The sequence below is a fragment of the Bradyrhizobium sp. USDA 3256 genome (assembly GCF_054058275.1).
In genome coordinates, this window is sequence record NZ_JBSSAE010000002.1 from 4,845,571 (window position 1) to 5,756,076 (window position 910,506).

Annotated in this window: 842 protein-coding genes, 4 tRNA genes, 2 other RNA genes, 22 pseudogenes and 1 riboswitch (2 of these 871 cut by a window edge); of the genes and pseudogenes, 337 read left to right on the top strand and 533 right to left on the bottom strand. The window is 63.4% G+C overall.

Annotated elements, in window-relative coordinates; all coding sequences use genetic code 11:
* Positions 1–930: the 5' portion of a class I mannose-6-phosphate isomerase gene (locus tag ACVWY5_RS24805; RefSeq protein WP_028336975.1), read on the bottom strand. Its footprint begins 6 nt before the window's first position; 930 of the gene's 936 nt are visible here — the first part of the coding sequence; it begins with the start codon at positions 928–930; its stop codon lies beyond the left edge, outside the window.
* Positions 931–3,531: 2,601 nt separating this feature from the next.
* Positions 3,532–3,663: pseudogene (locus ACVWY5_RS24810) on the bottom strand (transglutaminase family protein); the annotation flags it as partial.
* Between the two features lie 259 nt (positions 3,664–3,922).
* Here ACVWY5_RS24810 and ACVWY5_RS24815 point away from each other — a divergent pair.
* Positions 3,923–5,365 carry a DUF1254 domain-containing protein gene (locus ACVWY5_RS24815; protein ID WP_028336976.1) on the top strand — a complete coding sequence of 481 codons (1,443 nt, stop codon included), beginning with the start codon at positions 3,923–3,925 and terminating at the stop codon, positions 5,363–5,365.
* A 1,672-nt stretch (positions 5,366–7,037) separates the two neighbouring features.
* Here the strand turns inward: ACVWY5_RS24815 and ACVWY5_RS24820 are convergent.
* The 4 genes from ACVWY5_RS24820 to ACVWY5_RS24835 form a co-directional block, all read right to left on the bottom strand.
* The gene (locus ACVWY5_RS24820; RefSeq protein ID WP_080667230.1) at positions 7,038–7,286 is read right to left on the bottom strand and encodes a hypothetical protein; all 249 of its coding nucleotides are present in this window, start codon (positions 7,284–7,286) and stop codon (positions 7,038–7,040) included.
* Positions 7,287–7,921: 635 nt separating this feature from the next.
* Positions 7,922–8,293, bottom strand: a complete 372-nt coding sequence (locus ACVWY5_RS24825) for a hypothetical protein (protein ID WP_038377845.1) — start codon at positions 8,291–8,293, stop codon at positions 7,922–7,924.
* A gap of 270 nt (positions 8,294–8,563) precedes the next feature.
* Positions 8,564–8,710: a hypothetical protein gene (locus tag ACVWY5_RS24830; RefSeq protein ID WP_321176856.1), complete on the bottom strand. Its 147-nt coding sequence runs from the start codon at positions 8,708–8,710 to the stop codon at positions 8,564–8,566.
* A gap of 68 nt (positions 8,711–8,778) precedes the next feature.
* A complete protein-coding gene (locus tag ACVWY5_RS24835; RefSeq protein WP_080667231.1) occupies positions 8,779–8,973 on the bottom strand; it encodes a hypothetical protein in 195 nt (64 codons plus the stop codon).
* A 186-nt stretch (positions 8,974–9,159) separates the two neighbouring features.
* Between ACVWY5_RS24835 and ACVWY5_RS24840 the strand changes: the two genes are divergently transcribed.
* The 6 genes from ACVWY5_RS24840 to ACVWY5_RS24865 all read left to right on the top strand — a co-directional run bounded on the left by ACVWY5_RS24840 (position 9,160) and on the right by ACVWY5_RS24865 (position 11,374).
* Positions 9,160–9,405: a DUF6894 family protein gene (locus ACVWY5_RS24840; protein WP_028336979.1), complete on the top strand. Its 246-nt coding sequence runs from the start codon at positions 9,160–9,162 to the stop codon at positions 9,403–9,405.
* Positions 9,406–9,660: 255 nt separating this feature from the next.
* Entirely contained in the window at positions 9,661–9,927 is a 267-nt protein-coding gene (locus ACVWY5_RS24845; RefSeq protein WP_028336980.1) for a hypothetical protein, read from the top strand.
* Positions 9,920–10,216 carry a hypothetical protein gene (locus tag ACVWY5_RS24850; protein ID WP_028336981.1) on the top strand — a complete coding sequence of 99 codons (297 nt, stop codon included), beginning with the start codon at positions 9,920–9,922 and terminating at the stop codon, positions 10,214–10,216. Before ACVWY5_RS24845 ends, ACVWY5_RS24850 begins: the two co-directional genes overlap by 8 nt.
* Before the next feature lie 56 nt (positions 10,217–10,272).
* Entirely contained in the window at positions 10,273–10,536 is a 264-nt protein-coding gene (locus ACVWY5_RS24855; protein WP_456671702.1) for a DUF1488 domain-containing protein, read from the top strand.
* 44 nt (positions 10,537–10,580) lie between these two features.
* Positions 10,581–10,781: a hypothetical protein gene (locus ACVWY5_RS24860; protein WP_028336982.1), complete on the top strand. Its 201-nt coding sequence runs from the start codon at positions 10,581–10,583 to the stop codon at positions 10,779–10,781.
* A 365-nt stretch (positions 10,782–11,146) separates the two neighbouring features.
* Complete coding sequence (locus ACVWY5_RS24865; protein WP_028336983.1) at positions 11,147–11,374, top strand: hypothetical protein; 228 nt, start codon at positions 11,147–11,149, stop codon at positions 11,372–11,374.
* Between the two features lie 56 nt (positions 11,375–11,430).
* Here the strand turns inward: ACVWY5_RS24865 and ACVWY5_RS24870 are convergent.
* Positions 11,431–11,666: pseudogene (locus ACVWY5_RS24870) on the bottom strand (DUF6894 family protein).
* A gap of 473 nt (positions 11,667–12,139) precedes the next feature.
* The gene (gene rpsU / locus ACVWY5_RS24875) at positions 12,140–12,430 is read right to left on the bottom strand and encodes a 30S ribosomal protein S21 (protein WP_028336985.1); all 291 of its coding nucleotides are present in this window, start codon (positions 12,428–12,430) and stop codon (positions 12,140–12,142) included.
* Positions 12,431–12,853: 423 nt separating this feature from the next.
* Here rpsU and ACVWY5_RS24880 point away from each other — a divergent pair, with 423 nt between their 5' ends.
* The 4 genes from ACVWY5_RS24880 to ACVWY5_RS24895 all read left to right on the top strand — a co-directional run bounded on the left by ACVWY5_RS24880 (position 12,854) and on the right by ACVWY5_RS24895 (position 13,994).
* On the top strand, positions 12,854–13,063 hold the full coding sequence (locus ACVWY5_RS24880; RefSeq protein WP_028336986.1) for a cold-shock protein: 210 nt from the start codon (positions 12,854–12,856) through the stop codon (positions 13,061–13,063).
* A gap of 95 nt (positions 13,064–13,158) precedes the next feature.
* Positions 13,159–13,419 carry a transcriptional regulator gene (locus ACVWY5_RS24885; RefSeq protein WP_321176857.1) on the top strand — a complete coding sequence of 87 codons (261 nt, stop codon included), beginning with the start codon at positions 13,159–13,161 and terminating at the stop codon, positions 13,417–13,419.
* Between the two features lie 225 nt (positions 13,420–13,644).
* Positions 13,645–13,824 carry a hypothetical protein gene (locus tag ACVWY5_RS24890; RefSeq protein WP_028337486.1) on the top strand — a complete coding sequence of 60 codons (180 nt, stop codon included), beginning with the start codon at positions 13,645–13,647 and terminating at the stop codon, positions 13,822–13,824.
* 44 nt (positions 13,825–13,868) lie between these two features.
* Positions 13,869–13,994: a hypothetical protein gene (locus ACVWY5_RS24895; RefSeq protein WP_321176858.1), complete on the top strand. Its 126-nt coding sequence runs from the start codon at positions 13,869–13,871 to the stop codon at positions 13,992–13,994.
* Positions 13,995–14,327: 333 nt separating this feature from the next.
* Here the strand turns inward: ACVWY5_RS24895 and ACVWY5_RS24900 are convergent.
* Together ACVWY5_RS24900 and ACVWY5_RS24905 are read right to left on the bottom strand one after the other, a co-directional pair.
* Positions 14,328–14,491, bottom strand: a pseudogene (locus tag ACVWY5_RS24900) (DUF3606 domain-containing protein).
* Between the two features lie 103 nt (positions 14,492–14,594).
* Positions 14,595–15,401 carry a transglutaminase-like domain-containing protein gene (locus ACVWY5_RS24905; RefSeq protein ID WP_028337485.1) on the bottom strand — a complete coding sequence of 269 codons (807 nt, stop codon included), beginning with the start codon at positions 15,399–15,401 and terminating at the stop codon, positions 14,595–14,597.
* A gap of 608 nt (positions 15,402–16,009) precedes the next feature.
* On the opposite strand from ACVWY5_RS24905, the gene ACVWY5_RS24910 reads away from it, so the two are divergent.
* The 3 genes and pseudogenes from ACVWY5_RS24910 to ACVWY5_RS24920 all read left to right on the top strand — a co-directional run.
* Positions 16,010–16,144 (top strand): hypothetical protein, encoded by a 135-nt coding sequence (locus ACVWY5_RS24910; protein ID WP_016841200.1) that lies wholly within the window; start codon positions 16,010–16,012, stop codon positions 16,142–16,144.
* A 23-nt stretch (positions 16,145–16,167) separates the two neighbouring features.
* The gene (locus ACVWY5_RS24915) at positions 16,168–16,326 is read left to right on the top strand and encodes a hypothetical protein (protein ID WP_321176859.1); all 159 of its coding nucleotides are present in this window, start codon (positions 16,168–16,170) and stop codon (positions 16,324–16,326) included.
* A 450-nt stretch (positions 16,327–16,776) separates the two neighbouring features.
* Positions 16,777–17,517 (top strand): annotated as a pseudogene (locus tag ACVWY5_RS24920) (cation:dicarboxylate symporter family transporter); the annotation flags it as partial.
* Here the strand turns inward: ACVWY5_RS24920 and ACVWY5_RS24925 are convergent.
* The 14 genes from ACVWY5_RS24925 to ACVWY5_RS24990 form a co-directional block, all read right to left on the bottom strand.
* Positions 17,496–17,819, bottom strand: coding sequence for an antibiotic biosynthesis monooxygenase (locus tag ACVWY5_RS24925; protein WP_028337483.1), 324 nt, complete (start codon positions 17,817–17,819; stop codon positions 17,496–17,498). The pseudogene ACVWY5_RS24920 and the gene ACVWY5_RS24925 sit on opposite strands and share 22 nt — an antisense overlap.
* 166 nt (positions 17,820–17,985) lie before the next feature.
* Positions 17,986–19,779 (bottom strand): adenylate/guanylate cyclase domain-containing protein, encoded by a 1,794-nt coding sequence (locus ACVWY5_RS24930; RefSeq protein ID WP_028337482.1) that lies wholly within the window; start codon positions 19,777–19,779, stop codon positions 17,986–17,988.
* Between the two features lie 254 nt (positions 19,780–20,033).
* The gene (locus ACVWY5_RS24935) at positions 20,034–20,768 is read right to left on the bottom strand and encodes an SDR family oxidoreductase (protein ID WP_028337481.1); all 735 of its coding nucleotides are present in this window, start codon (positions 20,766–20,768) and stop codon (positions 20,034–20,036) included.
* A gap of 738 nt (positions 20,769–21,506) precedes the next feature.
* The gene (locus ACVWY5_RS24940; RefSeq protein ID WP_038377969.1) at positions 21,507–21,860 is read right to left on the bottom strand and encodes an antibiotic biosynthesis monooxygenase family protein; all 354 of its coding nucleotides are present in this window, start codon (positions 21,858–21,860) and stop codon (positions 21,507–21,509) included.
* A 230-nt stretch (positions 21,861–22,090) separates the two neighbouring features.
* Positions 22,091–23,737: an MFS transporter gene (locus ACVWY5_RS24945; protein WP_321176877.1), complete on the bottom strand. Its 1,647-nt coding sequence runs from the start codon at positions 23,735–23,737 to the stop codon at positions 22,091–22,093.
* Between the two features lie 205 nt (positions 23,738–23,942).
* The gene (locus tag ACVWY5_RS24950) at positions 23,943–25,163 is read right to left on the bottom strand and encodes an ABC transporter substrate-binding protein (RefSeq protein WP_028337479.1); all 1,221 of its coding nucleotides are present in this window, start codon (positions 25,161–25,163) and stop codon (positions 23,943–23,945) included.
* An 89-nt stretch (positions 25,164–25,252) separates the two neighbouring features.
* Entirely contained in the window at positions 25,253–26,677 is a 1,425-nt protein-coding gene (locus ACVWY5_RS24955; RefSeq protein ID WP_321176860.1) for an alginate export family protein, read from the bottom strand.
* A gap of 126 nt (positions 26,678–26,803) precedes the next feature.
* A complete protein-coding gene (locus tag ACVWY5_RS24960) occupies positions 26,804–27,490 on the bottom strand; it encodes a DUF1275 family protein (protein WP_038377955.1) in 687 nt (228 codons plus the stop codon).
* Positions 27,491–27,516: 26 nt separating this feature from the next.
* The gene (locus ACVWY5_RS24965; protein WP_028337476.1) at positions 27,517–28,947 is read right to left on the bottom strand and encodes an alginate export family protein; all 1,431 of its coding nucleotides are present in this window, start codon (positions 28,945–28,947) and stop codon (positions 27,517–27,519) included.
* Between the two features lie 8 nt (positions 28,948–28,955).
* The gene (locus tag ACVWY5_RS24970; RefSeq protein WP_028337475.1) at positions 28,956–29,867 is read right to left on the bottom strand and encodes a hypothetical protein; all 912 of its coding nucleotides are present in this window, start codon (positions 29,865–29,867) and stop codon (positions 28,956–28,958) included.
* 34 nt (positions 29,868–29,901) lie between these two features.
* A complete protein-coding gene (locus tag ACVWY5_RS24975) occupies positions 29,902–30,327 on the bottom strand; it encodes a DoxX family protein (protein WP_028337474.1) in 426 nt (141 codons plus the stop codon).
* 1 nt (position 30,328) lies between these two features.
* Positions 30,329–32,212 (bottom strand): amidohydrolase, encoded by a 1,884-nt coding sequence (locus ACVWY5_RS24980; protein ID WP_028337473.1) that lies wholly within the window; start codon positions 32,210–32,212, stop codon positions 30,329–30,331.
* Complete coding sequence (locus tag ACVWY5_RS24985) at positions 32,209–32,493, bottom strand: XapX domain-containing protein (protein WP_028352152.1); 285 nt, start codon at positions 32,491–32,493, stop codon at positions 32,209–32,211. Before ACVWY5_RS24985 ends, ACVWY5_RS24980 begins: the two co-directional genes overlap by 4 nt.
* A 34-nt stretch (positions 32,494–32,527) precedes the next feature.
* A complete protein-coding gene (locus ACVWY5_RS24990) occupies positions 32,528–33,172 on the bottom strand; it encodes a hydrolase (RefSeq protein WP_028337472.1) in 645 nt (214 codons plus the stop codon).
* Positions 33,173–33,627: 455 nt separating this feature from the next.
* Here ACVWY5_RS24990 and ACVWY5_RS24995 point away from each other — a divergent pair, with 455 nt between their 5' ends.
* Entirely contained in the window at positions 33,628–34,047 is a 420-nt protein-coding gene (locus ACVWY5_RS24995) for a helix-turn-helix domain-containing protein (RefSeq protein ID WP_321176861.1), read from the top strand.
* A gap of 356 nt (positions 34,048–34,403) precedes the next feature.
* Positions 34,404–34,991, top strand: a complete 588-nt coding sequence (locus ACVWY5_RS25000; protein ID WP_028337469.1) for a TetR/AcrR family transcriptional regulator — start codon at positions 34,404–34,406, stop codon at positions 34,989–34,991.
* A 151-nt stretch (positions 34,992–35,142) separates the two neighbouring features.
* On the opposite strand, the gene ACVWY5_RS25005 is transcribed toward ACVWY5_RS25000, so the two are convergent.
* The 10 genes and pseudogenes from ACVWY5_RS25005 to ACVWY5_RS25050 form a co-directional block, all read right to left on the bottom strand.
* Entirely contained in the window at positions 35,143–35,637 is a 495-nt protein-coding gene (locus ACVWY5_RS25005) for a cupin domain-containing protein (protein WP_038377953.1), read from the bottom strand.
* 38 nt (positions 35,638–35,675) lie between these two features.
* The gene (locus tag ACVWY5_RS25010; protein WP_063616602.1) at positions 35,676–36,164 is read right to left on the bottom strand and encodes a VOC family protein; all 489 of its coding nucleotides are present in this window, start codon (positions 36,162–36,164) and stop codon (positions 35,676–35,678) included.
* A gap of 5 nt (positions 36,165–36,169) precedes the next feature.
* On the bottom strand, positions 36,170–37,012 hold the full coding sequence (locus ACVWY5_RS25015; protein WP_321176862.1) for an alpha/beta hydrolase: 843 nt from the start codon (positions 37,010–37,012) through the stop codon (positions 36,170–36,172).
* 315 nt (positions 37,013–37,327) lie between these two features.
* Entirely contained in the window at positions 37,328–37,960 is a 633-nt protein-coding gene (locus tag ACVWY5_RS25020) for a response regulator (protein ID WP_321176863.1), read from the bottom strand.
* Positions 37,961–38,008: 48 nt separating this feature from the next.
* Positions 38,009–38,383: a response regulator gene (locus tag ACVWY5_RS25025; RefSeq protein ID WP_321176864.1), complete on the bottom strand. Its 375-nt coding sequence runs from the start codon at positions 38,381–38,383 to the stop codon at positions 38,009–38,011.
* Positions 38,380–40,554 (bottom strand): PAS domain-containing sensor histidine kinase, encoded by a 2,175-nt coding sequence (locus ACVWY5_RS25030; RefSeq protein ID WP_063616598.1) that lies wholly within the window; start codon positions 40,552–40,554, stop codon positions 38,380–38,382. The genes ACVWY5_RS25025 and ACVWY5_RS25030 overlap by 4 nt, the downstream gene beginning before the upstream one ends.
* Before the next feature lie 515 nt (positions 40,555–41,069).
* A complete protein-coding gene (locus ACVWY5_RS25035) occupies positions 41,070–42,113 on the bottom strand; it encodes a LysR family transcriptional regulator (RefSeq protein WP_063616600.1) in 1,044 nt (347 codons plus the stop codon).
* Between the two features lie 134 nt (positions 42,114–42,247).
* On the bottom strand, positions 42,248–42,400 hold the full coding sequence (locus tag ACVWY5_RS25040) for a hypothetical protein (RefSeq protein ID WP_321176865.1): 153 nt from the start codon (positions 42,398–42,400) through the stop codon (positions 42,248–42,250).
* A gap of 329 nt (positions 42,401–42,729) precedes the next feature.
* A pseudogene (locus ACVWY5_RS25045) lies at positions 42,730–42,837 on the bottom strand (DUF1427 family protein); the annotation flags it as partial.
* An 88-nt stretch (positions 42,838–42,925) separates the two neighbouring features.
* Entirely contained in the window at positions 42,926–43,606 is a 681-nt protein-coding gene (locus ACVWY5_RS25050; RefSeq protein ID WP_028337464.1) for an isochorismatase family protein, read from the bottom strand.
* Positions 43,607–45,006: 1,400 nt separating this feature from the next.
* Between ACVWY5_RS25050 and ACVWY5_RS25055 the strand changes: the two genes are divergently transcribed.
* A complete protein-coding gene (locus ACVWY5_RS25055) occupies positions 45,007–45,864 on the top strand; it encodes a helix-turn-helix domain-containing protein (RefSeq protein WP_080667289.1) in 858 nt (285 codons plus the stop codon).
* Positions 45,865–46,544: 680 nt separating this feature from the next.
* Here the strand turns inward: ACVWY5_RS25055 and ACVWY5_RS25060 are convergent.
* Positions 46,545–52,070 (bottom strand): AAA family ATPase, encoded by a 5,526-nt coding sequence (locus ACVWY5_RS25060; protein WP_321176866.1) that lies wholly within the window; start codon positions 52,068–52,070, stop codon positions 46,545–46,547.
* Positions 52,071–52,852: 782 nt separating this feature from the next.
* On the opposite strand from ACVWY5_RS25060, the gene ACVWY5_RS25065 reads away from it, so the two are divergent.
* A tRNA-Arg gene (locus tag ACVWY5_RS25065) sits at positions 52,853–52,929 on the top strand.
* Between the two features lie 134 nt (positions 52,930–53,063).
* On the opposite strand, the gene ACVWY5_RS25070 is transcribed toward ACVWY5_RS25065, so the two are convergent.
* The 11 genes and pseudogenes from ACVWY5_RS25070 to ACVWY5_RS25120 form a co-directional block, all read right to left on the bottom strand.
* Positions 53,064–53,276, bottom strand: a complete 213-nt coding sequence (locus ACVWY5_RS25070) for a hypothetical protein (protein WP_321176867.1) — start codon at positions 53,274–53,276, stop codon at positions 53,064–53,066.
* Positions 53,245–53,649 (bottom strand): hypothetical protein, encoded by a 405-nt coding sequence (locus tag ACVWY5_RS25075; protein ID WP_028337460.1) that lies wholly within the window; start codon positions 53,647–53,649, stop codon positions 53,245–53,247. The genes ACVWY5_RS25070 and ACVWY5_RS25075 overlap by 32 nt, the downstream gene beginning before the upstream one ends.
* 138 nt (positions 53,650–53,787) lie before the next feature.
* Positions 53,788–54,024: a transposase domain-containing protein gene (locus tag ACVWY5_RS25080; protein ID WP_456671779.1), complete on the bottom strand. Its 237-nt coding sequence runs from the start codon at positions 54,022–54,024 to the stop codon at positions 53,788–53,790.
* Positions 54,022–55,345 (bottom strand): annotated as a pseudogene (gene tnpC, locus ACVWY5_RS25085) (IS66 family transposase); the annotation flags it as partial. The gene ACVWY5_RS25080 and the pseudogene tnpC, both read right to left, overlap by 3 nt.
* Before the next feature lie 21 nt (positions 55,346–55,366).
* Positions 55,367–55,723: an IS66 family insertion sequence element accessory protein TnpB gene (gene tnpB, locus ACVWY5_RS25090; protein ID WP_028337459.1), complete on the bottom strand. Its 357-nt coding sequence runs from the start codon at positions 55,721–55,723 to the stop codon at positions 55,367–55,369.
* Complete coding sequence (gene tnpA / locus ACVWY5_RS25095; protein WP_028337458.1) at positions 55,720–56,172, bottom strand: IS66-like element accessory protein TnpA; 453 nt, start codon at positions 56,170–56,172, stop codon at positions 55,720–55,722. Before tnpA ends, tnpB begins: the two co-directional genes overlap by 4 nt.
* A 778-nt stretch (positions 56,173–56,950) precedes the next feature.
* Positions 56,951–57,928, bottom strand: a complete 978-nt coding sequence (locus ACVWY5_RS25100; protein WP_051376349.1) for a branched-chain amino acid ABC transporter permease — start codon at positions 57,926–57,928, stop codon at positions 56,951–56,953.
* Positions 57,929–58,901: pseudogene (locus ACVWY5_RS25105) on the bottom strand (branched-chain amino acid ABC transporter permease).
* A gap of 59 nt (positions 58,902–58,960) precedes the next feature.
* A complete protein-coding gene (locus ACVWY5_RS25110; protein WP_028337455.1) occupies positions 58,961–59,677 on the bottom strand; it encodes an ABC transporter ATP-binding protein in 717 nt (238 codons plus the stop codon).
* Positions 59,670–60,422 carry an ABC transporter ATP-binding protein gene (locus ACVWY5_RS25115; protein WP_028337454.1) on the bottom strand — a complete coding sequence of 251 codons (753 nt, stop codon included), beginning with the start codon at positions 60,420–60,422 and terminating at the stop codon, positions 59,670–59,672. Before ACVWY5_RS25115 ends, ACVWY5_RS25110 begins: the two co-directional genes overlap by 8 nt.
* Positions 60,423–60,573: 151 nt before the next feature.
* Positions 60,574–61,221, bottom strand: coding sequence for a glutathione S-transferase (locus tag ACVWY5_RS25120; RefSeq protein ID WP_028337453.1), 648 nt, complete (start codon positions 61,219–61,221; stop codon positions 60,574–60,576).
* Positions 61,222–61,371: 150 nt separating this feature from the next.
* Between ACVWY5_RS25120 and ACVWY5_RS25125 the strand changes: the two genes are divergently transcribed.
* Positions 61,372–62,013 (top strand): FadR/GntR family transcriptional regulator, encoded by a 642-nt coding sequence (locus tag ACVWY5_RS25125; RefSeq protein ID WP_038381703.1) that lies wholly within the window; start codon positions 61,372–61,374, stop codon positions 62,011–62,013.
* A 225-nt stretch (positions 62,014–62,238) separates the two neighbouring features.
* Here the strand turns inward: ACVWY5_RS25125 and ACVWY5_RS25130 are convergent, their stop codons facing one another.
* From ACVWY5_RS25130 to ACVWY5_RS25155, 6 genes are all read right to left on the bottom strand, one after another.
* Positions 62,239–62,673 (bottom strand): cupin domain-containing protein, encoded by a 435-nt coding sequence (locus tag ACVWY5_RS25130; protein WP_028352154.1) that lies wholly within the window; start codon positions 62,671–62,673, stop codon positions 62,239–62,241.
* On the bottom strand, positions 62,670–64,328 hold the full coding sequence (locus ACVWY5_RS25135) for a carbon-nitrogen hydrolase family protein (protein ID WP_321176868.1): 1,659 nt from the start codon (positions 64,326–64,328) through the stop codon (positions 62,670–62,672). The genes ACVWY5_RS25130 and ACVWY5_RS25135 overlap by 4 nt, the downstream gene beginning before the upstream one ends.
* A gap of 10 nt (positions 64,329–64,338) precedes the next feature.
* The gene (locus ACVWY5_RS25140; RefSeq protein WP_028337449.1) at positions 64,339–65,532 is read right to left on the bottom strand and encodes an ABC transporter substrate-binding protein; all 1,194 of its coding nucleotides are present in this window, start codon (positions 65,530–65,532) and stop codon (positions 64,339–64,341) included.
* 20 nt (positions 65,533–65,552) lie between these two features.
* On the bottom strand, positions 65,553–66,065 hold the full coding sequence (locus ACVWY5_RS25145) for a cupin domain-containing protein (protein WP_321176869.1): 513 nt from the start codon (positions 66,063–66,065) through the stop codon (positions 65,553–65,555).
* Positions 66,066–66,416: 351 nt separating this feature from the next.
* Positions 66,417–66,947: a cupin domain-containing protein gene (locus ACVWY5_RS25150; RefSeq protein ID WP_321176870.1), complete on the bottom strand. Its 531-nt coding sequence runs from the start codon at positions 66,945–66,947 to the stop codon at positions 66,417–66,419.
* A gap of 296 nt (positions 66,948–67,243) precedes the next feature.
* Positions 67,244–68,170 (bottom strand): MFS transporter, encoded by a 927-nt coding sequence (locus tag ACVWY5_RS25155; protein ID WP_321176871.1) that lies wholly within the window; start codon positions 68,168–68,170, stop codon positions 67,244–67,246.
* 645 nt (positions 68,171–68,815) lie between these two features.
* On the opposite strand from ACVWY5_RS25155, the gene ACVWY5_RS25160 reads away from it, so the two are divergent.
* Positions 68,816–69,457, top strand: a complete 642-nt coding sequence (locus tag ACVWY5_RS25160; protein ID WP_080667285.1) for a ferric reductase-like transmembrane domain-containing protein — start codon at positions 68,816–68,818, stop codon at positions 69,455–69,457.
* A 788-nt stretch (positions 69,458–70,245) separates the two neighbouring features.
* On the opposite strand, the gene ACVWY5_RS25165 is transcribed toward ACVWY5_RS25160, so the two are convergent.
* On the bottom strand, positions 70,246–71,133 hold the full coding sequence (locus ACVWY5_RS25165; RefSeq protein WP_028337446.1) for a LysR family transcriptional regulator: 888 nt from the start codon (positions 71,131–71,133) through the stop codon (positions 70,246–70,248).
* A 106-nt stretch (positions 71,134–71,239) separates the two neighbouring features.
* Here ACVWY5_RS25165 and ACVWY5_RS25170 point away from each other — a divergent pair, with 106 nt between their 5' ends.
* Both ACVWY5_RS25170 and gfa read left to right on the top strand, forming a co-directional pair.
* Positions 71,240–72,349 (top strand): S-(hydroxymethyl)glutathione dehydrogenase/class III alcohol dehydrogenase, encoded by a 1,110-nt coding sequence (locus ACVWY5_RS25170; RefSeq protein WP_028352155.1) that lies wholly within the window; start codon positions 71,240–71,242, stop codon positions 72,347–72,349.
* 30 nt (positions 72,350–72,379) lie between these two features.
* Positions 72,380–72,952 (top strand): S-(hydroxymethyl)glutathione synthase, encoded by a 573-nt coding sequence (gfa, locus tag ACVWY5_RS25175; protein ID WP_028338083.1) that lies wholly within the window; start codon positions 72,380–72,382, stop codon positions 72,950–72,952.
* 353 nt (positions 72,953–73,305) lie between these two features.
* Here the strand turns inward: gfa and ACVWY5_RS25180 are convergent, their stop codons facing one another.
* The gene (locus tag ACVWY5_RS25180) at positions 73,306–74,826 is read right to left on the bottom strand and encodes an amidase (protein ID WP_321176872.1); all 1,521 of its coding nucleotides are present in this window, start codon (positions 74,824–74,826) and stop codon (positions 73,306–73,308) included.
* A gap of 143 nt (positions 74,827–74,969) precedes the next feature.
* On the opposite strand from ACVWY5_RS25180, the gene ACVWY5_RS25185 reads away from it, so the two are divergent.
* The gene (locus ACVWY5_RS25185; RefSeq protein ID WP_028338085.1) at positions 74,970–75,836 is read left to right on the top strand and encodes a LysR family transcriptional regulator; all 867 of its coding nucleotides are present in this window, start codon (positions 74,970–74,972) and stop codon (positions 75,834–75,836) included.
* 41 nt (positions 75,837–75,877) lie between these two features.
* Here ACVWY5_RS25185 and ACVWY5_RS25190 read toward each other — a convergent pair whose 3' ends face one another.
* Positions 75,878–76,843, bottom strand: a complete 966-nt coding sequence (locus ACVWY5_RS25190; protein ID WP_321176873.1) for a LysR family transcriptional regulator — start codon at positions 76,841–76,843, stop codon at positions 75,878–75,880.
* Between the two features lie 61 nt (positions 76,844–76,904).
* Here ACVWY5_RS25190 and ACVWY5_RS25195 point away from each other — a divergent pair, with 61 nt between their 5' ends.
* The 6 genes from ACVWY5_RS25195 to ACVWY5_RS25220 all read left to right on the top strand — a co-directional run bounded on the left by ACVWY5_RS25195 (position 76,905) and on the right by ACVWY5_RS25220 (position 83,197).
* A complete protein-coding gene (locus ACVWY5_RS25195) occupies positions 76,905–78,344 on the top strand; it encodes an MFS transporter (protein WP_321176874.1) in 1,440 nt (479 codons plus the stop codon).
* Complete coding sequence (locus ACVWY5_RS25200) at positions 78,344–79,330, top strand: glutathione S-transferase C-terminal domain-containing protein (RefSeq protein ID WP_051376429.1); 987 nt, start codon at positions 78,344–78,346, stop codon at positions 79,328–79,330. Before ACVWY5_RS25195 ends, ACVWY5_RS25200 begins: the two co-directional genes overlap by 1 nt.
* Positions 79,331–79,354: 24 nt before the next feature.
* Positions 79,355–80,062 carry a glutathione S-transferase family protein gene (locus ACVWY5_RS25205; protein WP_028338089.1) on the top strand — a complete coding sequence of 236 codons (708 nt, stop codon included), beginning with the start codon at positions 79,355–79,357 and terminating at the stop codon, positions 80,060–80,062.
* A gap of 646 nt (positions 80,063–80,708) precedes the next feature.
* On the top strand, positions 80,709–81,437 hold the full coding sequence (locus ACVWY5_RS25210) for a LuxR family transcriptional regulator (RefSeq protein WP_028338090.1): 729 nt from the start codon (positions 80,709–80,711) through the stop codon (positions 81,435–81,437).
* Between the two features lie 84 nt (positions 81,438–81,521).
* Positions 81,522–82,154 (top strand): acyl-homoserine-lactone synthase, encoded by a 633-nt coding sequence (locus ACVWY5_RS25215; RefSeq protein ID WP_028338091.1) that lies wholly within the window; start codon positions 81,522–81,524, stop codon positions 82,152–82,154.
* 83 nt (positions 82,155–82,237) lie between these two features.
* Positions 82,238–83,197: a LysR family transcriptional regulator gene (locus tag ACVWY5_RS25220; RefSeq protein ID WP_028338092.1), complete on the top strand. Its 960-nt coding sequence runs from the start codon at positions 82,238–82,240 to the stop codon at positions 83,195–83,197.
* Here the strand turns inward: ACVWY5_RS25220 and ACVWY5_RS25225 are convergent.
* The 20 genes and pseudogenes from ACVWY5_RS25225 to ACVWY5_RS25320 all read right to left on the bottom strand — a co-directional run bounded on the left by ACVWY5_RS25225 (position 83,164) and on the right by ACVWY5_RS25320 (position 102,450).
* A complete protein-coding gene (locus tag ACVWY5_RS25225; RefSeq protein ID WP_080667373.1) occupies positions 83,164–83,409 on the bottom strand; it encodes a DUF2274 domain-containing protein in 246 nt (81 codons plus the stop codon). The two genes, ACVWY5_RS25220 and ACVWY5_RS25225, sit on opposite strands and share 34 nt — an antisense overlap.
* Positions 83,410–83,413: 4 nt before the next feature.
* Entirely contained in the window at positions 83,414–84,625 is a 1,212-nt protein-coding gene (locus ACVWY5_RS25230; RefSeq protein WP_028338093.1) for a TrbI/VirB10 family protein, read from the bottom strand.
* Complete coding sequence (gene trbG, locus ACVWY5_RS25235) at positions 84,622–85,656, bottom strand: P-type conjugative transfer protein TrbG (RefSeq protein WP_028338094.1); 1,035 nt, start codon at positions 85,654–85,656, stop codon at positions 84,622–84,624. The genes ACVWY5_RS25230 and trbG overlap by 4 nt, the downstream gene beginning before the upstream one ends.
* Positions 85,653–86,336 carry a conjugal transfer protein TrbF gene (trbF, locus tag ACVWY5_RS25240; protein WP_028338095.1) on the bottom strand — a complete coding sequence of 228 codons (684 nt, stop codon included), beginning with the start codon at positions 86,334–86,336 and terminating at the stop codon, positions 85,653–85,655. The genes trbG and trbF overlap by 4 nt, the downstream gene beginning before the upstream one ends.
* A 101-nt stretch (positions 86,337–86,437) precedes the next feature.
* Positions 86,438–87,668: pseudogene (gene trbL, locus ACVWY5_RS25245) on the bottom strand (P-type conjugative transfer protein TrbL).
* Positions 87,665–88,036, bottom strand: a complete 372-nt coding sequence (gene trbK-alt / locus ACVWY5_RS25250; protein WP_028338097.1) for a putative entry exclusion protein TrbK-alt — start codon at positions 88,034–88,036, stop codon at positions 87,665–87,667. Before trbK-alt ends, trbL begins: the two are co-directional and overlap by 4 nt.
* Positions 88,036–88,764: a P-type conjugative transfer protein TrbJ gene (trbJ, locus tag ACVWY5_RS25255; protein ID WP_028338098.1), complete on the bottom strand. Its 729-nt coding sequence runs from the start codon at positions 88,762–88,764 to the stop codon at positions 88,036–88,038. The genes trbK-alt and trbJ overlap by 1 nt, the downstream gene beginning before the upstream one ends.
* Positions 88,761–91,202 (bottom strand): conjugal transfer protein TrbE, encoded by a 2,442-nt coding sequence (gene trbE / locus ACVWY5_RS25260; protein ID WP_456671703.1) that lies wholly within the window; start codon positions 91,200–91,202, stop codon positions 88,761–88,763. Before trbE ends, trbJ begins: the two co-directional genes overlap by 4 nt.
* A 10-nt stretch (positions 91,203–91,212) precedes the next feature.
* Entirely contained in the window at positions 91,213–91,476 is a 264-nt protein-coding gene (locus ACVWY5_RS25265; protein ID WP_456671704.1) for a VirB3 family type IV secretion system protein, read from the bottom strand.
* Positions 91,476–91,802: a TrbC/VirB2 family protein gene (locus ACVWY5_RS25270; protein ID WP_411780833.1), complete on the bottom strand. Its 327-nt coding sequence runs from the start codon at positions 91,800–91,802 to the stop codon at positions 91,476–91,478. Before ACVWY5_RS25270 ends, ACVWY5_RS25265 begins: the two co-directional genes overlap by 1 nt.
* Position 91,803: 1 nt before the next feature.
* The gene (gene trbB, locus ACVWY5_RS25275; RefSeq protein WP_456671705.1) at positions 91,804–92,718 is read right to left on the bottom strand and encodes a P-type conjugative transfer ATPase TrbB; all 915 of its coding nucleotides are present in this window, start codon (positions 92,716–92,718) and stop codon (positions 91,804–91,806) included.
* Between the two features lie 229 nt (positions 92,719–92,947).
* Positions 92,948–94,276 carry an MFS transporter gene (locus tag ACVWY5_RS25280; RefSeq protein ID WP_456671706.1) on the bottom strand — a complete coding sequence of 443 codons (1,329 nt, stop codon included), beginning with the start codon at positions 94,274–94,276 and terminating at the stop codon, positions 92,948–92,950.
* A 135-nt stretch (positions 94,277–94,411) separates the two neighbouring features.
* Positions 94,412–94,837: a ribbon-helix-helix domain-containing protein gene (locus tag ACVWY5_RS25285; protein ID WP_370986088.1), complete on the bottom strand. Its 426-nt coding sequence runs from the start codon at positions 94,835–94,837 to the stop codon at positions 94,412–94,414.
* A 6-nt stretch (positions 94,838–94,843) separates the two neighbouring features.
* The gene (locus ACVWY5_RS25290) at positions 94,844–96,832 is read right to left on the bottom strand and encodes a conjugal transfer protein TraG (RefSeq protein WP_456671707.1); all 1,989 of its coding nucleotides are present in this window, start codon (positions 96,830–96,832) and stop codon (positions 94,844–94,846) included.
* 35 nt (positions 96,833–96,867) lie between these two features.
* Entirely contained in the window at positions 96,868–98,631 is a 1,764-nt protein-coding gene (locus ACVWY5_RS25295; RefSeq protein WP_028332366.1) for a VirD2 family relaxase/mobilization nuclease, read from the bottom strand.
* A complete protein-coding gene (locus ACVWY5_RS25300; protein ID WP_321177515.1) occupies positions 98,628–98,861 on the bottom strand; it encodes a hypothetical protein in 234 nt (77 codons plus the stop codon). The genes ACVWY5_RS25295 and ACVWY5_RS25300 overlap by 4 nt, the downstream gene beginning before the upstream one ends.
* Positions 98,862–99,181: 320 nt before the next feature.
* Positions 99,182–100,246 (bottom strand): IS110 family RNA-guided transposase, encoded by a 1,065-nt coding sequence (locus ACVWY5_RS25305; RefSeq protein WP_051376018.1) that lies wholly within the window; start codon positions 100,244–100,246, stop codon positions 99,182–99,184.
* A 334-nt stretch (positions 100,247–100,580) separates the two neighbouring features.
* Positions 100,581–101,474: a lytic transglycosylase domain-containing protein gene (locus ACVWY5_RS25310; protein ID WP_080666970.1), complete on the bottom strand. Its 894-nt coding sequence runs from the start codon at positions 101,472–101,474 to the stop codon at positions 100,581–100,583.
* A gap of 2 nt (positions 101,475–101,476) precedes the next feature.
* Positions 101,477–101,989, bottom strand: coding sequence for a S26 family signal peptidase (locus ACVWY5_RS25315; RefSeq protein ID WP_028332367.1), 513 nt, complete (start codon positions 101,987–101,989; stop codon positions 101,477–101,479).
* Positions 101,986–102,450 carry a DUF2840 domain-containing protein gene (locus tag ACVWY5_RS25320; RefSeq protein WP_028332368.1) on the bottom strand — a complete coding sequence of 155 codons (465 nt, stop codon included), beginning with the start codon at positions 102,448–102,450 and terminating at the stop codon, positions 101,986–101,988. Before ACVWY5_RS25320 ends, ACVWY5_RS25315 begins: the two co-directional genes overlap by 4 nt.
* Positions 102,451–102,728: 278 nt before the next feature.
* On the opposite strand from ACVWY5_RS25320, the gene ACVWY5_RS25325 reads away from it, so the two are divergent.
* A complete protein-coding gene (locus ACVWY5_RS25325) occupies positions 102,729–103,778 on the top strand; it encodes an IS110 family RNA-guided transposase (protein WP_028332369.1) in 1,050 nt (349 codons plus the stop codon).
* A gap of 587 nt (positions 103,779–104,365) precedes the next feature.
* Here ACVWY5_RS25325 and ACVWY5_RS25330 read toward each other — a convergent pair.
* The 5 genes from ACVWY5_RS25330 to ACVWY5_RS25350 form a co-directional block, all read right to left on the bottom strand.
* Positions 104,366–105,247 carry a replication initiator protein A gene (locus ACVWY5_RS25330; RefSeq protein ID WP_028332370.1) on the bottom strand — a complete coding sequence of 294 codons (882 nt, stop codon included), beginning with the start codon at positions 105,245–105,247 and terminating at the stop codon, positions 104,366–104,368.
* 22 nt (positions 105,248–105,269) lie between these two features.
* Entirely contained in the window at positions 105,270–105,551 is a 282-nt protein-coding gene (locus ACVWY5_RS25335) for a helix-turn-helix domain-containing protein (RefSeq protein WP_028332371.1), read from the bottom strand.
* Between the two features lie 133 nt (positions 105,552–105,684).
* Positions 105,685–106,149: a DUF2285 domain-containing protein gene (locus ACVWY5_RS25340; RefSeq protein ID WP_321176623.1), complete on the bottom strand. Its 465-nt coding sequence runs from the start codon at positions 106,147–106,149 to the stop codon at positions 105,685–105,687.
* Positions 106,150–106,261: 112 nt separating this feature from the next.
* Entirely contained in the window at positions 106,262–106,456 is a 195-nt protein-coding gene (locus ACVWY5_RS25345; protein ID WP_028332373.1) for a transcriptional regulator domain-containing protein, read from the bottom strand.
* Between the two features lie 165 nt (positions 106,457–106,621).
* On the bottom strand, positions 106,622–106,894 hold the full coding sequence (locus ACVWY5_RS25350; RefSeq protein ID WP_028332374.1) for a hypothetical protein: 273 nt from the start codon (positions 106,892–106,894) through the stop codon (positions 106,622–106,624).
* A 218-nt stretch (positions 106,895–107,112) separates the two neighbouring features.
* Here ACVWY5_RS25350 and ACVWY5_RS25355 point away from each other — a divergent pair, with 218 nt between their 5' ends.
* The gene (locus tag ACVWY5_RS25355) at positions 107,113–107,340 is read left to right on the top strand and encodes a helix-turn-helix domain-containing protein (RefSeq protein WP_028332375.1); all 228 of its coding nucleotides are present in this window, start codon (positions 107,113–107,115) and stop codon (positions 107,338–107,340) included.
* Positions 107,341–107,399: 59 nt separating this feature from the next.
* Here the strand turns inward: ACVWY5_RS25355 and ACVWY5_RS25360 are convergent, their stop codons facing one another.
* Entirely contained in the window at positions 107,400–107,720 is a 321-nt protein-coding gene (locus ACVWY5_RS25360) for a DUF736 domain-containing protein (RefSeq protein WP_028332376.1), read from the bottom strand.
* 383 nt (positions 107,721–108,103) lie between these two features.
* Between ACVWY5_RS25360 and ACVWY5_RS25365 the strand changes: the two genes are divergently transcribed.
* On the top strand, positions 108,104–108,265 hold the full coding sequence (locus tag ACVWY5_RS25365; protein ID WP_456671708.1) for a hypothetical protein: 162 nt from the start codon (positions 108,104–108,106) through the stop codon (positions 108,263–108,265).
* A 13-nt stretch (positions 108,266–108,278) separates the two neighbouring features.
* Here ACVWY5_RS25365 and ACVWY5_RS25370 read toward each other — a convergent pair whose 3' ends face one another.
* The 8 genes and pseudogenes from ACVWY5_RS25370 to ACVWY5_RS25405 all read right to left on the bottom strand — a co-directional run bounded on the left by ACVWY5_RS25370 (position 108,279) and on the right by ACVWY5_RS25405 (position 117,751).
* The gene (locus tag ACVWY5_RS25370) at positions 108,279–108,761 is read right to left on the bottom strand and encodes a hypothetical protein (RefSeq protein WP_028332377.1); all 483 of its coding nucleotides are present in this window, start codon (positions 108,759–108,761) and stop codon (positions 108,279–108,281) included.
* Between the two features lie 135 nt (positions 108,762–108,896).
* Complete coding sequence (locus ACVWY5_RS25375) at positions 108,897–109,820, bottom strand: DUF2493 domain-containing protein (protein WP_028332378.1); 924 nt, start codon at positions 109,818–109,820, stop codon at positions 108,897–108,899.
* Between the two features lie 333 nt (positions 109,821–110,153).
* On the bottom strand, positions 110,154–111,215 hold the full coding sequence (locus tag ACVWY5_RS25380; protein ID WP_028332379.1) for a DUF7146 domain-containing protein: 1,062 nt from the start codon (positions 111,213–111,215) through the stop codon (positions 110,154–110,156).
* Positions 111,215–112,740: pseudogene (locus ACVWY5_RS25385) on the bottom strand (strawberry notch C-terminal domain-containing protein); the annotation flags it as partial. The gene ACVWY5_RS25380 and the pseudogene ACVWY5_RS25385, both read right to left, overlap by 1 nt.
* A 430-nt stretch (positions 112,741–113,170) precedes the next feature.
* A complete protein-coding gene (locus ACVWY5_RS25390) occupies positions 113,171–115,348 on the bottom strand; it encodes a ParB/RepB/Spo0J family partition protein (RefSeq protein ID WP_051376019.1) in 2,178 nt (725 codons plus the stop codon).
* 108 nt (positions 115,349–115,456) lie between these two features.
* On the bottom strand, positions 115,457–116,410 hold the full coding sequence (locus tag ACVWY5_RS25395; RefSeq protein ID WP_028332382.1) for a zincin-like metallopeptidase domain-containing protein: 954 nt from the start codon (positions 116,408–116,410) through the stop codon (positions 115,457–115,459).
* A gap of 503 nt (positions 116,411–116,913) precedes the next feature.
* The gene (locus tag ACVWY5_RS25400; protein WP_028332383.1) at positions 116,914–117,096 is read right to left on the bottom strand and encodes a hypothetical protein; all 183 of its coding nucleotides are present in this window, start codon (positions 117,094–117,096) and stop codon (positions 116,914–116,916) included.
* A gap of 133 nt (positions 117,097–117,229) precedes the next feature.
* Entirely contained in the window at positions 117,230–117,751 is a 522-nt protein-coding gene (locus ACVWY5_RS25405; protein ID WP_028332384.1) for a thermonuclease family protein, read from the bottom strand.
* Between the two features lie 343 nt (positions 117,752–118,094).
* Between ACVWY5_RS25405 and ACVWY5_RS25410 the strand changes: the two genes are divergently transcribed.
* The gene (locus ACVWY5_RS25410; protein ID WP_028332385.1) at positions 118,095–118,361 is read left to right on the top strand and encodes a hypothetical protein; all 267 of its coding nucleotides are present in this window, start codon (positions 118,095–118,097) and stop codon (positions 118,359–118,361) included.
* A 33-nt stretch (positions 118,362–118,394) separates the two neighbouring features.
* Here the strand turns inward: ACVWY5_RS25410 and ACVWY5_RS25415 are convergent.
* Positions 118,395–118,576 (bottom strand): annotated as a pseudogene (locus ACVWY5_RS25415) (DUF3606 domain-containing protein).
* Positions 118,577–118,684: 108 nt separating this feature from the next.
* Here ACVWY5_RS25415 and ligD (ACVWY5_RS25420) point away from each other — a divergent pair.
* On the top strand, positions 118,685–119,605 hold the full coding sequence (gene ligD / locus ACVWY5_RS25420) for a non-homologous end-joining DNA ligase (RefSeq protein ID WP_028332386.1): 921 nt from the start codon (positions 118,685–118,687) through the stop codon (positions 119,603–119,605).
* Positions 119,606–119,731: 126 nt separating this feature from the next.
* Here the strand turns inward: ligD (ACVWY5_RS25420) and ACVWY5_RS25425 are convergent, their stop codons facing one another.
* A complete protein-coding gene (locus ACVWY5_RS25425; RefSeq protein WP_038377232.1) occupies positions 119,732–120,010 on the bottom strand; it encodes a hypothetical protein in 279 nt (92 codons plus the stop codon).
* A 350-nt stretch (positions 120,011–120,360) separates the two neighbouring features.
* Entirely contained in the window at positions 120,361–120,978 is a 618-nt protein-coding gene (locus ACVWY5_RS25430; protein WP_028332388.1) for a hypothetical protein, read from the bottom strand.
* Between the two features lie 146 nt (positions 120,979–121,124).
* On the opposite strand from ACVWY5_RS25430, the gene ligD (ACVWY5_RS25435) reads away from it, so the two are divergent.
* Positions 121,125–122,069: a non-homologous end-joining DNA ligase gene (gene ligD / locus ACVWY5_RS25435; protein ID WP_028332389.1), complete on the top strand. Its 945-nt coding sequence runs from the start codon at positions 121,125–121,127 to the stop codon at positions 122,067–122,069.
* 88 nt (positions 122,070–122,157) lie between these two features.
* Here ligD (ACVWY5_RS25435) and ACVWY5_RS25440 read toward each other — a convergent pair whose 3' ends face one another.
* The 3 genes from ACVWY5_RS25440 to ku (ACVWY5_RS25450) form a co-directional block, all read right to left on the bottom strand.
* Positions 122,158–122,622, bottom strand: a complete 465-nt coding sequence (locus ACVWY5_RS25440; RefSeq protein ID WP_028332390.1) for a metallophosphoesterase family protein — start codon at positions 122,620–122,622, stop codon at positions 122,158–122,160.
* Positions 122,619–123,122 carry an NUDIX domain-containing protein gene (locus tag ACVWY5_RS25445; RefSeq protein WP_028332391.1) on the bottom strand — a complete coding sequence of 168 codons (504 nt, stop codon included), beginning with the start codon at positions 123,120–123,122 and terminating at the stop codon, positions 122,619–122,621. The genes ACVWY5_RS25440 and ACVWY5_RS25445 overlap by 4 nt, the downstream gene beginning before the upstream one ends.
* 65 nt (positions 123,123–123,187) lie before the next feature.
* Positions 123,188–124,117 (bottom strand): non-homologous end joining protein Ku, encoded by a 930-nt coding sequence (ku, locus tag ACVWY5_RS25450; protein ID WP_028332392.1) that lies wholly within the window; start codon positions 124,115–124,117, stop codon positions 123,188–123,190.
* 144 nt (positions 124,118–124,261) lie between these two features.
* Between ku (ACVWY5_RS25450) and ACVWY5_RS25455 the strand changes: the two genes are divergently transcribed.
* From ACVWY5_RS25455 to dinB, 4 genes and pseudogenes are all read left to right on the top strand, one after another.
* Positions 124,262–124,657 carry a hypothetical protein gene (locus tag ACVWY5_RS25455; protein ID WP_028332393.1) on the top strand — a complete coding sequence of 132 codons (396 nt, stop codon included), beginning with the start codon at positions 124,262–124,264 and terminating at the stop codon, positions 124,655–124,657.
* A gap of 43 nt (positions 124,658–124,700) precedes the next feature.
* Entirely contained in the window at positions 124,701–125,150 is a 450-nt protein-coding gene (locus tag ACVWY5_RS25460; protein ID WP_028332394.1) for a hypothetical protein, read from the top strand.
* A 3-nt stretch (positions 125,151–125,153) separates the two neighbouring features.
* A complete protein-coding gene (locus tag ACVWY5_RS25465; protein WP_028332395.1) occupies positions 125,154–125,879 on the top strand; it encodes an SOS response-associated peptidase family protein in 726 nt (241 codons plus the stop codon).
* A gap of 62 nt (positions 125,880–125,941) precedes the next feature.
* Positions 125,942–126,980 (top strand): annotated as a pseudogene (gene dinB / locus ACVWY5_RS25470) (DNA polymerase IV).
* Positions 126,981–127,045: 65 nt separating this feature from the next.
* Here the strand turns inward: dinB and ACVWY5_RS25475 are convergent.
* Positions 127,046–127,492, bottom strand: coding sequence for a hypothetical protein (locus tag ACVWY5_RS25475; RefSeq protein ID WP_028332396.1), 447 nt, complete (start codon positions 127,490–127,492; stop codon positions 127,046–127,048).
* Positions 127,493–128,137: 645 nt separating this feature from the next.
* On the opposite strand from ACVWY5_RS25475, the gene ACVWY5_RS25480 reads away from it, so the two are divergent.
* Entirely contained in the window at positions 128,138–128,440 is a 303-nt protein-coding gene (locus tag ACVWY5_RS25480; protein WP_038377234.1) for a hypothetical protein, read from the top strand.
* 44 nt (positions 128,441–128,484) lie between these two features.
* On the opposite strand, the gene ACVWY5_RS25485 is transcribed toward ACVWY5_RS25480, so the two are convergent.
* From ACVWY5_RS25485 to ACVWY5_RS25500, 4 genes are all read right to left on the bottom strand, one after another.
* Positions 128,485–128,703, bottom strand: coding sequence for a hypothetical protein (locus ACVWY5_RS25485; protein ID WP_028332398.1), 219 nt, complete (start codon positions 128,701–128,703; stop codon positions 128,485–128,487).
* A gap of 216 nt (positions 128,704–128,919) precedes the next feature.
* Positions 128,920–129,966 carry a protein NO VEIN domain-containing protein gene (locus tag ACVWY5_RS25490; protein WP_028332399.1) on the bottom strand — a complete coding sequence of 349 codons (1,047 nt, stop codon included), beginning with the start codon at positions 129,964–129,966 and terminating at the stop codon, positions 128,920–128,922.
* Between the two features lie 158 nt (positions 129,967–130,124).
* Positions 130,125–130,463, bottom strand: a complete 339-nt coding sequence (locus ACVWY5_RS25495) for a DUF3768 domain-containing protein (RefSeq protein ID WP_028332400.1) — start codon at positions 130,461–130,463, stop codon at positions 130,125–130,127.
* 485 nt (positions 130,464–130,948) lie between these two features.
* Positions 130,949–131,377, bottom strand: a complete 429-nt coding sequence (locus tag ACVWY5_RS25500) for a hypothetical protein (protein ID WP_028332401.1) — start codon at positions 131,375–131,377, stop codon at positions 130,949–130,951.
* Between the two features lie 210 nt (positions 131,378–131,587).
* Here ACVWY5_RS25500 and ACVWY5_RS25505 point away from each other — a divergent pair, with 210 nt between their 5' ends.
* The 11 genes from ACVWY5_RS25505 to ACVWY5_RS25555 all read left to right on the top strand — a co-directional run bounded on the left by ACVWY5_RS25505 (position 131,588) and on the right by ACVWY5_RS25555 (position 143,514).
* A complete protein-coding gene (locus ACVWY5_RS25505; RefSeq protein ID WP_028352038.1) occupies positions 131,588–132,232 on the top strand; it encodes a hypothetical protein in 645 nt (214 codons plus the stop codon).
* Between the two features lie 142 nt (positions 132,233–132,374).
* Positions 132,375–133,241, top strand: coding sequence for a hypothetical protein (locus tag ACVWY5_RS25510; RefSeq protein WP_321176622.1), 867 nt, complete (start codon positions 132,375–132,377; stop codon positions 133,239–133,241).
* Positions 133,242–133,461: 220 nt separating this feature from the next.
* Positions 133,462–133,662 (top strand): hypothetical protein, encoded by a 201-nt coding sequence (locus ACVWY5_RS25515; protein WP_038377235.1) that lies wholly within the window; start codon positions 133,462–133,464, stop codon positions 133,660–133,662.
* A gap of 6 nt (positions 133,663–133,668) precedes the next feature.
* Positions 133,669–134,253, top strand: a complete 585-nt coding sequence (locus ACVWY5_RS25520) for a Fic family protein (protein WP_028332404.1) — start codon at positions 133,669–133,671, stop codon at positions 134,251–134,253.
* A 34-nt stretch (positions 134,254–134,287) separates the two neighbouring features.
* Entirely contained in the window at positions 134,288–134,701 is a 414-nt protein-coding gene (locus ACVWY5_RS25525) for a DNA mismatch endonuclease Vsr (protein ID WP_321176621.1), read from the top strand.
* Complete coding sequence (locus tag ACVWY5_RS25530; RefSeq protein WP_028332406.1) at positions 134,698–136,194, top strand: DNA cytosine methyltransferase; 1,497 nt, start codon at positions 134,698–134,700, stop codon at positions 136,192–136,194. Before ACVWY5_RS25525 ends, ACVWY5_RS25530 begins: the two co-directional genes overlap by 4 nt.
* A complete protein-coding gene (locus ACVWY5_RS25535) occupies positions 136,166–137,692 on the top strand; it encodes an ATP-binding protein (RefSeq protein ID WP_321176620.1) in 1,527 nt (508 codons plus the stop codon). The genes ACVWY5_RS25530 and ACVWY5_RS25535 overlap by 29 nt, the downstream gene beginning before the upstream one ends.
* Positions 137,689–138,078 (top strand): hypothetical protein, encoded by a 390-nt coding sequence (locus tag ACVWY5_RS25540; RefSeq protein ID WP_456671709.1) that lies wholly within the window; start codon positions 137,689–137,691, stop codon positions 138,076–138,078. Before ACVWY5_RS25535 ends, ACVWY5_RS25540 begins: the two co-directional genes overlap by 4 nt.
* Positions 138,079–139,043: 965 nt before the next feature.
* Positions 139,044–140,468: a Z1 domain-containing protein gene (locus ACVWY5_RS25545; protein ID WP_456671710.1), complete on the top strand. Its 1,425-nt coding sequence runs from the start codon at positions 139,044–139,046 to the stop codon at positions 140,466–140,468.
* Positions 140,465–141,442 carry a PD-(D/E)XK motif protein gene (locus ACVWY5_RS25550; RefSeq protein ID WP_028332408.1) on the top strand — a complete coding sequence of 326 codons (978 nt, stop codon included), beginning with the start codon at positions 140,465–140,467 and terminating at the stop codon, positions 141,440–141,442. The genes ACVWY5_RS25545 and ACVWY5_RS25550 overlap by 4 nt, the downstream gene beginning before the upstream one ends.
* A complete protein-coding gene (locus ACVWY5_RS25555) occupies positions 141,439–143,514 on the top strand; it encodes an AIPR family protein (protein WP_028332409.1) in 2,076 nt (691 codons plus the stop codon). The genes ACVWY5_RS25550 and ACVWY5_RS25555 overlap by 4 nt, the downstream gene beginning before the upstream one ends.
* Here the strand turns inward: ACVWY5_RS25555 and ACVWY5_RS25560 are convergent.
* The 3 genes and pseudogenes from ACVWY5_RS25560 to ACVWY5_RS25570 form a co-directional block, all read right to left on the bottom strand.
* On the bottom strand, positions 143,511–144,689 hold the full coding sequence (locus ACVWY5_RS25560) for a restriction endonuclease (protein WP_028332410.1): 1,179 nt from the start codon (positions 144,687–144,689) through the stop codon (positions 143,511–143,513). The genes ACVWY5_RS25555 and ACVWY5_RS25560 overlap by 4 nt on opposite strands.
* A gap of 532 nt (positions 144,690–145,221) precedes the next feature.
* A complete protein-coding gene (locus ACVWY5_RS25565) occupies positions 145,222–145,446 on the bottom strand; it encodes a WGR domain-containing protein (RefSeq protein WP_028332411.1) in 225 nt (74 codons plus the stop codon).
* Positions 145,443–146,073, bottom strand: a pseudogene (locus ACVWY5_RS25570) (recombinase family protein). The gene ACVWY5_RS25565 and the pseudogene ACVWY5_RS25570 overlap by 4 nt, the downstream one beginning before the upstream one ends.
* 303 nt (positions 146,074–146,376) lie before the next feature.
* Here ACVWY5_RS25570 and ACVWY5_RS25575 point away from each other — a divergent pair.
* Positions 146,377–146,961: a GIY-YIG nuclease family protein gene (locus ACVWY5_RS25575; protein WP_028332412.1), complete on the top strand. Its 585-nt coding sequence runs from the start codon at positions 146,377–146,379 to the stop codon at positions 146,959–146,961.
* 101 nt (positions 146,962–147,062) lie between these two features.
* Here the strand turns inward: ACVWY5_RS25575 and ACVWY5_RS25580 are convergent, their stop codons facing one another.
* From ACVWY5_RS25580 to ACVWY5_RS25610, 7 genes are all read right to left on the bottom strand, one after another.
* Positions 147,063–147,899 (bottom strand): hypothetical protein, encoded by an 837-nt coding sequence (locus tag ACVWY5_RS25580; protein WP_028332413.1) that lies wholly within the window; start codon positions 147,897–147,899, stop codon positions 147,063–147,065.
* Positions 147,900–147,902: 3 nt separating this feature from the next.
* On the bottom strand, positions 147,903–148,532 hold the full coding sequence (locus ACVWY5_RS25585) for a hypothetical protein (protein ID WP_028332414.1): 630 nt from the start codon (positions 148,530–148,532) through the stop codon (positions 147,903–147,905).
* A gap of 134 nt (positions 148,533–148,666) precedes the next feature.
* The gene (locus ACVWY5_RS25590; protein ID WP_321176619.1) at positions 148,667–148,987 is read right to left on the bottom strand and encodes a hypothetical protein; all 321 of its coding nucleotides are present in this window, start codon (positions 148,985–148,987) and stop codon (positions 148,667–148,669) included.
* 38 nt (positions 148,988–149,025) lie between these two features.
* Complete coding sequence (locus ACVWY5_RS25595; protein ID WP_321176618.1) at positions 149,026–149,943, bottom strand: hypothetical protein; 918 nt, start codon at positions 149,941–149,943, stop codon at positions 149,026–149,028.
* A 225-nt stretch (positions 149,944–150,168) separates the two neighbouring features.
* Positions 150,169–150,594, bottom strand: a complete 426-nt coding sequence (locus tag ACVWY5_RS25600) for a hypothetical protein (protein WP_321176617.1) — start codon at positions 150,592–150,594, stop codon at positions 150,169–150,171.
* A 79-nt stretch (positions 150,595–150,673) separates the two neighbouring features.
* A complete protein-coding gene (locus ACVWY5_RS25605) occupies positions 150,674–151,135 on the bottom strand; it encodes a hypothetical protein (protein ID WP_321176616.1) in 462 nt (153 codons plus the stop codon).
* Between the two features lie 38 nt (positions 151,136–151,173).
* Positions 151,174–153,459: an AAA family ATPase gene (locus ACVWY5_RS25610; protein WP_028332418.1), complete on the bottom strand. Its 2,286-nt coding sequence runs from the start codon at positions 153,457–153,459 to the stop codon at positions 151,174–151,176.
* A 112-nt stretch (positions 153,460–153,571) separates the two neighbouring features.
* Between ACVWY5_RS25610 and ACVWY5_RS25615 the strand changes: the two genes are divergently transcribed.
* Entirely contained in the window at positions 153,572–154,099 is a 528-nt protein-coding gene (locus ACVWY5_RS25615) for a hypothetical protein (RefSeq protein ID WP_321176615.1), read from the top strand.
* Positions 154,065–154,628: a hypothetical protein gene (locus ACVWY5_RS25620; RefSeq protein ID WP_321176614.1), complete on the top strand. Its 564-nt coding sequence runs from the start codon at positions 154,065–154,067 to the stop codon at positions 154,626–154,628. The genes ACVWY5_RS25615 and ACVWY5_RS25620 overlap by 35 nt, the downstream gene beginning before the upstream one ends.
* Here the strand turns inward: ACVWY5_RS25620 and tenA are convergent.
* A complete protein-coding gene (tenA, locus tag ACVWY5_RS25625; protein WP_028332419.1) occupies positions 154,617–155,324 on the bottom strand; it encodes a thiaminase II in 708 nt (235 codons plus the stop codon). The genes ACVWY5_RS25620 and tenA overlap by 12 nt on opposite strands.
* Before the next feature lie 738 nt (positions 155,325–156,062).
* Between tenA and ACVWY5_RS25630 the strand changes: the two genes are divergently transcribed.
* On the top strand, positions 156,063–156,350 hold the full coding sequence (locus ACVWY5_RS25630) for a hypothetical protein (RefSeq protein ID WP_321176613.1): 288 nt from the start codon (positions 156,063–156,065) through the stop codon (positions 156,348–156,350).
* 60 nt (positions 156,351–156,410) lie between these two features.
* The gene (locus tag ACVWY5_RS25635) at positions 156,411–157,937 is read left to right on the top strand and encodes a site-specific integrase (protein WP_028332420.1); all 1,527 of its coding nucleotides are present in this window, start codon (positions 156,411–156,413) and stop codon (positions 157,935–157,937) included.
* Positions 157,938–158,203: 266 nt separating this feature from the next.
* Here the strand turns inward: ACVWY5_RS25635 and ACVWY5_RS25640 are convergent.
* The 6 genes from ACVWY5_RS25640 to ACVWY5_RS25665 all read right to left on the bottom strand — a co-directional run bounded on the left by ACVWY5_RS25640 (position 158,204) and on the right by ACVWY5_RS25665 (position 163,865).
* Positions 158,204–158,279 (bottom strand) — tRNA-Lys (locus ACVWY5_RS25640).
* Between the two features lie 164 nt (positions 158,280–158,443).
* Positions 158,444–159,034, bottom strand: a complete 591-nt coding sequence (locus tag ACVWY5_RS25645) for a Spy/CpxP family protein refolding chaperone (RefSeq protein ID WP_028332421.1) — start codon at positions 159,032–159,034, stop codon at positions 158,444–158,446.
* A 162-nt stretch (positions 159,035–159,196) separates the two neighbouring features.
* A complete protein-coding gene (locus tag ACVWY5_RS25650) occupies positions 159,197–160,522 on the bottom strand; it encodes a TRAP transporter large permease (protein WP_028332422.1) in 1,326 nt (441 codons plus the stop codon).
* Positions 160,519–161,094: a TRAP transporter small permease gene (locus ACVWY5_RS25655; protein WP_028332423.1), complete on the bottom strand. Its 576-nt coding sequence runs from the start codon at positions 161,092–161,094 to the stop codon at positions 160,519–160,521. The genes ACVWY5_RS25650 and ACVWY5_RS25655 overlap by 4 nt, the downstream gene beginning before the upstream one ends.
* A gap of 100 nt (positions 161,095–161,194) precedes the next feature.
* On the bottom strand, positions 161,195–162,199 hold the full coding sequence (locus tag ACVWY5_RS25660) for a TRAP transporter substrate-binding protein (RefSeq protein WP_028332424.1): 1,005 nt from the start codon (positions 162,197–162,199) through the stop codon (positions 161,195–161,197).
* A 1,312-nt stretch (positions 162,200–163,511) separates the two neighbouring features.
* On the bottom strand, positions 163,512–163,865 hold the full coding sequence (locus ACVWY5_RS25665; protein ID WP_028332425.1) for a DUF2200 domain-containing protein: 354 nt from the start codon (positions 163,863–163,865) through the stop codon (positions 163,512–163,514).
* Between the two features lie 313 nt (positions 163,866–164,178).
* Here ACVWY5_RS25665 and ACVWY5_RS25670 point away from each other — a divergent pair, with 313 nt between their 5' ends.
* Positions 164,179–165,132: an MBL fold metallo-hydrolase gene (locus ACVWY5_RS25670; protein WP_028332426.1), complete on the top strand. Its 954-nt coding sequence runs from the start codon at positions 164,179–164,181 to the stop codon at positions 165,130–165,132.
* A 756-nt stretch (positions 165,133–165,888) separates the two neighbouring features.
* Here ACVWY5_RS25670 and dapD read toward each other — a convergent pair.
* The 4 genes from dapD to ACVWY5_RS25690 all read right to left on the bottom strand — a co-directional run bounded on the left by dapD (position 165,889) and on the right by ACVWY5_RS25690 (position 173,091).
* Positions 165,889–166,860, bottom strand: coding sequence for a 2,3,4,5-tetrahydropyridine-2,6-dicarboxylate N-succinyltransferase (gene dapD, locus ACVWY5_RS25675; RefSeq protein ID WP_028332427.1), 972 nt, complete (start codon positions 166,858–166,860; stop codon positions 165,889–165,891).
* Positions 166,861–167,094: 234 nt separating this feature from the next.
* Positions 167,095–169,881 carry a formate dehydrogenase subunit alpha gene (fdhF, locus tag ACVWY5_RS25680; RefSeq protein ID WP_456671711.1) on the bottom strand — a complete coding sequence of 929 codons (2,787 nt, stop codon included), beginning with the start codon at positions 169,879–169,881 and terminating at the stop codon, positions 167,095–167,097.
* Positions 169,882–169,917: 36 nt separating this feature from the next.
* Entirely contained in the window at positions 169,918–171,630 is a 1,713-nt protein-coding gene (locus ACVWY5_RS25685) for an NAD(P)H-dependent oxidoreductase subunit E (protein ID WP_028332429.1), read from the bottom strand.
* Between the two features lie 207 nt (positions 171,631–171,837).
* Complete coding sequence (locus ACVWY5_RS25690; RefSeq protein ID WP_028332430.1) at positions 171,838–173,091, bottom strand: molybdopterin molybdotransferase MoeA; 1,254 nt, start codon at positions 173,089–173,091, stop codon at positions 171,838–171,840.
* A gap of 185 nt (positions 173,092–173,276) precedes the next feature.
* Here ACVWY5_RS25690 and ACVWY5_RS25695 point away from each other — a divergent pair, with 185 nt between their 5' ends.
* Complete coding sequence (locus tag ACVWY5_RS25695) at positions 173,277–174,161, top strand: formate dehydrogenase accessory sulfurtransferase FdhD (protein WP_028332431.1); 885 nt, start codon at positions 173,277–173,279, stop codon at positions 174,159–174,161.
* A complete protein-coding gene (gene mobA, locus ACVWY5_RS25700; protein WP_028332432.1) occupies positions 174,154–174,786 on the top strand; it encodes a molybdenum cofactor guanylyltransferase MobA in 633 nt (210 codons plus the stop codon). Before ACVWY5_RS25695 ends, mobA begins: the two co-directional genes overlap by 8 nt.
* 15 nt (positions 174,787–174,801) lie before the next feature.
* Here the strand turns inward: mobA and ACVWY5_RS25705 are convergent, their stop codons facing one another.
* The 6 genes from ACVWY5_RS25705 to ACVWY5_RS25730 all read right to left on the bottom strand — a co-directional run bounded on the left by ACVWY5_RS25705 (position 174,802) and on the right by ACVWY5_RS25730 (position 181,373).
* Entirely contained in the window at positions 174,802–175,440 is a 639-nt protein-coding gene (locus tag ACVWY5_RS25705) for an HD domain-containing protein (RefSeq protein WP_028332433.1), read from the bottom strand.
* A gap of 279 nt (positions 175,441–175,719) precedes the next feature.
* Positions 175,720–177,252, bottom strand: coding sequence for a hypothetical protein (locus ACVWY5_RS25710; protein WP_456671712.1), 1,533 nt, complete (start codon positions 177,250–177,252; stop codon positions 175,720–175,722).
* Between the two features lie 289 nt (positions 177,253–177,541).
* Complete coding sequence (locus ACVWY5_RS25715; RefSeq protein WP_051376022.1) at positions 177,542–178,531, bottom strand: LysR substrate-binding domain-containing protein; 990 nt, start codon at positions 178,529–178,531, stop codon at positions 177,542–177,544.
* Positions 178,532–178,821: 290 nt separating this feature from the next.
* Complete coding sequence (locus ACVWY5_RS25720; RefSeq protein WP_028332435.1) at positions 178,822–180,381, bottom strand: 2-isopropylmalate synthase; 1,560 nt, start codon at positions 180,379–180,381, stop codon at positions 178,822–178,824.
* A 124-nt stretch (positions 180,382–180,505) separates the two neighbouring features.
* Entirely contained in the window at positions 180,506–180,664 is a 159-nt protein-coding gene (locus tag ACVWY5_RS25725; protein ID WP_321176612.1) for a hypothetical protein, read from the bottom strand.
* Between the two features lie 139 nt (positions 180,665–180,803).
* On the bottom strand, positions 180,804–181,373 hold the full coding sequence (locus ACVWY5_RS25730) for an Ada metal-binding domain-containing protein (RefSeq protein WP_028332436.1): 570 nt from the start codon (positions 181,371–181,373) through the stop codon (positions 180,804–180,806).
* Positions 181,374–181,497: 124 nt separating this feature from the next.
* Here ACVWY5_RS25730 and ACVWY5_RS25735 point away from each other — a divergent pair, with 124 nt between their 5' ends.
* Positions 181,498–181,935 carry a nuclear transport factor 2 family protein gene (locus ACVWY5_RS25735; protein ID WP_028332437.1) on the top strand — a complete coding sequence of 146 codons (438 nt, stop codon included), beginning with the start codon at positions 181,498–181,500 and terminating at the stop codon, positions 181,933–181,935.
* Positions 181,936–182,246: 311 nt separating this feature from the next.
* Here ACVWY5_RS25735 and ACVWY5_RS25740 read toward each other — a convergent pair whose 3' ends face one another.
* The 9 genes from ACVWY5_RS25740 to ACVWY5_RS25780 form a co-directional block, all read right to left on the bottom strand.
* A complete protein-coding gene (locus ACVWY5_RS25740; RefSeq protein WP_028332438.1) occupies positions 182,247–183,191 on the bottom strand; it encodes a polyphosphate kinase 2 family protein in 945 nt (314 codons plus the stop codon).
* Entirely contained in the window at positions 183,157–184,167 is a 1,011-nt protein-coding gene (locus ACVWY5_RS25745; RefSeq protein ID WP_028332439.1) for a branched-chain amino acid ABC transporter permease, read from the bottom strand. Before ACVWY5_RS25745 ends, ACVWY5_RS25740 begins: the two co-directional genes overlap by 35 nt.
* On the bottom strand, positions 184,164–185,045 hold the full coding sequence (locus ACVWY5_RS25750; protein WP_018272975.1) for a branched-chain amino acid ABC transporter permease: 882 nt from the start codon (positions 185,043–185,045) through the stop codon (positions 184,164–184,166). The genes ACVWY5_RS25745 and ACVWY5_RS25750 overlap by 4 nt, the downstream gene beginning before the upstream one ends.
* A 220-nt stretch (positions 185,046–185,265) precedes the next feature.
* Positions 185,266–185,970, bottom strand: a complete 705-nt coding sequence (locus ACVWY5_RS25755; RefSeq protein ID WP_028332440.1) for a branched-chain amino acid ABC transporter ATP-binding protein — start codon at positions 185,968–185,970, stop codon at positions 185,266–185,268.
* Between the two features lie 4 nt (positions 185,971–185,974).
* The gene (locus ACVWY5_RS25760; RefSeq protein WP_028332441.1) at positions 185,975–186,754 is read right to left on the bottom strand and encodes an ABC transporter ATP-binding protein; all 780 of its coding nucleotides are present in this window, start codon (positions 186,752–186,754) and stop codon (positions 185,975–185,977) included.
* A 22-nt stretch (positions 186,755–186,776) separates the two neighbouring features.
* On the bottom strand, positions 186,777–188,087 hold the full coding sequence (locus ACVWY5_RS25765; RefSeq protein ID WP_028332442.1) for an ABC transporter substrate-binding protein: 1,311 nt from the start codon (positions 188,085–188,087) through the stop codon (positions 186,777–186,779).
* A gap of 176 nt (positions 188,088–188,263) precedes the next feature.
* Positions 188,264–189,028, bottom strand: coding sequence for a substrate-binding domain-containing protein (locus ACVWY5_RS25770; RefSeq protein WP_028332443.1), 765 nt, complete (start codon positions 189,026–189,028; stop codon positions 188,264–188,266).
* A gap of 15 nt (positions 189,029–189,043) precedes the next feature.
* Positions 189,044–189,745 (bottom strand): hypothetical protein, encoded by a 702-nt coding sequence (locus ACVWY5_RS25775; protein ID WP_028332444.1) that lies wholly within the window; start codon positions 189,743–189,745, stop codon positions 189,044–189,046.
* A 12-nt stretch (positions 189,746–189,757) separates the two neighbouring features.
* A complete protein-coding gene (locus ACVWY5_RS25780) occupies positions 189,758–190,783 on the bottom strand; it encodes an ABC transporter substrate-binding protein (RefSeq protein ID WP_028332445.1) in 1,026 nt (341 codons plus the stop codon).
* Positions 190,784–190,966: 183 nt separating this feature from the next.
* On the opposite strand from ACVWY5_RS25780, the gene ACVWY5_RS25785 reads away from it, so the two are divergent.
* On the top strand, positions 190,967–191,416 hold the full coding sequence (locus ACVWY5_RS25785) for a cupin domain-containing protein (protein ID WP_028332446.1): 450 nt from the start codon (positions 190,967–190,969) through the stop codon (positions 191,414–191,416).
* 217 nt (positions 191,417–191,633) lie between these two features.
* Positions 191,634–192,959, top strand: coding sequence for a 4Fe-4S binding protein (locus ACVWY5_RS25790; protein ID WP_028332447.1), 1,326 nt, complete (start codon positions 191,634–191,636; stop codon positions 192,957–192,959).
* Positions 192,960–193,029: 70 nt separating this feature from the next.
* Here the strand turns inward: ACVWY5_RS25790 and ACVWY5_RS25795 are convergent, their stop codons facing one another.
* Entirely contained in the window at positions 193,030–193,914 is an 885-nt protein-coding gene (locus ACVWY5_RS25795; RefSeq protein WP_028332448.1) for an SDR family oxidoreductase, read from the bottom strand.
* Positions 193,915–194,006: 92 nt separating this feature from the next.
* On the opposite strand from ACVWY5_RS25795, the gene ACVWY5_RS25800 reads away from it, so the two are divergent.
* Positions 194,007–194,849, top strand: a complete 843-nt coding sequence (locus ACVWY5_RS25800) for a helix-turn-helix transcriptional regulator (protein ID WP_028332449.1) — start codon at positions 194,007–194,009, stop codon at positions 194,847–194,849.
* On the opposite strand, the gene ACVWY5_RS25805 is transcribed toward ACVWY5_RS25800, so the two are convergent.
* Both ACVWY5_RS25805 and ACVWY5_RS25810 read right to left on the bottom strand, forming a co-directional pair.
* Positions 194,846–195,631, bottom strand: a complete 786-nt coding sequence (locus ACVWY5_RS25805; RefSeq protein ID WP_028332450.1) for an ABC transporter permease — start codon at positions 195,629–195,631, stop codon at positions 194,846–194,848. The genes ACVWY5_RS25800 and ACVWY5_RS25805 overlap by 4 nt on opposite strands.
* Entirely contained in the window at positions 195,631–196,446 is an 816-nt protein-coding gene (locus ACVWY5_RS25810; protein WP_028332451.1) for an ABC transporter ATP-binding protein, read from the bottom strand. The genes ACVWY5_RS25805 and ACVWY5_RS25810 overlap by 1 nt, the downstream gene beginning before the upstream one ends.
* Before the next feature lie 198 nt (positions 196,447–196,644).
* Here ACVWY5_RS25810 and ACVWY5_RS25815 point away from each other — a divergent pair, with 198 nt between their 5' ends.
* On the top strand, positions 196,645–197,568 hold the full coding sequence (locus tag ACVWY5_RS25815; RefSeq protein ID WP_028332452.1) for a ketopantoate reductase family protein: 924 nt from the start codon (positions 196,645–196,647) through the stop codon (positions 197,566–197,568).
* Here ACVWY5_RS25815 and ACVWY5_RS25820 read toward each other — a convergent pair.
* Complete coding sequence (locus ACVWY5_RS25820; protein WP_028332453.1) at positions 197,544–198,341, bottom strand: IclR family transcriptional regulator; 798 nt, start codon at positions 198,339–198,341, stop codon at positions 197,544–197,546. The genes ACVWY5_RS25815 and ACVWY5_RS25820 overlap by 25 nt on opposite strands.
* Positions 198,342–198,470: 129 nt before the next feature.
* On the opposite strand from ACVWY5_RS25820, the gene ACVWY5_RS25825 reads away from it, so the two are divergent.
* From ACVWY5_RS25825 to ACVWY5_RS25855, 7 genes are read left to right on the top strand one after another with little or no spacing between them, the layout of a single operon-like run.
* Entirely contained in the window at positions 198,471–199,706 is a 1,236-nt protein-coding gene (locus tag ACVWY5_RS25825) for an ABC transporter substrate-binding protein (protein ID WP_028332454.1), read from the top strand.
* Positions 199,707–199,762: 56 nt separating this feature from the next.
* The gene (locus ACVWY5_RS25830) at positions 199,763–201,112 is read left to right on the top strand and encodes an aromatic ring-hydroxylating dioxygenase subunit alpha (RefSeq protein ID WP_028332455.1); all 1,350 of its coding nucleotides are present in this window, start codon (positions 199,763–199,765) and stop codon (positions 201,110–201,112) included.
* On the top strand, positions 201,109–201,915 hold the full coding sequence (locus tag ACVWY5_RS25835) for an SDR family NAD(P)-dependent oxidoreductase (RefSeq protein ID WP_028332456.1): 807 nt from the start codon (positions 201,109–201,111) through the stop codon (positions 201,913–201,915). Before ACVWY5_RS25830 ends, ACVWY5_RS25835 begins: the two co-directional genes overlap by 4 nt.
* A gap of 31 nt (positions 201,916–201,946) precedes the next feature.
* Positions 201,947–202,540, top strand: coding sequence for a 3-phenylpropionate/cinnamic acid dioxygenase subunit beta (locus ACVWY5_RS25840; RefSeq protein ID WP_028332457.1), 594 nt, complete (start codon positions 201,947–201,949; stop codon positions 202,538–202,540).
* A gap of 43 nt (positions 202,541–202,583) precedes the next feature.
* Positions 202,584–202,778: an SH3 domain-containing protein gene (locus ACVWY5_RS25845; protein WP_028332458.1), complete on the top strand. Its 195-nt coding sequence runs from the start codon at positions 202,584–202,586 to the stop codon at positions 202,776–202,778.
* A gap of 23 nt (positions 202,779–202,801) precedes the next feature.
* Positions 202,802–203,197, top strand: a complete 396-nt coding sequence (locus ACVWY5_RS25850) for a hypothetical protein (RefSeq protein ID WP_028332459.1) — start codon at positions 202,802–202,804, stop codon at positions 203,195–203,197.
* A 10-nt stretch (positions 203,198–203,207) separates the two neighbouring features.
* Positions 203,208–204,407, top strand: coding sequence for an FAD-dependent monooxygenase (locus ACVWY5_RS25855; protein ID WP_028332460.1), 1,200 nt, complete (start codon positions 203,208–203,210; stop codon positions 204,405–204,407).
* Positions 204,408–204,431: 24 nt separating this feature from the next.
* Here ACVWY5_RS25855 and ACVWY5_RS25860 read toward each other — a convergent pair whose 3' ends face one another.
* The 4 genes from ACVWY5_RS25860 to ACVWY5_RS25875 form a co-directional block, all read right to left on the bottom strand.
* The gene (locus ACVWY5_RS25860) at positions 204,432–204,704 is read right to left on the bottom strand and encodes a DUF3551 domain-containing protein (protein WP_016844297.1); all 273 of its coding nucleotides are present in this window, start codon (positions 204,702–204,704) and stop codon (positions 204,432–204,434) included.
* 115 nt (positions 204,705–204,819) lie between these two features.
* Positions 204,820–205,092 carry a DUF3551 domain-containing protein gene (locus tag ACVWY5_RS25865; protein ID WP_028332461.1) on the bottom strand — a complete coding sequence of 91 codons (273 nt, stop codon included), beginning with the start codon at positions 205,090–205,092 and terminating at the stop codon, positions 204,820–204,822.
* A gap of 39 nt (positions 205,093–205,131) precedes the next feature.
* A complete protein-coding gene (locus ACVWY5_RS25870; protein ID WP_244482231.1) occupies positions 205,132–205,842 on the bottom strand; it encodes a hypothetical protein in 711 nt (236 codons plus the stop codon).
* A 112-nt stretch (positions 205,843–205,954) separates the two neighbouring features.
* Positions 205,955–206,791: a hypothetical protein gene (locus ACVWY5_RS25875; RefSeq protein WP_026193124.1), complete on the bottom strand. Its 837-nt coding sequence runs from the start codon at positions 206,789–206,791 to the stop codon at positions 205,955–205,957.
* A gap of 230 nt (positions 206,792–207,021) precedes the next feature.
* Here ACVWY5_RS25875 and ACVWY5_RS25880 point away from each other — a divergent pair, with 230 nt between their 5' ends.
* From ACVWY5_RS25880 to ACVWY5_RS25890, 3 genes are all read left to right on the top strand, one after another.
* Complete coding sequence (locus ACVWY5_RS25880) at positions 207,022–207,237, top strand: hypothetical protein (protein ID WP_016844293.1); 216 nt, start codon at positions 207,022–207,024, stop codon at positions 207,235–207,237.
* Positions 207,238–207,384: 147 nt separating this feature from the next.
* Positions 207,385–208,173: an ATP-binding cassette domain-containing protein gene (locus ACVWY5_RS25885; RefSeq protein ID WP_028332463.1), complete on the top strand. Its 789-nt coding sequence runs from the start codon at positions 207,385–207,387 to the stop codon at positions 208,171–208,173.
* Positions 208,170–209,729: an ABC transporter permease/substrate-binding protein gene (locus ACVWY5_RS25890; RefSeq protein ID WP_028332464.1), complete on the top strand. Its 1,560-nt coding sequence runs from the start codon at positions 208,170–208,172 to the stop codon at positions 209,727–209,729. Before ACVWY5_RS25885 ends, ACVWY5_RS25890 begins: the two co-directional genes overlap by 4 nt.
* Positions 209,730–209,747: 18 nt before the next feature.
* Here the strand turns inward: ACVWY5_RS25890 and ACVWY5_RS25895 are convergent, their stop codons facing one another.
* The 5 genes from ACVWY5_RS25895 to ACVWY5_RS25915 all read right to left on the bottom strand — a co-directional run bounded on the left by ACVWY5_RS25895 (position 209,748) and on the right by ACVWY5_RS25915 (position 215,753).
* Positions 209,748–210,710, bottom strand: a complete 963-nt coding sequence (locus ACVWY5_RS25895; protein WP_028332465.1) for an ABC transporter permease — start codon at positions 210,708–210,710, stop codon at positions 209,748–209,750.
* The gene (locus ACVWY5_RS25900; protein WP_028332466.1) at positions 210,700–211,686 is read right to left on the bottom strand and encodes an ABC transporter ATP-binding protein; all 987 of its coding nucleotides are present in this window, start codon (positions 211,684–211,686) and stop codon (positions 210,700–210,702) included. Before ACVWY5_RS25900 ends, ACVWY5_RS25895 begins: the two co-directional genes overlap by 11 nt.
* Entirely contained in the window at positions 211,683–212,861 is a 1,179-nt protein-coding gene (locus tag ACVWY5_RS25905; protein ID WP_028332467.1) for an NEW3 domain-containing protein, read from the bottom strand. Before ACVWY5_RS25905 ends, ACVWY5_RS25900 begins: the two co-directional genes overlap by 4 nt.
* A gap of 294 nt (positions 212,862–213,155) precedes the next feature.
* Complete coding sequence (locus tag ACVWY5_RS25910; protein WP_028332468.1) at positions 213,156–214,868, bottom strand: sulfatase-like hydrolase/transferase; 1,713 nt, start codon at positions 214,866–214,868, stop codon at positions 213,156–213,158.
* Between the two features lie 171 nt (positions 214,869–215,039).
* A complete protein-coding gene (locus ACVWY5_RS25915) occupies positions 215,040–215,753 on the bottom strand; it encodes a TetR/AcrR family transcriptional regulator (protein WP_028332469.1) in 714 nt (237 codons plus the stop codon).
* Positions 215,754–215,860: 107 nt separating this feature from the next.
* Between ACVWY5_RS25915 and ACVWY5_RS25920 the strand changes: the two genes are divergently transcribed.
* Positions 215,861–216,481, top strand: a complete 621-nt coding sequence (locus tag ACVWY5_RS25920; RefSeq protein ID WP_028332470.1) for a hypothetical protein — start codon at positions 215,861–215,863, stop codon at positions 216,479–216,481.
* A gap of 12 nt (positions 216,482–216,493) precedes the next feature.
* On the opposite strand, the gene ACVWY5_RS25925 is transcribed toward ACVWY5_RS25920, so the two are convergent.
* A complete protein-coding gene (locus ACVWY5_RS25925) occupies positions 216,494–216,727 on the bottom strand; it encodes a hypothetical protein (protein ID WP_028332471.1) in 234 nt (77 codons plus the stop codon).
* A 28-nt stretch (positions 216,728–216,755) separates the two neighbouring features.
* Positions 216,756–217,157 (bottom strand): lysozyme inhibitor LprI family protein, encoded by a 402-nt coding sequence (locus tag ACVWY5_RS25930; protein ID WP_321176611.1) that lies wholly within the window; start codon positions 217,155–217,157, stop codon positions 216,756–216,758.
* Positions 217,158–217,293: 136 nt separating this feature from the next.
* Between ACVWY5_RS25930 and ACVWY5_RS25935 the strand changes: the two genes are divergently transcribed.
* On the top strand, positions 217,294–218,313 hold the full coding sequence (locus ACVWY5_RS25935; RefSeq protein WP_028332473.1) for an adenylate/guanylate cyclase domain-containing protein: 1,020 nt from the start codon (positions 217,294–217,296) through the stop codon (positions 218,311–218,313).
* A gap of 193 nt (positions 218,314–218,506) precedes the next feature.
* On the top strand, positions 218,507–219,613 hold the full coding sequence (locus ACVWY5_RS25940) for a DUF2336 domain-containing protein (protein WP_028332474.1): 1,107 nt from the start codon (positions 218,507–218,509) through the stop codon (positions 219,611–219,613).
* 102 nt (positions 219,614–219,715) lie between these two features.
* Here ACVWY5_RS25940 and ilvC read toward each other — a convergent pair whose 3' ends face one another.
* From ilvC to miaA, 8 genes are all read right to left on the bottom strand, one after another.
* On the bottom strand, positions 219,716–220,735 hold the full coding sequence (ilvC, locus tag ACVWY5_RS25945; RefSeq protein ID WP_018272993.1) for a ketol-acid reductoisomerase: 1,020 nt from the start codon (positions 220,733–220,735) through the stop codon (positions 219,716–219,718).
* A 150-nt stretch (positions 220,736–220,885) separates the two neighbouring features.
* A complete protein-coding gene (locus ACVWY5_RS25950; protein ID WP_028332475.1) occupies positions 220,886–221,494 on the bottom strand; it encodes a LysE family translocator in 609 nt (202 codons plus the stop codon).
* A gap of 7 nt (positions 221,495–221,501) precedes the next feature.
* Positions 221,502–222,377 (bottom strand): EamA family transporter, encoded by an 876-nt coding sequence (locus ACVWY5_RS25955; protein ID WP_028332476.1) that lies wholly within the window; start codon positions 222,375–222,377, stop codon positions 221,502–221,504.
* A gap of 35 nt (positions 222,378–222,412) precedes the next feature.
* Positions 222,413–223,108, bottom strand: a complete 696-nt coding sequence (locus ACVWY5_RS25960; RefSeq protein WP_028332477.1) for a class I SAM-dependent methyltransferase — start codon at positions 223,106–223,108, stop codon at positions 222,413–222,415.
* 3 nt (positions 223,109–223,111) lie between these two features.
* On the bottom strand, positions 223,112–223,654 hold the full coding sequence (gene ilvN / locus ACVWY5_RS25965; protein ID WP_016841057.1) for an acetolactate synthase small subunit: 543 nt from the start codon (positions 223,652–223,654) through the stop codon (positions 223,112–223,114).
* 21 nt (positions 223,655–223,675) lie between these two features.
* On the bottom strand, positions 223,676–224,662 hold the full coding sequence (locus ACVWY5_RS25970; RefSeq protein WP_028332478.1) for a threonine dehydratase: 987 nt from the start codon (positions 224,660–224,662) through the stop codon (positions 223,676–223,678).
* 16 nt (positions 224,663–224,678) lie between these two features.
* Positions 224,679–226,454: an acetolactate synthase 3 large subunit gene (locus tag ACVWY5_RS25975; RefSeq protein ID WP_028332479.1), complete on the bottom strand. Its 1,776-nt coding sequence runs from the start codon at positions 226,452–226,454 to the stop codon at positions 224,679–224,681.
* Positions 226,455–226,889: 435 nt separating this feature from the next.
* Positions 226,890–227,819 carry a tRNA (adenosine(37)-N6)-dimethylallyltransferase MiaA gene (gene miaA / locus ACVWY5_RS25980; RefSeq protein ID WP_028332480.1) on the bottom strand — a complete coding sequence of 310 codons (930 nt, stop codon included), beginning with the start codon at positions 227,817–227,819 and terminating at the stop codon, positions 226,890–226,892.
* Between miaA and serB the strand changes: the two genes are divergently transcribed.
* Positions 227,818–228,720 carry a phosphoserine phosphatase SerB gene (gene serB, locus ACVWY5_RS25985; RefSeq protein WP_028332481.1) on the top strand — a complete coding sequence of 301 codons (903 nt, stop codon included), beginning with the start codon at positions 227,818–227,820 and terminating at the stop codon, positions 228,718–228,720. The two genes, miaA and serB, sit on opposite strands and share 2 nt — an antisense overlap.
* 121 nt (positions 228,721–228,841) lie before the next feature.
* Here serB and ACVWY5_RS25990 read toward each other — a convergent pair whose 3' ends face one another.
* The 12 genes from ACVWY5_RS25990 to ACVWY5_RS26045 form a co-directional block, all read right to left on the bottom strand.
* The gene (locus tag ACVWY5_RS25990; RefSeq protein WP_028332482.1) at positions 228,842–230,338 is read right to left on the bottom strand and encodes a Do family serine endopeptidase; all 1,497 of its coding nucleotides are present in this window, start codon (positions 230,336–230,338) and stop codon (positions 228,842–228,844) included.
* Between the two features lie 268 nt (positions 230,339–230,606).
* A complete protein-coding gene (locus ACVWY5_RS25995) occupies positions 230,607–230,807 on the bottom strand; it encodes a DUF2065 domain-containing protein (protein WP_028332483.1) in 201 nt (66 codons plus the stop codon).
* Positions 230,808–230,901: 94 nt separating this feature from the next.
* Complete coding sequence (hflC, locus tag ACVWY5_RS26000) at positions 230,902–231,801, bottom strand: protease modulator HflC (RefSeq protein WP_028332484.1); 900 nt, start codon at positions 231,799–231,801, stop codon at positions 230,902–230,904.
* A complete protein-coding gene (gene hflK, locus ACVWY5_RS26005) occupies positions 231,798–232,937 on the bottom strand; it encodes an FtsH protease activity modulator HflK (protein ID WP_028332485.1) in 1,140 nt (379 codons plus the stop codon). The genes hflC and hflK overlap by 4 nt, the downstream gene beginning before the upstream one ends.
* Positions 232,938–233,081: 144 nt before the next feature.
* On the bottom strand, positions 233,082–233,594 hold the full coding sequence (locus ACVWY5_RS26010) for a dihydrofolate reductase (protein WP_028332486.1): 513 nt from the start codon (positions 233,592–233,594) through the stop codon (positions 233,082–233,084).
* Complete coding sequence (locus ACVWY5_RS26015) at positions 233,594–234,079, bottom strand: GNAT family N-acetyltransferase (protein ID WP_028332487.1); 486 nt, start codon at positions 234,077–234,079, stop codon at positions 233,594–233,596. Before ACVWY5_RS26015 ends, ACVWY5_RS26010 begins: the two co-directional genes overlap by 1 nt.
* Before the next feature lie 20 nt (positions 234,080–234,099).
* Positions 234,100–234,894 carry a thymidylate synthase gene (locus ACVWY5_RS26020; RefSeq protein WP_028332488.1) on the bottom strand — a complete coding sequence of 265 codons (795 nt, stop codon included), beginning with the start codon at positions 234,892–234,894 and terminating at the stop codon, positions 234,100–234,102.
* Positions 234,895–235,068: 174 nt separating this feature from the next.
* Positions 235,069–236,049, bottom strand: coding sequence for a tripartite tricarboxylate transporter substrate binding protein BugD (locus tag ACVWY5_RS26025; RefSeq protein WP_028332489.1), 981 nt, complete (start codon positions 236,047–236,049; stop codon positions 235,069–235,071).
* 134 nt (positions 236,050–236,183) lie between these two features.
* On the bottom strand, positions 236,184–237,698 hold the full coding sequence (locus ACVWY5_RS26030) for a tripartite tricarboxylate transporter permease (protein ID WP_028332490.1): 1,515 nt from the start codon (positions 237,696–237,698) through the stop codon (positions 236,184–236,186).
* A gap of 7 nt (positions 237,699–237,705) precedes the next feature.
* Positions 237,706–238,206, bottom strand: a complete 501-nt coding sequence (locus tag ACVWY5_RS26035; RefSeq protein WP_028332491.1) for a tripartite tricarboxylate transporter TctB family protein — start codon at positions 238,204–238,206, stop codon at positions 237,706–237,708.
* Positions 238,207–238,299: 93 nt separating this feature from the next.
* Positions 238,300–238,833 carry a chromate transporter gene (locus ACVWY5_RS26040; protein ID WP_028332492.1) on the bottom strand — a complete coding sequence of 178 codons (534 nt, stop codon included), beginning with the start codon at positions 238,831–238,833 and terminating at the stop codon, positions 238,300–238,302.
* A complete protein-coding gene (locus ACVWY5_RS26045) occupies positions 238,830–239,441 on the bottom strand; it encodes a chromate transporter (protein WP_028332493.1) in 612 nt (203 codons plus the stop codon). The genes ACVWY5_RS26040 and ACVWY5_RS26045 overlap by 4 nt, the downstream gene beginning before the upstream one ends.
* A gap of 88 nt (positions 239,442–239,529) precedes the next feature.
* Here ACVWY5_RS26045 and ssrA point away from each other — a divergent pair.
* The 6 genes from ssrA (at position 239,530) to ACVWY5_RS26075 (ending at position 243,284) form a co-directional block, all read left to right on the top strand.
* Positions 239,530–239,885, top strand: a transfer-messenger RNA (tmRNA) gene (gene ssrA / locus ACVWY5_RS26050).
* Positions 239,886–240,033: 148 nt separating this feature from the next.
* Positions 240,034–240,555 carry a ClpXP protease specificity-enhancing factor SspB gene (locus tag ACVWY5_RS26055; protein ID WP_028332494.1) on the top strand — a complete coding sequence of 174 codons (522 nt, stop codon included), beginning with the start codon at positions 240,034–240,036 and terminating at the stop codon, positions 240,553–240,555.
* A gap of 166 nt (positions 240,556–240,721) precedes the next feature.
* Positions 240,722–242,140 carry a class II fumarate hydratase gene (gene fumC / locus ACVWY5_RS26060; protein WP_167350411.1) on the top strand — a complete coding sequence of 473 codons (1,419 nt, stop codon included), beginning with the start codon at positions 240,722–240,724 and terminating at the stop codon, positions 242,138–242,140.
* Positions 242,141–242,414: 274 nt separating this feature from the next.
* Positions 242,415–242,603: a DUF4169 family protein gene (locus ACVWY5_RS26065; RefSeq protein ID WP_016841076.1), complete on the top strand. Its 189-nt coding sequence runs from the start codon at positions 242,415–242,417 to the stop codon at positions 242,601–242,603.
* Complete coding sequence (locus tag ACVWY5_RS26070; protein WP_024580116.1) at positions 242,600–242,875, top strand: ribbon-helix-helix domain-containing protein; 276 nt, start codon at positions 242,600–242,602, stop codon at positions 242,873–242,875. The genes ACVWY5_RS26065 and ACVWY5_RS26070 overlap by 4 nt, the downstream gene beginning before the upstream one ends.
* 55 nt (positions 242,876–242,930) lie before the next feature.
* Positions 242,931–243,284 carry a VOC family protein gene (locus ACVWY5_RS26075; protein WP_028332496.1) on the top strand — a complete coding sequence of 118 codons (354 nt, stop codon included), beginning with the start codon at positions 242,931–242,933 and terminating at the stop codon, positions 243,282–243,284.
* A 64-nt stretch (positions 243,285–243,348) separates the two neighbouring features.
* On the opposite strand, the gene ACVWY5_RS26080 is transcribed toward ACVWY5_RS26075, so the two are convergent.
* Complete coding sequence (locus ACVWY5_RS26080) at positions 243,349–247,071, bottom strand: AsmA family protein (protein WP_028332497.1); 3,723 nt, start codon at positions 247,069–247,071, stop codon at positions 243,349–243,351.
* Between the two features lie 200 nt (positions 247,072–247,271).
* The gene (locus tag ACVWY5_RS26085; RefSeq protein WP_028332498.1) at positions 247,272–248,504 is read right to left on the bottom strand and encodes a cytochrome P450; all 1,233 of its coding nucleotides are present in this window, start codon (positions 248,502–248,504) and stop codon (positions 247,272–247,274) included.
* 157 nt (positions 248,505–248,661) lie between these two features.
* Here ACVWY5_RS26085 and ACVWY5_RS26090 point away from each other — a divergent pair, with 157 nt between their 5' ends.
* Positions 248,662–249,273: a TetR/AcrR family transcriptional regulator gene (locus tag ACVWY5_RS26090; RefSeq protein ID WP_028332499.1), complete on the top strand. Its 612-nt coding sequence runs from the start codon at positions 248,662–248,664 to the stop codon at positions 249,271–249,273.
* 4 nt (positions 249,274–249,277) lie between these two features.
* On the opposite strand, the gene ACVWY5_RS26095 is transcribed toward ACVWY5_RS26090, so the two are convergent.
* The 11 genes from ACVWY5_RS26095 to ACVWY5_RS26145 all read right to left on the bottom strand — a co-directional run bounded on the left by ACVWY5_RS26095 (position 249,278) and on the right by ACVWY5_RS26145 (position 264,139).
* Positions 249,278–250,570, bottom strand: coding sequence for an MFS transporter (locus ACVWY5_RS26095; RefSeq protein WP_038377241.1), 1,293 nt, complete (start codon positions 250,568–250,570; stop codon positions 249,278–249,280).
* Between the two features lie 170 nt (positions 250,571–250,740).
* Positions 250,741–251,379, bottom strand: coding sequence for a hypothetical protein (locus tag ACVWY5_RS26100; protein WP_028332501.1), 639 nt, complete (start codon positions 251,377–251,379; stop codon positions 250,741–250,743).
* Positions 251,339–251,980, bottom strand: coding sequence for a hypothetical protein (locus ACVWY5_RS26105; RefSeq protein WP_028332502.1), 642 nt, complete (start codon positions 251,978–251,980; stop codon positions 251,339–251,341). Before ACVWY5_RS26105 ends, ACVWY5_RS26100 begins: the two co-directional genes overlap by 41 nt.
* A gap of 40 nt (positions 251,981–252,020) precedes the next feature.
* On the bottom strand, positions 252,021–255,260 hold the full coding sequence (locus tag ACVWY5_RS26110) for an AAA family ATPase (RefSeq protein WP_051376023.1): 3,240 nt from the start codon (positions 255,258–255,260) through the stop codon (positions 252,021–252,023).
* Positions 255,261–255,484: 224 nt separating this feature from the next.
* On the bottom strand, positions 255,485–256,231 hold the full coding sequence (locus tag ACVWY5_RS26115; protein ID WP_051376024.1) for an ATP-binding cassette domain-containing protein: 747 nt from the start codon (positions 256,229–256,231) through the stop codon (positions 255,485–255,487).
* Entirely contained in the window at positions 256,212–258,011 is a 1,800-nt protein-coding gene (locus ACVWY5_RS26120) for a branched-chain amino acid ABC transporter ATP-binding protein/permease (RefSeq protein ID WP_028332505.1), read from the bottom strand. The genes ACVWY5_RS26115 and ACVWY5_RS26120 overlap by 20 nt, the downstream gene beginning before the upstream one ends.
* Positions 258,011–258,868 (bottom strand): branched-chain amino acid ABC transporter permease, encoded by an 858-nt coding sequence (locus ACVWY5_RS26125; protein ID WP_028332506.1) that lies wholly within the window; start codon positions 258,866–258,868, stop codon positions 258,011–258,013. The genes ACVWY5_RS26120 and ACVWY5_RS26125 overlap by 1 nt, the downstream gene beginning before the upstream one ends.
* Before the next feature lie 19 nt (positions 258,869–258,887).
* Positions 258,888–260,084, bottom strand: coding sequence for an ABC transporter substrate-binding protein (locus tag ACVWY5_RS26130; RefSeq protein ID WP_321176610.1), 1,197 nt, complete (start codon positions 260,082–260,084; stop codon positions 258,888–258,890).
* A gap of 161 nt (positions 260,085–260,245) precedes the next feature.
* Entirely contained in the window at positions 260,246–261,229 is a 984-nt protein-coding gene (locus ACVWY5_RS26135) for an NAD(P)-dependent oxidoreductase (protein ID WP_028332508.1), read from the bottom strand.
* Between the two features lie 12 nt (positions 261,230–261,241).
* Entirely contained in the window at positions 261,242–263,098 is a 1,857-nt protein-coding gene (locus tag ACVWY5_RS26140) for a TRAP transporter large permease subunit (protein WP_028332509.1), read from the bottom strand.
* Between the two features lie 9 nt (positions 263,099–263,107).
* Entirely contained in the window at positions 263,108–264,139 is a 1,032-nt protein-coding gene (locus tag ACVWY5_RS26145; protein ID WP_028332510.1) for a TRAP transporter substrate-binding protein, read from the bottom strand.
* A gap of 160 nt (positions 264,140–264,299) precedes the next feature.
* Between ACVWY5_RS26145 and ACVWY5_RS26150 the strand changes: the two genes are divergently transcribed.
* From ACVWY5_RS26150 to ACVWY5_RS26160, 3 genes are all read left to right on the top strand, one after another.
* A complete protein-coding gene (locus ACVWY5_RS26150; RefSeq protein ID WP_063616521.1) occupies positions 264,300–265,040 on the top strand; it encodes a FadR/GntR family transcriptional regulator in 741 nt (246 codons plus the stop codon).
* 595 nt (positions 265,041–265,635) lie between these two features.
* A complete protein-coding gene (locus tag ACVWY5_RS26155) occupies positions 265,636–266,367 on the top strand; it encodes a cytochrome c biogenesis CcdA family protein (RefSeq protein WP_152977690.1) in 732 nt (243 codons plus the stop codon).
* 91 nt (positions 266,368–266,458) lie between these two features.
* A complete protein-coding gene (locus ACVWY5_RS26160) occupies positions 266,459–268,147 on the top strand; it encodes a SulP family inorganic anion transporter (RefSeq protein ID WP_028332512.1) in 1,689 nt (562 codons plus the stop codon).
* 120 nt (positions 268,148–268,267) lie between these two features.
* Here the strand turns inward: ACVWY5_RS26160 and ACVWY5_RS26165 are convergent, their stop codons facing one another.
* The 3 genes from ACVWY5_RS26165 to ACVWY5_RS26175 all read right to left on the bottom strand — a co-directional run bounded on the left by ACVWY5_RS26165 (position 268,268) and on the right by ACVWY5_RS26175 (position 271,837).
* Positions 268,268–268,660 (bottom strand): hypothetical protein, encoded by a 393-nt coding sequence (locus tag ACVWY5_RS26165; RefSeq protein WP_028332513.1) that lies wholly within the window; start codon positions 268,658–268,660, stop codon positions 268,268–268,270.
* 236 nt (positions 268,661–268,896) lie between these two features.
* A complete protein-coding gene (locus tag ACVWY5_RS26170; protein ID WP_028332514.1) occupies positions 268,897–270,276 on the bottom strand; it encodes a Spy/CpxP family protein refolding chaperone in 1,380 nt (459 codons plus the stop codon).
* 136 nt (positions 270,277–270,412) lie between these two features.
* Positions 270,413–271,837: an FAD-binding oxidoreductase gene (locus tag ACVWY5_RS26175; protein WP_028332515.1), complete on the bottom strand. Its 1,425-nt coding sequence runs from the start codon at positions 271,835–271,837 to the stop codon at positions 270,413–270,415.
* Positions 271,838–271,997: 160 nt separating this feature from the next.
* Between ACVWY5_RS26175 and ACVWY5_RS26180 the strand changes: the two genes are divergently transcribed.
* Complete coding sequence (locus tag ACVWY5_RS26180; RefSeq protein ID WP_028332516.1) at positions 271,998–272,486, top strand: thioesterase family protein; 489 nt, start codon at positions 271,998–272,000, stop codon at positions 272,484–272,486.
* A gap of 41 nt (positions 272,487–272,527) precedes the next feature.
* On the opposite strand, the gene ACVWY5_RS26185 is transcribed toward ACVWY5_RS26180, so the two are convergent.
* Positions 272,528–272,701: a DUF1328 domain-containing protein gene (locus tag ACVWY5_RS26185; RefSeq protein WP_016846258.1), complete on the bottom strand. Its 174-nt coding sequence runs from the start codon at positions 272,699–272,701 to the stop codon at positions 272,528–272,530.
* A gap of 293 nt (positions 272,702–272,994) precedes the next feature.
* On the opposite strand from ACVWY5_RS26185, the gene ACVWY5_RS26190 reads away from it, so the two are divergent.
* The 5 genes from ACVWY5_RS26190 (at position 272,995) to ACVWY5_RS26210 (ending at position 278,580) form a co-directional block, all read left to right on the top strand.
* Complete coding sequence (locus ACVWY5_RS26190) at positions 272,995–275,559, top strand: UvrD-helicase domain-containing protein (RefSeq protein ID WP_028332517.1); 2,565 nt, start codon at positions 272,995–272,997, stop codon at positions 275,557–275,559.
* Positions 275,560–275,648: 89 nt separating this feature from the next.
* Positions 275,649–276,062 carry a hypothetical protein gene (locus tag ACVWY5_RS26195; RefSeq protein ID WP_028332518.1) on the top strand — a complete coding sequence of 138 codons (414 nt, stop codon included), beginning with the start codon at positions 275,649–275,651 and terminating at the stop codon, positions 276,060–276,062.
* A complete protein-coding gene (locus tag ACVWY5_RS26200; protein WP_028332519.1) occupies positions 276,059–276,751 on the top strand; it encodes an OmpA family protein in 693 nt (230 codons plus the stop codon). The genes ACVWY5_RS26195 and ACVWY5_RS26200 overlap by 4 nt, the downstream gene beginning before the upstream one ends.
* A gap of 147 nt (positions 276,752–276,898) precedes the next feature.
* Positions 276,899–277,822: an ABC transporter ATP-binding protein gene (locus ACVWY5_RS26205; RefSeq protein WP_028332520.1), complete on the top strand. Its 924-nt coding sequence runs from the start codon at positions 276,899–276,901 to the stop codon at positions 277,820–277,822.
* Positions 277,819–278,580, top strand: a complete 762-nt coding sequence (locus tag ACVWY5_RS26210) for an ABC transporter permease (RefSeq protein ID WP_028332521.1) — start codon at positions 277,819–277,821, stop codon at positions 278,578–278,580. Before ACVWY5_RS26205 ends, ACVWY5_RS26210 begins: the two co-directional genes overlap by 4 nt.
* Before the next feature lie 144 nt (positions 278,581–278,724).
* On the opposite strand, the gene ACVWY5_RS26215 is transcribed toward ACVWY5_RS26210, so the two are convergent.
* Complete coding sequence (locus ACVWY5_RS26215; protein WP_028332522.1) at positions 278,725–279,054, bottom strand: hypothetical protein; 330 nt, start codon at positions 279,052–279,054, stop codon at positions 278,725–278,727.
* A gap of 302 nt (positions 279,055–279,356) precedes the next feature.
* Here ACVWY5_RS26215 and ACVWY5_RS26220 point away from each other — a divergent pair, with 302 nt between their 5' ends.
* Both ACVWY5_RS26220 and ACVWY5_RS26225 read left to right on the top strand, forming a co-directional pair.
* Positions 279,357–280,151, top strand: a complete 795-nt coding sequence (locus ACVWY5_RS26220; RefSeq protein ID WP_028332523.1) for a L,D-transpeptidase — start codon at positions 279,357–279,359, stop codon at positions 280,149–280,151.
* A 318-nt stretch (positions 280,152–280,469) separates the two neighbouring features.
* Positions 280,470–281,318 (top strand): alpha/beta fold hydrolase, encoded by an 849-nt coding sequence (locus ACVWY5_RS26225; RefSeq protein ID WP_028332524.1) that lies wholly within the window; start codon positions 280,470–280,472, stop codon positions 281,316–281,318.
* Between the two features lie 98 nt (positions 281,319–281,416).
* Here ACVWY5_RS26225 and ACVWY5_RS26230 read toward each other — a convergent pair whose 3' ends face one another.
* Positions 281,417–281,974, bottom strand: a complete 558-nt coding sequence (locus ACVWY5_RS26230) for a DUF308 domain-containing protein (protein WP_028332525.1) — start codon at positions 281,972–281,974, stop codon at positions 281,417–281,419.
* A gap of 134 nt (positions 281,975–282,108) precedes the next feature.
* Between ACVWY5_RS26230 and ACVWY5_RS26235 the strand changes: the two genes are divergently transcribed.
* Positions 282,109–282,696, top strand: a complete 588-nt coding sequence (locus tag ACVWY5_RS26235) for a TetR/AcrR family transcriptional regulator (RefSeq protein ID WP_028332526.1) — start codon at positions 282,109–282,111, stop codon at positions 282,694–282,696.
* Positions 282,697–282,720: 24 nt separating this feature from the next.
* On the opposite strand, the gene ACVWY5_RS26240 is transcribed toward ACVWY5_RS26235, so the two are convergent.
* Complete coding sequence (locus ACVWY5_RS26240) at positions 282,721–284,985, bottom strand: spermidine synthase (RefSeq protein WP_028332527.1); 2,265 nt, start codon at positions 284,983–284,985, stop codon at positions 282,721–282,723.
* Between the two features lie 179 nt (positions 284,986–285,164).
* Between ACVWY5_RS26240 and ACVWY5_RS26245 the strand changes: the two genes are divergently transcribed.
* Positions 285,165–286,766, top strand: a complete 1,602-nt coding sequence (locus ACVWY5_RS26245) for a phytoene desaturase family protein (protein WP_028332528.1) — start codon at positions 285,165–285,167, stop codon at positions 286,764–286,766.
* A 621-nt stretch (positions 286,767–287,387) separates the two neighbouring features.
* Positions 287,388–287,561 (top strand): RNA-binding protein, encoded by a 174-nt coding sequence (locus tag ACVWY5_RS26250; RefSeq protein ID WP_321176609.1) that lies wholly within the window; start codon positions 287,388–287,390, stop codon positions 287,559–287,561.
* A 3-nt stretch (positions 287,562–287,564) separates the two neighbouring features.
* On the opposite strand, the gene ACVWY5_RS26255 is transcribed toward ACVWY5_RS26250, so the two are convergent.
* Positions 287,565–288,653: an XRE family transcriptional regulator gene (locus ACVWY5_RS26255; RefSeq protein WP_028332530.1), complete on the bottom strand. Its 1,089-nt coding sequence runs from the start codon at positions 288,651–288,653 to the stop codon at positions 287,565–287,567.
* Complete coding sequence (locus tag ACVWY5_RS26260) at positions 288,653–289,249, bottom strand: hypothetical protein (RefSeq protein WP_321176608.1); 597 nt, start codon at positions 289,247–289,249, stop codon at positions 288,653–288,655. The genes ACVWY5_RS26255 and ACVWY5_RS26260 overlap by 1 nt, the downstream gene beginning before the upstream one ends.
* 168 nt (positions 289,250–289,417) lie before the next feature.
* Between ACVWY5_RS26260 and ACVWY5_RS26265 the strand changes: the two genes are divergently transcribed.
* Positions 289,418–290,302: a transposase gene (locus tag ACVWY5_RS26265; RefSeq protein WP_028332531.1), complete on the top strand. Its 885-nt coding sequence runs from the start codon at positions 289,418–289,420 to the stop codon at positions 290,300–290,302.
* Between the two features lie 251 nt (positions 290,303–290,553).
* Here the strand turns inward: ACVWY5_RS26265 and ACVWY5_RS26270 are convergent, their stop codons facing one another.
* Entirely contained in the window at positions 290,554–290,778 is a 225-nt protein-coding gene (locus ACVWY5_RS26270) for a hypothetical protein (RefSeq protein ID WP_028352034.1), read from the bottom strand.
* A gap of 293 nt (positions 290,779–291,071) precedes the next feature.
* Positions 291,072–291,236, bottom strand: a complete 165-nt coding sequence (locus ACVWY5_RS26275) for a Flp family type IVb pilin (RefSeq protein ID WP_016841571.1) — start codon at positions 291,234–291,236, stop codon at positions 291,072–291,074.
* Between the two features lie 170 nt (positions 291,237–291,406).
* Between ACVWY5_RS26275 and ACVWY5_RS26280 the strand changes: the two genes are divergently transcribed.
* Together ACVWY5_RS26280 and ACVWY5_RS26285 are read left to right on the top strand one after the other, a co-directional pair.
* Positions 291,407–292,291 (top strand): 50S ribosomal protein L11 methyltransferase, encoded by an 885-nt coding sequence (locus ACVWY5_RS26280; protein ID WP_028332532.1) that lies wholly within the window; start codon positions 291,407–291,409, stop codon positions 292,289–292,291.
* A complete protein-coding gene (locus tag ACVWY5_RS26285; protein WP_028332533.1) occupies positions 292,288–292,794 on the top strand; it encodes a hypothetical protein in 507 nt (168 codons plus the stop codon). The genes ACVWY5_RS26280 and ACVWY5_RS26285 overlap by 4 nt, the downstream gene beginning before the upstream one ends.
* Before the next feature lie 18 nt (positions 292,795–292,812).
* On the opposite strand, the gene ACVWY5_RS26290 is transcribed toward ACVWY5_RS26285, so the two are convergent.
* Positions 292,813–292,998 (bottom strand): hypothetical protein, encoded by a 186-nt coding sequence (locus ACVWY5_RS26290; RefSeq protein WP_028332534.1) that lies wholly within the window; start codon positions 292,996–292,998, stop codon positions 292,813–292,815.
* Positions 292,999–293,188: 190 nt separating this feature from the next.
* Between ACVWY5_RS26290 and ACVWY5_RS26295 the strand changes: the two genes are divergently transcribed.
* Entirely contained in the window at positions 293,189–295,018 is a 1,830-nt protein-coding gene (locus ACVWY5_RS26295; protein ID WP_028332535.1) for an aminopeptidase P family protein, read from the top strand.
* A gap of 309 nt (positions 295,019–295,327) precedes the next feature.
* Positions 295,328–296,617, top strand: coding sequence for a multidrug effflux MFS transporter (locus ACVWY5_RS26300; RefSeq protein WP_028332536.1), 1,290 nt, complete (start codon positions 295,328–295,330; stop codon positions 296,615–296,617).
* A 150-nt stretch (positions 296,618–296,767) separates the two neighbouring features.
* On the opposite strand, the gene ligA is transcribed toward ACVWY5_RS26300, so the two are convergent.
* Complete coding sequence (gene ligA / locus ACVWY5_RS26305; protein ID WP_028332537.1) at positions 296,768–298,918, bottom strand: NAD-dependent DNA ligase LigA; 2,151 nt, start codon at positions 298,916–298,918, stop codon at positions 296,768–296,770.
* A gap of 124 nt (positions 298,919–299,042) precedes the next feature.
* On the opposite strand from ligA, the gene ACVWY5_RS26310 reads away from it, so the two are divergent.
* Positions 299,043–299,330, top strand: a complete 288-nt coding sequence (locus ACVWY5_RS26310) for a GIY-YIG nuclease family protein (RefSeq protein ID WP_028332538.1) — start codon at positions 299,043–299,045, stop codon at positions 299,328–299,330.
* A 96-nt stretch (positions 299,331–299,426) separates the two neighbouring features.
* Here ACVWY5_RS26310 and recN read toward each other — a convergent pair whose 3' ends face one another.
* From recN to rsmH, 19 genes and pseudogenes are all read right to left on the bottom strand, one after another.
* Complete coding sequence (recN, locus tag ACVWY5_RS26315; RefSeq protein ID WP_028332539.1) at positions 299,427–301,100, bottom strand: DNA repair protein RecN; 1,674 nt, start codon at positions 301,098–301,100, stop codon at positions 299,427–299,429.
* A 13-nt stretch (positions 301,101–301,113) separates the two neighbouring features.
* Positions 301,114–302,022 (bottom strand): outer membrane protein assembly factor BamD, encoded by a 909-nt coding sequence (locus tag ACVWY5_RS26320; RefSeq protein WP_028332540.1) that lies wholly within the window; start codon positions 302,020–302,022, stop codon positions 301,114–301,116.
* Between the two features lie 243 nt (positions 302,023–302,265).
* On the bottom strand, positions 302,266–303,228 hold the full coding sequence (gene lpxC / locus ACVWY5_RS26325) for a UDP-3-O-acyl-N-acetylglucosamine deacetylase (protein ID WP_028332541.1): 963 nt from the start codon (positions 303,226–303,228) through the stop codon (positions 302,266–302,268).
* Positions 303,229–303,578: 350 nt separating this feature from the next.
* Positions 303,579–305,369, bottom strand: coding sequence for a cell division protein FtsZ (gene ftsZ / locus ACVWY5_RS26330; protein ID WP_028332542.1), 1,791 nt, complete (start codon positions 305,367–305,369; stop codon positions 303,579–303,581).
* Positions 305,370–305,458: 89 nt separating this feature from the next.
* Positions 305,459–306,775, bottom strand: coding sequence for a cell division protein FtsA (gene ftsA / locus ACVWY5_RS26335; protein ID WP_028332543.1), 1,317 nt, complete (start codon positions 306,773–306,775; stop codon positions 305,459–305,461).
* Positions 306,772–307,779 (bottom strand): FtsQ-type POTRA domain-containing protein, encoded by a 1,008-nt coding sequence (locus ACVWY5_RS26340; RefSeq protein WP_028332544.1) that lies wholly within the window; start codon positions 307,777–307,779, stop codon positions 306,772–306,774. The genes ftsA and ACVWY5_RS26340 overlap by 4 nt, the downstream gene beginning before the upstream one ends.
* Positions 307,719–308,012: pseudogene (locus ACVWY5_RS26345) on the bottom strand (D-alanine--D-alanine ligase); the annotation flags it as partial. The pseudogene ACVWY5_RS26345 and the gene ACVWY5_RS26340, both read right to left, overlap by 61 nt.
* Positions 308,013–308,110: 98 nt before the next feature.
* The gene (locus ACVWY5_RS26350; protein WP_028332545.1) at positions 308,111–309,097 is read right to left on the bottom strand and encodes a D-alanine--D-alanine ligase; all 987 of its coding nucleotides are present in this window, start codon (positions 309,095–309,097) and stop codon (positions 308,111–308,113) included.
* Positions 309,098–309,239: 142 nt separating this feature from the next.
* Positions 309,240–310,161 (bottom strand): annotated as a pseudogene (gene murB / locus ACVWY5_RS26355) (UDP-N-acetylmuramate dehydrogenase).
* Between the two features lie 2 nt (positions 310,162–310,163).
* Positions 310,164–311,567, bottom strand: a complete 1,404-nt coding sequence (gene murC / locus ACVWY5_RS26360) for a UDP-N-acetylmuramate--L-alanine ligase (RefSeq protein WP_028332547.1) — start codon at positions 311,565–311,567, stop codon at positions 310,164–310,166.
* A gap of 120 nt (positions 311,568–311,687) precedes the next feature.
* The gene (gene murG, locus ACVWY5_RS26365) at positions 311,688–312,788 is read right to left on the bottom strand and encodes an undecaprenyldiphospho-muramoylpentapeptide beta-N-acetylglucosaminyltransferase (protein ID WP_028332548.1); all 1,101 of its coding nucleotides are present in this window, start codon (positions 312,786–312,788) and stop codon (positions 311,688–311,690) included.
* Between the two features lie 35 nt (positions 312,789–312,823).
* Positions 312,824–313,975: a putative lipid II flippase FtsW gene (gene ftsW / locus ACVWY5_RS26370; protein WP_016846580.1), complete on the bottom strand. Its 1,152-nt coding sequence runs from the start codon at positions 313,973–313,975 to the stop codon at positions 312,824–312,826.
* Between the two features lie 551 nt (positions 313,976–314,526).
* A complete protein-coding gene (gene murD, locus ACVWY5_RS26375) occupies positions 314,527–315,927 on the bottom strand; it encodes a UDP-N-acetylmuramoyl-L-alanine--D-glutamate ligase (RefSeq protein ID WP_028332549.1) in 1,401 nt (466 codons plus the stop codon).
* An 8-nt stretch (positions 315,928–315,935) separates the two neighbouring features.
* A complete protein-coding gene (gene mraY / locus ACVWY5_RS26380) occupies positions 315,936–317,042 on the bottom strand; it encodes a phospho-N-acetylmuramoyl-pentapeptide-transferase (protein WP_028332550.1) in 1,107 nt (368 codons plus the stop codon).
* A 10-nt stretch (positions 317,043–317,052) separates the two neighbouring features.
* Positions 317,053–318,486, bottom strand: coding sequence for a UDP-N-acetylmuramoylalanyl-D-glutamyl-2,6-diaminopimelate--D-alanyl-D-alanine ligase (locus tag ACVWY5_RS26385; protein WP_028332551.1), 1,434 nt, complete (start codon positions 318,484–318,486; stop codon positions 317,053–317,055).
* A complete protein-coding gene (locus ACVWY5_RS26390; protein ID WP_028332552.1) occupies positions 318,483–319,940 on the bottom strand; it encodes a UDP-N-acetylmuramoyl-L-alanyl-D-glutamate--2,6-diaminopimelate ligase in 1,458 nt (485 codons plus the stop codon). Before ACVWY5_RS26390 ends, ACVWY5_RS26385 begins: the two co-directional genes overlap by 4 nt.
* 49 nt (positions 319,941–319,989) lie before the next feature.
* A complete protein-coding gene (locus ACVWY5_RS26395) occupies positions 319,990–321,747 on the bottom strand; it encodes a peptidoglycan D,D-transpeptidase FtsI family protein (protein WP_028332553.1) in 1,758 nt (585 codons plus the stop codon).
* 11 nt (positions 321,748–321,758) lie between these two features.
* Positions 321,759–322,208 (bottom strand): cell division protein FtsL, encoded by a 450-nt coding sequence (ftsL, locus tag ACVWY5_RS26400; protein WP_038377244.1) that lies wholly within the window; start codon positions 322,206–322,208, stop codon positions 321,759–321,761.
* Positions 322,209–322,210: 2 nt separating this feature from the next.
* Positions 322,211–323,206, bottom strand: coding sequence for a 16S rRNA (cytosine(1402)-N(4))-methyltransferase RsmH (rsmH, locus tag ACVWY5_RS26405; protein ID WP_028332555.1), 996 nt, complete (start codon positions 323,204–323,206; stop codon positions 322,211–322,213).
* Between the two features lie 581 nt (positions 323,207–323,787).
* Here rsmH and ACVWY5_RS26410 point away from each other — a divergent pair.
* A complete protein-coding gene (locus ACVWY5_RS26410; RefSeq protein WP_028332556.1) occupies positions 323,788–324,654 on the top strand; it encodes an N-acetylmuramoyl-L-alanine amidase in 867 nt (288 codons plus the stop codon).
* Between the two features lie 121 nt (positions 324,655–324,775).
* Positions 324,776–325,003: a hypothetical protein gene (locus tag ACVWY5_RS26415; RefSeq protein ID WP_016840052.1), complete on the top strand. Its 228-nt coding sequence runs from the start codon at positions 324,776–324,778 to the stop codon at positions 325,001–325,003.
* A gap of 80 nt (positions 325,004–325,083) precedes the next feature.
* On the opposite strand, the gene ACVWY5_RS26420 is transcribed toward ACVWY5_RS26415, so the two are convergent.
* Complete coding sequence (locus tag ACVWY5_RS26420) at positions 325,084–326,319, bottom strand: RNA polymerase sigma factor (RefSeq protein WP_028332557.1); 1,236 nt, start codon at positions 326,317–326,319, stop codon at positions 325,084–325,086.
* A gap of 93 nt (positions 326,320–326,412) precedes the next feature.
* Positions 326,413–326,772 carry a YciI family protein gene (locus ACVWY5_RS26425; protein WP_028332558.1) on the bottom strand — a complete coding sequence of 120 codons (360 nt, stop codon included), beginning with the start codon at positions 326,770–326,772 and terminating at the stop codon, positions 326,413–326,415.
* Positions 326,773–327,007: 235 nt separating this feature from the next.
* On the opposite strand from ACVWY5_RS26425, the gene ACVWY5_RS26430 reads away from it, so the two are divergent.
* The gene (locus tag ACVWY5_RS26430; RefSeq protein WP_198400224.1) at positions 327,008–327,163 is read left to right on the top strand and encodes a hypothetical protein; all 156 of its coding nucleotides are present in this window, start codon (positions 327,008–327,010) and stop codon (positions 327,161–327,163) included.
* Between the two features lie 7 nt (positions 327,164–327,170).
* Positions 327,171–327,371, top strand: a complete 201-nt coding sequence (locus ACVWY5_RS26435; protein WP_028332559.1) for a hypothetical protein — start codon at positions 327,171–327,173, stop codon at positions 327,369–327,371.
* Between the two features lie 173 nt (positions 327,372–327,544).
* On the opposite strand, the gene ACVWY5_RS26440 is transcribed toward ACVWY5_RS26435, so the two are convergent.
* Positions 327,545–327,979 (bottom strand): PAS domain-containing protein, encoded by a 435-nt coding sequence (locus tag ACVWY5_RS26440; RefSeq protein WP_028332560.1) that lies wholly within the window; start codon positions 327,977–327,979, stop codon positions 327,545–327,547.
* Positions 327,980–328,084: 105 nt separating this feature from the next.
* Entirely contained in the window at positions 328,085–328,984 is a 900-nt protein-coding gene (locus ACVWY5_RS26445; RefSeq protein ID WP_028332561.1) for a LysR family transcriptional regulator, read from the bottom strand.
* A 146-nt stretch (positions 328,985–329,130) separates the two neighbouring features.
* Between ACVWY5_RS26445 and rnpB the strand changes: the two genes are divergently transcribed.
* An RNA gene (gene rnpB / locus ACVWY5_RS26450) (RNase P RNA component class A) lies at positions 329,131–329,546 on the top strand.
* Between the two features lie 109 nt (positions 329,547–329,655).
* On the opposite strand, the gene ACVWY5_RS26455 is transcribed toward rnpB, so the two are convergent.
* Together ACVWY5_RS26455 and ACVWY5_RS26460 are read right to left on the bottom strand one after the other, a co-directional pair.
* Positions 329,656–331,107, bottom strand: coding sequence for a GntP family permease (locus tag ACVWY5_RS26455; RefSeq protein WP_028332562.1), 1,452 nt, complete (start codon positions 331,105–331,107; stop codon positions 329,656–329,658).
* A gap of 4 nt (positions 331,108–331,111) precedes the next feature.
* Positions 331,112–332,131, bottom strand: coding sequence for a patatin-like phospholipase family protein (locus ACVWY5_RS26460; protein WP_028332563.1), 1,020 nt, complete (start codon positions 332,129–332,131; stop codon positions 331,112–331,114).
* 229 nt (positions 332,132–332,360) lie between these two features.
* Between ACVWY5_RS26460 and ACVWY5_RS26465 the strand changes: the two genes are divergently transcribed.
* Both ACVWY5_RS26465 and ACVWY5_RS26470 read left to right on the top strand, forming a co-directional pair.
* Positions 332,361–332,540 (top strand): hypothetical protein, encoded by a 180-nt coding sequence (locus tag ACVWY5_RS26465; RefSeq protein WP_028332564.1) that lies wholly within the window; start codon positions 332,361–332,363, stop codon positions 332,538–332,540.
* Positions 332,541–332,712: 172 nt separating this feature from the next.
* The gene (locus ACVWY5_RS26470) at positions 332,713–333,240 is read left to right on the top strand and encodes a hypothetical protein (protein ID WP_028332565.1); all 528 of its coding nucleotides are present in this window, start codon (positions 332,713–332,715) and stop codon (positions 333,238–333,240) included.
* A 344-nt stretch (positions 333,241–333,584) separates the two neighbouring features.
* Here the strand turns inward: ACVWY5_RS26470 and ACVWY5_RS26475 are convergent, their stop codons facing one another.
* Positions 333,585–334,313 (bottom strand): alpha/beta fold hydrolase, encoded by a 729-nt coding sequence (locus tag ACVWY5_RS26475; RefSeq protein WP_028332566.1) that lies wholly within the window; start codon positions 334,311–334,313, stop codon positions 333,585–333,587.
* Between the two features lie 189 nt (positions 334,314–334,502).
* Here ACVWY5_RS26475 and ACVWY5_RS26480 point away from each other — a divergent pair, with 189 nt between their 5' ends.
* Positions 334,503–335,246 (top strand): sulfite exporter TauE/SafE family protein, encoded by a 744-nt coding sequence (locus ACVWY5_RS26480; RefSeq protein WP_028332567.1) that lies wholly within the window; start codon positions 334,503–334,505, stop codon positions 335,244–335,246.
* Between the two features lie 64 nt (positions 335,247–335,310).
* Here ACVWY5_RS26480 and ACVWY5_RS26485 read toward each other — a convergent pair whose 3' ends face one another.
* The 3 genes from ACVWY5_RS26485 to ACVWY5_RS26495 all read right to left on the bottom strand — a co-directional run bounded on the left by ACVWY5_RS26485 (position 335,311) and on the right by ACVWY5_RS26495 (position 340,395).
* Positions 335,311–337,110, bottom strand: coding sequence for an ABC transporter ATP-binding protein (locus tag ACVWY5_RS26485; protein WP_028332568.1), 1,800 nt, complete (start codon positions 337,108–337,110; stop codon positions 335,311–335,313).
* Between the two features lie 361 nt (positions 337,111–337,471).
* On the bottom strand, positions 337,472–339,061 hold the full coding sequence (locus ACVWY5_RS26490) for a DHA2 family efflux MFS transporter permease subunit (RefSeq protein WP_028332569.1): 1,590 nt from the start codon (positions 339,059–339,061) through the stop codon (positions 337,472–337,474).
* Positions 339,062–339,108: 47 nt separating this feature from the next.
* A complete protein-coding gene (locus ACVWY5_RS26495; protein ID WP_028332570.1) occupies positions 339,109–340,395 on the bottom strand; it encodes an HlyD family secretion protein in 1,287 nt (428 codons plus the stop codon).
* A 188-nt stretch (positions 340,396–340,583) separates the two neighbouring features.
* On the opposite strand from ACVWY5_RS26495, the gene ACVWY5_RS26500 reads away from it, so the two are divergent.
* Positions 340,584–341,228: a TetR/AcrR family transcriptional regulator gene (locus tag ACVWY5_RS26500; protein WP_028332571.1), complete on the top strand. Its 645-nt coding sequence runs from the start codon at positions 340,584–340,586 to the stop codon at positions 341,226–341,228.
* Positions 341,229–341,460: 232 nt separating this feature from the next.
* Complete coding sequence (locus tag ACVWY5_RS26505) at positions 341,461–342,303, top strand: GNAT family N-acetyltransferase (RefSeq protein WP_028332572.1); 843 nt, start codon at positions 341,461–341,463, stop codon at positions 342,301–342,303.
* Between the two features lie 416 nt (positions 342,304–342,719).
* Here the strand turns inward: ACVWY5_RS26505 and ACVWY5_RS26510 are convergent, their stop codons facing one another.
* The 3 genes from ACVWY5_RS26510 to ACVWY5_RS26520 form a co-directional block, all read right to left on the bottom strand.
* Positions 342,720–345,392: a flavin-containing monooxygenase gene (locus ACVWY5_RS26510; protein WP_028332573.1), complete on the bottom strand. Its 2,673-nt coding sequence runs from the start codon at positions 345,390–345,392 to the stop codon at positions 342,720–342,722.
* Between the two features lie 385 nt (positions 345,393–345,777).
* Positions 345,778–346,482 carry an SDR family oxidoreductase gene (locus ACVWY5_RS26515; RefSeq protein ID WP_028332574.1) on the bottom strand — a complete coding sequence of 235 codons (705 nt, stop codon included), beginning with the start codon at positions 346,480–346,482 and terminating at the stop codon, positions 345,778–345,780.
* Between the two features lie 147 nt (positions 346,483–346,629).
* Positions 346,630–346,824 (bottom strand): hypothetical protein, encoded by a 195-nt coding sequence (locus tag ACVWY5_RS26520; RefSeq protein ID WP_038377246.1) that lies wholly within the window; start codon positions 346,822–346,824, stop codon positions 346,630–346,632.
* A gap of 248 nt (positions 346,825–347,072) precedes the next feature.
* Between ACVWY5_RS26520 and ACVWY5_RS26525 the strand changes: the two genes are divergently transcribed.
* On the top strand, positions 347,073–347,891 hold the full coding sequence (locus ACVWY5_RS26525; protein ID WP_028332575.1) for an extracellular solute-binding protein: 819 nt from the start codon (positions 347,073–347,075) through the stop codon (positions 347,889–347,891).
* Here the strand turns inward: ACVWY5_RS26525 and ACVWY5_RS26530 are convergent.
* From ACVWY5_RS26530 to ACVWY5_RS26545, 4 genes are all read right to left on the bottom strand, one after another.
* The gene (locus ACVWY5_RS26530) at positions 347,865–348,563 is read right to left on the bottom strand and encodes an ABC transporter permease (RefSeq protein WP_016845814.1); all 699 of its coding nucleotides are present in this window, start codon (positions 348,561–348,563) and stop codon (positions 347,865–347,867) included. The two genes, ACVWY5_RS26525 and ACVWY5_RS26530, sit on opposite strands and share 27 nt — an antisense overlap.
* Before the next feature lie 75 nt (positions 348,564–348,638).
* Positions 348,639–349,016, bottom strand: a complete 378-nt coding sequence (locus tag ACVWY5_RS26535) for a response regulator (RefSeq protein WP_016845813.1) — start codon at positions 349,014–349,016, stop codon at positions 348,639–348,641.
* 113 nt (positions 349,017–349,129) lie between these two features.
* The gene (locus ACVWY5_RS26540) at positions 349,130–350,365 is read right to left on the bottom strand and encodes an extensin-like domain-containing protein (protein WP_028332576.1); all 1,236 of its coding nucleotides are present in this window, start codon (positions 350,363–350,365) and stop codon (positions 349,130–349,132) included.
* A 125-nt stretch (positions 350,366–350,490) separates the two neighbouring features.
* Positions 350,491–354,111 (bottom strand): autotransporter domain-containing protein, encoded by a 3,621-nt coding sequence (locus ACVWY5_RS26545; protein ID WP_321176607.1) that lies wholly within the window; start codon positions 354,109–354,111, stop codon positions 350,491–350,493.
* Between the two features lie 737 nt (positions 354,112–354,848).
* On the opposite strand from ACVWY5_RS26545, the gene ACVWY5_RS26550 reads away from it, so the two are divergent.
* The 3 genes from ACVWY5_RS26550 to ACVWY5_RS26560 all read left to right on the top strand — a co-directional run bounded on the left by ACVWY5_RS26550 (position 354,849) and on the right by ACVWY5_RS26560 (position 357,672).
* On the top strand, positions 354,849–355,463 hold the full coding sequence (locus ACVWY5_RS26550; RefSeq protein WP_028332577.1) for a septation protein IspZ: 615 nt from the start codon (positions 354,849–354,851) through the stop codon (positions 355,461–355,463).
* A gap of 141 nt (positions 355,464–355,604) precedes the next feature.
* Positions 355,605–355,931 (top strand): hypothetical protein, encoded by a 327-nt coding sequence (locus ACVWY5_RS26555; protein WP_063616519.1) that lies wholly within the window; start codon positions 355,605–355,607, stop codon positions 355,929–355,931.
* A gap of 154 nt (positions 355,932–356,085) precedes the next feature.
* Positions 356,086–357,672 carry a FecR domain-containing protein gene (locus ACVWY5_RS26560; RefSeq protein ID WP_028332579.1) on the top strand — a complete coding sequence of 529 codons (1,587 nt, stop codon included), beginning with the start codon at positions 356,086–356,088 and terminating at the stop codon, positions 357,670–357,672.
* Between the two features lie 93 nt (positions 357,673–357,765).
* Here the strand turns inward: ACVWY5_RS26560 and ACVWY5_RS26565 are convergent, their stop codons facing one another.
* The 3 genes from ACVWY5_RS26565 to ACVWY5_RS26575 all read right to left on the bottom strand — a co-directional run bounded on the left by ACVWY5_RS26565 (position 357,766) and on the right by ACVWY5_RS26575 (position 359,488).
* Complete coding sequence (locus tag ACVWY5_RS26565; RefSeq protein WP_028332580.1) at positions 357,766–358,593, bottom strand: class I SAM-dependent methyltransferase; 828 nt, start codon at positions 358,591–358,593, stop codon at positions 357,766–357,768.
* A gap of 116 nt (positions 358,594–358,709) precedes the next feature.
* Complete coding sequence (locus tag ACVWY5_RS26570) at positions 358,710–359,099, bottom strand: hypothetical protein (protein ID WP_456671713.1); 390 nt, start codon at positions 359,097–359,099, stop codon at positions 358,710–358,712.
* An 83-nt stretch (positions 359,100–359,182) separates the two neighbouring features.
* Positions 359,183–359,488 carry a nickel-binding protein gene (locus ACVWY5_RS26575; protein ID WP_028332582.1) on the bottom strand — a complete coding sequence of 102 codons (306 nt, stop codon included), beginning with the start codon at positions 359,486–359,488 and terminating at the stop codon, positions 359,183–359,185.
* Between the two features lie 166 nt (positions 359,489–359,654).
* Between ACVWY5_RS26575 and ACVWY5_RS26580 the strand changes: the two genes are divergently transcribed.
* The gene (locus ACVWY5_RS26580; protein WP_028332583.1) at positions 359,655–361,460 is read left to right on the top strand and encodes a winged helix-turn-helix domain-containing protein; all 1,806 of its coding nucleotides are present in this window, start codon (positions 359,655–359,657) and stop codon (positions 361,458–361,460) included.
* On the opposite strand, the gene ACVWY5_RS26585 is transcribed toward ACVWY5_RS26580, so the two are convergent.
* A complete protein-coding gene (locus ACVWY5_RS26585) occupies positions 361,461–362,261 on the bottom strand; it encodes an NUDIX hydrolase (RefSeq protein ID WP_028332584.1) in 801 nt (266 codons plus the stop codon). It lies immediately after the preceding gene.
* A 118-nt stretch (positions 362,262–362,379) separates the two neighbouring features.
* The gene (gene asd, locus ACVWY5_RS26590) at positions 362,380–363,249 is read right to left on the bottom strand and encodes an archaetidylserine decarboxylase (RefSeq protein ID WP_028332585.1); all 870 of its coding nucleotides are present in this window, start codon (positions 363,247–363,249) and stop codon (positions 362,380–362,382) included.
* A gap of 34 nt (positions 363,250–363,283) precedes the next feature.
* On the opposite strand from asd, the gene ACVWY5_RS26595 reads away from it, so the two are divergent.
* Positions 363,284–364,948, top strand: a complete 1,665-nt coding sequence (locus tag ACVWY5_RS26595; RefSeq protein WP_028332586.1) for an aminotransferase class III-fold pyridoxal phosphate-dependent enzyme — start codon at positions 363,284–363,286, stop codon at positions 364,946–364,948.
* Positions 364,949–365,224: 276 nt separating this feature from the next.
* Here the strand turns inward: ACVWY5_RS26595 and ACVWY5_RS26600 are convergent, their stop codons facing one another.
* The 3 genes from ACVWY5_RS26600 to ACVWY5_RS26610 form a co-directional block, all read right to left on the bottom strand.
* Positions 365,225–365,842, bottom strand: coding sequence for a hypothetical protein (locus tag ACVWY5_RS26600; protein WP_028332587.1), 618 nt, complete (start codon positions 365,840–365,842; stop codon positions 365,225–365,227).
* 243 nt (positions 365,843–366,085) lie between these two features.
* Complete coding sequence (locus ACVWY5_RS26605) at positions 366,086–366,775, bottom strand: class I SAM-dependent methyltransferase (RefSeq protein WP_028332588.1); 690 nt, start codon at positions 366,773–366,775, stop codon at positions 366,086–366,088.
* A gap of 33 nt (positions 366,776–366,808) precedes the next feature.
* On the bottom strand, positions 366,809–367,864 hold the full coding sequence (locus ACVWY5_RS26610; RefSeq protein ID WP_028332589.1) for a glycosyltransferase family 4 protein: 1,056 nt from the start codon (positions 367,862–367,864) through the stop codon (positions 366,809–366,811).
* Positions 367,865–368,002: 138 nt separating this feature from the next.
* Between ACVWY5_RS26610 and ACVWY5_RS26615 the strand changes: the two genes are divergently transcribed.
* Together ACVWY5_RS26615 and ACVWY5_RS26620 are read left to right on the top strand one after the other, a co-directional pair.
* Positions 368,003–369,385: a TAXI family TRAP transporter solute-binding subunit gene (locus ACVWY5_RS26615; RefSeq protein WP_028332590.1), complete on the top strand. Its 1,383-nt coding sequence runs from the start codon at positions 368,003–368,005 to the stop codon at positions 369,383–369,385.
* 115 nt (positions 369,386–369,500) lie between these two features.
* Positions 369,501–370,283 (top strand): sulfite exporter TauE/SafE family protein, encoded by a 783-nt coding sequence (locus ACVWY5_RS26620; protein WP_028332591.1) that lies wholly within the window; start codon positions 369,501–369,503, stop codon positions 370,281–370,283.
* A gap of 23 nt (positions 370,284–370,306) precedes the next feature.
* Here ACVWY5_RS26620 and ACVWY5_RS26625 read toward each other — a convergent pair whose 3' ends face one another.
* Positions 370,307–371,530, bottom strand: coding sequence for an acyltransferase family protein (locus tag ACVWY5_RS26625; RefSeq protein WP_028332592.1), 1,224 nt, complete (start codon positions 371,528–371,530; stop codon positions 370,307–370,309).
* A 250-nt stretch (positions 371,531–371,780) separates the two neighbouring features.
* Between ACVWY5_RS26625 and ACVWY5_RS26630 the strand changes: the two genes are divergently transcribed.
* The 3 genes from ACVWY5_RS26630 to ACVWY5_RS26640 all read left to right on the top strand — a co-directional run bounded on the left by ACVWY5_RS26630 (position 371,781) and on the right by ACVWY5_RS26640 (position 375,652).
* Positions 371,781–372,470, top strand: coding sequence for a L,D-transpeptidase (locus tag ACVWY5_RS26630; protein ID WP_028332593.1), 690 nt, complete (start codon positions 371,781–371,783; stop codon positions 372,468–372,470).
* A 188-nt stretch (positions 372,471–372,658) separates the two neighbouring features.
* Positions 372,659–374,227, top strand: a complete 1,569-nt coding sequence (locus ACVWY5_RS26635) for a DUF4403 family protein (protein ID WP_028332594.1) — start codon at positions 372,659–372,661, stop codon at positions 374,225–374,227.
* 210 nt (positions 374,228–374,437) lie between these two features.
* Positions 374,438–375,652 carry an ABC transporter substrate-binding protein gene (locus ACVWY5_RS26640; protein WP_028332595.1) on the top strand — a complete coding sequence of 405 codons (1,215 nt, stop codon included), beginning with the start codon at positions 374,438–374,440 and terminating at the stop codon, positions 375,650–375,652.
* A gap of 130 nt (positions 375,653–375,782) precedes the next feature.
* Here the strand turns inward: ACVWY5_RS26640 and ACVWY5_RS26645 are convergent, their stop codons facing one another.
* From ACVWY5_RS26645 to ACVWY5_RS26655, 3 genes are all read right to left on the bottom strand, one after another.
* Positions 375,783–378,851: a glycoside hydrolase family 38 N-terminal domain-containing protein gene (locus tag ACVWY5_RS26645; protein ID WP_028332596.1), complete on the bottom strand. Its 3,069-nt coding sequence runs from the start codon at positions 378,849–378,851 to the stop codon at positions 375,783–375,785.
* Between the two features lie 180 nt (positions 378,852–379,031).
* Entirely contained in the window at positions 379,032–379,559 is a 528-nt protein-coding gene (locus ACVWY5_RS26650; RefSeq protein ID WP_028332597.1) for a PRC-barrel domain-containing protein, read from the bottom strand.
* A 335-nt stretch (positions 379,560–379,894) separates the two neighbouring features.
* On the bottom strand, positions 379,895–380,272 hold the full coding sequence (locus ACVWY5_RS26655) for a PRC-barrel domain-containing protein (protein ID WP_028332598.1): 378 nt from the start codon (positions 380,270–380,272) through the stop codon (positions 379,895–379,897).
* Between the two features lie 288 nt (positions 380,273–380,560).
* On the opposite strand from ACVWY5_RS26655, the gene ACVWY5_RS26660 reads away from it, so the two are divergent.
* Together ACVWY5_RS26660 and ACVWY5_RS26665 are read left to right on the top strand one after the other, a co-directional pair.
* A complete protein-coding gene (locus tag ACVWY5_RS26660) occupies positions 380,561–381,298 on the top strand; it encodes a response regulator (RefSeq protein ID WP_018273044.1) in 738 nt (245 codons plus the stop codon).
* Positions 381,299–381,300: 2 nt separating this feature from the next.
* Positions 381,301–382,656, top strand: a complete 1,356-nt coding sequence (locus ACVWY5_RS26665) for an ATP-binding protein (RefSeq protein WP_028332599.1) — start codon at positions 381,301–381,303, stop codon at positions 382,654–382,656.
* A gap of 29 nt (positions 382,657–382,685) precedes the next feature.
* On the opposite strand, the gene ACVWY5_RS26670 is transcribed toward ACVWY5_RS26665, so the two are convergent.
* On the bottom strand, positions 382,686–382,883 hold the full coding sequence (locus ACVWY5_RS26670; protein WP_028332600.1) for a hypothetical protein: 198 nt from the start codon (positions 382,881–382,883) through the stop codon (positions 382,686–382,688).
* 377 nt (positions 382,884–383,260) lie between these two features.
* Between ACVWY5_RS26670 and ACVWY5_RS26675 the strand changes: the two genes are divergently transcribed.
* The 7 genes from ACVWY5_RS26675 to ACVWY5_RS26705 all read left to right on the top strand — a co-directional run bounded on the left by ACVWY5_RS26675 (position 383,261) and on the right by ACVWY5_RS26705 (position 389,603).
* Positions 383,261–383,785, top strand: a complete 525-nt coding sequence (locus ACVWY5_RS26675; protein ID WP_028332601.1) for a lytic transglycosylase domain-containing protein — start codon at positions 383,261–383,263, stop codon at positions 383,783–383,785.
* Between the two features lie 108 nt (positions 383,786–383,893).
* Positions 383,894–384,035: riboswitch (TPP riboswitch) on the top strand.
* Positions 384,023–385,036 (top strand): FAD-dependent oxidoreductase, encoded by a 1,014-nt coding sequence (locus tag ACVWY5_RS26680; protein ID WP_028332602.1) that lies wholly within the window; start codon positions 384,023–384,025, stop codon positions 385,034–385,036. Its footprint overlaps the riboswitch before it by 13 nt.
* Positions 385,027–385,224, top strand: coding sequence for a sulfur carrier protein ThiS (thiS, locus tag ACVWY5_RS26685; protein WP_028332603.1), 198 nt, complete (start codon positions 385,027–385,029; stop codon positions 385,222–385,224). Before ACVWY5_RS26680 ends, thiS begins: the two co-directional genes overlap by 10 nt.
* 174 nt (positions 385,225–385,398) lie before the next feature.
* On the top strand, positions 385,399–386,181 hold the full coding sequence (locus tag ACVWY5_RS26690; protein WP_028332604.1) for a thiazole synthase: 783 nt from the start codon (positions 385,399–385,401) through the stop codon (positions 386,179–386,181).
* On the top strand, positions 386,168–386,776 hold the full coding sequence (locus ACVWY5_RS26695; RefSeq protein ID WP_028332605.1) for a thiamine phosphate synthase: 609 nt from the start codon (positions 386,168–386,170) through the stop codon (positions 386,774–386,776). The genes ACVWY5_RS26690 and ACVWY5_RS26695 overlap by 14 nt, the downstream gene beginning before the upstream one ends.
* A 128-nt stretch (positions 386,777–386,904) precedes the next feature.
* Positions 386,905–388,770: a phosphomethylpyrimidine synthase ThiC gene (gene thiC / locus ACVWY5_RS26700; protein ID WP_028332606.1), complete on the top strand. Its 1,866-nt coding sequence runs from the start codon at positions 386,905–386,907 to the stop codon at positions 388,768–388,770.
* A 437-nt stretch (positions 388,771–389,207) separates the two neighbouring features.
* The gene (locus ACVWY5_RS26705) at positions 389,208–389,603 is read left to right on the top strand and encodes a hypothetical protein (RefSeq protein WP_028332607.1); all 396 of its coding nucleotides are present in this window, start codon (positions 389,208–389,210) and stop codon (positions 389,601–389,603) included.
* 90 nt (positions 389,604–389,693) lie between these two features.
* Here the strand turns inward: ACVWY5_RS26705 and ACVWY5_RS26710 are convergent, their stop codons facing one another.
* A complete protein-coding gene (locus ACVWY5_RS26710) occupies positions 389,694–391,364 on the bottom strand; it encodes a flavin-containing monooxygenase (protein ID WP_028332608.1) in 1,671 nt (556 codons plus the stop codon).
* A gap of 227 nt (positions 391,365–391,591) precedes the next feature.
* Here ACVWY5_RS26710 and ACVWY5_RS26715 point away from each other — a divergent pair, with 227 nt between their 5' ends.
* Positions 391,592–391,987 (top strand): hypothetical protein, encoded by a 396-nt coding sequence (locus ACVWY5_RS26715; RefSeq protein ID WP_028332609.1) that lies wholly within the window; start codon positions 391,592–391,594, stop codon positions 391,985–391,987.
* A 321-nt stretch (positions 391,988–392,308) separates the two neighbouring features.
* On the top strand, positions 392,309–392,833 hold the full coding sequence (locus ACVWY5_RS26720) for a mismatch-specific DNA-glycosylase (protein ID WP_028332610.1): 525 nt from the start codon (positions 392,309–392,311) through the stop codon (positions 392,831–392,833).
* A gap of 9 nt (positions 392,834–392,842) precedes the next feature.
* On the opposite strand, the gene ACVWY5_RS26725 is transcribed toward ACVWY5_RS26720, so the two are convergent.
* Positions 392,843–393,277, bottom strand: coding sequence for a hypothetical protein (locus tag ACVWY5_RS26725; RefSeq protein WP_028332611.1), 435 nt, complete (start codon positions 393,275–393,277; stop codon positions 392,843–392,845).
* 206 nt (positions 393,278–393,483) lie between these two features.
* Here ACVWY5_RS26725 and ACVWY5_RS26730 point away from each other — a divergent pair, with 206 nt between their 5' ends.
* The 3 genes from ACVWY5_RS26730 to ACVWY5_RS26740 all read left to right on the top strand — a co-directional run bounded on the left by ACVWY5_RS26730 (position 393,484) and on the right by ACVWY5_RS26740 (position 394,858).
* A complete protein-coding gene (locus tag ACVWY5_RS26730; RefSeq protein WP_028332612.1) occupies positions 393,484–393,921 on the top strand; it encodes a YeeE/YedE family protein in 438 nt (145 codons plus the stop codon).
* Positions 393,922–393,988: 67 nt separating this feature from the next.
* Positions 393,989–394,468 carry a DUF6691 family protein gene (locus ACVWY5_RS26735; RefSeq protein ID WP_028332613.1) on the top strand — a complete coding sequence of 160 codons (480 nt, stop codon included), beginning with the start codon at positions 393,989–393,991 and terminating at the stop codon, positions 394,466–394,468.
* Positions 394,469–394,471: 3 nt separating this feature from the next.
* Positions 394,472–394,858 carry a RidA family protein gene (locus ACVWY5_RS26740; protein ID WP_028332614.1) on the top strand — a complete coding sequence of 129 codons (387 nt, stop codon included), beginning with the start codon at positions 394,472–394,474 and terminating at the stop codon, positions 394,856–394,858.
* A gap of 348 nt (positions 394,859–395,206) precedes the next feature.
* Here ACVWY5_RS26740 and ACVWY5_RS26745 read toward each other — a convergent pair whose 3' ends face one another.
* Positions 395,207–395,968, bottom strand: a complete 762-nt coding sequence (locus tag ACVWY5_RS26745) for an SOS response-associated peptidase (RefSeq protein ID WP_028332615.1) — start codon at positions 395,966–395,968, stop codon at positions 395,207–395,209.
* Positions 395,969–396,030: 62 nt separating this feature from the next.
* On the opposite strand from ACVWY5_RS26745, the gene ACVWY5_RS26750 reads away from it, so the two are divergent.
* From ACVWY5_RS26750 to ACVWY5_RS26770, 5 genes are all read left to right on the top strand, one after another.
* The gene (locus tag ACVWY5_RS26750; RefSeq protein WP_028332616.1) at positions 396,031–396,531 is read left to right on the top strand and encodes a hypothetical protein; all 501 of its coding nucleotides are present in this window, start codon (positions 396,031–396,033) and stop codon (positions 396,529–396,531) included.
* Between the two features lie 42 nt (positions 396,532–396,573).
* Positions 396,574–396,993, top strand: a complete 420-nt coding sequence (locus tag ACVWY5_RS26755) for an NUDIX hydrolase (protein WP_028332617.1) — start codon at positions 396,574–396,576, stop codon at positions 396,991–396,993.
* Between the two features lie 84 nt (positions 396,994–397,077).
* The gene (locus ACVWY5_RS26760) at positions 397,078–397,455 is read left to right on the top strand and encodes a TIGR02301 family protein (protein ID WP_028332618.1); all 378 of its coding nucleotides are present in this window, start codon (positions 397,078–397,080) and stop codon (positions 397,453–397,455) included.
* On the top strand, positions 397,445–398,101 hold the full coding sequence (locus ACVWY5_RS26765; protein ID WP_028332619.1) for an HAD family hydrolase: 657 nt from the start codon (positions 397,445–397,447) through the stop codon (positions 398,099–398,101). The genes ACVWY5_RS26760 and ACVWY5_RS26765 overlap by 11 nt, the downstream gene beginning before the upstream one ends.
* A 155-nt stretch (positions 398,102–398,256) precedes the next feature.
* Entirely contained in the window at positions 398,257–398,523 is a 267-nt protein-coding gene (locus ACVWY5_RS26770; protein WP_028332620.1) for a hypothetical protein, read from the top strand.
* Positions 398,524–398,532: 9 nt separating this feature from the next.
* Here ACVWY5_RS26770 and ACVWY5_RS26775 read toward each other — a convergent pair whose 3' ends face one another.
* The gene (locus tag ACVWY5_RS26775; protein ID WP_028332621.1) at positions 398,533–399,867 is read right to left on the bottom strand and encodes a dihydroorotase; all 1,335 of its coding nucleotides are present in this window, start codon (positions 399,865–399,867) and stop codon (positions 398,533–398,535) included.
* A gap of 23 nt (positions 399,868–399,890) precedes the next feature.
* Between ACVWY5_RS26775 and ygfZ the strand changes: the two genes are divergently transcribed.
* The 5 genes from ygfZ (at position 399,891) to ACVWY5_RS26800 (ending at position 405,546) form a co-directional block, all read left to right on the top strand.
* On the top strand, positions 399,891–400,877 hold the full coding sequence (gene ygfZ, locus ACVWY5_RS26780; RefSeq protein ID WP_283809405.1) for a CAF17-like 4Fe-4S cluster assembly/insertion protein YgfZ: 987 nt from the start codon (positions 399,891–399,893) through the stop codon (positions 400,875–400,877).
* Positions 400,874–401,500: a DNA-3-methyladenine glycosylase I gene (locus ACVWY5_RS26785; RefSeq protein ID WP_028332623.1), complete on the top strand. Its 627-nt coding sequence runs from the start codon at positions 400,874–400,876 to the stop codon at positions 401,498–401,500. Before ygfZ ends, ACVWY5_RS26785 begins: the two co-directional genes overlap by 4 nt.
* On the top strand, positions 401,497–402,108 hold the full coding sequence (locus ACVWY5_RS26790) for a YfbR-like 5'-deoxynucleotidase (RefSeq protein WP_028332624.1): 612 nt from the start codon (positions 401,497–401,499) through the stop codon (positions 402,106–402,108). The genes ACVWY5_RS26785 and ACVWY5_RS26790 overlap by 4 nt, the downstream gene beginning before the upstream one ends.
* Positions 402,109–402,223: 115 nt before the next feature.
* Positions 402,224–402,730: a tyrosine phosphatase family protein gene (locus ACVWY5_RS26795; RefSeq protein WP_028332625.1), complete on the top strand. Its 507-nt coding sequence runs from the start codon at positions 402,224–402,226 to the stop codon at positions 402,728–402,730.
* Positions 402,731–402,840: 110 nt separating this feature from the next.
* Positions 402,841–405,546 (top strand): DUF2339 domain-containing protein, encoded by a 2,706-nt coding sequence (locus tag ACVWY5_RS26800; RefSeq protein WP_028332626.1) that lies wholly within the window; start codon positions 402,841–402,843, stop codon positions 405,544–405,546.
* Positions 405,547–405,570: 24 nt separating this feature from the next.
* Here the strand turns inward: ACVWY5_RS26800 and ACVWY5_RS26805 are convergent, their stop codons facing one another.
* The 7 genes from ACVWY5_RS26805 to ACVWY5_RS26835 form a co-directional block, all read right to left on the bottom strand.
* Complete coding sequence (locus tag ACVWY5_RS26805) at positions 405,571–405,804, bottom strand: DUF6894 family protein (protein ID WP_016844381.1); 234 nt, start codon at positions 405,802–405,804, stop codon at positions 405,571–405,573.
* A 139-nt stretch (positions 405,805–405,943) separates the two neighbouring features.
* Positions 405,944–406,522: a hypothetical protein gene (locus ACVWY5_RS26810; protein ID WP_028332627.1), complete on the bottom strand. Its 579-nt coding sequence runs from the start codon at positions 406,520–406,522 to the stop codon at positions 405,944–405,946.
* A 186-nt stretch (positions 406,523–406,708) separates the two neighbouring features.
* Positions 406,709–407,695: an acrylyl-CoA reductase (NADPH) gene (gene acuI, locus ACVWY5_RS26815; RefSeq protein ID WP_026193152.1), complete on the bottom strand. Its 987-nt coding sequence runs from the start codon at positions 407,693–407,695 to the stop codon at positions 406,709–406,711.
* A gap of 46 nt (positions 407,696–407,741) precedes the next feature.
* Complete coding sequence (locus tag ACVWY5_RS26820) at positions 407,742–408,986, bottom strand: MFS transporter (RefSeq protein ID WP_028332628.1); 1,245 nt, start codon at positions 408,984–408,986, stop codon at positions 407,742–407,744.
* A 397-nt stretch (positions 408,987–409,383) separates the two neighbouring features.
* Positions 409,384–410,862, bottom strand: coding sequence for a cell wall hydrolase (locus ACVWY5_RS26825; RefSeq protein ID WP_028332629.1), 1,479 nt, complete (start codon positions 410,860–410,862; stop codon positions 409,384–409,386).
* A 410-nt stretch (positions 410,863–411,272) separates the two neighbouring features.
* Entirely contained in the window at positions 411,273–414,182 is a 2,910-nt protein-coding gene (gene ppdK / locus ACVWY5_RS26830) for a pyruvate, phosphate dikinase (protein ID WP_028332630.1), read from the bottom strand.
* 91 nt (positions 414,183–414,273) lie between these two features.
* The gene (locus ACVWY5_RS26835; RefSeq protein WP_016844375.1) at positions 414,274–414,429 is read right to left on the bottom strand and encodes a DUF3096 domain-containing protein; all 156 of its coding nucleotides are present in this window, start codon (positions 414,427–414,429) and stop codon (positions 414,274–414,276) included.
* Positions 414,430–414,662: 233 nt separating this feature from the next.
* On the opposite strand from ACVWY5_RS26835, the gene ACVWY5_RS26840 reads away from it, so the two are divergent.
* A complete protein-coding gene (locus ACVWY5_RS26840; RefSeq protein WP_028332631.1) occupies positions 414,663–415,022 on the top strand; it encodes a DUF1236 domain-containing protein in 360 nt (119 codons plus the stop codon).
* A gap of 135 nt (positions 415,023–415,157) precedes the next feature.
* On the opposite strand, the gene ACVWY5_RS26845 is transcribed toward ACVWY5_RS26840, so the two are convergent.
* The 8 genes from ACVWY5_RS26845 to ACVWY5_RS26880 form a co-directional block, all read right to left on the bottom strand.
* Positions 415,158–416,258 carry a hypothetical protein gene (locus tag ACVWY5_RS26845; RefSeq protein ID WP_028332632.1) on the bottom strand — a complete coding sequence of 367 codons (1,101 nt, stop codon included), beginning with the start codon at positions 416,256–416,258 and terminating at the stop codon, positions 415,158–415,160.
* 118 nt (positions 416,259–416,376) lie between these two features.
* Positions 416,377–416,970 (bottom strand): class I SAM-dependent methyltransferase, encoded by a 594-nt coding sequence (locus ACVWY5_RS26850; protein ID WP_028332633.1) that lies wholly within the window; start codon positions 416,968–416,970, stop codon positions 416,377–416,379.
* 3 nt (positions 416,971–416,973) lie between these two features.
* A complete protein-coding gene (gene glyS, locus ACVWY5_RS26855) occupies positions 416,974–419,070 on the bottom strand; it encodes a glycine--tRNA ligase subunit beta (protein WP_028332634.1) in 2,097 nt (698 codons plus the stop codon).
* Positions 419,070–420,005, bottom strand: a complete 936-nt coding sequence (locus ACVWY5_RS26860) for a glycine--tRNA ligase subunit alpha (RefSeq protein ID WP_028332635.1) — start codon at positions 420,003–420,005, stop codon at positions 419,070–419,072. Before ACVWY5_RS26860 ends, glyS begins: the two co-directional genes overlap by 1 nt.
* Before the next feature lie 202 nt (positions 420,006–420,207).
* Positions 420,208–420,399: a hypothetical protein gene (locus ACVWY5_RS26865; RefSeq protein ID WP_026193154.1), complete on the bottom strand. Its 192-nt coding sequence runs from the start codon at positions 420,397–420,399 to the stop codon at positions 420,208–420,210.
* Between the two features lie 116 nt (positions 420,400–420,515).
* Positions 420,516–421,427 (bottom strand): S49 family peptidase, encoded by a 912-nt coding sequence (locus ACVWY5_RS26870; RefSeq protein ID WP_028332636.1) that lies wholly within the window; start codon positions 421,425–421,427, stop codon positions 420,516–420,518.
* 296 nt (positions 421,428–421,723) lie between these two features.
* The gene (locus ACVWY5_RS26875) at positions 421,724–422,551 is read right to left on the bottom strand and encodes a methyltransferase (RefSeq protein WP_321176606.1); all 828 of its coding nucleotides are present in this window, start codon (positions 422,549–422,551) and stop codon (positions 421,724–421,726) included.
* Positions 422,544–422,771, bottom strand: a complete 228-nt coding sequence (locus tag ACVWY5_RS26880; protein ID WP_026193157.1) for a putative signal transducing protein — start codon at positions 422,769–422,771, stop codon at positions 422,544–422,546. Before ACVWY5_RS26880 ends, ACVWY5_RS26875 begins: the two co-directional genes overlap by 8 nt.
* 135 nt (positions 422,772–422,906) lie before the next feature.
* Here ACVWY5_RS26880 and ACVWY5_RS26885 point away from each other — a divergent pair, with 135 nt between their 5' ends.
* A complete protein-coding gene (locus ACVWY5_RS26885) occupies positions 422,907–423,917 on the top strand; it encodes a polyprenyl synthetase family protein (RefSeq protein ID WP_026193158.1) in 1,011 nt (336 codons plus the stop codon).
* Between the two features lie 521 nt (positions 423,918–424,438).
* Here the strand turns inward: ACVWY5_RS26885 and ACVWY5_RS26890 are convergent.
* A complete protein-coding gene (locus ACVWY5_RS26890; protein ID WP_028332638.1) occupies positions 424,439–425,278 on the bottom strand; it encodes an AraC family transcriptional regulator in 840 nt (279 codons plus the stop codon).
* A 239-nt stretch (positions 425,279–425,517) separates the two neighbouring features.
* Between ACVWY5_RS26890 and ACVWY5_RS26895 the strand changes: the two genes are divergently transcribed.
* Together ACVWY5_RS26895 and ACVWY5_RS26900 are read left to right on the top strand one after the other, a co-directional pair.
* A complete protein-coding gene (locus ACVWY5_RS26895) occupies positions 425,518–426,759 on the top strand; it encodes an ABC transporter substrate-binding protein (RefSeq protein ID WP_051376028.1) in 1,242 nt (413 codons plus the stop codon).
* A 223-nt stretch (positions 426,760–426,982) separates the two neighbouring features.
* Entirely contained in the window at positions 426,983–428,086 is a 1,104-nt protein-coding gene (locus ACVWY5_RS26900) for a mandelate racemase/muconate lactonizing enzyme family protein (protein ID WP_028332640.1), read from the top strand.
* 150 nt (positions 428,087–428,236) lie between these two features.
* Here ACVWY5_RS26900 and ACVWY5_RS26905 read toward each other — a convergent pair whose 3' ends face one another.
* Positions 428,237–428,608 (bottom strand): hypothetical protein, encoded by a 372-nt coding sequence (locus ACVWY5_RS26905; protein WP_028332641.1) that lies wholly within the window; start codon positions 428,606–428,608, stop codon positions 428,237–428,239.
* 194 nt (positions 428,609–428,802) lie between these two features.
* On the opposite strand from ACVWY5_RS26905, the gene ACVWY5_RS26910 reads away from it, so the two are divergent.
* On the top strand, positions 428,803–429,027 hold the full coding sequence (locus ACVWY5_RS26910; protein ID WP_028332642.1) for a hypothetical protein: 225 nt from the start codon (positions 428,803–428,805) through the stop codon (positions 429,025–429,027).
* A gap of 90 nt (positions 429,028–429,117) precedes the next feature.
* Here ACVWY5_RS26910 and ACVWY5_RS26915 read toward each other — a convergent pair whose 3' ends face one another.
* The 3 genes from ACVWY5_RS26915 to ACVWY5_RS26925 form a co-directional block, all read right to left on the bottom strand.
* Positions 429,118–429,255, bottom strand: a complete 138-nt coding sequence (locus tag ACVWY5_RS26915) for a hypothetical protein (RefSeq protein WP_016848367.1) — start codon at positions 429,253–429,255, stop codon at positions 429,118–429,120.
* A gap of 30 nt (positions 429,256–429,285) precedes the next feature.
* Positions 429,286–429,720 carry a cupin domain-containing protein gene (locus ACVWY5_RS26920; RefSeq protein ID WP_021080031.1) on the bottom strand — a complete coding sequence of 145 codons (435 nt, stop codon included), beginning with the start codon at positions 429,718–429,720 and terminating at the stop codon, positions 429,286–429,288.
* 322 nt (positions 429,721–430,042) lie between these two features.
* Positions 430,043–430,699 (bottom strand): glutathione S-transferase, encoded by a 657-nt coding sequence (locus ACVWY5_RS26925; protein ID WP_028332643.1) that lies wholly within the window; start codon positions 430,697–430,699, stop codon positions 430,043–430,045.
* A gap of 173 nt (positions 430,700–430,872) precedes the next feature.
* On the opposite strand from ACVWY5_RS26925, the gene ACVWY5_RS26930 reads away from it, so the two are divergent.
* A complete protein-coding gene (locus ACVWY5_RS26930) occupies positions 430,873–432,096 on the top strand; it encodes a polyhydroxyalkanoate depolymerase (protein WP_028332644.1) in 1,224 nt (407 codons plus the stop codon).
* Positions 432,097–432,334: 238 nt separating this feature from the next.
* Complete coding sequence (locus ACVWY5_RS26935) at positions 432,335–433,129, top strand: substrate-binding domain-containing protein (RefSeq protein WP_028332645.1); 795 nt, start codon at positions 432,335–432,337, stop codon at positions 433,127–433,129.
* A gap of 213 nt (positions 433,130–433,342) precedes the next feature.
* On the opposite strand, the gene ACVWY5_RS26940 is transcribed toward ACVWY5_RS26935, so the two are convergent.
* From ACVWY5_RS26940 to ACVWY5_RS26965, 6 genes are all read right to left on the bottom strand, one after another.
* Positions 433,343–435,079, bottom strand: coding sequence for a bifunctional protein-serine/threonine kinase/phosphatase (locus ACVWY5_RS26940; RefSeq protein ID WP_028332646.1), 1,737 nt, complete (start codon positions 435,077–435,079; stop codon positions 433,343–433,345).
* A 161-nt stretch (positions 435,080–435,240) separates the two neighbouring features.
* A complete protein-coding gene (locus ACVWY5_RS26945; protein ID WP_028332647.1) occupies positions 435,241–436,059 on the bottom strand; it encodes a formate/nitrite transporter family protein in 819 nt (272 codons plus the stop codon).
* 387 nt (positions 436,060–436,446) lie between these two features.
* Positions 436,447–437,193 carry a transporter substrate-binding domain-containing protein gene (locus ACVWY5_RS26950; protein ID WP_080666974.1) on the bottom strand — a complete coding sequence of 249 codons (747 nt, stop codon included), beginning with the start codon at positions 437,191–437,193 and terminating at the stop codon, positions 436,447–436,449.
* A gap of 157 nt (positions 437,194–437,350) precedes the next feature.
* Positions 437,351–437,755, bottom strand: a complete 405-nt coding sequence (locus ACVWY5_RS26955) for a DUF4399 domain-containing protein (RefSeq protein ID WP_428841194.1) — start codon at positions 437,753–437,755, stop codon at positions 437,351–437,353.
* A 58-nt stretch (positions 437,756–437,813) separates the two neighbouring features.
* The gene (locus ACVWY5_RS26960) at positions 437,814–439,358 is read right to left on the bottom strand and encodes an SUMF1/EgtB/PvdO family nonheme iron enzyme (RefSeq protein WP_028332650.1); all 1,545 of its coding nucleotides are present in this window, start codon (positions 439,356–439,358) and stop codon (positions 437,814–437,816) included.
* A 208-nt stretch (positions 439,359–439,566) separates the two neighbouring features.
* On the bottom strand, positions 439,567–440,745 hold the full coding sequence (locus ACVWY5_RS26965) for an MFS transporter (RefSeq protein WP_028332651.1): 1,179 nt from the start codon (positions 440,743–440,745) through the stop codon (positions 439,567–439,569).
* Positions 440,746–440,831: 86 nt separating this feature from the next.
* Here ACVWY5_RS26965 and ACVWY5_RS26970 point away from each other — a divergent pair, with 86 nt between their 5' ends.
* Complete coding sequence (locus tag ACVWY5_RS26970) at positions 440,832–441,632, top strand: AraC family transcriptional regulator (RefSeq protein ID WP_028332652.1); 801 nt, start codon at positions 440,832–440,834, stop codon at positions 441,630–441,632.
* Positions 441,633–441,790: 158 nt separating this feature from the next.
* Positions 441,791–443,143 carry a malonyl-CoA decarboxylase gene (locus ACVWY5_RS26975; RefSeq protein ID WP_028332653.1) on the top strand — a complete coding sequence of 451 codons (1,353 nt, stop codon included), beginning with the start codon at positions 441,791–441,793 and terminating at the stop codon, positions 443,141–443,143.
* A 267-nt stretch (positions 443,144–443,410) separates the two neighbouring features.
* Here ACVWY5_RS26975 and ACVWY5_RS26980 read toward each other — a convergent pair whose 3' ends face one another.
* The 9 genes from ACVWY5_RS26980 to ACVWY5_RS27020 all read right to left on the bottom strand — a co-directional run bounded on the left by ACVWY5_RS26980 (position 443,411) and on the right by ACVWY5_RS27020 (position 453,234).
* A complete protein-coding gene (locus ACVWY5_RS26980; RefSeq protein ID WP_028332654.1) occupies positions 443,411–445,774 on the bottom strand; it encodes a TonB-dependent siderophore receptor in 2,364 nt (787 codons plus the stop codon).
* Between the two features lie 300 nt (positions 445,775–446,074).
* On the bottom strand, positions 446,075–447,136 hold the full coding sequence (locus tag ACVWY5_RS26985) for a hypothetical protein (RefSeq protein WP_028332655.1): 1,062 nt from the start codon (positions 447,134–447,136) through the stop codon (positions 446,075–446,077).
* Positions 447,137–447,318: 182 nt separating this feature from the next.
* A complete protein-coding gene (locus ACVWY5_RS26990; RefSeq protein ID WP_028332656.1) occupies positions 447,319–448,488 on the bottom strand; it encodes a mandelate racemase/muconate lactonizing enzyme family protein in 1,170 nt (389 codons plus the stop codon).
* Between the two features lie 148 nt (positions 448,489–448,636).
* Complete coding sequence (locus ACVWY5_RS26995) at positions 448,637–448,897, bottom strand: DUF3297 family protein (RefSeq protein WP_028332657.1); 261 nt, start codon at positions 448,895–448,897, stop codon at positions 448,637–448,639.
* A complete protein-coding gene (locus ACVWY5_RS27000; RefSeq protein ID WP_028332658.1) occupies positions 448,894–449,370 on the bottom strand; it encodes a glutathione peroxidase in 477 nt (158 codons plus the stop codon). Before ACVWY5_RS27000 ends, ACVWY5_RS26995 begins: the two co-directional genes overlap by 4 nt.
* Position 449,371: 1 nt before the next feature.
* Entirely contained in the window at positions 449,372–450,763 is a 1,392-nt protein-coding gene (locus tag ACVWY5_RS27005) for an amidase family protein (protein ID WP_028332659.1), read from the bottom strand.
* Between the two features lie 71 nt (positions 450,764–450,834).
* Positions 450,835–451,404, bottom strand: coding sequence for a c-type cytochrome (locus ACVWY5_RS27010; protein WP_028332660.1), 570 nt, complete (start codon positions 451,402–451,404; stop codon positions 450,835–450,837).
* Between the two features lie 134 nt (positions 451,405–451,538).
* Positions 451,539–452,810: a PQQ-dependent sugar dehydrogenase gene (locus tag ACVWY5_RS27015; protein WP_028332661.1), complete on the bottom strand. Its 1,272-nt coding sequence runs from the start codon at positions 452,808–452,810 to the stop codon at positions 451,539–451,541.
* Positions 452,811–452,976: 166 nt separating this feature from the next.
* Positions 452,977–453,234 (bottom strand): DUF6894 family protein, encoded by a 258-nt coding sequence (locus ACVWY5_RS27020; protein WP_028332662.1) that lies wholly within the window; start codon positions 453,232–453,234, stop codon positions 452,977–452,979.
* A 328-nt stretch (positions 453,235–453,562) separates the two neighbouring features.
* Here ACVWY5_RS27020 and pqqA point away from each other — a divergent pair, with 328 nt between their 5' ends.
* The 6 genes from pqqA to pip all read left to right on the top strand — a co-directional run bounded on the left by pqqA (position 453,563) and on the right by pip (position 458,017).
* On the top strand, positions 453,563–453,643 hold the full coding sequence (gene pqqA, locus ACVWY5_RS27025) for a pyrroloquinoline quinone precursor peptide PqqA (protein WP_035635412.1): 81 nt from the start codon (positions 453,563–453,565) through the stop codon (positions 453,641–453,643).
* A 159-nt stretch (positions 453,644–453,802) separates the two neighbouring features.
* Positions 453,803–454,732 (top strand): pyrroloquinoline quinone biosynthesis protein PqqB, encoded by a 930-nt coding sequence (gene pqqB, locus ACVWY5_RS27030; RefSeq protein ID WP_028332663.1) that lies wholly within the window; start codon positions 453,803–453,805, stop codon positions 454,730–454,732.
* A gap of 20 nt (positions 454,733–454,752) precedes the next feature.
* Entirely contained in the window at positions 454,753–455,508 is a 756-nt protein-coding gene (gene pqqC / locus ACVWY5_RS27035) for a pyrroloquinoline-quinone synthase PqqC (RefSeq protein ID WP_028332664.1), read from the top strand.
* 10 nt (positions 455,509–455,518) lie between these two features.
* Positions 455,519–455,827: a pyrroloquinoline quinone biosynthesis peptide chaperone PqqD gene (gene pqqD / locus ACVWY5_RS27040; protein ID WP_028332665.1), complete on the top strand. Its 309-nt coding sequence runs from the start codon at positions 455,519–455,521 to the stop codon at positions 455,825–455,827.
* Positions 455,824–457,056 carry a pyrroloquinoline quinone biosynthesis protein PqqE gene (gene pqqE / locus ACVWY5_RS27045; protein ID WP_028332666.1) on the top strand — a complete coding sequence of 411 codons (1,233 nt, stop codon included), beginning with the start codon at positions 455,824–455,826 and terminating at the stop codon, positions 457,054–457,056. Before pqqD ends, pqqE begins: the two co-directional genes overlap by 4 nt.
* Complete coding sequence (pip, locus tag ACVWY5_RS27050) at positions 457,046–458,017, top strand: prolyl aminopeptidase (protein ID WP_028332667.1); 972 nt, start codon at positions 457,046–457,048, stop codon at positions 458,015–458,017. The genes pqqE and pip overlap by 11 nt, the downstream gene beginning before the upstream one ends.
* A gap of 65 nt (positions 458,018–458,082) precedes the next feature.
* Here pip and ACVWY5_RS27055 read toward each other — a convergent pair whose 3' ends face one another.
* Complete coding sequence (locus ACVWY5_RS27055) at positions 458,083–460,461, bottom strand: caspase family protein (protein ID WP_028332668.1); 2,379 nt, start codon at positions 460,459–460,461, stop codon at positions 458,083–458,085.
* A 189-nt stretch (positions 460,462–460,650) separates the two neighbouring features.
* On the opposite strand from ACVWY5_RS27055, the gene ACVWY5_RS27060 reads away from it, so the two are divergent.
* From ACVWY5_RS27060 to ACVWY5_RS27075, 4 genes are all read left to right on the top strand, one after another.
* On the top strand, positions 460,651–461,322 hold the full coding sequence (locus tag ACVWY5_RS27060; RefSeq protein WP_028332669.1) for a DUF4286 family protein: 672 nt from the start codon (positions 460,651–460,653) through the stop codon (positions 461,320–461,322).
* A gap of 289 nt (positions 461,323–461,611) precedes the next feature.
* Positions 461,612–463,411, top strand: a complete 1,800-nt coding sequence (locus ACVWY5_RS27065; protein WP_028332670.1) for an FAD-dependent oxidoreductase — start codon at positions 461,612–461,614, stop codon at positions 463,409–463,411.
* Entirely contained in the window at positions 463,381–465,228 is a 1,848-nt protein-coding gene (locus ACVWY5_RS27070) for a 2-oxoacid:acceptor oxidoreductase subunit alpha (RefSeq protein ID WP_028332671.1), read from the top strand. The genes ACVWY5_RS27065 and ACVWY5_RS27070 overlap by 31 nt, the downstream gene beginning before the upstream one ends.
* A gap of 130 nt (positions 465,229–465,358) precedes the next feature.
* The gene (locus ACVWY5_RS27075; RefSeq protein WP_028332672.1) at positions 465,359–466,414 is read left to right on the top strand and encodes a 2-oxoacid:ferredoxin oxidoreductase subunit beta; all 1,056 of its coding nucleotides are present in this window, start codon (positions 465,359–465,361) and stop codon (positions 466,412–466,414) included.
* A gap of 291 nt (positions 466,415–466,705) precedes the next feature.
* Here ACVWY5_RS27075 and ACVWY5_RS27080 read toward each other — a convergent pair whose 3' ends face one another.
* From ACVWY5_RS27080 to ACVWY5_RS27095, 4 genes are all read right to left on the bottom strand, one after another.
* A complete protein-coding gene (locus ACVWY5_RS27080) occupies positions 466,706–467,902 on the bottom strand; it encodes an ABC transporter substrate-binding protein (RefSeq protein WP_038377248.1) in 1,197 nt (398 codons plus the stop codon).
* Between the two features lie 252 nt (positions 467,903–468,154).
* Positions 468,155–469,699, bottom strand: a complete 1,545-nt coding sequence (locus ACVWY5_RS27085; RefSeq protein WP_028332674.1) for a SpoVR family protein — start codon at positions 469,697–469,699, stop codon at positions 468,155–468,157.
* 4 nt (positions 469,700–469,703) lie between these two features.
* Positions 469,704–470,972 carry a YeaH/YhbH family protein gene (locus tag ACVWY5_RS27090; RefSeq protein WP_028332675.1) on the bottom strand — a complete coding sequence of 423 codons (1,269 nt, stop codon included), beginning with the start codon at positions 470,970–470,972 and terminating at the stop codon, positions 469,704–469,706.
* A gap of 108 nt (positions 470,973–471,080) precedes the next feature.
* Positions 471,081–473,024, bottom strand: a complete 1,944-nt coding sequence (locus tag ACVWY5_RS27095) for a PrkA family serine protein kinase (protein ID WP_028332676.1) — start codon at positions 473,022–473,024, stop codon at positions 471,081–471,083.
* Between the two features lie 468 nt (positions 473,025–473,492).
* Between ACVWY5_RS27095 and ACVWY5_RS27100 the strand changes: the two genes are divergently transcribed.
* The 8 genes from ACVWY5_RS27100 to ACVWY5_RS27135 all read left to right on the top strand — a co-directional run bounded on the left by ACVWY5_RS27100 (position 473,493) and on the right by ACVWY5_RS27135 (position 482,294).
* Complete coding sequence (locus tag ACVWY5_RS27100; protein ID WP_321177520.1) at positions 473,493–474,140, top strand: hypothetical protein; 648 nt, start codon at positions 473,493–473,495, stop codon at positions 474,138–474,140.
* A gap of 54 nt (positions 474,141–474,194) precedes the next feature.
* Positions 474,195–474,641 (top strand): DsrE family protein, encoded by a 447-nt coding sequence (locus ACVWY5_RS27105; protein WP_028332678.1) that lies wholly within the window; start codon positions 474,195–474,197, stop codon positions 474,639–474,641.
* A gap of 217 nt (positions 474,642–474,858) precedes the next feature.
* Positions 474,859–477,705, top strand: a complete 2,847-nt coding sequence (locus tag ACVWY5_RS27110; RefSeq protein ID WP_028332679.1) for a bifunctional transaldolase/phosoglucose isomerase — start codon at positions 474,859–474,861, stop codon at positions 477,703–477,705.
* Between the two features lie 12 nt (positions 477,706–477,717).
* Entirely contained in the window at positions 477,718–478,701 is a 984-nt protein-coding gene (gene gnd / locus ACVWY5_RS27115) for a phosphogluconate dehydrogenase (NAD(+)-dependent, decarboxylating) (RefSeq protein ID WP_028332680.1), read from the top strand.
* Positions 478,702–478,729: 28 nt separating this feature from the next.
* Positions 478,730–480,223, top strand: a complete 1,494-nt coding sequence (zwf, locus tag ACVWY5_RS27120; RefSeq protein ID WP_028332681.1) for a glucose-6-phosphate dehydrogenase — start codon at positions 478,730–478,732, stop codon at positions 480,221–480,223.
* Position 480,224: 1 nt separating this feature from the next.
* The gene (gene pgl, locus ACVWY5_RS27125) at positions 480,225–480,977 is read left to right on the top strand and encodes a 6-phosphogluconolactonase (RefSeq protein WP_028332682.1); all 753 of its coding nucleotides are present in this window, start codon (positions 480,225–480,227) and stop codon (positions 480,975–480,977) included.
* Between the two features lie 28 nt (positions 480,978–481,005).
* A complete protein-coding gene (locus tag ACVWY5_RS27130) occupies positions 481,006–481,494 on the top strand; it encodes a gluconokinase (protein ID WP_051376029.1) in 489 nt (162 codons plus the stop codon).
* Complete coding sequence (locus tag ACVWY5_RS27135) at positions 481,491–482,294, top strand: Cof-type HAD-IIB family hydrolase (protein ID WP_028332684.1); 804 nt, start codon at positions 481,491–481,493, stop codon at positions 482,292–482,294. Before ACVWY5_RS27130 ends, ACVWY5_RS27135 begins: the two co-directional genes overlap by 4 nt.
* 159 nt (positions 482,295–482,453) lie before the next feature.
* Here ACVWY5_RS27135 and ACVWY5_RS27140 read toward each other — a convergent pair whose 3' ends face one another.
* Positions 482,454–483,410 carry a LysR family transcriptional regulator gene (locus ACVWY5_RS27140; RefSeq protein WP_063616531.1) on the bottom strand — a complete coding sequence of 319 codons (957 nt, stop codon included), beginning with the start codon at positions 483,408–483,410 and terminating at the stop codon, positions 482,454–482,456.
* Between the two features lie 115 nt (positions 483,411–483,525).
* Here ACVWY5_RS27140 and ACVWY5_RS27145 point away from each other — a divergent pair, with 115 nt between their 5' ends.
* The gene (locus ACVWY5_RS27145; RefSeq protein ID WP_051376031.1) at positions 483,526–484,464 is read left to right on the top strand and encodes an MBL fold metallo-hydrolase; all 939 of its coding nucleotides are present in this window, start codon (positions 483,526–483,528) and stop codon (positions 484,462–484,464) included.
* Between the two features lie 239 nt (positions 484,465–484,703).
* On the opposite strand, the gene ACVWY5_RS27150 is transcribed toward ACVWY5_RS27145, so the two are convergent.
* Together ACVWY5_RS27150 and malQ are read right to left on the bottom strand one after the other, a co-directional pair.
* On the bottom strand, positions 484,704–486,512 hold the full coding sequence (locus ACVWY5_RS27150) for a glycoside hydrolase family 15 protein (RefSeq protein WP_028332686.1): 1,809 nt from the start codon (positions 486,510–486,512) through the stop codon (positions 484,704–484,706).
* An 18-nt stretch (positions 486,513–486,530) separates the two neighbouring features.
* Positions 486,531–488,477: a 4-alpha-glucanotransferase gene (gene malQ / locus ACVWY5_RS27155; RefSeq protein ID WP_028332687.1), complete on the bottom strand. Its 1,947-nt coding sequence runs from the start codon at positions 488,475–488,477 to the stop codon at positions 486,531–486,533.
* A 203-nt stretch (positions 488,478–488,680) separates the two neighbouring features.
* On the opposite strand from malQ, the gene ACVWY5_RS27160 reads away from it, so the two are divergent.
* From ACVWY5_RS27160 to treY, 6 genes are read left to right on the top strand one after another with little or no spacing between them, the layout of a single operon-like run.
* A complete protein-coding gene (locus ACVWY5_RS27160; RefSeq protein ID WP_028332688.1) occupies positions 488,681–490,630 on the top strand; it encodes an alpha-1,4-glucan--maltose-1-phosphate maltosyltransferase in 1,950 nt (649 codons plus the stop codon).
* 10 nt (positions 490,631–490,640) lie between these two features.
* Complete coding sequence (gene treS, locus ACVWY5_RS27165; protein WP_028332689.1) at positions 490,641–493,946, top strand: maltose alpha-D-glucosyltransferase; 3,306 nt, start codon at positions 490,641–490,643, stop codon at positions 493,944–493,946.
* Positions 493,943–496,090, top strand: coding sequence for a 1,4-alpha-glucan branching protein GlgB (gene glgB, locus ACVWY5_RS27170; RefSeq protein WP_028332690.1), 2,148 nt, complete (start codon positions 493,943–493,945; stop codon positions 496,088–496,090). Before treS ends, glgB begins: the two co-directional genes overlap by 4 nt.
* Before the next feature lie 3 nt (positions 496,091–496,093).
* The gene (gene glgX / locus ACVWY5_RS27175) at positions 496,094–498,166 is read left to right on the top strand and encodes a glycogen debranching protein GlgX (RefSeq protein ID WP_028332691.1); all 2,073 of its coding nucleotides are present in this window, start codon (positions 496,094–496,096) and stop codon (positions 498,164–498,166) included.
* The gene (gene treZ / locus ACVWY5_RS27180; RefSeq protein WP_028332692.1) at positions 498,163–499,914 is read left to right on the top strand and encodes a malto-oligosyltrehalose trehalohydrolase; all 1,752 of its coding nucleotides are present in this window, start codon (positions 498,163–498,165) and stop codon (positions 499,912–499,914) included. Before glgX ends, treZ begins: the two co-directional genes overlap by 4 nt.
* Positions 499,915–499,918: 4 nt before the next feature.
* Positions 499,919–502,699: a malto-oligosyltrehalose synthase gene (gene treY / locus ACVWY5_RS27185; RefSeq protein ID WP_028332693.1), complete on the top strand. Its 2,781-nt coding sequence runs from the start codon at positions 499,919–499,921 to the stop codon at positions 502,697–502,699.
* A 9-nt stretch (positions 502,700–502,708) separates the two neighbouring features.
* On the opposite strand, the gene ACVWY5_RS27190 is transcribed toward treY, so the two are convergent.
* Positions 502,709–503,017 carry a polyhydroxyalkanoic acid system family protein gene (locus ACVWY5_RS27190; RefSeq protein WP_028332694.1) on the bottom strand — a complete coding sequence of 103 codons (309 nt, stop codon included), beginning with the start codon at positions 503,015–503,017 and terminating at the stop codon, positions 502,709–502,711.
* 168 nt (positions 503,018–503,185) lie between these two features.
* Between ACVWY5_RS27190 and ACVWY5_RS27195 the strand changes: the two genes are divergently transcribed.
* Positions 503,186–503,350, top strand: a complete 165-nt coding sequence (locus ACVWY5_RS27195) for a DUF3309 family protein (protein WP_021080901.1) — start codon at positions 503,186–503,188, stop codon at positions 503,348–503,350.
* Positions 503,351–503,525: 175 nt separating this feature from the next.
* On the opposite strand, the gene ligD (ACVWY5_RS27200) is transcribed toward ACVWY5_RS27195, so the two are convergent.
* Complete coding sequence (gene ligD, locus ACVWY5_RS27200) at positions 503,526–506,168, bottom strand: DNA ligase D (protein WP_051376032.1); 2,643 nt, start codon at positions 506,166–506,168, stop codon at positions 503,526–503,528.
* Positions 506,169–506,284: 116 nt separating this feature from the next.
* Between ligD (ACVWY5_RS27200) and ku (ACVWY5_RS27205) the strand changes: the two genes are divergently transcribed.
* Entirely contained in the window at positions 506,285–507,172 is an 888-nt protein-coding gene (gene ku, locus ACVWY5_RS27205) for a non-homologous end joining protein Ku (RefSeq protein WP_028332696.1), read from the top strand.
* A 109-nt stretch (positions 507,173–507,281) separates the two neighbouring features.
* Here the strand turns inward: ku (ACVWY5_RS27205) and ACVWY5_RS27210 are convergent, their stop codons facing one another.
* The 7 genes from ACVWY5_RS27210 to ACVWY5_RS27240 all read right to left on the bottom strand — a co-directional run bounded on the left by ACVWY5_RS27210 (position 507,282) and on the right by ACVWY5_RS27240 (position 515,708).
* Positions 507,282–507,521 carry a DUF6496 domain-containing protein gene (locus ACVWY5_RS27210; RefSeq protein ID WP_028332697.1) on the bottom strand — a complete coding sequence of 80 codons (240 nt, stop codon included), beginning with the start codon at positions 507,519–507,521 and terminating at the stop codon, positions 507,282–507,284.
* An 84-nt stretch (positions 507,522–507,605) separates the two neighbouring features.
* Positions 507,606–508,295 carry a response regulator gene (locus ACVWY5_RS27215; RefSeq protein ID WP_028332698.1) on the bottom strand — a complete coding sequence of 230 codons (690 nt, stop codon included), beginning with the start codon at positions 508,293–508,295 and terminating at the stop codon, positions 507,606–507,608.
* Positions 508,292–511,003 carry a sensor histidine kinase gene (locus ACVWY5_RS27220; RefSeq protein ID WP_028332699.1) on the bottom strand — a complete coding sequence of 904 codons (2,712 nt, stop codon included), beginning with the start codon at positions 511,001–511,003 and terminating at the stop codon, positions 508,292–508,294. The genes ACVWY5_RS27215 and ACVWY5_RS27220 overlap by 4 nt, the downstream gene beginning before the upstream one ends.
* 39 nt (positions 511,004–511,042) lie before the next feature.
* Positions 511,043–511,648: a K(+)-transporting ATPase subunit C gene (locus tag ACVWY5_RS27225; protein ID WP_028332700.1), complete on the bottom strand. Its 606-nt coding sequence runs from the start codon at positions 511,646–511,648 to the stop codon at positions 511,043–511,045.
* A gap of 12 nt (positions 511,649–511,660) precedes the next feature.
* Positions 511,661–513,772, bottom strand: coding sequence for a potassium-transporting ATPase subunit KdpB (gene kdpB / locus ACVWY5_RS27230; protein ID WP_028332701.1), 2,112 nt, complete (start codon positions 513,770–513,772; stop codon positions 511,661–511,663).
* 23 nt (positions 513,773–513,795) lie between these two features.
* Complete coding sequence (gene kdpA, locus ACVWY5_RS27235) at positions 513,796–515,499, bottom strand: potassium-transporting ATPase subunit KdpA (protein ID WP_028332702.1); 1,704 nt, start codon at positions 515,497–515,499, stop codon at positions 513,796–513,798.
* 119 nt (positions 515,500–515,618) lie between these two features.
* On the bottom strand, positions 515,619–515,708 hold the full coding sequence (locus ACVWY5_RS27240) for a K(+)-transporting ATPase subunit F (RefSeq protein ID WP_016846764.1): 90 nt from the start codon (positions 515,706–515,708) through the stop codon (positions 515,619–515,621).
* A 484-nt stretch (positions 515,709–516,192) separates the two neighbouring features.
* Here ACVWY5_RS27240 and ACVWY5_RS27245 point away from each other — a divergent pair, with 484 nt between their 5' ends.
* The 6 genes from ACVWY5_RS27245 to ACVWY5_RS27270 all read left to right on the top strand — a co-directional run bounded on the left by ACVWY5_RS27245 (position 516,193) and on the right by ACVWY5_RS27270 (position 520,594).
* Complete coding sequence (locus ACVWY5_RS27245) at positions 516,193–516,657, top strand: hypothetical protein (protein ID WP_028332703.1); 465 nt, start codon at positions 516,193–516,195, stop codon at positions 516,655–516,657.
* Positions 516,658–516,670: 13 nt separating this feature from the next.
* On the top strand, positions 516,671–516,946 hold the full coding sequence (locus ACVWY5_RS27250; RefSeq protein ID WP_028332704.1) for a hypothetical protein: 276 nt from the start codon (positions 516,671–516,673) through the stop codon (positions 516,944–516,946).
* Between the two features lie 174 nt (positions 516,947–517,120).
* Entirely contained in the window at positions 517,121–517,375 is a 255-nt protein-coding gene (locus tag ACVWY5_RS27255) for a hypothetical protein (RefSeq protein WP_028352033.1), read from the top strand.
* A gap of 7 nt (positions 517,376–517,382) precedes the next feature.
* Positions 517,383–518,312 carry a 4-hydroxy-tetrahydrodipicolinate synthase gene (gene dapA, locus ACVWY5_RS27260; RefSeq protein ID WP_028332705.1) on the top strand — a complete coding sequence of 310 codons (930 nt, stop codon included), beginning with the start codon at positions 517,383–517,385 and terminating at the stop codon, positions 518,310–518,312.
* Between the two features lie 99 nt (positions 518,313–518,411).
* On the top strand, positions 518,412–519,836 hold the full coding sequence (locus ACVWY5_RS27265) for an NfeD family protein (protein ID WP_038377250.1): 1,425 nt from the start codon (positions 518,412–518,414) through the stop codon (positions 519,834–519,836).
* A complete protein-coding gene (locus ACVWY5_RS27270; RefSeq protein ID WP_028332707.1) occupies positions 519,833–520,594 on the top strand; it encodes a slipin family protein in 762 nt (253 codons plus the stop codon). Before ACVWY5_RS27265 ends, ACVWY5_RS27270 begins: the two co-directional genes overlap by 4 nt.
* A 296-nt stretch (positions 520,595–520,890) precedes the next feature.
* Here the strand turns inward: ACVWY5_RS27270 and ACVWY5_RS27275 are convergent, their stop codons facing one another.
* Positions 520,891–521,055 carry a hypothetical protein gene (locus ACVWY5_RS27275; protein ID WP_157345484.1) on the bottom strand — a complete coding sequence of 55 codons (165 nt, stop codon included), beginning with the start codon at positions 521,053–521,055 and terminating at the stop codon, positions 520,891–520,893.
* 1 nt (position 521,056) lies between these two features.
* Positions 521,057–521,332 carry a hypothetical protein gene (locus ACVWY5_RS27280; RefSeq protein ID WP_028332708.1) on the bottom strand — a complete coding sequence of 92 codons (276 nt, stop codon included), beginning with the start codon at positions 521,330–521,332 and terminating at the stop codon, positions 521,057–521,059.
* Positions 521,333–521,593: 261 nt separating this feature from the next.
* Between ACVWY5_RS27280 and corA the strand changes: the two genes are divergently transcribed.
* The 3 genes from corA to lon all read left to right on the top strand — a co-directional run bounded on the left by corA (position 521,594) and on the right by lon (position 525,559).
* Positions 521,594–522,610, top strand: a complete 1,017-nt coding sequence (gene corA, locus ACVWY5_RS27285) for a magnesium/cobalt transporter CorA (RefSeq protein ID WP_028332709.1) — start codon at positions 521,594–521,596, stop codon at positions 522,608–522,610.
* A 151-nt stretch (positions 522,611–522,761) separates the two neighbouring features.
* On the top strand, positions 522,762–523,169 hold the full coding sequence (locus tag ACVWY5_RS27290; protein WP_028332710.1) for an Hsp20/alpha crystallin family protein: 408 nt from the start codon (positions 522,762–522,764) through the stop codon (positions 523,167–523,169).
* Between the two features lie 11 nt (positions 523,170–523,180).
* Positions 523,181–525,559, top strand: a complete 2,379-nt coding sequence (gene lon, locus ACVWY5_RS27295; RefSeq protein ID WP_028332711.1) for an endopeptidase La — start codon at positions 523,181–523,183, stop codon at positions 525,557–525,559.
* A gap of 81 nt (positions 525,560–525,640) precedes the next feature.
* On the opposite strand, the gene ACVWY5_RS27300 is transcribed toward lon, so the two are convergent.
* From ACVWY5_RS27300 to ACVWY5_RS27320, 5 genes are all read right to left on the bottom strand, one after another.
* Positions 525,641–525,889 carry a hypothetical protein gene (locus ACVWY5_RS27300; RefSeq protein WP_028332712.1) on the bottom strand — a complete coding sequence of 83 codons (249 nt, stop codon included), beginning with the start codon at positions 525,887–525,889 and terminating at the stop codon, positions 525,641–525,643.
* A 153-nt stretch (positions 525,890–526,042) separates the two neighbouring features.
* The gene (locus ACVWY5_RS27305) at positions 526,043–527,698 is read right to left on the bottom strand and encodes an OFA family MFS transporter (RefSeq protein WP_028332713.1); all 1,656 of its coding nucleotides are present in this window, start codon (positions 527,696–527,698) and stop codon (positions 526,043–526,045) included.
* 324 nt (positions 527,699–528,022) lie between these two features.
* Positions 528,023–528,292 (bottom strand): sulfurtransferase TusA family protein, encoded by a 270-nt coding sequence (locus tag ACVWY5_RS27310; protein WP_028332714.1) that lies wholly within the window; start codon positions 528,290–528,292, stop codon positions 528,023–528,025.
* A gap of 54 nt (positions 528,293–528,346) precedes the next feature.
* The gene (gene mobB / locus ACVWY5_RS27315; protein ID WP_141339621.1) at positions 528,347–528,892 is read right to left on the bottom strand and encodes a molybdopterin-guanine dinucleotide biosynthesis protein B; all 546 of its coding nucleotides are present in this window, start codon (positions 528,890–528,892) and stop codon (positions 528,347–528,349) included.
* Between the two features lie 159 nt (positions 528,893–529,051).
* A complete protein-coding gene (locus tag ACVWY5_RS27320; protein ID WP_028332716.1) occupies positions 529,052–529,390 on the bottom strand; it encodes a hypothetical protein in 339 nt (112 codons plus the stop codon).
* A gap of 437 nt (positions 529,391–529,827) precedes the next feature.
* Between ACVWY5_RS27320 and ACVWY5_RS27325 the strand changes: the two genes are divergently transcribed.
* Complete coding sequence (locus tag ACVWY5_RS27325; RefSeq protein WP_016847487.1) at positions 529,828–530,139, top strand: hypothetical protein; 312 nt, start codon at positions 529,828–529,830, stop codon at positions 530,137–530,139.
* A 185-nt stretch (positions 530,140–530,324) separates the two neighbouring features.
* A complete protein-coding gene (locus ACVWY5_RS27330) occupies positions 530,325–532,886 on the top strand; it encodes a fused MFS/spermidine synthase (protein ID WP_321176605.1) in 2,562 nt (853 codons plus the stop codon).
* A gap of 768 nt (positions 532,887–533,654) precedes the next feature.
* On the opposite strand, the gene ACVWY5_RS27335 is transcribed toward ACVWY5_RS27330, so the two are convergent.
* Together ACVWY5_RS27335 and ACVWY5_RS27340 are read right to left on the bottom strand one after the other, a co-directional pair.
* The gene (locus tag ACVWY5_RS27335; RefSeq protein ID WP_321176604.1) at positions 533,655–535,697 is read right to left on the bottom strand and encodes a molybdopterin biosynthesis protein; all 2,043 of its coding nucleotides are present in this window, start codon (positions 535,695–535,697) and stop codon (positions 533,655–533,657) included.
* Between the two features lie 9 nt (positions 535,698–535,706).
* On the bottom strand, positions 535,707–536,828 hold the full coding sequence (locus ACVWY5_RS27340) for a molybdopterin-binding protein (protein WP_028332718.1): 1,122 nt from the start codon (positions 536,826–536,828) through the stop codon (positions 535,707–535,709).
* 185 nt (positions 536,829–537,013) lie between these two features.
* Here ACVWY5_RS27340 and ACVWY5_RS27345 point away from each other — a divergent pair, with 185 nt between their 5' ends.
* Positions 537,014–538,225 carry an ABC transporter substrate-binding protein gene (locus ACVWY5_RS27345; protein ID WP_028332719.1) on the top strand — a complete coding sequence of 404 codons (1,212 nt, stop codon included), beginning with the start codon at positions 537,014–537,016 and terminating at the stop codon, positions 538,223–538,225.
* A gap of 83 nt (positions 538,226–538,308) precedes the next feature.
* On the opposite strand, the gene ACVWY5_RS27350 is transcribed toward ACVWY5_RS27345, so the two are convergent.
* A complete protein-coding gene (locus ACVWY5_RS27350; RefSeq protein WP_028332720.1) occupies positions 538,309–539,277 on the bottom strand; it encodes a TAXI family TRAP transporter solute-binding subunit in 969 nt (322 codons plus the stop codon).
* Between the two features lie 119 nt (positions 539,278–539,396).
* Here ACVWY5_RS27350 and ACVWY5_RS27355 point away from each other — a divergent pair, with 119 nt between their 5' ends.
* Both ACVWY5_RS27355 and ACVWY5_RS27360 read left to right on the top strand, forming a co-directional pair.
* Positions 539,397–540,365 carry a Bug family tripartite tricarboxylate transporter substrate binding protein gene (locus ACVWY5_RS27355; protein ID WP_038377251.1) on the top strand — a complete coding sequence of 323 codons (969 nt, stop codon included), beginning with the start codon at positions 539,397–539,399 and terminating at the stop codon, positions 540,363–540,365.
* A gap of 193 nt (positions 540,366–540,558) precedes the next feature.
* Positions 540,559–540,634 (top strand) — tRNA-Ile (locus ACVWY5_RS27360).
* Positions 540,635–541,028: 394 nt separating this feature from the next.
* Here ACVWY5_RS27360 and ACVWY5_RS27365 read toward each other — a convergent pair.
* Genes ACVWY5_RS27365 through ACVWY5_RS27385 form a run of 5 tightly spaced genes read right to left on the bottom strand, consistent with a single transcriptional unit; the run spans position 541,029 to position 546,235 of the window.
* The gene (locus ACVWY5_RS27365; protein WP_321176603.1) at positions 541,029–542,480 is read right to left on the bottom strand and encodes an MFS transporter; all 1,452 of its coding nucleotides are present in this window, start codon (positions 542,478–542,480) and stop codon (positions 541,029–541,031) included.
* A gap of 3 nt (positions 542,481–542,483) precedes the next feature.
* Positions 542,484–543,515, bottom strand: a complete 1,032-nt coding sequence (locus tag ACVWY5_RS27370) for a 2Fe-2S iron-sulfur cluster-binding protein (RefSeq protein ID WP_028332723.1) — start codon at positions 543,513–543,515, stop codon at positions 542,484–542,486.
* Positions 543,512–544,501, bottom strand: coding sequence for a PdxA family dehydrogenase (locus tag ACVWY5_RS27375; RefSeq protein WP_028332724.1), 990 nt, complete (start codon positions 544,499–544,501; stop codon positions 543,512–543,514). Before ACVWY5_RS27375 ends, ACVWY5_RS27370 begins: the two co-directional genes overlap by 4 nt.
* On the bottom strand, positions 544,498–544,968 hold the full coding sequence (locus ACVWY5_RS27380; protein WP_028332725.1) for an aromatic-ring-hydroxylating dioxygenase subunit beta: 471 nt from the start codon (positions 544,966–544,968) through the stop codon (positions 544,498–544,500). The genes ACVWY5_RS27375 and ACVWY5_RS27380 overlap by 4 nt, the downstream gene beginning before the upstream one ends.
* Positions 544,969–544,978: 10 nt before the next feature.
* Positions 544,979–546,235, bottom strand: coding sequence for an aromatic ring-hydroxylating dioxygenase subunit alpha (locus ACVWY5_RS27385; RefSeq protein WP_028332726.1), 1,257 nt, complete (start codon positions 546,233–546,235; stop codon positions 544,979–544,981).
* A gap of 111 nt (positions 546,236–546,346) precedes the next feature.
* Here ACVWY5_RS27385 and ACVWY5_RS27390 point away from each other — a divergent pair, with 111 nt between their 5' ends.
* The 7 genes and pseudogenes from ACVWY5_RS27390 (at position 546,347) to ACVWY5_RS27420 (ending at position 551,967) form a co-directional block, all read left to right on the top strand.
* On the top strand, positions 546,347–547,126 hold the full coding sequence (locus tag ACVWY5_RS27390; RefSeq protein WP_321176602.1) for an IclR family transcriptional regulator domain-containing protein: 780 nt from the start codon (positions 546,347–546,349) through the stop codon (positions 547,124–547,126).
* Positions 547,127–549,709: 2,583 nt separating this feature from the next.
* Positions 549,710–549,988: a hypothetical protein gene (locus ACVWY5_RS27395; protein WP_157348332.1), complete on the top strand. Its 279-nt coding sequence runs from the start codon at positions 549,710–549,712 to the stop codon at positions 549,986–549,988.
* On the top strand, positions 549,985–550,134 hold the full coding sequence (locus tag ACVWY5_RS27400) for a hypothetical protein (protein WP_321176601.1): 150 nt from the start codon (positions 549,985–549,987) through the stop codon (positions 550,132–550,134). The genes ACVWY5_RS27395 and ACVWY5_RS27400 overlap by 4 nt, the downstream gene beginning before the upstream one ends.
* Positions 550,135–550,440: 306 nt before the next feature.
* Positions 550,441–550,623: a hypothetical protein gene (locus tag ACVWY5_RS27405; protein WP_028332731.1), complete on the top strand. Its 183-nt coding sequence runs from the start codon at positions 550,441–550,443 to the stop codon at positions 550,621–550,623.
* Between the two features lie 285 nt (positions 550,624–550,908).
* Positions 550,909–551,154 carry a hypothetical protein gene (locus tag ACVWY5_RS27410; protein WP_321176600.1) on the top strand — a complete coding sequence of 82 codons (246 nt, stop codon included), beginning with the start codon at positions 550,909–550,911 and terminating at the stop codon, positions 551,152–551,154.
* Between the two features lie 46 nt (positions 551,155–551,200).
* Positions 551,201–551,353: pseudogene (locus tag ACVWY5_RS27415) on the top strand (NAD(P)(+) transhydrogenase (Re/Si-specific) subunit alpha); the annotation flags it as partial.
* A 23-nt stretch (positions 551,354–551,376) separates the two neighbouring features.
* Positions 551,377–551,967 (top strand): hemerythrin domain-containing protein, encoded by a 591-nt coding sequence (locus ACVWY5_RS27420; protein ID WP_063616517.1) that lies wholly within the window; start codon positions 551,377–551,379, stop codon positions 551,965–551,967.
* 111 nt (positions 551,968–552,078) lie between these two features.
* On the opposite strand, the gene ACVWY5_RS27425 is transcribed toward ACVWY5_RS27420, so the two are convergent.
* From ACVWY5_RS27425 to ACVWY5_RS27485, 13 genes are all read right to left on the bottom strand, one after another.
* A complete protein-coding gene (locus ACVWY5_RS27425) occupies positions 552,079–553,257 on the bottom strand; it encodes an NnrS family protein (RefSeq protein ID WP_028332733.1) in 1,179 nt (392 codons plus the stop codon).
* 726 nt (positions 553,258–553,983) lie between these two features.
* On the bottom strand, positions 553,984–554,139 hold the full coding sequence (locus tag ACVWY5_RS27430) for a hypothetical protein (protein ID WP_198400319.1): 156 nt from the start codon (positions 554,137–554,139) through the stop codon (positions 553,984–553,986).
* A 285-nt stretch (positions 554,140–554,424) separates the two neighbouring features.
* Complete coding sequence (gene ccoS / locus ACVWY5_RS27435) at positions 554,425–554,592, bottom strand: cbb3-type cytochrome oxidase assembly protein CcoS (RefSeq protein ID WP_028332735.1); 168 nt, start codon at positions 554,590–554,592, stop codon at positions 554,425–554,427.
* Entirely contained in the window at positions 554,592–556,778 is a 2,187-nt protein-coding gene (locus ACVWY5_RS27440) for a heavy metal translocating P-type ATPase (protein ID WP_028332736.1), read from the bottom strand. The genes ccoS and ACVWY5_RS27440 overlap by 1 nt, the downstream gene beginning before the upstream one ends.
* 11 nt (positions 556,779–556,789) lie before the next feature.
* Positions 556,790–557,290: a FixH family protein gene (locus ACVWY5_RS27445; RefSeq protein WP_028332737.1), complete on the bottom strand. Its 501-nt coding sequence runs from the start codon at positions 557,288–557,290 to the stop codon at positions 556,790–556,792.
* Between the two features lie 15 nt (positions 557,291–557,305).
* Positions 557,306–558,763: a cytochrome c oxidase accessory protein CcoG gene (ccoG, locus tag ACVWY5_RS27450; protein WP_028332738.1), complete on the bottom strand. Its 1,458-nt coding sequence runs from the start codon at positions 558,761–558,763 to the stop codon at positions 557,306–557,308.
* Between the two features lie 93 nt (positions 558,764–558,856).
* On the bottom strand, positions 558,857–559,729 hold the full coding sequence (gene ccoP, locus ACVWY5_RS27455; RefSeq protein WP_028332739.1) for a cytochrome-c oxidase, cbb3-type subunit III: 873 nt from the start codon (positions 559,727–559,729) through the stop codon (positions 558,857–558,859).
* Between the two features lie 6 nt (positions 559,730–559,735).
* The gene (locus tag ACVWY5_RS27460) at positions 559,736–559,900 is read right to left on the bottom strand and encodes a cbb3-type cytochrome c oxidase subunit 3 (RefSeq protein WP_028332740.1); all 165 of its coding nucleotides are present in this window, start codon (positions 559,898–559,900) and stop codon (positions 559,736–559,738) included.
* 10 nt (positions 559,901–559,910) lie between these two features.
* Positions 559,911–560,645, bottom strand: coding sequence for a cytochrome-c oxidase, cbb3-type subunit II (ccoO, locus tag ACVWY5_RS27465; RefSeq protein ID WP_028332741.1), 735 nt, complete (start codon positions 560,643–560,645; stop codon positions 559,911–559,913).
* Positions 560,646–560,653: 8 nt separating this feature from the next.
* Positions 560,654–562,276 (bottom strand): cytochrome-c oxidase, cbb3-type subunit I, encoded by a 1,623-nt coding sequence (gene ccoN / locus ACVWY5_RS27470; protein WP_028332742.1) that lies wholly within the window; start codon positions 562,274–562,276, stop codon positions 560,654–560,656.
* A 26-nt stretch (positions 562,277–562,302) separates the two neighbouring features.
* Positions 562,303–562,800, bottom strand: coding sequence for a hypothetical protein (locus ACVWY5_RS27475; protein ID WP_051383877.1), 498 nt, complete (start codon positions 562,798–562,800; stop codon positions 562,303–562,305).
* A gap of 111 nt (positions 562,801–562,911) precedes the next feature.
* Entirely contained in the window at positions 562,912–563,139 is a 228-nt protein-coding gene (locus ACVWY5_RS27480) for a hypothetical protein (protein ID WP_028332743.1), read from the bottom strand.
* A 431-nt stretch (positions 563,140–563,570) separates the two neighbouring features.
* Positions 563,571–564,320, bottom strand: coding sequence for a CBS domain-containing protein (locus ACVWY5_RS27485; RefSeq protein WP_028332744.1), 750 nt, complete (start codon positions 564,318–564,320; stop codon positions 563,571–563,573).
* A gap of 698 nt (positions 564,321–565,018) precedes the next feature.
* Between ACVWY5_RS27485 and ACVWY5_RS27490 the strand changes: the two genes are divergently transcribed.
* From ACVWY5_RS27490 to fixJ, 4 genes are all read left to right on the top strand, one after another.
* The gene (locus ACVWY5_RS27490; protein WP_028352031.1) at positions 565,019–565,375 is read left to right on the top strand and encodes a hypothetical protein; all 357 of its coding nucleotides are present in this window, start codon (positions 565,019–565,021) and stop codon (positions 565,373–565,375) included.
* A gap of 1 nt (position 565,376) precedes the next feature.
* Positions 565,377–565,604 (top strand): hypothetical protein, encoded by a 228-nt coding sequence (locus tag ACVWY5_RS27495; RefSeq protein WP_028332746.1) that lies wholly within the window; start codon positions 565,377–565,379, stop codon positions 565,602–565,604.
* Positions 565,605–565,697: 93 nt separating this feature from the next.
* Entirely contained in the window at positions 565,698–567,131 is a 1,434-nt protein-coding gene (locus ACVWY5_RS27500; RefSeq protein WP_028332747.1) for a PAS domain S-box protein, read from the top strand.
* Complete coding sequence (gene fixJ / locus ACVWY5_RS27505; RefSeq protein ID WP_028332748.1) at positions 567,128–567,736, top strand: response regulator FixJ; 609 nt, start codon at positions 567,128–567,130, stop codon at positions 567,734–567,736. The genes ACVWY5_RS27500 and fixJ overlap by 4 nt, the downstream gene beginning before the upstream one ends.
* Before the next feature lie 166 nt (positions 567,737–567,902).
* On the opposite strand, the gene ACVWY5_RS27510 is transcribed toward fixJ, so the two are convergent.
* Positions 567,903–568,181, bottom strand: a complete 279-nt coding sequence (locus tag ACVWY5_RS27510; protein ID WP_321176626.1) for a HAMP domain-containing protein — start codon at positions 568,179–568,181, stop codon at positions 567,903–567,905.
* A gap of 41 nt (positions 568,182–568,222) precedes the next feature.
* Entirely contained in the window at positions 568,223–568,678 is a 456-nt protein-coding gene (locus ACVWY5_RS27515; protein ID WP_028332749.1) for a cache domain-containing protein, read from the bottom strand.
* A gap of 683 nt (positions 568,679–569,361) precedes the next feature.
* On the opposite strand from ACVWY5_RS27515, the gene ACVWY5_RS27520 reads away from it, so the two are divergent.
* Both ACVWY5_RS27520 and ACVWY5_RS27525 read left to right on the top strand, forming a co-directional pair.
* Positions 569,362–569,619 carry a hypothetical protein gene (locus ACVWY5_RS27520; RefSeq protein WP_028332750.1) on the top strand — a complete coding sequence of 86 codons (258 nt, stop codon included), beginning with the start codon at positions 569,362–569,364 and terminating at the stop codon, positions 569,617–569,619.
* A gap of 255 nt (positions 569,620–569,874) precedes the next feature.
* Positions 569,875–570,069, top strand: coding sequence for a hypothetical protein (locus tag ACVWY5_RS27525; protein WP_456671780.1), 195 nt, complete (start codon positions 569,875–569,877; stop codon positions 570,067–570,069).
* A 149-nt stretch (positions 570,070–570,218) separates the two neighbouring features.
* On the opposite strand, the gene ACVWY5_RS27530 is transcribed toward ACVWY5_RS27525, so the two are convergent.
* The 3 genes from ACVWY5_RS27530 to ACVWY5_RS27540 are packed head-to-tail and all read right to left on the bottom strand — an operon-like array spanning position 570,219 to position 573,197.
* On the bottom strand, positions 570,219–571,328 hold the full coding sequence (locus ACVWY5_RS27530; protein ID WP_028332752.1) for an ABC-type transport auxiliary lipoprotein family protein: 1,110 nt from the start codon (positions 571,326–571,328) through the stop codon (positions 570,219–570,221).
* 16 nt (positions 571,329–571,344) lie between these two features.
* Positions 571,345–572,082 carry an ABC transporter ATP-binding protein gene (locus tag ACVWY5_RS27535; RefSeq protein WP_028332753.1) on the bottom strand — a complete coding sequence of 246 codons (738 nt, stop codon included), beginning with the start codon at positions 572,080–572,082 and terminating at the stop codon, positions 571,345–571,347.
* Between the two features lie 2 nt (positions 572,083–572,084).
* Entirely contained in the window at positions 572,085–573,197 is a 1,113-nt protein-coding gene (locus ACVWY5_RS27540; RefSeq protein ID WP_080666966.1) for an MlaE family ABC transporter permease, read from the bottom strand.
* Between the two features lie 181 nt (positions 573,198–573,378).
* On the opposite strand from ACVWY5_RS27540, the gene ACVWY5_RS27545 reads away from it, so the two are divergent.
* Positions 573,379–573,789 carry a hypothetical protein gene (locus ACVWY5_RS27545; RefSeq protein ID WP_028332755.1) on the top strand — a complete coding sequence of 137 codons (411 nt, stop codon included), beginning with the start codon at positions 573,379–573,381 and terminating at the stop codon, positions 573,787–573,789.
* On the opposite strand, the gene ACVWY5_RS27550 is transcribed toward ACVWY5_RS27545, so the two are convergent.
* The 3 genes from ACVWY5_RS27550 to ACVWY5_RS27560 form a co-directional block, all read right to left on the bottom strand.
* Complete coding sequence (locus ACVWY5_RS27550; RefSeq protein ID WP_051376034.1) at positions 573,759–576,530, bottom strand: bifunctional acetate--CoA ligase family protein/GNAT family N-acetyltransferase; 2,772 nt, start codon at positions 576,528–576,530, stop codon at positions 573,759–573,761. The two genes, ACVWY5_RS27545 and ACVWY5_RS27550, sit on opposite strands and share 31 nt — an antisense overlap.
* Positions 576,512–576,988 (bottom strand): CBS domain-containing protein, encoded by a 477-nt coding sequence (locus ACVWY5_RS27555; RefSeq protein ID WP_028332756.1) that lies wholly within the window; start codon positions 576,986–576,988, stop codon positions 576,512–576,514. The genes ACVWY5_RS27550 and ACVWY5_RS27555 overlap by 19 nt, the downstream gene beginning before the upstream one ends.
* A 71-nt stretch (positions 576,989–577,059) precedes the next feature.
* A complete protein-coding gene (locus ACVWY5_RS27560; protein WP_028332757.1) occupies positions 577,060–577,533 on the bottom strand; it encodes an Hsp20/alpha crystallin family protein in 474 nt (157 codons plus the stop codon).
* 148 nt (positions 577,534–577,681) lie between these two features.
* Here ACVWY5_RS27560 and ACVWY5_RS27565 point away from each other — a divergent pair, with 148 nt between their 5' ends.
* The 3 genes from ACVWY5_RS27565 (at position 577,682) to ACVWY5_RS27575 (ending at position 580,561) form a co-directional block, all read left to right on the top strand.
* A complete protein-coding gene (locus tag ACVWY5_RS27565; protein ID WP_028332758.1) occupies positions 577,682–578,668 on the top strand; it encodes a zinc-dependent alcohol dehydrogenase family protein in 987 nt (328 codons plus the stop codon).
* Positions 578,665–580,236 carry a bifunctional aminoglycoside phosphotransferase/ATP-binding protein gene (locus ACVWY5_RS27570; RefSeq protein WP_051376035.1) on the top strand — a complete coding sequence of 524 codons (1,572 nt, stop codon included), beginning with the start codon at positions 578,665–578,667 and terminating at the stop codon, positions 580,234–580,236. Before ACVWY5_RS27565 ends, ACVWY5_RS27570 begins: the two co-directional genes overlap by 4 nt.
* Positions 580,237–580,312: 76 nt before the next feature.
* On the top strand, positions 580,313–580,561 hold the full coding sequence (locus tag ACVWY5_RS27575; protein WP_028332759.1) for a hypothetical protein: 249 nt from the start codon (positions 580,313–580,315) through the stop codon (positions 580,559–580,561).
* Between the two features lie 158 nt (positions 580,562–580,719).
* On the opposite strand, the gene ACVWY5_RS27580 is transcribed toward ACVWY5_RS27575, so the two are convergent.
* The 6 genes from ACVWY5_RS27580 to phbB form a co-directional block, all read right to left on the bottom strand.
* Positions 580,720–583,263 carry a cation-translocating P-type ATPase gene (locus ACVWY5_RS27580; protein WP_321176599.1) on the bottom strand — a complete coding sequence of 848 codons (2,544 nt, stop codon included), beginning with the start codon at positions 583,261–583,263 and terminating at the stop codon, positions 580,720–580,722.
* Positions 583,260–583,427 (bottom strand): hypothetical protein, encoded by a 168-nt coding sequence (locus ACVWY5_RS27585; protein WP_283088607.1) that lies wholly within the window; start codon positions 583,425–583,427, stop codon positions 583,260–583,262. The genes ACVWY5_RS27580 and ACVWY5_RS27585 overlap by 4 nt, the downstream gene beginning before the upstream one ends.
* A 155-nt stretch (positions 583,428–583,582) precedes the next feature.
* A complete protein-coding gene (locus ACVWY5_RS27590; protein WP_028352029.1) occupies positions 583,583–585,397 on the bottom strand; it encodes an alpha/beta fold hydrolase in 1,815 nt (604 codons plus the stop codon).
* A gap of 84 nt (positions 585,398–585,481) precedes the next feature.
* On the bottom strand, positions 585,482–585,862 hold the full coding sequence (locus ACVWY5_RS27595; protein WP_051376036.1) for a hypothetical protein: 381 nt from the start codon (positions 585,860–585,862) through the stop codon (positions 585,482–585,484).
* The gene (locus ACVWY5_RS27600; protein ID WP_321176598.1) at positions 585,859–586,338 is read right to left on the bottom strand and encodes a CBS domain-containing protein; all 480 of its coding nucleotides are present in this window, start codon (positions 586,336–586,338) and stop codon (positions 585,859–585,861) included. The genes ACVWY5_RS27595 and ACVWY5_RS27600 overlap by 4 nt, the downstream gene beginning before the upstream one ends.
* A gap of 15 nt (positions 586,339–586,353) precedes the next feature.
* Positions 586,354–587,079, bottom strand: coding sequence for an acetoacetyl-CoA reductase (phbB, locus tag ACVWY5_RS27605; protein ID WP_028332764.1), 726 nt, complete (start codon positions 587,077–587,079; stop codon positions 586,354–586,356).
* Between the two features lie 163 nt (positions 587,080–587,242).
* On the opposite strand from phbB, the gene ACVWY5_RS27610 reads away from it, so the two are divergent.
* From ACVWY5_RS27610 to ACVWY5_RS27640, 7 genes are all read left to right on the top strand, one after another.
* Positions 587,243–588,079 carry a universal stress protein gene (locus ACVWY5_RS27610; protein ID WP_028332765.1) on the top strand — a complete coding sequence of 279 codons (837 nt, stop codon included), beginning with the start codon at positions 587,243–587,245 and terminating at the stop codon, positions 588,077–588,079.
* Positions 588,080–588,141: 62 nt separating this feature from the next.
* Complete coding sequence (locus ACVWY5_RS27615; RefSeq protein WP_283090689.1) at positions 588,142–588,450, top strand: c-type cytochrome; 309 nt, start codon at positions 588,142–588,144, stop codon at positions 588,448–588,450.
* 62 nt (positions 588,451–588,512) lie between these two features.
* Positions 588,513–589,235, top strand: coding sequence for a CBS domain-containing protein (locus ACVWY5_RS27620; protein WP_028332767.1), 723 nt, complete (start codon positions 588,513–588,515; stop codon positions 589,233–589,235).
* Positions 589,236–589,254: 19 nt separating this feature from the next.
* The gene (locus ACVWY5_RS27625; RefSeq protein ID WP_283088612.1) at positions 589,255–589,413 is read left to right on the top strand and encodes a hypothetical protein; all 159 of its coding nucleotides are present in this window, start codon (positions 589,255–589,257) and stop codon (positions 589,411–589,413) included.
* Positions 589,414–589,602: 189 nt separating this feature from the next.
* Positions 589,603–590,280 (top strand): helix-turn-helix domain-containing protein, encoded by a 678-nt coding sequence (locus ACVWY5_RS27630; protein ID WP_028332768.1) that lies wholly within the window; start codon positions 589,603–589,605, stop codon positions 590,278–590,280.
* Positions 590,281–590,335: 55 nt separating this feature from the next.
* A complete protein-coding gene (gene hemN, locus ACVWY5_RS27635) occupies positions 590,336–591,688 on the top strand; it encodes an oxygen-independent coproporphyrinogen III oxidase (RefSeq protein WP_028332769.1) in 1,353 nt (450 codons plus the stop codon).
* 158 nt (positions 591,689–591,846) lie between these two features.
* Positions 591,847–592,107 (top strand): hypothetical protein, encoded by a 261-nt coding sequence (locus ACVWY5_RS27640; protein WP_283088614.1) that lies wholly within the window; start codon positions 591,847–591,849, stop codon positions 592,105–592,107.
* 2,056 nt (positions 592,108–594,163) lie between these two features.
* Here the strand turns inward: ACVWY5_RS27640 and ACVWY5_RS27645 are convergent.
* Positions 594,164–595,306 (bottom strand): MBL fold metallo-hydrolase, encoded by a 1,143-nt coding sequence (locus ACVWY5_RS27645; RefSeq protein WP_028332770.1) that lies wholly within the window; start codon positions 595,304–595,306, stop codon positions 594,164–594,166.
* Positions 595,307–596,811: 1,505 nt separating this feature from the next.
* On the opposite strand from ACVWY5_RS27645, the gene ACVWY5_RS27650 reads away from it, so the two are divergent.
* From ACVWY5_RS27650 to ACVWY5_RS27660, 3 genes are all read left to right on the top strand, one after another.
* Positions 596,812–597,096: a hypothetical protein gene (locus ACVWY5_RS27650; RefSeq protein ID WP_080666967.1), complete on the top strand. Its 285-nt coding sequence runs from the start codon at positions 596,812–596,814 to the stop codon at positions 597,094–597,096.
* A 403-nt stretch (positions 597,097–597,499) separates the two neighbouring features.
* Positions 597,500–597,682 carry a hypothetical protein gene (locus ACVWY5_RS27655; protein ID WP_028332771.1) on the top strand — a complete coding sequence of 61 codons (183 nt, stop codon included), beginning with the start codon at positions 597,500–597,502 and terminating at the stop codon, positions 597,680–597,682.
* Between the two features lie 214 nt (positions 597,683–597,896).
* Positions 597,897–598,604 carry a LysR substrate-binding domain-containing protein gene (locus ACVWY5_RS27660; protein WP_051376037.1) on the top strand — a complete coding sequence of 236 codons (708 nt, stop codon included), beginning with the start codon at positions 597,897–597,899 and terminating at the stop codon, positions 598,602–598,604.
* Between the two features lie 288 nt (positions 598,605–598,892).
* Here ACVWY5_RS27660 and ACVWY5_RS27665 read toward each other — a convergent pair whose 3' ends face one another.
* From ACVWY5_RS27665 to ACVWY5_RS27675, 3 genes are all read right to left on the bottom strand, one after another.
* Positions 598,893–599,993 carry a tyrosine-type recombinase/integrase gene (locus tag ACVWY5_RS27665; RefSeq protein ID WP_051376038.1) on the bottom strand — a complete coding sequence of 367 codons (1,101 nt, stop codon included), beginning with the start codon at positions 599,991–599,993 and terminating at the stop codon, positions 598,893–598,895.
* Positions 599,990–600,175 carry a hypothetical protein gene (locus tag ACVWY5_RS27670; protein WP_028332773.1) on the bottom strand — a complete coding sequence of 62 codons (186 nt, stop codon included), beginning with the start codon at positions 600,173–600,175 and terminating at the stop codon, positions 599,990–599,992. Before ACVWY5_RS27670 ends, ACVWY5_RS27665 begins: the two co-directional genes overlap by 4 nt.
* 410 nt (positions 600,176–600,585) lie before the next feature.
* Positions 600,586–601,131 (bottom strand): hypothetical protein, encoded by a 546-nt coding sequence (locus tag ACVWY5_RS27675; RefSeq protein WP_028332774.1) that lies wholly within the window; start codon positions 601,129–601,131, stop codon positions 600,586–600,588.
* A 543-nt stretch (positions 601,132–601,674) separates the two neighbouring features.
* On the opposite strand from ACVWY5_RS27675, the gene ACVWY5_RS27680 reads away from it, so the two are divergent.
* The 3 genes from ACVWY5_RS27680 (at position 601,675) to ACVWY5_RS27690 (ending at position 603,498) form a co-directional block, all read left to right on the top strand.
* Positions 601,675–602,169 (top strand): hypothetical protein, encoded by a 495-nt coding sequence (locus ACVWY5_RS27680; RefSeq protein ID WP_028332775.1) that lies wholly within the window; start codon positions 601,675–601,677, stop codon positions 602,167–602,169.
* Between the two features lie 172 nt (positions 602,170–602,341).
* A complete protein-coding gene (locus ACVWY5_RS27685; RefSeq protein WP_456671714.1) occupies positions 602,342–602,962 on the top strand; it encodes a DUF4145 domain-containing protein in 621 nt (206 codons plus the stop codon).
* 365 nt (positions 602,963–603,327) lie between these two features.
* Complete coding sequence (locus ACVWY5_RS27690) at positions 603,328–603,498, top strand: hypothetical protein (protein ID WP_456671715.1); 171 nt, start codon at positions 603,328–603,330, stop codon at positions 603,496–603,498.
* Here ACVWY5_RS27690 and ACVWY5_RS27695 read toward each other — a convergent pair.
* From ACVWY5_RS27695 to ACVWY5_RS27795, 21 genes are all read right to left on the bottom strand, one after another.
* Positions 603,482–604,039 (bottom strand): hypothetical protein, encoded by a 558-nt coding sequence (locus tag ACVWY5_RS27695; RefSeq protein WP_028332777.1) that lies wholly within the window; start codon positions 604,037–604,039, stop codon positions 603,482–603,484. The two genes, ACVWY5_RS27690 and ACVWY5_RS27695, sit on opposite strands and share 17 nt — an antisense overlap.
* 2 nt (positions 604,040–604,041) lie before the next feature.
* Positions 604,042–604,500: a hypothetical protein gene (locus ACVWY5_RS27700; RefSeq protein ID WP_028332778.1), complete on the bottom strand. Its 459-nt coding sequence runs from the start codon at positions 604,498–604,500 to the stop codon at positions 604,042–604,044.
* A gap of 21 nt (positions 604,501–604,521) precedes the next feature.
* Entirely contained in the window at positions 604,522–605,136 is a 615-nt protein-coding gene (locus tag ACVWY5_RS27705; RefSeq protein ID WP_321176596.1) for an SPRY domain-containing protein, read from the bottom strand.
* A 53-nt stretch (positions 605,137–605,189) separates the two neighbouring features.
* A complete protein-coding gene (locus ACVWY5_RS27710) occupies positions 605,190–605,855 on the bottom strand; it encodes an ATP-dependent Clp protease proteolytic subunit (protein WP_080666978.1) in 666 nt (221 codons plus the stop codon).
* Positions 605,852–606,493 (bottom strand): hypothetical protein, encoded by a 642-nt coding sequence (locus tag ACVWY5_RS27715; RefSeq protein ID WP_321176595.1) that lies wholly within the window; start codon positions 606,491–606,493, stop codon positions 605,852–605,854. Before ACVWY5_RS27715 ends, ACVWY5_RS27710 begins: the two co-directional genes overlap by 4 nt.
* A 23-nt stretch (positions 606,494–606,516) precedes the next feature.
* Positions 606,517–608,211: a terminase TerL endonuclease subunit gene (locus ACVWY5_RS27720; protein ID WP_028332781.1), complete on the bottom strand. Its 1,695-nt coding sequence runs from the start codon at positions 608,209–608,211 to the stop codon at positions 606,517–606,519.
* Positions 608,204–608,629, bottom strand: coding sequence for a hypothetical protein (locus ACVWY5_RS27725; RefSeq protein ID WP_028332782.1), 426 nt, complete (start codon positions 608,627–608,629; stop codon positions 608,204–608,206). Before ACVWY5_RS27725 ends, ACVWY5_RS27720 begins: the two co-directional genes overlap by 8 nt.
* A 457-nt stretch (positions 608,630–609,086) precedes the next feature.
* On the bottom strand, positions 609,087–609,473 hold the full coding sequence (locus tag ACVWY5_RS27730; RefSeq protein WP_028332783.1) for a hypothetical protein: 387 nt from the start codon (positions 609,471–609,473) through the stop codon (positions 609,087–609,089).
* Complete coding sequence (locus ACVWY5_RS27735) at positions 609,473–609,886, bottom strand: hypothetical protein (protein ID WP_321176594.1); 414 nt, start codon at positions 609,884–609,886, stop codon at positions 609,473–609,475. Before ACVWY5_RS27735 ends, ACVWY5_RS27730 begins: the two co-directional genes overlap by 1 nt.
* The gene (locus ACVWY5_RS27740; RefSeq protein WP_051376040.1) at positions 609,879–610,475 is read right to left on the bottom strand and encodes a phage head-tail connector protein; all 597 of its coding nucleotides are present in this window, start codon (positions 610,473–610,475) and stop codon (positions 609,879–609,881) included. The genes ACVWY5_RS27735 and ACVWY5_RS27740 overlap by 8 nt, the downstream gene beginning before the upstream one ends.
* A 106-nt stretch (positions 610,476–610,581) precedes the next feature.
* The gene (locus ACVWY5_RS27745) at positions 610,582–611,007 is read right to left on the bottom strand and encodes a hypothetical protein (protein ID WP_028332785.1); all 426 of its coding nucleotides are present in this window, start codon (positions 611,005–611,007) and stop codon (positions 610,582–610,584) included.
* Between the two features lie 11 nt (positions 611,008–611,018).
* Positions 611,019–612,167 carry a phage major capsid protein gene (locus ACVWY5_RS27750; RefSeq protein WP_321176593.1) on the bottom strand — a complete coding sequence of 383 codons (1,149 nt, stop codon included), beginning with the start codon at positions 612,165–612,167 and terminating at the stop codon, positions 611,019–611,021.
* 31 nt (positions 612,168–612,198) lie between these two features.
* Entirely contained in the window at positions 612,199–612,705 is a 507-nt protein-coding gene (locus ACVWY5_RS27755) for an HK97 family phage prohead protease (protein WP_028332787.1), read from the bottom strand.
* Entirely contained in the window at positions 612,702–613,913 is a 1,212-nt protein-coding gene (locus tag ACVWY5_RS27760; protein WP_051376041.1) for a phage portal protein, read from the bottom strand. The genes ACVWY5_RS27755 and ACVWY5_RS27760 overlap by 4 nt, the downstream gene beginning before the upstream one ends.
* A gap of 268 nt (positions 613,914–614,181) precedes the next feature.
* A complete protein-coding gene (locus ACVWY5_RS27765) occupies positions 614,182–614,481 on the bottom strand; it encodes a hypothetical protein (RefSeq protein WP_321176592.1) in 300 nt (99 codons plus the stop codon).
* 14 nt (positions 614,482–614,495) lie between these two features.
* Positions 614,496–615,392, bottom strand: coding sequence for a hypothetical protein (locus tag ACVWY5_RS27770; RefSeq protein WP_028332788.1), 897 nt, complete (start codon positions 615,390–615,392; stop codon positions 614,496–614,498).
* Entirely contained in the window at positions 615,392–615,679 is a 288-nt protein-coding gene (locus tag ACVWY5_RS27775; protein WP_028332789.1) for a hypothetical protein, read from the bottom strand. The genes ACVWY5_RS27770 and ACVWY5_RS27775 overlap by 1 nt, the downstream gene beginning before the upstream one ends.
* Positions 615,676–615,903 carry a hypothetical protein gene (locus ACVWY5_RS27780; protein ID WP_028332790.1) on the bottom strand — a complete coding sequence of 76 codons (228 nt, stop codon included), beginning with the start codon at positions 615,901–615,903 and terminating at the stop codon, positions 615,676–615,678. Before ACVWY5_RS27780 ends, ACVWY5_RS27775 begins: the two co-directional genes overlap by 4 nt.
* Positions 615,900–616,811, bottom strand: coding sequence for a helix-turn-helix domain-containing protein (locus ACVWY5_RS27785; protein ID WP_028352026.1), 912 nt, complete (start codon positions 616,809–616,811; stop codon positions 615,900–615,902). Before ACVWY5_RS27785 ends, ACVWY5_RS27780 begins: the two co-directional genes overlap by 4 nt.
* Complete coding sequence (locus ACVWY5_RS27790) at positions 616,811–617,062, bottom strand: DUF6074 family protein (protein ID WP_028332792.1); 252 nt, start codon at positions 617,060–617,062, stop codon at positions 616,811–616,813. The genes ACVWY5_RS27785 and ACVWY5_RS27790 overlap by 1 nt, the downstream gene beginning before the upstream one ends.
* A gap of 1,240 nt (positions 617,063–618,302) precedes the next feature.
* Positions 618,303–618,494, bottom strand: a complete 192-nt coding sequence (locus ACVWY5_RS27795; RefSeq protein ID WP_456671716.1) for a hypothetical protein — start codon at positions 618,492–618,494, stop codon at positions 618,303–618,305.
* A 1,055-nt stretch (positions 618,495–619,549) separates the two neighbouring features.
* Here ACVWY5_RS27795 and ACVWY5_RS27800 point away from each other — a divergent pair.
* The 4 genes from ACVWY5_RS27800 to ACVWY5_RS27815 all read left to right on the top strand — a co-directional run bounded on the left by ACVWY5_RS27800 (position 619,550) and on the right by ACVWY5_RS27815 (position 624,948).
* The gene (locus ACVWY5_RS27800) at positions 619,550–622,711 is read left to right on the top strand and encodes a glycosyltransferase (protein ID WP_063616515.1); all 3,162 of its coding nucleotides are present in this window, start codon (positions 619,550–619,552) and stop codon (positions 622,709–622,711) included.
* A gap of 94 nt (positions 622,712–622,805) precedes the next feature.
* Positions 622,806–623,414, top strand: a complete 609-nt coding sequence (locus ACVWY5_RS27805; RefSeq protein WP_283088619.1) for a hypothetical protein — start codon at positions 622,806–622,808, stop codon at positions 623,412–623,414.
* A 505-nt stretch (positions 623,415–623,919) separates the two neighbouring features.
* Positions 623,920–624,621 (top strand): hypothetical protein, encoded by a 702-nt coding sequence (locus ACVWY5_RS27810; protein WP_321177522.1) that lies wholly within the window; start codon positions 623,920–623,922, stop codon positions 624,619–624,621.
* A 141-nt stretch (positions 624,622–624,762) separates the two neighbouring features.
* On the top strand, positions 624,763–624,948 hold the full coding sequence (locus ACVWY5_RS27815) for a hypothetical protein (RefSeq protein WP_456671717.1): 186 nt from the start codon (positions 624,763–624,765) through the stop codon (positions 624,946–624,948).
* Positions 624,949–625,005: 57 nt separating this feature from the next.
* On the opposite strand, the gene ACVWY5_RS27820 is transcribed toward ACVWY5_RS27815, so the two are convergent.
* Positions 625,006–625,299, bottom strand: coding sequence for a hypothetical protein (locus tag ACVWY5_RS27820; RefSeq protein WP_028332797.1), 294 nt, complete (start codon positions 625,297–625,299; stop codon positions 625,006–625,008).
* Between the two features lie 2,622 nt (positions 625,300–627,921).
* On the opposite strand from ACVWY5_RS27820, the gene ACVWY5_RS27825 reads away from it, so the two are divergent.
* Positions 627,922–628,146, top strand: a complete 225-nt coding sequence (locus ACVWY5_RS27825; protein ID WP_283088620.1) for a hypothetical protein — start codon at positions 627,922–627,924, stop codon at positions 628,144–628,146.
* A 250-nt stretch (positions 628,147–628,396) separates the two neighbouring features.
* On the opposite strand, the gene ACVWY5_RS27830 is transcribed toward ACVWY5_RS27825, so the two are convergent.
* A complete protein-coding gene (locus ACVWY5_RS27830) occupies positions 628,397–628,834 on the bottom strand; it encodes a hypothetical protein (RefSeq protein WP_283088621.1) in 438 nt (145 codons plus the stop codon).
* Positions 628,835–629,574: 740 nt separating this feature from the next.
* On the opposite strand from ACVWY5_RS27830, the gene ACVWY5_RS27835 reads away from it, so the two are divergent.
* The 3 genes from ACVWY5_RS27835 (at position 629,575) to ACVWY5_RS27845 (ending at position 635,810) form a co-directional block, all read left to right on the top strand.
* Entirely contained in the window at positions 629,575–631,845 is a 2,271-nt protein-coding gene (locus tag ACVWY5_RS27835) for a peptidase domain-containing ABC transporter (RefSeq protein WP_283088622.1), read from the top strand.
* 22 nt (positions 631,846–631,867) lie between these two features.
* The gene (locus ACVWY5_RS27840; protein ID WP_080667303.1) at positions 631,868–633,640 is read left to right on the top strand and encodes a tetratricopeptide repeat protein; all 1,773 of its coding nucleotides are present in this window, start codon (positions 631,868–631,870) and stop codon (positions 633,638–633,640) included.
* 610 nt (positions 633,641–634,250) lie between these two features.
* A complete protein-coding gene (locus ACVWY5_RS27845) occupies positions 634,251–635,810 on the top strand; it encodes an HlyD family type I secretion periplasmic adaptor subunit (protein WP_321176591.1) in 1,560 nt (519 codons plus the stop codon).
* Positions 635,811–636,480: 670 nt separating this feature from the next.
* On the opposite strand, the pseudogene ACVWY5_RS27850 reads toward ACVWY5_RS27845, so the two are convergent.
* A pseudogene (locus ACVWY5_RS27850) lies at positions 636,481–636,993 on the bottom strand (ParB/RepB/Spo0J family partition protein); the annotation flags it as partial.
* Between the two features lie 1,561 nt (positions 636,994–638,554).
* Here ACVWY5_RS27850 and ACVWY5_RS27855 point away from each other — a divergent pair.
* Complete coding sequence (locus ACVWY5_RS27855; RefSeq protein WP_028337522.1) at positions 638,555–639,793, top strand: site-specific integrase; 1,239 nt, start codon at positions 638,555–638,557, stop codon at positions 639,791–639,793.
* A 99-nt stretch (positions 639,794–639,892) separates the two neighbouring features.
* Here ACVWY5_RS27855 and ACVWY5_RS27860 read toward each other — a convergent pair whose 3' ends face one another.
* From ACVWY5_RS27860 to ACVWY5_RS27875, 4 genes are all read right to left on the bottom strand, one after another.
* The gene (locus ACVWY5_RS27860; protein WP_038381567.1) at positions 639,893–640,081 is read right to left on the bottom strand and encodes a hypothetical protein; all 189 of its coding nucleotides are present in this window, start codon (positions 640,079–640,081) and stop codon (positions 639,893–639,895) included.
* A 95-nt stretch (positions 640,082–640,176) separates the two neighbouring features.
* On the bottom strand, positions 640,177–641,685 hold the full coding sequence (locus ACVWY5_RS27865; protein WP_028337521.1) for a tripartite tricarboxylate transporter permease: 1,509 nt from the start codon (positions 641,683–641,685) through the stop codon (positions 640,177–640,179).
* A gap of 2 nt (positions 641,686–641,687) precedes the next feature.
* Positions 641,688–642,206 (bottom strand): tripartite tricarboxylate transporter TctB family protein, encoded by a 519-nt coding sequence (locus tag ACVWY5_RS27870; protein ID WP_028337520.1) that lies wholly within the window; start codon positions 642,204–642,206, stop codon positions 641,688–641,690.
* 6 nt (positions 642,207–642,212) lie between these two features.
* Complete coding sequence (locus ACVWY5_RS27875; RefSeq protein ID WP_321176589.1) at positions 642,213–643,166, bottom strand: tripartite tricarboxylate transporter substrate binding protein; 954 nt, start codon at positions 643,164–643,166, stop codon at positions 642,213–642,215.
* A gap of 417 nt (positions 643,167–643,583) precedes the next feature.
* On the opposite strand from ACVWY5_RS27875, the gene ACVWY5_RS27880 reads away from it, so the two are divergent.
* Positions 643,584–643,919 (top strand): MarR family winged helix-turn-helix transcriptional regulator, encoded by a 336-nt coding sequence (locus ACVWY5_RS27880; protein ID WP_456671718.1) that lies wholly within the window; start codon positions 643,584–643,586, stop codon positions 643,917–643,919.
* Positions 643,920–644,385: 466 nt separating this feature from the next.
* Here ACVWY5_RS27880 and ACVWY5_RS27885 read toward each other — a convergent pair whose 3' ends face one another.
* The 9 genes from ACVWY5_RS27885 to ACVWY5_RS27925 all read right to left on the bottom strand — a co-directional run bounded on the left by ACVWY5_RS27885 (position 644,386) and on the right by ACVWY5_RS27925 (position 653,793).
* Entirely contained in the window at positions 644,386–645,744 is a 1,359-nt protein-coding gene (locus ACVWY5_RS27885; protein ID WP_028337517.1) for an MFS transporter, read from the bottom strand.
* An 87-nt stretch (positions 645,745–645,831) separates the two neighbouring features.
* Positions 645,832–646,884 (bottom strand): M29 family metallopeptidase, encoded by a 1,053-nt coding sequence (locus ACVWY5_RS27890; protein ID WP_028337516.1) that lies wholly within the window; start codon positions 646,882–646,884, stop codon positions 645,832–645,834.
* A gap of 42 nt (positions 646,885–646,926) precedes the next feature.
* On the bottom strand, positions 646,927–647,751 hold the full coding sequence (locus ACVWY5_RS27895; RefSeq protein WP_028337515.1) for an alpha/beta fold hydrolase: 825 nt from the start codon (positions 647,749–647,751) through the stop codon (positions 646,927–646,929).
* The gene (locus ACVWY5_RS27900; protein WP_028337514.1) at positions 647,748–648,449 is read right to left on the bottom strand and encodes an isochorismatase family protein; all 702 of its coding nucleotides are present in this window, start codon (positions 648,447–648,449) and stop codon (positions 647,748–647,750) included. Before ACVWY5_RS27900 ends, ACVWY5_RS27895 begins: the two co-directional genes overlap by 4 nt.
* 24 nt (positions 648,450–648,473) lie before the next feature.
* Entirely contained in the window at positions 648,474–649,685 is a 1,212-nt protein-coding gene (locus ACVWY5_RS27905; RefSeq protein ID WP_080667298.1) for an FAD-dependent monooxygenase, read from the bottom strand.
* Between the two features lie 38 nt (positions 649,686–649,723).
* Entirely contained in the window at positions 649,724–650,212 is a 489-nt protein-coding gene (locus tag ACVWY5_RS27910; RefSeq protein WP_028337512.1) for a (2Fe-2S)-binding protein, read from the bottom strand.
* Complete coding sequence (locus ACVWY5_RS27915) at positions 650,209–651,078, bottom strand: FAD binding domain-containing protein (protein ID WP_028337511.1); 870 nt, start codon at positions 651,076–651,078, stop codon at positions 650,209–650,211. The genes ACVWY5_RS27910 and ACVWY5_RS27915 overlap by 4 nt, the downstream gene beginning before the upstream one ends.
* Position 651,079: 1 nt before the next feature.
* Entirely contained in the window at positions 651,080–651,529 is a 450-nt protein-coding gene (locus ACVWY5_RS27920; protein ID WP_028337510.1) for an SRPBCC domain-containing protein, read from the bottom strand.
* A gap of 2 nt (positions 651,530–651,531) precedes the next feature.
* Entirely contained in the window at positions 651,532–653,793 is a 2,262-nt protein-coding gene (locus ACVWY5_RS27925; protein ID WP_321176588.1) for a xanthine dehydrogenase family protein molybdopterin-binding subunit, read from the bottom strand.
* 393 nt (positions 653,794–654,186) lie between these two features.
* Between ACVWY5_RS27925 and ACVWY5_RS27930 the strand changes: the two genes are divergently transcribed.
* Together ACVWY5_RS27930 and ACVWY5_RS27935 are read left to right on the top strand one after the other, a co-directional pair.
* A complete protein-coding gene (locus ACVWY5_RS27930; RefSeq protein WP_028337508.1) occupies positions 654,187–654,651 on the top strand; it encodes a MarR family winged helix-turn-helix transcriptional regulator in 465 nt (154 codons plus the stop codon).
* Positions 654,652–655,184: 533 nt separating this feature from the next.
* A complete protein-coding gene (locus ACVWY5_RS27935) occupies positions 655,185–656,003 on the top strand; it encodes an AraC family transcriptional regulator (protein WP_028337507.1) in 819 nt (272 codons plus the stop codon).
* Between the two features lie 58 nt (positions 656,004–656,061).
* Here ACVWY5_RS27935 and ACVWY5_RS27940 read toward each other — a convergent pair whose 3' ends face one another.
* The 14 genes from ACVWY5_RS27940 to ACVWY5_RS28005 form a co-directional block, all read right to left on the bottom strand.
* The gene (locus ACVWY5_RS27940) at positions 656,062–657,294 is read right to left on the bottom strand and encodes an ABC transporter substrate-binding protein (RefSeq protein ID WP_028337506.1); all 1,233 of its coding nucleotides are present in this window, start codon (positions 657,292–657,294) and stop codon (positions 656,062–656,064) included.
* A gap of 44 nt (positions 657,295–657,338) precedes the next feature.
* Positions 657,339–659,216 (bottom strand): AMP-binding protein, encoded by a 1,878-nt coding sequence (locus ACVWY5_RS27945; RefSeq protein ID WP_028337505.1) that lies wholly within the window; start codon positions 659,214–659,216, stop codon positions 657,339–657,341.
* A 1-nt stretch (position 659,217) separates the two neighbouring features.
* Positions 659,218–659,997 (bottom strand): enoyl-CoA hydratase-related protein, encoded by a 780-nt coding sequence (locus tag ACVWY5_RS27950; RefSeq protein WP_028337504.1) that lies wholly within the window; start codon positions 659,995–659,997, stop codon positions 659,218–659,220.
* A 29-nt stretch (positions 659,998–660,026) separates the two neighbouring features.
* On the bottom strand, positions 660,027–661,157 hold the full coding sequence (locus ACVWY5_RS27955) for an LLM class flavin-dependent oxidoreductase (protein WP_028337503.1): 1,131 nt from the start codon (positions 661,155–661,157) through the stop codon (positions 660,027–660,029).
* A 220-nt stretch (positions 661,158–661,377) separates the two neighbouring features.
* Entirely contained in the window at positions 661,378–662,145 is a 768-nt protein-coding gene (locus tag ACVWY5_RS27960) for a creatininase family protein (protein ID WP_028337502.1), read from the bottom strand.
* 1 nt (position 662,146) lies between these two features.
* The gene (locus tag ACVWY5_RS27965; protein WP_028337501.1) at positions 662,147–662,914 is read right to left on the bottom strand and encodes an enoyl-CoA hydratase/isomerase family protein; all 768 of its coding nucleotides are present in this window, start codon (positions 662,912–662,914) and stop codon (positions 662,147–662,149) included.
* A gap of 19 nt (positions 662,915–662,933) precedes the next feature.
* Complete coding sequence (locus ACVWY5_RS27970) at positions 662,934–663,653, bottom strand: ABC transporter ATP-binding protein (RefSeq protein WP_028337500.1); 720 nt, start codon at positions 663,651–663,653, stop codon at positions 662,934–662,936.
* A complete protein-coding gene (locus tag ACVWY5_RS27975) occupies positions 663,646–664,371 on the bottom strand; it encodes an ABC transporter ATP-binding protein (RefSeq protein ID WP_028337499.1) in 726 nt (241 codons plus the stop codon). Before ACVWY5_RS27975 ends, ACVWY5_RS27970 begins: the two co-directional genes overlap by 8 nt.
* Entirely contained in the window at positions 664,368–665,399 is a 1,032-nt protein-coding gene (locus ACVWY5_RS27980) for a branched-chain amino acid ABC transporter permease (protein WP_321176587.1), read from the bottom strand. The genes ACVWY5_RS27975 and ACVWY5_RS27980 overlap by 4 nt, the downstream gene beginning before the upstream one ends.
* Positions 665,383–666,252 (bottom strand): branched-chain amino acid ABC transporter permease, encoded by an 870-nt coding sequence (locus ACVWY5_RS27985; RefSeq protein WP_028337497.1) that lies wholly within the window; start codon positions 666,250–666,252, stop codon positions 665,383–665,385. Before ACVWY5_RS27985 ends, ACVWY5_RS27980 begins: the two co-directional genes overlap by 17 nt.
* On the bottom strand, positions 666,252–666,806 hold the full coding sequence (locus ACVWY5_RS27990; RefSeq protein ID WP_321176586.1) for a flavin reductase family protein: 555 nt from the start codon (positions 666,804–666,806) through the stop codon (positions 666,252–666,254). The genes ACVWY5_RS27985 and ACVWY5_RS27990 overlap by 1 nt, the downstream gene beginning before the upstream one ends.
* Positions 666,807–666,867: 61 nt before the next feature.
* Positions 666,868–667,338, bottom strand: a complete 471-nt coding sequence (locus ACVWY5_RS27995) for a VOC family protein (RefSeq protein WP_080667296.1) — start codon at positions 667,336–667,338, stop codon at positions 666,868–666,870.
* A gap of 496 nt (positions 667,339–667,834) precedes the next feature.
* Positions 667,835–668,446, bottom strand: coding sequence for an Lrp/AsnC family transcriptional regulator (locus tag ACVWY5_RS28000; protein ID WP_051376360.1), 612 nt, complete (start codon positions 668,444–668,446; stop codon positions 667,835–667,837).
* 590 nt (positions 668,447–669,036) lie between these two features.
* On the bottom strand, positions 669,037–669,783 hold the full coding sequence (locus tag ACVWY5_RS28005; protein WP_456671719.1) for a FadR/GntR family transcriptional regulator: 747 nt from the start codon (positions 669,781–669,783) through the stop codon (positions 669,037–669,039).
* 163 nt (positions 669,784–669,946) lie between these two features.
* Between ACVWY5_RS28005 and ACVWY5_RS28010 the strand changes: the two genes are divergently transcribed.
* Together ACVWY5_RS28010 and ACVWY5_RS28015 are read left to right on the top strand one after the other, a co-directional pair.
* Entirely contained in the window at positions 669,947–671,152 is a 1,206-nt protein-coding gene (locus ACVWY5_RS28010) for an ABC transporter substrate-binding protein (RefSeq protein WP_028337494.1), read from the top strand.
* An 85-nt stretch (positions 671,153–671,237) separates the two neighbouring features.
* Positions 671,238–671,975, top strand: a complete 738-nt coding sequence (locus ACVWY5_RS28015) for an SDR family oxidoreductase (protein ID WP_028337493.1) — start codon at positions 671,238–671,240, stop codon at positions 671,973–671,975.
* A gap of 10 nt (positions 671,976–671,985) precedes the next feature.
* Here ACVWY5_RS28015 and ACVWY5_RS28020 read toward each other — a convergent pair whose 3' ends face one another.
* From ACVWY5_RS28020 to ACVWY5_RS28030, 3 genes are all read right to left on the bottom strand, one after another.
* The gene (locus ACVWY5_RS28020) at positions 671,986–673,632 is read right to left on the bottom strand and encodes an AMP-binding protein (RefSeq protein WP_063616525.1); all 1,647 of its coding nucleotides are present in this window, start codon (positions 673,630–673,632) and stop codon (positions 671,986–671,988) included.
* A 62-nt stretch (positions 673,633–673,694) separates the two neighbouring features.
* A complete protein-coding gene (locus tag ACVWY5_RS28025) occupies positions 673,695–674,888 on the bottom strand; it encodes an acyl-CoA dehydrogenase family protein (RefSeq protein WP_321176585.1) in 1,194 nt (397 codons plus the stop codon).
* A 2-nt stretch (positions 674,889–674,890) separates the two neighbouring features.
* On the bottom strand, positions 674,891–675,976 hold the full coding sequence (locus tag ACVWY5_RS28030) for a phosphotransferase family protein (protein ID WP_051376359.1): 1,086 nt from the start codon (positions 675,974–675,976) through the stop codon (positions 674,891–674,893).
* Positions 675,977–676,157: 181 nt separating this feature from the next.
* On the opposite strand from ACVWY5_RS28030, the gene ACVWY5_RS28035 reads away from it, so the two are divergent.
* Positions 676,158–677,360 carry an iron-containing alcohol dehydrogenase gene (locus tag ACVWY5_RS28035; protein ID WP_080667294.1) on the top strand — a complete coding sequence of 401 codons (1,203 nt, stop codon included), beginning with the start codon at positions 676,158–676,160 and terminating at the stop codon, positions 677,358–677,360.
* A 107-nt stretch (positions 677,361–677,467) separates the two neighbouring features.
* On the opposite strand, the gene ACVWY5_RS28040 is transcribed toward ACVWY5_RS28035, so the two are convergent.
* The 3 genes from ACVWY5_RS28040 to ACVWY5_RS28050 form a co-directional block, all read right to left on the bottom strand.
* Complete coding sequence (locus ACVWY5_RS28040; protein WP_028337490.1) at positions 677,468–678,289, bottom strand: alpha/beta fold hydrolase; 822 nt, start codon at positions 678,287–678,289, stop codon at positions 677,468–677,470.
* Positions 678,286–678,852, bottom strand: a complete 567-nt coding sequence (locus ACVWY5_RS28045) for a 2,4'-dihydroxyacetophenone dioxygenase family protein (protein ID WP_456671720.1) — start codon at positions 678,850–678,852, stop codon at positions 678,286–678,288. The genes ACVWY5_RS28040 and ACVWY5_RS28045 overlap by 4 nt, the downstream gene beginning before the upstream one ends.
* A 97-nt stretch (positions 678,853–678,949) precedes the next feature.
* The gene (locus ACVWY5_RS28050; protein ID WP_028337488.1) at positions 678,950–679,657 is read right to left on the bottom strand and encodes a glutathione binding-like protein; all 708 of its coding nucleotides are present in this window, start codon (positions 679,655–679,657) and stop codon (positions 678,950–678,952) included.
* Positions 679,658–679,759: 102 nt separating this feature from the next.
* Between ACVWY5_RS28050 and ACVWY5_RS28055 the strand changes: the two genes are divergently transcribed.
* Positions 679,760–680,626 (top strand): LysR family transcriptional regulator, encoded by an 867-nt coding sequence (locus ACVWY5_RS28055; RefSeq protein WP_038377970.1) that lies wholly within the window; start codon positions 679,760–679,762, stop codon positions 680,624–680,626.
* Between the two features lie 141 nt (positions 680,627–680,767).
* Here the strand turns inward: ACVWY5_RS28055 and ACVWY5_RS28060 are convergent.
* The 3 genes and pseudogenes from ACVWY5_RS28060 to ACVWY5_RS28070 all read right to left on the bottom strand — a co-directional run bounded on the left by ACVWY5_RS28060 (position 680,768) and on the right by ACVWY5_RS28070 (position 686,334).
* A pseudogene (locus tag ACVWY5_RS28060) lies at positions 680,768–682,727 on the bottom strand (methylmalonyl-CoA mutase).
* Positions 682,728–682,762: 35 nt separating this feature from the next.
* Positions 682,763–684,778 (bottom strand): acetyl-CoA carboxylase biotin carboxylase subunit, encoded by a 2,016-nt coding sequence (locus ACVWY5_RS28065; protein WP_456671721.1) that lies wholly within the window; start codon positions 684,776–684,778, stop codon positions 682,763–682,765.
* Positions 684,779–684,785: 7 nt separating this feature from the next.
* A pseudogene (locus ACVWY5_RS28070) lies at positions 684,786–686,334 on the bottom strand (acyl-CoA carboxylase subunit beta).
* 271 nt (positions 686,335–686,605) lie between these two features.
* On the opposite strand from ACVWY5_RS28070, the gene ACVWY5_RS28075 reads away from it, so the two are divergent.
* Positions 686,606–688,054: a helix-turn-helix domain-containing protein gene (locus ACVWY5_RS28075; RefSeq protein ID WP_028352244.1), complete on the top strand. Its 1,449-nt coding sequence runs from the start codon at positions 686,606–686,608 to the stop codon at positions 688,052–688,054.
* Between the two features lie 253 nt (positions 688,055–688,307).
* Here the strand turns inward: ACVWY5_RS28075 and ACVWY5_RS28080 are convergent, their stop codons facing one another.
* On the bottom strand, positions 688,308–689,105 hold the full coding sequence (locus tag ACVWY5_RS28080; RefSeq protein ID WP_028335624.1) for a helix-turn-helix transcriptional regulator: 798 nt from the start codon (positions 689,103–689,105) through the stop codon (positions 688,308–688,310).
* A 161-nt stretch (positions 689,106–689,266) separates the two neighbouring features.
* On the opposite strand from ACVWY5_RS28080, the gene ACVWY5_RS28085 reads away from it, so the two are divergent.
* Both ACVWY5_RS28085 and ACVWY5_RS28090 read left to right on the top strand, forming a co-directional pair.
* Positions 689,267–689,458 carry a hypothetical protein gene (locus ACVWY5_RS28085; protein ID WP_028335625.1) on the top strand — a complete coding sequence of 64 codons (192 nt, stop codon included), beginning with the start codon at positions 689,267–689,269 and terminating at the stop codon, positions 689,456–689,458.
* Between the two features lie 249 nt (positions 689,459–689,707).
* Positions 689,708–689,878: a hypothetical protein gene (locus tag ACVWY5_RS28090; protein WP_244481824.1), complete on the top strand. Its 171-nt coding sequence runs from the start codon at positions 689,708–689,710 to the stop codon at positions 689,876–689,878.
* A 116-nt stretch (positions 689,879–689,994) separates the two neighbouring features.
* Here ACVWY5_RS28090 and ACVWY5_RS28095 read toward each other — a convergent pair whose 3' ends face one another.
* The 15 genes from ACVWY5_RS28095 to ACVWY5_RS28165 form a co-directional block, all read right to left on the bottom strand.
* The gene (locus ACVWY5_RS28095; protein WP_160321714.1) at positions 689,995–690,180 is read right to left on the bottom strand and encodes a hypothetical protein; all 186 of its coding nucleotides are present in this window, start codon (positions 690,178–690,180) and stop codon (positions 689,995–689,997) included.
* Between the two features lie 334 nt (positions 690,181–690,514).
* Positions 690,515–691,498, bottom strand: a complete 984-nt coding sequence (dhaK, locus tag ACVWY5_RS28100) for a dihydroxyacetone kinase subunit DhaK (protein WP_028335627.1) — start codon at positions 691,496–691,498, stop codon at positions 690,515–690,517.
* A 37-nt stretch (positions 691,499–691,535) separates the two neighbouring features.
* A complete protein-coding gene (locus ACVWY5_RS28105) occupies positions 691,536–691,958 on the bottom strand; it encodes a hypothetical protein (protein WP_028335628.1) in 423 nt (140 codons plus the stop codon).
* Positions 691,951–693,570, bottom strand: a complete 1,620-nt coding sequence (gene ptsP, locus ACVWY5_RS28110; protein WP_028335629.1) for a phosphoenolpyruvate--protein phosphotransferase — start codon at positions 693,568–693,570, stop codon at positions 691,951–691,953. Before ptsP ends, ACVWY5_RS28105 begins: the two co-directional genes overlap by 8 nt.
* Position 693,571: 1 nt before the next feature.
* Complete coding sequence (locus tag ACVWY5_RS28115) at positions 693,572–693,874, bottom strand: HPr family phosphocarrier protein (RefSeq protein ID WP_244481825.1); 303 nt, start codon at positions 693,872–693,874, stop codon at positions 693,572–693,574.
* Positions 693,875–693,906: 32 nt separating this feature from the next.
* On the bottom strand, positions 693,907–694,299 hold the full coding sequence (gene dhaM / locus ACVWY5_RS28120; protein WP_028163196.1) for a dihydroxyacetone kinase phosphoryl donor subunit DhaM: 393 nt from the start codon (positions 694,297–694,299) through the stop codon (positions 693,907–693,909).
* Positions 694,296–694,919: a dihydroxyacetone kinase subunit DhaL gene (gene dhaL / locus ACVWY5_RS28125; protein ID WP_028335630.1), complete on the bottom strand. Its 624-nt coding sequence runs from the start codon at positions 694,917–694,919 to the stop codon at positions 694,296–694,298. The genes dhaM and dhaL overlap by 4 nt, the downstream gene beginning before the upstream one ends.
* Positions 694,920–694,940: 21 nt before the next feature.
* A complete protein-coding gene (locus ACVWY5_RS28130) occupies positions 694,941–695,966 on the bottom strand; it encodes an ABC transporter ATP-binding protein (RefSeq protein ID WP_028335631.1) in 1,026 nt (341 codons plus the stop codon).
* Positions 695,959–697,056 (bottom strand): ABC transporter ATP-binding protein, encoded by a 1,098-nt coding sequence (locus ACVWY5_RS28135; RefSeq protein WP_028335632.1) that lies wholly within the window; start codon positions 697,054–697,056, stop codon positions 695,959–695,961. Before ACVWY5_RS28135 ends, ACVWY5_RS28130 begins: the two co-directional genes overlap by 8 nt.
* Positions 697,057–697,060: 4 nt before the next feature.
* Positions 697,061–697,279, bottom strand: coding sequence for a hypothetical protein (locus ACVWY5_RS28140; protein ID WP_028335633.1), 219 nt, complete (start codon positions 697,277–697,279; stop codon positions 697,061–697,063).
* Positions 697,276–698,253, bottom strand: a complete 978-nt coding sequence (locus ACVWY5_RS28145; RefSeq protein WP_038377690.1) for a carbohydrate ABC transporter permease — start codon at positions 698,251–698,253, stop codon at positions 697,276–697,278. The genes ACVWY5_RS28140 and ACVWY5_RS28145 overlap by 4 nt, the downstream gene beginning before the upstream one ends.
* Entirely contained in the window at positions 698,250–699,224 is a 975-nt protein-coding gene (locus ACVWY5_RS28150) for a sugar ABC transporter permease (RefSeq protein WP_321176938.1), read from the bottom strand. The genes ACVWY5_RS28145 and ACVWY5_RS28150 overlap by 4 nt, the downstream gene beginning before the upstream one ends.
* A 71-nt stretch (positions 699,225–699,295) precedes the next feature.
* Positions 699,296–700,654, bottom strand: coding sequence for an ABC transporter substrate-binding protein (locus ACVWY5_RS28155; protein ID WP_028335636.1), 1,359 nt, complete (start codon positions 700,652–700,654; stop codon positions 699,296–699,298).
* 658 nt (positions 700,655–701,312) lie between these two features.
* The gene (locus tag ACVWY5_RS28160) at positions 701,313–702,530 is read right to left on the bottom strand and encodes an MFS transporter (RefSeq protein ID WP_028335637.1); all 1,218 of its coding nucleotides are present in this window, start codon (positions 702,528–702,530) and stop codon (positions 701,313–701,315) included.
* A gap of 108 nt (positions 702,531–702,638) precedes the next feature.
* Positions 702,639–703,130, bottom strand: coding sequence for a cupin domain-containing protein (locus ACVWY5_RS28165; RefSeq protein WP_028335638.1), 492 nt, complete (start codon positions 703,128–703,130; stop codon positions 702,639–702,641).
* Positions 703,131–703,641: 511 nt separating this feature from the next.
* Between ACVWY5_RS28165 and ACVWY5_RS28170 the strand changes: the two genes are divergently transcribed.
* Positions 703,642–704,349, top strand: a complete 708-nt coding sequence (locus ACVWY5_RS28170) for a peroxiredoxin-like family protein (protein ID WP_028335639.1) — start codon at positions 703,642–703,644, stop codon at positions 704,347–704,349.
* 33 nt (positions 704,350–704,382) lie between these two features.
* On the opposite strand, the gene ACVWY5_RS28175 is transcribed toward ACVWY5_RS28170, so the two are convergent.
* Complete coding sequence (locus ACVWY5_RS28175; RefSeq protein WP_028335640.1) at positions 704,383–705,282, bottom strand: LysR family transcriptional regulator; 900 nt, start codon at positions 705,280–705,282, stop codon at positions 704,383–704,385.
* A 167-nt stretch (positions 705,283–705,449) separates the two neighbouring features.
* Between ACVWY5_RS28175 and ACVWY5_RS28180 the strand changes: the two genes are divergently transcribed.
* Together ACVWY5_RS28180 and ACVWY5_RS28185 are read left to right on the top strand one after the other, a co-directional pair.
* Positions 705,450–706,274, top strand: coding sequence for a 3-hydroxybutyrate dehydrogenase (locus ACVWY5_RS28180; RefSeq protein ID WP_028335641.1), 825 nt, complete (start codon positions 705,450–705,452; stop codon positions 706,272–706,274).
* A gap of 66 nt (positions 706,275–706,340) precedes the next feature.
* Positions 706,341–707,495, top strand: a complete 1,155-nt coding sequence (locus ACVWY5_RS28185) for a patatin-like phospholipase family protein (RefSeq protein WP_038377691.1) — start codon at positions 706,341–706,343, stop codon at positions 707,493–707,495.
* Between the two features lie 300 nt (positions 707,496–707,795).
* On the opposite strand, the gene ACVWY5_RS28190 is transcribed toward ACVWY5_RS28185, so the two are convergent.
* Complete coding sequence (locus tag ACVWY5_RS28190; RefSeq protein WP_051376225.1) at positions 707,796–709,841, bottom strand: adenylate/guanylate cyclase domain-containing protein; 2,046 nt, start codon at positions 709,839–709,841, stop codon at positions 707,796–707,798.
* 391 nt (positions 709,842–710,232) lie between these two features.
* Here ACVWY5_RS28190 and ACVWY5_RS28195 point away from each other — a divergent pair, with 391 nt between their 5' ends.
* Genes ACVWY5_RS28195 through ACVWY5_RS28210 form a run of 4 tightly spaced genes read left to right on the top strand, consistent with a single transcriptional unit; the run spans position 710,233 to position 712,772 of the window.
* Positions 710,233–710,532 (top strand): BufA1 family periplasmic bufferin-type metallophore, encoded by a 300-nt coding sequence (locus ACVWY5_RS28195; protein ID WP_038377692.1) that lies wholly within the window; start codon positions 710,233–710,235, stop codon positions 710,530–710,532.
* A gap of 50 nt (positions 710,533–710,582) precedes the next feature.
* Positions 710,583–711,494: an MNIO family bufferin maturase gene (gene bufB / locus ACVWY5_RS28200; protein WP_028335645.1), complete on the top strand. Its 912-nt coding sequence runs from the start codon at positions 710,583–710,585 to the stop codon at positions 711,492–711,494.
* Positions 711,481–712,266, top strand: a complete 786-nt coding sequence (locus ACVWY5_RS28205; protein WP_028335646.1) for a DUF2063 domain-containing protein — start codon at positions 711,481–711,483, stop codon at positions 712,264–712,266. The genes bufB and ACVWY5_RS28205 overlap by 14 nt, the downstream gene beginning before the upstream one ends.
* Positions 712,263–712,772 (top strand): DoxX family protein, encoded by a 510-nt coding sequence (locus tag ACVWY5_RS28210; RefSeq protein WP_321176937.1) that lies wholly within the window; start codon positions 712,263–712,265, stop codon positions 712,770–712,772. The genes ACVWY5_RS28205 and ACVWY5_RS28210 overlap by 4 nt, the downstream gene beginning before the upstream one ends.
* Positions 712,773–713,080: 308 nt before the next feature.
* Here the strand turns inward: ACVWY5_RS28210 and ACVWY5_RS28215 are convergent, their stop codons facing one another.
* The 7 genes and pseudogenes from ACVWY5_RS28215 to ACVWY5_RS28245 all read right to left on the bottom strand — a co-directional run bounded on the left by ACVWY5_RS28215 (position 713,081) and on the right by ACVWY5_RS28245 (position 720,236).
* On the bottom strand, positions 713,081–714,118 hold the full coding sequence (locus ACVWY5_RS28215) for a tagatose 1,6-diphosphate aldolase (RefSeq protein WP_028335648.1): 1,038 nt from the start codon (positions 714,116–714,118) through the stop codon (positions 713,081–713,083).
* Positions 714,115–715,074, bottom strand: a complete 960-nt coding sequence (locus ACVWY5_RS28220; protein ID WP_028335649.1) for a sugar kinase — start codon at positions 715,072–715,074, stop codon at positions 714,115–714,117. Before ACVWY5_RS28220 ends, ACVWY5_RS28215 begins: the two co-directional genes overlap by 4 nt.
* Positions 715,071–716,139: pseudogene (locus tag ACVWY5_RS28225) on the bottom strand (ABC transporter ATP-binding protein). The gene ACVWY5_RS28220 and the pseudogene ACVWY5_RS28225 overlap by 4 nt, the downstream one beginning before the upstream one ends.
* Positions 716,140–716,144: 5 nt before the next feature.
* Positions 716,145–717,149 carry a zinc-dependent alcohol dehydrogenase family protein gene (locus ACVWY5_RS28230; protein WP_028335650.1) on the bottom strand — a complete coding sequence of 335 codons (1,005 nt, stop codon included), beginning with the start codon at positions 717,147–717,149 and terminating at the stop codon, positions 716,145–716,147.
* A 7-nt stretch (positions 717,150–717,156) separates the two neighbouring features.
* Positions 717,157–717,984, bottom strand: a complete 828-nt coding sequence (locus tag ACVWY5_RS28235; RefSeq protein WP_028335651.1) for a carbohydrate ABC transporter permease — start codon at positions 717,982–717,984, stop codon at positions 717,157–717,159.
* Between the two features lie 4 nt (positions 717,985–717,988).
* The gene (locus ACVWY5_RS28240) at positions 717,989–718,876 is read right to left on the bottom strand and encodes a carbohydrate ABC transporter permease (protein WP_028335652.1); all 888 of its coding nucleotides are present in this window, start codon (positions 718,874–718,876) and stop codon (positions 717,989–717,991) included.
* A gap of 58 nt (positions 718,877–718,934) precedes the next feature.
* On the bottom strand, positions 718,935–720,236 hold the full coding sequence (locus tag ACVWY5_RS28245; RefSeq protein ID WP_028335653.1) for an ABC transporter substrate-binding protein: 1,302 nt from the start codon (positions 720,234–720,236) through the stop codon (positions 718,935–718,937).
* Positions 720,237–720,418: 182 nt separating this feature from the next.
* Here ACVWY5_RS28245 and ACVWY5_RS28250 point away from each other — a divergent pair, with 182 nt between their 5' ends.
* From ACVWY5_RS28250 to ACVWY5_RS28265, 4 genes are read left to right on the top strand one after another with little or no spacing between them, the layout of a single operon-like run.
* Positions 720,419–721,453 carry a LacI family DNA-binding transcriptional regulator gene (locus tag ACVWY5_RS28250; RefSeq protein ID WP_028335654.1) on the top strand — a complete coding sequence of 345 codons (1,035 nt, stop codon included), beginning with the start codon at positions 720,419–720,421 and terminating at the stop codon, positions 721,451–721,453.
* Between the two features lie 15 nt (positions 721,454–721,468).
* Entirely contained in the window at positions 721,469–722,203 is a 735-nt protein-coding gene (locus ACVWY5_RS28255; protein WP_028335655.1) for an SDR family NAD(P)-dependent oxidoreductase, read from the top strand.
* Complete coding sequence (locus ACVWY5_RS28260; protein ID WP_028335656.1) at positions 722,200–722,460, top strand: SUMF1/EgtB/PvdO family nonheme iron enzyme; 261 nt, start codon at positions 722,200–722,202, stop codon at positions 722,458–722,460. The genes ACVWY5_RS28255 and ACVWY5_RS28260 overlap by 4 nt, the downstream gene beginning before the upstream one ends.
* 1 nt (position 722,461) lies before the next feature.
* A complete protein-coding gene (locus ACVWY5_RS28265; protein ID WP_028335657.1) occupies positions 722,462–724,252 on the top strand; it encodes a chloride channel protein in 1,791 nt (596 codons plus the stop codon).
* Positions 724,253–724,262: 10 nt separating this feature from the next.
* On the opposite strand, the gene ACVWY5_RS28270 is transcribed toward ACVWY5_RS28265, so the two are convergent.
* From ACVWY5_RS28270 to ACVWY5_RS28280, 3 genes are read right to left on the bottom strand one after another with little or no spacing between them, the layout of a single operon-like run.
* Positions 724,263–724,985 carry a GntR family transcriptional regulator gene (locus ACVWY5_RS28270; RefSeq protein WP_028335658.1) on the bottom strand — a complete coding sequence of 241 codons (723 nt, stop codon included), beginning with the start codon at positions 724,983–724,985 and terminating at the stop codon, positions 724,263–724,265.
* A gap of 28 nt (positions 724,986–725,013) precedes the next feature.
* On the bottom strand, positions 725,014–726,609 hold the full coding sequence (locus tag ACVWY5_RS28275) for a GMC family oxidoreductase (RefSeq protein WP_028335659.1): 1,596 nt from the start codon (positions 726,607–726,609) through the stop codon (positions 725,014–725,016).
* On the bottom strand, positions 726,609–727,736 hold the full coding sequence (locus ACVWY5_RS28280; RefSeq protein WP_028335660.1) for a mandelate racemase/muconate lactonizing enzyme family protein: 1,128 nt from the start codon (positions 727,734–727,736) through the stop codon (positions 726,609–726,611). Before ACVWY5_RS28280 ends, ACVWY5_RS28275 begins: the two co-directional genes overlap by 1 nt.
* A 122-nt stretch (positions 727,737–727,858) precedes the next feature.
* Here ACVWY5_RS28280 and ACVWY5_RS28285 point away from each other — a divergent pair, with 122 nt between their 5' ends.
* From ACVWY5_RS28285 to ACVWY5_RS28295, 3 genes are read left to right on the top strand one after another with little or no spacing between them, the layout of a single operon-like run.
* Entirely contained in the window at positions 727,859–728,614 is a 756-nt protein-coding gene (locus tag ACVWY5_RS28285) for an ABC transporter permease (protein ID WP_028335661.1), read from the top strand.
* Positions 728,611–729,420 (top strand): ABC transporter ATP-binding protein, encoded by an 810-nt coding sequence (locus ACVWY5_RS28290; protein WP_028335662.1) that lies wholly within the window; start codon positions 728,611–728,613, stop codon positions 729,418–729,420. Before ACVWY5_RS28285 ends, ACVWY5_RS28290 begins: the two co-directional genes overlap by 4 nt.
* Positions 729,421–729,441: 21 nt before the next feature.
* A complete protein-coding gene (locus ACVWY5_RS28295; protein WP_028335663.1) occupies positions 729,442–730,437 on the top strand; it encodes an ABC transporter substrate-binding protein in 996 nt (331 codons plus the stop codon).
* Between the two features lie 124 nt (positions 730,438–730,561).
* On the opposite strand, the gene ACVWY5_RS28300 is transcribed toward ACVWY5_RS28295, so the two are convergent.
* The 10 genes and pseudogenes from ACVWY5_RS28300 to ACVWY5_RS28345 all read right to left on the bottom strand — a co-directional run bounded on the left by ACVWY5_RS28300 (position 730,562) and on the right by ACVWY5_RS28345 (position 742,070).
* Complete coding sequence (locus ACVWY5_RS28300; protein ID WP_028335664.1) at positions 730,562–732,070, bottom strand: glycerol-3-phosphate dehydrogenase; 1,509 nt, start codon at positions 732,068–732,070, stop codon at positions 730,562–730,564.
* A complete protein-coding gene (locus tag ACVWY5_RS28305; RefSeq protein ID WP_028335665.1) occupies positions 732,067–732,795 on the bottom strand; it encodes a class II aldolase/adducin family protein in 729 nt (242 codons plus the stop codon). The genes ACVWY5_RS28300 and ACVWY5_RS28305 overlap by 4 nt, the downstream gene beginning before the upstream one ends.
* 17 nt (positions 732,796–732,812) lie before the next feature.
* The gene (locus ACVWY5_RS28310; RefSeq protein ID WP_028335666.1) at positions 732,813–733,853 is read right to left on the bottom strand and encodes a 2-hydroxyacid dehydrogenase; all 1,041 of its coding nucleotides are present in this window, start codon (positions 733,851–733,853) and stop codon (positions 732,813–732,815) included.
* Positions 733,846–735,426, bottom strand: a complete 1,581-nt coding sequence (locus tag ACVWY5_RS28315; RefSeq protein ID WP_028335667.1) for an FGGY-family carbohydrate kinase — start codon at positions 735,424–735,426, stop codon at positions 733,846–733,848. The genes ACVWY5_RS28310 and ACVWY5_RS28315 overlap by 8 nt, the downstream gene beginning before the upstream one ends.
* Positions 735,427–735,428: 2 nt before the next feature.
* On the bottom strand, positions 735,429–736,544 hold the full coding sequence (locus ACVWY5_RS28320; protein WP_431015034.1) for an ABC transporter ATP-binding protein: 1,116 nt from the start codon (positions 736,542–736,544) through the stop codon (positions 735,429–735,431).
* 12 nt (positions 736,545–736,556) lie between these two features.
* Positions 736,557–737,660 (bottom strand): ABC transporter ATP-binding protein, encoded by a 1,104-nt coding sequence (locus ACVWY5_RS28325; RefSeq protein ID WP_028335669.1) that lies wholly within the window; start codon positions 737,658–737,660, stop codon positions 736,557–736,559.
* Positions 737,661–737,664: 4 nt separating this feature from the next.
* Positions 737,665–738,524: pseudogene (locus ACVWY5_RS28330) on the bottom strand (carbohydrate ABC transporter permease).
* Between the two features lie 14 nt (positions 738,525–738,538).
* Entirely contained in the window at positions 738,539–739,468 is a 930-nt protein-coding gene (locus ACVWY5_RS28335) for a carbohydrate ABC transporter permease (RefSeq protein ID WP_321176940.1), read from the bottom strand.
* Positions 739,469–739,585: 117 nt separating this feature from the next.
* Positions 739,586–741,025 (bottom strand): extracellular solute-binding protein, encoded by a 1,440-nt coding sequence (locus ACVWY5_RS28340; protein ID WP_028335671.1) that lies wholly within the window; start codon positions 741,023–741,025, stop codon positions 739,586–739,588.
* A 28-nt stretch (positions 741,026–741,053) separates the two neighbouring features.
* Positions 741,054–742,070: a sugar-binding transcriptional regulator gene (locus ACVWY5_RS28345; protein ID WP_050383702.1), complete on the bottom strand. Its 1,017-nt coding sequence runs from the start codon at positions 742,068–742,070 to the stop codon at positions 741,054–741,056.
* A 133-nt stretch (positions 742,071–742,203) separates the two neighbouring features.
* Between ACVWY5_RS28345 and ACVWY5_RS28350 the strand changes: the two genes are divergently transcribed.
* From ACVWY5_RS28350 to ACVWY5_RS28360, 3 genes are read left to right on the top strand one after another with little or no spacing between them, the layout of a single operon-like run.
* The gene (locus tag ACVWY5_RS28350) at positions 742,204–743,484 is read left to right on the top strand and encodes a xylulokinase (protein WP_028335673.1); all 1,281 of its coding nucleotides are present in this window, start codon (positions 742,204–742,206) and stop codon (positions 743,482–743,484) included.
* On the top strand, positions 743,481–744,350 hold the full coding sequence (locus ACVWY5_RS28355) for a TIGR01459 family HAD-type hydrolase (RefSeq protein ID WP_028335674.1): 870 nt from the start codon (positions 743,481–743,483) through the stop codon (positions 744,348–744,350). Before ACVWY5_RS28350 ends, ACVWY5_RS28355 begins: the two co-directional genes overlap by 4 nt.
* A gap of 11 nt (positions 744,351–744,361) precedes the next feature.
* The gene (locus tag ACVWY5_RS28360; protein ID WP_028335675.1) at positions 744,362–745,390 is read left to right on the top strand and encodes a class II aldolase/adducin family protein; all 1,029 of its coding nucleotides are present in this window, start codon (positions 744,362–744,364) and stop codon (positions 745,388–745,390) included.
* Positions 745,391–745,418: 28 nt separating this feature from the next.
* Here ACVWY5_RS28360 and ilvA read toward each other — a convergent pair whose 3' ends face one another.
* From ilvA to ACVWY5_RS28385, 5 genes are all read right to left on the bottom strand, one after another.
* Entirely contained in the window at positions 745,419–746,960 is a 1,542-nt protein-coding gene (ilvA, locus tag ACVWY5_RS28365) for a threonine ammonia-lyase, biosynthetic (RefSeq protein WP_028335676.1), read from the bottom strand.
* A 371-nt stretch (positions 746,961–747,331) separates the two neighbouring features.
* Positions 747,332–748,522, bottom strand: a complete 1,191-nt coding sequence (locus ACVWY5_RS28370; protein WP_028335677.1) for a M24 family metallopeptidase — start codon at positions 748,520–748,522, stop codon at positions 747,332–747,334.
* Positions 748,523–748,539: 17 nt separating this feature from the next.
* Complete coding sequence (locus tag ACVWY5_RS28375) at positions 748,540–749,958, bottom strand: MFS transporter (protein ID WP_028335678.1); 1,419 nt, start codon at positions 749,956–749,958, stop codon at positions 748,540–748,542.
* A gap of 18 nt (positions 749,959–749,976) precedes the next feature.
* A complete protein-coding gene (locus ACVWY5_RS28380; protein WP_051376226.1) occupies positions 749,977–750,768 on the bottom strand; it encodes an alpha/beta fold hydrolase in 792 nt (263 codons plus the stop codon).
* A gap of 11 nt (positions 750,769–750,779) precedes the next feature.
* Complete coding sequence (locus ACVWY5_RS28385) at positions 750,780–752,399, bottom strand: FAD-dependent monooxygenase (RefSeq protein ID WP_051376227.1); 1,620 nt, start codon at positions 752,397–752,399, stop codon at positions 750,780–750,782.
* Positions 752,400–752,510: 111 nt separating this feature from the next.
* On the opposite strand from ACVWY5_RS28385, the gene ACVWY5_RS28390 reads away from it, so the two are divergent.
* From ACVWY5_RS28390 to ACVWY5_RS28420, 7 genes are all read left to right on the top strand, one after another.
* On the top strand, positions 752,511–753,407 hold the full coding sequence (locus ACVWY5_RS28390) for a LysR family transcriptional regulator (RefSeq protein WP_028335680.1): 897 nt from the start codon (positions 752,511–752,513) through the stop codon (positions 753,405–753,407).
* 245 nt (positions 753,408–753,652) lie between these two features.
* Entirely contained in the window at positions 753,653–755,026 is a 1,374-nt protein-coding gene (locus tag ACVWY5_RS28395) for an aromatic ring-hydroxylating oxygenase subunit alpha (RefSeq protein WP_028352242.1), read from the top strand.
* Positions 755,026–755,541, top strand: coding sequence for an aromatic-ring-hydroxylating dioxygenase subunit beta (locus ACVWY5_RS28400; protein WP_038377706.1), 516 nt, complete (start codon positions 755,026–755,028; stop codon positions 755,539–755,541). The genes ACVWY5_RS28395 and ACVWY5_RS28400 overlap by 1 nt, the downstream gene beginning before the upstream one ends.
* 8 nt (positions 755,542–755,549) lie before the next feature.
* The gene (locus ACVWY5_RS28405) at positions 755,550–755,876 is read left to right on the top strand and encodes a non-heme iron oxygenase ferredoxin subunit (RefSeq protein WP_028335682.1); all 327 of its coding nucleotides are present in this window, start codon (positions 755,550–755,552) and stop codon (positions 755,874–755,876) included.
* Positions 755,877–755,914: 38 nt separating this feature from the next.
* The gene (locus ACVWY5_RS28410; protein ID WP_028335683.1) at positions 755,915–757,228 is read left to right on the top strand and encodes an MFS transporter; all 1,314 of its coding nucleotides are present in this window, start codon (positions 755,915–755,917) and stop codon (positions 757,226–757,228) included.
* Positions 757,225–757,818 carry a MarR family transcriptional regulator gene (locus ACVWY5_RS28415; protein ID WP_028335684.1) on the top strand — a complete coding sequence of 198 codons (594 nt, stop codon included), beginning with the start codon at positions 757,225–757,227 and terminating at the stop codon, positions 757,816–757,818. Before ACVWY5_RS28410 ends, ACVWY5_RS28415 begins: the two co-directional genes overlap by 4 nt.
* 94 nt (positions 757,819–757,912) lie before the next feature.
* Positions 757,913–758,194 (top strand): hypothetical protein, encoded by a 282-nt coding sequence (locus ACVWY5_RS28420; RefSeq protein WP_016846917.1) that lies wholly within the window; start codon positions 757,913–757,915, stop codon positions 758,192–758,194.
* 128 nt (positions 758,195–758,322) lie between these two features.
* On the opposite strand, the gene ACVWY5_RS28425 is transcribed toward ACVWY5_RS28420, so the two are convergent.
* From ACVWY5_RS28425 to ACVWY5_RS28515, 19 genes and pseudogenes are all read right to left on the bottom strand, one after another.
* A complete protein-coding gene (locus tag ACVWY5_RS28425; RefSeq protein WP_028335685.1) occupies positions 758,323–760,425 on the bottom strand; it encodes an adenylate/guanylate cyclase domain-containing protein in 2,103 nt (700 codons plus the stop codon).
* A gap of 21 nt (positions 760,426–760,446) precedes the next feature.
* Entirely contained in the window at positions 760,447–761,472 is a 1,026-nt protein-coding gene (locus ACVWY5_RS28430) for a transporter (protein WP_028335686.1), read from the bottom strand.
* A gap of 49 nt (positions 761,473–761,521) precedes the next feature.
* Positions 761,522–762,934: a DUF1254 domain-containing protein gene (locus tag ACVWY5_RS28435; protein WP_028335687.1), complete on the bottom strand. Its 1,413-nt coding sequence runs from the start codon at positions 762,932–762,934 to the stop codon at positions 761,522–761,524.
* Between the two features lie 67 nt (positions 762,935–763,001).
* A pseudogene (locus ACVWY5_RS28440) lies at positions 763,002–764,022 on the bottom strand (DUF1214 domain-containing protein).
* Complete coding sequence (locus tag ACVWY5_RS28445) at positions 764,019–765,455, bottom strand: DUF1254 domain-containing protein (RefSeq protein WP_028335688.1); 1,437 nt, start codon at positions 765,453–765,455, stop codon at positions 764,019–764,021. The pseudogene ACVWY5_RS28440 and the gene ACVWY5_RS28445 overlap by 4 nt, the downstream one beginning before the upstream one ends.
* 15 nt (positions 765,456–765,470) lie before the next feature.
* Positions 765,471–766,412, bottom strand: a complete 942-nt coding sequence (locus ACVWY5_RS28450; protein ID WP_028335689.1) for an efflux RND transporter periplasmic adaptor subunit — start codon at positions 766,410–766,412, stop codon at positions 765,471–765,473.
* Positions 766,412–766,654: a DUF3302 domain-containing protein gene (locus ACVWY5_RS28455; RefSeq protein ID WP_028335690.1), complete on the bottom strand. Its 243-nt coding sequence runs from the start codon at positions 766,652–766,654 to the stop codon at positions 766,412–766,414. The genes ACVWY5_RS28450 and ACVWY5_RS28455 overlap by 1 nt, the downstream gene beginning before the upstream one ends.
* Positions 766,651–767,673: an HAD family hydrolase gene (locus tag ACVWY5_RS28460; RefSeq protein ID WP_050383717.1), complete on the bottom strand. Its 1,023-nt coding sequence runs from the start codon at positions 767,671–767,673 to the stop codon at positions 766,651–766,653. The genes ACVWY5_RS28455 and ACVWY5_RS28460 overlap by 4 nt, the downstream gene beginning before the upstream one ends.
* A gap of 40 nt (positions 767,674–767,713) precedes the next feature.
* Positions 767,714–769,378 (bottom strand): arylsulfatase, encoded by a 1,665-nt coding sequence (locus ACVWY5_RS28465; RefSeq protein WP_028335691.1) that lies wholly within the window; start codon positions 769,376–769,378, stop codon positions 767,714–767,716.
* 85 nt (positions 769,379–769,463) lie between these two features.
* Entirely contained in the window at positions 769,464–770,858 is a 1,395-nt protein-coding gene (locus ACVWY5_RS28470; protein ID WP_028335692.1) for a BatD family protein, read from the bottom strand.
* Complete coding sequence (locus ACVWY5_RS28475; RefSeq protein ID WP_028335693.1) at positions 770,855–772,375, bottom strand: VWA domain-containing protein; 1,521 nt, start codon at positions 772,373–772,375, stop codon at positions 770,855–770,857. Before ACVWY5_RS28475 ends, ACVWY5_RS28470 begins: the two co-directional genes overlap by 4 nt.
* A complete protein-coding gene (locus ACVWY5_RS28480; protein ID WP_028335694.1) occupies positions 772,368–773,366 on the bottom strand; it encodes a vWA domain-containing protein in 999 nt (332 codons plus the stop codon). The genes ACVWY5_RS28475 and ACVWY5_RS28480 overlap by 8 nt, the downstream gene beginning before the upstream one ends.
* A complete protein-coding gene (locus tag ACVWY5_RS28485) occupies positions 773,359–773,850 on the bottom strand; it encodes a DUF4381 domain-containing protein (RefSeq protein ID WP_038377697.1) in 492 nt (163 codons plus the stop codon). Before ACVWY5_RS28485 ends, ACVWY5_RS28480 begins: the two co-directional genes overlap by 8 nt.
* On the bottom strand, positions 773,843–774,829 hold the full coding sequence (locus ACVWY5_RS28490; RefSeq protein WP_028335696.1) for a DUF58 domain-containing protein: 987 nt from the start codon (positions 774,827–774,829) through the stop codon (positions 773,843–773,845). Before ACVWY5_RS28490 ends, ACVWY5_RS28485 begins: the two co-directional genes overlap by 8 nt.
* Positions 774,830–774,837: 8 nt before the next feature.
* Positions 774,838–775,872, bottom strand: a complete 1,035-nt coding sequence (locus ACVWY5_RS28495) for an AAA family ATPase (RefSeq protein WP_157347683.1) — start codon at positions 775,870–775,872, stop codon at positions 774,838–774,840.
* A gap of 4 nt (positions 775,873–775,876) precedes the next feature.
* Positions 775,877–778,351: a fused MFS/spermidine synthase gene (locus ACVWY5_RS28500; RefSeq protein WP_051376233.1), complete on the bottom strand. Its 2,475-nt coding sequence runs from the start codon at positions 778,349–778,351 to the stop codon at positions 775,877–775,879.
* A gap of 128 nt (positions 778,352–778,479) precedes the next feature.
* Positions 778,480–780,123 (bottom strand): arylsulfatase, encoded by a 1,644-nt coding sequence (locus ACVWY5_RS28505; protein ID WP_080667151.1) that lies wholly within the window; start codon positions 780,121–780,123, stop codon positions 778,480–778,482.
* Positions 780,120–781,145, bottom strand: coding sequence for a formylglycine-generating enzyme family protein (locus ACVWY5_RS28510; RefSeq protein ID WP_028335700.1), 1,026 nt, complete (start codon positions 781,143–781,145; stop codon positions 780,120–780,122). The genes ACVWY5_RS28505 and ACVWY5_RS28510 overlap by 4 nt, the downstream gene beginning before the upstream one ends.
* 22 nt (positions 781,146–781,167) lie before the next feature.
* Positions 781,168–781,701, bottom strand: coding sequence for a hypothetical protein (locus tag ACVWY5_RS28515; protein WP_028335701.1), 534 nt, complete (start codon positions 781,699–781,701; stop codon positions 781,168–781,170).
* A gap of 455 nt (positions 781,702–782,156) precedes the next feature.
* Here ACVWY5_RS28515 and ACVWY5_RS28520 point away from each other — a divergent pair, with 455 nt between their 5' ends.
* The gene (locus ACVWY5_RS28520; RefSeq protein ID WP_028335702.1) at positions 782,157–783,110 is read left to right on the top strand and encodes a helix-turn-helix domain-containing protein; all 954 of its coding nucleotides are present in this window, start codon (positions 782,157–782,159) and stop codon (positions 783,108–783,110) included.
* A 241-nt stretch (positions 783,111–783,351) separates the two neighbouring features.
* On the opposite strand, the gene ACVWY5_RS28525 is transcribed toward ACVWY5_RS28520, so the two are convergent.
* Positions 783,352–784,221, bottom strand: coding sequence for a DUF2066 domain-containing protein (locus ACVWY5_RS28525; RefSeq protein WP_028335703.1), 870 nt, complete (start codon positions 784,219–784,221; stop codon positions 783,352–783,354).
* 202 nt (positions 784,222–784,423) lie between these two features.
* Here ACVWY5_RS28525 and ACVWY5_RS28530 point away from each other — a divergent pair, with 202 nt between their 5' ends.
* On the top strand, positions 784,424–785,437 hold the full coding sequence (locus ACVWY5_RS28530; protein ID WP_028335704.1) for a zinc-dependent alcohol dehydrogenase family protein: 1,014 nt from the start codon (positions 784,424–784,426) through the stop codon (positions 785,435–785,437).
* An 18-nt stretch (positions 785,438–785,455) separates the two neighbouring features.
* On the opposite strand, the gene ACVWY5_RS28535 is transcribed toward ACVWY5_RS28530, so the two are convergent.
* Positions 785,456–786,229 carry an enoyl-CoA hydratase-related protein gene (locus ACVWY5_RS28535; RefSeq protein ID WP_028335705.1) on the bottom strand — a complete coding sequence of 258 codons (774 nt, stop codon included), beginning with the start codon at positions 786,227–786,229 and terminating at the stop codon, positions 785,456–785,458.
* A gap of 105 nt (positions 786,230–786,334) precedes the next feature.
* Between ACVWY5_RS28535 and ACVWY5_RS28540 the strand changes: the two genes are divergently transcribed.
* Both ACVWY5_RS28540 and ACVWY5_RS28545 read left to right on the top strand, forming a co-directional pair.
* Entirely contained in the window at positions 786,335–787,924 is a 1,590-nt protein-coding gene (locus tag ACVWY5_RS28540; protein WP_028335706.1) for a gamma-glutamyltransferase, read from the top strand.
* 422 nt (positions 787,925–788,346) lie between these two features.
* Entirely contained in the window at positions 788,347–788,718 is a 372-nt protein-coding gene (locus tag ACVWY5_RS28545; protein ID WP_038377698.1) for a PaaI family thioesterase, read from the top strand.
* A 75-nt stretch (positions 788,719–788,793) separates the two neighbouring features.
* Here ACVWY5_RS28545 and ACVWY5_RS28550 read toward each other — a convergent pair whose 3' ends face one another.
* The 7 genes from ACVWY5_RS28550 to ACVWY5_RS28580 form a co-directional block, all read right to left on the bottom strand.
* A complete protein-coding gene (locus ACVWY5_RS28550) occupies positions 788,794–789,489 on the bottom strand; it encodes a class I SAM-dependent methyltransferase (protein WP_028335708.1) in 696 nt (231 codons plus the stop codon).
* 7 nt (positions 789,490–789,496) lie between these two features.
* The gene (locus tag ACVWY5_RS28555) at positions 789,497–789,991 is read right to left on the bottom strand and encodes a hypothetical protein (protein ID WP_028335709.1); all 495 of its coding nucleotides are present in this window, start codon (positions 789,989–789,991) and stop codon (positions 789,497–789,499) included.
* A 48-nt stretch (positions 789,992–790,039) separates the two neighbouring features.
* A complete protein-coding gene (locus ACVWY5_RS28560) occupies positions 790,040–793,270 on the bottom strand; it encodes an AAA family ATPase (protein WP_028335710.1) in 3,231 nt (1,076 codons plus the stop codon).
* A gap of 80 nt (positions 793,271–793,350) precedes the next feature.
* The gene (locus tag ACVWY5_RS28565; RefSeq protein WP_028335711.1) at positions 793,351–794,643 is read right to left on the bottom strand and encodes an NAD(P)/FAD-dependent oxidoreductase; all 1,293 of its coding nucleotides are present in this window, start codon (positions 794,641–794,643) and stop codon (positions 793,351–793,353) included.
* A 14-nt stretch (positions 794,644–794,657) separates the two neighbouring features.
* Positions 794,658–795,389 carry an amino acid ABC transporter ATP-binding protein gene (locus tag ACVWY5_RS28570; RefSeq protein ID WP_028335712.1) on the bottom strand — a complete coding sequence of 244 codons (732 nt, stop codon included), beginning with the start codon at positions 795,387–795,389 and terminating at the stop codon, positions 794,658–794,660.
* A complete protein-coding gene (locus ACVWY5_RS28575) occupies positions 795,386–796,039 on the bottom strand; it encodes an amino acid ABC transporter permease (RefSeq protein WP_028335713.1) in 654 nt (217 codons plus the stop codon). The genes ACVWY5_RS28570 and ACVWY5_RS28575 overlap by 4 nt, the downstream gene beginning before the upstream one ends.
* Before the next feature lie 181 nt (positions 796,040–796,220).
* Entirely contained in the window at positions 796,221–796,988 is a 768-nt protein-coding gene (locus ACVWY5_RS28580; protein WP_028335714.1) for an ABC transporter substrate-binding protein, read from the bottom strand.
* 182 nt (positions 796,989–797,170) lie between these two features.
* Between ACVWY5_RS28580 and ACVWY5_RS28585 the strand changes: the two genes are divergently transcribed.
* Positions 797,171–797,818: a cupin domain-containing protein gene (locus ACVWY5_RS28585; protein ID WP_038377710.1), complete on the top strand. Its 648-nt coding sequence runs from the start codon at positions 797,171–797,173 to the stop codon at positions 797,816–797,818.
* 80 nt (positions 797,819–797,898) lie between these two features.
* Here the strand turns inward: ACVWY5_RS28585 and ACVWY5_RS28590 are convergent, their stop codons facing one another.
* Genes ACVWY5_RS28590 through ACVWY5_RS28600 form a run of 3 tightly spaced genes read right to left on the bottom strand, consistent with a single transcriptional unit; the run spans position 797,899 to position 801,710 of the window.
* Entirely contained in the window at positions 797,899–800,166 is a 2,268-nt protein-coding gene (locus ACVWY5_RS28590) for a xanthine dehydrogenase family protein molybdopterin-binding subunit (RefSeq protein ID WP_028335716.1), read from the bottom strand.
* A 3-nt stretch (positions 800,167–800,169) separates the two neighbouring features.
* Complete coding sequence (locus ACVWY5_RS28595; protein WP_028335717.1) at positions 800,170–801,216, bottom strand: FAD binding domain-containing protein; 1,047 nt, start codon at positions 801,214–801,216, stop codon at positions 800,170–800,172.
* Positions 801,213–801,710: a (2Fe-2S)-binding protein gene (locus tag ACVWY5_RS28600; RefSeq protein ID WP_028335718.1), complete on the bottom strand. Its 498-nt coding sequence runs from the start codon at positions 801,708–801,710 to the stop codon at positions 801,213–801,215. The genes ACVWY5_RS28595 and ACVWY5_RS28600 overlap by 4 nt, the downstream gene beginning before the upstream one ends.
* Before the next feature lie 152 nt (positions 801,711–801,862).
* Between ACVWY5_RS28600 and ACVWY5_RS28605 the strand changes: the two genes are divergently transcribed.
* Positions 801,863–802,507 carry a TetR/AcrR family transcriptional regulator gene (locus ACVWY5_RS28605; RefSeq protein WP_028335719.1) on the top strand — a complete coding sequence of 215 codons (645 nt, stop codon included), beginning with the start codon at positions 801,863–801,865 and terminating at the stop codon, positions 802,505–802,507.
* Between the two features lie 15 nt (positions 802,508–802,522).
* Here ACVWY5_RS28605 and ACVWY5_RS28610 read toward each other — a convergent pair whose 3' ends face one another.
* The 4 genes from ACVWY5_RS28610 to ACVWY5_RS28625 form a co-directional block, all read right to left on the bottom strand.
* Positions 802,523–803,122, bottom strand: a complete 600-nt coding sequence (locus tag ACVWY5_RS28610) for a hypothetical protein (RefSeq protein ID WP_051376231.1) — start codon at positions 803,120–803,122, stop codon at positions 802,523–802,525.
* Between the two features lie 52 nt (positions 803,123–803,174).
* On the bottom strand, positions 803,175–803,363 hold the full coding sequence (locus ACVWY5_RS28615; protein WP_028335720.1) for a hypothetical protein: 189 nt from the start codon (positions 803,361–803,363) through the stop codon (positions 803,175–803,177).
* A 35-nt stretch (positions 803,364–803,398) separates the two neighbouring features.
* Positions 803,399–803,842 (bottom strand): hypothetical protein, encoded by a 444-nt coding sequence (locus ACVWY5_RS28620; RefSeq protein ID WP_028335721.1) that lies wholly within the window; start codon positions 803,840–803,842, stop codon positions 803,399–803,401.
* A gap of 374 nt (positions 803,843–804,216) precedes the next feature.
* Positions 804,217–804,558, bottom strand: coding sequence for a hypothetical protein (locus ACVWY5_RS28625; RefSeq protein WP_028335722.1), 342 nt, complete (start codon positions 804,556–804,558; stop codon positions 804,217–804,219).
* A 143-nt stretch (positions 804,559–804,701) separates the two neighbouring features.
* Between ACVWY5_RS28625 and ACVWY5_RS28630 the strand changes: the two genes are divergently transcribed.
* Together ACVWY5_RS28630 and ACVWY5_RS28635 are read left to right on the top strand one after the other, a co-directional pair.
* On the top strand, positions 804,702–804,908 hold the full coding sequence (locus ACVWY5_RS28630; RefSeq protein ID WP_321176935.1) for a hypothetical protein: 207 nt from the start codon (positions 804,702–804,704) through the stop codon (positions 804,906–804,908).
* A 384-nt stretch (positions 804,909–805,292) separates the two neighbouring features.
* Entirely contained in the window at positions 805,293–808,427 is a 3,135-nt protein-coding gene (locus ACVWY5_RS28635) for a multidrug efflux RND transporter permease subunit (protein ID WP_028335723.1), read from the top strand.
* Positions 808,428–808,450: 23 nt separating this feature from the next.
* Here the strand turns inward: ACVWY5_RS28635 and ACVWY5_RS28640 are convergent, their stop codons facing one another.
* Positions 808,451–809,716 (bottom strand): D-amino acid dehydrogenase, encoded by a 1,266-nt coding sequence (locus ACVWY5_RS28640; protein ID WP_028335724.1) that lies wholly within the window; start codon positions 809,714–809,716, stop codon positions 808,451–808,453.
* Between the two features lie 106 nt (positions 809,717–809,822).
* A complete protein-coding gene (locus tag ACVWY5_RS28645) occupies positions 809,823–811,151 on the bottom strand; it encodes an aspartate aminotransferase family protein (protein ID WP_038377699.1) in 1,329 nt (442 codons plus the stop codon).
* Between the two features lie 160 nt (positions 811,152–811,311).
* On the opposite strand from ACVWY5_RS28645, the gene ACVWY5_RS28650 reads away from it, so the two are divergent.
* Both ACVWY5_RS28650 and ACVWY5_RS28655 read left to right on the top strand, forming a co-directional pair.
* Positions 811,312–811,860 carry a cupin domain-containing protein gene (locus ACVWY5_RS28650; protein WP_018273259.1) on the top strand — a complete coding sequence of 183 codons (549 nt, stop codon included), beginning with the start codon at positions 811,312–811,314 and terminating at the stop codon, positions 811,858–811,860.
* Positions 811,861–811,914: 54 nt separating this feature from the next.
* Positions 811,915–812,574, top strand: coding sequence for a hypothetical protein (locus ACVWY5_RS28655; RefSeq protein ID WP_028335726.1), 660 nt, complete (start codon positions 811,915–811,917; stop codon positions 812,572–812,574).
* Here ACVWY5_RS28655 and ACVWY5_RS28660 read toward each other — a convergent pair.
* Positions 812,552–813,304: a Crp/Fnr family transcriptional regulator gene (locus ACVWY5_RS28660; protein WP_028335727.1), complete on the bottom strand. Its 753-nt coding sequence runs from the start codon at positions 813,302–813,304 to the stop codon at positions 812,552–812,554. The genes ACVWY5_RS28655 and ACVWY5_RS28660 overlap by 23 nt on opposite strands.
* Positions 813,305–813,443: 139 nt before the next feature.
* On the opposite strand from ACVWY5_RS28660, the gene ACVWY5_RS28665 reads away from it, so the two are divergent.
* The gene (locus ACVWY5_RS28665) at positions 813,444–813,875 is read left to right on the top strand and encodes a hypothetical protein (protein ID WP_050383747.1); all 432 of its coding nucleotides are present in this window, start codon (positions 813,444–813,446) and stop codon (positions 813,873–813,875) included.
* 120 nt (positions 813,876–813,995) lie between these two features.
* On the top strand, positions 813,996–814,400 hold the full coding sequence (locus ACVWY5_RS28670; RefSeq protein WP_028335728.1) for a DUF4864 domain-containing protein: 405 nt from the start codon (positions 813,996–813,998) through the stop codon (positions 814,398–814,400).
* Between the two features lie 7 nt (positions 814,401–814,407).
* On the opposite strand, the gene ACVWY5_RS28675 is transcribed toward ACVWY5_RS28670, so the two are convergent.
* The 3 genes from ACVWY5_RS28675 to ACVWY5_RS28685 all read right to left on the bottom strand — a co-directional run bounded on the left by ACVWY5_RS28675 (position 814,408) and on the right by ACVWY5_RS28685 (position 816,219).
* Positions 814,408–815,643: an MFS transporter gene (locus ACVWY5_RS28675; RefSeq protein ID WP_051376236.1), complete on the bottom strand. Its 1,236-nt coding sequence runs from the start codon at positions 815,641–815,643 to the stop codon at positions 814,408–814,410.
* Positions 815,644–815,752: 109 nt separating this feature from the next.
* On the bottom strand, positions 815,753–815,953 hold the full coding sequence (locus ACVWY5_RS28680; protein WP_321176934.1) for a hypothetical protein: 201 nt from the start codon (positions 815,951–815,953) through the stop codon (positions 815,753–815,755).
* Between the two features lie 5 nt (positions 815,954–815,958).
* The gene (locus ACVWY5_RS28685) at positions 815,959–816,219 is read right to left on the bottom strand and encodes a hypothetical protein (RefSeq protein ID WP_456671722.1); all 261 of its coding nucleotides are present in this window, start codon (positions 816,217–816,219) and stop codon (positions 815,959–815,961) included.
* Between the two features lie 250 nt (positions 816,220–816,469).
* Between ACVWY5_RS28685 and ACVWY5_RS28690 the strand changes: the two genes are divergently transcribed.
* The 4 genes from ACVWY5_RS28690 to ACVWY5_RS28705 all read left to right on the top strand — a co-directional run bounded on the left by ACVWY5_RS28690 (position 816,470) and on the right by ACVWY5_RS28705 (position 820,084).
* Positions 816,470–816,676, top strand: a complete 207-nt coding sequence (locus tag ACVWY5_RS28690) for a hypothetical protein (RefSeq protein ID WP_038377701.1) — start codon at positions 816,470–816,472, stop codon at positions 816,674–816,676.
* Between the two features lie 101 nt (positions 816,677–816,777).
* Positions 816,778–817,074, top strand: coding sequence for a hypothetical protein (locus tag ACVWY5_RS28695; protein WP_028335731.1), 297 nt, complete (start codon positions 816,778–816,780; stop codon positions 817,072–817,074).
* Between the two features lie 303 nt (positions 817,075–817,377).
* Positions 817,378–819,510 (top strand): flagellar biosynthesis protein FlhA, encoded by a 2,133-nt coding sequence (flhA, locus tag ACVWY5_RS28700; RefSeq protein ID WP_028335732.1) that lies wholly within the window; start codon positions 817,378–817,380, stop codon positions 819,508–819,510.
* Between the two features lie 373 nt (positions 819,511–819,883).
* Positions 819,884–820,084 (top strand): hypothetical protein, encoded by a 201-nt coding sequence (locus ACVWY5_RS28705; RefSeq protein ID WP_016848568.1) that lies wholly within the window; start codon positions 819,884–819,886, stop codon positions 820,082–820,084.
* 282 nt (positions 820,085–820,366) lie between these two features.
* Here ACVWY5_RS28705 and ACVWY5_RS28710 read toward each other — a convergent pair whose 3' ends face one another.
* The 4 genes from ACVWY5_RS28710 to fliI all read right to left on the bottom strand — a co-directional run bounded on the left by ACVWY5_RS28710 (position 820,367) and on the right by fliI (position 823,949).
* The gene (locus ACVWY5_RS28710) at positions 820,367–821,335 is read right to left on the bottom strand and encodes an anti-sigma factor (protein ID WP_028335733.1); all 969 of its coding nucleotides are present in this window, start codon (positions 821,333–821,335) and stop codon (positions 820,367–820,369) included.
* Positions 821,336–821,338: 3 nt separating this feature from the next.
* Positions 821,339–821,884: a sigma-70 family RNA polymerase sigma factor gene (locus ACVWY5_RS28715; RefSeq protein ID WP_028335734.1), complete on the bottom strand. Its 546-nt coding sequence runs from the start codon at positions 821,882–821,884 to the stop codon at positions 821,339–821,341.
* A gap of 211 nt (positions 821,885–822,095) precedes the next feature.
* Positions 822,096–822,515, bottom strand: a complete 420-nt coding sequence (gene fliJ, locus ACVWY5_RS28720) for a flagellar export protein FliJ (protein WP_016848565.1) — start codon at positions 822,513–822,515, stop codon at positions 822,096–822,098.
* Positions 822,516–822,623: 108 nt separating this feature from the next.
* Entirely contained in the window at positions 822,624–823,949 is a 1,326-nt protein-coding gene (gene fliI / locus ACVWY5_RS28725; protein ID WP_028335735.1) for a flagellar protein export ATPase FliI, read from the bottom strand.
* 367 nt (positions 823,950–824,316) lie between these two features.
* On the opposite strand from fliI, the gene ctrA reads away from it, so the two are divergent.
* Together ctrA and ACVWY5_RS28735 are read left to right on the top strand one after the other, a co-directional pair.
* Positions 824,317–825,018, top strand: coding sequence for a response regulator transcription factor CtrA (ctrA, locus tag ACVWY5_RS28730; RefSeq protein WP_016848562.1), 702 nt, complete (start codon positions 824,317–824,319; stop codon positions 825,016–825,018).
* 167 nt (positions 825,019–825,185) lie between these two features.
* Positions 825,186–825,590 carry a DUF350 domain-containing protein gene (locus tag ACVWY5_RS28735; RefSeq protein ID WP_028335736.1) on the top strand — a complete coding sequence of 135 codons (405 nt, stop codon included), beginning with the start codon at positions 825,186–825,188 and terminating at the stop codon, positions 825,588–825,590.
* A gap of 160 nt (positions 825,591–825,750) precedes the next feature.
* On the opposite strand, the gene ACVWY5_RS28740 is transcribed toward ACVWY5_RS28735, so the two are convergent.
* Positions 825,751–826,044, bottom strand: coding sequence for a hypothetical protein (locus tag ACVWY5_RS28740; RefSeq protein WP_038377702.1), 294 nt, complete (start codon positions 826,042–826,044; stop codon positions 825,751–825,753).
* A 103-nt stretch (positions 826,045–826,147) separates the two neighbouring features.
* Here ACVWY5_RS28740 and ACVWY5_RS28745 point away from each other — a divergent pair, with 103 nt between their 5' ends.
* Positions 826,148–826,366 carry a hypothetical protein gene (locus tag ACVWY5_RS28745; RefSeq protein WP_028335737.1) on the top strand — a complete coding sequence of 73 codons (219 nt, stop codon included), beginning with the start codon at positions 826,148–826,150 and terminating at the stop codon, positions 826,364–826,366.
* Positions 826,367–826,399: 33 nt separating this feature from the next.
* Positions 826,400–827,557: a glutathionylspermidine synthase family protein gene (locus ACVWY5_RS28750; protein WP_028335738.1), complete on the top strand. Its 1,158-nt coding sequence runs from the start codon at positions 826,400–826,402 to the stop codon at positions 827,555–827,557.
* Positions 827,558–827,745: 188 nt separating this feature from the next.
* Here ACVWY5_RS28750 and ACVWY5_RS28755 read toward each other — a convergent pair whose 3' ends face one another.
* The 6 genes from ACVWY5_RS28755 to chpT all read right to left on the bottom strand — a co-directional run bounded on the left by ACVWY5_RS28755 (position 827,746) and on the right by chpT (position 834,389).
* Positions 827,746–828,618 carry a CheR family methyltransferase gene (locus ACVWY5_RS28755; protein ID WP_028335739.1) on the bottom strand — a complete coding sequence of 291 codons (873 nt, stop codon included), beginning with the start codon at positions 828,616–828,618 and terminating at the stop codon, positions 827,746–827,748.
* Complete coding sequence (locus ACVWY5_RS28760; RefSeq protein ID WP_028335740.1) at positions 828,615–829,781, bottom strand: protein-glutamate methylesterase/protein-glutamine glutaminase; 1,167 nt, start codon at positions 829,779–829,781, stop codon at positions 828,615–828,617. Before ACVWY5_RS28760 ends, ACVWY5_RS28755 begins: the two co-directional genes overlap by 4 nt.
* A gap of 130 nt (positions 829,782–829,911) precedes the next feature.
* Complete coding sequence (locus ACVWY5_RS28765; RefSeq protein WP_018273268.1) at positions 829,912–830,277, bottom strand: response regulator; 366 nt, start codon at positions 830,275–830,277, stop codon at positions 829,912–829,914.
* 63 nt (positions 830,278–830,340) lie between these two features.
* Entirely contained in the window at positions 830,341–830,811 is a 471-nt protein-coding gene (locus ACVWY5_RS28770) for a chemotaxis protein CheW (protein ID WP_038378930.1), read from the bottom strand.
* Positions 830,812–830,833: 22 nt separating this feature from the next.
* On the bottom strand, positions 830,834–833,539 hold the full coding sequence (locus tag ACVWY5_RS28775) for a hybrid sensor histidine kinase/response regulator (RefSeq protein WP_456671723.1): 2,706 nt from the start codon (positions 833,537–833,539) through the stop codon (positions 830,834–830,836).
* Positions 833,540–833,741: 202 nt separating this feature from the next.
* Positions 833,742–834,389 (bottom strand): histidine phosphotransferase ChpT, encoded by a 648-nt coding sequence (gene chpT / locus ACVWY5_RS28780; protein ID WP_028338173.1) that lies wholly within the window; start codon positions 834,387–834,389, stop codon positions 833,742–833,744.
* Positions 834,390–834,645: 256 nt separating this feature from the next.
* On the opposite strand from chpT, the gene cysQ reads away from it, so the two are divergent.
* The gene (gene cysQ, locus ACVWY5_RS28785; RefSeq protein WP_028338174.1) at positions 834,646–835,473 is read left to right on the top strand and encodes a 3'(2'),5'-bisphosphate nucleotidase CysQ; all 828 of its coding nucleotides are present in this window, start codon (positions 834,646–834,648) and stop codon (positions 835,471–835,473) included.
* On the opposite strand, the gene ACVWY5_RS28790 is transcribed toward cysQ, so the two are convergent.
* Entirely contained in the window at positions 835,474–835,938 is a 465-nt protein-coding gene (locus tag ACVWY5_RS28790; RefSeq protein WP_028338175.1) for a YHS domain-containing (seleno)protein, read from the bottom strand.
* Positions 835,939–836,091: 153 nt separating this feature from the next.
* Here ACVWY5_RS28790 and ACVWY5_RS28795 point away from each other — a divergent pair, with 153 nt between their 5' ends.
* From ACVWY5_RS28795 to ACVWY5_RS28805, 3 genes are all read left to right on the top strand, one after another.
* Entirely contained in the window at positions 836,092–836,697 is a 606-nt protein-coding gene (locus tag ACVWY5_RS28795; protein ID WP_016843676.1) for a DUF1134 domain-containing protein, read from the top strand.
* A gap of 236 nt (positions 836,698–836,933) precedes the next feature.
* A complete protein-coding gene (locus ACVWY5_RS28800) occupies positions 836,934–838,217 on the top strand; it encodes a coiled-coil domain-containing protein (RefSeq protein ID WP_028338176.1) in 1,284 nt (427 codons plus the stop codon).
* 113 nt (positions 838,218–838,330) lie between these two features.
* A tRNA-Val gene (locus ACVWY5_RS28805) sits at positions 838,331–838,405 on the top strand.
* Between the two features lie 90 nt (positions 838,406–838,495).
* On the opposite strand, the gene ACVWY5_RS28810 is transcribed toward ACVWY5_RS28805, so the two are convergent.
* A complete protein-coding gene (locus ACVWY5_RS28810; protein ID WP_028338177.1) occupies positions 838,496–838,801 on the bottom strand; it encodes a hypothetical protein in 306 nt (101 codons plus the stop codon).
* A gap of 178 nt (positions 838,802–838,979) precedes the next feature.
* Between ACVWY5_RS28810 and ACVWY5_RS28815 the strand changes: the two genes are divergently transcribed.
* Positions 838,980–839,351: a DUF4118 domain-containing protein gene (locus tag ACVWY5_RS28815; protein WP_028338178.1), complete on the top strand. Its 372-nt coding sequence runs from the start codon at positions 838,980–838,982 to the stop codon at positions 839,349–839,351.
* A gap of 69 nt (positions 839,352–839,420) precedes the next feature.
* On the opposite strand, the gene ACVWY5_RS28820 is transcribed toward ACVWY5_RS28815, so the two are convergent.
* Positions 839,421–839,561 carry a hypothetical protein gene (locus ACVWY5_RS28820; RefSeq protein WP_167350374.1) on the bottom strand — a complete coding sequence of 47 codons (141 nt, stop codon included), beginning with the start codon at positions 839,559–839,561 and terminating at the stop codon, positions 839,421–839,423.
* A gap of 171 nt (positions 839,562–839,732) precedes the next feature.
* Here ACVWY5_RS28820 and ACVWY5_RS28825 point away from each other — a divergent pair, with 171 nt between their 5' ends.
* The gene (locus tag ACVWY5_RS28825; protein ID WP_321177241.1) at positions 839,733–839,981 is read left to right on the top strand and encodes a hypothetical protein; all 249 of its coding nucleotides are present in this window, start codon (positions 839,733–839,735) and stop codon (positions 839,979–839,981) included.
* A 216-nt stretch (positions 839,982–840,197) separates the two neighbouring features.
* On the opposite strand, the gene ACVWY5_RS28830 is transcribed toward ACVWY5_RS28825, so the two are convergent.
* The 3 genes from ACVWY5_RS28830 to ACVWY5_RS28840 form a co-directional block, all read right to left on the bottom strand.
* A complete protein-coding gene (locus ACVWY5_RS28830) occupies positions 840,198–840,350 on the bottom strand; it encodes a hypothetical protein (protein ID WP_321177240.1) in 153 nt (50 codons plus the stop codon).
* 41 nt (positions 840,351–840,391) lie between these two features.
* The gene (locus tag ACVWY5_RS28835) at positions 840,392–840,940 is read right to left on the bottom strand and encodes a hypothetical protein (protein ID WP_051376435.1); all 549 of its coding nucleotides are present in this window, start codon (positions 840,938–840,940) and stop codon (positions 840,392–840,394) included.
* Positions 840,941–841,082: 142 nt separating this feature from the next.
* On the bottom strand, positions 841,083–842,630 hold the full coding sequence (locus ACVWY5_RS28840; RefSeq protein ID WP_028338180.1) for an acetolactate synthase large subunit: 1,548 nt from the start codon (positions 842,628–842,630) through the stop codon (positions 841,083–841,085).
* A 326-nt stretch (positions 842,631–842,956) separates the two neighbouring features.
* Between ACVWY5_RS28840 and ACVWY5_RS28845 the strand changes: the two genes are divergently transcribed.
* Positions 842,957–843,532 carry a L,D-transpeptidase gene (locus ACVWY5_RS28845; protein WP_038378145.1) on the top strand — a complete coding sequence of 192 codons (576 nt, stop codon included), beginning with the start codon at positions 842,957–842,959 and terminating at the stop codon, positions 843,530–843,532.
* A gap of 93 nt (positions 843,533–843,625) precedes the next feature.
* Positions 843,626–844,426: a DUF2927 domain-containing protein gene (locus ACVWY5_RS28850; protein WP_028338182.1), complete on the top strand. Its 801-nt coding sequence runs from the start codon at positions 843,626–843,628 to the stop codon at positions 844,424–844,426.
* A gap of 183 nt (positions 844,427–844,609) precedes the next feature.
* Here ACVWY5_RS28850 and ACVWY5_RS28855 read toward each other — a convergent pair.
* Positions 844,610–845,596: pseudogene (locus tag ACVWY5_RS28855) on the bottom strand (IS30 family transposase); the annotation flags it as partial.
* A gap of 705 nt (positions 845,597–846,301) precedes the next feature.
* On the opposite strand from ACVWY5_RS28855, the gene ACVWY5_RS28860 reads away from it, so the two are divergent.
* Positions 846,302–847,297 carry a LysR family transcriptional regulator gene (locus ACVWY5_RS28860; protein ID WP_028334981.1) on the top strand — a complete coding sequence of 332 codons (996 nt, stop codon included), beginning with the start codon at positions 846,302–846,304 and terminating at the stop codon, positions 847,295–847,297.
* 14 nt (positions 847,298–847,311) lie between these two features.
* On the opposite strand, the gene ACVWY5_RS28865 is transcribed toward ACVWY5_RS28860, so the two are convergent.
* Positions 847,312–847,524: a hypothetical protein gene (locus tag ACVWY5_RS28865; protein ID WP_028334980.1), complete on the bottom strand. Its 213-nt coding sequence runs from the start codon at positions 847,522–847,524 to the stop codon at positions 847,312–847,314.
* 450 nt (positions 847,525–847,974) lie between these two features.
* On the opposite strand from ACVWY5_RS28865, the gene ACVWY5_RS28870 reads away from it, so the two are divergent.
* The gene (locus ACVWY5_RS28870) at positions 847,975–849,123 is read left to right on the top strand and encodes an ABC transporter substrate-binding protein (protein ID WP_028334979.1); all 1,149 of its coding nucleotides are present in this window, start codon (positions 847,975–847,977) and stop codon (positions 849,121–849,123) included.
* A 108-nt stretch (positions 849,124–849,231) separates the two neighbouring features.
* On the opposite strand, the gene ACVWY5_RS28875 is transcribed toward ACVWY5_RS28870, so the two are convergent.
* On the bottom strand, positions 849,232–850,356 hold the full coding sequence (locus ACVWY5_RS28875; protein WP_028334978.1) for a M48 family metallopeptidase: 1,125 nt from the start codon (positions 850,354–850,356) through the stop codon (positions 849,232–849,234).
* A 4-nt stretch (positions 850,357–850,360) separates the two neighbouring features.
* Positions 850,361–851,512 carry a DUF898 family protein gene (locus ACVWY5_RS28880; RefSeq protein ID WP_028334977.1) on the bottom strand — a complete coding sequence of 384 codons (1,152 nt, stop codon included), beginning with the start codon at positions 851,510–851,512 and terminating at the stop codon, positions 850,361–850,363.
* A 266-nt stretch (positions 851,513–851,778) separates the two neighbouring features.
* Here ACVWY5_RS28880 and ACVWY5_RS28885 point away from each other — a divergent pair, with 266 nt between their 5' ends.
* The 4 genes from ACVWY5_RS28885 (at position 851,779) to ACVWY5_RS28900 (ending at position 857,306) form a co-directional block, all read left to right on the top strand.
* Complete coding sequence (locus ACVWY5_RS28885; protein WP_028334976.1) at positions 851,779–852,153, top strand: hypothetical protein; 375 nt, start codon at positions 851,779–851,781, stop codon at positions 852,151–852,153.
* Between the two features lie 242 nt (positions 852,154–852,395).
* Positions 852,396–853,667 carry a cytochrome P450 gene (locus tag ACVWY5_RS28890; protein ID WP_028334975.1) on the top strand — a complete coding sequence of 424 codons (1,272 nt, stop codon included), beginning with the start codon at positions 852,396–852,398 and terminating at the stop codon, positions 853,665–853,667.
* Positions 853,668–853,697: 30 nt separating this feature from the next.
* The gene (locus tag ACVWY5_RS28895; RefSeq protein ID WP_028334974.1) at positions 853,698–854,972 is read left to right on the top strand and encodes a cytochrome P450; all 1,275 of its coding nucleotides are present in this window, start codon (positions 853,698–853,700) and stop codon (positions 854,970–854,972) included.
* Positions 854,973–855,464: 492 nt separating this feature from the next.
* Positions 855,465–857,306: a methyltransferase domain-containing protein gene (locus tag ACVWY5_RS28900; protein WP_321176884.1), complete on the top strand. Its 1,842-nt coding sequence runs from the start codon at positions 855,465–855,467 to the stop codon at positions 857,304–857,306.
* 35 nt (positions 857,307–857,341) lie between these two features.
* Here ACVWY5_RS28900 and ACVWY5_RS28905 read toward each other — a convergent pair whose 3' ends face one another.
* The gene (locus ACVWY5_RS28905) at positions 857,342–857,851 is read right to left on the bottom strand and encodes a MarR family winged helix-turn-helix transcriptional regulator (RefSeq protein ID WP_028334972.1); all 510 of its coding nucleotides are present in this window, start codon (positions 857,849–857,851) and stop codon (positions 857,342–857,344) included.
* A gap of 106 nt (positions 857,852–857,957) precedes the next feature.
* Between ACVWY5_RS28905 and ACVWY5_RS28910 the strand changes: the two genes are divergently transcribed.
* Positions 857,958–858,857, top strand: a complete 900-nt coding sequence (locus ACVWY5_RS28910; RefSeq protein WP_028334971.1) for an alpha/beta fold hydrolase — start codon at positions 857,958–857,960, stop codon at positions 858,855–858,857.
* A 67-nt stretch (positions 858,858–858,924) separates the two neighbouring features.
* Entirely contained in the window at positions 858,925–859,728 is an 804-nt protein-coding gene (locus ACVWY5_RS28915) for an isocitrate lyase/PEP mutase family protein (RefSeq protein WP_028334970.1), read from the top strand.
* A gap of 83 nt (positions 859,729–859,811) precedes the next feature.
* Here ACVWY5_RS28915 and ACVWY5_RS28920 read toward each other — a convergent pair whose 3' ends face one another.
* Positions 859,812–860,765 carry an ABC transporter substrate-binding protein gene (locus ACVWY5_RS28920; RefSeq protein ID WP_038377596.1) on the bottom strand — a complete coding sequence of 318 codons (954 nt, stop codon included), beginning with the start codon at positions 860,763–860,765 and terminating at the stop codon, positions 859,812–859,814.
* A gap of 179 nt (positions 860,766–860,944) precedes the next feature.
* Entirely contained in the window at positions 860,945–862,663 is a 1,719-nt protein-coding gene (locus ACVWY5_RS28925; RefSeq protein WP_028334968.1) for an adenylate/guanylate cyclase domain-containing protein, read from the bottom strand.
* 314 nt (positions 862,664–862,977) lie between these two features.
* Here ACVWY5_RS28925 and ACVWY5_RS28930 point away from each other — a divergent pair, with 314 nt between their 5' ends.
* Together ACVWY5_RS28930 and ACVWY5_RS28935 are read left to right on the top strand one after the other, a co-directional pair.
* On the top strand, positions 862,978–863,538 hold the full coding sequence (locus ACVWY5_RS28930) for a thiamine pyrophosphate-binding protein (protein ID WP_092090087.1): 561 nt from the start codon (positions 862,978–862,980) through the stop codon (positions 863,536–863,538).
* Entirely contained in the window at positions 863,538–864,131 is a 594-nt protein-coding gene (locus ACVWY5_RS28935) for a thiamine pyrophosphate-dependent enzyme (protein WP_028334966.1), read from the top strand. The genes ACVWY5_RS28930 and ACVWY5_RS28935 overlap by 1 nt, the downstream gene beginning before the upstream one ends.
* A gap of 13 nt (positions 864,132–864,144) precedes the next feature.
* On the opposite strand, the gene ACVWY5_RS28940 is transcribed toward ACVWY5_RS28935, so the two are convergent.
* Positions 864,145–865,068: a LysR substrate-binding domain-containing protein gene (locus ACVWY5_RS28940; protein ID WP_028334965.1), complete on the bottom strand. Its 924-nt coding sequence runs from the start codon at positions 865,066–865,068 to the stop codon at positions 864,145–864,147.
* Between the two features lie 161 nt (positions 865,069–865,229).
* Between ACVWY5_RS28940 and ACVWY5_RS28945 the strand changes: the two genes are divergently transcribed.
* From ACVWY5_RS28945 to ACVWY5_RS28970, 6 genes are all read left to right on the top strand, one after another.
* Positions 865,230–866,399: an acyl-CoA dehydrogenase family protein gene (locus tag ACVWY5_RS28945; RefSeq protein ID WP_028334964.1), complete on the top strand. Its 1,170-nt coding sequence runs from the start codon at positions 865,230–865,232 to the stop codon at positions 866,397–866,399.
* Positions 866,400–866,410: 11 nt separating this feature from the next.
* The gene (locus ACVWY5_RS28950) at positions 866,411–867,511 is read left to right on the top strand and encodes a CaiB/BaiF CoA transferase family protein (RefSeq protein ID WP_028334963.1); all 1,101 of its coding nucleotides are present in this window, start codon (positions 866,411–866,413) and stop codon (positions 867,509–867,511) included.
* A gap of 27 nt (positions 867,512–867,538) precedes the next feature.
* Entirely contained in the window at positions 867,539–868,393 is an 855-nt protein-coding gene (locus ACVWY5_RS28955; protein WP_028334962.1) for an FAS1-like dehydratase domain-containing protein, read from the top strand.
* A 103-nt stretch (positions 868,394–868,496) separates the two neighbouring features.
* The gene (gene hisC, locus ACVWY5_RS28960; RefSeq protein WP_028334961.1) at positions 868,497–869,549 is read left to right on the top strand and encodes a histidinol-phosphate transaminase; all 1,053 of its coding nucleotides are present in this window, start codon (positions 868,497–868,499) and stop codon (positions 869,547–869,549) included.
* Positions 869,550–869,643: 94 nt separating this feature from the next.
* Positions 869,644–870,534: an MBL fold metallo-hydrolase gene (locus ACVWY5_RS28965; protein ID WP_028334960.1), complete on the top strand. Its 891-nt coding sequence runs from the start codon at positions 869,644–869,646 to the stop codon at positions 870,532–870,534.
* Between the two features lie 107 nt (positions 870,535–870,641).
* On the top strand, positions 870,642–870,830 hold the full coding sequence (locus ACVWY5_RS28970) for a Rossmann-fold NAD(P)-binding domain-containing protein (protein ID WP_028334959.1): 189 nt from the start codon (positions 870,642–870,644) through the stop codon (positions 870,828–870,830).
* A gap of 119 nt (positions 870,831–870,949) precedes the next feature.
* Here ACVWY5_RS28970 and ACVWY5_RS28975 read toward each other — a convergent pair whose 3' ends face one another.
* A complete protein-coding gene (locus ACVWY5_RS28975) occupies positions 870,950–871,549 on the bottom strand; it encodes a VOC family protein (RefSeq protein WP_028334958.1) in 600 nt (199 codons plus the stop codon).
* A gap of 114 nt (positions 871,550–871,663) precedes the next feature.
* On the opposite strand from ACVWY5_RS28975, the gene ACVWY5_RS28980 reads away from it, so the two are divergent.
* From ACVWY5_RS28980 to mdlC, 4 genes are all read left to right on the top strand, one after another.
* The gene (locus ACVWY5_RS28980; protein ID WP_028334957.1) at positions 871,664–872,170 is read left to right on the top strand and encodes a winged helix-turn-helix transcriptional regulator; all 507 of its coding nucleotides are present in this window, start codon (positions 871,664–871,666) and stop codon (positions 872,168–872,170) included.
* 98 nt (positions 872,171–872,268) lie between these two features.
* On the top strand, positions 872,269–872,652 hold the full coding sequence (locus ACVWY5_RS28985) for a tautomerase family protein (protein WP_038377580.1): 384 nt from the start codon (positions 872,269–872,271) through the stop codon (positions 872,650–872,652).
* A gap of 128 nt (positions 872,653–872,780) precedes the next feature.
* Complete coding sequence (gene blaBJP / locus ACVWY5_RS28990) at positions 872,781–873,668, top strand: BJP family subclass B3 metallo-beta-lactamase (protein ID WP_028334982.1); 888 nt, start codon at positions 872,781–872,783, stop codon at positions 873,666–873,668.
* Between the two features lie 141 nt (positions 873,669–873,809).
* Positions 873,810–875,438 (top strand): benzoylformate decarboxylase, encoded by a 1,629-nt coding sequence (gene mdlC / locus ACVWY5_RS28995; protein WP_028334956.1) that lies wholly within the window; start codon positions 873,810–873,812, stop codon positions 875,436–875,438.
* Positions 875,439–875,518: 80 nt separating this feature from the next.
* Here mdlC and ACVWY5_RS29000 read toward each other — a convergent pair whose 3' ends face one another.
* Positions 875,519–877,075 (bottom strand): 4-hydroxyphenylacetate 3-hydroxylase family protein, encoded by a 1,557-nt coding sequence (locus tag ACVWY5_RS29000; protein WP_038377579.1) that lies wholly within the window; start codon positions 877,073–877,075, stop codon positions 875,519–875,521.
* 91 nt (positions 877,076–877,166) lie between these two features.
* Between ACVWY5_RS29000 and ACVWY5_RS29005 the strand changes: the two genes are divergently transcribed.
* Positions 877,167–877,781, top strand: coding sequence for a TetR/AcrR family transcriptional regulator (locus ACVWY5_RS29005; protein ID WP_244978702.1), 615 nt, complete (start codon positions 877,167–877,169; stop codon positions 877,779–877,781).
* A gap of 114 nt (positions 877,782–877,895) precedes the next feature.
* Here ACVWY5_RS29005 and ACVWY5_RS29010 read toward each other — a convergent pair whose 3' ends face one another.
* Together ACVWY5_RS29010 and trhA are read right to left on the bottom strand one after the other, a co-directional pair.
* Entirely contained in the window at positions 877,896–878,690 is a 795-nt protein-coding gene (locus tag ACVWY5_RS29010; RefSeq protein WP_028334954.1) for an SDR family oxidoreductase, read from the bottom strand.
* A 148-nt stretch (positions 878,691–878,838) separates the two neighbouring features.
* Entirely contained in the window at positions 878,839–879,534 is a 696-nt protein-coding gene (trhA, locus tag ACVWY5_RS29015; RefSeq protein WP_028334953.1) for a PAQR family membrane homeostasis protein TrhA, read from the bottom strand.
* 194 nt (positions 879,535–879,728) lie between these two features.
* Between trhA and ACVWY5_RS29020 the strand changes: the two genes are divergently transcribed.
* On the top strand, positions 879,729–881,192 hold the full coding sequence (locus ACVWY5_RS29020) for a YcjX family GTP-binding protein (RefSeq protein ID WP_028334952.1): 1,464 nt from the start codon (positions 879,729–879,731) through the stop codon (positions 881,190–881,192).
* On the top strand, positions 881,189–882,220 hold the full coding sequence (locus tag ACVWY5_RS29025; protein ID WP_028334951.1) for a YcjF family protein: 1,032 nt from the start codon (positions 881,189–881,191) through the stop codon (positions 882,218–882,220). The genes ACVWY5_RS29020 and ACVWY5_RS29025 overlap by 4 nt, the downstream gene beginning before the upstream one ends.
* 115 nt (positions 882,221–882,335) lie before the next feature.
* On the opposite strand, the gene ACVWY5_RS29030 is transcribed toward ACVWY5_RS29025, so the two are convergent.
* Positions 882,336–883,877: a glycosyltransferase family 39 protein gene (locus tag ACVWY5_RS29030; protein WP_051376196.1), complete on the bottom strand. Its 1,542-nt coding sequence runs from the start codon at positions 883,875–883,877 to the stop codon at positions 882,336–882,338.
* Positions 883,878–884,097: 220 nt separating this feature from the next.
* Between ACVWY5_RS29030 and ACVWY5_RS29035 the strand changes: the two genes are divergently transcribed.
* From ACVWY5_RS29035 to ACVWY5_RS29055, 5 genes are all read left to right on the top strand, one after another.
* Positions 884,098–885,843, top strand: a complete 1,746-nt coding sequence (locus ACVWY5_RS29035; protein WP_456671724.1) for an adenylate/guanylate cyclase domain-containing protein — start codon at positions 884,098–884,100, stop codon at positions 885,841–885,843.
* Between the two features lie 162 nt (positions 885,844–886,005).
* Positions 886,006–886,233, top strand: a complete 228-nt coding sequence (locus ACVWY5_RS29040; RefSeq protein ID WP_028334948.1) for a hypothetical protein — start codon at positions 886,006–886,008, stop codon at positions 886,231–886,233.
* A gap of 208 nt (positions 886,234–886,441) precedes the next feature.
* Positions 886,442–887,641, top strand: a complete 1,200-nt coding sequence (gene sorA, locus ACVWY5_RS29045; RefSeq protein ID WP_028334947.1) for a SorA family sulfite dehydrogenase catalytic subunit — start codon at positions 886,442–886,444, stop codon at positions 887,639–887,641.
* Positions 887,642–887,652: 11 nt separating this feature from the next.
* Positions 887,653–887,964: a SorB family sulfite dehydrogenase c-type cytochrome subunit gene (gene sorB, locus ACVWY5_RS29050; protein ID WP_028334946.1), complete on the top strand. Its 312-nt coding sequence runs from the start codon at positions 887,653–887,655 to the stop codon at positions 887,962–887,964.
* A gap of 283 nt (positions 887,965–888,247) precedes the next feature.
* Entirely contained in the window at positions 888,248–888,448 is a 201-nt protein-coding gene (locus tag ACVWY5_RS29055) for a cold-shock protein (RefSeq protein ID WP_016842427.1), read from the top strand.
* A gap of 198 nt (positions 888,449–888,646) precedes the next feature.
* On the opposite strand, the gene ACVWY5_RS29060 is transcribed toward ACVWY5_RS29055, so the two are convergent.
* The 3 genes from ACVWY5_RS29060 to ACVWY5_RS29070 all read right to left on the bottom strand — a co-directional run bounded on the left by ACVWY5_RS29060 (position 888,647) and on the right by ACVWY5_RS29070 (position 892,142).
* Positions 888,647–890,737, bottom strand: a complete 2,091-nt coding sequence (locus ACVWY5_RS29060; RefSeq protein WP_028334945.1) for a tetratricopeptide repeat protein — start codon at positions 890,735–890,737, stop codon at positions 888,647–888,649.
* A gap of 208 nt (positions 890,738–890,945) precedes the next feature.
* Positions 890,946–891,569 carry a hypothetical protein gene (locus ACVWY5_RS29065; RefSeq protein ID WP_028334944.1) on the bottom strand — a complete coding sequence of 208 codons (624 nt, stop codon included), beginning with the start codon at positions 891,567–891,569 and terminating at the stop codon, positions 890,946–890,948.
* Positions 891,570–891,677: 108 nt separating this feature from the next.
* Positions 891,678–892,142: an Lrp/AsnC ligand binding domain-containing protein gene (locus ACVWY5_RS29070; protein ID WP_024583796.1), complete on the bottom strand. Its 465-nt coding sequence runs from the start codon at positions 892,140–892,142 to the stop codon at positions 891,678–891,680.
* A 114-nt stretch (positions 892,143–892,256) separates the two neighbouring features.
* On the opposite strand from ACVWY5_RS29070, the gene putA reads away from it, so the two are divergent.
* Both putA and ACVWY5_RS29080 read left to right on the top strand, forming a co-directional pair.
* Positions 892,257–895,265 carry a bifunctional proline dehydrogenase/L-glutamate gamma-semialdehyde dehydrogenase PutA gene (putA, locus tag ACVWY5_RS29075; RefSeq protein ID WP_028334943.1) on the top strand — a complete coding sequence of 1,003 codons (3,009 nt, stop codon included), beginning with the start codon at positions 892,257–892,259 and terminating at the stop codon, positions 895,263–895,265.
* Between the two features lie 303 nt (positions 895,266–895,568).
* Positions 895,569–896,774 (top strand): CaiB/BaiF CoA transferase family protein, encoded by a 1,206-nt coding sequence (locus ACVWY5_RS29080; RefSeq protein ID WP_028334942.1) that lies wholly within the window; start codon positions 895,569–895,571, stop codon positions 896,772–896,774.
* Between the two features lie 26 nt (positions 896,775–896,800).
* On the opposite strand, the gene ACVWY5_RS29085 is transcribed toward ACVWY5_RS29080, so the two are convergent.
* The 3 genes from ACVWY5_RS29085 to ACVWY5_RS29095 all read right to left on the bottom strand — a co-directional run bounded on the left by ACVWY5_RS29085 (position 896,801) and on the right by ACVWY5_RS29095 (position 899,776).
* A complete protein-coding gene (locus tag ACVWY5_RS29085) occupies positions 896,801–896,965 on the bottom strand; it encodes a hypothetical protein (protein WP_283089552.1) in 165 nt (54 codons plus the stop codon).
* 99 nt (positions 896,966–897,064) lie between these two features.
* On the bottom strand, positions 897,065–898,612 hold the full coding sequence (locus ACVWY5_RS29090) for a hypothetical protein (RefSeq protein ID WP_028334941.1): 1,548 nt from the start codon (positions 898,610–898,612) through the stop codon (positions 897,065–897,067).
* Between the two features lie 90 nt (positions 898,613–898,702).
* Positions 898,703–899,776 carry a hypothetical protein gene (locus ACVWY5_RS29095; RefSeq protein WP_028334940.1) on the bottom strand — a complete coding sequence of 358 codons (1,074 nt, stop codon included), beginning with the start codon at positions 899,774–899,776 and terminating at the stop codon, positions 898,703–898,705.
* 204 nt (positions 899,777–899,980) lie between these two features.
* On the opposite strand from ACVWY5_RS29095, the gene ACVWY5_RS29100 reads away from it, so the two are divergent.
* The 3 genes from ACVWY5_RS29100 to ACVWY5_RS29110 all read left to right on the top strand — a co-directional run bounded on the left by ACVWY5_RS29100 (position 899,981) and on the right by ACVWY5_RS29110 (position 902,003).
* Positions 899,981–900,355: a Crp/Fnr family transcriptional regulator gene (locus ACVWY5_RS29100; protein ID WP_018273297.1), complete on the top strand. Its 375-nt coding sequence runs from the start codon at positions 899,981–899,983 to the stop codon at positions 900,353–900,355.
* Entirely contained in the window at positions 900,352–901,161 is an 810-nt protein-coding gene (locus ACVWY5_RS29105) for an MBL fold metallo-hydrolase (RefSeq protein WP_028334939.1), read from the top strand. Before ACVWY5_RS29100 ends, ACVWY5_RS29105 begins: the two co-directional genes overlap by 4 nt.
* 227 nt (positions 901,162–901,388) lie before the next feature.
* Positions 901,389–902,003, top strand: coding sequence for a glutathione S-transferase family protein (locus tag ACVWY5_RS29110; protein ID WP_028334938.1), 615 nt, complete (start codon positions 901,389–901,391; stop codon positions 902,001–902,003).
* A gap of 208 nt (positions 902,004–902,211) precedes the next feature.
* Here the strand turns inward: ACVWY5_RS29110 and ACVWY5_RS29115 are convergent, their stop codons facing one another.
* From ACVWY5_RS29115 to ACVWY5_RS29125, 3 genes are read right to left on the bottom strand one after another with little or no spacing between them, the layout of a single operon-like run.
* Positions 902,212–902,706, bottom strand: coding sequence for a TPM domain-containing protein (locus ACVWY5_RS29115; protein WP_028334937.1), 495 nt, complete (start codon positions 902,704–902,706; stop codon positions 902,212–902,214).
* Positions 902,707–902,708: 2 nt separating this feature from the next.
* Entirely contained in the window at positions 902,709–903,605 is an 897-nt protein-coding gene (locus tag ACVWY5_RS29120; protein WP_028334936.1) for a TPM domain-containing protein, read from the bottom strand.
* A gap of 21 nt (positions 903,606–903,626) precedes the next feature.
* Positions 903,627–904,244: a LemA family protein gene (locus ACVWY5_RS29125; protein WP_028334935.1), complete on the bottom strand. Its 618-nt coding sequence runs from the start codon at positions 904,242–904,244 to the stop codon at positions 903,627–903,629.
* Positions 904,245–904,404: 160 nt separating this feature from the next.
* Between ACVWY5_RS29125 and ACVWY5_RS29130 the strand changes: the two genes are divergently transcribed.
* The 3 genes from ACVWY5_RS29130 to ACVWY5_RS29140 are packed head-to-tail and all read left to right on the top strand — an operon-like array spanning position 904,405 to position 907,623.
* Positions 904,405–905,259, top strand: coding sequence for an enoyl-CoA hydratase (locus tag ACVWY5_RS29130; protein ID WP_028334934.1), 855 nt, complete (start codon positions 904,405–904,407; stop codon positions 905,257–905,259).
* An 8-nt stretch (positions 905,260–905,267) separates the two neighbouring features.
* Complete coding sequence (locus tag ACVWY5_RS29135) at positions 905,268–906,413, top strand: acyl-CoA dehydrogenase (RefSeq protein WP_028334933.1); 1,146 nt, start codon at positions 905,268–905,270, stop codon at positions 906,411–906,413.
* A 13-nt stretch (positions 906,414–906,426) separates the two neighbouring features.
* Positions 906,427–907,623 (top strand): acyl-CoA dehydrogenase family protein, encoded by a 1,197-nt coding sequence (locus tag ACVWY5_RS29140; RefSeq protein WP_028334932.1) that lies wholly within the window; start codon positions 906,427–906,429, stop codon positions 907,621–907,623.
* Between the two features lie 192 nt (positions 907,624–907,815).
* Here ACVWY5_RS29140 and ACVWY5_RS29145 read toward each other — a convergent pair whose 3' ends face one another.
* Positions 907,816–910,140, bottom strand: coding sequence for a xanthine dehydrogenase family protein molybdopterin-binding subunit (locus ACVWY5_RS29145; protein ID WP_028334931.1), 2,325 nt, complete (start codon positions 910,138–910,140; stop codon positions 907,816–907,818).
* Positions 910,141–910,299: 159 nt separating this feature from the next.
* Positions 910,300–910,506, bottom strand: partial view of a trypsin-like peptidase domain-containing protein gene (locus tag ACVWY5_RS29150; RefSeq protein ID WP_028334930.1) — the end only. 882 nt of this gene lie beyond the right edge of the window; only the last 207 of its 1,089 coding nucleotides appear in the window; its start codon lies off the right edge, out of view; the stop codon is at positions 910,300–910,302.

Consider the following 910,506-nt stretch of genomic DNA (forward strand, 5'->3'; position numbering starts at 1 on the left):
GCGCGCCTCTGCAAGGGCTGTCCATTTCGGATCATCGAGCGCGGTTGATTGAGCGGGTTGGGTCGACGGCTCGCAGAGCCTCTGCAAAAGCGAAACGATTGGCCGGGCCGCCGGATACGCAATCAGGGCGGTCAAGCCATTGGCGCCAACCTCGATGCTGCTACGGTCACCGCCAACGAATATCGCCTGCCCGATTGACACCGTGGCCAATCCGATCGCCGCATGGCCGTCGAGAACAAGAACCCACGTCTCCGGTTCGGCAACCAGCGCCCAGCTTGAAGCCTCCTGTAGGTCAACACGCTCGAGCACGAAATGACGGCTGGCTACGAGAACCGTCCGTTCATCCGTTAGGCGGGTCGGATTGGCTGGGGATGGAAGCGGCCACGCGTTGGCAACGGCGACCGCATTGTCGATGTGCAATTCACGGTGTCTGTCATAGTCAAACAGGCGGAACGTGGTGTCGCTGCGCTGCTGAATTTCGGCCAGCACGATGCCGCCACCGAGCGCGTGGATTGTGCCGGCAGGGATGAAGATGACATCGCCTTTCGCAACTGGACGCCAATGAACCAGTTCAACGATCGAGCGGTTCGAGATCGACGCCCGCAATTCCTGCGGCGTTACCCGGCGGTTCAAACCAATGCCGATCTGCGCGCCCGATTTCGCCGAGATGATGTACCATGCTTCGCTCTTGCCGTTCGGCATCCCCATCGCGCGCGCGAAGGTGTCGTCCGGATGGACCTGGATGGACAATGGCCCGCTTGTGAACAACAGCTTGAGCAGCAGCGCAGGAACAGGAGCGTTCTTGTCGGCTCGCTCGAACCACAGCTCCCCCACGGCGTCACCCGTGCCGTCGATGTCGCTCCATGGCTGGAGATCGCTGACGCCCCAGGGCTTGTGCATGGCCCGCAAGGAAGCGTGTTCGATGGGCATGGTTGTCCTGACGCGTGACGCGGACGCCGGAGCGACGTGCCGCTGCTCGATCTCGTCGATTACGATTTGCTTGGCTAAGGCGTCGCGTCTCCGGACACGCCTTCTTGCAGGAAGCCGGTGACGCTATCGATTATATGGAGACTGGTGCATCCAATAGCAAGCTTTTCGCGATTCGCGGTCGCTATAGTAGAAACAGTGCTTACAGCCATTGCCTTGGCGATTTCTCTCGACATCGTGCAGGAAAGGGCGTCTGCTGCAGTTATCACCGTCCGCCCTTGTCTGCTATCGCTGACTGAGAGACCTGTACTCCCGCCACAGAGAGGGAGGTCAGTATGTCCACCATCCCAAAATTCAAACTTCATGCCGGCGCGGTCATTATCCAGGGGTGATGCCGGGGCGGCGGAGAACGCCCTGCGCGATACGCCATCGAGACGCCGCTGCTCGGTCGTGGTGGGCGAAGTCCACGTTCCGCAAGGAGTTGCGGAATGAGCCAGCTTGGCCTTGCCGGCTAGGATGTCAGAAGCCGGCGTTGAGCTCTCGGATCATCTCCGCGCGGAGGCTTTCTGGGTAACTGCGGCCATATCGGTCGGCCACTGAACGTCGCATTCAATAGCTTTCCATCGCACGCAAAAACGCCGCCCGCTTAAATAAAGCGCAGGCGGCGGCTTACCAGCCCCGGGAAGGTGAGAGTAAAATCCCGATAAAGGTTGGTCTCCGCGTGACGTGCTGAAGTTCATCACGTCGGACAAGAACGAGACCAAAATTCAAGATGGCGGCTGTAGTCCCGGCGAGGTCAGCCACTTGTTGAGCTCCCCGGCAACATCGATCTGCCGGGCTTTTCGCAGAAGCTCCGTGCGGCGAACGCCAGCGGGCATTCCCTTGGCCTGTAGGCGGAGATTGATCGCCTCTTGCGAGAGGCGGTATTCGAATGTCGAGGATTGTCCTAGGGACCGTTGAGCCGGCATGTATAACGCTCCGCTGCGGGGTTGAGCGGGAGCGCAACTTGCGTTCACACCACCGATAGATGCTATAGGCCGCTCGATGGCAGTGGGACAGTGCGCCTTTATCTGTCGAATAGCGAGCGCTTTGTTCGGGTCCTGGCAGGAACTATTGCGAATTTCCGGAAGCTAGTCGATGGTCTGTAATGCAGTACTGGCCCGGCAGTAACTCTCTTGCAATTCTCCGCCCTGGCGGCGACCTTTCTGTGATCCGCACTTGCGCCTTACGACGCTGGCGTCGAGAGGCAACGTGCCGAAGACAGAAGCCAAATTCAAATTGAAGCAGGAGCTGCAAACCGAGCGCTTCTATTGGCGCTGCTGATCTCTGAGCAATCGGCTGATCGCTCGTTCAACTTCGCTGACAGCCTCCGCTCGATTGAAGGCAATTCCGGTTCGGGGTGACCGACCGTCTCGCTCAACCATTTCCAGCCGGGCGGATTGATCGTTTGGACCACCGTATATTTAATGCCCTGATGTTCCATGCGCGATCACGACTATGGGGTTAAAGCAACCGTACGCGGCGACAAACCTCGGTTACTCAGCATCGCTTGAAGTCTTCTTCGAACGGTCGACGCGGACCGCTTTGAATTCCGCTGGCCCGTCAAGCAGGCGCTGCTTTCTGGCCGATTGGTCCTTAGAACTTGCAGAGTGGTCTGCCCTCCCATCCAAAACCGTGCCCGCCAGATGAAGAGCGCGCTTTCGTTGGCGGCCCACTCGGCGATCTTTAGCATCGTTCGTCATCTTACAGGGTCTCTTGATTGGCGCGCATGTTCGGAAGCGAAACTCAGCAACCGTGGCAAATATTCTTGAGCTTCGCGGCGGTTCGGGCTTCTTCCGCAAGAAATGGATCCTTGTAGCCTGACGATGAGTCGATGCCGGCTTCGGCGGGCTTCCTGGCTTTTGGAGGAAATGCCGCATCGTAACAGGAGAGACGCGCGCTGGTGCTTTCGATCGCACGGCAGTTCGGCTCCGCGGCAAAAGCTGATGGCGTGTATATGCCCAGTACCGATGCCAGCAAAAGCGCCGCGGTTCATGTGCCGCTTCGAACCATCCTCATGCTGAACACTCCATAGCTATTTGGTTTTACTCGCCCAGGTGGGACTCTCGCCGGTCCAGGCCGGAAGATCATCCCATTCGGCCCAACGCATCCGACGCTCCTCACCTCCGACCCTCACGAAAACAAAGGGCGCATCGTCCCGGCCAGTTTTCGAACCAACGAAGATTGCCGGAACCCCGTAGGCATCCCTGATGATTGCCGTGTTTGCCATTTTGGGCTCCCGTTTGGCCTGAACTGGCTCAACGCCCGGTTTGCAGTTCTGACGCATGGTGATTGAACGGACACCGCTATAAAATGGCCGTCACCGCAATCAGCAGTACGAGGAAGACCGGTACCAACAGAGGTGGTACGAGCCACTCACGAATGTCGAATTTGTCGGAATTTGACATCTGACCGCCTTCTCTTGGGTTGAGGCGGGAGCGCAACGCTCTCAGTCACCGATAACAGCCACGTAGCGCGCGGTGATGCGAACTGTGTAGCAGTCTACTAACCAATTAGCGAGATCAATCTCAGCCGCCTGGTACCCAATCGCCCAAGGCAAGCGCTTTACACAAGTTCATCAGTCCGCACCTTGAAGCTGACGAGCATGTTGGGTCCGAAAGTTTGGGCGATCGGAACATCCGCCGCATCGCGGCCTTGCGCGATCAGGACGCGGCCGATTCGCGGAGTGTCGTTGCGCCTAATCAGGCTACTCTAAACATCTAACTACGCCGCGTACTCATAAATTAACCGCGTGGATCGATGTCCGCTTGTCTCCACAATACCGGCGCGAAAGCGGACGTTGTCGGACTTCTGAGAAGGGCCAACAACGGACCTCCGGGCCGGCTTAGGATTGCTGATTTTGCATAGTCAGCCATCGCGGCATGTGCGAAACTTCTCTAACTACTCAATCTGAGCGTGCGCGTTTTGGCACAAGCCACTGGAAGGACTGCCGAAAATGTTTACTAAACGCGATCTTCTTCGTTCGGCCGCATCGGCTGTCATCATTGCATCAACGGCGAAGTCCGTCCCCCTGTACGCACAGACCAGCGACGACCGCCCAGGTTTCTTCAAAGCAAAAGACATTGCCGAGGAAGGGTTCATCTACGGCCTGCCAATCGTGATGAACTATGCCGTCATGTACGAGTACGCAGTAGATCGGAATTCGGGACAGTTCAAGGCGACGTTCAATCAGATCAAGAATGAACCTAATGTCTTCACCTATAAAGATACGGCAATCGTGACGCCAAACAGCGACACGCCTTATTCGTTCGCGTGGCTGGATCTGCGGGCGGAGCCGGTGGTGCTCTCGGTGCCGGCAATCGCCCCCAAGCGCTACTACTCGGTCATGCTCTGCGACGGTAATACCTACAATTTCGGCTATATCGGCACCCGTGCCACAGGGAGCGAGGCCGGCGACTACATGGTGGTCGGGCCCGACTGGAAGGGCGACACCCCGGCGGGTATCAAGCAGGTGTTTCGTTCGAGCACACAGTTTTCCCTTGCGGGCTATCGCACCCAGCTTTTCGGCCCGGATGATCTCGACAACGTCAAGAAGGTTCAGGCTGGCTACAAGGTGCAGCTGCTATCGGCCTACCTGAAGCGGCCGCCGCCGCCGGCCGCCCCGATCATCGACTTCCCGAAGATCGACAAGGAACTCGTGAAGACCAACTTCTTCGAGTTTCTTGACTTCGCGCTGCGGTTCGCGCCGGCGCAGGGTAATGAGAAGGAGATACGCGCCAAGCTCGCACGCATCGGCGTCGGGCCAGGGAAGACCTTCAACTTCAAGGACCTCCCTCTGGAGCAGAAACTGGAGATCGGCCTTGGCATGAAGGAAGGCCAGCGGAAGGTTGACGAGGCCGTCGCCAATGTCGGCAAAACAATCAATGGCTGGCGGGTTAGCGGCCTTCCAGGCGATAGCGCGCACTACAATGGCGACTGGATGAAGCGTGCCGTCGCCGCTCAGGCCGGCATCTATGGGAATGACCCGGCGGAAGCGACCTATCCGTTCACGCGCGTTGACAGCGATGGTCAGACGCTCGACGGCAGCAAGTACGGTTACACCCTGACATTCGCACCGGGCCAGCAGCCACCGGTGAACGCGTTTTGGTCGCTGACGATGTATGACGGCAAGTCCCAGCTCCTGATCGAAAATCCCATCAACCGCTATCTGATCAACTCGCCGATGCTGCCGAACATGAAAAAGAATGCGGACGGATCACTAACGCTCTACATCCAGAACAAGTCGCCCGGCGCTGACAAGGAAGCAAACTGGCTGCCGGCGCCTAACGACACAATCTATCTTGTTATGCGGCTCTACTGGCCGAAGACCGAAGCACCTTCGATTTTGCCGCCGGGCGAAGGGACATGGCAGCCGCCAGGCATAAAGCGGGTCGCGTAGAGCGACACAGAGGCCAACTAAAAGCACGAGCACCGCGCGGTGGAGAACCTAATTCCCGTGCGCCGGCTCATTGAAGGAATGCAATGTCGCCTTAGGGTCATGAACGACAAAAACTCAAGTCGAGCATAATGGGTCCGCTTTCAGGTGCATAGCGACCAGTTGAACCTGACAGCCGAGCCATGGTTCAAGCCACCAGACGGAGGGGCTGACCCCGGCAGTGGGTCAGTGCCTGGAATTGGTAGGCAGCCAGCCGGAACTATCTCCGCCGTAAGGGTAAGGAAATCTGGAACGGAATGCCTAGGCGCGACTTGGATTCATGAGATCGTCGCTCGCCGTCAACTACACGGCGCATGTCGCGGATAGCCAAAGGTCCTACAACGGGACCCCCCCTGTTCTCAAATACAAGCGCCCGCGCAGATAGCCAAACGTTCCGGTCTCCAGTTCCATTGAATGGAGCACCGTGCTCGCAGGCGGAAAGCCGGCGGGAGGGTAGGCGCGTTTCTCTGCCCAAAGGAGACTTCGCTATGCCCGACCGCATTGACATAGACCACAAGCACAGCCGAGCGATTCTTAAAGTCATTGGACAGCAACTGCGCGCGTCGCTGAAGCTTGAGCCGGAGCAACCGGAGAGTCTCAGAGCGCAAATCGAACGGCTTCGGGATTTGGAGGAACGCCCACCAAATCGTTCCCGTTGACGAGCGTGGTGAAAAGGCCGCTGAAGCCGGCCTTTTTCAGATTGTTCCGTCAAAATGAACAGAGCATCTCGGCCAGGAAAGTGACGCTCAAAAAAGGCGACCGTCGCCTATGGGGCGAGCGGCGATGCTCTTGCTGATCGTATGATTTCCGCTTGACGGTCAGACGCGCTGACATCCGCCGGCACCGTTCCTCGACCCGGGCGGCGGCGTTCACGGATTCGCGAATTTCATTTCGCCTAGCATCGAGAGACGGATGAGTGAATAAGTTCGCCAAGAAGATTGGGAAAGTTGATCCTTGGGAAGGGTCGATCCTTCGCTGAGAACCCGAAGCGGCTTCGAGCTGGGGCGGGAGCGCGATCGGTCTCACCGATAGATGCCACAGAACCGTGCGGCGATGGCGTAAGATACTTGTCGGATTCCGGAGTCGAGCCAAATTGGAAGGGATGCGTAGTCGCAGTTGCAGCGTTGTCGCCATCTAAGTCCTCCCGAAAGCCGAACGGCGATCACCTCCACGCTCGCAGTGCCGTTCCGTGTCGCCCAGCCGGGACATGGCGAGCTCAAGTTGGAATACCCGATCTCGGGCTTCCGCCATGCCCCGCTCGGTTTGTGCCCGAAGCTCCACGCTGCGGTCGATAGCGCGCTGAGCGCGGTCGAATAGCTCTAAGGACTGTTCACTGAGTGGTTCGGCCATGGCGCACTCCCCTTGCTATGTAGGCGGGAGCACGACGGTCTCTCAGTCACGGACGCCCACGGGGCAAGCCTTGACCGGTGATGAGCAGTAAACTACTCGATGTCGCTTCGCTAGGGAAGGTTTTGGCGAACCGGTGCTTCGGCCCCGACGGAAACCAGACGACAGACCAAGATCTTCCAGGCAGCGCCGGATGCAGCGGGCTCGCAGCCAGCCAGAAGATCCGTGTCATCATGATCCAGCCGTCGCATGCTGCGACGGCGAACGAGTAGCGTTGTTCCGAGATATTTCAGCAGCCGCGGCAGATAGTCTTCAGCTTGGCAGCTGTCCGAGCTTCTTCTGCTGCAAACGGGTCTTGGTATGGAGGCCGACCCGCGTCGTTTTCAACGATCGTGGGCTTTTCCAACTTCGGAGGATAGGCCGCGTCGTAGCAGGCCAGGCGTGCGACCGTGCCTCCGATGGCGCGACAGTCCGGCCCCTTGGCGATGGCGCTTTGCGCGCATGTAAACAAAACCAACACTGCAACAATACTTCGCATCGAATTTCCTTCACATGGTCGCTTGCCATATGGGTACGAAACCAAACTCTACTTCCAGGAAGGCCACTCCCATCCGACACTTTCCGAGAAGCCAACGGGCAAAACAGTCACTTGTCCTGTTGTAGGCTCCTGCATTGATCGTTGCGCCACCATCTCGCTGGAATCGAGAGTTAGCTGCCATGATCCGATCTTTCGGGCTCAGCCGCCGCCGTAGTTGTCCTGATCCTTTTCGGCTCAGGCAGAGCGCCTGCCAGTCTACATTGCTGAAGGAGCAGTGACGCAAAATAGATATCAAGGCATCGAATCGAATTCAGCAGGCACCCTACCTGCTCGAAAGAACACAGTGGGCTGGTCGTCATGGTCGCCCGTCTCGGTATCCGAGCTTGTCGAGAAGGCAACGACGCCTGCCCTGCTCATGGCGAGCCTTTCGGCAGTTCGACGCGCACCTTCCTCGCTCCGGCACGCAATTGGCGCATCGGCCTTTAACTGATCGCCTTTCGCAGGGTCAAAGCATTGAACGAGAAAGTGCGTCTGGCGCGACATCTTGACCGCTCTTCAGGACCGTCGTCCATTTTCTACCGAACAGCTATGTACTTTCTAACGCACAGTCTCGGTCCGGCTTGCCGGTGCGCTCGTCAACTCTTTGTCGCTGTGGTTGCGAGCTCGGTTTCGATCCCGGTGGCACAAGCCTTGGCGAACGAGTAGTCCATGCTCGTGGATGCCACATTCTTCACGATTTCGCTGACGACGTTCTCTCTGGAGTAAGCGCTTGCTGCCTTGAATTTGGCGAGAGCGCCGTCCGTGGCTGTAAACTGGGCGACGCAAAGCGGTACCAGAACAGACATCCGGCCGCTGGTCTCCGCCGTGGCGCGCATGATTCTGGCGCTTTCCCCCGTGACCCAACCACCCCAGATAAATCCAATCGCCATGGTTGCCACCGCGCCGAACGCGATTCCTTGAAGGAAGCGGGTCCGTGCCTCGCCTTGCAAGATTGCAGGAAGTTTCATGAAGGTCGCCTTTCTTGAGCGCGCGCAGAGACGCACCTGCGACGCTGACGCGCTGTGATAAACACAATGTTATGATTGCGCCTTCCGATGGCACGTGAGCTGCTGCTACGACGACAGGCGGCGACTTCGGAAGTCGCTACTTCATGGGCAGCTTCGAGGTGAGCATTTTGCTAACCTGTACACGGACGCTATATGGCTGGCTTGATGGTGTAAAGGACGTTCTGTTCTGCGGCGCGCTGCGCCCGCAAATTGTCATTCGTGTCATAAACGTCACGGTATCAGCACCTGACATTGCGAGCATTGAAAGCTGCTGGTCTCCGGATCAATGCAGGCAAACCCGGCCGGCACATGATCGGCGCGTGTAGCGGTGTCCCCCTTCACATAGGCGTAGCCATCCGCCTGTGAGAGCCGTGCCACGTCGAGCCTCCCACAACGTGGACACTCAAGGTCTACGGTCCATTTGTCGCGCAGGGTCTCGCGCGTAGTCATTCGCGGCTTTTCGGGACGGAACCACGCGCCCCCAGCTCATCGGCCTGGCCGGAATCAATGAATTCTTGGGCCTGCGCCTTGGTGGCGAAGGTAATGAGTCCATTGCCGACTACACCACCGTCGAGGAATTCGGCCACTGCGTATCTGCCTCCAATGGAGGGGCGAGTCGTCCAGCCGATGCGTTTTTTCATCTGTTGAGTATGCGCCGTGGCCGGTCAACATACCAGCCCCAACCTCACCACGATCGAACTGACCCATCGTCCAAGATTGAGGAATGCTTGGAAGTCGGCTAGCTTGGCACCATCACCGATCCGATTTGGGCATTTCCGGTGACAGAGAGACGCTACAGCGCTCCCGCCTAATTCGGGAGCGATTGCATGCGTCGGTACTTTTTCGATCAGCGCGAAGGTGACCAGATGATCCCCGACGAACAGGGGATAGATCTCGTTTCGCTGGAGGTTATGCAGCACGAGGCAACCTTGGCGCTGGCACACTTGGCCAAGGATGAAATTCGACGCTGCACGATCGATGCTCCTGCACGCCGTCTTGCAATCAACGTTCGCGACGAAGATGGACCGGTCTTACGGGCGACGTTCACCTTCGAGATCAGGCGTTTCCAGTGAGGCCATATTCGCCTCGCCGGCGCGAGAGGTCGTCAACGCCCGATGCGCCTGCAATAGAGCCCTCACAGTAGTCAAAAGCAGGAGAAACAGTGGGCGCATCATGATGCGTTCGCCGGCGGTACAGCGATCGCTTGAGGCGCTCCGGCCGCGACATCGGACCGCGAGAAAGCGGTAGCTAATGCGGCTGAAAGAGCGCATGGTGGCTTATGGGCGAGCCGACATCGGCGCCCGAGCATCGGCAAAAGGCGGGCGCACATGGCAACTCGCTCGCGACGGGAAGTTGTCACCTTCAAGCATTCGTTCCAGATCAGGGGCATCGATCATCCCCTGCCTGCCGGAAGTTACCAGGTCATCACAGACGAGGAGATGATCGAGGGACTTTCCTTCGCATGTTATCGCCGAGTTGCGACCATGATCATCGTGCCGGCAGGCTCGCATGGTTCCAGGATGGAAATGTTTTCCATCGGCTCCATCGATCTGGCGGATGCACAACGGATCGACGCGAGCACGCCGGATGACTGACGAGCCGCTCGATCTCGACAAGCATCGCGGGATGGTGGCGCAGAAGGCGACGGAAATCCGTCGCGCAATGACGGATGTCGAGAGCCGTGCGCGGGAGCTGCGCGAACGGCAGAGCGTGCTGGAAAGCGGACTAATGTCGGTCGCTACGACCTCTTGGCCGGAAGCCGCCGCCAAGGCACGGTACGTGCTGAATATCTATGCTGCGAGCCTATCGCCGGGCGACACAAGGCATCGCGATCTTGTCGCGGCGATTCTGGCGGACTTTGCCCGGCTCGATGGACAGGGCTGAAGCTGTGCCGGCTTCGGCCAACGGCAACGGATGAGTCGCATGGCACTTGAACAAGTATGTTTCACCAGTTTCGCGTACGACCGCATGATCGTCCGGTTCTCGATGTGCGACGGCGCGAAGGTCATCCCCTGCTCGACTCGACCTCCGCAATGGATGAGCTGGAAGGCGTGGGACGCGCAGCATCGAGCGAGCGCGAAGCACAGTTCATGCGACTCCGAGCGCGCATTGAAGCCCGCGCCACCGTCAAATACATGGCGGGCGAGTTCGAAGGTGTGCCCGCCGGGATCATCCCGAGAAGCATCGACTTCAGGACGCCATGATAGTCGCACACCACCGATGTAGTGAAAAACAAGGGAGTCCACGCTTGAAGGGCGACATAGTCAACAGTGATGGCGTGCACGTCGCCGTAGTGATCGATTCCGTTATTTTCGACCTTAAGGGCCGGAAGCTTTACGATCTGAAGGGCAATAGGATTTATCGGCTCTCCAGTGAACTGGTGGGTCACCTCGACGAAACCGGCGGCTCTTTAAGACGACTCGACAAGTCGGCAGACAGTTTGTTCTAGCAACTTCCGTAATGGAGGCGTAGTCGCTGGAACCGGACGAAGGCGGCAAGAGATCGTGAATCGTAAGGCCGCCGCCGGCGACGGACGAACACACCGAGGCCTAAGCCGAAGTCGTGTCTCCCGAGACCCGTCTCATAACTTAGGGAGGATCGAGTGCCAGGGATAATCAGAGACCGAGTCTTCGGCCGCCAGGGCGCAACCGCCGCGGCGCGAGAAGCCAACAAGATGTTCCGAAAAGTGGAGGCCGCACCGAGCGAGCAAGCCAAAGCTGGCAAAGCATTCCAGGCCAACCGCGAGCGTCTCAAGGCCGAGCGATTGGCGCGAGAATCCAAGCATCCCGTCAAACCGACAACAGGGTCCGCTAGATGACGTCGCGTCATCGCGAAGCGAGGCAGGCGATCGTTCGCGAATGGGACCACTGGATCAAGACGCAGCCGCTTGATGGAAAAGCCTGCGCACGCGACGTGCGGCGATTTTTCCTCGAAATCAAAGCCAGACGCGAGCCAACACTACTGGATTTTCGGTCAAGCGCCGAGGACAAATGGCAGATCGTCCATCAATGGCTCATGGCGGAGCAGCGGATCTCAAGCTAGGCAATTGTGAGCAGACCAGGAACCGACAGCGAGCAACGCCGCCAGCTGCAGCGCAGTTACTGCTTCGTCTCGCTTCTGTCGAAAATGAGAGCGGCTTGGAATACGCGTCCAACGACGGTCTCACCTCAACCGAGAGGTCCGGTCGATCGTCCAGAGTGGCGAGGTCACGCGCTAGGCCCGCCAGCGATTTTGCTGCCTCGACTTCAGCTTCACGCTGCGTTGCAAACTCCATCCCTTCCTCATCGGGATAAATTCCGGTGTCGTCTCTGATGTCGAAGTAGTAGCGGATCATCCGCGTTTCCTTTCGGCGGCAGCAGATGATATGCAGATTTCGCTCCTCGTTATTGACACAGTCAGACTTCTGCTCCCTCGCAATGCCTTTACAAAGGATCTTGTGCGCTGGGTTGGGGTCCTGGACGCTTAGGAGCTATTTCGGGAACCCCACAGAGAGCATAGCGAATAGAGCGTCATCACCCTCAATCTGCGCCGTTTCTCGGCTGGTCGCGTACCCGTAGGCCAGCTCAACGTTTGCTTCGGAAACATGCCATTTCCAGCGCGTGGGCTCTTGAGGCGTCACGGTGACCTCTAGCAAGCGAGGCGTGAAATAGGTTTTCATTTCCTCAACATGCCTCTAACCCATCCGATTCCTAGACATATCCGCTGCCACAATCCAACTGAACGAATTGAAGCTCTGCCTCTCTGAGACCATCCGGCTTTCGATAAGTCTCGCGCGACATTTCGGACCCGTGTTTTACGTCAGCGGAGTCAGCCCGGCCGATATCCTTGCTGGGTGACGGTGACCTGCGGCAAAGGCGGCTTGCGCTCTGGAAGTTTTTTCTTCGGAGGCGCCGGCAGCAATCCTTCGCGGATCGCCTGCTTCCGAGCGAGCTTGCGGGCCCGACGAATGGCCTCCGACCTTTCTCGCGTCTTTCTTTCCGAAGGCTTCTCATAGGCGCGGCGTTGCTTCATCTCCCGGAAGACGCCTTCGCGCTGCATCTTTTTCTTCAGGACTCGAAGTGCCTGGTCGACATTGTTGTCGCGAACAAGGACCTGCATCAAAACTCCCCGGTGGCTGCGAACTGGAATAGTCCTGCACGCAGCCTTCGCGCAGGGACGTTCACGATGTGGGAATGAGAGTAATGGCGAAATTCATCGCCGGCTTCGAACAAGCCGGCCTGCTCGCCGTGCTGATACGGTTGGTAGAATGACCGGATCACTACCGTACGGCCGTGTCAATCGATTAGGCTTCCGTCGGCGGGCCCGTTCGAAGCTCTCGATCGGCGGCGGAGACGCCCAACTGAAACAAATCAGCCCCACCCCTTGTATATGGGCCGCACATAGCGTAAATGTAGACTGTATTCGATGAGCCGCTGTGCCTTGTTGAACGCGCTCGCGGGCTCCTTTTCCAAAGACATCGACGAAGTTGAAATTATCGCGTGGTTGTCACGCGGCATGCTCTCGTGCGCTTTGGAGAACAAGATGACGACAGGTACTGTTAAGTGGTTCAATAGCCAAAAGGGCTTCGGTTTTATCCAGCCGGAAGACGGCAGCAGCGATGTGTTCGTTCACATCAACGCCGTCGAACGGGCCGGTCTTTCGAGTCTCGCAGAGGGACAAAAGGTCCACTACGAGGTCAAGACCGACAGGATGCGGGGCAAGGTCAGCGCTGAGAGCCTCTCGCTGGCGTGAGTTTCGTCGTGTCGTTTCACGGATGTACTGAAACGGCCATGCTGCCCGCTCGATCTCAGGATTGAGCGGGTTTTGCTTGTTGAACGGTGGTGAGCATGAGCGTCAGGAGGCCAGCAGAATCGTCGCCCGAAAGCATGGCGCGTGCCAACCGAAAGCGATTGGCCGCTGAAGAAGGAGCGCGCGCGATAGCGGAGGTCGGAGGGCAAGCCATCGAGGTTCGCAAGAACATGGCGCGGCTTCGAGAGCTCCGCGAGACCAGGGAAGCTGCAACGCGTCTGGCACCCGCCTGCACCATGCGAGGGCGTGGCCATGCACAAGCGCAGGCATATGTATCGAGCGCGCGATCTGGCTTCTGAGCTCATGGAACTCGAAGTTCGAATGCGTGAGATGGTGGCGAAGGGTGTCGACGCTTTGAAAGTGCCCGTCCCCGACACGTTCCTGGGTCGAAAGACCTATGAGCCTTTCCCGCAAGAGGAGAGCCAGTGCGGAGAGGGAAGTCTTCGTAAGGGGACTTCGGATCCGGTCGGTACTTAGCCTATGACACGGCGAAGCTTGCATGATCGTGCAAAGGTGCTGAGGCCATGGCCGATCCAATGCTTGCCCGCGCTCAGCTAGCCATCGAAGAAGGCGAGCGTCTACGCTCCCAACGGCGCACCCTCACGGATGCTTTTGACGAACATACTGCGCAGCTGCGCCGGGCGATTTATGAGAGCGCCAGCGCCCGCATGGAAAGAAAAGCACTGCGAGACAATAAAGAGTAAAGCCGTGCGGAGCGTTCATGTGCAAGCAGTGCGACGAGCTTCAAATGCAGATCGACATGTTTCGACGCGCACTCGGTCAGCGTTTTGATCCGCTCACCACGGACCGCCTCAAGGTTAGCCTTGCCGAGATAGAAGCGAAGAAGGCCGCGTTGCATCCGGAGACGAAGTAATTCAGTTGGCGAGCCTCTCGTCGTTTCCTTCCTCTTCAAGGAGAGCCGCATAAGCTTCAGGCGCCTCAGCAAACGTTTGGCATCTGCTCCCAAATGCGGCGAAAGCGACTATTCGATCCTCATCCAATGCGCCCCTCACCATTACTGACGTGGACACGAATTGCAGAGATGCGCTCTGACCGTTCGGCTAGAGCGAGAACTTGGCAGACGCAACGAGCATCCGAATTTGTCACCAAACCAACTTGAGAAGACCGACAAGCAGTCCTGACAGACTTATCGTGAGAGCAACATCAACAAGGAGGAGCAGCCCTGCGAGAATGCTCCGGTTCGATCTCACCATGTCAATTCCTTGCGGACTGCAGCGGCAGAATTGCCTACCTTTGCTGTAAGCGAGCGCGCGTTATACCGAGTTCGCGGGCCCAGTATTTGACCTCATCATCCTCGTTCATGTTGATCTTGCTGCGGTCAGGTTGACCCGGCCTGATCAGCTTATCCATGTGACGTCCCTATTCGGGCTGCGGGAATTTTCGTACCCTGCGTTGGAAAACCGGAAATCGCTCTGCGAGTGGCCCGTTCCAAGAATAGGCGATGGCTCATTCACTACGCGATCTCGTCAGTCCAGACCCTAAAACTGACCAGAGAATTCTGCCCGAATGTCTGGGTAATGGGAACATCAGCGGCGTCGCGCCCGTATGCGATCAAGATGCGGCCGATCCGCGGCACGAAGTTGCGGGGATCGAAGGTGTGCCATCGGCCTCCGAGATAGGCCTCAAACCAGCCAGCGAAATCGCCCGGAGCCCAAGGTTTCGGCGCGCTCACATCGCTCAGATACCCAGTACAATATCGAGCCGGGATGTTCATACGGCGGCAGAACGCAATGGCCAGGTGGGCATAGTCGCGGTAGACACCCTTACCCTCGTGGCACGCCTCAAACGCCGTCTTGCTGGAACTGGCATGCTCGTATCCGAACGAAATATGGTTGTGCACGAACTCACAGATCGCCTGCACCCTGGCCAAGCCCGACGGTGTATTCTGAAACAAAGTCCAGGCGATATCGGAGAGACGGTCCATCTCGCAATAACGACTGCCGAGCAGATATAGCGAGGTGTCAGCAAGCAGGTCCTCCACAGCGTGCTGAGCAGCTGATGGAAACACTGGATCTGGCAAGCCGCAGTCACGTACACAGCCATCGGCTGCGAGCCGCATGCGCCCGGCAGGCGCGACAATGCGGCTGCACCAATTGCCGAATGAGCCGCGATACCTCATGATCGGTACCGCAGGCTCTGCTATCAAGAAATCCGGAACGACGATGTCTGAGGCGCGAGAGATGTGAGTGCCCAGCACCATGATCACGGGCGTCGGTTGCGGAAAATCATAGAGCATCTCGAATCCGACATTGATCTTCATTCGAAATGCTTTCTCGGCTGTGTGCGCTCGTTAGAGGTGGCGACCGAGCCACCCGAACAAGGCTTTCACGGCGGGTAAGACAAACGGATGAATGCGTACTGCGCGATCAGGACTATATGACGCAGCGCTTGTTCCAGATCTTCGCCGTGCAGTTACTTTAGCATCGCTACCGGCACACGGCATTTTAGTGCTCGCTATCGGCCAGCCACAGGCGTAGGGTGGCAGGCATCACCGTATCATCAACGGCATCGACCGGTGACTGAGGGTCACGTGCGCTCCCGCCAACGGACTAGCAGGAGCGTTCGATGTCGCGCTTTCGTGCCTCGGAGTGGATCGTCCCACCGGTGATCGTGCCACTGTTTCTTCTGCTTCTCGTATGTGCGGCTGCCATCCTCAATGGCTAGCACGACTCTCTTGGTCTGCTCGATCGCAGGGAGAACTTATCACGCAGACGCCACTTTCGGCGCGGCGCGGAAAGACCGTCATGACGCATCTCGCGCGAACTCGGCACGAGGGCAACATCGGCGTCCGCGTCGTTACGTCGCCCGCAAGGCATATTGCAGCCGAATGGGCTGGAAGAACTCAGACCCCAATTGGAGATAGACATCATGGCCAAGGGACAGCAACGCGGCAATCGCGAAGCCAAGAAACCGAAGAAGGAAAAGGCAAAGGTGATCGCAGCGGCGCCGAGCCGCAAAGAGGCCGCCTGGCAGCCGGACTTCGGTCCTGCAAAGAAGAAGTAGGCAGAGGTTGAAGCTTTGTTTCGATGGCTTCCAAGATCCCGAGCGAGATGGCGCTGGAAGTAGCCCTCTATCAGTCTTGGAACGTCATTTTCGTCATCACAAGCGGCACAACGCCGTCAAGCGTTAAAGCGATCGCTGAGGACACTGAGCTTCTCCTCGATGCCTATCGACGGCGGTACTGAGGACGACAGGCGCTCCCGCCTCCTAGCTGGGGACTCTCCATGTGCGAGAAGTGCATCGAACTCGACAGGAGAATCGAGCATTACAAAAAGCTCTCAAGCTTTGTAACCGACCAGACCGCGCAAGAGGGAATCCGCTTTCTTATTGCAAAATACTGCGCAGACAAGAAAGCGATTCATCCGGATCAGGGATAACGCCGCCTGGCTGTTGGGCGAAGCATTCCGCGGGCTCTTCGCGCCGCCACGACGACGTAGCGATCTTCAAATAGAAATTCGAAGCCCGCCGGTCGTCGGCATTAGTCCATAAGTGCTCGACCAGAGCTTGCGAGAAGATATCGAGATCCGCCACCCGCGCGGCAAGTCGCTTGGTCCTCTCCTCCCAATCGCGTCCGCTCGTTGCAAGGTGGCCATGTCGCGCTTGAGGTCCGCCACAACGGCAAACCGTCCGGATACTTGGTAAAGCTGATAGGACTCTTCTACTTGACCTCGGCGGTCTTCGTGTTTGGCATTCTCGGGCAGATCGCGTGGTGGTCCGGATTCCGCATCCGGATTCCTACTTTACATCAAGGAGGAGATCCTGATCGTGCTCGGGACCTCCTCTCCCGATGCGGGTGCTGCCGAGCTTGATGGAGAAGCTGAAGCGTCTCGGTTGTTCGAAGCCCGTCGTCGGGCTGGTCGTGGCGACAGGCTAATTGTTCAACACCGATGGCTCCTCCATTTACATGACACTCCGGCGCTCTTCGTTGCCCAGGCCGCCACCAACACGGACCTCACTCTCTCGCAGCAGATCGCGATCCTTGCCGTCGCAATGCTGACGTCGAAGGCGCGAGCGGTATCACCGGCGCGTCCTTCATCGCGTTGGTCGGAACGTTGTCGGTCGTCCCGACCATCGCGGTCACAGGCATGGCGCTCATTCTCGGCATCGATCGTTTCATGAGCGAGGCGCGGGCACTTGTGAACGTGATCGGCAACGGCGTGGCGACGATCGTGATTGCGCGGACCGCGGGCGAGCTCGATCCAGTCCGTTTGTATGATGTGCTCGACGCCAGGATGGCGGCGGCCGCCGAAACGATGGGAGCTCCGGCGGCGCTGATCGATGATAAGCCGCTCCCTGCTCACAACTTCGTCCACCTGCCCTCGCGGTCGCTCAATCGCGGGAGAGGGATCATCGACTATTTGCACTTCCTCTCGTAGCTTTTGACGGGTTCGAGCCACTCAAAACGCCGCTCCGACTTCAACATGTTCTTGAGCTTGCCCTCGTATTCGACCCGATACTCTTTTTTCAGGTGGTAATCTTGGAAATACTGCGCGCTGCATGCCCAGGTTTCGTAGAGTACCAGGGTATCGGAATCCTCCACCGAACGGTGAAGATAAGTGTTTACGAAGTCCGGTTCATTCGACATTTCGTCGAGCACCTTTACGAGGCTCGAATAGAGTGCTTCGCGTGCTTCGGCCTTGACGGGCAAATGAACGATGAATGAAATAGTCTGAGACATGGATAAGCTCCCAGAGTTAGACCAAATGTGCTCAATCAGCCGTTTCGGCGGCGTTCAGCTCGGCGCAGCCGTGGCGGACTTAAGCAGCTGATAATCTTCGATGACATCCCTGGCTCCTATTAAACAAAAAAGCGATGCTGCAAGAGCAGAATTGAACGTTTACTCCTTATGGTTGGGATCGCGTTGTCCCTAGATGGGCTGCGAGGTGGACACCTTCAACGAGAAGCGCATAATCTTCGGGGCGCAACCAGGGTGGCCTTTCCTGCCACCGCTCAAGCTGCTCCACCGATTGCGGGGGGACAAGTTCGAGCGCTTCGCGCGCCTCGTCCGAACGCCCGAGATGAGCAAGCGACGCTGCAATGTATTGGAAGGTGACAACGTAACCCGGACGGAGGCGAGCAGCTTGGCGCAACGTCTGCAGCGCAGCCGTGAAATCGCGTGAAAAGAACTGCAAAAGCCCACGCCAGATCAACCAAAGCCAAATCAGGGGATCGTGTGGGCTGGCACGCATTGCCTGCTGCAGCCTTTCGAGTGCTTCCTCTCGATATCCGCCGAACCCGAGCACGCAACCAAGCATGCTGATGACAAAGCCGCTGTTTGGATTGAGGGTAATTGCGGTGCGCGTTTCCGCGATGGCCGCTTCCCATTCGCTACCCCACATCATCATGTGTGCAAGTACGGCATGCGCCGTCGCATCCTTGTCGTCCAGCGATACCGCGATTTGCGCTTCGTCACGCGCGTTTTCTTGAACCTCCACGAAGGGGCGGCTCGAAAAGTGCCAGATATCCCACTGGAGAGCCAACGCATATCCATAGTGGCCGGGCGCGAAATGCGGGTCGAGCGCGATCGCTTGGCGGAAGAAGGCCAGCGCGACCTTGTTCTTCTCCGGCCGATATTTGTGGAGGTGCCAAAGGCCGCGCTGATAGGCTTCCCACGCGTCAAGCCGGTCTGGCGGTTTGCGGAGCACGCGCTCTTGCTCAGCGGCAGCCAGTGCCGGCTCGATAACCGCGGCGACGCTCCCGGCGATTTCATCCTGTACCGCAAAGATGTCGCTGAGGTCGCGGTCGTAGCGCTCGGCCCACAGATGTGCGCCGGTGAGCGCGTCGATCAACTGTCCCGTGATTCGTATCCGGTCGTCGGCTTTGCGTACTGAGCCCTCGAGCACATAGCGAACTCCTAGCTCGCGCCCAGCCTGCTTCACGTCGACGGCACGCCCCCTGTAAGTAAAGCTCGAATTGCGGGCGATCACGAAAAGCCAGCGGATACGCGAGAGCGCGGTAATGATATCCTCGACTATGCCGTCGGCAAAATATTCCTGTTCCGGATCGCCGCTCATGTTTTGGAACGGCAGAACCGCGATCGACGGCTTGTCGGGTAGCGGGAGTACCTGAGGTTGCGGAGATATCGCGTCAGGCAAAACCATCCCGAGATCACCACTCGACCTTGTTGCGTAGATGCGCACAGGGCGATTGATGTTCTTCAGCCTTTGCTCGCCAAGATCAGCGAACTCCACCGCGACTCTGCCACGAATCTGATCGTACACTGAAGCCGAGATACAGATGCCGCCCGGCTCGGCTATGCTCTCGAGCCGGGCAGCGACGTTGACGCCATCGCCAAGGATGTCATCTTCTTCGATCAGGATGTCGCCAAGGTTGACCCCGATCCGAAACAGCATGCGCCGAGCCTCGGGGACCCCATTGTTCCGCTGGGCCATCACCGCTTGCATAGCCGCCGCGCACTCGACCGCATCTACTACCGAGGGAAACTCAAGCAGGACGCCGTCCCCAGTTGTTTTGACGATCCGACCGCGGTTTTCGGACACAAGTGCGTCAATCACTACTCGGTGCTCTCGGAGGGTACGGGCGGTGCCGATCTCGTCGAGGCCCATGAGCCGTGAATAGCCCGCGACGTCAGCCGCGACTATAGCCGCCAACCTGCGTCCGACCCGCGTCTCCGGCATGTGTGCGCTCTGCTCCAGAACTGAGCATGTAGTGGTCTCGCGAGGACAGTCCGATACTCATCGATCGCTCGGCTGACTTCCGAAGAAGTCTTTAAGCCTTCGATCCCCTTCTGTCGGTCGGCGTCGGCTTCGAACAGGCTTGCATCGACTGCAAGTCCATCCCTGCTGACCATTCGCTGTTAATATAGCAGCATACGACGCTCTCGAACAACCGACGGAACAGATCACTCCGCGAAAAAGCATGGCCCCATCGGTCAGAGTGTGCTCATGCCGCCATCGACAATGAGTTCGCTACCGATGGTAAAAGCTGATTCATCTGAGGCGAAGAAGACGACGGCATCAGCTACTTCCTTGGGCGCGCCGCGGCGACCCGCCGGGATTTGGCTGACTAGGCCTTTGATCTCCGCATCACCCATGCCGATCTTGCCGTGCAACGGCGTGGCGATTGGACCGGGGCTCACTGCATTGACGCGAACGCCCCGCGGCAGGAGCTCGCCGGAAAGGGTGCGAGCGAGCGAAATTAATCCCGCTTTCGTCAGCGCGTAGACGCTCGAATTCGGCATGCCGATGTGGGCGTTGATAGAGGTATTCAGCACAATTGATGCCGGGTTAGCGAGAATCGGCAACAGAGCCTGGATCAGAAAAAATGGCCCCTTCAAATTGATCGCCACCGAGCGGTCGAAGCCACCCTCGTCCCACTCGGCCAATGGACGGAAGTCGCCGATGCCGGCATTGATGAAGATTGCGTCGAGACCGCCGAAATTGCTCTGTATCTCAGCGGCTATCTTCTTCTGAGCGGCGACGTCGCCAGCATCCGCATGGATGACCAGCACGTTTCCGAGTTCCTTGCGAGCAGCCTCCAGCGAGGCCAAATTGCTGCCGGTAATGGCTACGCGGGCCCCTTCCTCGAGGAAGCGGCGAGCCGTCTCGAGTCCGATGCCGCTGCTGCCGCCGGTGACAAGAGTGCGCTTCTTATTCAACCTGTTCATTTGTCAGTCCCACTCCTAGACAGCTGTACCGGTTCAACGGAGAAGCGGCAAAATGCGGTTCCACCGATGCTTTCGGTCGAGACCATCAACGCACTCTTTGAGTGATCAATCATGCCGCAGCTAAGTGTAGAGCCGCTACAATTGATGGCTCAATTGTACCATGGTGTGAACAGTTCTTGTGCATACCAGCAGAGCTGAAGGCGTGCGAAGGAAATCGTCGCGCAGTGCCGGCGCAGGATCGGCCTTCATCTAGGCGATAGCATGTGTCGAATGGCGCGGTTCGAACATGCTTTGTGATCAAGGCCCGCCTTGAGTGTAACGCGTTAGACACTTTCTCCTCTTTGTCATTTTGTCGAGATCTCGACACCAATGCCCATGGGAGTATGAATGACTGCTATGGATCAGTTTCGTCGAAAAACTTCAGCGAGTGCACCGGCGGCAGCGATCATAAATCCTAGTGGTTGTACCGCCGTTATGCGCCCTTGAAGGTCCTGCGCGGTGACCGCGGGATGCACTCCTCGCTCGCACAGTTTGGACGCCTTAGCCGTAAATGGTCAAACTTGAGCACTTTAGGTGCACGAACAGCATTACGATCTTCCTACGGAGCCGGCCGGATCAACGTTTATCGGCTCTCAACATACCCCGCAGTCCTGTCCGATCCCGGCATGCGCTTGTTCGGAGAGGATCGGCGGATCAGGCAGCCGTTCAATAGGCTTTTAAGCTCGGCAGCCAATTTCCTCACCTAACAAAGCCATCGAATGGCGTCATATAAATCGGGTGAAAGTCCACGTTCGCCTTCTTGAACTCATCGGAAGGCGTGCCATAGATCACCCAGCGGGTGAGCTTGGCTACGGCGAAGAACTCTTTCGAGAACGGCGCGAAGCTTTCCATTTGATGGGATAGGGCCGCCTGCGAATCCGCGTATCGTTCGAATAAGTCAACCGTTCTCTGGTCCTCACCGATATTACACTCGAACTGCAGCGCGCCCGGCTCCTTCTGTGTCGCTGCAACAATCTTTGGTATCAGCGACGTGAACTTGTTCATCTGATCAACGGTAACAGTGAATAGCCAGTACACCTGTTCGTTCTGCATCAGTGCCTCCATCTTACCGCGCCTCAAGACACGAACACGGGGACAATCGGTCCAATTACCAACCACTAGAATTACAAAACCATTCTTCGCAAGGCCCAATGTGACGTTCAGACAGGCCAATCTCTTGAAGGCTGTTGCCAACTTCTTTGAATCTTTTTGCTGTTTCTTGTTTCGAGAACGCCCCGCACGCCTGGAAGATCAACGCCTCAAGCTCACGCCTCTGGAAGAAGCTATAGCTCATCAGATCCCCGGATTGATTTGGGCCCGAAGGCTGCGGCAACGAAATGGCTTACCTTCGGCTCGGCCTTGGCGTCGTATTGACGAACGGCGTCTTGGACGACGCGGTCGGCATTCGTAACACGCTGATGCTGCCGCAAGTGCTCAAGCCACGATGCGACTAGGAACGTTTCCATGAAGCGCCCCTCCTCGGCGGCGTCTTCAAAGATATCCCAGGCGTACGCGCCGTCCCGTCGACGCTGCTGGCCAAGTTCCTGGAGCGCTGCCAAGAAGGCACCGCGTCGCTCAGAATTGATGTGGTATTCAACGGTTACCAGCACTGGTCCCCGATCCGGCTCCGCGTCGATCGTCAAAACCGGAACGGGCCAATGCATTGAAGGCGTGAGATCAATTTCTGCGCCGCTTTGCAGCTTCCATGGCCAGCTCAACACAATTCCAATCAAGGCACCGGCAGCCGCGATGAAGTGAGCGGCCGGCAGGCTGAGCATCGAGGCAACTTGCCCCCAAATCGCGCTGCCCGCGGTCATGGCACCAAAAAAGACCGTTACGAACATGGCAAGCCCGCGGCCACGCACCCAATCCGGCAGGGAGACCTGTGCTGAGACGTTGAGGGTCGCGAGGACCGCGATCCAGGAAACACCAGCGACGATGCAGGCAACCAGCGCAGCCACGGAGTCACGTGCGAAGCCGAGCAGGATCAAGCTGACCGCTGTGCCAACAGTGCCGAGTGCAACGAGCCGATCAGGCCCGAAGGTGGCTTTCATCCAGGGCAGGCCGAACGCTCCACTGACCGCGCCTGCTCCGATCGCGCCCAGCAATATGCCGTACAGCGCCGGCCCCCCGGTGATCTGGTTGCGCGCGACAAGCGGAAGTAGCGCCCAATAGGTGCTCGCAAAGAAGAAGAAGCTCGCAGCTCTTATCAGTGTTGCTCGCAGATGCGGATTGTACCGGGCATGGCGAAGCCCGATCACGAGGGCGCTTGTCAGACGTTCGGCAGGGAGCGCATGACCGCCGGACGTTGACGGACGCCACCACCACAGGGCTCCGATAACGCCGAAATTGCTAAGCGCGTTCAACCAGAACGGCGCGGCAATTCCCAATCCGCCGATGATCACGCCGCCCAGTGCAGGTCCGATCGCCCTGCTGATGTTGACGCCAACCCCGTTGCTTGCCACCGCCGCCGCCAGATCCTGCCTCGGCACAAGGCTGGGTACCACCGATTGCCAAGCTGGGGCGGTAAACGCTGCGCCCACGCCGAGGAGGAACGTAAACAGCAGCAGGATGGGCGGATTGATGAGGCCCAGCCAGACGAGCACGGCACTCGCCGCCGCAACCAATGTGACAACGATTTCCGTAACGATCAGAAAGCGGCGTTTGTCGACAATGTCCGCCAGCGCGCCCGCCGGAAGCGCAAAGAGAAACACGGGCAGGCTGGTTGCAACCTGAACCAGAGATACACTCAGCGGGTCGGCCTCCAGGCTCGTCATCAGCCAGCCGGACGCCGCATTGTACATCCAGGTTCCGACATTTGAGACCACGGTCGCAATCCAAACCACCGTAAAGGCCGTGTGACGAAATGCGTTCCAAGGCAACGTGCTCGGCGGGTTCGTCGCCCTCTTTAGTTGCTGATCCGTCACCATCTTCATTCGCTCCACTCAGGTGTGGCAGTAACTGGTGCCTGACGTGAGCGTGCAGCATCGCTCCCTGCCCCGCCGCAGTCTGCCAGCTACCGCAAGTACCACTCTTCCTCCAAGAAGGACTCGACCATAATCTGGCCTCACGGAGAGATGCCGGGTCGGAAGGTAGATCGGGTAACGAGTAAACGGCCCGCCCTCACCTCTCGATCTAATGGTTTGTCGGACCGAGGAACGCGCTATCGATCACATCCCCGATTGACTGCCATACATTTCCGTCAAATTGCACAAGCCGCATCTGCTTGATCGGCCGAAAGTCGTTTGGACCAGTGCTTATCGAAATTCCGGGGAGCGTGATCGAACTCTGAAAATCCTTCAACGATGTGGCCTGTCGCATGATGTTCTCGCGCGACAAGTCGTCACCGCATTGTTCGAGCACCCGGGACAGGGTCTGTGCAGCAGCATAACCAAAGAGAACGTTGCTATCCGCCTTGTCGCCGCCGGGATAATACCTGTCCATGAACGTTGAGAACTGTTTGATCCCTTCGTCGTCTTTCCAGACCGGGTCGGTCGCATTTTTCAGGAAAGACGTCGAGATCACCCCCACCGCGTTCTGTACGTCGGCCGACCCCAGCGCGCGCACGGCAGGTGCGGCCACGTTGTTAAGGATGACGACCGGGTGCCAATCGATTGCTGCCAACCGCCCTATGGCGAGTGCAGCCATATTCGGCGAACCCGCGAAAAGCAGGACTCCTGCTCCCGACGCTTTCAGGACATCGATCTGTCTATCGATCGATTTGTCCGACATCTCGAAAGTACTGTCAGCTACGATCATACGCGTCCAGTCTCCCAGGCCTTCCTGCATGCCTATCAATAGATCGCGCCCGAACTGATCGTTCTGCCAGAGGACTGCAAGCTTTTGGTCCGGATAAAACGCCTGCCCAAAATTCGCGTAGATGCGCCCCTCGGCGCGAAACGGAGGCTGCCAGCCCATTGTCCAGGGAAACTCAGCGGGCTTACTCCATTCCTGGTCACCGGAAGCGACGAACAACTGTGGTATTCTATTCTCGTTCAGATAGGCGCGTACGGCCAAATTGCCCGGTGTGCCGAACGAGCCAGAAATTAGCAACACGTTATCATCTTCGATCAATTGGCGGGTCTGCTCCACGGCCTTCCTTGGGTTCGACCCGTCATCACGCGAAATGAACCTCACCTTCCGGCCATTGATGCCTCCGCGATCGTTGATCATGTCGAAATAGGCAGATTCCGTCTTTCCGATGGAGGCAAATTCCGTCAACGGACCGCTATAGGGCATGATGTTGCCTATTCGGATTTCACTATCGCCCCCGTCTTTTGTCTCGGAAGCTGCGAGAGGGAACACCGGGGCGACGAGCAGCGATGCTGCGAATATAGTCTTTAGCATCATGCGCATTTGTTTGGCTCCCCTCGCAAGGTTGGTTTCGCTTCAGTCGCTATCGTCGAGCTATCCGAGACGGATCCAGAGCGGCGTCGACATTGCAATTAGAACTTCAACATCGCCTCGACGCCCACGAAGTGAGCCGTCTTGGATGGGCCTGTGTCCTGTATAAACGGACCGGGCACGAATACGGAGTAGGACAGCGCAGCGCTGAACCAAGGGACCGGTTGCCACCCGAGTATCACATCGGCCTGCGTTCCGATGTAGCGGGAGCGGCTGTCATCCGAAGGTCGCACGAGGTTCCCTCCAGGACCGTAGATTCCGTCGCCAAGACTTTCGCGCCAGTAGAAGACCGTTGCCAGATCGAGGGTCCATTGCCGGTTCAGCTGGAGTGTGAGCGTCGGGTGAGCGTTGATCAGGTTGTACGGCCCGAGCAGGCCGATCTCACCGAAATACTTTCCCTTCGGGAATAGTGGATTGAAGGTCTGAAGATTGGGATCGTCTGGATTACGGTCGCCACTGATAATGTTGGCCCGCAGGCCAAGTCGCGGGCTGAAGGTCACGCCGACGAACGTGTAGCCCGTATCGGAGGCAATGGACCAGGCGCGGATATCTCCGTGATCGAAATGGCCAAACTGAGCCATGCCTTCGAAATTCCAGTCCCAACCATTCGCGGCACCGAAAAATCGACTGCCGATAGTGTGCCGCACTTCCTCTCCGCTCCCTTGATTGTACTCTGCGGCGGCATTGCGGTAGCCGATGTAGTAGACATCAAGTCCCGGCTTGGAGCTGATCTCCGTCAATTGGCGCGTGGCATAGATCGACCAGAGTGATCGATCTGGATCGAAGCGGTCATTGAAGCTGCCGACCAGGTTTCGGACCGGTCGTGCATAGAGCGCGTCAACCCGCCACGGAGCCGATTGAATCGAGGCCAACGCCGTATCGAAGGAACGAAGCACGTTCGGGCCATACCGCAAGCTGATCAATCGCTCAGTGCCATACGACAGGAGTTGTCGCCCTCCCCGCAAGGTAAGATCGGTGCCGCTGGCCAACGGCAGCTTCAGGTCCGCGAAACCCTGCAGCACTTCAATCCCTGTTGCATCGATGCCCCCAACTGTTTCCTTGTCCGTAACCCAGGCGCCAATCATTTGGCCGAACAAACGCAGGTTTGGGCCGAAATGCAGGTCCGCGTACGGCAACATCCGGTACCATTGATACTCGTTGACCGGGAGCTCACCCCAATTGAAGTTGCGATATGCCTCCTCCCTGAACCGAAGCTCCAGGCCGAGCGTGAGGTAGGCGTCATCACCGAAATCCAGCGGGATGTACTTGTATGGCTCCCACCAGGCTCCGGTCCGTTTCGCCGGATCGCGCAAAAAAGAATAGTCCTCGTCATAACGCAGGAGCGTCGTCTTCAGCAGCTCGACATTGGCGTTTTCCGTCACATTGACTTCCGCTGACAGGGCGTTGGCAGGTAGCGCGACGGCAACCGCAACGAAGATGCCCATCGCCGCGAGAACCGCGGTCAAGGGGGCGCCCCCACCGACTAAATTTCGGGCTCCGAAAAATCCGGAAGAGTTAGCATTTCCGACAGCGTCGATCTGCATCTCTGTTGGCTTCGACTTCGTCCTCGAATTTGGAAACAGAATGGAACGTCAGTTTCTCGCTGCTTCTTTCAGCGTCGACTCCGTTAGTCGAGCAAGCAGCGAAAGTCCGCCCAATAGGGGTGGGACCACGAAACACCAAGCGTTGTATTGCGCGTACAAGAGGGCCGCGGCAGCGCAGCCGACGGCGAAAATGATGACGTTCTTGGACATCATCGCGACCCGCGACCTGATTTGGCGCCCTGGCGCGTCGTCCCTTACATAGATCACATCCGCAAGATCGATCATGATCTGTGTCGTCGTGCCGGTCATCAGCGTCGAGGGTGGTGCGCTTCCGAGATAGACCCGATGTACGGCGTTCTGTATCGCCATGGCCGCAACGAGCACCATCCCGGTAAGCACCGCTTGCCAGCTGTCGCTGTTCTGGAAAGGGCCGAACTCGATCGCGAGCACAGCGCCGACGATCAGCAGGAGGACCTTAAGGCTGAGCATGGCTTCGAAAACGAAGCGCCAGCGCGGCGTCAGCGCCGAACTGAGCAAGCGGACAGCCATTACGACCGCACAGAAGACCGGAAGGGCCAGGAGCTTCGCAACGGCTCCCGACGTGCCGAGAACAAGTGACGCGCCAAGGGTCACGAAATTTCCGGTAACATGGGCCGTGAAGAGACCTTGCAATGCGAGAAAGCCCGCCGTGTCGACATAGCCTGCGGTGAGGCTCAGGAGAAAAGGCACGATCATGGAATTTCCGCTCGACACCGGGGGCACTACCATCCCCGTTTGATCTCTACGCCGACATAGTTCGAGTCATGGCCGCCAGCGTTGCGCAATGCGTTACCGATCGAAAAGTGCACGGCCTCGATTGCGAATGAAGTTGCGCGGTCTATGGTCCAATCGAGCCGAATCTGGCCGTAACTTCCGGTATACGCACCCGGCCGCCCGGCAGTGTTCGGGACGGCTATGTTGGGTTGGGTATAGATCGCATCGGCCGTGTTCTGGCGCCATAGAGCCGCGGCTGCGAGCATGATCTTGAGTGACGAAGTCGGGCTCAGCGTCAGGGATGGCTTGATGTGAATGAGGTTGGTGTATCCGGTGTAACCTGCCAGGGTGAAATAGTAACCGTTGGGGAACAGCGGATTGAACGTCCCAAAGGTCCCTTTGGTGTTGCCGTCACCGGACGCCGCGTCGAGTTGGATACCCACCCTTGGGCTCCAGTTCACATCGGCGAAGGTGTAGCCCGCGATTGAACCGACGGCCCAGGCCTCGATCGGCTGGAGGCCGATGCGTCCGGTCTGGTTCATCACTTCGAAGTCAAAATCGAAATGATTAGCGTTACCGTTCAGATGGACATCGAAAATGTCTCTCCGCTCGGCGCCGGAGGCATTTGCAAACTGTGCATTCCCCTGGGTGAAATTGGCATAGTAGCCGGCGATGAAGAGAGACTCGGAAAACTTATACTCTGTCCGCGCCATCCCGAAGGTCTGCTTGGTGACGCTGCTGTAATCATCGAATACCGTAATGTCCCGAACCTGGACCGGCAGGCTGTAAAAGGTGATGAACCGCCAGGCTCCAGTCTCGTAGTCCGCCCAGGCGGCGTCGTAAGATTGTCGGACGTTGGGACCGTCGCGAACGGCTATGAAGCGCTGCAGGTCGAAGGCAAATTGCTGGCGGCCGGCCCGCAGCTTCAGCGTTCCGCCTCCGATGGATTCGGTCAGAGCCACCCAACCCTGCTCAAGATCAAGCCGATCCCGATCGACCGGCGTCAACTGAGTTTTCCAGGGCGCATAGTCGGCCTGAAATTGCACGAACGCCTGTAGTTGATTGTCTACGCGGAGATCGGCATGGAATTCGTTTCGGCTGATGACGTAATTCTGGCTGCTGTTCGCACCGGTGCCGAAGTTTGCGGCGTTATTGGACTCGAACCGTTGGCGCGTGTTCGCACCAAATGAGAGATACGTGTATGGATCGACGCTGGACAGCGGAATGTATTTGAGCTCATCGAAGGGCTCACGCGTCACCCGCGGATCCGCCAGCACCGACCAGTCCTCCTGGAACCGGTTGAACATGATGGCAGGCCGCTGCGGCGCGGAAGCCTGAGACTTCTGATCATCCGCCCACGCCATCTGCGGCGCTGCAGCAAGCAGTACGCCTGCCGCACACACCCTCCGCAAAAGCCATCGTCCCAGCAGGAATGCCATCGCGCCCCCTACTTCGGTGCGGCCGCGTGAATCTCCGCAATATATCCGCCGGGAAACTGTAGCATGGCTTCGGCCCGTCCGTCAGACGTATAGGGCTCGACGAGCACGGTGGCGCCCGAGGCCTTTGCCTTCGTCAGAGTTCCCTGCAAATCGCTCACCTCATAGCCGGTCAGTTCCCGTCCGTACGGGTAGGGCAAGTGGCCATCGGTAACGAGGACCGTCATCTTTCCGAATACCGATTCAATATGGATACGTCGATATGTGTCTTTGGCTCGCCCGATCTCGACCCCCGCGGCATGTGCATCGTCGGAAACAACCTTCCCGTGCGAAAACCGCAGGAAGCTGCGGATAAAGGCATCAGCCCGCTCAGGCGAGACGTAAACGCGGTTCTCGGGAATTGTCTCGAAAGCCGCATAGGAAGGCTTCGTCGTGTGCCAATAGAGTTGCATATTCACGCCGCCCGGCCACTGGATCACCGCATCGCGTCCGATCGGATCCGGGAAGGCCGCCACGAGCACGTCCGCGCCCGAGTCCTTGGCTACGTTGATTGCCTCGTCGAGGTCCGTAACCAGATAGCCAGTTCGCTCGGCGCCAAAAGGATAAGGGACCGGCGTCTTGAATCCGAACACCGAGACGGTGCCAACCGGCGTCTGCAGGAGTTGGCTCGTCGTGCTGCTCGGCGTCGGCGTCACCGTGGCAACGACCTGCTTTGTGCTCTGACCTCCGAACGTAGAGAGAAAGCTGGCCACGAACTTATCCACGTCTTCGGGAGCGACATAGACATGTGTGGTGTCGTATTGCGCGCCGACGCCGACCTGTGGCGCGGTATGCGCTCCCTGATCCCGCGCGATGGCAGCGGACGCGATCGTCAGCAACGATGAAATCAGCAGGATCTCGATCAGATAACGTTTGCGACACATGGAAGCCTCGAACAAGTGAGTTGAGCCGTAGTGATCAAGCGCTTTGCGAGCGCAACGACAGGATTGACACAAGCACCAGGCCGGCGATCAGGCCTAGATGCTCGAAAAAGGCGTTCACGGCCAGGAAGCGATCGTGACCGGCTTTGGCCCAGAAATCGTTTGCGGTGAGCATGGCGACCGCCGTCAGGACGCCGAGCCCGCCGGCTCCCAGCCACACCAAGCGTCCAAGAATGACGAGCGCGGAGCCGCCGAGTTCGACGACAATGGCTGCCGCGGCCCAAAGCCACGCCGGCTGAAGTCCGAAATGCGCCTGTTCGGCAACGGCCCCAGGAAAATCGACGGCTTTTTGAATTCCGCCGATCAGGAACGCCGAGACAAGCGCAATTCTGGCGGCCGCCGCAACCCATCGCCATGACAGGATTGTCGCGACCCAACCCGGCGTATCCGATTTGGCGAACATCTCACACCGCCCAGCAGGCGCAACCGAGGGCACCCCAGAAACTCTTGAGATCCGAAACCGGGAGCCTGCCGGACCATGCGCGCGCGTGATCATGGCCGTGCACAGAGCAGGTATTGGCACAGCCGCACATCTGCATCGCATGCGTGCGGATAGCCTGCGCTTTGCCGCCCTGCTCGGCCCAGTTGCCGTAGCCACCGAAACTGCGCACTGGCGACCAGTCGGGCATGGCGGGCGGCGGCGCGGTGTCGTCGAGAGATTTGAAGTCTCCCGCACCATAGACGATGCGTCCACCTACCACCGTCAGATCGCTTGTGATGTCGTCGATCTCACTCTCGGGACAGGAGAAGAAATCTCGATCGGGCACGATCAGGTCGGCGAACTGACCGACCTGGATACGGCCTTTCTTCCCTTCCTCATTGGAGAACCAAGTGACATTTTCGGTCCACATCCGCAGCGCGGTTTCGCGATCGAGGCAGTTGCGCTGGGGGTACAGTCGCAGGCCACCTACCGTCATGCCCGTTACGAGCCAGGCCAACGAAACCCAAGGATTGTAGGAGGCCACACGTGTTGCGTCGGTGCCGGCGGAGATCTTCACGCCGTTGTCCATGATCTTCCTGATCGGCGGTGTCGCTTCGGCCGCGCCGAAGCCGTAGCGCTCGACGAAATACTCGCCCTGATAGGCCATGCGGTGCTGCACTGCGATGCCGCCGCCAAGCGCCGCGATGCGGTCGATGGACTGATCGGAGATGGTCTCGGCGTGGTCGAAGAACCAGTGCAGACCATCTAACGGCGTGTCCTGATTGACCTTCTCGAACACGTCGAGCGCGCGCGAGATCGTCTCGTCGTAGGTCGCGTGCAGGCGCCAGGGCCATTTGTTCTGAGCCAGGATGCGGACGACGTCTTCGAGTTCACCCTCCATTTCCGGCGGCATATCCGGACGAGGCACGCGGAAATCCTCGAAGTCAGCTGCCGAGAACACCAGCATCTCGCCGGCGCCGTTGTGCCGAAAGTAGTCGGTTCCCTGCTTGTACTTCGAAGTCCTGGTCCAATTCAGGAAGTCCTGCTTCTCCCCATTCGGCTTCTGCGTGAACAGGTTGTAGGCCAGGCGGACGGTGAGCTGCCCTTCGTCCGACAGCTTCTGAATGACCGCATAGTCCTCCGGATAATTCTGGAAGCCGCCGCCGGCGTCGATCGCTCCGGTGACGCCGAGACGGTTCAGCTCCCGCATGAAGTGCCGGGTCGAGTTGACCTGATATTCGAAGGGAAGCTTCGGTCCCTTGGCCAGCGTCGCGTAGAGGATGTTGGCATTCGGCTTGGCCAGGAGAAGCCCGGTCGGATTCCCCTTCGTATCGCGCACGATCTCGCCGCCGGGCGGCTCGGGCGTGTCCTTCGTGTATCCGATGACGCGCAGCGCGGCAGCATTCAGTATGGCGCGGTCGTAAAGATGAAGAATGAAGACCGGAGTATCGGGCGCGACTGCGTTGAGCTCCTCGATTGTCGGCAACCGCTTCTCGGCGAACTGATGCTCGGTGAATCCGCCAACGACCCGCACCCACTGCGGCGGCGGCGTGATCGCGACCTGCTTCTTCAACATGGCCATGGCGTCAGCGAGCGACCAGACGCCGTCCCAGCGTAGCTCCATATTGTAGTTAAGCCCTCCCCGAATGATATGGAGATGATTGTCGATCAGACCCGGCAGCACGCGCCGCCCCTTCAGGTCGATGATTCTTGTCGAGGAGCCGGCGAGCTTCATCACGTCGCCAACGTGTCCCACCGCCGTAAACAGCCCGTCCTTGATCGCCACGGCAGTCGCCGCCGGATTCGAGCGATCAAGTGTCGTGAACAGACCATGATGGAGGATCAGGTCGGGGCCTTGTGCGCTCATGCTTGCTTCTCCGGATTCTTCAGGCCGTCAACGGGACCGACCGTACGTCGGCCAGGCAGCATGCCGAAAATGTGGGAATCGCAGCTCGAGAGGTGGAATGCCTCGGAAAAGCTCGAGCCCCCTATGAGGAGTTTGGTGACCGGAATGATCTGCTCGCCAACCAGGATTCCCAGCAGCCCGACCAACGCCACCAGAGGCGGCGCTGGCGAGCGGACGCTGAGGAGATTGTAGACCACTCCGACGAGGAGGCCTGCAGCCAAAGACAGCACATAAACCTTCATGACAGTCCTCCTAATCTTCGGCACTTTCCGCGCGCTACCGCGGGCCTGCTTCGGAAGCGTGTTCACCGAGCGCCCACTTCGAGAAGCGGACCTGGATGCCGTACGGTGTATGGGCACGGAGGATATCCATGACGCCCTCGTAGGTCTCGGCGCGTGCCCAGTCCTGCTGTAGTTCGAAGACGTATTGGCACGAGGTGATCGGAACGGCGCCCGCCTGCAGCAGACGCTCCATGGAGCGGTTATGCGCCTCGATCGACAGATCACCGCAGGCATCTGCGGGAACGTAGATTTCGTAGCCCTCCTTGAGCATATCGAGGCTAGGAAACATGACGCATGCTTCCGTCCAGAGGCCCGCGATGACGAACTTCTTTTTGCCGGTGGCAGCGACGGCTTTGCGGAAGTTCGGATCGAGCCACGAGTTCATGGAGGTCCGGTCGATGATTTCGTGGTTCGGAAACAGATCGGTCACCTCCGGCATGAACGGACCGGAGAACGAGTCCTTGGCAACCGTCGATATCACCGTCGGGATTTTGAACAGCTTCGCCGTCTTGGCCAGGATTTGGATATTATTGAACACCACCAAGCGGTCATGCGACTGCACGCCCTGGTACATTGCCGGTTGATAGTCGATCAGGGCGATGGCGCTGTTTTGCGGAGTAAGCATATCAAGCTTGGGCATTCGAGGTCTCCTGAGTTTGGTAAATGCAGATCAGTTGGAGGCGGCTTGTAATTGATGCCGTTCAAGCCGTTGCCGGAAGTGAAACGATTTCAGCTAGTCGATGAACACGCTGCATTTCTTTCCTTCAACGCGTAGTGCCGACACAGCGGCGACTGGCGGGACGGCGCCTGCGGCTCGACCTGCAAAACGGCCTGGAGATGCTTGAGCTCCAGGCGTCGATGCCCTCTAGCGTTCGCGACCCGAGATTGTGCGCCGCGACGAGAATATTTGCAGCCATGATGGCCAGCGGCTTCGATGGACCGTCACAAGCCGAAGCGTGGTACGCTTGGCTGCTCTGCCTGTTCATCTCAACCCCACTTCCCGTCCACGTCATGGGAAGGGGCTATAGTATCGGCACCGCGCTCATGTAAATTAGGCACTAGCCCGCTACTAGGTTTCTGATCGGATACCGCACCGTGCAAAATGAAGCTCATCGTCCTGAATTTATCTATCCGCCAGAGCTGGAACTTTGGCCCTTCCCGGCGGATTGTCCGAATCGGGTGCTGATCGAAGAAATCGCCGACAAGTGGACAATCCTAGTGATCGCCGCGCTCTCGCGAGGCCCGACGCGTTTCAACCAACTCAAGCGCGCACTCGAGCCTGTCACTCAGAAATCATTGACGCAGACTCTCCGCCGCCTCGAGCGAAGCGGGATGGTTTCTCGAAAGGTGCTTGATACCTCTCCAGTTGCGGTTGAATATGCAATCACCCCGCTCGGCCGCACGCTTGGCGGTCCGTTCTCCGCGATATACCGGTGGGCCGTTGCATACCAAGATCAGGTCGAGGGGGCCCGACAGCGGTTCGATACGGAGCGAGGAAAGATCCGCAAACAATGAAATCATCGCTTGTGCGGAAAGCAGCCGCATTGCGAAGCCGGATGCACTCCCAAGCGTCGGAAGTCGCTTGCTGCCTATCGATAGCTGGACAGTCCATTCGTTCGCAAGCGCAGCACTTTCGCGTACGTCGACTTAACGCCTCCGCGCCTGACATCTCTAGAATTTGGATAAGGCCGAGTTCGAACGGCGCACCGGCGCCAAACTGCATCAGATTCATCTCGCTAGTGAAATCGTTTCACTTTCGCCTGCTGCTTGAGCTAGTACAGCCGCCGACGGCGCCACTTCCAGCTCTTGAATCAATGACATCGGTTGGTATGATGGACCGATCGGTCCAGTATAATGGTTCAGGAGCGACAATGTCTCGAGTCCGAGAGTTTGATGAAACCGAGGTGCTGGATAAAGCGCTGCGGGTGTTCTGGCAGCAAGGATATGAAGGCACTTCGTTGAATGATCTTCTCGACGCGACGGGGCTTACGAAATCAAGCCTGTACGCTGCGTTCGGCAGCAAGGAGGAACTGTTTCATCGGATCGTCGAGCGCTACTTGTCCAAACACGTTGAATTTCGCCAGGCATGCGCGCTCGCCGAACCAACACCGCGGCGGATTGTAGAAAGTCTACTGTACGGCATGGCCGATCTGCACGCCGGATCGCGCACGCCCCCGGGCTGTCTTATCACGGGCGCTGCACTCGCATGTTCACCGGAAACTGAGCAGATCCGCCAACATCTCGTTCGCAGCCGAAATGAATTCGGACAGATCCTGCGCGACAGGCTCGAAGCTGTGACAAGCGCCGGGCCGTTGCCTCCCGGCATGACGACGTCCGATGCGGCGCGGCTTGTGGTGTTGACCATTCAAGGCATGGCGGTTGAGGCGAAGGGCGGCGCCACGAGGAATGAGCTCCGGCGGATTGTGCAAGCATTTTTGCTCAGCTGGCCTGAGAATTAATATGCGATCTTGAGTACGGCTGGCTGACACGCCAATGGCGCATCGACGCGGCCGCTGTGCTCGATCTCATGCAGATCGGCAATCGCGATAAGCTTCGCGTCGCTCGTCCACTGTGAACGGCTGAAACTGGTGAATGCCCGGAATCGGTGTCTCACGGCTTCTTCGTCGGGTCATCAGCGGGGTTCTCGTAGACAGTATCTGTCGGCCCTGAGCCGGTGATCAACACAGTTACCGCCTCGTCACCGGTCATCGCGAAATGCGCGGCGCCTGACGGTTCGGTGTAAACTGACCCGACGGGAAGCGTCCGGAGTTCTGCCTTGCTGAAACTTGGACCGTAACCAAACATCCAAGTCCCCTGCAGCACCGTGCCGACTCGGTCCCCTGCGTGATGATGCGCGGCAATGGTCGCATGGGGCGCGACCTTAAGCAGTTGGCTGTAGGGCCCTGGCTTGGACGGATCGCCTAGGATCGTAACGACCTGGACCTTGACGTTGCCCGACCCTCCCACGCCACCGGTTGGCGCGATAGCAGTCAATTCGGGAGGCGTCTTGGAGTACTTTGGAAGTTGTGGCGCCGGCGACTGCGCCGTCGCGGCTGCGGCACACATGATCGTGCCGATGATGAAAATCGCTCTGCTTCGAAGCATGGCTTTTCCTTCCTTTCCCGAAATTGGTCGATCGAAATTCAGGGTGTCGCGCCGGGGCTACCTTTTGGATACTCAAGAAACTCCAGAGTGACGCCGTCCGGCCCACGCACGTAAACGAGGCGAAGTCCGGTGCGCTCTCCGGACTCCACCCTTTGGACTCCGCTTAAGGCGTTCCACCCCACAGCACTGATCCGCTCCAATAATGCGTCGATGTTCTCGACCCGGAAGGCCACATGTACGGATCCCACATCACAGGACCGAGGCTTTATTACTTTCCGGTCGTTCGGAGAGCGGTATTCCAGAAGCTCGATCAAATGACCGGGCGCCTTCACCATTGCTATACGTGCCGCTGCCGCATTCACGCCGACCAACTGGTCGAGGAAAGAGCTTTCATCGAAGTCCCAGGTATACAGGTGATCGAAGCCCATGACGTCGACCCAGAACGAAAGTGCCTGATCGAGCGACGAAACCGTGATGCCGGTATGCTCTGCACTCTCGATGCGAAATCGAGTGCTTGGTTCGATCATGTCGATCACAGTCTGGTGCTCTTGTCCCAGAATCGACCGAGTTGCTCGCAAATGAAGTCCGTTTTCTCCTCGAACACCCAGTGACCGCACTCTTCGATGACACCGCCCTCTGCCCGGTCCGAGAGCGCCTTGGCGCTGTCGAAGCAGTGTGATCCAAAGGACCGCCGCCCTCCCCAGCCCATGGTCGGAATCGAAAGCTTATTCTTTGCGAACTCGGCGAGTTGCGCCGCTTTTTCGTCAATGAAGGCGTAGTGATTGAGGCTGGCCCGAAGGTTTCCGGGCTGCTTCATCTGAATAACGTACCGTTGCAGTTCGTCTTCGCCGATCGCGTTGGGATTGTAGGCAAAGTCCCGGAAGAAGTGGCGAAGATATTGTTCTTCCCGCCCTTCAATCAAGAATCTTGCAATATCCATATTCGCGTGCATCGACAAATGCCAATACGGTACTCGCGGATCCACGTAGTCCTTGTAGTTGAGACCGAAGAATGGCGTCTCGATCGTCGCTAGAGACAGCGCGCGCGGTCCTGCCATATAAGCAAGGGCGACGGACGGCGGCCCTCCAAGGTCGTGGCTGAGAATGTGGAATCGGTCGACCTTCTCAACATCGGCAAGCTCGAGCAAATCCTGGGCGATGGTGGCCGGCATATAGTCAGCATAGGGCTTGTCGCTATCGGCGTACCCACGCAGATCCGGTGCTATGAATCGGTAGCGCTCAGCACACTTCTCAAAGATCGGCAGGAACTCACGGTGATTTTGAGGCCAGCCATGGAGGCATAGCACTGCAGGCCCGGAACCGATCGCCACGTAGTGCAGCGTCACGCCATTCACCGAAGCGCGCTTGCTGATCATCTGAGCTTCCACCATTGCCGAGCACCTCCCGTTGCTATGCGAAAGCCAACAGCACCCATCGATGCTTATGGCCGCCGCCGCCCCTAACCGTCGCGAAGTCGGCGTGGATGTTGTGCAATTTAGCGAGCGCGCGGAAGTGAAACAATTTCAGCGCTCGGATGAGCAGGCTGCATTTCGGTCGGTCAGCGCTCGAATATTGGTGAATGCCACGGACGGTCCGCGATAGCGCTTCGTCACCGGCTTGGCTATACTGGCGCGTAACCGAGGCAGCAAAGAGCCAGGCGCTGCGACTCCGCCACGGCTCTCCAGTCAACGCTAAGGATCTAGCTTTGGCGCGATGCTCACCAATTCGGCGAACGAGGTTACGTTCATCTTCCGCATTACCTGGCCTCGATGCGCCTTGACTGTTATCTCACTAATGCCGAGTTCGTGGGCCACCTGCTTGTTTAATACACCACGAACGATCAGACCCATCACCTGCCGCTCACGTCGGCTAAGCAAGGCATAGCGATCTCGTAGCACCTTCATCTCAGCGTCACGGCGGAGTGACGCGTCGCTTCGATCGATGGCATCTCGAATTGCATCCAGCAACAAGGTATCATTGAATGGCTTAGTCAGAAATTCTACGGCTCCGGCCTTCATGGCTTGGACCGTCATCGGCACGTCCCCGTAACCCGTGATAAATATGATCGGCATATCGGGGCGCTCGACTGCTACCTGCCTTTGCAATTCGAGGCCATTAAGCCCCGGAAGACGAACGTCCAAAATCAGACAGTGAGGAACAGACACGCGTGGGCGCGACAGGAAGGCTCGAGCGGACTCGAATGTCTCTGGAAGCCAGCCCTCGTTACGGATCAGCAATTCTAGAGATTCGCGCACGGAGACGTCATCATCGATGACGAACACGATTGCGTTTTCGTGTGACATAGCGAGCAGCCCTTCCGCCATCGATTCCTTTCTAATACCTCTCATTCAGACGCGCGAGTACTTTCCACCTCAACTTACTCCGAAGGCAGCATTGAGCGCTTTCAACAGAGCTTCGTCGCTGAATGGCTTGGAAAGGCACTCAATGGCGCCTTGCTCAAGCATTCGCGGACGCGTGGAATCATCCCCATGCGCAGTGATGAAGACAATTGGAATTCTTTGGTTGAGACGCGTCAACTCTCTTTGGAGTTCCGGACCAGTCATGCCAGGCATCGCAATATCGAGAACGAGACAGCCCGTCTGCCCTACATATTCGGATCCCAGAAATTCTTCAGCTGACGAAAACGCTAGAGCAGCGTAGCCGAATTCCCTCAGCAGGTCCGGCAGAGACTCCCGCACGGACTCATCGTCATCGACTACCGAAACAAACGAACGCGTGACCATCATACATTCCTCGCGACGCCGCCCCTGGAGGGCGTTCCTTTGGCGTCATGACTGTGCGCGTCGCTTATACTCTCTGCGCTTCGGGGGAGTGAAAACGAGAATGTGGCCCCCGCGCCTTCATTCAAGGATGCCCAGATGCGCCCGTGATGATTTTCAATAATAGAGCGACTGACCGACAATCCAATTCCCATACCGTCGTCCTTGGTCGTATAGAATGCGTCAAAAAGCTTTTCTACGGCCTCAACTTCAAAACCATGGCCCGAATCCTGCACGCTCAGGCGAATCCAATTGCTTTGATCCCGCTCCGTCTTGATCGTCAGCGTTCTCGGTCGGTCATTGATCACACTCATCGCGTCCATGGCGTTGTGGAGCAAATTCAAGATCACTTGTTGGAGCTGAACCCGATCACCCGCGACAAGCTGGAGGTCTTCGGCAAACTCCAGCCGCAAGCTGACTCCATCGCGATGGATCCTGTTCAACAATAGCGGAAGGACCTCTCGTGTTGCCTCGTTCAGGTCCACTGGTCGGGCTACAGGCGCCTTCCTATTGAAGAGCGACCGCAGGCGACCAATGATATCGGACGCCCGGTTGCCGTCACGAAGCGTACGGCGCACGGTTTCGAGAGCGCCCACGACGTTTGGAGGGTCCGCGGCTAACATGCGCAAGCAGGTATTTGCATTAGTGACGATGCCGGATAGCGGCTGGTTGACCTCGTGAGCTATGGATGCCGTGAGCTCACTCATAGTCGTCATACGCGCCATATGCGCTAGTTTCGTTTGCGTGTCGCGCAGTTGCTCCTCAGCACGCTTTCGGTCTTCTATGTCAGTATTGATTCCGAACCATTTGATGACATTTCCAGACCTGTCACGTAATGGATTGGCGCTGAACAGAAACCATCGGTATATGCCATCGAAGCGACGTAATCGCGCTTCCTTCTCACCTGCCTGGCGCGACGCCATGAACGATTGCCACGCATGAGCGACACCGCCTCGGTCGTCTGGATGAAGAGCCGCTGTCCACCCAGACCCCTGGATCTGCTCCATACTGAGACCTACATAATCCACGTAGTGCTGATTGAAGAAGTCGGCGGAGCCATCCGCACGAGCAGACCACACGAGCGCGGGAATTGTGTTGATGATGAGATTGAGATTGCGCTCGTTGGCTCGCAAGGCTTCCTCAGCGCGTTTCCGCTCCTCTACGTCGATTTGCAGTACACACCAGCGTACGATGTCTCCGTCCTTGTCTCGTAACGGAAAGCCGCGGACGTTGAACCATCGGTAGACACCATCGCTGCGGCGATGCCGGCTTTCCACTTCATATGGCTCACCAGTTTCGACCGCCCGCCTCCATGTGCTGATCGTCGCGGCTACGTCATCAGGATGGACGGCTCCGCTGGTGTCCCAGCGCTTCAATTCATCGGCGCCCATCCCGAAATATTCAAGCACGGGACGATTGACGGCCTCAACCTCTCCATCCGCCGTCATAATGGCTAGAGGAGCCGGAATTGCGTCCACTACCAACTGAATATCGATTTCTCGTACGCGGAGCGATTCCACAACTCGCCTGAGTTCGACAATCTCTTGTCTTCGATCTTCGCTAAGGGCAACAATCTCTTTGGTTCGCCGCCCCACTTCTTGATCCATAGTTTCGTCAATTTGCGCTCGTTGGCTGAACAGCCGCGCCTCCTGTAGGCCGCTCGCGATTTGATTGGTTGCGATTCTGAGACGAAGCGTCTCTGCCTCTTCGGGAAACTCGGCGCGATGAGACGCAGCCACCAACACTCCGGTATCATCCGGGAGCAACCCCCAGTGCAGCGATACGGTCGAAACCTCTCTGTCGCCGATCGCAATCCGCTGATTCAAGGGCCATGATTTCGGGTCTTGGCCCAGCGAATTGCTCAGAACGCTGCTCACCTCTTGCGGCCCGATCGCTCCATTAGGTGATCTCGCTGTTCGCGCTACTTCAAGATATTCCATCTTGACTGGATCTTTGAGACGAACGTAAGCAAAGTCCAGGTGGAGCATGTCCACCACGATGTCCAGCAAATCCAGAAGTGTCCGTGAGAACGAGCCATCGCTCCAGATAGGAGGATGAGCAAGAATCCTGTTCAGATCGTTGATACAGCCCCGAACGTACTGGTTCTGCTCGGCCGAATGTTTGCTGTTGACCGCCATTTTAGATCGCTGCCCAGGACAACCCGGCGTGCTCAACTTACGCTCGGAAATATTTCCACCTATCCCATTCCAACGGCGGCAAACCAGAGCTGTCCATTCGGAGGCCGTCGACAATGATCGAGCACGATCGCGTAACATAAGCTACCATGCACCTCCCAACCGTCGCAAGTTTGCGCACGCAGAGGCCGGTTGTCGTTACGACGACCACAGCGGCGGCGGCACTCACTGACACTTCGGACTACGGGCCATCGACTCAAAGAAGCTGCGGCCACGGCGCCGAACTGCCATGTCGTCCATCTTGTACTCCGCTGGCCGCTGGCCGGCCACGGATCAATCCTAGCCCGCTCACCGTTGGAGTTGCTAAGGGCCGGCTCGAGCGAACAGGCCACAAATCAAGGTTGCGAACAATGAAAGTTCCTGCGCTAAAATAGAGTTCCTCTTGGGCGAAGGTCCATCGTACCTTGGTGTTGGTTTTCCGGAATACAGACGTGCTTCTCGAAAGTCCTCGGCCTCCCTCACGCTTCCGCGGCGAGCCGCTGCACCGATGGGCTTAAAGCGGGTTGGGCGGGGCGCGCAAACTCAAACAAACGACCCCGCAGGGGCTCGGTAGCTCGACTCAATGTGGCGCGCAGCCACTCTTGCGGCGCATCACCCTCGTTCCGTTCATGCCACAGAACGCTCACGTCCTCTAAAGTCGTTTTGTATGGCAGCTCTTGCATCGACAGTGGGTGCCTGCGGACCAACAACTTGGCGAGCGGCCGTGGCACGATAGCGATCAAATCCGCGTCCTCAAGTAGTGAGGGAAGCGCAAGAAAGTGAGGCAATGAGACAGCTATACGCGGACTCCGCTTTGTCCCCGAAAAGGCCCGTTCGAAGGCGGCCCTATCGAACATTTCCGATCGCCGGGCCAGCCCACGTTCAGATACATAGCCGCCGACGGCTCCCTCATGCTCGCCATTCAACGAGACCACGGCTATGGAAAGGCCAGAAAATGCCTCAAGCGATAGCTTGCCGAGTTCCCGTGAAGAACTCGCGACGAGGACATCATCGTATGCGAAGAGCGAGCTTGCCCCGAATCGCTCAGGCACATCTGAGAAAGTACCGATTGCCGCATCAATCCGTCCGAGATCTATCTCCTCGGCCAGATCGATCCAACTATCCGGCCGGATTACGAGATTAACGAGCGGCGCCTCCCGCCTTAACACGGCGAGAAGAAATGGCAGCATCACCATGGTAGCAAAATCGCTCACCGCAATAGTGAACCCCCTCGTCGAACTAGCTGGCTCGAATTTGGGTGGATCGATCGCCGCCTCCAGTGATTTCCACGCCTGGCGTATTAAAGGCGCCATCGCAACCGAGCGCGCGGTCGGTTGCATCCCCGCGGTCGTGCGAACAAACAATTCGTCGTTGAGCAATTCTCTCAACCGGGCAAGAGCGTGGCTAACGGCCGTAGGGCTGACACATATCCTCTGGCTGGCTCGCAGCACACTTCGTTCCTCCATGACCGCGTCGAACACGCGCAGAAGATTTAGATCAAATCTGTTGAGGGACATGGTCATGGCCAAACTGCTAAAGATGATTACTCGTTGCTGAACTTAGGATGTAGCTCAGTCTCGCTACTTTACGATAGCTTCGTAGGCACACCATTGTTATCGACCTAGATGCTTTCGCTCGGGATCGTCTATACGGTCTCTCAGTCAGCTATCGCGAACAGCCGACAGTAGAGCCCATGAAATTGACGGCTCAATTGCACCTTGGTGTGATCCTTGTGCACGCCGGCGAAGCTGAAGCCTTGCGTAAATCGTCGCGCAGCTTCGGGTGCGCGGTCGGCTTCGTCCTGCGCCACAGCATGCGCTCCCTAAATCTGTGGCAGCCTCTTGTGGCATCAAGTTCCGGAAGGAACTAGGTTGCAGTGACGCCCGTGCAACGACTCAGCAGTTGTTCTTCTTGCTTCCCGACCTCATCCAAGCAGGCCAGTGTGAGCCTGAAGTCCCTGGGCGGACTAGAGCGAGCGAGCGTCGTGTCAGACCGCGGTGCAGGATGAGGTCCGGAACACTCATGACCAGTTCCCTTTCGGTTCTGCCGCATCTGCATCACCGCATCGTCCCGGCAACATCCCGAGCATGTGGGAGGAGCATCCTCCTTCGCGCCACGCAGCCGCGATGCTGAGCCTACGAGCAGCTCCGCCGACAGCAAGCAACTGCTCACGACGAGAATGCTGAACAATCCGACGAGGGCGACCAAAGGGGGCGCCGGAGAGCGCACGTTGAGAAGACTGTACATCAATCCAGCAAGGAGGCCCGCGCCAAGAGAGACAATGATGGAACTTGATTACATGCCGGGCGTACGGCGCCCCGAACAAAGCTCGGCGTCACTTTGCCTGCTTCGCGACCTCCTGCGCCTTCTCGTAGCTCTCCGATACCGCGGCGTAGTTGGGCGCTACAAGGCCATATAACTTCGCGAGCTCTGCTGCTTCAGGGCGGGCCCACGTGCGATGAAGCTCGGACAAGAGCGCATTCGTCGACGTCGGGATAACATTGCCTTGGACGAAGCGGGCCAGCGTCGTGCGCGAAGCCAATTCGCTCGGATCGCCGGAGGCGTCAATCACCGCATAGACGTCGAACCCAGCTGACCGGGCGTCCAGCGCCGGGAACATCACGCAAACGTTCGTCCAGACACCCGCCATGACCAATGTCTTTCGACCGGTCGAGCGCACCTCTTCGACGAAGTCCGCGTTATCCCAAGCATTCACTTCACCCTTACGCGGCACAAACACGGCATGCGGCGCGTACTTATGGATTTCCGGCATAAGCGGGCCGTTCGGTCCCTTCGGCTCAGATGCGGTCGTAATGACCGGGATCTTCAGCAACGTCGCCAGTTTCGCAATCATTTCGACGTTCCGCCGGAGATCGGCGACGGCGATGTCCTTCACTGTTTGAAACAGACCGGACTGGTGATCGAGCAATAGGATCACTGTATCGGCCGGGTCAATCAGGGCCTGCCCGCCACCCGTCGGCAGAACGCTCGACTTGCTCCTCAATGTATTCGCCATAAGTTCTCCTTCACTGCATGGTGTCCCACCGGATCAGCAACCCGGCTCGCCGGGGTGTGCTCGCAGACTCGGTTGAGAGCCGTCCCGCTGAATGCCAATCGCGACTCCAGATGGCCGCCCCGCCAAGAAAGGCTGCGTAGATCAGCAACGATCTCGAGATGGATGTGGAGCCCAAAGCGACAGTCGTCGTTCACGGACTTGATGAATGTTCAAATTCTTGCGCAAAACCGCGCCGTCTTTGGTAGCGAACGCAGATTAGAGCTGGCGACACTTTATCAACTACGCCTATGGTTGAAGTTGTGACCTGTTGCTTGCTGCTGTTGGTGGGCGAACAGAAAGACGTGTCTCGAGTGCGCGCCCGCCATCATGCGAAACGATAATTGACCGCTGGCAATGCTATGGGCGAACGACGATCGACAACCCCTGAGAGTGTGTCAGCGGATTGGGGCATCGCTCCGATTGCAATCGCCTGGCCCGGGCGGACAGCTGGCCTATCGGCCGGCGTGTTCGCGGGTCAGAACGCTCAGAAACTCGAAGTCTCGTCGCCTTCAGATCCGACGACACACGTTCTCGCGGTCTCGACTTGCAGCCACCATGCGACCTACGCCGTGGATGGTCGCGAAGTACATGAGGGAATGTTTGAGGCTGGCGCGATTCAATTGGTCCAAGCAGGCCAAGCACCTGCCGCCATGCTGACGGGCGACTGGCGCGTCATCCACATCTATTTTCCGGCCGCTGATCTCTGGCAACTCGGCGAAGACCTTGGACTCTCGGCAATAGACGCACTCGGGCTAACCTTCACCCTACCTCATTTTGCCCGAGAGCCCGTACTTGGTCGGATCGGACGCAGGCTCGAGCAGCGATTGCGGCGTGGCGATGTGCCTAGCCGCCTTGAGCTGGACGATCTTTCTTTGAGCCTCGGATGCCGTCTCATTCGTACCCACGCAACGACAAAGCCTCCTCGCCGCCCGCGGTCCCGATCGCTTTCTGGACAAGAGCGCCGGCGCCTCTTGACACTTCTTGGCGACGCTCAGGACCCCGGCCTCGAACAACTCGCTCGCGAGCTGGGCAGGAGTGGGACGGAAGCCAGGTCAGCCTTCCATAAAACCTTCCACGCCGCGCCGTACGAGATTCGCGGCATCCTGAGACGAGGCCGCAGGCCGTGAGTATGGTTGATCGCCACAATGCTGAACAGCTGACTTAAGCGCCTTCCGTCGCTGCAATACCAACCCAGACTCAGCATCAGGCCTGCGTAAGGGCCACCCGCAAAGAACCACCTGATCTGCGTCGACGACGTGTACGCCAACGGCTTCGCTGCCATCGCAACAAACAAGCATACACTATGGTAATCGACACGACACCTCTCGCACTGTCCTAGTAAGCGTCGTGAATACCCGCCCATGAGTCACCCCCTGAGCTACGCCGACTATTACCGCTCTATATATCCGTTCGAACAACAGCACAGATCCGTTGGCGGACTGAACTTGTTTCGTTCGCCGCAGCACCAAGCCGGTGAGTACGTCGAATCTGCCCATGGAGTATCGCTTCAGATTAGCCGCGCGCCTCGGGCGGGTCGATCTGTCGTCGATCTGGGCGCAGGCCGTTTCAACGCAGATCTATCCGCACCAAACTACTTCGTCGCGCCTCCCGATCATCCTTGCACGTACGAACTCACTTCCAACATCGACCTTCTCGTCATTGAATTTTCGTCCAAGGTTTTTTGGGACGATCCCTGGCGTCTCCAAGACTGCGGACCGCTCCATCATGGAGCACGCTATGACACCTTGCCACTGCAGTTCGCCGAGCAAGTTTGGGAACTAAGCGCGCATGGTCTGACGCAATTGGAGGCCGACAGCTTTGGCATGGCGCTCGCGACTTTGCTCGCGCGAGCCTCGCAGCCTGCGATTGGGGTCAAACTGGCGAAAGGCGGACTAACACCGAAAGAATTGAAGCTCCTTACTGAGTACATGAGGGGTCAACTCGCGAATGACTTGTCGCTCGCCGAGCTTGCTGCACTTGTTTCTCGCTCTCCATATCATTTCGCACGCGCCTTCAAGACCAGCACGGGAGTTCCGCCCCATCGGTATGTAATGATGCTTCGGATAGAACTCGCAAAGGAATTTCTGGTAGCTGGCCCCCTTAGCGTTACCCAGGTTGCGCACGCCTGTGGCTTTGCCTCGTCGCAGCACATGGCTACTGCGTTCCGCCGCATGGTCGGAACAACACCGACGGAGTATAGGCGACAGAGCGAAATTTAGATCATGCGAACAGCCACCGATTAACAACATGTCCCTCGCTTATGATCATTTCCTCACTCCGTTTCTGGGCGCGCAACGCCGCTATCATCATGCCGCGCAAAGAAGATCATCGAACCTCGGCGCAATGTCGAGAAGCGAGGCTTGCTTCATATTTCTTCCTTAAGAGAAGCAACAAACATTCGGCCTTCACCTGACTGCCCGTGACGCTAAGCGGCCCGTCAGTTGCGAGGAAGTGAAACAACTTCAGCTACTAGATGCGTCTCCTGCACTTCGAAGGAGTCGCCAGTGAGTAGCTTCGGCACAGCCGTACTATTTTGCCTTCAAACGGCTGGACCTCGATCCCAGGGTGCTAGGCGCGGATACTCTCGAGATGTTGTCGGCTCTGAAGTCGAATTGGTTTTGTTGTCATAGATCGCGCCCTCACGATTTAAGACGATGCGTCTTTGGTTATGGATACTTCACACCGCCCCAGAGCTTCGGTCCGACTGAGTCGAACTCGCACAACAAGCGCTGAAAGGATTTAATCGCAAACAGCCGGCCTCCTCAATGAGCTGAAGGATTCTGCGGGCGACGCCGCGATCGCCAAGCAGTTGAGCCACTCGTATCTCAGATCGCGACGAGAAGTTTAAACAGTTTCGCTCCCCAGACCTGCAACGTCACACCGCATATATTTAGTCAGGTTATCGCGGAACAGCCTCGTCCGGCGGAGGTAGAGTAAACTGAAATTTGGCACCCCGAGAATCGTTTACGCTAGCCCACAATCGTCCGCGGTGCGCTTCGATGATCGAACGGCAGATCGATAGCCCCATGCCCAAACCGGTCGTCTTAGTCGTATAGAACGCCTCGAAAATGCGCTCAAGCGTGGCGGACGCCAGTCCGGGACCGGAATCTCGAACGACCACAAGCACGCCCCCTGACTCGGCTTTGCCCGTGCTGATCAGCAATTCTCGCTTGCCGTCGCTGATTCCACTCATTGCCTCGACGGCGTTGATGATCAAGTTGAGCATCACTTGTTGGAGTTGCACTTGATCTCCGCGAACGAGCGGTAAGTCTTCGGCGAGTTCAGCCTTGACGGAAATGCGGTTTTTCGTCGCCTCGCCTCGGGTGAGTTCAATCACCTCGCGGATCGGGCCGTTAATTGCCAATAAATCCTCCCGTGGCGGCTCTTTTTTGATTAGATCACGGATTCGGCCGATTACCGCACCTGCTCGTGTGCCGTATTTAGCAATCTGTGCGAACGACTGGCGCACCTCTTCCGGAACGGGCGGTTTACGGTCGAGCCTTCGCAGAGCCGTCTGCGCGGCGATGACCATCCCAGTGATGGGCTGGTTGACCTCATGGGCAATCGATCCCGTCAGCTGGCCTATGGTGGCGACGCGGTTTGCGTGCGCCAGTTCCATCTGCACTTCGCGGTAGCGCTGGTCGCTGTCGCGGGCCGCTGCCTCCGAACGCTTACGCTCGGTCAAATCAAGTACAAAAGCGACGGCCTGGAGTGGGTGCCCCTCGAACGCCGCCGCGCCGAGCAGGACCGGCACCCGGCTGCCGTCTTTCCTAAAAAACTCCTTTTCGCTGGTTTGCATGGTGCCGGTCGTCTTAAGCCCTTCGAGCTCGTGCAGGACGTGCGCTTCTCGCCATTCAGGAGGCGTCAATTCTGACCATCGAAGCCCTGCAGTTAACTCCTCTCGCCCGTACTGAACCATGCGCAAAAATGCATCGTTCGCATCGATGAGGCCTCCGTCCAGCTCCCAGATGACGATGCCGATAATGTCTGAATCAACCAATCGACGAATCTTGGCTTCGCGCTCCGCGAGCTCTCGGTACAAACGGGTATTCTCGAGCGAGATAGCCGCCTGTGAGGCGAGCAGCTTCAACACCGCGATCCGCCCCGGCGCGAACACGTTGGGGGTCAAGTTGTTCTCCAGAAGCAGCACACCAATAACCCTGGCTTGATTGAGTAGCGGCAGGCAGAGAACTGACCGGACTTTCCGCTGGCGAATGTACGGGTCGGCCGCAAACGGTGGTTGAGCGGCGGCATCCTGAAGGATGACTAAGTCCCGAGTGCGTAGGACATGGCGGAGCACCGACTCCGGCAGCATGCCCTTGGCTACACACTCGTCGCGAAAAAGGTGCACGGTCACCAAATCGCCGCTTGTCGTGGCTTCCGCAGCGATCCGCTGCTCACCCCCGTCTGAAAAAATCAACAAGCCTCGTTCGGCGCCCGCTTGCTCAATGGCGGTACGCATAAGGGTTTCGAGGAGCCTCTCCAGGGCGATCTCGCCCGAGACGGCCTGAGATACCTTAAGCACGGTTGCGAGATCGAGATGCTCAACGGGCGCCATGATCGTGCTGGTCGCAGTGACAGCAGGCTCTTCAATTTTGAGTCGTGGATACGCCGCATCAAGTTGCTGCACCTTGCCGTCTGCCCCCCAGCGGAGATAGCAGTACCGAGCGTTTCGCAGATAAGCATGCGCCGCAATCTCGAATCCACGCTTCGCATAGAAGCGTGCCGTAAGCTCACTGGCGAGCGCCTCATCGTGTAAAAAGCCGTTTGTCCGTGCCGAACAAATGGCCTTTTCGTAGAGGTTCATAGCATCGAGTGCGCGGTCTTCAATCCTCGCAAATTCCGCGCCCACCAAATCGGCGCGACTCTCGAAGTTTTCCGGGCAGTTCTCTGCCCATTTCCGAAGTTGGTGATAGTGGCTGGCCAAGTCTCCCATATGCTGGGCACGTTCTGTATCGCTTACCGCATCACAATGCGCAGCCCGTGCCAGCCCAGCGTAAAAATGATACTCAGCAATCTCAAAGCATGACGACGTCCAGAGAAGCCGTCGTGCATCTGATGCCGCCTCAACGGCTGATGCGTAGTCTCCTGCGAAGTAGCGTGCCTGTAACTTGCGGATCGAATACCAGCAGTTGGCGAGCGAGAGACGCGGTTGTTCTCTCAGCTGCTGCTCGAACTGCTCCTCATCGAACTCGGTTTCGTTGAAGCAGCCGAAAATCGGCGTCAAGCCCCGCAGCGTTCGGATGAGCTGGAGCTGGGTGACAATGATATTGATAACGAGATCAAACCGGAAATGGCGCGCGAACGCGAGCCCGGCCTCTGCTTCTCGCTGCACGTCACTGAGCCGATCGCCTGTGGCAAGCAGGCTCGTGATCAGATCGTTGCAGCTGAATCCCGCAAATATAAGGTCACCGACCTTCATCGCGGCGTCGAAAGCGTGCCGCACCATGGAGCGGCCGGTCCGCATATGCTGCGTCCAGGGATTTACATGGCTGCCGAACAGCAGGTAGGCGCGGGCTTTGAAGCGGTCAAGCCCGCGCTGCTCGACCAGTTCCAGGCCGAGCTTCCCGAAACGGAATCCGGTCTGATAATCGCCGAAATGCGACCCAAGAATTACACCGAGCCAGACAAAAGCGGAGCAGGATCCGTCGCAGTTACCGTGCACGCGGCTGAGGTTTGCCATCCGGCAGACCACCAAACACAGTAGGTTTTCATCGGTGAGCAAGGCCGGCGGCACTGCCTCCAGAAGGACGTCTATCGTCCCGGACACCTCCCGATCGACCATTCGCGGCAATTCGAGTAGCGCCTCGACTGGCTGATGAAGGAGCCACTGCGAGATCTGCTCATATTCTTGCTGTACCTCCTCCTTTGTCGGGTGTGCCGACCACTGAACGCCAACGTGTCGAAGATACTCGAGACAAACCTCGACGGCGCGGTCGCTCCGGCCAGCCGTCATGTAGAGCTCCGCCCTCACCCTGGTGACGGCTGCCAGATCCGGAAGGCTGAGGGCGCGCAGGACCAACAACGAAAGGCGCTCCTCCGCGTCGGCTGGTGAAGAGGTCAAGAACTCGCATTCAGCGCGATGCAACTCAAGCGCGAAGGTGAGCTCGTACTGGCGCTCCCAGCAGTCATCCAGCAACAATGCGGCGCCGGCTGTTAGATACCTCAACGCAGAGACATAGCCCGTAGATGCCTTCGCGCGTTTGGCCGCGATCAAGTTCAGTTCGGCCACTTGCACGCGCTCATCTTTTGAGGTGATTAAAGGCGCGCAGCGGTTGAGCTGATTGACAATATCAAAAATCGCTTCCTCGCGCTTTTCAGAAGGTATGCGCGCGGCGAGCAGCCTCCCTATTCGAAGATGCGTCTCGTCCCGCAGATCCTCCGGGATCCGCGAGTAGGCAGCCTCCTGAATGCGATCGTGGGCGAACCGGTAAGCGCTTGGCATTCGCTCAACCAATTCCTGATGGCGGGCTGGCCACAGAGAGGTGTCGATCTGATCTTCCGAGATTCCGAGGACAATCGAAAGTGCCTTGACATCCGCGACATTTCCTAGACAAGCCAGCTGCTGCAACGCATTCTGCGTCTCGACCGGTAAGCGGGTGAGTTTCCCCGCCATTAGATCAATGACGTTGTCCGTATATCCCCTAGCTTGAATACCATCGAGGTCCCAGGACCAGCGCGCGCCGTCATGATCAAAAGTGAGCAGCGCTTGGTCGACGAGCGAAGACAGGAACTGAACAACAAAGAATGGGTTCCCGGCAGTCTTCTCGTGCAATAGATTCGCGAGTGGCGCGGCGCGTTCGGGCGTGCAGCGAAGAGCGTCCACAGTCAATTGCCCGAGGTGCTTGGGGGCAAGTGGAGCCAGTGTGATCTCCGCGACTTTTCCGCCGCCGGTCTTGATGGCCTCGACCTTACGCATGAGTGGATGGGCTGGAGTGACTTCGTTGTTGCGATAGGCGCCGATCAGCATCAGGTGCCGCAGATCCGATCGCGTCAATAGGTGCTCCAACAGATCGAGCGTCGCCGCGTCGAGCCATTGCAAATCGTCCAGGAAGAGTGCAAGCGGATGCTCGGGTCGGGCAAAAACTCCAATGAAGCGCTCCATCACAAGCTGAAAACGGCTTTGTGCCTGCTGTGAGGGGAGTTCAGGCGCGGGTGGCTGGTCCCCGATCACGAGCTTGAGTTCGGGAATAAGGTCGACCACGAGTCGAGCGTTCGGGCCCAGCACGTTGAGAAAAGCGTGGCGCCACCTTGCCAACTCGGCTTTGCTTTTGCCGAGAAGAGGCCGGACGAGGCTCTGAAAAGCCTGCACCAACGTCGCATAGGGGATGTCGGGCTTGTATTGGTCGAACTTGCCGGACGCGAACAGGCCGCGCAGCGGCACCACAGCCTTGTGCAGTTCATTGACGACCGAAGACTTGCCGACGCCGGAATATCCAGTGACCAGCACCAGTTCTGGCACGCCGCTCTTGATGATGCGATCGAAGCTGGCAAGTAAGGTCGCGATCTCACCCTCTCGCCCGTATAGCTTCTCGGGTATCAGCAGCCGGTTGGGGGTGTCGTGTTGGCCCAGCGGAAAGTCATCGATACGGCGCCGCGTGCCCCATTCAGCTACGCAATGTCGCAGATCGCGCTCGACGCCGCCAGCGGTCTGGTAACGCTCTTCAGGTGTCTTCGCGAGCAGCTTCATGATGATCGCCGAGACTGCGGCCGGAATATGCTTCAGCCGTTCGCTCGGCGGCATTGGCATCCTAGCAATGTGACAGTGCACCCACTCCATCGGATCGGCCGCCGCAAAGGGCAGAGCGCCCGCGAGCATCTGATAGAGCGTGACGCCGAAGGCATATAGATCACTACGGGCGTCAATCGAGCGATTCGTGCGGCCGGTCTGCTCGGGCGCCATGTATGCGAAGGTGCCGGCGATGGTCTCGGGTAGCTCCGGCGGCTGCCGTTCGCGGGAGAGGCGTGATGCGATACCGAATCCGGTGATTCGCACGCTTCCGTCCGCGGAGCCAAACATAATGTTGGCTGGCTTGATGTCTTTGTGGATGAGGCCACATTCGTGGACCTTGCCAAGCGCCGCGGCAATACCAACAGCAAGAGCCAAGAAGCGCCCCAACTCCAGGGGCGAGCCGAGCAGCTTGGAGAGCGGCTCTCCGCCCGGATCCTCAAGCACCAGCATAGTCCGGCCGTGGCTACGCTCCAGCGCGAGGGGTCGGACCGCCCAAGCCCCGTCAAGGTCATCTATCAAGCCAAATTCACGGGCGAGGCGATCGAGGCTGGCGGGTGACGGATTCTCCGCCGTGAGGACCACCGCCAGCACCGCCGTCTGATTGGCGCTGGTGTGGCACACTCCTCTGCAGAATACGTGCTCCGTATCCTCCCATAACACCTGGAGGCTGCCGATCCGAAAGGATTGGTCCAACTGGCGCTCCGCTGGCAAGCTGCTTGTATGTGGTCCATCTCGTTGCAGAACGGACGCAATCAGCTTAGACTCGATGATGCCGTTGGCAAGGGGGACTTCTTGGCGGAGAGTGGCAAGAACTGCCTCGTGGACGTTGAACGACGAAGTAGAGATCGTCCCGAATTTCGCGTTCGACTTTGAGCGGCTTGAGCCCTGCCCGCCGAGTGTTCTTCATCGCGACAATCCGTCCTCCGACCCCACGCTCAGAAGCTACGGTTTTCGCGGTGACAAGGGGTGACATCGCCGAACCAGCCGCGACAGGCCTTGTCGCGCGGACTCCATTGTTTTGCTGTCGATTCGAACGATCAGAGACAGTGGAGAACAGTGCAACGGCGGATAGAGTGTCAGTCAATCCCCGTTGATTTTTAAGCCGTTTTTCATTCTGACAGTGGGAACCCTACGGTCTTGGCTACCAGCCAATAGCCCGTCCAAGTTGTGGCCCAATCTATCTGTTTAAGTCGGCGATCGGGGATCGACATCACGAACAATCATAGCGCGATTTCGCAAGGCAACGTAATGCAGCAAACTGTGCCGTAGTTGCCGGGTTCGCAGAAACTCGTTTTGTGGGTTGAAAAGCATTGTTCCGTAATCGGTAGCGTTGGCGTTGCCCTCCGAAGGCAGGTGTCAAGTCGGTTGGTGCAATAAGTGAGGAAGAAAGAGTATTGTAATGTAAAGGCTTGCGTGCGTTGCGCGTTGGGGTTCACTCATACGCGAAATCATTGTAAGCACTGCGTAAGCAGTAAGCACCCGTAGCTCAGCTGGATAGAGCGTCGCCCTCCGAAGGCGAAGGCCACACGTTCGAATCGTGTCGGGTGCGCCACTTGCGAACAAACTTGCGCGCTCCGGACGGGAATGCGCCGCGTCCATCACCGACAGTTCGACCGATTTCCCTGCCTAGAATCACCGCATCGTCTACATCACTCTGATCGGATGACTGAGCAAATGTACGCGCCGTCACTCTTCCGGCCAAACGGCGGGAAGCCCGACCAGCTCATGCATCGGCTTGCCTTCTTTGCGCTGGTATTGGTTGCCCGCGAATATGAACTCTGACGTGCCCAACCCAAGTTCGGGGAGCGGCTTTTCCGCCCAAGGATGAGGGATGAGCAGGCCGGTCTTGCTTGCAAAATTCCACGGATCAATCCGCATCAAGGCCAGCACCCCACTCATGCGCGTATTCTGAGGTTGGCCATCTGGCGGCCGTACCACGCTCCCTCCTCGCATTCTCCAAGAGAAAATAGGGGGATTTGTCCGTGTGCTCAAGCTTGGGTTCGATCGCCAGCAATTTGCAGCCCCGTGCCAGCAACATGTGATAGAGGAAGAGCTCGAAGAACGCGCTTCGATGCTGATCGTCGATGGCCGACCTGAACCGGGCGACAAGGGCGTCGCGATGGCTTTCCGGATAAGCTGAAAACCAAGCGTCTACTTGCTCGCGAACCCGTGCGGCCTCCGCCCGACCCGATCGGCTGAGATAGGCGAACCGCGTTTCATCCTGAGATGGGGGGCCAGTGTCTTCGCGGCGAATGTCGTCGAAAATACTCATGCGGTGAATCACACTGATAAACAATTCAGTTATCAGCGAAGACCTTGTATGTCGAAATCGACGTGGAATGGCGATCAGGCAACTCTTCTTTCCGGCAGATATTCGCGGCCCGCGGCCTCAACATCGTAAGCGATGTTCTCAGGCCACGGGCGAGCGTTCTTGGGTAGTGAGATAGGCCCAGGGTAGCAGTTCGTCGATCTGGCTGTTCGGGTGGTCGTTGACGATGCGGGTGATGACGTCGGCGAGATAGGCGTGGGGTTCGACGCCGATGAGCTTGCAGGTTTCGATCAGTGAGGCGATGACGGCCCAGTGTTCGCCGCCGCCGTCCGAGCCAGCGAACAGAGCGTTCTTGCGGTTGAGCGCGATTGGGCGGATAGCGCGCTCGACGACGTTGGAATCGATCTCGATGCGGCCGTCGGCAATGAAGCGCGTCAGCCCGTCCCAACGCGACAGTGCATATCGAATGGCCTCCGCGAGTTTGGTCTTCTGGCTGATCAGATCAAGCTTGGCGCGCAGCCAGGGTTCGAACTCGTGGACGATCGGCCGGCTCTTCTCTTGGCGGACGGCGCGACGCTCGCTCGGCTTCGATGACGTAGAGCCCGGCGATACGTTCGAGCGCCTCGCTGGCGATCGGTGCGGGACCGGCCGCGGCGAGTTCGTAGAAGCGCCGGCGCACATGGGACCAGCAGAACGCCAGTTCAACGTCACCGCGCTCGGCCAGGACCCGATAGCCAGCATAACCGTCGACCTGGAGGATGCCGGCAAAACCCGCGAGGTGGGCGATCGGCCGTTCGGCCTTGCGATCGGGAGCGTAGACATAGGCGACGGCGGGCGGGTCCGTGCCGCCCCAGGGCCGGTCGTCGCGGGCATAGGCCCAGAGCTGGCCGGTCTTGGTGCGGCCGCGTCCGGGATCGAGCACCGGGGCGGTGGTCTCGTCGGCAAACAGTTTTGGCGACTGCTTCAGCCTCGCGAGCAGCCGCTCATGCACCGGCCGCAACAGGAAGGCTGCCCGCCCGACCCAATCGGCCAGGGTCGAGCGATCCAGGTCGAGGCCCTGGCGGGCGTAAATCTGAGCCTGCCGATACAGCGGCAGATGGTCGGCATATTTGGCGACGAGCACCTGCGCCACGGTGGCCTCGGTCGGTAGCCCGCCCTCGATCAGCCGCGCTGGCGCCGGTGCCTGCACCATGGTCTCGCAGGCCCGGCAGGCATACTTGGGCCGCCTTACGACTAGGACCCGGAGCTGGGCCGGGACGATATCCAGTCGTTCGCTCACATCCTCGCCGATCCGGTGCAGCGCCTGCTGACAGCACGGGCAGGCGTGACCGTCGAGGTCGATCAGCATCTCGACCCGCGGCAGATGCGCCGGCAGCGCTCCTCTGTTCCTGCGGCGCCGTGCGGCTCGGCTTGATCGCTCGGCCGCATTGGCTGCATCGGTCGCGGCATCACCACTCGCCTCGACCTGCTCGACATCCTCCAGGCCGAGTAGCAACTGGTCCTCCGGCAGCGTCTCGGCCCGGCGGCCGAAGCGATGACGCTGCAACTCCTTGATGATCTGCTCGAGCCGCGCGGCGCGCGCCCGTTCGGCCAGCAGCATCGCCTTGAGCGTGCCGGGATCGTCCGGAAGCGTGTCGGCCGTCGTCGCCATGATGCGATTACACCATGCGTCACGGCCCCCCGCGAGCGCGACATGCATACTGATTCACTGTGCCGCAGTTCAATTCGCCTGGATCGGCGACGGTGTCTCGCGCGCAGCGTGGACGCGCTTCCAGTCCAATCCTTCGAGCAAGGCCGACAGCTGCGCCGCAGTCAGGCGAATGACCCCATCCTGCACGTTGGGCCAGCAGAACGAACCGGTCTCAAGCCGCTTGGCGAACAGGCACACACCCGTGCCGTCCCAATAGATCAGCTTCACCCGGTCGGCGCGCTTGGCGCGGAACACATACACGGCGCCGGAGAACGGATCGGCCTGGATGCTCTCACGCACCAGGGCCGCGAGCCCTTCGGCACCCTTGCGGAAGTCGACCGGCCTGGTCGCCACCATCACCCGCACCGTGCCCGTCGGACCGATCACGTGCAGGTCTTCAGCGCATGGATCACGGCCGCAACCGTCGCGGCATCCGCGCCTCCGGCGACCCGAACCGCGACGACGTTGATCTCGAGCTCGATGATGCCGCTGTTCTCGCCGCCCTCGGGCGCCTTCCGGAGGCGTCGGCGCTGCCGCGGTGAGCGCTCCGGCGGCGTGGACGATGGGGTAACGACAGCGGGCACGAACGTCTGCGGCTCGGGAGCCACAGGGATCGCAACCGGTTGTCGCATTTGCCGGCGCCACGTAAACAGCTGTTGCGGCGACAATCCGTGCCGCCGCGCGACCTCCGATACCACGGCACCCGGGGCAAGCGTCTCCTCGACGAACCGCGCCTTGTCGTCGGCCGAGAACTGCCGGCGTCGGCCGATCTCCGTGATGACCTCGACCCGACGAACCGAGGTCCTAGGCTCAAGCATATGGTCAAGCTTAGACACAAGCCGATCTCCAATCAGAGATCGATCATTCTTCGCTCGACGCCTTCAATGGAAGGTGGGGCCGAAACAGCGCTTACTCAACATCCTCGCGTTCCGGCTCGGGCTGACCTTGCGCGGCAGAGAGGGCACGGCCATGCCCGCGCCTCGCGCAGCGTAGGCGATCGGCTGCTCTACGCCCTATGGACGGCGCTCAACCGGCAGCCCCCGTACGATCCGGCTTACAAGAACGTGCAGATCACCCCAACAGGGTGAACCCCATTCCTTTGTTGGGCCGAAGCGACCATTCCTTCGTCCTGACCTGCCGGCCGGCAGAGCGCCGCGCGCAAACGCTCTCAAGAATGCCATCGGCACCGGCGTAGCCGGCGCGAAGCGTCCTGGATGCGTCGAGCACGGCGCTACTCTCGTCTAGTAAGGACAGATCCCCCTTGACCACGGGTAGGACGTCCTACGCCGCCAAAGCCCGCGCCGTCCCCTGCAGCGGAACAAGCCGCCGCAACAGTGGCCGACCGCATTCGTGATGTCGCGGTGCCTGAGAGCAACGATAACCTTCACCCACGCGTACAAGCCTGGATCGCCGCTCACAAGAAACAGCAGAAGCAGCGCGAGCTGGAGAACAGGTATCGCCGTCGGGACATCGGTTGGGCGTCACCCTCGCAGCGCTGGTTCGTGCATGGCATTCCAAAGCCGGCGACGCTCTATTGCGATGGGTCCGACAGTGCAAGCGCGCATCTAGGCCCGCCTGCCGGAACCGGTGCGCTATGACTGTACACAGCACTCTTCAAGAACGCCGCGGATCTTTGCGCCTCACTGCTATCATGACGATTTCTCCGACGATGCCTCGGCGGAACGCAAGCACGCAGATTACGAAGACGCCCCCTTGAATCACGGTGACCCATTGACCGACACTCGCGAAATACTGCTGCATCGCAGTGATTGCGAATGCTCCAATTACCGGTCCAAATATCGTACCGAGACCGCCGACAAGCGTAACCAGAACAACTTCACCTGACATGGTCCAGTGTGCATCGGCTAACGACGCAGTTTGAGATACAATGACCTTCAGGGCTCCGGCGAGGCCGGCCAGGCCCGCCGAGAGCACGAAGGCTAATAGCTTATAGTGGTCGGAGTTATATCCCAACGAAATCGCGCGGAGTTCGTTTTCACGGATTGCCTTTAGAACTTCGCCAAAAGGCGAGTTGATGGTTCGATAGATTACCAGGAAGCCGATTAAAAAGACGGTTAGCACGACATAGTAGAGTGTTGTCGGCTGGCTGAGGTCGAATAAGCCAAATAGCATACCTTGCGGCACGCCCTGTATCCCATCTTCGCCGTGAGTGAACGGCGCCTGGAGATACCCGAAGTAGAGAAGCTGCGAGAGCGCGAGCGTAATCATCGCGAAATAGATGCCTTGGCGGCGGATCGCGACGAAGCCGGCAACAATTCCAACAATAGATGACGCGGCCACACCCGTTACCACGCCGAGTTCGGGACTTAGTCCCCAACTCTTGACGACGTGGGCCGTGACATATCCCGCCGTGCCGAAGAACATCGCGTGGCCAAACGAAAGCAAACCGCCAAACCCGATGAGCAGATTGAAAGCGCATGCGAATAGCGCGCCGCACAGCGCCTGCATCGCAAAAAACGGATAAATTCCGGCGACCGGCACCACGAGCAGCACAATCGTGAGCAGACCAAAGGCCGCCATCTCATAGCGTCCCAAGGTGCTTCCGGCGGCCACGCCAAATGTCGCTTTCATCTACGCATTCCGTCCTGTGAGCCCGTTGGACTTAACCAACAACACGATCACCATCAGGATGAACACGACGGTGTTGGAGGCCTCGGGATAAAGAAATTTAATTAACCCTTCGAACACGCCGAGCGCGAAGCCAGTTACAATCGAGCCGAGAATCGATCCCATCCCGCCGATCACGACCACCGCGAAGACCACAACAATCAGGTCGGCGCCCATTAGTGGCCGCACCTGATTGATCGGCGCGGAAAGCACGCCCGCGAAAGCCGCTAGGCCAACCCCCAGACCGTAGGTCAGCGTGATCATTCGCGGCACGTTGATGCCGAACGCCCGGACAAGTATGGGATCCTCGGTCGCTGCCCGGAGATACGCACCAAGCCTGGTCTTCTCAATCATCACCCAGGTAAGCATGCAGACGATCAGGGAGACGACCACCACCCACCCCCGATAAATCGGTAGGTACATAAAACCCAGATCAATACCGCCCTTGAGCTGGTCCGGGATCGCGTAAGGAAGGCCTGAGGATCCAAAATAATTCTGGATAAGACCCTGAATGATGATTGCTAGGCCAAAGGTGAGCAAAATCAATACCGCCCTTGAGCTGGTCCGGGATCGCGTAAGGAAGGCCTGAGGATCCAAAATAATTCTGGATAAGACCCTGAATGATGATTGCTAGGCCAAAGGTGAGCAAAAGTCCGTAGAGATGGTCGAGGCCAGCAAGCCTTTGCAGCATGGTACGCTCAAGCAAGATGCCGAATGCGCCCACAATCAGCGGCGCCAAGATCAGCGCCCACCAATAGTTCAGGTCGGCGTATTGAAGCAGAAAGTAGGCTACAAATGCGCCCACCATATAGAGCGCTCCGTGAGCGAAGTTTATAATGTTCAGCATGCCGAAGATCACGGCGAGCCCTAGACTCAAGAGCGCGTAAAACGAGCCGTTGATGAGGCCGACCAGCAACTGCGCGCAAATTTTCTGCAACACGTCAATGCATCCGATCTATCAATCTCAAGTAATGGGCCTCAACGGGCAGCCGCGACCTAGACGCCAAGATAGGCGCGCAGCTTTTCCTCGTTGGACGGAAGCTCTTCACTACGAAACGCGTCGACGACCTTGCCGTGCTCTACAACATAGAAGCGATCCGCGACTGTGGATGCGAAACGGAAGTTCTGCTCGACAAGAAGAATCGTGAAGCCGTCCGCCTTAAGCTGAGCGATCATGCGGCCAATCTGCTGCACGATCACGGGTGCAAGACCTTCCGTCGGTTCGTCGAGCATCAAAAAACGTGCCCCAGTACGAAGAACACGCGCAATTGCCAGCATCTGTTGCTCGCCGCCGGAAAGCTTGGTGCCCTGACTGGTCAACCGCTCTTTGAGGTTCGGAAAGAGCTCGAAGATGCGATCGAGACGCATGCCGCCACTCCGGATGACCGGCGGCAGCATCAAGTTTTCTTTTACATCCAGGCTTGCAAATATGCCGCGTTCCTCTGGACACAGGGCAACGCCAAGGCGCGCGATCTTGTCGGACGATAGTCGGATGGTTTCGTCGCCTTCGACAAGAACGGAGCCAGCCCGCTTTCCGATAATGCCCATCACCGATCTCAACGTGCTCGTTTTCCCAGCGCCGTTGCGGCCGAGCAATGTCACGACTTCACCAGGATAGACGCGCAGATTCATCCCGTGAAGTATATGCGACTCCCCGTACCATGCCTGCAGATTGACAACGCTCAGGGCGCTCGCGCGAGAGGCTTCAATCATGACCCAGCCCCAAATAAGCCTCCATAACGCGCTGATCCTTGGTCAGCGCGCTGTAAGGGCCCTCGGCCAGAATACTGCCCCGCGCCAGAACCGTGATGACGTCGGAAATATTCGCGACCACATTCAGGTTGTGTTCGACCATTAGAATGGTTCGATCGCGCGAACACTGCTTGATCAGCGCCGTCATTTTATCGATGTCCTCGTGACCCATCCCGGCCATCGGCTCATCCAGCAGCATGAGCTTGGGATCGAGCGCCAACGTCGTCGCAATCTCCAGGGCCCGTTTACGGCCGTATGGCAACTGCACTGCCAGAACGTCGGTGAATTCTTCAAGGCTCACCTGAGCCAGCAGTTCGCGCGCCCGGGCATCGAATTCCCGCAGCGTTGTCCTCGATCGCCAGAAATCAAACGACCTTCCGCGTCGCCGCTGCAAGGCTATGCGGACATTCTCGAGCGCCGTCATATGAGGAAACGTCGCCGAAATCTGAAAGGATCGAACCAGCCCCAGGCGCGCGACGTCAGCCGGCGTCATCGCCGTGATGTCGCGGTTCGCAAACAGAATCTGGCCGCACGTCGGCTTGAGGAACTTGGTCAGAAGATTGAAACATGTCGTCTTCCCAGCACCATTGGGTCCGATGAGCGCATGGATGGTTCCTTGCCGGATTCGCAGATCAACGCCATTGACGGCAACATAGCCGCTGAATTCTATCGTGAGACCGCGCGTCTCGAGGATGGTATCGTGCATCTGCCTAACAAGCACCAATTGCGGGAGCCGCCCTTGGCAGGCTGCGCCGCGGACCAGAGCCACCGACGTCTCCGCCGTGAGTTGTCAACTACAAAAGTCGGTATGCCGCCCTGTTGTCAGGCAGAGCCGTTCGCAGCCCCACGCGCACTGATTACTGGTGGCCGCCCTCTTTCTGCAGCTCTTTCGGCAAGGTGCGCTTTAGATTACGATAGCTGGTATTCTGCATCGAGGGACGCGCGCTGAAGGCCGCGTACCAGTCCGCGACGTGCTCGTTTCCTTGCCGCCAGTCGTCGTTTGGAAATCGCACTTCGAAGTACCCCAGCGCGCATCCGATTGCCACGCTGCCTATGGTGACCGGCCCATCCAGCAGAGAGATGTTGCGATTCAGCCATGCAATAGCTGACGACACAGCGAGCTTCTGACGCTCGATCCAAGCGGGCGACTGTTCGCCCGGCGGCCGGATGGCCTCATTCCTTCGCGAAATATTGGCATCAAGAATCCCGTCTCCAAGCGCCTGCAGCCTCAATGCGTTCCAGCGAGCCAAGCCTCCCGCTGGAAATAGCTTTGGTCCATCATGCAGGCTATCAAGGTATTCGCAGACGACGCGGGAATCGAACAAGGGGAGTTCGCCATCCTGCAAAAGGGTTGGGATCTTGCAAAGGGGATTGTCAGCTCGCAAGTATTCATCCGCATGCGGGTTGGTCGCTATGAACTGAAAACGCTCGTACAGCCCGACCTCATGCGCGGTGACAAGCACTTTCCGGACGAAGGGCGATGTGATGGTGGCATGAAGGCGCATGCGATACTCCGTATTGACGTTATAATGACGTCGACAGCCGAATCTATATAAGGTCTTTCCAAAATTGGGAAGCCCAATTTGGAGGTAAGCGTGGAAGATTCTAAAGGTGCTCGCCTAGAACGCATTAGGCCGGCTCGCCTCTACGAGACAGTGATCGATTCGCTTGGCAAGTGGTCATCCGCACAGGGCCTTCGCGCCGGTGCGCAGCTCCCAACCGAGCGGGTCTTGGAGGCCGAGTTGGGCGTGAGCCGACCGGTCGTCCGAGAAGCGTTCCGCGTCCTGGAGGCGAGTGGCGTCATTGCCAGCCGCCAAGGCGGCGGCCGCTATCTGCTGCGGAATGAGATCCCGACGAGCGACGCGCTGCGCAGCATCCGTCTTGATAACAGTCGCGACAACCTGCTCAAGCTATGGGAGACGCGTGAAATTGTGGAGTGCAAGGCAGCCGAACTTGCGGCAAAACATGCAACCAAGGAGCAGGTCCGGGATATCTTTCGCCCATTGGAAAATCTCAAGGTGGTGGAGCCAGAGGATTATCGCGCTTCCGATGCGAACATAGAGTTTCACATCGCCGTCGCCCGAGCATCCGGAAACGTCTTTCTGGAGGGTGTTGTGCGCAACTTGGTCGACGAGTTTCGGCGCATCGACTTTAAATACCTGCTACCGCTGGAAACGTGGGATACGCTGCAATCGGATCACTTGCCGATCGCGAAGGCGATTAAGGCAAAGGACGCGCGAGGCGCAAAGCGGGCCATGCAGCACCACTTTGATACGCTGCGAAAGTCCATCGGTTAGGGATCGATCATCGCGTCCCTGCTGTTCGGCTGGCATCCATAGATGTCGCGGATCGCAGAATAGCGTGCGCGAGCGCCTGATGCAAAATGCATCCGCAAGTCCCCTCCCTGTCCGTATCGGTGATGGGTCGCTGCTGCCTGCCCGCCGGACGTGTCAGTTGGCCTTCAGCGTCAGGCCGGAGGCACAGCTTGCGACGGTGCCTCCGCGCATTGTCGGGGTTACGGGCTACGAAGGGCTCCGGTCCTCGGCTGACGCCGCGTAACCGTGTTTCGTCCCTTCCAAGGTTTGCCGACCCTTGAAGGTCTGCTCCGGTCCGCCGGGGGTGTGTATGACTAGATACTCAACCCATTCGGCGCCTATGTTTTGGTGAGAGTGCAGCGTCCGCGGTAGAATTGCCGCCGCATCGCCAGCGCCGATCACGGTTTTCTTGCCACCACTTGTTATCTGCAGCGTACCCTTGATGACGAAGATGATCTCTGTCTCACGTTCTTTTTGATGTTCCTCGTAGCCGCGACCGGGTGGGATCGTCACCCAGCAGACCGATGCTCCATCCACGCCCGCTTCCTTGTCGATTAAAACCTTTGTCAATCGGCAATAACTGACATAGGTCTCCACGTCCGATTGCTTGACCAGGCGAACACCGTCGTTTGTCGAAGTCACTGCGCACCCTCCCCGGTCTGCGTGGTGAGTATTGAATAACCCTGAGGTTGCCGATGCGCGAAGATGTCGGTGTTCCTCGAAACAAGCTTCATTGTCGAGGTCGCCGGGACGATCATGTGGCCGGCGCAGCCAACTCTTCCTGGTCCGATTGTCGCCCTTTGCGCTGGAATCGGGTACGGCCTTGGCGAGACAACTTGCGAGTGCCCCACTCCCCGCTCAGCTGGTGTTGCGGCGACGACATAGACCTGATTCTCGAGAGCTCTCTCCAACGGAAGGACGTCGCTGTGCCGCGTCGATTTCCACCGGGTCGGCCAGGCGATAACTTGGGCACCGTCGAAGGCGAGAAGTCGCGGAACCTCTGTGATTAGTCCTTCCTCACCGAGCATAACGCCTAGCAACCCAATCCGCGTATTGAAGAGCCCCAGATCGCGCCCGGCACTGAAAAGACCCACTTCGCTGCTCTCAAGATGCGACTTATCGTACCAGCCTACGATCTCACCACCGTCAATGACGCAAGCCGAATTGTAGAGCCCTCCATCCGCCGACAGTCGCGGCAATCCGACAACAACAACCGTACCTGTCCTTCTGGAGAATTTGGCAAGGAGGTCCACTGCCGTCTCGGTTAGGCCAATGCGCTCGCGAACATTCTCGTTCGAGACGCCCCCCTGAACCGGAAACAGCTCAGGGAGAACAATAAGGTCCGCCTCGTCCAACAGGAAGATCTTTTCGCACTCGACCACGGCTTGTTCGATGTTGCCAGATACCACTTGGGCGGCGGCCGCATACACCCCTGACACGCTGGTTAGCTGTGAATTTGTGCGCGACTTGGCCGGAGCTAATCCGACAAGCTTTTGATACAATTCGGGGCGCCGCCTCGCGAACCGGTGTTCCTTGCCCCGCCGGTCCGCCAACGATGGTTTCACATCCACCACGAGCAATTCTTCATCGAACTCGCTGGCCTCAGCGGCGACAGCACCGTCAGGTGTCAGTACTTGGCTGTGGCCTGGATATCTGATGCCAGGCTCGGATCCCACCTTGTCGGCCGAAATGATCCAACAATGATTCTCGATCGCACGAGCCGGTGCGTGAATTTCATACTGATCTGGCCCACCCCAATTCGAGACGTTGAAGAGCATCTGGGCACCGCCGAGAGCCGTGCAACGTGCAGGCTCCGGGATTCTCATGTCGGCACAAATGACCATACCGATCGAGCCGAGCGGTGTCGTCGTCGGTTCGAACTTAATCTCTCCATGCTTCATCCAGATCTTGTCTGATCGAATGAAGAATGTCTTCCGATAAACGCCCTCGAGTTTCCCGCTGTCCGACACGAGCAGCGCAGTGTTGTGAATTCCATCTTTCGCTTTGGTCCTCTCAAGAATGCCAAACGACGTCCAGATCTTCAGCTCGGATGCAAGCGACCGGACAGCTGTGACAAACTCCCCATCAGTTGTGGTCGCCGCCCGCAACGCTTCCTCAGTGTCTTTGAACACGTATCCGTTGCTAATCGCTTCGGAGAACACAACAACATCTGCGCCTTGCTTGGCAGCCATCCTCATGTACTGAAGAACTTTGATGAGATTCCGGTCTTCTGCCCAAGGCTCGACATGGACTTGAGCAACCGCCACCCTAACGTTTTCTTTCATTTTATCACTCACGATTTTTGGTTTAGTTTGCCAACAAGCATTTGCCGTCAGACATGGGACGAAACGCGTCCGCTGCTGAAATGACCTGCTTGACTTTGAGAAGATCGTTCGGCCCCTTAGACTCTGCGGGCACTTTGGTCTCCACGAACAGCATCCGATGGAGCGCGCGCCCGTCAGCACGGACTTGTGTCTCGCCAAACAATGGATCCTTCCACGATTTATCTCTCAGATTCCGGATAACGGCCGCGCCGTCCCTCGCCTGCTTCAAGTCCCCCGCGCTCCGGAGGAATGCGAGAACTGACGAGTAGACGCCCGCATGGCCCATGGTGGGCACCGCACCGTTCGTCCTTGCAGCAAATCGCTTGCTCCAATTGCGTGTATCTTCGTCAAAGTCCCAATAGAACGCGTCTGCGTAGCTAAGTCCCCCTGCCGCGTTCAAACTCAGCGACTTGACGTCGGTAATGAACACCAGCAGCCCAGCCAGCTTCTCTTTGCGTGACCCGAGACCAAACTCGGCCGCCTGCTTCATACTGTTTACGAGATCTGCGCCTGAATTTGCGAATGCAACAACGTCCGCGTTTGCGGCCTGCGCCTGTACAACAAATGACGAGAAATCTGAGCTGTTGATGGGGGCTCTTACAGCACCAACGACCTTTCCGCCCGACTCAGCGACCACAGCGGACGCGTCACGCTCCAATGCGTGGCCGAACGAGTAATCGGCAGTAATGAAGAACCAGTTCTTTTTGCCTTCATTGACCAGCGCGCGCGCAGCGATCTTCGAAAGCGCCCACGTATCATAGGTGAAATGGACTGTGTTCGGTGAGCATGCTACCCCCGTGAGCTCGGATGATCCGGCGTTCGACACAAACAGCGCTCGATTCTTGGTGCGCGCTACCTCAGACACAGCGAACGCGATTGAAGAATTCGGCACGTCTACAATCATGTCGACATTGTCGACATCAAACCATTTGCGCGCAATTGCTGCACCAATATCGGCCTTGTTCTGGTGGTCAGCGGAAACGACCCGCACTTGCATCTGATGACTCTCGGGATCGAAGTCTTCAACAGCCATGCGGGCCGCTTCTACCGATCCTGCGCCGCTGTTGTCCTTGTAGAGACTCGACATGTCGGTGAGTACCCCGACGGTTACGACTTGCTGGGCACCCACAACAGTTGTGCTGCAAACAAGAGCAGCGACCAACAGAACGACTTTCATCTTTCTTCTCCCCTGCCGAGTTATCTCCATGATGATGTAACGCCGCTCTGCGATGGAGCATCTGGCTTGAACTCGCCGTCGCGCTTTCGGAGAACATGCCGGGGCGGCTCGCCCGCCGGCTCCTCTCTGAATAGACTATTCGCGCGCGCTAGCAGCGGCAGGTTCTGCATCGAATAGAGGATGGCGTCTTCGGTTTCAGACTCGTTGACATGCTCATGATAGGTCCACGCCGGAGTCAGAACCACATCGCCAAACTCCCAATCGTAGCGCACACCATCAATGTTGGTGTAACCCTTACCCTGCAACGCGAAATGTATCGCCCACGGAGAATGGCGATGGAGCTGGCTCCGTTCGCCGGGCTTCATCAGCTGCACGATGATCGCCAAGTCCTGCGCGACGCTTACATCCTGGACGAGGTCGGGGTGCGACAGGGCCAAGATGCGACGCTTCCAGTCGCGGTCGCTTGCCCGTACAGCGTCGACGAGCTCCCTGTATTTCCACATCGCTGGCGTCAGGAGCGGCTTCTTTGCCATCTCGGTGTATTCTTTATATGGGACGACAGCCCCTTTAAGCACGTGCCCAGTCATCGTGATCCACCTTCAAATTGGACTGTCCAATTTTGGCGCGCCCACATGGCGGTGTCAAGAGGCCGCCGCCTGACAAATCAACGGCGCCTCATGAGCGCACCACCACTTCTTTCGAAAGATCAGGGACTGCGGCGGATCGAAACCGGGCCAATCGGGACACGCGCTCAATCTCGATCTTTGCGAAGACCAGCAAGATGATCCGGCGGGCGCATTCACGACTCAATATTCACTGGCCGCCAAGCACGACACAGTGCGAGCGGACACCTCATGACAAGAGCGCCCGCTCGCTTAGTCAAACTACTTACGGAACGGCGGCTCGACGTAGATCGTTGCAGAGGGGCCGGTACCGGTCAGCTGGTACACTACGTCGTCGCCCTTTGTCATAGCGAAGTGCGGTACATTCGCTGGTTCGACGTAAAAGCTTCCAGGCGGCAATGCGACCAGCTTCGATTCATCGAAATGGTCTCCATAGCCAACGTACCACATGCCAGAAATGACGGTGTAGGTCCGATCCTCAGGATGAGTATGCGCCGCCATCTTGTAGTTCGCTGGAAACTTCACCCTCTGGATGAACGGTCCAGCTTTCGTGGAATCGCCGATGATATCGGCGATCTCAGTGCCCACCGTACGCGGATTTGTCTTCCAGACCAGTTTATCCGGAAGCGTCAGGACAGCCTCCTTTGGGATGCTTTGCGCCGTAGCCGAGCTAATCATGAAGCTCGTAAGCAGAGACATTGCCGAACCTGCCACCACGGCGAGGCGAGCAAGCGAGTTTGGCTTGGTGCGCCCAGCTTTCGCAGGTTCAGCGCTAACTCTCACGATTGTCATTCAGATCCCTCCTAAGATGGTTTGTATGGAAAGGCCGACCTAGCGAACAGTGTATTCACCCAGATTGGCTATCCCAACACTGGGCTCTCCAATTGAGAAATGTCAAGCACGGCTGTTCCGTTTGTTTGTAAATCCGTGAGCAAAATTGCGACGGCGGCGACCGAAAACGCGCAATCGAAGTGATGTTTTAGCGAATGCTGAGGCGAACGCGATCCGACTGACACGTGTTGCGGCTTCAGTTAGAGCGCCGACGATTAAGCGCTCGCTGTTCACCGCTAATCACCCAAAACTCGCCTTTACCCGCAGATCGAGCCGAAGCCAAATCGCTCTGGGAGGAATGCGCTCAGAGAAAGTATGACGGCGCCGAATGCGAAAGACTGCAGGATAAATCTGCCCGGCAACCTGGTCCCTTCTCGGGGTCGCACCACAAGGCCCGCCACCAGGCAACCCGTTACAAAAGCGACTGCGAACGGCAGCGTTGTAACCACCGCCACGAGACGAAATTGATCCAGTCCGGCATGAAAATAGAACCCGAAAAGCAGATAAAAGCAGCTGATCAGAACCGCACCGCTAGCATTCGGTACTGCTGCCGAGCGGTCTCGCACCTGGCTAAGAAGCGACAACTCACTCAGAAAGACCATCAAGCCAACCAAAACGTTAACGAGGAAGACCGCCTGCCACGCCGTTTCATACGGGCGATCGAGCGCAAACATTCCCCCGACCAACTCACCACTGATGGCCGCCAGGCCGAACGCGGCGGCGTATATGGCGAGGACCCGACTCTCGTCAGGCGAGTGAAGAAGAGCACGTATCGAAGCAAGAACACGCGGCGCCATTATGATCGCAGCTATTCCCTGCAAAACGCATCCACCGGTCAGAAATTTGGGCGACCATGTCACGCCACCGCTTATTGAAGCGAGCGTAGAGGCAACTACACCGAGCCAGAAGAGCCACGGACGGCATTGCCAATGGGCTGCCCTACTGCCACCGACCATGGTCGCGATTGCATACACGGCGGCTAAGCCCGATATGATCAGCTGCGCTATGGTGGTTGCCCCCGTATCAAGTCCTATTGCCGGCAGCGTAGTGTTAACGATGCAGAAGTAGAACATCGGCAAAAACACACCCGCGACGAGCGCGAGCGCGCTTATCCACCAACTTGAATTTAGGCCCATTTCGTCCGGATGCAGAAGGTCCGATCGATCTACAGTTTCGCTAGTCAAGCATCTCTCCCCGGTATTGAGGCTGCCGACATCGCTCTCGCCGACACGTGGCGCAGCTGGTACCGCAACGAGTGACGCGCCCGGAGCGAGTTGGGATCCTAATCGAAAAGCACCGGTAGTATGGGTGCGCTTCGCGCAGCAGAGATACCCCTCACCTTGGTTATTTCTGCGATAACTGGATGACATGACTCCCATCTGCTCTCGCTCCGTGCGGACGTCGTGACTGAGCAACGGAATCTATGTCCGCTGCCACATCGCAACAGCCATTCGCATTTCACCGCACCCCTGTTGCTGTCTGAAAATGCAAACGCTGTTTGCGGCAATCCGGAATCGACCGCGGACTCGACCGATCTACATTCGCGTATTTGCGATTAGAACAAGTTTGGGGCGCGGCGACCTATGCTCTCGGTCGGATGGGGTACATCGACAACGTCTGTCAGTGCGTCGACTAACGGCTCATCCAGCCCTTCGGTTCTTCACCGGAATCGCCCCTGCGCAACGAGTTCTTTTATGCGAACTCGTTTTGAGCCCCGCATGATCAACACAGGCCAATCTGGACCAGCTAAGCGAAGGAGATCAATACGGACAGTCGCTGAACAAGCCTAACGTCACCCAACACGATTAAACCAAGAGAGGAACGTCTAAATGTCACTTCATACGTCTGCCGAACGACCTGCGAGCACCGGACTTTCAAAATGGCGATTGTTCACCATACTCGCAACTCTGCCGATCGTTGGTGCGTTTGCCATCGCATTCCAGTATCCCGACGTAGAGGGGATGCGAACGGTCGTTATTATGTCGGTGCGCTACTCGTTAGTGCTGTTCTGGTTAGCTTTCTGCGCATCGTCCATCTACGAATTTTGGCCCACGCCCGGGTCTCGCTGGCTGCTAAACAATCGCCGATATATCGGGTTGTCTTTCGCGGTTGCGCACACGGTTCATATCATAGCACTCATCATCTATGCGGTAGTCTGGCCAGACGTCTACGATAAGCACTCTCGCCTCCTCAGTGAGATTCTCGGCGTTATCGGTTACGCATTCGTCTTGGCAATGGCCGCCACTTCATTTGCGAAGCCGAGGGCATGGCTTGGCCCTGCTCGCTGGAAGACGCTTCACACGATCGGCGGTTATGCCATCTGGGCAGTATTCGTCTACATGTTCACCAAGAGGTTCATGGCTCATCCCAATGACCCCATCTTCAGCGCTGGCCTGGCGTTGCTCGTCGCGTCGGTTTTCCTGCGTTTGCAGGCCCGCCGTGCGCGCTCGAAGTCAGTTGTAGCGTCGTGATATTGTCGAGGGAGTGATTACCAATACGAAGCGGTGGCATCGCTGTGAAACTATGTGGCATGTCACCGCTTCGTTGCCTCCCTTGTCCCACCGAAGCTTTGGGACGCTCGAATAATCGCAACCTCGTCATGCGAGAGCGGGAGAACCAGTTTCGCTAGCTCATCATGACTATCGTCGAGATGCTGCCCCGCCGTGGACGCCTATCCAGCCGCGACTATCTTGGACACTTCTTGGCCCCGCCCTCCATCTTGACCGGAGACGCTTCCAGACGCATGCCCTCGAACTGGCCCCTCGACGTCGGGCTCCCACCTCTGAACTTGGCACGTAACGCGAATGCATCAGCTTGAATGGCGTGGGCGCTACAGCCTCGCCCTTGATGACAATATCGCGCCGACAGCTCCATGCGATAGGTAAGTCGGCCATTAAAAATGGGCTCGGCATTGCTGCCGAGCCCAAGTATTGAGACGCCAACTACCCGTGGGCCTCAATCCGGCGGGAGGAGCCGGAAACCATTTGACCAGTTTTCGAGGGCGCGCTTTTGCGCGACAGAAGAGAACGGCGAAGAGCGTTAGGTCTCCACCGTCGCTCCGTTCGACGGCTTGATTATAAGAAGCGCAGAGCGTCGTCGACCCATTGAGTCCAACTGCCACGAATATTTCAGAGATAATGAAACGCGATATCCGGATGGATAAGCGGCCACCATAAGTTATTGCACTTGGCCGAGGCCACTGCACCTACGACTCAGCGCTCAAATCAGCGGGCTTGTACTCGAGCCCGCTGCCTTGCGATCACAGGGATGGCCGACCACGGCCGAGGTTTGCGCTTATGAACTCAACTAATGCCGAGATTTTCGACTGCAGCCTTGAGCGCCTGGGGCTCACGGCCCAGATCGCTTGGTCTGTTGGACGCTCCGCACCCAGCAACTCGACCAGTCTCCCGGCACGTAGGTGATCCTCGACGTAGAAATCCGGCAGTTGGCAAATGCCCAGGCCCTGCAACGCGGCTCCGAGCACCGCAGAGCCGCTATTGCAACGCCACTTGCCCTCAGGAACCAGGTTTATATTTTGATCCGCGGTTCTGAATTGCCAGTGTCGCGCTGTACCCAGCAGGCAAGCATGGCCCAGGACTTCACTCACTGCCGATGGAGCTCCATAGCGCTCGATGTATGCTGGGGCGGCGCACAGATGCAGTGATCTCGAGCCGAGCTTAACACCAACCAGACGCTTCTCCTCTGTATGGCCGGTCCTTATCCCTAGATCGACGCCGTCGGCGACGAGATCAAGGACACGGTCTGTAAGTTCAATTTCCGCGCTCACTTCAGGATGCGCGGCGAGGAATTGAGCTACGATCGGCACAATGATCCGCTCTCCATAGGCAATTGGACAGGTGAGCCGAATGTGGCCCCTGATTGGATCTCTCCCTGATGTAATGACTTCAAATGCGTCGTCTCTGTCATCGATAAGCCGCCGACAGCGCTGCTCCAGTAGACGCCCGCACTCCGTTAGCGCCACGCGACGCGTATTCCGAACGAACAAGCGAATACCTAAGCGCTGCTCCAGGCGTCTTATTTCTCGGCTTACTTGCGAAGTAGACACCTTTAGCCGCACAGCCGCCCCGGTGAAGTTGCCCACCTCAGCAACCGCCACGAATGCATCTATTCCTTCCCAACCCTTCATCCTCGTCCTTCGATTTTTGCAAAACTGGAAAACTGTGTTTCTACAATTCAGGGTTATCAGCGGTCGCGAAGGCGCCTACCACTCTCGCAATCTGGAGAGCACACCTATGAAGACGCGCGCCGCCGTTGCCTTTGAAGTCAAGAAGCCGCTGGCAATTGTTGAAGTTGATCTGGAAGGCCCCCGCGCCGGCGAAGTACTCGTGGAGTTGAAGGCGACGGGCATCTGTCATACCGATGCGTATACATTGTCAGGTCTCGACAGCGAGGGGCTCTTTCCAGCCATCCTTGGCCACGAAGGCGCCGGCATCGTTCGAGAAATTGGGAGTGGTGTGACAAGCGTCAGACCGAACGACCATGTCATCCCGCTTTATACGCCGGAGTGCCGCTCCTGTAAATCTTGCCTATCAGGCAAGACCAATCTCTGCACGGCCATCCGCGCAACGCAAGGCAAAGGCTTGATGCCCGATGGCACGACGCGCTTCAGCTATAAAGGCCGGCCCATCTTCCACTACATGGGCTGTTCGACGTTCTCGAACTTCACAGTCCTTCCTGAGATAGCGGTCGCCAAGATTCGTAACGATGCCCCCTTCGAAACGGCTTGCTACATCGGATGCGGAGTCACAACCGGCGTTGGCGCAGTCGTTAATACGGCGAAGGTGACTGCCGGTTCGAATGTCATTGTCTTTGGCCTCGGTGGCATTGGTTTGAACGTCATCCAGGGCGCTCGCATGGTGGGCGCCAACAAAATCGTCGGAGTTGACCTGAACGACTCCAAAGCCGAATGGGCGCAGCGGTTTGGCATGACGCACTTTGTAAATCCGTCGAAAGTCAGCGGAGACATCGTGCAGCATCTCGTGGAGCTTACCGATGGCGGCGCCGACTACACGTTCGACTGCACTGGCAACACTGACGTGATGCGCCAAGCTCTCGAGGCTTGTCACCGGGGGTGGGGTGTCTCCGTCGTCATTGGAGTGGCGGAAGCTGGACGAGAAATCTCGACGCGGCCATTCCAACTCGTGACCGGTCGTACCTGGACAGGCTCTGCATTCGGCGGCGCACGTGGTCGCACCGATGTCCCCAAACTCGTGGACTGGTACATGAGCGGCAAGATCGAGATCGATCCGATGATTACTCACCGCCTCTCGCTCGAGGAGATCAATCTCGGATTCGACCTAATGCGCGACGGTACATCGATACGTTCAATTGTCGTCTTCTAGTCCAACCAAGTTCAACAGATTGGGTCAATAATGTCTATCTCACTTCATCCTATGATCGATAACGGCATCAAGTTCGGCAACGCCCCGTTCAACGGGGGAACGCTGGTCTGCAAGTGCGAGCACGATCCGGTCAAAATCAGCGTCACCAGCAGTGTGGCACATAACCATGCATGCGGTTGTACGCAATGCTGGAAGCCGGCCGGCGCCGTCTTCTCGGTCGTGGCCGTTGTCCCGCGCGACAAGGTCAACGTGTTGCAAGGTGCAGAAAAGCTGCAAGTGATCAATCTTTCGGCCACCATTCGGCGCCACGCATGCAGCCGATGCGGCACGCATATGTTCGGCCGGATCGACAGCAAGAGCCATCCGTTTTATGGCCTGGACTTCATTCATCCAGAACTCTTCATCGAGGATGGAGCACCGGCGCCCGAATTCGCAGCCTTTGTCTCTTCCATCATAGAGTCGGGAGTTTCCCCGTCCGAAACCGGTGCAGTTCGGGCCAGGCTAAAGGAAGTTGGCCTCGAGCCTTTCGACTGCCTCTCGCCTCCGCTCATGGATGCAATTGCGACCCACGTTGCAGCTAGCCGGAAAGCGGACGCAACCTAAGCGTCCGTTGAGCTTTTAGCTGGCACTGGGAGACTCGCCGACGATCTTTAGGGTCGTTAAGATCCTCAACAGGCAGTTTCCTGAAACAAGCCCTTTCATTCAGAAGGCGGCGTCATCCTAGGATGGGGCCACCTGCTGCTGCGTACTGCAAAGAATATTTCCGGATGGAGTAGGGTCTAGTAGCGCGCCGATCATGTCAGCTCTTCGTTGCAATGAGATCGCTACAATTGCTCGCCCTGTCTGCTCGTGGAAATGCCCGCTCGAGCCTTGGCGCGAGCGGGCAGATTAATCCGGTACGGGAAGCGCTCTAGCGCCGCACTAGCGTTCTGGCGTCACTCGCTATTCAGCGCAGATCACACCGAGGGATGACGACGATGCCAATCTGTCGCATGCTGGAACGCGCTCCCGGCCCGCACAAGTAGTCCTTCGTCAAGCCGCCGACTAACAAGTTGAAACGAGAGGGGAAGCCCCTTGGCCGTAAATCCGTTTGGCATCGTTAGCGTCGGATTTCCGGACATATCGAATGGAGCCGCGAAACGGAGAAAATCACTAAGCTCTGCCGGCTTGGTGAAGAGTTCCGCTTCTTGCCGGATCGAAAAGTCGGCAAGCGGTTGGGTTGGAATCAACAGCAAGTCAATGTCCCCAAAGAGAGCCGCCAACGCTCCAGAGAAATTGAGCCGGTCATACGTCACCTTCATGAGGTCGGTAGCCGTTATCGTGCGTCCGTACTCGATCAACCCAGCGATTGAGCCGCTGACGGGCGGACCATATTCAGCGGATCGCGATGGATACGTCGCGCTGTGAGCCATCGCAGCCTCCACACCTGCCAAAGTGCCCCACCCCGCTGTCACGCCCCGATAATCTGGAAGTTTGACCTCGCGGACAGTCGCTCCGAGGTCCTGCAAAGCACGCCTTGTTTCCCGCAACGCTCGGACGATATCCTCATCGACGCCCTTTTCGTTGTACGAGGGGTCAATCCCGACCCGCAGTCCGCGAACTCCCTTGCTTAGATCTGCCAGGTAGTCCGGAACAGGGTCGATCAACGTTGTTGGATCATTCACATCATGCCCTGCGATAATGCCGAGTATTGCCCCAGCGTCAGCGGCGGACCGCGTCAGGGGGCCAACGTGATCCATAGTCGGGGCTAGCGGAAAGACGCCGTATCGGCTGACACGTCCCCAAGTGGGCTTCAGCCCGGTCACTCCATTGGCAGAGGCTGGATAACGGATTGACCCGCCAGTATCGCTGCCTAGTGCACCGAAGGTCAGGCCAGCCGCCGTCGCAACACCGGAACCGCTCGATGATGCCCCGGCATAATAGTCGGCATTCCAGGGGTTCTTCGGCACTGCAACGGACGGATGGTGCTTGGCAAATACACCTTCTGTAAGCTGCAGCTTGCCTAAGAGCACAGCTCCGGCATCTGCCAAGCGCTTCACTACCGTCGCGTCAAACTCCGGCTTGTTGCCGAAGTTGATTGGCATTCCCGCTGAAGTGACGATGCCAGCCGTATTATAGATATCCTTGACGGCAACCGGGATACCATGAAGCCGACTTCGATAACGCCCAGCGGCAATGTCGGCCTCTGCCTTCCGAGCCTGCACTAATGCCAAGTCCGTCGTTACAGTGGCGTAAGAATGGAGCGACGGATCAAGGCGCGCAATACGATCGAGCATCGTTTTCGTTAGCTCGACTGGCGAAAGCTTACGAGCCTTGATGGCATCGGCCGTCTCCAGCAGAGACCCATAGCATACTTCGCCACCAGACGCGGCCGACATCGGTGTGCTGGCCAACGCTAAGCCGGCCGTCGTCGCAAGCAAACCGCCGATAAATTGCCCCCGTGATAAGTCCATTTCCTTGTCCCCCTGATCATTCATATTATCTAAGCGCGGACCTGACAGCCGAGCTATCTCGCAAGGTCGCTCCGCTCCGGCCCGCGAGCCGTCAACGTAGCTGTCGGTTGACTCAAATGAAATTGGATCGATATACATTTCAGAGATAACAGAAGTGGATGAGCGCTATGATCACGCTAGACGTGGATGCAGTGGAAGCGTTTGTGGCGATCGCGGATCAGCAAAGCTTCACACGAGCAGCTGAAACTTTGAGTACAACACAAGCTGCGGTCAGCATTAAGCTGAGGCGACTTGAAGATCGCGTAGGGCACAGACTTGTCGAGCGGACGCCGCGGTTGGTTCGCCTATCAGCACAAGGCGAACTATTCCTCGAGTCGGCTCGTGATTTTCTCGCTGCCCATCGTCGCGCCGTTGCCGGGCTTTCGCAGGTACGCCGGCGCTTCACGCTGGGGATTGCAACGCAGATCGGCGGACCAGAGATTCCAGCCCTGCTCACGCGGCTAAATGCGTACGATCCACAGCTCGTTCTTGAGGTCCGGTCGGAAAGCGCTCACGATCTGCTCGGCGCTCTGGATCGCGGTGAAGTCGATGCAGCGATCATGCGCCGAGAGGAAGATCGACGGACGGGAGAGGTGCTGGTGCAGGAACGCTTTGGCTGGTTCGCGACTCCTGACTTCGAGTTTCGAGCTGGCGAACCGCTCCGCTTGGCCGCCTCGTCTCCTTCATGTGGCATGAGGGATAGTGCCACCAGAGCGCTTGACGCTGCGGGAATATCCTGGCGTGAGGTCTTCTTTGGCTGCGGCTCGTTTGCTATTTCGGACGCGGTTGCGACTGGCTTAGCCACCGGCATATTTTCCTTTCGGCTTGCGCCGTCGTGCACCGTGGATATCGGCGAACGGTTCGGACTGCCCTCCCTGCCATCCTCCGAGATCGCGATGCTTTCGTCACTTTCCGATGAGCGATCCCGCAGGATACTAAGGATTATCGCGGCGACCTTTCGTGAGCATGGCTGTGGCACATATGGCAAAGTCTAATTAGACTTTCCGCGATACGCTTCGCCAACCGGTGTGAGCCATCAACCGCGAATGTGCGGCCGCCGGCCTTCAAGAAGATTCCGCTCCGAGGCCATCGCTTTTGCAAAGAACTCCATGCACGCGCGAATACGCGCTGTGCGCCTAAGATCATCGTGAGTAAGGAGCCAGACGGCCGACCGCGGTTCGGTCAGTGCCTCGGGAGTGGCGCGGCGCAAACCAGCTGCAAGATCTCCTACGTAGCAGGGAAGCAAGGCAAGTCCGAAGCCGGCGATAGCTGCGTCTTTTAGCGCCGGAAGAGCGTCGACTCTCAGCGTCACCTGCGCGAAACGGAGATTGTCTCGCATCCATCGAGCGATGACGGTACCGGCCAGGGCGTCATCTAATCCAATCCAGTCATGAGCTGACAGATCCTTGTCTATATGTCGCGAGAGATACGCATGCGATCCGTAGATCGCATGCGCGACCTCCGCCACACGTCTTCCTACGAGCAGATCAGAAGGCTCCGGCGTGGGGCGGATCGCGATATCGGCCTCCCGGCGCGTCAAGTCGGCAACCATATTCGACAGCGCGAGCTCCAGTTTGATGCCCGGATGCAACGCGCGCAGCGACTCAAAGTGCGGCATCAGGATAACGCCCAGCGTGTCGGTCGTCGTGATCCTGACGGTGCCACCAGGCCTCAGATCCTGGCCCGACAACTTACGCTCGAGTGTTAAAATCTCCGCCTCAAGGCGCTCTGCCGACGCCGCTGCCGTCTCGCCAGCTGGCGTCGGCGCATAGCCGTCCCTGTATCGATCGAACAAGCGAGCACCGATTCTATCTTCGACCGCGCCCAAGCGGCGAAACACGGTCGAATGCCTCACGCCCAACACCCGCGCGGCTCCCGACAACGAGCCTTCCCGAAAAACGGCGAGGATCAAACGCAAGTCATCCCAATCCAGCAGGTTGTGCATTTTTGCAAACTCGGAGAACCAAAATCGACAATTACCGTCCGCGAAAGGATCAGTCAAATAGTACCCCAAGGGCGCCCGAAGTGTTGGGGCACCTGCGTGTTTCCGCGAGGGCTTATCGTTGAACAGCCAAATTACCGAACCGGCCTCGACCCCAGGCGTTTCTTCACTGGAGGGCGATCCTCAACGCTGGTTCGCGTTGCCGGTGCTCTTGACCGGAGCGTTCCTGCCCATTGTCGACTTCAACGTCGTCAACCTGGCACTTCCCGCCATCCGTGAGAACCTCGCCGCCTCGTCGAGCGAAGTGCAGTTTGTGATATCGGCCTACGCCGCGACTTACGCCGTGTTTCTGATAACGGGAGGACGGCTGGGTGACCTCTTCGGCCGGCGTCGTCTGTTTCTGTTGGGGGTCGGAGGTTTCACGATCGCGTCAATCCTTTGCGGGCTCGCTTGGTCGCCGACGGTGCTCGTCGCCGCGCGGATACTTCAAGGCTTGACGGCAACCGCGATGGCGCCACAGGTTCTCGCGTCGATCCGCGTCTTGTTCCCAATTGCCGAGCAAAGCGTGGCGCTCGGCTTCTATGGGGCAACATTCGGCCTTGCGAACATATGCGGCCAACTCTTCGGCGGCATGCTCGTCTCGCTTCACCCGTTCGGCCTCGCCTGGCAGGCCATCTTTCTGATCAATGTCCCGATTGGGCTCGCCGCCTTCATAGGCGGTTGGGCATTTCTCCGCGATTCCCGCGCGCAACATGCGCAAAGGGTCGACGTGGGTGGCGTTCTCCTGCTGTCGTTGACACTGGGCCTGATGGTTTACCCACTTGTCGAAGGTCGACAACTCAGCTGGCCGCTGTGGACTATCGGCATGCTTTTGGCTTCGCTTTTGGCCCTTATGGCATTCACACGATACGAATCCCTCCTTTATGCCCGTGGCGGTGATCCGCTTGTTGCTCTCCATCTTCTTCAAAACAGGGTCTTCGCGACAGGACTTGTCATCGCCCTCGCCTTTTACATGCTGTCCTCATTCTATCTGACCTTCGCAGTTTACCTGCAAAGCGGGTTGCACCTGTCCCCGTTCGACGCAGGCCTGGCGACACTGCCCTTTGCTGCGGGTTTCTTTGCAAGCTCGCTTATATCGTCATACGTGATGAAGCTATTCGGTGTTCGAACGCTGGCGCTTGGCTTTGCGTTTCAGGTTATTGGCTTCGGCAGCGTGATGCTCGCGGTTGGCGGCTTGGTTCCGCAGGCTCTCGATTTCGGCCTGATCTGTGGTGGCCTCGGATTCGGTACCGTCATGCCGTCCGTCATCAAGGCCGTGATCGGGAGCATCGACCAAGGGCACGCGGGCCTGGCCTCCGGGATCATGATCTCCACGTTTCAGATCGGCGCGGCTCTGGGTGTCGCTGTCATTGGCGGCGTGTTCTATAGTGCGCTAGGCGACCGGCAGGACCTTCCCGGCTTCGCGCGCGCGTTTGTCCTAGCCCTCGGTTGTAACGTTGCCCTCCTCGCCCTCGCAGGCATTTTGTCCCTGCGGCTACCAGACGATCAGCAGGCCGCCTGATGATGCGACCGCTCAGCGCACGCACGATGAAGTTGATGCTAAACGGCAAGTGGTGCGGCGACATCGTTCCTACACCGGAGCTCGATGCCCTTAGAATGATACATGCCGGCAGTTTTCGTGACTTTGTTGTGAAAGATCGGCATTCCGGATTTCCTGCTCAAGCGGATCGATACCAGCTCTTCGTGTCTCCTGCCTGTCCATTTTCACACCGCGTTACCGTCGTGCGGGCACTGAAGGGGCTCGAATCCGTCGTTAGCCTATCGTTGCTCCACCCACTGTGGAACACACCCGACGGATGGGTGTTCACGGACACCGAAGCACGTGGGACCAGCCATGCAACCCACGGCTTTGTGTGCCTTCATGAGGCCTACAGCGCCTCACGCCACGACTACACGGGCAAAGTCACGGTGCCGGCACTCTGGGATCAACATACGGGCCGCATCGTCAACAACGAATCGTTGGACATCTCCAAGATGCTGAATGCTGCCTTCGACCTGTGCGGAGGCCATCCGAACGTCGATCTTTATCCGATTGAGTTGAAAACACAGATCGATCTGCTCAATGATCGTATCACTCAGCGCCTGTCCGTTGGGGTTTACGCGGTCGCCGACGCACGACATCAGGCGGAATACAACGCCGCCATGGATAACTTGTTCGACTTTCTCGATGAACTCGATTTGCAACTTCGGGATGGTCGTCGCTTTCTTTTAGGGCGGCAACCGACCTTGGCTGACGTGCTAGTTTACACACCGTTGGTACGTTTCGATGCCGTTTACAATCCGCTGTTCCGAGCGAGCCGCAAACGGCTTACCAATTACGGGTACCTTACGGCGCTCGTCAGGCGGATCCACGCGCTGCCGGGTGTGGCCGAAACTCTTCGGTACGATCATATCCTCCCGCACTACTACGATGGTGATTGGGCCATCGCGACGCGTCGCGGAATTGTCCCTGAACTGCCAGCCGTCAGCTGGCTCCAACCCGTCTGAAATCCCAAGTCCAGGAGTATCTCTATGATCGAAGCGGCCTATAGCGTTTCGACCGCCGTCAAGCACAAGCTCTTCTACTCCCCGGGAAGCTGTTCAATGGCAGCGCACATCGTGCTAGAGGAAATCGGCGAACCATACGAGTATCAACTCGTCTCGGCGTCTGGTCCAAAAGAGGGCGAGATGACGGGATCACCCGAATGGAAAGCCGTCAACCCGAAAGGGCGCGTGCCCGCCTTGTCTGGCGTTCCCGGGCGGATCGGCGGCGCCGACAACCTGCTCACGGAGGGGCACGCCATCATGATCTATTTGGCGCGCACCAATCCGTCTGCCGATCTCCTCCCGACCGAACCTGCCGCTGAAGCCCGCTGTATCGAATGGATGAACTGGCTGGCCAGCAACGTTCACGCGATGTCATATGGTTTGATATGGCGCCCCCACCGCTTCTCACATGATGAGTCCCTATTTCCGGCGTTGAGGCTCCGCGGCAAAGAGAATGTCATTAGCCAGTACGCCTATATTGAGAGCCTTCTGTCCGACGGGCGCCAATGGAGTATTCCCGAAGGCTACACGGTCGTCGATCCATATCTCTTCGTGTTCTACTATTGGGGGGCCCGTATCGATCTAGATATGAGCAGGCTATATCCGGCCTGGACCAGTCTAATGCAGCGCGTGCTCGCGAGACCGGCGGTCAAACGCATGATGGCAATCGAAGGTGTCCAGCTAACGCCGTGACTTTGCCGCACAGCGGTTCTGCAAATTCGCACATCTGAGACGACGCAATGGCGGCAGGTTGCTCCCAAACCTTCGAGAGAAGTTCCTCAATTACGTCCGCAACGGCAGATCCCGCTGACGATCTTCTTAATCAACGGAATAAGGCTTTAAGGCAGCATTGCTTGGCTCGATAGCTTTGCTTTGCTCCCACGGATTCCGGACCACTTTCTCGACACTGTCTCACCACGAAGAGATCAAAGGACACCAAGGCATGGGATGGCGACATCGTCGAGCTGCAGTTAGCGCATCCCGATAACTCTACTACAAGAAGCACGGACCGCTCGCGCTGATCGGCTCCCGTACGAAGCTGATGCAGCATTGGCTAATCGGATCGACCAATGGCTCGATCATCAAGAAGGTGATGCCGATCAAGGGAGGCCTGCAGGCTTGAGCCCTCGTATCATCAGGCTGGGTAATGTTGCCCAATTCAATCCGTGGCAAGCTCATCTGACAGTCGTCGACGCTTGGTCGTGCTTGCCAAAAGTTCGGCATCTTCAACCGATTGAACCCAGAAATTGGAGTTGTGAGTTTCGAACTCGCCATCGGGCAATAGAATATGTCATCGCTCTCACCTGGCTCTCTCGATACTCGGACGACGGAGAACTCAGTGCATCGTGTGTTTCAAAACTTCATCGATCGACTGTCATGCGCAGAGGACCATCAGGATTTTTCCGAAACGATGGCAAGCACAGCCGGCGACCTCGACTTATCCTGCTTCGCATATCTCGCGCTTCCGAACGCGGGTGAAAAACAACCACGCCTGATTTCCACATATCCATTGCCATGGACTGATCACTATTTACGAAATCACTATCAGACTTTGGACCCGGTAATCAGACTCGCGCTTCAGAATCCGGAGCCGTTTCGATGGGGACGCGACTTCCGCGCGCAATCGACCACCACAGCACAGCAAGAATTCTTCTATGAGGCAGCACAGTTCGGTATCCGCATTGGCTTTACCGTCCCAATTCACGACGGGCATGGTCCAGTCGCAGCACTGACCTTTGCTGCAGACGAACGACGGCCTGCATTCGACCAGAGGATCAATGCCAACGCTCGCGTTTTGCAGCTTATGGCGATGTACTTTCATGCGCACGTTCGCCGCAGGCTAGCGTACCAACATAAGGTAGGTGGATCTCACCTGTCTCCCCGAGAGCTTGAATGTTTAGAATGGGCCTCGCGCGGAAAGAGCGCATGGGAGATCGGCCGCATCCTCGGCATTTCGCGTCACACCGTTGCAGATTACCTAGGCAACGCGAAACAAAAACTCGGCGTTCGGACCATCGTGCAGGCCGCAACACGCTTGGCCGCTGCAAAGAAAGACGAGCAAATTTAAGATGGCGGCCCCCCACAACTACAGGTGATGCACCAGAACGACATTTGGGCTTCAAGGGAGAATATAATGCCCTTGGAGGAAACCATGATCCAACTGATCACACCGATTTCGTATGGGGAGTTTTCCAGCACGCTCGTTGAAATGTACCGGATGCGGCATCGCGTTTTTAAACTCCGCATGGCGTGGGACGTTCAAACCAGCGGCGACATGGAGATGGATGATTTCGACGCACTGCATCCAATCTACCTGACGCAAGTATCCGAAAACGGTTTGGTGCAAGGCTCCGTTCGACTTCTGCCTTCTCTCGGGCCGACGATGGTTCGCGATACTTTCTCGGTGCTGCTTGAGGGTCATCCTGCCCCCTCAACACCACTTGTCTGGGAAAGCAGCAGATTCGCTATCGATGTTGCAACCGATGCTCCCAAAGGAAATCACGGCATAACTCGTGCCGCATACGAGCTGTTTGCTGGAATGGTCGAGTTTGGGCTTTCACGAAATCTCACTGATATCGTTACCGTCACAGATGTTCGAATGGAGCGAATCCTTCGACGCGCCGGTTGGCCGCTGCGACGCATTGGTAATCCTGCCAAAATTGGCAACACCGTAGCCGTTGCGGGTTACCTTGCGATTTCGAGCGATGTTCTCGCGGACCTGCGTAAGGCCGGCGGCCTTTCTGCACCGGCTCTATGGACGCCGGTAATCTTTGCTGCCGCCTAGAACGATCTATGCCAACAATTGAGCTAACGGTCCCGCTTGGATTGAGGACCTCTTATCTTGTGGTTTGCTACCGAGGTTCGAAAATGACAGAAGCCGGGATCCGGAACGATCGGCGCAACGCAGCGAGAGCTATTCACCTGCAGCAGCTTCGATTGGCTGTTGTCGCTTGTGACTGCGGAAGCTTTCGACGCGCCGCAGAAGCGCTTTCGATCAATCACAACGTCCTCAGCCGCTCTATCGGTCAACTCGAGCATTTGATCGGCGCCTCACTGTTTGAGCGCTCAAGCGGTGGAATCAAGCCTACACTTGCCGGCCTTGCGGTTCTGCGAATTGCACGGCTGATCCTGGAGCAGGTCGACATGCTAGTTGACACCGGTAGAGCCGGTGGTCGCGGCGACACTGGCCATCTTGTCATTGGCTTCTACACGTCTATGTCTACCGGCAATTTGCGAGCGACCATAGGTGAGCTCAGGAAGCTGCTCCCGCAACTCGAATTGGCAACGGTGGAACGCTCTCGCTCTCGCCTGATGACCGCTCTTCGTAACGGTACCGTCGATGTTGTGGTTAGCCCTGGACGTCTGCCTTCAGAGAGCATCAGGTCACTACTGCTGTGGAGCGAACGGATCCTGATCTCGCTGCCGCAGGATCACTGCTTGGCAGCACGCGAAGTGGTCTATTGGACCGATTTGCGTAACGAAACCATTCTTCTAAGCGAGTACGATCCTGGACGAGAACTGGAGGATCTCCTGATCTCCAAGCTCGTACTGCCCGACGACCGACCCAAAATGGAGCGCCATGATGTAAGCCGTGGCATCATCAAGAGTCTGACGAGTATGGGCATGGGGCTTAGTCTGGTGATGGAATCGGATATTGGCGCAAGTTTCGCTGGCCTTGTGTACCGGGAGTTGCAGGACGGAACGGGACCAAGCCGGGTGGACTTCCATGCTCATTGGCGCGATGACAATGAAAATCCCGCTCTGAAGCGTTTCATCAGTCTTTTAGCAGAACGCTATCCATCGCCTCTGCCGGTTTTTGGAGAATGATTGGTTCGTCTCGCCTTTGCAAATCCGCGGTCTGTGGCCATAAAGCGCGCCAGCATTGGCGCAATCAGCCTTGCCGGATCGATACGCTGCCCGCTTTCGCGCGCCAAGGCCTCTGCATAGGCGACGAGATCCCGATGCACTGACGCTGGAAGCTCAGTGGCGACCTTGACCGGCTTGTCGTCGGGCAGCGCTCCTATTCTAAGCTTGGGCATGGCGTTACTCTCCGTATGGCACAAGTATGAGGTCACGATTGACGAGAACGCGAACTGGAAAACCAGGTCGCACGGTCAGCGTAGGCTGAATGTTGAGACTGCGCCGAACCACCTGTTGTCCGGTTTGATTGAGCGAGTCGGAGGCGCCGTGCCGCAATGCCTGGATGATGGCGCTGTCGTTGCTATTCGTGTCGGAACCTTCACCTAATTCTGTCCCGACAGCCAAGAAGGTCGATAGAGCAGCGGCCTTGAATAGCTCGCCCCAGTGGTTGTCGACCTGGTCTTCAAGGCCCGCATAACCAGCAGTGTCGGCGCCCGGCTGCCGCTCGAGAACGATGGAACGTCCATTCGGCATGATCAGCCGGGTCCAGACGAGCAGGACACGCGACTGGCCGAAAGTGACCTGGCTATCGTAGATCCCGATCAAACGCGCTCCCTGGGGCACAAGCAGAAACCGGCCAGTCGGCGTGTCAAAAATGTTCTCGGTCACCTGCGCCGTAATTTGGCCTGGCAGGTCCGATCTGATTCCGGTGATCAGGGCTCCCGGAATAACCGTCCCAGCCTGTACGACATATGGTGAAGCTGGCTTGGTGACGCGATCAGGGCTGACTGTGCGACGGTCCACAGAGGCGTTCACGAAGGCAAGCTTGCGGTCCTGACCGTTCTGCGCAAATCCGTCGTCATTGGCACTCGTCGGGCTTGGTGATGCGATGCGATCACCTCCTACAACTGCAGCCATGGGCTCACGCACTTCTCTCCCGTTGGTCGAAGCGAACAGATGGCTGATGCGGGCTGCTTCGGTCTCTTGATCCCGGCGCTGCTGTTCCGGATTAGCGCCGATCGCCGGCGACTGGCCTTGGGCTGCAAGGATCGGCCGACCGAGGTCCCCAGGGAGCGGCGGACCGAGCTGCGGGATTGGCTGGCGCGGAACGCCAGCATAGTCCTTCGGTAGAGCCGCAATTCCATCGGCAACATTGTGATGGTCGGTACTGTAAAGCTCATCGGCCGCTTGGTCTCGAGGGCGAGTCTTCTGCAGCGACCACAGCGCGGCTCCGCCGATGACAAGCAGGGCAACCGCGCTCCCTCCCGCCAGTACTTTCCGTGACAACCGTGTCACGCGCGGGTGCTCCGCTCTCAAGCGGAAGCTCCTGGACTGATCCTCTTGTGTCCCCAGCGGAATTGCCTGCTCGTGATCGTTTCCATTCCGCGTGTTCATGACGACGGCCTCCCGTCAGTCCTGACAATGCTGACCTTCTGCTGGTGTTCACCGCCAAGCCGGAGTTCGGCGGCCGCAAACAGCCGATCGACGATCAACACGTTGCCGTAGGCGCGATAGTTGACGAGTTCGGTCTTGCCTTCCGGGCCGATGACAAAAAGCGGCGGCATCTCGCCTTGCACGATCCCTTGCGGGAATTCGACATAGACCTTGCGGCCATCGTCGTATGCGGCGAGCGGCCGCCAAGGAGGACTGTCCCCTTCGATGGCATAGCGGGAGATACGATGCGCCGGATCCGGTAGGACGGGCTTCAGAGCAACTGAACGGGATCGTTCGCGCGCTGTTTCCGGATAGTACCAAGCAACAGAAGGCATGTATGGCCGTTCGCGGGAGCGGAGCTCGATCAGGTAGGTGCGCCGGTCAGTATTAACCACCAGGTTGGTCTCGATCGACGCTCGGGTCGGCTTGACCAGGATGTGGACGCGTCGCGTGTCGCCGGTCCCGCTCTCGGTGTCGCCCACGACCCAGCGGACGGTGTCCCCGGCCGCGATCGGCCCTGATCCCGTCAACTGCTCTCCCTCTTCGAGCGCAATATCCGTGATCTGTCCCGGTGCGGCGTAAATCTGATAGAGCGCCCCGGGACTGTACGCGTAGATTTGCGCCGCGTTGAAATACCCCCGCCTGCGCGGTTCGACCCGGGCTGCAATGTTTGCGGTCTCAATCCGGCTCACGGGTTCAGCGTCTTCCTTCCCTCCCGACTTGCCGCCGAGAGCCGGCTTCCAGAGGGGTGGAACGTGAAGCGGTCGCGATCTGTCGTCGAGAGCCACCGGCGTCGCCGGTAACGGAGGCACTTCAGCGTCATAGCTGATCTCCGGCGGTATGTAGGTCGCGCACCCACCCAGCGCCAAGGAACCAAGCAGGAGAGCAACCAAAACTGCTCGCTTCGCGGTCAAGAATTCGGGTAGAGTGGGACTCATCCTGCTGTACGGGACGGGATGCTTCGAATGAACGTCGGACGGCGTCTTAGTCACTGACTCAACTCCTTCGACCAGTTGATGGCGCGAACGAAGACGCCAAGAGGATTCTTGCGCAGACGTTCGGCATCGCGCGGCGTTTCGATCACGATGGTGAGAATGGCCGTCCAGCGCTCGGTCGAACTCAACGAAGCGTTGTCGTAGACACGCTCGGTCCACGCGACGCGAAAGCTTTCCGACGACGCGCGAATGACGCTCGACACGTCGACGGAGATTTGGGCCTTGCCCAACTTGGCAAAGGGGTCATTGTTGCGCGCGTAGTCGTTAAGCGCAGCGGCGCCGCGATCGGTCGTAAAATCATAGGCCCTGAGCCAGTTTTGTCGCAGAACGATGCCGTCCGCCGGCAGACCTCTGACATCTTCGATAAAGCGGGCCAGATGGTAGGTGATCTGGGCATCTGTCGGTTGATAGTCGATGTTGGCCGGCGCGACCCTTTGGGCCTTGCCGAGTTGATCGACCTCGACCACCCACGGAGTGATTGATCCCTGGCTCGATTTCCAGATAAGGCCTGCAGCGAGACCGGCCGACAGCATGAGGCATCCGAACGCCATCAGGCGCCAGTTCCTGGCTTGCACGCGCGCTGATCCAATGCGTTCGTCCCAAACCTGCGCTGCTTTCTGATACGGTGTAACCGGCTCGGGCATACGCCCGTAGTGAACGGATGGTCGCTTGAACATTGATGGCTGCCCCTGAGATAAAGTGAACGGCTTCAAGTGGTGCGGTGTCTGGGTTTGAGGCGCTGCGGAGCAGCGGGTGGCGAAAGCGCGATGGCCGCGTGTCAGCGCTCTCCTTCAGACAAATCGACGGAGGAGCCGCTGCCACCATGATCGCCCGAGCGAACGCGCCTGGCTAGCGGCCGAGGCGCCATGCCGAATAGTCTCGGCGCGCTTCATGCGTCGCGCCCAATCGGGCTGCCCTTCGGCCGAAGTGTTCGCGGTCTGCGCACCGGCTTCCCCACCTCCGCCGAGCGCAGCCGCTGCACGACGCAACGGGCTCATGGCAGCGGTGGCGCCAGCCTCCGCAATGCCGGCCATGCCTCCGCTTCGATAGGCGGCGGACGCACCGCTCAAGACGGCCCCCCCACCGCGCGCCGCACCTGCAATCGCACCACCAGCGAGACCGGCGCCGCCGGCGGCGAGGCCTGCGCCTGCCGCAACAATCCCGCCGGCAGCAAGGCCTGTTCCAATCGCGGCACCGGCGCCGAGTTGCGGTCCACCCGACACCAGGCCATTTGCGATACCCGGACCAAAGATGCCGAGGCCCAGCAACGCGAGCGCCGCGAGCACCAGCGTCATCGCGTCTTCAATGGTCGGCTGAGCGCCGCCGAAGCCTGCGGTGAATTGCGAGAACAGGGTCGATCCAATCCCGACAATGACGGCCAGGACCAAGACCTTGATTCCGGAGGAAATGACATTGCCCAGGACCCGCTCGGCCGCGAAGGCGGTCTTGCCAAACAAGCCGAAGGGAATGAGCACGAAGCCGGCCAACGTCGTGAGCTTGAACTCGATCAGGGTGACGAAGAGCTGGATCGCCAGAATGAAGAAGGCGAGCAGCACAACGACCCAGGCGAACAGGAGAACGACGATCTGGACGAAATTCTCGAAGAAGCTGATGTAGCCCATCAGGTTGGAGATCGAATCGAGCAGCGGTCGGCCGGCGTCGAGACCGACTTGGGCGATCTTTCCAGGTCTCAGGAAATCCGACGCGGAGAGGCTTGCGCCGGATGCTTTCAACCCAAGCTCGGCAAAGCTCTCGAAGACGATGCGCGCCAGACTGTTCCAGTTACCGATGAGGTAGGCAAAGACGCCCACGAAAAGCGTCTTCTTGACGAGGCGCGCGATGATGTCCTCGTCCGCCCCCCAACTCCAGAACAACGTGGCGAGCGTGATGTCGATCGCCGCAAGGGTCGTTGCGAGATATCCGACATCGCCACCCAGCAACCCGAAGCCGTTATCGATATAACGCGTGAACGTTTCCAGAAACTGATCGATTATCCCCGTACCCGTCATGGCTTGCTCGCCTCGGGTGTCGCCGGGTTCGGAAAACCCTGCGGGATCCGGCTTTGATCCTTTGGACGGGGCGTCACGCCGCCGGCGGAAGCATCGTGGGCGGGAGTTGCAACACCGTCTTTCTTGCCAAAGAAGCGACGGCGGTTTTCGGCCCAAACTTCCTTGCAATGCAGATAACCTGCCGCTTCCACCGCAGTGACGCTGCGGCAGCGAGCGAGGTCAGAGCTAGTTGCATCTGTCATCTGCTCCGCCTTCGGCGACTGCGGAGAATCATCTCCACCGCGGAGCTGAATCGTGCAGGCAGCAACGGCGAATACGCCGATTGTCGTAAGCAGCGACAACGCCTTGAACGCCCTTGCGTCGGTCATCAGTGGAACATCCGCACGTCTTGGGACTGATAGCCCTGTCCCGGGGTCAGGAACCGCCTGAGCTGTTCTCGCCCCTGGTCCTGGGCCGAGGCGCGCTGCGCCGCATCGAGGGTCTGTGCCCTGCCCTGCGCCGCCACGGCAGCCGTGAGATCGGCGAGTTGTTGCGCTTGAAGCGCGAGGATCTGATTGCCGGCCTGGGTTGCCTGCAGGGCGCCGCTGGCACCTTGACTTGATGTTACGAGCGCTGACGTTTGGATGCGGTTGGTGTCGAGGTTGCCGACGACGCCGGCCTGGACGCGGAGTGAATCCTGCAACGCAGCGACAGAATTTTGCCACCGCGATTGAGCGTTGGTGATCAAAACCTGGTTGGACTGGCTGCCGGTGACCGGCGCATAGGTGGTCGAGAACGCGCGATCGATCTGCTGGACGTCGTAGGCGATGCGCTGGGCTTGAGCCAGCAATTGCTGGGTCCGTTGGATCGATGATTGCAGTTGCTGCAGTGACGAATACGGCAGGTTTGCCAGGTTCTTTGCCTGATTGATCAGCATCTGCGCCTCGTTCTGCAACGAGGTGATCTGATTGTTGATCTGCTGCAGCTCCCGTGCGGCTGTCAGGACGTTCTGAACGTAGTTGTTGGGATCGAACACGATCACCGCCCGTGCGGGCGCCGCGACGCCAAGCACCAGCGTGATGGTGCCAGCGGCCACGAATAGGCCAATACGCCTCATAGCGATTTCTCCAGATTGACGAGATTGGGGATCAGGTCGGCGGCCCAGGCGACGCCACGGTGCCGGAGCCAGGCCGGCACGAAGCCGTCAGGTCCAAATTCGCTGAGGAGCTGCGCGATGGCAGCCTGGTCGATCTTGGAAGAGGCTGCAGTAAATGCGAGCGCAACCTCACCAAGACCAAGTTCGAACATCCGGTTGCCGCGACGGGATTGGCAGTAGTAGTCCCGCTTCGGCGTTGCCCGGCTCAGCAGCTCGATCTGGCGATCATTGAGGCCGAAGCGGCGGTAAATCGCAGTGATCTGCGGCTCGATCGCCCGTTCGTTCGGCAACAACAGGCGTGTTGGGCAGCTTTCGATGATCGCCGGTGCGATCGCGGAGCCATCGATGTCCGAAAGCGACTGGGTGGCGAAGATGACGGAGGCGTTCTTCTTCCGCAGCGTCTTCAGCCATTCCCGGAGCTGGCCAGCAAAATCTTCGTCGTCGAGGGCAAGCCAACCTTCATCGACAATCAGGAGCGTCGGCCGGCCGTCGAGACGATCCCCAATGCGATGGAACAGATAGGCCAACACGGCCGGGGCCGCGCTCGTTCCGATCAGCCCTTCGGTCTCAAACGCCTGGACCGATGCCTCGCCAAGGCGTTCGAATTCGGCATCAAGCAGGCGCCCGGAGGGACCGCCCAGGCAATAGGGTTGCAGGGCACGTTTCAGGGAATTGGATTGCAGCAGGACCGACAGGCCCGTCAGGGTGCGTTCCTGCATCGGCGCCGAGGCGAGAGACGTTAGAGCCGACCAAAGATGATCCTTGACCTCCGGAGTGATCTCGATTTTTTCCCGCGCCAGGATCGCGCAGATCCATTCCGTCGCCCATCCTCGCTCGGAGGGATCGTCGATCCAGGCCAGGGGTTGCAGGGCGACGGGTTGGTCGCCTCCGTCAGACAACGCACCGCCGAGATCGTGCCAGTCGCCACCCATGGCGAGCGCGGCCGCCCGGATCGAGCCACCAAAATCGAACGCAAAGACCTGAGAGCTCGGGTAACGGCGGAACTGGAGTGCCATCAAGGCCAGCAGCACCGATTTTCCGGCGCCCGTCGGCCCCACCACCAGGGTATGACCGACGTCCCCGACATGGAGCGAGAACCGGAACGGTGTCGATCCCTCGGTCTTCCCAAACAGGAGCGGCGGACCCCTGAAGTGCAGATCCCTCGCCTCGCCGGCCCACACGGCCGACATCGGGATCATGTGGGCGAGGTTGAGCGTCGACACCGGTGGCTGCCGCACGTTGGCGTAGACATGCCCGGGCAAACTGCCGAGCCAGGCTTCGACAGCGTTCACCGTCTCGCTCATGCAGGTGAAATCGCGACCCTGAATGACCTTCTCTACCAGCCGCAGCTTTTCATCGGCCGCACCCGGATCGCCGTCCCACACGGTGACGGTCGCCGTAACAAAGGCTTGTCCGATCTGATCCGAACCGAGTTCCTGTAGGGCGGCATCGGCGTCGATCGCCTTGTTCTGGGCGTCAGTATCGAGCAGCGTCGATGCCTCGTTGGTCATGACCTCCTTGAGAATGGCGCCGATGGATTTTCTCTTGGCGAACCATTGCCGGCGAATCTTGGTCAGCAGCTTGGTGGCATCGGTCTTGTCGAGCATGATCGCCCGGGTCGACCAGCGATACGAGAATGGCAGGCGATTCAGGTCGTCCAGAATTCCCGGCGTTGTCGCGCCGGGAAAGCCGACAATCGTCAGAACCCGAACGTTGGCTGAGCCCAGCATCGGCTCGAGCCCGCCCGTGAGCGGCTGGTCGGCCAATAGCGCATCGATGTACATGGGAATTTCGGGCACCCGAACGCGATGACGCTTGGTCGAAATCGTCGAGTGCAGGTAGGTCAGCGTGTCCTGATCATCGAGCCAGGAGCATTCGGGCATGAACCCTTCAACGAGCTGAAGGACGCGATTGGTTTGATCGATGAACCCGCGAAGTACCTCGCGAGCATCTGCACCAGCCGTACGATCGCGACCCTCATAAAGCAGCCGCTCGGCCTTGGCCGCCCCCTCCTCTGGAGGCAAATAGAGGAAGGTCAGGAAAAAGCTGGACTCATAGTGGGCGCCGGCCTCCTCAAATTGAGCTTTGCGTTCGGCATCAACCAGCGCTGACGCGACGTCAGGAAAGGTGTTCGGCGGGTAAGCGCCCGCAAAATGACGCTGCGCCTCAACGAATACGGCCCAGCCTGATCCCAACCGGCGCAAGGCGTTGTTCAGGCGACCCGCGACGGCAACAAGCTCGGCCGGCACTGCGCTGTCGAGGTCGGGCCCCCGGAATTTGGCCGTCCGTTGAAACGAACCGTCCTTATTCAGGATAACCCCCTCGTCGACCAGGGCTGCCCATGGCAAGAAGTCGGCGAGACGCGCGTTCGAATGGCGGTATTCGGCGAGATTCATCATGACTGAGTGCTCAGGCGTTGAGATGGCCGGGAATGCGCAGATGTCGGCGCATCACATCGACGAAGGCGGGATCGCGCTTGGCGGCCCAGACGGCGGCCATGTGGCCGATGAACCAGAGCACAAGACCCGCGATCCACAGCCGCAATCCAAGTCCAAGCGCCGCGGCAAGCGTGCCGTTGACGATCGCGACCGACCGCGGCGCGCCGCCCATCAGGAGCGGCTCAGTGAGCGCGCGGTGAACGGGCACGACAAAACCTACGACGGGTTCATCCATCAGATCACCACGCCGCCGCCGAAGGAGAAGAACGAAAGGAAGAAGCTCGAGGCCGCGAACGCGATCGACAGACCGAACACGATCTGGATCAGCCTGCGGAAGCCACCCGACGAATCCCCAAACGCGAGCGTGAGCCCAGTCACGACGATAATGATGACGGCAATGATCTTGGCGACTGGCCCCTCCACAGATTGCAGGATCTGATTGAGGGGCTGCTCCCACGGCATGTTCGAGCCGGCCGCCCAGGCCGGCGCCGTCGCCAAAAGCACCACGCCGGACGCGGCCAGCGATGCGGTCTGCCGAAGAACGCGAAATTCCAAACGCATGTCAGTCTCCTGCTGATGAAAGGCTGTAGTCGCCGGCGGCCCCGAGCCCCATGACGAGGGCGAGCTCAGCGAGGCGGCGGTCAGCGCCGCGTCCCGCAAGCACAGCAATGAGGTTGATGGTCTCGGCTATCAGGGCACGCGGAACCGTGATGACAGCTTCCTGGATCAGTTGCTCGAGCCGCCGCAGCGCGCCGAGCCCGCTGCCCGCATGGATGGTCCCGATACCGCCGGGGTGACCGGTCCCCCAAGCCTTAAGCAAGTCGAGCGCTTCGGCACCGCGAACCTCTCCAATCGGGATGCGATCCGGTCGCAGTCGCAGCGAGGAGCGGACAAGATCCGAAAGCGTCGCAACGCCATCTTTGGTCCGCAAGGCTACAAGATTGGGCGCCTTGCACTGAAGTTCGCGTGTATCTTCGATCAGCACGACCCGATCGGTGGTCTTCGCCACCTCCGCCAGCAGCGCATTCGTCAGAGTAGTCTTGCCGGTCGACGTCCCACCGGCGACGAGAATGTTCTTCCGTGCGGCGACCGCGTTCTTCAGGATGCTAGCCTGCTCCGAGGTCATGATCTGCCGGGCGACGTAGTCGTCCAGCGTAAACACGGCGACAGCGGGCTTGCGGATGGCAAAGGCCGGTGCTGCAACGACCGGAGGCAGGAGACCTTCGAAGCGCTCGCCGGTCCCGGGCAATTCGGCCGAAACCCGTGGCGCGCCGGCATGCACCTCGGCGCCTACGTGATGCGCTACCAGGCGAACAATGCGCTCGCCATCCGCAGCCGACAGGGTTTCGCCTGTGTCGATCAGACCATTCGACAGCCGGTCGATCCACAGCCGTCCATCCGGGTTGAGCATCACCTCGATGACCGCTTCGTCTTCGAGGTAACCGGCAATCGCAGAGCCAAGCGCGCTGCGCAGCATTCGCGCACCGCGCGAACTCGCTTCCGATTGAATGGAATGGATTGCCACCGTCGCCCCCACCGAATGAGGACGTGCAACGAGCGCCCTCAGATGAGGATGATTAGAAAAGGCACCAACGGACGTGGGGCAACAAGCGCGTTCGGCGATCGTAGATTGGCGTAGAAAAAGAAAGACTGAGAACAGATTTTTGAGGCCTGCTCAATCGTATCGGTTTCGCCGGGAGTGCTTCTCACCACTCTGCATCGTCATCTACGGGTATGAGTATGACCGAATTCTCATACACACCAACTGACCCGGCAGCGTTGCCAACATCAGCCAGCATAAAGATAGGAATCGAACTCATCCACAATGCAAATGATCGGCGCCAAGGCAGCGAGAACCAGACCAACGCCGCGATCTGCAGCGCTACGCTGACGCCGAACGCGACTTGATAGGCCACAACGGACCTATGGCCGTCCTCCGAGGGCCACTGCTCCAAGACCAGGCCCGTCGCGTACTGGGCCAGAAATGCCCAACCGAAGTGCAGAACGTTCAAGGCGCCATTGGCGCGACCGGCGAGTTCCGGCGGAAAGTAATCCGCTATCACCGCGAAACTGATCACAGTTGCCGTTCCGACAATTGCGACAACGGACCACGACAAGGTGGACGGCAGGGGCGCTCGTAGGATCAAGGCAAGTTGGGCTGCGATAAACAGCACCGTAACCGTCCCTAATATGATCTCTGCTCCGATTCCTCTTCGTCTGATGTAATGGACCACCACACCGAACAACCAGGCGCCGCCGCTAAGGACGATCGACATGATGAAAAGCTGTCTGACGAGACTTGCGCGATCAAACCCCTCCACGTCGGTCAGCCACGGCGATGCCCACAATCCCTGCAGAGACCAGGCCGATCCAACGCAAGTCGCCGACAATGGGGCAATACGCCAAAAGCGCCGATCGCCGAAAACGGCGCTAAGAGTGCCGCCCGCTGTTGATGGGACAATGCCGCGTTCGGGTACCACAACGTAGATAAGAATGGCCGTCGCAGTTGTAGCGACCGCTAGGATCTCGAAGAGTTGCCTCCAGTCCATCCAGGTGAGCAGGTGTTCGGCGGGAGTGGTGGCGGTCACCGCTCCCAGCGACCCCAGCATGATCATGTAGCCGCTTAGCAAAGCTACTCGGTCCCTGGGAAACCAAAGGATGATGGACTTCAGTCCAGCCGTCAGCGCCGCCGCCATGCCGAGTCCGATCATTGCACGCGCGATCAAAAGTGACAGGAAACTGGTCGAGACTGCGAATAGTCCGGCGCCGGTCGCGGCAACCAAAAGCAGTGAACTCTGGACACGACGCGGACCAAAGCGATCCAACAATATGCCCACGGGGATTTGAGCCGCTGCGAAAACGAGGAAGTAGACTGACGTAAGCAAGCCGAGGTCGGCAGTCCCAAGCCCGGCATCCGAACTGAGATGACCGGCGATCAAGGCGTTGATCGTGCGGAACAGATACGAAAGGTAGTATCCAGCGGCAAAGGGAAGAAATACGCGCGCGATTCGACGCCATGTTATTGAGGTCTGCATGCTAGCCCTTACTGCTCTCAGCTCCTTCGAGCCGATAGCGCGACCAGCTTTTTGTCAGTTCGGCTAAATTGCTGCGGTCGCAGGTTCGCGCAGGAAAAAGAAGGAACGGCGCGATGGAATACCTGTAGCCCTCAGTCAGGTTTCGTCGGCCGGTTCCTGACGGCGGATATCTTCCGGAATTTCGCGTAGAAAGCTCTGCCCCTTTTGCAGGCGGCGCCCGAGCGCCTCGACAAATCCCTCAAAGCGCTCCCTGCCCTTTGCCTGCGCCGCCGCCTGCGCATCGTTGGGCAACGGTGGCGTGATCGTCAGCCAAAATCGGATGAAGAGGGCCAAGGTCTCGGCTGTCAAACCGACGTCGCGCTCCAGCCTCTGCATCTGACGCGACAGCCGATCGAGGCGCCGCGTAAACGCCGCCTCCCGCCTGTCCGCCCCGTCCGGCGACAGAAAGGAAGCGACGGCCGCTTCCACGATGGCAGACCGAGAAAGCTTCTTGCGATCGGCGAGTTCCGAGATCTGTTTCAGCAGTTCTGGCGGGAAGTAGACGTTCATCCGGTCGCGCATATCGCCTCAGAGCTCCATGCCGTCATTCGGGTCTAAGGCGACTTGACGGGCAACACCGCGCATCTGTTGGCGTATGAGCCGGGACTGACGGACCGCATCCTCGTCATCATCTAGAACGGCAGCAAATTCTTCTGCCGGTGTCGGTTCGGTCGTCTCCTTGGCGATCGCGACGTGATCGGGGAGTTCGGGCTCACGACGGAGTCCGCTGTTCGCCGTGTCCTCCTCGGCCTCCGCAGCTTTGTCAGTTGGACCTGCCGTCGACTTCAGCGGTCCGAGCGCTGACCATCCGTCCGTTCGCTGTGATCGGCTGGCGCTCGCCGGATCGGGCGGCGGCAGAACCCGCTCGGTGAACCGCCGATCCTCGTAGTAGCGGACCTTCTTCGCCCGGATCGGCGGCGTACCCGCCACCATGACAATCTCGTCCATCGGCGGAAGCTGCATGACCTCGCCGGGGGTCAGCAGTGGCCTCGCCGTCTCTTGCCGTGAGACCATCAGGTGCCCCAGCCACGGGTTCAACCTGTGACCGGCGTAGTTCTTCATCGCCCGCATCTCGGTCGCCGTGCCCAACGCGTCGGAAACCCGCTTGGCGGTCCGCTCGTCGTTGGTCGCGAAGCTGACCCGGACATGGCAGTTGTCGAGGATGGCGTTGTTGGGCCCGTAGGCCTTCTCGATCTGATTGAGCGACTGCGCGATCAAGAAACTTTTGATGCCATAGCCCGCCATGAAGGCGAGCGCTGACTCGAAAAAATCAAGCCGCCCGAGTGCCGGGAACTCGTCGAGCATCATCAGGACTCGATGCCGACGGTCTCGGGCGTGCAAGTCTTCGGTCAGCCGTCGACCGATCTGGTTCAGCACCAGGCGGATCAATGGCTTGGTCCGCGAGATATCGGAGGGCGGCACGACGAGGTAGAGCGTCGTCGGGTAGCTATCTGCGATCAGATCAGCGATCCGCCAGTCGCAGCGGCAGGTCACCTGAGCCACGACGGGATCGCGGTAGAGTCCGAGGAACGACATCGCAGTGGACAGGACGCCGGAACGTTCATTCTCGGATTTGTTGAGAAGTTCGCGCGCGGTTGAGGCGACCACGGGATGGGCGCCATGCTCGCCGAGGTGTGGCGTCGTCATCATCGCCTTCAGCGTCACCTCGATCGGCCGCTTCGGATCGGACAGGAAGCCGGCCACGCCAGCCAGGGTCTTGTCTGCCTCGGCATAGAGGACATGCAGGATGGCGCCGACCAGGAGCGAATGACTGGTCTTCTCCCAATGGTTCCGCTTATCGAGTGAGCCTTCGGGGTCGACCAGGACGTCGGCCACGTTCTGGACGTCGCGAACTTCCCATTCCCCGCGCCGGACCTCGAGGAGCGGATTGTAGGCTGAGGATTGTGCGTTGGTGGGATCGAACAACAGGACGCGGCCATGCCGCGAGCGGAAGCCCGCGGTCAGTTGCCAGTTCTCACCTTTGATGTCGTGAACGATGGCCGAGCCGGGCCAAGCCAGCAGGGAGGGGACGACAAGACCGACACCCTTGCCGGATCGTGTGGGGGCAAAACACAATACGTGCTCCGGTCCGTCGTGGCGGAGGTAGTCGCTATCGAGCTTGCCCAGCACCACGCCATCCGGACCGAGAAGTCCGGCCGCTCGAATCTCTTCCGCATCAGCCCAGCGCGCCGAACCATAGGTCTCGACATTCTTGGCTTCACGTGCCCGCCACACCGACATGCCGATCGCCACCGCGATCGAAATAAAGGTTCCTGACGCCGCAATGAAGGCGCCCTCAACGAAGACCTGCGGCGCATAGGCGTCGTAGACGAACCACCACCAGAAGAAGACCGGCGGGTAATAGACTTTGAAGCCCAACAGTTCGAACCACGGCCGCCCAAGCTCCGGTTGATAGGCGAGCCGCCAAGCCGTCCACTCGGTTGCTCCCCAGATGGCCAGCAAAACGATCAGGCCGACAACGATCACCTGTCCCCAGAGGATTTTGGTTCCGGACATCCAAACGCCCTTCCGCAACTGAATTGGCGAGATAGCTAAAGGCCGAGGTCGCGCTTCCGACCAAAGCCCCACTCGATGCCACCGCCGTCCTTCACGACGCCGGTGACATGTTGACCGAGCCTCTTTTCGAGTTCGCGCGACCAGGGCACGAGCTGGAAGCCGAGCCCATTGTCGATCATGGCGAAGCGTCCTGAGGTGAGCGTCAGCCGCTGGCGAAACGTGCCCGCCACATGCTCCCCAGAGTTAGGCTTCACGTGGGGCAAGCCGGTGTCGGCCGAGACCTTTGCGGCCACGTCGTCCAGTTCACGTCGGCGCAATATGTTCAGGAGGTCGCGCTGCAGGATGATGCGTTGGCCCTGCCGCCGCGCCATGCCCTCATGGACCAGATGCTCGGTACGGGCTTCCATGGCCTCGCGGGTCTCGCGTCCGAATCCGCCCATGGCGAGCGGCATGGGGTCGCGTTCGACCAACCTGTGGTCGAGCCAGGTCGCGCCCTTCGCGGTGACCTGCTCGGTAAGGTCGAGATCGGAACGGATCGCTAGCACCACGGTCGGCCGCGGATCGCCGGCTTGACCGAAGCGTCGGATTTCGACGATGCCGCCGGCCGGCGGAGCATGTTCGAAAGCCTCGAGCCCTCGGAAGCGCACATGGTGCACGCATCCGTCTGTTCCGTCGATCAAGGCGTAGGCCTCGCCGGTCAGTTCGTCATGCAATCCGCGGTCGACCAGGCGTCCGATGATCTGGGACGTCGGCAGTCCACCCTCGATAACGAAGTCGGCAACGCCGCGCGCTTCCCCACGCTCGGTAAAGGTGCGGTGCATGGTCTTGATAATGTCGCCCCGCATGCCAAGCTCGCGCAAGCTCCGCTCGGCCTCGAGCCCGACCATCCACTCCCCCGGCGCGGCGGATGCAGCAAGGCCCATCTTCTCCAGGTGTTGAAGGCGACCAACTATCAGGCGCCGGATCTCGAGATCGGACTTGCCAGGATTCTCTGGGCGAAGATCGATAGTGCCGGTCTCATCGGCCGCCAGCCGGATTTCCCGATCGAGCCGCGTCCATCGTTCCGCCGTGACTTCCCTCTCCAGCGAATTGCGGATCTCGTGCTCAGGTTTTGGACCCAGTTCGATGGCGATCAGTTCCTCGGCGCGTGAGCGCAGGCCCTGGCTGATGTAGTCGCGGGAGATCACGAGATCCGCCCCTTCCTCATCTACTCCACGGACGAGGAGATGGACGTGAGGGTTGTCGGTATTCCAATGGTCGACGGCCACCCAGTCGAGCCGCGTGCCGAGATCGGTCTCCATCTGAATGGCCAGGTCGCGGGTGAAAGCCCTAAGGTCGGTCATATCGCCGGCGTCCTCGGGCGAGACAATGAACCGGAAATGATGCCGGTCGTCCCTGCATCGTCCTGCGAAAGCCGCGCTATCGGCGTGGTCGCTGCCGGCATCGAACATCTCGGCCCGCTCACCACTCCGGGTCACGCCGTCGCGCTTCAGATATGAGAGGTGGGCGGTCATTGGCGCTGAACGGAAGGCTCTCCCCTTGTGACGAACCACGCGCGCCTTCACCACGGCGCGCCGCGTCGGGCTGAACAATCTGGCGCGACTAAAGGCGAGGCGCCCGCGGCCAAACGTCGAGCGCCCATGGGCCGTCGAACGCCTGCCGGCCATGGTCTGCCCCGAGGTGTGTCCGGCTTTCTTCGCCGCCCGCAGCATCTGGTTGACGAAACTCTTGGGCTTCAGCGTGCGGGTGCCTCGGATGCGTCTGGGCCGAATACGTAGATCGCTGTCGCCCACGCTCACGGCAGAGCCTCCCAACGATCAAAAGCGCGCACGGTGCCGAAAACGCCATTGATTGCATTCGTCAAAATGCAAGGCGCGGCACGCGCCCCGACCGACCGGCACGCCAGAACCCAAGCCATGCCAATGGCTTGAGGCTCGACCGGCGAGCCCCTTTTATCTCGCCTTCCTAATCGGGCGGGCAAAGTCAACTCATTCTTACGCTTTTCTTCGACTCTTCGCACTTCAGCCATTACCGACTCCCTGCATCAACAACGCACAAACGTCACCACAACCGCGCTTGCGATCGGCATTCACCAGGCGGGGTCCATGCGTTCCTTCGCGTTCAGCACATCGGCCGTCGCATGCTCTTCATCAGGTTCGTAAACAGGGCTGTCCAAGCAGTCCGGCGCTCTCGTCCCCGAAGGGCGGCAGCAGGCAAGAGATAGCGGACATTCCCCGTTTCGCGGCCCCGCCAGGGGACGCTCACCGCGCGCGCGGATCTCTAATTTTGCTCCTCCTCAACAAGCCGGGCGTTAAACCCAGCGCTAATCCATCGTCATTTGCACCGCAGCTACCGTGCAGGTTTCAACCGCAGCCGCTGCGTGATTTTGGCGCCAAAACCGACGTGGAAATCGGTCTCGCTGACCCACATCCGGTGCAGAATGCTTGCGAGCTTGCGCGCGACCGCGGTGATCGCGCACAGCATGCTCGACCGTTTGGCGATCCGCAGGCCCCACGCCCGCAGTGCCGACCATTTCCTGACTCGTAGCATCAGGCTTGCGGCCGCCTCGCAAAGCGCCTCGCGCACGGCTATGTCGCCCTGTTTGCTGATGCGCCCCTCGTAATCGATCGACGTGCCGGACTGGTGCCGCCTCGGCGCCAAGCCAAAATGCGCACCCACCGTTCGCGATCGGGCAAAGCGATGAGGGTCGTCGACGCCGACTTTGAACGACAGGGCCGCAACGGGACCGACGCCGGGAACCGTCATCAGGCGCCGGCAGACAGCATCATGCTGGACCACCTGTAGGAGCACACGATGGAGCCGATCGTAGCCTTCGAGGATGGCACGGCGCACGTCGAGCATGGCCTCGATGGTCATTACGAAGATCGGATCGCTGCGCTCAATCAGCTCGCGGACGCGGGCCTCGTAGGCGCCGCGGGCGACCGCTCCGACGAGCAAACCATAGGCCCGCAGCGCACCACGAATGTGGTTTTCGAGGTCGATCAGCTTGCGCTTGAGCAGCTTCCGACTGGTCAGCAACGTACGCATCTTCTGCATGTCGATGTTCTTGACATGGACGGCGCGGTACCAACCCAGTCGCATCATCTGCGCGATGCCGCGCGCGTCATTCCGGTCGGTCTTGTTCCGCATTGTCGACAGCGAAACGCGCATGTGGCGCGCTTCGACGACAATGATCGGGAGCCCCGCTGGCTGCAGTTCGCGATACAGCCAGATGCCAAGCGATGACGCCTCGACTCCCACTCTCTCGAGGCGATCCGCGTAGCCCTCTACTGCGTAGCGGATCGCCGCTGGCTCGGTGCTGACCTTGAGCTCACGGACCGTGAGACCCTCGCCATCGACGATGCAGAGACTGGTTTCTTCAAGACCGACGTCCAACCCAACGTAAAGTTTCATCGGAGCTCTCCTGTGTGGCAACGACCGCCTAAGTCGTTGCACCAGACTCCGGATTCGACCACACGGCGGCTATCGTCGTGCACCGGTTTCTCGAAGCCCGATTTGAAGAGCCGTCCTGCCGTCGTGGTCTCCCAGTCGCCGGATCCCAAAAGAGCCGCCGCGACCTGGCAGTTGGCTCGGGAAGCAACCAGTGCCTGCGAGCGGTTGCGATAGCGATCGTTACCCGAAGGGCCGAGACACCCGCAGGGTGGCTCGGTGAGGAGCGAAGCGACGAGTAGAGCGCGGGCCGAAGGCATCGCCCATACACCATCAGCTTGTGAACCCGCACACTTGGTCATTGCGATGCTCCCGAATCCGATCGAGGGACGAACACGCCAATAGGCCGTGGGACCATGGGCGAAACATCGGTCGCCGAGATTGCGGTCGTGACACCGCTCGACGGCATGTGTGGCAGCAACCGATTGCGCCTTTTCACAAGATCGGATCGCGCGACGAATAGCATCGCAACTGATGATGACTGTGCGTTGGACGTCCACCTCGGCGGCAGTTCAATAGCAAGCAGATTTGCAAGCTTTGCGACGTATGCGCGCGTCTCGTCTGGCAAAGAGCCGCCTGCGAGATGCTCTTCGTAGCGGGCTGGTCCCGCATTGTACGCGGCAAACACACCAGGCGAACCATATCGGTCCAGCAGTTCACGCAGATATGCTGTGCCTGCCAGAATGTTGTCGCGCGGGTCGTAGGGATCGCTGCCGAGATTATAGCGCTCGCGAAGTTCCGCCCAGGTCGCCGGCATGATTTGCATCAGGCCCATTGCGCCTTTAGTCGATCTGGCGTGCACCTCACCAGCACTTTCGATGTTGATGACTGAACCAATCCAGTTCACCGGAACGGCAAAGCGCTCTGAGGCGTCGTTGACCAACGCTGCAAATGAGTTGCTCGCCTCGTTGACCTTTCGAACCGCGACCGCTCCGCTCTCGGCCAGAGCAGCACTGTGCGGCACACCGAAAATAGACAGCAGCGACACGACAGCCCAAACACGCGCGCCCGACCGAGCCAAGCATGCCGCCGTGCTCGTGAGCGTCCAGGATAAAGCGGCTTCGCGCCGGCCATGCGGCCGCCCTGGACGGCCGCTGCGCGCGCCGGCCGTGCAGACTTTGATCGGAACGGAAGAATGATCCCGCAATCGATCGAACAGAGGAATGGCGAGGTGAACACGTCGAATACGCACGATCACTCCTCCCACGTCCACACCGGCATCGCACTGCCGATCACGCTAGATGCCGGAAGAAATCCAAAATACCGGCCATCAAGAGAGTCGTCCGACTGCCAGTTCATGAGAAAGAGCTCATCGTCGCCGACGACGCGGCAGCCCTGCCATTTCGGCAGCGGCCGGCCGCGTCCATCGCGATCCCGCGCCTCGCCCATCGCAATGTTATCGACCGAAATGGTGAGCCCACTTCTGCAGACCGTTTGGCCGGGAAGCGCCAAGACGCGTTTGAGCATGGGGAGACCGATCGGCAGATAGCCGTTCAGGTCGAGAAAGATCGCAAGCGGCTCCGGCGGCTGAACAGCGACCAGCTCGGTGACATGGAGGCGCATAGTCGGCCGTAAACGGTAGAGACCGATAGGCACGCTGGCCGATGCATTCCAGATGTAGAGCGGAAGTGGCGCCAGGATGATCGTCGCGACGAGCGCAGCAGCGGCGCCAAACGTCACGGTCAGCGTCTTCAGGCGGCCGGTCATCGCATCACCCTCTGACGGTGAAGCCAAGCCTGATGGCGTGCCTTGGTGTAGGGACGCGGGTTTTCATTGACGGACAGACGGTTATGAACGTGATGCCAATGATCGGGCGCGACGTCAGCGGGATCGATGCCGAGTGCCTCAACGGCATCGGTCATTTGTAGCACACGCTCAACCTTCGGCCAGCCAGAGAGACGCAGCAGAATCTCTCCGCCGGGTGTCACATAAGGGACGGTCGAGCAGCGCTGCCCAGGCGCGACCGCACGCAGGATGTCGATCCGCGAAATGATCGTGCCAAAGTCATTGGACGTCCAACGTACGAAGGCGAAGATGCTGCCGGGTGCAAATGACAGGACACGCCGGTGACGATCAATCTTCCGTTCGTTGACGATACGGCCGAAACGAATGCGGTTTTCGATACGCTTCTCGAGCCACAGCACTTCCACTTCAGTGAGATCGCTCATGCCACCGCTCCCTGAAGCTGAGGCTGCGAGCCGTGAGCTTTGGGGCCTGTGAACTGCGTGTGCGGCTTCTGAAGGCAAGCAGGACTGACGCCCCGCCGTTGCCAGTCGCCGCTGACGCGACTTGTGGCCTGGTCCGTTAGAAGAAATCCGAAGGATTTCTGGTTAGCCGGGGTACTGACCTGTGCCCCCTTGCCGGCCGTGCTGCTGCGAAAATGCTTCACAACGATTCGCGAACGGAGCGCGCGGTGCGGTCCGGCGGTCGGCGGTGGAGGCGAACAATGGACTTCTATGCAGGGCTCGACGTGTCGCTGGAGGCGACCAACATTTGCGTGGTGGACGGCGACGGCAAGGTGGTCCGGGAAGCGAAGCTCGAGACCGATCCGGACGCGATCGAGCTGTTCCTGGCGGAATGGGGCATCCACCTGAAACGCGTCGGACTGGAAGCGTTCTCGTACAGCGCCTGGCTGTTCACGGCGCTTTCCGAAAAGGGCCTCCCCGTGACCTGCATCGAAACCCGCCATGCCAAGGCGGCGCTGAACGCGATGCTGAACAAGACCGACCGCAACGACGCCAAAGGCATCGCGCAGATGATGCGGACCGGCTGGTTCCGTGCGGTGCACGTCAAGTCGGAGGGTGCGCAAACGCTGCGCGCGCTGCTGGTCGGACGCAAGGCGCTGCTCGGCAAGGTGCTGGACATGGAGAACATGATCCGCGGCCTGTTGCGCCCGTTCGGCCTCAAGGTCGGCGAGATCTCGGTCGGCCGTTTTGAGGCGCGGGTACGCGAGATCGTGGCCGGAAAGAAGGAGCTGGAAGCGATTGCGGTGCCATTGTTGGACGCCCGGGCTGCGATGCGGCTGCAGCTGGCAAAACTGCAGCGCCTGGCGCTGGCGGCGGCGCGCAGTGACAGCGCGGTGCGGCGGATGATGACCGTGCCCGGCGTCGGCGCGCTGGTGGCGCTGACGTTCCGCGCCACGGTCGATGATCCAACGCGATTCAGGAAGTCCACCAATGTCGGCGCCCATTTTGGCCTGACGCCGCGGCGCTACCAATCCGGGCAAACCGATCGCATTGGCGGCATTTCCAAATGCGGCGATGAGCTGACGCGGGCAATGTTGTACGAGGCAGCGATCGCGATCCTGACGCGCATTCCGAAGAACTTCAAGCTGCGGCTCTGGGGCCTCCGGCTCGCCAGGAAGAAGGGTCTGAAGCGCGCGGCAACCGCCGTGGCGCGCGCGCTCGCCGTGCTGCTGCACAAGATCTGGATCGATGGCACGACCTTCCGGTTTGGCGCCGGCGGCAAGCGCGGCCGGGTCGCTGCGGCGATGTAAGGGCCTCCGCGACCCGGCCGCTTCCACGCGCGCCTTTTCCTTCCGCCACGGCGGAGCGGCGTCTCCCGAGGAGACGGGGTTTTGGGTGAGATCGCAACTTTTCTTGCTGGCGGCTTCATGCACAGCATTGAAGCCATCATGCACGGCGCTGGTTAGCCTGACCGCCCATTCTCCAGATTCCGGCATGTGGTGGCCGTCGTGCCAACCACGGATGTTAGCGAGTTCTCCTCGACGAGCGAGTGGCCGCAAAAGGACGTGACGCGCACCAGGCGATGATGTCGACGCCAACGATCGCGAAGATTTGCGCGCGATCGCGTTCGCGCGCGCAGATTGGAGATAACAATCGTATTGCAGCGAAGCTTTGCGCGTGAGAGTGTGGGTGCATGAGGCATCCTCGTTGCACACGCGGCCGACTTGTTCACAACGTACTGATTCACAACAAGAAGTTAGTGTCAGTATGTTAGTAAAGTTAGAGGAGCTGGAAGGCGCCGGGAAACAAACACTTAAGCTCGATTCCGGTCCCCGATAGCACGAGGATTTGGTCCTCGATAGCACGAGGGTTGCGGTCCCCGATAGCACGAGCTGATTCACAGGTTGTCCTCCGAATTTGGGATGAGTCCGCGCCGGCGCAGCCGTGCCGTTAAGGGATCGACGGGCGTAGGCGCGAAATTCAGCCGCTCGGTACCGTTCGGATCGCGCGTGAGCAGGAGCTGATAACCGGGCAATGTCTGGCGCTGGACGATCTGGCGGACGTCGTAAGCAAAATGCTTGAGCGGCGAGAGGATGCCGGACTTGGCATGGAGGTGCACAAGATCGAAGCTCCAGCCGCCGTCCTGACGCCCACCGTGCTTGCGCACGAGCCGGTAGAGCCACCGCTCAAGTCCGCCCGTCAGATCGAAATAGGCGCGATCGATCGTCAGCACGAGCGCGTCATCAACGACGCCAGCATAGAACCAATCGGGCAGGATCAGTTCGAGCCCGAACGGCCGGCCATTTGCATCGGCCGTCTCCTTCCACTCGTTGATCCAGGAGAAACGATGCCGTCGCCGTTCTGTCGGCTGCCGGATCGACGTCATCACAGTCGTCGACTGAAGTCTGTCGAGACCGGCCTTCAGGCGATCATAGTCTCGCGCGCTGGTACCGCGGCCGACAAACGTCAGGATCTCGTAAGGCGTTGCAGCCATCAGGCGCGACGTCTTCAAGCCGGCGTCACGGGCTTCGACAATCTGGGACGCGGCCCAGATCAAAACGTCTGCATCCCAAATAGTTGCCATGCCGTGTTCTGGCACCGCTTCGACACGAATTGCGATCGCACCCGCACGGAAATCGATCGGCACAATCCGCTTGGTTTTTGCGAGCGAGAAGAACGGATAAGCCATCAGATCCTGCGCATCGCGCGGTGCGAGATCGCCGGGCAGCGCCCGAAAGAGCTCAAGCTGGTCGCGCTCGGAATAGTGTTTGCGCCGCATGGTCACTGCTCTTGCGCGGCGATCAGCGACGTTCCTGGCCCGCGTACGGGCGCAGGACCGAATGCTTCTTGGCCGGCAGCACCGTCCCCTTTCCGGGATCGGACGTCGACGTCTTGGCACCGAGATCGGCCCACGCCTTCAGGTCATCCAGAGCGTAGACGACACGTCCGCCGATCTTCCGATACGTCGGCCCGGTGCCGTACGTGCGGTGCTTCTCGAGCGTACGCCCTGAGAGGCCAAGGTAACGCGCAGCTTCCGGTGTCCGCAGGAAGCGCGGGGGTAGTCCGGCCATGGGATCGGGCATTTGAGAACTCCAGGGTGACAGCGCACCGCGCATGGCGGCGTCGGCGTGTGTGCGGTCATCATGGAGAAGCGCGATCTCGGAGGGGGATGCCGAATATCGAGGGGTCGATTTTCGATACCCCTCGGCCAAGAGGCTATTCGTCCCTGCGGCCGGGCCGCAGAAGTTTGCGGTAACCTCCGCGTACCAACGCGAGGCCGCCTTGCACCAGGCGGACCGTTCGATTGCGCAAATCGTGCGTCTTCCAGGCGCGTTCAGGGATGCGCTTTTTGCCGAACAGCGCTTCTGCGATCGTGCGATAGCTACCGCCGGCTCTGCGAGCATCGAGCGCACGGATCGCGGCGCTCAGACGTTCGCGCCGCTGTTTAGATAGTTTGTGAAATGCAGGACCTGGCGCGCGTCCATTCATCGCGCGCCACAGCCGCCGGGCTGCATACGCGCGCGCTTCTAGATCGTCATCGAACGGTAGTTCAACAACGTAAGCGGCGCCGAGCACCGGCGGTTCTTTGGACCAGACACGGTGCTCCACCGCACTGATGCGCAGCACGGAGTGCCAGCCGTCGGCGGCACGGCGCACCTGACCGGCTGTAAGGTCGAGCAATGGCAAAGACGCCGAACTGTGATCGGCAGCCGGACCAACCGTCACTGGAACGACCGTCGCTAGAACCTCGTGCGCCCAAAAGATCGTCTGCTCGTCGAAGGACCTCTGCGGGTCATGGGCGAAAGCAGATGCCCCACCTCCTCCTGAATTCCGAGGTCACTTCGCCATCTGGGCTGTTAGCGATCATCGCTTCAAAGTCGCGTCGATAGTCCGCGTTGCGGCGAAGACATTCCCAGGCGATGTCGGTGATTTCGGCGTCTTGTAGGCTCTTGTAGGAATCCGGCGACCGCCAGTCGAATTCAGGCATTGCTTCCGTCCCATTGCACTCAGCAAACAACGATTGCGGCGCAATAGGTATGAACGAAGCGGTTGTAGGAAGCCCCTAGTTTGGCACCACGTGGTGCACTGGAATGACCACCGGATAACGGAAGAAAATGGTTCTGCCTGCAAGTCGCCAGTCGGCGCTTTTCTTCTATCTTGAGCCGGCGCCGCGCAAGAGACGCCCCTGTTCAGTCACCCATTTGGCGCGCGCAAGATGACTCTGATATGCGCTGCGCGCACGGTCCGGCTCGCGCTCTGGGTCCATATGCAAGACCACCCGAGCCACTTCGCGCCAGTCCGCCCCCTCGCCCTCCGCCTGTAGAAGGCGAATGTACGTGACGACATGTTGTTCGTCATAGGCTGTCAGCGCCGGCTCGTTCGGCGCACTGTCCGCCACGTCTGGATCGAGGGGTGGTTTCTGCATCATACCCACTTTAGAACGCCAACAAACTACGCCATGGTTTGGTCGCAATCCAGACCTCCGTTGCCCGTTGGAATCCTGGATATTCTTTCGAATCCGTTCGGTAAATCGGCGGCCCGATCGGCAGCGCTCATAGCGTTGCCGAACACGATAGCATGTTGGCGCGCGAATAGGAACGATCGTTCCTAGAACGATCGTTCCGGCTCAGTTCCCATATCGCCATGGATCTCAAAGAGATCATGGCTGTGAACCTGCGTCGGAAACGCCACGATCTACAAATGACGCAGGAAGAGTTGGCCGAGCGGGCGGGTTTAAGCGCCCGTTACGTCGGCGCCATCGAGCGCGGCGATGTATCAGCAAGCGTCACCGTGCTCGGACAAATTGCTGAAGCATTGGGGATCGAACCGGGAGACCTGCTCAAGAAGGTTGCGCGGCTTAGCAAATCGTAAGCCGCCTCAGGCCAGCCGCGAAGCGCCCGCCCGGGGACCGGGCGGGCGCGGGTGCTATGTCACTCGCCGCTCTTGCGGGGCCGCGACCACAGGAGCGTGTAGCCTTCGCCGCCTTCGTCGTCGAACAGGTTCGCGAAGATCGGTCCGTTGAACGAGGGATCATCGAGCTTGAGCGAGAGATAATCGCGGCCCTCCTCGGAGCGCTTTGACCAGGCTGCGCCGATCTCTGCGCGGCCTACGTAGATGCGGTGGCTGGGAGCGTTTTCGCTGGAGCGGTTGGCTTCGGCGACAATGCGGACGCCCTTGGTTTGCAGGCTCAGAGTGATGATCTCGCCCTGGAAATCGTTGCCGACCTTCTTGAAGGAACCGATGTTAGCCATGTGACTTCTCCTGTTGTGTTTCGAGCCCGCGACTACCGCGGCCTCGATGGCGATGGACAGGCCGAGGACGATCGGCGACGCACCCGCTCGCGGGCCGGAGCGCAGCGGAGGACGCCGTTGTTGCGACTTTCTTGCCTCGCGAGGAATGGGCGTAAGCCCAGGGGAAGAAAGTCGCAGCAACGGCGTTGCGGCTCAGACGATTCGAGGCGAAGCCGGTCTTCGGCCAGATCAAGCCATCAAAGAGGCCACGTGCGTCCGCGTGCTGAACCGCAATCTTAAGGAGAAGACTTGGCGAATCTCGGTTGAGCTGCACAAGAGGTTGGTATGGTTCGGCGCAGAAAGAGAAACAATCTGCCGCAAAGGGCGGTATCGTCCCGGAAGGAATGATCGAGCGCAACGCGCCGCTCCATCGCAGCAAATGTGGACCAGGCGGAGATTGGGGGGCTTGGTCAAAGCGCTACGAGGAAAAGCGGGATTACCTCTCCCCGAAGCTCGATGATACCTCGTTCAACGTGGCGCCCTGTGCGACCTTGCTCGACCGATGATGGTGACGAAGCGTCATCGCTCATGCGTGGCTGCTGTGAGCACCGGTCGAGGCATATTCCTCGCCAATGCAGCCGCCTCCAACGGGCGGTTCTCCGCCAAAACGGTCAAGCGCGTCCATGCCGTGCCGCCGATGCAAACCGCACCGAAGCAAGCGAAGGCCTCGCGCCAAGCCAGCGAATGCACCCCGATCTGCGACAGGGCGAACACCACATGATAGCCAGCGATTGCCGCAGGGACGGCGAATGCGGTTGCAATCGCGATGCGCAAGGTCCGGCACCGACTGACCGCGACGGCGACCTGACCGACAGCAAGCGTCAGTGCGCCAGAGGCCAATCCGATAAGGAGCGCGCCGACGACGCCGGCGCCGCCATGAAAGGCCGACATACCGATACTGAGTGCGACGAAAAACGGCAGGGCATACACAGCGAGCGCAAAGATCGCCCAGCAGAACAAGCCAATGCCGAGCGTGTTGAGAACAAGCCCAAGGGCAAGCATGATGGTGGCTCCATGTGCATAGATGGCTGGTCGCGCCTTCCACCACCACCGCGGCGCGGAGCGGAGGTAATATCGAAACGAGGCGGAGTTGCGGCGTGCAACTCCACCTTGTCTCAGAGACGAGCAAGACGGCGCTCATGCGCCGCCGAACTTCCAGACGGGGATGCCGAGCCGCTTCGCCTTGTCGGCGAGGTTGTCCTGGATTCCCGTGCCCGGGAAGTGCATGACGCCGATCGGCAGGAGTTCGAGCATGGCGTCGTTGCGCTTGAAGGGTGCCGCCTTGGTGTGCCTGGTCCAGTCGGGCTTGAAGGCGATCTGAGGCACCTTGCGGTTGATCGCCCATTTGGAGGCGATGAGTTCGGGTCCTTTCGGTGAGCCGCCATGGAGCAGGACCATGTCGGGATGCTTGGCGTGAACCTTGTCGAGCCGATCCCAGATGAGGTGATGGTCGTTGAAGTCGAGCCCGCCGGTGAGTGCGATCTTCGGCCCTGATGGCACCAAGACCTCGGTCTCGGCGCGGCGTTTTGCTGCGATGAAGTCGCGGGAGTCGATCATCGCTGCGGTCAGCGTTCGGTGATTGACCAATGATCCCGACCGCGGCCGCCAGGACGAGCCGGTGTGGACCTCAAATCGCTCGATGGCCTGGTCGCGGAAGAGCTCCAGGCAGTTGCGGCGCTCGATCAGCGTGATGCCTTCAGCCGTAAGGCGCTCGAGTTCGACCGATCGTACTTCGGAGCCGTTCTGCTCGCGCTGGCTCCTGTGCTGGGCCTGCTCGTTGTCGTCGAGCTGGCGTTCGATGCGATCGACGGCACGATGGAACAAGTTGACGGCCGACCAGAGCAGATCGTCAAGGTCCGGCTCGAGCCGCGTGTCGTTCAGGGTCGCAACCAGGGCGTCGAAGATATCGGCCACGGCGCCGGAGATCATCTTGCCTTCGGGAAGCGGTCTCGGATCAGGCTGGTCGTCGAAGGGACGGTAGCCGAAGAGCTGTAGTTCGGTGAGGACATGGTCGGTCGGAGAAGACGCGTGCGGCGGTTCGATGTCGTCATGGTCGGTCATGGGAAGAGATCCTTTGCCGGGTTTGGCCGCGCCCTTCGCGGCCTTCGTGGCGATCACTCAGACGGCGGGCGGAACAGGCCAGAACCCGAAGGGCCGAAGCGGCAGCGGAGGATGGCGGAGGCCGGCTATTTTGCTTCGCGATGCAAAGCGCGCTGGCTAGACATATGATGTGTGTTTCAATTTCCGGCGCGCGGCGGAAAATAGCCGGACGCAGCCATTGCCGGCCCGGGCCGCTTGCCGTCCGATCGCCCTCTAGAAGGCCGAGGTCGCGTCCTCTTCCGGTATTGGCCTTGCCGATGATCGACCTGTCACGGTCGATCGAACCGTCGTGACTTATTCCGCGAGCACCGTCGACGAATGCAGGAAGCGGACGACGTCCTCCGGCGCAAGCTGAATCCGCACGGCCGCTCGGAGAGCATCGGGGCCCAAGACATGCAGATCTTCGTTGAAGTCGCCCAGTCGAGGTGACAACGCGATCGCTTCAATGCCGGCGTCTGCTGCGCGCTTGGTCAGGACGGCGAGCACCGCATCCCCGGCAGCATCGGCATCACTGGCGATATAGAGCCGACGCAGACCAGACGGCAGCAACATGGCCGCGAGGTGATTGGCCGAAAGCGCAGCGGCCATCGGCATGCTTGGTAATACGAAGCGCAGCGAAAGCATGGTCTCGATGCCCTCGCCGGCGGCGAGCACGTCGTCCACCACGCCGAAGCGAACCGCATTGCCGAGAAGGTCGCCCATCGCGCGTCGTGGCGTATCGATCGGAGCCTTGCCCAGCCGAACGCGATCGAAGCTGTCCGGATCGAGCCAGGTACGGTGTACGCCGGTGATCCTGCCATCGAAGTCAGTGACAGAAGCGATCATCGCCGGCCAGGTCTCGGTCGGCAGGTGGTCATCCGGCCGATAGTAGCAGCGCGGGTGGAAACGCAGACTGCCACCATGGTGCACATGGGCTATTCCGCGCCTCTGCAAATAAGTCTCGACCACGGTGCCCTCGATCGGGCTAGATATTGCAAAGAGCCGACGGGCAGCCGCTTGCGCTCCGGCCGGTGCTGCCGAACCGACGGGCTTTGAGACGTGCTCCGGTTCAGCACGTGGCAATTTCAAGAAGCGTCTTGCCTCAGCGGCCACCTCACGGAAGTCGCGCAGGCCCAGGCTTTCGCGGATGACGTCGAGGAGATCGCCATGCTCGCCGGTCGCCGCGTCCATCCATTTGCCGGCGGGCCCCTTCGGTGATTCCTGGAGCCGCACGAACAGCGAGCGCCCCGGGGTATTGTGGACATCGCCGACCACCCAGTACCGCCCCGCCCGTCTGCCATTGGAAAGATAGTATCGGCACACCGCCTCGGCCTCGCGCGCGAGGCGGCGTGCCAGGTCGGAGGCATCGCGGGGCATCAGGCGGCCTCCCGCTCGCTGACGCGCGCAACCGGATAATGCTCGAGCACCTTCGCCAGAATCTCGACACCGCTCGCGTCGGTGGGCACGAACATGCGCAGCTTCCAGGAGATGATTTCTCCGAAGAGGCCGTAGGCCCGCAAGCGGTCGCGCATCGTGTCGTTGAACCCAGACAGTTCGATGCGGTATGCGCCCATCACCCGGGCACGGCGAAGCTGGAGCCCCTCGGCAAGCTCAAGGACGGTCCGCCCCTCCATCAGCGCTCCAAAGGCGGCGTCCGGCGTCAGCGCCGGCGCGTCAGCCGCAAGGACGTTCGCGGCCCAGGTCGCGGAGACCTTGCGGCCGATGACGCGCTCCCCCGCATCGGTCTGGAGCCGATAGACCCGCGTCGACTCGTTGGGCAACCGCTTCCAGATGGGCAGTAGCAAGCCGGCCACGACGTGAATCGTGATCTCCGTGAACTCAGGGACCTCGGCAAGCTCCGCCAGCCTTCGACCTTGCCGCGCGCCAACAGGGTGTAGAGTTGGCGCAACGCGTCGCGGCCATACTGGCTTTCGAGATTGTCCTCGGGCCGGAACAGGCCCTGCCCTCCGGTCTGACGCTGGCCGCGCGTAATGGCGCCCAACGTATCGAGCCGGCGGGCAATGGTGCTCAAGAAGCGCTTTTCGGCCTTCACATCGGTCGCGATGGGCCGAAACAGCGGCGGCTGCACCTGGTTGGTCCGGTTGGTCCGGCCGAGCCCCTGGATCGCGGCGTCCGCCTTCCACCCGGGCTCGAGCAGGTAATGGACCCGCAAGCGGCGATTCCGCGCCGAGAGTTCTGCATGGTAGCTCCTGCCCGTGCCGCCCGCGTCGGAGAACACGAGGACCCGCTTGACGTCGTCCATGAACGCCGAGGTCTCGGCGAGGTTGGCCGAACCGGCCCGGTTTTCGACGACCAGCCGCTCGCCCTTGCGAACGATGCGGCGCGAGCGGCCGGTCACTTCGGCGACCACGTCGGTGCCGAAGCGCTGGATCACCTGATCCAGCGCGCCAGGGACCGGCGGCAGCGAGGCGAGCTTTTCGATGAGACGGTCGCGGCGAGCGACGGCCTCCCGGCTCTCAACCGGCTGACCGTCACGATAGACAGGCCGGGAGCAGAGGTTGCCCTCCTGGTCGGTGAAGAGCTCGTAAAGCTGGACCGGAAAGGAATGGGCGAGATAGTCGAGAACATACTCGCGTGGGGTGATATCGACCTGGACGTCGCCCCACTCCTCAGTCGGAATCTCGGCGAGCCGGCGCTCCATCAACGCTTCGCCGGTCGAGACGATCTGGATGACGGCGGCATGGCCGGCGTCAAGATCGCGTTCTATCGATCGGATCAGCGCCGGCGTCTTCATCGAGGTCAGGAGGTGACCAAAGAAGCGCTGCTTGGCGCTCTCAAACGCGGATCGCGCGGCCGATTTGGCCTGGCCGTTCAGCGTGCCAGTTTCGCCGGTGATGTTCGCGGCCCGCATGGCCGCATCGAGATTGTTATGGATGACCGCAGCGGAGGTGATAGTTGCGGCGGCACGCATCGAAAGCGGAGCGGTGGCCGCGCCGCCGGCGAGAGATTCGGTCATGGGGATTTCTTTCGGAGAGCAGGAACGGGTCGAATCGCCCGGCGCTCTCCTCAAGACCACGGCAATTCAAACCCATCCCGGCCCCACTCTCCCTCTCAGCCTCGGTCATATCGGGATAGGGGGAGCCTCGCGGCTCCTCCCCTCCCACACCACCGTACGTACGGGTCCGTATACGGCGGTTCGCTGGATTGAGCGGCAAGAGTTGTTCTGTTGCCGCCGCAGTTTGGATGTCAGCAATCGTCTCGCGCCAGCTTCGACTCCTCTGATCAGCGCCAGTCAGGATTTCATCCCTTCCCGCCGTTCCGAGGCCGGTTGCCCGGAATTCAGCCGCATGGCCGATGCGATATCGCTGCATCTACTCGTCACTTCCAGCGTTCAGGCCTTCGTACGGCAGATGTCGCCTACTATGCCCTCTGCTGACTTCTGCGCTGCGCTGTTGCGGATCCTCCTCGCTGCCGTTCTCCGGATCCTCCTCGCCAGCGAGGAATTCCGGCAGCGGGCCCGCTTCACCTTCCGGCTCCGCCGACGACGGACTCGAATCGACGAGACGCAGTGGCTCCGGCAACCAGCCCGAGCCATCCAGGAGACGCTCGGCCTCCTTGGCCATGTCGGCCTTCTTGAGATGGTCGATCAGTTGCGCCGACGACTCGCCCTTGGCTTCCCGCACCGCCTCCAGAATGCGAGGCTTAGTGACTCGGCCGAGATAGTTGTCGACCGTCGGTCTCCAGCCAGCCTGCACCATGTCAAGTCCGGCAGCACGCGCCAGCACGTTGGCCTGGTCGAGACGCGTGCGGACGCCGTGGGCTGAGACGCGACCCTGATTGTAACGATTGGCCGGCTCATAGACGGCGTTGACCGCAAAGGACGCGCAGTGGGCGAACAGCGATGCCTGTGCACCACCATCGAGAGCCGTCAGCGCGTCCCAGAGATCGTTCTCGCTCTTCGGCAACCGTCCCTTCCAGGCCTCATGCCGCACCTCGACAGCCTTAGCCGAGACGCTTTCCCTTAAGCCGGGAGCTTGAGCCGGAAATGTCGGCGTGCGCAGCCCGATCTCAAGGCAGCTTCCGGACGAAGCAAACCGGTAAAAGGCGGTGAGCACGAAGTTGTGCAGCACAGCCTGGAACGCGATCGCAGGATTTTCTGCAAGCGCATCCCGCAACGCCAGCGTACGGTGCGCCGTCAGTTCGATGATGAGCCGATCCGGCAACGGCTTTGCCGGGTCTTCATCATCTTCCTCCGGTTCGTTCGTTGCGCCGGCGACCGAGATCGCCGTGCGCGTTGTGGAAGCTCCAGTCTCCTGCCCTTTAGTCGACGACGCATCGGCGCCCCCCTCGATATCGAAATCGGCCGCAGGCGCCTCATCCTCCGGCCGGACATAGCCCCGGTCCACCGAAAGCCGTCCTTCGGAATCGATGCTGACGAAGACGCCGGCCCGGGCAATCTCGGCCGGATCGTAAGTTTTCGGCCGGTCTTCGAGGGTCAGCAGCGCCGCCTCGATCGCGCCGAGACGCTGGTCGACCTCTTCGGGTAGCTCATCCGCATCCTGATATTCGGTTTCGAGCTTGGCCTGCTCGGCGTTGAGAGCGTTGATGGTGGCCTGCTCCTCGCAGGTGAGATCGACAGGTTGGCCTTCCAGCTCGCGAAGGCGTGTGGTGTGGCCGTAGGGGAAGTCGACGGCGACTGAGATCCATTTCCATCCCTCGGCGGCGATCGTCTCAGCCTCGGCGTTCAGTTTCTCGGTGACAAGCCGGTCTAGCAAGGGAACGTCCTGAAGCCAGCCGCCATCATCGTGCTCGAACAAGTCGCGCAAAACGCCGCCGCCTGCCTGCTGGTAAATATCGAGCCCAATGAACTGCACGCGGCGATCTGAGGCCCGCACGGCATTTTCCGTCAGCATCCGCCGGATCTGATAGGGCTCATCGTAGCCCGAGCGGCTGACATTCTCCCAGACCTGTTCCTGCCGCATCTGATCCGCTGTGACAGAAAAGGCCATAAGCTGCTCAAGGGTCATGCCGTCTTCGGCGTAGACGTTATGCAGCTTTGGCGACACGGACGCCAGCCGGAGGCGTTGCTTCACGACGGCCGGCGTCACGAAGTGCCGAGCCGCGATATCCTCCTCGGACAAGCCGGCGCCACTCAAGGTCTGGAAGGCTCGGAACTGATCGAGTGGATGAAGCCCTACCCGCTCGTCGTTCTCCGCAAGCGAATCGTCTTCTGCGATGCCGCCCTCGCGCACTACACACGGAACAGCCTGCGTCTTCGCCATGCGCTTCTGCTTGACGAGAAGTTCCAGTGCGCGATAGCGGCGGCCGCCCGCCGGCACCTCGAACATGTCGGTCTCATTGCCTTCTGCGTCTACAACCGCCCGTACATTGAGACTTTGCAGGAGCGTCCGCTGGGCGATGCTTTCCGCAAGCTGCTCGATCGAAACGCCCGCCTTGACATGCCGGACGTTGGACTGGCTGAGGACCAATTTGTTGAAAGGAATATCACGTGAGGGCGACAGCGTGATCTTTTGGACAGGCTTCGTCATATCGATTCTCCACGACGGGCTGCCGGGAGCCTCTCTCTCGACCTCCAACCCGTCGCGGAAAACGATCCTGCCCTCTCACTCTCGAGCCTGCCGTGGCCGAGCAGAGCCTCACGCCGCTTCCTGCTCCGCTCTCTCCGCCGCCATGTCGACAACCACTTCCGACAAGAGTCCAAGGAGATAGTCCGCAACCTTGCTGGCCTGCGAAGCCGCACGCACAATCGCGCGATTGTCCTCGTGCAGCACTTCAAGCCAGGAGGCGATATAGTCAGCATGTCGCACCGTCGGCACGATACCGAGCGATGCGCAACTGAACGCAGCCGATATCTCCGCGATCAACTCTTCAAAAGCATACTTCTTGGTGCCGTAGCCGCCCGACAAGTCACGATTGAGACGTGACTGATGGCCGCTGGCATGCGCCAACTCATGCAAGGCGGTTCGATGCCAGTTGATCGTCTCAAAATAGGCTTGGGGTGGAGGCACTTGCACATAGTCTTCTGTCGGCGCATAAAATGCGCGGTCGCCGCCGATGCGGAAGTTGACGCCGGTCGCCTTGATGAGCTTTTCGACCTGCGGCTCGATCAGGCCTGGCGGCGGAGGCGGCGCCGTCGTCGTGATCTCCGAAGGCAGGTCGTCGCATTGATCAGCATTAAAGACCGTGAACCGCTTCAGAAATGGGATGGCCTGCGCTTCGCCCGTCTCACTCGCGCGCCGCTTTTCGTCGACAGGCACGAAGCGGTCGGCATAGACGACGGTGGTGCCACGTTCGCCCTTGCGGACGTGACCACCGAGTGACAGAGCCTGGCGGAATGTAAGCCAGCTCTGACCGGTGAATGCGCGTTCGGTGGCAACACCCCAGAGGATTAGAACGTTGATGCCGCTATATTGGCGACCGGTCGCGGCGCTTTTCGGCAAGGCCAATTGCGCCTTCGCCGTCGCGGTGCCCCATGGCTGCACCCACGGCACGCGTCCGGCCTCCAGCTCGGCGATGATCTTGTTGGTGATGTCGTCATAAAGGCTCGTCCGGTCCTCACCGGTCGCCGCCCGAGGATAATGTCTGGACATCGCAGGTCTCCGCGACGGGCGCTGCGAGCCTCTCTCGCAGCCGGTAACCCGTCACGGCAAAGCCTCGCGACACTCTTACTCTCAGCCGCCAAGAGAAGAGAGAATGCGAAATCTACGATGCAGCCCGCTTCCGTCCGCTTCTTCATGGCTTTGGAGTTGAGATGCCCAGGGCCGCAGGCCCGACAAGGCGTGCGCCAACGGCGCATCGCCTCAGCTGAAAATGGCACCCGGAGAGCGTGAGCATAGCGACCCGAAGGGGCACGCGGGTCCGAGTGCAGCGACGAGACCGGTTAACAGCGGCACCCGGGAACGGGGCAGTGATAGCGATCGCCGAAGGCGAGCCCCTTTCCCGAGTGCCCCCGGCGAGGAGCTCCGAATCCCTTGCGCGAGGGATCGAAGCCGGACGGCCGAGACGCAAAGCGGCTCGGTTCAACGAGAGCCCGATGCGGCGAAAGCCGCACGCGCGCAAGCGGAAGACTCCGCTTAGACTCGAACCGGATGATCTAGATTTCCTCGCGCGCATGCGTCTGCGCGTCGTAGATCCTGATCTGAAGCAGGGGAAAACGTTTCTTTAGTTCTTCGCCACCCGCCTTGGCCCCGTCTCTGGTTGTAAATTCGGCTTTGAACCGGCCATCGACTTCAAGGGCGTAACCGGAGACCGGCAATTCACGGGTGGCTGCAGCCATTTCATTCCCATTGTGCAGTGAGGTGATTGGGAATGATGCGTAGCGTGAGTCGCCCAAACCGCGCCAGAGCCACCTGCCAAACAGCGGTGATAGGCTAACACACGTTGTGGATCGGCATCTCTGTCAAATCGCATCAAGGATGGGCATTTGCGTCATCCGAGCAGGTGGCCGGCGTTCCACTTGCCCGAATGCATGCACGATAGAGCCACGGCTCGACGTAGCTTCCCTTCCAGAGTCCCTGGCCGGTACGTTCAGCCTCGCGCTGAGCTTCGCGATATCGGCCCTTCGAGTATTGAGGCCAATCCAACGCAAGGCCGCTCCGTACAAGCCATTCAGCGAGATCCCAGCCTGCGACCGAGCACGTCGCGACCGTGCGGCCATACGGGTCGAGACTGACTGGAACACAATTGACGAGACGGCGGGCAATGAAGGCATCAAGATCGTTCGCGGCCTGCGCACCGCAACGATATTGTAAGCTGTCTTCGCCGCGGCACAGCTGACTGCTCTCCGGTGCATCGATGCCCCAAAGCCGGATGCGCACTCCATGTATTTCCAACGTGTCGCCGTCGATCACGCTGGCCTGTCCGACAAAATCCTCGGCCAACGCCATGCTCGACAGAATGGCGAGAATGAAGGCGACAGAGGTTCGACGCATTCCAATGACCTTGTAGCTACCGCAAATCTCGCGGATTGGATTGGCCAGTTCTCGAGTGTTTCAGCGCCAGCAGGTTCTCGCGTTAGATGGTAGGCTGGTCAGCCGGCGAAGGATGCGTTGCGGCCCAATGCGCCGCTTGGGATGAGGCAAAGGCGCTCAGAGACCTTGAAACTCGCCATGCGCGACGCGGACAAGGGAGGCAAGGTTACAGCCTAGCTGTTTGCACAGGGCGGCGGAACACGTGGAAAAGCACTTGCCCCCACGATTTGGAATCCCTGCTCTGTGTTAGCAGCCGGAACAATCGAGGGCCGCAAGGATTCGCGCTCGCGCAGGAGCGATTTTGATGCTGATCACCAAGGAGAGGCGGACGGCGATCCGAACGGTACGTGGGTGGGCGATAGCCGTGCTGCAGGAGGCAGGCGCGATCCGCGAATGTGAGTACCACGGCTGGATGCAGGACCGCGCAGATCCGCACGCGCGAGACCGGGCGTTCGAAATCGCCCGCCAGGATGCTCCACCGGGTCTTTCTCCCGAGGAGGCTGCCGGCGCGGTGACCGAGGTCCTGGATTCGATCGGCGATACCTGCCCCGAATGCCCGCTCGAGGTCTAGACAACGCGCTGGAATTCGAAGCTAGCAAAAGACCTAGCGTCCGAGACGCTTCTCGACGCGCTTCCGGCTGTTGCCTACCTTTTGACAGCTTTTTTGACCGCTGACGCTGACCGCCCTGTTTTCTTGGACTCGTACCCTACTTCATGCTTTTGCCCGCCGGCCACACGGGCCCGGTCCTGCTTGCGCCCGCGCGCCGTCTTCTTCGCTGTCGCCATTGGCTCCTCCTGATAGATTGATGATGAGGCAATGCAGCAAAGGATTCCCGGGTTCCGGAACGATTCGAACTGTGTCAGTTTGAATCAGCTGTTGCGTGGAGTGCTTCAGTGGCGTTTCAGCGTAAAAGGTCCGCGGCCATCGGCGTGAAGGCGCCAATGCCCGGCTTCATCGAACCGGCCTTGGCCACCTCGATCGAGAGGGTGCCGTCCGGAGAGCGCTGGATTCACGAAATCAAGTTTGACGGCTACCGGGTCCAGGTGCATCTGGCCAACGAGGCGGCGAAGATATTCACGCGCCGCGGCCACGACTGGACGCACCGCTTCAAGAAGGTCGCCCATGACGCGTGGCGCATCAAGGCGAGCTCGGCCGTCATTGACGGCGAGATCGTCGTCCCCGCCGCCGACGGCAGCACCGATTTCTCGGTGCTGCAAAACGAGCTCAAGGGCAAATCGACGAGCATCGTGCTGGTGGCGTTCGACCTCCTCTATCTGAATGGCCGGGATCTTCGGAAGCTGCCGCTGGTCCAGAGGAAAGCAGAGCTCAGGAAAATCGTAGATGGCACCGACGTCCAGTTCAGCGAAAGCTTCGAGATCGAGGGCCGCGAGATGTTCGCGCACGCCTGCAAGCTCGGCCTGGAAGGTGTGGTCTCGAAGGTACGAGACGCTCCCTATCCGAAGGGCCGTACAGGCGATTGGGTGAAGAAAACGTGCGTCCAGCGCGAGACCCTGACCATCGCCGGCTTCGCGCTCGACGAGGGAAAGTGGGACGGCATCTACGTCGGCCGCCGCAAGGGCGACGATCTGGTCTATGCGGGCAAGGTCGACCACGGGTTCAACAAGGCCTCCGCCGCTGATCTCCAAAAGAGACTGAAGCCGCTGATCCGAAAGACGCAGCCGTACACCAAGCGGATCGCACATAAGGGCGTCTGGGTCGAACCAAAGCTGCTCGCCGAGATCGAGTATCGCGCGAAGTCAGCCGAGGGAAAGGTCCGGCACCCGTTCTTTCGGGGCCTGCGCGAGGACCTGTGATGGATGCATTCGATCGCTTCTGGCAGTGGGCCAACAAGCCCTTGGAAAGTCAACTGACCATACCGGCCGAGCTCCATCGGGCGGTCATGGAGCTCGCTCCCGAGGACCGCCGGGACCGCGCCAAACTCAACGATGCGGCGGCGGGTGCGAAGTATGATAGCCCGTGAAGCCCGAACGCTCTTGGACGTCGCTTTCGTCGGATAGAGGGGCCTGCTTTTCGTGATCCAGAAGGGCTTCGTCCTGCCGGGACTTTGCCCGCTCCAGTTCCGTAGCGAGGGTTTTGAAGTGCTCCGCCAACCGGGTGAACAGTTCGCGCTTCTTCGGATCGGTCGCCAAATCGCGGATCATTTCGCATTCAGCGGTCTGGACTTGAAGTTTCTCGAGATACTCTTGGATGTCTTTCATCGGACATCACCTCGGCGGCTGCAAGCCGGGCGACGACAGCCATTTGTCGATGCGGGAGGCCGTCTCGATTTGCTCGATCTTTTGAAGCAACTCCTGCCTGGCAGCGCCGGGCGGAAGTGTCTCCGCCCGTTTTTCGATCCGCATCTTTTCGGCCGCGAGGCGTTCCGCGAATGAGTGAGGTGTCGACCGTCGTCGCTGCATGACGCTTCTCCGCGTTGAGGGGCGGGAGCGCGACCGGTCTCTCGGTCACCGATAGGAGCCACGCGGTGGGCGGTGATGTCTAAGTAGACAGCCGCTTGGTTCCAGTGTCGAGTCAAATCGGAACCCGCCGTAGCTTTCGAGGCGGCAATTTAACCCCGCGCGCGCCGCAGCGCAGTTTCCAATCGGGCCTTCTCCTTATCCCACCGAGCTTCTTCGGCTCGCGACCTCTTGTCGAGAGCCTCAACCTCGGCCTGGATGGTCGCGGCCCGCTTTGCGTGTTCCTGCTCGGCCTTGTCCAACGCAGCCTGCGCCTTGTCGACCGCCTGCTGTCGCCGCTCACGCTCCTTCTCGCTGGCGGCCTCTTCCTTCGCCCGTTCAAGCGCGCGGCGTCTCTGCTCCCGTTCGTAGGCAAGAGCAGCCTTCCTCTCCGCAGCCTTGTCGACGGGGCGAGAGGAACGCTTTTTCTCCTTTGGGACTTTTGACTTGCGGCCGGCGGTTCTCGTTGGTCCTCCGCCGCCAAGATCGGCGGGCAGTTCAGCATGTTCGCTGAAAGGCTGCTCGGTCCCAACCGGGCGCCTGAGAACGACGCCGGGCTTTGCCATGGTCGCGGCGATGACGTCCGGATCGTAGCTCTCCTTCGCCGCGCCTTGATGGAAGAGATTGCTATCTGCGCCCCACGCTTCCAGGGCCGCCTTCATGGATGGCGCGGCGATCGCCTGATCGAAGAAGCCCAGCGAGGTCTGGAAGGACTTGAGTTTTTTCGCCATCTGTCTCGCCGCCCTCCCCAGTCATCAACGCCTGCGCCTCTGGTCTGTACCCGTGCATGACGGAACACGGCGCGGTCTCGGAGCGTTCCCTAATCCTTGAAGGACGTCCATGCATTTCGCAACGCGCGCTGAAGGATTGGCCTCGAATGAGTCGGACGTCGACCCTGCCCAAGCGCTTGCAGCCGATGCTCGCCACGCCCACCGACGCGCCGTTCAACGACCCCGGCTGGGTTTTCGAGGACAAGTACGATGGCTTCCGGATGATCGCGGAAATTCGGCGGGGCAAGGTTGCCCTCTACAGCCGCAACGGCAAGATCATCAGCCGCAGCTATATCGAGGTCGCCAAAGCGCTGGAGGGCGTGAAGGGCGACGCCGTGATCGACGGCGAGCTCGTCGCCATCGGAAAGGACGGCGTCTCGCATTTCCAGCTGCTTCAAAATGCGCTGCGCCATGAAGCGAAGCTTCTGTATTACGCCTTCGATCTCATGTTCGAGAACGCAGTGGACTTGCGCAGGCAGCCTCTCCTTGAGCGCAAGAAGCGGCTGAAGGCGATTCTGCCGCGGCACCGGCTGATCGCCTTCAGCCCTCACCGCAAAGGAGACGGCACGAAATTCTTCGTCGACGCCGAGCGGAAGGGTTTGGAAGGCCTCATGGCGAAGCGCGCCGACAGCGCGTATGCATCCGGAAGCCGAACCCCGGATTGGCTGAAGATCAAGACGGCAAAGCGACAGGAAGTGGTGATCGCTGGCTTCACAGCGCCCAGGCGCACCAGGCCGTTCTTCGGCGCCCTGGTCCTCGCCGTGCGGGAAGACGATGCATGGCGTTACATCGGACATGTCGGCACTGGCTTCAGCCATAAGGTCCTGGAAGACCTGCATGGAAAGCTCGTGAAGCTGACGGCCCCTAAATCGCCCTTCCCGGCCAAAGTAAAGAACGAGGCCGCCACGACCTGGGTCAGGCCCTCGCTCGTTGCCGAGGTCAAGTTCGCGGAGTGGACGAGCAAGGGCGAACTGCGCCAGCCCGTCTACCTCGGGCTCAGGTCCGACAAGCGGGCGAAGGACGTCGTGCGCGAGCGAGAACGTCCGCGCTAGTAGCGCTCCCCTTCGGGCGTAACCGGGCAAACGGAACGAATAAACGCATTCGCCTCCTCCGCCGTGAATTCCCTGCGCGGTGGTGCGCTCAGCCGCCTCCAAGATCGTGGATTTCCGGTCGCATGCCCTCAGGCGAGACTTCGAGCGTCGCAAGCGTGATCGGCAGCTTGAAGCGCCGCGGTCCCGCGCTGCCGGGATTCAAGTAGAGAACACCACCGACCGTGTCGATCTTCGGCACGTGGGAATGCCCGGAGACAATGACGTCGATGCCGGCGCCAAGACCGGCCTGCAGCGTCTTCAGGTCGTGCAGAACGTAGATCGACTTTCCTGCCAGGCGCACCAGTTTCGTGTCGGGATATTGGTGGGCCCACTCGCCATTATCCACGTTTCCACGGATAGCCGTGAAAGGCGCGATCCGGCGAAGCGCGTCGACGATCTCGGGGCGCCCGATGTCGCCGGCATGAATGATGTGATCGACGCCCGTGAGGCCTCGTTCCGCCTCGGGCCGCAACAGGCCGTGCGTGTCCGAAATGATTCCAATCCTGAACGTCATTTCCCGGCGCTCTCAACCGCGATCGCCAAAAGACGATCGAGAAACTCAACTTGAGCGGACAGCATCTTCGTCCGCGCGAACTCGATATCGAACCATTCCGCGCGGTCGACTTCGGGAAAGCTCTGCCGTCGACCGCTTCGGGCCGGCCATTCGATATCGAAGGTATTGCTGATTAGCGCGGCCGGGTCAAAATGGCCCTCGCCGGAGAATGCGATGACGCGCTTCCCACCTCGCTGTCGGACCTCCCCCAGCGGCTGGAGCGGACCAATCGAAGCGCTCGGGCCGAGTTCTTCGGCAAACTCGCGCCGCGCGACCTGCTCCGGAGCCTCCGTGGCATCGATTTCGCCCTTAGGAATGGACCAGGCGCCATTATCCTTCTTGCGCCAGAACGGACCGCCGGGATGAACGAGCAGAACCTCGAGCCCACGAGCGCCCTTGCGGTAGGCGAGAATGCCCGCGCTCAAGGTTGATCTCCTGGAAGTCCTTTTCAGCGCAGCCATATCGCTCCCTGCCGCGGACACGAAGTAAAGGCCGTCTGGCGTCACTCTGGATGCTTAACGACACGCTAGGCTGACTTCCGCTGCGGTCTGGCCGCTGGCTTCTTCGCGGCCTCCTTGGCCGGTTTCTTGCCGGCGATCGGCATCAGCATTTCCTTCTGCCCGGCCGCCGCCTTGCGCGCCTTCTTGGCTGGCTTCTTCGGCGCCTCTGTCGCTGCCGCCGCGTCTCTTCCAATGCTCTTGCGCAGCGCATCCATCAGGTCGACGACGTTCTCTCCGCGGGGACGCGCCTTCGCGGTGATGGGTTTGCCGGCGCGCTTCTGGTTGATGAGATCGATGAGGGCGGTTTCGTACTGGTCTTCGAACTTGTCCGGCTCGAAATGGCCCGCCTTCTGATTGACGATGTGCCTGGCGAGATCAAGCATATCCTTGGTGACTTTAACGTCCTGAATATCGTCGAAATATTCCTCCGCGGAACGGACTTCGTAGGGATAGCGCAACAGCGTCCCCATCAGCCCCTTGTCCAGCGGCTCCAGCGCGATGATGTGCTCGCGATTTGTCAGCACCACGCGACCGATCGCGACCTTGTTCATTTCGCGGATGGTTTCGCGGATGACAGCGAAAGCGTCATGCCCAACTTTACCGTCGGGTCGCAGATAGTAGGGACGGATCAGATATCTTGGATCGATCTCGCTGCGGTCGACGAACTCGTCGATATCGATCGTTCGCGTCGATTCCAGCGCGACGTTCTCGAGCTCCTCCTTCGTCACTTCAATGAATGTGTCGGTGTCGACCTTGTAGCCCTTGACGATGTCCTCGTTGTCGACCTCCTCACCGGTATCAGCGTCCACCTTGGCGTACTTGATGCGGTGGCCGGTCTTTCGATTGAGCTGGTTGAATGAGACCTTTTCGGATTCCGACGTGGCCGGATAGAGCGCGACCGGACAGGTGACGAGGGAAAGACGCAGGAAGCCTTTCCAGTTAGCGCGGGGGGCCATCGCGGGGGAACTCCATACTGGTGCCGGATTCAAGACGAACGGCCCGGCTTGGTTCCGACACTGCGCCTCTCCCAAAAGAATGAATTTTTCACGAGGAGGGTCAGGACGGACTCGACATTTGTTCTTGTTATGTTCTAATTCGGAATGACCGATCGACCCGCGAGCTGGCGCATGCCGACCCCAAAGCAGATGCAAAAACTGGCCGCTGAAGCTGCTCGTAGACCGGGCCCCTCCACGGCGGCTCCAGATGCGCCGCTCCCGGCAGAATATTGGGAATCGGTCCTGAAAGACCCTCGCGCCGACGAGAGCGGAGCCGAGAGGCGGCAGCGACGTCTTTCCGAGATTCAACGCCATGTGCTGCGCATCTCATGCCGCCGCTGCGAAAGGACAGTGGAAATCCAGAAGGCCGATGCAGTCCGATTGTATGGTGGCAACGCGCTTTGGAAGGACGTGGCGCAGCGGTTGCTCGACAACACCTGCCAGCAGCGCACTGGCAGGCACGAAGAAGACGGGTGCTGGCCGGCGTTCGAGACGCCGTAATTTCCCGATTGCCGATCCGATCTCTTAGCGCCTGGATGTCCGGATGGCTCCGAAGTATCACCCCACGCCCCTGTCGGGCGGCGATCGCAAGGCTTTGGCGAAAGAGCTCGGCAAGGCACGTGCGATGGCCAACATGCTGGCCGCTCAATCGTCGGAGATGCGGGCCAAGGGCGAGGCCATGATTCAGCAAGCTGACAGGCTGCTTTGCGAAAGCTGGAACGAGCGCATGTGGAGCGACGGCGAACCGATCGATCCTTCGCCCACCATCGACCAGGCTGTGAACGGAGGTTTCCCTTGGCTCAAGATCAGGTGCACGCGCTGCAAGACGCCGAGCGACGTCGACCTTGCGGCGATGAAGCACCCGCCCACCACGTTCGTGCACGATCTTGCCAGCCGGCTGCGCTGCCGCAAATGCGCCAAGGCGGGCCGGCGCCCATCCGCGACTCTGCTACAACTGGCTTGGCAGCCTCGCCACCCCAAAACCGAAGCCTGACTGATGTGCAATCTCTATTCGATCACGACAAACCAGGCTGCGATCAGCGCGCTGTTCCGAGTCGTAAACCGATACGTCGGCAATCTCGCGCCGATGCCCGGCGTGTTTCCCGATTACAAAGCAGCGATCGTGCGCAACGGAGCCGAGGGCCGCGAGCTCGCCACGGCGCGGTGGGGGATGCCATCGTCATCAAAGGCACTGATGGACGCCACCAAGAAACGAGCCGAGAAGCTGCAGGCCAAGGGCAAGGCAGTGGATTTCAAGGAATTGCTCCGAATGGAACCGGACGGCGGCACGACCAACATCCGCAACGTGAAGAGCAAGCACTGGGCCCGCTGGCTCGACATTGAAAATCGCTGCATAGTGCCGTTCAACTCCTTCAGCGAATTCAACAAGGCCGAGGGCGGCGACATCTGGTTCGCGCGCGATGAGACCCGTCCCCTCGCCTGCTTCGCCGGCATCTGGACCAATTGGACGTCAGTCCGAAAGGTCAAGGAAGGCGAGACCGCCAACGACCTCTACGCATTCCTTACGACCGAGCCGAACGCAGAGGTCGGCGCCATCCACCCGAAGGCGATGCCCGTGATCCTGACGACGCCGGAAGAGGTCGAGACTTGGATGACCGCTCCACCGGACGACGCCTTGAAGCTGCAGCGGCCCCTACCGGACGGATCACTGCGGATCGTCGCCCGTGGGGTCAAGGAAGATCCGATCGGGCCGGCGGCGTGACCGACGAAGACGACGATCAGGAGTCGGGGCCTCCACGCCAACGCAAGATCATCCACGCCGACATGGACGCCTTCTATGCGTCCGTCGAGCAGCGGGACAATCCGGATCTCCGCGGCAAGCCGGTCGCCGTCGGCGGATCCCGTGAGCGCGGCGTTGTGGCGGCGGCCAGCTACGAAGCGCGCAAGTTCGGCGTCAGGTCAGCCATGCCATCGGTTACTGCGAAGCGGCAATGCCCAGATCTGATCTTCGTGAAGCCCCGCTTCGAGGTCTACAAGGCGATCTCCCAGCAGATCCGCGAGATATTCGCCGAGCACACCCCGATCATCGAGCCGCTGTCGCTGGACGAGGCCTATCTGGACGTCACGAAAAACCTCCAAGGCATTTCGTTGGCGCGCGACGTCGCGTTAGCAATCCGCGGCAAGATCAAGCTTGAGACCGGCCTCAACGCCTCCGCCGGCATCTCCTACAACAAGTTTTTGGCGAAGCTAGCGTCCGATCACCGCAAGCCGAACGGCCAGTATATCATCACGCCGGAGATGGGGCCGGCGTTCGTCGAAAAACTGCCGGTCGGCAAATTCCACGGCATCGGCCCAGCGACCAGCGCCAAGATGAATTCTCTCGGTCTCTATACCGGCCTCGACATGCGCAATCAGACGCTCGAGTTCATGCAAGCCAACTTCGGGAAGGCCGGAAGCTACTACTACTGGATCTCGCGCGGCGTCGACAACCGCGAGGTCCACTCCGACCGGATCCGGAAATCCGTCGGCGCCGAAAGCACGTTCACCACCGACATCACTGGCTTCGACGCCATGGTCGTCGAACTGACGCCGCTCGTCGACAAAGTCTGGCGATACTGCGAGGGCGCCGACAACCGGGGACGCACGGTGACGCTTAAAATGAAGTTCAACGACTTCGAGATCATCACGCGCAGCAGAACCGTCCCCCGTCGCGGTTTCGAGCCGCAGCGACCTGGAACGCCTATCGGTCGCTTTGCTGCAGAACGAGATGCCGATCCCCAAGCCGGTCCGGCTTCTGGGCGTCTCGCTATCGGCGCTTCAACATGTCGACGACGCAGAACCACAGCTGGCGCTGCCGATGTAATCGCGTCAAAACCGATTGCGCAGCCGCACACGTGCCCCGCGTAAGAAGCCCAAGTTTCTTCAACGTCAGCTTTTCTTCTTTGGGACGAACAGAAAATCGAGCCTGCGGATGACTTCGCCGACCACGCGGACGTCGCCGAGGTCGTCGAGCGCGTTGCGGGGCGGCTTAGGACCGTCGTCGAAGACGGAATGGATCGCGGTCAATAGCGCTTCTGGCAGGAACTTCCCTACCTCTTCAGCCAACGCGGAATCTTGGTGAACCGCACCCATCATCAACGAAACCAAAAGCACTTTGCGGGTAGGATGTATCGCTAGTCTCTTTGCATAATCGAGGGCCTGGTCGTTCGTACCCGCTCGACCCACGGTCATGGACATCAGTACAGCCACAGCCGGCGCGCGCGCAGTCAGCTGTTCAATGGTGATAGGGGCGGTATCGGCGATAGCGAGCGACTCGCCGGCGACATAGAGCGCCCAACTTGCGCTCTGAGACAGATTGAGATTCTCGCGCGACACCGCGAGATCGACGACGCGAGTCCGGCCCGCCTCGCCGCCATTCTTGGCAATGGCGATAAACAGTTTGTCGCGTACCGCGGAGTCACGGCTCGTGCTTGCAATCTCAAAGAGCCGGTCAAGCAGACGTTCTGGCAGATCAGGTGACGTCCCCAGGATATCCGCGGCCTTTGTAGCGATCGGATAGTCAGGATCGCCGCCACCGTAGCCGGTATCGGCCGTCCAATCGCGAATGTATTGGGCCTCGTTTTCGTCGTCGGCCGGCCCCTCGGCAAGGCTGTCGAAGTATTTCTCACCGCGAGTACAACGACCTTGATGGCGCGTTCGAGGCCGAGTCGGCCGAGAACAGCCGCGAGTGCATCCTGGTGGATGATGCCGGCTTGCTGAACATCGAAATGAACTCTCGCGCGTTCTACGAACGGCAAGGCCGACGCCGGCCCGAGCCGTTCATCCACCTCGGTGAGCGTGACAGGCTGTCGGGAAGAGCCATTTAGCGAATGTGAAGAGCGCCTGCGGGTGCTCCTCCTCGACCGCGCGCGCCGCTTCCTGGCGGAGCGGGATTGAAATCCGGCTGCCCTGCCCCATACTGCTGCCACTTCCACATACCGTTTCATTCGTTCCACGCGCCTTCGGGCGCGATGAAGATTCATGGAGACAAACAGTGTTGGTCTTAAAGCTGGGCTACAGCCCTCCCGGGTACAGGTGGACCTTCCCCTTGATGGCACGAACAGTCCTGAGGGCATCGACATGACCGGCCTGCCCTTGGGCAAAATCGGCAAGGACGTGACTATCAACGGCGATCTGATCCTCAAGGACACCGGCCTCAAGGAGTTACCGGAAGGGTTGATCGTGACCGGTAATCTCGACCTTACCGGCACGGAGGTCACATCGATTCCTGAAGATGCCAAGATTGGCGGCAAGATCGTCGGGCTGCCGAGGAGAACCATCTAGCGAATGCAAGAGCGCCGCGGGGCGCTCTTTTTGATGGCCGCTGGTCAGTCCTGTTCCTCGACGAGAAAGCCGTCGTCGCCGCTATACTGCCAGGCGAAGGCCTGAGGTCCGAATTCATCCAGGATCTCCCGCGCTTGTGCCTCGGCGTCTTCCTCGGATGGCGCGTCGACGAATAGCTCGTGGGCGTCCCAAGTATATAGCGTTACGTGGTAGGTCTTGAGCGGTTTGTCTTCGGCGGTTGTCGCCAGCGTCTTGTCGTTCACATCGTTATCTCCCTTTGGTTTCGGCCACGCCTTTCGCGGCCGTCGGGAATTTCAAGATGCCGGTGGCACTTGAGCGGGCGCGCAACGGAGGGTCCGGCCGAGGGCCCCGCCATTTTTCGGGAGACGGTTGGATGCCTTGTGCGTTCGCGCCGCTGGCCTATGACCGACATCCAAGCCGCGGCGTGGCGAATCAAACGGGGACAGATCGGACGGGAATCAGCTGCCAAGCCGATAGACGAATGTGACTGGCCTCAGGCGCTCGTCGTCCGGCTTCCATGGACGTTGCAAAGCGATTGTTCCACCTGAGGCCTTGCGTCGGTGCAAGGTGATGCCGTGCAGGACAAACAGCACGCAATCATGCCTTGGGTTCTGGGCGTGCCGTACTTCGTTCGGGGTCAGCACAATCTGCTTGCCGGCCGTGGTCGTGCCCTTCACTTCGACATGCAGGACCCGGCTGCCCTTCCTGCATTCCAGGTCATAGCTTCGGGTTTTCGAGACATCCTCGACCCGGTAATTTTCCTTCCTGAAATAGCGCTTGGCGATATCCATCGAATGATCTTCGATGGCCTTCCGCTCCGCCGCGGTGCGAGCAAAACCCTGACCACCGGCACCGGCACCGGCCAGGGCGTCCTCGGCCGCGGCTTCAACCTCTTCCTCGATGGCGGATTCGGGAGCAGTCAACACGTTCGGGCCCTGGTAGTTGTCGATGTAATCGAGCGCGTCCTCTATCCAGCGGCCCGGCTTCGGCGTGCCGTCGGCTTCCAGGGAATAGCAAACGTTGGACCGTCCAAACGCACCCTCCACCCGCGACGGGACCCGGTGCCGGCGTTTGCCCGGCGGCAGCAGAACGCAATCCTCCACAAGGGCTTTGCAGAGATGGCCGTACGCCTTCGGCTTGCCTGGCGAAGGCCGTATCCGCTCGCGCCAGACTTCGGCGTTCCTGTACCACCCGACAATCCAGCAACCGCCACCGACGGGCGCTTTTGCGACAAAAACAACAAGCACCTCCCGCAAACTGTCCTTCCCGGCGACGACGGGGTCGATGCGTTCCAGATTGAGGACTTCACTCCTCATGTTCGGCTGGAAATAACCGTAGAGCCTGCCGGCGGCGGGGTGGAAGTTATAGGCTTCGTGGCCAATGTCGTCTTTGTTGTAACCGCCGCCCCCGATTGGCCGCTCGTCGCCTTCACGGGGCCCGTCGTACGCCAGCATCCAACCGATGCGCGCAAACACGACGCGCCGCTTTCCGTTGTCCGATGCCACGAATCCCCCAACCTTCCCCGCCTTGGCCTGGCCAGATTATCACGCGTCTGGGTCAAACAAAAAAAAGCGACTTGTCTCGATCCACACGAAGCGGGTCCGGGGCACGGTGACAGAACCGTCAGCCCCGCCGCAAGCGGGGCTTTTGCTTGACGGCGAGCTTAGTACTCGTCGGCCCGCATGATCGTCATCACCCGCTGCGTAACTGCCGGGTCAGCCGGATCAGGCGAATGTGCCGTCTTGGACAGATCGTAGTAGTCGATCTTGAAGAAGTAGCGGACTGAATCGAAGTCGATCGAACCTAAATCGTGCTCGCCGTGCGGGTCGTTGTCCCGCGTGAAGCTGTCGAACGTGCGTACCGCTTCGAGCAGCTCGGCCTGGCGGCCGGTTTCGAGGCTGGTCACGCCGGGTGTCAGCAGGACGGTCCCGCCGAAGACCAGGGTGCGCCTGAAGCTGTCGTTGAGGCTGCGGATTTTTGCGGCGTTGGTGTCGTTGAGCATTTGAGGTTCTCCCGTTGGTTATCGGCGGCGCCATCGCGGCCGGTCGGGAGAATTCAAGGCCCGCAGCTCCAGCGGGCAGGCACAGGGTGGGTTCGCGCGAGGCTCCGGCGCGCAAGCTTTGCGCGTTGGATACGCATGGATGCCCTTGCCGGCACGCGCTTGGGGGCCTATTCACCCGATCTTGCCGGCCGCGGGCGTTGACCGATCCAAAGGGGGATGGCTCAAGCGCGACAATGAGACAAATCCTGCGGCGGGCCGGTACTTTCGCGCCGTCAGTGATGAAATCGGCGTCTGGGAGCGAGCCCTGAGCCCGAGCGAGGTGGCACCGCTCAATCGACCACCACGCGGCGCCGGCGGGTTTGACTACCAGCCTCTGGCGAGGGGTTTCGACCCGCAAGGCAAGCGCGGACCTTTGCACGATAAGACTGGGCCGGCCCCGGCACGAAAGAGGCGGCCCGAGGCCGCCTCCCATCTTGTGCATCGCACTACTTGTAGTGCGCGATGATATCGATGCCCGACGAGCCACCTTCGGCGCCGGCGCACCAGCCGCCGCCGACCTTGACTCCGAAGGCCTTCGGCGGATCGACCCAACGGCCCGCGCCGCGCGCCGAGACCGTGTAGGCGATCGTGTGATCGTCCTTCCAAACGAAATCGCCGTAGGAGTGACCGTTGTTTGCGGCGGTCACCCGCACCTCAATCCCGTCCAGCGGACCGCCGTGGTACGAGCGGTCCAGACGCTCCGGGTGCGGCACCGTCGTGGTGTACGAGCGGGACTCGGCATGGCAACCGGTCGCCGTCACTACCACGCTGGCGATCTTGACCTGCGCAGGTAGTTCCTCGTCAGCTTGGCCGGGCGACATGCCGCCGACGACAGCCAGGGCCGCCGCCATAAACACCTTCAGATATTGGTCCATCAGACCCTCCAATCGTGCCGGCTGCCGGCCGGCTCGGTGAGCCTTTTGGCGGCTCACAAGGACATGGCGGATTGGACAGAACTGGTCGAAAAAAAACGTTCCGCCAGCAAAATCTCGTTGTTTTTCAGCGCATTGGTGATGGTTAACAAGATTTAATGTTTCAGGCCTGAGACTTGTGCCTTGACCGACCGGAGATACCTGAATTGTAGAATGCAGAAAGCGGCTACCCGAATGTCTTTTGATGTACAGCGCACGCTTCGCAACATTCGGGCCATGCATTGGCGGGCAAACGCTCGGACCCACGAAGCCCCACCTGAAATCGATCAGAACCGATTGCGGGATGCCCGGCAGCTGCAACTCTCCGGCGACTACGAAGCATCAGTCGCGTGTGTGCAGACCGATCCTAACTGGAAGCATGACCCGAGGGCGTGGCGGCTGATTGGGCTCTGCAGCCAAGGCTTGGCGCGCTATGAAGCAGATCCGGTCCGACGGAAAGAACTTTACCTGCTGTCTGAAAAGGCGGCTGCGATTGACCGTGCCCGACGGGTCACTGAAACAGCCGAGGCCGATATCAATCTCGCGGCCAGCCTGCTCGATCAGCAGCGATATCCTGAGGCTCTCGACGCGGCCATAAGGGCTCGTGATACCGACCCCCAATTGCCCACGGCTCATGTTGCCGTTCTGTCAGTCTACAACCGCCAGCATCGAAGTGAGGCGGTCAGATACTTGCAACATTTGTTGTCTCATGAGTCGTGGATTTTTGAAAGCGTGATTTTCCTCGATCATCTCGCGACGGATCCAGACTTAGCCCACCTCTCGAAGCACATTACATCAGCCAATAGGAGTTCCTCATGACACCTCTCATCGCACCACTGCTGAGCCTTGTGTTCGCAATCTCATTTTGGGTTCTCTCATGGGCACCTGCCCTCGCTGTGATTGGTACCCATAACTGAGAACGCTAGAGAGCTGAGGCCGCAGCCAGAGCCCTGGATGGCACATGCAGTATTCAGACGAAGATCTGCTGTATGCTCTTCGAACCGGCTCTGTCGGCGAGCGGTATCAGCGCGTGATCGTAGTCTTCCACGGCATGTTTGCGCAGCATGGTGAGGCTGTGTCCGCTCGCATCAAGACCCGAGCTTTGGCAGCGCATCTGGATCCCGATGTAGTGCTTAACGAAACGATCCAGAGTGCAATGGGGCACCTTGAGCGACAGGCGCTTGAAGAATCTCCGGAAGACTCGAACGTGCTTGAAGCGCCGGTGGAAAATGTGGCGGCAGACGCCAACGGCCGTTTCGAGTTTACCGGGCGTCCGGGCTTTGAGGACTGGCTCTTGGTGATCTGCGGCTCCAGCAAATTCCTGAAAAATGGCGGCATCATACCGACGCTCCTGGGCAAGCGGCGTAGAACTGGACGTCGAGAGCAACTCGTCTCCGAGCATGTCGGCGTGGTCGACGAGAACCATGACGAGACTGCCGCCGTACTCCGGTCGATCAACCTTGAAGAACTCCTCGAAGGCGTTGATCCGGTTGATCGTTGCCTGTTCGAATTCAACAAGGCCGGCTTGAGCGGCGCTCCCTCCGCCGAGACGGTGATCAGCCACGCTGGTGCCTACGGACTAAGCCCGGCGTTCGTCACAGCGTTGACTCATCGCGCAAGACTGATGACCTGGCCCAAACGGCGAGGACGCTGTATCACGCAGCAAGAGCTATCGATACTCTTCCAGCTCCCCGATGATGAAGTGACCAACCGAATCCGCGCAACGATGCAGCTGGTCCGCAAGAACCTCGATCGCACCGTTGCCCCCTACCCGCACTGGAGTGCCGCCTGCGGTCGACGAAAAATGCATCCGGATGCCGAGTACTAGGACGCCTCTATTATCGGACCGCTCAAACACACTTCACGTATGTCCCCTGTTTGAGCCGACGTAAGGCGAGCTTTCGGCTTACGTCGGCGGTGATCCTGCGCGAAGCCGGGCGGGTTCAAAACCGCAAAGCGCCGAGTCTGCGATTATGCCCGCTGGCACGTCTCCTTGCGGCTTGTCATTGCCTCGTGCGAGTCGGACCGAACTGTGCTATTACCCGCCCATGGCTCCAAAGAAACCATCTTCGAAGAAGGGCAAGGCCTCCGGCTTTGTGATCGGCAGCACGCGCTTCAGGAAGATCAGCGCGGTGGAAGGCATCGTCTATTCGCCGAAGATGAAGGGCAGCACCGCGATCGCCGAAAGCAAGGCCCGCACTCCCGAAGAGCGTCGGAAAGCAATCATCAAGGCCTACCGCAAGGCGTAATCCGGCATGTATGATGCTGTTGCCGATGACTACTGCTATCCCGGCACGACCGTCCTCAAGAACAGGCTCGATCTCAGAGACTCGGACGAGCTTGACGCGTTCGAAGCGGAAGTAAGCGACGCGAGAGCGGATGAGGAGCTTCCGGCCGGAGACCTCGATTTCGCGCACTTCAAGGCAGTTCACGGACATCTGTTTCAGGACGTCTACGACTGGGCAGGCGAGTTTCGAACTGTCCGCATATCCAAGGGCGGCAACATGTTCTGCTTCCCGGAAAATATCGAGGCCCAGCCACAGAAGCTGTTTTCACAGCTGAAGAAGAACGGATTTCTGACCGGGCTGGAGCCCGACAGGTTCGCCGAAAAGGCGGCCCACTTCCTCTCGGAACTGAATGTCATTCATGCGTTCCGCGAGGGCAACGGTCGCACTCAGCTTTCGTTCTTCCTCGTGCTGGCGGATCACGCGGGACATCCGATCGATCTCGACGACCTCGATCCCGACGCCTTCCTCAAAGCGATGATCGCCAGCTTTGATGGCGACGAGGAGTCACTTGCCGCGGTGATCCAGAACCTGGTCGCCGACCAGGCCGAGTAGCGGCATCGGCAGCTGCGTACAGGGACGTTGCATCGTGGCAGACATCGTTACTCCGGCTCGTCGCTCAGAGATCATGAGTCGCATCCGGGGAAAAGGAACCAGGCCCGAGCTGCTGGTCAGAAGCACCGCGCACCGTCTCGGTTTCCGGTTCAGGCTCCATGTGAAGAAGCTCCCCGGGTCGCCGGACCTGGTGTTTCCCGGCAGGAAGACCGCCCTCTTCGTCCATGGCTGTTTTTGGCACAGGCATGAGGGGTGCCCTTATTGCTATGTGCCTAAGTCGAATATACAATTCTGGCGCGAAAAATTTAAGAAGAACGTGCTGCGCGACGAACGCGTAAAGACGGGGCTGGAGGGTATGGGTTGGCGGGTCGCAGTCATCTGGGAGTGCGAAACGGCGGATCCTGACGGCCTGCGAAAAAGGTTGAAGGGATTGCTGGGCCGCCGATGATTGCCGCAGATGCTTTGCTGATTCGCCAGAAGAAGCTTGCCCGCCTCCGCACGGGCAGGAGCCCGCGCGCCCTCGAAATCTGTTCGGGCGCGGGCGGCCTCTCGCTGGGGCTGCAGACCGCCGGCATCGAGCTTGCCGCCCATATCGAGATCGATCCGGAAGCCGCGCGGACCTATGCGCTCAACTTCGCCAATGGTCGCGACCTTGAGGGGCCGTGGGCTCTGCCGCGCGACATGGAGCGCATTTCGGCCGGACAGCTCGTCACCGAGCTGGAGCTGCCGACCTCCGCAGCGGATTCGTTTGACGTTCTGGCCGCCGGACTCCCCTGCCAGGCCTTTGCCCGGATCGGTCGATCGAAGCTTCGTTCCATCTCCGGGGGTGAAGAGGATGCGTTCCAGAAGGACCCGCGCGCCTCGCTCTATCGCCGCTTCCTGAAGTACGTCGAGGATACGCAGCCGCTCGTCATCGTGATCGAGAACGTGCCCGACATTCTCAACTTCGGCGGCCACAACGTCCCCGAGGAGATCTGCGAACATCTCGAAGCTGCCGGGTATTCGACCGGCTATACGCTGCTGAACGCGGCCTATTTCGGCGTGCCGCAGATCAGAGAACGATTGTTCATCGTGGCCCTCGCTCATGTCCTCGGGCAGAAGCCACGGTTTCCTGAACCGACCCATTTCGCCGAGCTGCCCAGCGGCTATCAGGGTTCGCGGAGAGTTGCGCTCAAGCACGTGGACCAGGCCAGCGGGCGCTTTCATCAGCTCCATGAGCCGGCGGAGACCTTGATACCGGCAGTTGGCACCAGGGAAGCGCTTGGCGATCTTCCGCGGATAACAGAGCATTTCAAGGAGCCGCGGACCATTCGCCGACGCAGGCTGACCGACGAACTGTCCTACCGTGAACTCAGGAAGGGCATTTCAGACTATGCCCGCATGATGCGCAGCTGGCACGGGTTCTCTCGCGACGAGGGCACCGACGGTCATCTTGTCCGCCTCACGCCGCGCGATTTCCCCATTTTTGAAGCCATGGAGCATGGGGCGGACTATCCGCAGGCGAGGAAGATCGCTGAAGAGATGTTCGAGCAGGCCCTGCGCAGAAGGCGCCTGACCGGCGCCCACAAGAACTCTGCGGCCTATCGTGACCTCAAGGCCGAGATCGTCCCCCCCTACGACCCGGAAAAGTTTCCGAACAAATGGTGGAAGCTCGATCCTTCCAGGCCGTCGCGCACGCTGACGGCCCACATGGGAAAGGACACCTATTCGCACATTCATTACGACAGCCAGCAGTGTCGGACGATTTCCGTGCGCGAAGCCGCACGACTTCAGTCCTTCCCCGACGGCTTTGTCTTTGCTGGCGCGATGAACGCGGCGTTCCGGCAGATCGGGAATGCCGTTCCCCCCCTGCTCGGCCTTGCCGTTGCGAGAGTGCTGCGCGAGCAGCTGGATCTGGCCTCCCGGTCTGCTGATGGCTCCAACGATCGTCGGGTTGCCTGAGGACATGGCGCGAGAGCGGCCAGTCGAGATCACGCCCTCTGCTGCAGCGCTCGTCGAATCCCTCAGAGGGTTGGGATATTCACCTGAAACCGCAGTGGCCGACCTGATCGACAACAGCATTGCCGCGCGCGCGGCGACCATCGAGCTTGTCGTCGAATGGAACGAAGGTACTCCTCAGGTCGCCCTGCTGGATGATGGCGATGGCATGGATCGCCGCACGCTTGGGGAAGCCCTGCGACTGGGCGGCATCGGCCCGACAACCGAACGCATGGCAAGCGACCTCGGCAGGTTCGGCCTGGGACTGAAGACGGCATCCCTGTCGCAGTGCCGACGGCTCACGATCATCAGCAGGAATTCCGGCAGGACGTCGGCCCTGGTGCTCGACGTTGACGAGATCGCCAGGCGCGGCTGGTTTGCGACGCCTCTCACGGCGCTGCCGCAGCATCCGTTGACGGAAAAGCTCCTGCAGCTTGAACACGGCACCCTCGTACTCTGGGACCGGATGGACTCGCTGGGAGGTCTTTCGGGGCTTGGAAAGGAAGCCTTCTATCTTCGACTTGAGGACATCCGCGCCCATCTCGGCATGGTCTTTCATCGCTTCATCAATGGTGATGCGACCAGCCTCGCGATCCATCTTAACGGGCGACCGGTCAAGGCCTGGGACCCGTTCCAGATCGGACACCCTGCAACACGGGAGCTGCCTTCCGAACGGGTCCGCCATGCGGGTTCCGTCTTCATCGTCAGACCGTATGTGCTTCCGCACCGCGATCGATATGCAAACGAAGCGGAATATGAATCTGCCGGCGGTCCTGGCGGCTGGGGAGCGCGTCAGGGCTTCTACGTCTATCGAGGCAAGCGGCTGCTCGTCGCGGGCAGCTGGCTGGGGCTAGGCGGCGCGCGAACCTGGACGCGCGACGAGGCCAGCCGTCTGGCCCGGATCGAGGTTGATCTTCCCACCAGTCTGGACCGCGACTGGCGCATCGATGTCCGCAAGTCCCAGGCACGTCCGCCCGGCGCGCTCCGTGCGCGACTGACGGCCATCGGAGGCCGCTGCCGGCAGGAGGCGCGCGAGGTATTCGCGTTCCGAGGTCAGGGCCCGCGCCTGCACGGCGCACCCCACACTGCACCCACGGTCTGGCTGACTCAGCAGGGACCGAAAGGGCTTCAGTACAGGATCAATCGCAGTCATCCTGCGATAGCGGCCTGCCGGGACAGCGCAGGAGGCGTACGCGCCTTCGATGCCGTTCTGTCCCTCATCGAGCGCAGCGTCCCGATCGAGCGCATCTGGCTTGACGTATCGGAATCCGAGGGTGCCGACGCGCCCCCGATGGGAGCGGACGAAATTGCTCAGCTGACCGATCAGCTGCTTGAACTTGGCAGAAGGCTGCCGGCATCGCTGACACCTGACAAGCGAGCAGACCTGCTGCTCCTCAATCTTCCGGGCGACCTGACGCAGGTGAGATCGGAGCTGCTGCGCAAGATGGGAGGGGTACCATGACGGACGTCGTCGAGGCACTTGCGTTGAGGGCCAGAAAGATCCTGCAGGTGCAGCAGGAAGCCGGCGAAGCGATCGATCGCGACGCCATCGCCAGAATGGTCGAGCTGGACGCGCAGACGTTCAGCATGATGACCCGGCAGCCCGTCGGCCCTGAGCAGAAGGAGGCTGCCGTACGCCTGCTCCTGACCATCTTCGTGACCGAGCAGGGACCGGCACTCACGTTGCAGGACAAGGAACGGCCGGCGCCCTGGTATCTCGGCGACCGTCGGCAGCCGGGGCCGTTCATGCAGCGGTACGTCAACAAGCTGGGAGGAAGACGGCTGGCCCGAAGACTCGGTGCGGGAGCTCAAGAACAGCACTGCCAGGATTCTGGAGGTCATGGATGACCCTCAGCGTCCGGGAAGCTGGGACTGGCGGGGCCTTGTCGTGGGTGACGTGCAGTCGGGCAAGACCGCGAGCTATGCCGGCGTCGTCAACCGCGCAGCTGACGCGGGATATCGCATCATCATCATCCTTGCGGGCATGCACAAGATCCTGCGCCTGCAGACCCAGAAGCGTTTTGACAAGGACTTTCTGGGCTACGATACGAATCCCAAGACGCGGCGCCCAAATCAGCCCATGCGGACCATCGGGGTCGGCAATTTCAACGCGCAGCTTATCGTCGACAGCCTTACGATGGCTGATCCGAACGGCGACTTCAATCAGCGCATGGCCGACCAGGCCAACTTCTCACCCGTCAATCAGCCATGCCTTCTGATCGTCAAGAAGAACGCAAAGGTCCTCGAAAACCTCAACAACTGGATCGCGCGCCTGCCGGGACCTGCCAAGGCAGCGCCGGTACTTGTCATCGACGACGAGGCCGACCAGGCCTCGGTCGATACCGGCGATCAGCCCTTTCTTGAGGACGGCACCTTCGAGCAGGACTACGATCCTAAGCGCGTCAATGGTGAAATCCGGCGTCTGCTGATGTCGTTCGAGCGTCGAGTGTACGTCGGATATACGGCGACACCGTTTGCGAACATTCTCATTCACGACGAGCGGTCGGCAAAGGATTATGGCCCGGACCTCTTCCCGTCGACCTTCATCGTCTCGCTTACCCCGCCTGACGACTATTTCGGCCCCGCTGCGGTTTTCGGCACCAATGACGATGCAGACAATCCAGGCCTGCCCCTGGTGCGGCCCCTTGCCCAGACACGCGAGGGCTGGATTCTGGAGAAGCACGACAAGACACTGAAGCCGCGCTTCAACGGACAGGATGTCATCCCGCCAAGCCTGGAGGATGCCATTGACGCCTTTCTCCTGACCTGCGCCCGCCCGCGCCGCGCGCGGTCAGGAGCGCGAACACAATTCGATGCTCGTCCATGTTTCTCGCTGGGTCGACGTGCACGACGAGGTCCACCGTCAGGTCGAAAAGCATCTGCGCGAAACGCGCGCGATGATTTCGAACGGCGATCGGGAAACCATGGAACGCCTGAAGGCGCTATGGGAAACCGACTATCTCCCGACCACTGAGGTGGTCCGGACGACGCTCTACGGCCGGAACACGATTCCGGTGACCTGGGAGCAGGTCGCGTCCGTGATCGCCGAAAGTTCGGACAAGATCCAGGTCATTACCGCGAACGGCAAGACCAAGACAGACATCGACTACGATGCCTACAAGGATACCGGCTATTCCGTGATTGCCATCGGCGGAGACAAGCTCTCGCGCGGCCTTACCCTGGAAGGACTGTCCGTCAGCTATTTCCTGCGTGTTTCACAACAGTACGACAGCCTCCTGCAGATGGGTCGCTGGTTCGGTTATCGCCGCGGATTTGCCGACCTGTGCCGGCTCTTTACCACCCCTGACATGGAAGACTGGTTCCGCTACGTCGCGACGGCCCAGAAGGAACTGCGCGCCCAGTTCTTCGAAATGGCTCAGATGGATGCCACGCCAAAGGATTTCGGCCTCAAGATTGCCGTCCACGACATCCTCGAAGTAACCGCAAAGAACAAACAGCGGCACGCCGAAAAGCGCGAGAGCAGCTATGCGGGCGAAGGCAAGGTGCAGACGGTCATGTTCCGCGACCGTCAGACCGTCGACCGGAACGCGGCAATAACCGATGACTTCCTTTCAAGTCTCGGAACCGGCACTGATAACCCGCGCCGGCCGGGCCAGCGGGAGAAAAAGGCTGACGGCACGCTCTGGACCGGCGTTGCTGGCAGAGAAATTGCCGAATATCTGAGGAATCTGACCTTCCCCTCGGAAAGCCTTCAGGTGGACGGGAAGAAGCTGTCCGCCTTCATCAACGCTCAGCTCGCCATGCAGCCCGCCGAGTTGACGGACTGGACCGTCTTTCTTGCCACAGGCAGCGAGAAGGAAGTCGATCTCGCCGGACGCCGACGCAGATGCATCCTGCGCAACCCCAGAAAGCCGCGGAAGAACGGTCGGCCGGCTCCGAGCGACCGGTTCATCATCGGTACGACGCTCAGTCCGCTGGATCAGGCCATCGACCTGACGGATGCCGAATTCGACGCGGCTCTCGTGAGGACAAACCGGGAAAGACGATCCCGCACCAAACCCGACACCGACGTTCCGTCCGGCGAGTTCATCCGCAAGGTCCGTGGCGGGCGGCCGCAGAACGGACTGCTGATCATCTATCCCATCGATCCGGACAAGGCCGGGGTCGAGCCGACCGACCGCCCGGTCATCAGCGTTGTTGTCAGTTTCCCGGACAGCGATGCCGCCGACAAGCGCGTATATCTCATCAACAGCGTCCAGCAGCGTGAAGAGTCATGACGGTCTGGCTGGAAGTGCTCAACGATGCCTGGAACGAACTTGCGCAGACGGCGCCCGTTGCACGCCAGTATCGGACGAAGCTGATTTCCGCGGAAGTGCCGCTGGACATTCTCGCCGGGATGAGGGCCAGCGACAATGCGCCCTGTCTGATGCTTCAGACCCGGCCTGCCCCCGAGGCTCTCTTCGAGCTTGGCGGGATGCGACTGAGCATCATTCCCGACCAGTCAGGACCGCTGCTTGCGCTTTCACTTGAGGACAGCAGCAGACGCGATCTTTTTGCCACCATCTGCGCCGACGTTGTCGCCGCCGCAGCACAGGCCCGGACGGTCGACGCTCTGGACCAGTTTCTTGCCCGTCTCGATGCCTGGAGACAGTTCCTGCGTGAGCGACGCAGCGGGTTTTCACGCCCGGAAACGGTCGGCCTGATCGGTGAACTTCTTGTTCTGGAGCAGCTGCTCGCCGCGAACCCGTACGGCCTCGCGAACTGGGAAGCGCCCATTGATGGCCTCCACGACTTCCAGAGCAGCGGTCACGCGCTCGAGGTGAAGACCGGGCTCGGCCCTTCGGCCTCGATTACGATTTCCAGGCTGGACCAGCTTGACACGACAGGCCTCCGTCAGCTCGAGCTGCTGCACGTGCGCCTCGTAGAAGCCCCTGACGGACGATCTCTTCAGGACATCATCACCGCAATAAAGGGCATTCTGCCGGATGACGCTGCGCGCCGAGGCTTCGACAATGCACTTCTTGGACGCGGTCTGATGCCGGATGACGATTCGGCCAGGCGCGCGCCGAGAATTCAGCAGCGCACTGTCGATGCCTATTCCATAACAGAAGCCTTCCCGCGTCTGACGCGCGGGGGTCTTCCGATTGCCATTACCGAGGCGACCTATACGCTTGATGTTCGAGCTATTGCCGCCTTCGCTGCTGACACGGCCGCTGTACTTGAAGCGTTCGTGCAAGGAGGTCGCCAGTGATTGACGAGGCGGTTGCCAAATTCGCCGAGGGGATCGTCGGCGAAGTCGAAGAGGCCTTGAAGGAAGAGCCCTTTTCCGAGGAAATTTTTACGCAGCTGATACTGGAGCGCCTTGAAGACGCTGGACAGCTGGAAGGCACGTTTCCGCTGTTTCAGAAGGGCCGCATCAAGAATGCGATATATCGCATCGACGGCTACGCCTTCGATGAAGAGCGATCCCGGCTCGAACTGTTTACGACCATCTACCGCGAGGATCTCCCGCCCGGCCGGATTCCCGCTGCAGAAGTGACGAAGGCCTTCGAACGGGCCCTTCGCTTCGTCAACGCCTGCGTCGAAGGCCTGGCCGCCGAGCTCGAACCCTCCAACAGCGATGCAAGTGATCTTGCCAGGCTGATCGAGGCCCAGGCGCGGACGCTCGGCAGCGTGAGAATCATCCTTCTGACGAACGGCATCGTCGACAAGGCGGCGGGCTCTACCGACTGGCGCGACCGGAAGGTCGAATTCGACACCTACGACATTGTCCGTCTGCAGAGGATTCTGGGAGAAGGCGAGACCCGTGCCGATATCGTGGTCGACCTTCAGGCACTCACCGGCGATCCTGTCGCGTGCCTGCATGTTCCGAGTCAGGCCGGCGAGTACGATGCCTATCTGTCGGTGCTGCCCGGCGAGGCCCTCTCGCGCATCTATGACCGCTACGGCGTTCGACTCCTCGAACTGAACGTGCGCGCCTTTCTGGGTCTGCAGGGCCGGAAGAGCGTCAATGCCGAACTCAGACGCACGATCGTCGAGCAGCCATCGATGTTTCTGGCCTACAACAACGGTATCGTTGCAACGGTTGATGACCTTGAGCTCGTGAAGGACAAGGCCGGACGGCCGCTGATCAAGTCGCTCAAGGGGCTGCAGATCGTCAACGGCGGGCAGACGACGGCCTCCCTCCATCGGGCGCGCCGCAAGGAGAGCCTCAACCTCGGGAACGTCGCCGTCCCGATCAAGATCATCAAGGTGGGCGGTGCAGACCTCAGCGAGATGGTTGCTTCCATCTCCCGGGCGGCGAACCGGCAGAATACCGTCCAGCTGGCGGACTTCTCGGCAGGCGATCCCTTCCATCAGGAGATCGAGACCCTGGCAAACAACACCTGGCTTGATGACGGGAAAGGGCGCTGGTTCTACGAACGCGCGCGAGGCTCCTATCTTGCGGCCGAGCAGAAGGCTGCCTATCGCAAGTCGGACCAGCAGACCTTCCGCACGCAGACGCCCAAGCAGCGGCGGATCAGCAAGCTGGATGTGGCGCGCTATCTGGCCGCCTGGGACGGCCTGCCCTATCGGGTCTGTCTCGGCGGGCAGAAGAACTTTCAGCATTTCATGCAGCGGATGAAGGACAGCAGTTCCCCGCCACCGGATACTGCATGGTTCAAGCGGCTGGCTGCGAAGGCCATTCTCTATCGCGCCGTCGAAAAGAAGATACGCGCAATGAAATTTCCGGCGTATGGCGCGCAGATCACGGCCTACGTGGTGGCCGGACTCGCCCAGAAGACGGGTGGCCGCATCGACTTCGACCGCCTCTGGTCCAGCCAGTCCGTCAGCCCCGAGCTTGAAGCGCTGGTCGAGGCCTGGGCTCCTCAGATCGACTCGCTTCTGCGCCAGTCTGCCGGTCAGCGCAATCCGAGTGAATGGTTCAAGAAGGAGGAATGCTGGCTGGATCTCATGAGCAGGCTGCCGGCGCTTTCCGATCCTCTTCCTCCGGAACTCGCGTACGCCGAGACCACCGATGGCGAAAACGTCGCTGCTGCGCCCGTCCGGGTCCATTCGGTTGCCGACTATGAACGGATCGAGCAGTGCATGCAGGTCAGCGCCGCAACCTGGCTCCAGGTCGCCGAACTGGGACAGAAGGCTGGTGCAGTCCACTGGAAGGTCGCGGGCATCTGTCGCACGCTTGCCAGCTACGCCGCGGGCGGATGGGACAAGAAGCCCTCCGCCAGACAGGCAAAGCCCGCGCTTGAGGCCCTTCAGGCCTGCCAGCGCGTGGGCGTGGTCGAAGGTCGTTCGTCAGTGGAGACTGCCGCAGCTTCCTAGGTAGCCTGGGGAAACTCCTCTCCCAGCCAGGCGGCGACCGTCGCAGGACTGCCCTTGCCGTTTCTGCGGAGCAGATCGACGATATCGGCCGCGGCAACGACTACGATCGGGTGCTCGTCCTCCTTGATTTCCTTGTAGGCCTGGAGGTCGACCCAGCTGGTTGTGACGAGCACCCCGAACTGGCGATGCCTGAGCCGGGAAATCAGGCGCGACATCTCGCGAACGCCCACCGAATTGGTCGCTGAATAGCACTTCGCCTCCAGGGCAAAATCGACGAGGATTCCGCTCGGCCCCGACCCCACCCGCAACTGGCCGACACCATCACGGCCCCCGTCTCGAGAGGGCCGCGTGACATCCAGCGTCACGACATCCGGCATCATGAAGCGCGTTATCGCGGCCGCGCAGTGTTCGAAAGCGTGCGGGCTATCCTTGAAGTGATCGCGGATCACCTGAACGATTGCTTCTCCTTCCGCGTCGGCGGGCAGCTGTTCGACCTTGCTGCGGTACTCCAGGGAGCGCGTCGACATGAGTGCCCGCCGGCGCCCGGTCCTGACCCAAGCCTGCCAGGCCTCGGGCGCATCGGCATCGTCGGCCTTTCCGGCTATCAGACTGTCAATCCAGGCCCGCCTGACGACCGGTGCATCAAGCACCGTAAATCTGGCGCGATAGTTCTGGAAACGCTGCCCGCCGGCCGTACGCCAGATCGCAACAAGCTCTTCCGAAGAGTCCAGGTCCGATGCTCCTGGCACCGCGAGCCCGAGGAAGATCATGTCCCGCCAGCTGCCGGCGTTTGCAAAAATGAACGTGGGCGGGCATTCGCGCCTGCCCTCCACACCGCCGCGGGCGGCTTCGAACATCTTCTGCAGGATCAGATTTCCGTCGCGGCCGGTATCATGCAGTTCACGGCCCGGCTTCTTGTTGTCTCCGTAGTACGTGAACACGCCCGTCTCACGATCAAGAGAATCCGGCCAGTCGGCATCCGCCATGCTTGAAGTGAGAACGAGCATGTGCAGCCTGCCCGCGACCTTTCCGCGGTACCGAAAGCCGCCGAGGTTATCCACGCGCATGAGGCGCGGCAGCGGGTCATCGCCCATGTTGCCGCGCCGTCCCCCCTGGTAGACCGCGTCAACGTGCAGATCCGACGTGGCCAGTTCATCAACCGATATCGTTCGCACTCTCGCCCCCCGACACATGCTGTCCTGGCATGTGAATCGGCGCAAGTCTCCCTGCACCTTCGTATGAAGTCGGGGGCAAGAAGTTTCTCTGCAATCCCGCTTGTCGCCAGCAAGGGCGTGCTACCGTACTGCCTGCATGATCTAGATGGCTATCAAGGCTCACGGGCCGGCGCCTGGCCATCAGACTCTGACACCCGCATCAACGTTGCGAGACGCAAATACGATTGTACGATTTTGCGATTCCTTTCACATGGCGAACTACAATACTTGAAATTTATGGTTGAACGTCCTATAAAGCCGCTGTCGCTTTCGTTGCGATTCTGCAAAACAGGGGCCGCTCCAGCGGCCCCTGTTGTTTTATGGGCGGATGCTGATCGAGAGACAGACCCTCAATCGCCCAAACCACAAAGCCAACATGCCACGTAGATGCATGGCCATCACTTTCGTTGATTGTTCTGCGTTGTGGCCATGTGCCTTAAGTGGCCAAACCTTGTAACACAGGCTTCCGGGCTGCTGTGAGAATTCGCGTGCACTAGCGATAGCCGCGCTTGAGCTTCCTTGTCCAATTATCTGCCATGGCGATATCGGCGCTGCCGCGCGTGTGGTGGGTTTCGACGCGAACAGTGCCGGCGCGGCCGATCCTTCCCCACTCGCGTACAAACGTCCATTCGCCGAACAACGTCGGCTGTACGTCGAGCTTGTAGAACCGGTGCACGTTCTGCTGATCGATGTTGCGGGTGAGCATGATGGCGGTCATGCGATTTCCTCCTCTTCTTGTTTTTTGATTGGTGCCGGAGTGTCGGCGGTCGACCCGATGCCAAGCAGACGCTTCGCGTCGTCCCGAAGTTCGCCTTTTGGTGAAACGAAGCGATAGAGCGTCTGGCGCGTGACACCGAGCTCATCGCAGAGCTTGCCGACCTGCGTGTCACGGCTGGCCATGCCAACCTGGGCCAACCGCACGGCCGCGGGCCCGGGCAGACGCCAATCCAGCTCGGGTGCGCTCGGAGATCAGCTCACGCTCAAACTCAGCCAGCGCGGCGAATATCCCGAAAACGAGCTTGCCGCTGGCCGTCGTGGTGTCGATCGACGAACCGTGACTGGTCAGCACTTTAAAGCCGACGCCGCGCTCGACCAGGTCATGGACAGTGTTGACGAGGTGGCGCAGATCCCGACCAAGCCGATCAAGCTTCCAGACAACGAGGATGTCGCCCTCGCGCACCGCCTTCAGGCAGGCCGCAAGACCGGGGCGGTCATCACGGCGGCCCGAGGCCAGGTCCTCGTAGAGGTGATTGGCTTTGATGCCGGCAGCAAGCAAGGCATCCTTCTGCAAGTCCAAAGTTTGAGAGCCATCCGCTTTGGATACCCTCATGTAGCCGAGTTGCATCTTCCTCCTGTCACTCAAACGTTCGGTTGTGTGACAGTCCCGGTGAAATACCCTCGCAAACCAAAATCCGTCACTTATCCCGTATTGCAGACTAAGGCTCGCAAACGGATGTCGACAAGCCGTTAAGTGACGTTCCTGATTAGTTGTGTTGCAGAGTTGTCGACCTTGAGTGGCCCGAAGAATGGGATCTACGGTCCTCCGACGGACAAGAACGCGGCAGCTGGAGACGTGCCAGCCTCCCATTGAACAAGTTAGGCGTTCACCCCATCTCTTTGTACGGTAATTGGCCCCCAAGGAGCCGCCATGGCTTCGATTTACGCGCTATATTCCTGTCGCGACGGGACGGTGCGGTACGTCGGAATGACGACCGGCACTACTGATCGGCGCTTCTATCAGCACCGTCGGGGGCCTTATGACGGCATAGGCGTTGTTCGAAGCTGGATGCGCGACGAATGGCGCGACGGCTTTCCCGTTCGCATCGTATTGCTTGAGCGGTGTGAATACAGTCTCGTCGACGAGCGCGAAACTCACTGGATCAATCTGTTCGACAATCTTTTGAACGAACGAAAATACTACCGGCCAACTCTGCCGGAGTCCTGCAGGGCGCGGACGCCCAAAATCCCTGATATCACCGCATATATGCGCAATCATATTTTCAACGTTGAAGGTAGACATGGCGTGCACTACCGGCACGGCATTGATATGTTTTTCGTCCTCGTGCCGGATCGGCAAGAGGGCCTTCGTCCCTTGATTGGCGACGAACTTCCCGGAGGCAGCCGGGCAATGTGGTTTTCTGATCTCGCCCGCGCACTCAACGCACGCGACCGATATCGCAGCTTTTTCCCAAGGGATCAGTGGCCGCGCGATCGACTAATCGTAGCAGCCTAGGCATTCACCGGCGAGCGTGGCCGTATTTCCCTGCCGGTAATTGGCTTTTCCCCCGCCCGTTGCGTTTCCTTTTGATTTCCGCAACGGCAACCGGCTGGCGGTTAACCCTTCAATGCCTTGGCCACAGTATAGGGTAGTGCCGTTACTTCATCTCTTTTCGAAAAGACAGACGACACCAGCTTGGACCGTTTACCGCGCCTAATGGCGACGAGAAGAAGCGCCAGCAGATCAAAGTCGATCAGCTCCGCAGGGCGCCGCATGGCCTTCCAATGGAAACTGTCTCGTCTTGCGGCTGTCAGCAACTCTTCGCGGCGCTGTACGATCGAACCCAACACCTGCCTTGACCGGTCGCTCTTGAGGCCAACCTTTTGAAGACCGCGCTTGCCAAGCAGATCGTACAAGTTCAAATAGATAGCCAAAGGTGTACGCGTTAAACCGACAGGCATTGTCGCATTTACTTCCAGCAGCTGATGAACATCCTGCCGCAAAGTTGACCATTCCTCATCTTCTGGCATCCGCCCCGCCAGCCCTTGATATGCTCGGAGAAGCTGTGGAGGACGAAACGACTCTTCGTCGAATCGAAAGTCAGACTTTGTTTGCTCCTGATGCAATTCACGCCGCAAGAATGCTTCGTTGAAGCTGGCAATGCGAGCAACGGCTTCGCCTTCATCGTCATCTAGATTACCTGCGATGTACAGTTGCTGTAGTCCTCCGACCAGCCCGAGGCGGAAAAATAGTCCTCCACTCTTTCGAAGCAGGTTACGACCGGAGTCAGTATCGCCAGCGATCAGGGCAACCGCCGCGGCGTCCCGCAGCAGCGTTGCGCCGGCTGCCTGGTGCCACGCCAGACCGGACGTCGCATTAAAATGGGCTTCTGCTCGGCGTTCCAAGAATGAACGACGTCGATGCAGCTGCTCTTGATCAAAGTCCTCGATCATGGCTCACGGCGCGATTACCAGACCCCGCTCATTCAGGAGCGGGCCAGGGTCAAGATATTGTGGGTTGCTCCAGGTGGAAACTGGACTGCTTAGACTCGCAAACGGATCCCACCATTCGACCCGCTGGACTTGGTGCGCAGGGATATGAATCTTCGCAGCGATTTCACCTTCATCATGATAGGGAGACCAGCCGCGGTAAATCAAGAGATCTCTTATTGGTTCGGAAATGTTCGCGAACCGAACGGCAGTATGAAGCCCGACCACCGTCCAGCAGAAGAAAAGGGCTCCAGCGCGTACTCCATCGTCCGTTGCAAAAAACAGGGCCGTATCGATTGCATCGTAGACCTGATTTGTCATGGTGGCCGGGTCCCGAATCACCGCCCCAGCTGACAGGGAAATGAACGGGGTCTGGCTGCCAAAGGCAACGTAATCGTGAAGATGGCGATCGAGGTTTTCCTCCGTAAGCACGGCTTCTACTTCCGAACGAGTGATCGTGCCCTTGTTGCGCCACCAGTTCGAATAAATGCCGTGCCCATCCTGAATCATTTGGACGGCTCTTGCTTCAGTTAAACCGTCGTCGGCACCCGCAGTACTCTCACCTTTGATCCCCTTTACGCAGTGTTGAACATGCATTTGCGGCAATTATCCTTGGCGATGCAAAATTTGGGTGCCGGTCCGGCGACGACGAAGGAACGCAAGCGTTGCCTTGAAGAGGCATCGCAGCCGCTCGTTACGCTGGCGATGCCCAGAGGCGGCGGATTGAGGTGTCATTGGGTGGGGTTGCAATCTCCGCCGTCGGAAGCGCAGCGTGCGACACACTGACCATTGCTGTCATTGAGGCAACAGTCGCCCTTCTTTTTCCCGTCGCACGTTCCGCCCTGGATACGGTCATCAGCAATCCGCTGTTTTATCGAGCTCGATTTCGTGTCCGACGCGCGACCACAAAGGCCTGAAATGCGATTACAGGCAGCGGCTGTTGAAGTTTGCAGCATTGTCGCGACCGGACCGCTCCGAACATTACCCGACTCAGCAGCACCAGCGCCGGTGATGGTCAGACTCAGGAACAGACTCACAAGCAGCGTTTTCACACTAGGTCTCCTCAAACCAGATTTTGAAAGATATTCCATCAATGCGCTTGAATCGAAGTGGCTATGGCGTTCGCACTCACACGAGCATTGTGCTGGGCCTGGGAGCTCGAATCCAGGGCGAGTGGAATACCGTTCGGTTTTAGCGGACCGATAGTGATCACCAGGTCATTGGTATAAGTCAGTTGCCCGGCGAGCAGATTCTGCGATGTATTGCCTGAGAAGTTGATCAGCTTCCACGACGGATTGACGCCTCCGCCGAAAGCCGCAACAAAATTGATGTCTTCCGTCTGGGTGTTGAAGAGCGGCACCTGTTCCAGCGCTCGGTACTTCCTCGAAGGGGACCTGGTCGCATCGCTTCCATTGTCCAGAGCCGCAAGCATTGTGGTGTCATAGATGAATTGTTCTATCTTCAGATCACCCTCTATCATTATCCCCTTCTGATATTCATCACAGGACGGCGGCCCCTGCACGCCAGCCTCCTTGTAATGCTTCACGATGTCCGAGTTCCTGTACGTAAACTGGATGGTCTTTGATCGTGAAGCGCTGGCTGCTCCGGTCGCGCCCAGGCCAAGCGTAAAGGATTGTGAACTGGTCACGTTGCCACCCGCGGCAGCGGGAAAAACCTTGGTAGCGTTTTTCAGAGGATCGATGAACGATACCCCCGCGTTGGCGCCGACCTGGTCCAGGCGCGTGACGGTCAGGGTGACAGAAGTCCCCCAGTCGCTCGACTCGATCCACTTGATATTCCAGATTTTCGCCTGGATGAGACCTCTGCCGATCTCGCAATGGATATGATTGATGATGGAGTTCTCGTAGCGCCCCTGAGTCGATGCATGGCTTGTCGGGCTGATCTGATATTCGAGAAAGGGCGTCTGATCCGGTACGGAAATCCCGCAGGACGCCAGGAATACGCCACTGATGATGGCGCCGATGTTACGGCTCTTGTATTGAGACATGGCCCCCTCGTCAGCCTGCAATCCGACAAATGCAGATCTCTTCCCCTGTCGATTTATCGCGAATTCCCGCGCTGAATGCAACTGCGGTAAGGCTCAACGCTGGCGCGACTGACGACGGTGCTCCACTCATGCCGGCGCCTGGTCACAGGGCAAACCTCGGGGATACCGGCGGTAGCCGCAGGCGCAACAATGCCAGGCGCCGGTCCGGCTTTGCCTTCGGCTAGTCTACTCCTCGGCTGGAATCGTCCAGAAGGGCAGCGTCGTCGCTACCTCTATCGCGCTTTGCCCGCGAGCCTTGTATTTTGCCTTGCCATCGACGAACTCGACCGGACCAAATACGGTGAACCAGTCCATGAGGGGGTGGGTGTCCATAAACGCGGGAACTGCGGCTATCAAACGATCAATGAGCCTGACATTGCCGTACTTCTCGACGTGCGCCAGCACAGAACACGCGATCTGATGCAGGTCCTGGCGCAACTCCATCAGCTCCGCGTTGAGCGCGCCAAAATCGACCTTGTTGCGCAAGTCGCCGAGAGTGAACGGAGCGCCGGATTCCTGCTGCTGCACCCTCTGCAGACCCGTGTCACTGCGCCGGCGCTTGAAGTCATCTATCATCCTCAGAATCGGTCGAGCATGGTTCATCTTTGTCACTTGGCTTCCCCCCTCAACAATTCGAGCCAGCCGCTGTTTTCGACGTAGTCATCGCAAAATCGTAAATACGACAATGCGATCAGGCCAGCTTTCGGAGTCGATCGACCAGTTGACCGTACCGGGCACCGTTTCCGCCGGGAAAATGCTGGCACCATGCGGCTAGGAACCGCTTCTCTAGATCCAGCTTCTTTTCACGGCGCAGAATGATGGCAATGCGCCAGGGATAGTACGGTGCCGGCACTTCACCCATCTTCAGGTACCTCGCGAAGGACCCGGCAACGACGGCCGTCTGCGCTCCGAGATCGTTGTCGATCGCCTTTAGATGATTTCGGAATTCACCTTCATCCAGTGAAAGGAAGGCTGGTCCGGACGACGCTTGATTCCAGGTTTCGCCTGTCGCAAGCATTCGCTCGACAACTGCATGCTGGTTGGCGGACAAATCAGCGATCTCTTCACGGGACAGTGGAGGCGTCTGCTCCATGCACTCAATCAGTACAAGCAGGGCATCGTAGTCGACTTCGCTCGCCTTGGTTTCAGACACGATGGAAGGCCCTATCTCTCCTCCCAAAGAGGGCACCCCTACGCTTCAAGCGCATTGATGACCCTCAGCGTCCGCCGCACATAACCCTTGAGTTCGGTGTCGTCGATCTGATCGGGCGTGGTGTCGCTGTTATCTTCGCCGTGGTGATACTCCGCCGAATAACCATTGATCTGGTCGAGCTCGTCATAAAGTGCCGCAGCCGGGTGGGTTGCGCCGCCCTCCCGTATCTTGCGCACCATGTCGCCCAGCCAGTCATTATCCTGAAAAGAGCTGGGGAACGTGGTCCGGCAATAAGCCTCCAGCACCACCCGCATTTTGCGCACTATATCCAGTAGATTGCCCGATCCGTTCGACACGAAGCTGCGCAGGTCGTCGGTATCGGTGAGAGTTCGGCCCTGGCATGCCCTCTCTATGTCGACCTCCGCCAGCTTCGTTCCGAGCGCCCGGTGATCCGACAGCATGAAGCAGATGCGTTCGGACGAGGGCGCCCTCGCCCAGAGCTGCTTGAGAAAGGTGGGATCGTGCGAAAGGACAATCAGCTGCTTGCAGGCGCGCGCCACCCGCATGATTTCATGGCCTGTCTGCCGGCGCCGGTACACGTCCTGGCTGGTAAAGGGATCATCGAAGACGACGATCTTGTTAGCCAGGTCGGCATCCTGCTCCAGACCGGCCAGGAAGAACGAGAGAGCCAGGGTCATCTTGTCCCCGGCACTCAGGGTATTCTTGAAGCTCGGCTGCGTTTCCGGGGTGCGGCTGCCACCAACATCAACGGGAGTACCGTTGATGACGAGCTGATACGACGTGCTAGCTATCCCGCTTGGATAGCTATGGGTGGTTTGCGCGATCCTGAATCCGGCGTTGAACAGGTCGAGAAGCTCGTTGATGCGGTTCTGGTAAGGCGCAACGACAGTTCTTGTATGTTCGTTGAGTTCAGCCCGGATCGCACCTCGTTCTTCATCAATGGCTGCCTTTTCCGTCACCAACCTGTTGTGTTCGTCGCACAGTGTCGAAACGGTCGGCGTATGGCGGGCCTTCACGGCCTGAAGATGACTTAGACGCTGCTTGGCCCCTTCGAGATCAGCCGTGCCGAGCTCCTGCTTCTTGGCGACGATCGCGGCATTCGCCCGCGCGATCTTTGCATTAAGTTCAGCCAGGTCCTCGAAAACCTTGCGATAGGCCTCCACGGCAGCTTCGCAAGTCGGCGGGGCGTCAACCACCTCCAAGGGAGCGCGCGCCTTGCGATCAAGCAGGTCAAGCAGCTCTTGGCGAAGGTTTCGGACCGCGTCCTCGAATGCCGGCGGCAGCTTGAGGCCGTCCCAGTCAAACGAAACGTATTCCTTCCAGAATTCGCCGCCGGAACTGTTGCGTGCCGCCTTTGCAGCCTGGGTCGCGATGAAGCCTTCCCCGAAATCCGACGCAGTACCCTCGCGCAGAGCCGAAACGTCGTTGTGCAGCCGAGCGTATTCGTCGCTGAAAACGGCGCGGAACGCTTTTACGAGCGGTAGCCCCGCAATGCCCTGCCCGCAGAAGGGACAGTCATCATTGGCGAAATTCAAGCCGGTCGACACCCAATTGCCGCCACCATTCTTCATGTTGTGCGAGGCGAAGTGCTTTTCGATCATCCGCTCCGCATCATCGGCAATTCCTTCAAGCGTTCGCCGCAGCGTTTCCCGTATGCCCGACGGGATCGTGTGAAGATCGAATGTCGACAGTTCCGGGCGCTCAAGGATCGTGTCGATATGGGTGAGGGCTGCCACTTCGACTTCCTGCCTGTCAATCTCCGCGTCGATGTCCGCTTGAGCCTGCAAATGCAGGAACGTCTCAAGCGACATTCCCGTGCCGAGATGAGGCTGCAGGCTCCTCGTTGAAGCAGAAATCTCGGTGGTCCTGGCGCGACTGTCCGCGGCAAGTTCGGAGTCGCGTTCGGCCAGCCCGACCCCGGCGCTTCCTACGATGATCCGGTAGAGGTTGCGCTTCTGGGCGACATCAACGACTTCACCGGCGTGAACGTTCTCTGCGACAAAGACGCCATCAAAGATGCTGAAGGAGGGTTTGGCTTCGCTCCAGCGCCCCCCATCGAACCGGATGACCCCGGTATCAAACAGAAGTTCGACCTTGCTGGCCTCCGTGATCCCGAGCGATTTTCGGCCGATGAGTTGATCGGGCTGCCCGGTGTGAAGGGAGCGCAGGACGGCACAAAGCGTGCTCTTGCCGAACCCGTTGGCGCCCGAAATGAACGTATGCTTGAACAATTGCGGGTTCGGGGAGCCAGCGGAATTGCGAAACCGCCCGATATTCTTGATGGAAATAAACTTCGTCAGCATTCATGCCCCCTTGAATGCCCGTGACTCTAGGTTGTAGCCGGGCGCAAATAAAGCCGAGCTGTAACCTGCTCAACAATTTCCTTGAAGAGGACGAAAGGCTAAGGCCCTGCAGATGGCGAGCGGCTGCTCTCAAAACCTGCTGAACCACGTCACGAGCACCAACGGCTACGGCGTCTACGGTGGCAGCGCCAACAGCCCCGGCATCTATGGTGGCAGCGCCAACGGCTGGGGCGGTGTTTTTTCCGGAGTCAATGGCGTGTATGGTAGCGCCTCCGGCAACGGCTATGGGGTCTACGGCAATGGCGGCGGCACAGCGGGCGGAGTTGGCATCCGCGGCGACGCCTCTACCGGCGGCGGCGGGTGGGGAGGGTATTTCACCGGCGGTGTCGCCGTTAATGGTCCCCTCTGTCTGAATGGCAGCTGTTACAACAACATGCCGGCCATCTCGTGCAACTTCGCCGGCTCAGCCAGGGTTGTTTATGGTGACAACACCAACGCCGGCGGCGACAAGCGCGGGCCGCTCCTGCTCTGTACCCGCATGAAGGAGACCGGCCTGTGCGAGAACCGGCGCACCGTTGGCGCGCGAGGCGATCGAGGCACTGGTGTTGAAGGGGATCGAAGAGAACCTTGCGGCGCCTGAACTGGTTGCCGAATACGTGCGTGAATATCACCGGATGGCCCGCGAGCTGCACAGCTCCACGGCCCACCGGCGCCGCGACCTCGAAAAGCGGTTGGGCAACATCAACGGCGCAATCTCAAAAGCGGTGGATGCGCTGCTGGGCGAAGCCCCCAGCCGCGCCCTCCGCGAACGCCTGGCCGCTCTCGAAGCTGAGCGCGACGAGATCGAGGCAGCCATCGCCGACGTCGTCCCGCCCGCAGTGGAATTCCACCCCAACGCGGCGAACGCCTACCGCGACAAGATACGGGACCTGAAGCAGGCCTTGGCAGAGTCAGACGAGGACAGCCGCCTAGCTGCCCATGAGGCTATTCGGGAGATTGTCGAGAAAGTCGTCGTTCATCCACGGGGCCGGTACCAACCCGTGCAGATCGACATTTACGGCCAACTCGCCGCCCTGCTCAGGATTTCCGAGAGGGCGGCTGAACCCCTAGGGTCTAGGGAAGCGTTGGTTGCGGGGATGGGATTTGAACTAAGACCTTCAGGTTATTGAGGTTGATGATTGCGAAGAGGGTTGTGCAACACGCTGTCCCGCGCGCCAGCCCATCTCCCAGAAGTCTGCCTCGAGTCGAGTGGCTTCCTTGAAGATCGCAATCAGCTCTGCCTCGCGAGCCGGCGTGGCGTAGAGATCGGCAAGATGTTCCATGTGCGCCCGCGCTCTTGACGCGATCTCCTGGTACGGCGCGCCGGCGTACTCGGCGATCCAAACGCGGTAGGAGTTCGTCGCAGCGTCCGCATTGGATCGCGAGGCGAGCCGCGTTGCGATCTCCGCGTACCCGATCACACAGGGAGCAAGCACCACCTTGAGAGCCAGCAGATCGCCGCGCATTCCTGCGTCGAGCACGTAGCGGGTATAGGCCAGCATTTCGACCGCCGGAGGGGTTTGTTCAAGATCACTCAGGGACAGCCCCCAACCAGCACAAAGCTTCACATGCAGGTTCATCTCGACATCAAGGATGGCTGAAAGGCCGGCCGCTGCTTCACGCATGTCGGCGAGTTTAGGTGACTTGTAGACCGAGAGCGCGTAGGCGCGAGCAAACTCGATGAGGAACAGGTAGTCCTGAACAAGGTAGTGACGAAATGCCGCTTCGGGGAGCGAGCCGTCTGCCAATCCGTTCGTGAAGGGGTGCTCTGTGTAGGCCCGCCATTCTGCGGATGCTTCTGTCTTTAAGCGCTCGAAGAAACTCACGATGCTTTCGCCTGGTTTTTTTCCATGAACGTCTTTGGCTCGCTATCGATAGCGCGTTGCGAACCGGGAGAGGCTGACTTGACACGCAGCCGCGATCAGCCCAGCCGATTCGGCCGCGTAGGGATTCGCTTGCCGCCGGTCGCCGGGACTGACCTGCAATCCCACGTTATCACACCGCGAACAGCGCAAGGATTCGGGAGCAATTTCATCGGGTCGAGTGACTGTCGCAAACGGCACTCGAATTGATGACCTCGTCATTACGAATGACTGCTTTTAGAATCAGAAACGCGTTTCCATCGCCACGGTAGCTTTATGGTAGCTGGCGGTCGTCGGCTTCGCGGTAGAAGCTCAGTAAGCTATTGATTTCTTTGGTACAGTTGGGTGGGCTCGAACCACCGACCTCCTGTTCCACAGACGAAAGTCAAGATTCCACCCCACCAGTTTCGCACCAGAATCAGCGTGAGCGAAACGCGACGAACGCGATTGAACTCCAACGAAACTGCAGCAAAATCAACGAAGGCGATCGATAGTCTGGCTCATAACGGTCTGCTTGCAAGCTCTTATAGAAGCGGGCCAGGATGCCTCTTCCATCCCATTTGTGCTCCACACTAGCCGAACCTTCTATGAGCGGCGCGGCCCTATTCACCTTTGTTTTCGCCTGCTCCCATGTACCTCCGACATCGGTGAAAGGAGCACGAAGCGATGCGGTGTTGCGAGATGCCAAAGAGTTCAGGAGGGATGATTGCACCCTATTCCTCGATAGAGGTTGCATTCGCGATAGGCGTTTCATTGGACGCATTCTATCGCACACGCCAAATTCGGCACGAGCGCGATGGCTTGCCAGCACCGATTAGCGAACGCGGTTCCCTTAAATGGGAACGTACTGGCTTCGATGCCTGGTTGACACGCCATCATCCCATGCGCCCGAAGACGATCGCCAATGAAGCATTCATGCCACCGCCGGCGGCAAGCGACCAAGAACATCGCGAGCGGTTGAGAATGGCCTATGGAGATCATGGCGCTTGACATTCAAGATGGTGCTGATTCCAATGGGTGTCTTCCCCCACTTCGGCACCGAGGCTTTCTATGGCCGATCCGAAATTTCCCTATGTCAAGTGGCGCGACGGCCGGCCGCGCTCGTCGCATGGCGCTTACGCCAGGGCACTCGGCTTTATCGATACCGACCTGCGCCATCCGCCCCAAGATGAAAAGGGCCGCCCGGTCGGCGCGTGGTTCAATCTTCAGGAGGCCTCCGATTTTTCTGACAAGCGAAGAGCAGAAATCGAAGCGGCGCGGCGCGCTGGCAAGCTTCCGAAAAAGGTTACGGTTCGGAAGCGTACCACGGTCGAGGACCTTCTGGATGACTGGAGCAAATCGGCCGAGTTCAAAGCGCTGTCGGCGGCCTCGCAATCATCCTATCGCAAATCGATCTCTGCCATCTTGTACCGGCCGCAGACGCGCGATGCCGCTGCGAAAATGCGTGCCGAGATCCGCGCCGCTAAGCTGCTCGGCTTAGCCGAGCCCGCGCGTGAACTCGAGGCGATTGCCACCGCCACGCCATCGTCAATCGGCAAGCCGGAGCTGCGTGCGTTTTATAACTACGCAAAATCGGCGCGGGGACATCACATGGCGCTAGCGATGATCGCGACGCTCTCGTCCGCGTTCACCTGGGGCCAGGAAAGCATCCTTTGGCGCCTTGGATCCAATCCTCGGGAGGGCATGGAGTTCGATCATCCGGACGGCCGGATAGTACTCGTCACGATGCCGGAGTTCTCCGCTTGGGTTGGCGCGGCCGATGCAATCGAACGCTCTTCGATCGGCGACAGCTTTTATCTCGCATTATTCACGGGGCAACGTCAGACAGATCGGCTGATCATGCGCAACGAAAGCGACGTCGAAGGACGACACGCCTTCCGGCAGAGCAAGACTGGCGAGCTCGTCGATATCAAGGAGGCTCCCCAGCTTACTACACGGCTAAATGCGGCGCGGGCGCGGGTGAAGGCGCTCAAGCTTCGGCTTCAACTTGATGCGGTGCCGCCCGAACTCGTCGTCAACGAGGACAATGGCGAGCCATATGACGAGAGCACCTACCGCCATTGGGTGTCGACGGCGCGCGCGGTTGCAGTATTCGGCTTCCTTGCACGCGATACCGTGCGCCAAGCGATCGTTCGTTCGGAGCGACTGACCAGCGAACTGACCAGAATCGTCGAAGGACTATTCGCACCTTTCCCGCTTGATGACGCGAGCAAGGCGCAGCGCGCACGCGCGGTTGATCAGCGCGCCCGAGTGCTGGCGGAATGGTTGGATGCTCAGGCAACGCGCGACAGCAATAGCGATGACACGGCGTGGTTTTTGAAGCCATGCCCATCGCTCATGTTCATCAACGGTGCCGGCGAGCTCGACCAAAAGCATGACCAGGACCTACGCGATACCTGCGTCATGTTACTCGATCGTGCCGGCTGCGACCTGCTGACGATCTGCGACATCACTGGGCACTCGTACCGAAGCGCGCAGACCATTGTGAAGCATTACCGTGCCCGCAATGCCAATCGTGCCGATGCCGGCATCGACCGGCTCGAGTTGCAGGTGCGCAAAGAAGGGATGAAGGGCTGATCGCCGAAAGGCCGAATCTCGGTTCGGTAAACTCGGCGCGGTCCTGTCTGTGATACTTGGCATAGTTGATAACACCCGCCATTCTGACAATCGCCGTGCCGAGGCGCTGCAGCGCGGTGCTGTTTCGGGTTAGCTGCAGTGGTTCAGGAGAACATCGCAGACTCGTCGCACGCCGTGCGACGTTCGGCCACGAAAAACGTCGCACGAGACCCATTTTGTTCTCGGCGGCTTCTCCGCGAAGGGCTTGGAAAATAAGGATTTTCCAGTGGTGGGCGCACCAGGGCTCGAACCTGGGACCCGCTGATTAAGAGTCAGCTGCTCTACCAACTGAGCTATGCGCCCGGAACTTGTCCGGAAATGACCCTCGCAAGAGAGCGGTCGTTTAGCAAAGCGATTCCCCGATGTCCAGCAAGCTCAAGCAAGTTTTCCCGACTTTCTGACAACCGAAAGGCCGCCGGAATCCGGCGGCCTTTCATAGGCTTGGCGAAGGTGCCGGCGGACGGCGCTCAGAGCCGGCCGGAGCGCTCCTGATCAGGGCCGTCGTCGCGGTCGAAACGGTCGTGATCGAAGCCGCGGCCGCCGCGCTCCCAGCGATCCATGCCGCGCTCGAGGCGGTGGCGGCGCCAGCCTTCGGCGCCGAAGCCGCGCCCTTCCATATGGGTCAGCATGCTCAGCCGCCGCTTCTGGTTGTCGTCGAGCGTCTTGTAGAGCGGGTCGGCGGCATCGGCGATCTTCGTCAGCGACGTCGCCGTCGCCGCCATGTTGCCGGCCCGCTCGCGCAGGCGGGCGACCGGATCATCCGGCTTCTGCGACTTGTCCGCATCGGTCTTCTCGGCGGCCATCCGCGCATTGGCGCGATCGAGCCGCATCTTGGCGAAGTCGCGCACCGCCGCCTCGACCGGCGGCCACAGCTTCTCCTGATCGGCGTTGAGCTTCAGCCCGGCGTGGACGGCGGCGATCCGCGCGTCGAGGAAGGCGGCCCGATCCTCGGGGCTCATCCGCATATGGCCGTGGAACCAGGGACGATGCTGGGCATAGACCGCGGTCGAACCGGCAATCGTGAGCGCCGCGATGCCGGCGAGCAGAACTTTCTTCATACGAACCTCCTTTGAAGGTTGCTCGAAGATGATGCCGCCCGCCCGCGCCTTCAACTTACGGATTGGACAGAGAGAGCTCTGTTACCAAGATGTAATCCGCTTTCATTGCATTGCAGAAACATCCAAGGCGCGAGGTCGCGCCTTGGATGTCTGTTGTTTGCGCTAGATCATTCCGAGCAAGCGCGGCAGCCACAGCGAGATCTCCGGCACGTAGGTGACGACGCCGAGGAAGATCAGCATCGTCAGCAGCCACGGCCACACTGCGATTGTCAGTTCGGTGATCCCCATCTTGGCAATGCCGGATGCGACGTAGAGATTGAGGCCGACCGGCGGATGGCACATGCCGACCTCCATGTTGACCACCATCAGAATGCCGAGATGCACCGGATGGATACCGAGCTTGACCGCCACCGGGAACAGGATCGGCGCCATGATCAGCACGATCGAGGACGCCTCCATCACATTGCCGGCGATCAAGAGCAGCACGTTGACGATCAGCAGGAAGACGATCCAGTCGACACCGACCGAGGTGATCCAGGTCGCGATCTGCTGCGGGATATTCTCGTTCGCCATCAGGAACGAGAACAGCACTGCATTGGTGATGATGTAGAGGATCATCGCACTCATGTTGGCCGAGCCGAGCAGCACCTTCGGCACGTCCTTCAGCGACATGTCGCGGTAGACGAACACGGCAATGACGAACGCATAGACTGCGCTGACCGCAGCCGCCTCGGTCGGCGTGAACATGCCGGTATAGATGCCGCCGAGCACGATCAGGATCAGCAGCAATCCCCACATGCATTTGCGGAAAGCAGTGACCCGCTCCGCCCAGCTCGCCTTCGGCAGCCGCGGATAGTCGTTGCGCCAGGCGCGGTAGAACGTGGTAAACCCGAGCAGCGTCGCCAGCATCAGGCCGGGTATCACGCCGGCGATGAACATCTGTCCAACCGACGCCGACGACACCCGATGGCCGGCGGGATCGAGCGCGATACTGCCGCCAGTGGCGACGCAATAGATCACCATCACGATCGACGGCGGAATCAGGATGCCGAGCGCGCCCGACGTGGTAATCACGCCGGCGCCGAAGCGCTTGGGAAATCCCTGCTTCACCATCGCCGGCATCATGATCGAGCCGATCGCGATGACGGTCGCGGGCGAGGATCCCGACACCGCGGCAAACAGCGCGCAGGCCATTACGCCGGCAAGTCCCAGCCCGCCATACCAGTGTCCGACCATGGAGGTGGCGAAATTGATCATTCGCCGCGCCACCCCGCCATGGGTCAGGAAATTGCCCGCGAGGATGAAGAACGGGATCGCCATGATCTCGAAATTGTCGATCCCGGTGAACAGCTTCAGCGCCACCGACTCGGTCGGCACATTGGTCATCGTGTAGATGAAGGTGAGCACGGTGAGGCCGAGCGCGATCGAGATCGGCATGCCGGTCAGCATCAGCGCGATCAGGAGACCGAAGATGATGAGGCTGGTCATCGCGTCACCTCCGCGACGCCAGCACCTGGCGCATCGACCTCAACGCCCTCGACATGGGCATGGTCGTGATGCGGCAGCTCGCCGGTGCGGAAATAGGCGTACGCGACTTGCAGAAAGCGGAAGCACATCAAATAGGAGCCGAGCGGAATGCAGAGATAGACGATCCAGCTCGGGATCTCGAGATCGGGCGAAACCTGGTCGGTATGCATCAGCCCCCACACGAACTTGGCGCCCATGGTGCCGATCACCGCCGTGAAGAACGCGCCGCAGAACAGACCGAACAGGACGACTGCGTTCTTCCACGGCGATCTAAGCTGGTTGACCACGACGTCGACGCCGACATGGATGCCGGTTCGCACGCCGTAGGCTGCGCCGAACTTGGCGACCCACACGAACATGTAGATGCAAAGCTCCTGCGCCCAGGACAGGTTGATCGGGAACAGGATCGGATAAAGGAACGGGATGCCGATCAGGTAGCGATGCATGACGGCGAGGAAGATCAGCAAGGTCGCCGCCGCCATCAATGTCGCGATCAGTATCTCTTCGAGCCGGTCAAGAATACGCAGCAGCATCAATCTCCCCTCACGGCCGGGCGGATGCGCCGCGCCGTGCCCCCTTCCAGCGGCCGCTCCGGCCGCTGGCTCCATCTCATTTGCGGTTTCTGACCTCCGCTCAGTTCATCGGGCCGCGGCCCGTTTCTTTGAGAAACTCGTCGATCAGAGGCTGACCGACGCGTGAGGCCACGTCCTTGTAGACCGGCAGCATCGCCTTGCGCATCGCCTCGTCCTGTTCCGGCGTCAGCTTGACGATCTCGCTCTTGCCGCTCTTCTTGATCTCGGCCAGCGCGTCCTCGTTCTCCTTGGCCGACTGACTGTTGCCGTAAGCGGTGGCTTCCTTCATCGCCTTGTCGAGCTGCTCGCGAATATCGGCCGGCAGTCCATCCCAGAATTTCTTGTTCACGACCACGACGTAGCCGATATAGCCGTGGTTGGTCTCGGTGATGTACTTCTGCACCTCATGCATTTTCTGGGTGTAGATGTTCGACCAGGTGTTCTCCTGGCCGTCGACCACGCCGGTCTGCAGCGCCTGATAGACTTCCGAGAACGCCATGACCTGCGGAATCGCGCCGAGTGAGCGGAACTGGGCTTCCAGCACCTTGGACGACTGAATGCGGAACTTAAGGCCCTTGTAGTCAGAGGGCGCGACCAGCTTCTTGTTCGCGCTCATCTGCTTGAAGCCGTTGTCCCAATAGGCGAGACCGGTCATGCCCTTGGAATCCAGCTTCTTGAGCAGCTGGGCGCCAAGCGGACCGTCGGTGACCTTCCGCAGCGTCTTCAGGTCGGGCAGGATGTAGGGCAGATCGAAGACCTCGAATTCCTTCACGCCGATCGGGCCGAACTTCGAGTTTGACGGCGCCAGCATCTGCACCGCGCCGAGCTGCAGCGCCTCGAGCTCTTCCTTGTCCTTGTAGAGCTGCGAGTTCGGATAGACCTCGACCTTCACCTTGCCGCCGGTGTACTTATCGGCAAGTTCCTTGAACTTCTCGGCCGCCTGCCCCTTCGGCGTGTTGGTGGCCACTACGTGGCTGAACTTGAGAACGATCGGTGACTGCGCCGACGCCGGCCCGACAAAGGTCAAGGCTGCGATCGAAGCCGCAGCCAAAATGAGTTTACGCATGTTTCCTCCCGCGTAATTGCGGAGCACGAACACCGGCCCCGAGAGATCTGTGCGCACCATTACAGACAAGCAACGAGCATTGCCATTGCCCCTTTAGCAGGGGCTAATTGCGCTATTGCTGCACTGCAAAATTCGATGCGACGGTATCCCTTTCGGCTCTTGCGACCGTTCAATGACACCGCCCGCACGCTGTGCCCGGCCACGGCAATGAGGTCAATGCGAGGTTTGGCAATGGCGGGTTCGCCGGGCGCGAATGCTGCGCGTTTCTTGCCAGCTGTCGTCGCTGCGAAAACAGGAACCGTATGGCGCGGCGGATCTTTCGGGCGGGACTCATCGTCGTCCTGGCGACGGCCAGGACCCATAACCACCGCATGTGATTGTAAGAGGGATTGGGGCCCCAGCGTCGCGCAATGATTGAGATTTGGGGTAATGGGTCCTGGCCTTCGCCAGGACGACGGTGGGGATGGTTCTCGATTCAAGCTGTCAAACAGCGCGGTGTCATCACCCGCGCATGCGCATGCGGGTGATCCGGTTTTCCAGAGACGCCCGTGCTTGTGCCGAGGGGGGGTGCGTCCTCCGCTGTCGTCCCGGCGAAGGCCGGGACCCATACTCCGCAGCGGGTGTTGTGAATGGGACTCGTGGTTCCGACATCGCGCAAGACAATTCCCATTTGTGGTTATGGGTCCCGGCCTTCGCCGGGACGACGCTGAGTGTGTTGCGCTGTCAGTGCTCATAGCTTTGCATTCTCGCGACATGAATCGTCCGAGCTTTGCTCTTCGTCTCGCCCTCTTGCTTGCAGAGGGCGCAGGGAAAGCCGGGTGCCGATCGCACCCATGGGCCCCGAGCAATGGGTAGAAAGCTCGGGGGTAGGACCACAGGTGTAACCGGAAACAACCCGGCTTTCCCTGCGCGATGGGCTACGGCTTATTTCGTGCTCTCCCCGGCGAGACTGGGCTTGTTTGTCACCGCCTTCGCAAAGCGCATTCGCATTTTGCGACGAGACACCTGCCGCTAGGGCGTCAGGACCACACGACTTCACCGTCCGCTTCATGCGCACTCGTCAGTTGCGCAATCGGCGTCCACCGCATCTCGACCCACGTTCGTGACGACCGCGAAGCGCCCCTCTATCGGGTGAGACGGACAAACCATACACCGAGCCGCGCTTCTGATAAAGCGAAATATTTTGCTGCGGAGGCTTGCGCCGTCGGGCAACTCAGTGGTAGCGGCCCTCACCGGTCCTTTCGTCATTGCGGGCGACGCATCAGAGTCCAGTGTCGTCTCGCCGGGCGGACAGGATCCGGTCGATCAGGCGTCATTCCTTCCGCAGGATTTTATCCATGGCCTTTCCACGCGCCAGCTCATCGATCAGTTTATCCAGGTAGCGAATTTCCCGCATGGTCGGCTCTTTGATTTCCTCAACCCTGACACCGCACACCACGCCCTTGATCAAGGCCCGCGAAGGATTCATTTCAGGCGCCTTTGCGAAGAACGTTTCGAAGTCGGTTTGTTTTTCCAACTGAGCTTGCAGCTCCTTCGGACCGTAGCCGGTCAACCAGGAGATCACCTGATCAACCTCCGCCTTGGTGCGTCCCTTCTTCTCCGCTTTCGCGACATAGAGCGGGTAGACGCTTGCGAAGCTCGTTGCATAGATCCGATGCTTGGCCATCAATTGCTCCGAACGTTCGTATTCCGGGGTCTCGACGAGGAAATATTAGTCCTGGGTTGAACCGGTTTCGCCAATCCGAAGTGTCGCATGTGGCTGGGGGCATGGCGATGGCCTGCTGCCTCCCGTTTCGTCCCCGGCGCTCGCGTGCGGCGGCGCGCATGCGTTGGCAGCAATCGCTCTACAGCGACGGCAACCGCTCTGGGGCAGCGCCACACCTGATCCGCTAGATCATCACCATGTCCAATCCACGGGCGGAAACAAGGTGCGGCCCGCCGGGATCGAACATCAGGATCGAACGCAGGAGTTTTCAACGATGAACCAGATGATCCGCAATACTCAGGAGACAAGCATGAACCGCGACAATGCCTCGCACGCCGGTCAGCCGGGGCCAAACGAGTTGGTGCCATCGCGCTACGCGCTGAAGATCGGCGAGATCGACGTGCTGGTGGTCAGCGACGGGGTGCTGCCGCTGCCGACCAAGATGCTGGCCCACAATGCCGAGCCGGCCGTCCGCGCGGCCTGGCTGGACGACATGTTCCTGCCGCCGGACGCGTTCGACTGGGCGCTGAACGTGGTCGTGGTGCGAAGCGGCGGGAAAACCATCCTCGTCGACGCCGGGCTGGGGTCGGACCCGGACCTGCACCTGCCGAAGGCCGGACAGACGGTCAAGCGACTGGAGGCCGCCGGTATCGATCTTGGGTCCGTGACCGACGTGGTGCTGACCCACATGCACATGGACCACGTGGGCGGGCTGCTCGTCGAGGGCGTGAAGGAGCGGCTGCGTCCGGACCTTCGGATCCATGTGGCGGCTGCCGAGGTCAAGTTCTGGGAGGCGCCCGATTTCTCCCGCGTCTCGATGCCGCCGGGATTCCCGGACGCGCTTCGTGCGACCGCCAAGCGGTTCAGGAAAGAGTACCAGAGCCAGCTGCGGCTGTTCGACGAGGAGCACGAGGTGGCGCCCGGAGTGGTCGTCCGTCGCAGCGGTGGCCATACCCCCGGCCACAGCGTGGTTCGTCTGGCGTCCGGCGGCGACCGGCTGACATTTGCCGGTGACCTCGTGTTCGCGGTCGGCTTCGAGCACCCCGAGTGGCACAACGGCTTCGAGCACGACCCCGAGGAAGCAGCCCGCGCCCGGATCAGTCTGTTGCGGGAGCTGGCGGCGAACCGCGAACTGCTGGTGGCCACGCATATGCCGTTCCCGTCCGTCGGACATGTCGCGGTCGAGGGTGACGCCTTCCGTTGGGTGCCGGTGTTCTGGGACTACTGAGACCCTGTCGAGTTAGAGCCGAACCGGGGCGCGTACTCATATCGATCATGGGTGCGCGCCCCGGCTTCCGCGCGATGAAACGCGTCCGAGCATATCCCGGTCACGGGCCGATCGTTCGGATGGGTTGCTGCGGGTGCAGCAAGGCAGCGGCCGAGCCACGGTGGCCGCTTGGACGGCTTCGTTCCCGAAAGCGGGCATTGCAGCCTTCTGAGCAAAGGTCAGCTACGTGCCTTAGGCGGTCATTCAAGCCAGCCGAGAGCGAATTAGCTTGCCTTGCTTTGAGTCCTTTTGCACTCTCAGGCAAGGAGGCCGATGCATGAAGATAATGACCGTCGCGTGCGCTCTCGGAGCGGCCCTCGTGCTGTGCAACCTCGGGACGTCCGGTGCTGAAGCCCGGGCGCGGAAGGCACAAGTCGTTCATGAACCAAGGAGGGTTATTATCCCGACGCCCGTAATAAGGCCAACTCCGTGGGATTATTATATTGTTCCACGATATCGTTATCGCCCTGAAGACGACCGGGTCGATCCATACGGCCCGCCCGTGGTGTCGTTGTGGCGCCTCTATGAGGGGTGGCGGTGGCCATACTGGTGGTGAACAGCGATCACGCCAAACAGATCGCATTCCGAGTGGCGATCGTCCCCTGACGGACGGGGACTAGAGCGCGATGAGATTAGGTTGAATCGTCATCGCGCCTTAGCTCTTTGTTTGAGCATGATCTTTTCGGAAAACCGCTTCGCACTTTTCCGGATCATGCTTTAGCCGTGAAGTTGCGCGTTGAGGCCGTCCCAATTTGGCGTGCGTCTGGTTGCCTCAAGAGCACCGCTCTGGGAATTCCGACGAAAAAGAAGGCCCTTCTGGCCCGAGAGTTCTTTGGCTTTCAGCACTCGGCCATCTTCCAAAAGGATGCGCGCGCCTGCCGTGACGTAACAGCCCGCTTCGACGATACAATCGTCACCCAATGAAATGCCGATACCGGCATTGGCTCCGATCAGGCAGCGCTCGCCAACTGTAATCCTCTCTTTCCCTCCTCCGGACAGAGTGCCCATGATCGAGGCTCCGCCGCCAACGTCGCTGCCGCTTCCCACCACGACGCCGGCGCTGATCCGGCCTTCGACCATGCAGGGACCGAGCGTACCCGCGTTAAAATTGCAAAAGCCTTCATGCATGACGGTCGTGCCCGGAGCCAAGTGGGCTCCGAGCCTTACGCGATCCGCATCTGCAATTCTCACGTCCGCTGGCGTCACATAATCGGTCATGCGCGGAAACTTATCCACGCCTGTCACCTCGAACGCGAGGCCACGCTTTCGTGCTTCCATTCGCGCGTCCGATACACGAGAGCACTCACAGGGACCGAGGGTCGTCCAGGCAACGTTAGGTAAGAGACCGAAAACTCCCTCGAGGTTCAGGCAATTCGGCTGGACGAGCCGGTGGCTCAGCAGATGGAGTCGAAGATACGCGTCGTGCACGTCAGTCGGCGCAGATGCAAGGGAGCCAATTTCTGTACGGATTGGAACGATGTCGACATTGCGAACGTCGTCGTGTCGTGCATATCCGTCCGCCGACTCTCCCAACCATCTGGTGATCTCGTCGCTTGCCAGCCGCACCGTTGCCGTCTTGTCGGCCTCAGCGACCAGGTGGAGTCGAAGAAACCAGGAATCCAGCACGCGACCATCAGCGGCAATTGTCGCAAATCCCTCGCCTCTCGCGCCCCTCAGCTCCATCGTCATTTGAATTTCTCACACTGCGATCCTGCACGTCATGCATACGCGAGTTCTCGTAGAATTGGCAACTTCCGGACTCTCAAACCCGCCGCTTTGGGGCAAAGGGCAACATGGGCCCACCGCAGCGACGCCCGCTCTTATGCTCTGAGCGGACGTCGATCGACGGTGCTTGCGGTGCCGTGTCGGGCGAGCGAGTAGCCGGCGCGGCCGGCTCGTCCTCAACGCTTCGTCCGCGGACCGCTATTCCGCCGCGGTACGGATATCGATCTTCTCGGCGCGGACCGCGCAGAACTTGAACTCCGGAATCTTGCCGAACGGATCGAGCGCCGGGTTGGTCAACAGGTTGGCCGCCGCCTCCGCGTAGCAGAACGGCATGAAGACCATGTTCTCGGGCACGTCGCGGTCGGCGCGCACCTTGACCTCGACCGCGCCGCGGCGCGTCTCGAGACGGATGAAGTCGCCGGGCGCGAGCCCCTTCTTGCGCATGTCCTTCGGGGTCATGAAGGCGACCGCTTCGGGCTCGATCTGGTCGAGCACCTGGGCACGGCGCGTCATCGAGCCGGTGTGCCAATGTTCGAGCACGCGGCCGGTCGACAGCACCATCGGGTACTCGTCGTCGGGCAGTTCGTCCGGCGGGATCACCTTGGCCGGCACGATCTTGCCGCGGCCACTTTCGGTCGGGAAGCCGGTGGTGAAGATGATCTCGTTGCCGGGCTTGTCGGGATCGTCAACCGGATAGGTCACCGCGCCCTCGCGCACCAGGCGCTCCCAGCTGATGTTCTTCAGCGACGGCATCAATTCGGCCATCTCGGTGAAGACCTCGCCCGGCCCCGCATAATTCCAGGGCAGTCCCATCCGCTTGCCGATCTCCTGGATGATCCAGAGATCCTGCCGCGCATCGCCCGGCGGCTTGATCACCTCGCGCGCCAGCTGCACGCGGCGGTCGGTGTTGGTGAAGGAGCCGGACTTTTCGGCGAACGCCGAGGCCGGCAGGATGACGTCGGCGTGGAACGCGGTCTCGGTGACGAACAGATCCTGCACGACGAGATGATCGAGCTTGGCCAGCGCTTCGCGCGCGTGCTGCAGGTCGGGATCGGACATCGCGGGATTCTCGCCCTCGACATACATGCCGTGGATTTCGCCGGCGTGGATCGCGTTCATGATCTCGACCACGGTCAGCCCGCGCACCGGATCGAGCTCCTGCCCCCACAGCTTTTCGAAGGCGCCGCGCATGTCGTCGCGGCCGACCGGCTGGTAGTCCGGAAGGAACATCGGGATCAGGCCAGCATCGGAGGCGCCCTGCACATTGTTCTGCCCGCGCAGCGGATGCAGCCCGGTGCCGGGGCGGCCGACCTGGCCGGTGATCAGGGCCAGTGCGATCAGGCAGCGCGCATTGTCGGTGCCGTGGACGTGCTGGCTGATGCCCATGCCCCAGAAGATGATCGACGATTTGGCGCGGGCATAGGCGCGCGCGACCTCGCGCAGCGTCTCCGCGGGAATGCCGCAGATCTCGGACATGCGCTCCGGCGTGAACTCCTGGATCTTCGCCTTCAGCTCGTCATAGCCCTCGGTATAGCCGGCGATGTACTGCTCGTCGGTCAGGCCTTCGGTGATGATCGTGTGGATCATCGCGTTCAGCATCGCGACGTCGCTGCCCGGCTTGAATTGCAGGTGCTTGGTGGCGTGGCGCGACAGCGTCTGCCGGCGCGGGTCCATCACATAGAGCTTGGCGCCGCGCTTGGCGGCGTTCTTGATGTAGGTGGCGGCGACCGGATGGTTGACGGTCGGATTGGCGCCGATCACCCAGATCACTTCGGCGTCGGCCGCGGCCGCGAACGGCGCCGACACCGCGCCGGAGCTCAATCCCTCGAACAGCGCCGCCACCGACGAGGCGTGACACAGCCGCGTGCAGTGATCGACATTGTTGGAGCCGAAGCCGGTGCGCACCAGCTTCTGGAACAGATAGGCTTCCTCGTTCGAGCCCTTGGCCGAGCCGAAGCCGGCCAGCGCCTTGGCGCCCTTCTCGTCGCGGATCTTGCGCAAGCCCGCAGCAGCAAGGTCGAGCGCCTCCTCCCATGTCGCCTCGCGGAAATGGGTGTAGGGATTGGCCGGATCGACCTGGTCGTTGGCATCCTTCTTGACGCCGGGCAGCCGCACCAGCGGCTTGGTCAGGCGATTGGGGTGATGGATGTAGTCGAAGCCGAAGCGGCCCTTGACGCAGAGCCGGTTGTGATTGGCGGGACCATCACGGCCTTCCGCGTAGATCACCTTCTCGTCCTTGACCTGATAGGTGACCTGGCAGCCGACGCCGCAATACGGGCACAGCGAATCCACTTTCTTGTCCGGATAGGTGACGCGGGTCTGCTTGTCGTCGAGCATGACAGCCGGCATCAGCGCGCCGGTCGGACAGGCCTGCACGCACTCGCCGCAGGCGACGCAGGTCGATTCGCCCATCGGATCGTCGAAGTCGAACACGATTTTCGAGTCGTGATTGCGATAAGCCATGCCGATGACGTCGTTGACCTGCACCTCGCGGCACGCCCGCACGCAGAGGCCGCACTGGATGCAGGCGTCGAGATTGACGCGCATCGCCGGATGGCTGGTGTCGGCGTGCCAGCGCTCGGTCGCGGGAAAGCGGCTTTCGGTCACGCCGGTCTTCTCGGCCCAGTGCCAGAATTTCGAGTCCGGATCATGCGAGGTCTCGCGCGCCGGCTGGTCCGCCACCAGCAGCTCCATCACCATCTTCTGCGCCGCGACGGCGCGCTGGCTGGCCGACTTCACCTTCATGCCGACCGTCGGCGTCCGCTTGCAGGACGCCGCCAGCACGCGCTCGCCTTCGATTTCGACCATGCAGGCACGGCAATTGCCGTCCGGCCTGTAGTCCGGCGCGGGCGAATAGCACAGATGCGGAATCTCGGTGCCCTGGCGCTTGGCGACCTGCCAGATCGTCTCGCCGGCCCGCGCCTCGACCTGCTGGCCGTCGAGCTCGAACTGAATCGTCAGGCCTGAGTTCTGATTGTTGCTCATTCAAATCCTCGTCGAAATATGTCTGCTCGGCCTCGCCTACTCGGCGGCTTGCTGCGGACGAAAGCCGTCCGGAAAATATTTGATCACGGAGGTCAGCGGATTGGAGGCCGCCTGACCGAGGCCACAGATCGACGCATCGCGCATCGCCTGACTCAATTGGTCGAGCAGTTCCTTGTTCCAGACCGGCTGCTGCATCAACAGCGCCGCCTTCTCGGTTCCGGCGCGGCACGGCGTGCATTGCCCGCAGCTCTCGTCCTCGAAGAACTTCATCAGGTTTAGCGCGGCGTCCCTGACGTCATCGACCTGCGAGAGCACGACCACGGCGGCGGAGCCGATGAAGCAGCCATATTTCTCCAGCGTGCCGAAATCGAGCGGGATGTCGTCCATCGACGCTGGCAGGATGCCGCCGGATGCACCGCCCGGCAGATAGGCCTGCAAGGTATGGCCATCGGCCATGCCGCCGCAGAACTCGTCGATCAACTCGCGGAGCGTGATGCCGGCGGGAGCGAGCTTGACGCCAGGATCCTTGACGCGTCCCGACACCGAGAAGCTGCGCAGGCCGTGGCGCTCGTTGCGGCCGTGGCTCTTCCACCAGTCGGCGCCCTTCTCGACGATGTCGCGCACCCACCACAACGTCTCGATGTTGTTGATCAGCGTCGGCAGGCCGAACAGCCCGACCTGGAACGGATATGGCGGCTTGTGCCGCGGCAGGCCGCGCTTGCCCTCGATCGATTCCAGCAGCGAGGATTCCTCGCCGCAGATATAGGCGCCGGCGCCGCGCCGCAGATGGAGCGTCGGACCACCCGGTGGGAGCTTCGCGATCTCGCGGGCGAGGATCTCGCGGCAGGCCGGGTACTCGTCGCGGATATAGATGTAGACTTCGGGCGCCTCGACCACGTGGGCGCCGATCAGCATGCCCTCGAGGAAGCGATGCGGATCGGTCTCGAGATAATAGCGGTCCTTGAACGTACCGGGCTCGCCTTCGTCGCCGTTCACCGCCATCAAGCGCGGACCGGGCTCGCCGAGCACGGCGCGCCACTTGCGGCCGGTCGGAAATCCGGCGCCGCCGAGGCCGCGCAGCGACGCATCGTCGAGCGCCTTCAGCAAATCTTCGCGCGGCAGTTCGCCCGAGCGCAGGCGCGCCAGCAGCCGGTAGCCGCCGCCGGCGACATAGGCGTCGTAGTCGACATAGGGCGGAAGGTGCACATGGGTGTCGCCGTTGTTCGCCGCCGCCAGCACATCGGTGACGGTCGCATGATCGACGAAGTTGTGGCCGACCTCAGCAGCCGGCGCGGTGTCGCAGCGGCCGACGCACGGCGCCCTCACCACGCGGATGCCGGGGCCGGCGCGGTTCTGGAGATCCTTCAACAGCTGCTCGCCGCCGAGCATCGCGCAGGTCAGCGAATCGCAGACGCGCACGGTGAGCGGCGCAATGTTCGGCTCGCCTTCCTTCACGATGTCGAAATGCGCGTAGAAGGTCGCGGTCTCGAACACTTCGGCGAATGACAGCTTCATCTCGTCGGCGAGCGCGGCAAGATGCGCCGCCGAGATCTGATGGTATTTGTCCTGGATCAGATGCAGATACTCGATCAGAAGGTCGCGCTGCCGCGGACGATCGGCGAGCAGCGTCTCGATCTCATGGGCGGCCACTGGGTCGACCTGGCGTCCCTTGGGCGTGGCCTTCGCTCGCTTCCTGCCCTGTCCGGGATGCTCGAACGCACGAACCTTGTGAACGTCGTCTCCACTCATAAAGCCTCGCCTTGGGAACCACGCTTTGCGCGAATTGCGCTGCTTCGACGAACTCTATTCTCTGGTATGCCAGAGGCAAGCAATTTTAGAACGCCTCTAGCAGCGTCGGGTTGCCGCGTAGGCCATTGTTAATGTTTGCCTATCGGGCGATCTGATTTTGCTATCACGCGCTCGTCGCGCTGCACGGTCTCGACCGCGTTTCAGCTCTCAAAGCAGGTCGGCGTAGCCGAGAAAGCCGACGACATCGCCCGGTTCAACCCGCACCACCGACTCGCCGAGTTCGACCAATCCATCGGTCTCGATCAGCGACGACAGCAGGCCAGCTCCTTCGCGAGGAAACTTGGTCGCTTCCAGCGTACCGTCCGCCGCCCGTCGCAGCGAGACCCGGACATATTCGCGCCGCCCACTCTTCTTCTTGTAGCTAAAGGCGGCCCGCACCGGCATCGGCAGCAAGGGGGACGGCGCAGCGCCCGACAGCGCCAGCACGGTCGGCCGCACGACATGGACGAAGGTGACGAAGCTCGCCACCGGATTGCCGGGCAAGCCGATCAGCGGGGTGCCGTCGATGATTCCCATCGCCACCGGGCGGCCGGGCTTGATTGCCATCCGCCACAGCACCAGCGAGCCCGCCTGCTCGATGCCGGCCCTGACGTGGTCCTCTTCGCCGGTCGAGACCCCGCCGGTGGTCAAGATCAGGTCGTAGCGCCGCGCGACCTGCTTGAGCGCCGCGGCGAGCTCGGCCCGCTCGTCGCGCAGGATGCCGAGATCGCCGACCTCGCAACCGAGCCGCCGCAGCATCGCCATCAGCATGAAGCGGTTGGAATCGAACAGTTGCGCTTCGGTGCGCGCGCTGCCGGGCGCGGCCAGTTCGTCGCCGGTCGAGAACACCCCGACGCGAAGCCGACGCACCACATCGAGCGTAATGAGCCCGAAGGCGGCGGCGACCGCGATATCCTGCGGGCGCAGCCGCCGTCCCGATGCCAGCGCGACGTGGCCGCGCGGAATGTCCTCGCCGCTCGGGCGCACATTGGCGCCGACCTTCAGGCCGGACGGCAGGATCACGTTTCCCGCATCGTCGATCCGCACGTCTTCCTGCATGAACACGGTGTCGGTGCCATCGGGCATCGGCGCGCCGGTGAAGATCCGCACCGCCTGACCGGGCTGCGCCGGCTGCGCCGACGCGCCCGCCTGCACCCGTCCGGCAACGGGGAACGCGCGCTCGCCGCTCGCCGGCAGCTCCGCGCCGGATACCGCGTAGCCGTCGACGGCGGAATTCTTGAACGGCGGCAGCGCAAGCGGCGCGACAATGTCGCTGGCCAGGATGCGTCCATCCGCATCCACCAGGGCAACGGTTTCGGTCTCGCCGACAGGCTTGACCCGCGCGGCGATGATCGCGACGGCTTCGTCGACCGACATCATCGGTCCGCCGAATGCAAAGCAGTCGTCCGAAAGCTGCGCCATGATCTCCCTCGGTCCTCGGCCATCGACAAGATTTGTTCGACCCGGATCGCGAACTGCGGCGTTATCCTCAAAGCCGGACCGATCGATGGCAGTTCCCGCGACGCGGCGGAGAGTCGCCAGTCAGTCTCCGAACGTGCTTATATCCCTAGCTGCGTTGCCATGTGAACCCATCTGGACGTCAAGTAGTGCCCGAGAAAACCACAGCTCCCGTCATTGTTCCTGATCCGGACGATCCGCGCCTGACGGAGCGCGTGGTCGGCGTCGATCAGACCGGCGTGCGGACCGAGATCAAGGTACCGGTCGAGCGGCCGCTGACGCTGTACCTCAACGCGCAGGAGATCGTCACGATGATGACGATCAACGACTATCCCGAATACCTCGCGCTCGGCTACCTGTTGAACCAGAACATGCTCAAATACGACGACGTCGTCACCGAGGTCGAATATGACGACGATCTCGAGGTCGTCGTGGTGCGCACCGCGCACCACACCAATTTCGAGGCCAAGCTGAAGAAGCGCACGCAGACCTCGGGCTGCGCCCAGGGCACGGCGTTCGGCGACCTCCTCGAAGCCGTCGAGAAGGTGGCGCTGCCGAAGGCCGAATTGCGGACCTCCTGGCTCTACCGGATGACGCACACCATCAACACGATGCCCTCGCTCTATCTGGAAGCCGGCGCGATTCACGGCTGCGTGCTGTGCAAGGAGGCGACGCCGGTGTGCTACACCGAGGACGTCGGCCGGCATAATGCCGTCGACAAGATCGCGGGCTGGATCTATCGCCACAACGTCGATCCGGCCGACAAGATTCTCTACACCACAGGGCGGCTGACCTCGGAGATGGTGATCAAGACGGTGCGGATGGGGATCCCGATCCTGGTCTCGCGCTCCGGATTCACGGCGTGGGGCGTCGATCTGGCGCGGCAGGTCGGCCTGACGCTGGTCGGGCGCGCCCGCGGCAAGCGCTTCATCGCGCTGTCGGGCGAGGAGCGGATCGTCTACGACCAGAACCTCGACTATGTCGAAGAGGAATCGATGCGTCACAAGCGCAAGGGCGAGACCGACCATGACTGACATTCCGGGGACTAACATCCCGGGCGTGCTGCTCGCCGGCGGCCTCGCGCGCCGGATGGGCGGCGGCGACAAGCCGATGCGCAAGATCGCGGGCCGCACCATTCTGCAGCGGGTGATCGACCGTCTCGCTCCGCAATGCAGCGGGCTGATCATCAACGCCAATGGCGACCCGGCGCGCTTCGCCGCGTTCGGCCTTCCGGTCGTCGCCGACGATGTCGCCGACTATCCCGGCCCCCTCGCCGGCATCCTGGCCGCGCTCGACTGGGTTGCGGCCCATCGGCCGGATGCGAAATGGGTGCTGAGCGCCGCGGGCGACTGTCCGTTTCTGCCGCGCGACCTCGTCACGCGCCTCGAAGAAGCGCGTCGAGCGCAGAATGCCGAGCTCGCGGTCGCTTCATCCGGCGGGCAGACGCATCCGGTGATCGGCCTCTGGAGCGTGCGCCTGCGGAACGAATTGCGCCAAGCGCTGGTCGTCGAGGACGTGCGCAAGATCGACCGCTGGACCGCACGCTATCCACTCGCAACGGTCGAGTGGCCGACCGAGCCGCTCGATCCGTTCTTCAATGCCAACACCGTCGAGGACATCGCGGAAGCCGACCGCCTCGCCGCGCTCGACGGCGGCTGATGTCCGCCGTCCGGCTCAACTCGGCCACGGCGTATTGCGGATCCGGGTGCAGGCATTCGGCCTGTGAAATGTGGGATCGCGCTCCGCGACGAAGTCAAAATTGACCGTACCGAACGTGGTCTGCGGCTTCTTCAGGGCCGAGCAAGTCTGAACCTCGATGAACTCGTTCTTGAAATCGCCGCGGGGCAACGCTGCAAGGACGCCGTCGCGCTGCTCAGCCGTGTGGTCATCGTATCCGACGCCGACGGCATCGACCAATACGCCCGCATTGGTGAGCGCGATTTCCGGCCGCATGTATTGCGGAATGCCGGGCGTGGTGTGCAAGGCGATCGCCTCCCACACCAGGTCCGCTTTGGGCTCGGCGACGCCGCGGCTCCTGAGAAACTTGCGCGCCGCATCGGCGCCGTCGACCTCAAACCGTTTGGTCTCGGTATGAAAATGATCGACGAGGCCGAGATCATGAAACAGCGCGGCAACATAAAGCAATTCAGCGTCGAACTTCAGATTTTGCCTGGCACCCTTGAGCGCGCCGAACACAAACACGCGGACCGAGTGATTGAACAACATCTCGGTCTCATATTGCCGCACCAACTCGGCGGCCTCCCGCGCGATCTTGCTGTCCGGGATTCGAATGCCGGAAATCGTGTCCGCCATCATCGCACTCCTGCCCTGTGTAGCGTCCCGGATGCATGCACTGGACGGCCAATGGCGTCACGATCATGCGCGCCGGCACTCCGCTGCAGTGAATCGCACCCCACTACCTAACCCGCGAAGCGGCAACCGGAAGGCCCCTGCTGCATGAAGATTCTGCAGTGAGATCGTGAGGCTGGTGCAATACGGAAGGCGCGATCGGGTTCAGCCGATCGTGCCTCGCCTGATCCAGCCGAAGCCTGACCGGAAGTAGCCGGCACAGGCTCCGCCGGGTCGCGGCGATCAGTGCCCCGCAGCAATCCGGGTCGGGCCGCAGACGTCGTCCTGCGCATTGTTGCCGCCGTCGTGGCCGCGGCCGTTGTCCTTCATCCGGCCGTGATCGCCATCGCAATTGACGGGAGCGAACGACACGCCGCGATAGACCATGCCGAACGCCGGCGGCACAACGACGTCAAAGGCTTCGTTCGCCGGAAGCGTCGTCGCCGCGACCCTGTCCGTGATGGTGACGACTTGATTCGGATCGGCGCCGGGCTCGACCGAGTTGCCCACGGTCGACGTCACCGCGAAAAGCGTCGCGGTGCCGTCGCGGTTGATGCGGCCGGTGATGTTGCGCAGGCCGCCGGTTGCCGGATCAGTCGGATAGCCGTTGACATGATAGAGCGTGCCGAGGTTCAGGCCCTGTTGCAGCGTGTAGGCAAGGCTCCAGCTGCCGTTGGCATAGATCCATTTCTGAAGGCCTGCGGTCGGCGACGTGGCCGCGTCGGCGAGATTGCCATCACCTTCCTGGGCGACATAAAGCGTCGTCGCATTGGCGAACCAGATGCCGAAGGGATAGAAGCCCCTCGCGCCGGAGTTCGCCGAGGGATTGTTCGGGAAACCCGGAAGAATGCTGAACGTCGTCGACGCGGCCGTACCCCTCGTCGGCAACACGCCCGGCTGGCCGACCTGATAGACGGTGTTGATGCCGTTGCTGCCGCTGCCCTTGGTGACGTAAAGCGTGTTGCCGGAGATCGCGAGGCCGCGGAAATTATCGTCCTTGCCGGACTTGTCGGCAGCAAAGCCGAGCTGGGCAACCGAGAAGCCGAACTGGAAGCCATTCTTGCTGCCGGGCGTGCCCTGCTGCACGCCAACCACGGCGTCGGAACCATCGACACCGGGCGTCGCAAGTTGAACGCCGGTGTCATTGACGACAAGCGCGGGCTGGGTGCCGCTGCCGTTGCCGGCATTGCCGACCGTGAAATACTGGTCGGTCTGGGTGCCATTGACCTTGTTTGCGCGGATCGCGCCACGACCATTGTCGCCGCTGTAGACGTTGACCTTGGTCCGATGCAGCGAGCCGTCGAAATCCAACTCCGCGACCACGCGCGCATGCACGCCGGTGTCCGGATTAGTGGGGTCGACGTGGTTCGGCGAATTGGAGTTGGAAACATCCAGCTGGTTCACCGCCGCGTCGTAGCCCATGAACGTCACGGCCTTGCCGTCGGGCGACAAATGCAGCGACAGTTCAGACTTGGAGCTGAAGCTCGTCACCGCCACGTCCGCCGGGACGATCAGCGCGCCGAATTCGCGCAGCCGGCGGCCTTCCAGATGAAATTTCTTGATCACCACCGGCGCGGTCACGCCGAAATTCGAATCCACGGCCACGTTGTTGAAGACCCCCGGATAGCTGCCGTCCGCCACAGCCGTCGCGCCGGTCGGCAGCGTCTGGCCTACGGTGACGGTCGATGCGTTGCCGGCGTAGACCGCGGTGCTGACCAGCAATTCGTGCGGATTGCCCGCGGTCTGGGACAACGCCGGATGGACCGCAAAAAGCACCGGTGAGAGCGCCGTGCCCGCGATCAGGCGCCGGACAATGACGCGGCGAGATGTTTGCGGAGTTGTTTGCGATTTGAACATGCGAAGGCCCCCCATTTTTTGAAAATTGGAATGGGTTCCTCATACGGGGCCGATCGCAACATCCGTGTGACAGATTGCCGCAGCTCGTGTTCACGTTCCGGAAATCTCACCGCTCGCATGCAAGGGCGATGAGATTGGGTCGGATCGTCATCGCGCCTTGGCTCAAGGTTCGAGCATGATCGCCGCGCAAACGCTTCGCGTTGATCGCTTAGCTGGCCCGTCCGCCAACCCGGCCGACCCGATCCGTTTCGATCGCCCGCAGATAGTCCAGCATCAGACGGCTGGTTGCCGACAGATGCGCGGTGTCGCGGACCACGATCTTCAGCTCGCGCCGTCCCCAATCGTCGCGCAGCGGGATCGCACGAAGGCCCATGCCGGCGCCGACCACCTCGAAGGCGCGGTCGGGGATCAGCCCGAGCCCCATATTGGCCTGCACCATGCGGCAGACCGCATCGAAGCCGGGCACATTGATGCGCAGCCGCATCGCCTTGCCGGCTTGCGTCGCCGCATATTGCGAGCGCAGATAGATCGAACTCGCGGTGTGCAAGCCGATATGGTCGAAATCGAGCGTCTCGGTGAACAGCAATGTCTCGCGGCCGGCCAGCCGATGGTCGGCGCGCATCACCACCACCAGATTGTCGTGGCGATAATGGAAGGCCTCGAGCGCGCGGCTGTCGGCCTCGGCCGAGCAGATGCCGATCTCGGCCGCGCCCTCCTCGATGCCGCGCACCACCTGCCCGCTCGGCCGCTCCTGCAGATCGACGCGGAGCAATTCATGTGCCGCGAAGAAGGCGGAGAGATCCTCGGGCAGGTATTGCACGATCGCCGAGAGGTTGGCGAGCATGCGGACATGGCCACGCACGCCTTGCGAATATTCCGACAGCTCGACCGCGATCTTCTCGACATTGAGCAGCGTCACCCGGGCGTGGTGCAGCAGCGCCTCGCCGGCCGGCGTCAGCGCCATGCCCTTGGCGAGCCGCTTGAACAGCGTGACGCCGAACGCCAGCTCGAAATCGTTCATCCGCTTCGACACCGCCGACGCCGCGATCCCCTCGCGCTGCGCGGCGCGGGTGAGGTTCTGCTCGTCGCAGACCGCGACGAACAGGCGAAGCGTTGTCAGGTCGACCCGGCGCGTCAGCGCGGTCTCCGCCGGCGTGGCGGCGCGCGGAAGGTCTGTCACGATGGAGGAGATCGGCATGGACGGCGTTCCCCGGGAAAGAACGCAGCGTAGCGCTGGAGATGGCGCGGAAGATTCCAAAGCAGTGCGGGATGGAGCGGAATATTGGTAAATGATTCCAAGAATGACTGAGTTGGACGGTTTTCATCCCAAACAGGTCACCCGTACCTGTTGTTACGAGCGCAGTTCGTCACCGTCATCCCAGCGACAACGGCGAAGCCTTTGCGCGGGGATGACGGGGTTGGATGGGCCCCTGACAAAAACGCGGCGCCGAGGCGCCGCGTTTCAACTTTGTCGATCGATCTCGCTCGTCAGCCCGCAGCCTTGGCCGGGACATCGCGCTGGCGCTTCATCACGATCTTGTTCAGCGCGCCGAGATAGGCCTTTGCGGAGGCGACCAGCGTGTCCGGATCGGCGGCGCGGGCGGTCATCGAGCGACCTTCATGGGCCAGACGCACCGAGACTTCGGCCTGCGCGTCGGTGCCTTCGGTCACCGCGTGCACCTGATAGAGCTCCAGCTTGGCCTCGTGCGGCACCAGACGCTTGATGCAATTGAAGACAGCGTCGACCGGGCCGTTGCCCTCGGCCTCCTCGATCTTGATCTGGCCGTCGACGTCGAGCTTCATGGTCGCGCGCTGCGGGCCATGGGTGCCGGCGATCACGGTCAACGAGGTCAGCTTGATGCGGTCGTGGGCGGCCGCCATCTCCTGGTCGACCAGCGCCTCGATGTCCTCGTCGTAGATGTCCTTCTTGCGGTCGGCCAGCGCCTTCATCCGCGTAAAGGCATCCTCCAGCTGGTTGGCACCGAGCTTGTAGCCCATCTCCTCCAGCTTGTGGATGAAGGCGTGGCGGCCGGAATGCTTGCCGAGCACCAGCGAGGACTGCTTCAGGCCGACCATCTCGGGCCGCATGATCTCGTAGGTCGAGGCGTCCTTCAGCACGCCGTCCTGATGGATGCCGCTCTCATGCGCGAAGGCGTTACGGCCGACGATTGCCTTGTTGTACTGCACCGGGAACGAGGTGGCCGCGGACACCACCTTCGAGGCGCGGGTGAGCTGCGTGGTGTCGATCTTGTTCCAGTACGGAAACTTGTCGTTCCGCACATTGATCGCCATCACGATCTCTTCCAGCGCGGCATTGCCGGCGCGCTCGCCGATGCCGTTGACGGTGCACTCGACCTGCCGCGCGCCGCCGACGACGCCGGCCAGCGAGTTCGCGACCGCCATGCCGAGGTCGTTGTGGCAGTGCACCGAGAAGATCGCCTTGTCGGAGTTCGGCACGCGCTCGATCAGCGTGCGCATGAAGTTGGTGTATTCCTCCGGCACCGTGTAGCCGACGGTGTCGGGAATGTTCACCGTGGTGGCGCCGGCCTTGATCACCGCTTCGACAATCCGGCACAGATAGTCCATTTCGCTGCGGGTACCGTCCTCGGCCGACCATTCGACGTCGTCGATCTGATTGCGGGCGCGGGCGACCATCGCGACCGAGGTCTCGATGACCTCCTCGGGGGTCTTGTTCAACTTCACCCGCATATGCAGCGGCGAGGTCGCGATCACGGTGTGGACACGGCCGCGGCGGGCGAACTTCACGGCTTCGGCGCAGCGGTCGATGTCGGCCGGATGGGCGCGGGACAAGCCCGCGATGACCGAGTTCTTGGAGCGGCGGGCGATTTCGCTGACCGCCTGAAAATCGCCTTCCGAGGTGATCGGGAAGCCGGCCTCGATGACGTCGACGCCCATGTCGTCCAGGAGTTCGGCAACCTCGAGCTTCTCCTCGAACGTCATGGTGGCGCCGGGGCACTGCTCGCCGTCGCGCAAGGTGGTGTCGAAAATGATGACGCGGTCCTTCTCGGACTTGTGCGCGGTGGCCATGTCAGAAATTCCTTTAAGCTTTGCGCCCGTCATGTTGCTCCTTGAGCAATTACTTGGGCGATATCAGGGTTCGGTGATCTCGTACAAACCCCTGAGTGCCCAGGCGCAAACGCCCAGCCGGCCCTCAGGGGCAGGTAAGAAGAAGGCCGCCGATAAGCAGGGTGGGCGCTGCGGCAGGGATCGTGGCGGTAGCCTCGGCCACCTCCCCCAAAATCCCGTCAATTTGGCCGCGAATCAGCATTGCCAGACCCTGTTGAGCGCCAAAATCCTCGGACAAAACCATTGACGGTTCGTTGCCGGGACGCGCTGTGCGCCGTCGTTCTAGACGATTATGGCAAGCTGCCGCAATGGGTAAAGATGGTCAGGTGGGTTGACCTATCGTTGCCGCATGGCTAGGCGCGATCCACCCCTTTCTCGTCCTCTCACCTCCGCCCGCGCGAAGACGCGCGCAGGCTCGACGGCGAGCGGCCGTAGAGGTCAGCGAAGGCGGCGTTGAAACGGCGGACGCTGCCGAAGCCGGCGCGGAAGGCGATCGCGGTCATCGCGTCGTCGGTGGTGTCGATCAGGCGCTTCGCGCGCTGCACGCGACGCGTGGTCGCGACCCGTTGCGGGCTGGCGCCGACATGGCGCTCGAACAGTCGGGCGAGGTGGCGCGCGGTAATGCCGAGCCGGTCGGCCAGTGCAGCGACCGAGCCGCGCTCCAGCGCGCCGCCGTCGATCAGCTTCAGCGCGCGCGCAACCGTGGAGCGCGTGCCGTTCCAGGCCGGACAGAACGGCGCGGTTTCGGGACGGCAGCGCAGGCACGGCCGATAGCCCGCCGCCTCGGCTGCGGCGGCGGTCGGGTAATAGGTGACGTTGCGCGGCAGCGGATGCTTCACCGGGCAGACCGGGCGGCAATAGATCCGCGTGGTCCTCACCGCCGTGAAGAAGCGGCCGTCATAGCGCGCGTCGCGCCGCAGCCGCGCAGCGTTGCAGACATCGAAGCTGAGCATGGGCGGAGTCTAGCGCGTCGCGCGATCAAGGAAAGCGGCCCAAGATGATGAGGTCCGATTCCGGCCAGCGCGACCCGCAGCGCTGACCTAGATCGATCCGATCGATCAACCCGGAGACATCGCCATGACCAACCCGGCAGCCAGGGAAGCCAGCAAGCAAATTGTCCTGAACGCCTGGCAAACGTTCAGGACCCGCGACGCCAAGCTGATTGCTGCGCTGTTCGCGCCGGATGCCGAATGGATCGCGCCCGCCGGCAACGCCACCGCGGTCGCGCTCGATCACGCCGACCACATGATCGGCGCTGACGCGATCGCCCGCTTCATCTCGACCGAGATGCACCGCCTGTTCTCCGAGATCGACATCGCGTTCCGCGCCGTTCATGCCGACGGCGACAGCGTGATCGTCGAGGAGCGCATGCGCGCGACGGTGCCGGGCGGCCGACGCTATGAGAATGACTACTGCTTCGTGTTCGTGGTCGAGGCGGGCCGCATCAAGCAGGTGCGGGAATACATGGATACCCGCAAGGGCTGGCAGATGGTGTTCGGAGAAACTTCTCATTGACACTCACGCCCGGGCCACTCTTCTCCCCACCCTCCCCCGCAAGGGCAGGGCTATCGCATTGGGAATGAACCGATTCTTCCGCGCCGTCATGGCCGGGCTTGTCCCGGCCATCTACGTCTTTTCTTTGCGTGGAAACGAAGACGTGGATGCCCGGGACAAGCCCGGGCATGACGAGTTTGTGGGAACTCCGATTGCCTCAAACGGCCATATGCGATTGCCCTACCCGCAAGGGAGGAGGGAGCCTGACGAGTGCGCTTCCCTGACGTAATCAAGCGTGCGCGAGAGAAAACGCGGCCCCAGTCCTTCGCATTCTACTTGTTCTTCGCCACGGCCTTCTCGCCTGCGCCGCCCTTGCCTTCCGCCTCCAGCGCCCCACGGACGCGCTTGAATTCGCTCAGCTCCGCCTTGTCGACCTCGGGGAATTTCAGATCGAGCCCGTCGAGCGCATTGACGATGGTCGAGCCGATCACGACGCGGGCGAACCATTTGTGGTCGGCGGGCACGATTTGCCAGGGTGCCTCCTTGGTTGCGGTGTGATGGATCATGTCCTGATAGGCGGCCTGATATTTGGCCCACAGCTTGCGCTCGGCGACGTCGGCCATCGAGAACTTCCAGTTCTTGGCCGGCTCCTCGAGCCGGTCGAGGAAGCGCTGGCGCTGCTCCTCCTTGGAGACGTTGAGGAAGAATTTCAGGATCACGGTGCCGTTGCGCGCCAGATAGCGCTCGATCGCCGAAATGTCCTCGAAGCGCTCGCGCCAGATGTTCTTGGTGACGAGGCGCTTCGGGATCTTCTGCTTGCCGAGCACCTCGGGATGCACCCGCACCACCAGGCACTCCTCGTAATAGGAGCGGTTGAAGATGCCGATGCGGCCGCGTTCCGGCAGCGCGATCATCGCGCGCCACATGAAGTCGTGGTCGAGCTCCCTGGTCGAGGGCTGCTTGAAGGAGGAAACCTCGCAGCCCTGTGGATTGACGCCCTCGAACACGCTCTTGATCGCGGAATCCTTGCCGGCGGCATCCATGCCCTGGAAGATCAGCAGCAGCGACCAGCGGTCCTGGGCGTAGAGCTTCTCCTGGAAGTCGTTGAGCCGCTTGCGGTTGGCCTCGATGATCTTGCCGCCGGCGTCCTTGTCGATGCCGCCCTTCTCGGCGGTCGGATACGATTTGAGGTGAAATTCGCCCGACCCGTCGAAGCGGAACGGCGCGACGAAGGGCTTCAGTTCATCGGCGAGCGATGGGGACGGTTTGTTGCTCATGGCTTCTCGACGGCTTGCGTGGCGATTTGATCCGGTCGATCACGCTACCAAGAATGCCCTTGGGCAGGAAGATGATGAACAGTACCAGCAGCACGCCATAGACCAGATTGTCCCAGCCGACCGCTTTGGTGCCGAAAGAGATGCGCAGCACCTCGGCCAGCACGATGGTGATGACGGCGCCGACCGTCGGTCCCAGCGCGACATAGACGCCGCCGACGATCGCCGCGAACACCATCTGCAGGGAGACCGCGATGCCGCTCACCGTGTCGGGCGAGATGAACATCTGGTACTGGCAGTAGAGCGCGCCCGACAGCGCGGTCATCAGCGCGCTGATCAGGGTGATCTTGAGCTTCTCGGCGGTGACGTTGACGCCGGCCGCAGCCGCAGCGTCCTCATCCTCCGAGATCGCCTCCATGGCGTGGCGGATCATGCTGCGATCGATCGCGCGCCAGATCACGAGGCCCGCGATCCAGACAGCGAGCGCGATCAGATACCAGGTGGTCTTGTCGTCGAATTGCAGCGCGACCAGCCCCTTGCCGCTCGGGGCGCGCTGCGGCGTGTAGCCGAGCGAGCCGCCGGTGTAGTCGCGGGTCGCGGTGATGACCTGCAGCACGATGCCCGACAGCGCCAGCGTCACCAGCACGAAATAATGCCCGGTGATGCGAAAGCGAAAGCAGGGATAGGCGACGACGAGCGCGAGCACGCCGGCGGTCGCCATGCTGAGGGGAATGCCGATCCAGGGCGACACGCCGAGATGGTTCCACAGCAGCGCGGTGACATAGGCGCCGATGCCCATGAAACCGCCATGGCCGAGCGAGACCAGGCCGAAGCGCCCCATGATCGACCATGAGGTGTACGCGAACGACCAGATCAGGATCAGCACCAGCACGTGCAGATGATAGGGATCGCGATGCACGAAGGGCACCGCGACGAGCGCGATCAGCGCGATGATCCAGCCGGCGGCTTGCCTGTTCACGAGCGCCTCGCCAGCAGGCCCGCGGGCCGGATGAACATCATGACGATGAAGAATGCGAAGGCCAGCACGTAGCCCCATTCGAGATCGGAGAACAGGCCGCCGAGCGAGATGATCTCGGCGAACACGAAGGCGGCGATGAAGCCGCCGATGAAATTGCCGAGCCCGCCGAGCACGCAGATCAGGAAGGTGATCGGCCCGAACGACAGGCCGACGAACGGATGCACGTCATATTGCAGCACCAGGAGGCAGGCGGCGAGGCCGGCGAGCCCGCCGCCGATCGCCGAGGTAACGAGATAGATGCGCTTGGGGTCGACACCCATCAGCGGCATGATCTGGCGGTCCTGCGCGATGGCGCGGATCGCGGTGCCGGTGAAGGTGCGGGTCAGGAACAGATAGACGCCGATCATGCCGAGCAGCGCGGCGGCGAACGACAGCAGCCGTGCGTAGCTGAAATTCATCTCGCCGAGCGCGAGCACCGGCAGGCGGATGCCGAGATTGCGGAAGTCGATGCCGAAGGCGACGGTGGCAAAGCTTTGCAGGATGAACAGCACGCCGCCGGTGGCGAGCAGCTGGTTGATCGGCGGCGCGGTCAGGAGCGGCGCGATCACGAAGAAATGCAGCGCGCCGCCGAGCAGCGCGACGAGCAGGATCACGAGCGGCGCAGCGGCCCAGTACGGCAGGCCGTAATACTGCACGAGATAATACATGCCGTACATGCCGATCATCACGAGCTCGGCGTAGCAGATCCAGGTGACGTCGATGACGCCGAAGATCAGGTTGAGCCCGAGCGCGAGCAGCGCCAGCACGCCGCCGAGCAGGATGCCGTTGATGACGGCCTCCAGCAGGTAGATGTCGAAGATGTCGAGGAAGGATTGCATGGCTGCTGCCTTAGAGCGTGACGTGGTCTAGCTGAACTAGCTCGACCGTCATCCTGAGGTGCGCGCCCTTGCGCGCCTCGAAGGATGCACGGCCCGTATGTGGCCGATTCATCCTTCGAGGCTCGCTACGCTCGTACGTCCCGAGCGAACGCAAACGCGTTCGTCCGGGGATGACGGGGAAGTGTGTGAGCGCGTCTGCCCGATCTGTTGTCATCATCCCCTACACCCCGAGATACGCCTGCTTGATGGTGTCGCTGGCCGCGAGTTCCGCCGCTGACCCGGCGGCGCGGATGCTGCCGGCTTCCAGCAGATAGGCGCGGTCGACCACGCGCAGCACCTGCTGCACGTTCTGCTCGACGATCAGGACCGTCAGCCCGGAGGCGCGGATCCGCTTGACGAGCTCGAACACCTGCTGCACCACGACCGGCGCGAGCCCGGCCGACGGCTCGTCGAGCAGCAGCAGTTTCGGATTCGACATCAGCGCACGGCCGATCGCGCACATCTGCTGCTCGCCGCCCGACATGGTGCCGGCCATCTGGTGCTGGCGTTCCTTGAGCCGCGGGAACAGCTCGAACACGAAGTCGAGCCGCTCGGCGTAATGCGCGCGCGCGCCGGGCATGTAGGCGCCCATCTTCAGATTGTCGGCGACGGTGAGCCGCGGAAACAACCGGCGATTTTCCGGCACATGCGCGATCCCAAGGCTGACGATGCGATGCGGGGGCGTCGCGATGACGTCGGTGCCTTCCATCGCGATCGTGCCCCTGATCGGTCGGATCAACCCGGAAATCACCCGCATCAAGGTGGTCTTGCCGGCGCCGTTCGGGCCGATCACGCCGACTGCCTCGCCCGCCTTGACGTCGAGGCTGACGTCGAACAGCGCCTGGAAGCTGCCATAGCCCGCGTCGATCGATTTCAATTCCAGCATGCGCTCACGCCCCGATCCGGCGCCGCGCCTGGGCTGCGGCCGCGGCCGCGGCCGCGAGGCTCGCATCGGCATCGGTGCCGAGATAGACCTCGATCACTCTTGCGTCGCCGGCGACATCGGCCGGCAGGCCCTCGGCGATCTTCTCGCCGTGATCGAGCACCATCACGCGATCGACCACCCGCATCAACACGCCCATGATGTGCTCGACCCAGATGATGGTGATGCCGAGCTCATCGCGGATCCGGCGCAGCATGTCGGCGGCCTGGCCCATCTCGGCCTCGTCGAGGCCGCCAAGGCTCTCATCGGCGAGCAACAGCTTCGGGCCGGTGGCGAGCGCCTTGGCGAGCTCGAGCTTCTTCAACCCGGCGGCGCCCAGGCCCTCGACGCTGGCGTGACGGTCGGTCGGCAGCCCGACCATCGCGAGCGCCCGCTCGGCCGCCTCCTCGGCCTTGCCGCGGCTGTGGCGGCCCTGGCCGTAGAAGCCGGCGAGCACGACGTTTTCGAAGATACTGAGGCGATGGAACGGCCGCGGGATCTGGAAGGTCCGGCCGATGCCACGGTTGATGATCCGGTGCGGGGCGAGCCCCGCGATCTCGTGGCCGTCGAACAGGATCGAGCCGGAGGTCGGTGGCAAGGTGCCCGAGAGCATGTTGAAGATCGTGCTCTTGCCCGAGCCGTTCGGGCCGATCAGGCCGAGGATCTCGCCCTGCTCGACGCGGAACGACACGTTGTTGACGGCACGAAAGCCGCCAAACCGCTTGACCAGGCCTTCGACGGCGAGCACGGCAGTTCCCTTCGCGAGCGAGCTATTTGTAGCTGTAGGTGGTGCCGGCCGGCAGCGGCAGCTCGGTCTCGCGCTGCATCTGGCTCTTCGGCCACACCACATAGGACTTGTCGTCGATATATTGCAGCACCACCGGGAACGAGCGCGCGTTCTGCCCGGCATACTGCTCTCCCTCGCCGTAGAACTTCACGCCATAGCCGAGCATGGTGCCGCCCTCGGGAATGTCGGTGTCGAGCGCAGCCTTGCGCAGCGCATCCGGATCGACGCCGCCATACTTCTTGATCGCGCGCGGCAAGACGTCGTCGAGGAAGACATAGGCGTTGGCCGCGCCAATGCCGACATGGGCGGAACGGATCGGCACGCCGGGCTTCAGCCGGTCAAACTCCTCGCCGACCATCTTGATGACCGGCGGCAGCTTGGGATCCATGTTCTTCTGGTTGGCAAGCCAGATCGAGATCGGGTCGGTGTTGAAGAGATAGTTGGCGTCGGTGCCGAGCCCTTCCTTCAGCTTCTCGTAGACGCCGTAGCCCGCGCCATGGCCGACGATGGCGCCGAACCTCAATCCCTGCTCGCGGGCCTGGCGGAACAGCAGGGTAATGTCCGGATTGTAGCCGGTATGGAAGATCACGTCGGGCTTGGCGCGCTTCAGCTTGGTGACCAGCGCCGACAAATCGGGCGCGGTCGCAGAATAGCCCTCCTTGAGCACGATGTTGAAGCCGGCCTTCTTGGCGCCGGCCTCATTGCCCTTGGAGACGTCGACGCCATAGGCGCCGTCCTCATGGATGATGGCGACGCGGAGGTCTTTCGGCTCCTTGCCGAACTTGGACATCGAGTATTGCGCGATGAAGTCGGTCGTCATCATGCCGTACTGGTTGCCGGCGGCCTGCGGACGGAACACGTATTTGTAGTTCTTGCCGTCGAACACGCCGGAGGAAATGCAGGTCGTGATCCACATGAACTTCTTCATCTGCTCGACCCGCGCCGACACCGGCACGCATTGCGCCGAGGAGAAGAAGCCCATCACCATGTCGACCTTTTCCTGCTCGAGCAGCCGGACGGCCTCGTTGATAGCGATGTCGGGCTTGCTCTGCGCGTCGGCATATACGGCCTCGACCTTGTAACCCTCGACGCCGGTCTTGGCGTAATGGTCGAGCATGATCTTGACGCCGGTGTATTGCAGCTCGGAGCCGCCGCCGGCCAGCGGGCCGGTCAAATCGAAGATTACGCCGATCTTGATCTTCTTATCCTGCGCATGCGCTGCATTGGCCACAGCAAGCGCCGCAAGCGCGACAGATAGACCCGCAAGCCAGCGGGCAGCCCTCCTGACCGGCATGAATCCCTCCCCAGAGATTGTGCACTGCATTTTTTGTTGTCGTGCCGCCCTATCACAGGGGGAGCGGCCGATGATGTCAAGCGCGATGGCTGCGTCCGCACCGCGCAGGCTTGCGCAAAGTTTCGGCGGAGCAGTGCCGACGCGCAGCGCTCCGGCGTGCGCTTGGCGGCAGCAATTTATCCGCGGGGCCGTTCCATGCCGGCCCGTTTGATCGCCGTGAGCAAAATATCGCTGTCCAGGGAAAGAAAATCGATCAGGCGCTTGGCTGCTTCCGGCGCTAGCGCGTCGCTGACGATCGCGGCTGTGAAGGTCTGGACCAGCTGGAGATCTGGCGGCAGCAGACCGACAACTTCGATGCCGCTCTCTTGAACCAGTTCGCTGGTCGGACCGATCGAGAGATTTGCCTTGCCTGCTCTCAGCGCTTCGGCCGCCTCGGTTCCGCGCGCCTCGAGGGTGAGCCTGACCGTGTCCGGCAAGTTCAACCTGGGGAAAACCTTGTCGCGGACGTACTGTCCGCTCGTGCTGCTCGGCGCCACCACCTCGCCGGCGTCGATCAAAGCCTGCCTAAGCGCGGCATCATTGCCGATGTCCGGCCTGGATGAGCCCGCCCGAACCGCCGCGGCCAAAGGTGCCGTCGCCAGTCCGGCTTCCGATCCCCCAAGAATCCGGCCGTCTTCGTTGAGCTTGTGAAGTCCCTCACGCGAAAGGATAACCACGTCCGCTTTGGTGCCGTTCGCGAGCTGGTGCCTGATCGTCTTCGGACCGGTGCCCTCCGACGCGCCAGATCCAGTCTCCACACTGATGCCCGTTCTTCGCTCGAATTCAGGCAGCACGTCTCGGTAGACCGCGGCGAAGCCACCCGAAATGATGACCCTGATCGTTTTGGGGCCGTCGGCGATTGCCGGTGTCAATGCAGCGGCAGCGGTGGCTTGCTCGGTCATTGCGCACTCCTTTGCCTAGGCCGGCAGCTGCGTCTCGATGAACGCGGTGACGAAGCGCGGCATTGCGGGAGTGAGATCGGCTCGGCTGCGCACCAGATGGATGCCGGCAAGCTCGGGATTTGCCTGGCGCGCGAGATTGGCCTCGATCCGCGCCCGCAGCGCGTCACCAGGCATATCGACGCGCAGGATCTGCATCATTGCAAGCGCAGGCCCGGTGTAGATGCAGTGCCAGTCGGCGTCGCCGCGGCAATCCGACGGCAACAATCCCGTCTCCTCCTCGAGTTCGCGCATCACGCTGCCGGCGATATCGACCGTGTCGCCCCTGATATCGTCGAGGTCGGGTGTCCCTGACGGGAAATAGATGCGTCCGGCATTCGCGGTCTGCTCGCCCATCACCCCGCACAAGAAGGCGCCGTCGCTGGCGAGCAGCGCCCCCATGCCGAAACCGTTGAACACCTCGTGGTCCGCAAAGCCCCAGTCGCGCCAGGCGAGGAAGCTCGCGAAATCGGTTTCGAAATAGCTCGCGCTGAGCCGCTCGCCGGCGAAGACCGGATCGCGCCCGAGCAGCACGCGGCCATTCCACAGGTTCGGGTTCAGCCGCTGCTGCTCGGCGAAATGCGCGTCGATCTCGGCGCGCCGCTGGTCCGCGAACGGCCAGGGACGCCGCTGCAAGGCAAGGTCGAGCGCGGTGACACGACAAATGAGCGGAGACTGCATATCCGAACGTGTTTACTTCGCGTTTCCGGTCGTCTTCTTGACCTGGTCGACGAACTTGTTGGTGTAGGTCTTGGTGACGTCAATGCCGGCCTTCGCGACATCCGGCGAGCCCTCGCTGAACACCGCGAGCACCGCCTCTGCACCCTTGGGGTCCATCTTGCCGGTCTCGGAATACATCGGGATCGTGTTCTTCAGCGCCGCGAGATACTGCGCCTTGTCCTTACCGACGATCTCGTCGGGCATCTTGGCCATGATATCTTCGGCGCTGTGCGAGTGGATCCAGGCCAGCGTCGCCATGATCGCATTGGTCAGCGCCTGCACCTCCTTCTCGTGGCCGTTGACCCAGGCCGCGGTCGAATACAGGGCGCCGCCGGGATATTCGCCACCGAACACCGCAAGCGTGTCGTGCTGGGTGCGGGTGTCACTGAGAATCTTGAGGTCCTTGTAGCCGCCCTGCAGCACGGTAACGGCGGGATCAAGCATCACGGCAGCGTCGATCTGGCCCTGCTCCATCGCCGCGACCGCCGTCGCGCCGAGACCGACACCGATCACGGCGGTGCCGGCCGGATCGAGGCCGTTCTTCTTGAGCAGATACTTCAAGAAGAAATCGGTCGAGGAGCCCGGCGCGCTGACGCCGACCTTCTTGCCGGCGAGATCCTTGATCGAGTTGATCTCGCCGGTGTGCTTCGGCGACACCACCAGCACGAGGCCAGGATAGCGGTCATAGACCACGAAGGCCTGCAGCTCCTGCTTCTTGGCCGCGAGATTGACGCAGTGGTCGAAATAGCCGGAGACGACGTCGGCGCTGCCGCCGAGCACGGCCTTGAGCGCGTCCGAGCCGCCCTTGAGGTCGACCAGTTCGACTGCAAGCCCGGCCTTGTCGTATTCGCCGAGTTGCTTGGCCAGCACGGTGGGCAGATAGCACAGGCAAGCGCCGCCCCCGACCGCGATGGTGATCTTGCTTTGCGCCGCGGCAAGGCCCGTGGACAGGGTCAGCGCCAGCAGCATTCCGGCAAGCTTGCCAAGCAGTTTGTTCATGACGTCCTCCGTTCGATTGGTCGGCAAGATAGAGGAGCTGGAAGGCCTTGAGAAGGCGACTTTCCGACAGCTGGTCAAGCCTGCGGCGGCGGCATAGCATCGCAGCTATTAAGAAAACGCCGAAGAAGCGCAAAAACTGGAAGCACCAAGAATACTTCAAGGGAAACATCAAGGGAGGCCTTCATGAATCGTATTGCAACTGCGCTGTCGATCGCTGCCGCCTTTGCCGCGGGCTGTGGCGTCACCCATTTGCTGCGGCCGGCGCTCGCCGCCGAGAACATCACGGCGCAGGTCATCCATACCGGCGAGATGGAGGGCGACAAGCTCGGCGATGCCAACAAGGTCGGCTTCCGTTCCAAGATGTTCGTCTCCGCCGACGGCGCCACCGTCTCGATCCAGGACGGCAACGTGCCGAAGCACATGCATCCCAACACCAACGAGATGCAGTTCGTCCTCGAAGGCACCGGCACGGTCTGGCTCGGTGACAAGGAAGTGACGGTGAAGCCCGGCGACCTGATCGTGATCCCGAAGGGCACGCCGCATGGCGGCACCAAGCCGAACGGCCGCGCCATCAAGGCGATCGCGATCAAGACGCCCCCGCAGGCGCCGGATGACACCAAGCTGCTGGATTGACGGCGGCCTCCCTCAGCGTCATTGCGAGCGAAGCGAAGCAATCCATCTCTCTGGATGGGCGGACCCATGGATTGCTTCGTCGCTTCGGTCCTCGCAATGACGAAAGTCGCGCGCGCCCGCGCCGGTTCCATGACATGACACTTGACAGATAATTCACTTGCCTCAAGTTTGCTCGCTTCATAATATGACGATCGTCATTTTATAGAGAGCAAGACCCATGAGCCTGGACGATCACCCCACGGTCAGGGCTGTGCGCGCGCGCAGCAGCGAACCGGTCCGCGACGTCCCGGTTTCATCGGAACTGATCAAGGATATCGCGCGCAGATGCGGAGCCGATGATGTCGGCATCATCGAGTTCGAACGGGCCGCCATCGCGCCGCAGCGCGACTTCATTGGCAAGGTCTATGGCCGGACGCGCTCCCTGCTCGCGATCGTCTGCCACATGAACCGTGAGCCGGTGCGTTCGCCCTCGCGCTCGGTTGCCAACGAGGAATTCCACAGCACCTACGATCACGTCAACGAAACCGCGCGCGCCATCGTTCGCGCGCTCGACGAGCACGGCATCCCGGCCTGCAACTCGGTTGCCGCGTTCCCGATGGAGATGGATCTGCCAAGGATCATGATGGTTCAGCACAAGCCGATCGCGGTGGAAGCCGGTCTCGGCCGCATGGGAATCCATCGCAGCATCATCCACCCGAAATTCGGCAGTTTCGTCCTGCTCGGCACCATCCTGCTCGGATGCGAGGTCGACGCCCATGACCATCCGATCGACTACAATCCCTGCCTGGAGTGCAAATTGTGCGTCGCTGCCTGCCCGGTCGGCGCCATCAAGCCGGACGGCGGCTTCGACTTCCTGTCTTGCCACACCCACAACTATCACGACTTTCTCGGCAACTTCTCGCAGTGGGTGGAGAAGGTCGCGGATTCGAAGGACGCAAGGGATTATCGCGCCCGCGTTCCCCGCACCGAGACGCTGAACATCTGGCAATCGCTGTCGTTCAAGCCGGGCTACAAGGCGGCCTACTGCATCTCGGCCTGCCCGGCCGGCGAAGACGTGATCGGCCCCTTCCTGCATGATCGTGACGGGCATTTCGCCGACGTGGTGCAGCCGCTGATCGACAAGGACGAGTTCGTCTACGTGATCCCGGATACCGACGCCGAGGACACGGTGACGCGGCGCTTTCCGCACAAGAAGGTCCAGCATGTCACCTCGGGCCGCCATACCGGCAGCCTGCAGGCCTATATCTTTTCGCTCTCGCTCGGATTCCAGCGCGGCAGGGCGCGAGGCCTGGATTTCGTGACGCATCTGCGCTTCACCGGGGCGAGCCCGCTGGATATGACCGTTGCGATCAAGGGCAAGGATCTCCAGGTCGTGCCGGGACGGCATGTCGGAGAAGCCGCTCTGACCATCACCGCTGACGCCCAGGCCTGGCTGCGCGTGCAGAACCGCGACCTCGAACTTGCCGACGCGATTGACGCAAAGCTGGTGAGCCATAACGATGAAGCATTGTTCGCCGCCTACATGCGGTGCTTCCCGCTCTGAGCCGCAGCGTAGTTGCGTCGGATGGCATGCCTTCGGCTAACCCACCCTACGCAGCCTACTGCGTTGCTTCTTACCGCGCGGAATCGACCAACCGTTCGAGATCGGCAATCAACCCCGGCCCGGTCGGCTGCCATCCAAGCTTCCTGCGCGTCTGCTCGCTGGAGGCCGCCATGTCGTATGCAGCGAACGTGCCGAGCCAGCCAAAGAAGGCCTGCGCCTCTTGCGGGGCGATGGATTTGACCGGCAGCTTCAGCCGCCGTGCGATCGTTTCGGCAATATCTCGCATCGAGACCCCCTCTTCCGCGACGGCGTGATACCTTGCGTTCGGCTCAGCCTTTTCGATGGCCAGCCGGTAGAGACGCGCGACGTCGAGAACATGCGCCGCCGGCCAGCGATTTTGCCCGTCGCCGAGATAGGCGCACGCGCCCTTTTCGCGGTACACCGCGATCAAGGGGGTGATGAGACCCTGCCGGACGGGATCGTGGACCTGGGGAAGACGCATGGCCGACGCGCGGACGCCGTTCAGCGACAGGGCCGTCTGTTCCGACACGCGAGGGAATGGGAAATCCGGCGATATCGTTTGGTCCTCAGTCGCGATCTGGCCGGGCGCGGCCAATCCCGCCAAGCCCCCGGTCACGATCAGCGGCCTGTCCGATCCAGACAGAACAGAACCCAGCGCTTCGATGGCGCAGCGGTCGATCTCGCAACTCTTCGCGAAGTTGGACCAGTCGTGAACGAAGCCCAGGTGAATGACAGCATCCGAAGCGCTTGCCCCCTTGCGCAAGCTATCAAGGTCCTCGAGCGAGCCGCGAAGAGCCTCCGCACCAACGGCAGAGATCGCGTTCGCCCCCTCGTCCGAACGGGCCATGCCAAGAACCTGATGTCCGGCGGCGATCAGGTCCTTGACGACGGGAGTGCCGATGAATCCGGTGGCACCAGTGACGAACACACGCATGAGGAAGTCTCCAGGTTTCGTTGGAGACAAATCTGGCCCTGCGCGCTATCCTGTTAAAGTAGTGATCTTATCATGGTATAATAGTTAACAGGATGAGCGAACCGCTCGCGCAAGAGAACCTGCTCGGCGCCTACCTGAAGGACCGCCGCAGCAAGCTCGATCCGGCCGTGTTCGGCTTTCCGCCGGAGCGGCGGCGCACGCCGGGCCTGCGACGCGAAGAGGTGGCGCAGCGCGCCAACATCAGCGCGACCTGGTACACCTGGCTCGAACAGGGCCGCGGCGGTGCGCCCTCGGCCGATGTACTCGACCGCATCGCGCGTGCGCTGATGCTGACCGATGTCGAGCGCGAGCATCTGTTCCTGCTCGGCCTCGGCCGCACGCCCGAGGTGCGCTACCAGAAGAGCGAAGGCGTCACCCCCCGGCTGCAGCGCGTGCTCGACGCGCTGGAGCCGCGCCCCGCCGTGATACGCACCGCAACCTGGGATATCGTCGCCTGGAACCGGGCCGCGACCGTGATGCTGACGGACTACGGATCGCTGCCGCCGCGCGAGCGCAACGTGCTTCGCTTCATGTTCCTCGATCCGCGCGTCCGTGCTGCGCAACACGACTGGGCCAGCGTGGCGCGCTTCGTGGTCGGCGCCTTCAGGGTGGATGCGGCACGCGCCGGAGCCGCGGCCGAGGTGCAACCCTTTGTCGACGAGCTCTGCCGGCTCAGCCCGGAATTCGCGGCGCTGTGGCGCGACAACGACGTGCGAACGCACGGCGAAGGCGTCAAGCAGCTCCGGCATCCGATCCTGGGCCCGGTCAAGTTCGAATATTCGGCGTTCGCGGTCGACGGACGGCCCGACCTCAGCATGATCGTCTACAATCCGATCGACCCGGAGGTGACGAACAAGATCCGCGGATTGATCGAGGCCGCGCCGGCAGTGCCCTAATCCCGCGTCACGGCTGTCGGCCGCCAAACCAGCAGCCGATTCTCGACCATCGTCACGCCCATGTCGATCAGGATGACGAAGGCCGACAGCACGAACATGCCTGCGAACACGCCGGCGACGTCGAACACGCCCTCGGCCTGCTGGATCAGGTAGCCGAGGCCGGCGGCGGAGCCGAGATATTCGCCGACCACCGCGCCGACCACCGCAAAGCCGACCGAGGTGTGCAGCGAGGAGAACATCCAGGACAGCGCCGAGGGCCAGTAGACGTGGCGCATCAGCTGCCGCTCGTTCATGCCAAGCATGCGGCCATTGTCGAGCACCGTGGTCGGTACTTCCTTGACGCCCTGGTAGACGTTGAAGAACACGATGAAGAACACCAGGGTCACGCCGAGCGCGACCTTGGACCAGACGCCGAGCCCGAACCACAGCGCGAAGATCGGCGCCAGCACCACGCGCGGCAGCGCGTTGACCATCTTTACATAAGGATCGAACACCGCGGCGACGCGCGGCTGGCGCGCGAACCAGAAGCCGACCAGAATGCCGCCGGCCGAGCCGATCACGAAGGCGAGGATGGATTCCCACAGCGTGATCGCGAGATGCTTCCAGATCACTCCGGTCGAGAACCATTTGACGATTTGGCTGAAGACGTCGAGCGGATTGGAGAAGAAGAACGGCGGCAGCAGCACCTTGCCGAACACCGGCACGGTGGAGAAGAGCTGCCAGAGCGCGAGCGTGACGACGGCGACCAGCACCTGCAAGGACAACAGCGTGACGCGCGACATCAGGCAGCTCCCGCCTGCGTCGACTGGACATAGCCCTTCATCACCTCGTCTTTCAGCACGCCCCAGATCTCGCGGTGCAGGGCATGGAAATCCTTCTCCATCCGAATCTCGGCGATGTCGCGCGGCCGCGGCAGCGTGATGCGCCAGTCGCCGATGATGCGCGCGGAAGGACCGGCCGACATGATCACGACGCGATCGGCCAGCGCGATCGCCTCCTCGAGATCGTGGGTGACGAACAGCACCGCCTTGCGATCGGCGTTCCACAATTCCAGCAGCAGATTGCCCATGATCTGCCGGGTCTGGGCGTCCAGCGGACCGAACGGCTCATCCATCAGGAGGATCTTCGGATCGCGGATCAGGACCTGCGCCAGCGCAACACGCTTGCGCTGGCCGCCCGACAGCATGTGCGGATAGCGATTGGCGAAGGCGCCGAGCCCGACCGAGGTCAGCCATTTCTGCGCGCGCGCAAGCGCCTCGGCGCGCGGCGTGCCAGTGATTTCGAGCCCGATCGCGACATTGTCGATCGCGGTCTTCCAGGGGAACAGCGCATCGGCCTGGAACAGGTAGCCGGCGTCACGGTTGAGGCCGCTCAGCGGCTTGTCGAAGATCCTTGCCGTTCCGGCCGCGGGCTTGAGCAGCCCGGCCGTGACGTTCAGCAGCGTCGACTTCCCGCATCCGGTCGGGCCGACAATGGCGACGAACTCGCCATGATCAACCGAAAGATTGGCCTGTTCGACCGCGGTATAGACGCGTCCATCCGCCAACCGAAACGCCACCGTCGCACTGTCAAGCGCGACCGCCGTCGGCTCCGTCATCGCCACGCATCCCTCCCGAACTTTCCGAGATGGCTTAGCGGTTCGGGCGGGCAAGTCAACGCAGGAAGATGGCCTAGCAAACAAGGCTGTGGTCACGCGATTTTCAGACAGGCCGGGTTGCGCAATCGCGCAACCGGGTTGCGCATTGCGCCGACATCGTCGAGGCTGCGACCCAAAGCGACGGACAAGGAGACAATCATGCGGATCGCAGTGGTGGGCGCCGGAGGTGTCGGGGGCGGCTTTGGTGCGGCGCTCGCGCATGCCGGAGCCGACGTCACCTTTATCGCGCGCGGCGCTCATTTGGCCGCCATGCGCAGCGAGGGGCTGAAGGTTCAGGGCGGCCGCGGCGAAACCCATCTGGTCCCGACCCAGGCGACCGACGATCCGGCAAGCGTCGGCCCGGTCGATATCGTGCTGTTCTGCGTCAAGCTGTGGGACGTCGAGAGCGCCGGCCAATACATCAGGCCGATGGTCGGCCCCGACACCGCGGTGATCCCGCTGCAGAACGGCATCGACGCGCCTGACAGGCTGGTCCCGATTCTGGGACGCAACGCCGTGATGGGCGGCGTGGCGCAGATCTCGGCCTCGATCATCAAGCCTGGCGTCATCAACCAGGTCGGCACCTTCATGCGCATGATCTTCGGTGAGCTCGACGGCCGCATCACGCCGCGCGGCAAGGCGCTGCTCGATCTCTGCCTGAACGCCGGCTTCGACGCGACCTTGAGCGAGCAGATCAACACCGAGCTCTGGATGAAGTTCGTCGGCCTCGCCACCAATGCCGGCTTGACCGCAGTCACCAGGCTGCCGATCGGCAAGCTGCGCGACGATCCCGATTTGCGCCCGCTCTTCGTATCGGCCTGCGAGGAGATCATCGCCATCGCGCACGCCAACGGCATCAAGCTGCCGCCGGATGCGCTGACGAAAGTGCTCGACTTCATCGGACACGCGCCACCTGCGATGAAGGCCTCGATGGCGCTCGATCTCGAGCGTGGCAACCGGCTCGAACTGCCGTGGCTGAACGGCAAGGTGGTGGAGCTCGGCCGCAAGCTCGGCGTCCCGACGCCGACACACGACATGCTCTATGCGGTGTTGAAGCCCTATGCGATGGGCGCGCCGTCCTGATAGCCCAGCAGGACCGAAATCTGCCGGCCGGCCTCGCGCACCAGCTTTGAATATTCCAATAGCTTCCGCTCGTCGATGCGCGCGCTCGGTCCGTAGAGGCCGACCGAACCGACCACCTCGCCGCGGTGATCGAAACACGGCGCGGAGACGGCGACCGCGCCGGCGAAGATCTCGCCATGGCTGGTCGCATAGCCGTTGCGCCGCGCAAAGGTCAGCGCGTCCTCGAGCCGCGCGCGATCCGCGCTCTTTGCAATGCTGGCAACAAGCGCGGCCTGCCGCTTCGGGTCCATGAAGGCCAGCATCGCCTTGCCGGTCGATCCCTGGATCAGGCTCAAACTGTGGCCGACTCCGCGGCTGATCGAGAGCACGTGACGGCTCTCGCATTCGAGGATGCAGATGCCGCGATCGTCCTGCTCGCGGAACAACGCTGCGGTCTCGCCGGTCGCCTCGCGCAGGCCTTCGACGACCGAGCGCGCGATCGCGACCACCTCGAGACCCTTCAGCCAGACATGGGCCAGCTTCATCACGCCGTGCGACAGCCGGAAGCGCTGCGGGTCGCCTTCGGCCTGGATCAGGTCGCGCTGCGCCAACGTCTGCAGCAGGCGATAGAGCGTCGGCCGGCTCAGCCCGACCCGCTTCCGGATCTCGATCACGCTCATCGCCGGCTGATCTGGCGTGAAGCTTTCCAGGATCGCGATGGCGCGGTCGACCGCCCGCACGCCTGACGCCCCCTGCTCCGCGTCCTGAACTTCCGCCTTCGGTTTCTTTGCCATCCGTCCACATCGCAAATTCGGCAGGGCGCGCTGCATCCAGCGCGCTTGACCAATCGGCCCGCGCGAATAGTATCGCAAATTATGAGAATAATGTCCACTAGATGGACATATGAAAAATCGACGGGAGGATTGGAATTGCTGGAGACAAACGCCTCGCGCAGATGGGCCGCCGCCGCGATCGCCACGCTGATGCTCTCAACGCCGCTGGCGTACGCCGCACCCGACGGCTCAGGCATCTCGGACGGCGTGGTGCGGATTGCGGTGCTGGGTGACTACGGCAGCGGCCGCGATCTCGGCGGGCCGGGCTCGGTGACCGCCGCCAAGCTTGCCGCTGAGGATTTTCATAACAAGGTGCTAGGCAAGCCGATCGAGATCATCTCGGCGGATCACCAGAACAAGCCCGACGTCGCGGTCGGGATCGCGCGGCAATGGTTCGACGTCGAGCATGTCGACGCGGTGACCGATCTCGCGGTGAGCTCGGTCGGGCTCGCCGTCGCCGGGCTTGCAACGCAGAGCAACCGCACCGCGCTGGTCTCGGGCGCCGCGACGTCCGATTTGACCGGCGACAAATGCTCGCCCGTCGTCACGCATTGGGCCGACGACACCTACGCGCTGTCGGCCGGCCTGGTCGGCGAGCTGAGCCGCCGCGTCGGCAAGGAATGGTTCTTTGTCGCGGTCGACTATTCGTTCGGTAGCGCGATGGTGAAGGATGCCTCGCGCGCGGTGACCGATACGGGCGGCAAGGTCATCGGCGCGGTTCGCTATCCCTTCAACACCACCGACTTCTCATCCTTTTTGCTGGCCGCGCAGAGCTCCGGTGCCAAGGTGGTGGCACTGGCCGGCACCGGCGCCGACACCGTCAACGCGGTGAAGCAGACCCACGAATTCGGCCTGCAACAAGGCGGGCAGACCATCGTCGGCATGCTGACCTTCATCTCCGACGTCCATTCGATCGGCCTGCGCGACGCGCAGGGCATGTACATCGCGTCCCAATATTACTGGGATGACGACGACGGCACCCGCGCCTTCGCCAAGCGCTTCATCGAGATCGAGAAGCGCGAACCGACAAAATTGCAGGCCGCGACCTACGCCGCCGTGCGCCATTATCTGAAAGCGATCGAGGCCGGCGGCAGCGATGAGGCGAAGGCGGTCAATGCCGAGATGCGCAAGCTGCCGGTCGATTTCTTCGGCCGCCCCGCGCACATCCGCAAAGACGGCCGCGTCGTCTACGACCTCTCGCTCTACCGCGTGAAGAAGCCGGACGAGAGCAAATATCCCTGGGACTACTACCAGAAGATCGCGGCCATCCCCGGCGACAAGGCGTTCCGCCCCGAGCGAACGGGCGGCTGCAAGCTCGACAAGTAGGACGCACCATTATCGCCGCGACGCACGGTCGCGCATGCAAGATCAAGGAGGAGCCGATGCCGCTTCGCAACGATTTCGATCAGCTTGTAGACGTCAAGGGTGGCTTCATCAGCCGCGAGATCTTCGTGGATGCCGATATCTATCGGCAGGAGCTCGACAAGGTCTTCACCCGTGCGTGGCTGCTGGTCGGGCACGAAAGCCTGGTGCCCAATCCCGGCGATTTCTACACCTCGCGGATGGGCGAGGAATCCGTGATCCTCTGCCGCGACAAGAAGGGCGAGATTCACGTCTTCCTCAATTCGTGCCGGCACCGCGGCATGAAGGTGTGCCGCTACGAACAGGGCAACACGTCGCTGTTCACCTGCCCCTATCACAGCTGGACCTACACCACCGACGGCAAGCTGCAGGGCGTTCCACTGCACCGGACGCTGTACGACGGGGTGCTCGACCGCGAGGCCAACTCGCTGGTCCCGGTGGCGAAGCTCTGCAACTACAAGGGCTCGATCTGGGCGACCTGGGACAAGGACGCGCCCGGCTTCATCACCTATCTCGGCGATGCCAAGATCCATCTCGACCAGGCGCTCGACTGCCGCGACGGCCGCGAAGGCGGTTCCGAGGTGATCGGCGTCCACAAATGGGTGTTCCCCGCCAACTGGAAATTCGCGGCCGAGAATTTCCTCGGCGACACCTATCACAACCCGAGCCATCGCTCGGTCGACCTGATCGGCATCGGGCCCAGCGCTGCCGCCGGCAAGAAGGGCCGCCGCGACGACGAGCTGGAGAAGGCGCAGCACGTCTGGATCAGCTTTCCGGAAGGCCATGGCGTGCACAGCGCAATCCAGCCGGAGGCCAACGAATACATCGAGTCCTTCCTCGACAACCCGATCCTCGAAAAATACTTCCGGCACTGTTTCGAGGAGCGCAAGCGGCGGCTCGGCGAAGGGGCGCGGCTGCTGCCGTTCGTCGGCACGATCTTCCCCAACACCTCCTATCACGGCCGGCAGCCGCGTGGACTGTGCGCCTGGCATCCGCACAGCCCGACCTCGACCGAAGGCTGGCGCTTCTTCCTGGTCGACAAGGATGCGCCGAAGGAAGCCAAGGAATATCTGCGCCGCTACTACATGCGCTACTCCGGCCCGGCCGGCATGACCGAACAGGACGACATGGAGAACTGGCTCTATGCCACCGCGGCGAGCACCGGCACGGTGGCGCGGCGCTATCCCTTCAACTATCAGCAGTCGATGGGCGCCTACGTCACCGATCATCCGCTCGGCGGCGACGTCTCCACGCAAGTCACCGAGCAGATCGCGCGCGGCTTCTATCGCCGCTGGACCACCTACATGCAGGGCGGCGACTGGCACGAGCTGCTCGGATCACCCGCTGGCAACCGGCAGGCCGCAGAATGACCGCGCCCGCAACAATCGTCCTCGTCAGCGGGGGCACCTTCGGCATCGGCCGCGCGATCACGCTCGGCCTCGCGCGGCGCGGCCACGCGGTGGTCGCCTTCGGTCTCGAGGCGGCGCAAGTCTCGAGTACCGCGCAGAACGCCATTCCGGCCCTGCGCGAGGAACTTGATCGCGAAGGGCTCTCCGCCGAATTGATGGAAGCCGACGTGTCGCAGGCCGGCGATGTTGCCAAGGTGGTCGCCCACGCGATGGCGCGGTTCGGGCGCATCGACGGCGTCGTGAACAACGCCGCGATCGGCCCGCTCGGCACCGTGCTCGACACCGACGAGGCGCTGTTCGACCGGATCATCGCCGTCAATCTGAAGGGACCGTATCTGACCAGCCGCGCCGCGATCCCGCACATGATCGCGCAAGGCGGCGGCTCGATCGTCAACATCGGATCCGGCGCCGGCTGGGGCAAGCCGAACATGGCGGTCTACAGCGCGAGCAAGGGCGGCGTTATCGCGCTCAGCGCAGCGATGGCCTACGACTTCTTCCACCAGCGCATCCGCGTCAACACCGTGATCCCTGGTGGTGGCGGCATCGTCAGCGGTATGAGCCTCGGCCGTGTCGGCGGCGATGCGGCGCGTTTCGGCAAGGGCGCGCCGGGCACCGCCGCGGGCCGCGTCGCCGCCGGTGACGACATCGCCAATGTGGTCGCCTTCCTGCTGTCACCGGAAGCGGAAACGCTGTCCGGCACCGTGATCGATGTCGGCTGCTTCGCCCAGCAGGGCGGACCGATCCCGCCCAAGCCGGCGCTCTGACAACCCTGCGATGCCTGATGAGGAGATAGCGATGACGACGACCGTTCAGGATCAGGACAAACAACAACACGCCGGGAACGCTGCGATCGAGCGATCGGCGACCTACTACCGGCTGAAGGCCGATGTCGAGGATTTCTACTACCACGAGGCCGATTTGCTCGACGACCGGCGCTTCCGCGACTGGCTCGAGCTACTCACCGACGACATCGGCTATTTCATGCCGATCCGCCGCAATGTGAAGTTCGGCCAGCAGGCCGCGCGCGAGAACACCAAACGCGGTGAAGGCATCAGCTGGTTCGACGAAGACAAATGGACATTGACCAAGCGGGTCGAGCAGATCCTGACCGGCGTGCACTATGCCGAGGAGCCGCTGTCGCGCATCACGCATATGGTCAGCAATGTGCAGATCAAGGGCGCGCGGCCGGATATCGAGGCTGCGCGCGAGCTGGACGTCACCAGCCGCTTCCTCGTCTACCAGAACCGCGTCGAGTACGAGACCTACATCTTCGTCGGCCGCCGCAACGACACGCTGCGCCTGACGGACACTGCCTGGAAGATCGCGCGACGCGAGATATTGCTTGAACAGAATATCCTGCTGGCCAAGAATCTCACCACGTTCTTCTAAGCGGGGCCAGGTCTGAGCAAGGTCAAGATCAGCAAGGGTAGCGATGATTGACGTGATGGCGATCAAGGTGGGGACGCGGCTGAAACTGGAGGCCGGCGTCGTCGCCGAAGTGATAGAGAACATGGACGATGGCCAGTGGCTGCAGGTGCGCTATCTGGAGTGCCCTGCCCGGCCCGCCGACGTCGGAACGGTGGAGCTGTGCCACGCCCAGGACGTCATCAAGGTGCTCAGCGAGTAATCCCAGTCAACGGACCGACGATCATGCTGCGATTTGAATACATGCCGAGCGATTTTCATCCGCTGTTCCTGTTCCTCGGCGAGGCCGCCGATCTCGCCGCGCTGGCAATGCTGCTGCGACGCTTTGCCGAGGACCCGCAGACCATTGCCGTGGCGGAGCGGATTCCCGGCGCAGTCTCGCGCGACGCGCTGGTGCTGGCGCCCGCCGACGACGAATTCGGCATGCGCGATCTCGGCGGCCGGTTTGCCTGGAAGCTGACCGATTGGCAGGCGGAGCGGATCGCCGCGCGCATCGAGCTGTTAACCCCTGAGGATAACAAGTCCGGCTCGGAGATCGTCGAGATCGGCAGTGACGGCGAGATCCCGGTCAAGCTGTCGCGCGGCGAATTCACCGACGATTTCCTGATCACGCACAGATAGCGATGTTCGCGTGAGTACACACCGCAAGCCAAAGGTCCTGATTGCCGGCGCCGGGATCGGCGGTCTCGTCGCCGGATTGTCGCTGCTGCAGCGTGGCATCGAAGTCGATATCTTCGAGCAGGCGTCCGAGCTGCGCGAGCTCGGCGCCGGTGTCCAGCTCAGCGCCAACGGCACCAGCGTCCTGATCGCGCTCGGGCTCGAGGAGGAGATGCAGGCCATCGCCTGCGAGCCCTCGGGCAAGGAGATCAGGCTGTTCAGCACCGGGCGGACCTGGAAACTGTTCGACCTCGGCGCCTCATCGCGCGCGATCTATGGCGCGCCCTACTGGATGGTGCATCGCGGCGACTTTCACCGCGTGCTGGTCGACGCATTCACGGCCCGGGCGCCGGGGCGGCTGCATCTTGGCAGCCGGTGCACCGGATTTGACCAGGACGGCGACGGCATCTGGCTGCACCTTGCCAATGGCGAGCGTCGGCGCGGCGACGTCGTGGTCGGTGCCGACGGCGTGCACTCCGAAATTCGCCGGCAGATCGGCGGCGACACCAAGCCGTTCTTCTCGGGCGTGGCCGCCTGGCGCGGGCTGGTGCCGATGGAACGGCTACCGCCACCCCTCAGGCGCGACGTCGGCACCAACTGGATCGGCCCGGGCGGCCACGTCATCACCTATCCGGTTCGCCGCGGCGAGCTGTTGAACTTCGTCGGCATCTTCGAGGGTGAGAGCTGGTCAATCGAGTCATGGACCGAACGCGGTACGCGCGAGGCCTGCAGCGGAGCCTTTGCCGGATGGAATCCGCAGATCCGCACCATCATCGCGAGCCTCGATATTCCCTACAAATGGGCGCTGCTCGGCCGCAACCCGCTCGATCGCTTCGTCGTCGGGCGCGCCTGCCTGCTCGGCGACGCCGCGCATCCAACGCTGCCGTTCCTGGCCCAGGGCGCCAACATGGCGATCGAGGACGGCATGGTGCTGGCGCGCTGTCTTGAAGGCTTCCCGCCCGAGGAAGCGCTGCGGCGGTACGAGACCGCGCGGCTGACGCGCACAAACGGGATCGTGGTGAAGTCGGCCGAGAATGCCAGGCGCTTCCATAATCCTGCGCTCGCCGACGCCGAAGGCGCCGACGCCTATGTCTCGCGCGAATGGCAGCCGGACCGGGTGCGCGAGCGCTATGACTGGCTGTTCACCTACGATGCCTTGCGTGTGCCGCCTTGACGGGACGAGTTTCGCGGGCCCGCCTCACTGAACGGGATGGCGTCCGCGGCGCACCGGACGTTCCGGGGGTGGTGGCGGAGGAGCGAAGAAGGGATTGACGATGCACATCGCAGAGAGACCCGATGCCGTTGCCTGACACTGCGGGATCGAGGTGTAGCTGCAATCGATGTGGTCTCCGGCCATCGGCCCGTTATAGAGATGCAAACAGACCGGATAGTTCGGATCATAGGCCTGTCCGGCGGCAGGTCGGGCCAGCGCGACCGCGAACGCGGCGATCGCGAAAAGTTTCAGGCGCATCGGATTCTCCTTATTGCTCGGACCGTTTCCTCACAACTGCCGGAGTTAGTCAACCGCACTGGGGACACGACGGCCATACAGTCTTGAGCGACGGCAGGCGACAAGCCTGAGCGCGCTAGTTGGCGGACTGGCGTTGTCGCTGCCCCCGTTGCTTTGGCGGCTTCTTCGGACCTTTGTAGAACGGATTGACCGAACACGTCGCGGAGCGCCCCGAGGCCGTCGCCTGACACTGCGGAAGCGACGTGTAGCTGCAATCGATATACTCGGGCGTCAGCCTCCCGCCATAGACTTCCAGGCACACCGGATAGTTCGGATCGTACATCTGTGCGGCGGCCGGCCCAGCGATGCAAACGCCGACGGCTGCGATGATGGTGAGTTTCAAACGCATCGAATTCTCCTCAAGCCTCGTCCGGAACGCAGGGCACGGCTATCGTTGCTCGTCGGCCGGCTTGCCGTCGCCCTCACCGAGGCAGCGGATCATGAAGGCCGTCGTGTCCCGCGGCAGCACTTGCGCAGCGCGCGCCTTGAGACGGCATTCGAGCTGCGCGATCTGGCGCGCCCGCTGCCGTTCGGACGGCAGCGTCGATTGCCGCAACCGGCGCAACGTCATCGGCGAACCGTCCGATTCGAAGCTCAGCTCGTATTTCTTGCCGTTCTGGTCGGTTGCGGCGCAGGTGATGGTGGACACCTGCCGCGTGATGAAGCTTCCGACCTGGCGGCACGAGCCCGTCGACATCTCGACCAGCGGCACCGGCAGACCATCCACTCGCGGGCGGTCGCTGGACTTCAGCAACATGCGGTCGACCGCGAGCTCGAACAGATTGTCTTGGGTGCGCTCGGTGCTCTCGCCGGAGAACGAGATGATGTGGCTCTTGTCGGCGGGATCGTCGAGCACCACGGTGAATTCGGAGCGGCCGCGCAGGGTGTGGAAATAGGCGACTGCCTTGCAGGTGTAGCTGCGGCCTGCGACGGAGACATTGCGGCAAGTGCCGGACATCAACGCGTACAGATCGACGTCGTAGACCGGACCGGCGGCAACGGCCAGCGCCGGCCAGCAGAGGACGGCAGCCGCAATCAATTGAGCGAAACGGGATATCATGCTGAAGCGGTCGAAAACACGGTCGCTGGAGGGGTCCATGGCGCAAGGTCGCTGATTTCCACGGACTGTGCAACGACGAAGCAGGCCTAAATGTGGACACCACGCGAACGGCTGGGGAACGCAGCACAATCCGTGCTGAAAGGCCGCGGCGTCAGATTTGCGGGCCGGACAGCGTCACCTCGCGCTCGGCGCGGAACACGTTGCTATAGAGGTTCGCGATCCACTGGCGGCCGCTTGCCGTCATGTTCAGGCAGTTGATGGCGCCCTGAATGTGCGGCGCAACCATGTTCCAGTAGAATTGCGGATAGCGGTCGACGATATCGGCTGGCGACTCATAGCCGAGCTGGCGGTTGATGCCGACCTCCTCGAACTCGTGATAGAGCGCGTTGGCCTTCCTGATGTAGTTGGGATCGCCGAGCTGACCGATGAAATCGGCCGCCCGGACGATCGACGCCTCATCGTCATATTGCTGACCTTCGGGCGCCGGAAACCGCGTGCCCTCGATGTTGCGCGCGACGCGCTCGCGATCAAGTGGAAGGACGGCCTCGAGCCTGTCGAGCACATACAGCTTCGAGCGGTCGACATGATACGGCATCAGGCCGGCATCCGACGAGCCACGCGGCAGCACCACCTTGTTGCCGGAGGCATCAATGACGTAACCATCAGGTCCATCGCCCTTCAAAAGACCGCGCACATAGCCGATGTCGTGAGTCAGGCAGGCGATGATGGTGTGGGTGTAATCCTCGGCGGTAACGTGGGTGTGCAGCGCGCGGCCGCGGATGATGTCATGCCCGGCGAGCGTGACCAGCATCGTGTGCTCGACATTGTGGTAGAGCGCGTCGCTGTTGCCGATGCATTCCAACGCGATGCGCGCGGCGGCTGGCAGGAGTTCGCCGAAGCGCGCCTGCGAAGCGCCGAAGGTGCGGCTGACATGCGTGGCGAGAAACTTCTCCAAAGCACCTGCCGCCAACTCAGGTAACGTCATCATCGATGCAGCCCCCGACCGCGCAACGTTCCTCGCTCGCCCCGATCTCACGCCGTAGTTGGGCAGCGACTATAGCGTATCTACGGGCGTGCGGCTACGCGCTGACGGGCGTGACGATTCGCTCCGGCCGTACTTTCCCAGTCTTGTCGGCTGCGACACCAAAGCTGCTGATAGTGGCATGAACCCTGCATGATTCGGGTCAGACCGGGTTAACCCCACTGATAAAGGCCGTCATGCTCGTTACGCTCGTCGCCATCCTCTGCAATGCTCAACTCTGCATGGAAAAGGTCGTAACCACGAGTGACCAATCCGGCATCACCATGGGCGCCTGCGCAGTGAATGCGCAGATCGGTATCGCCGATTGGCTCGCCAAGGGGCCGTATCACGAATGGCACCTGCAGAGCTATAAATGCATCATGGGCAAGTACGTACCCAAGAACGAAGTGTGATGTGTGCTCACAGCCCCGGACGGGGCTGATCCGCTTCGACCGGAACAGCCTGCGAAACCACCGCGCAGGCGCCCGCGCCTCGAGTCAAAGTCCAATTTATGGGCTATCACTGTCGTTAACGACGGTGAGACATGAGGTCGCCCTGGAATGCCCGCAACGCCGCTGATTGCCTATGCGCATGTCGGCAAGAGTTTTGACAGTGGTCGCGTGGTGGCGGTCGACGACGTCTCGCTTGACGTGGCCGAGGGTGAATTCCTGGCGATTGTCGGCGGCTCGGGCTCCGGCAAGACGACGCTGCTGAGGCTCGCCAATCGCCTGATCGAAGCCGACCAAGGCCGGATCGCGGTCGAGGGTGAGGATGTCAGCCGCATCGACCCGATCCTGCTGCGGCGCCGCATCGGCTATGTCTTCCAGAGCGGTGGGCTGTTTCCGCATCTGTCCGTCGCCGGCAACATCGGCATCACGCCACATCTGCTCGGCTGGACGCAGGCGGAGATCTCGGCGCGGGTCGATGAACTGCTCGACCTTGTGCGGCTCGACTGCTCACAATATCGCGAGCGTATGCCGCACGAACTCTCCGGCGGCCAGCGTCAACGTATAGGCGTCGCGCGTGCGCTGGCCGCGAAGCCGCGCATCGTGCTGATGGACGAGCCGTTCGGCGCACTCGATCCGCTCACCCGCGACGCGCTCGGCGACGATTATCGAACGCTGCACCGCGAGCTCGGCCTGACCACGGTCATGATCACCCACGACATGACCGAGGCGTTGCTGCTGGCCGATCGTGTCGCGGTGATGCGCGGCGGCAGGCTGCTGGCCCAGGGCACGCCGGCGGAACTCTCGGCCAGCACCGATGGCTATGTCGGTGAACTGATGCGCACGCCGCGCCGGCAGGCGGAACGCCTGGGCGCCTTGCTGCCGCGGGGCGACACGGCATGACTCTATCAGCCGATCCGCGCTGGAGCGAGGCGCTTTCCCATCTGCCCGACTATCTCGGCAATCATGTGCGGGTCAGCGTCGCCGCGCTTGCGCTCGGGCTCCTGATCAGCCTGCCGCTTGCGATCATCGCTCGTAACCGGCCGGTGCTGCGCACGACGTTGCTCGGGCTTGCCAGCATCGTGCAGACCGTGCCCGGTCTCGCGCTGCTCGCGTTGTTCTATCCGCTGCTGCTGGCGCTCGCCGCGTTGACGGCGGCGTGGCTCGGCTTCAGCTTCTCCGCCTTCGGCTTCCTGCCCGCCGTGCTGGCGCTCGCGCTCTATTCGATGCTGCCGGTGTTGCGCAACACCATCACCGGTCTGTCGGGGGTCGATCCGGCGGTGCTGGAAGCCGCCCAGGGCGTCGGCATGACGCCGCGGCAATCGCTCACCATGGTCGAGCTGCCGCTGGCGCTACCGGTGATGATGGCTGGAATCCGCACCGCGGCGGTATGGGTGATCGGCACCGCCACCTTGTCGACGCCCATCGGCCAGACCAGCCTCGGCAACTACATCTTCGCGGGCCTGCAGACCCAGAACTGGGTGTTCGTGCTGTTCGGCTGCTTCGCCGCAGCCGTGCTCGCGCTTGTGGTTGACCAATTGCTGGCGCTGATCGAGAACGGCCTGCGCAATCGCAGCCGCATCCGGACTGCGTTCGGCGGGCTCGGTATTGCCGCCCTGATCGCGGCGACCCTGGTGCCCGCGATCGCGCGTCCGCATGCGGGCATCGTGGTCGGCGCCAAGACGTTTACCGAGCAATATGTGCTGTCGGCGTTGATCGCGCAGCGGCTGCAAGCGGCCGGCCTTCCGGCCACGACCCGCGCCGGCCTCGGCTCCAACGTGATCTTCGACGCGCTCACGGCCGGCGATATCGATGTCTATGTCGACTATTCCGGAACGCTGTGGGCCAACCAGTTCCACCACACCGACATCAAGCCCCGCGCCGAGCTGTTGGGCGAGTTGCAGATGACGCTGGCAAAGCAAGACATCACGCTGTTCGGCGAGCTCGGTTTTGAGAATGCCTATACGCTGGTGATGCCGAGAAAGCGCGCCGAAGAGCTCGGCATCCATTCGATCGCCGACCTCGCGTCACGCGCCGCGACGATGTCGATCGCCGGCGACTATGAATTCTTCTCGCGGCCGGAATGGGCCGGCATCCAGAAGGCTTATGGGCTGACGTTCCGCGCCCAGCGTCAGATGCAGCCGGATTTCATGTATGCGGCGGTTGCCTCCGGCGAGGTCGACGTGATCGCGGGCTACACCAGCGACGGACTGATCGCGAAATACGATCTTGTCACGCTCGAGGACAACAGGCACGCCATCCCGCCCTATGACGCCATCGTCCTGCTGTCGCCAAAGCGGCGCGACGACGAGGCCCTCAAGGCGGCGCTGCGGCCGCTGCTCGGCAAGATCGATATCGCCGGGATGCGCGAGGCGAATTTGCGCGCGTCGGGCAACGACGCATCATCGTCGCCCGACGCCGTGGCGCGCTGGCTGTGGGACCAGATTGGGCCGCGTTGAACGGCCGCGCTCTCCGCCTCAGGCCCTGACCTCCTGGCGCTGGAACAGAACGTAGCCGGCGACGAACAACACGATGGTGCAGGCGATCAGGCCGACCGTCTGCGGCCAGGCGATCATCACGCTCTGGCCGAACGGCAACGGGGCACCCATCACGGCGCCGCGGATCTGATCGAGGAACACCGGGCCGAGCGTGCGCGTGGTCGGCGACAGCACCGCGAGCATCGCCTCGCCAAACAGGTCATTGGGCGAGAACCGCTGCAGCAGCTGGATCCAGATCGCCGTGCCCGGCGTATCGAGGCCGAGCGCTGCAAAACGTGGATCGGGCGGCACGATGGCCTGCGCGATCACCGGCGCCAGCATCGGCCACAACACGGTCAGGAACAACCAGATGCCGAGCGCCACCAATGCCGCGGTCGCCGGCGAGCGGAATACGATCGAGAGCAGCATTGCGAGCGACAGCCAGACCCCGGCATAGAAGATCGCAATCACCAGGAAGGCCAGCGAGCGGGCGATCTCCTCGCCGCCCGGCGGCACGCCGAGGAAGATCAGGCCGAGGCCGATCACCAGCAGCCACAGCGCGGTGAGGCTGATCGCGATCGTCGCGAGCCCGGCGAGATATTTGCCGAGCAGCAGCGCGTCGCGATAGATCGGCTGCGCCAGGATCCGCGACAGCGTGCGCCGGTTGTGCTCGCTGTTGATCAGGTCGAAGCCGAGCCCGATCGCCATCAGCGGGATCAGGAAGCCGAGGATGGCGACAAAGGACGGCAGCGGCGCCTGGCTCACCGTGAACAGCCGCAACAGCAGGAATGGATCCTCCGCGGTATTCTGGCGGAGCGCGGCGATCGCCTCATAGAGCGCCGCCATCGCGGTCAGCACGATCAGAAGCTCGAGCATCAGCATGCGGACGCTCGAGATGTTGTCCGACAGCTCTTTGACGAAAACGGCACCGACGCCCTGGAATGCTGAACCCTCACGCCGCATCGCGCACGCCTCCTGACGGGGTGGCCTGGAAGGTGCGAGCGTAGATCGCCTCGAGGCTCGGCTCGTCGACCGAGAGCCGTCGCAGCGCGCCGTTGGACGCGACTACCGCGCGCGCGGCATCGGCCCGGACGTCGCGGTCGGCGGTCATGCGGAACCGGTCATCGGCGAGCGTCTCGACATTGCCGACGCCCGGGATCGCGGCGAGCCGCCGCGCAATGCCCGCGCCGTCGGCTTCGACCTCGACGACGAAGCCCGCGCCCAGCACCTGAACCGAGAGCTCGGCCACCGAACCCATCATCGCGATCTTCCCGGCTCGGAACAACGCGACGCGATCGCAGACCCGCTGCACCTGGTCGAGCATATGCGACGACAGCAGTACGGTGACGCCCTCGGCCTTCAACTCCCTGATCAGGTCGAGGAATTCAATCGTCGCCTGCGGGTCGAGACCCGAAGTCGGCTCGTCGAGGATGGCGATCTCGGCCCGCTTGACGATGATCTCGGCAAGCCCGAGCCGCTGCCGCATGCCGCGCGAAAACGTTGCGACGCGTTTGTCGGCGACGTCAAGCAGGCGTACGCGGGTGAGCGCCGCCGCGATCCGCCGCGAGCGTTCGGCTATCGATAGGCCCATCAGCTTGGCGGCGTAAGCGAGGTTCTCCACCGCGGTCAGGTGATCGTAGAAGCCGACGGCATCGGGCAGATAGCCGACCCGCCGCTTGACCTGCAACGGCTGCCGCGCCGGATCGAAGCCGAGCACGCTGACCCGGCCGGCCGAGATCTCGGTGAGCCCGAGCATCATCAGAATGGTCGTGGTCTTGCCGGCGCCATTCGGACCGAGCAACCCGAACACCTCGCCCTTGGCGATGTCGAAATTGATGGCGTCGACGACGCTGGTCTTGCCGTAGCGCTTGGTGAGATCGCGTGCCGCGATGACGGTTTCGGGCCGTGTTGCAGCACTGTTGTTCTGCCGCTCGCTCATCGCCGTCCGAACCTCGCAACCGCACCCAGCATCAACAGCAGCGCGACGCCGATCACGCCGGCACCGGCCATGCCCCAGACGGTAGAAGTGCTCACCGTGACGCGGAACTGGCTCGACGCCGTCTCGCCGCGCGAGGTAGCGCGCATCGCGAGCTGGTAGTCGCCGGCGAGCGACTTGTCGCTCGGCGTCACCAGCGCCTGAACCTCGGTGTCCCTGCCGGGCACCAGCCGCTCGATCCTGGCGGGCTGGAACGTGACCTTCCAGCCGCTCGGCGCCGTCGCGGCGAGCTCGATGTTGTCGGCCGGCGCGGTGCCGGTGTTGGTGACGACGACCGGAATCGTGCTCTGCTCGGCGGCGACCGCACGCGCGCTCAACAGCCCGTCGCGGCCGGAGAGCTGAAGCTGCGGCTGGCCCGCGACATCGAGCGCCACCTCGGTCTGCGCCGAGGCATCCTCGGCGTTGACGGTGACCTTGACCGGGAAATGCCCGGCATCAATCGCGCTCGGCGGCCGCACCTTGAGCTTGATGTCCTTGGACTGTCCGGCCTCGATCGGGATCGACGACAATTCCTGTGTGCCATAGGCCTCGGTAAACGAGGTCTCGAAGTTCTGCGGCGCAGCCGCGGCGAAGCTTGCGACCAGGTTGCGGCCGCTGTCGTTCTTGATGGTCAGCGTGTATTCGAAATTCGATTTTGGGCTGCCGCGCAATTCGGGAAGTTTCGACGTCACCGTCAGCTTTGCCGGCAACTCCTTGGCGAGCGCGACCACGATCGGCAACGTCGCCTCGCTGCCCTGCCCTTCGGCCCTCACCGTCAAGGTCTGCTCGGCGAGCGAAGCGTTGGCGGGCACGTCGAGCCGGAGTTGCAGCGGCACGCTGGAGTCGGGCGCCGGCATCGCGGCCGCGACCGGCTGGCCGCCGCCGAGCAGCGTCGCGGTCCAGCCGCTCGGCACGCCCTCGACTGATAGCTTGTAGCGCTGCGGGCCGAGATCGTAATTCTGCAGACGCAGCGAGATGTTGGAGGTGGTGCCGGGCCTGATGGTGACGGCCGGATAGTCCGTCATCATGTAGAGCCCCTTGATGTCGTGCGGCGGCTCCGCGGCGGAGACTGAGGGAATGGCAAGGGGAATAGCAAGTCCGAAGGCGGCGACAAGGCGCGCAACATCGAGCGCTCGCATGGGCAAACACTCCTGCAAGAAGGGCGGGATTGGCTGACTTGACGCTGCGCGCTGATGAACACCGTGGCAGCGGCGCGACAGATCATCGCAACAATCGTGACGAAATCTCGGCGGCGTAATTACAAATGAGTAATGCGCGCGGTTTCGCGTGACGACCTTCGTCTACCGACGTTAGTCTAGTTCACGATGCGATCGCTGTGATGTGCGGAGCGGTCGTCGCAGGGAGCTCGCAGCGCAGTTGCGATTGGCGACAATGGATTGCTTCCGCCTTAGCCCGAAGGCCGCGAAGCATGCTCAAAGTCCCTTGATGATCCCCGCGTCGATCAACAGGCGGTTGAAGCGGCGCGCTTCTGCGCCGTCCTTGCAGGAATAGAATGCGCCGTTGCAGCGAAGCATGATCGCCTTCTGCTCCTCGAACGACGGATCGAGCGGAATGCCGGCAGCTTCCTGAATCACCAGCGGCAAATACGCTGCGTCGATCGTGTCCATCACCGCCGGGCTCTTCACAGGTTCGAAGTTGACGGCGTCGATCGCATAGTAGGTCGCGTAGTAACGCGGATCGTAATCCATCAGCTTCTTGCCGATGCCGGCCTCGTCGAGATCGGGATCGAGCAGCTGCGGCGAGAATTCCGGCTGATGATCGCCGTAACGCACGATCAGGAAAGGCTGCGCCGGAAACTTCTTCTTCAGCGCCGCGACGAAGCCGGCATAGTCGTTGGCGCTCATCGCCTGCCGGCGCAGATATTCGTCGACCGCGGGCGTGTTGCCCGGCCGCTTCCACGACGGCAGCAACTCGGGATGGAATTTGGTTTCCCAGGGGAAATGATTGGCGGCGAGATAGACGAAGGCGAACAGCGGCGTGCCTGACGTCTTCTGCTCGGCCATCAGCTTCAGCGCCTTGTCGTAGAAGAAGCTGTCGGGCTCGACATCCTTCGCATGCAGATCATGCGCGTCATAAAAGTGCTGGATGCCGGTCGTGGTCTGGAAGTTGCGCGCGCTCATGAAGGCGCCGAACGCGGGATAGAGCGAGAGCGTGTCGTAGCCGCAGCGACGCAGCGCCAACGGCAGGCCGCGCTCCACGCGTCCCGATGCGATGCGAGTGACGAAATAGGAGAACCGGCCGAACGAGCGCGAGGACAATCCCGCAAGCACGTTGTACTCGGTGAACCAGCTCGGTCCGCCATTGCTCTCGGCGAGGAATTTGCGCTCGACGCCGTCATAGGACTTGAACTGGCTGCCATAGCCCGGCGGCACCTTGACGCCGGAGGCGGCGCGGATGTCGAAACTCGATTCATCATGGATCATGACGATGTTCGGCCGCCGCCCGGCGGGATGGCAGGCATCGACCAGGGGCATCTTGAGCTGATCGCTCGCGGTCGGATCCGACTCCATGAAGCCATAGGCGACGAAATCGGATACCGCGGTCACGCCGGAGCGCGCGAACTTCGAGAGGTAGCCGTCGTCGTAATAGCCGCGCCAGGCCTCGTCCGGCCAGGCGAAGGCATAGCCCGAGAGCGCTGCGGTGCAGGCGAGGCAGGCCGCCGCAGCCGGCAGGCGGCGGATGCGGAACGGATCGAGCCACCATAGCGCGTACATCAGGGGCAGCGTGACGAGGCCGGCGCCGATGATCGACCAGCGCAGGCTCGGGAAGATCGTCAGCAGGAACGCCGCGGTGTCGCGGTCGATCACCATCAGGTCGACGAAGTTCGCGGTCATCTGCACCACGTCGTGCTTGAACCGCGACAGCAGCACCAAGACCACGACCAGTGTCAGCGACAGAGCGCCCGACAGCGCCGGCCGGCGCAGCAGCGCGATGAACAGGAAGTTCAGGATTCCCCAGGTGAGCAGGAAGCAAAGCCGCGAGCCGAAATCGGTCTCGGTGCGCAGCATCAGGATCAGCGCGCCGAAATGCGGTGCCGCGACCGCCATCAACCGCCAGATGCCAAGCGCGGCAAGACCGCCGGCCAGTGCGGCAACGGAGGAGTTTTGCTGAGGCGCGGGCGCCATGGGCGGGACGCAATACAACCCGGCGCAATGCCACCGCCTTGACTGGCAACGGCCAGGAGGCATGCGGCACAGCCGGTGTCTGCGCCGCGTCACAAAACCGTAATTGAATCGTCATGAACGCGCAATGAATTTGCCTGCCCAGGCCTGGCCGCGGCAAGCAGCGCGCGTGCGTTAAACCTTGGCGGCCGGCGCGGCGTCGCTCGCGATACCGGCGATGAACAGGTCGACGATGTCGGCAGCCATCTGCTCGACCTCCGCATCGCCGACACCCCAGCGCGGCAAATGGCCGTCGATGTGCATCCGCGCGAAGCCATAGACCAACGCGCGGCCGGCGATCTGGACCTGCCTGAGGTCGCGCGTCCCGAGTTGGCCGGCTGAAAATGCCTCCGCCAGCGTGCGCTCGGTCAGGCCGATCAACTCGGCATTGTCGCTGGAGACGGCGGCCGAGCGGTCGTGGTCGAAGAAGCGGCGGCTGCGGCTGGAGATGATCTCGAAATGGGTCGGGTTCTTCATCGCCCAGCGCAGATAGGCGATCCCGAGATAGCGGAAGCGGCCAAGTGGATCGCCTGACGGCGCCTCGGCCAGCGCCGCCTCGATCTCGGCGCGAAAGCGGCGTTGCGCCTCCTCCGCCACCGCATTCATCAGGGCGTCTCGGCTCGGGAAATGCCGGAACGGCGCGCCCGGCGAGACCCCAGCGCGGCGCGCGGCCTCGCGCACGCTGACCGCCTCCGGCCCGCCCTCGCCGACCAGTTGCATGGCGGCATCGATCAGGACCCGGCGGAGGTCGCCGTGGTGGTACGGCCTGGCCACCTGCGCCCGCGTCGCGACCGGACGCGGCTTGGCGGGCCGGCGGCCGGCGGGCGGGCTTTTGGCGGGGCGGCGCATGGCGATCCTTTAGCATCACCCGCTTGTGAATGTAAGCGATGATTACACAGATTGACCGCGCGCGGGCACGAAATGTAACTGGTGATTACATAAATGGGAGGTGGGATATGGCGACGCATCGCAACTGGTTCGAGGGCTGGCGGCTGTTTGGCCTGCTCACGCTCACCCTGATCGGGCTTTCGATCTGGATCGCCGCGATGCGGCAGTTCGAGGTCGAGGGCGTTTGGATGGTGATCCGTTTCACGGCGCGGACCTCGCTTTTGTTCTTCTGCCTTGCCTTCTCGGCGGCGGCGCTCGCGCGGCTGTGGCCGAACGCCTGGACGCACTGGCAGCGCCGCAACCGCCGTTATTTGGGCGTCACCTTCGCGGCCTCGCACGCCATCCATGCGGTCGCGATCGCAGCCTTCGCGATGCTCGATCCGCCCGGCTTTGCGGCCGCGACCTCGATCGTCTCTTACGTCTTCGGCGGTATGGGCTATCTCGCCATCATCGCGCTGACCGCGACTTCGTTCGATCGCACGGCTGCACTGCTCGGCCCGCGCGCCTGGCGCAGGCTGCATCCGATCGGCGGCTATTATCTGCTGCTGCAGTTCATGGTCTCGTTCGGCAAGCGGATTCCCGAGATGCCACTCTACGCGCTATTCCTCGTGCCGCTCGCTGCGGTGTTCGCGCTCAGGATGATCAGCATGGCCGGCCGGCCCGCGCCGCGTCAGGCACAGGCGAGCTGAGATCAAGCCGCCTCACACCAGGTGAAACTTGCGGCCAAGCTGGCGATGAACCGACAGCACCGCACGATCGACGTCGCTGATCAGGCTGTCGCCGAGCACGACGTTCGGAATCTCCCAGTTGCGTCCGATCTGCGCATCGGGCAGCGCGGCGATCGCCGGCACGCGCGCGGTTTCGCAGCCGGGTTGGGCGCGCAGCGCCTCCTCGGCAAGCTGGGTCAATTCGTCCTGGCTTTTTCCATCAGTCATGACCTCGGTCCTGACTCCGGAAGATGGCTCACTGATGGCCAAGATTCTCCAGTTCCTTAGCGCGGGCTTCGGTCATGCTGCGCATGCATTCGCCGGCATCGAGCCGGGCGATAGTGCCCTCGCCGAGGTCGTAATACAGGCAGTTGGCATCACGATACTGGATCCATAGCCGCTGCGCGGTGCGCAGCTGTTCGCGCTGCTTGTCGTCGGCGACATCCTTCAACGCCTTCTGGTAGGCGACGTTCATCCGCTTGTCCCACTGCGCGGTCTTGGCCTTGAGGCATTCGACCATCTGGTAGGTGCCGCCGTCGCAGGATGGCTCGCCAACGCTCTGATCGCCGGCGCGGGCAACCGGCGCGGTGAAGGCGATGGAGACGGCCGTCAGAACGGCCATGAGCCCGCACGCGCCTGTCGTGACAGCCGATGTCATGCCACTTTCCCTGTTCGATCGATCCTGTCGTCGCAGCATACATGAGTGCCGCCGCCATGCATCCCGTCCACCGCCGGCCGCGCCGCGGCTGGCCTTCCCGGTCCGCGCAGGATATTTCATATGCATGGAGGGGACCATGCGGCGCGCCGTGACGCCTGTGATCGTCTTGGCGGTGTTCGGCCTGCTCGTCGGTGGGCTGTTTCGCTATGCTTTCGATGAGTCCGACGAGGCCTCCGTCTCGAATTATGTGCGCAGCGCCCTCGACGGCGCAGCCCTCACGGTGATCGTCTGGGCGACGCATCTCTATCTGGCCGCACGTGGTGGCTGGCTGCGACGGCAATCACTCATCGTCGAGCTGATCGGCCGCTCTGTGATCCTCGCCGTCATCGTTGCGGCCGCCGCGATCATGCTGGAAATCGTGCTTTACGGGCATGGGCTCGAAGCCAAGTGGATGCGCGAAACCTTCCTGAAGATCATTGGCGTCGGCCTGCTGCTGTCGATCCCGATCACGACGATCTACGAGTTGGTCCGGATGATCGGCGGGCATACGCTGCTCAGCATCGTGCTCGGACGCTATCGGCAGCCGGTGCGCGAGGAGCGCGTGCTGCTGTTCCTCGACCTGATCGGCTCGACGACGCTAGCGGAATCGATGGGCGAGCTGCGCGTGCAGGAATTGCTGACGCGATTCTTCTTCGACATCGACGAGCCGATCGTGTCGCACGGCGGCGAAGTCCACGCCTATGTCGGCGACGAAGTGATTGTGACATGGCCGGTCAATGCCGACGGACGTTCGCGGCGGTATCTCGATTGCGTGTTCGCGATCGAGGATCGCCTCGCCAAGCGGGCCGATCAATATCGCAAGGAGTTCGGCGTGGTGCCCGCGTTTCGGGCCGGGATGCATGCCGGTCCGGTCGTCATCGCGGAATGCGGGGACTCGCGGCGGCAGATCGCCTATTTCGGCGACACCGTGAACGTCACGGCGCGGCTGCAGGCGCATTGCAAGGAGGCCGGCCGTCCCGTGCTGGTATCGGGCAACCTGCTCCGCCTGCTGCCGCTGGACCGGGATTTAGTCGTCGAGCCGCTCGGCTCGACGCAATTGCGCGGACGTGCTGCGTCGATCGACATCTTTTCCGTCGCGCGGCGCGTATCGTCCTGAACAATCTCTTAAAATGTATCGGCATCAGCTTCCGCCGAGCCGAAAGCGCGCATTGAATCGAGTCCGGTCGCAGCCTGTTAAGGATGCGACGCACACCGTATTTGCACCGGGTTCCACCTTAACGCGGGTGTAAGACCGCGCCCCGCATGGTGCGCAAGCAGGTGTCATTCAACAAAAACAAGGTTGCCCATCGATGGCGCAACAGGCGTCACAATCGATTATTGCCGAACTCGAGGATGCGGTCCGGGACGGGACATCAGCCAAGCGCGTGCAGACGTTGCGGCAGGTCACCGATCTGTTCCTGAACGACGGCGACCGCCTCAACGATGAACAGGTCAAGGTGTTCGACGACGTGCTCTGCCTCTTGGTTGCGCGCGTCGAGACCCGTGCGCGGGCCGAGCTCAGCAAGCGGCTCGCACCGCTCGACTATGCGCCGTTTGAGGTGATTCAGCACCTCGCCTGGGACGACGATATCAGCGTCGCCGGCGACGTACTGACCCACTCCAGCCGCCTCACGAACGAGGCGCTGCGCGAGATCGCGAGCAGCAAGGGCCAGGACCACCTGTTCGCGATCTCCGCGCGGGAAAACCTGCCGCCTTCCGTCACCGACGTGATCATCGACCGCGGCGAGGACAAGGTGATCCGGCGTCTCGCCAAGAACGCCGGCGCGCAGTTCTCCGACAACGGCTATTCCAGCATCGTCGCCCGCGCCGAAGGCGACGACGAGCTGGTCGAGATCCTCGGGCTGCGCATCGACATTCCGGCCAAGCTGCTGCGCGACCTGCTGCAGCGCGCCAAGGATACGGTGCGCGCCCGCCTGCTCTCGATCGCGTCGCCCAGGGCGCGCGAAGAGATCAGCCAGGTGCTGAACGACATCGCCCAGGAAGAGGCCGCGGCGCCGCGCCGCAACTACGGCATCGCCGAAGAGCTGGTCAAGCTGATGAAGCAGCTGAACGAGCTCGACGATGCGGCCGTCTACAAGTTCGCCGAAGCGGGCAAGCTCGACGAGGTCACAGTCGCGCTCGCCGTGCTCAACGACATGCCGATCGCGATGATCGAACGCCTGATGCTCGGCCTTCGCTCCGACCTGATCCTGATCCCGTGCCGCTCGGCGCGGCTCAACTGGCCGACGGTCGAAAGCATCCTGCGCAAGCGGCCGCTGCCGCTGCCGCTCGATAATGCGACGCTCGAGATCGCGCAGCGCGATTACCGCCGGCTCTCGCTTGAAACCGCGCAGCGCACGGTGCGGTTCTGGCAACTGCACAACAGGATCGAGAAGCAGCCGATGGCCGCCGGCTAGCGGCCCCTGCGCCATTGTGAAAAAGAAAAAGGGTGGGCAACGCGCCCACCCTTTTTACTTTTGGCATGCAGGGCAAGCGAACCGCTCTCACCCCGCAATCTCTTAGTTCTTGCTCTTGTCGACCAGCGCGCCCTTCTTGATCCAGGGCATCATGTCGCGCAGCTTGGCGCCGACTTCCTCGATCGGGTGCGCGGCGAGCTTGGCGCGGGTCGCCTTGAACGAGGTCTGGTTGACCTTGTTCTCCAGCATCCAGTCGCGGGCGAACTTGCCGCCCTGGATGTCGGCCAGCACGCGCTTCATCTCCGCCTTGGTCTCGGCCGTGACGATGCGCGGACCGGTGACGTACTCGCCGTATTCGGCGGTGTTGGAGATCGAGTAGTTCATGTTGGCGATGCCGCCTTCATAGATCAGGTCGACGATCAGCTTCACTTCGTGCAGGCACTCGAAATAGGCCATCTCGGGCGCGTAGCCGGCCTCGACCAGGGTTTCGTAGCCGCCCTTGATCAGCTCGACCAGGCCGCCGCAGAGCACCACCTGCTCGCCGAACAGGTCGGTCTCGCACTCTTCCTTGAAGGTGGTCTCGATGATGCCGGCGCGGCCGCCGCCGATCGCCGAGGCATAGCTGAGGCCGAGGTCATGGGCGTTGCCCGACGAGTCCTTGGCGATCGCGATCAGGCAGGGCACGCCGCCGCCGCGCTGATATTCCGAGCGCACGGTGTGGCCGGGGCCCTTCGGCGCGATCATCAGCACGTCGAGGTCGGCGCGCGGATCGAGCAGGTTGAAGTGCACGTTGAGACCGTGGGCGAACACGAGCGCTGCGCCCTTCTTCATGTTGTCGTGCAGGTGCTCGCGATAGATGTCGCCCTGCAGTTCGTCCGGGGTCAGCATCATGACGAGGTCGGCCCACTTGGCGGCTTCGGCGACTTCCATCACCTTGAAGCCGGCGTTCTCGGCCTTCTTGGCCGAGGCCGAACCCTTGCGCAACGCAATCGCCACTTCCTTGACGCCTGAATCCTTCAGGTTCAGCGCGTGGGCGTGGCCCTGGCTGCCGTAGCCGACGATGGCGACCTTTTTGCCCTTGATCAGGTTCAGGTCGGCATCGCGATCGTAGTAAACTCGCATCGTGGTTTCCTCGTTTGAAGGGGGCCAAAATCGGCCGATGAATCAGGCTTTCGGAAGGTCAGAACCGCCGGGCGCCCGCGAATTTCCGGCGTTGTCTAGAGCATTTTCCCCCTCAGGGGAAACCCTCATCTCGCATGGCGCGGTGCGGCATCATGCGTCCATGAAGACCGGGTAGAGCGAGGCCAGCAGCAGGATGGCCATCACCACATTGAAGGCGCGGATCGCCCGGGGCGAGGTCAGGATCGGCCGCAAGGCGCTCCCGAACAGCGCCCAGACGACGCAGGACACCGTGCCCAGGACAAGGCTCAGGCCGACCTGGATCGCGATGTTCCAGGGAAAAGCGGCAATCGCCGCATAGGCCGTGATGGTGCCGATCACCATCACCCAGCCCTTGGCATTGATCCACTGGAACATGGCGGCGCCCCAGAACGTCATCGGGCCGCGGCCGCCCCTGTCGTCCTTGTCCGCCGAGGGCGGCTCGGCCATGGCGATGACGGCTGCGAGATAGATCAGGTAGGCGACGCCGCCATATTTCAGAATCGTCTGCAGCACCGGATAGGCGATGAAGACGGTCCCCAGCCCGACGCCGACCGCGCCGACCATGAAGGCGAAGCCGACCGTGATGCCGGCCATATGGGGCACCGTACGGCGGAAGCCGTAGGTCAGCCCCGACGACAGCAGCATGATGTTGTTGGGGCCCGGCGTGAAGAACATCACGACGGCGAACACGACAAAGGCAAACAGCAGCGAATTCGACATGGCGCCCTCACGCGACTTTCGGCAGAGCTTTTGGCCGCTTCGACAGCAGCATCACGGCGATGCCGGCGATCACGGTGACCATGCCGGCCAGCCGCAGCGGCCCGAATGTCTCGCCGAACACGATGCTCGACGCGGCGGAGCCGACGAACGGCACCAGCAGCGCGAACGGCACCACTTGCGCCGCCGGATAATCCCGCAGCAGCCGGCCCCACAGCCAGTAGGCGATGCTGGTCGAGATGCCGCCGAGGCAGAGCATGCAGACGAGCCCGGCCAGCGACATATGGGTCAGCGCATGCCAGGTCGGCTGAGGGCCGTTCGTGATCAAGGTCAGCACCGCAAGCGGCACCGCGGCGGATAGGCACAGCCAGGCGAACAGATCGAACATCGGCGCGCCGTTCGCCTGCCGCAGCAGAAGATTGCCGATCGCGAAGCTGATCGGGCAGATCATGATGATCGCAAATGCGGCGACGCTGAAGTCGTAGCCGACCGTCCCGCAGATCATCAGCAGGCCGAGCGCGGCGATCGCGATGCCGATCGCCTGGGTCCGCGTCGGGATTTCCCCGAAAGCCACGGCGGCGAAGGCGATGGTGAACAGCGCCTGGCTCTGCACGATCACGCTGGAAAGCCCGACCGGAACGCCATGCGCGATCGCAAAGGCCTGTGCGAGGAACTGGCCGAGGAACAGCGTGGCGCTGATCGCGATCAGAAGCGGCCAGGAAACGCGGGGTTTGCGCAGGAATAGGCACGGCAGCGCGGCGATGGCGAAGCGCAGCGTCGTCATCAGTTCCGGCGAGAACTCATCGAGAGCGATCCGGCTTGCGACGAACGCAAGCCCCCAGATCACCGCGACCATGACGGCGATGCCAACATCGGCCGGCTTCATTGTTGTTCTTCTTTTGCTTCCGTTTCGGTCGGGATCTAGATCTGTTCGTCGGGCTTCGGTTTGCGCAGCAGATAGGTGCCGTGCAGCGGCGCGTGGTAATCAACGGAGACCAGCGTGAAACCGGTCTCGGTCAGCATGCGCTCCATCACCCAGCCGAAGGTCGAGTATTCGTCGCGCATATGGGTGATCACGCTTTCGCGCTCGAAACCGTGATTCTTGATCGAGAAGTCGGCCCAACCTTCGACATCGCGATCGACACCGTCGGGCATGCCGACGAACACCATGTCGCGCAGATAGAAGTTCGCGCCGGGCTTCAACGCGTTGAAGATTCGCGACAGCGCCACTGCCTTCCAGAAGTCCGGCAGATGGTGCAGCGTGAACTCGCTGACGATGAGGTCGTAGGAATTCGGCTGGTAGGCGAACGACAGCAGGCCGGCCGGCTGGGTCCGGATCTTCGCCTTGCGGTCGCGCGCATAGATTTCGGCAAGCCCGATCATCGCCGGCGAGATGTCGATGGCGTCGACCTCGGCCCCCATCAACGCCGCCTCGGTGGCCAGCACGCCGTTGCCACAGCCGATATCGGCGATCCGCCAGCCCGGCTTGACGCCGAGCATGGTCAGCGCCTGGCGGGCACGGACATCGCTGTCCTCGCTGACGTCATAGATCGAGGCCACCGCGGTATCGAGACCGACCTGCCGCCGTTGCGTGTAGTACCAGTCGCGCGCCAACATGACTCACATCCCTTCCGGCCCACGCGTGATCGCGGCCACCCCGGTTCGTGACACCTCGACCAGGCCCAGCGGACGCATCAGGTCGATGAACTGACTGATCTTGGACGAATTGCCCGTGATCTCGAACACGAAGCTCTCGGTCGTGGCGTCGATCACCCGGGCGCGGAACGCGTCCGCCAGCCGCAGCGCCTCGACGCGGTGATCGCCACCGCCCCGCACCTTGACCATCGCAAGCTCGCGCTCGATCGAGCTGCCGGTCAGCGTCATGTCGACGACGCGGTAGACCGGGATCATGCGGTCGAGCTGATGCTTGATCTGCTGGATCACCATCGGCGTTCCGGTGGTGACGATCGTGATCCGCGAGAGATGTTTCTGGCTCTCGGTCTCCGAGACGGTGAGACTCTCGATGTTGTAGCCGCGGCCGGAGAACAGGCCGATCACGCGCGCGAGCACGCCGGGCTCGTTCTGCACGAGCACGGACAAAGTGTGCGTCTCGTTGGGATCGTGACGCTCTTCGAGGAAGTAGGCGGATGCGGGCTGGTTCATGGTCGTCCCCTTACATTCTGTTCACGCCACCGCCCGCTCGGCGGCCGGCGCAGCATCCGTTCCGATCCAGGTCCGGAACAGATCGAAATCGATATTGCCGCCGCTCAGGATCAGGCCGACCCGCTTGCCGGCGAGCCTGTTCTTTTCCTGCAGCGCGGCCGCGAGCGCCGCAGCGCCCGCGCCCTCGGCGAGATTGTGGGTGTCGGTCCAGTAGGCGCGGATCGCCTGCCCGACCTCGTCGTCGCTGACCTGCACGATGCGGGAGGCGCCCTTCTGGATCAGTGCGAACGCATCCGCGTCCGGAATCCGCGTCGCCATGCCGTCGGCAAGGGTGTTGCTGGTCTCGGTGGTGACGATCTTTCCGGCCGCAAACGACAGCGCGTAGGACGGCGCCTCGGTCGACTGTACGCCGACGATCTCGGTCTTCAGCCCAAGCAGGTCGCGCGCCATGATGCAGCCGCAGATGCCGGAGCCCTGCCCGATCGGCACATAGAGAATGTCGAGTTCGGGCGCGGTACGGAACAGCTCGAGCGCGTAGGTCGCGACACCCAGCACGAGGTCCGGGTGGAACGACGGCACCATGTGCAGGCCGGCGAATTGGGCGCGGCGCTCGGCCTCTTCCCGCGCGGCCTGGAAGTCGTCGCCGTGCTCGACGAGCTCGGCCCCGAACGCGTGCATGGCGCGGTTCTTCTCGACCGAGTTGCCGCGCGGCACGTAGATTGTCGCCGGCACACCGTGACGCCCTGCCGCGAACGCCAGGCTCTGGCCGTGATTGCCGCGCGTCGCCGAAATGATGCCGGGCACATCGGCGCGCTCGCGCTTCAGCCGCGCGAGATAGACCAGGCCGCCGCGCACCTTGAAGGCGCCGGTCGGCGTGTGGTTCTCATGCTTGACCACGACCTCGGTGCCGAGCCGCTCGGCCAGCAGCGGCCAGGCGTGCGCCGGCGTCGCCGGCACTGCGGTGCCGACGATCCGGTGCGCGCGCTCGAGCTCGTTGAGGTCAAACATGGAAGCCGCCCTCACCTCACACCAGCGCCTTGCCACCGGAGAAGGCCTTCGCGGTGGCCTCATCGGTCGCCTCTTCCGGCAGCAGCATCTCGTTATGCGCCTTGCCCGACGGGATCATCGGGAAGCAATTCTCCAGCGCGGCGACGCGGCAATCGAACAGCACCGGGCGCTTGATCGAGATCATCTCCTTGATCGCGCCGTCGAGATCGGACGGCTTGGTCGCCTGCAGGCCGACGCAGCCATAGGCGTCGGCGAGCTTGACGAAGTCCGGCAGCGCCTCGGAGTAGGAATGCGACAGGCGGTTGCCGTGCAGCAGCTGCTGCCATTGCCGCACCATGCCCATGTACTGGTTGTTCAGGATGAAGATCTTGATCGGCAGCTCGAACTGGACCGCCGTCGACATCTCCTGGATCGTCATCTGCACCGAGGCGTCGCCGGCGATGTCGATCACCAGGCTGTCCGGATGCGCCACCTGCACGCCGACCGCGGCCGGCAGGCCGTAGCCCATGGTGCCGAGACCGCCCGAGGTCATCCAGCGATGCGGCTCCTCGAAGCCGAAGAACTGCGCGGCCCACATCTGGTGCTGACCGACCTCGGTCGTGATGTAGGTGTCCTTGCCGCGGGTCAGCTCGAACAGGCGCTGGATCGCGTATTGCGGCAGGATGATATCGTTGTTCTTGCGGTAGGACAGCGAGTTTCGCGCGCGCCATTGCGCGATCTGCTGCCACCACGACTTGATGTCCGGCTTCTTGGCTTCCGCCTTGAACACCTGCAGCAAATCGCCAAGCACGTTGCCGGCGTCGCCGATGATCGGCACGTCGACGCGGATGTTCTTGTTGATCGAGGACGGATCGATGTCGATGTGGATCTTCTTCGAGCCCGGCGAGAACGCGTCGGTACGGCCGGTGATGCGGTCGTCGAAGCGCGCGCCGACGCACAGCATGACGTCGCAATCATGCATCGTCATGTTGGCCTCATAGGTGCCGTGCATGCCCAGCATGCCGAGCCAGTTCGGGCCCGAGGCGGGATAGGCGCCCAGCCCCATCAGGGTCGAGGTGATCGGAAAGCCGGTCGCCTCCACCAGCTGGCGCAGCAGTCTCGAGGCCTCGGGACCCGAATTGATCACGCCGCCGCCGGAATAGATCACTGGACGCTTTGCGTTGGCGAGCAGCGCCACCGCCTTGCGGATCTGGGTCGCGTCGCCCTTGACGCGCGGCGTGTAGGAGATGTGCACGTCCGACTTGCGCGGCGGATGGTAGGTGCCGGTCGCGAACTGCACGTCCTTCGGCACGTCGACCACGACCGGGCCGGGCCGGCCGGTGGTGGCGACATAGAAGGCCTCGTGCAGCACCCTGGCGAGGTCGTTGACGTCGCGGACCAGCCAATTGTGCTTGGTGGCGGGCCGCGTGATGCCGACCGTGTCGCACTCCTGGAAGGCGTCGTTGCCGATCAGGTGGGTCGGCACCTGGCCGGTGATGCAGACCAGCGGGATCGAATCCATCAGCGCGTCGGTCAGCGGCGTCACCATGTTGGTGGCGCCGGGGCCTGACGTCACCAGCACGACGCCGGGCTTGCCGGTCGAGCGCGCATAGCCTTCTGCGGCATGGCCGGCGCCCTGCTCGTGACGGACCAGAATGTGCTCGACCTCGCTCTGCTGGAAGATCTCATCGTAGATCGGAAGCACCGCACCGCCGGGATAGCCGAAGACATGCTGCACGCCGTGATCGATGAGCGCGCGCACGATCATCGCGGCGCCGGTCATCTGATTGGGATCGTGGCTCTTGTCGGTCATGGTTCGCTCCGGACGCGCTTGTTTTTGCGCGGCTTTTGTCAGTTCTCGTCAGTTCGGCTTCGGGCAATAAAAAGGGGCCCCAGAGGCCCCATGCACACCGCCCGAATTTGGATGGCCGCTAGCCATCCCCGGCGGTGTGCCTGGGTACGACGGCGATAAGCAGTTTGGTAATAATGTTGCGCACGAGACGACCCAGTCTTCCCAAAGGTTGCGCGAACATAGCGGCCAAAGCCTGAATGTCAAGGCAAGGCAAGCATTTTCGCGATTTCCGTACTCTACCGGGGTTCCGCTCGTTCGGCGAGCGTTTTTGCGTGACGAAACGCGCATGGCAGACGGGCGTGCGGCCGGTAAGCCGTAGCCCGGATGGAGCGAAGCGAAATCCGGGGCCGATGCCCCCCGGGGAAAGGCCCCGGATTTCGCTGCGCTCCATCCGGGCTACGGGATCCGCTCCTGTAGCCACGCCTTCGCCGCGTCCGGCGCCACCCATTCGAATTCCGGGAGCTGATGGCGAAACCAGGTGAACTGGCGCTTCGCATAATGGCGGGTGTCGGCCCGGCCGATCTCAGCCGCCTGCTCGCGGCGGATCTCTCCCCTCAGGTGCCGGATCAGCGCCGGCACCCCATGGGCCTTCATCGCCGGCAGCAGCGGATCGAGCCCACGCGCCGCCAGCGCCGCGACCTCGTCGAGCGCGCCGGTATCGAGCATGACACCGAACCGGGCGTCGATCCGTGCATAGAGCGTCTCGCGCGCCGGCGCGAGAAACAGCGCATGAAAATCGCCCGGCGGCAGCAGTGGCGGCAGGCCCTCGCGATGCCAGTCCGGCAGCGGGCGGCCGGTGGCCTCGACCACCTCGAGCGCGCGCGCGATGCGGGTGCGGTCGCGCGGCTTCAGCCGCTCGGCCGACACCGGGTCGCGCGCTGCAAGCTCGGCATGCAGTGCCTCGACGCCGTGCTGCTCGAGCCGTGCGCGCACACCATCGCGCACATCAGCCGGGATCGGCGGCACCGCCGACAAGCCGCGCGTCAACGCCTTGAAATAGAGGCCCGAGCCGCCGATGAAGATCGGCAGCCGTCCCTGCTCACGCGCCTCACTAAGTCCCTTCGCCGCATCGGCCACCCAAGCGCCAGCGGAGAAATTCACGCCGGCGTCGACATGGCCATAGAGCCGGTGCGGAACCAGCGCCTCTTCGCCTGCGGTCGGCCGCGCGGTGATGATCCGGAGGTCACGATAGACCTGCATGGAGTCGGTGTTGATCACGACCCCGCCGGTCCGCTGCGCGAGTTCGAGCGCCAGCGCCGACTTGCCGCTGGCGGTCGGCCCTGCGATAAGCACTGCCTTGTTCAACAATCCCGAATGCGCCTGCATGTCCCTCGTTGCCACGCTGATCTGCAATCCTGCAAGCCCCGCGCTCGACTCCACCATCGTCGACGGTGCGCGGGCCGTGCTGCCCTCACCCGGCCCGGCGCAGTGGCTATTCAACGAAGTCGCTGCCGACATTCCGTTCGAAAGCGAGGATAGCAGCAGGGACGGTATCAAGGCGATCGAGGAACGCCTTCGCCAGGCCCGCGGCGACCTGCCGATCGACATTGTCGTGCAGCCTCGGATCGCCCGGCGCAAGAAGCTTTTTCTGGCCGACATGGATTCCACCATGATCGGCCAGGAGTGCATCGACGAGCTCGCCGACTTCGCCGGGCTCAAGGCCCATGTCGCTGCTATCACCGAGCGCGCGATGCGCGGCGAGATCGAGTTCGAGTCCGCGCTGCGCGAACGGGTGGTGCTGCTCAAGGGCCTGCCGGTCAGCGTGGTCGACGAGGTGCTCGACAAGCGCATCACGCTGACGCCGGGCGGCCGCGAACTGGTCATGACCATGCGCGCGCACGGCGCCTATACCTGCCTGATCTCGGGCGGCTTCACCTTGTTCACCAAGGTGGTTGCGGCGAAGGTCGGCTTTCAGGAGAACCGCGCCAACCAGCTGCAGGTCGCGGACGGCAAGCTGACCGGTGAGGTGGTCGAGCCGATCCTCGGCCGCGCCACCAAGCTCGCCACCTTGATCGAGCTCACCGAGTCCTTCGATCTCGACGAGATCGACACCCTGGTGGTGGGCGACGGCGCCAACGATCTCGGCATGATCCAGGCTGCGGGCCTCGGCGTAGCCTATCACGCCAAGCCGGCGGTCGCGGCCGCGGCCGCGGTCCGGATCGACCACGGCGATCTCACCGCGCTGCTGTACGCGCAGGGCTACCGGCGGGATGAGTTCGTCGGATAGGTGACGGGAAGTCATTCCGGGGCGGTCCGGAGGACCGAACCCGGAATCTCGAGGTTCCCAGGGCGCAACTGCGCCCCCGAGGTTCGATGCTTGGCATCGCCCCGGAACGACGCCTTGATCGCTACTGCACGCCGAGCGCGACGAAGCGCAGTTCGCCGTCGCCGTTCGAGACCAGCAGCAGCACCGACTTCTTGCCGTCCTTCTTAAGCTGATCGACGCGCTTCTTGATGTCAGCGGCGCTCGACACCGCCTCCTGCGCCACCTCGACGATGACATCGCCCGCCGACAGCCGCTTCTCGGCGGCATCGGAGTTGCCGTCGACGCCGGTGACGACGACGCCCTTCACGCTGTCCTTGATCTTGTACTTGGTGCGCAGGTCCTTGCTCAGCGCCGCGAGGTCGAGACCGAGCGCCTTCTGGGTCACCGGCTTCTCGGCGGTGTCGTCCTTCGACCTGGCGTTGACCTGCTGAACCTTCTCGTTGTCCTCGAGCCGGCCGAGCGTGACCTTGCGGGTCTCCTCATTGCCCTTGCGGATGACGACGACGTCGACTTCCTTGCCGACCGCGGTGTCGGCGACGATGCGCGACAGATCCTTGGGGTCCTTGACGTCCTTGCCGTCGAACTTGACGACGACGTCGCCGGGTTCGATGCCCGCCGGCTTGGCCGGCCCCTTGTCGTCGACGCCGGCAACCAGCGCGCCGCGCGCCGGCTTGATGTTGAGGCTGTCGGCGATCTCGTCGGTGACCTGCTGGATGCGCACGCCGAGCCAGCCGCGGCGCAGCTCGCCGAATTTCTGCAACTGGTCGACGACGCCGGCCACGGTCTTCGACGGCACGGCGAAGCCGAGGCCGATCGAACCGCCGGTCGGCGAGATGATCAGCGTGTTGACGCCGATCACCTCACCATCGAGGTTGAACAGCGGACCGCCGGAATTGCCGCGGTTGATGGCGGCGTCGGTCTGGATGTAGCTGTCGTACGGGCCCTGGCTGATGTCGCGGTTCTTGGCCGAGACGATGCCCGCGGTCACCGTGCCGCCGAGGCTGAACGGGTTGCCGATCGCGACCACCCAGTCGCCGAGCCGGATCTTGTCGCTGTCGCCGAATTTGACCGCGGTGAGCGGCTTCGGCGGCTTGAATTTCAGGACCGCGAGGTCGGTCTTCTTGTCGACGCCGACCAGCTCGGCCTTGATCTTGGTGCCGTCGTTGAGGATGACGTTGATCTCGTCGGCATCGGCGATGACGTGGTTGTTGGTGACGACGATGCCCGCGGTGTCGACGATGAAACCCGAGCCGAGCGAGTTGGTCTTGCGCGGCTGGAACTCACCGCTCTTGTCGCCGCCCTTGCCAGGCGGCCCGCGGCGGTTCTTGAAGAAGTCGTCGAAGAATTCCTCGAACGGCGAGCCCGGCGGCAGCTGCGGCATCGTCCGGTCCTTGGCCTCGACGGTCTGCGACGTCGAGATGTTGACGACGGCATCGATCACCTTCTCGGCGATGTCGGCGATGCCTTCAGGACCGCGTGCGAATGCCGGCACGGAGCTCAGCATGCTTGCAGCACCGATCGAGATCGCGGCTCCCATCATGCGGAAGCGACGGCTCAGGGCTGGTCTGGCAGCGGTCATGTCGGAGTTTCTCCAGGCAAACGGGTCCAAATGAGCTAGTTACAGAGTGCGCCCGAACGGGCACACGGCGCAAGCATCTCAGCCGGGCATTTCGGCGAAAAACCGGCTGCGTGAGGCTCACGATTATGTTCAGTCTTGCTTGTCATTCCCGCGGCAGCCCGACGGGCTGAACCCCGGGGTCGCAATTGCGCGCCTTTGAGAAATCTCGAGGTTCCCCGATGCGCGATCGCGCATTGGCGGTCATGCTTCGCATGCTCCGGAACGGCGACTATCTCCGCACCACCCAGATCAGGACAAGCCCGGCGACCGCCGAGCCGATACCGACGATGCGCAGGATGTTGTCGGGTGTCGCCAGCGCGCTCTTCATCGCCCGGCGCATCCAGGCGGGGCTTGCCGCGAACAGGATGCCTTCGAGCACGAACAGGATTCCCAACCCGATGAGGAAGTCGCCGAACGCTATGGACTTCATCGGATGGCAGCCTCCCGCTCGATACTTGTTGTTTTTGGTCGGCGGCGAAGCGTCATCCGCATCGCCGCCAAGTCCTGGTGTTCAAGTCGTGACGCTACTGTTTCGGCGCGGCGGCCGCCTCGGGCAACTTGCCGTTTGCACCGCCGAAGAATCTGAAGAATTCCGAGTCCGGCCGCAACAGGAAACGCGTGTCGCTGGAACGCAGGCCGTTCTCATAGGCCGTCATCGAACGATAGAACGCGAAGAAGTCCTTGTCCTTGCCATAGGCTTCGGCGAACAGGCGGTTGCGCTCGGCGTCACCCGCACCGCGGGTCTGGTCCGCGGCCGAGTTGGCCTCGGCGACGATCACGGTCGCTTCGCGGTCGGCCTTCGAGCGGATTTCCTGCGCCTTCTGGTCGCCCTGGGCACGGAACTCGGCCGCCTCGCGCTCACGTTCGGTCTTCATCCGGTTGTAGACGGCCTGGCTGTTCTGCTCCGGCAGGTCGGCACGGCGAATGCGGACGTCGACAACCTCGATGCCGTATCCGTCCGCTTCCCTGTCGAGCTGCTCGCGAATCCGCTGCATCAGCTTCTCGCGATCGTCACGCACCACGGTGATGAAGTTGACCTCGCCGAGCACGCGGCGCAGCGCTGCGTTCAGCAGCGTGGTCAGCTGCAGATTGGCGGCCTGGATCGAGCCGACGCTGGTGTAGTAGCGCAACGCGTTCTTGATGCGATAGCGCGCGAAGGCGTCCACCACGAGCCGCTTCTGGTCGGAGGCGATCACCTCCTGCGACGGGTTTTCCAGATCGAGGATGCGTTTGTCGACGTTGATCACCGAATTCCACGGCGCCTTGAAGTGCAGGCCGGGCTCGGTGACGATGTCGACCGGCTCGCCGAACCGCAAGACGATGGTTTGCTCGGTCTGCTGCACGGTGAACACCGAGCTGTAGCCGACGGCGAGCACAATGAAGAGGATGATCAGGGATACAATGCCGGTGACGGGAGACCTCATCGGGTGGCTCCCTGCTGCTGGCCGGTCGTGGCCGGTGCCGCCGGCCGCCGCGGCGTCAGTTCGCCGAGCGGAAGGTAGGGCACGATGTTCTGGCCCGGGCCGCCGTCGTAAACCAGCTTCTCGGAGCCGCCGAGCACTTTTTCCATGGTCTCCAGATAGATGCGCTCGCGCGTCACGTCGGGTGCCTTCTTGTACTCTTCATAGACCTTCAGGAAGCGTGCGCTCTGGCCCTTGGCGTCGGCGACCGCCTGCTCCTTGTAGCCTTCGGCGGCCTGCAGGATCTGCGCGGAACGACCGCGCGCTTCCGGCACGATCCGGTTGGCGTAGGTCTGTGCCTCGTTCTGCTTGCGCTCGAGGTCGGCGCGCGCCGCCTGCACGTCACGGAATGCGTCGATCACCTGCGCCGGCGGATCGACCTTCTGCATCTGCACCTGCGTGATCTGGATGCCCGCGTTGTAGGTATCGAGCGTCTTCTGCATCAGCTCCTGAACGCTCTGCTCGGTGACGTTGCGCGCCCCGGTCAGGATCGGCTGGATCTGCGAGCGGCCGATCACCTCACGCATCGCGCTTTCGGCAACTGCCTTCACGGTACCTTCGGGATTCTGGATGTTGAACAGATAGGCGCCGGCCCCGCCCGGCTTGATGCGCCACAGCACCGTGAAGTCGACGTCGACGATGTTCTCGTCACCGGTCAGCATCAGGCTCTCTTCCGGCACGTCACGCATGGTGCGGCCGCGCCGTGCGGGATCGTCGATCAGGGTCATGCCGATCGAGATCGTGTTGACGCGCAGCGCCTTCGGCAGCAGCACTGTCTCAATCGGATATGGCAGGTGGTAGCGCAGGCCGGGCTGCGCATCGCGGACATACTTGCCGAAGCGCAGCACGACGCCGAGTTCTTCGGACTGCACGCGGAAGATGCCGGTCGCGAACCAGATCGCCAGCGCGGCGACCAGCACCAGCGCGACGCCCATGCCGCTGAAATGCCCGCCGGGCAGCCACTGCTGCAGGCGGTCCTGGCCGCGCCGCAGCAGATCCTCAAGATCCGGCGGCCTTGGCCCGGCTGACTGCGGACCGGTGCCCCATGGCCCTTTCGGACCCGAGCCCCAGGGCCCCCCGCCTTGATTTTTCCACGGCATCAAACATCTCCTCGGCAAGTCCGGACGGGACGCCCGGCCTCGAATGTCCGGCCCGGTTATAGGGGACCGCTAGGGCCCTTACAACGCAAGCTTCCTGGCCGGACGAGCTATGCGCCGGGGCATAATTGTCAATGCAAACATTGGTTAACCCCGGCCGCGCCGACGATATGTCACATAGGAGAAGTCGGCACTGTCGTCCGGACCTGCCGGATTTCGCACGCGCGCCACCTCGTCCCACTGCTGCGCATCGATTTTGTCGAACCGCGTGTCGCCGTCCGGCCGGGCATGGACCTCGGTGATCTCAAGGCGATCGGCGGTGCCCATCCATTGCGCGTAGATTTCCGCGCCACCGATGACGGCAATCTCAGTGGCGAAACGCCGCAGCGCGTCGCCAAGCGCAATGGCGCGGGCGTTTTCAAACGACGTCGTGACGATGGCGCCGCGCGCGCGGTAGTTCAGATCGCGCGTCACCACGATGTTGGTGCGGCCCGGCAGCGGCCTGCGCAGGGATTCGAAGGTCTTGCGCCCCATCACGACGGGCTTGTTCAACGTAATCGCCTTGAAACGCTGCTGGTCGGATTTCAGCCGCCATGGAATGGCGTTGTCGCTCCCGATCACGCCGTTCTCGGCGACCGCTACGACAAGCACGATCTCCATCAGCGCGCCCCTTCCGCGAGAGCCGACAGCGCCTCGCCGGAGACGCGGCAAATCGTCCATTCGTCCATCATTTCGGCACCGAGCGACTTGTAGAACGCGATCGACGGCGCGTTCCAGTCGAGCACCGCCCATTGCAGGCGCGACCAGCCATTGCCGAGGCATTGCTTCGCCAGATGCACCAGCAGCGCCTTGCCGATGCCCTTGCCGCGCAGCGCCGGACGCACGAAGAGGTCTTCGAGATAGATGCCGTGACGGCCGGCGAAGGTCGAGAAGTTGACGAACCAGACCGCGAAGCCGGCAGGCTCGCCGTTCCATTCCGCGATGTCGCAATAAAGCCGCGGATTGGCGCCGAACAGCGCGTCAGCGATGTCGGCCTCGCTGGCGTGAACCTCATGCAGAAGCTTTTCGTATTCGGCGAGTTCGCGGACCAGCGAGAACACCAGTCCGGCCTCATCGGGCCGCGCGCGGCGAATCGTCAGCGACATTCAATCCCTCGGACCGCAACTCATACCGCGACCTCGGCCTTGATGTGCGGATGCGGGTCGTAACCTTCGAGTTTGAAGTCCTCGTAGCGGAACGCGAAGATATCCTTCACGTCCGGATTGATCGCCATCGTCGGCAGCGGTCGCGTCGGCCGCGTCAACTGCAGGCGCGCCTGCTCGAGATGGTTCGAGTAGAGGTGCGCGTCGCCGAGCGAGTGCACGAAATCGCCGGGCTTGAGCCCGGTCACCTGCGCGACCATCATGGTCAGCAGCGCATAGGAGGCGATATTGAAGGGCACGCCGAGGAAGACGTCACCCGAGCGCTGATAGAGCTGACAGGACAATTTGCCGTTCGCGACATAGAACTGGAACAGGCAATGGCACGGCGGCAGCGCCATCTTGTCGACCTCGGCCGGATTCCAGGCGCTGACGATCAGCCGCCGCGAATCCGGATTGCGCTTGATCATCTCGACCACGCCAGCGATCTGGTCGATGCTGCGGCCATCCGGCGCGGGCCACGACCGCCATTGCGAGCCGTACACCGGACCGAGGTCTCCGTTGGCGTCGGCCCATTCGTCCCAGATCGTGACGCCGTTGTCGTTGAGATATTTGATGTTGGTGTCGCCGGCGAGGAACCAGAGCAGCTCGTGAACGATCGCCTTCAGCGGCAGCCGCTTGGTGGTCAGCATCGGGAAGCCGGCCGCGAGGTTGAAGCGCATCTGATGACCGAAGATCGACAGCGTCCCGGTGCCGGTGCGGTCGTGCTTCTCGGCGCCGTCGGCGAGGATGCGTTCGAGCAGGTCGTGATACTGGTTCATGGCGTCTGTTTCGGGCTTTCGAGAGAACGACCAATGTAGCGGCCAAGGCCGCCGGTCGGCACGCTGATTCGGCTGAACGTACCGATTATACCCTGAAAAATGAGCACTCCGCGCCAAACGACAAGGGGCGGAACTCGCGTCCCGCCCCTATCCTATCCACTTGATTGTACTGGATTAAGTTGCCGGCTTGAGCACCGGCGTCCACTTCGCGATCTCGTTCTTGACGAGGGTCGCAAGTGCCTCCGGCGTACGGTTGACGGGTGCCGGGATCACGCTGCCGAGGTCGAGCAGGCGCTTGCGGACATTCTCATCGTCAAGCGCCTTGATGGCCGCGGCATTCAACGTGGCGATGATGGCGGGCGAAGTTCCCTTTGGCGCGAAAATCGCGTTCCAGGCCTGGGCCTGGAAGGCCGGCAAGCCGGCTTCCGTCGTGGTCGGCACATTGGGCAGCGACGGGTTGCGCTCGGGTGTGGCGACCGCATAGGCCTTGATGGTGCCGGCGTTGATCTGCGGCACCGCGTTGACGATCTGGTCGCACATGTAGTCGACCTGGCCTGCGACCAGCGCATTCATGGCCGGGCCGGTGCCGTTGAAGGGCACGCCGACCGGCTTGACGCCGAGGATCGAGTTCAGGAGCTCGCAGGAGGCGTGCGAGACCGAGCCGATGCCGGCATGCGCGGCGTTGACCTTCTCGGCATTGGCCTTCACGTAGGCGACGAATTCCTTGAGATCCTTCGGCGGGAAGTCCTTGCGGGCAAGGATCAGGATCGGCGTGCCGGCGAGCAGCGCGACGGGCTCGAAATCCTTTTCCGGGTGATAGGCAAGCTTCGGATAGAGCGGCACAGAGGCGGCGTGCGTGCCCATATGCCCTGTGATCAACGTATAGCCGTCATTGGCGGCACGTGCGGCGCGCGTCGTCGCGGTGGTGCCGCCGGCGCCGACCACGTTCTCGATCACGATGCTCTGTCCCAGCGTCTGCGCCATGTGCGCGGTGACGATGCGCGAAACGACGTCGGTCGGGCCGCCGGCTGCGAACGGCACGATCATGGTGATGGTGCGGGTCGGATAATTTTGCGCAGACGCCGGTACGGCGAATGCGCCGAGCGCGACAAATGCCGAAAGGCATGCGCCCGCAAGCGAGCGAATGGACATCATCTCAATTTCCTCCCGGGAACGTTTGACCAATAAAAATGCCGGCCAAATCGGCCGGCATTTTCATTTCACGGGACGACATCGAGTGTCGATTCGACTTCCGCCTGCGGCGCGGCGACGCGGGGCCGGCAGCTCGCTCAGCCCTCGGACTCCACGAACACTTCGTCGCGCTTGGCACGCAAGGTCGGCAGCACGGCCAGCACCAGGAGACCCGCCGCGATCGCCAGCAGCACCGCCGACAGCGGCCGCGAGACGAACACGCTCCAGTCGCCGCGCGAGATCAACAGCGCGCGACGCAGGTTCTCCTCCATCAGCGGGCCCAGCACCATGCCGAGCAACAGCGGCGCCGGCTCGAAATCATGCTTGATCAGCCAATAGCCGACGAGGCCGAACACGCCTGCGAGCACGACGTCGACCGGCGCGTTGTTCACCGAATAGATGCCGATCGCGCAGAACACCACGATCGAGGGGAACATCAGCCGGTACGGCACGCGCAGCAGACGGACCCAGATGCCCACCAGCGGCAGGTTGATGATGATCAGCATCAGATTGCCGATCCACATCGAGGCGATCATGCCCCAGACCAGATCGGGCTGCTTCTGCATCACCTGCGGACCCGGCACGATGCCATGGATGGTCATCGCGCCGACCATCAGCGCCATCACCGCGTTCGGCGGGATGCCGAGCGTGAGCAGCGGGATGAACGAGGTCTGCGCCGCGGCGTTGTTGGCGCTTTCCGGCGCCGCCACGCCCTCGATCGCGCCGCGGCCGAACCGCGACGGATTTTTTGCCAGCTTCTTCTCCAGCGTATAGGCCGCGAACGACGCGATCACGGCGCCGCCGCCCGGCAGGATGCCGAGGATCGAGCCGAGCACGGTGCCGCGCAGGATCGCCGGCGTTGAATCCGCGATGTCCTTCCTGGTCGGCATCAGGCCGGTGATCTTTTGCTGCACCAGGTTGCGGTTCATCTCGGCGCCGTGGTCGAGGTTGCGGATGATCTCCGCGAAGCCGAACACCCCCATCGCCACGGTGGCAAAGCCGAGACCGTCGGCGAGTTCGGGGATGTTGAAGGCCATGCGCGAGGCGCCGGTCTCGATGTCGGAGCCGACCATCGACAGCAACAGCCCGAACACGATCATCGCGATCGCCTTCAGCACCGAGCCCTTGGCGAGCACCACCGCGAAGATCAGGCCGAGCACCATCAGCGAGAAATATTCGGCCGGGCCGAACGCCAGCGCGAGCTTGGTCAGCGGCGCGCCGAGCACGGCGATCAGCACGGTCGCGACGCAGCCGGCGAAGAACGAGCCGATCGCGGCGATCGCCAGTGCCGGACCGGCGCGGCCCTGCTTGGCCATCTGGTGGCCGTCAAGCGCGGTGACCACCGAGGTCGCCTCGCCCGGAATATTGACCAGGATCGAGGTGGTCGAGCCGCCATATTGCGCACCGTAATAGATTCCGGCGAGCATGATCAGCGCACCGACCGGCGGCAGGCCGAAGGTGATCGGCAGCAGCATGGCTACTGTGGCGATGGTGCCGATGCCCGGCAGCACGCCGACCAACGTGCCGACCAGCGCGCCGACCAGGCACATCAGAAGGTTGATCGGCGAGAATGCGACCGCGAAACCGTGGGCGAGATTGGCGAACAGTTCCATCACGCCCTCACTGGATCAGGAAACGCGGGAACATCGGCATCGGAAGTCCCAGCACATAGGGGAAAAGCAGCGCGCAGCCGAGGGTCAGACAGGCGCCGACAATGACGGCCTCGACCAACTTCGTCTCCTGCGAGCCCATCGCCGCGATCATGAAGGCGGCAAAGGCGGAGACCACAAGCCCGAGCGGCCGGATCGCCAATGCGAAGAACACGATTGCGGCGGATACGAACAACGGGCCGCGCCAGGAATAGGCCGCGATATGCGGGCCGGCCTGCAGAACTCCCATCAGCGCGACACCACCGCCGAGCAACAGCAGCAGCACGGCGAACATGCGCGGCGCGGTTCCGGCGCCGAACGAAAATCCGTGCATACCCTGCAAATCGCTCGAGGCCCACAAGGCAAACAGCGCAACCGCCATCATGGCGAGCCCGCCGACAAAATCCTGCGGACCGCGCACCCATTTCGGCAAGATCGATTTGACCGGCGCCTCGCTCGGCGTATCGCTCATGACTTCGCTTCCCCCGTCAGGGCTGTCCCGCCCGTTTTGATTGAATGGCTTGGTTTGTGGTGCGTTGACCGAAAGCCTTGCTAGCGATTTTCGTCAGATAACGCCAGCGAAACCCAAGAGGCCTCCGGCCAGCAACATCCACAAAGGGTTGATCCGCGTCGCAAAAGCAAGCGCGGCCGCGACAATGGTGATCAGAACCGCGATCCAACTTTGGTCTGAGGTCTGCGCCACGATCAGGCCGGACGCCGCCATCAGACCGATCGACAGCGGAACCAGTGCCGCCTGGATCATCGCCGGCCAGCGCGCGTCGCGCGAGCGATCGAGGAAACGGCTCACATAATAGGCAAGCAGCGCGGTCGGTCCGCACATCGCCACCGTCGCGGCCAACGCCCCGGCGACGCCCGCGACAGAATAGCCGATCAAGGTCACGATCAGCACGTTCGGCCCCGGCGAGAGCTGCGAGATCGCGAATACGTCGGCGAACTGCTTGTCGGTCAGCCAGTGATGCACATCGACGGCGGCGCGGTGCATTTCGGGAATCGCCGAATTGGCGCCCCCGACCGCAAACAGCGACATCAGGCCGAAGGTCCAGACCAGCGCCGCGATCGGGTTGGACTCCGAGCTCATGCCCGCACCATGCGGCGCGCCAGGACCGTCGTCGCAATGCTGAGCGGGATCGCCACCAGCAGCACGATCTGGAGCGGCCAGCGGATCAGTCCGATCGCGACGAAAACCGCAGCCAGAATGACGAGGCTCGTGACGTCGCGCCGCTTCAGGAGCGGCATCATCATCTTGAAGACGACGGCGAACAGCAGCCCGACCGCGGCGCAGGCGACGCCGGCGAGCGTCCGGCGCAGCACGTCGATGTCGCCGTAACGGGCATAGAGCGCGGCAAGGATGGTCGCGATCACCATCGGCGGCCCGACCAGCCCGGCGAAGGCCGCGAGCCCGCCGGCTATGCCGCGAAAGCGCGAGCCGAATACGACCGACAGGTTGACGATGTTCGGACCTGGCAGGAAATGGCACAGCGCGAAGGTCTCGTTGAACTCCTCCGCGGTCATCCAGCGGTACTGCTCGACGATCGAGCGCCGGGCCCAGACCAGAACCCCGCCAAAGCCGGCCAGCGACATCTTGGCAAAGGCCAGGAACAGCTCGAGCAGGCCGGGCTGATGGGGCGGCGATGGTGCGGAGGCATCCGGCGCCGGGGCGGCAACCGGCGGAGATTCCGGGGGCATGGGCAAAACCTAGAACGGCGCCGGGAAAGCGCCAAGACCCTGGCCAACCCGAAATCGGTGGGTTTCACAGCCGAAAGGGCCTGAATCGGCTCTGTTTTTCTAAGACTTTGCCGCTATATTGGGGGTGCCGGTTCGCCGGCTATGGAAATAAATGACCGTCGCAATAAACCATTCGGACCCGGGGGCGGTACCCGGCGCCTCCACCAAAACCCATCCGTCACGGTGGCTTTCGGCGGGGGCGAAATAGGATCGACGAGGGCGTAAAGGGCGTGTTTTTTCTCGGTATGGTTCCGCCGACATCGGGCCAATGCAATAGTTGCCAACGACAACTTTGCTCCGGTTGCTCAGGCTGCGTAACGCAGTTTGAAAGACCATCTTAAAGTCCTAGCGGGTTAAGCTCCGCTAGGCGGGGTTCGGAGGCACCTGGCAACAGAAGCCTCCACTTTATCCCTTGTTTCCAAATCGGGCGTCCGCCCGCATTTCAGCTGCCAGCCCTGCTGATTTCCGGCTCCCGGCGGGGTAGCATGGCAAAAGGGCGAGTCGGACGGTCCGGCGCCGCCCAGGCGGGCATTTTCGAAGCGACAGGATCACCATGGCGACCGATCACATCCGATATGACGTGCTGGCGCGCGATGCGCTGCGCGGGGTGCTGCGCCGGGTGTTGTCCGACGCCGCCGAACATGGCCTGCCGGGCGAGCATCATTTCTACATCACCTTCCTGTCGCACGGCGACGGCGTGAAGCTGTCGTCCCGGCTGCTCGCGCAGTATCCGGAGGAGATGACCATCATCCTGCAGCACCAGTTCTGGGATCTGGTGGTGACGGAGGATCGCTTCGAGGTCGGCCTGTCGTTCGGCGGGATTCCCGAGCGGCTGACCGTGCCGTTCGCCGCAGTGACGCGCTTCCTCGATCCGTCCGCGCCGTTCGATTTGCGCTTCGATGTCTCGGACGCACTGTCCGAAGAAGCCCCTCCCGCCACGGCGCCGGCCTCTCCCCTGCCCGCCCCCCCGGCCCACGCAGCGGCCGAGACCGAGAATGCCGAGACCGAGCAGGAGCCCACGAAGCCCAGCGAAGGCGCCGAGGTCGTGCGGCTGGACCGCTTCCGCAAGAAATAATCTAAGCGCCGATCACGCCTCGACCTTGTAGGATGCTTGTCGGGATCGGGATGACAAATCGTCGTCCCAGCCTACTTCTGCATGAACGTGCCCTTCGCGTGGACGCTGTCGCGTTGCCGCGCCGGGCCACGTTTTGATGACCCAACGGCAAGCATCCACGGAAAGCATGATGGCTCGATCGACGATCCCCTCCAAGGCAAAGACCCGCGGCGAGACCGACAGCTTCGGTCCGATCGACGTTCCCGCGGACCGCTATTGGGGCGCGCAGACCGAACGCTCGCGGCAGAATTTCAAGATCGGCCACGACCGCATGCCGATCGCGATCGTCCATGCACTCGGCATCGTGAAGCTTGCGGCTGCGGAGACCAATCGCGAGCTCGGCCAGCTCGATGCGCGCCGCGCCGGCGCCATCATCCGCGCAGCGAAGGAAGTGATCGAAGGCAAGCTCGACGACAATTTCCCCTTGGTGGTCTGGCAGACCGGCTCGGGCACGCAGAGCAACATGAACGTGAACGAGGTGATCGCCAACCGCGCCAACCAGATGCTCGGCGGCGAGCTTGGCGCCAAGAAGCCGATTCATCCGAACGATCACGTCAACATGAGTCAGTCGTCGAACGACTCGTTTCCGACCGCGATGCATATCGCCGCAGCGAGCCGCATCGTCGCCGATCTGATTCCGGCACTCACCGAACTGCATCGCGCGTTGCGCAAGAAGGAGAAGGCGTTTGCCAAGATCGTCAAGATCGGGCGCACCCACACCCAGGATGCGACGCCGTTGACGCTCGGCCAGGAATTCTCCGGCTACGCCGCGCAGGTCGAGAGCGGCATCGCGCGGCTGCGCGTCGCGGTGAAGGATCTGTTTCCGCTCGCGCAGGGCGGTACCGCCGTCGGCACCGGCCTCAACTCGAAGCCGCGATTTGCGAAAACCTTCGCGCGGCACGTCGCCAAAATCACCAAGCTGCCGTTCACCAGTGCGGCCAACAAGTTCGAGGCGCTGGCTTCCAACGACGCCTATGTGCTGGTGCACGGCGCGATCAACTCGGTGGCGACCGGCCTGTTCAAGATCGCCAACGATATCCGCTTGCTCGGCTCGGGCCCGCGCTCGGGCCTCGGCGAGTTGATCCTGCCTGAGAACGAGCCGGGCTCGTCGATCATGCCGGGCAAGGTCAATCCGACCCAGTGCGAAGCCATGACCATGGTCTGCTGCCAGGTGTTCGGCAATCAGACCACGATCACCGTCGCCGGCAGCCAGGGCCATTTCGAGTTGAATGTGTACAAGCCTGTGTTGGCATATTGTATGATAAATTCCATCCAGTTGCTGTCTGACGTTGTCCGCTCATTTACTGAGCATTGCGTTGTCGGAATACACGCCGACGAAAAGCGCATCAACGAACTGATGCAGCGCTCGCTGATGCTGGTCACCGCACTCGCGCCGAAGATCGGTTACGACAACGCAGCCAAGGTCGCCAAGTCGGCGCATGCGCGCGGAACGACGCTGAAGGAAGAGGCTTTGCGGCTCGGATTTGTTTCCGCGGATGAATTTGATCGCCTCGTGCAGCCGGACAAAATGACACACCCGGGCTAACGCGCAGCGCGCATTGTCCGGATAATTACGGTCAGCGCGCGTGATATAATTATGGATCATAACGCCTAAAGACTAAGGCGCGTTACCTATGAGCTCTGCGCTGGCGCATGGTACAGACGTCTAGTTTTCGCAGAGCGAAACGGATTCTTTGATGCTATCAGAGCATCAAACGGGGATTCGGGATGGATATCGAGCCGAGCGCGTAGCGCAATTGCTCTTGCTTTCGTCACGATGCATCACCAATTCCGCTCTGGGGACGATGAGGACGACGAGCATGGGCGACGTGGTCAACTTGAAACGATTCAAGAAGCGCGGTGAGCGCGAACAAGCAGCGAAGCAGGCCGAAGCCAATCGTGCGCTATTCGGTCGCACCAAATCCGAACGAGCGCGTGACGAATTCCTCGGCGAGCGCAACGCGCGCGTGCTCGATCAGCACCGCATCGAAAATGGAGACGCATCATGAAGTCTCCCGTCGTCAAGCGCTCGATCGTCGTCGCCGGACACAAGACCAGCGTCAGCCTCGAAGAAGCCTTCTGGAATGGCATGAAGGAGATTTCCGGTCTGCGGAACATGACGCTGTCGGAGTTGGTCGGCGAGATCGACAACAATCGTCAGCAGGGCAATTTGTCCTCCGCGATCCGGCTGTTCGTGCTCGACTACTTCCGCTCGCGAGCCACGCCGGCGGTGCCCACGGATGTCAGGCCGCAACAGGTCGACACGCGTCAGCAGGCCTGACGGCCTCTCCGACCGTCGCCACCAGTAGACGGTCGTTCCGCTGCGCGGGCTCAGCATGAAGGTCAATCGGATCGTCGCGAACGTTGCGGCACCGGACACAGCGGCAGCGAAGTCGTTCTATCGCGACGTGCTTGGCCTCGAGCCACTGATGGATTTCGGTTGGGTTGCGACTTACGGCTCATCCGAAACAATGCAGGCTCAAATCAGCTTCGCTTCCGAAGGTGGTTCCGGCACGCCGGTGCCTGATCTCTCCATTGAGGTTGACGATCTCGACGAGGCCCTGCGCCGAATGAAGGCAGCCTGCATCACGATCGAATACGGACCGGCGGACGAGCCGTGGGGCGTGCGGCGTTTCTTCGTCCGCGATCCCTTCGGCAAGCTGATCAATATTCTGCAGCACCGATCATGAGCCAGAGCTTCGTTTGACGGGCTTTCTTGACGCAAACCGGTGCCCACTTCGCTTGAAAGCGCGTTTAGTTCTGCAGCGCCGGCCGCTGCGGTGGATTGGCGACCTGCGGCGTCAGCGACAGCGGCGGCCGCAGCGGCTTTGGTGGCCTGGCCGCGCCGGGCGCCGGCTTGACCTCGATCGGCGGTGGCAGCGGCGCCAGCTGCGGCTGGCTCGCAACCGACGCGGGCGGCGCAATGGCGGGTGCGGTGGCGACCGGCGGGACAGTCGGCGGCCGCGGCGCCACGATCTTCGGCTTCGCCGGCACGCGGCGCGGGTCAGGGCCAGGCCCAGGCAAGTTGGCGGAAGGCACTCCCGCCGAATTGGGGTTGGATGCATCCGGAGCCGGCTCGGCCGGATGCGGAAGCGCCGTTTGGGTCGGCGGCGGCGCCGGTTCGCCGCGCTCGATGGCGTCAAGCCGCTTGGTCTCCCGATCGATCGCGCGCACCGCAAGCCACGACGACAGCGCCGCAATGTCGATACTGCGCGACAATCCGTCGGGCGTGCCCACGGCAAGCAGCTGGATTTCCGGTCGGCTGTTGGCCGTGCCGACCTGCGTCGATGCCAGGGCAGCGCGGATGTCGGCCTGGTCGGCCGGAATGTCGTAGCCGCCGGATACGATCGCATTGGCGCCGTTCGCCGCGAGCGTGGTGGCGCCGACCCGGAGGCGGCCGTCGCGGATGTTGAAGGGAATTTGCGCCGAAGCAATCGACAGCGCGCCGCTCGCGAGCACCGGTTCGACGATCTGCCGCAGCCGCGTGTCGTCGGTCGCCTGTCCGGAATCGCTGGCGCGGATCGCAACTTCGAAGGCGCGCGGATCGAGGCCCGGAAGGCTGAGCCCCTCCAGCGTCACGGTGCCGCTGCCGGACAGCGCGCCGGTCAACGCCGAGGCACTGCGGCCCTGCGTCAACAGCGTCATCTGCATCGAGGCGCGTCCCTTGGGCATCGCGAGACTGCGGTAGTGCAAGGCTGAACTGTCGATGCCGGACAGCTGCACATTGGCGCTGAGCGCAAGTCCGTTGGCGCCCTGTCGCGCATCGATGGTGGCAGTCGCCTCGCCGCCGCCGATCTTGCCCTTGATGCCGTCGAAGGTCAGCGACTGCCCGTCCGATCTGATGGTGCCTCTGACCGGCTGCAGCTCGGCGCCACCCGGCAGCAGGCCATGCAGCGCTTCGAACGTGACCTTGCCGCGCCAGGCGCTCGTGAGGCCCTGGCCGAGCGGCTCCGTCGCATCGTGACCTGCCGCGCCGATCGCGGCCGCGAAAATCGGCGCCAGCGTGATCTGATCGAGACCGACTTCGCCGTCGACGCTTTTCTGATCGGCGAGCGTCAGCGCCAGATGGCCGCGCAGCCGTGAACCGGCGATGATGCTGTCGAGATCGTCGAAGGTCAGCCTGTCGCCCGCGAGCGTCAGTTTCGACGACAGGCGGATACTTGCGACCGGGGCGGCTGGTTTCAGATTGAGCAGCGGACCGATGTCGGCGCTGCGAACGCGGAGGCTAATGCTCGATTTGCTCTCGCTGGCCCCGTCCTTCGTCCAAGGCTCCGCGGTCCCTTCGGCATCCGCGTCCAGCCCTGCGCCCCAGAGCCTTGCCTTCAGCCGCAACGGCGCGCGCCACGCGCCGATCGCCGTGCCCTCGAATTGCGTCGAACCGGCACCGGCTGCGACCGCATGGTCAAGCCCAAGCAGCGCCAGCAAAGCGTTGCCATCGCCTGCCGAGAATTTCGTCTCCGCTGCAACCTCGTTGCGGCGAAGTGCATCGAAATCCAGCGCACGGATCGCGGCCACCTGCGGCGTCGCCGAGATCACCGTGTTGCCCTTGAGCTGCGGCGTGTCGAGATCGAGCGTCGCGCGCGCGCTGACGCGATCGGCCGCCTTGCCCTTGCCGAGGTCGAGCGCGAGCCTGGCGCGAACCGGGCCGGCATCCGCGCGGAGCACGGCAAGCCGCGCGGCCAGCGCCGGCGCGAACGGCTGAACCACAGCGGTCAGCCGGCCAAGCGACGCGGCGGTCGCGTCGACCGCGAGCTTGCCGGTCGAATTAGCGCGGTCGAAATCGCCGCTGCCGTCCAGCGTGACATTGTCGGGCTGACCGATCTTGACGCGCTCGAGCACGATATTCTTTGGGCTATAGGCGATCTTCGCCAGCAGCGGCCGCAACTCCTGCCCGGAAGAGACCGCGCGCCCGACGTCGAGCGACAGCTGCGCCTCGTCGGGCCATTCGCCTTGCGGACCGGCCAGCGAGCGGATCAATGCCGCGGTCGCGTCGAGATCGAGCCGCTCCGCCTTCAACTGCGCCTCGACCTTCGAGCCGCTGGTCGCCTCGCGGTGCGTAACCGCGACGCGGCCCTCGAGCGTGCCGCCCTCGATCTCCGCCTTCATCGCGTCGATCGAAAAGCCTGATGGCGACACCATGACGTCGCCGCGCAACCGCAGCGGCTTCTGGCTGCGATAGGTGACGTCGCCGCGCCCCTGCAGCCAGGTCATCAGCGCGTCGGGATCGGACGATTCGATGTTGAGCGCGGTCTTGAAGCTGTTCGCCGCTCCAGCTTGCGCGCTGGCACCGCTCATCGAGACACGCGTGGATCCCGGCGCGCGAAATTCCAGCCGGCGCACCGTCCAGGATTTCGCATCCGATCGCAGCTCCGCCGAGATGTCCTGCAACGGACGGCCGCCGAGCATGATCTGCTCGGACGCCAGCTCCAGCTGCGCCGGTATCGGGCTTTGCGGAAGACCCGACAACACCGCGCGCATGGCCGGCAGCACGCGGACCGGCTCGACATTGCCATTGCTGCCGTCCTTGGCGCTATCCTTGGCGGCGAACTTGTCGCCGTCGAGCTGCCGCGCCGTAAGCGAGGCGCGCAGCAGCGGCGACGCACCGAAACGCAGATCGCCGTTGCCGGCGAGCTTCAGCGCACGGTCCTCTGCGCCATAGCTCAATTCGATCTGGTCGAGCCGTGCCGTCGAATAGTCCGATTTCACCTTGGCCGCGATCCGCCATGGGGGCGCATCGCCGCCGCGCTGACCGGGCGCCCCCGCCAGCGTCAGCATGCCCTCGAACCGCGGCGCGCGAGCCTCGAAGGTCAGGATGCCGTCGAGATCGGCCGACACCGGCCGCTGCCCGGGATCGATGCTGAAGTGCAGGCGGGTGCCGCTGCCATCGGCGCTTTGCCCCGAGGAGACCCGAAACGGGTAACGGTTGCCGTCGAACATGAAATTGCCGTCACCGCGGATTGCACCGGCAAGCGAGCGGACGTCGCCGCTGAAGGCAATGTCGTTCAGCTCGAGCGTGCTGCGGCTCGCGGCATCATGCAACGCGATGCGGCCGGTCAGGTTGAGCCGGTCGATCGCCAGCGAAGCGAGGTTGAAGCTCCCGCTCGACGGCGACCAGTCGATGCGCCCTTTCGGGTCCAGCCCGAGATCGAGCGACACGCCGTTGATGGTGAGCTCGTTCGCGCGCCACTCGCCACGCATCAGCGAGCTCAGGCTGAACTCCACGTCGAGATTGGCGGCCCGAATCTTGCCGAGGTCGTTGGCGCCGCCGACAGTGACCGTCTTCAACCGCAGCGAGGGCGCCGGCAGCAGCCGCGCGTCGAGATTGCCGGCGACGCGAATCGGCACGCCGATGATCTTGGACGCCTCCGCCTCGAACTGCGGCCGGAACTGGTTCCAGTCAACGAAATATGGACCGACCAGCGCCGCGACCAGTGCAAGAATGAAGGCAATTGCCAGGCCGAGCAGCGTCGTCTGCACGGTGTCTCCCTTTGAGCCAGCTCCGGGGCAGCCTCCTCATGCTGAACCCTTTGCCAACCTCTGGCCGGAGCAACCCAAATATAGAGACAAGTACGGCGAAGTCACAGCCGGTTTACTGCTGGGACTCTGGACAGATGGTTGATTTCCCGTTCAAGCGTGCGTGTGCCGGCCCCGCCGCGGATCGCTGACCCGCGGGAACGTCACCAGCTCGCCGGCAGCCGCTTCAGCCCGCGCAGCACGAAGGTCGGCCGCCACTCCGGATTTTCCGCGTCATCGAGCCGCAGGTCGGGAATCCGGCGCAGCAGTGTCGAGATCGCGATCTCGGCCTCGATCCGCGCCAGCTGGGCGCCGAGGCAGAAATGGATGCCGCCGCCGAACGACAGCGGCTTGACGTTCGGCCGCCGGATGTCGAGCCTTTCGGGGTGATCGGGGTAGACAGCCTCGTCGTGATTGGCCGAGCCCAGGAGGCACAGCACGCTCTCGCCCTTCGGGATGCGCTTGCCACCGAGGTCGTCGATGTCCTCCAGCGCGACACGGCCGGTCAGCTGCACCGAGGAATCGTAACGCAGGAACTCCTCGATCGCATTGGTGATCAGGCCAGGATTGGCCTTCAGCAGCGCGAGTTGGTCCGGGTTGCGGAACAGCGCCAGCAGGCCGTTGCCGATCAGGTTCACAGTCGTCTCGTGGCCGGCGCCGAATAGCAGGATGATGTTGCCGGTCAGTTCCTCATTGGTGAGCTTCTGGCCGTCCTCTTCAGCCTGCACCAGCTGGGTGGTGAGGTCGTCGCCGGGCTGCTTGCGGCGCAGCTCGAACAGCTGATGGAAATACATCGCCGCCATCGCATTGGCGGCGTTGCCCTGCTTGATTTCTTCAGGCGTCAGCGGCACCGGCTCGAGGATGCGGCCGCCATCGCGCGAACCGTTGTAGAAGGCCTCGCGGTGTTCCTCGGGGATGCCGAGCATGTCGCAGATGATGGTGACCGGCAGACGGAACGCGAAATCCTCGATCAGGTCCATCTTGCCTTGCGGAATGATACGGTCGAGCGTCTCGTCGACGACGTGCTGGATGCGCGGCCGCATGTCCTCGACCCGCCGCGCGGTGAAGGCCTTGACGACAAGGCCGCGCAGGCGGGTGTGGTCGGGCGGATCCTGCTGCAGCATCCAGTGGCTCATGCTGCGGAAGACCGGCTCCTCCATGATCTTCGGACCGTAGCGGCGGATCGACCGTTCGGCAAAATCCTTGCCGAACCGCTTGTCGCGCAGCACGAGGCTCGCCTCGGCGTGCCGACTGGCAACGAAAGCGCCGTGCACATTGACATGCATCGGATCGAGGCGGCGCAGCCGCTCGTAATACGGATAGGGATTGCGAATGAATTCAGGCGCCAGCGGATTGAAAAGCGGCTCGCCGCTCGCCGGCTGAACTTGCTCGTTCATGGTGACCTCGTTCGCTCGCTACGCCGGTGCCCTAAAGCCTGGCGTGCCCTGGTGTCATCCTCAAGACCGCATCATCACGGATGCGGCTGTTCTGGTTCTGTCGAATGCAACTCGATACAGTCTTGTATCGAGTTGCATTGTGCCCTAAAATGCGCCGATGTCAAGGGTTCGAACCAGACCGACACGGGACGACACCTGCGAGAAGCTGTTCGAGGCGGCGGCGCGGGTGTTCGAGGAACAGGGCATCGGCGGCGCCAGTATCGAGGCGATCGCGGCCGCGGCGGGCTTCACCCGCGGCGCCTTCTATTCCAACTTCAAGAGCAAGGACGAGCTGATCTTCGCGATGCTCGAGGATCACGTCGAGCAATCGATCCGGCGCAATCTCGATTTGCTCGCCCGGCACAGGAACCTGGCCGACTTCCTCGAGGCGCTGCGCACCATGGATCGCAGCCGGCAGGATCCGCTCGGCCGCTCCCCGCTCCTGCACATGGAGATGATCCTGTTCGTGGCGCGCGCCGAGAAGCGCCGGCCCGAGCTCGCCAAACGCCTGCGCGCGCGACGCAAGCTGATCGCCGACATCGTCACGACTGCGCAGAAGAATAGCGGCCGGAACGGCAGACTCGATCCGGACTGGACCGGAGCGATCGTGCTGGCGCTGGAAGATGGTTTCCGCCTGCACCGCCTGATCGATCCGGAAACCACCCCCGCCGACAGCTGCCTGCGCGCGATCACCGACCTGCAGCGCGCAATCGGCGTTTCGGCGGCCTGACGCGTCAGGCCGCGCTTGCGACCTTGTGCATCTGTCCGGCGACGGCGCGGACCTTGCGGGGCGAGGCCTGCCAGATCGCAAATGCCGACAGCAGGCTGACGGCGATCCCGAGCAGGAAGGCGCTGGTATAGCTGCCCGAGAGATCATAGAGCTGGCCGGTGATCCAGGGGCCCGCAGCGCCGCCGGCGAGCGCAGCCAGCATCACGGTGCCGAAGATGCTGCCGTAATGCTTGCCCTGGAAGATCTCCAGCACCACCGGCCCCATCACCGAAGTCAGGCCATAGCCGAGCGCGCCCTGGGTGAAGACCATAAGATAGATCAACGCCATGCTCGGCCAGTATTTCAGCGCGGCGAGCGCGGCGAAGCAGATCACGAAGCCGAAGCAGGAGATCGCCCACACCCATTCCCGGCCGATGCGATCGGAAAGATGCCCGAGCCAGATCTGGCCGGGAATGCCGAGCAGGCTGACGACGCCAAGCGCCCAGACCCCGACATTGGAGCTGAAGCCGATGTCGAGCAGGAATTTGGTCTGATGCACCTGCACCGCGTACCAGATGTACAGGCCGCAGAAATAGCCGATCGCGATCCACCAGAACCGCGCGGTGCGCAGCGCACGCGACAGCGTCCAGTCTGTGCCAGCCCACACGGGGTCGACGATATTCGATGCCGGCCTGGCCGACGTCACCGTCGGCGCGGCATCGCCGTCCGGCTGCAGACCGATGTCCTCCGGCCGCTTGTGCAGCAAGAGATTGATCGGCGCCAGCACGACCAGCACCACGATCCCCATTGCGGTGCAGGCGGTGCGCCAACCGGTGTGCTCGATCATGTGCTGCACCCACGGCAGCAGCGTCACCGAGCCGATGCCGACGCCGGCAAAGGCGAGCCCGATCGCAAGTCCGCGGCGGCGGAGGAACCAGTTCGGCACGAACAGCGATTGTCCGGAATAGCCGAGGCAGACGCTGCCAGCGCCGACCAGCACGCCGATCGTGAGATAGAGGTGCCAGGGCTGCGTCGTCAGCGGCGCCAGCAGCAGTCCCGAGCCCATCAAGAGGACGCCAAGCTCCATCACCGCGCGCGGACCGCCGCGGTCCATCAACCGGCCGATCAGCGGACTTGCGATCGCCGAGGCGACAAAGCCGAACGAGAAAGCGCCCGCCGTAATGCCGCGCTCCCAGCCGAATTCCGAGATGATCGGCGGATAGAACAGCGAGAACGCCGTACGCGCGTTGACGCCGATCGCCATGGTGACGAAGGTCACCGCGACGATGATCCAGCCGTAGAAAAAGGGAAGTCGCATCGGAGGCAGCAGTCCATCCGCAACGGAACAGGCTGGACCGGCGCCGTAGCGGACTTTGGGCAGCCGGCAGCAGGCGCTGCCACCAGCCAGATTTCAGGACGACCTGGAGACAGAAGGGCCGACGCATCCGTCGGCCCTTGCCGCCACAATCAACCGCCGTGACCGCCTCGTCAACGCTTGCGCGGACGCTTGGCCGCCTTTTTGGCTGCCTTCTTCTTGCTAACGGCCTTCTTCTTGCCGGCGCGCTTCCCGCCGCCTGATTTGGTGCGCCTGAACGTTGGCCTCCGGAGCGAAAGCTCGGGCCAGGCGATCGGCTGTTCACCGTTGTCCGGGTCGCTGTCGCCGGGCGGATCTTCGGCGCTGTCATCCATCGGCCCCTGCACGACCAGATGGACAAGATAGGCGGTGCCGGCCCCATTCAGGTAGTTCGCGAGCGGCTCGTTATTGCTCGGAAACAGATGCGGATGGGTCACCACGCTGTTTTCCTCGACCGAGAACTTCACCGCCTTGATCACGGTTCGGGTCATCGCGTCGCCCAGGATCTTCTTGATCGCGTCCTGCGTCTCCTGAGGCAGCACATGGTGGAGGAAGAAGAACCATTTCCGCTTGGCATCATCCTTCCCGTAATCCTTGCTCGGATAGGCACCGATGCGGAACGCCACGCGCCGTAACCTATGGCTCGGATCAAACAGCTTTTCTTTCTTGTTGTGCTTGCGAAGAGTAGTCAGATCCTTGCCGCTGAAGAGTTCATTCAGCCGGTCCACGATTTCAGCGTCGGGACCGCTGCCGACGGGAAGTAGCGCACCCATTTGTCGTCTCCCTTTGTGCAATTTGATTCAGTCGTAAAAACTTGGACAGATAGCACCGCGGAATTGCCGGCGCGGCCTCCGGTCGAACCAGTACATGTTTGCGCCTTGGCCAATGATCGGCCCAGCACACGCTTGGACCGCGCTTGCGAGCTCCCAGGCCGCAGGCGGCAAGCGCCGTCAATTGCTCGATGCTCGATACCGCGCGCTCAATCGAGAGCGTGCGCCCGGTCTGCTTGCGCAGCCGGGCTGCGCCCTTGGCGAGAATCCAGCGGTCCGCCGCGCACTCGCAACCGAGCTCGGAATTGGCGGCGAGCCGACCGCCTTTCGACAGATGGTGTCCGACCTCGTGCAGCAGGGCGAAAACCAGGCCGTCCGCGTTCATCGCCGCGTGGTAAGCCAGTCCGCCATAGATCCGCACGACGCGATCGTCGCCACGAATGAAGGCCTGAGCATTGACGGTCGCGCTTCCTTCGTCGAGTTCGAAAAGCAGATCGGGAAACGCACGCCTGAAATCGGCCAGGATGTCGCAAAGGAGCGCGTACCTGCACGCGCGGGCGCTTCCTTTGCCGACCGGTTCGCCCGTCACATTCGCGAACAACATGAGATCATCCGAATGGGATCAGAACAATTTCACTCGCAACTCAAATATTATTGGCTTCGTTCGAACTTCGATTCGCTTTGACCGTCTTTCCCGCGCCACCGACAAAGGGCGCGAAGATCATCGCGCCGGTCTCGTGAAGCAGCGCGGTCGCGCGGTCCAGTTCCTTCGTGCCCTCCTCGGCCTCACCGCTGCGCCCGGAGCGCAGCAGCAGATCGGCGCGAACCGACCGGGCAAGGCATTCCGGAATGCGCGCGTGCCGCTTGACCGCAACCGCAATCGCCTCGTCAACGGCGGACAACGCTGCGGCCGCATCTCCCTTCCGTCGATACGCGTTCGCCAGATCGGCGAGAATCCGCGCTTCGTTTTCGAGGCCGGCCTTGCGGGTTCGCGCGAAGTCGAGCGCGGCCGTCAGATCCTCGATCGATGATGTGATCCGGCCTGCCACCATATGGGACAGGCCGCGACTGGCCTGCGCGTAGACGCGCAAATATGGATTGCCGCTTTTGACCGCGAGCGAGAAGGCGCGATCGGCGTGGTGCTGGGCCAATCCGACGTCGCCTTCGGACCAAGCGAGGTCGACATAGGCAAGGCTCGGGATGACGTAGTGAATGGCATCGACCTGGCTGCCATCCAGTTGCAGCACGCGATCGAGCAGCGGCCGGGCCTCGGACGCGCGCCCCAGCATCACGAGCGTCTGCCCGCGCATGGCAGTCAACCAGACCTCGACGTCGAATCCAAGCGTCTCCCGGTCCGACTTCACGATCTCCGACGCGCGCGCGGCCGCCTCCATGTTCATCTGCAGCGCCTCCGACATCCGCCCGGAGAGCCGGAGCGCATGGCAGAGAATGGCCTTCAGCGTGACCTGGACGCTGGTGTCGGTGCCGGTGTCGGCAAGCGCCTTGGCTTCCAGCACCCGCTCGACATATTCGTCGGCCGAGCCGCCATTCGCCAAAATCCGGCCGTAGGCAGCGTGAATCAGCGTGTTGGCGCGCAGGTCCCCCATCGCGAGCGCGAGGCCGCGGGCTTCCTCGAAATAGACCTGCGCATCGGCGGCGGAAATTCCCTCGCGCCAGCCGAAATTCACGATCTGGCCACAGGCCATCATCTTCAGGTAGTCGGTCATTTGCGACGGGGGCTGGTGCGTCAGGAGTTCACGCACCTTCTTCCAGCTTCGCAAGGCCTGACTGGGATCGTTCGCGCCGACCCAGACCGCCGCGCGCATGTGCTGCTGCGCCGCCTTCAAATGTTCGCCGGCATGCTCCCAGTGGTAGGCGAGAAGCGACGCCCGTTCCTCGGCGCGATCCTTGAACAACTTCTCGATCGCCTGCGCGACGGCGGCGTGAAGTTCGCGGCGCCGTTCGTGCAACAGCGACAGATAGGCGACTTCCTGGATCAACGGATGACGAAACGCGATCAGCCGCTGCTCAAAGGGAGGCACGTCGTAGAGCAATTCGGCGCGTCGCAAATGTCCCACGGCTTCCAGCAGCTCGGCCTTCGCCAGACCGGCAACGGCATCGAGAACCGACAACGAAATCTCGCGCCCGGCAACCGAGGCGACCTCGAGGGCCCTCTTTGCGTGTTCGTCGAGGCGATCGATGCGCGCCGCGACCACGGCCTGCACGGTCGTCGGAAGCGGAATTGTGTCGATGCCGCCCTTCAGCCGGTACGCGCCCTTCTCGCCCTCGAAGTCGCCACGCTCGACGAGGGCGCTCATGAGCTCTTCCAGGAAGAACGGATTGCCGTGCGCGCGCTCGACGATATTCCGGCTCAACAACGCCAGAGACGGGTCGGTACCAAAATGATCGCGCAAGATCGATTGCGCCTCCGCGGGCCCAAGCGGAGCCATATTGATCTGCCGGTAATGCGACCGCTGCATCAGCGGCGCGCTCAATCCGGCCCTGAAATTGACCAGCAGCATCGTCGTGGTTCCGACCACGGCGTCGGCAAGGGCCTCGACGAACTCCTCGCTCGCCGGATCAATCCAGTGCAGATCGTCGATCAGGACGACCGTCACATTGTCACGAGGTGCGGCGCGTACCAGTTCGCCGACGAAATCGAGCAATTGGGCCTTGCGGGCCTTGGGATCCAGTTTCGGCGCGGGCTGGTGCGGGTCCGCCAGTCCGAGGAATTCCAGCAGCACGGGTGCCAGATGATCGGAGACCGGCATTGCCGCCAACCGGTCGAAGACACGGCGGCGCGAAACGTCCGGCGCTTCCTCCTTGATGCGAAGCCCGAAAATATCCCGAAGCAGCGCCAGCACCGGCTGAAACGGCGTTGCGCGCCCGTGCGCGAGCACACGCGCCTCAAAGACGCGGATGCCCTTGCTGCGACAACTCTCGGCAAATTCAAAACAAAGGCGACTCTTTCCTATGCCGGCTTCGCCAACGACACCGATCGCCCGGCCATCTCCCTTGCGGGTGTTCTCGAGTTCAGCCGTCAGCGCCGCAAACTCGTCGGCGCGGCCGGTCAAGGGACTCAACCGTCGTCCGGTCCGGAACACACCGCTCGACGGCGCATGCTGAAGGCCCCTCAGCCTGAGCACCTCGACGGGCGCCGCGAGCCCCCGAATGGCCTGCTCGCCAAGCGACTCCACCTCCACGAACTGCTTCGCGACAGCGTGGGTCTCCCTCGAGACCAGAATGGTGCCCGGCTCGGCAAGGTGCTCCAGTCGACTGGCGAGGTGCACGTTCGCGCCCGCGGCATCATAGGTTTGATAGATGCCGTGCTCGATGGCCTGGAAGACGACCTCACCGGTGTGGACGCCGACGCGGATTTGCATATCGACGTCATGCAGCCGCTTGACGTCATCCTGCATCGCCAACGCCGCGAGACAGCCCCGAACGGCGTGATCCTCGTGAGGCTGCGGGGCGCCGAACATCGCCATGACGCCGTCGCCCTGGGCCTTGTTGACGACGCCGCCGTAGCGGTGAACCGCCTCGTTCATCAGGTCGAGCACCGGCTGCAAGCGCCGCATGCCCAGTTCGGGATCTCCGAGGCTATCGATGATTCCCGTCGAGTTGCTGATATCGGCGAAAAGGATCGTGAGGCGCTTCCGCTCCCCACCCTTGGCATGCAGGCTCCTCAGGGCATGCTCGTGCGACGGCTGAACCTGGGTCGCGTCAATCGCCGTCGTCAACGCAGCGCCGCACCTTCCGCAAAAGCGGCTGCTTGATCCGTTCAGGTGGCCGCAAGCTTCACACGTAATTCCGAGAGAGGCCCCGCACCCTTCGCAATACTCATTGGTCGCCCTGTTCTGACAACCGCAACGCAAACATTGCATCGTAGGCCTCTTGAAGAGAGCTGCAGACGCAGGCAACCGCAACAAGTCCTAAAAACAACGCGACAATGATCCACAATAGGGTATCGCTATGAAGCTTAGCAAAGCCGCCTGCACCTGTCGTGCCATTTTATGACGCACGTGCAGATTGCGCCACAACGGAAGCCGACGCTGCATCCGACCACAAGTTGCGGGACTGTTAGCATCAAGCAAACAGGTTGCATTGGCTAGGTCTGCAACGCGTGGCTCTCATGGCCGAAATAGGCGCGCTCGAGCCGATGTGCGAGGTCGCTCTCTCCGGTCGGCGACTCCAGCGCGATCGCACCCTGCACCAGCGCGTAGACGCGATCGGCACAGGCGAGCGCCTTCTCCAAGAGCTGCTCGACCAGCAGCACGGAGGTGCCCTGCTCGCGCAGCCGGCCGATGACGTTGAGGACGCGATCGACCAGCACCGGCGACAGTCCCGCGGACGGCTCGTCGAGCATCAACAGCCGCGGCCGACGGACCAGGCCCTGCGCGACCGTCAGCATCTGCTGCTGCCCGCCCGACAGAGCGCCGCCGCGTTCATGCCGCTTCTCGGCGATTTCGGGAAAGAACGCCAACGCCTCCTCGATGCGCACGGCGCGCTCGGCGCGCGGCAGGTCATAGCCGGCGAGCAGCAAATTGTCGGTCACGGAAATCTGCGTGAACACGCGATGTCCCTCGATCACATGCACGAGCCCGGCCCGCGCGGCATCGCGCGGCGTGGCGTTGGTCATGTCGCGGTCGCCGAACCGGACCTGTCCGGCCGTGACGGGCAACAGTCCGGACATCGCGCGCAGCAGCGTGGTCTTGCCGGCACCGTTGGGCCCGAGCAGCGCCACGACCTCGCCGGCGGCAATCGTGATGTCGATGCCGTGCAGCACACGGATCTTGCCGTAGCCGGACTGCAGCCGATTGACCGAGAGCAACAGTTCACCCGCCGAGATAAGCACTGACGACCTCCTTGTGGACGCGAATCTCCGCCGGGGTTCCCGCCGCCAGCGTCCGGCCCAGATTGAGCACGGTGACCTGGTGGCAGATATCGAAGATCAGATCGGCATGGTGCTCGACCAGCAGCACACCGGTACCGCGGCCGCAGACCGCCTTGATCAGGCTGGCGAGCCGCTCGATCTCGTCATTGGAGAGACCCGCGGCGGGCTCGTCGAGCAGCAGGAAGTCCGGATCGAGCATCAGCGCCCGCGCGATCTCGATGAAGCGCAGTTCGCTGTGCTGCAGGCGATCGGCGCGTATGTCGGCGAGCGCCTCGAGGCCGACGACGCCGAGCAGCGCGTGCGCCTTGGCGGCTAGCAGACGCTCGTCGGCGCCGTTGCGCGGCAATGCCAACATCGCCTCGACGAAATTGGCCCGGCCCTCGATCGAGCCGCCGATCATGACGTTCTCCAGCACCGAGGCTTCGCCGATCACGCGCGGCGTCTGGAAGGTGCGTGCGATGCCGCACGCGGCGCGCTTGACCGGCTGGCCGGCGGCCAGGACTTCGCCGCCAAGCGTCATGGTGCCGGCTTTGGCGGCGTAATAGCCCGAGATCACGTTGAGCGTCGTGGTCTTGCCGCTGCCGTTCGGTCCGATCAGCCCGTGGATCGCGCCGGGCGCGATATCGAGATCGAGACCGTCGATCGCCTTCACATTGCCGAAGCTCAGCGCGATGCCGCGCAGCTGCAGCTTCTTGCCGCCGTCCCTGCGGCGCACGATGTCGGCGAGTGCGGCCGGACGCGGAACGATGGCGCGGTTGCTGGCGAGCGGCCGACGGTTGCGGAAATCGAGCAACGCCGCGATGCCACCGGGCATCACCAGCACGATCATGAGCAGCAGCACCGCGTAGAGGAAGGTCGACCACGCCGCGAGCGGCGCCGCGATCTCGGGCAGAATGGTCAGGATGATGGTGCCGAGCATGGGCCCGAGGATCGAGCCGCGGCCGCCGATCAGGATCGCGATGAAGAACAGCACCGAGAGATCGAAGGTGAACGCATCAGGCGTGATGTAGGTCTGCAGGGTCGCGAACAATCCGCCGGCGATCGCCGCCAGCGCGCCGGCGAACAGGAAGATCGCGATCAGCATTTTCGGCTTGGAGATGCCGCTGGCCTCGGCGGCGACCTCGGCGTCGCGCACCGCGATCAGCGCGCGGCCGAACCGGCTGCGCGCGACATTGGCGCTCATCCAGGTGGTCAGCGCGGCGAAGGCGATGCAGAGGGCGTAGAAGCCCCACGGCGTGTTGAACGGCGCCGGGAATTCCGGACCGGCAATGCCGATGCCGCCGCCGGTCACGCTCTGCCAGGCCAGCGCGATCTGGGTCACGATGGTCGCAAAGCCGAGCGTCGACATCGCGAAGTAGAAGGTGCGTAGGCGCAGGGCCGGCAGGCCGACGACCACGCCGAAGATCGCGCCGATGAGGCCGGCGATCGGCAAGGCTACGAATACCGGAATCGCCGGCATCACGTTGCCGGCAACCAGCACGCTCGTCGTATAGGCGCCGAGCGTCAGCAGCGCGACATAGCCGATCGCAAGGTGACCGGCGAAGCCGACCACCAGATTGAGGCCCGACACCAGCACCCAGTAGATCGCCATGCGGGTGCCGATCAGCACCCAGTAATCGTTGCTGACGAAGGGCAGCAGCATCGCCGCCACCAGAATGCCGAGGAACGGCAGGACGTGCGGGAGCGCGGCGCGCCACACGCCGCTGTCGGCTCGGGACGGAGTGGCCACGACCGACGTCATCACACCCTCCGCGCGGTCGAGGCGCCGAACAGCCCTTGCGGCGCGGCGAGCAGCACCACGATGAACAGCGTGAACACCGCGACCGAGGAGAAGATGCCGCCGACCAGGAAGTTCGCGGCCTGCTGGAACAGGCCGAGCGCCAGCCCGCCGATGATCGCGCCTCTGTTATTGCCGAGCCCGCCCAGCGCCACCGGCACGAAGCCGTAGAAATTGAGCAGCGCGCCGTTGGCGAAGAAGGCCAGCAGCAACTGCCCGCCGGAAAACCCGGCGATGCCGCCGACCACGCCGGCAAGCGCGTAGCTCGCGACCCGCAGATTGCGCTCCGGCAGGCCGAGCGCCCGCGCCGCAAAATTATCCTCCGCGATGGCCAGGAACGCGCGGCCGACCAGGGTGCGGCGGTAGAGATATTCAAGGCCGAAAATGGTGACGGCGCAGGCGAGGACCGGCAGCCAGAATTTCTCGTCGAGGACGCCCTCGCCGAATCCTGCGATGCGCGGGAACGGCTGCGGCTCGGTGCCCCATTTGATCGCGGTGATTTGCTGGATCATCAGCGCGACCGCGAGGGTCGAGAGCACGTAGAGATGCTGGTCGAGGCTCTTGAGCACCGGCCGCACCGCGACGAATTCGGTGATGATTCCGATCACCGCGCAGCAGAGCAGCGTCAGCACGAAGCCGACGGCAATGGGCAGGCCGAGCTTCAGCGTGAACATCGAGCCGAACACGCCGCCCAGCATCGCCAGCTGGCCGGCGGTGAAGCTCATCACCCGCGAGGTCGAGAACATCGTGTTGTAGGTGACGCCGACGAGCGCGTAGATCGCGCCCGCTGCGAGACCGGATGCAAGGATCGAGGTCAGCATCGGCTGCGCCCTCGCCCTTCTATGTGTACCCCGGCGCCAGCGCGAAGGTGCCGTCCTTGGCTGTAGAGGCTTCCGACATCACGATCTCTTCGGTCAGGTAGCCATTGTGCTCGGTCGGCGAGAAGCGGTAATTGCCGAAATAGCCGGGATAGGTCGACAGCGTGTTCCAGTACTTGATGATGCCGGCGCTGTCGGTCGAGCCGCTTTCGGCGACCGCCTTGGCGATCAGCTCGATGCAATCGATGCCGCCCGCGACCCACCACAACAGCGTGTCGTTCAGCGCGATGTTGGCCTTGGTCAGGCGCGCGACCAGGTCCGCGCTCTTCGGCGGCAGCTTGCCGGCGCCGTCATAGCTGCAGCTCTTGTAGCCGATCGCGTAGACCTTCTTCCAGTTCTCCGGCTTGGCGACCAGGCTCGCAAGCTCGCCCGACGCCATCGAGGGATGCCCGACGAAGGGCACGTCCCAGTTCATCGCGGCGCGGGTGTTGAACATGCGCGCCTCCATGCCGGTCGAGACACTCCACACCACGATCGCTTCCGCGCCGGCATTCTTGGCGCGCAGCATGTCCGGCGTCATGTCGGGCTGCGTGGCGTCGATATTGGCCTGATAGGCCACCTCGGCGCCGTCCTTCTTGAACGCCGCGACGGAGGCGCCGACCGCGGTGACGCCATAGCCGGTGGTGTCGCCGATCACGGCGACCTTCTTGACCTTGAGGATCTTGAGACAGTAATTGCGCACGGCGTCGTCCCATTGGTTGTTCGACGGCGCGATGCGGAACGCGTTGGGGAACTTGACCGGGTCGATCAGCGTCTCGACCACGCAGGGATGCAGGTCCGGCATCTTGGCGCGCGCCATGATCGGCGTTGTCGCCAGCGCCTCGCCCGAGTTCAGCGGACCCCAGATCGCGTGCACCTTAGCCTGGCTAATCAGCTCCTGCGTGGCGTTCACCGCTTTGGTCGGATCGCCCTGGGTGTCGCGCATCACGAGCTCGATCTTGCGGCCCTTCACCCCGCCGGCGCCGTTGATGGCGTCGACCGCGAAGTTGACGCCGCGATTGAAGCCGACCGTCGGCGCCGAGCTCGGGCCGGTGATCGCCGCGAGACAGCCGATCTTGATCGGTTCCGACTGTGCGGTGGCAGGCGCTGGGAAGGAAAATGATGCGGCGCCCAATGCACCGGCGCTGCCCAACAAAACGTCACGGCGTGAAATAGCCATGTGATGCCTCCCTGTTTCCCTCTCGGCGCCCGTCGTTTGTTGCGGGACGTCCGTTCATTGATTGTCCGCGCGCTCAGGGGCCGCGGTTATGCGGGCCAAGTCTGAGCCGGATGCGAAGCTCTTGTCCAGCCCCGCGGACGACATTGGGCTTCGCCAAACTTTCATGGCCGAGGCCGCCGCGTCCAGTAGCCGGCATTGACCGCGCCGACGGGTATCTCGCCGGCAACGATCTTCGCGACCTGGCGTACCGTCTCCGATGACTGATGCTCGATCGCCTGCGGCGTCAGGCCGCCGACATGCGGCGTTGCGATCACATTGTGCAGCTTCGCAAGCTCGGGCGTCGGCATCTGGTCCGGCGCGCGGCCGACATCCATCGCGGCACCCGCAATGCGGCCATCGCGCAGCGCGGCCGACAGCGCCGCCTCGTCGACGAGGTTTCCGCGCGAAAGGTTGATGAAGAATGCGTGCTTCGGCATCCGCGCCAGTGCGTCCTGCCCGATCAGGTTCTCGGTCTGCGCGTTGGCGATCGCGAGACAGACAATGTAGTCGGCGCGCGCCAGCAGATCGTCGAGCGGCCGATGCGCGATCGCCGCATCGTCTGGCGTCACGAAGGGATCGGCGACCAGCACGTTCATGCCGAGCGCTTTTGCGATCCCGGCAAGATAGCGCCCGATGCTGCCATAGCCGATGATGCCGATCGTGCTTCCCGCCAGCTGGCGGCCCATCACGACCTCGGGCGCCCTGCCCGCGTGATAATCCGCGGTGGCGCGCGAGACACCGCGCGACAGATCGACCATGAAGCCGAGCGCGAGCTCAGCGACCGACTGGACGAAGCCGGCGCTCGCGTGCGTCACCAGCACGCCGGCGGCGGAGGCCGCGGCCACGTCGATATTACGGATGTCGACCGCGCAGCGCACGAACGCGCACAGCTTCGGCAGCTGGGGAAAAATCGCTCCCGGCCCCTGCGTCATGCGGTCCGCGACGATGATGTCGACATCGGCCGCGGCCTCGACCAATGCCGCCGCATCAAGCGTCTCCTCACCCTCGTGCAGTTCGACGTCGGCGACCGCACGCAGGCCGTTCAGGCTGCGCTCGCCGTAATAGTCGCGGCGCATCTGCGGGGTATGGGCGAGCAGCACCTTCACGATCCCACTCCCCTAATAGCCGAGCGCATGCGGCAAGGCCGTGCTGATCGCCGGCACGAAGGCGATCACCAGCAGGCACAGCAAAAGCAGGCCGAGATAGCCCGCGATCGGCTTGATGGTCTGCTCGATCGGCACGTTGCCGATCAGGCAGGCGCCGTAGAGGCCAAGGCCAAGTGGCGGAGCAAAGAGCCCGAGCCCCATGGCGATCACAAGCACGACGCCGAAATGCAGTGGATCGATGCCGAGCTTGACGGCAACCGGCAGCAGCAGCGGGCCGAAGATGATCAGCGCCGCGGCGCCTTCGAGCACCGAGCCCATCACCACCAGCACCACGATCGACAGCACCATGAACAGCCAGACGCCGTGGCTGCCCGAGATCGCCAGCATGAGGTCGCCGACGGCATGCGGTACCTGCTGCAGCGTCAGGATGAAGGCCAGCGACTGCGCCGCGGCGACGATGAAGAGCACCAGCCCCGAACGAACAGCCGACTGCACGAAGCAGTGCGCCAGACTCCTCGCGCCGAGCTCACGGAACAGCAGGCTGCCGACGGCGATGGCGTAGACCGCGGCGAAGGCGGAGATTTCGGTCGCGGTGGCAAAGCCGCTCTTGAAGCCGAAGAAGATCATGAAGATCAGCCCGAACGAGGCCATCGCACCGGTCCAGAGTCCCGATACCGCGGCGCGCGGCTCGGCTTCCACGTTCGCCGCGGGACGCCTGCCGAAGATGATCGACACCGCGATCAGTGCCAGCGCCATCAACGCGGCCGGCAGCATGCCAGCGACGAATAGTCCGCCGATCGAGAGATTGGCGACGAAGCCGAGGATGATGAGATTAATGCAGGGCGGAATGGTCTCCGCCATGACAGCGGAGGCGGCGAGCAGCGCCACGGCCCCGCCCGGGTTCTGCCGCGAGCGGCGCGCCGCCGGGATCAGCACCGAGCCGACCGCGGCAACGTCGGCCATCTTGGAGCCAGAGATGCCGGAGAACAGCACCATCGACATCACCATGACGACGTTGAGCCCGCCGCGCATCCGTCCGACCGCGCGCTGCAGCAGCTCGATCAGCCGCACCGACATGCCGTTGGCTTCCATCAGGTAGCCGACCAGAATGAAGAACGGGATCGCCAGCAGCACGAAATTGTCGATGCCGCGCGCCATCTGCTGGGCGAAGATCACGCCGGGCAGCGTGCCCTCGACCCAGATGAAGATCAGCGCCGCCAGCGCCAGCGCAAAGCCGATCGGCAGCCCGCCGAACAGCGTGAGGAAGAAGCCGATCAGCATCAATGTCTGCGACGACGGCACGGACATTGGTGCCAGCGCATCCCAGGCCAGATAAAGGCCGACGATGACGGCGGTTGCGACGATGGCTGCCGCCATGTCGCGCAGCGGCCGGCCACAGAACGTCTCGAACGCGAAGATCGTCATGAACGCTGCCCCGACGCCCATCGGATAGAACGTCCATTCCAGCGGCAGGCCGGAGCCGGAGGTCTGACCGGTGGTCAACCAACCCATCTTGACGGCGTTGAACGCAACATATCCGGCGATGATCGTGACGAGCAGCGCACCGACCGCATCGACGGCCCGCCGCCCGCCCGGCGGCAGCATGTTGACGAAGAAGGCGACGCCGAGATTTTCGCTGCGGGCGAGCGCGCTCGCCGCGCCGAAGAAGCTCGACCCGACCATCAGGCCGCGGGCGACGTCGTCGGACCATTCGACCGGCGCGTTGAACAGGAAGCGGGCCAGCACCGAGACGCAGACCACCACGAGATCGGCGGCAAGCAGGAGCGCGGCGATCGCGTCGCTGACGGCGAGCAGCGGTGCCGTGATACGATCAGCGCTGCTTCTCGCCTCGACTGCGGCCACTGACATGCGCCAACCTCAGGACTGGGTGGCGCGGATCAGGTCGACGACGGCCTTTGCCTCGGGCCGCGCCTTGATGAAATTGTCGGTCTGCGGCAGCACGCGCTTGCGGAACGCCTCCTTGTCGCATTCGACGACGGTGACGCCCTTCTCGACCAGCGCCGCCAGCGCCTCCTTCTCCACCGCAAGGCCGTGCGCGCGGGTGTCGGTCGCGGCCTTGTTCGCCGCGTCGAGAAAGCCTTCGCGCAGCTTGGGAGCCATGCGGTTGAAGCTGGTGTCGCTGAAATAGACTGCGAGCGGCGAGAAGATGTGCTGGGTCAGCGCATAGTGCTTCGCCGTCTCGTAGAACTTGCTCGCCAGGATGGTCGGCGGATCGTGCTCGAGGCCGTCGAGCACGCCGGCCTGCAGCGCCGTATAGATCTCGCCGAACGCCAGCGGCGTTGCGGCGGCCCCCATCAGCCGCAGGCACTCGGTGATGATCGGATTGGGCAAGGTGCGGATTTTCAGGCCGGCAAGATCCTCCGGCGTCTTCACCGGCTTCTTCGCCAGCACGCTGCGGGCGCCGAAATTGTAGGCCCAGGCGATGATGCGGATGCCGGCGCCCTTGAGCAGCGCAGCCTCGATCGGCTTCGCCGCGCCGGCGTCGAACGCCTTGGTCTGCTGCTGGAAGCTGGTGAAGAGGTAACCGAGGTCGAAGGTGCCGACCAGCGGCACGAGATTCGCCGAAATCGACGAGCCCGACACCATCAGGTCGATCACCCCGAGCTTTACCGAGTTGATAACGTCGATCTCCTGGCCGAGTTGGTTGTCGGGGAAGAAGGTGACCTCGATCTGCTCACTGAGCCCGTTCGCCTTCAGGCTCTTGGCCAGATTGTCGTAGTAGACGCGGCCATTGGCGTATTTGGGATCGTTCGGAAGCGACGACGAGCATCGCATTTTCATCACGGCAGCCTCAGCGCGGCCGATGATGGCGGGCGCGGCGGCAAGCCACGCGGTCGCGGCGACCGACGACTGCAGCACAATGCGGCGGCTCACGCGGTTCGACGTCATGATGGTGCTCCTCCCCGGGAACGGATCTTTTGTTGTGTTGGCCGCCCGCCTGACGGCGTGAGCTTGGCAGCCGATTTGTCATAATGTATGACAAATCAGATACGGTTGTGCAAGGCGCGGCTCGGCGGCAGCGCAGGCTGCAACCGCAGCGAGGTCCTCGATGTTCCGGACATCCAACGCGTTGCGTCGGAGCGTGCATAGCCAGGTCACCGACCGCGTCGGCAGCAGCATCGTGCGCGGCGAGATCGGCGTCGGCGAAACGTTGCCGCCGGAAATCCGGATCTGCGAGATGATGGACGTCAGCCGCACCGTGGTGCGCGAGGCGATCCGCACCTTGACCGGCAAGGGCCTGATCGAGTCGCGGCCCAAGAGCGGCACGCGGGTTCGGCCGCCCGAGCAGTGGAATCAGCTCGATCCCGACGTGCTGCGCTGGCACCTCGAGACCGCGGAGATCGACCGTTACCTCGCCAAGCTGTTCCAGCTGCGCGCCGCGGTCGAGCCGGCCGCGGCAGCGCTCGCGGCGACCCATGCCGAGGAGATCGACGTCGCCCGCATCCGCGCCGGATGCGACGGCATGGACGCGGCGAAGACCAACGAGGAGTTCGTCGCCGCCGACGTCGCGTTCCACCAGGCGATCTATTTCGCCACCCGCAACGAGTTCTTCTGGCCGATCGCGCAGATGTTCGAGATCACGCTGCGCCAGAGTTTTACGATCGCAGCGCCGGGCTCGCACCGTCCGCGGGCGCTGCGCGAGCACCGCGCGGTGCTGGACGCGATCGCCGCCGGAGATGCGGAGACGGCACGCGCAGCCACGGTCGTGCTGCTGACGAATTCCGCCGACGACCTGGTGCGAATCCGTGGCCGGGAGTTCGAGACGCCACGTCCAGCCAAGCGCCGATGATGTTGGTGACTGCGGGCGTGATGCGCTCACTGCTTCCACATGGTCGTCCTGGCGAAAGCCGGACCCATAACCACCGCAAGTGGTTGTGACCGGGATCATGGCCCCAGCGTCGCGCAAGACCTGACATTTGGGGGTCCTGGCTTTCGCCAGGACGACATTGAATATGGGGCGCGACCTACATCGCAATCGTCGTCCCTGCGAAAGCAGGGACCCATACGCCGCGGCCGATGTTGTCAGTCGGACTCGTCATTCCAGCGTCGCGCAACCATGGGTAGCGGTGGTCATGGGTCCCGGCCCCCCGTGCGCAATTGCGCAACTAAGCCGGGACGACAGCGAATGTGCGGTGCCGCTTGCAGGTCAAAAATCCGCATCAGTGATTGACGCGTGAGCGAGGCACCGCCGGAAGGGTTCCCTGCCCCTTGCGAGAGCGGGAGCCGCGCGGCGTGCTCACCTCACCGTCATTCCGCGCCCGCCACGTCAGAGCCGCCCCGCACACGGGCCTGTGACCATAGTTGAAGGCTGCGACGACGAAACTTCTGGATTGTTGGCCGCGTAGACGCCAAGACAGGAGCGCTATTCTGCGAAGGTTTCATTGATGCACGACGTCTCGATCCCGGCGGCCCTGATCGCCGGCCTGGTCAGCTTCCTCTCGCCCTGCGTGCTGCCGCTGGTGCCGCCCTATCTGATCTATTTGACCGGCGCGACCATCGAGCAGGTCAACCAGGACGGCGCCACCGCGGCCTCCAAGCGCGCGGTGATGACGGCGGCGCTGATGTTCGTGCTCGGCTTCTCCACCGTGTTCGTCGCGCTCGGCGCCAGCGCGTCCTTCGTCGGCGGGCTGGTGCGCGCCTGGTCGGCCGAGCTCTCGATCCTGGCGGGCATCGTCATCATCATCATGGGCCTGCACTTCCTCGGCGTGACCCGGATCGGCCTGCTGATGCGCGAGGGCCGGCTGACCGCGCCGAAGCCGATCGGGCTGTGGGGCGCCTACGTCATGGGCCTGGCCTTCGCCTTCGGCTGGACGCCATGCATCGGGCCGATCCTCGCCGCGATCCTCTCGATCGCGGCCGCGGAGGCCACGGTGACAAAGGGCGCCGGCCTGCTCGCGGTCTATTCCGCCGGGCTCGGCATCCCGTTCCTGCTCGCGGCCTTCATGGTCAAGCAGTTCTCCTCGCTGTTCGCGCGGATGAAGCGCCATCTCGACACCGTCGAGCGGGTGATGGGCGTGCTGATGGTGGTCACCGGCATCGGCTTCCTGACCGGCGCAGTCTCGAGCGTCAGCGTCTGGCTGCTGGAAACCTTCCCGGCGCTGCAAAATATCGGCTAGGCCTGCGCGCCAGCCCAGGCTGCCGTCGGCTGGCTTTTGGCCGCGCCATGTCGGACTATCGGGGAATCGCCGCAATCCTCACGGGGCACCGATGGGCCAGGATCGTCAGACGCGCGCCAGCTGGCCGATCTTCCGTTCGCTCAGGGCGTTCCGGCCAAGCGACCTGCCGGGTGACCTGATCGCCGGGCTGACGCTCGCCGCGATTGCGATCCCGGAGCAGATGGCGACCGCGCGGCTCGGCGGCTTCTCGCCGCAGATCGGCTTCTTCGCCTTCATGGCCGGCTCGCTCGGCTTTGCGATGTTCGGCGCAAACCGCTTCCTGTCCTGCGGCGCCGACTCCACGATCACGCCGATCTTCGCCGGCGGCCTCGCGCTGATGGCGACCGCCGGCTCGCCGGACTATCAGGCACTGGCGATGGCGCTGGCGCTGATGGTCGGCGCGATCATGATCGCCGGCAGCCTGTTCAAGCTCGGCTGGATCGCCAATTTGCTGTCGACGCCGGTGACGGTCGGCTTCCTCGCCGGCATCTCGGTCCACATCCTGGTCTCGCAATTGCCCGGCGTGCTCGGCCTGACCACGCCGGACGGGCCGACGCTCTACAAGCTCGGAGTGCTCACCGAGAAGATCGGTCAAACCAATTTCTACACGCTGGCGATCGGCCTCGGCGTGCTGGCGCTGGTCGCCGGATCGGAGAAGATCAGCGCACGCATTCCGGGCGCGCTGATCGGCCTTGTCGTGGCCACCGTCGCCGTGATCGCCGGCCATCTCGAAAGCAAGGGCGTCAGGGTGGTCGGCACCGTGCCCGGGACGCTGCCGACGCCATCGTTTCCGGACATCGCGCCGGAGCGATGGATCAAACTGTTGTCGCTGGCGATCCTGATCGCGGTTGTCGTCATGGTGCAGACCGCGGCGACGACGCGCTCGTTCCTGTCCGATCCGGACAAGCCGGCCGACGTCGATCGCGACTTCCTCGGCGCCGGTGCCGGCAGCCTGCTGTCCGGGCTGCTCGGCGCCTTTCCGGTCAACGCCAGCCCACCGCGGACCGGCATCGTGTCGGAGACCGGCGGACGCACGCAGCTCTCGGGGCTGTTTGCCGCGGCTATCGTGCTTGCGCTGCTCGCCTTCGGCGCGACGCTGCTGCGGCACGTGCCCGACACGGCGCTCGGCGGCGTCCTGCTGTTCGTCGCGCTGCGCATCATCCGCGTGAAGCAGATCGTCGCGATCTTCCGCCAGTCGTTCTATGAATTCCTGCTGGTGGTGGCGACCGCGGCCGCGATCATCGTGCTGCCGATCGAGCAAGGCGTCGCCGTCGGCATCGCCTTGTCGCTGCTGCACGGGATCTGGACCACCACGCGCGGCCAGCTTGCCGAATTCGTCCATGTGCCCGGTACCACGATCTGGTGGCCGACGGGCCCGCACGTCACCGGCGAGCGCACGCCCGGCATTGCCGTCGTCGGCCTGCAGGCGCCGTTGTCGTTCCTCAACGCGGAGAGCTTCCACAGCGGCGTGCTCAAGACCATCGGCGGGGCGACACCCAAGCCGCGGCTGCTGGTGATCGAGGCCAGCGGCATGATCGAGATTGATTTCACAGCGGCGCAGGCGCTGCGCGATCTGTTCCGCGAATGCCGCGGCAACGGCGTGACGGTGGCGATAGCGCGGCTCGAATCCGAGCGCGCGCAGGACGCCTTCGAGCGCTTCGATCTCTACGAGGTGTTGCCGCGGGACCATGTCTTCCACAGCGTCGACGAAGCGGTCCGCACGCTCGGCGGGCAGGCGTAGAGGTTGATGAGATCACTGGCTGCGTAGCCCGGATGGAGCGAAGCGCAATCCGGGATTCTCTCGCGCGTTGATGAACCGTCCCGGATTTCGCTTACGCTCCATCCGGGCTACCGGACGGCCTCAGGCCTGCTCGCCCTCGAGCGTCGGATGCTCCCTCAAAACTTCCGCCTTGATCGAGCCGGCGTGGATGGCGCGCAGCAGCGCTCGCCCCGTCTTGATGTTATTGGCCTTCATGCAGAGACCGACGATCTCGCGCACCGCGGAATCCCGCACCAGCTCGTCGGAGATCTTCATCGCGGTCTCCATCGCGACCTTGGCTGCACGCTCGTAGCGATCACGCTCGATCTGCTGCTTCTTCGCTGAACGCTTGTCCGGCGAGCCGACCGCCTCGGCACAGCCGGCGGCATCGCGGCAGATCGCACGGATCCGCTGCGCAGCTTCGATGTCGCCGAGCGGGTGCGCGACGGGATCGTCCCAGATATCCTTGTGCTCGTCCTTGCTGAACCACCACATCGCCGCACCTTGAAAGCACGGCAAACATAGCTGGCCTTGGCGCAACCTGTGAACCGCAGAGTCGACTCGGTGCCGAGCAAGAGGTGCACACTATGGCCCGGCAGCCACACCCGCGGCGGATCCGCGCGCGAATTGATGTCGAACTCATGGAATAAAGCCCGTTTCGGTTCTGATTGCGTCAGAGCCGAGGCTGCGGGGCTTTTGCTTGCCGCGTTTTCACGCGAACCGACGAGGCTCTAAGCCGATCGTTTCGGCCCGATCGCCTCGAACTGTGCTTTTTGCTCATCGCTGAGCGTGGCGTAGAAATTCTCAAGCGCGGCGCGGACATCCTTGACCGCCTGCAGCATGACGTCGAGCCGCCTGGCAACGAAGGCAAGACGTGCGGGCGGGGTCATCGCCTCGTTGGTCTGGCACGCAGCCTTCAGCTTCCGCGCGGCGTCGGCGCTGGCATCCTGCAGTGCCTGAAGCGCACCGCGCTGGGCGTCGCTGAGCTGCAGCCGCGCCTCGATCTCGCCGGTCGGCCACTCCTGCATCGCCGGCTGTGCGGCGCCGCAGCTCTGGGCGACCGTCGCGTTCGGATCGCGCGCCGCGGCTTCCTTGCGCTGGTTCTCGGCGAGCGCGTTGAGCCGCGCTTTCTGCTCGTCATCGAGCAGGCCGTAGAACTTCTCCATCGGAGGCTTCACGATACCGACCGCGGTGACCATCGCTTCGATCCGCTGCTGCATGGCGGCGAGCCGGTTCGGCGCCGTCAACACCACCTGCGCGGGACATGCCGCGCGAATGACCTGGGCAGCCGCAAGCGACGCGTTGCCGAGCTCGCCGAGCGCCGCCGATTGCGCTTCGGTCGGCTGCACCGTATCCGCGATCTGATCTACCGGCAGGCCGGCGACCGAACGGCTGTCATTGCCGCACATCTGCTCGATGCGCCCGCCGCCGCGGTAACGGCGGCCCGTCCGGCGCTCCGGCAGATAGCCCCTGAGATCGTCATACCCATAAGGCCCGAAGATGCCGGCATAGATGTCCGGATAGCCGTAGCCCCAGAATCCGATGTCGTCGCCCCAGATCGCGTAGTCGTAGATGTCGTTGTACGCGAACGGCCAGAACAGCGGGCCGACCCAGCCATAGCCGCCGCCGGGATGCTGCCACCAGCCGTTGGCGACAGTCCCGCCGTGCCAGCCGGCGAGCGCCGCGGCCGCGGCGATCTGCGCACGCGCCGCCGGGTTGCTCAACAGCCGGCCGTTGCGCAATGCGCCGTTGCGCGACAGCGAGCTGAACGCATTGCGCATATGGCCTGGCGCGATCGCGGCATTGCGCATCCGGCCGAAATTGCCGCCCCCGCGCGATGCGAAGGCGCCGTGGCCGGCGAAGCCTGATCGCGAGATCGCATGCGAGCGGCCGAACCCGCCATGATGGCCGCCGCCGAAATGCATGTGGCCGAAGCCATGCCCGCCACGTCCATGGCCACCACCGTGCCCATGGCCACCGCCATGTCCATGGCCGCCGCCATGCCCTCCGCCATGGCCGCCACCATGCCCACCGCCGCCTCGGGCGATCGCGTCGCCCGACAGCGCCATCGCAAGCACCACGACCGCAATTCCGATTGCCCGTCCGATCACGACGTCCTCCCTCCGCGCACCACACACGTCGCGGCAACACAGTGCAACACAAGAGAGACGCCGGGCGGGCGGAAAAGTTCCGCGCGTGAAACGCGCCGCCCGCGGGCTCGCGAACGCTGCGCGGCGTGACGACGCCTCAGGCGGCCGGGACGATCTTTCCGGGATTGAAGATGTTTTGCGGGTCGAGTGCCTGCTTCAGCGCCCGCATCGCGTCGAGCGCCTCCGGGCCGAGCTCGGCCTGCAAGTATTTCTGCTTGCCCTGGCCGATGCCGTGCTCGCCGGTGCAGGTGCCGCCCATAGCCTGGGCGCGCTCGACCAGGCGGTGCATGAACTCCTCGCCGCGCGCCATCTCGCCCTTGTCGTTGACGTCGCAGAGCAGCGAGCAGTGGAAATTGCCGTCGCCGACATGGCCGACGATCGGCGACAGCAGGTTGAGCCGCTGCAGATCCTCCTCGGTCTCGGTGACGCAGTCGGCGAGCCGCGAGATCGGCACGCAGACGTCGGTCGCGACCACGCCGATACTGTCGCCGGGTCGCAGCGCCTTCACCGACCAGTAGGCGTCGTGCCGGGCCTGCCACAGCTTGGTGCGGTCTTCAGGCTTGGTGGTCCAGGTGAAGTCGCCGCCGCCGCATTCGGCGGCGATGTCGCGGAAATTCTTCGACTGTTCGGCGACCTCGACCTCGCTGCCGTGGAATTCCAGCAGCAGCAGCGGCGTCTCCGGCAGCGACAGCTTCGAATAGCTGTTGCAGGCTTTCACCTGCGCGGCATTGAGCAGCTCGATCCGGGCGACCGGAATGCCGGTCTGGATCGCGAGGATTGTGGCCTGGCAGGCGCCACGCACCGTGTCGAACGAACAGGCCGCCGCCGCGATCGTGTCGGGAATGCCGCGCAGACGGATGGTCAGTTCGGAGATGATGCCGAGCGTCCCTTCGGCGCCGACGAACAGATGCGTCAGGTCGTAACCGGCCGACGACTTCTTGGCGCGCGTGCCGGTCGTGATGATCTCGCCGTCGCCGCGCACCACCTTCAGCGCCAGCACGTTCTCGCGCATGGTGCCATAGCGCACCGCGTTGGTGCCGGAGGCACGGGTCGAGGTCATACCGCCGAGCGAGGCGTCGGCGCCGGGATCGATCGGAAAGAACAGGCCCTGGTCGCGCAGATGCTCGTTGAGCGCCTTCCGCGTCACGCCGGGCTGGATCACGCAGTCGAGGTCCTCGGCATGGACCTCGAGCACCTTGTTCATGTCGCGCAGATCGATGCAGATGCCGCCCGCGGGCGCGTTGACCTGACCCTCGAGCGAGGTTCCGGTACCGAAGGCGATGACCGGCACGCGATTGGCGGCGCAGATTCGTACCACGTCCTGGATGTCGGCGGTTTCCTGCGCCATCACGACAGCGTCCGGCGGCTGGGTCGGCAGCCATGTGGTGGTATGGGCGTGCTGTTCGCGCACCGCCTGCGACGTGACGAGCCGGTTGCCGAACCGCGCCGCCAGCGCGTCGATCGCGCGCTTCAGGGCCTGCGGATCAGGTCGCGTCACATTGCCCGAAATCGTTGTCGCCACGTCAAATTTCCTCCCACCTTTAGCCGACCGTGGCAAAGCTTGTATAAGGGGTCAAGAGAGCCTGGCTTGAAAAAGTGGACGCCGGAGTCACAGAAAAGCTCATGCTCGAACGCCAACGAACGGGGGACGGATCATGACTTCAGCGACTGCCACCAGCGAGATGCCGCTTCCATCGGCCCCGTTCAGATCCTCGGTGATGCAGATCGAGCCGCAATGGATCGACTACAACGGCCATCTCAACATGGCTTACTACAATGTGATGTTCGACCGCGCCATCGACGAGATGTGGCTGCAGCTCGGCATCGGGCCGGACTACATGAAGGCGCGGCACTGCTCGACCTTCACCGCCGAGTGCCACGTCCGCTATCTCCGGGAAATTCATCTCGGCGATCCCGTGCAGGTCCAGGTCTACCTGCTCGGCGCCGACGAGAAGCGGCTGCACACATTCGAGGAGCTGCGCCATGCCACCGAAGGCTGGCTCTCCGCGACCTCGGAAAACCTCACGCTGCACATCGACATGGAGGCGCGCAAGGTGGCGCCGTTTCCGCCCGATATCCGCGCCCGCGCACAAGCGATCGTGGACAGCTATGTGGGCGTATCGCGTCCCGAGGGCATCGGCCGCAACGTGGCGATGCCCTCGGCGAAGTAGCATGGCGTTGCAAGCGAAGCGGCCGCCGGTTGGCGGCCTCGCTAGACCCTTGTGCGACCGCGCACCAATCCGACCACCGCCGACACCAGAAACAGGATGACGGCGATGAAGAAGATCGCCTTGGCGATTTCGACGGAGGCGCCGGCGATGCCGCCAAAGCCCAAAATGCCCGCGATCAGGGCGATGACCAGGAACGTGACGACCCAGCTCAGCATGATCAAAACTCCGCTTCGTTTTCCCTGTTGTTGCTTGGCGCGGACCTCTGCCCGGCGCCGCACCCGTTGAAACAATCCGGCGGGGAAATGCTGGTTCCTGAGCATGAAACCGCGAAATTTTCGCCGATTTCCGGAACCGGGATCGAGTGCGGGCTGCTGCCAAAAGCGTTCCCGTCAGCCGCGATAAAACCTGTCAAAACGGCCGATCAGGCCCTATATGGCCTTCAATCCCTGTTAAGAAGGCTCCCCTTCACCATCCTGCGGTGCCATCGTGGGGCCGAGACGATTCGCCAATGACCGAGCCGAGCAAATTGCCCCATCACGGCGTTCCCGAGCACCAGCCGGCGGCTGGCGGCATCGCCGCGCGTGCGCGGGCGGCGGCCGGTCCGCAATATCTGAGCGGCCTCAATCCGGAGCAGCGCGAGGCGGTCGAGACGCTCGACGGTCCGGTGCTGGTGCTTGCCGGCGCCGGTACCGGCAAGACCCGCGTCCTGACGACGCGCATCGCGCATATCCTGAGCCAGGGCCGCGCGCGGCCGCACGAGATCCTGTCGGTGACCTTCACCAACAAGGCAGCGCGCGAGATGAAGCTGCGGCTCGGGCAGATGCTCGGCCAGGCGGTCGAGGGCATGCCGTGGCTCGGCACCTTCCACTCGATCGGCGGCCGCATCCTGCGCATCCATGCCGAGCTGGTGCAGTTGAAATCCAACTTCACGGTGCTCGACGTCGACGACCAGGTGCGGCTGTTGAAGCAATTGCTGCAGGCCGATAACATCGACGACAAGCGCTGGCCCGCGCGGATGCTGGCCGGCCTGATCGACGGCTGGAAGAACCGCGGATTGTCGCCGTCGCAGGTGCCGGCGGGCGAAGCCGCCTCGTTTGGCAACGGCAAGGGCGGCAAGATCTACGCGACCTATCAGGAGCGATTGAAGATCCTCAACGCGGCCGATTTCGGCGACCTGCTGCTCGAGAACATCCGGCTGTTCCGCGAAAATCCCGATGTGCTGCGGCAGTACCAGAACCGCTTCAGGTTCATCCTGGTCGACGAATATCAGGACACCAACGTCGCGCAGTATCTGTGGCTGCGCCTGCTGTCGCAGGCGCCGTCGCGGCCGGAGCGTCGCCTTGCCGACGTCATTCCGGGGCGCATCGAAGATGCGAACCCGGAATCCAGAGGTCATGAGGACTCAGCTCGAGATTCCGGGTCTGCCCCTACGGCGCATCCCGGAATGACGGAGAACGCGGCTGCAGCCTCCGCCTCGCCACCGAAGAACATCTGCTGCGTCGGCGACGACGACCAGTCGATCTATGGCTGGCGCGGCGCCGAGGTCGACAACATCCTGCGCTTCGAGCACGATTTCCCCGGCGCCAAGGTCATCCGCCTCGAGCGCAATTACCGCTCCACCGGCCACATCCTGGCCGCGGCCTCGCATCTGATCGCGCATAATGAAGGCCGGCTCGGCAAGACGCTGCGCACCGAGGATGTCGACGGCGAGAAGGTCACCGTCACCGGCTCCTGGGATTCGGAAGAGGAAGCGCGCGCGATCGGCGAGGAGCTCGAGGAGCTGCAGCGCACAGGTGAAAACCTCAACGACGTCGCCATCCTGGTGCGCGCCTCGTTCCAGATGCGCGAGTTCGAAGACCGCTTCGTCACGCTCGGCCTGCCCTACCGCGTGATCGGCGGCCCCCGTTTCTACGAGCGCGCCGAAATCCGCGATGCGCTGGCCTATTTGCGCACCATCAATTCGCCGGCCGACGATCTCGCCTTCGAGCGCATCGTCAACGTGCCCAAACGGGGACTCGGCGACGCCACCGTGCAGCTGCTGCACGACCATGCCCGCAAGCGCCGCATTCCGCTGTTCGAGGCGGCGCGCGCCGTGGTCGAGACCGACGAGCTGAAGCCGAAGGCGCGCGGCTCCTTGCGCGATCTCGTCATGCAGTTCGACCGCTGGCGCGCCCAGCGCGAGGTCACCTCGCATACCGAGCTCGCCGAGATCGTGCTCGACGAGAGCGGCTACACCGAGATGTGGCAGAAGGACCGCTCGGCTGATGCCGCCGGCCGGCTGGAGAACCTCAAGGAGCTGGTGCGCTCGATGGAGGAATTCGAGAACCTGCAAGGGTTTCTCGAACATATCTCGCTGGTGATGGACCGCGACGGCGATGCCGGCGACGAGGCGGTGTCGCTGATGACGCTGCATTCGGCGAAGGGGCTGGAATTCGACAACGTCTTCCTGCCGGGCTGGGAGGAAGGCCTGTTTCCGAGCCAGCGCACGCTTGACGAACAGGGCCGCGCCGGGCTCGAGGAGGAGCGCCGCCTCGCCCATGTCGGGCTGACCCGGGCGCGCCGCCGCGCAAAAATCTACTTCGCCACCAACCGCCGCATCCATGGCACCTGGTCGACCACGATTCCCTCGCGCTTCCTCGACGAGCTGCCGGCGCACAATGTCGAAATCACCGAATCCAAGGGCGGATCGGGCTGGGGCGGCAGCGGCGGTTACGGCGCCTCGCGCTTCGACAACCTCGAATCATTCGGCTCGAGCTATTCGACCCCGGGCTGGCAGCGCGCCCAGGCCAACCGCAACCGCGGCGGGGGCCGTAGCGGCAGCGGCTTCGAGGAGCGGCAATCCTCCTTTTCCTCCGAAAGCTTCAATCGCACCAAGCGCGGCCCGATGGTGATCGAGGGCGAGCTGGTGGCGAAGTCCACCGGCACAACGTCGGATTTTTCGCTGGACGACCGGGTATTTCACCAGAAATTCGGCTACGGCCATGTGGTGAAGATCGACGGCAACAAGCTGACCATCGCCTTCGAAAAGGCCGGCGAGAAGAAGGTGGTCGACAGCTTTGTGGAACGGGTGTGACATAGCGACCTTCTTTGGCGACCTTCTTTGGCGGCCTTCTCTGTTGGTAGCCCTTGACCCCAGTTGATTTCATGGGTTGAGATGGCCCCATGGTCCGGGGAGGGGTTTTCCTTTTTGTCATCGCGCTCACTGCGCCGTCGCTGGCGGTCGCGGAGACGATGAGCTTTGGCGATTCTGCAGCGCAACTGGCCAAGGCCTGCGGCGCCGACATCACCGCCAACTGCCGCGGCGTCAATCTCGACTCCAACCGCCTCAAGGAATGCCTGTCGCGCAACCGCGACGTGATATCGCCGCAGTGCAAGGAGAGCTACTTCTCCACCCTCGATGCGATCCAGAAGCGGATCGCGGCGCGCGTCACCGTTGCGAATGCCTGCACCCGCGAGATCGTCAAGGTTTGCGGCGGCTCGACCAAGGAGACCAGCAAGTCGGTGCCCTGCCTCGTCAGCGCCAAGGGCCTCAGCCGCAACTGCACCCAGGCGATCAATGACGCGGGGTATCAATGATGCGGCTGTCGAGGCGAGGCTTGCGCGATCCTGGCCTTTTGGCCCTGCTGGGCACGCTGGCTTTGCTGGTGATGCCGATTTCACTGGGGCGTGCACAGACCGCCATCACGCGCGACGACGTCATCGCCAAGCTCAATCATTACGAGACAGATGCCGAGATCGATGTCCCCGCGCTGCGCCAGCAGGTGGCCGAACGATCGAAGTCGCGATCGAAGAACGAGCCACCGCCCTCGAAGCGGCCGCCGATCGCTCCAGATCTGACCAAGCTGCCGACGTTCAACGTCGACATCGCGTTCGACGTCGACACGCCGATCGTGCTGCCGGAATCGTATCAGACGGTCGGGCGGATTGCCGATGCGCTGACGCACTCCTCGCTGCTGCCCTACACCTTCCTGATCGTCGGCCACATCGAATCGACCGGACGACGCGAGAACAATGTGCTGCTGAGCCAGCGGCGCGCCGACGCGATCCGCGACATCCTGGTCAACACCTTCAAGATCACCGCGAAGCGCCTGCAATCGGTCGGGCTTGGCGAAGAGCAGTTGCTCGACCCGACCAAACCCAACGCGCCGGTCAACAACCAGGTGCAGATCATGCTGGTCGCGAAGGTCGCCGACAGCGCGCCGCCCGCGCACCCGGCCCCGGCGGCCGCCGCCAAGAAGCCGGCGAAATCAGCCAAGAAGCACTAGCGCGGCCTTTCCGCCATACCGCAGAATGAATTTTCTGCCCCGGCGGGTGATTGCAGAACGGATCATACGTCCCTATCTGCGCTTGACCCGCATCCCGCCCGGGCCCCAATCCGCGCGCACCCCCTCCCTCACGCTCACCGACTCTTCATGTCGCCGATCATCTCCGTTTCCAATCTTTCGAAAACCTATGGCTCCGGCTTCAAGGCGCTGAAGGGCATCAATCTCGATATCGTCAAGGGCGAGATCTTCGCGCTGCTCGGGCCGAACGGCGCCGGCAAGACCACGCTGATCAGCATCATCTGCGGCATCGCCAATCCGAGCGAGGGCCGCATCACGATCGGCGGGCACGACATCATCGCCGACTATCGCGCGGCGCGGTCGATGATCGGGCTGGTTCCGCAGGAGCTGCACACCGACGCGTTCGAGTCGGTGTGGGCGACCGTCAGCTTCAGCCGCGGCCTGTTCGGCAAGCCGAAGAACCCCGCCCATATCGAGAAGGTGCTGCGCGACCTGTCGCTGTGGGACAAGAAGGACGACAAGATCATCACGCTGTCCGGCGGCATGAAGCGCCGCGTGATGATCGCCAAGGCGCTGTCGCACGAGCCGCAGATCCTGTTCCTCGACGAGCCGACCGCCGGGGTCGACGTCGAATTGCGCAAGGGCATGTGGGAAGTTGTCCGCACGCTGCAGGCGGCCGGCGTCACCATCATCCTGACCACGCACTACATCGAGGAAGCCGAGGAGATGGCCGACCGCATCGGCGTCATCAACAAGGGCGAGATCATCCTGATCGAGGACAAGGCGACCTTGATGCAGAAGCTCGGCAGGAAGGAGCTGACGCTGCAATTGCAGAACAAGCTCGAGGCCATTCCCGATGTTCTGTCTGCCTACAATCTCGAACTGTCCGACGACGGCCGCACCGTGACCTATGACTACGATACCAAGGGCGATCGCACCGGCATCACCAGCCTGCTCAACGATCTCCGCAATGCCGGCATCCGCATCTCCGATCTCGATACCAAACAAAGCTCCCTCGAAGACATCTTCGTCAGCCTCGTGAGGGCGCCATGAACTACCGCGCAATCCGGGCCATCTATCTGTTCGAAATGGCGCGCACCTGGCGCACGCTGCTGCAGAGCATCGTCTCGCCGGTGGTGTCGACCTCGCTGTATTTCGTGGTGTTCGGCGCCGCGATCGGCTCGCGCATCACCGAGGTCGAGGGCGTCAGCTACGGCACCTTCATCGTGCCGGGGCTCGTGATGCTGTCGGTGCTGACTCAGAGCATCTCCAACGCCTCGTTCGGCATCTACTTCCCGAAATTCGTCGGCACGATCTACGAGATCCTGTCGGCGCCGATCTCCTATTTCGAGATCGTCATCGGCTATGTCGGCGCCGCCGCCACCAAGTCGATCATCCTCGGCCTGATCATCCTGGCGACCGCCGGACTTTTCGTCCCCTTGCATATCCAGCATCCGGTGTGGATGCTGACGTTCCTGATGCTGACGGCGGTCACCTTTAGCCTGTTCGGCTTCATCATCGGCATCTGGGCCGACGGCTTCGAGAAGCTGCAGATGATCCCGATGCTGGTGGTGACGCCGCTGACCTTCCTCGGCGGCAGCTTCTATTCGGTGAACATGCTGCCGTCGGGCTGGCGCACCATCACGCTGCTCAATCCCGTGGTCTATCTGATCTCCGGCTTCCGCTGGAGCTTCTACGAGATCGCCGATGTCAGCGTGCCGCTGAGTCTCGGCATGACCGTGGGCTTCCTGGTCGCCTGCATGGCCATCGTGGGGTGGATCTTCAGGACCGGCTACCGGCTGAAGAACTGAATAAGCTTCAGTAGCCCGGATGGAGCGAAGCGCAATCCGGGACCTTATTGCCAAGCCTGCAGAACCCGGATTTCGCGGAGCCTGTCATCGGGCCCGCGTTCGCGCGACCCGTTGGCTCCATCCGGGCTACAGGTTCTTCAACGATCAGTAGCAGTGGAAATAGCCGTGGCGGTAATAGCCGCGGCAGCGGTGGCCACGGCGGTAACCGCGATCCGGGATGCCGAACACGCCCTTTACCGCGCCCATGGCGCCACCGACACCGGCGCCGACGGCACCGCCGACCACGCCGCCCACCGGACCGGCGACCCGGTTGCCCTCATAGGCGCCCTCATGGGCGCCGCGGACGATGCCTTGGGCATGGCCGGCATGCGGGGCTGCGACCAGCGTCAAAGCGAGGGCTGCGGCCGCAAGCAGGAGCCGCGCGGAGAGGCCGGCTGGGACGACGGCCGCGGTCTTCACCTTGGTGTTGTTCATCTGGATTCCTTGATGCGCGGCGCGAACGCGCCGCCGGGCGGGGACTGTTAAACGCCCATGCGCTCAAATGGTTGCGTGTCGGAGACCAGTCGCGGCCGTCGTCGCGGCCCGCTCGCGAAAAAGTCAGCCCGCCGTGACAGGCAGGCCCGGCTTCGGCCTTGTTTGCGCCGCGCGCGGGATTAACCATGGCGCTTGATCACGGCCTTGGCCCGCCACTGGAACCAAGTTCGGATTCCGTGCATATTGATTGCCGGGGACGGAGAGCCGCGGCTTCGCGAGCAGGCCTGGAGGCCAAAGGTAAAATGCGTTCGTTCCTCATTGCGCTCACGTCCGTGATGCTCTTCACCGCCGGCGCCGCACAGGCTAAGGTCGATATCACCATCGACAAGGACAACCAGCAGATGACCGTCGCGGTCGACGGCGTCGCGCGCTATCACTGGCCGGTCTCGACCGGCATCCCGTCGCGCGAAACGCCGAACGGCAGCTTCCGCGCCTTCCGCATGGAAGAGGATCACTACTCCAAGGAATTCGACGACGCGCCGATGCCGCACTCGATCTTCTTCACCAAGATCGGGCACGCGATTCACGGCACCGACTCGGTGAGCCGCCTCGGCACGCCGGCCTCGCATGGCTGCGTGCGGCTGTCGCGCGACAACGCAACCACGCTTTACTCGCTGGTCCAGAAGGAAGGCGTGCTCAACACCACCGTGACGCTGACCGGCTCGTCGCAGGTCGCGCTGGCGCGCAATCCGCGTGGGCGCAACGGCACCGCCGTCGCCCGCCGCGCGCCGCAGCAATATGACGAGCAGTACGGCACCGGCGCCGCCGGCGATCCGGTCGTGCTGACGCCGCAGCCGCGAGACTATCCGGCGCAGGCCCGCACCGACGACGGCTACATTTATCCGGCCGACGGCAGTTCGACCGATCGCCGCTATCCGGCACCGCCGTCAAGCCGCCGCGTCTACGACGCGCAGGCCTATGGCCAGCAGCCGCAATATTACGGCAATCAGGGCTACGCGCCGGCGCCGCAGGGCTACTACCAGCCGCGCCCCGCCTATCAGCCGCGCAGCTTTTACGGCAACACCTATCAGGACTAGAGCGTTTTCGAGCGAAGTGGGCGCCGGTTCGCGTCAAGAAAACGCGTCAAAAGAAATCTGCCGCGCGCTCCTCGTCCGCTGACGGCGCCGCAGGCAGCGCGCCGTCAGTTCACGCTCCCCTCACCCGCTTGTGACCGTCGCAAAGGCCGCTCGTCATCGTGCGCCGTGGCCCGTCGTCGCGTCGTCATCTGATTGTAAAACTAGCCCGATATTCGGCGGCACAAGCGCCCGCCTGGCCCCCGGAGGCCGATTCACGCGGCATTCCCGATGAAATCAGGGCGAGAAGCGCGGGTCACGTAGGCAAGATCAGGGGTCGACATGAAACGGGGCATCGTTGTCCTTTGCCTGTGCATCGTGGCGATGGCCGCTTATTTCACGACGGACAGATGGGCCATCCGTCACACGACGCTGACGTTCCACGACGTTCTGCGCGACGACCGCAACGTCACGGTCGAGGTCGCGGTGCGCCGCGACCGGCAAATGCAGGCGATGGCCGAGATGATCGAGCTGCCGGTCGCGATCCTGAGCCACGGCAACACCGTCAAGAACACCGAGTACTCGTTCCTCACCAATTTGTTCGCGTCGCGCGGTTACCTCGTGATCAGCATTCAGCATGATCTCGACACCGACGCGCCGATGGTCACCAAGGTCGGCGAGGAATATGTCGGCCGCCGCATGCAGTACAATCGCGGCGTCTTCAACATCATGTATGCGATCGACGAGCTCAAGAAGGTCTATCCGAACGCAAACTATCGCCAGCTGACATTGATCGGCCATTCCAACGGCGGCGACATCTCGATGTTCTTCGCCAAGCAGCATCCCGACCTGGTCAAGAAGGTCGTCACGCTGGACAATCTGCGCGTCCCCTTCATCACCGACGGCAGGATCAAGATCCTCTCGTTCCGCTCCAGGGATCCGGTGTTCAAGGCCGATCCGGGCGTGGTGCCCGACGACGAGACCTGCGCGAGACTCGGCATCAAGGTGGTCAGAACCGAATTCCAGCACAACGATCTCAGCGACCGCGGCCCGGACAGCGCGAAGTCGTCGATCCAGGCCGGCGTGGAGCAATTCCTCGACGAGGATGCCGGCGGGAACACGCCGACGATGCCGCTGCTCGCCGCCTCGACGCCCGCCTCCGCGGGTACAGCGCCGCCAGAGAACAAATAGCCGCGTCGCGCTGAAGGCGAGCTCGCGCTCTCCGGTGCTGCCGGACAGCTCTCCGTTCCGATTGAATCGGAACGGAGCTCTAGCTTCTTGCTTTGACTCTAGGCGCGCGCGTGGCGATAGCCGGCGGCAACGAGCCAGATTGCGGAAAGCAGGAAATAGAACGCGCCGAAGCCCGCATAGGGAGCGACGTCGAGAATGGTCGGCGCAACGGTGCCGATGGATTGGCTGATCATGTAGCCGCCGGCGAGTGCCGACTGCGCGCCGCTCAGGATCATCGCCCATTGCGCGCCATAATGACGCCAGCGCCTGACGCCGGTGTACAATTGCAGCACGCCCGCGAGGATCGCCCAAACCCCGAACACGGCCAGGACGGCATTGCTGCTGTGGCTGAGCGCCACGATGACGCCGAGCGTCGTGGTCGCGCTGACCGCGACATTCAGGGCCTGGGATGGGTTGGCCTTCAAACCGCCATTGACCCGGGCATCAGCCAGATTGGCGATGCCGTCCCACGCCGGGTAGATCACGAACAGAAGCGCGGCAGGGCCGGCTTGTCGGCTGAACAGAACGGCGGCGGCGACCCAGGCGATCGAGAAGATGGCGCGCCCGAGATAATAGGATCGCAGCCAGGTGGATTGGGTCGAAAGGTGGCTTTGCATTGACAGGCTCCTTGTTTGGCTTCCTACTAGTAGGTAGATGAAAATTCCGAGTCAATCTGGCGCTCGAACGCCCTGTGAGGAGAGGAAGGCCTTGATTTGTCTTGTTAATTTACCTACTGGAAGGTAGGCATGACGTGAACGTGATGATTTCGACTTCTGAAAAAATTCTCGACGTCGCGCAGCCCCTCATCGTCGCGGGGGGCTATAACGGCTTCAGCTATGCCGACATCTCCGATGCCATCGGCATCCGGAAGGCGAGCATCCACCATCACTTCCCGACCAAGGCCGAGCTGGTCTCGGCGCTGGTGGATCGCTACCGGCAGCAGACCGAGCGGGGCCTGAAGTCGCTTCAGGAGCAATTCGCGAGCCCGACCGACCAACTGCAGGCTTACGTGAACTTCTGGCAGGCGTGTATCGGCGATGCCTCGCTGCCGTTCTGCGTCTGCGCGATGCTTGCCGGCGAGATGCCGATGTTGCCGGACGAGGTCGCATCTCGCGTCCGCGCCCATTTCCATCATCTTGCGGGATGGCTCAGCTCGGTGCTGCAGGCCGGCGCGGAACAGCATCTGTTCCGGCTGGACCAGCGGCCGCACGAGGAGGCCCAGATGCTGATGGCATCGGTTCATGGGGCGATGCTCTCGGCGAGGGCTTTCGCCGATCCCGGAGTGTTTGCCGCAATCGTCAAGCCCCAGCTCGCCAGACTGCTGGTAGCGGAGCGCTAGAGAGTTATCGGGCGACAGATCGCTTTACTGCTCGCCGTCGCGCAGTCGGCGGTACACCGCTCCCAGCACGTTCGAATAGTCGTCGGTCCAGACCCGCTGCTTCTCGTCGGCTTCGGTCTCGGTCCAGACATCTGATGATGCGAGCTTGCCAACGTCTTCCTCCTCGCGCGCGGAGACCACGACCGAGGTCGAGAAGATGTACTCGTTGTCGCGGCCGGAATCCTCGCTGTAGACCCAGCTCTTCATGTCGTTGGCGTCTGCGATGCCGACCACGACGCTGGCAAGCTCGAGATGGCGGTTGGAGACGTGCATCACGACCGCGCCCTGCGGCGCCAGCTTCTCCTTGTAGATCGCCATCGCCTCCTCGGTCGCGAGATGGATCGGGATCGCGTCCGACGAATAGGCGTCGACGATGATCAGATCGTAGGCGCCGTCCGGCTCCTTGGCGAAGGTCAGCCGCGCGTCGCCGATGACGGGCTTGAGGTTCGGCTCGCAGTTCTGGATGTAGGTGAAGTATTTCGGATCGCGCGCGGTATCGACCATCGACTGGTCGATCTCGAAGAAGCGCCAGTCCTCGCCGGGGGCCGACGCGCAGGTCAGCGTCCCCGAACCGAGCCCGATCACCGCCACTTTCAGCGGCGCGCCCTTGCGCTCGCGGATTGCAGTGATCGCCCGCCCGATGCCGCCGTCCTTGTGATAGTAGCTGATCGGTTCGGGCTTTCCGGCGACCGGCGTGCCGTCATCGTTCTTGAACTTCTCGGCGCCATGGATCGTGGTGCCGTGCATCAGCACGTGATACTGCCCGTTCGCCGTCACCACGATCTTGTGCACGCCGAAGAAGCTGCGCACCGTTTCGACGCGGCCGTCGTCGGATGGATAGGCACGCAGCACCACCAGCGCGACCACGACGGTGGCGAAGATCTTCCGGCGATTGGCGTTCAGCGCGAGCGCCAGCAGCGCCGAGAGCACGCCGACCGCACCGATCACCCAGACCCGGTGCACGTCGAACCAGTTGAAGATGTCGCCCCCCGAATGGCTTGGCGCGATCAGCGCCACCGCCAGCACCGCGAGGAACGGCCAGTACCAGGCGCTCCAGCGCGGCAGCCGCTCCGCGCCGCCGGGCGGACGGCATAGCGCCGCGAGCGCCAGCAGGATCGGATATTCGGCGACCCACGAGAAAGTAAAAGGCGCAATAAGCCCCGCGAACAGGCCGCCGACCATGCCGCCGAACGACAGCGCGACGTAGAAGCCGGTGAGATATTTCGCCGCCGGGCGGGTGCGCGCCAGTTCGCCATGACAGGCCATCGCGATGATGAAGAAGCAGAGCTGATGGCCACCGAGCGTGAGCAGCAGGTTCTGCTCGCCGCCGACCGCAAGCAGGATCACGACGCCGGCAATCGCCAGCGGCTGCGCCCGCAGCATCCATTTGTGCGGCAATAGCGGCCGCGACTGGAACACCACCACCCAGGTCAAGAGATACAGCGACAGCGGCAGCACCCACAGCAGGGGCGCGGCGGCGACGTCGGTCGAGATATGCGCCGTCACCGCGATCAGGAGGCCGGACGGCACCGCGGCGAGGAAGATCCAGCGCGCCCGCAGCGGCCAGGACGGCGCCGGCGCATTGGCGTCATCGACCTGCATGTCGATTGCGGCGGCATTGGCCGGCGACCGCAACAGCAGCACGCCGCAACTCGCGATCAGAATGATCAGCAGACCATAACCACCGGTCCAGATCAGGTTCTGGGTGCGCAACGTGAACATCGGCTCGAGCAGCACCGGATAGGACAATAGCGCGAGGAAGCTGCCGATGTTCGAGGATGCGTAGAGGAAATACGGATCGGGACCGTTGGGATGTCCGGTGCGCACGAACCAGGCCTGCAGCAGCGGATTGTTGGCGGCGAGCGCGAAGAACGGCAGGCCGATCGAAACCGCGAACAGGCCGAGCAGCCAGACCGCATAACCGGACGTCGGCGGCTCGCCCCAGCCGCTCCTGATCGCCAGCGGCAAGGTCAGCAACGCGACGACGAGCAGCACCAGATGCACCGCGACCGGCGCAATACGGCCGTTCAGCTTCATCAAGAGATGCGCATAGGCGTAGCCGCCGAGCAGCAGCGACTGGAAGAACACCATCGCCACCGACCACACCGCCGGCGAGCCGCCGAGCCGCGGCAGCACCATCTTGGTGAACAGCGGCTGCACCGAGAACAGCAACAGGGCACTGACGAAGATCGCGGCGGTGTAGACAACCAGCACCAGCCGGTTGCGCGAGGCGGTCGGCTCAGACGTCATGAAAGCTCCGGCATGGACCCGGCGGGCGCCGGAGGCGGACAGTCCGGTGGCACCCCACCGGAGGATTTCAGTTGAGCATACGGCACTATCACGGACAAGAAACGGCGGTCACGCGGACTTGACGACGCGGCGCTGCGGCGCCACAGCACATGCTCTAATCACTGCTTCTTGAAGCGGACATGAACGAAACAGACGTCGTTATCATCGGTGCGGGGCACAACGGCCTCACCTGCGCGGCCTATCTTGCGATGGCCGGGCTGCGCGTGAAGGTCGTGGAACGCCGCAAGGTGGTCGGCGGCGCCGCGGTCACCGAAGAATTTTTCCCGGGCTTCCGCAATTCGGTCGCCGCCTACACGGTGAGCCTGCTCAATCCGCAGATCATGTCTGACCTGAAACTTGCCGATCACGGCCTCAGGATCGTCGAGCGGCGCGCGCAGAACTTCCTCCCCTCGCCCGACGGCAGCTATCTTTTGACCGGCGAAGGCCGAACCCGGGAGTCGGTCGAAAAGCTCAGCCGCAAGGACGCCGCCACAATCGACGCGTTCTCAGGGGAACTCGAAGCCATCGCCGACGTGCTGCGGCAATTCGTGCTGCGCGCACCGCCGAACCTCGTCGAGGGCTTTGGCATCAGCGCGATCAGCGAGGCCTTCAACGCGCTCGGCACCGCCAACATCCTGCGCCGGCTGTCGCTGGAACAGCAGCGCAATCTGCTCGACCTGTTCACGCGATCGGCCGGCGAGATGCTCGACGAGCGCTTCGAGAACGACCTCGTCAAGGCGCTGTTCGGCTTCGATGCCATCGTCGGCAATTATGCCAGCCCCTACGCGGCAGGCTCGGCCTATGTGATGCTGCATCATGCGTTCGGCGAGGTGAACGGCAAGAAGGGCGTCTGGGGCCACGCGATCGGCGGCATGGGCGCGATCACGCAGGCGATGGCGCGTGCCGCGCGCAGCCATGGCGTCGAGATCGAAACCGATGCGGCCGTCCGCGAGGTGATCGTCGAGAAGCAGCGCGCCGTCGGCGTCATCCTCGACAATGACAAGACCGTGCGCGCCAAATACGTCGTCTCGAACGTCAATCCGAAGCTGCTGTACACACGCCTGGTGCCGGAAGGCGCATTGGCGCCCGAGTTTCGCGCGCGCATCTCCCGATGGCAGAACGGGTCCGGCACGTTCAGGATGAATGTGGCGCTAAATGCCCTGCCCTCGTTCACCGCGCTGCCCGGCCTAGGGGATCACCTCACGGCGGGGATCATCATCGCCCCGAGCCTCGGCTACATGGATCGCGCCTGGCACGATGCACGCGAATTCGGCTGGAGCCGCGCGCCGGTCGTCGAGGTGCTGATCCCCTCGACGCTCGACGACAGCCTGAGCCCGCCGGGCCAGCATGTCGCGAGCCTGTTCTGCCAGCACGTCGCGCCGCAACTGCCCGACGGCAGATCGTGGGACGATCATCGCGAAGAGGTCGCCGATCTGATGATCGCAACCGTCGACCACTACGCGCCCGGGTTCGCAGGCAGCGTGATCGGCCGCCAGATCCTGTCGCCGCTCGACCTCGAGCGGCAATTCGGCCTGCTCGGCGGCGACATCTTTCACGGCGCGCTGACATTGAACCAATTGTTCTCGGCGCGGCCGATGCTCGGCCATGCCGACTACCGCGGACCGCTGAAGGGTCTCTACCATTGCGGTTCCGGCGCCCATCCCGGCGGCGGCGTCACCGGCGCCCCCGGCCACAATGCCGCGCGGGCCATCCTGGCCGACCATCGCGCGCTGTTCTCGTAGACGACGCACCGCGCGCCGCGGGACAAGCTGTGGACAGGCGTGTTGAGAAGCTGTGGGCCTGCGGCGGACAGCGGCCTTGTCTTAAGACGGGATAACCGGTGGACGCCACTGTGGACCGGCGGTAGTGTCTCAGTTTGAAATTTCTTCCCGGTACTGCGCGATTGCGCGCCGAAGCAATTCCCTGACGGCAGCTGCTCTAGTCGGAAGTCGTTCCCGGAACCAGAAGTCCTCGATGGCCTTCTTATCGTCTTCCGACAACTCCACCTGAAGACGATAGGGGCGCTCGGACCTCTTCATTCCAAAACCCTTCTGCTTCGCGTCCTTGCGAAGCTTGCCGCTAAGCATTAGCCTGATGCCCATACTTACGCAAAGGGCGAGGGCTAACATTGTCCCATTTTGTTGAAGTTTACCGAGAAGGTGCGCTAGTCGCCGGTCCGACGCCCTGCGATGGGAGCATCGAAACCGCTAAGCACATGGCGCGCAGATTGGGCCGCGCAAATGACGCGAACTTCGTTCGTGTCCTTGATGAATCGAGCAAACTGGAACTCTGGTCGGAGCGCCTTGATGCCTAGAGGTCCTAAAGGCGAAAAGCGCCCCGGCGACGTGATCGGCGCCGCCGTCATGATCGGCAAGATCGCCACCGGCGAGATCGAGGATATCACCACGGAGGACGGCAAGAACGCGGCCGCCGTGGCGCTTGGGCGCTTGGGCGGCAAGAAGCGAGCTGAGGGTATGTCGGCCGCAAAGCGGTCAGAGATCGCTAAGAAGGCCGCGAAATCCCGCTGGAAAAAATAACGGCTACCGGATCACCCGGAGCCGCATCCCCTGCAAAGTCGGCGTCGAGTTGAGGTCGTAATATTCGTTCAGCATGTTGTCGTTGGCGTGGATAATCTTCGCCAAGTCACTGGGCGAGTAACCGAAGTTCTCCAAGTGAAGGCGGATCATCCGGCTGACAACTCCCGGCTTTTCAGCATCGAAGTCCAAGTATGCAGGTTCGCGCAATTTGATGCGGTCCATCGCAAAGCGACGCCAAAGCCAAGAAGCCTGCGACTTCTCGACCAGCCCCAATGACTGGGCGCGATAAAGCAGCGCCTGCATGGACACCCGCCATTCCGGCTTGAGCGCCGCAAGCCTCGCCATATCGATCTTGCGGCCACGGAACGCGATAGTGATCTCGTTCTTCGGCATCAATAGCGCGCTGGCGAAGTTGTTGGCCTCGGTTTCCATATCCGGGCTGGGGAACTTGTGCAGGACAAGATGCCCAAGCTCATGGGCAAGCGTGAATCTCAGCCGATCAGCGGTCTGATCCTGGTTCAAGACAATGATCGGCAACAAGCCCGGCACCGCGATGGTGACGCCGCTCACGGCTGATCCGCCCATCGAGGAGTGGATCACAACGGCTCCTGCGCGTTCGACAGCCGCAGTCAGATTCTCGACCGGCCCCGACGGAAGAAGCCAATGGGAGCGGACTATTGCCGCGATGCGCTCAAGGTCGCCGTCATAATCATCAGGATCAAGCCGGGGAATGTTGGCCTGCGGCGTATACTCAACTGCATTGAGAAGCCGCCGCAGGTGCAGCACGCGGATGTTGATCTCGGCAATAATCCGGTCGATGTCACGCACCGTGACATCAGCCTTCTTGCGCCACATGGGGTGGACGCTGACCGGAGGCCCAAAAACTGCGTCGGTCTGCCGGAAGAAGGCGATGGGCAAATCATAGATGGACGAGGCGCGCGCAATGAACTCATCCGGAGGCGCCGCCACGGCATTCTCATAGCGCGACAACGCCACCTGCGGCACGCCAAGGCGTTCGGCGGCCTCGCCCTGCGAGAATCCTAAACGCTGCCGCGCAATGCGCAGCAGCCCACTGTTCACGAATTCGGACATTACTCGCCCTTGTCGGCTTCGTCTTTCTTGATCGGTTTAGCCCTCGGCTGAACCAGATTCTCGGCATCGGACGCAATAGGCGGCGTAGGACGCGGCGGCAGCGGCTGCACCGGCGCCGTATGGCCCAGAGCCGCGTCGTCGATCTCGTAAGCCCAGAGCCTGATGTTGCCGTCGCGGGCCTGCACCAGCACCTTGCTAATATCAGTGGCGTAGGTGTTCAGAACGTAAACGACCTCGATCTTGCCCTGCTCCTCAAAAAGGGAGCCCTGTGCGCAGAAGAGGTCGTTGGCTTCCGTCGCGATGTTGTGGCCCAGACCTTGATTGTCGGCCTTCTTGCAGCGCGCGACCAATTTGCCGTCGAACACGATCTTCATGGTCTCGTCGGCAAAGACAAAGTGAACGCCAGTATCGGTCGCGAATTGCTCCTGCAACCTGATCCGGAGCCGCTCAAATACCATCCCAGCGCGGGTACGGGGCCAATGCGGGTATCTTGCAAGGTCCTGCTGGACGTCGGTCCAAGCTTGGCGAATGGCCCGGTAAAGCCGGACCTCGCGGTCGCCGCCCAACATCTTCCGAACTTCGTCTTCCGTGGTCATAGGAATCCTTTCTCAGCCCCAGCGACCAACCCGCGCGTCAGTTTATATGGAACCGAAACTACATTGTCTACGCTTTTTTTTCATGATCTTATCCGCGCCTCAAAATGCGGGGTTTTTCCTATGAACAAATTGCTTGACGCTAAGCATAAAAGTTCAGATACTCGGGGCATGAACAAGTTGCCGCTCCAAACCCGCGTCCAAATCCTGACGATGCTGTGCGAGGGCAGCAGCATGCGGTCGATCAGCCGGGTTACCGGCGTGTCGATCAACACCGTTACAAAGATGCTGGTGGACGCTGGCGAGGCTTGTGCAGCCTTCCATGATGCGACCGTGCGCAATGTGCCTTCCAAGGCCGTCCAGTGCGATGAAATCTGGTCCTTCAGCTACGCGAAGGCCAAGAACGTCAAGTTCGCCAAGGCTGCTCCGGCCGACTCTGGCGACGTTTGGACGTGGACCGCCATTGATGCCGACTCCAAGCTGATCGTTTCTTGGCATGTCGGCGACCGTGGTGCGCGCACTGGGACGGCCTTCATGCACGACTTGAAGGCGCGACTCGCCAACCGAGTCCAACTCACCACGGACGGCCACAAGGCCTATTTGAAGGCCGTTTTGGACGCTGGCTTTGATGCCGACTATGCGATGCTGAACAAGATTTTCGCGACCGACTACGCCGGTCCCGGCCGCTACAGCCCGCCCAAGTGTATCGGTGCGATCAAGAACCCCATCATGGGCAACCCTGATCCGAATCTCATCAACACGTCATTTGCCGAACGCCAGAACTTGACCATGCGCATGTCCATGCGCCGCTTCACTCGCCTGACCAATGCGTTCTCTAAGAAGTTCGAGAACCATTGCCACGCGCTGGCGCTGTACTTCTTTTTCTACAACTTCTGCCGGGTTCATAAGACGCTTGGCGCTACCCCGGCCATGGCGTCGGGTTTGGTCGATCACGTCATGAAGATGGAAGATGCCGTGACCCTGATCGACAAGCGGACTGCGCCGAGCCTGCGCGGTCCTTATAAGAAACGCGTTACCCTAACATCAGAGCTCTAAGGCTATAAGCGACGCCCGCCACTCCAGCGAACAAGAGGAACGGCTTCAAGTTTCCAATCGCCTTGAGAGTGTCAGGCACAAAAATGCCTATCAGAACTATCAGAGAGCTAGCGAACGTGCCCGCGTTGAAACAGCGATCAAAGATCGCTTTGTTTGGGTCAGCAGTCTGAGGTTTTCGGAGTAGATCTAAGAGGTAGGAAACAACTACATACAGAATGAGGGCAACGCCTATGAAAACAAAGACGCTGTCCTCATCTCTTGGAACGACCCACGAGAAAATTTGCCACGACAAAACCAGTAGCTCCGCCCATCATGCCGCATAGAACGCCAAGCCAAAAAGGTAGTGGCGATTCGCTAACGAAGCTTATGATTGAGCCCACGGCGGCGATAGCCAGCACAGCGAAGCCAAAAAAGGCTTTGAAGCCCTCATTGAAGCTCACGCGCGGAGTCGCGATTTCGTGGAAGAAATGAGACATGACTGTCACCGGCCCTGACGGCACTCTCTCTGATCACCACTGGAGATAATCCAGAGGATGGTGTCAACAAGAGGTTTACTGAAGCGTTCCAGATAGTATCCAGATACCTTTAAGACGCAATATTTCAAACTGAGGCACCACCGGACCGGCTGTGCGACAGACGCTGACAATCCCGGGAGAACGCTGTTGACGTCTTGTCGACAAGCTGCGTGTGGCTCTGTGGACAACCGGTCAAAAAGAAAACACCGGGCGACATGTCGCCCGGTGCTTCCCTGAGAACGCCGTTCGAGAGATTACTTCAGCGAGCCGCTGATCGAGTTGAAGGTCCCGCTCAGTGCCGTGCCGACGCCATTCACCGCAGCGATGATGGCGATGGCGATGCCGGTCGCGATCAGTCCGTATTCGATGGCGGTCGCGCCGGATTCATTCCGCAAAAACTTAACGATAAAAGCCTTCATTGCAGCCCTGCCCTTGGTTGTGATGCCTTGGAACGAAGGGTGTTCCCAGTTCCGCCACCGTAATAGTACTGCAACATCTAAGGTTGTCTGAACCGGGAACCTCTCAATTCTCGCGATATTCGATTGAATCCGGCTTGAAATTTTAACAAAAACCGCGCTACCCGCCTCCGATGACCCCGTCCACACACCGCGCCAGCGTCACCCTTCCAGACGAATCGACCGCAAAGCGCGTGGTAGACGCGCTTTCCGAGGTGTTTTTCGAGGATCAGGCGGCGTTTGCGGCCTTCGAGCGGCCGGATGGCCGCTGGGACGTCACCGTCCATTTTGCCGAGCCGCCGGACCAAAATTTACTGCGCGAGCTGATTGACCAGGTGGTGCGGCAGGATGTCGCATCTACTTTAGTTTTTGATACCGTGGAGGCCAAGGATTGGGTCAAGGCCAGCTTGGAGGACCTTGTCCCGGTCGCGGCCGGCCGCTTTATCGTCCACGGCCAGCATGACCGGCACCGGATACCCCCCAACAAGCTCGGGATCGAGATCGAGGCGGCGCTGGCCTTCGGCACCGGACATCACGGCACCACGCGCGGCTGCCTGCTGCTGCTCGACCACGTGCTGAAGGCGTACCAGCCCCGCCGCGTGCTGGATCTCGGCACCGGGACCGGCGTGCTGGCGATCGCCGCCGCCAAGGCGCTGCACGACAAGGTGCTGGCCAGCGACATCGACCCGCCGTCGGTCAGGGTCGCCGAGGAGAATGCCCGGCTGAACGGCGCAGGCGATCTGGTGGACGTGATCCGCGCCACCGGTTTTGCGGCGCCGCGCTTTGCCGAAGACGGTCCGTTCGACCTGGTGCTCGCCAACATCCTCGCCAATCCGCTGCGGCAGCTGGCCGGCCCGATGGCGCGCCACCTTGCCTCGTCGGCGCAGGTCATTCTCTCGGGCCTGCTGACGCACCAGGCGCCGGCGGTCATCGCAGCCTACCGTGCCCGCGGGCTGGTGCCGCTACGGCATCTGAAGATCGAGGGCTGGAGCAGCCTGCTGCTGCGTTTCGTGAAGTGACCGCGACCGGCAGACAGTGCGGCGACTGCACGCTCTGCTGCAAGGTGATGGCGATCGAGGAACTGGCAAAGCCCGCCAATACGTGGTGCCCGCATTGCAAGCCGGGGCGCGGCTGCCGGACCTATACGGGCCGGCCGGCGGAATGCCGCTCGTTCAGCTGCGTCTGGCTGACGAACGAACTGCTGGAGGAGCACTGGAAGCCTTCAAGGTCGAAGCTCGTCCTGACCACGTCGGAAGATGGTCTTGAGGTCAGATGCGATCCGGGCTTCCCCGACGCTTGGCGCAAAGAGCCGTTTCGCAGCGAGCTCAGGGAATGGGCGATCTCCGGCGAGACGCTCGACATGACCGTCGTCGTGATCGCCGGCCAACGCATGACGCTGGTGACGCCCGAGCGCGAATTCGATCTCGGCATCGTCGGTCCCGATGAGCGGATCGTGCGCGAGCTCGAGAACGGCAAGCTCGTCAATGTGACCGTGGCGAAGGCGTCCGATCTGGAACGGTAGCCGCGATCCGCGGGTTGTTTATTCGGGCGCTGGCGAATCGCTACGGTTAGTCTCGACCTTGTCCTGACCGGCCGCGCGCTTGGCGCGCGCCTCGACAAGGCGGTCCAGCATCTGGACGATGACGCCGCGCTGCTTCTGTTCGACCGGCGCGATCGGGCCGCGGCGGACCGGCGGCGAGATCTTCTCAAACGTGAATGCAGGCATCGTGCATCTCCTCACCGTTGAGTTGAGACACTCCTGGACACTCCCCGTACGCTTGACCGTTGACGTGCAGTGGACATCGTCCGGCCAATTCCACTATGCCATATTCAAGCATAAGTTATGCCAAAAATATGGTCATGCTTGACCGCGCTCGCGCGAAGGTCAGGCCCCATCCGAAGAGAGTGCGACGGCGATGTTCGAAGCCCATTTCCAGACGTTCGAAGAGCCCGAAGGCGGCGTGGCGCTGACTGCCCGCTTGAGCGCGCTGCGCGAGGAGCTGGCGCGGCGCAAGCTGACCGGATTCGTGGTTCCGCGCGCCGATGAGCAGCAGAATGAATACGTCGCGGCCTCCGAGGAGCGGCTCGCCTGGCTGACCGGCTTCACCGGATCGGCCGGGCTCGCGATCGTGCTGAGCAAGGAGGCCGCCCTGTTCGTCGACGGCCGCTACACGCTGCAGGCCGGCAAGCAGGTCGACCGCAAGGCCTGGCAGGTCGAGCCGCTGGTCGATCCGCCGCCGGAGCACTGGCTGACCCGGCATCTGGCGGCCGGCGACCGCCTAGGATTTGACCCCTGGCTGCACACTTCTGCGGCAGCCGAACGGCTGGCAGCGGCCTGCACCAAGGCCGGCGCGGAACTGGTCGCCGTCGACAGCAATCCGGTCGATGCGATCTGGCACGAGCGGCCGGCACCGCCGCTCGGCCCGGTTACGATCCACGGCGCGCAGTTTTCCGGGGAGATCGAAGCCGAGAAGCTGAAGCGCATCCGGCTCGAGATCAACAAGCTCGGCGTCGACGCGCTGGTGCTGTCCGACAGCCACGCGGTGGCCTGGACCTTCAACATCCGCGGCGCCGACGTCTCGCATACGCCGCTGCCGCTATCCTATGCGCTGGTGCCGAAGGAAGGCCGGCCGCTGGTGTTCATCGATCAGCGCAAGCTGTCCAACTCGACACGCGACCATCTCGAGCAATCCGCCGATGTCGAGCAGCCCGCGGCGCTGGCGGCAAAACTCACCGAGCTCGCCAGGCGCGGCGCCTCGATCGCGCTCGACAGCGCGACCGCAGCCGACGCCCTGAGCCGCCTGATCGCGGGTGCCGGCGGCAAGCCGGTGCGCGGCAGCGATCCCGTGAGCCTGCTGAAAGCGGTCAAGAACATCACCGAGATCGAGGGCACGCGCACGGCGCATCAGCGCGACGCGGTCGCGCTCGTGCGTTTCCTCGCCTGGATCGACCGCGAGGCGCCCTCCGGCGGCCTCACCGAGATCGACACCGTCGAGGCGCTGGAGACGTTCCGCCGCCAGACCGGCGCGCTGAAGGATGTCTCCTTCCCGACCATCGCCGGCACCGGGCCGAACGGCGCCATCGTGCACTACCGCGTGACACGCAAGAGCAACCGCCGCATCGAGCCCGGCGACCTCCTGCTGATCGATTCCGGCGCGCAATATGAGGACGGCACCACCGACGTCACCCGCACCATCGCGATCGGCAAGCCGACCGACGAGATGCGCGACCGCTTCATCCGCGTGCTGCGCGGACATATCGCGATCGCCCGTGCGATCTTCCCGGACGGCACCACCGGCGCGCAGCTCGACACGCTGGCGCGGCAATATCTCTGGCAGGCCGGGATCGATTTCGAGCACGGCACCGGCCACGGCGTCGGCAGCTATCTCAGCGTCCATGAAGGGCCGGCGCGGATTTCCAAGCTCGGCACCACGCCGCTGAAGCGCGGCATGATCCTGTCCAACGAGCCCGGCTACTACAAGACCGACGCCTACGGCATAAGGATCGAGAACCTCGAGCTCGTGATCGGCACCGACATTGCCGGCGCCGAGAAGCCGATCAATGCATTCGAGACGCTGACGCTGGCGCCGATCGATCGCCGCCTGATCGAGGTCGGCATGCTGAGTCCGGACGAACTGGCCTGGCTCAACGACTATCACGCCCGCGTCGCGCATGTGGTGCGTCCGCATCTCGACGACAGCGCGACCAAGCTGTGGCTGGACGAGGCGACGGCGGCGCTGAAATAGCGGCGCGCCCAGGCATCCGCACACTCGACGTCGTCCCCCCAACGCTCGGTGTCATCCCCCGCGCATGCGAAAGCGGGGGATCCAGTACGCCGCGGCCTATCAATTCAAACACGCCTGCTTCTGGAATACTGGGTCCCCCGCTTTCGCGGAGGACGACAGCGGAATCCGCAGCTGACGACAGTGTGTTTATTGCGCGAGACGAAACATCGTCACCGCGTCTCCCGAAATCGCATGGGCGTATGCCGAAACACCCGTATTCCGCGCGGACGGGCACGCTACAGTCTTTCCACAATGCTGGATCGGACCTGAATGCACGGCGTGATGGGCAAGCCGCCCGGCGCGGCCCAAGACAACATTAAAGACAACATCGCGACATCGAAGGTCATGCTGCTGATGCTCGTCGTGATGACGGGCGTGGCGCCGATCTCGCTCTACATGCTGGTGCCGGCGCTACCGGTGCTGGCGACCACATTCGGCCGCGACATCTCGATCGCGCAGATGACCGTGTCGCTCTACATGGTCGGCATCGCGCTTTCACAGCTGATCATGGGGCCGCTGTCCGACAAGTTCGGCCGCCGGCCGGTGCTGCTCGCGGGCCTCGGCCTGATGGTCGTGGCCGGCGTCGGCTCGGTGTTCGCCGAGACCCTCCCGCAACTGATCGCGGCGCGCTTCTTCCAGGCGCTCGGCGGCGCCAGCGGCATGGTGATCAGCCGCGCCATCATCCGCGACCTCTATCCGCGCGAGCGGGTCGGCGCCATGATCAGCCTCGTCGTCGCCGCGCTGATGATCGCGCAGATGGTGAGCCCGCTGACCGGCGGCCTGCTGGAGACCACATTCGGCTGGCGCGCGATCCTCTATCTCATCACCGCGGCGTCGCTGACCGTCACGATCTTCATCGCACTGGCGCTGCCGGAAACCCGCCGCGACCGTGCCGACAGCTCCAGCTTTCGCGGCGACCTCGGCAAGCTGATGACGAGCCGCGCCTTCGTCGGCTATCTGCTGTGCCAGGTGCTGGCGTCGCAGATCATCTTCGCCTTCGCCGGCGGCGGCCCCTACATCGTGGTGACCCAGATGGGCCGGACCAGTGCCGAGTATGGCGCGTGGTTCGCGATGACGGGGTTCGGCTACTTCGTCGGCAATCTCTTGTGCGTGCGCTTCGCGCCGCGGCACTCGCTGGAGAAACTGATCTGGTTCGGCCTCGCGCTGCAGGTCGGCGGCAGCCTGTTGAACCTGGTCTGGAGTTTTACCGGAGTAAACCAGGCCCCGATCTGGCTGTTCGGCACCCAGATGATCGTGATGATCGCCAATGCCTTCGTGATGGCCAATTCCGCCGCCGGCGCGATCAGCGTCCGCCCCGAGGCCGCCGGCACCGCCTCGGGCGCCATGGGGTTCCTGCAGCAGGGCATCGGCTCGCTGATCTCGCAATTCGGCGCCTATCTCGGCGGCCACTCCACCACGACGCTGCCGCTGACCGCGGCGATCTTCGCGATCTCGATCGCCTGCGCCTGCACCATGATCTTTGTCGTACCGCGGCGGCAGGTGGTGGTGAGCGAGGAGCTGATCGCGCAGGCCGAGGAGGATGAGCAGGGGATGATGTGAGGCGCGCGCCGCACCCTAGCTCGTCATCCCACGCGTATGCGGGGGATCCAGTACGCCGCGACCTATCGGCTCAACAATGACTGTCTCTGGAATACTGGGTCCCCCGCTTTCGCGGAGGACGACAGCCGAAAGTGCGGCGGCGTTGCACCCCTACTCCCCGATCAGCTTCAGCCACTCGTCCTCGGTCAGCACCTGGACGCCGTGCTTCTGCGCTTCGGCAAGCTTCGAGCCGGCGCCCGGCCCCGCGACGACATAGTCGGTCTTCTTCGACACCGAGCCGGCCGCCTTGGCGCCCAGCCGTTCGGCCGTCGCCTTGGCCTCGTCGCGCGTCATCTTTTCGAGCGATCCGGTGAACACCACGATCTTGCCGGCCACCGCCGAATTGCTCTTCGGCTTCTCGGCGTCGATGATCTCATCGAGCTCGCCGGTCAGCCGCTCGACGATGCCGCGATTGTGGCTCTCGCCGAAATAATCCGCGATGCTCTTGATCACGGTGTCGCCGATCTGGTCGAGCGCATCCATCTCCGCCATCGCTTCCTCGTCGCCCTTGGCGACCTTGAGGCAGGCATCGTGGAACGCGTCCCAGGAGCCATAGCCGCGCGCCAGCGCCAGCGCGGTGGTCTCGCCGACATGACGCATGCCGAGCGCGTAGATGAAGCGCTCCAGGCCAATCTTGCGCCGGCTGTCGATCGCGGCGAACAGATTGCGCACCGAGGTCTCGCCGTAGCCTTCGATATCCTCCAGCTTCAGCTTCGCGTTGCGCTTTTGCAGCGTGAAGATATCAGCCGGCTCCTTGACCCATCCCTCGTCGAAGAAATATTGCAACTGCTTCACGCCGAGACCATCGATGTCGAAGGCGCGGCGCGACACGAACAGAATGAGGTGCTCGACCTTCTGGAACGGACAGGCGAACTCGCCGGTGCAGCGGGCGCGCGAGCCCTCCTCGCCGGCCGCGGTCTCCTCGCGCACCACGTCGGTGTGCAGCGGGCACGGGCATTTCTTCGGGAAGTGGAATTCCTTCGCGTTCTTCGGCCGCTTGTCGATCACGACGTCGACGACCTGCGGGATCACGTCGCCGGCGCGCTGGATCACCACGGTGTCGCCGATCCTGATGTCGCGCCCCTCGCGCAGCACCTCGCCCTTGTTGCCGATGCCCTTGATGTAGTCCTCATTGTGCAGCGTGACGTTCTGCACGATCACGCCGCCGACACCGACCGGCTCGAGCTTGCCGACCGGCGTGAATGAGCCGGTGCGCCCGACCTGGATCTCGATGTCGCGCAGCACCGTCATGGCGCGCTCGGCCGGGAATTTGTGCGCGATCGCCCAGCGCGGCGTGCGCGACACGAAGCCGAGCCGCTCCTGCCAGTCGATGCGATCGACCTTGTAGACGACGCCATCGATGTCGTAGTCGAGCTCGGCGCGCTGCTCCTCGATCTTGCGATGGAACGCGATCAGCTCCTCGACCGAGTGACACAATTTGGTCAGCGGATTGGTCTTGAAGCCGCACCGCTCGAACCAGTGGATCATGCCGGTCTGGGTATCCTCCGGCATCGCGCTCATCTCGCCCCAGGCATAGGCGAAGAAGCCGAGCGGCCGCGAGGCAGTGACTGCGGGATCCTTCTGCCGCAGCGAGCCGGCCGCCGAATTGCGCGGATTGGCGAAGATGGTGTCGCCGGCCGCCTTCTGCCGCTCGTTGAGCGCGAGGAACGCCTTCTTGGTCATGTAGACCTCGCCGCGCACCTCGCAGACGTCAGGCACGTTGCGGCCCTTCAGCTTCTGCGGCACGTCCTCGAGCGTGCGGATGTTGGCGGTGACGTCTTCGCCCTCGGCGCCGTCGCCGCGGGTTGCCGCAGTGACGAGCTCGCCGCCCTCGTAGCGCAGCGACATCGAGAGCCCGTCGATCTTCGGTTCGGCCGAGAAATCGATCTTGTCATCCGGCAACTTGAGGAAGCGCGTGATGCGCCCGACGAAGTCGACCACGTCGGCTTCCGCGAACGCGTTGTCGAGCGACAGCATCGGCAGCGAATGCCGGACCTTCCTGAAGCGCCCCGACGGCGCGGCGCCGACCTTCTGCGACGGCGATTCCGCGGTGACGAATTCAGGGAAGCGTTTCTCGATCGCATTGTAACGCTGCCGCAACGCGTCGTATTCGGCATCGGTGACGCTCGGCGCGTCGTCCTGATAGTAGCGCTTGTCGTGACCTTCGAGCTCGAGCGCGAGCCGGGTCAGCTCGACCCTGGCCTGGGCCTTGGTGAGCTTGTCGACGTCGGAGAGTTCTTTCTTTTTTGCTGCTTTAGCCATGCGACGGGCGCGCTATAGTTTTTCGTCATTCCGGGGCGGTCCGTCAGGACCGAACCCGGAATCTCGAGATTCCGGGTTCGATGCTTCGCATCGCCCCGGAATGACTGTGTGGGAAATGGGGCTCATGTCGTACTACGTGTACATTCTAGCAAGTCGACGAGACGGAGCAATCTATGTTGGGATCACCAACGATCTCGTGCGGCGGGTCTACGAGCATCGAATGAAGGCCGTCCCAAGCTTCACGTCCAAATACAACATCACGCAGCCGGTTTGGTTCGAAATCTACGACGACCCGATCTCCGCGATATCACGCGAGAAGGAGCTCAAGAAGTGGAAGCGAGCCTGGAAGACGCAATTGATCGAAGCGAGCAATCCGCAGTGGAATGACTTGTACGAGTCGATCTGTACCTGAGGTGGTCATTCCGGGGCATCGCGCAGCGATGAACCCGGAATCTCGAGATTCCGGGTTCGATGCTTCGCATCGCCCCGGAATGACGAGGGGGAGAGATTACGCTGTCGCCGCCCGGAGCAGCCGTTCCGCGGCCGCCCTCGCCTCCGCGGTGATCTCGGCGCCGGCCAGCATGCGCGCGATCTCTTCGCGGCGGTGGTCGGCGGCAAGCGCGTTGACGCGGGTGGCGACCCGCTTGCCCTTGTCGAGCGCGTCCTTGGAGATCAGGAGATGCTGGCTGGCGCGGGCGGCGACCTGCGGCGCGTGCGTCACCGCCATCACCTGCACCTTGCCGGCGAGGCGCGCTAGCCGCGAGCCGATCGCATCGGCCACCGCGCCGCCGACGCCGGTGTCGATTTCGTCGAACACCAAAGTCGGCGCCGAGCCGCGATCGGCCAGCACGACCTTGAGCGCCAGCAGGAAGCGCGACAGTTCGCCGCCGGAGGCGACCTTCATCATCGGCCCCGGCTTGGTGCCCGGATTGGTCTGCACCCAGAACTCGACACGGTCGATGCCCTGCGGCCCCGGCGCGGCCGCGTTGCTCTCGACCTGGGTCATGAATTTCGCGCGCTCGAGCTTGAGCGGCGCAAGCTCGGCGTTGACGGCCTTGTTGAGCTTCTCGGCGGCCTTGGTACGCGCCGCCGACAGCTTGGCGGCAGCCGCCGCATAGCGCTTGTCGGCTTCACCGGCGGCCGCTTCCAGCTTCTTCAGCTGGTCGGCGCCGGCATCGATCAGCGCGACGTCGCCGGCATATTGCGCCGCCAGCGCGGCCAGCAGATCGACCGGCGTCGAATATTTACGCGAGGCGGCGCGCAGCGCGAACAGCCGCTCCTCGATGCGCTCCAACTCGGCCGGATCGAAATCGGTCGCCGCCAGTGCGGCGTTGAGGTGCTGGTCGGCTTCTTCCAGCGCGTTGATCGCAATATCGATCGCCTTGACCGCGGGCTCGATCAGCGCAGGCGCGTTGGCGGCGCGCCGCTCCAGCCGCCGTACCGCGGCCGACAGCGACGCCACCGGCGAATGCGAGCCGCCGATCGCCTCCTGCGCCTCGCGCAGATCGGTTGCGATCTTCTCGCCCTGCATCATGGTGGTGCGGCGACCCGCGAGCTCGGTCTCCTCACCTTCCTTCGGCGCCAGCGTCTTCAATTCCTGCGAGGCATGGCGCAGATAGTCGGCCTCGCGCGCGGCGCGCTCCATGCCGGCGCGATGCTCGTCGAGATCAGCATTGGCGGTCCGCCTGATATCCCACAGCGCTTCGAGCGCCGCGACGTCCTTCTCGTGGCCGGCGAAGGCGTCGAGCAGCTGGCGATGGGTGGAGGCGTCGACCAGCGCGCGCTCGTCATGCTGGCCGTGGATCTCGACCAGCGCGGCGCCGACCGCCTTCAGGGTCTGCACGCTGATCGCCTGATCGTTGATGAACGCGCGGGTGCGGCCGTCGGCGAGCTGCACGCGGCGCAGGATCATCTCACCGGTGTCGTCGAGGCCGTTCTCGGCCAGGATCCCGGCCGCCGGATGCCCCTTCGGGACGTCGAACATGGCGGTGACCTGCCCTTGTTCGGCGCCGTGGCGCACCAGTCCGGCATCGCCGCGGCCGCCGAGCGCCAGCGCAAAGGCATCGAGCAGGATGGATTTGCCTGCGCCGGTTTCGCCGGTCAGCACCGCGAGGCCACGGGAAAATTCGATATCGAGCCGTTCGATCAGGACGATGTCACGGATCGACAGACGCGCCAGCATGCGAGGACAATTCCTAGCCGAGACCTATCTTCTTGAAGGTCCTGCTGATCCAGGAACCCTGATTCTCGCTCGGCTCGAGACCGCCGGACTTTACTAGATTATATGCGTCCTTGTACCAGCGGCTGTCTGGAAAATTGTGGCCGAGCACCGCGGCCGCGGTCTGCGCCTCGCCGGCGATGCCGATCGCCATGTAGGCCTCGGTGAGGCGGTACAGCGCTTCCTCGACATGGCGCGTGGTCTGGTACTGCGTGACCACGGTCTTGAAACGGTTGATCGCGGCGGTGAAGTCGCGCTTGCCCATGTAATAGCGCCCGACCGCCATTTCCTTGCCGGCGAGCTGGTCACGCGCAGCCTGGATCTTGGACTTGGCCTGGGTGGCGTATTCCGAGGTCGGATATTTGCGCACCACCTCTTCGAGCGCCGCGATCGCCTTCTCGGTGCGGCTCTGGTCGCGCGAGATGTCCGGGATCTGGTCGAAATGCGACGCCGCGATCAGGTACTGGGCGTAGGACGCATCCGGGCTGCCGGGATGCAGCGTGACGTAGCGGGTGGCAGAGCCGATGCAGCTGTCGTAGTCGCCCGCCTGGTAGAACGAATAGGCCGACATCAGGAGCGACTTGCGCGCCCAGTCGGAATAGGGATGCTGACGGTCGACTTCCTCGAACTTCTTCGAGGCGGCCTTCAGGTCCTTCTTCTCGTTCATCATGTACAAGCCCTCATTGTAGAGCTTGTCCGCGGGCTCATCGACGAACGTGTCGTCCTTGGCCATGAACTTGTCCCACAGCGCGCCGGTGCCGCAGCCGCTGAGCGGCATGGCCAGCACGATCAGGCCCGCCGCAAAACGCAGCGTGCGCGCGGCCTTGGTCAGGCCGGAGACGTCAGAAGAATTGCGTGATTCGAGCGCCATACGCATTGCCGACATGAATTTTAAAACCTGACGCCTTTGATGCGGTTAACGGCGACCCCACTCCACCCATGAACCGCGGTCATGGATGCAACACTTCCAGTGCCTTGACTGCCGTTACTCGCAACCGCAGGCCTGCTTAGCCGAAAAATGACCGTGGACCAACCGAATACGGAGCCATTCCGCCGGGAATAAGGCGACCCGACGAAGCTCACAGCCTGCTGTGGTTGTTACGGAAATTGGACCGGACGCCTGCGGCGATCAGGACACGTCCGGGCCATAGGCCGGGGCGACGAGACCGCCCACGGTGCCTGCACCGGCTTCGACATGGCCACGGGCCGGCCGCCGAGCCGTCTCCGATTCGACCACCCGCCAGGCGCTGCGGTCGGTGAGCAGCGCCTTCAGCACCGCGTTGTTGAGCTTGTGGCCGCCCCGTACCGACCGGTAGCTGCCGAGCAGCGGCAGGCCGGCCAGCGCCAGATCGCCGATCACGTCGAGCACCTTGTGGCGGGCGCATTCGTCGGCGTAGCGCAGGCCCTCGGCGTTGAGCAGACGGGCCTCGTCGAACACCACGGTGTTGTCGAAGGACGCGCCGAGCGCGAAGCCTGCGCCCCACAGCCGCGCCACGTCGCTCATGCAGCCGAACGTGCGGGCCCGCGCAACCTCGCGGCGGAAACCTTCCGGCGACAGATCGAAGGAGAAGGTCTGGCGGCCAATCACCTGGTTGGTGAAATCGATCTCGACTTCAGCGCGGAACCCGCCGGCGAACGGACGCAGTTCGCCAACCGATTCGCCGATCTTGACTTGCACCGGCTTCAAAACCTGGATGAAGCGACGGACGCCGGGCTGGGTCACAATGCCCGCCTGATCGATGGCCGCGACGAACGCCGCAGCGCTGCCGTCCATGATCGGAACTTCGGCGCCGTCGACTTCGATGGTGGCGTTGTCGACGCCCATGCCGCGCAGCGCCGCGAGCACGTGCTCGGCGGTCGAAACCAGCGGCCCTTCGCGGTCACCCAGCACCGTCGCGAACTCGGTCGCGATCACCGCATCGGCGGTGGCCACGACTTCGCGGTCGGAACCGTCGAGACCGGTACGGACAAAAATAAAACCCGCATCAACAGGTGCAGGTCCCAGGGTGAGACTAACAGGAAGACCGGAATGAACGCCTACGCCAGTCACGGTGGCTTGCGACCGAAGCGTTGTTTGACGGCTGAACTTCATTCGATAATGCCCACTACCCGACTTCACTCAATTCAAGTGGCCAAATTTCCCCAAGGCCGACTCGCTTGAGCTCCCCAAGTCACGGCAGACCATAGTCACAGCCCTAAACCGCGCCAACTCACGCTTCTTTACCGATTGTTACCCCATCTCCGCCGCATTCACGCCCAAGGTTAACCAAATTACGGCAGCGAAAACGGTCCTCGGCGACGCGCCATCTGACCACCGAAAGAATAATTAATCATTTAAAATCAGTTGCTTGTTTATCCGGCGCAATCGCTTGTGCGCGACAAGGAAAAGGCCCCGGCGGTTCCCCGCCGAGGCCTTCTTCGTAGCCAAGGTTGTAACAAACTTCAGTTTGCCTGCCGGCGCAGGAAGGCCGGGATATCAAGATGGTCGTCGCCCTGTGGCGCCGGGGCAACAGGTGCCTGGCGGCCATGAGCGTCCAGACCCTGCGGCGCAGGGCGCTTTGCATATTCGGATACCGGCGATTCGTTCGCCGAGATCTGCTGGGCGACGCTGCGGGCCGGCTTGCGCTCGGGCAGCGGCGGCATCGTCGGCATGGCCGGACCAGAGGTACGGGCCGCGATCGGCGGCTCGGTCTCCTCGTCGCGGCGGCCGAGGCCGACATTGGCCAGCCGCTGCAGCAGCGACAGGCGGGTCTTCTGCGGGTGCTCCACCTCGCCGTCACCGCTGGCCTGGCGGATTTCGGCCTGCGCCGGCATCGGCAGATCCTCGAACTTCGGCATCCGCGGAGCACGGACCGGCGACCGTTCCGCCGCCTGCGGGATGAAGGTCTCGGGCGGCATCGGCTCATGCTGCTCGGCCCGGGCGGCCTCGTGGTCCGGGAACAACGAGGGCTTCTGGGCAATCGGCCGCACGGTGACGTCACCGTAGGAGGCCGGCTGCATCGGCGCCTGGGCAGCCGGCGCGCTGTCGGGAGCAACCGCGGCGGCGATCGCCGCGAGCGCGGCGCGCTCGACAGCCGGACGCTGCTGCGGAGCGGCGGGAGCTGCAATCGGGGCGACCGTCACGCCGGTCGGCGGTTCCAGCTTCTGGGCACGCTCGGCCATGCGCTGATTGTCGGCACGCAGGCGGGCGGTCAGATCGGCCAGCCGGCTCTCCGGCGAACCGCCCGACTGCTGCGCGGCGGGAGCCTGGGCGCGGGAGGCGATCGCGGCCTGCTCGATACCGGTTGCGACCACCGAGACGCGAATGACGCCGTCGAGCGATTCGTCGAAGGTGGCGCCGACGATGATGTTGGCGTCGGCGTCGACCTCCTCGCGGATGCGGGTGGCGGCTTCGTCGACCTCGAACAGGGTCAGGTCCTTGCCGCCCGTGATCGAGATCAAGAGGCCGCGGGCGCCCTTCATCGAGCTGTCGTCGATCAACGGGTTGGCGATCGCGGCTTCCGCGGCGGTCAGCGCGCGCTTCTCGCCGGTGGCTTCGCCGGTGCCCATCATCGCCTTGCCCATTTCACGCATCACGGCGCGGACGTCGGCGAAGTCGAGGTTGATCAGACCTTCCTTGACCATCAGGTCGGTGATGCAGGCGACGCCCGAGTAGAGCACCTGGTCGGCCATCGCGAAGGCGTCGGCGAAGGTGGTCTTCTCGTTGGCGACCCGGAACAGGTTCTGGTTCGGAATGATCAGCAGCGTGTCGACCACCTTGTGCAGCTCGGCGATGCCGTGCTCGGCGGTGCGCATGCGGCGCTGACCTTCGAAGTGGAACGGCTTGGTCACCACGCCGACGGTGAGGATTCCCATCTCGCGCGCGGCCTTGGCGATCACGGGTGCAGCACCGGTGCCGGTGCCGCCACCCATGCCGGCGGTGACGAACACCATGTTGGCGCCGGTGAGGTGATCGCGCAGCTCGTCCATGACCTCCTGCGCGGCCGCAGCGCCGACGTCGGGCTGCGAACCGGCGCCGAGGCCCTGGGTGACCTGGGTGCCCATCTGCACGATGCGCTGCGCCTTCGACATGGTCAGCGCCTGCGCGTCGGTGTTGGCGACGACGAAGTCGACGCCCTGCAACCCGGCGGTGATCATGTTATTGACGGCATTACCACCCGCGCCGCCGACGCCGAAGACGGTGATCCGCGGTTTCAGCTCGCTGATGTCAGGGGGTGTCAGATTGAGTGCCATGGTTGCCTCTCTCGATTATGCGCGCGTTGGTTCGTCCCGGCCGCTGGCCGCCGGAGCTGGTGAAAATGCTGTGAGCCGGGGTGCGGTCATCAGAAGCCCTCGCGAAGCCATCGTCCGACCTTTCCGAAGTAACCGTCTGTCCCTGTCCTGAGCTGCCGCGTGCGCCGCGGTTCGACATGTTCAAGATGTGCGTATTGCGGATAGACCAGGAGGCCCGTGGGCACCGAGAACGAGGCGCCCTTCGCCTCGTTCGGCAGCCGGCCGAAGCCGAGCGGCCGGCCGATGCGGACCTGACGGTTCAGGATGCGGGTGGCAAGCTCGACGGTGCCGGTGAGCTGCGAGGCGCCGCCGCTCAGCACGACGCGCGCCCTCGGCTCTGCCGCAAAGGGGGAATCCGCGAGCCGGTCACGGACCATTTCGAAAATCTCCTCGGCGCGATGCCGGACAATGTTCGCAATCGTGGCGCGGGACACGATTTGCGGTGTCTCCCGATCATCGCCTGCAGTGGGAACGGACATCAGCTCGCGCGAGTCCGAACCGCCGGTCAGCACCGTGCCGTATAAAGTCTTGATTCGCTCGGCATCCGCAATGCACGCGCCGATGCCGCGCGCAAGGTCCATCGTGATGTGTTGCCCGCCCAGCGCAAATCCGGATGCGTGCACGAGACGTCCGCCGGAATATGTCGCGATCGTGGTCGATCCCGCGCCCATCTCGACGACGGCAGCGCCGAGATCGGCCTCGTCATCGGTCAGCACCGAGAGGCCCGCAACATAGGGGCTCGACGCCATGGCTTCGACGTTGAGATGGCAGCGCTCGACCACCAGCATCAGGTTCTTGGCGACAGTCGCGTCCGACGTCACCACGTTCATGTCGACGCCGAACTGGCGCGCCACCATGCCTCTGGGATCGCGGATGCCCTTGACGCCGTCGAGCGCGTAGCCGACCGGCAGCGCGTGCAGCACGGTGCGGCCCGCGCCTGCGGCGTGGCGCATGCCGGCGGACGTGACGCGGCTGATATCGTCCGAGGTGACCGAGCCGCCGCGGATATCGGCCGCGGCTTCGACCAGCTGGCCGTGCTGCCGGCCGCCGGAGACCGACAGCAGGACGGATTCGACACGGACCTTGGCCATGCGCTCGGCCAGCGCCACCGCATGGCGTACCGCCTTCTCGCATTCGGCGAGATCGACGACAGAGCCCGCCTTGACGCCGCGCGACTGGATCTGGCTGTAGCCGATCAATTCGACCGCATGGGTGCGTCCGCGCAGCGCCTCGTTCGGCGGCGACGGCCTCAGCCGCGCGATCATGCAGGCGATCTTGCTGGAGCCGACATCGAGCGAAGCCACCATCGCGGTGCGCTTCTGCATCGGGCGGGTCTTCGGGGTCAGGTTGCGATCGAGGCCGGTCATGCTGAGTCACCGGCCTTCTTCTTGGACTTCTTGTCCTTGAACAATTCGTCGCGCGCCTTGCCGGCGTCCTCGGACAATTGCACGATCAGCCGATCGGGCAGGCGCATGTCGACGGCGACAATGTCGCGCGAGAACAGCTTCTCGTCCTTGTCGAGCCTGGAGAGCGCAGCGAGCGCGTTGCCGACGTCGTTCTCCGGCAGGCGGACGTCGAGACCGTCCTTGAGGCGCAGGTTCCAGCGCCGCTCGCCGACGAAGATCGCGGCCTTGGTCACCGAGCGCACCTGCGGGTAACGGTCGAGCAGCGCCAGGAAGTCGTGGGCCCTGACGTCGGCGCCCTTGCCGACTACCAGCGGCAGATTGAGGAAGCGGCGCGAGACGTAGGGCTCGAGCACCGCGCCGTCGGAGGCAATCACCGACAGGCGGCCGTTCTGCTGCCACAGCGCGAAGGCGGTGCGCTCGACGATGTCGATCTGCAGCCGGCCCGGATAGAGCTTCAGGATCGTTGCATCCGCGATCCAGGGATTGGCCTTCAGCTTGGCGCGCACGGTGTCGGCGTCGAGGAACAGCAGCGAGGAGCGGCCATTGACGCCGCCGATCGCGAGCACCTCGTCCTGGCTCAGCTGCTTGCGGCCGTTGATGCCGACGGTGGTGATGCGGAAGCCGGCGGTGTTGGCAAGCGCGTTGCGGGTGTCGCTGAGCGCGGTGGTGAATTCCTCGACATGGCCGCCCTTGACGATGCCGAGGCCCAGGCTGCCGAACAGGATCGCGAGCGTCGCGACCAGGCCGATGCGGCGCGGCAGATAGCGTTCGACCATCAGGATGTAGCGGTTCGGCGGCTCGCGATCGATCACCTGCGGCCGCTTGGCGGGACGCCGCCTGCGGCGCGCGAGATGGGCGCCAATATACTCGCGCAGCAGCACCGCCGCTCCAATAGCGGCTGCTCTCAGGTCAGCTTGAGGCCCCAGCGATCGCAGCGATCGGGTGAGGCGTCCTGCACCATCCATTGCACGAGCTCGTCACATGTTGCGCCCGCAAACCCCGCGGGTCCCGGCACAAATCACGTCTCGGCTAGACCGGTGGGATTAGAGTGGCCCCTGTTCCCTGGTTGCGATCCTCGAAGCGGTAATCCGCGACAGCTCACGCCCCGGCAGCCAAGCGCTACATGCGCCGCCAGCGTTAACCTTCGGGCTTCCTGGTAAACAAACGGTAAATGACTTCGGCCTGGCGCGTGTTTTGATCAACGCTGTGAGTACTTTGCCGCGAACTCGTTAGCATTTTAGCAACAGCGCCCGGGTTCCATCCGGCCGACCAGGGCGGGTTCCGCCCGGCCGGGCATTAACTTCGGACGCGGCGGCGGGCCAGCTCGATCTGGCCGGTGAGGAAGTCGGCAAAGGCGATGCCCTGTGCTTTCAAGGCCTTAGGGTACAGTGATGCCGCGGTGAGCCCCGGCAGGGTGTTGGTCTCGAGATAGACCGGGCCATTGGCCGAGACGATGAAATCGCTGCGCGAGTAGCCCGCGCAGGACAACGCACGATGCGCCCGCAGCGCATGGTCCATGATCGCGGCGCTGACCTCGGGCGCGAAGCGGCCGGGACAGATCTCCTGCGTCGACTTCAAAAGGTATTTGGCTGTGTAGTCGAAGGTTCCCTCCCCCGGCACGATCTCGATCGGCGGCAGCGCGAACACGGAGCCGTCGGACTGCTCGAGCACGCCGCAGGTCGCCTCCACGCCCGACACGAACGGCTCGATCAGATATTCTTCATGCTTCGCGGCATTGCGGACCGCGACGAGATCCTGCTTCGCGTTGACGAAGATCAGCCCGTAGCTCGATCCGTCCTTGGCCGGTTTTGCGATCAGCCTGCCGTGTTTCGCGAAGGCGTCATCGATCTGTTCGACATTGATGCCCTGCGGCGCGTTGAGGCCTGCGATCGAGGCGAAGCGCTTTGCCGACGGCTTATCGAACGCCAGATGCGACGATGCCGAGCCGGAGCCGGTGAACGCGACGCCGCGCATCTCGCACATCGCCTGCAATTCGCCATTCTCGGCGCGGCCGCCATGCAAACCGAACACCAGCACCCGCTGCTCGGCGCTCGCCTTGTCGAGCGCCTGCTCGAGCGCGATGCCGCGACCGTCGGGCTTGAAGTCGACCTCGAACGGCCGCGTGTGGCCAAGCAGTTTTTCCGACGTCACCGCGTGCACCGTGTCGTCGACGTCCCAGAACCAGAGATCCGCGTCGGGCAGCGCGCGGTACAGCGCCTGCGTGCTCGCCACCGAGACCAGCCGCTCCTTGTTGGTGCCGCCGAACAGAATGGTCACCTGCATCTTCTTTGCCTGTCTTCGCTACTTCCGTCATTCCGGGATGGTCCGAAGGACCAGACCCAGGTGCGCAATCGCGCACCCGGGAATCTCGATTAACGACCTCTGGATTCCGGGTTCGATGCTGCGCATCGCCCCGGAATGACGACTACGATGAATTTCCGATCCGCTTGATTTCCCAGTGTAGCTCAATTCCGCTGCTTTGCTTGACCCGTTCGCGCACCGTCTCGCCGAGCGTCTCGATGTCGTGCCCGGTGGCGTTGCCGGTGTTGATCAGGAAATTGCAGTGCATCTCCGACACCTGCGCGCCGCCGACCTTGAGGCCGCGGCAGCCGGCGGCGTCGATCAGCTTCCAGGCGCTGTTGCCAGGTGGATTCTTGAAGGTCGAGCCGCCGGTCTTTTCGCGGATCGGGCTGCGCGGTCTCGCGATGGCTCTGCACCTCGTTCATGCGGGCGCGGATCACCTCAGCATCGGTGATCGTGCCGCGGAAGCGCGCCGAGGTGAAGACGATGGACGGATCGACGCCGCTGTTGCGATAGACGAACTTCATGTCGGCATTGCCGAACGTATGCTTCGTTCCATCGCGGCCGATGCCGGTGGCCTCGATCAGCACGTCTTTGGTCTCGCCGCCGTTGGCGCCGGCATTCATGCGCAGCGCGCCGCCGACCGTGCCGGGAATGCCGAAGAAGAATTCCATGCCGCCGATATCAGCCGCCGCAGCCGTCTCGGCGACGCGCTTGTCGAGCGCCGCAGCGCCGGCGGTGACGACATCGCCGACCGCGCGGGTCTCGCCGAAGGCGCGCGGCGCGAGCCGGATCACGACGCCGGGCATGCCGCCATCGCGCACGATCAGATTGGAGCCGACGCCGACGACATAGACCGGCAATTCCTGCGGCAGGCGGTTCAGGAAATAGGCGAGGTCATCTTCATCTGCCGGTGTGAACAGCACCTGCGCCGGGCCGCCGACGCGAAACCAGGTCAGCTCCGCCAGCGACTGGTTCGCCAGCAGCCGCCCGCGCAGCTCCGGCATCGCGGCTTTCAGATCGGGCGTGATGTCGGGGAAGGTCACGATCACCCCAGCGCCTTCAATTCGGCAGGCAGTGCGTAGGCCCATTGCGTGATGTTGCCGGCGCCGAGGCAGACGACAAGGTCACCGGGCTTGGCGAGGCCGTGCACGATCTTTGCGAGTTCGCCCGCGTTCGGCAGCGGGACAACGTTGCGATGGCCGTGGGCGCGCAGGCCGGCGGCGAAATGGTCGCGGTCGATGCCGGCGATCGGCGCCTCGCCGGCCGGATAGACCTCCGCGACCACGACCGCATCGGCATCGTTGAAGCAGGTGCAGAATTCCTCGAACAGCGATTGCAGGCGGGTGTAGCGATGCGGCTGCACCACGGCGACGATCTTGCCGTTGACAGATTCCCGCGCCGCCTTCAGCACGGCTGCGATCTCGACCGGATGATGACCGTAATCGTCGATCACGGTGATGCCGTTGGTCTCGCCGGTCTTGGTGAAGCGCCGCTTGACGCCGCCGAAACCGGACATGGCCTGGCGGATGACGTCGTCGGACACGCCGAGCTCGTGCGCGACCGCGATCGCCGCCGTCGCATTCGATGCGTTGTGGCGCCCCGGCATCGGCAGCATGATATCGGCGATCTCATGGACCGCGCCGGACTTGCGATCGCGGATCGCGACCGAGAATTTCGAGCCGCCGCCCATCGGCGTCAGATCCTTGAGCTGCGCATCGGCCTGCGGGTTCTGGCCGTAGGTGATAATGCGGCGGTCTTCGATCTTGCCGACGAGAGTTTGCACCACGGGGTGATCGGTGCACATCACGGCAAAGCCGTAGAACGGGACGTTCTCGACGAAATTGCGGAACGCGTCCTGGATCGCTTCGAAGGTCTTGAAGTGATCGAGATGCTCGGGGTCGATATTGGTGACGATGACGACGTCGGACGGCAGCTTCAGGAAGGTGCCGTCGCTCTCGTCGGCTTCGACCACCATCCAGTCGCCGGCACCGAGCCGCGCGTTGGAGCCATAGGCGTTGATGATGCCGCCATTGATCACGGTCGGGTCGAGCCCGCCGGCATCGAGCAGGGTCGCCACCATCGTGGTCGTGGTGGTCTTGCCATGGGTGCCGGCGATCGCGACGCAGCTCTTCAGCCGCATCAGTTCCGCCAGCATCTCGGCGCGCCGCACCACCGGAATGCGTCGCGCGCGGGCCGCCATCAGTTCGGGATTGTCGCGCTTGATCGCAGTCGAGACCACGACGACATCGGCGCCGTCGACATTCTCGGCGGTGTGGCCGACCGAGATCTTGGCGCCCTTCTTGCGCAGCCGGTCCAGGTTGTAGTTATCCGAAGCATCGGAACCCTGCACGGTGTAGCCGAGATTGATCAGCACCTCGGCGATGCCGCTCATGCCGATGCCGCCGATCCCGACGAAGTGAATGGGTCCGATCTCGCGCGGCAGTCTCATGTTGCTAACACCTTCATCGTGTCCGGGCTCACCCGGCAATCCTCCGACTTATGAAAGACTGATATGGCCAGGACAAGCCCGGCCATAGCGTCCCATGGCCGAAAATTCTTCGAAAGCGGCCTAAATTCCTGCCACTTTCGCCACCAGATCGGCTAGCCGCTCGGCGGCATCGAGCCGGCCGACGCCGCGCGCTGACGCCGCCATCGCGGTCAGTTTCGCGGGCTCGGCGGCGTAGGCCGAAATGTCAGCGGCCAGCCGCTCGGACGTGAAGTCGCTCTGCGCGATGCGCAGCGCGCCGTTCGCCTGCGACAGCACGCCGGCATTGGCGAACTGGTCCTGATCGATTGCGCCCGGCAGCGGCACCAGGATCGAGGGCCGGCCGATCGCGGCGAGCTCGGCGACCGTGCCGGCGCCGGAGCGCGAGATCACGAGCTGGCTCGAGGCGAGGCGCGCCGGCAGGTCGGCGAAGAACGGCGCGAGCTCGGCGTTGATCTCGAGCCGGTCGTAGACCGCGCGCACCCGATTCATGTCCTCTTCGCGCACCTGCTGGGTGATGATCAGGCGGCTCCACAGCGCGGGCGCGAGCTGCTCGATCGCCGGCGGCACGATATCGCTCATTACCCGCGCGCCTTGGCTGCCGCCGACGACGAGCAGGCGCAGCGGCCCGTTCGCCTCGGGTGGCGTGTAGTTCACCGCCGCGGCCGCGAGGATCGCCGGACGCATCGGCGTGCCGACCGTGGTGGCCTTGCCCGCGAGCGCGGGATCGCGATCGAGCACCCCGGGCAGCGAGGTCGCGATCGCGTTGACGCGGCCGGAGAGGAAACGGTTGGCGCGGCCGAGCACCGCATTGGCGTCGTGGATGATGCCGGGCACGCCGAGCAGCCGCGCCGCCATCAGCGGCGGCAAGGTCGGGTAGCCGCCAAAGCCGACCACGGCCGCGGGCTTCAGCCGGCGCACCAGATTGGCGGCGACCAGCGTGCCGTAGCCAAGCATCAGCGCGGTCCGCGCCAGCGAGATCGGGTTGCGGCTGCGCACGGTCGCGCTCGGCACGAGGTCGATGCTCTCCCTGCCGAACAGGCCGGAATAGCGCAGCGCGCGGCCGTCTGTGGCGAGCCGGACGCGCAGGCCACGCCTGATCAATTCCACGGCGAGCGCTTCGGCCGGGAACAGATGGCCGCCGGTGCCACCGGCCGCCAGCAGAATCAGAGGCGCGTTGTCCATGGTTTCCAGATAACCGACACGACCGTCACAGTCACCTACGCGTAGGCGCGCTGAGCGCTGGCGCCCTCCATCGATTCGATCTCGGTGCGCGGCCGCTGCCGCGTCAGCGCCAGCATCATGCCGACGCCATAGGCAAGCGACACGAACGAGGAACCGCCATAGGAAATGAACGGCAGCGTCATGCCCTTGGCCGGAATCAATTGCAGATTGACCGCCATGTTGATGGTCGCCTGCACGCCGAACAGGATCGCAAGCCCCGACGCCGCGAAGCGCGAGAACATGTCCTCGGTGGCATAGGCGCGGGTCAGCGTGCGGATCACGATGAAACCGAACAGCGCCACCAGCATCAAGCAGAGGATGATGCCGAACTCTTCCGCCGCGACCGCGAACACGAAGTCGGTGTGGCTGTCCGGCAGGCTGCGCTTGGCGATGCCCTCGCCCGGCCCCAAGCCGAACCAGCCGCCGTTCCAGAACGCTTCCATCGCGGTGTCGACCTGGAAGGTGTCGCCGGAGGCGGGATTCATGAAGCGCTTGATGCGGCCGGCGACGTGCGGCACCAAAAGATAGGCGCCGAACAGGCCGGCGCCCGCCGCGCCGGCGAGCCCGAACACCCAGATCATCCGCATGCCCGCGATGAAGAACAGCGCGCCCCACACGGTGAGGATCAGCATGGTCTGACCGAAGTCGGGCTCCATCACCAGCAGCGTGACCAGCGTCAGCAACAGCACCAGCGCCATCGAGGTCGCCGGCATCTCCGGCCGCTTGGTCGATTCCGCAAACAGCCAGGCCGCGACGATGACGAAGGAGGGCTTTGCGGCTTCGGAGGCCTGGATGTTGACGCCGAGCAGCGTGATCCAGCGCCGCGAGCCCTTGACCTCGGGCCCGACCAAGAGCGTCAGCACGATCAGCGCGATCGAGACCGCGAACACGATCAGCGCGGTGCGCCGGATCTGCCGCGGCGTCATGAACGAGACGCCGATCAGCACCATCAGCGACGGCACCAGGAACATGACGTGGCGGTTGAAGAAGTGGAACGGATCGAGCCCGATCCGGGTCGCCACCGGTGGGCTCGCCGCCAGCGACAGGATGACGCCGGCCAGCATCAACGCGGCGATCGCCACAAGCAGCAGCTTGTCGACGGTCCACCACCAGTCCGAGAACGGGGTGCGTTGGTCACGGGCGAGCATGGGCGTCCCCAGATGGCAGAGATAACGTCCATTCGTGGCGCAGGATGGTTTCCAAGGGGTTAACGGGTTGGGTAACTTTTGAGGGAGGTGGATTGGCGCCTCAAGCACGGGTGTCTGGATGCCCGCATGGGCGGGGCATGACACCGGAGAGAATGAGAGCCCACGGCTCCTTCCGCGCGTCGTCCCTGCGAAAGCAGGGACCCATACTCCGCGGCGGATGGTGTTGAAGCGACTCGTCGTTCCGACGTCGCGCAACAATCAGCGTCGGTGGTTATGGGTCCCTGCTTTCGCAGGGACGACACCGAGTGTTGGGCGCCTCTTGCGCGTCATACGTCCGCATTCTCGCGACATGAATCCGTCCGAGCTTTGCATCGTTTTGCCCGCTCTTGAAGCGGGCGCAGGGAAAGCCGGGTGCCGATCGCACCCATGGGCCCCGGGCGATGGGTAGAAAGCTCGGGGGTAGGACCACAGGTGTGGCCGGAAACAACCCGGCCTTCCCTGCGCGATGGGTTTCGCTGCGCTCTACCATCCTACGATTCTACGGCGTGACGTCACACCACCGGCTTGACGCCGGGCAATGCCTGGACGATGTCGCGGAAGGCGGTGCCGCGGATTTCGAAATTGCGGTACTGGTCGAACGAGGCGCAGGCCGGCGACAGCAGCACGACGGCTTCCGCGAGCCCCGATGCCTCGGCATCGCGCGCGGCGCTGGCGATCGCGACGTCGAGCGTGCCGGACATGTCGTGCGGGACGCGCTCGCCGAGCGTGCCGGAGAATTCGGCCGCCGCCTCGCCGATCAGATAGGCCTTGCGGATGCGCGGAAAATATTCGGTCAGGCTGGTGATGCCGCCGGCCTTCGGCTTGCCGCCGGCGATCCAGTAGATGTCGGCGAACGAGGATAGCGCATGCGCGGCCGCATCCGCGTTGGTACCCTTGGAGTCGTTGACGAACAGCACGTTGCCGCGGCGGCCGACCTGCTCCATGCGGTGCGCGAGACCCGGGAAGCTGCGCAGGCCGTTCTGCAGCACGTCGGTCGCGATCCCCATCGCCAGCGCGCAGGCCGAGGCGCAGGCGGCGTTCTGCGCATTGTGCAGACCGCGCAACGAGCCGGTGCCGCCTAACCGCGCTATCTCGCTGCGCGCCGCGCCCGACGCACGCACGATGGTCTCGTGCTCGACATAGAGGCCGTCGGGCAGCGGGTTCTTCACCGAGATGCGCACCACGCGCTTGCCGGCGCGATCGAGCCGGTCGGCGATGTTGCGGCACCAGATGTCGTCGACGCCTGTTATCGCCGTGCCGCCGGCCTGTACGCCGGCGACCAGCCGCTCCTTCACCGCCGCGTAATGCTCGAGCGTGCCGTGGCGATCGATGTGATCCTCGCTGATGTTGATCAGGATGCCGACCGACGGATCGAGCGACGGTGCGAGATCGATCTGGTAGGATGACATCTCGATCACATGGACACGCCCCATGCGCGGCGGCTCCAGCGACAGGATCGCGGTGCCGATATTGCCGCCCATCTGGGTGTCGTAGCCGGCGACCTTCATCAGATGCGCGATCAGCGCGGTGGTGGTCGATTTGCCGTTGGTGCCGGTGATGGCGACGAATGGCGCGTTCGGCGCGTGACGGCGCCGCTCGCGGCAGAACAGTTCGACGTCGCCGATCACCTCGCACCCCACCTCGCGCGCCTTCAGCACGCTCCAGTGCGGCGCCGGATGGGTCAGCGGCGCGCCGGGGGTCAGGATCAGCGCGGCGAAATTCGCCCACGACACGGTGCGCAGATCAGCGGTAGTGAAGCCGGCCTGCGCCGCCTTGACGACGTTGTCGGCATTATCGTCGGCCGCGATCACCTCGGCGCCGCCGGCCTTCAGCGCCTGGCAGCTCGCAAGCCCGGAGCCGCCGAGCCCGAACACCGCGACCGTCTTGCCGGAGAAGGAGGTGACCGGGATCATGGCGACGCTCAGCGCAGCTTGAGGGTGGAGAGGCCGGCGAGCGCCAGCATCACCGAGATGATCCAGAACCTGATCACGATCTGCGGTTCGGTCCAGCCCTTCTGCTCGAAATGATGGTGCAGCGGCGCCATCCGGAACACGCGCTTGCCGGTGAGCTTGAACGAGGTGACCTGGACGATGACCGAGACCGCCTCCAGCACGAACAGGCCACCGATCACGGCGAGCACGATCTCGTGCTTCACCGCAACCGCCGTCGCGCCGAGCATGCCGCCGAGCGCCAGCGAGCCGGTGTCGCCCATGAAGATCGAGGCCGGCGGCGCGTTGAACCAGAGGAAGCCGAGGCCTGCGCCAAGCACCGCGCCGCACAGCACCGCCAGTTCGCCGGTGCCGGCGACGTAATTGATCTGCAGGTAATCCGAGAACACCGCGTTGCCGGTCAGGTACGAGATCATGCCGAAGCTTGCGGCGGCAATCATCACGGGCACGATCGCAAGACCGTCGAGACCGTCGGTGAGATTCACCGCGTTGCCGGCGCCGACCATCACGAAGGCGCCGAAGATCACGAAGAACCAGCCGAAATTGATCACGAGGTCCTTGAAGAACGGAATCACGAGCGAGGTCGACGACACGTCGCGCCCGAGCCGGACCAGCGCGTAGGTGGCGGCGAGCCCGATCACCGCCTCGATCAAGAGCCGCAGCTTGCCGGCGAAGCCGCTGTGCGACTGCTTTGTGACCTTCAAATAATCGTCATAGAAGCCGACGAAGCCGAAGCCGAGCGTCACCGCCAGCACGATCCAGACATAGGGATTGAGCGGATTGGCCCAGAGCAGCGTCGACACCACGAGCCCGGACAGGATCATCAGCCCGCCCATGGTGGGCGTGCCCTTCTTGGAGATCAGATGCGACTGCGGACCGTCGGTGCGGATCGGCTGGCCCTTACCCTGCCGCAGCCGCAGATGATCGATGATCCAGGGCCCGAACAGGAACACGAACAGCGCGCCGGTCACCATCGCGCCGCCGGTGCGGAAGGTGATGTAGCGGAACACGTTCAAAGCGCTGCGGAACGCCCCAAACCCCGGAACGGTGTTGGACAGTTCGATCAACCAGTAGAACATTCGAGGGGTCCTATACCGCTTCTTCGTGCGCGGCCTTGTCGGGGAAGCGTTTTTCCAGCGCGCTGACAATGAGCTTCATCTTCGATCCCAGCGAGCCCTTCACCATGATCACGTCACCGGCACGGACCGCGGCAATCGCCTGCGCTTCGAGCGCCGCCGAGCTCTCGGCATAGCCTCCCCGCTTGCCGGTGGAAAGGGCATCCCACAGATTCCGCATCAGCGGACCACAACAATATACGAGGTCGATGCGGTTGGCGGTCACGGCCTCGTTGAGGCCGCGGTGCAAATCGGGCCCGGTCGGCCCGAGCTCGAGCATGTCACCGAGCACCGCGATGCGGCGGCCATGCGGCCCGGTCTGGGCCTGACCGAGCACGTTGAGCGCGGCGCCCATCGAGGCCGGGTTGGCGTTGTAGCTCTCGTCGATCAGCGTCGCCTCGCCATGGCCGACCTCGAGAGTGCGGCGGAGGCCGCGGCCGGTCGGCGCCGCGAGCTGCGACAGCGACAGCGCCGCGCGCGCGATATCGGCGCCGAGCAGCGAAGCGCCGGCGAGCACCGCGAGCGAGTTCATCGCCATGTGCCGGCCGGGCATGCCGATCTTGTAGGTGATGTCATGATCCAGAATATCCGCATGCACCGCCGAGCAGGTCGCATGCAGCGAGAGGTCGAGCAGCCGCGCCTCGGCGCGCTTGTCCGCGCCGAACGAGACGATGCGCGAGATGCCGGCCTGCCTGGCCCGCTGTTGCAGCCGCGCGAATTGCCCGTTGTCGCGGTTGAGCACGACGGCGCCATCGGGCTCGAGCCCTGCGAAGATCTCCGCCTTGGCGTCGGCGATCGCCTCGATGCCGGCGAAGAATTCCAGATGCACCGGCTCGATGGTGGTGATGATTGCGACGTGCGGGCGCACCATCTTCACCAGCGGCGTGATCTCGCCGGCATGGTTCATGCCGATCTCGAACACCGCAAAGCGCGTGCTGGCCGGGCAGCGCGCCAGCGACAGCGGCACGCCCCAATGATTGTTGAACGACGCCACCGAGGCATGGGTCTCGCCCTGCGCCGACAGCACGCGGCGCAGCGCCTCCTTGGTCGAGGTCTTGCCGACCGAGCCGGTCACCGCGACGATCTGCGCGTTGAGCCGCGCGCGCGAGGCATGCGCGAGCTCGACGAGGCCGGCGAGCACGTCGTCGACCACCAGCAGCGGCGCATCAGTGGGAAACTTCGCCCGTTGCGCGGTCTCGACCACCGCGAGCCCGGCACCGCCCTTCAGCGCCGCCTCGACGAAGGCATGGCCGTCATGGACGTCGCCCTTGATCGCGAAATACGCTTCGCCCGGCGCGATGGTGCGGCTGTCGATCGAGAGACCGGTGACGCCGTCCGGCAGCGTGCCTTGCGTGGCGGCGCGCATCGCCGTCGCCATCGCATCCGAGGTCCACAACATCGTGCTCATGCGCCCTCCGCAGCCAATGCACTGGCGACCGCCTCATGATCGCTGAACGGCAGCGTCGTGTTGCCGACGATCTGCCCGACCTCGTGGCCCTTGCCGGCGACCACCAGCGCATCGCCCGGCGCGAGGCCGGCAATGCCGGCGCGGATCGCCGCGGCGCGGTCGCCGATCTCGCGCGCGCCCTTCGCCGTCGCCATGATCGCGGCGCGGATCGCCTCCGGCTTCTCGCTGCGCGGATTGTCGTCGGTGACGATGACCTGATCGGCATTCTCGGCCGCGATCGCGCCCATGATCGGACGCTTGCCGGCGTCGCGGTCGCCGCCGGCGCCGAAGATCACGACCAGCTTGCGCTTGGCATAGGGCCGCAGCGCCTGCAGCGCCTTGGCGAGCGCGTCTGGCTTGTGGGCGTAGTCGACGAAGATCGGCGCGCCATTGTGCTCGCCGACGAATTCCAGCCGGCCCTTGGCGCCTTCGAGATGTTCGAGGCAGCCGAATACGTCATCGGCGGCGCTGCCGGTGCCGATCGCGAGCCCGGCCGCGACCAGCGCGTTCTCGATCTGGAATTCGCCGACCAGCGGCAGCCGGATCGCGTGCTTGCGCCCGCGGTGCTCGATCAGGAGCCGCTGGGCAAAGCCTTCGATGGCGGCATCGAGGAGCTTGATGCCATCGCCTGCATCGGCGTTGCGCCCGACCGCGATGATGCGCAGGCCGCGCGAGCGCGCCGCATCGATCACCTCGGCCGAACAGTCATGATCGGCCGAGATCACCGCGGCGCCGCCTGGCGCGACCAGATCGCGGAACAGCCGGAGCTTTGCATTGAGATAATGCGCGACATCGGGATGATAGTCCATGTGGTCGCGCGACAGATTGGTGAAGCCGCCGGCGGCGATGCGCACACCGTCGAGACGATACTGATCGAGGCCGTGCGAGGACGCCTCGAACGCCAGATGCGTGACGCCGTCGCTCGCGATCTCGTCGAGCTGGCGATGCAGCGCAATCGGATCCGGCGTGGTCAGCGAGCCGTAGACAGTGCGCTTGTCCGAGACGAGGCCGATGGTGCCGATGCTGGCGGAGGAATGTCCGAGCCGCTGCCAGATCTGGCGTGTGAATGCTGCGACCGAGGTCTTGCCGCTGGTGCCGGTCACCGCCGCGATCGTCGCCGGCTGGCGGGAAAAGAATTTGGCCGCGGCGAGCGCCAGCGCACGGCGCGGATTCGGCGTGATGACGAAGGGGGCGCGCGCGTGACCTTGCGGCAGATGGTCGCTGGCGACCGCGACCGCGCCGGCGGCAATCGCCGCATCGACGAAGCGCGCGCCATCGGTCCTGCTGCCGGCCAGCGCGAAGAACAGGTCGCCCGGCTTCACCGCGCGGCTGTCGACCGCAAGCCCTCCGACAATGAGCGAGGAGGCACTCGGATCGATCGTGGCGTCATCGCTGAAGAGGTCGCGAAGTCTCATGATCTTCCAGTCTGGCCGGCGCCGTTCTGGCGCCGCGTGAGTATACGCCTTACTGGGTTGTTTTGGATGCCGCAAGAATAAGGCGGTCGGACGGCGGCAGATCGAATCGCGGTTCAACGCCCAAAAGCGGCGCAATTCGGGCGATCACATTGCCGCCGGTCGGCACCGCATTCCAGCCCGAGGTGATGAACCCGTAGGTCTCCTTCAGGGGCTGCGGCTCGTCGAGCATGATCAGGAGCTGGTATTTCGGATTGTCGGCGGGCAGGATCGCGGTGAAGGCGTTGAGCACGCGCTTCTTGGCGTAGCGGCCGTTGATCACCTTCTCCGCGGTGCCGGTCTTGCCGCCGATATAGTAGCCCTTGACGTCGGCCTTCTTCGCGGTGCCGATCTCGGCATTGAGCCGCATCAGATAGCGCATCTTGTCCGAGGTCTCCGGCTTGATGACGCGCTTGGCGAGCGCCATCGCCTCCTGCTCGGTGCGCTTCAGGAAGGTCGGGGGGATCAGGTAGCCGCCATTGACCAGCGCATCGATGCCCATCACCGCCTGCAGCGGCGCCACCGCGATGCCGTGACCGAACGAGATGGTGACGGTGTTCAATTCGCCCCACTTCTTCGGCACGATCGGGGACGCGCTCTCCGGCAGTTCGGTGCGCAGCCGCTCGAGCTGGCCCATCTTGCGCAAGAAGGCCTTGTGCGCATCGACGCCCATCGCCAGCGCAATGCGCCCGGCGCCGATGTTGGAGGAATAGTAGAACACCTCCTTCATGTTGATCATGCGGCCCATGTTGTGGTCGTCATGGATCGCGAACTTGCCGTAATGCAGCGGGCCGCGCGCATCCCACATCGAGTTGAGGTCGAACCGGCCGCTATCCAGCGCCATCGCCAGCGTGAACGCCTTGAAGGTCGAGCCCATCTCGTAGACGCCGGTGGTCAGGCGGTTGATGCGATCGGGATCGTGCGCCTCCTTCGGATTGTTAGGATCGAAATCCGGCAGCGAGACCATCGCCACGATCTCGCCGGTGCGCACGTTGGAGACGAGGCCGGAGGCGGCCTTGGCCTTGAACTTCTCTTTCGCCTTGAGCAATTCGTCGCGCAGCGCGTGCTCGACGCGCAGGTCGACCGACAGCTCCACCGGCTTCTGCAGCCGGTCGGTGGCGAAGCCCGCGCGATGCAGATCGGCCAGCCCGTTGCTGTCCAGCCACTTCTCCATGCCGGCGATGCCCTGGTTGTCGATGTTGACCAGGCCGATCAGGTGGGCGACCTCATTGCCGGTCGGATAGACGCGTTTGTTCTCGCGCAGGAAGCCGACGCCGGGAAGGCCGAGGCGATGGATGTCGCTCTGCTGCTTCGGCGTGATCTCGCGCTTCAGCCAGACGAAACCCTTGCGCGACGACAGGCGGTCGCGCACCTCGCTGGTGTCGAGATCGGGCAAGGCTCCGGTCAAAAGCTCGATCGCCTCGTCCTTGTCGATCAGCCGGCGCGGCTCGGCGAACAGGCTCGGCGCCTTGACGTCGGTGGCGAGGATTTCGCCGTTGCGGTCGGTGATGTCGGGCCTCGCGGTCGCGATGGCGTCCTGCGAGGCGGTGCGGCGCGCGCCGTGGCTGTCGGCGCCGACGGCGAACAGCACCAGCCTCCCCGCCAGCACGCAATAGACCGCAGCGAAAGCGAGGATGGCAAGACCAACGCGCGCGCGCGCCTTGGCGGCGCGGTCGACATTACTGCCGTACAGCAGCGTGCGGATCAGCCGCTGGTTCCATGGCTCGGCAGGTTTCACGGCCGGTGTGTTGGCGGGTGCCGGATCGGTCATGGCTGGTCCCGTCATTGCTGGTCTCCCCCGCCCTGCCCGGAGTCTTCGGGCGCAGGCTGGTCGGCGGCCGACTGGTCGGTCGCCGCCTTGTCGATCGATCCGGTGGTGCTGTCGGGCGCCGCGGCCGCCTCGATGGTGTCGATCATCGCGCCGATCGGATCGCGCGAACCGGGCCGCGTGAAGCTCGGCGGCCGCTCCGGCAGGTTCTTCAGGGAATCGTACTGGTTGGCGTTGATCGGCTTCAGCGGCAGATGGCGCTCGGCGAGGCCTTGCAGCCGGAGCGGAGCATCGAGCTTGGCCCATTCGGCGCGCAACGCGGCGATCGCGTTGCGCTGCTCGCGGATCTCGGCATTGAGCTGCAGCACGCGCTCGACGCGCGCGGTCGATTCCATCTTGATGCGGTAGACATAGGACGCCGCGAAGATCAGCATGCCGATGACGAGGAGATGGAGAAGGCGCATCGTCACCCTCCCCGCTTCAGGTCGGACAGCCGCGGCCATGACGGCAGGTCGTCGTCGGCGTGCACCGGCGCAGCAGTGCGTTCGGCGGCACGCAGCTTGGCCGATCGCGCGCGCGGATTGGCGGCAAGCTCGGCCTCATCAGGCGTCACCGGCCGCTTGGTCAGGATCTGAAAGCTCGGCGCCGCTTGCGCCACCTCGGGCAAATGCCTCGAACCGGCGGAGACCTTGCCGCGCAGGCTGAGGAAATTCTTGACGATGCGGTCTTCCAGCGAATGGAATGAAACCACGACGAGCCGGCCGCCCGGCTTCAGCACGCGCTCGGCCGCTGCCAGCGCCAGATAGAGCTCATCGAGCTCCTCATTGACGAAGATGCGCAGCGCCTGGAAGGTCCGCGTCGCCGGATGGATCTCGTTCGGCTTGGCGCGCACGACCTTCGCGACGATATCGGCAAGCGCGTCGGTCGTCGTGATCGGCGCGTCCTTGCGCGCGGCGACGACGGCGCGGGCAACGCCGCGCGAATGCCGCTCCTCGCCGAAGATATAGATGATGTCGGCGAGCTGTTTCTCGGAAGCCGTCGCGACCACGTCGGCCACGGTCGGGCCGCTCTGGGCCATCCGCATATCGAGCGGACCGCCGAGGCGGAACGAGAAGCCGCGTTCGGCCTGGTCGAGCTGCATCGAGGAGACGCCGACATCCATCACGACGCCGTCGACCGCATCCACCCCCTGCGATGCGCAGACCTCGGCGAGGTTGGAGAAGCGGTCCTCGACCAGCGTCAGGCGGCCGCCTGCGCCATCGACCAGATCGAAGCCGCCGGTTATCGCGGTGCGGTCGCGGTCGATGCCGATCACGCGGGTATCGGCGACATCGAGGATCGCCCGGCTGTAGCCGCCTGCACCGAAGGTCGCGTCGACATAGATGCCGCCGGCGCGCGGAGCGAGATACGCGACCGCCTCGCGGCCCAACACCGAAATGTGACGCGGCGCACGCTCGCTCATGCGCCGCTCCCGGGCGGGGCCGCGTAACTGGCATGCAAGCTGGGTGCGCGCCGATTCATTGCGCCTCGAATCCTCGCGCCCAGAGCCTTCTTCGTTCCGATTGGATCGGAACGGGGCTCTGGATTCCTGTCTTGACGCGTTTTCTTCACGCGAACCGGTATCCACTTCGCTCGAAAACACGTGAAAGAGCCGCTGCGTGACGCCAGCGCCAACTCCCGTCCTCGGCCGCAAATCCTGATATCCGACCGGAATTGGGAGGGTTTCCATGGGATTTCGCGCAAACAGCGGGGCTCAGCGTCCTTTGGCCGTCCCCCGAAACCGGTTCGGCACTTCACCTCTCAGTAACGGCACTTAACGTTAAGAAAACGTTGATGATCGGTTAGCGCAATCGCGCGGCTTTGATCCGCATTCGAGTGATACCCTCGCGACCCACTCCGCGCACAATGGCGCGGCACATCGTGCGGATCACGGAACCCGGCAGGGGTCGATTGCGCGGCCCGCACGGTAAAGGAATAGTAAACGCCTATTTGTTTATCCATATGTCAAAATGCTTTCTCCTGGTTCGGGTTTGAGTGATTCGTATGGCTTCAAGTTCGTCTTCGTCCGGCAACGCTGATTCGAAGCGTCAGCGCGCCCTCCCTGTTCCAAAGGGGGTGGCGGACGCGAAGACGTTCACGCCGGATTCCTCGATCGCCTCCGACGTGATCCCGTCGGCGAACTTCGGCGATCGCGCCAATGGCCGGCAACCCGACATGATCGTGCTGCACTACACCGGCATGCCCGACGTCGAGGGTGCGATCACCCAGCTCTGCACGGCCGGCACCGAGGTCTCGGCACACTACATCGTGCTCGAGGACGGCCGCATCGTGCAGTGCGTGCCGGAGAGCAAGCGCGCCTGGCACGCCGGCGTGTCGGCGTGGGCCGGCGATGACGACATCAACTCCTGCTCGATCGGCGTCGAGATCGTCAATCGCGGCCACGATTGGGGCTATCCGGACTTTCCGCTGCGCCAGATTGCGGCTGTCATCGCGCTGTGCCGCGGCATCATGCTTCGCCGCAAGGTGGTTCCGCATCGCGTGCTCGGCCATTCCGACGTGGCGCCGGCGCGCAAGAAGGATCCCGGCGAGAAATTCCCCTGGCACTCGTTGGCCAATTCCGGCGTCGGGCACTGGGTGCAGCCGGCGCCGATCGCGCGCGGCGACGCGCTGCAGCTCGGTGCGATCAGCGACAGCGTCTCCAACATGCAGGCCGCGTTCCGGCGCTACGGCTACAACATCCCGACCAACGGCAAGTTCGACGGCCCGACCATGGAGGTCGTCACCGCCTTCCAGCGTCACTTCCGCCCGGAGCGCATCGACGGGATCGCCGACCGCTCCACCATGGCCACACTGCACGCGCTGCTCGAGAGCCTGCCGCCGGATGCGGCGACGGTGGTCGCGTCGAGCTAGGCTCGCCTCTGTCCGTCATTGCGAAGGAGCGGTGCATTTTCCTGCCAAGTGTGCGTGCACGTTGGAACTTTTCGGCACGTGCGGTCTTTGTAGCTGGGGCGGTCCGAGTGGAGATTCGTCCATGTTCAAAGCACTGATCGCAGGAGCCGCCGCCGTCGGCCTCATTGTCGCTCCGGCTGCCGCTGGCGCTATGTCGACCCAAAGCAAGACCATGTCGTCGACCCATCACAAGACCCAGAAGGTCCATCACGCGCAGAAGAAGATGGCACCCGGCACCACGACCGGCATGTCGAAGGGAACGACGACCGGGCAATCGAGCACCGGCGCCAAGGCGAAGACAGGTTACTGAGCACGCTCAACACCGCACGGCGCGCTGACCATCGCGGATGAATGGCGCGCCGTCACTGGCCACGCACGAGATGGGGCGCGTCACCCCATCTCGGCGATGCGCCGCGCATAGAGCCGCCGCAGCGGGTCGAGTTGCGTGGCTGCCGTTGCAACGAGATAAGCCTGCCGCGCTTCGTCCTTGCGGCCGAGGCGGCGCAGCAAATCGGCGCGCACCGCGGGCAGCTGGTCATATCCCTTCAAAGTGCCGCGCGCGTCCAGCGCATCGATCAGGCCGAGCGCGCGCGCCGGACCATCGACCATCGACACCGCGGCGGCGTGATTGAGCTCGATCACCGGCGACGGGCTGATGCGCAGCAGCACCTCATAGAGACCGGCGATCTGCGGCCAATCCGTGTCCTGATAACTCGGCGCCCGCGCATGCAGCGCGGCGATCGCGGCTTGCACGGCGTAGGACTGCGGCCGGCCCGGCATCCGCAGCGCTTCCTCGACCAGTTCGAGGCCTTCGGCGATCTGCTGGAAATCCCACAACGAACGGTCCTGCTCCTCGAGCAGCACGATATCGCCGCCGGCGGTTTGGCGGCCGGCGCGACGCGCATCATGCAACAGCATCAGAGCCAGCAGGCCCTTGATCTCGCCGCGCGCCGGTATCAGCGCATCGATCAGCCGCGCCAGCCGGATCGCCTCGCGCGCAAGATCGGGCCGCATCAGATCCTCGCCGGCGGTTGCCGCATAACCTTCGGTGAAGACGAGGTAGATCACCGCGAGCACGCCGGTGAGGCGCGGCTCCAGCGCCTCACGCTCCGGCACCTCATAGGGAATGCCGGCGAGTTTTATCTTTTGCTTGGCGCGCAGGAGGCGCTGCGCCATGGCGTCCTCGCTCACCAAAAAGGCGCGCGCGACCTGCACCGTCGTCAGCCCGCACACCGTGCGCAAGGTCAGCGCGACCTGGACCTCGGCGGCAAACGACGGATGGCAGCAGGTGAAGATCAGCCGCAGCATGTCGTCGTCGAGCGTTGCGTCGGCCGGCTCGGGCGAGGACTCCGCATCGAGCAGGATTTGATGCGTCAGTTCCTGCTGCTTGCCGCGAAACGTCGCCGCGCGGCGGACGCGGTCGATCGCCTTGTTGCGGCCGACATTGACCAGCCAGGCACGCGGATTGGAAGGAAAATCGCCGATCGGCCAGCGCTGCAGGGCCACCGCAAAGGCATCCTGAAGCGCGTCCTCGGCCAGATCGAAATCGCCGACGAGCCGGATCAGCGTTGCAAGCGCCCGGCCCGCCTCGTCGCGAAACACTTTTTCGATCTGGCTGGGGGTCATGAGTTTCACCGTCATTCCGGGGCGATGCGAAAGCATCGAACCCGGAATCTCGAGATTCCGGGTTCGCTTCGCGCCCCGGAATGACCGTTGGTCTTATCGCGGGTTGTCGTAGATCATCACCGGCCTGACTTCGATCGAGCCGGTCTTGGCGCCGGGAATCCGCGCCGCGAGGCCGAGCGCCGTGTCGAGATCCTTGGCATCGACGAGATAGTAGCCGCCGAGTTGTTCGCGGGTTTCCGCAAATGGCCCGTCGGTCGTCAGCGTCTTGCCGTCGCGCACCCGCACGGTGGTCGCGGTCGACACCGGCTGCAGCCCGTCACCCGCCTTGAAGTGTCCGCTCTGGATGATGGACTGGGTGTAGACGGCATATTCCGCCGACAGGGCCTTGCGGTCGTCGGCATTCATGCCGCCATATTCCGCGTCGCTCCGGTAGATCAGCAACAGGTATTGCATCTTGAGAACTCCTCTTGATCGGCTGGATCGCCGACACCCAGTCGAACGGGCGACACGCGGGACGACATCGTCAGGATAAATTATTTTGGCCGCCCGGCGTGAATGCCTCGCCGACCCCGGCGGGCCGCGGCGCCGGCTTATATCTGATATTCCGATAGTAATCGCCAGTATTATTCGTTTGTTAAATTCATGGCAGTGCGTAGCCTTGGGGTCGGGATGCCCGGAGGACTTCGCCATGACACCACTGCCGCAGACAGCAACACGCCTTTCCCGGCTCCTGCTGTCGATGCTGTACCGAATCCTGCGCAGCCGGATCGTGGCGGAACCGCGCCACCACGCCAGTCAGGTCGCCTCGAGCATCGCCGCGGGCGGCAATCCGCTCGGCGTGTGAGCAGGCAATGCAACGGGGCACCACGCGCCTGAAGGCGCTGCGTCAGCTGATCGCCGACGAAGGGCTGACCATCGCGATCCTTGCGGCGGTTGCCGCAGCGACGGTGATCGCATTTGGCTTCGGTGCGGAAGCCGACATCGTGGCCTCGATGCTGATCATCGGTCTCGTGACCGCGCTGGCGGAAACCCGCCTGCGATCGGGAAAGTAGCTCCAGCTGCCGTGACCGGCTCCCGGAGGGAATGACCGAGAACCTAGCATTTGCTTGTAGCCTTATCCGTGTCATTGCGAGCGAAGCGAAGCAATCCACCTGTTCGCATGTGCGGAGCGATGGATTGCTGCGTCGCTACCGCTCCTCGCGAAGTCGGCACGGCTTCCCAGCCCTTACGACGATGTCCCGGCCTGCTGCGCGGCGCGGCGCCGCAACTCCTTGAGCTCCTCGAAAAGCTTGGTCACGTCGCGCATCACGGCGACGGTGCCGGCAACCTTGCGCGCCGCATCGTGCAGCATCACGATGGTGAATTCGACGGAGATGCGCGTCCCGTGCCTGGTCAGCGCCGGCACCGACAGCAGATCGCCCTGACCGTAGCGGCTCGTCCCGGTCGCCATCGTGTGCCGGAAGCCGGCCCAGTGACGCGCGCGCAGATTCTCCGGAATGATCAAATCGAGCGATTGTCCGATCGCCTCCTCGGCGCTGAAGCCGAACATCCTGACCGCGCCGGGATTCCACAACGTGATGCGGCCTTCGACATCGGTCGCAACGATCGCGTCGGAGGCGCCCTTGAGCAACGCGTCTCCCACTTCTGCCGCAATATCCATGGTTTAACCTCCTGCTGATGCCGATCCTGCTGTGAACGCGGACGTTTGCGCTGACAAGCGAAGAAAGCCGATGGAACGGATCAGTGATGCCGATAGCAATCGCGGTCAGCGCCGCCGCCGCGTGGCGGGCCTGGCCCGCGGGAGGTCCGCGCTCGCATTAACCTGGGATGCGGCGAGCCGATGCATGGTCTCGACCGCGCGCGCCAGATGATCGTCCTGGGCGTCAGCCGGATAGGCGACATAGGCCGGCATCGCAAAGCCAGGTGCACCGGCAACGGCGTGCAGCCGCCGCGCCTTCAGGAGCGGCTCCACGATTCGGCGCGCAAAGAATCCGGAGCCACCGTTCTCCAAAAGATGCTGCAATCCGAGCCAGCCGATATTCACCGTCAGCGCGGGGCCGGCGAAATTCGGAAACAGCGTGGCGTGACGCGCGTAGAATTCAGGGCCCCAATCGACATAGACATAGCCCGGTCCCGGCTCCGGTGCGCTCTTCGGATCGGTCGACACCAGGATGAGCTGCTCCTCGAACAGCTGCTCGACCTTGAGGCCGGGGCGGCTCTGCGGCGTGTACATCACGCCGATGTCGATGCGTCCCTCGACCAGCCCCTGCATCAGCTCGGGCTCGAGCGCGCTCTCGGCACGGATCGAGATGTCGGGATGCGCCCGCGTCATCAGCGGCAGCCAGCGCAGCAGATACTCCTCCCAAAGTCCGATGCGGCCGCCGACCACCAGCGTCGCGGAAAACCCCTTGGGGATTCCGACATCATGGCGCGCCTGCTCGACGGTGCGGACCAGCACCGAGGCGTGGCGCTGAAACTGCCGGCCCGCCGGCGTCAACGTGGTGCCGGCCTTGTTGCGCACGAATAGCACGCAGCCGAGCTGCTGCTCGAGCGTGTGGATGCGGGTGCTGACGGTCGACTGGCTGACGTGCAGCCGCTCCGCCGCGGTGATGAAGTTGCCGGCGCTCACCACCGTCAGGAACGTCCGGGCCAGTTCGGTATCCATGGCGCCTCGACCTTTGGATCGATCAAATCGATATCAAAGGCCCCTCCTCTGTGAATGTCAAAATCGAGGACCAGCCCGGGCGCTGGGCCAAGGTTAACCATCGCAATCGCTTGACGCGGGCGGCCAAAGCCCGCATGCGTAAGCCGTCAGTCGGCCGGACGGCCGCTCCCGCAAGCGCCGAAAGGCCGCGGGGGAGGAAAGTCCGGGCTCCATCGACATGCGGTGCCGGATAACATCCGGCGGGGGCGACCCCAGGGAAAGTGCCACAGAGAACGAACCGCTCCCTCCTCGGAGGAAGTAAGGGTGAAAAGGTGCGGTAAGAGCGCACCGCGTTTCCGGCAACGGAGACGGCATGGCAAACCACACCGGGAGCAAAACCGAATAGGGACGGCAACGCGGTTAGTTCGCGCATGCGCGATAACACCGCAGGGCGATGTCAGGCCCCGCTGTCCGGGTAGGTTGCCCGAGGCAAGGTGCAAACCTTGTCCCAGAGGAATGGCCGTCGCGCATCATTCGCAAGAATGGTGCCCTACAGAACCCGGCTTACAGGCCGGCTGATATCTTGGACCATGAGGGGCTCGGCGCAACACGCCGGGCCCCTCGCCATTTTTTGATCAACGTCGTTCCAGCCATGCGCGCCGGCGAAAAGTAGAGCCAACCATCGTCTTGCGTCAGAACGACCCGAATGCGGTGCCGATCGCAATCACCGCTGCGAGAGCAATGACAGAACTCACGATGCCGACCATGACAATGTCGAGATAGCTTTCGCGATGCTTGAGCCCACAGATCGCAAGCAGGCTAACGACAGCGCCGTTGTGAGGTAGAATGTCCAGCGTTCCCGAACCGATCACCGCGACGCGGTGCAACAGGCCAGGGTCAATACCCGCCTCCGCGGCAAGATCCATATAGGTCCGTCCCAGCGCATCGAGCGCGATCGTCAAGCCGCCGGAAGCCGACCCCGTCAGCGCCGCAAGGATGTTCGTCGCGACTGCGAGCGACACCAATGGACCGCCTTCAATTCGCAACACCCAGTCCCGCACCACGCCGAAAGCGGGAAGCGAGGCGATAACGGCACCGAATCCGACAAGGCTTGCGACGCTCAGCGCCGGCAGGACCGACGCGTTGGCACCGGCATCCATGGTTCGTCGCAGTGCGGGCAGTCGCGTCCAGTTGCAGAGGATGACCGTCACGATCGCTCCCGCCAGCGCCACCACAACCGACCAGACACCGGCCACGGCAGCCAGCGATGTATTTCCCCATCGCTGTTCGGCCAGGAACGAAAAATCAAGCCGGGGCAGCACAACCAGCGACATCACCAGATTGACGGCAACGACGACGATCAGGGGAAGCAAGGCGTTGAAAATCGGGACGGCGGCATCGCTGTGATATCCGTGGCGGAGCTCCGCCGGGTCGAATTCCCGCGCAGTCGTAGCCCGCTCGCGCAACAGCTCATCGTCGGCTGCATCCGCCGGAACCGGCAGCTCGTCGCCATAACCCTCTTTTGCCCGACGCGCCGCTTTTTCCGCGCGAAGCAGCCACCACAGCCCGACGCCCAGCATGATGATCGATGCGACAGCGCCGAGGCCCGGTGCGGCAAAGGGGGTCGTGCCGAAGAACGGCATCGGTATCGCATTCTGTATCGACGGCGTGCCCGGCAGCGCCGACATGGTGAAGGTCGAAGTCCCGAGAATGACCGCCGCCGGTACCAGACGACGTGGAATCCCCGCCGCGCGAAACAGCGACTGCGCCATCGGAACGATGACAAAGAAGGCGACGAACAGGCTGACGCCGCCATAGGTGACCAGTGCGCCTGCGAGCACGACCGCGAGGATGATCCGGCGTTCGCCCAGGCACCGGGAGATGAAGCCCGCGACCGCAGCGACCGCGCCGCTGTCATCCATGAGCTTTCCGAACACGGCGCCAAGCAGAAAAATAGGAAAGAACTGCGCGAGAAACTCCGACGCACTACCCATGAAGGTCTGCGTCCAGTTCGCAAGCAGCGGCTCGCCACCGAAGGCTGCGGCCACCAGCGCACAGAGCGGCGCGAGCAGCAGCACGCTCCAACCGCGGAAAGCGAGACAGACCAGCAGTCCAAGCCCGACGAGAATGCCGAGAAGACCCATCGTCTCAGCACTCCGCCAGCAGAATATCGAGATCTGCGGTCGAACGCTCACCGAGATCGGCGCCATGCGCGTCGAGGAATTCGGCGGCGGCTCGCCGCCCTTCCTCGTGCAGCTTCGCCACGAACGCCCATTCGGCATTGAGCTTGGATGACGAACCGAACGTCGCAAGCATGTCGCTCTTGATCCGGTGCGTCTTCATCTGCGCCCAGCGGGCGCCTTCCCCCGTACCGGGGTCGGCGACCTGGCGAAGCAACGCGATCATCCGCAGCTCCTTTGCCAGCGGCGAGTTGAACGAGATCTCGTTAAGCCGGTTGAGAATGTCAGCGGCCGTGCGCGGCTGCTCCGGACGCTCGGTCGGGTTGATCTGGACGACGACGGTGTCGTGCGCGTCGGTCTCGCGAACGAGCGGCGTAATCGTGGGATTACCCGCGTAGCCGCCGTCCCAATAGGGCTCGCCATCGATCTCGATCGCACGAAACATCGTCGGCAGGCAGGCCGACGCAAGCAGGACATCCGCGGTAATCTCCGCGTTGCGAAAAATCCGTCCGCGGCCCGTACGGACGCGCGTGGCGGTGATGAAGAGCTTGATCGGCGCGCGTGCAAGACGCTCGAAATCGATACTGTCGTTCAATATGTCGCGTAGCGGATTGAAGCCAAGCGGATTGAGGTCGTAGGGTGAAAGCATCCGCGACATCAAATCGGTGAAGAGATAGGCGGGGGAGCTGTCAAGCGACCAGCGTCCCATCAGTCGGTCGAGCGGCGACCGTTGCAACGGACTGAATGCGGCGGCGCGCGAGACGCTTCGCCAATATTTTTCAAGCGCTTCGCGTGCACCGGCGGCGCCGCCCGCGGTCCAACCATCCGCCAGCACGGCTGCGTTCATCGCTCCGGCCGATGTCCCGGAGATGCCCGCAATCTGAAACCATGGTTCTTCGAGAAGCCGATCCAGGACACCCCACGTGAACGCACCGTGCGATCCGCCACCTTGAAGCGCCAGGTCTACGAGCACGGGGCTGCGGTTCATGAATCCATGCTCACCAGCACGCGAGACCCTCATTATGTCGCAGTTTAGCCGAACATGCGAGACAAAGTTGCGGTCGCTGCGTAATTCCGATGGCGAACTTCGAACGATATGATTTCAACTCGAAGCGAAGCGAACCGATCGCTTAAGTGCCGCCACAGGCCCGCGTTTCTTAAAAGGCGACATGCATAGGGTGGCGGGCGTAGAGTGTGTCCCTCGCGGAGGAACACAGATGGACCTTCAGAAGATCATGGCGAAGGCAAGAGACATCGCCAGGAGCACCGGCACGATCACGACCGAGCAGCTGAACGGGATGTGCCCCAACAATATGGAGCCCGAAGATATAGCGGCTCTCTTTGCGGCTCTGCGGACCGAGGGGATTCGTCTCAAGGACGACGAAGCGGAAAAGTAGGAGAGCCACTGTGCTTTGACGCTATGGCAAGACAATCGATCACTGCGATCGAAACGCTGGCCGAGTTTGGTTAGTGGCAGATTGGCCTCCGGCGGCATTGCAGCTATGATCCGCTGGAGCTGGACGTGTCCTTCTGCCCCGAGATTCAAGAAGATCAAAAGGAGGAATCGGAATGTCGGTCGCCTGCAAGTTCGAACGCAGCATCCTCAGCCATGAAGAATATGAAGCAATCCGCCTGACGCATCATCCCGCCATTTACAGCGTCGAGGTGAGCGAGCTCGAGGCCATGCGACCCCGCTTGCGCAAGATGCGCGACAAGGAGCGAACGGTCGGCCGACAAAAGCAGCGCGAGAGCCGCGGAAAGGCCGAGGCGCGCGGCACCAGCTTTCCGGGAACCGCCAAGCATGCGTCGGAGCGTAAGCAGGTGTTCGCAGCAGCGCTGAAGCGGGTCAACACGGAGCTGAAACTTCAGCACAATCTGGCGGCCCGGACGGCACATGTCGAAGCAGCGCGAAAGGCCCTCGCGCTGCACCGTGCGGCGAACTTCACAACGCGTCCCCCGGCTGGAGCCACCGCGGGCGAAGGCATGGCGTCGAAGCCAAGCGAACGCCGACGAAAAATCATTGCGGGCGCAAAGATCGGACGCATATCGCAGGCGACAAAGGTCGCTCAAGCCGTTCGCGACGCGCGCGGTGCATGATCCGCAACTCACGCCCGCGGACATCAAAACTGCAGGCGGCGATGCAGGAAAAGGCCCGCGCCGACTGATCGCAGGGCATGCGCGGGCCGCGCCGCCTGGCGGAGAGCCCGCACCTGCGGTTCATCGCGCGTCTGCGGATATGACCGAACGAGAAGTTGCCTCCCATCATCAACGGCAGCTGAACAGCGCCGCCGGTGCGGAAGGCTTCGCCAATTCGCTCACCGGGAAATGATCGGGTGCATTTGCGCAATTGCGTTCGCCGCCGGCACCGCGGCGCTCGTAGATCTCGTCCGTGAAACGAGGATTTCCGTGCACGAGTACGATCTGGATCGCTAGATCTCCCCTCAGGAAACGATCTCCTGCAGGATCGCCATCAGCGCCTCCGGCGCGGTGACATTGGGCGAATGGCTGGCGTCGATCTCAAAATAGCGCCAGCCGGCTTCGTTCCTGATGCGCCGGGCGAACTGGCCGAACGTGTCGGCCTGCGTGGCGCGGGTGGCGTAGATATAGCTGCGCGGCAGGCTGGTCTCGCCGCGCTTCAACCGCAATTTCTGCTCGAAGCATTTGATCGGCATGTCGATGCGCCGCGCGCTCAGCCATGCGACGTCTGCGGGCGACGTGTCCGGCGGTACCGGCATCGGCGGAATACGCCAGCCGTCGCCGTCGCTCGCGAACTCACGCATGGTCTCGACGGCCGATTCGTTGAGATCGAACAGCGACTGGCCGTCGCGCGGCACGAAGGCGTCGATATAGATCATCTGCGCGATGCGCTCGCGCACCCGGTCGGCGACGCCGGTCGCGACCATGCCGCCATAGGAGTGCCCGATCAGCACGATGTCGCGCAGGTCCTCGCAACTGATGACGCTGAGCACATCCTGGATATGCGCCTCGAGGTCGAGTCCCTGATGCGCAAGGTGCGCGCGCTCGCCAAGCCCGGTGTAGCTCGGCGTGACCAGCCGATGTCCGGCGGCCTGCATCAGGGGATGCATCTTCTTCCATGCCCAGCCTGCCGACCAGGCGCCGTGACAGACCAGAAAGGTTTTTTGCGAGTTCGCAGGCGAGCCTGAAGTCATGGGATGCTTCCATTCCGATTATCGTTGGTGAGCCGCGATTTTGAAGTGTACCCACGATGCACGTTGTGTAAACGTGCAGTCGCTCCCTCCCTTTGTCATTCCGGGATGGTCCGAAGGACCAGACCCGGAATCTCGAGATTCCGGGTTCGATGCTGCGCATCGCCCCGGAATGACGACTGAAAGGCCTCAATGATCCCGGCAAGCTATGCGATCCTGTTCTTCGGCGCGCTTGCCGGCGGCTTCGTCTCCGGCCTTGCCGGCTTCGGCACCGCGCTGATGGCGCTCGGCATCTGGCTCTATGTGCTGCCGCCGACGCTCGCGGTGCCGCTGGTGCTGGTCTGCTCGGTCATCGCGCAGCTCTCGACCTTGCCGTCGATCTGGAAGAGCATCGATTTCCGTCTGGTCTGGCCGTTCGTCATCGCAGGCCTCGCCGGCGTACCGATCGGCATCTTGCTGATCGCGCGGGCCGACCCCGAGGTTTTCAAGCTGACGATCGGCGTCTTCCTGCTGGTGTTTCCGACCGCGTTGTTCCTGCAGCGCAAGCCGATGTCGATCGCCTTCGGCGGCAAATGGGCCGACGGCGCGATCGGATTTGCCGGCGGCATCCTCGGCGGCCTCGCCGGACTGTCCGGCCCGCTGCCGATCCTGTGGGCCAGCGTGCGCGGCTGGGGCAAGCAACAGCGCCGCGGCGTGTTCCAGATCTTCAACTTCACGATCCTGGCGGCCGCGCTTTGCGTGCAGATCGCCAGCGGCCTGGTGAAGCCCGAGCTGATCTGGCTGGTAGCGTGCGCGTTTCCAGGGACGCTGCTCGGCGCCTGGCTCGGCGCGCGGCTCTATCATGCGCTCAGCGACCGCAATTTCTCCGACGTCGTGCTGCTGCTGCTGTTCCTGTCCGGCGTCGCGCTGGTGTGGAACGGACTGGCGCCGAAATAGCGCGGGCGCTGCGTGAGCGTCGGTTCTGATCCAATCAGAACCGACGCTCCAGCCATGCGCCATCTCACTCCGCCGCGGCCTGGCCGAATTCGGTCGCCTGACGCTCGAACAGGCCGCGATAGATGCCGCCGGGACGCGCGGCCAGCACCTCATGCGTGCCCTGCTCGACGATTTCGCCGCGGTCGAACACCAGGATGCGATCCATGCTGCGCACGGTCGACAGCCGATGTGCGATCACGATCGAGGTGCGGCCCTTCATCAGCCGTTCCATCGCCTGCTGGATCAGCGCCTCGGACTCCGAATCGAGGCTCGAGGTCGCCTCGTCCAGGATCAGGATCGGCGCATCCGCCAGGAAGGCGCGTGCCAGCGCCACGCGCTGCCGCTCGCCGCCCGACAGCTTGACGCCGCGCTCGCCCACCAGCGTGCCGTAACCCTTCGGCAGCCGCATGATGAAGTCGTGCGCATTGGCGAGCCGCGCCGCCTGCTCGATCACCTCCATGCTGGCGCCCGGCCGGCCATAGGCGATGTTCTCCGCCAGCGTGCGGTGGAACAGGATCGGCTCCTGCTGCACGATCGCGATCTGGCTGCGCAGCGATTGCTGCGTCGCCCTGGCGATGTCCTGACCGTCGATCAGGATCCGGCCGCCGGAGACATCGTAGAGCCGCTGCACCAGCTTGACGAAGGTCGTCTTGCCGGAGCCGGAGCGCCCGACCAGGCCGACCCGCTCGCCGGCATCGATGTCGACCGACAGCCCGTCATACAGCGGCCGGCGATGGCCGCCATAGTGAAACGTGACGTCGTCGAACACGATGCGGCCGCCCTGGATGTCGATCGTCCCGGCATCGTCCGCATCGACAATGCCGAGCGGCTCGCCATGGATCTGCACCAGTTCCTCCATGTCGTTCACTGAACGCTGCAGGTTGTTGATGTGCATGCCGACATCGCGCAGATAGGCGTGGATGATGTAGTAGCTGGTCAGCACATAGGTGACGTCGCCCGGCGTGGCGTGGCCCTGCGCCCACAGCAGGATCGCACCGCCGATCACCGAGGCGCGGAAGCACAGCAGCACCACGAGCTGCGCCGTCGAGGTGTGGTTGTAGCGGAACCAGGTCCGCCGCACCCGCCGGCGCCAGCGGCTGATGACGCCGTCGAGCCGCATGTCCTCGCGCGTCTCCGCGCCGAACGACTTCACCACCGCGTTGCAGGTCAAGGCGTCGGCCAGCGTGCCGCCGACCTTGGTGTCCCACGCATTGGAAACGCGCGCGGCAGGCGCGACGTAGCGCACCTGGAACACCATCGTCATCGCGACATAGATCACCGAGCCGACCGCGATCACCGCGCCGAGCTGCGGCCAATGCACGCCGAGCAGGATCATCGAGCCGACCAGCACCACGACCGACGGGAGCAGCGCCATCAGGATGGTGTCGTTCAGCAAATCGAGCGCCCACATGCCGCGCGTGATCTTGCGCACGGTGGACCCGGCGAACGAATTGGCGTGCCAGTCGGTCGAGAAGCGCTGCACCCGCATGAAGGACTGCTGCCCGACATCGGACATCGTCTTCAGCGTGAACGGCACGATGGTCTGGATCCCGACCAGCCGCAGTACCAGCGACAGCGCGCCGAGGCCGACGATGGCGCCGAACGCCAGCATCGCCGCGTGGCGCGCGGCGGCATCGGTGGCGCCCGCGGTCAGCGCGTCGACCAGATGGCCGGAAAACACCGGCATGAACAGGTCGGCCGCGGTCGCGCCGAGGAATCCCGCCGTCACCGCGGAGGCACGCAGCGGCTGTTCCAGCCAATGGCGGAACACAAAGGGAAGCACGATCCGGATCGCGGCCGGTCGCTTGGATGTCAGAGAGGGCATGGCACATTCCGGCCACGCTTTTGCAGCGCGTGCCGGCTCCATCTGAGGCGACGTGCGGGCGAAGTCCGACCGCGTGCGCCGCTGGAAATTGTCGATAAACTGTTGGGAAGTTTTGATGATCGGGGATCAGGCCCGATCAGCGCCGGGAGCTAACGCCTGAACGCGTTCAGCACCGTCGAACGCGGGCGCGCGATCTGCGAAATAAGCGACTTCATGCGCATCTCCCCGGTTCGAGTAAGGAAGCGCTGCTTATAAATGCATCACGCGCGGTTGGCAAGGTAACATCGGCGTGAGTGCGTCAATGTGTCGGCGACGTCAGCTATTCACGCGACCGGGCGTAGCCCGCGCGAATCCAATGCGCTCAATGCGCGTCGCCGCCGCTCGCGGTCATCGACGGCGGCTTGTTGACGAACAGCACCAGAAGGCTGAGCGCGACATAGAACAGCGACAGCATGAAGAAGGCGTCGCCATAGCCCATCACCGCGGCCTGGCGGTGCACGATCTGCGAGAGCTGCTTCATCGCCATGATGGCGGAATCGCCCATGCCCTGCATGCGCTGGGTGAACATGTTGAGGGTCTCGACCGCGGTCGTGTTGCCCCAGGTCACGCGGTCATGCAGCCGCGAGATGTGCAGATCGGTGCGGTCGTTGAGGACCTCGTTGATGACGGCGAGCCCCACCGCGCCGCCGAGGTTGCGCATCAGGTTGAACAGGCCGGAGGCGTTCTTGACGCGATCCTGCGGCAACGTCGCGAGCGCGATGTTGTTGGTCGGCACCATCGCGCACATCATGCCGATGCCGCGCAGGATTTGCGGCAGCAGCAGCTCGTAGAAATCATAGTCGCGGGTGATCCAGGTCATCTGCCAGGAGCCGAGCGCGAAGGTCACGAGGCCGAAGGCGATGATGTAGCGCAGATCGACCTTCTGCATCAGCCGGCCGACTACCGGCGCCATGAAGAACATGGTGACGCCGGAGACGAACATGGTCTCGCCGATCATCAGCGCGCTGTAGCCGCGGACCTCCGCGAGATAGCGCGGATAGACATAAGTCAGGCCATAGAGCCCGATGCCGATGCAGAACTGCAGCACGCAGCCGACCGCGAAGTTGCGATTGGAGAAGGCGTAGAGATCGACGATCGGCTCCTCCGCGGTCAAGACGCGCCAGAAGAACGCGACCGCCGAGACGAAGCCAATCGCGGCGCAGACCGCGACCGAGGTGTCCTGCAGCCACTCATATTGCGGACCCTCCTCCAGCACGTATTCGAGCGAGCCGAGGAAGCCGCCCATGAAGATCAGGCCCCACCAGTCGAAGCGCTCGAGCAGCGCGAAGTTCGGCTGGTCGAAATCGACCAGCGCCAGCACGCCTGCCGTGATGATGACGCCAGGCACGATGTTGATGAAGAACAGCCAGTGCCAGGACATCAGGTCGGTGATGTAGCCGCCGACCGTCGGGCCAACGGTCGGCGCCAGCGTCGCGACGAGGCCGATGATCGGCGCCACGATGTGGAACTTGGTGCGCGGGAAGATCGTGTAGGCCGAGGCGAACACCGTCGGGATCATGCCGGCGCCGAGAAAGCCCTGCAGCGCGCGCCACAGGATCATCTGCTCGATCGAGGATGCGAAGCCGCAGAGCAGGCTCGAGGCGGTGAAGCCGAACGCCGAGATCGCGAACAACAGCCGCGTGCCGAGCGCGCGCGACAGGAACCCGGACAAGGGAATCGCGATCACTTCGGCGATCAGATAGGCGGTCTGCACCCACGACACTTCGGTCGAACTCGCCGACAAGCCGGCTTGAATCTCGGACAGCGAGGCCGAGACGATCTGGATGTCCAGGATCGACATGAACATGCCGAACACCATGATGATGAAGGCAACCAGCCGCTTCGGCTGGATGCGCTCGGACTCCGGGGCGCCGGTCATCATCGAGGGTGAAGCAGTGGTCGTATCAGCCATGGGCTCATCGGCTCCGAGCCTCGGACACTGTCCGAAGCTTCAAGACATCACTGCGGATGGATCATCGTCGGCGCGTCGAGATCGGTTTCGGCATCGGCGTCCGCCGCACCCTCGCGGGTGTCGACGGTGGTGTAGACCGACATGCCGGCGCGCAACAGGCCCTGCTTGGCGACGCTGGCAGGCACGCGGATGCGGACCGGCAGGCGCTGCACGATCTTGGTGAAGTTGCCGGTGGCGTTGTCCGGCGGCAGCAAGGTGAACACCGAGCCTGCCGCCGGCGAAATGCTGTCGACGAGGCCGGTGAACTTGCGGAAGCCGTAGGCGTCGACCTTGATCGTCACCCGCTGCCCGGTGCGGATGCGCTTGAGCTGGGTCTCTTTATAGTTGGCGTCGATGAAGACGCCGTCGAGCGGCACCACATTGCCGAGCCGCTGACCGACATTGATATAGTCGCCGGTGTTCACCAGGCGGTTGGAGAAGGTGCCGTCGACCGGCGCGCGGACATTGGTGAATTCGAGATCGCGCTCGGCCTTGGCGAGCTGGGTCTGCAATTCGGCGAGCTGGGCGCGGGCCTCGGCCTGCTGCGCCTTGGTCACCTCGACATTGTCCTTGGCCGCATCATAGGCCGCCTGGGCGGACCGCACGCTGGCCGCGCCCTGATCGCGGCCGGCCTCCGAGACTTCGAAGGTGGCGCGCGAGGCAAAACCCTTGGTGCTCAGCGCCTGCTGCCGGTCGAAATCGAGATCGGCGCGCTTCAGTCCGGCCTGCGCGGACACCAGCTGCGCCTGCGCCTGCTCGACCGAGCTCGCCGCCGCCGCAACCTGGCGGCCGATGCGCTCGATCGTCGCCTGCTGGGTCGCGATCCGGGTGCGGGCGGCGTCGACCGCGATGCGGTAGTCGCCGTCATCGATCCGGAAGATCACGTCGCCTGCGCGCACCAGCGCGTTGTCGCCGGGCAGGATCGCCGCGATATGGCCCGCGACGCGCGCGCCGAGCATGGAGTTGTTGGCGCGGACATAGGCATCGTCGGTCGAGACGTAGAAGCGCCCGACCATCAGGTAATAGGCGGCATAGCCCGCGGCGGCGAGCGCGAGCAGGCCGACCACGCCCATCATCACGAATTTGCGCTTGCCGGATTTCGGCGCTGCCGCCGCAACGGGCGAAGCCGCCGGCTGCTCGGGCACAGACGCGGGCGGCGCCTCCGCGGGACGCCTGGCTTCATCAGCCCGGCCCTGCTCGCCGAGATCGGCGGATGCATCGCGCGCGATCGCGTCCTCGGCCATCTCAGGCTCCGAACGAACAATGCGTGCAGCCTGATCCCGTGCTGCGGCCATAGCCGAGGCTCCCCACAAAAATCTTGACGCGCGCGATGGCGGAATAAGGGCCGTGCGGCGCATCGTCACTCCCAAGATACCATTGACCGAACGGTTCGGTCAATCTATATTCTCGCCTGCTAGATTATAAGGCTTCGATTCTACCCTTTCCTACTTTGGGTTGAGTTCTTTCCCGAGAAGCTAAATCAATGGTTGCAGCGCCCCGAACCTCCCTCCTGTCCGTCGGCGAGGAGGAATCGTCGAAACGCCGCCAGATCCTGGACGGCGCCCGTAAGGTGTTCCTGGAGCTCGGCTTTGACGGCGCGAGCATGGGCGAGATCGCGCGCGCTGCCGGCGTCTCCAAGGGCACGCTCTACGTCTATTTCCCCGACAAGGCCGGGCTGTTCGCGGCGATCGTCGAGGAAGAGAAGCTCGAGCAGGGCAAGGTCGCCTTCAATTTCGATCCGGCGCGCGACGTCGACACCACCCTCCACGAATTCGGCCGCGCCTATGTCGCGGTGTTGTGCCGGCCCGGCGGCGGCTCGGCGATCCGCACCGTGATGGCGATCGCCGAGCGGATGCCCGAGCTCGGCAGCCGGTTCTACACCCACGTCATCGCCCACACCGTCGACCGCTTTGCCGCTTATCTCGAGGCACGCGCCGCGCTCGGCGAGCTCGTGATCGACGACTACCAGCTCGCGGCCTGGCAGTTCATGCAGATGTGCCAGGCGACGCTGTTCCAGGCGTTCATCTTCCAGGCCAGGCCGTCGCCCTCGCCGGAGCGGATCGCAACCGTCGTCGACAGCGCGACGCGCGTGTTCTTCGCGGCGTACCGGCCGAAGGGCGATCGATAGGTCGATTGCGCGTCACTCTATCCGCGTCATTGCGAGCCACCCGGTCGGCGCGAAGCGCCGCCGGATGACAGGCTCCGCGAAGCAATCCATTTCTCCGCTTGCGGAGCGATGGATTGCTTCGTCGCTTCAGCTCAAAATTGCCTCGCAATTTTGTCGCGAGCTCCTCGCAATGACGACGAGACATTGGTGCGCTATCATCGCGCTTGCGGCGACAATGCGAGAACGCTTATCCATGAATGACCTCAGCATCCGGCATATGCAGCCTGACGAGATCGCGCTCGCGGTGGATTGGGCCGCGGCGGAGGGATGGAATCCCGGTCTCGCCGATGCGCCCTGCTTTGCCGCCGAGGACCCGCAGGGCTTCTTCATCGGCGAGCTCGATGGCGAGCCTGCCGCAGTGATCTCCTGCGTCAATTACGGCGCGCGGTTCGCCTTCCTCGGCTTCTACATCGTGCGTCCGGATCTGCGCGGCCGCGGCCATGGCCTGAAGATCTGGAATGCGGCCATCGCGCATGCGCGCCCGCGCGTGATCGGGCTCGACGGCGTGGTGGCACAACAGGCGAACTACCAGAAGTCCGGCTTCGGGCTCGCTTACGCCAATGTGCGCTATGGCGGCACTGTCGCCGCACCATCCGCGCCGAGCGACGGCGCCGTCGCGCTGGCCGATCTGCCGATGGCGCTGATCGAGGCCGATGACGCCACGGTGTTTCCCGCACCGCGGCCGGCATTCCTGCGCGCCTGGATCAACACGTCAGGACATGTCGGGCGCGCGCTGATGCGCGACGGCAGGCTGGCCGGCTGGGGCGTCATCCGCCCCTGCCGGACCGGCCGCAAGATCGGCCCGCTCGTTGCTGACGACCGTGCCTGCGCCGAGGCCGTTGTCGCGGCATTGCTCGCGAGCGCGGGCAGCGGCGAGGTCTTCCTCGATGTCCCCGCGGTCAACCGCGACGCCGTGGCGCTGGCGCAAGACCTCGGGCTGTCACCGGTGTTCGAGACCGCGCGGATGTATACCGGCACGATCCCGCCACTCCGGATCGATCGCCTGTTCGGCGTCACGACGTTCGAGCTCGGTTAGCGCGAGATGTCGCCAGGTTGAAAGGTCTCGCGGCAGACTGCTGCACCTCCCCCGCTTGCGGGCAGGGCAATCGCATGTGGGCTCGATAGCTCCACAAACTCGTCATGCCCGGCCTTGTGCCGGGCATCCACGTCTTGGTTTCCACGAAAGACGTGGATGGCCGGGACAAGCCCGGCCATGACGGCGCGGAAACACCGGTGCTAGAGCCATAGGCCCGTGGGGCGAGTCGTGCGCTTTTACGATTTCGGAATATTAGAAATATATCCGTGAGTTGCCCGGCATGTCAAGTGGCTCGGTCGAACGCCCGCCACCGCCGGCTCCTTTGCATGGGGTTGTTTTCGATATTTTCGCAACGCGCCCCCCCCCGCAAGTGCCCGCAAGCGGAAGAGGGAGCGCGGCTGCAATTCAAACCCGATCTAGTTCGCCGCCGCGTTGACCTCCGGCGCGGCGACGTTGTCCTGCTCGACCTCCTCGGGCAGGCCGGCGAAGCGCCGCAGCGCCTTCGCCATCTTCACGCGGCCGGCAACGCCGGTGATGATGACGTCGACCATCACGAACGACGAGTGGAAGTGACCCTGCGCCTTGAGCTGCTCGACCTTGACGCCGGCCTTGGCGAGCGCGTCGCCATAGGCGATGCCCTCGTCGCGCAACGGATCGAACTCGCTGGTCGCGATGAATGCGGGCGGCAGGCCTTCGAGCTTGCCGCGCAGCGGCGCGACGCGCGGGTCGGTGCGATCGGCCGGCGAGCAGTACAGGTCCCAGAACCAGTACATCAGCCCGCGGGTCAGGAAGTAGCCGGTCGCGTTGTCGACATAGGACGGCCGGTCGAATGTGGAATCGGTGACCGGACAGATCAGGAGCTGGCCCGCGATCTCGGGCCCGCCGCGATCGCGCGCGAGCTGGCAGGTGACGGCCGCGATGTTGCCGCCGGCGCTCCAGCCGGCGACCAGCAGCGGCCCTACCCTGCCGCCGAGTTCGGCGCTATGGGCCGCGATCCAGCGCGTCGCGGCAAAACCGTCCTCGGCCGCGGCCGGGAAGCGATGCTCAGGCGCGTGGCGATAGCCGACGCTGACGATGATCATGCCGGTGCGCCGGCACAGGTCGCGGCAGAACGGATCGTCCGACATCTCGTCGCCGAGCACCCAGCCGCCGCCGTGGAAATACACCACGATCGGATGCGGCCCCGGCGTCGCCGGCCGGTAGAGCTTGTACGGCAGCGGACCGTCCGCCCCCTGCAGCATGCCGCTGCCGACCTCGCCGACCGGGCGGCCAAAGGGACGGCCCTTGTTGAACTCGGTGAGAAAGTCGCGTGCGCCCTGCGCCCCCATCGTCTCGAGCGGCGGCAGGTTCATCTCGCCGAGCAGGTTCAGCACTAGCCGCACATCCGGCTGCAGGCGCACGATCTCGCCGTCATTGCACTGCTCGGCAACGCCGGGACCCGAGAGCTTGAAGCCGAGCATGCCGCGGCCGACCACCTCGTTGCAGATGCTGCGATACGGACCGACGCCGCCCGTATAGGGCATCACGCCCTGCGGCTTGCCGGGCACATTGGCGCCCGTGTACCAGGTGTTGGCGAGCCGGTGCAGCGTCAGCGTCGCGCAATCGGCCATGTGCCGTTCCCAGCCGGTCTGCGCGGTCTCGGTCGCTTCCATCGTGGTGAAGCCGGCGTCGCGCAGCGCGGCGATCCGTTCGACCACCCAATCGACATGCTGCTCGATCGAGACAGCCATGTTCGACAGCACCGACGGGCTGCCGGGACCGGTGATCATGAACAGATTGGGGAAGCCCGCGACGGTGACGCCGAGATAGGTCTGCGGTCCGTGCGCCCAGACATCCGATAGCGACTTGCCGCCGCGGCCGGAGATCGGATGCACCGCCATGATCGCGCCGGTCATCGCGTCGAATCCGGTGGCGAACACGATGACGTCGACGTCGAACTTGCGTCCGTTGGTGAAGATGCCGCTGGTGGTGATCCCCTTGATCGGCTCCTGCCGCAGATTCACCAGCGTCACGTTCGGACGGTTGTAGGTCGCGTAGTAGTTGGTATCGAGGCAGGGACGCTTGGCGCCGAACGGATGATCATGCGGGGCCAGCGCCGCCGCCGTCTCCGGATCCTTGACCACAGCGCCGATCTTCTCGCGGATCAGATCGGCAACCAGTCTGTTGCCGTCGACATCGACCGCCTGGTCGGCCCAGAGCTGGGTCAGAATGTGGACGAGGTCGCCCGCCGCCCACGCCTTCTCGAACCGCTCGCGGCGCTCGGCATCGCTCAACTGCCAGCTCACCACGGTCTGCTGCGGATAGGGCACGCCGGCCATCGACCAGCGCGCCTGCTCGCGATAGGCGGCGCGGTCGCCCTCGAAATAGGTCTTGCGATCCTCCGGCGCCGGGCCGTTGCCCGCAGGCAGCGCGAAGTTCGGGGTGCGCTGGAACACGGTGAGCTGCGCGGCCTGTTCGGCGATGATCGGTATGGACTGGATGCCCGACGATCCGGTGCCGATCACGGCAACGCGCTTGCCCTTCAGATCGACGCCCTGATGCGGCCAGCGGCCGGTGAAATAGATCTCGCCCTTGAAGTCCTTGACGCCGTCGATCTCCGGCGGCTTCGGCGACGACAGGCAGCCGGTCGCCATGATGTAGTAGCGGCACGAGACGTCGGCGCCGTTATTGGTCGAGATCTGCCAGCGCGAGGTCGCATCATTCCAGGTCGCCTGCGTGACCTTGGTGCCGAACCTGATGTCGCGGCGCAGATCGTAGCGGTCGGCGACGAAGCCGAGATAGCGCAGGATTTCCGGCTGGGTCGCGTATTTCTCCGACCAGGTCCAGGCCTGATCGAGCTCGGGATCGAAGGTGTAGCTGTAGTCGATGGTCTGGATGTCGCAGCGCGCGCCGGGATAACGATTCCAGTACCAGGTGCCGCCGACGTCGGCGCCCTCTTCGAGCGCGACCGCCGAGAAGCCCGCCTTGCGCAACCGATGCAGCAAGTACAGTCCGGCGAAGCCGGCGCCGACCACCGCAACGTCGACCTGTTGCGTGGTTCCGCTCTGCGTGGAGTCTGAAGCGCGTGCTGCAACTGCTGCGTCTGGCATGCCATTCCTCCCGTATGTTTTGATTTGACGGAAGGCTAGCCTCGAGCCTTCAGTTTGTCATCACGACAAACGCAATCAGAGGTCGCCGCAATTGTGACGCCCGCGGCCTGGAGCGCGCCGCGCAGCGCGTAGACGCAAGTGGTGACGTAAGTTGTGGCGACGCAGCGGGTACGAACGGAGCCGCACACTTTGATGTCGTCCCGGCGAAAGCCGGGACCCATACTCCGCGGCGGATGTTGTGGACGGGACTCGTCGTTCCATCGACGCGCAACGATGACCATCGGTGGTTATGGGTCCCGGCCTTCGCCGGGACGACGGCGAACATCTGGTGCCGCTTGTGAGTCACAAGCTCACTTGCCTTGAAGATGACGGTTTGCCGGTTGCCTCAAATCGACCGCATCAGACCGCCGTCGACGCGGATGTTCTGGCCGGTGATGTAGCCCGCGCCGTCGGAGACGAGGAAGCTGATGGTGGCGGCGATCTCTTCCGCCTTGCCGTAGCGCTTCATCGGCACGCTGTCGCGGCGCTCGTCGGTTGCCGGCAGGCTGTCGATCCAGCCCGGCAGCACGTTGTTCATGCGCACATTGCTGGCGGCGTAGCTGTCGGTGAACAGTTTGGTGAACGCGGCGAGCCCGGCGCGGAACACCGCCGAGGTCGGAAACATCGCGCTCGGCTCGAACGCCCAGGCGGTGGAGATGTTGACGATCGCGCCGGACTTCTGCGCCTGCATGTGAGGCGCGACGAGACGCGTCGGGCGGATCACGTTCATCAGGTAGACGTCAAGACCGGTGTGCCACTGCTCGTCGGTCAGTTCGAGCACTCCCGCGCGCGGGCCGTGGCCGGCGCTGTTGACCAGCGCATCGATGCGGCCCCAGCGCGCCATCACGCCGTCGACGGCGCGTTTCAGATCATCGTTGGAACGGTTCGAACCGGTGAAGCCGAGGCCGCCGAGCTCCTTCGCCAGCGCCTCGCCCTTGCCCGACGACGACAGGATCGCAACGCGGAAACCGTCGGCCGCGAGGCGCCGCGCCGCCGCCGCTCCCATGCCGCTGCCGCCCGCGGTGACGAGCGCGACCTTCTCCAAAGCCATGACCGATATCCCTGTTGATGACCAAGCTGACGCTATTGTTTGAGCATGATTCTTTCGGAAAACCGCTTCGCACTTTTCCGGATCATGCTCCATGTCTATCATCAGAGATTGCGCGGCGCGACACCCGGCCTGCCGCGCTGTGTCGCACTACTTCCGGAACACCTGCTTCGAGCAGGCGTCGAACCTGGCGACGGGCCGGTCCATCTGCCACAGCTCGATATCATGGCCGTCCACAAGACGGCCGGCCGAGGTAATGGCCTGATCGTCGTCGCTGCAATCCATGTTGACCACGCCGATGGATCGGCTGTGCCGTCCGACGATATAAGCGCGATAGGTCGTCATCTTTGCCTCCAGGGAGCCCTGCTGGCGAGCTTGTTCGTCGGGAAAATGGACCGGTGGACATATGAATTCGAGGGGCCATACCGCAGCATGATGTAAGGATGGAATGAGTGTCGCCAGATCATGGGCGATCGCGCGGCGCGAGATCCGGCCTGCTGCGCGGTGTCGCAGGCGCGGCGCTATCCGCCCGCTTTGCGTCACGGGATCAATTGGGGCATGGTGACCGCCGTCCTTTATCAAGTGTTGACCACATGACATCGCTCCTTCGACACCTCGTCATCGCCGCCGTGCTGCTGTTCGCCGGCCCCGCGCTCCCGCAGACCCGGTCCATCACGGTCGCCTCGACGACATCGACCGAACAGTCCGGCCTGTTCGGCTATCTGCTGCCGCGGTTCTCGGAAGCCTCGGGCATTACCGTGAAGGTGGTCGCGGTCGGCACCGGACAGGCGCTCGACATCGGACGGCGCGGCGATGCCGATGTCGTGTTCGTGCATGATCGCGTGGCCGAAGAGAAGTTCCTGGCCGAGGGCTTTGCGACCAAACGCTATGACGTGATGTACAACGATTTCGTCATCGTCGGCCCGAAGGCCGATCCGGCGCATATCGCCGGCGACAAGGATGTCGCGGACGCCCTGCGCAAGATCGCCGCGACCAGCTCGCCCTTCATCTCGCGCGGCGACCGCTCCGGCACGCACGAGGCCGAGCTGCGGCTCTGGAAAGCGGCCGGCGTCGATCTCGGCTCAGCGAAGGGCCAGTGGTATCGCGAGATCGGCCAAGGCATGGGTCCGGCGCTCAACATGGCATCCGCGTCGAATGCCTATGTGCTGTCCGATCGCGGCACCTGGCTGTCGTTCAAGAACCGCGGCGAGCTCGCCGTGCTGACCGAAGGCGACCGGCGGCTGTTCAACCAGTACGGCGTGATGCTGGTCAATCCGGCCAAGCATCCGACGGTGAAGGCCGCGGACGGCCAGGCCTTCATCGACTGGCTGGTCTCGCAGGCCGGGCAGTCGGCCATCGCCGGCTACAAGGTCGGCGGCGAGCAGCTATTTTTCCCCAACGCCGCGCACTAGCAGAAACGCGATCGTGCTGACGCTCACGCTCAGCGCAAGCAGGATCACGCCGAGCCCGAGGCCGAGCGCCAGCTCGCCCTTGCTGGTCTCGAGCGCAATCGCGGTCGTCATCGTTCGCGTATAGCCGCTGATATTGCCGCCCACGATGATGATGGCGCCGACCTCCGCGATGGCACGGCCGAAGGCAGCAAGGAACGCGGTGAGCAGCGAGGCGCGGCCGAGCGAGAACACCAGCGCGAGGCTGCGCAGGCGCGACAGGCCGTCGGTGCGGATCAAATCGGCATATTCCGCCCACAGCAGCGCGACCGGGCGATGCACCAGCGCAACCACGATCGGCGTCGCCAGGATGACCTGCGCCACCACCATCGCCGTCGGCGTGAACAACAGCCCGGCGAAGCCCAGCGGTCCGGATCGCGACAGCAGGAGATAAAGCCCGAGGCCGACCACGACCGGCGGCAGGCCGAGACAGGCATTGGCGAGCACGATCACCACCTGCCGTCCGCGAAACCTCGATATCGCAAGCCAGCCGCCGATCGGCGCGCCGATCAGAAGCGCGAGCAGGCTCGCCAGCAGGCTGACCCGCAACGACAATGCGACGATCCCAAGCAGGACCGGATCGCGACCGGCTATCAGGGAAGCTGCCGCCGTGATCGACTGTGCGAAGTCATTCATGCCGGCCTGGAAGACACGTTTGCCCCGTACAACCTCCGGATCGCCGGTTTCGCGGCGGCGATCAATCGCTGCGGCCTATGCGGCATTCTCAAGCAGCTTCGCCACAGCCGCAACCAGTTCATCGGGCGAGAACGGCTTGTTGAGCAGCACACTGTCCGGCACGCCCCTGGTCGGCCACTCATCGCCGCCGCCGCCGGTGATGTAGAGCACCGGGAATGACGGATCGATCTCGCGGGCGCCGCGCGCCACACGCCAGCCGTCGAGCCGGCCGAGCAGCCGAATGTCGGTGACCAGTGCTGAGTATTTGGTGCGGAACGCCTTCAGCAGCGTCAGGGCTTCCTCGCCCGAACCTGCGATCGCCGGCTCATAGCCGCCGTCCCTCAGGGCGTCCTCCACCATCATCTGAAGATCACGATCGTCTTCGATGACGAGAATGATCGGCGCGTCTTGCAAAGCCATCCCCCAAACAATCAGCCGGGTGCGCCCGACTCAGCGAGCATATGCAACAAAAGTGGCTACCGTTTGCACGGTGTCACCCAGTAAAAATACGGGTATCAGACGCGTCCCTATTCGTCGGCGAATTCGTCTTCTTCGTTGACCCCCGCTTTACCGCGCGGGGCCGGCTTTCTGCCGCCGAGCGATCCTGTGACATAAGGTTCGCGCGTTGCATAGGGGTTACGGCCGCCGGCACGCGCCGCGACCTCTTCGCCCGAGACGGCGGCGGGCTGACAGATCAGGCGCCGGCTGGCCCGGCGCATCAGGTCCACATGGATGTGGTCGTAGTGATAGACGTTGGACCCCGGCGCCAGCACCGTGGTGAATTGCTGGCAGGCGGCGGCCTGGACATCGCGCAGAAAGCCCTGCTCTTCCGGCAGGCCCTTCCAGCCATCTTTCACGGTGATGCGGCGCCCGTCGGCCAGCGTGAAGGCCGCGATGTCGAGCGCGTTGCCGAAGGCGTGCTCGGAAATGTGCGCGTGCGAGTTGCCGTTCATACCGCGGCAGGAATAGGCCGAGATCTGCTTGATCTCGACGACGCGCGCGCCGAACCAGCGCTGCGCCGCCGGCTGCACGGAATCGGCGAGCCAGCGCTCGAGCACCGAGACGATCGGACACGCCAGCGTTGCCGCCGGCTTCACTGCGACGGGGCCGACCGTCACCACCGGATTGCCGCTCGAGGGACCGAGCCGCGGCGGCGGTGGCGCGCCGGGCGGCTGCTGGGAATACGGCGCCGGTGAATAGGGCGCGGCCGCGCTGTCGCGCTGCGTATTGGATGGCAGGCCCGGATAATAAGGTCGCTCGCCCCTGGCGTCGGGCGAGCCTTCCGATGGCAAATCGATCTCGTCCTGCTGTGGCGGAACGCCGGGCGCCGACAGCGAGACCGGCCCATTCTGACGGCCGCCATAGCTCGGCTCGTTGCCATAGCTCGGCTGGCCGACGGCCTGATTGGAATATGGCGCCTGCGCTTGCGGCGGAGACGGCTGGCGGTTGATCGGCCACCGCGGCTGGTTGCCGACCGATGCCGGCGGCCGCAGGCTGTCGTCGGCAAATCCGTAAGCCGAACTGGCTTCACCGAGCGCGGCGACCTTGAGCGGGAACTCGGCGCCGCAAACGCCGGGACCGGAGATCGGATCGATGCGGACGAGGTCGGCGCTCTCCTTGACCGCGCCCGACTTCAGGCATGCGGCCTCGGCCTCGGCCCGCCACGGTTCGCGCTCGGCAGTCTGAAACAGACCGCGACCGCAACCAGCCAGCGACACAAGGACAAGGGAGCCGACGAGATACAAACGAACTCCACGCGTCATGGCGCGGAGGTTCTGCGAATTTGATTAAAGACTCTTCAACGCATTTCGATGCGTTGGTTTCAGCTGTCCTTAACCATGCGGCGGAACCCGGCAGGGCAACACGCGCCCTGCCGAGATGATCGTCATCACCACGTGTAGCGAACGACACCCTTGCCGCCATAGGACGACGTGACGTCGGAGAACTCGCCTTCGAAGGTGAGCGCCGCCGACCAGCCGCTGGTCCAGTTCATCGCCGCGCTCGCGGTGGTGAGCACCGCATCGCTCGCCGGCGCCGCGCCGTTGACCACGAAGGACGCGCCCGGCAGCGTCTGGAATGTCGCGGCAACGCTGCGATCGGTGTTGTAGTCGTGCGCCCAGGCAAGTCGGCCGCGCAGGCTGAGGATGCCATCCTGCAACGCGATCGAGCGATCGCTGCGGACGCCGAGTTCGCTGCGCGTGGCGGTGACAGTCTTGGCGCCATAGGCCGTCGCAAACGCGCTCGATCCCGACAGCACCTGCTCGGCATAAGCAGGCAGATCGTAGGTCGTGAACTGTCCGGCGGCATAAGGCGTCAGCGCCAGCGACCACGGCGTGATGAAGCGATAGCCGCCTTCGATCCGGCCCGACAGCGCATTGGCGTTGAATTGCGCGCGCAGCCGGTCGATGCCGGCGATCGTTACCGTGCGATCGGTGGTGACGTCCTGCCAGCCATAGGCCAGCGCACCCAGCAGATAGGCCGGCCCGAATCCATGACGGATGAAGGCGCCGGCCTGGAACAGGTCGGAGCGTCCGCCGCCGAGTGCATTGGCCACGGTGAAATTGGTGCCGCCGCCGGCGAGTGCAAAGCCGGCAATCGTGTCGGGCGTGATCCGGTAGTCGGCGCCGACGGCGACACCGAAAATGCGGCTCGTGGTTGAATTCGATCCGACGGCGGTGCCGCCATCAGTGCTCTGCCCGCCGCCGAAGCCCGCCGCCCAGACGCTCCAGCGCTGCTCGAACGTCTGCGGCGGCGGCGGCGCCTTGCGATAGATCGCGGCATAGGCATCGCGCGCGGCCTTCGCACGCGACATGCCGGTCGACGCGTAGCTCATGGCGTCATCAGCGAATTGCGAGGCGCCGCCATTTGCAGGCACGCCGCCGCGCCCTTCGGTGAAGGGATCCGTCATGACGCCGAGGAACATGTTCATGGCGTCGAACGTGGTCTGCTGCGAGCCGGTGCCGAGTTCGCCCGACGCCTGCGTCAGCCCGGCCGGCGTCAGCGCGCCGAACGCGGCGGAAATGCTGCCGCTGGTGTTGAAGGCGTTGCTGATCGCATGGCCGACAGCGGCCTGATTGCCGTTGAGCTTGGCGGTTGCAGCAAAATTCAGCGCCAAATTGAGATAGACGTTGTTGGCGTCATAGCTCAGGCTGGACGTGAAGTTCGATGGCAAATTGCTGCTGACCGGCCCGGCAAAGCTGCCGCTGACACCGCCGGCCGCGTTGAGGATGGTGTACTGCTTCTGGAACGTGGTGCCGGTGAAGGACGCGTTGACCGTAGCGCCGCCGAGCGTTGCCGCACCTGTCACGTTGGTGCGATCGGACGCCGCGGCCGACACTTCGACCAGATAGGTCGATGCGGCGGTGAAGGTCAGGCTGCCCTGCACCGTGAGCGTGCCGATCGAGTCGCCCGGCGACAGCGTGCCGCCATTGACCAGGACATTGCCGACGCTGCCATTGCCGCCGAGCGTGCCGCCGGCATCGACGGTCACGGCATTGCCAAGCGAGCCATTGACCAGCAGCGTCGCGCCGGAGCCGATGTTGGCGCCGTTCTGGTAGCTCTGTGCGTCGGTTACGGTCCAGACGCCGCCCTGCACGTTGAGCACCTCGAAATTGATCACATTCGAGAGCGTGCCCGAGCCCGGCCCGAACAGATTGAGCGTGTCGGTGCCGACGCCGCCATCGATCCGGCCGGTGATGGTCGAGCCGCCATAGAGATTGAGCGTGTCGTCGCCGCCTTCCATGCTGATCGCGCGGCCGGTATTGCCGATGATGGTGCCGTAGTTCGACAGCACGTCGGCGCCCTCGCCGGTCTGGATCGCCGCGGCGTCGCCGCGGATGAAGCGGGTCGAGCCGGTACCGGTATAGGTCACGCCGTTCAGCGTACCGACCGAGCCGGTATCGGGCGTGCCGTTCTGCAGCAGCGTGACGCCGTTGGGATCGGGAATCGTGCCGTTGCCGATGATGGTGCCGTAGTTGACGATCCTGTCGTTGTCGGCGGTCGTGCCGGTCTTGTTCTCGGAGCGGATCGCATAGCTGTTGTTGCCGACGATGGTGGCGCCGGCATAGTTGATCAGGTCGAGCGCCGCCGATCCGCTGCGCGAATGGTCCGGATTTGAATCGTTGTTGACGACGATGCCCGCCGCGGCGCCGCTGATGGTGCCGTAGTTGCGGATGGTGCCGCCACCGATCGCAAGGCCTTCGCTGTTGTTGAAGCGGCCGCCGTCATCGGCGCCGGTCGCGCCGGTGCCCTGCACGATGCCGTAATTGGTCAGCGTCAGGACATTGTCGATATCGATGCCGTCGCCATCGCTACGCGTCGACACGCCGTCGATCGCCCCGATAATGGTGCCGTAATTGGTGACGATGGCATTGCCGCCGCCGACGCCCGCACCGTTGCGGCCGATGATGGTTGCGCCGGCAAAATTGTTGACCGTGATGGTGCCGGCATCGCCCGCGGTGCCGTTCTTGGCACCCGAGATCAGGCCGCCGGCATAGTTGTTGACGGTGCCGTTGTGGCCGCCCTGAAGATCGATCGCATCGGCGCTGGGCCGGCCGGTTGCGGGATCGATCGTGCCATTGGCGATGATCTGGCCGTAATTGTCGATCGTGAAGTTTTCGCCCGGACGGATCGCGTCCGCATTGGCCGCGGTGATCAGGCCGGTCGCGCGGTTGGTGATGTGAACGCTCGCGGCGGTCGAGGTGAGATTGTCGAAGTCGATCGCCTGGCCGGTCGCCGATTTGATGGTGCCGGCATTGTCGACCGAGAACCTGGCCGCGGTCGTGCTGTTGCTGCCCGACGCGCCGTTGATCTGGATGGCGTCGTCCGCCGACTGGATCGTCGCGCCCGCATTGTTGACGACCGACAGCGAGATCACGTTGTTGAGATTGGTGGTGGCGCGGATCGCGCGAGACCCTGCCGTATTGGTCGCGTCGATCAGGCCGGAATTTGTGATCGTGGTGGTTCCGCCACCGATCCGCATCACGTCGCTGCCTGATGACTTGATGGTGCCGCCGCTCTGGTTGGTGATCGAGAACACGGTGGTGTTCGACGTCGCGTTGACGAAGTCGAAGACGCGGCCGTTGCCCGTCGACTCGATGGTGCCGGCATTGTCGACGGTGACCGACCCGCTGCTCAGGCCGCCATTGATCCGGAATGCATCATTGGACGCGGTGAAGAGCGCGCCGGCATTGTTGATCAGCGTGAGATTGCCGTTGATGGCGCTGCTCGAGGTGTCGATGCCGCGCGACGTCGCCGAGATGGTGCCGTTGTTGGTGACGACGACGCCGGGCGACGACAGGCCGGTGATCCAGGTGATCGCGGTGCCCGTCACCGACAGGCTGCTGCCGGCGGCAACCGAGCCGGTATCATTGTTGGAGACGGTCTGCGCCGTCGTGCTGTTCGGAGGAGTGCTGAAGCTTGCGGCCAGTGCCGGACAGGAGAACCCCAAGGAAGTCGCAGAAATAGCCAGCGCAAGCCGGCTTGCGCGGCTCAGAAACTCAGATTTCACGTAACGCCCCCAGGTACTTATTACCGGGGTAGAGCCCCGGTCATTCCGGCGGCAATCTGGGTATGGCTTGTGACAGGCGCACAACAAATGACGGCGCTGCCTTGCGGCGCAACGACACAGGGGCGAGAGCAACCGACGGACATCCAAGCGGTACTGCTAACTGGCGTCCGGAACCGGCACCGCCGCTGAATATATTTGCGGCGCGTCAACGCCTTGATTCGGCGGCCATTTGAGCCGCATCGCAACGCGGCATTGCCGCGAATCGCGAGCCTGACAACAAGCCTGACTTTTTCGGCCGGGAACCCCTTGCTAGCTTTGACGTTAATGCAGGCAGCGTTGTGAACCGAGGGAGTTTCCCCAATGGATTTCGCGAGTCCTCTGCTGAGCAAGCTGAGCATTGTGGCCGCGTACATCGCGTTAGCCTTCGTCGGCGCCATTATTCTCGGCGTGTTCTAGGACATTCGACAGGCATGAGTTCAGCGCCCGGCGGCCGCCCCCGCCGGGCGCTTTGCTGTTTTGCGTTCACTCCACCACAACTACAGTTCGACGATTGCGATGAGGGGCTCGAATGCGACGCGCGTGCAGGGGTGCGCCGTGCAACGGCGGGGTGAGTGATGCGAGTCGCCCTTCAGGCAATGGTTTGTATCTGCCCGGCGGTCGCTTCATGTGGGTCGCCGGCCCCGCTATAAGAGCCGCATTGTCGAAAATGAATTGAACCTGCGGGCGACTGGCAACCAATGAAGCACTTCCTCACCGCGGCAAGGCTGTTGGCCCTCGATCTCGCCTCGACGCTTGTCTTTCTGGTTCTGTTCCTGCTGACGCACAACACCGCGCTCGCGGTCGGCCTCGGCATCGCATTCGGCGTCGCGCAGATCGGCGTGCAGAAGGTGCGCGGCAAGCGGATCGACACCATGGAATGGCTGAGCCTGTTCCTGGTCGTCGCCGCCGGCACCGCCACGCTGCTGACCCATGACCCGCGCTTCGTACTGTTCAAGCCGAGCGTGATCTACGCCATCGTCGGAGTCGTGATGCTCAAACCCGGCTGGCTCAACCGCTATCTGCCCGGGATCGTGCAGAAGGTCGTGCCCGATGTCGCCGTCAAGGTCGGCTACGCCTGGGCCGCCCTGATGTTCGTCTCCGCCGGTGTGAACGCCTTCGTCGCGCTGACCTGCGAGATCACGACATGGGCCGTCGTGATGCCGATCTTCGGCATCGTGAGCAAGATCGTGGTGTTCCTCGGCGGCTTTGCCGCGCTCCGCCTCACCGCGAGGCGCCGCATCCGCGCCATGCCGGAGGCCCAGCGCGAGGCTGTGCTCGCGCTCGAAGGGGCACCGGCGCCTGCGGCGCCGTAGCCCCCGACGGGGGTGTGGTCGACGAAACAGACGGCCCGCGCGACGAAACCATTTTGCCCCGACGACGAAGAATTGCCGAAACCAAGCCTGCCTAGTGATGGCTTCGACAACGCGCTGCTTCGGCGCGATCACAAGGGGGACATGATGGCTTTCACCGCTTCCGCGCTTCGTCACGGCAAACTGCTGGCGGCGACCGCGTTCACGCTTGGTCTGCTGACCTCGGCGTCCTATGCCTACACCGACGAGCAGCAGCAGATGTGCACCAGCGACGCCATGCGGCTGTGCAGCTCGGAAATTCCCGACGTCGATCGCGTCACCGCCTGCATGGTCCGCCAGCGCGCGCTGCTCAGCGACGGCTGCAAGGCGGTGTTCCACTACGTGCCGCCGGCGGCTGCGCAACCCGCGAACTATGCGCCCGCGGCCAAGCCGGCGAAACCGCTCAATATCACTCCTCACAAGCGCGGCTAAGCAAAACCCCAACAGCGACCAGGCACCGCGCTTCCGACAACGGAGCGCGGTGCTTGATCGTTTCGGTCCGCCATGACAACAAGGCGGAATCGTTCATCCGGCATTCAGCCTGACGCGGCTCAATTGCCGTCCCCACTGCCTCCCCCGGGAATCGATGGCGATGCGCCGCAGCTTTCTCTTTGCGCTTCTGCTTGGCGCCGGCGTCACGATCGGTTGGCAACCAACGGCCAATGCCGCACCGGGCTTGACGCAGCTCGCACAGGCGCAGCCTGCACAGGCGCCCGCCCCGGCGCCGAGCGCGACGCCGGCTACGCCTGCTCCCGCAACACCCGCGCCTGCAACGCCGGCGCCGGCCGCGAGTGCGCAGCCCGCAGCGCCCGAGCCGATCGGCAACGTGGCAACACTGACAGGAACCGCGACCGTCACGCGCAACAACACCGCGACGCCGCTGCAGATCCGCGACGACATCTTCGCCAATGACGAGGTCGCGACATCAGCGACCTCCTCGCTCGGCATCACCTTCAACGACGGCACCACCTTCAACCTGCGCGCCAATGCCCGGATCACGATCGACAATTACGTCTATGAGGACGGCGGCCCGCAGAACAGCGCGCTGTTCAACGTCACCAAGGGAACGGCGGCCTTCGTTGCCGCCGCGGTCGCCAAGACCGGCGACATGAAGATCTCGACCCCGACCGCGACGCTCGGCATCCGCGGCACCACCGGCCTCGTCGAGGTGCCCGAAGGCGCCACCGCGACCAGCAGGAATGTCGGCATCAAGCTCTATCCCGACGCCGACGGACATGTCGGCCGCATCGAGGTCAACGACCGCAGCGGCGCCTCGCTCGGCGTGCTGACGCGCGGCGCGAGCGGCTTTGCGATTCGTCCGGGCACCGGCGGCGCCCGCTTCGCCGCGGTGCCGCTGACGATCTCGCCGCAACAGATCACGCGCGACCAGGGCTTTGTGCGCCAGGTCCATAGCGCGCAGACGCTGGGCCGTCAGGTCGTGACCGAGCAGCGCGACTTCCGCCGCGCCAATCCCGACTTCCGCAGGGCCAATCCGGCAGCGCCCTATCCGAACCGCGGCCAGCCGGTGCAGCCGAACCCGCAGCGCCAGAACGGCCTGCCGGGCCAGAACCGCAACGCCCCGCAGCAGCCGGGTCAGCAGAATCGTCCGGGCCAGATGCAGCAGCCCGGCCAGCCGAACCGTCCCGGGCAGCAACCGGGCACGCCTGGCCGGCAAGGTTCGCAGCAGCAACCCGGCACGCGGCAGCAAGGCGGCGCACAGCATGCGCTGCCCGGCCAACCCGGCGGCGCGACGCTACCGCACGCGCCCGGCGTCCAGACGCCAGCCGGACAACAGCCGGCGGGACAACAGCCAACGCGCCAAGCCCCCACGCAAGAGCCCGCGCGCCAAGGCGGCACGACGCAACCCGGCGGACAACAATCGCCGGCTCGGCAAGGCGGTCTGCAGCCCGGCCGCACCCAGGCCCCGGGCGGCGTGCGCCAACCAGGACAACCAGCGCCCCAGCCGGGTCAACCGGGCGCGCCGCGACAAGGCACCGCGCAGCCTGTGCCGCAGGCGCCCGGCCAGATGCGACCCGGTATCCAGCAAGCCGCACCGGGCGTGCGTCCGGGCATGCAACGGCCCGCGGTGCAGGCGCGGCCCGGCTTCCAGCAACGGCGCGCGCCGCCTCCGCCGCGCGGCGGGAAGCCTCCGCCCAGGGACAAGCGCCAGTAACCGAGCGATCGCAGCAATGTCGATCAAACGAGCGAATGGCGCCGGCGAGTTACGCCGGCGCCATACACAGATCGACCAATGGCGAGCGGCAGGTCAGCCGCGCCTGGTGATCACGGCCTCCAGATATTCGCTCGGGATCACCAGCGTGCCGTCCCTGGCGATATTGAACTGGTCCATCAGGCTGAACGTGTCGGCGGCGAGCAATTGCTGCTTGACCGGATCGATCGCTCCGAACGCCTTCAGCACCGGCCCGTAATAGGTGCGGAAGATCTCGAGGAAATGCTCGCGCGACCTGTAACGGAAATTGAAGTGCCTGCGCCTTGCATCAAGCGTCGCCTGCGGGCCGAACAAGGCGCCGAGATGCGCCTCGGTGCCCCACAGCGCGGGAGACTTCACGCCCGGCGCCGGCGGCACATACTTCCCGATGGTCTTGAACAGCTGGCCGATGAAGCCTTCCGGCGTCCAGCTTGCGAGGCCGATCTTGCCGCCGATGCGGCAGACGCGGCGCAGTTCATTCGCCGCCTGCTGCTGATCGGCGGTGAACATGACACCGAAGGTCGACAGCACGACATCGAAGCTGGCGTCGGCAAACGGCAGCTTCTCCGCGTCCGCTTCCTGGAACGTGACGGGCAGATGCTCCGCGGCCGCCCGCTCGCGGCCGCGCTCGAGCAACGCCGCGACGTAATCGGTCGAGACCACGTCGGCGAAGCGCCGCGCCGCGGCCAACGTCGCATTGCCGTTGCCAGCGGCGACGTCGAGCACCATTTGATTGCTGCGCAGGTCGACCGCCTCGCAGAGCATCTCGCCGACGATCTGGAGCGTGGTGCCGACGATCGCGTAGTCGCCCGAACTCCAGGTGGCTTGCTGGCGCGCTTTGACGGCAGCGAGATCGATGGTCGGCATTTCGGTCTGAACGTTCATGTGCATCTCCTTTGAAATGTGATGCGGCTCGCGGCGAGGCCGCCGGCTTCGCCGAGAGTCCGCGAGTTGCGCCAAAACGGCGTCGAGCGGTGCAATGACTTCAAATGTGCTGCGCACTACGTGCGGCGGTCGAGCAGGACCGGGATGGTCGATGCGGCAACTATGCTCCAGTCGGAGCGATGCCTGCAGCCGTGGCTGGCCTGCTGCGCCGGAGCTGCACGATGCTCCCGAACGACAGGTTCCTCCGCTCGGGTGAATACGGGTGAGGACAAACCCGCGATCACAAGCCCGAGCAGTGCGCTTCGCCCGATCGGCCGTGAGCAGCGGTTCCCGACGTCCTTCGACTGGCCGCCGGCCTCGCGCGGCATCAGGCGACTGGCCTGCCGCTCGCGATGGGCGAGCATGCCTGCGACCGATTGATTGACGATCCGGCGGATCCGCAAAAGCAGGAAGGAAAAATGCCTTCGTACCGGACTTGAAATGGATTCCATGAATGAAATCGACATAATTGTTTCCTTGATCGAAGTGTGATGGCGCTCCGGATCAGGTTTGGTCGGGATACGCCATGCGACGCCGCGCAGCGCAGGCGTCATTCGGCTGCAATGGGCGGTTGGACCGGATCACCGCGCACCACCACGGTTGCCGCGACCTTGTAGAATTCCTCGCCCGGCATGCCGACGCAGCGCGCATGCTCCCGGATCGAGTCACCGTCACGCGCCTCGTATATGCAGAATGTGCCGATGCGACCATCCGCCTCATGCACCACATAGCTGCGGATCCAGCGGACACGGTCCGGCATCTGCTCGTCGCCGATCCTGGCGGAGGTTGCGCCGGCGAGTTCCAGTTCGCTCATGTTCGCCCAGGCGCTCGGGCGGCGAATGACATAGAGTTCCATCGAAATCTCCTCGGTTGCGGCTGTTGAACAGCAGGCTGCGCTCATGGCGAGCCACGATGAGCTATAGGCGCTGTCGATGCCGACTGTCCTTACCGCGGACTGATCATTGCCTGATCTTTGTCTGATCCTTGCCTGAACCTTTTCCGCCGAGCCCCAACTCATACACATGGCATTCTCATTTGGACTGTTCGAGCTTGATGAAGCTGGACGCGTGTTGCTGTGCGCGCGCCAAGAGGTCCCATTGCAGCCGCGTGTGTTCGATCTGCTGATCTATCTGGTTCGACACCGCGACCGGGTCATCTCCAAGGAAGAACTCCTCGAAGCCGTCTGGCCGGATGTGACGGTCACCGACAACTCGCTGCAGCGGGCGGTGAGTGCGTTGCGCGCCGCGCTGCGCCACGGCGGCATGGACGGCGCGATCCGAAATCTGCCGGGCAAGGGCTATCGCTTCTTCCTCGAGTCCGAGATCCGGCAGCCGGAACGCATCGCCCCCAAGCAAGTCGATGGCACCGTCGGTGCAATCGGTCTCGCCCGACGCGCAGCGGCCGGACAATTGTGGTTGCAGGCAGCGACCCTGTTCGCGAGCGCGGATGAAAGCGGCCAGCTCAGCCCTGAAGATCTGCACGATTGGGCGCTTGCCCTGCAGTGCCTCGGCAGGGCCACGGCAGCAATTCCGATTCTGGTTCGCGCGGTCGGCGCACGCAGCCAGGCCGGTGACGCCGCAGGCGCCACGGTCGATGCGATAGCACTCTCGGCTTTGCATTTCGAAAGCGGCCAGGCCGCGATCGGAAAGGGCTGGCTCGCGCGGGCCGAGGATTGGGCTTCAACGCTCGACGATCCTCCGACGACGGCCCTGGTGTTATGGATGAAGTCGAAGCTGGCTGCTTTCGATGGCGAGCCGGAACAGGCACTCGCGTTGGCCGACGCTGCCTACACCGCCGTCAGATACAAGGATGCGATCAATATCGAAGCGCTGAGCCTGGCCTATCGCGGCTTCTATCGGCTGTGCCTCGGCGACACACACGGAGGACTGTCCGATCAGGACCATGCCGCCGCAGTTGCCCTGTCCAGCAACAATCTGGACCCGATCATGGGCGGCAACCTCTACTGCAACATCCTCTGGGCGGCCCGGATGTTCGGAGATTGGGCACGCGCCGACCAGTGGACGCGGAGCTACCAGAACTTCTGCTCGGGCAGCGGCATGGAATTGACGGGCTCGTGCCAGCTGCACCGTTCCGAGGTGCTCGGCATCCGAGGCTCGCTCGACGAAGCGCTGGCGCGCATTCAGGACGCGCTCGCGCGCCTGACCAGCGATGCGCCCTGGTCTCTTGGCGATGCCAACCGAGTGCTGGGCGATATTCAGGCGGCGATCGGCAATGACGACGCAGCGCTCGAAGCCTATGACAGGGCTTACACGCTGGGCTGGTGCCCGGAACCGGGCCGCGCCATGCTGCTGCTCGCGAGAGGCGAAGCGGAAGCCGCCTATGCAAGCCTCGAGCGGAGCCTGATCGGCAAGACCTGGTGGACGCTGCAGCGACGCGGAATCCTGCTCGCGCATCTGGCGCTGGTTGCCGCGCACACGCATCGGACCGTTCGAGCGAAGGCATTGATCTGCGAACTGTCGGGAAGTCCGGATCGCTGGCCGATGCCCTCGATCCGCGCGCTCACCAACGAAGCACAGGCGATCCTCGCGCTTTCCCGGCAGGATCACGAAACAGCCATGCGGCACCTTCATCTCGCCCGCCAGCTGTGGTCCAGCATCGAAGGGCGGGTTCAGATCGTGCGGCTGAGGCTTCAGATCTCCAGCCTCCAGCTGGAGCATGGAGACGTTCGCGGTGCCATGGCCGAAGTTCATGCGGCACAGCTTCTGGCGCGTGACCTGGGCTCGCCCAAGCGTCTTGCCGAGTGTCTTGCCTTGCAGCGTGACATTGACGCCTGGCAGCCAACGGCCCGACGTCAGATGTGCGGGTGATCACGCCGCGCGGCGCAGCCAGTCGCGCACGCGTTCGATCAGATTCTTGCGCGGCGTGGGCTGAGGTGCCGCGGCGGCCGGCACGACCTCGTGCACGAATGTCGGCGATTGTTCAGGGACGACCGTCTCGGCGCCCCGCTCGGTCTCTGCAATTGCATCGGGTGCGGCCGCCGGATCCTCTTGCGGCGCCATGCCGGGCGGATCGGGTTCGCTTTGCGCCAGCGGAGGCTGATCGATGGCCGGCGTCTCTGCCGGCGCAACCGCATCGGCAACATCCGGCGCGTCGACGACCTCCTGCTCGTCGATGACCTGTGGCACAGCGACTTCGCGAATCCGCCGGCGCTCTGCGGCCACGGCTCTCGCCCGCGCGCGCCGCTCGCGCTCGGCGTTCGCCGCGGCCTGCAGCGCGATCGGGCCGATATTTTCCAGGAACGCGCGCTCATAGCCGCGCGACAGACGCTCGAGTGCCTCATCGAGCGGCAGCCAGTCCACCTCGCGGATGTCGCTCATCAGCGCCCGCACCGGCTTGCCGCCGGCATCCATGCGCCAGTAATGCACCACCTTGGATCGGCCGCCTGAATCATAGACCAGCGTGCCGAGGAATTCGTGCACGTCGACGTCGTGGCCGGTTTCCTCCAGCACCTCGCGCTCGGCAGCGGCGCGCGGCGTCTCGCCGTCGTCGAGCTTGCCTTTCGGCAACACCCATTCATTGCGCTTGCGCAGGCGCACGACGGCAAAGCGCGGCGGTGTCTCCCGCCGCAGCACAATGCCTCCCGCCGCCAGAACAGGCGTCCGCGCCATCTCGTGTCCATCAGGTTTGCGATTTAGGATCGTCGCACAACGATCCCTGCTATTCTACGCATGATCTCGAAAAGTGGAAGCCGGTTTTCCTGCTCAAACGATGAGCGCGATGCGCAGATCAGATCGCAGGCTTTCGCAGCAACGGTTCGCCGCATTTGATCCGCGTTCCCTCCGCGACGTTGTCGCAGAATTCGAAATTGCCGGGCGCCAGCACGATGATCGTCGAGCCGTGTTCGAACCAGCCGAGTTCGTCGCCCTTCTTCACATGCGCGTTACAGGAAAAATCCACCGGGCCTCGCGACTGCGCGTTCAGCGTGATATCGAGGAAATGCAGGCGGAGACTGGCGACAAGGATCGCCGCGACCGGAACCAGCGTCAGCGCCTCGCCGGCTGGAAGCTTGGCGCGCAGCACCGCGCGCTCATTCTTGCAGAACAGTCGCTCGATCCGCTTTAGCGCGATCGGATTGACGTTCCAGACGTCGCCATGAATGAACGTCACCTTGTCGATGGCAAGATCATAGGGCGCGTGGAAGCGGTGATACATGCTCGAGGTCAGCCGCAGCGTGACGAAGCGGCCGTTCCGGTGCTGCTCCACCAGCGCCGGATCACCGACCAGATCAAGCAGCGAATAGGGCGCGCCCTTGACCTGGAACAATTGCCCGTCCTCGATCCGCCCATGCGCGCCGATGATCGCGTCCGACGGGCTCGCGATAATGGCGGGATCGGCCGCTGCGGGGCGCAGGCCGGGCTTCAGCTCGCGGGTGAAGCAGTCATGCAGGCTCCTGAACTCGGTCTTCTTGGCCTCCGACAGATCGAGGTCGGAGAACAGCTTCCAGCAGGCGATCGAGGCGTCGCGCACCAGGGGGTTCTCGACCTTGGAGAACCAGCCCATGAAACGGGTCAGCGCGGCCCGCGGAATCCGGTTGGTGAGCAGGAAATTGAGGTCTTCCTGCTGGGTGAATGCCGAGATCAGGCCCTTGACTGTCATGAATCTGTTAGGTGCTGAGGCTAGCGCTTCTGTCATGGAAACATCCCTTCCGATTCTCTCGCTGTCCGCCGCCGCGCTTGCCGGCGCCGCCGCAGCCTTCCCCAAAATTCAGGCCCGCATCGCGCTGTCGCGCGCCAAGCACCGCTCGCTGACCGGACATTCCAAAATGTCCAAGATGGTTGCGCGGATGGTCCCGCACTACGAATTCGACATCGACGACTTCTTCCGCTCCGACGGTGCGCCGAAGGACGTCGCGATGCAGCGCCAGGACGGCTTCTTCCGCCTCGCCGGCCTCTACGGGGATCGCTACCCCAAGGGCCGCGCGCTGACCGCCGAGGTGACGGAGCGCATCTCCGATCTGCAGTTCACCGAAACCTACCGCGTGCCGTTCCAGTACAGCCGCCTGGTGCGCGAACATCTCGGCACCTCGGCCTTCGTCGAGGCCTCCAGCGGCGTCACCGTCACCGACGTCGACGGCAATGTGTTCTACGACCTGACCGGCTCCTACGGTGTCAACATCTTCGGCAACGACTTCTATAAGGAGTGCATCGCCGAGGGTGAGAAGCGCGCCCACGCGCTCGGCCCCGTGCTCGGCCCCTACCACCCGATCATTGCCGACAACGTCAAACGGCTGTGCGAGCTGTCCGGCCTTGATGAGGTCTCGTTCCATATGTCCGGCACCGAGGCCGTGATGCAGGCGGTGCGGCTCGCGCGCTACCACACCAAGCGGAAGCGCCTCGTGCGTTTCGCCGGCGCCTATCACGGCTGGTGGGGCGACGTGCAGCCCGGCGTCGGCAATCCGGTGTCGCCGCACGAGACCTTCACGCTCGCCGACATGTCGGAGAAGACGCTGCACGTGCTGCGGACGCGCAACGACATCGCCTGCGTGCTGGTCAACCCGCTGCAGGCGCTGCATCCGAATTCCAACGCGCCCGGCGATTCCGCGCTGGTCGACTCCTCGCGTTCCTCCAGATACGACCGCGCGGCCTACACCGAATGGCTGAAGAAGCTGCGCGAGGTGTGCACCGAACGCGGCATCGTCCTGATCTTCGACGAGGTGTTCGTCGGCTTCCGCCTCGCCGCCGGCGGCGCCCAGGAATATTTCGGCGTCAAGGCCGACATGGCGACCTACGGCAAGAGCCTGGCCGGCGGGCTTCCGGTCGGCGTGGTGTGCGGCCGCAAGGATTTGATGCGGCGCTTCCGCGACGACCGCCCGGCCGACATCTGCTTCGCCCGCGGCACCTTCAACTCGCATCCCTATGTGATGACGGCGATGGACGAGTTCCTGAGCCGGCTTGCCAGCCCGAACTTCCGCTCGATCTACAACGGGCTGGACGAGACCTGGAACGGCCGTGCCAAGGCGCTCAACGACCGGCTCAAAGCCGCCAGCCTTCCGGTTCGGGTCGGCAACATCTCGTCGATCTGGACCGTCTATTACACCGAGCCGTCCCGCTACAACTGGATGCTGCAATACTATCTGCGGGCCGAGGGACTGGCGCTGAGCTGGGTCGGCACCGGCCGCCTGATCTTCACCCTCAACTACACCGACGCCGACTTCGCCGAGGTCAGCGACCGCTTCGTCGCGGCAGCCGAGAAGATGAAGCGCGACGGCTGGTGGTGGCACAAGGCCGGTCTCACCAACAAGTACATCAAGCGGCAGATCCTGAAGGAGATGGTCGCCGTGAGGTTCGGCCGCTGAGGGCTGGCGCTGTTCCTCCGCCCCCTCGCCCCGCTCTTGCGGGGAGAGGGCTGGGGTGAGGGGCTGCATCCACAAAATCGGAAATGGACGGACTCGCGGTGAGCCCCCCTCACCCGGATCGCTGACGCGATCCGAGCTCTTCCCGCATGCGGGGCGAGGTAAAGTGCGCGTGGGATCAAAAAGGCTCAACGAGAAAGTATCCGCTGTGGTCCTAAGAACGTAGATGCCCGGGACGAGCCCGGGCATGACGCAGTTTGAAGACGCTGGGAGCAACGATCAGGCGTGCTTGACGTGCTTTTCGAGACCCGGATCGATCAGTTCGCCCTTCATCAGGAACAGCGGCGCCTTGTGATACAGCTTCAGGTCGTTGAAGGGGTCGGTGATGATCTTGGTCATCCAGACGAGGCCGGTCTCGACGTCGCGGATGAAGAACAAATGGACGGTGCGGAACAAGAGGCCGCCGACGCCGACCACGAGCCAGATCTTGGCCACCTGGCGGGTGAAGTCGCCCATCGTGACCCAGGGCTTGAACAGGCCGAACAGCGTCGGGTCGAAGTACAGCACCATCGGCGACAGCGCCCAGATCGCCATCAGCACGACCTTGCGCTGCAGATTGTAGCCGACCTTGATGTCTTCCTTGTGCTCGTGGGTCGCCTGGTTGACGTGGTCGTAGCCCTTCGGCTCGAAGAAGAAGTGACCGGCCTGACGCGAGGTCATCGAGACCAGCCAGCCGACCAGCGCCGACACGACCGGATCGAAGAACAGCATCACATAGGCGAACAGGAAGCTCAGCGCGCTGACGAAGTGCAGGCTCTGGTTGATCCGGCTGTGATGGTAGAAGCGATGGTCATCCCAACGCTGGGTACGCAGCTCTTGCAGGAAATTCTTGATCATTGGTTCCCCCAACATCTTTCGGAACAGGATTTACAGGGATTCGATGTATCGCGTGTGACATCATCATAATGACATATGACAATGCGGAGCGACGCCTTGACGCAACCGGAGCAGGGTCTCGCCTCATCCCAACGAAATCTGCGGGGATCAGGCGAAGGAGATCGTAGCCTCCCGGCTTGGGGTGCGCTGTGCGCTACCTTACCCGGGGAGGTGCGGCGGGCCGGGCCGCCCGGCCGGGCCGCCTCAGGCGGCTTTGGCGACATCCGCCTTGCGGAAGCGGACCAGCGAGAAGTGGCCGAGCGGCGGAATCAGGCGACGCTCCGCGAGCTCCATGCCGCGCGCGCCCGCGAGCCATTTGGTGTAGCGCGACCAGGCGAATTCGGCGGTCCGGAACCCGAGCGGGCGCACCACCGGCTGAAGCTTCTGCTCGATGAAGCGGCGCACGCCGGCATCGGCGCTGACGCGGGTCAGGATGATCAGTTCGCCGCCCGGACGCACCACGCGGGCGAACTCGTCGAGCGCGGCTTCCGGGTTCGGCACCGCCGACAGCACGTACTGCGCCATCACCACGTCGAACGAGTTGTCGGGGAATTCCAGCTTCTCGGCGTCCATCACCGCGAGGCCCTCGACATTCTTCAGACCCCGCTCCGCGACCCGCTTCTTGGCCTTCTCCAGCATCGCTTCCGAGATGTCGGTGCCGAAGATGCGGACGTTCTGGCTATAGAGCGGCAGCGAGATGCCGGTGCCGACACCGACCTCGAGCACCCGGCCGCCGATCTTGTTGGTGGCCTGGATCGCGGCCTGCCGGCCCTTGCTGAACACACCGCCAAACACGAGGTCGTAGATCGGCGCCCAGCGGTCATAGGCCTGCTCGACCGTCTCGCGGTCGAAGTCCATGGAACGGTCGGCACCCAGCTTGATGATTTCAGCCATAGATCGTCTCTCGTCTCTCGTTCGATTGAGCTGTTAATTCGGAACCGCGCTGCGGCCGGCAACGCGACGGGCGGGCCGCGGCGCGCGGCTCGGCTGCAACGTGGCCAGATTGCCGATGAACTGACGCGCACTGTTTTCCCAGGAACGCTCCAACGCAAAATTGCGGCAGTCCGCGCGCGACATCGTCAGCGCGCGCAGGCAGGCGCTGCGCAGGTCGTTGTCGATCGCGCCGATCGGATGGTTGGCGATGACGTCCTTCGGGCCGGTGACCGGGAATGCCGCGACCGGCGTGCCGCAGGCCAGAGCCTCGAGCTGCACGACGCCGAAGGTGTCGGTCAGGCTCGGGAACACGAAGACGTCGGCGGCGGCGAGGTGCGAGGTCAAATCCTGCCCCTTCTTCTCGCCAAGGAAAATCGCGTCGGGATATTTCTGTTCCAATGCCGCCCTTTGCGGGCCGTCGCCGACCACGACCTTGGAGCCCGGCAGGTCCAGCGACAGGAAGGCGTCGAGATTCTTCTCCACCGCGACGCGGCCCATGGTCATGAAGATCGGCCGCGGCAGATCGAGCACAGCCGGCTGGTCCGGATTGAATATCCTGGTGTCGACGCCGCGGGTCCAGAAGCCCAGCCTGCGGAAGCCGCGCTCGGCGAGCTCGCTGCGCAGCGAGTCGGTCGCGACCATCGTCATCGACCCGGCGGCGTGGAAGTGGCGCAGCACCGCATAGCCGACGCTGTCGGGAATGCCGGTACGAACCGAAACATATTCCGGGAAGCGCGTTGTATAGGATGTGGTGAAGGCGAGCTTGTTGCGCTGGCAATAGCCGCGCACCGCCCAGCCGATCGGCCCTTCGGTCGCGATGTGGATCGCCTCGGGCGCAGCCTCCTCGATCCGGCGCGCGATCTCGCGGCGGTTCGGCAGCGCCACGCGCAGGCCCGGATAGGTTGGCACGCCGACCGAGCGGAAACCGTCGGGAGTGAGGAATTCGATCTCGGCGCCCAGCCCGGCTGCGCTGCGCGCAAGCGACGTCAGCGTCCGGACCACGCCGTTGACTTGCGGATGCCAGGCATCGGTCGCAACGAGTATGCGCATTGCAGGAGATCCAAATCGTTAATCTTGATTCTGCTCGCACGACGTTCTGACATGGATGTTTCAAACGTATGACGTCATCGAAATGTTAGGTTGTTTTTCACGGCAAACAGCCGGTTTTTCGTGTAACGTGACAGCTAGATGTCAGAGCAGAGTGAAAATCCCGGCGCCAAGCGCCGCAGGCTCAGGAGACGAAACTCGTCGCTGCTGATCCTTGCGGCCGGCATGCTTGTGTTCGGCCTCGCCGCCGGCGCGCTGTATTACGCGCTGCGTCCGGTGACGCTCGCGATCGCGGTCGGCCCGACCGGCAGCGAGGACGTCAAGCTGATCCAGGGCTTCGCCCAGGTCTTTACGCACGACGGCAGCTCGGTGCGGCTGAAGCCGGTCACGACGCAGGGCTCCGCCGAGAGCATCGCACTGTTCACGGCGAACAAGGTCGACCTCGCGGTGGTGCGCGGCGACCTCGATCTGCCCGCGAGCGCCGAGTCGGTTGCGATCCTGCGCAAGAATGTCGTCGTGCTGTGGGCGCCCTCGGGCGCCAAGGGCAAGCGGCGGTCCGCGAAGATCAAGAGCATCGACGACCTCGCCGGCCACAAGGTCGGCGTGGTCGGCAGCACCCAGGCCAATGTCACGCTGCTGCGCGTGATCCTGACCGAGTCCGGCGTCAACCCCGACAAGGTCGCGGTCAGCCAGTTCGCCGTCAACAAGATCGCCGACCTCGCGCGCGATCCCTCGCTCGATGCCTACATGACCGTCGGCCCGCTCGACAGCAAGGTGACGGCGGAAGCGATTACGGCAACGGCGGCGGCGCGCGGCGAGCCGGTCTTCCTCCCGATCGATGTCTCGGAGGCAATCGCGCAAAAGCATCCGCGCTATGAGTCCGAGGAGATCGCCGGCAGCATCTTCTCGTCGTCGCCGGCGCGGCCCGAGGACAAGGTTGAGACCGTCAGCGTCAATCACCTCATCATCGCGCAACATGCGCTGAGCGAGGCGACCGTCGGCGCGCTCGACCGGCAGCTGTTCACGCTGCGCCTCCAGGTCGCGCGCGATCTGCCGGCGGCGGCAAAGATCGAGAAGCCCGACACCGACAAGGACGCCGCGCTGCCGGCGCATCAGGGCGCGGCCGCCTATATCGACGGCACCGAGCGCACCTTCCTCGAAAAATACTCCGACTACATCTGGGGCGGCATCCTGCTGCTCTCCGGCCTTGGCTCCGCGGGCGCCTGGCTGCGCCACTACGTGAAGCGCGACGAGCGCGAGCACTACATCACCCATCGCGACAATCTGCTGACGCTGATCTCGCAGGTGCGCGGCGCCGAGACGCCGGAACAGCTCGCGGCCATGCAGGGCGACGCGGATGCCCTGTTGCGCGAGGCGCTCGACTGCTACGACGACGGCGCGATCGAGGAAGGCGACCTCTCGGTGATCGGGCTGACGCTCGAGCAATTCCATCACGCCGTCTCCGACCGCCGCGCCGTGATCAACGGCGACAAGCCGGGCCTGCCGCGGATGCGCGCCGGCTAGGCCGCGTGCACGCCGAATTGCACCGAGAGCAATGTGCACCGAGAGCAATGTTTGGATTGCGCGTGCAGGCGCGCGTGGCCATGTTGAGTACGACCACAACGCTTCGCACGACACCATGATCACGTCCATCGTCGCTGACCTGCCCGGGCCTTTCGTGCTCGCGGTTGCCTTCGCCGGCGTCTTCCTGATCGCCTTCATGAAGGGCACGTTCGGCGGCGGATTTGCCATCGTCGGCATCCCGCTGCTGTCGCTGGCGATGGACCCGATCGCGGCGGGCGCGCTGCTGGCACCGTTGTTCGTCGTCATGGACGTCACCGCGCTGCGATTCTGGCGCCCGAGCACGTGGTCGCGCATCGATCTCGCGATGCTGTTGCCGGCGCTCGTCGTCGGCATCGGCCTCGGCTATTTCGTGCTGCGCGATCTCGACCGGCATGCCGTCGAGATCGTGATGGGCGTGGTGACGCTGGTGTTCGCCGCGCTGTGGTTTCTCGGCGGCGGCGAGATCAAGCCGCGTCCGCGCTCGACATTCAAGGCGACGTTCGCCGGCCTGTCCTCCGGCGTCACCACGATGGTGGCCCATTCGGGCGGGCCGCCGCTTGCGATCTATCTGCTGCCGCTCGGCATGTCGAAGACGCTCTACGCCGGCACCACCAGCCTGTTCTTCACGGTCGGCAACTTCTTGAAGGCCGGCCCGTGGCTCGTGCTCGCCACGCCGTCGCGCAGCCTGTGGATGCTGATGGCGCTTTGCGTGCCGGCGGTACCGGTCGGCGTCTGGGCCGGATGGCGGCTGCACGAACGTCTCGACCAGCGCGCGCTGTACCGTGCCTGCTACGCCATTCTGGTCATCACCGCCGCCAAGCTGCTGTGGGACGGATCGGCCGGATATCTCGGCTCCTGAACAGCGAAAGTGCTGGCTCCTCGTCAGGAGGATTGCCTGCTGCGGACAGCGCTGGCGGCAACGGCAAGAGACGCAATGTCCTGGCGCGGCGCGGCCGCATCGTCGGGCGCAAGGCGCTCGCGCGCCACGAAGGAGAAGCGGCTGCGCAGTTTCAGGATCGGCTTCTCGATCCAGTGCCAGGAGAACGCGGCGAACAGCGTGATCAGCAGCAGCGCGATCGCGAACTGAACGATCACGGGCGCGTGCGGCAGCCATACCCGCACCACCTGCTGCACCGGAAAGCCGTAGAGATAGATGCCGTAGGAATAGTCGCCGCGCGAGATCAGCGGCAGCCGCGGCAGCTTCGAGACGCCGAGATAGGCGGTGGTATAGACCAGCGCCGGGGCGATCAGCAGATTGAGCACCGGCTGGCTCATCCAGTCCGCCGGACCAAGCAGCGCGGCGCTCGCGCAGAGCGCGCAGCACGCGGCGAGAAGCCATCCGTGGTAGGGAATGCGGTCACGATAGAGATAGATCGCGATGCCGAGCATGAGCGCGACCGGCAGCTTCGCGCCGCGTCCGAGGAACGGCGCCGTGCTGAAGATCCTGTCATGCAGCGTGCCGGCGACCCCGGCGGGCAGTTGCGACGATGGCGCGCTATGCCCGGTGAGTGCGAGCGCAAGGCCGATGCCGACCAGCACGAGCGCACCGAGCACGATGAGCGGCGGCCTGCGCAACAGGCCGAACAGGATGAATACCGTCATCAGCGCGTAGCAGCCATATTCGAACGGCACCGTCCACAGCGAGCTGTTGACCTCCGGCGCGGGATTGCCGCTGAACACGCCGGGCAGGACGTAGTTCACGAGGCCGATGATGTTGGTGAAGTATTTGTAGGTGCCGAAGTTGGTGAAATAGTCCGACAGCGGCAGCGCGGTGAAGATCGGCCCGAGGATCAGTGCCGACAGCACGATCTCGACCGCAAGCGCCGGAATGATCCGCATGCCGCGATTGGTGAGAAATTCCTTCAGGGAGAGCCGCAGCCCGCTCGCCGCGATCAGAAAGCCGCTCAGCGCGAAAAACATCACGAGAATGGCGTAATGCGGAAACCAGGAGATCCACGCCTGCTCGCCGTCGCCACTGCCGCTCGCGACATAGGGCGCGTGGGCGGCGACGACCGAAATCGCCAGTGCAATGCGGAGAAAATCGAACCCGGGGCCGAAGCCCTTCTGCCGATCCAGCATGCTGCCGATCGTGTGCCCCAGCATCATTTCCACTCCATTCCGAAACAATGCGCTGGGACAGCAAGCACCGTGCCAGGAAGACTGTCTTGCGGCGGGACACCCCCTTCCCGGCAACCCGGCTTTAACCGTGCGACGAAACACGCACGAAACAATTCCCTAACGGCACGAAACCATTTTGGCGATTTCGTGCAAACGTCCTGAAACGCCTCGCCTGTACTGCTTTGACCCAACGACGCGCCGGAACTGGCGCGCAGGGCGCAAACAACAGGGGTCGACAATGTTCAATTCCATCAAGCTGAACTCGCGTCTCGCTGCCGCCGCCTTCGGCGCGCTGGCGATTGGCACCGTCGCTTTCGCGGATTCCGCCGCGGCCGCACCGCTGCCGATGTTCCCCTTCATCCTGACGCCGCCGACCCAGACGGTGCAGCCGCCGGTGCAGTCGATGCCGCAGGTGCAGGAGGAAGACCGCTCGGTCGAGTTGCCCGCCCGCCTGCGCCGCCAGGTCGTCGCCTATCCGACGCGCGAGGCGCCCGGCACCATCATCATCGACACCCCGCACACCTATCTCTATCTCGTGCTCGGCAACGGCCAGGCCATGCGCTACGGCATCGGCATCGGCCGCGACGGCTTCACCTGGTCGGGCACCCAGACCATCACCAAGAAGGCGGAATGGCCGGATTGGACGCCGCCGCCGGAAATGATCGCCCGCCAGCCCTATCTGCCGCGCCATATGGCCGGCGGCCCCGGCAATCCGCTCGGCGCCCGCGCCATGTATCTCGGCGGCACCATCTACCGCATCCACGGCACCAACGCGCCGGAGACGATCGGCACCCGCGTGTCCTCCGGTTGTCTGCGCCTGACCAATGAAGATGTCTCCGACCTCTATTCGCGGGTCAGCGTCGGCACCAAGGTGATCGTGCTGCCGATGACCGACCGCCGCGCCGATCTCGGCTCGGCCGTCCGCTAACTCCCGCCCTTCCAAGGCATCCTTAACAAAGGCGTCCGCGGCAACGGCTCCGGCACTTCGTGCCGGAGCCGTTGCCGCGTTCATAAACCTTAACGCCATCGCCCCTGAAGCAGCTTGATCCCGCCACACTGGCGCCCTCGTCGGGGGGCCTGTACAACCCGTCAAGTTGTTTTTCATCCGGGGGAATGATGCGTCTACCGATGCATCCAAGGACGATAGCGCTCGGGATCGCGATGGTGCTGGTCTCGTTCGTGATCAGCCTCAAGGCAATGGACTGGCTCGCGCCGAGCGTCACCGTGCAGAAGCCGAAGCTCGCAGAGCTGCCGCCGCTGCCGCAGGCGCCGCGTTCCTCGACGATCGTGGCGCAGGTCTCGGTCGCGCTGTCGGCGATCCGCGACGCCGCCGAACGCGGCGCGCCGAAGACCTTCGGCGGCAAGGCCGACAACCCGGTCCAGCAAATCCTGCAAAATGCCGACATCGGCTGGACCGCATCGCGCGGGCCGATCGCGGCCACCGGCGCGCAGGACGTGCTGACGCTGACCACCCCGATCAACGGCACGCTCAAGGTCACCGGCGCGTTGTCCGCCAAGGCAACCGGCGCGGTCAACGACGCGCTCGGCAGCCTGCTCGGCGGCAACGTCGCCAAGCAGATCGGCGCCGTGAACATCAAGAACATCAACGCCAACGCCGAGATCAAGGGCAACGTCACCCTCACCGCGCGCCCGAAGCTCGGCGCATCCTGGCGGATCGAGCCGAACCTGCAGGCACAGGTCAATCTCGGCGACACCAGCCTGTCGACGGCCGGCGTCCGCATCAGCGTGCCGGCCCAGGTCAAGCCTGTCATCGACAAGGCGGTCGCCGACCAGATTGCCGTGGTCGAGGCCCGATTGCACAACGACCCGGTGTTCCAGAACAATGCTCGCGCGCAATGGGCCAAGGCCTGCCGCTCGATCCCGCTGCAAGGCACCGGCGGCACCACCTCGATGCCGCCGATGTGGCTCGAGCTGCGACCGACCCGCGCGATCGCCGCGCAGCCGAAGGTCGATGCGTCCTCGCTGATCCTGACGATGGGGATCGAGGCCGAAACGCGGATCACGGAGGCACAGACCACCCCGAACTGCCCGTTCCCCGAAAAACTCTCGATCGTGCCGCCGATGGCGAGCCAGGTCGCGATCGGCCTGCCGGTCGACCTGTCCTTCACCACGCTGAGCCAGCTGGTCGAGGCGCAGCTCAAGGGCAAGACCTTCCCCGAGGACGGCTCCGGTCCGGTCGACGTGACCGTCAAGAGCGCGAGCATCGCCGCCTCCGGCGACCGGCTTCTGATCTCACTCCTGGTGCACGCCAAGGAAAAGGCCAGCTGGTTCGGGCTGGGCGCCGAGGCGACCGTGCACATCTGGGGCCGGCCGCGGCTCGACCAGCCGTCGCAGACGCTGCGGCTGACCGACGTCGAGCTGGCGGTGGAATCCGAGGCCGCGTTCGGCCTGCTCGGCGCCGCCGCGCGCGCGGCGATCCCGCACATGCAGCAGACCCTCAACGACCGGCTGGTGGTCGACCTGAAGCCATTCGCGACCAACGCGCAGCGCAAGGTCGCCGCCGCCATCGCCGACCTGCAGAAGAACGAGGAAGGCATCCGCGTCGACGCCGAGGTCAACAGCATCCGGCTGGCCGGGATCGACTTCGATTCCAAGACGTTGCGGGTGATCGTGGAAACCGACGGCACCATCAAGGCCGCCGTCACCGCGTTACCGGCGCTCTGACCGGCGCAGCGAGACCTGTGCCTCCTCACCCGGATTGCCGCGCAATCCGACCTCTCCCCGCAAGCGGGGCGAGGTAACAAGGCCCTCCGCTCGCGCGTTCCATCCGCCCCTGCCCATGCTCAAAAAGTCGTCTTTGCGACAGCTTGCCGCAGCGGCTAGAACGCCCCGGTGGAAGCAACCCTCAACGAAAAAGTCAGGGAGAAAAACACGATGAAAACACTCTTGGCCGCAGCGGCGGCCGGCCTCGCGCTCGCGGTCTCAGCGACCGCGGCGAACGCCCAGATCTCCGACGATGTCGTCAAGATCGGCGTGCTCACCGACATGTCGAGCCTCTATGCGGACGCCACCGGCAAGGGCTCGGTCGCCGCCGTCGAGATGGCGGTCGCCGATTACGGCGGCAAGGTAAAAGGCAAGCCGGTGCAGGTGATCGCAGCCGATCACCAGAACAAGCCCGACGTCGGCGTCAACATCGCGCGCAACTGGTACGACAACGACAAGGTCGACGCGATCCTGGACGTGCCGACCTCGTCGGTCGCATTGCCGATCTCGGCGCTGACGCGCGAGAAGAACAGGATCAACATCAATTCCGGCGGCGGCTCCTCCGATATCACCGGCACCGCCTGCTCGCCCAACACGGTGCACTGGACCTATGACACCTACGCGCTGTCGAACGTCGCCGGCAAGGCGATGGTCAAGCGCGGCGAGGACACCTGGTTCTTCGTCACCGCCGACTACGCCTTCGGCATGGCGCTGGAGCGCGATGCCGCCAATGTCGTCAAGGAGAGCGGCGGCAAGGTGCTGGGCGACGTGCGTCATCCGCTCAACTCGTCGGACTTCTCGTCCTTCCTGCTGCAGGCGCAGGCCTCCAAGGCCAAGGTCGTTGCGCTAGCGAATGCCGGCGGCGACACCACCAACGCGCTGAAGCAGGCTTCCGAGTTCGGCCTGACCCAAGGCGGCCAGAAGATGATCGCGCTGCTGCAGGAGATCACGGACACGCATTCGCTCGGCATCAAGGCCACCCAGGGCCTGATCGTCACCGACGCCTTCTACTGGGACATGAACGACGAGACCCGCGCCTTCTCGAAGCGCTTCAACGAGAAGGTCGGCCATATGCCGACCATGATCCAGGCCGGCCTCTATTCGGCGACCATGCATTACCTGAAGGCGATCGAGGCCATCGGCACCGACGAGGCGCCGAAGGTGATGGCCCAGATGCGCGCCACGCCGGTCAACGACTTCTTCGCCAAGAACGGCCATATCCGGATTGACGGCCGCATGGTGCACGACATGTATCTGTTCGAGGTCAAGAAGCCCGAGGAATCCAAGGGCGAGTGGGACCTCTACAAGCTGATCGCCACCGTGCCCGGCGACGAGGCGTTCCGTCCGCTCGACAAGGGCGGCTGTCCGCTGGTGAAGTCGAACTGACGGCTACGCCAGACCGGATCGCATCTAGCGATGCGATCCGGTCTCTCCGCGCAAGCCGAGCTATAGCAGACGGAATCCCGCGGCTGCCAATGCCGTGCCCCGCAAGCCGGGGCGAACGTCGCTGCAAGCATTACGCCTGGAAGACCCGCAGCGTTGCGATCTGGAATGGACGCAGCGCCAGGCGGCATCCCCGATCCTCGGTCGGCAGGGCCTCGATGCGGTCTTCCAGGGTGTTGCTCATCCAAACTGACGCAATGTCGACGCCGAATTCGAGCGCCGCGGGGGTGCGAATGCCTGCGCTCTCGTAGAGCCGCACCACCCAGCCGTCTCCATCCTCAGCGGGCTTGATCGTATCGACGATCACGTTGGCCGGGGACGCGGTCAGGAGCGATCGTCGCAAGGGCGCGCGTGGTTTTCCCTTCGTCCACAGCACCGGACGCTCGAACCGCAAGGCGCGCCCGACCGTGTCCGCGCTGCGCCAGTCGCCGTGGTGGGGATAGATCGCATAGCGCATCCGGTGCCGCCCGATATCGGCCTGGGGATCAGGCAATTCGGAGCCGCGCAACAGCGTCAGCGCGAGCTGGTTGCCGAACGCCGAATAGCCGTGACGGCAGTCGCTGAACAGCGACACGCCGAAATCCGGCTCGGCGAGATCGGCCCAGCGATGCCCGGGCACCTCGTACTTGGCCGCATCGGCATCCGTGTTGGCATGGGTCGGACGCTCGGTTGCGCCGAACATGGTTTCATAGGTTGCGTTCGATGCACGGCAGGCGATGGGGAACATGACCTTCAGCGCCGTCTTGCGCTCCTGCCAATCGACCGTGGTTTCGAATTCGAGATGATCTGCGCCGGCATCGAGGCGGATCACCTGCGCGAGCCGGCTCGTGCGTCCGAGCCCGCGCTCGAAACGGACTTCGCCGCGCAGTCCGCCATCCGACAACACGGCGCAGCTCACCTCCCCTGTCACCTCGCGCGCGGTCTCGAGCGCGAACGGATCGATATCCCATGCCTCGAAATCGAGCGGCCGGTCATCGAGCAGCAGCAGCCGGGCGGCCGGTGATGCGAAGGTCTCGCGGCCGGTCGCAACATGCAGCAGCGACCGAACGAGCCCGCTGCGATCAATGCGCGCTTCGAGCCGCGCGTTCGACAGCACGAAGCCGTCCGGATCGGCGGCGACCACCACACGATCGCCGGTCGTCGTCGTTTCGCCCGCCGCAAACGGCGCGGCGACGATGTGACGAAGCTCGCCGTCGGGGTCGGACGCGAACTCGGCGCGCGCGCAGCCCAGCGTGTTGACGGGTGTCCAATTGCCGTCTTCGGGATCGCACAGTGTCGCCAGCACGGCTTGCGTGCGACGCCCGGCCTCCTCCGCCACGCCGGCGAGTTCGACCTCCGCACGTTCATAGACCTCGCGGATGCTGCTGCCGGGAATGATGTCGTGGAACTGGTTGACCAGCAGCGTGCGCCACAGCACTTCGATCTCCTGTGCGGATGGTGCCGGTTGCCGGCAGACAGCCGCGACAGTGGTCACGAATTCGAGTGCCTGGAGGCCGGCCTCGCAAGCGCGGTTGAGACGCTTGGTCTCGGCCTGCGTGGTGTAGGTGCCGCGATGATATTCGAGATAGAGCTCGCCTTCGATCGTTGCCAGATCCGGCGCTGATATCGCCAGGCGGTCGAAGAACTCGTCGACGGAGCGAATCTGGATTTGCGGCAGCCCCTGCAAGTCCCTTGCGCGCTGCAACGTCTCAAGCATCGTCTCGTCGGCACCGCCGCCCCCGTCGCCATAGCCGAACAGATAGAGTGCGTCGGACGAACGGTCGGCGTCCTTGTAATTGGCGGCGTGATAGCGGAGCTCCGCGACCTGCGCCGATCCGTTGTAGGTGTCCGCCGGGGGGAAATGCGCGAGCACCGTGCTGCCGTCCAGTCCGCGCCAATGGAAGCTGTGATGCGGCGGTGAGGTGAACTTGTTCCACGACAGCTTCTGGGTCAGGAAGCGCGACATCCCCGCCGACTGCATCAGCTGCGGCAGCTGGGCGTCGTAGCCGAACACGTCGGGATTCCAGAACACGCTGGAGCGCGCCCCGAACGTTTGCTCGAAATAGCGCTGACCATAGAGGAACTGCCGGCAGATCGACTCGCCCCACGGCAGATTGCAGTCCGGCTCGATCCAGCTGCCGCCGACCGGAATCCATTGGCCGGCGGCGGCCTTGGCGCGAATTCGGGCGAACAGGTCAGGGTCATTCTGCTCGATGACGGCATACTGATAGGCCTGCGAGCAGGCGAACTTGAAATCGGGATAGCGCTCCATCAGCGCCACCGCCGTGGAGAAGCTGCGTTGCGCCTTGCGCCGGGTTTCCGCCAGCGGCCACAGCCATGCCGTGTCGAGATGGGCGTGGCCGATCGCCGACATCTCGTGGGTGATGCTGCCATTTCGTGCCGCGAGCAGGCCATCGAGGATCGCCCGCGCCGCCGGCCATGTCGCGCGATCGTCAGGATCGGTGATGTTGCAGATGCGGTTGAGATCGTGCAGCAGGCGCCCCGCCCAGGTCCGATCCAGCGCCGGCTGCGCCGTCTCTCCGACAGCTCCGTATGACCTCGACTTTGTCGTGGGATCGCGGTCAGCCTCGAGCTGGCGCAGCACCTCGTAGTCGAAATAGAATGCCGTGGCCTCGGGATCGAAGCAGCGCAGCTCGCAGGCGACCAGCGCGTAGGCCTGCGGATCGCTCCAGAACGCACCGAACAGGCCGTTGCAGGCCACCTCCACATGGAAGCTGATCGTCTCCCCTCCGCTCGCCGACTGAACGAGCGGCGCGATGTGGCGGCCGGGATTGAGACCCTGCGAGGAACGTCCGTTGAGCCAAAGCAGCGCTTCCGAGCGGCTGTCCCAATAGAGATCCACGCGCGAGCCGGCCCAGTCCTGCGGCACCTCGGCCACGACCCGCACCCAATAAGTCGCCCAAAGCGGTCCCAGCGTCTCGCCCAATGGGACCGGCCGATAATCGAGCTTGAGCGCGTCCTCGAGGCTGATCCGCTCGGTGGGACCGGCAAGCGCGAGCGAGGTGACCGGCACTCGGCCGGCATGAAGCTTCTGTTGCAGCCGCTCCGCAAAGCCTGCCAACCGGCGCCGCGTGTATTGCGGGTAGCGGCCGCGAATCCGGGCTATCGCGGGATCGCCGCCATCGCGGTCCCTGTCATGCATCGGATTCTTCAGCCATTTGACGAATGATCACGTAAGGGTTGATGATGATTGCGACGCGCTGTCCGAATTGGATCGCCTAACCTACTCCCTACACTCTTCCCAAATTTTATCCATCCGGCCAGCAAAAAGCGCGCCCGGCAGCAACCGGACGCGCTCTTCTCTTGCAGGGGACGCGACGCGTTAGTCGGTCGAATACTTGAATTCCGGCATCGCCTTCAGCTCATCCTTGCTCGCATTGAACACGGCGTGATCCGGATACCAGGGATTCGGCTTCGACGTCGCCGCCGCAGGCGCGGCGCCCGTGGTGGTCGTCTTGCTGGTGCTGCCAGCGCCGGTGTTCGAGGCGCCGGTATAGGCGATCGGCTCGCTCACGAACTTCACCTTGTCGATCGGTACCGCGACCAGGTGCTCGCCGACGCCAAGGAAGCCACCGACGCCGATCACGACCGCCTTGATTGTACCGCCCTTCTCCATCAGCAGATCATTGATCGAGCCGACGCTTTCATTGGCGTCGTTGTACACGCTAAGGCCGACGACCTTCGACGCGCGCCAGTTGCCCTTGAACGAATCCGGCGACGTGGCTGATGTGGCTGACGTCGACGCTGCAGGAGACATCTTGTCGCCCTTATCGGTTGGCGTCTGCGCAACGGCGACGGTTGCAAGCAGCGCGGTGCCGGCGAGGCCGGCGATGATGGATTTGACCAACATTGATGGCTCTCCTCTCGCAAAATCGATGCTGGGAAAACCCGTCATCTTCGCAACCGTTCCTAACGGGCCTGCGCTCAAAAGCCGCTTGGATGGCCGAGGAACAGGGTGAGGACCTTCAGCGCATGGAACGCTGCGCCGCTTGACGAGAGCGATCGTGATCTCACAAGTGAGCTTGCGGTTGAGCCTCACGACCGCGCCGGACGCGCAGTCCATGATGTGACGATGTTTGGCTCACTAAGTCGTCCCGGCGAACCGCGCTGCACAAGCCGCGCGCTCGCCCCGGCGACCGCATCATCGATCGACGAGCGTCGTCATGCGCGCATGTTGGCGCGCGCTCAGAAGCCGCCCCAATAGGGCGGCACGCCGTAGAAGCGATGCAGCTCGACTTCCTGCGAGCGATCGCCCCAATCGAAATCCTTGTCGGCACGGAACGACGGCGCGCGCTTCAGCTCCTCGTCCTCGATGTCGAGCTCATAGGCCTCGAACTTCGGGTTGTAGTGCAGCCGGCCCCAGGGCAGCGGGATCAAATTGGTTCCAATGCCCAGGAAGCCACCGAAGCTCAACACCGCGTACGATACCTTGCCCGAGATCTTGTCGATCATCAGCCGCTCGATATGGCCGATCATGTCACCATTGGCCCGGCGCACCGCCGTCCCCTCGACCCGGTCGCTTGCAATGAGCTGATGCGGCCTGGTCCCGACCTCGACAGCCATCTCACCCTCCTTGACCTGAAAGGGAAATAACGCGTCGCCGGGGTAACGGGTTCCGCCCCCGGATGCGACAGCCGCCCTGCCCTTTCTCCGGCTGCCATAGCGGCCAGGGGCCGATGCGCTGTCCCGGGAGGGTTCTGCCCGCATTCCGGGGCATCAGGATTGATGAAAGAACGATAACTTTTCTCCCTGCCGCCGACCTGTTAACCCGGATAGCCGGGCAAGATTTCAGACACACACTGAAACAAAATTCCTGAGCCGCTTTCCCCGAATCACGGACAAAAGATCGGTATGACCCAGGCTGCGCCCAATATCCTTGTCGTCGAGGACGACCGCGAGACGCGGTCCCTTATCGCAAAATATCTCCGTACCAATTCTTGTCATGTCACGACCGCCTCCGACGGCCGCGAGATGGCCAAGGCGATGACCGACCACCGCGTGGATCTGTTGGTGCTCGACGTCATGCTGCCCGGCGAGGACGGCCTCAGCCTGTGCCGCAAGGTGCGGGCGGAATCGCAGACGCCGATCATCATGCTGACCGCGCGCGGCGAGGACGTCGACCGCATCCTCGGCCTCGAGATGGGCGCCGACGATTACCTGGCAAAGCCGTTCAACCCGCGCGAGCTGCTGGCGCGGATCAACGCGGTGCTGCGCCGGCAGGCCGCCGCGCGCAACGCCAGCGCGATCGAGGGCGCGACCACGCTGACCTTCCTCGGCTGGCGTATCGACATCCGCCTGCGCGAGCTGCGCAACCCCGAAGGCGCACGCGTCGCCATGACCAGCGCCGAGTTCGACCTGCTGCGCACCTTCTGCGAGCGGCCCGGCCGCGTGCTGTCGCGCGACAGCCTGCTCGACCTGACCCAGGGCCGCAGCGCCGGCTCGTTCGAACGTTCGATCGACGTGCTGGTCAGCCGCATCCGCCGCAAGATCGAGCCCGATCCGCAGGAAGCCACCATGATCAAGACGGTGCGTTCCGGCGGCTATGTGTTCACGCCGAGGGTGGAGGCGGTTGCCGCCACGAACAACTGACCATGAAGCTGCTGCGCGTGCTGAGTCTGCGGGGGATCGGCGCCCAGATGGCGGCGCTGGTCGTCGTTTCGATCGTCGCGCTGCATTTGATCATCACCGCCACCTTCCTGATCCATCGCCCTGATCGGGTGGAGCCTTCGGACCGCTGGCACACCCAGCTCGCCGCCGCCGCGCAGCTGCTCGGGCATGCCCCGGCGTCGGAGCGGCCGCGGCTCGTGGCCGACGTCGCCCGTGCCTTCCCGCAACTTGCGATCAGCGACCTGCCGGCCGATGCCGGCGCGCTCACCGAAACCGACACGCCGAGCCTGCACGCGCTGCGCCGGCTCGGCGCCGGCTATCGCATCTTCCTGCTGCCGCGCGAGGCTGGCGGCACGCCGCATGACGGCGACATTCGCCGCGTCGCGATCCGCCTGCCCGACGGCGCCGTGTTCGCCGCCAACCTGACGCCGGATCAGCACATGCGGCCGTTCTGGGGTGGACCGTGGATGATGACGGTGCTGTTCGCCGTCATCAGCGTCACCCTGCTCGGCCTGTGGGCGGCATGGGCGCTGACCGCGCCGCTGTCGTCCTTCGTCAAGGCCGCCGAGACCTTCAGCCTGAACGGCGCCGCCGCGCCGCTGCCCGAGCGCGGTCCGGAGGAGATCCGTTCGCTGGCCCGGGCGCTGAACCGGATGCGCGAGCGCATCACCGCATTGATCGACGATCGCACCAAGATGCTGGCCGCGATCAGCCATGACCTGCGCACGCCGATCACGCGGATGCGGCTGCGTGCCGAATTCATCGAGGACGAGACCCATCGCCACCGCATGCTGCGCGACCTCGACCAGATGCGCTCGATGCTGGAATCGGTGCTGTCGTTCCTGCGCAACGACCGCAAGCTCGAGGAGATGACGCTGGTCGACATCGCGAGCACGCTGCACCTCGTCACCGATCAGTTCGCCGACATGGGACACAAGGTCAGCTACGCGGGCCCGCAGCACGCGATGGCGACCGCGCGACCGGCCGACCTGCATCGCTGCATCACCAATCTGGTGGAGAATGCGGTGCGGTTCGGCGGCGAAGTTGCCGTGCGCCTCGACGTCAGGCCCGACCGCCTCGTCGTCGACATCGAGGATGACGGGCCCGGCATTTCGGATGCGCACAAGGCGAGCGTGCTGGAGCCGTTCGTGCGCGGCGACCAGGCGCGCAACATGGATGAGGCCGAAGGCTTCGGCCTTGGTCTGTCGATCGCCAACGCCATCGTGCTCGCGCATGCCGGCACGCTGTCGCTGCACGATCGCAAGCCGCACGGACTCGTGGTCCGGATCGAATTGCCGGCGCGGCAACAGCAATTGCAGCGGCAGAAATCCGCGGCCTGATCGGCCGAATCTGATGCGATGAGGAGACGTCAGGCGGCAAGCGGCGTAATGAGCTCCGCTTCCTCGTAGATCGCGATGGCCTCGAAGCGGTAATTGCAGGCGCGGCAATTCCACAAGAACGAGGAGCGGCCTTCGCTGTGCTCCACCCAATCAGGGCGGGCGATCGGCTTGCCGCATTGCGCGCAGGGATTTTCGCGAGGCATATAGCCGGTGTCCTGACGGACCATGGCGCATCTCCCGAATGTTGTTTTTTTGCGTGCTTGCAATGGACAGAGCTACTGACTGAACGCTCGCACGCTCTGTCGTGGATGAAGTCTAGACCTTCATTGATTCGTTTGCACGACAAACTGCTGTGGATAGCGTGCGGCAAAATTAGTCAGAAAAATTAGAAGGAAATTGCAGGCCAAGACAATTTTTGGCTGAAACGGTTGAAGCAAACAATTTGAAGCATCCGTCTTGCAATCGCGTCGTCCTTTCACCCCATGACCGGAAAATCACGGATGCATAACGTTCGCTGATGCGAAGGTTTTGCCACATTCCTGCCCGCTCGCCGTACCAATGAGACCGCAGAACCGACGCGCATCTGTAAGCCCGAGCGATTGAGATGAAGACCGTACAAGCCCTTGGCTGCCTTGCCGCGATCGCGCTGCTGGCGTCCTGCGCGAGCGCGCAGGCGCAATCGCGCGCGCAATATGAGGCGATGGTGGCGGCCGAGGCCCAGGCCAACCTCGTGCCGGAAGAGCTGGTGCATCGCGTCATCGTGCGCGAGAGCAAGTACCATCCGCAGCTGATCGGACGCGGCGGCACCATCGGGCTGATGCAGATCAAGCTCGGCACTGCACGCGGCCTCGGCTACACCGGTACCGCCGAGGGTCTGCGCGATCCCCAGACCAACCTCAAATACGGCATCAAGTACCTCGCCGGCGCTTATCGCGCCGCCAATGGCAATCACGATCGAGCCGTGCGTTATTTCGCGGGCGGGTATTACTACGTCGCAAAGCGCCAGCGCGGGGATCACCTGAAGGAAGCGAAGCATGGCGGCGCGGGTGCACCGCCGAAGGAATTCGCCAAGTCGGAGCAAATGACGGCCGATACCGCCGAGCCGAAGCCGGAACAGGCCGAAAAATAGCGCCGATCGCGTCCGCGCAGCCCCACGGCGCGTGCCGGCCATCCTCGACGCCGCCTGTCAACGCGTCTGGCATACAAGTTGACACACGAGCCCATCCGCCTACATTAGGGGTGTTCCGAGGGGTGCTCCGAAGGAGGAGCTGAGATACCGCAAGCTTGGACTAGCCAGTAGGCGAATAGTCCGGGACCGCGGTGACCCTTTGAACCTGATCCGGGTCATGCCGGCGAAGGGACAGGGATGTATCAGACGTCAAGACCGCGGGGGGATTCCCCCGTCTCCATCATCGGCGCAGGCATAGCCGGCGCCTGGCATGCGCTCTTGCTCGCAGAGGCCGGACGTGCCGTCAGCCTGCATGAGCGCAGTGACGCCGCGATGACGCAATCCACAAGCCACTGGGCCGGCGGGATGCTGGCGCCGTGGTGCGAGGCAGAGGCGTCCGAGCCGGCAATCTCCCGGCTCGGCATCCGCTCGCTCGCGCTGTGGCGGCAGCATGTTCCGGAAACCCCGTTCAACGGCTCGCTGGTGGTGGCGCATCCGCGCGACCGCACCGATTTCGAGCGCTTTGCCCGCCTCACCACCGGCCATCGCCGGATCGACGCCGAGGGCGTTCGCGCGCTCGAGCCATCGCTCGAGGGCCGTTTCCGTGACGCCCTGTTCTATCCCGACGAGGGCCATGTCGAGCCGCGCCGCGTGCTGCCGCGGCTGCATGCCGCGATCGCCAAGGCCGGCGGCGCCATCAAGTTCGGCAGCGACGCCGAGGCAGCCGATCTCGACGGCGTCGTGATCGACTGCCGCGGCCTTGCCGCGCGCGACCGCGAGCCGAGCTTGCGCGGCGTCAAGGGCGAGATGATCATCATCGAGACCTCCGAGGTCGAGCTGGCGCGCCCGGTGCGGCTGATCCATCCGCGCTGGCCGCTTTACGTGATCCCGCGCGGCGACGGCCGCTTCATGCTGGGCGCGACCTCGATCGAGGCCGAGGACAACGGCGTCAGCGTGCGCTCGGCGCTGGAGCTGCTCGGCGCCGCCTATGTCGTGCATCCGGCATTCGCCGAGGCGCGCATCGTCGAATTCGGCGCCGGCCTGCGCCCTGCATTTCCCGACAATCTGCCGAAAATCAGGATCGAGCAGGAACGCATCACGGTGAACGGACTCTACCGTCATGGCTTCCTGCTGGCGCCGGCGCTGGCCGAGCTGACGCTCGCCTATCTTTCGCGCGGCGAAATCGACAATGAGGTGATGCAATGCGCGTGATCGTCAACGGCGAGCAGCGGGAGATCGCGGCCTCCAGTGTCGATGCGCTGCTGGCCGAGCTCGACTATGAGGGCACGCATTTCGCGATCGCGCTGAACTACGACGTGGTGCCGAAGAGCCGCTGGGCCGAGACCGCGCTGAAAGCCGGCGACGAGATCGAGATCATCACGCCGCGGCAGGGAGGGTGATGATGGCTAGCGCACACACTCTCCCCGCGTCGTCCCGGCGAAAGCCGGGACCCATAACCACGACCGGTTATTGGCGGAACGAACGACGCCTCGCGTACCCCATTGCGAGGCCGCGGTGTATGGGTCCCGGCCTTCGCCGGGACGACGGCACGGTTTGAGGAGACACCACGGACCATGGTCACCTTCTACGGCAAATCCTTCCCGTCCCGCCTGCTGATCGGCACGGCGCTGTATCCCTCGCCTGCGATCATGCAGAACGCGATCCGCGCCTCGGGCGCCAGCATCGTCACGGTATCGCTGCGGCGCGAGGCGGCCGGCGGCAAGACCGGCGATGCGTTCTGGTCGCTGATCCGCGAGCTCGGCGTCACCGTGCTGCCGAACACCGCGGGCTGCCGTAGCGTCAAGGAGGCGGTGACCACCGCAAAGCTCGCGCGCGAATTGTTCGGCACGCCGTGGATCAAGCTCGAGGTGATCGCCGACAATGACACGCTGCAGCCCGATGTGGTCGGCCTGGTCGAGGCGGCCGGCATCCTGATCAAGGACGGGTTTGAAGTCTTCCCCTATTGCACCGAGGATTTCTCGGTCGCCTCGCGGCTGGTCGACGCCGGCTGCAAGGTGGTGATGCCGTGGGCAGCACCGATCGGCAGCGCCAAGGGCATCACCAACCGCGACGCGCTGAAGCTTTTGCGCGACCGTCTGCCCGACATCACGCTGGTGGTCGACGCCGGCTTAGGGGCGCCATCGCATGCCGCCGAGGCGCTCGAGCTCGGCTATGACGCCGTGCTGCTCAACACTGCGGTCGCCAAAGCCGCCGATCCCGTTGCGATGGCCAATGCCTTCCGCCTCGGCGTCGAGGCCGGCCGCACCGCTTACGAAGCCGGGCTGATGGAAGCCCGCGACTTCGCCTCCCCCTCCACCCCTGTCGTTGGGACCCCGTTCTGGCATGCCGTATCCTGATCCGTTCTATCCCGTCGTCGACAGCATCAAGTGGGTCGAACGACTGACCAAACTCGGCGTCGGCACCATCCAGCTGCGCGCCAAAGAGCTCGACGATGCCGGGGCGCTGCAGATCGTCAGCGATGCGCTCGCGGTGACCAAGGGCACGCCGACCAAGCTCGTCGTCAACGATTACTGGCGCGCGGCGATCGTCGCCGGCGCCGAGCATTTGCATCTTGGCCAGGAAGATCTCACTGAGGCCGACCTCGCCGAGATCCGCAAAGCCAAGCTGACGCTCGGCATCTCCACCCATGACGACGCCGAGCTCGCCACCGCGCTCGCGGCCAAGCCGGACTATATTGCGCTCGGCCCGATCTTCTTCACCACGCTCAAATCGATGCGGTTCGAGCCGCAGGGCATTCCGAAGATCACCGAGTGGAAGAAGCGGATCGGCCCGATCCCCCTTGTCGCGATCGGCGGCATCAAGTTCGAGCACGCGGCCGAGATCTTCGCCGCCGGCGCAGACTCGATCGCCGTCGTCAGTGACGTCACCCAGAACCCCGACCCGGACGCGCGGGTCAGACAATGGCTCGGCCTCAGCGCGGAGGCCGCGTGATGCAGAAATTTCCACCGGCGTCATTCCGGGGCACGCGTAGCGTGAACCCGGAATCTCGCGCCACAACCTCGAGATTCCGCGGTCCTAACGGACCGTCCGGAATGACGACAAGATAAGGAGGATCCCTCATGAACATCCGCTCCAACCCCGACACCACCCGTCCCGCCGTCACGACTGGCGCGCTACCCGCCTCGCGCAAGATCTTTGCGACGCCGGAGGCCGCGCCCGACGTTCGCGTGCCGCTGCGCGAGATCATGCTGTCGGAGGGCGCCGGCGAGCCGAACCTGCCGGTCTACGACACCTCGGGCCCCTACACCGATCCGAACGTGACGATCGACGTCAATGCCGGCCTGCCGCGCGATCGGCTGGCCTGGGTCAAGGAGCGCGGCGGCGTCGAGGAATATGAGGGCCGCACCATCAAGCCGGAGGACAACGGCAATGTCGGCGCCGCGCACGCCGCCAAGGCGTTCACCGCGCACCACAGGCCGCTGCGCGGCCTCGACGGCCACAAGATCACGCAGCTCGAGTTCGCCCGCGCCGGCATCATCACCAAGGAGATGATCTACGTCGCCGAACGCGAGAATCTCGGCCGCAAGCTTAAGCTCGAGCGCGCCGAGGCCGCGCTAGCCGACGGCGAGAGCTTTGGCGCCTCCGTGCCGGCCTTCATCACCCCGGAGTTCGTCCGCGACGAGATCGCGCGCGGCCGCGCCATCATTCCCTCCAACATCAACCATGCCGAGCTCGAGCCGATGATCATCGGCCGCAACTTCCTGACCAAGATCAACGCCAATATCGGCAACTCGGCGGTGACCTCGTCGGTCGAGGAAGAGGTCGACAAGATGGTGTGGGCGATCCGCTGGGGCGCCGACACCGTGATGGACCTCTCGACGGGCCGCAACATCCACACCACCCGCGAATGGATTTTGCGCAACTCGCCGGTGCCGATCGGCACCGTGCCGATCTACCAGGCGCTGGAGAAGTGCGACGGCGATCCCGTCAAGCTGACCTGGGAGCTCTACAAGGACACCCTGATCGAGCAGTGCGAACAGGGCGTCGACTATTTCACGATCCACGCCGGCGTGCGCCTCTCTTACATCCACCTCACCGCCAACCGCGTCACCGGCATCGTGTCGCGCGGTGGCTCGATCATGGCGAAGTGGTGCCTCGCGCATCACAAGGAGAGCTTCCTCTACACCCATTTCGACGAGATCTGCGACATCATGCGCAAGTATGACGTCTCGTTCTCGCTCGGCGACGGCCTGCGCCCGGGCTCGATTGCGGACGCCAACGACCGCGCGCAGTTCGCGGAGCTGGAGACGCTCGGCGAATTGACGAAGATCGCGTGGGACAAGGGCTGCCAGGTCATGATCGAGGGCCCCGGCCACGTGCCGATGCACAAGATCAAGATCAACATGGACAAGCAGCTCAAGGAGTGCGGCGAGGCGCCGTTCTACACCCTCGGGCCGCTGACGACCGACATCGCGCCGGGCTATGACCACATCACCTCGGGCATCGGTGCCGCGATGATCGGCTGGTTCGGCTGCGCGATGCTCTGCTATGTCACGCCGAAGGAGCATCTCGGCCTGCCCGACCGCAACGACGTCAAGACCGGCGTCATCACCTACAAGATCGCGGCCCACGCCGCCGACCTCGCCAAGGGCCACCCCGCCGCGCAGCTGCGCGACGACGCGCTGTCGCGTGCCCGGTTCGACTTCCGCTGGGAGGACCAGTTCAACCTCGGCCTCGATCCGGACACCGCGAAGAACTTCCACGACGAGACCCTGCCGAAGGAAGCCCATAAGGTCGCGCATTTCTGCTCGATGTGCGGCCCGAAATTCTGCTCGATGAAGATCACCCAGGACGTCCGCGACTACGCCGCGACGCTCAACGACAAGGAGCAGGGCATGGCGCAGATGAGCGCCAAGTTCAAGGAGATGGGTGAGAACGTGTATCTCGACGCAGACAAGGTGAAGGAGAGCAACAGGGTGTTTTAACCCTCGCGCTCGTCATGCCCGGGCAAAACCTGGGCATCCAGAAAGGCCGGGTGAAAGCCCGGCCTTTTTGCTTCTAAAGCATGATCCGGAAAAGTGCGAAGCGGTTTTCCGAAAAGATCATGCTCAAACAAAGAGCTAAGGCGCGATGACGATTCAACCTAATCTCATCGCGCCTTAGCGTTCACTAAATCCATCGCGCGTCCGGATGGCCCCGGTCACGACAGCGACCGGCCCAAAGCCGCCAAGAGCGCCCCAGAACCATTGACCTGGATCAACGAAAGGCCCTTCATCTCACCGCATGCTGCGAGGCTCAAAAAACGGTGAAAGCCGCGCCGGGCATGTTATCATGGACCCCCTCAAATAGACGATTGAGCGACTTTCCACATTCGTTTTGCAGAGAGTCCTGCAGCTTAATGACCATTTGATTGGAGAGTTTCATGAGAACCTTCAACGCCGTGCTATTCGTATTTCTCGTTGCGCAGGCGGCCTCGACACAGGCTGCGGATTTGAGCGGAGCCTGGACGATCGACGCCTCGGCTTGCAACCAGGTCTTCACCAAGGAGAACAACAAGCTCGCGTTCAGGAAAGATGCCGATCTCAACGCGGGCGGCCTGATCGTTCAGGGCAAGCAAATCACCGGCACGTTTCAGAAATGCACCGTCAAATCGCTGCATGATGACGGGCAGAATATCCGCGTGATTGCGGCGTGCTCGGACGGCGTCGCGATTTCGGACGTGTCATTCGACATAACACTCTCCGGCGAGAACAAGATCATACTCAGCTCCAAGGCACCGGTGCCCATTGAGACGCCGTATGTTCGCTGCTCGATGTGATAGCGGTGGCGACAGCCGGAGAGCAACGCGGATGATCGGCTAGCGAAGGTCCTACGCCGCGCTTTGCGCGGATTCGTTGGCTAACCTACCCTATGACGCCGTCGCGCCAACGGTCGCTTGCACGCCGACCCGCGGCGCCGCGCCAAACTCGATCTCCTCATACCCCTTCTCCGCCACGCCGTTGATGATTCCCAAAAACTTCGGCGTGCCGCCGTTGTAGACGAAGTAGCGGACCGTGCCCTCCTCGTGGCCGGCGACGTTGGAGTTGTAGCCGGTGAACCACGACTTGGCTTTGCGCATCAGCATGATCTCGTACATCTTGACGACATGCGCGGTCCAGCGCTGCTGCGCTTCCAGCGTGGCGTCGGCGCGGGTCAGGCCGCGCTCCCACATGTATTGCAGCAGATTGGTGCACCAGTTGACGCCGTTCTCGATGCCGCGCGGGAAGTTCGTCGACGCGGAGGCGCTTTGCGGGCCCGTCGGCATCAACAGGTTCGGGAAGCCGTGCACGAGCATGCCGAGGAAGGTCGACGGCGCGTGCTTCCATTTGTCGGCGAGACACTCGCCGCCGATGCCCCTGATATCGATCAGGTCATAGGCGCCGGTGATGGCGTCGAAGCCGGTGGCGTAGACGATGATGTCGAAGTCGTAGTCGCGCGCCGTGGTGCGGAGGCCATTTTCGGTGACGCGAACCAGCGGCGTCTCGGAGAGGTCGACGAGCTGCACATTGTCGCGATTGTACGCCTCGAAATATTGCGTCTCCAGCGGCAGGCGCTGCACGCCGAAGCCGTGATCCCGCGGGATCAGCTTCTCGGCGACATCAGGATCGTTCACGCGCCGGCGGATGCGGCCCGCGATATATTCCGAGAGCTCCGCATTGGCGGCTTCATCCATGAAGATCTCGCGGAAGTTCGCGAGCCAGATGCCGAAGCCGGGCTCGTCATAGAGCTTGTCCCACAGCTTGAGCCGCTCCTCGCGGCTCACCTCGTAGAAACCGCGCTTGTCGGGCCCGTGCACAAAGCTGCCCGGCGTCAACGCGCAGGCAGCGAAGATCTCGTCATAGCGGGCGCGGATGTCGGCCATCTCCGCCACGGAGATCGCAGAGTTGTTGAGCGGCGCGCTCCAGTTCGGCCGGCGCTGAAACACGGTGAGCTCGCCGACCTTGTCGGCAATCTCGCCGATCAGCTGGATGCCGGTGGCGCCGGTGCCGATCACCGCGACCTTCTTGCCGGCGAGATCGACGGGCTCGTGCGGCCAGTAATAGGTGTGGAACGAGCGGCCCTTGAAGTCCTCGGTGCCTTCGACGCGCGGCATGGTCGGCGCGGACAGCAGCCCGATCGCGAGCACCACGAAGCGGCAGGTCAGTTCGCGGCCGTCACTGATCCTCAATTGCCAGAGATCGCGCGTCTCGTCGAACTGCATGACATCGACCTTGCAATTGAACCGCATGTGCTTGCGCAGGTCGAACTTGTCGGCGACGTAGTTGAGGTAACGCAGATTCTCGGGCTGGCCGGAGAAGCGCTCCTTCCAGTGCCACTCGTCGAGCAGCTCGCGCGAGAACGAGAAGCCGTAGGTATAGCTCTCGGAATCGAAGCGGCAGCCCGGATAGCGGTTCCAGTACCAGGTGCCGCCGAGATCGGGCGCGGCTTCCAGCACGGTGGCATCGATGCCGAGATCGGCCAGCCGCTTGATCTGGTAGATGCCGGCGACGCCGGCGCCGACCACGATCACCTCGTAATGGGTTTTCGCCTCTCCCGTCATGTCCGCTCCAAAATTCTTCTTGATCTGTTGGGCTGGATTACAGACCCTTTTGCCCGGTCAGGCAACCGCGCCGCGGCGCGCGCGACTTGCGTTGAGGCGCTGCGTGCACCACATCGATCGTTACGACTGAAGCGTAGCCCGGATGAGCGTAGCGAGATCCGGGTTCATCCGTCCCGCATATCGCTACGCTCATGCGGGCTACCTACCGCATCGTACGTTGGACCGACATGACCGACAATCTCACCGGCGTCTGGGACGGCAGCTATGTTCAGCCGAGCGGCATGGTCACGTTCCTGGCGACGCTGATTGACGCCGGCGGCGCGCTCGGCGGCAGCGTGACCGAACCGTGCGTGATGCCGGGCTGTCCGATCAGCACGCACAATGCCTCGCTCGCGGGTCACCGCTCCGGCAGCGCGGTGTCGTTCGTCAAACGCTACGAGCCGCCGGGCTACGGCTATGACACCGTGCACTATGAAGGCGCGGTCAATGCCGACGCGACCGAGATCGACGGCCGCTGGAGCATTCGCGGCACGGCGTTCTCGGGAAATTTTCTGATGGTGCGTTCGACTGGGCCGGCGCAGGCGGTGACGGCCGAAGACCAGATCCAGGAGCCGGTGCGGTAGCGCATATTTGGGACGCCATATGCGCCAGCCTGGCGGGCGAGGGATGCTCATACGATTTCGGAATATTGGAAATGTATCCCTGATTTGCCCGACGTGTCAAGGTACCGTACCGGACGGCGGCAGCCGCCAGCTCCTTTGCATGGGGTTGTTTTCGCTATTTTTGGTCCTGCGCATCTGCGACGAACAGCCCGACGCTGGTTTCCACATCGTCATGGCCGGTGACGAGAGCGGCGGAAATGGTAACGGTCGGGTCCGTCACGCCGGCGGCTCTTTCGCCGTAGCCCGATCAACGGTAACCAAGCGACTTCCGCCATCTCTCAAATGCCCGACAGCGACAGCCACCGCCTCCCCGACCAGCTCCGCGCCGATCTGCGGCTGGTGTTCGTCGGCACCGCAGCCAGTACGCGCTCAGCCGCCGTCGGGCATTACTACGCGCATCCCGGCAACCGGTTCTGGCGTGCGCTGCACGAGGCCGGCATCACGCCGCGGCGCTATCGGCCGGACGAGTTCGCATCCCTGCTCGCGCTCGGCATCGGCTTCACTGACCTCTCCAAGACCGGCGCCGGGATGGATCACGAAATCAACAGGCAGTCGTTCGATGTGGTAGGCTTCCGGACGAAGATCGAGACCTATCGGCCGAGGACCGTCGCCTTCACCAGCAGGAAGGCTGCGAGCCTGTTCTACAACAGGCCGACCAGCGCGCTCGTGCTCGGCCGGCAGCCATCTGTGAACGACTTTCCCGAAGTGTTCGTGCTGCCGTCGCCATCCGGCGCGGCGTCCGGGCATTGGAGTTTGCAGCCGTGGCGTGAGCTCGCCGAGTGGATCGCGGAATCGCAGGATGGGTAGAGCGAACGCTTATTCCTTCAACGTGATCGCAAGCCCGCTGAGGTCGACATTGGCCATCAGGCCGACCTGCTTGCCGCTCAGTTCGAGCACCGCGCCGTTCTGGTTGGTCAACAGGATGCCGCGCACGCCGGCGCCGAGCGCAACGCCCATGCCGGCCGCGGCATAGACGCCGTTGATGTCCTGCGGACGGCGGATATTGCGCACCCGCCCCTGCAACGTGGTCTGCGAGCCGCCGAACACGAGCCCATAGTCCAGCCCGCCGGCCGTGAGCCCATAGGTCTGGCCGTGGAAGGTCATGACGCCCTTGCCGGCGGAGCCGCCGAACACCCAGCCGCCCTTGAAGATCACGAGCGTCACCGCGCCCTCGTCAGCCAGGGCGGCGGACGTTCCGGTGAGCATCGCCAGCGCGAGCAGCGCGGCGCGGGCGACGGATGGCAATTTCATGGGGGATTCTCCGGACGAAGTGAGAGCGAATCGCGGCAACCCAACCGACCGGCAGCATCGCTGAAATGCCGCGAAACATGCGGGATTGCGCTTGTTCCTGATGGTGCGGAGTCTATCATCGCCTCGGCAGCCGCGCGACCACTGGCGCATGCGCGCCGACCGCTTTGCCGGATCGCTGAGGAGTTTGCGCAACAGGGATCTGCACGATGCACGATTTCACCCCACTTTCCGGCCTCGCCGGCGGCGCGCTGATCGGGCTTGCCGCCGCGCTCTTGATGCTGCTGACCGGGCGGATCGCCGGGGTCACCGGCATCGTCGGCGGCGCGCTGCAGGCCGATACCGCCGACCGCAGCGCCGACCGTTCCTGGCGCATCGCGTTCATCGCGGGGCTGATCGCAGCGCCCGTGATTGCGGCGCTGTTCGGCGCGCCGCTGCCGCGGCCGGCGATGAACGCGAGCCTTGTGGTGGTCGCGATTGCGGGCGCGCTGGTCGGATTCGGCACAAGGATGGGCAATGGCTGTACCTCGGGCCACGGCGTCTGCGGCTTCGCGCGGCTGTCCGGCCGCTCGATCGTGGCAACATGCATCTTCATGCTGACGGCGATCGCGACGGTCGCAATCGTCAGGCACGGGATCGGAGGCTAAGCATGATCCGGAAAAGTGCGAAGCGGTTTTCCGAAAAAATCATGCTCAAACAAGGAGCGGTTTAGCGATGTCGGTGCTTGCAAGCTTTGTCTGCGGCCTGATCTTCGGCGCGGGCCTTCTGATCTCCGGCATGACCGATCCGCAGAAGGTGCTCGGCTTCCTCGATCTGTTCGGCGTGTGGGACGCGACACTCGCCTTCGTGATGGCGGGCGCGGTTGCGGTCGCAGCAATCGGCTTTGCGATCGCGCGGCGGCGCGCCGCGCCCGCCTTCTCGGCGCGCTTCCTCTGGCCCGACCGCAGCGACATCGATGCGCCGCTGGTTGCCGGCGCCGTGCTGTTCGGCATCGGCTGGGGCCTCGTCGGCATCTGCCCCGGCCCCGCACTGGTCAATCTCGCCGGCCTCTCGCTGCCGATCGTGGTCTTCGTCGTCGCGATGCTGGCGGGCATGATCGGCCAGAATCTCTTCGGCAAGAATCCCCGGAGCCGGCGCGCGGCGGCGCCGCATAGCATCGAAATTTCTCCCCTTCCATCTCGCGCAGACGGGTGACCCATGACCGCAATCAAGCACTTCCCTCCTCCGCCCGGCGTCCAGGCGCCGCCACTCTCGTTCGGCGCCCGCGTCGGCGATTTGTTGTTCATCTCAGGCATTCCCGGCTTTGACGCCAATCGCGAGCTGCCCGACGGCTTCGAGGCGCAGTTCGCCAATGTCGTGACCAATTTCAAGCGCGTGCTGAACGAGGCCGGCGCGACGATGCGCGATCTCGTCAAGGTCAACGTGCTGCTGACCCGCGCCAGCGACGTCGCGACGATGAACGCGCTCTATGCCGGCGCGTTCGGCCCCGCCCCCTACCCCGCCCGCACCACCTGCGTGGTGGTGGCGCTGCCCAATCCGAAGATGCTGATCGAGATCGAAGGCGTGGCACACGTGAAAGGGTGACGACTCTCTCCGTCATTCCCCGGTGTGCAATTGCGCACCTGAGGGTGCGCCGCTTGCGCGAACCCCGGAATGACGAGTGGAGAGAGTGGCGAAACGAAATGCAAAGCTCGGGCAGATCATGTTGCGAGAATGTCGAAGTATGATGCACTGCCCGTGCAACATATTCAGTGTCGTCCCGGCGAAGGCCGGGACCCATAGCCACAAATCTCAATTGGTTTGCGAAGCTGGAGCTGCAGCGCGCTTCAACAATGCAGACCTGTGGTTATGGGTCCCGGCTTTCGCCGGGACGACGACTTGGAGAGCTGCGCTTCAATTCCAGCCCTAGCTGCGCAGCTGTGCAGACATGTGCTAAAATAACGACCCCTGCCCGTCGTCCTCGCGCATAGTCGCCTTTCTCGGCGCGGCCTTCTTCGGTGCCGGCGCGTCCTCCGCGGCGATTTCCTCCGCGGTCATCGGCAACAGCAATTGCGCATCGTCGTTGGCGACGGCGTTGACGCGCATCGTCACCTGGTGCCAGGCGAACTCACCGACCTCGGGGCCCTTCAGCATCGGCATCACGTCGTCGACATCGTTCGGCAGGCAGTCGAGCCAGCGCGCGAATTGCTCGGGCCTGATCGTGACCGGCACGCGGTGATGCAGCTGCGCAAGATCAGGGCTCGCGGGCGCGGTGACGATCGCGACCGTGTCCTGCTCCTCGCCGTTCGGTCCCATCCAGGTCTCGGCGAGCGCGGCAAAGGCGAGCGGGTGTCCGTCGCGGCGATGGATGAAGAACGGCCGCTTGCGGCCGCCGGCATCCTGCCATTCGTAATAGCCGTCGGCCGGGATCAGCGCGCGGCGCCGCTTGATCGCGTTCTTGAAGGCCGGCTTCTCGCGCACCGTCTCGGAGCGCGCGTTGATCAGGAGCGAGAAGGTCCTGGGGTCCTTGACCCACGACGGGATCAGGCCCCAGCGCATCAATTGAAAATGCCGGCCGCCATTCTGCAGCAGCACCACCGGGATCGGCTGGGTCGGCGCAACATTATACCGTGGCGGAAAATTCGGCTGCTCGATATAGCCGAACATCTCGCGCAAGGCCGCCGGCGGCGAGGTTATGACAAAGCGTCCGCACATTTGCCGTCCAGAGTGGTATCCGTTTATTCTGCCTTAACTTGGAACGTTAAAGACTGCGATCAATGACCTCAACGGCCGCCATAGCGGGTTCTTCCCCGCGACCGACGTACTCCGACGAGGCGCGGGCGGCGCTGTTGCGCGCCGCCAACATCAATCCCCGCACCGGGCTTGCCACCGACTACCTCAATCACTTCAACGAAGCCATCATGCTGCTGGAGATGGTCCCGGACCTGCCGGAATGCGCCAGCGATTTCCTCGAATGGCAGCCGCTGTCCTATGCCGAGCATTTCACCGCGTCGAATTTCCGGGCGCGCGATCTCGCGATCGAGGCCTATGAGACCGCGGACGCCGCAATCCGGGCCGAATTCGACCAGCTCACCGACAGCATGACGAAGATCCTGACCGAGGTCGGGGCGGCGATGCGGCGATTGCAGCAGGACAAGAGCCGGGTCGCGCTCGCCGAGCAGGCGATCGTCTGGGTCAAGCCGCTGGTGATGCAGACCGCCGGCATCATCAACGGCGCCGCAGAGGCCGATGTCGACAGCATCATGGCGGGCGCCTGAGATATCGGGCATGATGGTCTTCACAACCGGCTGCCAATCACCTTGACCTCTCCCGAACCTCCGATCCGCCCGCAGCTCGCCGTGTCAGGCGTGATTTTCCGCGACGGCAAGGTGCTGCTGGTGCGCCGCGCCCGCTCGCCCGGCAAGGGCTTCTATTCGCTGCCCGGGGGCCGGGTCGAGTTCGGCGAGTCGCTGCATACCGCCCTGCACCGGGAGATCGACGAGGAGACCGGCCTCAAGGTCGAGATCGTCGGCCTTGCCGGCTGGCGCGAGGTGCTGCCGACCGGCCCCGGCACCGGGCACTACCTGATCATGACTTTCGCCGCGCGCTGGGCATCCCGCGAGCCCGTACTGAACGACGAGCACGACGATTTCAAATGGCTGGCGCCGGAGGAGATCGGCGACCTCAAGGTCACCGGCGGCCTGCATGAGGTGATTGCGGCCGCCCGGCGGCTGGTTTGAGGCCCGTCCGGGGGCTTTGGGGGGCTCGGCCGCCTTGCCTCGGGCGCATTGAGGGGGCATACCACGGCCATTCCGGAACCCCCGATGATCAAAGCCTTTCTCGCCGTTGTGATCCTGATGTCGGCATGCCTTGCGACGCCCGCCCGGGCGCAGGACGCGGCTGCGCCGTTCGACGGAGATTTGCAGCGGCTGGCCGAGATCCTCGGCGCCCTGCACTATCTGCGCGGCATCTGCGGCTCCAACGAGGGCGCCAAATGGCGCAACGAAATGCAGGCACTGATCGATGCCGAAACCCCATCCGGCGACCGCCGCGCCCGCATGATCGCAGGCTTCAACCGCGGCTATAACGGCTTCCAGCAGACCTACCGGACCTGCACGCCCGCGGCCACGGTAGCGATCCGCCGCTACATCGAGGAGGGCTCGAAAATCTCCCGCGACCTGACGGCCCGCTATGCCAACTGAACGGGCGATCTTCTTCGACCTCGACGGCACCCTGACCGACCCGAAGCCCGGCATCACCGGCTCGATCCAGTACGCGCTGGAAAAGCTCGGCCGCCCGGTTCCCTCGCAGGATGACCTGACCTGGTGCATCGGGCCGCCCTTGCGGGCGAGCTTTGCAATGCTGCTCGGCGGCGAGGCGCTCGCCGACCGCGCGGTCGCGCTCTACCGCGAAAGATTCGGCGATGTCGGGCTGTTCGAGAACGCCGTCTATCCCGATATCGCGGAGGTGCTGGCCGAGCTGCGCCAGCGGCCGGGCCGCATGTTCGTCGCGACCTCGAAGCCGCATGTGTTCGCGACACGGATCATCGCGCATTTCGGCCTCGGCGGCTATTTCGACCACGTGTTCGGCTCGGAGTTCGACGGAACCCGGGTCAACAAGGTCGACCTGCTCGCCTATGCGCTGGCGCAAACCGGGGCCGATCCGGACAAATCCCTGATGATCGGCGATCGCAGCCACGACGTGATCGGGGCGAATCGCAACGGCATCCGGGCGGTCGGCGTCACCTATGGCTACGGCACGCCGGAGGAGCTGACCGAGGCCGGCGCCAGCCATCTGTGCGCCACGCCGCGCGCGGTGCTGGACCATATCCACAGCTCATTCGGCTGATCGCTGCCCGGATATCCGGAATTCCCCTTTAAATGCCGGGGCCGCCGTTAACCTTTTCGAAAGATGTGGGCTAGGCGGTACCTGCATGCGTGATACATCTCGGACGTCGCAGTGGTTCGCTCCTCGGACCGCGCGCAGTCAATTTGCAGAGTTTCATGCGCCATCCAGCGTCCTTCCCCCATCACCAAGACCCGCGACCCGACCACGAGCAGAAGCAGGCCGCGCTGGGCTACCTGAACGAGGCCTGGGCTGAAGCGCGTCACGACGGCGTTGATGGCGACTGCCTCGCGCAGGCGAGCCTGTTTGCGGCGCTCGCCGAGCTCGTCGGTACCTATGGCGAGGACGCGGTGGCGAAATTCGCCGAGGGCCTCGCCGCGCGCGTGCGCAACGGCGAGTTCTCGCTGGCATTGGCCAGACAGTAATCCAATCCGCTACGGCTTCAGCGTCTCGAGGAACCGAACCGGTTCGCCGGTGGACGGTGTCGTGACTTCGCCCTGCCACATCACCCGCCGGCCGCGCACGAAGGTGCCGACCGGCCAGCCCTGCACCCGCACGCCGTCATAGGGCGTCCAGGCGGCGCGCGAGGCGATCCATTTGTTGGTGATGGTCTCGCTGCGCTTCAGGTCGACGATGGTGAAGTCGGCATCGTAACCCGCCGCGATGCGGCCCTTGCAGGCGATGTTGAACAGGCGCGCGGGCCCCGCGCTGGTGAGATCGACGAAGCGAGCCAGCGACAGCCGCCCGGCATTGACGTGATCGAGCATCAGCGGCACCAGCGTCTGCACGCCGGTCATGCCCGACGGCGAGGCCGGATAGGTCCTGGCCTTCTCCTCCAGCGTATGCGGCGCGTGGTCCGAGCCGAGCACGTCGATGATGCCCTGCTCGATGCCGTACCAGATGCCGGCGCGGTGATCGGCCGAGCGCACCGGCGGGTTCATCTGGGCCAGTGTGCCGAGCCGCTCATAGCACTCGGGCGCGGCCATGGTGAGATGGTGCGGCGTCGCCTCGCAGGACGCGACATCCTTGTGGTCGCGCAGATACAGAATCTCTTCCTTGGTCGAGATGTGCAGCACGTGGATGCGCTTGCCGGTCTCGCGCGCGAGATTGACCAGGCGCTCGGTCGCCATCAGCGCCGCGGTCTCGTCGCGCCACACCGGATGCGAGCGAGCATCGCCCTCGATCCGCAGCGGCTTGCGCTCGTTGAGGCGATATTCGTCCTCGGCATGGAACGCGGCGCGGCGCCGGATCACCTGGAAGATCCGCCGCAGGCTCTCGTCGTCCTCGACCAGCAGCGCACCGGTGGAGGAGCCGATGAACACCTTGACGCCGGCGCAGCCCGGGGCGCGCTCGAGCTCCGGCAGATCCTGCACATTCTCGCGGGTGCCGCCGATGAAGAACGCGAAATCGCAATGCATGCGATGGCGGCCGCGCTTGATCTTGTCGGTGAAGGCCGCTTCGGTGACCGTCAGCGGATTGGTGTTCGGCATCTCGAACACGGCGGTGACTCCGCCCATCACGGCGCTGCGCGAGCCGGTCTCGAGGTCTTCCTTCTGGGTCAACCCGGGCTCGCGGAAATGCACCTGGGTGTCCATCACGCCGGGCAGGATGTGCAGGCCCTTGCAGTCGATCACCTCGCCGGCCGAGGCCTGACTGAGCGAGCCGATCGCGGCGATGCGGCCGCCCGCGATACCGATATCGCGCACGCCCTCGCCGTCCTGATTGACCACGGTGCCGGATTTTAGAATGGTGTCAAAATGCTGATTCATCGGTCCTCGACGCCCGCTTTCGGCTGTCGCGCGGGCCTTGTTCGGCGCACTCTAGCGCCTTAGCTTGGCAGGGGATATCGCGGCCTGCGCGTTTCCCAAGGAACTTGGAAAAAGAGCCAATTTTGCGAATGAAAGCAGCGTTTCTTCCAGATCGGGGCGCGGTCAAGGTCTCTGGCGAGGACGCCCGCAACTTCCTCAACGGCCTCATCACCGCCGACATCGCCGAGTTGCGCGCGGGACAGGCCCGGTTTGGCGCGCTGCTGACGCCGCAGGGCAAGATCATCGTCGATTTCCTGATCACCGAGATACCCTCAGGCCATGGCGGCGGCTTCCTGATCGACGCGCCGCGCGCGCTCGCCAAGGGCCTTGCCGACAAGCTCGGCTTCTACAAGCTGCGCGCCAAGGTCGTGGTCGAGAACCTGTCCGACAGCCTCGGTGTCCTGGCAGCCTGGGATGGCGAGCCGGCGGCGACGCCGGATCTCGCGTTCGCCGATCCGCGCAACCCAGCGCTCGGCTGGCGCATCCTGATCCCGGAAGATTTGAAGCAGAGGCTCACTGAGCTGATCGGTGCCGATCTCGTCGACTCCAGCGCCTACGAGGCGCATCGGATCGCGGCCGGCGTGCCGCGCGGCGGGCTCGACTTCATGTATGGCGACGCCTTCCCGCACGAGACCAACATGGACCGCCTCAACGGCGTCGATTTCGACAAGGGCTGCTATGTCGGCCAGGAGGTGGTGTCGCGCATGCAGCACCGCGGCACGGCGCGCACCCGCACGGTGAAGATCGTCCTCGACGGCCCCGCGCCCGAAGCCGGCGCAACGATCCTCGCCGGCGACAAGCAGGTCGGCACCATCGGCTCGACCGCCGGCGAGAAAGGTCTTGCGCTGGTGCGGATCGACCGCGTCGCCGATGCGCTCGACGCCGGCCTGGCGCTGACCGCGGGCGGGCTGTCGCTTCACCTCGCCGAGCCGGACGCCGTCCGCATCACACCCACGCAGACCGTTGCATGACCCGTACCGCGCAACTGCATCCCGACGGCAAGACGCGCTGCCCGTGGCCGGGCGAGGACGCGTTCTACGTCGCCTATCACGACAATGAATGGGGCGTGCCGGAATATGACGACCGCGCGCTCTACGAAAAGCTGATCCTCGACGGCTTCCAGGCCGGTCTGTCCTGGATCACGATCCTGCGCAAGCGCGAGAACTTCCGCAAAGCCTTCGACGATTTCCAGCCCGAGAAGATCGCGCGCTACAACGCCAAGAAGGTGCACGCGCTGATGAACGACGCCGGCATCGTCCGCAACCGCGCCAAGATCGAAGGCGCCGTCGCGAGCGCGAAGGGCTATCTGGAGATCATGGAGAAAGGCCCCGGCTTCTCGAATTTCCTTTGGGACTTCGTCGACGGCAAGCCGAAGGTCAATCAGTTCAAGACCACCGCGAGCGTGCCGGCCTCGACGCCGGTCTCGATCAAGGTCTCCAAGGAGCTCGGCGCGCGCGGCTTCAAGTTCGTCGGTCCCACCATCGTCTACGCCTTCATGCAGGCGACCGGCATGGTCAACGATCACCTCGTGACCTGCTTCTGCCACGAGAGCTGCAGCGGCAAGCTCCGCACACCGCGACTCAAGAAGAAATGACGGCGCGCAAATCGACGGAGACAATCCGCGCCTGGCAGCGGATGTTGTCGGGACGCCGGCTGGACCTGCTCGACCCGTCGCCGCTCGATATCGAAATCGTCGACATCGCGCATGGACTGGCGCGGGTTGCGCGCTGGAACGGCCAGACCAGCGGGGCGCACATCTTCTCGGTGGCCCAGCACACGCTGCTGGTCGAGGCCGTGATGCGCCAGCAGATGCCGCGCGTCGACATCCGCCATCGTCTCGCGGCGCTGCTGCATGACGCACCGGAATATGTCATCGGCGACATGATCTCACCGTTCAAGGCGGTGCTGTCAGGCGAATACAAGGCGGTGGAAAAGCGGCTGCTCGGCGCGATCCATATCCGCTTCGGCCTGCCTGCCGTGCTGGCGGACGAGATCACCCAGCAGATCAAGGCTGCCGATCGCGGCGCCGCCTATCTCGAGGCGACGCATCTGGCGGGATTTTCGCAAGCCGAGGCCAAGCGGCTGTTCGGCCGCGATCCGGAACTGCCCGAAGCGACAGAGCGCGACTATCTGACGCCATGGACCGCCGCGCGGGCCGAAAAGCAGTTCCTCGAGCGCTTCAACACATTACACGCCTCCTAGGCGCGGCACGTGTGCCGTCGGTTGCGCCGCAAAACGACGAATCGGCATGGCACCCCCGCCTTTGCCCGTTCGGGAGCAGCCGTTATAATCCGGCACCCCCGATAGAAGGACCATCATGCTTCACGTCTGCTCGCTTGCCGCACTCTCCGACACGGTTCGCGCCACCGGCGCCAGCCATGTGCTGACCGTGATGGCCAATGTCGACCAGGTGCAGCGGCCGCCTTCCGTGCTGCCGGCCAACCACCTGAAAGTGTCGATGGACGACATCATCGAACAGATGGACGGCTTCGTTGCGCCCAACGAGTCGCATATCGAGAAGGTGCTGAGCTTCGTGCGCGGCTGGGATCGCCAAGCACCGATGGTGGTGCATTGCTACGCCGGCATCAGCCGCTCGACCGCGAGCGCATTCGCAACGGTCTGCGCCCTCAACCCACACCGCGACGAAATGTCCATCGCACGGATGATCCGCGAGGCCTCGCCGATCGCGGCCCCCAACCGGCTGATCGTCAGCCTCGCCGACAAGGCGCTGGGGCGCGAGGGCCGGATGCTGCGTGCACTCGACGCGATGGGTCCCGGCAGCATGAGCGTCGAAGGCCGGCCCTTCCGCATCGATCTGGATTAAGCGCGGCCGGTCACCCCCGATCGCTTGAACTTCCGGTCCTCCTCGCGGCACTACTAGGTTGCGACGGGCCGCTGGCTGGCCAAGTCCGGCGCGTCCCGCCGGAGGGCCCAATGTTCGATTCGCCGTTCGACTTCCTGACGCTCGTCCTCGCCATCGTCGCGATCATTTTCGCGCGCAAGGCGCTGGGCCGGATCGACCTGCTGCAGCGACGCCTGGATGCGATCGAGGCCGCGGGCGGCGCCGCCGTGCGGACGGCCGTGCCGCCGCCGCTGGCCCCGCTGCAGGAGTTCGAGCAGACGCCGCCGACAGCGCCTTCCGTCGCGCCGCCACCGCTCCCGGAGGCGGCTCCCGGCGGACCGGCCGCGCAGACCGAGCCAGCCGCGGACGCGCCAGGTGCCGCACCGCCCCCCCTGCCGGAGCCGCCAGCCCCGCCGCAGCCGGCACCGGGCTTCGAGGAGACGCTCGGCACGCGCTGGGTGGTGTGGATCGGCGGCCTGACGCTCGCGCTCGGCGGCTTCTTCATGGTGCGCTATTCGATCGAGGCCGGCTTGCTCGGCCCCGGCGTTCGCACGATGCTCGGCGGATTGTTTGCGCTGGCGCTGCTCGGCGCCGGTGAATGGACCAGGCGCCAGGAAAGCATCTCCAACATCGCGGCGCTGCCGATCGCCAACATCCCGGCGATCCTCACCGCGGCGGGCACCGCGGTGGCATTCGCCACCGTCTACGCCGCCTACGCGCTGTACGACTTGCTCGCCCCGGCAACCGCCTTCATCCTGCTCGGCATGGTCGCGCTCGGCACGCTGGCGGCCGCGCTGCTGCACGGGCCCGCGCTGGCCGGGCTCGGCATCGTCGGCGCCTTCGTCACGCCGCTGCTGGTGTCGTCAGACAAGCCCGATTTCTGGTCGCTCTACATCTACCTCGCCATCGTCACGGCGGCGGCATTCGGCCTCGCCCGCATCCGGCTGTGGCGCTGGCTCGCGGTCACGACGATCGTCTTCGCGCTGCTGTGGACCTTCCCTTGCCTGCAATGCGGTCCGGAGATGATCGCGCCGCACGTCTTCCACGTCATCGCAGGCTTCGTACTGGCGGCACTGCTCGTGGTCTGCGGCTTCATGTTCGGCCCCGACGGCGACGGCGAGGAGATCGAGCCGATCTCCTCGGGCTCGCTCGCGGCCTATCTGCTCGGCGCGATGCTAATCGTGCTCAACAGCGCCCACGCCGACACCGCGATGATCGGCTTTGCGCTGCTGACAGCCGCAAGCCTGCTTGTCGCCTGGCGCGCGCCTGCTGCTACCCGTGCGATCGGCGCCGCCTCGATCTTCGTGTTCATCGTGTTCGGCGAATGGGCCGTCCGCCGCAACGTCGACATGCTGGTGCTGCCGGGCGGCGCGATCCCTGGCATCGGCCCGTCCGCGACCGATGGCTCGGTCTCGCTGCATCTCGTCACCGCCGCGCTGTTCGCGGCTGCGTTCGGCATCGCCGGCTTCCTCGCACAATTCCGTTTTGCCACCACTAAGGTCACGGTGACCTGGGCCGCGGCGGCGGTGTTCACGCCGGTCGCGCTGCTGGTCGCGCTGTATGCACGCATCGCGCATCTCGACCGCTCGATCCCGTTCGCGGTCCTTGCCGTGCTGCTCGCCGCGGCCTATGCGGCTGCGACCGAGGCGCTGACCCGGCGCGGCGAGCGGCCGGAGTTGTCGCCCTCGATTGCGTTGTCGGCCACCGGCGCCCTCGCCTCGCTGGCGCTGGCGCTGACCTTCGCGCTCGACAAGGGCTGGCTCACCATCGCGCTCGCGCTGGTGTCGATGGGCACGGCGTGGCTGTCGGTGCAGCGGCCGATTCCGTTCCTGCGCTGGCTTGCCGCGATCCTGGCCGGCATTGTGGTGCTGCGCATCGGCTATGAGCCGCGGATCGCGGGCGACGCCGTCGGCACCACGCCGATCTTCAATTGGCTGCTGTGGGGTTATGGCGTGCCGGCGCTGTCATTCTGGGCGGCAAGCCATTTCCTGCGCCGCAACGGCGACGACGTCCCGCTGCGGATCGTCGAATCCGCCGCGATCCTGTTCACCGTGCTGCTCGCCTTCATGGAGATCCGCCACGCGGTCAACAGCGGCGATGTCTACTACGCCAGCGCCGGGCTGACCGAGGTCGCACTGCAGGTCGGCGTGACGCTCGCGATGGCGATCGGACTGGAGCGGCTGCGCCTGCGCAGCGGCAGCATCGTGCATAATGTCGGCGCGATCCTGCTGACCGCGTTCGCGGGGCTTGCCAGCCTGTTCGGGCTGCTGGCGCTGGAGAACCCGATATTGTGGCCGCAAAGCGTCGGCGGCAGCTTCATCAACCTGCTGCTGCTCGGCTACGCGCTGCCGGCGGTGCTGGCGCTGCTGCTGTCCTATGCGGTGGCGGGCCATCGTCCCGCCGGCTATGCCAACACGATCGCCGCCGGCGCGCTGGTCCTTGCGCTCGCCTACGTCACGTTCGAGATCCGCAGGCTCTACCACGGACCGGTGCTGACGCGCGGCGAGACCACGGGCGCGGAGCAGTACACCTATTCGATCGCCTGGCTGATGTTCGGCGTCGCACTGCTCGGCGTCGGCATCGTCGTCAACTCGCAGCGGGCGCGGCTCGCGTCTGCTGCGGTGATCGGGCTGACGATCCTGAAGGCGTTCCTGATCGACATGTCGACGCTCACGGGTGTCTACCGGGCGCTGTCGTTCATGTGCCTTGGCATCGTGCTGGTCGCGATCGGCTGGCTGTATCAGCGGATCCTGTTTCGCAGGCGAACCGCTCCGCCGCTCGCGCAGGCCGAGGGTTAGGACTTGCCGTCCTGAAGGACAGCTTCAGTCGACGGACTCGGCGACCAGTCGAATCCTGAACACGGGTTTTCTGCCCTCGTCGAGCAGCTCCATGTGCCATTCGCTGTTCTGCTTCAGATTGCGCGAAATGCTGCCGAGGAAATTTCCGCAGACCTTGGTCATCTCGGCCCAGGCCACGTCGCGGCTTTCAAACTCCGTCGCGTGGTCGGATGCACCAGCGTAATCGCCGTCACTGATTCGAAAAAAATATTGCGCCATATGACTACTCAAAATCAGAGTCCCCAATGTCTCGCCTCGCGGCGAACGCCAGGTATTGAGTAGCGAGCAAGGCGTGGCGACCGCCATCCGTATGACTACGGCTTGGCGGCGCTATTCCCGCTAGCGCGCAGATGAAAGGTTAGTCGGTGGAGCGGCGCAATTCCGGCGCGCTCTCGACCTTGGCGGGCTCGGCCTTGACCGGTTCGAGCTTCGCGCTTCCGACCTGCGGCGTCTCAACGCGCGACACTTCGGTCTGCGAGGCATCCGCGGATCGGGTGCGCGGATGCAGCGAGCGCGGACGCGCCGCCGCGCGCGCCATCAGCATCTGCTGGCCGCCCTGGTGATGGAAATCGCAATAGGCAAAGCCCATACCGGAGACCGAGCCGCGGAACGAGCGGTCGTCCTGCTTGTCGAGATTGAAGCACGGTTCGAACGGAATGCCCTTCAGCGACGCGCAAACGCTCTGACCGCGGATCTGCAGCGTGTTGCCGGGCAGGCGCAGGTGACGGATCGGCCCCGAGCCGGAGAACTGGACCGAGCCTGCCGCACCCAGATCGTCGAGGATGCGGCCGGCGCCACGGGTACCATCGAAACAGGTGAACGCGAACACCTTGCCGGCGACGAACCTGCGGGCCTCATCGGCGTTCATCATGCCCGCGAATGCCGGCACGACCATTGCTCCGGCCGTGACGGCCCCCAATACCAAACGCGCAAGCATGAGCTACTCCACTTACGAGCGCGGGCACTCGCTCCTTGTTGCGCATGACCCCCGCACCAACGCTTTTCGACGTCTGCGTGAGGAAACCCGGCCCCCCGGGATCATGCTGCAAGTCTCTTTACCCGCTGCTTACCATACCAACAGTGGCAACATTGGAGCAGCTTGGTTGGTAAAGTCTGAACGCCCTCAGACTATTTTTACCACGATGCGGCCGCGGACCTGGCCTCCGAGGATTTTCGCGCCAAAGCCCATGACTTCGTCCAGGGCGATTTCGTGAGTGATATCAGCCAGTTTTGCCTTGTCCAGATCGCTGGCCAGGCGGCGCCAGGCGGTCCTCCGCAGCTCGATCGGACACATCACCGAATCGATACCGAGAAGGCACACGCCCCGCAAAATGAAGGGCGCGACCGACGACGGCAGATCCATACCGGCCGCCAGACCGCAGGCCGCGATGGCTCCGCCATACTTCGTCATCGACAGCAGGTTGGCGAGCGTGGTCGACCCGACGCTGTCGACGCCGCCGGCCCAGCGCTCCTTCGCCAGGGCCTTGGGCGCACCTGACAGTTCGGCGCGGTCGATCACCTCGGTGGCGCCGAGACCCTTGAGATAGTCGGTCTCCGACATCCGCCCGGTCGACGCGATGACATGGTAGCCGAGCTTCGACAGCACGGCGATCGCCACCGAGCCGACGCCGCCGGCGGCACCCGTGACCACCACCGGGCCGCTCTTCGGGGTCAGACCATGCTTCTCCAGCGCCAGCACCGAGAGCATCGCGGTATAGCCGGCGGTACCGACCGCCATCGCATCGCGGGCCGAGATGCCGTCGGGCAGCCGCACCAGCCAGTCGCCCTTGACCCGGGCCTTTTCAGCATAGGCGCCGAGATGGGTCTCGCCCATGCCCCAGCCGTTGCAGACGACCTTGTCGCCCGCCTTCCAGTCCGGATGGCTGGATTGCTCGACCGTGCCGGCGAAATCGATGCCCGCGATCATCGGGAACCGGCGCACCACCGGCGCCTTGCCGGTCAGTGCGAGGCCGTCCTTGTAGTTCAGCGTCGACCACTCGACGCGGACGGTGACGTCGCCGTCCATGAGCTCGGCTTCGTCGAACTGGGTGAGTGCGGCGGTGGTACCCTTGTCCGCCTTGTCGATCCTGATTGCCTTGAACGTTGCCACGATGTGCACTCCCCGTAATCTTGGTTTCGGAGAGTGGTTTACCCCATCAGGCGGGCTGCGCAACCGGGCGGGCGACGGGCTTTTCGACGATCGGCAGGTTGATCAGCGCAGACAGCACGCCAAACAGCACCGACAGCCACCAGATCGGGGTGTAGGAACCGTACTGCTCGAACACGATGCCGCCGAGCCAGACGCCGAGGAAGCCGCCAACCTGATGGCTGACGAAGGCGAAGCCGTACAGCGTCGCAAACCAGCGCGTGCCGAACATCAGCGCCACCAGCGCCGAGGTCGGCGGCACCGTGGAGAGCCAGGTCAGCCCGGAGATCGCGCCGAACGCGATCGCCGAGAAGGTCGTGATCGGGAACGAGATGAAAGCGACGATCGACAGCGCGCGGGTGAAGTAGATCACCGACAGGATGTAGCGCTTCGGGAAGACATTCTGCAGCCAGCCCACGCTGAGCGAACCCACGATGTTGAAAAGGCCGATCGCCGCGATCACCCAGCCGCCGGTCGATGCCGGAATGCCGCGGTCGGCGAGATAGGCCGGCAGATGCACGGTGATGAAGGCGAGCTGGAAGCCGCAGGTGAAGAAGCCGAGCACCAGCAGCACGTAGGAGCGATGGCCAAACGCCTCCGCCAGCGCCGTCTTGAACGACTGCTGATCGGCCGGCGCGGCGTCATTCGTCTCCGCCGGCGGCGTCGAGAGCGCCAGCGACAGCGGCAGGATCAGCAGCATCAGTGCACCGAATACGAGGAGCGCGGTCTGCCAGCCGAAATTGTCGATCATCGCGACGCCGAACGGCGCGAACAGGAACTGGCCGAACGAGCCCGCGGCGGTGCCGGCGCCGAGCGCGATGCCGCGCTGCGCGGGCGGCAACAGCTTGCTGAACGCCGACAGCACCAGGTTGAATGAGGAGCCCGACAGGCCGAAGCCGATCAGGACGCCGGCGCCGATATCGAGCGACAGCGGCGTCGTCGAATAGCGCATCAGCAATAGACCGGCGGCGTAGAGCAGCGCGCCGACGACCATGACGCGCAGCAGGCCGAAACGGTCGGCGATCGCACCGGCGATCGGCTGGCCGAGCCCCCACAGCAGGTTCTGCAGCGCCAGCGCGAGGCCGAACACGTCGCGGCCCCAGGTGAATTCATGGCTCATCGGCTGCACGAAGAAGCCGAGGCTGGAGCGCGGGCCGAAACTCAGCAGCGCGATCGCGCAGCCGCAAACGATGATGACCAGCGGCGTGCGCCACGTGCCCGACGTCGGTCGAAGATCCCCGGTGGTAACGGCCATCTTGTCTTCCCCCGCAATTGCTGCGCGGGGAGCAGCCCCGCCGAACGTTACGGGGAGTTAATGCAGATGCATGAAAACCCCAAGAGGGACCGGAGAAAAATATTCGCCTGCAGGGCTGCTCTGCAGAATCGGAGAGGATGATGACCGTCATTCCGGGGCACGCCCCGCGGGCCATCCCGAAACGACGTCGTGAGGTTGCGACGCGTCTGCCCCGAATATCGCGACGGGCTCAGGCCGAATGGCGGGGAACGTTGTCTTCTCCTTCCCCCCTGAAAGGGGGAAGGTCGGGATGGGGGTCAGCCACACGCATCGCTGCACGTGGAGGGACCGGATCCCCACCCGCTTTGCTCTGACGAGCAAGCGACCTCCCCTTTTCAAGGGGAGGTTAGGCTGACAGCTAGCGCCGGGCGCTGGCCTGCTCGGCCGAGCTCTGGGCGGCCTCGGCGAGCTGCGCCGAGATCTTGGCGGTCTCGGCCGGGTTGCCCCAGCTCGGCGCGTCGCTGCCGTCACCCCAGGCGCGCGGGCGATAGAAGGTGTGGACGCCGAACTTGTACATCTTCTTCATCTCGCTGACCCAGGACGGCCGCACCCAATAGGCGTGGTAGTGGGTCGAGCGGTCGACTTCCGGCAGCCACAATTCGCCGTCGAGCATCGCCTTCGCGATCTTCTTGGCGCGATCCCACATGTCGGGCTCGCGGACGACGTCAGCGACGTTGTCGCAGGCGAAGGTGAACTGACAGGCATAGTGGCGGTTCTTGTTCTGGTAGACCACGCCGCACACCGTCTCCGGATATTTGCCGGAGAAGGCGCGGTTCAGCACCACCTGGGCGACCGCGATCTGGCCACGCACCGCTTCGCCGCGGGCTTCGAAATAGACCGCCTCGGCGAGGCACTTCTCCGACTTGGCGCGCGACTTCTCGTCGAACAGGCCGAGCCGCTCCGCCGGCGTCTTGGTGTGCTGGTCGTCGGCATTGACCTCGCCCTTCGGCGCGATGCTCTCGCCCATCTCGCCGGCCTTAACCGGACCGTCGGCATCGACCGGCAATGACGCCATCACCTTCATGTCGGGATCGGGCGTTGCTACCGGCATCACAACAACCGGCGCCTCGCCGGGCTGCCAGCGCTCGAGGTTCTCCGGCGTGCCGAGCGACGAGCCGAAGAACAGGCTGGCGGTCTGGAATGCGAACGGGTCGCGCTCGCGCGCCGCATCGGCGGGCGCAGCCGCAGGCTTCGCGGGCGCAGGCTTCAGATCGTCGAGCGGGCTCGCCTCGAGCGAGAGCGACACGTCGTTCTGCTGCGGCGACGGCTTGGCATATTGCGGCAAGGGCGGCGCGCGCAGCGCCTCCTGCAATTCAGGATCGAGCGGCGCGCTGTCGGCCGGTGCGGTCGCGGTCTTCATGCCCTTGACCGACGAATTCGATGTCGCGGGATCCTCGTTCGCCGGCGCCGTAGTTGCAGGCTCCGCAGGTTCGACCTGATCGGGCCGCCGGACGACGAGGCGATCGCCCTTCAGGGTGCGATCGACCTTGGGAAAATCGGATGCCTGATAGCGCGGCGGCGGGGCGGTGATCGGATTGCGCGTCACCGTTCCGGTGATATCGAGGTTCGAACTGTCCAGTCTCGCGAGCAGGATTTGCGGGGCTTGCGGCGCGGACGTGCCGATCGGACGGCCGAAGCTGTAGGTCGCGACCTGGATGGAGCCGACGGCGGAGGCGAAGACGCGCTTCTGCCAGCGCTCGGCGACGCCGGGCTGCCGGGCCAGGAGCGAGGCAATATCCTGATATCCGGTCTCGGTCGGCATAAGTGCGAAGATGCCAAGACCGAGACCGAAGAGCGCAAGACGTGCGCTCTTCGGCTGGTTACGCGACACAAACATCGTACGCTCACGCAACGCTTACTGAGTGCAATCGAACGCGGTACATCCGCGCAATTCGACCTTTCTCGTTGCTAAACCGTTTAGGTTGCCGCGGAGTTAATCGGCGTTGCTCGCGCGCTACACTCAAGCGATCGCGCATGTTTCGCAGGTTGCATTGCGCGCCTTGGTAAACGCGCGGCGCGTGAAAGTCGTAAACAACAGGTCAACGGAGATGGTGAATAGAGTGTTGCACGCGCCGTAGGACTCCGGCGCGTAGGATGGGTGGAGCGCGGCGATACCCATCATCTCTCCACGCGGAGGCAATTGATGGGTATCGCTTTGCCCCACCCATCCTACGAACTGCGCACGCAACAAACAAAAATGGCCGGGACTTGGTCCCGGCCATTGCACTCTCTGAACGACGCAATCGCTCACGCCTGGCTGGCGATCTCCTTGCCGAGCGCGGCCTGCGCTGCGGCGAGACGTGCGATCGGCACGCGATAGGGCGAGCACGAGACGTAGTCGAGCCCGACCTCGTGGCAGAACGCGACCGATGCGGGATCGCCGCCGTGCTCGCCGCAGATGCCGACCTTGAGGCTCGGCCGCGTCTTGCGGCCGCGGGTGACGCCGATCCTGACGAGCTCGCCGACGCCGTCGCGATCGACCGAGATGAACGGATCGATCTCGAGAATGCCCTTGGCCACATAGGTGCCGAGGAAGCTCGCAGCGTCGTCGCGGCTGATGCCGTAGGTGGTCTGCGTCAGGTCGTTGGTGCCGAAGGAGAAGAACTCCGCAGTCTCGGCCACCTCGCCCGCCATCAGGCAGGCGCGCGGCAGCTCGATCATGGTGCCGACCTGGTAGCTCAGCTTGACGCCGGTTTCCTTCATCACCGCGTTGGCTGTCGCATCGATCCGCGCCTTGACCAGATCGAACTCGGCCTTGGTCGCGATCAGCGGCACCATCACCTCGAGACCGACCGGCTTGCCGGTGCGCTTGCCGGCTTCGACGGCGGCCTCGAAGATCGCACGCGCCTGCATCTCGGCGATCTCCGGGTAGGCGATCGCAAGACGGCAGCCGCGGAAACCGAGCATCGGGTTGAACTCGGAGAGTTCGCGGGCGCGGTCGGCGAGCTTGCGCGGATCAGTGTTCATGGCGCGCGCCACTTCCTCGATCTCGGCCTGGGTGTGCGGCAGGAACTCGTGCAGCGGCGGATCGAGCAAGCGGATCGTGACGGGCAGGCCCTGCATGATCTCAAACAGCTCGACGAAGTCGGCGCGCTGCATCGGCAACAGCTTCGACAGCGCGGCGCGGCGCGACTGCTCGTCCTCGGAGAGGATCATCTCGCGCACGGTGCGGATGCGGGTCTCCTCGAAGAACATGTGCTCGGTGCGGCAGAGGCCGATGCCTTCAGCGCCGAACTTCACCGCGGTGCGCGCGTCATCGGGCGTATCGCCGTTGACGCGAACACCGAGCTTGCGGACCTCGTCGGCCCAGCCCATCAGCGTGCCGAACTCGCCGGACAGCTCCGGCTCGATCATCGGCATGCGGCCGGCCAGCACCTGGCCGACCGAGCCATCGATGGTGATGACGTCGCCGGTCTTGAAGGTGCGCGAGCCCACGCTCATGGTGCCGCGGCCGTAATCGACGCGGATGGTGCCGCAGCCGGAGACGCAGGGCTTGCCCATGCCGCGCGCAACCACCGCCGCGTGCGAGGTCATGCCGCCGCGGGTGGTGAGGATGCCTTCCGCGGCGTGCATGCCGTGGATGTCTTCCGGACTGGTCTCGATGCGGACCAGGATCACCTTGCGTCCGTCGGCCTGCAGCTTGGCCGCTTCGTCCGACGAGAACACGATCTCGCCCGAGGCAGCGCCGGGCGACGCCGGCAGGCCGGTCGCAATCACGTCGCGCTTGGCGGCCGGATCGATGGTCGGGTGCAGCAGCTGGTCGAGCGAGGCCGGATCGATCCGCGTCACCGCGTCCTTGCGCGAGATCAGGCCTTCATTGGCGAGCTCGACCGCGATGCGCAGCGCCGCCTTCGCGGTGCGCTTGCCGCCGCGGGTCTGCAGCATCCACAGCTTGCCCTGCTCGACCGTGAACTCCATGTCCTGCATGTCGCGGTAGTGCTTCTCAAGCAGCGTGTAGATCCGCGTCAGCTCCTTGAACGCGGCCGGCATCGCGGCTTCCATCGACAGCTTGTCGGAGCCGGATTCCTGGCGCGCTTCCTCGGTGATGTCCTGCGGCGTGCGGATGCCGGCGACGACGTCCTCGCCCTGCGCGTTGATCAGGAACTCGCCGTAAAGCTTGCTTTCGCCGGTCGAGGGATTGCGGGTGAACGCAACGCCGGTTGCCGAGGTCTCGCCCATGTTGCCGAACACCATCGCCTGCACGTTGACGGCGGTGCCCCAGGATTCCGGAATGTCGTGCAGCTTGCGATAGGTCACCGCGCGCGCGTTCATCCAGGATGAGAACACCGCGCCGATCGCGCCCCACAGCTGGTCGTGCGGATCCTGCGGGAAGTCGTGGCCGGTCTCCTTGGCGACCGCTTCCTTGTACTTGCCGACCAACTCGACCCAGTCGTCGCCGGTGAGGTCGGTGTCGAGCGAATAGCCCTGGCCGTCCTTGAAGGTGTCGAGGATGTCCTCGAAGTGATGATGCTCGAAGCCGAGCACCACGTCCGAATACATCGTGATGAAGCGGCGATAGCTGTCATAGGCGAAGCGGCGGTCGCCGGAGAGTTCGGCCAGCGCTTCGACGGTGCGGTCGTTGAGGCCGAGGTTGAGCACGGTGTCCATCATGCCCGGCATCGAGGCGCGCGCGCCCGAGCGGACCGAGACCAGCAGCGGGTTCTTGGCGTCGCCGAAGGTCTTGCCGGTCAGCTTGCCGACATAGTCGAGCGCCTTCTCAACCTGTGCCTTCAATTCCTTCGGATACGTCTTGTCGTGTTCGTAGAAATAGGTGCAGACCGAGGTCGGAATGGTGAAGCCGGGCGGCACCGGCAGGCCGAGATTGGCCATTTCCGCGAGGTTGGCGCCCTTGCCGCCGAGCAGATTGCGCAAGGTCGCCTGGCCCTCGGCCTTGCCGTCACCGAACGTATAGACCCACTTGCCTGCCTTGATCGCAGCCGGGGCCGCCTTCTTCGCAACGGCCTTCGCCGGCGCCTTGCCGGCGGGCTTTGCGGCCGGCTTTGCAGCCGATTTGGGGGCGGCCTTCGGCGCCGCCTTCGGGGCGCTCTTCTTCAGCGCCTTGCGCGCCGGGGCAGCCTTGCGGGCTGCGGCGGAGGGCTTTGATTTCGCTGCTGTTTTCTCGGCAGTTTTCTTGGACTTCGCGACGGCTTTGGCCATGTCAGACAACAATCCGAAAAGAGGGGTCGAAGATGCGCGCCTTACACCATTTTGAGGGGTTCCGCGCAAGCCGCGAAACCCCGCTTTCCCGCTAGAGGTGCAGCCAGCGCAGCAGACCCATCCCCACGAGCCCGACAAAGATCAGATAGATCGCGACGATGTAGTTCAGCAGCCGCGGCATGATGAGGATCAGGACGCCTGCGATCAGAGCTACGATAGCAGGCAGATGCCCAGCGGTGATGGTCATTGAAGTGTTCTCCGGCGTTTTTGGAGGAGCGAATCGAGCGGCAGTTTATCCGCTGAGGGGAGTTCCCACATCAAGACGCAGGTTACGCCGACGAGTTCCCGCAACTCACGAAAATTGCTCCAAATTGCCGCGTATATGGCGGCGATTTCCCGGAACATCACCACAGCACATGCATTGGCTCGGCATGCGCGCCGGCGAAGGCCGGCGTGCTGCGTGAAAAAATGGAGCGAGCCATGCGAAACAGATTACTTGCCGTTGCAGCGGTTGCTGCCGCGATCACGGTGCCGGCTGTTGCCGCACAGGCCCAGACCGTCGGCATCGTCCGCGGTGGTCCGTCCGTCGCGGTCGATGATGACGGAGGCATCGCGGTCGAACAGCGTCCGGCATTCCGCGAGTACATCGTGCGCGAGCGTGTACCGAACTACACCATTCCGGATCGCGTCGTGGTCGGCACCGTGCTGCCGGACGCCGGCGTGACCTATTACGACGTGCCGCAGCGGTTCGGCGCGACGCCCTATCGTTACACCGTCGTGAACGGTGAGACCGTTCTGGTCGAGCCGCGTTCGCGACGGATCGTTCAGGTGGTCGACTAGATCAACGTCAGCACGATCGCCTGAACGACAGTCCGGGCGCCGCGCAAGCGGATGTGCGCGAGGATCGACCGGACCAGAAAGCCCCGCCCGGTCTCCCCTCCGGGCGGGGCTCTTCCGTTCTGATGCCGTGCCGGGTTACGACTTGAGGATCGAGAGCAACGTCGAGGTCGACTTGTAGCTCTTGATCGCGGCGTCCTGGAAATCCTGCGTCCAGTTGGCAGCCTGGCGCTCCTCCGCGCTCATCGAAGAATATTGCTTGAGGATGCCGAGGCTGAACTGGCGCGGATCGCCGGCGGTCTGACTCTGCTTCAGCGCGTCGAGCACGGCGAGACGCGTCCGCGTGTTGAGTTCCTGCTTGGCCGCGAAGATCTCCTCGGTGGAGAACTTCTTGTCCTGGTTCAGCGAGATCGCCGACAGCGAGCGGTTGTCGAGCGAGGACAGGTCGGCGAGCTGTCCGGTCTTGCGTCTGACATCGTAGACCAGCTCCTTGCCGCTCTTCGCCGCCTCGCTCTTCTGCCGATCAAGGAAGGCGCGCACGTCGCCGGCGACGCTGCCGAAGTCGCGCGTGGTGCTCTTTGTCGGGGGCGCTGTCCCCGCCAGCGCGGCCGCGATCGGATCACCGGAAATTCCCGATGGCGCCGTGTTCGGATCCTGCTGCGTCGCCTGATGGCCCTTCAGCACCGCGGCGCGCTGGCTGGCCCAGGTTGCGGTGGCCTTCTCCTCATCGCTCGCACCATCAAGATAATCGAGCGCGGCCTTGTAGCTGACGCTGTAGTCGCCGGTCAGGCGCGTGGTCGCAAGCGACGGCTCCATCGCCTTGTCGAAGCGCTGCTTCAGCTCGGTGGCGGCAACCGCCTGCTCATCCGGGGTGAACTTGCCGCCATTGTTGGTCGAGATCGCAAACAGCGAGCGACGGTCCAGCGTCGACAGATCGATCGTGGTCTCGCCGTCGACGATCGGTGCCTTGACGCCGGCGACCGTGTAGAGCCGGTCGAGCGTGATGCGGGCGTCGCTGGTGACGGTTGCGAAATCCGGCAGCGGCGCCTTGGCGAACTGCGCGCGTGCGGCGTCCGACAGCGTGAGATTGGTTGCGGCGTTGGATGTCGAGGATGCCGACAGATCGCCGGCGGTGCCGTCGCCCGACAAGGTCGCCGCGAGCGAGGGCGTCGCTGCTGCCCGCGCATAGGCCGAACCATATTGGGCGTAGGGATTGGGCGTGGTGCCGATCGAGGTCATCGGGCGGTCCCTGCATTGGCGCGGGGGGCGATGTCTTAAGAAATGGTTGCTTCGTCAGGACCTTCGCAGGGCATGGTTAACAAATTGCAAACTGTGTCGAAATATTTCAGGAGCCCGATCAGTCGCGCCGTCGCGCGATGAGGCAGTGAATGACCTTGCCGGACGAGGCGCTGACGACCTCGGCGTCGAGCAGCAGTTCGGCTGCCGCCAGTTCAGCCCGCACCAGCGCCGCATCGAAGGCCGCGTAGAGCCGGCCGTGCGCATCGCGCGCATCGTCGCCCGCGGTGACGCGCCAGCTCAGATAGAGGACGCCGCCGGGTTTGACGAGTTCGAACATGCGGCGCACCGACGGCGCGATCAGCGCGTGATCGAGATGCATGATCACGGTCTCGCACAAAACGTTGTCAAAGCTGCCGGAGGCCAGACCGGACAACGTCGGCAGCTCAGCGTGCGCAAAGCGCAACGTCGGATAGCGGGCGCGGGCTTCCGCGAGCAGACCCTCGGAGGCATCATGGCCTTCGGCCGGAAAGCCATTGTCGTTCAGCCAGGCGACCTCGCGGCCGCTGCCGCAGCCGATATCGGCGGTCGCGCCGCCCTTGATGAAGAAGCGCGCGACGATCTCCTGCAGATCGCGAGGGGCCGGCTGGTCGTGCCAGTCCTGCGCAAACGCCGCCGCATCCTTGTCGTAAGCGGCGAGCGTCGCGCGGTCCATCGGTCAGCCTTCGATCCGGGAGAAATCCGCCACCGCGCGCGTCGCGGCGCGGATCTCGTTGAGCAGCTTCAGGCGGTTTTCGCGCACCTTGGGATCGTCGTCGTTGACCTTGACCTTGTCGAAGAACGCATCGACCGCCGGACGCAGCTTGGCCATCGCGCTCATCGCGGCGGCGAAGTCTTCCTTGGCGACCGCGGCGGAGGCCTCGCTCTTCACCTGATCGATGGCCTTCGCCAGAATCTTCTCTTCGTCGAGCGTGTAGAGTGCGGCATCCGGCGCGCCATCGAAGCTCCGCTTGTCCTTCTTCTCCTCGATGCTGAGGATGTTGCTGGCGCGTTTTGTGCCCGCGAGCAAGTTCTTGCCGTCGTCGCTGTCGAGGAATTTGCCGAGCGCCTCGACACGGCGCACGACGAGCAGCAGATCGTCCTGGCCGCCGAGCGAGAACACTGCATCGACGAGATCGTGACGCGCGCCCTGGTCGCGGAGCTGGACCTTCAGGCGGTCGGCGAAGAACGCGAGCAGATCGTTCGGCAGCGTTTCGGCATCGGCCTTGACCGACAATCCGAGCAACGCGGATTTGGCCGTCTTCAGGATCGGCAGGCGCAGCGTGTTCTCGACGATCAGCCGGATCGCGCCCAATGCCGCGCGACGCAGCGCGTACGGGTCCTTCGATCCGGTCGGCTTCTCGTCGATCGCCCAGAATCCGGCGAGCGTATCCAGCTTGTCCGCCAGCGCGACCGCGACGCTGACCGGATCGGTCGGCACGCGATCGGTCGGCCCCTGCGGCTTCCAGTGCTCCTCGCTCGCGGCAGCGACGGACGCATCCTCGCCCTGCGCCAGCGCGTAGTACTTGCCCATCAGGCCCTGCAACTCGGGGAATTCGCCGACCACTTCGGTCAGCAGATCCGCCTTCGCGAGGCGCGCGGCGCGCCTGGTCTTCTCGACGTCGGCGCCGACCAGCGGCGCGATCTCGGCCGCAAGCCGCTCGATGCGCTTGATCCGCTCCGCCTGGGTGCCGAGCTTCTCGTGGAACACGATCTGCTCGAACTTCGGCAGCCGGTCTTCCAGCTTGGTCTTCAGATCCGTCTCGTAGAAGAACTTGGCATCCGACAGCCGCGGGCGGATCACGCGCTCATTGCCGGCGACGATGGTCTTGCCGTCGTCGGGCGCCTCGATATTCGCGGTCAGCACGAACTTGTTGGTCAGTTTCCCCGTCTTGGGATCCCTGACCACGAAGCACTTCTGGTTGTTGCGGATGGTGGCGCGGATCACCTCGTCCGGGATCGACAGGTATTGCTCCTCGAACGATCCCGTCATGACGACCGGCCATTCGACGAGGCCGGAGACCTCGTCGACCAGCACCTGGTCTTCGACCAGTTCGAGGCCCTGCGCGAACGCCAACTCCTTGGCGTCCTCGACGATGATGTCCTTGCGCGCCTGCGGATCGAGGATCACCTTGGCCGCCTTCAGCTTGGCCTCGTAATCCTCGAAGCGGCGCACGGAGATCGCACCCGGCGCCATGAAGCGATGGCCATAGGTAGTCTGCCCGGCCTCGATGCCGTCGACCGAGAACTTGACGATGTCAGGCTCCTCGGTCTCCAGACCGAAGGTCGCGGTGATGGCGTGCAGCGGGCGCACCCAGGTGAGCGAGCCTGATTTGGCCGAGCGCGCGCCCCAGCGCATCGATTTCGGCCAGGGGAAGGTCCGGATGATCACCGGGAGCATCTCCGCGATGACGTCGATCGCGGCGCGGCCGGGCTTCTCGATCAGCGCGATGTAGAAGTCGCCCTTCTTGTCGTGCTGGATCTTTGCCTCGCTGATCGAGGCGAGACCGGTGGCCTTCAGGAAGCCCTGGATAGCGGGCTCGGGGCCACCGACGCGCGGGCCGCGGCGCTCGTCCTTCAGATCGGGCTGGCGCGCGGGAATGCCGTGCACGGTGAGCGCAAGGCGGCGCGGGGTCGCGAATGCCTTGGCGCCCTCATAGACGAGGCCTTCAGCGACCAGTCTGTCGGTCACCATGCGGCGCAGATCGTCCGCCGCCTTGGCCTGCATGCGCGCGGGAATTTCTTCGGAGAACAGTTCGAGGAGAAGATCGGGCATCAGACCGCCCTGCCCGTTTCAGTGTGGATCCATGCCTCGCCGCAGGCCTTCGCCAGGTCGCGCACGCGGGCGATGTAGCTTTGCCGCTCAGTCACCGAGATGACGCCGCGGGCATCGAGCAGGTTGAACACGTGGCTCGCCTTGATGCACTGGTCGTAGGCCGGCAAGGCCATCAGATGTTCCTTTTGATTCCCACCCTCACGCCAGCCGGCGGCGAGATATTTGCGGCAGGCGTCCTCGGCCATCCTGAACTGCTCGAACAGCATCGCGGTGTCGGCAACTTCGAAATTGTGCCGCGAGTATTCCTGCTCGGCCTGCAGGAAGACGTCGCCGTAGGTGACTTTCTCGGCGCCCTCGCGGCCATTGAAGTTGAGGTCGTAGACGCGGTCGACGCCCTGCACATACATCGCGAGCCGCTCGAGCCCGTAGGTGAGCTCGCCCGCGACCGGCGCGCATTCGACGCCGGCGACCTGCTGGAAGTACGTGAACTGCGACACCTCCATGCCGTCGCACCAGCATTCCCAGCCCAAGCCCCAGGCGCCGAGCGTCGGGCTTTCCCAGTCGTCCTCGACGAAGCGGATGTCATGGACGGCGGCGTCGATCCCGATCGCGGCCAGCGACTTCAGGTACAGGTCCTGAAGGTTCGGCGGCGACGGCTTCATGATCACCTGGAACTGGTAGTAGTGCTGGAGGCGGTTGGGGTTTTCGCCGTAGCGGCCGTCCTTGGGCCGCCGCGAGGGCTGCACATAGGCCGCGTTCCAGGGCTTGGGCCCCAGCGCGCGCAACGTGGTCGCGGGATGGAACGTGCCGGCGCCCATTTCCATGTCGTAGGGCTGCAGGATGACGCAACCCTGCTCGGCCCAGAACCGCTGGAGGGCCAGGATGAAGCCCTGGAACGAACGTTCCGGGCGCATGTGGTCAGGCAGGGCGTCCATCGTTGGAATCGATCTCGCGAGGGGGTGTGAGGCGCGCGGGACCGTATCGGCGGCAGCCAATGGAATCAAGGCGATGGAGGATTGCTGCACGTCATTCCGGGGCGCCTCGGAGAGGCGAACCCGGAATCTCGAGATTCCCCGATGCGCAATTGCGCATCTGAGGTTCTATGCTTCGCATAGCCCCGGAATGACGGGGTAATATCTAGCCCGGGCGATAGGCTCCGGTCACGGGGTCGCGGCGCAAGGTCTTGATTTCGCCCGCGCGGGTGGCCTCGGCCACGCGGGACAATCGCGCCTCTTCGAGTTCCTGGTTGATCCGGACGGCCGTCTTGTACGCCCAGCGGACCACGGCCAGGCTTCCCAAGACGCCTGCGAATGCAATCAGCGGCGGCATCGGTCGATCCTTGTCGTTCACGTCTGTCAGGCCCCCAATGACAGCCATTCTCGCGCAAGGCGGCCCGCGCCGCAATCGCGGTTTTGGGGCTAAATGGCGCGCTCACATCCCTGTGTTCACAGCCCGAATCTGGCCCAAATCGCACGGGTTTCCAGCGCCGAGATCACGTCGTCCGGCAGCGCGGCCAGTCCATCCAGCGCCGCCAGCGATCCCGCCCCCGGCGCCCGCCGGCCGAGCAGGCCGGACAGCAAGCCGCTGGCCGGCGCAATCACCGGGGTCAGCACCTTGTCGCCATAGCGGGCCCGCAGCGTGGAGCGGATGTCGCCGATGCCGTCGGCGAGCCCGAGTCCAATCGCGCTATCGCCGGCCCAGTATTCACCGGTGAACAGCACGTCGTCGGCGCCATTGAGGCGGCTGCCGCGGCTCTGCTTGACCAGCGCGATGAAGATCGCATGGATCTCGCGCTGGATCGCCTTCAGCCGGGCAACGTCGTCCGGGTTCTCGGGAAGGAACGGATCGAGCATCGCCTTGTGGCTGCCCGCCGTATACAGCCGGCGCTCGACGCCGATCTTCTTGATCAGCCCCTCGAGGCCAAAGCTGCCGCCGACCACGCCGATCGAGCCCAGGATCGAGGACGGGTCGCAATAGATCTCGTCGCCCGCGCAGGCGATCATGTAGCCGCCGGAGGCCGCGACGTCCTCCACGAACACCAGCACCGGCAGCTTCTTCTCGGCGGCGAGTTGCCGGATGCGCAGATAGATCTGCCGCGACTGCACCGGCGAGCCGCCTGGCGAATTGATCACCAGCGCTACCGCCTTGGCATTCCGCGTGCCAAAGGCGCGCTCCAGCATCTTGGCGACGCCGGAGAGTGTCATGCCGGGCCGCAGCGGCGTCACCGCGCCGATCACGCCTGCCAGCCGCACCACCGGCACGACGGCCGCGCCGCGCCTGAAGCGCGCCGGCAACATTGCCTGCACGCGTTCGAGCAGTCCCGAACGTGTAGCGTGATCACTTATTTGTTCACTCATGCCGTTACCTCGAATTAACCACTTTTTATCACGCCACTGTCATTGGAATCCGTGGAACGCGTTTTGCATTTTGTCATTGGGGCTGCAATGCGCGGGCGGAGAGGGACTCATGAAAATCTATCTGCTGATTTTGCTGATCGGTACACTCCTGGCGGCGATCCACTTCACGTCCACGCCGGACCGCCAGTCGGAAACGGCTTCGCAGTGATTTAGTGCCTGTGACGACGTGGGCAGCATGCCTGCCCGCTAAAGCGCAATGCCATCGCGCCTTGGCTTCTTGTTCGAGCATGATCTTTTTAGCGCCGCGCCAGCGGCAATTCCCCCTTCCCGGCCAGAATCTCCTGCACCCATTTCTTGGGCACGCCTGACTCTTCATTGAGCAGCAGTGCGGCATGCAGCCGCGTCGGTGCCCGGCCGCCCTTGGTGGCCCGCACCAGGATTCGGATCGCCGGCGACGTCACGTCGCCGTGAACCGGCAGGATCTCGACACTGCCGAAGCCGCGGTCCAGCGCAGCCAGCACCTCGGCAATGCCGTCAGCCCGCCAGATCAGCGCAAGCTGCCCGTTCGACTTGAGAATTCGCCGCGCCGCGTGAACCCAGCCGGCCAGCGTGGTCGCGGTCGCGACATGGGCGCGCTCGCGCACACCGTCCGGCGAGGCGCGGTGCCGCGACGGATCGTTGAACGGCGGGTTCATCAGCACGACGTCGGCGCTATCCGGCCCGAGCCCGGCATTATCGAAGGCTGCGGCGCCGGCTTCGACATCAAGCACGATCACCTCCGCCATGATCGCGTTGGTGCCGGCATTATTCCGCGCAAGCTCGGCCAGGGCCGGGTCGATTTCGACCAGAACGAGATCGATCCCCCTCACCCGCCGCGCCACCGCCAGCCCGGCCGCGCCGACGCCGGAGCCGAGATCGACGACGCGGTCGCCCGATCGAGCCGGCGTCGCCGCGGCGAGCAGGATCGCGTCATGGCCGGCGCGGTGGCCGCTGCGGGGTTGCCGCAGGCGCAACTGGCCACCGAGAAATCCGTCTTCGGTGATCCCGGCGGCCGGAGACTCGTTTTTTGACGCGTTTTCTTCACGCGAACCGGGGCCCACTTCGCTCGAAAACGCTCTAGTCATCGGCCCGCAATTCGTGGCCGAGGCCCGCATCGGTCAGGAGCTGGCGGGCCTCGTGGTTGTCGTCCTCATGCACCAGGATCCGCCGCGGCAGCACGCCGAGCGAGCCCTCGATGATGCTCATGTTCTGGTCCAGCACCAGATGATGGATGTTAGCGCTGTCGAGCAGCGCGCCAATGGCGGAGACCAGCACCATGTCATTGGTCCGTACCAATTCCCGCAAAATACGCTCTCCTGTCGCCCCGCCTGTGCGGCACTTGCGCCACATGTCAATAACTTGATGGCCTTGCCGCTGCACCGCGCAGTTTCTATTGTTATAGCTGAGCATAGTGCGTATTCGGCAAAATTGGAGACCAGCGTGGCGGTTATTGTACCCTTCGAAAGCCCGTCCAATGCTTCGATCGACGGGCTGGTGGGACTTGTCGCCGCCGACATGGAGCGCGTCAACGCGACGATTCTTTCGCGGACCGGTTCCGAGGTCACCATGATCCCCGAGGTCGCCAATCACCTGATCTCCTCCGGGGGCAAGCGGTTGCGCCCGATGCTGACGCTGGCGATGGCCCAGCTCGCCGACTATTCCGGCGACGGCCATATCAAGCTCGCCGCCGCGGTCGAGTTCATGCACACCGCGACCCTGCTGCATGACGACGTGGTCGACGAGAGCGAGCTGCGCCGCGGCAAATTGTCCGCGCGGATGCTGTGGGGCAACGAGGCCAGCGTGCTGGTCGGCGACTTCCTGCTCGGCCAGGCGTTCCGGATGATGGTCGAGGTCGGCTCGCTCCGCGCACTCGACATCCTCTCCGCCGCCGCCGCCACCATCGCCGAGGGCGAGGTGATGCAGCTTGCGGCCGCCAAGAACACCGCGACCACCGAGGACGAATATCTCGCCGTAATCCGCGGCAAGACCGCGGAGCTGTTCGCTGCCGCCTGCGAGGTCGGCCCCGTGATCGCCAACCGTCCGAAGGCCGAGCAGACCGCGTGCCGCTCGGTCGGCATGAATCTCGGCATCGCCTTCCAGCTCGTCGACGACGTGCTCGACTATGGCGGCAAATCCGCAAAACTCGGCAAGAATGTCGGCGACGATTTCCGCGAGGGCAAGATCACGCTCCCGGTGGTGCTCGCCTTCCGCCGGGGCAATGATACCGAACGCAAGTTCTGGATCCGCGCGCTGGAGCGCGGCGAGATCGGATCGGCCGACCTCGATCACGCGATCGGACTGATGACCAAGCACCGCGCCCTGGAAGACACCATCAGCCGCGCCCAGCACTACGGCGCGATGGCGGTCGACGCGCTGGCGCTGTTCCCGCCCTCGCCGATGAAGACCGCGCTCGAAGAGGTCGTCGCGTTCTGCCTGGCGCGCTCTCATTGATCTAGGCACTCGCGAGCAACAAAACGATGTCGTCCCTGCGAAAGCCGGGACCCATACTCTGCGGCCGAAGTTGTGACGGGAACTCGTCGTTCCAACATCGCACAATAAGCAGCATCGGTGGTTATGGGTCCCTGCTTTCGCAGGGACGACACCCAGTTTATTGCGCCGCCCGTCGCAAAATATTTGTCGTCCTGGCGGAAGCCAGGACCCGTAGCCACCGATTTGATTTTTGATTGTGAAAGAGATCACGGCCCCGGCGTCGCGCAGCAATTGCCATTTGGGGTAGTGGGTCCTGGCATTCGCCAGGACGACATCGAGTTTGTTGGCCCGGGCAACTCAGGTGTATGGCTCACCCAACAACGTCGGCACGATCGACGGTGTCGTCCCTGCGAAAGCAGGGACCCATACTCCGCGGCGAGAGTTGTAGGGGGACTCGTCATTCCAGCATCACGCAAATAACAAGCATCGGTGGTCATGGGTCTCTGCAGGGGCGACACCAGGGTTTGCTGCAGCGGCGCCCGCTACTCCTTCACCGGCACCCAGATCTCCAGCCCGCCATTGCCGGTGCTCGCATCGAACTTCTCGTCGTAGCGCTCGAAGTTCGGCGCGTCCGCGACATTCATGCCGGATTGCGGCAGCCAGCGATTCCAGATCGTGTTGACGGTGCGGCGGATGGTCGAGATGTGGTCGGCGTGTGTGAACACGACGTATTTCTGCTCGGGAATCCGGACGCGCGCGAACTCGCGCGGCAGGTCGGAGAAATCGGCGACCTCGACGCCGGCGATGTAGTCGAAATTGCCGGCATCGTCGCCGTTGCAGCAGACGCCATAGGCGACGTTGCCGACCTGGCGGGGGATGTGCGCGCATTGCTGGTGGAAGCTCTGCCACTGGTTCGGAATGCCGGCATCGCTGCCATTGCCGTGATTGTAACGCTCGCCGATGCCGGCGACGAGGAACGCCTTGCCGGTGGCAATGCGCGGCGGATCGATGTGGTCGAGAGCTGTCGAGATCATGGTGATCGGCTCCTGGAGATTGAGCGTCGTCAGGCACGTTGTCGCGCGCACCGTCTCGGGCGTGACGCCGAAATGGTCGCGAAACGCGCGGGTGAATGCTTCGTGGGAGCCGTAATCCGCATCCAGCGCGAGGCTGAGAATATCGGGTGCACCGGCCGCGAGCTCGCGCGCGGCCTCGCTGAGCCGCCGGGCCCGCACATAACGCATCACCGAGAACCCGGTCGCCTCCGCGAACGCACGCACCAGATGGAAGCGCGAGACGCCCGCCACGGCGGCAATCTCGTCGAGCGTCAGGGGCGCGCCGAGATGGCTTTCGATGTACCAGAGCGCCTTCTGGGCTGGATTCATGGATGACGGCTTTCCTGCAAAGCTCGGGCATCATGCACGGCTGCCGCGCGCGGCATTTGACAGTCCTTGCTGCCCGGGCGGCGAAACTGTGGTTCCGCTCCACGGAAATTTACCCGCAAAGCCGCCGCTGGCAACAATGTTGCAATCGTGCATACTCGCCGACGCATCGATCCGACGGCTCATCAAGCTGCCCGATAATCAAGACTGCAAGAGCCGCGGCCAGCATGTCAGGGAGGACAATGATGCACCACCAACGCTTGAGCTATGCCAACTGCGTCAAATCAGCGGCGCTTGCGGGGCTTTTGACGATCGCCGTCGCCAGCGCCGCCAACGCGCAGAAGAAATACGATCCGGGCGCCACCGACAGCGAGATCAAGGTCGGCAACATCATGCCCTATTCCGGTCCGGCGTCCGCCTACGCCACGATCGGCAAGACCGAAGCCGCCTATTTCAACAAGCTCAACAGCGAAGGCGGCATCAACGGCCGCAAGGTCAACTTCATTTCCTACGATGACGCCTACTCGCCGCCGAAGATGGTCGAGCAGGCCCGCAAGCTGGTCGAAAGCGACGAGGTGCTCCTGATCTTCAATCCGCTGGGCACGCCGGGCAATACCGCGATCCAGAAATACATGAACGCCAAGAAGGTGCCGCAGCTGTTCGTCTCGACCGGCGCGGCGAAGTGGAATGATCCGAAGAACTTCCCGTGGACCATGGGCTGGCAGCCGAGCTACCAGGTCGAAGCGCGCATCTATGCCAAGTACATTCTGCAGAACTATCCGGGCAAGACCATCGGCGTGCTCTATCAGAACGACGATTTCGGCAAGGACTATCTGATCGGCCTGCACGACGGGCTCGGCGACCAGGCCAAGAAGCTGATCGTCGTCGAATCCTCCTACGAGACTTCGTCACCGACGGTGGATTCACAGATCGTGCAGATCAAGGGCGCCAATCCCGACATCTTCGTCAACATTGCAACGCCGAAATTCGCGGCGCAGGCGATCAAGAAAGCCGCCGAGCTCGACTGGCATCCGGTGCAGTTCCTGACCAACGTCTCCGGCTCGATCGGCGGCGTGATGAAGCCGGCCGGCTATGAAGCGAGCCAGGGCGTGCTGTCCACGGCGTATCTCAAGGACCCCAAGGATACCGAGTGGAAGAACGATCCGGCGATGACCGAGTGGCGCGCCTTCATGACCAAGTGGTATCCCGAAGGCGACCTCGACGACGCCGCGACCGTATTCGGCTATGGTGTCGCCAAGGGGCTCGAGCAGGTGCTGCGGCAGTGCGGCGACAATCTTACCCGCGAGAATCTGATGAAGCAGGCGGCCAGCCTCAACATCGAGATCGGCATCTATCTGCCCGGCACCAAGATCAAGACCGGGCCGGACGACTATGCGCCGATCGAGCAGCTGCAGATGATGCGCTTCAAGGGCGAGAGCTGGGAGCGGTTCGGCCCCATCATGAGCGGCGAGAAGAGCAGTTGAGGGCTTTCCTCCACAACTTCGCGGTTCGTGATGCCCGGCCGTGCGCCGGGCATCCACGCCTTCGACACGATTCACGAGCAAGACTTGTAGCGAGCAAGACTCGTTACAAACCGGACTTGCGATGGCCGGAACCCAGACCAGCCGAAGCGACGCCTTTCTTCAGGCTCACGTGTCCGGCCACCACGAGCTCCAGGCACATCCTGCGATCGGAAGGACAACAACAATGAAAATCACCGACGTCCGCGCCCACCATATCCGCATTCCCTATGACGCCGGGCCCGCGAGCTTCCGCCAGGGAGCTTCCGCGATCTCGGCGCTCGACATGGTGCTGGTCGAGGTTTCGACCGATGCCGGCCTCACCGGCTGGGGCGACGCCTTCGCCTATGTCTGCCCCATGACGAGCTGCACGGCGGTGGCCGAGATGATCGCGCCGCAGGCGCGCGGCCTCGAGGTGCCCGACGCCGCCAGCATCCCCGCCGCGATGGAGCAGATCCAGCGCAACCTGCATCTGTTCGGCCGCTACGGCATCACGATGTTCGCGATCTCGGCGCTCGACATCGCGCTGTGGGATCTCGCCGGCAAGGTGAAGGGCGTGCCGCTGCATCAATTGATCGGCGGCGCGAAGCGGAGTGCGATCCCGGCCTATGCGAGCCTGATGCGGATCGGCAATCCGGCGCACATCGCCGCCGAATGCAAGAAGGCGATCAAGCTGGGCTATTCCGCGATCAAGCTGCACGAGACCACCGTGCCTGCGGTCGCCGCCGCGCGCGAGGCGATCGGCCCTGGCGTGCCGCTGATGGTCGACATGAACTGCCCGCTGGACGGGCCCGCGGCGATCCAGTTCGCGCGCGACTGCAAGCAGGCCGCGCCGCTGTTCCTGGAGGAGCCGGTCTGGCCGCCGGAGGATTTTGCGACGCTCGCCGAGGTGCGCAGAGAAGGCCGGCTCGATATCGCGGCCGGCGAGAACGCCTGCACCGTGCATCAATTCCGCCAGATGATGACCGCGGGCGCGGTCAGTCACGCGCAGCCCTCCGTGATCAAGGTCGGCGGCATCACCGAATTCCTGAGGGTGGCCGTCCTCGCCGACGAGTTCGGCGTCCAGGTGATTCCGCACTCGCCCTATTTCGGGCCGGGCTTCCTCGCCACGCTGCATCTGATGGCGATCCGCGACGCGGGGCTGATCGAGGTGTTCTTCATGAAACGTCCCGCCTGCCTGTGGGGCGACCGCATCGACGTCGACGCCAACGGCCATGTCGCCGTGCCGCAGGGCCCCGGCCTCGGCTACGAGCCGGATCGCGACGTGATGGAGCAGTATCGGGTGGCGTGAGCCGAGCGTCCTTCCTACGCGTCATTGCGAGGAACCCGCGAAGCGACGAAGCAATCCACATCTCGGCAAGCTGAGAGATAGATTGCTTCGCTGAGCCTGTCATCGGGCGCGCGGTCGCGCGACCCGTTGGCTCGCAATGACGGCTGCGGGCTACTTCGTCCCGTCCTTCGCGGCGGGCGCGGCATCCTTCGCCTGCGGCGCGTCGGCTTTCCTCTTCAGGTCCTCGGTCAGCTTGACCTGCGCTGTTTGCAGATCGGTGACGAGCTTCTGCAAGTTCGCGACCGAACTCTGCAAGCTCACGATCTGCCGGTTGGCGGCATCGAGCTTCTGCTGATGATCCGATGTGAGCTTGTTGATCGTCTTCTGCAGGAAGTCGACATTGCTCTGCAGACAGCTGGTGCGCCGCTCCATGGTTTTCTCGACGGTGCAGATCTCGATGCCGGGAACGTCCTGCGCATGCGCGACTCCGACGACGCCGAGTGCAAGCGGCGCCAGCAGGGCGAGAACAAAACGAGCGGTCATCGGCGTCTCCAGGCAAATGCGTCATTCACAGTTTTGTGCTTGCGACGCTGAAAGCAAGGCAGACATACCACACTGAAACCGCATTCAAGCGGTGTGCTTCACCCATTACGGGACTACTCGTGGGGACGGGGGCCTTCGGAACTTGTTTGGTTCGATCCCTTTTGGCTCGACCTTGGGCAGTGGAGACAGATCGCATGGCAACGCGCGAAAAACGGTTGGCGCAATTCGATGGCAATGGCGAACCTGCGCCGGAACAGCGCGTGGAAGTACTTTGTGAGGATCATAGCGGAACGTATCAGCTGCCGTTCGCCTGCCGCTTCGTCAACGGCCAGTGGCGCAACGACACGACGGGCGGCGCGCTGGAAGCCAATGTCATCGCCTGGCGGATGCCGCGCGAGAAGCAGGCGGGCATGGCCTGAGGCCGGCATCGGCGCGCGCTGTTTCAAAACGCGACGCGCGCGCACCGTGTCTTAAGATTTGGAACGCGGGTGGAACGAACCGCGTCCGAATCACTGATCGAGCAGCGTGCTGCGTTGTTCACGGCTAGATGTGGTCATCAGCCCGAGGCTGCGCACCACATACAGAAGCATGACGATCGGCCGCAGCCAGCGGCCGATAACAAAGGTTAACTCCTCCGCAGACGACATTACGATCCCTCCTCTCTGTCCTCCTGGCGATCATTTCCACGGCGTGATCGGCGGCACCGTTTCGGTCGCCGGCGGCACGTCCACGGTCTTGAAATCGGCGGGGCTGACGATCTCGAGGTATTCCATGTCCTTCGAGTAATCGAACAGGTAGTGGGTGATGCCGGGACGCTGATGGATGACGTCGCCGGCCTCGACCAGCGTCTCCTTGTCCTCGTACATGAAGCGCGCCCAGCCCTTGGTCATGATGACGATCTGAAAATCGCACAGGTGCTTGTGCCAGCCGGTGCCCTGCTCCGGCGGCATGTCGGGATTGGCCTTGACCAGATGGCAGATCACCTGCCCGCCGGTGGCGTCGGCGATGCCGAGATCGCGATACAGGAAGAAGTCGCGCAGACCTCCGCCCTTGAACTCGGTGTCACCGGGTTTGACGTGGGAGAATTTGCTGACGACGGCGTGCTGGTTCATTTCAAGCCTCCACGGTTCTCGTGTTCGCGAGATCGCGGCGCGGCTCGGCGTCCAAATTTTCGGCAGCGTCGCATCGTCGCGGTCACAGCTCGGTCATTGCCATGCGAAATCCTTGCCAGCCGGGTTGGGCTGCGGCGAACCGTCTCGCCACGCGCTGACATCGCCGCGGAAGCATTTGGAGCGAGGCACGAATTTGCGCCTCAGTGGCTGTCGCGCGCGTCCGTCGCGCATGGCCGGTGCCCGACGCCGACGGCACGTCCATTGAGCAAGGCTTGCCTCGTGCTTGAGCCGCCGATGCAGGCAGGCCCGGGCCGGGCGCTGCCTAATATTCGACCTCGAGTTCCTCGACGTCGGCCGGCTCCGCCTTCGCGGCCTCGATCCATTCCTGCATCTCGGGCATCGTCATGATGGTGCTGGCATACACCGCAAGCGCAGGCTCGAGCTTGACGTCATAGGTCATGAAGCGGGTCACGACCGGCGCATACATCGCGTCCGCCATGGTGCGGCGTTCGCCGAACAGGAACGGCCCGCCCGATGCGCCGAGGCAATCGCGCCAGATGGTGCAGACGCGGTCGATGTCGGCCTGCGCCCGCGACCAGATCTTGAAGCCGGGGAAATGGCCCTTGAGATTGACCGGCAGCGAAGAGCGCAGCGTGGTGAAGCCGGAATGGATTTCGCCCGAGATCGAACGGCAATGCGCGCGCTGGATCCGGTCTTCCGGCAACAGCCCGGCATGCGGCATGATCTCGTTGAGATACTCGCCGATCGCGAGCGTATCCCAGACCGTCGCGCCGTCGTGGCGCAGGCATGGCACCAGGATCGAGGACGACAGCAGCAGCAGCTCGGCGCGCGCCGACGGGTCGTCGGGCGCGGTAACCACCTCCTCGAACTCGAGCCCGGCGAATTTCGCCAGCAGCCAGCCGCGCAGCGACCAGGAGGAGTAATTCTTGCTGCTGATGGTGAGTGTCGCTTTCGCCATATCGGTCCCTCGCGCCTGAACGCGTCCTCAGCTCCCGGACTTCGCGCGCCGGTTCAGCCGCCGCGCACCCGGAGCCATCAGCTTTTGCAGCAAGCCACGTGCCAATTTGCCCGGCGGCCGGCCCGCCTCTGGCGTCGATATTGCATGGCAAGCCGGGCCACGGGTGGATGCGTATGATGTCAATGCTGTACCAGGCCTATCAGAACCACATGGACCTCACGGCGCCGTGGCGGACCGGCGCCGCGGCGGCGTTGCGCTATCTCAATCTCGTGCCGCGCGGCGCGTCCGACCGGACGTTCGGCCGGCTCGCGGCCGCGCTCGAACTGATCTCGCGCTCCAGCCTGAGCTATGCCCGCCCCGACTACGGCATCGGCAGCGTGACCGTCGGCAACAGGGAGTTAGAGGTGACCGAGGAGGTCGCCTATTCCACGCCGTTCGGCTCGCTGCTGCATTTCAGGAAGGTCGACGGCCCGGAGCAGCCGCGGCTGCTCTTGGTGGCGCCGATGTCCGGGCATTTTGCCACGCTGCTGCGCGGCACCGTGAAGACGCTGCTGCAGGACCACGACGTCTATATCACCGACTGGCACAATCCGCGCGACATCCCGCGCAGCAAGGGCCGCTTCGGGCTCGAGGACTACACCGACCATCTGATCGACTTCCTCGGCCAGCTCGGCCCACGCGCGCATATGGTGGCGATCTGCCAGCCTTCGGTGTCGGCGCTGGCCGCCGCCGCGATCATGTCGGAAGACAATCATCCGGCGCGGCCGGCCTCGCTCACCCTGATGGCCGGGCCGATCGACACAAGGATCCAGCCGACCAAGGTGAACGAATTCGCCAAGAGCAAGCCGATCAAATGGTTCGAGGACAATCTGATCAACTACGTGCCGATGCAGTGCAAGGGCGCGTTGCGCCAGGTCTATCCCGGCTTCGTGCAGCTCACGGCGTTCGTATCGATGAACCTGGAACGCCACATCAAGCAGCATATCGATCTCGCCGATCATCTCGCCAAGGGCGAGACCGCCAAGGCCGCGGTGATCAAGACTTTCTATGACGAATATTTCGCGGTCATGGACCTCCCGGCGGAGTTCTACATCGAGACGGTGCGCGACGTGTTCCAGGAACATCTGTTGCCGCAGGGCATGCTGATGCATCGCGGCCGCCCGGTGAATCCGGCGGCGATCCGGCGCATGGGATTGATGACGGTGGAAGGCGAGAAGGACGACATCTGCTCGATCGGCCAGACGCTCGCCGCGCAAGACCTCTGCACCGGGGTCCGCACCTATCGCAAGGTGCATCACATGCAGGCCGGCGTCGGCCACTACGGCGTGTTTTCCGGCAAGCGCTGGAACAACGAGATCTACCCGCTGCTGCGCGATTTCGTGCATGTCAATTCGTGACCGATTCCCCGTAGCCCGGATGGAGCGGAGCGCAATCCGGGAGGGTGTTTCCGCGGAGAAGCCGCTCCCGGATTTCGCTCCGCTTCATCCGGGCTACGAAATCTCGCCTCCCGACAATGCTCCATCTGCATCGTTGCGCGCCTCGCAAAGACGCTGCGGCTAGCCATGCCTGCCCTCAGGCAGTAGTGTCCCCGGCCACGACGACCCGCTTCCGAAGAATCGTCCAGGGAGAAACTCCATGAGCGCGCCTGCCGCCTTCCGTGCCCTCACGCTTGCCGTGATCGGCGCCCTCGCCTTCACCTCAGCCGTATCCGCCGCCGAAGTCCATGTCATGATCTCGGGCGGGCTGACGGCGGCCTACAAGGCGCTGGTGCCGGAGTTCGAACGCAAGACCGGGCACAAGGTGGTGACCGCCTTCGGGCCGTCGATGGGCACCACGACCAACGCCATTCCGGTGCGGCTGGAGCGCGGCGAGCCGGCCGACGTGCTGATCATGGTCGGCTATGCGCTCGGCGATCTCATCAAGCAGGGCAAAGTGGTGCCCGACAGCCGCGTCGACCTCGTGAAGTCGCCGATCGGCATCGCGGTGAAATCAGGCGCACCGAGGCCGGACATCGGTTCGGCCGACACCGTCAAGCAAGCGCTGCTGGCGGCGAAATCGGTCGCCTATTCCGACAGCGCCAGCGGCGTCTATGTCTCGACCGAGATGTTCGCAAAGCTCGGCATCGCCGATCAGATGAAAGACAAGGCGCGGATGATCCCGGCGACCCCGGTCGGCGAGATCGTTGCCAAGGGCGAGGCCGAGATCGGCCTGCAGCAGATCTCCGAGCTGAAGCCGGTTGCCGGCATCGACATCGTCGGACCGCTGCCGGAGCCGTTGCAGAAGATAACGGTGTTTTCCGCCGGGATCGCGACGGTTGCAAGAGAGCGTGAGGCCGGCAAGGCGCTGATCAGCTTCCTCGCCTCGCCGGATGCGCACGACGCGCTGGTGAAGAGCGGCCTCGATCCGATTGCGGCGGGTGGGACGCACTGAAGTCGGCCCTCTAACCCGTCATCCTTGTAAGTCAGGACGCGCTGACGAGGCCGCAACGCGGCCGTCTCGAAGGATGCACGGCCCCGCTGGTGGCCGATTCATCCTTCGAGGCTCACCCAGCGGTGCAAATGCGTCGCAAGGCTCGCGCCTCCATCGACAAAGGCGAAGCCTTTGCGCGGGGATGACGGGGATAGGCTGGCGGATTTGGCGCCGCTACCGCAAATGATGCGCGCCGTAGGCGAGCAGCAGCACCACAACCAGCGCCAGCAGCAGCGTGGTCGACTTCCAGAACAGCACCGGGTTGCGCTCGATCAGCGGGGTCGATGACGTCGTCAGATATTTTGCGTTGGGATTGCGCAGGTCGAACAGGAATTCCGAAAAGCTCTCATAGCGCTTGAGCGGGTTGGCATGCACGGCACGCTCCAGCGCGCCGTCGACCCAGCCCGGGATCTCGCGCCCGCCATGCGCGGCCGAACGATAGACCAGCCGGTTGAAGTCGGATCGTGTCCGGGCCCGCGCGATCTGCGCGCCATAGGGCAAGCGTCCCGTCAGCATCTGGTAGGTGACGACACCGAGCGAGAACAGGTCGGAGCGCGCGGTGCCACCCTCGCCGAGGAAATATTCCGGCGCGGTGTATTGCTGGGTGCCCAGGATGTCCTCGACACCCGCCGGCGCCGCCGCGGCGACGCCAGCGATCCGCGTCGAGCCAAAATCGATGATCTTCACCGTGCCGGTCCTGTCGATCATGATGTTGTCGGGCCTGACGTCCTGGTGCAGCATCTCCTTGCGGTGGAAGGCGCGCAGCCCTTTTGCGATTTGCTCGGTGATACCGCGTACCGTCTCCAGCGCCGGCGCTGGATTGTCCGTGATCCACTGCGTCAGGGTCTGGCCGTCGATATATTCCATCGCGACATAAAGGAAATTGCGCTTGCGCTGCGGCAGCCACGGCTTCAGCACATGCGGGCTGTCGATCCGCCGGGCGACCCATTCTTCCATCATGAAACGCTTCAGATAGGCTGGATCGTCGCGCAGGTCGATCGAGGGGATTTTGATCGTGACTGTGGTGGCGCTGTCCTCGTCGACCGCGAGATAGATGTGGCTGCGGTGCGATGCGTGCAACTCGCGCACGATACGATAGCCGTCGAACAGCATTCTTGCGTCGAGCAGCGGCGGCAGCGGCAGCTCGGCCGGCTGGCCGAACAGCTCGCTGGCATCGCCGTCAGGCAATTCGTCGATCCGGACGATCTGCACGGTGAGATTGTCCGGGCTGCCGTTCTCATAGGCCTGCTCGACGATCGATTTCGCCGCAACATCGAGAGACGCGGCACCGTCTTTGATCGTCTTCGCGAGCTGCCGCGCCGGGACATGCTCGTAGATCCCGTCGGTCACCAGCAGGAAGATATCGCCGCGCTCCAGCGGGAGCGCCTGGTAGTCGATCTCGAGCTGCGGGTTCACGCCGAGCGCGCGGCCAAGATAGCTCTGCTGCGAGGAGATCACGACGCGGTGGTCGTTGGTCAGTTGCTCGAGGCTGTTGCCGGCGACGCGGTAGATCCTGGAGTCACCGACATGGAACAGATGCGCCGTGGTCGACCGGACGACCAGGGCGCCCAGCGTGCAGACATAACCCTTGTCCTTGTCGTAGGGATTCTGGCTGCGCCTTGTCTGCGCGTGCAGCCACGAATTGGTCGCCTCCAGCACCCTCTGCGCCGAGGTCTTCACCGACCAGGATTCCGAGGTGCAGTAGTAGTCGGTCAGGAAGCTCTTGACCGCGGATTCGGCGGCGATGCGGCCGACGCTGCTCGAGGAGATGCCGTCGGCAAGCACCACCGCGATGCCCTTCAGGCCGAGCAGCGGCTCGTCGGGGATCAAGGCGCCGTGGAAGTCCTGATTGGTGTCCTTGCGGCCCTGATCAGAGAATTGCCCGACCGATATTTTCAGCGCGCGCGGCATCGACCGTCCCAAAGCGAATGGGCCCCTCCGGGACAGGAGAGCCCAACCAAAGCGCGACGAGATTATGTTGAATCGTCATCGCGCTTTGGCTTCTTGTCTGAGCATGATCTTTTCGGAAAGCCGCTTCACACTTTTCCGGATCATGCTCCAGCCGGCCAGGATCAAGCCGCGAGGCGCTGGCGCTTCGGCGCCGTCTTCACATGCGTCGTGTAGAGCGTGAGACCGGTGAAGGCGAGGCCGCCGGCGAGGTTGCCGAGCACGGTCGGGATCTCGTTCCAGATCAGGTAGTCCATGATCGAGAACTTCGCATGCAGCATCAGTCCCGACGGGAACAGGAACATGTTCACCACCGAATGCTCGAACACCATGTAGAAGAACACCAGGATCGGCATCCACATCGCGATCACCTTGCCGGGCACCGTCGTGGAGATCATCGCGCCGACGACGCCGGTCGAAACCATCCAGTTGCACAGCATGCCGCGGATGAACAGCGTGGCCATGCCCGCCGCACCATGCGCCGCATAGCCCAGCGTCCGGCCCTCGCCGATATTGCCGATGGTCATGCCGACCTTGTCGGGCTCCTGCGTGAAGCCGAATGTCGTGACAAAGGCCATCATGAACGCCACGGTGAGCGCGCCTCCGAAATTGCCGATGAAGACGAGAGCCCAGTTGCGCAGCACGCCGCCGAGCGTGACGCCGGGGCGCTTGTCGAGCAGCGCCAGTGGCGAAAGGACGAACACGCCGGTCAGCAGATCGAAGCCCAGCAGATAGAGCATGACGAAACCGACCGGAAACAGCAACGCGCCGATGATCGGCTGCCCGGTGTTGACGTTGATCGTCACGGCGAACCAGGCGGCCAGCGCGAGGATCGCACCGGCCATGTAGGCGCGGATCACGGTGTCGCGGGTCGACATGAAGATCTTGGATTCGCCGGCATCCACCATCTTGGTGACGAATTCGGACGGAGCGAGATAGGCCATTCGTAAAATCCCCTTGCGCAATTCGGCCGCGCCGGTTGCCTGCCGGAAGCGACGCGGGTTGGTTGAAATGCTCGTTCGTCCGGGAGATGGGGGTTCAACGATTGCTCGAGACGCCCGGGCCGGGCGCCTTGATCCCCTCGCCTCGGCCAGCATTGGCCCTGGCAATCCGGAGGACGGCAGTCGTCATTGACTGATCCAACCAAAAGCAATGCATATGCCAACCGGAGCCGCTGGCGCCGGGCCAGAAATCGCCGTTAATGCAATGACTTAGCCGACCTACAGAGGAACCGGCCGGCGCGATGGCGCGGATTTATGCAGCCTGCACAGATGTCGCCCACGAAAAACGCGGAGCCCGGCCGCGGGCCCGGCGCGACCGCGTGTCAGCCGCTACTTCACCTCGGTGCGGACTGACGTGTCCTTCAGGCCGTTAGCGTCATAGGCCTTGCGCAGCGTACCGTTGGCGATCGCCTCCGTCATGAACCTGGTGGCGAAGGCCGCGGCGAGCGGATGGTTGAGCGGTACCGCGACCGCGGTGACGGTCTGCTTGAAGGTCTCGTCCAGCACGCGCGTGCCCGGGATCTTCTTCGCCATCGCATTGAGCTGATCGCGCGACAATGCGAACGCGTCGATCTCGCCGCTCTTGAGCAGATTGAAGATCTCGTCATAGGTCTGATAGCCCGTGACCTTGGCGTGCTTGAGATGGGCGATCGCGCCGCGCATCGTCGTGGTGGCATTGACGGCAGCCACCTTGACGCCGTCCTGGTCGAGCGTGGCGAAATTCGTGATCGTCGAGCCGGGTTTGACGATATAGGTGGCGTCGGCAACCTCGTAGATCGGCCCGAACGTCATCCTGGTCTCGCGCTCGGGATCCTTGGGCAGGAAGGTGATGTCCCAGGTGTTCCTGGCCGCCGCGTCGGTGATCTGGCCGGAATTCTGATGCACGACATATTCGACCGGGATGCCGAGTTGCGCCGCCATCTCGCGGCCGAGATCGACGGGAACGCCCGCATAGCCGTTCTCGGTCTTGGTCGACCAGAACGCGCCGCCGGCCGGGCTGATGGCGATCGCGACCCGGAGCTTTCCGGTCGGCGCGATCTGATCCTTCAAGGCGTCGGCATCCGCTGATGTGGCCATGACAATCACTCCCAGGACGAGGCCGGCCAGACGCAGCAGTCGAGACGACATCAGACTTCCTCCATGCCGAATCTTGCTGTCCGGCAGGCGCGCAACAAACCGCACGACGCAGCCTTGCGCAAGCGCCGGTTCTCGCAAGGGAGCCATCCGTATCGGCCTATCTGACCCGGATGGTGATTTTTTCGGAGACGACCGGCGGGCTGAATGGATAGTGTTTGGCGTCGCCAAGCACCAACTGCAAGGTATGCTTGCCGGGCGCCAGATCGAGCTGCGTCTCGGTCTGGCCGGCACCGAAGTGCAGATGAGACTTGTCCGACGGAATCGGCTCATTCGGGTTCAACGGCTCATTCACGTCGATCAGAAGATGGTGATGGCCGCTGTTCGGGTAGTCGTCGCCGGCATGGGTGACGCCCATGTTGCGCAGCCCAAAGCGGCACCAGAACGGGCTTTTTAGCTTAGCGCCGTCGCGTGGCCAGATGAAATACAGCTTGGTGTCCTTGCCGGCCGGCTTGTTCTGCGCGTCGGCCGGAGCCACGAACAGCGTCAGCGCCGCGGCGAGCATGATCAAGCCTGCACTTTTCATAGCCCCTCCATGAAGCCTTGCGATCAGGGATGACCGCTCAGGGAGACAGTGCGACCCGGAAACCGTGGGTCGGATAACGGACATTGGTGTCGTAATTATCGCGATTGGCCGGACGCACATAGCGTGCGTCATTCTTCCACGAGCCGGAGCGGATGACATGGGAGGCGCAGTCGCCGCCGGACCAGACCGCACCGTCGGTCGGCGCGCCCTGGTAATTCCTGTGCCAGCAATCCTCGACCCATTGATCGACCCCGCCGCCCATGTCGTAGAGGCCGAACGGATTCGGCTTGTAGCTGCCGACCTTGACCGGCTGCTCGGCCGAACTGCCGCCGCCGCAATCCTTGCATCCGGCGTGGCCCGATTGCATCTGGTCGCCCCACCAGTACTTCGATTGCGTTCCGCCGCGCGCCGCATATTCCCACTCGGCTTCGCTCGGCAGCCGGTAGGGCTTCTTGGTGCGCTCGGCGAGCCAGGTCACATATTGCTTCGCATCGCTCCAGCTCACATTGGTGACCGGAACGTCGTCCTTGCCGCTGGCCGTGAAGCCACAGGCCTTGGCCGCCGCGCAGGCGTTCCATTCGCGGACCGTGACCGGATATTTGCCCATGGCAAAGGGCCTGACCGTCACCCGGCGGATCGGCCGCTCCGAAGGATCGTCATTGCTTCCCATCGAGAAGCTGCCAGCTTGAAGCGAGACCAGTTCGGGCTCCGGCAGATCCGGGGTGGGGCTCGCCGAGGGCGCGGGTTGAGGCGACGCTTGCTGCGTCGGTGCCGCCGGGGTTGGACTTGCGGTTTGGGTCGGAGCCGGGCTTGGTGCCGGCGGCTGGACGGCAGGCGATGCCGTCGGTGACGGAGGCGCCTGTGCCACGTCGGCCGGCTTGCCGCGCGGTTGCGCGAGCAGATACCACAGCACGCCCCCCGCGATGATCGCGATCGCCAGTCCGAGCAGCGTGAGCAGGATGGACTCACGGCGCCTGCGCGTCCGTTGGTACGCGGCTGCATCCGGCAGCACGCGATAAACCCGGACCGGATCGGTGATGTTCTTGACCTTGCGGTCGCCGAGCGATTCGTATCCGCAGACCATCTTGTGCTTGATCTGCTCGTAGATGCCGCCGGAGATAAAGACGTCACCCGGCGCCGCGATTCCTTCCAGGCGCGAGGCCACGTTGACGCCGTCGCCATAGATATCGTCGGGCTCGATGATGACGTCGCCGAGGTTGACCCCGATCCGGTACTCGATCCACTGATCTCTCGCGATCGCCGCGTTGCGGCCGATCATGTTCTGCTGGATCACGATGCTGCAACGGACGGCCTCGACCGGACTGTCGAACATCGCGATAAAGCCGTCGCCGGTGGTCTTGACCAGCTTGCCGTGGTGCTCGGCAATCGTGGGCTCGATCAGATCGCGCAGGGTCCGCTTGACGCGCGTATGCGTGCCTTCCTCATCGAGCTGCATCAACCGGCTGTAGCCGGCGATATCGCCCGCTACGATCGCCGCGAGGCGCCGCGGCATTGAATCGCCGGGAGGCTGTGTATTGTCGGGCTGTGACCGGCCTGACTTGAAGTCGCGAATTTCTCCCATGGCGCTCCGGCTGCTCCAAAGAAAATTGCGTGCTCGAGGCGCAACCGGCGCCGTCGTCCCCGAGGCCCACTTGGACCTTACCACACCTTCGAGTTGGAACAAAGTTGACGAACCGTGACCAGGTCACGGTTTGCCGGCGGTGCCCGAGCGGCGCACCGCGGGTCGGCGCGCGCATCGCCTCGACGGCAGACGGCGCAAACGTCCCGTATCAGCCCGCCTGCGTGGCCGGGGTGCGGATCTCGCGCGGCAGGATGATCGCGGCCGCGATCGCCAGCAGGCAGAGTGCCGCGAACGCGCGCAGCATCATCGAGAAGCCGCCCTGGTCGTACAGCCAGGCGACCAGGCCGACGGAAGCGCCGGCCGCAGTGAAGCCGACGAAATAGCGCACTGCATAGGCGCGCGAGCGCCATTCCTCGGTGGTGTACTTGCCGACCATGGCATCGTTCACCGTGACCTGGCCGAACGCGCCCATCACGATGCCGATCGAGACCACGATCAGCGGCAGGTTGGACAGGCTCGCCGCCAGATAGAGGAACGGCGCCAGCAGGAACGACAGCGGCAGCGCCACCGTCTTCAGCGAATATCTGTCGAGCAGCTTGCCGATGGTGTACTGCGTCATCGCGCCGAACACATAGACCCCGGCCGCGATCACCCCGAGCAGCGCCGGGCTCTTGGTCAGGTCGGCGAGCCGTTCGGCGAACAGCTTCGGCAGCGCCACCGTCACCGCGTTGAAGGTGGTGGAGATCGCGATCACCACGATCAGCAGCGACAGCACCACCCGCCACATGTCCTCCTTGGCGACCCGCACCTGCGCTGCGGCCTGCTTGGAGCCCTTGCGGTCCTCATGCACCACCGTCATCGCAAAGGCGATGCCGATCAGCACGGTGACCGTGCCGGGCACGATGAACGCCCAGCGCCAGCCGAGATACTGGCCGATCACGCCGGTGACCAGCGCCGACGAGGCAACGCCGAGATTGCCCCAGACGCCGTTGATCCCCATCTGGGCGCCGAGCTTCTCGGCATAGGACACGATCATCGCGGTACCGACCGGATGATAGATCGAGGCGAAGATGCCGATCGCCAGCAGCGCCGCGCCGAGTTGCAGCGGCGTCTGCACGAAGCCGACCGAGATCATCGACAGGCCGATGCCGACGAAGAAGATCACCATCATGTGGCGGCGGCTCCAGCGGTCGCCGAGCCAGCCGGTGATCAGCGAGCCGGCGCCGAAGGCGATGAAGCCCGGGGTCGCATAGGGCAGGAGTTCCGAATAGGCCATGCCGAGCGCCGGGCCCATGACGATGACGGCGGCGGCGAAGATCAGCATCGCGTAGTGATCGATGAAATGGGCGGCGTTGACGAAGGTGATCACCCGGCTGGGACTGTTCACTGGGCTGCTCATGGGCACGTTTCTCGCGCGATTCTTCACTTGCTCGAAAATAGGTTATAGGTGCTTGTCCTGACGGGATGTCGCCAATGACTATCGCTGAGCCGCCAATAAGAGCCCTCCACCAGGACCGGCGCGTCACCGGGGACGGCGTGCATCTGGTGGCGCGCAGCTATCGCAAGGGCGTCCGGCTCGACCCGCACATGCACCGCGAGGCACAACTGGTCTATGCCGCCAGCGGCACCATGCAGGTGACGACGCCGAAGGGCCGCTGGCTGGTGCCGCCGGACCGCGCGGTGTGGGTCCCTGCCCTGCTCCCGCACGCGATCGACGTGCTCGCCGACATCGAGATGCGCACGCTGTATTTCGACCAGGTCTGGCTCGCGCGCGAAAAGCGCAGCGACAGCCTCGACCACGAATTCGTGGTGCGGGTGTCGCCGCTGGTGCACCAGGCGATCCTGGCGCTGTTCGACGCCTCATGCGGACGCGAGCGCACCGATCTGTTGATCCGCCTCGTGATGCTGGAGCTGCACCAGGCCGAGGACTCCGCGACCTTCATCCCGCTGCCGCAGGAGCCGCGCTGCCGGCGCGCCGCCGACATCGTGCTGGCCGATCCGACCAAGGACCATGATATCGATGCGCTGGCGCGCACCGTCGGCACCTCGGCGCGGACGCTGTCGCGGCTGTTCTCGGCGGAGACCCAGCTCTCATTCAAGAGCTGGTGCCAGCGCGCCCGCATCGCGGCGGCGATCGAGCGCCTGTCGAGCAGCGCGAATGTTTCGGTCAAGCAGGTCGCCTCCGACCTCGGCTATGCCAGCGTGCCGGCATTTTCCCACGCGTTCCGCCAGGTTACCGGCAAGACACCGACCGCGTTCGCGGAGAAAACGTGAACGGGGTTTGTCACCGGGCGCAGCGATGACGAATTATACCGCTGTCGCGCTGCGACATATTTCCGTACGATCCCTGCGCTTGATTGCAGTGCTCCGGACCTTAAATCCCGTGTAAGGTCCGGCTTCACTTGATACGACCTGCTGGATACGACCTGCTCATGGCCAATGCCTTCTTCTCAGACCTGCTCTCGACGATTTCCGAACGCGGCCGCGTCCTGCTCGGCCGCGCCAGCCCGGCCGACGACAAGCAGGATGCGTCCGAACTGCTGGAATTGTGCGACGCGCTGCTGTCGGGCCGCGGCGAGGCCTCCGGCACCGCGATGGCGCGCGAAGTGCTCGACCGCTACCACCATCTCGATGCCGCCGGGCGGCTGTCGTTCTTCCAGACGCTGGCCCGCGATTTCGGCCCCGATCACGCCAAGCTTGCGCAGGCGATCGAAAGCTGGCGCGCCAAAGCCAATGGCGACGACGCCAGCGACCTGCATTTCGCCTCCGAGCCGCGCCGCCAGGAATTGATCCGCCGGCTCAATCGCGCGCCGGGCGGCACCGGCGAGCTGGTGTCGATCCGGTCGGATCTGCTTTCATTGATGAAGGGCAACAAGGACCTCGCCGCGCTCGATCGCGACGTGGTGCATCTGCTCTCGTCCTGGTTCAACAGGGGATTCCTCGTGCTGCGCAGGATAGACTGGTCGTCGCCGGCCAATATTCTGGAGAAGATCATCCGTTATGAGGCCGTGCACGAGATCCGCGATTGGGACGATCTGCGTCGCCGCATCGATCCGATCGATCGCCGCTGCTACGCGTTCTTCCATCCGGCGCTGGCCGACGAGCCGCTGATCTTCGTCGAGGTCGCGCTCACGGAAACCATCCCGGGCGCGATCGCGCCGCTGCTTGCGGAAGAGCGCGAGCCGGTCCCGGTCGAGCGCGCCCGCACTGCGGTGTTCTATTCGATCTCCAACACCCAGCGCGGCCTTGGCGGCATCTCGTTCGGCAGCTTCCTGATCAAGCAGGTGGTCGAGGAGCTGCGCCGCGAATTGCCGAAGCTCGACAACTTCGTGACGCTGTCGCCGGTACCGGGCTTCATGCAGTGGGTCAAGCAGGCCGACGACGTGCCGCTCACCGAGGAGGACCGCCAGCTGCTGGAAAGCCTCGGCAAGCCCGACTGGTTCGAGAACGCCGAGCTCGCGACCCAGCTGCGCGCCGTGCTGGAGCCGCTTGCCGCCTACTATTTCCTGAAGGCGCGCACCCCGAAGGGACGGCTGATCGATTCGGTCGCGCGCTTCCATCTCGGCAACGGCGCACGCTTGGAGCGGATCAACTGGCTCGGCGATCTCTCGCCCAAGGGCCTGCGCGAATCCGCCGGCATCATGGTCAACTACCTCTACCGCCTCGACGACATCGAGAAGAACCACGAGGCCTACGCCAACAATGGCGAGGTAATCGCCTCGAGCGCGGTGAAGAAGCTGCTGAAGGGCGAAGGCCGGCGGCTGCTGGATATGCGGCTGGGGTAGGCAAGCCGAACTCCATCCCGGTCATTGCGAGCCACCCGGCCGGCGCAAAAGCGCCGCCGGATGACAGGCTCCGCGAAGCAATCCATCGGTCGTCGTACGCGGAAGCATGGATTGCTTCGTCGCTTCGCTCCTCGCAATGACGGCACGCCGTCGACACTCTCGCCGCCTAAAGCGCGATGAGATTAGGTTGAATCGTCATCGCGCCTTAGCTCTTTGTTTGAGCATGATCTTTTCGGAAAACCGCTTCGCACTTTTCCGGATCATGGTTTAGAACCTCGCCCGCGCCATCAGCCTTACCGTCCGACCCTGTCCCGGCGAGATATTGTTGTTGCCGTCAGCCGACGCCCAATAGCCCTTGTCGAAGATGTTCTCGACGTTGAGCTGGGCGCTCCAGGTCTCGTCGATCTTGGCATAGATCGCCGCATCGAAGCGCACGAAGCTCGGCAGCCGCACCGTGTCGTCGGACGAGGCGAAGGAATCGCCGAAATAGATCACGCCGAGCGCGGCGGCCCACATCGGCGTGAACTGATACTTGTTCCACCAGGCAAACTGATTGTACGGCACCAGCTGGACGCGGTTGCCGGGCACCACGGTCGCCGAGGTCGCGCCGGTGATCTTCGCGTCGGTATAGGCATAGGCCAGCGACGATTGCCATTGCGCGGTGACATAGCCGGTCAGGCTCGCCTCGACGCCTCGCGTGAGCGTGCTGCCGGAGGGGAAGAAGAAGCCGGGATTGTTGCCGTCGGCGATCGGCTGGTTGGTCCGGTTCAGATTGTACACCGCGGTCGAGAACAACAGCTTCGGATTGACATTCCACTTCATGCCGAGCTCGACATTCTCGAAGCGCTGCGGCTGCAGGATCAGCGTGCCGTCGTTCAGCGCGCTGAACTGGTCGCCCGAGGCCGGCAGGAAGGAGACGCTGTAGGCGGTATAGACCGACATCGAATCGATCGGCTTGATGATCAGGGCGCCCTGCGGCGAGACCAGATTGTCGACGCGATTGCGGTTGATGTTGGTGTTCATGTCGGTGGCCGACATGTCGTAGCGATCGAACCGCGCGCCGGCGATGATCTGCACGGCGCGCGAAATCTCGATGGTGTCCCTGAGATAGCCGGACTGGATGTTCAGCGCGTAGCGGCTGTTCGAATCGGGCGTGGTGACGCCGTCGGTATTGGTGCCGGTGAAGTGGTGAAGGAACGTCACCGGACCGAAATAGGTCGGCGCGAACGGGTTCTGCACGATGGTGTTGGTGCCGTTCGGGAACACGCCGGTGTTGCGGATGTCGACGCCGGTCTGCCGGCCGAACTCGGCGCCGAAGCCGACCGTGTGGAACAGCGGCCCGGTCCAGGTCTTGTAGGTGAAATCGGTCTGGTTGAAGACGTTGTCGCGGTTCGTCGTGTGCTGGTAGGCGCCGAGATTCACCGCCGTGTCAGCAGGATTGACCGCGCCCGCGAGCGGGCCGCCGGTCGGATAGACGTTCTGATAGAATTTCTGGTAGTCGGCGGCGAAGGTGCCGTTGCGCACCGTCAGCCCGTTCTCGAAATCGTGCTCAATGATCGCCATGCCGGTCTGCACCGTCGCCTGCGCGGTGTTCAGGCTTGGGCTGCCGAAGAAGGTCGAGAAGTCGCCGTTCGGCGCGAACGGCGTGGTCGGGTTGAAGCGGGTCGCGCCACCCGGCAGCCCCTGCGAGGGATTGCCGCGATCGGCGGTACGCTCGTCGTGAAAGTACTCGTAGCTTAGTTTGATTTTGGTGTTGTCGTCGGGCTTCAGCGTCACCGTCGGATTGATGCCGTAGCGCTCGAGATGGTTGAAATCGCGGAAGGCGTCGGCGCCCTCGTAGAACACGTTGAGCCGCGCTGCGACGTTGTCGTTGATCGCCTGCCCGGCATCGAGGCTGACGCGGCGATCGCCCCATGAGCCGGTTTGCGCCGTCGCCTCGTAGACGCGGTTGCCGTCGGCTTCCTTCAGGGTGCGGTTGAGCAGGCCGCCGCCGGCGCCGCGGCCGAAGGTCAGCGCGCTCGGCCCCTTCAGCACCTCGATGCTCTGGGCGTTGTACATGTCGCGGAAATACTGCACGTCGTCGCGAAAGCCGTTGACGAAGAAGTTGGCGCTGGAATCGACGCCGCGGATCACGAGCTCGTCGCGATTGCCCTCGCCCTGGTGCACGGCAACGCCTGGGACATAGCGGGTGACGTCGGTGAGGCCCTGATAGTTCTGGTCGCGGATCAGCTCCCGCGTGATCACGTTGAGCGATTGCGGGATGTTGACGATGGCGGTGTTGGTCCTGGTCGCCACCGACGTGCTGTTGGCGAAATAGCCTGACGTGCCGGTGCGGGCGTCCTGCGATTCCGCGAAGGGTTTTGCCGCGGCCGCGGGCGCGATCCGCCGTGCCGACTGGGTGCGGCGGCCTCGTGCTGCGGCGGTGTTACGCGATGTCGACGGTGCGCTGCGGCGGCGTTGCGTGGCCGGCGGGGTGACCGTCACCGGCGGCAGCGACGAGGCGCCGGCCTGCGACGGCGCCGATTGCGCCTGTGCGGCAGATGTTGCGAGCGGAACGCTCAGCGCGAGATAGCTCGCCGTGAGCAGCGCAAGCAAGACAGTGCGACGATGGGCTTGTGTTCTTGATGTCATGACGTCGTCCCCAAGCAACTCTCGCCTTCGCTGAAGGCGATGCGCCGTCCTCTAGTGAGGTGAGGCGCTGTGCGTCCAGACGACGGAGCTGAGAAAATTTTTGCGTGACGACGGAATAAAATCGCGACGAATGGACGCGGATACACCTCGCGGCGAGCGCAGGGTTGGAAAAGTCAAGGATGCGAATGGTTTCTGTTGGCTTCCGGATTTGCGCCTGGAAAAGAAGAGCGGCGCTTGCGCGCCGCACTTCTTGTAGCGATTCCAGATTGTAGCGGTTCTAAAACGATCAGGACGTCGCGGTCATGCGGTTGCAGACCGCGGCCGCAACCCCGCCGGCAGATGCGCGTCGATCCAGCCGGTGATCGCACGCTGGTTGCGATGGTAGAGCAGGCCTGCGGCGATCACGGCAATCCCGATCAGCGACAGCGAGAACGGAAACCACAGCGAGTCCTTGAAGACGACGTCGGCGAGATGGCCGAGATAGAGGCAGATGCCGAACGCGCCGAACACCGCATAGGCGCGCCGCATCAGGATCACGGCGATCACGATCAGGCCGACATTGAGCAGGCAGTACACTGCCTTGCTCAATTCGGTTGAACCTTCGGACGCGCTAATTCCGCCCCAGAACGCCATCAGGCCGAACAAATGCAGCCAGAACGCAAAGTCGCCGTTGCGGCTGCGATAGTCCACGATCCAGGCCACCGCGAGCACGGCGAGTCCGAACCAGATCGACACCCTGCGGCGCATCTCGAAATCTGCGTGAGCCATGCCGCTGAACCACGGCGCCAGGTCCATCGACATGAACCACAGCGCGACCGAGATGATCGCGACGATGAAAGCGAAGCGGTAGTAGCGCAACGCCACGACGCCGGCGGCGACGGTCGCGATCTCCATGAAGATCCAGCTGCCCTTCACCCAGACGTAGAAGTCCTGCACGGTTCCCGGCTTGCCGAACTTGCCCCACCAGCCAAGCTCGTCCTGGATTCCGTAGACCGCGAGCGGCGCCATCGAGACCGCGATCGCGATCAGCAGGCCGCCGGGAACCCGCAGATTCTTGTCGTGCCAGAGGTGGTGACCCGCCACGCTGAACCCGACCGCATAGGCGATCGCGCAGGCCGTCAGCGCGCGACCGCCCATCTGGGTGAAGGCCAGGGTCGAGAACAAGCCCATGGCACCGATCACGATGAGCGCGCCAGCGTACCAGAGCACATGAGCGGCATCGAATTTGGCGGCGGGACTTGCATCGCCCGCCGGACCCTGCCCGGCGCTGCTCGCCAGGAAAGCGAGCAACCGTTCCAGATCGGCCGGGCTGATCACCCCGGCATTTGCGGCGTCCCGGAGATCCTTGGCTGAATATGGCATGCAGCTATCCTCACGGCCGGTTTTCGCGCCTACCCCCTGATCATCCGGGAGAAAGACGCCCTGTCCTCATGAGTATATCCGGAAATGAGCAACGTTCAATAATTTCTTGAGCGCCGCTCACGAATTTTTGCGAACGAACTCAGGCCACCCCGCGCCCGGCGGATCGCCAGTCGCGGGCGGACTTAGTCCGCCAGCGCCTTCATCTCCTTGTAGAGATCGGATTTGCCCTCGAAGCCGATGCCCGGAAGGTCGGGCATCACGATGTGGCCACCCTCGACGAGCACGCCGTCCGGGAAGCCGCCATAGGGCTGGAACAGGTCGGGGTAGCTCTCGTTGCCGCCGAGGCCGAGGCCGGCCGCGATGTTCAGCGACATCTGGTGGCCGCCATGCGGGATGCAGCGGCTCGGCGACCAGCCGTGGGTCTTCAGCACCTCGAGCGTGCGCTGATACTCGCAGAGCCCGTAGGACAGCGCGCAATCGAATTGCAGCCAGTCGCGGTCCGGCCGCATGCCGCCGTAGCGGATCAGGTTGCGTGCATCCTGGTGGCTGAACAGGTTCTCGCCGGTCGCCATCGGGCCGGGATAGAACTCGGCCAGCGCGGCCTGCAGCGCGTAGTCGAGCGGGTCGCCGGCCTCCTCGTACCAGAACAGCGGGTACTCGCGCAGCATCTTGGCGTAGGCGATCGCGGTCTCCAGATCGAAGCGGCCGTTGGCGTCGACCGCAAGCTGCGCCTCGCTGCCGATCTCCTTCAGCACCGCCTCGATGCGCTCGCGGTCCTCGCCGAGCGGCGCTCCGCCGATCTTCATCTTCACGACGTTGTAGCCGCGATCGAGATAGCCGCGCATCTCCTTGCGCAGCGCGCCGAGGTCCTTGCCAGGATAGTAATAGCCGCCGGCGGCGTAGACGAACACGCGCGGATTGGCGGTGCGGCCGTGGCGCTCGGCGAGCAGCCGGAACAGCGGCTTGCCCGCGATCTTCGCCACCGCGTCCCACACCGCCATGTCGATGGTGCCGACCGCGACCGAGCGCTCGCCATGGCCGCCCGGTTTCTCGTTCGACATCAGCGTCGACCAGACCTTGTCCGGATCGAGATTGCCGCCATCGGCATCGAGCAGCGATTTCGGATCGGCTTCCTTGAGGCGCGGCGCAAAGCGCTCGCGGATCAGACCGCCCTGCCCGTAACGGCCGTTGGAATTGAAGCCGTAGCCGACCACCCGCTTGCCGTCGCGCACCACGTCGGTGACCACGGCCACCAGGCTCGAGGTCATCTTGGTGAAGTCGATATAGGCGTTGCGGATCGGCGAGGAGATCGGCTTGGTCACCTCGCGGACGTCGACGATACGGACGGACATGGGGGGCTTTCTATTGGAGTCATTTCGGGGCGATGCGAAGCATCGAACCCTCAAGGTATGCAGTTGCACACCGAGAATCTCGGGATTCCCCGGTGCGCAATTGCGCACCTGCGGTCTGGTCCTTCGGACCATCCCGGAATGACGGTTGCTACTTCTTATCCCGGAAATACGGCTCGACCGGCCCGTGCACCTTGATGGTGAGCGGATTGCCGTAACGGTCCTTGGCATTACCAGCGGTGACGCGGACCCAGCCTTCGCTGATGCAGTACTCCTCGACATTGGTCTTCTCGACACCCTTGAATCGGATGCCGACATCGCGGGCGAGAATATCCGCATTGTAGTACGGGCTGTTCGGATCGACCGAGAGGCGGTCGGGGAATTGGTCGTTGGTGTCGTTGTCGTCGCTCATAGCAGCGCCTCGATGTCCTTCCTCAATCCTTCGGGCCGGGCGGTCGGCGCATGCCGCGCCACGACCTTGCCGGCGCGATCGACCAGGAACTTGGTGAAGTTCCATTTGATCGCCGGCCCGAGCAGGCCCGACTTCTCACGTTTCAGGTGTTCGTACAATGGATGCGCACCTGAGCCATTGACGTCGATCTTGGCGAACATCGGAAACGTCACAGCGTAGTTGGTCTCGCAGAACGCGGCGATCTGCTTCGCGTCGCCCGGCTCCTGCGCGCCGAACTGGTTGCAGGGGAAGCCGAGCACGGCAAAGCCGCGCGGCGACAGCCCGGCGTGCAGCTCCTGCAGGCCCTTATATTGCGGCGTGAACCCGCACGCGCTCGCCGTGTTCACGATCAAGAGCACCTGGCCCTCGAACCGCTGCAACGGCACGTCGTCGCCGGCGAGCGACTTGGCGGTGAAATCGTAGACGGTCGCCATCTCAACCGACCGGATCGATCGCAGCCGACGGCGTGCCGCCGGCCTCGACCGCTTCACCAGCGGCAAGGCAGAGATCCTCGCGGTAGCGTCCGGCCACCAGTTGCACGCCGACCGGGATCCGTCCCACGAGACCGGTGGAGACCACGAGCCCGGGAAGCCCCATGAACGGGATCGCGATCTGCGGCAGCTGCGCGTGCCACACCCGCGCGAACGACGCCTCGTCCTTGCGGTCGAGATGGTCGGGGAACGGCAGCTCGCCGGAGACCGGCATCAGCAGCACCGGATATTTGTCGAAGAAAGCAAACCATTCGCGCGTCAGGGTGGCGCGGCGGGTGAGCGCCTGCGACAGGTCGAACGGATGCACCCGGGCGCGGACGCCGCGCAGACAGGCCAGTGCGCCGGGATCGCCCTCGCGCTCGGCGAAGGCGAGCTGGGCCTCATAGCCGTCGCCGAGCCAGAGCCGGGTCTGAATCTCGGCCGCCTCGCGCAAGGACGGCGTGTTTGCAATTTCCTCGACGATCCAGCCGGCCTTCTGCAAGCGCTTGCCGGCGTCGGCCACCGCGGCGACCACTTCCGGCACCGGATTAAGTCCATCCGGATTGAGGCACATCGCAACGCGCTTCTCGCGCGGCGGACCCTCGAGCGGCACCGGCGCATACCAGGGGTCGCGATAGTCCGGCGCCGACATCGCCGCGAGCGAAATGCGCAGATCGTTGACGGTGCGCGCCAGCGGGCCCGACACCGCGCTGATCTGCGGGCCGATCGGCCGCTCCGGCAAAGCCGAATTGAAGGCCGGGATGCGGCCCATGCTCGGCCGCAGGCCGTGCACGCCGCAGGCATAGGCCGGATAGCGCACCGAGCCGGCGATATCGGTGCCGTGCGCGATGTGGCCGATGCCGGCCGCGACCGCTGAGCCCGCGCCGCCGGACGAGCCGCCCGGGGTGATGCCGGGATCGCGCGGGTTCTTGGTGTCGCCGTGAATGAGGTTGGTGGTGAACCAGCGATAGGAGACCGCCGGACAATTGGTGCGGCCGAGCAGCACCGCGCCGGCCTTGCGCAGATTGGCGACCACCGGATTATCGACCTTGGCGATGACGTCGCGCTGTGCCTTCAGCCCGTTGGTGGTGGCGTAGCCCTCCTGGTCGACATTGACCTTGATCGTGACCGGCACGCCGGCGAGCGGCCCGACCGCCTCGCCGCGCCCAATGGCCGCATCGACCTTGGCGGCCTGCGCCAGCACGTCGTCCGGCCGGTGATCGACCACCGCGTTGAGCTTCGGGTTGACCGCATCGAGCCGGGCGAGCCCCGCCTCCGCCGCCTCCTTCGCCGACACCTTCTTCGATTTGATGAGGCTGGCGAGCTCGGCCGCCGACAGACGCCAAATATCCTGCATGTGCAACTCCGTGTGACGCTGCGTTTTAGCGCCGCGCGGAGAACATGACTAGCGGCCCGCCGCCCGATGTTTCAGCGGACATGCGCGATGTAATAGGCAAGGTCGCCGATCTGCTCCTTGGTGACCGTCTGCATCACGTCGGCCATGGTGGCGTCATAGCCGTGGCGGCTGTTGTCCTTGTATTCGGCCAGCGTCTTGGCGAGGTAGTCCTCGCGCTGGTTGGCGATGCGCGGGACATTCTCCTTGCCGGAGAAATCGGTGTTGTGGCAGCTGTTGCAGCGGTTCTGCTGCGCCAGCGCCTGGCCCCGCGCCATCCGCGCCGGATCGCCGGCATCAGCAGGCGGCGTGGGCTTCGGTAAGGTCGCGATGAAATCCGAGAAGCTGCGCAAATCGTCGTCGGTCAGCGGCTTCGCCATCTCGTTCATCGGCTCGAACACCCGCAGCTTCTCGCGGAACATGAAGAGCTGGATCAGCGCATAGGGCGCCGTCTGGCCGCCGAGCGACGGCGTGTTCTCGGTTTCCGACGTGCCATGCTCGCCATGGCAGGCAAAGCACGCCGCGGCGCGACCCTGAATGGTCTCGGCATTTGCGGAGAAAACAGTAAATGCAGCCAGAAGCCCTGGAATGATCGTCTTGCGCATCGGTTGCTCCCGGCAATTCCGTCATTCCGGGCTGGTGCGCGAGCACCAGACCCGGAATCTCGAGATTCTCGGTGCGCAACTGCGCACCTGCGGGTTCGATGCTGCGCATCGCCCCGGAATGACGTTGGTGGTTGTTACTGATTGGCGACCTTGGGCTTGCCGTAGCTGACGCGATAGACCGCGCCGTTCCAGTCGTCGGAGACCAGCATCGAGCCGTCCTTCAGCAGCATGACGTCGACCGGGCGGCCGACATACTTGTTGTCGTCGAGGAAGCCGGTCAGGAACGGCTCCATCGACTTCACGGTGCCGTCCTTGTTCAGCCTGACGGCGACCACGTCACCGCCCTGCTTCTGCGACTTGTTCCATGAGCCGTGACGCGCGACGAAGATCACGTTCCTGTAGCTCTTCGGGAACATGCTGCCGGTGTAGAAGCGCATGCCGAGCGACGCGGTATGCGGGCCCATCAGGCCGACCGGAGCGATGTAGTCCTTGCAGTTCTTGCCCCAGCCGAGCTCCTGGTCGATGATGTTGCCTTGGTAGCAGTACGGCGCGCCGAAATCCTCGCCCGCCTTGGTGATGCGGTTAAGCTCGTCTTCCGGCACCGTCTCCGACAGCCAGTCGCGGCCGTTGTCGGTGAAGTACATCTGCTTGTTCTCGGGATTCCAGTCGAAGCCGACCGTGTTGCGCACGCCGAGCGCATAGACCTCGGCGCCGGAGCCATCGAGATTCATGCGGCGGATCTGGCCGTGGTCGGCGTCGTGCAGCACGTTGTTGCCGGGCTGGCCGACCGGAACATAGAGCTTGCTGTCGGGACCGACGGCGATGAACTTCCAGCCATGCGCCTCGTCCTTCGGCAGCTTGTCGTAAATGACCGTGGGCTTCGGCGGGTTGTCCAGATTGTCCTCGATCTTGTCGATCTTGGAGACCTTCGAGAGCTCGGCGATGTAAAGCGTGCCGTCCTTGAAGGCGACGCCGTTCGGACGATAGAGGCCGGAGGCGATCACCTTGACCGAGCGCTTGCCGTCCTTGTTGACGATCGCATAGACCTTGTCGACGAGCCGGCTGCCGACGAACACCGTGCCCTTGTCGCCGAGCGCCAGCGAGCGCGCATTGGCCATGCCGGCCGCATAGACCTCGACATTGAAGCCGGCCGGCGCCTTGAGCTTGGCGAGTGGCAGCTTGTCGGGCGCGGACGGCAGCGGCGGCGGCGCCACCGGCGCGAGCTTGGCGGCGGCTTCATTGTCCGGACGCCCGATCAAGGGCGAGCCAGGCGGCAGCGGCTGGGCGGCGGGGGCGGCACCTGCCGCCGGCGCGGCCGGCTGCTGCGCCGCAGCAGAGAGCGTGAACGCCCCGAGCATGGCCCCCGCGAGCAGCAAGCTGCGCGGTGCGAACGAGTGTTTTTTCATGAAGATCTCCCCTGGGTGGAAGCCGTTGTTAATTGCGCCATTGACGTCGCCCGGCGCCGTTCGGCTTTCCGTTCATAGTCTTGTGAATTTGTCCGGACAATTGCAATCGGAAACGTGCTGGCATCGGCCAACGCATGGTTGTGGCCGCGCGGCGGGCCAGCGCGCGTCAGTGCCTTGTCATCGAGCGGTCCGGGCGGTCGAGAATCGCCTCCGTGAATGGAAACTCCAGCACGACCTCGCCCTCGTCGTCGGTCACCTCGATCACGGCGCTGAGCAGCGCGCCGTCGGCGCCCTCGGTCTTGAGCAGCTCGCGAATCATCGCGCGCGCCATTTCCCACGCACGATCCGGGTCCCGCAGGATTTCGCCGTCGGGATCGGAGATCAGCTCGTCGCCGATACGGGTGTTGAAGAAATAGCGTGGCATCGGCTGAACTCGGCTCGGTTAGTCGCCTCCCGTCACGGGGAAGCACAGGATCGTCACCAGGACCTTCGGAGGACCGCGGGGCTGCTGTCTACTTATTCCAACATCACCATTCACCGTGTGGCGAACAACAGGAAAAAGGTCTGATGCCACGGGCTTTTGACGGGAAACGCGCGCACAAATTTGTGAGTGGGCAGGATTTGCTTGCCGCAGTGCAGCATGCCCCTTCGAGGCGGCACCTTACAGAAAATTTAACTGGCGAACTTTTCCAAACCACAGTAATTTAGCCTGCAGGGCGGAAAGTTCGTCCGGTTGCAACAAGGAGAGCCAAATGGCCTGGAAAGCACCGAAGATCGTCGAAGTGTCGGTCGGCATGGAAATCAACATGTATATGTGCGCAACCCGCAAGTAAGCGGTAGCGCCCTCTACACGTTTAGCGTTTTAGCGCAGGTGGACATCCGGGCGTAACGCGCTCCCGAACAAGGGAGTGTGTTTCAAATCCGGAGTCCACCTCGTAACGTTTCTGGGTCCAACAAACTTCTCCAGGCCAAGCTTCTCCAGGGGACGGATCATGCTTCGTGTCGTCGTCCTGGGTGCCGCAGCGGGTGGCGGCGTTCCGCAGTGGAACTGTGGCTGTGCCGTCTGCAGGACGGCGCGAAGCAACCATCCCGAACTGCAGAGCACGCAAGCCTCGATCGCCGTCAGCGGCGATGGCGTGCACTGGTTCCTGGTCAATGCCTCCCCGGATCTGCGCCAGCAGCTGATTGCCACGTCGCAGCTGCATCCGAGGCCTGGCGCACTGCGCCATAGTCCGATCGCGGGCGTCATCCTCACCAATGGCGAGATCGACGCGGTCGCAGGGCTGCTGTCGATGCGTGAGGGATCGCCGTTCACGATCTACGCGCATGAGCGGGTGCTTGCGATCCTGCGCTCGAACAGCATCTTCAACGTGCTCAGTGACAAGAACGTCGACCGTCGGCCGATCGCGGTCGACCAGGCCTTCGAACCGGCCCTGCCCGACGGATCGCCGTCCGGGCTCGAGGTGCTGCCGTTTGAGGTTCCCGGCAAGGGCGCATGGTATCTCGAGGGCAAGGCGCATCCGGCGGGCGCCGACGGCGTCGGCGATACGCTCGGCCTGCGTATTGCGGACAGGCGCAGCAGCAAATATTTCTATTTCCTGGCCGCCTGCGCACGGGTGACTGACGACCTGAAATCCCGGCTCAGGGGCGCCCCGCTGGTGTTTTTCGACGGCACGGTGTGGCGCGACGACGAACTGATCGCGGCGGGCCTTGGCAACAAGACCGGCCAGGGCATGGGCCATATCGCGATGTCGGGCGATCAGGGTGCGATCGCCAGCCTCGCCGGGCTCGACATCGGACGAAAAGTGTTTTTGCATATCAACAACTCCAACCCGGCGCTGCTTGGGACCTCGGCCGAACGCAAGGCGGCCGAACAGGCGGGCTGGCAGATTCCCTCCGACGGAACGGAGATCGTGCTGTGAATGTCGTGCCTACCACCGGAATGACCGCGCTCTCGATCGGCAAGGGCATCACGCTCGACAGTGCCGCGGAGATGGAGGCGACGCTGCGCACGATCGGTGCCACGCGCTATCACAGTCTGCACCCGTTCCACCGCCTGCTGCACGGCGGCAAGCTCAACAAGGGCCAGGTCCAGGCCTGGGCGTTGAACCGCTATTACTACCAAAGCACGATCCCGCTGAAGGACGCGATGGTGATCTCGCGCTTCCGCGACCGCAAAACAAGGATCGAATGGCGCCATCGCATCGAGGATCACGACGGCGATCTCGGCAATGAAGGCGGCATCGAGCGCTGGCTGAAGCTGACCGAAGGCCTCGGCCTCGACACTGCCTATGTGGAGTCCACCGAAGGCATTCTGCCGGCGACGCGCTTCGCCGTCGAAGCCTATGTGCATTTCTGCCGCGACCGCACCCCGCTGGAGGCGATCGCCTCCTCGCTCACCGAATTGTTCGCGCCGAACCTGCACGAGGAGCGCATCTCGGGGATGCTGAAGCACTACGACTTCGTCAACCCCGACATCATGAGCTATTTCAGCCGCCGCCTGACCCAGGCGCCGCGCGACGCCGGCTTTGCGCTTGATTATGTCAAGCAGCATGCCAGGACGCCGGCGGAGCGCGAAGCGGTCTGCAACGCGCTGATCTTCAAGACCAACGTGCTGTGGGTGCAGCTCGACGCGCTGTATCATGCGTATGTCGACGGCCAGATTCCGCCCGGCGCCTTCGTGCCGAAGACAGGTTAGAGACACGATCATGGCCAGCCGCAACATCAATGTCAGCGAGACCAGCCGGCCGAAACTGCCGCGCCATACCAAGCTGAAATTCGACGAGACGCGGCAGGTCTGGGTTATCCTGGCGCCGGAGCGCGTGCTGGCGCCGGACGACATCGCGGTCGAGGTACTGCAGCTGTGTGACGGCGTGCGCAGTGTCGCCGAGATGGTGGACCAACTCGCGGAAAAATACGCCGCCCCACGCGAGGCGATCGCGACCGACGTGATCGCGATGCTGCAGGATCTGGCCGACAAGGGTTTTCTCACCGAAGCGCGCGAGAGCACAGCATGAGTGACACGCTCGCCGACAACAAGACGACGACAGCAGGCCCAACCGACGGGCTCGCGGTGCTCGAACAAACGCGCTCGGCAGCCGAGACCTACGGCATCCCGCTCGCGGTGCTCCTCGAGGTCACCCACCGCTGCCCGCTGCAATGCCCCTATTGCTCCAACCCGGTCGAGCTCGACCGCGGCTCGACCGAGCTCACGTCAGACGAATGGAAGAAGGTGCTGAGCGAGCTTGCCGAGCTCGGCGTGCTGCAGATCCATTTCTCCGGCGGCGAGCCGACCGCGCGCAAGGACATCGTCGAGCTGGTGCAGCACGCGACCGATGTCGGGCTCTATTCCAACCTGATCACTTCGGCCGTGCTGTTGACCAGGGACAAGCTTTCGGCGCTGGCCGACGCCGGCCTCAGCCATGTGCAGATCAGCTTCCAGGGCAATGAACCCCGCGTCGCCGACCGCGTGGCAGGGCTGAAGGATGCGCACAAAAAGAAGCTCGAGGTCGCGAAATGGACGCGCGAGCTCGAATTGCCGCTCACGGTGAATGCGGTGATGCACCGGCAGAACCTGCATCAGCTGACCGATATCATCCAGATGGCGGTCGACCTCGACGCCGACCGGCTCGAGGTCGCCAACGTGCAGTATTACGGCTGGGCGCTGAAGAACCGCGCCGCGCTGATGCCGACGATCGAGCAGATCGAGGAGACCAGCCGCATCGTCGAGGAAGCCCAGGTGCGCCTGAAGGGCACGCTCGCGATCGACTATGTGGTGCCGGATTACTACGCGCTGCGGCCGAAGAAATGTATGGGCGGCTGGGGCCGGCAGTTCTTCAACATCTCGCCGGCCGGCAAGGTGCTGCCGTGCCACGCCGCCGAGAGCATCACCGGTCTCGAATTCGAATCGGTGCGCTCGAATCATTCGATCGCCTGGATCTGGCAGAACTCCGAGGCCTTCAACCGCTATCGCGGCACCGGCTGGATGCCGGAGCCTTGCAAGAGTTGCGAATTCCGCGAGATCGATTACGGCGGCTGCCGCTGCCAGGCCTTTGCGCTGACCGGCGATGCCGGCAACACCGACCCGGCCTGCGCGCTGTCGCCGCGACACGAGGAGATCTTCAAGCAGGCCGAGCGGGAATCCGCCGGCACGCAGAACCGCTTCCTGTATCGCAACTTCGCCGGCGGCACGCTGGAGACGGACGACCCCCGGAACGAATCCCAGGACAAGCGCAATGGCGCCTGACGCCGACGTCGGCAAGGCCGCGAGGCGTGCCGATCCCTTTGCGCCGCTGACGTCGGAATGGCTCGACGTCGGCGATGGCCACGATCTCCATGTCGAGAGCGTCGGGCGCGAGGGCGGCATCCCCGCGGTCTATCTGCATGGCGGCCCCGGCAGCGGCTGCCAGCCCGATCATCGTCGGCTGTTCGATCCCGAGCGCTTTCACGCCGTGCTGTTCGACCAGCGCGGCTGCGGTCGCAGCCGGCCGAAGGGCAGCCGCGACAACAACACGACGCAGCACCTGATCGCGGACATGGAGAAGATCCGAGAGCGCTTCGGCTTCGCGCGCTGGATGGTGGTCGGCGGCTCCTGGGGCGCGACGCTGGCGCTGGCCTATGCGCAGGCCCATCCTGACAGGGTCAGCGGGCTGGTGCTGCGCGCGACGTTTCTCGGCACAGCCGAGGAGCTGGACGACGTTTTCCTGCGCGCCCTGCCGCGCTTCTATCCCGCCCTCCACGAGGACTTCCTCAACGTCCTGCCCGAGAGCGAGCGCGCATCGCCGCTTGCGGCCTATTATCGCCGCATCCTCGATCCGGACGCCGCCGTGCACGCGCCGGCCGCGCGCGCCTGGCACGACACCGAACGCGCGTTGTCGGAGCACACGCCGAAGCAGACGCGGCTCGACCTCAAGGCCTCGGGCGCCCTGCCCTCGACGCCGTTCATGGAGGCGCATTACTTCGCCAACAATTGCTTCATGCGGCCGCGTCAATTGATGGACGAGGCCGGCAGGCTCGCCGGCATTCCCGGCATCCTGGTGCAGGGTCGTTACGATCTGTTGTGCCCGCCCGCGACATCGCACGCGCTCGCCGCGCGCTGGCCGGGCAGCGAGGTCCGCATCATCGATGGCGCGGGCCATATCCTTTACGATCCCGGCATCCGCAACGCCGTGATGAAGGCGATCGCGGATCTGGCGGCCAAGCGCTAAAGCGCCGCCGGAACACCCTCGACATCAAGAGCCGGTGAAGAACTCGACCGGCTCCCTTGCTTCCCTCAATGTTTGCACTTGCCGGGAGGACATGCCGGCGCTGCCCGTGGCGCGGCCGCGGGCCTTGGCGGCGCCGCCATCCGCGGTGGCGGCGCTGCGTGTTGCACCTGCATCGCCGGCCGTGGCGGCGGCGCGGCGCGCGGAGCCGGCGCCGGCGCCGGACGCGGCGGCAAAGCCGCAGCACGAGGTGGCGGGGCAACCGGCCGCGGCGGCGGAGCCGCAGCCCGGACTGGCGGAGCTACGGCATGGACTGGCGGAGCTGCCGCATGCGCCGGCGCGGGCCGGGAGACCGGCGCCGGCGACACTGCCGCGCGCGCGGGTGCCGGGCGCGCGGCCGGGGTCGGCCGTGTCGACATCGCGCGGTTCGCCGGCGACGGCGCCGCCGAGGGCTTCACGTTTGCGGTCGGAGCGGTCGCCGCATGCGGAAGCGGTTGCGCACGTGGCTTGCCGGCGGCCGCGGGTGAGGCGGGCGCGTTTGTCGCCGGCGCGGCACCGGGCTTGGCCGGAGGAGCAGGCTGCGCATTGGCAGGCGCCATGGCAGCCGCCGGCTTGCCCGGCACCACCGTATTCGGCTTTGTCCCCGGTTGCGCGGCGCCGGGTTGTGCGGCTCCCGGCGGCACAGCGCCATGCTGCATGGCATTGGCCGGTGCGGTTGCCGACTGCGGCAGCGGCGGTCCATTTTTCGCGCCCGGCAGGGTATGCGCACCCGGTGTGCCCGGCGCGCCCATCGCATTCGGTGCGGCGGCGGCATTCGGAGTGGCAGCGGCGTTCGGTGCCGCGGCAGCATTTGGTGCCGCGCGCGGAGCTCCCATCGCCGCACCTTGCGCGGGCGTCACGCCTTGCGGAGCGCCCGGCAGATTGGCGCGCTGCATCGCCGCGGCCGGCAGTCGCGGTGCCGCCGTCACCGGCGCGCCGCCCATCGCCGCCGTCACCCCGGCCGCATGGAGCTGCGCCGGCGTCGGGTTGGGATTGTTGATGACCGTGTTGATGACAGTGGTGTTGTGGATGTTGTTGAACACGATGTTGTTCTGCGGCGGCGCGACATAGGCCGGAGCGGCGACATAGGCCGGCATCGCCACGAACATCGGCGTCGGCAGCACGTACAGGCCGATCGGCGGCGGCGGTGGCGGCAGCACGACGAAGTCCGGCGGCGGCGGCGGCAGGAAGACCACCGGCGGCGGCGGAGGCGGCGCGAAGTCGAACACCGGATCGCTGTAGTACAGCACCGGACGGTCGACATAGACGACCTCGTCGGGCGGCGGCGGCGGCACGTCATAGTCGAGCGCCGTGAACTGCGGCGGCGGCTCGAGCGCGGCCGACAGATAGGCGAGCCGGCGCCGGGCGTCGTAGGCATGCGGCCCGCGCGGATAACGCCGCAGGTACGACCAGTACGCATCAGGCGTGTCGGCATTGTAGGTGCGCCGCCAGGTGATGGCCTCGCGCCGCGCCGCCACGATCGCGCGCACGCGCCTGGCCAGCGGATCGTCCGGATAGGCCTGCAGGTAATCCTCGTAGCCCTGCAGCGTGTCGCGCTCCAGCGCCGCGGCGTAGGCATCCTGCGCCGGGAAATCGCGGATCGGCTTGGTGCGCAGCCCGGCATCGACCTGCTGCGGCGGCGCGTCCGGCTTGCGCTCGAAGAACATGAAGGGCGCGTCGACCTTGTGTGCATCCCACGGGATCTCGGCGCCCTTGGTCATCTCGTTGACGCGCAGGCGGACGCGGTCGAACACTTCGGGCAGGGTCAGGCCGCCGGTGCGGATCATTTCCGCCAGCGCTTGCGCGTAAGGCCCGTAGGGCGGCGCACCGTCAGGGGCAACGGTGCCGGGCGCCGAATTGAAGCCGATCAGCATCTTCGGATCGGGATCGACCAGCGCAAGACCGCCGGCCAGCGGCTGGCCGTCCTTGGCGAAGGGATTGCTGCGCGCCGCATCGAGCACGATCACGCCGGCCTTGATCGGCAGCGCCGAGAGTTGATGGCTGTAGTCGGAGATGCGGATCGCCTCGACCGGCACGTCGGTGTCGCGGGCAATCTTGGCATCGACCGGCACGAAATAGTTCTCGCCGGTGAGCTGCACACCGTAGCCGGCGAGATAGACGAAGGCGACGGCATTGGGCCCCGCCTCCTGCACCTTCTGGATGAAATCGCGGAACGATTTGCGCAGCGTCTCGCCGTCGAGATCGCGCGCGCCGATCACGTCGAAGCCGGCGGCCTGCAAGGTCTGCGCGATCAGGCCGGCGTCGTTCGCGGCGGTCTGCAACGCGCCGGCCTCATAGGCGCCGTTGCCGACGACAAGTGCGAGACGCTTTTCCTGATCCTGCGCATGCACGGGAAGCGAGGCGAGCGACACCAGACCGACGATCAATGCCCACAGAATGCGTGCCATGGTGGTCGTCCCTTTTCTTCTCGAGAGTTGGCGTAACGAATGAAATGCTACCTCTGTGAACCGGTGCTGAACAGGATTGCAGCAATTGTGGCAATCCTTGGTCTGCGCTGCCGGGAACCGGCTTCCCTGCTCCACGCGATCGGGCGATATTGCGCGGATAAAACAGGCAAAACAAAAAAGGAGCACTCGATGCCAATCGCCGGACAAGGCATGCTGCTGACCTCGATGGATATCGACAGCTTGCACGAAGCTGAATTCAATCGCTGGTACGACCGCGAGCATCTCGAGGAACGGGTCGCCATCGACGGCTTCCTGGAAGCCCGCCGCTACGTCGCCCATGACGGCAAGCCGAAATATCTCAGCCTCTACTCGACCGCGACCTTCGATGTGCTCGAGAGCCCGGCCTATCGCAAGGCGCTCGCCAACCAGACCGACTGGTCGAAGGCCAATATCGCGCGCTTTCAGAACATGATCCGCGGGGTCGCGCGCATCACGATCAGCCGCGGCGTCGGCAGAGGTGCAGCGCTCGGTATCATCCGCCTGCGCCCGCCCGCCGAAGGCGCGGACAAACTTCGCGCTGCATTGCGGGAGCAACTCGATCCAGCTTCGCGCGACGGCATCATCTCGATGCACCTTCTGGAGAACGACCCTGACCTGTCGAAGCCGCTTACGCCGGATGCGGAGAAACCCGATCCCGGCGCGGGCGACTGGTTCGTGCTGATCGACGCCACCGACGTCGGCGCGCTCCCCGCAGCGGCCGCAGGCGTCACCGGCAATGCAGCCTTGAAGCCGCTCGTGGTCACCAGCGGCGTCTACAAGCTGTTGTGGGATATCGCGAAGAGCGACCTGCCGCGCGGGTAAGCCTGATCCGGAAACGTGCGGAGCGCTTTCCCGAAAAACATTCTCTCAAGCAAGCGTGGCGGTGCAGATCATGCTGCACTGCCACATAACGCAATCGAGATTAACGCTACACGCGCATCAGCCGCGCGAAAGCTGATGATCGGACAATTTAGCCTTTGCCTTCTCTGGAACGGCTCTAATAAGATAAGCCTATGATCCAATTCAAAAACCAGAACAACGCCACGTGAGCGTTCGTCGTCAACGATAAGGCCGCGCGGGTCTGGCATTTTCGCGCGGGTCAAAGGTAGGAATGAAACCGACTGATATCTCGGCGCCGGATTACTTCCACAAAGTAGTCGATTGCCAATGGGCCTGTCCCGCACACACCCCTGTTCCCGAGTACATCCGGTTGATTGCTGAGGGGCGTTACAGCGACGCCTACATGATCAATTGGCAGTCCAACGTGTTCCCCGGCATTCTCGGGCGCACCTGCGACCGTCCATGCGAGCCGGCATGCCGCCGCGGCCGCGTCGAGGACAATCCGGTCGCGATCTGCCGCCTGAAGCGCGTCGCGGCCGACTTCAAGGACGACATCAAGCATCGCCTGCCGAAGCCCGGTCCGAAGAACGGCAAGCGCGTCGCGCTGGTCGGCGGCGGCCCCGCCTCGCTCGCCGTGGCACGCGATCTCGCGCCGCTCGGCTATCACTGCACGGTGTTCGACGGCGATCCCAAGGCCGGCGGCATGATGCGCAGCCAGATTCCGAAATTCCGCCTGCCCGACAGCGTGATCGACGAGGAGACCGACTACATCCTGAACCTCGGTGTCGAGTTCAAAGGCGGCCAGCGTGTCGACAGCCTGAAGCAGCTGCTCGCCGAGAACTATGATGCGATCTTCGTCGGAAGCGGCGCGCCGCGCGGCCGCGAGCTCGACATCCCCGGCCGCAAGGAGGCCGCCGCCAACATCCATATCGGCATCGAGTGGCTGGCCAACGTGTCGTTCGGCCACGTCGACAAGATCGGCCGCCGCGTCATCGTGCTCGGCGGCGGCAACACGGCGATGGATTGCTGCCGCACCGCGCGCCGCCTTGGCGGCGAAAGCGTCAAGGTGATCGTCCGCTCCGGCTTCGAGGAAATGAAGGCCTCGCCATGGGAGAAGGAAGACGCGCTTCACGAGGACATTCCGATCCTCAACTACATGGTGCCGGTGGCGTTCAAGCATGTGGCCGGCAAGCTGATCGGCGTCACCTTCCAGAAGGTGAAGGCGGAGTACGACGCCAAGGGCCGCCGCAATCTGGTGCCCTCGGGCGAGCCGGACGAGACTGTGCCCTGCGACGATGTGCTCGTTGCGGTCGGCCAGGAGAACGCGTTCCCCTGGATCGAAGCCGATTGCGGCATCGAATTCGACAAGTGGCACATGCCGAAGGTCGATCCCAAGACGTTCGTCTCGACCAATCCGAAGGTGTTCTTCGGCGGCGATGCGGCGTTCGGGCCGAAGAACATCATCTGGGCGGTGGCGCATGGCCACGACGCCGCGCTCTCCATTCACCGATTGCTGTCCGGCGAGGACATCAACGAGCGCCCGCTGCCCGAGGTGCACGTCTCCTCGCAGAAGATGGGCATCCACGAGTGGAGCTACGACAACGACATCTCGGCCGACAAGCGCTTCAAGGTGCCGCATCGCGACAAGGTGGTCGCGCTGAAGGACATCCGCGCCGAGGTCGAGCTCGGTTACGACCTCAAGCTCGCGCTTGGCGAGGCGCAGCGCTGCCTGAATTGCGACGTGCAGACGGTGTTCTCCGCGCCGCTCTGCATCGAATGCGACGCCTGCGTCGACATCTGTCCGATGGACTGCATCAGCTTCACCGAGAACGGCGAGGAGGATGATTTGCGGCAGCGGCTGAAAGCGCCCTCGCCGCATCACGACCAGGCGCTCTACGTTTCCGGCGACCTCAAGACCGGCCGCGTCATGGTGAAGGACGAAGACGTCTGCCTGCATTGCGGGCTGTGTGCCGAGCGCTGCCCGACCGGCGCCTGGGACATGCAGAAGTACCTCATCGATATGGTTCAAGCGGGATCAACATGTCAGTCCAAAGCCCGATCAGCAGCGTAAACGACTTCGTCGTCCGCTTCGCCAACGTCAACGGTTCGGGCTCGGCTTCCGCCAACGAGCTGTTCGCGCGCTCGATTCTGCGCCACGGTGTGCCGGTCTCGCCGCGCAACATCTTCCCGTCAAACATCCAGGGCCTGCCGACCTGGTATGAGGTGCGCGTCACCGAAGACGGCCATCTCGGCGCCCGCGGCGGCGTCGACATGATGGTGGCGATGAACCCGCAGACCTGGGACAAGGACGTCGCCTCGATCGAGCCCGGCGGCTATCTGTTCTACGATTCGACCAAGCCGATGCCGTCGTCGAAATTCCGCGAGGACATCACCGTCATCGGCGTGCCGCTGACCGCGATTACCAACTCGACCTACACCGATCCCAGGCAGCGCCAGCTGTTCAAGAACATCATCTATCTCGGCGCGCTCTGCGCCCTGCTCGACCTCGATCCCAAGCTGGTCGAGCAGCTGATCGGCGAGCAGTACAAGGGCAAGGAGAAGCTGCTCTCCTCGAACGTCCATGCGCTGCATCTCGGCCGCGACTGGGCGCTGCAGAACCTGAAATGCCCGGTCGGGCTGCGGGTGAAAAAGTCCGACAAGGTCGGCGACCGCATCTTCGTCGAAGGCAACAGCGCGGCCGCGCTCGGCGCCGTCTATGGCGGCGCCACCGTGTGCGCCTGGTATCCGATCACGCCGTCATCGTCGGTGGCGGAAGCCTTCACCAGCCACTGCAAGAAGTACCGCCACGATCCCGAGACCGGCAAGGCGAAGTACGCCATCGTGCAGGGCGAGGACGAACTCGCCTCGATCGGCATCGTGATCGGCGCCTCCTGGAACGGCGCACGGGCCTTCACCGCGACCTCGGGTCCCGGCATCTCGCTGATGACCGAGTTCATCGGCCTGTCGTATTTCGCCGAGATCCCGGCCGTGATCATGAACATCCAGCGCGCCGGCCCCTCGACGGGCATGCCGACCCGCACCCAGCAGTGCGACGTGATCGCCTGCGCCTATGCCTCGCACGGCGACACCAAGCACGTGCTGCTGTTCCCGGAAGATCCGGCGGAGGCGTTCGAGTTCGCCGCGGCCGCCTTCGACCTCGCCGAGCGGCTGCAGACCACGATCTTCCTGATGCTCGATCTCGACATCGGCATGAACCACCGGCTGTGCCGGCCGCTGAAGTGGGACGACGCCAAGCAATATGACCGCGGCAAGGTGATGACGGCGGAGATGCTCGAGGAAGGCCGCGACTTCGGCCGCTATCTCGACGTCGACGGCGACGGCATCCCCTATCGCACCTATCCTGGCACGCATCCGACCAAGGGCTCCTATTTCACCCGCGGCACCTCGCGCGACCGCTACGCGCGCTATTCCGAGGAAGGCGCGGTCTACGCCGACAACATGCAGCGCCTGGTGCGCAAGTTCGAGACCGCGCAGGACATGGTGCCGCGGCCGCTGCAGGCCAATGCGGCGAAGCCGACCAAATACGGCGTGATTTATTTCGGCTCGACCTCGCCCGCGATGGACGAGGCGATCGGGATCCTGGAGGCGCGCGGCCACCAGCTCGACCGCATGCGCATCCGCGCCTTCCCGTTCCACTCCAGCGTCGCAAGCTTCATCGCCGACCACGACTTCGTCTACGTCGTCGAGCAGAACCGCGACGCGCAGCTCCGCCAGCTGATCGTCAACGAGAACGGCATCGACCCCGTCAGGCTGGTGCCGATCCTGCACTATGACGGCACGCCGATCACCGCGCGCTTCATCGCGGGCGCCATCGGCGACCACCAGGACCACCTCAAGGTGACCCCTCTCCGCAAGGCCGTGACATGATCGATCACCTGTTCTGTCCGCCGTCATGCCCGGGCTCGTCCCGGGCATCCACGACTTCCTTTCTCCCGGCCAAGACGTGGATGGCCGGGACAAGCCCGGCCATGACGTGGCGGGGAGCGCAGGTGCTGTCATGACCTACATTGCAAAGCCGAAGTTTCATCATCCCGGCCTGAAGAAGAACGAGCTGGGCTATACCCACCGCGACTACGAGGGGAAGATCTCGACGCTGTGCGCCGGGTGCGGCCACGATTCGATCACCGCCTCGATCATCGAGGCCTGCTACGAGCTCTCGATCGAGCCGCACCGGGTGGCGAAGATTTCCGGCATCGGCTGCTCGTCGAAGACGCCGGACTATTTCCTCGGCAATTCGCACGGCTTCAACTCGGTGCACGGCCGCATGCCGTCGGTGCTGACCGGCGCCAATCTCGCCAACCGCGACCTGATCTATCTCGGTGTCTCCGGCGACGGCGATTCCGCCTCGATTGGCTTCGGCCAGTTCGCGCATTCGATCCGGCGCGCCGTCAACATGACCTATATCGTCGAGAACAACGGCGTGTACGGCCTGACCAAGGGCCAGTTCTCCGCCACCGCCGACCGCGGCTCGAAGTCGAAAAAGGGCGTCACCAACACCGACAATGCGATCGACCTGGTCGCGATCGCGCTGCAACTCGGCGCCACCTTCGTGGCGCGCAGCTTCTCCGGCGACAAGACGCAATTGGTTCCCTTGATTGCCGCTGCGATCCGCCACAAGGGAGCGTCCTTCATCGACGTGATCAGCCCCTGCATCGCCTTCAACAACCACGCCGGCTCGACCAAGAGCTTCGACTATGTCCGCGAGCACAATGACGCGGTGAACCGCCTCGACGTGCTGGTCGGCCGCGATCCGATCAGCGTCGACTATGCGCCCGGCACCGTGCAGGTGGTCGAGCAGCATGACGGCTCGCGGCTGGCGCTGCGCAAGCTCGACGCCGACTACGATCCGCATGATCGCCTCGGCGCCATGACCTTCCTGCAGAAGCACGCGGCCAAGGGCCAGATCGTCACTGGCCTGCTCTATGTCGATCCGGACGCCGAGGATCTGCACACCCATCTCGACACCGTCGAGACGCCGCTCAACACGCTGGACGAACAGGCGCTCTGCCCCGGCTCGGCCGTGCTGGACAAGATCAACGCCAGCCTGCGCTGAGCAGTGGCAGCACACTCCATGTCGTCCCTGCGAAAGCAGGGACCCATAACCACGGATTCAGATCGTCGGGCTACGCTGGAATGACGAGTCCCGTTCACAACAGAAGCCGCGGCGTATGGGTCCCTGCTTTCGCAGGGACGACAGCGGAGTTGGTGACGGCACCTTGTTGCTCAAGACGTCGCCGACTTGCTGTTACAAATATGGCGTGAAGGACGGGCAACAAATTTTGCGTTGTCCCTGCCTAGTGCGCAATTGCGCACTAGGCAGGGACGATAGCGGAGTTGGTGACGGCTACTTGTCGCTCAAGACGTCGCCGAACAGCGCCCAGGACTTGCCGTCGAACCGCGCCATCTGGATTTGCCGGATCGGCGTCACATTGTCGGGCTCGGTCTGCACCTTGATGCCGGGCAACAGCATCGGCAGCTCGAGCGCCTTCAGATTGGTCGCCTGCTTGATGATGTTGGCACGGCTGTAGTCGCCGTTGCAGTTCTTCAGCACCGCCGTCATGACCTGCGCCACCGTGTAGCCCTGCACGTTGAAGAGGTCGCCGGGGCTCGCATTCGGCTGGTACTTCTTCATCCAGTCCGCAAACTCCTTCTGTGCGGGATCGTTGGCCCAGCGCGGATCGGTCGGATCCTTCAGATAGAGGCCGGTCACGACGCCGATGACGTTCTCGAGACCGGCCGGTTCAAGCACCGCAGAGACGGAATTGGAGACGGTCGGCAGGATGGTCAGCGGCTTCCAGCCCATGCTCGCCGCCTTGCGCAGCGCCTGGGCCGCGAATTTCGGCGTCGCCTCCGCGAAGAAGACGTCCGCACCGGACTCGCGCATCGTCACCATCTGGGAATCGATGGTGGGATCGGTCGTGAGATACGTGGTCTCGGCGACGATCTGGCCGACATGCTCGCCGAGCCCGTCCTTGAACCCCCTCAGATAGTCCTTGCCGGCGTCCTCGTTCGGCGTGATGACGGCGATCTTCGCATCCGGCTTGGTCTTCAGGATGTATTTTGCGTAGAGCCGGCCTTCGAGCTCGTAGGTCGGATTGAAACCGACCGTCCACGGGAACTGCTTTGGATCGTTCCAGCGGGTCGCGCCGGAGGACACGAACAGCTGCGGCACGTGCTTGATGTTGAGGTACTTCTGCACCGAGATGTTCGGCGCGGTGCCGACCGCGCTGAAGACCGCGAGCACCTCGTCCTGCTCGACGAGCTTGCGGGTCTGCTCGACAGTCTTCGACGGCGAATAGGCGTCGTCGAGACTCTCGAAGTCGATCTTGCGGCCGTTGATGCCGCCCTGATCGTTGAGCATCTGGAAATACGCGGCTTCGGCACGCGCGATGGTGCCATAGGCCGACGCCGGGCCGCTATAGGGCGCGGTGTTTCCTATTTTGATCGCGGTGTCGGCTGCCACGGACGGCGAGATCAAGGAGGCCGCGAGCGCGGTGAAGGCGAGAAAGCCCGCCAGGCGGGAGCGAGTTGACAAGAGCATATCCTTTTCTTGGTTTTCTTGACGCGGCGCACATTATCCATCGCGTGCGCGCAGGCAATCACCAAGAACGTCTCGCGAGATGTCCGCATGCCGGCAATCGCGCTCGCGCATAGGAACGCCATGCGCTTTCAAAGTCGGAATGTTGCCGGCATGTTCATGATGTGAGCCTTCGATAGACATGAAGGTTCACCGAGCAAGACTCGCATTCCGCGCGGCGGTGCGCGCCGCGCTCATGTCAGGAGAGCGTGATCCTCAGGCCGCGACCGCAGCCGCGCGCGGGCTGACGACGTATTCCTTCAGCACCTTGTCGGTGCCGTCGATCTCGGTCAGCGCGACGTCGTAGGACCACAGATCGGCGAGGTGTTGCAGCACGCGCCGCGCGTCGGTCTCGTTGAGCTGCGCGCCCTTCACGGTGGTGTGGCGCAGCATCAGGCGACGATCGCCGTCGAGATCGACATCCATGACCTCGATATTGGCGTCGACGAAGCCGACGTCGTATTGCCGCGCCAGCTCGCGGCGGACCCGGCGGTAGCCGCGCTCGTCGTGGATCGCGTCGACCTTGATCCCCTGGCTTTCCGCGGGGTCGTCGTGCAGGTGGAACATGCGGAAGCGCCGGATCAGCGCCGGGCTGAGGAACTGGTTGATGAAGCTCTCGTCGCGGTAGTTGCTCCAGATCTCGCGCAGCACGCCCTCGACGTCGCCCTTGCCGGCGATGTCGGGGAACCACTCGCGGTCCTCGTCCTCCGGATTTTTCACGATCCGCTCGATGTCCTGCATCATGGCGAAGCCGAGCGCGTAGGGATTGAAGCCGGAATAGCGGCGGTCGTCGAATTCGGGCTGGAACACCACATTGGTGTGCGACTGCAGGAATTCGAGGAAATTGCCGTCGGTGATCCGGCCCTGCTGATGCAGCCGGCTCATGATGCGGTAATGGACGTAGGTCGCGGTGCCCTCGTTCATCACCTTGGTCTGGCCCTGCGGGTAGAAATACTGCGCGATGTGGCGAACGATGCGGATGAGCTCGCGCTGCCAGGGCGCAAGGCGCGGCGCGGTCTTCTCAAGGAAATACAGGATGTTCTCCTGCGGCAAGCCGAGCAGCGCGCGGCGGCGCTCGGCCGTGAGCGTAGCCTTGCTCTTGGCCTTGGTGTTCGGCACCGTCCGCCACAAATCGTTGAACACGCTTTCCTCGTGCTGCCGGCGCTCGCCGGCCCGCTTCTCCTCGGCACGCAAATCGAGCGTCTTCTTTCCGGGATAGCGGTCGACGCCATGCGACATCAGCGCGTGCGCGGCATCGAGCGTCCGCTCCACCGTCTCGCGGCCATGGCGGTCCTCGCAGACCGCGATGTAGCCCTTGGCGAATTCCAGATAGTCGAGAATGCCGTCGGCGTCCGTCCACTGCTTGAACAGATAGTTGTTCTTGAAGAAGTGATTGTGCCCGAACGCCGCGTGCGCGATCACCAGCGTCTGCATTGTCGCCGTGTTCTCCTCCATCAGATAGGAGATGCACGGCGAGGAATTGATCACGATCTCATAGGCCAGGCCCATCAGGCCCTTGCGATAGGACGCTTCCTGGAACGCGAACTGCTTGCCGAATGACCAGTGCTTGTAGAACAGCGGCATGCCGACCGAGGAATAGGCGTCGAGCATCTGCTCGGCGGTGATCACCTCGATCTGGTTGGGATAGACGTCGAGCCCGAGCTCGGTGCGCGCGATTTTTTCGCAGGCGTCGTGAACCCGCTGCAAGGTCTGGAAATCCCAATCGGCGCCCTCGAACAGCCGTTCCCCGGAAGAACCCATCACGCTACACCCTTTCCTGCTTGCTGCGGCGCTTGAACAGGTCCTGGAACACCGGGAAGATCTCGCCGCGCTCGCTCACCTTGCGCATCGACAGCGGCGCGCCCTCGTTGCGCAGACGCTCATAGAGCGTCCAGAGCGAGGAGTCCGGCATGTCGAAGGTGTAGTTGGCGGCTTCGCCGACCTCGAGATAGGCGAAGAACTGGCAGACCGGCAGGATCTTGTCGGTCAGGAGGTGACCGGTCAGCGCGCTGTCCGAGGTCATGTTGTCGCCGTCCGAGGCCTGGGCGGCGTAGATGTTCCAGTCGGCCGGACGGAAGCGGGTGCGGACGATATCGTTCATCGCGACCAGCGCGCTCGACACCAGCGTGCCGCCGGAAGCCGGTCCGTGGAAGAAGGTATCCTCGTCGACCTCCTCGGCGCGGTCGGTGTGGCGGACGAACACGATCTCGACGTGCTTGTAGCGCCGCTTCAGGAACACGTAGAGCAGCATATAGAACCGCTTCGCCAGATCCTTCATGTGCTCGGACATCGAGCCCGATACGTCCATCAGACAGAACATCACGGCCTGCGCCACCGGCTTCGGCACCGTCTCGAACCGGCGGTAGCGGATATCGATCGGATCGATGAACGGGATCCGCTTGGCCTTGGCCTTCAGCGTTTCGAGCAGCGCCAGCAGCTCGCGGCGCCGCGCATCGTCGTCGCATTCCGCAAGCTCCGCCTCGAGCGCCTCGATGTCGTCCTTGCGCGGCCGGCGCAGTGCCACGCGCCGCGCAAGCGCCCGGCTCACCGTGCGGCTGATCGAGATGTTGGCGGGCGAGCCGGAGGTCGCATAGCCGGCGCGTTGAATACCTTCGCTTTCGGTTTCCGCGAGCTTGCGCTTGGCAAGATCGGGCAGTTCGAGGTCGTCGAGGAAGAGATCGACGAATTCGTCGCGGCTGAGCACGAAGCGGAAGGCGTCCTCGCTGTCGCCCTCGCCTGCGCCGGAGCCCTTGGCGCCGCTTTGGTTCGGGCGCTGCAGCCAGTCGCCCTCGACGAACTTCTTGTTGCCGGGCAGCACCATGTCACGCGTGCCGCCCTCGCGCCGGAACCGCGGCTCATCCATGCCGTCCAGCGGGATTGTCACTTCGCCGCCTTCCAGGACATCCTTGATGTCCCGGTCCTGTGACGACTTCTTGACGGCCCCCTGCACCAGCGCCTTGGCGCGCCGCAGGAAGCGCTGGCGGTTCTCCAGGCTCTTGCTACCCGGATTCAACCGCCGATCGACGATATGCATGACCACGTTGCATCTGCCTCACCGGATGCGATCATGACAGTCGCATCGCATTTTATTGGACAGGACGAGACGAAACGGAAAGCCGGTGCCGGCTTTCCGGATCGCGCATTAGCCGGCCTGCTTCACCCGCATGTACCACTCGACGAGCCGGCGGACCTGGCGCTCGGTATAGCCGCGCTCCACCATCCGCTCGACGAACTCGCCGTGCTTCTTCTCGGTCTCGCCGTCCTTCTTGGAGCCGAACGAGATGACCGGAAGCAGATCCTCGACCTGTGAGAATATCCGCTTCTCGATCACGTCGCGAACCTTTTCGTAGGAGGTCCAGCTCGGGTTCTTGCCGCCGTTGTGCGCCCGCGAGCGCAACGAGAACTTGACGACCTCGTTGCGGAAGTCCTTCGGGTTGGCGATGCCGGCCGGCTTCTCGATCTTGGTCAGCTCCTGGTTCAGGAGCTCGCGGTTCATCAGCTGACCGGTGTCGGGATCCTTGAAGTCCTGATCCTCGATCCAGGCGTCGGCGTAGTCGACATAGCGGTCGAACAGGTTCTGGCCGTAGTCGGCGTAGGATTCCAGATAGGCCTTCTGGATCTCGTTGCCGATGAACTCGGCATAACGCGGCGCAAGGTCGGCCTTGATGAATTCGAGATAGCGCTTCTCGGTCTCATCAGGGAGCTGCTCGCGGCGGATCGCCTGCTCGAGCACATACATCAGATGCACCGCGTCGGCACCGACTTCGGTAGTGTCGTGATTGAAGGTCGAGGCCAGCACCTTGAAGGCAAAGCGGGTTGATGCGCCATCCATGCCCTCGTCGACGCCGGCAGCGTCCTTGTACTCCTGCACGCTGCGCGCCTTGGGATCGGATTCCTTGAGGCTCTCACCGTCATAGACCCGCATCTTGGCAAACAGCGTCGAGTTCTCGTGCTTGCGCAGACGCGACATCACCGAGAAGCGGGCCAGCGTTTCCAGCGTCGCCGGCGCGCACGGCGCGGCGGCGAGCTCAGAGCCCTGGATCAGCTTCTCGTAGATCTTCTGCTCCTCGGTCACCCGCAGGCAGTACGGGACCTTGATGACGCAGATGCGGTCGATGAAGGCCTCGTTGTTCTTGTTGGTCTTGAAGCTCTGCCACTCGGCTTCGTTCGAGTGCGCGAGGATGATGCCGGTGAACGGGATCGCGCCGATATTCTCGGTGCCGATGTAGTTGCCCTCCTGCGTCGCGGTCAGCAGCGGGTGCAGCATCTTGATCGGCGCCTTGAACATCTCGACGAATTCGAGCACGCCCTGATTGGCGCGGTTGAGGCCGCCGGAATAGCTGTAGGCGTCGGGATCGTTCTGGGCGTAGGTCTCGAGCTTGCGGATGTCGACCTTGCCGACCAGCGAGGAGATGTCCTGGTTGTTCTCGTCACCCGGTTCGGTCTTGGCGACCGCGATCTGGCGCAGCCTCGAGGGCTGGATGCGCGCGACGCGGAATTGCGAGATGTCGCCGCCGAAGGCCTCGAGCCGCTTGTAGGCCCAGGGCGACATCAGCCCGCTCAGCCGGCGACGCGGGATGCCGTATTTCTCCTCGATCATCGGCCCGAGCTGCTCCGGATCGAACAGCCCGAGCGGGCTCTCGAACACCGGCGAAAGCTCGTCACCCGCCTTCAGCACGTAGATCGGATGAACCTCCATCAGCGCCTTGATGCGCTCGGCGAGCGATGACTTGCCGCCGCCGACCGGCCCGAGCAGATAGAGGATCTGCTTGCGCTCTTCGAGGCCCTGCGCGGCGTGACGGAAGAAGCCGACGAGGCGCTCGATCGTGTCCTCCATGCCGTAGAAGCCGGCGAAGGCTGGATACGACCTGATCGTACGGTTCAAAAAGATACGGCCAAGGCGTGGGTCCTTGGCCGTGTCGATCATCTGGGGCTCACCGATTGCCGCCAATAACCGCTCGGCCGCATTTGCATATCGCATCGGATCACTTCGACACGACTCCAAATACTCGGCCATCGACATGTCGGTCTGGCTTCGCGCTTCAAACGACCTTGCGAAGGCGTTGAACAAAGAATCGTTGTACATGATCCCTCTCTCCACGATATGTATCGCCGCACGACTGACACGAGTCGTAACAAGAGCGTCCTAGGATCGAATCAGCGTCGGCACGCTGGGTCCATTGGACACTCGACCGACTCAGTTCGGCAATGCACGGCGCGTGCAGCCTCTGCCTTATCAACAGGCAGGAAGCTTAATGGTTCATCAATATCCCCTTGTTTTTGGTGGCTGTAACCCCTTCGCCACATCCGTGGTTTACCGGGGCCCAGGCCTCCGAAGCGGACATCCGAGCAGGGCAACTTCCCCGTCCGGCGATGAACGTTGGCTTCCCTGAAAAAGTGTGACCGTTCAGCCGTGGCGTCAAGATGCACGCGTCACAGACTCGCATGAACAAACGTTCAGCCGCCGTTGAACGTGCCTCCGTGTCGCCGCGACTAAGGCAACGAGCCCGCGCAGTTCCGCGCGGCACCATTGCCGCGCTTTAAAGATGACACCTTGGAGGCGCTGGCTATTCCCGAGCCGGTCTTGAAGCAGGCGCTCCTTGTTGTCGCACTCGCAGCCGCCGCCCATGCCGGCGCGCCGTTAACCGTTCAGGCGCAGGAAGGCGTCGACGAGGCCGCGGCGGCCGCCTTCGACAACAGGATGTTCGCCGGCCCGCCCGGCGTGAAAGCCTATGCCTGCTTCGTGCGGCGCTACGATGCAAATCATCTGGCGCAGCATCCGAAGCAGAAGGTCAGCGCGATGACGCTTCTGGTGTCAGCGGAAGCCGCTCCGGAGGACAAGGCCACCAACTATTCATTCCGGCTCGGCGTCGCGTATCGCCACCGCCCTGGCAATTTCGAGTCCAGCGGCTCCTGCAATCATGCCATCGCGGCCGAATCCGGCCACGAAATACGCTTCGAATGCGGCGTGGATTGCGAGGGCGGCGGTATCACCGTGGCGTTGTCCAAGGACAATAGATCCGCGATTGCGCGCCTTGGCCGCATCATGGTGTGGAATCGCAACAAGCCCGACGACGATGCGGGCGAAGCGCTGTTCGCCGCCGCCGACGACAAGACCTTTCGCGTCGATCGCCCGGCCTTGAGCGAATACGCCGAACTTGTGACCGACCGCAAGGAACTCGCTGCGCTCCGCCACAAATGACAGGTTTGCCCAAAGGGACAACACTGGATCAACAATAATTGCGCGAGAGACGCCATGCACCGACGCAGCATCCTCTGGGGCACCGTCTCGGCGATCGGCGCCGTCTTGGCAGCGTCCCGGACCGGCGCCGCCACCGAAGCACCGCTGCAAAAGCTGAAGGTGGTCTATCACCTCGATGACCTCGACAAGGTCAATTTCGTGATCGGCAACATCCAGAACCATCTCGACGGCGTCGGCGGCCCCGGCAATGTGACGATTGCGCTGGTGGTGCACGGCCGGGCGCTGAAGGCGTTTCATTCAGCAGCCGCCAATCCCGAGCTGTCAAAACATGTCGCGCGGTTCACCAAGGATGGGATCGAGTTCGCCGCCTGCGGCAACACCATGAAATCGCAGAACATCGGCCTCGCCGACTTGCTCCCCGGCTTCGTCGCCGCCGAGCGCGGCGGGGTGGTCCGCCTCGCCGAGCTGCAATCCCAGGGTTACCTCTACCTGCGCCCCTGACGCGCGGTCCTGCGCCGCAACACGTCATAAAAATGTGCTGAGATGGGGGTCTGCTCGCACCTGCGTCCGAGGGGATCGAACTGTTGTGAGTGGCGTTATCCCTTGGAAATGCTGATATTCCGCCCGGGGCTCCCGCCATGTTGACAATCCCCCTCCGCCCCCGAAAGCTGCCCGGGAACCCAAAAATCGACCCTCGATCGAACGAGAACAGACACCCATGAACCCCGTCAAAGCACTCGAAAATCACCGCCAGGCCGTCTGGCTGGACTTCCTCGCCCGCGGCTTCGTCGCCGACGGCGACCTGAAGCGGCTGATCGAGACCGACGGCGTCAAAGGCGTGACGTCCAACCCCTCGATCTTCGAGAAGGCGATCGGCAGCTCGGACGAATATGACGGGGCGATCGGCAAGGCCCTCAAGAACGGCGACCGCTCGGTGGCCGACCTGTTCGAACACCTCGCGGTCGAGGACATCCAGCACGCCGCCGACGTGCTGCGCCCGGTCTACGACCAGAGCCACGGCGGCGACGGCTTCGTCAGCCTCGAGGTGTCGCCCTATCTCGCGATGGACACCAAGGGCACGATCGCGGAAGCCGAACGGCTCTGGAAGGACGTCCACCGCAAGAACCTGATGGTCAAGGTACCGGCGACGCCCGAGGGCCTGCCGGCGATCGAGTACCTGATCGGCGAAGGCATCAGCATCAACATCACGCTGCTGTTCTCGCAGAAGGTCTATCGCCAGGTCGCCGAGGCCTATCTCAAGGGTCTGGAGAAATACGTCGGCAAGGGCGGCGATCCCTCCCATGTCGCGAGCGTCGCGAGCTTCTTCGTCAGCCGCATCGATACCGCCGTCGACAAGCAGCTCGACGAGAAGATCGCCAAGGCCAACGATCCGCACGAAAAGGAGCGGCTCGCGGCCCTGAAGGGCAAGGTCGCGATCGCCAATGCAAAGCTCGCCTATCAGGACTACAAGCGGCTGTTCGCAGGCAGCCGCTGGGACAAGCTGACGGCCAAGGGCGCCAAGCCGCAGCGCCTGTTGTGGGCGTCGACCGGCACCAAGAACAAGGACTATAGCGACGTACTCTATGTCGAGGAGCTGATCGGCACCGACACCGTCAACACCGTGCCGCCGGCAACGCTCGATGCCTTCCGCGACCACGGCAAGGTCCGCGACAGCCTCGAGGAGAATGTCGAGGACGCCCGCCGCGTGCTGGAGGAGCTGGAGAAGTCCGGCATCTCGCTCGATGCGATCACCGAGGAGCTGGTCAAGGACGGCGTCAAGCTGTTCGCCGACGCGGCCGACAAGCTCTACGGCGCGGTCGCCCACAAGCGCGCCACCTCGCTCGGCGGCGGCATCGACCGCCAGAAGCTCGCGCTCGGCGCCACCATCGAGAAGGCGGTCGAGAAGAGCACCGAGGAATGGCGCGCCTCCGCCCGGATCCGCAGGCTCTGGCACAAGGACAAATCGGTCTGGACCGGCGACGACGAGGACAAATGGCTGGGCTGGCTCACCAGCGCAGCCACCGCTGATGTCGCCGACTACGAGGACTTCGCCCAGCGCGTGAAGGGGCAGAACTTCACCGATGCGGTCGTGCTCGGCATGGGCGGGTCGAGCCTCGGGCCGGAGGTCCTGGCCCAGACCTTCCCGCACCGGTCCGGTTTCCCGCGGCTGCACGTGCTCGACTCCACCGATCCAGCGCAGGTGCGCGCGATGGAGGAGTATGTCGACATCGCAAGGACGCTGTTCATCGTCTCCTCGAAATCCGGCGGCACCACCGAGCCGAACGTGATGAAGGATTATTTCTTCGATCGGGTGGCGAAGGCGATCGGCAAGGACAAGGCCGGCCACCGCTTCATCGCGGTGACCGATCCGGGCTCGTCGCTGCAGAAGGTCGCGATCAAGCAGGGCTTTGCCCGCATCTTCTACGGCGACCCGGCGATCGGCGGCCGCTATTCGGTGCTGTCGCCGTTCGGTCTGGTGCCGGCGGCCGCTGCCGGCATCGACGTCCGCAGCCTGCTCGGCCATGCGCTCGCGATGGTGCGCTCCTGCGGTGCCGACGTGCCGCCGCAGGAGAACCCGGGCGTGCAGCTCGGGCTCGCGATGGGCATCGCCGGGCTCGAAGGCCGCGACAAGGTGACGATCTTCGCTTCGCCGGACGTTGCCGATTTCGGCGCCTGGGCCGAGCAGCTGATCGCGGAATCGACCGGCAAGGACGGCAAGGGCCTGATCCCGATCGAGGGCGAGACGATTGGCGACGCCACGGTCTACGGCAACGACCGGTTCTTCATCGATCTGCGTACCGATAACGAGAACGACGCCGCCCATGAGGCCAAACTCGCGGCGCTCGAGGCCGCCGGCCATCCCGTGGTTCGGATCGTGATGAAGTCGATCGACCATATCGGCCAGGAATTCTTCCGCTTCGAGATCGCGACCGCGGTGGCCGGCTCGATCCTCGGCATCAACCCGTTCAACCAGCCCGACGTCGAAGCCGCCAAGATCAAGACCCGCGAACTGACGGCAGCGTTCGAGAAGACCGGGTCGCTGCCGGCTGAAGAGCCGGTGGTGTCGGCGGACGGGGTCGATCTCTACACCGACGCGCAGAACGCCGAGGAGCTGCGCCAGGCCGGTGCGAACGGCGATCTCAACTCCTGGATCAAGGCGCACCTCTCGCGCTCCGGCAGCGGCGACTATGTCGCCCTGCTCGCCTATATCGAGCGCGATGGCGACACCATCGACGCCATGCAGGCGATGCGGCTGAAGGTACGCGACGCAAGACACCTTGCGACCTGTGCCGAGTTCGGCCCGCGCTTCCTGCATTCGACCGGGCAGGCCTACAAGGGCGGCCCCGACAGCGGCGTGTTCCTGCAGGTCACGACCGACGATACAGCGGACCTGCCGGTGCCCGGCCAGAAGGCGAGCTTCGGCGTGATCAAGGCGGCGCAAGCGCGCGGTGATTTCGACGTGCTCACCGAACGCGGCCGGCGGGCGCTGCGCGTGCATCTCAAGGGCGATCTCAGCTCAGGGCTCGCGGCGCTCGATGCCGCGATCTCGGCTGCACTGAACTGACGGAGGCGAGGGATGCAACTCGGCATGATCGGCCTCGGGCGGATGGGCGGCAACATCGTCCGCCGCCTGATGACCCAGGGCCACACCACCGTGGTCTACGACAAGGATCCGAAAGCCGTCGCGGCGCTCGTCGCCGACAATGCGACCGGCTCCTCGTCGCTGGAGGATTTCGTCCTCAAGCTGGAGGCGCCGCGCACCGCCTGGGTGATGCTGCCGGCCGGCAAGATCACCGAAGCCACCATCGAGGCGTTGTCGAAGCTGATGCAGCCGGGCGACGTCATCATCGATGGCGGCAACACGTTCTGGCAGGACGACGTCCGCCGCGGCAAGGCGCTCAGGGAGCGCGGGCTGCATTACGTCGATGTCGGCACCAGCGGCGGCATCTGGGGCATCGAGCGCGGCTACTGCATGATGATCGGCGGCGACAAGAAAGTGGTCGACCGGCTCGACCCGATCTTCAAGACGCTGGCGCCCGGCATCGGCGACATTCCGCGCACCTCCAGCCGCGAGGGCCGCGATCCGCGCATCGAACAGGGCTACATCCACGCCGGCCCGATCGGCGCCGGGCATTTCGTCAAGATGATCCATAACGGCATCGAATACGGCCTGATGCAGGCCTATGCCGAAGGCTTCGACATCCTGAAGAACGCCAATATCGAGGCGCTGCCGGCCGAGCATCGCTTCGACCTCGACATCGCCGACATCGCGGAAGTCTGGCGGCGCGGCAGCGTGATCCCGTCCTGGCTGCTCGACCTCACCGCATCGGCGCTGGCGCAGAACCACACGCTCGACAATTATTCCGGCTTTGTCGAGGACTCCGGCGAAGGCCGCTGGACCGTCAATGCCGCGGTCGACGAAGCCGTGCCGGCCGAGGTGCTGACGGCCGCGCTCTACACGCGCTTCCGCTCGCGCAAGGATCACACCTTCGCGGAGAAGATCCTCTCGGCGATGCGCGCAGGTTTCGGCGGCCACAAGGAGCCGCCGAAAAAGGCATAAAAGCTCGAAGAGAACCGCGGAAGGTCACGTGCAGAAGAAACCCGACCCTTGCTCCTTCATCATTTTCGGCGCCACCGGTGATCTGACGCACCGGCTGGTCATCCCGGCGCTCTACAATCTCGCCGCCGGCAATCTGCTGCCGGATAAATTCTGCGTCGTCGGCATCGCCCGCAAGGGCATGTCGAGCGACCAGATGAAGGACAGCCTGATGCAGGGGCTGCGCAAATTCGCGACCCGGCCGCTCGATGAGGCGGTCGTCACGCGGCTGTTCGAATGCGTCACCTCGATCGAGGCCGATCCGGGCGATCCGCCCTCCTTCGATGCCATGAACGAACGGCTTGACAAGCTCGAGACGGCGCGCGGCACCGGAGGCAACCGGCTGTTCTATCTCGCGACCCCGCCGCGAGCGTTCCTGCCGATCAGCCAGCAGCTCGGGCGCACCGGCATGCTGGAGGAGAACGGCGCCTGGCGCCGGCTGATCGTCGAAAAGCCGTTCGGCACCGATCTGGCATCGGCCAAGGCGCTGAATTCAGCGCTGCTGAAGCTGATGGACGAGCACCAGATCTACCGGATCGATCACTATCTCGGCAAGGAAACCGTCCAGAACATCCTGGTGCTGCGCTTCGCCAACGGCATGTTCGAGCCGATCTGGAATCGCAACCACATCGACCACATCCAGATCACCGTGGACGAGAAGCTCGGCGTCGGGCATCGCGGCAGCTTCTACGACGCCACCGGCGCGCTGCGCGACATGGTGCCGAACCATCTGTTCCAGCTGCTGTCGCTGGTGACGATGGAGCCGCCGGCGCGGTTCGACGCCCATGCGGTGCGCTCCGAAAAGGCCGAGGTGCTGAGCGCGATCCAGACCCAGAGCGAACAGGAGGCGCTGCACAATTCGGTGCGCGGCCAGTACCGCGCCGGCCGGATCGGCGACACCGAGATCGAGGACTTTCTCAAGACGCCCGACGTCAGGCCCGACAGCTCGACCGAGACCTATGCCGCGCTGAAGCTGACCATCGACAATTGGCGCTGGGCCGGCGTGCCGTTCTACCTGCGCACCGGCAAGGCGCTGACCACCAAGCGCACCGAGATCGCGATCAAGTTCAAGCAGGCGCCGTTCGCGATGTTCCGCGACACGGCGGTCGATCGGCTGTCGCAGAACTACCTCGTCATCTCCACCGAGCCGACCGAGGGCATCGAGCTGCAGTTCAACACCAAGGTACCCGGCCCGACCATCAACATCGACGGCGTCGAGATGAAGTTCCGCTACAAGGACTACTTCAAGGCCGAGCCGTCGACCGGCTACGAGACGCTGATCTATGACTGCATGATCGGCGACAACATCCTGTTTCAGCGCGCCGACAGCGTCGAGGCCGGGTGGCAGGCGGTGCAGCCTTTCATCGACGCCTGGAAGAGCGCCGGCGGCCGCGGCCTGCAACCCTACAAGGCCGGCAGCGAAGGCCCGGAGGCCGCCAACGCGCTGCTGACGCGCGACGGCCGCAGCTGGCGGAAGCTGGGCTGACATGACCGCGAGCCGCGAGCGCCAGATCATCACGGTCGCCGATCCGGCGGCACTGGCGCAGGCGGCCGCCGAGCGGGTGATCGCCCGGATCGCTGAGAACCCTGGCCGGATCGCGGTGTGCCTCACCGGCGGCTCCAGCCCCAAGGCGCTCTATCAGCTGCTGGCGACGCCCGACTATCGCCAGAGGATTCCGTGGGACCGCATCGACTGGTTCATCGGCGACGAGCGCCTGGTGCCGCGCAAGGACAAGCTGCACAACATGAGCATGGCGCGCCAGGCCTTCCTCGACCGCTGCGCGCCGGCCGCCAATGTCCATCCGATCGCGACCGACACCGCCGATCTCAGGGATCCCGACGTCAGCGCGGCGCTGTACGAGAATGAGCTGATGGCATTCTACGGCGCCGAACAGCTCGATCCGAAGCGGCCGCTATTCGACCTGGTGCTGATGGGCATCGGCCCCGACGGTCACACCGCTTCGCTGTTTCCGGGCTATCCCGCGGTCGAGGAAACCCGGCGCTGGGTGGTCGGCGTGCCCAAGGCCAATGTCGAGCCGTTCGTGCCGCGCGTCTCGCTGACCCTGCCCGCCCTCGCCTCGTGCCGCGAGATGCTGTTCGAGGTGGCGGGCGAGAACAAGCGCGCGATCTTGACGCGCCTCTTCGCAGGCGAGAACCTGCCGGCAAACCGCGCGCGATCGCTAGGCGAGACCGTCTGGCTGATCGATCAGGCCGCGCTGCCGGAGGACTTTCGTGGGTGACGGACAAAACCCCTGCGCATTGGTCGTGATGGGCGTGTCGGGTTCGGGCAAGAGCACCATCGCTGACCGCCTGGCGATCAGGATCGGCTGGCGCTTCGAGGACGGCGACAGTTTTCATCCGCCAAGCAATGTCGCCAAGATGCATTCCGGCCAGCCGCTCACCGACGAGGATCGCTGGCCCTGGCTGCGCGCGATCGCCTACGAGATCGACCGCACCTGCGGCGTCCGCGAACGCGCCGTCATCGCCTGCTCCGCGCTGAAGCGTGCCTATCGCGACATCCTGGTGCAGGGCCGCGACGATATCCGCATCGTCTTCCTCGACGGCTCGCAGGAGCTGATCGCCACGCGGCTCGGCGCGCGCAAGGGCCATTTCATGCCGCCGGGGCTGCTCGCCAGCCAGTTCAAGACGCTGGAGCCGCCGACCCCGGAGGAACGCCCGATCACGGTTGCGATCGACCGTCCGGTCGAAACCATCGTCGAAGACATCGTCACTCAACTGAAGCTGGACCGCCCATGACCCGCATCGCCCTTGTCGTATCCGATGTCGACGGTACGCTGCTCACCAAGGACAAGACCTTGAACGACGGCGCCAGGGCGGCGGTGCGCAGGCTGCACGAGGCCGGAATCGGCTTCACCATCGTCTCCAGCCGGCCGACGATCGGGATGGGCTTTCTGGTTGCGCCGCTCGCGATCACGCAGCCGATCGGCGCCTTCAACGGCTCTTCGATCGTCGATCCGCAGCTCAAGCCCCTCGAGCAGCATTTGATCCCGGCCGCAGTCGCAAAACGCTGCATCGACATGCTGCGCGAGCGCGACGTCGACATCTGGCTGTTCACCAATGACCGCTGGCTGACGCGGAATCCTGACGGCGAATACACCGCGCACGAGCAGCACACGATCAAGCATGATCCGACCATCGTCGACGATTTTGCGCCCTATCTCGATCAGGCCTGCAAGATCGTCGGCGCGAGCTCGGATGCGGCCCTGCTGCAACGCTGCGAGGCGGAGATGCAGCAGTTGGTCGGCCGCGATGCCACCGCGGTCCGCTCCCAGACCTACTATCTCGACGTCACCCCGCCGGGCCACGACAAGGGCACCTTCGTCGAGGGCATCGCGAAGCGCCTTGGCGTGTCGCTGGAGAACGTCGCCACGATCGGCGACATGCAGAACGATCTGCCGATGTTCGCGCGAAGCGGCGTCTCCTTCGCGATGGGCAATGCCAGCGATGACGTGAAGGCGCGCGCCACCCATGTCACCGAGACCAACGAGCGCGACGGTTTCGCGCGCGCGATGGACACGGTGTTGCAGCTTCGCTGAGGCGTGCGGACGATCGCCCCCCGTGATCGAACGCGGGGCGCAGCGTGATCGTCGTTACAGTCCGCTACATCCGATCGCGTCACACTGAACAAGTTTCCTGCAAACCTGGTCCGGCCGGCATATCGTAGCCACTCCTTCCTGAATCTCTCGCCCGAACGTTTAGGGTGAGCCTTCCCATTTCCTGGCTTTCTTTGGGATTATTGGTGTCGCCATTCGGAGCTTCTGCGCGCCTTGGCGCTTTCTCAGATCAGCAAACTCTTGGCGAAGCAGGTCCAAGACGGTTCTGACCTTGGGCAGGTCCGCCGTGCGCTTGTGGCAGATGATCGTGAGTTCCGCGCGTAGCGAGGTTGGAAGCACGAGCTCTAGCTCTACGAGTTCGCCTGGTCGTTTGAGCCGATGGGAGGTCTTCAGAAGGATCATCGCGCCGACACCGGCTTGGCAGGCCGCGACCTGCACGCTGTAATCGTCAGACGCAAAGGCGGGACGAAAATTCGGAATCCTGGCAGCGAACTCCGGATTGGGGCTCACCATCTCGAGTGCTCCGGCCCATGAGATCCAATCGAGGTCACGCAAATCATATTTCGCAGGCAGTCTCCGTGCGTAGTCCCTGCTCGCGTAGGCGCCGATCGGAACGACAACTTCATCGACTGTGATGAGATCGGGATCATCCGAAGGATATCTCCTGAGCGCGATATCTGCTTCGCCGCGCGAGAGGTTCAGCCGTTCGGTGCTGGCGAGAACTTCGAGAGTGATCTGTGGATGTCCTCTCTTGAGCTTTTCCGCCATTGGAGCCAGGAAATCAAAGGCGAACGATGGAGCCGCCGTGATGCGCACGCGGCCGCTCACGGGCGAATTCTTCGCATCGAGCGCACGGGTAGCTTCAGTCGCCCATTGCGCCATGCCTTGGGCTGCCGGAAGCAACCTTGCCCCGGTTTTCGTCAAGGTGATGCCCTGATTCTTGCGGACGAAAAGCGGCTCGCCGAGCGAGTACTCCATCTCTGCAATCCGCCGGCTCAAGGTGGGTTGGCTCGCCTTGAGGCGACGCGCCGCCGCGCTCAGACTCCCGGCGTCGGCCACGGCGAGAAAGATCCGCAAGTCGTCCCATTGAAGGTCCAAATTCGCTCTCCCTGGCTCGTGTCCGGCCATTCATTTCTGTATGGCCATATAGGAATTTAGACAATTGCTATTCTCACTGTCCACGGCAAAAAGCGGCAGCAGAAAGAGGAAGATCATGCTCCGTAAGTTAGGACAGTGGTTCATTGGTTCGCTTGCCGTCATCGCGCTTTCCGCGTGCGCACAGACGTCCCATCCATCGACGTCTGCCAGCCTCGGCAAGCCGGTCAGATCATCGGTTATGGAGGCGTTGATAGACAAGCCGGGACCGATCGAGGTCAAGACAATCGCCAGCGCAGATTGGGTCGCCGATCTGTCCGGGCTGATCAACCTGAAGGACCCCCAAGCCATTCAAGCGGGGCTCAAAGATCACGAGGAGCCGATCCAGATCTACACACATCTCGTGCGGCATCCGACGCAAGGATTCTATATGGTCGATACCGGCGTTTCGAAGCGGTTTGTCGAGGACCCCAAGAGCTTGGGAGTTGGATGGGTTGTGCGTAACTTCGCCAAGCTCGACAAGATGCAAGTCCGGGAAGACACCTTATCGGCCATCAAATCGGAAGCGGCTCCCCTCAAAGGGGTGCTCATGACCCATCTTCATCTCGATCACATCTCCGGGATGTCAGACATCCCAAAAGATGTGCCGTTTTACACAGGTCCCGGAGAAGCTGCGGAGAAGAAGATCGAGAACTTCTTTGTCGAGGGGATGGAAGATGTCTTCTTTGAAGGCAGACCCGCGATTCAAGAGTTTCAGTTCACTGGGGATCCGGATGGGAAGTTCGAAGGCGTAATCGACGTCTTCGGTGACGGTTCGTTGTTTGCAATCCTGACCCCCGGACATACTGCTGGCCATGTCTCGTATCTTGCTCGCACTCCGTCCGGTCCAGTGCTCCTCACCGGCGACGCTTGCCATACCCGCTGGGGCTGGGAGCACGGTGTCGAACCTGGCAGCTTTACATACGACCGGGAAGAGGAGCGGAAGAGTTTACTTGCGTTGAAGGCCCTGAGTGAACGTCATCCGCAGATGATTGTGAAGTTAGGTCATCAGCCTTGAGTGCTTTACATGTCGTGAGCCACGCCAATGTGCGGCGCTTGCACGATTTCGGAATATTGGAAATGTACCCCTGAGTTGCCCGACGTGTCAAGCGGCCTTGTCGCACGCCGGCAGCCGCCGGCTCCTTTGCATGGGGTTGTTTTCGATATTTTGGCCGCACGCGGCTGCGGCGGCCTGCAAGCAGGAGAGAGGGAGGCAGCATCGCCGCGGCCGCAGGTTCAATTTCACTTCATCGCGCCTTAAGTCGAACGCTGCACCGCAGGCTTCTCGGCGTCGGCCCTGGCAGCGCTGAGATTGTGCGCGGTGTTGATCAACGCGATATGGGTCAGCGCCTGCGGGAAATTGCCGGTCTGCCGGCCGGCGCCGGAATCGAACTCCTCGGCCAACAGTCCGAGATCGTTGGCGACCGCGACCACGCGGTCGAACATGGTCTGCGCCTTGTCGACATCTCCTGCCAGCACATGGGCGTCGGCTAGCCACAGGCTGCAGGCCAGGAACGCGCCCTCGATCGGCTGGACCTCATCGGACACCTCGCGCGGATCGTGCCGCAGCACGAAGCCGTCGCGCATCATGTGCCGCTCGACCGCGTCGATCGTGCCGCGGATGCGCGGATCGCCCGGCGGCAGGAAGCCGACCGACGGCAGCAGCAGCAGGCTGGCGTCGAGCAGCTTTGAGCCATAGCTCTCGACGAAACTGTTGAGGTCAGGGTCGAAGCCCCGTTGGCAGATGTCGCGATGGATGGCCTCGCGCAGCACCCGCCATTTGACCAGCGGCCCCTTGAAGCCGAACCGCTCCGCGCTCTTGATGGCGCGGTCGAAGGCGACCCAGCACATCACCTTGGAGAACACGTAGTGTCTGGGAGTGCCGCGGCGTTCCCAGATGCCGTGATCCGGCTGATCCCAGACATCGGCGAGGTGGGTGACGACGGTGCACTCGAGCGACCAGTTCTCTTCGTCGAGCTTCAGCTTGGCCATGCGGGACTGATGGAAGGCGTCGATCAACTCGCCATAGACGTCGAGCTGAAGCTGCGCATGCGCGGCGTTGCCGGCGCGTACCGGCTGCGCCCCTTCGTAGCCGGACAGCCATCCGGCCTCCCATTCCAGGAGGCGCCGCTGGCCCAGGATGCCGTACATGATCTGCATGTTGGCCGGCGCGCCGGCTGCGGCCCGCAGCAGCCAGTTGTGCCAGGCTGCCGCTTCCTCGGTGTAGCCCGAATTCATCAGGGCCAGCAGCGTAAAGGTGGCGTCGCGCAGCCAGCAGAACCGGTAGTCCCAATTGCGCGCGCCGCCGAGCTTTTCCGGCAACGACGTGGTGGGTGCCGCGACGATGCCGCCGGTCGGCCTGAAGGTCAGCGCCTTCAGCGTGATCAGCGAGCGCATCACGAGGGCGCGCTGATAGCTGCCGTCATAGGTCGAACGGCTGCACCATTCCCGCCAATATTCCTCGGTGTCCTTCAGCGCAGCCTCAGGGTCGATCGGCTCCGGCACCGGGTGATAGGACGGTCCATAGGTCAGGACGAACGGCACGGTGTCGCCCTCGCCGACCTCGAAATCGGCGAACGTGGTCAGATCCTTGCCGCGGGTTTCGACCGGCGTGCGCAGCACGGTCATGTCCTGCCCGCTGATCGCCAGAAGTCCGTCGCCATCCGGATTCTTTCGCACCCAGGGGACATCGACGCCGAAGCCGAAGCGGATCACCAGCTCCATGTGCATCTTGACGCGGCCGCTGATGCCGCGAACGAGGCGGACCACATCGGAGGCGTTGCCACGCGGCGGCATGAAGTCGATCAGCGCGACCGCGCCGCCTTCCGCCTCGAACCGGGTCTCCAGGATCAGCGTATCGTCCCAGTAGCGCCGCGAGGTCTGCTTGATCTCGCCAGCGGGTGCCAGCAGCCAGCGGCCATTCCTCGACGTGCCGAGCAGCGCCGCGAAGCAGGGGTCGGAATCGAACGCGGGCCAACACAGCCAGTCGATCGAGCCGTCGCGGCCGACCAGCGCGGCGGTCTCGCAATCTCCGATCAGTCCATAGTCTTCGATACGAGAGGCCACGCGCTGCGCTCCGCGTTGTCAGGTGTGCGAGCGCTCGCGGGTCGCGTGCTTGAGGGCGTCGACGTCGATTGCCGACGCGAGATGCTCGATCGAGACCGGGAGCCGCTGCTTCCAGTTCGGATGCTCGTAGACGGTGCCGGGAATGTTCGGCTGCTCGACAATGCCGAGCAGGTCCTCCATCGACACCGCCATCATCCGCGACCGCGTCCGCGCCAGGAAGCTCGCCACCGAATAGAAATCGTTCGCGTGGATGTCGTGCCGGCGCAGCACGTCGTCGAGCTGGCCGAGCGCGCGCCAGCGCCCCTCGTCGGTCTCGCCGGGATCGATCCCGAGCGCACGCTTGGTCTTGAGGTCGCTGAACGAGCGCCAGCCCGCATAGGTCGAGAGGTCGTGGGTGTTGAAGGTCACCAGCGCATTCGGCAGATAGTAGTCGGCGTTGCGGAAGACGCCCTGGTCGTCGGTCTCGAACATCATCACGAGATAGGACCAGATGCCCCAGCCGTTCATCTGCTCGCGGAACCCGGGAGGTACAGTGCCGAGGTCCTCGCCGATCACGACGCAGCGGCTCGCCACGCTCTCCTGCGCGGTCGCCGCCAGCAGCGCCTCGAACGGCATCAGCACATAGGCGCCATTGGCCGGGCCGAAGCCGCGCGGCACCAGATAGAGCCGCTTAAGCCCGAACGCGTGGTCGAGCCTGATTGCGCCGGCGTGGTGCATCGAGGCGCGCAGCATCTGCCTGAACGGCTCGAACGAGCGCTGTTCAAGACCCGCGGCATTGAAGCCGGCAAGCCCCCAGTCCTGGCCCGCCGTGTTGAGCGGGTCCGGCGGCGCGCCGACGCCGAGATGGCGCGAGATCGCGATCTGCTCATTCCAGGCGTCGAACCCGTCCGACTGCACGCCGACGGCAACGTCGAGATAAAGCCCGACCCGCATGCCGAGCTTGTGCGCAAGCGCCTGGCAGGCGCCGAGTTGACGGTCCGCGGTCCATTGCACGAATTCGACGAACTCGACCTCAGCGGCAGAGTCGCGCGAGCGGCGCAATCTGGCACAAGCTGCATCGCTCGGCTGCCGCCATTCGTCCGGCCATTCCCACCACGGCGTGTTGAATTTGTGCCGCATCACCTCGAAGCAGGCGAAGCGCGACAGCAGCGTGCCCTGCTCGTTGCGATAGGCCTCGAAGTCCTGCCAGCGGCCGAGGCCGGGATTGGCCTTGAAGGCCGCGAACGCCGCGCGCAGCGCGGGCCATTTCTGCGCCGCGACGCCGACATAGTCGACCATATCGTGGCTGCGGAGCGGTGCCAGCGCGGCCTTGGTCTCGGCATCGACACGGAATTCGGGAATCTGCTCGACGTCGATGTAGAGCGCATTGAGGAACAGCCGGCTGTTCGGCGAGTACGGGCTGCAATCGCCGGGCCGATCGTCGAACAGCGTATGCAGCGGATTGAGCCCGACGCCGTCGGCGCCGAGCCGGTGGGCGAGTTCGAGCAGGTGCTGCAGATCGGTGAAGTCACCGATGCCCCAGTTGCGCGCTGACCGCACGCCGTAGAGCTGCACCGCGATCACCCAGCAGCGGTCGAACTCGCCGCCGAACGCGCCCAGCGGCGCCACCAGCAGCGGCAGCTCCTCGCTGCCAGATGCGTCGGATAGCTGCAACCGGTGCACGCCTTCGGGCAGACCCGACGGCCACGTCACACTTCGCTCGCGCGCCTCGCCCTGGGCGAGCACCCCGGTGCCATTCGCAAGCTTCCATTGCACCGGGAGCCGGGCAGCCTCCGAGAGCTGCGTTTGCGCAGCCTGGCCGGCTCTGACCACCACGGGATCGGCGATGATCCGACGGGGCGCCTGCGGCGGCAGCGCGTCGAGGATCGCCGTGAGCGCCTCGGGGGTTGTCACACGGCGGTGACCGCTGCCATCGATATACTCGGTCTGGATTCCCAGGGTCTGGGCTTTGGCGTAAAGGTCCATTCGGCACGCTGCCTGCTCGCAACGGTTGGTGGATCGTTGCTAAATTGTACAGATACGGGAAAGGGATAGTTGATGTTCAACGCTCTACCCTATCCGGCGTTCCCACCGGGAACCATTGCCCGGCGAGCGGCTTTCTATATGGGTCTGGCGCGCCTCCTTCCCGGCGCCGGGACGTCATTTGCATTTTTAATGGCGGCATCACCGTGAACAAAACCCTCCGGCCTGTCGAGAGTGCCCATGGCACTTTTCATATCACCGATGTCTATCCGTCGGTTGATGGCGGCCGCTTTCCGGTCAAGCGCATTGTGGGCGAACCTGTCGAGGTGTGGGCCGACATCTACCGTGCCGGACATGACGTGATATCGGCGGCATTGGTGTGGCGGCGCGAGGACGACAGCGAATGGCAGGTGTCGCCGATGACGGCGCACAGCGATGACCGCTGGGGCGGCGCTTTCGTGCCCGACCGGCCCGGCCGCTACGCCTTCGCGATCGAGGCCTGGACCGATGAATTCGCCAGCTGGCGGCATCGCTTCGAGCAGAAGCCGCGCGACGGCAGCGATCACACGCTGGACGCGCTCGAGGGCGCGGGCATGCTGACCCAGGCGCAGGCCGGCAGCCCGGCGGCGGCGGCCGTCATCATCAGGCAGTGCGAAATCTTTCTGCAGACCGGCGAACCAGGTGCGCTGCTCGCGCCCGAATTGCGGGAGGCGATGGCCGGCAGCCAGTTTCGCCGCGATCTGATGCGATCGCAGCTCTACGCGCTGACCGCGGACCGCCCGCGGGCGCGCAGCGGCGCATGGTACCAGATGTTTCCGCGCAGCCAGGGCAAGACACCGGGCATGCATGCAACCTTCAACGACTGCATCGCGCGGCTTCCCGACATCGCCGCGATGGGCTTTGACGTCGTCCTGCTCGCGCCGATCCACCCGATCGGCCGGCAGCACCGCAAGGGCCGCAACAATGCCACGACCGCGCAGGCGGGCGATCCCGGCAGCCCCTATGCGATCGGCGCAGCCGAGGGCGGCCACGACGCCGTGCATCCGGAACTCGGCACGCTCGACGACTTCCGCGCCTTCGTGGCGGCAAGCCAGGCGCATGGCCTCGAGGTCGCGCTCGATTTCGCCGTGCAGTGCTCCCCCGATCATCCCTGGCTGACCGAGCACCCAGAGTGGTTCAAGCGGCGCCCGGACGGATCGATGCGCACGGCCGAGCATCCCCCGCAGCGCTGGGACGATGTCGTCAACCCGGATTTCGGGTCCGAGAATGCCGCTGCGCTGTGGCGCGCGCTGCGCGACGTCGTGCTGTTCTGGGTCGAACAGGGCGTCAGGATCTTCCGGGTCGACAATCCGCACACCAAGCCGCTGGCGTTCTGGGAGTGGCTGATCCGCGAGGTGCGGGACCGCGACGCGGACGTGCTGTTCCTTGCGGAAGCCTTCGCGCGCCCGAAACTGATGAAGGGCCTCGCCAAACTCGGCTTCACACAGTCCTACAGCTATTTCACCTGGCGGACGCAGCGCTTCGAGCTCGAACAATATCTCGGCGAGTTGGCCTCCTATCCCGAGCGTGACTTCTTTCGGCCGAATTTCTTCGTCAACACACCGGACGTCCTGCCCTTCCACCTGCAAAGCGGCGAATCCTGGATGTACAAGTCGCGTCTCGCGCTCGCCGCGACGCTTTCAAGCAGCTATGGCATTTACAGCGGCTTCGAATTGCTCGAACACACGCCGGTCCCCGGCCGCGAGGAATATCTCAACTCCGAGAAGTACGAGATCAGGGTACGCAACTGGGAGCAGCCGGGGAACATCAAGCCCTATATCGCAGCTCTCAACCGGATCAGACGCGGCAATCCGGCCCTGCAACAATTCGCCAATTTGCGCTTTATCAGTGTCGATGACGGCGGCGTGATCGGCTTCATCAAGGAGGCGGTCGATCAGGGCAATGTGATCGCGGCCGCGATTGCATTGTCAGCCGAGCTGCGTGAGGTCTGGCTGCCGCTCGGCGACGTCATGGTCGGCCGTGGCGATGCCCGCCGCCCCGTCTCGGCAGTGGAAGACCTTGTCACCGGAGAGCGCCACGCGCTCGAATGGGGAGGCATCCGTCTACGTATAGATCCTGCGCGCGATCCCGCGTTGCTGCTGCGCTGTGTCGCCTGAAGGAGCCGTCATGAACGTATTCTCCTCCGTCAATACCCAGGAGAAGGTCGCAACCGAGACTGCGGACCAGCTGTGGTACAAGGACGCGATCATTTACCAGCTGCATGTCAAGGCATTTGCCGACAGCAACAATGACGGCATCGGCGACTTCGCGGGGCTGACGGAGAAACTCGGCTATCTGCAGGAGCTCGGCGTCACCGCGCTGTGGCTGTTGCCGTTCTATCCCTCGCCCGGCCGCGACGACGGCTACGACATCGGCGACTATGGCGACATCAATCCCGATTTCGGGACGATGAAGGACTTCAAGCGCTTTATCCAGGAGGCCAAGAAGCGCGGCCTGCGCGTCATCACCGAGCTCGTCGTCAACCACACCTCGGACCAGCATGCGTGGTTCAAGCGCGCGCGCCGCAGCCCGCCGAATTCGAGCGCGCGCAGCTGGTACGTCTGGAGCGACACCGACCAGAAATACCTCGATACAAGGATCATCTTTACCGATACGGAGAAGTCGAACTGGACCTGGGATCCGGAGGCCGGCCAGTTCTACTGGCACCGCTTCTTCTCGCACCAGCCGGACCTGAATTTCGACAATCCGCGCGTGGTGCGCGCCATCGTGCAGGTGATGAAGCGCTGGCTCGACACCGGCGTCGACGGCTTTCGGCTCGACGCCATTCCCTATCTGTGCGAGCGCGACGGCACCAACAACGAGAACCTGCCGGAGACGCATGCCATCATCAAGCGGCTGCGCCAGGAGCTCGACGCCTATGCCAAGGGCAAGATCCTGCTGGCCGAAGCCAATCAATGGCCGGAGGACGTGCAGGAATATTTCGGCCATGGCGACGAATGCCACATGGCCTATCACTTCCCGCTGATGCCGCGCATCTACATGGCGATCGCCCAGGAAGACCGCTTTCCGATCACCGACATCCTGCGGCAGACGCCCGACATTCCCGCCGCTGCGCAGTGGGCGCTGTTCCTGCGCAATCACGACGAGCTGACGCTGGAAATGGTCACCGACGTCGAGCGCGACTATCTGTGGTCGACCTACGCCAACGATCCGCGCGCCCGCATCAATGTCGGCATCCGCCGCCGCCTTGCGCCGCTGATGGACAACGACCGGCGCAAGATCGAACTGATGAACTCGCTGCTGCTGTCGTTCCCGGGCACGCCGATCATCTATTACGGCGACGAGATCGGCATGGGCGACAACATCTATCTCGGCGACCGCAATGGCGTGCGGACGCCGATGCAGTGGTCGCCGGACCGCAACGGCGGCTTCTCGCGCGCCGATCCAGCACGGCTCTACGCGCCGATGATCATGGACCCGGTCTACGGCTATGAATCCGTCAATGTCGAGGCGCAGTCGCGCAGCCTGTCGTCGCTGCTGTCGGCGACCAAGCGGCTGATCGCGGTGCGCAAGTCGACGCTCGCCTTCGGGCGCGGCACCATGACCTTCATCCGCCCGGAGAACCGCTCGGTGCTGGCCTATGTGCGCCAGTACCAGGGCGAGGCGATCCTGTGCGTCGCCAATCTGTCGCGGTCGGCGCAGGCTACCGAGCTCGACCTCTCCGCCTTCAAGGACCGCATTCCGCTGGAGATGCTCGGGCGCACGCGCTTTCCCGCGATCGGCGAGCTGCCCTACATGATCACGCTCGCGCCGTACGGCTTCTACTGGTTCCAGCTGCAGGAGCGCGACAAGTCCGAGCCGGTGACGCCGCGCGCGGTGCCGGAATTCGAGACGCTGGTGGTGCCGCTGAATTCGACCTGGATGTCGTTGGCGCGCACCCGCGGCGTGTTCGAGCACGACGTGCTGCCCGGCCACCTCGCCCGCACGCGCTGGTATCCGGAACGATCCGCGAGCGCGATCCAGCCGATGCTGGTCGCCGCGATCCCGTTCTGCGACATCGGCGACAACCGGCCGTGGCTCGCCTTCTTCGAGACCACGCAGCGCGGCACCACCAGCCGCTACGTGCTGCCGATGCAGATCGAGTGGGTGCGCTTCGACCGCGAGCGCTACAATCCGCGCGCATTCGCCGCCGTACGCCAGGGCGCGCGCGAGGGCACCTTGCTCGATGTCGCCACCGACCAGATCTTCACCGGCCTGTTCCTGCGCAACCTGCGGGAAAACCTCACGGTCGACGAAGGTGAGCAAGGCCTCAAGCTCGAATTCCGGCCGACCAGCCGCTTCTCCGACCGGCCGGTGCGGCAGCCCGAGCGCATCCGGGTCTTCGAGAACGACCAGCCGCATTCGACCGCGCTGGTCGACAACGAATATGTCACCAAGATCTACCGCAAGCTCGAGGTCGGCATCAATCCGGAAATCGAGATGGGCCGCTTCCTCACCGAGGTGGTCAACTTTCCGAATACCCCTGCCTTGCTTGGCACCGCCGAGCTGATCGAGGGCGACAAGCGCAGCGCCATCGCCGTCCTGCATGCGATGGTCGTCAACCAGGGCGACCTCTGGACCATCGCAGGCGCACACCTCGACCGCCTGGTCGAACGGCAGCGCCTGCTGACAGTGAGCGAGCACCCCGTGGAGAACGGCGACCAGGCCACCTATCTGCGCCACATGTCGCATAGCGGAAAGCGGCTCGCCGAGCTGCATCTGGCGCTCGCCAGCAACCGCGACCTGCCGGACTTCGCGCCCGAGCCGACCAAGCCCGACGACCTGCAGCGCTGGGCCGACGAGATCATGGCGCGAGCCGAGCGCGTGTTCGATACGCTGAAGCAGCGGCGCGGCTCCCTGAAGGAGGCCGACCGGCTGCTGGCCGATCAGTTGCAGGCCCAGCACGACACGCTGCCGGAGCGGCTCAAGGCACTGCTGCCGCGCGAGACCGACGGCTTCAACATCCGCCATCACGGCGACCTGCATCTCGGTCAGTTGCTGGTGGTCAAGGACGACGTCTTCATCATCGATTTCGACGGCGGACCGGGCCGCACCATCGCCGAGCGGCGGCGCAAGGCACCGCCGGCGCGCGACGTCGCCGGCCTGATCCGTTCGATCGACTATGCGGCGACCGCCGCGCTGGAACGCACGCTCAAGGTCTCCCCCGACGAGAGCGGCCGGTTGAGCCTCGCCTTGGCCGAATGGCGCGACCAGGCCGCGGATACCCTGCTGGCGGCCTATCGCGAGACGGTGGCCGGCCAGCGGCTGTGGCCCGCCGACGCCAAGACGGCCGATCGCCTGCTCAATTTTTTCCTGCTTGAGAAAGCCTTCTATGAGATCGAGTATGAGCTGGCCAACCGGCCGGATTGGCTGCGGGTGCCGCTCACCGGCCTGCTGAGGATCCTGGCGCAACAGCCGCATGAGGTTGCATGAGCAAACTGCCCGCCGAGGCCTATGCCATCATCGAGGGCCGCCACTCCGACCCCTTCCACTATCTCGGGCTTCACCCCGAGGGGGATCGCAACGTCGTGCGCGCCTTCCTGCCCGATGCCAGCAATGTCGAGGCGATCGGCGAGCATGGCGAGACCGCACAGCTGGCGCGGATCCATGACGCCGGCCTGTTCGCAGGCCCCCTGCCGAACGGCTCGACGCGCTACCAGCTCCGCGCCCGCTTCGGTGACAACGTAGTCGAGCTGGAGGATGCCTACCGCTTTCCGCCGATCCTGAGCGATTTCGATCTCTATCTGCTCGGCGAAGGCACCCATCAGCGCGTCTACGACACGCTCGGCGCCCATCCGATGACGCTCGACGGCGTCGACGGCATCGGCTTCGTGGTGCTGGCGCCGAATGCGCGCCGGGTCAGCGTGGTCGGCGACTTCAACTTCTGGGATGGCCGCCGCCACCCGATGCGGGTGCGCGGTGCAGGATACTGGGAGCTGTTCATCCCGCGCGCGCGGGTCGGCGATCACTACAAGTTCGAGATCATCGGGCGCAACGGCCAGCATCTGCCGCTGAAGTCCGATCCCCTGGCGTTCGCCGCCGAGGTGCGCCCGAAGACTGCCTCGATCGTGATCGACGAGCGCAAGATCCCGCATCCGCGCCCGGCGCCGGATCGCGTCAACGCGCTGAGCTCGCCGATGTCGATCTACGAGGTCCATCTCGGATCGTGGCGGCGCAAGGGCCGCAACGAGTGGCTGACCTATCGCGAGATGGCGGAGCAGCTGCCGGCCTATGCCAGCGACATGGGCTTTACCCATGTCGAATTCCTGCCGATATCAGAGCATCCGTTCGACGGCTCCTGGGGCTACCAGCCGACCGGCATGTTCGCGCCGACCAGCCGCTTCGGCTCGCCGGACGATTTTGCCGCGCTGATCGACGCCTGCCACGGCGCAGGGCTCGCCGTGCTGCTCGACTGGGTGCCCGGGCATTTCCCCGACGATCCGCACGGGCTCGGCAATTTCGACGGCACCGCGCTCTACGAGCACGCCAATCCGCTGCAGGGCCGTCACCTCGATTGGGGTACGCTGATCTACAATTACGGGCGCACCGAGATCACCAACTTCCTGGTGTCGAATGCGCTGTTCTGGCTTGATCGCTATGGCATCGACGGGCTGCGCGTCGATGCCGTCGCCTCCATGCTCTATCTCGACTACAGCCGTCCCGCCGGCGGCTGGATCCCGAACAAATATGGCGGCCGGGAAAACATCGAGGCGATCGACTTCCTGCGCCGCTTCAACACCGAATTGTTCGCGCATTTTCCGCAGGCGACGACGGCGGCGGAGGAATCCACCGCATGGCCGCAGGTGTCGCGTCCCGTCGAATATGGCGGGCTCGGCTTCGGCTACAAGTGGAACATGGGCTGGATGCACGACACGCTGAAATATATCGGCAAGGACCCGATCCACCGCAAATACCATCACGGCGACATCCTGTTCGGCCTGCACTACGCCTTCTCGGAGAACTTCATCCTGCCGCTGTCCCACGACGAGGTCGTGCACGGCAAGCGCTCGATCCTCGGCCGCATGCCCGGCGACGACTGGCAGCGCTTTGCCAATCTGCGCGCCTATTACAGCTTCATGTTCGGCCACCCCGGCAAGAAGCTGATGTTCATGGGCTGCGAGTTCGGCCAGGAACGCGAGTGGAATCACGACTATTCGATCGATTGGCATCTGCTGCAACAACCGAAGCACAGCGGCATCCAGAACCTGGTCCGCGACCTCAACCGGCTCTATCGCGCGCTGCCGGCGCTGCACGAGCTCGACTGCGACCAGGCCGGCTTCGAGTGGGTCATCACCGACGATGCCAACAACAATGTGTTCGCCTGGATCCGCAAGGGCAATGATGCGCGCGCACGCTGCCTCGTGATCGCGAACTTCTCACCCAGCGTCTACCGCGACTATCGCGTCCGGGTGCCCTTCGCGGGCAAGTGGCACGAGGTGTTCAACTCGGATTCCGCACATTACGGCGGCACCAATGTCGGCAATGTCGGCGAGGTGCGCGCATCGGAGGACGCCACGCCCGAACTGAGCCTGACCATTCCGCCGCTGGCTGCGATCTTCCTCGTACCGGAAAGCTGATTGATGCGACTGACCGGGGGTACGTCCGCACGGCTCGGTGCAAGCTGGGACGGCAGAGGCACCAATTTTGCGCTGTTCTCGGCGAATGCGGAGAAGGTGGAGCTGTGCCTGTTCGACGGCCAGGGCCGCCGCGAGCTCGAGCGGATCGAGATGCCGGAGCGCACCGAGGACGTCTGGCACTGCTATCTCAACGACGTCTCGCCGGGCCAGCTCTACGGCTATCGCGTCTACGGGCCCTACGCGCCGGAGCGCGGCCATCGCTTCAACGCCAACAAGCTGCTGCTCGATCCCTACGCCAAGCGGCTCGCCGGCCGGCTGGTATGGAGCGATGCGCATTTCGCCTACCGCACCGGCAGCGCGCGCGAGGACCTCTCGTTCGACCGGCGCGACAATGCCCGCGGCATGCCGAAGGCGGTCGTGGTCGACGAGACCTTCAACTGGGGACGCCGCGAGATCCGGCCGCACATTCCCTGGGAAGACACCATCATCTATGAGGCTCACGTCAAGGGCCTGACGCAGAAGCGCGAGGACGTGCCGCCGAACCTGCGCGGCACTTATGGCGGATTGTCGTCGCCGGCGATGATCGCCCACCTCAAGCGGCTCGGCGTCACCACCATCGAGCTGTTGCCGATCCACGGCCTGATCGACGACCGTATCCTGGTCGAGAAGAAACTGGCGAACTACTGGGGTTACAACACCATCGCCTTCTTCGCGCCGGAGGCACGCTACGCCCAGGACAATGCACTCGATTCCTTCCGCACCACGGTGGCGCGGCTGCACGATGCCGGCATCGAGGTGCTGCTCGACGTCGTCTACAACCACACCGCCGAGGGTAACCATATGGGCCCGACGCTGTGCTTCCGCGGCATCGACAATGCCTCTTACTACTGGCTGAACCGCGAGAACCCGCGCTTCTACGACGACTTCACCGGCTGCGGCAGCTCGGTCAACCTCACCCATCCGCGCGTGCTGCAGATGGTGATGGATTCGCTGCGCTACTGGGTCGAGGTCTGCCATGTCGACGGCTTCCGCTTCGATCTGGCTACCACGCTGGCGCGCGGGCCGAACGGGTTCGATCGCAACCACCCCTTCCTCACCGCGATCCGCCAGGACCCGGTGCTGGCAACCGCCAAGATGGTCGCCGAACCCTGGGACCTCGGTCTCGGCGGCTACCAGGTCGGTGCGTTTCCATCGCAATGGTCGGAATGGAATGATCGCTATCGCAGCGCGATGCGGCGCTACTGGAGCGGCGAAGGCAGCCTGATCGGCGACATCTCGGGCCGCATGACTGCGTCGTCGGATTTGTTTCACCACGACAACCGCGCGACCCGCGCCAGCGTCAACCACATCACGGTACATGACGGCTTCACGCTCGCCGATCTCTTCAGCTACAACGAGAAGCACAACGAGGCCAACGGCGAGGACAATCGCGACGGCTCCAACGACAACCATAGCAACAATTGCGGCCATGAGGGCCCGACCGACGATCCCGCCATCATCGCGCTGCGCCGCCAGCTCAGGAAGAATGCGCTGGCCTGCCTGCTGCTGGCGCAAGGGACGCCGCTGATCCTCGCCGGCGACGAGGTCGCCAACACGCAAGGTGGCAACAACAACGCCTATTGCCAGGACAACGAGACCGGCTGGATCGGCTGGGAGAACCTCGACACCGACGACGACGCCATCAATTTCATCGGCCACCTGACCGCGCTGCGCCAGCGCTTCGGCCAGATCCGCTGCCAGCGCTGGCTCGACGGCCGCCGCACCGACGGCAGCTACGGTGTGCTCTGGCTGACGCCGGCAGCGGAGGAGATGAAGGAATCCGACTGGAAATTCCCGGAGAGCCGATTCCTCGCCTATGTGCTGGGGCCGATGGAACCAGGACAGGCGCCGATCTTTATCGTGCTCAATGCCGCACCGCAGGAGATCGTGTTCAGGATGCCGAGGATGGCGGAATATAAGAGCTGGCGGCAGGTCTTGAACACGACCAAGGCCGAGCAAACGGCTGAGCAGTTCGCATCCGGCGCCGATACCAGGGCACCGCCGCGCTCGGTGCTGGCATTTGCAGGCTCCACATGAATAGACAACATTTCGGCGCCGAGCTGACACCTGACGGCACGCGCTTCCGGCTCTGGGCGCCGGCGGCCAAGCGCGTCGACCTGCTGATCGACAAACCGCATACGCTCACGCGCGATGCGGCCGGCTGGTACGTCGCCGAGATCCCGGGCGCACGCGCCGGCACGCGTTACAAATTCCGCATCGATGACGAAGTCGATGTGCCGGATCCCGCCTCCGCATTCCAGCCGGACGACGTGTTCGGCCCGAGCGAGGTGATCGACCACGCCGCCTTCAAGTGGCGCGCGACGGACTGGCGCGGCCGTCCCTGGCACGAGGCCGTCGTCCTCGAGGCCCATGTCGGCACCTTCACACGAGAGGGTACTTATCGCGCCATGATCGACAAGCTCGATCATCTCGTGGCGACCGGCATCACCGCGCTCGAGCTGATGCCGCTGGCGGATTTCGCCGGGAAGCGCAACTGGGGCTATGACGGCGTGCTGTGGTACGCACCCGACAGCGCCTACGGCCGTCCCGAGGACCTCAAGACCCTGATAGACGAAGCGCATCTGCGCGGGCTGATGGTGATGCTCGACGTGGTCTATAACCATTTCGGGCCCGAGGGAAATTATCTCGGCCGCTATGCGCCGACCTTTTTCAGTAACGCGCACACCCCGTGGGGCAGCGCGATCGACTATCGCGTGCCCGAGGTGCGTGCGTTTGCGATCGGCAGCGTGGTGAGCTGGCTGCGCGACTATCGCTTCGACGGGCTGCGGTTCGATGCGGTCAACACCATCGTCGAAGCCGGCGAAGTCTCCGTGCTCCATGACTTCAGCAAGGCCGCCGGCAAGCTCGCCACCGAGACCGGCCGCTACATTAACCTCGTGCTCGAGAACGGCGACAACATTGCAAGCCTGCTCGATGCCGCCGAGGATCCGCCGCACGGCAAATTCCGCGGCCAGTGGAACGACGACTATCATCACGCCTGGCACGTGCTGCTGACCGGCGAGACCCAGGGCTATTATGGCGACTACCGGGCGCCGAAGCAGGACCTCGCACGCGCGCTGTCGTCCGGCTACATCTACCAGGGCGAAGTCTCTGAGTTCTGGGGCGGCAAGGCCCGCGGCGAGCCGAGCGGTATGCTGTCGCCGACCTGCTTCATCAACTTCCTGCAGAACCACGATCAGATCGGCAACCGGCCGCTCGGCGATCGTCTCGTCAGCATTGCCCGGCCGGAGGCGGTCGCGGCGGCACTGGCGGTGACGCTGATCGCGCCGACCACGCCGATGCTGTTCATGGGCGAGGAATGGGGCGCGACAACGCCCTTCCCGTTCTTCTGCGATTTCAAGGGCGATCTAGCCAATGCCGTCCGCGCCGGACGGCGCAAGGAGTTCGCCTGGGCCTATGCCAAATACGGCGACGACATTCCCGACCCGCTTGCCGACGAAACGGTGCGATCGGCCGTGCTCGACTGGGCGGCGCTCGGCCATGATCCGGCGCGTGCGCGGCTTGCGCTGGTGCGCGACCTGCTCGCCGTGCGCCGGCAGCAGATCATGCCGCGGCTCAGAGGGTGCCGTTTCGGCGATGCCATCGTGGCCGGCGACCTGTTGACGGCGCATTGGCAGATGGGCGACGGCGGCACGTTGCGGCTGACAGCCAATTTGTCCGATCGCGACATCCCCGATGGACCGAAGCCGAAGGGAACTGCGATCTGGGGCGGCGCGTTGTCGAGCGACCTCCCCGGCTGGGCGGTGCGCTGGCACATCGGATAGCACAATGCCTCCGGCGATCCCGATCGCGACCTACCGACTGCAACTCACTGCCGATTTCGACTTCGATGCCGCCGCCGGCGTGACGCCCTATCTGAAGGCGCTCGGGATCAGCCATGTCTATGCGTCGCCCTTCATGAAGGCGCGCAAGGGCTCGACCCACGGCTATGACGTCGTCGACCACACCAAATTCAATCCGGAGCTCGGCGGCGAGGAGGGCTTTGCGCGGCTGAGCGACGCATTGAAGCGCCATGATCTCGGCCTGATCCTGGATTTCGTGCCGAACCATGTCGGCGTTCACTTCGCCGACAATCCGTGGTGGCTCGATGTGCTGGAATGGGGACCGGTGTCGCCGCACGCGATCTCCTTCGACATCGACTGGGACCAGCTACCCTATCGCGCGCGCGGCGGCGTGCTGTTGCCGATCCTCGGTTCGTCCTATGGCCAGGCGCTGGAGCGCGGCGACATCGAGCTGCGCTATGACGCGAACGAGGGCAGCTTCTCGGCCTGGTATTTCGAGCACCGCCTGCCGATCGCGCCGGAGCGCTATGGCGAGGTGCTGCGCACCGTCGTCCGCGAGGCCGCGGCCGAAGACAGCCCGACCGGACGCGCGATACTCGAGCTCGCCGCGCAATACCGGGGGCCGCGTCATCCCAACCGCGCCGAAGCGCCGGCGCTGAAGGCGGCGATCAAGGCGATCGAGGGCGGCGCCGACATCATCGCACGCGGCCTCGATGCCTATCGCGCCGGTGAGGACCGCCCGACCCAGACGCTGGCGCTGCATCATCTGCTGGAACGCCAGCACTACAAGCTCGGCCACTGGCGGCTGGCGTCCAGCGACATCAACTATCGCCGCTTCTTCGACGTCAACACGCTGGCCGGCCTCCGGGTCGAGGACGCCGCTACGTTCGAGGCGAGCCATAGCCTCGTCAAGCGGCTGATCGCCGAAGACCGGCTGCAGGGCCTGCGGCTCGACCATATCGACGGCCTGCGCGATCCAGCGCAGTATTTCCAGCGGCTGCGCCGTCTGGTCCGCTCCGCGCAGGGCGCGAAGACCAGGCCGTTCTACATGGTGATCGAGAAGATCCTCGGCGAGGACGAGAAGCTGCCGAAATTCAGCGGTGTTCACGGCACCACCGGCTATGAATGGATGAACACGATCAGCCAGGCACTGGTCGACGGTCGCGGCCTCGATCCACTCAACGAGATCTGGCGCCAGATCAGCAACCAGTCGCCGAACCTGACGCCGGTGTTGCGCGAGGCCAAGCAGCGCGTACTGGAGACGCTGCTCACCAGCGAATTCACCGTGCTGGCGCGGCTGCTCGCGCGCATTGCCAGCGGTCACTACTCGACCCGCGACTTCTCCGGCGACAGTCTGCGGCAGGCGCTCGAGCTCTATGTGCTGCACTTTCCGGTCTATCGAACCTATCTCACCGCCTCGGGACCAGCCGCGCATGACCGCACGCTGATCAGCGAGACCATCAAGCGCGCCCGCGCCGACTGGTTCGCCGCCGATGAAGGCATCTTCGATTTCCTGCGCGATGCCTTGACCATGGACCTATTGCAGCCCGGCCGGCCGCCGCATGGCGCGCCGCGGGTCCGCCGCTTCGCGCTGAAGGTGCAGCAATTCACCGGGCCGATGATGGCGAAGTCGCTGGAGGATACCGCCTTCTATCGCTATCACCGGCTGCTGGCGCTCAACGAAGTCGGCGGCGATCCGGCGGCGAGCGCGATCGCGCCCGAGACCTTCCACGCCATGATGCAGGCCCGCGCCCGCGAATGGCCGCACGGCATGACGGCGACCGCGACCCACGACACCAAGCGCGGCGAGGACGCCCGCGCCCGCATCATGGCGCTTGCGGAAATCCCTGGCGAATGGACCAGCGCGGTGGCGCGCTGGAAAGTGCTGAATGCGCCGCATCTGGTGCTCGACGGCGAGATGCGCGCGCCATCGGCGACGTTCGAATACATGCTGTATCAGGCCCTGCTCGGTGCCTGGGATCCCGATGATGCGTCGCTCGCCGCCCGCATCCAGGCGTACGCGCTGAAGGCGGCGCGCGAGGGTAAGCAGGAAACCAGCTGGCTCAATCCGCACGAGCCTTACGAGGCGGGCGTGAAAGCCTTCATCGAGCGGATCCTCGATCGCAAGGCCTCACCCGAATTTCTCCAAGCGCTGGACACGCTCGCGCAACGGACCGCGTTGATCGGCGCGCTGAATTCGCTCAGCCAGATCACGCTGAAGGCAACCATGCCGGGCGTGCCGGATTTCTACCAGGGCACCGAAAGCTGGGATCTTTCGCTGGTCGATCCGGACAACCGCCGCCCGGTCGACTTTACCGAACGGGCAGGAATGCTCGCCGCACTGGAGATGCCGGATTGGGATGCGCTGGCGCAAAACTGGCGCGACGGCCGTCTCAAATTCGCATGGACGCGGCATCTGCTACGGCTCCGCAGCGAGATGGCCGATGTGTTCACCAGCGGCGACTACGTGCCGCTCGCCGTCAGCGGCCCGCACCGCGATCACGTCATTGCCTTCGCGCGACGCCATGGCCGCGAGGCGGCCATCGTTGCGGTGGCAAGATCATTCGCCCCGTTCACGCAGGGCGGCCGCAGCTGGCCGCGCCCCGGAGCTTTTGAGGGTGAAATCGACGCAGCTGGATATGCGCTCAGGGATGGCGCAACCAGGATTCAGCTCCCGGAACTGTTCGGCAATCTGCCGGTTGCCGTGCTCAAGACAAGGGTCGCGGGGACGAAACGCACCGCCAAGCAGGCGCGCTCGCACGCCTGACGTCCTGCGTCAGCGCTTGGTCAGCAGCAATTGCCCGCGCTTGCGGATCGCCGCCTGCGCGACCTCGGCGAACCGTTGCAGCAGCCACGGCAGCGTCACCTCGACCCGCACATGGGCATCCTCGACATCGACATGCCCGGCCGCGACCTGCCCCAGCGCCCGGACGCGAAAGCTCATCCGGTTGTCGTCCCAGCGCTCCTCCTCGACGCTCATGACCGGCAGGTTCGCCGTCGCGCGCGACAGGCCCGTTTTCAAGCGGCGCATCGCCTCGTCGCGGCCGAGGCTATGGGGTATCGAAACGATCAGCGGCGCCGACATTGCGATGCACTCCTCCGTGGATTTCGTTGATGTAGTTCTGTTCCAAGGCAAACGGAAGAACCACACAGGTTTATCGCACCGCCAGCTCCGGAACCTTCACAGTTACGGGTTGTTTTCCTTCCCGAAGGGCAGAAACGAGACGGGCCCGCGGGGCTGAGGAGACGCTAGATGTCAATTGGAACGATCATTCTCATCATCCTGGTCATTGCGCTGCTTGGCGGCTTCAGCGGCATCGGCGGCGGACCGTTTTACGGCACCGGCTATTACGGCGGCGGCGGGCTCGGCCTGGTCATCGTGATCCTGCTGATCCTGCTCCTGCTCGGACGATTGTAGCGCGTGGCGCCACTGCGCCCGATGATCCACATCAACGACTGTCATCACCCGCGCAAGCGGGTGATCCAGTATTCCAGAGACGTTTGCGATTGAACCGATAAGCCGCCGCGTACTGGATACCCCGCTTCCGCGGGGTATGACGAACCAAGCCAGCGGCGCGCTTGCCCAACAGTTTCTACTGCGCCGCGAGCTTCTTCATCGCCGATTTGATCGACGACGCTGCGTCCTCGTAGCCGTCCCAGGCCTTCGTCTTCGCGAGCAAGGCCGGCACGGTGCGCAGCGTGAATTTCTTCGGATCGAGATCACCGCGCAGCTGCGACCAGGTCAGCGGCATCGACACCGTCGCCCCCGGACGCGCCCGCGGCGACAACACCGCGACTGCCGTCGACATCCTGTCGTTGCGCAAATAGTCGAGGAAGATCTTTCCCGTGCGCTTGGCCTTGGACATGTTGATCAGATAGCGCTCGGGATCGTCCTGCGCCATCCACTGGCAGATCGCCTGCGCGAACGCCTTGGCCTCCTTCCACGTCACCTTGTCCCTGCTGCCTGCGAGCAGCGGCGTGACGACGTGCAGACCCTTGCCGCCGGTGGTCTTGCAGAAGCTTTCGAGGCCGACCGCGGTCAGCCGTTGCCGCATATCCTTGGCGGCGTCGATCACGTCGGTGAACGCGACATCGGGCGCGGGATCGAGATCGAACACCAGCCGGCCCGGCGTGTCATAGGCATCCGGCGCGCAATTCCAGGGATGCAGTTCGAGGCCGCCGAGCTGCGCGACCGCCGCCAGGCCCTCGATCTGGTCGATCTGCAAATAGGGTTTGCGGTCGCCCGAGACCTTCGCAAGCTTGAGCAATTTTGATGTGCCGGCCATCGCATGGCGCTGGAAGAAGGTCTCGCCCTTGATGCCGTCGGGCGCACGCACGATCGAGCACGGCCGGCCCTTGAGATAGGAAATCATCCATTCGCCAACCGCCTCGAAATAGTTCGCGAGGTCGAGCTTGGTCACCGGCTCGCCATCGCCCGCATCAGGCCACAGCGCCTTGTCCGGGTGCGAGATGACGACACCCATCACCTCGCTGGACGCCTTCCCGGCGCCCTTCTTCGCCACGCCCTTGGCCATCGGCTTCACCACTTTGGTTACAACCGGCCGCTCGGCCTCGACCTCGTGCGCCGGCTTGTCCTGGCGCAGGCCCTTGAAGGCGGCCTGGCGGATATTGCCGGCGTCGGTCCAGCCGGCGAACTCGATCTCGGCGACCAGCTCCGGCTTGAGCCAGTGCACGTCGCGGGTCTTCTTCGGCGCGTCCTTGCCGCCGAACGGGCTCTTGTCCGCCTCCGCCGCCTTCAGCGCCGGCATGATGCGGCGGACCGTGTCCTGGCCGAAGCCGGTGCCGACGATGCCGACAAAAGCCAGATGATCGCCGCGATAGACGCCCGCCATCAGCGAGCGGAATTTGCCATTGGTGGTCTTCCAGCCGCCGAGCACCACCTCATGGCCGGCGCGGATTTTTGCCTTGGTCCAGTCGTCGGAGCGGCCGGAACGATAGGCACCGTCGAGCCGCTTGGAGACGATGCCCTCGAGGCCGAGCTTGCGCGCGGATTCGAGCACCGCCTCGCCGCGCTGCTCGAAATGTTCGACATAGCGGATCAGGAGGTTCTTGCCCTTGCGCGCCGCGAGCAACTGCTTCAGCCGCGTCTTGCGCTCGGCGAGCGGCAGCGGGCGCAGGTCTTCGATGCCGGCGAACAGCAGGTCGAAGGCGTAGAAGATCAGCCGATCCGTCTTGCCGTCGGAGAGCGCAGCCTGCAGCGTCGAAAAATGCGGCGTGCCGTTCTTGTCGAGCGCGACGATCTCGCCATCGATCAGCGCGTCCGGCAGCTTCGAAGCCTCCTTCACGATCGCGCCGAACTTGACGGTCCAGTCGAGCCCCTTGCGGGTCTTCAGCACGGCCTCGCCGTCCTCAACGCGAAGCTGCACGCGGTAACCGTCGAACTTGATCTCGTGGCACCAGCCCGTGCCATTGGGTGGAGACTCCACCGCGGCGCAGAGCTGCGGCGCGACGAAATCGGGCATCTCCGATACCTGCTTCGGTTTCGCCTGCCGCGCCACTTTCAGCCGCTCCTTGGGCGCCGGCGCCTTGGTCCTGGCGCGCGCGTCCGCAGCCATGCCGTGGTTGGACTGCCAGACCGCGTCCGCCTTGGCCTTGCCGTTGCCCTTGGCCAGCATGAACGGCTTGGGCGCCCGGCCCTTGCCGGCAGCGATCTGCGCCATCGAGCGTCCGGAAGCGACCGAACGGTCCTCGTCGAGGACCTCCTCGCCGTTGCCGTCAACGGCATATTCGTCGCGGTGCTTGATCAGGAGCCAGTTGGTGCGCTTGCCGCCAAAGCGGTCGCCCTTCATCCGCACCAGTACCCAGCTGCCGTGCAGCTTGTCGCCCTCAAGCGTGAACTTCAGGTCGCCCTTCTTGAAGCCGCGCTCGGGATCGTCCGATTCCCAGGTGCCGCGATCCCACAGTTGCACCGTGCCGCCGCCATACTGGCCTTCGGGAATGGTGCCTTCGAAATCGCCATAGTCGAGCGGATGATCCTCGACCTCCACCGCCAGCCGCTTGTCATGCGGATCGAGCGAAGGCCCGCGCGTCACCGCCCAGGACTTGAAGACGCCGTCGAATTCGAGCCGCAGATCGTAATGCAACCGCGTCGCGTCGTGCTTCTGGATGACGAAGCGCCGCTGCTTGCTGGGTGCGACCTTGACGTCGCCTGACGGCTCGCTGGTCTTCTCGAAGTCGCGCTTCTTGCGATAGGTGGACAGGTTTCTCAGCGACACAACAAACCTCGGCAAACCCTCGGCGCAAACGACGGCCGCCGCCTCCGTGCGGCCATCAGGAACCAAAACCCACGGTATCCGTTCAAGTTCCAAACTCAAGCTGTTTGGAGGCGATCATGGCCGCTCCCCGCGCCTACTGGAAAGGCACGCTCAAGCTCTCGCTGGTGTCATGTCCGGTGGCGCTCTACCCGGCCTCGACCGCGGTCGAGAAGACCCGCTTCCACATGATCAACCGGGAGACCGGCAACCGGCTGAAGCAGCAGATGGTCGATACCGAGACCGGCGACGTTGTCGAGGGCGACCAGAAGGGCCGCGGCTACGAGGTCAGCAAGGGCAAATATGTCGAGATCGAGAAGGACGAGCTCGAAGCGGTCCAGATCGAGAGCAACCATACCATCGACATCGACAGCTTCGTGCCCGAGGGCGAGATCGACAAGCGCTATCTCGACCACCCCTACTACATCAGGCCCGACGGCAAGGCCGGCGTCGACGCGTTCGCGGTGATCCGCGACGCCATGAAGGATCAGGACCGCGTCGCGCTGGCGCGGATCGTGCTGACCAACCGCGAGCATGTGATCGCGATCGAGCCGCTCGACAAGGGCATGCTCGGCACCACCCTGCGCTACCCCTACGAGCTGCGCGACGCCGACGATTATTTCGACGACATCAAGAGCCCGAAGGTCACGAAAGACATGATCGAGCTCGCCGGCCATATCCTCGACAGCAAGGCCGCGCATTTCGATCCGTCGAAATTCAAGGACGAGTATGAGTCCGCACTGAAGGCCCTGGTCCGCCGCAAGGCCGCCGGCAAGCCGATCAAGGCCGCCGAGCGCGAGGAGAAGCCAAGCAACGTCGTGAGCCTGATGGACGCCCTGCAGCAGAGCCTCAAGGGCGGCAAGAGCGGCGCAAGGCGCTCGCGCTCCACCGCGCGCCGCCCGACCTCGCATCGCCGCGCCGCCAAGAAAACGCACAGGTCAAACGCGCGGCGACGCAAGGCGGGGTGAGGCAAATTTCACTCGTCATGCCCGGGCTTGCCCGGGCATCCATCGACTTGGTCAGAACGACGTGGATGGCCGGGTCAAGCCCGGCCGTTACGAAGCAGGCAGCCTAACCCTACTTCTTCTTCGAGCTCTTCCGCTTCTTGGCTGTCTTGCGCTTCTTCGCCGTCTTCTTGGACGACTTCTTCGGGACCTTCCTGCCCTTGGCGCGCGCCTCGGACAGACCGATCGCGATCGCCTGCTTGCGGCTCTTCACCTTCTTCTTGGAACGGCCGCTGCGCAGCGTGCCGGCCTTGCGTTTCTTCATCGCGCCCTCGACATCGCGCGATGCCTTCCGCGAATATTTCCTTGCCATGGTTTCTCTCCCGGTGAGGGAAAGTAATCCTCGCCGCGAGCAATGGTTCCAGATCGCGGGTTGTGAGCCGTCCGGCGCTTGTGCCTAGTCCGCCGCGCGCAGCCGATAGCCGATGCCGGTCTCGGTCAGCACGAATTGCGGACGCTCCGGGTCGGCCTCGATCTTCTGGCGAAGCTGGCGCACATAGACGCGCAGATATTGCGCGTCGGTCAGTTCGTCCCACAATTCCTTCAAGAGGAAGCGGTGGGTCAGCACCTTGCCGGCATGCTGAACCAGCACGCGCAACAGGTCATATTCCTTCGGCGACAGCTTGATCTCCCTGTCACCGACCTTGACGATCCGGCGCACCAGGTCGACCGAGAGATCGCCGGAGCGGAACACCGGCCGCTCGCCCTGCACCTGCAACTGGTGCCGCAGCGCCGCGCGTAGCCGCGCCAGCAATTCGTCCATGCCGAACGGCTTGGTCAGGTAGTCGTCGGCGCCGAGGTCGAGCGCCTGCACCTTGCCGGCCTCGTCGCCACGGCTCGATAGCACCACGATCGGGACGCTCTCATTGCGTCCACGGATCATGCGCAGGAGGTCATGGCCCTGGATGTCGGGCAATCCGAGGTCGAGGATGATCAGCGCCGGTCCCTCACCCAGCATCTCCAGCGCCAGCTTGCCGTTGGATGCCTCGAGGATGTCATAGCCCTGCGTACTCAGCCCCATCCGCAGCAGCTTGCGGATCGGCGGCTCGTCGTCGATGACCAGGACCTTGATCGGCGTCGCGTTCATGCAGCAGTGTCCAGCGCGTTGGTGTCGGCGGGGATCGGCAGGCGGATGGTGATGACGGCGCCGCTGCGGTCGGCGCGGTTGGCCGCCGCGATCGTGCCGCGCATCGCCTCGACGAAGCCGCGCGAGATCGCAAGCCCGAGGCCGGTGCCGGGACGGACATGGTCGCCCTTCTCGGCGCGATAGAATTTGTCGAACACGCTCTCGAGCTCGGCCGCGGGAATCCCGTTGCCTTCATCGAGGATCTGCAGCGCGATGGTGTCGCGATCGCGGGCGCCGCGGATCGAGATCGTGGTGTCCGATGGGGCGTATTTGGCGGCGTTGTCGAGCAGGTTGAACAGCACCTGCTCGAACAGCACGGCGTCGAGCTCCAGCATCGGCAGGTCGGCCGCGAGCTCCAGCGATACCCGGTGATGCACCAGGATCTTGCCCGCCCGGCGCAGCGCGCTGCCGACGATCTCGCCGACATCATGGCGCGCCGTATTCGGCACGATCGCACCGGATTCCAGCTTGGTCATGTCGAGCAGATTGGCGATGAACCGATTCAGCCGCTCGGACTCGTCGATCACGGTGGCCAGCAGATCGTGCTTCTGCGCATCGCTCAGGTTGGCGCCGAGGTCGCGCAGCGCCGAGGCCGAGCCGAGCACCGAAGCCAGCGGCGTCTTGAGATCGTGCGAGATCGAGGTCAGGAGCGCGCCGCGCAGCCGGTCGGATTCCACCGTGCGCTTGACGCGATCCATGTCCTCGACCAGCAGCACGCGCTCGATCGCCAGCGCGCCCTGGTCGACCAGCGCATCGAGCAGCCGGCGCTGGTCCGGCGTCAAGAGCGGCCCGGTGCGGTCGTCGTCGATGCCGATCACGCCGATCGGGCCGCGGCCGGTGCGCATCGGCAGGAACAGCCGTTTGCCGCCCGGCAGCGTGTCGGAGCCGCGGCCGGCCGGGCGATCGTTGCCCCAAGCCCAGTTGGCGGCGGCGAGATCGGCCTGGTCGAGCTGATCCTCCGGCGGATAGCCGCTCTTGACGGTCAGCATCCCGTCCTCCGGCAGCAGCAGCACCACGCGCACCTTGAGCATCAGCGCAATCTGGTAGGCGGTCGCCCACAGCACGTCGTCCAGCGTCGCGGTGCCGGCGAGCTTGCGGCTGAAGGCGTAGAGCGACTCGGTGGTGCGGACCCGGCTGATTGCGGTGTCGGCCTGGGTGCGCACCCGCGCCGCGACGTTGGAGACCAGGAGCGCGATCAGCATGAAGAAGAAGAACGCCGCGACATTGGTCGGGTCGGTGATGGTGAAGGTATAGACCGGCGGCAGGAAGAAGAAATTGTAGCACAGCGAGGCCGCGACGCTCGCCAGCAGCGACGGCCCGAGGCCGTAGCGCGCGGCGGCGCCGACCACGGCGGTGAGGAAGACGAGGTCGACATTCTCGATGCCGAAGAACGGCTGGATCAGCTTGGCCGCGCCGAGCCCGAGCGCCGCCAGCAGCAGCGCCATCAGATAGGGCCGCGGATTGAACGGCTCCTGCCGCTGCGCGGTCTGCACCGCCGCCTTGCCGACCGGCAGCTCGTCGCCGGCGATCACGTTGACGCTGATATTGCCGGCGCGGCGCACCAGATCGTGCACCACGGACCCATGCGTCAGCTCGAACCAGCGCGAGCGCGTCGACTTGCCGATGATGATCTGGGTGACGTTGTTGGCCTGGGCGAAATTGATAACGTCGTCTGCAATGCGGCGGCCGACGCCTGGCAGCGTCAGCGCCTCGCCGCCGAGCGATTCCGCGAGCCGCATGGTGTCGGCCAGCCGGTCGCGCTGCTCGTCGGAAAGTTGCAGGCTGCGCCGCGTCTCGATGCTGACCGCGGTCCATTGCGCATGCAGCCGGTCGGCGAGGCGCTTGGTGTAGCGCACGAGGCCAGCCGCGCGCGGATCCTCGCTCAGGCAGACCAGGATGCGCTCGCCGGCGGCCCAGGGTCCGGCAATCGCATTGGCCTGCATGTGGTTGAGCAGCTGCTCGTCGACCCGCTCGGCGGTGCGGCGCAGCGCCAGCTCGCGCAGCGCGGTGAGATTGCCGGGCGAGAAATAGTGTTCCAGCGCCCGTTCGGCTTGTCTCGGCACATAGACCTTGCCCTCCTTCAGCCGCTGGATCAGGTCGTCGGGCGTCAGGTCGATCAGCTCGATGGCATCGGCGCGATCGACCACCGAGTCGGGCACCGTCTCGCGCACCCGCACATGGGTGATCTGCGCGACGACGTCGTTGAGGCTCTCGATGTGCTGGATGTTGATCGCGGTGTAGACGTCGATGCCGTGCGACAGCAGTTCCTCGACGTCGAGGTAGCGCTTGGGATGCCGGCTGCCCGGCGCGTTGGTATGGGCGAGCTCGTCGACCAGCGCGAGCTGCGGCCGCCGCGCGATCAATGCGTCGAGGTCCATCTCCTCGAGCGTCTGGTCGCGATAGGTTAGCCGCTTCCGCGGCAGCACCTCGAGGCCCTTCAGCAGCGTCTCGGTCTCGACCCGACCGTGGGTTTCGACGACGCCGACCACGACGTCGACGCCCGCCTTGAGGCGGGCGTGGGCGCTCGAGAGCATCTCGTAGGTCTTGCCGACGCCGGGGGCGGCGCCGATGAAGATCTTCAGCCGTCCCGATCGATCGGTCTCCCGGCGCGCCGCCTCCAGCAGCGCATCCGGCGAGGGTCGTTTGTCAGGGTCGCGCTGATTGGCCATAGCGCAATATAGTCATCCTGCGAGGGCCAGCCTACTCCCCTATTTCGGCTTTGCCGCGTCGAGCGCCAGGTTGAGCGCAAGAACGTTAACACGGGGCTCGCCGATTACGCCGGCGAAGCGGCCCTGCGTGTTCTGCGTCACCAGCTCGCGCACCGCGTCCTCGGACATGCTGCGCGCCTTGGCGACCCGCGGCACCTGGAACAGCGCGGCGTCCGGCGAGATATCCGGATCGAGCCCGCTGCCCGACGCGGTCACAAGATCGACCGGCACGCTGGCGGACGGGTTCTCCGCCTTCAGCTTCTCGACATCCTCCTTGACCCGGTCGTTCAGCGCCTTGCTGGTCGGGCCGAGGTTGGAGCCGCCGGAATTGGCCGCGTTGTACGGCGCCGGCACTGTCTTGGAGGCATCGTTCGGATCGGGCGCGACCGTCGCCGACGGCCGGCCGTGGAAGTATTTATCTTCCTTGAACTCCTGCCCGATCAGGGCGGAGCCGATCACCTTGCCGTCCTGCTCGATCAGGCTGCCTTGCGCCTGCCGCGGGAAGATGACGCCGGCGATCCCGGTGATGGCGAGCGGATAAGCAAGGCCGGTGATCGCGGTCAGCAGGACCAGCACGAGGATGGCGGGGCGGATTTCTTTCAACATGATTGCGGCTCCTTAAGCCAGGCCCAGAGCGGCGACGACGAGGTCGATCGCCTTGATGCCGATGAACGGGATGATGATGCCGCCGAGGCCGTAGATCATCAGGTTGCGGCCGAGCAGCGCGCCGGCACCGACCGCGCGATACTTGACGCCCTTCAACGCCAAGGGAATCAGCGCGATGATGATCAGCGCGTTGAAGATGATCGCCGACAGGATCGCGCTCTGCGGGCTCGCCAGGTGCATGACGTTCAGCACCTGGAGCTGTGGATAGAACGCGAGGAACATCGCGGGGATGATCGCAAAATATTTTGCGACGTCGTTGGCGATCGAGAACGTGGTCAGCGCGCCGCGGGTCATCAGCAGCTGCTTGCCGATCTCGACCACCTCGATCAGCTTGGTCGGGTTGGAATCGAGGTCGACCATGTTGCCGGCCTCGCGGGCGGCCTGCGTGCCGGTGTTCATGGCGACGCCGACATCGGCCTGCGCGAGCGCCGGTGCGTCGTTGGTGCCGTCGCCGCACATCGCGACCAGCTTGCCCTTGGACTGCTCGTCGCGGATCAGCTTGAGCTTGTCCTCGGGGGTTGCCTGCGCCAGGAAGTCGTCGACGCCGGCCTCGGCCGCGATCGCGGCCGCGGTCATCGGGTTGTCGCCGGTGATCATCACGGTGCGTATACCCATCCGGCGCAGCTCGGCAAAGCGCTCGCGGATGCCGCCCTTGACGATGTCCTTCAGATGCACGACGCCGAGCAGCTTGCCGTCCTTGGCGACGGCCAGCGGCGTGCCGCCGGCCTTGGCGATCTCGTCGGCGATCGACTGGATCTCGCGCGCTTCAGCGCTCATCGTCGCCGCGACCGCGCGGACGGTGTTGCCCGAGGCGACGGTGCGGGGCGAGCCGCCGTCGACATAGGCGAGGATGGCGTCGACCGCGCCCTTGCGGACCGACGAGGAGCCTGCATCGATGCCGCTCATGCGGGTCTGCGCGGTGAACGGCACGAAGGTCGCGGCAAGCTCATGCATGTCACGGCCGCGAATGCCGTATTTCTCCTTGGCCAGCACCACGATCGAGCGGCCTTCCGGCGTCTCGTCGGCCAGCGAGGCAAGCTGCGCCGCGTCGGCAAGGTCCTGCTCGGCGACGCCGCGGATCGGACGGAATGCGGTCGCCTGGCGGTTGCCGAGCGTGATGGTGCCGGTCTTGTCCAGCAGCAGCGTGTCGACGTCGCCGGCGGCCTCCACCGCGCGGCCGGACATCGCCAGAACGTTGAAGCGCACCAGGCGGTCCATGCCGGCGATGCCGATCGCCGACAATAGCGCGCCGATCGTGGTCGGGATCAGCGTCACGAACAGCGCCACCAGCACCACGACCGAGATCGAGCCGCCGGCATAGGCCGCATAGCTCGGGATCGTCACCGTCGCGAACACGAAGATGATGGTGAGGCCGGCCAGCAGGATGTTGAGCGCGATCTCGTTCGGCGTCTTCTGCCGCTCGGCACCCTCCACCAGCTTGATCATGCGGTCGATGAAGGTCGAGCCCTGGGCTGCGGTGATGCGGACGCGAATCCAGTCCGACAGCACCTGGGTGCCGCCGGTGACCGCGGAACGATCGCCGCCGGACTCGCGGATCACAGGCGCGGATTCACCCGTGATTGCGGCTTCATTGACCGAGGCCACGCCTTCGATCACCTCGCCGTCGGACGGAATGTTGTCGCCGGCCTCGACCAGCACGACGTCGCCGACCTTCAGCGAGGTGCCGGGCACCATGCGATAGGTCCGGTCGGTGCCGGTGAGCAGCTTGGCCTGGCTCTCGGTGCGGGTCTTCTTCAACGATTCCGCCTGCGCCTTGCCACGGCCTTCGGCGACGGCCTCGGCGAAGTTGGCGAACAGCACCGTGAACCAGAGCCAGAGGATGATCTGGAAGGTGAAGCCGAGATTGGCGCTGCCGGTGACGAGGTCGCGGACGAAGATCACGGTGGTCAACGCGGCCACGACCTCGACCACGAACATCACGGGGTTCTTCGCCATCAGCCGGGGATCGAGCTTGACGAAGGCCGAGCGGATCGCCGGCACCAGGATCTTCGGGTCGAACATGGTCGACGCCGTCACCTGCTTTTGCAGTCTTGTGGTTTCCATGGTTGTCACTCCGGACAATTCGATCAGAACAGGGTGTTGGCGTTCATGGCGAGGTGCTCGACGATCGGCCCGAGCGCCAGCGCCGGGAAGAAGGTGAGACCGCCGATGATCAGGATCACGCCGATGACGAGGCCGACGAACAGCCCGCCGGTGGTCGGGAAGGTGCCCGCCGAGGCCGGGATCGACTTCTTCTCGACCAGCGAACCCGCGATCGCCATCGCCGGCACGATCATGAAGAAGCGGCCGACGAACATCGCGGAAGCGAGCGTCAGATTGTAGAACAGGGTGTTGCCGGTGAGGCCCGCGAAGGCCGAGCCGTTATTGCCGGTGGCCGAGGTGAACGCGTACAGCACCTCGGTGAAGCCATGCGGGCCGGAGTTCGCCATCGAGGCCACCGCCGACGGCAGTACCACGCCGACCGCGGTCCAGCCGAGATACATCAGCGGCAGCACCAGGATCGCGAGCATCGCCATCTTGACCTCGCGCGCCTCGATCTTCTTGCCGACATATTCCGGAGTGCGGCCGACCATCAGGCCGGCGACGAAGATCGCAAGCACGACGAACAGCAGCATGCCGTAGAAGCCGGCGCCGACGCCGCCGATGATGACCTCGCCGAGCTGCATGTTGATCAGCGGGATCATGCCGCCGAGCGCGGTGAAGCTGTCATGCATGGCATTGACCGCGCCGCAGGAGGCGGCAGTCGTGACGACGGCGAACAGCGAGGACGCGACGATGCCGAAGCGGAGCTCCTTGCCCTCCATGTTGCCGCCGGTGAGGCCGAGCGCGTGCAGCGCCGAGGTGCCGTTGGCTTCCGCCCAATAGGTGACGGTGACGCCGGCGACGAACAGGATGCCCATCACGGCGAAGATCGCCCAGCCCTGGCGTTCGTTGCCGACCATGCGGCCGAACACGTTGGTCATGGCGGCGCCGAGCGCGAAGATCGAGACCATCTGCACGAGGTTCGACAGCGCGGTCGGATTCTCGAACGGATGCGCGGCGTTGGCGTTGAAGAAGCCGCCGCCATTGGTGCCGAGCATCTTGATCGCGACCTGCGAGGCCACCGGCCCGAGCGCGATGGTCTGCTTGCCGCCCTCCAGCGTGGTGGCGTCGACATAGGCGCCGAGCGTCTGCGGCATGCCCTGCCAGACCAGGAACAGCGCGTAGACGACGCAGATCGGCAGCAGCACGTAGAGCGTGCAGCGCGTGACGTCGACCCAGAAATTGCCGACGGTGCGCATCGACGAGCGGGTGAAGCCGCGGATCAGCGCCATCGCCAGCGCGATGCCGGTCGCCGCCGACAGGAAGTTCTGGTGGGTCAGGCCGACCATCTGGACCAGATAGGACAGCGTGCTCTCGCCGCCGTAGTTCTGCCAGTTGGTGTTGGTGATGAAGGAGATCGCGGTGTTGAAGGAAAGGTCCTCGGCGACCGCCGATTGCCCGGCCGGATTGAACGGCAGCACCGCCTGCAGCCGCATCAGGCCGTAGATGATGGCGAAGCCGCCGACATGGAACAGCAGCATGGCGACCGTATAGGTCAGCCAGTGTTGCTCACGGCGCTCGTCGACGCCGCCGACCCAGTAGATGCCGCGCTCGACCGGGCGCAGCACGGGCGACAGGAAGGTGCGCTCGCCGTTGAACACGCGGGTCATGTACCAGCCGAGCGGTTTGACCAGCGCGGCAACGATCGCGCAGAACAGAATAATTTGAATCCAGCCGATGACGGTCATTGCGTCAAACCTTTCGAATGGGAGCGAAGCGCAGCATCGACGCGAACAAGCCGAGCAACAGCCCGGTCAGCACCGCGTCGGCTAACAGAATTGTGCAAAGCGTTGACATCGCGGGCCGCCTAGAAGCGTTCGGGCCGCAGCAATGCGTAAGTGAGGTAGAACAGCAGGCCGAGCGAGACGAGGCCGGCGAGCGAGTAATCGAAGATCATCGCCGCCTCCCCTATAGCCGTTCGCAGGCGTAGGCGTAGCCGATGCCGGCCGCAAAGAAGCCGACCGCAAGCGCCGCCATGAGAATGTCCATCATGAGAGACTCCTATGCGTCCGAGGAGGCGCGGTGGGCGACCGTATAAGCGCTCCGCGCCGGATGGCCGTGAGGTGCCATCCGGGGCATAGGTTTTCGAGAGGTGGCGAATAAGGACGTTATAGGAATCCTATAAAGGTGGCAGGCGCTCTCCGCAGTCGTCCCGGCGAAAGCCAGGACCCATAACCACAGGGCCGAGTTTTGCGATGGCTGGGGCCCCAACCTGATCTCACAAGCAGATTCGGTGGCAATGGTTCCTCCGCCAGGACGACAGCTTGGTCTTTATGGAATCCCTATATCTCCGTCCCCCGCCTCATCTCGTTTTCAAATGGCGGTCCGGCCATTTTTGGCTTGCGGCCAATACCCCGGGCCGCGCAAGACGAGATGACGCCATGTCAGTGCTTTCCCAAAACACCTCCATCGATCTCGGCGAACGGCTGCGCGACGCCTATGCGGTCACAGCCGAATTCATGGCCGACATCATCAGCCAGACCTGCCGGCGCTTTCCCTCGGTCGGACAGAGCGGCAAGACCCGCCGGGTCGAGCGGCTGATCCAGTCAGGCGCCTGGACCGACGCCGCGATCGCGCTGCTCGATCTGGAACTGCCGCAATGGCAGATCCGCCGCCTGGTCTATGACGAGGGCGAGTGGCACTGCGCATTGTCGCGCGAACGCGAGCTGCCCGACTGGCTCGACCAGTCGATCGAGACTCACCACACCGATCTTGCGCTTGCGATCCTCAGCGCCTTCGTCGAGGCGCAGCGGATCTCCGCACACGATAGCCGAACCAGCGTGCCGACGGTGCGTCGCGACACGCGGGCGCTGTACGAGCCGCTGTTCGTCGACAATATCGGCTGATGGCGGCGCGGCCGTGGACACCAAACAACTGCCGCGGCAGCTGCAGTCGGTCCAGGTCATGGTCCGGTTCGGCTTCCGGCTTGCCATCATGATCGGCTTTGCCGTGTTCGCCGGCGCCGGCTTCGGCAAGGGCCTCGTCACGTTGTTGTGGATGTCGGCCGTGATCTGCGCCTTTGCCGGGATCGCCAAGCGCGAAATGCCGTTTGCCGCAAACCTCAACCACTGGGACGAGATGACCGCCTATGTCGCGCTGTGTGCGCTCGGCACCGGCATCGTCCAGCGCCTCTAGACCATCCCCACAAATCCTATGCCGCTCCTATGAAGTCGGTCGTCCTTCGCGCTCGATTTCATATCCGGCAAATCAGACATTGATCGCGTGACCGTGACTGAAGCGTGTTCGAACGAACCGGATACCGGTTCGCGTGAGGAAAACGCGTCAGAAACAACAAGAAGGACCACCACCGTGAAACTCGTCGAACCTCCCTCGTGTAGCGCCGCGTCCACCGTCGTCTTCATCGGCCGCAACCATCGCGGCCAGTGGGTCGCCCAGCAACAGAACGGCCTCTATGGCGGCCTGTTCGTCAACCGCGCCCAGGCCCTCAAATACGCGCTGTTCGAGAACGGCCAGCATCCTGAAATGATCGTCGAGTTGTCGCGAGAGATCGAGCTCGATATGCGCGGCGAGACCGCGAGCTTCCCCGCAAGCCGCGTGGCATGAGCCACCCATGACCTGGCAAACGGCTGCAAAAGCCGACCTGGCCGGATGGCTGTCGGGCTTCATCCCCGATCTTCCGACCCCCTTCAACCATCGGGGCGAGATCGACGCGGACGCGTTCGGCCGGCTGTGCGAGCGCCAGATCGCGGCGGGTGCCACCGCGCTGGTGGTCGGCGAGACCGCAGGTGAAAGCGCGACGCTGGAGCCTGCGGAACGCGCGCAGCTCGTCCGCATCACGGCCGACGTCGCGCGCAAGCGGGTCCGCATCATCGCTGGCGCCGGATCGAATGCGACCGGTCATGCCGTCACGCTGACCCGGGCCGTGGAAGCGGCCGGCGCCGACGCCGTCATGTCGGTCGTGCCCTATTACAACAAGCCGATGCCACAGGGCACGGCGACGCATTTCCGCGCCGTCGCCGCGGCCACTACCCTGCCTGTCATCCTGCACGACATTCCGTCGCGCACGGTCAAGGGCCTTGCCGACGAGACGCTGCTCGAGCTCGCCGCATCGCCGCGCTTCGTGGGTTTACGCGACGGCAGCGGTGACGTTGCCCGGCTGGCGCGCCTGCGCTCACGCCTGCCGGCGACATTCCGGATGCTGACCGGCGACGATGCCTCCTCGCTGGCCTGGCTCGCCACCGGTGGCGATGGCTGCATCTCGGTCGTGACGAACGTCGCGCCCGATCTATACGTGGCCGTTCACAGGCATTTCCGCGAGGGACGATTGTATCAGGCGCGGGAGTTGCACCAGCGGCTGGTGCCGCTTGCGACCTTGCTGGAGCGCGAGCATCCCGCCGCATTGAAGTTCGCGCTGGCGCTTCTGGGATTCATGCAGCCGGCGACGCGGCTGCCGATCGTGCAATTGAACGGGTCGGCAAAGGCCGAGGTCTCGCAGGCGATGGCTGAGCTTGCCGACGAGTACCTCGCAGCCGCGCATTGAGATTTGCCGACCCGACATATGCCATCGCAATGCACAATGCGATCAGCGCACGGTGCCCGTGACACGACGCCAACTTGAGGTTCCGAAACGGCGCCCCATATGCACGGCAAGGGAGTGCTTGCCGTGCACACCACCTTCAAGGCGGCCCTCGTTGTTGCGACCGTCCTGGTCGCGCTGATTATCTCCATCCGTCCCGGTCCGGCCGCGGACAACAGCCGTCTTGCTCTGACCATTTCAATCGACGGGGCCATCGGGCCGGCAGCAGCCAGCTACGTCAAGGACGGCCTGGCCAAGGCTGCCGAGCGTCGCGCCGAAATTGTCATCCTGCGTTTGAATACCCCAGGCGGTCTCAGCACCAGCATGCGTGAGATCATCGCCGACGTGCTGGCCTCGCCCGTTCCCGTGGTCGGCTACGTTGCGCCATCCGGCGCCCATGCCGCGAGCGCCGGGACCTATATCCTCTATGCGACCCATCTCGCGGCCATGGCGCCCGGCACCAATATCGGCGCCGCGACGCCGGTGCAGATTGGCGGCCCGATACCGGGGCTGCCGGGCGGCACCCCGGACAAGGGCGGCAAGGACCAGAAGGACGGCGGCCATCCGTCCGAAACCAAGGATGCCATGACCGCGAAGGCGACGAATGATGCCGTTGCCTTCATCCGCAGCCTCGCCGAATTGCGCGGTCGCAATGCCGACTGGGCCGAGAAGGCGGTGCGCGATGCCGCCACCCTCTCTGCCAACGCCGCGCTGCAAGCCAACGTCATCGATCTCACCGCGCGCGACCCGGCCGACCTGCTCAGGCAGGTCGATGGCCGGACGATCGAGCTCCCCGGCGGCAAGACGCAACGCCTGGCGACCAGGGACGCCGCGATCGAGGCCATCGATCCAACCTGGATCGCGCGCGCGCTTGCGGTCATCACCGACCCCAACATCGCATTCATTCTCCTGATGGTCGGCATCTATGGCCTGATCTTCGAGTTCATGTCGCCCGGTGCCGTGGCGCCGGGGGTTGTCGGGACGATCTGCCTGCTGCTCGGCCTCTACGCACTCAACATGCTGCCGATCAACTACGCCGGCTTCGCCCTGATGCTGGTCGGGATCGCGCTGCTCGCAATCGAGGCCTTCAACCCGACCGTCGTGATCGGCCTCGGAGGAATCGTCGCCTTCGTGCTTGGAGCAGCCATGCTGTTTCGGATCGAGGCGCCCGGATACCGGCTGTCATGGCCGGTCATCGGCATCGTCGCCGCGATGTTCACGGGGCTCATTCTCGTCGTGCTCGGCGCGCTGCGCCGCGCGCGCAAGGGCCCGGTGCGGATCGGTGCGCAAGCCATGCGCGGGCTATCGGCCGAGGTGCTCGACTGGTCGGAGACCACAGGTCACGTCTTCACCAACGGCGAACGCTGGCAAGCGCGCAGCACCGAGACATTCACCGCGGGAGACACGGTCGAGGTCGCCAACATCATCGATTTGACGCTGGTGGTACGGCGTGCGCCGGCCTCTCCCGGCGAAGGAGGTACAGCATGATGCTTGATTATTTCACCTATGCGGCGATCGCGCTGCTGATCATCGTATTCCTGACCCAGGCCGTGCGCGTGCTGCGCGAATACGAGCGCGGCGTCATTTTCACGCTCGGCCGCTTCACCGGGGTGAAGGGTCCGGGGCTCATCATCCTGATTCCGGTGGTGCAGCAGCTGGTGAAGGTCGATCTCAGGGTGGTGGTGCAGGTGGTGCCGCCACAGGACGTGATTTCCCGCGATAACGTCTCGGTCAAGGTCAACGCCGTGCTCTACTTCCGCATCGTCGATCCCGAGCGCGCCATCATCAAGGTCAGCGACTACATGGCTGCGACCAGCCAGCTTGCGCAGACCACGCTGCGCTCGGTGCTCGGCAAGCACGAGCTCGACGAGATGCTGGCGGAGCGCGACAAGTTGAACGCCGATATCCAGGAGACCCTCGACAGGCAAACCGACGTCTGGGGCATCAAGGTCACCGGGGTCGAGATTAAGGATATCGATCTCAATGAGACGATGGTGCGGGCGATCGCCAAGCAGGCCGAGGCCGAGCGGCTGCGACGCGCCAAGGTGATCAACGCGATGGGCGAGCAACAGGCCGCCGAGAAGCTGGTCGAGGCCGGCCGGATCCTCGCCCAGGAGCCGCAGGCGATGCAGCTGCGCTACTTCGCAGCGCTGCACGACATTGCCGGCGAGCGCTCCTCCACCGTGGTCTTCCCGCTGCCGATGAACCTGCTCGATCATCTGGCGCCGCGACGTGAAGCGACGTGAACTGGTCTGCTAAAGCGTGATGAGATTGGGCTGTGTAGCGACTACGACGGCACCGCGCTCCCTTTCCCCGCTCTTGCGGGGAGAGGGTTGGGGTGAGGGGCCGTCTCCGCTTACACGGTGATAGCTACGTTTGCGGGGGCTCCCCCTCACCCGGAACGCATCTGACGATGCGTCGTAGCCGAAGCCTTGCTTCGGCGTTCTTGAGAACGGCCGCCGAAGGCGGCCTACGCCTCTCCCCGCACGCGGGGCGAGGTGAAGCGGAGTCCGTCGCCGATTCCGGGTAAAGTCATCTCGTTCTAACGCCCGCGATGCTTGGCCCGCCACGCAGGTCCCGGACCGCGCATGTAATGCGCCTCGGGCCGGTAGCCGCTGATCGGCTCCTCGCCGATCCAGGCGAGGAATGCGAGCAGCCCTTCTGCGGCGCGGCGCGGCAGGGCAGCGATGAACGAAACTGCGCGCATCTCAGTAGTCCCACTTCTCGCCGAGCACGACCGGCGCCCGCGGATATCTCTCGGCGTCACCGCCGAGCATGCCGACGTTGAGGTTGGTCCGCGCCCAATCCTCGTGGCCGCGATGCAGCAGCAGCTCATTGCGGAGCCGATGAATCTTGGCGGCGGCGATCGCGCGGTGAACAGTCCTGAAGACGATGCCGATCCGCCTGACGGTCCGCCGCAGCATCAAGGGCATGGCGCCGGCCGAACCGTGCGGCCGGGCATCGTGGTAATGGAGCAAGGTCATGTGCCACCTTCCCGTTTGGCGGCGCGCGCGAGCGCACCGCATCACGGCAAAAGATGCTGGGAAGGCCGTAGGAATTCGAGAGGGCACGCCGCGGTGCGGCATAGGAGCCGCATAAGGACGGGTAGCCCCGCGATGGGATCGCCTGTGCCGTCCGGCGCCAGCCGGAACCCAACGCCTCTGCGTGTTGACCAGCGCCCATTCAGTGCTAGCCTTTTGGCGACAAGTAGCGTCAAGCGGGTTCGATAACCGAGGGCTGAGACCATGAACCTCGTATCGCCAAATGTCGCAACCTCCGGGCCTGTTTCCTCCGACGGCGTGATCGCGGCAAGCGTCTACGTCGAGGGACGACGCATCGCCAATATCGCAATCGATGAGGCCGCGAGCTGGCGCAACAAGCCAAATCACGTTGTGTGGATCGGCCTGCACGAACCCGACATGACGCTATTGAGCAACCTGCAGCGGCAATTCCAGCTGCACGACCTCGCGATCGAAGACGCCGATCACGCGCATCAGCGGCCGAAGATCGAACAATATGGCGATGCGCTGTTCATCGTGGCACGCACCGCGCAGCTCGACGGCGAGAGCATCGCGTTCGGCGAAACGCATTTGTTCGTCGGCGAGGGATACATCGTCTCGGTCCGGCACGGCGCCTCGACGTCCTATACGCCGGTCAGGGAACGCTGCGAGAGCTGCCCGCGCGCTCTTGCCCGCGGCGAGGACTACATCCTCTATGCCATTCTCGATTTCATCGTCGACAACTACTCGCCGGCTCTCGAGACGATCCAGGAAGAGGTCGAGACAATGGAAGCGGAGGTGCTTGCGAGCGCGATGACGCGGGCACAGATCGAGCGGCTTTATCTGCTGCGACGCGACCTGCTGCGGCTGCGCAATGCGGTCGGGCCGCTCGTGGAGGTCTGCCGCAGACTCGAACGCGACAACCTCCCCATGGTGCGCGAGACGATGCGCCCGCTGTTCCGCGACGTCACCGACCACGTGCGCACGATCCAGGAGCGAATTGACTCGCTGCGCGAGGTGCTCGCCTTTGCATTTGAAGCAAGCCTGCTAGTCGGTCAGGCGCAGGAAACGGCAATCTCCAAGAAGCTCGCCTCATGGCTTGCGATTGTTGCCGTGCCGACCGCCGTCGCCGGCATCTACGGCATGAATTTCAAGTACATCCCGGAGCTGCAATGGGAGTTCAGCTATTTCGTCGTAATGGGCCTGATGCTGGTCGCATGCGGCGCGCTGTTCTGGCGGTTCAGGCGTTCCGGCTGGCTGTAGGCAGCGATCAGAACATCGAGCTGCATCGCAGCCATGCCGCAATTCGCGAGATTTCGGACAATTTTACCCTCGATCAACCGCGCGAGGGGCCGGTTTACGGTCGGCGGCAAGACCGGTAACCTCGCCTCCCAATGCGACGTGGAGAGTGCCCATGCGGCCCAAGGATCAGATCAACTGGATGCTGTCGGATGCGATCGAGGCGCTCGCCCGCGCCGAACGGTTGCACCAGAGCTTCCTCAATTTGCACCCGCGCGCGGGAAGCACCGAGCCGAGCTGGGAACCGCCGACCGACGTGATCGAGACCGAGGATGAAATCCTGATCCTGGTCGCGTTGCCGGGGGTCGATCCCGACGAGGTCGAGGCCGCGCTCGACGGCGGCACGCTGGTGATCTCCGGCCGCCGCACCCTGCCCCCTGAACTCCGCAACGCCCGCATCCTGCGCCTCGAACTGCCGCAGGGCCGGTTCGAGCGCCGCATCGCGCTGCCGACAGGCCGCTACACCATCAGCCGCTTTGCCGCGCATGGTTGCGTCGGCCTGCGGCTCGGAAAGTCGAGCTAAAGGATTTCGACATGGCTGCCTCAGACATTTCAAGCCCAGCATCGACTTCGACGCCGATTCCGAGCGACGCGCTGATCATCGTCCCGGTGCGCAACACCGTGCTGTTTCCGGATGTCATCATTCCGATCACGATCGCCCGCGCGACCTCGATTGCGGCGGCCCAGCAGGCGGTGCGCGAGCAGCGGCCGATCGGCATCCTGCTGCAGCGCGATCCCGAGACCAACGATCCCGGCCCCGACGGGCTGTACCGCGTCGGCACAACTGCCAACATCGTGCGCTACATCACCGGTGCGGACGACACCCACCATCTGGTCTGCCAGGGCGTGCAGCGCATGCGCGTGCTCGACTATCTGCCGGGCACGCCGTTCCTCGCGGCCCGCGTGCTGCAAATCCCGGAGCCGACCACCACCTCGCCCGAGATCGAGGCGCGCTTCCTCAATCTGCAGCGCCAGGCGCTGGAGGCCGCGCAATTGCTGCCGCAAGTGCCGCAGGAGCTGATCGCCGCACTGCAGGGCACCACCTCGCCGGCAACCCTTGCCGACCTTGCGACGTCCTACATGGACATCAAGCCGTCGGAGAAGCAGGACATCCTGGAAACCATCGATCTCGTGGCGCGGATGGACAAGGTGTCGCGTCACCTCGCCGAGCGCATCGAGGTGCTGCGGCTGAGCCAGGAGATCGGGCAGAAGACCAAGGCCGTGTTCGACGAGCGGCAGCGCGAGGCGATCCTGCGCGAGCAGATGGCGACGATCCAGCGCCAGCTCGGCGAAGGCGACGGCAAGGCTGCGGAAGTCGCCGAACTGACCAAGGCGATCGCGGAGGCCAAGATGCCGCCGGAGGCCGAAAGCCAGGCGCAGAAGGAACTGCGCCGCTACGAGCGGATGCCGGAGGCCGCGGCCGAATCCGGCATGGTGCGCAGCTATCTCGACTGGCTGATCGACCTGCCCTGGAGCATTCCGGAGGAGAAGCCGATCGACATCGCGGAGGCGCGCAAGATCCTCGACCAGGACCATTATGGCCTCGAGAAGATCAAGAGCCGCATCATCGAATATCTGGCGGTGCGCAAGCTCGCGCCCGGCGGCAAGGCGCCGATCCTGTGCTTCCTCGGCCCGCCCGGCGTCGGCAAGACCTCGCTCGGCCAATCGATCGCGCGCGCGATGTCACGGCCGTTCGTTCGTGTCAGCCTTGGCGGCGTGCACGACGAGGCCGAGATTCGCGGCCATCGCCGCACCTATATCGGCGCGCTGCCCGGCAACATCATCCAGGCGATCAAGAAGGCCGGCGCGCGCAATTGCGTCATGATGCTGGATGAGATCGACAAGATGGGGCGCGGCATCCAGGGCGATCCGTCGGCCGCGATGCTCGAAGTGCTCGACCCCGAGCAGAACAGCACCTTCCGCGACAATTATCTCGGAGTGCCGTTCGACCTCTCGCGCGTCGTGTTTATCGCCACCGCCAACATGCTCGACGGCGTCCCCGGCCCGCTGCTCGACCGCATGGAGCTGATCAGCCTCGCCGGCTACACCGAGGACGAGAAGCTCGAGATCGCCAAGCGCTATCTGGTGCGCCGCCAGCTCGAGGCCAACGGGATCAAGGCCGAGCAGGTCGAGATCGATCCGGATGCGCTGCGGCTGATCATCCGCAGCTACACCCGCGAGGCCGGCGTGCGCAACCTGGAGCGCGAGATCGGCAAGGTGCTGCGCAACGTCGCGGTACAGATCGCCGAGGGCAGCACCAGCCACGTCACCATCGCGCCGAAGGACATCGTCTCGCTGCTCGGCCAGCCGAGGTTCGAGAACGAGATCGCGATGCGCACCAGCATCCCGGGCGTTGCCACCGGACTGGCCTGGACCCCGGTCGGCGGCGACATCCTGTTCATCGAGGCGTCGCGCACGCCGGGCCGCGGCGCGCTGATCCTCACCGGCCAGCTCGGCGAGGTGATGCGCGAGAGCGTGCAGGCCGCGCTGACCCTGGTGAAGAGCCGGGCGTCCCAGCTCGGCATCGACCCCGGCGTGTTCGAGAAGAGCGACATCCACGTCCACGTTCCCGCCGGCGCGACGCCGAAGGACGGCCCGAGCGCGGGCGTTGCGATGTTCACCGCCCTCACCTCGCTGTTGACCGATCGCACGGTGCGCAGCGACACCGCGATGACCGGCGAGATCTCGCTGCGCGGCCTCGTGCTGCCGGTCGGCGGCATCAAGGAGAAGGTGGTCGCGGCCGCGGCCGCCGGCCTGACCCGTGTGATGCTGCCGGCGCGCAATAAGCGCGACTTCGACGACATCCCCGCCGGCGCCCGCGCCAAGCTGGAGTTCATCTGGCTCGAACGGGTCGACGAAGCGATCGCAGCCGCGCTGGAGGCCGCCAAGACGACGCCCGCCGCCGCGGAGTGATCGCGTCTCGAACGCAACAAGAGGGCATGACAGCGATCGCCGTCACGCCCTCTTGCGTTGCAGATAGCGGAGCGGTGCCGCTCAGCTCTTGCCCATGCATTCTTCGATGTAGAACCAGCGGTCGTCGCCGGTCAGGCCCTTCGACTTCACCTCGGCGCGGCAGACCTTCAGCTTTGGCTTGTTGGCCTTCCACTTCGCCTTCATGTCCTTCAGCTTCTGCATGGTGAGCTTGACCTTCGACGGCTTGGCCTCGGTGGTCTGGGCTGATGCGGTGTGCAGCGAGCCGGCGAGAAGCAGGGCGGCCACAAGACAGCTTGCGGTACGAAACATGACTGAAATGTCCCTTGATTATCTGTTGAATTGAACGGAGGAGAGCTTCTTGTTCGACGCGTCTTCTTCGCGCGATCCGGCACCCGCGTCGCTCGAAAACGCTTCAGGCCGCGCGCGGGATGCCAGATGTCCCGCGCGCGGCCTGAACTGCGATCAGAGGATTTTGACCGCGCTGAGCAGCGTCATGTAGACGCCCCACGCCAGTGGAATGCCGACGAACAGCCAGAACAGCGCCGCCTTGGCGTCGAGCCCGCCGAACCCGATCCCGTAGGAACCGTGCGGTCCGGCCGCCGCGGCGCTGGCGCTCGCATCCTGCAGCTTGGCGACCTCGGCGTCGCTCATATGCCATTTCGGATCGACCGGCTTGATCAGGTAGTTGCAGATCAGGCCCGCGATCAGCATGGCGCACAGGATATACATCGTGGTGTTGTAGAGCTGGTCGCGCGGCACGCCGGCGGCAAGCTGGAACTCACGGATGTAGTTCACCACGACAGGACCGATGATGCCGGCGGTCGACCATGCCGTCAGCAGACGGCCGTGGATGGCGCCGACGAACTGGGTGCCGAACATGTCGGCGAGATAGGCCGGCACGGTGGCGAAGCCGCCGCCATACATCGACAGGATGATGCCGAAGCCGAGCACGAATAACAGCTTCGATCCCATCGCTGCGAAGGTCGGCGCCAGCGCGTAGAGCGCGATGCCGAGGATGAAGAACGTGTAGTAGGTGTTCTTGCGGCCGATCTTGTCCGACAGCGACGCCCAGAAGAAGCGGCCGCCGATGTTGAACAGCGACAGCAATCCGGCAAAGCCGGCCGCGATCGCCGCGATCTGCGCCTTCTGTCCGGCATCGAGCTGGTTGAAGCCGACATTGGGTAGGCCGATCAGCTTGCCCGCGAAGATCTCCTGCAACATCGGCGAGGCCATGCCGATCACGCCGATGCCCGCCGACACGTTCAGGCAGAGCACCCACCAGATCAGCCAGAATTGCGGCGTCTTGTGCGCGTTGTCGAGATGGACGTGCTTGCTCGAGATCATCGCGTTGGCCTTCGTCGGCGGCGTCCAGCCCTCGGGCTGCCAGCCGGCCGGCGGAATGCGATAGCGGAACGCGCCGATCATCATGAACACGAAGTAGATCGCGCCCATGGCGAGGAAGGTCTCCCAGACGCCGACCGAGGTCGGGGTCTTGAAGTAGTTCATCAGCCTGTCGGCGAGCGGGGCGCCGATCATCGCGCCGCCGCCGAAGCCCATGATCGCCATGCCGGTCGCCATGCCGCGCCGGTCGGGGAACCATTTCACCAGCGTCGACACCGGCGAGATGTAGCCGAGGCCGAGGCCGACGCCGCCGATCACGCCGGAGCCGAGCCACATCAGCCAGAGCTGGTGCGTGTAGACGCCGAGCGCGCCGATCACGAGACCGCCGGCCCAGCACAGCGCCGCGACGAAGCCGGCCTTGCGCGGACCGACCTTCTCAAGCCAGCCGCCCCAGATCGCGGCGGAGACGCCGAGCAGCACGAAGAACAGCGTGTACATCCACCCGAGGCTCGCGACCTTCCAGTCGCAGGTGGTGGTGAACAGCTCCTGCACCAGCGAGATGTCTGGGCACGCCTTCGGCGCGGTCAGGCCGATCGCGCGCGACAGCGGCAGCCAGAACACCGAGAAGCCGTAAGCCATGCCGATGCACAGATGGATGCAGAGCGCGGCCGGCGGCACCAGCCAGCGGTTGAAGCCGGCTGTCGCGATTGTATGTTCCTTGTCGAGGAAACCTGCACCTGAGGCGGATACGCGTCCGGCGCTGCTCACTGTGGTCATTGACACCTCCCCTGCAGCCGCCATTACGACAGGCGCATCTGCGTCTTCGATCCCGTCTCAGCCCCTTGCGGCCAGCGTCAGCCGGCAGCTCCGCACATTTCCTCAATGCGTCGGGACCAACCACGCACATTCCGGAAATGCTAACCCCCAATACGACCGGATATGCCGGCCGTGCAGCCCGTGATCTGGACACAGGCCCAGTCGTTGTCCGTCGATGCGCCCACACTCGAGCACAACTCCATCACCACAACCCGGCGGACATTATCAATTCGCGCAGAATGGAAAATAGGTGTCGATAGGCAAAAGGTAGATATCAAGCTGCATCTAGCTGGTACGCGGCAACGCAGCATTCGAATTGCCTATCGCTCCATTGATCTTCTCGATCAAGAAAACGATCCGGGCGTCGCTTCGTTCGGTGATCTCGACCTTGTCGCCGGTCTCCTGGATGAGAGCCGGGATATCGATCACCGAAAGCGGATCGGTGCAATGCACCTCGAGGAAATCTCCCGCCGTCACGCTCCTGAGGGCCTTGCGCGTCTTCAGCGCCGGCAGCGGGCATTTCAGGCCGGTGAGATCGAGCTTCGTCGTCGTCATGGTTCGACCATGGCGAAGCCGTCCTGCGTCGTCAACGCCGCCTCCTCATCCGCTTCAGCCTTCGGCCGGAGCCGACGCGAGCACGTCGTCGACGGGGATCGCGGCGCGCAGCATCAATTCGGCAACGTCCTCGATGTCGTCGAGATGCGCGACCGGCAGCGTGGTTGCAACGGCGACGTCGCTGGCAATCCCGACCACGCGCGGGTCGTCGGGAAACAGCAGCGGCTTGCCGTTGGCGGCGCGGTACACCTCGATCTTGTTGACCGGCTCGCGCTTGAAGCCTTCGACCACGACCAGATCGACTTGCGCCATCTTGGCGAGCAGCTCCGGCAGCCGCGGCTCATCGGCGCCGCGCAGCTCGTGCATCAGCGCCCAGCGCCGCGTCGAGGACACCAGCACCTCGGTCGCACCGGACTGCCGGTGCACCCAGGAGTCCTTGCCGGGCACGTCGACATCGAATTCATGGTGGGCGTGCTTGATCACGGAGACACGCAGGCCGCGGCCCAGCAGGCAGGGGATCACCCGCGACAGCAGGGTGGTCTTGCCGGCACCGCTCCAGCCCGCGAGGCCAATCACTTTCATACGCGTCTCCGAAGACATGCCAATCGTTAGGGTATCCACGCCTGCGGTTCCGCCCGACATGGATGGCCGGGACCAGCCGTGACGATGGAAGGCCGCGACTTGCGCCCAACGCTGCTTATATCAGCCTTGAAGCAATGTCATGCCAGGCTTGCCGGCGGATGAGGATCGGCTGGCTCGCTAGAGGACCGCCCTCGGAAACTCCTGCAGCAGCTGTGCCCAAAGCACCGCGAACGCGATCAGGCCACAGACCGCAAGCGCCGCGGTGAATCTCGGCAATCGGCCGATGGCGACGAGCAGCCAGGCCGGCAGGAAGAACAGGCCGAACACCATGCCGAGCGGAAACACCGCCAGCCACTGGAAGCCGGTGCCGTCGCCAGGCGGCACATGGGCGATGGCGTAGAAGGTGTAGAGCCAGAACAAGGTGCCGGCCGCCACGACGAGCGCGGCAATCTTGCGAAAATTGACGGTGTCGAATGCCATGATCGATTGGTCGCCGCAATCGGCGAACCAGTTCACGGGCCGCCCCGCAAGTTGCGCTCGGCTCGCTATCCCGCAGGGTCAGTCGGTTCGTTGACTGACCGGCCGCCCCGGCTTGGCCAGCCTTGCCGATCGGCTCTCTCTCGGGGGCTGGTCACGCATCCGTAGCCTCTTCCGCGGCCGCTGCGTATCGACTGCCAGCACTTCTTCCAGCGTTGTATTCCTAAAACGAAGCCTTCTTAACATCGCTCCGCTCCTCGAGCGGGTGGGAGCCCCATCGGTCGTTCAACCACCGACATCCACAACAGGGCCCATGTCGGTGATGGGAGATAACCAGCGACGGGACGGTTTGCTCCAATGCATGTTGCAGCCCCCGCTCACGTCACGCGCAATCCCGCTATCCAGCGGATTTACCTCGAAATTTCCAATACGCAGGGCGATCGGAACACGATAATGTGCACCATGGAGGACTATGTATGCCTCGCTCGCCTTCGATTGTGCCGCATTCAATCGATCACGACACCTATCTGGTGCTGAACGATTTTGGCCGACTGGGCCGTGCCTGGAGCGAAACCGACGAAGAAGGCACTGACCGGAAAACGCTGATCCGGCGTCTCCTGGATGACCAGTACAGCCGCCCGGTCCGCATCGTGGCCTTCAATACCAACGAAGGATGGTCGCGCGACGTCACGACCGACATTGCCGACGAGCTTCGGCGCCGTTTCGTCGAATACGAAGAGGTCCCGCGCTCCGTGCTGGAGTTCGTGGAGACGGCCATGCGGCACTGAGCTGGATCGGCAACGCAAAAGGCCCTCTCACAGCGCGATCGTTCGGCCCGGCAAGCATCCGCCAAACGGCATTTTTCCGAGCAATCTCAACGCGATCCGGCTGCCTCCCAGCGCCGCTCCGCCATAAGGCAATAATTAAGAGCATTTGCCTTACCTGTTCTCCCGTTCAACGGGAGACCGGTCCAGTGCGCAATCGTGGTGGCGTTCGAGATGCCGTAAGCCTGAAAAACCGGATTTTGATCACGGCGATCTTTTTGGCATCGGGCGCGGCATCGCTGATCCTGCAGGTCCTCTGGTTCAAGCAACTACAATTCGTGCTGGGAAGCGCGACCGTCTCCGTCAGCGTCACGGTGGCAAGCTTCTTTTTCGGCCTCTCGCTGGGCAGCGCCCTGGGAGGCCGGATCGCCGACGTCGTCAGCCACCCCCTGAAAATCTACGGGTTGCTCGAACTCGCCCTCGCCCTCGTTTCTCTCGCGGTCACCGCGTTCCTGTCGCATTGGCCGACATGGGTGGGCTGGCTGTCACCGATGCTGGACCTGGAGTCTTCCTTCCGGCTGCCTCTCATGGTCGCCGTGTCGCTCGCCATCCTGTCGCTGCCAACGATGTTGATGGGCGCGACCCTGCCCTTCCTGGTGAAATTCCTGACCCGCACACAAACCGATCTCGCCAATCGCATCGGTCTGCTCTACGGGTTCAACACCCTGGGCGCCGCCATCGGCACCCTGGCGGTCGGCTTTGTGCTGATGGGCCTTTGGGGCATCGCGGGATCGAGCCTGGTTGCGGCAGCGTTGTATGTCTGCGTCGGCGTCGTTGCCCTGTTAGTTGCGCGCGGCGCAAGCCCGCTCTTGCCGGTCGCGGCACAGGCACCGGTGCAAACCGCCACGACCGCGAGTGACAGGACGTCGATCCTGATCTGGATTTTCGCGTGCTCCGGTTTTGTATCGATCGCCTATGAGGTCGTCTGGTTCCGATTCCTGACCAATGTCAGCACCTCGAGTGTCTACGCCTTCTCGGGCATGCTCGGCGTTTACTTGCTGGGGCTCGTGATCGGCGCCCTGATCTGCGCCAGGCTGCTCGCCCCCCGCAAGGATCAATTGCTGCGATACTTCGCCGTGACGCAGCTGCTGATCGCGGTTGCGGCCACGCTGACCGTCGGAATACTCGGCAAGGCTCGGACCATGGGAGTAGCGCTGTCTCCCGTCGTATCGGGCCTGCTTCCAGTCCCGGTGCAGGAGCTGTTGGGAGGTGACGTTTCATTCTTCCTGGTCTGCGCTGTTGCCCTGTTGCTGCCGACCACGCTGATCGGCATCAGCTTTCCGCTGGCCAGCGAATTGACCGTGATGCAGATGAGCGCGCTCGGCCGCAGGATCGGCACGCTCTACGCCCTGAACACGATTGGCGGCGTCGTGGGCTCGCTGGCGGCGGGGTTTCTGCTGATCCCGTATCTGGGTAGCCAGGGCGCGCTCACCGCGCTGATTGCCGTGAACGTCCTGCTGTTCGTCGCGACGACCATGTCGCAGCCGGATCTTCTGAGAGAACGGAGCCTGTGGCGGCAAGGGACGATCGCCGCGAGCGTCATCGCCGTAGCGCTGCTGCTCTTCACCCCGCACTATCTGGAGCGGGTCCTGACCGCGATCGAAGGCGCCAATGTGCTCGAGTTGCGGGAAACCCGGCAAGCGACGTTTGCGGTGGTCGAGTATCGCGAGAAGGCGGCGGGCACCTATCAGCAGTTGGTGGTGAATTCGAAGAGCTATGCCAACAACCGTCCCGAGGGCAGACGCTACATGGCCGCGATGGGGCACTATCCCATTCTGCTGCACCAGGGCCCGGTTGAAGCGGCTGTCGTCATTTGCATCGGGACCGGAACCACGGTGGGAGCGGTGAGCACCCACGAGGAATTGCAATCGATCGACGCGGTCGATCTGGCATCGACGGTGTTCGAATTTGCGCCCCACTTCGTGCCGATCAACAAGCAGTTCTATCAAAATCCCAAAGTCCATCAGATCGTCGCGGACGGGCGCCACTTCCTGCTGGGGACCAAGGAGACATTTGACGTCATCACGCTCGAGCCGCCACCGCCCCATGATGCCGGCGTCATCAACCTCTACACGGAGGAATTCTATGCGCTGGCAAAGCAGAAGATGCGTCCCGGCGGCGTTCTCGCGCAGTGGGTGCCGCTGGATTTCAACCGCGGCATTCTTCCGAAGATGATACTCAAGGCCATGATGGGCCAGTTCAAGCATGTCTCGCTGTGGCTGCCGTCCAGAATGGAAGGCGTGGCGATCGCCTCCGATGAACCGTTGAACATCGATCCGCGCGAGCTCGCCATGCGCATGTCGAAGCCCGCGGTGGCTGAAGACCTGACGGCAAACGGCCTCGGCTCGCCCGAGGATTTCCTGGCGACGTTCATCGCCGCTGATGAAAAACTCGCGGCCTTTGCCGGGGACGTGCCGAGCCTCACGGATGATCGGCCGCGTCTCGAATATTACAACTGGTATCCGCTGGGTTCGGTCAGCGTGGACGAACTGAAGCGCCTCCGCGAGCCGGTGGAAACCCATCTTGCCGACCGTTCCATCGACGAGGCCCGTCTCGACACCGCGCGCACGGTGGCCAATGCGATCCTGGACGAGCACAAGGCTACGGCCGACGGCGACAAGTCCGCCGCCCGAGCCGCGCTTCGCCTGGCCGTCAAACTGGACCCGGACAATTCCTATGTCGACTTCCTGGACCGCAAGCTAAGCGAGTGATGAAGTCCCCCGTCATTCCGGTGGCGTCGCCCCGGAATGACGTCGATGGTTAGTTTGGTGCGGCAAGACAGCCCGACGGGCAACTCAGCAAAACCTGTCAATCCCGCGATAAGAAAATATTCCGCTTGGCATTCGACCCAACTCAGATGTTCAATATGTACGTCTCACCCGATCGAGGGGCGCTGCGCATCGTCACGGGTGTTGCGGTGAGATGCGGTGGACGCCGATTGCGCAACTGACGAGTGCGCATGAAGCGGACGGTGAAGTCGTGTGGTCCTGACGCCCTAGCGGCAGGTGTCTTTTCGCGCGATGCGCAAGCGTCGTTGCGAAGGCGGTGACAAACAAGCCCAGTCTCGCCGGGGAGAGCACGAAGTAAGCCGTAAACCATCGCGCAGGGAAAGCCGGGTTGCTCCGGTTACACCTGTGGTCCTACCCCCGTGCTTTCTACCTCTTGCACGGGGCCCATGGGTGCGATCGGCACCCGGCTTTCCCTGCGCCCTCTGTTCGAAGAGGGCGGAATGAGATGCAAAGCTCGGGCAGATCATGTCGCGAGAATGCGGATGCATAACCCGCCGGCCGCGCCACATATTCAGTGTCGTCCCGGCGAAGGCCGGGACCCATAACCACAAATGCTGCCTGTTGCGCGACGCTGGAACGACGAATTTCGTTCCCAACATCGGCCGCGGCGTATGGGTCCCGGCCTTCGCCGGGACGACAGCGATGATTGCTGCGGCACCCGCGCGTGCCATGCACACGCCAACACTCACGCTACGCCGGCCTGAATCCCGCCTTCGTCAACGCAGCCCGCCCCTCATTCGATGCCAGCGCGTCAAGAAAAGCCCGCACTGCCGGCCGCTGCTTGCGCGCCGTCACCAATGCGAAGTCATAATGCTCTTCAGCATGCGGTATGAAGCCGAGTCCCGACGCATCGGCGACCGGCGCGATGGTCATGCCCCAGTCGGCGCGGTGCTGCGCCACTGCGGCCGCAACCGCATTGTGCGAGCGCGGCTGATTCCAGTAACCGTCGGGCCGGCTGCCCGCGAGCAAGCGATCGATCAGGATGCGGGTGCCGGCGCCCTGGTTGCGGTTGACCATGATGCAGGCGGGATCGGCAAGCGCGGCGCGCACCGCCTGCTCTGCGCTCAAGCCGGCAAAGCGCGTGTCGTCCTTGCGGAACACGATACCCTGCATGCGCCGCCAGCCCGGCACCAGTTCGAGCCCGCCGGTCAGATACGGCGTGTTGTAGGTCTCGGTCTTGTCGTCGAACAGGTGGATCGGGGCGAGATCGCATTCGCCGCGCTTGGCGGCAGCGAGTCCGCCGAGACTGCCGACCGCGATCGAACGCACCACGAGCCCGGCATGCGCCAGCGGCGCCGTGACGAGATCGAGCCCGGTGCAATGGCTGCCGACGATGACGAGATCGGGCACCCGCACATGCGGCGTGAACAGCGTCACCTCGGCCTCGCTGCCGGCCGGCAACTGGTCGGCCAGCGCCTCGATCTTCAGGAAGCCGTCGGCCTGCGCGAACGACGTGATCGCGCCGGAACCCTTGCCGCCGGGATAGGCGATCAGGCCGTCGGCGCCCTCGACCAGCGACACCATCACGAACTCGGTACGCCCGAGCTCGGAGGCGATGCGCACCGGCACCTTCGCCGTCAACTTGGCATCCGATCGCGGCGGCAGCCCGGCCATCCGCCGCAGCACCGGCACGATCATGTCGTGGAAGGTGAACATCGCCGAGGTCGGAAAGCCCGGCAGAATGACCACCGGCTTGCCGTCGCACACCGCAAGGCACAGCGGCTTGCCGGGCTTCAGCGCCACGCCATGCGCGATGATACCGGGCTTGCCGAGCCGGGCGATGATCCGGTGCGAGACATCGCCTGCCCCCTTGGAGGTGCCGCCCGACAGCACCAGCATGTCGCTGTCCGCCAGCGCCTCGCGCATCGCGGCTTCGAGCATGGCCTCGTTGTCGGCGATCGCACCCAGGAACGACGCGTCGCCGCCGTTCTCGGCAATCGCCGCGGTGACGATCGCACCATTGGTGTCGTAGATCGCGGCCGGCCGCAGCTTCTCGCCCGGCTGCACCAGTTCGTCGCCGGTCGAGAGGATTGCGACCCGCGGACGGCGCACCACCTGAACGTCGGCGATGCCGCAGGCCGCGAGCATGCCGATCTCGCGCGACCCGATCATCGTTCCGGCGCGCAGCAGGGCCTCGCCGCGCGCGATGTCGGAGCCGGCATAGGACACGAACTGGCCGGGCGACGCCGCACGCCGGACCTCGATGGTGCCATTGCTGGCGGGCTGGGTGTGCTCGACCATCACGATGGCATCAGCGCCGCGCGGCACCGGACCGCCGGTCGCAATCGCGGTCGCGGTGCCCGGAAGCACCGGCAGGGTGGGCGCGGTGCCGCACGAAATCGTCTCGCCGTTCAGCGCGAGTTGCACCGGCGCAGCCTCGCCGGCGCGCGCCAGATCGGCCGAGCGCACCGCAAAGCCGTCGACATTGGAGCGATCGAATGGCGGCACGTCGATCGGCGCCACCACGTCCTCCGCCAGCGCACGGCCGAGCGCATCGGCGAGCCGCCGTTTCTCGGACGGCAATTGGCGCGGGAACAGCGCCGCCTCGAAGCGCGCGAGCGCCTCCTCGCGCGACAGGATGGTCAGGAACTGGTCCTGCTCGAAGCGGGAGGTGTCATTCCGGGATGGTGCGCCAGCACCAGACCCGGAATCTCGAGATTCCGTGTTCGCGCTATCGCGCGCCCCGGAATGACGTTGCTGATTACTCTCGTTCGATGCGGGCATCTTGCTCATCTCGGGAACTCACTCCCGCAACATATAGGCATCGACCACCGTGCCCGCAGCGAAGCCCTCGGCAGCGCCGGGCACGATCAGCAGGGCTTCGGCGCGCGCGATGGCATCGAGCGACAGGTCGCCGGTCGAAAGCGCCGCCCAGGAATCCTGCTCGGTACCTTGCTCGCGTGTCAGCAGTACGACCTCGGCAATGCCGACGCCGGAGGCGATCTTGCGTTCCAGCGGCAGCGCCAGCGTTTTGCGCGCGCGCCGGCCCGACAGGCGGTCGAGCACCGGAAGCGCAATCGCCCACCAGGCCGCGAAAGCCTGATCCGGCGCGCCCGGCAAGGCGACGACCGGCGTTGTGTGGATACGGCCGACCGCCGTGGTGCGCCCCGGTTGCAGGGCAATGCCGTGCGCGATCAGCGTGCCGCGCGATGCCAGCGCATTCACCGCAGCATCGGTGTGACCAACGCCGGTGCCGCCGATCGTGATGATCAGATCGCAGCCGTCGGTATCGAGTGCGTTTGCAATCGTCGCCGCATCGGGCGCCGCCTCGATGCCGACGACCTCAGCGCCCGCGAGGCGCGCGGTATCAGCGATCAGTTGTGCGGTCAGCTCACCATTGGCGATGTTGACGATGCGAAGCCGCGGCCGTCGCGCGCGCAACATCTGCAGTCCGGCCGCGCGCGCGAGCAGCAGGCCGCGCGGCAGCAGCGGCTCCCCTGCTGCGATCACGGTGCGCCCGACGGCGATGTCGCTGCCGGCACGCCTGACGCCCTGCCCCGGGATTGCTTCGGCGAGCACCTGCGCAAGCGGACCGGAGGTATCGACGGCATCGGCATCGACCACGCAGTCGGTGCCATCAGGCATCGCGGCGCCTGCCGCCACCCAGACCGGAGGTTCGGCCAGCGGCAACGGCGCATAGGAAGACGCGCCGACCAGGTCATTGGCGCGCATCGCCCACCCGTCGCTGACCGCGATATCGTGCGGCGGGTAGGCGCGCAAGGCCGGCATCTCGGCTGCAATGCAGCGCAAGGCGTCGGCCGGCGGCAACGCGATCGGCTGGACCGACCCGACGTCGCGCAGCACGGCAGCCAGTGCCGCATCGAGCGGGGTGAGCGAAGGCGGAAGGCGCTGGGCGGTGACCATGGCCCGCTATGGACTGAATCGGCCCCGAAGGAAACTGCCTCTCGCCCGACCGGGGCTGCGTCATTAGACCGATGGCGCGTTGACGCGCTCCCCAATATAGTTGCAAAAGAAACCAATATGACCGGGTCCCCGAAGGCCCGGCACAACCAATAATGGCCAATGCGCCAATTCAGGAGGGAGACAGAATGAAGGCCACCAGACTAGCCATGTTCGGGACGCTCGCAGCCGCGCTGCTGGCTTCCCCGACCGTATCGGCGCAGGTATCCGACGACATCGTCAAGATCGGCGTGCTGACCGACATGAACGGCCCCGCCTCGACGCCGACCGGCCAGGGCTCGGTCACCGCCGCGCAGATGGCCGTCGACGATTTCGGCGGCAAGGTGCTCGGCAAGCCAATCTCGGTGATCGTCGGCGATCACCAGCTCAAGCCTGATATCGGCGCGACCATCGCGCGACGCTGGTATGACGTCGATCAGGTCGACCTCATCGTCGACGTGCCGGTGTCGGCGGTCGGGCTCGCGGTGCAGAACATCGCCAACGAGAAGAAGAAGCTGTTCATCACGCACTCGACCGGCGCGACCGATTTCCACGGAAAATTCTGCTCGCCCTACGCGATACAGTGGGTGTTCGACACCAGGGCGCTCGCGGTCGGCACCGCGCAGGAAGTGGTGAAGCGCGGCGGCGACAGCTGGTTCTTCATCACCGACGATTATGCGTTCGGCCACTCGCTGGAGAAGGACGCCTCCGCGATCGTGACCAAGAACGGCGGCAAGGTGCTCGGCGCGGTGCGGCCGCCGTTTGCGACGCCCGATCTGTCGTCCTTCATCCTGCAGGCGCAGGCCTCGAAGGCCAAGATCATCGGCATTGCCGGCGGACCGCCCAACAACACCAACGAGATCAAGACCGCCGCCGAGTTCGGCGTCTTCGCCGGCGGGCAGCAGATGGCGGCGCTGCTGGCGCTGATCACCGACATCCACTCGATCGGGCTGTCGGCCGCGCAGGGCCTGTTGTTGACCACCTCGTTCTATTGGGACATGGACGACAAGACCCGCGAGTGGTCGAAGCGCTATTTCGCCAAGATGAACCGGATGCCGACGATGTGGCAGGCCGGCGTCTACTCCTCCGTGACCGCCTATCTGAACGCGATCAAGGATGCCGGCACCGACGATCCGCTCAAGGTTGCGGCCAAGATGCGCGAGAAGCCGGTCGAGGATTTCTTCGCCCGCAACGGCAAGCTGCGCGAGGACAATCTGATGGTGCACGACCTCTGGCTCGTGCAGGTCAAGACCCCGGCCGAGTCGAAATATCCGTGGGACTATTACAAGATCCTGGCCAAGATCTCGGGCGAGGACGCGTTCGGCCCGCCGGACCCGGCCTGCGCGATGGCGAAGAAATAGGATAGACGAATGGCGGATAGAGAGTGGCGATGGCGATAGATCAGAATTTCCATTCGCCATTCGCTACTGGCTATTCGCCCTCATCATTTCGCCACCCCAATCTCGCGGAAATATCTGAGCACGCCGGGGTGGATCAGGTTGATATCAGGCGCGGCGGCGAGCGTGTTCGCCGCCGTGGTCTCGCACGCCTGGGCGAGCTTGTTGCAGAAGGTCGCCTCGATACCGTGCAGCGTCTTGGCCAGCCGATAGGCAACATCGTCGGGCAAGGTCTCGCGCACCAGGATGTAGCTCCAGGAGCCGACCGAAGAGATTGCCGCGGTCTGCTTCGGATAGACGCCGGCGGGGATCGTCAGCGGCTTGAGGAAAGTGTGCTTGGCGCGGATGCGGGCGATCTCGTCCGTGGTCGGCGCGATGAAGCGGGCGCCGGTGGCGCTCTCGGCCATCTTGGTGAAGCCGGGCCAGCCGATGCCGGCGCCCCACAATGCGGCGGCGCGGCCGTCCTCGACCATCGCGGGCCCGTCGCCGGCGCGATCGAGATAGATCGACTTGAAGTCCTCGTCCTGCTTCAGCCCGATGCCGTCGAGGATGTAGCGCGACAGGATCGGCAGGCCGGAGCCCTTGGCGCCGAACGCGACGGGCTGGCCGACCAGGTCCTGGATCGTCTTGTAGGGACTGTCGGCACGCACCACGAACATGCCCGGGCTCGAATACATCGCGGTGAGAATCTTCAGCTTCGTGGCCTTCGGCCGGCCGATGCCCATGAAGGCTTCATAGGACGGCTCGCCCGCCACGGTCGCGATATCGACGTTGCCGGCCTCGAGCAGCGGGATGTTCTCATTGGAGCCCTTGGTGTTGCGCGGCTCGACCGACAGCGTCGGGTCTGCCGTATTCATCACCTCGGCGAAGGCATTGCCATAGAGCGGAAAGCCGCCACCCGGCGTCGCCGTGGCGAAACTGATCGTGGTCTTGGAAATGGTCTTGCTCCCCTCTTGCGCCGCCGCCGCGCCCGCGAGCAGCAGCGCGCCGGCGCACATCATAACAGCGAATTTCATCCCGAGCCTCAAGCATTCCACACGAGCCCGACTATCGTCGCACGGGCGACGTCGTAGGCAAAGCCAGCGTTTTGTGAAACCATGCCGGCAACAGTCACAAGAAAATGACGGGAGAGACGATGATCCGGTTCGCGCGTGTCGCTTTGCTTGGTTTGATTTGCTGCCTCGCCTCGATTGCCCCCTCATCCGCATCCGACTATCCGAACCGCCCGGTGCGGTGGGTGATCGGGTTTGCCGCCGGCGGTCCGGTCGACATCGTCGCCCGCATCATGAGCCAGTGGCTGTCGGATCATTTCGGCCAGCAATTCATCGTCGAGAACCGCACCGGATCGGGCGGCAACATCGCCGCCGCGGCCGCGATCAACTCGCCGGCTGACGGCTATACGCTGCTGTTCGTCGCGCCCAACAACGCGATCTCGACCTCGCTCTACAAGAAGCTGCCGTTCGACTTCCTGCGCGACACCACCCCGGTCGCGAGCATCATGCAGCTCACCAACATGCTGGTGGTCTCGAACGCGATGCCAGTGAAGACCGTCCAGGAGTTCATCGACTACTGCAAGGCCAATCCGGGCAAGATCTCCTATGCCTCGTCGGGCAACGGCACCTCGGTGCACATGTCGGCCGAGCTGTTCAAGGCGATGACCAAGTGCGACATGCTGCATGTGCCGTATCGGGGATCCGCGATCGCCTTCCCCGACATCATCTCCAACAAGGTGCAGCTGATCTTCGACAATCTGCCGTCGGCGCTGGAGCAGGCCCGCGGCGGCAACGTCCGCGCGCTCGGCGTCACCTCGCCGAAGCGCTGGGCGGGTGTGCCCGACGTGCCGGCGATCGCCGAGACCGTGCCGGGATTCGAGGCGGTCGGCTTCTACGGCATCTCGGCGCCGAAGGGCACCCCACCGGAGATCGTCGACGCACTCAACAAGGCGGTGGGCGAAGCGCTGAAGGATCCCAAGCTCGTGGCGCGCCTCGCCGAGGTCGGCGGCATCCCGAAGCCGATGGCCCCGGCCGAATTCGGCAAGCTGGTGGCCGACGAGACCGAGAAATGGCGCAAAGTCGTCGAGTTTGCCGGCGTCTCGGTGGATTGAGGCGCCGGTCGCCAGGGAAACGGAGGGCCAGGCAAGATGGCTGCCGGCCACTGTTCCAGCGATGCCAGCCGCGAGACGTGGCTGGCCCGGCGGCGATGGCAGGGACGCGGGGGCGGCATTGCCGAAACCGCAGTCAGCCTGTAAACGGAGCCCGCACCGTTGCCGGCCGCGCCCCGCGGCCCGCAAGGCGGCGGGGCCTGTAGCTCAATGGTTAGAGCCGGCCGCTCATAACGGTCTGGTTGCAGGTTCGAGTCCTGCCGGGCCCACCAATGAGATCAATAGCTTGCTGGATTCTCATTGCTCCTAGCGCGGCGGCCGCACCAGAAACCGCACCAGATACGTGCTGGTTTCGTTCGTGGGCGGCTCGCGCTCAGCCCGCGGTTAGCCAAATTGAGAGGATGAACGAGCCAATTGCTGTTCATCGCTCCGCGCTTCATCGCGGCAAAGAATCTCGCCTCTCGGTAAGATTGCGGGGGTTTCCCGACAATTTCGACACGTTGTCGGCAAGCCCCACGTTCCGTCGAGCTCACGCGTTGGCGATACCTCCCAACGGGAGGGGGCCCTCCCGTCAGGACCGACCGAAGCGCGATCTGCCGACGAATAGCGGACAAACTAACGAAGCAATGGAGTTCGGAACCGTCGTTTGGCGAAGCACCGACTCGCTCAACCCTGATCTTTCATTCTATCCCGTCCGTACCCATGTCCGAGCATGAGAATGAGCAATCCGGCGATCAGCATCGGGACACTGGCGACATAGAGAATGTGCTGCGCGCTGAGGTGATACGCGAGCAAGGCCCCAATCAACAGCGGCCCACCGATGCCGCCTAGTCTGCCTATCCCGAGAGCCCAGCCCACGCCGGTGGACCTGATCGAGGTCGGATAGTAAATCGCCGCCAACGCGATCACGCTCTTCTGTCCGCCGCTGATGCAAAAGCCAGCGCAAAATGCCGCCGCCACCATCATCCAGCTCTGCTTGTCGATCGAATAGCCGAACAAGACAACAAACAGAACGCCGGCCAGATAAACCGCGGCAAGGGACCCGTAGGGTCCGATACGATCCATCGCCGGTCCAATCGCGAATGCGGCGACGATGCCACCGACGGTGGTCATTGTGGTGGCGAGCGCGACTGTATTGAGAGAATGGCCGACATTCGTCAGCATTGACGGCAGCCAGCTTTGCAGCGCGTAGAATTCTGCGAGATTGAGCATGAACACGGCCCATATCACCAGTGTTCCGACGCCGCGACCGGACGAAAATAGACTTCCAACCGCGCTGCGCCGCTCAGCCACGTCAGTGACGAACTGCGCCGGCCCCTGCACCGGCAACGCTCGATCCACTCGACGCACCACACGCCAGACGGCATCCGGCTTCGCATTCGTGCGGATCAGGAAGTCCATCGACTCGGGTAAGAACATAAGCGTCAGGATTGCGACGACCGTGGGCGCAGCCGCGCCGATCCACAGCATCGATCGCCAGCCATATTCAGGGATAGACCAGGCTGCGACCGCGCCCGCAGCGACGAAGCCGAGCGAGAAGCCGCCATAGATTGCCAACACGAACGTCGCGCGCAAGCGAGCGGGACTGAACTCCGTCGTCAACGCAATAGCGCTAGGGATCACGGACCCAAGCGCGATGCCGGTGACGAAACGCAACACTATCAATTCGGCGACATTCGTCGCGAAGATCGTGGCGAACGTCGGCAGCGCGAATGCAAACGTCGAAATGACAACAAGCTTGCGATGACCGAAGCGATCCGACAACGGTGAGACAAGCAGATAACCGACCATCAAGCCGGCCAACGCCGACGAAAAGATCGGCCCGAGAAGCTGCTTCGTGAGCCCGAACTCTTTTGCGATCGACGGCGCCATGTAGCTGATGGCTTGCGTATCGAAGCCATCGAGGAACATGACAAGACCGCACAAGGCGACGACCACATATTGCGTGATGCCAGTGCGACGCGAGTTGATGAATGTTGGAACGTCGAAAGCAACCTCGGTACTACTCATTTCCTCACCTCTGCTGGCCAAATGCTTTGGTCCGATAAGTTTTTTGTTCTTGGTCGGCTGGGCTGAGGCGATCATGTCGCGCCGCAGGCCTGACTGACGTGCGGACAATCGTCAGTCGACCGTTTGCAGGAGCCGCGCTGGCGTCGTGTCGGACGAGCCGCTGGGGATGAACGCGTCCGCGTAGAAGTGATCCCTCGGCAGTCCGCCACTCGTCTCGAATTCGCTACGCGCGGCGTCGATCATCATGGGATTGCCGCAGGCATAGACATGCCTGTCCGACAGATCCGCAAGATCCTCAAGCACCGCAGCATGCAGCAGGCCGCGACGTCCGGTCCAGTTGGCGTCAGGTTGAGATAGCACCGGAACGAAGGTGAACCACGGATATCGTTTGGCCCACTGCTCGCACGTGTCCGCGAGATAAAGATCAGCCCCGCTCCGTCCACCCCAATAGAAGCGCACCTCGCGGTTGAGCCTGCGACGGATCATGTCATCGATGATCGATTTCAAAGGCGCGAAGCCGGTACCGGTCGCGATGAACACGTAACGCGCCTGCTCATCCGCCCGCAGATAAAACTCGCCGAACGGCACCTCGACCTCGAGCTTGTCGTCGAGCCGCAACGAGGCAAGCACTTTTTCGGAGAACTCGCCGCCGGGCACGTGCCGAATGTGCAACTGCGCGCCGTCGCTCTGCTGCGGAGGGTTGGCCATCGAGAAGCTGCGCTCGTCACCATCCGGCGTGCGGATGCGGAGATACTGCCCCGCCTTGAATTTGGCGCGAATACTGGCCGGAAAGCGCAATTGCAGGATGGCCACGTCATCCGCCGGGCGCGACATGCGAAAGACCCTCGCCTGAATTTTCTTCCGCGCCAACGGATCGTGGCGCTGGATTCGTCGTGGCCGAATAGTTAGATCGCTCTTGACGGTCGCCGTGCAGAACAACACCTTGCCGGAGGGACCCTCGATGTCTTTTGATCGCTGTTTGACGTTGCCCTTGCTTAGAAAGCCTTCACAGGACGCGCAAACGCCCTTCCTGCATGAATAGGGCATGGTGTAGCCTGCCCGTTCGGCCGCGACGAGAATCGTTTCGCCGTCATTGCAGGGAAAGCTGATGTCGGCGTCTTCGACCGCGATCGTGTGCGTCATACTGTTTCCTTGAATTGATTGGCGCCTGCGACGAGCTGGATGCATCGCAGGACGGGCGTCGGATCGGCCACGCCTTTGCCCGCAATGTCGAAGGCGCTGCCATGTCCGACGCTTGAAAACATCAGACCGGCACCGATCGACATTGCAGCCGAATTCCGGCCCGCCATCAGCTTGATCGGAATGTGTCCCTGGTCGTGATACATCGCCACGAACGCATCGAAGCCTTGCCGACCGAGCATCAAGTCGGCGCCCACCGGCCCCTCGATATCGATGCCTTCCGCCTTCAGCCGCTCGACCAGCGGCTTGACGATACGATCATCATCATCGCCGAATAGACCGCCTTCGCCTGCGTGGGGATTTATGCCAAACACGCCAAGTCGTGGTTGGGCAATGCCCTGACGTTTCAATGCATCGATCGTTGTGCGAACGGCGCGCTCGATCAAGATAGGCGTGATCCGCTCAAGCGCACCGGCAAGCCGCTCGTGCAGCGTCACGTGGACGATGCGCAACCCTGCGCCGACCAGCATGAGAAACACCTCATCCTCTGGCACCTTCTTCAACCGCGCCAGCAAGCTCGGATAACCGGAAAACTTGATGCCGGCCGAGTTGACGTTGGTCTCGGAATGCGGACACGCCACGATACTGTGAGCGCGCCCTCGCGCCATGAGGTCGAGCGCCGCCTCGACATAGGCGACGGTGGCACGGCCACCCTCTGCGCACCCCTGCCCTGGCCGGAAGGCTTTGGGCTCCAAAGCCGCAACGGGATGATAACGCAGGGTTGGCTTGTCAGGGGATGACCAGTCCCGTGTCAGCGGCCAGCCGGCCGCGAATTTGTCCGTGTAGAAGCGGATTACGTGCTCATCGCCGACCAGAATCGGACGCGCGTCGGGCTGCACCTTTGCGCACAGCATCGCGGCCTTGACCGCGATTTCGGGGCCGATGCCATTAGGATCACCGATTGTCAGTGCGACAGCTGTCGGAGTCATAAGGGCAGCGCCAGCAATGTGTCGATCCGCGAACTGTCACACACCACCGTGCGCTCGTGCAGTCGCGCTGTACCACTCACGATCTCATAGACGTCGAAATAGCGGCCGGTGGCATAGATCGACGTGTCACCATCCTGCAGGATGCGCGCCACCATGAATGGCGTCTCGCTCCTCACCATTGCACCGTCTTCCGACAGGATCGACGGCAGACCGAGGATGTGGCGATAGCTCTGCCGCTCGTAGATATTGGCTACGCGCAGAGCGGAGACGCGATCGGTCAGCATGCCGCGTGAGTTGGCGAACACGATGCCGGCCTCGAGCCCGTCGCGATAGTTTGACGCGGTGGTTATTTTGTACAGGCACGGACCGTGAAACAGGCTCGGCCAATCCTCAAGACGATCATCGTCGATGCACCGTGCATAATCGGCCTGCGCTTTGGTGATGTATTGCAGAGAGTTACCACTCATGGCGCAGTCCTCAGATTCCCATGTTGGCGCGATACGCCTTCCAGAAGCCGCGCACCGACGCCTCAGTCACCCGGCTCTCGCCGCTATTGGCGTCGGCGCCCCCCATCTCGAGTACCGCCTGATCCTCGCTTGCACCGGCAATGCCGCGCTGCACGAAGCCGCCGACACAGCCGTCTTCCATCGAGATGTAACCGGCCGGGCCAACCAGATTGCCCTGCTTGATGCGCGTCAGTCGCTGCTCGGGCGTGTCGTCGGCAAAGCCGAGATAAGTCCAGTTCAGATCGGTCCTGTCGATCGCGCGCGGCACGATCTGACGCACCGCGATCGCGTTCTGGATCTGCTGCAGCACGAATGTCGGGAACACCGACAAGATCTGCAGCGTGCAGCCATCGTGATACTCGTCGAAACTTTCCAGCAAGGTCGGATCCGCGAGCTTGTACTCGCTCTCGGACCGCAATTGCTGCTTGGCGTAGTCAACGTCCTTATCCGCCTCACGATCGATTGCCGAATAGCTGACGTGGTGTCCGCCACTCTCATCGACAATTATACCGCCCTTCATCGACAGCCGGTTCAATTCGAAGGTCGTGAAGAAGAGATGCAGGATACTGGCGTGGTAGGAGTCCTTGACGTTTTCCATGTAGAGCTTCCAGTTGTTCGGAAGCGCTTGAGTGAATCGCCCGAGCACCACCGGGGTGCGGCCGCCGAGCACCCGCTCGATGCGGTTCATGATCTCCTCGCCGAGATATTCCTTGATCGATGGCACGTCCTCGGAGAATGAGCCGAATATCAGGCCGTGAATGATCGCGATGCGCAGCTTGCGCGGTCCGTGCTGCTCCATCTTGAACGAGTCGGGCATGCCCCCTTTGCCCTTGATGCCGTCCTTGAAGGCGACGCCCGTCAGGTTGCCCTGCGGGTCGTAATTCCAGGCGTGATACACGCAGCTGAAATCCTTGCGATGCTTGCCGCGGTTTTCGAGACAGATCAACGCGCCGCGATGGGCGCACCGGTTTTCGAACGCGTAGATTTCATTGTCGGTGTCGCGGGTAACGATCACGGGCGTATCGCCGATTTGCGTCGTGAGGAAATCGCCCGGCTCCGCCAGTTCAACTTCCAGCGCGAGATAGTGCCAATTCGGCCCCTGGAAGATCTTGCGCTGCTCCTCAGCGTAGACCGATTGATACTGGAACACCCAATACGGAACGCGGGTGAGCCCCTCCGGCCAGTTGACCGGATTTGCTCGTTCCGGCGGCAAAACGATCTTGTTCATCGGCGCTTCCTCACGCTTGACTTCAAGTCCGATATGTTCGAATATCGAACAAATATCTGTATTTCGAACACTTTGAGCCACTCAAAAACGGCTGTCAAGGTGAGCTCAGCTATGGCGATCGCGGAAACCAAAGAGAGACGTGAAGGGATGGCGGGGCTCGCGAAAGGCCTCGCGATCATCGAGGCATTCTCGGTTCACCCCGTGATGAGCGTCGCCGACGCCGCACGCGCTTCAGGCGCCACACGCGCAGCGGCGCGCCGATGCCTCCTCACCCTGGTCGAGTTGAATTACCTGGAGCTGTCGGGACGAGACTTCCGTCCTCTTCCTCGCTTGCGCAGGCTCGGCGGCATGATGTCCGAGCGCGATAAGCTCGTGCAAATCGCGCAACCGCTGCTGGAGCGCGCCCGCGATGAAGTCGCGGAATCGGTTTCGCTGGCGGTGCTGGACGACAATCAATCGCTCTTCATTGCGCGGGCGCAAGCCGAGCACTACGTCCAGACCGGCGTTCGCGTCGGCGCCTATCTTCCGCTCTATTGCTCGGCGACAGGCCGCATCCTGCTGGGCCGCCATACCGATGACGACATCACGCGGCGACTGAGCCGGCAGCCGATGAGCGCGCGCTCGCCGCGGACGCTGACCACTCTCCCGGACATTCTGTCTGCAATCCGGACCGCCGCGAAGAACGGCTATGCGATCAGCGACGAGGAGCTAGCGCCGGGCATCAGATCGATGGCCGTCCCGGTGCTTGTCGCCGATGGCGACATCGTCGCCGCCGTCAGCGTGAGTGCGGCCACGGCCCGTGTCAAAGTCAACGATCTGCGCAAACGTCTGCTACCTGTGCTACTCAACTGCGCGAACCAGATCGCCCAGCCGTTGAAGGAGCTGCGCTGAAGGCTTCCCGCCGTTCGAACACCGGAGGCCAGCATGCACCGATCCCGGTCCGCGCGACGCACGCGGGAATTATCAACAGTTTACCACCAAGAAGATTGCTGACGCCGAGATCATAGCCAAGTTTTGAATTTGAGTACCAAGCCAACAGCCAGGCCGAGATTGGTCAATTTAGTCAGCAGGGCAAAGTGCCGGCGGCGTGGGTCGATACCCGACTAGACTGGGGCGAAGTGATCAATTTCGCCCAGGGCGTCTCCGGCTAAGCCACTGCCAATCTATTCCCCTATTGGACAGGTGCGCACTTCCCTTGCACTCGCGTGACGGTTGCGGTTGGATAAGGTGGCGCCACATGGAGTGTCGCGAAACATTTCATTGTCCATTTCCTAGGCTGCGGTACGCTGCTCCCTTTCATTGGGAGTATTTTTATTTGGGCGGCGAAGAGCGTCCAAAGAGAAGTCTCTACGGCCCGCGTAAAACGCGAGGCAAGTTTCAGCGATAGCGGGAGCTCAAAGGGCCGGAGGCGTTTCAGAAGACGCGCCGCGACAGAAACCGAAAATGATCGCGGCCTCAAGTTCGTTGCGAGGATCGAAAGCCAGCTCCGCGCGTTGCCAGCGGCTCACGTATCCGGATCTCCCTTCAATTCGTTCGCTGAAGCCGAGCGGGCCTGCAATGCGTTTCTGGGTCGCCTCACCATTGAGGGATGACCACCGTTATCCGCCTCCACCGTCGCGCGGCGGCAATGACGACGCGATCGGCGGGTTAGGAACATGGCCGCGTCTTCCGTAGTTGCCATTGGCGCGAATAAACAACGGAGGGAAGCGCGATGGGACGAGGTGTTTTGCTTTGGCTTTTGGGCGTACCAATTCCTGTGATCATCCTGCTGTGGTTGTTCTTCGGGCGCTGACTACGGCGTAATTGCCGGGCGACGTACGCCAACGCGGTCTACCGGTGCAGATGCCTCGTCAGGTCCCTTGTCAGGTTTGGCGCTTACACTCCCCCGTTTTGGGGAGACTTTTCATATGCTTACTCTTTCGAAGCCCGCGACAGATTTCAAAGCCTCACGCCCGGTGCCCACTCTCGCTACCTTACGCTGTTCAGCATTATCGGCTTGGTCTCGTCCCTTGCGCTCTTGCGATACGGGATCGATATAGCTCCTGGCATGCAGCTGGCGAGCGCCCTTTTTCGCGGACAGAGCGGTTTCCCGCGTGCTCGATTCGGCGGGAAATTGGCTGCATGAACCTATTCCTTCGTCCCACCGTTATAGCCGGTGACGCGATCGAGAACGACTTCGTGGTGCTCCATGAGGACTGCGATGTTGGGAGGACCCGATTGGCGACCGAGCACAGCCCGGCGTTTTGGACCTGCGCCATCAGTGTCCCCCTTGCGGCAGCTCCGGTGGCGCAACTGACCTCGAGCGCGCCAAGAGCCGCTTCCGCGAGGCGTTGGAGCGGTTCTACGCCGGCCTTGCGGACGAGCATCAAGCTCTGGCACGACTCAGATGACGCGGCTAAAGGGCGTTTCGGGCGGTCGGAGGATGACTGATGCTCGTCTATTTTTCATGCCGCCGCTGCGGCACCATTTATTCTGCGATTCAGGAGCGACTCTCGACTCCTGTGACCAGCTCGGGGCTCTTTAGTTGCGTGCGTTGCGGGACGCCGGTCCACCACTGGGCAGGACTCTACAGTTACACTGATTGGAAACGCGTAATGCACGTCGGAGATGGGAATGAGCGCTTTCGCAGACCCTGAAAAAGCCGCCCGCCTCCTCCGCTCGCCTAAAGTCGATGCTAAGATTCACATAGTTCAATTGACGCGCACGCTGATGGGAGGCTCAATTGGCGGATTGCGAACTGCCGCAGAGGTCACCAGTGAATTACGCTGTGCAGGCCAGATTCCTCGTTCGAATGGGAACCACTGGCTGGATGGTTTATGATCGAGAACTCAAGGGGCCAGCGCTGATCAACAATAGCCATTGGGCTGAGAAGCTGACCAAGGAACAAGCCGAATCCGTAAAGGAGAGACTGACAAAGCAGTTCGTCGCCCGGTCATAGGCCCGCTGACGAATTTGTAAATCTCGGGGGCGACGGCTACTGCGAGCCTTGGCGACGACGTTGCCGGACGGCATACGCCAAGGCACAAGCTAACCGGTGCCCATTTCGGGCGGCTCGTCGACCGATCGAATGATCGAGCCCCTTCACCGGCCGTGCAAGTGAACCGCTGCTCGAGATCAGACAGACGCATCTCGTCCAGCCATCTCGCTGCGTCTAGCTGGAGATTGTGGGAGCGATGATAGTCTTTGCAGAGAACAATGATGCGAGTTGCGCCCGTTTCCAGCAATTTGCCGAACGCGATTTTGGTCGGATAGTCGTTCATACGCGCTATTACACCGCTCGCTGCAGCGCCCCGCAATCCCGCGAGCGTTAGCGCATGGGTGGCAGCCTGGCGCGCAAGACGTCGGTCAAACCCATCATTGCCCTCGCCCCTGCGATGCGGACCGATAAGATTTCAGCCATCGCCCATCCGTCAACATGGCGGCCGGAAGAGCGGTAGCTTCTGCATACCTCCGCGGCAGTAATCCGTTTGGAAGATGAACCATGGCACCCACGCCGGCAGCGGGTATTTTAAGCTTGGCAGTGTTGTCGTAGTTTCATGCCAATGCGTGCCGATCAACCGAAAGCTGCTGGAAATCCCGCCCGAGGTCGTCCGCCGGTTCGCCGCGGACATGGAGGCATATCACGCAGAACAGGACGACATCCAACGCGATCGGATCGCGGTCGGCACCAGGCATATGCTGCTGGGGCAGATGCCGGTGGACACCAAGCTGCGGTTGAGCGAGGTCAGGGAATTGCTTGAGTTGATGCGATGAAAACTGTCTGGATCTACACGGACACGGCCAAGAAAATCGGCGATGAGGACCACATCAAGGTCTTCGCTTCGATCGAGGCCGCCGAGAAGTGGTTTGAGGAAAACGCCCCTGAGGGCGTGACATTTGAGTACGCTGTCCTGGAGTGAAAATGGCAAAGGCCTTGCTGCTCTCATTGCAATTGCCGCATTGGCTGATAATCGCAGGAGCCGCGCTGATAGCGGCCGGCTTGATTGGCCTTGTGATCAGCCGACGGCGCTGGGCCAATTTCCGGGGCGAAGCAACCGCAGAGCCAAGTTCTGAGCCGCGTCCCCAATTGTCACCGCTGCCGGATCTTCTTGACTCACGACCACGAAAGGATCGGCGTGAGATTTAAGGGTTGCACGGGTAAAAAAGATGGAGGTGCGGCAGGATCACTGGCTTGTAGCTAGCCACCGTCGGCGCATAGTCGACGAATGATCGAGCAGCGACCAGCTTTCATGGCTTGCAAAAATCCCGGCACCGGCTGGAGGATCGACATTCTGTGGCCCGATGGCGAAACGGAAGTCATCAAGGGCTTTATTACTGAGCACGACGCCGCGAAGTGGATTTCAGAGCACTCGAAGACGTGGCAAGAAAGCCCGGACCAACCGCGCTAGAGCGGTTCGCTCGCGTCCACTCATCGCGACTTCTAGCGGCTTCTCTCAGCGTGCGATCAGCCCGGTTAATCGAGCATGCCCTGGCGTCCGCCAGTACGCGGCGCGGCTTTGGCTCCAAAAGAGCGGAGAGCGGATACTGCTTTAGCGTCGGAATGAAGCCTCATCCCCGTCGTATGAGGTCTCTTGCCCGGGCCTCCCTCCCTTATTGAGCAAGCCGGCGTTCGCGCGCTCGGCGGCGCATCCGTAAATCCACGGGTCGCGACCTTAACGTTAAACCGAAAAACGATGACCGAGCCTGGCGTGGCGTCCTGTAGTCTCAGAGATATTTCATTTTCTCTTCGTCAAAAGCAAATTTTCAAAGTTCAGCGATTTGAATCGATGATCCTGGAATTCGGTATCGCGACCACGATCGTGGGATCTATGCTCGCCTTGTATGCAAGTCGGCATCGTTCGATCATCTTGGAAGCGTGCGCAGGCGCGCTGCTGATTGCTGGACTTACCTGCATTGGCGCGGGGCTCCCGCGTGTTTGACCGCACCGCAGACTGCGAGCGCGTCGCACTCCATCCGCCGGGTCCGATGGCCGATGCCGGCATATCCGCCTTAGCGATGGAATTGATCCCGCGTATCACCCGCGCGCAGATGATGAACGTCCTGTCCTCGCAGGCGGGCAGGCTTGTTGGATGCAGTCCGTGTGCGCTCATCGTGGGGTCCCCTCACTTCGGTGGCGCGATTAATGGCCTTTGCGCTTCTTCATGAGCGCTTTCTCGAACCTCCACGAAAGGGCGGCTCGAAAAGTGCCAACTGAGCATCGCAATATCGATTTGCTCCTTACTATCCTTGAGCGAGAACTGGAGCTCTTTGAGCACGGGCGTCGCCCTGACTATGAGGTTATTCGGGCAATTATCAGCTATTTCGAAGTCTACCCGGAGGTATACCATCATCCTCAGGAAGACTTGATCCTCTCCAAGCTAACGCTTCGCGATCCGAATGCGGCTGCAACCGTCGGTGATCTCGCGCGTGAGCACGCAGACGGAGCTGATCGTTTGCGCCGCTTCGCCAAAACGATCGATGGCGTTCTCGCGGATCGCGAGATTCCTCGACAGGAGGTCGGCCGCATCATACGAGATTTCATAGTGAAGGAACGCCACCATATGATGGTGGAAGAGCGCGACTTCGTCCCGGCAGCCCTCAAGGCTCTTTTGCCCCAGGATTGGCCCGAGGTCGCTTCAGCCCTGACCGATCAAAAAGATCCGCTATTTAGCGACGCCGCTGAAGAGACCTTCGATGCCTTGAGAGCGCATATAATGCGACTAGAGCAAGAGGCTGAAGCGGAACGGCATTGATGCTCTTGCGACCGGGTAGGCACGGCTACCTTGTCTATTGGCCGTAAGAACGATCAAGAAAGTCGAGCGCGCAACCTCCGCTTCGCCTTGAGCACGTCCAGCAGATTGCTCTCAGAGCTTTCGAGCGCTGCACAGCAGGGGGGCATAAGCGAGAGCGAATCCCAGGAATGCACCCGTCCATGCGATACCCGCGATCATCAATAGCGGTATCGAATAGGTCGGATCGACAGCCGCGCATATCCGCGCCAGCGCTGCGATGATGATCGAGGCGTAAACGGCCTGAGTGGCAGTGGATGCCGAGAGCTCCTGCCCCGTATGACCGAGCGACGCCCGTGTCATCACCGCGATCGTCATCGAACCGATCGCACCGCCGGTCCATGCATGGATCCCCGCGCTGGGGGCGACGAGGTCTAGCGAAGATAGCGCCGCCAGCAAAAAGCCGGCAGGCACGAACGCGTAGGCAACATGGAGGATCAGGACGAGCCGGTCCGATATCGTTCGATGGCCGGCCCAGCGAGCAAGGCGGATGACGTGGAGCACTCCGGCAACTCCCAGGGCGCCTGCGACCGCGCGACCGGAAGGAACCACCGCCCATGCAACCAACGCGCACGCACTGACAGCGACCGTCGCCGCGTCGAATCGGCCGAAGGGAACAGGCAGCCGGCCCGGCTTCTGGCGCGAGAGCCAGTTGCGCGTAAAGCTCGGAACGATCCGCCCTCCGATCACACAGACCAGCGTAACGACGAGGGCAATACCCGCCCGTGCTGAATAGTCCGCGACACCATTGAAATGTGCCTCCAAATGGAAAGCGATGTTGGTGGCCGCAAGCAGCGACACGATGCCCACCAGTTTCAGATTGCCCCACTTTCGTCCAGCGATGATCTCGCGGGCGGCTGCGGCGGCGAGCAACAGCAGGAACGCAGCGTCGATCGCAAGCGCGAATTGCCAGCCGATGATGCCTGAGAATGTCGCTGCCAGTCTTCCGGCAAGCCAGGCGCCGAACAGAGCGACGAGTGGACCGCCCTGGATTGGGAGGCGTCCTGTCCAGTTCGGAACGGCGGTGAGCAGGAAGCCTGCTATCACCGCGCCTACATAGCCGAACAGCATCTCATGCACATGCCAGTCCCGTGGTGCGAACGCGGTTGGAAGGCTGACATCCCCCGCGAAGACCGCCATCCACAATGGAACGATTGCGCCGGCATAGATGGCGCCGAACAGAAAGAACGGCCGAAAGCCGTAGGAGAACAGTGCTGGGCCCCGGTAGCCCCTTAACTTCTGCATCGTCGCCATGGACGTCTTCCTTGTTCAGCGGATGTCAGCGAGATCTGGCACGATACCGCGCGATGCGAGTTAATCGCGTCGCCGCGAGTCTTAAGTTGATCTGCGTCAACCTGGCCAGTGACGCTCCGTGGCGGTCGTTTCGGATTTCCGTTCCTCTGGACCCGGGGCCCAACATCACGACTGTAGCCTTGAAGCCGGCGCAAAGGGCCAGACGATGTGTTCTTTTGTGCGCTTGCCTGCGCGACAAGTTGCAGCTGTCTCCGGCTTGACCCCGTGTGTACCCTGCTTTGTCGGAGCTAACTCCTAGTGATAGAGCTTGCGAAGCACTTTGAGGGCCGCGCGTTGTTCGTCAACCTATTGCCGCACTCATTTCCGAAGCTCCTCGGATAGCAACTCGGCGGCGTCGCGCTCAACTTCGTCGAGTATTGCTTCGGCATCGTATCATCACCACCTCGACGTGCCTGACGGGCCCCGGTATTTGAGGCGACAACTTTCAGCGATAGAACGGGAATTGGTCGGACTAGGGTTGTTGATCTATAGCGGATCGCTGGAGACGCATTGACCTGGCTCAAGGCTCGGCGGCTCTTGAATCTTTGGGATATTCCGGGGCGGACTCCTGCGCCATGTAAGCTATTGCAGCATCTTTGCAGCCAAGGCCTTCACCCTCAATCGTTTCATCGAGAGCGTCGGTTTCCAGCTCTGCAATTGCGCTACGTCAACGGTTCAAGCGAGTGATCATGTCAGGATCAATACTTGCTCGGAGCAGCTTACGACATGCGTCGGTTTTTGACCTTGATGATTCGACGGCTGACCTTGCTGGGGTGGCGCGATATCGCATCCGCCCCGTTCGGCTGCGCGATCGAGCTTGCCGCAATCGGCGACGAACGACATTCGCTCGGGTTCCCCTGCATCCGGCGCACTGACGGATGGCTCGATGCTACCACGATGCAGCCGGTCATAATGTCGGCGACACACTGGCGCTATTGGCGGCCTGACGTGCTGCCGATGTGCTGCTGCTGATGATGGCGCGCCTCGGCTCCATCAGTCGGCTGGTCTCTGTCCTGCTTGTCCACTCGCGGACGCCGCGATTGCGGTGGACAGACTTGGACACCGGTCCTTGCCGCTCGCCAGCGCGGCGCTGACGATCGCATCGTCGGCTTCATTGGTATACTTTCATTACTTGGACCCGCCTTGACCATTGACGGGCTCATCGTCGGCGATGGCGCGCCAAGCCGCGCCATCGAGGTCGTCATATTGTCCGCTCTTGAGTGACCAGAGAAAGCCGAGCAGACCGGCAAAGCCAAGTGCGAGAGCGAGCGGCACCAATATGACCAGAACCTCCATCAGACCGTCTCCCTCGCACGCGCCCTCAGCGCATTGAGCATAACGATCACCGACGAACCCGACATCGCCGCCGCCGCGATCAGGGGCGTGACCAGGCCGGCGATCGCGATCGGCACGGCTAGCACATTGTAAACGACGGCAAGCCAAAGATTTTGCCGCATCAGTCGCAACGCCTTGCGGGACACCTTGACCGCGACCACAACCGGCGTGAGCCGCTCACCCAGGAAGACAGCATCGGCGACTGCCTGGCTCATGTGGGTGGCGGTAACGGGCGACATCGAGGCGTGCGCCGCGGCCAAAGCTGGCGCGTCATTCAAGCCGTCGCCGACCATCAATACCTTGCAGCCCTGGCGCGCCAGTTCCTCGATCCGGTCGATCTTGTCGACCGGAGAGACCTCCGCACGCCATTCATGCGCGCCCAGCATCCTTGCCGCATGCCGGACCGCTGGCTCGCGATCCCCGGACACGATCTCGACGGCGATGCCCATGCGGGTCAACGCTGCGATCACCTCCGCCGCGTCCGGCCGCAGCCGCTGCCGAACCGCGAACGCATACCTGCTCTCGCCGTGGCTGAATGCGACGACGGAAGCCTCCGGATCGCGGCACAGAATCTCGTTGGCGAGGTCGTCGGCACCGCAAAATGATGGGCGGCCCAGCCGGATTGGACGCCCCTCATGAAAGCCGTGGACGCCTTGGCCTGGTTCTTCCTGAATGTCGGCCAGCGGCGAAGCCGCGCCCGCCTTGCGCGCGACCGCGGCCGCGACCGGATGGCGGCTCGAGAGTGCCAGCCGGCCCGCAAGCTTCACGACATCGTCCGGGATGTCCGCGAGATTGGCGACATCGAGCTCGGGCAACGTCAACGTGCCGGTCTTGTCGAAGATCACCCGGTCAATCTCGGCGATCCGTTCGATCGCATCGCCGGCGTTGAGCAATACACCCGAACCGAACAGCGCACCGGATGCAACGGTCTGCACGGCGGGAATGGCAAGCCCCAGCGCGCATGGACAGGTGATGATCAGGACTGCAATCGCGGTCACGATCGAATTATGAAAACTTGCGCCATAGGCCAGCCAGCCGAGCATCGTGAGCAACGCGGTCGCGTGTACGACCGGGGCGTAGAGCCTCGAGGCCCGCTCCGCAAGCCGCAGATAGCGCGAGCGCGCCTGCAGCGCGTGATCGAGCAGCCGGCTTATCTCGTCGAGCAACGTTCCGCCCGAGGCCGCCGACGCGCGGACACGCAACGTGCCGGAACGGATCACCGTGCCCGCGAACACCGCGCTGCCGGACGCCGCCATTGTCGGCAAGGTTTCGCCCGTGATCAGGCTCTGATCGACCTCCGAGCGGCCCTCGATCACATTGCCGTCGACCGCGCAGCGCTCGCCGGGCCGCAGCAGCACGATGTCGCCGGGCCGGATCGCGGCTGCCGGGACCGTCTTGATCTCGGTCGGACTGACGAACTTCGTCGCCGTCTCCGCTTTGAGGGCAGCCAGGTTGCCGGCAAAGGCGCGAGTGCGCCGCCGCATGTTCTGGTCGAGAAAACGACCGGCAAGCAGAAACGCGATTAGCATGATCGCGGCATCGAAATAGGCATGTTCGGCGTGGTTTACGGTCTCGATCACCGAGGTCGCCAGCGCGAGCAAAATGCCGATGCTGATCGGCACGTCCATGTTGACGCCGCGCGCCCGCAGCGCTGACAACGCCGACGAGAAGAAGGGCTGCGCGGAGTAAGCGGCCGCCGGCAGCACGATCAGCGCCGAAAGCCAGTGGAAGAAGTCGCGCTGCTCCGGCAGCATGTCGGAGACGTTGCCGGACCATACCGGGACCGACAGCATCATGACATTCATCGCCGCAAAGGCGGCGACACCCAACCGGCGCAACAGGCCTTGCGCACGCCGGGCCTCCTGGGTTTCGGCATCATTCCGCTCGAAGGGATAGGCCTTGTAGCCGAGCTCCGCGAGACGGCTTACGAACAGCGCCGGGTCGAGTGCACCCGCTTTCCATTCCAGTGCAAGGCGACTGTCCGTCAGGTTCACGCGGGCCGAGGTGACGTCCGGTATGGTTGACAAATTGCGCTCGATCTTGGCCATACAGCCCGCGCAATTGATGCCCTCGACTGCGAGATCGAGATGGATGAGCCCGGCGCCCGTGCTCTTCAGATAGTGAGAGAAATCGATATCCGCCTGCATAGGATGCACCTTCAGTTCAGCAGGATTCGATTCTTCGACAGGAACATGCGGCGGCCGTCAGCGTCGCCCTCGATGACGAGGTCCCACTGCCCGGCGGCGACGCCCTCGGCGCGGCCGCTATAGCTCCCACCCCCAGCCTCGGCGATCTCGATCGCCCGGTCTGCGCGACGATCGATCGGCCGCTCGAGCCGAGCGAGGAAACTCATTCCCGTCAGCGGCGTTCCGGCGTGGTCGCGCGCCTCCAGTGCAATTGCGGCGCTGCCGTCAGACCGCCGATCGATATGCGCCTGGACTTGCCAGTTGCGCTCGTTCTGCTGTCTGGCCGCGTCGATCTCGCGCTGATAGGCGAGGCTGGCGCTGTATGCGCTGTCGACCTCGGTGCCCGGAAGAGTCGTAATGGCAAGGCGCATCATGACCATGTTCACACTGATGACGACGGCAAAGAACGCGGTCGTCGTGACCAGGACGAAACGTCCGGTAATGGGTCGCGCGGCTTGACTTGAGACTGCCATGATGAAATTCCGCGCTTAGGGAAGGACGAAGTGGTCGGTCGCGGAGGCGACCTCCCCGAGACCGATATCAGTGACGCGGAATGTGACCGGCACCGACTTTTCCGCTTTTTCATCGAACGGCGCCGTCACCAGCACGCGCAGTTCGGTGGTGGTGTCGCGCGCAAGAACGATCATCGGCCGATCTGGCGTCACGGAGTCCGCACCGATGACGTGTAGCTTCGCTTCGGCCGGTCCATCGACATCGATCGCGATCACACGATCAAAACCGCGCTTGTTGAGAAAGCGCAGCGTGTATCCATTGCGGATCGCGCCGTCGCTGAGACGCACCGCGATCGGGTTGCGGTCGTGCAGCACGTTGATGTCGAGCAGGGTTCGCGACATCAACGCGTAAAGCATCACGGCGCAGACTACGGTAATTAGGCTGGCGTAGACGACGGTACGGGCGCGAACGGGCTTGAAAATCTCCTGCTTGCCGGCGACGCGCCGCTGAACGTTGATATCGTTATCGTATCCGATCAGACCGGTCTTGCGGCTGACCTTGGTCATAACAGCGTCACAGGCATCGATGCACAGGCCGCACTGGATGCAGCCAAGCTGCGCGCCATCGCGAATGTCGATCCCGGTCGGGCACACGGCAACACACTGGTTGCAATCGATACAATCGCCGGCCTTCTCGCCGAGCGAGCGAGTGTCGAACGCCTTCTTGACGGAGCAACGCGGCTCACCGCGATCGTATTTGTATGTGACGTTGAGTGCCCATTCGTCGGTCAGTGCGGCCTGAATCCGCGGCCACGGGCACATATAGACGCAGACCTGCTCGCGCATATAGCCGGCCAGCAAATAGGTCGACGCGGTCAGCATCGCGATCCAGACATAGGCCACCGCCGGCGCTTGAAAAGTCGCAAGATCGCGCACCAGGGTCGGCGCATCGGCGAAGTAAAGCACCCAGGCGCCACCGGTCCACCAGGCGATCATCAGCCAGATTGCGTGCTTCAATGCACGGCGACCGGCGCGCGTTGCGGTCATCGGGCCCGCATCGGCCTTGATCTGGGCGCGGCGGTCGCCTTCGACCAGACGCTCGACCGCATAGAAAAGATCCGTCCAGACCGTCTGCGGGCAGAGATAGCCGCACCAAATCCGGCCACCCAGTGCGTTCATCAGAAACAAGGCGAGAGCTGCGAGCACCAAAAGGCCGGTGAAATAGTAGATTTCCTGCGGCCACAACTCGATGAAGAAGAAATAGAAGCGTCGGTTTGGAAAATCGATCAGGACCGCCTGGTCGGGCGCGCCGAGGCCCCGATGCCAGCGCACGAAGGGCAGCAGATAGTAGACGCCGAGACAGACAGCCATCAGTCGCCATTTGATCGAGCGGAATCGGCCGGAGACGCTCTGCGGGAAAACCTTCTTGCGAGGCGCGTAAAGCGGCCCGTCTTCGTCGGCTATGAGTTCATCAGACGGCACGGGCTTGTTCACGGGTTGCTCGAATGAGGCGCTCGTCGAAACTTACATCCTCGCTCCATGTCCGGGTTTGACCTTGGTCAATGATCCCGGCCCCCACGCGGCGGGCTACTTGCCGCCGCCTAATGAGTGCACATAGACCGCCAGCGCCTTGACGGTGACAGGGTCCAGCCGGCCGACCCAGGCCGGCATGACCCCGGCGCGGCCGTTGGCGATGGTCTCAACCAGGGTCTCCTCGTCGGATCCATAGAGCCAGATCTGGTCGGTCAGGTTCGGCGCACCGAGCTCCGCGTTGCCCTTGCCGTTGTCACCGTGGCAGCTGGTGCAATTCTCAGTGAACAGCTTCTTTCCGGCCGTGGCGTCGAGCTTCGGCGCTGTGGAAAGGCCGGAAAGCGAGCGCACATAGTTGGCGACCGTGACGATCTCCTCTTTCTTGAGAACGCCGTCGCGGCCGAATGCCAACATCTGCCCTTCATGGGTCTTTGCGTGTCCGGACCGTGCACCGAACTGGATCGTCTGCATGATCTGGTCAAGCGAGCCGCCCCACAGCCAGTCGTCGTCGTTCAGGTTCGGATAACCCTTCGCACCGGCGCCGCCGCTGCCGTGACACGGCGCACAATTGTCGGCGAACACGGTCTTGCCGCGGGCACGCGCCAGCGCCAGCAGGGCCGGATCCTTCTCGATGTCGGCCAGCGACGCGTTGCCGAGCACCGCCATCTTCTCGCCGCGCAGCTTTTCGAGATCGGCAAGGTCGGTCGCGACACTGGCGCGGGTGGAATACTGAAACAGACCAGTGGTGTAGCCCGACACCAGCGGCCAAGCCGGATAGACGACCCAGTAACCGATCGCCCAGATGATCGTTGCATAGAATGTCAGGACCCACCACCGCGGCAGCGGCGTGTTCAGTTCCCTGATGCCGTCCCACTCATGACCGGTCGTGCTGCGGCCGGAAACGCGGTCGATCTCATTGTGCTCGCTCATGATCGGTCAGTCCTCCCGCAGCGGCATCCGGGCTGCAGCATCGAAGAGAGATTTGTTGCGGGGCCAGAGTGCGTAGACGACGATGGCTATGAAAATTCCAACGAAGATCGGGGTCCAGAGTGTGCCGACCAGGCACGACGCAAAATTCTCGGCTTGAATGATCGCTTTCATGCTCGTGCCCTCAGCGCAGATTGGCTTTTTCGTTGTAGAGCTTGAAGTCGACGAGCGTGCCGAGCATCTGCAGATAGGCGATCAATGCGTCGAGCTCGGTCGGATTGCCGCCCTTGCCGTCGAAGTTGCGGACCAAGGCCTTCGGATAGCGCTTCTGAAAAGCATCAGAGCCGGGGCTGTCGGGATCGACCTGCGCCTTGATATCGGCGACCGCGTTGGCAATCTGCTCGTCGGTATAGGGTACGCCGACCGCGCGATTGGTCCGCAGATGAGCTATGGCGTCGGACGGGTCGAGTTCCGTCTTGGCGAGCGAGGGGTACCCGGGCATCACCGACTGCGGAACGATCGAGCGCGGATTGATCAGGTGAGTGACGTGCCAATCGTCGGAATATTTGCCACCGACGCGCGCCAGATCCGGCCCGGTGCGCTTGGAGCCCCACTGGAACGGATGGTCGTACATGCTCTCGGCCGCGAGCGAATAGTGGCCATAGCGCTCGACCTCATCGCGCAGCGGGCGGATCATCTGCGAATGGCAGAGATAGCAGCCCTCGCGGACGTAGATGTTGCGGCCGGCGAGTTCGAGCGGTGTATAAGGCCGCACGCCGTCGACAGCCTCGATCGTGCTCTTCAGATAGAACAGCGGCGTGATCTCGACCAGCCCGCCGATCGCAATGACGACGAGAATGCCGACAATCAGGATGATCGAGTTCTTCTCAAAAATCTTGTGTCGATTCCAGAGGGACATTGCGTGACCTATTCGGCAGGCTGGAGAGCGCCGGCGCCCTCGGTTTCACTGGCTCGGCCGGCATTGACCGTCATCCAGAGATTGATGGCCATGATCAGGGCGCCGACCAGGAACAGCGCGCCGCCGGCTGCGCGGATGATGTAAAAGGGGTGCATGGCCTCGACAGATTCGATGAAGGAGTATTCGAGGAAGCCGAGCGAGGTGTAGGCGCGCCACATCAGACCCTGCAGAATTCCCGACACCCACATCGCGGAGATGTAGAGCACGATGCCGATGGTCGAGATCCAGAAGTGCCAGTTGACCAGCTTCAGGCTGTAGAGCTGGCGATTCCAGAGCCACGGGACGAGACAATACAGCGCACCGAACGAGACGAAGCCGACCCAGCCTAGTGCGCCGGAATGCACATGGCCGATGGTCCAATCGGTATAGTGGCTCAACGAGTTGACCACCTTGATCGACATCATCGGACCTTCGAAGGTCGACATGCCGTAAAACGCGACCGACACCACCATCATGCGCAGCACGGGATCGGTGCGCAGCTTGTCCCAGGCGCCCGACAACGTCATCAGGCCGTTGATCATGCCGCCCCAGGACGGCATCCAGAGCATGATCGAGAACGTCATGCCGAGCGTCTGCGCCCAGTCAGGCAGTGCCGTGTAGTGCAGATGATGCGGGCCGGCCCAGATGTAGAGGAAGATCAGCGCCCAGAAATGGATGATCGAAAGCCGGTAGGAATAGACCGGACGCTCCGCCCGCTTCGGAATGAAGTAGTACATGATCGCCAGGAAGCCGGCGGTCAGGAAGAACCCGACCGCGTTGTGGCCGTACCACCACTGGAACATCGCATCCTGCACACCGCCCCAAGCGATGTAGGACTTCGAGCCGAGGAAGGAAACCGGCAGCGCGGGATTGTTGCCGAGATGCAGCACCGCGATCGTGATGATGAACGCCAGGTAGAACCAGTTGGCGACGAAGATATGCGGCTCCTTGCGCTTCACCAGCGTCATCAGGAACACGAGCAGATACGTCATCCAGACGATCGTTAGCCAGAAGTCGGCGTACCATTCCGGCTCGGCGTATTCCTTCGACTGGGTCACGCCGAGCAGGTAGCCGGTGCCGGCGATCAGGATGAAGAAGTTGTAGCCGACCACGACGAACCAGGGCGACAGGTCGCCTGCCAGGCGAGTGCGGCAGGTCTTTTGCACAACATATAACGACGTTGCGATCAGGACGTTGCCGCCGAACGCGAAGATCACGGCCGACGTATGCAGCGGCCGCAGGCGGCCGAATGTCGTCCAGGGCAGATCGAAATTGAGCGCCGGCCAGGCCAGCTGCATCGCGATGATCAGACCCACGGTGAAGCCAGCGATGCCCCAGAACATCGCCATGGCGGACGCGAACTTGATCGGGCCGAAGTTGTAATTGGGACGCCCGCCGATCTCCGCTGGAGGCAGTTGGGCCGGACGGTCAAGGTAGCGATTGCCGATCATGACCACGGAGATCAGGCTGGCGGCACAAGCAAGCGACGCGTGAAAACTGAACGCCGCATCGTGCCCCATCGCCGCGCCCAGAAAGCTAACGAAGGCAAAAACCGCAAGTGCCGATGTCAAGCCGGCTTCGCCCATCGTCATCGACTTTGAAACGGAAGATGGACCAGTCATATGGAAGCTTTCCTTGGATGCGGCGGCGTCATGGCAACCACAATCTCGCCGCCAGCCACTTGATCGGCATCAATGCCTGCGCCATGCCGCGCGCCGCCGGCGCCGCGGCTCAGCGCCGTCAGGGTCAGTTCATTCGGACAGTATTTTGCCGGACTGGCCCGCCTTTCCCGCGCGAGATCCGCGGCGCAGCGAGCCTTCTCATGGCATAGACCGCACACCCGCTGCAGATCACGCAACACATCGCAATGGGACGAAGCGAGCATCTGCGCGGACAGACCTGCATGCTCGAGGCGCTTGCTGAGCAACTCCGGCGAACCTTGCTCGCGGGCAAGCGCACGAAGGTCCGACGTCGAGAGATTGAGCTCGTGAGCGATCTCGTCGACCTCCCTGGCGGTCAACAGATCGAATTCGTGTCGACGCACAAGAAATGCGCGCAAGCGAGCGAGAAGATTCTCGAATTGCGGCGAGCTATTGCCAGCTGATCGGTCGGTCATTTCTCACCCCTTTTGGCTCTCCACCTCTAGCCGAAGGACCCGATTGTCGATTTGATCTTGATCAAGCGCGCGATATCGCGGCAATCGATCGCGACGGCCGTCTATGGGTCGCTAGCCGCCCCACGCCGACGGCAAAGCTGGCGGCGTTCGAAGCTCCATGGAATCGGCAAAGATCGTCCAGTCGCGGACGCCCTTCTGTCTGCAGAAGTCGGCCTCGGCCAGCTGTGCAGCCGCGGAAAGCGAGACCGCGTCGACCTTGAATGCTGCCTGGCAGGCGCGATGTTCGTGGCCGGTATCGTCGCAAACCGTCTTGATGAAACGAACGTCAAATGATGTCATGGCACCCTCGCATGGGCTGATTCCTTGGTTATGCTCTCATTGGTACGAGACGCCCGTATTGATTTGCCGCAACGGAATGCTCTCTGAGGCGCGGCTATCCTCTTGCGGAGGATATCGAAGGCAAGCAGAGCCTTGAACGACCTCGACAACCAGGAATACGAGCGACGCGCTTTTCGCGAGGTACGGCTCACATGGTCAGGAATTACGAACGGACCGGACGAGGTGCTATTTGTGGTGAGATGTCCAGTCTGGGGATGACGGCCGGACTGCCGGTATTGACGTTGTTTTGCCGCTGACGGTCCATCCGGAGGCAACGACCGCGAAGCCCACGATCACAAGGATCGTAATCAATGTTGCTGCGAAGCCCACGAGATCGGCGCTGACCACCGCAGTCGCGATCAACGGGGTCAGAATGATTGCGGGGCGAACGATCATCCTGCCGTCACCTTTGCTGCTTTCCCTGCAGCTGCTCGTTCGTCTTCCGCGGATTGGATATAGAAGCCGGAATAAGTATCGACGTAGCATAGATGATCGTGCACTTCCTTGACGCCCGCGACATTCTCCGCGGCGACAATTGCCGCCTGCCTCGCCCGCTCGTCCATGATGATCCCTCGGAGGTGCACCACGCCGTTGCGCACCGAGACTTGCAGCCCGAGCGGACACCAATTTGCACCGTCGAGTGCCCGCACGATGCGATCGTGGACGTGCTTGTCATCAGCCGTAGGATCCGGGATCTGGTGCGCAATGGACGCGACTGCCCGCAACAGATCGGCGCTTGTCACGAGGCCAACGAGGCGCCCCTCGCGCATCACCGGCAGCCGTTTGATGCCTCTCTTCTCCATGAGATTGACCAGATCAGGCAGGGGCGTTTCTTCCGTCACGGTGATGGGATCACACGACATGATCTCTCCGACCTTCCGCCCGCGCTCGTGGACAAAGTCCGCGGCTGCATAACCGGAGCCGAGAAGGAACTGAAGCCAGCGGCCACGCCGGCGTTGCGTGCCGATCTCGCTTCGCCGCAAGAAGTCGCTCTCCGATAGGATTCCGACCAGTCTTCCAGACGAATCGACCACCGGCAGACCGCTGACATGATGATCCATCATCAGCTTGGCCGCCTCGATGATGGAGGTCTCGGTTCCAACAGTGATGAGATGTCTCGCCATGATCTGATGTGCGCGCATTGCCGCTCTCCTTTCAACGCTTGCAGCAAGCTCACACAAGGTCGGCCCATTCGTCTTGATCTCTCTCAATGCCCGCGTTTGACGGGAATCAAGGCGCCACGACCGATGATCGAAGATGTTGCCAATTAGTCAGGAGACCAAATCATGTTGCAAAACCTGCTCGCCTCAATCGGAGCTCTCGCGATCGTTGTCGTGGCCCTCGTCCGGATGACCTTGCAGGCAAAGCGGCCTTCGCTGAGCCAGCCGGCCGAGTCCCGCCCTGCCCGGCATCATCGCCGTCGCCCGTTCTAGGCCACCGGCGCCGCCTCGACCGTTCGCCCGGAATTTTGACGTGCATCAATGCGGCACGACGCGTCCTGCCAGACGATGCCGCTCCGTCAGGATTGTGCAAATGGCAGACAGAACGGCTTGGCGCCCCATTATCTTCTCGTGTCCGACTACTGGTGATCGCGTCCAAGGCCTGCTTCCCGATGACGCGTCCGGACCTCTGACTGACGATCTGCATTCGATCTCCTGCGCCGCTTGCGATGGCGTCCACTTCATCAACCTGCGAACCGGCGCAGTCGTCGATCCCAAGCGCGGCTAGGTTGATCGCCAGAATCGATGCGGGGCGCTGGAAGATTGAGTTGACGCACATCAACACGCAAGTGCCGCCCATATGGGAAAGCAGGGGCCTCCCCAAACGAAGGATTTTGAACATGACAGACCAAAGTGAAGTCGGTCCCGTCTCCGACGCCATCCAGAGCTACGCAAAGCGGGCGATGGCTGTCCAGTCGGAATTTTCGGAGAAGCTGATCGAGGCGAACCGGCACTGGTTCGAGCAGATCCAGGTCGAATCGAACGAGGCCTGGGAGCTCTTCCGAAGGTTCAATTCCACCGCCTCGGTCGCCGAGAAGATCACAGCGCTGCAGGACTGGGCCAAGGGCGCTACCGCGCGCGGCGCGAACGACGCGACGTACGCGATCGAGACCGCGCGTTCGCTGGGCACGATCGAGCTGAACCTGTTTGCACGAAAGACCAGCGGTGTCGACGAGGCTACTCAGAAGGCCGCCTGATATGCCGGCACGCGACGCTCCAGAGCGCCCAGGGGCCGGCGTCAGCGAGACATGGGAGGGGGTTGCGACGGCCCCCTTCGATCGAGACCTTGAGCTCGCCGTCATCGAAGGTAACACGATTCACAAGCTCGTCTTCCCCTGCCGCCGCATCCTGGGCGGCTGGATGAAGGCGGGGACCATCGACCGCATCCTGGTGCAGCCGACGCATTGGCGTGCCTGGGTCAAATAGGTCGTCCGCCCACTGTCTTGAACAGTGCAGCTAGTAGCAGCACGCCTCCGAACGTTGTAACATCAAATAGGTTGAGGGCTTTGCCGGGGAAATATGTCCGACCGCATCTGGTACCGCTATGGCACTGCCGCGGCAGCGGCCGCACTCGTATTTGCTGTGCGCGCGGGACTAGATAACTATTTCGAGGACCGGACCTTCACGATCATCTTTGTCCCGGCCGTGCTTTTTGCCGCTTTCACCGGAGGCCGCGGTCCGGCGATCCTCACCACCCTGCTCTGCCTCGTCATCAGCGCCAAATTCCTCGGCAGGAGCCTGGTCACTGAACCTGCGAATCTGATCGATATCGCCTGTTTCGCTGTCCTCGGCCCGATCCTCGGCTTTATGGGTGACCGGCTACTGAAGGAGAGCGATCAGGCGCGAAATCGCCAGGCCCATCTGCAGTCGATCCTCGACACGGTCCCTGATGCGATGATCGTCATCGACGACCACGGCATTATTCGCTCCTTCAGCGCTGCAGCCGAGCGCCTGTTTGGCTGGAAGGCGGACCAGGTCGTCGGACAGAACGTTTCGAACCTGATGCCCCAGCCGTATCGCGGCGAGCACGACCGGTATCTCGAGCGTTACCTTACGACCGGCGAGCGGCGCATCATCGGCATTGGCCGTATCGTTGTCGGGGAACGAAGTGACGGCTCGACGTTTCCGATGGAGCTCGCCGTCGGCGAGGCCAAGGTAAGCGGAGAGCGCTTCTTCACCGGCTTTATCCGCGATCTCACCGAGCGTCGAGCGCAAGAACGGCGGCTTCAGGAGCTGCAGTCCGAGTTGGTCCATGTGTCGCGATTGACCGCCATGGGTGAGATGGCATCCTCAATCGCGCATGAGATCAACCAGCCGCTGTCAGCCATCACGAACTACATGCGCGGTGCGAAGGCGCTGCTGGCATCGGAGATACCGGATGCTAGCCGCATTCGGGACGCGCTCGAGCGGGCCGCGCAGCAAGCGCTACGGGCCGGCGACATCATCAAGCGCCTGCGCGAGTTTGTCGCGAAGGGCGAGACCCAACAGTCTCTGGAGAGCCCGGCCACCTTGCTCGAAGAGGCTGTTGCACTGGCGCTGCTCGGCGCCAAGGAGCAGGGCGTCCGGGTAGCGATCCGCAGCGACCGGGACATGCCCCCGATCATCGTCGACAAAATCCAGATTCAGCAGGTAGTGCTCAACCTGGTTCGCAACGCGATCGAGGCGATGGCGTCGGGCCCGCGCCGCGAATTGACCGTCGGCGTCACCAAGACTAGCGGTGTTGCGACGTTTACCATTGCCGATACCGGCCCGGGCATCAGCCCCGATATCGCCGACCGTTTATTTCAGCCCTTTATCACGACCAAGGAGCATGGCATGGGCGTCGGCCTCTCGATCTGCCGGACCATCATCGAATCCCATGGCGGACGCATCGATGTGATGCCAAACGCTGGTGGCGGCACGGTTTTTCAGTTCATCCTCCCGTTCGCGGAGGACGGGGAAGAAGAAGCATGACTACGCGGCGCACAATTCTCGTGATCGACGATGATCCCGCGATGCGGGACTCACTGGCCTTCCTTCTCGACGTCAACGGCTTTGCCGTAACGTCTTATGAGACGGCAACCGATTTTCTCGATCATCTTGCCGGCAGCACAGTCGACTGCATTGTATCTGACATCCGCATGCCCAGCATGAGCGGCCTCGAATTGGTCCGCAAGCTCAAGGCCGACGCGGTCGCATGTCCCGTCATTCTGATGACTGGCCATGGAGACGTCGCACTCGCGGTCGAGGCGATGAAGGCAGGCGCGGTTGACTTCATCGAAAAACCGTTCGAGGACGAGGCGCTGTTGCGTGCAATCGGCGAAGCCTTGCAAACACAGTCGGCGGCCCAGGCCGACTGTACGGTCAAGCGCGAGGCCGAGGCTCGCCTGGTGGATCTCTCGCCGCGCGAACGTGACGTTCTGCGGGGGCTCGTGGCGGGCAAGATCAACAAGGTGATCGCCCACGACCTGGGCATCAGCCCTCGAACAGTCGAGGTCTACCGGGCTAACCTGATGGCCAAGACCAATGTGCGCAGCATGTCGGAATTGATGCGGATCGCGATCGCTGCTGGGCTCTAGACGTCCCAAGAAAGCGATTATTCAAGGCTGCTTGTCCACGGAGATAAAGACCGCCAAGCCCACGCGGGTGAGGCAGGACATGGGCAAGCGCGTCCCGGAATTTCAAGCCATGGACCGCCGCTGTTTCTCTCCAGCGTAAGCGCCGTATCCCTCATCATGGACGCGTTTATCGCCATACGATCCGTGCCGGCCGCAACTTCGCCGACAGCAACCTTGGTGGCATTTTCGACGTTCGCGGCCATCTGCCGCAAGGCCGATGCCCTGGCTTCCTCGGTAGCGCGCCGCCTCTCCTCGTCTTGCCTGGCCTCATCACGCACCTTCTCGGCAGCTCTGGCCTGAACTGCTCGATCGAGCGCGCCATGTCGCCCAGTTCATCGGGCCGCTCGAGCCCCGGTAGCTTCATGTCGAAATCACCCCCGCTCAGGCGGTTGCGAGCGCTCGCCATTGTTACCAGAGCTACCGATATCCGCCGCGCAAGCAGCAGTGTTATAAGCCCGACCGACAACACAAGCGCTCGACGACCCCCTCGCCTTTTCGCTTCACGATCTCGGCAAATGCGACAAAGAGCTGTTTGCCGGTCGGATCCCTGATGTCGCGCAAATCCTTGCCGTCGAGCTCCGGCTTGATCGGGTGCTTGATCATCGTGGGACCGAGGTCGTTGATCCAGTAATAGTCCCCGTTGCCAAATCTTAGCGCGCCGATTCTGGCTGCCGCATTGCGACGCGCGGCGTCGCCGTCCGCTCCGCGGCCGACGGCCGCATCATGCTCCTCCTGCGCAATGCCAAGAGCCAGTTGGGTAAGGCGTCTCAACTCGCTCTGCCGCTGCCCGCGCAAGGCATTTGCCAGATTGCTTGCCTGGATAGCGGCCAGTCCGGTCAGTCCGCAAAAGCTCAGCCCAACAATTGCGTAGATGCGCTGCGCAAGAGAGATCCTGAAATTCATCGCGTTTCACCAACCGATTTGCTGCAAACGGGTTGCCCGATCTGACCTGGGCATGGGCAAAGCAATATGGGCTCGGCTGAGAGCCGGCACAGACTATTGGGCCGCGAGATTTAACTCGCGTCCCCCCTATCGGAATCCTGCAGCAGGGCTCTTTTTCGCATGGCGACGACTGGGACGATCTATCGTTAATCCGATGCAGTGTTGCTTTCTTGCGGCAGGTGACGTCAGCAATGTGAGCCGACGTCAATCACCGATCAGCGCTCCCGCATGCTGTCGCACGGCCGCAAGGCGAACGAGTAGTTGGTCGTGCTGCTGCAGCTTCGTCCTGGCCACTCCGGCCGGACACACAGCGACCAAGCCGCTGATCTGGAGCAGCTGCAGTTCGAGCATCAATAGCACTTGACGGACGGACCGGCGAAATTCCGCTCCGGACGCCACCTCTTCGTAGTTCGCCCGGTGCGATTCCGGAAGTGCACGACGCTCCCCATCACCATGACCCAGTTTAAGTTCGAGAGGAGGAAGCCCATGGCAAGCAAAGCTCCCTTTCGAGCCCATCAATCGCAACGATAGACGCCTATTCCGCCTTGATCCGGATCAAACGAAGTGAGCTGAGGCGGTTCAAGATAGGTGTGATCGCACATTGCTTCGCTGGGTAAAGTCGACCGAACGAGAAAGGGGCATCGATGGACGAGATCACGCATTTCATTGCCCTGCCGTACGACCGGACCGATGGCGACCTTGTTCCGGGCCAGCAAGCCAAGTGCGCCAGCCCAGCCGCGGCGATCGAGCACGCCAAGCACTTATGGAAGACGTTCGGCCACGCTGGTGCTGCCGCAGTCGTCCGTACCGGCCATCCGGGTATGAAAACTACCGTGCTGCGGACATATGGGATGGTGCCAAACGATCTGGAGCAGGAACGGTCTTCTCCTGACTCCCAGTAAAATCAATCTTCGATTTGTTGCGCTAGCTCAAATCGTCGCCCGCCATAGCATGCTTGAATAGAATCATTAGGACGATCGACCTCTCCTCCCTGGGGTTGTATCGATATTCAATGCCCGGCTTTCGCCGGGCATCTTTTTGTCGAACACTGCGCCATATGCGTGGACCAGCGCAGAGCCGAGCCCGCCGCCCTGCTGGCGAGCCACGATCCTGCGGCTCGTGAGGCCGTCGATCTCTTCACATTTCGTGTCGCCGCAGTGGTCGCCGTGATGGCCCCCCTTGCCCGCCTCGATGGTCTGATGTTCACCGGCGGCATCGGCGAGTATGCCCCGGAAATTCCGGCAGCGCAGCTGCGATCGCCTCTCCTGGCTCGGCATCAGCAACGATACGGCCGCAATTGCGCAGGGCGAACAACGCATCGCAGCGAAGGGGCAGCCCGGTCGATGTACTGAGCATTCCGACCGACGAAGAAGTCAGTATTGCGCGGCACAGCCGCAACCTGCTGATCCCGAGCTGCTAGCTCGCAACGCCCTTGGCTTGGCGGCAAGCCGCGAGCGAGTCTGATCCAGGAATCGTTGTGAGACCGCTGCAACGATCTGCTTCAGTCCGTCGCCGCAACCCACATCACAAGCTCGCGCGCGAGGGCGCCGAAAGCTCGATCAAATGCGACTGCCGCCTCAGACGGTGTGAGCGAGTTAATTCCTTCCGATCCCTCAAGAAGCTTTGCGGCCTTTACCTGACCATTTCGATCCACGATCTTCGCGGAGAAGCAGATTGTCGCGCGCGGTTGAGGTCCCTGAGCAATTTCGAATCGGCGCAGGTCTATCAGGAGACGCGGCGCGCCTTCTACGCCGCTGTCGGCGCGCAGAGGCGCATGCTTGACGTCGTAATTCTCGAAGCTCTGCAGCAACCGCGTCTGCACCAGCAAAGGGAGACTATCGCTCCACTGCGCACCGTCGAATCCCTGAGTTTCCTCATCCGGCGTGAACAAAAAGCGCTGGGTCTGGAGGCGGGCGATCGCGGTCGGCTCCGCCATGACCAGCTGCTCGGGCAGATTCGCATGGCGTTGCGCTCCAAAGCTGTCCACCGCGTGAAGGTCATACGCCACCTTGCGCGACGCGGGCGCACCGCCGCCGGTCATGCGTTCCAGCCCGGTCAGGATGCCATCGAGCTTCGGCGTATTGCGCGCGAGTCCTTCGGCGAACGTGCTGAGATTGTCGATCGTGCTGTGCAGCGGGGCGGCATTCTCGGACAGGACGACATCCACCCGACGTAGCGCATCGCGGGCAGCCTGTGTCATGCTCCGTCCAGCCCCCTTTTCGGCCACCAGCGGTTCGCGCGCCAGCGGCGCCTCGGGATTGTCACCGCCTTCCAGCGCGATCACCGGGACACCGGTCAGTCCCTGGAAATCGAGGCCGACGCGCGTATCGCTATGCACCGGCGTGCGCTCAGCGACCGCAATCGTGGCGTGAACCTCGCGCGGGCGGTCTGGAACCAGCTCAAGCGCGGTCACTTCGCCAACGCGGATGCCATTGAAGAGAACACCCGCCCCGACCAGCAGCCCGGGAACCGGATCGGTGAAAACGAGCTGATATGTCTGCCGTTTTCCGATCCCTCCGACATTGTTCAGCCAGTAGACGAAGCCGAACACAGCGACGATCGCCGACAACACGAATGCACCAACGACGATGTAGGGCGCGCGAATTTCCATGTGCGTCTCTCTTTGCCTAGTTGCCGAGGCCCAGCTTCTGCGCCCGGGCGCCATGAAAGTAAGCCTGGACCCAGGGATGATCGGACTTGAGCACCGATGACAGCCGCCCGATTGCTGCGATCCTGCCGTCGGCAAGCGCGGCAACGCGGTCGCAAATCGCCTGCAGGCTGTTCAGGTCGTGCGTCACCATGAACACCGTGAAACGCAACGTCCGATGCAGCGTCCGGATCAAGGTATCGAATTCACCGGCAGCGATCGGGTCGAGACCAGACGTTGGCTCATCGAGGAACAGGAGCGAGGGGTCGAGCGCCAGTGCCCGCGCGAGCGCAACCCGCTTGGTCATACCGCCCGAAAGCTCGGACGGAAACTTGTCTCCGTCTTCGCGCGTCAGGCCAACCATCTCGAGCTTGGCGTCCGCGACTTCCTCCAGCAGCCTTGGTGAGAGCCGCGCCTGCTCGCGCAACGGAAACTGAATGTTCTGGCGAGCCGTCAAGGCCGAGAACAGCGCTCCCTGCTGGAACAGGACCCCCCAGTGGCGTTCATTATCGCTGGTGCCCGCGAAATCGATCTGCCCGCTCCGCTTCGGCAGCAGGCCGACCAATGTCCGCATCAGCACCGACTTTCCGCCCCCAGACGCGCCCACGAGGCCGAGAATTTCCCCGTCGTTCACGTCAAGGCTGAGGTGATCGAGGACGATCTTCTTGCCAAAGCCGACCACCAGGTTGCTTATGTGGATGGCTGGAGTTTCGGGCATGGCTACATCCCGATCGACGCGAAGAAGACCGCAAACAGGCCGTCGAGCACGATCACCAGGAAGATCGATTTGACGACCGACGCAGTCGTCTGCTGCCCAAGCGATTCCGCACTGCCCTTCACACTCAATCCCTCCACCGCCGCGACAAGTCCGATCACGAGCGCCATGAACGGCGCCTTGATGATCCCGACCTCGAAATGCGTGACGGAGACCGCCTCGTGGAGTCGCGCGATGAAGATTGCCGGGCTCATATCGCCATAAAGCCAGGCGATGAGCCCGCCGCCATAGAGCGCCGCGAGCGAGCCGAGAAAGGCGAGGATCGGCAGCGCCACCACCAGCGCCAGGATCCGTGGCAGGATCAGGACTGCGACAGGATCGAGTCCCATGGTGCTGAGCGCGTCGATCTCCTCGCGCATCTTCATCGCGCCGATCTCGGCCGTATAGGCACTCCCCGAGCGTCCGGCCACCATGATGGCCACGATCAGCACGCCAATCTCGCGCAACACGAGGATGCCAACCATGTCGACGACATAGGATTCCGCGCCAAAGCGGCGGAAATGAAAGATGCCCTGCTGAGCAATGATGGCGCCGATCAGGAACGTGATCAGCAGCATGATCGGCACCGCTTGCCAGCCCACCCGGCCGAGCTGATAGACGGTCGACGTCAGTCGGAACGATCGCGGATACCTGAGAATACCAAACAACGCTGCGCTGAAAGCGCCGAGCATATGCAGGAATGCCGCCGAACCAGCCGCCAGCCGCCTGCTGCCGCGGCCCAGCTGATCGAGCCTTTGCAGCAACGGGTTGACTGATCTGCGTTCGGCCGGACCGGAACGGTTCAGTCCTCGCACCTCTTCCAGCAGGTCGCCATATGGACCGTCGGCACCTGTGAGGGCCGCTCTGGTCGTGCCACCGCGGGCTAGCTTTTCAAGCAGCCAGGCCCCGACTGTGTCGAGCGCAGTGACGCGCCGTACATCGATCGAGCCGATATCGGTACCCGCGGCGTGCGCACACAGCCGCTCCAGCGCCTCGACATTGGCAACGTTCCAGGCCCCACATGCGGTGAGCACACGCGGATCGTCCGCATTCGCTGTCAGGGCCGGGGCATTGAGCAAGATTCTGACTCCATGTTGCAGTTCACCTTAGGGTGCTGGAGATGACTGTGTTTGACCCAGCGCAATCGGCCCCACCGGGCCCCAAACATGCGCTTGACCCAAATCAACGGCTTGGCAAGCCGCGGCTCTATGATCCAACAGCTTGCCCGACAACCTCGGGCATTCCCAGGGAGAATTTCTGATGAACCGCCCCGCCTTCAAGCCTTTGCAAAATACTGCATTGCCACACTCGTTCAGGCAGGTTCGGCTCGAGCGCGCACGCGAGCACGATCACCCCGACGGCGCGTCGACGATTGGCTATATCATCGTTGCCCCGCTCGACTCCGCATCGCGGATCGACGTCGAGACCTGGAAGGCCCATCGCGACGCCTGCCGCGTCGTTCGTCAGCGGCCCGCCGAAGATGATCAGCTCGGCCACCTCGTGCATGGTCCAGGCGACAATTGGCGATTCCACTATGACGTGGCCGGCGCGGCAGCCGACGAAGCCGGTTATCATTTCGGCAATGAACGCTTCCGGCCCGGCGAGTATGTCTCAGTTCACGAGGCGGACGGCATGCATCCCTATCGAGTGGTCGCCGTCACGCCGCTTTGATCGCGCTTGCGTCGGATCAGGATGTCGGTCCCCAAGGCACCCGCGATCCGGAGGGAAAGGTCGAGGACGACGTTGACGATCCGGTGGTCGGTCGGTTCAGTGGCGGCAGTGAACCCGAGTTCACGGCACATACTCAGCATGGTGGTGTTCTCGGCCAGCACTTCACCGGACAGCCGCTTCAGCCCTTCCGACTTCGCATAATGGATCAGGAGCTGCATCAGCGCCCATCCAAGTCCTTTGCCCTTGAGATCGGACTGCAGCAGGACAGCGTATTCGGCGTTCTCATAGAGCGAATCCGAATGAAGCTGGACTGCTCCCACCATGGCGCCCGTACTCGGATCCAGCGCGGCAAAGGCCATTGCACGCGCGTAGTCGAGTTGGGTCAGCCGCGCAATGAACGTGTGCGAAAAGTTTCTCATCGCCTGGAAGAAGCGAAGCCTGAGATCCTCGGCGGTCACCCGACTGAAGAAGCTCTCAACCATTGGCTCATCTTCCGGCCGTAACGGCCGGACCACGACGCCCGAGCCGTCCCTCAGGGCGAGCTCACCCTCCCATTGCGATGGGTAGGGCCGCACCGCAAGCCGGGTCTGACCGGCAAACAGCCGCGGTGGCTTGCGGATCGCCACGCGCGCGTCGAGCGCCAGCACGCCGGTCTCGTCCGCGAGCAGCGGATTGATGTCGAGCTCGGCGACTTCCGGAATGTCCGCCGCCATCTGCGCCAGCTTGACGACGGTCAGCGGCACGGCCTCAGCCGGCACGGCCGCGACATCGCGATAGGCAGCAAGTAGTCGCGAGACCCGGGTACGCCCGACCAGATCGCGCGCCAGGTTCATGTCGAGGGGCGGCAGCGCCAGCGCCTTGTCGTTGATCACCTCGACCGCGGTGCCGCCGCGACCAAACACGATCACCGGGCCGAAGGTCGGATCGTCGGCAATGCCGAGGATCAGTTCGCGCGCCGCTCGCCGCTCGATCATCGGCTGGATCGTCACGCCCTGCAGGATGGCATCCGGCCGCGCGCTCCGCGCGCGCGGCAATACTGCCCTCGTTGCCTCGGCGACGCTTTCGCCGGTCCGCAAGCCGAGGATTACCCCGCCGACATCGGACTTGTGGCTGATATCGCGGGAGAACACCTTGACCGCCACCGCAAGCCCCCGAGCCAGAAACGGCGCAGCCTTGTCTGCGGCATCATCGGCATCACGGGCAACAACCGTCGGAACGATTGGAATATCGTAAGCCTTGAACAAGGCGACGATCTCGACTGGGTCGAGCCATCCTCGTCCCTCGGACAGAGCCTCCGCGATCACTCGCCGCGCCGCGGCCGTCTCCGGCGCAAACATTGAGGCGATACTGGGCGGACTTGCGGCCAGCGCGATGGAGGCCTCGCGATACCTCACCAGATGCATGAAAGCGCGCACCGCGTCATCTTCGGTCGGAAAATGCGGGACGCGGGCAGTCTCAAAAATCGTGGCAGTTCGCTCATCGGTACCCGTCCACGCCGCGAGCACCAGCGGGGCGACCTCGCTCTTCCTGACCCGGCGGTCACGAACACATTGCGTCACCGCCTCGGCGATCCCCTCGATCCGCGCAACCGCCGTCTCCACATTCATGACCAGGACCGCATCGCTGTTCGCGTCATCAAGCAACGCGTCGAGGGCGGACACATAGCGGGTGGCGTCGGCATCACCCGAAATATCGACAGGATTGGCACGCGACCATCCGCGCGGCAGCACCTGATCAAGCCGCTTGACCGTCTTCTCAGTCAGGCTCGCAGGGGCGCCGCCGAGTTCGGCCAGGCGGTCGACCGCGAGAATCCCAAGCCCGCCGCCGTTGGTCAGAAACGCCAGCCGATTGCCGCGCGGGACGAAGCCGCGACCGAGCAGCTCGGCGCAATCGAACAACTCACGCAAGTCGTACACCCGCAGCATCCCGGCACGGCGGAATGCGGCATCATAGACGGCATCCGAACCGGCCAGCGCGCCGGTATGGGTCGCCGCGGCTTTGGCACCTTGCGCCAGCCGCCCCGACTTGACGACGATCACCGGCTTCAGCCGTGCTGCGGCGCGGGCAGCCGACATGAACTTGCGGGCATCCTTCACGGCCTCGAGGTAGAGCAGTATCGCGTTGGTGTGATCATCCTGCGCGAAATAGTCCAGCAGATCAGCGACGTCGACGTCGAGCTGGTCGCCGATCGACACGATCCCGGAGAAACCGAGCTGCCGCTCGGCCGCCCACGCGATCATTGCCGCCGCAACCGCGCCAGACTGCGAGATCAAGGCCACGCGTCCGTCGGATGGAGGATGGGCCGCGAAACTCGCGTTGAGCTTCGCGCGCGGCACCATCACACCGATACAATTGGGCCCGACGAGGCGTATGCCGTGCATGCGCGCCGTTCGTGCGACCGTCTCGGCAAGCGAGCCCGCGCCATGCCCGAGGCCCGCCGACAGGATCACCGCACCAGCGACGCCAACTGCGGCAGCGTCTGAGATGATTCCGGGGATTGCGGTCGCCGGCGCCGTGATCACGAGAAGATCCGGAACGAATGGGAGCGACTTGAGATCGCGGGACGTCGCCTCGCCGTCAATCGCCGCGTAGTTTGGATTGACCACCGCGATCGGGCCGGAAAAGCCGCTCGTCTTGAGGTTCATGAGCACCGCCAACCCGAGCGACGACGGACGCGAACTGCCGCCGACAAGCACGACCGATCGAGGCGAAAGAACCCGATCTAGGCCAAACGTAGACATCGGGCGGTCTCGCAAGGAACAAGCGGTGGCGCCTGCCGCTTCGTGCAGCGCGCCAAGGCTCGCATGACATCCTCGCGAGCAATGATACCGAGCAGGTGGTGATATTTGTCAACCACGGGCAGACTTTTCAGGCGATGCGCGACCATTAGCTGCAGAACGCGTTGCAGATTTGTGTCCGGCTCGACCGCGATCACATCGGACGACATGATCTCGTCGACCGTCGTTCCCATGCGATCGTCATAATGCGGTAGTATGTGATCTGTCGTACAGGCAAATGCCTTCAGGGCGTCAAGCTTCGTGACGAACCCAACCACGACATCGTCGCGGAGCACGGGATAGGCGTCATAGTCGTCTTTGGCGAACAGCCGGTACAGATCGCCCACGCTCATTTCGGGGGCAACGCTTCGCACCGAAGTCGTCATGTTGTTCGCGACGGTTTCCTGGAGAAACTCGTACATGGCTAATCCCCTTTGAATGGTTATTTCGGGGACGCGTCGCTGCTTGACGAGCGACGCGCCCCACAAGACGGCTACGCGGCCGTCTTGATGTCGATCTGCTTGCTCTGCTTGGGAGCGGGCTTCTTGACGGTGACCTTGAGCAGGCCCTTGGCGATTTCGGCGCTGACGTCTTCGTCCTTGACGCCCTCGGGCAATGCAACGGACCGCGAGAACGCGCCGAAGCTGCGCTCGACCAGGTGATAGTCCTTGTCCTGCTCTTCGCGCTCGCTCTTCTTCTCGCCGCGGATCGTGAGCGTGTTGTCGGCAAGGTTGAGCTGAACGTCCTTGGTCTCGAGACCGGGCAGTTCGGCGCAGATCTCGATGGTCTTGTCGGTCTCGCTGACGTCCATGCGCGGCATCATCGCCGCAGGCGTTGCGAAGGGCGGAAAATTGCGGCCGAATCCATCGAACAGCCGGTCGATTTCCTGCTGCAGAAACGTGAATGGATTGGCTTCCCGCCGCGCCACGGCGCGCTGGGTTCCAACGGGAATCATGTCCTTGATCATCGGTGGCTCCTGTTTGGGTCTTGGCTTTTAAGTCTCGGCTCGCGAAGCAAAGCTAATCCGGAACAGCCAACGGGCGTTGACCGGGATCAAAACAAGGCCAACGTCACGTGATCAAAGCAAGGTCACAGACCCCTGAGCGAGTTCCGTCATGCATGCCATGATCCTGCCTGCGCTTGGCGCGCGCCTGCAATATGTGGAACGGCCGGACCCGATACCTGGCCCAGGTGAGCTCCGGGTCAAGATCAGCGCCTGCGGCGTCTGCCGCACCGACCTCCATGTCGTCGATGGAGAGCTGCCAAACATCGCCTATCCAATCGTACCCGGCCACGAGGTGGTTGGCCGTATCGACGCGATCGGCGACGGCGTAGGCCATGCGCATCTCGGCACACGCGTCGGTGTCCCCTGGCTCGGCTCGACCTGCGGGCATTGTCCCTACTGCCGGGAGGGCAAGGAAAACCTCTGCGACGATCCCCTGTTCACCGGCTATACGCGGGACGGCGGCTTTGCGACCCACCTGGTGGCGGATGCGCGTTACTGCTTTCCGCTCGGCGAGCGCGGCGACGACGCCGAGCTTGCACCCCTGCTGTGCGCTGGCTTGATCGGCTGGCGCTCCCTGATGATGGCCGGCGACGGTCGCAAACTCGGCATTTACGGTTTTGGCGCGGCGGGACATATCGTCGCGCAGGTCGCACGCTGGCAAACGCGGGATGTCTACGCGTTCACCCGAGCGGGTGACACCGAGGCCCAGCATCTGGCATTGTCGCTCGGCGCATGCTGGACCGGAGCCTCCGAGGACCCGCCGCCGGAGCAACTCGACGCCGCAATCATCTATGCGCCCATAGGCCCACTGATCCCGCTTGCCTTGCGCGCCCTGCGCAAGGGCGGACGCGTGGTCTGCGCCGGCATCCACATGTCGGATATTCCGAGCTTTCCTTACGACATCCTCTGGGGTGAACGGCAGATCGTCTCCGTCGCCAACCTGACGCGACAGGATGGCGTCGACTTTCTCAAGACGGCGGCGAGGGCCGGAATCCGGACACACGTCAGCGTCTTCCCCCTGGATCAGGCGAACGAAGCGCTCGCGCGCCTGCGCGACGGCAAGCTCGTCGGCGCGGCTGTTCTGGAACCACGATGACGCCGACATCATCAACCGACAAGGCCACAGGCGACACCGGCCAGGCGCCTGTATTGTCGTTCATGGCTGGATCTGGCGAACTGAACGAGCCGGTCCAACGGATCGACACCCATTGTTCGATCGTCTTTCTTGGGCCTTCGCGCGTCCTGAAGATCAAACGAGCGGTCAAGCTGCCATATCTCGACTTCTCGACGTTGGAGAAGCGGCGGCGTGCTTGCGAGGACGAGATTGCCATCAACAAGCGCCACGCCCCCTCGATCTATCGCGGGGTGGTGCCGATCACACGCGAGCGCGATGGCTTCGTGATCGGAGGGACTGGACAGGTTGTCGAATGGGCCGTCGAAATGGCTCGCTTTGACGAAAGTAAGACGCTCGATCAACTGGCCGCGCAAAATGCTTTCGGGCCAGAGCTTGGTGAGAGCCTGGCGGCCGTTCTGCTGGATTCACATAAGGCCGCCGCCAGCAGCGATGGATCGAATTGGCTCGCATCGCTTCCGATCATAATCGACCGTAACACGGAGCAGTTCCGCGGCTCGGCGGACTTTCCCCGCGACAGCATCGACAAGCTGCATGGGCTGAGCCACCGCGAGCTGGAGCGGCATCGCGAGCTCCTGCACTCACGCGCAGCAGCGGGACAAGTTCGACGCTGCCACGGCGACGCCCACCTCGGCAATATCGTTATGATCCATGGCAAGCCCGTCTTGTTCGACGCAATCGAATTTGACCCTGAGATAGCGACAACGGACGTCCTCTATGATCTTGCATTCCCCCTTATGGATCTCTTGGCGTTCGGGCAGCGCGCTGCCGCCAACAGACTATTCAACAGCTATATGAAGGCGGCATGGGCCGCCCAATCGACGGCGCTTGCCGTGTTACCGCTGTTTCTGTCAATTCGTGCCGCGATCCGGGCCAACGTACTCCTCACCAAGCGGCAGCAACACCGGCACGATCCAGCGATTGCGAGGGCTGCGGGGCGGTACTTCGACGCGGCAGTCAAGCTAATTGCACCGGAACTTCCCAGCCTCCTCGCAATTGGCGGGAAGTCCGGCACCGGCAAGAGCGTGCTGGCGCAGGACATGGCACATCTGATCGCGCCAGCGCCAGGCGCCCTGGTTCTGCGATCGGACGTCATTCGCAAGCAAATCCACGACGTGAGCGAGCATACGACTTTGCCCGCAACGACGTACACCGCCGAAGCATCCGATCGCGTCTATCGGACCATGTTCGAACACGCCGTGCATACATTAGCTCAAGGGGTTTCGGTCATACTCGATGCGGCATTTCTCAAGCCGGCGGAGCGACATGCCGCTGAAGTCGTCGCCCGCAACGTGAAGGTTGAGTTCCGCGGCATCTTCCTGACCGCCGATCGCGCCGCGCGACTGCATCGCGTAGCATCACGACGACACGACGCGTCGGACGCGACGCCAGACGTGGTCTTGGTTCAAGACAACATTGAAACCGGAACGATCGATTGGGATGTTGTGGACGCTTCCGGCACGCCCTCGGCTACGCTTGAACGTTGTATTCTCTCGCCTGCTGGCGAATTCAACGGACAGGGAGAGCGGTAAGTCGCCTAAGGGAAACTCCTGAATTGGTCGATGCCAACGGGTCTGGCAACATCCTCGCGCCGAAAGGAGGACTTCCATGAAACAGCGATTGACCTTTCTCTTTGTCGCTAGTGCGATCCTCGCGGTTGTCCTTGCTCTGTTATGCAACTGGTACTTCCCGGATCTGGTTCCGCTTGCGTCGACCGAGCCGGCGACGACAGGCTGGCGGCTTGACGCGGCCTTTGCCGTCTCCGCGCTCAGATGGACCGCGGCGTTCGTGGCGGCAGCCTCTGGCCTGTCGTTGCTGCTGATGACCTTCACCAACCGGAACGCCAAAGTCCGCTAGAACGCGAGTTGCCCGTCTGATCTTGATGCCTGCCATGCCTCGAAGGTCGGCTCTTTGGAGCCGACCTTTGACGTCATGGAACGCCGCTGCCGACGTGTTCCTTGTGAGATGAGCACACGAGCCGTTACCTTTCAGGCACAGTTCGATGTCTCCGCCGGCTAGGATCTCAGCCGCCGACCCCAGAGTGGCTTGAGCAGTTCAAGGATTACCAGCATCGCCACTCCCGGTCCGAGCGCGATCATCAGATCGCCCGGATGCAGAGGACCGAACCGAAACAGGGTAGATGCTGGAGGCCAGAGCAGCGCGGTGACGAGAGTGCCTGCGACCGAAAGCAGGATCGCGGCCAGCGCTGGATTTGGCCGCAAGAAAGCGGACAGGAATGAGGCACTGAACGATCGATTGACCAGGACAAGACCGACAATCGATCCGATGAGGGCGAAGAAGGCCAAGGCTCTCGCCTCATCTGCAGGCATGCCAATACGAAATGCGATGACGAACGGGATTGCGACAAGTGCAAAAATCAAGGCACCTTGAAGAAGGCTCCAGCCAACCAACGCCCAAGTAAACAGAGCGCTGTCGGTCCGCCTGGGTGGGCGAGCCATGATGTCGCGCTCCTCGCGCTCGGCCTCGAACACGAGTGAGCAAACGGGATCGATGATCAGCTCCAGAAATGCGATGTGAACGGGGCCGAGAATCAAAGGTAATCCGAAAGCCAGGGGAAGCAGGGCGAGCCCTGCGATTGGAACGTGGACAGCGAAGATAAAAGCCATCGCCTTTCGCAGATTGTCGTAGATGCGTCGACCCAGGCGGATGGCCGAGATGATCGCGCTGAAATCGTCGTCAAGCAGCACAATGGAGGACGCCTCGCGCGCGACGTCCGTTCCGCGCCCGCCCATCGCGATGCCGATGTGGGCCGCTTTCAGGGATGGAGCGTCGTTGACGCCATCGCCAGTCATCGCAACGATCTCGCCGTTCTGCTTCAACGCCTGCACGATGCGGAGCTTCTGCTCCGGCAGTACGCGCGCAAACACGTTCACGCGCCTGACGTGCTCCGCAAGCTGCAGGTCATCCATGAGCCTGATCTGATCCCCTGTAAGCACGTCATGGACATCTAGCCCCGCCTGCTTCGCAATTGCGGTCGCGGTTGCCGGATAATCGCCTGTGATCATAGCGACGCGAATTCCCGCTGAGCGGCATTCACGCACCGCACCGGGCACGCCGGAGCGAAGCGGATCGGCGAATCCGACGAGTCCGAGGAAGCGAAATGCGAAGGCTTCTTGCGAGCAAGGAAGCTGGCTGCCCTTAAGCACGGCCGCCGCGACCCCGAGCACACGGAGCCCTTGCTCCGCCATCAAGCCGACGGCATTTCTCATCGATTCTTGGTCTGCACGACTCAACCGGCAGAGACGCGCGATCGCCTCAGGCGCTCCTTTAGCTGCAACGACGCATTCCTCCGCAATGGATGACCGCCAGACCTGGGTCATGGCCAGGAGTTCTTGCCGGAGTCCGTACGTGCGTACCAGCTGCCGGTGAGCATCCGGTCCGCTGTTTTCCTTCCAGGCGTCGCCGGCAAGGGCGTGCAATGCCCGCTCCATTGGATCCAATGGCTGAGGCGAGCTGGCAAGGACGCCGTAGCGTAGCATCTTCGAGAATTCGGGCCCTATGCAACCCGGATTCGTAGACTTGGGACGCATGCATGCACCATCGAGCAACCGCAATTCTACAACTGACATTTCATTCAGCGTCAGAGTACCGGTCTTGTCTGTGCATAAGACCGTGGCGGAGCCCAACGTCTCAATTGCGGCCGCCCGGCGCGTCAGCACGCGGACTTTCGAAATGCGCCACGCGCCCATGGCCATGAACACGGTGAGCACCACACCAAATTCTTCCGGCAGCATGGACATGCCGATTGCGACGCCGCCGAGCAATGCCTGCAGCCAGTCTCCGCGCAACATCCCGTAAAGCAGCACAGCAACAATGCTGACCGCAGCGCCACCGAAGAAGCAAAGCCGCACCAGCCTCGCTGTCTGCTGTTGAAGCCGCGGCGGCTCCGCCTGCAGCGCACCCGACGACACTCCGATCTTTCCGATCTCACTTTGCCGCCCGGTGGCCGTGACTCGGGCGGTGCCCTCGCCCCGCACGACGAGCGAGCCGGAATACACGAACGGCTGATCGTCGCCGCCCGGCCGATGCTCAGCCACGGCGTCCGTCTCTACCACCTGCTTGCGAACGGGTACAGACTCGCCTGTTAGCAGGGACTCATCGACCTGCAGATCATGACCGTCGAGGAGCACAGCGTCGGCTGGCACGCGATCACCGTCGCCAAGGATAATGAGGTCGCCTCGGACGACGTCCCGGCCGGCGATACGCCGACGTATCCCATCCCGCATCACGAGGGCTCGCGGACTGGTCAGGTCGCGCAAGGCTTCCAACACGCGTTCGGTCCGTGTCTCCTGCACGATCGTGATCACGATCGACATGGCGCCAAAGCCAAGGAGCAGCAGTGCCTCCTTGAGATCACCAAGCAGGAGGTAGATCAGTCCACCGCACAGAAGGAGCGCGAGCATCGGCTCGCGCAGCACTTCCAGCACGATGCGTACGGGAGTGCGCCGCTCAGGACTCGGAAGCTCATTGTACCCTTCGATCCGAAGCCGGGTCGTGGCTTCGGCTTCGCTCAGTCCTATGAGGTCTATGGCACTCACGTCTTCCGCCACAGGCTCCAGAAGCTTCCGCCCAGCAAAAGCGCGGTGACAAGCAGAATGGCCACGAATGTCTGGATGATGTCAAAGTTCAGGGAATCGCGCGCTACGAACAGCGCGGTGACAGATCCCACGAGGACGAAGAGGATGCGAAGGATGATGCTCACGGCTCTCTCCTAGAGGTCCAACATTGTTCAAAGCTCGCCAGCCAAGGGGGGCGTAGCTCGATCCTCGATCTCGCTGGTGCGGCATTTACTCTAGGGGTCGCGCCGCGGGAGGAGTTGCGGCAAATCAAACTGCCTGAGTGCTTGTGCCCGCGAGATCAATGCTGGAGAACATACTGACCTGGCGCATCATCGAGCGGCGGCCCCCTCTGGGGCCCATGAAGCGATGTTCTCGACGGCTCCCAGGTTCCCGAATACGCGGTAAGAAAGCGAACCCACTCCAGCCACCAGGATCCGTCGCGATTCACCGCCTTCCGCAGCCACTCGTCGGGGCCGACATAGTGTTGATCCGCCTTCTTCTCCAACAACTGATAGCTGTGCCCCTCCTCCGATAGCGGAGCAACGATGCCGGCGTTGTGCCCGCCGCTCGCCAGCACGAAGGCGATATCGGCATCCGCGAGCAAGTGAATCTTGTGAACAGACCGCCAGGGCGCGACGTGATCACGGACCGTGCCCACCACAAACATAGGCGCGCGAAGTTCGGAAAGTGCTATCGGCTGCTCGTCCGCCAGATACCGGCCCTCGGCAAGGTCGTTGTTGAGAAAAAGCTTGCGTAGATAGTCCGAATGCATCCGGTAGGGCATGCGGGTCGCGTCCGCGTTCCATGACATCAGGTCACTCGGTGCGGTGCGATCGCCCATGAGATAGTCGCGGACCAGGCGCGACCAGATCATGTCGTTCGACCGCAGCAACTGGAACGCACCGGCCATCTGCGCCGTCTCGAGCACGCCGCGCTGCCGCATCATGTCCTCCAGGAACGCAATCTGGCTTTCATTGATGAAGAGCGTCAGCTCGCCTGCATCGGTAAAATCGACCTGGGCCGCCAGCAGCGTCACCGACCGGAGGCAATCAGGCCGCTCCCTTTGCAATCGGGCCGCGGCAATCGCTAGCAGGGTGCCACCGAGGCAGTAGCCTGCCGCATGGATCGCGCGTTCAGGGGCAAGCTGACTGATCACGTCGATGGCCGCGTCGACCCCAAGCTTGCGATAGTCCTCGAGACCAAGATCGCGATCGGCTGGCCCCGGATTTCGCCATGAGATCATGAACACGGTGAAGCCGCGCTCGACCAGGAAGCGCACCAGCGAGTTCTCGGGCGAGAGATCAAGAATGTAATATTTCATGATCCAGGCTGGCACGATGAGCACTGGCTCCGGGCAGACGTCCGTGGTCGCGGGCGCGTATTGAATGAGCTCGATCAGCTCATTGCGGTAGACGACCTTCCCCTTGGTCGTGGCTACATCCTTGCCGACCACGAAAGGCGGAGGCTCGGAGGGCTTGCCGCTCAGCAGGTCGCGGCAATCTTCCAGCCAGTTATGCCAGCCCGACACGAAGTTGCCGCCACCCGAATCCATCGCCCGCCGCAGCACCTCTGGATTGCTGAACGCAAAGTTGGACGGCGCCACCACATCGAGGCATTGGCGGACAGTGAAATCCACAATTTCCGAATTTCCTTTCGAGACGCCGCGCAGGCCGCTGGTCGCCGAATGCCACCATTGCTCTCCCAGCAGGAACGCCTGTGCTATGACGTTAAAGGCCGGCAATGTCCAATCCTGGCCGGCAAAACGGTTGTCACCCGGCTGTGGCTTGACCATGAACCAGGGCTGCCAGGCAGCATGCGGCGTCGACACCATGCGCGCGAAGCGCGAGCCCTCAGCAACTGCGTTCAGCGCCAGCTGAAGCCGTTTACCGGGTGACGCCGCAAGATGGAGTTGCCAGTCGGCGAAAGCGAGCGCGAGGCTGGCCGGTGAAAGTCCGCCGGTCCATCGCGCCATGGTCGCATGAACCAGTTGGTCGATCGATTCGGCACCCGTCAATGGCTTGCTTTCGAACGTTGCTGAAGCGGGCATACTGGCCCCCGTCACATCGTCGTTAGCTGGAGATGTGGGCTGGTCGAGAACCGCTTGGACTGTCATCGCTCGTCTCCTTGCTCGAGCGGGATGGGCTCGGGCGCACCCTGTCTCTCCGTCTGGCAATTGGTCCGACGCAGCCTCTCCTACTTAGCCGAGGCGGAACCGCTTCCGGCCCAGCGCCACGATCTCGCCGTCCGTCGGATGATCGCTCGGCTCAACGTGCAGGTTGAGGTTGGGCCGTTCCGCCGTGAGATATTGCATCAGCTCAACCTTCTCGATCCCCGAACCGATGACGAGCAAATCGCTGCAACCGCTCACGGCCTCCCCTACCCGGGCGAGGAATGTCGCGTCGACCGGGACGCGGCCATCGCCGATCGTATTCGTCTTGTGATGCAGATGCTGCGACGCCAAATGCGCGTGGACGGCCGTCGCGCTGACGCCTGTCAACCCGATGCCGAAAACCTTCGCAACAAGGTGATCGATCCAAACGACAGCATGCGCATGTGACTGCAGGGTCGTCTCGCTCATGAAGTAACTCCGGTGCTTTCTTTCTCTGCTTCTCTCAATCGGCGCGCCAATGCCGCAAGCAGCTCCCTGCGACTGACAATGCCAACGACGGTTCCGGCGCCGAGCACCGGAATCTGAGCGACATTGTAGACATCCATCTGCGCGACGACGTCCTCGATCGATGCCTCGGCATCGACGGTGATCGGCGAGCCACTCATGAGCGAGCCGACCTGCAGCGTGCGCATGCGTTCGCGTTCAGGTGTATTCTCCGCAATGCCAAGCAGAGACTCCAGCCAGTTTCCTGACGGCGGGCTGATGTCAAGCTCATCGCGGTGAAGGAAATCCCCCTCCGAAACCATGCCGACGAGGTCGCCGGCGTCGTCGATCACCGGTAGGCCGCGCTGATCGGTCTCAAGCGGCAGCTCGATGGCATCGAGCACGGTGGCAGTCGGCTTGATCGTCGCGAACGAACTGCGCATCACATCGGTGGCGAGCATTGTCATCTCTCCTATTCAACACATGTGTTGGCCGCCATTGATCGACAGCGTCGATCCGGTGATGAACCCTGCTTCGTCGGCAGCAAGAAACGCGACGGCACGGGCAATCTCCTCCGGCTGCCCCAACCGCCCGACCGGGATCTGCGGCAGAATGGAATTCTGCATGACATCGGCCGGCACCGCGGCCAGTATCTCGGTGTTGAAGTAGCCCGGGCAGATCGCATTGACCGTGATACCGAACCGCGCGCTTTCGAGCGCCAGTGCACGGGTGAAGCCGAGCTCGGCGGCTTTCGCCGCGGCATAATTCGTCTGGCCGATCTGGCCCTTCTGCCCATTGATCGACGAAATGTTGATGATCCGCCCGAACTTGCGGGCCCGCATGCCCTCGATGAGGGGTCGGCACATGTTGAATAGCGAATCGAGATCGGTTCGTATCACCGCGTCCCATTGCGGCTTGGTCATTCGATGCAGTGTGGCGTCGCGCACGATACCGGCGTTATTGACCAGGATGTCGATCGGGCCCAGCGCCGCCTCCACCTCGCGCACGCCGGCTGCACAGGCCTGAAAGTTCGCGACATCCCACTGGAATACGGGAATTTCGGTCTGATCCTGAAACGACCACGCGGCTCCCGCATTTCCAGCATAGCAGGCCGCAACCCGGCATCCGGCGGCAGCGAGGGCACGCGAAATCGCGGCGCCAATTCCTCTGCCTCCACCCGTAACCAATGCGACGCGCGCCATGCCGGCTCCTCCAAGCTGGGTACAACATTTGCGCGAAGTACACGCTCAATGAATTGATCTCGCTCAATCAGAATCCCCGACCGCATATGAGGCAGATCAAATTGCTCCGCCTCGACCGGTGCTTTGATAGCACTTGCTCTTCCAACCCTTTGGAGAACGGCCCATGTTCAAGAACATCCTGGTGCATATTCCGACGGAGTTGTCGCCACGTCCCGCGGTCGACGGATCGGTTTCGCTCGCGCTCGGCACCGGTGCGCATCTCGACGCAATGGCGATCGGCTACGAGACCGCTAGCGTACCGTTCGTCGTTGAAGGCGGTGCGGCGGTCGCCTCCCTGTTCGAGGCTGAACATGAGCAGGCCCTCGAACGCGCCGAGGTTGCGCTGCGCATCTTCGATATCGAGGCACGGAATGCGGGGATATCGTACGCGACCCGCGCCGTAGGTGCGCTCCCCATCGATGCGCGGGAGATGATCTGCGCGAGCGCGCGACTGCATGACCTGACCGTGGTGGTGCAGCCGCTGGGCGAATATAACAGCTACGACAATGTGATCCCGCGCGAGCTCTTGTTCCAGGCCGGGGGTCCTGTTCTGTTCATGCCCTATACGTTCCACGGCGCGTTCTCGGCGAAGCGAATCGGGATCTGCTGGGATGGCAGCCGGCTTGCCGCCCGCGCGCTGCATGACTCGATGCCCCTATTGCACGCAGCCGACGCTCTCGTGGTCATCACCATTGATGGCCCTGACCCAATCCCCTCGGAAAGCTCCACCGACCATTTGGTCCGATATCTTGCAAGGGCCGGTCTGCCGGCCAAGATCACGTCGTTGTCGGCGTCCAAGTCCGAGGTTCAGTCAATCCTACTGTCGATCGCGGCGGATGAAAGCCTTGACCTTCTTGTGATGGGCGGATACGGCCACTCCCGCCTGCAGGAAACCCTGCTCGGCGGCGTGACGCGCGACATGCTGCGCACGATGACCGTCCCAGTCCTGATGTCTCACTAAGCGCGAGCCGAACTGTGAAGCATCCAGCCGGGACATTTCAGAGCCATATCGCTCGTGGCTTCGTGGGCATCAGCGCGATCTGCGCCGCGCTGACTCCAGCCGCTGCGGACCAAGAGCAAGGCCGTCGCCTTGCGCAGCTCTACTGCGCCCGCTGCCATGCTATCGATCGGGTGAGCCCGAGCCCGCTGAGGATAGCACCTCCGTTCCGGACATTGCACGAACACTATCCGGTCGAGATGCTGCAGGAATCGCTGGCGGAGGGAATCGTCACCGGCCATCCGACCATGCCCCAGTTCAGCTTCGAGCCGGACCAGGTGGGCGACTTCATTCTGTTCTTGAAATCTCTCGAGCGGGGCCAGACGGACCGTTGAGCCAGGTCAATGCGCGGATCGCACAAAGCCTCATTGTTCAGGCTTCAACACGGAGGTCCGACATGCGCGCGCATCAGATCATGACCAAGCATATCATCGCCGTCAGTCCGCACACCAAGATCCTGGATGCGGCCAACATCATGCTGCGATGCCACCTCAGCGGTCTGCCGGTGATGGACGAAGACGGCACGCTCAGGGGTATGGTGTCCGAGGGAGATTTCCTGGAACGCGGCGAGATCGGCACAGGACACAAGCGCTCGGCATGGCTGGAGCTATTCACCGGCGTGGGTCGCGCTGCGACCGATTTCGTGCACGAACGCGGCCGCAAGGTCGAGGATGTCATGGCGACGAACCCGATCACCGTCGAGAAGCAGACACCACTCGACGAGATCGTGCATCTGATGCACAAGCATGGCGTGAAGCGGGTGCCGGTCGTGAACGGCAAGACCATGGTCGGAATCGTCACCCGGGCGGACATCCTGCAGGCCGTCGCATCGCTGGCGCGCGAAGTTCCCGATCCGACCGCCGACGACAGCCATATCCGTGAACGGATCCTGCGCGAAATCAACGCCACCGGCTGGCGGCCGGCCGGCTTCCAGGTCTGGGTACGCAACGGCGCCGTGCATCTGCACGGCCTGATCTTCGATGAACGAGCTCGTCAGGCCGCGATCGTGCTCGCCGAGAACACCTCGGGCGTCAGGGAAGTCCACGATCATCTCTGCTTCGTCGACGGCTACTCCGGCTACTACGTGGAATCGCCGGAAGACGTCAAGGCGGCTAGCTGATCAGATCGAGGAGCCGCACATGGCAATGAGTACACTGCTTGTCGTCTCAGCCGTCTGTCTCGTCTTCGCGATCTTTGCGCTCGTGCTCGCCTTGACCGATCGCAACACGACGCGCTGGCGTCAGGAACAGGACCGAGCCAGCACACGCGCTGCCTATCCCGATAAGAACGGGACCTAGCAGCGCTTTTTGCCTCGCGCGCCGAGACACTGATGTCTCGCCGTGCGGCCACCATTCATTGCCCTGCACTCCCCGGAGCTACGTACAAATACGTAAGTGGCTTCTACTTAGGGGAAATATCCAAATTTCCTGATCCACGAGATGCGATCAATCTGCCTCCATCGATCTTCCCATTCATGGAGCGTCGCCATGCAGACCCAGAACGCCATTTCTTTCGAGAACAGCCGTCACCCGACCAGCATCCTCAGCCGGCAGGCGCGCGTTGAAGGGCCCTTCGGCATGATTGGGACGCCGATGCGGTTCGCCCGCAACAGCGAAATTTACGGCGAGGACGAGGCCGCGGAATACCTCTATCAGGTCGTTTCCGGCGCCGTCCGAACCTACAAGATTCTGGAAGACGGACGTCGCCAGATCGGCGCATTCTATCTGCCCGGGGATATTTTCGGATTCGAGGCCGGCGAGACCCATATCTCCTCGGCCGAGGCCGTCTCCGAGACGCGGGTCATCGTGGTCAAGCGCGCCGCGCTCATGGTCCGTGCGACCCACGAAAAGGATCTGGCACGCCAACTCTGGGATGCGACGGCCCAGGAACTGCGTCGCTTTCAGGAGCATCTGATGCTGCTGATCTGCAGCGCTGAAGATCGTGTCGTCGGCTTCCTCCACGACATGGCGCGCCGCGCCGTCAAGAATGCGGCGATCGAGCTTCCGATGTCGCGGCAGGATATCGCCGACTATCTCGGTCTGACGATCGAAACGGTGTCACGCACCTTTACCCAGCTCGAGCAGAACGGCGTGATCTCCCTTCCGACCTCGCGTCGGGTGGAACTGCGCAACCGCGCGATGTCGAACCGGAACATGGCGGCGTAAGCGAAGGGCGCGCCAGGCTTCGATAATCGGCCGCAAGTGAGAGGCTAGGAATAGGATGCGGTCGAACCTGGCGATCACCTATGGGCAGGACAAGCTGCCGCGCTACACCAGCTACCCCACGGCTCCGCATTTTTCTGCGGCGGTCAGCGAGGTTGATTACGGGGCATGGCTCAAGTCAGTTCCAGCTCGGCGGCCAGCCTCGATCTACCTGCACGTGCCGTTTTGCCGGTCGATGTGCTGGTACTGCGGGTGCCACACTTCCATTACCAGCCGCGACGAACCGGTCGCCGTTTACGCCGCCGGCCTTCGCACCGAAGCGCATCTCGTTACGGAAGCGGTCGGTCAGCGATTGCCCGTCTCCCACATCCATTTCGGTGGCGGCACCCCGACGATCATGACGCCCGAAACCTTTGCCGACCTCGTCAGCTCGCTACGCTACTCGTTTTTCGTGCAGCCCGACGCCGAAATCGCCGTCGAGATCGATCCACGCACCCTGACCGAGCCGATGGCGGAAGCATTGGGGTACAGCGGCGTCAACCGTGCGAGCCTTGGTGTCCAGAGCTTCGATCCTGTCGTCCAGCACGCCATCAATCGGTCGCAGAGCCTTGAGCAGACCGCGGAAGCGGTCGAGCGGCTGCGCCGTGCCGGCGTCGGCCGCATCAACTTCGACCTGCTCTACGGCCTGCCCGCTCAGACTGTCGCTTCCTGCCTGGATACCGTCGACACATGCGTCGCGCTGCGGCCCGACCGGCTTTCCGTGTTCGGATACGCCCATATTCCCTCCTTCAAGAAGCACCAGCGCATGATCGACGAGGCGTCACTGCCGGATAGCCTCGAGCGCCATCGTCAGTCCGAAGCAGTCGCGCAGGCGCTGATCGATGCCGGATACATCAGCATCGGCCTCGACCATTTCGCGCTCCCCGACGACAATCTGACCATCGCAAAGCGCGAGGGCCGGCTGCGGCGTAACTTCCAGGGCTACACGGATGATTCTGCCGAGACCCTGATAGGCCTCGGCGCCAGCGCAATCGGCCGCATGCCGCGGGGCTTCGTGCAGAACGCAGTTGGGACACGCGACTATCTTGCACGCATTGCTGAGGACCGGCTTGCCACCGTCAAGGGCTACATGCTGACAGCGGAGGACCGTTTCCGAGCCGACATCATCGAGCGCATCATGTGCGACATGGCCGTCGACCTGCCGGGAATGTGCCGCCGGCACCGCTGGGATCCTGGTTCGGCCGTCGTCGACCGTTCCCGGCTCGACAGGCTGATCGCGGACGGCGCGGTGACGATGAGAGGTGACCAGCTCCTGATCAACGATGATGCGGAGTTCCTGGTCCGAAGCGTCGCCTCGGCGTTCGACGCTTACCTCGGTCGCGCCACGGCCCGGCATAGCCGAGCGGTCTAGATTGCGACCGGCGGGACCCGGTCCGCACCCTCTACAGCAGTTTCGGATGTTGGCGGCTTCGTTTGCCGATCCAGGCCATGCATGTCGCAAACAGAACGAGCGTCGCAATCCCAGCGGCGCTGGTCACAAACTGCGCCGCGATACTGTCGGACACTTCGATGAGATACAAACTCACCAACAGGGAGAGCAGCTTCGCCGCATACATTGTTGATCGCGATGGCCACATTGCCAATCGCATCGACTTGCTTTGCATCGACGAAGCAGCCGCTAGGGAAAGCGCTAAAGCCCTCGCTAACGACAATCAGATCGAACTGTGGGACGGTGATCGCCTAATTGCAGAATTCAAGCCGATGAAGTGGTCGCGCTTAAACCGCTATGCCATAGACCCAAGAAGGAGCAAGCGCTTGGGCCAGAAGTAACAGCTTTGCCAATTTCTGTTGGACCCTTCACCGGCGTGGTAAGTTGTTTTTCATCACCGGCCAAGGCTCTGTTCGTGGGCGTCGGTGTGACCGAGAGACCGAGCGCGCTCCCGCCTGCACAAGGGAGCGTGGCTATGGCCGACAGACACCAAATTTATCGCGTCTATGACGACGCCTTCGCAATCAGGAAGCAGCAAGCCTGATCGAGAAGTCAAGCAGCGCTGCTTCGCATCGCCCCGCCGGACATATTCCTAGGCCCGTAAGTCACAAGAGCCGTCTCCACGAGATAAAGAGTGCCCATCTTGGGTCGCGTCTCCAACGGCGTAGAGATCGTTGGAACCAACCGCTGTCACCCGCGTACTGGTCTCTGATCAGAGGTTTGGTCATGGACGAGCCACCATCCGAACTGTTCGCGCGGCAGAAAGGGCGATGGCCGAAAGCAGAGTGTTGTCGGATCAGAACCGCTATGCGAACGCCTACAGCGCTTTGACCGGACGCTCGATGATGGACGACGACCAGCTCGACAGGCGCCGCAGCCGCCACTACCGCCGGGTTCGAGAGGGCGCGATCGGAAAAGTTGCGAATGCCGGGACCTGCATTCCTCATGCGAGGATGGATCAGCCAATCACCTCTCTGGATCAAGCACCGCCGGCGCCTCAAGCGCCCACCCCCGCACCTTCGCCAAGCCCAAAGCCATAGTGCCAACAAAACGAGGTAGTCCGCGAGGGCGCCCCGTCGTCAGCTTGCTCCTGATACGATTGAGCTCGCGCTCCACTATGGGATCGCTCGTGGCGACGGTTCCGGCGCGCACCGCACAGCCCCGCAAGGCGCGCTGGGGTCGTCTCATGTAGATCTGCCAGCGCGGTGTTCCTGCGATGATTTCAGTATCCGCATTCTGCGCAGTGCTTGCTGACGAATTTTATATTGCGCCCCTATCGCAACGAAATCGCCATCGAGACGCTGGTTTCCATTGTCGGAATTCGCTTAAGCCCTCGCAGCGAAGATATTCGAGATTTATCCACCAGCGCTTTTCGTGAGGGTTATAGGTTGCGAAATCATGCTATGCTGCGGGTATCGCTTTGCAAATCGCGGCGATGTAGTGCCGTACCTCAGGCGGTCGATCGCTGATGTAGTGTGGGTCACAAGAATCCTGCTTGTTCATTGAACCAGCGACAGCTTGCAGAGTACTGCAGGCAAGCAAGATGAGATCCAGCAACCCTGTTTGGGCTGCCATCATAATTCTCCTCCCGCGAGCCAGCCAGCGCCTGCCTTCCTCACAGGCCCGCTAAGGTTGCTGAGGCCGCTCGACAAAAAATGCCGCCTCAGTTGGCGGCCGTTTTCATGTGGTCCGTTGTGTCTCTGATAGCGGCACGACAGCGGACATTACCAGAGGTCTGAGTTGTCGCTGAGTGCACTATCCAGAATTGGTCAAGTGTACCGACCCTTGTAAACTCTTCTGGCGTGACGTGGGGTGTCAAGCGTAACGTTGTACAAACTGTTCGGGCGGGGAGAGACGGATGATCTCTGCTTGTTGGTTTGCCGTTTGGATCGCGTGCTTCGGCTTCGGAATAGCCGTGGTGTACCGGACAGGGCTCCGTATTGAACGTTGGTCTCGCACTCTCGGCTTGGCCTTCCTCGTACTCATTGGCCCTTCAGTTCCGATCTTAGCTTGGCTCGTCGCCGGTCAGATCGTAACTGTAGAGCAGGCCAGTTGCGAAGAGTTAGACCCAGCGGCGGACCGACTGAACGGCATGTCATCATCCGAATTTCGCGTGCGCTGTATTGCAACCCAAGACAACTCGGAATGGCTTGCTCGTCGCAAAATATGAAAACTGGCAGCACGTCGCCATGGGTCCCTCAACTTTAGCTATGCCCCGTTAAGCGACCGAGGTCGCGTAGCGCTGCAATATGTCGCGAAGGGGCACACGCGGTAATGCCCTCGCGGATTGTAAAGGCTTTCGCATGGTCGCCAAGCCCGCACCCGGATCGTTCCTCGGCCAAGGCCGAATACCGGGCCGGTAAGCCGCTTTCTATTCGTTTCGTGGGTCCTTCTTGCTCAGACGGCGAAGACGAAACGTGTGCCCGTGTAGGAGCGCAGGATCTTGTTCGGCATCTCGGCCTTGGCCATTTCGTAGAATGGCTCACCAGTGCAGTGCAGAGGAATGACGTAGTCGATTTCGATAGCCTTCAGCGCTGTGATCGTCTCGCGCACATAGTCCTCCTTGTAGGGCGCGAGGTGGAACCCACCGATCACCGCATGAACCTTGCTGATACCCGAAGCTGCTTGGGCTTGTTTGATTGCGTTGATTACCCCGCGATGGCTGCAAGACGTCAACACGATCAATCCACGGCCTTTTAGATTGAATGCGGTGGCGATCTCGTGCCGGAACTGGTCCGGGATGACAGTCTTCGTCCGTTCGTCCTCCGGAAGCTTGTCGGCATAGCATCCAATGCCGTGATCCACGCCGATCTTCATGGCGCTGGGGGATAGCAGCTTCTCAAAGCTCGTTTGACCGATGTGCCCCGTGGTGAAGCCGTGATCGGCGACCAGTGCCGGCCCTTCCGCATAGGTCACCGCAACATTGGCGCCTTCCAGTGCCTTGCGATCCAAGGCTCCGAAGTCGCCGCGCACCGGCGGAGCCGTCCATTCGCGGGAGCAGAATGCGTCCTCGCCCCCGACGTAAATCGGTAGCTTGGCTTTCAGCTTGCCGTTGTTTTGTTTCAGGAAACCGGCGAGACCACCAAAGTGATCGTAGTGACCGTGGCTCAAGACAAGGGCATCCAGCGCGGCCGGATCGATGCCTACGAGATTGGCGTTGTTGACGAGCGCGTCTGGCGTGAAGCCGAAATCGACCAAGACATGTCGTGTTTCGCCGCCGTGCCGTGTCTCGACGTGCATCGACAGTCCGAACTCACTGATCAAGGTTTTGCCGGGCGGCTTGGTACCGCCGATGCCCCAGCCGAAGTGTTCAATCTCAACATTGGAAACCTTCCGGCTCGGCGCGACAGCGAATTGGTAGCTATCGACGAGAACGCGCACTGCCACACGATCGACCTCCGGAACGTTACCGGCGACCGTTTCTGCGCGTACCGGTTTTCCGCTGCCGATCAGCGTCGCCACGATGGCGCTGAACAAGGCAGCACCGCCGCCGCATACTACATCGCGTCGATGAATTGCGTTGCATTGGCAAATTTGCATGATCAAATCCTCCCTTTGCGTGGCCTTTGCTGCCGCAAGGCATCACGCCGGAAACGCACTCCAGGCGGAGGCGTTGGAGTGCCGAACACACCAGCGTCTGGCAGCCCGCACACCGAGGATTGGATGCATCCTATCCCGCGCGGGAAAGTGTGGCGAGTCGCATCGGTCCGGTTCGGGTTACAAGGCGATATCCCTGACGTCGGTTGCGTGTCTGCTTCGCTCCTGAAAGTGGTCGTTTCAGATTTATGAGAACGCGCCGATTGACCAATCGATAGCGCGGCTCGCCGCCCTAGAGACAACTCCTAGCCACTTCCCGCATGTCTGATTCCGCGGGAAGATGCGCCATGGCTCCGAAACACCAGCCACCCCCTCGCCGGCCGCCGTCCTATTCGCATTGGCCGCACCCTGTCCCGTCGCAAGCAGTGTTGCGCTCGGTGACCGGTGGCAATGCAGCAAGGCCGGACTTGTCTTCACGACTTGCCGCCAGATCCCGCCGGCTTGATCGGCTCGCCATTCGGGCCCGTCCGTCCGCCGAAAACCGATGTCGATTTTACCAGGGTCGTTAGGAGATCAGCAACCAGAGCGGCGCACGCTTTCCTGTGGGACGGGACCGTTGGGGACGAAACATGGCGGTCCGTTTCGGGAGGAGCTGGCGTGCGGCCCTGGCGCCGGCTCTTCTTCCAAACGTTTGTGTGAGCCAAGCAACAGTCGTTTGGCGCAAAGCCTGCTAGGCAACCGATACTGGGAATTTCAGGGCCCCAGCGCTGGGAATGACAGGGCGCCGCCGGGACAAACCATTTCGGGCCCGGCGGCGTACTTTTGAGATTTGGCGACTGCGCGCGTGAGAGGCGTCTCCAGGATGAATGGCAATAAAAACGCTACCAAGACTATGTTGGTCGCGCTGGCCATCGGCATTGCGGTATGGGCGACGATGGGCGCTCCCCAGCCGGGCACAAATTCGACCGTTCACCTCGCCAGCAAGCGATAAGCCCAGCGGCACGGACGATGCAGTTAGATTGACGCTGGGGATTTCAGTGTCCCAGTTCAGGAAGGAAACGCCGCCGGGCGTGTATTTTTGAGACCGGCGGCGTCTTTTCTTGGAATTATTCCGATGATCCACACGGGTTTCGTGAAAACAGCAAAGACAGTAGCTAGTGGCCTTCACCAAAACCCGATTCCGAAATCTTTAATAAATTCGGACCAGCCTCCCATCCGCGACAGGGAGGTGTATCATGCGTCACCATGACTTCGTGTCCGATGGATTCCTCGCGCTAATCGCGACCTGCCTTGTGCTGTTGTGCTCGGGCCTGCTCGTTATCGCATTTAGCTAATCTGACCTTGGCACCCTCATCGTTCCGCATGCTCCTAGGGGCCGCTTGGGGACACCCCGCACCGAGCATAAGCGCGCCGCATTTTCGTCACGCAAAAACGGCTGGCCTGCTCATCCAGCATTCACGTTCAACTTCCTACAGTGTGGGGTGCCTTAGATTCCACGAGAGGAAACCATGAAGCTTAAATTTGCACTTGTTGGACTTGCTGCGCTCGGCAGCCTTGCTGCGGCAGGAAGCGCGTCGGCGATGCCACTCGCCACGCTTTCTCCCGCTTCAAACGTCGAGAATGTCGCCGTAGTCTGCGGCCCGAACGGCTGTGTCCGCACGGCGCCCGTCTACAGGGGGTACGGCTACGGTTACGGCTATCGTGGCTACGGCGTCCGTCGTTACGGATACGTGCACAGGGGCTACGGTTATCATAGGGGTTACGGCTATCACGGCGGTTATCGCCGCTGGTGATTTCGCGCAAAAGCCCGTCGGTAGGATTGATCTGCATCACTCGCGTGTGTTGACCGCCCTGCTACCGCTGTGTTGCTGGGATTACAGGGCCAGCTGGAAGGCCGCCGCCGGGGACGCAGCATTTCAAGCCCGGCGGCGTACTTTTTGGGATCAGATCCAGGCCGTCGCCCAGTCAGGCAGATGATCCGGAAGCGGCTTATCGAACAGCGGCACCCATCACAGCAAGCCCCGCGCCTTCGATAGCGCTCTCTGCATACTCGACTTTGCCTTCCCATTCGAAATGAAAGGCCGACAAAAGCTTGCCCCTTTCGGTGCGTGCTCACCGTCTGGGCCGGCTTCTTATTAATGGAACAGCAACGTCGTTTGCATAAGATGCAGTCCACTCGCTGCAGGACGCTCGAAAATGACCGAGTACGTCATCAGGGAAGTTGGCCTTCGCCAGTGGCTCGTGTTTGCCGATCGGCGAAGCATCGCTTTTTGCGCCGACGAAGATGAGGCGGTGAAGGCCATGACCGAGCATAGCGCGCGCCGCGGTCGACAGCCTGAAACAATGGAGATTGCGTTAAGGGGAAGTCCGCCGGCGTGAACCGGTGGGCTCCTCGCGCCTTCACGCTAGGCTAAGTTGACGGCTGCTACGGCCATCGTCTGCCTTAGCTTGTAGGCCAACCTTCCTTGCCGATGCAGTCACTGTTGGGCCATTCTTCGCCTTCATCTTCGTACCGGTTCGGCTGCGGCATCGTCTATTCAGCGAGCCAGGAACGCAGCGCAACCCATACGAATACTTCCGGCGGGTCGTGATTATGCCCCGACGTCAGCTGTCATTATCGAGGATCGAACAGCTTCTGCTGCGTCGTCCTGGATTTGACCCGGCGAGCGATGCGCGGACGTTCTCGATCAGTGCGTCCGACTATGCGGGGTTGGTTCTGCTCACGCCGCTCGTGAGGATTATCTCCAACGAGGCTCCAAACGTGACGATTCATCTACTGCCTCGTGCTCGCGACGCCGCGCGCGTGCTGCAGACAAACCAAGCGGACATTGTCATCGAGCCGATCGAGCTCTTCGCACCGAACGACTATCCGACGGCGTCGCTGCTAAGCGATCGCTGGCTCTGCGCCGTCGATGCAAATCACCCCGACGTCACAGGCGATACGTTGACCGAGACGCAGTTTCTCGAACTTCCGCATCTCGTCTACGGCATCGGAGACGATCGGCAGCTGAACCTCGCCGACCAACATCTTGCCAATGCCGGCGTGCAACGGCATATAGAGGTGACCGTCGAAAGTTTTCTGTTGAACCCATTTCTCATCAAAGGGACGCGGCTCGTCAGCCTCGTGCTGGAACGGGCGGCCAGGAGATTGATTGGCACGGTCGATATCAAGCTGCTGGAGTCCCCAATATCTGTCCCGGACATCCACGAGGCGATGTACTGGCACCCACGCCATACGACCGATCCAGGACACAAGTGGCTAAGAGAGAAGCTGCTTAACGTCGCGCAGCAACTGGATTGAGGCTCATCCGCGCTCACATCCTGCATGGCGAATGACCTTGCACGATCCTTTCGCAAGCGTGCCTCCACCTCCGCGGGCTAATGCGATGCATGTGGGTTTATGGTGCGCTCGGAGGGCGCTCGCATTTGTCGCGCTTTCAATGACTTATCGGAAGCAGCGAAATGGTTTGGAACATTTCCGGCACTTGGGAGCCTTTTGGGTAAGCCGCCCAACGCCCTTAGGTCGGTTAGCCGATTAGCGGATTTCTTCTCCGCGGGTTGCAGGTTCGAATCCTGCCGGGATCGCCAGTCAAGATTTCACCTGCTTTTGTTTCAATGACTTACGCTGCTTTTTGGCAAACTGGGTTTTCGGTTTGCCAACGCCTGTTCTGGAAATGATCTTTGCCCCAGCGCTCTCGGCCAACCTGATGCGGTTCGCCTCTTCGATGTATCGCTGCGCTTCGCCGATGGTTTTCCATCCATGCCAGGCCATCAGTTCCGGCGCCGTCACGCCGTTAAGGGCATGCCGAATCGCGGATGCCTTGCGCAACCCATGAGCGCGTCCAGGAACGCCAGCTTCAATGCAGCGGTCGGCAAACCAATTGCCGAATCCCGCCGCCGTGAATGGCTTGCCTTTGTCCGTCGTGAGGAAAGCGAGCTGCGATGCTGATTGTAGTTCCAGTTCGGCCACAAGGTCAGGCAACAGCGGAATGTCAAACGCGACGCCCGTCTTCTGACGACGCATCGAAAGCTTGCCCCCCTTCACATGCTGCCGCCCCATTCTGACGATATCGGAACGTGCGTGCCCGGTTTGCAGGAGGACCTCGAGCGCAAGACGGGCTTTTGTCCCTGACGCATGTCTCGCCCGGTACTGAGCAATCTCCTCCTCGGACCACGCGTGGAAGCCGCCGCCGCTCTGCTTAAGTTTGACAAGCTTCACGTCCTTGAGAGGATCTTCGTCGATCATCTTCATGGCGAGGCAGTGATCAATCCAACCGCGAAGCGCCTTCATCCAGTTGCGCTGGGCCGCGGGGGATTTCTTGTTGAAGATATTCTGCAAAGCAGTGCTATGCATAAGCGCGACACGCTTGTCGCCATGATCATTCCGGAAGCTCTCTAGAATGGCTTTGCGGCTTGTGCGCGTGCTTGGGGCGAGGCCATCCTTGAAGCCAGTCGATTGATAATAGCTCACGAGCGAGGCGTTCACTGTGCCCGCTACGGTTCGTCCGGAGCCTATTTGCACCGGTCCCCAATCTTCTTTAAGGCCCCTCTCTCGCGCCGCCATAAACTCCGGCGACCAGGGCAGTCCGGGGAGCGGCACACGCTTCCGACCCGGTACCCGAAGGTAGAAGCGCGTCTTGCCATCGTGGTCGATGAACTCGTGCGTGTACTTCGGGTTCTTTCGCTTCACTCGACGTCGTCCCACTCATTGCTGGACTTCTCGGGATCAGCGTCGGTCGCCTCGCTTGTGTGCACGACGATTTTTCCATCGCGGCCGATCTCAATACGATGAACCGACAGGCCAGCGTTGCGCGCGGCCTTTGCCGCCTTGGTGACGTCGGTCTGCTTAAACGCCTGAACACCGCGCGACATTCTTGTTCCTCAAACCGCCCTTGCGCACTTAACGGCGCCGGCAGGAGCACAAATCTACTAAACGGCAATATTCTTCGAGTGAGCGAATTGGAAGACGAGCATCGCGGTGATACACAGGTCGCCCACAGGTATTATTTCGGCTGAGAGCAAATTCAATAACTTAGAGCCAAGAACAAAACGCGTCGTTTACTTGACGGGACCTGTTGATTGTCGGGTGGAGGCGAAGATTCTAATTGACGGCAGCGCCAATCGGAACCACGCCGGACCACTGATTCAAATCAACTCTCCCGCCCATCGGAAATACTGACGATCCCACAGGGGGACCACAAGGTGGCGCGAACGGAGCAGCGGTGCCACGTCGAAAGCCCGCACGGCCAAAGGCCGGCGGGCTTTCTGAGGGTCGGTTTAGCTCAGCCGTTTAGAGGCGCGCTGCCGCTCGTGCCGATGCGAGCGAGGTCAAATGCGACGCCCTGCGCCATGTACGGGCGGAAGTAGGTGCCCCCGTTGTGGGCACGGTCTTCGAACACACAGACGAGGCAGGCTTTGTAAACGACCTCGTTCATATCGCGCGCTCGGTACTCCGCGATTGCCTTGCGCAACGCTGCATGGGCCTCGCAAGCCTCCTCGTGAGCGCCCTGCGTGGCGTGGAAACTACAAGAGCGCATGTACGCCTTGAACTTCCCGTCCCATCGGCGCCACGCCCGTCTGTCGCTGGCATACTTCGGCTCTGGGTTTCGTTTCCCCCAGGCCCGATACTGGATGTACTCGGCGTTGTAGACATCGTGGGCCGCCTTCAAGGCTTTGTCGGCATCCCGGAGGGCCTGACCGAGGTCCCATAGTTCTTGACTGATGGCGAAGCCTTCCTTCTCGGAAGCCGCTGACGCGGGGTCGATCGACAATGCCACCGTCCCCAAGGCAGAGCCAGCGAGCGCGGCGGTGCCAACGAATGCGTTCATGATGAGTGATCTCCTGTGAATTGCCCCTGCCATAGGAATTGACGAGCTCGGACTTAGTTCGCGCTCGCCCTCGCCTCCCTGACATGCGGGCGGATGGCTTCCTGGAATCACTGGAGGTGCGGACAATTGTTTGCCGCCTGGGGCGGCGATGCATCGAAATGTCATTGATTAGACTCGCTGATTTGGCCTCTCACAGCCGCGCCCAGTGACGGACTGGGCAGCCGGGGGGTGAGAACCTGTCAGCGAGACAGGTCGGCGGCGCTTTTAAGCTTGCGCTCTGGACATGGCGCACCGCCCCCGGCATAATTGCCAGGTCGGTACGCCCGCCAAGGCGTCCCATTGCGCGTCGGAGCCCGCCAAGGCTCCTAGCGCCTCGGCAGCTCTCAATGGCGCCAACCATGAGCTTGCCTATCGCTGATCCGGGTTCTCACACCCACGGACAGATTTCCACCGATTAGCCGATTTGCCAAGCCCCTCTGGGGCGGATTTCGCGCGTCCTGCGGGTATATTGACCGACGAATCAACCCCTAGGAGCCATCGAGAATGACCCTTGAAGAACTGCTATCTAAGATCGAAGAGAGCGATGCATCGGAGTGGAATAGTATCAACCGACCCACGTTCGCGCAGGACATCCAGCAGGTCAGCGGTGGTCATCCTGTGCCTTGGGTCGAGATCGACGAGCATCACTCACTGCTCGTCTTGAGGACCGACCTTAGAATTTCGATCGCACTTGGGCTCACACACCTCGAAGACTTCCAGGAGGACTGGGCCACGAAATTTGCTGATCGAAAAGCAAGCTCAAGCTGGGTTGATTTTCGATACAACGGCGTTCCGGTCTTGCGAGAGCTACGAGTTCTAGTCGACGGCGCCCGCGCCGGCCTCCCCGTTCCTCAGTTCGGTAAGGTCGATATCCCGGAACGTCAGTACAATATCTGGCGATTGATCGATGCCGTAGTTGGCTCCGGCAATTTTGCTGACTACTTCAAGCGCGCCGGTTTGCAAACGGTCGACGTCTACTGGCCTGAGCCCGAGCGTTGATTTCCACGCATTGTTGCTTCTTTTTTCACTGCCCTAGGTATCACAGATGTCATCTCGAAACTGGACCTGCCCATTCTGCAACCGACCGCAGGTCGTCACTGATGGCCAATTTGCAGCAAGACACGTTTATCTGCCCTTGAAAGAGCACAAGTATGGATACGTCGGAACCCTAATGATTGCCTACGCCTGTGCTAATTTAGAGTGCCAAGAGGTATCGCTGATCTCGCATTTTGGGACCGGGCCCGAACAGTGGGAAGGGTTTCGAGTGACTGACATTATCGAGACCTACAACTTGCGGCCCACCAGCTCAGCCAAGCCGCAGCCGGAATTCATTCCGTCCTCGCTTAGAACCGACTACTTCGAGGCTTGCCTGATCCGCGACCTCAGTCCGAAGGCCAGCGCAACACTCGCTCGGCGCTGCCTCCAAGGCATGATTCGCGATTTCTGCGGGATCACCAAAGGAACGCTATTCGATGAAATAAAAACTCTTCGCCAACAGCTCGATTCAAATACGGCGGCCAAGGGTGTGACGCATGAGAGCGTCGACGCGATAGACGTTGTTCGCAAAGTCGGCAACATCGGTGCCCACATGGAAAAGGACGTCAATCTCATCGTCGACATTGAACCCGGTGAGGCTCAGATGTTGATCGAGCTTATCGAGATGCTGTTCGAGGAATGGTACGTCGAGAGAGATAAGCGCTCGCGAAGGTTGGCTGAGCTACAAGCTCTAAGTGCCCAGAAGGTCGCCGAGCTCGAGGAGGCAAAGCAAGGACAGATATCGAGCATCTCTTAACGACCTAGGCCGTTTCACGCGCACTCGCTCCGCATCCTATAAGCCGATTGCCGGCAAGCCGCCGAGCAGAACAGCGCGTCCGAGCGCGTGCTGGAGAAGCCGCCCTTGCAGGTCTGGCAGACGAGGAATTTGATGCGATTGCGAGCACGAAGGTCGCGGGCATAGCAGGCCTGGCACATGCCGCGGACGGCGTCGACCTTCACCTCTTTCCGGCAATCGATGCAATTGATCATGTTACAAATAAGCGTAGTTCGGAATGGGAACGACGCCTACCTGTAACATATCCTGCCCGGAATTGGAATCCCCGACTCTTGCCCTCGCCCTCCGGTTGATTCAGAATTCCCGAAGGTTTTCACCGGAGCTAGATGACAGTGACAGCCACGTTAACGATCGCGATTTGCTTCGTCGCCACACTAGTTGCCGTCCACTCGATCAAGCGCGCCGGCTACCGAAAGCGAATGACCGATAACGCAATGCGCTCGATGGTGGGCGTCGTGATGAACGAGCCCGCAAAGGCGTTCACTGTCGAGCCTTGATAATGAGCGTCGGCCACTGAGCCGCGCGGCGAGCCGCCTTGCTGTCATTCGCCGCGGGCCCGGCGCTGTCGGTGAACGTGAAGTCGATAGTCACGCTGTCAGCGACTTCCGGAATTCGCTTTAGGATGCGTTCCGCCTTGTCGTAGACGTGGCCACCCTTCTGAATGCGTAGCGTTGTCTTGCCTCTCGCACTGAGTTCGATCACTCTGGCGTATTCAACAGTATTGGTGATCCGAACCTCTGTCGGGGTATCCATGACGACCCGATGGGCGTCTCGATACTCTCCACTCCTGACCGGCGACAGGTCACGCAAGGTCTCAAGCGCCAAGGCCTTGATGGTCTCAAGCCGGAGATAGTCATAAACGATGATGCCACCGGGCTTGACTGCTTCCTCCGGAGCCTCAACACCGTCAACGTGGCGCTTGAAACTCGTCGGCTGCGGAGGCGCATTCATCACCTGCGCATGAGCCCGCTTCGCTTCCGCGACGATCTGCGCCTGAGTAAGATTGGAGACCTCGATAACGACGCTATCGAAACTCATGGCTAGCCAATCTGATCGAACGTAACCCTCACCTCCGCCAGCGCGACGACGAAGTTCGACACGTCGCTGTCTAGGCCGGGCGGCGCGATGCTGGAGCCGGCGCCGATCGGGATAACGTCGGCAGAGAAGCACGACACCGTGTCGTCCCGGAAGCTGCGTAGCCTAGACGCGACGGTCTCTGCGAGGTCGAGCGCGGCCGGCAAGCCCGACTGCGCAGGAACGAACACGTAGGCCTCGACGGTTGCTTTGTTCCTGTAACGATTATGCCCCCTGCCCCCGCCGAACTCGATCGGCCCGACTCCCGATCCTTCGTTGTTAAAGATGACGAAGCCGAAAGGCGCTGGATCATCAGGCAATGGGTCGGCCGGCTCACCATGCCAACGCAACGGAATGGTGATGCCAGAGTCATCAGCCTTGAGACGATCTCTGATCGCAGCCAGGGCTTGGCTCGATGTACTCATGTCACATGCCTTCTCTTTGCATCATGGCGGCCATCCAGCGGTGAAGCTAAAGGGAACGCTGTAGGCAAACGCAGTCGCCCCTAGGTTGGCCGTCAGATTGTCGCCGACTGTGGGACTGCCGTAGGGACTGAACGCAACAGCAGGCGCATATGACGCCGCGATCAGCGCAACTCCGCCAGTGTTTGTGGCGGGATTCGCTGTACCGTCTGCGTTCCAGTTGCCGCCGTTAAGTCGAAACCATATCCAATCGTTATCGCAATCGATCGCGACGCCGATGACGTTTCCGCTTGCAGAAGCAGCGCCTAGCGTTGCGACTGTGCCACCGTTAGTCGTGATGGCCCCAGTGCCTAACCAGACGCCGGAGCCAGCACCCGTATTTCCGTTCACACAGAAGAAAAAGCCGTAGCTCGCGTCCATGGCGCCAACGAAATCAGTTGAGCCATGCGACGCGCCGACAATGAATTCAAAGTAGTATTTGCCGGCGCTCTGATAGGAGGTCGAGGCGGCGCCGCCCGTGCTCGTGCTGGTGCGCGTGGCAGTCAGATTGCCGTTGGAGAGTGTGGCGTCGGAGAGCGTGCCAGGGTCGAAGGCAGAACTGACGCTGACAACGGGTGGAGGCGATGTCAGCGAGTTCACGCGACACTGTAGAATTGATTCAGCCGTGATTTCGACAAGCCAATTGACCCCCGTCACGATGCCACCTGTGCGTAGTCTTCGATCGCATCAACGAAACCGGCTTCAAGAGCTTCCGTCGCGGACCAGGTGCGCGCCTCCGCCGCCCAACCACGGGCGAGCTGTTCGGTGATGCCGAGCCGAGACGTCAACATTGCGGCTTCAAGGTCATCGGTCGCGTTCAGCGAGGCATTGATGGCCTCTTTAGCTTCAGCCGACAGCTGCCGCATTCTCTCGAATTGTTCATGCGTGCAGATTCTCGCGCTCCGATGAATAAGAACCGTTCCACCCGGCACGATGCTTCGGAAGTCAGCCGCCAGCGCGAGAAAGATCGCTGCGCTCGAGCACCGGCCAGTAATTCGGGCCGTGACGCGCCACGGATGCTGCAGGAGAGCCAGAGCGATTGCTGCCGCGCTCCGGGCTTCGCCCCCGGCGCAGTCGATTTCGACATGGATGGATTGGTCACACGCGCCGCAAATAGCCTGCAAATAAGGGACGATATCACGCTCAGGAGCGCGACCCTCGGCAACGTCCACGCCCCGGGAGACAGCCGAGTGAAACTTCAGCGTAATTGCTTGCCCTGAGCCTTCTGGGCGGATCGGCGGATTCGGACACTCAGGCAGTGGCACCGCCTCGATTCGAGGGTCCGCGTGGATGCGATAAATCTCTGGCACGAAGCTCATGCCGACCATCCAGCCGTGAAGCCAGACGGAACGGCATAGACAAATGCCGTTGCACCGAAGTTGGCAGTGAAGTTGTCGCCTGCCGTTGGGCTTCCAAACGGGCTGAATCCGACCACCGGAGCGTATTGCGCGGCGAGCAAGGTGACACCTCCGTTGTTCGTCGCAGGGTCCGCCGTCCCGCTGTTCATCCAATTGCCGCCGTTGAGCCTGTACCAGACCTTCCCAAGGCCGGCGTCATGGGCGACACAGATAACGCTTCCCCCAGCATTGGCGGGACCGCCGAGGCCTCCGACAACGCCGCCATTATTCACAATGTTTCCGTTGCCCAGCCAGACACCAGACCCAGCACCCGTGTTGCCGTTGGTGAGCGCACCGTACCCGTAGGTAGACGCCATAACGCCGATGGTGTCCGTGCTGCCGTGCGATGCACCTACGGTTACTTCGAAATAGAATTTCCCTGCACTCTTGTAGGCAATCGACTGCGCGCCGCCCGTGCTCGTGTTGCTCCGCGTCGCAGTCAGGTTTCCATTGGAAAGCGTGGCGTTAGAAAGCGATGCGGCATCAAACGTTGTCGGCGCGCCACCACCCGCCGAGGGCTTAGGGGCCGGCCGTGCGAGAATTTGCGGACTACAGAACACCTGAACCTCTCCTGATGGGGACCTCAAACATGCAAAATTCCATCTGCTCGATCGTCAGAATCGTATGCTGAGCGGCTTTCTCCCGCCGCCGCCGCGCCGATCGCCATGATCAGCGCATCGATTCCGTCAATTTTCTTCGGGCTGTCCTTGTGCTCTTTCTTCGGGAGGATCGAGCCATTCACCCGGCGATCAACGACACAGTTTGATGCCATCCAGGTCAGAACAGGATTGCCGTCGAAGCGGAATTTCCGGACCTCGACCCACGCCTCCAGCAACTTCGCCGGCTCGCTGTAGGTCTCCGGCTTCTTGTGCACGATCTCGACCGGGAGACCGTCTTCCATCAAGTTCGCTGCGATCTGGGCCGATCCATAGTGCTCGAGGCGGATGCTCATGACCTGATGGGCTTCGCACAGCGCGCGGATGTCCTGCTCGATCGCGTTGTGATCGATGAAGTCGCCCTTGGTCGTGGTGATGAAACCCTGATCCGCCCACACTTTGTAGTGGGTCGTGGTGCGGTGCGCGCAGATCTCGACCAGGTCCTCGGGCAAATAGAAGCGCGCGAATGCGTGATGGACGCCGTCACGCTCGAAGACGATAACCAACGCTGCGACGTCGTTTGTGTCGGCGAGGTCGACGCCGATCCAGGCCAGCTTGCCAGCGAAGTCGTCGATCTTCAGAGTGGTGTCGCCGCAAGCCTTCCATTGCTCAATCGACAACCAGGTCGAGTGGCTGTTCTGCCAAAGATTAAGCCGCTTGGTGCGGAATTCGCCCTCGCTGGCTGGCGAGTTCTTGGCCTGGCGCGCATAGGCGCGCATCTTCTCGATGTCGACCGAGACATTCAGGTTTGGGTTCGCCTTCGGCCAGACAGTCTCATCAAAGGGATTGTCGCCCTCGTCTAGCGTGTAGATAACGCCAAAATAGCTGTCGTCCTCGACGACGCCCTCAAGGACCTTGCACAGATAGTCCCGCTGCTCATAGCAGACGCCGATCGTGGAATAGCCCGCGGTCGTGATCATCCACATCAGCGGATTTTTCCGCGCGCCAGTGGCAGACCGCAACACGTCGAACAACGATCGATCTTTGTGCGCGTGGAGCTCGTCGACCACAGTCAGATGAGGGTTTAGACCATCCTGCGTGGACGACTTGGCGTTGATCGGCTGAATGCTGCCGTTGTTCTGGTGGCAAACCACCGAATTCGCCATGACCTCGAGGCCGAAGGCTTCTCTGAGATCCGGAGTCGCGCGCGCCATCTTGCTGGCGACGTCGAATACAATGCGCGCCTGCCCGCCAGTGGTGGCTGCCGTCTTGATCTGGGGTCCCACCTCACCGTCACAGGTGAGACAGTATAGGGACACACCAGAGGTCAGAGCCGATTTAGCGTTCTTGCGGGCGACCTCGACATAGGACTGTTCGAAGCGTCGGCCGCCGTCCGACTTCCGACGCCACCCGAACACACATACCAGCAGCCACACCTGCCACGGCTCGAGCGTGATGGTCGGTGAAGCCCACTTGCCCTCAACGTGGGGCAGCTTCTCGATAAAGTCGCAGACATCAGACGCATGCCACGCGCTGAACGTGTATCGAAACGTGGCGTCGCCGGCACGCGCTAGATCCTGCAGATGGCGCCGGCACGCTAGCCGCGTCCATTTGCCAGCGACGACCGCGCCAGCAAGGACGTCGCGGCAGTACCGCTCCGCGATGCTTGGATAATCACGCATCGGTGCCGCCTTCCGGTGTCGGCGGCTGCCCGTTGCCGGCGAACTTGCCGGCCTTGGGCTGCTTCGGCGAGCCGATCTGCGATGCCGGAGTATCGAAGAATTCCGCCGCATAGGTGCGGTAGGCCGAGAGTTGGCTGGTCGGCGGTGTGAGTTTCTTGACGAACTGCTCGATCAGGGATGCCTCAAGCGAGCAATATTGGGCTAGAGCGCTCTCACACCCAACCACCGACTGGCCGCGATCGGCGTATGTCGCAACCTTCTCCGCCCACAGCTTGGCCGCTCGACCTTTGAGCCAAGTAGGCTTAGTCGGCTGGCCGTCGAGCGTGGTGACCAACCTTTCACGCCTCCTGGCGGGCTGGTCCGTGCCAGAAATGACCTTCAGCTCGGGCGGCTTTCCCTTGGGGCCAGGCCGGCTCATGGCTGAATTTCCGTTTTCGTATCCCGCATGGCCCAATTTTCGACCCCGGAACCGGTCCCAAGGGGGTAAGCCAAAGTCTGTCGACGGCGGGGACCCAAGACGCCATCGCGGGCTGCCCGCTTCTCCTCAGCCTGCTTGCGGCTGGAATGGCAGGGAGATGAGGCCATCGGCTGCCAGTTGCTTCGGCTCCAGAACAGCCGCTGATCACCACGATGGGGGACCCTATGGTCCACCATGTCGGCCAACCTGCCGCAGCCGCAGGCGCACCGCTGGTTCTCTGGACGCGCAAGGAACGCTTTGCTCTCTCGTTCCCATTTCGTGGTGTAGCCACGCTCGCGTGCTGAGGGCCGGCGCTTATCGGCCTCAGCCTTGCGCGCCTGCTGACAGACGCACTGCGCGCCACCACTGACGCGCCGACCACACGTACAGATGCGGGGTGCTCGCATTGGCATGGCGCCTACCCCGTACAGCTCAGTTCGATGCGAATGCACTCGCCACGGTCGAAGACTGGCTTGACGTTGGTCAGCGCTCGCTGAGGACCGCGAACAAAGATGGCATCGCTCGTGCGGGGAAAGCGCAGATCGGTTGGATCGATGATGCCAGCCGTTTGCGCGTTCGGAGCAAAACCACCGGGCCACTGCTTACGGCCGAACAGATGCGTCGGCGAAATGATGATGAACAGGCTTTGCTGCGTGATGTTGCCGATCAACTGTTCCGCAGTCAGGGCACGCACGATCGCGGGCACCTGAGCCCGGACATTCGTTCCTGAGGTGGTGCGCTGCAGCCAAACGAGTTCGCCGCGCGTATCCAGCCACCGGTTCAGTTGGGACAGCAGCCGGTTCATTAGCGAACGCTGGCCCTCACACTGAGAGAGGTGCCTCCGGCATACGTGCCCGCGGTGGTGATCTTGGCGCGGAGCGCAGAACCGAGCACGCCATCCTGGACGGTGTTGTCCGACATTGCGCCATCGGTCGGGACAATGGCCGTGGTTACCGGCGTAAGCCCAGAGAGGTTGATGACCTTGGTGCTGCTCGACGTGGTGAACGCAAAGCAGGCGATATCAAGCCAGGTCTGGCCCGCGTCGAGCGTGGTCTGTATCCAGACCTTGGCGCTTGTTCCTCCGGAACCGTAGGCGAACTGCGCTTCGATGGTCGCCGCGTTCATACCCTCCAGATCTTGAATGGAAGTCTGGGCTTGGCCGCTGAGCGCCGTGGTGATGCCGAGCGCTGAGAGCGTGTAATCACCTGGATTAAGCATTTGAAAACTTCCTGTATGGCGCTAGCAGCGCCTCGACCTCAGGCGTGAAGCCTCCAGAGAACGGTGCGAAATAATCGGTGCTGCCGGCGCCCTCGACGGTTTCGCTTCGAACCAACGGGTCCCTGTCGCCGGACACGTAGAACTGCTTAACGAGCTCAATCGTCGCCCGCTCAACCGGCGGCGGCACAGCCGATGGCAGCTCGTAGCCCGCGGCGTAGATCACGACGACCTTCCCTTGCGGCCATCTGACAACGCAGCCGGAACGCAGGCGCTCGATGAGCCCTGCTTCGAGGTCCGCCTCGAAGTCATCAGCGGTTAGCTGAACGTCGTTTTCCACGATCGATGAGATTTCCGTGATCGGGTATCGGCCTGTGGTGAGCCCATTGGAGCCGCAGCGAACGCGAAAGGTCTCCTGCACCGTCTCTAGGGCGAATACCCTGTTGCAGTAGGACGCGACGATACCGCTCGCCTGACCGATCAGCTTTTTCAGCTTGTCGTCTTGATCGCGGCCAACGATGCCTAGCTCCGACTTGACGGTGTCGAGTCGGGTTAGGCTCACCTCAGAACTGGCAACGGTAACCGTGATCATCTTTCATCCCATTGGGACGGCGGGTGTGGCGTCGTTCGACATCGATCCGGCGGGGAAGACATGAGCTTCACCACACCCGCCTAGCTCTGCCGAGGCAGGGCGTTCGTTACTGCGGCGGGTTCGCCGTAGGCACGCTGGAGGGCTTGCCGAGCAACCACATGCCAGCCAGGAACAGGTTGCCCGTGTTGCCGGTCGGCGTGATGGTTGCGCGGATGTACCGTTTCGAGCCGATGTAGCCGAGCTTCCGAACCTCGCCATCGTCGGCGAACGTGAAGCCAGCCAAGGCCTCGGTGCCGATCATGTCCTTATCGGCCACGGCAGCGGCGCCGCTCATGCCGCTGTCGTTGCTCTCCTCGAGCAGCACAGCGAAGGTCGCGTCCGCGTCCGACAGGGTACCGGTGACGAAGGCTAGCGTTGCGGAGCCGTAGCCCAGCACGTCGAGGATGGCGCTGACCTGGGCCGTGTTGTCGGTGACAGCCGCGGCCGGCGCGAACGCCGTCTTGATGTGGATGTTGTTTGCCTGATCGCGCATTGCGGTCATCCTTAGGAGGTTGCGATTTTGAGCTTGCGGAGGGCTTCGGCCTTTCCGACGCCACCAGCGACACGGCGCCGGCCGTGGAAGCGGGTCATGCCCTTCGTGGCCTGGCTGTACGGGTCGCGGAGGATCGACAGCGCGACGCGATCGAAGATCCGATAGCCCTGTTGGAAGTCGCCGAAGATGATCGGGAAGTTGCCGGCACCGACGTCAGGCATATCCGGCATCTCGACCACCGGGCGGCCTAGGATCGTGGTCACCGGGGCATTGTTGATGCCCTGCATGGCGGTCAGGTAATTGCCCGCAGTGTCCTTCAGCTTGCGGATGGCGCCGAGCGTGGTGCTGTTCATGCCCCAGACCGCATTCGCCCGGTAAGGCGACTTCAGCGCGTGATACAGGTCGATCAGGCCATCAGCCTTGACGTTGCTGGCGTCGGTACCCGGCGTGTAGCTGAGGCTGGCGTCCTGCATGAAGCCGATCGGAGACAACTGCGAGGCGCCATTGACGAACGCGGTGCCCTCCTTCGCGCCCATGTCCTCGGCGAACTCGAAGGCCAGCAAGGCGCCGATATCGAAGGTCGAGTCCTCGAGCATGGCGTTCGAAACGTCCACCCACGCTGCGATCTCCCGGACCTCGTAGCGGTTCTCGCCGAAGGTCACCGTCGTCTCAGATCGGTCGTCGGTTTCGCCAACCCAGGCCGACGTCAGGCCGCCGGTACGCTTCGGCCACCGGACGGCGCCGGAGCCGGTCGGCATAACGCGCGCGACCGAGCGAACCGGTGAAAACAGGACGATGTTGCGGTCGAGTTCCTGCTGATAGGAGTCCGGAGCCAGATAGCCGCCGGCAGTGTCGTCAGACACGCGCAGCGATTTCGCCTCATCGGCCGTCAGCCGCTCAGCACCGCGGCGAATGAAACTGTCCCACGCCTTCTTCTCGATCTCGGCGCCTGCGGCTGCGTCGCCAGCGGTCGCGCCCGGCCGGTTCATCTTGGCTTCGAGCTTGTCGAGACGGTCCTGCAGGTTCTTGTGGTCGATCGTCTTGCCCTCGACCGCGGTGAAGCGGTCGTTGACCGACTTGGTCAGGTCTTCGAGCGCCTTCTGCACGATCGCAGCCGGGTCTTCGTCACCGTCCTTCAGTTCGATTGCGCCGGACAGCATGGCGCTCTTGTTCGCGTGAAGCATGTGATGCCTATTTGAGTTTGAGGGCTGCGCTGGCCCGGTTAATCGCGTCGGCCAGCGCAATTAGAGCCGTCGCGGATTTCGCTGAGGTCACGCGCGCGCCAGGATGAGCCGGCACGGTGACGAGAGACACCTCGACCAAGTCGAGAGCCTTGATGACGCGCCCGCCTCCGCGGCGAGCGCTGGCGGATTTGGTGATGAAGCCGATCGACAGCCCGGTGACGGCTCCGGACTTGACCAGCGCACGGACCTCTTTGGCCCGCGCCACGTCGTCGACGAGCAGCCGGCCCTTGACCTGGAAGCCCTTCGCGGTCTCCTCGAGCTGGTCCCACGCGCCCAGAGGCTGGGACGGATCATGGGCGAACAGCAGCGGCAACGGCGCCTTCGCCGACTTGAACGCCCCCGGAGCGATCTCGTCGCCAACCCGGTCCGGCGTCCCGAAAGGCCAGGCAATGCCACTGATCATCCCGGCGTCGTCGACCGCAATGTCGGCCTTAAACTCGAATTTGCCGTTCATGCGGCCACCTGGAGGTTTGGCTTGGGCGCAGGCTTGTTGTCGGGGGTGACGCCAACGGCGTTTGCTGGCGGCCGGAGGGCCGCTCCGCCTTCGATCGGGCCACGGTTGTCGATCGCCCGGACCTCGTCCGGAGCCATCCACGGGCCGCCGCAGGCCTTGGCGAAGGCCTCGAAGCGGGCCGCGAGGTCAGCCCGGACGAGCGTGTCGGTCAGGAATTCGGGATAGAAGGTCTTTTGCTCTTCTTCGGTCAGCAGCCGGGAGATGGCCCCCTCCCACAGCTTGCACCGGCCGAGCATGGTGAACGACAGGAAGGCCTGCCCCATCTCCTCGGCGTTGGCCCAGGTGGCTCGGCCGAGTTCGTAGAGCAGCGTCGGAGGGATACCCAACGCCCGGCCGATCTCCAGGATCTGGAAGTTGCGCATTTCCTGGAACTGCAGGTCGACCGACGAGAAGGTCAGCGCCTCGAATTCGGCGCCGTCCTCGAGGATGGCGGTGCCGCCGGCCGACTCTCCGGTCTGGTCGTTGCGCCAAGACTTCTTCAGCCGGGCATAGGCTGTATCGCTGAGCTTGGTCTTTGCCTTGATGACACCGGACGGCCGGGCGCCATTGCCGAGAATTCTGGAAGCGTGCCGCTCCAGCGCGATGGCCAAACCGATCGCCTCGGCGCATTCGCGGATTGCAGACCGCTTATTCCATGACGAGACGTGCAGGATGTCGCGCCAGCTATACTCGCGCGCTGGACCGGCCGAGACGGTGACGCGGTACGTCGGCTCCATCGTGATCAGGTCGAACGTGACGGCTACCGACGTCGGATCGAGCCGGATCAGTTCAATGATCTTGCCGTTAACGCGGTTTGCAAACGCATAACCATGACCATGGTCGAGAACGTCGTTTTCCAGCGTCGAAATGAATTCAGTCGCCGACGTCCAACCGTTCGGCCTATCGTGCAGCAGTGCGTAAAGAGGATGGTCAGTCGCCTCGACGCTGGCGTCGCCCTCGCGGCGATACATCTTCAATGACAAGGTGGCGAGGGTTTCGCAGCGGATGCGCTTCCCGGCGTGAACTGCGGGACAGCGATCGGCGAGACGTGGAGATACGAGAATACCCGCCGCGGTCTGCGCGCCAAAATCAATTAGCGCCTGCCAGCTCGCAGCGTCATAGAGGGACTTCGTGCCGAAGCCGAAGATGTTTTTCAGACGATCGAACAACCAATCTTCTCCGCCTACACGTAGGTGTAGGGCGAAGAGTTGCCGCGTCGCTATTCCTGAAACCTGCCACTACCTGCCAGAACCTGACAGAACCTGACAGTCAGGCGCTCTCTTGAGCCAGTCGCGCAATTCGCTCTTGAATGCATAGTATCTGCCGCACGGCTTATAGATCGGCACGCCCGGCTCTTCTGCGCGCCGATAGACCGTTCGAATAGAGCAGCTCATTTCGAACGCTATAGCCTTTGCGCCGCAGATCTTGTCGTCGCCCTCACGCTGCATTGCTGCCCCGCTTGATGCGGTTGCTGCGCCTGGCCTTGCGCGCTGCCTGACGAGCAGCCTTGCGAGCCCCCGCTGCCTGTCGCTCCTCCTTCTCAATGGCAATCAAATCGATTTGCGATGTATCGGGCCAAGTCGTTTTCGGGCTGAGCGAGAGCCAAAGCGGGGTCAATTGGTCAAGAAAGCACGATCGTTTCCTTATCGATCCGTTGCTGTCGACGAAAACGCAGGTAGCCGTTCGACCATCTTCGGCAACAACGAGCATCGGCGCCGAATTGCCCGCGCGCACCATATCTCCTCTTCGCATCAATAACCCCATGTTTCCGGCACGTCAGCAGACACTGAGTCGATGCGCGAGCCCTTGAAGACCGGTTCATCCAATGAGCGGTTGCGATGCCGAGAAAACATCCGGTCGTGCCGTCGAGTGAATTCGGTCGCCAATGAAGCGACTTGCTCGAGATGAATCTGACCAGAGATGACCTGCTCGACGAGGTCAGAGATGATGTCATCGCGGTCTGTACGGTCGAGGTGACGAGATACGGCTGCTTCTACGGTGCCGTAGACATCATTCGCCAGAAGCGATGTGCGATGAAGTTCGCCGGACGTGTCGACCCAAGCACTGACCGCGTTCTGATAGCGCCGCAACAGGATTGGGTCGCCCACGGCCCGCCGCAAAATCTGACCGTAGTGAGGAAGCCCGCGCTGCTTGTGCGACTCGCGATAGCGAGCGTGCCCTTCAGCCCGAATGATTCCGATCGCTTGGTCGATTTGCGTGTCGGTATACGTGCACTCGCGACCGCCCCATTTGCGATCTTTCATCGCGACAGTGAGCCGTTTTGCGAACTGCGCGTCACGTAACGCTCGGTTGTGCAGCGCTGAGTATTTTGGTCCGCCTTCGTAATCCAGATTTTGTAGGGAAATGGAAGGATCGCTAGCGAATACTATTTCGAGAGAGCGCTCGTACTGTTGCTCTGTGAGGTGGAGCACCTTGTAGTGCCCGGCTCGAGCGGCCTTGCCCGTCGCTTTGGCTGCCTCGAGACGAGCGCGACGATCGGCAGGACGATCCGGTGGACCATAGACGTATGATTTGAACGTCGGCTTCGGAGGAAACTCAGGGCGGGATTGGAGCACCTCCTTGATTGTCATTCCACCTTCGACGAGAGCTAGGATCTCGTCGAAGTACTGTTCGACCTTGCTGACCATCAACCACGCTTCCGACGATTGAACCGCCTGCCTTGCTTGGCCCGCTTGGCCTGCACGTCTCGGTGCAATTGATGCGTGATCTCGAAGATCGCAGCGCTGCAGTCCCTGATGTAGCTTCGGCGGACATGCACTCTGACGCGCTGGCCGCCGCCATTGGGTCGAGTGTAGATGGTCGAGTAGCAATCGCTCCTGGTGCTCGACGTCGTCCATGGGAAGACGCGGGTCCAGCCGTCGCCGACGTTGGTGTAGGCAGTGGCGAGGAACGATTCATGCAGCGGCTCGATCATGATGCCGATTCCCTCTTAGCTCGGACAACCTCATTGATTTTTTCGGCGAGCGATTCCGCGTGATCGAAGTCGACGATCAGCCGCAGATATCCATCCTCTTTGGGGTCGGTGATTTCCTGGACCAGCACGACGTCACCGTTGCCGCCGATGAAGACGTCGATCGGCATGAACTTCCGACGCGCGGGAATGATTGCGTCCAGCATTCGCTGCGGGGCTTGCTTCATGCCGCATCTTCCCGGGTGATGCCGTGCTTGATCAGGAGGTGTCGCGGCGCGCGGCAGGCCGGCGAGGATGGATCTGGGCCGAACTGATGGACGTGGCGGGTCCACTCGCCCGTCTTGGCGTAGCGCGATAGAACATCGCTCCACGCCTTCTCGGTTTCGGAAGAGCCCTCGTCGAAGCTCTTGATTTTCGCCTGAAGCCGATCCGCCGCAGCGATGACGGACCTGTCGGAGGAACGGTCGGCAGCGTCTCGATCGATCCAGTTGCGTGCCTTGGCCTGCCAATCCCGGCTGAGAGTTCCCTTGTCGCGACTGTTGTTGATGAGCCGGAAGACGGACCGGTCGACGGCGTCGACACTGCCAAGTCGGTTTAGAGCCCAGTTGTAGTTTTGGTCGTCTAACCTGAAGTCATCAGGAATCGGGGTCGCGCGCGCGGCCTCTCCCTCTTCCTGGTTCCTAAGTGGTTCCTTCAGTGGTTTGGCGGACAAATTTGTCCGGTCTTGGCGGACAGGAATGTCCGGTCTTGGTGCATCAAATGTCCGGTCTTGATCTCTTGAGCGGTCATTTTCGTCCGGTCTTGAAATGGGCCCCGCTTCGTTCTCGCTGCCTTGATAGGACAATTCTGTCCGGTCTTGAGCGAGCAGGTAGACCATCGACGTCTGCTTCCGCCGCTGCGTCAGCAGGTATCCGCGCTCCTCTAGAGCGTCGGTCAGCCGTCGCACCGAGCGCTCATCCTTGACCCCGACCGCCTCCTTTAGCGTCGCTTGCGATGGCCATGCCCTGTGCGAGGTCCGGTTGACGTGCTGGCTGATGATGTAGGCGAGCTTAAACGCAGCCGGCGGCAGCGTCGGGTCTGCGGCGACCGCGTTGAGCCACCGGAAGATCGCAGAGGTGAAGGGATCGCCAGCCATCAGCAACCCTTCCGGGGGGCCAGGACCGCGTCCCAGATCGAGGCCCTGACGGCGCCGTCGAGTGCCACCTTCTCCCGGTCGATCATGTCCTCGGACACGCCCTTCCGGCGCATCACCGTGGCCTGGAGGTCAACGGACCTCCGGATGTGCTGCTCGCCGGCTTGGGGAGGCAGCTCAAGGGCGCGGCGGGCTATGCTGGCGACGAGGTCTACGCGGCGCGCTGCGGGGAATGGGATCACGGCCGCAGTCACCGGCGCCCCAACCCTTGGTTTGCCAACGACCGAAAAATCCGTTTTAGCTCAACGGACGCGGATAACGCTGTTTGCCAAACTAAGCGGTTGAATTCGCTAGAATTTCTACTTCTGCCGGGATCGCCAAATTTTCTGCCCGCAAATCAAGACATTGGAAGCGTTGTGGCTTCGTTCTAGACGCCATTCCGTGTTGCACGGCGCTGCGAGCCGCTGACAGGAATTTCAAGCTCTTACCGGCCATTACCAACGCCTCCACGCAACATGGGCGCAACACGCGGATTCGCGCTCCGTTCAGGGGAGCACGCATATGACCGCGCTCACCATAATCGGGATTGTGATCGTGGTGGTGGTGCTGGTCGCGGTCGCCGCGATCGCGCTGATCGCCAAGGTCAACAGCTTCGGCGAGCCGGGCTAGGATGCCGCCATGTGGCACCTCTTCCAGTCGCTCGTGATCTCGCGGTGGTCGCATCGAACATCCATTGGCGATGGACGCCGAACGGTTACCTGGCGGCAGCGATCGGCGTCGGGCTTGCTTGGGTGCTCACCCAGATCGTCAACGAGCTGCCGCAGATGCTCGACGGCCTTCGCCGTCGATTGCTCCCGACGAAACCATTTTGCCAGCCGCACGAAATGGGCCTGAAACATAACGGTGCCTACCCTCATCGTTCCTCGCAAAGGAGCGACGGCCATGATGGGTTCACAGCGGGTTCGCAAAGTACGCGTGCTGATGATCGCAAATCTGTTGGGCTACGCTGCCGTTCTGTTTGCTTTGGCCGCGCCCCGTCCGGTCGCAAGTGTCGCGCTCGGTAGCGAGTGGCAATGCAGCAAGGCCGGCTTCGTCTTCACGACATGTCGCCAAATCCCGCCAGCCTGATCCGCTATGGCGTAGGCCCTGCAATCTAGGCCGTACTGGGGATTTCAGTATCCCGGATCAGTACAAAACGCCGCCGGGCGTGTATTTTTGAAACCGGCGGCGTCTTTTCTTGGGATTTGAGGCAGGTCAATTAGGAGCTTTTGCACAAGTTGTAAGTTGAGGCGCAGCACTGGGGCAGGCCCAATACCGAGGTCGAGTCATGAGTACTGTCCCTCTGGACCTTGAAAGAAAGATCGCGCAGCGGTGGGCCGCAAGATTTGCACGATCAGATCTCCCGTCACCTGCGCACGAGCCCAAACAACAGCCTTGCAACGCCAGCCTACCGTCTGGACAATCGCCACCGCTCGAACCTGAGCCTGCAGCGCATCAGCAAAGCTCGGACGAGGCGCATCCGCTTCCCCCGATCAGCACCACCGTTGCCGGCTTCGTTGGTTGATCCGGCGCGTTGAGGAAGTCGGTCACCGGCTCGGTGGCCAACCGGAGAACGATCAGCGCATCCTCGTCACGCTCGGGCAGCGCATCTGCGTAGGTCCGCTTCGCAACATCGACCTGCGCCAACTCCTGCTCGATCGATGCCAACTCCAAAACGAGCATGAAGATCGCCGCGAGCGGCTATCCATGGCCGAAAAGAAGATCGGCAAGGGGTTTGCCCCCTTCCGGGGCTTGTCGCGCCACTTAGCCAGCGAGACGGGGCAACTCGGACGACCGGGACAGCTTTGCGCAATACGCCGGTTCCGCAAACCGGTGCAACACCCTCTTAGCTCATTGCAAACAAAGCGGTTTTTCCGTCTCCTCCTTCCGCGCGGACTCACATCTGGACCTAACATGCAGTGGATCCAGCCCGTCGCGACAAGAGTTGGCTGGGCTCTAGGCTAGCGCTTTCAAGATTGTGGAAGGCTCGAAACTGATCGCTGCTGCGACATCCAGGAACTCTAAGACATCAAGGCGTCTGTCAAGTTCGGAGTCCGAGCAGATGGTGATCTCGTCCGCAGACCTAGCTCTACGGCAGTCGAAGCTCGGTCCGGATAAATGCGCTTAGAGAGCGAGGAGAGAGAGTGCGAATCCAGCCCACGATGCGCCGAACGGTAAGGACAAAGAAGTGATTTCCCAATGACCTTCACTGGGGGCTCATCTTCTATTTTTGCACCACTCGTCGCGCGGCGGCCTCGACAGGCAATGGGACACGGTGGTGGGACCTTGCGACGGGCCAGCGGCGGCTTGCCCAGGTCCGCCGGCGCGGCCGGTAGCCAGAGCCGAAATTGAACAATGCCTCGAAAGGCGAGCCTTCCAGCGGGTCGCACAAGCGGATCAGAACAGCCCTCGCAACGGAGCGGCCTCGCCAACACGCCCAATTCACCGTAAAGGAGCTCTGCTCTCCATATTTGGCAAATTTGGATTACTCTAAGGAATACCGACGGATGAAGATTGCTCGTCCGTCTCGATCGGACCAGCATATTTCAGCGGTATGGCGCAGGGATTAAAGGCAAATCATAGAGTTCGCGCAGTGTCAGATGCGAAGCGGCTTCACCCCAACATGATCGTCGACAACGAGACGGCGAACTTGCAGCGCCGTCTTAATTCTGCAGCAACTCCCTAACTCAGTTGGCACCAGAATGGCCAAGCGGACCATTTGTCTGAGCATGATAGTCAAGAACGAAGCGCCGGTCATCGAGCGCTGTCTTCGATCGGTGCTTCCCCTTATCGACCATTGGGTCATCTGCGACACCGGCTCGACCGATGGAACGCAGGACATCATCCGCAGCTTCTTCGCAACGCACGGCATACCCGGTGAGCTGCATCAGCGGCCCTGGAAGGATTTCGCGCACAATCGCAACGAAGCACTCTTGCTCGCGCGCAACAAGGCGGACTACTCGCTCGTCATAGACGCCGACGATGCGTTTGAAGTTCCGGTCGACAATGCGCTCCCGAACCTGACCGCCGATTCATACTCCGTTGATATCAAAGACAGCTCAATTCAGTATCAACGCACGCAGCTCGTACGCAACGCCCTTCCCTGGCGATATCGCGGCGTGCTGCATGAGTTCCTCGCCTGCGATGCGGCGAACTCCTCCGGCCACCTGCCCATTTTCATGCGCCGCAACCACGATGGGGCGCGCCGCCGCGACCCGAACACCTACCGGAGAGATGCCGCGATCCTGGAGGCCGCACTCCAATCCGAAACCGACCTCTTCATGCGCTCTCGTTACACCTTCTACCTTGCGCAAAGCTGGCGAGACTGCGGAGAGGAGCAGAAGGCTCTTTCGCGTTATCTGGAGCGAGCCGAGCTCGGCTTCTGGACCGAGGAAGCCTTTTTCTCGCTCTATCAAGCCGCGAATTTGAAGCGAGAACTCAAGTTTCCGGCGCAAGAAATCATCGAATCCTACCAGCGCGCCGCCGATTTTCTGCCCAACCGCGCCGAGGCATTACATGGCGCAAGCAGATTCTGCCGCTTGGCCGGCCGCTTCGAGGAAGGCTATCGGTTTGCTCAGCGCGGGATCGACATCCCGCTTCCCGCTTCAGGTCTATTTGTCGAGAGCTGGATCTACCGGTACGGATTGCTCGACGAACTAGCGGTCAATGCATACTGGTCCGGCCACTATAAGGAAAGCATAGCCGCCTGCCGGCAGCTTCTGTCCTGCCCCCATCTGCCGGCGGCTGACCGCGCAAGGGTCGAAGAGAATGAACAGTTCGCGAGAGAGAGGCTGGCTGCGCGCGCCCGCAAGAAAATTGCCGTCTACACGATTGCGCTGAACGAAGCGGCGCACGTCGAGCGCTGGTGCAAATCCGCGGCTGAAGCAGACATCCTCGTCGTCGCTGATACCGGCAGTACGGACGACACCGTCGCGCTGCTCCAAGCCGCTGGCGCAATCGTGCATCGAATCACCGTGAAGCCGTGGCGATTTGACGATGCGCGAAACGCCTGCCTGGCTCTCATTCCCGAAAACGTCGATATCTGCATCGCACTGGATATGGATGAAATGCTCGCCGGCACCTGGCGCCAAAAGCTGTTGGAGACGTGGAACGACGACACCACGCGTCTTGCGTACAATTTTGCGAGGGGCACCACTGCGCAGGGACAGCAAAAGATCCTTCGAAAGAGCAAAATTCACAGCCGAACAGGTTACCGCTGGCGGCGCGCCGTGCATGAAGATCTTCAATATACCGGCACCGACGAGACAGTGGCGGAAACGCACGAGCTTCTAATCTTAAAACAGCAGGATGAAACGAAGAGCCGATCCCAGTACCTGCCACTCATGGAACTGGCTCACAAGGAAGATCCCGCCGACGCTCAGCTGTGCTTCTGGCTCGCGCGCGAACTGATGTACCTCGGAAGACACTCGGAAGCGGCTGAGTTATTTCATCGCTATTTGTCGCTCCCCTGGCATTGGCAGGAAGAGCGCTCCGAGGCGATGCGCTTCCTTGCGAAACTCGAGAAGGACAAGGCCGAAGCTTGGCTTCAGCGGGGACTCGCAATCGCTCGACACAGACGAGAACTATGGCTCGACCTGAGCGAGCTTTACCACTCGAAGTCCGAGTGGACCAATCTGCTTTGGAGTTGCAGCCAGGCTTTGCACATTTGTCGAAAGACCGGATCCTATTTGGACGACCCCGATGCGTGGGGGTTCCGCATTGATGATCTTACAGCCTTGGCGTACCACCATCTTGGCTTGCCCGAAAAGGCGATCAAGCACGGCGAAGCAGCTTTGAACGCGAAGCCCAACGACCCTCGCCTCGTGAAAAATCTGGGCTTCTACCGAAATCAACTTGGCTCGTTGGGACGCGAATACATCAGCAAACATCGGGCAATACTGACGCCGGCGCAACCACGCAGGAACGTGGCGGCAGAACCGGCCGCCAGCTTCAGACCAAACCGCCCCCTGGGCGGGACCGAACTCATGATCGAGGCGCTTCAGCATCGCCTCGGACCCATGAACGAAAAAATCGACCTCAGAATAAACAGCTTCGATATCGGAAGCCTGACGGGAAGGCCCCTCGTCCTTTGGATGCACCACAATGCGGACCAACAAGCGGTTCAGTGGTGCTCAAATCCCGAACTGGTTTCGCGGGTGGCGACATTTGTGTTCGTTTCGCAATGGCAGCTGGAAAGATACAAAGCCGCCTTTGATATCCAGCCGCACAAGTGCGTCGTTTTGAGGAATGCAACATTGATCGATCCGCAGCGCAGAGCGTGGAAACGCGCTTTACCATTGAAGTTCGCATATACAAGCACCCCCTTCCGGGGCCTGTCGATCTTGCTTGACGCGTGGGACGAACTGAATGCGCCTGATGTCGAGTTGCACGTTTGGTCTTCCATGAAGCTGTATGCAATGGAGGACCGTGATTACAGCGATCTGATATCACGAGCTTCCAATACGCCCGGCGTCACTTATCACGGGCTTCTGTCAAATGAGGACCTCAAGCTCGCGCTCAGAGGCATCCATTTTTTGGCGTACCCATCGATTTTCGAAGAGACGTCTTGCCTTGCGGTTATTGACGCCATGGCGGCGGGATGCCGCGTAATTGTCCCCAACCTCGGAGCGCTTCCGGAGACCACAGCAGGATTTGCGCGGCTCTATCCGTGGAGTGATAACTCATCAGTCCACGCTCATGAATTTGTCCGAGCTTTACGGGAGGAGATTGCCAACCCTTGGCAAGGCCATCCGGATTTGGCGGTTGCAGAGCAAGACTTCTGTCAAGCAACGTTCGATTGGGAGATTCGCGAAAACGAATGGAAGTACCTGATTTCAAGCCTAACTGAAGCAGATATTGAGTAATTATACTCGCTACGCGAGGACCTTTTGCTATTTTTTCATCCTGACCGAGCCCGCAACCCTTGACGCTGGCATACTGCCAATATGGGGGAACAGAGTGAGCATCTCTGCGATAGACGAATTTCGTCGGCAGCACACAATTCAAATGGAGCAAGACGAGGTCGAATACATTGTTTCCGCTATTCGAACAGCTCCGGCGAATGCACTAATGATTGAGTGGGGGTCGGGAGCTTCGACCATCAGGTGGCTGGAAGAAATGAGGGGCTCTCAAACCTTGGTTTCAATCGAGCACAACCTGGATTGGCATGCCATTGTGAAGCCGATCGCGGAGACTTCTTCGCAACTGTCTCGACGCCTGCAGTATTATCTCTGCCAGCCGAGCGCGTATTGGCAGCACGGCTATGGTGAGACTCGCGAAGAAAATCCGATCGGGCTCGACGATTACTTTGCTCCCGACGATACGATCTTTGATGCTGACATCTTTTTGATCGATGGCGTGGCGAGAGGTGTCTGTGCGTTGAACGTTCTCTACCGATCGCGAAAGCCTAATCCGACTATCTTGCTACATGACTGGTATCCACGACAACCGTGGTATTCCTGGGCCGTTCGCCAGTACCCAATTGTTGAGCGCGTTGGATCAACCCTCGTTCGGTTAGGTAAAGGTGGCACTGAAAAACGCGAGAGAGGAATCGCATCCAATGATTGAGTTATCGGCTCGCAACCTGAGCATGATGCACTTCTTCTCTCGGTCGGCCAAATACTCTCCGAACCACAGAGCTGGACATCGTGTCTGTAATATCGTGGGCACACGTCCTCAATCGGTTTTTTCAGATTGACGATTTGTTCGTTCGGCCCGAATCGCTCTCGATACCGAAGCTAGCCACATGGTTTTCGTGCGTTCGCGCTGGACTTATAATAAGGCGCGGCGCCGACTGGCCGCAAATAAGCATCCCATTCGGGCCAAGGAAGAGCAAGTCGTCCAGGATCGAAATGAGACGAGGTTCGTTATGTTTCAATGATAACTTGGCGTTGCCAGTATCGTTGGTAGGCGCTGTATGAGCATTTCGAAACACGGCTCGCGTTTAAACTTAGCAGCACGGAGGATTCGGCCGATCGCGGAGGACCGGCCAATCCTCCGTTCGGTCCCACTTGAGCTTGCCGGTGACTGGGGCAATATGGTTCCAAGCGCGGCGCGGCATGTCCTCGAACGCATGCGCGAAGCCTGTTTTGACGCGGTGCGCCTTGTATCGGACGATCAACCCGCACGCCTGCGGGTCGACGAACATCCCTCCGGCGGCCCTCCTGCGATCTGGCTGCATTCCAACGAAGCCGATCTTGCCTGGATCATTGTCGATATCGGCGAGCGCGATTGGTCGAAGCTTGCCTATCAGTTCGGCCACGAACTCGGTCACGTAGCCGCGAACTCCTGGCGAGCGAATGCTAAGCCGGGTGGGCCTTGCCAGTGGCTCGAGGAAGCGATGGTCGAGGCGTTCTCGCTGCGGGGCCTCGGCTTGCTGGCTGATAGTTGGTCACGCGATCCGCCGTTTCCGGGTGACAGTGGCTTCGGTGCGACGGTCGCCGTCTATCGGCAGAATATTGTCGAGCGCTACGGCAAGCTAGCCGTCGAACAGGGCAATACGAAGGACTTCAGCGCGTGGTTCAGGCAGCATCGCGCCACGCTAGAGGCTCCGCGGGGCCTCAGTTCCTTCGCTCAAGTGGCCTCTCTTTCGATACTCGCTGAATACGAACGCGCTCCGAGCGCCATGGAGGCACTTGGGGCTTTGAACAGATGGCCAGGGCGAAGCACCATCCCGTTGGAGAATTATCTCAATGCCTGGCAGGCGAGCTGTCGGGAATTAGGCGTTGCGACCGACCTACCGCTTCGGCTACGAACCCTTCTCGCTCTTAGCTAAGCGCCCCCGGGGCTCCGCAACACATTGCTCGGCCAAACTCTCCGGGTTCGATTGCCGTCACTACGTGATCGCCAGCGGCGGTCTGCCCACATCGGCCGGCGAGGCCGATTGCCTGCGGCGCTCTTGATGACGCAGCTGCGAATGACGCTTCAGAACCTGCACGATTCGTTCAAGCAGGGACATTGTCCCTGCCTGAAACTGCCCCGCCAACGCCTTGCGCAGGGCATTCTCCCGATCGAGCAATTCTTAAGCGGCGGCAGCGGCTGCAGGGCGAGCTCCGTCGCCTTGATCCAGCAGGACGCCCTCGCCTCGGCCTGCGCGATCTGATTAGCGGAGGAGTGCAAACCGCCTCGGCCGCGCTCCTCCCGTGGTCACGCGTGTCGACTAGCCGTGCGGCTTGAACACGCTCTCCACCGTCTTTTGCCCATGCGGATCGTCGAGAGACAGTCCGCCTTTGGCCTTCGACTCTAGATCGGGCGTTTGGCTGCCTGCGCCCGTAGGACCAGTAGCTGTCGCGCCAGCCGCCGAGAAGTCACTCGGCTGCAGACCGTGAGCCCCGCCAAGGGCGGCGAGAATGGGCTTTACCTTTGGCTCCTGGGCAATATCGCCCGGTGTGCCGCTGATAAAGGTCATCTGCCCACTGGCTCCGGTGGCGACATCGGCCTTGGTGATGCCCACCTTGGCTGACTTGTCGTGGCCCGGGTTGCTCGGATCGGTGCCAGGTGCTCCGGTTTCGCCCCCGTCCGGGCCATTGCCAAGGCCATTGTTGCCGTGTCGTCCACCGGTGGCGCCGGTTGCTCCAGTTGAACCTCCGGTCGCACCTGTCGCTCCGGTGGCTCCGGTCGCACCCGTGGCTCCGGTCGCACCAGTTGCTCCCGTCGCGCCGGTGGCTCCGGTCGCACCGGTGGCACCGGTCGCGCCGGTGGCTCCCGTTGCGCCGGTCGCGCCGGTCGCGCCCGTGGCTCCGGTCGCGCCGGTGGCTCCGGTCGCGCCGGTGGCTCCCGTCGCGCCGGTGGCTCCGGTCGCGCCGGTGGCTCCCGTTGCGCCGGTCGCGCCGGTGGCTCCGGTCGCACCGGTGGCTCCCGTTGCGCCGGTGGCGCCCGTGGCTCCGGTCGCGCCCGTGACTCCCGTCGCACCCGTGGCTCCGGTCGCGCCGGTGGCTCCCGTCGCGCCGGTGGCACCGGTCGCGCCCGTGGCTCCCGTCGCACCGGTGGCTCCCGTTGCGCCGGTGGCGCCGGTCGCGCCGGTGGCTCCCGTCGCGCCGGTGGCTCCCGTTGCGCCGGTCGCGCCCGTGGCTCCGGTCGCGCCGGTGGCTCCCGTCGCACCCGTGGCACCGGTTGCACCGGTCGCACCAGTGGCTCCGGTGTCGCCCGTGGCACCCGTCGCACCCGTGGCGCCGGTGACACCCGTGGCTCCAGTCGCACCCGTGGCCCCGGTCGCACCCGTGGCTCCGGTTACACCAGTTGCCCCGGTCGCGCCGGTATCACCCGTCGCGCCCGTGGCTCCCGTCGCACCAGTGGCGCCTGTCGCACCCGTGGCTCCGGTCGCGCCGGTCGCACCAGTAGCTCCGGTGTCGCCCGTCGCACCCGTCGCACCGGTGGCTCCCGTCGCACCGGTGGCGCCGGTGGCACCCGTGGCTCCGGTTGAGCCCGTGGCTCCAGTCACGCCCGTGGCGCCTGTCGCACCCGTGGCTCCGGTCGCGCCCGTGGCTCCAGTCGCACCCGTGGCGCCTGTCGCACCCGTGGCTCCGGTCGCGCCGGTGGCTCCCGTTGCGCCGGTCGCGCCCGTGGCTCCGGTCGCGCCGGTGGCTCCCGTCGCACCCGTCGCACCGGTGGCTCCCGTCGCACCGGTGGCGCCGGTGGCACCCGTGGCTCCGGTTGAGCCCGTGGCTCCAGTCACGCCCGTGGCGCCTGTCGCACCCGTGGCTCCGGTCGCGCCCGTGGCTCCAGTCGCACCCGTGGCGCCTGTCGCACCCGTGGCTCCGGTCGCGCCGGTGGCTCCCGTTGCGCCGGTCGCGCCCGTGGCTCCGGTCGCGCCGGTGGCTCCCGTCGCACCCGTGGCACCGGTTGCACCGGTCGCACCAGTGGCTCCGGTGTCGCCCGTGGCACCCGTCGCACCAGTGGCGCCGGTGACACCCGTGGCTCCAGTCGCACCCGTGGCCCCGGTCGCACCCGTGGCTCCGGTTACACCAGTTGCCCCGGTCGCGCCGGTATCACCCGTCGCGCCCGTGGCTCCCGTCGCACCAGTGGCGCCTGTCGCACCCGTGGCTCCGGTCGCGCCGGTCGCACCAGTAGCTCCGGTGTCGCCCGTCGCACCCGTCGCACCGGTGGCTCCCGTCGCACCGGTGGCGCCGGTGGCACCCGTGGCTCCGGTTGAGCCCGTGGCTCCAGTCACGCCCGTGGCGCCTGTCGCACCCGTGGCTCCGGTCGCGCCCGTGGCTCCAGTCGCACCCGTGGCGCCGGTTGCACCCGTGGCTCCAGTTGCGCCGGTATCACCCGTCGCGCCCGTGGCTCCCGTCGCACCTGTGGCGCCTGTCGCACCCGTGGCTCCGGTCGCGCCGGTCGCACCAGTAGCTCCGGTGTCGCCCGTCACACCCGTCGCACCTGTGGCTCCCGTCGCACCGGTGGCGCCGGTGGCACCCGTGGCTCCGGTTGAGCCCGTGGCTCCAGTCACGCCCGTGGCTCCAGTCGCACCCGTGGCTCCGGTCGCGCCCGTGGCTCCAGTCGCACCCGTGGCGCCAGTTGCACCCGTGGCTCCAGTTGCGCCGGTTGCACCGGTGGCACCCGTTGCGCCGGTGGCTCCGGTTGCACCGGTGTCACCTGTGGCTCCAGTCGCGCCTGTGGCTCCGGTGTCACCGGTGGCTCCGGTGGCGCCAGTCGCGCCCGTGGCCCCGGTTGCGCCGGTAGCTCCGGTCGCACCCGTGGCTCCGGTTGAGCCCGTGGCACCAGTCGCACCTGTGGCGCCGGTTGCTCCGGTCGCACCCGTCGAGCCCGTGGCGCCGGTCGAGCCTGTCGCCCCCGTCGAACCGGTTGCACCTGTCGCGCCTGTGGCTCCGGTTGCACCCGTAGCGCCGGTCGCACCAGTGGCTCCGGTCGCGCCCGTAGGACCGCTCGCGATGCTTACGGTTACGCCTTCGGTTACGTAGTACGACCTGTTTCCGCTGCTTGAGCCGGTCGAAAAGTTAGTGAAGGTCGTGCCGTTGCTATCAGTGATCTGAAGAGCGGTAAGGTTCGAGCCCGTAGCCTCCGCGACGGCGAAGTCCCAGTTGCCCGCAGGAAGTGCGACCGTGAAGGAAAAATCTTGATCCCCATCGGTATTGAGCGGATCACCAGACGCTTCTGGCGTTGTCGATCCAAGCAATATCCAGTCGGTCGTGTTGGTGCCGCTAATACTGGCATCTCTGTAGTAGATATAAACGGCTTGATTGCTGGTTCCACTAATGGTGCCGGTAACGGTGATGATGCCAAGGGCTGCCATTTTTCGGATCTCTATTGGCTGGAGTTACGCAACGTTCAATGGGCATGACACGACCGTCAAAACTTCAGCGGCCACCAGTAAGCTCAGGCGCGGCAAAACGCTCGATGCTCACGGGACACTTTTTCTGCTTCGAACGGTATCTTCTTCGTGCTTCGAAACTGCTTGTTATTCCAAATCCAGGTGCGTCAACGACCGCACCCATTCCGCTTCAAATGGCTCAAAATGTGAGCCATCCGGATAGCTTTAAGCGACGCTCAGTTGGGGGAAGTGACGCAACCAGAATCTCACTATTATTGAATTATTGAGCGGCTGTCGTGACCGTGACGTCATGCGTGACGAAACGCCCAGCGCCTCCGCTGCCCTCCTGGAAAGAGTATTTCTTCACCGAAACGAGATCCGTCAAAGACAAGTTAGACGCGGCCTCCAATGATGTTGCTTGAAGCCGCACCTCAAAACTGTAAGTCCCGGGTTGAACGCCGGTTCTGAAAGCAAACCTGCTGCTCGCATCGGGCGTCGCCACAGGCTGTAAGAACGGATCCGTCAGCGGCAGAGCAGTTGTCGTCCCGAGAATGACGAATTCACCGTCGCCGCGCCGAATTCGAATCTCAACGTTGCTGCTTGCATGAGCTCGTCCGACCACCTCTACGAAGCCGTACCCTCCCACCGCGCCTTTCGCTCCGTCAGCGTTATCGCTTCCCTCACGGAGTTCGCTGGTGGTGTCAGAATTGCTTTTCATCAAAACACTCCGGAGAACCAAGAAGCCCGGCAGTCCAATCGGTCCAACCAACACGCAGGAGTGCGCGGAGTCAATTGATCCCGGTTGTTTGCAGAGTCGATCACACGTCGAACACACGACAAGTAGAAGCAAGTTCCACGTCCGATGAGAGCTTGCTTTCGACAGCGATTTGTTTATCGCCCATCCGCTCCGCACTCATCGCTGAAATCAATTTCTGTTCTTCGCACGCCGTCACTTCCAACTATCTCAATGAAAAATTGCGAACAAACCGATGGAGCTGTCCTCGCCTGCTTGCTACAGGACGCTCATCGACGAGCGCGCCAAAGAGCGAGGTCACAAAATCTCGTTGATCCGCTCTGCCGGGACATCCCCCTTTTTGGTTACCCCGGAATCTTTGGTCGATGTGACCTGGGGTCACAGCGCTGGCTCGGCACACGGTGCGCGAATGACAACAATCCCGCCGCGAGCAGGACAATGCAAATCCAATGTTCCACCACCTGTGACGGCCGTCGTCCAACGGCGCGCTGAAACACGCGACGACCGGGTGATCGTGACATCGAGCTGCCAGCGCGGTTGCGCGAGACCCGCTGCCGACCAGCGTTTGCCAAATGCCGCACGAGTGTTACCATAATCGCACGCAGATCGAGGATGCGCGGCTTGTTGTCCGCAAGCAAAGCGTCCTCGCACTTTTGTCGCCGAGAGATAGATCTTTTGATCCAAGAGATCGAAAGTGGGGTTGCGTGAAGCCGGAGTTTGACTTCCAACTTTCGGATGAGTTTCGCGGGACAAAACCTGCGCCTGGCGGCGTACCCGACGGACAAGAAAGGCGGGATGCGACCAAGCCGCGACTAGACGCACTGATCTTTGTTGCCCAGCACCACGGCGTTGAACTCGATCGCAAGGCGTTGCGCGCTCTGCCCGGCGAGGCGCCCTCCCCCGCTGCTCTTGTCACGTGGGCGCGCGAAAGTGGACTATGGGCAAAGGCGACGCGTGTTCGATGGCGTCACCTGATCCGCATGCAGTCGGACACCCCGGTGGTGCTACTGTTAACCGACGGCGGTGCTGGCATCGTGGTCTCGCGCGATGTCAATGCTGGAACGGTGTCGGTCCAGGATCCAAACCGTCCCGGTGAAAAGCCGATTGCCGTCGATGAACTTCGCCTCGCCAATGTCTGGCGCGGAGACGTAGTGTTCGTGCGGCGCGAGCGAGGCGCGGCTGCCGACGAGGAGCCTTTCTCGTTTTCGTGGATGATGTATCGCGTTTTGGAAGAGCGCCGCAATCTGCGCGAGATCGCCGCCGCCTCAATCAGCTTGAGTGTCCTGCAAATCGTGCCGCCATTCCTGGTCCTGGTCGCAATCGATCGGGTTATTACCCATCAGGCCATATCAACGCTAGGTATGATCTCCCTCATACTGATCCTCGTCACGGTCTACGACACGCTGCTTGGGTACGCGCGTCGCGAGATCATTGAGGTCACTGCAACGCGGATCGACGCGCGGCTGGGAATGCATGTTTTCCGGCGGCTGCTCGCACTGCCGATGGACTTCTTCGAGCGCCATCCGACCGGCGAGACGGCTCGCAAAGTTAGCCAAATATTCAATATCCGCAGCTTCTTCACCGGCAAGCTCGTCAGCACGTTTCTCGACATATTCACGCTGATCGCGCTGCTGCCGTTCCTGTTCTGGATGAGCGCGACGCTCGCCTGGCTTGTCCTGGCAGCGTCTGCCGCTGTTGCTCTCGTGGTCCTCGTATTCTTGCCCGCGATACGGCGGGTATTTGCCCGGCTCGTGACAGCTGAAAACCGCAAGAACTCCGTACTGGTCGAGACCGTGTATGGCATGCGTACGGTCAAGTCCCTTGCAATTGAAAGGGTACGAAATGAAGAGTGGGACGCGCGCGTGGCCGAGGCCGGTCAAGCGCGTCTCGACGCGGGACGCATCTCGAATGTCGCGCAAACCATCGTGAATCCGATCGAGACATTCATCAATCGCGGCGTTCTCCTCGTTGGCTGCTACCTTCTTGTTACGTGGCCGCTGGGCAGCACCGGAATTACCGGCGGCGTTCTTATCGCGTTCTTGATGCTCGGCGCGAGAGTGGCGAGTCCGCTCATTAGCCTCGCCAAACTGATGCAAGATGTCGAGGAAGTTCGCCTTTCGGTGACTGAGGTGGCTGATGTACTCAACCACCCCACGGAAACGGCGGCGATGCGGAACGGTCTTCGACCGAAATTTGAAGGCGCGATCGCCTTCCAAGATCTCTCGTTTACTTATCCAGGATCCACGGTGCCGGCGCTTGACCGTGTCTCATTCGAGATTCCCGCAGGCACCATGCTCGGGCTCGTCGGTCGCAGCGGCTCGGGAAAGTCGACGATCGCGCGACTCCTTCAGGGCATCAACCGCGAATACAACGGTTACCTCAAAATCGATGGCATCGATCTACGGGAGATCAATCTCACGCACTTGCGCAGCAGCTTTGGCGTAGTCATGCAGGACAATTTCCTGTTTCGTGGCACCGTGCGGGATAACATCATTGCCAGCCGGCCTGGCTTAACTCTGGATCATGCCATGCAGGCGGCTCGCCTAGCGGGTGCCGAGGAGTTTATCGAGCGGCTGCCGCGGGGCTACGAGACCTGGATTGAGGAAACTTCGTCTAACCTATCGGGAGGACAGCGTCAGCGTCTTGCCATCGCACGCGCACTCGTTTCCGATCCGCGCCTTCTGATCCTGGACGAGGCAACGAGCGCACTCGATCCCGAGAGCGAGGCACTTGTCAACGCTAACCTTTTGCGTATCGCCAAAGGCCGGACGATGATCATCGTCTCGCATCGGCTATCCTCGCTGGTCGACTGCGATCAGATCCTTGTCCTTGAAAAGGGTAAGGTCGTCGATATCGGCCCACACGAAGAGCTACTTGAACGCTGCGCCGTTTATCGACAGCTCTGGCAGCAGCAACACCGGCATTTGGAGGGTGGGCGCCTGCGTTCGCTTCAATCCTCTGCGGCACGAGAGTAAGCGCACCTCGCAAGGCGATAGGATGAGTTTCGTTGATCGTCTGATTGCACCGGTCTCAACATCGGCCCGAACCCGACTGGGAATTGAACTTCTTGAGTCCGGGCGGGCGGTCGAAGGCTTCCATCAACTTGCCTACGCCGCCCGCGGTGGCTGTATTGAAGCGCAATATCGGGTCGGACGATGCTACCTCGAAGGCACAGGTGCGCCACAGGCGACCTCAGAGGCGGCACGCTGGCTTCAACGCGCTGCGGAAGGAGGTTCGGCAGACGCCCAGTTTTTCGTCGCCCTGCTGTATGTCCAAGGATCGATCGTTCCTGAGCAGAGCGCGGCTCTCTTTATTACAGACGATCAAAGTGGTGGGCCAGATTTCTTCGCAGCACTCAATTGGGCGCGGCGCGCCGCCGACGGCGGCTCGGCCGAAGGCCAAGCGCTTCTCGCATATATCCTAACTTCCGGTCCCGATTCCATCGCCGACGAGCCAGCAGCCGAGCGCTGGTACGCGCGCTCCGCGGAAGCCGGCTGTCCTCAAGGATGCCTCGGCCTTGGTCTCGCCCTGCTTCGCAGGGCACAGGACGAGCGGACGCAAAGAGAGGCGGTCGAACAGATTGCGAAGGCGTCATCGGCCGGCATTCCAACGGCTCTCTATCTCATCGCTGCGCTCACCGAATTCGGTATAGGCACGAAAGCTGACTTGACTCGAGCGCTCGAGCTGTATCGTCACGCCGCCAACAAAAACGTACGCCTTGCGCAAAGGCGTTTGGGCGTTGCCCTCGTCAATGGCCAAGGTATCGAGCGCGATTTGGTCGAAGGCGAAACCTGGCTGCGCCGGGCGGCACTGGCCGGCGATGCGGAAGCAGCCGCTCATGTTGGCCTGCTGTATGCACGCGGAGGCGAATTGCCGCCTAACTATATTGAAGCGGTAGCCTGGCTCGAGCGCGCCGCTGAAGGAGGTTACGCGCCAGCTGCGAGAACACTGGGTCAGCTCTACACCATCGGCACCGCCGTCGGCCGCGATTCGGACCTCGCCACTTTCTGGCTGGAGCGTGCAGTTGAACTCGGTAACGAACAGTCGAAAGTCGACTTTGCTAATCTCGTGCTTCGCGGCAGCGGTACGTCCGGCGACCAAGCGAAGACTCGTCATTGGTTCGAACGCGCTGCCGAAACGGGTGACCTCATTGCCGCTTTCAACTTCGCCGTCTGCTTTGCTGAAGGCATCGGGATCGAGCAGGACGATACAAAGGCCGCAATGTGGCTGCGTCGTGCTGCGGTGGGTGTCCCGACTGCCCAGTACTGGTATGGCCGAATATTGATTGAAGGCCGAGGCGTCCCGGAGAACACTGTCGAGGGCCGAGCCTGGCTCACGCGCGCCGCCGACGCGGGAATCGTCGACGCGCAAGTTCTGCTCGGTGAGATGCTTGTAAACGGCCAGGGCGGATCGGCCGACCATTCCGGCGCGCGCGCGCTATTCGAGAAGGCGACTGAACGGGGCCATGCTGGGGCAATGTTCGCGCTTGGTGCGCTTTATCACGGCGGTTATGATATTGTGGCGGATCGTGATCTGGCGAGGCGCTGGCTCCGCGCTGCTGCGCAGCTTGGCCATCCGAGGGCGCAGCTGATGCTTGGCCGACAACTCCTCGGCGACGCTGCCGGCCGGACGAATCTTGCTGAAGCACGACGCTGGTTCGAGGCAGCCAAGGCCCAAGGGGTAACCGAAGCAGCACTCGAATTGACGCGTCTTGCCAAAGAACCGAGCGGACAGGCCCGTGATCCAGAGGGAAGTTGGTCAGCTGCGTAGCTGAGTAAGACAGTGAGGCGATACGAAGTCGTCGGCAGGTTTGCGAGAGTGAGACGGCTCGAACGTGCGTGACCGGGGAGAAGCGACTGACTGACCTATAGGCGTTCGGCGAGCCTAGCTCTAGGCCGGGATTTAACTCGATATCAGGTTTTGAATGACGAAGTATTACCCGCTTATCGACAAGGCCGTCGCTGCTCTCGAGCCGAACACGGGCGAAGCTCGGCAAGAGCTTTATGAGCGCACTCGCTCCGCCTTCATCCGTCATTCACTCAACCGAAATCCGCCACTCACGAAACCGGAGCTGATATGTGAGCGTCTGGCCCTTGAGGAAGCGATTCACAAGGTAGAGGCTGACCGGAGCCGCGGGGATCCAGCCCAGACACATCGGGCGTTGCCGAGTGGGCCCATCGCGGACAGCGCTTACCATCCAGCTTTATCACCGACACCGGCCGCGATTGCGGTAACTCAGAACGAACAAGCGCCCTCTCCATACGGAGGTCAGACGACAATAGCACGCCGCACGCAAGCACTAACCTTTCCTCTGCCGGTGGTGTCCCACGCGACAATCGGAATGACGTCGGCTGTAGCTCAGCTCTCGGATCCGCCGCGAGTGCTCTCGGTTTCGCGCAGGCGCTTCAGTTTTTTTGGTGTGCGCCGACGGGGCACGCCATCCGCAGTGCCGTCGCAAGACCCCAAGTCTCCGGGCATCGCGCGAAAAGCTCTCGTCAAGTCCGCCGCCCAGAGCATTCGCTGGCCTCCAATTCCGCGGGCGATGGCGTTGACGGTTCCCGCCATAAATCGACTGTTTGGCGAGCGCGGCAATGTTGATGCGCCACCGGCAGAGCTCCTCGAATTTGAGTCTCCGACTGCAGCGCTTGTCGAAGCACCGCTCAAGCCTGCTGCGCGAAGCATGCTCTGGACGGCCGTGTCAGCGATCATCGCCTCGATGGCGGTCTCCGCCTTGTTCCCAATTGATATGGTGGTGACTGGCTCAGGACGTGTCGTATCACTTCAGGCGACCAACGTCGTACAGCCACTCGAGACTGCCATTGTACGCGCGATCAATGTGCGCGAGGGCCAGACGGTGCGCGCCGGCGAGCCGCTGGCGCGCCTCGACCCAACCTTCTCGGCGGCCGACGCAACTGCGCTGCAGACACAGGTGAAGAGCTTCCAGGCCGAGGTCGACCGGCTCACGGCGGAAGCTTCCGGGACACCGTACCAGCCATCGAGCGCCGACAACTCAACGGTCTTGCAGGTTGCAATGTATGGCCAGCGTCAGGCGCAGTATCGGTATCAAATTGAGAGCTACAACCAGAAAATCAGCGGGCTTCAGGCGCAGATAACTCGCGCTGAGCACGACGTCGAGGCATTCAGCCAGCGCTATCGGATCGCGAGCGTGCTTGAGTCAAAGCGACGGGAACTCGAACGGCTGCAGGTCGGCAGTCAAGTGAATCGCCTGATTGCCGAAGACCAGGCGATCGAGATGCAACGCAACTTGACTGACGCCACCGGCGCAGCCGAGCGCGCCCACCGCGACCTCGACCAGTTAGTCGCCGAGCGCGACGGCTTTGAGCAGCAGTGGAAAGCGAAGATTAGCGAAGAACTCACGCTGCGTAGGCGCAACCTTAGCGATGCCACGGAAAGTCTGCGCAAGGCAACCCTTCGGCGTGAACTCGTTGACTTGCGCGCCGACCAAGACGCGATTGTCCTCAGCGTCGCCAAAGTTTCGGTCGGCTCGGTGTTGCAATCGGGCGAGCCGCTGATCACGCTAGTCCCGAGCGATGCGCCGCTCGAGGTAGAAATGCGTATCGCCACCGCTGATGCCGGTTATGTTCATGCCGGACAGAAGGTTGCAATCAAGTTCGATACGTTCCCCTTCGTCCAATACGGCCTAGCCGAGGGGACCGTCCGCTTCGTTAGCCCCGACAGCTTCAGCGGCGGGCAGGATACGCAGCGTGGAACTGTCGTCACGCAAAGTGATAGCGCCGCGGTTTTCTACAAAGCGCGCGTGGCCATTGATCAGCTCAAGATGCATGGGGTGCCCGGAGGCTTCCAGCTAAAGCCCGGCATGACCGTCACTGCCGACATCAAGGCAGGCACGCGGACATTGCTGACCTACCTGTTTGCCCGAGTGCTGCCGATCGGCCTCGAGGGAATGCGCGAACCTTGATTTTGATTGGCTCACCGAGCAATGCCGAAGCAGATGGTGGCACCGCGCTTGTTTCCTCGAAACTGCGAAATGCAGCCATCATCGCGCCCTAACCGCCGACCTCGCGCTGTTTCAAAAGCAGGTCCCGAATCCCCTCCGAGCCGCCCGCAACTCTCCCCGTTCCGATTTGCCGCCACTGTCGCTGACTGATCGCACTCAGGACCGCTTCCGCTGTCAAATCAGCTAGCGACAACCCTCCCCCAACTTCTTGTCATGCCGCTTGCTTTGTTACCATAGTCCAGCCTAAGCGCTATGCTCGACGATAGTGGGCTACATGGGGAGTATGCGCAACGTGTGCGACCGAGCATCCCGATAGTGCCCAAGACGACACTTCCGTGTACGGAGTGTTCCCTTGCTTGAGTCACAGTTCTGCCCTTTCCCTCCCTCCGGTCTGACTTCCGGCTGGCCACTGACGAAGTGGAGCCCATCACGTTGATGAGCTAGGTACTAGTTTCCCTCTGGCATCACGCCCACCGCATTGTCCCTGCGGTGCTACCTGAGAGCTTTTTTGGGCGCTCTCGCAGATCGTGCCGGTGCGGGTGGTCATCCCGTTGACGACATGTTCTGCCTCTCGACACGCTTGGGCGAACTGACGGGGATTGCCATGGCTGCCAACGCCCGCTGCAGCATCGGAAACCGTACCCAACCGCAGGCGCTGCTGCACCACATGCGGCCTCACGCCGAACCGTGCAGCGATCTCCTCCGCGCCAAAACCGCGCTCGTCCGAAAGCTTCCTGAACGCCTCGAACTGGTCGGCGGGATGCATGTTTTCCCGGGTGACGTTCTCGTCCAGGCTGATTTCGTGCGGATCATTCGCGGTGTCGACGATGCAGCGGATCGGCTCGGTCTTCCTGATCTCCTTGCGCTTGACCCGCAGAAGCTGGGCCAGCCGCCTGCCCTCGCCAATGGTCACGAGATAGAACCCGGTAGCTGTTCCCTCTCCATCCAGCTCCGGTTCGACCACCAGATTCTGCAGGATGCCCTTGGCGGCGATGCTCGCCGCATAGGCCTCGATCGCCGCCTCGCTGTGCGGCGTCTTGCGCGCATTATTCGCTGACTTCTTGAGCTTGTTGAGCGGAATGAGAACCTCCGTCCCGCTCGCGGGAATGATTTCAACGTGCTTTTCAAGGTGCCTGGCCGACATGATCATTCTTCCTTTTGCTTCCATGGGTGCAAGGCGCACCACGCGCCTGCGCCCCTGCCCGTCGGCGAGACCGGGGGTAGCAAGTGCCAGGGCGACCCGAGCGGTGGGGATCGCCCGCCCGATAAGGACCGCTCGCAAGAGCGGGTCTACACAAGCGTGTGTCCGTCGTTCAAGAGGTGGAGGATCTTGCGAAAAGCGCGGAAGACCGACCGCTCGGGGCGGCGCCGGCAAAGCCGGCGCTTTACCCTGGCGCGCGCGAGGGGCAGCGCCCCTTCGATGTCCTCTTCAACCAAAAAGACGCGAAGCGGCCATCGCCGCACCAAAGGTGCGGTGGTCAGGATGATTGCAAGGTGACGCTCTCAAGCGTGAGAATGCTGGGCCAGCTCAGAGGAAGTGACATCAAGCCAGGAGTGAGCAAATCAAAAGGCAGCCGACGAGAGGGCAGTCGGGCATGCAATGACCGCGGCACCGAGGCGACTGCCGTCGCGAGACCGGTCAACTAGGCACCCGAGCGCGGGACAGTGATAGCGACGCCGACATAGCAATGCCGGCGGGTCCGCGGGCGAGTGCCTCCGGCGAACGACACATTATCATCTGTTGCTTGCGCGAGGGATCGAAGCCGGATGGCCGAGACGCCATGCGGCTCGGTTGACGAGAGCCAGCTGCGGCGACGCCGCACGCACACCAATAGTTTTGGGGGACGACCGCATCAGTGATCCCAAACCAAGGCCGTCCCAGGCGGCTCGCCGAGCCGATCCACCACCTGTCAAATCTACCAGTATCGGGGCGACGTCCGACCCAATAGAATTATGCGGCCATATCGTCGAACCGGCGGCCATTACGTCCAACCGGCGAATGAGCGCGACCCGTGAGACCTCCCGGCTGGCCTGCGGACAGTGACACAGAAAACGAAGCAAATGGTCTCGCTGCGGCTGTCTTGCGTCAATGCCGGTAGCAAGCATCCTGCAGTCAAACCCGATTGGACCGAGGAGCGCGAAGCAGCCCTATCGCAAAAGTGATCGATATCCGCACCTAGGATGACGTTGGCGTGATCTCCCTGCGCATTCTCTGCGCCCGCCCATCCCGGCCCAAACAGTCCCTCCTTGTAATTGAGTGACCGTCCGCGAGTTGATTGTATGTGCCGATGGGCACTGATGATCTCGAGCCGTCGAGCACGCCTGCGGGGATTCCCAAGAGCGGCTGCACTAAGCAGGGCCTTAGTCGTGATCAGCGTAGCCACACATCATCAATCCACGTATCCGCCAAACAGTTCAGGACAAGCACACTCCCCAGACGAACAAAAACGCTGCGAAGTCGTGCGCGCAGAACCCGATCATCTTTATCGCGACTTCGCTAACATGCTCGATGTGTCAAAGCGCCTCGAAGGCGTTGGCCCGCACGATCCGCTTCGCCTTTCGGTGGCAGCGGCCACGGCTTTTCCCGATGGATCGATGACGGCGTCGGGGCTGCGCAGAGAGAGCGCTCGCGGAAGGCTCGTCATCGAGCGCATTGCGGGCAAAGATTACACGACACTCTTCCATATAGAGAGGATGAGAGAATTATGCCGCGTCGAAGCAAGGGGGCCAGGCTCCAACTCAAGGCCGCCCGACGAGACAAAGCCGGCAGGATTACCCACAGAGCCAACTGGATCATCCGGGATGGCGGCAGGGATATCAGCACAGGCTGCGCTTCAGATGAAGTTGCGGCCGCGGAACAAAAGCTGAAGGACTACATTGCATCGAAATACATCCCCAAGCGCAAGGCCCAGGACATTGAATCGATCCCGGTCGGGGATGTGCTTTCGATCTACCTCGATGCAGAACTTGCCAAACTTCGCGATCGTTTCAAGGTCATGGAAGACGACCAAGAGACAATTCCAGGCATCCGCAAATTCAAGAAGCGGATTGGGCGGCTGAACGACTGGTGGGGTGCGAAAATGCTTGCCGATGTTGACGGCGAGCAGTGCCGTCAATTCGCAAGGGAGCGCGGCAACAGAGGAGGCTCAAGGCGCGATCTCGAAGACTTGCGTGCAGCGATCAACCATCACGCTGCGGAAGGCTATCATCGAGGGATCGTCAAGATCACGTTGCCCGCAAAGGGCGAGCCGCGCGATAAATGGCTGGCGAGATCCGATGCCGCGAAGCTGATCTGGACGTGTTGGCGGTACCGCGAGATGCAGAAAATGTCACGGGGGCCACTGAAAGGCGAGAAAGTCGCAACGGAAAAACGGCCCTTGCGGCATCTGGCGCGGTTCATTTTGATCGGCGTCTATAGCGGATCCCGAGCCGGCGCTATCGCTGCAGCCTCGCCCATTCCGGCAGTAGGCCGTTCGTTTGTCGACCTGGATCGCGGCATATACTACCGGCGCCGCCAAGGCGACGCGAAGACCAACAAGCGACAACCGCCAGTGCCGATCCCGCCGCGCCTGCTTGCGCATCTCCGGCGTTGGCATCAGATAGATTATGACGCAAAGCACTTCGTGGAGTTCAATGGAAAGCCCGTGACATCGGTAAAGACGGCTTTCAAAACTGCCGTTCGACTAGCCGGCCTCGGCGCGGGCATTTCGCCTCATACACTCCGGCATACGGCAGCAACCTGGTTAATGCAGCGTGGCGCCGATCCGTGGCAGGCCGCAGGTTACCTTGGTATGTCGCTCGACGTTCTGCTCAATACCTACGGCCATCATCACCCCGACTATCTTTCGGACGCAGTCGAGAAGATCGCCAAACGAGACAGGAAGGTCCAAGGAAGCCGTGGCAGTTTCGGTTCAGTGTTGCAACTGCGTAGACAGACGATTTAGTTCAGTACCAGTTTCGGCAGCCTCGGGGGCCACTCCAATTGTCGGCTCGACCGGAGCTGTCATTTACGGTTTGCGGCGCCCCTCGCATAAGCGACGGCGTCAAGCCATTGCGGCCAGAGGCGTGCGCACGAGATCAATATGATCTCGCAGTGCATATAAACTGCCTGCATAAACATTTGGCAATTGCAGAGGGTTTCGCGCGTCGATCAATCGGATCAAGTTCGTGTTCGGTTCGCCGAGGTCGATCTTCACTTCTTGAGCCTCCATCTCGCTCTCGATCAACGTCAATTGGAGTACCAGCCTGGATATTGCACGCGGGTGACCTCCATGCAGCAGCGCTCGGCGGCGGACCCGCCGCGCGCCGAGCGACGCCGGATTTCTTCTTACGACGGTTGAGGAACGATTCTGCTGCGCCTGAGCGCCGCTGCGATGGTCGGCGCAATAACGGCCAAAATGCACAGCGCCGTCAGCACCGCGCTGATCGGACGCGTGACGAAGATCGACAGCTCGCCGCCGCTGAGGAACAACGTCTCGCGCAGCGCCTTCTCGAAAATCGGGCCGATCACGAGCCCAAGAATCATCGGCGCGAGATCGAATCCGATCTGGCGCAACACCAAGCCCAAGATGCCAAAACCGACGAGGACGCAAAGATCCCAGTAGCTGTTGCGCACGGTGTAGACGCCGATGAAGCTGATCGCGAAGATGAAGGCGATGAGCGAGTATTGCGGCACGCGCAACAGGCGAACCCACATGCCGACCAACGGCAGGTTTAGCGCGAGCAGCGCGATGTTGCCGATATACATCGACGCGAGCAGACCCCATACCACGTCCGGATGCTGCGACAGCAGGAGCGGGCCCGGCTGGATCCCCTGGACGATCAGGGCGCCGAGCATCAGCGCCACGTTCGGCGTGAAGGGAATGCCGAGACTGAGAACCGGCACCAGCGCCGAGGTGGCGACCGCGTTGTTCGCAGCTTCCGGTCCTGCGAAGCCTTCGACCGCTCCCTTGCCGAACTCATGCTTGTGCTCGCCGGCGATGGCCTTTTCGACGCCGTAGGACGCAAAGGTCGACGTCAGCGAACCCGGGCCGGGCAACAGTCCGATCAGGAAGCCGATGCCCGATCCGCGCACGATTGCCGGCCAGGCGCGCGACCACTCGGCGCGCGTCGGGATCATGTCCCGCAGCCGCACCGTGTCGGCCCGCGGAAATCCCTCGTTCGACGCCAGCACATGGAACAGCTCGCTTAGTCCGTACAGGCCGAGTGCGACCGGAACGAGGTCGAAGCCGAGCGCCAGGCTGCCGGTGTTGAACGTGAAGCGGGTGTCCCCGCTCACGGCGTCGACGCCGATCGTCGCCAGCGCGACGCCGATCACCAGCATCAGCATGTTCTGCGTCGGATTGTTTCCGGTAATGCGCACCAGCGTCAGGCCGCCGAGCACCGCGAGAAGGCAGAATTCGGGCGACGAGAAACGCAGCGCGACATCCGCCAGCAAGGTGGTGAATAGGCTGAGGCCCACGATACTGATCGTGCCGGCGATGAACGATCCGACCGCGCAGATCATCAGCGCGGAGCCGGCGCGCCCCTTGCGCGCGAATTCGTAACCGTCGATCGTCGTGACGATGGATCCGCTTTCGCCGGGGATGCGCAGGAGGATCGCCGTTGTCGATCCGCCATACATCGCGCCGTAGTAGATGCCGGCCAGCATGATCAGGCCAGTCACGGCCGAGAAGTGGATGGTGATGGGCATCAGGATGGCCATCGCGCCGAGCACGCCGAGCCCCGGCAGCACGCCGGTGGCAGTGCCGACCAGCGCACCGAGCAACGCGGCCGCGACGTTGATGGGCTGGAGCGCGACGGCGAAGCCGCCGAGCATGTTGCCGAGCAATTCCATGATCAGCCCCTCAGAACATCGGACACGAGCGAGCCGTAGGGCAGCGACACCTTCAGACCCCACGAAAACACCACCCAGAATGCCGCCGGCGTCGCGACGCTGAGGATCAGCGCGCTCTTCCAGGGCGAGCCGGCGAGGCGCGCCATCAGCAGAAGAAAGATCGCGGTTGTCAGGAAAATTCCGAAGAACGGCAAGGCGGCGATGAAGGTCACGCACAGCAGCAGCGTCGCCAGAACGCGCAGCGCCTCGCGCCCGCGCGGCCAGAGCCCGCTCTCCGGCGAAGCCTTCGGGATGCGCAGGGCCGAATAGGCACCGAACGCGACCCAGCAAATCCCCATCAGCAAGGGAATCGCGCCGACGCCCGTGCCCGGCGGATCGCCGAGCGGCAGCTGGCTGGCGTGATAGAGATAGAACAGTCCCGCCGCGGTAAGGATGACCGAGGCAAGCCGCGCTCCCGTCACCGGTGCCGAAGCATTCACTTCAATCGGAACTTCAGTGCCGACGACCGTCATCTGATCCATTGCGTCCTACTTTCCGCTCACGGAGGACGGGGCCGTGGCGTTGAAGACCTCCGTAAACTGACGGGTCATCTTGTCGCCATCGGTGAACTGCACCTGGATGTTCTGGGTCGCCAGCACCTTGATGAAGTCGGGATCGGAGACCGCCTGCTTCACCGCTTCGACGAGGACCTTCCGCTTGGCCTCGGGAATGCCTTTCGGCGCATAGACGACGTAGTCGCTGGTCGTGACGACGTCGTAGCCGAGCTCGTTGAAGGTCGGCACGTCCGGGTTCGAGCTCATCCGCTCGGGACCGAATACGGCCAGCGGCCGGGCCTTTCCGACCTCGACCTGCGCCTTCAATCCCGGCCAGGTCAGCGCCGCAAGCTCGGTGTTCTTGCCGAGGAAGGGGGCGACGCCATCGGCATCGCCGCTATAGGGCACGAACCTGACATTGATGTTCGCTTTCCTGGCGAACGCATCCCAGGTGTACTGATTGATGCCGCCGGCGATGCTCGCGACCTTGAGCTTGCCCGGATTGTCCCTGGCGAATTTCACCACGTCGTCGAGCGTCTTGAGCGGCGAGTCGGCCTGCACGACGACCGCATTGTAGACGATGCCGATGCCGCCCAGGATATCGTAGGTACTGGGATCACCCCAGGTCAGGCCCTTCACGGTATGCACGGCAATGGTCATCGGACTATTGGTCGCGACGCCGATCTGGTACCCGTCGGGCTGCGCCGTCACCACCGCGGTTACACCGCGAGTGCCGGCGCCGCCGGCGACGTTCTCGATCGCGACCGGCTGCTTGAGCGGCTTCTCGAGCGCGCGGCCCAACGCACGGGCGATCGCATCGGAGCCGCCGCCGGCACCATAATTAACAGTCAGAGTAACGGGCTTTGTTGGAAATGACTCGTCGGCGCCATAAGCGCAAGAACCGGCGAGAGAAAGACTGGCGAAGGCGATTACAACTAATTTGCGCATCGTGAGCGATCCCGTCGAGTAATCGAGCGACGATCCGAGGCCGGGCACATCCCGCTGTATCCCAGCTCCGAGCTTTTTTTCGCCCGGGGCGCGACGCTTCCCCAAAGATCATCCGTGACGACGCTATTTGGATGATTGCTCGTATGCAAGCACAAAACTTGTTCGCAAGCGCACAACTTGCAAGCAAGCACCGCACTGCGGTAAAACATCGCAGAAACACAGGTAACGCAGCATCGGAGCTCGCTGACGCTCGCGGCATCCGTTCGAAGGCGCAGGAACTCCATGACTACCGTTTCGAAGAAGACTTGCTCGACCGGAAAAGCACCGGAAGCCGAGGCGTCCTATGCATTGGATGACCAACCCGGCTTCCTGCTCCGCGTTGCGCTGCGAACGCATACGACCGTGTTCACGGCCAAGATGATCGACGGCCTCACGGCACCGCAATTCTCGACCCTGGCCAAACTCAAGGAGGTCGGGCCTTGCTCTCAGAACTATCTCGGCCGTCTCATTCACTATGACTCGGCGACGATCACCGGCGTGATCAACCGACTGAAAAGCCGCGGACTGATCGAGAGCATCGTCGATCCCCTCGATCGCCGCCGCGTCGCGATCGATCTGACCGAGAACGGCCGGCTTGTTGCCGATCGAGCCATTGCAGCGGTGAAGGAAGTTTCACGCGAAACATTCTTTCCGCTATCTCCTGCCGAACACGCGACGCTGACCGCTCTTCTCAAGAAGATCATTCTCAGGTAGGTCATCGATTCTGCCGACAGCAACTATAGGAGAACTGACGGTCTGATGACCGACCGAATCAGGCAGCTTTCTCTGGATGACCTGCAGACCCGTCTTTCGCGCAACCATATGGCACGCTGGATGAGCTTGAGCGTAGTCCCGGCAGCCACCGGCAAGTTCCGCTTGGCATCCCCGCAGCGAGATTAATTCATCTCCAATCCCGACCATCGTTCGCACATGGTGGCATCCTCGCCACGCTTCTCGATACGGCGGGATGATACGGGTCGCGACATTCCTCGGCCGGCCATCACAGACAGACGATATGCGTGGATTTCTTTGCGACCTCGCTTTGAGACCGGTATGAAAGGTCGAAGCCCAGTGCTGAATTTCGGACGCACCTGGCTACAGCAGATGCGTCAGTATTCGTCCTTTGGCGAACGAAAGTTCGGTTGCAAGCGGAACAAATCGCCGGACGCCGGCAGAAGATTCACACGCGCGATACCGAGGCAGCGTCTTTCGTAGCCGTTTCAGCCTCCGCATCAACCTCCGCCTTGAAGCCTCTGGCGGACAGATCCCGACCAAGGGTTTCGGGCAAGATCAGCGATGCGATGATGAAGACGGCCGCCGCAGGAAGCGCGACCGCCACCATGCCGTTGAGGAGGCTACCGCCGAGATGCGCGGCGGCCAAGGGTACGATCACCGGCGCAATACTGCCGAGCCCACGACCGCCCATATAGAAGGTCGACACCGCCGTTGCACGCAGATTGACCGGATAGAGTTCCGATATCCAGACACCGGTAACGCCGAGCGCGACATTCCCCATGCCGAAGGCGATATAGAGCCAGAACATCGGCCACTCGGTCTTCGACCCCGCGTAAAGCTGGCCTCCCCACATCGCCATTCCGACCAGAGATCCGACCCAGAACAGCGCGGGCACGATCGCGCCTGCTCGGCGACCGGCGCGGTCGTTGAACAATCCATTCGCGAGATAGCAGATTCCGCTCACGAATGAGAGCAACACGGCGGTTGTCCGGACAACATCTCCGGGCGTGTGCATGTCGCGCAACAGAAGCGTCGGGATGAAGGACACCACGCTGTAATAGCAAAGCATGTAGCTCATCAGCCAGATGAAGGCGACAATGGTCTGGCACATGAAGCCGTTTCGGAAGATGTCGGCAAGCGGCAGGGTGCGCGGCTTCGCAGCACCGCGGCTTGCTCGGCGCCCGGCATCGTATTCCTGCCAGATCTTGGATTCGGGCATGAAGAAGCGAATGAAGACGGTGAGAAGAATGGGAGCACCACCGGTGAGAAGACCGATGCGCCAGCTCCATTCGTCGCTGAAGGTGGCGATCAGCCAGATACCGACGATCGATGCGGCCGAAGATGCGATGACGGCGCAACCTTGTAGCGCGGCGGCGCCGAGGCCACGGCTGTTCTTCTTCCAGGCTTCGTTGAAAAGAACCATTCCGACGCCATATTCGCCGCCAAGACCGATTCCCGTGATCAGCCGGAGCACCGCAAGCGACCAGTAATCCCAGGCGAAGGCGGAGATCAGGGCGGCCACGGAAAACAGGAGGATGGTCAACTGCAACGACGTCTTCCTGCCGAACCGATCGCCGACGATGCCGAAGATCGCACCGCCGATCGCCGATCCGAACAAGGTCAGCGCCTGGAGCGAACCCACTTCGGTGAGCGACAGCGACATCGACCGCTGGATGGCCGGAAGCAGGAACGGAAAGATCAGCACATCGTAGAAATCGAGAATGTATCCCAGCATGGCCGAGATCATGATCGCGTAGCGCTGGCTCGCGGTGTAGTCATTCGACTGAGATATCGTTGCTGACATGGTCTTCGTTCGAAATTGAGAGGTGAAGTGCGCGGCATGGCCGGACCCGAGTTGTGGAGTCCGGCCATGGGCCTATTGTCCCTGGAGCTATCGGCCCGGTGCCCTCAGCTCGGGATAGGCGAACTCACCCTTGTCCAGGACGTGGATACCGTCGAGCCACAGGCTGCAGCCGCGCAGAGGAATATCGAGATGGCACGGCGTGTCGTTGGTGCCACCAAGTTCCGTATTGGGACCGGTCGAGAAGAGCACGTTACCGTAGAACGACAGCGCGTTCATGATGTGCTCCGACGACAGCTGCTGCGAAGCCGCGATATGATGCCAATGCGCACGCTCGTTGGAGCCCCAACCGATATGGGAGATCGCCCAACCGCGCGGATCGCCGAAGCTGTCGATATAGTTCTTGATCAGGATCGCATCGGTCCCGTCACCCCGGATATCGGTGATGTATCCCTCCTTCACCGTCAGCGTGACGGGCGATTGGATGTATCGCTTAAAGGCACAGAGGATATCGCCGGGCATGAGGACCACCGTGCCGTTCACCTCGCCGTCGGTCGCCTGCGTGAAAGCGAAGCCCGATGGGAAGTGGTCCCAGCGGCCCGGCTCGTCGGTGTATCCGTACTCCGAAATCACCGGATACTGCTTCAGGCCATAGGTCACGTCCGTGCCCCCCGGCGACGTGATCCGCATCTTGTTGGCTGACTGCAGCAGCTTGCGCGACAATTCGGTGCGGCGGCGAAGGTCTTCGGTCGGGAACATCTTCTTGAGGATATGGAACGGCTCCATCACGCGCAGGATGCGCGCGCCGGCGTCCTGGATCTCGGTCTGCTCCCGGGAAAACAGCAGTCCCAGCAGATCGATCACCATATCCGCGCGCTTCAGCGTATCGATCGCCGGCTGGTTTCCGGTCAGCGCGTGGCGGCCCTGCTGGCCGGCAACCTTGCTCTGGCCGTATTTCGGAACGTTAAGATGGAAGGTCGTCGCGCCGAGCGCCTGCGCGGCCAACATGAAGGTCTGAGCATATTCGGGCTGGTCTTCGCCGCCACTGAGAACGACGACGACTTCACCTTTCTTGACCTTGCAGAGCTCGAGCTCGGCCTTGAACAGATCGAGCATTTCAACATCGACGCGTTGTCTAGACATTGTGAAAGACCTCCGGATAGAGACACATGGATTTGCAGTCCCCTAGAAGTGGGGCTGCGCGAGCAATTCCTGGACAATGGCGAGGAAGCCCTCGGTGTCGTCGATCTGCATTTGATGACCTGCGCCTTCTAGCCGCCGGATCGCGATCGATGGCAGAAGCCTGAGGATCTCGGCCTCATCCTCGGATCGAATGACGCCCCCACGCCCCGCAACGATCAGGGCGGTGGCGACGTCAAGATTTGCGAGGTCGAAATGAATGTCATCGTGATGAAAGCCCCTGTGGCTTTCGATCAACGCGCGCTCATCGCATGTATGCATCCACTCGGCCCGCATCCGAATATGCCGTTCGGGCCATTGCGGGGCATCCGATGCGCGAAGCGCCGTCTCGGCTTCGCCGCGCTGCGCGCTATGGAGCAATTTCAGGAGGGGCTCGACCGGGATCGGATAACGGCGGCGCCCAGGACCCGACACCGGCGGATCGATCATGATCAGCCGTTCGATGAACGACGAATGCCAGCGCGCTGCACGGATGCCGATGCGCGCGCCCATGGAATGACCCAGTATCGTATATGGCCCGATGCCGACCGCTTCGGCGAATGCGACGAGATCGGATGCGCAGGAATCGAGCGAATAGCTGAGATGTGGTCCGCTTTCGGAGAGACCGCGGCCGCGAACATCGAGGACATAGACGTCGCGCCCGGCACATAGGCGCTCGGCAATGAACGCCCATTGCGCCGCCGCGGTCGAAATTCCCGGGACGATGACCACCGCCGGCCCGCTGCCGCCGAATCTCAGATAATGCTGCCGGATGCCGTTGGCGCGCACATGGGCGCCATAAAGCAGACTGGTCGTCGATGCGTCTCTCACGTCGCGTTCTCCGACGGGAGCGCTCGGATCCGCTCGATCACCGCCTGTGTCGGCAGCACATCGGCATATTTGCTCGCGATATCGAACAGGTTGACCGCGTGAGACGTAGGCGACCGGTCGTAGACCGCATCGCTCGGCACCATGGATTTGAAATTAAGCGCGCACGCATCCACGACGGATGCACGCACGCATCCGCTGGTCGTACAGCCCGTTACGACGAGCGAGTCCACGCCGCCACCGATCAGATAGGTGGCGAGCGGCGTGCCGAAGAACGCACTGGCCTGGGTCTTCGGCAGCAGCAGCTCACCGGGTTCCGGAGCTGCTTCCCTGACGAAATCGTAGCCCTCAGGCGGAATCCGCATGATGCCCGGGATCTTTGCCGAGAACGCGCCGTGGTCATGGTCGATCTTTCGCGCGACGTGGGGGAAGATCACTGGCAGCTTTTCTTCCCGAAATATGCGCAACAGAGTCGATATATGCGCGACGGCTTCCCATCCCGCCTCGCCGCAGCTTGTAGGGTATTGCTTGATGGCTTCACGGATCGGCATCGGCCGGTTGCCGACCGATCGATACTGGACGTCGATCACGAGAAGTGCGGGCCGCCTGCCGAAACCGGCCGCGCCGCCCAAGCCGGCCATCGCATAGGTTTCCTGCTCTTCGAGCGGAATGACGTCGTCCCAGGGCTGTTTCGTGGTCATGCCTGCACTCCGGTGATCGCGACGTCAGTGAAGCGGAACGGTGGTCGCGTCGTACTGATAGATCCAGTCGTATCGCGCCGCCGTTGCCGAGGGCGCCCATTGCGTCTTGATGTAGTCGCCTGCCGTCGCGACCGAATTGAGCGCCGGATTATGGAAGACCGGCAGCATACCGGCCGCGGACTTCACGACCCTGCTGGTGCGGTCGAGCCGCAGGTCCTGATAGGTCCGGAAAGCCTTGGCCAGATCGTTCGGCTGGTCATCGAAGCAGCGCGCAAGAACCGAGGCATCCTCCAGCGCCATATTCACGCCCTGGCCGAGATAGGGCAGCATCGAATGACAGGCGTCGCCAAGCAGCGTGACGCGCCCCTTGGACCACGTCTCCAGTGACGGGCGAACGAACAGGCCCCATTTGTTGAGCGTGTCGACATTCCTGATCAGCTCGATGATGTCGGAATGCCAGCCCTGGAAATCGCCGAGACATTCTTTCACCGAACCCTTCTCCGACCATGACTCGAGCAGCCAGTCGGCACGATCGACCTGCCCGGAGAATGTCATCAATTGCGTATCCTGCCATTTCACCGGATAGGCGGTGACGTGCGCAGTCGGCCCGATCCAGGTGGAGACGACGTGCTCGCGCTGATGCGGCGCGAGACGCTCGACCGGCACCAGGCCGCGCCATGCGATGGCGTTCGTATATTCGCTCTCGATATTTCCAATCAGGCCGAGGCGGACCTTGGAGTGAGCGCCATCGGCCCCTATGAGCGCGTGTCCCTGGATTTCAGTGCCGTCGGCCAGCTTCGCCCGAACACCCTCGTCATCCTGGATGAACCCGACCACATGCGCATTGAGGTGGATCGCACTGGGCTTCAGGCGACGGACGCCTTCGACGAGGATCTTCAGCAGATGCGCGCGCAACAAGAGATAAGGCTGGTTCCCGGCAGCGTCGGAACTCCGGTCATAGAGCGGCCAGCTTTCACCATTGCTCCAGAGGCGAATGTCTCGGCGCTCGGCTGCGATACAGTTCTGCTCCACCTGCTCGGTCAGCGCGAGGTCTCTCAGAACCCGCACGCCATTCATCGAGATCCACAGTCCGGCGCCGACTTCACGCAGTTCGGATGACTGCTCGAGAATATCGCAATCGATGCCCCGGCGAAGCAGCGACAGCGCCATCGCAAGGCCGCCGATACCGGCGCCGGCGATCAGGACGCTCGACTTACTGACCTGTTCAATGCTCATGGTTTCTCCGAACGAAAGCGATGATTTCTCTTGATGGGTTAAGGGGCGCCTTCGGAGGCGTTCTCTGCGGCAAGGCTCTTCAGAGTCTCAAAAATCTTGACGTATCCGGTGCAGCGGCAGAGATTGCCGTGCAGGTAATGACGGATCTCCTCGTCGGTCGGATGCGGCGTCGCTTTCAGCAGGGCCGTAACGGCCATGATGAAGCCCGGCGTGCAGAAACCGCATTGAAGGCCGCCGTGAAGCACGAAGGCCTTTTGAACGCGTGACAGGCCGACGCGAGGCGTAACGCCCTCGATCGTCGTCACCTCCCGCTGATCCACGTCGACAGCGAGGGTCGTGCAGCTCGAGATCGGTTCGCCGTCGAGCAGCATGGTGCAAGCACCGCAGACCTCCATGTCGCAGGAGCGCTTAGTCCCCTTCAGGCCAAGACGATCGCGAACGAGGTCGATCAGCAATGTGTGGACAGGCACTTCCAGCGCGACGACTTGGCCGTTCAGCGAGAACGAGATGGGCAGAACGTAGGTCACGGCAGGTTATCCCTTCGAGACACGGCCTCTTCGACGTTGCGCATCAGCAGGACGCCGGCAAGATGACGCTTGTAATCGGCTCCGCCGTAGCGATCCTGGTTGACGTCAAGCTCGCCCAATGCTGCATCGAGCACGACTTCGATGGCCGAGCGTACATCTGCGAGAGCGCATCCCAGGAGGACGTCCTCGACGGCCTTCAACGGCTGCGGCCGCGGACCAATCGCACCGACGCGCACACGCGCGGCCTTGATCGTGCTGTCGGCGTCCACCGACCAGGCCATCGCGACGTTTACCGAGGGACGCTCCCCATGCTTGAACCGTCGGTAGGTCACCGGCCCGGTCGGGCGCGGAAACACGATCTTCGTCAGAAGCTCGTCCGGCTCCCTCACCGTTTCGAGTTCACCGCGAATGAAATCGTCGGCGCAAACCGCGCGGGTTCCTTTGGGCCCCTGCAGCATGAGCCGCGCGTTCAATGCGGCCAGCATAGTCGGCGGATCCGCATGCGGTTCCCCGAAGCACAGATTGCCACCCACCGTGCCGACACTGCGCACCCTGACATTTGCGACATTCGCGCAAAGCGAGGACAGGGCCGGGACATGCTGACGGATGAGGGCATTCGCGGCGATGTTCTTGTGCGTGCAGCGCGCGCCGACCTCGATCTCGTTCGCGTCGTTCAACGCGATAAGGTCGAGGCCGGGCAGCGCCTTGATGTCGACGAGCCGCTCCGTGTGGATGACGCGCATCTTCATGGCCAGCAGCAGCTCGGTGCCACCAGAATAGAACATGCCATCGCCCTCCTCACCGACCGCCGCAATGGCCTCGGTGATCGTGGTCGGCTTTTCGAATGCGAAGGGCGACGGCAGCATGTTACGCCGCACCGAGCAAGCTTTTGAGCTTGGCCTCGAATTCTTCAAAATTCCGATCGACCCGGCGCCTGATGACTCCGAGGCCCATGGTCGCGAGGCGCCCCTGGATGTCGACCTTTGCATCCACGGCGAGGGTGGATTCGGATCCGTCCGGTGTTACGTTGACGTCGAGAATGGCCGTCAGCCTGGTGCCCGTAAATTTGTCTCGCCCCATCGCGCGGATGCGGACATTCGATGGTTCGGTGACCGATTCGACCACAATGTCGGCAGGCACTTCGACCTTGAACGGGCCGATCTTCTGCTTGACCGTCGCCTTATAGGTCGCGAGCCGCTCGATCTCCTCGACGTTCTCGCAGCCCGGAATGCAGGACGAGATGCTGGGAACGTCGATCAGCGCGTCCCACAGCTGCGCTGGCGTCGCCGGCACCACCATCGACATGTTGAATTCCATGCTTATTTCCTCTGCTGCAACGCGCGCCACACTTTTTCTGGCGTCATTGGAAGGTCGGTGATCCGAATGCCGTAGGTTGAGAACAGCGCATTCGCGATTGCCGGCGCGACCGGAAGGATCGCGCCCTCGCCCATTCCCTTCGCACCGCCGGGACCTGGTCCGTCGCCGTTTTCGACGAGGATGGTGTCGAACGCCGGAGGCACGTCGGAGATGCGCGGAATCGTGTAGTCGATCGGCGTCGCGTTGACCGGCTGGCCGTCCTCGAACTCCAGCTCTTCGTAAAGCGCATGCCCGAAGCCCATGGCAGCGGCGCCTTCGTCCTGCCCTTCGGCGGCGACGCGATTGATCGCACGCCCGATATCGGCTGCGCTCGCATATCGCGGCACTTTGATCTGACCGGTGTCTTCGTCGACAACGATTTCGACGAGGCCTGCAGAGGTCTCCCAGAACAGCGGCGACTCGGCCAGCGCACCGTTCTTCGATCGCGGCGTAATCGCGCCGCGACCGACGACCTCGCCGGAGTCGATCCCAAATGTGCGATGGAAGATCTGATGGAAGGTTAGAGTTTCAGGGCCCGTCGAGACGCCCCCCTCGACCAGCGACAGGGTTTCCTTGGGCACTTCCCAGACGTCGGCCACCATGTCGAAGATCTGATCGGCGGCATCGAGCGCCGCGCTCTCCACGGACAGACCGACAACGACGGTGGAGCGGCTCGCCCCTGTTCCCCAATCGTAGGGCGCGACCGCGGTGTCGGTGCGTAACGTGCTGACTGCGGAGAACGGCTGATTGAGCGTCTGCGCCGCGATCCGCGCCATCGTCGCGTGCGCCCCTTGGCCGACTTCGATGCTGGAGACGGACACCAGGATCGAGCCGTCGATTTTCAGACGAACGAGCGCGTTTGCGATGGGCGTATTGGCCGGATCGGTGGCGGCCACCGCAAGTCCGCGCGCGCGCCGGTTCGACCCCTGGGCCTCGAACACGGATGACTGGCTCACGCACGCGACCAGCTCGCTCATATCCATATCGAGCGGCCGCAGGTCTGGTCGCGTCCGTTCCCCGCGGCCGGCGAGATTGACCAGCCGGAATTCGGCCGGATCCATTCCGATGGCGGCGGCAACGTTGTCCATGTGGGATTCCTTGGCCCAAACCGCCTGCGGTCCGCCAATGGACCGAAAGGCCGCGCCAGGGACTGTGTTGGTGTAGACCGCCGACGCCTCGAGGCGCAGATTCGGCGTCACGTACGGTCCCATGATCCGGTTCGCCGATTTGGTCGCGACGGCCGAACCCGTATCGGAATAGGCACCGCCATCGAGCAACAGCTTGGCGCGCTTGGCGAGAATGCGCCCCTTTGAGTCCACCGCGGTACGGATCGTGATTTCAGCACCGAGCCGCCGGCACGTCAGCATCGATTCGGATATCGATTGGGCAACGCGAACCGGGCGCTGCACCTTCCATGATGCTGCCGCGACCAAAGGCTCGATTTTCACGGAAGCCTTGCCGCCGAAGCCACCGCCCACGAACGGCACGATGATGCGAACCCTGGCTATTTGCAGGCCGAAAAGGCGCGACAGGACCTTCTGAACCGCGGTCGGCGTCTGCGCGCCCGTCCAAACCGTCAACGCGTCGCCCCGGAAATCCGCGATGACCGCGTGCGGCTCCATGGCAAAGTGAGAGATCGCGGGAAAGGTGAAGTGATCTTCATGGACATAGGCGGCAGTCGCTTCGGCGGCGTCGACATCACCGACATTGTTCCGATAGGTGTGGAAGACATTGCTGCCCTGGGTCGGCCGGGCACCGCCCTTGAAGTAAAAATCCTCAAGATTTTCGTGGTGCTCATGGATTAGCGGCGCGCCTTCGGCCATCGCCTCTTGAATCGTCGTGGCGCGCGGCAGCTCGTCATATTCGACATCCACCAATTCTGCGGCTTTTTCCGCGATCTCGACCGTCTCGGCGATGACGATAGCCACCGGTTCGCCGACATAGCGCACACGCTCGACAGCGATGATCGGCCGATCCTTCAGCACCAGGCCCCAACGGGCGAACGCGGCCACATCCTCGCCGACAAGCACATCAACGACCCCGTCGACCGATTTGGCGGCAGCCGTGTCGACCGAGACGATGCGCGCATGGACGGCCGGCGATCGCACGACGAAACCATGCAGCATTCCCGGAACAACGAGGTCCGTAATGTACTCGGCACGCCCTGTGACCTTCTCGATCAGGTCGGAGCGAACGGAATCCATGCTGTCTGTGGCGTGAGACATCCCGCGGCCCCGCATCGCTTCTGTGAAACTATCGCCACCACCGTTAGGCCAATTACCACTTGTATGCAAGCGCTATGCTTGTACACGACCGATGAATTTGTAATCAACGATCGGCCGGGATCGGGGATCAGGAGGGCAATAATCTGCGGCAGGACGTCAGCAACCGGCGATTTCGAAATTTTGTGCGCAAAAGCCGCCATACCGGCACGACAAGAAGAAATCCGTCGGACGGCTGTCGATGCCGTCCGGGCCGGGACCGCCGCCAGATGCCGAACGGGGATGGATTCTGGAATTGGGGGAATGTAGACAATAAACCGGTGCCGCAAGCTCTCGGCGCCGGTCGTCATTTCGCTAAACGAGCCCACGGCGTCGTGCCGTTGAGGGAAGAAAGTCTTGCCATCAAAAACAAAGGCGCGTTCTGCGGAAAGCTCGAAGCAAGCCCAACCATATACGCTGGATGACGCACCAGGCTTCCTTTTGCGTGTCGCGCTCCAGACGCATACGTCGATCTTCACCACGAAGATGATCGAAGGGCTGACGGCTCCGCAGTTTTCGACCCTTGCGAAGTTGCGCGAGGTCGGACCTTGCTCGCAAAATCACCTTGGGCGTTTGATCTACTATGATTCCGCCACGATTACCGGTGTCATCACGCGTCTCAAAGCCCGCGGCCTGATCACGAGCTACAAAGATCCGCTGGATCCGCGACGACGGGAAATCGACCTGACCGAGAAAGGCCGGCGAATAGCCGATGCCGCGATCGAGACCGTCGGAGAGATTTCCAGTGAGACATTCTCCCCACTAAGCCAGCAAGAGTTTCGAACGCTTGCGGAAATACTGAAGAAGGTCATTCGCCGGTGAGAGACGATTGAGGCATGACGATACTGCAAGCTGTCGCATGCATCCGTCCGCGCAACAAAAAGGGCCCGGCAATGTCAGCCGGGCCAGGGGGAGGAGCGGAAGACATCATCTTCCGTCACGCGAAGACGCCAACCCCGATTGAACGCTCTGCAAACGGGGTCCGCAATCAAAGTATCATCGATCGCAAGCCGCATTTTGTGCCGAGGTAAATCGCACCATCCACTTTCATCGGCACTATCTATCGCGTCATGATCGCGAGCATCGCTCCCGAGCCTGCCCGGCGTCCCCGGAGCATCGGCCAGCGCGTCCTGCGCGGCATGCCGAGTCGGCGTTGCATCGCTTCATGATGCACATTTTGTCGCAGATTGCGGTGCGGAGGATGCGAGTTTTTCGTGGCAATGATGGGAGAGCCCGCTATTCTTCGCAAACTCGACGCCAGCCTGCCTCGGCCGGTGGCGCAGTCGCCCTAGCCTCCAAGAGTGGATGGGATGCCTTCTTCATTCCCCCCCGAGACGGGCCATGGCTTGGCCCGAATGGATGTACCGGAGCTCCGGATCAATTACACTCCGGTCGATCCGGATCAGTTCGACCGCCCCATCAATTCCTTCTGCATCGAGACGGGCGAGGAAAATGACGAGCTTCCGTTGCATTCGCACCGGAAAGGACAACTGGTCGTCGCCTCGCACGGATCGGTGATGTGCCGGGCACCGGGCGGGCTGTGGATCGTTCCTCCGCAAGGCGCCGTATGGATACCCGCCGGTATCCTGCACAGCAACTGCATCTCGGACTACGGGAAGGTATTCGTCGTCTTCATCGATCCTAAGGCGAGCAATCTCCCGACGACCTGCTGCACCTTTACGATCTCGTCGCTCGTTCGCGAGCTGATACATCGGCTATCGGCTTTTCCGCCTCTGTACCCCGTTGAAGGTCCCACCAACCGTCTCGGACGCGTCCTGCTCGATGAACTCGTGCAGATGTCCACCGAACAGATGTATCTGCCGATCTCACCAGATAGTCGGCTTCAGCACCTTGCCGCATCGCTTCTCAACGATCCCAGTGACCGTAGCACCATCGAGGAATTGGCGGCTCGTTACGCGATGAGTGAGCGAACCTTCGCGCGATTGGTGCTGAAGGAAACTGGGATGACATATGGGCGCTGGCGGCAGCGCCTGCATGTTCTGGTCGCGTTGCAGCGGCTGTCGGCAGGCGCGACCGTCCAGACGGTGTCCGTCGATCTCGGCTATGAGGCACCGAGCGCCTTCATCACGATGTTCAAGAAGATGATGGGTAAGAGTCCGCGCCGCTTCCTCGCCGAACGCGCCAGCATCACCAGTCGTGAAGATTTTGCCTGACGTGGCAAACGGATATAGCGCCCCCGAGGACATCACTCTCGGTCACAAGGTCGCGTTGCTACCTGGCGCTGAAGGGAACCAGTGGATATTGAAGCAAGGCCTCGGCTTCGGCTTTCGGCGCCACAACCCGCGGCATTCCCTTCTGCGCCTGCAGCATTGACACTGCGCAATTGATGTTCTGGCCGCTTGCGTCGAACTTGATGTTGCCGGTCGCCATGAGGATCGGCTTCATGTCTGACGCCTTGAGGGCGGCATGAATGGGCGTCGATTCCGACGCCCCCGCACGGCTCACAGCGTCGCCAACAATCTGCACGGCCTCGAACGCACAGGCGGCGTTTCCATCGAGCCATTCATTCGGATAGTCCGCGGCGAACTTCTTCAGGATGTTCTCCGTATCCGGAGCCTTCGGATTGTACCAGATTGCCGACTGGATGGCGCCGTCCGCATATTTGCCCAGCGCGTCGTAATACGCCTTGTCGACCACGCCGTTTGAATTCGCCGAATAGATCATCTTCGGATCCCATCCCTGCTTGACGCATTCCCGTGTAATCATGATCGCGTCGTTGACGCGCGTAATCGGGACAAGGGCGTCGGCGCCGGAGGCCTTCGCCTTCGCCACCTCCACCGAAAGATCCTTCGCCTTTTCGTCATACGATATGTATTCCGTGATCTTCAACGGAACATCGACTTCCGCCCAGGCCTGCTTGATGCTTGCGGCGGTCGACTGGCCCATAGTGTTGTTCAGATGCAGGATAGCTGCGCTGGTCGGCGCATCTTTCAGCGTCGGCAGCAGCGCCTTGAAATCGATCAGGGACTGCCGAACGATCGTCAGTGACGTCGGATAATATCTGAAGACCTGTGTAAATCCTTGTGACGTCACCTGGGTCGCGCTCGCGATATGAACGACCATCGGAACGCGCGCGGCTTCCGCCGCCTGGAGCGCCGATATCGTGGCGCCGGAATCCCATGCACCGATCAGGACCGTACATCCCTGTCGGATGAGATTTTCGGCCGCAATCCGCCCGTTCTCCGGCTTGCTTTGGGTATCCGCGTGGACGACCTCGACATCGAGCCCGTATTTTTCCTTGGCGAATTTGACACCGAGGTTAATGCCGCGAACGCAAGCCTGCCCCGGAAATGCCAATATGCCGCTACTCGGCATGATGGCGCCGATCTTTACCTTCGTCGGCACCGCCGCCCTTAACGATCTCGTCAGAAGACCGGCAGCAACCCCTACTCCGGTGCCGAGCACCGCACGACGCGACACAACAGTCTGAATACGACCCTTCATATGACTATCCTTCGGACTTGCTACGTTGAAATCGATTTCACGGATCAGGGTTGCGCTCCCATCTCGGCCTTGATCAGATTCTCCTCGCTCTCATCATAGAGCGTGTCGATCAGCGGCCTATATCGCTCGAGCAACTGCTTTCGCCGTTTCTTCCGCGTCGGCGTCATGACGCCGTTCTCCGGGGAGAGTTCTTCCGGAAGGATCCTGAACGCCTTGATCTGCTCTGCCCTGGCCAGTCGACTGTTAGCCTTGGCGACCTCGGCCTCGATCAGGCGGACGACGATCTCGGACTCTGCCAGATCGGAATATCTTGTGATCGGCAACTCCCGCGATTTCGCCCAATCCATCGTTGCGGTCGCATCGACCTCGATCAACGCAGTCAGGTATTTGCGGCCTTCGCCGATGACCGCCGCTTCGGAAATGTACGGGCTGTGACGGATTTCGTTCTCGATCTGAGTCGGACTGACGGACTTTCCGTTGGAGGTATTGATGATCTCCTTCTTGCGATCGATCAGCTTGAACAGGCCGGTTGGCCCGATCTCGACGATGTCGCCAGTATAGAGCCAGCCGTCGCGCAGCGCTGACTTGGTCTCTTCGAGCTTGTTCCAGTAACCGACGAACAGGCCCGGACCGCGCACGATCATTTCGCCATCTTCGAGAACCGCCGTCTCCCACGCGGGATCATGGAGCGGCACTCCGACATTGCCGGCTTCCGGCCATTCCGCCATCTGGACCAGATTGGCGCCGACCAGCTCGGTCTGACCGTAGCACTCCTTCAAATGCAGGCCCCACAACTGCCACAGCGACATCAGCTCGGATGGCATCGCCGCCGAAGACGTGAATGCGACCTTGAGCTGATCGAAGCCGACTTCGGCGAGCAGCGGAAGGAAGATCTGCTCCTGGCAGACCTCGAACAGCTCCGAGACAAATGGATCCGGCGCGCTGCCGGCCCGCCGATTGTCGAGCGCCTTGCGGGCGATCTTCATCGCGAACTGATAGTCCTGCTTCTGCTTGGTCGTTCCCGCATGCGCCCTGCTGAGGATTTGCGCGGCAAACCGCTGATAAAAGCGAGGCGGGGCCATGAAATAGGTCGGCCGGACCTCCTTGATCGTCTGGGCGACGTCGGCCGTGCTCTCACCGAAATACGGCATGATGTTGAGGATCAGCGGCAATGTCGTCGCCTGCGCGCGGGCTACGGTATGCGACATTGGCAGGTGGACGACCACGCGATGGGCATCGGCGCGCATGCCGGGTCCGAACGTCGTAACGCAATGTGCGCCTGCTAGGATCGACAGATGCGTCAGCATGGCGCCTTTCGGATTTCCCGTGGTCCCGGACGTGTATCCGATGCTGACGACGTCACTGGACTTCGCCATCGTACCCTGTTTACGCAGGAACCTGCCCGCATCGGCGGCGATCGTCCCGCAAAACCCGTCCAGCGCGACGACGTTATCCGGCACAGCATCGCCTGCCCAATCCGGATCCAGCACGATGATCGTCTTCAGGCCGCTCGACTGGCCAGACCCGAGAATCACGTGAAGCTGTTCCTCGCTCCCGGCGAAGGCGAACGTCGCGCCGGAGTCCTTGAGGCAGTATGCGACCTCCTCCGGCGACGACGTGAAATAGACGCCGACCATTACGCCGCCAGCGCACATGGTCGCCATGTCGGCGATCAACCATTCCTGCGATGCATCACCCATGATCGCGACCCGGTCGCCGCGCCCCAGACCAGCCCGTTGCAGCGCACTCGCCAGGTTTGCCACCCTTTGCGCGTAGTCCTTCCATGTCACTGCCATCCATTCGCCATGACGCTTCTGTTGATACGCGACGGCATCAGGCCGATCCGCCAGTCGCGCGTTGAAAAGCTGCGGAACGGTGACTTCGGCAAGCTCGGCTCCGGAGGTGATGGCATCGACATTCATGTCATCTCTCCGCGAAGCGCTTCCGCTTCTCAGCGAAGGCGGCGACGGCCTCGCGGCGCTCGGGCAGCGCGAAGGTCAGCATCTCCAGCGCGCCCGAGGTGTCGAGCACCAGATGCGCGTACTGCTTGATGATCTTGTTGACGCTGTACTTCGTCCAGATGATCGACTCCCGAGGGCCGCTCGCAAGCATCTCGGCGTACTCGATCGCCGCATCCTTGACATCCCTGCCCGAAACGACCTCGTTGATCATGCCCATGGCGGCGGCCTTCTCGGCGGAGATAAACTCTCCGGTCATCAGGTAGTGCTTCGCACGCACCGGCCCCATCAGCAGCGGCCAGATCACCGCGCCGCCATCACCCGCAACCACGCCGGCCGTCACATGCGTATCGGCAAAACGCGCGGTCGGGCTCGCCAAGATGACATCGCAGAACAGGGCAAGCGTCGCCCCGAGCCCGACCGCAACACCATTGACCGCCGCCAAGACCGGCACCTCGACCTCGAGCATATTGCGCACCAGATGGCGTCCGCTCCTGGTCGGCGACGGCAACGGGCCCTTGTCCAGCGACTTCTGATCGCCACCCGAGCAGAAGCCACGGCCCGCTCCGGTCAGCACGATCGCGCGAACCTCCTTGTCGTGATCCAGGTCGACGAAAATCCGCTCGAGCTCCTCGTGCATGTCCCAGTTGATGGCGTTCAGGACCTCCGGCCGGTTCATCGTGACAACGGCAACGCCGCTGACGCGCTTCTCGACGATGAGATATTTGTAGATATGCTGTGACATCGTTCTCTCCATCCTGTGTTTCCTTGGGCTTATTTCTGGGGTCGCATAGCCCGGATCTGCGCAAGAATGTCTTCCGTCGGCCGCACGACGTTATTCCTGTCGTTGAAGTGCGGGATGACGTAGCGGCCGCACATCTCGATCGCTTCCATGATCTTCTCGTGGTTCACGGAATCGAGGTGAAGCAACACCTCGTCGATTCCCAGCGCCTGGAATTTCTCGAGCTGGCGAATAACGGTATCTGGACTGCCGCAGACGGTTGTCGCCGAGTGGTTCAGAAGATAATCCCAGTCTCTTCCGGCGCGCTCCATGGCCGGCACACTCTCGCTCATGTAGGCATAGTCATCGGCGAGCTTCGCCAGACGAGGATAGGCGTCGGTGGAAATTCTCGCGTAGTGCATCAAGGGCTCGGCGTAATCGTCCTTCGCTTTCTGGTCCGTCGAGCCGATGCCGAAGAACAGCGGAATGCCGGCACGAGGGCGCTCTAGCGGACCGTCTTCGTCGCGTTTCCACGCCTTGCGATAGGCGCTCAGCATCTGTTGCTGGACTTCCCAGCCCTGATAGATCGTGGCGCTCATCAGGGCCAGACCTTCGGATCCCGCCCAGCCATGGCTCCGCTCGCTGGTCGCAGCGATGCCTATAACCGGATGCGGCTTCTGTAGCGGCTTCGGCACCAGCATGCGCGGCGGGATCTGGTAATATTTGCCCTCGAAGGTGAAGATGTCCTCGCGCATCGATTTCTTGAGAAGTGCGATGCCTTCTTCCATCTGGGCAAGCGTCTCGCTCGGATCGACATTGAAGGCGCGCATCGCGATGGTCGTGTTCGCCCGGCCGCCATAAAACTCCATGCGGCCATGAGAGAGAATGTCGGTGACGGCGAGCCGTTCTGCGGAGCGCAGCGCGTGATTGATCCGCTGCGGCATGAGAGTAACCGCCGACCGCAATTTCACGCGCGAGGTGACAGCAGCCAGGTAGCCGAACACCACTTCGGGCGCCGAGCTCGAAATGCCGCCCAATGCCACATGCTGTTCGGAAAGCGCGACGCTGTCGAAACCGACGCTCTCGGCGAGACGCACTTCGTCGACCAGCTCATGAAGACGGCGCGCGTAGCTTTGTCCGACCTGGGTTTCCTGCTCCGACCAAAACCCAAACTTGAGTGCCATTTTTCAAAATCCTTCAGGGAGTTCGAGGTTGGCACAGTGTTTCACACGGACGACGATATTTTCATTCGAAAGCTGTCCGAGCGGACATGAACTTCCGAACATTATGCTGCACGGATCAAATTGAATTCGACGCGAAAGCAACGCATCAATCTTCCCACACTTGCATTGCCGGCAGTCTGCCATCACACGCACCATCGACAATTCCATCGACGACGACGATCTATTTCGTAAATGATCGGACAAGAAGGTCAGTGATGGCATCGAGACAGTTGCATCCTATCGCGGTGCTCGATCCGTTCGGATCCCCGATGATGCCGTTCGCCGAGATCGACTTGATCCCATTGGCCCACATCAAGCGCAGCTCGCCTTCCGAGAGAGCACCGCGATATCCGACCTCAAAGCCCTTTTGTCTGACGCTCTCAGGGCGCAAGACCATCATGAGCGATGTTTCCGCGATATCCGCGTGTCCGCCCACCGCGTCCGGATTGCCACCGGCATTCTGGACGGCAAGGCGCCAGCGGTCGATCCACGCGATGGAATCGCAGAACGCGTCGATTTCGACGTCATCCGGCATCGCCTCGCGCAATCGAGGGAGCATGTCCTTGAGCACGGGAAAATTTCCGATATGCCCGGAGAACAAAAGAATGCGTTTGAAGCCGTGCTTGGCGAGGCTCGTACAGTAGTCGAGGCATATCGCTTCGAGAGTTTCCGCGCGAAGTGAGATCGTCCCCGGAAATGCCAGATGATGAGCGGAGCACCCCACCGTGACGGTCGGCGCGATCAAGGTGGCTCCGAGATCGCGGGCGATGCGCTCCGCCAGCGCATTGGCATGATCCGTGTCCATGCAGAGCGGCAGATGCGGCCCATGCTGCTCTACGGCGCCGCAAGGGATCAACGCTGTCGTATATTCGTTCTTGAGCGCGGTGACGACGTCCTCGAAGCTCATGAGTTCCAGGCGGATTTGATCTGACTGGCGCGCGACGTTCATACTATCCGCCTCGCGTGTTCTTCGAGAGGAACCGGGTGCGGGCCTCCGCGGAGCTGTCGCCAGTCAGATAGGCGTCGAGGTCCCGAACGGTCATCTCCTCTAGCGCCGCGTCGTCCATCCGCGCCGTCAGGTTCAGTGAGCGCTTGATCGCGGCGAAAAGCTTCTGGTCCTTGCCACGCAGCGTCCGGCAGACATCCACCGCCCGCGCCATGACCTCGGCGGTCGGCACGATCTCGTTGATGGCCCCGATCTCCATCGCCTTGCGGGCATCGACGAGTTCGCCCCAATAGAGCAGCATCTGCGCCTGCCGCAATCCGAGCCTTTCGCTAGCCTTGCGCATGCCCTTGGTGGCGGGAAGCAGGCCGTGATTGATTTCCGGAAACGAGATCCTGCACTCTGCGTTAGCGACGACATGGTCGGCATGCAGCAAAAATTCCAGCGCGCCGCCGACGGCGTAGCCCCGCACGGCGCAGACGATCGGTCCCGAATACTGCTCCATCGCACACAGCAGGGCATGGAATATTCTGATGCGCGGCGCTGCCGTGTCGCCCGCCGCGACCTCCTTGATGTCGCCGCCGGCGCTGAAGAACCGGTCGCCCTGTCCCGTCAGCACGAGGCCAGGTGGTACGTCCTCGGCTGCCAGAGCACGAACGCTTTCCAGCAAGGCCGCGGTGAGATCGAAATTCACCGCATTTGCCGGCGGACGGTTCATAGTGAGTGTGACGAGGTCACCGTCGCGTTCGGTGACGAGAATGCCGCTTGTGTCCATGTATGAAACCCAAAATTGCTCACATGCCGAGAAATGCGCGTTGCACATCCGTGTTGTTCAGCAGTTCATCGCTCTGCCCCTGCAGCACGACACTGCCATTTTCCAGGACATAGCCGCGATTGCTTAGCGCCAGCGATTTCGCGACATTCTGCTCGACAAGCAGCACCGTGATGCCTCTTTGGTGCAGCGACTTCACCACGTCGAACATCATGTCGGTCACGGCCGGCGACAGACCGATCGATGGTTCGTCGAACATGACGATCTCGGGCTTCGACATGATCGCCCGCCCGATCGCCAGCATCTGCTGCTCGCCGCCCGAAAGCGTTCCCGCGAACTGGCGTCGACGCTCGCAGAGGCGGCCGAACAGCCCGTAGACGAATTCGAGCGCTGCGTCTTGATCGGCTATTGCCCGCTTCAGCGATCCCCCGATCAAGAGGTTCTCTTCAACCGAGAGCGCCCCGAAAATCTGACGGCCCTCGGCGACCTGGGCGATTCCGAGTTCGCAGATGTCCCATGGCGGCAACTTCGTGATATCGACGCCGTTCATCCTGACGCTGCCGCTAAATGACGGGACGATGCCCGCGATCGACCTGATCAGGGACGTCTTGCCGGCCCCATTTGCGCCGACGACGCAGATCAACTCGCCCTTCCTGATTTTAAGGGAGACGCCGTTCAGGGCGTTCGATCCATCATATGCGACGCACAGGCCGTCGACCGAAAGAAGAGTGTCATCAAGCATGGAAGCCGGTCCCCAGATAGCTTTCCAGCACCCGCGGGTCGTTCACCACATCGTGGGGCCGTCCCTCCGCGATCTTCGCGCCATGGTGCAGGACGATCACCTTCGACGCGACTTCCATCACGATCCGCATGACATGCTCGACCAGCAGGATCGTCAGTCCGCCCTCCGCCAGCTTCTGCAACACGTGGACGACGGCTGCGGCCTCGGTCGGCCGCAGCCCAGCCATGACTTCATCGAGCAACAGCAGTTTCGGTCTAGTCGATAGCGCCTTGGCCGTCTCCAGCATCTTGCGGTCCGGCAGCGTCAGCTGATCGATCCGGGCCTCCGCCTTGCCGGCCAGGCCGACGCTTTCGAGCGACTGGTGCGCGGTCAACCGCGCCTCACTCACGCTCTTCGTCCAGCTGAACGCGCCCACCATCGCATTGTCGAGGACGGACATATCCCGCATCGGTCTTACGATCTGGAATGTCCGCGCGATCCCCATCCTGCAGACGCGCTCGGGCGGCGTGCGCTCGATCGAGCGCCCCTCGAACAGAACCTTGCCGCTGGTCGGTTTGAGCGCGCCCGCCACGAGATTGAAGCAGGTCGTCTTGCCCGCGCCATTGGGGCCAATGAGCGCAGCAATGCGACCAGGTTGCAGCGTGAAGCTCACATCATTGACGGCGACCAGGCCGCCGAAGGATCGGGTGATATTCTGGACCTCGAGCAGACCCGTCATTCCTCGACCTTTCTCGGCTGCGGGAACCACGGGCGCGACGGCAACTGCACGCCGCTGAAAAGCCGAACCATCGTAGGCCAGATTCCGTCCGGCAGAAACCAGACGACCGCGATCAGGATGACGCCGTAGGCGACATTGTTCAGGCCCGGGACGCCGAGACTGTCGCCGAGCGCCCCCATCAGATGATTGAGTGGAATGGCGGCAAGCGATCCGATCAGCGGGCCGAATGCAGTGCCGAGCCCGCCGACCACCGGCCCGATCAGAACCTCGACGGACACGCCCATGCCCATCATCGAATCCGGAAATACCGACCCCTGCACAAGCGCCAGAACTCCGCCGCCGACCGCCGCCGTCGCGGCGGAAATGGAGATGACTAAAATCTTATGCCGAAAGGTGCGAACGCCGAGCGCGCGGGCCGCCTCGTCATCGTCCCTCATCGCACGCCAGACATAGCCGAGATATGAGCGGGAGATGATCTCGGTGCCGATTACCCCCAAGGCGGAGAGCGCAAGCGCGACGAAATAATAGAAGCGCGCATCGCCACGCAGCATGAGGAGATCGGTCGTGCCGTTTGGAGCCTGAAAGAACAACCCCTGCATTGCGCCGACAAATTCCCAGCCGCCGAACATGATGCGGGCGAATTCGGCCGCCGCGATGGTCAACAGGGCAAAATAGATCCCCCTGACTTCGAAGCGGAAGCTGAGCCAGGCCAGCACGGCGCCGACCGCGCCGGCAATCAGCATGCCGACCATCAGGCCGATCCATGGCGAAACCCCGTATTTGATGTACAGGACCGCCACAGAATAGGCTCCGAGCCCGACAAAGAGCGCGTGACCGATCGAGAGCTGGCCGCCGATGCCGAGCATCAGATTCCACGACTGTCCCATGAAGGTGAACAGCAGGACAATCGTCATCAACGAGATGATGTAGGAGTCGGACAGGATGCCGACCAGCGCCAGGGCAACGAAGACCGATGCCCCGGCGAGCCAGCGCTTCATGCCGTTCGCATCGTCAGATTTCTTTGGCACCGAAGAACCCTCGTGGGCGGAAGATCAGGATGATGATCAGGAGCGCATAGGGAAGCGCCGTCTTCATGGACGGGGTGAACAGGAGCGCGGCGATCGCCTCCGCCACGCCGATGGTCAGCCCGCCGAGCAGCGCGCCGCCGAAACTGCCGAGGCCGCCGACGATCACGGTCACGAAGGCCAGCAACGTGAAGTCGACGGCCAGATAGGGGTGAGCGTCGAATAGCGGCGAGATCAGCGCTCCGGCGACGCCGGCGCAGGCGGCACCGATGCCGAACGTCACCGCGTAGATCCGCGGGATATTCAAGCCCACGATGAAGCCGCCGAGGCGATTGTTGGCCGCCGCGCGCACCGACCGGCCGAATGAGGAATACTTCAGATAGGCGCCAAGCAATGCGATCAGCAGGCCGGCGGTTCCGGCGGCCTGCAGCCGGGCCAGGTCGAACGTCAGGGGACCAAGCGACACTGTGTGGAACGACAATTGCGAAGCCGTCGGCCGCGGATCCGGGCCGAATGCGATCAGGAGAAATCCGCTGAACAGCAGCGACAGACCGATAAAGACAATGAACTGGTAGTGATGCGGACGATTGACGAACCGCTTTACGATCAGTGTTTCCAGCAGATAGCCGAAGACGAACATCACGAGCGCAGCGATCGCCGCCGCCGCAATGATCGGCACGTCCCAGATGCGGACGGACCAATATCCGAGATAGACGCCGAACACGACCATCTCGCCATGGGCGAAATTGACCACGCGCATGACGCCGAAAACGATAGTGAGGCCGAGCGCGATGAGTCCGTAGACAAAGCCGAGCAGGACACCACTCGCAAGAACATTGAGCCAGAGCGACAGCATCAGCGCGCTCCGGCCGATGCGGGAACCGGCTCGTGTGCCTTTGGTACGGCGAAACAGCCCTTGACGTAGAGAAGCGGTTCGCGGTCGGAATTTACCGCCTGCGCCACGACCTGACCGATGAAAATGGTGTGGCTTCCGGCATCATGCGCCGCGAGAACACGGCAATCGAAGCTGCAAACCGCCCGGGTCAGGCTCGGTGCACCGGTGGTCAGGTGTTGCCAAAGGCCGTCGGTGAAGCGGACATCGCCCTTGCTGCCGTCCTGACCGGAAAATGTCTTCGCGAGCGCGAGATGCTCCTCTGCCAGGATGTTCCAGCAAAACACCCGGCTATCCCTGATCGTATCATGCGCTCCAGCCGACTTGTTGACGCAGACCAGCACGCTCGACGGCTCGGTCGATACCGAACAGCCGGCCGTCAGCGTCAGACCATGCCGCCCCGGCCTTGCACCGGTCGTCACGATCGAGACCGCGCCCGGCACATTGCGCATCGCATTTCGAAATTTTTCAGCGTCAAGCGAGGACGCTTGTTGGATGGACATCGGCGATACCTGCAAAGTCATGTTTGTCATGGGCCTCGTGGTGATGATCGAGGATCTTTCGGCATTTCGTCTCGTATCAACTGCGCGCAGGCTGAAAGAACTGGATGTCGTTGCCGCGCGGATCGCGGATATGCGCTACCCGACCATGAGAACCCATGTCGCGAATGGCACCGATGGCTTTGCCACCCGCGGCTTGCGCGCTTGCGACCGTCGCTTCCAGGTCATCGACCTCGAATACAGGAACGGCGCCCCGTGATTGGTCTGAAGCAGACTCGCTTGGACCGGCGATGCAAAACGCGCTCGTGTCGCTGACGAATTGTATCCACCTCCCGGCATCCGCGAAGCGCACGCTCAGACCGAGCGCCTCGTAGAACCTGGCCAGATCTTGCGGATCGGCGGCAGTCAAATAGACCTGTTTGAGCCTCACGTGCTTCCTTCCGTCCCGTCTGTGTGACAGCGCGCCATATTTTTTGCGCGCGGGATTATTCGGCGATAGTTGTCGCTTTCGGTCGGAATTTGTGTTCGAACAGGCCGCTGCCTTGGGCATCGATCAGCATTTTATGCTGATCGCCCAGCTCGCGATCGCGCTTTCATTCTATTCGGTGAATTGCAGACGCCCGTCTTCAAGCGTCAGTGCCGCTAAGGGGCCAGCGCATCGCTGGCGTGGATAATTCGCACGCAATTGATCGCACCTCGCGATCGACCGTCGCTTCGGTGCTTCATTCCTCGGTGGGCTGGCGTATTTCTTGAACGAGCTAGAACTTCTTGTTTCATACGACCTCGATGCCGGAGAGCCGGACCCATGACGTCATGCGACGACAAGGTGAGATGACGAATGAGGTCGATGCTGCGACAACGAGATTTCCGTCTCCGTCGCGGTCGTCGCCGGTCAGGACGACGAGTTCACCAAGTGCGAAGACTCTCAGGCCTCGGTAAAGGGAGCGTCATCGCCGCACTGCTATGCTACGATCGATCGTCTGTCGCTCGCGCGGGAAGGGCCCGCCCTGGCCGGGCCGATGACACACCGGCCATTGGCGGCGCGGCTACAGGACGCCCGTCGAGTGATGCGCGAATTCGCGGAACATCTCGCTATCTCCCCGCGACTGGGCGGCGGCGTCATAGCGCAATTTTGTCGGTCGCTCCTGCCGCGACGAGTTGCACGCCTTCACTGTCACCGGACCGCTGGTGTCGATGGGGAGCACCGTCTTGTGGGATATTCGCTTCAAAGCAAGGTTGGAGCGAATGCTGCATACGCCGGGAATACGCGAGAGCTTGTTGACGATCAGATCTTCCAGATCTTCCACATCGGAGGCCATCACGCGCAGCAGATAGTCGCTATCGCCGGTCATCAGGTAGCATTCCATGACCTGGCTCAGCCGATCGATGGCACGCGTAAAATTATCCAGGGAGACCTGCACCTGTTTCTCAAGCTTGATCGAGATAAAGGCGGTGACGCCGATACCGAGGACGGCCGGGTCCAACACGGCGATACGGCGATCGATGACACCGAGCTTTTCGAGCGTCTTGACTCGCGCGAGGCAGGGCGACGGTGAAAGATTAACGCGAGAGGCAAGCTCGACATTGGTCAGACTTGCGTTCTGCTGGAGCTCATTGAGAATTTTGATATCGATTCTGTCGAGAGCCGTCGTCGTCATGTCGCTGTCTCCCCGAGGGCAAAACGGTCGCTTATCGAGGCCCCGCCCCGCCCGTTTGTCTCGCGCGGTGACATCTCGATGACAGCGATGCTAACCGCAGTCCAGACTGTCGAATTTCGACAAAGCGACGACTTGTATCGAAAAACAGTCAATTTGCGCTTGCGCTCGCAGCTCCGAACCGGCACGTGTTCGCAGCGAGCTCGCATCACTCGCCTTGCCACTAGGACATCCGGTGTGCCGCGACGAAGTCGGCTGCCCGGAGCGCTTTTGCAATGCTTCCCGCCGGAATCTCAAGATCCGAAACGGCGCTACTGCATTCGGCAAGATTGCGCTGGTATTGAGCGGAAGGGGGCCGGACGATGCAATCAGATTGTCCGGCGTTAAGAGGTCATTGGCCTCCTTCGGCTTGCGCAAGCCATGCTCTGACGACGCCAGTCGAATGATCCAGCACTGCTGGTGTAACGCACCACGGAATCAGCCGCGAACAGCACACGTCGGACAAACACAGATTCACGACGACGACCGGAGGAAATATGCGCTTCCTCGCTAGACTGTTCGCCGCGCTGAGCGTCTCCCTGCTGGCGCATCAACTATTTGAGCCAGGCGACCGGCGCGTCGATATCGAGATTCGCCAGCTCATATCCTCGCCTGAAGTCGACGATATGCTTCTCCATCCAGGATCGTGCGTCGACAGCGTCGCGCCGGCTGAGTGCCTGCAATATCTTCTCATGGGCAAAGACGAGGCGTTCGCCGGCATTCAAGCGCGAGAAGACTTTCAGGAACGCTGGATAGAACAGCTGGCTCATCGGCTCGCGGCTGAGTTGCAATGCGCGGTTGCGTGACGCGCGCGCAATGATCTGATGAAATTCAATGTCGAGCTCGACCAGGCTTCGCTTGTCTTCAAGGGCCGCCCTGGTCTGATCGACGTTGGCCTGCAGAGCAGCCAGCAGATCACTGTCAATTCGATCGGCCGCGCAGACAGCAAGTGCCGGCTCGAGAAAGCTCATACTCTCCCAGAGTTCGAAGAAGGTGATCTCATGGAGCACGATGGCGGCCGTCACCTTGTCCGAGATGTCGGCCTCACGAGGCGCGGTGACGTAGAGAAGCTTGCCACCATCCTGGCGGCGGACGAGACCGTTTTGCTCCAGGACCCGAATCGCTTCCCGGACCGTTGATCTGTGAACGCCAAAGTCGGCCGCCAACGTCGTTTCTGCTGGCACCCTGTCACCGACAACCCATTCGCCGGACATGATTTTGGTTTGGATACTACGGACCACTGTCCGGTAAACGGGTTCACTTCGGGACGCCATTGCTCCCGTATCTTGGTCTGCAAGCATTTTCAGTCCGACAATTATACCAAGCTGCGGCGACAGGTTTTGGCATTATAGCATCTTTGGCCAGCGCTGAACTACAACCATAGGCCGGAATTGACAAAAGATCAAATTGCCTCCAATTATTGTCGGACAATAAATTGTCGGACAATAATTTGGGGAGGAAGTCTTGCGTCACCTATTGGCAGCCTGCGTCGCGATTGCACTCCATCATGCGACGCCTGCATTCTCGCAGGCGTCGAACGACGTGGTGAAGATCGGAGTTTTGAACGATCAATCCGGGCTCTATTCCGATCTCAGCGGCCCCGGATCTTCGGTAGCAGCGAAGATGGCTATCGAGGATTTCGGCGGTGCGGTTCTTGGCAAGCCCATCGAGCTTATTTCGGCAGATCACCAGAACAAGCCCGACGTCGGCAGCACCATCGCACGGCGCTGGATCGACACCGAGAAAGTCGATGCGATTGTCGACGTACCGCATTCCGCTACAGCTCTTGCCGTACTCAGCGTGACACGGGAGAAGCAGAAGGTTCTGCTGCTCTCTGGCCCCGCCTATGTCGAGTTCACCGGCAAGGACTGCTCGCCAACGACGGTCCACTGGACCTATGACAGCTATGCGATGGCTAATGGCACCGCGCGTGCGATGGTCAAGCAAGGCGGCGACAGCTGGTTCTTTCTCACTGGTGACAATGCAGGAAGCCATTCCCAGGAGCGAGAAGCGATGGCATTCGTGCAGAAGGCTGGAGGTACGGTACTCGGAAGCGTCCGTCATCCGCTGAACACATCGGATTTCTCGTCATATCTGCTGCAAGCCCAGCAGTCCAAGGCCAAGGTGATTGGGCTTGCAAACGCGGGCGGTGACACCGTCAATGCCATCAAGCAGGCGAACGAATTCGGCCTGGTGCAAGGAGGCCAAAAGCTCGCTGGCCTCCTGATGTTTATTACCGACGTCAAGGCGGTCGGGCTTGAGCAGGCAAAGAGCCTGGTCATCACCGATGCCTTCTATTGGGATGCGGACGACCGTACCCGGGCTTGGTCTCGCCGATTCATGAAGCTGCACAATGGACGGGCGCCAACCTCGATCCAGGCCGGCGTATATAGTGCGGTCCTGCACTATCTGAAGGCGGTGCAGGCGGCCGGCACCGACGAGGGAGTGGCGGTTACCGCCAAGATGAAGGAATTGCCGGTCCGCGACTTCTTTAGCGACGACTACCGGATTCGTCAGGACGGCCGCCTGGTGCGCGACATGTATCTGCTGCAGGTCAAGGCGCCGGAGGAATCCAAGGAGCCGTGGGACATCTTCAAGGTTCTGGCGCGAATTCCCGGCGACGAGGCGTACCGACCGATGGCCGATGGCCACTGCCCTCTCGTCAAGTAAGGCCGATCGCCGCGAAGCCAGAAGCCCCGGTAAGTCGAACGTGACCGCCGGAACGCGCAACCGATGCTGCAGGAGATGTATCGCTGTGAATGATCTTGATTTCAATGGGAAAACAGTTCTGGTCGTCGGTGGATCGAGCGGAATAGGCAATGCGATCGCGCAGGCGTTCCGTCGGCGCGGCGCTGCCGTTCACATCTGGGGCACCCGCGCCGCGGCGTCGGACTATCGACCCGACGACGGCTCCGATCTGACCGGACTGCATTACGCGCGGATGGACGTCGGCGACTTCGATGCGATCACCGCCTCTGCGCCGTCGTTCGATCGCCTCGACGTGCTGGTGCTTTCGCAAGGGATCGTTCTCTACAATCGACGCGAATTCGAACCCAAAGGCTTCCAGCACGTCATCGATGTCAATCTCAACAGCCTGATGGTCTGCAGCCTCAAATTTCACGACCTGCTGAGGGCGAGCGGCGGTTCACTCATCATTCTCAGCTCGATGGCCGGCTTCCGCTCGACCAAGGGCAACCCGGCCTACAATGCCTCGAAGGCCGGCGCGATCGGATTGACGCGCACGCTGGGAGAGGCATGGGCCGAGGACGGCATCCGCGTCAATGGCATTGCGCCGGGGCTTATCGAGACCAAGCTGACCAAGGTCACGACCGATCATCCGAAGCGGCGCGAGGCGACAGAGCAGCGCGTGCCGCTGAAGCGGCTGGGACAGCCGGACGACATCGCCGGCACAGCGCTGTTCCTTGCCTCGCCGCTGGCATCCTACATTATCGGCCAGACCATCGTGGTGGACGGAGGCCTGACGCTCGCCTGAATGGTAACGTTCACCGCGTGCCGCGAACACGCGCGTATTCGCGGTCGCGCAACTCGCGACGCCGGATCTTGCCCGTGATTGTCATCGGCAGTTCAGCGACATATTCGATCGCCCGCGGATACTTGTAAGGAGCGGTGACCGACTTGACGTGGTCCTGCAATTCCCGCGTCAGCTCCGCCGCGGGCATCGCGCCATCGCGCAAAACCACGAAGGCTTTCACGATCTCGCCGCGCTCTTCGTCGGGGCAGCCCACCACCGCGCAGAACTGGACCGCCGAATGCTCGGCAAGCGCATTCTCGACCTCGATCGGACCGATACGATAACCGGCCGAATTGATGACATCGTCGGAGCGTCCGCGATACCAGAAGTAACCGTCAGCATCCTTCTCGGCGCGGTCGCTGGTAAGAAACCAGCGCCCGTCCGGACCGTCGATAAAGCAGGCTTGCGTCCTGTCCGGGTCCTTCCAGTAGCCCTGCATCAATTGCGGATTCGGCAGCTTGAGCGCGAGATCCCCTTCCTGTCCTGGCGGCAGGCGATTGCCGAGCCCGTCGACTACGTCGAGATTGGAGCCCGGTGACGGCCGCCCCATCGAGCCATACCGGACCGGCTCGCTCGGATAGTTCAGCGCCACCATCAGGGCCTCGGTCTGGCCGTAGGCCTCGTCGATCCGGATACCGGTGGCGCGCTCCCATCGCTCGGCAACCACCGGATTCATGGCCTCGCCGGCGGTCACAACGCGGCGCAGCCGCCCCAGATCGCTCCGCGACGACACCTCGTTCACGACTTTCGACAGCTCAGTGCCAGGCGCACAGTAGACTGTGACCTGATGCTTGCGCAGCAGTGCCGGACGATCCTTGGGGACGAACGAACCGTCAAAGATGAACGAGCACGCGCCGCAGCTCAGCGGACCAAAGATGATGCTGGTTCCGGCCTTGCTCCAGCCGGTGTCGGCCGTACACCAGATCACCTCGCCCGGACGCAGGTCGAGCCAGTAAAGCGCCGATATCCGCCATGCGTAAATGGCATGCGCGGCGTGCACGACGCCCTTCGGGTGGCCGGTCGAGCCCGACGTGTAATACATGATCGCGGGGTCGTCGGCATCGACGATCGCCGGCTCGGCAACATCGGATGCGCTCTCGAGCTCCCTGTCCCATGCCAGCCAACCAGAGACGGCGCCGAGAGCAATTCGCACCGGTATCGCGTTTTCCACCGCGGCAAACTTGGTGGCCTGCCCGGATCGGCAGATCACGGCCTTCACCTCGGCATTGCTCACGCGGTATTCGAGATCCCGCGCGGTGAGCATCTCGATGCACGGGATCGGCACCGCACCGATCTTCATGATTGCGATCAACGAGACGAACCATTCCGGCAGGCGCGGCAGCATGACGAGGACGCGATCGCCCTTCTCCACACCATGCGCGCGCAACACATTGGCCAGCCTGTTCGATAGCCGCGACAGGTCTGAATAATTATAGGTGCGGGTGTCGCCGGCCTCGTTCTGCCAAATCAACGCCGGGCCATCGTGCTCGCGAGCCCAGCGGTCGACGATATCGGCGCCGAAATTGAAGGTGGCCGGAACGTCCCAGCGAAAATTCGCGCGCAACGCCTCGTAGCGTTCCGCGTCCGGCTCTTTGGTGTGTGTCCATATATCTCGCATTGTTGTTTCCTCCCGCTTGGTGCGGTTCTTGTTTTTCAATGGGGTCGGCGTGTTGCGATCATCTAGTTCCCGCCGTGGGTCAGAATGCGTCGTCCGATCGCCCATCGATGCACTTCGGAGGGGCCGTCATAGATGCGGAAGGCACGGATATCGCGATAGAACCGTTCGACGATCGTGTCGCGCGTCGTTCCCAGTCCACCCAGGATCTGCAGCGAACGGTCAGCAACGCGAGCAATCGCCTCGGAGCAAATCACCTTCGCCATCGAGCTTTCGCTGGACGCCCGATCTCCCCTGTCGAGCACCCATGCCGTGTGCCAGATCGTCAGTTGCGCCAGGTGAATGTCCATCGCGTTGTCGGCCAGCATGAAGGAAACTCCCTCATGCTCGCCGATCGGCCTTCCGAACGCGGTACGGCGGCGCGCGAATTCGGTCGCGATCTCCTGCGCGCGGATTGCCGAACCGAGCCAACGCATGCAGTGCGTGAGCCGCGCCGGCGCGAGACGAACCTGCGCATACCGAAAGCCCTGCCCGACCTCGCCAAGCACAGCGCCGGCAGGAACCCGGAGTCCATCGAAGCGAACGACTGCATGGCCGCCTACAAAGCTCGAATCGATCGTGTCGAGCGTACGCTCGATCCTGATGGCTGGATCGGACATATCCGCAAGAAACATCGTGGCGGCACTTTCGGTCCCATCGCCATGCGCCTTCGCCATGATGATGGCGAATGCAGCGCCTTCGGCGCCGGTGATCAACCATTTCTCGCCATCTATGACCCAGTCATTGCCGTCACGGCGTGCCGTCGTCTGCAACAGACTCGGATCGGACCCAGCACCGGGAGCTGGCTCCGTCATGCAAAAGCAGGAGCGCACCGTACCCGTCGCGAGCGGCCTCAGATAGCGCTCGCGCTGATCGGCGCGAGCAACGACATCGAGAAGATGAATGTTGCCCTCATCGGGCGCGGCGCAATGCAGTGCAACCGGTCCCAGCATGGAGTAGCCCGCAGCGGTGAATACGGCAGCACGACCGATATGAGACAGATGCTGACCGCCATATTCCTCTGGCGCATGCGGCGCAAAGACGCCGGCCTCACGCGCGAGCGCATTCAACTCGCGGCGCAGGTCATCAGTCGGGCCGTGATCCGTCCAGCGCTTGTCCTTCTCGAACGGAACAACCCTGTCCCTGACGAACGCCTTCACGCGATACGCCAGTTCCGACACCTGCGGCGGCAGTGAGAAGTTCATGTCGAGCTCAGCCATTATTAGCCTTCAGATCCGTTTGAGACGTCGCGCGCAATCAAGAGAATATCTTCGCCGAGAGCCGCGAAATCGGCATAGCGGTCGTCCTTCACCGCCCCATTCAGCCATTGGCGGTGCAGTTGCAGAAACACGATCCCGAGCTTGAACAGCGCGAGAACGCGCATAGCAAGCAGGTCATCAAGGTCAGTTCCCGTCAGCGCTGCATAGCGCTCCGCAACCCTGGCGCGTCGCCAAAATCCTGAATTTACCGTGGGCATCTGTTGAAGACGATGCAGCGCCGGCGGATCATTCGGCTCGGCCCAATAGCTGAGCAGTGTCGCCAAGTCGAACAGCGGATCTCCCCGCGTTCCCATGTCCCAGTCGACCAGCGCCACCGGCGCCAGCGTCCGTGGCTCGAGGATGAGATTGTCGAGCTTGAAATCACAGTGAAGCAGCGTCGGCGGGCGTACCCGAAACGTCTGCCGCAACAGCCAGCGAGAGTTGTCCTGCAACAGGGCCTGCAACGCGGCGCCATCGGCCACCAGCACCCCGCGCCTTGACCATCCGGCAATCGCGCGCCCGATGAATCCTTCGGGCCGGCCGAGATCTTCCAGCCCCGCCTCGCGCGCGTCGACGCCGTGGAGCGCCGCCAGCGTCGCAACCAGCATTTCGGAAAGGGCATCGGGAGCACCCTCGCGCCCTTCCAACTGCGACAGATCGGTCCCGCGAATAACGAGGCCGGGGCGATACTCAATCAGTTGAAAGGGAACGCCGATGACGCTTCGGTCGTCGCAGTAGTGCAGGCATCTCGGGACGAACGGGAGGGCATTGGAAAGTCGCGACAGGATACGATGCTCGCGCTCCATGTCGTGTGCGCCCGGCGGCAGCTCGCCATCCGGCGGACGACGCAAGACGGTTGGCTGCCCATCCAAAACGACGAGGTAGTTGCGATTGGCGAGGCCGCCGGCAAATCGCCGGATCGGCTGCGAGAGGTCGAGACTCATGCCGAAGCCGTTCAAATACCGCGCAAGCCGCTCCCAGCCGGACTGCGCGCTATCCGCAGCCGGCATCAGATCCGCGCTTACCAGTTTCGATCGGACGACCTCCAAGTCCAGGCTCCAAAATCTGCGTTATTGTCCGACAATACACACATCTCAGAAAGTGACGTTCAGGTCAAGGCCTCAGTTTCATGTAATTCAGCTCCAAAAAAGCGCTTGCTGAATATTTTATTGTCGGACAATAATTGTCAGATACAGGGGGTCCGACGGCAATGAAGTCAAGGGCGCTATCATGACAATATCTCCGACCGACCGCAGCAACCAAGCGGTCGTCATCCCTCCTGGTGCACTGGCCCTGCTGCGCCAGCCATCAGTGCATTACGGCGCACATGCCGAAGACGCGGTCGAGCGGCTGGCGAGGGACTGCGGTTCGACCCGCATTCTGCCGATCGTCACGTCGTCATTGCTTCGCAATCCGGTTGTCGAAGCCACGCTCAAGCGCCTCGGACCTTCGGCGCTCCCGGCCTTCTTCGACCTGAAGCCCCACACGCCATTCGACGTCGTGCTCTCGCTCATCGAAACGATCGAACACCAAAATCCCGATTTGATCATTGTGTTCGGCGGAGGGAGCGCAATCGATGCCGTTAAGATCGCTGGCCTTGCGGCGGGTGCGAGAGTTCGGGATCGGGTCGCATTGCTCGGGCTACGTTCGGTGCCCGACAACCTCGGAATCTCTCGCCCCTCGCCTGGAGTGCGCAATATCCCGATCATTGCCGTGCCGACGACGCTTTCGGCGGCCGAATTCGGAATCATCGCCGGCGCGACCGACGTCGAAACCGCCGTAAAGCACATCTTCATGTCCGATAGCCTGGCGCCGAACATGATTGTTTACGATCCGTGGCTCGGCGCGCAGACCTCTCTCGATCTCTGGCTGTCGACCGGTATACGCTCCATTGATCATGGGATTGAGACCGTCCTTTCGCGAGACGGCAATCCGTTTACCGACGCCCTCGCCATGCGCGGATTAGCGCTGTTGCGCGAGGGTCTGAGTGCAGCGCACGTCGATCCCGCCGACGTCGAGGCTCGTCATCGCTGCCAGCTCGGCACCTGGCTCGCGGGCTCCAGCATCGGCCGGGTTCGCTACGGCGCCAGTCACGGACTCGGACATCAGTTGGGAGCAATCGCTGGCGTCCCGCATGGCATGACGTCCTGCGTGCTGCTGCCCGCCGTCCTTGCCTTTAACGCACCGGTATCTGCCGCACAGCAGGCCGAGCTCTCGGTGATTTTTGGCGAACCTGGGAAATCGGCGGCGGATGCCGTCCGCCGTTTCATCGAATCGCTTGGGCTCCCGACCCGGTTATCGCAGCTCAGCGTAGATGAAAGCACCCTGCCGCGGGTCGCGGAGACAGGTCTGAACAATGCGTTTGTCAAAGCGAACTTGCGCCCAATTGAAACGGCAGCCGATATCATGACTATCCTTCGCGCTGCTTGCTGACGCCCCCTTGGGAGAAGGTTGTGGACGTCAAACATCGGCTTGGACGACGACACAGACTCTCAACGCGGCGACGCCGTCACTTTCGGCAACCGCCGCGTCGCTAACCCTCAAGGTTTGCCAAAGAACTCGGCAATGGTGCGAGCCACAGCCTGCGGATCGTTTTCCATCGGGATGTGGCCGGCCGCCTTGATCCGGACCAGCCTGCTTGCCGGAATCTCGCGGACGAACCTCTCGGCATAGTCAATCGTCTGGAACTGGTCATCTTCGCCCCAGACCAGCAGCTTGGGCGTGTTTGACCGGCCGAGCCTGGGCAGGAGCTCGAGCGTATGGCGATGATCAGCTGCGCCCGCGAGCGCCAGCCACGACCGCGCGACCCGCGGATCGGTCCAGGGCTGCAGATATTCGGCCATCTCGGCCTCGCTTGCAGGCCGCGCAAGCGCCTTGGCAACGGCCTCCCGGCGCGCCGCCACGACATCCTCGGTCGAGGTCGCAGCGGCCACCGCCGGATCGCGGAAGCGAGCGACCGTCGGCGCCGGCCAAGAGTCGTACATCACGGCATTCACGAGCGCCAGGCGCGAGACGTCAACAGCGCCGTTGACCAGCAGACACTGCGCGACGCCGCCTCCGATATCGTGACCTGCGACCATGACCGGTCCCGTATGACCGAGCGCGGCAAGGAAACGAGGAATCCAGGCGGCCAACCGCGGAACCGATGCCTCCGCCCCTTCGAGTGCACCTCCGGATCTTCCAAAGCCCGGGAAGTCGACCGCAACCGGACGCGGCCCGGCCGCTGCGATATCGTCGAGCACCGGCTGCCAGACGCGGCTCCAATACGTACCGTGAAGCATCAGCACCAACGGGCCGCTATTGCCAGCCGCCAGGTAGCTGATCGGAATTCCGTCGACGTCAATTGTCGCGCGCGCCGTCATCGAACCATCCTCCTGATGTACTCGTCGCCGATTCCGACTTTCTTGTAGTGTCGGCTCATTTGTTCAAGCTTGGTGAAGGAGTCTTCGTAACCGAGTGCAACACCATGAGGATCAACATAAGTGTAGCCGCTGGTGACATGAAACAACGTCACCATTTCCGCCACGTCTTCAGGCACGACGAGGGTGTGAGTCTCACCGGGAGGCTCAAAAGAGTAGTCACCGGCAGATGCAATCCAATCGTGCTCCAGATAGTGCCACTTGCCGCGGAGCGTAAAAGCATGAACCGGACCGGCGTGCCGATGGCGGGACACGACACCCGAGGCACGCACCCGGATCAGGTTGATGAAATAGCCCTGGCTGACATTAAGCAGCAGCGGCTTGAATGAGACGTCTTTCGCCTGCGGCACCCACAGGCGCTCGTCCCCACTGAGGTCGAGGGCCGAAGCAACGAGGGTGTCGGCGAGCATACCCGTGGGCTGCGGCAGCTGGTACGGCACCTTGCTGTAGTCGATCGAGCGCCGCTCCGGCGCGGGAGCCGCTTCAACAGGGGGTGTGACAGTCATGTTTTTTCCTCGCTTTGTGAAACAATGTTTGGATGCGGGCTCGAATGACGGGCATGATTTGGATTAAGATGACCAGCAGCGCGATCATGTTGCCGTCTCAGATCCGACCTCGAAGGCGCGATGCCGTTTGTCCGAACAGCACGGATTTCGCGTTCTCGGTCACTGTCGGTCGGGTGTTGATCGTTTGGGCAAGTTCGTAGGCCCTTGACGTGGCGGGCCGCTCCTGCACGGCCCGAAACCAGCGCTTCAGATGAGGAAAATCATCCAGGTTCTGCTGTTGCCGCTGGTGCGGCACGATCCAGGGGTAGGACGCCATATCGGCGATCGTGTAGTCGGCGCCGGCGATGTACTCGCGGTCTGCAAGCCTCCTGTCGAGCACGCCATAGAGGCGGTTGGTCTCGTTGACGTAGCGCGCCATGGCGTATGGGATGCGCTCCGGTGCATACCGAACGAAATGATGGTTTTGCCCGGCCATGGGTCCGAGACCTCCCATCTGCCAGAACAGCCATTGCAGCACGTCCGCACGTGCTCGCACGTCACTCGGAATGAACCGACCGGTCTTCTCGGCGAGATAGAGCAGGATAGCGCCGGACTCGAACAGAGAGATCGGCTCTCCACCTGCGGCTGGCGCATGGTCGAGCAGTGCCGGAATACGGTTGTTCGAGGCGATCTTGAGAAACTCGGGCTGGAATTGCTCACCTGTCGAGATGTTCACCGGAATGACGCGATAAGGCAGGCCACTCTCCTCGAGGAAGATCGTCACCTTGTGGCCGTTTGGCGTGGTCCAGTAATAGAGATCGAGCATGATCCGCGGCCTCCCAGATTGTGCTTTGTCCCCTCATATTGGTGGGCTGGCTTTTCGCTGTGAATTCGCTAGAACTTCGCAGTCGATGTGAATTTTTGCACAATGGCCGACTGGGAAAACTTGAAGTCTTTCGCCGCCCTTGCGCGCAACGGCACGCTCTCCGCCGCCGCACGTCTGCTCGCGGTCGAGCATGCGACCATTGCGCGCCGTATCGCGGCGCTTGAACAGGAGCTTGGGCTGCGACTGGTGGACCGCCGTGGGCGGCAACTATTGCTGACCGCGGCGGGCAAGCGCGTCGCAAGCCTCGTCGGGCCGATGGATGCACAGGCTCAAGCGATTGAGCGGACGGCCTCTGGCGAACGAGCAGAGGTCTCCGGGGAAGTCACCATCAGCGCAACGCCGGTGCTCGCGGCCACAATGCTGGCGGAGCCGATTGTCGACCTGCGCCGGTCACACCCCAGGCTTACAATCCGGGTCTTGGCCGAGACGCGCTACTCGTCACTCAATCAGCGCGAGGCTGATATCGCTGTACGTTTCAGCCGCCCGATCGAAGGCGATCTCACGGCTTCAAAGGTCGGCGCGGTAACATTCCATCTGTATGGGAGCCGGGCTTATCTGGAGACCACCAGCGCTTCGGACTGGACGTTCATCGGCTACGACGAAGTCCTGGAAGGCGCGGCCCAGCAAGCCGCCCTCCGCCGCGTTGCCGGCGATAAGCCGCTGGCGCTCCGGTCGAGTACCCTCGAGCTTCAGGTTGCGCTTGTTCGCGCCGGCGGAGGGGTAGCCGCGCTGCCCGACTTCATCGCCGCCAGAGATCCGGTCCTCGCGCGGGCCCGGCGGGAGAAGATCGCACAACGCGACGTGTGGCTCGTTTTTCATACGGACCTGAAGCGCTCGGCCCCGGTTCGAACCGTAGCGACCTGCTTGCGGGAATTCCTACGAGAGAAGCTCGCAGCTACCGCCCGCTAACACCGCAAACACAATCTTCAGTCTTGGAGCCCGACTCCAATCTTGACTAAGTGCGCGAGCTGAAATCCCGTCCCTCGCCGGCATGACTTCGTATCGCGCCGAGTTTCAATTAAGGCGGGACATCCGTCGATCTCCGATCGGTCAAAGTCGATTGCTTCGCTTACCCTCGATGAGGTCGAGAACTGCCCTGGCCGCCTCGAGCACGTTAGTGCCTGGCCCGAAGACAGCGGCAACGCCGTTGCGGAATAGCGCATCGTAATCCTGCCGCGGCACAACTCCGCCGCAAACGACAATGACGTTGCCTCCCCCAATCGCCGCCAGCTGCTCAATGACCTGTGGGATGAGCGTCTTGTGGCCAGCTGCGAGCGACGAAATGCCGAGTACATGCACACCTTCACGAACCGCCATCACCGCCGCTTCGGAAGGTGTCTGAAACAACGGACCGGCGATGATATCGAAGCCGACATCTCCAAACGCTGACGCGATGACCTTCGCGCCTCGGTCATGCCCGTCCTGACCTAGCTTGGCGATCATGATCTTCGGCCGCATGCCGATGGCCCGCGAGATTTCGCCGACCCGGGATACGAGGTTGGTAAACTCGGGATCGCCTGCATAAGCCTGACCGTAAACATCCGAGACAACTGCCGGGGTCGCCTCATGGTCGCCGAAAGCCTGCCGCATTGCGTCCGACATCTCGCCGACGGTGGCGCGCGACCTGGCTGCTTCGACAGCCATCTCGAGCAGGTTTCCCTCGCCTGTTCGGGCCACCTGGGTCATTGCCGCCAGCATTGCACGAACTATCTCAGTAGCCCGCATCTTCTTGGTCTCGGCAAGACGCTTGATCTGGGAAGCGCGGACGGATGAATTGTCGATCTCCAGAATATCGATCGGTTCTTCATGATCGAGACGAAAGCGATTGACTCCGACGATCACTTGATCTCCGCGGTCGATGGCCGCCTGCTTTCGCGTGGCAGATTCTTCGATCAGACGCTTAGGCCAGCCGCTCGCAATTGCTCGGGCCATCCCTCCCATACTCTCGACCTCTTCCATGAGCTGCCATGCCTCGCGGGCGAGCTCATCGGTGAGGCGCTCCACATAATAAGAGCCGGCGAGTGGATCGACGACATCGGTAATTCCGGTTTCATGCTGAAGTATCAGCTGGGTATTGCGCGCAATCCGCGCCGAAAATGGGCTGGAACTCCGCCATCACGCGCGACCAGATAAGTCGGGCGGCTCGCAGCTTGGCGGCCTCCATGAAGAAATTCATCCCGATCGCGAAAAAGAACGACAGCCGCCCGGCGAAATCGTCGATATTGAGCCCTTTGGCAAGCGCCGAGCGAACGTATTCGCGCCCGTCGGCGAGTGTGAAGGCAAGCTCCTGGACTAGCGTCGCTCCGGCTTCCTGCATGTGGTAACCCGAGATCGAGATCGAATTGAACTTCGGCATGTAACGTGCCGTGTAGGCGATGATGTCCGCGATGATGCGCATAGATGGTTGCGGCGGATAGATATAGGTGTTTCGAACAATGAACTCCTTGAGAATGTCGTTCTGGATCGTTCCGGACAGCGCCTGTCGTTGAACGCTCTGCTCTTCAGCCACGACGATGAACGTCGCCAGAATCGGAATCACCGCGCCGTTCATGGTCATCGATACAGAGATCTCGCCGAGAGGGATACCATCGAAGAGGATTTTCATATCCTCGACTGAATCGATAGCGACCCCAGCCTTGCCGACGTCACCGACGACACGGGGATGATCGGAATCATAGCCGCGGTGTGTGGCCAAATCGAAAGCTACCGACAATCCTTTTTGTCCCGAGGCGAGCGCACTTCGATAGAACGAATTCGACGCTTCCGCGGTAGAAAATCCCGCATACTGCCGAATTGTCCACGGCCGGCCGCTATACATCGTCGCACGCGGTCCGCGAACGAACGGCCACATTCCGGGCAACGAGTCCAGATGGGCAATACCTGCCAGATCCGACGCGGTATAGACGGGCTTGACCGCGATATTCTCAGGCGTCTCGCGCACGAGCGTCGCGGGATCGCCCTTTAGTTCCCTTTCTGCAATCTTCTTCCACTCATCGGGAAACACGAGCATCTCCTTTGGCACGTTGTGCTGATGCTCCAGCCGCTCTACGCAAATTCCAGGATCAGCGCGTCGACCGCGAGCGTGGCGCCGGCGGCGGCGTGGATCTTCTTGACCGTGCCGTCACGCTCGGCGCGCAGCACGTTCTGCATCTTCATGGCTTCGACCACCGCGAGCGTCTCGCCGGCCTTGATCTCTTGCCCCTCGGTCACCGCGATCGACACCACGAGACCGGGCATCGGGCACAGCAACTTCTTGCCGGTGTCGGCGGCCGAGACCACCGGCATCAACCGCGCCGAGGTCGCCTCGGTCTCGGTGAAGACATAGATCGGGACCTCAAAGCCCTGATGCGCGAGGCGGAAGCCGTTGTTGATCGACCGCACCTGGACGGCGACAAAGTTGCCGTCGATGGTGCCCTGCCAGACCGGCTCGCCCGGCACCCAGCCCGACACCAGATTGTGCGGATTGCCAGGGAGCCCGTCGGCGGCAATGAAGCGCACCGCGATGGCGTCACCCTCGCGGGCGACATCGAGCGCGATCTCGGCGCGGTCGAGCCACACCGCGCGGCGGCGCTCGCGCAGCACCACGCGGCCGCCCATCTGGCCGGAGATCTGCCGCTTGCGCTCGCCCAGCACGTGGTCGATGGCAGCGCCAACCGCGGCCAGCCGCCGCGCGATCTCGCCCTCGGGCGCGCGCGCCGAAAATCCCTTGGGGAATTCTTCCGCGATAAAGCCGGTCGACAGCCGGCCCTCGCGCCAGCGCGGATGGTTCATCAAGGCCGACAGGAACGGGATGTTGTGCCGGATGCCGTCGACATAGAACGCGTCGAGCGCGGTCGCCTGCGCCTCGATCGCCGCGGCGCGCGACGGGGCGTGGGTGACGAGCTTGGCGATCATCGGATCGTAATGGATCGAGATCTCGCCGCCTTCCTGCACGCCGGTGTCGTTGCGGATCGTGATGCCGTCATGGCTGGCCTCGGCCGGCGGACGGTATTTCACCAGGCGCCCGATCGACGGCAGGAAGTTGCGGAACGGATCCTCGGCATAGACGCGGGATTCCACCGCCCAGCCGGTCAGCGTCACGTCCTTCTGCGCGATCGCGAGCTTCTCGCCGGCGGCGACGCGGATCATCTGCTCGACGAGGTCGATGCCGGTGATCAATTCGGTGACGGGATGCTCGACCTGCAGGCGGGTGTTCATCTCCAGGAAGTAGAAGCTCTTGTCCTGGCCGGCGACGAATTCCACGGTGCCGGCCGAATCGTAGTTCACCGCCTTGGCCAGCGCGACCGCCTGCTCGCCCATCTTGCGGCGGGTGGTCTCATCGAGCAGCGGCGACGGCGCCTCCTCGATGACCTTCTGGTTGCGGCGCTGGATCGAGCACTCGCGCTCGCCGAGATAGATCACATTGCCGTGCTTGTCGCCGAGCACCTGGATCTCGATGTGCCGGGGATCGACGATGAATTTCTCGATGAAGACGCGATCGTCGCCGAACGACGACTTCGCCTCGGCCTTGGCGAGGTTGAAGCCTTCGGCGACTTCCGCCTTCGAATGCGCGATGCGCATGCCTTTGCCGCCGCCGCCGGCGGAGGCCTTGATCATCACGGGGTAGCCGATCTCGTCGGCGATCTGGACGGCGTGCTTGTCGTCCTCGATGACGCCGAGATGACCCGGCACGGTCGAGACCTTCGCCTTCGCCGCGGCCTTCTTGGATTCGATCTTGTCGCCCATCGCGGCGATGGCGCCGGGGTTCGGGCCGATGAAGACGATGCCGGCGGCTTCCAGCGCGCGCGGGAACGCCTCGCGCTCCGACAGGAAGCCGTAGCCCGGATGCACCGCCTGCGCGCCGGTCTTGCGGCAGGCCTCGACGATCTTGTCGATCAAAAGATAACTCTCGGCGGCGGCGGGCGGGCCGATCAACACGGCCTCATCGGCCATCTCGACATGCAGCGCGTCGCGGTCGGCCTCGGAGTAGACGGCGACCGTCTCAATCCCCATACAGCGCGCAGTCTTGATGACCCGGCAGGCGATCTCGCCGCGGTTGGCGATCAGGATTCGTTTGAACATGCTTCTATCACAACGGCAAATTGTCGTGCTTCTTCGCGGGGATTTCCACCTTCTTGTCCTTCAGCATCGCCAGCGCCCGTGCGATCCGCCGCCTGGTCGAATGCGGCATGATGACGTCGTCGATGTAGCCGCGCTCGGCGGCGATGAAGGGGGACAGGAAGCGGTCTTCGTATTCCTTGGTGCGGGCGGCGATCTTGTCGGGGTCGCCGATGTCAGAGGCGGAAGATGATCTCGACTGCGCCCTTGGCGCCCATCACGGCGATCTGGGCGGTCGGCCAGGCGTAGTTCATGTCGGCGCCGATCTCCTTCGAGGCCATGACGTCGAAGGCGCCGCCATAGGCCTTGCGGGTGATGATGGTGACGAGCGGCACCGTGCACTGCGAATAGGCGAACAGCAGCTTTGCGCCGTGCTTGATCAGGCCGCCATACTCCTGCGCGGTGCCCGGCAGGAAGCCCGGCACGTCGACGAAGGTGACGATCGGGATGTTGAAGGCATCGCAGAACCGAACGAAGCGCGCGGCCTTGCGTGACGCATCCGAGTCGAGCACGCCCGCCAGCACCATCGGCTGGTTGGCTACGAAGCCGACGGTGCGGCCGGCGATGCGGCCGAAGCCGGTGACGATGTTTTTCGCGAAGGTCTCCGAGATCTCGAAGAAGTCGCCCTCGTCGACGACCTTCAGGATCAGCTCCTTCATGTCGTAGGGCTTGTTCGGATTGTCGGGGATCAGCGTGTCGAGCGACATATCGACCCGCCCGATATCGTCGAAGCTCGGCCATTCCGGCACGCCGTCGGTGTTGTTCGACGGCAGGAAGTCGATCAGCCGGCGCATCTGCAGCAGCGCGTCGACGTCGTTCTCGAACGCGCCGTCGGCGATCGAGGAGCGTGTCGCGTGCACCGAGGCGCCGCCGAGCTCCTCGGCGGTCACCACCTCGTTGGTGACGGTCTTCACCACGTCGGGGCCGGTGACGAACATGTAGCTGGTGTTCTTCACCATGAAGATAAAGTCGGTCATCGCGGGCGAATAGACGTCGCCGCCGGCGCAGGGGCCCATGATGACGGAGATCTGCGGGATCACGCCTGACGCGATGACGTTGCGGCGGAATACATAGGAATAACCCGCCAAGGCAGCTACGCCCTCCTGGATGCGCGCGCCGCCGGCGTCATAGAGGCCGATGATCGGCGCCCTCGCCTTCATCGCCATGTCCTGCAGTTTCGTGATTTTCAGCGCGTGGGTCTCGGAGAGCGAGCCGCCGAACACCGTAAAATCTTTGGCGAAGACAAACGTCTTGCGGCCGTTGACCGTGCCCCAGCCGGTGACGACGCCGTCGCCGGGGATCCTGGTCTTCTCCATACCGAACTCGATCGAGCGGTGCTCGACGAACATGTCGAATTCCTCGAACGAGCCCTTGTCCAGCAGGAGCTCGATCCGCTCGCGGGCGGTCAGCTTGCCGCGGGCGTGCTGCGCCTCGATGCGCTTTTCGCCGCCGCCCAGCCTGGCGCCGGCGCGCCGCTCTTCGAGTTCAGCCAATGTACTCACGATAGCGCGCGTCCTCATGATCGGGCCCGATCTACTGCGATCCGAGAGAAGCTCTCTTCACAGAACGAGCCTTGGTTGAGCGTATTCGCCGATGTGCGTCCTCGTCGGCCGACCTGGAGGTCATCCCGACCCACGCACTTGTAAGGCGACTGACCGGCCCTGGCCGGCGGCCCAGCAACCTTTGCACCCCCGTCTAATGTATGCAAAGTTAGCAAAATGAGCTCAGCGAGAGGAGCAAAGAAGTGCGTATTATTGCTGATAACGCTTCGCTTTTTGTAAAGTTTGCGAAGTGAAGCATCACAAGATTTTTGCCGGCGACCGGCTGCGGCGGCTGCGCGAGCAACGCGGAATGACACAAGCGGAGCTCGCAGATGCTCTTAGGATTTCGGCCGGCTATCTAAGCCAGATGGAGGGGGACCAGAGGCCAATCACGCGCAAGCTGCTTTTGGGGCTCAGTCGGTTACTGGACATAGAAACGAACTACTTCGCGGCCGACGACGATTTGCGGCTCGCAAGCGAACTGCGTGAAAGCGCCAGCGACCCACTGTTTGGGTCCGCCATCTCGGCAGACGAGGCTAGTGCGGCGGTAAGGGTCGCACCCGACATCGCGCAGCGCTTTCTCCATCTTTATCGCGGCTATCTTGCGCTCGAAGAAGAGCATCGCTCCCTGCAATCGCGCGTCGCTGAAAGCGACGTGGGAGCTGCGAGCCGCTTTCCCTACGATGAGGTCCGGGATTGGGTGCAATCCCAGCGAAACTATTTTGATGCGATCGACCGCGCCGCCGAAAGACTTGCTGAAGTGAGAAACTTCCATCCCGAGAATCGCAGCGACGATTTCATCAAGTATTTGCGCGACAGGTATGGAATCCGAACAGAGCAAGCCCCGGAGGATCTCGGCAAGGGGATGATCTGGCGGCTTGATAACAACGCCAAGACGCTCTTTCTGTCGCAAGATGCTCCCTTGGAAAGCCGGCTGTTCTGGATTGCTCACGTCATTGGCCTCCTGGAGCAGCAAGGCAGCATCGAGCGCGAGGTCAAGCAGGCACGACTGAGCAATGAGGAGGCTGCATCGCTGGCACGGGTCGCGCTCGCCAACTACTTTGCCGGTGCGCTGGTGATGCCGTACGGACCATTCCTCGCTACCGCGCGCGAAGTTCGGTACGACATTGAGCGCCTTCAACGACGCTTCGGTACGAGCTTTGAACAAGTCTGCCATCGCTTGAGCACGCTTCAACGGCGAGACTCGCCAGGAATTCCGTTCTACTTCCTGAAGATCGACATCGCTGGAAACGTCCTGAAGCGCAGCAGCGCTACGCGCTTCCAGTTCGCACGATTCGGAGGCCCCTGCCCCCTGTGGAACGTGCACCAATCGTTTTCACATCCCGGGCGCATCCTGGTCCAGCTCGCTGCGACACCGGATGGGACGAAGTATCTTTGTGTGGCTCGGACCGTGAGCCTCTCGGCGGGGTCCTATCTCAACCGTCCGCGCGCGGTTGCGGTCGGACTCGGTTGCGAAACTGCCTATGCAGGCGAGACGATCTACTCCAAAGGCCTCGACTTGGACGCCCCCGACGCGACCGACCCTATCGGTCCGGGATGCAGGGCCTGCGAACGCAAGGATTGTCGTCACCGTGCGCTACCGCCGATCGGACATCCACTTGACGTGGGCACAATCGAAAGAGGAGTCGTCCCATATCAGATCGACACCAAGACCTTACGAACCAGCAGGATCAGATGACAGGCCGGGCCGTGCCAGCCTTTCACCGACGCGCCGTTGCCCCAGTTCATGATCTATCGCGTCGCACGCTCTCGCGTCACTCCACTGCACCAGTTTCGCACCAGAAACGGCGTGATTCAAAGGCAACGGATGCAATCAAGCGACACAAAAATGCAGCAAAATCAACGAGTTCGCTCGACAGCCTGCCGCTCATAACGGTCTGGTTGCAGGTTCGAGTCCTGCCGGGCCCACCAGCAAATCGACTGTAAGTTCGTTATCGCAGCTTGCCGAGCCACAGCGCGGTGAGCGCCGAGCGATTGCGCACGCCGAACTTGGCGTAGATCGACTTGACGTGGAAATGCGTGGTGTTCGGACTTTGGTCAAGCCTCTGCGCGATCTGCTTTTCCGTGTGCCCGTCGAGCAGTGCGAGCAACACCCTGCGTTCAGCAGGTGTGAGGGGTGCATTGGCGATGAGCAGGCCGTGGCTGAGCAGTTGCTGACGGTGAAACCATCTCAACCCGCGCATCACGAAGCCCAGACGTTGGCCGTCCTGCGCCGAGAAGCGAGGGGCCTCCGCATCGCGAAATACGAACAGGCGAATCCTCACGTCGTCATTGAGCGCAATGCGCACGGAAATGCTGTCGGCGAAGCCGACGTCCAAATAGTGCCGCCGATAGTGCTCGCCCTCGAACCATTCCGGCGGCAGCGCTTCGAACAGCAGGCGGACGCGGAACGGCTCATCTCCCGACATGGAAAGGATCTGAGACAGGTCGACGTTGCGGGACCAGAGCGTATCGAACTGCTGCTGCACGGATGCTGCCACCGCCGGTATCGGGTCCAGTACCCGGACGAGGCGCGGACGCCAACCGAGCAAGGGATCGGCCCGCTTCGGCGAAGGCAATCGCACGACTACACCCCATAGCACATTGCGTGCCGACAACATGGTACGCAGTGCGGCTAGCAGATGTGTCAGTGCGGCGTCGGCGTCGCCGACGGAGAACTCGGCCAGCCGATCCCAAAGTGCATAGACATCTTGATTCTGCGGATTGGTGGAATCCGTGGATAGATACATGTCCCCCCCGAAACGAGTGCGCAGGTCACCGACCTTCGAGCAAGCATAGGAGACACCGGACCACCTTTCTAGGTGGTTCCCAGACGCATCAAGTGGCGAGATATTCAGTGCGGTGTTGGGAAGACTGGCCTTCTCACCGTCACGATATTCGGAGATTAACGATGCGCACAGCAACGGGCGCGCGCCGACTTGACACACCCGACGACGACCGGACGGAGCGGCGGTGGCGTCTCGGCTTTTTCATCGCCCTATTATGCGCCGTTTTGATTGCACTCGCGGTCTTCGCGCAGGAGCAACCCGCTAAAGCGTTGATCCGCCCCACTGGCCCGCTGCCGGCGATCAACATTCCCTGATCGAGGCGCTGTTGGCGCGCCACTTGCCTGGAGCCGAGATTTCATTTGCATTGGAAATTGTGTGATCCAGACCGTTAGCGATCGGGCATCTTTGCCCATGCTGATTTCAGTTTGCCTTGGGGGCCTGCTTTGTCTGGGCGTTCTAGAAGATCGAAGAAACCCTCCGTCGCCGAGAGCGGAATCGCGAGCTCATGCGTGAAGCACGACGCTCGCTAACGCCCAGTCATTAGCCAACTTCTGGAGATCATCATGCGCGCCGTTGCAGTTGCTGCGATTGCAAACGCTTTTGTCCGGGTATTCCCCGCATCCTCATTGCAGGCAAACGTCCTCAAGCAGACCGCGTTGTTCTGTGGAGCCGCCCTCTTGGTGTGGCTGCTGTCGGTGACTTATGGGCTGGATCTCAGTGCCGGATTCTTCTAGCCGATCAGCATCTGATTTTTGCGTTTTCTTCGGTATCCAAGCCCGTTGACCCACATGTACAGGGGTCGTCGCGCTCTTCAGGGGCAAGTTCATAGAAGGACGCGGAAATGCGCTGCTCAGACGTTTTGTTCTGCAGCTCGAAGTCCTGGGTTGAAGCCGCCGGCTATCTCGCATCTCTTCTCGTCTTCGCCACGTTTTGCATGAAGACGATGCTCCAGCTCAGGATCACGGCCATCTTGAGCAATGTCGCGTTCATCGCATACGCGTTCTTCGACGACTTGTATCCAATCCTCGTCCTTCACTCGGTTCTGCTGCCTCTTAACGCCGTCCGAACAGTCCAAATGCTCCGCGTCAGGCGAATTGTGGAGCAAGCATCCAAGGGCGAATTCACAACCGAACCGCTATGCCCGCTCATGGTTGCTGGTTCGAGTCCTGCCGGGCCCACCAGTAAATCAATGGCTCGGCACTCACGATCGCCGGAGGTCCTGTCTACTCCACGCAAAAAAGATGCCGCGCCCGAAGGACACGGCAAGTTTCAGGGAGGGTGAACCGGCAGACTTCCGGTGCATGCCTGCGACCCCGGCCCATCGTCAGTCAGGGCGCAATCTGAAAATCAGCGGCCGCCCACCAAGGCGGTCACCATTTCAATGCGGCCGTACGCACGGGATGATCCCAGAGCACGGTGGTCTCGCTGTCGAGCAGGCTCACGGTGAGCGAGCAACCCGCCATGTCCAGCGATGTGACGTAGCTGCCGACCAGCGAACGGGCGATGCGCAGACCTCGCTCCTCGAGCATCCGGCGCGCCGCGTTGTACATCAGATAGAGCTCGATCGTCGGCGTGCCGCCGAAGCCGTTGACGAGCAGCAGCGCCTCGGAGCCCGCGGGCGCCGCGAGATCGCCGGCGATCGCTGCCGTCATCTCCGATGCGATCGCATCGGCCTCTGCAAGCTTGACGCGGCGGCGGCCCGGCTCGCCGTGGATGCCAACGCCCATCTCCATCTCGTCCACGCCGAGCGCGAAGGTCGGCGTGCCCGCGGCCGGAACGGTGCAGCTGGTCAGCGCCACGCCTATCGAACGTGTTCGCGCGTTGACGCGCTCGCCGAGCGCCACGCAGGTCTTGAGATCGGCGCCTCCCTCGGCGGCGGCGCCGACGATCTTCTCGACAATCAACGTGCCGGCGACGCCGCGCCGCCCGATACTGTAGGTCGACTTCTCGACCGCGACATCGTCATCGGTCACGATGGTGGCGATGCGACCCTCGGCGATCTCGGCTGCCATCTCGAAGTTCATGCGGTCGCCGGCATAGTTCTTGACGATGAACAGGACACCGGCATCGCCCGCGACCGCCTGGGCGGCCTCGACGATCTGGTCCGGCGTCGGCGAAGTGAACACCTGGCCGGGACAGGCGGCATCCAGCATGCCGTAGCCGACGAAGCCCGCATGCAGCGGCTCATGCCCGCTGCCGCCCCCCGACAACAGCGCGACTTTCTTCGAGTTCAGCTCGCGGCGACGGACGAATTTCCGCTCAGCGCCGAGCATGACGAGGTCGGCATGCGCGGCGGCAAAGCCGTCGAGGCTCTCTGCGAGCATGTTATCGACCGCATTGATGAACTTCTTCATTGTGTCCTCCCCGCTTCGTCCGTTTGGCGTTTCTCGCCTATTTTTCCCGCATGATGCCAATCAGTCGCCGCGTGAACTCCTGGAGCAACGTGTCGAGCTCGGCGTTGCGCTTGGCGCTGCCGAGGTCCGGCAGATGCAGCGTCAGCGCCCGCTCGTGCGAGCCTTCGCTCAACCGGCCGACGCGGCGCGGATGTGCGCGCGCATAGGCGCGAAGGAAGGCTGCCTTCGCCTGTGGCGGAAAGTGGCAGACATCGAAGATCGTGTTGAGATGCTGCACCGGTATCGGCACCGGATATGCGGGATTGCTGATCTGGCTGACGAAGCTGCGGTTCTTGCCCATGGCATGGGCCAGCCGAAGCCGCATGCCGGAGGGACGGCTCTCCAGCACCTCCTTGAAGATGCGCTTGTAGACTGCCACCGCGCCGGCTTCGGGCGCGTCATCGGCCGCCGTGTCAGCCAAGGCCGCCTCCGCTGCTCAGCCGGTCGATGGTCTGCTTGATCTGCGCCAGCGCCGATGCATTGACGGAGAGTTCGCGCAGGCCACAATTCAGCAGGGCGGGCAGGCAGCGCGGATCACCCGCCATGTCGCCGCACAGGCTGACGCTGATGGCGGCGCGGCGCCCATGCTCCGCAGTCCGCGCGATCAGTTCGAGCACTGCCGGATGCAGCGGGTCCATCAGGGGGGCGAGAGCTCCGTTGGAACGGTCGCAGGCCAGCACATATTGCGCGAGATCGTTCGAGCCGATCGAGAAAAAGGACGTCTTGAAGCTCGCGATTGCCAGGGCCGCCGCCGGAACCTCGACCATGATTCCAAGTTCGGGCAGCATCGCGGCAATGCCGTCCGCCTGCAAGTGCTGCACGACATCTGCGAACAGCTTCCGCCCCGCCTCGAGCTCGTCCGCCGAGGTGACCATCGGGAACATGACCTTGAGATTGCCGCGCACCGCGGCCCGCGCCAGCGCGCGGAGCTGAACCGCAAAGATCTCGGGCCGGGCGAGGCACAGGCGCAGGCCGCGCACCCCGAGGAACGGATTGGCTTCGCCGTCCACCGTGAAGCCCGGCACCGGCTTGTCGCCGCCCGCGTCAAACGTGCGAATGGTGACCGGTCGCCGGTCTGCCCAACGCAACACCGCATCGTAGGCCTGAAACTGTGTCTCCTCGTCGGGCAGGCCACCACGCTCCGTCAGCAGGAACTCGGTGCGCATCAGGCCGATGCCGTCGGCATATTGCGCGTCGGCATGCTCGAGATCCTCGACGCGCTGGATATTGATGAAGAGCTTGATCCGCTCGCCGCGCCAGGAGGCTGTCGGCCGCCGCAGGATCGCGCGCGCGGATGCCCTGCTCTTGAGATGGCTGTCGCGCCGCTTCTCGAAAGTACGGACCTGTTCGGCATTGGGATCGAGCTCCAGCGTCGCGCCTTCGCCGTCGAGCAACGCCGTGGTGCCGATGTCTGGAATCGAACCGAGCTGCACCACCATCGGGATGCCGCGCGCGCGCGCCAGCATCGCGACATGGCTGGTCGGGCTGCCGCGCAACAGCGCCAGGCCACCGCCGCCGGACCAGTCGATCTCGAGGAAGCGCGATGGCGGCAGATCGTCGGCGCAGACCACGCCCCCGCTCGGGACCTTCAGCGGCTGCCCCTGGTCGCCACGCAGAATGTGGACCACGCGGTCGCGCAAATCCGCAAGATCGGAGGAACGCGCTTTCAGATAGTCGTCCGGTGCGGAATTGTAGTCGGCGATGTGCGCGTCGAGCGTCGAACGCCATGCGATATCGGCTGGACGTCCCTCGCCGATCGACGCGAAGATCGCCTCGATCAAATCCTCGTCCTCCAGCAGCGCAACCTGGAATTCGAGAATCTGCGCAGCTTCGCCGCCGGCGCTGGCGGCAAGATCGGCGATCTGGCCACTCGCGACGTCGATCGCATTGCGCAAGGCCAGCGCCTCCTCGACCAGTGTGCCGGCCACGCGCTCGCCGGCCGCGCCCGCATCGACACGGACAAACGGGCCATGGGCAAAGCCGATCGAGGCGGTCCTGCCGCGGTAGGCCAGACCTGCAGCGCCGCCCTGCATGCTATGGTGCTCCATCCGGAAAATCGCTTGCGATCAGATCGACCAGCGCCGCGACCGCGGCCTCGGCGTCGCTACCGGAGGCCTTGATCTCGATCGTGCTGCCATGTGCCGCGCGCATTGCCATGATCTTGGCCACGCTCTTGGCATTGATCCATTCCGGCGCGCCCGCGACCCGCACGGAGATCTGAGCCTGGAACTTCTTGGCGAGCTTGGTCAGCTTGACCGCGGGGCGCGCGTGCATGCCGACTGCATGCACCAGCCGCACATTGCCGGTGAAGATCTGTCCGTCCGCTCTATCAAGCATGCTCATCATCCATTAATCGCATCGCCGACATCTCAATCGGCAGAGAGTTCCTCGGCCACGGCTCTGACCTGGGCCAGCGAGCTGCCGCCCGCAGCTTCGGTCGCCGCCATGACGGCGCCCTCGACGATCGGCGCGTTGCAGACGACAACGAGATCACGCCTCGCCGGCTCCAGCATTTCGACCGCCATTTCGCTGTTCGTCTCGGCGCCGCCGAGGTCGACAAGTACAGCAACGCCTTTCGACGACCAGGCATCGTTGATGGCGTCGATGATCAGCGGCACGCTGGTGCCGAGACCACCATCGGGATTGCCGCCGCAGAAGGCGACCTTGACCTCGCTGCCGACCATCTGCCGCACCATGTCCGCGGTTCCCTTGGCGATATCCCGGGAATGCGAGACGATCACGATCCCTACGGTATCGGTCATTGCCGCGCCTCCAGGCCAGCGCACACAGCGTGCAGCAGAACGCAGCTCGATCGCGCCCCGGGATCGACATGACCGACGCTGCGCGCACCGAGGAACGACGCCCGGCCCTTGGTGGCTTGCATCGGCACTGTGCGCTCGACCGCTTCAGCTGCGGTGATGCGCACCCGCGCGATCAGATCGGGCTGGCCGGCGCCCGCTTTCAGTGTCTCCAGCACCGGAACGAGCACATCGAGCATTGTCTTCTCGCCGGCCTGCGAGCGACCGCGCGCGCTCACCGCGTCCACTCCGCTGCCGAACACGTCGGCGAGATCGTCAGGCAGGTGTTTGTCTTGCGACAGCGCTTCGCCCGCGGCGAGAAAGAAACTGCCATAAAGCGGGCCGGAGGCGCCGCCGACCGTCATGACAAGGGTCTTGCCGATCGCCTTGAATGCCTCGTTCAGCGGCTGCGCCGAGATGGCATCGAGCTTGCCGAGCACGGCCTCGAAGCCGCGCTTCATGTTGGTCCCGTGGTCGCCGTCGCCGATCGCCTGGTCCAGGCTCGTGAGCTCCGGCGCGCTGGCGATGACCTGCTCGGCGGCCGCCTTGAGCAGCGACTTGAATGTCTCCGGTTGCACAGACATCTATCTGAACCTCTCGCTCCTCTATTGGACCATCGCGCCGATGCGTTGCCCCGCACGGTCGAAACACAGCGGACGCAGCAGCTGGAATTCAACCTCCTGGCCGGCCCGCAACGGTTGATGCGGATCCGCCAACGTCACCAGCGTTTCGCCCTTATAGTCGAGGTGAACGTGATTCTGCTCGCCCAGATGCTCGACGCGATGCACCCGACCGACCATCTGCCCGCCGTTGCGCGCGGCGATCTGGAGGTGCTCGGTGCGGATGCCGACCGTCTCCGTTTCCGGCGGTATCGCCACATCGGACAGCAGCCGTGCGGGGAGGAAATTGATCTGGGGCGTCCCGAGCCGCGACGCGACGTAGCTGCTGGATGGATTTTCGTAGATCTCCCTCGGCGTGCCGAGCTGAAGCAGCCGGCCGTCCTTGATCACGCCGATCCTTGACGCCATCGTCATGGCTTCGACCTGGTCGTGGGTCACATAAAGGATGGTCGCGCCGAGCTCAAGCTGGATCCGTTTCAATTCGAGGCGAAGCTCGGCGCGAAGCTTTGCATCCAGCGACGACAGCGGCTCGTCCATCAGATAGATCGAGGGATCGCGCACCAGCGCGCGGCCGATCGCGACCCGCTGCATCTCACCTCCCGACAGGCGAGTGGCGCGATTATTCAGCTTGCTGGCGATATGCAGGAGCTCCGCGGTCTGCTCGACACGCTTGCGGATCTGTGGCTCCGGCACGCGCCGCGCCGGAGAGCGCAGCGGGAACGCGAGGTTGTCATAGACCGACAGATGCGGATACAGCGAATATTGCTGGAACACGAATGCGATGTCCCGTGCACCCGGCGGATCATGCGTCACGTCGCGCCCGCCGATCATGACCGAACCGGCGTCGGGCCTCTCGAGCCCGGTGATCAGCCGCAGCGTCGTGGTCTTGCCGGCACCGCTCGGCCCGAGCAGGACGAGGAACTCACCGTCGTTCACCGTCAGTGAGAGGTCGCGCACCGCCTCTACCGCGCCGAAGCGCTTGCTGATATTGCGCAAGCTGACGTCAACCATGGCGCCCCCCCTCCTCGCCGGCGGTCCTGATTGCAAGGCCGCTGCCGGCATCGAACAGTGAGAGCCGAACGGAGTTGAATTCGAGGCCGACGGTCTCTCCGACCCGCACCGAGGCGCTCGACGGCAGCCGCGCCGCGACCCGTCCATAGGCGGTGTCGATTGTGACGATCTGCGTCGTGCCGAGATATTCCGCGCCGAACACCTCGCCACGAACGGATCCGGCGTCGCTGAAGCGAATATGCTCCGGACGAATCCCGAGGGCCAGCGCAGCGCTGGCCCGGTCCTCGCGGATCTCGGGCACCACGAGCCTGGTGTCGTGAAACTTGATCGCCCGGTCACCAGATCGCAGGCCGCCCTCGAAGCGCAGGAAGTTCATCGGTGGCGAGCCGATGAAGTCCGCGACGAACATGCTGGCAGGCCGGTCATAAACCTCCTGCGGCGTGCCGATCTGTTCCACGCGCCCCTTGTTCATGATCGCGATCTGGTCGGCCATCGACATCGCTTCGAGCTGGTCGTGGGTGACATAGACCGTGGTCGCCTTGATGCGATCGTGCAAATCGCGCAGCTCGCCGCACATCAGATGACGAAACTCGGCATCGAGCGCGCCCAGCGGCTCATCCATCAGGAAGGCCTTCGGGCGCCGCACCATGGCTCGCCCGAGCGCGACACGCTGGCGGTCGCCGCCCGAGAGCTTCGATGTCTTGCTCGACAGCAGATGCTCGATCCGCAGCATCCGCGCGGTCTCCTGCACCCGCTCGCGAATCTCGCGCCGCGCCATGCCCTGGCACTTCAGGGGGAAGCCGATATTCTGCCCGACATCCATATGCGGATAGAGCGCGAACAGCTGGAACACGAACGCGATATCGCGGGCGGCGGCACGGTGGAACGTGACGTCCTCCCCGTCGAGCAGGATCTTGCCCTCGGTCGGCAGCTCGAGGCCGGCGATCATGCGTAAGGTGGTGGTCTTGCCGCAGCCGGAAGGGCCGAGCAACGCAAAGAAAGTGCCATCGTCGATGGTGAAGGTCGACCCTTCCACCGCGGTGAACTGATCGAACGACTTGCGAAGATTTTCGATGCGGATCTGAGCCATGACCCTATTCCGGAAAATGGCTGACGACGACGAAGCCTACCGTGCCGGCCAGAATCGTCACGAATGAATAGCTGTAGAGATCGATCGAGAAGGGCTGCACCAGCATGAAGATGCCGCCCCCGATCAGGGTCATCGCAACGGCCTCCCAGCGCCCGCGACTGAAGAAGCAGGGCAATGCCCCCTTGGTTCCCTTGGCACCCCTAATAACAGCAGAACCGCTCATTTGCGCACCGCTCCGAAGGTGATGCCGCGCAACAGATGCTTGCGGAGCAGCACGGTGAACATGACGATCGGGACGACGAACAGCGTGGTCGCGGCGGCAACCGCCGGCCAGTCCTGCCCGCCCTCACCGATGATGAAAGGAATGAAGGGCGGCATGGTCTGCGCCTCGCCGCTGGTCAGCAGAACCGCGAAGGCGTATTCATTCCAGGAGAAGATCAGGCAGAAGATCGCGGTCGCCGCAATTCCGGTGACGGCCTGCGGCAGCACCACCTTGCGCAGCGCCTGCAGCCGCGTGTAGCCGTCGACGAGGGCCGCCTCTTCGTACTCGCGTGGGATCTCGTCGATGAACCCCTTGAGTAACCAGACTGCGAGCGAGACGTTCACGGCGGTATAGAGCAGGATCATTCCGAGCCTGGTGTCGGTCAGGTTGAGCTGCCGGTACATCAGATAGATCGGGATCGCGACCGCGACCGGCGGCATCATCCGCGTCGACAGAATGAAGAACAAGAGATCGTCGGCCAACGGAATGCGGAAGCGCGAGAATGCGTAGGCCGCGAGCGTACCGAGGAAGACGGCGAGGAAAGTCGAACCGAACCCGATGATCAGCGAGTTGACGAAGCGCGGGACGACTTTGGACGGTCCGGCAATGACCATGTCATGCTTGCGGACCAGCTTGTCATACCAGGTCTCCGGGGGCGGCAACTTGGCGATGAAATCAGGTGTCTGGCGGGTGCGCACCGTGAACAGGTTGACATAACCTTCGAGCGTCGGCTCGAAGATTACCTTGGGCGGATAGGCGATCGCATCGCTTTGCGACTTGAAGGCGGTGGCGACGATCCAGAGCAGCGGCAGGATCGTGATCAACGCATAGAGGATGACGAGAGCACCAGCGAATGCCTTGGTGCGCGGCGAGGCCTCGACGATCGAGTGCGCGCTGGATCTGGCCAGGACAGGTTTGGCTACGGCAGCGGTCATCGTTGCTTCACCTTGTTGAGCGCTTTGACGTAGATGTTGGCGGCACCGAACACGGTCACGAACAAGATGATGGCAAGCGCGGACGAATAGCCGGTGCGCCACTTCTCGAATGCCGCGCGCTTCAGTGTGATCGATACGAGCTCGGTGGTCGACCCTGGTCCTCCCGACGTCAGCAGGTTGACCATGTCGAACATCTTGAAGTTCTCGATCGCGCGAAACAGCACCGCCAGCATCAGGAACGGTACCGTCATCGGCAGCGTGATCGACCAGAACTGCCGCCAGGCCGAGGCACGATCGACTTCGGCCGCCTCGTAGATGTAATCCGGGATCGAGCGCAGCCCCGCGAGACAGATCAGCATCACGTAGGGCGCCCACATCCAGGTGTCGACGAGCACGATCGTCCATGGCGCGAGCGCGACCTGCCCTGTCATGCTGAAGGAGCTCGGCGGCACACCGGTGAACAAGCTGATCAGATAGTTGAACGGGCCGATCTGCGGCTGCAGCAGCAGCGTCCAGAAATTGCCGACAACCGCCGGCGACAGCATCATCGGCAGCAGGATGATCGTGGTCCAGAAACTGTGGCCCCGGAACTGACGGTTGATCAGAAGCGCGAGCCCAAAGCCGATCACGACCTGCACGGCGACCGAGCAGATCACGAATTGCGCGGTGGTCTGGAGCCGGAACCAGACGTCCTCGTCGTTGAGTATGTCGCTGAAATTGTCGAGCCCGACAAACCGCAGCGGCAGATAGGACATGCTGAGGTTGAGGCTGGTGAAGGACAACCGGATCATCCAGACCAGCGGAAAGATGTTGATCGCGAGCAGCAGCGCAATCGTCGGCGCGACGAACAGCCACGCAATGGTCCGGTCGGACAGACCATGGACGCGGCGCGCGGCGCGGGATTTGGCTGGCTCGCTCACGCCCGGGATCGTAGCATGGTCGGGTTGCAGGATCGTCGTCATCTTGTCCATCGGCTGGGCTGGTTCGGCTTCCCCGAGGCTGACCTCGGGGAAGCCAGTTCAGTTGGGACGCGGCGTTCGGGCTATTGCGAGGCGACTTGCTTGCCCTGTTCCTTGAACACCTTGGTCCAGTCCTTGACCAGGAGATCGAGCGCCTGCTGCGCGGTACCCTTGTCGGCGACGACGTAGTCATGCACCCGCTTCTGCATATCAAGCAGCAGCTGGGCGTAGGACGGCTCGGCCCAGAAGTCCTTGACGATGCCCATCGACTCCAGGAATTGCGGCGCGAACGCCGCGCTCTTCGGGAAGTCCGGCGCGTCGACCACCGCCTTGAGCGCCGAGTAGCCGCCGATCTGCCACCATTTCTGCTGCACGGCGGGCTGCGCGAACCACTTGATGTAGGCGAGCGCGTCGTCCTTGCGGTCGGAGGTCGCAACCACCGAGATGCCCTGTCCGCCGAGCTGGGTGAAGTGCCCGTTCGGGCCGGCCGGATTGACGAAGAAGCCGATCTTGTCGCCGCCGACATTCGGATCCTTGTAGAGACCGGGGAAGAAGGCGAACCAGTTCATTTGCATCGCCACCTGGCCCGACTTGAAGGCATCGAGCCCTTCCTGCATGTAGGCGTTGGTCATGCCCGGCGCGGTGCAGCACTTGTAGAGTTCCTTGTAGAACTCGAGCCCCTTGGCCGCCTCGGCGGAATTGACGATGCCTTGCATCTGGTACGGCTTCTTCGGATTGTCGTAACTGAAGCCGTAATTGTAGAGCACGTTGGTCACGCCCATCGTGATGCCTTCGGAGCCGCGCTCGGTGAAGATGTAGGCGCCATAGACCTTCTTGCCGTCGATCTCGCGGCCCTGGAAGAACTCCGCGATCTGCTTCAACTCGTCATAGGTTTTCGGCGGTGCCAGATCACGACCGTACTTGGCCTTGAAAGCCGACTGAATGTCGGGCCGCGAGAACCAGTCCTTGCGATAGGTCCAGCCCACGGCGTCGGCCATCGCCGGCAGCGCCCAGTAGTTCGCCGAATTCTTTGGCCACTGCGAATAGCCGACAACGGTCGCCGGGACGAAGTCGTCCATCGAGATGTGCTCTTTGTCGAAGAAATCGTTGAGCTTGACGTACCACTTGTTCTCGGCGGCGCCGCCGATCCACTGGCTGTCGCCGATGATCAGGTCGCAGAGCTTGCCGTGGGAGTTGAGCTCGTTGAGGAAGCGATCCGCGTAGCTCGTCCAGGGGACAAACTCGTACTTCATCTCGATGCCGGATTGCTTGGTGAAATCCTTGCCGAGTTCGACCAGCGCGTTGGCCGGATCCCATGCCGCCCAGCACAGCGTGAGCTGCTTACCCTGGGCCGCAGCTTCGCCTCCGCCAAATATCCCCAGCAGCGCCGCCCCGAGAACCGTGGTGGCCGCTGAGCTTCTCAGCCAATTGAATGTCCGCATATCCGTTTCCTCTCTCGTTGAAGCGTCCAACCCGCTCAGCGCGCCCTGCCGGAGCGACGCCAAGACCCTGAAACCGAGTTTGAGGAGCGATGAGTGAAGGACGAGACGGACCGCTGCCGGAGACGGCTCCGGCATGGCTTGGGCTCCTCCTGCACATCAGCGCTCGATGCGCCATGTTCAGTTTTTTGTATTACTAAACGTAGTACTAAATTTTTTGGCCCGTCAAGCCGGTTCTCGCGACCTTGGCGAAAATATTCCCGACGCTCGCACGCGCAAGCGTCGACGTTCGCAATGCAACAAATTGCCCAAGGATTGCAGCGAATGCGGCGAACAACGATTGCCGACCTGGTCCGGCGGACGCAATTCGGCGCGTCCCGATAACAGGAAAGCCAGAAGGTCAGCCACAGCCAGAATGTTTAGTATACGACTTTACTGAACGTTCAACAAAGCGATTGAGCGCGCGAACAGCCTCCGCGTCGGCCGAAATCAGCCATTGCCGCGAACCGCACCGGTTTCGCGCCAGAAAACGACCTCGCCAAAGCGCGACGAACGCATTCGAACTCAAGCATGGTGCAGCAAGATCAACGAAGCTGATCTTGCTCCACCGCTCATAACCGGTCTGGTTGCAGGTTCGAGCCTGCCGGGCCCACCACTCGTGTTATCGACCGGACACCGGGATCCTGAGGCTTGCGGTCAAAATGCACCCCAATGCCAACGCCACACCCACGCCTGCGACACAGGCGGCCCATCCGAAATGGTCGAACAATTGACCAAGCACCGCGCTGCCGACCAGGCCGCCGAAGAAATAGCAGGCAAGGTAGGTGCCGCTGGCAACCCCGCGGTTTGTTCGCGCCGCTTGCCCGACGAAGCCCGTGGCGCAGGCTTGCGCAAAGAACGTGCCGACCCCGATCAGCACCATCCCCGCGAGCACGTCCGCAAGGTGCGATGAGAGCATCAGTGGCAGGCCCAGAGCGGCGATTGCGAGACCGCCCCAAAGTGATAGGCGCATGCCGAACAGTGCCACCGCTTTGCCAGCCAGCAGCGTCGTGACGACGGAGGGGAGAAATACGAAATAGACAAAACCCACCCCCATCATGCCGAGCGACAGTGGGGCACGGACCAGGATGAAGTTGACGTAGGTAAAGGTGCCGATGAACGCGAACAGGATGCAGAAGCCAAGGCCGTAGGCCGCGCGCAGGGCCGGATCGTGCCAATGCTCTATCATTGCCGAAAGTGGCGATTGCGCCGGGCCGATGGAGTGCATGGGCTGGACGCGCTTGATTGTGAAGTGGACCAGCAGCGCGCCTGCGAGATTGAGCACGGCAAAGAAATAGAAATTCGTCGCCAGGCCCAGATTGTCGGACACGGACGCCGAGATGAGACGCCCGATCAGATTGCTTGCGACGTTCCCGGTGATATAGGCAGCGAAGGCGCCGCCAGCATCCATTGCGCTGCACTGTTCGCCCAGATAGGCAAGGGTCAGCGTAAAGGCTGACGCCATGCAGAGGCCCTGCATGATGCGAAGAAAGGTGAAGACGGTAAGGTTCGGTGCGATCGCAAGCAAGCTCGTCGGAATCGCGAGCAGAAGCAGGCTTGCCAGAATGCCGGTCCTGCGATCGATGTGCGGGCTGAAGGATCCGACCACCAGTCCTGCGACTGCCATGCCGATGGTGCTGGCATTGACGGCGAAACCCATCGCACCGGGCGCGACGCCGTAGTGCCGCGTCAGAGTTGGTAGAATTGCTTGAGTTGCGAACAGGTCGACGACGGTCAGGAATGCGGTGAGGCCGATCACCAGAGATCGCAGCGCCACGCCGGTTGAATGACCGTGCTCTTGCATCGGTTCTGCCGTGACTCCCATCGGCATGTCGGCCATCGCGGCAGCTCCTGTAATCGAAAGAGGGGATGTGACGCCGGGCGTGCGGGGCCAACACGGGCTCCCGGGTCGTCACATCCGGTAACGAGGCGTGGGGCGGAGCACTCGTTACATGTTGTGGTCGGTCGGATCCTTGCGGACATCACCCACGTAGAGAATGACGGTCTCTTTGCCGAGGTTCTTCCACCAATGCGAGGTGCCGTAGACCTCCGGTCGCAGGTCGCCAGCCTTGTGCACAATTGGGTCGACGCAGTTGCTGGCGTATTCGACGACCTCGCCCTGCTGGACAAAGATCAGTGCCGGCCGGTCGTCGTGGCTATGCCAGGGCACGATGCCGCCGGGCTCGATGGTCAGCTTGCGGAAGCGCAGTTCGCGTCCCTCAATATGCGCGGGCTGCTTGCCGAGATCGATGGAGCCAAGCGTCACGTCGGCAACACCAACCGGCTTGTAGTCCACCATCGAGCGAGCATTGGCCTTCATCTTGTCGGCGGGACATTCACCGGCGAATGTCGCGGATGCTGTCGCGAGCGAAATGGCAATGGCGCTTGCGACGCCGAGAGCTTGCCAGATCTTGCGCGCGGTTGCGATGTCATTGAACATGTTGTTGTCTCCTCGATGTCGCGGCCCCGAAAGGCTGGCCGGCGTGTCAGGAGCATCGCGCAAGGCCTTTGCTTCGGGAAATGCCCGTTGGCTGTTGAGTCGATAGCGGCGAGCTATGCGACTCAAGCGGTGCCGGGCATGTGCTTGATGTCGGACGCGAAGGTCGGACAGGCGGAAATGTGGTCACGAAGCTCGCTCGCGCGGATGCCGAGATTCACTGCAAGGCCGAACATATCTCCAAGCTTATAACCGGCATGGCCCACGAGGTGAAAATCAGGAAAGGAAAGGTAGCGAATTTGCCAAATCACAGTACGTTATGGCGGGACATAGAAAACCCCTCGGGGGACGGCTATCCTCGCTCAGACGTCCAACATGAAATGCGGGCGCGCTCTGATATCGATAGCCCAATGCTATCGTGCTTTGTGCAATGCTCCTGGCGGAGACAAAGGCGCCTCTGGTGGGCGGTCCGCGCAGGATTGCCATCTGAAGGTCAAACATACGGGAGCAAGGGATGACATCGCTTTCCCCAGCCGACGCCGAGCGGCTCAAGGTCGCCTTTCAGCGCTGCCGGGAGATGGAAGGCACTCTCAACGAGCAGCTCCAAGCCTATGCGGCAGCAGGCCGGGAAATCTTTCCGGCCTATGGCGACGCAGTCGATCGCCTCGTTATCAGGGTCAACGAAAATGGCGGCGGCGAAAACGCGCCGCGTCCTGGCGAGCCGATGCCACCTTTCGTGCTACCCGACGAAAGCGGTCGCCTAATCGCCTTGCCCTCTCTGCTCGAGCGAGGCCCGCTGGCGGTGATGTTTTTCCGCGGCCATTGGTGCCCGTATTGCCGGCTCAATGTCAGGGCAGTGATCAAGGCCCATGACCGCATCAAGGCTCTGGGGGCGGACGTCGTCGCCATCATGCCCGAGACACAGGAATATGCGGCAGAATTCAAGTCCGAAGCCGGAGCACCGTTTCCAGTGCTGACCGATCTCGACAATGGCTATGCGCTGTCCCTCAACCTGGCGATCTGGCTTGGTGCAGAGATTGAGCGGCTTCTCTCTTATCTCGACATGCCGAGCTTTCACGGCAACGACGGTTGGGTGTTGCCAATTCCTGCGGCCTTTGTGATCGGATGCGATGGCATCGTCAAAACGCGTTTCGTTGATCCCGACTTCCGGCGCCGCATGGCGATCGAGGATCTACTCGGAGCTCTGAAGGACGCGAGGTAGGCACTTCCGGGCGACCCGCGTGCATTGGTACTCTCACGCGGCTCGGCTCTTCTCCAAAAACTGCCGCCAATCCGTGCCACGCAGCATGCGCATGACGGCAGATGCGACCGCAGTTCGTTCGCGACCGGCGATGCCGTAGAGATTGACCGTGCGTCGGGCATCGAGTCCCTCGACCGAGGTACGTTTGAGCGTCTGCGGTATCCGCGAGGTGTCAGGAACCACGGCGATGCCGATACCAGCCTCAAGCAGCTCAATGAGATCGCGCTCGCTCGAGATCTCGTGGCAATGACCGACGTCTATGCCGTGCTCTCGCAAGACGGTGTTCAAACGCAGGCCATACTCGCAGTACTCACGCGACAAAAGCTGTTCGGAACGCAGATCATCGAGGTCGATGCTGTCCTGACCGGCGAGCCGGTGGTCAGCGTTGACGACGAGCTGAAAGTCCTCCGTAAATAGCGGCCAAGTGTCGAGCCGCTCCCAATTCGGGTCGAGCTCAGCTGCGATTCCAAGCTCCGCCTCACCTTTCCTCAGCATGTCTCCGACTTCGCGGCCATTGCCACGGAGAAAACGGAATTCCAACCAATTGAACTGGCGCTTGATCTGATCGAGGAACGGAATCAGCAGACACAGATCGATCGAGTGGGTGAGCGCGATTCTCAGCGCGCCGATTTCGCCGCTTTTGAATGACGAGGCGAGCGAGCGCGCGCCGGCGGCGGCCTCGTAGCATTGCTTCAGCAAGGGGTGCATGCGCTGACCAAGCTCGGTCAATCCGGCCGGACGCTCGCGGCGAAACAGGTCGCCGCCAAGCTCAGCCTCGAGCTGCTTGATTGCCCGCGTCAGCGATGGCTGGGTGACATTGCACTCATCAGCAGCACGCGTGAAATTGAGCGTCCGCGCGACCGCGAGGAAGTACCGAACCTGATGCATTTCCATGGCCGAACTCCCCTGATCCGGCTCACAGTCTAGCCGATTGAGGGCCAAGGCGGCCATAGCGCGCACCTATAGTTTTGGAAGTCAAAGGGTATTTCCGTAAGTCCATTTTGCGATGCAGATTTTGGCGACCGTCGGATACCGCCGACGATGCAAGCGGGATTCAGAAGATGAATGTCCAGATCAAATCGCATGCCGACGTTGACGCAAAATTGCTCGATGGCAGGGCCGCCGTCGTGACCGGCTCAACCAGCGGGATCGGGCTTGGCATCGCCCGCGCGCTTGCCGCGGCTGGCGCAAACGTGATGCTGAATGGCTTCGGAGCCGCGGCCGAGATCGCCAGGACGAAGGATGCGATAGAAGCCGATCATGGCGTCAAGGTCGGCTATTCAGCGGCCGATATGGCGTCGCCGGATGCAATCGCCGAGATGGCCACAGTGACGCTGGCTGAATTTGGCCGGCTCGACATTCTCGTCAACAATGCCGGTATTCAGCACGTCGCACCGCTCGAACAGTTTCCGGTCGAAAAATGGGATCAGATCCTTGCGATCAATCTATCGTCCGCGTTCCACACCACGCGGCTGGCACTGCCGGCGATGCGCAAACAAGGATTCGGCCGCATCATCAATGTGGCATCTGCGCATGGGCTGGTCGCCTCGCCGTTCAAGGGGGCCTATGTCGCCGCCAAACACGGCATTGTCGGTTTGACAAAGGTAGCAGCGCTCGAAATCGCCGAGGAAGGTATTACGTGCAACGCCATCTGCCCTGGCTATGTCTATACCCCGCTAGTCGAAGCCCAGATCGATGGACAAGCCAAGGCGCATGGGATCTCCCGGGATCAGGTGATCCGCGACGTGCTGCTGGCCCAGCAACCGAATAAACGCTTTGCGACAGTCGAGGAGATCGGTGCGCTGGCGGTTTTCCTGGCGAGCGAAGCAGCCGCGTCGATTACCGGAATTGCTTTGCCGGTCGATGGCGGTTGGACAGCACATTGAGACGACGCTCGTAACAGAGCCGGGCACGCTTGCGAAGATTAGACCAGGCCGAAATGGGAGCACAACATGCAGGACAGAACTTCGTCGCGAAATATCAAATCGCTGGCCAAGGATCTCCCCGGCCAGGTCGTTCTGGTGTTGCAAGGCGGCGGCGCCTTGGGCTCGTACCAAGCTGGCGTCTATCAAGCCTTGCACGAAGCAGGCATTGAGCCGGACTGGATCATCGGCACATCGATCGGCGCCATCAATGCCAGCCTCATCGCCGGCAATCCGGTCGAGAACCGGCTGTCACGCCTTGAGGAGTTCTGGAAGCGGATGGAGCAAAATCCCGTCTGGAATATCCGGACGGCCTTTCCCGGCTTCAATGACCGGCTATCCTACTGGGCGACCATCACCCACGGAATTCCCGGATTTTTTCGTCCAAATGCCCTTGCGCATGCGGGTGACAGCTACCCGCTGGGTGCCGAACGGGCCGGCTATTACTCGACCGCGCCACTGGAGCAGACCCTGTGCGAACTCGTCGACGTCAAGCTGCTCAATAGCTGTGCGCCGCGTCTGACGGTCGGGGCCGCCCACGTGCGGACCAGCCAGATGCGCTATTTCGATAGCCGCGACGGCGAACTCACCATCAGGCATATTATGGCCTCCGGCGCGTTGCCACCGGCCTTTCCCGCCGTCCGCATCGACGGCGAGCTCTATTGGGACGGCGGTATTCTGTCCAACACGCCGACTGAAGTCGTGTTCGATGACGATCCCCGCAAGAACTCGCTGATCTTCGCTGTCCATCTGTGGAATCCTGCAGGCCTGGAGCCGACCACGATGGCGGAGGTGCTGAATCGACACAAGGATGTCCAATATTCCAGCCGCATCATGAGCCACATCGCACGCCAGCAGCAGGCGCATCGGTTGCGTCACATCATCAACCAATTGGCCAAACGGCTGCCCGACAGCGAACGCAACGCCCCAGAGGTGCGCGAACTGGTCGGTTACGGCTGTCAGACACGCATGCACGTCGTGCGTCTGCTTGCGCCGCAGCTTGATCGCGAAACCCACACCAAGGACATCGATTTCAGCCCGCGCGGCATCTTGCAGCGGTGGGACGCTGGTTACTCGCACACGAGAGCAGCCCTTGAACACGCGCCGTGGGTCGGCGAGTTTGATCCGCTGTCGGGCGTGATCCTGCATGAGCAGATGGAATTGATGCCGGTAGCGGCGGAATAAGGTGCGCTCCAGGAACAGGATTGCGTGATGAGGAGAATTGCTCGTCCGATCCAGCTTCCTCAGCGGAGAGGTCCTTGACGGCAAGAGGGACGTCACCCAGACACGCCGATCTCATCGCCCCGTGGACGAGCGAACCGACAGCCCACGAATAGGGCCTCCCCTTGACCGTGGTCAGGCTTATTTCCCGCCAGAACTCAGGATTGACCAGCGGGCCGGCAACGACGTCCTTCTTCGATATCGAATGCTGCCGCTTTCGAGCATAGCCAGCATCCAGTCGTCTGCCTGGTACCGGCGGATCGGCTATTTTGATTGAAGTGTCACGACGGGTGACCACGTGTCGTCAACACCCGACTGCTCGAGGAGCTTGCAGCGGTCGAGCATCAGTTCAGTTGGCCTGTCGTGAGGACGCTGGCGCAAGACAGCCTCGAAGCAGCATATGGCGCTGGCGAAGTCGCGCTTGCGATATTGAAGTAGTCCCTGTTCGTAATCGATGATCCAGGCCGGGTAAGCGTCGCCTGTAGCCGAACCGATCAGTTCATGCACAGCGAGGCCTTCTGTCTTGCCGTAGACGGCTATGCGATCAATCTCGCGTGTGATCATGGCCCCCTCAACGAGGCGCTTGGTCTCGGCGCCGATCAGAATTTGCGTCTCATAGCGCTTGTTGGCGCCTTCGAGGCGGCTCGCCACGTTCACGGCATCGCCAATCACGGTGTAGTTCAGCCGCAATTCGGAGCCGACATTGCCAACCAGCATGCGGCCGGAATTGATGCCGATCCGGATTTGCAGGGGATGGCCCTGGTCGTCCCTGACGCCCGCGGCCTCAATGCCCTGGCGGCAGACGAGTGCTGCACGGCAACAGAGCAGGGCATGTTCGGCCTGCGCTGTCGGCGCGCCCCAGAATGCCATCACAGCGTCGCCAATGAATTTGTCGATGGTGCCGCCGTGGGCGACGATGACTTCGGAGGCGACGTCGAGATATCGCGACAACAGCGGCACAACGCGATCCCCCATGCGCTCGGAAAGCCCGGTGAAGCCGGCCACATCGATAAACATTACCGTCAGCTCCTGGATCGAGCCGCCAGGTTTCGCCTCGATGCCCTGGCGAAGGAGCGACCGGACCAGATCGGCCGGGATGAATTTGCGGAAAGCAGACAAGCCCTGCGCCATCTCGGCTATCGCGCCCGAAAGGCTCGAAATCTCGGCGAGCCGCGACGGGTGGCGGCGCACCTGGTCCAGCGTAAAACTTTCCACATGTCGGATTTCGCCGACCACACGGGCGAGCGGTGCGGCGATCACCGACCGCGCCAGCATCGCAGAGAACAGGGCGGCGAGCAGCGCACCGATGGCAAGACCGATGATGAGCCGTCGCAACGTGGTTTCGACCGGGCCAAGAAACTCAGCCTCAGGGATCACGGTCGCCAGGCACCAGCCGGTAAATGGTAGGGGCGTGAGCCCAACCTCATAGGCTGCGCCATCGAGGGTAAGCCGCCGCCGCCAGGCTTCCTTGCGACCGTCCTCGCCGGCCAGTGTCAGAGCCATGCGCGCCAACGGCAACAGATCGATCCTGCTGTGCGCGGGATGCAGTTCGTCGGCGTTCTTGTCGGGAGCCGCGATCAATTCGTCGCCGGCACCGAGGATGAAAGCCGTTCCGGTGCGGCCGACTTCGAGCTGGGCGAGGAAACGGGAGAGCCTGGTGTACTCGATGATGATCGCAAGGACGCCCTGACGTTCCTGATAGACATCGATCGGCCCCGCGAAGGCGATCGATGGGCGCGGGCCGATCGGATGGTCGACGACCCCGAACCACTGCGGGCCCTTGGCCTCCATGCCGATCCTGAACCAGTCCTGCATAGTGACGCTAAAGTCTGTGGGTTCGAAACGGCGGGATTCAAATTCGATGTCGCCGGGGATAACCTGATATTCGTCGATGCGGCGCTGGCCGACGTGGTCGATCTTCGAGATCTCCATCATCTCGAGATGGCCGTCACCGAGCTTATGTGCGGCGAAGAAGGAACCGTCGGGCCACCCGAAGGCGACCCAGGAGATCGTCGCTTGCGACTGCAATTGTGATAGGAACACGAACTCGCGCTTGTCGGCCTCGCGGGTATCGAGCACGTTCTGCAGGAACAGCGTGCGCACGGCGGTGTGGGCGGCGCGCGCTTCATTGACGATCGCGGACACCTCCTTGCGAACGGCAGCGACGATCTGTTCGTTGATCGTCGAGGCGAGCTGCCGGCTGATCGATTCGGCCGTGCGCCACCAGAGCAGGCTCGAGGCTGCGGCGGTGAACAGGATCGCCGTAAGGACCAGCGCCGAGACGGCAAGACGAATGCTGATCGTCAGCATCCTCGCCGAAGACGGTGACCGCGGTCGTTCGAGGGCGCTTGAGCGTTCAAAGGCGTTCATGTTGGCCTTCGCCGGCGGTCGGAGGGCTTGATGGCGATACGCTTGCGTCCGGCAGATTGTTACGTCTCGGAATTATAACAGGCGGAGCGTCGCCATCGCCAATGCTCGACCCGCCCGGTTTCCATAGCGACAAGGCATTGGAGGCTCCGGTCGATGTCGGCGTATTTGATTGGCACGCAGACGGCACAAGAGCCATTTGCGTGACACCCCGCAGCGAAGTCACGGATTCGTGAGCCGCCAAAACCGTAATGGCAGCAGCGAACGGAACGAACCTGTCGATGCGCCCCCGACGCCTCAGGAGGCGACGCAAAATAACGATGTGGAGAGATCTATGAAGAATGTCATCAGCTCGCTTGTCCTTGCCGGCGCCGTTTCGACCGCGCTTGCAACCCTTGCCACCGCCGCTCCCCTCACCAAGGCCGAGGCGGATGCAGCGACCGCGGCCCACAAGGAGAAGTGCTTCGGCGTCGCGCTGAAGGGCCAGAACGATTGCGCGGCCGGCCCCGGCACGACCTGCCAGGGCACCTCGACGGTCGACTTTCAGGGCAATGCGTGGAAGTTCGTGCAGGGTGGCACCTGCACCAGCATCCAGCTTCCGAACGGGAAGACCGGATCGCTCAAGCCGGTCTAGTCGCACCGCACGGCAGACGTTCACGATCATAGGGAAAGCGGAGAGACGACATGAACGCTGCGATCTTGTCCCGGTTGCCCGCAGCCGAGCCTGCCCGCTTTCCCGCGCTTGCCATACATGGCCTGGCTGGTACCAGCTTCAAGCCCGAGCACCTTGCTGCGATCCTTGGCGCAGGACGGCAGCGTGGCTTTTTCGAGGTGCATGCAGAGAATTACATGGGCGCGGGCGGGCCGCCGCATCGCGCGCTGGAAGCCGTGCGCCGCGATCATCCGGTATCATTGCATGGTGTGTGCATGTCGATCGGCGGCGAACGGCCGCTCGACAAGGCGCATCTGAAGCGCTTCCGCGATCTCGTCGAGCGCTACGAGCCCGCGCTGGTATCGGAACATCTCGCCTGGTCGACCCACGACACCACCTACTTCAACGACCTGTTGCCACTGCCCTATACCGAAGCGACGCTCGCACGGGTCTGCGATCATATCGATCAAGTGCAAGACGCCATCTGGCGGCCGCTGCTGCTGGAAAATCCGTCGACCTATCTCGCATTCATCGAATCGTCGATGAGCGAGACCGAGTTCATCCGCTGCGTCGCGGAGCGCACCGGATGCGGACTGCTGCTCGACATCAACAATGTGTTTGTCTCGGCAAACAATCACGGCTTCTCCGCGCTCGACTATCTCTCCGACTTTCCGTTGTCACGCGTCGGCGAAATCCATCTCGCCGGTCATGCCGAGCAGCTCGACGATGAAGGCGACCTGCTCCTGATCGATAGCCATGACGGACCGGTCACGGACTCGGTGTGGAAGCTGTTCGAGATCGTCATCTCGCGCTGTGGTCCCGTCCCGACGCTGGTCGAATGGGACAGCAAAATTCCGGACTGGCCAGTGCTGAAGGCCGAAGCGGCTGCGGCGCAAGCAATCCTCGACCGCCACCAGCGGGAGATGCGCTATGCTGCCGCTTGAGGAGGAGCTCTCGTCTTACGCGGCGCGCTTCGCGGCTGCGCTGATCGACCCCGGGCGCGCGACGCCCTCGCTCGTCACCGGGCCGAACGGAAAGGCGGCGGTCCGGCGCTACAATGTCTATCGCAACAACGTCACGGTCAGCCTGATCGATGCGCTTGCCGCGATCTACCCTGCGGTCCAGCGCATCACGGGCGTCGAGTTCTTCCGTGCCATGGCGCGTTTCCATGTCCGGGCCTCGCCGCCAACATCGCCGCTCTTGCTCGACTATGGCCGCGACTTTCCCGCGTTCATCGAAACTTACGAATATGCCTGTGCCATGCCCTGGCTAGCTGATGTCGCGCGGATCGAGCGGGCCTGGCTCGATGCCTATCATGCCGCCGATGCCGCGCCACTGTCACGGGATGTGCTCGCTCTGGTTCCGCCGGAGCGGCTGGCGGATGTGGTGTTCACCGCACATCCCGCAGCAGGAATCGTCCGCTCGCCTTTCGCGGCAGTGACGATCTTCGCCGCCAATCGCGGCGGAGAGATGCCGGGTCGGATCGACGCGGGAACGCCGGAAGATGCTCTGATCACCCGGCCCGGGATGGACGTCGTCGTGCGCCATCTGCCCGATGGCGGCGCGGTGTTTCTGACAAACCTGATGTCGGGACGGCCGCTCGGCGACGCAGCAGCGTCGGCACTTCAGTCCTCGCCCGGCTTCGACATCGCGGCGAACATCGCGGGCATGATCGAGGCGGGTGCTTTCACATCAATCAATTTCGGAGAAGCATGATGGTCATCTATCAGCATTTTGGCGCCAGTGAACGCCACCGGCTGAGCCACCTCGCTGACAAGGCCGAGCACCTGATCCAGACAGTGGCCTTGCCGTCGCTGGTTCAATTCGTGATGCGCGTGGCGCTGGCGGTGCCGTTCTGGAAATCCGGCATCCTGAAATGGACCGGCTTCCTCAAGCTGAGCGACACCGCGGTGACGCTGTTCACCGACGAGTTCATGCTGCACCTGCCAGGCGGGCCCTATCACTATCCGCTACCTGCGGTGATGGCATTCCTGTCCGGATGCGGCGAGATCACCTTTCCGGTGCTGCTGGTGCTCGGCCTTGGCACCCGCTTTGCCGCACTCGGGCTGTTGTTCATGACCATGATTGTCGAACTCACCGTGCCCGACGGCTGGCCGATCCACCTCACTTGGGCGGCGATGGCGCTCGGGATCATGGCTTGGGGACCGGGACGCATCTCGGCGGATCATCTGATACACGGATTCCCTCGGCAAGCGAACTGAGCACATCAAGCTTACGTCCTGTACGTCTTTGACTGTGGCGCGTCCGTCGGCTGGGATCTGGCTCTGACATATCCAGACCGTGTTGCCGGAATCACCAGCCGGAACGGGAACGCCTATGTCGACGGCCTAAGGAAGGAAGCTTGAACCTTCCATTACAGCGAACCGGGTCCAGTTCACGCATCGCTTCGCTCACGTGCACACAGACCGTTTTTGTCCGGCAGAACACCTGGGATAACGGCAGTCGCAGGCTTTCCTCTGCAGGTCCGAGTCCTGGCGGGCCCACCAAGACAAGTTGAGCCGTCACCATTTCAATAGGCGCGCGCGAAGTCCCCCTCCTGCTTGATGTCAGTGAATCCCGGAAAGCGCGCTTTCCATGGCGTGCCCTTCGCCGTCGTCAGCTTGTTGAGCCGCTCAAGCACGCCGAGGCCATCCTTGCGCAGGCTCGCCGAAACCGACGCAAGGTCCGGGAAATTCTTCAGGACAGCATCGAGCCAGATGGTGCGGCCCGCCAGGAAACCGCCCGCGCCCGCGGCATAGGCGAAGTCGAGGACGCGTTCGAATTTTTCCGGCGCGGCGCCACCCGACAGCAGGACCCAGGGAATGCTCCGCTCGCGGCAGATATCGCCGATCGCATCGAATTCCTTCTGCGCGGCCTTGGCTTCGGCGCTGCCGTCACGGGCCGGCAGGCTGTTGGCCGCGAGAGGGCTCTCAAGCTTCAGGAGATCGACGCCGTATTCGGGCCTGGCAAACTCGCGCACGCTATCGATGACGAGGCCCGGGAGCTTGCCGGGCGATTCCACATAATCGGCGGTGTGATTGGCGCTGCCAAGGAACGGATAGACCAGCAGTTCAAGAACATAGGGAACATCGTGGCGGGCGCACTCCTCGCCAATCTCGCGCACGAAGCGCTTCTGATGCTCGTTTACCGCGGCGTCCGCATCCGGCCGATACCAGGCCAGCACCTTGACGGCGTCGCCGCCCATGGCGCGAATTTTCTCCACACTCCAGTTGGCGATCGCGCGCGACTTGCGACCGCCCGCGGTCTCCTCGACGCGATGCTCCTCCAGCGTCATGATCAGGCCGCAGCGCGGCGGCAACAGATCGATCGCGGCGGGCACGGCAAAATTCGGGTCGAACAGCATCGAGCTGCAATGCGGCGCAAGGTTTTCGACGAGCAGCCGCTTGGCCGCCGTGACGTCGGAATATTCGACCTGATCCCGCGTGATTCCCTTCGCCTTCGCAATGGCATCGAACAGCGGCGGCCGCTGATCCAACGCGACCATGCGAAAGTGGCCTTCCGCATCAGCAAGGCGTCCCAGCCCGCGGTTCTTTCCAATCGTTCTCATGGCTTCGTCCTCATGAATGCAAGACAATCGTTGATGGAGGGGATTCCGTTGCGGCCACCGGCGTGGCGACATTTCATCGCTGCCGTGGCTGCAGAAAACGCCATGGCATTGCGCACATCGAGACCGACGCCGATCGCCAGTGCATAGGCGCCATGGAAGACGTCGCCGGCCCCTGTGGTATCGACGACATCGACGGCATAGGCGGCGTGCCGGTGCAGCTGGCCATTCTCGTACCAACTGACACCACCCTCGCCGCGTGTGACGGCGATGACACTGCAGCCGAAGCGCGCCAGTGCTGCGAGAGATTCGTCTTTGGCAGATCCGGCGAACGAACCGAGCGCGGGCTCGGAGAAGACCGCGTGGTCGGTCAGCGGCAGCAGTCGCTCGAATACCTCGGCATCAGCCATGTCGCCGTCGAGCACCGTCGGAATGCCGCGCGCACGCGCCTCGCGAAACAGCGTCGCGGCGCCCTCCACCCAGCGCGGATCGGCCAGCACCGAGGATGCGCGAGCGACGGCCTCAAGCGGAAGCCAATCGGCCGCTTCCGGAAAGAAACCACGGTAGTTCACGATCTGCCGCTCGCCTGACCTGTCGACAATGATCCCTGAGACCGATGAGCGGCCATCGGGAAACAGCCGAAAATTCTCGACGTCGACACCTTCGGCAGCAAAAGCCGACCGCATCTCGTGCCCGGCGGCATCGTCCCCTGCCCGCCCCCAGAACGCGACGGAGGCACCAAGCCGTGCGACCGCAACCGCGGCATTGGCGGCCATTCCGCCGCCAAGGGTACCGTAGTCGATGGCCTTTATCTTCTCGCTGTTGCCCGCAAAGAGCCGATCGACGCGCCAGACCTGATCGAGCGCGGATAGCCCAAGGCAGATCACCTGGACGCCCCTGGCTCCCGTCGCCACATCCGCGAGCGCCGCAAGAGCTGCTATGTTCGCCGATGCGCTCACCGCAAGACCTGCCCGTTCGCTGCATCGAACAAATGCGTTTTGCCCGGCTGCGGCCGCAAACTGAGGCGATCGCCGAGCTTTGGTCGCAACGCTGGATCGACCCTTGCGATCGCGGAGACGCCGGCGAGATCGAAATGGATCAGCGTATCCGAGCCGAGCGGCTCAACGAGCTTGACATTGATGGCGATGCCGTCCGCCGCATCGGTCGCGACGGCAAAATGTTCAGGACGAATGCCGAGCACGGCATTTCCCGCCTGCTGGAGGCGGCTTGCGGCCTCGCCGTCCAGCGGCGCCACCGTTGCGCCTTGTGAAAGGATCGCGCGCTCCTCACGCCATTCGACCGGGAAAAAGTTCATGGCCGGCGAGCCGATGAAGCCGGCGACGAACTGGTTGGCCGGCCGCTCGTAGACCGTCTCCGGCGTGTCGTATTGCTGGATCGTACCGTTCTGGAGCACCACGATCCGGTCGGCCATCGTCATGGCCTCGATCTGGTCATGGGTCACGAAGACCATGGTGGTCTTGAGCTCCTGCGATAGCGCCTTGATCTCGGCCCGCACCTGTCCGCGCAGTTTTGCGTCGAGGTTGGACAACGGCTCGTCGAAACGCCTTGGGATTGCGCACAATCGCACGGCCCATGGCGACGCGCTGGCGCTGCCCGCCGGAGAGCTCCTTCGGCTTGCGATCGAGATAGGGCTCGATGTGCAGGAGCGCGGCGGCACGCTTCACGCGCGCGTCGATCTCCGCCTTCGGCGTTCCCCGCAACTCCAATGCGAACGACATATTGTCGTAGACGCGCATGTGCGGATAGAGCGCGTAGTCCTGGAACACCATCGCGATGTCGCGCTGTGCGGCTTGCACGCCGTTGACACGCTTGTCGCCTATGTAGAGGTCACCGGACGTGATCGGCTCGAGACCCGCGATGATTCGCAGCAGGGTCGACTTGCCACAGCCGGACGGCCCCACGAAGACGACGAATTCATGGTCCGCGATCTCCAGATTGAGATCGGGGATCACGGTGAAACTGCCGTAGCGCTTGACGAGGTTGCGGATCGAGATCGAGGCCATGATCGCTAATCCAGCGCCAATACCGGCTTGATCAGCTCGCCCCTGGCAAAGCGGGCGAAATTCTCAGGCAGGGCCGGCAGGCCGAACTCGCCGTCGACGAGGACGCGGTATTCGTCCTTGAACTTGCGCAGCAGCTCGATGTTCGGCTCGAAATCCGAGACCGGAAAGTAGAAGGTCCGGATCATGTAGAAGTCCTTGCGGCGGAACACCTTGCCCTCCTCGATGGTCCAGGGTGCGGCGTTCTCGCCGACCAGCACCAGCGCGCCGCGCGGCAGGACGAGCTCGATGCCGAGGTTGCGCGCCGCATGCGCGCCGGAGCATTCCATGATGAGGGCGAAGCGCTTCGAGGTGTCGCCCACGGGATGCGCCTTCGCGCCGAAGGATTGCGCGATCTTCAGCCGCGTCGCATTGGGGTCGGCGACGTGGATGTCGTTGTAGCCGAGCGCGCGGAGCGCCAGCACAACGCCGAGACCGACTGGCCCGGCGCCCATGACAAGAACAGGTCCGGCCTCACCCGGCGGCACCACGCGGCTGACGAAGCGCACGGCGTGGCCCGACGTGCCGATGGTGTCGAGCAGGAGCGGCGCGAGGCTGTCCTCGATGTCATCGGGCACCGGCAGCAGGCAATTTTCCGGCACCGGCACGAATTCGGCGTAGCCGCCCGGCCGGTTCCAGCCGATCAGGCTCGAGACCTCCAGGCACATCTGGGTATCGCCGCGTTTGCAAGCCGCGCAATGGTCGCAGTGGAGTGGAATATAGACGGCACAGCGGCGACCATGCAGCCGGTGACCGGGCTGCTCGACCACGCCGAAAATCTCATGGCCGGCGGTGAACTCGGCGCCCTTGTGCCAGAGCTTGAAGTCCGAACCGCACAGCGCGGTGCGCGAAACGCGCACGAGCACTTCACCTGTGCCGACGTCGGGCATTGCCACGCGCTCGATGGTGATGCGGTCGCCGCCGTGAAAGACCGCGGCCTGCATGATCGAATTCGGACGGGGTGATACGTTCATCAGATACCTAGCCTTTCACCGCACCGAGCGTCAGTCCGGACACCAGCCAGCGCTGCACCAGAGCAGCCAGCACCAGCGGCGGCAGCGCGATCAGCGTCGCCGCGGCCATGAGGGCGCCCCATTGCGTCGAGCCTTCGCCGATGAAGTTGAAGGCCGCCGCGATCAGCGTCTTGGTGTCGCCGTTGGAGAGCACCAGCGCAAACAGGAAGTAGTTCCATGAGAAGACGAAAGCGAGGATCGCCGAGACGGCGACGCCGGACGCCACCAGCGGCAGCGCGATGCGCCAGAGGATGCGCGTGACGCTGCATCCGTCGACCTGCGCCGCCTCGAAGACGCTGCGCGGGATGCCGTCGAAGGATGGCAGCAGCACCCAGATCACGATCGGCAGCGTGATGACCGCGTGGCTCAGGATCAGCGCGGTGTAGGAGCCGATCATCCCGACCTGCCGGAACATGACGTACCACGGCAGCAGGAACAGCGTGCCCGGCGCCATGCGCGCTGCGAGCGTCAGGATCGCCGGCCACGAGATCCGTGTCCAGGACACGGCGAAAGCGGCGGGGATGCCGAACAGCAGCCCCAGCGCCGTCGAGCCGACGGTGACGATGAGGCTGTTGAGCGCATAGCTGAGGAACGGCGTGGTCTTGGTCAGCTCGACATAATTGTCGAGCGTCGGCGTGAAGATCAGCGTCGGCGGATAGGCCGTCACCTCGAACGACGGCTTGAACGAGGACAGCACCATCCAGACCGTCGGCGCCATGATGAGCACGCCGGCGAGCACGAGCTGCACGGTATTGAGCCAGCGGATCCAGCGGTCGGTGTTGGCGGCATCCGTCATGACATCACCACGCCACGGCGCCGCGCAGGCGGTTGAAGGCGAGCACGGCGCCGAACACGATCGCCGTCAGCGTCAGCATCAGGGCGCTGGCATAGCCGATGTTGAAGAATTCGAAGCCGACCCGGAAGCCGTAGATGTTGAGCGTGTTCGAGGCGTTGCCGGGGCCGCCCTGGGTCGTGATGTAGATGATGTCGAAGAAGCGCAGGAGATCGACGCTGCGCAGGATGGCTGCGGTCACGATGGTCGGCCAGAGCAGCGGCAGCGTGATGCGCTGAAAAGTCTTGAACGGCGAAGCCCCGTCGATCTGCGCGGCCTCGTAGACGCTCGGCGGCAGCGATTGCAGGCCGCCCAGCACGATCAAGGCGACATATGGCGTCCACTGCCAGCTGTCGATCAGAGCGACGGTCGGGATAACCCAGGTCGGCGACGCCAGCCAGTCCGACGGCGGCAGGCCGAACGACTGCAGGATATAGTTGGCCGCGCCCAGCGAGGGATCGAGGATCACCAGCCACATCATGCCCGCCACCACCGGCGGCATCATGAAGGGGGAGATGAAAAGCGAGCGCACGATTCCCGGCAGGCGCTTGGCGTGAAACAACACCAGAGCCAGCCACACGCCAAAGACGAGCTGGAGCACCAACGACAGCACATAGAGCGCTATGGTGATCCAGAGCCCGTGCCAAAACTCGTAGTCGGAGATCAGCTTTGAGTAATTGGCGAGGCCCGCAAAGGACTGCTTGCCGGTCGAGGAGAATGTCTGGAAGCCGAGCCAGATCGTATAGATGACCGGAAACGCGATCATCGCGACCGTGAAGATCACGGCCGGCGCCGAGAGCGTCGCCATTTCCAGCTTCTGCCGGTCCTGCGTGAGTGTCGCAGCCGCGTCCGACATGCGTCCGTTTCCTTGAGAGTGAGGCGCCGGCAGGCGCAAGCCTGCCGGCATCAAGCGGTTACTTCTGGGCGATCAGCGCATCGAGCGCCTTGTCGGCATCAGCACAGGCCTGGTCGATCGGCTTCTGCTTCAAGATCAGATCCTGCACAGCCTGGCCGATGAACTCGCGCGATTCCGGGTTGGCGATGATGGGATAGCCGACCTCGGAGGAGCCCTTCGTGGCCAGCACGTCGAGCGCAGCCTGCCATTCCTTGCGGACGGGTTCTTCGTCGATCCACTTGCGGTACTCAGGATCCTTGGCGACCGACGGCCGCGGCGGCGCAATGCCCTGAAGCGCCATTTTCTTCTGCACCTCGGGGCTGGTCGCCCACTGCACGAAGTACCAGGCCGCGTCCGGCTGTTTGCTGTGCGAAGACACCGCCATGCCCCAGCCGATCGTGGTCGGCACCTGGCCGGCCTCGCCCGCCGGGAACGGCAACAGGCCGGTGTCCTTCAAGCGCGCGCCGCCCTCCATCACCGTGCGCAACTCATTCGAGGATTCGAACGCCATCGCGGCGCGGCCGCTGCGGTAGAGCGCCGAAATCTGCTGGAAGCTGTAGTTGACCACACCCGGCGGACCGAAGTCGCGCAGCAGCCGGCTATAGGTGTCGAGTGCTTCCTTGGCCTTGGCCGAGCAGAGGTTCGACTTGCCGCCCGCGATGTAGCTGCCTCCGATGTTGTGCAGCATGTTGCTGAAGGTGTAGGCGACGGCGGGTTTGAGGCCGCGCGAGACAAAGGGCGTGACAGCGCTGTCGCAGGTCTTGATCTTCTCGGCCGCCGCCTCGACATCCTTGATGGTCTTCGGCGCCTCGATGCCGCACTTCTTGAAGATGTCGGTGCGGTAATAGAAGATCGGACCTTCGATGTTCATCGGCATGCTGGTCAGCTTGCCGCCGAAGGTCGCGGCCTTGAGCAGAGCCTGGCTCAACCCGGCCGGGTCGTATTCCTTGGCCACCTCGTTCTTGGCCATCGCAGTGAGATCGCCGTACCAGCCCGCCGCGGCGAACTGCTCGCCCTCGCGCGAAGGTAGCGTCATGAACACGTCAACCTCGTCGCTGTTCGCATTCATGACGGTGACCAGACGCTGGCGCATCTGTTGTTCCTGATAGCCGTCGACCTTCAGGGTCATGCCGGTCAGCTTCTCGAAATCGGCCTTGTAGGTCAGCAGCGCCTGCGCGACCGGATTGTTATTGGCGAGAAAGGTGACGGTCCTGCCCTTGAACTTCATCCAGTCGAAATCGGCCGCATGAGCCTGCGCGCTGACGGCGACAATCGCGAGAACGGGCAACGCGACGTGGGTCGCGAGCATCCTGACCTTCATCGAACTCTCCTCCCGGCTGGCCGCCTTAAGCTGACGGGCCATTTTGAACGCAGCTTGAAAACGGTTACAATCTAGACCTCACATCGGTTGTGTCAAGCAATGGACAAACCGGATATTCTGCGGCAAATTTACGAGATTACCGCTGCCACGCGGTTTGCCTCATCGAATGTAACGTTACATTGATGCGATTGACCAACGCCAAATCCGTGAAACAGGGCATCCGCGCCGTAGCAGCCCGTGCCGGCGTCTCAACGGCCTCGGTGTCGCGCGCGCTGAACAATCCCGATGCGGTAAGCCCTTCCTTGCGGGCGCGCATCGAACAGGCCATCGACGCGCTCGGCTACATCCCGCATGCGCCGGCGCGCATCCTGTCGTCACGGCGCTCGCGCACGCTCGGCGCCATCGTTCCGACCATCGACAACACGATGTTCGCGCGCGGCATCGCCTCGCTTCAGCAGTATCTCTCCTCGGTCGGATACATGCTGTTTCTCACCACGAGCGGCTACGATCTCGACGTCGAATTGCAGCAAGCGCGCAATTTGATCAGCCGCGGCGTCGATGGACTTGTGCTGCGCGGTGATTGCCATCACGAGGGACTGCGCAAGTTGCTTGCGGACAATGCGGTTCCCTTCATCAATGTCGGCATCTACCAGCCTGATCGACCCCACCCGTGCGTCGGAACCAACAACGAAGCGGCGGCCCACCGCGCCGCCGCGCATGTCATCGAGCTTGGCCACCGCCGCATCGGGATCGTCTCGGCGCTCCAGCGCAACAACGACCGCGCCAGCGCTCGCGTCGCCGGCTTTCGCCGCGCGCTCACCGAGAACGGCCTGGAGCTTCCGCCGCAATGGCATGTCGAGGTGCCCTACACGCTGGACGACGCGCGCGAAGCGGCCCGCCATCTCCTCAGCCTGAAGGATCGTCCGACCGCCGTCGTCTGCGGCAACGATGTCATCGCCTACGGGGTGTTGCTCGAGGCGGAGCGCGATGGATTTTCGGTGCCGCGCGACCTGTCGGTGGTCGGCTTCGACGATCTCGACTGGAGCCGCCATTTGCGGCCGAGCCTGACCACGATCCACGTACCGACCGGAGAAACCTGGCAGCGCGCCGGGGAGTATCTGGTGCGCAGCCTCGCCGGCGAGCAGACCATCATGCATCGCGAGATCGACTTCTCCCTGGTGGTCCGTGAATCGACGGCTCCCCCTCTCAAATCCTGAAGCGAGACCCCTCCGATGCGCTCAAATTTCTCTCTTGCGCCCGACTTCCATGCCGTGGTGATCGGCGGCGCCGGCGACATTGGCGCCGCAATCAGCAATCAGTTTTGCGACCTCGGCGCGACGGTGACCGCAACGGCGGCCAACGAGACCGATCTGGCGCGCACTTTGCTGAAATCGTGCGCCGGACTTACACTGGCGACGCTCGACGTCACGAACGACGACGCTGTCGCTTCTTTTGCCCGACAGCAAAAGCGCGTCGACGCGCTGGTCAACTGCGCGGGAATCCTCGCCCGCGACAAGGAATACGAGATCGAGACCTTCATAAAAGTGCTCGACGTCAATCTCACGGGCACTTTTCGAACCTGCATGGCGTTCCGTCCGCTTCTCGCCGAGAGCAAGGGCGCGATCGTCAATCTTGCCTCGATGAATGCGACATTGGCGCTGCCGCGAATCCCGGCGTATTGCGCCAGCAAGGGCGGTGTCGTGATGCTGACCAAGGCGCTCGCCTTGGCATGGGCCGAGCAAGGCATCCGGGTCAATGCGGTTGCGCCCGGCTATATTGAAACGGCGATCAATGCGGCCGGCCGCACCGATCGCGCGCACTATCAGCGCATCGCCGACCGCACCGCGCTCAAGCGCTGGGGTCAGCCGGAGGACATTGCGGGAGCCGTCGCATTCCTCTGCATGCCGGCATCACAATATGCTACCGGCACCGTCGTCGCGGTGGATGGCGGGTTTCTTGCCGGATGAGCCAGGAAACCAACGAATACGGCCTGCATAATGTCGCCGGAAATGTTTGGGAATGGTACGAGGACTGCCTCGCACCGCCGGGAGTCCCCTTGAATCGCGAGCCTGCACCGAACCGCTCGACGCGCGGTGAATCCTGCCTCGAGTCCTACGGCAGCCGCCACCGCTTCGCAGCGCGAAACCCGAACGCATCGGTCGGCTCGTCGGGCAAGACCGGCTTCCCTGTCGTGCGCACCGAGCAACTGCGGGATCCGGCATAGGATGACGCTGGCGACAAATGCCGCGAAGCCGGCACCTGCTCCCGGCACCCGTCTGTTGCCGCAGTTCTTGCGCAATTTCGTGCGCAATCGCGAGACCGGCCTCGTGCTGGTCGGCATTGTCGTCGGGTTGCTGAGCGGCGTCCTCGTTGCCGCGATCTCGGGCCTCAGCCAGGCTTCGCACGCGCTGCTGTTCGACATTCCCCTCGACGCACATCTGAGCGCCACCGGCGTAATTTCCTGGCAGCGCACGCTGCTGATCCCGGCAGTTGGCGGCGTGGTCCTGGCGCTGATCGGGCTGTACTTCGCGCGGCGCGTGAAGGGACAGCAGCTCGCTGACGCGATCGAAGCCAACGCGCTCTATGGCGGCCGGGTGTCCTTCCGCGGCAGCCTGCTGATCTCGATCCAGACGCTGCTGTCCAACGGGTTCGGTGGATCGGTCGGACTGGAAGCGGGATACACGCAGATCTGCTCGATGTTTGGCTCCCATGTCGGCCAGCGCCTCGCCGCCCGTCGCAACGATATGCGGCTGTTGGTGGCCTGCGGCGCGGCGGGGGCGATCAGCGCAGCATTTTCGGCTCCGCTGGCTGGCGCCTTCTATGCCTTCGAGGTCGTGCTGGGAGCCTACACCTCGGCCGCTCTCGTGCCCGTCATCGCCAGCGCCGTCACGGCCTGGCTGGTGGCGCGGGAGTTGACGCATCAGTCCTTTCTGATGGTGCCCGGCTTCCCATCGCCCGTGTCCGTCGAGATGATCGGACAGACCGTGCTGATCGGCATCATTTGCGCATTCATCAGCATCCTGGTCATGCTCGCGGTCGCATTTTCCGAACGCTGCTTTCAACGCGTCACGCTTTTCAGCGGCTTCGTGCGTCCGATCCTCGGCGGCCTGCTGCTCGGCGGCCTCGCTTTGCTGACGCCGACCGTGCTCGGCGCCGGCCATGGCGCAATGCAGATCCTGCTGGTCAGCAATCCGACCTGGCTCCTGCTCACGACGACCATCGTGCTCAAGATCCTGGCATCGGCCATCTCGCTCGGCTCCGGCTTTCGCGGCGGCCTGTTCTTCGCCTCGCTGCTGCTCGGCGCGCTGATCGGGCAGCTCTACAGCGTCGTGCTGACCGGCCCCTTCCCCACGCTCGCGCTTCAGCCCGGCACCGCCGCCATCGCGGCTCTCGCCGCGCTCGGGACCGGCGTGCTGGGCGCACCGTTCAGCATGGTTTGTCTCGCACTCGAGATCACCGGCGATTTCTCCGTGACCGTGGGAGCGGTGGTCGCATCATCGGTCTGCGCGCTCATCGTCCGCGAGTTGTTCGGTTACAGTTTTGCGACATGGCGCTTCCACCTGCGCGGCGAGGTGATCCGCGGTCCGCAGGACATCGGCTGGGTCCGTCAGATGAGCGCAGCCTCCCTGATGCGCGCCGACTTCGAGAATGCACTGACGACCATGCCGATCGGCGAGGCGCAGAAGCTGTTCTCGCCTGCGCAGGTCCGGCAGGTCGTGCTGCGCGATCCGAACGGCAGCTATGCCGGCATCGTTGCGGCGGCGACGCTGCATTCCGTCACCAATCGGGACGACGATCCGCTCGGATCGCTGGCGCAGCAGCAGGATGAGTACCTGCTTCCGACCACGTCGGTTCGCGAGATCCTGAAAGCCTTTGAACGGAGCGAAGCCGACGTCCTCGCGGTCATTGACCGTGCCGACCATCGCGTCACGATCGGCACCTTAAGCGAATCCCATGTGCTGCGCACCTATGGGGAAGAGCTCGAACGCCGGAACCAGGAGCTGTTTTCGCGGTGATGTTTGCGCGCTATGGTCTTAGATCCATGTCGATCCGCACAAAATCGCCGCGATAGGTGACTTCACCGAGATAGATCACGGTGCGATCGCTCGCCGTGAAGACACGGCGGACTTCGGCAACCGGCGAGTTCAGAGGTACGCGCAGCAGCCGCGCCGCCTCGATATCCGCGGTTCCGATGGTCAATGTCTGGCGGGCGCTGGCAATCGCCGGATCCCTGAGATCGTTGAGGATCGGGATCACCGTCTCGTTGCGAAAGCGCTTGGGAGACCTGCGAAAGATCTTCTCATCGAGATAGATGGAAATGACGCAGTAAGGCTGCTTCTGGCGCGAGTGCAGACGGCGCATGAAGACATATTTCTCGGCCGGCTTGCCGTCTTCGGGAAGCAACGGCGCATCGCTCCGGCTTTCCGAGATGTTGATGATTTCCGGCGAGGTGTCGCGGTACATGTCCGCGAGATCGGACAGGGTGGTCTCGACCTTGAGCCAGCGGTCTTGCCGCACGGTGCCGGTGACGAAGGTGCCGCGGCCCTGCTGCGCCTCGATGACACCGTCGCGGGCGAGCAGCTCGACGGCCTGCCTGATGGTGACGCGCGAGACGCCGAACTCGGCCGCCAGATCCTCGTTGGCCGGCAGTCGAAAACCTTGACTCCAGACACCGCGCGCAATCCGCTGGCGAAAGATATCGGCAATCTGCGCGTATTTGGGGACGTGACTGTCGGAACTCAATTCCATCTCGCCCTCCGGAAATCAAGCGGCCCAATCACGGCATGACAAGGGCTGCACCGCGTTCCCCGATCATCAGGCTGGTCGCATTGGTGTTGGCCGAGGTGATCTGCGGCATCACCGAGGCGTCGATCACGCGCAGCCGCTCGACGCCGCGCACCCGCAGCTGCGGATCGAGCACTGCCCGCTCGTCGCTGCCCATGCGGCAGGTCCCGACGCAGTGAAACACCGTGCCGCCGGTGTTGCGCGCGAAATCCCATAGCCCGGCATCGTTGCGTGCGGCCTCGCCCGGCACCATTTCGACGTCCCAGAGCGGGCGGAACGCCTTTTGTTGATAGATCTCGCGCAAGATCTTCAAGCCGGCAACAATGGTCTTGCGGTCGATCTCCTCGGCGAAATAATTGGGCGCGATCAGCGGCTGCTCGAACGGATCGGCCGAACGGATCGCGAGCTGTCCGCGCGACCGGCCGTGGCATTGCCAGACCGAGGCCGTGAATCCGGAATAGCTGTGGAGGGGTTCGCCGGGCTTGTCGACGGAGAGCGGCATCACGTTGAACTGCACGTCCGGACGGCCGCCGACTGCATATTCGGTACAGGCCGCTCCGCCCACCTGTCCCGCCCCCACCGTCAACGGCCCCCGCCCGGCCAGCATCCACTGCAACCCCATCTTCGCGAGCGCGACGGGATGACGGACCTGGTCATTGAGCGAGATCCGCTCCTTCAGGCGCACGATCAGCCGTGCCTGGTAATGGTCCTGCAGATTGGAGCCGACTTCGGGCGAGTCGGTGACGACGGCAATACCGTGCTTGCGAAGCAGGTCGGCCGGACCGACCCCGGAAAGCTGGAGGATTTGCGGCGATTGCAGCGCGCCGCCGGACAGGATGACCTCGCGATCGGCTGTCGCGCGATGAACCTGCCCCTTGCTGATCCACTCGATGCCGGTCGCGACGCGGCCGTTGAAAGTGACTTTGCTGACCTGTGCATGCGTGATGACGGTCAGGTTGCGCCGGTCGGCAATCGGTCGAAGAAAGGCAGATGCCGAGCTGGTCCGCCAATGCCGCCCGATACCAAGCTGATAGGAACCGACGCCAAGCGTCGTCGCGCCGTTGAAGTCGGGATTGCGCGGCAGGCCGAATTGCACGCCCGCCTCCACCCAGGCCCTCGACGCCGGATTGTCGTTCCGGAGGTCGGAGACCTCGAACTCACCGAGGCCGCCATGAAACTGGCTCTCGCCGCCGCGATAGCGCTCGTAGCGCCGGAAATAGGGCAGCACGTCGCGATAGCTCCAGCCGTCGGCGCCGAGACGTTCCCAGTCGTCAAAATCCTCGTGCTGGCCGCGGATGAAGATCAGGCCGTTGATCGACGACGATCCGCCGAGCACGCGGCCGCGCGGCCAGACGATGGCGCGGCCGCCGCTTCCTTCCGACGGCTCGGTCTTGAACAGGCGCGAGAAGCGCTCGTTGTAGATGGTCCGGTAATACCCGACCGGCAGCTTGAGCCAGAAATTCCGGTCCGATCCGCCGGCTTCGAGCAGCAACACGCGGCAGGCAGGATCGGCTGACAGTCTGTTTGCGACCAAACAGCCCGCCGACCCCGCACCGACGATGATGTAATCGTAGCCAAGCCCCGACATCACGCGGTCCGGTATTGTTCGATCGAGGCAAGATCGGGCGCGATGCCGAGACCTGCCTCGTCGCCGAGCTCGATCATTCCATCGCTGACGTGAAGCACGGGGCCGCAGAATTGATCCCGCAGCGGGTTCTCATTGCTGTCGACCTCCAGCAGTCCCTCGCCGCCGACGCCCGCCAGAAGATGCGCCGACGCCAACAGGCCGATGCCGGCGCCGAGATAGTGCGGACAGAACATCTTGCCTGACGTCAGGATACCGCGGGCGATGCCGGCGCAAGCCGAAAGCCCACCCCACTTGGCGATGTCAGGCTGGACGACACCGAGAACCGGCTCGCTCAGCACCTCGGCAAAGCCAGCGTGGCTCGCGATGTTCTCACCGGCCGCGAGCGGAAAACGGATCGTCTCGTGGAGCTGCCTCCATTCCTGCCGCGGACGGTCCGCGCGGATGGGCTCCTCGAGCCAGGCAAGGCCGAACGGCTCGAGCTGCGGCGCACGCTCGAGCGCCTGCGCGATGGTCCAACCCTGGTTGACATCGGCCGCAAGCATGCCATCGCCGACGAGGCGGCGCAGCGCGGCGAGATTAGCCCGGTCGCCTGCCGGATCGAAGCCGATCTTCAGCTTCAAGGCGCGATAGCCGCGGCCGAGCGCTGCTTCCGCCGCCCGTTCCGATCCGACTGGATTGATGCCGCTGGCATAGACCTTGATCCGGCTCCGCGATCCGCCGAGCAGTTTCCACAACGCTACGTTCCGGCGGCGCGCATGGAGATCCCAGACGGCGAGATCGATGCCGGCGATCGACTGCGCGAATGGGCCCGCTTCGCCGGATTGCAACGCGAGCACCGAAGTCCCCTGCGTCAGCCGCTCGAATGCGGCACCAGGTTCGCTTGCCCTGAATCCGACAAGCGCCGGTGCCAAGACCTCGTTGACCAGCCGGACACGATGCTCGGCGCCCGGCGCGGGAAAGTTGCACCAGACCTCGCCCCAGCCCACGTAACCGTCCGTGTCCTCGACCCGAACGAACACGGCAGGCCGGTCCCCCATCCGCCCGAACGAGGTGATGACCGGTGTCGTCAGAGGATAGCGAAAGCCAAAGGCCTGGACGCTCCGGATGGTGAAAGGCGGCGATGTCATGCGCGGAAAAGCCTGCGGCGCCTACGACCAAAGCGGCGCTTGTATGGTCATCCTATTTATAATATGACTTGGGCAAACATCAACTGCAATCTGGGTGGTCGCGTCGAATGGACGGAGCTGGCGTGAGACGCTTTGGTCTCGGGTTGATACCGTGGGTCGGTGCGATCCTGCTCTGGTATGCCGTGCGCTGGAGCGGCTTCGTCAACACATCGCTGATCCCCGCCCCGCACCAGGTCGCCGCGAAGTTCGTCGAGCTTCTCACCAAGGAAGGCCTCCTGATCGACATCTTCGCCTCGACCAGGCGCGTCTTCTTCGGCGTCTCGCTTGGAATTCTCGTCGCGGTGCCCGTCGGCTTTCTGCTCGGATGGTATCGCCCGGCCCGCACCTTCGCCGACCCCATGATCAACTTCTTCCGCGCGCTGCCGCCGATCGCGCTGATCCCGCTCGTCATCGTCTATTTCGGCGTGGACGAGCTCGCAAAGCTCGTCATCCTGTTCTACGCCTCGTTCTTCTCCGGCGTGATCGTCATGTATGAGGGGGTCTCTCAGATCACGCCGCTCTATATCCGCGTGGCGCAGACGCTCGGTGCCAATCAGGCGGAGATCTTTCGCAAGGTGATCATTCCCCTCACCGTTCCGCACATCCTCACCGCGCTGCGGGTCGCGCTTGGGGTAGCCTGGGCGACGCTGGTGGCATCCGAACTGATCGCCGCCCAGCGTGGGCTTGGCGCCATGATCCAGAATGCATCGACCTATTTCCTGCTCGATGTCATCTATGTCGGCATCATCTGCATCGGCCTGATCGCGCTGATCATGGACATGATCCTGCGCAAGATCACGGCCCGGTTGCTGGTCTGGCAGGATCGGGCCATCGCATGACCACGCGTGCACGGTTCGACAAGGTTTCGCTTGCCTTCGAGACCCCGAAGGGACGCCTCAACGTCGTCGAGAATGTCAGCTACGATATCAACGATGGCGATTTCATCGCGGTGATCGGCCCGTCAGGCTGCGGCAAGACCACGATGATGAGCATGCTCGCCGGCTTCCAGAAGCCGACGACCGGAAGCGTGTCGTTCGACGGACAGCCCGTCGCTGGTCCCGGTCCCGAGCGCGGCGTCATCTTCCAGGAATATGGCGTCTTCCCGTGGCTGACGGTGAAACAGAACATCGCTTTCGGCCTGACGCTCCGGGCCAATCACGTCGCGGCCGGTGAGCGCGATTCGATCTGCGATCACTATCTCGGCCTGATGGGGCTGTCCGACTTCGCCAACTCCTATCCGAAGCATTTGTCCGGCGGCATGCGTCAGCGGCTCGCGATCGCGCGGGCTTACGCGGTGAAGCCGCAGTTCCTGCTGATGGACGAGCCGTTCGGTGCGCTCGACGCCCAGACCCGCTCCAACATGCAGAACCTGCTGCTCAAGGTGCTCCAGACCGAAGGCAAGACGGTCATGCTGATCACCCACTCCGTGGAGGAGGCGATCTATCTCGCGTCCCGTATCGTGGTGGTGACCGCGCGGCCGGCGCGGATCAGGCAGATCATCGACGTGCCGTTCGCCTATCCGCGCGATGAATCGATCCAGGAACGGCCCGAATTCGGCGAGCTGCGAAGCTATATCAAGCATCTGGTGATGGACGAGTATCGCGCCCAGCAGGCGCAGATGCGTCCGGCCTCATTCTCGGAATAACAACACAGCGGAGGACGACCTATGGATCGGCGACAATTTCTGACCACGACGGCCGGGCTTGCCCTGGGGTCCTTCACCGCCGCAGCCCCGGCGATTGCGCAGGCAAAAACAAAAGTTCGGGTCGGCTATCTGCACACCGTTGCCGTCGACGGCCAGATCTGGACCGGCATGGACCGCGGCTCCTTCGAAAAGCAGGGACTGGATCTCGAGCTGCGGCAGTTCAATACCGGCCTCGAAATCTTCCAGGCGCTGATCGGCGGCAGCCTCGACGTGCTGGCGACGGGCGCCGTGCTCTCGAACTTCCCGGCCCGCGGCCAGGGCAAGGTCTTCCTCATCAACGACATCGAGGTCGCGACCGCACAGCTCTGGGTGCGCGGCGATCAGGGCATCAAGTCATTCGAGGATCTGAAGGGCAAGCGAATCGCAACCGCGACCGGCACCACCGCGCATGTGTTCCTGGACACCGCGTTGCGCGCGAACAAGGTCGATCCCAAACAGGTCGAACTCGTCAACCAGACCATGCCGGCCGCCGTAACCGCGTTCATTTCAGGCGCGGTGCCTGCCGTCGCGCTCTGGGTGCCTTTCAACGTGACGGTTCGCGACAAGGTGCCGGGCGCGGTCAAGCTCGCCGACGCCTCAGCCTATTATCCGAAGGCCGCGATCATCGGCGGCTGGGCGGCGGCCAACGACTATTACGAGCCCAACAAGGAAACGCTGGCGAAGCTGATCCGTGGCTGGGCCGATGCCAATGACTACATCATCGCGAATAGCACCGAAGCGATGGAAAAGCTGCAGAAGGGCCATTACAGCCAGACGCCGATGGCCGACATCGACGAATCGTTCAAGGCGCAGAAGATGTTCTCGTCGCGGGACTGGAAGCGGATGTATTCCGACGGCACGGTCACCAACTGGCTGCAGCAATCGACCGACTTCTTCATGGCCAATGCCGGCATCAAGGACTTTACGCCGGCAAGCAAATATTTCGATCCGAGCCTGTATCTGAAAACGATTGCGTGACGCACCTGGACGCGAATCGCGTCCTAAAGCGCGATGAGATTAGGTTGAATCGTCATCGCGCCTTAGCTCTTTGTTTGAGCATGATCTTTTCGGAAAACCGCTTCGCACTTTTCCGGATCATGCTTTAGAGGTAGTTTTCGAACGCGACCCGCTGCGCGGGCGTCAAGTGCAAGCCGTGCTTGGTGCGCCGGTCCAGGAAGTCGGCGGGCTGCCTCGCCCACTCATTCTCGCGGAGATACACCGCTTCGCATTCATAGAACTCGGCGCCGAAATGACGGCCCAGGTCGGCGGCGCTGCGGACCGGACCCAGCAGTTGGCGCGCGCGCGTCCCATAGAGGCGGGCATAGTGATCGACGAGCGTTCGCGGCAAATCGGGATAGTCGCGTGCCAGCCGATTTGCGAATTCATCGAAGCTGCCGCCGATGTCGCCGCCCGGTAACGGCCGGTGCGCGGTCCAGGCCGACGACAACTTCGGAAACCACGGCGCGAAGCGCTGCAGCGCCTGCTCCGCCAGCCGGCGGTAGGTCGTGATCTTGCCGCCGAAGATCGACAGCAGCGGCGGCTCATCCTGCGCGCCGTGAACTTCGAACACATAGTCGCGCGTCACGGCCGACGGATTGTCGGCGTTGTCGTCGTAGAGCGGCCGGACCCCGGAGAACGCGTGCACGATCTCGCTCGCCTGCGGCGGCGTCTGGAAATAGCGGCGCAAGACCTGCAACAGGTAATCGATCTCGTCCTCGCCGATCGCGACGTCCTCGGCGCGGCCGTGATAGGGAATGTCCGTTGTGCCGATCAAGGCGAGATCATCCTCGTAGGGATTGACGAAGATCACCCGGCGATCGGTGTTCTGCAGCAGATAGGCCTGCGGCCCGCTCCAGAATTTCGGCACCACGATATGGCTGCCCTTGACCAGCCGTACACTCTGGGCCGAGTTCAGGCCCGTCACGCCCTGGATGACATCTTGGACCCACGGCCCGGCCGCGTTGACCAGCGCGCGCGACCGCACGACCTGCGTTGTGCCGTCGTCGCCGTGCATTTCGAGCAGCCAGGTCTCGCCGTCGCGGCGCGCGCGCACCGCCCGCGTGCGCGGCAGGATGCTGGCGCCGTTCTGCGCGGCATCGATCAAATTGAGGATCACCAGCCTGCTGTCATCGACCCAGCAGTCCGAATATTCGAAACCTCGCCGGAACTCCTGATGCAGCGGCGCGCCCTCCGGAGCGCGCGACAGATCCAGGCTGCGGCTCGCCGGCAGTTGCTTGCGGCCACCGAGATGGTCGTAGAGCAACAGCCCGGTGCGGACCAGCCACGCCGGCCGCTGCTCCGGCGAATGCGGCAGCACGAAGCGCATCGGCCAGATGATGTGCGGCGCCGACGCGAGCAGCACCTCGCGCTCGATCAGCGCCTCGCGCACCAGTCGGAACTCGTAATATTCGAGATAGCGCAGCCCGCCATGGATCAGCTTGCCCGAGCGCGACGAGGTGCCCTCGGCGAAATCATCCTTCTCGCAGAGCAGCACTTTCAGTCCGCGGCCGGCGGCGTCGCGGGCGATGCCGGCACCGTTGATGCCGCCACCGATGACCGCGATATCGACCAGCCCGTGATCTGTACCTGCGACCGGCGCAGTGCCCGTCATCGCTTGCTGCTGCGCCGTTTCTCGGCGCGGCGCGGCGCCGCCTTTGCCGTCGCGCGGGCCTTGTTCGGCTTCGGCGCCTGCAGGCCGTAGGTGGAGAACCCCTTCGCAGTGTCGGCAATCTCCTCGTCGGTCAGGATGACGCGCGACTCGAGCGCGAGCGAGAGGTAGTACTGCCGCGCGATGGTCTCGAGCTCGACCGCGAGCCACATCGCCTTGTCGAGATTGGCGCCGAGCGCGATCATGCCGTGATTGGCGAGCAGGCAGCCATTGCGTCCTTCGAGCGCCGCGATCGCATGATCGGACAATTCCTTGGTGCCGTAGCGCGCATAGCCGGCGCAGCGGATCTCGGTGCCGCCGAACGCCGCCATCATGTAATGGCAGGCCGGGATCGGCTTGCGCGCGATCGCGAGCACGGTCGCGTAGGTCGAATGGGTATGGACGATGGCGCCGACGTCGGGCCGGGCGCGCGTGATGTCGAGATGGAAGCGCCATTCGGTGGACGGCTGCAGCGGTCCCTCCCACGCGCCATAGTCGCCCTCCAGCGGCATCGAGGCGATCATCTCCGGCTTCATCGAATCGTAGGGGGTCGCCGACGGCGTGATCAGCATCCGGTCCTTGTAGCGGGCGGAGATGTTGCCCGATGTCCCCTGGTTGAGACCCGACGCATTCATCCACCGGCACTTGGCGATGATCGCCTCGCGCAATTGTCGTTCCTCACGGGTCATACCAACTGCCTTTCTCTTCAGCACGGATTGCGTGGCGGCTCGCCGGCCAGGAAGCGACGAACCTCTTCGGCCGCCTGTCCGGCGGCCACGGTGACGGTACGCACGGAGGCGCCGGCGATGTGCGGCGTCAGCGTGACGTTGAGGAGTTGCAAGAGCGGCCAGTCCGCCGGAACCGGCTCGACCGCGAAGGTGTCGAGCATGGCGCCGCCGAGATGCCCCGACACCAGCGCATCATGCAGCGCTTCGTAGTCGACCAGCGGACCGCGCGCCGTGTTGATCAGGAACGCGCCCGGCTTGATCCGCGCCAGCGCCTCGCGCCCGATGAAGCGGGTGGTCTCCGGCGTCACCCGGGCGTGCAGCGTGACGACGTCGGCGCGGCCGAGCAATTCGCCGAGCGCGACATGCTCGACGCCGTCATTGCGGTCCTGGGCGCTGAGCTGGACATAGGGGTCGGCGACCAGGATCTTGCAGCCGAAGGCCTTCAGCAGCTTGACCACGCGGCTGCCGATCGCGCCGTAGCCGACAATGCCGACCGTCATCTCGCCGAGCTCGCGCCCGGTACGGTCGGCGCGATAGAGATCGCCGCGCCATTCCCCGCCTCGCAGCGCCTCGTGACCGCTGCGGATCAGGCGTGTCTCGGCCAGAATGGCGCCGATGGTGAACTCCGCGACCGCACCCGCATTGCGGCCGGGCGTATTGACCACCAGCACGTTGTGGTCGCGCGCCGCCTGCATGTCGATGTTGACCGGGCCGCCGCGCGACACCGCGATGAACTTCAGCTTCGGCAGCCGCTCCAGCATCGACCGCGAGATCGGCGCCAGATGAGTGACGAGCAGTTCGGCATCGCCGATGAAACCGATGATCTCGTCGGGCTGCCCCATGAATTCCTTCAGACCGTCGAGCTTCGAGCCGGCGTAACCGTGCTCCATCGGCTCGTCCGGCCAGGGCTGCTCCAGGGTGCGGATATCGACGCCGTCGCCGCAGGCTGACCGGATGTGCTCAGCGAACACCGAGGGCAGCATGAAGCGGTCGCCGACGATGGCGATGGACTTAGACATGATCGCCTCCGGCGCGCAGCGCGGCGAGTTGCTTCCAGACCGGCCGCGACGCCAGCCTTGCCTCGAGATAGGTCGGGAAGATGCTGGCATAGCGCTTCGCCAGCGCGGCGTCCGGCGATTGCGGGCTACTGAGATGCGGCGCGACCCACTGCTCGGCACAGGCGCGCATGTCGGGATAGGCATCGATCGCGACCGCCGCGATCATCGCAGCGCCTGCGGCGCCGGCCTCGGCGCGGCTGCAGATGCGGACGTCGCAATCCAGTGCGGCCCCGAGGATGGCGCCGAGCGCACGGCTCTTCGCCGCGCCGCCTGTGATCCTGACATCGCGCGGCAACGACCCCATCGCCGCGTAACAATCCCGTGCGGCGAAGGCCAGACCCTCCATCACGCCGCGCATCAAGTCGCCATAGCGGTGACGCGAGCGCAGGCCGAAGAATTGCGCGCTGGCCTCATGCGCGACGAACGGACCGCGCTCGCCGGCATCGGAAATGAACGGATGGAACAGCACCTCGCCGGGCCTGGCCCGCAGCACCTGATCGTCGAGCCGGCGGATCAGCTCGGCGCGCGTGCGCGTCACGCCTTCCGTCGCCAGCATGTCGCAGGCGAGATCGAGCATCCAGTCGATATTCAGCGTCGCCGCCATGTTGGACTGCATCTGGGCATAATGACCCGGCACCGGGAACGGCATGGTGTAGCCGGTGGCCTCCCGGTTCAGCGTCACCGCGTCGGCGCTCGGAACCAGCCGCATATGCATGCCGGTCGAGCCGATGATGGTGCAGCCGACATCGGGTGACGGATCGTAGAGCCCGGCGCCGAGCGCATTGCAGATCACGTCCACATAGCCGAGGCACACCGGCACACCTTCCGGCAGGCCGATCTCGATGGCGGCGGCGGCTGTCAGTGGATGCGTCATCATCGCGCCGTCAACGACCGGCGGGAACAGGCGCGTCAGGTCGGCGATACCGATCAACCGCGCGGTCTCCGCATCGAATGCTCGCTTGCGGAAATCACCGCAGGAGAACGTGGCTTCCGACGGATCGGTTGCGCGTTCACCGGTAAGCAGGAAATAAAGCCAGTCCTTGCAATGGAAAGCCGTTGTTGCGCGGGCGATCGTGTCGGGCATATGGGCCTGCAGCCACGCCAGTTGCGGTCCCTGCTGGCAGGCATTGAGCCCGGAGCCGGTGCGGCGGTAGAGGGCCGCGTTGCGCTCGCCGGCGCGAATCTCCTCGACCAGCCGGCCGGCGCGCGAATCCAGCCACAGCAGCGCCGGCGCGACCGGCCGGCCGTCGTCATCGATCAGCCAGGTGCCGTCGCCCTGCCCGGTGACCGCGACGGCCGCGATCCGCGCCGACAGGTCAGGCACTGACTTCGCCAGCGCACGAATGACCGCGACCGTATCGCTCCAGGTTTGCGCCATGTCCTGCTCGACGTGGCCGCTCGCCGGGCTAGCGTACGCGTTCGGCCGCGAGACATCGGCAAGCTGCTCGCCGGTCAGCGTGAACGCCACGGCCTTGATCAGGGAGGTGCCGGCGTCAATGCCGATGATGACGTCGCGGCTGGCCGAACCAGTCATCGTCACGCTCCCTCCGCATGGCGAATGCAGGTCCCGTCGCCGCCGAAGATGTGCAGGTGACGCGGCTCCAGCGCGAACGAGATGATCTCTCCCGGCCGCGCGGCGACGCGGCCCGGCGTGACCGCGATCAGCATGCGGCCGCCGCAATCGCCGGCGACATGCGATTGATCGCCGAGCCACTGGTTGGAGACGACCTTGACCCTGACGTCACCGGTCCCGACCACGATCTTCTGCGGACGAATGCCGATCCGCACCTGCGGCGTGGCCGCGAGCGTCTTCGCCGCCTCAACGTCGAGCCCGGCGCCGGCGATATCGAAACGCATGTCGGTTCCGACCGACAGGCGGAAGCCGCCATCCGACCGCGTCACCTCGGCGTCGAGCAGGTTCATCGGCGGCTCGCCGATGAAGCTTGCAACGAACAGATTGGCGGGTCGGCCCTTCAGCTCCTTCTCGCTGGCAAACTGCTGCAGCACGCCGCCTTCCATGACCGCGATGCGGTCAGCCAGCGCACTCGCTTCGGTCTGGTCGTGGGTGACGAAGATCGCAGTCATGCCGCGCTCCGCGAGCAGGCTCTTGATCCGGCCGCGCAGCACCGCGCGCAGCTGCGGTTCGAGCTGCCCCATCGGCTCATCGAGCAGATAAAGATCGGCGTCGCGCACCAGCGCCCGTGCCAGCGACACGCGCTGCTGCTGGCCGCCGGAGATCGCGCGCGGATAGCTGTCGAGGATGTCCTCGATCTCGACCAGGCAGGCGATCTCGTCGACGCGGCGCGTTACCTCCGCGCGTGGCAGCTGGGCGGATTTCAGCGCGAACGCGATGTTCTCGCGGACCGTGAGCGGCGGATAGAGCGAGTAGCCCTCGAACGCCATCGCGACCTTGCGCCGCGCCGGCGGCAGCTCGTGGATCCGCCGCCCGCCGAGCGCGATCGATCCGGCGGAGACGTCCTCGAAGCCTGCGATCATGCGCAACGTCGATGTCTTGCCGCAGCCCGATGATCCCAGCAGTGCGACGATCTCGCCCTTCTCGACCGCCATGTCGAGTGCGCGCACCGCATGCACCGGCTCTTTGCCGCGGGTGCGATAGACCTTGTCGATGCCTCGAAGCTCGAGCATGTCCATGACCATCCGCTCCTATGCCGCCTTGAGCCGGTGCGACGCCCCGATCCGCAGCCCCGTCGCGCGATCGAACAGCATCGCGGCGTCGGGCGCGAAGCGAACGAAAACGGCATCGTCAGCCGCGCCTTGCGGTGCATCCGGCGGCAGCGCCGCCAGCCATTCCGTTCCGTCGGCAAGACGGAGCAGCAGCACCGCCTTCTCGTGCATCGGCGTGATCGCGAGAATGCGCGCCGGGATGGCGTCGTCGGTGGACGCGGACGAAACCGCGAGATCCTCCGGCCGGACGCCCAGCCAACATGCACCGGCAGGCGCTGCGCCATCGGCCGCCCCGAGCCGCATCCTGGCGCCGGCGACCGTGGCCAACAACATGCCGTGCTCCGCCACCGGCGATACCTCGGCGAGGTTGATGGTCGGATCGCCGAACAGGCGCGCGACGGCGACCGACGCGGGCTGGGCATAGATATCGGCGGGCGTCGCGACCTGCGCGAGCCGGCCGTCGATCAAGACTGCGATGCGGTCGGCGATCGCCATCGCCTCGCGATAGTCCTGGGTCACATAGAGCACGGCGGCGGTACCGCGCCGCAGCAGGTTCGGCAGCTCGAGCCGCATCTCGTAGCGCAGCTTGGCGTCGACATTGCGCAAGGGATCATCCAGCAGCAGGACATCCGGATTGCCGATCAGCGCCCGCGCCAGCGCCGTGCGCTGCTTCTGTCCGTTCGACAATTCGCGCGGCGCGTGACCGAGCACGTGCTCGATCTTGAGCAGCCTGCTGATCGCGGCAACGCGGCCGGCGACATCGCCGCCGCCGGCCTTGGCGCGCAGGCCGCTTGCGATATTGTCGCGGGCGGTCATGTGCGGGAACAAGGCAAAGTTCTGGAATGCCATGCCGATCCCGCGCCGCTCCGGCGGAGCACCGACCACCGAGCGGCCGCCGACGAGGATATCGCCGTCGTCGGGCTCGAACATGCCCGCGATCATGCGCAGCAGCACCGTCTTGCCGCTGCCGGACGGTCCGAACACCGCCACGATCTCGCCGGGCTCGACGGCCAGCGACAATCCGTCGGCGGGCCGTGCCGCACCGAATGCCTTGCTCACCGAGTTGATCTCGAGACGCGCCATCGGATCAGCCTTTCACCGCGCCGAGCGAGAGACCTTCGACCAGGTAGCGCTGCGCATAGAGCGCAAGCAACAGGGTCGGCGTCACCGACAGCACGATCGCCGCCGCGATCTGGCCGTACTGGATACCGGACGCGGTGACGAAGGCGAGCGCGCCGACCGTCACCGGCTGCTTGTCGGCGGAGGCCAGGATCAGCGCGAAGACGAAATTGTTCCAGCAGAAGATGAACGACAGCAGTCCCGCCGCGGCGATCCCCGGCCCCGCCAGCGGCACCGCGATCCTGGTGAAGGCCTCGCGCCAGGAATGCCCGGCCAGTCGGTAGGCATGCTCGATATCAGGGCTGATATCCTCGAAATAGCCGCGCACGATCCACAGGATCAGCGGCAGCGCGATCAACTGATAGACCCAGACGATCCCGAAGTAGGTGTCGTTCAACCCTAGCTCCTGGTAGTACAGCGACAGCGGCAGGAGCACGAGCAGCGGCGGCGCAAAGCGGAACGACAGCAGCGTGAACGCAATGCTCTCGCCGAGACGGAATTTGAAGCGCGCAAAGGCGTAAGCCGCCGGCACGCCGAGCAGCAGCGCCAGCAGCACCGCCGCGCTCGACAACACGACGCTGTTAAACAAATTGCGCATGAAGGAGATCTGCAGATTGCCGGCCGCGGTGCGCAGCTGGCCGGAGATCAGCGCCTCGTAATTCGCAAGCGTCGGCTCGAACAGGATCCGCGGCGGGATCCGCAGGATCTGCTCGTTGGTCTGGAACGACATCAGGAAGATCCAGACGATCGGAAACATGAAGAAGATCAGGATCAGCGTGAGCGCCACGCCGCGGAAGATGCGCGACCGGCAAGGCTGGAATGTTCCATCGCTCCCCTCCCCGTCACGCGTGGCCGTGCGCACGCGCGCGCAGCCGCAGCCAGTTCTTGATGAAGATGTTCGACAGGATGTTGGTGATCAGCCACAGGATCATCAACAGCGCCGCCGATCTGCCGACATTGGTGTACTGGAAGAACTCCAGATAGGCCTGCACCTGGAACACCATCAGCCGGTCACCCGGCCCGCCCTGCGTCATCGCATAGATGATGTCGAACTGCTGGATCGAATCGAGCAGCCGGAACAGCGACGCCGTGATGATGTAGGGCGCCAGCATCGGCAGGGTGATGCGGAAGAACACGAAGCTCGCCGGCACGCCGTCGAGCGCCGCGGCCTCGAACGGCTGCCGCGGCAACGAGCGCAGCCCCGCCAGCAGCAGGATCATGATGAAGGGTGTGTAGACCCAGACGTCGACCAGCACGACCGTGAACAGCGCACTCGATGGATCGGAGGCCCATTTGAACTCGGTGACGCCGAACAGGCCGACCAGATAGGACAGGATGCCGAAGCTCGGATTGGTCATCAGCTTCCACATCAGCGCGGCGATCGCCGGCGCCGTCATCAGCGGCAGCAGCAGCATGATCGACACCGCGTTGTGGAAGCGGGTCGGCCGGCGCAGCAGCAGCGCGATGCCAAGACCGAGCAGCAGCTCGAGCACGACCGTGACCACGGTATAGGTGATCGAGACGCGGAACGTATTCCAGAACGCCGGGTCGGACAGGAAGTCGATGTAGTTTCCGGCGCCGATAAAGCCGCGCAGATGAGGCAGGTTCAGCCGGTAGCGCTGCAGCGAGTAGACCGCCGCGGTCACGAACGGAACCAGGATCGCCACGCAGACGAGCAGCGCCGGCAGGCTGAGCAGATAAGGCAAGAGGCGCACGCGCGGCCTTGGTTTGGCCGGCGTTGCCTGCGCGTTCGTCTGGAGAAGTTGGACCATGCTCATGATGATAAGAGATCGCGTTGGGCTGGCAAACGCCGCCGGCTCGGATGGGACAAGGGTCCGAGCCGGCGGATGGGTGCGGTGCGGGGGATCAGGCACCGCACAGTTGATCCGTCAGCCGAGACCGGCCTGCTTGAGCTGGCGGTTGATGCTGTCGGCGAGCTTGTCGAGCCCCTCGTCGACGCTGACCTCCTTGGCCACCATCTTCTGCAGCGAGGCGGCCCATTCCGTCGTCAGATCGAAGAACAGCGGCTGCGCCGTGAAGTAGATCTTGGCGCCGGGCGACGACATGTCGTGCTGCTCGAGATAGCCGGGATAGGATTTCGCGATGCGGTCGCGGAATTCGCTGTCCTTCCACACCGATGCGCGAACCGGGTTGACGAAGTCCATCTTGCGCGCGCCGAACAGGTCGTGCTCGACGGATGCCGCCCACTGCATGAACAGCCAGGCCGCCTCCTTCTGCTTGGAGAAGCTCGACATCGCGAGCGACCAGATCCAGACATTCGGAGTCGGCGCCTTGGCGGCCGGATTGGCCGCGAACGGCGCGTAGCCGAGATGCCCCTTCTCCTTGTTGTCGCCGCCGTTCATGAAATAGCCGAGGATGTCGGCGTCGAAGATCATGCCCGAGGCGCCGGCGCCGAGATCGGTGCCGACCTGGTACCAGGTGTAAGTCGACCAGTTCTTCGGGCCCGAGGTCTGGATCATCTTGACCCATTTGTCGTGGAAATCCTTCGAGGCCTTGGTGTTCATCGCGGCCTTCAGCTTGCCGCCCTCCATCACGAAATCCTTCTGGCCGAAGTTCGAATAGGCCGACAGGAAGCCGGGATGGATGGTCGCCCAGGAGCGCGAGCCGCGCACGCCGACGCCGTAGGGACCGCCGGCGTCCTTGGTGATCTTGGCCGCGACCTCCAGCATCTCGTCGAGGTTCTTGGGCGGCTTGACGCCCACCTTGTCGAAGACGTTGCGGTTGTAAGTGATGTTGTTGAGCTCATAGCCCCAGGGGATGCACCACTGCTTGGCCTTGCCCGAGCCGAGCTCGGAGCCGGCGACGCCGTCCCACGCGGTCGAGGCGCGCAGGCCCGGCAGCACGTCGTCCCAGGCGAAGGCCGGGTTGGTCTTGGCCGGATCCTTGATGTAGGTGTTGAGGTCTTCGATCCAGCCCGCCGGACCATAGGTCCAGGTCATGTAGGCGCCGGTCATGAAGGCATCGTACTGGTCCGACTTCGACGACAGCGCCGCCGTCACCTTGTCGAAATAGACGTCCTCCGGGAAGATGTCGTAGGTGACGTTCATGCCGGTGAGCGTCTTGAACGCCTCGATGTCGCCGATCATCGCATCGACATAGGGATGCTTGTTGAGCAGCAGCTTGACGCTCTTGCCGCTCTGGGCCTTCCAGTTGAAGTCGGCGGCCATCGCCTTCGACATCGAGGAGGCGAAGGCGGCGTTGGCGGCGATGCCCGCGATGCCGAGCTTGGCGGCGCCGTCCAGGAGATCGCGGCGGCTGATGCGTTTGGCAGCGTAGGAGTCGAACAGATTCTTCTCGCGATCGAACATGTATTTCCTCTCCTTGTTGACGCTTGTTTTATGTGTCCTTCCGGGTCTTGCTTCTTGTCTTGCCGGATGTGGTCTCCGGCTTGTCGGTGGCGAGCGCCTTTGCGGTCGCTTCGTCGATGATGAGGCCGTGCAGAACGCCGCTGCGCAGCACGCCGCGCAGCGCGGTCACCTTGGCCGGCCCGCCGGCGATGGCGACGATCCGGTGCTTCCTGAGATCGGGCATGCTCATTGAGGTGGCGCGGGCCGACAGGTCGGTGTCCAGCACCGTTCCGTCGGCGCTGAAGAAATGCCCGAGCAGGTCGGCGCAGGCGCCGACGCGCTTCAGCTCGACGACCTCGTCGGGCTTGATCATGCCGCTCGACACCAGGAAGCCGTCGCGGCTGACCTGGCCGATGCCGACGAACAGCAGCGAGGCCTTGCGCGCCAGAGCGAACACGTCGGCGATGCCGAATTGCTGCATCAGAACGGCGCGGTCGGCGACCGAATTGGCGAACACCGGCACCGGCAGCAGATAGGCTTCCGCGCCGGTGCGCTCGGCGAGCTTGTGAATCACGTCGAACGGATTGGCGGCAAATTTCCGCGTCAGTCCGCCGAGCAGCGACACGAACTGCGCGTCACGCGCAGGCGTCTGCGGCATCTGCTCGACGACGGCTGCAAGCGTGCGGCCATGACCGACGCCGATCACCTTGTCCTGGCCGCGCTCCAGGATCTGGCGCAGGAAGCTCGCGCCTTCCAGCGCCAGCGCCTTCAGCGGCAGATCGCCCTCGCCGAGATCAGGCGCGACGCGGCAGAACGAAAGGCCGAAGCGCTGCGCGATATCGTTCTCGAGCGCGACGCATTCGGCGACCGGTCCCTCGACGAACACGCGGATCATGCCCTCACGGCTGGCGCGCGCGATCAGGCGATGCGCCTTGGTGCTCTGGATGTTGAGGCGATCGGCGACCTCCGACTGGGTGAGCCCCGCCGCGAAATACAGCCACGCCGCGCGCGTCGCGAGCGACGCCTCGCCGTCGATCACCGGCAACCTGTCGGGCGGGGGTGCCATATCAGGAAAAGTCCGCTTGCAAATTTCTTCACGTCCTCCAAAAATTGCAGAGGCCGAACGGGGCGTCAATCCCCCAAACGTGCTGCAGCGCAACCAATGTCGTCGCGCACGCACCAGAGAGCGATGAGGTCGCATGGGAGGTCTGTATCTCGGCATCGATGTCGGAACCGGAGGCGTGCGCGCCTGCGCAATCGATCCGCACGGCGGCATCCGCGGCGTCGCGTCCGTCGCGCTGCCTGCACCGCGCGTCGACGGCAACGCCATCGACCAGACACCGGAGCTGTGGTGGCAAGCCGCGACGGCGGCCATCCGCGAGCTCGGCGAGACCGTCGCTCTCGGCGACGTCACACGCATCGTCGTCGACGGCACGTCGGGCACGCTGCTGCTGGTCGACGCCGCCGGCCGCCCCTGCTCGCCGGGGCTGATGTACAATGATGCCCGCGCCACGCGTGAGGCGACGCGCGTCGCGGCGGTCGCCCCGCGCGAGAGCGGCGCGCATGGCGCGAGCAGCGCGCTCGCCAAGCTGCTCTATCTGCAGAATGACGGCTATGTCGGCGATGCCCGCCACGCCGTTCACCAGGCGGACTGGATCGCCGGCCGGCTCGCGAACCATCACGGCATCAGCGACGAGAACAACGCGCTGAAGCTCGGTTACGACCCGGTCGCGCGCACCTGGCCATCCTGGCTCGAACAGCTCGGCGTGCGCGACGATCTGCTCCCCGAAGTGCTGGTGCCGGGCACGCCATTTTCCGAGATGGATCCGCAGATCGCGCGGTCGCTGGGACTGCCCCCGACAGCGCAGGTCGCCGCCGGCACCACCGATGGCGTTGCGGCCTTCATCGCAACGCGCGCCGACCAGCCTGGCGATGCCGTCACCTCGCTCGGCACCACGCTGGTGGTGAAGCAGCTTGCGACCCAGCCGATCTTCGCGGCCGATCAGGGCGTCTATTCGCACCGGCTCGGCGAACGCTGGCTCGCCGGCGGCGCCTCGAACTCGGGCGGCGCGGCGCTGCTGATGCATTTCACCGCCGCCGAGATGGAGCGGCTGACACCTCAGCTGACGCCGGACCAGCCGACGGGGCTCGACTATTATCCGCTGCCAAAACCCGGCGAACGCTTCCCGATCGCCGATCCGGCGCTGGCCGCGCGGGTCACGCCGCGCCCGGCGGAAGATTGCCGCTTCTTCCAGGGCCTGCTCGAGGGCATCGCCTCGGTGGAAGCCCTCGCCTACCGCCAGCTGGCGCAGCTCGGTGCGCCGCGCCTGCGCCGCGTCATCGGCATCGGCGGCGGCGCGAAGAACGACGCATGGACCAGAATCCGGCATCGCGTTCTCGGCGTTCCCGTTTCGGTCGCCGAGCAGACCGAAGCAAGCTACGGCGCCGCGCTGCTCGCGCTGAACGGAGGCCCGCCATGAAGGCCGACGCGACCGCGATCGCCGGCCTTCACGCCATCGCCGACCGCTTCGATCATGTGCTGCTCGACCAGTGGGGCACGCTGCATGAGGGACTGGCGGTGTTCCCCGCGGCGCTGGAGTGCGTGGCGCGGCTGCGCGAAGCCGGCAAGCGGATCCTGATCCTGTCCAATTCCGGCAAGCGCGCCGGCAGCAACCAGCGGCGGCTCGCGACGCTCGGCTTGCCGTCCGACGCCTATGACGGCGTGCTGTCCTCGGGCGAGGTCACCTGGCGCGGCCTGCATGCGCGCGAGCAAGCGCCCTTTGCCGAGCTCGGACGCGCCTGCTTCCTGATCTCGCGCGACGGTGACCGCTCGATCGTCGACGGCACCGACCTTGTGGTGGTCTCGAACATGCGCGAGGCCGATTTCATCCTGCTCGGCGGTCTCGACGATGACGCGGCCGAGCCCGAGCGATGGCGTGAGCTGGTGGCAACCGCTGCCGCACGCCAGTTGCCGATGCTGTGCGCCAATCCTGATCTCGTGATGTTCGGCGTCGCGGGCCTGATCCCCGCGCCGGGCGCGCTCGCCGCATTCTATCATTCGCTCGGCGGCACCGTGCTGTTCGTCGGCAAGCCGCATCCGCCGATGTTTGCCGCCGCGCTCGATCAATTGGGGCATCCGCCGCCGGAACGGATCCTCGTCATCGGCGACTCCCTCGATCACGATATCGCCGGTGGACGCACCGCCGGCATGCTGACCCTGCTGATCGGCTCCGGCGCCCACCGCGCGACGCTTGCGCAGGCGAGCGATCTGCCGCGGGCGATCAAGACCGTGGCCGGCACAGCGGCGCGGATGCCGCACTGGACGATGGACCATCTGACCTGGTGAGAACAGCCCCGATGCGACCGCCTCAAATGCTGGATGAACTGCGCCGCATGTCGGCACGCGTCGGCAGGAATATCCTGCTGGTGCAAGGCGCCGGCGGCAATTCGTCGGTCAAGGATGGCGACGTGCTGTGGGTGAAGGCGTCAGGTACCTGGCTCGCCGATGCCGAGGACAAGGAGATTTTCGTGCCGGTCGCCTTATCGGCCGCGCGCGCGGCGCTGATGCATGGCGACGAACGCGTGCCGCTGGCGCCCAACGCCGGGACGACGCTGCGCGCCTCGATCGAGACCTCGCTGCATGCGTTGATGCCGCAGCGGATCGTGCTGCACGTCCATTCCGTCAACACCATCGCATGGGCGGTGCGCATCGACGCCCGCGACGAATTTGCCCGGCGCCTGGACGGACTGGCGTGGCGTTACCTCGACTATCATCACCCGGGGCTGCCGCTCGCGCGCGCCGTCAGCGACGCGATCGCCGATGATGCGGTCGATGTCCTGATCCTCGGCAATCACGGCCTGGTGGTCGGTGCGGCCAGCGGCGACGCCGCCGAGGCTTTGGTCGCCGAGGTCGAGCAACGTCTGGCCCTCGAGCAGCGCAGCGCGCCGGCGGCAGATCACGACGCGCTCCGCACGATCTGCGCAGGCACCAATTATCGCCTGCCCCGGGATCCTCGCGGCCACGACATCGCCACCGACCGTTACAGCCGCGCGATCGCGACCAGCGGCTCGCTGTATCCCGATCACGTCGTCTTCCTTGGCCCCGGCCTGCCGGTCCTGGAGCATCGCGAGAAGCTGAGCGTCATGATCGCGCAGACCACCACGAACGGACTGCCGCCGCCGGTTGCGCTTCTTGTCCCTGACCTCGGCAGCCTCATCCGCGACGATGCGAGTGACGGCGCGGAAGCCATGCTGAGCTGTCTCGCATTGGTCACCTGCCGCCTGCCCCTGACCGCACGGGTCAACTATCTGACGGCAGAGAACGAGCATGCGCTGCTGAATTGGGACGCCGAGCGCTATCGCCAGCAACTGACGGCCGATCGCTGACCGCTGGCCAACAGAGACGCTCGGTGCTTCATCCCTTCTCGGCGGAAAGAAACGGGCGATAGGCCGGATTTTCGCTCTCGTTCCAGTAGGGATAGCCGAGCGCATCCAGCGCCTGAACGAACCGGGCGCGCTCGTGAGGCTTGACCTCGATCCCTGCCAGAATGCGTCCGTAGTCGGCGCCGTGATTGCGATAGTGGAACAGCGAAATATTCCAGTCCGGCGCCAGGCTCTCGAGGAATTTCAACAACGCGCCGGGACGCTCCGGAAACTCGAAGCGGTAGATGACCTCGTCCTTGAGCAGCGGAGCGCGACCGCCCACCATGTAGCGCACATGGTCCTTGGCCATCTCGTTCTCGCTCAGATCGAGGATCGGATAGCCTTCGCGCCGAAGCAGCTCCATGACTTCCCGCTTCTCGACCTCGCCGCGGCTCAGCGCGATGCCGACGAACAGTTGCGCCGGCGCGGTGGTCTCGGCAAAGCGGTAGTTGAATTCCGTGATCGCGCGCGAGCCGAGGATGCGGATGAAGTGCCGATAGCTGCCCGGCTTCTCCGGCACGGTCACGGCAAGCAGCGCCTCGCGATGTTCGCCGACCTCGGCGCGGTCGGCAATGGTGCGCAGCCGGTCGAAATTCAGATTGGCGCCGCTGTTGACGGCAATCAGGCTTCCGTCGCTCAGCGCGCCACGCTCGGCGTAGGCCTTGAGGCCAGCGAGCGCCAATGCCCCGGAGGGTTCGGCGACCGATCGCACGTCGTCGAAGATGTCCTTGATGGCGGCGCACATCGCATCGGTGTCCACCGTGACAACCTCGTCGAGCAGGTCGCGGCAGAGCCGGAAGGTCTCGGTTCCCACCTTGCGGACGGCGACGCCGTCGGCGAACAGTCCGACCTGATCCAGCGCGACAACGCTCCCCTTGGCGAGCGCGGCCGCCATCGACGCGGCGTCCGCCGGCTCGACGCCGACGACCTTGATCGACGGGTTGAGGAACTTCACGAAGGCAGCCACGCCGGCCGCCAGTCCGCCTCCGCCGATCGGCACGAAGATCGCCTCGATCGTATCGGGATGCTGGCGCAGGATCTCCATCCCGACCGTTCCCTGGCCGGCGATCACATCGGGATCGTCGAACGGATGCACAAAGGTCAAACCACGCGCGGCCTCGATCTCCCTGGCCTTGGTCTGTGCGTCGTCGAACGTATCGCCATGCAGGACAACGTCACCGCCCAAGCGCCGGACGGCCTCGACCTTGATGGCGGGCGTCGTCCTCGGCATGACGATCGTCGCCGGAATCCCAAGCTTGCGCGCCGACAGCGCCACGCCCTGCGCATGATTGCCCGCCGAAGCGCAAATGACGCCCAGCCTGCGCTGCGCGTCCGGCAGCCTGACGATCTTGTTGTAGGCGCCGCGAAGCTTGAACGAGAAGATCGGCTGGAAGTCTTCCCGCTTCAGCAACACCGTGCGCGACAATCGTTCGGAGAGCCGCGGCATGGGATCGAGCGGCGTCTCGACCGCCACGTCGTAGACCCGTGCGGTCAGGATGCTTTGGGCGTAGTCGCGGAGCGCATTAGAGGTCATCGGGTCGCTTCTGCCGATGGGGGGGCAATCCTTATCGGTTGCACCTGCCCATCGTCGGCGCCGACCTGGCGAGCAGACGGCACGGAGCCGCCGCTACATCCAGCTCGAAGCATCGCATGGCCGAAGGCTCGAGTGAAGCCAAGACCGCCGGATCAATCGCCTGGCCGAGCGCATATGAAGTCATCTGGGCCGTCGCATGGGCGCCGCCAAAATATCGAAAACAACCCCATGCAAAGTAGCCGGCGGCGGCCGGCGTCGACCGGGCAACTTGACACGTCGGGCAATTCAGGGATATATTTCTAATATTCCGAACTTGACCCCGCAGCTGAATCGGTGTCCCAGCCCAAAATGCCGCCCTGGCGTTGACCGCTTCACGCCATGAGACGCGATGAATTCCATTCCCTGCCATGGTCACCGGGCGCTTCCCAGCCCGATTCGGAGACGATCAGGGTGTCCTCGAGCTTGATGTAGCCGCGCGTTGGATGCAGCAGCGCGGTCTCGATCGAGATCACCATCCCGTGTTCCAGCGGCCGATCAGCGTCATACGGCGAATAAGGTACCGGACCCGTTGCAGTCAGGCGCGGCGCTTCGTGGCTGACGAGCCCAATGCCGTGTGCGGTGAAGTCGAGCACGGCGCGATGCGGCGAGGCTTTGACGGCCGCCTCGCCCGCCGCGATGATGTCGCCACCCATGGCGCCCGGCCGGATCGCGCGCCGGACCACCTGCTGGATGTCCTCGACCTGTTGCAGCAACTCGCGCAGCTCGCTGTCGGGCTCACCCAGGATGCCCATGCGGCTGAGGTCACCGATGTAGCCCCGGTAGTTTCCGCCGGAATCGATCGAGATCACGTCGCCTTGCTCGAGACGCTGGCTGGAAGGCGCGCGGTTATGGCTCTTGCCCGCGGCAATCAGGCAGTATTCGAAAACCAGATCGCGCTCCTGCTCCTCGCGGCGCAGACGGGCGACGACGTCGCTCTTGGTCATGCCCGGTGCGCAGCCCTTGAACGTGGCCATCATCGCATCGACGACCCGTTCGGAAGCCTCCCTGATCAGGTCCAGTTCGGCGGGAGATTTTACGGCACGAAGCCGTTCCAGCGTGAAATGGGCCTCGCGGAACTCGACGTCGCCAAGGCCGGTGCGCAGATGATCCCTGGCATCGGCCGGCAGGAAGGCTGCCTCGATGCCGATGCGCTTGGTGGAGCCCGCGAGCTTCCTCGCATGATCGATCGCAAGGCCGATCGCATCGATCGTTCCCCACGCCTCCGCCTTGACAACCGGCGTCCATATCCGTCCGAGCGCGTGCTCGAACTTCTCCATGCGGTTGCCGATGTAGGCGGAATTTTCCAGGTGTCCTTTCTGATAGACGAACACCGGCAGATAGCGGCCGGTGCCGATTGCCTCCATGACGTCGAAGAAGAAGAAGCGATATCCACCGAGCAGATACTGCACATTGTGACGCGAGGTGACGATCAGGACGTCGAGCCCCGCTTCATCCATCAGCCGATCGAGCTTTGCAGTATCGAACGGCGCCGCCGTTGCGATCGTGTCGAAAGCGTTGTCCATGTATGACCTTTCGTCTTTCACTGTCCCGCGGCCGGCTTTGCGGCCAGCGATTTCGGTGCGGCGCTCGCGCCCGCGTTTTCGCCAAACAGAACCACCGGGCGCCCGTGCGGCTCAACGCCGAGGAACGTGAAGGCAAGGCCGATCAGGAGGCCCGCGCCGGCAAGAAAGCAGAACGCCGGCATCACCGCCGCGGCGGTCGCACTTGGATGCACGAGATTATCCGCACCGGCGATCAATGCGAGACACAGGGGACCTACGATCTTGCCGATCCCGTTCGAGAGCTGGGCAAGGCCGACCGCGCGTCCCGACAGCTGAACCGGGAAGATTTCCGCCGGATAGGGTCCGATGTTCGAAAATCCGCCATCGAAGAACACGGCGCCGACGATCAGGAAGACCAGGAACAGCGGTACCAAGCCGGCAAAGTCGTTGTGAAAATAGGCGGCGAGCGCCAGCGACACCGCGGTGCCATATCCCATCAACTGGCCACAGGGCTTGCGGCCGATCCGATGGGCGAGGAAGGCGAAGCCGGTCCGGCCGAACACGCCGGCGAGGCTGACATAGATGAACATCCTGGCCGCATCCTGGGGCGCGACGCCAAGCAGTAGCGCCACGATCGTCGGTCCCCACAAGAACACACCGTAATTCGCCGTGCTGGCGCCGAACCAGATCAGGACTGTCAGCCAGAAGCGCCGCTGCTCGGCAAAGAGATCGGCAAATGTCGCCGGGCTCGCCGGCGGCAGCGCAGGCAGCACGAAGGACTCGCCACCGACCCGGTAGAGTTTCCGGATGCTCGCCTGCGCCTCGCGCACGCGGCCCTTGCTGATGAGCCAGCGCGGCGATTCCGGCATGACGATCATGGTCAGAATTCCGAGGAGGATCGGCAGGAAGCCGACTGCCGCCAATCCGCGCCAGCCAACCAGCGGCAGCAGGAAGCTCGCCGTAACCGACGCCGACAGCACGCCAAAGGCGACCGGGACGACCACGAGACTCGTGACCAGCGTGCGATGGCGGGTCGGTGCGAATTCGACGATAGCAGGAACCGCCGCCGCCGCGCCGGCGGCAAGGCCGAAGCCGACGAAGAAGCGCAGGATCGCAAACGCAACCCAGCCGTCTTCCGGAATGAACGCGATCGCGCCCGAGGTCAGGCCGCAGAGCAGAACGCCTGATATCGCCAGCGGCTTGCGCCCGAAACGATCCGCGAGGACGCCCGCGACGAAAGCCCCCAGCATCGCTCCGATGCCGGCGCTCATCAGCATGATCGAGGTCTGCCCAAACGTCAGGTGCCATTTCGGCGCCAGCACCGAGACCAGGAATCCGACCACAAAGAAATCTAAGAAATCGACCACGCCGGTGACGGCGAAGATGATGATCGATAGCCAATAGCGCGTCGTTACCGGCGCTTCGTCGAACGGCACTGCGCTCGTTTGCTCCGTCATGGTCTCCCCCTGTTGTTGTCAAGCCGCCTTCTTGTTTGAATTTAGAAATGCCGTCACCGCCTCCGCCACCCGCTCGGGGGCCTGGATCGACGCGACATGGCCGACGCCTGCGATGGTCCTCGTCTCGACGCGCGCAAGATCGCGGGCGAGCGCAAATGTTTCCGCATTCGGGATCAGCCGGTCATCACCGCCCGCCAGCAAGAGCGTCGGGCGATCAAAGCCGGTCAGATCGGTGGCGACGGGCTGCGCAAGCAAGGCGCCACGGCGCGCCTTCTGACCCTCGTCGCGGCTGGAGCCGCGGAAGATCTCGATCAGCTCAGGCCGCGTGCGCAGATATGCTGGCGGGAAGAAGAACTCGGCAATCTTCGACGCATTGGCGATTGTATCCGCGCGCCAGGAAGCGAGCTTCCGGAAGGCATCCGCATTGACGTCGAGCGGGCTTCTGTTGACCTTCCAGGTGCTGCTCAGGATCAGGCGGTCGATGCGGTCGGGATGACGGGCCGCCAGCACCTGCGCGATCTGCCCACCCAGCGAGGTTCCGAAGACATGGGCACGATCGTAACCGAGCCCTCCGATCAAGGCCGCGGCGTCGTCGGCCAAATCGGCCAGCGAATAGGACGACGGAGAGTTTCGGCTGGCGCCGGAGTCGCGCTGGTCATAGGCGATCACCGTGAAGTTCGCCGCAAGGACAGGCGCAAGGCCGTCAAACATCGCATGATCAGCCTCGCCGCCATGCAGCAGCACGATCGGATCGCCGCGCCCGGTTTTCTCGAACGCCGTGACGACGCCGTTGGATTCGAACGATTGCATCGGGGTCCCCGCTAATGCAGCAGCGTTGAAAGCGCGCCGGCCAATTCCTTCGCGGGATCCGATGGCAGCCACGGCATCCGCCACGCCACATGCCCATCGGGGCGCACCAGCACGGCGCCGCGCATGCCGAGCTGGAATCCGTCCGCCGGATCGGCTGAGGGCAACTGCTTCAGCGACAACGGCAAGGCGGTCTTCTCGGATACCTGTTTTCCCGCTTCCAGCCACTCGCTGCCGAGTGGGCCCGCGACGACGGTGAACTCCTTGTCGAACCAGTCGAGCGTCGATTTCTTGCGCGAAGGCTCCAGCCACATGTGCGGAAATCGCGCGCCGGGACGATCCGTCGGCGTGTAGTAGCGGGAGTTCAAGGCCTTCGCGACGGTGCCATCGGGGATCACCGCGCCCTCCTCGTAATTGTGGCCGAGGTTCTGCCCGATGCTGTGCAGGTGATTGTCCATGTCGTTGATCCAGAACCTGATCCGGTCCGGATTGCGCGATCGCACGGCGTCGTCGGTCAGCCCGAATCTCAGCCGATTGCCGTAGCTGAAATTGGCATTGGATTGCGCGATCGGACGTCGCTCGCTGGAATAGCTGTCGAGCAGCTTTTCGTCTGCAAGGCCCTTCAGCACGAAGGCCAGCTTCCACGCGAGGTTATGCGCGTCCTGAACACCGGAGTTCAGGCCGAAGCCGCCGGTCGGCGGAAAGCGATGCGCGCAGTCGCCGACCAGAAACACCCGGCCCCTTCGAAAGGTCTCGGCCACCTGCATGCTGACGCGCCAGATCGAGCGGTTCAAAAGCGTGACATCGAGATCAGGAATGCCGACATGGCCGCGCGCGATCTCGATGAACTCCTGGTCGGTCCAAGGCCGCTCGCGATCGTCCTTGGTCAGGCCGATTTGCGTCACCGTCAGCCAGCGATCGCGGCCATTGGTGTTCAGGATGCCGGCGCGCGGCAGATCGGGTCTGTCCGGGACGATGATGAAACCGGCGGCCTCGCGCGCGATCGGCAGCCGCGACAGATCGGCACGCCAATACTCGTTCGACATCACCGCCAGCGTCGAGGGCCCGACCATCTCGATCCCGGCGCTGCGCCGCGTCTGGCTGCCCGCGCCATCGGCCGCGATCAAATATGTCGTCGTCCACTGCGTCACTTCGCCGGTCTTTTCGCAACGTGTCGTGACGTTGACGCCGCTGTTGGTCTCCTCGAACGATTCACAGGCCGTGTTGAACAGGACCGTGGCGTGCCTGGACTTTTCGACCACCCGCAGGATTTCCTCCTCGACGGCGTCCTGGGCGACCAGGCTCTTCCAGGCGGGGGTATGACCGACATTCGGCTCGGGGCGGGTGCGGCCGAACTCGTGGCCGGCGATGCTGTCGAGGAACACGAACATGTCGGAATTGTCCTGCAGGCCGCGGTCGCGGATCGCCTGCTCGATCCCCCACTGCCGGAAGATCTCCATGGTGCGGACCCAGCAGCCGCGCGACTTCGGATGATCCGTCGTCGTCGGGCTCTTCTCGACCACCACGCAGTCGATGCCGAAGCGATCGAGCAGCAGCGACATCGCAAGACCGACCGGCCCGCCGCCGGCGATGAATACGGACGTCTGGCGTGCCTCATCGGTGGCGATGCCCATCCTCGTCTCTCCTCCGTTTGATCGTTGCGAGGAGACTGCTCCTTTTTTGGTATCTCACAAGAATATGTTTGATATGGTATGCATCTCGATTTGAGATGGAGTGTGCCCGCCATGGACCTGCGGCAGATCCGCTATTTCGTCGCCGTCGCCGAGCGTGGCGGCTTTGCCGCTGCAGCGAGCACGCTGAACGTCGCCCAGTCGGCACTCAGCCGCCACGTCAAGGAACTCGAAGACGAATTGGGCGGTGCCTTGCTCGAACGCGGCGCGCGCGGGGTCTCGGTTACGGAATCCGGCAAAGTACTGCTCGCGCGCGGGCGATGGCTGCTTGGTACCATCGACGACATCAAGGCCGAAGTACGCACGGAAAATCGGGAGCCAAGCGGTACGGTGCGGATCGGCGCGCCACCGAGCCTCGGCGATATCCTCTACCCGCCGCTGGCCCAGGCCTTCGTGAAGCAATTTCCACGCGTGCGACTCGAACTGAGCGAGGGCCTGACGGAAAGCGCATCCGAACGCCTACTACGCGGTGAACTCGATCTGGCGATCGTGACGACGCCATCCCCCAACGATCACCTCGACTACGAACTGCTGGTCATCGAGCAGGTGTTCCTGATCGGACCGGCGCGCGATCCGCTGCTGAAGCGCGGCAGACTGACCCGCAAGGAGTTCGACGCCCTGCCATCCGCGGTGGCCCCGCTCAGCCGCAACCCGTTCCCGTCGACGATGCTCTGCGCGGTGCGGGTCGACAACAGCACACCGATGAAGCGCATGGTGGCATCTGGCCTCGGCTACGCGCTGCTACCATTCTCCGGCATTCACCAGGAGGTGGCTGCCGGCGTGCTGTCGGCGGCGCTTTTGCCGTGGATGCGCGCCGACCGCGTCCTGGCGCTGCCGCGTGGACGGCCCGTGAGCCGGGCCACGCGTGAAGCGATTGCCGCGCTGAAGAAAATCTGCCGCGCCCTGATCGACGAGGGAATCATCCTGACCTCGCCGGCGCGCAAGAGCTGAACCCGCCGCTCCACGCAAGCGGTCTGCTCATTCCTCGCTGTAGCCCGACGCACGGGCCGTATCCGTTGCGTCCGGCTCTAGCTTCCGATCGACCAATCCGTCTTGACCATAGTTGTCATGACAACTATAGAGTCATTCCAAGATTGGCGATCAAGCCGGCTGTTCCCGCCGTGAAAAGACGCGAGCCGTGACGCGGCTCTGCGGGCGACTTTTCACGGCCGGCAGTTAGTCGAAGGGAGAACGTTATGAACGCTGCTTCGCAGATCCATGCGGCAAGGCTGAGCGAGATTTCCCGGCTCATCGATGACCGCCCCGGCGAACGCATCTTTGAAGTCGATCGCCGGATCTTCACCGATCCGGCCGTGTTCGACGCCGAGCTGCGATATATCTTCGAGGCCACGTGGAATTTCATCGGCCTGGAATCCCAGGTCGCCCGGCCCAACGACTTCGTCACCACCCATATCGGCCGGCATCCCATCCTGGTGATGCGGAGCGCTGAGGGAAAAGTCGGCGCCTTCCTCAACACCTGCCGGCATCGCGGAACGATCGTCTGTCCGTTCAAGCAGGGCCGGCAGAAATTCCATGTCTGCCGCTATCACGGCTGGGCCTACGATTCGGGCGGGCGCAACATCTCCGTGACGGAGGAAGCGAGCGGACAGTATCCGCCGTCCTTCTCGAACAGCAATCACGACCTTCTTCCGGTCGCGCGGCTGGGTTCGTATCGCGGATTCCTGTTCGCGAGCCTCTCGGCCGACGTTCCACCGCTGGAAGAATTTCTCGGCGACACCCGCGCGTTCCTCGACCTTATCATCGATCAGAGCGACAGCGGTGAGGTCGAATTCGTGCCGGGCGCCAGCACCTACACGTTCGATGGAAACTGGAAGCTGCAGTTCGAGAACGGTCTCGACTACTATCACTTCGCGACCACGCACAGCTCCTACGTCGATATCCTGAAGAAGCGCAATGCAAGCGCCGGACCGGATGCCGGATTCACTGCGGAGCCGGAAGGCGAGCAGGAAGGGCAAGGCAGCTTCAGCTTCGATTACGGCCACGCCGTCAACTGGTCGATCAAGCGCACGCAGCTCTATGGCCGGCCGCTAGGCATGGATCCGGCGCGTCTCGATGCCGTGCGGCAGCGCGTCGGCAGCACCCGTGCCAAATGGATGCTGCGCCAGCGCAACCTCACGATTTTTCCGAACCTGCAGGTCATCGACATCCTGTCGGCGCAGGTGCGGACCTGGCGGCCGCTGGCACCCGACAAGACCGAGATGGTGTCGCATTGCCTTGCTCCGGTCGGCGAAAGCGCCGCGGCGCGCACTCTTCGTATTCGCAACTACGAAGACTTCTTCAACGCCTCCGGGCTGGCAAGCTCGGACGACAACGTCATGTATGAGTTCTGCCAGACCGGCTACGACGCGACAACCGCCGCGCCCACGCAAGGCTATTTGCGCGGCGTCGCGGAAGTCGGCCATGGCGAGAGCGCGCACACGCGCGAGCTCGGCATCACCCCAACCGAATGGTCGTTCGGCCCCGCCAGCTTCGGCGGCGAGACGAATTTCCATCCCGGGTATCGCGAGTGGCGCAGGCTGTTGCAGCACGCCGCCGGGGAGACGGCGTGATGGCGGCCGACGCAATCAGGGAAGCCGATGCGCGCGCGATCGCAGCCGCGGTCATCTTTCGCGAGGCGCGCCTGCTCGACGCCGGCGAATGGGCCGATTGGGTCGCGATGTACAGCGAGGATGCCGTCTATTGGGTGCCGGCATGGCTCGACGAGTACACTACCACCAATGATCCCGACACGCAGGTCTCGTTGCTCTACCACGATGCGCGGCGCGGGCTGGAAGAGCGGATCGCACGCATCGAGTCGCGCAAATCGATCACCGCGCTGCCGCTGCCGCGCACCGTGCACCAGATCTCGAACCTGGAAGCGTCGGAAACCGGCGCTGATCAGATCACCTGCCATTCGGTGTTCTCGGTCCACGTCTACGACCCGCGCGTGGCCAAGGAGCATCTGCGGCACGGGCGCTATGAGCATACGCTGCGGCGTGACGGCGAGACCTGGAAGATCGCACGCAAGGTCATCACGCTGGTCAACGACCGCGTCCCGACCGTGCTCGACTTCTACAGCATTTGAGAGGGCACATGACGGACGATCAGGGAACCTGGCACGAAGCGGCCGCACTCAGCGCGCTGAACGAAGGCGAGCCGTACGGCATCGAAATCGGCCGTCACCATGTCGCGCTCTATCGCATCGGCAATGAATACTACGCCACGAGCAACATCTGCACGCATGCGGAGGCACTGCTGTCCGACGGCATTCTGGAGGGCTGCGAGATCGAATGCCCGCTGCACATGGGCCGCTTCGATATCCGGACCGGCGAGGCGCTGACCAGTCCGGTCGAGATCGATATCCGGACCTATCCGGTGCGCGTGGTGGGTGACAGGCTCGAAGTCTGCCTGCCCGCATAAGAGAACCATCAAAAATCAATAATTCGGGGGAAACAGGGATGACCGAAGTCGTGATGGACAAGGCGGCGATAACGACCGCCGATCCGCAGATCGAACGCACCACAATCCGCAAGGTCGCGCTGCGCCTGATGTGGTTCGTCATGGCGATGTATTTCCTCGCCATTCTCGACCGCGGAAACATCTCCTTTGCCGCACTGCAGATGAACAAGGAGCTCGGGCTCAATGCCGAGATGTTCGGCATCGCGGTCGGCATCATGTACTTCACCTATTCCATCTTCGAGATTCCGAGCAATCTCATCCTCAGCAAATACGGCGCGCGCGTCACGCTGACGCGGATCGCGATCCTGTGGGGCATCGCCACGATGCTGATGGCATTCACGCAAGGCCCGTTCAGCCTCTATGCATTCCGCGGCTTCCTCGGATTTGCCGAGTCCGGCCTGTTTCCCGGCGTGATGCTGCTGCTGAGCCTCTGGTTTCCGTTCAAGTACCGCGCCCGCTACAACGCGATGTTCAACTATGCGGTGCCGATCTCCTATATCTTCGCCTCGCTGATCTCCGGCGCGATCCTCGAGCTGAACGGAACGTTCGGCATCTCGGGCTGGAAATGGCTGTTCATCCTCGAGGGCTTGCCGCCCGTCGTTCTCGGGATCGTCGGCATCTTCTATCTGACCGACCGCCCGCAGCAGGCGAGCTGGCTGTCGACGGCGCAGCGCAACTGGCTGACCAGCGCGCTGGAGCGCGACGCCAAGGCGACCGGGGTGGTGCATGCCGAAGGCGTGCTCCGGACCATCACCAAGCCGATGGTGCTGCTGTTCGGCCTGTGCAATTTCGGCCTGTTCTGTGGCCTGGCTTCGCTGTTTCCCTGGCTGCCGCAAATCATCAAGTCGTTCGGGCTGCCGAATTCCCAGGTCGGTTTCGTGACCGCGATCCCGCCCGTCGCCGGCCTGATCGGCATGATCGCGTTGTCGCGGCACTCCGACCATATCGGTGAGCGCTTCTATTATGCTGCCATGACCTTCGTGATCGCGGCGGCCGGATTCGCGATAGCGGCCTTTTCAACATCGCCGGTTTGGATCATCATCGGATTCATGGTTGCCAATGTCGGTGTCTATGGTACGCAGGCGGTGTTCTGGACCATTCCGCAGTCCTACATGTCGCGGCAGAGCGCGCCGGGCGCGATCGGCCTGGTCAGCACCATCGGCAGCATCGGAGGCGCCACCATCCCGATCGTGATCGGACGCGCCAAGGACGCCTCGGGCAGTTTCACCATCGGATTCCTCGTGGTAACAGGCGTTCTCCTGGTCGCGGCGACGTTGGTCTTGATCGCACGCACCCAACTCGTGAAAGAATGAGCAGTCGGACCGCCACAAACCGTACCAAGGCCCCTGCCCCGCGCCGCGCCGCGCAAGAGGATGCGCGCTCGGAACTGGTGATCGATTTCGAGCGCTATGTGCCCACGGTGCTGTCCAGCCTGGTCGCGAAGTTGCGCGCCAATGCCAACGCCTTCTTCCCGCAGGCCTACGGCGTATCGCTCGCGGAATGGCGGGTGCTGTCCTTTCTCAGGGAGCATGAACCGGCAAGCGCCTACGACATCTGGACCAATGCGCAGCTGGACAAGGCCGTCGTCAGCCGCGAGACGACCTCGCTGAAGAAAAAGGGCCTGATCGAGCTGACGCCGGTGCGAGGCAGCGCCCGGAACCGGACCGAGATCCGGCTGACATCGCAGGGCGTGGCGCTGCTCGACCGCAGTCTGGATGAAATCCTGCGCCGGCACAGCAACCTCACGGCCGGTCTCGACGCCAAGGCACTGGAGAGCTTCTTCCGGGTCGTGGCGCATATCGAGCACCGCATTCCCCACATGGCCGACCAGACCTCGAATGCCGTGCCGGCCCACGCGCCGGTCAAACGCATTGCGAAGCGGAGGCCGCCGACCGGCGCCTAGCGACACTTGTCCGGTGAGGAACCCGCGTAATTTATGTTTCAGTAAGCAAGTTGTAGCTAGGATCGACCAGTGAGTTGCGTATGGGAGACTTCCAGTGATCGACTTTGACGAACTTCGTAGTATCGCCGCGGATGTTCGTATCTTTATCGACGCGTCGGAAGACAAGGGTGGCGCCTTGAAGGCCATCATCGAGGCCTACGACGTCGTTCTCGGGATTTTCCCGGCCGGCCAGGGAATGGATCTTCACGTGGTCAAGGGCACCGAGGTCCTCAACCACATCGCGCAAACCCAGGCCTCGTCGGGCTTTACCCACACCGCCATCGCATTCCAGACCCGTGAGCAGGCTGTTGCGCTTCAGCAACTGATGGCGGCCTAGCCACCGGCGTTGCGCGCCCGCGTTGCGGGGCGGCCGAAGCGATCGCATCGGCGATCGCGCGACCCGATCGATGACCGAAGCGGTCCTGGAAGATCGAGGGTCGGATCAAAAATTCCTCACCCCGCTTCTCAGTGCGCCGGCAGATCAAGCAGCGGTTGCCGAACGGCATTGCGCAGTCGTTCAGCATGGTATTGCGCGACGCCATCCCGGGGGTACTCGACCAGGAAATCGGCAATGCGCAGCGCCGCCACGGCGGGCTCCGCGTACCGGATCGAACTGTAGACAGCTTCCCAGCGCGCGCAGAACGTCAGCTCCGAGTCGCCGCGTTCGCCGCACAGCTCGTAGACCGTGATCGCGTCGGCAAAGCCCTTCGGCCGGATCTGGTCGACGCTGCGGAACGCGAATCTGTGTTCGGCACGCGCCTTCACGGCTGCGCTCACCAGGACCTGCGTGCCGTAGTTCTTGTTGAGGCCTTCGAGACGCGAGGCCAGATTGATGGTGGCGCCGAGCGCGGTGTAGCTCATGCGGGCGGCGGAGCCGACATTGCCGACCACGGCATCGCCGAGATGCAGTCCGAACCGCGTGCCATAGGCCGGCCAGCCTTCGCTGCGGAAGGCCCGGTTGAGCTCGGCATTGCGCTGAACGCAGTCAAGCACGGCCTCGCAGGCATGAACGACGTGATCGGGATCCTCGTCCGGCGCGTTCCATAGTGCCATCACCGCATCGCCGATGAACTTGTCGATGGTGCCATGGTGTTTCATGATCGCCTCCGACATCGCGGCGAAATAACGCGAGGTGTAGATCATGACCTGGGAGGGGTCCGCCTTCTCGGTCTTCGCGGTGAAGTCGGCGACGTCGGTGAAGAGAACCGTGACCTCGCGCCTGATGCCGCCGAGCTGCAGGGAGGCTCCGGATTCCATCAGCTGACGGACGATCGGCTGCGGAATGAAGCTTGAGAAGTTGCGTACGACGGTGCGCATCGTAAACACCGAGCGCCCCAGTTCATCGATCTCGTCGATGGCCGATTGCATCCGCGGCCGGTCGGCGAGCTGAAAGCGCTGGATCTCGTCGGTCTGCCGCGCCAACTCGCGCAGCGATCGGGCGAGCAGCGAGCCGAGCCAGAACGCGAAGGGGAGCATCGCGATCACAAAGCCGAGCGCGATGGCGAACAGCGCGCGCCGCTCCGAGATGATCTTGGCGAAAAACTCGTCGAGCGGGGCGACCACCGCGAGGTGGATGTTGGCCGCGCCGGCCGTCTCGATGCGGTGAAAGGCCGCCACAAGGGTCCGTCCGTCGGCGTCCGTGAAGAACTGCTGGGCGAGTCCGTCGGTGCGCCAGGCCTGGATCGCCGCGGACAGGCCGGGAAGCTTGATGGCATCGATCCGGGGCAATGCGTCGCTGCGTTCCGCCATCAGACCGCGCATCTCGGGATGGCCGACGATACGGTCGGCGTCGTTGAACAGGAAGGCCAGCCCGGATTTTCCGAGCTTTTGCCGGCTCAGCATCTCCTCGAGGCGATTGAGCAGCAGGTCGGCGGCCACCACCCCGCGGCGGCCCTCCCTCAGCGGCGTGCGCAGCGTGTAGCCGGGCTCCCCGGTCGCGTAGAAAACATAGGGCCCGGTGAGCAGCGTCTTGCGATCCTTTAAGGCATCGACATACCAGGGACGCCGCCGCGGGTCGTAGCTATGCGGCCCCGCCACCTCGGCGACCTGGGTCAGGTTTTCCGACAGGAACAGCGTCACCGGCGCCGCGGCGGCCGCCCCGGTGCGGGCAATCACGACGACGCGGTAGACAGCGTCAGCGGCGACATTCAGCGCCGTGCGGAATTGCGGCTTGGCGCGATCGATGACGTCCATCTCCAGGAAGGAGCCGTCTTCGTAGCCGACATAGAGATTGAAGATCTGCGGATTGTTGCGCAGCATCGAGGCCAGCAGCGCGTAGAGCCTGACATTATCGGCGACGTCGGCCTCCTGGATGGCCGGTATTCCTGCCAGGATCTCGAGGCTGTCGCGCACATTCTTGAACTGCGCGTCGATGCGATCGGCGCCGATTTGCCCCACCTTGTCGATGAAGGTGCTCGCAGCCATCTGGGTGATCGACGAGACCCGCCTGAAGCTGAGATAGACCAGCGTCAGCCCGACCACCAGCACCGCGGCGATGAACACCGTGATGATGGAGGCACGAAAGCCGATACGAACCGGCCCCCGGCCGGTCTCGCGCGCATCACTCATCGAGCTCGTCGTTCGCCTCCGCTAATATTTGCGCACGATCGGCTTGGTCGGTGTAGCAGCCGGCGCGGCCGGCGAGAGCTGGAACGTCACCCACGCCGTCCACCCTTCCGGCCGGTTCTCTGCGGCGAAATCCTTGTAGCCACGAAGGTTCAGATAGCCCTGGTAGCCGTCGGCGACCGGGAAGATGAAGCCTACCTGCGGGCCGATGCCGGCGACGCGTCCCTTGAAGTCACCGAGCTTCGCGCCGGCACCGCTGTCTCCGGTGAGCTGCTGGAAATAGTAGCCGGCGACACCGACATGGACGTTCTTGGCGACGAACTTCGAAAGTCCCCAGTCGACGTGGAAGTCGATGCCGTTCTGGTACTGCAGATCCTTGTTCATTCCATTGTAGGTGACGCCCGCCAGCACCGAGAACTCCTGGCCGGTTTCCGGATTGAGATAGGTATAGGCGCCGCCGACGTCGATCGCAGTGAATCCGAAACTGAGATTGGCGAGCCGGCTGCTGTCATAGGTCCCGCTCGGGATGTTGCCGAAGATGTAGACCATCTCGTTGTTGACACCCTGATTCCATTTCAGCGTGCCCTGGTAGAAGACATCGGAGACCGTGTTGCGGTTGTCGGTTGCGACGCCCGAGACCGTATTGCCCCGCGGCCCCGTCAGCGTCGCGTCAACCCCGACGCCGACATTTCCCGGCGCAGCAAGGAAGGTTACCGCGGCCTGGCCCCCAAGCACGGACTGAGCCCAGGTGTAGGTAAATCCCTCCACGAGAACGTCCGCATGCGCGTTGAGACCCGCCACGACCGATCCGGGCACCCGGTTGCCGATGACGAAATTCTTTCCGGCGTTGGCGCTTTGGTCGAGGTGAATGTAGATCGTCTCATACGCCCAGCCCGGCATGGCCGGCGCCGCGGTCAGGCTCGCGAACGCGCCGGGCAGCCAGAAGCTGACCCCGCCGGCGTCGGCCAATGCCGCGCGCGGCGCTGCCGACAGTGCGAGTACACCAACTATGCCCAGTGCGGCGCGCCTGTGATTCTTGACCATCCTCATCCCGATCTCCCCACTTCGTTCAAGACACCGTATCGGATTCGCGTGCGCCTCAATTCGCTTTTCTGACCGGCGGCGGCGTCCAGCTGCCGTCCAGGGCTGCGCGCTGCGGCGAGTAAAGCCGCATGGCGAGGTTGAATTCACCCGCCGGAGCCGGCAGCCAGTTGGACTCCCTGTCCGCGCCGGGGCTTTCGTTCTGGAGATAGATGTCGAGCGAGCCATCCGCGTTGAACTTGAGCTTGTCGCGGTCGCCGAGCGCAAAGCGGTTCAGCGCGTTCGGCGCCTGGAACCCGTCCTTGTCATAAAGCGTGACCGACCAGAAGGCGCTGGCCGGTGGCAGCTTGCCATTGTCGAAATGCAGCACGTAGCGATTGGCGCCGCTGTAGGGCTTGCCATCGCCGTCCACGAACGATGCCGGATAGACCGCATCCTCTGGCAGATTCACGCCGAGCCCGATCAGCGTGCCCATCCCGCGGAGCTTGTAGGCGGTGCCATAGGTGCCGACGGTGCTGGTCTGGTAGAACCAGCCATTGACGTGAAGGCCGATGCCGGCGCCGCTCTTGCCGGACTGCTCCAGATCCGCGAGCGCATCCTTGGCGGCAGCATTGATCGTCTTGACCAGCGCCGGGTCGAGCTTGGCGGCGTCGAACGGCTTGCCGGGCTCAAGGCCGATCTGCCGCATCCGGAACAGGATCGGATAATCGTTGGCGTGCGGTGGATGTTTCGCCATCAGCTCGGCCAATCGCCCGAGCACCGCGACGCCGTCTATCTTGTTGACCTGCACAAGCGGCGGTGTCTTGTTGTCGATCGCCGGATCGGTCGGCATGTCGGCCTGGGGCGGAATGGCCTTGCCCCATTGGCTGAGCGGCGTCAGCTTGTAGCCGTCCTGAACCTTGTGCACGTTATCGTAGTCGGCCGGACCGTTGGTCTGCGTGCGGCCAAGAATCCAGATGGTCGGCGTTGGCGCCACGATCTTGGTCAGGCCTTCGGGCAGCGTCCCATTCCAGCCCGGCGCGACGATGGCGAAACTCCCCGCCCTGGTTCCGGTCGTGCGCGAGCCCACGACACTGAACACATCAGTCCACATGTCGAGCATCGGCAGCAGATAGTAGCGTCCGCCCGTATCGGGAACCGACAGGATGATCGGCTCCGGCGAAATATCGAGCCACACGGGCGAGTAGAGCGTGTCGAAATTGTAGCGCACGACATCCCTGTCCTCGGCGCGCGGATAGGTCCGCGCATGTGCGAACTGGTTGATCGGGGCACGCAACGGGACCGTGTTCGCGTTGGGCACATTGGTCGACTGACGCATCGAGATGTCCATGGTGACGATCGGATAGGCGAAGACATAGGCATCGCGTGCGATCTCGTACGCCTGCTGGTCGGAGATGCTTTGCGCCGAGGCCGGCAGGCCTGGCATCGATCCCAGTCCCAGGACAATCAATGCAAACGCCGATCTGATCATCTATGGTATCCTTCTGCCAACTAACCCGGAGTCTCACTCCGCATCGACGATGTTTGTCGTCGAACCGTCAATTCGCCACCTGCGCCTCCGGAAACTTCCATTTGCCGTTCAGGATTTCCGCACGCGGCCGATAGAGCCGGACGGTGTAGTTCCAACCCTTGGTGATCGGCAGGCAGTTTTGGATCTTGCCGTCGCAGCCGCCGAACTGAATCGCGATGGAGCCGTCAGGACCCTTCACGCCGGTGACGTTGTTCAGCGTGTAGGCGTCATAGGGATTCTTTTCGAAATATCCTTTTTCGTTGTAGACGCTGATCGACCAGAACGCGTCGACGGGGACGTCGCGAACGGTGAGCTTGTAAATCGTCGTGCCGTCGTTCTTGGTGGGCGTGACGCTCAGATAGGTGGCGTCCTTGTCAGGATTGCCGCCCCAGCCGGCGGCGGTGCCGATCAGATGCCTGACAGGATCGACGAGCCCCTTGGGTCCGAAAGCATGCGCGAAGCCGCCGGTGTAATCGTTGAGCACCAGAAGCGAATCGCGGATCCTCTTCTGACTGGCCTGGTCCCAGTTCGGAACTTCGAACTTGCCGGGGTCCTTCTGACCGATCTTGATCGCGTCTTGCAGCGCGTGCACTTTCCCGATGTCTTTTGAATCATTTGGGTCGACGAGCGTTCGAAACGCGATCAAGGCATAGCGCGTACCGACCTTTTTCCGGTCGTAAGTGTACGCGCCGGCGCGGTACTCGACGTTGCCAACGACGTAATGATCTTCGTTGATCACCTGCATTGACCGGAAGCGCTTGCCGGCGTCGGGCAGCGTAATGGTCGCGGGACCGGCGTCGAAATCGACGACGGCCGCGGAATAGAGCGTATCGCGATTGGAACGAATGACCGTCTGCTTGTCGATCTATCGGCTCCCGATGATGGAGCAGCTTGCCAATGCCCCCCGCATCCTTGACAGCGCCACCGAGGTAAAGATCGGACTCGGCGCGGGCGAAATTATCGACGGTGACGGGCACCGGCGCTTGCGCCGACGACGTGCCCTGGCCCGCGAGCCAGAGAATACCTGCCAGGACATACCTGAAGTTCATTGCTTCACTCCACTTCCGACCGCGGTAGTGATCTTTTCCAAATCGGGCAACATCCACCTCTTCTCGAAGAACTCCTTCTTCGGCGCGTAGAAGCGTGCCATCAGTTCGAACCTGCGCGCCGGATCGGTCGGCACCCAGTTCGGCTCCTTGCCGGGTGGCGCCGAAGGACCGAAATAGAGATCGACTGATCCGTCGGCGTTTCTTTGCAGTTCGGGGATTTGCGAGGAACGGCTAGCTCGTGCGACGTGCTTGATCAGTGCATGAGTCTCGCGATCATACGCCGTCACGGACCAGTACTGCTGGACAGGCACGTTGGCCGGCACGTTCAACCGATATGTCTTCGCGCCGTCATATACCTCGCCGTCCTTGTCCTTGATGTTAATGAGGTAGAACTGGCCCGCGCCCAGCCGCTTGATGGCGATATAGGCGTAAGTATAGGCGACGCCGCGCGCATCGACGGCGTATTTGTCGCGATCGGCGTAAGTCGAGCTCTGCCCTTCGACGGCTTCGAGCAGCGCCGGCGAAGTCCAATGTGTACCGGCGTAAAATGCCGGGAATCCCGCGTCATACGGCGCAGCGAGCAGGAGCTTCGCCTCGCCGATCGCGCTGCTCAGAATCGCCTGCGCCTTGGGGTCCGGAGCGAACGGCTTGCCTTTCTCGATGCCGATGGTGCGGAGCTGATCGATCATGGCGCGATCCCGCTCGATCCACGGCTCGCCCTGCACGACGCGGTTGAGGTTCTCGAAGAAGCTGAGATCGTAGCGGACGGTCGAGTCATACTCGACATCCTTGACGTCGGTGAAGACGGTCGCAGGCGGGTTATCGGCGGCCGACAACGGATAGACCTTGACCCGCTTGCCATACGCGATCGCGGCGGCGACATCGGCATCGCCATGGCTCTTCATGCTGGAACGCAACAGCGCATACCCGCCGAACGTATCCGACGGCAGAGCGCTGTAGCCGTCCGGCACTTTTTCCTTGTAACCCGGTGGCAGGATCACGAACTTGCCGCCGGCGCCTTTATCTATGCCAAGCAGACCGACGTCTTCGAGCGAGGTCTGCCAGACCGTGACAATATTGCCGTTAAGCGAACCGTTGGCGTCGCCCGACGGCACGTCGATCACGATCGGGCCGACGTCTTTCGTGTTGAAGAACGCCATGAAGTAGATTGCGTCGGGATTTGGCGTGAGCGTCTGGTTGTGCCAATCCAGCGGACGGCCCCAGTATATGACCTGGTTCACCTTGCCTTGCGTCTTGGTCAGCATCTCCTGCAGCATCAATTCGGTGTTCACCGCCGACATGCCCCAGACCACCGCCTCGATGGCGCGGCGGTTGATGTTGCGCGCAGCAAGCTCCTCCGGCGAGATCGTTTGCGCATGGGCGCCGGCGGCCGCGAATATGATGGCGAGAGCCCCGAGGATTGATCTTCTCATCCTGAACTCCATCATTCAAAACGGATTGACATAATTGACGATCGCGAGCTGGCGCAGGATCACGCGACGCACGATGTGGGTCGGCTTCATGCGATCGGTGTAGATGGCGGCCGTACCGGTCGCGCCCGCCGGCAATCGATCGGCGAAGGCGGCATCGTCGAGCTTGACGCGCACCACGAAGGGCACCGCCTCGATCGCCTTCGGCGCAACGGCGGTCCCCGAGGTCGTGGCCTGGCCGGTCGCCACCGCCTGCAGCACGCTTTCGACCTTCCCCGAATAAATCTGCCCGGGCGCGAATTTGAAGGTCACCTCGACCTCCTGCCCCGGCGCGACGTAGCGCGCATCGATCTGGTTGATCTCGACGCCGATGATCGTGTTCGAGGTATCGATGAACGCCATCACCGGAGACAACGGCAAGTTCGACACTCGCGCACCCTTGCGCAGCGCAACGTTGGTGACATAGCCATCGGCCGGCGCGCGGACGACCGTCTTGTCGCTGTTCCACTGCGCGGCCTCGAGCTGGCCGCTGAGCTGGTCGACCTCGGACTGCCGCTGCTCGACGTCGAAGCCACGCCCCGCATCGCGCTCATAGAGCGTCGTCATCTGCGCAAGCCGTGTCTTCGACAGCTTGAGCTGCGCCGTGATCGCCTTGACTTGCGCGTCGTAGGGCGTCGGATCGATCTTGAACAGAACGTCGCCGGCCTTCAGCGGCGCGTTGGCAACGACGGGGACCTCGGTCACCTCGCCCGCGACGTCGGGCACGATCGACACCGCGTTGCGCACCACCAGCGCGGAACCCTGCGGCGCGCCCCAGCCCATCGGCACCATCAGGCCGAACAGCGTCAGAACGATCACCAGGAACGGCGAAAGCTTCCAGAACATGTTGAACGGCACGATCTTGAAGTGCACCAGAAGGAACAGCAGCACGAGATAACTGTTGATGATCGCGACAGCCATCACGCATCTCCCGACCGGCGCGGCGCCGGCACGTCGACATAGGCCCAGATGAAGGCGAGCGGCCAGAGCGCGAAGCCGCAGATCAACGTGATCCAGCCGGCCACCGCGACGGCCTGCGCCCAAGGATGACCACGGGTTTTGGCGATATGCCCGGGCAGCCAGCCTGCGATGCAGAACACGCCGATCGCGCTGGCAACCACGATGACGAGCACGATCCAGGCGAAGATGTCGTAGCCGCTCATGGCTTCACCTCCTTTGCGGCGCCGGCCGCGGTCAGGGACGGAAAGACCTCCTTCCAGTCCCGCTTCATGTCGACGACGGTCCAGCCGCTCGCGGCGGCTGCATCGAGCGCCTTGTCGAGCTTGCCGACCTTCGATTGCCGGTCGTAGGCATATTCACGAACCTCGTCCGTGTGATGCACGATGCCGGCGAAGCGCGCGCCCGATCCTGCTGTGGTCCATTGCAGCATTTGCAGATCACCATCCGAGTTGCCGAACGCGAAGATCGGACGGCGGCCGATGAACCGGTTGATGCCGACCGGCTTGCCCGGGCCGTCATCGATGAACTCGACCTTGGCTTCCTTCATCAGCACCGGCTTGCCGTCGGCGCCGATCTGGAATTTCACCACGCCGGACGAGCCGACCACCTGCTCCGGCGGGATGCCGTAGACCCGCTCCATCCACGGCCGCATGAATTCGACCCCGCCACCGGAGACGACAAAGGTCTTGAAGCCGTTGGCCCTGAGATAGGCCAGTAGCTCCAGCATCGGCTGATAGACCAGACTGTCGTACGGCCGGTTGAAGCGCGGATGCCTGGCGGTCGCGAGCCAGTCGCGCACCAGATTTGCGAACGCATCGGTGGTCATGCCGGCATGCGTCGCCATCACGATCTGCAAGAGGCCCTTCTCGCCGCTCGCGGCCAGCGCCTTGCTGTCCTTCTCGAGAAGCGCCTTGAAGGGTTGCCGCGTCTTCCAGTCCGGATGCTCCGGCGCCATCGCCTTGACGCGGTCGAACGCGAAGGCGAGCTGGAAGTAGAACGGCTGCTCGGTCCACAGCGTGCCGTCATTGTCGAACGTCGCGATGCGCTCGGCGGGCGGCACGAAGTCCCGTCCGCCTTGCGCCGTGACGCGCGCGACGAAATCGGAGATCGCCGTTTTCGCCGCGCCGTCGTTCCAGGATGGCAGGGGATCCGCCGGCTGCGCCATCGCAACGGAGATGGATGCAAGATACGCAAGCAGCACAGCGGCGAACCGAACCATCATCGCACTTGTCCTTCCTCTTACCTGTTGCTTCGTCTCCGCCTCACTGTGGCTTCATCCGTTCCAGGTCATTGAGCCGCTTCAGCGCATCTTGTTGCCGCAGCAACGCATAGTTGATACCACCCGCATTCAGCGAGCTGCCGGTTTGATACGGGAATTGATCGAAGTCACTGAAGAACTCCTTGACCTTTCCCTGGATAGGCACGAGCAGCCAGATATTGCGCGCCAGGAACTCGATAGCGCCGCCACCTTCCTCGAGACCCTTTTCGTACGGATCCATGCGCAGATTCGCGATCAACGCCCAGGCCGACGTTTCGCGAACCCCCGTTGCGATGTTACCCTTGGTGGTCGCGAAGCTGAGCTTCCAGTCGTTCCAGCGGATGGCGTTGAGATTCCCGCCCTGGTCGAAATAGTAGATCGCGTCGCGAGGCCCCTGCTTCTCCTCGCCTTTGAAGTAGGGCAGGAAATTGTAGCCATCGAGGTGGACCTTGAAGGTCTTCCCTCCCGCACCGGCAAAGCCGGTCTTCATCTTTTCCTTGATGTCGGGCACACCTGCAGCCGCCAACAACGTCGGAAACCAATCCATCAGAGAGATGACGTCGTTGTACTGAGTGCCGGGTTTGACCACACCCGGCCATCGCACCATCATCGGGATGCGGAAGCCGCCTTCCCATGTCGTCCCTTTTTCGCCATGGAACATGGTCATCGCACCGTCGGGCCAAAGCGCGATTTCGGCGCCATTGTCCGTGGTGTAGACCACGATGGTGTTCTCGGTGATCCCGAGTTCGTCGAGCTGCTTGAGCAACTCGCCGACCATGGCGTCGTGCTCCACCATGCCGTCGGCGTGAATGCCTTTGCCGGTCTTGCCTAGCGACGATGCCTTGAGATGCGTGAAGACGTGCATGCGCGTGCTGTTGAACCAGCAGAAGAATGGTCGTTTGGCCCTGGCCTGGCGGCCGATGAAATCCTTGGCCGCCCCAAGGAACTCCTCGTCGACTGTCGGCATGCGCGCGATGTTCAAGGGACCTGTGTCCTCGATCTTTCCATCGGCCGTGGATTTGATGACCCCGCGCGGTCCGTATTGCCTCCGGAAAGCCGGATCCTTTGGATAGAAGTAACCTTCCGGCTCCTCTTCGGCATTGAGGTGATAGAGATTGCCGAAGAACTCGTCGAAGCCGTGCTTGGTCGGCAGATGTTCATCGCGATCGCCAAGGTGATTCTTGCCGAACTGTCCCGTGGCATAGCCCTGCGTTTTGAGGGCGTCGGCAATGGTCGGCATCCAATCCTGAATACCATGAGGGTCACCAGGCATGCCGATGGTCAGAAGGCCGGTGCGGAACGGCTCCTGCCCCAGGATGAACGACGCGCGTCCCGCCGTGCAGCTCTGTTGACCGTAAGCATCAGTGAAGATGGCTCCTTCCTGGGCGATCCGATCGATGTTGGGCGTGCGGTATCCCATCAAGCCCATGGTGTAGGCGCTGATCTGTGGAACACCGATGTCGTCGCCGAAGATGACGAGGATATTCGGCTTGCCGCCGCCGGCCGGCCCCGCGGCAGGCGCGGCTTTCTGGGCTTGCGCCAGAGCCTGTGACGTCAGCGCGGCAGTGGCAGCAAGCGATGACGTGCCAAGCAGCACGGCCCGGCGATCAATGTTCGCGGCACCGGAAGTGGAATCGGCGCCGGCGTCATGTTTCTTCGTCTCACTCATTCGATACTCCTGAGTTACTCTAGGGTTGCTCGCTCCGGTGATTACGAATCATGCGTTCTGCTCGATCGGTCTCAATGTGCTTCGTTCATCTGGCGGGCCTTGGTCGACCAAAGGACGTGGTGGAGGAAAGCCCGACCGGATTCAGGTTCTGAAGTAGGCGCGTGTCTTCGCGGCGTCTCGCACGCCGACGCAGATTGCGTCGGGCGCCGCCGACCTGGCGCAGCAGCCGGTGCGGTGACCAGCGCACCGCGCCGGCAGACGGCGCGAACAGCTCGCGCTCGACCGCGCCGATCTCGTCATCGAGCGCGGCATCATGCGCGGCGGCCTTGAACGCCTCGACCGTATGCTGCGGCGCGACCGGCTCGAACCGCTGCAGCCAGTCGAGCAGCGCGAAGTAGACCGCCTTGGCGTCGCCATGGCGCGCGGCACGCCGCAGCTCCCTGAAGGCGAACGGTTCCGAGCGCCGATAGGCCTCGCGATGCCGGCGAAGACGTGCCGCTATCGTCCGCACCATCCGCGGCGTCAGCCAGCCGAGCCCGGCAAGCGCCAGCAGCACGGCCGCGGTCGACTTCCAGTGATCGGCGACGACATCGCGCAGCGCGCCCCATGACCGGTGCGGGCCGGAGGTGCCGATTGACGACGCGGCGCCGGCTGCGGGGTTCGCCTCCACCTGCAGCGTCACCGGGTCGAGATGCGCCACATCGATGCGTTGCGCGTCGATGTTCCACCAGCGCAGGTCGATCGGCGGCAGCACATAGTCACCGGCCTTCTCGAGCATGTAGACGCCGCTGTCGGTGCGCGCCGAGGACAGCACATCGGTGCGCCCGTCTGTCTTGTCCTGGAGCGACGGCTGCGCGGGGTAGAGCTTGAGCCCGTCGAACGCGGTGAACTTCACCGGCGGCAGCAGCATCGCCGGAATGCCCTCGGCCTTGATGGTGACGGTCCGCGTCACGGCATCGCCGGTCTTGAGCTGATCCGACGAACGGTTGACGGTCTGCTCGATCGATAGATTGCGCGCAGCTAGGAACGGCTGCAGGGCGGAGGCCGCGTCCGGGATGAAGGCCTCAAATGCGATCGGCGGCAGCGCAAGCGTGGCCTCGCGCGTCGCCGGCGGCTCGGCGGCGTATTTGATGGTGATCGCCTGGCCGGCGATCGCGTAGCTGCCCGGCTCCTGCGGATGGATGGCAAATTCGAACCGGACGCCGGCATAGGTGACGCCGTCCCGCTGCTCGTTCTCGTTGATGCTCCGCAACTGACGGGTCACGGCGTTGCGGACCTGGAAGTCGGGCAGCTCGGGCGGCGCCGTCATGTAGTTCGGCGCCAGCACGTCGATCCGCAGCGCGGCCGCCTGCCCCACCACGACGCGCGGCGGATCGATCGTCACCCGCAGGATCGGCTCCGGCGCGCTTTGCTGCGCGAGTGCTGCGCAGGGCATGAGCAGTCCGAGCATCAGGGCTGCGGCGGCGAGCGGCTGCCTCATGGCTTCGCCCCCGCCGGCCGCGCCGCGTCCTGAATCGCAAATTTCAGCTTGAGGAAGTCGGCCGGCGTGGTCTGGACCTGACGCATCCAGGCTTCGGCGGCGCCGGCGGTGGTCAGATCCTGTGGCGTCACCTGGATCTTCTTGCCGCCCTTCTGGTTCGGATCGACACGCGTCTCGTCGGCCTTCATGTCCGGCGGCGCGCTGTCATCCTGCTCCTGCTTCCTTCGCTTTTCTTCCTTCGCCTGCAGCGCCGCCACCACGATGGCACGGTTGGTCTTCGCGGCGACATGGCCGGGCGCGATCTTCAGGACCTCATCATAGGCGGCGATCGCCTTCTCATAGGCGTGGTTCTGCGCCTGGGCGTTGCCGAGCGCGAAGTGTCCCTGGAGCGTATCGACATGGGCGAATTCCTGCGCGGCAGTCAGGAAGTCGAACGCACGATAGGCGGCGATGCCGCGCCACATCGGATCGGAGAAGCGCTTGGCCGCGGTCGGATAGTCGCCGCGATCGAAGGCGATGCGTCCTTGCTGGTCCGGCGTCAGCCACAGGTCGGCAAAACGGCGCGGCTCCTCCGCCCTCGCGGACGACACGTGCGACAGGCAGACGAAAGCGACAACCCAGGCCACCGTGGTGCCGCGCCGGAACCAGAGCAGGCTGAGCAGGGCAATCGGCAGCAGCAGCCAAAAGCCCTCGTCGCGCCATTGCGTACCGAACGCGTCACCCTGCGCGGCCTGATAGCGGGTTTCGATCCGGCGCTCGAGCGCCGCGATGTCGGCGCCATCGATGCTGACCTGGACGACGTCCGAACCGAGCGCGAACCTTTCGGCCTTGCTCGGCGTGACGCTCAGCTTGACCAGGCCGTTCCGTCCGGCAGCCTGACGAACCGCGCCTTCCGCGTCACCGGGATCGTCGGCGACGAGCAGGATCGTGCCGGGCACCGTTTCGGCCGCGAGCGCCTCCGCAGCGAGCGCCGCGGCCGCGACGGCGTTCTTTCCGGGCGACGGCATCAGGCCCGGGGCAAGCGCGGCAAGGAAGGGTTCGATGACGGCGCGATCGTCGGTCAGCGGCATCACCAAATGCGCGCTGCCCGCATAGGCGATCAGCCCCGTGCGCGCGCCGGCGCGCGCCGCGAGCAGATCCCTGATCTTCTGTTTGGCGCGTTCGAGCCGCGTCGGCGCGACGTCGCTCTGCCCCATCGTTGCATCAAGCGACAGCGCGATCATCAGCGGCGCCTTGTCCTCGACGAAGGGCGGCAGCTCACGCCGCCAGGTCGGGCCCGACGACGCGACGATGCCGAGCGACATCGCGGCGGCGACCAGATAAAGCGGGCTGACGCCGCGTCCCGTCCCCGGTTGCACGATGAGATGGTTGAGCAGATGCGGCGCGATCACCCCGCCCCATTGCGCTAGCGGGCTCTGTCGCCACCGCACCCACGCGAAGACGGCAGCGACAGGAATCAGCGCGAGCAGCCACAGCGGCCGCAGCAGATGGAACGGGATGGCGGCCGCGTCATGCATGGCCGGGCGCTCCCCTTCGTCCCAGCCCGCTTTCCAGCGAAAGGCCGAGCCACAGCAGCAGCGACAGCACCACGGCGGCGCCGAGCGGCCACTGGAACAGCGGCTGCTTCGGGCGCCAAGACAGTGTATCGAGCTTGGCCGGCGCGAGACGGTCGATGTCCGCGTAGATCGCCTGCAACTGCGCACCGTCCTCGGCGCGGTAGAAATGGCCGCCCGTCGTGGCGGCGACCGACCGCAGGACGCCGAGATCGACGCGGTTCTCGCCGGTCGCGGCCGGATCGCCGACGCCGATCGTGTCGATCACGACGCCGTTCTGGTGCGCGATGTCGGCGGCATGCTCGGGAGGGACGCGGCTCGCGGTATCGTTGCCATCGGTGAGCAGGACGAGAAGCTTCTCGCGCGCCTTGCTTGCCTCGAAGGTCTTGATCGCAAGCCCGATGGTGTCGCCGATCGCAGTCTGCTGTCCGGCCATGCCGACCTCGGTCTGCGCCAGCAGCGCGGTCGCGGTCTGCAAATCCTGCGTGAACGGCACCTGCACATAGGGCCTGGTGCCGAACAGCACGAGCGCGACGCGGTCGCCGTGCCGGTGTGCGATGAAATCCGTGACCACGCGCTTGACGCCGTCGAGCCGCGTCAGCATCGCGCCGTCGCTGCCGCGGAAATCGCGCTGGTCCATCGAGCCGGAGATGTCGATCGCGAGCATGAGATCGCGCGCCGAAACCTCGCGCGTGACGGGGTCGCCGACCCATTGCGGCCGCGCCAGCGCCGCGACGACGAGCGCCCAGATCAATGCGGCCGTCACCATCTGGATGCGCCGCCGCTGCAGCACGACGGCGCCGCGCTGCGGGGTCTGTCCGGTTGCCGCCGCAAGGCGGTCGAAGAACGGCACCATCACCGAGGCCTGCCGCGCGCGATACGGCGGCAACAGCCACCACACGAGGATCGGCAGCGGCAGGAGCGCGAGCATCCAGGGCCATGCGAACTCAAACATGGTGCCCCCTGATCCAGCGCCGCACCAGATCCTGCAGCGCCGTTAGATCGCCGGCATCCGCCGTCGTCCGCCCGTACGGCGCGGTCGCGAGCAGCCGTCCCGCGCCTTGCGAGAATTCGTCCCCGCCATAGCTGCGGTCGAGGAACGCAAGCCAGCCCGCGCCGGCAAGTGGCGCGATGGTTTCGCGCGGAAAGGCATCGAGCGCAGTCTGCCGCACGAGCAGCGCGAGGCTCGCGGCCATTCCCTCCGGGGCGCCGCCTTGTGTCTGCAGCAGCCGGTCGAGCTCCGCGAGCGCCGCGCGCCGATAGCGGTTGGCGCGGAAACGCCGCAGCAGGCGCCACGCCGCAACGGCGACCCCCGCGGCGACCAGCACGATCACGATCCGCGACGCCCAGGTCGCCGGAAGCAGGCTCACCGACGGTGGCAGCGGGATATCGATCAGGCCCGCGACGGGATCCACAATGACAGGTTGGGTGTCAGCCAAGAGCCGCCTCCGCTCTGGCGTGACCGCCACCGCGTCCGTGCCGGGCCGGCAGCCCGCCCAGGAGACGCCGGAGTTGCGGCGCCGTTTCCTCGGCTGTGCTCAGCGGCAGCACCGGAATGCCAAGCTCGCGCGTCCACGCGAATACGCCGCGCAGCCGCTCCTGCGAGGCCTGCGCGATACTTTTGCGGACACTCTCGCGGCCGACTTCGAGCTGGATCTGCAGCTCGCCATCGGTGACGGTCATCCGGCTCGAGGCCGGCAAATCGCTTTGCAAGGGATCGTGGACCAGCACCGCGACCACGTTGTTATGCCGGGCGATCGCCCCGATCATCCGGCGCGTTGCGGTATCCGCGCCATCGAAATCGCTGATCAGGATCACCGTGGCATCGTGCATCGTCCGCCGCTCGGCATGTTCGAGCGCCCGGTTGAGCATGCCTGACGCCGGAACGATGCCGCGGCCGACGCCGAGCGCCTGGTTCTGCGCGACGATGGTGGACAATATCTGCAACACCGTCGCGCGACTGCGCCGCGCCGCGAGCTCGACGACATCGCTGTCATTGAACACGATCGCGCCGACCCGGTCGCCGACGCCGAGCACACGCCAGGCGCCGATCGCGGCGGTTTCGGCTGCGGTGACCGACTTCATGGCGCGCCGGCTGCCGAAGAACATCGACAGCCGCTGATCGACCACGAGCAGGGCCTGACGGTCGCGCTCCTCGTTGAAGACGCGCACATGCGGCTTCTGCAGCCGCGCCGTGACCTTCCAGTCGATCTCGCGGACATCGTCGCCCGGGCGATAGTCCCTGATCTCCTCGAAGTTCAGCCCGCGGCCACGCATGCGCGAGGCGAACCGGCCCGACAGCAGACTATGCACGGGCTGGCGCGGCAGGAACGAAACCCTGCGATCCCTGAATTCGAGCGCGATCAGATCGTCGAGACTGACGTAGACACCGGGCATTCTGGCTGATGTCTCCGTCATCACGGCCCTCACGCTGCAGCGACAAGCTCGGTGATCTTGTCGATCACCTGGTCGGGGCTGATGCCCTGCGACACGGCCTCGTAGCTCAGGATCAACCGGTGCCGCAGGCAGTCGTGGATGACGGCGCGGATGTGGTCAGGCGTGACGAAGTCCTGCCCGTCGAGCCATGCCCGCGCCCGCGCGCAGCGGTCGATGGCAAGGCTGCCGCGCGGGCTGGCGCCGATCTGGATCCATTTGCCCAAGGGTTCGCCGTAACGGCCGGGAAACCGCGTCGCATAGATCAGGTCGACGATATATTTCTGTGCGAGGTCGGAGACGAAAATGCCGTCGAGCTCGCCGCGCGCATCGAGGATCGCCTGCTGCGGCACCGCCGGCGGCGGGGCGGAGCCGGCTTCCTGTTTCTGCGCATTCTCGGCGCGATTGAGCTTGATGATCTCGCCTTCGGTCGCCTCGTCGGGATAGGTGATCACGACATGCATCAGGAAGCGGTCGAGCTGCGCCTCGGGAAGCGGATAGGTGCCTTCCTGCTCGATCGGATTCTCGGTCGCGAGCACCATGAACAGGTCAGGCATCTTGTAGGTCTTGCCGGCAACGGTGACCTGACGTTCCTCCATCGCTTCCAGCAGCGCCGACTGCACCTTGGCCGGCGCGCGGTTGATCTCGTCCGCCAGCACGAGGTTGGCGAAGATCGGCCCCTTCTGGAACTGAAACTGGCCGCCCTTCTCGGTCTGCAGGTAGATTTCCGCGCCGGTCACATCCGACGGCAGCAGGTCCGGCGTGAACTGAACGCGCGACAGGTCCGCGGCAAGGTTCTTCGCCAGCGTCTTCACCGCCCGCGTCTTCGCAAGCCCCGGCAGGCTTTCGATCAGGAGATTGCCGTTGGCCAGCAAGCCGATCAGCATGCTCTCGACCAGATGATCCTGCCCGAGCACCGATCTGCCGATGCGCGCCTTGAGATCGAGCACGGCGTCGCGGGCCGCGGAGTCCTGGGCAGTTCGCCGCGCCGGGGCGGCCGCTAACGGTGTTGCGGCGTGATCTGACATTGCACTACGGCTCCTTGGACCCCGTAAACCACCTGTAATAGGGGTTTCGTCTCGCCGCTTGGCTGAGGCTCGCCATCTCGCGCGCGTAGGCTTGCCGGTTGCCCGCATAGGCGCTGAGGCCGGCACGATAGAACGCATCAAGATCTCGCCTTTCGCTCAGCAGCGAAGTGGTGAATTGCTCGTCTGCTCCCTTGAGCGGCGGCTCGCTTCGGTACTGCCAGATGTGCGAAATCGTTCGGCTGAACTCGTCCGGACGAACCCATGTCGCGTATTCGATCCGCGGTCTGTCGTCCGTCACTGCCGGCGCGTCCGCCGCGTAGCGCACGAGCCCGTCGCGGTCGGTGATCCAGGTTGCGATCAGCGCCGCGACCGAATTGACGCCGACCGCGGAAAGCGCCGCAGACGTCTCGGACTGGTTGAATCTCGCGCTGATGCGCTCCGCATCCAACTGAATCGGACGGCGCGACCCGACGAGCAACATCTCGTGCAGCTCCGATGTCCATAGAGACGCGTACGGAAACACATCGGTGAAGCTGCGAACCAGTGAGCGCGTGTCCTCATCGTTCTGTGTTGGCAGCGGCAACCACTGCGCGACGATCCCGTCGTCGTTCAGTCGCGACGAAGCCAAGCGATAAAAGTCGCGAGAATAGAGATTGACGACGCCCACCGCCGATGGCGGCGGCGGCTCCAGCGTGATCAGGTCGTAGGTCTGGCTCTCGCGCTGCAGGAGGCGACGGCCGTCGCCCAAGCGCTTCTCCAATCCCGGGTCGGACGCGGCGTTGAAGGTGCCGTCGAATATCGGAGCCGCACGAAGGACCGCCGGGAGCAGCTCACCCACCACCCTCCTGTCGAGAGCGGGGAATTGTGAGAGAGCGCCGGCCGTAATGCCCGTGCCGTAGCCGATCACCAGGGCGGATTTCGGCTCGCCATTGTGAATGATGAGAGGCAGGAGCGCTTGCAGCCGCATGTAGCGCAGCGACGGCATCGCGTCGCCGGAATTGGATACGCCCTGGATATAGAGCCGGCGGAAGCGGCCGGTGTTGACCACCGCGACCGTCCCACCCGGGCTCTCCTCATAGAACATGATTTTTCCCGACCGCGTTGCCGGCAACAATTGGGCAAATCGGTCGGACGGCGTGGCGACCGCGGCGACGATGCAGGCTGCGCCGACCGCGAATGCCAGTCCAAGACCGGCGCGGCTCGAGCGACCGCCCCAGCAGGCAAGGACACCCAGCAGGCCGGCGCCGATTGCGAGCAATGCAAGGGTGTGGACAAGCCCAAGCCAGGGCAGAAGCACGAAGCCGGTGAGAAGCGCGCCGCCCACACCGCCCAGCGTATTGACCGCCACGACCGCGCCAACGTCCTGCCCGATGTGCGCATCCCGCACCACCAGACGCAGCGCCACCGGAAAGGCCGCCCCGAGCAGCAAGGTCGGCAGGAATACGATACAGAACGCTGCCACCGCGAAGCGGGCGCACATGCCGGCGAACTGGTTTTCGGTAAGCCGGAGCACGAACGCTTCGGTCGCCGTCTGCGCGACCACGAGCCAATGGCCAAGTACCGCGATCTCGATCAAGGCCAGGAACCCGGCAGCGGCGATCAGAAGGCCAAAGACACTCCAGGGGTCGCGGATCCGGTCGATTGCCCGCGCAACGATCGCGGCGCCCGCCGCAAGTCCCGCGAGGTACGTCGCAAGCACCACGGAAAACGCGAAACTGCGCGTACTCATGAACTGAACGATGGACTGGGACCAGATGACCTCATAGCCGAGGGCAATTGCGCCGGCGGCGGCATAGAGGGCAACAGCCAATCCGACCCGGCGCGGTTGATGCGCCGCCGCGCCGCTGGCGGACCTGATCCTCGCCGAAACCACGGGATTCCGGGCGAGCACCGCTGCCCCCGCCGCCGCGAGGGCATTGAGTGTCGCCGCCGCGATCGAGGTCCCTTGCACCCCGAACAGCGGAATGAGGACAAACATCGGCAGCAGAGCGCCAAGAATCGCGCCGGCCGTGTTGGCGGCGTATAGCCGGCCGCCGACGGGGCCGGCATCGCGAGAGTTATGCAGCACCGCACGCACAAGGACCGGTAGCGTCCCACCCATCAGAAGCGGAGCGATGCCGACCAGAACGAACACCATGGCCCATGCGAGCAAGCCGCTCGCGCTCTCGATCGCCACGAAGACCGGCGCAATATTCGCCAAGATCAATGTGGTGGCGACGCCGGTTATGCCGATGCCGATCTCGATCGCGATGTAGACTTTCGCCGGCTGGCTGGCCCGGTCGGCCCTTCCACCGAAGATCAGGCCGCCCAACGCCAGGCCGGTAAAGAAGGCACTCACGGCGGTCGTGATGGCGTAGACATCAGCGCCGACGACGAGCGAGAGCTGCTTGATCCAGATCACCTGGTAGATCAGGCCGGCGGCACCCGAGACGAACGCCAGCGCCGCTGCGACAAGCCTCCGGCTCGCACCGGCGTCCAGTCTCTTTCGGTGTGCTCGGGTCGCGGTCGATGCAGACCCTATGCTCGATCGAGCATCCATCCGCTAGTCCCCTTGGATGCAGTGCGAGACAGGCCGATACCACTGGCCTGTCTCGCAGGGCCTCGCGACTATTCGAGACCGCGCTTCTTGAAGGATTCATCGACCTTCTTGTCGACCGCACGACGAATCTGGTCGATGCTGAAGCTCGCAATCCGCTGGCTTGGCGGATATTCAACAAGGGTCTGCAGGAACGCGGCCGCCTTGATTTGCGCCTGAGCGATCATGTACGCGTTCTCTACCCGCCATTGATCGTACATGCTGCCCGATATCTCCGCGTGTTCGTACGGATCCATGCGCAGATTGAATATCTTTGGCACGCGCAAAGGCGTGAACGGGTGAGCCCAGACGTCGAACTGGCCAGGCTGATCCTGCCGTTCAAAGGTGTGTTTCCAGTCGCCGTTTCGCATCGCAACGAGATCACCGTCGTCGTTGAAATAATAGAACTCGTTGCGCGCGCTCTTGTCGGCCTTGCCCGTCATGTAGTCGAGCTGATTGAACCCATCGAGGTGATTGCGGAAGGTGGTCGAGCTGCCCTGCGGCTGCCAGCCGGCGAGCAGGCGGTCCTTCACCCCGGGGTCGCCGGCGGCGGCAAGGAGCGTCGGGAACCAGTCGAGACCTGACACGATTCCGTTGGCAACCTCGCCTGCCTTGACATGGCCGGGCCAACGGATCATCGCCGGCACGCGGAACGCGCCTTCCCAATTTGTGTCCTTTTCTGACCGGAAAGGCGTCGTCGCTGCATCCGGCCAGGTAAACGCGTTCGGGCCGTTGTCCGTGCTGAAGACGACGATCGTGTTGTCCGCGATCTTCAGGTCGTCGAGCGTCTTGAGCAGCTTTCCGACGTTCATGTCCATCTCGACCATGCCGTCTGCGTACTCATTACCCGGCATGCCGCTTTGCCCGCGCATCGAGGCACGAACGTGGGTAAAGATGTGCATGCGAGTGAAGTTCATCCAGGTAAAGAACGGTCTGTTGGCCTTTGCCTGTCGCGTGACGAAATCGATGGCCGCGCCGGTGGTCTCGTCGTCGACGGTTTCCATCCGCTTCCTGGTGAGCGGGCCGGTATCCTCGATCTTGCCGTCGGCGGAAGCCTTGAGGACGCCACGCGGCGAATAGGCCTTGACGAAGGCTGCGTCGTCCTTCGGCCAGTACGGCCGTTCCGGCTCTTCCTCGGCGTTCAGATGATAAAGATTGCCGAAAAACTCATCGAAGCCGTGATTGGTCGGCAGGTATTCGTCCCGATCGCCGAGATGGTTCTTGCCGAACTGACCGGTGGCGTAGCCAAGGGGTTTCAGGGCCTGCGCGATTGTTATGTCGCCCTTCTGCAGGCCGACCGGTGCTCCCGGAATACCGACTTTGCAGAGGCCGGTCCGCAGGCAGGCCTGGCCGGTGATGAAGGTGGAGCGACCGGCCGTGCAGCTATTCTCGGCATAATAGTCCGTGAAGATCATGCCTTCGTTGGCGATACGATCGATGTTCGGCGTCTTGTAGCCGACCACACCGCGCGTATAGGCGCTCAGATTGGATTGGCCGACGTCGTCGCCGAAGATGACGAGGATGTTCGGCTTTGCCGCGTTCGGCTGCTGCGCTGACGCGGGAGACCCGGCAAATGGCGCCAGGCTTGTCGCGACCAACGCCGCCGCGAACAAGCCACGAAGCAACCCTCCGCGACTACCGGACGGCCTGGCAACAATATTGCTCTCATCGCTCATTCTGACGCTCCTTGCTTGTCGAACGGTTTTTGTGACGATTGAGAATCGGCTCGCCGCACCACGCAGCGAAAGCCGACATGGCTGGTCGAGGTGTCGACCGGTTCGGCATGGCGGGCGGCAGGGCGATACCGGCGGCAGTAATTCGGGGCGCACAGATGCGAGCCGCCCTTGAGGACCTTGCGCGGAATCTTGATGGCGGGCTGGGCGGGGTCGTAGCTCGCATCCTCGCGACCGCCGCGCGGATTCTGCGGGATGCAGCAGGGCTTCGTAGCGTCGGCCTCATGACGGGCGGACCACCAGTCGGCGGTCCACTCCCAGACATTGCCGATCATGTCGTGGACGCCGTAGCCATTGGGCGGAAACGCGGTCACCGGCGAGGTCCGGTCGAAGCCGTCCTCGCAGAGGTTCTGAATCGGGAAATTGCCCTGCCACGTGTTGGCCATGTGCTTGCCGCCGGGCGTCAAGGCATTGCCCCAGGCGAACTCCTCGGCCTCGAGCCCGCCGCGCGCCGCGAACTCCCACTCGGCTTCGGTCGGAAGGTCCTTGCCGGCCCATTTGGCGTAGGCGAGCGCATCGGCATAGGCGACGTGGACCACCGGATGGCTGCCGAGCACGTTGATGTTGCTGCGCGGGCCGTAGGGGCGGCGCCAGTTCGCGCCCTTCATCAAGGTCCACCATTGGCTCCAGTCGCGCAGCGTGGTGACGCGGCGCGGCGGCTGAAACACCAGCGAGCCGGCGTAGAGCATATGCGGCAGCGCACCCGGATATTGCGCAGGATCCGGCGGTCGCTCGGCGACCGTGATGTGCCCGGTCTCACGCACGAATTCGCGGAATTGAGCGTTGGTCACCGGGGTGCGGTCGATCCAGAAGCCATCGACTGACGCCCGATGCGCCGGCGCCTCCTCGGGATAGTGATGGTCGGAGCCCATGCGGAATGTGCCGCCGGGAATCCAGACCATGTCGTCGGTCTGGACGCGGTCGTCACGCTCTGTTTCGGCGGAGGTGATCTCTACCCGGGACATGGCGATGCACCCCTTCGCGCATTTACCGTGAGCAGTAGTCCCAGAAGCCCTGTGTTCGCGACGGGTCGGTGTAGTACCAGCACATGCCCGCTGCCGGCGGCGGTCCCGCCCAGGCGGCTGCGCTCGCCGCGCTGACGAAACCGATCGCTGCGCCGGCCGCAACCGCGCCCCCGATCGGCCAGCCGTACCAGCCGGGCCGCGCCCAACCTCCCGGCCGCGGTCCAACCCAGCGCGTGCCGGCGCCGTGCCAGCCGGGCCTCACTCCTGGGCGCACCACCGTCCGGCTGCGATAGGCAACCGCACCGCCGCGCGGTCCGACGGCAACGCCGCCGCGGCGCGCGACAGCGCGCACCTGCACAACGTTACCGCTGCCTTCCTGCTGTTTGATGATCGGCAATGAAGCGGAAGAGCCGATGCTGACCGCCGACGCCGGGCCTGCTTGCGTGACGATCGCGGCTGCTCCAATGACTGCCAGACGGAAAATCTTGTTGAAGATCGCAGGCTTATGATCTCGGTGACCGAACGTCGTGCATGATTGCGTCGTGCCTGAGTGCATTGTCGCGCCCTTCCATTTTTCTGTGCTGCACTTTTCGGCAGCGTTGATCCGTCAGGCCTTCTTCCCTTTCTCCTCCGTCGCTAATCCGTGTGCACACTTGCGTGCACAATGTTCTCCATCGTGACTCGTTCCACTGGACGTTGTCACGAGCGAATTCTGCTGTCAGTTCAAACGATAGCGGAACGCACTATACAAGTGATGTGCACTTTGTGCCAATCTCAACCCCGAGCCGTGCAGGCTTAACGAAAGATGCTCCAATTCGATCAATCCGGCCCGGTCGGCCTTATTGCTTTCTCGGAAAAACAAGCGAAAATCTGCAGGTTTGCAAATCCACATCACGATCTCGCCATGCGACTCAAGCTAACGTAGGAGCATTGTCGCGGGGCAAACTGTTTGTACTGACTTCAAGCATTTGGTTTTAGTAGATTAATCGCGCTGCAGTTGTGAACGTGGATATGGGCCAACACCTGACGGTTAGCACCGGCGAGCTTGACGGCTTCGAGGGTCTCCACGATGCCGTCAAAGGCTCGCATGTCGAAGTCATGCAGCTTGAGCGCGGCAAGCTGCGCGGCACATTGTCTCACGTCGGGATCGGTGATTTTTCGCTCAGCATCGGCGCATTCAATGTCGGGGTCCGTACCCAGCGCATCTCGACCGACCCCAAGCTGATCATCGGGATGCTGCTGCGCGCGACCGACCGCGTCACGCATTGGGCATTCGACATGCAGCCGGCCGATGTGCTGGTGATTCCTCCGTCGGTCGAGCATGACGGGGTCTTTCACAGCGCCTCGTCCTACGCCGCCATCCGCTTCGACCTCGCCGACCTGCCCGATATATTCGGCGGCGAGCCGCGGCTCGCCGACGCCGAAACCTGGCAGGCGAAGAACCACTTTCGCGCCGACCCCACGATCGGCATGGGCGCGGCGGACAAACTGCCGCGGATCGTCGCGCATCTCGCGCGCTATCCGGACGCCTTGACGGACGCGTCGGCCGGCTTCTGGAAGCGCGCGATCGTCGACTGCGTGACCGCGACGGTCGTGACATCGCTGCCCCCCGACGGAACGAGCTATCTGCCGTCGGCGATGCGCTTGGTGCGCCACGTCGAGGACTATCTGCACACCGCGGGCACGCGCCCGGTCCACGTCTCGGAAATCTGCACCGAGCTTCGGCTGTCGCGACGCAGCCTGCACCGCGCCTTCCACGAGGTGTTCGGGGTCGGCCCGGTGACGTTCCTGCGCTACAAGCGGCTCTGCATGATCCGTTCGATCCTGCGCGAAAGCACCCCGGACCAGACCACCGTCTCCAAGGTTGCGATCGAACAGGGCTTCATCGAGCTCGGGCGCTTCTCGCAATATTACCGCGCGATGTTCGGGGAATATCCGTCGCAAACGCTTGGCTACGCCGGGTAGAGCATGATGAGATCAAGTTGAATTGGAGCGGCGTCGGAGGTTCACCTCTCCCTTGGGAGAGGTCGGCGCGCAGCGCCGGGTGAGGGGCTACGGTCCCTCGTGAGAGCTGCGGCCCCTCACCCGATTTGCTCCGCAAATCGACCTCTCCCCGCTGGGGAGAGGTGAGCCGAACCCGAGGCCAAACCGATTCAACCTCACTTCATCCCGCCATAGCGCAAAACCAGCCGCTACGCGCGCAAGCTCATTTCGGTCGCCCCGGATCGCCATTGCCCGACAGCACCTGCGCGGCGCCGCCGATGCCGCGGCGGAAGGCTTCATCGAAGGTGACGCCGCGAAACTGCCATTTGTAATCCTTGCCGTGCCAGGCCATCCGCCATTGCGTGGCCCAGCCGAGATTCTTGTCGTCCCAGACCAGCCGACCGAGCAGGGTGGCCTCGCCGCCATGCGGCGCGACGATCGCACTCAGCTTCGCCGACGGCGTCTTCAACAGTTCGGCGGCGGTGAGGTTGGCGCTCGTCAACGCGGTTGTATCAGGCAGCACGAAGCGCATGCCGCGCTTGCCGGCGGCAGCCGCAAGCGCGTCGCGCTGCAGGTCGGACTGCGTCCCGTCGGATGTGACGATGTAGTCCTTTGGACCGTGCTGCATCTCGGCGAAGACGCCGAGCACCGGCCGCTGCGATCGCCACGGCTTGAGACCGAGCCTGGCGAGAATGCCGTCGATCTTCTTCTCGTCGAAATCCACCGTCAGGTCGTACGGCCGGTCGCGGGTGCCCTGCTCGTCATGATGCGGCTTGCCGGCATATTGATCGTGATAGTCGAAACTGCTGACGAACGCCTTGGCCTTCGATTTGTAGGCGGCAAGCCGGCGGTCGCCTGCCAGCATTGGCTGACCGGAAATCTTGATCAGGACGTCCTCCAGACATGCCCCGAAGCCAATGATGCGGTTCGGCTCGCCCTGGCCGGTGACGACGGTCTGGGCGCGGTAGAGACTGTCGTCTGCCGCGGCCATCGCACCACCGCAAGCGATCCATGCAGCGGCAAGCAGCACGCGGACCGCGCCGCGTGCGAGCGTTGCGATCAGATCGCCGTTGGTCTCAAGCAAGGCAGCCATCGTCACCTCCGCTCGGTCCCTTCATTGACGGCACAGATTGGCGGTATTTTCGGGCACCGCCAACGCGTTCGGACATGGGCGCCATTCCATCGGCTTCACTGCGCGCTCTGGCCACGCGCGGCGGGCCTGACATATGCTCGGCACATGCGCGGCGGCGCCGCGAGCGCTGCCCAACACAAGAGCACCGAGCAGGAGACGTTCCGTGAAATGCTATGAGTTGCAAGGCCCCGGCGGCGTCGACGCGCTGGCGCTGGTCGACAAGCCGGTTCCGCAAGCCGGCCCGGGCGAGGTCCTGGTGCGGCTGAAGGCGGCGACGCTGAACTATCGCGACCTGCTCACGGTCAAGGGCGGTTACGGCTCGCGCCAGAAATTTCCGCTGGTGCCGGTCTCCGACGGCGCCGGCACGGTCGAGGCGGTCGGCGTCGGCGTCAGGAGCTTCGCACCCGGCGATCGCGTGATCGGCAGCTTCTTCGAAAGCTGGCTCGCCGGCGAGCCGAGCGAGGCGCGGATGCGCGCGGCGCTCGGCGGCAGCGTCGACGGTGTACTGACCGAGTACCGGGTCTTCCCCGCGCATGCGCTGGTGCGCACGCCGGATCATCTGAACGACATCGAGGCCGCGGCACTGCCATGCGCCGGCCTCACGGCGTGGAGTGCGGTGGTCAAGCTCGGCGACCTCAAGCCGGGGCAGACGGTGCTGACCCAGGGCACCGGCGGCGTCTCGCTGTTCGCGTTGCAATTCGCCAAGATGTGCGGCGCCCGCGTCATCGCGACATCCTCCAGCGACGCCAAGATCGCGCGGCTGAAACAACTTGGCGCCGATGTCACGCTCAACTACAAGTCCACGCCCGATTGGGGCAAGAAGGCGCGCGAGCTGACCGGGCGCGGCGTCGATCTCGTCGTCGAGGTCGGCGGCGTCGGCACGCTGAACGAATCGATCCGCGCCACCAGGATCGGCGGTACCATCGCCTTCATCGGCGTGCTCGCAGGTCCCGCCGCGTCCGACACGCGGCTGCCGCTGATGGTGATGCAGCAGCAGCGGCTGCAAGGCGTCACCGTCGGCTCGATCGAGGACCTGCAGGCGCTGTGCGACGGCATCAGCCTGCACGGCGTCAAGCCCGTGATCGACAAGGTGTTCGCCTTCGACCAGGTCAAGGCCGCGTTCGCCCACATGGCGAGCGGCGCGCATTTCGGCAAGATCGCGATTGCGATCGGCTAGCGTGCCTGCGATCAAGGATTACCTTCCCGTGAACTGGGCCTTGCGTTTCTCGACGAAGGCCTGGCGGCCTTCCCTCGCGTCGGCGCTTTCGCGGATCACCTGCTGCAGCTCGATCTCGCGGCGGAACTGATCGGCGTAGCTGGCGTGCTCGCTCTCCTCGAGCAGCTGCCGCGTCGCGACCAGCGCGCGCGTCGGTCCGTCCGCGAGACGGCCGGCGAGCGCCTTCGCCTCGTCGAGCAGTTTGGCATCGTCGACCACGTCGCGCACCAACCCCCACTCCTTGGCCCGTTCGGCCGGCAGCGGCTCGTTCAGCAGCATCAGGTCGAGCGCGCGCTGGCGGCCGATCAGGCGCGGCAACAGCCAGGTCGAGCCGAGATCCGGCACCAGGCCGATCCGGCTGAACACCTGGATGAAGCTCGCCGAGCGCGCCGCCAGGATGATGTCGCCGGACATCGCGAGGCTGAAGCCGCCGCCGGCCGCGACTCCGTTGACCGCGACCACGACCGGCACGCGGCATTCGCGCAACGCCTGCATCGCCGGCCAATAATGCCTCATCACGCCGGTGTAGATGTTGTCGCCGAGCGACTGGAACGCCTTGAGGTTCTGCCCGGAGCAGAAGGCGCGTCCCTCCCCGGTCAGGACCAGCGCGCGGATGTCCGGGTCGAGGCTCATCTCGCCGACGGCGCGCGCGAGATCGCCGAGCAGTTCCGGCGTCATGGCGTTCAGGCTCGCGGGATCGTTGAGCGTCAGGATGCCGACCTTGCCGTCCCGTTCACGCTTCACACCAGTCATTTTTCCGCTCCCTGAAATTGGTTCTTGTTGTTGCACTGACAGTGCCATGCTTGGCATGCTACGCCAACGTGCCCCACCCGCAACAAGAACAGCGAAAGCAACGCCATGTCCGACCAGTTCTCCAACTCGCAAGTGATCCGCAAGCCGGCCGTCAGCGCCAAGGGCGGCATCGTCGCCGCGCAGTCGCGCAAGGCGGCCGAGGTCGGCGCGGAGGTATTGGCGGCGGGTGGCGATTGCGTCGACGCCGTGATCGCAACCACCTTCGCGCTTGGCGTCGTGGAGCCGTGGATGAGCGGCGCCGGCGGCGGCGGCGCGATGGTGCTGTATCGCGCCAAGGAGAACCGCGTCGAGGTGATCGACTACGGCATGCGCGCGCCCGACGGCCTGCGCATCGAGGATTATCCGCTGACCGGCGGCGCGGCCTCCGACCTGTTCCCTTGGGCGCGGGTCAAGGACGACCGCAACCTGCACGGCCCCGGCTCGATCGCGGTGCCCGGCGTCGTTGCCGGCATGGAGGAAGCGCATCGCCGTCACGCCAAAATGCCGTGGAAGGACCTGCTGGCGCCGAGCGTCAAGCTCGCCGGCGACGGCCTTCTGGTCGATTGGTGGACCACCGCGATGATCGCAAGCTCCGCGGCCGATCTGCGGCGCTATCCCGCCAGCGCCGCGGCGTATCTGCAGGACGGCCTGCCGCCGAACGCGCAATGGGGCATCAGGTCGGTGGTCCGCATGCCGCAGGACAGGCTGAAAGCCACGATGGCGCAGCTCGCCGCGGCCGGTCCGCGCGATTTCTACGAGGGCGATCTGGCGCGCAGCATAGCCGACGACATCCAGGCCGCCGGCGGCGCGCTGTCGGTGCGCGACCTCGCCGCCTTCCGCGCCCATCTGCGCGAGCCGCTGAAAATTCCCTATCGCGGCGGCACGGTCTATGCGACGCCGGAGTTGACTGCGGGTCCGACCATGGCGCGCACGCTCGGCCTTTTGCAAAAGGCGCTGGCGCCCGCGCAGGGCGGTCCGGATGCGGCGGCCTACGCTGCCTATGCGGAGGCGCTGCAAGCCGCCTATCGCGAACGGCTGAAGGACATGGGCGACGTCGACGGCCGGCGCGCGCTCGGCGCCGAAGCGATCGCGCCAAGCTGCACCACGCATTTCTCCGCGGTCGACCGCGACGGCAACATGGCCGCGGTGACGCAGACCCTGCTGTCGACCTTCGGCTCCAAATTCGTGACGCCGAACACCGGGCTGACCATGAACAACGGCATCATGTGGTTCGATCCGGCGCAAGGCGCACCGAACTCGCTCGCGCCCGGCAAGCGCTGCCTGACCAACTACACGCCTGTCGTGGCGCAGGCCGCCGACGGCCGCACGCTCGCCGCGGGCGCATCGGGCGGCCGCCGCATCCTGCCGGCGGTGTCGCAACTGCTCTCGTTCGTGATGGATTTCGGCATGGATCTCGACGCCGCGATCCACCAGCCGCGGATCGACGCCAGCGAGGGCGCCGTGGTGATCGGCGACAAGCGCCTGCCCGCCAGCGTGCGCGAGGCGCTGCGCGGCCGCTTCGACTTCGAGGAGGCCCGCATCCAGACCCTGCCGATGAAGTTCGCCTGCCCGAGCGTCGTGCTGCGCGACGGCACCACCAACAGCGGCGTCACCGAGCCGTTCCAGCCCTGGGGCGACGCAGTCGCGGAGGGGTGAGTTATACGCACGACTCCTTCTCCACCGTCGTCCCGGCGCAGGCCGGGACCCATACGCCGCAGCGGGAATTGTGGATCGCGCTGGTCGTTCCAGCATCGCGAAACAACGAGCATCGGTGGTTATGGGTCCCGGCCTTCGCCGGGACGACAGTGAAGGTGTTGCGCGACCTGTGAGTCATACGCCCGCATTCCCGCGCCATGATCTGCCCGAGCTTTGCTCTTCCTTCCGCCCTCTTGCTTGCAGAGGGCGCAGGAAAAGCCGGGTGCCGATCGCACCCATGGGCCCCGTGCAAAAGGTCGGGCAACTCAGGGATTTGGCGCTTTTCGCGACCCGCGCCCGCGGACATTGCATGACCCGAACGGGCTGATACATTTGGACCGACAACAATTGCGGTGACCGGCTTGAGTGAAGCAAGCGCAGACGTGCCGCCCGGCGCGCAACTTCTTGGACGCGAGTGGCTGGGCTTCGACGGTGAAATCGCCACAGTCCGCTTCGAGGCGCAACCCTTGTTCACCAATCGCCACGGAACGATCCAGGGCGGTTTCCTTGCCGCGATGCTGGATTCAGCCACGGGCCTCGGCGCGCTCGCAGCGCTGCCCGCAACGCGAACCGTCGTGACCAGGACCCTCACCACGCGGTTTCTCAAACCGGCGCGCATCGGCCCGATCACGGCCAAGGCGAAGGTCATCTCGCAGACCGACCGCGACATGATCGTCGAAGCCGATCTGATCGACGCCAACGACGTGACGGTCGCCAGCGCCACGGCCGAGTTGCGGATTCTGGACAAGCGATAGCCGTGCGGCAGGCTTCGATCGCGTCACGCCTCTCGACCTGCTCTCATCTGCCTGGGCTGACGCAGGTCCGATCGATCAGCAATCCCTACATCGCGCCAGCAGGGTGACTTCGTTCATTCCGTAGCCGTCGACGGTCTCGACGGTGCAGCCAAGCTCGCGTTCGCAATAATCGATCCACGGCTCGGGGCTGGTGCAATAGAGCTGCACCGGCGATGCATCGTCGGCCGCCGTGCCTTCCGTTCCGCCGGTGACGAAGTTGACGCTGAAGCCGCGCAGGCTGGCGCGGCGCAGGTCGGCCAGCATCCCGGCGACAAATGCCTCCCAGGATCGGCGGCAGCCGCCGACATCGACATTCATGATGCCGCTCGCGACCGAATAGGTCGCGCGACGCAGGCCGCCTTTGCCGACCTTGAAGCGGCGCCCCGGCGCCGAGAAACGGCGGCGCGCGCGGCTGATCATGGCGAGCGACAGGTCGATCCCGAGATAGTCGATCTCCGCTTGCGGATGGCGCCTTGCGAGATAGGCGCACAGCGCGCCGTATCCGCAGCCGATGTCGTTCAGGCTGAACGGTGCGGAGAAGTCGCAGAGCTTCAGCAACTGGACGAAGCGCAGGTCCTGGGTGGCCTGGCAGGACCAGTCCACTCCGCGCGGGGTGGCGCCGTATTTGGCGACCCGCGCGCTGTAGTAGGATTCGACATCGGCATAGAGATCGGAGAACCGCGCCCGGTCGTCGTCGGCGCCGAAACCTGCGGTCTCCGCTGCGATGCTCACGTCTTGCTCATTTCTTGGCTTTGGCCCGCCGCTGCTTCGCCATCGCCGCAAGCTCCTTGCGGGCGACCTGGCTTGGCTTGGTCGGGATCGACAGAACCCGATACGACTGGGTCGAGTAGATCAGCGGCGTGTGGCCATCGGCTGCAAACGTCACCTTCGGATTTTCCTTCATGGCGTGAACGCTAACGAGCACCGGCAGATACGGACTCTGCGTGAGCGCCTGCCGGAACGCCTGGACCACCCGTTTGTATCCGCTCACATTGGGCTGATCGGACGGATAGTCCTTCAGCGTGCCGAGGAAGGTATACCAGCGCTTCCGCTCGACCCGGTCGGCGGGCTCGATCCCGATCAGCCTGAACGACTGCTCGAGCGGATGATTGGGAGAGAAGATGTCGAACTCCTTTTGCAGCTCGACCATCTCCATGATCCCGCCGGGACCAAACCGCTTGTTCAGCAGATCCAGGACATCGCGCGTCGTATCGTCTTGAATCATCCGTCCCATTGAAATCCCCTCAATACCTTGTTTCCAGAAATGAAAAAATCGTCGCGTCTAGCGGCGTCGCTCAAGATGCAATCGAAGCTGATCGAGTTGTGGTGTGAAATAGACTGCCCCCGAGACATCGAGCAGATTCTGAGCGCCGCCGACAATCTCGTCAAGCTCCTCATGTGACGTGCTGCCCAAGGCGCAAACGATCAGGCCGCGCAGCACGGTCGCGTGCAGCTCGGCGATGCGATCGGTCCTTCGCCGCGCGACCGTCAGCGCCTCGTCGACCGCTTGCAGGGCCGCATGGTGGTCGGCGGCGCGATAGAGCGCTTCGGCCAGATCGGCCAGCATGCGCGCCTCGAATTCGAGGCCGGCTCGCGCAGAGCGCGCAAAGTCGATCGCTTCCTGAAGCTGGGCGGCGGCAACCTTGAAGTCCCCCGCGGCGCCGCTGGAGAGGCCGGCGCTGGCGAGCGCCGCGACCCGCAGATAGGGCGTGCCGGACTGCTCGGCCAGTTCGGCGATCCTCGCCGCATGCGGCTTGGCGAGCTCCGGTCGGCCGCGGCTCCAGCCCATCTCCACCATTGCAAAATGCGGAATGAACTGCACGACGGCGGCGAAGCGCTCCGGCTCGGCCCGCAGCACCTCGGCGATCCGCCGTTCGGCTTCGTCGAACCGGCCGAGCCGCACCAGAATTCTGGTGCCGAGACACCTGATCCAGTGCTCGACGTCGAAACCGAGAATCTGGTTCGGGTTGAGACCCAGTGTGACGTTGTTGTGAAAGCCGCCCTGCTCGGCAATCGCGGCAACCGCCACCTGCCCGGCGTCGAGCGCCTCGGCAAGACGGCCCGACAGGAAGAACGCCTGGCTCAGCATGGCGTTGACCGTCGCAAACCGTCCGACGTCCCCGGTGCCGGAGGTGAGCTTCAAGGCGTCCTGCACGAGATTGACATAGTCGTCGGCCGCCGCGGTCGCGGCCAGGATCCTGCCGTAGGCGCCGAGCAGGATCGGCTCGTGCACCGGGTCCGCCGCGCGTGCGTATTTGATCGCCTCTTCGGCGTAGGGCTTGACCTCTTCGGCGGACATCCCCTCACGCCAGCCGAAGTTGAGGATCTGGCCGCTCGACATCGCCCGCAGCCGGTCGACATATTCGGACGGGGGCTGGTCCTGCAGCAGGGCGCGAACCTTTTTCCAGCTTTTCATTGCCTCGGCGGAGTTGGTCTTGCCGATCCAGCGCGCCGCCCGCTGCAAATGGGTGACCGCCTCCAGCGGCTGGCCCGCGGCCTCGTAGTGATAGGCGAGCAGCCCGGCAAACTCGTCGAGCTTGCCCCAGTCGAAGCCCTCGATCGCCTTGGCGACGGTCGCATGCAGCGTGGTCAGCCGCGACCGCAACTGAGTTGCATAGGCGACCTCCTGGATCAATGGATGGCGAAACGCCAGCAATCCCTTGTCGTAGGGCGGCAGGTCGTACAACAGCTCGGCCTGACGCAGCTGCGCGATGGCGTTCTGCAAATCGTCGTTCGGCAGCGCCGCGACCGGGCGCAGCACCGACATCGCGACCAGCCGGCCGATCACCGCCGCCGTCTCGAGCACCTGCTTGGCGATATCCTCGAGGTGATCGATGCGGGCGGCCACGACGGCCTGCACCGTTGCGGGCAGCGGCACCGCATCGACGCCATGCTTGAGCCGGTAGTTGCCGCGTTCGCCCTCGACATTGCCGCGCTCCACGACGGTGTTGGCGAGCTCCTCGATGAAGAACGGATTGCCCTGCGCGCGTTCGATGACATTGCTGCTCAGCGAGGCCAGCGAGGGATGCCTGCCGAAATGCTCGCGGAGCAGCTCGTTCGAATCGGACCACGGCAGCGGCGGAATTGCGATCTGACGGTAGTGAGACCGCTGCATGAAAGGTGCCGTGAAGCCCGGCCTGAAATTGACCACCAGCAACGTCGCGGTGCCGACGATGGCATCGACCAGCGTCTCGACGAACTCTTCGCTCGCGGCGTCGATCCAGTGCAGGTCCTCGATCATGACGACCGCCGGCGCGTCGCCGGGGCGCGCGCGCACCAGCGTTCGAACCAGCTCGAGCAGTTGCAGCCGCAGCGCACGCGGATCGAGCTTCGGGGCCGGATACGCCGGATCGGCGAGCCCGAGGAATTCGAGCAGCACCAGCAGTTCCTGCTCCGATGAGGCCATCTCGGCGAAACGGTCGATGACGCGACGCCGGGATGTCTCGATCGGCTCCTTGGCGCGGATGCCGAAGATGTCGCGCAACAGCTCGAGCACGGGCTGGAACGGTGTTGCGCGGCCATGCGCCAGCACGCGGGCCTCGTAGACGCGAATGCCCTTGCGGCGGCAATTTTCGGCGAACTCGAAGCAAAGCCGGCTCTTGCCGATGCCGGCATCGCCGACCATGCCGACGACCCGGCCGTCGCCGCCAACTGCACGCGACAGCTCATGCTCCAACGCCGCCATCTGCTCGGTCCGGTTGACCATCGAGGTCAGGCGGCGGCCGCTGCGGAAAACGTCGCTCGCGGGCGCGCTGAGCAGCCCGGTCAGCCGAAAGACCTCCACCGGCATGGAGATGCCGCGAATGGTCTGCATGCCGAGCGGCGTCACCTCGACGAATTGCCTGGCGCCGACATAGGTGTCGCGCGTGATGAGGATCGCGCCCTCATCGGCCATCTGCTCCATCCGGTTGGCGATATGGACGTTGGCGCCGGCGGCGTCGTAGGTCTGGTAGATGGTGTTTTCCACCGTCTGCACCACGACTTCGCCGGTGTGCAGCCCGACCCGGATCTGCATGCCGGGATCGGCGAGCCTGGCCACCGAATCCTGCATGGCGAGCGCGGCGAGACAGCCGCGGACCGCATGATCTTCATGCGGGCGCGGCGGCGCGCCGAACAGCGCCATGACGCCGTCGCCCTGGATCTTGTTGACGATGCCGTCGTAGCGGTGGACGGCTTCCTTCATCAGGTCGAGCACCGGCTCGAGGCGCCGCATGCCGAGTTCGGGATCGCCGAGGCTGTCGATCAGATTGGTCGAGTTGCGGATATCGGCAAACAGCAGAGTGAGGTTCTTGCGTTCGCCGCCCTTGGTGCTGAGCGAACGCAGCAGGCGCTGCGAGGGCGCGTCGGGACGGACGCTGCCCGCGGCGAGCACGGTCCCGCAGCGGCCGCAGAAGCGGCTGGAGGGCCCGTTCACATGCTGACAGGAGTCACATTTGAGGCCTAATGGCGCACCGCAATCTTCACAATAATCGTTGCCAGCCCGGTTTGCGTGACCGCATCGCTCGCATTGCATGAACAGCCTTCCAGTAAAGACTGCGAATATATCCGACGCACGAGATTAGCCCAGCACATTCTGTAATTGTGTTAAATGCCTCACACACCGAGGCGGTCCCGCACCCGGCCGGTCAGCACGGCCGCGGTGACGCCGACCCGCCAGAAGGCGTGCATCGGGATCGGCTTGATGCCGGTCACGGGCATGTCGATCTCGGCCTTGGGGCCGCCGATCAGCCGGCGCGCCAGCTCTGCGCCCATCGCGGTCGAAAGCGCGACGCCGCGGCCGTTGCAGCCGAGCGAGATCAGCAAATTCTCCGCGGGCTCATGGACATGCGGGTAGTGATCGGCGGTGATGGCGAGACGGCTGTTCCAGCCGTGGGTCCAGCTGACGCCCTTGAGCTGCGGCCACAGCCGCTCGGCGTAGCTGATCAGATAGGCGACGTCGGTCGGCTTGCTGATCCAGCGCATCGGGCCGCGGCCGCCCATCAAGAGCCGATTGTGCTGGTCGATGCGGTAATAGACCGTGATGTGGCCGCTTTCGTAGAGCACCGGCCGGGTCGGCATGATCGCGCGCGCGATCGTCTCGGACAGCGGCGCGGTCGCCGCGATCGATGAGAACACCGGCACGATGCTGCGGCGGAGCGCCGGCCAGAGATCATCGGTAAAGCCGTTGGTCGCGAGCAGCACCTTGTCGGCGAGCACGACCGCGCGCGGCGTCTCGATCCGCCAGCGGCCGCCGTCGCGGCGGAGCGACAGCGCCGGGGTCTCGCCATGGACGGCAACGCCGGCCCCGATCGCAGCGCGCGCAAGACCCCGCGCATAGCTCAGCGGATGCAGGTCGCCGCCGCGCGCATCCAGCATGGCGCAGAGGTAACGGTCGCTGCCGGTCATCTGCCGCATCTCGGCGGCGTCGAGCAGCTTCACCGGCATGCCGCGCCGGATGCACTGCTTTGCGGTGGTCTCGATCGCCGCTGCGCTGGCTTCGTTGTACGCCGCGCGCAGCGTGCCGTTCTGCCTGGCCTCGCAGGGGATCTGGTAGCGGCGGATCAAATCATGCGTGAAGTTGGTGGTGCCGTAGGAGAACTCGATCATGCGGCGGCCGAGATCGGCGCCGAAATCCCGCTCGATCTGGTCGGGGTCGTTCTTCAGTCCGGGATTGGTCTGCCCGCCATTGTTGCCGGACGCGCCCCAGCCCGGCTCCTGCGCTTCGAGCACGGTCGCAAGCACGCCCTGCTCGGCGAGGTGCAGCGCCGTCGACAGGCCGGTGAAGCCGCCGCCGATGATCGCGACCGGTACGCTCCTGTCCGACGTCAGCAGAGGCGTCGGCGTCGCCTGCACCGCGGTGTCGGCGTAGAGGCTCGGTGGCAGCGGCAGGCGAATAGGCGCGTTCATTGCAGGCGACCCGATCACAGCGGATGCAGCACGCGGCGCAGGAAATCCTGGGTGCGCGGGTGCTGGGGTTGGTTGAGGACGGATTTGGCGGCGCCCTGCTCGACGATGACGCCGCCGTCGATGAACAGCACGCGATCGGCCACGTCGCGGGCAAAGCCCATTTCATGGGTGACGACGACCATGGTCATGCCGTCGTCGGCGAGCTTGCGCATCACCGACAGCACCTCGCCGACCAGTTCCGGATCGAGCGCGGAGGTCGGCTCGTCGAACAGGATCGCCTTCGGCTGCATCGCCAGCGCCCGCGCGATCGCGACGCGCTGCTGCTGGCCGCCGGAGAGTTTTGGCGGATGCACCTCGGCCTTGTCGGCGAGCCCGACCTGCGCGAGCAGCGTGCGACCACGGGCGATCGCCTGCTCGCGCGGCTCCTTCTTCACATAGAGCGGCCCCTCGATAACGTTCTCGAGCGCGGTGCGGTGCGGAAACAGGTTGAAGCGCTGGAACACCATCGAGACCTGGGTGCGGATCGCCACGATCGAGCGGTCATTGCTGTCGACGCGCGCACCCTCGACGCTGATCTCGCCGCGATCGTAGCTCTCGAGCCCGTTGATGCAGCGCAGGATGGTCGACTTGCCGGAGCCGGACGGACCGACGATGCAGACCACCTCGCTCCTGGCGACGGAGGCGGTGATGCCCTTCAGCACCTCGACCTTGCCAAAACTCTTGTGGACGTCGCGGAGCTCGATCATTTGCGGTTCGCCTTGTTCTCGAAGTGCCGAACCAGCAGGATGAGCGGGATGCTCATGGTGAGGTACATCAGCGCCACCAGCGTGAACACGCTGGTGTTCTTGAAGGTCGAAGAGGCGATCAGCTTGCCCTGCAGCGCGAGCTCGGCGACCGTGATGGTGGACGCCTGCGAGGAATCCTTCAGCATCATGATCATGATGTTGCCGTAGGGCGGCAGGATGATCCTGACCGCCTGCGGCAGCACCACGCGGCGCATGGTGAGCCACCAGCCCATCCCGATGGTTTGCGCCGCCTCGATCTGCCCCTTGTCGATCGCCTCGATGCCGGCGCGGAAATTTTCCGCCTGATAGGCCGAATAAGCAATGCCGAGCCCGATGATCGCGGCCTGCAGCGCCGACAGCGCGATGCCGAAATCGGGCATCACGAAGTAGATGTAGAACAGCAGCACGATGATCGGGATGCCGCGGATCACATTGATCAACGAGGCGCTGAGGCCGACCAGGAAGCCGACGCCGGACACCCGCATCAAGGCCCACACCAGCCCGAGCACCGTCGACAGCAACAGTGAGCCGACGGTGACGACGATGGTCAGCCAGACACCCTGCAGCAGGATCGGCACGAACTCGACGGCGTCATGGAAGAATTTTTGCATCGGCCAATCGTGTCTATTCCGTCACCCGCGAGCCTTGCGGCGCGCTTGCGCCGCTGGGCGAGCCTCGAAGGATGAATCGGCCCGGCTAGTGGCCGTCGACCCTTCGAGACGCGCTGTGCGCTCCTCAGGGTCACGGGTCACTCTCGCGCAGCCCGGGCGGAGTGAAAGCAACACAGGCGCATCAGGACGCGTTGGCCTTCTGGCCCCACTTTTCTAGGATCTTTGCGATCGCCCCGTTCGCCTTCAGCTTCGCCAGCGAGGTGTTGATCTTCGCGAGCAGCTCCGTGTCGCTCTTGCGGACGCCGATCGCGACGGTGCCGACGGTGACCGGCTTGTAGCCGTCGACCAGACGGACGTCGGCGAAATTGCCCTGCTGCAGATTGTAGGCGAGGATCGGATGGTCGGCGAAGCCGGCCTTGAGGCGGCCCGCATTCACGTCGCGCAGGATGTCGGGAATGGTATCGTAGACCTTGACCTCGCTGAACAGCCCGGTCTTCTTCAGCGCGTCGACAAAGGCAGTACCGACCTGGGCGCCGACCACGGCGCCCTTCAGATCCTCCTGCGAGGCATAGGCCTTGGTGTCGGCCTTCGGCACCACGAGGCCCTCGCCATAGGTGTAAACCGGCTCGGAGAAGTCGATCACCTCCTTGCGTGCGGCGGTGGCGAACATCGCGGCGGCGATGATATCGATCTTGTTGGATGTCAGCGAGGGGATCAGCGCCGAGAACTGCATCGGCTCGATCTGCACGGTAAAGCCGGCGTCCTTGCCGATCTCGGTGGCGAGATCGACCATGATGCCCTGGATCGAGTTGGTCTTGGTGTCGAGGAAGGTGAAGGGAATGCCGGTCGGGGTTGAGCCGACCTTGAGCACCTGCTGCGCCACTGACGGCGAGGTCAAGGCAAGGGCAAGCGCCGCCACCGCGGCCTGGACGAGACGCTGAAACGACATCGCAACACCTCCCGAAGCTGGCCTTGGCGCCGCATCGCCCGCGCGTTTCGCGCTTTTGGTTGCGGTCGACGCCGTTCCGGCCTATTTTCACCAATATGAAATTGTGGTCACGAAACCGCGGCCAATGCAAGCGGTTTTCATGCACATGAAGGAAGCGGATTGACGTGAGCGGCGGCAAGAGAATGCGTAAAGGCGCGGCAGCGAAGCCCGCAACGGCACGCCGCGCCGCCAGAAAGCCGGCCAGCAAGCCGGCCGAGCCCGCGATGGATCTCGCGGTCGGACGCCGCATCCGCGACCTGCGCCGCAGCAAGGAGATGTCGCTGGAGGTGGTTGCCGCGCGCACCGACTTGTCGATCGGCTTCATCAGCCAGATCGAGCGCGGCCTGTCGTCGCCCTCGCTGCGCGTGCTGGCGACATTGGCCGACGTGCTCGGCGTCGGCATCGCCGCGCTGTTCGGCGCGACGCCCAAGGATGACGGCGCCGGCGGCGTCGTCACCCGCGAGGTGCAGCGCGCCGAGCTGAAGCTGTGGCGCACCGGAATTTCAAAGCAGCTGCTGAGCCCGGCCGGCAGCGAGAGCCGGCTCAATCTGTTCCTGGTGCATCTCGAGCCCGGCGGCAACACCGGCGACGAGTTCTATACCCATGACGGCGAAGAGGCCGGTCTGGTGCTCCAGGGCGAGATGACGCTGACGGTGGACACGGAGACCTGGACGCTGAAAGAAGGCGACAGCTTCCGCTTCGCCAGCCGGCGTCCGCACCGCTTCTCCAATCCAGCGCGCGATGCCAAGGCCGTGGTGCTCTGGGTGAACTGCGTGACGGCGGCGGGGTGACGGCCCTACTCTCTCCACTCGTCGTCCCGGCGAAAGCCGGGACGACACCTGTTATTACGGAGCCCTCACGTCAAGCCGCATCACTTCAACCCCATCACCACTTCCTCGATCTTGATCGGGAAATTCCGCACGCGGATGCCGGTGGCGTGGAAGACGGCGTTGGCGACGGCGCCAGCGCTGCCGGTGATGCCGATCTCGCCGACGCCCTTGATGCCGAGCGGGTTCACATGGGGATCGTGCTCGTCGACCGTGATCACCTCCATCGGCGGCACGTCGGCATTCACGGGCACATGATACTCGGCGAGGTTCGCATTCAGGATGCGGCCGGACCTCTTGTCCATCACCGCCTCCTCGTGCAGGGCGAAGGAAAGGCCCCAGATCATGCCGCCGCGGAGCTGGCTCTGCACCATCAACGGATTGATGATGCGCCCTGCGGCGAACGCGCCGACCAGCCGCGTGGCGCGGATCTGGCCGAGCTCCGGATCGACCTTCACCTCGGCAAAGACAGCACCATGCGCGTGCATCGCATATTGCGATTGCGCCGCCGGATCGGCCGCACCTGTGCCGGCGGCCTCGATCTCGGCAACGCCGGCGCGCGCCAGGATCTCGGCATAGCTTTCGCTGCGCGCGTCATCGTCGCGGCGATAGAGCCGCCCGGCCCGCGCCGCCACGCCGGCATTGCCGGCGCCGAACAGCGGCGAGCGCTGGTCGGAGGTCGCAAGCTCGGCGAGTTTTGCGATCACCGCCGCGCCGGCATTGTGGATCGCGGCACCGACCGTCGCAGTGTGCGCGGAGCCGCCGGCGATGCCGGCATCCGGCAGGTCCGACGTGCCGGACAGGAACGAGATCTGCTCGAGATCGAGCGCGAGCGCGTCGGCCGAGATTTGCGTGAGCGCAGTCCAGGCGCCCTGCCCCATGTCGTGCGCGCCGCTTTCCATCACGCCGCGTCCGTCGGCGCGGATCACGGCGCGCGCATTGCCCTGGAACATCAGCGCCGGGAATGTCGCGGTGCCCATGCCCCATCCGACCAGAAAGCCGTTCTCGTCGCGCATCTGCCTTGGCTGTAGCGGACGTCCCGCCCAGCCGAAACGTTCGGCGGCCTTGGCGTAGCACTGCCGCAGCGCCTTGGAGGAAAACGGCTTGCCGGTGGTCGGCTCGACCTCGGCGTAGTTCTTCAGCCGGAATTCCAAGGGATCGATGCCGCAGGCGAACGCCGCCTCGTCGATCGCGCTTTCCAGCGAGATCGATCCGGTGGCCTCGCCCGGCGCGCGCATGAACAGCGGCGTGCCGGTGTCGACGCGCACCGCCTCATGCGCAGTGCGGATTGCCGGGCTCGCATAGAGCGTGTGCGAGGCGTCCGCCGCCGGCTCGTAGAAATCGTCGAAGCTCGACGTCGTGACGCGCGCCTCGTGATCGAGCGCGGTCAGCAGGCCGTCGTCACCGGTGCCGATCCGGATGCGCTGGCGGGTCTGCGGACGATGGCCGACCGGGCCGTACATCTGGCTCCGCCGCAGCACCAGCTTGACCGGACGCCCGACCAGCTTCGCCGCCATGGCGCCGAGCACCTGCGGCCCGGAGACCAGGCCCTTGGAGCCGAAGCCGCCGCCGAGGAACGGGCTGTTGATGTGGATGTTGCCGGGCGGAATGCCGAACAGGCCGCCGATCCGCATCTGCGCCATCGCCATGCCCTGGCTCGGCGTGTCGAGGAACAAACGGTCGCCGTCCCACACCGCGACGATCGCGTGCGGCTCCATCGCGTTGTGATACTGCGCCGGCGTCTCGTAAGTTGCGTCGATCCGCTTCGACGCAGCGGCAAGGCCCGCATCGATATCGCCGTGGCGGACTTCGGCAGGATTGCCGATGCCGACCACCGGCGGCGCATAGGCCTCCCCGGCGTCGAGGCCGACACGCGCGATCTCGACCTGATAGCGCGGCGACAGCAGCGCGGCGCCTTCGGTGGCGGCCTCCAGCGTTTCCGCGATCACGACCGCGATCGCCTGGTTGGCGTAGCGCACCTCATCGCTCTGCAACAGCTCCATGCGGAAGGCGAACGGATTGCCCTTGGCGTCCGGATCCTCCGCGAGTTCCGGCTTGTGCGCCGGCGTCATCACGTCGATGACGCCGGGGTGGCGCTTGGCGGCAGCGACGTCGAGTGCGGTGACGCGGCCGCGCGCGATGCAGCTGGTCGCGATCACCGCATAGACCATGCCGGGCGGATGATTGTCGGCGGCATAGCGGGCCTTGCCGGTCACCTTCAGCGTGCCGTCGGTGCGGGTCAGCGGCTGGCCGATATTCGAGCCGTGCCTGAGATGGGCGGGATCGCGGGTCAGATTGAGTTCAGCCGTCATGCGTTACACTCCTGCAACGGATGAGAAGGGAGAGCCCGGCAGCGCGGGAATGCGATCCGGCGTGCCTGCGGCAGCAAGGCTGAGCGCGCGCACGACGATGCGCTGCGCGAGCTCGATCTTGAAGGCGTTGTCGCCGGACGGTTTTGCGACCACGAGCGCGGCGCGCGCCGCCTCGCGGTAGGTCGCCGCATCCGCCGCGGCGCCCGCGAGCACCTGCTCGGCCTCGCGCGACCGCCACGGCTTTGCCGCGACGCCGCCGAGCGCGAGACGCCCCTCGCGGATTTTGCCATCCTCGATGCGCAAGGCCGCAGCGGCCGAGACCACGGCGAACGCATAGGACGTGCGCTCGCGTACCTTGATGTAGCGGGCATGCCCGGAGAAGCCTTGCGCTTCGGCCGGCAGCCGCAGCGCGACGATCAGGTCGCCGCGCTCCAGCGCGGTCTCGCGCTCCGGCGTCTCGCCCGGCAGACGGTGCAGCGCCTCCAGCGGCAGCTCGCGCCGGCCGGTCTTGCCCTCGATCTCGACGACGGCGTCGAACGCGACCAGCGGCACGCAGAAATCCGACGGATGGGTGGCAATGCAGCCCTCGCTCCAGCCAAGCACCGCGTGCAGGCGGTTCTCGCCCTTGAGCGCGTCGCAGCCGGCGCCCGGCCAGCGCCGGTTGCAGGCGCTGCCGGCGTCGTAGAAATACGCACAGCGCGTTCGCTGCATCAGATTGCCGCCGACGGTCGCGGCATTGCGCAGCTGGGCGGATGCGCCCGACAGCAACGCCTCGGCGACCGCCGGATAGTTGCGCGCGAACTCCGCGTCATGCGCGAGATCGGCATTGCGCACCAGCGCGCCGATCCGCAGGCCGCCGTCGGCCAGATGCTCGATGCGGTCGAGCCCCGGCAGACGCGTGACGTCAACGAGAAGGCTCGGCCGGCTGACGCCGCCCTTCATCAGGTCGAGCAGATTGGTGCCGGAGGCGAGATAGCTTGCGCCCTTTTCGGATGCCGCCGCGATCGCGTCCACGACGCTGGCCGGCCTGACATAATCGAAGTTCATCATGCGGAGCGCCTCTGCTTGGTCGCGGTGATGCTGGCCTGCGCCTCGAGCACGGCCTCGGTGATTCCTTGATAGGCCCCGCAGCGGCACAGATTGCCGCTCATGCATTCGCGCACGCGCTCCGGATCTTCGCCGGCCTGGCCCTCCTGGATCAGGCCGATGCCGCTCATGATCTGGCCCGGCGTGCAGAAGCCGCACTGGAACCCGTCATGGGCGATGAAGGCGGCCTGTACCGGATGCAACTGGTCGCCGCGCGCGACGCCTTCGATGGTTGTGATCTCGGCGCCGTCATGGCTGACGGCAAGCGCGAGGCAGGAATTGATGCGGCGGCCGTCGACCAGGACGGTGCATGCGCCGCACTGGCCGCGGTCGCATCCCTTCTTGGTGCCGGTGAGATCGAGGCGCTCGCGCAACAGGTCGAGCAGGGTAACGCGGGGGTCGTCGAGGGCAATTTCCCGGCGGACACCGTTGATGGTGAGGCTGAGTGGGAGATTCATGCAGGGCTCCGATCCGTGTATGGTCGGGTTGAATCGAGGCAACGGAAGCCCGTGGCCACCGATGCAGGATCGGCGCGCCTTGTCAGGTCCGGTGCTGGTCGCCATATACGGAGGCATCCTCCGTTTACAAGGGAGGGTGAAAAGAAAAAGCGATGGCCGGTCGATCACCAGAAATTGCACGCAAGCCCCGCGCCGACGCCGTCCGCAATCGCGAGCGCGTGCTGGAATCGGCCAAGGCCGTGTTCTCGGCCGGCGGCAGCGAGGCGAGTCTCGAGGCGGTGGCGCGCCATGCCGGCGTCGGCATCGGCACGCTGTATCGCCACTTCCCGACCCGCGAGGCGCTCTACGAGGCGGTCTATCGCCGTGAGGTCGAGCAGCTCGGCGATCTGGCCGAGCAACTGCAATGCGCCCCCGAGCCGGTCGAGGCGCTGCGCCGCTGGCTGCGCGCCAATGTGGAATTCGTCGCCACCAAGAAGGGCATGGTCGCAGCACTGGCGCTGGTCGCCCACGGCTCGACCGAATTGCACGCCTATTCGTTCGACCGTCTGACCAGGGCGATCGGCACGTTGCTCGCGCGCGCAGTCGCGGCCGGCGCGATCCGCAACGATATCAGCGCCGAGGACGTGCTGCGGGCGCTGATCGGCATGTGCTACATGCACGACCAGCCCGGCTGGCAGACCACCGCGCTCAGGCTGTTGGACGTATTCGTGGACGGCCTGCGGGTGCAGCCGGCGGTCACGATGACGAAGTCGGAGAGCCCAAGGCCGGCGCGGCAGAAAGCCAAGCCGTCGCGCTGACCCGGCGAGGCCTGTTCAGGCCGCCATGTTGAAGAGAATGCCGAGCGGCAGCCGGGGTCCTGCCGGATTGACATGAAGCACCGCATCGATGGTGCGCGCGGCGGAGGATGACGGCTTCATCCAGTCAAGATGACCGGCGAGCCAGGATCGCGGCTCCGCAGCCAGCACGATCGCCGACCCCCAGCTATCCAGCGGATTGTCGCGGGCCAGCGCCTGCTCGCGGCCGGGAATGGTTGTGCCGGCAGCGCCCATCAGATGATGCAGCACCGCCTTGGCAAGCAGGTCGTCGAAACGTCCGTCATCGACCCGTTCGCTCCCGACCGCATCGATCGCGAACAGCGCGTCGGCTTCGGCGCGACTGACCGAATGCCCGGCGCGACCGGCGGCACAGAGGATGCGCGCGCATAGCGCGGCGTCGGCGGCGTCGATCGTTCGCGAGAAATGCGCCCGGCCGGCCACCGTGGGTCCCTCGCCCGCAATGATGTCGCAACATACCACCGCGAGCGCCGCGGCGCTGCGCGCTGCAGCGTCGGAGGTTGACCTCGCGATTTCGGCAACAAGATCCTCCGCGCCGCGAGGCGCATGCGGGGACAGCTCTAACTCATGGGCACGCATCGATTGCTCTGCTGTTGATTGCCGCCCGCCCCACGACGGCGGCGGCCACCGCTCAGGGACGTCCGGTGCGTGGCCGCAGCCACCGCATGATGATTTCATGCGGTGTTCGCCGGCTGCTGCGCGGCAGGTCGTGCCGCTGCAGCGCCGCCCTTGCAAAGGCAGCCGCCTGCTCGCTGGATTGCCGTTTCTCGCGCGCCAGCAGCATCCATTCGCGGATCACGGCGCGTCGCACCTTGGACATGGCGATTTCCCTTCGCGATAGCCGCGTTCAGCGCCTCAGGCCGCCAGCTGCAGCGGATGGGTTTGCGACCTCCGTGCCGACAGCGCGCAGCCGCATTCATGCACGATGCCCTGCTCGACGACGAAGCCGCGCCGCTCCAGCGACGCCCGCAGGCTTTGGTTGGCCGAGGCCTTCTGGGCATCGACCCACACCACCAGCACCGCACGCGCGCTGAGGACATTCGTCAACCAGTCCAGCGTCGGCTCGAGTGCGAGAAGCGTGCGCCGCCGCCAATCGACCAGCGCAACGTCGTACTGACCGGCCGGGCGGCCGCAATTGCCCGACGCCGCCGCGCGCGCATAGCCGCGCCGCTGCAGCTCGAACATCAATTCCATGCTCCTCGTGCCGGCCACGACGATGCGCTGTTGCGTCGTGCAGCCGGCAAGCGCGATCATCGGCTCGATGATCCGGTCGCCGATAGCAATCTGAAGCGAAGACATGACATCACCTGTTTCCCGTTCGCTCACGCGCGTGCGGCCGAGCCTCGGCGGCCTGGCGTCCGCGGGAGCGCTTGCATCGGGCTCAATATCTTCAGGGCGGGATATGAATTCGAGAGCGCCGCGGCCTCCGCGGCATATGAGCCGCATAAGCCCGCGGCCGGATGCGATGGCGGCGGTCGCTAGGCATGGAGGCCGCGCAAGTGTGCTAAAGTGCACAGACGATCAGATTGCCATTAGGTTAGATCGTCGCGTTGCCAAGCCTCGTACATACATATCTGTTTATATTCGCGATCCGGCCCGGCCATCGTGCCGGGCTTTTTCGTTGCCCATCGCGCCGTAACGAAAAGCCCCGCACTGAGGCGGGGCTTTCGCGATCATCGCGGATTGGTCCGCGTTCCGCTGTTGTTGCCGGGCAGGTTCGATGTCCCGGTCCCGGTCGCGGAATTGTTGTTCGGGTCGGTCGAGTAGTTCGGCGTCGAGGTGCCTGGGTTGTTCATGTTGCCGGTCGTGCTGCCGGGCGGATTGCTCATTCCCGAGCCTGTTCCCATCCCGGTGGTGCCGCCGGTGCCGGTTCCTGTGCCGGAGTTTCCGGTCCCCGCCCCTGCACTCGCGCCGCCGGCCGATCCTCCACCGGCGCCGCCGCCACCCTGCGCAAAGGCGAGCGAGGTGGCCAGCATCATGGCCGCAGCCAATCCGATCGTTGCCAGTTTCTTCATGTGAGGTCCTTTCCTGGTTCGACCGGAAGCAACGTGGACCGCAAGGCGGACGTTCCTGGACGGCAGGACACGCATCCGGCGCGCGCTCGCGAGGAACATGACGCTGGCTGTCCTGTTGAGCAGGATAGCGTTCCCGGAGATGCATGATGAAGACACTTCAAATGCAGCACGAGATCACGGCCGAACTCGAAAGACGATCCGGTGTCACGGGCCTGAAGCTGATCCGGCTCAAGGGCTATACGCCGAGCTGGGATCTCGGCGGCACCCGCGAGACCGCGCTGGATGAGGCGAAGGAAAAAGAGCTTCGCGACATCGTGACCAGGATGCAGGACGAGTTCGACATCGCCTAGGACCGCTGCACGAGCAAGTTGCACCGGACAGGCTGCGCCTGAACAATCGTGACGCTCTCTCGTGGCGTCGAGCCAACCGCGCGCGCAATTCTATGTCGTTCCACGATATATTTTGCGCCAGCGATATTTTTGACGCTTCCGAAACGGCGATAGCGGCACGAAATTCCGGCCATTGAACGAACGTCGAATGGCCGGTCCGACGTTTCCATTCGCGCGGCGCCCCCCGGAATGATTATGCTGGCAAAAAACAGGTAGACGCGGAGGCAAACTCCGCGATCTGCCGATTGGCCATGGCGAGGAAAACGCGCGTTCGCGCTCGAGCTTTCGAGCACGACTCCCGACCTTCGGGAAAAGATGCGCCTGCCGTTCATTTGGATCGCAGAAATGAACGAGAGCATCTCATCTCGGTTTATCCGCTACCCGATCGGCACCTCGCTGCTGATGGCCGGCATTCTGTTCGTCGGAATGGTCGCCTATCCCCTGCTGCCGGTCGCGCCGCTGCCGCAGGTCGACTTTCCGACCATCCAGATCTCCGCAAGTCTGCCCGGTGCCAGCCCGGAAACCATGGCCTCCTCGGTTGCGCAGCCGCTGGAGCGGCAATTCGCGCAGATTCCGGGCATTGCCCAGATGACCTCGACGAGTTCGCTCGGATCGACCGCCGTCACCATTCAATTTGATCTGAACCGCAGCATCGACGGCGCCGCCAACGATGTCCAGGCCGCGATCAATGCCGCAGGCGGCCAGTTGCCCAAGAACCTGCCGTCGCCGCCGACCTATCGCAAGGTCAACCCGGCGGACTCGCCCGTCCTCATCTTGTCGGCGACCTCGGACACATTGCCGCTGATCAAGGTGAGCGACGCGGTCGACGCCCAGCTCGGCCAGCAGATCAGTCAGATTTCGGGCGTCGCCCAAGTGTTCATCGGCGGCCAGCAGAAGCCCGCCATTCGCGTGCAGATCGATCCCGCCAAGCTGGTCGCCAAGGGATTGTCGCTGGAAGATATCCGCGGCCAGATCGCCATCACGACGACAGACAGTCCGAAGGGCAACATCGACGGCACCAGCCGCGCCTACACGATCTACGCCAACGATCAGCTGCCGGAGGCCAAGGACTGGAATGACGTCATCGTCGCCTATCGCAACGGCGGCCCGTTGCGTATCCGCGACATCGGCCGGGCCGTCGCCGCGCCGGAAGACATGAAACAGGCGGCTTGGGCGGACGGCAAACGCGGCGTGTTCCTCGTCATCTTCAAGCAACCCGGCGCCAACGTCATCGGGACGGTCGACAGGATCAAGGAGCAGCTTCCAAGGCTCGTTGCCGCCATTCCGCACGCCATCAAGATCAAGATCATCAGCGACCGGACATTGACCATCCGCGCCGCCGTCGAGGACGTGCAGATCACGCTGCTGATCACCATCGTTCTGGTCGTCATGGTGATCTTCCTGTTCCTGCGCAGCTTCTGGGCGACGGTGATTCCTGCCGTGACCGTGCCGCTCGCGCTGCTCGGCGCCTGCGCGCTGATGTGGGTGTTCGGCTATACGCTCGACAACCTTTCGCTGATGGCGCTGACGATTGCGGTCGGCTTCGTGGTCGACGATGCCATCGTGATGCTGGAAAACATCACGCGATATGTCGAGCAGGGTCAGCGGCCGCTCGCAGCGGCACTGCAAGGCGCCGGCGAGATCGGATTTACCATCCTGTCGATCAGCATCTCACTGGTCGCGGTGCTGATCCCGCTGCTCCTGATGGGCGGCGTGATCGGCCGGCTATTTCGCGAGTTCGCGGTGACGCTCGCGATGGCGATCTTCGTCTCGCTGGTGGTGTCGCTGACGCTGACGCCGATGATGGCATCGCGCTTCCTGCGCGCGCATGCCGAAACCAGGCACGGCCGGCTCTACCAATGGAGCGAGGCGGCATTCGACAGGATGCTGCATGGCTATCAACGCGGCCTCGACCTGGCGCTGAGCTGGAGCCGCACCACACTCTGCATCTTCTTCGCGACGGTGGCCCTGTCGGTCTACCTGTTCGTGATCATTCCCAAGGGATTCTTCCCGCAACAGGACAACGGCTTCCTGATCGCCGTGTCGCAGATGGCGCAAGATATCTCGTTTGCCGACATGAAGCGGCATCAGGAAGAGCTCAGCAGCATCGTCCGGGCCGATCCCGCGGTCGACAGCATGGCCGAGTTCATCGGCGGCGGCGGTACCGCGCTCAATTCGGGCCGCATGTACATCACGCTGAAGCCGCGCGAGGAGCGCGACGCGAGCGCGCAGCAGATCATCGAACGGTTGCGGCCGAAGCTTGAGGCGGTCGAGGGCGCGCGGCTCTACATGCAGGCGTCCCAGGACGTCCGGCTCGGCGGCCGCGCGACGCGGACCCAGTTCGAATACACGCTGCAGGATGCAAAACTCGACGAGCTGAACGAATGGGCGCCGAAGATTCTGGCCAGAATGAAGACGCTGCCCGAACTGCGCGACGTCGCCACCGACCAGCAGACCGAGGGAACGACGCTGACACTGACCATCGATCGCGACACCGCGTCGCGCTTCGGCATCCAGCCGCAACTGATCGACGACACGCTTTACGACGCGTTCGGCCAGCGCCAGGTGACCCAATACTTCACCCAGCTCAACAGCTACCACGTCATCCTGGAGATCCTCCCGGAATTGCAGGGCAAGCTCGACACGCTCAACAAGATCTACATCAAGTCGCCAACCACGGGGGACGAGGTACCGCTCTCCGTGTTCTGCAAGTGGACCACCATTCCGGTGCGCCCGCTCGCGATCGCACACCAGGGGCAGTTTCCGGCCACCACGATCAGCTTCAACCTCGCGCAAGGAGTGGCGCTCGGCCAGGCCACCGATGCGATCCAGAACGCGGTCGCCGATCTCGGTGCTCCAGCCACGCTCAGCTCGAGTTTCCAGGGTACCGCGCAGGCCTTCCAGCAGTCACTGAGCTCGGTGCCGCTGCTGATCCTGGCCGCGCTGGTCGTGGTCTACCTGATCCTCGGCGTGCTCTATGAGAGCTACATCCATCCGCTCACGATCCTGTCCACGCTGCCATCGGCCGGGGTCGGCGCGCTGGCGATCCTGATGGCGTTCGGGTTCGATTTCAGCCTGATCGCGCTGATCGGCATCATCCTCCTGATCGGAATCGTGAAGAAGAACGGCATCATGATGGTCGACTTCGCGATCGCCGCCGAACGCGAGGAGCATCTGTCGCCGCGTGAATCGATCCGGAAAGCGGCCCTGCTGCGCTTCCGTCCGATCATGATGACGACGATGGCGGCGCTGCTCGGCGGCGTGCCGCTGATGCTGGGCACCGGAACGGGATCGGAAATCCGCCAGCCGCTCGGCTATGCGATGGTGGGGGGCCTGATCGTGAGCCAGGCGCTCACGCTGTTCACAACGCCGGTCGTGTATCTCTATCTCGACCGATTCTCGAATGCGCTGTCGAACTGGACGGCAACGAAGCGAGACGACGACGCCGAACCGCCGATGAACAGGAACGCCGCCGAATAGTAGCTCGCGCGCGGCGATGAGGCCTACCCGAACCTGACATCGTAGCGCTTGATCGACAGCTCCTTGGTGTCGATCTCGGGTTTCTTCCCCGAGAGCATGTCCGCCAGCACCCGGCCCGAGCCGCAGGCCATGGTCCAGCCGAGCGTGCCGTGGCCGGTGTTGAGGTGCAGGTTGGCAAAGCGCGTCGCGCCGATCACCGGCGGGCCGTCCGGCGTCATCGGGCGCAGCCCGCACCAGAAGGTGGCCCTGGGAAGGTCGCCGCCGCGCGGAAACAGGTCGGTCAGCGAATGGTCCAGCGTCGCGCGCCGCGCGGCGTAGAGCTTGGTCGAATAGCCTGATATCTCCGCGGTGCCGCCGACGCGGATGCGATCGCCGAGCCGGGTGATCGCGACCTTGTAGCTCTCGTCCATCACGGTCGATTCCGGCGCGCCGGACGCGTCCTTGATCGGAACGGTGATCGAATAGCCCTTCACCGGATAGACCGGCAGCGAGATGCCGAGCGGCCGCAGCAGGATCGGCGAGTAGCTGCCGAGCGCCAGCACATAGGCGTCCGCCGTCATCATCCCGGCGCTGGTCGCGACGCCGGTGATCCGGGCGGTATCCGCATTCAGTCCGTCGATGCCGACATTGAAGTTGAAGCGCACGCCGAGCTTCTCGGCTTCCAGCGCCAGGGCCTGCGTGAACATGTGGCAGTCGCCGGTCTCGTCATGCGGCAGCCGCAGCCCGCCGGCGAATTTTTCCTTCACACCGGCCAGCGCGGGCTCGGCGGCGATGCAGCCCTCGCGGCCGAGCACTTCGAACGGCACGCCGTACTGCTTCAGCACCGCAATGTCGTCGCCGGTGTGATCGAGCTGGGCCTGCTCGCGAAACAGCTGCAGCGTGCCGCGCGCACGCTCGTCATAGCGGATGCCGATCTCGCTGCGCAGCGCCTGCAGGCAGTCGCGGCTGTATTCCGCGATCGGGATCATCCGGCTCTTGTTCACCGCGTAGCGCGACGTCGTGCAGTTGCGCAGCATCTTCAACAGCCAGAGCCACATCACGGGATCGAGCTTGGGGCGGATCACCAGCGGGCCGTGCTTCATCAACAGCCACTTCACCGCCTTGACCGGCACGCCGGGGCCGGCCCAGGGCGATGAGTAGCCCGGCGACACTTCGCCGGCATTGGCAAAGGAGGTTTCCAGCGCGGGCTTGGGCTGACGGTCGATCACCGTCACCTCGTGACCGGCGCGCGCAAGGTAATAGGCAGAGGTGACGCCGATCACGCCACTGCCGAGAACAAGGACCTTCACTTTTCCTCACATCCTGCAGCGAAAACGCAATCGCCGCTGCGAAACCACTCTGCTTCGCAACGGCGACAGCAATTTGTAGAGCCAGCTAAGATATAGCTAGCAATTATCAGGCCACGCGCTTGATGGAGTCGCCAAGGATCGAGACGATGTCGTCGATGTGCGACTTCTCGACGATCAGGGGCGGCGACAACGCCAGCGAGTCGCCGCTCATGCGGAAGTAGAGGCCGCGATTGAAGCAATCGACCATGATGTCGTAGCCGCGCGCGCCGACGGCACCATCGCGCGGCGCGACTTCGACCGCGCCCATCAGGCCCTGATTGCGGATGTCGACCACGTTCGGCAGGCCCTTCAGCGAATGCAGGGCATCGCGCCAGTAGTCGGCGAGCGAGGCGCCGCGGGTCAGCAGAGCCTCGTCCTTGTAGATGTCGAGCGTGGCAAGACCCGCCGCGCAGGCCACCGGATGCGCCGAATAGGTGTAGCCGTGGAACAGCTCCATGGCGTTGTCCGGACCAACCATCAGCCCGTCGTGGATCTGGCGGCTGGTGAACACCGCGCCGCACGGCACGGTGCCGTTGGTGATGCCCTTCGCGGTCGTCATCATGTCGGGCGTCACGCCGTAGAAGTTGGCGGCGAACGGGGTGCCAAGGCGGCCGAAGCCGGTGATGACCTCGTCGAAGATCAGGAGGATGCCGTGCTTGGTGCAGAGCTCGCGCAGGCGCTGCAGATAGCCCTTCGGCGCCGGCAGCACTGCGGTCGAGCCCGGCACCGGCTCGACGATCACCGCCGCGATGGTGTCGGCGCCATGCAGCGCCACCATCCGCTCGACGTCGTCGGCGAGCTCGGCACCGTGCTCCGGCTGGTCCTTGGCGAAGGCGTTGCGGGCGAGATCATGGGTATGACGGATGTGGTCGACGCCGGGCAGATGGGTCGCGAACTGGCGGCGGTTGGCGACCATGCCGCCGACCGACATGCCGCCGAAGCCGACGCCGTGATAGCCGCGCTCGCGGCCGATCAAACGGGTGCGGCTCGGCTGGCCGGCGGCGCGGTGATAGGCCAGCGCGATCTTCAGCGCGGTATCGACCGATTCAGAGCCCGAATTGGTGAAGAAGACGCGATCCAGCCCCTTCGGGGCGATCTCGGCAAGCCGCTCGGCGAAATCGAACGCCAGCGGGTGGCCCATGTTGAACGAGGGGGCGAAGTCCAGGGTCGACAGCTGCCGCTCGACCGCGGCCGCGATCTGCGGGCGGCCGTGGCCGGCGTTGACGCACCACAGGCCGGCGGAGCCGTCGATCACCTGCCGGCCGTCGACCGAGGTGTAGTACATGCCCTTGGCGGAGGAGAACAGCCGCGGCGCCTTCTTGAACTGCCGGTTGGCCGTGAACGGCATCCAGAACGAGTCGGTCTTGATGGTGTTCGGAATCTGATGAACGGTCACGGCGGCGCTCCATTGCTGACTGACGCTAGTCGGACCACTCTTCCAGGCACTCAACAAGTCCTTTTCTGCCGCACCGCAAGCCATTGATCTTGTTGAGGCGGTCTGCGAAGATTTGTTCGATCCGCAACACCTGCAACAGGGATTTGCCAAGGGGACTGCCATGAGCGTCGACATCGGCGGTCGGCTTCGATTCATCCGCGCGCGGCACAAGCTGTCGCAGCGCGAGCTCGCCAAGCGCTCCGGCGTGACCAATTCGACGATTTCGCTGATCGAATCCAACCAGATGAACCCGTCGGTCGGCGCCCTCAAGCGCATCCTCGACGGGATTCCGATGGGGCTCGCCGAATTCTTCGCGATCGAGCCGGAGCGGCCGCGCAAGGCGTTCTATCGCGCCGACGAGCTGACCGAGATCGGCAAGAAGCCGATCTCCTATCTGCAAATCGGCGACAGTCTGTTCGGCCGGGCGTTGCAGATCCTGAAAGAGCGCTACGAGCCCGGCAGCGACACCGGCCGGGTGCCGCTGGTGCATGAAGGCGAGGAAGGCGGCATCGTGGTCTCGGGCCGGCTCGAGGTCACGGTCGACGACGAGCGGCGGGTGCTCAACGCCGGCGACGCCTATTACTTCGAAAGCCGCCGCCCGCACCGCTTCCGCTGCATCGGCGCCAAGCCGTGCGAGGTGATCTCGGCCTGCACACCGCCGACATTTTGAACCCGGCGCGCGCAGCGGGCGACCCAAGCCGCAGGGGCCGCATGGCGCGGCTGGGTGAAGAGCCAGACGCAACAATATCCGGAATTCCTGCACCCGGCCTGGAACAAGCAGAGCTCCCAGGTTCACTTCACCGTCGATGCGCGCGACCACGTCGACGGATTGCAGCGCGAACGCCTGGCGCTGCTCGAAGGCTTTGACGACAAACGCGGCGGGCTTGCCGGCATCTGGCTCGCCCATAACGCCATCATCAAGATCACCACCGAGAGCAACGGCGCCGTGAAGGCGATGGGATGGAAGTGGGACCAGGGCGACTGGAAGGCCGGCTGCGACTACGAGATGACGGGCAAGATCGTCGGCGGCACGTTCCGCTCCGACGAGCAGCGCAAGAATCCCGACACGCTAGAGCGCGACCACGCCATGCTGATCGTCAACCGGCAGGACGATCTGTTCGCGACGAAGCGCTACATCAATCGGACCGGAAAGGCTCTGATCACACGACAGTATCACAGATCGCGCGTCTGCCGGTCGCCCCACGCAATAACGGCGGCAATTGTGGCGAACATCGCTGTGACCGCGATCATGACAAGGATGGTGTCGAGAGGCATGGGTCGTCTCCTGCATATCATGGAGAGACCTAGCGCGCCTGCGCGCCCATTGCCTTGTGCTGGATCAAAAAGCCGACGCCGAAGCGTCAGCTCGCGCCGCTCAGCTTGAGCCGTTCGAGGTCGAGCAGCCGCACGCCATCGGGCACGATCAACACCACCTTCTCGCGCGCAAGGCGGGTCAGCGTGCGGCTCACCGTCTCGATGGTGAGACCGAGATAGTCGGCGATGTCCTGCCGGCTCATCGGCAGCGGCACGGTGACGGACACGCTTCCGATCCGGGCGTACCGCGCCTGCATGTTGAGCAAGAATGCAGCGATCTTTTCCTCGGCACTGCGCCGTCCGAGCAGCAACATCTGGTCCTGCGCCAGGCTCAACTCGTGCCCCGCGAACTCATGCAGGCGGCGCAGCAGATGCGGCTTGCCGTCGACATAGGCGAGGAACGCCGATCGCACGAAACGGCAAACCGCGACCTCGTTGACCGCCTCCGCGGTGACGCCGTAGCGGTCCTGCAGCGCAAGCCCGAGGAAGTCGCCCGGCAGCGCGAAACCCACGATCTGGCGGCGGCCGTCGGGCAATGATTTGTAAAGCCGCACGACCCCGTCGGTGACATTGAACACGCTGCCCGCCAGCGCACTCTGCTCGAACAGCGTCGTTCGCGCCGGAACCTGCTTTGCCTGGCTGATCCGGTCGAGCTCCTCGAGCTCGGACTGCTCCAGCGCAGCGCAGACGCTGAACAGCCTGACCTTGCAGTCCTCGCAGCCATTCGTGGCGCGGCCGTGCCTGCAGTCGGAACGCGTCGCGCCTGCACACGAATCCTGCAGTGGCTCGGCAATGCTCATGGCTTCGGGTGTCCGCTTGGTTAGGTGCTTGACACTATCAACCCCGATTTGATCTGGATCAACCGCCGGCGGCATTGATGCAGATCAATGCTGCGCCGCGCTTTCCCCCGCAGTTTCGCCATCATCGGGGAATCCGGCGATGAACGAGCAATTCCAGGCACTTCCGATCGACCATCAGCATGCGATCGTGGCCTATCCGCTGGTGTTCATGCATGATGCAAGTATTACCACGGATCAGTGGCTGCGGTTCGTGCGCCGGCGCTGCCGCGGCAGCTCGCCCGAGACCGGGCTGATCGCGATCCGCGATCGCCGCGGCGTGATCCATGCCCTGTTCAGTTACCGCATCGACAACGACATGCGCGTCCGCAAGCGCCTCAGCATCGGCGACCTGATCGTCGCGCATCTGCCCGGCTCGCGGATCGACGACGCGGTGTCGAACGTCATCGCCGAGGTTTCGGCGCAATACGGTTGCCAGATCGTCACCATCGAGCAGCCATTCGCAACGCGTCATGCGCGGCACGCCGGATGCCCGACTGCTGAGGCGCTGCGCCGCCATCGGCGCGTCAACTGACATCGCGCTGCTCGGTCGTTCGGAGCCAGCCGCCGCAGGCCCCCTGCTCCGTTGCCGCCGTGGTCGTGCGGGAGTAGCCTTGCGGCGACTGGAAGGTCCGACTGTCGACGGTGCCACCGCATGCGCATCATCCTGATGTTCGTCGCTATTCTGCTTGGCTCGCTCGCTCCCGCAGCGGCCGACGACGTCGGCGCCGCGCAGGCCGTGATCCGCGCCCAGGAGCAGGCGTTCGGCCGCGACGACGCCGCGGCGGCCTATTCGCATGCCGCGCCGGCGATCCGCCAGATCTTTCCGCAAGCCGACATCTTCATGTCGATGGTGCAGAACCAATATGCGCCGGTCTATCGGCACAGAAGCTTCGAGTTCGGCGAGGCGCGCAGCGACGGCGACCGGATCGCGCAGCGCGTCAATATCGTCGACGCCAATGGCGAGGCGTGGGAGGCGCTCTACACGCTGGAGCGGCAGGCCGACGGCAGCCTGAAGATCACCGGCTGCTCATTGCTCAAGGCCGGCCAGTCGGTGTGATCGAGAATCATGCCAGCGCCACCCGCTGCCGCGCCCGCATCATGAGCAGCAGGATGATGCTGACATTGAGCAGGTTCCAGGCGAGGCCGTTGGCGAAGGCGGCGGCATAGGAGCCGGTGGCGTCGAAGATCACGCCCGAGATCCAGCCGCCAAACGACATGCCGAACACCGAGGCGAAGATCACGATGCCGATCCGCGTCGCGGCCTCCGACGCCGGCATCGCCTCGCGCACGATGATCGCGTAGCTCGGCACGATACCGCCCTGGAACAGGCCGAACATCGCCGAGATGATGTAGAGCGAGGTCAGGCTGTCGAAGAACAGATAGAACAACAGCGCCGCGCCTTGCGCGATCGACCCGATCAAGAGAGTGCGGATACCGCCGATCCGGTCGGCGAGGAAGCCGGAGCCGATCCGGCTGATGATGCCGAAGCCGAGCATCAGCGACAGCATCTCGGCGCCGCGCGCCACGCCGTAGCCGAGATCGCCGCAATAGGCGACGATATGGACCTGCGGCATCGACATCGCCACGCAGCAGGAAATCGACGCGAGCGACAGGATCGCGGTCAGCGCGTTGGTGGAAAGCTTGAGGTCGACCCGGGGCGGTGCCGCGTTGCCATGGGTGCGCCTGGTCGCTGCGCCCATCAACACGCGCAGCACCATGAGTGCGAGCAGCATCGAGACCGCGGTGAAGATACCGATCGCAACATGGGTGGTGCGCCAACCGACACTCTGCATGCCGAAATTGACCAGCGGCGGCCACACCGTGCCGCCGACGTAATTGCCGCTCGCGGCGATCGCGACCGCGAGGCCGCGGTAGCGCTCGAACCAGTGCGACGCCTCCGCCATCAACGGGCCGAAGGTCGCCGCCGACGACAGGCCGATGGCAAAATGCAGCAGGATGAAGGCCCAGATCGACGGCGCGTAGCCGGCGCCGACATAGCCGAGGCCGAGGATGCCGATACCGGCGCCGATCGCCGCGACGATGCCGTAGCGGTCGCTGATCTTGCCGGTCACGACCTGGCCGAGGCCGAAGCCGAGCATCACCATGGTGAAGGCGAGCGAGGCCGTGCCGCGGGTCGCGCCGAAATCGGTCTGCACCACGGGCAGCGCCACCACGACCGACCACATGCCGACGCTGCCGAGCGAGCCGATCACCACGGCCACGACAAGGCGCAGCCATGCCCGGCGCGAGTCGGGAATGAACGTAGCGACTTCAGGGGAATATTCAGAAGAAATTACCACGGCAGACGGAACTTCGTCGGCATTTGCCTCCGGGTCAAGCCACATTGCCGAGAGATTAGGCATGCGCGAACAACGGGACGCGCGTCCTGCGACGAGAAAGTGAGCCGGATCAATTGCCGAAATTGAGATCCTGCGACTGGAACGGGCCGCACTTCGCGTGCTTTGCGAACCGCTGGTCGAAATCGACAATGCCGCCAGTGACCGGTATGCGGGTGGGCGGCAGGCCCCGGAGGTATTGATCGACGGTCACGGTCTTCTGGTCGGTGCTCAACGTGACACGCACCGGCTCAAGCGGCTTGCCCTTGTTCACGTCGGTCAGATCGAGCGTGTAATAGCGATGACGGATTGTCCGCCCCGCAAATGGCGGTCGACCGAGAGTGGCAGATACACCTCCATCCGGACGCCCTCGCCGTCGCAGGTGATCATGCGGATCATCACCGCCTCGGCGCCGGGCGGCTTGGCGGCTACGGCGGTCGCACCGCAAATGCAGCAAACGGAAATAGCTGCGACGAGGCCGCGTCGCACCAACGCATATCCGTCAGGCACTGCAACGGTACGGCGCATCGGTTTTGACATCCGGCATCCCTGAGCAAAGACGTTCAATTTGCGTTTGGTCGAACGCCGGGCCGGGCAAGTTCAACTCCGGCGCGGTTCCTGGCGAACCCGGGAATAACGGCCGTCGAACTGTGATCCATGCTGACGAAGAAACTGCTACAATGCGAACCGGTTCACACTGGCGGCCCGCCATCCGGACCTATCATCCCGCTGGATGGCGCGCAGTTCGCAAGGTTGAAGGATCGAAGCGCTTAACTGTCGGAGGGTCATCATGCATTCGTCAGCAGAGTGGTTACCCGTTGCATCAGCGCCGTCGGACCGCGAGCTCGAAGTCTGTGTCCTCGATTATGATGGCATGGTCCACGCGCTCATGTTCCCGTGCCACCGCGACGGCGCCGAATGGGTCGACCATGCCGGCAGCAAGCACCTCGACATCCAGCCGACGCATTGGCGCAGATGGACGCAGTCGGCCAACTAGCGCCGCTGTGATCGGCCGAGGCGACCGGCGCCGATCTCGCGCCGGTCCTCACCTTGAGCTAGAATGGCGACGTGGGTTCAGGGTGGGCCAGGAGGCTCGTCATGGAATCACACGTGGTCCCTTTCGAAAATCGCTGGACCAACGGCAAGCATGCCTGGGAGTGGCATTGCGAGCTCGAGCGGCTGGGCGTGCCGACGGTCCGGACGATGTATTGCGAACATGAGACGCACCACCGCGACGAGCTTGCGGTGGTGTTCGACATTCCCGCCGGCTTCGTTCGCGACTGGCTGACCTTTCATGACCGGCGCGCCGCCCGGCAGCAGTTCTTGTGGCGCGCCAGTGTCATCATGCTCGGCATCATCGCCGCATCGGGCGTCGTGCTCGGTGCGCTCAAATAGAGGCCGCGAGCCATCCCCGAACGGCCGGACGGTCCAGCCTACCCGGCCGAACACCTGACGCCTCGGGCCTGCGACGTCCGCGCAACCCCCTCCGCGCGGCCCCTGGACGACACTTATTAACCCTTTGCTAACCATACACCCGGCAAGAATTGCCGAGTGAAGTCGAGTGTCGTCGAACGCGTCTAACGGGCGGAGATCCCCGTGAACGCCAGCGCGGTGCCTCACTTTCGGAACGGCGGCCCTACGGCCGTCGCGCAGACGCTTGGCGGCCGCAGCCGCCAGTCGCGGGGGAGAGCGGCTACCATGGTCGACATCACGGCGGGTCAGGGCACGGCAGGCAAGAGCGGATTGCCGAGCCTCGGCGAGATCGGCGACATCCTGAAGCGCGGCGATATCGCGCTGGCGATCGGCGTCCTCACCATCCTGGTGGTGCTGATCCTGCCGCTGCCCTCGATCGTGCTCGACCTGTTCCTGGCGGTCTCGATCACGGTCTCGATCCTGATCCTGATGACCTCGCTGTTCATCCAGGCGCCGCTGGAATTCTCGTCGTTTCCGACCATCCTGCTGATCTCGACCATGCTGCGGCTGTCGCTGAACATGGCCTCGACCCGGCTGATCCTGAGCCACGGCCATGAGGGCACGGCGGCCGCCGGCCACGTCATCGAGGCGTTCGGCAACTTCGTGATGGGCGGCAACTTCGTGATCGGCATCATCGTGTTCGCGATCCTGGTGATCGTGAACTTCGTGGTCATCACCAAGGGTTCGGGCCGCATCGCCGAAGTCGCCGCACGCTTCCAGCTGGACTCGATGCCCGGCAAGCAGATGGCGATCGACGCCGACCTCTCCGCCGGCCTGATCGACGAGAAGGCCGCCAAGGAGCGCCGCAAGGCGCTGGAAGACGAGAGCGGTTTCTTCGGTGCCATGGACGGTGCCTCGAAATTCGTCCGCGGCGACGCCATCGCCGGCCTCCTGATCGTCGGCATCAACATCGTCGGCGGCATCATCATCGGCGTCGCCCAGCAGGGCCTCTCCTTCAGCGAAGCCGCACGCACCTACACCGTCCTGACGGTCGGCGACGGCCTCGTCACCCAGGTGCCCGCGTTGATCGTCTCGACCGCCGCCGGCCTCCTGGTCTCCAAGGCCGGCATCACCGGCGCCGCCGACAAGGCGCTGATGCGCCAGCTCTCCGGCTATCCGCAGGCGCTCGGCATGTCGGCCGGCGTGATGCTGGTGCTGGCGCTGCTGCCGGGCATTCCGACGGTGCCGTTCCTGGCGCTCGGCTCCGGCGCCGCGGTGCTGGCCTGGAACGCACGCAAGCAGAAGCGGGCAGCGAAGGCGGCCGAAACGGCAGCAGCCGCCGCCCCTGCTGCGGCCGCGGCCGCCGCCGCTGCAGCCGCGGAGGAGCCGATCGCCGCCGCGCTCAAGATCGACGACCTCAAGATCGAACTCGGCTACGCGCTGCTGCCGCTGGTCAACGGCCCCGACGGCACCGACCGCCTGACCGAGCAGATCAAGGCGCTGCGCCGCTCGCTGGCCATCGAGATGGGTTTTGTGATGCCGGCGGTGCGCATCCTCGACAACGTCCAGCTCGAAGCCAACAGCTACGTCATCAAGATCAAGGAAGTCGACGCCGGCACCGGCAAGATCTGGCCGAGCCAGTTCATGGTCATGGACCCGGCCGGCAACCAGGTGCAACTGCCCGGCATCCACACCATCGAGCCGACCTTCGGCCTGCCGGCGACCTGGGTCGATGCCGGCCTGAAGGAAGAGGCCGCGCTGAAGGGCTACACCGTGGTCGACGCCGCGACAGTGCTGTCGACGCATCTGACCGAGCTGCTCAAGACCAACATGGCGGACCTGTTGTCCTACGGCGAGGTGCAGAAGCTCTTGAAGGACCTGCCGAAGGAGCAAGGCGAGCTGATCAAGGACATCGTGCCGGGCCAGGTCACGGTGTCGGGCATCCAGCGCGTGCTGCAATTGCTGCTCGCCGAGCGCATCTCGATCCGCGATCTCTCGACCATTCTCGAAGGCATCGCCGACGCGCTGGCGTTCTCGCGCAACCCGGCCACCATGGTCGAGCACGTCCGTGCCCGGCTGGCCCGCCAGATCTGTGCGCAAAACACCTCGCCGAACGGCTATTTGCCGCTGATCGCGCTGTCGGCGCGCTGGGAGCAGGCGTTTGCGGAGTCGATCGTAGGCACCGGCGACGACCGCAGCCTGGCGATGCAGCCCTCGAAACTATCGGAGTTCATGACCGCCGTGCGCAACGCCTTCGAGCAGGCGGCGCGCGAGGGCGAGGCGCCGGTCTTGGTGACGTCGGCCGCGATCCGGCCGTTCGTTCGTTCGCTGGTGGAACGGTTCCGCTCGCAGACCACCGTCCTGTCGCAAGCCGAGATCCATCCCAGGGCCCGGCTGAAGACGGTCGGCAGCGTTTAGAGCCTGTTGTCCGGAAGCGTTTTCTGCACGCGAGCCGGGTGTCCACTTCGCGCGAAAACGCGCTAGCGGCCGCAAATCACTTGCGTTTTCGTCTGTGTTTTCTCGCCACAGGCAACTGATTTATCGGGAACAGGCCGGAACGGCCCTATCTGGGATGCAGCATTCCAGTGCAAGTTCAAGATACTGATATTAAATAGCTTTAATTACCAAAGGGTCATTTTTGATCGCGGCCGATCACGTCTCATCACGGCCTTGTGATGACCTCTAGGGAACGGAATCGGCAAATCCTACGTTAGCGGGGCACGAGACGTTGAACCGGACAACAGACCGAACCGACAGATTACCGAGAGCAGGAAGGCGGCAGGAGACTTCCATGAACCACTCGATCTACAGCGCCGATCGTATGACGCACCTGAAGATTGTGGTTGTGGCGTTGTTCGCCGGTATCCTGGTCGCGGGCTTCGGCATCGCAGCACATAATTCGTCGGATGAGGGATACACGCAGACGGCGCGGGTCATGAAGGCCGGCAAGCCCGTCGCGATCACCAGCTCCAGCAACTCGCTGGTCCGCTAACAGGAGAGTTTCACGAATTCACGTAGTGTTCTTTACAGCCCCCCAAAGTCGCTGCGTGGATATTTAAGACCCCCAACTACCCCCAAGTTGACTATCGAAAACGCCCGCTCCCCACGGGCGTTTTCTTTTTTTGCGGGTGGTCGACGCGACATCTTATCCAGGTCATTGGCGAGCGCAGCCAAGCAATCCACTGTCACCGCTCATGCGGAAGGATGGATTGCTTCGCTCCGCTCGCAATGACGGACCACCACCATCGGCAACCTATGACGATGGGCGGCTGGCCTATCGCGGCGGCGAACCCGACGCGCCCGGCACGGTCTCGATCAGCTTCCCGGTAAAGATCGGCGCCGAGGTCGGCTGGCCGTTCGGCGAACCGCCGGCCTGCTCGACGGTCACCGCGTAGGTGGCGCCGTTGATCACGTCGGGATCGTAGCCCGACAGCACCGGCCGCGCGGTGAAATCATCGGCGCCGATCACGCCGAGCGAGCGCGGCTGCGGCAGCTTGTCGGAGATCAGCCAGAGTTCGAAACTCTTGCCGGGCTCCGACGGGGCGCCGACCTTGCGGACGGTGAAGTTCTTGGTGGCACCGTCGATGGTCATGATGAAGGCCGGCCCGCCATTTGGCCCCTGCAGCAGCGCGACATATTGCGCCGACGGCGCCAATGCCGGCGCCGGCGTCTTCACTTCGACGGTCTGGATGCGCGGCTTCGGCCGGATCGCATTCGGCAGAGCGTCGGGCCGATAGATCTGCAGACCGAGCGTGACGAGCAGCGCGGCCGCGATCGCGGTCGCGGCCGACGCGATGCCGCGCCAGCGTTTCACGCGGCCCGTCAGCGCGGTCACGTTGCGCTCGTCGAAGATGACCCGCGGCGGTCGGGCCTCGGGCAGCCTCCGGGGCTCGGGCGACTGCGCAGGCTCCGGATCGAACGCCGAGCCGAATTCGGGATCGTCTGTGACCGGCGAAGGCGGCGGCGTCACCGTCGTGGCCGGCGTCTCCGGCAGCACCAGCGGCGCCTGCGGCGCGCTCGTGGGGCCGATCGCCGCCTTGATGTTGTCCCAGACCACCTGACGCGGCTCGACCAGGCCGACCATCTGGTTCAGCGGCCCGAGCCTGAACTGCCAGGCCTGCACCAGCGCGGCGAATTCGCTGTCGACGGCCATCATGGTCTCGACCTGCGCGCGCTCCTCGGCATCGAGCGTACCGAGCGCATATTCCGCGGCGAGCGCGATATGGTCTTCGCTATAGGCCATCAATCAGAGTCCAAGACACTCCCGGATATCCATCAGGCTGCGTCGCAGCCAGGTCTTCACCGTGTTCACCGGCGTCTCGAATTTTGCGGCGAGTTGCTCGCGGCTCCAGCCGTTGTAATAGGCGAGCAGCACGAGCTTCTGACGATCCGGCTCCAGACGACCGACGCACTCCAGCAATCGCTTCAACTCTTCCGTCATCTCCCGTCGCGCCAGCGGATCGGGCTGGTCGGCTGCGACCTCCATCGCCGCCGGCTCTTCCTCCAGCGAGGCCTCGCCGCGCTTGCGCACCACGTCGATGGCGCGGTTGCGCGCGATCGACGTCATCCACGTGATCGGGGACGACAGGGCTGGGTTGAACTGCCCGGCGCTGTTCCAGATCTTGACGTAAGCCTCCTGAATGACCTCCTCGGCGAGGTCCTGTCGCCGCAAGATACGGAGCACGACGCCGAAGAGTTTCGCGCGGGTCGCGGCGTACAGGCGCTCGAAGGCGGCCTCATCCCCCTTGGCGACGGCGGCGATCAGCCAGACCAGCTCAGCCGGCGTCAGCATCTTGCGCCCTCCAAGCCCCGGTCCCCCATCGCCTCATTGCCACCGTGCTGCCGATCATCCGTCCTGACCGGTGGTAGCATATTTTGGGACACCACGATCCGCCAAGGGGCTAACAAGTGGCCAGCAGGCTGGCGGCTTGTGGACAGCGCCCAGCAAAAAGCCCGGGCGATCGGCCCGGGCTCTCAATCTGGTCAGCGGAGGGAGCGAGGGTTCAGGCGATGACGCCGAGACGAGCCCGCATCAGGCCGATCGAATCCATGTCGGCTTGTTCGCGAGCGCTCTCCTCCGCGCGTTCGCGCGCCTGGTCGCGCTCGTCGAGCAGCTCGACCTTCTTCAATTCCTCGAATGCCTCCGACAGCAGCGCCTTGGCGTCGTCGAGCTGGGCGCGCAGTTCGTCGGCCGAACGGGTCAGGTTCTCGCGGCGCTGGATCGCGGCCTTGGCATAGGTCGGATAGGCGAAGTGCGTGGGGTCGTTGATCCCGGCGCGCTCCTGCTCGGTCTGGATCTCGCGCTCGAGCTCGACCGACATGCGCTGGAAGTCGGCGATCATGCCTTCGATCTGGGTAACCCGACGGCGCTTTTCGTCGACCTGAAATTTCTTCAGGCGGATCAGCGTTTCACGTGACTTCATCGACTCATACTCCCCAGAAGTCCCAAATCTGAACGCGGGACAGAGCCGGCTCCCCGCTGGGCCCCGCCGGCATAGCTATGGTGTGCCGGCGATGATGGCCTGACAAAGTTAGCGTTCCGTTTCCAAACCCGACAGGATTTGAGCCAGTTGCCGGTAGCCGTCGGGAAGGCTGGTGGACTCGTCCTTGGCCTGGCGCAGGTAGGCCTCGAGCGGCTCATGCAGCCGGATCGCCTCGTCGACCTCCGCGCTGGAACCCGGCCGGTAGGCCCCAAGCCGGATCAATTCCTCCATGTCGGCATAGGTCGCCATCACCTGCCGCGCCTTGTTGATGTAGGGCAGGAAGTTGGGGTCGGCCGACCGCGGCATGGTGCGCGACACCGACTTAAGGATGTTGACCGCCGGATAGCGGCCGCGCTCGGCGATCGCCCGCTGCATCACGATATGACCGTCGAGGATGCCGCGCACCGCATCCGCGATCGGCTCATTGTGATCGTCGCCGTCGACCAGCACCGTGAAGATCGCGGTGATGGTGCCGTCGCCGGTGCCCGGCCCTGCCCGCTCGAGCAGCTTTGGCAGTTCAGTGAACACGGTCGGCGTGTAGCCCTTGGCGGTCGGCGGCTCGCCCGCCGAGAGGCCGATCTCGCGCTGCGCCATCGCAAAACGCGTCACCGAGTCCATCAGGCACAGCACGTCCTGGTCCTCGTCGCGGAAATATTCCGCGATGGCGAGCGTCAGATACGCCGCCTGGCGCCGCATCAGCGCCGGCTCATCCGAGGTGGCGACCACCACGACCGAGCGCGCCAGCCCCTCCTCGCCGAGATCCTCCTGGAGGAATTCCTGCACCTCGCGGCCGCGTTCGCCGATCAGCCCGATCACCGAGATCGCGGCATCGACATTGCGCGCCAGCATCGACAGCAGCACCGACTTGCCGACGCCGGAGCCGGCGAAGATGCCGAGCCGCTGGCCGCGGCAGCAGGTCAGGAAAGTATTGAGACCGCGCACGCCGAGATCGAGCGGCGGGCCGACCCGCTTGCGCGAATGCGCCGGCGGCGGCGAGTTGCGGTAGGACATCGGCGAGGCGCCCTGCACCAGCGGGCCCTTGCCGTCGATCGGCTCGCCCATCGCGTTGACGACGCGGCCGAGCCAGGCCGGCGACGGCCGCACCTGGCTCGCCGCGTTGGCGATCACCGCGCGGCAACCGCGCCTCACGCCATCTAGTCCGCCGAACGGCATCACCACCGCGTTCTCGCCGGAGAAGCCGATCACCTCGGCGGGGATGAAGCGGCCCGCGCCGACGTCGATCACGATGCGGGCGCCGACCGACATCGCGTGAATGGGGCCAGCGATCTCGACCATCAGCCCGCGGACGCCGACCACGCGGCCATAAATATTGACGCCGTCGATGTCGCCGATCTGCTCCGCGAGCGCCTTCATTGCGAAAACCTTAAGTTTCCGCTTTTTTGCTCCGGCCGCTTAACTTCGTGTTTACCCGCATCATTAATCATTGCGTCACTGTCTTTGGTGACTGAGGTCGCTTGCCCATCAGAAGAAGGGCGAGTCGCGAGAGTCGGTTAGGCCCGTCTCTTAATGTGGAAACTGAACGGACGCGGTTAGGAAAAGCTTCTTCTACGCAATATCTTAGGGCGATTCGACAAAAATTGCACGGTTAGAGCTTGCGTGGAGGAATCAGTTTTTGTTAACCATATCTCGTCAGGATCCGAATCAGTTGTTCAAAGGCGTTTTGTGAGTGCCGCAAGTGCGGCCGACCTGACGCCCGGAGCGGCGACTATAGGGGACTGGCATGCGCGTTTTGCTGATTGAAGATGACAGCGCCGTCGCGCAGTCGATCGAATTGATGCTCAAGTCCGAGAGTTTCAACGTCTACACGACGGACCTCGGCGAAGAGGGCGTCGATCTCGGCAAGCTTTACGACTACGACATCATCCTTCTCGACCTCAACCTGCCCGACATGTCCGGCTACGACGTGCTCAAGCAGCTCCGGGTGTCGAAGATCAAAACTCCCATTCTGATCCTCTCCGGCCTCGCCGGCATCGAGGACAAGGTCAAGGGTCTCGGCGTCGGCGCCGACGACTACATGACCAAACCCTTCCACAAGGACGAACTGGTCGCCCGCATCCACGCGATCGTGCGCCGCTCCAAGGGTCACGCCCAGTCAGTCATCCAGACCGGCGATCTCGTGGTCAATCTCGACACCAAGACGGTCGAGGTCGGCGGCCAGCGCGTGCACCTGACCGGCAAGGAATACCAGATGCTGGAGCTGCTCTCGCTCCGCAAGGGCACCACGCTCACCAAGGAAATGTTCCTCAACCATCTCTACGGCGGCATGGACGAGCCGGAGCTGAAGATCATCGACGTCTTCATCTGCAAGCTCCGCAAGAAGCTCGCCAACGCCTCCGAAGGCCGCAACTTCATCGAGACCGTGTGGGGCCGCGGCTACGTGCTGCGCGAGCCGCACGAGGCCGACGAGCGCATTCCCGCCTGACCTTCAGGGCCCGCAGAGAACCGCAAGGTTCGCTCCTTTCGACCTGAACCCCGCCGCAAATGGCGGGGTTTTTGTTTGGGATTGAACCGGCTGTCGGCATGCGCCGACCAAGGGAACGAGCAATCCTGCCTCGCGCGAATCCCGACGAACTCCCGGACCGCCCCGACATGATCCTGCAATCCCTCGCCGGCCTGCCGGCGTTCCTGGTCTATTTCTGCACGGCGCTGATCGCCGTGGTCGCCTACCTCTTCGTCTACACACGCGTCACGCCGCATGACGAATTCCAGCTGATCCGCGACAACGATCCGGCGGCGGCGATTGCGCTGGGCTTGAGCCTGCTCGGCTTCGTGCTGCCGGTGGTCAGCGCGATCGCCCATTCCGCCAATGTGGTGGACTGCCTGGTCTGGAGCCTCATCGCGCTGATCGTGCAGATCATCGTCTATTACATCGTGAAGATCCCGGTGCCGAACTTGTCGGGGCGGATCGCCTCCGGCGAAATGGCGCCGGCGATCTGGCTCGGGCTGTCCTCGCTGGCCGCAGGCGCGCTGAACGCGGCCTGCATGATCTACTGAGCCGTTGAGCCACCATGGCGCGCAAACCGAACCCGGACTTCGGCAAACGGCGACCGGTCGTGCCGGCGGTGCCGACGCCGCCGCGGCCGGATGCGCCATCCAAGCGCTCCAACCATGTCGCGCTGCTCTTGATGGGCACGCTCGCGGTCGGCGGCAGTGCCTACGCGCTGATGCCGCGGCCGAATTGCCAGCCGGTGCCGCCGACGCCGCCGGGCGTCACCGCACCGGGCGTCGCCACACCGGTCCAGCCACAACCCGGCGTCGACTGCACGGCGCGCAGTTCGTCGTCCGGATCGGGCGGCAGCGGCGGCTCGTCACGCAGCAGCTTCTTCAACAGCAGCTCGTCGTCGAGCGGCTCCTCCTCGTCCGCGAGCTCGTCGTCAAGCTCGTCGGTGAGCCGCGGCGGCTTCGGTTCATTCGCGCATGCGTTCGGCTTCAGCGGTGGCTGATGCATGTTGCCGTGTCATCGCCGTGTCATCGCGCTTTCGCTTGCCCGGCGAACGCAGCTGATGGAAACTCGGCATGGCTCCGCAGACGGCAAGGCAGGGATTGCGTCCATGAAACGCTCGCGCCGCGTATGGCTGAAATTGATGGGAAGTATCGCGATCGGCGCGGCGGCGATCGGCCTGACGCCAGGCCATGCCCGCAGCCACCACCATGCAGGGCACGACGCGAAGCGAAAGCCCGCCGAACGCTCGCCCTCCGGCGGCTTCGGCGGCGCGCCGCGCACCATCGCCCGCTACGGCGACGACGATCCGTCGCATGGCGGAAGCTGACACCAGGCTGACGAGCGAGCGCGGTTTCCCCTCATGCAACGCATCGCATGTCCCGAACGCGACGATTGGCGGACGACTGCCGAGAATGCCGGCTTCACCTTCCACACCATCGACGGCGAACGGTACTGGGACGAGCGCGCCTATTACGCCTTCACGCTGGACGAGATCGAGCGCTCGATCGAGGCGCCGACCGGCGAGATCGACGCGATGTGTCTCGAACTCGCCGGACGCGCGGTCAGGGATGAGCGCTATCTGCGCCGGCTGAAGATACCGGAGGCGTTCTGGGATCTGATTGCGGCAAGCTGGCGCCGCAAGAATCCGAGCCTGTACGGTCGGCTCGATCTCACCTTCGACGGCCGCGGCCCGGCCAAGCTGCTCGAATACAATGCCGACACGCCGACCTCGATCTTCGAGGCCGCGGTGTTTCAATGGACCTGGCTCGAACAGGCGATCGCGCGCAACATCGTCCCGAAGCGCGCCGACCAGTTCAACTCGATCCACGACCGGCTGATCGAGGCCTGGAAGAGCATCGGCGCGACCCACCCGCTGCATCTCACCGGACTGACCGGAAATCCCGAGGACGCCGGCACGCTCGCCTATCTCGAGGACACCGCAGCGCAGGCCGGGCTGAAGACCACGCTGCTCGACATCGAGGAGATCGGACTGCGCGACGACGGTCAGTTCGTCGACCTCGACGAACGCCCGATCGCGCTCGCGTTCAAGCTCTATCCCTGGGAATGGATGTTCCACGACGCGTTCGGCAAGAACCTCTCGACCGCGCCGACGCAATGGATCGAGCCGCCGTGGAAGGCGATCCTCTCCAACAAGGGCATCCTGCCGCTGCTCTGGGAGATGTTCCCGAACCACCCCAATCTGCTGCCGGCCTATTTCGAGGACGACCCGCAAGCCGCCCGGCTCGGCACGTCGTTCGTGCGCAAGCCGATCTATTCGCGCGAGGGCGCCAATGTCGAGCTGGTCAGCGCCGGCGTCACGCTGGTCGCCGAGCAAGGCCCCTACGGCACCGAAGGTTTCATCCGCCAGGCACTGGCGCCACTGCCGAATTTTTCCGGGCAGTATCCGGTACTCGGCAGCTGGCTGGTCGATGGCACGCCCTGCGGACTCTCGATTCGGGAAGACGAGAATCCGATCACCGGCAACACCTCGCGCTTCCTGCCGCACGCGATTTTGTAGCTCATGAACGTTGAAACGAACGCGGCTCTGTCGCTGTCATCCCCGCGCAAAGGCTTCGCCTTTGTCGCTGGAGGTACGAGCCCTTGCGAGCCTCGAAGGATGCACGGCCCCCGCTGGTGGCCCTCAACCCTTCGAGACGCCGCTTCGCGGCTTCTCAGGGTGACGGAGTTAAAACGAGATGTCTCGCCTCACCGCGCAGCGGACGCAACCGCCTTCAGCACATGCAGCGCGGCGCCGGCGCGCGCGACCGGCGCAGTGTTCGGCTGATAGAGCCCGCGCCGGTCGGGATAGGGCCTGAACAGGTTGGTGATGCCGACCACGGATTCCGCCGCGCCAAGCGCCAGCACGCCGTCGGGCTCGAGCATTCGGGCCACCTTGCCGAAGATACCGGCCTTGGTCTGCTGATCGAAATAGATCAGCACGTTGCGACAGAAGATCACGTCGAAGGTGCCGAGATGCGACAGGTCCTGCAACAGATTGAGCTGGCGGTGCTGCACCATGCCGCGAATATCGGCATTGAGCTGCCAGAGCTCGCCCTTCTGCACGAAATACTTGACCAGCAGCTGGATCGGCAGGCCGCGCTGCACCTCGAACTGGCTGAACAGGCCGGCCTTCGCCTTTTCGAGCACCGCCTGCGACAGGTCGGTGGCGATGATCTCGATCCGCCAGCCGGCAAACAGCGCAGTCATCTCCTTCAGCAGCATCGCAATTGAATACGGCTCCTGCCCGGTCGACGACGCCGCGCACCAGATGCGCAAGCTGCGGCGCGCCGCGCGCGCCTGCGCGAGCGCGGGCAGCACCGCTTCCTTCAGATGGTCGAACGGGATCTTGTCGCGAAAGAAGAAGGTCTCGTTGGTGGTCATCGCTTCGACCACCTCCGATGTCAGCAGCTCCGCGCCGCCCTTCATCCGCTGCACCAGCTCGGGAATCCCGGCGAGGTTCGACCGGCGCGCCAACGGCAGCAGGCGGCTCTCGACCAGATACTGCTTGTCGGCGGAGAGATCGAGGCCGGAACGCTCCTTCAGCAGCTTACGCAGATACTCGTAGTCCAGCAGCGTCACGAACGGTCTCCCGCAAATACCCGAACAAGCTTCGGTGCGATCTGATTGAGCGGCAGCACCGCGGCGCAGATGCCGGCATTGACCGCGGCGCCGGGCATGCCCCACACCACGCTGGTCGCTTCGTCCTGGGCGATCACGCTGCCGCCGGCGGCGACGATGTCCTTGCCGCCGCGCATGCCGTCGGAGCCCATGCCGGTCAGGATCACGGACATGATGCTGCCCTGCCAGACATCGATCGCAGAGGTAAACATCGGATCCACCGCGGGCTTGCAGAAATTGACCGGCGGCCCGTCGTCGAGCGCGATCGTGGCATCGACGCCGTGGCGGGCGACGCGCATGTGGCGCCCGCCTGGCGCCAGATAGATCTGGCCCGGCCTGATGCTCTCGCCGTCAATCCCCTCATGCGCCGGCCGCTTGCTGGTGCGCGCCAGGTGCTCGGCGAGAATGGTCGTGAAGGTCGGCGGCATGTGCTGGGTGATCAACACCGGGAAGCGATCAATCACCGGGCCGATCTCGGCGACCAGCGTCATCAGCGCCTGCGGTCCGCCGGTCGACGAGCCGATCATCAGCACCTTGGGCGGCAGCAGGCCGAACGAACGGCGCGTGGCCTGGGCCGGCGCCGTGTGCGCGGCAGCGGGAATAGACGGCCGCGGTCTGTCATGACCGGGCGCAAGCGGCGGGCTTGCCGTCGTGTGCACCGGGCTGCGCCGCACTTTGGCGCCGAGATGACGGATCTTCTGGATCAGGTCGTGGCGGAAGGTTTCCGCGGCGGTGGCCTCGCGCGTGCTTTCGGGCTTCGGAATGTAGTCGGACGCACCGAGCGAGAGCGCCTTCAGGCTGATCTCCGCGTTGCGGCGGGTCAGCGTGGAGGCCATGATGACGACGAGATCGCGCTTCTTCGCCAGCAGCTGCGGCAGCGCCGAGATGCCGTCGAGGTCGGGCATCTCGATATCGAGCACCGCGACATCGGGGTTGATGCGTTCGAGCTGGTTGACGGCGTCGAGGCCTGTGCGCAGCGAGGCGACGACCTCCATGTCGGGCTCGGCGCCGATCCAGCGCGAGATCATCCCGCGGATCACCACGGAATCGTCGACCACCATCACTCGCACCTTGTCGGATCGGGTCGATGTCGGGACCGCAGTACTTGTCAACGCAACACTCATGGCTTCACCAGCGACGCAACACGACGCACAACAACCGTTGAGCCGAAGGCTTCTGCCGCCGGATCGAACGGAGAATCTAAGTCAGCATGATCTTCTCGGAAAGCCGGTTCCCACTTTTCCGGATCATGCTCTAGATCAGCCCGACTTCCTGGAACTTCGCGGTGACGATGTCCCGGTCGAACGGCTTCATGATGTACTCGTTGGCACCGGCATGCAGCGCGCGTGCGATATGCGCGACATCATTCTCGGTGGTGCAGAACACGACCTTGGGCTGATCGCCGCCGGGCATGCGGCGGAGATTGCCGAGAAACTCGTAGCCGTCCATGACCGGCATGTTCCAGTCGAGCAGCACGGCTTCCGGCATCGCGCGCTTGCAGGCCTCGAGCGCCTTGGCGCCATCCTCAGCCTCGACGATCTGGAAGTCGAGCCCTTCCAGGATGCGGCGGGCGACCTTGCGAATGACGCTTGAGTCATCGACAACAAGACAGGTTCTCATCTGCGACCTCTACTTCCTCATCCCCGGTGGGATGTTTCAGTTCTTCAGTTCGGGCGGCCCTGTTCACGCCGCTTTGGCATCGGGCACCAGTTCGAGCACGCGATCAACGTCGAGGACGACCATGAGCTGGCCGTCGAGGCGGTGGACGCCGCCGGCGAGCTTGGCCATGCGGGGATCGAGGTTGACCGGGTTGTCCTCGCGGCTGTCGTCGGGCAGCCGCAGCACCTCGCCGATCTGGTCGATCAACAGGCCATAGGATTCGCCGCGCTGGTCGACGCCGACCGCCATCGGCAGCTGGCCGTCGTCGGCCTTCGGCAGCCCGAGCCGGGCGCGCATGTCGACCACGGTGACGATGCGGCCGCGCAGATTGAGCACGCCGGCGATCTCGCTGGAGGCCAGCGGCACCCGCGTCAGCCGCTCCGGCATGAACACGTCCTGCACCCGCGAGATCGGCAGGCCGAACAGCTGCCCGCCGATCACGGCGGTGACGTATTCGGCCATCGCGCCTTCGCTTGTCTCGGTCTTGCTGGTCATCAATCCTTGTCCTTATCCCGTGTCATGCCGCCCGGCGCAGTTCGGCGGTCTGCTCTTTCAGCGCCGCGATCAGCCCGGGACGGTCAAACTTGGCGACATAGTCGTGGAAGCCGGCCTGCCGGCCGCGCTCGATCGCCGCCGGCGACACCATCGCCGACAGCGCGATGATCGGCAGCCCGATCAGATTGTGGTCGCTTCGGATGTTCTCGGCGAACTCGAAGCCGTTCATCTCGGGCATCTCGATGTCGGTCAGCACGACGTCGAAGCTTTGTCCCGAACGCAGCGCGGCGAGCCCTTCCTGCGCGCCGCCCGCGGTCCTGACCTTGTAGCCGGCGGCCTTCAAGACCGGCGCCAGCATGTTGCGGAAGAACGCTGAGTCATCGACCAGCAGTATCGACTGCGCCGAGGCCGACGGGCGCATCTCCTTGCGCGAGAACCAGTCGGCGAACGCCATCGGCAGGAAGTGGCCGACGTCGATCACCTCGGTGGCCTGGCCCTTGATCACGGCCGAGCCCAGAATGCCGTCCTGCGAACCCGCGACCTCGATGTTGAGCCGCTCCTCGACGATGTCGATGATCTCGTCGACCACGAGCCCCATCGAGCGGCCGTCGTCGGCGAACACCAGGATCGGCTGCGAGCCCTGGCTCTGCACCTCGACCCCGGCCATCTGCACCAGCGGCATCAGCTGCTCGCGGTACTGCACCATGTAGCGGCCGTTCGAGAGCTCGATCTTGTCGGTTGCGATCTCCTCCAGCCGGGTGACGAGGCCGAGCGGCACCGCCTTGGGCTGCGAGGAGCCGGCGCGGAACACCAGCAGCGAGGTCAGCTGCTCGCCGCTCGCCGCATGGGCGTTCGCATTGTCGTCGGCCAGGTCATGGGCCGAGGAGCCGGACGCGCCCAGCGCCTTTGCGATGCCGTTGGGATCGATGATCATGATCACGGCGCCATCGCCCAAAATGGTGTTGCCGGAGAACATGTCGATGTGCCGCAGCTTGGTCGACATCGGCTTGACCACGATCTCCTCGGTGTGGAACACGCCGTCGACCACGATGCCGAAGGTCTGGCTGCCCACTTGCGTCACCACGATGAAGCCGTTCTCGGCGTCGGTTGTGGTCGCGCCGTCGTCGATCTTGAGCAGCTTCTTGAGGTGGATCAGCGGCAGCAGCTTGTTGCGCAGCCGCAAGACCGCGGTGTCCTTGATGCGCTCGATGCGGTGCTCGGAGTTGGCGCGGGCCCGCACCAGCTCGACGACAGACAATTGGGGAATCGCAAAGCGGTCGCCGCCGGCTTCCACGATCAGGGCGGAGACGATCGCAAGCGTCAGCGGGATCTTGATGGTGACGGAAGCACCCTCGCCGGCCACGCTCTTGATGTCGATGGTGCCGCCGATCTGGTCGATATTGGTGCGCACCACGTCCATGCCGACGCCGCGGCCGGACACCGAGGTCACTTGCGCGGCGGTCGAGAAGCCCGGCGCGAAGATGAACTTGTGGATCTGGGCCTCGGTCATCTTCTCCAGTTCAGCCTCGGTGACGAGACCGTTCTGAAGCGCCTTGGCCTTGATCCGCTCGGTGTTGAGCCCGCGGCCATTGTCGGCAATGCAGATGATGATGTGGCCGCCCTCGTGATAGGCGGACAGGCGAATGGTGCCCTGTTCTCCCTTGCCGGCCGCGACCCGCTCGGCGGTGGTCTCCAGCCCATGATCGGCGGAGTTGCGCACCATGTGCGTCAACGGATCCTTGATCAGGTCGAGCACCTGGCGGTCGAGCTCGGTGTCGGCGCCGTGCATCTCGAGCTCGATCTGCTTGCCGAGTTCGCCGGAGAGGTCGCGGACGATGCGCGGCAGCTTCTGCCAGGCATTGCCGATCGGCTGCATGCGCGTCTTCATGACGCCTTCCTGCAGCTCGGCGGTGACGTTGGAGAGCCGCTGCAAGGGCACCTTGAACTCGGTGTCCTCGTTGCGGCGGGAGATCTCCAGCAGCTGGTTGCGGGTCAGGACCAGCTCGGAGACCATGGTCATCAGGTGTTCGAGGGTGTCGACATTGACCCGGATCGACTGGTTGGCGATCTTGTCGCCTTCCTGGACGTCCTCACCGGCGGCCTTGCGGGCCGGCTTCTTCACAGGCTCGGCCGGCTCGGCGGCGGCAGGTGCAGGCTTCACGACCGGCGCCGGCGCGGCGACTTCGGTCTCGGTCTCGCGGAAGGCGCGCTCGAGTTCGTCGAGCGAGACCTCGCCCGGACGCAGCGGACGCTCCAGCGTCTGCACCACCAGCGTGCCCTCGGTCATTGCCGCCTGCACCGACGGGGCTTCGACGACAGGCACGTCTTCAGCAGCAACTGCCATCGCCGCCATGCCGTGCTCGACCATGGCCTCGAGCTGATCGATCAGATCGCGGTCGTTGCCCTCGGGCTCGGCCTCGGTCGCCTCGAGCCCTGCAAGGATCTCCTTGATGCGGTCGATCGAGGACAGGATCAGCGTCACGGCTTCCGCCTTCACCGGCATGCCGTCGCGGAATTTGCCCATCAAGGTCTCGCCGGCATGCGCCAGCGCCTCGAGCCGCGGCAGCCCGAGGAAGCCGCAGGTGCCCTTGATGGTGTGCACCAGCCGGAAGATGTTATCCAAGATCTTCGCGTTGTTCGGATCCTGCTCGAACTGCACCAGCTGATTGTCGACCGTATCCAGGCTCTCGCTGCTCTCCGTCAGGAACTCGCGCAACAGATCGTCCATGAAACCAACCTTCGAAAAACGCCGAAAACGCAGCGGCGCGCAACATCGACGCGCCTGACGGAACTCAGGTCAGCTTCTCCGCAAAGCGTTTAAGTTTGGTTGAGCAAATGGAAAGGAACGGGATCAACAAAGAGATAAGGCCGCGCGATCGAATCGCGCGGCCGGTCGTAACCTTTGATTAATGATATCGGCGCGGCCGCGGTCAGGACGCGGCAATGATGACCTTGTCGCCGTCGAGCGCGAGCGTCACCTTCAGCCCGCAGGCTTCCGCCAGCAGGCGGGTGTAGTGCGGTTGCACCGCATGCGCATCGACCGTGTTCGGCGAGGTCGCATTCAGGAGATCGACGATGTTCTGCGGCACGCGCGCATTGAGGCCCGCGGCCGTGATGCGGAAGCTCATCGCCTCGCCTTCGCCGACCGGATCAATCGTCAGCGTGCCGCCGCGCGGGATCGTCTGCTGCGCGACGACCAGCATGTTCAAGAGCAGCTTGACCCGGTTCTTGGGCAACAGCAGCCGCGGCAAATTCCAGGTCAGCGCCACCTTGCCGTCCTCGATATGCCCCTTCGCCATGTTCTGGGCGTCGCCGAGGTCGATCTGCGCGCCGGAGGAACCGGCCGCGCCAAACGCCAGCCGGCAGAACTGCAACCGCGCCGAAGCGGTCTTGGCGCTCTTGCGAATCAGATCGAGCGCGAAGTCGCGATCTTCGGGCTTGGGATTGTCGTCAAGGACCTCAAGCCCATTGACGATCGCACCGACCGGACTGATGAGATCGTGACAGACCCGCGAGCACAAGAGCGCCGCGAGCTCGAGCGCGTCGGGAGCGGGACCGGGAGACGAAGTGCCAGACATCAATTGTTTCCTGGAAAGCCGCACGCCGACCGAGGAGTGCGAATCACGCATGCCTGTGGGCTTGATACACTGCGCAGACGGATGCTGCCAGCTTGCGACGGGGCTGATAAACCATGATCCGGAAAAGTGGAAACCGGTTTTCCGAAAAGGTCATGCTCAAACAAGGAGATGAGATCATGATGCGATGCTCCGTCATCGCATCATGATCTCAGGGAACACAAACAGGATATGCGATCCGCTGATATGAGACCCGCACATGAATAGGGCAAAGCCGTCCCTGATCGGCTGCGAGGCCGCCGCGACGCTGCTCGAATCGCTGACCGAACTGGTGATCCGCGCCGGCGAGGCAATTCTTGCCGTCAATCGTTCCGCGATGAAGGTGACCGGCAAGAGCGACGGGTCGCCGGTCACCGAGGCCGATCTCGCCGCCGACCACATCATCGTCGAAGGGCTGACACGGCTCGCGCCGCAGGTGTCGCTGCTGTCGGAGGAGCGCGTCCATCTGGCGACGCCGCCTTATAAGGACAGTTTCTTCCTGATTGATCCGCTCGACGGCACAAAGGAGTTCGTTGCCGGCCGCAATGAATTCACCGTCAATGTGGCGCTGGTCACGCAGGGCGTGCCGCTGCTCGGCATCGTCGGCGCACCGGCGCTCGGCCTGATCTGGCGCGGCATCGTCGGCAAGGGCGCGGAGCGGCTGACGCTGCAGGCCGGCGCGGTTTCGCAGGCGGTGCCGATCAAGACCCGTCGCTGCCCGCCGCGCGGCGCCCCATGGACGGTGGCAGTGAGCCGCTCGCATGGCGATGCACGCACCGAAGCCTTCATCGACGAACGCGGCGGCGCGGTCCGCGCCGTGCTGGGCTCGGCCGTCAAATTCGGCCGCGTCGCCGAGGGCGAGGTCGATATCTATCCCCGCCTGTCGCCGACATCGGAATGGGATGTGGCGGCCGGGCACGCGGTCGTCGTTGCGGCCGGCGGCAAGGTCACCGATTCGAACGGCAGCCCGTTGCATTTCGGGCTGGGCCGCGAAGACTTTCTGGTGCCGGAATTCATTGCCTGGGGCGACCCGGCCGCGGCGCCGTGATCACTGCGCGAGATTGTCTTCCAGCTCCGGCCAACGCACCAAGGCTTCCTTCAAAAAGCGCGCGGGATCGGCGGCGAACGCGTCACGGCTGCGTTCCCGGTTGAACAGGTAAAGCCTGTTCCCGACGACGGCCCAGAAGCGCGGATTGCCCGCGCAGGTGACGCCCCGCACCAGATCGGTCGGATCGTAGCCGCCGAATTGCGGGCCATAGATTTCGGGATGCGCCACGAACGAAGCGCGGTTGCCCTCGTTGCGGAATCGCCAGACCACGCCGTTCTCTGCGGCCTCGAATTCCGGCCGCCCCTGGGTGGCGGCGGCATCGGTGAAATAAGCGACGGGATCGAATCCCTCGATCGCCAATCCGGAGTAGCGGTTCGTCACCACGCGCTCGGTTGTGGTGGCCTGAACAGGCAAAGAGGGCCAGACGGCCGCCAAAATGCCCGCCAACAGGCCGAAAAACGCCATCCCGCGGCACGATCCATATCTTTCCTGCCGTTGTGCCGTCATAGTTGATACCGATAACATCCGAGTCGAGGGGACACCGGGCGCAACCTAGAGCCGTGCCTGTTGGCATCAGGTTAAAGGGCAGCGCCCGGATTTCGATAGCAGGGGTTCTTAATGACTTTCGCATCACGCCTTGCCGCGGTCGCGTTTGCCGCGCTGATGTGCTGGAGCGCAGGGGCGTCCGCGCAGCAGGGCCCGCCACCGCAATATCCGCCGCCACAGCGTGAACCGACCCCGTATACTTACGGGCCCGACGAACTGGTCAATGCCGGACACAAGTTCTTCGGCAATGTCTCGCGCGGACTCGCCTCGGTCATCGAGCGCGCCGTCAGCCAGTGGGGCCTGCCCAACGGTTATGTGCTCGGCGAGGAAGGCTCCGGCGCCTTCGTGGCCGGGCTGCGCTATGGCGAAGGCACGCTCTACACCAAGAACGCCGGCGACCTCAGGGTCTACTGGCAGGGTCCCTCGGTCGGCTTCGACTGGGGCGGCGACGGCGCGAGGACCATGACGCTGGTCTACAACCTGCCTTCGACCCAGGCGATCTATCAGCGCTTCGTCGGGATCGACGGCTCGGCCTATATCGTCGGCGGCTTCGGCATGACGGCGCTGACCGCCAACAACATCGTGCTGGTCCCGATTCGCTCGGGCATCGGCCTGCGGCTCGGCGCCAGCGTCGGCTATCTCAAATTCACCCCGCGCGCGACCTGGAACCCGTTCTAGAGCGTTTCCAGCGCATTGGACGGCGGTTCGCATCAAGAAAGCGCATCAAGACAGAATCCAGAGCCTCGTTCCGATTCATCGGAACGAAGCGCGAGGTCGCAGCCCTGATCGGACGATGAGGCCGGCGCTCCGGCACGGTTAGCAATTCAGGTTAACGCGGCAATCGGGCTGGCCTTGGGCCAGCCCGCCGTGGCATTGTGATTAACAAATTCCTTCTTTTCTTGGAGTGACCCTTCATGATCGAGCCGATCATGTACGCGGCGATCGGTTTCCTGATCTCGATGCTGTGCGGCCTGATGATCGTTCCGCTGGTGCACAACCGGGCGGTGCGGCTAACTACGCGCCGCATGGAGGCGGCCACCCCGCTGTCGATGGCCGAGATCCAGGCCGACAAGGACCAACTCCGCGCCGAATTCGCCATGTCGGCCCGCCGGCTCGAGATGAGCGTCGACCAGCTCAAGAGCAAGACCACGAGCCAGCTCGCCGAGCTCGGCAAGAAGACCGATGCGATCAACCGCATGAAGATCGAGCTCGGCGAGAAGAACGCCGCGATCTTCGCGCTGGAGGCACGCGAGAAGGCGATGAAGGAGCAGCTTCGCGCCACCGAGGAAGAGTTCTCGGCCAAGACCGAGCTGTTGCGCAACGCCGAGCAGGCGCTGACCGACAAGCAGGGCGAGCTTGGCAAGATCAACGCCGAGCTCAACGACCGCGCGATGACCGCCGACAGCCGCCAGATCGAACTGGTCGCGGTGCGGACCCAGGTCGAGGAGCTGAAGAACCGGGTCGGCGATGCCGCCAGGGAATTCGCGGCAACTGAGGCCCGCCTCGCCCAGGAGCGCAACCAGTCGGAAACCGCAACGCGCGATCTCACCGACGCGCGCGGCCGGGTCGAGAATCTGAGCCAGCGCGTCACCGACCTCGACCGCCAGCTCGTCGCCCAGGTCAAGGAAGCCGAGCTGCTCGGCAACCGCGTCAACGACCTCGAGACGCGGCTTGCGACCCAGGGCAAGCTGCTTGCCGAGCGTGAATTCGAGAACGGCCAGTTGAAGCAGGCCAACGCCGCCGCCGAGCGGACTGTGCAGGAGCTGCGCGAGGAGATCGCAGCAGTGGGCGGCGGCAAATCCTCCGCGCTCGACAAGCTGCGCCAGGAGAAGACTCAAGTCGAGGAGCAGCTGCGCACCGTCAGCGACGAGCGCGGCAAGCTGCAGCGCGACATCAATGCCATCCAGCAGCAGGCCGAGAGTTCCTGGGCGACCGAGCGGATGGAGAATGCGCTGCTGCGCGAGCGCATCAACGACATCGCCGCCGAGGTGGCCAAGCTCGCGATCCAGCTCGAGGGCCCGAATTCGGCGATCGAGGCCATGCTGGCGGCGGAGCCGACGGTGCCGGGCAAGGCGGCGGCCAAGCCCGCCAACGGCGTCTCGCCGGGCAGCGGCATGCCCGAGGGCGGCGGCACGCTCGCCGAGCGCATCCGGGCGCTGCAGTCACATGCCTCCCGCGCCCGCCAGCAAGGGGCGTAATTCCTATAGGGTTTGGCTTGACACCCCTACCCGGCACTTCGTAAATCGCACGCTCTGACGAAGCGCCGCACTCGACCGGCCGCCGACCAGCGGCCTTTGGCACGTCACATCCCGGACGCATAGCTCAGCGGGAGAGCGTTCCCTTCACACGGGAGAGGTCCAAGGTTCGATCCCTTGTGCGTCCACCATTCCCCTTCGGGACCGCCTCATCAAAAATGTCGAAAACAACCCCATGCAAAGTAGCCGACGCGTTAGCGGCGGCGGCCGGCCTTTCCAGCTCACTGCCGGCGGCGGTGCGGCGCGGGTGACGGGTTGGCGGTGCGCCGGCTGAGTTCGCCGAGCAGGTCGCGTACCGCGCCGTCGAGTTCATCGGGTGGCGGGATGGCGTGATCGGCGCCCTGTGTGCCGGTCGGCCGATACCAGCCGCGGGCGGAGCCATCGTCATTTGCGGCGCGAACCTGCGGCGCGCGAACGTGAACGCGCAGGGCAGACCGCCGTCTGCGGCGAGAGATCAGCTCGCGCACGCCGTACCCCGATACGAACCCGATCCCGGCGACGAGAACGACAATCAGAAGCTCGAGCATCGTGTTGTCCCCAATCGCCGTGCCGCAACGCAATATGCGCGACAATACGGCGGCGGCTTGACCGGGCCGGTTCCTTTTCACTGTATCGAGCACAACCCTGCCCCTCGGAATCGTACGGGGTTTTGTTTGCAGGCCTCCTCGGCTACCTTCCCGGAACTCGCTGGGGCCGGGAGTCTCGATGCGCAAGGGCAACGACTACATTTTGAAGCTGCGGCCTTGGTCGTTGTCGACATTCGTCGTCGCCCTGCTTGCGGTGGTGCTGGCCACCGCGACCCAGGAGATGTTCGCAAGCTTCGGCATGCAGTTCTATTTCGCGGGCTTCGTGCCGGCGATCCTGATCGCCGGCCTGATGGGCGGCGCGCCCGCCGGCGCCTTTGCCACCATCATCACGGTACCGATCGTCTGGTGGGCGTTCATGCCGCCCTATTTCGAGTTCGCCTGGCCGACGGCCGGCGACTATGACAGCCTGGCGATGTTCCTGCTGTCGAGTGCGCTCTTGGTCTGCTTCTCGCAACTCTATCGGGAAGGGCTGGCAATTCTGCGGAAGTAGCGGGCGGCGCAGGCCGCGACCGGCCGCCAGCGACAGCGCGCCGGCTGCCTTGTCGTGGATCGTTCAACCTCAGATCCCGAACATCCAGATCGCGACGATGGTGGCCAGCGTCGCCACGCCGCTGATGGTCCAGCCCGCCGCGTAGAAGGTATCCTCGGGGGCGGTGTCGAGCACCGTATTGGTGGTTTCCGTCACTGACCGCCAGCGCATGGCGTCTCTCCTCGGAACTCCTGCCCGGCCAGATAACGCGGCGCCCGGTTCCCGGTTCCGCGATGGCCATGCCGTTCACGCAGAGCTCACGGACTGCTGATCGGCGCCGCGGAACCCTGCGACATTCTGTCCCGTTGAGGCTCGCCGGAAACCAACTTGGGAGAACATCCGATGCGAACACTGATCCTCGCCGCCACCGCCCTTGCCTTCGTCTCGTCCACCGCGCTCGCGCAGGACAAGGCGGGCGGGAGCCCGGCCCCCCTTGCGCAAAGCGGCGACACCGCAACCAAGGGCGAAGCGGCCAAGGCGCCGAAGAAGAAAGCGAAGAAGACCGCCAAGAAATCGAGCGCCAAGACCGGTGCCAAGACCGGTGCCACGACCGGTGCCGCCACGACCGGCAGCGATGCCACCAAGCAATAAATAGAAACAATCGCGCTCGGTGATCCACTTGGCGATCACGGACTTCGCGATCACGGAAAAGGCCGCCCGAAGGCGGCCTTTTTACTGTCTCGGTGCGGATGTCGCCTCGGCCGTCGCGTCGCAATCAGGTGCGCCGACCACCTCAGGCCGTGGAAGTTGGGGCGTTGGAAGTTGGGGCAGTGGAAGTTGGTTCAGTGCAAGCTGGACCAGCGAAAGTCAGACCAGCGAATTCAGGTGCGGGAGGGGGAGCGAAAGAGTTGCGAAGCTGATAATCCGCACCGCCATCGGATCGTTCTGAAAATTGACCACCAGCTCCAGGAATTGCTCCACCTCCCGCATCTTCTGTTGTGCCGCGCGTGCAGGGGCCACGCATGATCCAAACGGGCTATCACTGCAACGCGGAGAAAGATTCATCGGTAGGCTAAATGCGGAGCGCCATTGTCGCGCCTGTTCGCGAGCCCGCTCTCGCGGAGCCGCTCGGCAAACCAGAGCGATGTCGCGCTATCGATGGCTCCGCCGGCATAGACCTCGGAAAAGCTCACCCCGCTGTGTCCGACGATCACCAGCACGCCCATCGCATAGGCAAACCAGACATTCGGATCGGTCAGCGCCTGCAGCTTGCGCTGATCGTGCTCGATCGGCTGGTGATTGCTGTCCTTGCGCAGTTCGATGGCCAGGAGATTGTTCGGGATGTCGCGTTGATGCACGACGATATCGGGATAGATCGACTTGCCGAGATGGTCGTCGGTCGAGCTCCCCGAGCCGCGCGGCAGCCGCAGCGTGCGCTCGCCGAGCCGGTCGTAGTTGCAATCGACCTGCCAGCCGGAAAATTGCCGCTCGACGTAGACCGCCAGCCGGTGAGTGAGCGTTCGCTCGCCGAGATCGCGCTCCAGCAGGAACATCTCCTGCGCATAGAATTCCTCCACGGCGGCGATCACCTTGTTCAGCTCGGTCTGCATCGACGCCTCCGACTGGACTAAAGCGCGATGAGATCAGGTAGCCCATCATCGCGCTTTAGCTTGTTGTTTGAGCATAATCTTTTCGGAAAACCGCTTCGCACTTTTCCGGATCATGCTCTGGGCCGCCGCCGCAACTACGCCCTTACATCTGCACTTCGATCAGCCGCGGTCCCGGCTCCGCAACGGCTTCCGCGAGCGCCTTGTTGAACTCGTCGGCCGTCGTCACCGCCCTGCCCGGCACCCCCATACCCCGGGCGAGCGCGACGAAGTCGAGCGTCGGCCGGTCGATCTTCAGCATGTCCTGCGCCCGCTTGCCCGGCTCGCCGGCGCCGACGCCGTCGAACTCGCCACGCAGGATCTGATAGATGCGGTTGGCGAACACGATGGTCACCACGTTGAGTCCCTCGCGCGCCTGGGTCCACAGCGACTGGATCGTGTACATCGCGCTGCCGTCGCCGACCATGCAGATCACCTTGCGGTCCGGACAGGCGACCGCGGCGCCGGTTGCCACCGGCGTCGAGAAGCCGATCGAGCCGCCCATGTTCTGCAGCCAGTCATGCGGCGCGGCCGCGGCGGTCGGCGGGAAGAAGCCGCGGCCGGTGGTGACGGATTCATCGACCATGATGGCGTTCTCGGGGATCGCGCACGCAATCGCCTGCGCGATCGTGGCGTGGTTGAGCGCGCCGGTCGGCTTGGCCAGTTCCTGCAATTGCTGCGGCTTGACGTCCTGCGCGGTCGCATGCAGTGCACCCGCGAGCGCCTCGAGCGCCGCGACCGAATTCTCGCCCCAGGCGGTCATGCGATGCACCTCGCATCCTTCCGCCTTCAGCATGCTCGGCTTGTTCGGATAGGCGAAGAACGCCACGGGATCGTTGGCCTCGACCAGCACGATGTGACGGAAACTCTTCAGGATCGGCAGCGCCTGCTCGATCACATAGGGAATCCGGTTGATCGAGAAGCGGCTGCGGCCGCGCGCCATCCGCGGGTGATAGGTCTGGCCCATCACCGTGCAGCCGGTCTTGCCGGCGATGCGCTCGGCGAGCGCCAGCCCGTGCTCGGTCAGCGCGCTGCCGGTGACGAGCAGCAGCGTATGCGCGGCATCGCCGTGCAGGATTTTCGCCGCGGTATCGACCGCCTGCGGCGAATAGCTCGGGCGCTGCGTGTCCACGGGCACCTCGGCGGTGCCGTCGGCTTCGTTCCAGGCGGTGTCGGCCGGCAGGATCAGGGTTGCGATCTGCGGCGGCGCGCTCCTGGCGGCGGCGATCGCGGCCGCGCCGTCGGCGGCAACCGACTTGGCATCCGGCGAGGTGCGCACCCAGGACGACATCGGCCGCGCCAGGCCCTCGATGTCCGATGTCAGCGGCGCGTTGTAGCCGATGTGGTAGGTGGCATGCTGGCCGACGATGTTGACGATGCCGGAATGCGCCTTCTTGGCGTTGTGCAGATTGGCAAGGCCGTTGGCGAGGCCGGGCCCGAGATGCAGCAGCGTCGAGGCCGGCGTTCCCTTCATGCGGAAATAGCCGTCGGCCGCACCGGTCACCACGCCTTCGAACAGACCGAGCACGCAGCGCATGCCCGGGACCTTGTCCAGCGCCGCGACGAAATGCATCTCCGAGGTGCCGGGATTGGTAAAACAGACATCCACGCCGCCTGCGACCAATGTCCGCACCAGACTTTCCGCACCGTTCATGCTCTCGCTCCCATTTCGAGATGTTCTTGAGGTCGCTCAGAGCACGATCCGATCCGATTGAATCGGATCATGCTCTCATCCTTTTGTTTGGTCGCGTTTTCTTGACGCGAACCGGTACCCACTTCGCTCGAAAACGCTCCAGATCAACCATTCTTCAGCGGCTTCGTCAAAGGCTTGGCCGGACAATGCAGGTATCGCTTCCGATCTGTTGCCTTTTTAAACCGTGTTGTTCGAAAATGCCTGAGGTCACGGCTTCGTCGCTTGCGAAACGCCGGTAATTGTGGCCTCTCTGACTGCATATTTGATTGTTCGCGAGGACGACGACCATGCGCCCGATTGCCTTGATGTTTGCCGCGCTCACGATCCTGGCAGGTGCCGGCCAGGCCCACGCCCAGTTCTTCGATTCCCGCGGCTATCAGTCCGAAGCCCCGAGCTTCTTCGGCGGCGGCGGCGCAAGCCCGATCCCGCGCACCACCGTCAACTACCCGACCAACTACGCCCCCGGCACCATCGTGGTGAACACCGCCGAACGCCGGCTCTATCTGGTGCTGGCGAACGGCCAGGCGCTGCGCTACGGCATCGGCGTCGGCCGCGACGGCTTCCGCTGGAGCGGTGTCCACCGCATCTCCGCAAAGAAGGAATGGCCGTCGTGGACGCCGCCGTCGCAGATGCTGCGCCGCCGCCCCGATCTGCCGCGCCACATGAACGGCGGCATCGAGAACCCGCTCGGCGCGCGCGCGATGTATCTCGGCTCGACGCTCTATCGCATCCACGGCTCGAACGAGCCGGAGACGATCGGCCAGGCCGTCTCGTCGGGCTGCTTCCGCATGACCAACGACGACGTCACCGATCTCTATGGTCGCGTCTCGGTCGGCACCACCGTGGTGGTGAAGAACAATTGATCGCGTCGATTTCAACGGAACCAGGCGCCGCCATTCGGCAAGATCGCTGATCCCGCCTTGCGCTGCCGCAAACCTTGCGGCAGCGTTGTCACAATGCCCCAGCACCGTCCTTCGATCCTCGTCCTTATCGCCGCAACGCTCGCCGCTTGCCTCGCTGATGCCGCGCTGCCCGCGGCCGCCACCGAGGTACCGGCGATCGCCGCGCGCCAGCGCAACGAGAAGAAGGTCTTCACCGACGCCGAGATCGTCGAGGGCTTTCTGAAAACCGCGTTCGGCGCCGAATATCATCTCGCCGGGCGGGTCGACCGCATCCGCAAGTACGACAGTCCGGTGCGCGTGTTCGCCGACGGCAGCCGCGCCGACCGCAAGGCGCAGCTTGCCAAGGTCGTCGCCGACATCCGCAGCAAGGTGCAGCATCTCGACATCGCGATGACCGAGAACAACGAAGCGGCCAATGTCGTGGTCAAGCTGGTGCGCGACCGCGAGCTGTACCGCACGATCGCGACCTTCTACGGCCAGGATCGCGCCAGGGAGATCCGCTCCTCGCTCGACCCGCAATGCCTGTCCGGCTTCCGCAAGAACGAGAACTACGAGATCGAGCATTCCGACGTGATCCTCACCGTCGACAACGGCGATTTCGTCTTCCTCGACTGCGCCTATGAGGAGTTGTTGCAGTCGCTCGGCCCGATCAACGACACCGCCACCGTGCCCTGGACCATGTTCAATGACAACGTCTCGATGGGCTATTTCGACGTCTACGACCAATATCTGCTCAACCTGCTCTACGACCCCCGCATCAAGCCCGGCATGACCGTGCAGGAGGTCAAGGCCGTGCTGCCCGCCGTGCTCGCCGACGTCCGCGCCTGGGTGGCGAAGGTGAACCATCTGGAGTGAGTTGCGGCTTTTTTTGGTGCGCAATGCTCGTCGCGCACAACACCGTCGTCCCGGCCCCCGTGCGCAAGTGCGCACTAGGCCGGGACGACACTGGGTTTGTTGCGCCGCTTGTGAATCACGCAGCCGCGTTCTCGCGGCATGAGCGTGCGCTCTCCCCAATCGTCGTCCTGGCGAAAGCCAGGAGGTGGATTCACATTCGAAGTGCAACACTTGAGCAAAAGCCTCGGCAGGCGTGCGGTAGTCAAGGCATTTGCGCGGGGTGTTGTTGTAGGCGGCGATGAACTGGCGGAATCTGGCGGTCGAGAGGGTTACGAGATCGGTCTTGCGGGGAATAAAGCGGCGCATCCTGCCGATGGCGTTCTCGATGCCGCCCTTCTGCCAGGGGGCGTGGGGATCGCAGAAGAAGGTCTCGATCGAGAGGCGGTGCAGCGCCAGGTGACCGGCGAACTCGGTGCCGTTGTCGAAGGTCACGGTCTGGCGCAGCTCTTGTGGCAGGGTCGCGAAGAAGCCCACGAGATGGCGGGCGACACCGCGCGCGACCTTGCTGGCAAGGCGGATGCCGAGCAGCAGACGCGAGGTGCGCTCGTGCACGGTCAGCACGGCCTGACCGTATTTCGAGAACATCATCAGGTCGGCCTCCCAGTGTCCGGGCACGCTGCGGTCGGCCACTTCGATCGGCCGATTTGCCAAGGAAACACGGCCTTCGATGAAGCTTGCGGGGCTGCCGCCCCTCTTGCCGCGGCGGCCGCGCTTGCTCTTGGCGCGCGGCAGATAGCGCCGCCAGTTGAAGTTCGTGGTGCGCCTGAGTTGGGCATAGATGAAGCGGTAGATGGTCTCGTGCGAGATCACCTTGCGCCCGGACTCGCGGGCCAGCCGGCCGGCGACCTGCTCGGGCGACCAGCCCCGGCGAAGGCGTTCCAACACCGCGCGGCGCAGGCCGGGCTCCCGTTCGAGGCGTCCGCCCGTCCAGCGCCGCGCTCGCATCTGGTGCTGGGCATAGTTTGGCTTGTAGCCGACCTGGCTCCCCCGATTGCGCCTCAGTTCCCGAGAGACCGTTGATGGCGAGCGATCCAGAGCTGCCGCGATTTGCCGGACCGAGCTGCCATTGGCCGATAGGCAGGCAATCTCGCATCGGTCGTCCAGAGAGAGCTGCTTGTAACTCCGCCCCATGGCAACACCTCCTCAAGGAAGTGTTGCACTTCGTTTGTGAACTCAGGGGACCCATAACCACAGAACTTGATAATGAACGAGATCGCGGCCACAGCATCGCGCAACGATTGACATTTGGGGTAATGGGTCCGGCTTTCGCCAGGACGACGGCGGTGGATGGTCCTCGATTCATAATGACGAACACGCGGTATCATTACCCGCGCATGCACGTGATCCAGTATTCCAGAGGCCTCTGAGTTCAATCCGATAGACTGCGGCGTAGTGGACAACCCGGACAAGCCGGGCGATGACAGATGAGGATGAGCATATAGCTTCGCATTTTCGCGACATGTTTTGCCCGAGCTTTGCATCTCGTTCCGCCCTCTCCTCAAGGAGGGCGCAGGGAAAGCCGGGTCCCGATCGCACCCATGGGTCCCGCGTAACAAAAACGCGGGAGGTAGGACCACAGGTGCAACCGGGAACAACCCGGCCTTTCCTGCGCGATGGGTTACGGCTTATACGTGCTCTCCCCGGTGAGACTGGGCTTTGTGGTCACCGTCTCGCGAAGATGCTTCGTGCCTCGCTTCGCCCGAGGTCCGCGCGCGCACCGAAGGCATGGTCGCGTGGCGGCCGTCCTGACTTCTCGCATTGGTTGTATTATAATCGCATGACAATGCACGACGCAGGTCGGATGCGCGCCAAAAAAGTGTGCTATAAGCGTGCGCGATGATCGAGCTTCCCCGTACCCAGGCCTTGCGTTGCTTCATCACGGTTGCCCGTGAGGGCACGGTATCGCGCGCAGCGGCGATGCTGAAACTGACCCAGCCCGCGGTCAGCCTGCAACTGAAGGCACTCGAGGAAAGCACCGGGCTGCAGCTGTTCAACCGCACCCCTGCCGGATTCACCCTGACCGAGGCCGGCGCCGCGCTGCTGCCGCTGGCGCACCGGGCGGTCGCGGCCGCCTCCGATTTCAAGGCGATGGCGGACTCGCTGAACGAGGCACAGCGCGGCACGCTGCGCGTCGGCACCATCCTCGACCCCGAATTCACCCGGCTCGGACCGTTCGTGCGCAGCCTTGCGATGTCCTCGCAGCGCACCGAAGTCTTCCTGCGCCATGGCGTGAGCGACGACGTGCTGGCGCAGATCGGCCGCGGCGAGCTCGACGTCGGCTACTATGTCGACGCCACGCCTCAGGACCAGCTCGTCCATCACAGCTTCACCGAACGGACCATCGCCGACGGCCGCTACCAGCTCGCCCCGCTGCTTTGCTACGACTACCGGGTGATCGCACCGATCGCCTGGCGCGACCGGGTGATGGGCAAGGGCTGGGTCGAGCTCGCCGAGCTGCCCTGGCTCGCGACACCGCCGCACTCCGGCCACCGGCGGCTGCTCGACGACATCTTCCGCCCGCTCGGCGCATTGCCGAAGCGAATCGGCTACACCGACCAGGAAGAGGCGATGATCGACTTCGTCGAATCCGGCCTCTGCCTCAGCCTCGCCCGCGACAACGTGCTGGCGCCGCGGATGGCGCGGCCGCATCAGTTCGTGGTCGCCGACAAGGTGAAGCTGACCTGCGATCTCTCCTTCGCCAGCCTCGCCGCCCGCCGCCAGGAGCCGGTGATCGCGCACGCCTTCGCGAGCGTGCGCGCGGTGTGGAATATCAAGCCGGCAATCGCCGGCGCCGGACCGACGCGGACACGGAAGGTTGCGAAGAACGTGTGACGCGGACGCTCGGCTTAGGCCGCGACGACCAGCGGTCTCGTCATCTCCGCCATGGTCGGCACCAGCGACGGCGCTTCGCAATCCTGCAGAGCGAGCTCGTCGACGAGCTTGCGCAGCCTTGGCGGCAGATCGGCGTAATCGCCGCGCAGGGCATGGCGCAGCCGCTCGCCAATCTCTTCGCAGATAGCGCGCGCGTGCTCGGACGCAATCGGATGAGGCTCAATCATGGACGTGGACCGCCGGCGATGACTGCGCGCCGTCCCACCGCACTTCCGCAACCACGGATCCCGCATGTGCACATGCGATCAAGACGAGGATCCGAACAATGCTGAACATGGTTCGTACTCCCTTTTCCTGTCCTTCAATAACAGCAGGTCGTTGCCGCCCGATTAGGGAAACTGGTTCTCACGGCCTTTAAGGGATTGGTAAACGCGAGGTTCATGGCGGGCGGAGCCCGTTCAAGAGCTCCGGACGGCGTCGGCCTCGCCATTCCCGTTCGCCGTTCCGGCACTCCAGCCGATCAGGGCTGAACTCGAGCAGGCGCAGACCCTGCCCGCGTCGCCCAATGTCCCCAATCAGGGGGACAGACGGATCGGGCGGAATCGATATGATGCGCGAGCGGACGGCGGTCGGCTATCATCGGCCGCAGATAAAAAAACCTGCTGGGAGGATTTGTAATGAAGCTGGCCATGGCCGGACTGTTGACATTTGCGAGCGCGATCCTGGTCGCGCCGGGCGCGCGTGCCGACATCAAGGTCGGCGTCGTGGTGTCCGGATCCGGACCGGGCTCGGCGCTCGGCCAGCCGCAGATGCGCACCATCGCCGCGCTGCCGAAGGAGATCGGCGGCGAGAAGGTGACCTATATCGCGCTCGACGACGAGTCCGACCCGACCAAGGGCACGCAGAATGCGCGGCGCCTGGTGATCCAGGACGGCGTCGATATCCTGATCGGCTCCTCGCTCACCCCGGTGACCATGCCGATGCTCGACGTCGCCGTGGAGAGCAAGACGCCGATCATCTCGCTCGCGGCGGCGACCGCGATCGTGCAGCCGATGGACGACCGCCGCCGCTGGGCGTTCAAGGTGGTGCCCAATGACGACCTGATGGCGGCGGCCGTCCTGAAATACATCGCTAAATCCGGCATCAAGACGCTCGGCTATATCGGCGTCTCCGACGGCTATGGCGAAGGCTATTACAAGGAGGTGTCGCGGCTCGCCCCTCAGCTCGGCCTCACCGTGACGACGCATGAGGTCTATGCGCGCGCCGACACCAGCGCGATGGGCCAGGCGCTGAAGGTAATCGCGACCAATCCGGAAGCGGTGTTCATCGCCTCCGCCGGCACGCCCGCCGTGCTGCCGCAGGAGGCGCTGCGCAGCCGTGGCTATGCCGGCAAGATATTCCAGACCCATGGCGTGGCCTCGGAGGAGTTCATCAAGCTCGGCGGCGCCAATGTCGAGGGCGCGATCTTCACCGGCGAGGCCTTCACCATCGCCGACGATCTGCCGGCGAACGATCCGTTCCGCCAGGTGCGCGACGAGTTCGTGTCGTCCTACGAGAAGGCCAACGGGCAGAAGCCGAACATCTTCGGCGCGCATCTGTGGGACGCCGTCACGCTGTTCAAGCGGGCGGCGGCGAATGCGCTGAAGACCGCAAAGCCCGGCACGGCGGAATTCCGCGCCGCGCTGCGCGACGAGCTCGAGCGCGGCAAGGACGTCTACCTGAACAACGGCCTCTCGACGATGAGCCCGACCGATCACAACGGCTATGACGAGCGATCGGCGTTCCTGATCAAGGTCGAGGGCGGCAAGTTCCGGCTGGTGAAGTAGGACGTAGGCCCGTCAGCCAGCAAAGACGTAGCCCGGATGAGCGAAGCGACATCCGGGATGCGCTTGACCCGCATGTCGCTTCGCTCATGCGGGCTACTTGCTTCGCCGTCACACCTTGCCCTTGCCAGATCCGCAGATGCCCTTCAGCGCCTGCCATTCGGCCGAGGACAACAGCGGCGGACCGTCGGGCCGGCTGGCGGCATCGGCCTTGTCCATGCGCGCGAGGCGGTCCTCGGTCAAGGGGTGGCTGGAGACGAGCGAGAGCCCCTTGCCGCCCTCCTTGCCGGTGACGCGAAACATCAGTTCGCCCATCGGCTTGGCCGGACGGCCGAGTTTGTGCATGGTCTCGATCGCGAAGCTGTCGGCGTTGGTCTCGGCGTCGCGGGAATAAGACGACGTCACCAGCGAGCGCGAGGCGAAGATCAGCGCACCGGAGCCGGTGACATCGCCGAACAACAGCCCGATCAGGAACGAGGTGCCGCCGTTGTGGATCAACTCGCGCATGCTGTCGCGGTGCCGGAGATGGCCGAGCTCATGCGCCAGGACGCCGGCGATCTCGTCGGGGTTCTCGGCTTTCTCCAGCAGCCCGTCGAACAAATAGACCTTGCCGCCGGGCAGCGCGAAGGCGTTCGGCACCGACGTCGCCAGCACGCCCGACTGCACCGACGTATCGAAGCCTGCGGACTGCCGCAACTTGCCGACCAGCTTCGCGAAGGCCGCCTGGCCGGCCGGATTGCTGCACGGCTTGCCGTCGAACAGCACCTTGACTTGCGCCTCCGCGACATCGCCGATGCGACGCTCGAACGAGTCGGGCACCAGCGGCGTCAGCCGCTCGGCGGCGAGCGGCACGCCGAACAGCACCACCAGCACAATCGACACCGCGGCCGCGAGCGACCAGCCGACGATCGCGGCGACACCCCTGCGGTTCGGCAAATCCGCCTCGAGCGTGTCGCAGCGCGCGACCAGCGCGGCGATCAGCCCGGCGTCGCGGATGTCGAGCCGCGCCAGAGGCGGTGCGGTCAGGCAGCTCAGCCGCAACAGGCCGGACGGGCTGTCGGCGCGGCGGATGTCGTGAAACGCCCAGCGCGCGAGCAGCGCGCCGTCTTCACGGATCTCCAGTGAGTCGGACAGTTTGAGCGCGACGATGCGCCGCCGGTTCGACACGCCGTCGAAGAAGACACCGCCGGGAGCCGGCGCCGCTGCGGAATTGGTCTGGCCGGAATCGGATTCCATGTAGCTAGAAGCCCCCGACGTCGAGGCCGTCGGCAAAGCCTTCGCCGAGCGCGTTGGCGAGCTCGCCGCGCGCGGTGACGTTGGCCGCCGCCCCGATGTTGTGCACGATTGTCGAGGACAGCACCCGGACCCAGAGATCGCGCATCAGATAGACGCGCAATACCACGTTCAGCGCCAGCGCAAAGGCGAGATAGCCGATGCCGAGCAGCACGATCAGCGGAATGCTCCTGGCGAACGCCTCGGTCCTGAAGAAGTCCGCGATCGAGGAGCCGTCCATGCTGGCGACCAGCAAGGTGCAGAGCGCGAGATAGGCCGCGAACACGACGCCGAGCAGCACGACCCAGCCGATCACCTTCCAGTACAGGCCGATCAGCGCGCCGCGGCGGAGGGTGGATTCCAGCCTCACTTCGCCGAAGCGGATTCCCGACAGCCACCAGCGCCACTCGACCGCCTTGAACGCGGCATAGGCGAACGGGGCGAAGATCGTGCTGTAGAGCGCGAACGGCATCAGGACCCAGAGCCACCAGCCCCGCTTGAAGAACTCCCAGCCGCGGCCGTCGAACGAGCCTTGCAGATCGCCGTAATAGGAGTGCCGCATCTTGTAGCGTTCGAGCGCCGCCTCGCGCCACGGCAGCGCGAGGCCGAGCGTGATCACGACCAGCACGCCCCAGAGCGAGGCCTTGAGCGCATAGACCCAGCCCGAGCCGCTCATCCAGAAGCGAACGCCACGCCACACCGTGCGGGTCAGGCGGTATCGCCGCGCGCGATAGATCGCGAACTGGCCGAACAGGTAGAAGAAGGCGACCAGCGGCAGCGAGGCGAACGCCTTGAAATGCTCGGCCTCGATGCCGATCAGGAAATAGCCGAGATAGATCGGCACCAGGATCGCGAGCGCGACCAGGAAGCCGATCAGGAGCTCCTTGCCGCGGCCGGTATATTCCGGCGCGTCGCCATCGATCTGGCTGTTCGACCACAGATGACGGCGGATGTCGGTGGTGAGCCAGAACCGGTAGAAGCCGACCGTGACCAGCTCGAGCCCGGCGCCGCGCGCGACCAGGCGGAAGAACTCCTTCCGGTTCCCTGAAAACGCCACCGGCATCGGCGGCGGAGCCGGTTGCGGAGGCGGCTGCGGCGGCCCGAGCGGGGTCCAGCTCATGTCGTTCACGGGATGGCTCCTGGCGGGACAATCTCTGGGTATCAAAAGCACAGATTGGTCGTCGCGAGTGTGATCCAGGTTTCACACAAGGTCGAGATCGCGGGACGACTTTTGGCGGGATGCGGTTGGCCATGCCTTAACGGCAATGCCGGAAAGCGCGCAGTCCTGGATCGACCGCCGGCGTCGAACCCCAAGGCAGCAATGACATACTTAACGATCAGGCGATGGAGGCGAAGACGCCGCCGCAAAGCGAGGAAACCGGAGCGATGACCAGATGGATCTTGTCGGCATGCTTCCTGGCGCTCACGGCAGCTCCGGCTGCTGCCGTCGACGTGCGGCTGGATTCCTATCGCAATCCCAAGAGTGAGAATTTCCGCATCTTCAATCATATGTACCTGGACGGCGTCAGGGGCGGCCTGATGGCCTCCAATGCCTGGCTGAAACGGCATGGCGGCCAATTGTTGTTCTGCATGCCCGACGACCTCGCACTGAGCAGCGAGCAGACCGAAGAGATCATGCTCAAGTCCGCCGACAAGCGCTCGGCGAAAGGTGAGATGGTGATCGCTCTCCTGCTGCTGTGGGGCATGCAGGACACCTACCCCTGCGAAAAACCCGCCGGCGAGAAAACCGGCAGTCAATAAACGGCGCCCGCACCATTCGCAGGCCGCCGCCCGCCCCAATCAAACGCCGTTTCAAACGGGCGTGGTCGCGGCCGCGGCCCCTTCCCCACCGGAAAAGCCCGGATTCGGCCGCTTTGGCCTGACATCAATGCGGCCAAATGCGCGTCGAGAGCCCTTGCGCAAACCGCGGAATGAGAATGTAATTCGGTAAAACATGCCGCGCCGGCTATGCCCCGGCAGCTCAAACGGTTGAGGAGCCGCTCATGCACGGGACCATCGATCTCGCCGACAACACGAATCTGGACGCCGCACGCGAACGCGCCAACTCGCTTGCGCTTTCGGACTACGATCCCGGCAATCCCGAGCTGTTCAAGACCGATACCTTCTGGCCGTATTTCGATCGGCTACGCCGCGAGGATCCGGTGCACTACTGCAAGGAGTCGATGTTCGGTCCGTACTGGTCGATCACCCGCTACAACGACATCATGGACATCGAGACCAATCACTCGGTGTTCTCCTCGGCCGCCTCGCTCGGCGGCATCACCATCCGCGACGTGCCGCCGGATCTGCGCCGCGAAAGCTTCATCGCGATGGACCAGCCGCGCCATTCGGCGCAGCGCAAGACCGTGGCGCCGATGTTCACGCCGACGCATCTCGACGATCTCGCCACCAACATCCGCAAGCGCTCGACCGAGTGCCTCGACAATCTGCCGCGCGGCGAAGTGTTCGACTGGGTCGACAAGGTCTCGATCGAGCTGACGACCCAGATGCTCGCGGTGCTGTTCGACTTTCCCTGGGAAGACCGCCGCAAGCTGACGCGCTGGTCCGACGTCGCGACCACCCTGCCCGGCGCCGGCGGCCTCGTCGCCACCGAAGACGAGCGGCAGGCCGAGCTGATGGAATGCGCGGGCTATTTCGCACGGCTGTGGAAGGAGCGCTCGAGCCAGCCGCCGAAGAGCGATCTGCTCTCGATGATGGCGCACAGCGACGCCACGCGAAACATGGACCCGAAGAACTTCCTCGGCAATCTGATCCTGCTGATCGTCGGCGGCAACGACACCACGCGCAACACGCTGTCCGGCAGCATTTATGCGCTGAGCAAGCATCCGGAGCAGTACCGCAAGCTCAAGGAGAACCCGGCGCTGATCGACAGCTTCGTGCCCGAGGTGATCCGCTGGCAGACGCCGCTCGCCCATATGCGGCGCACCGCGCTCGCCGACTACGAATTCCGCGGCCGCCAGATCAAGAAGGGCGACAAAGTGGTGATGTGGTACGTCTCGGGCAACCGCGACGAGGAAGCGATCGAGAAGCCCTACGAATTCCTGATCGACCGCGCCCGGCCGCGTACCCACATCTCGTTCGGCTTCGGCATCCACCGCTGCGTCGGCCTGCGGCTTGCCGAGCTGCAGCTCAAGATCATCTGGGAGGAGATCCTCAAGCGCTTCGACACCATCGAGGTGGTGGACGAGCCGCAGCGGGTGTATTCCAGCTTCATCAAAGGCTACGAGACGCTGCCAGTGCGCATCGCCGCCTGACGCGTCGCGAGCCAACCGGGATCAAGGAACATGAACGTCCAGACCGCCATCCGTGCCGACCGGGCCGAGTTGCTGCGCCAGGCCCGCGAGGAAGCGTATTCGACACCGCTCAAGGACTTTCATCCCGGCGCGCCAAAACTGTTCCAGAACGACACGCTGTGGCCGTGGTTCGAGCGGCTGCGCAAGGAAGAGCCGGTGCACTACTGCACCAATGCGCCGATCGAGCCGTACTGGTCGGTGGTGAAGTACAACGACATCATGCATGTCGACACCAGCCACGGCATCTTCTCCTCGGACTCCACGCTCGGCGGCATCTCGATCCGCGACGTGCCGCCCGGCTACGACTATCCGAGCTTCATCGCGATGGACCAGCCGAGGCACGCACATCAGCGCAAGACCGTCTCGCCGATGTTCACGCCCACGCATCTCGACGAGCTGGCAAAGCTGATCCGCCAGCGCTCGGCCAGCGTGCTCGACAATCTGCCGCGCAACGAGACCTTCAACTTCGTCGAGCGCGTCTCGATCGAATTGACCACCCAGATGCTGGCGACGCTGTTCGACTTCCCCTGGGAGGAGCGGCGCAAGCTGACGCGCTGGTCCGACGTCTCCACCGCGCTGCCGAAGAGCGGCATCGTCAACTCGCCGGAGCAGCGGCGGCAGGAGATGGACGAGTGCTACGCCTATTTCTCCAAGCTCTGGAACGAGCGGGTCAACGCCCCGCCGCGCAACGACCTCTTGTCGATGATGGCGCATAGCGACGCCACGCGGCACATGGACCCCGACAATCTGATGGGCAACATCATCCTGCTCATCGTCGGCGGCAACGACACCACGCGCAACACCATGAGCGGCTCGGTGCTGGCGCTGCACGAGCATCCAGACCAGTTCAGGAAGCTGAAGGACAATCCCGCACTGATCGACACCATGGTGCCCGAGGTGATCCGCTGGCAGACGCCGCTGGCGCATATGCGGCGCACTGCCCTTGTCGACACCGAGATCGGCGGCAAGACGATCAGGAAGGGCGACCGCGTCGTGATGTGGTACGTCTCCGGCAACCGCGACGACGAGGTGATCGACCGTCCGAACGAGTTCATCATCGACCGCCCGCGGCCGCGCATCCACCTGTCGTTCGGCTTCGGCATCCACCGCTGCGTCGGCATGCGGCTCGCCGAGCTGCAGCTTCGGATCGTCTGGGAAGAGATGCTGAAGCGCTTCGACCGCATCGAGGTGGTCGGCGAGCCGAAGCGGGTCTATTCCAGCTTCGTGCGCGGCATCGAGAACCTGCCGGTGCGAATCCCGGGCTGACGCGTCCGACGTCGGATATTCTGCTAATGTCGGAAAAGCGAGGCGTTTGGCCACAAACGCGATCAGTGCGCGTCTGTTGGAAAGCGGTTTCCCGCCGCGATGCATGAGCCGCAGCGCAGACCTGCACGGCGGATCCCCGGCGCCCGCCTCACCGTCGTGCCGAACGCCAAGCACCTCGTGCAGGAGGACGCTCCGGAGGCGATTGTCGGAGCGGTGCTCGACTTCTGGCAAGAGCAGCGGAGCCGTCACGCACGCTAGCTCGCGTACGGTCGTCTGAATGCAGCTCCGGACTATCTGGGAAGAATTGCTGAAGCGACGCATCAAGGCGGCCGGGCCGCCAATGGGGCCCCTGCGGCTTCGTGCGCATCGAGAAACTTCCGGTGCTGATCCTGGCTGAACCTAGATAGTTCTTGGCCACCAACGCGATCGGCCCTATGTCTTTGCCGGGCGGTTGATGCGCCGCGTCTTGCAGTATGGGCCAGTTGACGGAACATGAACCGAAAAGAGCGGCGTGCGGCCGATAAACAACGGGACGCGTCCAGCAAAAACGCACCAGCCTTCGTCTCTGCGGGCGTCAGCATTGCCGATCTTGCCATCGAGGCCAGCCGCTTCTACGGGATGCGCCGCTTCAACGAAGCGCAGGAGATCTGCCGGCAAATTCTCGCGCGCGACCCCACCCATGTGCAGAGCCTGAATCTTCTCGGCCTGATCGCGCAGGCATCCGGCGAGCACCGCGCCGCGGTGAAGATGTTCGCGAAGGCGATTGCTGCGGACGAGGTGAACGCCGCCTGCCACTACAATGCCGGCAACTCGTACCAGGCGCTGGGCAACCGCAGCAAGGCGGCCGCGCATTTCAGCAAGGCGCTTGCGCTCGGCATGGATGCGAGGGCGGTCGGCTTCATCCTGCAGAGCCCGACCGTCACCAGCTATGTCGGGCGGATTGCCGGCAAGTGGCCGCTACCGGTCACAAGCGCCGAATTGTTCGGCAGCGAGGGCGTCGCCCCGCTCGCGAACGACCTGTTCCTGCGCTGCGCGATGGAAACGACGACGCTGGCGAGCATGCAGCTTGAGGTGCTGCTCGGATATGCGCGGGCCGAGTTGTTGCGGCTCGCGAGCAGGCCGGATCAGGATGAAGTCGACGACGATATCGTAGCCTTTGCGTGCGCGCTCGCGCGGCAATGCTTCATCAACGAATATGTCTATGCGCAGACCGCGGCGGAAAGCGAAGGCGCGAGCGCGCTGCGCGACCGGTTGCTGCCGGACCTGGCATCAGCCGCTGCGATCACGCCGCTCACGCTGGCCGTTGTCGCCGCTTACTTCCCGCTTCATGCCCTGCCCGCGGCGGACGCGCTGCTGCGCCGGGATTGGCCCGCGGCCACGGCCGGCCTGCTCAAGATGCAGCTTCGCGAACCCCGCGAGGAGATGGAAGAGCGCTGCGCTATTGCAGCGCTCACTCCGATCAGGAACGACATATCCGTCGAGGTGATGCGCCAATACGAGGAAAATCCCTATCCGCGCTGGACCGTCAACCCGTTGACGGCCTTCGCAGCGGATCGGGCGCAGGGACGGACCGTCGCAACCGCGGACCAGCGAGCCGAACGGGATATCCTAATTGCCGGCTGCGGCACCGGCTCGCATGCGATCCAGATCGCGCAGGTCTATCCCAACGCCCGCTTGCTCGCGGTCGACATCAGCATGACCAGCCTCGCCTATGCGCGCCGCAAGACGCGGGAGCTCGGCTTGTGCAACATCGAGTATGCGCAGGCGGACATCCTGGAATTGGCCTCGATCGATCGCAGCTTCGACAGCATCGAGTCGGTCGGCGTGCTGCATCATCTTGCCGACCCCTTGGCCGGCTGGCGCGTTCTGGTCTCGCTGCTGCGGCCGGGCGGCGCGATGCGCATCGGGCTCTACAGCGATCTGGCGCGCCGCGTCATCGTCGAGGCTCGCGATCGCATCGCGGCGCGCAATTATCGCGCCACCGCCGACGACATCAGGCGTTGCCGGCAGGATATCTTCCGTGAAGCTGACAAATGGAAACCCCTGATCGGCGCCAAGGATTTCTACAGCATGAGCGGCTGCCGCGATCTGCTGTTCAACGTCATGGAACATCGGCTGACGATTCCGGCGATCGCGGCATTCCTGAACGAGCATGGCCTGTCGTTCGAGGGGTTCGAGCCGTTTGACGATCCGGCGGTGCTCGAACAATTCCGCAAGCAGTTTCCGGGCGCGGCCGATGAGGCCAATCTCGATCAGTGGCACGGCTTCGAGGTCGATCATCCCGAGACGTTCTGGGACATGTACGTGTTCATGGCGAGCAAGAGCACGCGATGAGGGCAAGGTGCTGGAGCGTGAGGAGAGTAACCTCTCTAGCGAGCGTGCTGGCCCTTGCTGGTCGGCAACGGGCATTTGGTGCAGACCCTGTCGTCGCACATCCGGCAGATCGTGAAGCGATCCATCTCGGATGTGTCCTGCCTTGCCAGCAGCTCATGGATCAGCGTCGCAAGCTGCTTCCGTTCGGCGGCTGACAGCACGTCCAGCAGCGACGTCACGGCTGAAATCCGCGACGCCAACAATTCGTTCCGGGACGCGGCGCCTGACGCCGTCAGGTGCAACGCGACCTCGCGGCCGTCTTTGCCCGGACGGCGTTCGACAAGCCGATCCGAAACCAGCCGATCCACCAGGCGGACCGTTCCGGAGTGTGACAGGCCAAGAATCCGCCTCAGCTTGTCGTTGGTCATGCCCTGACCATAGCCGATGACGATGAGCGCCGCGGGCGTTTCGCCGCCACGGCCGACGACCTCGCGCGCGCCTTGCTCGATACGATCCATGACGGCGAGCGACAGCGCGCCCAGCAGATTGGCGATTCCGTTTTCCATACCGGGAATAATATGTGCGCTGCGCACAAAAAACAACTTGACCATATATGTGCGCTACGCACATATTTAACCGGGAGAGCAACGACGACATGAATGGAGAGCAGCGATGACGACCCGAAGCACCGCACTGGCAACGCCTGACGCCGCCGGCAGCGAACCCGCCCTGAAATACGTGCAGGCCAACGGCGTGCGATTTGCCTATCTCGAACAGGGCAGCGGACCACTCGTCATGTTCATGCATGGCTTTCCCGACAACGCCTGGTCGTACCGAAAGCAGCTGCAGGTGTTCGCGGATGCCGGCTATCGCGCGGTCGCGCCGTTCCTGCGTGGCTATGCGCCGACCGAGATTCCCGCCGACGGCATTTTCGATCCGATCGCGCTCGGAAAGGATCTCGAAGCATTGATCGCGGCGCTGAGCGACGACGGACAGGCGCGCGTCGTCGGCATGGATTGGGGCGGCACGTCGACCTTCCAGGCGCTTGCCACGGCGCCATCGGCGATCAAGGCCGCCGTGGTGATGAACACCGCGCACCCCGTCACGTTCTCAAGCATCAGGAAGGATCCCGACGCCGTTCGATCGTTGTTCCATTTCTATTACTTCCAGCTCCCCGGCGCCGACTCGTCGGTCAATGTCGAGGGACTGCCGTTCGTCGATTATCTCTGGCAGCTGTGGTCGCCGGCGTTCAAGGACGACGCGCATCTCCGCTCGATCAAAGAGACGCTGTCGTCTCCCGGCACCATGACGGCGGCGCTCAAATATTATGGCGGCCTGTTCCACGCGGGACGCGAGCGCCGGCTGCCGATGAACGAGATGCATACGCCGACGCTGACCATCTATGGCAGCAACGATCCGACGGCCAGATATGCGGCGAAGGAAGAGCCGTTCTTCAAGGGCCCCTATCAACGCATCGTCCTGACCGATGTCGGCCACTTCCCGCACCTCGAGCGTGAGGCCGAGGTCACAGGTCTGATCATGGACTGGTTCACAACGCACGCCGCCGACTGAACGGACGCCGCCACCTGCGGCCGCGTCAGCCACCATCTTTCGAATTCTCTGACCAGGAGTGCGCGCAATGGACGCCACGACACAGCAGCACTACGCCGAAGCGTTTCACCTACTTCACAAGCGGGGCGATCCGCTTGTCCTGTTCAACGCCTGGGACGTCGCCACCGCCAAGGCGATCGCGAAAACCTCGCCGGCGGTGGCGACCAGCAGCGGGGCGGTCGCGGCCGCACTCGGCTACGCCGACGGCGAAAATGCCCCGCTCGACATCGTGGAAAGCCTGGTCTCGCGGATGACCGCGTCGGTGCCGGTTCCGGTGTCGATCGATCTGGAGGCGGGATATGGCGACACTCCGGATGCCGCCGCGCATTCGGCGGCGAGGATCCTGAAGGCCGGCGCGATCGGCATCAACATCGAGGACGGGCTTGTTGGCGGAAAGCGGCAGCTCGTCGCTCCGGAGCAGCATGCCGCGAAGATCAGGGCGGTGCGGGACGCCGCGCAGAAACTCGGCGTTCACCTCTTCATCAATGCGCGAACCGATCCGTTTCTGCTGAAGTTCGGCTCGCCCGAGCAATGCCTGAATGAGGCGGCGAGACGTGCGAAGGTCTATGCCGATGCGGGCGCCGATGGAATTTTTGTGCCGGGGCTCACCGAGCTTGCGCTGATCGAGAGATTCGTTCAACTGACGCCCCTGCCCGTCAACATCATGGTGACGCAAGGCGTGCCCGAAATCGGCGAGCTCGCCCGCGCGGGTGTTCGCAGGGTGAGCCTTGGACCATGGCCCATGATGGCGGCAATGCGTGTCATCGGACAGGCGGCCGCCGCGCTCGCCACGAGCAAGCAATACGGCGCGTTTCTACAGCCCAACAGTTGAGCCCGTGAGCGCATGCGATGCCACGGTCCGGCCGGACCATTCGGTCCGTGCCGGCCGGACTACCAGGTTCATGAGCGAATGGCTCATTCGATCACTTCGTCTGCGCCGCTGACGACTGAAGGAGAGAACTCGTGGCCGAGCAGTTTGGCGGTCTTCAAGTTGATGACGAACTCGACCTTGGTGACCAGCTGGACCGGAAGATCAGCAGGCTTCTCACCTTTCAGAACCCGGCCCGCGTAGATGCCGGCGCGTCGATGCGACTGCACGAAATCTCCGCCATAGCTCATCAAGCCTCCGGCTGTCGGGAAATCCCGGGTCTGCGTGACGGCGGGAACACGATACTTCAGTGCGAGATCGGCCAATCGCCGGCTGCGAAATGCAAAATAGGGATCGGAGGTGAAAACAAGCGCGTTTGTCGACTCTCTCGCTACGGAAGAGAATACGGATTCAAACTCCTCTTCCTTGCTTGCCCTCAATATCTGCAGATGGACCCCCAAAGTTTCGGCAGCGGCCTGAAGCCTCTGCAGTTGCGAGCTGGCGGTTGGACTTGTCGGGTTGGTCACGACCCCCAACGTTTTCGCCGCCGGCAGGAGTTCGTGCATCAACTCGAGCCGCTTCGGCGACACGTCGACGCTCAGGCTCGAGATTCCCGTGATGTTGCCTCCCGGCCGCGACAGGCTATCCACCACACCCAGCTGAACGGGGTCGCCGCCCATCTCGAAAACGATTGTCTTGGTGACGCCGGCCGCCTTGGCGGCAAGCGCGACGGGCGCGCCGCCGGGTGCAACCACCACATCGACGTCGCGCGCGATCAATTCGCCGGCCAGTGCAGGTAACTGGGCATATTGCCCATTGGCCCATCGATACTCGATCGCAACGTCGCGGCCCTCGACAAAGCCGGCTTCACGAAGTCCCTGGTGAAAAGCCTTCAGCCGGCTGCCGAACAACTCCGGCGATTCCGGACAAAGATAGCCGATCACAGGCATCGACGGCTTCTGCGCCCGCGAGGATGTGGTCCAAGCCGCGGCGGCGGCCATCAACAACAGGACCTCACGGCGGCTGCCGCGTCCGTGGGATGTGGCTGCACGAGAATGAGCGCAACTCATGCTCTATCGACCCGCTGGCGTTCGCCGTCGGCGGAAGTATATCCCACGATCCGAAACCAGTCGCCAATGGACTGCACCGAGCCGCTCCGGCCGGCATCGGCCGACGCACATCAAAAAGATATTCCGAACACCGGAATGGCGTCATCGAAACCCTTGATTTGTCGACTCCCGATATCCTGCAGGGAGCGCTTGCCTCCGACGCTTGCGGCGGTCCCTGCGTCCATCAGGATTTCCCGATCTGCGGCAGATGCGCACAGGCGGGCGGCGAGATTTACGACACTGCCGATGGCCGTGTAATCGAGCCTGTCTTCGTAGCCGATCCGCCCGACCGTCGCCGATCCACTCGCAAGCCCTATTCCAAAGCCAACCTGGTAGCCCCGCGACCGCCAGCCGCCGATCAAGCCCTGCACGCGCTTCTGCATTTCGGTCGCAAGATCGACGGCTCTCAGCGCCGGCTCTTCGACCGGCACGGGTGCGTTCACCAGCACCATCAGCCCGTCTCCCGAGAAGCTGATGAGCGTTGCTTCGAACCGCGCAATGACCCTGCCCAGAACCTCATAATATTCGGACAGCACGCTCATGACTTCCTCGGGGGCGACGCCCGCGGAAAACGCGGTGAACCCGCGCAAGTCACAGAACACAACGACGACGTCAGTGCGGCGGCCGTCCAGCACGCTGTCATCGCCGGCACGGTCGACGAGATCGGCGACTTGAGGCGCGAGAAACCGCTTGAGCTTCGCGATCCGCTCCTGGTGCTGCTGCGCCAGGGCGAGTTCGCCAGCCATCCTGTTGAAGCTGCTTGCCAGACGCTGAAATTCGTCACCAGTCTGGATCGAAATGCGGTGCTCGAACGATCCGGCGCCGATCCGCTCCGTCCCCTCCTCGAGCAGCCTGATCGGCTCGGTCATCCGGTGCGCGAATGCATAGGCGAGCAGCCCTGCAAATACGGTGCTGCCTGCGAGAAGCACGGTGGTCCGTCGCAACGCGGCATAGATCGGGGCGTATGCCTCGGAGAGCGGCTGCGCCACCACGACGGTCCAATCGGGCCCCGCCACAGGAGCCGCTCTGGCGGCGACCGGACGTCCCTGTCCGTCCCGGCCCGTCGCAAAGCCCGCTCCCGGGCCGATCGCGTCGCGTATGGTGCGAAACGGCTGAGAGGTTGTTTCCTCCAGCCCGCGGAGGACGAGGCTGATGTCGGGATGGGCAATGAGACGTCCCGGCCGGTCCAGCACGAAGGCGAGGCCGGTCTCTCCCACCTTGATCGCCGATACGACATCCCAGATCAGCTTGAGATTGACTTCGGCGATGACTGCGCCGACCGCGGATCGGTTACCCACGAGCGCAATGGTCAAATACGGTTCTGAGCCTCTGTTGTAGCTGACATCGCTGAACCAAACCTGGCGCGCATGGGCGCCGACCAGCGCAGGTTCAGCCGATCGGTCGGTCCGACTTTCAATTCGATTGAGGCCGACCCGTGAGACGTAGAGACGCTCCAACCCATTGTTGTCGATGAGTGTCAGGCTGACGACGGCCGGCGCCTGGCGAAACAGACGCAACGCATCGGTTCGGCGTCCCTCGTCGGCCTCGTCGGTCCAGGGAAGCTGGACCAGCCAGCCAAGCTGGCTTGCAATGTCGGAGATGAAGTTATGGATTTCAGCGGCCGCGGAAGTCGCCTGAACGCCAAGCAACTGGTCCAGCCTTGCGCGCTGATCGCGGTAACCGAACCAGGCTTCGATCGACCCGTTGATCACGAGCGGAAACGCGACGGCCAGAAACAGTGCGAGAAAATACTTTGGGAAGAGGCCGCGAAACCGATCTCGGACAATCATGCCCTGATCCCTGAAAATGCGACGGATATATCGATATGCGAAATGAAGCCTTGAAAATGTAGCCCCGGCGTTGCCGCCAATCGGCGTCTTCTAGCATAGAGCGTCGTTTTAGGCCGTAATGGGGCTGTTGTTCGACCCGACCAAAGGACGCAGTCGGCTCCGGCCGCCATTTCGCTTGCGTCGGCCCCTGCAAAACCCTGGCCCTATAAAATTCCGGCATAGCTGGGCGAGCCAGATGCGAAGAGAATAAACCCCTGACCTGGCTTAAAGCCAGCGCTGTGAGGACGCGCCCATGCGCGTCCCGTACCGAGGCCATGATGGACCAGATTGCCGTTCACCAGGACAGCGCGACCAGCCGGGACTGGCCGGTTGCGATCTACCGCACGCTGAAGAGCTTTGGCGTGGCGCAGGTGTCCTACGTTCCCGATGCGGGACATTCCAAGCTGATCAAGCTGTCGCACGCGGATGCCGATATCAAGACCACGGTGCTGACGACAGAGGAAGAGGGCGTGGCGCTTTCGGCCGGCGCCTGGCTCGGCGGCGACCGCGCGGTGCTGTTGATGCAATCGAGCGGCGTCGGCAATTGCGTCAACATGCTGTCGCTGATGGCGAGCTGCCGTTTCCCGCTGCTCACGCTGGTGACGATGCGCGGCGAATGGGCCGAGTTCAATCCCTGGCAGATCCCGATGGGCCGGGCGACGCCGCAGGCGTTCGAGATCATGGGCACCACCGTGCTGCGGCTGGAGAACCCCGATGACGCCGAGGAGGTGATCTCGGCCGCCGCCTCGCTCGCCTATGACGGCGACCAGCAGGTCGCGGTGCTGATCTCGCAGCGGATGATCGGCCGCAAGAAGTGGACCAAGGAGACGCACTGATGTCGGCATCAACAGGCACTCTCGATCGCCGCGCCGCCGTGAAGGCGCTGCTCGCCGAGCGCGGCGATTTGCTCGTGATCTCCGGGCTCGGCTCCTCCTCCTATGACGTGTTCGACGCCGGCGAGCATCCCGGTAATTTCTATCTGTGGGGCGCGATGGGCGGCGCGGCGATGGTCGGGCTTGGCCTCGCGCTGGCGCAGCCGAAGCGCCCGGTGCTCGTGATCACCGGCGACGGCGAGCAGCTGATGGGGATCGGCAGCCTGCTGACGATCGCGACCAAGCAGCCCGGCAATCTCTCGATCGCGGTGCTCGACAACGGCCATTTCGGCGAGACCGGCATGCAGCCGAGTCACTCCGGCCTCGGCGCCAGGCTCGAAGTGATCGCTGATGGCGCGGGCATCGGCAATGTCTGTGAGATCGCCGACATGGCCGGCATCGAGAACTTCCGCACCAGCCTGCGCGATCTCGGCGGCGGCCCGCGGCTGGCGCGGATCCGGATCGCGGCGGGCGAGGTCGAGCGCGCCCTGCCGCCGCGCGACGGCACCTACCTGAAGAACCGCTTCCGCGGCCATCTCGGCTTCAAGGTGAGCTGATGCGAAGCCGCGCTCAGGCGAGCTGGATATCCCAGAGCCCCTCGGCGCGCAGCGCGGCGACCTCGTCGCGCAACAGCTTCGCGATCAGCGTCATCGCGTTGGAGCCGGGATGCTCGACCGGCGAAGCCAGGGTCAGCTCGCGGCGCGGCGCCGGCCGCGCGATGGCGGCGGTCTCGAGCCGGCCCTCCGCCACCTCGGCGCGGACCGAGGACGGCGGCAGCAAGGTATATCCGAGCCCCTCCTCGACCAGGCTGGTCAGCACGCGAAACGAATCCGCCTCGAGCTTGACGTCGAGATCGATCTTCTTCTTCGCCGCGGCATGTTCGAGCAGCGCACGGAGGCCGTGCGAATGACTTGGCAGCACCAGGCGCTGGCGCATCAGCCAGCCGAAGTCGACCTGCTTCTTCGGCTTCAGCCCGCTGCCGCGCGGGCCGACCGCGACGATGCTGTCGCGGCCGAGGCTCTGCACCGCCAGATGCAGATCGACCGAAGGGCCGTAGATCACGGCAAGGTCCATCTCGCCGCGATGCAGCCACTCGATCAGATGGCCGCTGTAGCTCTCGACGATGCAGAGCGAGATGCCGGGATAGCGCTCCACCGTGCGCCGCGCCAGCCGCGCCGACAGCACGCAGCTCACCGTCGGCACCAGCCCGAGCACGACGCGCCCGGACGGTGCGCCGCCGGCAGACTGGATGTCGTCGCGGATCTGGTCGATCTGCCGCACGATACCGCTGGTGCGCGCCAGCAGCAGCCGGCCGGCATCCGTCAGCACCATGCCGCGGCCGTTGCGCGTGAACAATTCGGTGCGCAGCTCGTGTTCCAGCAGCTTGATCTGCCGGCTCAGCGCCGGCTGCGCGACCCGCAAGGTATCGGATGCCTTGCTCAGGCTGCCGAGTTCCGCGACGCACGCAAAGGTCCTAAGCTGGCGGAAATCCATACTTGCCAATCCTGGAAGGCAGGTTCATACGCTATAACAAAACAGCATAGGGAGTTTACCGGGGCCCCACAACAGCGGGCGATTTGCCCGCAACCAGAGCCATTTCCGTTCCCCGCTTCGCTCGAACACGCTCTGGCGCAACCTCTCGACAAGACGAAACAATGACCGCACACGATCAACACATCGACGACCATTCCGACATCCGCGACGCGGTGGCCAAACTCTGCGCGCAGTTTCCCGGCGAATACTGGCGCAAGCTCGATCGCCAGATGGCCTATCCGAAGGAATTCGTCGATGCGCTGACGGAGGCGGGCTATCTCTCGGTGCTGATCCCCGAGGAATATGGCGGCGCCGGCCTGAAGCTGTCGGCGGCAGCGGCGATCCTGGAAGAGATCCAGCGCGCCGGCTGCAATGGCGGCGGCTGCCATGCCCAGATGTACACGATGGGCACCGTGCTGCGGCACGGCAATGATGCGCAGAAGGCGAAGTATCTGCCGAAGGTCGCGACCGGCGAGTTGCGGTTGCAGGCGTTCGGCGTCACCGAGCCGACCAGCGGCACCGACACGTCGTCGCTGAAGACCTTCGCGCGCCGCGAGGGCGACCATTACGTCGTCAACGGCCAGAAGATCTGGACCAGCCGCGCGGAATATTCCGACCTGATGGTCCTGCTGGCGCGCACCACGCCGAAGGAGCAGTCGAAGAAGCGCACCGACGGGCTCTCGGTGTTCATCGTCGACATGCGCGAGGTGAAGGGCAAGGGGCTGGAGATCCGCCCGATCCGCACCATGATGAACCATGCCACGACCGAAGTGTTCTTCACCGACATGAAGGTGCCGGCGGAGAATCTGATCGGCGAGGAAGGCAAGGGCTTTCGCTACATCCTGTCCGGCATGAACGCCGAGCGCATCCTGATCGCGGCCGAATGCGTCGGCGACGCAAAATGGTTCATCGCCAAGGCCACCAACTACGCCAAGGAGCGCAGTGTGTTCGGCCGGCCGATCGGCCAGAACCAGGGAATCCAGTTCCCGGTCGCCAAGGCCTACGCCTCGACGCGCGCGGCCGAATTGATGGTGAAGGAAGCCACCCGCAAATATGAAGCCGGTCTCGACTGCGGCGCCGAGGCCAACATGGCCAAGATGCTGGCGGCAGACGCGTCCTGGGAAGCCGCCAATGCCTGCGTGCAGACCCATGGCGGCTTCGGCTTCGCCGAGGAATACGACGTCGAGCGCAAATTCCGCGAGACCCGGCTCTACCAGGTGGCGCCGATCTCGACCAATCTGATCCTGTCCTACGTCGCCGAGCACGTGCTCGGCATGCCCCGCTCCTACTGAGTTGCTTGATCATGCTGCCGCTTGAGGGATTGACCGTCATCGCCGTCGAACAGGCGGTTGCCGCGCCGTTCTGCTCGTCACGCCTCGCCGACGCCGGCGCCCATGTCATCAAGATCGAGCGGCCCGAGGGCGACTTCGCCCGCGGCTACGACGCCGCCGCAAAGGGCCAGAGCAGCTATTTCGTCTGGCTGAACCGCGGCAAGGATTCCGCCGTGGTCGACCTCGCCACCAAGGAAGGCCGCGCGCAGCTCGAGGCGCTGATCGCCGGCGCCGATGTGCTGCTACAGAATTTAAAGCCGGGCTCGATGGACAAGCTCGGCTTCTCGCGCGAGCGGCTGCGCAGGGATTATCCGAAGCTGATCATGTGCACGATCACGGGCTATGGCGACACCGGCCCCTATGCCGACCGCAAGGCCTATGACCTGTTGATCCAGGCCGAGAGCGGCCTTGCCTCGATCACCGGCGGCCCCGAGGGCGCCTCGCGCGTCGGAATGTCGATCGTCGACGTCGCGACCGGCGCCACCGCGCATGCCGCGATCCTCGAGGCGCTGATCGGCCGCGGCCGCACCGGAGACGGTGCCGACATCCGGATCTCGATGTTCGACGTGATGGCCGACTGGCTCACCGTGCCGCTGCTCAATGCCGAGGACGGCAAGTCGCCGAAGCGGATCGGCCTCGCCCATCCCTCGATCGCGCCCTATGGCGTGTTCCGCTCGAAGGACGGCAAGGAGATCCTGATCTCGATCCAGAGCGAGCGCGAGTGGAAGACGCTGTGCGCCAAGGTGCTGGGCCAGCCCGGCCTCCCCGACGATCCGCGCTTTGCCAACATGGTCGAGCGCGTGCGCAACCGGGTGTTGACCGACGGAATCGTCAGCGACAGCTTCGGCAAATTGACGCGCGAGGAGCTGCTGGCGAAGCTTGCCGAGGCCGACATCGCCTTTGCCGAGGTCAACAGCATGGACGACCTCGCGAAACATCCGCATCTGCGCCGCATCGAGGTCGACACGCCGAACGGCAAGGTCAGCTATCCGGCGCCGGCCGCGATCGTGGTCGGCGAGGACAGGCACTACGGCAAGGTGCCCGCGATCGGCGAGCGCACCAGACGTTCCTGAAATCCCTCCTGCCCGGGCAACACAATCATGAGCGACAAACTCGACCTCGATCATCTCCGCCAATGGATTGGCAAGACCACGGAGGCCTCCGACGTCGTCACCAAATATCTCGTGATGGGGCTGCGCGCGACGCTGTTCCAGGAGATCGGCGAGCCGAAGGCCGGTGACGCCGCGCCGTGGACCACGCATTGGTGCCTGGCGCAGCCGGTGTTTCCGATGTCGCAGCTTGGGCCCGACGGCCACCCGACCCGCGGCGGCTTCCTGCCGCCGGTGCCGCTGCCGCGGCGGATGTGGGCCGGCGGCGAGCTCGAATTCTTCGACAGCTTGCGCATCGGAGATGAGGCCAAACGCACCTCGAAGATCGTCGACGTCACGGTCAAATCGGGCTCGACCGGCACGCTGTGCTTCGTCTCGGTCAATCACGAGGTGACGACGTCGCGCGGGCTTGCGGTGCGCGAGCGGCAGGACATCGTCTATCGCGAGATGACGAGCACGCAGGGCGCAGCGCCCGCCAAGGCGCCGCCGCCTCCGCCGGTCGCGCAGCACCGCGAGAGCCACGTCTCCGACCCGGTGCTCTTGTTCCGCTACTCGGCGCTGACTTTCAACGGCCATCGTATCCATTACGACCGCGACTACGTCACCAAGGTCGAGGGCTATCCGGGGCTGATCTTCCACGGCCCGCTGCAGGCTTCCTTCATCGTCGAGTTCGCCGCCAAGCTGCGCGGCGGCAAGCCGCCGAAGAAGCTCGCCTATCGCGGCGTGCAGCCGCTGTTCGAGGGCAGCGAGTTCTCGATCAATGCCAGCGACAAGGACGGCGGGATGGAGCTGTGGACCGCGAATGCCGAGGGCCAGCCGACCATGAGGGGCACGGCGACCTGGTAACGCGCGAGCACGACGCCTGTCATGATGCGAGGGAATAAAGAGGCGCTTTCATCAGCGCCTCGTATTCCTTATTGTGATCGCGTTCATCCCTGGATCGCAGATCATGAGTCGCTTTTGGAGTTCGGTCGTCCACAATCTGTCGCCATACGTGCCCGGCGAGCAGCCGAAGATCGACGGCCTCATCAAGCTCAATACCAACGAAAATCCCTACCCGCCGTCGCCGCGCGCGGTGGCGGCGATCACGGCGACGACGGATCGCCTGCGGCTCTATCCGGACCCGCGCGCAACCGCGCTGCGTGAGGCGATCGCGAGGCGCTACGGCGTCACGGCGGACGAGGTGTTCGTCGGCAACGGCTCGGACGAGGTGCTGGCCCACGCTTTCCCGGCGCTGCTGAAGCACGATGCTCCGCTGCTGTTTCCCGACATCACCTACAGCTTCTACCCGGTCTATTGCCGCCTCTATGGCGTGAGCTACGAGCAAGTGCCGCTCGACGCCGCGATGCGGCTGAACCTTGCCGACTACCGGCGGCCCGGCAGCGCCATCCTGCTGTGCAATCCGAACGCACCGACCGGCACCGCGCTGCCGCGCGCCGCGATCGAGGCGCTGCTCGCCGAGCATCCCGATCGGCTGGTAGTGGTCGATGAGGCCTATGTCGACTTCGGCGCCGAGAGCGCCGTGCCGCTGGTCGCGCACCACGACAATCTGCTCGTGATCCAGACGCTCTCCAAATCGCGCGCGCTGGCCGGGTTGCGGGTCGGCTTCGCCATCGGCCAGCGTCCGCTGATCGAGGCACTGGAGCGTGTCAAGGACAGCTTCAACTCCTATCCGCTGGACTGCTTCGCGCTCGCCGGCGCAGTCGCCTCCATCGAGGACGAGGCGTGGTTCGAGGAGACGCGGCAACGCATCATCAGGAGCAGAGAGGCGCTGGTCCGCGGCCTCATTGAGCTGGGCTTCGAGGTCCTGCCGTCGCAGGCGAATTTCGTGTTCGCTCGCCGTGGCGGCCATCGCGGCGCCGATCTCGCCGCGAGGTTGCGCGAGCGCGGCGTGCTGGTGCGGCATTTCCAGAAGCCGCGGATCGAGGATTTTTTGCGCATCACGGTCGGCACGGACGATGAGTGCGGCCGCCTGATCGGCCTGCTGCGCGGCATGGTCTGATAGCCGTTCACAAGCGACGCAACTTGCGATCGATGGCTCCAACCTGCATAGTGACCGTGCGGCAAGATGCACGGTTCTCCGGGAAGGAGCGGTCATGCGATTTGCGATCGGCGACGCCACAGTCGACGTCATCGTCGACGACGACGATTTCGGCCTTCCGCTCGCCGAATTCCTGCCCGGCTACGATCGCGACTTGATCGAAGCGCATCGTGCCACGCTGGAGCCGGTGTTCATCGACCTCGCCCGGGGCGTCGCGAAACACGCGATCCAGAGTTTTGTGGTGCGAACCGGCGGCCGAACGCTGCTGATCGACGCTTGCATCGGCGAGCACAAGGACATCCCCGAGATTCCGGCCTGGCATCGGCGGCGCGGCAGCGGCTTCCTCGATCGGTTGCGCGCGTGCGGCGTCGACCCGGCCGGCATCGACGTCGTATTCTGCACCCATCTGCATGTCGATCATGTCGGCTGGAATACCCGCCAGGACAACGGCCGCTGGCAGCTGACCTTTCCCAACGCGCGGTATCTGTTCGGCCGCCGCGAGCTTGCCGACTGGATGACGCAGCATGATGCCGGGTGTGCCCCGCCGATCCATGCCCGCGCCCTGGAGCAGAGCGTCATACCGATCGTCGAGGCAGGCCGTGTCGATCTGGTCGACGATGGCCATCAGTTGGGACCGGGCCTGCGGCTGGTCCCGCTGCCGGGCCACACCAGCGGCCAGATGGGGCTGATGGTGGACTACGCACAACATCGCGCGATCTTTTGCGGTGATGCCGTGCACAATCCGGTGCAGGTCTTCCAGCCCGATCTGTCGACATCATCCTGTGCCGACCCACAGCTTGCGCGCGAGACGCGGATGAAGATCCTGGCGGAAGCCGCGGACAGCGGCCGTCTCATCATACCGGCCCACTTCCGCGGCTCGCGCTGTGCTCATATTCGTCGAGACGGCGGTGGCTACGCGCCGGTGTTCGACGCGCGGCATGGGTAAGATGCAACACCCGGAGCCACAGCTCACCGGGTGAAAGCCGGGTGTATCATCCGGCCCCTTGGAACCGAATGCCGGCCTGCGCGTTCCCCGCCCTGACGGAGGACGCCATGCTTAGAGATGAACAGGTCGCGGTTCTCTGCGACATCGCCCAATCCATTGCCTTCGCCGACGACGTGCAAGGCGAGGTCGACCGGCTCATCAGGGAGGGGTACGTCGCCAAGGACGGCGACCTCTACGAGCTGACGCCGAAAGCCGAGAAGGTTTTGTCCGAGCGCGGTGCCAGCCTTAAGGCGTGACGCTGCCTACCAGGCCGGCGTACATCACGTCCCGGCAACCTTGACGCCGAGCGCGGCGGTCTGCTCGCGAAACCGCGCGATCGATCGCGCCGCCATGACGGATACTCCTGTTTGATCGCTCACTCCGGCAGCGGTTTGCCCGCCTGTTCACGCACGATGTAGTCGGCGTACCAGTCCGGCCAGTTCACATCATGGCCGCCGGTCCGCTTCTCGTGATCGCCATGGGCTGCGGCTGCGCGGCGCAGCGCAGCGGCGAGATCGGCCGATGAAGCGAAAGTCGTGCTGTTTCCGTCGACGCGTCCGGGCAGACGCTGCGTGACTTGCTGGAGCAGCCAGGCATTGCCGTCGGGATCGTTGAAGGTGGCGAGCGAACCGTAACTCGGCCGCTCCGGATCGGGTCCCTTGACGCGGCCCGCCGCCCCGCGATGAAACACCTCGCTGACATCGACGCCACGCGCGATCAGATCGGCACGCGCCGCCTCGATGTCGCTCACGATCAGGAAGCGCGGCAGCGCGGATCCCTTGTCGAGATGGAGCGAGGTCGGCGAGCCCGGCGGCGTCAGTTGCAGCGCCCGGGATCCGTCCGCCCTGACGAAATCGGCGTCGAGCCGCCAGCCGAGATTTTCATAGAAGCGCTTGGCGCGGTCGACATCGGACACCGGAATCACCACGACCTCGAGCTTCATGTCGATACCCGGTTTCTTGCCTTCGGTACTCATGGCGCGCTCCTTGAAATGTGAGGGACCGGGCCGGAAACGCCCGTTGCACCCACATTGACGATAGCCCATATTGCTATGAAAATCATAGCAACAATGCCGGATGAAGAAAACGTGATGGCAAGGCCAAAGGGCAACCCTGCTGACCAAACGCTGTGTCCGGTGGCGCGCGCCGAAACCGTGGTGGGCGACCGCTGGACCGTACTGGTGCTGCGCGAGCTGTTCGCGCGCAACCATCGTTTCGAGGAGATTCAGGCCCATACCGGCGCGACCCCGCAGATGCTCACCGCGCGGCTGAAGAAGCTCGAGGCGGACGGACTGGTGACGCGGCGCGTCTACAACAAGCGGCCGCTGCGCCACGAATATCATCTGACGGAGAAGGGCGCGGCGTTCTTCCCCGTCATGTTCGCGCTGCGCGCCTGGGGCGAGACCTGGTGCAAGTCACCCAGGGACGGTCTTTCCATGAACTATACGCATCTCAGCTGCCGCAAGCCGGCGGGGCTCGGTCCGATCTGCCAGTCGTGCGGCAAACCGCTGCATTGGGCGGACATGGTCGCGGAGCGAACGCCCAAATATCAGAAAGAGCGCGATGCGCGCTGGGAGGCCTTTAAGGCGGCCCGCTGAACGCACCGACGCCGCCGGCGCAAGCGAACAATGCCCATTTGCACTGTCGCACATCCCGATCACGCGGGGCCGAGCCCCGCATCACACAGGAGACCACCATGCCATTCGTTCGCATCGACCTGAAGCGCGGCAAGTCCGCCGAATATCGCAAAACCCTTGGCGAGATCGTCTACAAGGCGATGCGCGACGTAATCAACGTGCCCGAGAACGACAAGTTTCAGGTCATCACCGAGCACGACCGCGGCGATCTGAACTACGCCGACAACTATCTCGGCAACACCTACAGCGACGACCTCATCTTCATCCAGATCACCATGAATGCCGGGCGCACCGTCGAGATGAAGAAGGCGTTCTACAAGCGGATCGTGGACGACTATCAGAGCCCGCTGCAGGGACGGCCGGACGATGTTGTCATCAACCTCGTCGAGGTCGCCAAGGAGAACTGGTCGTTCGGCCACGGCATCGCCCAATACGCGAGCTGAACGCAGAACAGGAATGCGCCGGACGGACGGCCGCCTGCCCGGCGGCTTGCGGTCCGCAGCTTGCGCCCGGCGTTGCCGGCACGCATAGTGCCGCCCGTGCACGAACAACAACAAGCAGGGAGGCAACCATGAGGACGATCGCAGCCGCGCTGTGCGCGCTCACGCTGATCGCAACCGGTGCGCAGGCTCAGACGCTCAAGGACTTCATGGCTGTTGTCATGAAGAAATGGACCGCGCCGTTCGAACCGTTCCAGCTCATCGACAATATCTACTACGTGGGCACTGACGGGATCGCGGTCTACGTCATCAAAACGTCGCAAGGGCTGATCCTGATGGACACGGCGATGCAGCAGTCGACCGGCATGATCAAGGACAACATCGCCAAGGTCGGCTTCAAGGAGGGCGACATCAAGATCATCCTCAACACCCACGCCCATCTCGACCACACCGGCGGCTTTGCCGAGATCAAGAAGGAGACCGGCGCGCAACTGATCGCCGGCGAGCGTGACAAGCCGCTACTCGAGGGCGGCTATTATCCGGGCGACGAGAACAACACCGATCTTGCCTTTACGCCGGTGAAGGTCGATCGCACCGTCAAGGAAGGCGACAAGGTGACGCTCGGCGACACCACGCTGACCGCGCACACCACCCCCGGCCATTCGCCCGGCTGCACCAGCTGGGAGATCACGGTCAAGGATGGCAGCCAGGCGCGCAACGTGCTGTTCTTCTGCAGCGGAACGGTAGCGCTGAACCGGCTGGTCGGCCGTCCGACCTATCCTGGTATCGTCGACGACTACCGCTCGACCTTCACCAAGGTCAAGGCGATGAAGGTCGACGTGCTGCTCGGGCCGCATCCGGAGGTCTACGACATGCAGGCCAAGCGGGCGCAGATGAAGGACGGCGCGCCGAACCCGTTCGTCAAGCCGGGCGAAAATGCCACCTACGTGGCCGGGCTGGAGCAGGATTTCGACAAGCAGCTCGCCAAGCAGACCGCCGCGCTGCAGAAGGCCAACTAGCCGCAATTTGCGGCCGTTGCCGCAGCAACTATGGGCCCAGCGGCTTGACATCGTCAGGCAATCCATCGACAGGTGGATTGCCTTTCCGCTTTTGCCGCCCGCAATGACGGAACGTAACAAGACAGAAATGGGAGCCGCCCGATGTCGTCGCGCAAACCCGCCGCCAGCAAAGGCAAGACCGTCACCGTCAAGGACGCCACCTTCGGCCTGCTTCGCGCATGGGGCATCAAGAAGGTGTTCGGCAATCCCGGCTCGACCGAGCTGCCGTTCCTGAGCGACTGGCCCGACGACATCGACTACGTGCTCGGCCTGCAGGAGGCTTCCGTCGTCGGCATGGCCGACGGCTATGCGCTGGCGACGCGCAATGCCGGTTTCGTCAATCTGCATTCGGCGGCCGGCGTCGGCAACGCGCTCGGCAACATCTACAATGCCTATCGCAACCAGACCCCGCTGGTGATCACCGCGGGCCAGCAGGCGCGCTCGATCATGCCGCTGCAGGCCTTCCTCTATGCCGAGCGGGCCTCCGAATTCCCGCGGCCTTACGTGAAATTCGCGGTCGAGCCGGCGCGCGCCGAAGACGTGCCCGCCGCGATCGCGCGCGCCTATTATGTCGCGATGCAGCCGCCCTGCGGGCCGACCTTCGTCTCGGTGCCGATCGACGACTGGGCGCATGCGACGCAGCCGCTCGACGCGCGCCGGGTCAGCCGCGAGATCGGGCCCGACCTGTCGGCGATGCAGGCATTGGTGGCCGCGCTCGGCGAGGCCAAGCGCCCTGCCCTCGTCGTCGGACCGGCCGTCGATCGTGCCGAGGCGGTCGATCTCATGGTGAAGGTCGCCGAGAAATCGAAAGCCGCGGTCTGGGCGAGCCCGTTCTCGGCGCGCTGCTCGTTCCCCGAGCGGCATCCGCAATTCGCCGGCTTCCTGCATGCCGCGCCGGGCCAGCTCTCGGATGCGCTGCGCGATCACGATCTTGTCGTCGTGATCGGCGCGCCGGTCTTCACCTTCCATGTCGAGGGCCATGCCGCGATCTTCGACGGCTCGACCACGATCTTCCAGATCACCGACGATCCGGATGCCGCCGCGATGACGCCGACCGGCCACAGCATCGTCGCGACGATGAAGCCGGCGCTGACGGCGCTGCTCGAGATGCTGCCCGAGACGAAACGCGCCGCGCCGACCGGCCGTGTCCTGCCGCCGGCGCCGGCCACCGGCGACCCGATCCCCGCCGAATATGCGTTGCACGCGCTCTCGGCCGCGATGGGGCCGCATGATGCGCTGATCGAGGAAATACCGTCCCACCGTCCGCTGATGCAGAAGGCGATGCCGATGCACGGCCAGGACAGCTTCTACACCATGGCGAGCGGCGGCCTCGGCTACAGCCTGCCGGCCGCGGTCGGCATGGCGCTCGGCCGACGTCAGGGACGCACGGTCTGCCTGATCGGCGACGGCTCGGCGATGTATTCGATCCAGGCGCTGTGGACATCAGCGCAGCGCAAGCTGCCGCTGACGGTCGTGGTGCTGAACAATTCCGGCTACGGCGCGATGCGCTCGTTCAGCCAGGTGATGCAGGTGCGGAACGTGCCCGGCCTCGATTTGCCCGGCATCGATTTCGTCAAGCTCGCCGAAGGCATGGGCTGCGACGCCGTGCGGGTGACGAAGTCGGCCGAGCTCGCAAGCGCCTACTCGCGCGCGCTGTCGCATCAGGGCACCAGCCTGATCGAGGTGATGGTGGATTCCGCGGTGCCGCTGCTTTACACACAGAAGGCGTGAGCAAGGGTCCGTAGGATGGTGGAGCGAAGCGATACCCATCGTTCTGCCCGCGGATAGGATTTGATGGGTTTCGCTTCGCTCTACCCATCCTGCGAGAGTGCGTGTTGCTGCTCCAGCGCCGCCGCCGCCGACGGCGTCGGCACCTCGCAGCCGGTTGCGCAGCAGCGTCCTGGCTGCTTCGACACCCGTTGTCCCTGGTCGACAAGGCCGCGGCCGAGCAAATTCTCGACCAGCTCGGCCTTCTCCATCACCGGATAGTTGCGCCAGATCTCGCGCTTCATCGCCTCCGGTGAGCCGCCGCCGTGCAACGAGATCACCGAATACCAGCCGGCTTCGTGCGAGACGGTGAGGTCCTCGATCAGCCGCGCCACCTCGGCGCGCTGCTCGGCCGGGATATCGGGACGTCCGCCCATGACAGCGGCAAGCGAGGCGCGCGTTTCCGGATTGTGATCCTCGTCGGGACCCGGCAGCGCGACGATCAGCCCGCCGGAGACGTAGTGCGCGACGCGGTGCATGTCGTAGATCTTGGTCGCGAGCAGCAGCTTGCCGATGTTGGAGAACACCGCATCCGGCATCACCGAGCCCGCCGGATCCTTCGTGCAGTAGACCGAGGAGGCGACGCCGCAGGCGTAAAAGCTTTCGGTGATGGTGATGAGCTCGACCATCGCCTCGCGGATATGCGCGTGCTTCTCGGCATCGAGCCCGTTGGCCTCGATCATCAGCGCGCCGGCGCCGATCAAGAGATCGCCGAAGCCGGCACGGGCGCCGATGCAGGAATGCCGGTGATGCGTGGCGTAGGACGTCGTCAGGAAGCCGCCCTCCTCGGTCTCGCCGGCGAGGAACACGCGATCATGCGGCACGAACACGTCGTCGAACATCACGACGCCGACCGACTGGCCGTACTTGGCGGAGAATTTCGCCGCGGCATCACCGGGCCGGCCGGCCGGACGCGCGACGATGGTGACGCCGGGCGCATCGACCGGCACGGCGCAACAGACCGCAAAATCCTTGTCGGCAGGCACATGGGTGCGGCACGGCATGACAAGGAATTCGTGCATGTAAGGCGCGCCGGTCACGATCGCCTTGGTGCCGCGGATCACGATGCCGTCGGGCCGGCGTTCCTTGATATGGACGTAGACGTCCGCATTGGCCTGCAGGCCGGGACGTTTCGAGCGGTCGCCCTTCGCATCGGTCATGGCGATGCCGAGCGTCAGATCCTGGTCCTGCACCTCGTGCAGATAGTTGAGGAAGCGCTGGCTGTAATCGGTGCCGTGGCGATCGTCGGTCAGCCTGGTCGCCTGATAGAGACCGTTCAGCGCATCATGGGTCAGGTAGCGCTGCGCGCAGCCCGACGTCCTGCACACCAGCCGCACCGCCTCGAGCTTGTCGAGCAGGTCCTGCGAGCTCCGATTGATGTGGAGCATGCGGTTGACGGTCTTGCCCGAGGTGCCCTGCCGCGCCGTCATGATCGGCACATGCTCGGGCTGCAGCGCGAAATCATAGGTCACGCCGACGCCCGCCACGCCCGGCGCCAGCAACGGCTCGTCCGCGACGCTCGCAACGGCCGCGCCGTTGACGAACACACGCGGCTTGTAGCGGCGCAGGGATTCCCGGTAGTCCGCAGCCGTCATCAGCATGGCGCTTCTCCCTTGCTCATTTATTCTAACACTGTTAAATCATCTAACGCTGTTAGAATTGAGTCAAGAACGGATTCGCCGGAACATGCAGATGCGCGAGAGCAGGAAGGAAGCGGTCAGCCGCCACAAGCGGGAGCTGATCCTCGACGCGGCGCGCAGCGTGTTCGCGGAGGAAGGCCTCGAGGGCGCGAGCCTGCGGGCGATCGCGACGCGGGCCGGCTACACGCCGGCGGCGCTGTACTTCCATTTCGATTCCAAGGAAGCGATCTACGCCGAGGTGCTGCGGCAATCGCTGGCCTCGCTCGGCGAAGCCGTCAGTGCGGCAGTCGCGACGACGCGCGGCGCCAGGCAGCAGCTGCACGCCGCAGGCATGAGCTTCTTCCGCTATTACGCGGACAACCCGCGCGACCTCGATCTCGGCTTCTATTTGTTCCGCGGCGGCATGAAGCCGGCCGGGCTCGGCCATGACCGCGATCACGCGCTGAACGCCGCGCTGGAGGCGGCGCTGCATCCGATCGCCGAAGCTGCAGAGGCGCTCGGCGCCTCCAGGTCGAAGGCGAACACGGTGATGGTGGACTGCTTCGCGCATGCGACCGGCCTCCTGCTGCTGTTGCACACCGGCCGCATCAGGATGTTCGGCGCCTCGGCGCCCGATTTGATGGATGCCTATCTGCGCGACAAGATCGCGCAGATCGCAAAGGATTGAGGCCGCCTCAGTTGCGCGGGCGATATCGTAGCCCGGATGAAGCGCAGCGAAATCCAGGATTCACGCGCGCACGTTCGACCCGGATTACGTTTCGCTCCATCCGGGCTACAGGTCTCACTTCCCGTGCGCTTCCCGCATCTTGGCCTGAATCTTGGCCATGCCGCCGATCCAGCGGTCGTAATTCTCGGTCTTCTTGCGCATGTAGCCGAGCACCTGCGGATGCGGCAGGATCAGGAAGGTCTCCTGCTCGATGCCCTTGAGTGCATCCTGCGCGACCTGCTCGGCGGAAAGATCGCCGTCGCCGGACTGCGGGCCCTTCGGGATCGAGCGCAGCATGTTGGTGTCGACGCCCTGCGGGCAGAGGATCGAGACCTTGATGTTGTCGGCGCGGTGCGAGATCGCGAGATTTTCCGCAAAGCCGACCGCGGCGTGCTTGGTGGTCGAATAGGCCGGGCTGCCGACCTGCGACAAGAGGCCCGCGGCCGAGATCGTGTTGAGGAAATAGCCGCCGCCGCGCGCCTTCATGCGCGGCACCAGATGCCGCGCCGCATAGACATGCGCCATCACATGGATCGCCCAGCTCCGCGACCACGGCTCGTCCGAGGTACCGCCGGCATTTTTGGACAATGGGTCGAAGCCGCCGCCGATGCCGGCGTTGGAGCAGAACAGCGCGATCGGGCCGAACATGCGCTCGGTCTCGTCGATCACATGCAGAATGTTCTTCTCCTGCCCGACGTCGCATTTGAAGGCGGCACCGCCGACCGTTGCCGCGACCTTCTCGGCCGCGCCATGATCGAGGTCGACGACCACGACCTTCGACGCGCCCGCGGCATGGAATGCCTCGCACAGCGCCTTGCCTATGCCATTGCCACCGCCGGTGACCACCACAACCTTACCTGCCACCTGCATGGCCATCCTCCCGATATCTTGATTTTAGCGCATGATCCGGAAAGCCGGTCTCATGTTCAAACAGAGGGATCATGATATCCCATCTTTTGCCGATGCATGATCTTTTCGCGAGGCCGGCCCGGCCCTGTGCGTAACGCCGGCGGACCGCTCAGCTCGCCAGCACGACGTCGAACACGGCCGTGTAGTGGCAGGCGGCCCCGAGCAGCACGAAGCAGTGCCAGATCGCGTTCTGGAAGCGCAGCCGCCGCCAGGAGTGGAAGATCACGCCCAGGCTGTAGAGGATGCCGCCGGCCAGCACGAAGCCGAGCGCCATCGCCGGCAGCGCCTTCACGACGCGGTCGTAGAGCATGATGCCGCTCCAGCCCATCGCGAGATAAAGCCCGACCGAGAGCCGGTCGAAGCGGCCCGGATAGCGCAGCTTCAGCCAGATCCCGACGATCGCCACGCACCACACCCCGACCAGCAGCGCGATCGCGAAGGTGCTGTCCTTCAGTTCCACGATGAACGGCGTATAGGTCGCGGCGATCAGCAGATAGATCGCAGAGTGATCGAAGCGCCGCAGCACCCATTTGGCGCGCGACACCGGCCAGAGATTATAGGTCGCCGACAGCACCAGCATCGCGAGCAGGCCGGCGACATAGACCGACACCACGGCGATGTCGAACGGACCGGCATAGACCGCGGTCAGCACGATCAGCGCGGTGGCGGCCACCAGCCCGAAAGCGACGCCGACGAGATGAACGACGCCGTCGGCGATCAGTTCGGCACGGTCGTAGTTCCACAGCGCGGCGCCGGCCGCGTGGATCGAGGTCGAGGCAAGTTGCTTCAGGCGGAAGACCGTCATGCAGGCTTTCCCGTAGGCCGATGGACGATGGGGAGCGCGGGCGGTGTGACGCGTTCAATTCCCGTGCCCCCCACAATCCCCTCGCCTGCAAAGGCGCCGGAAATGTGAAGCTTGATTTTGGCCCGATAATCGCCACCTTGCGGGTGATCGCCCGCCCCTTTTGGTCCCTCCTGCCGGGTTTTCGTTAACCCTCCATGCCCCCCAGCTTCACTGATATCGTCGAGGAAGCCCGTCTCTCGGCGCGGGCACTGCTCGACTATGGCGAGGGGTTCTTCAACCCGACGGTGCGGCTCGGCGTCACCGGCCTATCGCGCGCCGGCAAGACCGTGTTCATCACCGCGCTGGTGCACGGCCTGACCCGCGGCGGCCGCTTCCCGGTGTTCGAGGCCTATGCCTCGGGGCGGATCGCGCGCGCCTATCTCGCCCCGCAGCCCGACGATGCGGTGCCGCGCTTCGCCTACGAGAACCATGTCCGTACATTGGTCGAGGAGCGGCGCTGGCCGAGCTCGACCACCGACATCTCCGAACTCCGTCTCGTGATCGAGTATCAGCGGCAAAATGGCGCGGACCGCACGCTGACCCTCGATATCGTCGACTATCCCGGCGAGTGGCTGCTCGATCTGCCGCTGCTCAACAAGAGCTACGAGCAGTGGTCGGCGGAGAGCCTTGCGCTGTCGCGCGAGCCGCTGCGCGCAAAACTCGCGGCGCCCTGGCATGCGCATCTCGCGACGCTGAAGCCAGAGGGCAAGGAGGACGAGCAGGCCGCGCTGACCGAAGCAAGGCTATTCACCGACTATCTGCGCGCCTGCCGCGACGAGCGCTTCGCGATGAGCCTGTTGCCGCCCGGCCGCTTCCTGATGCCTGGCAATCTCGCCGACACACCGGCGCTCACCTTTGCGCCGCTCGACGTGCCTGCAGACGGCAGCGCGGGTGACGGCTCGCTGTGGGCCATGATGCGGCGGCGCTTTGAAGCCTACAAGGACGTCGTGGTGCGGCCGTTTTTCCGCGACCATTTCGCGCGGCTCGACCGCCAGATCGTGCTGGCCGATGCGCTCGCCGCATTCAATGCCGGCCCCGAGGCGCTGCACGATCTCGAGGCCGCGCTCGCCGGCATTCTCGACTGCTTCCGGATCGGCCGCAGCACGATCCTGAGCGCGCTGTTCCGGCCGCGCATCGACCGCATCCTGTTCGCGGCTACCAAGGCCGACCATCTGCACCACCAGAGCCACGACCGGCTGGAGGCCGTGCTGCGGCGGATCGTGGCCAAGGCCGCCGAGCGCGCCGAATATGCCGGCGCCGACATCGACGTCGTCGCGCTCGCCGCGGTGCGCGCCACGCGCGAGGCGCAGGTCCAGCGCGGGCGCGACCGGCTGCCGTCGATCCTCGGCACGCCGGCGCCGGGCGAGGTCGCCAATGGCGAGCCGCTTGACGGCGAGACGGAAGTTGCGACCTTTCCGGGCGACCTGCCCGACAATCCGGAGGAGCTGTTGAACGGCGGTTTCCGCGGTCTCTCAAGCTCGGACACAGAGGCCGCGGACTACCGCTTCCTGCGCTTCCGTCCGCCAAAGCTGGAACGAAACGGCGATGCAGAGCCGGCGCTGCCTCACATCCGCCTTGACCGCGCCCTCCAGTTCCTGATCGGAGACAAACTGCAATGAACGAGAAGACGCCCCCGCGGCGGCCGGCGACGTTCAAGCTCGACGATCCCGGCGTGGTCGTGATGGATCCGGACGACGGCGGCCGCCTCACCCGCGGCACGATCCAGATCGTGCCCGAGGCCGAGCCCGCGCAGCTCCCGGTGCCGGTTGATACGCCGCTGGCGCCGGCGCGCCGCGGCTTCCGTTGGGGCACGCTGTTCTGGAGCGCGGTCGCGGGCCTCGTGGTGCTCGGCACCGGGCTTGGCGTCATCAATCTGGTCGAGGACCTGTTCGCGCGCAATGAAGGCCTCGGCTTCCTCGGGCTCGCGCTCGCCGTCATCGCCGCGGTGGCGCTCGCGGTCGTGACCACGCGCGAACTCGTCGGCCTGGCGAGGCTTGCGACGATCGAGAAGCTACATCTGCGCGCCGCCGAGGTGCTGATCAGCGACGACCGGGCCGCAAGCCGCGCGATCGTTGCCGATTTGCTCAAGCTCGCGCACCAGACCCCGCAGCTCGCCCGCGCCCGCAGCGCGCTGCAGAGTCACACCAACGACATCATCGACGGCGCCGATATGATCCGACTCGCCGAACGTGAATTAATGACGCCGCTCGACGAGGAAGCGCGGCGGCTGGTGTCGAAGGCGGCGCAACGCGTCTCGGTCGTGACCGCGGTCAGCCCGCGCGCGCTGTTCGACGTGCTGTTCGTGTTCGTGGCGAGCCTGCGGATGATCCGCCAACTGGCGCGGCTCTATGGCGGCCGGCCCGGCGCGCTCGGCATGATCCGCCTGCTGCGCCACGTCATCGCGCACCTCGCCATCACCGGCGGCATGGCCGCCAGCGACAGCCTGATCCAGCAGATGCTCGGTCACGGCATCGCGGCAAAGCTGTCACAACGCCTCGGCGAAGGCATGCTCAACGGCCTGTTGACCGCCCGGCTCGGCCTCGCCGCGATCGACGTCACCCGCCCGCTTCCCTTCAACGCCCTGCCGCGCCCGGCGCTGACTGATCTCGCGAAGGACCTGATCCGCAAGCGCGAGGAAGAGGAATGAGGTGCTTGCCTCGCCCCGCTTGCAGGGAGAGGCCGGAATTTTCGCGAAGCGCAAATTCCGGGTGAAGGGGAGTCTCCGCGAGACCAATTCTCGCCGTCCCCGCGGAGACTCCCCCTCATCCCGACCTTCGCAGAGCGAGCTCTGATCGTCTCGTCCCCGCAAGCGGGGAGAAGGAGGCGGCCAGCACCCGCCAGCGGAAGAAAGTGGTGTCCGGCGGCGGCGACAGATCGGGGGTCCAGCCGCTGATCTTCTCCAGCGCATAGGTGTCCATCGCCATGCCGCGCCAGCTGCGCGTCACGCGCTCCAGCGGCTGGCGCACCGCTGATGTCTCGCGCCACAGCGGCAGATTGTTCTCGGGCTCGCGCCCGACATAAATGCCGGCGTGATCGCGGATCTTGCTCATGCCGGGATCGGCAAAGCCCTGGAAGCGGCCCCGCTCGTTGATTTCGATGACCGTCACCTTCCCGCGCAGCAACCAGCGCAGCATCGCATAGGTGCGATAATCTGTTGTCGCGACCCAGGTCGCGCCGGTCGCCTCAACCTGCGCCAGCGTGCGCGCGGCCACCACATCGTAGCCTGCCTCGGTGCTGATCGGATCGGTGCGCCCGATCAGATTCCACGGCGCGAACATGTAATAGAGGAAGACGCAGACGACGAACACGACGCCTGATGTGATCGCGGTCCGCGCCCAATAGACCGTCGATTTGACGAGCCCGACCGACCAGCCCTCGAACGGCATCCGCGTGACGTTGATGGCAACCGCCGCGAAGCCAGCCGGCCACAGGAACATCGGCCAGGTGTCGCCGACCCGCAGCGTCAAGGACTTCCAGAGGAAGTAGATGAACGGCACCAGCACCGCGGTCGCCAGCAGGATCGCGACCGGCTCTCGCTTGCGGTAGCCGCGCCATGCCGTCAGCGCGGTGCCGAACAGCGTCACCGGCAGCAGCACGAAGCCGACCAGGCCGAACTGCATGCCGATGAACTCGCCGACGGTGCGCAGCGTGAAGGCACGCTCTGCGGTGGCGCGCACCGCCTGGAAGCGGAACGAGGCCCAGTCATGCTCGGCATTCCAGATCAGCACCGGCGCGAACACGACGATCGCGATCAACGCGGCGAAGTACGGATACGGGCTGCGCAACCAGCGCCAGCGCCAGTCCGGCACCAGCGCAAAGGCGAGCACCGCCGGCGCGAACATGATCGCGGTGAATTTCGACAGCAGCGCCAGTCCGGCAAACAGACCCGCCGCGAGCCACCAGCGTCCGTCACCACTTTGCGCAAGCCGGACCAGTGACCACAGCATCGCCACCGAAAACGGTATCAGCGCCGTATCGGGCGCGACCTTGGCCATCAAGAGGCCGTAATACAGCGCCGCCTCCGGCAGCAGCAGCGCCAGCATCACCGCGCGGATGTTGTTGGCCGTCACGCGCCGGACGATGTCGGCGAGCAGGAGCTGGGTGGCCAGCATCGCCACGATGCCGCCGAGGCGGACGCCGAGATTGGTATCGCCGAGGATCGCGGTCCCGAAGCGGATGAACCAGGCGACCATCGGCGGATGGTCGAGGAAGGACAGCACATTTTCCTTCGACCAGGTCCAGTAATAGGCCTCGTCGGTGCGCAGATCGAGCGCATGGGCGTAGACCAGCCGCATCGCGGTCATGGCAACGATCACGGCGATGACGCCCCGCCAATCCGGCGCGCGCGAACGGGCCGGCTTAACGCTGTTGTTATCGGCTCCAGGTTCGGTTTGGGCTATCGTCACGGCGCGCTTTTTGTTCGACTCTTAACGGAGTGTCAACGTGCCGCGCGGCCTGCCCTCACGGCTCGTGCGGACCCGCGGTGGTGTTCAGCGCGGGAATTAACCACTAGACTTGCCGATCATGAATCACATGGCCTCCCCCTCGCGCGAGCACTTGCAGGACATGGCCCGCGGTATCGGCCTGCGGCAGGTCCGCATCGTCACGGGGGCGATCATGTTCGCCTACCTGATCAGCCATTTCCTCAACCATGCGCTCGGCAATATCTCGACGCAGGCGCTGGCGATCGGGGTCTACTACCACACCGAGTTCTGGCAGTTCCTGCCGGTCGCGATCGTGTTCTACATCGCCTGCCTGGTGCATACCGGGCTCGGCATCTGGGCGCTCTATCAGCGCCGCGAGTTCCACTGGAAGGCGATCGAGCCGCTGCAGCTCACGCTCGGCCTCAGCATCCCGATGCTGATCGTTGCGCACGTTGTCGGCGTACGGCTCGGCCAGACCCTGTACGGGCAAGAGAAGCTCTACCCCCAGGAGCTGTACACCTTCTTCATCGCCTCGCCGAACCGGCTGTGGCAGATGCTGGCGGTGCTGGTGATCGCCTGGGTGCATGGCTGCATCGGCCTTTATTTCTGGCTGCGGCTGCGTCCGTTCTTCAAGCGCGCCGCGCCGTTCCTGCTCGCCGGAGCCGTGCTGATCCCGACCCTGGCGATGCTCGGTATCTACCAGGGCGGCCGCGCTACGATCGCGGATTATCAAGATCCCGACTGGCGGCGCGAGGAGCTGTCGGTGCAGAAGCTCGGCACCGCGGCGCAGGGGACCACGCTCGAGAAGATCACCGACGGCCTGACCATCGGCTATCTCGGCCTGCTCGGCCTCGTGCTGCTGGCGCGCGGCGCGCGGGCCCTGCTGGAGCGCCGCGGCGGCATGATCGCGCTGTCCTACGGCAACGGTCGGACGCTGCGGGTACCGAAGGGATTGAGCGTGCTGGAAGCAAGCCTGCGCTACAACGTGCCGCATGCGAGCGTCTGCGGCGGCCGCGCACGCTGCTCGACCTGCCGCATCCGCATCATCGGCGATCACGCCGGCTTGCCCGAGCCCTCGCCGCGCGAAGCCTTCGTGCTGCACCGGGTCGGCAATGACGATCCGTCGATCCGGCTGGCCTGCCAGTTGCGGCCCACCGCCGACCTGAACTTCTTCCAGCTGTTCCTGCCGAGCACGACGTCGGCCAACGCGCACGCCGCCAATCCGGCACGGGTCGGCCAGGAGCGCTATCTGGTCAGCATGTTCGTCGACATGCGCGGCTCGACGCAGCTTGCCGAGAAGCGGCTGCCGTTCGACACGGTGTTCATCGTCAACCGCTTCCTCGGCGCGGTGTCGCAGGCGGTGCTGGAGGCCGGCGGGCGGCCCAACCAGTTCATCGGCGACGGCATGCTGGCGCTGTTCGGGCTCGCCACCGACCGGCAGGTGGCCTGCCGCCAGGCGTTGCGCGCGGCGGCGCTGATCGCAACCCATATCGACGAGCTGAACCAGTTCCTGAGCCACGATCTGCGCGAGCCGATCCGCTTCGGCATCGGCATCCATGGCGGCGAGGTGATCGTCGGCGATATCGGCTATCGCGACCACATGGTGTTCACCGCGCTCGGCGATGCCGTCAACGTCGCGGCACGGCTGCAGGACATGACCAAGGCGCTGGCCTGCGAGGCGATCATCTCGGACGAGGTGCGCGTCACCGCCGGGCTAGCCGACGACGCCCTGCCGGCGCAGGAGGTCGCGATCCGCGGCCGCAACGAGCCGATGACCGTGCGCACGGTCGAAAAGACGCAGCTCCTGTCGACGCTGGTCGACGACCGGCGTGCCGTCGCGGCCTGACCGGTTCATCTCCGCTTTAGCCCAATGTGACCTGCCGCACATCCGACGGTGCGTTCAGCAGAGATGCTCGAACGTGCCCGGTGCCGGATGCGACTGACTGGCGATGGGTAACACTGCAACCGCGCCGCGACAGAGCTCAACGCGCATCCGAAGGAGAAGACCATGTTTCGCAAAGTCACGCTCGCTCTCGCCACTGCCGCAACCCTCGGTGCCGCCGCGCTGGCGCCGACCGCAGCTTCCGCCAAGCCGTTCTTCTGGCATCCGCATCACCATCACTTCTGGGGCGGCCCGGGCGTTGCCGTCGGCTTCGTCGACTCCGGCTGCTACGCCACCCGCCTGGTGCTGACGCCCTACGGCTATCGCTATCGCACCGTGAACGTCTGCTACTGATCGAACCTTCTACTTGGATGGAAACGCCCCGGTCGTCCACGCGACCGGGGCTTTTCGTTGTTGCGACGCAACGCTGCGAAAGCTCAATTGACTCGCGGTTGTCAGGTGCGACATTTGGACCGCGCGCATTCCATGATGCGAAGGCGCGCAAGGCAATCTGGGCCCGGTGATGACCGGCTCACGACAGAACAGCTTCGGAGGAAGCGGAATGCTCGATCGACGAGACTTGATGAAGCGCGCCGGATTGGCCGCTTTGGTGACGGGGCTGGGATCAAGGGGCGCATTCGCCCTCGACACCGTGACGCTGCCCTTCGGCAACGGCGAGCGGCCGCTCGTGCGCTACCCGCAAAAGCGCCCGATGATCGGCCTGACCGCCCGTCCGCCGCAGCTGGAAACGCCGTTTGCGATCTTCAACGACGGCCCGATCACGCCGAACAATGCGTTCTTTGTCCGCTATCATCTCGCCGACCTCCCTTACAATCTCGATCCGGACAAGTTCACGCTGGAGATCAAGGGCAAGGTCGACAAGCCGCTGAAGCTGTCGCTGAAGGACATCAGGAAGCTGAAGGCAACCGAGATCGTTGCCGTCAACCAGTGCTCCGGCAACAGCCGCGGCTTCTTCAGTCCGCGCGTCGCCGGCGGCCAGCTCGGCAACGGCGCGATGGGCTGCGCGCGCTGGCATGGCGTGCCGCTGAAGGCCGTGCTCGACATGGCCGGCGTGCAAGCCGGCGCCAGGCAGGTCACCTTCAACGGCATGGACGGTCCGGTCAGCGACAAGACGCCGGATTTCGTCAAGGCGCTCGACGTTGATCACGCCCGCGACGGCGAGGTGATGCTGGCCTGGGGCATGAACGGCGAGGACCTGCCGTTCCTCAACGGCTTCCCGCTCCGCCTCGTGGTGCCCGGCTATTACGGCACCTATTGGGTGAAGCACCTCAACGAGATCACCGTGATCGACAACGTGTTCGAGGGCTTCTGGATGAAGTCCGCCTACCGGATACCGGATACGCCGAACAATGCGGTCGAGCCCGGCACCGCACCGAAGGCCACGATCCCGATCAATCGCTTCACGGTGCGCTCGTTCATCACCAGCGTTGCCGACGGTGCCAAGCTGAAGGCCGGCCGCAGCATGCTGCGCGGCATCGCCTTCGACGGCGGTAAAGGCATCAAGGAGGTGATGGTCTCGACCGACGGCGGCAAGAGCTGGACGCCGGCCAAGCTCGGCAAGGACCTCGGCAAATACGCCTTCCGCGAATGGAAGTTGCCGGTGAAACTCGCAGCCGGTCCCGCAGAGCTGAAGGTGCGCGCCACCAACAATGCCGGCGACACCCAGCCGATGGATCCGTTGTGGAATCCGGCCGGCTATCTGCGCAACGTCGTCGAAACCGTGCGCGTCACCGCAGCGTGAGGAGAAGCATCATGACCAGCAAGCTGCTTCCATCCCTCGCCGCGATCGCCGCGCTGTCGATCTGCGCCGCCATCGCCGCGCCCGTGAACTACACGGTCCCCGAGGAGATCGCGGCCTTCAAGCCGGGTCCCAACCTCGACGTGGTGCAAAACAACTGCACGGCCTGCCACTCGGCCGACTACATCAAGACCCAGCCGCAGGGCGAGAAGTTCAAGAAGGATTTCTGGCAGGCCGAGGTGACCAAGATGATCAAGGTCTACGGTGCGCCGATCGACGAAGCCGACGTCGGCAAGATCGTCGAATACCTCTCCGCGACCTATTAAGACGCGGCCGGTCGATCCCCGCGCGCCGGCCGAAAAGGCAGCGCGCGGGACGATCGATCCAGTTCGGTACACTGGAACCGATCCGTTTTTGCAGCGCATCAATTGACCACGAAACGGGCAATCCGACGTAAAACCCCCGCAAAGCGGGTTGTTTCCGGCCAAAAACACACCGTCGTTTGATCTACCCAGCTTTTTTCAAACTGCTATCCTGTCGTTGCGGACAAGCCGGTTTTTGCGGGGACCGACTGGTCTGTTTTCGATTGATTCCGCGGAGACGACTGGAATGCCCAAAGGTACAGTGAAGTGGTTCAACCCGACCAAGGGTTATGGATTCATCCAGCCCGCAACGGGCGGCAAGGACATTTTCGTGCATATTTCAGCAGTTCAGAAGGCTGGCCTTCAGACCCTCAACGAAGGTCAGTCGGTTGAATACGAAGAGATTGCAAATCGCGGCAAGACGTCAGCCGAAAACCTCAAGGTCTAGCGTCACAGCGCCAGATCCGGCGGCGCACTCTCGGACGCCATCCGGGAGTGGGGGCCGATCCACACACCAGACAACGTGACGTTCGGCGGGGCGGGCACGCTGCCCGCGCGCCACGGCGTTGAACTATTTCGGCGGCCACCGCTCGCGCGCCGACGACTACCTTTTGCGCCGGGAAGCGCGCGGCTGCGCGTTGCAGCATCACAGGCACGTGCCGCTCTGGCCGTTGCCGCACGGCACCCTCTTCGACAGCTCCTGGACCTTGCGCTTCGACTCGGCCTGCGCCAGCACGTCGAACACGCTTGACGGCGTGAGCCGCGTTGCCTTGCGGAAGTCCTCGGTCGCCTTGTCGGCATGGTTGAGCGCCTCATGCGCCTTGGCGCGGGCGAACAGGCCCTCAACCGTCTCCTTCTGCGCAATCGCCCGGTCAAGATCCTCGACCGCCTTGTCGTAGTTGCGCAACGCCGACCAGGTGATGCCGCGCAGTGTCAGCGCCGGCTGATAATCGGGCCGCGCAGAGAGGATGAAGTTGAGATCCTTCATCGCGTTATCCGGCTTCTTCAGCCCGAGATAGGCCCGCGCGCGCAGCACATGCGGGAAGGCATCGTTGGGCGCCCGCGTGATGATCTGGTCGAAGGCGGCGATGGCGCGGTCGTACTGGGAGGAAGTCAGCATCGCGAGCCCGCGGCCGAGCTGTGCCGTCGGATTGTTCGGGCTTCGCTCCAGCACAGCGTCGATATCGACCAGTCCCTCATCTGCGCGGCCCTTGAGCATCAACGCGAGGCCGCGCCACGATTTGGCGATCAGATTGGTCGGCACCAGCGCCAGGGCCTGATCGAAATCCAGGAGCGCCTTGTCGAGCTGGTTGAGGCCGATATGAGCGAGCCCACGCTCGGTGAAAGCGAGCGTCTCCTTGGGATTGAGCGAGATCGAATGATCGTAGTCGGCGAGCGCGTCCTGCACCTTGCCGGTGCCGGCCTTGACGAGGCCGCGCGCCAGATAGGCCAACGAATTGTTCTGATCGAGCGTGATGGCACGGCCGGCGTCGGCCATCGCTTCATCGAACCGCCGTATGCCGGCGGCATTGAGCGCGCGGGACGCCAGCAGCTGCGGATCGTCCGGCTTGAGCTTGAGCAGGGCATTGAGATCGTTGCGCGCGTCCGCCGACCGGCCGAGCTTTGAATAGGCCAGTGCACGCAGGCGCAGCGCAGCCTCGTTGCGGGGATCGCCGCCCAGCACCTGGGTGAGATTGGCAACGGCGCCCGCATAGTTGCCCTGTGCGACGAGCTGCTTGGCCTGCTCGACCTGCTGGTTACCCGCCGCCGGCGCCTGTGCGGCGGTTCGCGGCGCCGTCGCGCCTGGAGCTGGCGTCGCCGGTGTCGGCGCGGCATGCGGCGGCGTGCCGCCGCCTGCCTTGGCCAGTTCGGCCTGCATCGCCAGCGCCTGCTGACGCTGCTGCTGGATCTCCTTGTTGTCGGGAAGCATTGTCAAGAGCCGGTCGAAGTCGCCAATGGCCCTGACATAGTCGCCCTTGGCGCTGTAGAGCTGGGCACGGGCGAAATAGGCGTTGCGCTCGGCCTGCGGCGCCTGCGCGATCGCGCGCGAGAAATCCTCGATCGCTTTATCCATGTCGCCCTTGCGGCGATAGGCCTGACCGCGCCAGTAGAATGCATTCGGCGTGCCGGCGTTGACGGCAATCGCGGTGTTGGCGTCGGCCAGCGCCAAATCGGGCTGTCCGGTTTCGACATAGGCCCGCGCACGCCCGACATGCGCCGCGGGGAGATCCTGCCGCAACGTGATCGCCTGGCCGTAATCCGAGATCGCATCGCTCCAGGCGTGCTGGTCGGCGCGCAGATTGCCGCGCGCCAGGAAGCCGAACGGGTTCTTCGGTTCGAGTTCGATCGCGCGATCGAAATCGGCGCGGGCCTGATCCAGGCTGCCCTTGCGTTGCTGGACATAGCCGCGCGCGATCAGCGCCGGCACGAATTGTCCATTCAGCTGCACCGCGGCATCGGCATCGCTGAGGGCCTGATCGATCTTGCCGCGCGCGATGTCAAATCGCGAGCGGCCGGTGAAGGCTTTGGTACGGTCCTCCGTGGAGCGTGCGGTATCGTTGATGATGCCCGAGCAGGCCGCCTCGGCCTTGTCCGTCGGCGGCCCGCCGCAATCCTCGACATCACCTGCGCGGGCCGGGCCGGCAAGCGCAGGCCAAAGCAGCAGCGCAATCGCCAGCAGCAGTGGGAAACGAACGCCGCCGCTGGCGGCATCAATGCAGATCGAACGTGAACGCATGTGGTAGCCTCGGGTTGACCGAATGCTGCCGGTGTTAACGCGTCACTTGGTTCTTATGGTGATCGGCGCTGAACGTATTTTTTGGAACCATATCGTTCGAAGCTATTGTTCGAATCTTGGCATTCGGTTCCCAGCGTCACGCGGACCGCTATCCTGCGATCAATAAGGACGGAACAGCGCGGAACGCGCAGCTGCGACGCTCAGCCGTTCAATCTTCCGTCACCCATTTGGCGACGGTCATGACATCAGGCGGTTGCAGATAGCCGCGGGGCCAGAGATCGACAGCCCATTCCACCTTGGTCGCGCGCTCGACGAGAACGGCGGTGTTGTGCGGCGTTTGCGCCAACGAAAATCCGCGGTAGTGGGGATCCCCGACGTCATGAAACTTGAACAGGTTCCACGCCTGCATCACCAGCATCAGGCTGGTCGTGTTCCGCGTCGTGTCCCAGCAATCATAATTGTGCTTGTCGTCGTTGGCGCGGAAATCCGCTTTCGCCACGCGCTTGTCGGTGCCGAGGATCGGCCCCATGCGCCGGTCGAACCAGATCACGGCCTTTTGCACGGCCGCGCGTTCGGCGGCGGCATTGGCACGGCCCGTGGCCATGATCCTGGCCAGGGCCGCCCGGTCGGCTGCGCTGAAGTCGAGCATCTCGCGACGCCGGCAGACGAAGCCGTAACAGACGGTCATCCCCGTCGCCGACGGCGGATAGATCGAGACCGAGGTGTAGAGCTGCATGATGCCGGAACTGAGCTCGGCCGCGCGGACCGGCATGGCCGATGGCAACGACAGCATGAGCACAGCAAGCGCGCCGGCAAATCCGGCCCGCTTCATTCGTATCGGCTGATCAGCATCTTTCATGAACCACTGCCCCAACTCGACCAAAGGATTATCGCGGGCGTGTCGCGATGCCAAGACATCCGGCGCATGGATCGGGGCATATCAGCCGACCGGCAGCGGCGCGTCGCGCTTGACTTCCTCCATCACCGCGTAGGTTCGCGTCTCGCGCACGCCCGGCAGCGCCAGCAGGGTCTCGCCGAGAAACCTGCGATAGGCGGTCATGTTGGCGACCCGCGCCTTGACCAGATAGTCGAAGCCGCCGGCCACCATATGACACTCCAGCACTTCCGGCGCGGTCTGCACCGCCTTGGCGAACTTCTCGAATACATCGGGCGTGGTCTTGTCGAGCAGCACCTCGACGAACACCAAGAGACCGAGGCCAAGCCGGTGCGGATTGAGCCGCGCGCCATAGCCCTCGACGAAGCCGTCGCGCTGCAGCCGCTTCAGCCGTTCGCCGACCGAGGTCGGCGACAGGCCGATCCGTTCCGCCAGTTCCACATTGGCAATCCGGCCATCCCCTTGCAGGATCGAGAGGATTTTGCGGTCAGTCTTGTCGATCTCTGTCATATCTGCGGTAATTCTCTAATTGGTCCTTATTTTCTAAGGCAAATCTGCTAATTTGTCTATCGAACTACGGTTCGCTAGCGCGTACGTGTTCCCACACAATCTCAAGGAACCGCCATGCCAGACCCGTTGCCGCCCCCGCCCCCGTTCAGCGCGCCCTACGCGCCCGACGACGCCGTCATCGCCGCCCGCCTGCGCCAGGATGCAACGCTCGGCGCGGAGGCGGAGGCACGGATCGACCGCACCGCGACGCGCCTGATCGAGGCGATCCGGGCCAATGACGATCCGCTCGGCGGGGTCGAGGACATGCTGCGGGAGTTCGCGCTGTCGACCAAGGAAGGGCTGGCGCTGATGGTGCTGGCGGAGGCGCTGCTGCGGGTACCCGACGCGCGCACCGCCGACCAGTTCATCGAGGACAAGCTCGGCCAGGGCGACTTCGTCAACCACGAGACCAGATCGAGCGCGTTCCTGGTCAACGCCTCGGCCTGGGCGCTCGGCATGTCGGCGCGCGTGATCCAGCCCGGCGAGACGCCGCAGGGCACGATCGGGCGGCTGACCAAGCGACTCGGTGCGCCGGCGGTGCGCGCCGCGACGCGACAGGCGATGCGGCTGATGGGCAGCCATTTCGTGCTCGGCGAGACCATCGAGGCGGCGCTGTCGCGCGCGCAAGCGCACACCGCGCGCGGCTCGCGTTATTCGTTCGACATGCTGGGCGAAGGTGCGCGCACCGCCGACGATGCCCATCGCTATTTCGAATCCTACGCCCGCGCCATCGATGCGATCGGCAAGGCGGCCGGCGATCAGCCCCTGCCCGACCGGCCCGGCATCTCCGTCAAGCTATCCGCGCTGCATCCGCGCTTCGAGGCGGTGAGCCACGCGCGGGTGATGACCGAGCTGGTGCCGCAGCTGATCGATCTCGCGCGCCGCGCCAAGGCGTTCGACCTCAACTTCACCGTCGATGCCGAGGAGGCCGACCGGCTGGAGCTGTCGCTCGACGTCATCGCCGCCGCGTTCGCCGACCCCTCGCTGGCCGGCTGGGGCGGCTTTGGCCTCGCAATCCAGGCCTATCAGAAGCGCGCCGCCGACGTCATCGACTATGTCGATGCGCTCACGCGCGCCCTCGACCGCAGGATGATGGTGCGCCTGGTCAAGGGCGCCTATTGGGACACCGAGATCAAGCGCGCGCAGGAGCGCGGGCTCGACGGCTATCCGGTGTTCACCCGCAAGGCGATGACCGACCTGAACTACGTCGCCTGCGCGCGCAAGCTGCTGACGCTGCGGCCGCGGCTGTTTCCGCAATTCGCCACCCACAACGCGCTGACGGTCGCGACCATCCTCGAACTCGCCGCCGATCCCTCAAGCTTCGAATTCCAGCGGCTGCACGGCATGGGTGAAGCGCTCTACGCGCAGCTTGGCGAGGACAGGCCCGAGATCGCTCACCGCACCTATGCGCCGGTCGGCAGCCACCGCGACCTGCTCGCCTATCTGGTGCGGCGGCTGCTCGAGAACGGCGCCAACTCGTCCTTCGTGGCGCTGGCCGCCGACAATCGCGTGTCCATCGTGGACCTGCTGCGCCGCCCGGCCGAGATCGTAGGTCGCGACGACAAGGCGTCGCATTCCGCGATTCCGTTGCCGGCCGAGCTTTATCGGCCGCAGCGCGAGAATTCGCACGGCATCGAGTTCGGCGAGCGCAAAGCGCTCGACACGATGACATCGGCGATCGCGGCCGAGCGGAAGGCCCCGCCTTCCGTCACCCCATCAACAACCGAGCAGGCGAATGCCGCCGTTGCCGCGGCGCGCCGCGGCTTCAAGGCCTGGAACGCCACGCCGGCGACAAAACGTGCGGCGATCCTGGACAAGGCCGCGGACCTGCTCGAACAGCGCCGCGCCCATTTCCTCGCTCTGCTGCAAAGCGAGGGCGGCAAGACGCTCGATGATGCGCTATCGGAAGTGCGCGAGGCGATCGACTTCTGCCGCTACTATGCCGCGCTGGGGCAAAAGCTGTTCGGCGAAGGCGAGACGATGCCGGGCCCGACCGGCGAAAGCAATGTGCTGGAGCTGCACGGCCGCGGAGCGTTCGTCGCGATCTCGCCGTGGAATTTCCCGCTCGCGATCTTCCTCGGCCAGGTGACGGCGGCATTGATGGCGGGCAATGCGGTGATCGCAAAGCCGGCCGAGCAGACGCCGCGCATCGCGGCCGAAGCGGTCGCGCTGCTGCATCAGGCCGGGGTGCCGCCATCGGCGCTGCATCTGGTCCAGGGCGACGGCGCGGTCGGCGCCGTGCTGGTGGCGCATACCGCCATTGCCGGGGTCGTCTTCACCGGCTCGACCGAGGTCGCGCGGTCGATCAACCGCACGCTCGCCGCCAAGGACGGCCCGATCGTGCCGCTGATCGCCGAGACCGGCGGCATCAATGCCATGATCGTCGATGCCACCGCGCTGCCGGAGCAGGTCGCCGACGATGTCGTGACCTCGGCGTTCCGCTCCGCCGGCCAGCGCTGCTCGGCGCTGCGGCTGTTGTTCGTACAGGACGACGTCGCTGACCGCATGATCGAGATGATCGCGGGCGCCGCGCGCGAATTGAAGATCGGCGATCCCTCCGAACCGTCGACGCATATCGGACCGGTGATCGATGCCGAGGCCAAGCAGCGGCTCGATGCGCATATCGTGCGGATGAAGCAAGAGGCGCGCGTGCATCTCGCCGGCGAGGCGCCATCAGGCAATTTCGTCGCGCCGCACATCTTCGAGCTGTCGGCGGCCGGGCAACTGAAGGAAGAGGTGTTCGGGCCGATTCTGCACGTCGTGCGCTACCGCGCCGACAAGCTCGGCGAGGTGCTGAGCGCGATCGAGGCGACCGGGTTCGGGCTGACGCTCGGCATCCATTCCCGCATCGACGACACGATCGAGCACGTGATCGACCGCCTCCAGGTCGGCAATATCTATGTCAACCGCAACATGATCGGCGCGGTGGTCGGCGTGCAGCCGTTCGGCGGCAACGGCCTGTCCGGCACCGGCCCCAAGGCCGGCGGCCCGCATTACCTCGCGCGCTTCGCCAGCGAGCAGACGATCACCATCAACACCGCCGCCGCGGGCGGCAACGCGGCGCTGATGGCGGGGGTGGAGTAAAGTGCGCACCCTCCCCTGGAGGGGGAGGGTCGACTCGCATTGAGCGAAGCGAAATGTGAGTCGGGGTGGGGTGATCTCTCCGCACGGGCAACACACGAGTGGAGAGACCGTCACCCCACCCCGCCGCTCATTTCATTCGCGTCGACCCTCCCCCTCCAGGGGAGGGTAAAGGGGAGGGTAAGAAAGTGCCGTTGCATCGTGCCCCCCAGATGGGTCAAATGGCGGTCCGATCGGGATCATCGCTTTGCGATAATTCCAGCTACCGGAAAAAACACCAACAAGCGCCACGGGAGCGACGGCACGATGGAAAAAGGCATTTTTGACGGGCTCAAGGTCCTGGACTGCGCGAGCTTCATCGCGGCGCCCGCGGCCGCCACCGTGCTGTCCGACTTCGGCGCCGACGTCATCAAGATCGAGCCGCCCGGCGCCGGCGACCCCTACCGCAATCTGCCCAATCTGCCCGGCTATCCATCGAGCGAGCACAATTTCGCGTGGATGCTGGAGGCCCGCAACAAGAAGAGCCTCGCGCTCGACCTCACCAAGCCTGACGCGCAGCAGGTGCTGTACAAGCTCGTCGCCGAGGCCGACGTGTTCATCACAAACATGCCGCCGCAGGTGCGCCAGAAGCTCGGCATCACCTACGACCATCTCGCCCATCTCAACGACAGGCTGATCTACGCCTCCTTCACCGGCTATGGCGAGAAGGGCGAAGAGGCCAACAAGCCCGGCTTCGACTCCAACGCCTATTGGGCCCGCTCCGGCCTGATGGATCTGGTGCGCGCCGACGAGGAGACCACGCCGGCCCGTTCCGTCGCCGGCATGGGCGATCACCCTTGCGCGATGGCGTTCTACGGCGCGATCGTCACCGCGCTGTTCCAGCGCGAGAGGACCGGCAAGGGCTCGCATGTCTCGACCAATCTCATGGCCAACGGCGTCTGGGCCAATGGCGTGCTGGCGCAGGCCAAGCTCGCCGGCGCCAAGTTCAAGAAGCGCAAGCCGCGCGAGGAGGCGCTGAACGCGGTCACCAACCACTACAAGTGCAAGGACGGCCGCTGGCTGATCCTGTCGCTGCTCAACGAAGACCGGCAATGGCCGACGCTGGCGCGCTGCATGGGTCGCGAGGACCTCATCGCCGATCCGCGCTTCGCCACCAAGGCCGACCGCCATGCGCGCTCGGTCGAGCTAATCAAGATCTTCGACGAGGTGTTCGCCGGCAAGGACCTCGCCGAATGGCGCAAGATCCTCGACGGCAATGGTCTCGTATTCGGCGTCGTCGGCATCCTCGACGACATCCCGAACGACAAGCAGATGATCGAGAACGAGGTGCTGGTGCGGTTCGAGAACGACACCATGCTGACCGTCAACAGCCCGATCTTCATCGACGGCGCGAGGAAGGTGCAGCCGCGCAAGCCGCCCGAGGTCGGCGAGCATTCCGACGAGATCCTGCGCCAGGCCGGCTACGACGAGGCCACGATCCAGAAGCTGCGCGCGTCAGGCGCGGTGGCGTAGCGGATCGATCTCCGTCGAGCGTCGCTTCAGCGCTTCATCCAGGCCCAGACCAGGGCCACCGCAATGATGCCGATGACGACCGCGAGCCCGATCGCCCAGGTGCTGACGCGGACGGCGCTGACCGCCTGACGCTCGGCCTCGTTGGCCGCAATCTCGCGGTCGCGCTGCTTGTCGTCCTCGGGAGCACTCATCGGCCGGTCTCCGCTCAAGGCTGGGCTGTTCGGGGCGTGGTCGCGACGCGGAATGTAGCATCGAATAATGACGCGCAGCCGCTTCGGTTCCGGCCGAAATCACCGGCCCTTCACGAAGCACATGCCGATGTGCGAAGTCTTCCCGGCCACCTGGCAGGCAAGGCCCTCGGCGCAGGTCCAGCCGCGGAAGCTGCGGTCGCTCTCGGCGGGCCTGGCGCCCGGCAGATAGCAGTGCGCGCCCCAGCCGTCGCTGTATTCGGTGCCGGCGAGCTCGGTGCTGCCGCGCAGCTGCGGCCGGTTGGAGAAGCCGCGCGAAAAGTCCGGCGCCTTGCCGTCGCGGAAGCTTGCAAGGATATCGCGGCGGCGAGGCTGGTCACCGAAGAAATGCGGCGAGGCCGGCACCACGGTGGAGTTCGACGGCTTTGCCGCCATCCAGTCGACGCCGGGGAAATGGAAGCCGCCGATGCCACGGGTCTGGTGGCAGCCCGCGCAGGTGACATCGTTGAGGCGCCGTTCGAAGCCGGCCAGCGACTGGATGTTTTGCAGCTTCGTTCCGTCGGCTGCAGCCTTCTGCAGGGCGCCGACGACGTCACCATCCGAGAACACCGCATTGCCGGCAGTGCCCTCGCCCTGCACCATGCCGAACTCGGGCTCCAGCTCGCTGACATCGAAACCGGTCGGCGTTGGCGCGACCGCTGCGGTCGCGAGGAAGCGATCGGGGATCAGCAAGGTGCCGCGATCGAGCTCGGCAAAATGCTTGGGATCGAGCAGCCACGCCTTGAAGTCGCGCCTCAGTGTTCCGTCCGCCAAAATGCGGTCGCGATCGATCTGGTTCTCCAGCGGCGCTTCGGCAAGCCGCTTTGCCCCGCCGTCATAATCGAACACTTTGAGCAGATAGTCGGTGCGGAAATCGCGCACCGCGGATTTCGGCGCGTGCGCGATCTGCAGATTGGTCTCGATGCGATCGATGTTGCGCGCATCGATCAGGTCGAGCGGACCATCCTTGCCGAGCAGTTTCTCCATCACCGGCGGTGCACTGCCGGTCGCGAGCCAGCGCCGCGCGATTTCGCGGCAGCCGAGCGATGCGTCACTGCCGTCACCCCTCGCCTTCAGCACGAGGTTCAGTGTCATCGGCAGCCGCTGCGACACCGCGTTCTCGCCGATCGGCGGCACATCGGTGCGGGTCAGCCGATAGATCAACCGGATCTCGCCGCAGTCTTTCGGCGCCACATAGGCACGGTCCATGCGGTTGACGATGCCTGCGAGAACGAAGCGGACGTCGGGGGATTCAAGCAGCGCGCGATCGAACAGCTGAAACGCAAAGCCGTCGCCGACGCCAATGCTCTCGTTCGGCAGGCTTGCCTTATGCTTTGCGACATAGCGATCGAATTCGCGATCCAGCGCCTCGCGCACCGGCGCCATTGCAGCGAGCCCGAACAGATCACGGTTGGACAGCGGCGTGTCGGCGGAACGCACCGGCGCGAGCATACGGCCGAGGTAGAAGCGGCCGTGATCGAGCTCGCGCAGGATGGCGGGATCGATGACCGCGGCGCCGCGCTCGAGCGCGCGATCCTCGGCGGCACGTGCAGGCGCGGCGCCGCAGAGCAGAACGGACATCACCAGGAGGCATTTCAACGCACGGCTCATGCCCCAATAACACCGCGCGGCAAACCCTATTCAAGAAAAAAGGCGCTTCACATCGCGGTGAAGCGCCTTGGTATGGTCGTGTTTCGCCGATCAGCGCGAAACGATCAGGCCCTTGCTGGTGACGACTACCCAACGGCCGTCCTGCTTGCGGATGGCGTCGACGCGGCCGAGACCCGGGACGGGGTCGCCGGCGTAAACCTCGTAGATGCCGCCGCGGCCTTCGATCAGCGCGCCGCCATTGCCGACGTCGCGCAGCGACCAGCCGTCGACCACCGGCAGGCGGCCGACCTCGGGCCTGGGGGCGGCCGGCGCCGCCGCGGCAGTCGCCGGGGTGATCGAGCCCGTGACCTCGCGGGCGGGCGTCGCCGCGGCGACGGTCGTCTGCGGCGTAGCGCGGAGCTTGTCGACCGCCTCGCTGAGCTTGTTGAGCTTGGCCATCGGCTCGGCCTGGGCCTTCTCGACCTTCTCGATCCGGTCGCTGGCCTTGCTGAACTGGGCCTGGCCGGCCTTGGCGGTCTGCTCGACGCTGGCCTTCAGCGCGGCGACCTCGGATTCGATCCGGGCGAGCGCGGCATCGGCCGCCTCATTGTTGGCGGCGGCGTCCTTGGCAGCCACATCCCTGACGGAAGCAGCGGCGGGGGCGGCAAGATGGCCGAGCCCCGCGGTCGCGAGCGCACCGCCGATGGCGCCGGCCACGGTCGCCAGCGCGATCACCGCGGCCATCGCGCCGATCCGGCGCGTGCCGGCCGGCTTGCCTGCCGCCTTGGCCGCCTGTTCGGCGCCCGGCCTGGATGCCGTCGCCTCATGGTCCCAGGTGCGGTCACCCGGCGCCATGATCATCAGCTTGCCCGGAAAGCGCGGCTCTTCCCGCTTGCCGGTCTCGACCTCAGGCACGTCCATATTGGTCGGCTCGACCTTGGCGTCGATCTTGGCATCGATCTTGGCCTCGATCACAGGATCCAGCCGGGACGGCTCAACCTTGGGGGCTTCGGCCTTCGGCGCGTCCATCCGGGGCGCGTCCGCCTTCGGCGACGTCTCTTCCTGCTCGGGCGCAAGCCGGGGAGCTTCGACACCGGTCGCGGCCATCACGGGCTCGCTCTTCGCCGCCGTTTCGGCGCCGGTTTGACCGCTGACCGGCTCGCTCTGCTGCTCACTCACGTTCAAAGTCTCCAGACTAGGTTGACAATTCGGTAACTTTTATTGCTTGCGAAATGGTTACCCCGCTCCGCCATTACCTAAATTTTAGGGAGTTTTCCGGGCCGGATTTGGGCGATGCTGCCCTGCGGCAATCTGCGTCGCTTCCGTTTGCGCGCGGCGCTTTCCCGATTAACATACCGTCATCTTCCAGCCAGAAGGCAGGAGAGCACCATGACGATCGAGAAATGCATCAAGGAATTTGGTGTCGATGACGTCATCTTTGAGGAAGGCTCGACCGGCCGCGAGCTGTTTGTCGTGCTCGACGGCAAGGTCGACATCGCCAAGATCGATCGCGGAAACAAGACTGTTATCGTCAGCCTCGGCAAGGGCGAGTTCTTCGGCGAGATGGCCGTGATCGACGGCTCGGCGCGTTCGGCGACCGCCATCGCCTCCGCGCCCGCAACACGGGTGATGCGGATCAACCACGCCCGCTTCGTCTATCTGGTCAGCCAGCAGCCGGCGTTTGCGCTGATGGTGATGGATGCGCTCTCGAAGCGCCTGCGCGCGTCCAACGCGGTCACTTACCGGACGGCGGCAACCCCATGAGCGACCGCAAGCCAAGCCCGTTCAAGACGCTGTTCGACGCCGAGGTCGCAACGCTGATCCAGGCCGCCGACGACGTCTATCAGATCCGCTTCAAGAACCGTGCGGCGAACGCCTATCTGGTGCGCGGCAGCAAGCGGACCATCATGATCGACGTCGGACTGTCGAGCAATTATCCGTCGCTCGTCGCCTGTCTCAACCATCTCGGGGTGACGCCCGAGATGATCGACATGGTGGTGCTGAGCCATGAGCATCTCGACCACATCGGCGCCGCCTATCATTTCCACGGCAGCGCCTATATCGCCGCGCATCGGCTCGCCGCCAACAAGATCATGCTGCGCGACGATTTCTCGATGCTGCGCAAGATGTTCAACGAGCCGAACGTGCCGATCGATATCGACATCTGGCTCGAGGAAGGCAACCTGATCGACCTCGGCAATTTCCGCCTCAATGTGATGTACACGCCCGGCCACACCTCGGCCTGCATCACGCTGTTCGACCAAGACAAGGGCCTGCTGTTCGCCGCCGACACGCTGATGCCCGGCGGCGTGATGGGCGGTGTGTTCGGCTCCGGCTCGATCGCCGACTACATCCAGTCGCTGGAGCGGCTGAAGGGCCTCAACTCGAAGATCCTGCTGTCGGGTCATGGCCGGCTATCCGACACGCCGCAGGACGATGTCCGGATCGCGCTGCAGCGCTCGCACGGCCTGCTCGAGGACACCGCGCAACTGTTCGATGCACTCGATGCGCGCTCGAATTTCGAGCCGATCATGCAGTCGGTGCGCGACCTCAACAAGCTCGACGATTGAGCTTCGCCTCCTTCGTCATTGCGAGCCAACGGGTCGCGCGAACGCGCGCCCGATGACAGGCTCCGCGAAGCACCATGGCTCTGCATAGCTGGAAGGATGGATCGCTTCCTCGCAAACGCTCCTCGCAATGACGTTTTGAGGGCTGAACACCTTCACATTTGACAAATCCGCACGCGGCCTGTTCAACAGCGGCAATAACAACGCCTAGGAAACAGGGAGCGAGGATCATGAAGCTTTACGACTCGATCGGACCCAATCCGCGCATCGTGCGCATGTTTATGGCGGAGAAGGGCATCGAGATACCCAAGCAGACCGTCGACCTGCGCAAGGGCGAGAACCGCGAGACGGAACACCTGAAGCGCAATCCGCACGGCCAGATGCCGGCGCTCGAGCTCGACTGCGGCAACTACCTCTCCGAGATCACGGCGATCTGCGAATATCTCGAGGAGAAGCACCCCTCGCCCGCGATGATCGGCACCACGCCGGAAGAGCGCGCGGAATGCCGGATGTGGACGCGCCGCGTCGATCTCAACATCGCCGAGCCGCTCGCCAACGGCTACCGCTTCGGTGAAGCGCTGAAATTCTTCGAGAAACGCATTCCCGTCGCGCCCGAAGCCTCGCCCGGCCTGAAGATGATCGCCGCCAACCGCATCAAGTGGCTGAACGACCAGATGGCCGACGGCCGCGAATACATCTGCGGCAAGCGCTTCACTCTCGCCGACATGCTGCTCTATTGCTGGCTCGATTTCGGCAATCAGGTCGGCCAGCCGCTGGACCAGTCGAACGCCAACATCGTCGCCTGGTTCAACCGCGTCGGCGCGCGGCCATCGGTGAAGGCGTAGGCTCTCCCTTATCCTCCCCTGGAGGGGGAGGATCGGTTCGCATGAAGCAATAGCGCAATGCGAACCGAGGTGGGGTGAAGGTCTCTCGTTACGGGCGGCGTCCGAGTGGAGAGATCACCCCACCCCGCTGCGCATTCCGCTTCGCTGCATGCACAGCGACCCTCCCCCTCCAGGGGAGGGTGAAAAGACACTGAGCACACCCAGCTCCTCAAATCACCACCGGCTTATCCGGTAGCTCGTTCGGGCCGGCCGGAGGCGGGAAATGCTCTGCCAGCTCCCGCGACACCGCCTCGATCCCCTTGATCACGCCCTGCTCGAAGCGGCCGGAACGGAAATCCGTTTCCATCGTGCGGCAGATCGCCTCCCAGCCGGCATGGCCGACCTTCGCGTCGATGCCGCGGTCGGCGACGATCTCGACGTCGCGGTCGGCGAGCAACAGATAGATCAGAACGCCATTGTTGTGATCGGTGTCCCAGATCCGCAAATGCGAGAACACGTCGAGCGCACGCTCCCGTGCAGGCTGATTGCGGAACAGCGGCACACCGTCGAGCGCGCCCTCGACGACGAAACGGATCTGGCCGGAATGAGTGGCCTCGCCGGCCTTGATCGCCCGCTCGATGGCGTCGAGCACGCGCGGCGGAAAATCACGCCGCACCCGCCAGCGGTGTTCGATCAGATGCTTGCCGATGCGCTTGATGCCCATGCCTACCAGCTCCCCGAGGCGCCGCCGCCGCCGAAGCTGCCGCCTCCGCCGCTGAAACCGCCGCTATCGCTCGAGCTCGAGCCGCTGCTCCAGCCCCCGCCGCCGGACCAGCCGCCGGAATAACCGCCGCCGCGCCGGTACGGTCCCGAGCCTGCCGCCGGACCGCCGAAGTTCAATCCGCCGAAGATCAGCGCCGCGACGGCGGCGAACAGGCCGACCACCAGCGCCGTGGCGAGCGAGCCGGCCACCATCCAGGTGAAGACGCCGACAACACCGCCGGTCGCGACCGAGCCCAACAACCGTCCCAGTATCCCGCGCAACACGCCGGCCACGATGATGACGATAAAGATCGTCACCGGATTGGCGAAGTCGACCAGGTTCGGCCCTTGCCAATGCTCGGGCTCCGGCGCCGGCAATTGCTCGCCATTGATCAGTCGGATCATCCGGTCGACGCCGGCCGAGATGCCGCCGGCGAAATCGCCGGCCTTGAATTTCGGCGTGATGTCTTCGTCGATGATGCGGTGGGTGACGGCATCGCTCAACGCGCCTTCGAGGCCGTAGCCGACCTCGATGCGCAAGTGCCGGTCGTTCTTGGCGACGACAAGGAGCGCACCGTCGTCGACCTTCTTGCGCCCGATCTTCCAGGCCTCGGCCACGCGGATCGAGAACTGCTCGATGGTTTCTTCGCCCGTGGTCGGCACGATCAGGACCGCGATCTGGCTGCCCTTGCGGGCTTCCAGATCCTTCAGCCGGCCGGTGAGCGAGGCGACATCGCCGGAGGACAGTGTCCCGGTCTGGTCGACGACGCGGCCGGTGAGCGGAGGCACCGCGACCTCGGCCCATGCCGGGCACACGAAGCCCAGCAGGAAGGCGAGCAGGATGACGCGTGCGGCGGTCATCGCGATGCGCGCGCGCCGGCGCTATTTCGACGGCGCAGGGGCCGGCGACGGATTATTGAAATCGACCTTCGGCGCGGTCGATATTTCCTTTTCATTGTCGACCGTGAAGTTGGGCTTCTCCTTGTAGCCGAACGCCATCGCGGTCAAATTGTTCGGGAAGGTGCGGATGCCGACGTTGTAGTCCTGCACCGCCTTGATGTAGCGATTGCGCGCCACCGTGATGCGGTTCTCGGTGCCCTCGAGCTGCGCCATCAGGTCGCGGAACAGCGCGTCCGATTTCAGCTGCGGATAGTTCTCGGTGACGACCAGCAGCCGCGACAGCGCGCTGGTCAGTTCACCCTGCGCCTGCGTGAACTTCTGGAACGCGGCCGGATCGTTGAGCACCTCGGGCGTTGCCTGGATGCTGCCGACCTTGGCGCGCGCGTTGGTAACGCCGAGCAGCACGTCCTTCTCCTGCTGCGCAAAGCCCTTCACGGAGTTGACCAGGTTGGGCACGAGATCGGCGCGCCGCTGGTACTGGTTCACCACCTCCGACCAGCTCGACTTGACCTGCTCGTCACTGGTCTGGATCGCGTTGTAGCCGCAGTTGGTCAGGCTCAATGTCGCCAGCGCTGCGAGCACGGTCCAAAGCTTGCGCATGAAGATGGTCCTCCCCGGGTGGATTCCGCATCAGCTTAACAGATTTTCGCCGGATAATCCCGTGCGGCGGATTTCGCGGCTCCTTTTGCGGATGATGACGCTTGCCTATCCCTGCCCGCGCCGTTCATCATGGCGAAAAAATCGATCGCGGGAGGATCCATTGGCGTCTGAACAATTCGAGACGATTGTTGTCGAACGGCCTGAGCCCGCGATCGCGCGGATCGTGATGAACCGCCCCGAGGCCCGCAACGCCCAGAACCTGCAGATGACCTACGACCTCAACGCCGCCTTCGACCGGGCGGTGCAGGACGACGCGGTCAAGGTCATCGTCCTCGCCGGCAACGGCCCGCATTTCTCGGCCGGTCACGATCTCAGGCCAGGGGCCAAGAACCAGGCCGGCGCTGATTTCCCGCCAGTCGGAAATTGGGGCGGCTTCGCCGAGCCGAACGCCCATGGCCGCTTCGCGCGCGAGCAGGAGATTTACCTGCAGATCACAAGGCGCTGGCGCAATCTGGCAAAGCCGACGATCGCCGAGGTGCACGGCAAGTGCATTGCCGGCGGGTTGATGTTGGCCTGGGCCTGTGACCTGATCGTTGCCAGCAACGATGCCGAGTTCTGCGACCCCGTGGTGACGATGGGCGTCTGCGGCGTCGAGTGGTTCGTGCATCCCTGGGAGCTCGGCGCGCGCAAGGCCAAGGAGATGCTGTTCACCGCCGACGTCTGGAGTGCCGACGAGGCGCATCGCCTCGGCATGATCAATCACGTGGTGCCGCGCGGCGATCTCTCGTCGTTCACGCTGGCGCTGGCGCGGCGGATCGCCGCAAAGCCCGCCTTTGCGCTGAAGCTTTCGAAGGAAGCGGTGAACCGCTCGATCGACATCATGGGGCAGCCGGCCGCGATCGATCAGGCCTTTGCGCTGCATCAGCTCTGCCACGCCCACAACCTTCAGGAATTCGGCATGGTGGTGGACCCCGCGGGTCTGCATCCCTCCGTCAAGAAAACCGCCAACGTGTAGCAAGCCAGATGGACCTCACCCTCAGCGACGAGCAGCGCCTCCTGCGCGAAAGTGCCGACCGCTTCGTGGCGGAAACCTTTAGCCCTGAGCATCGCAAGAAAGCGGCGAACGATCCGCTTGGCTATTCGCCCGCGATCCGGAAACAGTTCGCCGAGCTCGGCTGGCTGGCGCTGCCGATCAGCGAAGCCCATGGCGGGCTCGGCGGCGGCGCGATCGAGATCGGACTGTTGATGGAAGCATTCGGCCGCGGACTGGTGTCCGAGCCGTTCCTCTCCACGGTCGTGATCGGCGCCGCGCTGGTCGCCGAATGCAGCACCGAGGCGCAGAAGCAGGCGATCCTGCCTGATGTTGCCGAGGGCAAGCTTACGCTCGCCTTCGCGCATTCCGAGCGCGCCGCGCGCTTCGATCTCGCTCATGTCGACACGACGGCCGGCAAGACGGCCGATGGTTGGCGTCTGAACGGCAGCAAGATCGCCGTACTCGACGGCGCGGCAGCCGACCAGATCATCGTCTCGGCCCGTATCGCCAACGCCAATGGTGCGTCCGGCAAGCTTGGCCTGTTCCTGGTGCCGGCGGGGACGCCCGGGCTCACTCTGCGCGACTACGCGCGGCTCGGCGGCGGGCGCGGCTGCAATCTCGATCTGAAGGATGTGCAATTGCCCGCCGATGCGCTGCTCGGCGACGGCAGCGATACGCTGCCCGCGATCGAAACCGTGGTCGACCGCGCGATGGCCGCGCTCGGCGCCGAGGCGGTCGGCATCATGCAGACGCTGCTCGACACTACGCTCGAATACACCAAGATCCGCAAGCAGTTCGGCCGGCCGCTATCGGCCAACCAGGTGATCCGCCATCGCCTCGCGGACATGGCGATGCAGGTCGACGAGGCGCGCTCGATGGCGTTGCGCGCCGCGCTGATGGCCAATGCCGAGCCTGTGGCCCGCAGCCGTGCGGCGTCCGGCGCCAAGGCGAAGATCGGCAAATGCGCGCGCTTCGTCGCCGAGCAGGCGGTGCAGCTGCACGGCGCGATGGGCGTCACCGAGGAGCTCGACATCGGCGCGTATTTCAAGCGGCTGCTCGCCTTCGATACGCTGTTCGGCAACAGCGCCCATCATTATCGCCGCCACGCCGCGCTGAGCGGCCGCGCGCACGCCTAACGGAGAGCGCACCATGGATCTCACCTTCAGCGCCGAGGAACGCGCTTTCGAGCAGGAAGTCCGCGATTTCATTGCCGGGAGCCTGACGCCGGAGATGAAGCGCGCCACCGCGCTGACGCCGTCGGTGTTCTCCGATCCCGACATCGGCATGGCGTGGCAGCGCGCGCTGCATAAGAAGGGCTGGGGCGCGCCGGGCTGGCCGGTGGAACATGGCGGACCGGACTGGACGCCGGCACAGCGCTGGATCTTCGAGGCCGAATGCGCCCGCGCCGGCGTGCCCAATGTCAACGTGATGGGCGTCAAGATGGTCGGCCCCGTCATCATCGGGTTCGGCTCGCCCGAGCAGCAGAACTTTTACCTCCCGCGGATTCTCTCCGGCGAGGATTACTGGTGCCAGGGCTATTCCGAGCCGGGCTCGGGCTCCGACCTCGCCTCGCTGAAGACGCGCGCGGTGCGCGACGGCGACGACTACGTCATCAACGGCACCAAGATCTGGACCACGCACGCCCATCACGCCAACCGCATGTTCGCGCTGGTGCGCACCAGCGACGGCGAGCGGCAGCAGGACGGCATCAGCTTCATCCTGATCGACATGAAGACGCCGGGGATCACCACCCGCCCGATCCTGACCATCGGCGGCGACCACGAGGTCAACCAGGTGTTCTTCGACGACGTCCGCGTGCCCGTCGCCAACCGCGTCGGCGAGGAAGGCAAGGGCTGGACCTACGGCAAATATCTGCTCGAATTCGAGCGCGGCTCCGGCATCGCGTCGGCCAAGCTGCGCGAGGCGCTGAAGACGATCTCCGATCTCGCTGGCTCCGAGGTCACCGGCCGCGCCATCGAGGATCCCGATATCGCGATCCGGATGTCGGAGGTGGAGGTCGACATCGATGCGCTCGAGATGACCGAGCTCAGGGTGCTGTCGGCGCTGCAGACCGGGCAGAATCCCGGCGCGGTGTCGTCGCTGATCAAGCTCCGCGTCAGCGAGATCCGCCAGGCGGTGACGCGGCTTGGCGTCGACGTGATCGGCCAGGACGGGCTTGCCGTCGAGCCGGCGCGGCCGTTCTACCGGCTCAACCACGAGCCGGCGATTCCGGAGGAGCTGCTGCCGGTGGTGCCGGAATATCTCAACGGCCGTGCCTATACGATCTTCGGCGGATCGTCCGAGATCCAGCGCGACATCATCGCGAAGATGGTGCTCGGGTTGTAGCCAGCGTTTGAGCGAGTTCGCCCTTCCTCTTACCCTCCCCTGGAGGGGGAGGGTCGACGCGACTTAAAGAAGCGGCGGGGTGGGGTGAAAGTCCCTCCACGCGAACACCGCCTCAGTTGAGAGATCACCCCACCCCGTCACGCATCTGGCGATGCGTGACGACCCTCCCCCTCCAGGGGAGGGTGAAGGAGACTACGCCCCCGCCTTCGCGTTCTGGATCGCCTGCCAGATCTTCGATGGCGTCAGCGGCGTGTTCAGCTGCTTGATTCCGACCTCGCTCAGCGCATCCATCACGCCGTTGGTGATGCAGGGCGGCCCGCCGATCGCGCCGGACTCGCCGCAGCCCTTGGCGCCCAGCGGATTGGTCTTGCACGGCGCGGAGCCATCGAGCGTCACCGTGATCGGCGGAATGTCGTCCGCGCGCGGGATGCAATAGTCCTGATAGCTCGCGGTCAGCAGCTGGCCTTCCTCGCTGTAGGCCACGCCTTCGTACAGCGCCTGGCCGATACCCTGGACAACGCCGCCATGCACCTGCCCCGTCACCAGCATCGGATTGACGGCAACACCGACGTCATCGACCGTGGTGTAGCGCGCCACCCGCGTGACGCCGGTCTCCGGATCGATCTCGACCTCGCAGATATGGGTGCCGTTCGGCCAGCTCGGCCCGTCGACATTACCCTCGCTCTCGACCGAGAGCTTTGCGCCGTTTTCCTTCGCCGCGATCTCGAACAGGCTGATGCGCCTGTCGGTGCCGACCACGGTGAGGAAGCCGTCGCGATACTCGATGTCCTCGACGGAGGCTTCCAGCAAATTGGAGGCCTTGTCGCGCGCCTTGTTGATCATGTCGTTCGAGGAGACCGCAACCGCGGTGCCGCCGACGAACAGCGAACGCGAGCCGACGCTGCCGAAGCCGGTGGCGAGGTCCGTGTCGCCCTGAATCACGTCGATCTTGTCCATGGCGATGCCGAGCGTATCAGCGATCATCTGGGTGTAGGTGGTGGCGAGGCCCTGCCCCATCGCCATGGTGCCGGAATGCAGGATGACGCGGCCTTCCGCGGTCGCATGCAGCGAGACGTTCTCGGTGTGGGCGCGGCCGCCGGTCCATTCGATGTAGCTGGTCAGGCCGCGGCCGTAGAGCAGGCCCTTCTTCTTCGCCGCCTTCTTGCGCGCGGTAAAGCCGTTCCAGTCCGCCAAATCAGACGCGCGCTCCAGCATGTGCGCGAAGGCACCGGAATCGTACACCTGCCCGACCGCGTTGGTGTAGGGCAGCTGCGCCGGCTTGATGTAGTTGACCTTGCGGATGGTGCGCGGGTCCATGCCGATCTGGCGCGCGGCGGCATCGAACAGCCGCTCGACGATGAACACCGCCTCGGGCCTGCCGGCGCCGCGATAGGCCCCGACCGGCGCGGTGTGGGTCATCACCGACTTCACCTCGAAATGCACCAGCGGCAGGTCGTAGACGCCGGTCTGCACGAACGGCCCGAGCACCAGCGGGATGATGTTGGCGGTGCCTGACGAATAGGCCCCGGTGCCGCCGATCGAGCGCACCCGATAGGCCAGCACGCGGCCCTTGGCGTCGAGCGCGAACTCGCCGGTCGAGGTCAGGTCGCGGCCATGGGTGCCGCCGACGAACTCGTCGGTGCGGTCGCCGCGCCAGCGGATCTTCTCGTTCAGCTTGGTCGCGGCATAGGCGACGATGCCGTCCTCCGGATACAGGCTGGTCTTCTGGCCGAAGCCGCCGCCGATGTCGCCGACCAGCACGCGTACGCTGTCCTTCGGTCGCTTCAGGATCGATTCCGCCAGCAGGTCGCGGGTCGAGCCCGGGGTCTGCGACTGCACGTGGAGGATCAGCCGTCCGGTCTTCTTCTCGATCTCGGCAATGGTCGAGCGCGGCTCCATCGCCGACGGCACCAGGCGCTGGCTGACCAGGTCGAGCGACACCTTGTGCGCGGCGTTGGCGAAGGCTTCCTCGACCTTGGCGGCATCGCCATAGCTCATCGCGGCCACGACGTTGTCGGGTGCCTCCGGCCAGACCGCCGGCGCGCCCGGCTTGATCGCCTCGACCGGATCGACCACCGAGGGCAGCACCTCGTAATCGATCTCGATCGCTTCGGCCGCGGTCTGGGCCAGCACGCGCGAGGTCGCGACCACCGCCGCGACGCCCTCGCCCGCGTAACGCACCACCTCATGCGCCAGCAGACGTCGCGGCGGCACGGTCATCGGCGAGCCGTCGGGCCGCTTGAAGATCGCAAGCGTCGGCAGCGTGCCGATATCGTCCTTGACGAGGTCGGCGCCGGTATAGACGGCCTTGACGCCCGGCATCTCCAGCGCCGCCTTGGCGTTTATCGACTTGATGTTGGCGTGGGCATGCGGCGAGCGCAGCACGTGCAGCCAGAGCGCACCGTCCTGCGGCTTGTCGTCGATGAAATGCCCCTTCCCGGTGACCAGCCGCTGGTCTTCCAGACGCTTGACTGGCTGGCCCGCACCAAAACGCATATTGCCGGGAAGAATGTTCATCAGAGGGTCCTTCGAGCTTCCAAGAATTTCCAGAGAATTTGGCGGGGGTTTTAGCGGATTTTGGCGGCCTGACAACCACACGCCGGCCGAAGGACAGGCATCTCGTCGCGCGGCGCGCCGAAGCACAATCCGGCGGCACGCGTCAGGGCAGTGACGACATTATTGCGTCCGGCCGATATCGACGATGGCGACCTCGACATCGCGCGCCGAACCGTCGCGGTTCACGCTGAGCCGCACCTTCTTGCCGACCCCGATCTGCTCGAGCTGGTCGGCCAGATCGGAGAGCCGGTGGACCGGCTTGCCGTCGACCGCGGTGATCACGTCGCCGAGCTCACCGGTCGACATGTCGACCCCGCGTATCCCGGC

Excerpts from the sequence above, each read along its gene's own strand:
- ACVWY5_RS28035 (WP_080667294.1), top strand. The coding sequence starts at position 676,158 with ATGACAATATCTCCGACCGACCGCAGCAACCAAGCGGTCGTCATCCCT.
- ilvN (WP_016841057.1), bottom strand. The coding sequence starts at position 223,654 with ATGAACCAGCCCGCATCCGCCTACTTCCTCGAAGAGCGTCACGATCCC.
- ACVWY5_RS28980 (WP_028334957.1), top strand. The coding sequence starts at position 871,664 with ATGGCAAGGCCAAAGGGCAACCCTGCTGACCAAACGCTGTGTCCGGTG.
- ACVWY5_RS27195 (WP_021080901.1), top strand. The coding sequence starts at position 503,186 with ATGTCAATTGGAACGATCATTCTCATCATCCTGGTCATTGCGCTGCTT.
- ACVWY5_RS28670 (WP_028335728.1), top strand. The coding sequence starts at position 813,996 with ATGCGCATCATCCTGATGTTCGTCGCTATTCTGCTTGGCTCGCTCGCT.
- ACVWY5_RS27600 (WP_321176598.1), bottom strand. The coding sequence starts at position 586,338 with ATGCTCGCCACCGATGTGATGCGCAGTTCGTTCGCGACGATCAAGCCG.
- ACVWY5_RS28770 (WP_038378930.1), bottom strand. The coding sequence starts at position 830,811 with ATGACCAGCAAGACCGAGACAAGCGAAGGCGCGATGGCCGAATACGTC.
- ACVWY5_RS28430 (WP_028335686.1), bottom strand. The coding sequence starts at position 761,472 with ATGAGGATGGTCAAGAATCACAGGCGCGCCGCACTGGGCATAGTTGGT.
- ACVWY5_RS28460 (WP_050383717.1), bottom strand. The coding sequence starts at position 767,673 with ATGATGGTTCGGTTCGCCGCTGTGCTGCTTGCGTATCTTGCATCCATC.
- ACVWY5_RS25265 (WP_456671704.1), bottom strand. The coding sequence starts at position 91,476 with ATGGATGAACCCGTCGTAGGTTTTGTCGTGCCCGTTCACCGCGCGCTC.
- ACVWY5_RS26195 (WP_028332518.1), top strand. The coding sequence starts at position 275,649 with ATGGTCCGGGGAGGGGTTTTCCTTTTTGTCATCGCGCTCACTGCGCCG.
- ACVWY5_RS24970 (WP_028337475.1), bottom strand. The coding sequence starts at position 29,867 with ATGTGTCGCAAACGTTATCTGATCGAGATCCTGCTGATTTCATCGTTG.
- ACVWY5_RS28090 (WP_244481824.1), top strand. The coding sequence starts at position 689,708 with ATGCGCGCCGTTGCAGTTGCTGCGATTGCAAACGCTTTTGTCCGGGTA.
- ACVWY5_RS26595 (WP_028332586.1), top strand. The coding sequence starts at position 363,284 with ATGGAAACATCCCTTCCGATTCTCTCGCTGTCCGCCGCCGCGCTTGCC.
- ACVWY5_RS28745 (WP_028335737.1), top strand. The coding sequence starts at position 826,148 with ATGAAACGCTCGCGCCGCGTATGGCTGAAATTGATGGGAAGTATCGCG.
- ACVWY5_RS25410 (WP_028332385.1), top strand. The coding sequence starts at position 118,095 with ATGCTGATCACCAAGGAGAGGCGGACGGCGATCCGAACGGTACGTGGG.
- ACVWY5_RS29110 (WP_028334938.1), top strand. The coding sequence starts at position 901,389 with ATGAAGCTTTACGACTCGATCGGACCCAATCCGCGCATCGTGCGCATG.
- ACVWY5_RS28380 (WP_051376226.1), bottom strand. The coding sequence starts at position 750,768 with ATGCAATCGTTCGAATCCAACGGCGTCGTCACGGCGTTCGAGAAAACC.
- pqqC (WP_028332664.1), top strand. The coding sequence starts at position 454,753 with ATGACCGCGCTCTCGATCGGCAAGGGCATCACGCTCGACAGTGCCGCG.
- ACVWY5_RS25225 (WP_080667373.1), bottom strand. The coding sequence starts at position 83,409 with ATGCCCAAGCTTAGAATAGGAGCGCTGCCCGACGACAAGCCGGTCAAG.
- ACVWY5_RS26200 (WP_028332519.1), top strand. The coding sequence starts at position 276,059 with ATGATGCGGCTGTCGAGGCGAGGCTTGCGCGATCCTGGCCTTTTGGCC.
- ACVWY5_RS28560 (WP_028335710.1), bottom strand. The coding sequence starts at position 793,270 with ATGCAATGCGAGCGATGCGGTCACGCAAACCGGGCTGGCAACGATTAT.
- ACVWY5_RS24945 (WP_321176877.1), bottom strand. The coding sequence starts at position 23,737 with ATGGTGACGGATCAGCAACTAAAGAGGGCGACGAACCCGCCGAGCACG.
- ACVWY5_RS28935 (WP_028334966.1), top strand. The coding sequence starts at position 863,538 with ATGTCGGCATCAACAGGCACTCTCGATCGCCGCGCCGCCGTGAAGGCG.
- ACVWY5_RS25970 (WP_028332478.1), bottom strand. The coding sequence starts at position 224,662 with ATGTTTGACCTCAACGAGCTCGAGCGCGCGCACCGGATCGTCGGCACC.
- ACVWY5_RS28405 (WP_028335682.1), top strand. The coding sequence starts at position 755,550 with ATGACGGACGATCAGGGAACCTGGCACGAAGCGGCCGCACTCAGCGCG.
- ACVWY5_RS26800 (WP_028332626.1), top strand. The coding sequence starts at position 402,841 with ATGTTCGATTCGCCGTTCGACTTCCTGACGCTCGTCCTCGCCATCGTC.
- ACVWY5_RS25100 (WP_051376349.1), bottom strand. The coding sequence starts at position 57,928 with ATGAAAGCGACATTTGGCGTGGCCGCCGGAAGCACCTTGGGACGCTAT.
- ACVWY5_RS27675 (WP_028332774.1), bottom strand. The coding sequence starts at position 601,131 with ATGAACGCATTCGTTGGCACCGCCGCGCTCGCTGGCTCTGCCTTGGGG.
- ACVWY5_RS27915 (WP_028337511.1), bottom strand. The coding sequence starts at position 651,078 with ATGCTGCCGTCGCCCTTCGCATTCGAAAAGCCGACCACGATCACCGAG.
- ACVWY5_RS28140 (WP_028335633.1), bottom strand. The coding sequence starts at position 697,279 with ATGAGCGGTTCTGCTGTTATTAGGGGTGCCAAGGGAACCAAGGGGGCA.
- ACVWY5_RS26205 (WP_028332520.1), top strand. The coding sequence starts at position 276,899 with ATGTCGCCGATCATCTCCGTTTCCAATCTTTCGAAAACCTATGGCTCC.
- ACVWY5_RS28920 (WP_038377596.1), bottom strand. The coding sequence starts at position 860,765 with ATGGCCGCCGCCGCGGCTTGGACCACATCCTCGCGGGCGCAGAAGCCG.
- ACVWY5_RS28210 (WP_321176937.1), top strand. The coding sequence starts at position 712,263 with ATGATGGTCATCTATCAGCATTTTGGCGCCAGTGAACGCCACCGGCTG.
- ACVWY5_RS28875 (WP_028334978.1), bottom strand. The coding sequence starts at position 850,356 with ATGGAATCCGATTCCGGCCAGACCAATTCCGCAGCGGCGCCGGCTCCC.
- ACVWY5_RS25510 (WP_321176622.1), top strand. The coding sequence starts at position 132,375 with ATGCAGTATTCAGACGAAGATCTGCTGTATGCTCTTCGAACCGGCTCT.
- hflC (WP_028332484.1), bottom strand. The coding sequence starts at position 231,801 with ATGAGGTCTCCCGTCACCGGCATTGTATCCCTGATCATCCTCTTCATT.
- ACVWY5_RS28050 (WP_028337488.1), bottom strand. The coding sequence starts at position 679,657 with ATGCTCGATCTCTATTACTGGACCACGCCAAACGGCCACAAGGTGACG.
- ACVWY5_RS28435 (WP_028335687.1), bottom strand. The coding sequence starts at position 762,934 with ATGATCAGATCGGCGTTTGCATTGATTGTCCTGGGACTGGGATCGATG.
- ACVWY5_RS27145 (WP_051376031.1), top strand. The coding sequence starts at position 483,526 with ATGCTCCGTAAGTTAGGACAGTGGTTCATTGGTTCGCTTGCCGTCATC.
- ACVWY5_RS27460 (WP_028332740.1), bottom strand. The coding sequence starts at position 559,900 with ATGAAAGCGATCATTCAAGCCGAGAATTTTGCGTCGTGCCTGGTCGGC.
- ACVWY5_RS26600 (WP_028332587.1), bottom strand. The coding sequence starts at position 365,842 with ATGATCAAGAATTTCCTGCAAGAGCTGCGTACCCAGCGTTGGGATGAC.
- ACVWY5_RS28915 (WP_028334970.1), top strand. The coding sequence starts at position 858,925 with ATGGACGCCACGACACAGCAGCACTACGCCGAAGCGTTTCACCTACTT.
- ACVWY5_RS28610 (WP_051376231.1), bottom strand. The coding sequence starts at position 803,122 with ATGCGTGCCCATGAGTTAGAGCTGTCCCCGCATGCGCCTCGCGGCGCG.
- ACVWY5_RS28625 (WP_028335722.1), bottom strand. The coding sequence starts at position 804,558 with ATGAAGAAACTGGCAACGATCGGATTGGCTGCGGCCATGATGCTGGCC.
- ACVWY5_RS27130 (WP_051376029.1), top strand. The coding sequence starts at position 481,006 with ATGGGCGTGTCGGGTTCGGGCAAGAGCACCATCGCTGACCGCCTGGCG.
- ACVWY5_RS27995 (WP_080667296.1), bottom strand. The coding sequence starts at position 667,338 with ATGCCCAAGGCAGCGGCCTGTTCGAACACAAATTCCGACCGAAAGCGA.
- ACVWY5_RS25010 (WP_063616602.1), bottom strand. The coding sequence starts at position 36,164 with ATGATCGAACCAAGCACTCGATTTCGCATCGAGAGTGCAGAGCATACC.
- ccoO (WP_028332741.1), bottom strand. The coding sequence starts at position 560,645 with ATGTCCCTCTGGAATCGACACAAGATTTTTGAGAAGAACTCGATCATC.
- ACVWY5_RS28970 (WP_028334959.1), top strand. The coding sequence starts at position 870,642 with ATGCTTAGAGATGAACAGGTCGCGGTTCTCTGCGACATCGCCCAATCC.
- ACVWY5_RS28025 (WP_321176585.1), bottom strand. The coding sequence starts at position 674,888 with ATGGCTGAGCTCGACATGAACTTCTCACTGCCGCCGCAGGTGTCGGAA.
- ACVWY5_RS28395 (WP_028352242.1), top strand. The coding sequence starts at position 753,653 with ATGAACGCTGCTTCGCAGATCCATGCGGCAAGGCTGAGCGAGATTTCC.
- ACVWY5_RS25330 (WP_028332370.1), bottom strand. The coding sequence starts at position 105,247 with ATGCGGCGCAAACACTATTCCGAGCGCGACCAGCTTGAGCTCTTTCGG.
- ACVWY5_RS25500 (WP_028332401.1), bottom strand. The coding sequence starts at position 131,377 with ATGGACCAATATCTGAAGGTGTTTATGGCGGCGGCCCTGGCTGTCGTC.
- ACVWY5_RS26630 (WP_028332593.1), top strand. The coding sequence starts at position 371,781 with ATGTTCAATTCCATCAAGCTGAACTCGCGTCTCGCTGCCGCCGCCTTC.
- ACVWY5_RS28945 (WP_028334964.1), top strand. The coding sequence starts at position 865,230 with ATGACCGCACACGATCAACACATCGACGACCATTCCGACATCCGCGAC.
- ACVWY5_RS26075 (WP_028332496.1), top strand. The coding sequence starts at position 242,931 with ATGAAGGTCAATCGGATCGTCGCGAACGTTGCGGCACCGGACACAGCG.
- ACVWY5_RS27950 (WP_028337504.1), bottom strand. The coding sequence starts at position 659,997 with ATGTCACAGCATATCTACAAATATCTCATCGTCGAGAAGCGCGTCAGC.
- fumC (WP_167350411.1), top strand. The coding sequence starts at position 240,722 with ATGATGGCTCGATCGACGATCCCCTCCAAGGCAAAGACCCGCGGCGAG.
- ACVWY5_RS27005 (WP_028332659.1), bottom strand. The coding sequence starts at position 450,763 with ATGCAGGATATTTGGCGTCTGTCGGCGGCCGAGCTCGCCAGCCTCATC.
- ACVWY5_RS28130 (WP_028335631.1), bottom strand. The coding sequence starts at position 695,966 with ATGGTTGACGTCAGCTTGCGCAATATCAGCAAGCGCTTCGGCGCGGTA.
- ACVWY5_RS27375 (WP_028332724.1), bottom strand. The coding sequence starts at position 544,501 with ATGACTCCGACAGCTGTCGCACTGACAATCGGTGATCCTAATGGCATC.
- ACVWY5_RS25170 (WP_028352155.1), top strand. The coding sequence starts at position 71,240 with ATGAAGACGCGCGCCGCCGTTGCCTTTGAAGTCAAGAAGCCGCTGGCA.
- ACVWY5_RS25995 (WP_028332483.1), bottom strand. The coding sequence starts at position 230,807 with ATGAAGTCCATAGCGTTCGGCGACTTCCTCATCGGGTTGGGAATCCTG.
- ACVWY5_RS26555 (WP_063616519.1), top strand. The coding sequence starts at position 355,605 with ATGATGGCTTTCACCGCTTCCGCGCTTCGTCACGGCAAACTGCTGGCG.
- ACVWY5_RS24885 (WP_321176857.1), top strand. The coding sequence starts at position 13,159 with ATGAGCGTCAGGAGGCCAGCAGAATCGTCGCCCGAAAGCATGGCGCGT.
- ACVWY5_RS28235 (WP_028335651.1), bottom strand. The coding sequence starts at position 717,984 with ATGACGGATGCCGCCAACACCGACCGCTGGATCCGCTGGCTCAATACC.
- ACVWY5_RS25915 (WP_028332469.1), bottom strand. The coding sequence starts at position 215,753 with ATGCGCCGCCCCGCCAAAAGCCCGCCCGCCGGCCGCCGGCCCGCCAAG.
- thiC (WP_028332606.1), top strand. The coding sequence starts at position 386,905 with ATGAACATCCGCTCCAACCCCGACACCACCCGTCCCGCCGTCACGACT.
- ACVWY5_RS29020 (WP_028334952.1), top strand. The coding sequence starts at position 879,729 with ATGCCCCCCAGCTTCACTGATATCGTCGAGGAAGCCCGTCTCTCGGCG.
- ACVWY5_RS26275 (WP_016841571.1), bottom strand. The coding sequence starts at position 291,236 with ATGAAGGCTTTTATCGTTAAGTTTTTGCGGAATGAATCCGGCGCGACC.
- ACVWY5_RS24845 (WP_028336980.1), top strand. The coding sequence starts at position 9,661 with ATGGCAACTCGCTCGCGACGGGAAGTTGTCACCTTCAAGCATTCGTTC.
- ACVWY5_RS25480 (WP_038377234.1), top strand. The coding sequence starts at position 128,138 with ATGGAGACAAACAGTGTTGGTCTTAAAGCTGGGCTACAGCCCTCCCGG.
- ACVWY5_RS27955 (WP_028337503.1), bottom strand. The coding sequence starts at position 661,157 with ATGGCACTCAAGTTTGGGTTTTGGTCGGAGCAGGAAACCCAGGTCGGA.
- ACVWY5_RS28925 (WP_028334968.1), bottom strand. The coding sequence starts at position 862,663 with ATGATTGTCCGAGATCGGTTTCGCGGCCTCTTCCCAAAGTATTTTCTC.
- ACVWY5_RS28685 (WP_456671722.1), bottom strand. The coding sequence starts at position 816,219 with ATGTCAAAACCGATGCGCCGTACCGTTGCAGTGCCTGACGGATATGCG.
- ACVWY5_RS28290 (WP_028335662.1), top strand. The coding sequence starts at position 728,611 with ATGACCACGCGTGCACGGTTCGACAAGGTTTCGCTTGCCTTCGAGACC.
- ACVWY5_RS25460 (WP_028332394.1), top strand. The coding sequence starts at position 124,701 with ATGGCTCCGAAGTATCACCCCACGCCCCTGTCGGGCGGCGATCGCAAG.
- ACVWY5_RS28870 (WP_028334979.1), top strand. The coding sequence starts at position 847,975 with ATGAAGCTGGCCATGGCCGGACTGTTGACATTTGCGAGCGCGATCCTG.
- ACVWY5_RS28570 (WP_028335712.1), bottom strand. The coding sequence starts at position 795,389 with ATGATCGAGCTCCGCGACGTCCACAAGAGTTTTGGCAAGGTCGAGGTG.
- ftsW (WP_016846580.1), bottom strand. The coding sequence starts at position 313,975 with ATGCTCGCCCGTGACCAACGCACCCCGTTCTCGGACTGGTGGTGGACC.
- ACVWY5_RS26925 (WP_028332643.1), bottom strand. The coding sequence starts at position 430,699 with ATGGCGAAAGCGACACTCACCATCAGCAGCAAGAATTACTCCTCCTGG.
- ACVWY5_RS27015 (WP_028332661.1), bottom strand. The coding sequence starts at position 452,810 with ATGAAAAAACACTCGTTCGCACCGCGCAGCTTGCTGCTCGCGGGGGCC.
- ACVWY5_RS28370 (WP_028335677.1), bottom strand. The coding sequence starts at position 748,522 with ATGGACAACGCTTTCGACACGATCGCAACGGCGGCGCCGTTCGATACT.
- ACVWY5_RS26310 (WP_028332538.1), top strand. The coding sequence starts at position 299,043 with ATGTCGTACTACGTGTACATTCTAGCAAGTCGACGAGACGGAGCAATC.
- ACVWY5_RS28355 (WP_028335674.1), top strand. The coding sequence starts at position 743,481 with ATGAAGGCCGACGCGACCGCGATCGCCGGCCTTCACGCCATCGCCGAC.
- ACVWY5_RS25940 (WP_028332474.1), top strand. The coding sequence starts at position 218,507 with ATGGCGCAACAGGCGTCACAATCGATTATTGCCGAACTCGAGGATGCG.
- ACVWY5_RS25690 (WP_028332430.1), bottom strand. The coding sequence starts at position 173,091 with ATGGCGCAGCTTTCGGACGACTGCTTTGCATTCGGCGGACCGATGATG.
- ACVWY5_RS25180 (WP_321176872.1), bottom strand. The coding sequence starts at position 74,826 with ATGAATGATCAGGGGGACAAGGAAATGGACTTATCACGGGGGCAATTT.
- ACVWY5_RS28760 (WP_028335740.1), bottom strand. The coding sequence starts at position 829,781 with ATGAGTGTTGCGTTGACAAGTACTGCGGTCCCGACATCGACCCGATCC.
- ACVWY5_RS26865 (WP_026193154.1), bottom strand. The coding sequence starts at position 420,399 with ATGCCGCCGCTGATTGCATTCGCAGGCGTCTTGGGAAGCCTGGCCGTG.
- ACVWY5_RS27655 (WP_028332771.1), top strand. The coding sequence starts at position 597,500 with ATGACCGAGTACGTCATCAGGGAAGTTGGCCTTCGCCAGTGGCTCGTG.
- ACVWY5_RS27700 (WP_028332778.1), bottom strand. The coding sequence starts at position 604,500 with ATGAGTACATCGAGCCAAGCCCTGGCTGCGATCAGAGATCGTCTCAAG.
- ACVWY5_RS26070 (WP_024580116.1), top strand. The coding sequence starts at position 242,600 with ATGAAGTCTCCCGTCGTCAAGCGCTCGATCGTCGTCGCCGGACACAAG.
- ACVWY5_RS26220 (WP_028332523.1), top strand. The coding sequence starts at position 279,357 with ATGCGTTCGTTCCTCATTGCGCTCACGTCCGTGATGCTCTTCACCGCC.
- ACVWY5_RS28170 (WP_028335639.1), top strand. The coding sequence starts at position 703,642 with ATGACATCGCTTTCCCCAGCCGACGCCGAGCGGCTCAAGGTCGCCTTT.
- ACVWY5_RS25165 (WP_028337446.1), bottom strand. The coding sequence starts at position 71,133 with ATGAAGGGTTGGGAAGGAATAGATGCATTCGTGGCGGTTGCTGAGGTG.
- ACVWY5_RS26160 (WP_028332512.1), top strand. The coding sequence starts at position 266,459 with ATGGGCCAGGATCGTCAGACGCGCGCCAGCTGGCCGATCTTCCGTTCG.
- ACVWY5_RS27225 (WP_028332700.1), bottom strand. The coding sequence starts at position 511,648 with ATGTTGAAAGAAATCCGCCCCGCCATCCTCGTGCTGGTCCTGCTGACC.
- ACVWY5_RS27775 (WP_028332789.1), bottom strand. The coding sequence starts at position 615,679 with ATGATCGAGCCGCTGCATGAATCGTTCCTCGCCACTGCCTACACCAAC.
- ACVWY5_RS27530 (WP_028332752.1), bottom strand. The coding sequence starts at position 571,328 with ATGGAAATTCGCGCGCCCTACATCGTCGTTGGTGCATTCGTGTTGTCG.
- ACVWY5_RS25730 (WP_028332436.1), bottom strand. The coding sequence starts at position 181,373 with ATGCTCAGCTTCGATGTCTGCAACGCTGCGCGGCTGCGGCGCGACGCG.
- ACVWY5_RS27885 (WP_028337517.1), bottom strand. The coding sequence starts at position 645,744 with ATGTCAGCAACGATATCTCAGTCGAATGACTACACCGCGAGCCAGCGC.
- ACVWY5_RS28975 (WP_028334958.1), bottom strand. The coding sequence starts at position 871,549 with ATGAGTACCGAAGGCAAGAAACCGGGTATCGACATGAAGCTCGAGGTC.
- ACVWY5_RS26910 (WP_028332642.1), top strand. The coding sequence starts at position 428,803 with ATGGCAACGCGCGAAAAACGGTTGGCGCAATTCGATGGCAATGGCGAA.
- ACVWY5_RS26190 (WP_028332517.1), top strand. The coding sequence starts at position 272,995 with ATGACCGAGCCGAGCAAATTGCCCCATCACGGCGTTCCCGAGCACCAG.
- ACVWY5_RS26445 (WP_028332561.1), bottom strand. The coding sequence starts at position 328,984 with ATGGATACCGAACTGGCCCGGACGTTCCTGACGGTGGTGAGCGCCGGC.
- ACVWY5_RS28040 (WP_028337490.1), bottom strand. The coding sequence starts at position 678,289 with ATGACGGCGCGCGCGACAATTGACGTCGACGGAATTCCGATCAGCTAC.
- ACVWY5_RS28600 (WP_028335718.1), bottom strand. The coding sequence starts at position 801,710 with ATGAATCTCCCACTCAGCCTCACCATCAACGGTGTCCGCCGGGAAATT.
- ACVWY5_RS25160 (WP_080667285.1), top strand. The coding sequence starts at position 68,816 with ATGTCACTTCATACGTCTGCCGAACGACCTGCGAGCACCGGACTTTCA.
- ACVWY5_RS26785 (WP_028332623.1), top strand. The coding sequence starts at position 400,874 with ATGACCCGTACCGCGCAACTGCATCCCGACGGCAAGACGCGCTGCCCG.
- ACVWY5_RS26720 (WP_028332610.1), top strand. The coding sequence starts at position 392,309 with ATGCCCGACAGCGACAGCCACCGCCTCCCCGACCAGCTCCGCGCCGAT.
- ACVWY5_RS27640 (WP_283088614.1), top strand. The coding sequence starts at position 591,847 with ATGAGATACAAACTCACCAACAGGGAGAGCAGCTTCGCCGCATACATT.
- ACVWY5_RS27080 (WP_038377248.1), bottom strand. The coding sequence starts at position 467,902 with ATGCTCTTGTCAACTCGCTCCCGCCTGGCGGGCTTTCTCGCCTTCACC.
- ACVWY5_RS28350 (WP_028335673.1), top strand. The coding sequence starts at position 742,204 with ATGGGAGGTCTGTATCTCGGCATCGATGTCGGAACCGGAGGCGTGCGC.
- ACVWY5_RS28580 (WP_028335714.1), bottom strand. The coding sequence starts at position 796,988 with ATGTCGTTTCAGCGTCTCGTCCAGGCCGCGGTGGCGGCGCTTGCCCTT.
- pqqE (WP_028332666.1), top strand. The coding sequence starts at position 455,824 with ATGAGTGACACGCTCGCCGACAACAAGACGACGACAGCAGGCCCAACC.
- ACVWY5_RS28360 (WP_028335675.1), top strand. The coding sequence starts at position 744,362 with ATGCGACCGCCTCAAATGCTGGATGAACTGCGCCGCATGTCGGCACGC.
- ACVWY5_RS27070 (WP_028332671.1), top strand. The coding sequence starts at position 463,381 with ATGTCAGTCCAAAGCCCGATCAGCAGCGTAAACGACTTCGTCGTCCGC.
- ACVWY5_RS26660 (WP_018273044.1), top strand. The coding sequence starts at position 380,561 with ATGACCCAGGCTGCGCCCAATATCCTTGTCGTCGAGGACGACCGCGAG.
- dapA (WP_028332705.1), top strand. The coding sequence starts at position 517,383 with ATGACCTGGCAAACGGCTGCAAAAGCCGACCTGGCCGGATGGCTGTCG.
- ACVWY5_RS26465 (WP_028332564.1), top strand. The coding sequence starts at position 332,361 with ATGGACCTTCAGAAGATCATGGCGAAGGCAAGAGACATCGCCAGGAGC.
- ACVWY5_RS27560 (WP_028332757.1), bottom strand. The coding sequence starts at position 577,533 with ATGATCAAGGACATGATTCCCGTTGGAACCCAGCGCGCCGTGGCGCGG.
- ACVWY5_RS27445 (WP_028332737.1), bottom strand. The coding sequence starts at position 557,290 with ATGGCAGTCTCAAGTCAAGCCGCGCGACCCATTACCGGACGTTTCGTC.
- ACVWY5_RS25635 (WP_028332420.1), top strand. The coding sequence starts at position 156,411 with ATGGCCGATCCGAAATTTCCCTATGTCAAGTGGCGCGACGGCCGGCCG.
- ACVWY5_RS26385 (WP_028332551.1), bottom strand. The coding sequence starts at position 318,486 with ATGAGCACGATGTTGTGGACCTCGGATGCGATGGCGACGGCGATGCGC.
- ACVWY5_RS27685 (WP_456671714.1), top strand. The coding sequence starts at position 602,342 with ATGATTGCCTACGCCTGTGCTAATTTAGAGTGCCAAGAGGTATCGCTG.
- ACVWY5_RS25280 (WP_456671706.1), bottom strand. The coding sequence starts at position 94,276 with ATGCAGACCTCAATAACATGGCGTCGAATCGCGCGCGTATTTCTTCCC.
- ACVWY5_RS29005 (WP_244978702.1), top strand. The coding sequence starts at position 877,167 with ATGCGCGAGAGCAGGAAGGAAGCGGTCAGCCGCCACAAGCGGGAGCTG.
- ACVWY5_RS27590 (WP_028352029.1), bottom strand. The coding sequence starts at position 585,397 with ATGACAGTCCAAGCGGTTCTCGACCAGCCCACATCTCCAGCTAACGAC.
- ACVWY5_RS29120 (WP_028334936.1), bottom strand. The coding sequence starts at position 903,605 with ATGACCGCCGCACGCGTCATCCTGCTCGCCTTCCTGCTGGGCTTCGTG.
- ACVWY5_RS25220 (WP_028338092.1), top strand. The coding sequence starts at position 82,238 with ATGACAGAAGCCGGGATCCGGAACGATCGGCGCAACGCAGCGAGAGCT.
- treY (WP_028332693.1), top strand. The coding sequence starts at position 499,919 with ATGCCTCCGGCGATCCCGATCGCGACCTACCGACTGCAACTCACTGCC.
- ACVWY5_RS26575 (WP_028332582.1), bottom strand. The coding sequence starts at position 359,488 with ATGGAACTCTATGTCATTCGCCGCCCGAGCGCCTGGGCGAACATGAGC.
- ACVWY5_RS26255 (WP_028332530.1), bottom strand. The coding sequence starts at position 288,653 with ATGTCCGAATTCGTGAACAGTGGGCTGCTGCGCATTGCGCGGCAGCGT.
- ACVWY5_RS25430 (WP_028332388.1), bottom strand. The coding sequence starts at position 120,978 with ATGGCGAAAAAACTCAAGTCCTTCCAGACCTCGCTGGGCTTCTTCGAT.
- ACVWY5_RS27410 (WP_321176600.1), top strand. The coding sequence starts at position 550,909 with ATGACCGAGCCTGGCGTGGCGTCCTGTAGTCTCAGAGATATTTCATTT.
- ACVWY5_RS25595 (WP_321176618.1), bottom strand. The coding sequence starts at position 149,943 with ATGTCTCAATACAAGAGCCGTAACATCGGCGCCATCATCAGTGGCGTA.
- ACVWY5_RS25785 (WP_028332446.1), top strand. The coding sequence starts at position 190,967 with ATGAATCGTATTGCAACTGCGCTGTCGATCGCTGCCGCCTTTGCCGCG.
- ACVWY5_RS27815 (WP_456671717.1), top strand. The coding sequence starts at position 624,763 with ATGACGCTTCAGAACCTGCACGATTCGTTCAAGCAGGGACATTGTCCC.
- ACVWY5_RS29100 (WP_018273297.1), top strand. The coding sequence starts at position 899,981 with ATGACGATCGAGAAATGCATCAAGGAATTTGGTGTCGATGACGTCATC.
- ACVWY5_RS29055 (WP_016842427.1), top strand. The coding sequence starts at position 888,248 with ATGCCCAAAGGTACAGTGAAGTGGTTCAACCCGACCAAGGGTTATGGA.
- ACVWY5_RS28470 (WP_028335692.1), bottom strand. The coding sequence starts at position 770,858 with ATGAGGCAGCCGCTCGCCGCCGCAGCCCTGATGCTCGGACTGCTCATG.
- fliI (WP_028335735.1), bottom strand. The coding sequence starts at position 823,949 with ATGAAGGCGCTCGCGGAGCAGATCGGCGACATCGACGGCGTCAATATT.
- ACVWY5_RS25775 (WP_028332444.1), bottom strand. The coding sequence starts at position 189,745 with ATGCAGTCTCCGCTCATTTGTCGTGTCACCGCGCTCGACCTTGCCTTG.
- ACVWY5_RS26580 (WP_028332583.1), top strand. The coding sequence starts at position 359,655 with ATGGCATTCTCATTTGGACTGTTCGAGCTTGATGAAGCTGGACGCGTG.
- ACVWY5_RS26935 (WP_028332645.1), top strand. The coding sequence starts at position 432,335 with ATGAGCGCGCCTGCCGCCTTCCGTGCCCTCACGCTTGCCGTGATCGGC.
- ACVWY5_RS28325 (WP_028335669.1), bottom strand. The coding sequence starts at position 737,660 with ATGGCGCGTCTCGAGATCAACTCGGTGAGCAAGGCATTCGGTGCGGCA.
- ACVWY5_RS29135 (WP_028334933.1), top strand. The coding sequence starts at position 905,268 with ATGGACCTCACCCTCAGCGACGAGCAGCGCCTCCTGCGCGAAAGTGCC.
- ACVWY5_RS24925 (WP_028337483.1), bottom strand. The coding sequence starts at position 17,819 with ATGTCTCAGACTATTTCATTCATCGTTCATTTGCCCGTCAAGGCCGAA.
- ACVWY5_RS28195 (WP_038377692.1), top strand. The coding sequence starts at position 710,233 with ATGAAGAATGTCATCAGCTCGCTTGTCCTTGCCGGCGCCGTTTCGACC.
- ACVWY5_RS26350 (WP_028332545.1), bottom strand. The coding sequence starts at position 309,097 with ATGCAGGTGACCATTCTGTTCGGCGGCACCAACAAGGAGCGGCTGGTC.
- ACVWY5_RS28505 (WP_080667151.1), bottom strand. The coding sequence starts at position 780,123 with ATGAGCGATGAGAGCAATATTGTTGCCAGGCCGTCCGGTAGTCGCGGA.
- ACVWY5_RS28375 (WP_028335678.1), bottom strand. The coding sequence starts at position 749,958 with ATGACGGAGCAAACGAGCGCAGTGCCGTTCGACGAAGCGCCGGTAACG.
- ACVWY5_RS28150 (WP_321176938.1), bottom strand. The coding sequence starts at position 699,224 with ATGGACAAGATGACGACGATCCTGCAACCCGACCATGCTACGATCCCG.
- ACVWY5_RS28765 (WP_018273268.1), bottom strand. The coding sequence starts at position 830,277 with ATGAGAACCTGTCTTGTTGTCGATGACTCAAGCGTCATTCGCAAGGTC.
- ACVWY5_RS26090 (WP_028332499.1), top strand. The coding sequence starts at position 248,662 with ATGTCAAGGGTTCGAACCAGACCGACACGGGACGACACCTGCGAGAAG.
- ACVWY5_RS28750 (WP_028335738.1), top strand. The coding sequence starts at position 826,400 with ATGCAACGCATCGCATGTCCCGAACGCGACGATTGGCGGACGACTGCC.
- ACVWY5_RS25150 (WP_321176870.1), bottom strand. The coding sequence starts at position 66,947 with ATGACAATCGTGAGAGTTAGCGCTGAACCTGCGAAAGCTGGGCGCACC.
- ACVWY5_RS25960 (WP_028332477.1), bottom strand. The coding sequence starts at position 223,108 with ATGTTGGCGCGCGACTGGTACTACACGCAACGGCGGCAGGTCGGTCTC.
- ACVWY5_RS29125 (WP_028334935.1), bottom strand. The coding sequence starts at position 904,244 with ATGCGCAAGCTTTGGACCGTGCTCGCAGCGCTGGCGACATTGAGCCTG.
- ACVWY5_RS28910 (WP_028334971.1), top strand. The coding sequence starts at position 857,958 with ATGACGACCCGAAGCACCGCACTGGCAACGCCTGACGCCGCCGGCAGC.
- ACVWY5_RS27300 (WP_028332712.1), bottom strand. The coding sequence starts at position 525,889 with ATGTTTCGTACCGCAAGCTGTCTTGTGGCCGCCCTGCTTCTCGCCGGC.
- ACVWY5_RS27550 (WP_051376034.1), bottom strand. The coding sequence starts at position 576,530 with ATGTCTACGTTTGGCCTAGATCGGGTTCTTTCGCCTCGATCGGTCGTG.
- ACVWY5_RS26420 (WP_028332557.1), bottom strand. The coding sequence starts at position 326,319 with ATGACCCCCAGCCAGATCGAAAAAGTGTTTCGCGACGAGGCGGGCCGG.
- ACVWY5_RS26105 (WP_028332502.1), bottom strand. The coding sequence starts at position 251,980 with ATGTTGTTCGCGAATGTGACGGGCGAACCGGTCGGCAAAGGAAGCGCC.
- ACVWY5_RS28230 (WP_028335650.1), bottom strand. The coding sequence starts at position 717,149 with ATGAACGTATCACCCCGTCCGAATTCGATCATGCAGGCCGCGGTCTTT.
- ACVWY5_RS26650 (WP_028332597.1), bottom strand. The coding sequence starts at position 379,559 with ATGTTGGTCAAATCCATCATCGCCGGCCTCGCCGGCACCGCGCTGCTT.
- bufB (WP_028335645.1), top strand. The coding sequence starts at position 710,583 with ATGAACGCTGCGATCTTGTCCCGGTTGCCCGCAGCCGAGCCTGCCCGC.
- ACVWY5_RS28950 (WP_028334963.1), top strand. The coding sequence starts at position 866,411 with ATGCTGCCGCTTGAGGGATTGACCGTCATCGCCGTCGAACAGGCGGTT.
- ACVWY5_RS27830 (WP_283088621.1), bottom strand. The coding sequence starts at position 628,834 with ATGAAAAGCAATTCTGACACCACCAGCGAACTCCGTGAGGGAAGCGAT.
- trhA (WP_028334953.1), bottom strand. The coding sequence starts at position 879,534 with ATGACGGTCTTCCGCCTGAAGCAACTTGCCTCGACCTCGATCCACGCG.
- ACVWY5_RS27420 (WP_063616517.1), top strand. The coding sequence starts at position 551,377 with ATGAGCGCTTTCTCGAACCTCCACGAAAGGGCGGCTCGAAAAGTGCCA.
- ACVWY5_RS26040 (WP_028332492.1), bottom strand. The coding sequence starts at position 238,833 with ATGAGCTCGGAGTCCAACCCGATCGCGGCGCTGGTCTGGACCTTCGGC.
- ACVWY5_RS25425 (WP_038377232.1), bottom strand. The coding sequence starts at position 120,010 with ATGAAAGACATCCAAGAGTATCTCGAGAAACTTCAAGTCCAGACCGCT.
- ACVWY5_RS25900 (WP_028332466.1), bottom strand. The coding sequence starts at position 211,686 with ATGAGCGAGCGGCAGAACAACAGTGCTGCAACACGGCCCGAAACCGTC.
- ACVWY5_RS26625 (WP_028332592.1), bottom strand. The coding sequence starts at position 371,530 with ATGATGCTGGGGCACACGATCGGCAGCATGCTGGATCGGCAGAAGGGC.
- ACVWY5_RS27090 (WP_028332675.1), bottom strand. The coding sequence starts at position 470,972 with ATGCATATCGTCGATCGGCGGTTGAATCCGGGTAGCAAGAGCCTGGAG.
- ACVWY5_RS26460 (WP_028332563.1), bottom strand. The coding sequence starts at position 332,131 with ATGAACCGCAGCCCCGTGCTCGTAGACCTGGCGCTTCAAGGTGGCGGA.
- ACVWY5_RS26065 (WP_016841076.1), top strand. The coding sequence starts at position 242,415 with ATGGGCGACGTGGTCAACTTGAAACGATTCAAGAAGCGCGGTGAGCGC.
- ACVWY5_RS25580 (WP_028332413.1), bottom strand. The coding sequence starts at position 147,899 with ATGATCGAGGACTTTGATCAAGAGCAGCTGCATCGACGTCGTTCATTC.
- ACVWY5_RS26710 (WP_028332608.1), bottom strand. The coding sequence starts at position 391,364 with ATGACGGGAGAGGCGAAAACCCATTACGAGGTGATCGTGGTCGGCGCC.
- ACVWY5_RS24815 (WP_028336976.1), top strand. The coding sequence starts at position 3,923 with ATGTTTACTAAACGCGATCTTCTTCGTTCGGCCGCATCGGCTGTCATC.
- ACVWY5_RS25350 (WP_028332374.1), bottom strand. The coding sequence starts at position 106,894 with ATGCAGAAACCACCCCTCGATCCAGACGTGGCGGACAGTGCGCCGAAC.
- ACVWY5_RS25305 (WP_051376018.1), bottom strand. The coding sequence starts at position 100,246 with ATGAAACTTTACGTTGGGTTGGACGTCGGTCTTGAAGAAACCAGTCTC.
- ACVWY5_RS27785 (WP_028352026.1), bottom strand. The coding sequence starts at position 616,811 with ATGGCTGGCGATCCCTTCACCTCTGCGATCTTCCGGTGGCTCAACGCG.
- ACVWY5_RS25845 (WP_028332458.1), top strand. The coding sequence starts at position 202,584 with ATGATTGACGTGATGGCGATCAAGGTGGGGACGCGGCTGAAACTGGAG.
- ACVWY5_RS26515 (WP_028332574.1), bottom strand. The coding sequence starts at position 346,482 with ATGGCTTTGGAGAAGGTCGCGCTCGTCACCGCGGGCGGCAGCGGCATG.
- ACVWY5_RS25585 (WP_028332414.1), bottom strand. The coding sequence starts at position 148,532 with ATGCATGTTCAACACTGCGTAAAGGGGATCAAAGGTGAGAGTACTGCG.
- ACVWY5_RS29060 (WP_028334945.1), bottom strand. The coding sequence starts at position 890,737 with ATGCGTTCACGTTCGATCTGCATTGATGCCGCCAGCGGCGGCGTTCGT.
- ACVWY5_RS29025 (WP_028334951.1), top strand. The coding sequence starts at position 881,189 with ATGAACGAGAAGACGCCCCCGCGGCGGCCGGCGACGTTCAAGCTCGAC.
- ACVWY5_RS27265 (WP_038377250.1), top strand. The coding sequence starts at position 518,412 with ATGCACGGCAAGGGAGTGCTTGCCGTGCACACCACCTTCAAGGCGGCC.
- ACVWY5_RS25955 (WP_028332476.1), bottom strand. The coding sequence starts at position 222,377 with ATGAAGCCGGCCGATGTTGGCATCGCCGTCATGGTCGCGGTGATCTGG.
- mdlC (WP_028334956.1), top strand. The coding sequence starts at position 873,810 with ATGTCGTCGCGCAAACCCGCCGCCAGCAAAGGCAAGACCGTCACCGTC.
- ACVWY5_RS27085 (WP_028332674.1), bottom strand. The coding sequence starts at position 469,699 with ATGGGTTCTTCCGGGGAACGGCTGTTCGAGGGCGCCGATTGGGATTTC.
- ACVWY5_RS27975 (WP_028337499.1), bottom strand. The coding sequence starts at position 664,371 with ATGACGGGTCTGCTCGAGGTCCAGAATATCACCCGATCCTTCGGCGGC.
- ACVWY5_RS27855 (WP_028337522.1), top strand. The coding sequence starts at position 638,555 with ATGCCGCGTCGAAGCAAGGGGGCCAGGCTCCAACTCAAGGCCGCCCGA.
- ACVWY5_RS26300 (WP_028332536.1), top strand. The coding sequence starts at position 295,328 with ATGCACGGCGTGATGGGCAAGCCGCCCGGCGCGGCCCAAGACAACATT.
- ACVWY5_RS28080 (WP_028335624.1), bottom strand. The coding sequence starts at position 689,105 with ATGTATCTATCCACGGATTCCACCAATCCGCAGAATCAAGATGTCTAT.
- ACVWY5_RS28565 (WP_028335711.1), bottom strand. The coding sequence starts at position 794,643 with ATGAACGCGCCTATTCGCCTGCCGCTGCCACCGAGCCTCTACGCCGAC.
- ACVWY5_RS25975 (WP_028332479.1), bottom strand. The coding sequence starts at position 226,454 with ATGACCGACAAGAGCCACGATCCCAATCAGATGACCGGCGCCGCGATG.
- ACVWY5_RS25335 (WP_028332371.1), bottom strand. The coding sequence starts at position 105,551 with ATGCCCGATCCCATGGCCGGACTACCCCCGCGCTTCCTGCGGACACCG.
- ACVWY5_RS25515 (WP_038377235.1), top strand. The coding sequence starts at position 133,462 with ATGGCTCCAAAGAAACCATCTTCGAAGAAGGGCAAGGCCTCCGGCTTT.
- lpxC (WP_028332541.1), bottom strand. The coding sequence starts at position 303,228 with ATGAAGTTCAGCCGTCAAACAACGCTTCGGTCGCAAGCCACCGTGACT.
- ACVWY5_RS26155 (WP_152977690.1), top strand. The coding sequence starts at position 265,636 with ATGCACGACGTCTCGATCCCGGCGGCCCTGATCGCCGGCCTGGTCAGC.
- ACVWY5_RS28155 (WP_028335636.1), bottom strand. The coding sequence starts at position 700,654 with ATGCGGACATTCAATTGGCTGAGAAGCTCAGCGGCCACCACGGTTCTC.
- ACVWY5_RS25215 (WP_028338091.1), top strand. The coding sequence starts at position 81,522 with ATGATCCAACTGATCACACCGATTTCGTATGGGGAGTTTTCCAGCACG.
- ACVWY5_RS28790 (WP_028338175.1), bottom strand. The coding sequence starts at position 835,938 with ATGGCGTTTTTCGGCCTGTTGGCGGGCATTTTGGCGGCCGTCTGGCCC.
- ACVWY5_RS27275 (WP_157345484.1), bottom strand. The coding sequence starts at position 521,055 with ATGCGCGCAGTTTCGTTCATCGCTGCCCTGCCGCGCCGCGCCGCAGAA.
- ACVWY5_RS26770 (WP_028332620.1), top strand. The coding sequence starts at position 398,257 with ATGCGCCATCCAGCGTCCTTCCCCCATCACCAAGACCCGCGACCCGAC.
- ACVWY5_RS27190 (WP_028332694.1), bottom strand. The coding sequence starts at position 503,017 with ATGTCGGCGCCGCTGATCGTTTCGATACCCCATAGCCTCGGCCGCGAC.
- ftsA (WP_028332543.1), bottom strand. The coding sequence starts at position 306,775 with ATGACCGGCCTCGATCGCAACCTGACCCCGAAGACCCGCCCGATGCAG.
- ACVWY5_RS26145 (WP_028332510.1), bottom strand. The coding sequence starts at position 264,139 with ATGACGTCGAACCGCGTGAGCCGCCGCATTGTGCTGCAGTCGTCGGTC.
- ACVWY5_RS27735 (WP_321176594.1), bottom strand. The coding sequence starts at position 609,886 with ATGCTTAATCCAGGTGATTACACGCTCTCAGCGCTCGGCATCACCACG.
- ACVWY5_RS27575 (WP_028332759.1), top strand. The coding sequence starts at position 580,313 with ATGAAACAGCGATTGACCTTTCTCTTTGTCGCTAGTGCGATCCTCGCG.
- ACVWY5_RS28310 (WP_028335666.1), bottom strand. The coding sequence starts at position 733,853 with ATGTCTAAGTCCATCGCCATCGTCGGCGACCGCTTCATGCTGCCCTCG.
- ACVWY5_RS25360 (WP_028332376.1), bottom strand. The coding sequence starts at position 107,720 with ATGGCTAACATCGGTTCCTTCAAGAAGGTCGGCAACGATTTCCAGGGC.
- ACVWY5_RS28160 (WP_028335637.1), bottom strand. The coding sequence starts at position 702,530 with ATGGCCGACATGCCGATGGGAGTCACGGCAGAACCGATGCAAGAGCAC.
- ACVWY5_RS25345 (WP_028332373.1), bottom strand. The coding sequence starts at position 106,456 with ATGCCTGAATTCGACTGGCGGTCGCCGGATTCCTACAAGAGCCTACAA.
- ACVWY5_RS26670 (WP_028332600.1), bottom strand. The coding sequence starts at position 382,883 with ATGGTCCGTCAGGACACCGGCTATATGCCTCGCGAAAATCCCTGCGCG.
- ACVWY5_RS26980 (WP_028332654.1), bottom strand. The coding sequence starts at position 445,774 with ATGACATCAAGAACACAAGCCCATCGTCGCACTGTCTTGCTTGCGCTG.
- ACVWY5_RS25375 (WP_028332378.1), bottom strand. The coding sequence starts at position 109,820 with ATGACCGACCATGACGACATCGAACCGCCGCACGCGTCTTCTCCGACC.
- ACVWY5_RS25750 (WP_018272975.1), bottom strand. The coding sequence starts at position 185,045 with ATGCAATCCTTCCTCGACATCTTCGACATCTACCTGCTGGAGGCCGTC.
- dapD (WP_028332427.1), bottom strand. The coding sequence starts at position 166,860 with ATGACGATGGAGCTGAGGGGCGCGAGAGGCGAGGGATTTGCGACAATT.
- ACVWY5_RS28800 (WP_028338176.1), top strand. The coding sequence starts at position 836,934 with ATGATCGAGCCGATCATGTACGCGGCGATCGGTTTCCTGATCTCGATG.
- ACVWY5_RS26495 (WP_028332570.1), bottom strand. The coding sequence starts at position 340,395 with ATGGCCGCAGCACGGGATCAGGCTGCACGCATTGTTCGTTCGGAGCCT.
- ACVWY5_RS26010 (WP_028332486.1), bottom strand. The coding sequence starts at position 233,594 with ATGGAGATCGTGCTTGTCGTAGCGGTCGCCGAGAACGGCGTGATCGGG.
- ACVWY5_RS24930 (WP_028337482.1), bottom strand. The coding sequence starts at position 19,779 with ATGCCGGAGACGCGGGTCGGACGCAGGTTGGCGGCTATAGTCGCGGCT.
- murD (WP_028332549.1), bottom strand. The coding sequence starts at position 315,927 with ATGATCCCGGTCACCTCCTTCTCCGGCAAGACGGTCGCGGTGTTCGGG.
- ACVWY5_RS27210 (WP_028332697.1), bottom strand. The coding sequence starts at position 507,521 with ATGGCAAGGAAATATTCGCGGAAGGCATCGCGCGATGTCGAGGGCGCG.
- ACVWY5_RS28930 (WP_092090087.1), top strand. The coding sequence starts at position 862,978 with ATGATGGACCAGATTGCCGTTCACCAGGACAGCGCGACCAGCCGGGAC.
- ACVWY5_RS25145 (WP_321176869.1), bottom strand. The coding sequence starts at position 66,065 with ATGGCAAAGAAGCCGCTCCTGACGCCAGCGATGTGGAAATACAGGGAG.
- ACVWY5_RS26675 (WP_028332601.1), top strand. The coding sequence starts at position 383,261 with ATGAAGACCGTACAAGCCCTTGGCTGCCTTGCCGCGATCGCGCTGCTG.
- ACVWY5_RS25810 (WP_028332451.1), bottom strand. The coding sequence starts at position 196,446 with ATGACGGAGCCGACGGCGGTCGCGCTTGACAGTGCGACGGTGGCGTTT.
- ACVWY5_RS27485 (WP_028332744.1), bottom strand. The coding sequence starts at position 564,320 with ATGCGCGCACATCAGATCATGGCGAGACATCTCATCACTGTTGGAACC.
- ACVWY5_RS26645 (WP_028332596.1), bottom strand. The coding sequence starts at position 378,851 with ATGCATGACAGGGACCGCGATGGCGGCGATCCCGCGATAGCCCGGATT.
- ACVWY5_RS28465 (WP_028335691.1), bottom strand. The coding sequence starts at position 769,378 with ATGAGTGAGACGAAGAAACATGACGCCGGCGCCGATTCCACTTCCGGT.
- ACVWY5_RS25050 (WP_028337464.1), bottom strand. The coding sequence starts at position 43,606 with ATGGCGAATACATTGAGGAGCAAGTCGAGCGTTCTGCCGACGGGTGGC.
- ACVWY5_RS28190 (WP_051376225.1), bottom strand. The coding sequence starts at position 709,841 with ATGCTGACGATCAGCATTCGTCTTGCCGTCTCGGCGCTGGTCCTTACG.
- ACVWY5_RS26820 (WP_028332628.1), bottom strand. The coding sequence starts at position 408,986 with ATGGCCGTTACCACCGGGGATCTTCGACCGACGTCGGGCACGTGGCGC.
- ACVWY5_RS26265 (WP_028332531.1), top strand. The coding sequence starts at position 289,418 with ATGAACAAGTTGCCGCTCCAAACCCGCGTCCAAATCCTGACGATGCTG.
- ACVWY5_RS26095 (WP_038377241.1), bottom strand. The coding sequence starts at position 250,570 with ATGCGACTTCCCTTTTTCTACGGCTGGATCATCGTCGCGGTGACCTTC.
- ACVWY5_RS26750 (WP_028332616.1), top strand. The coding sequence starts at position 396,031 with ATGACCTCAACGGCCGCCATAGCGGGTTCTTCCCCGCGACCGACGTAC.
- ACVWY5_RS26280 (WP_028332532.1), top strand. The coding sequence starts at position 291,407 with ATGACCCCGTCCACACACCGCGCCAGCGTCACCCTTCCAGACGAATCG.
- ACVWY5_RS24935 (WP_028337481.1), bottom strand. The coding sequence starts at position 20,768 with ATGAACAGGTTGAATAAGAAGCGCACTCTTGTCACCGGCGGCAGCAGC.
- ACVWY5_RS25000 (WP_028337469.1), top strand. The coding sequence starts at position 34,404 with ATGTCTCGAGTCCGAGAGTTTGATGAAACCGAGGTGCTGGATAAAGCG.
- blaBJP (WP_028334982.1), top strand. The coding sequence starts at position 872,781 with ATGAGGACGATCGCAGCCGCGCTGTGCGCGCTCACGCTGATCGCAACC.
- ACVWY5_RS25880 (WP_016844293.1), top strand. The coding sequence starts at position 207,022 with ATGCTCGTTACGCTCGTCGCCATCCTCTGCAATGCTCAACTCTGCATG.
- ACVWY5_RS27925 (WP_321176588.1), bottom strand. The coding sequence starts at position 653,793 with ATGTCTCACGCCACAGACAGCATGGATTCCGTTCGCTCCGACCTGATC.
- ACVWY5_RS27765 (WP_321176592.1), bottom strand. The coding sequence starts at position 614,481 with ATGGTGCGCGCGGGCAATTCGGCGCCGATGCTCGTTGTTGCCGAAGAT.
- ACVWY5_RS24975 (WP_028337474.1), bottom strand. The coding sequence starts at position 30,327 with ATGTTCGCCAAATCGGATACGCCGGGTTGGGTCGCGACAATCCTGTCA.
- ACVWY5_RS25230 (WP_028338093.1), bottom strand. The coding sequence starts at position 84,625 with ATGAACACGCGGAATGGAAACGATCACGAGCAGGCAATTCCGCTGGGG.
- chpT (WP_028338173.1), bottom strand. The coding sequence starts at position 834,389 with ATGTCTGGCACTTCGTCTCCCGGTCCCGCTCCCGACGCGCTCGAGCTC.
- ptsP (WP_028335629.1), bottom strand. The coding sequence starts at position 693,570 with ATGCAGGGCGGCGCTGCAGGTCTGGCCTACCGCGGCAGGACCGCCTCG.
- ACVWY5_RS27215 (WP_028332698.1), bottom strand. The coding sequence starts at position 508,295 with ATGAACGCGACGCCGATCAAGGTCCTGGTCATCGACGACGAGCCGCCG.
- ACVWY5_RS28775 (WP_456671723.1), bottom strand. The coding sequence starts at position 833,539 with ATGGACGATCTGTTGCGCGAGTTCCTGACGGAGAGCAGCGAGAGCCTG.
- ACVWY5_RS25355 (WP_028332375.1), top strand. The coding sequence starts at position 107,113 with ATGGATCTCAAAGAGATCATGGCTGTGAACCTGCGTCGGAAACGCCAC.
- ACVWY5_RS26260 (WP_321176608.1), bottom strand. The coding sequence starts at position 289,249 with ATGACCACGGAAGACGAAGTTCGGAAGATGTTGGGCGGCGACCGCGAG.
- trbK-alt (WP_028338097.1), bottom strand. The coding sequence starts at position 88,036 with ATGACCGACGCAAGGGCGTTCAAGGCGTTGTCGCTGCTTACGACAATC.
- gnd (WP_028332680.1), top strand. The coding sequence starts at position 477,718 with ATGCAACTCGGCATGATCGGCCTCGGGCGGATGGGCGGCAACATCGTC.
- ACVWY5_RS28890 (WP_028334975.1), top strand. The coding sequence starts at position 852,396 with ATGCACGGGACCATCGATCTCGCCGACAACACGAATCTGGACGCCGCA.
- ACVWY5_RS28495 (WP_157347683.1), bottom strand. The coding sequence starts at position 775,872 with ATGTCAGATCACGCCGCAACACCGTTAGCGGCCGCCCCGGCGCGGCGA.
- ACVWY5_RS26240 (WP_028332527.1), bottom strand. The coding sequence starts at position 284,985 with ATGACGTCTGAGCCGACCGCCTCGCGCAACCGGCTGGTGCTGGTTGTC.
- ACVWY5_RS25780 (WP_028332445.1), bottom strand. The coding sequence starts at position 190,783 with ATGAACAAACTGCTTGGCAAGCTTGCCGGAATGCTGCTGGCGCTGACC.
- ACVWY5_RS25630 (WP_321176613.1), top strand. The coding sequence starts at position 156,063 with ATGATTGCACCCTATTCCTCGATAGAGGTTGCATTCGCGATAGGCGTT.
- glyS (WP_028332634.1), bottom strand. The coding sequence starts at position 419,070 with ATGCCCGATCTTCTCCTCGAACTGTTCTCCGAAGAAATTCCCGCGCGC.
- ACVWY5_RS25290 (WP_456671707.1), bottom strand. The coding sequence starts at position 96,832 with ATGTCCGGAACCAAAATCCTCTGGGGACAGGTGATCGTTGTCGGCCTG.
- ACVWY5_RS27890 (WP_028337516.1), bottom strand. The coding sequence starts at position 646,884 with ATGTCTAGACAACGCGTCGATGTTGAAATGCTCGATCTGTTCAAGGCC.
- ACVWY5_RS26215 (WP_028332522.1), bottom strand. The coding sequence starts at position 279,054 with ATGAACAACACCAAGGTGAAGACCGCGGCCGTCGTCCCAGCCGGCCTC.
- ACVWY5_RS28205 (WP_028335646.1), top strand. The coding sequence starts at position 711,481 with ATGCTGCCGCTTGAGGAGGAGCTCTCGTCTTACGCGGCGCGCTTCGCG.
- ACVWY5_RS27305 (WP_028332713.1), bottom strand. The coding sequence starts at position 527,698 with ATGACCACAGTGAGCAGCGCCGGACGCGTATCCGCCTCAGGTGCAGGT.
- ACVWY5_RS27345 (WP_028332719.1), top strand. The coding sequence starts at position 537,014 with ATGAAGGCCACCAGACTAGCCATGTTCGGGACGCTCGCAGCCGCGCTG.
- hflK (WP_028332485.1), bottom strand. The coding sequence starts at position 232,937 with ATGCCGTGGAAAAATCAAGGCGGGGGGCCCTGGGGCTCGGGTCCGAAA.
- ACVWY5_RS25815 (WP_028332452.1), top strand. The coding sequence starts at position 196,645 with ATGCGGATCGCAGTGGTGGGCGCCGGAGGTGTCGGGGGCGGCTTTGGT.
- ACVWY5_RS28575 (WP_028335713.1), bottom strand. The coding sequence starts at position 796,039 with ATGCAAAAATTCTTCCATGACGCCGTCGAGTTCGTGCCGATCCTGCTG.
- ACVWY5_RS27440 (WP_028332736.1), bottom strand. The coding sequence starts at position 556,778 with ATGCAGGCGGATATCGATTTCTCTCACTATCTGAAGAGCACGGGCGCC.
- ACVWY5_RS27900 (WP_028337514.1), bottom strand. The coding sequence starts at position 648,449 with ATGACCACGAAACAGCCCTGGGACGACGTCATTCCGCTCGAAGAGCAG.
- ACVWY5_RS24850 (WP_028336981.1), top strand. The coding sequence starts at position 9,920 with ATGACTGACGAGCCGCTCGATCTCGACAAGCATCGCGGGATGGTGGCG.
- ACVWY5_RS25315 (WP_028332367.1), bottom strand. The coding sequence starts at position 101,989 with ATGACCGGCCGCCTGAAGACGCTGACCGTGACGTTTGGCGCCGCTGCT.
- ACVWY5_RS27630 (WP_028332768.1), top strand. The coding sequence starts at position 589,603 with ATGCAGACCCAGAACGCCATTTCTTTCGAGAACAGCCGTCACCCGACC.
- ACVWY5_RS28320 (WP_431015034.1), bottom strand. The coding sequence starts at position 736,544 with ATGGACATGCTCGAGCTTCGAGGCATCGACAAGGTCTATCGCACCCGC.
- ACVWY5_RS27535 (WP_028332753.1), bottom strand. The coding sequence starts at position 572,082 with ATGCCCGAAACTCCAGCCATCCACATAAGCAACCTGGTGGTCGGCTTT.
- murG (WP_028332548.1), bottom strand. The coding sequence starts at position 312,788 with ATGGACAACGCGCCTCTGATTCTGCTGGCGGCCGGTGGCACCGGCGGC.
- ACVWY5_RS26930 (WP_028332644.1), top strand. The coding sequence starts at position 430,873 with ATGATGTCAATGCTGTACCAGGCCTATCAGAACCACATGGACCTCACG.
- ACVWY5_RS27740 (WP_051376040.1), bottom strand. The coding sequence starts at position 610,475 with ATGATCACGGTTACCGTTGCCAGTTCTGAGGTGAGCCTAACCCGACTC.
- ACVWY5_RS25365 (WP_456671708.1), top strand. The coding sequence starts at position 108,104 with ATGATCGAGCGCAACGCGCCGCTCCATCGCAGCAAATGTGGACCAGGC.
- ACVWY5_RS24865 (WP_028336983.1), top strand. The coding sequence starts at position 11,147 with ATGACGTCGCGTCATCGCGAAGCGAGGCAGGCGATCGTTCGCGAATGG.
- ACVWY5_RS28005 (WP_456671719.1), bottom strand. The coding sequence starts at position 669,783 with ATGCTTGCAGACCAAGATACGGGAGCAATGGCGTCCCGAAGTGAACCC.
- ACVWY5_RS29140 (WP_028334932.1), top strand. The coding sequence starts at position 906,427 with ATGGATCTCACCTTCAGCGCCGAGGAACGCGCTTTCGAGCAGGAAGTC.
- ACVWY5_RS25800 (WP_028332449.1), top strand. The coding sequence starts at position 194,007 with ATGAGCGAACCGCTCGCGCAAGAGAACCTGCTCGGCGCCTACCTGAAG.
- ACVWY5_RS28175 (WP_028335640.1), bottom strand. The coding sequence starts at position 705,282 with ATGGAAATGCATCAGGTTCGGTACTTCCTCGCGGTCGCGCGGACGCTC.
- ACVWY5_RS25890 (WP_028332464.1), top strand. The coding sequence starts at position 208,170 with ATGACTCTATCAGCCGATCCGCGCTGGAGCGAGGCGCTTTCCCATCTG.
- ACVWY5_RS26895 (WP_051376028.1), top strand. The coding sequence starts at position 425,518 with ATGATGCACCACCAACGCTTGAGCTATGCCAACTGCGTCAAATCAGCG.
- ACVWY5_RS28540 (WP_028335706.1), top strand. The coding sequence starts at position 786,335 with ATGTCCGACCAGTTCTCCAACTCGCAAGTGATCCGCAAGCCGGCCGTC.
- ACVWY5_RS28820 (WP_167350374.1), bottom strand. The coding sequence starts at position 839,561 with ATGCGCTGGCGGTCAGTGACGGAAACCACCAATACGGTGCTCGACACC.
- ACVWY5_RS27065 (WP_028332670.1), top strand. The coding sequence starts at position 461,612 with ATGAAACCGACTGATATCTCGGCGCCGGATTACTTCCACAAAGTAGTC.
- ACVWY5_RS26525 (WP_028332575.1), top strand. The coding sequence starts at position 347,073 with ATGACATCGCTCCTTCGACACCTCGTCATCGCCGCCGTGCTGCTGTTC.
- ACVWY5_RS27380 (WP_028332725.1), bottom strand. The coding sequence starts at position 544,968 with ATGAGTGGTAACTCTCTGCAATACATCACCAAAGCGCAGGCCGATTAT.
- ACVWY5_RS26795 (WP_028332625.1), top strand. The coding sequence starts at position 402,224 with ATGCTTCACGTCTGCTCGCTTGCCGCACTCTCCGACACGGTTCGCGCC.
- ACVWY5_RS28740 (WP_038377702.1), bottom strand. The coding sequence starts at position 826,044 with ATGCATCAGCCACCGCTGAAGCCGAACGCATGCGCGAATGAACCGAAG.
- ACVWY5_RS25395 (WP_028332382.1), bottom strand. The coding sequence starts at position 116,410 with ATGTCCAGACATTATCCTCGGGCGGCGACCGGTGAGGACCGGACGAGC.
- ACVWY5_RS28510 (WP_028335700.1), bottom strand. The coding sequence starts at position 781,145 with ATGTCCCGGGTAGAGATCACCTCCGCCGAAACAGAGCGTGACGACCGC.
- ACVWY5_RS27645 (WP_028332770.1), bottom strand. The coding sequence starts at position 595,306 with ATGCAAATTTGCCAATGCAACGCAATTCATCGACGCGATGTAGTATGC.
- ACVWY5_RS27310 (WP_028332714.1), bottom strand. The coding sequence starts at position 528,292 with ATGACGACGACGAAGCTCGATCTCACCGGCCTGAAATGCCCGCTGCCG.
- ACVWY5_RS25650 (WP_028332422.1), bottom strand. The coding sequence starts at position 160,522 with ATGACCAGCCTCATCATCTTCGGTCTCCTGATCGCGCTGATGCTGACC.
- ACVWY5_RS26455 (WP_028332562.1), bottom strand. The coding sequence starts at position 331,107 with ATGGGTCTTCTCGGCATTCTCGTCGGGCTTGGACTGCTGGTCTGTCTC.
- ACVWY5_RS26690 (WP_028332604.1), top strand. The coding sequence starts at position 385,399 with ATGGTCACCTTCTACGGCAAATCCTTCCCGTCCCGCCTGCTGATCGGC.
- ACVWY5_RS28865 (WP_028334980.1), bottom strand. The coding sequence starts at position 847,524 with ATGATTGAGCCTCATCCGATTGCGTCCGAGCACGCGCGCGCTATCTGC.
- ACVWY5_RS27475 (WP_051383877.1), bottom strand. The coding sequence starts at position 562,800 with ATGACCGACCGATCAGCTGGCAATAGCTCGCCGCAATTCGAGAATCTT.
- ku (WP_028332696.1), top strand. The coding sequence starts at position 506,285 with ATGGCCGCTCCCCGCGCCTACTGGAAAGGCACGCTCAAGCTCTCGCTG.
- glgX (WP_028332691.1), top strand. The coding sequence starts at position 496,094 with ATGCGACTGACCGGGGGTACGTCCGCACGGCTCGGTGCAAGCTGGGAC.
- ACVWY5_RS27480 (WP_028332743.1), bottom strand. The coding sequence starts at position 563,139 with ATGACATCATTTGACGTTCGTTTCATCAAGACGGTTTGCGACGATACC.
- lon (WP_028332711.1), top strand. The coding sequence starts at position 523,181 with ATGGCTGCCTCAGACATTTCAAGCCCAGCATCGACTTCGACGCCGATT.
- ACVWY5_RS28905 (WP_028334972.1), bottom strand. The coding sequence starts at position 857,851 with ATGGAAAACGGAATCGCCAATCTGCTGGGCGCGCTGTCGCTCGCCGTC.
- ACVWY5_RS24855 (WP_456671702.1), top strand. The coding sequence starts at position 10,273 with ATGTTTCACCAGTTTCGCGTACGACCGCATGATCGTCCGGTTCTCGAT.
- ACVWY5_RS26680 (WP_028332602.1), top strand. The coding sequence starts at position 384,023 with ATGTATCAGACGTCAAGACCGCGGGGGGATTCCCCCGTCTCCATCATC.
- ACVWY5_RS26665 (WP_028332599.1), top strand. The coding sequence starts at position 381,301 with ATGAAGCTGCTGCGCGTGCTGAGTCTGCGGGGGATCGGCGCCCAGATG.
- ACVWY5_RS25440 (WP_028332390.1), bottom strand. The coding sequence starts at position 122,622 with ATGACGTTCAGGATTGGAATCATTTCGGACACGCACGGCCTGTTGCGG.
- ACVWY5_RS28305 (WP_028335665.1), bottom strand. The coding sequence starts at position 732,795 with ATGACCCGTGAGGAACGACAATTGCGCGAGGCGATCATCGCCAAGTGC.
- ACVWY5_RS27840 (WP_080667303.1), top strand. The coding sequence starts at position 631,868 with ATGAGTTTCGTTGATCGTCTGATTGCACCGGTCTCAACATCGGCCCGA.
- ACVWY5_RS26570 (WP_456671713.1), bottom strand. The coding sequence starts at position 359,099 with ATGTCGATTTCATTCATGGAATCCATTTCAAGTCCGGTACGAAGGCAT.
- ACVWY5_RS25035 (WP_063616600.1), bottom strand. The coding sequence starts at position 42,113 with ATGACCATGTCCCTCAACAGATTTGATCTAAATCTTCTGCGCGTGTTC.
- ACVWY5_RS28965 (WP_028334960.1), top strand. The coding sequence starts at position 869,644 with ATGCGATTTGCGATCGGCGACGCCACAGTCGACGTCATCGTCGACGAC.
- ACVWY5_RS27875 (WP_321176589.1), bottom strand. The coding sequence starts at position 643,166 with ATGCGCAAATTAGTTGTAATCGCCTTCGCCAGTCTTTCTCTCGCCGGT.
- mraY (WP_028332550.1), bottom strand. The coding sequence starts at position 317,042 with ATGTTCTACTGGTTGATCGAACTGTCCAACACCGTTCCGGGGTTTGGG.
- ACVWY5_RS28255 (WP_028335655.1), top strand. The coding sequence starts at position 721,469 with ATGCGCTCAAATTTCTCTCTTGCGCCCGACTTCCATGCCGTGGTGATC.
- dhaM (WP_028163196.1), bottom strand. The coding sequence starts at position 694,299 with ATGACCGATACCGTAGGGATCGTGATCGTCTCGCATTCCCGGGATATC.
- ACVWY5_RS27510 (WP_321176626.1), bottom strand. The coding sequence starts at position 568,181 with ATGGCGAGCGCTCGCAACCGCCTGAGCGGGGGTGATTTCGACATGAAG.
- ACVWY5_RS26695 (WP_028332605.1), top strand. The coding sequence starts at position 386,168 with ATGCCGTATCCTGATCCGTTCTATCCCGTCGTCGACAGCATCAAGTGG.
- ACVWY5_RS25950 (WP_028332475.1), bottom strand. The coding sequence starts at position 221,494 with ATGTCGAATTCGCTGCTGTTTGCCTTTGTCGTGTTCGCCGTCGTGATG.
- ACVWY5_RS26825 (WP_028332629.1), bottom strand. The coding sequence starts at position 410,862 with ATGTTTGTGTCGCGTAACCAGCCGAAGAGCGCACGTCTTGCGCTCTTC.
- ACVWY5_RS27430 (WP_198400319.1), bottom strand. The coding sequence starts at position 554,139 with ATGTCGTTCGTCGCCGATTGCGGCAAGCTCGATCGCGCAGCCGAACGG.
- ACVWY5_RS25320 (WP_028332368.1), bottom strand. The coding sequence starts at position 102,450 with ATGAGCGATCTCACTGAAGTGGAAGTGCTGTGGCTCGAGAAGCGTATC.
- treZ (WP_028332692.1), top strand. The coding sequence starts at position 498,163 with ATGAATAGACAACATTTCGGCGCCGAGCTGACACCTGACGGCACGCGC.
- ACVWY5_RS28455 (WP_028335690.1), bottom strand. The coding sequence starts at position 766,654 with ATGAGCGGCTACGACATCTTCGCCTGGATCGTGCTCGTCATCGTGGTT.
- ACVWY5_RS26605 (WP_028332588.1), bottom strand. The coding sequence starts at position 366,775 with ATGGCTGAAATCATCAAGCTGGGTGCCGACCGTTCCATGGACTTCGAC.
- ACVWY5_RS25055 (WP_080667289.1), top strand. The coding sequence starts at position 45,007 with ATGAGTCACCCCCTGAGCTACGCCGACTATTACCGCTCTATATATCCG.
- ACVWY5_RS25025 (WP_321176864.1), bottom strand. The coding sequence starts at position 38,383 with ATGATGGTCACGCGTTCGTTTGTTTCGGTAGTCGATGACGATGAGTCC.
- ACVWY5_RS27865 (WP_028337521.1), bottom strand. The coding sequence starts at position 641,685 with ATGGAATTGCTCGGCAACATGCTCGGCGGCTTCGCCGTCGCGCTCCAG.
- ACVWY5_RS26890 (WP_028332638.1), bottom strand. The coding sequence starts at position 425,278 with ATGAATCCAGCCCAGAAGGCGCTCTGGTACATCGAAAGCCATCTCGGC.
- ACVWY5_RS29065 (WP_028334944.1), bottom strand. The coding sequence starts at position 891,569 with ATGAAGCGGGCCGGATTTGCCGGCGCGCTTGCTGTGCTCATGCTGTCG.
- ACVWY5_RS26430 (WP_198400224.1), top strand. The coding sequence starts at position 327,008 with ATGACACCACTGCCGCAGACAGCAACACGCCTTTCCCGGCTCCTGCTG.
- ACVWY5_RS29090 (WP_028334941.1), bottom strand. The coding sequence starts at position 898,612 with ATGAGCCGTGCGTTGAAATGCCTCCTGGTGATGTCCGTTCTGCTCTGC.
- ACVWY5_RS25390 (WP_051376019.1), bottom strand. The coding sequence starts at position 115,348 with ATGACGAAGCCTGTCCAAAAGATCACGCTGTCGCCCTCACGTGATATT.
- ACVWY5_RS25185 (WP_028338085.1), top strand. The coding sequence starts at position 74,970 with ATGATCACGCTAGACGTGGATGCAGTGGAAGCGTTTGTGGCGATCGCG.
- ACVWY5_RS28900 (WP_321176884.1), top strand. The coding sequence starts at position 855,465 with ATGAACCGAAAAGAGCGGCGTGCGGCCGATAAACAACGGGACGCGTCC.
- ACVWY5_RS27405 (WP_028332731.1), top strand. The coding sequence starts at position 550,441 with ATGATCGAGCAGCGACCAGCTTTCATGGCTTGCAAAAATCCCGGCACC.
- ACVWY5_RS28845 (WP_038378145.1), top strand. The coding sequence starts at position 842,957 with ATGCGCCCGATTGCCTTGATGTTTGCCGCGCTCACGATCCTGGCAGGT.
- ACVWY5_RS27620 (WP_028332767.1), top strand. The coding sequence starts at position 588,513 with ATGCGCGCGCATCAGATCATGACCAAGCATATCATCGCCGTCAGTCCG.
- ACVWY5_RS29010 (WP_028334954.1), bottom strand. The coding sequence starts at position 878,690 with ATGCAGGTGGCAGGTAAGGTTGTGGTGGTCACCGGCGGTGGCAATGGC.
- corA (WP_028332709.1), top strand. The coding sequence starts at position 521,594 with ATGAACCTCGTATCGCCAAATGTCGCAACCTCCGGGCCTGTTTCCTCC.
- ACVWY5_RS27960 (WP_028337502.1), bottom strand. The coding sequence starts at position 662,145 with ATGAACGTCGCGCGCCAGTCAGATCAAATCCGCCTGGAACTCATGAGC.
- ACVWY5_RS25910 (WP_028332468.1), bottom strand. The coding sequence starts at position 214,868 with ATGGCGCCCGCGCCTCAGCAAAACTCCTCCGTTGCCGCACTGGCCGGC.
- ACVWY5_RS25400 (WP_028332383.1), bottom strand. The coding sequence starts at position 117,096 with ATGGCTGCAGCCACCCGTGAATTGCCGGTCTCCGGTTACGCCCTTGAA.
- ACVWY5_RS26905 (WP_028332641.1), bottom strand. The coding sequence starts at position 428,608 with ATGACCGCTCGTTTTGTTCTCGCCCTGCTGGCGCCGCTTGCACTCGGC.
- ACVWY5_RS28280 (WP_028335660.1), bottom strand. The coding sequence starts at position 727,736 with ATGACATCGCCGCCTTTCACCATCCGGAGCGTCCAGGCCTTTGGCTTT.
- ACVWY5_RS26415 (WP_016840052.1), top strand. The coding sequence starts at position 324,776 with ATGTTCAAAGCACTGATCGCAGGAGCCGCCGCCGTCGGCCTCATTGTC.
- ACVWY5_RS25870 (WP_244482231.1), bottom strand. The coding sequence starts at position 205,842 with ATGGACCCCTCCAGCGACCGTGTTTTCGACCGCTTCAGCATGATATCC.
- ACVWY5_RS26975 (WP_028332653.1), top strand. The coding sequence starts at position 441,791 with ATGGCCAATGCCTTCTTCTCAGACCTGCTCTCGACGATTTCCGAACGC.
- murC (WP_028332547.1), bottom strand. The coding sequence starts at position 311,567 with ATGAGACTGCCGCGCGAGATCGGACCCATTCACTTCGTCGGGATCGGC.
- ACVWY5_RS25495 (WP_028332400.1), bottom strand. The coding sequence starts at position 130,463 with ATGCTCAACGACACCAACGCCGCAAAAATCCGCAGCCTCAACGACAGC.
- ACVWY5_RS28180 (WP_028335641.1), top strand. The coding sequence starts at position 705,450 with ATGAATGTCCAGATCAAATCGCATGCCGACGTTGACGCAAAATTGCTC.
- ACVWY5_RS25925 (WP_028332471.1), bottom strand. The coding sequence starts at position 216,727 with ATGACTGATGGAAAAAGCCAGGACGAATTGACCCAGCTTGCCGAGGAG.
- ACVWY5_RS28795 (WP_016843676.1), top strand. The coding sequence starts at position 836,092 with ATGACTTTCGCATCACGCCTTGCCGCGGTCGCGTTTGCCGCGCTGATG.
- ACVWY5_RS26915 (WP_016848367.1), bottom strand. The coding sequence starts at position 429,255 with ATGTCGTCTGCGGAGGAGTTAACCTTTGTTATCGGCCGCTGGCTGCGG.
- ccoP (WP_028332739.1), bottom strand. The coding sequence starts at position 559,729 with ATGAGCGAGCACAATGAGATCGACCGCGTTTCCGGCCGCAGCACGACC.
- ACVWY5_RS26395 (WP_028332553.1), bottom strand. The coding sequence starts at position 321,747 with ATGACCGATCCGGCACCCGCCAACACACCGGCCGTGAAACCTGCCGAG.
- pgl (WP_028332682.1), top strand. The coding sequence starts at position 480,225 with ATGACCGCGAGCCGCGAGCGCCAGATCATCACGGTCGCCGATCCGGCG.
- ACVWY5_RS25615 (WP_321176615.1), top strand. The coding sequence starts at position 153,572 with ATGGCGAGCGGCTGCTCTCAAAACCTGCTGAACCACGTCACGAGCACC.
- ACVWY5_RS27245 (WP_028332703.1), top strand. The coding sequence starts at position 516,193 with ATGTCAGTGCTTTCCCAAAACACCTCCATCGATCTCGGCGAACGGCTG.
- dhaL (WP_028335630.1), bottom strand. The coding sequence starts at position 694,919 with ATGTCTGTGCAACCGGAGACATTCAAGTCGCTGCTCAAGGCGGCCGCC.
- ACVWY5_RS24910 (WP_016841200.1), top strand. The coding sequence starts at position 16,010 with ATGGCCAAGGGACAGCAACGCGGCAATCGCGAAGCCAAGAAACCGAAG.
- ACVWY5_RS26120 (WP_028332505.1), bottom strand. The coding sequence starts at position 258,011 with ATGACGTCGGTCGTGGCCACTCCGTCCCGAGCCGACAGCGGCGTGTGG.
- ligA (WP_028332537.1), bottom strand. The coding sequence starts at position 298,918 with ATGGCTAAAGCAGCAAAAAAGAAAGAACTCTCCGACGTCGACAAGCTC.
- ACVWY5_RS26775 (WP_028332621.1), bottom strand. The coding sequence starts at position 399,867 with ATGAATCAGCATTTTGACACCATTCTAAAATCCGGCACCGTGGTCAAT.
- ACVWY5_RS27695 (WP_028332777.1), bottom strand. The coding sequence starts at position 604,039 with ATGAGTTTCGATAGCGTCGTTATCGAGGTCTCCAATCTTACTCAGGCG.
- ACVWY5_RS26970 (WP_028332652.1), top strand. The coding sequence starts at position 440,832 with ATGACTATCGCTGAGCCGCCAATAAGAGCCCTCCACCAGGACCGGCGC.
- ACVWY5_RS26085 (WP_028332498.1), bottom strand. The coding sequence starts at position 248,504 with ATGAACGAGCAAGTTCAGCCGGCGAGCGGCGAGCCGCTTTTCAATCCG.
- ACVWY5_RS26475 (WP_028332566.1), bottom strand. The coding sequence starts at position 334,313 with ATGACTTCAGGCTCGCCTGCGAACTCGCAAAAAACCTTTCTGGTCTGT.
- ACVWY5_RS28315 (WP_028335667.1), bottom strand. The coding sequence starts at position 735,426 with ATGACTGGTTCGGCCAGCCGCGACGTCATCATCGGCATTGACGCCGGC.
- ACVWY5_RS25200 (WP_051376429.1), top strand. The coding sequence starts at position 78,344 with ATGATGCGACCGCTCAGCGCACGCACGATGAAGTTGATGCTAAACGGC.
- ACVWY5_RS28895 (WP_028334974.1), top strand. The coding sequence starts at position 853,698 with ATGAACGTCCAGACCGCCATCCGTGCCGACCGGGCCGAGTTGCTGCGC.
- kdpA (WP_028332702.1), bottom strand. The coding sequence starts at position 515,499 with ATGACCGTCATCGGCTGGATTCAAATTATTCTGTTCTGCGCGATCGTT.
- ACVWY5_RS28535 (WP_028335705.1), bottom strand. The coding sequence starts at position 786,229 with ATGACTGGTGTGAAGCGTGAACGGGACGGCAAGGTCGGCATCCTGACG.
- ACVWY5_RS28270 (WP_028335658.1), bottom strand. The coding sequence starts at position 724,985 with ATGGAATTGAGTTCCGACAGTCACGTCCCCAAATACGCGCAGATTGCC.
- ACVWY5_RS25935 (WP_028332473.1), top strand. The coding sequence starts at position 217,294 with ATGCGGCGCGCCGTGACGCCTGTGATCGTCTTGGCGGTGTTCGGCCTG.
- ACVWY5_RS28880 (WP_028334977.1), bottom strand. The coding sequence starts at position 851,512 with ATGAGCTGGACCCCGCTCGGGCCGCCGCAGCCGCCTCCGCAACCGGCT.
- ACVWY5_RS28595 (WP_028335717.1), bottom strand. The coding sequence starts at position 801,216 with ATGATGAACTTCGATTATGTCAGGCCGGCCAGCGTCGTGGACGCGATC.
- ACVWY5_RS27965 (WP_028337501.1), bottom strand. The coding sequence starts at position 662,914 with ATGGACACAAGCGGCATTCTCGTCACCGAACGCGACGGTGACCTCGTC.
- ACVWY5_RS26760 (WP_028332618.1), top strand. The coding sequence starts at position 397,078 with ATGATCAAAGCCTTTCTCGCCGTTGTGATCCTGATGTCGGCATGCCTT.
- ACVWY5_RS25740 (WP_028332438.1), bottom strand. The coding sequence starts at position 183,191 with ATGAGCAACAAACCGTCCCCATCGCTCGCCGATGAACTGAAGCCCTTC.
- ACVWY5_RS26045 (WP_028332493.1), bottom strand. The coding sequence starts at position 239,441 with ATGCCCCCGGAATCTCCGCCGGTTGCCGCCCCGGCGCCGGATGCCTCC.
- ACVWY5_RS25005 (WP_038377953.1), bottom strand. The coding sequence starts at position 35,637 with ATGCTTCGAAGCAGAGCGATTTTCATCATCGGCACGATCATGTGTGCC.
- ACVWY5_RS26585 (WP_028332584.1), bottom strand. The coding sequence starts at position 362,261 with ATGGCGCGGACGCCTGTTCTGGCGGCGGGAGGCATTGTGCTGCGGCGG.
- ACVWY5_RS28690 (WP_038377701.1), top strand. The coding sequence starts at position 816,470 with ATGCATTCGTCAGCAGAGTGGTTACCCGTTGCATCAGCGCCGTCGGAC.
- ACVWY5_RS28450 (WP_028335689.1), bottom strand. The coding sequence starts at position 766,412 with ATGGCTGTCGCGATCATCAACAGTTATCTCGTGCTGCTGTTCCTTCTG.
- ACVWY5_RS24820 (WP_080667230.1), bottom strand. The coding sequence starts at position 7,286 with ATGCGAAGTATTGTTGCAGTGTTGGTTTTGTTTACATGCGCGCAAAGC.
- ACVWY5_RS24890 (WP_028337486.1), top strand. The coding sequence starts at position 13,645 with ATGGCCGATCCAATGCTTGCCCGCGCTCAGCTAGCCATCGAAGAAGGC.
- ACVWY5_RS24985 (WP_028352152.1), bottom strand. The coding sequence starts at position 32,493 with ATGAAGGTTTATGTGCTGTCTTTGGCTGCAGGCCTCCTCGTCGGAGTG.
- ACVWY5_RS28840 (WP_028338180.1), bottom strand. The coding sequence starts at position 842,630 with ATGAACGGTGCGGAAAGTCTGGTGCGGACATTGGTCGCAGGCGGCGTG.
- ACVWY5_RS25565 (WP_028332411.1), bottom strand. The coding sequence starts at position 145,446 with ATGACCGCCATCATGCTCACCCGCAACATCGATCAGCAGAACGTGCAC.
- ACVWY5_RS26735 (WP_028332613.1), top strand. The coding sequence starts at position 393,989 with ATGTCGGTGCTTGCAAGCTTTGTCTGCGGCCTGATCTTCGGCGCGGGC.
- ACVWY5_RS28385 (WP_051376227.1), bottom strand. The coding sequence starts at position 752,399 with ATGGGCATCGCCACCGATGAGGCACGCCAGACGTCCGTATTCATCGCC.
- ACVWY5_RS25765 (WP_028332442.1), bottom strand. The coding sequence starts at position 188,087 with ATGCCGGTCAGGAGGGCTGCCCGCTGGCTTGCGGGTCTATCTGTCGCG.
- ACVWY5_RS25645 (WP_028332421.1), bottom strand. The coding sequence starts at position 159,034 with ATGAAGAAAGTTCTGCTCGCCGGCATCGCGGCGCTCACGATTGCCGGT.
- ACVWY5_RS25805 (WP_028332450.1), bottom strand. The coding sequence starts at position 195,631 with ATGTCGCGCGTCACGCTGTTGTCCTTGCAGGTGCTGGTCGCCGTCGTC.
- ACVWY5_RS28860 (WP_028334981.1), top strand. The coding sequence starts at position 846,302 with ATGATCGAGCTTCCCCGTACCCAGGCCTTGCGTTGCTTCATCACGGTT.
- ACVWY5_RS26860 (WP_028332635.1), bottom strand. The coding sequence starts at position 420,005 with ATGGACGCCCTGCCTGACCACATGCGCCCGGAACGTTCGTTCCAGGGC.
- ACVWY5_RS26875 (WP_321176606.1), bottom strand. The coding sequence starts at position 422,551 with ATGACTAGAGCGTTTTCGAGCGAAGTGGGCCCCGGTTCGCGTGAAGAA.
- trbJ (WP_028338098.1), bottom strand. The coding sequence starts at position 88,764 with ATGAGGCGTATTGGCCTATTCGTGGCCGCTGGCACCATCACGCTGGTG.
- ACVWY5_RS27095 (WP_028332676.1), bottom strand. The coding sequence starts at position 473,024 with ATGTACAACGATTCTTTGTTCAACGCCTTCGCAAGGTCGTTTGAAGCG.
- pip (WP_028332667.1), top strand. The coding sequence starts at position 457,046 with ATGGCGCCTGACGCCGACGTCGGCAAGGCCGCGAGGCGTGCCGATCCC.
- ACVWY5_RS27325 (WP_016847487.1), top strand. The coding sequence starts at position 529,828 with ATGCCTCGCTCGCCTTCGATTGTGCCGCATTCAATCGATCACGACACC.
- ACVWY5_RS26125 (WP_028332506.1), bottom strand. The coding sequence starts at position 258,868 with ATGCTGACCTCGATCCTTGCATCCGGTCTCGCAGCGGGCGCGATCTAC.
- ACVWY5_RS25905 (WP_028332467.1), bottom strand. The coding sequence starts at position 212,861 with ATGCGAGCGCTCGATGTTGCGCGCCTTGTCGCCGCCTTCGGACTTGCT.
- ACVWY5_RS28885 (WP_028334976.1), top strand. The coding sequence starts at position 851,779 with ATGACCAGATGGATCTTGTCGGCATGCTTCCTGGCGCTCACGGCAGCT.
- ACVWY5_RS28065 (WP_456671721.1), bottom strand. The coding sequence starts at position 684,778 with ATGTTCAAACGAATCCTGATCGCCAACCGCGGCGAGATCGCCTGCCGG.
- ACVWY5_RS25930 (WP_321176611.1), bottom strand. The coding sequence starts at position 217,157 with ATGACATCGGCTGTCACGACAGGCGCGTGCGGGCTCATGGCCGTTCTG.
- hemN (WP_028332769.1), top strand. The coding sequence starts at position 590,336 with ATGCGGTCGAACCTGGCGATCACCTATGGGCAGGACAAGCTGCCGCGC.
- ACVWY5_RS26530 (WP_016845814.1), bottom strand. The coding sequence starts at position 348,563 with ATGAATGACTTCGCACAGTCGATCACGGCGGCAGCTTCCCTGATAGCC.
- ACVWY5_RS27075 (WP_028332672.1), top strand. The coding sequence starts at position 465,359 with ATGACCTACATTGCAAAGCCGAAGTTTCATCATCCCGGCCTGAAGAAG.
- ACVWY5_RS28815 (WP_028338178.1), top strand. The coding sequence starts at position 838,980 with ATGCGCAAGGGCAACGACTACATTTTGAAGCTGCGGCCTTGGTCGTTG.
- ACVWY5_RS27290 (WP_028332710.1), top strand. The coding sequence starts at position 522,762 with ATGCGGCCCAAGGATCAGATCAACTGGATGCTGTCGGATGCGATCGAG.
- ACVWY5_RS27570 (WP_051376035.1), top strand. The coding sequence starts at position 578,665 with ATGACGCCGACATCATCAACCGACAAGGCCACAGGCGACACCGGCCAG.
- flhA (WP_028335732.1), top strand. The coding sequence starts at position 817,378 with ATGGTCGACATCACGGCGGGTCAGGGCACGGCAGGCAAGAGCGGATTG.
- ACVWY5_RS26055 (WP_028332494.1), top strand. The coding sequence starts at position 240,034 with ATGGCGACCGATCACATCCGATATGACGTGCTGGCGCGCGATGCGCTG.
- ACVWY5_RS26900 (WP_028332640.1), top strand. The coding sequence starts at position 426,983 with ATGAAAATCACCGACGTCCGCGCCCACCATATCCGCATTCCCTATGAC.
- ACVWY5_RS28590 (WP_028335716.1), bottom strand. The coding sequence starts at position 800,166 with ATGACGGCTGAACTCAATCTGACCCGCGATCCCGCCCATCTCAGGCAC.
- ccoS (WP_028332735.1), bottom strand. The coding sequence starts at position 554,592 with ATGGAGGTTCTGGTCATATTGGTGCCGCTCGCTCTCGCACTTGGCTTT.
- ACVWY5_RS27750 (WP_321176593.1), bottom strand. The coding sequence starts at position 612,167 with ATGCTGTCCGGCGCAATCGAACTGAAGGACGGTGACGAAGACCCGGCT.
- ACVWY5_RS27400 (WP_321176601.1), top strand. The coding sequence starts at position 549,985 with ATGAAAACTGTCTGGATCTACACGGACACGGCCAAGAAAATCGGCGAT.
- ACVWY5_RS26290 (WP_028332534.1), bottom strand. The coding sequence starts at position 292,998 with ATGCCTGCATTCACGTTTGAGAAGATCTCGCCGCCGGTCCGCCGCGGC.
- rsmH (WP_028332555.1), bottom strand. The coding sequence starts at position 323,206 with ATGAGCGAGCGTGCGCCGCGTCACATTTCGGTGTTGGGCCGCGAGGCG.
- ACVWY5_RS29145 (WP_028334931.1), bottom strand. The coding sequence starts at position 910,140 with ATGAACATTCTTCCCGGCAATATGCGTTTTGGTGCGGGCCAGCCAGTC.
- ACVWY5_RS28445 (WP_028335688.1), bottom strand. The coding sequence starts at position 765,455 with ATGAGAAGATCAATCCTCGGGGCTCTCGCCATCATATTCGCGGCCGCC.
- ACVWY5_RS26015 (WP_028332487.1), bottom strand. The coding sequence starts at position 234,079 with ATGTCGCTGACGATTCGCCGCGCGCGGCCCGATGAGGCCGGACTGGTG.
- ACVWY5_RS27010 (WP_028332660.1), bottom strand. The coding sequence starts at position 451,404 with ATGCGCAAGACGATCATTCCAGGGCTTCTGGCTGCATTTACTGTTTTC.
- ACVWY5_RS25535 (WP_321176620.1), top strand. The coding sequence starts at position 136,166 with ATGGCTCCAACGATCGTCGGGTTGCCTGAGGACATGGCGCGAGAGCGG.
- ACVWY5_RS28480 (WP_028335694.1), bottom strand. The coding sequence starts at position 773,366 with ATGTTTGAGTTCGCATGGCCCTGGATGCTCGCGCTCCTGCCGCTGCCG.
- ACVWY5_RS27670 (WP_028332773.1), bottom strand. The coding sequence starts at position 600,175 with ATGTCGCGCGGTGTTCAGGCGTTTAAGCAGACCGACGTCACCAAGGCG.
- ACVWY5_RS25445 (WP_028332391.1), bottom strand. The coding sequence starts at position 123,122 with ATGGCTGCGCTGAAAAGGACTTCCAGGAGATCAACCTTGAGCGCGGGC.
- ACVWY5_RS25865 (WP_028332461.1), bottom strand. The coding sequence starts at position 205,092 with ATGCGTTTGAAACTCACCATCATCGCAGCCGTCGGCGTTTGCATCGCT.
- ACVWY5_RS27520 (WP_028332750.1), top strand. The coding sequence starts at position 569,362 with ATGGACGAGATCACGCATTTCATTGCCCTGCCGTACGACCGGACCGAT.
- ilvC (WP_018272993.1), bottom strand. The coding sequence starts at position 220,735 with ATGCGAGTTTACTACGATCGCGATGCCGACCTGAACCTGATCAAGGGC.
- ACVWY5_RS25455 (WP_028332393.1), top strand. The coding sequence starts at position 124,262 with ATGACCGATCGACCCGCGAGCTGGCGCATGCCGACCCCAAAGCAGATG.
- ACVWY5_RS29085 (WP_283089552.1), bottom strand. The coding sequence starts at position 896,965 with ATGAGTGCTCCCGAGGACGACAAGCAGCGCGACCGCGAGATTGCGGCC.
- ACVWY5_RS26490 (WP_028332569.1), bottom strand. The coding sequence starts at position 339,061 with ATGGCTGATACGACCACTGCTTCACCCTCGATGATGACCGGCGCCCCG.
- ACVWY5_RS27755 (WP_028332787.1), bottom strand. The coding sequence starts at position 612,705 with ATGAACGGCAAATTCGAGTTTAAGGCCGACATTGCGGTCGACGACGCC.
- ACVWY5_RS28425 (WP_028335685.1), bottom strand. The coding sequence starts at position 760,425 with ATGAGTGATGCGCGCGAGACCGGCCGGGGGCCGGTTCGTATCGGCTTT.
- ACVWY5_RS26990 (WP_028332656.1), bottom strand. The coding sequence starts at position 448,488 with ATGTCCGTCCGTATCGTCGACGTCCGCGAGGTGACCAAGCCGATCTCC.
- ACVWY5_RS28475 (WP_028335693.1), bottom strand. The coding sequence starts at position 772,375 with ATGCATGACGCGGCCGCCATCCCGTTCCATCTGCTGCGGCCGCTGTGG.
- pqqB (WP_028332663.1), top strand. The coding sequence starts at position 453,803 with ATGCTTCGTGTCGTCGTCCTGGGTGCCGCAGCGGGTGGCGGCGTTCCG.
- putA (WP_028334943.1), top strand. The coding sequence starts at position 892,257 with ATGCCAGACCCGTTGCCGCCCCCGCCCCCGTTCAGCGCGCCCTACGCG.
- ccoN (WP_028332742.1), bottom strand. The coding sequence starts at position 562,276 with ATGACGATGGGCGAAGCCGGCTTGACATCGGCACTTGCGGTTTTTGCC.
- ACVWY5_RS25545 (WP_456671710.1), top strand. The coding sequence starts at position 139,044 with ATGCTCGTCCATGTTTCTCGCTGGGTCGACGTGCACGACGAGGTCCAC.
- serB (WP_028332481.1), top strand. The coding sequence starts at position 227,818 with ATGTCCCTCGTTGCCACGCTGATCTGCAATCCTGCAAGCCCCGCGCTC.
- ACVWY5_RS26100 (WP_028332501.1), bottom strand. The coding sequence starts at position 251,379 with ATGGGTGCGCTACTTCCCGTCGGCAGCGGTCCCGACGCTGAAATCGTG.
- ACVWY5_RS25370 (WP_028332377.1), bottom strand. The coding sequence starts at position 108,761 with ATGCTTGCCCTTGGGCTTGTTCTCAACACGCTCGGCATTGGCTTGTTC.
- ACVWY5_RS28635 (WP_028335723.1), top strand. The coding sequence starts at position 805,293 with ATGAACGAGAGCATCTCATCTCGGTTTATCCGCTACCCGATCGGCACC.
- ACVWY5_RS27935 (WP_028337507.1), top strand. The coding sequence starts at position 655,185 with ATGGATGTACCGGAGCTCCGGATCAATTACACTCCGGTCGATCCGGAT.
- ACVWY5_RS28525 (WP_028335703.1), bottom strand. The coding sequence starts at position 784,221 with ATGGCTGCCTTGCTTGAGACCAACGGCGATCTGATCGCAACGCTCGCA.
- ACVWY5_RS25795 (WP_028332448.1), bottom strand. The coding sequence starts at position 193,914 with ATGCGTGTGTTCGTCACTGGTGCCACCGGATTCATCGGCACTCCCGTC.
- ACVWY5_RS29105 (WP_028334939.1), top strand. The coding sequence starts at position 900,352 with ATGAGCGACCGCAAGCCAAGCCCGTTCAAGACGCTGTTCGACGCCGAG.
- ACVWY5_RS26130 (WP_321176610.1), bottom strand. The coding sequence starts at position 260,084 with ATGGCTATTTCACGCCGTGACGTTTTGTTGGGCAGCGCCGGTGCATTG.
- ACVWY5_RS28825 (WP_321177241.1), top strand. The coding sequence starts at position 839,733 with ATGCGAACACTGATCCTCGCCGCCACCGCCCTTGCCTTCGTCTCGTCC.
- ACVWY5_RS28295 (WP_028335663.1), top strand. The coding sequence starts at position 729,442 with ATGGATCGGCGACAATTTCTGACCACGACGGCCGGGCTTGCCCTGGGG.
- mobB (WP_141339621.1), bottom strand. The coding sequence starts at position 528,892 with ATGTCTTCGGAGACGCGTATGAAAGTGATTGGCCTCGCGGGCTGGAGC.
- thiS (WP_028332603.1), top strand. The coding sequence starts at position 385,027 with ATGCGCGTGATCGTCAACGGCGAGCAGCGGGAGATCGCGGCCTCCAGT.
- recN (WP_028332539.1), bottom strand. The coding sequence starts at position 301,100 with ATGCTGGCGCGTCTGTCGATCCGTGACATCGTCCTGATCGAACGGCTC.
- ACVWY5_RS25755 (WP_028332440.1), bottom strand. The coding sequence starts at position 185,970 with ATGCTGGAATTGAAATCGATCGACGCGGGCTATGGCAGCTTCCAGGCG.
- ACVWY5_RS26730 (WP_028332612.1), top strand. The coding sequence starts at position 393,484 with ATGCACGATTTCACCCCACTTTCCGGCCTCGCCGGCGGCGCGCTGATC.
- fliJ (WP_016848565.1), bottom strand. The coding sequence starts at position 822,515 with ATGAAGTCACGTGAAACGCTGATCCGCCTGAAGAAATTTCAGGTCGAC.
- ACVWY5_RS26945 (WP_028332647.1), bottom strand. The coding sequence starts at position 436,059 with ATGGCCTATCTCGCTCCGTCCGAATTCGTCACCAAGATGGTGGATGCC.
- rpsU (WP_028336985.1), bottom strand. The coding sequence starts at position 12,430 with ATGCAGGTCCTTGTTCGCGACAACAATGTCGACCAGGCACTTCGAGTC.
- ppdK (WP_028332630.1), bottom strand. The coding sequence starts at position 414,182 with ATGGCCAAAGCCGTCGCGAAGTCCAAGAAAACTGCCGAGAAAACAGCA.
- ACVWY5_RS28000 (WP_051376360.1), bottom strand. The coding sequence starts at position 668,446 with ATGACGACGACGGCTCTCGACAGAATCGATATCAAAATTCTCAATGAG.
- ACVWY5_RS24905 (WP_028337485.1), bottom strand. The coding sequence starts at position 15,401 with ATGAAGATCAATGTCGGATTCGAGATGCTCTATGATTTTCCGCAACCG.
- ACVWY5_RS28985 (WP_038377580.1), top strand. The coding sequence starts at position 872,269 with ATGCCATTCGTTCGCATCGACCTGAAGCGCGGCAAGTCCGCCGAATAT.
- ACVWY5_RS26725 (WP_028332611.1), bottom strand. The coding sequence starts at position 393,277 with ATGAAATTGCCATCCGTCGCCCGCGCCGCGCTGCTCGCGCTGGCGATG.
- ACVWY5_RS26340 (WP_028332544.1), bottom strand. The coding sequence starts at position 307,779 with ATGGATGGTGCAGGACGCCTCACCCGATCGCTGCGATCGCTGGGGCCT.
- ACVWY5_RS25885 (WP_028332463.1), top strand. The coding sequence starts at position 207,385 with ATGCCCGCAACGCCGCTGATTGCCTATGCGCATGTCGGCAAGAGTTTT.
- ACVWY5_RS25720 (WP_028332435.1), bottom strand. The coding sequence starts at position 180,381 with ATGGCCACCGCGCACAAGTCCGAGAAGGACCGCGTCATCATTTTCGAC.
- ACVWY5_RS24965 (WP_028337476.1), bottom strand. The coding sequence starts at position 28,947 with ATGGCATTCCTGCTGGGACGATGGCTTTTGCGGAGGGTGTGTGCGGCA.
- ACVWY5_RS25115 (WP_028337454.1), bottom strand. The coding sequence starts at position 60,422 with ATGCACGATACCATCCTCGAGACGCGCGGTCTCACGATAGAATTCAGC.
- ACVWY5_RS27390 (WP_321176602.1), top strand. The coding sequence starts at position 546,347 with ATGGCGATCGCGGAAACCAAAGAGAGACGTGAAGGGATGGCGGGGCTC.
- ACVWY5_RS26165 (WP_028332513.1), bottom strand. The coding sequence starts at position 268,660 with ATGTGGTGGTTCAGCAAGGACGAGCACAAGGATATCTGGGACGATCCC.
- ACVWY5_RS26550 (WP_028332577.1), top strand. The coding sequence starts at position 354,849 with ATGAAGCACTTCCTCACCGCGGCAAGGCTGTTGGCCCTCGATCTCGCC.
- ACVWY5_RS28275 (WP_028335659.1), bottom strand. The coding sequence starts at position 726,609 with ATGTCGGGGCTTGGCTACGATTACATCATCGTCGGTGCGGGGTCGGCG.
- ACVWY5_RS24840 (WP_028336979.1), top strand. The coding sequence starts at position 9,160 with ATGCGTCGGTACTTTTTCGATCAGCGCGAAGGTGACCAGATGATCCCC.
- ACVWY5_RS25850 (WP_028332459.1), top strand. The coding sequence starts at position 202,802 with ATGCTGCGATTTGAATACATGCCGAGCGATTTTCATCCGCTGTTCCTG.
- ACVWY5_RS28605 (WP_028335719.1), top strand. The coding sequence starts at position 801,863 with ATGGCCGGTCGATCACCAGAAATTGCACGCAAGCCCCGCGCCGACGCC.
- ACVWY5_RS26470 (WP_028332565.1), top strand. The coding sequence starts at position 332,713 with ATGTCGGTCGCCTGCAAGTTCGAACGCAGCATCCTCAGCCATGAAGAA.
- trbF (WP_028338095.1), bottom strand. The coding sequence starts at position 86,336 with ATGTTCAAGCGACCATCCGTTCACTACGGGCGTATGCCCGAGCCGGTT.
- ACVWY5_RS28245 (WP_028335653.1), bottom strand. The coding sequence starts at position 720,236 with ATGAAGGTCAGGATGCTCGCGACCCACGTCGCGTTGCCCGTTCTCGCG.
- ACVWY5_RS26850 (WP_028332633.1), bottom strand. The coding sequence starts at position 416,970 with ATGGACCGCGCGACGCTCGCCGCTTACGACAAGGATGCGGCGGCGTTT.
- ACVWY5_RS25725 (WP_321176612.1), bottom strand. The coding sequence starts at position 180,664 with ATGGTTTTGTCCGAGGATTTTGGCGCTCAACAGGGTCTGGCAATGCTG.
- ACVWY5_RS25465 (WP_028332395.1), top strand. The coding sequence starts at position 125,154 with ATGTGCAATCTCTATTCGATCACGACAAACCAGGCTGCGATCAGCGCG.
- ACVWY5_RS24825 (WP_038377845.1), bottom strand. The coding sequence starts at position 8,293 with ATGAAACTTCCTGCAATCTTGCAAGGCGAGGCACGGACCCGCTTCCTT.
- ACVWY5_RS27000 (WP_028332658.1), bottom strand. The coding sequence starts at position 449,370 with ATGGCGACCGTCTACGATTTCACCGCCAAGTCGCTCGCCGGCGACGAC.
- ACVWY5_RS25830 (WP_028332455.1), top strand. The coding sequence starts at position 199,763 with ATGCCGCTTCGCAACGATTTCGATCAGCTTGTAGACGTCAAGGGTGGC.
- ACVWY5_RS28300 (WP_028335664.1), bottom strand. The coding sequence starts at position 732,070 with ATGACGGGCACTGCGCCGGTCGCAGGTACAGATCACGGGCTGGTCGAT.
- ACVWY5_RS28045 (WP_456671720.1), bottom strand. The coding sequence starts at position 678,852 with ATGACTGTCACACCCCCTGTTGAAGCGGCTCCCGCGCCGGAGCGGCGC.
- ACVWY5_RS26425 (WP_028332558.1), bottom strand. The coding sequence starts at position 326,772 with ATGCAATACCTGTTGCTGATCTACCGGAGCGACGCGGAATATGGCGGC.
- ACVWY5_RS27940 (WP_028337506.1), bottom strand. The coding sequence starts at position 657,294 with ATGAAGGGTCGTATTCAGACTGTTGTGTCGCGTCGTGCGGTGCTCGGC.
- ACVWY5_RS27660 (WP_051376037.1), top strand. The coding sequence starts at position 597,897 with ATGCCCCGACGTCAGCTGTCATTATCGAGGATCGAACAGCTTCTGCTG.
- ACVWY5_RS25030 (WP_063616598.1), bottom strand. The coding sequence starts at position 40,554 with ATGGCGGTCAACAGCAAACATTCGGCCGAGCAGAACCAGTACGTTCGG.
- ACVWY5_RS28620 (WP_028335721.1), bottom strand. The coding sequence starts at position 803,842 with ATGTCTTCGCTTCAGATTGCTATCGGCGACCGGATCATCGAGCCGATG.
- ku (WP_028332392.1), bottom strand. The coding sequence starts at position 124,117 with ATGGCCCCCCGCGCTAACTGGAAAGGCTTCCTGCGTCTTTCCCTCGTC.
- ACVWY5_RS27350 (WP_028332720.1), bottom strand. The coding sequence starts at position 539,277 with ATGAAATTCGCTGTTATGATGTGCGCCGGCGCGCTGCTGCTCGCGGGC.
- ACVWY5_RS25270 (WP_411780833.1), bottom strand. The coding sequence starts at position 91,802 with ATGCGTTTGGAATTTCGCGTTCTTCGGCAGACCGCATCGCTGGCCGCG.
- ctrA (WP_016848562.1), top strand. The coding sequence starts at position 824,317 with ATGCGCGTTTTGCTGATTGAAGATGACAGCGCCGTCGCGCAGTCGATC.
- ACVWY5_RS25835 (WP_028332456.1), top strand. The coding sequence starts at position 201,109 with ATGACCGCGCCCGCAACAATCGTCCTCGTCAGCGGGGGCACCTTCGGC.
- ACVWY5_RS26225 (WP_028332524.1), top strand. The coding sequence starts at position 280,470 with ATGAAACGGGGCATCGTTGTCCTTTGCCTGTGCATCGTGGCGATGGCC.
- ACVWY5_RS29040 (WP_028334948.1), top strand. The coding sequence starts at position 886,006 with ATGTTTCGCAAAGTCACGCTCGCTCTCGCCACTGCCGCAACCCTCGGT.
- ACVWY5_RS27555 (WP_028332756.1), bottom strand. The coding sequence starts at position 576,988 with ATGTACGAGTTTCTCCAGGAAACCGTCGCGAACAACATGACGACTTCG.
- ACVWY5_RS26150 (WP_063616521.1), top strand. The coding sequence starts at position 264,300 with ATGTTCCGGACATCCAACGCGTTGCGTCGGAGCGTGCATAGCCAGGTC.
- ACVWY5_RS25110 (WP_028337455.1), bottom strand. The coding sequence starts at position 59,677 with ATGATTGAAGCCTCTCGCGCGAGCGCCCTGAGCGTTGTCAATCTGCAG.
- ACVWY5_RS24950 (WP_028337479.1), bottom strand. The coding sequence starts at position 25,163 with ATGCGCATGATGCTAAAGACTATATTCGCAGCATCGCTGCTCGTCGCC.
- ACVWY5_RS28585 (WP_038377710.1), top strand. The coding sequence starts at position 797,171 with ATGCGTAAAGGCGCGGCAGCGAAGCCCGCAACGGCACGCCGCGCCGCC.
- ACVWY5_RS26295 (WP_028332535.1), top strand. The coding sequence starts at position 293,189 with ATGTTCGAAGCCCATTTCCAGACGTTCGAAGAGCCCGAAGGCGGCGTG.
- ACVWY5_RS25685 (WP_028332429.1), bottom strand. The coding sequence starts at position 171,630 with ATGAGTGGAGACGACGTTCACAAGGTTCGTGCGTTCGAGCATCCCGGA.
- ACVWY5_RS27610 (WP_028332765.1), top strand. The coding sequence starts at position 587,243 with ATGTTCAAGAACATCCTGGTGCATATTCCGACGGAGTTGTCGCCACGT.
- phbB (WP_028332764.1), bottom strand. The coding sequence starts at position 587,079 with ATGGCGCGCGTCGCATTGGTTACGGGTGGAGGCAGAGGAATTGGCGCC.
- ACVWY5_RS27595 (WP_051376036.1), bottom strand. The coding sequence starts at position 585,862 with ATGAGCGAGACGACCCTGCAGTCACATGCGCATGCTGTCGTTTGGATC.
- ACVWY5_RS27690 (WP_456671715.1), top strand. The coding sequence starts at position 603,328 with ATGACAGTGACAGCCACGTTAACGATCGCGATTTGCTTCGTCGCCACA.
- pqqA (WP_035635412.1), top strand. The coding sequence starts at position 453,563 with ATGGCCTGGAAAGCACCGAAGATCGTCGAAGTGTCGGTCGGCATGGAA.
- trbB (WP_456671705.1), bottom strand. The coding sequence starts at position 92,718 with ATGCTGCGCAGCGCGCTTGGCTCTGCGATTGCCGGTTACCTCGAAGAC.
- ACVWY5_RS27425 (WP_028332733.1), bottom strand. The coding sequence starts at position 553,257 with ATGGCGACGATGCAGAAGTTAAGGGGCTACCGGGGCCCAGCACTGTTC.
- ACVWY5_RS28695 (WP_028335731.1), top strand. The coding sequence starts at position 816,778 with ATGGAATCACACGTGGTCCCTTTCGAAAATCGCTGGACCAACGGCAAG.
- ACVWY5_RS25920 (WP_028332470.1), top strand. The coding sequence starts at position 215,861 with ATGGCGACGCATCGCAACTGGTTCGAGGGCTGGCGGCTGTTTGGCCTG.
- ACVWY5_RS26955 (WP_428841194.1), bottom strand. The coding sequence starts at position 437,755 with ATGCTCGCCGCGGCGCTGACGCTGTTCGTGGCTCCGGCCGACGCGCAG.
- ACVWY5_RS25705 (WP_028332433.1), bottom strand. The coding sequence starts at position 175,440 with ATGGCGGACACGATTTCCGGCATTCGAATCCCGGACAGCAAGATCGCG.
- ACVWY5_RS25820 (WP_028332453.1), bottom strand. The coding sequence starts at position 198,341 with ATGGCAAAGAAACCGAAGGCGGAAGTTCAGGACGCGGAGCAGGGGGCG.
- ACVWY5_RS27680 (WP_028332775.1), top strand. The coding sequence starts at position 601,675 with ATGACCCTTGAAGAACTGCTATCTAAGATCGAAGAGAGCGATGCATCG.
- ACVWY5_RS26505 (WP_028332572.1), top strand. The coding sequence starts at position 341,461 with ATGAATGACCTCAGCATCCGGCATATGCAGCCTGACGAGATCGCGCTC.
- ACVWY5_RS28185 (WP_038377691.1), top strand. The coding sequence starts at position 706,341 with ATGCAGGACAGAACTTCGTCGCGAAATATCAAATCGCTGGCCAAGGAT.
- ACVWY5_RS28055 (WP_038377970.1), top strand. The coding sequence starts at position 679,760 with ATGGCCGACTGGGAAAACTTGAAGTCTTTCGCCGCCCTTGCGCGCAAC.
- ACVWY5_RS26180 (WP_028332516.1), top strand. The coding sequence starts at position 271,998 with ATGCCGCTTCCATCGGCCCCGTTCAGATCCTCGGTGATGCAGATCGAG.
- ACVWY5_RS28650 (WP_018273259.1), top strand. The coding sequence starts at position 811,312 with ATGAGCGTCGACATCGGCGGTCGGCTTCGATTCATCCGCGCGCGGCAC.
- ACVWY5_RS26920 (WP_021080031.1), bottom strand. The coding sequence starts at position 429,720 with ATGAACCAGCACGCCGTCGTCAGCAAATTCTCCCACGTCAAACCCGGT.
- ACVWY5_RS28145 (WP_038377690.1), bottom strand. The coding sequence starts at position 698,253 with ATGACCGCTGCCGTAGCCAAACCTGTCCTGGCCAGATCCAGCGCGCAC.
- ACVWY5_RS25140 (WP_028337449.1), bottom strand. The coding sequence starts at position 65,532 with ATGAAAGTCGTTCTGTTGGTCGCTGCTCTTGTTTGCAGCACAACTGTT.
- ACVWY5_RS28215 (WP_028335648.1), bottom strand. The coding sequence starts at position 714,118 with ATGAGAACGATTGGAAAGAACCGCGGGCTGGGACGCCTTGCTGATGCG.
- ACVWY5_RS26960 (WP_028332650.1), bottom strand. The coding sequence starts at position 439,358 with ATGGGAGAAATTCGCGACTTCAAGTCAGGCCGGTCACAGCCCGACAAT.
- ACVWY5_RS27905 (WP_080667298.1), bottom strand. The coding sequence starts at position 649,685 with ATGAGCATTGAACAGGTCAGTAAGTCGAGCGTCCTGATCGCCGGCGCC.
- ACVWY5_RS27985 (WP_028337497.1), bottom strand. The coding sequence starts at position 666,252 with ATGCTGTCGCTCTGGCTCAATGTTCTTGCGAGTGGTGTCCTGCTCGGC.
- ACVWY5_RS27710 (WP_080666978.1), bottom strand. The coding sequence starts at position 605,855 with ATGAGCTTCGTGCCAGAGATTTATCGCATCCACGCGGACCCTCGAATC.
- ACVWY5_RS25015 (WP_321176862.1), bottom strand. The coding sequence starts at position 37,012 with ATGATCAGCAAGCGCGCTTCGGTGAATGGCGTGACGCTGCACTACGTG.
- ACVWY5_RS28705 (WP_016848568.1), top strand. The coding sequence starts at position 819,884 with ATGAACCACTCGATCTACAGCGCCGATCGTATGACGCACCTGAAGATT.
- ACVWY5_RS24990 (WP_028337472.1), bottom strand. The coding sequence starts at position 33,172 with ATGCCCAAGCTTGATATGCTTACTCCGCAAAACAGCGCCATCGCCCTG.
- ACVWY5_RS27810 (WP_321177522.1), top strand. The coding sequence starts at position 623,920 with ATGCGCGAAGCCTGTTTTGACGCGGTGCGCCTTGTATCGGACGATCAA.
- ACVWY5_RS24835 (WP_080667231.1), bottom strand. The coding sequence starts at position 8,973 with ATGAAAAAACGCATCGGCTGGACGACTCGCCCCTCCATTGGAGGCAGA.
- ACVWY5_RS28260 (WP_028335656.1), top strand. The coding sequence starts at position 722,200 with ATGAGCCAGGAAACCAACGAATACGGCCTGCATAATGTCGCCGGAAAT.
- fixJ (WP_028332748.1), top strand. The coding sequence starts at position 567,128 with ATGACTACGCGGCGCACAATTCTCGTGATCGACGATGATCCCGCGATG.
- ftsL (WP_038377244.1), bottom strand. The coding sequence starts at position 322,208 with ATGCGCCTTCTCCATCTCCTCGTCATCGGCATGCTGATCTTCGCGGCG.
- ACVWY5_RS28715 (WP_028335734.1), bottom strand. The coding sequence starts at position 821,884 with ATGCTGACGCCGGCTGAGCTGGTCTGGCTGATCGCCGCCGTCGCCAAG.
- ACVWY5_RS27565 (WP_028332758.1), top strand. The coding sequence starts at position 577,682 with ATGCATGCCATGATCCTGCCTGCGCTTGGCGCGCGCCTGCAATATGTG.
- ACVWY5_RS25070 (WP_321176867.1), bottom strand. The coding sequence starts at position 53,276 with ATGAGTGGGGTGCTGGCCTTGATGCGGATTGATCCGTGGAATTTTGCA.
- ACVWY5_RS26245 (WP_028332528.1), top strand. The coding sequence starts at position 285,165 with ATGAACGAAACAGACGTCGTTATCATCGGTGCGGGGCACAACGGCCTC.
- ACVWY5_RS26740 (WP_028332614.1), top strand. The coding sequence starts at position 394,472 with ATGACCGCAATCAAGCACTTCCCTCCTCCGCCCGGCGTCCAGGCGCCG.
- ACVWY5_RS26540 (WP_028332576.1), bottom strand. The coding sequence starts at position 350,365 with ATGACGCGTGGAGTTCGTTTGTATCTCGTCGGCTCCCTTGTCCTTGTG.
- ACVWY5_RS25075 (WP_028337460.1), bottom strand. The coding sequence starts at position 53,649 with ATGAGTATTTTCGACGACATTCGCCGCGAAGACACTGGCCCCCCATCT.
- ACVWY5_RS26110 (WP_051376023.1), bottom strand. The coding sequence starts at position 255,260 with ATGCAATGTTTGCGTTGCGGTTGTCAGAACAGGGCGACCAATGAGTAT.
- ACVWY5_RS28165 (WP_028335638.1), bottom strand. The coding sequence starts at position 703,130 with ATGTTCAATGACATCGCAACCGCGCGCAAGATCTGGCAAGCTCTCGGC.
- ACVWY5_RS26745 (WP_028332615.1), bottom strand. The coding sequence starts at position 395,968 with ATGTGCGGACGCTTTGTCATAACCTCGCCGCCGGCGGCCTTGCGCGAG.
- ACVWY5_RS27060 (WP_028332669.1), top strand. The coding sequence starts at position 460,651 with ATGCCAATCGCCGGACAAGGCATGCTGCTGACCTCGATGGATATCGAC.
- ACVWY5_RS25540 (WP_456671709.1), top strand. The coding sequence starts at position 137,689 with ATGACGGACGTCGTCGAGGCACTTGCGTTGAGGGCCAGAAAGATCCTG.
- ACVWY5_RS28835 (WP_051376435.1), bottom strand. The coding sequence starts at position 840,940 with ATGCAGACCGAGCTGAACAAGGTGATCGCCGCCGTGGAGGAATTCTAT.
- asd (WP_028332585.1), bottom strand. The coding sequence starts at position 363,249 with ATGACAGTCAAGGGCCTGATCTCGGCATTCACCCAGCAGGAAGACCTC.
- ACVWY5_RS27220 (WP_028332699.1), bottom strand. The coding sequence starts at position 511,003 with ATGGCCAATCAGCGCGACCCTGACAAACGACCCTCGCCGGATGCGCTG.
- ACVWY5_RS27725 (WP_028332782.1), bottom strand. The coding sequence starts at position 608,629 with ATGAGCCGGCCTGGCCCCAAGGGAAAGCCGCCCGAGCTGAAGGTCATT.
- ACVWY5_RS26940 (WP_028332646.1), bottom strand. The coding sequence starts at position 435,079 with ATGCCGCGCGCGCTGAAAATATCGGTCGGGCAATTCTCTGATCAGGGC.
- ACVWY5_RS25300 (WP_321177515.1), bottom strand. The coding sequence starts at position 98,861 with ATGGCTGAAGTGCGAAGAGTCGAAGAAAAGCGTAAGAATGAGTTGACT.
- ACVWY5_RS28415 (WP_028335684.1), top strand. The coding sequence starts at position 757,225 with ATGAGCAGTCGGACCGCCACAAACCGTACCAAGGCCCCTGCCCCGCGC.
- ACVWY5_RS26610 (WP_028332589.1), bottom strand. The coding sequence starts at position 367,864 with ATGCGCATACTCGTTGCGACCGATGCCTGGCATCCGCAAGTCAACGGC.
- ACVWY5_RS25670 (WP_028332426.1), top strand. The coding sequence starts at position 164,179 with ATGAACCAGATGATCCGCAATACTCAGGAGACAAGCATGAACCGCGAC.
- ACVWY5_RS27110 (WP_028332679.1), top strand. The coding sequence starts at position 474,859 with ATGAACCCCGTCAAAGCACTCGAAAATCACCGCCAGGCCGTCTGGCTG.
- ACVWY5_RS28345 (WP_050383702.1), bottom strand. The coding sequence starts at position 742,070 with ATGGCACCCCCGCCCGACAGGTTGCCGGTGATCGACGGCGAGGCGTCG.
- ACVWY5_RS27500 (WP_028332747.1), top strand. The coding sequence starts at position 565,698 with ATGTCCGACCGCATCTGGTACCGCTATGGCACTGCCGCGGCAGCGGCC.
- ACVWY5_RS28340 (WP_028335671.1), bottom strand. The coding sequence starts at position 741,025 with ATGTTCGATCGCGAGAAGAATCTGTTCGACTCCTACGCTGCCAAACGC.
- gfa (WP_028338083.1), top strand. The coding sequence starts at position 72,380 with ATGTCTATCTCACTTCATCCTATGATCGATAACGGCATCAAGTTCGGC.
- ilvA (WP_028335676.1), bottom strand. The coding sequence starts at position 746,960 with ATGACCTCTAATGCGCTCCGCGACTACGCCCAAAGCATCCTGACCGCA.
- ACVWY5_RS28810 (WP_028338177.1), bottom strand. The coding sequence starts at position 838,801 with ATGCTCGAGCTTCTGATTGTCGTTCTCGTCGCCGGGATCGGGTTCGTA.
- ACVWY5_RS28665 (WP_050383747.1), top strand. The coding sequence starts at position 813,444 with ATGAACGAGCAATTCCAGGCACTTCCGATCGACCATCAGCATGCGATC.
- sorA (WP_028334947.1), top strand. The coding sequence starts at position 886,442 with ATGCTCGATCGACGAGACTTGATGAAGCGCGCCGGATTGGCCGCTTTG.
- sorB (WP_028334946.1), top strand. The coding sequence starts at position 887,653 with ATGACCAGCAAGCTGCTTCCATCCCTCGCCGCGATCGCCGCGCTGTCG.
- ACVWY5_RS26270 (WP_028352034.1), bottom strand. The coding sequence starts at position 290,778 with ATGTCTCATTTCTTCCACGAAATCGCGACTCCGCGCGTGAGCTTCAAT.
- ACVWY5_RS25020 (WP_321176863.1), bottom strand. The coding sequence starts at position 37,960 with ATGGCGGAAGGGCTGCTCGCTATGTCACACGAAAACGCAATCGTGTTC.
- ACVWY5_RS29035 (WP_456671724.1), top strand. The coding sequence starts at position 884,098 with ATGAATCACATGGCCTCCCCCTCGCGCGAGCACTTGCAGGACATGGCC.
- ACVWY5_RS28520 (WP_028335702.1), top strand. The coding sequence starts at position 782,157 with ATGGGCCAACACCTGACGGTTAGCACCGGCGAGCTTGACGGCTTCGAG.
- ACVWY5_RS28490 (WP_028335696.1), bottom strand. The coding sequence starts at position 774,829 with ATGACGGAGACATCAGCCAGAATGCCCGGTGTCTACGTCAGTCTCGAC.
- cysQ (WP_028338174.1), top strand. The coding sequence starts at position 834,646 with ATGAATAGGGCAAAGCCGTCCCTGATCGGCTGCGAGGCCGCCGCGACG.
- ACVWY5_RS26840 (WP_028332631.1), top strand. The coding sequence starts at position 414,663 with ATGCGAAACAGATTACTTGCCGTTGCAGCGGTTGCTGCCGCGATCACG.
- ACVWY5_RS25990 (WP_028332482.1), bottom strand. The coding sequence starts at position 230,338 with ATGACCGCTGCCAGACCAGCCCTGAGCCGTCGCTTCCGCATGATGGGA.
- ACVWY5_RS25120 (WP_028337453.1), bottom strand. The coding sequence starts at position 61,221 with ATGCGCCTTCATGCCACCATCACATCGCCCTTCGTCCGGAAAGTGCTT.
- ACVWY5_RS25505 (WP_028352038.1), top strand. The coding sequence starts at position 131,588 with ATGCAGAAAGCGGCTACCCGAATGTCTTTTGATGTACAGCGCACGCTT.
- ACVWY5_RS25550 (WP_028332408.1), top strand. The coding sequence starts at position 140,465 with ATGACGGTCTGGCTGGAAGTGCTCAACGATGCCTGGAACGAACTTGCG.
- ACVWY5_RS28085 (WP_028335625.1), top strand. The coding sequence starts at position 689,267 with ATGCGCACAGCAACGGGCGCGCGCCGACTTGACACACCCGACGACGAC.
- ACVWY5_RS25610 (WP_028332418.1), bottom strand. The coding sequence starts at position 153,459 with ATGCTGACGAAGTTTATTTCCATCAAGAATATCGGGCGGTTTCGCAAT.
- ACVWY5_RS26185 (WP_016846258.1), bottom strand. The coding sequence starts at position 272,701 with ATGCTGAGCTGGGTCGTCACGTTCCTGGTCATCGCCCTGATCGCGGGC.
- mobA (WP_028332432.1), top strand. The coding sequence starts at position 174,154 with ATGACTGACATTCCGGGGACTAACATCCCGGGCGTGCTGCTCGCCGGC.
- ACVWY5_RS27495 (WP_028332746.1), top strand. The coding sequence starts at position 565,377 with ATGCCGGCACGCGACGCTCCAGAGCGCCCAGGGGCCGGCGTCAGCGAG.
- ACVWY5_RS27335 (WP_321176604.1), bottom strand. The coding sequence starts at position 535,697 with ATGAGCAAGATGCCCGCATCGAACGAGAGTAATCAGCAACGTCATTCC.
- ACVWY5_RS26790 (WP_028332624.1), top strand. The coding sequence starts at position 401,497 with ATGACGGCGCGCAAATCGACGGAGACAATCCGCGCCTGGCAGCGGATG.
- ACVWY5_RS28515 (WP_028335701.1), bottom strand. The coding sequence starts at position 781,701 with ATGCACTCAGGCACGACGCAATCATGCACGACGTTCGGTCACCGAGAT.
- ACVWY5_RS26995 (WP_028332657.1), bottom strand. The coding sequence starts at position 448,897 with ATGAGCGACGACAACGACACCAACGACCAATTCCCCGACCGCCTCTCG.
- ACVWY5_RS28135 (WP_028335632.1), bottom strand. The coding sequence starts at position 697,056 with ATGGCTCAGATCCGCATCGAAAATCTTCGCAAGTCGTTCGATCAGTTC.
- ACVWY5_RS25380 (WP_028332379.1), bottom strand. The coding sequence starts at position 111,215 with ATGCCCCGCGATGCCTCCGACCTGGCACGCCGCCTCGCGCGCGAGGCC.
- ACVWY5_RS26140 (WP_028332509.1), bottom strand. The coding sequence starts at position 263,098 with ATGTCAGTGGCCGCAGTCGAGGCGAGAAGCAGCGCTGATCGTATCACG.
- ACVWY5_RS25715 (WP_051376022.1), bottom strand. The coding sequence starts at position 178,531 with ATGCCGATCTCCTCCATCGTGACAGACCTTCCGCGCGCCGCCACGCCG.
- ACVWY5_RS26715 (WP_028332609.1), top strand. The coding sequence starts at position 391,592 with ATGACCGACAATCTCACCGGCGTCTGGGACGGCAGCTATGTTCAGCCG.
- ACVWY5_RS27780 (WP_028332790.1), bottom strand. The coding sequence starts at position 615,903 with ATGAAGCAAGCCCCGCAGCGAATGCTGGACGCAATCATTCCCGCGCGT.
- ACVWY5_RS26035 (WP_028332491.1), bottom strand. The coding sequence starts at position 238,206 with ATGAGCGATACGCCGAGCGAGGCGCCGGTCAAATCGATCTTGCCGAAA.
- ACVWY5_RS26705 (WP_028332607.1), top strand. The coding sequence starts at position 389,208 with ATGAGAACCTTCAACGCCGTGCTATTCGTATTTCTCGTTGCGCAGGCG.
- ACVWY5_RS27770 (WP_028332788.1), bottom strand. The coding sequence starts at position 615,392 with ATGGTCAGCAAGGTCGAACAGTACTTCGACGAGATCCTAGCTCTCGTC.
- ACVWY5_RS26410 (WP_028332556.1), top strand. The coding sequence starts at position 323,788 with ATGGCTTCAAGTTCGTCTTCGTCCGGCAACGCTGATTCGAAGCGTCAG.
- ACVWY5_RS26985 (WP_028332655.1), bottom strand. The coding sequence starts at position 447,136 with ATGCCATATTCAGCCAAGGATCTCCGGGACGCCGCAAATGCCGGGGTG.
- ACVWY5_RS28660 (WP_028335727.1), bottom strand. The coding sequence starts at position 813,304 with ATGAGCATTGCCGAGCCACTGCAGGATTCGTGTGCAGGCGCGACGCGT.
- ACVWY5_RS27650 (WP_080666967.1), top strand. The coding sequence starts at position 596,812 with ATGAAGCTTAAATTTGCACTTGTTGGACTTGCTGCGCTCGGCAGCCTT.
- ACVWY5_RS26620 (WP_028332591.1), top strand. The coding sequence starts at position 369,501 with ATGATCACGTCCATCGTCGCTGACCTGCCCGGGCCTTTCGTGCTCGCG.
- ACVWY5_RS26870 (WP_028332636.1), bottom strand. The coding sequence starts at position 421,427 with ATGAGTGAACAAATAAGTGATCACGCTACACGTTCGGGACTGCTCGAA.
- ACVWY5_RS29000 (WP_038377579.1), bottom strand. The coding sequence starts at position 877,075 with ATGCTGATGACGGCTGCGGACTACCGGGAATCCCTGCGCCGCTACAAG.
- ACVWY5_RS27800 (WP_063616515.1), top strand. The coding sequence starts at position 619,550 with ATGGCCAAGCGGACCATTTGTCTGAGCATGATAGTCAAGAACGAAGCG.
- ACVWY5_RS25860 (WP_016844297.1), bottom strand. The coding sequence starts at position 204,704 with ATGCGCCTGAAACTTTTCGCGATCGCCGCGTTCGCGGTCGCGCTGGCC.
- ACVWY5_RS27745 (WP_028332785.1), bottom strand. The coding sequence starts at position 611,007 with ATGCGCGATCAGGCAAACAACATCCACATCAAGACGGCGTTCGCGCCG.
- ACVWY5_RS28850 (WP_028338182.1), top strand. The coding sequence starts at position 843,626 with ATGCCCCAGCACCGTCCTTCGATCCTCGTCCTTATCGCCGCAACGCTC.
- ACVWY5_RS27395 (WP_157348332.1), top strand. The coding sequence starts at position 549,710 with ATGAACCATGGCACCCACGCCGGCAGCGGGTATTTTAAGCTTGGCAGT.
- ACVWY5_RS29030 (WP_051376196.1), bottom strand. The coding sequence starts at position 883,877 with ATGACCGCGATGCGGCTGGTCTACGCCCATGCGCTCGATCTGCGCACC.
- ACVWY5_RS27055 (WP_028332668.1), bottom strand. The coding sequence starts at position 460,461 with ATGGCACGCATTCTGTGGGCATTGATCGTCGGTCTGGTGTCGCTCGCC.
- dhaK (WP_028335627.1), bottom strand. The coding sequence starts at position 691,498 with ATGAAGAAGTTCATCAATGCGGTCGATAACATGCTCGCAGAGAGCCTC.
- ACVWY5_RS25655 (WP_028332423.1), bottom strand. The coding sequence starts at position 161,094 with ATGCTGCTGCGTATTCTTGACCGGCTCGAAGAGATACTGATCGCGACA.
- ACVWY5_RS24960 (WP_038377955.1), bottom strand. The coding sequence starts at position 27,490 with ATGATCGTGCCTTTTCTCCTGAGCCTCACCGCAGGCTATGTCGACACG.
- pqqD (WP_028332665.1), top strand. The coding sequence starts at position 455,519 with ATGGCCAGCCGCAACATCAATGTCAGCGAGACCAGCCGGCCGAAACTG.
- ACVWY5_RS27970 (WP_028337500.1), bottom strand. The coding sequence starts at position 663,653 with ATGCTTGATGACACTCTTCTTTCGGTCGACGGCCTGTGCGTCGCATAT.
- ACVWY5_RS28020 (WP_063616525.1), bottom strand. The coding sequence starts at position 673,632 with ATGCGAGATATATGGACACACACCAAAGAGCCGGACGCGGAACGCTAC.
- ACVWY5_RS26805 (WP_016844381.1), bottom strand. The coding sequence starts at position 405,804 with ATGGCGCAATATTTTTTTCGAATCAGTGACGGCGATTACGCTGGTGCA.
- ACVWY5_RS28240 (WP_028335652.1), bottom strand. The coding sequence starts at position 718,876 with ATGTCGGACGCGGCTGCGACACTCACGCAGGACCGGCAGAAGCTGGAA.
- ACVWY5_RS25520 (WP_028332404.1), top strand. The coding sequence starts at position 133,669 with ATGTATGATGCTGTTGCCGATGACTACTGCTATCCCGGCACGACCGTC.
- ACVWY5_RS25660 (WP_028332424.1), bottom strand. The coding sequence starts at position 162,199 with ATGCGTAAACTCATTTTGGCTGCGGCTTCGATCGCAGCCTTGACCTTT.
- ACVWY5_RS25735 (WP_028332437.1), top strand. The coding sequence starts at position 181,498 with ATGACCAACCCGGCAGCCAGGGAAGCCAGCAAGCAAATTGTCCTGAAC.
- ACVWY5_RS27105 (WP_028332678.1), top strand. The coding sequence starts at position 474,195 with ATGCACCGACGCAGCATCCTCTGGGGCACCGTCTCGGCGATCGGCGCC.
- ACVWY5_RS27385 (WP_028332726.1), bottom strand. The coding sequence starts at position 546,235 with ATGAACAAGATCGTTTTGCCGCCGGAACGAGCAAATCCGGTCAACTGG.
- ACVWY5_RS26950 (WP_080666974.1), bottom strand. The coding sequence starts at position 437,193 with ATGGCCACATCAGCGGATGCCGACGCCTTGAAGGATCAGATCGCGCCG.
- glgB (WP_028332690.1), top strand. The coding sequence starts at position 493,943 with ATGAGCAAACTGCCCGCCGAGGCCTATGCCATCATCGAGGGCCGCCAC.
- ACVWY5_RS25770 (WP_028332443.1), bottom strand. The coding sequence starts at position 189,028 with ATGACCGAGCAAGCCACCGCTGCCGCTGCATTGACACCGGCAATCGCC.
- ACVWY5_RS26390 (WP_028332552.1), bottom strand. The coding sequence starts at position 319,940 with ATGAGACTTCGCGACCTCTTCAGCGATGACGCCACGATCGATCCGAGT.
- ACVWY5_RS25840 (WP_028332457.1), top strand. The coding sequence starts at position 201,947 with ATGACGACGACCGTTCAGGATCAGGACAAACAACAACACGCCGGGAAC.
- ACVWY5_RS28115 (WP_244481825.1), bottom strand. The coding sequence starts at position 693,874 with ATGCTTGATAGAGCGGACGGACAGATCTTCACCGGCAATGTGCGGCTG.
- ACVWY5_RS26845 (WP_028332632.1), bottom strand. The coding sequence starts at position 416,258 with ATGACCTCGATCGGCACCACGCCCAATCCCTACGCCCAATATGGTTCG.
- ACVWY5_RS25405 (WP_028332384.1), bottom strand. The coding sequence starts at position 117,751 with ATGCGTCGAACCTCTGTCGCCTTCATTCTCGCCATTCTGTCGAGCATG.
- ACVWY5_RS25895 (WP_028332465.1), bottom strand. The coding sequence starts at position 210,710 with ATGCGGCGTGAGGGTTCAGCATTCCAGGGCGTCGGTGCCGTTTTCGTC.
- ACVWY5_RS25205 (WP_028338089.1), top strand. The coding sequence starts at position 79,355 with ATGATCGAAGCGGCCTATAGCGTTTCGACCGCCGTCAAGCACAAGCTC.
- ACVWY5_RS26810 (WP_028332627.1), bottom strand. The coding sequence starts at position 406,522 with ATGCTTGCGCGTTTGGTATTGGGGGCCGTCACGGCCGGAGCAATGGTC.
- fdhF (WP_456671711.1), bottom strand. The coding sequence starts at position 169,881 with ATGAGCAACAATCAGAACTCAGGCCTGACGATTCAGTTCGAGCTCGAC.
- ACVWY5_RS28400 (WP_038377706.1), top strand. The coding sequence starts at position 755,026 with ATGGCGGCCGACGCAATCAGGGAAGCCGATGCGCGCGCGATCGCAGCC.
- ACVWY5_RS26520 (WP_038377246.1), bottom strand. The coding sequence starts at position 346,824 with ATGACGACCTATCGCGCTTATATCGTCGGACGGCACAGCCGATCCATC.
- ACVWY5_RS27945 (WP_028337505.1), bottom strand. The coding sequence starts at position 659,216 with ATGAATGTCGATGCCATCACCTCCGGAGCCGAGCTTGCCGAAGTCACC.
- ACVWY5_RS26025 (WP_028332489.1), bottom strand. The coding sequence starts at position 236,049 with ATGATGTCCATTCGCTCGCTTGCGGGCGCATGCCTTTCGGCATTTGTC.
- ACVWY5_RS27920 (WP_028337510.1), bottom strand. The coding sequence starts at position 651,529 with ATGGAATTCAACATGTCGATGGTGGTGCCGGCGACGCCAGCGCAGCTG.
- ACVWY5_RS27490 (WP_028352031.1), top strand. The coding sequence starts at position 565,019 with ATGACAGACCAAAGTGAAGTCGGTCCCGTCTCCGACGCCATCCAGAGC.
- ACVWY5_RS28555 (WP_028335709.1), bottom strand. The coding sequence starts at position 789,991 with ATGGGACGGATGATTCAAGACGATACGACGCGCGATGTCCTGGATCTG.
- ACVWY5_RS24895 (WP_321176858.1), top strand. The coding sequence starts at position 13,869 with ATGCAGATCGACATGTTTCGACGCGCACTCGGTCAGCGTTTTGATCCG.
- ACVWY5_RS27240 (WP_016846764.1), bottom strand. The coding sequence starts at position 515,708 with ATGATCTTCGATTACTCGCTCGCCGGCCTCGTCTCGCTCGGCCTGCTG.
- ACVWY5_RS27355 (WP_038377251.1), top strand. The coding sequence starts at position 539,397 with ATGATCCGGTTCGCGCGTGTCGCTTTGCTTGGTTTGATTTGCTGCCTC.
- ACVWY5_RS25665 (WP_028332425.1), bottom strand. The coding sequence starts at position 163,865 with ATGGCCAAGCATCGGATCTATGCAACGAGCTTCGCAAGCGTCTACCCG.
- ligD (WP_028332389.1), top strand. The coding sequence starts at position 121,125 with ATGAGTCGGACGTCGACCCTGCCCAAGCGCTTGCAGCCGATGCTCGCC.
- ACVWY5_RS27020 (WP_028332662.1), bottom strand. The coding sequence starts at position 453,234 with ATGCCACGCTATTTCTTCAACACCCGTATCGGCGACGAGCTGATCTCC.
- ACVWY5_RS26560 (WP_028332579.1), top strand. The coding sequence starts at position 356,086 with ATGGCGATGCGCCGCAGCTTTCTCTTTGCGCTTCTGCTTGGCGCCGGC.
- ACVWY5_RS24980 (WP_028337473.1), bottom strand. The coding sequence starts at position 32,212 with ATGAGCGCACAAGGCCCCGACCTGATCCTCCATCATGGTCTGTTCACG.
- ACVWY5_RS27370 (WP_028332723.1), bottom strand. The coding sequence starts at position 543,515 with ATGACGCACACGATCGCGGTCGAAGACGCCGACATCAGCTTTCCCTGC.
- ACVWY5_RS26030 (WP_028332490.1), bottom strand. The coding sequence starts at position 237,698 with ATGGAACTGTTCGCCAATCTCGCCCACGGTTTCGCGGTCGCATTCTCG.
- ACVWY5_RS27730 (WP_028332783.1), bottom strand. The coding sequence starts at position 609,473 with ATGAACCGGCTGCTGTCCCAACTGAACCGGTGGCTGGATACGCGCGGC.
- ACVWY5_RS27515 (WP_028332749.1), bottom strand. The coding sequence starts at position 568,678 with ATGAATTTCAGGATCTCTCTTGCGCAGCGCATCTACGCAATTGTTGGG.
- ACVWY5_RS25875 (WP_026193124.1), bottom strand. The coding sequence starts at position 206,791 with ATGATGACGTTACCTGAGTTGGCGGCAGGTGCTTTGGAGAAGTTTCTC.
- ACVWY5_RS26210 (WP_028332521.1), top strand. The coding sequence starts at position 277,819 with ATGAACTACCGCGCAATCCGGGCCATCTATCTGTTCGAAATGGCGCGC.
- ACVWY5_RS24915 (WP_321176859.1), top strand. The coding sequence starts at position 16,168 with ATGGCTTCCAAGATCCCGAGCGAGATGGCGCTGGAAGTAGCCCTCTAT.
- ACVWY5_RS29115 (WP_028334937.1), bottom strand. The coding sequence starts at position 902,706 with ATGGGCATCAAGCGCATCGGCAAGCATCTGATCGAACACCGCTGGCGG.
- ACVWY5_RS26020 (WP_028332488.1), bottom strand. The coding sequence starts at position 234,894 with ATGAACCAGTATCACGACCTGCTCGAACGCATCCTCGCCGACGGCGCC.
- ACVWY5_RS26480 (WP_028332567.1), top strand. The coding sequence starts at position 334,503 with ATGATCCCGGCAAGCTATGCGATCCTGTTCTTCGGCGCGCTTGCCGGC.
- ACVWY5_RS26615 (WP_028332590.1), top strand. The coding sequence starts at position 368,003 with ATGTCAGAGCAGAGTGAAAATCCCGGCGCCAAGCGCCGCAGGCTCAGG.
- ACVWY5_RS24880 (WP_028336986.1), top strand. The coding sequence starts at position 12,854 with ATGACGACAGGTACTGTTAAGTGGTTCAATAGCCAAAAGGGCTTCGGT.
- ACVWY5_RS26565 (WP_028332580.1), bottom strand. The coding sequence starts at position 358,593 with ATGAACGTTCAGACCGAAATGCCGACCATCGATCTCGCTGCCGTCAAA.
- ACVWY5_RS25530 (WP_028332406.1), top strand. The coding sequence starts at position 134,698 with ATGATTGCCGCAGATGCTTTGCTGATTCGCCAGAAGAAGCTTGCCCGC.
- ACVWY5_RS27880 (WP_456671718.1), top strand. The coding sequence starts at position 643,584 with ATGATCGACGGCCTCACGGCACCGCAATTCTCGACCCTGGCCAAACTC.
- hisC (WP_028334961.1), top strand. The coding sequence starts at position 868,497 with ATGAGTCGCTTTTGGAGTTCGGTCGTCCACAATCTGTCGCCATACGTG.
- ACVWY5_RS28955 (WP_028334962.1), top strand. The coding sequence starts at position 867,539 with ATGAGCGACAAACTCGACCTCGATCATCTCCGCCAATGGATTGGCAAG.
- miaA (WP_028332480.1), bottom strand. The coding sequence starts at position 227,819 with ATGCAGGCGCATTCGGGATTGTTGAACAAGGCAGTGCTTATCGCAGGG.
- ACVWY5_RS27870 (WP_028337520.1), bottom strand. The coding sequence starts at position 642,206 with ATGGATCAGATGACGGTCGTCGGCACTGAAGTTCCGATTGAAGTGAAT.
- ACVWY5_RS25285 (WP_370986088.1), bottom strand. The coding sequence starts at position 94,837 with ATGCGCGACCGGATGAACGTCTACTTCCCGCCAGAACTGCTGAAACAG.
- ACVWY5_RS26835 (WP_016844375.1), bottom strand. The coding sequence starts at position 414,429 with ATGACCATCACCGCTGGGCATCTGCCTGCTATCGTAGCTCTGATCGCA.
- ACVWY5_RS26500 (WP_028332571.1), top strand. The coding sequence starts at position 340,584 with ATGGTTGCAGCGCCCCGAACCTCCCTCCTGTCCGTCGGCGAGGAGGAA.
- ACVWY5_RS27720 (WP_028332781.1), bottom strand. The coding sequence starts at position 608,211 with ATGCGTGATTATCCAAGCATCGCGGAGCGGTACTGCCGCGACGTCCTT.
- ACVWY5_RS28940 (WP_028334965.1), bottom strand. The coding sequence starts at position 865,068 with ATGGATTTCCGCCAGCTTAGGACCTTTGCGTGCGTCGCGGAACTCGGC.
- ACVWY5_RS26320 (WP_028332540.1), bottom strand. The coding sequence starts at position 302,022 with ATGTCGGCAATGCGTATGGCGCTCGAATCACGCAATTCTTCTGACGTC.
- ACVWY5_RS28390 (WP_028335680.1), top strand. The coding sequence starts at position 752,511 with ATGGACCTGCGGCAGATCCGCTATTTCGTCGCCGTCGCCGAGCGTGGC.
- ACVWY5_RS28735 (WP_028335736.1), top strand. The coding sequence starts at position 825,186 with ATGATCCTGCAATCCCTCGCCGGCCTGCCGGCGTTCCTGGTCTATTTC.
- ACVWY5_RS28250 (WP_028335654.1), top strand. The coding sequence starts at position 720,419 with ATGCGATTGACCAACGCCAAATCCGTGAAACAGGGCATCCGCGCCGTA.
- ACVWY5_RS28710 (WP_028335733.1), bottom strand. The coding sequence starts at position 821,335 with ATGGCCTATAGCGAAGACCATATCGCGCTCGCCGCGGAATATGCGCTC.
- ACVWY5_RS28615 (WP_028335720.1), bottom strand. The coding sequence starts at position 803,363 with ATGTCCAAGGTGCGACGCGCCGTGATCCGCGAATGGATGCTGCTGGCG.
- treS (WP_028332689.1), top strand. The coding sequence starts at position 490,641 with ATGAACGTATTCTCCTCCGTCAATACCCAGGAGAAGGTCGCAACCGAG.
- ACVWY5_RS27545 (WP_028332755.1), top strand. The coding sequence starts at position 573,379 with ATGAACCGCCCCGCCTTCAAGCCTTTGCAAAATACTGCATTGCCACAC.
- ACVWY5_RS24940 (WP_038377969.1), bottom strand. The coding sequence starts at position 21,860 with ATGCAGAACGAACAGGTGTACTGGCTATTCACTGTTACCGTTGATCAG.
- ACVWY5_RS27280 (WP_028332708.1), bottom strand. The coding sequence starts at position 521,332 with ATGACCTTGCTCCATTACCACGATGCCCGGCCGCACGGTTCGGCCGGC.
- ACVWY5_RS27135 (WP_028332684.1), top strand. The coding sequence starts at position 481,491 with ATGACCCGCATCGCCCTTGTCGTATCCGATGTCGACGGTACGCTGCTC.
- ACVWY5_RS26640 (WP_028332595.1), top strand. The coding sequence starts at position 374,438 with ATGAAAACACTCTTGGCCGCAGCGGCGGCCGGCCTCGCGCTCGCGGTC.
- ACVWY5_RS26510 (WP_028332573.1), bottom strand. The coding sequence starts at position 345,392 with ATGCCAGACGCAGCAGTTGCAGCACGCGCTTCAGACTCCACGCAGAGC.
- ftsZ (WP_028332542.1), bottom strand. The coding sequence starts at position 305,369 with ATGGCACTCAATCTGACACCCCCTGACATCAGCGAGCTGAAACCGCGG.
- ACVWY5_RS26250 (WP_321176609.1), top strand. The coding sequence starts at position 287,388 with ATGATCGGCAAGATCGCCACCGGCGAGATCGAGGATATCACCACGGAG.
- ACVWY5_RS26440 (WP_028332560.1), bottom strand. The coding sequence starts at position 327,979 with ATGGATATTGCGGCAGAAGTGGGAGACGCGTTGCTCAAGGGCGCCTCC.
- ACVWY5_RS27270 (WP_028332707.1), top strand. The coding sequence starts at position 519,833 with ATGATGCTTGATTATTTCACCTATGCGGCGATCGCGCTGCTGATCATC.
- ACVWY5_RS26230 (WP_028332525.1), bottom strand. The coding sequence starts at position 281,974 with ATGCAAAGCCACCTTTCGACCCAATCCACCTGGCTGCGATCCTATTAT.
- ACVWY5_RS25575 (WP_028332412.1), top strand. The coding sequence starts at position 146,377 with ATGGCTTCGATTTACGCGCTATATTCCTGTCGCGACGGGACGGTGCGG.
- ACVWY5_RS28410 (WP_028335683.1), top strand. The coding sequence starts at position 755,915 with ATGACCGAAGTCGTGATGGACAAGGCGGCGATAACGACCGCCGATCCG.
- ACVWY5_RS26765 (WP_028332619.1), top strand. The coding sequence starts at position 397,445 with ATGCCAACTGAACGGGCGATCTTCTTCGACCTCGACGGCACCCTGACC.
- ACVWY5_RS28335 (WP_321176940.1), bottom strand. The coding sequence starts at position 739,468 with ATGGTCCAACTTCTCCAGACGAACGCGCAGGCAACGCCGGCCAAACCA.
- ACVWY5_RS29070 (WP_024583796.1), bottom strand. The coding sequence starts at position 892,142 with ATGACAGAGATCGACAAGACTGACCGCAAAATCCTCTCGATCCTGCAA.
- ACVWY5_RS26635 (WP_028332594.1), top strand. The coding sequence starts at position 372,659 with ATGCGTCTACCGATGCATCCAAGGACGATAGCGCTCGGGATCGCGATG.
- ACVWY5_RS25325 (WP_028332369.1), top strand. The coding sequence starts at position 102,729 with ATGGACTTCTATGCAGGGCTCGACGTGTCGCTGGAGGCGACCAACATT.
- ACVWY5_RS25790 (WP_028332447.1), top strand. The coding sequence starts at position 191,634 with ATGAGCCTGGACGATCACCCCACGGTCAGGGCTGTGCGCGCGCGCAGC.
- malQ (WP_028332687.1), bottom strand. The coding sequence starts at position 488,477 with ATGGACCTTTACGCCAAAGCCCAGACCCTGGGAATCCAGACCGAGTAT.
- ACVWY5_RS26485 (WP_028332568.1), bottom strand. The coding sequence starts at position 337,110 with ATGCCCTCTCTGACATCCAAGCGACCGGCCGCGATCCGGATCGTGCTT.
- ACVWY5_RS26435 (WP_028332559.1), top strand. The coding sequence starts at position 327,171 with ATGCAACGGGGCACCACGCGCCTGAAGGCGCTGCGTCAGCTGATCGCC.
- ACVWY5_RS27340 (WP_028332718.1), bottom strand. The coding sequence starts at position 536,828 with ATGGTCACCGCCCAGCGCCTTCCGCCTTCGCTCACCCCGCTCGATGCG.
- ACVWY5_RS26655 (WP_028332598.1), bottom strand. The coding sequence starts at position 380,272 with ATGGCTGTCGAGGTCGGGACCAGGCCGCATCAGCTCATTGCAAGCGAC.
- ACVWY5_RS28630 (WP_321176935.1), top strand. The coding sequence starts at position 804,702 with ATGATGAAGACACTTCAAATGCAGCACGAGATCACGGCCGAACTCGAA.
- trbE (WP_456671703.1), bottom strand. The coding sequence starts at position 91,202 with ATGATGAATCTCGCCGAATACCGCCATTCGAACGCGCGTCTCGCCGAC.
- ACVWY5_RS27625 (WP_283088612.1), top strand. The coding sequence starts at position 589,255 with ATGGCAATGAGTACACTGCTTGTCGTCTCAGCCGTCTGTCTCGTCTTC.
- kdpB (WP_028332701.1), bottom strand. The coding sequence starts at position 513,772 with ATGGAAACCACAAGACTGCAAAAGCAGGTGACGGCGTCGACCATGTTC.
- ACVWY5_RS29080 (WP_028334942.1), top strand. The coding sequence starts at position 895,569 with ATGGAAAAAGGCATTTTTGACGGGCTCAAGGTCCTGGACTGCGCGAGC.
- ACVWY5_RS28265 (WP_028335657.1), top strand. The coding sequence starts at position 722,462 with ATGACGCTGGCGACAAATGCCGCGAAGCCGGCACCTGCTCCCGGCACC.